This window comes from Flagellimonas ulvae, from assembly GCF_049333175.1.
Classification (GTDB): Bacteria; Bacteroidota; Bacteroidia; order Flavobacteriales; family Flavobacteriaceae; genus Flagellimonas.
In genome coordinates, this window is record NZ_CP186325.1 from 468874 (window position 1) to 1391619 (window position 922746).

The 922746-nt window shown below is 38.7% G+C and carries 838 protein-coding genes, 2 tRNA genes, 2 other RNA genes, 7 pseudogenes and 1 riboswitch (2 of these 850 cut by a window edge); of the genes and pseudogenes, 496 read left to right on the top strand and 353 right to left on the bottom strand.

Going from position 1 to position 922746, the window contains the following annotated elements:
* The 13 genes from ACOKFD_RS02140 to ACOKFD_RS02200 form a co-directional block, all read left to right on the top strand.
* A protein-coding gene (locus tag ACOKFD_RS02140) for a CvfB family protein (protein WP_422859742.1) crosses the window boundary here: on the top strand, positions 1 to 142 show its end. Its footprint begins 689 nt before the window's first position; 142 of the gene's 831 nt are visible here — the last part of the coding sequence; its start codon lies off the left edge, out of view; its stop codon occupies positions 140 to 142.
* A 149-nt stretch (positions 143 to 291) separates the two neighbouring features.
* Positions 292 to 891 carry an SPOR domain-containing protein gene (locus ACOKFD_RS02145; protein WP_298998493.1) on the top strand — a complete coding sequence of 200 codons (600 nt, stop codon included), beginning with the start codon at positions 292 to 294 and terminating at the stop codon, positions 889 to 891.
* Between the two features lie 26 nt (positions 892 to 917).
* Positions 918 to 1802 (top strand): 1,4-dihydroxy-2-naphthoate octaprenyltransferase, encoded by an 885-nt coding sequence (gene menA, locus ACOKFD_RS02150; RefSeq protein WP_422859743.1) that lies wholly within the window; start codon positions 918 to 920, stop codon positions 1800 to 1802.
* Between the two features lie 33 nt (positions 1803 to 1835).
* Positions 1836 to 2591 (top strand): response regulator, encoded by a 756-nt coding sequence (locus ACOKFD_RS02155; protein WP_298998496.1) that lies wholly within the window; start codon positions 1836 to 1838, stop codon positions 2589 to 2591.
* Positions 2592 to 2988: 397 nt separating this feature from the next.
* Entirely contained in the window at positions 2989 to 5091 is a 2103-nt protein-coding gene (locus ACOKFD_RS02160; protein ID WP_422859744.1) for a sensor histidine kinase, read from the top strand.
* 51 nt (positions 5092 to 5142) lie between these two features.
* Positions 5143 to 6195, top strand: coding sequence for an o-succinylbenzoate synthase (locus ACOKFD_RS02165; protein ID WP_422859745.1), 1053 nt, complete (start codon positions 5143 to 5145; stop codon positions 6193 to 6195).
* Entirely contained in the window at positions 6186 to 7157 is a 972-nt protein-coding gene (locus tag ACOKFD_RS02170) for a lysostaphin resistance A-like protein (protein ID WP_422859746.1), read from the top strand. The genes ACOKFD_RS02165 and ACOKFD_RS02170 overlap by 10 nt, the downstream gene beginning before the upstream one ends.
* Positions 7129 to 8208, top strand: coding sequence for an AMP-binding protein (locus ACOKFD_RS02175; RefSeq protein WP_422859747.1), 1080 nt, complete (start codon positions 7129 to 7131; stop codon positions 8206 to 8208). The genes ACOKFD_RS02170 and ACOKFD_RS02175 overlap by 29 nt, the downstream gene beginning before the upstream one ends.
* An 81-nt stretch (positions 8209 to 8289) precedes the next feature.
* Positions 8290 to 8907 (top strand): TonB-dependent receptor plug domain-containing protein, encoded by a 618-nt coding sequence (locus tag ACOKFD_RS02180; RefSeq protein ID WP_422859748.1) that lies wholly within the window; start codon positions 8290 to 8292, stop codon positions 8905 to 8907.
* 55 nt (positions 8908 to 8962) lie between these two features.
* Positions 8963 to 10309, top strand: a complete 1347-nt coding sequence (locus tag ACOKFD_RS02185; RefSeq protein ID WP_422859749.1) for a M24 family metallopeptidase — start codon at positions 8963 to 8965, stop codon at positions 10307 to 10309.
* 81 nt (positions 10310 to 10390) lie between these two features.
* Positions 10391 to 12187 carry a hypothetical protein gene (locus tag ACOKFD_RS02190; RefSeq protein WP_422859750.1) on the top strand — a complete coding sequence of 599 codons (1797 nt, stop codon included), beginning with the start codon at positions 10391 to 10393 and terminating at the stop codon, positions 12185 to 12187.
* Between the two features lie 5 nt (positions 12188 to 12192).
* Positions 12193 to 13335: a carboxypeptidase-like regulatory domain-containing protein gene (locus ACOKFD_RS02195; RefSeq protein WP_422859751.1), complete on the top strand. Its 1143-nt coding sequence runs from the start codon at positions 12193 to 12195 to the stop codon at positions 13333 to 13335.
* A 40-nt stretch (positions 13336 to 13375) separates the two neighbouring features.
* Complete coding sequence (locus ACOKFD_RS02200; protein WP_422859752.1) at positions 13376 to 15397, top strand: TonB-dependent receptor plug domain-containing protein; 2022 nt, start codon at positions 13376 to 13378, stop codon at positions 15395 to 15397.
* On the opposite strand, the gene ACOKFD_RS02205 is transcribed toward ACOKFD_RS02200, so the two are convergent.
* Positions 15398 to 17026: an acyl-CoA carboxylase subunit beta gene (locus ACOKFD_RS02205; protein ID WP_422859753.1), complete on the bottom strand. Its 1629-nt coding sequence runs from the start codon at positions 17024 to 17026 to the stop codon at positions 15398 to 15400.
* A gap of 66 nt (positions 17027 to 17092) precedes the next feature.
* Here ACOKFD_RS02205 and ACOKFD_RS02210 point away from each other — a divergent pair, with 66 nt between their 5' ends.
* From ACOKFD_RS02210 to ettA, 3 genes are all read left to right on the top strand, one after another.
* Positions 17093 to 18076 carry a Gfo/Idh/MocA family protein gene (locus ACOKFD_RS02210; protein ID WP_422859754.1) on the top strand — a complete coding sequence of 328 codons (984 nt, stop codon included), beginning with the start codon at positions 17093 to 17095 and terminating at the stop codon, positions 18074 to 18076.
* Between the two features lie 70 nt (positions 18077 to 18146).
* Positions 18147 to 18323 carry a CAL67264 family membrane protein gene (locus tag ACOKFD_RS02215; RefSeq protein ID WP_298998514.1) on the top strand — a complete coding sequence of 59 codons (177 nt, stop codon included), beginning with the start codon at positions 18147 to 18149 and terminating at the stop codon, positions 18321 to 18323.
* 38 nt (positions 18324 to 18361) lie between these two features.
* The gene (ettA, locus tag ACOKFD_RS02220; RefSeq protein ID WP_422859755.1) at positions 18362 to 20053 is read left to right on the top strand and encodes an energy-dependent translational throttle protein EttA; all 1692 of its coding nucleotides are present in this window, start codon (positions 18362 to 18364) and stop codon (positions 20051 to 20053) included.
* A gap of 19 nt (positions 20054 to 20072) precedes the next feature.
* Here ettA and ACOKFD_RS02225 read toward each other — a convergent pair whose 3' ends face one another.
* Together ACOKFD_RS02225 and ACOKFD_RS02230 are read right to left on the bottom strand one after the other, a co-directional pair.
* Positions 20073 to 20762 carry a hypothetical protein gene (locus tag ACOKFD_RS02225; RefSeq protein WP_422859756.1) on the bottom strand — a complete coding sequence of 230 codons (690 nt, stop codon included), beginning with the start codon at positions 20760 to 20762 and terminating at the stop codon, positions 20073 to 20075.
* A gap of 63 nt (positions 20763 to 20825) precedes the next feature.
* Positions 20826 to 21596, bottom strand: a complete 771-nt coding sequence (locus ACOKFD_RS02230; protein ID WP_422859757.1) for an MBL fold metallo-hydrolase — start codon at positions 21594 to 21596, stop codon at positions 20826 to 20828.
* Positions 21597 to 21761: 165 nt separating this feature from the next.
* Between ACOKFD_RS02230 and ACOKFD_RS02235 the strand changes: the two genes are divergently transcribed.
* Positions 21762 to 22649, top strand: coding sequence for a hypothetical protein (locus ACOKFD_RS02235; protein WP_422859758.1), 888 nt, complete (start codon positions 21762 to 21764; stop codon positions 22647 to 22649).
* A 78-nt stretch (positions 22650 to 22727) separates the two neighbouring features.
* On the opposite strand, the gene fumC is transcribed toward ACOKFD_RS02235, so the two are convergent.
* The 7 genes from fumC to prfB form a co-directional block, all read right to left on the bottom strand.
* Complete coding sequence (fumC, locus tag ACOKFD_RS02240) at positions 22728 to 24125, bottom strand: class II fumarate hydratase (RefSeq protein WP_422859759.1); 1398 nt, start codon at positions 24123 to 24125, stop codon at positions 22728 to 22730.
* Positions 24126 to 24532: 407 nt separating this feature from the next.
* Positions 24533 to 26557, bottom strand: a complete 2025-nt coding sequence (locus ACOKFD_RS02245; protein ID WP_422859760.1) for a prolyl oligopeptidase family serine peptidase — start codon at positions 26555 to 26557, stop codon at positions 24533 to 24535.
* Positions 26558 to 26894: 337 nt separating this feature from the next.
* A complete protein-coding gene (locus ACOKFD_RS02250; RefSeq protein ID WP_422859761.1) occupies positions 26895 to 28577 on the bottom strand; it encodes a hypothetical protein in 1683 nt (560 codons plus the stop codon).
* Between the two features lie 213 nt (positions 28578 to 28790).
* Positions 28791 to 31223: a TonB-dependent receptor domain-containing protein gene (locus tag ACOKFD_RS02255; protein ID WP_422859762.1), complete on the bottom strand. Its 2433-nt coding sequence runs from the start codon at positions 31221 to 31223 to the stop codon at positions 28791 to 28793.
* Positions 31224 to 31226: 3 nt separating this feature from the next.
* Positions 31227 to 31679 (bottom strand): hypothetical protein, encoded by a 453-nt coding sequence (locus tag ACOKFD_RS02260; RefSeq protein ID WP_422859763.1) that lies wholly within the window; start codon positions 31677 to 31679, stop codon positions 31227 to 31229.
* Between the two features lie 78 nt (positions 31680 to 31757).
* Positions 31758 to 32099: an arsenate reductase (glutaredoxin) gene (gene arsC / locus ACOKFD_RS02265; protein WP_422859764.1), complete on the bottom strand. Its 342-nt coding sequence runs from the start codon at positions 32097 to 32099 to the stop codon at positions 31758 to 31760.
* 75 nt (positions 32100 to 32174) lie between these two features.
* Positions 32175 to 33270, bottom strand: a protein-coding gene (prfB, locus tag ACOKFD_RS02270; RefSeq protein ID WP_422859765.1) for a peptide chain release factor 2 whose coding sequence is annotated in 2 segments (ribosomal slippage) — positions 32175 to 33206 and positions 33208 to 33270 — 1095 coding nt in all. Because the reading frame shifts where the segments join, the coding sequence is not laid out codon by codon here.
* An 84-nt stretch (positions 33271 to 33354) separates the two neighbouring features.
* Here prfB and ACOKFD_RS02275 point away from each other — a divergent pair.
* From ACOKFD_RS02275 to ACOKFD_RS02300, 6 genes are all read left to right on the top strand, one after another.
* On the top strand, positions 33355 to 35757 hold the full coding sequence (locus tag ACOKFD_RS02275; RefSeq protein WP_422859766.1) for a zinc-dependent metalloprotease: 2403 nt from the start codon (positions 33355 to 33357) through the stop codon (positions 35755 to 35757).
* Between the two features lie 21 nt (positions 35758 to 35778).
* Positions 35779 to 36129: a cupin domain-containing protein gene (locus ACOKFD_RS02280; protein WP_422859767.1), complete on the top strand. Its 351-nt coding sequence runs from the start codon at positions 35779 to 35781 to the stop codon at positions 36127 to 36129.
* Positions 36130 to 36138: 9 nt separating this feature from the next.
* Positions 36139 to 36972: a glycoside hydrolase family 16 protein gene (locus ACOKFD_RS02285; protein WP_422859768.1), complete on the top strand. Its 834-nt coding sequence runs from the start codon at positions 36139 to 36141 to the stop codon at positions 36970 to 36972.
* Positions 36973 to 37041: 69 nt separating this feature from the next.
* Positions 37042 to 37419, top strand: a complete 378-nt coding sequence (locus ACOKFD_RS02290) for a YciI family protein (RefSeq protein ID WP_422859769.1) — start codon at positions 37042 to 37044, stop codon at positions 37417 to 37419.
* A 7-nt stretch (positions 37420 to 37426) separates the two neighbouring features.
* Positions 37427 to 37789 carry a hypothetical protein gene (locus ACOKFD_RS02295; protein WP_298998543.1) on the top strand — a complete coding sequence of 121 codons (363 nt, stop codon included), beginning with the start codon at positions 37427 to 37429 and terminating at the stop codon, positions 37787 to 37789.
* A gap of 63 nt (positions 37790 to 37852) precedes the next feature.
* The gene (locus ACOKFD_RS02300; RefSeq protein WP_422859770.1) at positions 37853 to 38878 is read left to right on the top strand and encodes a threonine aldolase family protein; all 1026 of its coding nucleotides are present in this window, start codon (positions 37853 to 37855) and stop codon (positions 38876 to 38878) included.
* 8 nt (positions 38879 to 38886) lie between these two features.
* Here ACOKFD_RS02300 and ACOKFD_RS02305 read toward each other — a convergent pair whose 3' ends face one another.
* On the bottom strand, positions 38887 to 39213 hold the full coding sequence (locus tag ACOKFD_RS02305; protein ID WP_422859771.1) for a YbaB/EbfC family nucleoid-associated protein: 327 nt from the start codon (positions 39211 to 39213) through the stop codon (positions 38887 to 38889).
* Between the two features lie 58 nt (positions 39214 to 39271).
* On the opposite strand from ACOKFD_RS02305, the gene ACOKFD_RS02310 reads away from it, so the two are divergent.
* The 3 genes from ACOKFD_RS02310 to ACOKFD_RS02320 all read left to right on the top strand — a co-directional run bounded on the left by ACOKFD_RS02310 (position 39272) and on the right by ACOKFD_RS02320 (position 43899).
* On the top strand, positions 39272 to 41407 hold the full coding sequence (locus ACOKFD_RS02310; RefSeq protein ID WP_422859772.1) for a S9 family peptidase: 2136 nt from the start codon (positions 39272 to 39274) through the stop codon (positions 41405 to 41407).
* A gap of 68 nt (positions 41408 to 41475) precedes the next feature.
* Positions 41476 to 42516 carry a PLP-dependent cysteine synthase family protein gene (locus ACOKFD_RS02315; RefSeq protein WP_422859773.1) on the top strand — a complete coding sequence of 347 codons (1041 nt, stop codon included), beginning with the start codon at positions 41476 to 41478 and terminating at the stop codon, positions 42514 to 42516.
* A gap of 123 nt (positions 42517 to 42639) precedes the next feature.
* The gene (locus ACOKFD_RS02320) at positions 42640 to 43899 is read left to right on the top strand and encodes an aminotransferase class I/II-fold pyridoxal phosphate-dependent enzyme (RefSeq protein ID WP_422859774.1); all 1260 of its coding nucleotides are present in this window, start codon (positions 42640 to 42642) and stop codon (positions 43897 to 43899) included.
* Between the two features lie 5 nt (positions 43900 to 43904).
* Here the strand turns inward: ACOKFD_RS02320 and ACOKFD_RS02325 are convergent, their stop codons facing one another.
* From ACOKFD_RS02325 to ACOKFD_RS02345, 5 genes are all read right to left on the bottom strand, one after another.
* Complete coding sequence (locus ACOKFD_RS02325) at positions 43905 to 44771, bottom strand: fructosamine kinase family protein (protein WP_422859775.1); 867 nt, start codon at positions 44769 to 44771, stop codon at positions 43905 to 43907.
* 107 nt (positions 44772 to 44878) lie between these two features.
* The gene (locus ACOKFD_RS02330; RefSeq protein WP_422859776.1) at positions 44879 to 45898 is read right to left on the bottom strand and encodes a hypothetical protein; all 1020 of its coding nucleotides are present in this window, start codon (positions 45896 to 45898) and stop codon (positions 44879 to 44881) included.
* A 136-nt stretch (positions 45899 to 46034) separates the two neighbouring features.
* On the bottom strand, positions 46035 to 46835 hold the full coding sequence (locus tag ACOKFD_RS02335; protein WP_422859777.1) for a helix-turn-helix domain-containing protein: 801 nt from the start codon (positions 46833 to 46835) through the stop codon (positions 46035 to 46037).
* A gap of 50 nt (positions 46836 to 46885) precedes the next feature.
* Positions 46886 to 48007: a GTP cyclohydrolase gene (locus ACOKFD_RS02340; RefSeq protein ID WP_422859778.1), complete on the bottom strand. Its 1122-nt coding sequence runs from the start codon at positions 48005 to 48007 to the stop codon at positions 46886 to 46888.
* 68 nt (positions 48008 to 48075) lie between these two features.
* Positions 48076 to 49047 carry a transporter gene (locus ACOKFD_RS02345; protein WP_422859779.1) on the bottom strand — a complete coding sequence of 324 codons (972 nt, stop codon included), beginning with the start codon at positions 49045 to 49047 and terminating at the stop codon, positions 48076 to 48078.
* Positions 49048 to 49129: 82 nt separating this feature from the next.
* On the opposite strand from ACOKFD_RS02345, the gene ACOKFD_RS02350 reads away from it, so the two are divergent.
* From ACOKFD_RS02350 to ACOKFD_RS02365, 4 genes are read left to right on the top strand one after another with little or no spacing between them, the layout of a single operon-like run.
* The gene (locus ACOKFD_RS02350; protein WP_422859780.1) at positions 49130 to 49390 is read left to right on the top strand and encodes a DUF4834 family protein; all 261 of its coding nucleotides are present in this window, start codon (positions 49130 to 49132) and stop codon (positions 49388 to 49390) included.
* Positions 49391 to 49414: 24 nt separating this feature from the next.
* Positions 49415 to 51856, top strand: a complete 2442-nt coding sequence (locus ACOKFD_RS02355; RefSeq protein WP_422859781.1) for a YfhO family protein — start codon at positions 49415 to 49417, stop codon at positions 51854 to 51856.
* Positions 51856 to 53139 (top strand): glycosyl transferase family 1, encoded by a 1284-nt coding sequence (locus tag ACOKFD_RS02360; RefSeq protein WP_422859782.1) that lies wholly within the window; start codon positions 51856 to 51858, stop codon positions 53137 to 53139. Before ACOKFD_RS02355 ends, ACOKFD_RS02360 begins: the two co-directional genes overlap by 1 nt.
* Positions 53124 to 54581, top strand: coding sequence for a polysaccharide biosynthesis C-terminal domain-containing protein (locus ACOKFD_RS02365; RefSeq protein ID WP_422859783.1), 1458 nt, complete (start codon positions 53124 to 53126; stop codon positions 54579 to 54581). The genes ACOKFD_RS02360 and ACOKFD_RS02365 overlap by 16 nt, the downstream gene beginning before the upstream one ends.
* A gap of 72 nt (positions 54582 to 54653) precedes the next feature.
* Here ACOKFD_RS02365 and ACOKFD_RS02370 read toward each other — a convergent pair whose 3' ends face one another.
* On the bottom strand, positions 54654 to 55877 hold the full coding sequence (locus tag ACOKFD_RS02370; RefSeq protein WP_422859784.1) for a hypothetical protein: 1224 nt from the start codon (positions 55875 to 55877) through the stop codon (positions 54654 to 54656).
* Between the two features lie 277 nt (positions 55878 to 56154).
* Positions 56155 to 58932: an excinuclease ABC subunit UvrA gene (gene uvrA / locus ACOKFD_RS02375; protein WP_422859785.1), complete on the bottom strand. Its 2778-nt coding sequence runs from the start codon at positions 58930 to 58932 to the stop codon at positions 56155 to 56157.
* 248 nt (positions 58933 to 59180) lie between these two features.
* Between uvrA (ACOKFD_RS02375) and ACOKFD_RS02380 the strand changes: the two genes are divergently transcribed.
* Positions 59181 to 59762 (top strand): sigma-70 family RNA polymerase sigma factor, encoded by a 582-nt coding sequence (locus ACOKFD_RS02380; RefSeq protein WP_298998582.1) that lies wholly within the window; start codon positions 59181 to 59183, stop codon positions 59760 to 59762.
* 249 nt (positions 59763 to 60011) lie between these two features.
* Here ACOKFD_RS02380 and ACOKFD_RS02385 read toward each other — a convergent pair whose 3' ends face one another.
* Positions 60012 to 60674, bottom strand: coding sequence for an endonuclease III domain-containing protein (locus ACOKFD_RS02385; RefSeq protein WP_422859786.1), 663 nt, complete (start codon positions 60672 to 60674; stop codon positions 60012 to 60014).
* A 55-nt stretch (positions 60675 to 60729) separates the two neighbouring features.
* On the opposite strand from ACOKFD_RS02385, the gene bcp reads away from it, so the two are divergent.
* A complete protein-coding gene (gene bcp / locus ACOKFD_RS02390; protein WP_422859787.1) occupies positions 60730 to 61182 on the top strand; it encodes a thioredoxin-dependent thiol peroxidase in 453 nt (150 codons plus the stop codon).
* Positions 61183 to 61231: 49 nt separating this feature from the next.
* Here bcp and ACOKFD_RS02395 read toward each other — a convergent pair whose 3' ends face one another.
* On the bottom strand, positions 61232 to 62689 hold the full coding sequence (locus ACOKFD_RS02395; RefSeq protein ID WP_422859788.1) for a TonB-dependent receptor: 1458 nt from the start codon (positions 62687 to 62689) through the stop codon (positions 61232 to 61234).
* Between the two features lie 90 nt (positions 62690 to 62779).
* Between ACOKFD_RS02395 and ACOKFD_RS02400 the strand changes: the two genes are divergently transcribed.
* Positions 62780 to 63553 carry an MBL fold metallo-hydrolase gene (locus tag ACOKFD_RS02400; RefSeq protein WP_422860994.1) on the top strand — a complete coding sequence of 258 codons (774 nt, stop codon included), beginning with the start codon at positions 62780 to 62782 and terminating at the stop codon, positions 63551 to 63553.
* Positions 63550 to 64044: a hydrolase gene (locus ACOKFD_RS02405; protein ID WP_422859789.1), complete on the top strand. Its 495-nt coding sequence runs from the start codon at positions 63550 to 63552 to the stop codon at positions 64042 to 64044. The genes ACOKFD_RS02400 and ACOKFD_RS02405 overlap by 4 nt, the downstream gene beginning before the upstream one ends.
* Here ACOKFD_RS02405 and ACOKFD_RS02410 read toward each other — a convergent pair.
* The 12 genes from ACOKFD_RS02410 to ACOKFD_RS02465 form a co-directional block, all read right to left on the bottom strand.
* A complete protein-coding gene (locus ACOKFD_RS02410; RefSeq protein WP_422859790.1) occupies positions 64041 to 64700 on the bottom strand; it encodes an alpha/beta hydrolase in 660 nt (219 codons plus the stop codon). The genes ACOKFD_RS02405 and ACOKFD_RS02410 overlap by 4 nt on opposite strands.
* A gap of 10 nt (positions 64701 to 64710) precedes the next feature.
* On the bottom strand, positions 64711 to 65034 hold the full coding sequence (locus ACOKFD_RS02415) for a hypothetical protein (protein WP_422859791.1): 324 nt from the start codon (positions 65032 to 65034) through the stop codon (positions 64711 to 64713).
* 4 nt (positions 65035 to 65038) lie between these two features.
* Complete coding sequence (locus ACOKFD_RS02420) at positions 65039 to 66295, bottom strand: dihydroorotase (protein WP_422859792.1); 1257 nt, start codon at positions 66293 to 66295, stop codon at positions 65039 to 65041.
* The gene (locus ACOKFD_RS02425) at positions 66292 to 68220 is read right to left on the bottom strand and encodes a BatA domain-containing protein (RefSeq protein WP_422859793.1); all 1929 of its coding nucleotides are present in this window, start codon (positions 68218 to 68220) and stop codon (positions 66292 to 66294) included. The genes ACOKFD_RS02420 and ACOKFD_RS02425 overlap by 4 nt, the downstream gene beginning before the upstream one ends.
* A gap of 166 nt (positions 68221 to 68386) precedes the next feature.
* Positions 68387 to 69394: a glycosyltransferase family 2 protein gene (locus ACOKFD_RS02430; protein WP_422859794.1), complete on the bottom strand. Its 1008-nt coding sequence runs from the start codon at positions 69392 to 69394 to the stop codon at positions 68387 to 68389.
* A 37-nt stretch (positions 69395 to 69431) separates the two neighbouring features.
* Positions 69432 to 70358 carry a M43 family zinc metalloprotease gene (locus ACOKFD_RS02435; protein WP_422859795.1) on the bottom strand — a complete coding sequence of 309 codons (927 nt, stop codon included), beginning with the start codon at positions 70356 to 70358 and terminating at the stop codon, positions 69432 to 69434.
* A gap of 65 nt (positions 70359 to 70423) precedes the next feature.
* Positions 70424 to 71263 (bottom strand): phosphate/phosphite/phosphonate ABC transporter substrate-binding protein, encoded by an 840-nt coding sequence (locus ACOKFD_RS02440; RefSeq protein ID WP_422859796.1) that lies wholly within the window; start codon positions 71261 to 71263, stop codon positions 70424 to 70426.
* Positions 71264 to 71378: 115 nt separating this feature from the next.
* Positions 71379 to 72155, bottom strand: coding sequence for a sterol desaturase family protein (locus ACOKFD_RS02445; protein WP_422859797.1), 777 nt, complete (start codon positions 72153 to 72155; stop codon positions 71379 to 71381).
* A gap of 308 nt (positions 72156 to 72463) precedes the next feature.
* Positions 72464 to 74131 (bottom strand): tetratricopeptide repeat protein, encoded by a 1668-nt coding sequence (locus ACOKFD_RS02450; protein ID WP_422859798.1) that lies wholly within the window; start codon positions 74129 to 74131, stop codon positions 72464 to 72466.
* Complete coding sequence (locus ACOKFD_RS02455) at positions 74128 to 74820, bottom strand: SGNH/GDSL hydrolase family protein (RefSeq protein WP_422859799.1); 693 nt, start codon at positions 74818 to 74820, stop codon at positions 74128 to 74130. Before ACOKFD_RS02455 ends, ACOKFD_RS02450 begins: the two co-directional genes overlap by 4 nt.
* Before the next feature lie 173 nt (positions 74821 to 74993).
* Entirely contained in the window at positions 74994 to 75572 is a 579-nt protein-coding gene (locus tag ACOKFD_RS02460; RefSeq protein WP_422859800.1) for a hypothetical protein, read from the bottom strand.
* Between the two features lie 10 nt (positions 75573 to 75582).
* Positions 75583 to 77070 carry a S10 family peptidase gene (locus ACOKFD_RS02465; RefSeq protein ID WP_422859801.1) on the bottom strand — a complete coding sequence of 496 codons (1488 nt, stop codon included), beginning with the start codon at positions 77068 to 77070 and terminating at the stop codon, positions 75583 to 75585.
* 142 nt (positions 77071 to 77212) lie between these two features.
* Here ACOKFD_RS02465 and ACOKFD_RS02470 point away from each other — a divergent pair, with 142 nt between their 5' ends.
* From ACOKFD_RS02470 to ACOKFD_RS02480, 3 genes are all read left to right on the top strand, one after another.
* Positions 77213 to 78352 carry a Gfo/Idh/MocA family protein gene (locus ACOKFD_RS02470; protein ID WP_422859802.1) on the top strand — a complete coding sequence of 380 codons (1140 nt, stop codon included), beginning with the start codon at positions 77213 to 77215 and terminating at the stop codon, positions 78350 to 78352.
* 311 nt (positions 78353 to 78663) lie between these two features.
* A complete protein-coding gene (locus tag ACOKFD_RS02475) occupies positions 78664 to 80187 on the top strand; it encodes a hypothetical protein (protein ID WP_422859803.1) in 1524 nt (507 codons plus the stop codon).
* Positions 80188 to 80255: 68 nt separating this feature from the next.
* Positions 80256 to 82097, top strand: coding sequence for a cytochrome-c peroxidase (locus ACOKFD_RS02480; protein ID WP_422859804.1), 1842 nt, complete (start codon positions 80256 to 80258; stop codon positions 82095 to 82097).
* Here the strand turns inward: ACOKFD_RS02480 and ACOKFD_RS02485 are convergent.
* Together ACOKFD_RS02485 and ACOKFD_RS02490 are read right to left on the bottom strand one after the other, a co-directional pair.
* Positions 82094 to 82858 carry a TIGR02757 family protein gene (locus tag ACOKFD_RS02485; RefSeq protein ID WP_422859805.1) on the bottom strand — a complete coding sequence of 255 codons (765 nt, stop codon included), beginning with the start codon at positions 82856 to 82858 and terminating at the stop codon, positions 82094 to 82096. The two genes, ACOKFD_RS02480 and ACOKFD_RS02485, sit on opposite strands and share 4 nt — an antisense overlap.
* A 10-nt stretch (positions 82859 to 82868) precedes the next feature.
* Entirely contained in the window at positions 82869 to 83531 is a 663-nt protein-coding gene (locus ACOKFD_RS02490) for an ABC transporter ATP-binding protein (RefSeq protein ID WP_422859806.1), read from the bottom strand.
* A gap of 158 nt (positions 83532 to 83689) precedes the next feature.
* Between ACOKFD_RS02490 and msrA (ACOKFD_RS02495) the strand changes: the two genes are divergently transcribed.
* From msrA (ACOKFD_RS02495) to ACOKFD_RS02505, 3 genes and pseudogenes are all read left to right on the top strand, one after another.
* On the top strand, positions 83690 to 84250 hold the full coding sequence (gene msrA, locus ACOKFD_RS02495) for a peptide-methionine (S)-S-oxide reductase MsrA (RefSeq protein ID WP_422859807.1): 561 nt from the start codon (positions 83690 to 83692) through the stop codon (positions 84248 to 84250).
* A 20-nt stretch (positions 84251 to 84270) separates the two neighbouring features.
* A pseudogene (locus tag ACOKFD_RS02500) lies at positions 84271 to 84422 on the top strand (GTP cyclohydrolase I FolE); the annotation flags it as partial.
* 39 nt (positions 84423 to 84461) lie between these two features.
* On the top strand, positions 84462 to 84743 hold the full coding sequence (locus tag ACOKFD_RS02505) for a hypothetical protein (RefSeq protein ID WP_422859808.1): 282 nt from the start codon (positions 84462 to 84464) through the stop codon (positions 84741 to 84743).
* Positions 84744 to 84817: 74 nt separating this feature from the next.
* On the opposite strand, the gene ACOKFD_RS02510 is transcribed toward ACOKFD_RS02505, so the two are convergent.
* The 8 genes from ACOKFD_RS02510 to ACOKFD_RS02545 all read right to left on the bottom strand — a co-directional run bounded on the left by ACOKFD_RS02510 (position 84818) and on the right by ACOKFD_RS02545 (position 93420).
* Positions 84818 to 85453, bottom strand: a complete 636-nt coding sequence (locus ACOKFD_RS02510; RefSeq protein ID WP_422859809.1) for a GTP cyclohydrolase — start codon at positions 85451 to 85453, stop codon at positions 84818 to 84820.
* A gap of 124 nt (positions 85454 to 85577) precedes the next feature.
* A complete protein-coding gene (locus ACOKFD_RS02515) occupies positions 85578 to 87995 on the bottom strand; it encodes a TonB-dependent receptor (RefSeq protein WP_422859810.1) in 2418 nt (805 codons plus the stop codon).
* Positions 87996 to 88473: 478 nt separating this feature from the next.
* Positions 88474 to 88989 (bottom strand): DUF6787 family protein, encoded by a 516-nt coding sequence (locus ACOKFD_RS02520; RefSeq protein WP_422859811.1) that lies wholly within the window; start codon positions 88987 to 88989, stop codon positions 88474 to 88476.
* Positions 88990 to 89019: 30 nt separating this feature from the next.
* The gene (locus ACOKFD_RS02525; protein WP_422859812.1) at positions 89020 to 89394 is read right to left on the bottom strand and encodes a DUF6146 family protein; all 375 of its coding nucleotides are present in this window, start codon (positions 89392 to 89394) and stop codon (positions 89020 to 89022) included.
* Between the two features lie 152 nt (positions 89395 to 89546).
* Positions 89547 to 90185, bottom strand: coding sequence for a DUF937 domain-containing protein (locus ACOKFD_RS02530; RefSeq protein WP_422859813.1), 639 nt, complete (start codon positions 90183 to 90185; stop codon positions 89547 to 89549).
* Between the two features lie 74 nt (positions 90186 to 90259).
* On the bottom strand, positions 90260 to 91216 hold the full coding sequence (locus ACOKFD_RS02535) for a D-2-hydroxyacid dehydrogenase (RefSeq protein ID WP_422859814.1): 957 nt from the start codon (positions 91214 to 91216) through the stop codon (positions 90260 to 90262).
* 1 nt (position 91217) lies between these two features.
* Positions 91218 to 92282 carry a 3-phosphoserine/phosphohydroxythreonine transaminase gene (serC, locus tag ACOKFD_RS02540; RefSeq protein WP_422859815.1) on the bottom strand — a complete coding sequence of 355 codons (1065 nt, stop codon included), beginning with the start codon at positions 92280 to 92282 and terminating at the stop codon, positions 91218 to 91220.
* A 94-nt stretch (positions 92283 to 92376) separates the two neighbouring features.
* The gene (locus ACOKFD_RS02545) at positions 92377 to 93420 is read right to left on the bottom strand and encodes an acyl-CoA reductase (protein ID WP_422859816.1); all 1044 of its coding nucleotides are present in this window, start codon (positions 93418 to 93420) and stop codon (positions 92377 to 92379) included.
* Positions 93421 to 93508: 88 nt separating this feature from the next.
* On the opposite strand from ACOKFD_RS02545, the gene ACOKFD_RS02550 reads away from it, so the two are divergent.
* The 5 genes from ACOKFD_RS02550 to ACOKFD_RS02570 all read left to right on the top strand — a co-directional run bounded on the left by ACOKFD_RS02550 (position 93509) and on the right by ACOKFD_RS02570 (position 100695).
* Positions 93509 to 93859, top strand: a complete 351-nt coding sequence (locus tag ACOKFD_RS02550) for a 4Fe-4S dicluster domain-containing protein (protein WP_298998648.1) — start codon at positions 93509 to 93511, stop codon at positions 93857 to 93859.
* Positions 93860 to 93967: 108 nt separating this feature from the next.
* Positions 93968 to 95062, top strand: coding sequence for a redox-regulated ATPase YchF (gene ychF / locus ACOKFD_RS02555; RefSeq protein WP_422859817.1), 1095 nt, complete (start codon positions 93968 to 93970; stop codon positions 95060 to 95062).
* A gap of 105 nt (positions 95063 to 95167) precedes the next feature.
* Positions 95168 to 97021 (top strand): DNA topoisomerase IV subunit B, encoded by a 1854-nt coding sequence (locus ACOKFD_RS02560; protein ID WP_298998652.1) that lies wholly within the window; start codon positions 95168 to 95170, stop codon positions 97019 to 97021.
* A gap of 29 nt (positions 97022 to 97050) precedes the next feature.
* Complete coding sequence (locus ACOKFD_RS02565) at positions 97051 to 99678, top strand: DNA gyrase/topoisomerase IV subunit A (RefSeq protein WP_422859818.1); 2628 nt, start codon at positions 97051 to 97053, stop codon at positions 99676 to 99678.
* 60 nt (positions 99679 to 99738) lie between these two features.
* A complete protein-coding gene (locus ACOKFD_RS02570; protein WP_422859819.1) occupies positions 99739 to 100695 on the top strand; it encodes a sterol desaturase family protein in 957 nt (318 codons plus the stop codon).
* 1 nt (position 100696) lies between these two features.
* Here ACOKFD_RS02570 and ACOKFD_RS02575 read toward each other — a convergent pair whose 3' ends face one another.
* Genes ACOKFD_RS02575 through ACOKFD_RS02585 form a run of 3 tightly spaced genes read right to left on the bottom strand, consistent with a single transcriptional unit; the run spans position 100697 to position 102327 of the window.
* Entirely contained in the window at positions 100697 to 101509 is an 813-nt protein-coding gene (locus tag ACOKFD_RS02575) for a TerC family protein (RefSeq protein ID WP_422859820.1), read from the bottom strand.
* 2 nt (positions 101510 to 101511) lie between these two features.
* Positions 101512 to 101889, bottom strand: coding sequence for a DNA topoisomerase IV (locus ACOKFD_RS02580; protein WP_422859821.1), 378 nt, complete (start codon positions 101887 to 101889; stop codon positions 101512 to 101514).
* A gap of 42 nt (positions 101890 to 101931) precedes the next feature.
* Positions 101932 to 102327 (bottom strand): helix-turn-helix transcriptional regulator, encoded by a 396-nt coding sequence (locus ACOKFD_RS02585; protein WP_422859822.1) that lies wholly within the window; start codon positions 102325 to 102327, stop codon positions 101932 to 101934.
* A 287-nt stretch (positions 102328 to 102614) separates the two neighbouring features.
* Between ACOKFD_RS02585 and ACOKFD_RS02590 the strand changes: the two genes are divergently transcribed.
* From ACOKFD_RS02590 to ACOKFD_RS02600, 3 genes are all read left to right on the top strand, one after another.
* On the top strand, positions 102615 to 103712 hold the full coding sequence (locus ACOKFD_RS02590; protein WP_422859823.1) for a M14 family metallopeptidase: 1098 nt from the start codon (positions 102615 to 102617) through the stop codon (positions 103710 to 103712).
* Between the two features lie 108 nt (positions 103713 to 103820).
* Positions 103821 to 104300 (top strand): Lrp/AsnC family transcriptional regulator, encoded by a 480-nt coding sequence (locus ACOKFD_RS02595; RefSeq protein WP_106146668.1) that lies wholly within the window; start codon positions 103821 to 103823, stop codon positions 104298 to 104300.
* Between the two features lie 11 nt (positions 104301 to 104311).
* Positions 104312 to 104818: a DinB family protein gene (locus tag ACOKFD_RS02600; RefSeq protein WP_422859824.1), complete on the top strand. Its 507-nt coding sequence runs from the start codon at positions 104312 to 104314 to the stop codon at positions 104816 to 104818.
* Between the two features lie 17 nt (positions 104819 to 104835).
* On the opposite strand, the gene ACOKFD_RS02605 is transcribed toward ACOKFD_RS02600, so the two are convergent.
* Positions 104836 to 105177: a hypothetical protein gene (locus tag ACOKFD_RS02605; protein WP_422859825.1), complete on the bottom strand. Its 342-nt coding sequence runs from the start codon at positions 105175 to 105177 to the stop codon at positions 104836 to 104838.
* A gap of 94 nt (positions 105178 to 105271) precedes the next feature.
* Positions 105272 to 106327: a 3-dehydroquinate synthase gene (aroB, locus tag ACOKFD_RS02610; RefSeq protein ID WP_422859826.1), complete on the bottom strand. Its 1056-nt coding sequence runs from the start codon at positions 106325 to 106327 to the stop codon at positions 105272 to 105274.
* A gap of 90 nt (positions 106328 to 106417) precedes the next feature.
* Between aroB and ACOKFD_RS02615 the strand changes: the two genes are divergently transcribed.
* On the top strand, positions 106418 to 107590 hold the full coding sequence (locus ACOKFD_RS02615; RefSeq protein WP_422859827.1) for a proline dehydrogenase family protein: 1173 nt from the start codon (positions 106418 to 106420) through the stop codon (positions 107588 to 107590).
* Here ACOKFD_RS02615 and ACOKFD_RS02620 read toward each other — a convergent pair.
* The 6 genes from ACOKFD_RS02620 to ACOKFD_RS02645 all read right to left on the bottom strand — a co-directional run bounded on the left by ACOKFD_RS02620 (position 107587) and on the right by ACOKFD_RS02645 (position 112114).
* On the bottom strand, positions 107587 to 107961 hold the full coding sequence (locus tag ACOKFD_RS02620) for a DUF4258 domain-containing protein (protein ID WP_422859828.1): 375 nt from the start codon (positions 107959 to 107961) through the stop codon (positions 107587 to 107589). The two genes, ACOKFD_RS02615 and ACOKFD_RS02620, sit on opposite strands and share 4 nt — an antisense overlap.
* Before the next feature lie 8 nt (positions 107962 to 107969).
* The gene (locus ACOKFD_RS02625; protein WP_298998673.1) at positions 107970 to 109169 is read right to left on the bottom strand and encodes an alanine dehydrogenase; all 1200 of its coding nucleotides are present in this window, start codon (positions 109167 to 109169) and stop codon (positions 107970 to 107972) included.
* A 45-nt stretch (positions 109170 to 109214) separates the two neighbouring features.
* The gene (locus tag ACOKFD_RS02630) at positions 109215 to 109757 is read right to left on the bottom strand and encodes a hypothetical protein (RefSeq protein WP_422859829.1); all 543 of its coding nucleotides are present in this window, start codon (positions 109755 to 109757) and stop codon (positions 109215 to 109217) included.
* A gap of 78 nt (positions 109758 to 109835) precedes the next feature.
* Entirely contained in the window at positions 109836 to 109970 is a 135-nt protein-coding gene (locus tag ACOKFD_RS02635; RefSeq protein WP_422859830.1) for a hypothetical protein, read from the bottom strand.
* A 177-nt stretch (positions 109971 to 110147) separates the two neighbouring features.
* A complete protein-coding gene (gene tsaE, locus ACOKFD_RS02640; RefSeq protein WP_422859831.1) occupies positions 110148 to 110561 on the bottom strand; it encodes a tRNA (adenosine(37)-N6)-threonylcarbamoyltransferase complex ATPase subunit type 1 TsaE in 414 nt (137 codons plus the stop codon).
* 8 nt (positions 110562 to 110569) lie between these two features.
* Positions 110570 to 112114 carry a PglZ domain-containing protein gene (locus ACOKFD_RS02645; protein ID WP_422859832.1) on the bottom strand — a complete coding sequence of 515 codons (1545 nt, stop codon included), beginning with the start codon at positions 112112 to 112114 and terminating at the stop codon, positions 110570 to 110572.
* Positions 112115 to 112150: 36 nt separating this feature from the next.
* On the opposite strand from ACOKFD_RS02645, the gene ACOKFD_RS02650 reads away from it, so the two are divergent.
* From ACOKFD_RS02650 to hisIE, 20 genes are all read left to right on the top strand, one after another.
* On the top strand, positions 112151 to 113368 hold the full coding sequence (locus ACOKFD_RS02650; protein WP_422859833.1) for an HD domain-containing protein: 1218 nt from the start codon (positions 112151 to 112153) through the stop codon (positions 113366 to 113368).
* 31 nt (positions 113369 to 113399) lie between these two features.
* Positions 113400 to 114431, top strand: coding sequence for a UDP-3-O-(3-hydroxymyristoyl)glucosamine N-acyltransferase (gene lpxD, locus ACOKFD_RS02655; protein WP_422859834.1), 1032 nt, complete (start codon positions 113400 to 113402; stop codon positions 114429 to 114431).
* Positions 114424 to 115824 (top strand): bifunctional UDP-3-O-[3-hydroxymyristoyl] N-acetylglucosamine deacetylase/3-hydroxyacyl-ACP dehydratase, encoded by a 1401-nt coding sequence (locus ACOKFD_RS02660; RefSeq protein WP_422859835.1) that lies wholly within the window; start codon positions 114424 to 114426, stop codon positions 115822 to 115824. The genes lpxD and ACOKFD_RS02660 overlap by 8 nt, the downstream gene beginning before the upstream one ends.
* Complete coding sequence (lpxA, locus tag ACOKFD_RS02665) at positions 115825 to 116610, top strand: acyl-ACP--UDP-N-acetylglucosamine O-acyltransferase (protein ID WP_298998689.1); 786 nt, start codon at positions 115825 to 115827, stop codon at positions 116608 to 116610.
* Between the two features lie 5 nt (positions 116611 to 116615).
* Complete coding sequence (gene efp, locus ACOKFD_RS02670; protein ID WP_422859836.1) at positions 116616 to 117182, top strand: elongation factor P; 567 nt, start codon at positions 116616 to 116618, stop codon at positions 117180 to 117182.
* A gap of 5 nt (positions 117183 to 117187) precedes the next feature.
* Entirely contained in the window at positions 117188 to 118126 is a 939-nt protein-coding gene (locus ACOKFD_RS02675; protein ID WP_422859837.1) for a UDP-3-O-(3-hydroxymyristoyl)glucosamine N-acyltransferase, read from the top strand.
* A gap of 58 nt (positions 118127 to 118184) precedes the next feature.
* Positions 118185 to 119057: a succinate--CoA ligase subunit alpha gene (sucD, locus tag ACOKFD_RS02680; RefSeq protein ID WP_422859838.1), complete on the top strand. Its 873-nt coding sequence runs from the start codon at positions 118185 to 118187 to the stop codon at positions 119055 to 119057.
* A 108-nt stretch (positions 119058 to 119165) separates the two neighbouring features.
* Positions 119166 to 119912, top strand: a complete 747-nt coding sequence (fabG, locus tag ACOKFD_RS02685; protein WP_422859839.1) for a 3-oxoacyl-[acyl-carrier-protein] reductase — start codon at positions 119166 to 119168, stop codon at positions 119910 to 119912.
* A 5-nt stretch (positions 119913 to 119917) separates the two neighbouring features.
* Positions 119918 to 121951: a VWA domain-containing protein gene (locus tag ACOKFD_RS02690; protein WP_422859840.1), complete on the top strand. Its 2034-nt coding sequence runs from the start codon at positions 119918 to 119920 to the stop codon at positions 121949 to 121951.
* Between the two features lie 11 nt (positions 121952 to 121962).
* Positions 121963 to 122778: a prohibitin family protein gene (locus ACOKFD_RS02695; RefSeq protein ID WP_298998701.1), complete on the top strand. Its 816-nt coding sequence runs from the start codon at positions 121963 to 121965 to the stop codon at positions 122776 to 122778.
* A 202-nt stretch (positions 122779 to 122980) separates the two neighbouring features.
* Complete coding sequence (gene hisG, locus ACOKFD_RS02700) at positions 122981 to 123838, top strand: ATP phosphoribosyltransferase (protein ID WP_422859841.1); 858 nt, start codon at positions 122981 to 122983, stop codon at positions 123836 to 123838.
* On the top strand, positions 123838 to 125133 hold the full coding sequence (hisD, locus tag ACOKFD_RS02705; protein WP_422859842.1) for a histidinol dehydrogenase: 1296 nt from the start codon (positions 123838 to 123840) through the stop codon (positions 125131 to 125133). The genes hisG and hisD overlap by 1 nt, the downstream gene beginning before the upstream one ends.
* The gene (hisC, locus tag ACOKFD_RS02710) at positions 125130 to 126191 is read left to right on the top strand and encodes a histidinol-phosphate transaminase (protein ID WP_422859843.1); all 1062 of its coding nucleotides are present in this window, start codon (positions 125130 to 125132) and stop codon (positions 126189 to 126191) included. The genes hisD and hisC overlap by 4 nt, the downstream gene beginning before the upstream one ends.
* A gap of 59 nt (positions 126192 to 126250) precedes the next feature.
* Positions 126251 to 127384: a bifunctional histidinol-phosphatase/imidazoleglycerol-phosphate dehydratase HisB gene (gene hisB / locus ACOKFD_RS02715; RefSeq protein ID WP_422859844.1), complete on the top strand. Its 1134-nt coding sequence runs from the start codon at positions 126251 to 126253 to the stop codon at positions 127382 to 127384.
* Positions 127385 to 127966, top strand: coding sequence for an imidazole glycerol phosphate synthase subunit HisH (gene hisH / locus ACOKFD_RS02720; protein ID WP_422859845.1), 582 nt, complete (start codon positions 127385 to 127387; stop codon positions 127964 to 127966).
* Positions 127966 to 128391 (top strand): GNAT family N-acetyltransferase, encoded by a 426-nt coding sequence (locus ACOKFD_RS02725; RefSeq protein ID WP_422859846.1) that lies wholly within the window; start codon positions 127966 to 127968, stop codon positions 128389 to 128391. Before hisH ends, ACOKFD_RS02725 begins: the two co-directional genes overlap by 1 nt.
* A gap of 2 nt (positions 128392 to 128393) precedes the next feature.
* Positions 128394 to 129179 carry a HisA/HisF-related TIM barrel protein gene (locus ACOKFD_RS02730; protein WP_422859847.1) on the top strand — a complete coding sequence of 262 codons (786 nt, stop codon included), beginning with the start codon at positions 128394 to 128396 and terminating at the stop codon, positions 129177 to 129179.
* Positions 129166 to 129687 (top strand): DinB family protein, encoded by a 522-nt coding sequence (locus tag ACOKFD_RS02735; RefSeq protein WP_422859848.1) that lies wholly within the window; start codon positions 129166 to 129168, stop codon positions 129685 to 129687. The genes ACOKFD_RS02730 and ACOKFD_RS02735 overlap by 14 nt, the downstream gene beginning before the upstream one ends.
* A gap of 6 nt (positions 129688 to 129693) precedes the next feature.
* A complete protein-coding gene (gene hisF, locus ACOKFD_RS02740; RefSeq protein WP_422859849.1) occupies positions 129694 to 130449 on the top strand; it encodes an imidazole glycerol phosphate synthase subunit HisF in 756 nt (251 codons plus the stop codon).
* Positions 130450 to 130452: 3 nt separating this feature from the next.
* Complete coding sequence (gene hisIE, locus ACOKFD_RS02745; protein WP_422859850.1) at positions 130453 to 131052, top strand: bifunctional phosphoribosyl-AMP cyclohydrolase/phosphoribosyl-ATP diphosphatase HisIE; 600 nt, start codon at positions 130453 to 130455, stop codon at positions 131050 to 131052.
* A gap of 7 nt (positions 131053 to 131059) precedes the next feature.
* Here hisIE and ACOKFD_RS02750 read toward each other — a convergent pair whose 3' ends face one another.
* The gene (locus ACOKFD_RS02750) at positions 131060 to 131788 is read right to left on the bottom strand and encodes a LytR/AlgR family response regulator transcription factor (protein ID WP_422859851.1); all 729 of its coding nucleotides are present in this window, start codon (positions 131786 to 131788) and stop codon (positions 131060 to 131062) included.
* Entirely contained in the window at positions 131788 to 132912 is a 1125-nt protein-coding gene (locus ACOKFD_RS02755) for a sensor histidine kinase (protein ID WP_422859852.1), read from the bottom strand. Before ACOKFD_RS02755 ends, ACOKFD_RS02750 begins: the two co-directional genes overlap by 1 nt.
* Positions 132913 to 133150: 238 nt before the next feature.
* On the opposite strand from ACOKFD_RS02755, the gene ACOKFD_RS02760 reads away from it, so the two are divergent.
* Together ACOKFD_RS02760 and ACOKFD_RS02765 are read left to right on the top strand one after the other, a co-directional pair.
* A complete protein-coding gene (locus ACOKFD_RS02760) occupies positions 133151 to 134407 on the top strand; it encodes a TonB-dependent receptor (RefSeq protein WP_422859853.1) in 1257 nt (418 codons plus the stop codon).
* Positions 134408 to 135586 carry an outer membrane beta-barrel family protein gene (locus ACOKFD_RS02765; RefSeq protein ID WP_422860995.1) on the top strand — a complete coding sequence of 393 codons (1179 nt, stop codon included), beginning with the start codon at positions 134408 to 134410 and terminating at the stop codon, positions 135584 to 135586.
* Between the two features lie 8 nt (positions 135587 to 135594).
* On the opposite strand, the gene ACOKFD_RS02770 is transcribed toward ACOKFD_RS02765, so the two are convergent.
* Positions 135595 to 136401, bottom strand: a complete 807-nt coding sequence (locus ACOKFD_RS02770; RefSeq protein WP_422859854.1) for a DUF1853 family protein — start codon at positions 136399 to 136401, stop codon at positions 135595 to 135597.
* A gap of 74 nt (positions 136402 to 136475) precedes the next feature.
* Here ACOKFD_RS02770 and ACOKFD_RS02775 point away from each other — a divergent pair, with 74 nt between their 5' ends.
* Together ACOKFD_RS02775 and ACOKFD_RS02780 are read left to right on the top strand one after the other, a co-directional pair.
* Positions 136476 to 137627, top strand: a complete 1152-nt coding sequence (locus tag ACOKFD_RS02775) for a vWA domain-containing protein (protein WP_422860996.1) — start codon at positions 136476 to 136478, stop codon at positions 137625 to 137627.
* A gap of 19 nt (positions 137628 to 137646) precedes the next feature.
* Positions 137647 to 139110, top strand: coding sequence for a magnesium chelatase (locus ACOKFD_RS02780; RefSeq protein ID WP_422859855.1), 1464 nt, complete (start codon positions 137647 to 137649; stop codon positions 139108 to 139110).
* Here the strand turns inward: ACOKFD_RS02780 and ACOKFD_RS02785 are convergent, their stop codons facing one another.
* Positions 139111 to 139593, bottom strand: coding sequence for a hypothetical protein (locus tag ACOKFD_RS02785; RefSeq protein WP_422859856.1), 483 nt, complete (start codon positions 139591 to 139593; stop codon positions 139111 to 139113). It lies immediately after the preceding gene.
* A 108-nt stretch (positions 139594 to 139701) separates the two neighbouring features.
* Complete coding sequence (locus ACOKFD_RS02790; RefSeq protein ID WP_422859857.1) at positions 139702 to 140934, bottom strand: DUF418 domain-containing protein; 1233 nt, start codon at positions 140932 to 140934, stop codon at positions 139702 to 139704.
* 109 nt (positions 140935 to 141043) lie between these two features.
* Between ACOKFD_RS02790 and ACOKFD_RS02795 the strand changes: the two genes are divergently transcribed.
* Together ACOKFD_RS02795 and ACOKFD_RS02800 are read left to right on the top strand one after the other, a co-directional pair.
* Positions 141044 to 141913 (top strand): alpha/beta fold hydrolase, encoded by an 870-nt coding sequence (locus tag ACOKFD_RS02795; RefSeq protein WP_298998733.1) that lies wholly within the window; start codon positions 141044 to 141046, stop codon positions 141911 to 141913.
* Positions 141906 to 142706: an alpha/beta hydrolase gene (locus tag ACOKFD_RS02800; RefSeq protein WP_422859858.1), complete on the top strand. Its 801-nt coding sequence runs from the start codon at positions 141906 to 141908 to the stop codon at positions 142704 to 142706. The genes ACOKFD_RS02795 and ACOKFD_RS02800 overlap by 8 nt, the downstream gene beginning before the upstream one ends.
* A gap of 2 nt (positions 142707 to 142708) precedes the next feature.
* Here the strand turns inward: ACOKFD_RS02800 and cysM are convergent, their stop codons facing one another.
* On the bottom strand, positions 142709 to 143593 hold the full coding sequence (gene cysM, locus ACOKFD_RS02805) for a cysteine synthase CysM (protein ID WP_422859859.1): 885 nt from the start codon (positions 143591 to 143593) through the stop codon (positions 142709 to 142711).
* Positions 143583 to 144374, bottom strand: a complete 792-nt coding sequence (epsC, locus tag ACOKFD_RS02810) for a serine O-acetyltransferase EpsC (RefSeq protein WP_422859860.1) — start codon at positions 144372 to 144374, stop codon at positions 143583 to 143585. The genes cysM and epsC overlap by 11 nt, the downstream gene beginning before the upstream one ends.
* 92 nt (positions 144375 to 144466) lie before the next feature.
* Here epsC and ACOKFD_RS02815 point away from each other — a divergent pair, with 92 nt between their 5' ends.
* The gene (locus ACOKFD_RS02815) at positions 144467 to 145147 is read left to right on the top strand and encodes a DUF2461 domain-containing protein (RefSeq protein WP_422859861.1); all 681 of its coding nucleotides are present in this window, start codon (positions 144467 to 144469) and stop codon (positions 145145 to 145147) included.
* On the opposite strand, the gene ACOKFD_RS02820 is transcribed toward ACOKFD_RS02815, so the two are convergent.
* Positions 145136 to 145546 (bottom strand): glyoxalase, encoded by a 411-nt coding sequence (locus ACOKFD_RS02820; protein ID WP_422859862.1) that lies wholly within the window; start codon positions 145544 to 145546, stop codon positions 145136 to 145138. The two genes, ACOKFD_RS02815 and ACOKFD_RS02820, sit on opposite strands and share 12 nt — an antisense overlap.
* Positions 145547 to 145643: 97 nt before the next feature.
* Positions 145644 to 146543: a hypothetical protein gene (locus ACOKFD_RS02825; RefSeq protein ID WP_422859863.1), complete on the bottom strand. Its 900-nt coding sequence runs from the start codon at positions 146541 to 146543 to the stop codon at positions 145644 to 145646.
* A gap of 183 nt (positions 146544 to 146726) precedes the next feature.
* Here ACOKFD_RS02825 and ACOKFD_RS02830 point away from each other — a divergent pair, with 183 nt between their 5' ends.
* Entirely contained in the window at positions 146727 to 147626 is a 900-nt protein-coding gene (locus tag ACOKFD_RS02830; RefSeq protein ID WP_422859864.1) for a DUF72 domain-containing protein, read from the top strand.
* On the opposite strand, the gene ACOKFD_RS02835 is transcribed toward ACOKFD_RS02830, so the two are convergent.
* Positions 147623 to 148474, bottom strand: a complete 852-nt coding sequence (locus ACOKFD_RS02835; protein WP_422859865.1) for a phosphatidylserine decarboxylase — start codon at positions 148472 to 148474, stop codon at positions 147623 to 147625. The genes ACOKFD_RS02830 and ACOKFD_RS02835 overlap by 4 nt on opposite strands.
* A 187-nt stretch (positions 148475 to 148661) precedes the next feature.
* Here ACOKFD_RS02835 and ACOKFD_RS02840 point away from each other — a divergent pair, with 187 nt between their 5' ends.
* From ACOKFD_RS02840 to ACOKFD_RS02850, 3 genes are all read left to right on the top strand, one after another.
* On the top strand, positions 148662 to 149072 hold the full coding sequence (locus tag ACOKFD_RS02840; RefSeq protein ID WP_422859866.1) for an acyl-CoA thioesterase: 411 nt from the start codon (positions 148662 to 148664) through the stop codon (positions 149070 to 149072).
* Between the two features lie 195 nt (positions 149073 to 149267).
* Positions 149268 to 150005: a hypothetical protein gene (locus ACOKFD_RS02845; protein ID WP_422859867.1), complete on the top strand. Its 738-nt coding sequence runs from the start codon at positions 149268 to 149270 to the stop codon at positions 150003 to 150005.
* Complete coding sequence (locus ACOKFD_RS02850) at positions 150005 to 150361, top strand: hypothetical protein (protein WP_422859868.1); 357 nt, start codon at positions 150005 to 150007, stop codon at positions 150359 to 150361. The genes ACOKFD_RS02845 and ACOKFD_RS02850 overlap by 1 nt, the downstream gene beginning before the upstream one ends.
* A 403-nt stretch (positions 150362 to 150764) precedes the next feature.
* Here ACOKFD_RS02850 and ACOKFD_RS02855 read toward each other — a convergent pair whose 3' ends face one another.
* Positions 150765 to 151628 (bottom strand): sigma-70 family RNA polymerase sigma factor, encoded by an 864-nt coding sequence (locus ACOKFD_RS02855; RefSeq protein ID WP_422859869.1) that lies wholly within the window; start codon positions 151626 to 151628, stop codon positions 150765 to 150767.
* Positions 151629 to 151862: 234 nt separating this feature from the next.
* Here ACOKFD_RS02855 and ACOKFD_RS02860 point away from each other — a divergent pair, with 234 nt between their 5' ends.
* The 3 genes from ACOKFD_RS02860 (at position 151863) to ACOKFD_RS02870 (ending at position 155627) form a co-directional block, all read left to right on the top strand.
* Entirely contained in the window at positions 151863 to 153374 is a 1512-nt protein-coding gene (locus ACOKFD_RS02860) for a DEAD/DEAH box helicase (RefSeq protein WP_422859870.1), read from the top strand.
* A 4-nt stretch (positions 153375 to 153378) separates the two neighbouring features.
* Positions 153379 to 154617: a glycosyltransferase gene (locus ACOKFD_RS02865; protein ID WP_422859871.1), complete on the top strand. Its 1239-nt coding sequence runs from the start codon at positions 153379 to 153381 to the stop codon at positions 154615 to 154617.
* A gap of 167 nt (positions 154618 to 154784) precedes the next feature.
* Complete coding sequence (locus ACOKFD_RS02870; RefSeq protein ID WP_298998758.1) at positions 154785 to 155627, top strand: 1,4-dihydroxy-2-naphthoyl-CoA synthase; 843 nt, start codon at positions 154785 to 154787, stop codon at positions 155625 to 155627.
* A gap of 54 nt (positions 155628 to 155681) precedes the next feature.
* On the opposite strand, the gene ACOKFD_RS02875 is transcribed toward ACOKFD_RS02870, so the two are convergent.
* Positions 155682 to 156779, bottom strand: a complete 1098-nt coding sequence (locus ACOKFD_RS02875; protein ID WP_422859872.1) for an alpha/beta fold hydrolase — start codon at positions 156777 to 156779, stop codon at positions 155682 to 155684.
* A gap of 241 nt (positions 156780 to 157020) precedes the next feature.
* Positions 157021 to 158355 carry a serine hydrolase domain-containing protein gene (locus tag ACOKFD_RS02880; protein ID WP_422859873.1) on the bottom strand — a complete coding sequence of 445 codons (1335 nt, stop codon included), beginning with the start codon at positions 158353 to 158355 and terminating at the stop codon, positions 157021 to 157023.
* Positions 158356 to 158405: 50 nt separating this feature from the next.
* Between ACOKFD_RS02880 and ACOKFD_RS02885 the strand changes: the two genes are divergently transcribed.
* The 4 genes from ACOKFD_RS02885 (at position 158406) to ACOKFD_RS02900 (ending at position 161861) form a co-directional block, all read left to right on the top strand.
* Complete coding sequence (locus ACOKFD_RS02885; RefSeq protein ID WP_422859874.1) at positions 158406 to 159278, top strand: pirin family protein; 873 nt, start codon at positions 158406 to 158408, stop codon at positions 159276 to 159278.
* A gap of 78 nt (positions 159279 to 159356) precedes the next feature.
* Complete coding sequence (locus tag ACOKFD_RS02890) at positions 159357 to 159728, top strand: 3D domain-containing protein (RefSeq protein WP_422859875.1); 372 nt, start codon at positions 159357 to 159359, stop codon at positions 159726 to 159728.
* Positions 159729 to 159731: 3 nt separating this feature from the next.
* Entirely contained in the window at positions 159732 to 160391 is a 660-nt protein-coding gene (locus ACOKFD_RS02895) for a peptidoglycan recognition protein family protein (protein WP_422859876.1), read from the top strand.
* Positions 160392 to 160394: 3 nt separating this feature from the next.
* Positions 160395 to 161861 (top strand): M14 family zinc carboxypeptidase, encoded by a 1467-nt coding sequence (locus ACOKFD_RS02900; protein WP_422859877.1) that lies wholly within the window; start codon positions 160395 to 160397, stop codon positions 161859 to 161861.
* Here ACOKFD_RS02900 and ACOKFD_RS02905 read toward each other — a convergent pair.
* On the bottom strand, positions 161858 to 162025 hold the full coding sequence (locus ACOKFD_RS02905; RefSeq protein ID WP_298998765.1) for a hypothetical protein: 168 nt from the start codon (positions 162023 to 162025) through the stop codon (positions 161858 to 161860). The two genes, ACOKFD_RS02900 and ACOKFD_RS02905, sit on opposite strands and share 4 nt — an antisense overlap.
* A gap of 118 nt (positions 162026 to 162143) precedes the next feature.
* Positions 162144 to 163232 carry a vWA domain-containing protein gene (locus tag ACOKFD_RS02910; RefSeq protein WP_422859878.1) on the bottom strand — a complete coding sequence of 363 codons (1089 nt, stop codon included), beginning with the start codon at positions 163230 to 163232 and terminating at the stop codon, positions 162144 to 162146.
* A gap of 180 nt (positions 163233 to 163412) precedes the next feature.
* On the opposite strand from ACOKFD_RS02910, the gene ACOKFD_RS02915 reads away from it, so the two are divergent.
* The 10 genes from ACOKFD_RS02915 to ACOKFD_RS02960 all read left to right on the top strand — a co-directional run bounded on the left by ACOKFD_RS02915 (position 163413) and on the right by ACOKFD_RS02960 (position 172416).
* A complete protein-coding gene (locus ACOKFD_RS02915; protein ID WP_422859879.1) occupies positions 163413 to 163874 on the top strand; it encodes a (2Fe-2S)-binding protein in 462 nt (153 codons plus the stop codon).
* Positions 163875 to 163903: 29 nt separating this feature from the next.
* Entirely contained in the window at positions 163904 to 166138 is a 2235-nt protein-coding gene (locus tag ACOKFD_RS02920) for a molybdopterin cofactor-binding domain-containing protein (protein ID WP_422859880.1), read from the top strand.
* A 4-nt stretch (positions 166139 to 166142) separates the two neighbouring features.
* Entirely contained in the window at positions 166143 to 166397 is a 255-nt protein-coding gene (locus tag ACOKFD_RS02925) for a MoaD/ThiS family protein (protein ID WP_422859881.1), read from the top strand.
* A 35-nt stretch (positions 166398 to 166432) separates the two neighbouring features.
* Positions 166433 to 167419, top strand: a complete 987-nt coding sequence (gene moaA / locus ACOKFD_RS02930) for a GTP 3',8-cyclase MoaA (protein ID WP_422859882.1) — start codon at positions 166433 to 166435, stop codon at positions 167417 to 167419.
* Positions 167420 to 167436: 17 nt separating this feature from the next.
* Entirely contained in the window at positions 167437 to 168042 is a 606-nt protein-coding gene (locus tag ACOKFD_RS02935) for an NTP transferase domain-containing protein (RefSeq protein ID WP_422859883.1), read from the top strand.
* The gene (locus tag ACOKFD_RS02940) at positions 168035 to 169096 is read left to right on the top strand and encodes a ThiF family adenylyltransferase (RefSeq protein ID WP_422859884.1); all 1062 of its coding nucleotides are present in this window, start codon (positions 168035 to 168037) and stop codon (positions 169094 to 169096) included. The genes ACOKFD_RS02935 and ACOKFD_RS02940 overlap by 8 nt, the downstream gene beginning before the upstream one ends.
* Before the next feature lie 33 nt (positions 169097 to 169129).
* Positions 169130 to 170326: a molybdopterin molybdotransferase MoeA gene (locus ACOKFD_RS02945; RefSeq protein ID WP_422859885.1), complete on the top strand. Its 1197-nt coding sequence runs from the start codon at positions 169130 to 169132 to the stop codon at positions 170324 to 170326.
* A 1-nt stretch (position 170327) separates the two neighbouring features.
* On the top strand, positions 170328 to 171332 hold the full coding sequence (locus ACOKFD_RS02950; protein WP_422859886.1) for an XdhC family protein: 1005 nt from the start codon (positions 170328 to 170330) through the stop codon (positions 171330 to 171332).
* A gap of 3 nt (positions 171333 to 171335) precedes the next feature.
* Positions 171336 to 171935 carry a nucleotidyltransferase family protein gene (locus ACOKFD_RS02955; RefSeq protein WP_422859887.1) on the top strand — a complete coding sequence of 200 codons (600 nt, stop codon included), beginning with the start codon at positions 171336 to 171338 and terminating at the stop codon, positions 171933 to 171935.
* A 70-nt stretch (positions 171936 to 172005) separates the two neighbouring features.
* Positions 172006 to 172416, top strand: coding sequence for a DUF1648 domain-containing protein (locus tag ACOKFD_RS02960; protein WP_422859888.1), 411 nt, complete (start codon positions 172006 to 172008; stop codon positions 172414 to 172416).
* 78 nt (positions 172417 to 172494) lie between these two features.
* Here ACOKFD_RS02960 and ACOKFD_RS02965 read toward each other — a convergent pair whose 3' ends face one another.
* Positions 172495 to 172638, bottom strand: coding sequence for a hypothetical protein (locus ACOKFD_RS02965; protein ID WP_422859889.1), 144 nt, complete (start codon positions 172636 to 172638; stop codon positions 172495 to 172497).
* 37 nt (positions 172639 to 172675) lie between these two features.
* Positions 172676 to 173296 (bottom strand): GntR family transcriptional regulator, encoded by a 621-nt coding sequence (locus ACOKFD_RS02970; RefSeq protein ID WP_422859890.1) that lies wholly within the window; start codon positions 173294 to 173296, stop codon positions 172676 to 172678.
* Between the two features lie 90 nt (positions 173297 to 173386).
* On the opposite strand from ACOKFD_RS02970, the gene treF reads away from it, so the two are divergent.
* On the top strand, positions 173387 to 174958 hold the full coding sequence (gene treF / locus ACOKFD_RS02975) for an alpha,alpha-trehalase TreF (protein WP_422859891.1): 1572 nt from the start codon (positions 173387 to 173389) through the stop codon (positions 174956 to 174958).
* Between the two features lie 29 nt (positions 174959 to 174987).
* Here the strand turns inward: treF and ACOKFD_RS02980 are convergent, their stop codons facing one another.
* Together ACOKFD_RS02980 and ACOKFD_RS02985 are read right to left on the bottom strand one after the other, a co-directional pair.
* A complete protein-coding gene (locus tag ACOKFD_RS02980; RefSeq protein ID WP_422859892.1) occupies positions 174988 to 175314 on the bottom strand; it encodes an ArsR/SmtB family transcription factor in 327 nt (108 codons plus the stop codon).
* Complete coding sequence (locus ACOKFD_RS02985) at positions 175304 to 175732, bottom strand: SRPBCC family protein (protein ID WP_422859893.1); 429 nt, start codon at positions 175730 to 175732, stop codon at positions 175304 to 175306. Before ACOKFD_RS02985 ends, ACOKFD_RS02980 begins: the two co-directional genes overlap by 11 nt.
* 186 nt (positions 175733 to 175918) lie before the next feature.
* Here ACOKFD_RS02985 and ACOKFD_RS02990 point away from each other — a divergent pair, with 186 nt between their 5' ends.
* Together ACOKFD_RS02990 and ACOKFD_RS02995 are read left to right on the top strand one after the other, a co-directional pair.
* Positions 175919 to 179170, top strand: a complete 3252-nt coding sequence (locus ACOKFD_RS02990) for a WD40/YVTN/BNR-like repeat-containing protein (RefSeq protein WP_422859894.1) — start codon at positions 175919 to 175921, stop codon at positions 179168 to 179170.
* A 6-nt stretch (positions 179171 to 179176) separates the two neighbouring features.
* Positions 179177 to 179836, top strand: a complete 660-nt coding sequence (locus ACOKFD_RS02995; RefSeq protein WP_422859895.1) for a class I SAM-dependent methyltransferase — start codon at positions 179177 to 179179, stop codon at positions 179834 to 179836.
* Here the strand turns inward: ACOKFD_RS02995 and ACOKFD_RS03000 are convergent, their stop codons facing one another.
* Positions 179837 to 180319: a hypothetical protein gene (locus ACOKFD_RS03000; protein ID WP_422859896.1), complete on the bottom strand. Its 483-nt coding sequence runs from the start codon at positions 180317 to 180319 to the stop codon at positions 179837 to 179839. It lies immediately after the preceding gene.
* A 133-nt stretch (positions 180320 to 180452) separates the two neighbouring features.
* Between ACOKFD_RS03000 and ACOKFD_RS03005 the strand changes: the two genes are divergently transcribed.
* The 6 genes from ACOKFD_RS03005 (at position 180453) to ACOKFD_RS03030 (ending at position 187581) form a co-directional block, all read left to right on the top strand.
* Positions 180453 to 181751, top strand: coding sequence for an alpha/beta hydrolase family protein (locus ACOKFD_RS03005; protein WP_422859897.1), 1299 nt, complete (start codon positions 180453 to 180455; stop codon positions 181749 to 181751).
* Between the two features lie 5 nt (positions 181752 to 181756).
* Positions 181757 to 182947, top strand: coding sequence for a Gfo/Idh/MocA family protein (locus tag ACOKFD_RS03010; RefSeq protein WP_422859898.1), 1191 nt, complete (start codon positions 181757 to 181759; stop codon positions 182945 to 182947).
* A gap of 80 nt (positions 182948 to 183027) precedes the next feature.
* The gene (locus ACOKFD_RS03015; protein WP_422859899.1) at positions 183028 to 184398 is read left to right on the top strand and encodes an aldehyde dehydrogenase; all 1371 of its coding nucleotides are present in this window, start codon (positions 183028 to 183030) and stop codon (positions 184396 to 184398) included.
* 116 nt (positions 184399 to 184514) lie between these two features.
* Positions 184515 to 185351, top strand: a complete 837-nt coding sequence (locus ACOKFD_RS03020; protein WP_422859900.1) for a dienelactone hydrolase family protein — start codon at positions 184515 to 184517, stop codon at positions 185349 to 185351.
* Between the two features lie 168 nt (positions 185352 to 185519).
* Positions 185520 to 186287: a hypothetical protein gene (locus ACOKFD_RS03025; RefSeq protein WP_422859901.1), complete on the top strand. Its 768-nt coding sequence runs from the start codon at positions 185520 to 185522 to the stop codon at positions 186285 to 186287.
* 103 nt (positions 186288 to 186390) lie between these two features.
* Positions 186391 to 187581 carry a PQQ-dependent sugar dehydrogenase gene (locus tag ACOKFD_RS03030; RefSeq protein ID WP_422859902.1) on the top strand — a complete coding sequence of 397 codons (1191 nt, stop codon included), beginning with the start codon at positions 186391 to 186393 and terminating at the stop codon, positions 187579 to 187581.
* Positions 187582 to 187814: 233 nt separating this feature from the next.
* Here ACOKFD_RS03030 and ACOKFD_RS03035 read toward each other — a convergent pair whose 3' ends face one another.
* On the bottom strand, positions 187815 to 188477 hold the full coding sequence (locus ACOKFD_RS03035) for a glutaredoxin domain-containing protein (RefSeq protein WP_422859903.1): 663 nt from the start codon (positions 188475 to 188477) through the stop codon (positions 187815 to 187817).
* Between the two features lie 944 nt (positions 188478 to 189421).
* Positions 189422 to 190180, bottom strand: a complete 759-nt coding sequence (locus ACOKFD_RS03040; protein WP_422859904.1) for a helix-turn-helix domain-containing protein — start codon at positions 190178 to 190180, stop codon at positions 189422 to 189424.
* A 218-nt stretch (positions 190181 to 190398) separates the two neighbouring features.
* On the opposite strand from ACOKFD_RS03040, the gene ACOKFD_RS03045 reads away from it, so the two are divergent.
* Positions 190399 to 192051: a hypothetical protein gene (locus tag ACOKFD_RS03045; protein ID WP_422859905.1), complete on the top strand. Its 1653-nt coding sequence runs from the start codon at positions 190399 to 190401 to the stop codon at positions 192049 to 192051.
* Positions 192052 to 192170: 119 nt separating this feature from the next.
* On the opposite strand, the gene ACOKFD_RS03050 is transcribed toward ACOKFD_RS03045, so the two are convergent.
* Positions 192171 to 192350 carry a hypothetical protein gene (locus tag ACOKFD_RS03050; protein ID WP_422859906.1) on the bottom strand — a complete coding sequence of 60 codons (180 nt, stop codon included), beginning with the start codon at positions 192348 to 192350 and terminating at the stop codon, positions 192171 to 192173.
* Positions 192351 to 192663: 313 nt separating this feature from the next.
* On the bottom strand, positions 192664 to 193029 hold the full coding sequence (locus tag ACOKFD_RS03055) for a hypothetical protein (RefSeq protein ID WP_422859907.1): 366 nt from the start codon (positions 193027 to 193029) through the stop codon (positions 192664 to 192666).
* A 115-nt stretch (positions 193030 to 193144) separates the two neighbouring features.
* Here ACOKFD_RS03055 and ACOKFD_RS03060 point away from each other — a divergent pair, with 115 nt between their 5' ends.
* Positions 193145 to 193474: a helix-turn-helix transcriptional regulator gene (locus ACOKFD_RS03060; RefSeq protein WP_298998798.1), complete on the top strand. Its 330-nt coding sequence runs from the start codon at positions 193145 to 193147 to the stop codon at positions 193472 to 193474.
* A 100-nt stretch (positions 193475 to 193574) separates the two neighbouring features.
* Here the strand turns inward: ACOKFD_RS03060 and ACOKFD_RS03065 are convergent, their stop codons facing one another.
* The 3 genes from ACOKFD_RS03065 to ACOKFD_RS03075 form a co-directional block, all read right to left on the bottom strand.
* Entirely contained in the window at positions 193575 to 193766 is a 192-nt protein-coding gene (locus ACOKFD_RS03065) for a cold-shock protein (protein WP_249656546.1), read from the bottom strand.
* 256 nt (positions 193767 to 194022) lie between these two features.
* A complete protein-coding gene (locus tag ACOKFD_RS03070) occupies positions 194023 to 194682 on the bottom strand; it encodes a class I SAM-dependent methyltransferase (protein ID WP_422859908.1) in 660 nt (219 codons plus the stop codon).
* A gap of 253 nt (positions 194683 to 194935) precedes the next feature.
* Positions 194936 to 195502, bottom strand: a complete 567-nt coding sequence (locus tag ACOKFD_RS03075) for a DinB family protein (protein ID WP_422860997.1) — start codon at positions 195500 to 195502, stop codon at positions 194936 to 194938.
* A gap of 334 nt (positions 195503 to 195836) precedes the next feature.
* Here ACOKFD_RS03075 and ACOKFD_RS03080 point away from each other — a divergent pair, with 334 nt between their 5' ends.
* Together ACOKFD_RS03080 and ACOKFD_RS03085 are read left to right on the top strand one after the other, a co-directional pair.
* The gene (locus tag ACOKFD_RS03080) at positions 195837 to 196721 is read left to right on the top strand and encodes a DUF6734 family protein (protein ID WP_422859909.1); all 885 of its coding nucleotides are present in this window, start codon (positions 195837 to 195839) and stop codon (positions 196719 to 196721) included.
* Entirely contained in the window at positions 196718 to 197341 is a 624-nt protein-coding gene (locus ACOKFD_RS03085; protein WP_422859910.1) for a hypothetical protein, read from the top strand. Before ACOKFD_RS03080 ends, ACOKFD_RS03085 begins: the two co-directional genes overlap by 4 nt.
* A 104-nt stretch (positions 197342 to 197445) precedes the next feature.
* Here ACOKFD_RS03085 and ACOKFD_RS03090 read toward each other — a convergent pair whose 3' ends face one another.
* Together ACOKFD_RS03090 and ACOKFD_RS03095 are read right to left on the bottom strand one after the other, a co-directional pair.
* The gene (locus tag ACOKFD_RS03090; RefSeq protein WP_422859911.1) at positions 197446 to 197586 is read right to left on the bottom strand and encodes a TIGR04149 family rSAM-modified RiPP; all 141 of its coding nucleotides are present in this window, start codon (positions 197584 to 197586) and stop codon (positions 197446 to 197448) included.
* A gap of 144 nt (positions 197587 to 197730) precedes the next feature.
* Positions 197731 to 199272 carry a vitamin K epoxide reductase family protein gene (locus ACOKFD_RS03095; RefSeq protein ID WP_422859912.1) on the bottom strand — a complete coding sequence of 514 codons (1542 nt, stop codon included), beginning with the start codon at positions 199270 to 199272 and terminating at the stop codon, positions 197731 to 197733.
* Between the two features lie 458 nt (positions 199273 to 199730).
* On the opposite strand from ACOKFD_RS03095, the gene ACOKFD_RS03100 reads away from it, so the two are divergent.
* From ACOKFD_RS03100 to dcd, 4 genes are all read left to right on the top strand, one after another.
* Positions 199731 to 200543: a helix-turn-helix domain-containing protein gene (locus ACOKFD_RS03100; protein ID WP_422859913.1), complete on the top strand. Its 813-nt coding sequence runs from the start codon at positions 199731 to 199733 to the stop codon at positions 200541 to 200543.
* Between the two features lie 108 nt (positions 200544 to 200651).
* Positions 200652 to 201926, top strand: a complete 1275-nt coding sequence (locus tag ACOKFD_RS03105) for an alpha/beta fold hydrolase (protein WP_422859914.1) — start codon at positions 200652 to 200654, stop codon at positions 201924 to 201926.
* A 182-nt stretch (positions 201927 to 202108) separates the two neighbouring features.
* Entirely contained in the window at positions 202109 to 202573 is a 465-nt protein-coding gene (locus ACOKFD_RS03110; RefSeq protein ID WP_422859915.1) for a hypothetical protein, read from the top strand.
* A gap of 90 nt (positions 202574 to 202663) precedes the next feature.
* Complete coding sequence (dcd, locus tag ACOKFD_RS03115) at positions 202664 to 203191, top strand: dCTP deaminase (protein ID WP_422859916.1); 528 nt, start codon at positions 202664 to 202666, stop codon at positions 203189 to 203191.
* Positions 203192 to 203247: 56 nt separating this feature from the next.
* Here the strand turns inward: dcd and ACOKFD_RS03120 are convergent, their stop codons facing one another.
* The 3 genes from ACOKFD_RS03120 to ACOKFD_RS03130 form a co-directional block, all read right to left on the bottom strand.
* The gene (locus ACOKFD_RS03120; RefSeq protein ID WP_422859917.1) at positions 203248 to 204300 is read right to left on the bottom strand and encodes a helix-turn-helix domain-containing protein; all 1053 of its coding nucleotides are present in this window, start codon (positions 204298 to 204300) and stop codon (positions 203248 to 203250) included.
* A gap of 96 nt (positions 204301 to 204396) precedes the next feature.
* On the bottom strand, positions 204397 to 205500 hold the full coding sequence (locus ACOKFD_RS03125) for a type 1 glutamine amidotransferase domain-containing protein (protein WP_422859918.1): 1104 nt from the start codon (positions 205498 to 205500) through the stop codon (positions 204397 to 204399).
* A 153-nt stretch (positions 205501 to 205653) separates the two neighbouring features.
* Positions 205654 to 207660, bottom strand: coding sequence for a serine hydrolase (locus ACOKFD_RS03130; RefSeq protein WP_422859919.1), 2007 nt, complete (start codon positions 207658 to 207660; stop codon positions 205654 to 205656).
* Positions 207661 to 207896: 236 nt separating this feature from the next.
* On the opposite strand from ACOKFD_RS03130, the gene ACOKFD_RS03135 reads away from it, so the two are divergent.
* A complete protein-coding gene (locus ACOKFD_RS03135; RefSeq protein ID WP_422859920.1) occupies positions 207897 to 208886 on the top strand; it encodes a sensor histidine kinase in 990 nt (329 codons plus the stop codon).
* Between the two features lie 5 nt (positions 208887 to 208891).
* A complete protein-coding gene (locus ACOKFD_RS03140) occupies positions 208892 to 209581 on the top strand; it encodes a LytR/AlgR family response regulator transcription factor (protein ID WP_422859921.1) in 690 nt (229 codons plus the stop codon).
* Between the two features lie 83 nt (positions 209582 to 209664).
* Here ACOKFD_RS03140 and folE read toward each other — a convergent pair whose 3' ends face one another.
* The 9 genes from folE to ggt (ACOKFD_RS03185) all read right to left on the bottom strand — a co-directional run bounded on the left by folE (position 209665) and on the right by ggt (ACOKFD_RS03185) (position 223731).
* The gene (gene folE, locus ACOKFD_RS03145) at positions 209665 to 210369 is read right to left on the bottom strand and encodes a GTP cyclohydrolase I FolE (RefSeq protein ID WP_422859922.1); all 705 of its coding nucleotides are present in this window, start codon (positions 210367 to 210369) and stop codon (positions 209665 to 209667) included.
* A gap of 155 nt (positions 210370 to 210524) precedes the next feature.
* Entirely contained in the window at positions 210525 to 211058 is a 534-nt protein-coding gene (gene mog / locus ACOKFD_RS03150; protein WP_422859923.1) for a molybdopterin adenylyltransferase, read from the bottom strand.
* A 53-nt stretch (positions 211059 to 211111) separates the two neighbouring features.
* Complete coding sequence (locus ACOKFD_RS03155; RefSeq protein WP_422859924.1) at positions 211112 to 213511, bottom strand: penicillin acylase family protein; 2400 nt, start codon at positions 213509 to 213511, stop codon at positions 211112 to 211114.
* A gap of 263 nt (positions 213512 to 213774) precedes the next feature.
* Positions 213775 to 214554 carry a hypothetical protein gene (locus ACOKFD_RS03160; protein WP_422859925.1) on the bottom strand — a complete coding sequence of 260 codons (780 nt, stop codon included), beginning with the start codon at positions 214552 to 214554 and terminating at the stop codon, positions 213775 to 213777.
* 221 nt (positions 214555 to 214775) lie between these two features.
* Positions 214776 to 216098: a vanadium-dependent haloperoxidase gene (locus tag ACOKFD_RS03165; protein WP_422859926.1), complete on the bottom strand. Its 1323-nt coding sequence runs from the start codon at positions 216096 to 216098 to the stop codon at positions 214776 to 214778.
* A gap of 54 nt (positions 216099 to 216152) precedes the next feature.
* On the bottom strand, positions 216153 to 216509 hold the full coding sequence (locus tag ACOKFD_RS03170; protein ID WP_422859927.1) for a hypothetical protein: 357 nt from the start codon (positions 216507 to 216509) through the stop codon (positions 216153 to 216155).
* Positions 216502 to 218925, bottom strand: coding sequence for a penicillin acylase family protein (locus tag ACOKFD_RS03175; protein ID WP_422859928.1), 2424 nt, complete (start codon positions 218923 to 218925; stop codon positions 216502 to 216504). Before ACOKFD_RS03175 ends, ACOKFD_RS03170 begins: the two co-directional genes overlap by 8 nt.
* A gap of 30 nt (positions 218926 to 218955) precedes the next feature.
* Complete coding sequence (locus ACOKFD_RS03180; RefSeq protein ID WP_422859929.1) at positions 218956 to 221991, bottom strand: WD40/YVTN/BNR-like repeat-containing protein; 3036 nt, start codon at positions 221989 to 221991, stop codon at positions 218956 to 218958.
* A gap of 42 nt (positions 221992 to 222033) precedes the next feature.
* On the bottom strand, positions 222034 to 223731 hold the full coding sequence (ggt, locus tag ACOKFD_RS03185; protein WP_422859930.1) for a gamma-glutamyltransferase: 1698 nt from the start codon (positions 223729 to 223731) through the stop codon (positions 222034 to 222036).
* A gap of 227 nt (positions 223732 to 223958) precedes the next feature.
* Between ggt (ACOKFD_RS03185) and ACOKFD_RS03190 the strand changes: the two genes are divergently transcribed.
* Positions 223959 to 224732 carry a 3-keto-disaccharide hydrolase gene (locus tag ACOKFD_RS03190; protein WP_422859931.1) on the top strand — a complete coding sequence of 258 codons (774 nt, stop codon included), beginning with the start codon at positions 223959 to 223961 and terminating at the stop codon, positions 224730 to 224732.
* 31 nt (positions 224733 to 224763) lie between these two features.
* On the opposite strand, the gene ACOKFD_RS03195 is transcribed toward ACOKFD_RS03190, so the two are convergent.
* Entirely contained in the window at positions 224764 to 226155 is a 1392-nt protein-coding gene (locus ACOKFD_RS03195) for an SH3 domain-containing protein (RefSeq protein WP_422859932.1), read from the bottom strand.
* 38 nt (positions 226156 to 226193) lie between these two features.
* Positions 226194 to 229298 (bottom strand): hypothetical protein, encoded by a 3105-nt coding sequence (locus ACOKFD_RS03200; protein WP_422859933.1) that lies wholly within the window; start codon positions 229296 to 229298, stop codon positions 226194 to 226196.
* 246 nt (positions 229299 to 229544) lie between these two features.
* On the opposite strand from ACOKFD_RS03200, the gene ACOKFD_RS03205 reads away from it, so the two are divergent.
* Positions 229545 to 230090 carry a DinB family protein gene (locus ACOKFD_RS03205; protein WP_422859934.1) on the top strand — a complete coding sequence of 182 codons (546 nt, stop codon included), beginning with the start codon at positions 229545 to 229547 and terminating at the stop codon, positions 230088 to 230090.
* A gap of 21 nt (positions 230091 to 230111) precedes the next feature.
* On the opposite strand, the gene ACOKFD_RS03210 is transcribed toward ACOKFD_RS03205, so the two are convergent.
* The 5 genes from ACOKFD_RS03210 to ACOKFD_RS03230 form a co-directional block, all read right to left on the bottom strand.
* Positions 230112 to 230504, bottom strand: a complete 393-nt coding sequence (locus ACOKFD_RS03210) for a hypothetical protein (RefSeq protein ID WP_422859935.1) — start codon at positions 230502 to 230504, stop codon at positions 230112 to 230114.
* 197 nt (positions 230505 to 230701) lie between these two features.
* Positions 230702 to 231154 carry a hypothetical protein gene (locus ACOKFD_RS03215; RefSeq protein WP_422859936.1) on the bottom strand — a complete coding sequence of 151 codons (453 nt, stop codon included), beginning with the start codon at positions 231152 to 231154 and terminating at the stop codon, positions 230702 to 230704.
* A 185-nt stretch (positions 231155 to 231339) separates the two neighbouring features.
* The gene (locus ACOKFD_RS03220; protein WP_422859937.1) at positions 231340 to 232224 is read right to left on the bottom strand and encodes a hypothetical protein; all 885 of its coding nucleotides are present in this window, start codon (positions 232222 to 232224) and stop codon (positions 231340 to 231342) included.
* Between the two features lie 48 nt (positions 232225 to 232272).
* Positions 232273 to 232830, bottom strand: a complete 558-nt coding sequence (locus tag ACOKFD_RS03225; protein WP_422859938.1) for a DUF427 domain-containing protein — start codon at positions 232828 to 232830, stop codon at positions 232273 to 232275.
* Between the two features lie 89 nt (positions 232831 to 232919).
* Positions 232920 to 234203 (bottom strand): FAD-dependent oxidoreductase, encoded by a 1284-nt coding sequence (locus ACOKFD_RS03230; protein WP_422859939.1) that lies wholly within the window; start codon positions 234201 to 234203, stop codon positions 232920 to 232922.
* A gap of 294 nt (positions 234204 to 234497) precedes the next feature.
* Here ACOKFD_RS03230 and ACOKFD_RS03235 point away from each other — a divergent pair, with 294 nt between their 5' ends.
* The 3 genes from ACOKFD_RS03235 to ACOKFD_RS03245 all read left to right on the top strand — a co-directional run bounded on the left by ACOKFD_RS03235 (position 234498) and on the right by ACOKFD_RS03245 (position 238655).
* Positions 234498 to 235829 carry an MFS transporter gene (locus ACOKFD_RS03235; RefSeq protein WP_422859940.1) on the top strand — a complete coding sequence of 444 codons (1332 nt, stop codon included), beginning with the start codon at positions 234498 to 234500 and terminating at the stop codon, positions 235827 to 235829.
* Positions 235830 to 236038: 209 nt separating this feature from the next.
* Positions 236039 to 237157 (top strand): helix-turn-helix domain-containing protein, encoded by a 1119-nt coding sequence (locus ACOKFD_RS03240; protein ID WP_422859941.1) that lies wholly within the window; start codon positions 236039 to 236041, stop codon positions 237155 to 237157.
* A gap of 244 nt (positions 237158 to 237401) precedes the next feature.
* The gene (locus ACOKFD_RS03245; protein WP_422859942.1) at positions 237402 to 238655 is read left to right on the top strand and encodes a serine hydrolase domain-containing protein; all 1254 of its coding nucleotides are present in this window, start codon (positions 237402 to 237404) and stop codon (positions 238653 to 238655) included.
* Positions 238656 to 238722: 67 nt separating this feature from the next.
* Here the strand turns inward: ACOKFD_RS03245 and ACOKFD_RS03250 are convergent, their stop codons facing one another.
* Positions 238723 to 239634 (bottom strand): phospholipase A, encoded by a 912-nt coding sequence (locus tag ACOKFD_RS03250; protein ID WP_422859943.1) that lies wholly within the window; start codon positions 239632 to 239634, stop codon positions 238723 to 238725.
* 203 nt (positions 239635 to 239837) lie between these two features.
* Between ACOKFD_RS03250 and ACOKFD_RS03255 the strand changes: the two genes are divergently transcribed.
* Positions 239838 to 240245, top strand: a complete 408-nt coding sequence (locus ACOKFD_RS03255; RefSeq protein ID WP_422859944.1) for a response regulator — start codon at positions 239838 to 239840, stop codon at positions 240243 to 240245.
* 37 nt (positions 240246 to 240282) lie between these two features.
* Here the strand turns inward: ACOKFD_RS03255 and argE are convergent, their stop codons facing one another.
* Both argE and ACOKFD_RS03265 read right to left on the bottom strand, forming a co-directional pair.
* Positions 240283 to 241449, bottom strand: coding sequence for an acetylornithine deacetylase (gene argE, locus ACOKFD_RS03260; protein ID WP_422859945.1), 1167 nt, complete (start codon positions 241447 to 241449; stop codon positions 240283 to 240285).
* A gap of 1 nt (position 241450) precedes the next feature.
* Entirely contained in the window at positions 241451 to 242854 is a 1404-nt protein-coding gene (locus ACOKFD_RS03265) for a YfcC family protein (RefSeq protein ID WP_422859946.1), read from the bottom strand.
* A 284-nt stretch (positions 242855 to 243138) separates the two neighbouring features.
* Here ACOKFD_RS03265 and ACOKFD_RS03270 point away from each other — a divergent pair.
* Positions 243139 to 243462: pseudogene (locus ACOKFD_RS03270) on the top strand (Dabb family protein).
* Between the two features lie 18 nt (positions 243463 to 243480).
* Here the strand turns inward: ACOKFD_RS03270 and ACOKFD_RS03275 are convergent.
* The 6 genes from ACOKFD_RS03275 to ACOKFD_RS03300 form a co-directional block, all read right to left on the bottom strand.
* Positions 243481 to 244590, bottom strand: a complete 1110-nt coding sequence (locus ACOKFD_RS03275; RefSeq protein WP_422859947.1) for an MBL fold metallo-hydrolase — start codon at positions 244588 to 244590, stop codon at positions 243481 to 243483.
* An 83-nt stretch (positions 244591 to 244673) separates the two neighbouring features.
* Complete coding sequence (locus tag ACOKFD_RS03280; RefSeq protein WP_422859948.1) at positions 244674 to 245426, bottom strand: LytR/AlgR family response regulator transcription factor; 753 nt, start codon at positions 245424 to 245426, stop codon at positions 244674 to 244676.
* On the bottom strand, positions 245407 to 246495 hold the full coding sequence (locus ACOKFD_RS03285; RefSeq protein WP_422859949.1) for a sensor histidine kinase: 1089 nt from the start codon (positions 246493 to 246495) through the stop codon (positions 245407 to 245409). The genes ACOKFD_RS03280 and ACOKFD_RS03285 overlap by 20 nt, the downstream gene beginning before the upstream one ends.
* A gap of 10 nt (positions 246496 to 246505) precedes the next feature.
* Complete coding sequence (locus ACOKFD_RS03290; RefSeq protein WP_422859950.1) at positions 246506 to 247306, bottom strand: hypothetical protein; 801 nt, start codon at positions 247304 to 247306, stop codon at positions 246506 to 246508.
* Entirely contained in the window at positions 247303 to 247725 is a 423-nt protein-coding gene (locus ACOKFD_RS03295; RefSeq protein WP_422859951.1) for an ABA4-like family protein, read from the bottom strand. Before ACOKFD_RS03295 ends, ACOKFD_RS03290 begins: the two co-directional genes overlap by 4 nt.
* A 169-nt stretch (positions 247726 to 247894) precedes the next feature.
* Entirely contained in the window at positions 247895 to 248995 is a 1101-nt protein-coding gene (locus ACOKFD_RS03300) for a hypothetical protein (protein WP_422859952.1), read from the bottom strand.
* A gap of 128 nt (positions 248996 to 249123) precedes the next feature.
* Here ACOKFD_RS03300 and ACOKFD_RS03305 point away from each other — a divergent pair, with 128 nt between their 5' ends.
* Entirely contained in the window at positions 249124 to 250377 is a 1254-nt protein-coding gene (locus ACOKFD_RS03305) for a hypothetical protein (RefSeq protein ID WP_422859953.1), read from the top strand.
* Positions 250378 to 250425: 48 nt separating this feature from the next.
* Here the strand turns inward: ACOKFD_RS03305 and ACOKFD_RS03310 are convergent, their stop codons facing one another.
* Positions 250426 to 250881: a cold-shock protein gene (locus tag ACOKFD_RS03310; RefSeq protein WP_422859954.1), complete on the bottom strand. Its 456-nt coding sequence runs from the start codon at positions 250879 to 250881 to the stop codon at positions 250426 to 250428.
* 241 nt (positions 250882 to 251122) lie between these two features.
* Here ACOKFD_RS03310 and ACOKFD_RS03315 point away from each other — a divergent pair, with 241 nt between their 5' ends.
* Together ACOKFD_RS03315 and ACOKFD_RS03320 are read left to right on the top strand one after the other, a co-directional pair.
* The gene (locus tag ACOKFD_RS03315; protein WP_298998850.1) at positions 251123 to 251407 is read left to right on the top strand and encodes a GNAT family N-acetyltransferase; all 285 of its coding nucleotides are present in this window, start codon (positions 251123 to 251125) and stop codon (positions 251405 to 251407) included.
* A 13-nt stretch (positions 251408 to 251420) separates the two neighbouring features.
* Positions 251421 to 251627, top strand: coding sequence for a (4Fe-4S)-binding protein (locus ACOKFD_RS03320; RefSeq protein ID WP_422859955.1), 207 nt, complete (start codon positions 251421 to 251423; stop codon positions 251625 to 251627).
* Positions 251628 to 251825: 198 nt separating this feature from the next.
* Here the strand turns inward: ACOKFD_RS03320 and ACOKFD_RS03325 are convergent, their stop codons facing one another.
* Together ACOKFD_RS03325 and ACOKFD_RS03330 are read right to left on the bottom strand one after the other, a co-directional pair.
* Positions 251826 to 252386: a DUF4251 domain-containing protein gene (locus ACOKFD_RS03325; RefSeq protein WP_422859956.1), complete on the bottom strand. Its 561-nt coding sequence runs from the start codon at positions 252384 to 252386 to the stop codon at positions 251826 to 251828.
* 74 nt (positions 252387 to 252460) lie between these two features.
* Complete coding sequence (locus ACOKFD_RS03330; RefSeq protein WP_422859957.1) at positions 252461 to 253720, bottom strand: MFS transporter; 1260 nt, start codon at positions 253718 to 253720, stop codon at positions 252461 to 252463.
* A 19-nt stretch (positions 253721 to 253739) separates the two neighbouring features.
* Between ACOKFD_RS03330 and ACOKFD_RS03335 the strand changes: the two genes are divergently transcribed.
* Entirely contained in the window at positions 253740 to 254318 is a 579-nt protein-coding gene (locus ACOKFD_RS03335; RefSeq protein WP_422859958.1) for a Crp/Fnr family transcriptional regulator, read from the top strand.
* Here ACOKFD_RS03335 and ACOKFD_RS03340 read toward each other — a convergent pair.
* The 6 genes from ACOKFD_RS03340 to ACOKFD_RS03365 form a co-directional block, all read right to left on the bottom strand.
* The gene (locus ACOKFD_RS03340) at positions 254311 to 255072 is read right to left on the bottom strand and encodes a LytR/AlgR family response regulator transcription factor (protein WP_422859959.1); all 762 of its coding nucleotides are present in this window, start codon (positions 255070 to 255072) and stop codon (positions 254311 to 254313) included. The two genes, ACOKFD_RS03335 and ACOKFD_RS03340, sit on opposite strands and share 8 nt — an antisense overlap.
* The gene (locus tag ACOKFD_RS03345) at positions 255069 to 256088 is read right to left on the bottom strand and encodes a histidine kinase (protein ID WP_422859960.1); all 1020 of its coding nucleotides are present in this window, start codon (positions 256086 to 256088) and stop codon (positions 255069 to 255071) included. The genes ACOKFD_RS03340 and ACOKFD_RS03345 overlap by 4 nt, the downstream gene beginning before the upstream one ends.
* On the bottom strand, positions 256085 to 257086 hold the full coding sequence (locus tag ACOKFD_RS03350) for a sensor histidine kinase (protein WP_422859961.1): 1002 nt from the start codon (positions 257084 to 257086) through the stop codon (positions 256085 to 256087). The genes ACOKFD_RS03345 and ACOKFD_RS03350 overlap by 4 nt, the downstream gene beginning before the upstream one ends.
* 94 nt (positions 257087 to 257180) lie before the next feature.
* The gene (locus ACOKFD_RS03355) at positions 257181 to 258635 is read right to left on the bottom strand and encodes a hypothetical protein (RefSeq protein WP_422859962.1); all 1455 of its coding nucleotides are present in this window, start codon (positions 258633 to 258635) and stop codon (positions 257181 to 257183) included.
* A 166-nt stretch (positions 258636 to 258801) separates the two neighbouring features.
* Positions 258802 to 259719, bottom strand: coding sequence for an EamA family transporter (locus ACOKFD_RS03360; RefSeq protein WP_422859963.1), 918 nt, complete (start codon positions 259717 to 259719; stop codon positions 258802 to 258804).
* A 99-nt stretch (positions 259720 to 259818) separates the two neighbouring features.
* On the bottom strand, positions 259819 to 260148 hold the full coding sequence (locus ACOKFD_RS03365; RefSeq protein ID WP_298998860.1) for a hypothetical protein: 330 nt from the start codon (positions 260146 to 260148) through the stop codon (positions 259819 to 259821).
* Between the two features lie 337 nt (positions 260149 to 260485).
* On the opposite strand from ACOKFD_RS03365, the gene ACOKFD_RS03370 reads away from it, so the two are divergent.
* On the top strand, positions 260486 to 261004 hold the full coding sequence (locus ACOKFD_RS03370; protein WP_422859964.1) for a YceI family protein: 519 nt from the start codon (positions 260486 to 260488) through the stop codon (positions 261002 to 261004).
* Here the strand turns inward: ACOKFD_RS03370 and ACOKFD_RS03375 are convergent, their stop codons facing one another.
* The 11 genes from ACOKFD_RS03375 to ACOKFD_RS03425 all read right to left on the bottom strand — a co-directional run bounded on the left by ACOKFD_RS03375 (position 261005) and on the right by ACOKFD_RS03425 (position 270449).
* Entirely contained in the window at positions 261005 to 261439 is a 435-nt protein-coding gene (locus ACOKFD_RS03375; protein ID WP_422859965.1) for a hypothetical protein, read from the bottom strand. It lies immediately after the preceding gene.
* A 7-nt stretch (positions 261440 to 261446) separates the two neighbouring features.
* A complete protein-coding gene (locus tag ACOKFD_RS03380) occupies positions 261447 to 261707 on the bottom strand; it encodes a phosphopantetheine-binding protein (RefSeq protein ID WP_298998863.1) in 261 nt (86 codons plus the stop codon).
* 2 nt (positions 261708 to 261709) lie between these two features.
* Positions 261710 to 262987 carry a beta-ketoacyl-[acyl-carrier-protein] synthase family protein gene (locus ACOKFD_RS03385; protein WP_422859966.1) on the bottom strand — a complete coding sequence of 426 codons (1278 nt, stop codon included), beginning with the start codon at positions 262985 to 262987 and terminating at the stop codon, positions 261710 to 261712.
* A complete protein-coding gene (locus ACOKFD_RS03390; protein WP_422859967.1) occupies positions 262977 to 263426 on the bottom strand; it encodes a 3-hydroxyacyl-ACP dehydratase FabZ family protein in 450 nt (149 codons plus the stop codon). The genes ACOKFD_RS03385 and ACOKFD_RS03390 overlap by 11 nt, the downstream gene beginning before the upstream one ends.
* A 12-nt stretch (positions 263427 to 263438) precedes the next feature.
* On the bottom strand, positions 263439 to 264221 hold the full coding sequence (locus ACOKFD_RS03395) for an SDR family oxidoreductase (protein WP_422859968.1): 783 nt from the start codon (positions 264219 to 264221) through the stop codon (positions 263439 to 263441).
* 14 nt (positions 264222 to 264235) lie between these two features.
* Entirely contained in the window at positions 264236 to 265291 is a 1056-nt protein-coding gene (locus ACOKFD_RS03400) for a type III polyketide synthase (RefSeq protein ID WP_422859969.1), read from the bottom strand.
* On the bottom strand, positions 265288 to 266007 hold the full coding sequence (locus ACOKFD_RS03405; RefSeq protein ID WP_422859970.1) for a methyltransferase domain-containing protein: 720 nt from the start codon (positions 266005 to 266007) through the stop codon (positions 265288 to 265290). The genes ACOKFD_RS03400 and ACOKFD_RS03405 overlap by 4 nt, the downstream gene beginning before the upstream one ends.
* Positions 266004 to 267146, bottom strand: coding sequence for an NAD(P)/FAD-dependent oxidoreductase (locus ACOKFD_RS03410; RefSeq protein ID WP_422859971.1), 1143 nt, complete (start codon positions 267144 to 267146; stop codon positions 266004 to 266006). Before ACOKFD_RS03410 ends, ACOKFD_RS03405 begins: the two co-directional genes overlap by 4 nt.
* Positions 267147 to 267205: 59 nt before the next feature.
* Complete coding sequence (locus ACOKFD_RS03415; RefSeq protein ID WP_422859972.1) at positions 267206 to 267895, bottom strand: OmpA family protein; 690 nt, start codon at positions 267893 to 267895, stop codon at positions 267206 to 267208.
* A 3-nt stretch (positions 267896 to 267898) separates the two neighbouring features.
* Positions 267899 to 268387, bottom strand: a complete 489-nt coding sequence (locus ACOKFD_RS03420) for a lipocalin family protein (RefSeq protein ID WP_422859973.1) — start codon at positions 268385 to 268387, stop codon at positions 267899 to 267901.
* An 85-nt stretch (positions 268388 to 268472) separates the two neighbouring features.
* A complete protein-coding gene (locus tag ACOKFD_RS03425; RefSeq protein WP_422859974.1) occupies positions 268473 to 270449 on the bottom strand; it encodes an alpha-ketoacid dehydrogenase subunit alpha/beta in 1977 nt (658 codons plus the stop codon).
* Positions 270450 to 270559: 110 nt separating this feature from the next.
* On the opposite strand from ACOKFD_RS03425, the gene ACOKFD_RS03430 reads away from it, so the two are divergent.
* The 5 genes from ACOKFD_RS03430 to ACOKFD_RS03450 all read left to right on the top strand — a co-directional run bounded on the left by ACOKFD_RS03430 (position 270560) and on the right by ACOKFD_RS03450 (position 274664).
* Positions 270560 to 271510 (top strand): isopenicillin N synthase family dioxygenase, encoded by a 951-nt coding sequence (locus ACOKFD_RS03430; protein WP_422859975.1) that lies wholly within the window; start codon positions 270560 to 270562, stop codon positions 271508 to 271510.
* Between the two features lie 12 nt (positions 271511 to 271522).
* A complete protein-coding gene (locus tag ACOKFD_RS03435; protein WP_422859976.1) occupies positions 271523 to 271849 on the top strand; it encodes a translation initiation factor in 327 nt (108 codons plus the stop codon).
* Between the two features lie 145 nt (positions 271850 to 271994).
* Positions 271995 to 272927: a DUF1835 domain-containing protein gene (locus ACOKFD_RS03440; protein ID WP_298998877.1), complete on the top strand. Its 933-nt coding sequence runs from the start codon at positions 271995 to 271997 to the stop codon at positions 272925 to 272927.
* Between the two features lies 1 nt (position 272928).
* A complete protein-coding gene (locus ACOKFD_RS03445) occupies positions 272929 to 273798 on the top strand; it encodes a nucleoside phosphorylase (RefSeq protein WP_422859977.1) in 870 nt (289 codons plus the stop codon).
* Between the two features lie 20 nt (positions 273799 to 273818).
* The gene (locus ACOKFD_RS03450) at positions 273819 to 274664 is read left to right on the top strand and encodes a substrate-binding domain-containing protein (protein ID WP_422859978.1); all 846 of its coding nucleotides are present in this window, start codon (positions 273819 to 273821) and stop codon (positions 274662 to 274664) included.
* Here ACOKFD_RS03450 and ACOKFD_RS03455 read toward each other — a convergent pair whose 3' ends face one another.
* Together ACOKFD_RS03455 and ACOKFD_RS03460 are read right to left on the bottom strand one after the other, a co-directional pair.
* Positions 274665 to 275069: a response regulator gene (locus tag ACOKFD_RS03455; RefSeq protein WP_422859979.1), complete on the bottom strand. Its 405-nt coding sequence runs from the start codon at positions 275067 to 275069 to the stop codon at positions 274665 to 274667. It abuts the gene before it with no gap.
* A gap of 84 nt (positions 275070 to 275153) precedes the next feature.
* A complete protein-coding gene (locus ACOKFD_RS03460) occupies positions 275154 to 275819 on the bottom strand; it encodes a uracil-DNA glycosylase (RefSeq protein ID WP_422860998.1) in 666 nt (221 codons plus the stop codon).
* An 86-nt stretch (positions 275820 to 275905) separates the two neighbouring features.
* Between ACOKFD_RS03460 and ACOKFD_RS03465 the strand changes: the two genes are divergently transcribed.
* From ACOKFD_RS03465 to ACOKFD_RS03485, 5 genes are read left to right on the top strand one after another with little or no spacing between them, the layout of a single operon-like run.
* Positions 275906 to 276958 carry a dipeptide epimerase gene (locus ACOKFD_RS03465; protein WP_422859980.1) on the top strand — a complete coding sequence of 351 codons (1053 nt, stop codon included), beginning with the start codon at positions 275906 to 275908 and terminating at the stop codon, positions 276956 to 276958.
* Positions 276959 to 277990, top strand: a complete 1032-nt coding sequence (locus tag ACOKFD_RS03470) for a DUF1611 domain-containing protein (protein ID WP_422859981.1) — start codon at positions 276959 to 276961, stop codon at positions 277988 to 277990.
* An 18-nt stretch (positions 277991 to 278008) separates the two neighbouring features.
* A complete protein-coding gene (locus tag ACOKFD_RS03475; protein WP_422859982.1) occupies positions 278009 to 279676 on the top strand; it encodes a formate--tetrahydrofolate ligase in 1668 nt (555 codons plus the stop codon).
* 58 nt (positions 279677 to 279734) lie between these two features.
* On the top strand, positions 279735 to 281906 hold the full coding sequence (locus tag ACOKFD_RS03480; protein ID WP_422859983.1) for an endonuclease MutS2: 2172 nt from the start codon (positions 279735 to 279737) through the stop codon (positions 281904 to 281906).
* Complete coding sequence (locus ACOKFD_RS03485; protein WP_422859984.1) at positions 281903 to 282256, top strand: hypothetical protein; 354 nt, start codon at positions 281903 to 281905, stop codon at positions 282254 to 282256. Before ACOKFD_RS03480 ends, ACOKFD_RS03485 begins: the two co-directional genes overlap by 4 nt.
* Positions 282257 to 282442: 186 nt before the next feature.
* Here ACOKFD_RS03485 and ACOKFD_RS03490 read toward each other — a convergent pair whose 3' ends face one another.
* A complete protein-coding gene (locus ACOKFD_RS03490) occupies positions 282443 to 284083 on the bottom strand; it encodes a thiol-activated cytolysin family protein (protein ID WP_422859985.1) in 1641 nt (546 codons plus the stop codon).
* A gap of 308 nt (positions 284084 to 284391) precedes the next feature.
* On the opposite strand from ACOKFD_RS03490, the gene ACOKFD_RS03495 reads away from it, so the two are divergent.
* The 5 genes from ACOKFD_RS03495 to ACOKFD_RS03515 all read left to right on the top strand — a co-directional run bounded on the left by ACOKFD_RS03495 (position 284392) and on the right by ACOKFD_RS03515 (position 290367).
* The gene (locus tag ACOKFD_RS03495) at positions 284392 to 286293 is read left to right on the top strand and encodes a hypothetical protein (protein WP_422859986.1); all 1902 of its coding nucleotides are present in this window, start codon (positions 284392 to 284394) and stop codon (positions 286291 to 286293) included.
* A 51-nt stretch (positions 286294 to 286344) separates the two neighbouring features.
* Entirely contained in the window at positions 286345 to 287091 is a 747-nt protein-coding gene (locus tag ACOKFD_RS03500) for a hypothetical protein (protein ID WP_422859987.1), read from the top strand.
* Positions 287092 to 287202: 111 nt separating this feature from the next.
* Entirely contained in the window at positions 287203 to 288705 is a 1503-nt protein-coding gene (locus tag ACOKFD_RS03505; protein ID WP_422859988.1) for a S10 family peptidase, read from the top strand.
* Between the two features lie 20 nt (positions 288706 to 288725).
* Positions 288726 to 289190, top strand: coding sequence for a GNAT family N-acetyltransferase (locus ACOKFD_RS03510; RefSeq protein ID WP_422859989.1), 465 nt, complete (start codon positions 288726 to 288728; stop codon positions 289188 to 289190).
* A 94-nt stretch (positions 289191 to 289284) separates the two neighbouring features.
* Positions 289285 to 290367, top strand: coding sequence for a CocE/NonD family hydrolase (locus tag ACOKFD_RS03515; RefSeq protein WP_422859990.1), 1083 nt, complete (start codon positions 289285 to 289287; stop codon positions 290365 to 290367).
* 3 nt (positions 290368 to 290370) lie between these two features.
* Here the strand turns inward: ACOKFD_RS03515 and ACOKFD_RS03520 are convergent, their stop codons facing one another.
* Positions 290371 to 291084, bottom strand: coding sequence for a hypothetical protein (locus ACOKFD_RS03520; protein WP_422859991.1), 714 nt, complete (start codon positions 291082 to 291084; stop codon positions 290371 to 290373).
* A gap of 646 nt (positions 291085 to 291730) precedes the next feature.
* The gene (locus ACOKFD_RS03525) at positions 291731 to 292018 is read right to left on the bottom strand and encodes a hypothetical protein (protein ID WP_422859992.1); all 288 of its coding nucleotides are present in this window, start codon (positions 292016 to 292018) and stop codon (positions 291731 to 291733) included.
* A 304-nt stretch (positions 292019 to 292322) separates the two neighbouring features.
* Between ACOKFD_RS03525 and ACOKFD_RS03530 the strand changes: the two genes are divergently transcribed.
* The 22 genes from ACOKFD_RS03530 (at position 292323) to ACOKFD_RS03635 (ending at position 310708) form a co-directional block, all read left to right on the top strand.
* Complete coding sequence (locus ACOKFD_RS03530) at positions 292323 to 292982, top strand: SMI1/KNR4 family protein (RefSeq protein ID WP_422859993.1); 660 nt, start codon at positions 292323 to 292325, stop codon at positions 292980 to 292982.
* Between the two features lie 53 nt (positions 292983 to 293035).
* Positions 293036 to 293647, top strand: coding sequence for a hypothetical protein (locus tag ACOKFD_RS03535; protein WP_422859994.1), 612 nt, complete (start codon positions 293036 to 293038; stop codon positions 293645 to 293647).
* Between the two features lie 147 nt (positions 293648 to 293794).
* Positions 293795 to 294475 carry a DUF6843 domain-containing protein gene (locus tag ACOKFD_RS03540; RefSeq protein WP_422859995.1) on the top strand — a complete coding sequence of 227 codons (681 nt, stop codon included), beginning with the start codon at positions 293795 to 293797 and terminating at the stop codon, positions 294473 to 294475.
* A gap of 163 nt (positions 294476 to 294638) precedes the next feature.
* A complete protein-coding gene (locus ACOKFD_RS03545; protein WP_422859996.1) occupies positions 294639 to 295175 on the top strand; it encodes a Crp/Fnr family transcriptional regulator in 537 nt (178 codons plus the stop codon).
* Between the two features lie 108 nt (positions 295176 to 295283).
* Positions 295284 to 296369: an FAD-dependent oxidoreductase gene (locus ACOKFD_RS03550; RefSeq protein ID WP_422859997.1), complete on the top strand. Its 1086-nt coding sequence runs from the start codon at positions 295284 to 295286 to the stop codon at positions 296367 to 296369.
* A gap of 160 nt (positions 296370 to 296529) precedes the next feature.
* A complete protein-coding gene (locus tag ACOKFD_RS03555) occupies positions 296530 to 297048 on the top strand; it encodes a RidA family protein (RefSeq protein WP_422859998.1) in 519 nt (172 codons plus the stop codon).
* A gap of 165 nt (positions 297049 to 297213) precedes the next feature.
* Positions 297214 to 297723 (top strand): hypothetical protein, encoded by a 510-nt coding sequence (locus ACOKFD_RS03560; RefSeq protein ID WP_422859999.1) that lies wholly within the window; start codon positions 297214 to 297216, stop codon positions 297721 to 297723.
* A gap of 325 nt (positions 297724 to 298048) precedes the next feature.
* Complete coding sequence (locus ACOKFD_RS03565; protein WP_422860000.1) at positions 298049 to 298759, top strand: DUF1028 domain-containing protein; 711 nt, start codon at positions 298049 to 298051, stop codon at positions 298757 to 298759.
* Between the two features lie 156 nt (positions 298760 to 298915).
* Entirely contained in the window at positions 298916 to 299374 is a 459-nt protein-coding gene (locus ACOKFD_RS03570; protein WP_422860001.1) for a hypothetical protein, read from the top strand.
* Positions 299375 to 299501: 127 nt separating this feature from the next.
* On the top strand, positions 299502 to 300314 hold the full coding sequence (locus ACOKFD_RS03575) for a PhzF family phenazine biosynthesis protein (protein WP_422860002.1): 813 nt from the start codon (positions 299502 to 299504) through the stop codon (positions 300312 to 300314).
* 108 nt (positions 300315 to 300422) lie between these two features.
* Positions 300423 to 300974: an AAA family ATPase gene (locus tag ACOKFD_RS03580; RefSeq protein ID WP_422860003.1), complete on the top strand. Its 552-nt coding sequence runs from the start codon at positions 300423 to 300425 to the stop codon at positions 300972 to 300974.
* Positions 300975 to 301143: 169 nt separating this feature from the next.
* Positions 301144 to 301944 carry a class I SAM-dependent methyltransferase gene (locus tag ACOKFD_RS03585; RefSeq protein ID WP_422860004.1) on the top strand — a complete coding sequence of 267 codons (801 nt, stop codon included), beginning with the start codon at positions 301144 to 301146 and terminating at the stop codon, positions 301942 to 301944.
* Between the two features lie 152 nt (positions 301945 to 302096).
* Positions 302097 to 302888, top strand: a complete 792-nt coding sequence (locus ACOKFD_RS03590; protein WP_422860005.1) for a hypothetical protein — start codon at positions 302097 to 302099, stop codon at positions 302886 to 302888.
* A gap of 31 nt (positions 302889 to 302919) precedes the next feature.
* A complete protein-coding gene (gene bla / locus ACOKFD_RS03595; RefSeq protein ID WP_422860006.1) occupies positions 302920 to 303825 on the top strand; it encodes a class A beta-lactamase, subclass A2 in 906 nt (301 codons plus the stop codon).
* The gene (locus tag ACOKFD_RS03600; protein ID WP_422860007.1) at positions 303822 to 304445 is read left to right on the top strand and encodes a class I SAM-dependent methyltransferase; all 624 of its coding nucleotides are present in this window, start codon (positions 303822 to 303824) and stop codon (positions 304443 to 304445) included. The genes bla and ACOKFD_RS03600 overlap by 4 nt, the downstream gene beginning before the upstream one ends.
* 143 nt (positions 304446 to 304588) lie before the next feature.
* A complete protein-coding gene (locus tag ACOKFD_RS03605; protein ID WP_422860008.1) occupies positions 304589 to 305284 on the top strand; it encodes a class I SAM-dependent methyltransferase in 696 nt (231 codons plus the stop codon).
* A gap of 43 nt (positions 305285 to 305327) precedes the next feature.
* Positions 305328 to 305627: a DUF1905 domain-containing protein gene (locus ACOKFD_RS03610; RefSeq protein WP_422860009.1), complete on the top strand. Its 300-nt coding sequence runs from the start codon at positions 305328 to 305330 to the stop codon at positions 305625 to 305627.
* A 71-nt stretch (positions 305628 to 305698) separates the two neighbouring features.
* The gene (locus ACOKFD_RS03615; RefSeq protein WP_422860010.1) at positions 305699 to 306367 is read left to right on the top strand and encodes a DUF4386 family protein; all 669 of its coding nucleotides are present in this window, start codon (positions 305699 to 305701) and stop codon (positions 306365 to 306367) included.
* A 150-nt stretch (positions 306368 to 306517) separates the two neighbouring features.
* Positions 306518 to 306976: a nuclear transport factor 2 family protein gene (locus ACOKFD_RS03620; protein WP_422860011.1), complete on the top strand. Its 459-nt coding sequence runs from the start codon at positions 306518 to 306520 to the stop codon at positions 306974 to 306976.
* A 53-nt stretch (positions 306977 to 307029) separates the two neighbouring features.
* Positions 307030 to 307452: a thiol-disulfide oxidoreductase DCC family protein gene (locus ACOKFD_RS03625; RefSeq protein WP_422860012.1), complete on the top strand. Its 423-nt coding sequence runs from the start codon at positions 307030 to 307032 to the stop codon at positions 307450 to 307452.
* Positions 307453 to 307577: 125 nt separating this feature from the next.
* A complete protein-coding gene (locus ACOKFD_RS03630) occupies positions 307578 to 309596 on the top strand; it encodes a mucoidy inhibitor MuiA family protein (RefSeq protein WP_422860013.1) in 2019 nt (672 codons plus the stop codon).
* A 218-nt stretch (positions 309597 to 309814) separates the two neighbouring features.
* On the top strand, positions 309815 to 310708 hold the full coding sequence (locus tag ACOKFD_RS03635; protein ID WP_422860014.1) for a hypothetical protein: 894 nt from the start codon (positions 309815 to 309817) through the stop codon (positions 310706 to 310708).
* A gap of 210 nt (positions 310709 to 310918) precedes the next feature.
* Here ACOKFD_RS03635 and ACOKFD_RS03640 read toward each other — a convergent pair whose 3' ends face one another.
* From ACOKFD_RS03640 to aroC, 5 genes are all read right to left on the bottom strand, one after another.
* A complete protein-coding gene (locus ACOKFD_RS03640; protein ID WP_422860015.1) occupies positions 310919 to 312091 on the bottom strand; it encodes a flavohemoglobin expression-modulating QEGLA motif protein in 1173 nt (390 codons plus the stop codon).
* Positions 312088 to 312915, bottom strand: coding sequence for an N-formylglutamate amidohydrolase (locus ACOKFD_RS03645; RefSeq protein ID WP_422860016.1), 828 nt, complete (start codon positions 312913 to 312915; stop codon positions 312088 to 312090). Before ACOKFD_RS03645 ends, ACOKFD_RS03640 begins: the two co-directional genes overlap by 4 nt.
* A complete protein-coding gene (gene gshB / locus ACOKFD_RS03650) occupies positions 312908 to 313939 on the bottom strand; it encodes a glutathione synthase (protein ID WP_298998920.1) in 1032 nt (343 codons plus the stop codon). Before gshB ends, ACOKFD_RS03645 begins: the two co-directional genes overlap by 8 nt.
* 80 nt (positions 313940 to 314019) lie before the next feature.
* Positions 314020 to 315348: a dicarboxylate/amino acid:cation symporter gene (locus ACOKFD_RS03655; protein WP_422860017.1), complete on the bottom strand. Its 1329-nt coding sequence runs from the start codon at positions 315346 to 315348 to the stop codon at positions 314020 to 314022.
* 55 nt (positions 315349 to 315403) lie between these two features.
* Positions 315404 to 316468, bottom strand: a complete 1065-nt coding sequence (gene aroC, locus ACOKFD_RS03660) for a chorismate synthase (protein ID WP_422860999.1) — start codon at positions 316466 to 316468, stop codon at positions 315404 to 315406.
* 188 nt (positions 316469 to 316656) lie between these two features.
* Here aroC and ACOKFD_RS03665 point away from each other — a divergent pair, with 188 nt between their 5' ends.
* Entirely contained in the window at positions 316657 to 317556 is a 900-nt protein-coding gene (locus ACOKFD_RS03665; protein WP_298998922.1) for a UDP-2,3-diacylglucosamine diphosphatase, read from the top strand.
* On the opposite strand, the gene ACOKFD_RS03670 is transcribed toward ACOKFD_RS03665, so the two are convergent.
* Complete coding sequence (locus ACOKFD_RS03670) at positions 317551 to 320469, bottom strand: FAD-binding and (Fe-S)-binding domain-containing protein (protein WP_422860018.1); 2919 nt, start codon at positions 320467 to 320469, stop codon at positions 317551 to 317553. The genes ACOKFD_RS03665 and ACOKFD_RS03670 overlap by 6 nt on opposite strands.
* 87 nt (positions 320470 to 320556) lie before the next feature.
* On the opposite strand from ACOKFD_RS03670, the gene ACOKFD_RS03675 reads away from it, so the two are divergent.
* Positions 320557 to 321051, top strand: coding sequence for a hypothetical protein (locus ACOKFD_RS03675; protein WP_422860019.1), 495 nt, complete (start codon positions 320557 to 320559; stop codon positions 321049 to 321051).
* Between the two features lie 69 nt (positions 321052 to 321120).
* Positions 321121 to 322230 (top strand): DUF4369 domain-containing protein, encoded by a 1110-nt coding sequence (locus tag ACOKFD_RS03680; protein ID WP_422860020.1) that lies wholly within the window; start codon positions 321121 to 321123, stop codon positions 322228 to 322230.
* 57 nt (positions 322231 to 322287) lie between these two features.
* On the opposite strand, the gene ACOKFD_RS03685 is transcribed toward ACOKFD_RS03680, so the two are convergent.
* Complete coding sequence (locus ACOKFD_RS03685) at positions 322288 to 322938, bottom strand: rhomboid family intramembrane serine protease (RefSeq protein ID WP_422860021.1); 651 nt, start codon at positions 322936 to 322938, stop codon at positions 322288 to 322290.
* A 51-nt stretch (positions 322939 to 322989) separates the two neighbouring features.
* On the opposite strand from ACOKFD_RS03685, the gene ACOKFD_RS03690 reads away from it, so the two are divergent.
* The 3 genes from ACOKFD_RS03690 (at position 322990) to ACOKFD_RS03700 (ending at position 325289) form a co-directional block, all read left to right on the top strand.
* On the top strand, positions 322990 to 323907 hold the full coding sequence (locus tag ACOKFD_RS03690) for a lysophospholipid acyltransferase family protein (protein WP_422860022.1): 918 nt from the start codon (positions 322990 to 322992) through the stop codon (positions 323905 to 323907).
* Positions 323888 to 324757 (top strand): alpha/beta fold hydrolase, encoded by an 870-nt coding sequence (locus ACOKFD_RS03695; RefSeq protein WP_422860023.1) that lies wholly within the window; start codon positions 323888 to 323890, stop codon positions 324755 to 324757. Before ACOKFD_RS03690 ends, ACOKFD_RS03695 begins: the two co-directional genes overlap by 20 nt.
* Before the next feature lie 61 nt (positions 324758 to 324818).
* Positions 324819 to 325289 (top strand): hypothetical protein, encoded by a 471-nt coding sequence (locus ACOKFD_RS03700; protein WP_422860024.1) that lies wholly within the window; start codon positions 324819 to 324821, stop codon positions 325287 to 325289.
* 68 nt (positions 325290 to 325357) lie between these two features.
* On the opposite strand, the gene glmM is transcribed toward ACOKFD_RS03700, so the two are convergent.
* Positions 325358 to 326746 (bottom strand): phosphoglucosamine mutase, encoded by a 1389-nt coding sequence (gene glmM / locus ACOKFD_RS03705; RefSeq protein WP_422860025.1) that lies wholly within the window; start codon positions 326744 to 326746, stop codon positions 325358 to 325360.
* An 87-nt stretch (positions 326747 to 326833) separates the two neighbouring features.
* Here glmM and ACOKFD_RS03710 point away from each other — a divergent pair, with 87 nt between their 5' ends.
* From ACOKFD_RS03710 to ACOKFD_RS03725, 4 genes are read left to right on the top strand one after another with little or no spacing between them, the layout of a single operon-like run.
* Entirely contained in the window at positions 326834 to 327418 is a 585-nt protein-coding gene (locus ACOKFD_RS03710; protein WP_298998932.1) for an acyl carrier protein phosphodiesterase, read from the top strand.
* Positions 327415 to 329100 (top strand): gamma-glutamyltransferase, encoded by a 1686-nt coding sequence (gene ggt, locus ACOKFD_RS03715; RefSeq protein ID WP_422860026.1) that lies wholly within the window; start codon positions 327415 to 327417, stop codon positions 329098 to 329100. The genes ACOKFD_RS03710 and ggt (ACOKFD_RS03715) overlap by 4 nt, the downstream gene beginning before the upstream one ends.
* A gap of 8 nt (positions 329101 to 329108) precedes the next feature.
* Positions 329109 to 330038: an ATP-grasp domain-containing protein gene (locus tag ACOKFD_RS03720; protein WP_422860027.1), complete on the top strand. Its 930-nt coding sequence runs from the start codon at positions 329109 to 329111 to the stop codon at positions 330036 to 330038.
* A complete protein-coding gene (locus ACOKFD_RS03725) occupies positions 330022 to 330723 on the top strand; it encodes a hypothetical protein (RefSeq protein ID WP_422860028.1) in 702 nt (233 codons plus the stop codon). The genes ACOKFD_RS03720 and ACOKFD_RS03725 overlap by 17 nt, the downstream gene beginning before the upstream one ends.
* Here the strand turns inward: ACOKFD_RS03725 and ACOKFD_RS03730 are convergent, their stop codons facing one another.
* On the bottom strand, positions 330724 to 331485 hold the full coding sequence (locus ACOKFD_RS03730; protein WP_298999782.1) for a LexA family transcriptional regulator: 762 nt from the start codon (positions 331483 to 331485) through the stop codon (positions 330724 to 330726).
* 100 nt (positions 331486 to 331585) lie between these two features.
* Between ACOKFD_RS03730 and ACOKFD_RS03735 the strand changes: the two genes are divergently transcribed.
* The 5 genes from ACOKFD_RS03735 to ACOKFD_RS03755 all read left to right on the top strand — a co-directional run bounded on the left by ACOKFD_RS03735 (position 331586) and on the right by ACOKFD_RS03755 (position 335253).
* Entirely contained in the window at positions 331586 to 332848 is a 1263-nt protein-coding gene (locus ACOKFD_RS03735; RefSeq protein WP_422860029.1) for a putative DNA modification/repair radical SAM protein, read from the top strand.
* 12 nt (positions 332849 to 332860) lie between these two features.
* Positions 332861 to 333031, top strand: coding sequence for a hypothetical protein (locus tag ACOKFD_RS03740; protein ID WP_422860030.1), 171 nt, complete (start codon positions 332861 to 332863; stop codon positions 333029 to 333031).
* A gap of 47 nt (positions 333032 to 333078) precedes the next feature.
* Entirely contained in the window at positions 333079 to 333855 is a 777-nt protein-coding gene (locus tag ACOKFD_RS03745; RefSeq protein WP_422860031.1) for a TIGR03915 family putative DNA repair protein, read from the top strand.
* A 9-nt stretch (positions 333856 to 333864) separates the two neighbouring features.
* Positions 333865 to 334638, top strand: coding sequence for a DNA alkylation repair protein (locus tag ACOKFD_RS03750; RefSeq protein WP_422860032.1), 774 nt, complete (start codon positions 333865 to 333867; stop codon positions 334636 to 334638).
* A 177-nt stretch (positions 334639 to 334815) separates the two neighbouring features.
* Entirely contained in the window at positions 334816 to 335253 is a 438-nt protein-coding gene (locus ACOKFD_RS03755) for a hypothetical protein (RefSeq protein WP_422860033.1), read from the top strand.
* Between the two features lie 8 nt (positions 335254 to 335261).
* Here the strand turns inward: ACOKFD_RS03755 and ACOKFD_RS03760 are convergent, their stop codons facing one another.
* Both ACOKFD_RS03760 and ACOKFD_RS03765 read right to left on the bottom strand, forming a co-directional pair.
* Positions 335262 to 335786 carry a hypothetical protein gene (locus ACOKFD_RS03760; protein WP_422860034.1) on the bottom strand — a complete coding sequence of 175 codons (525 nt, stop codon included), beginning with the start codon at positions 335784 to 335786 and terminating at the stop codon, positions 335262 to 335264.
* A 65-nt stretch (positions 335787 to 335851) separates the two neighbouring features.
* Positions 335852 to 336832: a nucleoside hydrolase gene (locus ACOKFD_RS03765; protein ID WP_422860035.1), complete on the bottom strand. Its 981-nt coding sequence runs from the start codon at positions 336830 to 336832 to the stop codon at positions 335852 to 335854.
* A gap of 23 nt (positions 336833 to 336855) precedes the next feature.
* On the opposite strand from ACOKFD_RS03765, the gene uvrA (ACOKFD_RS03770) reads away from it, so the two are divergent.
* From uvrA (ACOKFD_RS03770) to ACOKFD_RS03800, 7 genes are all read left to right on the top strand, one after another.
* A complete protein-coding gene (gene uvrA, locus ACOKFD_RS03770) occupies positions 336856 to 339717 on the top strand; it encodes an excinuclease ABC subunit UvrA (protein ID WP_422860036.1) in 2862 nt (953 codons plus the stop codon).
* A gap of 15 nt (positions 339718 to 339732) precedes the next feature.
* A complete protein-coding gene (locus tag ACOKFD_RS03775; protein ID WP_422860037.1) occupies positions 339733 to 340419 on the top strand; it encodes a TIGR00730 family Rossman fold protein in 687 nt (228 codons plus the stop codon).
* Positions 340420 to 340432: 13 nt separating this feature from the next.
* Positions 340433 to 343279, top strand: coding sequence for a metalloprotease (locus ACOKFD_RS03780; protein ID WP_422860038.1), 2847 nt, complete (start codon positions 340433 to 340435; stop codon positions 343277 to 343279).
* A 160-nt stretch (positions 343280 to 343439) separates the two neighbouring features.
* Positions 343440 to 345851, top strand: coding sequence for an alpha-ketoacid dehydrogenase subunit alpha/beta (locus ACOKFD_RS03785; protein WP_422860039.1), 2412 nt, complete (start codon positions 343440 to 343442; stop codon positions 345849 to 345851).
* A 104-nt stretch (positions 345852 to 345955) separates the two neighbouring features.
* The gene (locus ACOKFD_RS03790; protein ID WP_422860040.1) at positions 345956 to 347131 is read left to right on the top strand and encodes a helix-turn-helix domain-containing protein; all 1176 of its coding nucleotides are present in this window, start codon (positions 345956 to 345958) and stop codon (positions 347129 to 347131) included.
* Positions 347132 to 347245: 114 nt separating this feature from the next.
* The gene (locus ACOKFD_RS03795; RefSeq protein ID WP_422860041.1) at positions 347246 to 347743 is read left to right on the top strand and encodes a DoxX family protein; all 498 of its coding nucleotides are present in this window, start codon (positions 347246 to 347248) and stop codon (positions 347741 to 347743) included.
* Between the two features lie 135 nt (positions 347744 to 347878).
* On the top strand, positions 347879 to 348256 hold the full coding sequence (locus ACOKFD_RS03800; protein WP_422860042.1) for a DoxX family protein: 378 nt from the start codon (positions 347879 to 347881) through the stop codon (positions 348254 to 348256).
* A gap of 5 nt (positions 348257 to 348261) precedes the next feature.
* Here ACOKFD_RS03800 and holA read toward each other — a convergent pair whose 3' ends face one another.
* Positions 348262 to 349263 carry a DNA polymerase III subunit delta gene (gene holA / locus ACOKFD_RS03805; RefSeq protein ID WP_422860043.1) on the bottom strand — a complete coding sequence of 334 codons (1002 nt, stop codon included), beginning with the start codon at positions 349261 to 349263 and terminating at the stop codon, positions 348262 to 348264.
* Positions 349264 to 349289: 26 nt separating this feature from the next.
* Here holA and ACOKFD_RS03810 point away from each other — a divergent pair, with 26 nt between their 5' ends.
* The 3 genes from ACOKFD_RS03810 (at position 349290) to ACOKFD_RS03820 (ending at position 351708) form a co-directional block, all read left to right on the top strand.
* A complete protein-coding gene (locus ACOKFD_RS03810; RefSeq protein WP_422860044.1) occupies positions 349290 to 349736 on the top strand; it encodes a type I restriction enzyme HsdR N-terminal domain-containing protein in 447 nt (148 codons plus the stop codon).
* A 12-nt stretch (positions 349737 to 349748) separates the two neighbouring features.
* A complete protein-coding gene (locus ACOKFD_RS03815; RefSeq protein WP_422860045.1) occupies positions 349749 to 350750 on the top strand; it encodes a glycosyltransferase family 2 protein in 1002 nt (333 codons plus the stop codon).
* Positions 350751 to 350835: 85 nt separating this feature from the next.
* Positions 350836 to 351708 carry an OmpA family protein gene (locus ACOKFD_RS03820; protein WP_298998955.1) on the top strand — a complete coding sequence of 291 codons (873 nt, stop codon included), beginning with the start codon at positions 350836 to 350838 and terminating at the stop codon, positions 351706 to 351708.
* Between the two features lie 50 nt (positions 351709 to 351758).
* On the opposite strand, the gene ACOKFD_RS03825 is transcribed toward ACOKFD_RS03820, so the two are convergent.
* Positions 351759 to 352379 (bottom strand): L-threonylcarbamoyladenylate synthase, encoded by a 621-nt coding sequence (locus ACOKFD_RS03825; protein WP_422860046.1) that lies wholly within the window; start codon positions 352377 to 352379, stop codon positions 351759 to 351761.
* 169 nt (positions 352380 to 352548) lie between these two features.
* On the opposite strand from ACOKFD_RS03825, the gene ACOKFD_RS03830 reads away from it, so the two are divergent.
* Positions 352549 to 353847 carry a hypothetical protein gene (locus tag ACOKFD_RS03830; protein ID WP_422860047.1) on the top strand — a complete coding sequence of 433 codons (1299 nt, stop codon included), beginning with the start codon at positions 352549 to 352551 and terminating at the stop codon, positions 353845 to 353847.
* Positions 353848 to 353955: 108 nt separating this feature from the next.
* A complete protein-coding gene (locus ACOKFD_RS03835; RefSeq protein ID WP_422860048.1) occupies positions 353956 to 355794 on the top strand; it encodes a sensor histidine kinase in 1839 nt (612 codons plus the stop codon).
* Here the strand turns inward: ACOKFD_RS03835 and ACOKFD_RS03840 are convergent.
* Positions 355791 to 358122, bottom strand: a pseudogene (locus ACOKFD_RS03840) (ATP-dependent helicase). The gene ACOKFD_RS03835 and the pseudogene ACOKFD_RS03840 sit on opposite strands and share 4 nt — an antisense overlap.
* A 133-nt stretch (positions 358123 to 358255) precedes the next feature.
* Here ACOKFD_RS03840 and ACOKFD_RS03845 point away from each other — a divergent pair.
* The 5 genes from ACOKFD_RS03845 to ACOKFD_RS03865 all read left to right on the top strand — a co-directional run bounded on the left by ACOKFD_RS03845 (position 358256) and on the right by ACOKFD_RS03865 (position 363066).
* Positions 358256 to 358795 carry a DsrE family protein gene (locus ACOKFD_RS03845; RefSeq protein WP_422860049.1) on the top strand — a complete coding sequence of 180 codons (540 nt, stop codon included), beginning with the start codon at positions 358256 to 358258 and terminating at the stop codon, positions 358793 to 358795.
* A 4-nt stretch (positions 358796 to 358799) separates the two neighbouring features.
* The gene (locus tag ACOKFD_RS03850) at positions 358800 to 360074 is read left to right on the top strand and encodes an amidohydrolase (protein WP_422860050.1); all 1275 of its coding nucleotides are present in this window, start codon (positions 358800 to 358802) and stop codon (positions 360072 to 360074) included.
* A gap of 2 nt (positions 360075 to 360076) precedes the next feature.
* A complete protein-coding gene (locus ACOKFD_RS03855; protein ID WP_422860051.1) occupies positions 360077 to 361651 on the top strand; it encodes an FMN-binding glutamate synthase family protein in 1575 nt (524 codons plus the stop codon).
* A 16-nt stretch (positions 361652 to 361667) separates the two neighbouring features.
* Positions 361668 to 362444: a hypothetical protein gene (locus ACOKFD_RS03860; RefSeq protein WP_422860052.1), complete on the top strand. Its 777-nt coding sequence runs from the start codon at positions 361668 to 361670 to the stop codon at positions 362442 to 362444.
* A gap of 103 nt (positions 362445 to 362547) precedes the next feature.
* On the top strand, positions 362548 to 363066 hold the full coding sequence (locus ACOKFD_RS03865; RefSeq protein ID WP_422860053.1) for a hypothetical protein: 519 nt from the start codon (positions 362548 to 362550) through the stop codon (positions 363064 to 363066).
* A 1-nt stretch (position 363067) separates the two neighbouring features.
* Here the strand turns inward: ACOKFD_RS03865 and ACOKFD_RS03870 are convergent, their stop codons facing one another.
* Entirely contained in the window at positions 363068 to 363982 is a 915-nt protein-coding gene (locus ACOKFD_RS03870; protein WP_422860054.1) for a patatin-like phospholipase family protein, read from the bottom strand.
* A complete protein-coding gene (locus ACOKFD_RS03875; RefSeq protein ID WP_422860055.1) occupies positions 363979 to 366072 on the bottom strand; it encodes a M1 family metallopeptidase in 2094 nt (697 codons plus the stop codon). Before ACOKFD_RS03875 ends, ACOKFD_RS03870 begins: the two co-directional genes overlap by 4 nt.
* A 47-nt stretch (positions 366073 to 366119) precedes the next feature.
* Between ACOKFD_RS03875 and recG the strand changes: the two genes are divergently transcribed.
* The 3 genes from recG to ACOKFD_RS03890 all read left to right on the top strand — a co-directional run bounded on the left by recG (position 366120) and on the right by ACOKFD_RS03890 (position 370545).
* Positions 366120 to 368225 (top strand): ATP-dependent DNA helicase RecG, encoded by a 2106-nt coding sequence (gene recG, locus ACOKFD_RS03880; protein WP_422860056.1) that lies wholly within the window; start codon positions 366120 to 366122, stop codon positions 368223 to 368225.
* Positions 368226 to 368338: 113 nt separating this feature from the next.
* Positions 368339 to 369460 carry a hypothetical protein gene (locus tag ACOKFD_RS03885; protein WP_422860057.1) on the top strand — a complete coding sequence of 374 codons (1122 nt, stop codon included), beginning with the start codon at positions 368339 to 368341 and terminating at the stop codon, positions 369458 to 369460.
* A gap of 41 nt (positions 369461 to 369501) precedes the next feature.
* Positions 369502 to 370545 carry an Ig-like domain-containing protein gene (locus ACOKFD_RS03890; RefSeq protein WP_422860058.1) on the top strand — a complete coding sequence of 348 codons (1044 nt, stop codon included), beginning with the start codon at positions 369502 to 369504 and terminating at the stop codon, positions 370543 to 370545.
* Between the two features lie 58 nt (positions 370546 to 370603).
* Here the strand turns inward: ACOKFD_RS03890 and ACOKFD_RS03895 are convergent, their stop codons facing one another.
* Positions 370604 to 371716 carry a DUF2911 domain-containing protein gene (locus ACOKFD_RS03895; protein WP_422860059.1) on the bottom strand — a complete coding sequence of 371 codons (1113 nt, stop codon included), beginning with the start codon at positions 371714 to 371716 and terminating at the stop codon, positions 370604 to 370606.
* A gap of 413 nt (positions 371717 to 372129) precedes the next feature.
* Between ACOKFD_RS03895 and leuC the strand changes: the two genes are divergently transcribed.
* The 5 genes from leuC to ACOKFD_RS03920 all read left to right on the top strand — a co-directional run bounded on the left by leuC (position 372130) and on the right by ACOKFD_RS03920 (position 378645).
* The gene (gene leuC / locus ACOKFD_RS03900) at positions 372130 to 373539 is read left to right on the top strand and encodes a 3-isopropylmalate dehydratase large subunit (protein WP_422860060.1); all 1410 of its coding nucleotides are present in this window, start codon (positions 372130 to 372132) and stop codon (positions 373537 to 373539) included.
* A 103-nt stretch (positions 373540 to 373642) separates the two neighbouring features.
* Positions 373643 to 374239: a 3-isopropylmalate dehydratase small subunit gene (gene leuD / locus ACOKFD_RS03905; RefSeq protein ID WP_422860061.1), complete on the top strand. Its 597-nt coding sequence runs from the start codon at positions 373643 to 373645 to the stop codon at positions 374237 to 374239.
* A gap of 33 nt (positions 374240 to 374272) precedes the next feature.
* On the top strand, positions 374273 to 375790 hold the full coding sequence (locus ACOKFD_RS03910) for an alpha-isopropylmalate synthase regulatory domain-containing protein (RefSeq protein WP_422860062.1): 1518 nt from the start codon (positions 374273 to 374275) through the stop codon (positions 375788 to 375790).
* Between the two features lie 80 nt (positions 375791 to 375870).
* A complete protein-coding gene (gene leuB / locus ACOKFD_RS03915; RefSeq protein WP_422860063.1) occupies positions 375871 to 376929 on the top strand; it encodes a 3-isopropylmalate dehydrogenase in 1059 nt (352 codons plus the stop codon).
* 162 nt (positions 376930 to 377091) lie between these two features.
* Positions 377092 to 378645, top strand: coding sequence for a hypothetical protein (locus ACOKFD_RS03920; protein ID WP_422860064.1), 1554 nt, complete (start codon positions 377092 to 377094; stop codon positions 378643 to 378645).
* Positions 378646 to 378648: 3 nt separating this feature from the next.
* Here the strand turns inward: ACOKFD_RS03920 and ACOKFD_RS03925 are convergent, their stop codons facing one another.
* From ACOKFD_RS03925 to ilvD, 6 genes are read right to left on the bottom strand one after another with little or no spacing between them, the layout of a single operon-like run.
* Positions 378649 to 380223 (bottom strand): NADP-dependent glyceraldehyde-3-phosphate dehydrogenase, encoded by a 1575-nt coding sequence (locus ACOKFD_RS03925; RefSeq protein ID WP_422860065.1) that lies wholly within the window; start codon positions 380221 to 380223, stop codon positions 378649 to 378651.
* A gap of 49 nt (positions 380224 to 380272) precedes the next feature.
* A complete protein-coding gene (ilvC, locus tag ACOKFD_RS03930; protein ID WP_422860066.1) occupies positions 380273 to 381748 on the bottom strand; it encodes a ketol-acid reductoisomerase in 1476 nt (491 codons plus the stop codon).
* A 20-nt stretch (positions 381749 to 381768) separates the two neighbouring features.
* Positions 381769 to 382296, bottom strand: coding sequence for an acetolactate synthase small subunit (ilvN, locus tag ACOKFD_RS03935; protein ID WP_298998981.1), 528 nt, complete (start codon positions 382294 to 382296; stop codon positions 381769 to 381771).
* Positions 382286 to 382879, bottom strand: a complete 594-nt coding sequence (locus tag ACOKFD_RS03940; RefSeq protein WP_422860067.1) for an O-methyltransferase — start codon at positions 382877 to 382879, stop codon at positions 382286 to 382288. The genes ilvN and ACOKFD_RS03940 overlap by 11 nt, the downstream gene beginning before the upstream one ends.
* A gap of 1 nt (position 382880) precedes the next feature.
* Positions 382881 to 384614: a biosynthetic-type acetolactate synthase large subunit gene (ilvB, locus tag ACOKFD_RS03945; RefSeq protein WP_422860068.1), complete on the bottom strand. Its 1734-nt coding sequence runs from the start codon at positions 384612 to 384614 to the stop codon at positions 382881 to 382883.
* A 46-nt stretch (positions 384615 to 384660) separates the two neighbouring features.
* Positions 384661 to 386337, bottom strand: a complete 1677-nt coding sequence (gene ilvD / locus ACOKFD_RS03950; RefSeq protein WP_422860069.1) for a dihydroxy-acid dehydratase — start codon at positions 386335 to 386337, stop codon at positions 384661 to 384663.
* A gap of 244 nt (positions 386338 to 386581) precedes the next feature.
* Between ilvD and ACOKFD_RS03955 the strand changes: the two genes are divergently transcribed.
* Positions 386582 to 387310 (top strand): nitroreductase family protein, encoded by a 729-nt coding sequence (locus ACOKFD_RS03955; RefSeq protein ID WP_422860070.1) that lies wholly within the window; start codon positions 386582 to 386584, stop codon positions 387308 to 387310.
* Between the two features lie 5 nt (positions 387311 to 387315).
* Here the strand turns inward: ACOKFD_RS03955 and ACOKFD_RS03960 are convergent, their stop codons facing one another.
* Genes ACOKFD_RS03960 through ACOKFD_RS03975 form a run of 4 tightly spaced genes read right to left on the bottom strand, consistent with a single transcriptional unit; the run spans position 387316 to position 390819 of the window.
* Complete coding sequence (locus tag ACOKFD_RS03960) at positions 387316 to 388155, bottom strand: biotin-dependent carboxyltransferase family protein (RefSeq protein WP_422860071.1); 840 nt, start codon at positions 388153 to 388155, stop codon at positions 387316 to 387318.
* Entirely contained in the window at positions 388148 to 388882 is a 735-nt protein-coding gene (pxpB, locus tag ACOKFD_RS03965) for a 5-oxoprolinase subunit PxpB (RefSeq protein WP_422860072.1), read from the bottom strand. The genes ACOKFD_RS03960 and pxpB overlap by 8 nt, the downstream gene beginning before the upstream one ends.
* Positions 388879 to 389622, bottom strand: coding sequence for a 5-oxoprolinase subunit PxpA (gene pxpA / locus ACOKFD_RS03970; RefSeq protein WP_422860073.1), 744 nt, complete (start codon positions 389620 to 389622; stop codon positions 388879 to 388881). Before pxpA ends, pxpB begins: the two co-directional genes overlap by 4 nt.
* The gene (locus ACOKFD_RS03975; protein WP_422860074.1) at positions 389623 to 390819 is read right to left on the bottom strand and encodes an Nramp family divalent metal transporter; all 1197 of its coding nucleotides are present in this window, start codon (positions 390817 to 390819) and stop codon (positions 389623 to 389625) included.
* 178 nt (positions 390820 to 390997) lie between these two features.
* On the opposite strand from ACOKFD_RS03975, the gene ACOKFD_RS03980 reads away from it, so the two are divergent.
* The 3 genes from ACOKFD_RS03980 (at position 390998) to ACOKFD_RS03990 (ending at position 393121) form a co-directional block, all read left to right on the top strand.
* Positions 390998 to 391441: a hypothetical protein gene (locus tag ACOKFD_RS03980; protein WP_422860075.1), complete on the top strand. Its 444-nt coding sequence runs from the start codon at positions 390998 to 391000 to the stop codon at positions 391439 to 391441.
* A gap of 164 nt (positions 391442 to 391605) precedes the next feature.
* Complete coding sequence (locus ACOKFD_RS03985) at positions 391606 to 392475, top strand: 3-keto-5-aminohexanoate cleavage protein (protein WP_422860076.1); 870 nt, start codon at positions 391606 to 391608, stop codon at positions 392473 to 392475.
* 4 nt (positions 392476 to 392479) lie between these two features.
* Positions 392480 to 393121 (top strand): GNAT family N-acetyltransferase, encoded by a 642-nt coding sequence (locus tag ACOKFD_RS03990; protein ID WP_298998993.1) that lies wholly within the window; start codon positions 392480 to 392482, stop codon positions 393119 to 393121.
* An 8-nt stretch (positions 393122 to 393129) separates the two neighbouring features.
* Here the strand turns inward: ACOKFD_RS03990 and ACOKFD_RS03995 are convergent, their stop codons facing one another.
* The 10 genes from ACOKFD_RS03995 to ACOKFD_RS04040 all read right to left on the bottom strand — a co-directional run bounded on the left by ACOKFD_RS03995 (position 393130) and on the right by ACOKFD_RS04040 (position 409463).
* Positions 393130 to 394665, bottom strand: a complete 1536-nt coding sequence (locus ACOKFD_RS03995) for a YifB family Mg chelatase-like AAA ATPase (RefSeq protein WP_422860077.1) — start codon at positions 394663 to 394665, stop codon at positions 393130 to 393132.
* A gap of 243 nt (positions 394666 to 394908) precedes the next feature.
* Complete coding sequence (locus ACOKFD_RS04000) at positions 394909 to 396726, bottom strand: hypothetical protein (RefSeq protein WP_422860078.1); 1818 nt, start codon at positions 396724 to 396726, stop codon at positions 394909 to 394911.
* Positions 396727 to 396736: 10 nt separating this feature from the next.
* The gene (locus ACOKFD_RS04005) at positions 396737 to 397999 is read right to left on the bottom strand and encodes a DUF4249 domain-containing protein (RefSeq protein WP_422860079.1); all 1263 of its coding nucleotides are present in this window, start codon (positions 397997 to 397999) and stop codon (positions 396737 to 396739) included.
* A 12-nt stretch (positions 398000 to 398011) separates the two neighbouring features.
* The gene (locus ACOKFD_RS04010) at positions 398012 to 400813 is read right to left on the bottom strand and encodes a TonB-dependent receptor (protein WP_422860080.1); all 2802 of its coding nucleotides are present in this window, start codon (positions 400811 to 400813) and stop codon (positions 398012 to 398014) included.
* Complete coding sequence (locus ACOKFD_RS04015; RefSeq protein WP_422860081.1) at positions 400810 to 401535, bottom strand: hypothetical protein; 726 nt, start codon at positions 401533 to 401535, stop codon at positions 400810 to 400812. The genes ACOKFD_RS04010 and ACOKFD_RS04015 overlap by 4 nt, the downstream gene beginning before the upstream one ends.
* Before the next feature lie 309 nt (positions 401536 to 401844).
* On the bottom strand, positions 401845 to 404244 hold the full coding sequence (locus tag ACOKFD_RS04020; protein WP_422860082.1) for a penicillin acylase family protein: 2400 nt from the start codon (positions 404242 to 404244) through the stop codon (positions 401845 to 401847).
* A 72-nt stretch (positions 404245 to 404316) separates the two neighbouring features.
* Positions 404317 to 406299 (bottom strand): cytochrome c biogenesis protein CcdA, encoded by a 1983-nt coding sequence (locus ACOKFD_RS04025; RefSeq protein WP_422860083.1) that lies wholly within the window; start codon positions 406297 to 406299, stop codon positions 404317 to 404319.
* The gene (gene tilS / locus ACOKFD_RS04030; RefSeq protein ID WP_422860084.1) at positions 406296 to 407603 is read right to left on the bottom strand and encodes a tRNA lysidine(34) synthetase TilS; all 1308 of its coding nucleotides are present in this window, start codon (positions 407601 to 407603) and stop codon (positions 406296 to 406298) included. Before tilS ends, ACOKFD_RS04025 begins: the two co-directional genes overlap by 4 nt.
* A 16-nt stretch (positions 407604 to 407619) precedes the next feature.
* Positions 407620 to 408924, bottom strand: a complete 1305-nt coding sequence (locus tag ACOKFD_RS04035; RefSeq protein ID WP_422860085.1) for an anthranilate synthase component I family protein — start codon at positions 408922 to 408924, stop codon at positions 407620 to 407622.
* 5 nt (positions 408925 to 408929) lie between these two features.
* Positions 408930 to 409463: an NADPH-dependent FMN reductase gene (locus tag ACOKFD_RS04040; RefSeq protein WP_422860086.1), complete on the bottom strand. Its 534-nt coding sequence runs from the start codon at positions 409461 to 409463 to the stop codon at positions 408930 to 408932.
* A gap of 128 nt (positions 409464 to 409591) precedes the next feature.
* On the opposite strand from ACOKFD_RS04040, the gene ACOKFD_RS04045 reads away from it, so the two are divergent.
* The 3 genes from ACOKFD_RS04045 (at position 409592) to ACOKFD_RS04055 (ending at position 412606) form a co-directional block, all read left to right on the top strand.
* Positions 409592 to 410788, top strand: coding sequence for a heparan-alpha-glucosaminide N-acetyltransferase domain-containing protein (locus ACOKFD_RS04045; RefSeq protein WP_422860087.1), 1197 nt, complete (start codon positions 409592 to 409594; stop codon positions 410786 to 410788).
* 79 nt (positions 410789 to 410867) lie between these two features.
* Positions 410868 to 412277: a DUF3179 domain-containing protein gene (locus tag ACOKFD_RS04050; RefSeq protein ID WP_422860088.1), complete on the top strand. Its 1410-nt coding sequence runs from the start codon at positions 410868 to 410870 to the stop codon at positions 412275 to 412277.
* A gap of 44 nt (positions 412278 to 412321) precedes the next feature.
* Positions 412322 to 412606, top strand: coding sequence for a hypothetical protein (locus ACOKFD_RS04055; protein WP_422860089.1), 285 nt, complete (start codon positions 412322 to 412324; stop codon positions 412604 to 412606).
* Here the strand turns inward: ACOKFD_RS04055 and lpdA are convergent.
* The 3 genes from lpdA to ACOKFD_RS04070 all read right to left on the bottom strand — a co-directional run bounded on the left by lpdA (position 412603) and on the right by ACOKFD_RS04070 (position 415021).
* Positions 412603 to 414009 carry a dihydrolipoyl dehydrogenase gene (gene lpdA, locus ACOKFD_RS04060; protein ID WP_422860090.1) on the bottom strand — a complete coding sequence of 469 codons (1407 nt, stop codon included), beginning with the start codon at positions 414007 to 414009 and terminating at the stop codon, positions 412603 to 412605. The two genes, ACOKFD_RS04055 and lpdA, sit on opposite strands and share 4 nt — an antisense overlap.
* Before the next feature lie 83 nt (positions 414010 to 414092).
* Positions 414093 to 414482 (bottom strand): hypothetical protein, encoded by a 390-nt coding sequence (locus ACOKFD_RS04065; RefSeq protein ID WP_422860091.1) that lies wholly within the window; start codon positions 414480 to 414482, stop codon positions 414093 to 414095.
* Between the two features lie 74 nt (positions 414483 to 414556).
* Positions 414557 to 415021 carry an Lrp/AsnC family transcriptional regulator gene (locus ACOKFD_RS04070; RefSeq protein ID WP_422860092.1) on the bottom strand — a complete coding sequence of 155 codons (465 nt, stop codon included), beginning with the start codon at positions 415019 to 415021 and terminating at the stop codon, positions 414557 to 414559.
* Positions 415022 to 415171: 150 nt separating this feature from the next.
* Here ACOKFD_RS04070 and ACOKFD_RS04075 point away from each other — a divergent pair.
* The 4 genes and pseudogenes from ACOKFD_RS04075 (at position 415172) to ACOKFD_RS04090 (ending at position 418912) form a co-directional block, all read left to right on the top strand.
* Positions 415172 to 416393: pseudogene (locus ACOKFD_RS04075) on the top strand (aminotransferase class I/II-fold pyridoxal phosphate-dependent enzyme).
* Positions 416394 to 416465: 72 nt separating this feature from the next.
* On the top strand, positions 416466 to 417956 hold the full coding sequence (gene nhaC / locus ACOKFD_RS04080; RefSeq protein WP_422860093.1) for a Na+/H+ antiporter NhaC: 1491 nt from the start codon (positions 416466 to 416468) through the stop codon (positions 417954 to 417956).
* A gap of 91 nt (positions 417957 to 418047) precedes the next feature.
* On the top strand, positions 418048 to 418554 hold the full coding sequence (tpx, locus tag ACOKFD_RS04085; RefSeq protein WP_422860094.1) for a thiol peroxidase: 507 nt from the start codon (positions 418048 to 418050) through the stop codon (positions 418552 to 418554).
* Positions 418547 to 418912 (top strand): diacylglycerol kinase family protein, encoded by a 366-nt coding sequence (locus ACOKFD_RS04090; protein ID WP_298999010.1) that lies wholly within the window; start codon positions 418547 to 418549, stop codon positions 418910 to 418912. The genes tpx and ACOKFD_RS04090 overlap by 8 nt, the downstream gene beginning before the upstream one ends.
* 2 nt (positions 418913 to 418914) lie before the next feature.
* On the opposite strand, the gene ACOKFD_RS04095 is transcribed toward ACOKFD_RS04090, so the two are convergent.
* A complete protein-coding gene (locus ACOKFD_RS04095) occupies positions 418915 to 419091 on the bottom strand; it encodes a hypothetical protein (protein ID WP_422861044.1) in 177 nt (58 codons plus the stop codon).
* On the opposite strand from ACOKFD_RS04095, the gene ACOKFD_RS04100 reads away from it, so the two are divergent.
* From ACOKFD_RS04100 to ribB, 4 genes are all read left to right on the top strand, one after another.
* On the top strand, positions 419027 to 421354 hold the full coding sequence (locus tag ACOKFD_RS04100; protein WP_422861000.1) for a DNA translocase FtsK: 2328 nt from the start codon (positions 419027 to 419029) through the stop codon (positions 421352 to 421354). The genes ACOKFD_RS04095 and ACOKFD_RS04100 overlap by 65 nt on opposite strands.
* Positions 421355 to 421361: 7 nt before the next feature.
* Positions 421362 to 422009, top strand: coding sequence for a LolA family protein (locus ACOKFD_RS04105; RefSeq protein WP_422860095.1), 648 nt, complete (start codon positions 421362 to 421364; stop codon positions 422007 to 422009).
* Between the two features lie 78 nt (positions 422010 to 422087).
* Entirely contained in the window at positions 422088 to 423542 is a 1455-nt protein-coding gene (locus ACOKFD_RS04110; protein ID WP_422860096.1) for an LptF/LptG family permease, read from the top strand.
* A 7-nt stretch (positions 423543 to 423549) separates the two neighbouring features.
* Positions 423550 to 424686, top strand: a complete 1137-nt coding sequence (gene ribB / locus ACOKFD_RS04115; protein WP_422860097.1) for a 3,4-dihydroxy-2-butanone-4-phosphate synthase — start codon at positions 423550 to 423552, stop codon at positions 424684 to 424686.
* Here ribB and ACOKFD_RS04120 read toward each other — a convergent pair.
* The gene (locus ACOKFD_RS04120) at positions 424683 to 425438 is read right to left on the bottom strand and encodes a sulfite exporter TauE/SafE family protein (RefSeq protein ID WP_298999014.1); all 756 of its coding nucleotides are present in this window, start codon (positions 425436 to 425438) and stop codon (positions 424683 to 424685) included. The two genes, ribB and ACOKFD_RS04120, sit on opposite strands and share 4 nt — an antisense overlap.
* A gap of 103 nt (positions 425439 to 425541) precedes the next feature.
* On the opposite strand from ACOKFD_RS04120, the gene ACOKFD_RS04125 reads away from it, so the two are divergent.
* Positions 425542 to 425626: transfer RNA gene (locus ACOKFD_RS04125), tRNA-Ser, on the top strand.
* Positions 425627 to 425822: 196 nt separating this feature from the next.
* Here the strand turns inward: ACOKFD_RS04125 and ACOKFD_RS04130 are convergent.
* Positions 425823 to 426845, bottom strand: coding sequence for a hypothetical protein (locus ACOKFD_RS04130; RefSeq protein ID WP_422860098.1), 1023 nt, complete (start codon positions 426843 to 426845; stop codon positions 425823 to 425825).
* Between the two features lie 345 nt (positions 426846 to 427190).
* On the opposite strand from ACOKFD_RS04130, the gene ACOKFD_RS04135 reads away from it, so the two are divergent.
* The 8 genes from ACOKFD_RS04135 (at position 427191) to ACOKFD_RS04170 (ending at position 434549) form a co-directional block, all read left to right on the top strand.
* Positions 427191 to 428246, top strand: a complete 1056-nt coding sequence (locus ACOKFD_RS04135) for a helix-turn-helix domain-containing protein (protein ID WP_422860099.1) — start codon at positions 427191 to 427193, stop codon at positions 428244 to 428246.
* A gap of 108 nt (positions 428247 to 428354) precedes the next feature.
* Entirely contained in the window at positions 428355 to 428774 is a 420-nt protein-coding gene (locus ACOKFD_RS04140; RefSeq protein WP_422860100.1) for a nuclear transport factor 2 family protein, read from the top strand.
* 4 nt (positions 428775 to 428778) lie between these two features.
* Positions 428779 to 429861: a serine hydrolase domain-containing protein gene (locus ACOKFD_RS04145; protein WP_422860101.1), complete on the top strand. Its 1083-nt coding sequence runs from the start codon at positions 428779 to 428781 to the stop codon at positions 429859 to 429861.
* Positions 429862 to 429950: 89 nt separating this feature from the next.
* Positions 429951 to 431441, top strand: coding sequence for a serine hydrolase (locus ACOKFD_RS04150; protein WP_422860102.1), 1491 nt, complete (start codon positions 429951 to 429953; stop codon positions 431439 to 431441).
* A complete protein-coding gene (locus ACOKFD_RS04155) occupies positions 431438 to 431887 on the top strand; it encodes a YybH family protein (RefSeq protein ID WP_422860103.1) in 450 nt (149 codons plus the stop codon). Before ACOKFD_RS04150 ends, ACOKFD_RS04155 begins: the two co-directional genes overlap by 4 nt.
* A 7-nt stretch (positions 431888 to 431894) precedes the next feature.
* Positions 431895 to 432914 carry a serine hydrolase domain-containing protein gene (locus ACOKFD_RS04160; RefSeq protein ID WP_422860104.1) on the top strand — a complete coding sequence of 340 codons (1020 nt, stop codon included), beginning with the start codon at positions 431895 to 431897 and terminating at the stop codon, positions 432912 to 432914.
* A gap of 167 nt (positions 432915 to 433081) precedes the next feature.
* Positions 433082 to 433873, top strand: coding sequence for a YHYH protein (locus ACOKFD_RS04165; protein ID WP_422860105.1), 792 nt, complete (start codon positions 433082 to 433084; stop codon positions 433871 to 433873).
* 43 nt (positions 433874 to 433916) lie between these two features.
* On the top strand, positions 433917 to 434549 hold the full coding sequence (locus ACOKFD_RS04170) for a toxin-antitoxin system YwqK family antitoxin (protein WP_422860106.1): 633 nt from the start codon (positions 433917 to 433919) through the stop codon (positions 434547 to 434549).
* A gap of 199 nt (positions 434550 to 434748) precedes the next feature.
* Here the strand turns inward: ACOKFD_RS04170 and ACOKFD_RS04175 are convergent, their stop codons facing one another.
* From ACOKFD_RS04175 to ACOKFD_RS04190, 4 genes are all read right to left on the bottom strand, one after another.
* A complete protein-coding gene (locus ACOKFD_RS04175; protein ID WP_422860107.1) occupies positions 434749 to 447108 on the bottom strand; it encodes a T9SS type B sorting domain-containing protein in 12360 nt (4119 codons plus the stop codon).
* 324 nt (positions 447109 to 447432) lie between these two features.
* On the bottom strand, positions 447433 to 449502 hold the full coding sequence (locus tag ACOKFD_RS04180; RefSeq protein ID WP_422860108.1) for a DUF11 domain-containing protein: 2070 nt from the start codon (positions 449500 to 449502) through the stop codon (positions 447433 to 447435).
* A gap of 102 nt (positions 449503 to 449604) precedes the next feature.
* Positions 449605 to 450360: a LytR/AlgR family response regulator transcription factor gene (locus tag ACOKFD_RS04185; protein WP_422860109.1), complete on the bottom strand. Its 756-nt coding sequence runs from the start codon at positions 450358 to 450360 to the stop codon at positions 449605 to 449607.
* Complete coding sequence (locus tag ACOKFD_RS04190) at positions 450357 to 451496, bottom strand: sensor histidine kinase (protein ID WP_422860110.1); 1140 nt, start codon at positions 451494 to 451496, stop codon at positions 450357 to 450359. The genes ACOKFD_RS04185 and ACOKFD_RS04190 overlap by 4 nt, the downstream gene beginning before the upstream one ends.
* A gap of 138 nt (positions 451497 to 451634) precedes the next feature.
* Between ACOKFD_RS04190 and ACOKFD_RS04195 the strand changes: the two genes are divergently transcribed.
* Both ACOKFD_RS04195 and ACOKFD_RS04200 read left to right on the top strand, forming a co-directional pair.
* Complete coding sequence (locus ACOKFD_RS04195; RefSeq protein ID WP_422860111.1) at positions 451635 to 453992, top strand: TonB-dependent receptor domain-containing protein; 2358 nt, start codon at positions 451635 to 451637, stop codon at positions 453990 to 453992.
* Positions 453993 to 454021: 29 nt separating this feature from the next.
* On the top strand, positions 454022 to 454729 hold the full coding sequence (locus ACOKFD_RS04200) for a hypothetical protein (RefSeq protein ID WP_298999030.1): 708 nt from the start codon (positions 454022 to 454024) through the stop codon (positions 454727 to 454729).
* Positions 454730 to 454814: 85 nt separating this feature from the next.
* Here ACOKFD_RS04200 and katG read toward each other — a convergent pair whose 3' ends face one another.
* A complete protein-coding gene (gene katG / locus ACOKFD_RS04205; protein WP_422860112.1) occupies positions 454815 to 457016 on the bottom strand; it encodes a catalase/peroxidase HPI in 2202 nt (733 codons plus the stop codon).
* Positions 457017 to 457362: 346 nt separating this feature from the next.
* Between katG and ACOKFD_RS04210 the strand changes: the two genes are divergently transcribed.
* Both ACOKFD_RS04210 and ACOKFD_RS04215 read left to right on the top strand, forming a co-directional pair.
* Entirely contained in the window at positions 457363 to 458532 is a 1170-nt protein-coding gene (locus tag ACOKFD_RS04210) for a cell envelope biogenesis protein OmpA (protein ID WP_422860113.1), read from the top strand.
* Positions 458533 to 459200: 668 nt separating this feature from the next.
* A complete protein-coding gene (locus tag ACOKFD_RS04215; protein WP_298999033.1) occupies positions 459201 to 459845 on the top strand; it encodes a response regulator transcription factor in 645 nt (214 codons plus the stop codon).
* A gap of 78 nt (positions 459846 to 459923) precedes the next feature.
* Here the strand turns inward: ACOKFD_RS04215 and dnaK are convergent, their stop codons facing one another.
* Complete coding sequence (gene dnaK, locus ACOKFD_RS04220; RefSeq protein WP_298999034.1) at positions 459924 to 461843, bottom strand: molecular chaperone DnaK; 1920 nt, start codon at positions 461841 to 461843, stop codon at positions 459924 to 459926.
* Positions 461844 to 462005: 162 nt separating this feature from the next.
* Here dnaK and ACOKFD_RS04225 point away from each other — a divergent pair, with 162 nt between their 5' ends.
* Entirely contained in the window at positions 462006 to 463427 is a 1422-nt protein-coding gene (locus ACOKFD_RS04225; protein WP_422860114.1) for an L-serine ammonia-lyase, read from the top strand.
* Between the two features lie 90 nt (positions 463428 to 463517).
* On the top strand, positions 463518 to 464132 hold the full coding sequence (locus ACOKFD_RS04230) for a DUF4468 domain-containing protein (RefSeq protein WP_422860115.1): 615 nt from the start codon (positions 463518 to 463520) through the stop codon (positions 464130 to 464132).
* 8 nt (positions 464133 to 464140) lie between these two features.
* Here the strand turns inward: ACOKFD_RS04230 and ACOKFD_RS04235 are convergent, their stop codons facing one another.
* Positions 464141 to 464605 carry a nuclear transport factor 2 family protein gene (locus ACOKFD_RS04235; RefSeq protein ID WP_422860116.1) on the bottom strand — a complete coding sequence of 155 codons (465 nt, stop codon included), beginning with the start codon at positions 464603 to 464605 and terminating at the stop codon, positions 464141 to 464143.
* A gap of 66 nt (positions 464606 to 464671) precedes the next feature.
* Between ACOKFD_RS04235 and panB the strand changes: the two genes are divergently transcribed.
* From panB to ACOKFD_RS04250, 3 genes are all read left to right on the top strand, one after another.
* On the top strand, positions 464672 to 465490 hold the full coding sequence (gene panB / locus ACOKFD_RS04240; protein WP_422860117.1) for a 3-methyl-2-oxobutanoate hydroxymethyltransferase: 819 nt from the start codon (positions 464672 to 464674) through the stop codon (positions 465488 to 465490).
* Between the two features lie 115 nt (positions 465491 to 465605).
* Positions 465606 to 465956, top strand: a complete 351-nt coding sequence (locus tag ACOKFD_RS04245; protein ID WP_422860118.1) for a four helix bundle protein — start codon at positions 465606 to 465608, stop codon at positions 465954 to 465956.
* The gene (locus tag ACOKFD_RS04250; protein ID WP_422860119.1) at positions 465953 to 466672 is read left to right on the top strand and encodes an RluA family pseudouridine synthase; all 720 of its coding nucleotides are present in this window, start codon (positions 465953 to 465955) and stop codon (positions 466670 to 466672) included. Before ACOKFD_RS04245 ends, ACOKFD_RS04250 begins: the two co-directional genes overlap by 4 nt.
* Here the strand turns inward: ACOKFD_RS04250 and ACOKFD_RS04255 are convergent.
* Complete coding sequence (locus tag ACOKFD_RS04255; RefSeq protein ID WP_422860120.1) at positions 466669 to 468213, bottom strand: hypothetical protein; 1545 nt, start codon at positions 468211 to 468213, stop codon at positions 466669 to 466671. The genes ACOKFD_RS04250 and ACOKFD_RS04255 overlap by 4 nt on opposite strands.
* A 146-nt stretch (positions 468214 to 468359) precedes the next feature.
* Here ACOKFD_RS04255 and ACOKFD_RS04260 point away from each other — a divergent pair, with 146 nt between their 5' ends.
* Together ACOKFD_RS04260 and leuB (ACOKFD_RS04265) are read left to right on the top strand one after the other, a co-directional pair.
* Complete coding sequence (locus tag ACOKFD_RS04260; RefSeq protein WP_422860121.1) at positions 468360 to 469532, top strand: 2-isopropylmalate synthase; 1173 nt, start codon at positions 468360 to 468362, stop codon at positions 469530 to 469532.
* 52 nt (positions 469533 to 469584) lie between these two features.
* A pseudogene (leuB, locus tag ACOKFD_RS04265) lies at positions 469585 to 470704 on the top strand (3-isopropylmalate dehydrogenase).
* Here leuB (ACOKFD_RS04265) and ACOKFD_RS04270 read toward each other — a convergent pair.
* The gene (locus ACOKFD_RS04270) at positions 470697 to 471938 is read right to left on the bottom strand and encodes a peroxiredoxin family protein (protein ID WP_422860122.1); all 1242 of its coding nucleotides are present in this window, start codon (positions 471936 to 471938) and stop codon (positions 470697 to 470699) included. The pseudogene leuB (ACOKFD_RS04265) and the gene ACOKFD_RS04270 sit on opposite strands and share 8 nt — an antisense overlap.
* A 129-nt stretch (positions 471939 to 472067) precedes the next feature.
* On the opposite strand from ACOKFD_RS04270, the gene pheT reads away from it, so the two are divergent.
* Positions 472068 to 474491, top strand: a complete 2424-nt coding sequence (gene pheT, locus ACOKFD_RS04275; RefSeq protein WP_422860123.1) for a phenylalanine--tRNA ligase subunit beta — start codon at positions 472068 to 472070, stop codon at positions 474489 to 474491.
* An 11-nt stretch (positions 474492 to 474502) separates the two neighbouring features.
* On the opposite strand, the gene ACOKFD_RS04280 is transcribed toward pheT, so the two are convergent.
* On the bottom strand, positions 474503 to 475024 hold the full coding sequence (locus ACOKFD_RS04280) for a fasciclin domain-containing protein (protein WP_422860124.1): 522 nt from the start codon (positions 475022 to 475024) through the stop codon (positions 474503 to 474505).
* Positions 475025 to 475240: 216 nt separating this feature from the next.
* Between ACOKFD_RS04280 and ACOKFD_RS04285 the strand changes: the two genes are divergently transcribed.
* Positions 475241 to 475960, top strand: coding sequence for a hypothetical protein (locus ACOKFD_RS04285; protein WP_422860125.1), 720 nt, complete (start codon positions 475241 to 475243; stop codon positions 475958 to 475960).
* Position 475961: 1 nt separating this feature from the next.
* On the opposite strand, the gene ACOKFD_RS04290 is transcribed toward ACOKFD_RS04285, so the two are convergent.
* Positions 475962 to 477593, bottom strand: a complete 1632-nt coding sequence (locus tag ACOKFD_RS04290; protein ID WP_422860126.1) for an ABC-F family ATP-binding cassette domain-containing protein — start codon at positions 477591 to 477593, stop codon at positions 475962 to 475964.
* A 167-nt stretch (positions 477594 to 477760) separates the two neighbouring features.
* Here ACOKFD_RS04290 and ACOKFD_RS04295 point away from each other — a divergent pair, with 167 nt between their 5' ends.
* Positions 477761 to 479143, top strand: coding sequence for a transaldolase (locus ACOKFD_RS04295; RefSeq protein ID WP_422860127.1), 1383 nt, complete (start codon positions 477761 to 477763; stop codon positions 479141 to 479143).
* Positions 479144 to 479199: 56 nt separating this feature from the next.
* Here ACOKFD_RS04295 and fsa read toward each other — a convergent pair whose 3' ends face one another.
* The 8 genes from fsa to ffs all read right to left on the bottom strand — a co-directional run bounded on the left by fsa (position 479200) and on the right by ffs (position 488195).
* Positions 479200 to 479856 carry a fructose-6-phosphate aldolase gene (gene fsa / locus ACOKFD_RS04300; RefSeq protein WP_298999053.1) on the bottom strand — a complete coding sequence of 219 codons (657 nt, stop codon included), beginning with the start codon at positions 479854 to 479856 and terminating at the stop codon, positions 479200 to 479202.
* A gap of 107 nt (positions 479857 to 479963) precedes the next feature.
* Positions 479964 to 481763, bottom strand: a complete 1800-nt coding sequence (locus ACOKFD_RS04305) for a hypothetical protein (protein WP_422860128.1) — start codon at positions 481761 to 481763, stop codon at positions 479964 to 479966.
* Positions 481760 to 482986, bottom strand: coding sequence for a DUF4249 domain-containing protein (locus ACOKFD_RS04310; protein ID WP_422860129.1), 1227 nt, complete (start codon positions 482984 to 482986; stop codon positions 481760 to 481762). The genes ACOKFD_RS04305 and ACOKFD_RS04310 overlap by 4 nt, the downstream gene beginning before the upstream one ends.
* A gap of 3 nt (positions 482987 to 482989) precedes the next feature.
* Positions 482990 to 485761: a TonB-dependent receptor gene (locus ACOKFD_RS04315; RefSeq protein WP_422860130.1), complete on the bottom strand. Its 2772-nt coding sequence runs from the start codon at positions 485759 to 485761 to the stop codon at positions 482990 to 482992.
* Positions 485762 to 485767: 6 nt separating this feature from the next.
* Positions 485768 to 486424, bottom strand: coding sequence for a hypothetical protein (locus tag ACOKFD_RS04320; protein ID WP_422860131.1), 657 nt, complete (start codon positions 486422 to 486424; stop codon positions 485768 to 485770).
* 354 nt (positions 486425 to 486778) lie between these two features.
* Positions 486779 to 487198 (bottom strand): hypothetical protein, encoded by a 420-nt coding sequence (locus ACOKFD_RS04325; protein WP_422860132.1) that lies wholly within the window; start codon positions 487196 to 487198, stop codon positions 486779 to 486781.
* A gap of 32 nt (positions 487199 to 487230) precedes the next feature.
* Positions 487231 to 488040: an SDR family oxidoreductase gene (locus ACOKFD_RS04330; protein ID WP_422860133.1), complete on the bottom strand. Its 810-nt coding sequence runs from the start codon at positions 488038 to 488040 to the stop codon at positions 487231 to 487233.
* Positions 488041 to 488096: 56 nt separating this feature from the next.
* An RNA gene (ffs, locus tag ACOKFD_RS04335) (signal recognition particle sRNA small type) lies at positions 488097 to 488195 on the bottom strand.
* A 73-nt stretch (positions 488196 to 488268) separates the two neighbouring features.
* On the opposite strand from ffs, the gene ACOKFD_RS04340 reads away from it, so the two are divergent.
* The 8 genes from ACOKFD_RS04340 to ACOKFD_RS04375 all read left to right on the top strand — a co-directional run bounded on the left by ACOKFD_RS04340 (position 488269) and on the right by ACOKFD_RS04375 (position 496165).
* Positions 488269 to 489336 (top strand): glutaminyl-peptide cyclotransferase, encoded by a 1068-nt coding sequence (locus ACOKFD_RS04340; protein ID WP_422860134.1) that lies wholly within the window; start codon positions 488269 to 488271, stop codon positions 489334 to 489336.
* A 3-nt stretch (positions 489337 to 489339) separates the two neighbouring features.
* Positions 489340 to 489729 (top strand): acyl-CoA thioesterase, encoded by a 390-nt coding sequence (locus ACOKFD_RS04345; protein WP_422860135.1) that lies wholly within the window; start codon positions 489340 to 489342, stop codon positions 489727 to 489729.
* A 1-nt stretch (position 489730) separates the two neighbouring features.
* Positions 489731 to 491260 (top strand): choice-of-anchor Q domain-containing protein, encoded by a 1530-nt coding sequence (locus ACOKFD_RS04350; protein WP_422860136.1) that lies wholly within the window; start codon positions 489731 to 489733, stop codon positions 491258 to 491260.
* A gap of 129 nt (positions 491261 to 491389) precedes the next feature.
* Complete coding sequence (locus ACOKFD_RS04355) at positions 491390 to 492124, top strand: LytR/AlgR family response regulator transcription factor (protein ID WP_298999064.1); 735 nt, start codon at positions 491390 to 491392, stop codon at positions 492122 to 492124.
* A 143-nt stretch (positions 492125 to 492267) separates the two neighbouring features.
* Positions 492268 to 492432, top strand: a complete 165-nt coding sequence (locus tag ACOKFD_RS04360; protein WP_422860137.1) for a hypothetical protein — start codon at positions 492268 to 492270, stop codon at positions 492430 to 492432.
* 226 nt (positions 492433 to 492658) lie between these two features.
* On the top strand, positions 492659 to 494644 hold the full coding sequence (locus ACOKFD_RS04365) for a tetratricopeptide repeat-containing sensor histidine kinase (protein WP_422860138.1): 1986 nt from the start codon (positions 492659 to 492661) through the stop codon (positions 494642 to 494644).
* A 24-nt stretch (positions 494645 to 494668) separates the two neighbouring features.
* Positions 494669 to 495337 (top strand): histidine kinase, encoded by a 669-nt coding sequence (locus ACOKFD_RS04370; RefSeq protein WP_298999068.1) that lies wholly within the window; start codon positions 494669 to 494671, stop codon positions 495335 to 495337.
* Between the two features lie 171 nt (positions 495338 to 495508).
* On the top strand, positions 495509 to 496165 hold the full coding sequence (locus ACOKFD_RS04375) for a hypothetical protein (protein WP_422860139.1): 657 nt from the start codon (positions 495509 to 495511) through the stop codon (positions 496163 to 496165).
* Positions 496166 to 496214: 49 nt separating this feature from the next.
* Here the strand turns inward: ACOKFD_RS04375 and glyA are convergent, their stop codons facing one another.
* Positions 496215 to 497489, bottom strand: coding sequence for a serine hydroxymethyltransferase (gene glyA, locus ACOKFD_RS04380; RefSeq protein WP_422860140.1), 1275 nt, complete (start codon positions 497487 to 497489; stop codon positions 496215 to 496217).
* 245 nt (positions 497490 to 497734) lie between these two features.
* Between glyA and ACOKFD_RS04385 the strand changes: the two genes are divergently transcribed.
* Complete coding sequence (locus ACOKFD_RS04385) at positions 497735 to 498919, top strand: hypothetical protein (protein WP_422860141.1); 1185 nt, start codon at positions 497735 to 497737, stop codon at positions 498917 to 498919.
* A gap of 34 nt (positions 498920 to 498953) precedes the next feature.
* Here ACOKFD_RS04385 and ytxJ read toward each other — a convergent pair whose 3' ends face one another.
* The gene (gene ytxJ / locus ACOKFD_RS04390) at positions 498954 to 499343 is read right to left on the bottom strand and encodes a bacillithiol system redox-active protein YtxJ (RefSeq protein ID WP_422860142.1); all 390 of its coding nucleotides are present in this window, start codon (positions 499341 to 499343) and stop codon (positions 498954 to 498956) included.
* A 143-nt stretch (positions 499344 to 499486) separates the two neighbouring features.
* Here ytxJ and clpB point away from each other — a divergent pair, with 143 nt between their 5' ends.
* The 3 genes from clpB (at position 499487) to ACOKFD_RS04405 (ending at position 503345) form a co-directional block, all read left to right on the top strand.
* Entirely contained in the window at positions 499487 to 502090 is a 2604-nt protein-coding gene (gene clpB / locus ACOKFD_RS04395; protein WP_422860143.1) for an ATP-dependent chaperone ClpB, read from the top strand.
* A gap of 122 nt (positions 502091 to 502212) precedes the next feature.
* Positions 502213 to 502818, top strand: a complete 606-nt coding sequence (locus ACOKFD_RS04400; RefSeq protein WP_422860144.1) for a TetR/AcrR family transcriptional regulator — start codon at positions 502213 to 502215, stop codon at positions 502816 to 502818.
* 2 nt (positions 502819 to 502820) lie between these two features.
* A complete protein-coding gene (locus tag ACOKFD_RS04405) occupies positions 502821 to 503345 on the top strand; it encodes a SixA phosphatase family protein (protein ID WP_422860145.1) in 525 nt (174 codons plus the stop codon).
* On the opposite strand, the gene ACOKFD_RS04410 is transcribed toward ACOKFD_RS04405, so the two are convergent.
* Entirely contained in the window at positions 503342 to 504085 is a 744-nt protein-coding gene (locus ACOKFD_RS04410) for a DUF6503 family protein (RefSeq protein WP_422860146.1), read from the bottom strand. The genes ACOKFD_RS04405 and ACOKFD_RS04410 overlap by 4 nt on opposite strands.
* An 81-nt stretch (positions 504086 to 504166) precedes the next feature.
* On the opposite strand from ACOKFD_RS04410, the gene smpB reads away from it, so the two are divergent.
* The gene (smpB, locus tag ACOKFD_RS04415) at positions 504167 to 504628 is read left to right on the top strand and encodes an SsrA-binding protein SmpB (protein WP_298999078.1); all 462 of its coding nucleotides are present in this window, start codon (positions 504167 to 504169) and stop codon (positions 504626 to 504628) included.
* On the opposite strand, the gene ACOKFD_RS04420 is transcribed toward smpB, so the two are convergent.
* Positions 504625 to 505266 (bottom strand): protein-L-isoaspartate(D-aspartate) O-methyltransferase, encoded by a 642-nt coding sequence (locus tag ACOKFD_RS04420; protein ID WP_422860147.1) that lies wholly within the window; start codon positions 505264 to 505266, stop codon positions 504625 to 504627. The genes smpB and ACOKFD_RS04420 overlap by 4 nt on opposite strands.
* 114 nt (positions 505267 to 505380) lie before the next feature.
* On the opposite strand from ACOKFD_RS04420, the gene ACOKFD_RS04425 reads away from it, so the two are divergent.
* From ACOKFD_RS04425 to ACOKFD_RS04470, 10 genes are all read left to right on the top strand, one after another.
* The gene (locus ACOKFD_RS04425; RefSeq protein WP_422860148.1) at positions 505381 to 506346 is read left to right on the top strand and encodes a Gfo/Idh/MocA family protein; all 966 of its coding nucleotides are present in this window, start codon (positions 505381 to 505383) and stop codon (positions 506344 to 506346) included.
* Between the two features lie 7 nt (positions 506347 to 506353).
* Positions 506354 to 507241: a 3-hydroxyacyl-CoA dehydrogenase family protein gene (locus tag ACOKFD_RS04430; RefSeq protein WP_422860149.1), complete on the top strand. Its 888-nt coding sequence runs from the start codon at positions 506354 to 506356 to the stop codon at positions 507239 to 507241.
* Between the two features lie 6 nt (positions 507242 to 507247).
* On the top strand, positions 507248 to 508483 hold the full coding sequence (locus ACOKFD_RS04435) for a DUF1015 domain-containing protein (protein ID WP_422860150.1): 1236 nt from the start codon (positions 507248 to 507250) through the stop codon (positions 508481 to 508483).
* A 12-nt stretch (positions 508484 to 508495) separates the two neighbouring features.
* Positions 508496 to 509155, top strand: a complete 660-nt coding sequence (locus ACOKFD_RS04440) for a YggS family pyridoxal phosphate-dependent enzyme (RefSeq protein ID WP_422860151.1) — start codon at positions 508496 to 508498, stop codon at positions 509153 to 509155.
* A 17-nt stretch (positions 509156 to 509172) separates the two neighbouring features.
* Complete coding sequence (locus ACOKFD_RS04445) at positions 509173 to 510489, top strand: exonuclease domain-containing protein (RefSeq protein WP_422860152.1); 1317 nt, start codon at positions 509173 to 509175, stop codon at positions 510487 to 510489.
* On the top strand, positions 510486 to 511313 hold the full coding sequence (locus ACOKFD_RS04450; protein WP_298999086.1) for an ion transporter: 828 nt from the start codon (positions 510486 to 510488) through the stop codon (positions 511311 to 511313). Before ACOKFD_RS04445 ends, ACOKFD_RS04450 begins: the two co-directional genes overlap by 4 nt.
* Positions 511310 to 512227, top strand: a complete 918-nt coding sequence (gene miaA / locus ACOKFD_RS04455) for a tRNA (adenosine(37)-N6)-dimethylallyltransferase MiaA (RefSeq protein ID WP_422861001.1) — start codon at positions 511310 to 511312, stop codon at positions 512225 to 512227. Before ACOKFD_RS04450 ends, miaA begins: the two co-directional genes overlap by 4 nt.
* Positions 512220 to 512720 carry a gluconokinase gene (locus ACOKFD_RS04460; protein ID WP_422860153.1) on the top strand — a complete coding sequence of 167 codons (501 nt, stop codon included), beginning with the start codon at positions 512220 to 512222 and terminating at the stop codon, positions 512718 to 512720. The genes miaA and ACOKFD_RS04460 overlap by 8 nt, the downstream gene beginning before the upstream one ends.
* Before the next feature lie 135 nt (positions 512721 to 512855).
* A complete protein-coding gene (locus ACOKFD_RS04465) occupies positions 512856 to 514904 on the top strand; it encodes a M13 family metallopeptidase (protein WP_422860154.1) in 2049 nt (682 codons plus the stop codon).
* 138 nt (positions 514905 to 515042) lie between these two features.
* Complete coding sequence (locus ACOKFD_RS04470; protein ID WP_422860155.1) at positions 515043 to 516377, top strand: GntP family permease; 1335 nt, start codon at positions 515043 to 515045, stop codon at positions 516375 to 516377.
* 51 nt (positions 516378 to 516428) lie between these two features.
* Here the strand turns inward: ACOKFD_RS04470 and ACOKFD_RS04475 are convergent, their stop codons facing one another.
* From ACOKFD_RS04475 to ACOKFD_RS04535, 13 genes are all read right to left on the bottom strand, one after another.
* Complete coding sequence (locus ACOKFD_RS04475) at positions 516429 to 517142, bottom strand: response regulator transcription factor (RefSeq protein WP_298999090.1); 714 nt, start codon at positions 517140 to 517142, stop codon at positions 516429 to 516431.
* A 6-nt stretch (positions 517143 to 517148) separates the two neighbouring features.
* Positions 517149 to 518729: a sensor histidine kinase gene (locus ACOKFD_RS04480; RefSeq protein WP_298999092.1), complete on the bottom strand. Its 1581-nt coding sequence runs from the start codon at positions 518727 to 518729 to the stop codon at positions 517149 to 517151.
* A gap of 77 nt (positions 518730 to 518806) precedes the next feature.
* Positions 518807 to 519394 carry a dephospho-CoA kinase gene (coaE, locus tag ACOKFD_RS04485; protein ID WP_422860156.1) on the bottom strand — a complete coding sequence of 196 codons (588 nt, stop codon included), beginning with the start codon at positions 519392 to 519394 and terminating at the stop codon, positions 518807 to 518809.
* The gene (locus tag ACOKFD_RS04490) at positions 519391 to 520347 is read right to left on the bottom strand and encodes a hypothetical protein (RefSeq protein ID WP_422860157.1); all 957 of its coding nucleotides are present in this window, start codon (positions 520345 to 520347) and stop codon (positions 519391 to 519393) included. The genes coaE and ACOKFD_RS04490 overlap by 4 nt, the downstream gene beginning before the upstream one ends.
* 3 nt (positions 520348 to 520350) lie before the next feature.
* A complete protein-coding gene (locus ACOKFD_RS04495) occupies positions 520351 to 521358 on the bottom strand; it encodes a glycosyltransferase (RefSeq protein WP_422861002.1) in 1008 nt (335 codons plus the stop codon).
* Between the two features lie 53 nt (positions 521359 to 521411).
* Positions 521412 to 522224 (bottom strand): enoyl-ACP reductase FabI, encoded by an 813-nt coding sequence (locus ACOKFD_RS04500; RefSeq protein WP_422860158.1) that lies wholly within the window; start codon positions 522222 to 522224, stop codon positions 521412 to 521414.
* Between the two features lie 77 nt (positions 522225 to 522301).
* Complete coding sequence (recN, locus tag ACOKFD_RS04505; protein ID WP_422860159.1) at positions 522302 to 523960, bottom strand: DNA repair protein RecN; 1659 nt, start codon at positions 523958 to 523960, stop codon at positions 522302 to 522304.
* Positions 523961 to 524006: 46 nt separating this feature from the next.
* On the bottom strand, positions 524007 to 524897 hold the full coding sequence (locus ACOKFD_RS04510) for a DUF4835 family protein (protein ID WP_298999097.1): 891 nt from the start codon (positions 524895 to 524897) through the stop codon (positions 524007 to 524009).
* Positions 524890 to 526095 (bottom strand): bifunctional phosphopantothenoylcysteine decarboxylase/phosphopantothenate--cysteine ligase CoaBC, encoded by a 1206-nt coding sequence (gene coaBC / locus ACOKFD_RS04515; protein WP_422860160.1) that lies wholly within the window; start codon positions 526093 to 526095, stop codon positions 524890 to 524892. The genes ACOKFD_RS04510 and coaBC overlap by 8 nt, the downstream gene beginning before the upstream one ends.
* Before the next feature lie 3 nt (positions 526096 to 526098).
* The gene (locus ACOKFD_RS04520) at positions 526099 to 526425 is read right to left on the bottom strand and encodes a DNA-directed RNA polymerase subunit omega (protein ID WP_298999100.1); all 327 of its coding nucleotides are present in this window, start codon (positions 526423 to 526425) and stop codon (positions 526099 to 526101) included.
* Between the two features lie 21 nt (positions 526426 to 526446).
* Positions 526447 to 527283 (bottom strand): outer membrane protein assembly factor BamD, encoded by an 837-nt coding sequence (locus tag ACOKFD_RS04525; RefSeq protein WP_422861003.1) that lies wholly within the window; start codon positions 527281 to 527283, stop codon positions 526447 to 526449.
* 105 nt (positions 527284 to 527388) lie between these two features.
* Positions 527389 to 528279, bottom strand: coding sequence for a 4-hydroxy-tetrahydrodipicolinate synthase (dapA, locus tag ACOKFD_RS04530; RefSeq protein WP_422860161.1), 891 nt, complete (start codon positions 528277 to 528279; stop codon positions 527389 to 527391).
* The gene (locus tag ACOKFD_RS04535; protein WP_298999103.1) at positions 528279 to 528812 is read right to left on the bottom strand and encodes a DUF6913 domain-containing protein; all 534 of its coding nucleotides are present in this window, start codon (positions 528810 to 528812) and stop codon (positions 528279 to 528281) included. Before ACOKFD_RS04535 ends, dapA begins: the two co-directional genes overlap by 1 nt.
* A 64-nt stretch (positions 528813 to 528876) precedes the next feature.
* Here ACOKFD_RS04535 and ACOKFD_RS04540 point away from each other — a divergent pair, with 64 nt between their 5' ends.
* Together ACOKFD_RS04540 and ACOKFD_RS04545 are read left to right on the top strand one after the other, a co-directional pair.
* Positions 528877 to 529641 carry a 5'-nucleotidase C-terminal domain-containing protein gene (locus ACOKFD_RS04540; protein ID WP_422860162.1) on the top strand — a complete coding sequence of 255 codons (765 nt, stop codon included), beginning with the start codon at positions 528877 to 528879 and terminating at the stop codon, positions 529639 to 529641.
* Positions 529642 to 530553, top strand: a complete 912-nt coding sequence (locus tag ACOKFD_RS04545) for a bifunctional metallophosphatase/5'-nucleotidase (RefSeq protein WP_422860163.1) — start codon at positions 529642 to 529644, stop codon at positions 530551 to 530553.
* Positions 530554 to 530681: 128 nt separating this feature from the next.
* Here the strand turns inward: ACOKFD_RS04545 and ACOKFD_RS04550 are convergent, their stop codons facing one another.
* From ACOKFD_RS04550 to ACOKFD_RS04575, 6 genes are all read right to left on the bottom strand, one after another.
* On the bottom strand, positions 530682 to 532424 hold the full coding sequence (locus ACOKFD_RS04550) for a BspA family leucine-rich repeat surface protein (RefSeq protein WP_422860164.1): 1743 nt from the start codon (positions 532422 to 532424) through the stop codon (positions 530682 to 530684).
* A gap of 196 nt (positions 532425 to 532620) precedes the next feature.
* Positions 532621 to 533967 (bottom strand): BspA family leucine-rich repeat surface protein, encoded by a 1347-nt coding sequence (locus ACOKFD_RS04555; protein ID WP_422860165.1) that lies wholly within the window; start codon positions 533965 to 533967, stop codon positions 532621 to 532623.
* A gap of 256 nt (positions 533968 to 534223) precedes the next feature.
* Entirely contained in the window at positions 534224 to 534523 is a 300-nt protein-coding gene (locus tag ACOKFD_RS04560; RefSeq protein WP_422860166.1) for a hypothetical protein, read from the bottom strand.
* Positions 534524 to 534727: 204 nt separating this feature from the next.
* Positions 534728 to 536722 (bottom strand): NAD-dependent DNA ligase LigA, encoded by a 1995-nt coding sequence (gene ligA, locus ACOKFD_RS04565; RefSeq protein WP_422860167.1) that lies wholly within the window; start codon positions 536720 to 536722, stop codon positions 534728 to 534730.
* Complete coding sequence (gene prmC / locus ACOKFD_RS04570) at positions 536719 to 537579, bottom strand: peptide chain release factor N(5)-glutamine methyltransferase (protein ID WP_422860168.1); 861 nt, start codon at positions 537577 to 537579, stop codon at positions 536719 to 536721. The genes ligA and prmC overlap by 4 nt, the downstream gene beginning before the upstream one ends.
* Before the next feature lie 4 nt (positions 537580 to 537583).
* Entirely contained in the window at positions 537584 to 538069 is a 486-nt protein-coding gene (locus ACOKFD_RS04575; RefSeq protein ID WP_422860169.1) for a GNAT family N-acetyltransferase, read from the bottom strand.
* A 29-nt stretch (positions 538070 to 538098) separates the two neighbouring features.
* Here ACOKFD_RS04575 and ribD point away from each other — a divergent pair, with 29 nt between their 5' ends.
* From ribD to ACOKFD_RS04595, 4 genes are read left to right on the top strand one after another with little or no spacing between them, the layout of a single operon-like run.
* On the top strand, positions 538099 to 539148 hold the full coding sequence (gene ribD, locus ACOKFD_RS04580; protein ID WP_422860170.1) for a bifunctional diaminohydroxyphosphoribosylaminopyrimidine deaminase/5-amino-6-(5-phosphoribosylamino)uracil reductase RibD: 1050 nt from the start codon (positions 538099 to 538101) through the stop codon (positions 539146 to 539148).
* A complete protein-coding gene (locus ACOKFD_RS04585) occupies positions 539145 to 539747 on the top strand; it encodes an HAD family hydrolase (protein WP_422860171.1) in 603 nt (200 codons plus the stop codon). Before ribD ends, ACOKFD_RS04585 begins: the two co-directional genes overlap by 4 nt.
* Positions 539748 to 540611 carry an EamA/RhaT family transporter gene (locus tag ACOKFD_RS04590; protein WP_422860172.1) on the top strand — a complete coding sequence of 288 codons (864 nt, stop codon included), beginning with the start codon at positions 539748 to 539750 and terminating at the stop codon, positions 540609 to 540611.
* Positions 540612 to 540619: 8 nt separating this feature from the next.
* A complete protein-coding gene (locus tag ACOKFD_RS04595) occupies positions 540620 to 541225 on the top strand; it encodes an IMPACT family protein (protein WP_422860173.1) in 606 nt (201 codons plus the stop codon).
* Here ACOKFD_RS04595 and ACOKFD_RS04600 read toward each other — a convergent pair.
* The gene (locus tag ACOKFD_RS04600; protein ID WP_422860174.1) at positions 541222 to 541620 is read right to left on the bottom strand and encodes an acyl-CoA thioesterase; all 399 of its coding nucleotides are present in this window, start codon (positions 541618 to 541620) and stop codon (positions 541222 to 541224) included. The genes ACOKFD_RS04595 and ACOKFD_RS04600 overlap by 4 nt on opposite strands.
* A 202-nt stretch (positions 541621 to 541822) precedes the next feature.
* Between ACOKFD_RS04600 and dnaA the strand changes: the two genes are divergently transcribed.
* Genes dnaA through ACOKFD_RS04615 form a run of 3 tightly spaced genes read left to right on the top strand, consistent with a single transcriptional unit; the run spans position 541823 to position 544451 of the window.
* The gene (gene dnaA, locus ACOKFD_RS04605) at positions 541823 to 543247 is read left to right on the top strand and encodes a chromosomal replication initiator protein DnaA (protein WP_298999119.1); all 1425 of its coding nucleotides are present in this window, start codon (positions 541823 to 541825) and stop codon (positions 543245 to 543247) included.
* Positions 543248 to 543262: 15 nt separating this feature from the next.
* Positions 543263 to 543715 (top strand): low molecular weight protein-tyrosine-phosphatase, encoded by a 453-nt coding sequence (locus tag ACOKFD_RS04610; RefSeq protein WP_422860175.1) that lies wholly within the window; start codon positions 543263 to 543265, stop codon positions 543713 to 543715.
* A 1-nt stretch (position 543716) separates the two neighbouring features.
* Positions 543717 to 544451 carry an SAM-dependent methyltransferase gene (locus ACOKFD_RS04615; protein WP_298999121.1) on the top strand — a complete coding sequence of 245 codons (735 nt, stop codon included), beginning with the start codon at positions 543717 to 543719 and terminating at the stop codon, positions 544449 to 544451.
* Between the two features lie 53 nt (positions 544452 to 544504).
* Here the strand turns inward: ACOKFD_RS04615 and ACOKFD_RS04620 are convergent, their stop codons facing one another.
* The 4 genes from ACOKFD_RS04620 to dapF all read right to left on the bottom strand — a co-directional run bounded on the left by ACOKFD_RS04620 (position 544505) and on the right by dapF (position 547639).
* The gene (locus tag ACOKFD_RS04620; RefSeq protein ID WP_422860176.1) at positions 544505 to 545146 is read right to left on the bottom strand and encodes a hypothetical protein; all 642 of its coding nucleotides are present in this window, start codon (positions 545144 to 545146) and stop codon (positions 544505 to 544507) included.
* Between the two features lie 159 nt (positions 545147 to 545305).
* Complete coding sequence (gene mltG, locus ACOKFD_RS04625) at positions 545306 to 546349, bottom strand: endolytic transglycosylase MltG (protein ID WP_422860177.1); 1044 nt, start codon at positions 546347 to 546349, stop codon at positions 545306 to 545308.
* Complete coding sequence (locus tag ACOKFD_RS04630) at positions 546339 to 546872, bottom strand: GNAT family N-acetyltransferase (protein WP_298999125.1); 534 nt, start codon at positions 546870 to 546872, stop codon at positions 546339 to 546341. The genes mltG and ACOKFD_RS04630 overlap by 11 nt, the downstream gene beginning before the upstream one ends.
* A complete protein-coding gene (dapF, locus tag ACOKFD_RS04635; protein WP_422860178.1) occupies positions 546866 to 547639 on the bottom strand; it encodes a diaminopimelate epimerase in 774 nt (257 codons plus the stop codon). The genes ACOKFD_RS04630 and dapF overlap by 7 nt, the downstream gene beginning before the upstream one ends.
* A gap of 133 nt (positions 547640 to 547772) precedes the next feature.
* On the opposite strand from dapF, the gene ACOKFD_RS04640 reads away from it, so the two are divergent.
* From ACOKFD_RS04640 to ACOKFD_RS04685, 10 genes and pseudogenes are all read left to right on the top strand, one after another.
* Positions 547773 to 549167: a trypsin-like peptidase domain-containing protein gene (locus ACOKFD_RS04640; RefSeq protein ID WP_422860179.1), complete on the top strand. Its 1395-nt coding sequence runs from the start codon at positions 547773 to 547775 to the stop codon at positions 549165 to 549167.
* A gap of 121 nt (positions 549168 to 549288) precedes the next feature.
* Entirely contained in the window at positions 549289 to 550737 is a 1449-nt protein-coding gene (locus tag ACOKFD_RS04645) for a glyceraldehyde-3-phosphate dehydrogenase (RefSeq protein ID WP_422860180.1), read from the top strand.
* A 107-nt stretch (positions 550738 to 550844) separates the two neighbouring features.
* Positions 550845 to 551447, top strand: a complete 603-nt coding sequence (locus ACOKFD_RS04650; protein WP_422860181.1) for a tRNA (guanine-N1)-methyltransferase — start codon at positions 550845 to 550847, stop codon at positions 551445 to 551447.
* A gap of 213 nt (positions 551448 to 551660) precedes the next feature.
* Entirely contained in the window at positions 551661 to 552116 is a 456-nt protein-coding gene (locus ACOKFD_RS04655; RefSeq protein WP_422860182.1) for a GNAT family N-acetyltransferase, read from the top strand.
* A 15-nt stretch (positions 552117 to 552131) separates the two neighbouring features.
* Positions 552132 to 552806 (top strand): tRNA (guanosine(37)-N1)-methyltransferase TrmD, encoded by a 675-nt coding sequence (trmD, locus tag ACOKFD_RS04660; protein WP_422860183.1) that lies wholly within the window; start codon positions 552132 to 552134, stop codon positions 552804 to 552806.
* A gap of 1 nt (position 552807) precedes the next feature.
* Complete coding sequence (locus ACOKFD_RS04665; RefSeq protein WP_298999132.1) at positions 552808 to 553137, top strand: hypothetical protein; 330 nt, start codon at positions 552808 to 552810, stop codon at positions 553135 to 553137.
* A gap of 104 nt (positions 553138 to 553241) precedes the next feature.
* Positions 553242 to 553592 carry a 50S ribosomal protein L19 gene (gene rplS, locus ACOKFD_RS04670; RefSeq protein ID WP_298999133.1) on the top strand — a complete coding sequence of 117 codons (351 nt, stop codon included), beginning with the start codon at positions 553242 to 553244 and terminating at the stop codon, positions 553590 to 553592.
* Positions 553593 to 554239: 647 nt separating this feature from the next.
* On the top strand, positions 554240 to 556462 hold the full coding sequence (locus ACOKFD_RS04675) for an NADP-dependent isocitrate dehydrogenase (protein ID WP_422860184.1): 2223 nt from the start codon (positions 554240 to 554242) through the stop codon (positions 556460 to 556462).
* Between the two features lie 90 nt (positions 556463 to 556552).
* Positions 556553 to 557365, top strand: a complete 813-nt coding sequence (locus ACOKFD_RS04680; RefSeq protein ID WP_298999135.1) for a DUF4249 family protein — start codon at positions 556553 to 556555, stop codon at positions 557363 to 557365.
* Between the two features lies 1 nt (position 557366).
* A pseudogene (locus ACOKFD_RS04685) lies at positions 557367 to 559815 on the top strand (TonB-dependent receptor).
* A 16-nt stretch (positions 559816 to 559831) separates the two neighbouring features.
* On the opposite strand, the gene ACOKFD_RS04690 reads toward ACOKFD_RS04685, so the two are convergent.
* The gene (locus ACOKFD_RS04690) at positions 559832 to 561154 is read right to left on the bottom strand and encodes a GntP family permease (protein WP_422860185.1); all 1323 of its coding nucleotides are present in this window, start codon (positions 561152 to 561154) and stop codon (positions 559832 to 559834) included.
* Positions 561155 to 561210: 56 nt separating this feature from the next.
* Here ACOKFD_RS04690 and ACOKFD_RS04695 point away from each other — a divergent pair, with 56 nt between their 5' ends.
* Positions 561211 to 561444, top strand: coding sequence for a DUF6095 family protein (locus ACOKFD_RS04695; RefSeq protein WP_298999138.1), 234 nt, complete (start codon positions 561211 to 561213; stop codon positions 561442 to 561444).
* A gap of 3 nt (positions 561445 to 561447) precedes the next feature.
* Here the strand turns inward: ACOKFD_RS04695 and ACOKFD_RS04700 are convergent, their stop codons facing one another.
* A complete protein-coding gene (locus tag ACOKFD_RS04700; protein WP_422860186.1) occupies positions 561448 to 562131 on the bottom strand; it encodes a DUF4294 domain-containing protein in 684 nt (227 codons plus the stop codon).
* Between the two features lie 102 nt (positions 562132 to 562233).
* Between ACOKFD_RS04700 and ACOKFD_RS04705 the strand changes: the two genes are divergently transcribed.
* On the top strand, positions 562234 to 563322 hold the full coding sequence (locus tag ACOKFD_RS04705; protein WP_422860187.1) for a M42 family metallopeptidase: 1089 nt from the start codon (positions 562234 to 562236) through the stop codon (positions 563320 to 563322).
* Between the two features lie 92 nt (positions 563323 to 563414).
* Positions 563415 to 563954 carry an NUDIX hydrolase gene (locus tag ACOKFD_RS04710; RefSeq protein ID WP_422860188.1) on the top strand — a complete coding sequence of 180 codons (540 nt, stop codon included), beginning with the start codon at positions 563415 to 563417 and terminating at the stop codon, positions 563952 to 563954.
* Here the strand turns inward: ACOKFD_RS04710 and hisS are convergent.
* Entirely contained in the window at positions 563949 to 565325 is a 1377-nt protein-coding gene (gene hisS / locus ACOKFD_RS04715; RefSeq protein ID WP_422860189.1) for a histidine--tRNA ligase, read from the bottom strand. The two genes, ACOKFD_RS04710 and hisS, sit on opposite strands and share 6 nt — an antisense overlap.
* Before the next feature lie 140 nt (positions 565326 to 565465).
* Here hisS and ACOKFD_RS04720 point away from each other — a divergent pair, with 140 nt between their 5' ends.
* The gene (locus ACOKFD_RS04720; protein WP_422860190.1) at positions 565466 to 565684 is read left to right on the top strand and encodes a hypothetical protein; all 219 of its coding nucleotides are present in this window, start codon (positions 565466 to 565468) and stop codon (positions 565682 to 565684) included.
* Between the two features lie 46 nt (positions 565685 to 565730).
* On the opposite strand, the gene ACOKFD_RS04725 is transcribed toward ACOKFD_RS04720, so the two are convergent.
* From ACOKFD_RS04725 to ACOKFD_RS04740, 4 genes are all read right to left on the bottom strand, one after another.
* Positions 565731 to 566201, bottom strand: a complete 471-nt coding sequence (locus tag ACOKFD_RS04725; RefSeq protein ID WP_422860191.1) for a DUF6495 family protein — start codon at positions 566199 to 566201, stop codon at positions 565731 to 565733.
* 82 nt (positions 566202 to 566283) lie between these two features.
* On the bottom strand, positions 566284 to 569580 hold the full coding sequence (locus tag ACOKFD_RS04730; RefSeq protein ID WP_422860192.1) for a T9SS type A sorting domain-containing protein: 3297 nt from the start codon (positions 569578 to 569580) through the stop codon (positions 566284 to 566286).
* 6 nt (positions 569581 to 569586) lie between these two features.
* Positions 569587 to 571674: a fibronectin type III domain-containing protein gene (locus ACOKFD_RS04735; RefSeq protein ID WP_422860193.1), complete on the bottom strand. Its 2088-nt coding sequence runs from the start codon at positions 571672 to 571674 to the stop codon at positions 569587 to 569589.
* 3 nt (positions 571675 to 571677) lie between these two features.
* The gene (locus tag ACOKFD_RS04740) at positions 571678 to 576561 is read right to left on the bottom strand and encodes a hypothetical protein (protein WP_422860194.1); all 4884 of its coding nucleotides are present in this window, start codon (positions 576559 to 576561) and stop codon (positions 571678 to 571680) included.
* 261 nt (positions 576562 to 576822) lie between these two features.
* On the opposite strand from ACOKFD_RS04740, the gene ACOKFD_RS04745 reads away from it, so the two are divergent.
* A complete protein-coding gene (locus ACOKFD_RS04745; RefSeq protein ID WP_422860195.1) occupies positions 576823 to 576972 on the top strand; it encodes a hypothetical protein in 150 nt (49 codons plus the stop codon).
* 168 nt (positions 576973 to 577140) lie between these two features.
* Here ACOKFD_RS04745 and ACOKFD_RS04750 read toward each other — a convergent pair whose 3' ends face one another.
* The 6 genes from ACOKFD_RS04750 to rpsF all read right to left on the bottom strand — a co-directional run bounded on the left by ACOKFD_RS04750 (position 577141) and on the right by rpsF (position 584823).
* The gene (locus ACOKFD_RS04750; RefSeq protein ID WP_422860196.1) at positions 577141 to 577560 is read right to left on the bottom strand and encodes a YrhA family protein; all 420 of its coding nucleotides are present in this window, start codon (positions 577558 to 577560) and stop codon (positions 577141 to 577143) included.
* A 2-nt stretch (positions 577561 to 577562) separates the two neighbouring features.
* On the bottom strand, positions 577563 to 581489 hold the full coding sequence (locus ACOKFD_RS04755; protein WP_422860197.1) for a fibronectin type III domain-containing protein: 3927 nt from the start codon (positions 581487 to 581489) through the stop codon (positions 577563 to 577565).
* A 7-nt stretch (positions 581490 to 581496) separates the two neighbouring features.
* A complete protein-coding gene (locus tag ACOKFD_RS04760) occupies positions 581497 to 583533 on the bottom strand; it encodes a hypothetical protein (RefSeq protein WP_422860198.1) in 2037 nt (678 codons plus the stop codon).
* Between the two features lie 185 nt (positions 583534 to 583718).
* Entirely contained in the window at positions 583719 to 584171 is a 453-nt protein-coding gene (gene rplI, locus ACOKFD_RS04765; protein WP_422860199.1) for a 50S ribosomal protein L9, read from the bottom strand.
* A gap of 12 nt (positions 584172 to 584183) precedes the next feature.
* A complete protein-coding gene (gene rpsR, locus ACOKFD_RS04770; RefSeq protein WP_106145737.1) occupies positions 584184 to 584480 on the bottom strand; it encodes a 30S ribosomal protein S18 in 297 nt (98 codons plus the stop codon).
* A gap of 4 nt (positions 584481 to 584484) precedes the next feature.
* A complete protein-coding gene (rpsF, locus tag ACOKFD_RS04775; RefSeq protein WP_298999147.1) occupies positions 584485 to 584823 on the bottom strand; it encodes a 30S ribosomal protein S6 in 339 nt (112 codons plus the stop codon).
* A 236-nt stretch (positions 584824 to 585059) separates the two neighbouring features.
* Between rpsF and ACOKFD_RS04780 the strand changes: the two genes are divergently transcribed.
* Complete coding sequence (locus ACOKFD_RS04780) at positions 585060 to 585752, top strand: LytR/AlgR family response regulator transcription factor (RefSeq protein WP_106145735.1); 693 nt, start codon at positions 585060 to 585062, stop codon at positions 585750 to 585752.
* Here ACOKFD_RS04780 and priA read toward each other — a convergent pair whose 3' ends face one another.
* From priA to nadC, 4 genes are read right to left on the bottom strand one after another with little or no spacing between them, the layout of a single operon-like run.
* A complete protein-coding gene (priA, locus tag ACOKFD_RS04785; protein WP_422860200.1) occupies positions 585753 to 588206 on the bottom strand; it encodes a replication restart helicase PriA in 2454 nt (817 codons plus the stop codon).
* Position 588207: 1 nt separating this feature from the next.
* The gene (locus ACOKFD_RS04790; RefSeq protein ID WP_422860201.1) at positions 588208 to 588660 is read right to left on the bottom strand and encodes a DUF2147 domain-containing protein; all 453 of its coding nucleotides are present in this window, start codon (positions 588658 to 588660) and stop codon (positions 588208 to 588210) included.
* Positions 588638 to 589615, bottom strand: a complete 978-nt coding sequence (locus tag ACOKFD_RS04795) for a YihY/virulence factor BrkB family protein (RefSeq protein WP_422860202.1) — start codon at positions 589613 to 589615, stop codon at positions 588638 to 588640. The genes ACOKFD_RS04790 and ACOKFD_RS04795 overlap by 23 nt, the downstream gene beginning before the upstream one ends.
* Position 589616: 1 nt before the next feature.
* Complete coding sequence (gene nadC, locus ACOKFD_RS04800; protein ID WP_422860203.1) at positions 589617 to 590474, bottom strand: carboxylating nicotinate-nucleotide diphosphorylase; 858 nt, start codon at positions 590472 to 590474, stop codon at positions 589617 to 589619.
* Between the two features lie 90 nt (positions 590475 to 590564).
* Between nadC and rlmH the strand changes: the two genes are divergently transcribed.
* Positions 590565 to 591038, top strand: a complete 474-nt coding sequence (gene rlmH / locus ACOKFD_RS04805) for a 23S rRNA (pseudouridine(1915)-N(3))-methyltransferase RlmH (protein WP_422860204.1) — start codon at positions 590565 to 590567, stop codon at positions 591036 to 591038.
* Here rlmH and ACOKFD_RS04810 read toward each other — a convergent pair.
* The 3 genes from ACOKFD_RS04810 to ACOKFD_RS04820 all read right to left on the bottom strand — a co-directional run bounded on the left by ACOKFD_RS04810 (position 591001) and on the right by ACOKFD_RS04820 (position 594571).
* A complete protein-coding gene (locus ACOKFD_RS04810) occupies positions 591001 to 591933 on the bottom strand; it encodes a type IV pili methyl-accepting chemotaxis transducer N-terminal domain-containing protein (protein WP_422860205.1) in 933 nt (310 codons plus the stop codon). The genes rlmH and ACOKFD_RS04810 overlap by 38 nt on opposite strands.
* A gap of 122 nt (positions 591934 to 592055) precedes the next feature.
* Positions 592056 to 593948, bottom strand: a complete 1893-nt coding sequence (gene serA / locus ACOKFD_RS04815) for a phosphoglycerate dehydrogenase (RefSeq protein WP_298999155.1) — start codon at positions 593946 to 593948, stop codon at positions 592056 to 592058.
* Between the two features lie 170 nt (positions 593949 to 594118).
* Positions 594119 to 594571 carry a methyltransferase family protein gene (locus ACOKFD_RS04820; RefSeq protein ID WP_422860206.1) on the bottom strand — a complete coding sequence of 151 codons (453 nt, stop codon included), beginning with the start codon at positions 594569 to 594571 and terminating at the stop codon, positions 594119 to 594121.
* Positions 594572 to 594628: 57 nt separating this feature from the next.
* Between ACOKFD_RS04820 and ACOKFD_RS04825 the strand changes: the two genes are divergently transcribed.
* From ACOKFD_RS04825 to ACOKFD_RS04840, 4 genes are all read left to right on the top strand, one after another.
* Complete coding sequence (locus ACOKFD_RS04825; RefSeq protein WP_422860207.1) at positions 594629 to 595210, top strand: non-canonical purine NTP diphosphatase; 582 nt, start codon at positions 594629 to 594631, stop codon at positions 595208 to 595210.
* Positions 595211 to 595352: 142 nt separating this feature from the next.
* Complete coding sequence (locus ACOKFD_RS04830) at positions 595353 to 597095, top strand: DEAD/DEAH box helicase (protein ID WP_422860208.1); 1743 nt, start codon at positions 595353 to 595355, stop codon at positions 597093 to 597095.
* A gap of 75 nt (positions 597096 to 597170) precedes the next feature.
* Complete coding sequence (locus tag ACOKFD_RS04835; protein ID WP_422860209.1) at positions 597171 to 597947, top strand: carboxypeptidase-like regulatory domain-containing protein; 777 nt, start codon at positions 597171 to 597173, stop codon at positions 597945 to 597947.
* Between the two features lie 94 nt (positions 597948 to 598041).
* Complete coding sequence (locus ACOKFD_RS04840; RefSeq protein WP_422860210.1) at positions 598042 to 599727, top strand: alpha-amylase family glycosyl hydrolase; 1686 nt, start codon at positions 598042 to 598044, stop codon at positions 599725 to 599727.
* Between the two features lie 88 nt (positions 599728 to 599815).
* Here the strand turns inward: ACOKFD_RS04840 and ACOKFD_RS04845 are convergent, their stop codons facing one another.
* Both ACOKFD_RS04845 and ACOKFD_RS04850 read right to left on the bottom strand, forming a co-directional pair.
* Positions 599816 to 603394 (bottom strand): M1 family aminopeptidase, encoded by a 3579-nt coding sequence (locus tag ACOKFD_RS04845; protein WP_422860211.1) that lies wholly within the window; start codon positions 603392 to 603394, stop codon positions 599816 to 599818.
* Between the two features lie 22 nt (positions 603395 to 603416).
* Positions 603417 to 604301, bottom strand: coding sequence for an ABC transporter ATP-binding protein (locus tag ACOKFD_RS04850; RefSeq protein WP_422860212.1), 885 nt, complete (start codon positions 604299 to 604301; stop codon positions 603417 to 603419).
* A gap of 325 nt (positions 604302 to 604626) precedes the next feature.
* On the opposite strand from ACOKFD_RS04850, the gene ACOKFD_RS04855 reads away from it, so the two are divergent.
* Together ACOKFD_RS04855 and ACOKFD_RS04860 are read left to right on the top strand one after the other, a co-directional pair.
* Positions 604627 to 605769 (top strand): sensor histidine kinase, encoded by a 1143-nt coding sequence (locus ACOKFD_RS04855; protein ID WP_422860213.1) that lies wholly within the window; start codon positions 604627 to 604629, stop codon positions 605767 to 605769.
* A gap of 18 nt (positions 605770 to 605787) precedes the next feature.
* Positions 605788 to 606495: a LytR/AlgR family response regulator transcription factor gene (locus tag ACOKFD_RS04860; RefSeq protein ID WP_422860214.1), complete on the top strand. Its 708-nt coding sequence runs from the start codon at positions 605788 to 605790 to the stop codon at positions 606493 to 606495.
* 75 nt (positions 606496 to 606570) lie between these two features.
* Here ACOKFD_RS04860 and ACOKFD_RS04865 read toward each other — a convergent pair whose 3' ends face one another.
* Positions 606571 to 607098, bottom strand: coding sequence for an SRPBCC family protein (locus ACOKFD_RS04865; RefSeq protein ID WP_422860215.1), 528 nt, complete (start codon positions 607096 to 607098; stop codon positions 606571 to 606573).
* Between the two features lie 39 nt (positions 607099 to 607137).
* Positions 607138 to 607791, bottom strand: a complete 654-nt coding sequence (locus tag ACOKFD_RS04870) for a TrmH family RNA methyltransferase (RefSeq protein WP_422860216.1) — start codon at positions 607789 to 607791, stop codon at positions 607138 to 607140.
* 87 nt (positions 607792 to 607878) lie between these two features.
* Here ACOKFD_RS04870 and ACOKFD_RS04875 point away from each other — a divergent pair, with 87 nt between their 5' ends.
* Positions 607879 to 608538 carry an SIR2 family NAD-dependent protein deacylase gene (locus ACOKFD_RS04875; protein ID WP_422860217.1) on the top strand — a complete coding sequence of 220 codons (660 nt, stop codon included), beginning with the start codon at positions 607879 to 607881 and terminating at the stop codon, positions 608536 to 608538.
* Here ACOKFD_RS04875 and ACOKFD_RS04880 read toward each other — a convergent pair.
* Positions 608501 to 608974, bottom strand: a complete 474-nt coding sequence (locus tag ACOKFD_RS04880) for a heme-binding domain-containing protein (protein WP_422860218.1) — start codon at positions 608972 to 608974, stop codon at positions 608501 to 608503. The two genes, ACOKFD_RS04875 and ACOKFD_RS04880, sit on opposite strands and share 38 nt — an antisense overlap.
* A gap of 32 nt (positions 608975 to 609006) precedes the next feature.
* Here ACOKFD_RS04880 and ACOKFD_RS04885 point away from each other — a divergent pair, with 32 nt between their 5' ends.
* Entirely contained in the window at positions 609007 to 609579 is a 573-nt protein-coding gene (locus ACOKFD_RS04885) for a hypothetical protein (protein WP_422860219.1), read from the top strand.
* Positions 609580 to 609624: 45 nt separating this feature from the next.
* Complete coding sequence (purB, locus tag ACOKFD_RS04890) at positions 609625 to 610968, top strand: adenylosuccinate lyase (protein ID WP_298999167.1); 1344 nt, start codon at positions 609625 to 609627, stop codon at positions 610966 to 610968.
* 107 nt (positions 610969 to 611075) lie between these two features.
* On the opposite strand, the gene ACOKFD_RS04895 is transcribed toward purB, so the two are convergent.
* From ACOKFD_RS04895 to ACOKFD_RS04930, 8 genes are all read right to left on the bottom strand, one after another.
* On the bottom strand, positions 611076 to 611702 hold the full coding sequence (locus tag ACOKFD_RS04895) for an HAD-IA family hydrolase (RefSeq protein ID WP_422860220.1): 627 nt from the start codon (positions 611700 to 611702) through the stop codon (positions 611076 to 611078).
* 156 nt (positions 611703 to 611858) lie between these two features.
* Complete coding sequence (locus ACOKFD_RS04900; protein ID WP_422860221.1) at positions 611859 to 612893, bottom strand: alpha/beta hydrolase family protein; 1035 nt, start codon at positions 612891 to 612893, stop codon at positions 611859 to 611861.
* A 70-nt stretch (positions 612894 to 612963) separates the two neighbouring features.
* Positions 612964 to 613779: a mechanosensitive ion channel family protein gene (locus ACOKFD_RS04905; protein ID WP_422860222.1), complete on the bottom strand. Its 816-nt coding sequence runs from the start codon at positions 613777 to 613779 to the stop codon at positions 612964 to 612966.
* Positions 613780 to 613919: 140 nt separating this feature from the next.
* The gene (locus ACOKFD_RS04910) at positions 613920 to 614459 is read right to left on the bottom strand and encodes a DUF4252 domain-containing protein (protein WP_298999172.1); all 540 of its coding nucleotides are present in this window, start codon (positions 614457 to 614459) and stop codon (positions 613920 to 613922) included.
* A gap of 91 nt (positions 614460 to 614550) precedes the next feature.
* A complete protein-coding gene (locus ACOKFD_RS04915; RefSeq protein ID WP_422860223.1) occupies positions 614551 to 615087 on the bottom strand; it encodes a DUF4252 domain-containing protein in 537 nt (178 codons plus the stop codon).
* A gap of 1 nt (position 615088) precedes the next feature.
* A complete protein-coding gene (locus tag ACOKFD_RS04920) occupies positions 615089 to 615631 on the bottom strand; it encodes a DUF4252 domain-containing protein (protein WP_298999174.1) in 543 nt (180 codons plus the stop codon).
* A 10-nt stretch (positions 615632 to 615641) separates the two neighbouring features.
* Positions 615642 to 616073, bottom strand: coding sequence for a hypothetical protein (locus ACOKFD_RS04925; protein ID WP_422860224.1), 432 nt, complete (start codon positions 616071 to 616073; stop codon positions 615642 to 615644).
* Positions 616060 to 616569, bottom strand: a complete 510-nt coding sequence (locus ACOKFD_RS04930; RefSeq protein ID WP_422860225.1) for an RNA polymerase sigma factor — start codon at positions 616567 to 616569, stop codon at positions 616060 to 616062. Before ACOKFD_RS04930 ends, ACOKFD_RS04925 begins: the two co-directional genes overlap by 14 nt.
* Positions 616570 to 616781: 212 nt before the next feature.
* Here ACOKFD_RS04930 and ACOKFD_RS04935 point away from each other — a divergent pair, with 212 nt between their 5' ends.
* The gene (locus ACOKFD_RS04935; protein ID WP_422860226.1) at positions 616782 to 618278 is read left to right on the top strand and encodes a S41 family peptidase; all 1497 of its coding nucleotides are present in this window, start codon (positions 616782 to 616784) and stop codon (positions 618276 to 618278) included.
* Between the two features lie 32 nt (positions 618279 to 618310).
* Here the strand turns inward: ACOKFD_RS04935 and ACOKFD_RS04940 are convergent, their stop codons facing one another.
* Both ACOKFD_RS04940 and ACOKFD_RS04945 read right to left on the bottom strand, forming a co-directional pair.
* Positions 618311 to 619249: an ABC transporter substrate-binding protein gene (locus ACOKFD_RS04940; protein ID WP_422860227.1), complete on the bottom strand. Its 939-nt coding sequence runs from the start codon at positions 619247 to 619249 to the stop codon at positions 618311 to 618313.
* Between the two features lie 16 nt (positions 619250 to 619265).
* Complete coding sequence (locus ACOKFD_RS04945) at positions 619266 to 621125, bottom strand: TonB-dependent receptor plug domain-containing protein (RefSeq protein WP_422860228.1); 1860 nt, start codon at positions 621123 to 621125, stop codon at positions 619266 to 619268.
* A 69-nt stretch (positions 621126 to 621194) separates the two neighbouring features.
* Positions 621195 to 621412, bottom strand: a riboswitch (cobalamin riboswitch).
* Between the two features lie 55 nt (positions 621413 to 621467).
* Between ACOKFD_RS04945 and ACOKFD_RS04950 the strand changes: the two genes are divergently transcribed.
* From ACOKFD_RS04950 to ACOKFD_RS04975, 6 genes are read left to right on the top strand one after another with little or no spacing between them, the layout of a single operon-like run.
* Positions 621468 to 622625 carry an ABC transporter substrate-binding protein gene (locus ACOKFD_RS04950; RefSeq protein WP_422860229.1) on the top strand — a complete coding sequence of 386 codons (1158 nt, stop codon included), beginning with the start codon at positions 621468 to 621470 and terminating at the stop codon, positions 622623 to 622625.
* Positions 622626 to 623657: a FecCD family ABC transporter permease gene (locus ACOKFD_RS04955; protein WP_422860230.1), complete on the top strand. Its 1032-nt coding sequence runs from the start codon at positions 622626 to 622628 to the stop codon at positions 623655 to 623657.
* Between the two features lie 8 nt (positions 623658 to 623665).
* On the top strand, positions 623666 to 624436 hold the full coding sequence (locus ACOKFD_RS04960) for an ABC transporter ATP-binding protein (protein WP_422860231.1): 771 nt from the start codon (positions 623666 to 623668) through the stop codon (positions 624434 to 624436).
* Positions 624437 to 624496: 60 nt separating this feature from the next.
* The gene (rmuC, locus tag ACOKFD_RS04965) at positions 624497 to 625840 is read left to right on the top strand and encodes a DNA recombination protein RmuC (protein ID WP_422860232.1); all 1344 of its coding nucleotides are present in this window, start codon (positions 624497 to 624499) and stop codon (positions 625838 to 625840) included.
* 3 nt (positions 625841 to 625843) lie between these two features.
* The gene (locus ACOKFD_RS04970; protein WP_422860233.1) at positions 625844 to 626209 is read left to right on the top strand and encodes a 6-phosphogluconate dehydrogenase; all 366 of its coding nucleotides are present in this window, start codon (positions 625844 to 625846) and stop codon (positions 626207 to 626209) included.
* 2 nt (positions 626210 to 626211) lie between these two features.
* A complete protein-coding gene (locus ACOKFD_RS04975) occupies positions 626212 to 626757 on the top strand; it encodes an acyl-CoA thioesterase (RefSeq protein WP_422860234.1) in 546 nt (181 codons plus the stop codon).
* 53 nt (positions 626758 to 626810) lie between these two features.
* On the opposite strand, the gene ACOKFD_RS04980 is transcribed toward ACOKFD_RS04975, so the two are convergent.
* The 8 genes from ACOKFD_RS04980 to zwf form a co-directional block, all read right to left on the bottom strand.
* Positions 626811 to 627452 carry a hypothetical protein gene (locus tag ACOKFD_RS04980; RefSeq protein ID WP_422860235.1) on the bottom strand — a complete coding sequence of 214 codons (642 nt, stop codon included), beginning with the start codon at positions 627450 to 627452 and terminating at the stop codon, positions 626811 to 626813.
* 325 nt (positions 627453 to 627777) lie between these two features.
* Positions 627778 to 628323 carry a hypothetical protein gene (locus ACOKFD_RS04985; protein WP_422860236.1) on the bottom strand — a complete coding sequence of 182 codons (546 nt, stop codon included), beginning with the start codon at positions 628321 to 628323 and terminating at the stop codon, positions 627778 to 627780.
* 78 nt (positions 628324 to 628401) lie between these two features.
* Positions 628402 to 628863, bottom strand: a complete 462-nt coding sequence (locus tag ACOKFD_RS04990; protein ID WP_422860237.1) for a hypothetical protein — start codon at positions 628861 to 628863, stop codon at positions 628402 to 628404.
* A 245-nt stretch (positions 628864 to 629108) separates the two neighbouring features.
* Positions 629109 to 629285 (bottom strand): hypothetical protein, encoded by a 177-nt coding sequence (locus ACOKFD_RS04995; protein ID WP_422860238.1) that lies wholly within the window; start codon positions 629283 to 629285, stop codon positions 629109 to 629111.
* Between the two features lie 319 nt (positions 629286 to 629604).
* Positions 629605 to 630231 carry a hypothetical protein gene (locus ACOKFD_RS05000; RefSeq protein WP_422860239.1) on the bottom strand — a complete coding sequence of 209 codons (627 nt, stop codon included), beginning with the start codon at positions 630229 to 630231 and terminating at the stop codon, positions 629605 to 629607.
* 6 nt (positions 630232 to 630237) lie between these two features.
* On the bottom strand, positions 630238 to 631497 hold the full coding sequence (locus tag ACOKFD_RS05005; RefSeq protein WP_422860240.1) for a hypothetical protein: 1260 nt from the start codon (positions 631495 to 631497) through the stop codon (positions 630238 to 630240).
* Positions 631498 to 631676: 179 nt separating this feature from the next.
* A complete protein-coding gene (gene pgl, locus ACOKFD_RS05010) occupies positions 631677 to 632390 on the bottom strand; it encodes a 6-phosphogluconolactonase (RefSeq protein WP_422860241.1) in 714 nt (237 codons plus the stop codon).
* Between the two features lie 53 nt (positions 632391 to 632443).
* Complete coding sequence (gene zwf, locus ACOKFD_RS05015; protein ID WP_298999188.1) at positions 632444 to 633976, bottom strand: glucose-6-phosphate dehydrogenase; 1533 nt, start codon at positions 633974 to 633976, stop codon at positions 632444 to 632446.
* A gap of 177 nt (positions 633977 to 634153) precedes the next feature.
* Between zwf and gndA the strand changes: the two genes are divergently transcribed.
* The 4 genes from gndA to ACOKFD_RS05035 all read left to right on the top strand — a co-directional run bounded on the left by gndA (position 634154) and on the right by ACOKFD_RS05035 (position 636944).
* The gene (gene gndA, locus ACOKFD_RS05020) at positions 634154 to 635563 is read left to right on the top strand and encodes an NADP-dependent phosphogluconate dehydrogenase (RefSeq protein ID WP_422860242.1); all 1410 of its coding nucleotides are present in this window, start codon (positions 634154 to 634156) and stop codon (positions 635561 to 635563) included.
* A 9-nt stretch (positions 635564 to 635572) separates the two neighbouring features.
* A complete protein-coding gene (locus ACOKFD_RS05025) occupies positions 635573 to 636076 on the top strand; it encodes a DUF1569 domain-containing protein (protein ID WP_422860243.1) in 504 nt (167 codons plus the stop codon).
* A gap of 87 nt (positions 636077 to 636163) precedes the next feature.
* On the top strand, positions 636164 to 636496 hold the full coding sequence (locus ACOKFD_RS05030) for an ArsR/SmtB family transcription factor (RefSeq protein WP_422860244.1): 333 nt from the start codon (positions 636164 to 636166) through the stop codon (positions 636494 to 636496).
* Complete coding sequence (locus ACOKFD_RS05035; protein ID WP_422860245.1) at positions 636486 to 636944, top strand: SRPBCC family protein; 459 nt, start codon at positions 636486 to 636488, stop codon at positions 636942 to 636944. The genes ACOKFD_RS05030 and ACOKFD_RS05035 overlap by 11 nt, the downstream gene beginning before the upstream one ends.
* A 19-nt stretch (positions 636945 to 636963) precedes the next feature.
* On the opposite strand, the gene ACOKFD_RS05040 is transcribed toward ACOKFD_RS05035, so the two are convergent.
* On the bottom strand, positions 636964 to 637668 hold the full coding sequence (locus ACOKFD_RS05040; protein ID WP_422860246.1) for a LytR/AlgR family response regulator transcription factor: 705 nt from the start codon (positions 637666 to 637668) through the stop codon (positions 636964 to 636966).
* Entirely contained in the window at positions 637661 to 638746 is a 1086-nt protein-coding gene (locus ACOKFD_RS05045) for a sensor histidine kinase (protein ID WP_422860247.1), read from the bottom strand. The genes ACOKFD_RS05040 and ACOKFD_RS05045 overlap by 8 nt, the downstream gene beginning before the upstream one ends.
* A 208-nt stretch (positions 638747 to 638954) precedes the next feature.
* Here ACOKFD_RS05045 and ACOKFD_RS05050 point away from each other — a divergent pair, with 208 nt between their 5' ends.
* Together ACOKFD_RS05050 and ACOKFD_RS05055 are read left to right on the top strand one after the other, a co-directional pair.
* Positions 638955 to 640247: a serine hydrolase domain-containing protein gene (locus tag ACOKFD_RS05050; RefSeq protein ID WP_422860248.1), complete on the top strand. Its 1293-nt coding sequence runs from the start codon at positions 638955 to 638957 to the stop codon at positions 640245 to 640247.
* A 239-nt stretch (positions 640248 to 640486) separates the two neighbouring features.
* A complete protein-coding gene (locus ACOKFD_RS05055; protein ID WP_422860249.1) occupies positions 640487 to 640693 on the top strand; it encodes a GIN domain-containing protein in 207 nt (68 codons plus the stop codon).
* A 662-nt stretch (positions 640694 to 641355) separates the two neighbouring features.
* Here the strand turns inward: ACOKFD_RS05055 and carB are convergent.
* Positions 641356 to 644208: a carbamoyl-phosphate synthase large subunit gene (gene carB, locus ACOKFD_RS05060; protein ID WP_422860250.1), complete on the bottom strand. Its 2853-nt coding sequence runs from the start codon at positions 644206 to 644208 to the stop codon at positions 641356 to 641358.
* 101 nt (positions 644209 to 644309) lie between these two features.
* Positions 644310 to 644468 (bottom strand): 50S ribosomal protein L34, encoded by a 159-nt coding sequence (rpmH, locus tag ACOKFD_RS05065; RefSeq protein ID WP_082433296.1) that lies wholly within the window; start codon positions 644466 to 644468, stop codon positions 644310 to 644312.
* 139 nt (positions 644469 to 644607) lie between these two features.
* Here rpmH and ACOKFD_RS05070 point away from each other — a divergent pair, with 139 nt between their 5' ends.
* The gene (locus ACOKFD_RS05070; protein WP_422860251.1) at positions 644608 to 645507 is read left to right on the top strand and encodes a DUF6263 family protein; all 900 of its coding nucleotides are present in this window, start codon (positions 644608 to 644610) and stop codon (positions 645505 to 645507) included.
* A gap of 4 nt (positions 645508 to 645511) precedes the next feature.
* Positions 645512 to 646054 carry a DUF2892 domain-containing protein gene (locus ACOKFD_RS05075; RefSeq protein ID WP_422860252.1) on the top strand — a complete coding sequence of 181 codons (543 nt, stop codon included), beginning with the start codon at positions 645512 to 645514 and terminating at the stop codon, positions 646052 to 646054.
* 43 nt (positions 646055 to 646097) lie between these two features.
* Here the strand turns inward: ACOKFD_RS05075 and ACOKFD_RS05080 are convergent, their stop codons facing one another.
* The 4 genes from ACOKFD_RS05080 to ACOKFD_RS05095 all read right to left on the bottom strand — a co-directional run bounded on the left by ACOKFD_RS05080 (position 646098) and on the right by ACOKFD_RS05095 (position 649669).
* Entirely contained in the window at positions 646098 to 647003 is a 906-nt protein-coding gene (locus ACOKFD_RS05080; protein WP_422860253.1) for an amidohydrolase family protein, read from the bottom strand.
* A 12-nt stretch (positions 647004 to 647015) separates the two neighbouring features.
* Positions 647016 to 647855, bottom strand: coding sequence for a helix-turn-helix domain-containing protein (locus ACOKFD_RS05085; protein WP_422860254.1), 840 nt, complete (start codon positions 647853 to 647855; stop codon positions 647016 to 647018).
* A gap of 150 nt (positions 647856 to 648005) precedes the next feature.
* On the bottom strand, positions 648006 to 648965 hold the full coding sequence (locus ACOKFD_RS05090) for a lytic transglycosylase domain-containing protein (RefSeq protein ID WP_422860255.1): 960 nt from the start codon (positions 648963 to 648965) through the stop codon (positions 648006 to 648008).
* Between the two features lie 26 nt (positions 648966 to 648991).
* Positions 648992 to 649669, bottom strand: a complete 678-nt coding sequence (locus ACOKFD_RS05095) for a YqiA/YcfP family alpha/beta fold hydrolase (RefSeq protein ID WP_422860256.1) — start codon at positions 649667 to 649669, stop codon at positions 648992 to 648994.
* A gap of 159 nt (positions 649670 to 649828) precedes the next feature.
* Between ACOKFD_RS05095 and ACOKFD_RS05100 the strand changes: the two genes are divergently transcribed.
* Complete coding sequence (locus ACOKFD_RS05100; RefSeq protein WP_298999201.1) at positions 649829 to 650122, top strand: GNAT family N-acetyltransferase; 294 nt, start codon at positions 649829 to 649831, stop codon at positions 650120 to 650122.
* A gap of 46 nt (positions 650123 to 650168) precedes the next feature.
* On the opposite strand, the gene mtaB is transcribed toward ACOKFD_RS05100, so the two are convergent.
* Entirely contained in the window at positions 650169 to 651497 is a 1329-nt protein-coding gene (gene mtaB / locus ACOKFD_RS05105) for a tRNA (N(6)-L-threonylcarbamoyladenosine(37)-C(2))-methylthiotransferase MtaB (RefSeq protein WP_422860257.1), read from the bottom strand.
* Between the two features lie 153 nt (positions 651498 to 651650).
* On the opposite strand from mtaB, the gene ACOKFD_RS05110 reads away from it, so the two are divergent.
* Positions 651651 to 652235: a Crp/Fnr family transcriptional regulator gene (locus ACOKFD_RS05110; protein WP_422860258.1), complete on the top strand. Its 585-nt coding sequence runs from the start codon at positions 651651 to 651653 to the stop codon at positions 652233 to 652235.
* 88 nt (positions 652236 to 652323) lie between these two features.
* Positions 652324 to 653178 carry a hypothetical protein gene (locus ACOKFD_RS05115; protein WP_298999204.1) on the top strand — a complete coding sequence of 285 codons (855 nt, stop codon included), beginning with the start codon at positions 652324 to 652326 and terminating at the stop codon, positions 653176 to 653178.
* Positions 653179 to 653252: 74 nt separating this feature from the next.
* On the opposite strand, the gene ACOKFD_RS05120 is transcribed toward ACOKFD_RS05115, so the two are convergent.
* Both ACOKFD_RS05120 and ACOKFD_RS05125 read right to left on the bottom strand, forming a co-directional pair.
* Positions 653253 to 654428, bottom strand: coding sequence for a GlmU family protein (locus ACOKFD_RS05120; RefSeq protein ID WP_422860259.1), 1176 nt, complete (start codon positions 654426 to 654428; stop codon positions 653253 to 653255).
* Positions 654429 to 654508: 80 nt separating this feature from the next.
* Positions 654509 to 654778: a type B 50S ribosomal protein L31 gene (locus ACOKFD_RS05125; protein WP_298999206.1), complete on the bottom strand. Its 270-nt coding sequence runs from the start codon at positions 654776 to 654778 to the stop codon at positions 654509 to 654511.
* 156 nt (positions 654779 to 654934) lie between these two features.
* Between ACOKFD_RS05125 and ACOKFD_RS05130 the strand changes: the two genes are divergently transcribed.
* The 8 genes from ACOKFD_RS05130 to ACOKFD_RS05165 all read left to right on the top strand — a co-directional run bounded on the left by ACOKFD_RS05130 (position 654935) and on the right by ACOKFD_RS05165 (position 662164).
* The gene (locus tag ACOKFD_RS05130; RefSeq protein ID WP_422860260.1) at positions 654935 to 655456 is read left to right on the top strand and encodes a DUF4199 domain-containing protein; all 522 of its coding nucleotides are present in this window, start codon (positions 654935 to 654937) and stop codon (positions 655454 to 655456) included.
* A gap of 42 nt (positions 655457 to 655498) precedes the next feature.
* Entirely contained in the window at positions 655499 to 656458 is a 960-nt protein-coding gene (locus ACOKFD_RS05135) for a glycosyltransferase family 2 protein (RefSeq protein WP_422860261.1), read from the top strand.
* 50 nt (positions 656459 to 656508) lie between these two features.
* Complete coding sequence (locus ACOKFD_RS05140) at positions 656509 to 658215, top strand: phospho-sugar mutase (protein ID WP_422860262.1); 1707 nt, start codon at positions 656509 to 656511, stop codon at positions 658213 to 658215.
* Between the two features lie 4 nt (positions 658216 to 658219).
* On the top strand, positions 658220 to 660052 hold the full coding sequence (locus ACOKFD_RS05145) for an ABC transporter ATP-binding protein (RefSeq protein ID WP_422860263.1): 1833 nt from the start codon (positions 658220 to 658222) through the stop codon (positions 660050 to 660052).
* 49 nt (positions 660053 to 660101) lie between these two features.
* Positions 660102 to 660644: an RNA polymerase sigma factor gene (locus tag ACOKFD_RS05150; RefSeq protein ID WP_298999211.1), complete on the top strand. Its 543-nt coding sequence runs from the start codon at positions 660102 to 660104 to the stop codon at positions 660642 to 660644.
* A gap of 33 nt (positions 660645 to 660677) precedes the next feature.
* Positions 660678 to 661208, top strand: coding sequence for a hypothetical protein (locus ACOKFD_RS05155; protein WP_422860264.1), 531 nt, complete (start codon positions 660678 to 660680; stop codon positions 661206 to 661208).
* On the top strand, positions 661201 to 661641 hold the full coding sequence (locus tag ACOKFD_RS05160; protein ID WP_422860265.1) for a hypothetical protein: 441 nt from the start codon (positions 661201 to 661203) through the stop codon (positions 661639 to 661641). Before ACOKFD_RS05155 ends, ACOKFD_RS05160 begins: the two co-directional genes overlap by 8 nt.
* A 172-nt stretch (positions 661642 to 661813) precedes the next feature.
* On the top strand, positions 661814 to 662164 hold the full coding sequence (locus ACOKFD_RS05165; RefSeq protein WP_422860266.1) for a DUF6515 family protein: 351 nt from the start codon (positions 661814 to 661816) through the stop codon (positions 662162 to 662164).
* A 156-nt stretch (positions 662165 to 662320) separates the two neighbouring features.
* Here the strand turns inward: ACOKFD_RS05165 and ACOKFD_RS05170 are convergent, their stop codons facing one another.
* Positions 662321 to 663349, bottom strand: a complete 1029-nt coding sequence (locus tag ACOKFD_RS05170) for a WD40/YVTN/BNR-like repeat-containing protein (protein WP_422860267.1) — start codon at positions 663347 to 663349, stop codon at positions 662321 to 662323.
* A 72-nt stretch (positions 663350 to 663421) separates the two neighbouring features.
* On the opposite strand from ACOKFD_RS05170, the gene ACOKFD_RS05175 reads away from it, so the two are divergent.
* The 11 genes from ACOKFD_RS05175 to ACOKFD_RS05225 all read left to right on the top strand — a co-directional run bounded on the left by ACOKFD_RS05175 (position 663422) and on the right by ACOKFD_RS05225 (position 680422).
* Complete coding sequence (locus ACOKFD_RS05175; RefSeq protein WP_422860268.1) at positions 663422 to 664633, top strand: RsmB/NOP family class I SAM-dependent RNA methyltransferase; 1212 nt, start codon at positions 663422 to 663424, stop codon at positions 664631 to 664633.
* A gap of 33 nt (positions 664634 to 664666) precedes the next feature.
* Positions 664667 to 665575, top strand: coding sequence for a helix-turn-helix domain-containing protein (locus ACOKFD_RS05180; RefSeq protein WP_422860269.1), 909 nt, complete (start codon positions 664667 to 664669; stop codon positions 665573 to 665575).
* An 88-nt stretch (positions 665576 to 665663) separates the two neighbouring features.
* Positions 665664 to 666425, top strand: a complete 762-nt coding sequence (locus tag ACOKFD_RS05185) for an SDR family NAD(P)-dependent oxidoreductase (RefSeq protein WP_422860270.1) — start codon at positions 665664 to 665666, stop codon at positions 666423 to 666425.
* Positions 666426 to 666541: 116 nt separating this feature from the next.
* On the top strand, positions 666542 to 670204 hold the full coding sequence (gene purL / locus ACOKFD_RS05190; RefSeq protein WP_422860271.1) for a phosphoribosylformylglycinamidine synthase: 3663 nt from the start codon (positions 666542 to 666544) through the stop codon (positions 670202 to 670204).
* 93 nt (positions 670205 to 670297) lie between these two features.
* Positions 670298 to 672067, top strand: a complete 1770-nt coding sequence (locus tag ACOKFD_RS05195; RefSeq protein WP_422860272.1) for an AMP-dependent synthetase/ligase — start codon at positions 670298 to 670300, stop codon at positions 672065 to 672067.
* A 126-nt stretch (positions 672068 to 672193) separates the two neighbouring features.
* Entirely contained in the window at positions 672194 to 672643 is a 450-nt protein-coding gene (locus tag ACOKFD_RS05200) for a MarR family winged helix-turn-helix transcriptional regulator (protein WP_422860273.1), read from the top strand.
* Between the two features lie 13 nt (positions 672644 to 672656).
* Positions 672657 to 675062, top strand: a complete 2406-nt coding sequence (locus ACOKFD_RS05205) for a 3-hydroxyacyl-CoA dehydrogenase NAD-binding domain-containing protein (protein ID WP_422860274.1) — start codon at positions 672657 to 672659, stop codon at positions 675060 to 675062.
* 1 nt (position 675063) lies between these two features.
* Positions 675064 to 676254, top strand: coding sequence for an acetyl-CoA C-acyltransferase (locus ACOKFD_RS05210; protein WP_422860275.1), 1191 nt, complete (start codon positions 675064 to 675066; stop codon positions 676252 to 676254).
* A gap of 22 nt (positions 676255 to 676276) precedes the next feature.
* Complete coding sequence (locus tag ACOKFD_RS05215; RefSeq protein ID WP_422860276.1) at positions 676277 to 678088, top strand: acyl-CoA dehydrogenase family protein; 1812 nt, start codon at positions 676277 to 676279, stop codon at positions 678086 to 678088.
* Between the two features lie 122 nt (positions 678089 to 678210).
* A complete protein-coding gene (locus ACOKFD_RS05220; protein ID WP_422860277.1) occupies positions 678211 to 678984 on the top strand; it encodes a hypothetical protein in 774 nt (257 codons plus the stop codon).
* The gene (locus ACOKFD_RS05225; RefSeq protein ID WP_422860278.1) at positions 678977 to 680422 is read left to right on the top strand and encodes a pyridoxal phosphate-dependent decarboxylase family protein; all 1446 of its coding nucleotides are present in this window, start codon (positions 678977 to 678979) and stop codon (positions 680420 to 680422) included. Before ACOKFD_RS05220 ends, ACOKFD_RS05225 begins: the two co-directional genes overlap by 8 nt.
* On the opposite strand, the gene ACOKFD_RS05230 is transcribed toward ACOKFD_RS05225, so the two are convergent.
* Positions 680412 to 682217 (bottom strand): glycoside hydrolase family 15 protein, encoded by a 1806-nt coding sequence (locus ACOKFD_RS05230; protein ID WP_422860279.1) that lies wholly within the window; start codon positions 682215 to 682217, stop codon positions 680412 to 680414. The genes ACOKFD_RS05225 and ACOKFD_RS05230 overlap by 11 nt on opposite strands.
* Before the next feature lie 99 nt (positions 682218 to 682316).
* Between ACOKFD_RS05230 and ACOKFD_RS05235 the strand changes: the two genes are divergently transcribed.
* Genes ACOKFD_RS05235 through ACOKFD_RS05290 form a run of 12 tightly spaced genes read left to right on the top strand, consistent with a single transcriptional unit; the run spans position 682317 to position 696159 of the window.
* Positions 682317 to 684527 carry a bifunctional alpha,alpha-trehalose-phosphate synthase (UDP-forming)/trehalose-phosphatase gene (locus ACOKFD_RS05235; protein ID WP_422860280.1) on the top strand — a complete coding sequence of 737 codons (2211 nt, stop codon included), beginning with the start codon at positions 682317 to 682319 and terminating at the stop codon, positions 684525 to 684527.
* Entirely contained in the window at positions 684524 to 686056 is a 1533-nt protein-coding gene (locus ACOKFD_RS05240; protein ID WP_422860281.1) for a nuclear transport factor 2 family protein, read from the top strand. Before ACOKFD_RS05235 ends, ACOKFD_RS05240 begins: the two co-directional genes overlap by 4 nt.
* A gap of 8 nt (positions 686057 to 686064) precedes the next feature.
* Positions 686065 to 686685, top strand: coding sequence for a TMEM175 family protein (locus ACOKFD_RS05245; protein WP_422860282.1), 621 nt, complete (start codon positions 686065 to 686067; stop codon positions 686683 to 686685).
* A 5-nt stretch (positions 686686 to 686690) separates the two neighbouring features.
* Complete coding sequence (locus ACOKFD_RS05250; RefSeq protein ID WP_422860283.1) at positions 686691 to 688025, top strand: M28 family peptidase; 1335 nt, start codon at positions 686691 to 686693, stop codon at positions 688023 to 688025.
* Positions 688022 to 689659: a M1 family metallopeptidase gene (locus ACOKFD_RS05255; RefSeq protein ID WP_422860284.1), complete on the top strand. Its 1638-nt coding sequence runs from the start codon at positions 688022 to 688024 to the stop codon at positions 689657 to 689659. Before ACOKFD_RS05250 ends, ACOKFD_RS05255 begins: the two co-directional genes overlap by 4 nt.
* 19 nt (positions 689660 to 689678) lie before the next feature.
* On the top strand, positions 689679 to 691217 hold the full coding sequence (locus tag ACOKFD_RS05260; protein ID WP_422860285.1) for a M20/M25/M40 family metallo-hydrolase: 1539 nt from the start codon (positions 689679 to 689681) through the stop codon (positions 691215 to 691217).
* A gap of 11 nt (positions 691218 to 691228) precedes the next feature.
* The gene (locus ACOKFD_RS05265) at positions 691229 to 692035 is read left to right on the top strand and encodes an arginase family protein (protein WP_422860286.1); all 807 of its coding nucleotides are present in this window, start codon (positions 691229 to 691231) and stop codon (positions 692033 to 692035) included.
* Positions 692032 to 692805 (top strand): hypothetical protein, encoded by a 774-nt coding sequence (locus ACOKFD_RS05270; protein WP_422860287.1) that lies wholly within the window; start codon positions 692032 to 692034, stop codon positions 692803 to 692805. Before ACOKFD_RS05265 ends, ACOKFD_RS05270 begins: the two co-directional genes overlap by 4 nt.
* 15 nt (positions 692806 to 692820) lie before the next feature.
* Positions 692821 to 693753, top strand: coding sequence for a carbon-nitrogen hydrolase family protein (locus ACOKFD_RS05275; RefSeq protein ID WP_422860288.1), 933 nt, complete (start codon positions 692821 to 692823; stop codon positions 693751 to 693753).
* Positions 693754 to 693755: 2 nt separating this feature from the next.
* Positions 693756 to 694796 carry a zinc-dependent alcohol dehydrogenase family protein gene (locus tag ACOKFD_RS05280; protein ID WP_422860289.1) on the top strand — a complete coding sequence of 347 codons (1041 nt, stop codon included), beginning with the start codon at positions 693756 to 693758 and terminating at the stop codon, positions 694794 to 694796.
* Positions 694797 to 694799: 3 nt separating this feature from the next.
* Positions 694800 to 695594, top strand: a complete 795-nt coding sequence (locus ACOKFD_RS05285; protein WP_422860290.1) for an ABC transporter substrate-binding protein — start codon at positions 694800 to 694802, stop codon at positions 695592 to 695594.
* On the top strand, positions 695584 to 696159 hold the full coding sequence (locus tag ACOKFD_RS05290) for a YdeI/OmpD-associated family protein (RefSeq protein WP_422860291.1): 576 nt from the start codon (positions 695584 to 695586) through the stop codon (positions 696157 to 696159). Before ACOKFD_RS05285 ends, ACOKFD_RS05290 begins: the two co-directional genes overlap by 11 nt.
* Before the next feature lies 1 nt (position 696160).
* On the opposite strand, the gene ACOKFD_RS05295 is transcribed toward ACOKFD_RS05290, so the two are convergent.
* Together ACOKFD_RS05295 and ACOKFD_RS05300 are read right to left on the bottom strand one after the other, a co-directional pair.
* Positions 696161 to 697411: an MFS transporter gene (locus ACOKFD_RS05295; RefSeq protein WP_422860292.1), complete on the bottom strand. Its 1251-nt coding sequence runs from the start codon at positions 697409 to 697411 to the stop codon at positions 696161 to 696163.
* 20 nt (positions 697412 to 697431) lie between these two features.
* Positions 697432 to 697956: a hypothetical protein gene (locus ACOKFD_RS05300; protein ID WP_422860293.1), complete on the bottom strand. Its 525-nt coding sequence runs from the start codon at positions 697954 to 697956 to the stop codon at positions 697432 to 697434.
* Between the two features lie 155 nt (positions 697957 to 698111).
* On the opposite strand from ACOKFD_RS05300, the gene ACOKFD_RS05305 reads away from it, so the two are divergent.
* The 9 genes from ACOKFD_RS05305 to ACOKFD_RS05345 all read left to right on the top strand — a co-directional run bounded on the left by ACOKFD_RS05305 (position 698112) and on the right by ACOKFD_RS05345 (position 708371).
* Positions 698112 to 701321 (top strand): WD40/YVTN/BNR-like repeat-containing protein, encoded by a 3210-nt coding sequence (locus ACOKFD_RS05305; protein WP_422860294.1) that lies wholly within the window; start codon positions 698112 to 698114, stop codon positions 701319 to 701321.
* An 11-nt stretch (positions 701322 to 701332) separates the two neighbouring features.
* A complete protein-coding gene (locus ACOKFD_RS05310) occupies positions 701333 to 703252 on the top strand; it encodes an alpha/beta fold hydrolase (protein ID WP_422860295.1) in 1920 nt (639 codons plus the stop codon).
* Complete coding sequence (locus ACOKFD_RS05315; protein ID WP_422860296.1) at positions 703242 to 703961, top strand: DUF2490 domain-containing protein; 720 nt, start codon at positions 703242 to 703244, stop codon at positions 703959 to 703961. Before ACOKFD_RS05310 ends, ACOKFD_RS05315 begins: the two co-directional genes overlap by 11 nt.
* Positions 703958 to 705178 carry an alpha/beta fold hydrolase gene (locus ACOKFD_RS05320; RefSeq protein ID WP_422860297.1) on the top strand — a complete coding sequence of 407 codons (1221 nt, stop codon included), beginning with the start codon at positions 703958 to 703960 and terminating at the stop codon, positions 705176 to 705178. Before ACOKFD_RS05315 ends, ACOKFD_RS05320 begins: the two co-directional genes overlap by 4 nt.
* On the top strand, positions 705179 to 705673 hold the full coding sequence (locus ACOKFD_RS05325; protein WP_422860298.1) for a YdeI/OmpD-associated family protein: 495 nt from the start codon (positions 705179 to 705181) through the stop codon (positions 705671 to 705673).
* A 99-nt stretch (positions 705674 to 705772) separates the two neighbouring features.
* A complete protein-coding gene (locus ACOKFD_RS05330; protein ID WP_422860299.1) occupies positions 705773 to 706507 on the top strand; it encodes a superoxide dismutase in 735 nt (244 codons plus the stop codon).
* A 108-nt stretch (positions 706508 to 706615) separates the two neighbouring features.
* The gene (locus ACOKFD_RS05335) at positions 706616 to 706987 is read left to right on the top strand and encodes a VOC family protein (protein ID WP_422860300.1); all 372 of its coding nucleotides are present in this window, start codon (positions 706616 to 706618) and stop codon (positions 706985 to 706987) included.
* A 55-nt stretch (positions 706988 to 707042) separates the two neighbouring features.
* A complete protein-coding gene (locus ACOKFD_RS05340) occupies positions 707043 to 707573 on the top strand; it encodes a sigma-70 family RNA polymerase sigma factor (RefSeq protein WP_298999254.1) in 531 nt (176 codons plus the stop codon).
* A complete protein-coding gene (locus ACOKFD_RS05345; protein WP_422860301.1) occupies positions 707574 to 708371 on the top strand; it encodes an anti-sigma factor in 798 nt (265 codons plus the stop codon).
* 169 nt (positions 708372 to 708540) lie between these two features.
* Here the strand turns inward: ACOKFD_RS05345 and ACOKFD_RS05350 are convergent, their stop codons facing one another.
* Positions 708541 to 709191, bottom strand: a complete 651-nt coding sequence (locus tag ACOKFD_RS05350; RefSeq protein WP_422860302.1) for an OmpW/AlkL family protein — start codon at positions 709189 to 709191, stop codon at positions 708541 to 708543.
* Positions 709192 to 709368: 177 nt separating this feature from the next.
* On the opposite strand from ACOKFD_RS05350, the gene ACOKFD_RS05355 reads away from it, so the two are divergent.
* A complete protein-coding gene (locus ACOKFD_RS05355; RefSeq protein WP_422860303.1) occupies positions 709369 to 709908 on the top strand; it encodes a mechanosensitive ion channel family protein in 540 nt (179 codons plus the stop codon).
* 63 nt (positions 709909 to 709971) lie between these two features.
* On the opposite strand, the gene ACOKFD_RS05360 is transcribed toward ACOKFD_RS05355, so the two are convergent.
* The 3 genes from ACOKFD_RS05360 to ACOKFD_RS05370 all read right to left on the bottom strand — a co-directional run bounded on the left by ACOKFD_RS05360 (position 709972) and on the right by ACOKFD_RS05370 (position 712767).
* A complete protein-coding gene (locus tag ACOKFD_RS05360) occupies positions 709972 to 711246 on the bottom strand; it encodes a hypothetical protein (RefSeq protein ID WP_422860304.1) in 1275 nt (424 codons plus the stop codon).
* Between the two features lie 74 nt (positions 711247 to 711320).
* On the bottom strand, positions 711321 to 712055 hold the full coding sequence (locus tag ACOKFD_RS05365) for a hypothetical protein (RefSeq protein WP_422860305.1): 735 nt from the start codon (positions 712053 to 712055) through the stop codon (positions 711321 to 711323).
* 19 nt (positions 712056 to 712074) lie between these two features.
* Positions 712075 to 712767, bottom strand: coding sequence for a DUF4331 family protein (locus tag ACOKFD_RS05370; protein WP_422860306.1), 693 nt, complete (start codon positions 712765 to 712767; stop codon positions 712075 to 712077).
* Between the two features lie 167 nt (positions 712768 to 712934).
* Here ACOKFD_RS05370 and ACOKFD_RS05375 point away from each other — a divergent pair, with 167 nt between their 5' ends.
* Positions 712935 to 714125 (top strand): LETM1-related biofilm-associated protein, encoded by a 1191-nt coding sequence (locus ACOKFD_RS05375; RefSeq protein ID WP_422860307.1) that lies wholly within the window; start codon positions 712935 to 712937, stop codon positions 714123 to 714125.
* Between the two features lie 89 nt (positions 714126 to 714214).
* Here the strand turns inward: ACOKFD_RS05375 and ACOKFD_RS05380 are convergent, their stop codons facing one another.
* The 6 genes from ACOKFD_RS05380 to ACOKFD_RS05405 all read right to left on the bottom strand — a co-directional run bounded on the left by ACOKFD_RS05380 (position 714215) and on the right by ACOKFD_RS05405 (position 718042).
* Positions 714215 to 714970, bottom strand: coding sequence for a LytR/AlgR family response regulator transcription factor (locus ACOKFD_RS05380; protein WP_298999263.1), 756 nt, complete (start codon positions 714968 to 714970; stop codon positions 714215 to 714217).
* 50 nt (positions 714971 to 715020) lie between these two features.
* Positions 715021 to 715329, bottom strand: coding sequence for a 2TM domain-containing protein (locus tag ACOKFD_RS05385; RefSeq protein WP_422860308.1), 309 nt, complete (start codon positions 715327 to 715329; stop codon positions 715021 to 715023).
* Positions 715330 to 715331: 2 nt separating this feature from the next.
* A complete protein-coding gene (locus tag ACOKFD_RS05390; protein ID WP_298999265.1) occupies positions 715332 to 715640 on the bottom strand; it encodes a 2TM domain-containing protein in 309 nt (102 codons plus the stop codon).
* A 35-nt stretch (positions 715641 to 715675) separates the two neighbouring features.
* Complete coding sequence (locus ACOKFD_RS05395) at positions 715676 to 715954, bottom strand: 2TM domain-containing protein (RefSeq protein ID WP_422860309.1); 279 nt, start codon at positions 715952 to 715954, stop codon at positions 715676 to 715678.
* Positions 715955 to 716092: 138 nt separating this feature from the next.
* A complete protein-coding gene (locus ACOKFD_RS05400; protein WP_422860310.1) occupies positions 716093 to 717418 on the bottom strand; it encodes a 2TM domain-containing protein in 1326 nt (441 codons plus the stop codon).
* Positions 717419 to 717421: 3 nt separating this feature from the next.
* Positions 717422 to 718042, bottom strand: coding sequence for a hypothetical protein (locus tag ACOKFD_RS05405; RefSeq protein WP_422860311.1), 621 nt, complete (start codon positions 718040 to 718042; stop codon positions 717422 to 717424).
* A 253-nt stretch (positions 718043 to 718295) separates the two neighbouring features.
* Between ACOKFD_RS05405 and ACOKFD_RS05410 the strand changes: the two genes are divergently transcribed.
* The 3 genes from ACOKFD_RS05410 to ACOKFD_RS05420 all read left to right on the top strand — a co-directional run bounded on the left by ACOKFD_RS05410 (position 718296) and on the right by ACOKFD_RS05420 (position 720593).
* Complete coding sequence (locus ACOKFD_RS05410) at positions 718296 to 719051, top strand: DUF6090 family protein (protein ID WP_422860312.1); 756 nt, start codon at positions 718296 to 718298, stop codon at positions 719049 to 719051.
* A 6-nt stretch (positions 719052 to 719057) separates the two neighbouring features.
* Positions 719058 to 719816, top strand: a complete 759-nt coding sequence (locus tag ACOKFD_RS05415; RefSeq protein ID WP_422860313.1) for a DUF6090 family protein — start codon at positions 719058 to 719060, stop codon at positions 719814 to 719816.
* Between the two features lie 165 nt (positions 719817 to 719981).
* Positions 719982 to 720593 (top strand): FMN-binding negative transcriptional regulator, encoded by a 612-nt coding sequence (locus ACOKFD_RS05420; RefSeq protein WP_422860314.1) that lies wholly within the window; start codon positions 719982 to 719984, stop codon positions 720591 to 720593.
* A gap of 18 nt (positions 720594 to 720611) precedes the next feature.
* Here ACOKFD_RS05420 and ACOKFD_RS05425 read toward each other — a convergent pair whose 3' ends face one another.
* Positions 720612 to 722357 carry a PorP/SprF family type IX secretion system membrane protein gene (locus tag ACOKFD_RS05425; RefSeq protein ID WP_422860315.1) on the bottom strand — a complete coding sequence of 582 codons (1746 nt, stop codon included), beginning with the start codon at positions 722355 to 722357 and terminating at the stop codon, positions 720612 to 720614.
* A 309-nt stretch (positions 722358 to 722666) separates the two neighbouring features.
* Here ACOKFD_RS05425 and ACOKFD_RS05430 point away from each other — a divergent pair, with 309 nt between their 5' ends.
* Positions 722667 to 723143 (top strand): GNAT family N-acetyltransferase, encoded by a 477-nt coding sequence (locus ACOKFD_RS05430; RefSeq protein ID WP_422860316.1) that lies wholly within the window; start codon positions 722667 to 722669, stop codon positions 723141 to 723143.
* Positions 723144 to 723153: 10 nt separating this feature from the next.
* Here the strand turns inward: ACOKFD_RS05430 and ACOKFD_RS05435 are convergent, their stop codons facing one another.
* Positions 723154 to 725316, bottom strand: a complete 2163-nt coding sequence (locus tag ACOKFD_RS05435) for a TonB-dependent receptor (RefSeq protein WP_422860317.1) — start codon at positions 725314 to 725316, stop codon at positions 723154 to 723156.
* A 211-nt stretch (positions 725317 to 725527) separates the two neighbouring features.
* Between ACOKFD_RS05435 and ACOKFD_RS05440 the strand changes: the two genes are divergently transcribed.
* From ACOKFD_RS05440 to ACOKFD_RS05450, 3 genes are all read left to right on the top strand, one after another.
* Entirely contained in the window at positions 725528 to 725947 is a 420-nt protein-coding gene (locus ACOKFD_RS05440) for a DUF2141 domain-containing protein (RefSeq protein ID WP_422860318.1), read from the top strand.
* Positions 725948 to 726193: 246 nt separating this feature from the next.
* A complete protein-coding gene (locus ACOKFD_RS05445; protein ID WP_298999276.1) occupies positions 726194 to 727135 on the top strand; it encodes a LysR substrate-binding domain-containing protein in 942 nt (313 codons plus the stop codon).
* A gap of 334 nt (positions 727136 to 727469) precedes the next feature.
* The gene (locus tag ACOKFD_RS05450; RefSeq protein WP_422860319.1) at positions 727470 to 728780 is read left to right on the top strand and encodes a D-alanyl-D-alanine carboxypeptidase; all 1311 of its coding nucleotides are present in this window, start codon (positions 727470 to 727472) and stop codon (positions 728778 to 728780) included.
* Here the strand turns inward: ACOKFD_RS05450 and ACOKFD_RS05455 are convergent.
* From ACOKFD_RS05455 to ACOKFD_RS05490, 8 genes are all read right to left on the bottom strand, one after another.
* Positions 728749 to 729276, bottom strand: coding sequence for a peptide-methionine (S)-S-oxide reductase (locus ACOKFD_RS05455; protein ID WP_422860320.1), 528 nt, complete (start codon positions 729274 to 729276; stop codon positions 728749 to 728751). The genes ACOKFD_RS05450 and ACOKFD_RS05455 overlap by 32 nt on opposite strands.
* Positions 729277 to 729630: 354 nt before the next feature.
* Positions 729631 to 730209: an NUDIX domain-containing protein gene (locus tag ACOKFD_RS05460; RefSeq protein ID WP_422860321.1), complete on the bottom strand. Its 579-nt coding sequence runs from the start codon at positions 730207 to 730209 to the stop codon at positions 729631 to 729633.
* Entirely contained in the window at positions 730202 to 730564 is a 363-nt protein-coding gene (locus ACOKFD_RS05465) for a DUF4406 domain-containing protein (protein WP_298999281.1), read from the bottom strand. Before ACOKFD_RS05465 ends, ACOKFD_RS05460 begins: the two co-directional genes overlap by 8 nt.
* Positions 730565 to 730618: 54 nt before the next feature.
* Positions 730619 to 731233 carry a Crp/Fnr family transcriptional regulator gene (locus ACOKFD_RS05470; RefSeq protein WP_422860322.1) on the bottom strand — a complete coding sequence of 205 codons (615 nt, stop codon included), beginning with the start codon at positions 731231 to 731233 and terminating at the stop codon, positions 730619 to 730621.
* A gap of 29 nt (positions 731234 to 731262) precedes the next feature.
* Complete coding sequence (locus ACOKFD_RS05475; RefSeq protein WP_422860323.1) at positions 731263 to 731916, bottom strand: DUF2461 domain-containing protein; 654 nt, start codon at positions 731914 to 731916, stop codon at positions 731263 to 731265.
* Positions 731917 to 731980: 64 nt separating this feature from the next.
* A complete protein-coding gene (locus ACOKFD_RS05480; RefSeq protein ID WP_422860324.1) occupies positions 731981 to 732778 on the bottom strand; it encodes a TIGR00266 family protein in 798 nt (265 codons plus the stop codon).
* Between the two features lie 136 nt (positions 732779 to 732914).
* Positions 732915 to 733244, bottom strand: a complete 330-nt coding sequence (locus ACOKFD_RS05485) for a YegP family protein (protein ID WP_106145585.1) — start codon at positions 733242 to 733244, stop codon at positions 732915 to 732917.
* Positions 733245 to 733385: 141 nt separating this feature from the next.
* On the bottom strand, positions 733386 to 733841 hold the full coding sequence (locus tag ACOKFD_RS05490; protein WP_422860325.1) for a DUF4442 domain-containing protein: 456 nt from the start codon (positions 733839 to 733841) through the stop codon (positions 733386 to 733388).
* Between the two features lie 168 nt (positions 733842 to 734009).
* On the opposite strand from ACOKFD_RS05490, the gene ACOKFD_RS05495 reads away from it, so the two are divergent.
* The 6 genes from ACOKFD_RS05495 to ACOKFD_RS05520 all read left to right on the top strand — a co-directional run bounded on the left by ACOKFD_RS05495 (position 734010) and on the right by ACOKFD_RS05520 (position 738654).
* Positions 734010 to 734492, top strand: a complete 483-nt coding sequence (locus tag ACOKFD_RS05495) for a DUF4870 domain-containing protein (protein ID WP_298999287.1) — start codon at positions 734010 to 734012, stop codon at positions 734490 to 734492.
* A complete protein-coding gene (locus ACOKFD_RS05500) occupies positions 734492 to 734995 on the top strand; it encodes a nuclear transport factor 2 family protein (protein WP_422860326.1) in 504 nt (167 codons plus the stop codon). The genes ACOKFD_RS05495 and ACOKFD_RS05500 overlap by 1 nt, the downstream gene beginning before the upstream one ends.
* Positions 734996 to 735127: 132 nt before the next feature.
* On the top strand, positions 735128 to 735457 hold the full coding sequence (locus ACOKFD_RS05505) for a PadR family transcriptional regulator (protein ID WP_106145581.1): 330 nt from the start codon (positions 735128 to 735130) through the stop codon (positions 735455 to 735457).
* Between the two features lie 8 nt (positions 735458 to 735465).
* Positions 735466 to 737202 carry a PspC domain-containing protein gene (locus tag ACOKFD_RS05510; RefSeq protein WP_422860327.1) on the top strand — a complete coding sequence of 579 codons (1737 nt, stop codon included), beginning with the start codon at positions 735466 to 735468 and terminating at the stop codon, positions 737200 to 737202.
* Positions 737203 to 737288: 86 nt separating this feature from the next.
* Complete coding sequence (locus ACOKFD_RS05515) at positions 737289 to 738011, top strand: head GIN domain-containing protein (protein ID WP_298999291.1); 723 nt, start codon at positions 737289 to 737291, stop codon at positions 738009 to 738011.
* Positions 738012 to 738207: 196 nt separating this feature from the next.
* Entirely contained in the window at positions 738208 to 738654 is a 447-nt protein-coding gene (locus ACOKFD_RS05520; RefSeq protein WP_298999292.1) for a hypothetical protein, read from the top strand.
* A gap of 72 nt (positions 738655 to 738726) precedes the next feature.
* Here ACOKFD_RS05520 and trxB read toward each other — a convergent pair whose 3' ends face one another.
* Together trxB and ACOKFD_RS05530 are read right to left on the bottom strand one after the other, a co-directional pair.
* A complete protein-coding gene (gene trxB / locus ACOKFD_RS05525; protein ID WP_298999293.1) occupies positions 738727 to 739695 on the bottom strand; it encodes a thioredoxin-disulfide reductase in 969 nt (322 codons plus the stop codon).
* A 599-nt stretch (positions 739696 to 740294) separates the two neighbouring features.
* Positions 740295 to 740705 (bottom strand): EthD family reductase, encoded by a 411-nt coding sequence (locus ACOKFD_RS05530; protein ID WP_422860328.1) that lies wholly within the window; start codon positions 740703 to 740705, stop codon positions 740295 to 740297.
* Positions 740706 to 740912: 207 nt separating this feature from the next.
* On the opposite strand from ACOKFD_RS05530, the gene ACOKFD_RS05535 reads away from it, so the two are divergent.
* From ACOKFD_RS05535 to ACOKFD_RS05555, 5 genes are all read left to right on the top strand, one after another.
* Positions 740913 to 741221, top strand: a complete 309-nt coding sequence (locus ACOKFD_RS05535; protein ID WP_422860329.1) for a hypothetical protein — start codon at positions 740913 to 740915, stop codon at positions 741219 to 741221.
* Positions 741222 to 741407: 186 nt separating this feature from the next.
* Complete coding sequence (locus ACOKFD_RS05540; RefSeq protein ID WP_422860330.1) at positions 741408 to 742124, top strand: ABC transporter ATP-binding protein; 717 nt, start codon at positions 741408 to 741410, stop codon at positions 742122 to 742124.
* Positions 742121 to 743527, top strand: coding sequence for an ABC transporter permease (locus ACOKFD_RS05545; RefSeq protein ID WP_422860331.1), 1407 nt, complete (start codon positions 742121 to 742123; stop codon positions 743525 to 743527). The genes ACOKFD_RS05540 and ACOKFD_RS05545 overlap by 4 nt, the downstream gene beginning before the upstream one ends.
* A gap of 2 nt (positions 743528 to 743529) precedes the next feature.
* Positions 743530 to 744960 carry a DUF3526 domain-containing protein gene (locus tag ACOKFD_RS05550; protein ID WP_422860332.1) on the top strand — a complete coding sequence of 477 codons (1431 nt, stop codon included), beginning with the start codon at positions 743530 to 743532 and terminating at the stop codon, positions 744958 to 744960.
* Position 744961: 1 nt separating this feature from the next.
* Positions 744962 to 747169, top strand: a complete 2208-nt coding sequence (locus tag ACOKFD_RS05555) for a DUF5916 domain-containing protein (protein WP_422860333.1) — start codon at positions 744962 to 744964, stop codon at positions 747167 to 747169.
* Between the two features lie 38 nt (positions 747170 to 747207).
* Here the strand turns inward: ACOKFD_RS05555 and ACOKFD_RS05560 are convergent, their stop codons facing one another.
* Both ACOKFD_RS05560 and ACOKFD_RS05565 read right to left on the bottom strand, forming a co-directional pair.
* Positions 747208 to 749271 (bottom strand): TonB-dependent receptor family protein, encoded by a 2064-nt coding sequence (locus ACOKFD_RS05560; protein WP_422860334.1) that lies wholly within the window; start codon positions 749269 to 749271, stop codon positions 747208 to 747210.
* Between the two features lie 143 nt (positions 749272 to 749414).
* Entirely contained in the window at positions 749415 to 752567 is a 3153-nt protein-coding gene (locus ACOKFD_RS05565; RefSeq protein WP_422860335.1) for a WD40/YVTN/BNR-like repeat-containing protein, read from the bottom strand.
* Between the two features lie 221 nt (positions 752568 to 752788).
* Here ACOKFD_RS05565 and ACOKFD_RS05570 point away from each other — a divergent pair, with 221 nt between their 5' ends.
* The 10 genes and pseudogenes from ACOKFD_RS05570 to ACOKFD_RS05615 form a co-directional block, all read left to right on the top strand.
* Positions 752789 to 753445, top strand: coding sequence for a hypothetical protein (locus ACOKFD_RS05570; protein WP_422860336.1), 657 nt, complete (start codon positions 752789 to 752791; stop codon positions 753443 to 753445).
* Positions 753420 to 753725: a helix-turn-helix transcriptional regulator gene (locus tag ACOKFD_RS05575; protein WP_422860337.1), complete on the top strand. Its 306-nt coding sequence runs from the start codon at positions 753420 to 753422 to the stop codon at positions 753723 to 753725. Before ACOKFD_RS05570 ends, ACOKFD_RS05575 begins: the two co-directional genes overlap by 26 nt.
* 283 nt (positions 753726 to 754008) lie before the next feature.
* Positions 754009 to 755883, top strand: a complete 1875-nt coding sequence (locus ACOKFD_RS05580) for an amidohydrolase family protein (protein ID WP_422860338.1) — start codon at positions 754009 to 754011, stop codon at positions 755881 to 755883.
* Between the two features lie 88 nt (positions 755884 to 755971).
* Positions 755972 to 756349 (top strand): nuclear transport factor 2 family protein, encoded by a 378-nt coding sequence (locus ACOKFD_RS05585; RefSeq protein WP_422860339.1) that lies wholly within the window; start codon positions 755972 to 755974, stop codon positions 756347 to 756349.
* A 342-nt stretch (positions 756350 to 756691) separates the two neighbouring features.
* A complete protein-coding gene (locus ACOKFD_RS05590; protein WP_422860340.1) occupies positions 756692 to 757249 on the top strand; it encodes a porin family protein in 558 nt (185 codons plus the stop codon).
* A gap of 554 nt (positions 757250 to 757803) precedes the next feature.
* Positions 757804 to 759018: a lanthionine synthetase C family protein gene (locus tag ACOKFD_RS05595; RefSeq protein WP_422860341.1), complete on the top strand. Its 1215-nt coding sequence runs from the start codon at positions 757804 to 757806 to the stop codon at positions 759016 to 759018.
* A 6-nt stretch (positions 759019 to 759024) separates the two neighbouring features.
* On the top strand, positions 759025 to 761274 hold the full coding sequence (locus tag ACOKFD_RS05600) for a lantibiotic dehydratase family protein (protein WP_422860342.1): 2250 nt from the start codon (positions 759025 to 759027) through the stop codon (positions 761272 to 761274).
* On the top strand, positions 761274 to 762173 hold the full coding sequence (locus ACOKFD_RS05605; RefSeq protein WP_422860343.1) for a thiopeptide-type bacteriocin biosynthesis protein: 900 nt from the start codon (positions 761274 to 761276) through the stop codon (positions 762171 to 762173). The genes ACOKFD_RS05600 and ACOKFD_RS05605 overlap by 1 nt, the downstream gene beginning before the upstream one ends.
* Before the next feature lie 202 nt (positions 762174 to 762375).
* Positions 762376 to 762543 (top strand): hypothetical protein, encoded by a 168-nt coding sequence (locus ACOKFD_RS05610; protein WP_422860344.1) that lies wholly within the window; start codon positions 762376 to 762378, stop codon positions 762541 to 762543.
* Positions 762544 to 762977: 434 nt separating this feature from the next.
* Positions 762978 to 763094, top strand: a pseudogene (locus ACOKFD_RS05615) (cysteine peptidase family C39 domain-containing protein); the annotation flags it as partial.
* Between the two features lie 88 nt (positions 763095 to 763182).
* On the opposite strand, the gene ACOKFD_RS05620 reads toward ACOKFD_RS05615, so the two are convergent.
* The 3 genes from ACOKFD_RS05620 to ACOKFD_RS05630 form a co-directional block, all read right to left on the bottom strand.
* Positions 763183 to 763256 (bottom strand) — tRNA-Pro (locus ACOKFD_RS05620).
* Positions 763257 to 763332: 76 nt separating this feature from the next.
* On the bottom strand, positions 763333 to 763629 hold the full coding sequence (locus tag ACOKFD_RS05625; RefSeq protein WP_298999314.1) for a hypothetical protein: 297 nt from the start codon (positions 763627 to 763629) through the stop codon (positions 763333 to 763335).
* A gap of 140 nt (positions 763630 to 763769) precedes the next feature.
* Positions 763770 to 772079: a T9SS type B sorting domain-containing protein gene (locus ACOKFD_RS05630; RefSeq protein ID WP_422860345.1), complete on the bottom strand. Its 8310-nt coding sequence runs from the start codon at positions 772077 to 772079 to the stop codon at positions 763770 to 763772.
* Between the two features lie 146 nt (positions 772080 to 772225).
* Between ACOKFD_RS05630 and ACOKFD_RS05635 the strand changes: the two genes are divergently transcribed.
* A complete protein-coding gene (locus ACOKFD_RS05635) occupies positions 772226 to 773344 on the top strand; it encodes a PQQ-dependent sugar dehydrogenase (RefSeq protein ID WP_422860346.1) in 1119 nt (372 codons plus the stop codon).
* Between the two features lies 1 nt (position 773345).
* Here ACOKFD_RS05635 and ACOKFD_RS05640 read toward each other — a convergent pair whose 3' ends face one another.
* The 3 genes from ACOKFD_RS05640 to ACOKFD_RS05650 are packed head-to-tail and all read right to left on the bottom strand — an operon-like array spanning position 773346 to position 775434.
* Entirely contained in the window at positions 773346 to 773864 is a 519-nt protein-coding gene (locus ACOKFD_RS05640) for a hypothetical protein (RefSeq protein ID WP_422860347.1), read from the bottom strand.
* Positions 773861 to 774682, bottom strand: coding sequence for an N-acetylmuramic acid 6-phosphate etherase (gene murQ, locus ACOKFD_RS05645; protein WP_422860348.1), 822 nt, complete (start codon positions 774680 to 774682; stop codon positions 773861 to 773863). The genes ACOKFD_RS05640 and murQ overlap by 4 nt, the downstream gene beginning before the upstream one ends.
* 2 nt (positions 774683 to 774684) lie before the next feature.
* The gene (locus ACOKFD_RS05650; RefSeq protein ID WP_298999320.1) at positions 774685 to 775434 is read right to left on the bottom strand and encodes a DeoR/GlpR family DNA-binding transcription regulator; all 750 of its coding nucleotides are present in this window, start codon (positions 775432 to 775434) and stop codon (positions 774685 to 774687) included.
* Between the two features lie 180 nt (positions 775435 to 775614).
* Here ACOKFD_RS05650 and nagB point away from each other — a divergent pair, with 180 nt between their 5' ends.
* The 9 genes from nagB to ACOKFD_RS05695 all read left to right on the top strand — a co-directional run bounded on the left by nagB (position 775615) and on the right by ACOKFD_RS05695 (position 788597).
* A complete protein-coding gene (nagB, locus tag ACOKFD_RS05655) occupies positions 775615 to 777531 on the top strand; it encodes a glucosamine-6-phosphate deaminase (protein ID WP_422860349.1) in 1917 nt (638 codons plus the stop codon).
* A gap of 14 nt (positions 777532 to 777545) precedes the next feature.
* Positions 777546 to 780548 (top strand): SusC/RagA family TonB-linked outer membrane protein, encoded by a 3003-nt coding sequence (locus tag ACOKFD_RS05660; protein WP_422860350.1) that lies wholly within the window; start codon positions 777546 to 777548, stop codon positions 780546 to 780548.
* A gap of 16 nt (positions 780549 to 780564) precedes the next feature.
* The gene (locus ACOKFD_RS05665; RefSeq protein ID WP_422860351.1) at positions 780565 to 781896 is read left to right on the top strand and encodes a hypothetical protein; all 1332 of its coding nucleotides are present in this window, start codon (positions 780565 to 780567) and stop codon (positions 781894 to 781896) included.
* Between the two features lie 83 nt (positions 781897 to 781979).
* A complete protein-coding gene (locus ACOKFD_RS05670) occupies positions 781980 to 783491 on the top strand; it encodes a glycoside hydrolase family 10 protein (RefSeq protein ID WP_422860352.1) in 1512 nt (503 codons plus the stop codon).
* A complete protein-coding gene (locus ACOKFD_RS05675) occupies positions 783488 to 783970 on the top strand; it encodes a GNAT family N-acetyltransferase (RefSeq protein WP_422860353.1) in 483 nt (160 codons plus the stop codon). Before ACOKFD_RS05670 ends, ACOKFD_RS05675 begins: the two co-directional genes overlap by 4 nt.
* Entirely contained in the window at positions 783971 to 785254 is a 1284-nt protein-coding gene (locus ACOKFD_RS05680; RefSeq protein ID WP_422860354.1) for an MFS transporter, read from the top strand.
* Positions 785244 to 786863 (top strand): glycoside hydrolase family 3 protein, encoded by a 1620-nt coding sequence (locus ACOKFD_RS05685; RefSeq protein ID WP_422860355.1) that lies wholly within the window; start codon positions 785244 to 785246, stop codon positions 786861 to 786863. The genes ACOKFD_RS05680 and ACOKFD_RS05685 overlap by 11 nt, the downstream gene beginning before the upstream one ends.
* Positions 786853 to 787518, top strand: coding sequence for a class I SAM-dependent methyltransferase (locus ACOKFD_RS05690; RefSeq protein ID WP_422860356.1), 666 nt, complete (start codon positions 786853 to 786855; stop codon positions 787516 to 787518). The genes ACOKFD_RS05685 and ACOKFD_RS05690 overlap by 11 nt, the downstream gene beginning before the upstream one ends.
* Positions 787518 to 788597, top strand: coding sequence for an anhydro-N-acetylmuramic acid kinase (locus ACOKFD_RS05695; RefSeq protein ID WP_422860357.1), 1080 nt, complete (start codon positions 787518 to 787520; stop codon positions 788595 to 788597). The genes ACOKFD_RS05690 and ACOKFD_RS05695 overlap by 1 nt, the downstream gene beginning before the upstream one ends.
* A 5-nt stretch (positions 788598 to 788602) precedes the next feature.
* Here the strand turns inward: ACOKFD_RS05695 and ACOKFD_RS05700 are convergent, their stop codons facing one another.
* The 4 genes from ACOKFD_RS05700 to ACOKFD_RS05715 all read right to left on the bottom strand — a co-directional run bounded on the left by ACOKFD_RS05700 (position 788603) and on the right by ACOKFD_RS05715 (position 793384).
* Complete coding sequence (locus ACOKFD_RS05700; RefSeq protein WP_422860358.1) at positions 788603 to 789814, bottom strand: multidrug effflux MFS transporter; 1212 nt, start codon at positions 789812 to 789814, stop codon at positions 788603 to 788605.
* Between the two features lie 87 nt (positions 789815 to 789901).
* On the bottom strand, positions 789902 to 791443 hold the full coding sequence (locus ACOKFD_RS05705; protein WP_422860359.1) for an acyl-CoA carboxylase subunit beta: 1542 nt from the start codon (positions 791441 to 791443) through the stop codon (positions 789902 to 789904).
* 6 nt (positions 791444 to 791449) lie between these two features.
* A complete protein-coding gene (accC, locus tag ACOKFD_RS05710) occupies positions 791450 to 792892 on the bottom strand; it encodes an acetyl-CoA carboxylase biotin carboxylase subunit (protein ID WP_422860360.1) in 1443 nt (480 codons plus the stop codon).
* A gap of 6 nt (positions 792893 to 792898) precedes the next feature.
* Complete coding sequence (locus ACOKFD_RS05715; RefSeq protein WP_422860361.1) at positions 792899 to 793384, bottom strand: acetyl-CoA carboxylase biotin carboxyl carrier protein subunit; 486 nt, start codon at positions 793382 to 793384, stop codon at positions 792899 to 792901.
* 194 nt (positions 793385 to 793578) lie between these two features.
* On the opposite strand from ACOKFD_RS05715, the gene udk reads away from it, so the two are divergent.
* The 11 genes from udk to ACOKFD_RS05770 all read left to right on the top strand — a co-directional run bounded on the left by udk (position 793579) and on the right by ACOKFD_RS05770 (position 803856).
* Entirely contained in the window at positions 793579 to 794187 is a 609-nt protein-coding gene (gene udk, locus ACOKFD_RS05720) for a uridine kinase (protein WP_422860362.1), read from the top strand.
* Positions 794187 to 794516, top strand: coding sequence for an FtsB family cell division protein (locus ACOKFD_RS05725; protein WP_422860363.1), 330 nt, complete (start codon positions 794187 to 794189; stop codon positions 794514 to 794516). The genes udk and ACOKFD_RS05725 overlap by 1 nt, the downstream gene beginning before the upstream one ends.
* Positions 794513 to 795886 carry a methylmalonyl-CoA mutase subunit beta gene (locus ACOKFD_RS05730; protein WP_422860364.1) on the top strand — a complete coding sequence of 458 codons (1374 nt, stop codon included), beginning with the start codon at positions 794513 to 794515 and terminating at the stop codon, positions 795884 to 795886. The genes ACOKFD_RS05725 and ACOKFD_RS05730 overlap by 4 nt, the downstream gene beginning before the upstream one ends.
* Positions 795879 to 797957 (top strand): methylmalonyl-CoA mutase, encoded by a 2079-nt coding sequence (gene scpA, locus ACOKFD_RS05735; RefSeq protein WP_422860366.1) that lies wholly within the window; start codon positions 795879 to 795881, stop codon positions 797955 to 797957. Before ACOKFD_RS05730 ends, scpA begins: the two co-directional genes overlap by 8 nt.
* A gap of 135 nt (positions 797958 to 798092) precedes the next feature.
* Positions 798093 to 798866, top strand: coding sequence for an AAA family ATPase (locus tag ACOKFD_RS05740; protein WP_298999341.1), 774 nt, complete (start codon positions 798093 to 798095; stop codon positions 798864 to 798866).
* On the top strand, positions 798867 to 799781 hold the full coding sequence (locus tag ACOKFD_RS05745; RefSeq protein WP_422860367.1) for a ParB/RepB/Spo0J family partition protein: 915 nt from the start codon (positions 798867 to 798869) through the stop codon (positions 799779 to 799781). It begins immediately after the preceding gene.
* Positions 799774 to 800415, top strand: a complete 642-nt coding sequence (locus tag ACOKFD_RS05750) for a DUF5683 domain-containing protein (protein WP_422860368.1) — start codon at positions 799774 to 799776, stop codon at positions 800413 to 800415. Before ACOKFD_RS05745 ends, ACOKFD_RS05750 begins: the two co-directional genes overlap by 8 nt.
* A 3-nt stretch (positions 800416 to 800418) precedes the next feature.
* The gene (gene dapB / locus ACOKFD_RS05755; protein WP_422860369.1) at positions 800419 to 801120 is read left to right on the top strand and encodes a 4-hydroxy-tetrahydrodipicolinate reductase; all 702 of its coding nucleotides are present in this window, start codon (positions 800419 to 800421) and stop codon (positions 801118 to 801120) included.
* 47 nt (positions 801121 to 801167) lie between these two features.
* Entirely contained in the window at positions 801168 to 802910 is a 1743-nt protein-coding gene (gene lepB / locus ACOKFD_RS05760) for a signal peptidase I (RefSeq protein ID WP_422860370.1), read from the top strand.
* Positions 802907 to 803533, top strand: a complete 627-nt coding sequence (locus ACOKFD_RS05765; RefSeq protein ID WP_422860371.1) for a WbqC family protein — start codon at positions 802907 to 802909, stop codon at positions 803531 to 803533. The genes lepB and ACOKFD_RS05765 overlap by 4 nt, the downstream gene beginning before the upstream one ends.
* The gene (locus ACOKFD_RS05770; protein ID WP_298999348.1) at positions 803533 to 803856 is read left to right on the top strand and encodes a DUF6122 family protein; all 324 of its coding nucleotides are present in this window, start codon (positions 803533 to 803535) and stop codon (positions 803854 to 803856) included. Before ACOKFD_RS05765 ends, ACOKFD_RS05770 begins: the two co-directional genes overlap by 1 nt.
* Here the strand turns inward: ACOKFD_RS05770 and ACOKFD_RS05775 are convergent.
* From ACOKFD_RS05775 to ACOKFD_RS05805, 7 genes are all read right to left on the bottom strand, one after another.
* Complete coding sequence (locus tag ACOKFD_RS05775; RefSeq protein WP_298999349.1) at positions 803830 to 804666, bottom strand: endonuclease/exonuclease/phosphatase family protein; 837 nt, start codon at positions 804664 to 804666, stop codon at positions 803830 to 803832. The two genes, ACOKFD_RS05770 and ACOKFD_RS05775, sit on opposite strands and share 27 nt — an antisense overlap.
* A gap of 204 nt (positions 804667 to 804870) precedes the next feature.
* Positions 804871 to 805734: a rhomboid family intramembrane serine protease gene (locus tag ACOKFD_RS05780; RefSeq protein WP_298999350.1), complete on the bottom strand. Its 864-nt coding sequence runs from the start codon at positions 805732 to 805734 to the stop codon at positions 804871 to 804873.
* Position 805735: 1 nt separating this feature from the next.
* A complete protein-coding gene (locus ACOKFD_RS05785; protein WP_298999351.1) occupies positions 805736 to 806470 on the bottom strand; it encodes a rhomboid family intramembrane serine protease in 735 nt (244 codons plus the stop codon).
* A complete protein-coding gene (gene mutL, locus ACOKFD_RS05790; protein WP_422860372.1) occupies positions 806471 to 808318 on the bottom strand; it encodes a DNA mismatch repair endonuclease MutL in 1848 nt (615 codons plus the stop codon). It abuts the gene before it with no gap.
* On the bottom strand, positions 808318 to 808602 hold the full coding sequence (locus ACOKFD_RS05795; protein WP_422860373.1) for a riboflavin synthase subunit beta: 285 nt from the start codon (positions 808600 to 808602) through the stop codon (positions 808318 to 808320). The genes mutL and ACOKFD_RS05795 overlap by 1 nt, the downstream gene beginning before the upstream one ends.
* A 181-nt stretch (positions 808603 to 808783) precedes the next feature.
* Entirely contained in the window at positions 808784 to 809266 is a 483-nt protein-coding gene (gene ribH, locus ACOKFD_RS05800) for a 6,7-dimethyl-8-ribityllumazine synthase (RefSeq protein WP_422860374.1), read from the bottom strand.
* A gap of 6 nt (positions 809267 to 809272) precedes the next feature.
* A complete protein-coding gene (locus tag ACOKFD_RS05805; protein ID WP_298999356.1) occupies positions 809273 to 810034 on the bottom strand; it encodes a tetratricopeptide repeat protein in 762 nt (253 codons plus the stop codon).
* Between the two features lie 126 nt (positions 810035 to 810160).
* On the opposite strand from ACOKFD_RS05805, the gene recF reads away from it, so the two are divergent.
* The 3 genes from recF to ACOKFD_RS05820 are packed head-to-tail and all read left to right on the top strand — an operon-like array spanning position 810161 to position 811964.
* The gene (recF, locus tag ACOKFD_RS05810) at positions 810161 to 811243 is read left to right on the top strand and encodes a DNA replication/repair protein RecF (RefSeq protein ID WP_422861004.1); all 1083 of its coding nucleotides are present in this window, start codon (positions 810161 to 810163) and stop codon (positions 811241 to 811243) included.
* A 1-nt stretch (position 811244) separates the two neighbouring features.
* Positions 811245 to 811667: a hypothetical protein gene (locus tag ACOKFD_RS05815; protein ID WP_422860375.1), complete on the top strand. Its 423-nt coding sequence runs from the start codon at positions 811245 to 811247 to the stop codon at positions 811665 to 811667.
* Positions 811668 to 811964: a DUF721 domain-containing protein gene (locus ACOKFD_RS05820; RefSeq protein WP_422860376.1), complete on the top strand. Its 297-nt coding sequence runs from the start codon at positions 811668 to 811670 to the stop codon at positions 811962 to 811964. It abuts the gene before it with no gap.
* A gap of 49 nt (positions 811965 to 812013) precedes the next feature.
* Here ACOKFD_RS05820 and ACOKFD_RS05825 read toward each other — a convergent pair whose 3' ends face one another.
* Both ACOKFD_RS05825 and ACOKFD_RS05830 read right to left on the bottom strand, forming a co-directional pair.
* Positions 812014 to 812433 carry a nucleoside-diphosphate kinase gene (locus tag ACOKFD_RS05825; protein WP_298999359.1) on the bottom strand — a complete coding sequence of 140 codons (420 nt, stop codon included), beginning with the start codon at positions 812431 to 812433 and terminating at the stop codon, positions 812014 to 812016.
* A gap of 48 nt (positions 812434 to 812481) precedes the next feature.
* A complete protein-coding gene (locus ACOKFD_RS05830; protein ID WP_422860377.1) occupies positions 812482 to 813528 on the bottom strand; it encodes an alkaline phosphatase D family protein in 1047 nt (348 codons plus the stop codon).
* Positions 813529 to 813606: 78 nt separating this feature from the next.
* On the opposite strand from ACOKFD_RS05830, the gene ACOKFD_RS05835 reads away from it, so the two are divergent.
* The 6 genes from ACOKFD_RS05835 to ACOKFD_RS05860 all read left to right on the top strand — a co-directional run bounded on the left by ACOKFD_RS05835 (position 813607) and on the right by ACOKFD_RS05860 (position 821829).
* Positions 813607 to 814623, top strand: coding sequence for a DHH family phosphoesterase (locus ACOKFD_RS05835; RefSeq protein WP_422860378.1), 1017 nt, complete (start codon positions 813607 to 813609; stop codon positions 814621 to 814623).
* Complete coding sequence (gene gldI, locus ACOKFD_RS05840) at positions 814620 to 815174, top strand: gliding motility-associated peptidyl-prolyl isomerase GldI (protein ID WP_422860379.1); 555 nt, start codon at positions 814620 to 814622, stop codon at positions 815172 to 815174. The genes ACOKFD_RS05835 and gldI overlap by 4 nt, the downstream gene beginning before the upstream one ends.
* Before the next feature lie 8 nt (positions 815175 to 815182).
* Complete coding sequence (locus ACOKFD_RS05845; RefSeq protein WP_422860380.1) at positions 815183 to 816295, top strand: peptidylprolyl isomerase; 1113 nt, start codon at positions 815183 to 815185, stop codon at positions 816293 to 816295.
* A gap of 155 nt (positions 816296 to 816450) precedes the next feature.
* Positions 816451 to 817518, top strand: coding sequence for a DUF3810 domain-containing protein (locus ACOKFD_RS05850; protein WP_422860381.1), 1068 nt, complete (start codon positions 816451 to 816453; stop codon positions 817516 to 817518).
* A 67-nt stretch (positions 817519 to 817585) separates the two neighbouring features.
* Positions 817586 to 820525, top strand: coding sequence for an amidohydrolase family protein (locus ACOKFD_RS05855; protein ID WP_422860382.1), 2940 nt, complete (start codon positions 817586 to 817588; stop codon positions 820523 to 820525).
* Between the two features lie 11 nt (positions 820526 to 820536).
* On the top strand, positions 820537 to 821829 hold the full coding sequence (locus ACOKFD_RS05860) for an amidohydrolase family protein (RefSeq protein WP_422860383.1): 1293 nt from the start codon (positions 820537 to 820539) through the stop codon (positions 821827 to 821829).
* 57 nt (positions 821830 to 821886) lie between these two features.
* Here the strand turns inward: ACOKFD_RS05860 and ACOKFD_RS05865 are convergent, their stop codons facing one another.
* Complete coding sequence (locus ACOKFD_RS05865) at positions 821887 to 822690, bottom strand: DUF6503 family protein (RefSeq protein ID WP_422860384.1); 804 nt, start codon at positions 822688 to 822690, stop codon at positions 821887 to 821889.
* 68 nt (positions 822691 to 822758) lie between these two features.
* On the opposite strand from ACOKFD_RS05865, the gene ACOKFD_RS05870 reads away from it, so the two are divergent.
* Genes ACOKFD_RS05870 through ACOKFD_RS05890 form a run of 5 tightly spaced genes read left to right on the top strand, consistent with a single transcriptional unit; the run spans position 822759 to position 828823 of the window.
* A complete protein-coding gene (locus ACOKFD_RS05870) occupies positions 822759 to 823562 on the top strand; it encodes a TrmH family RNA methyltransferase (RefSeq protein WP_422860385.1) in 804 nt (267 codons plus the stop codon).
* 3 nt (positions 823563 to 823565) lie between these two features.
* Positions 823566 to 824798 (top strand): M48 family metallopeptidase, encoded by a 1233-nt coding sequence (locus ACOKFD_RS05875; RefSeq protein ID WP_422860386.1) that lies wholly within the window; start codon positions 823566 to 823568, stop codon positions 824796 to 824798.
* A 44-nt stretch (positions 824799 to 824842) separates the two neighbouring features.
* Positions 824843 to 827047, top strand: coding sequence for a RelA/SpoT family protein (locus ACOKFD_RS05880; protein WP_422860387.1), 2205 nt, complete (start codon positions 824843 to 824845; stop codon positions 827045 to 827047).
* Positions 827048 to 827086: 39 nt separating this feature from the next.
* Positions 827087 to 827542, top strand: a complete 456-nt coding sequence (locus tag ACOKFD_RS05885; RefSeq protein WP_422860388.1) for a Fur family transcriptional regulator — start codon at positions 827087 to 827089, stop codon at positions 827540 to 827542.
* 12 nt (positions 827543 to 827554) lie between these two features.
* A complete protein-coding gene (locus ACOKFD_RS05890) occupies positions 827555 to 828823 on the top strand; it encodes an adenylosuccinate synthase (protein ID WP_422860389.1) in 1269 nt (422 codons plus the stop codon).
* Between the two features lie 3 nt (positions 828824 to 828826).
* Here ACOKFD_RS05890 and ACOKFD_RS05895 read toward each other — a convergent pair whose 3' ends face one another.
* Complete coding sequence (locus ACOKFD_RS05895; protein WP_422860390.1) at positions 828827 to 829018, bottom strand: hypothetical protein; 192 nt, start codon at positions 829016 to 829018, stop codon at positions 828827 to 828829.
* Between the two features lie 397 nt (positions 829019 to 829415).
* Between ACOKFD_RS05895 and ACOKFD_RS05900 the strand changes: the two genes are divergently transcribed.
* From ACOKFD_RS05900 to ACOKFD_RS05910, 3 genes are read left to right on the top strand one after another with little or no spacing between them, the layout of a single operon-like run.
* Entirely contained in the window at positions 829416 to 830516 is a 1101-nt protein-coding gene (locus ACOKFD_RS05900; RefSeq protein ID WP_422860391.1) for a hypothetical protein, read from the top strand.
* Positions 830517 to 830570: 54 nt separating this feature from the next.
* Positions 830571 to 831686 (top strand): hypothetical protein, encoded by a 1116-nt coding sequence (locus tag ACOKFD_RS05905; protein ID WP_422860392.1) that lies wholly within the window; start codon positions 830571 to 830573, stop codon positions 831684 to 831686.
* Positions 831687 to 831740: 54 nt separating this feature from the next.
* A complete protein-coding gene (locus ACOKFD_RS05910; protein WP_422860393.1) occupies positions 831741 to 832943 on the top strand; it encodes a hypothetical protein in 1203 nt (400 codons plus the stop codon).
* 212 nt (positions 832944 to 833155) lie between these two features.
* Here the strand turns inward: ACOKFD_RS05910 and ACOKFD_RS05915 are convergent, their stop codons facing one another.
* Entirely contained in the window at positions 833156 to 833707 is a 552-nt protein-coding gene (locus ACOKFD_RS05915) for a tyrosine-type recombinase/integrase (RefSeq protein ID WP_422860394.1), read from the bottom strand.
* A gap of 138 nt (positions 833708 to 833845) precedes the next feature.
* Here ACOKFD_RS05915 and ACOKFD_RS05920 point away from each other — a divergent pair, with 138 nt between their 5' ends.
* The 38 genes from ACOKFD_RS05920 (at position 833846) to ACOKFD_RS06105 (ending at position 869602) form a co-directional block, all read left to right on the top strand.
* Positions 833846 to 834661 carry a hypothetical protein gene (locus ACOKFD_RS05920; protein WP_422860395.1) on the top strand — a complete coding sequence of 272 codons (816 nt, stop codon included), beginning with the start codon at positions 833846 to 833848 and terminating at the stop codon, positions 834659 to 834661.
* Positions 834662 to 834798: 137 nt separating this feature from the next.
* A complete protein-coding gene (locus ACOKFD_RS05925; protein WP_422860396.1) occupies positions 834799 to 835230 on the top strand; it encodes a DUF4304 domain-containing protein in 432 nt (143 codons plus the stop codon).
* 265 nt (positions 835231 to 835495) lie between these two features.
* Positions 835496 to 836062, top strand: coding sequence for a hypothetical protein (locus tag ACOKFD_RS05930; protein ID WP_422860397.1), 567 nt, complete (start codon positions 835496 to 835498; stop codon positions 836060 to 836062).
* A gap of 225 nt (positions 836063 to 836287) precedes the next feature.
* Positions 836288 to 837073, top strand: coding sequence for a tetratricopeptide repeat protein (locus tag ACOKFD_RS05935; protein ID WP_422860398.1), 786 nt, complete (start codon positions 836288 to 836290; stop codon positions 837071 to 837073).
* Positions 837074 to 837149: 76 nt separating this feature from the next.
* Positions 837150 to 838595 carry a serine hydrolase domain-containing protein gene (locus ACOKFD_RS05940; protein WP_422860399.1) on the top strand — a complete coding sequence of 482 codons (1446 nt, stop codon included), beginning with the start codon at positions 837150 to 837152 and terminating at the stop codon, positions 838593 to 838595.
* Between the two features lie 113 nt (positions 838596 to 838708).
* On the top strand, positions 838709 to 839215 hold the full coding sequence (locus ACOKFD_RS05945; RefSeq protein ID WP_422860400.1) for a hypothetical protein: 507 nt from the start codon (positions 838709 to 838711) through the stop codon (positions 839213 to 839215).
* A gap of 262 nt (positions 839216 to 839477) precedes the next feature.
* Positions 839478 to 840374 (top strand): carboxypeptidase-like regulatory domain-containing protein, encoded by an 897-nt coding sequence (locus tag ACOKFD_RS05950; protein WP_422860401.1) that lies wholly within the window; start codon positions 839478 to 839480, stop codon positions 840372 to 840374.
* Positions 840375 to 840544: 170 nt separating this feature from the next.
* Complete coding sequence (locus ACOKFD_RS05955) at positions 840545 to 841123, top strand: sigma-70 family RNA polymerase sigma factor (RefSeq protein WP_422860402.1); 579 nt, start codon at positions 840545 to 840547, stop codon at positions 841121 to 841123.
* Between the two features lie 58 nt (positions 841124 to 841181).
* Positions 841182 to 842084 carry a phosphatase PAP2 family protein gene (locus ACOKFD_RS05960; protein WP_422860403.1) on the top strand — a complete coding sequence of 301 codons (903 nt, stop codon included), beginning with the start codon at positions 841182 to 841184 and terminating at the stop codon, positions 842082 to 842084.
* On the top strand, positions 842075 to 842548 hold the full coding sequence (locus ACOKFD_RS05965; protein ID WP_422860404.1) for a doxx family protein: 474 nt from the start codon (positions 842075 to 842077) through the stop codon (positions 842546 to 842548). Before ACOKFD_RS05960 ends, ACOKFD_RS05965 begins: the two co-directional genes overlap by 10 nt.
* Before the next feature lie 205 nt (positions 842549 to 842753).
* The gene (locus ACOKFD_RS05970; protein WP_422860405.1) at positions 842754 to 843305 is read left to right on the top strand and encodes a DUF2262 domain-containing protein; all 552 of its coding nucleotides are present in this window, start codon (positions 842754 to 842756) and stop codon (positions 843303 to 843305) included.
* 149 nt (positions 843306 to 843454) lie between these two features.
* Positions 843455 to 843967: a response regulator transcription factor gene (locus tag ACOKFD_RS05975; RefSeq protein WP_422860406.1), complete on the top strand. Its 513-nt coding sequence runs from the start codon at positions 843455 to 843457 to the stop codon at positions 843965 to 843967.
* A 111-nt stretch (positions 843968 to 844078) separates the two neighbouring features.
* Positions 844079 to 844576 carry a DUF4199 domain-containing protein gene (locus ACOKFD_RS05980; protein WP_422860407.1) on the top strand — a complete coding sequence of 166 codons (498 nt, stop codon included), beginning with the start codon at positions 844079 to 844081 and terminating at the stop codon, positions 844574 to 844576.
* Positions 844577 to 844678: 102 nt separating this feature from the next.
* Complete coding sequence (locus ACOKFD_RS05985; protein WP_422860408.1) at positions 844679 to 845953, top strand: amidohydrolase family protein; 1275 nt, start codon at positions 844679 to 844681, stop codon at positions 845951 to 845953.
* A gap of 345 nt (positions 845954 to 846298) precedes the next feature.
* Positions 846299 to 846754 carry a GNAT family N-acetyltransferase gene (locus ACOKFD_RS05990; RefSeq protein ID WP_422860409.1) on the top strand — a complete coding sequence of 152 codons (456 nt, stop codon included), beginning with the start codon at positions 846299 to 846301 and terminating at the stop codon, positions 846752 to 846754.
* A gap of 91 nt (positions 846755 to 846845) precedes the next feature.
* Positions 846846 to 847079 carry a hypothetical protein gene (locus ACOKFD_RS05995; protein ID WP_422860410.1) on the top strand — a complete coding sequence of 78 codons (234 nt, stop codon included), beginning with the start codon at positions 846846 to 846848 and terminating at the stop codon, positions 847077 to 847079.
* The gene (locus tag ACOKFD_RS06000; RefSeq protein ID WP_422860411.1) at positions 847076 to 848107 is read left to right on the top strand and encodes a hypothetical protein; all 1032 of its coding nucleotides are present in this window, start codon (positions 847076 to 847078) and stop codon (positions 848105 to 848107) included. Before ACOKFD_RS05995 ends, ACOKFD_RS06000 begins: the two co-directional genes overlap by 4 nt.
* Positions 848108 to 848224: 117 nt before the next feature.
* Positions 848225 to 848569 (top strand): hypothetical protein, encoded by a 345-nt coding sequence (locus ACOKFD_RS06005; protein ID WP_422860412.1) that lies wholly within the window; start codon positions 848225 to 848227, stop codon positions 848567 to 848569.
* Between the two features lie 61 nt (positions 848570 to 848630).
* The gene (locus ACOKFD_RS06010; RefSeq protein ID WP_422860413.1) at positions 848631 to 849488 is read left to right on the top strand and encodes a GNAT family N-acetyltransferase; all 858 of its coding nucleotides are present in this window, start codon (positions 848631 to 848633) and stop codon (positions 849486 to 849488) included.
* A 239-nt stretch (positions 849489 to 849727) separates the two neighbouring features.
* Entirely contained in the window at positions 849728 to 850309 is a 582-nt protein-coding gene (locus ACOKFD_RS06015; RefSeq protein WP_422860414.1) for a TIGR00730 family Rossman fold protein, read from the top strand.
* A 149-nt stretch (positions 850310 to 850458) separates the two neighbouring features.
* Positions 850459 to 851025, top strand: coding sequence for a Crp/Fnr family transcriptional regulator (locus tag ACOKFD_RS06020; RefSeq protein ID WP_422860415.1), 567 nt, complete (start codon positions 850459 to 850461; stop codon positions 851023 to 851025).
* Positions 851026 to 851104: 79 nt separating this feature from the next.
* Positions 851105 to 851662: a hypothetical protein gene (locus ACOKFD_RS06025; protein WP_422860416.1), complete on the top strand. Its 558-nt coding sequence runs from the start codon at positions 851105 to 851107 to the stop codon at positions 851660 to 851662.
* Between the two features lie 5 nt (positions 851663 to 851667).
* Positions 851668 to 852762: a DUF418 domain-containing protein gene (locus ACOKFD_RS06030; RefSeq protein ID WP_422860417.1), complete on the top strand. Its 1095-nt coding sequence runs from the start codon at positions 851668 to 851670 to the stop codon at positions 852760 to 852762.
* A 134-nt stretch (positions 852763 to 852896) separates the two neighbouring features.
* Positions 852897 to 853820, top strand: a complete 924-nt coding sequence (locus ACOKFD_RS06035; RefSeq protein ID WP_422860418.1) for a helix-turn-helix domain-containing protein — start codon at positions 852897 to 852899, stop codon at positions 853818 to 853820.
* Between the two features lie 210 nt (positions 853821 to 854030).
* A complete protein-coding gene (locus tag ACOKFD_RS06040; RefSeq protein WP_422860419.1) occupies positions 854031 to 854915 on the top strand; it encodes an alpha/beta hydrolase in 885 nt (294 codons plus the stop codon).
* Positions 854916 to 854940: 25 nt separating this feature from the next.
* On the top strand, positions 854941 to 855786 hold the full coding sequence (locus tag ACOKFD_RS06045) for an oxidoreductase (protein ID WP_422860420.1): 846 nt from the start codon (positions 854941 to 854943) through the stop codon (positions 855784 to 855786).
* Positions 855787 to 855920: 134 nt separating this feature from the next.
* Positions 855921 to 856460 carry a GNAT family N-acetyltransferase gene (locus ACOKFD_RS06050; RefSeq protein WP_422860421.1) on the top strand — a complete coding sequence of 180 codons (540 nt, stop codon included), beginning with the start codon at positions 855921 to 855923 and terminating at the stop codon, positions 856458 to 856460.
* Positions 856457 to 856846, top strand: a complete 390-nt coding sequence (locus tag ACOKFD_RS06055; RefSeq protein ID WP_422860422.1) for a DUF6463 family protein — start codon at positions 856457 to 856459, stop codon at positions 856844 to 856846. The genes ACOKFD_RS06050 and ACOKFD_RS06055 overlap by 4 nt, the downstream gene beginning before the upstream one ends.
* 142 nt (positions 856847 to 856988) lie before the next feature.
* A complete protein-coding gene (locus ACOKFD_RS06060) occupies positions 856989 to 858035 on the top strand; it encodes a serine hydrolase domain-containing protein (RefSeq protein ID WP_422860423.1) in 1047 nt (348 codons plus the stop codon).
* Positions 858036 to 858259: 224 nt separating this feature from the next.
* Positions 858260 to 858631, top strand: a complete 372-nt coding sequence (locus ACOKFD_RS06065; RefSeq protein WP_298999427.1) for a DUF2200 domain-containing protein — start codon at positions 858260 to 858262, stop codon at positions 858629 to 858631.
* A 130-nt stretch (positions 858632 to 858761) separates the two neighbouring features.
* Entirely contained in the window at positions 858762 to 860195 is a 1434-nt protein-coding gene (locus tag ACOKFD_RS06070) for a nuclear transport factor 2 family protein (RefSeq protein WP_422860424.1), read from the top strand.
* Between the two features lie 128 nt (positions 860196 to 860323).
* A complete protein-coding gene (locus tag ACOKFD_RS06075) occupies positions 860324 to 862015 on the top strand; it encodes an OstA-like protein (RefSeq protein WP_422860425.1) in 1692 nt (563 codons plus the stop codon).
* Positions 862015 to 863211, top strand: a complete 1197-nt coding sequence (locus tag ACOKFD_RS06080) for an aspartate aminotransferase family protein (RefSeq protein WP_422860426.1) — start codon at positions 862015 to 862017, stop codon at positions 863209 to 863211. Before ACOKFD_RS06075 ends, ACOKFD_RS06080 begins: the two co-directional genes overlap by 1 nt.
* Positions 863212 to 863297: 86 nt before the next feature.
* Positions 863298 to 864698: a tetratricopeptide repeat protein gene (locus ACOKFD_RS06085; protein ID WP_422860427.1), complete on the top strand. Its 1401-nt coding sequence runs from the start codon at positions 863298 to 863300 to the stop codon at positions 864696 to 864698.
* A gap of 23 nt (positions 864699 to 864721) precedes the next feature.
* Positions 864722 to 865639, top strand: coding sequence for a DUF368 domain-containing protein (locus ACOKFD_RS06090; protein ID WP_422860428.1), 918 nt, complete (start codon positions 864722 to 864724; stop codon positions 865637 to 865639).
* Positions 865640 to 865660: 21 nt separating this feature from the next.
* Positions 865661 to 866695: a DUF368 domain-containing protein gene (locus ACOKFD_RS06095; protein ID WP_422860429.1), complete on the top strand. Its 1035-nt coding sequence runs from the start codon at positions 865661 to 865663 to the stop codon at positions 866693 to 866695.
* Positions 866667 to 867398: a shikimate dehydrogenase family protein gene (locus ACOKFD_RS06100; protein ID WP_422860430.1), complete on the top strand. Its 732-nt coding sequence runs from the start codon at positions 866667 to 866669 to the stop codon at positions 867396 to 867398. The genes ACOKFD_RS06095 and ACOKFD_RS06100 overlap by 29 nt, the downstream gene beginning before the upstream one ends.
* A 143-nt stretch (positions 867399 to 867541) precedes the next feature.
* Positions 867542 to 869602, top strand: coding sequence for a DUF349 domain-containing protein (locus ACOKFD_RS06105; RefSeq protein WP_422860431.1), 2061 nt, complete (start codon positions 867542 to 867544; stop codon positions 869600 to 869602).
* A gap of 11 nt (positions 869603 to 869613) precedes the next feature.
* Here the strand turns inward: ACOKFD_RS06105 and rny are convergent, their stop codons facing one another.
* From rny to ACOKFD_RS06125, 4 genes are all read right to left on the bottom strand, one after another.
* Positions 869614 to 871185 (bottom strand): ribonuclease Y, encoded by a 1572-nt coding sequence (gene rny / locus ACOKFD_RS06110; RefSeq protein WP_422860432.1) that lies wholly within the window; start codon positions 871183 to 871185, stop codon positions 869614 to 869616.
* 53 nt (positions 871186 to 871238) lie between these two features.
* Positions 871239 to 871348, bottom strand: a non-coding RNA gene (ssrS, locus tag ACOKFD_RS06115) — 6S RNA.
* A 54-nt stretch (positions 871349 to 871402) separates the two neighbouring features.
* The gene (locus ACOKFD_RS06120) at positions 871403 to 871696 is read right to left on the bottom strand and encodes a cell division protein ZapA (RefSeq protein ID WP_106145462.1); all 294 of its coding nucleotides are present in this window, start codon (positions 871694 to 871696) and stop codon (positions 871403 to 871405) included.
* A gap of 11 nt (positions 871697 to 871707) precedes the next feature.
* Positions 871708 to 871998 carry a hypothetical protein gene (locus ACOKFD_RS06125; protein ID WP_422860433.1) on the bottom strand — a complete coding sequence of 97 codons (291 nt, stop codon included), beginning with the start codon at positions 871996 to 871998 and terminating at the stop codon, positions 871708 to 871710.
* Between the two features lie 165 nt (positions 871999 to 872163).
* On the opposite strand from ACOKFD_RS06125, the gene ACOKFD_RS06130 reads away from it, so the two are divergent.
* The 3 genes from ACOKFD_RS06130 to ACOKFD_RS06140 are packed head-to-tail and all read left to right on the top strand — an operon-like array spanning position 872164 to position 877014.
* Positions 872164 to 873855, top strand: a complete 1692-nt coding sequence (locus tag ACOKFD_RS06130) for a M23 family metallopeptidase (protein WP_422860434.1) — start codon at positions 872164 to 872166, stop codon at positions 873853 to 873855.
* Positions 873809 to 876325: a TonB-dependent receptor gene (locus ACOKFD_RS06135; RefSeq protein ID WP_422860435.1), complete on the top strand. Its 2517-nt coding sequence runs from the start codon at positions 873809 to 873811 to the stop codon at positions 876323 to 876325. Before ACOKFD_RS06130 ends, ACOKFD_RS06135 begins: the two co-directional genes overlap by 47 nt.
* Positions 876326 to 876345: 20 nt before the next feature.
* Positions 876346 to 877014, top strand: coding sequence for a hypothetical protein (locus tag ACOKFD_RS06140; protein WP_422861005.1), 669 nt, complete (start codon positions 876346 to 876348; stop codon positions 877012 to 877014).
* Here ACOKFD_RS06140 and ACOKFD_RS06145 read toward each other — a convergent pair.
* Positions 876992 to 878140 carry a cysteine desulfurase family protein gene (locus tag ACOKFD_RS06145; protein WP_422860436.1) on the bottom strand — a complete coding sequence of 383 codons (1149 nt, stop codon included), beginning with the start codon at positions 878138 to 878140 and terminating at the stop codon, positions 876992 to 876994. The two genes, ACOKFD_RS06140 and ACOKFD_RS06145, sit on opposite strands and share 23 nt — an antisense overlap.
* A 99-nt stretch (positions 878141 to 878239) precedes the next feature.
* Between ACOKFD_RS06145 and ACOKFD_RS06150 the strand changes: the two genes are divergently transcribed.
* Entirely contained in the window at positions 878240 to 878776 is a 537-nt protein-coding gene (locus ACOKFD_RS06150; RefSeq protein ID WP_422860437.1) for a hypothetical protein, read from the top strand.
* Here ACOKFD_RS06150 and ACOKFD_RS06155 read toward each other — a convergent pair.
* Positions 878773 to 879315 (bottom strand): Smr/MutS family protein, encoded by a 543-nt coding sequence (locus ACOKFD_RS06155; RefSeq protein WP_422861006.1) that lies wholly within the window; start codon positions 879313 to 879315, stop codon positions 878773 to 878775. The two genes, ACOKFD_RS06150 and ACOKFD_RS06155, sit on opposite strands and share 4 nt — an antisense overlap.
* A 142-nt stretch (positions 879316 to 879457) precedes the next feature.
* Here ACOKFD_RS06155 and ACOKFD_RS06160 point away from each other — a divergent pair, with 142 nt between their 5' ends.
* The 4 genes from ACOKFD_RS06160 to ACOKFD_RS06175 are packed head-to-tail and all read left to right on the top strand — an operon-like array spanning position 879458 to position 880736.
* Complete coding sequence (locus ACOKFD_RS06160; protein ID WP_313819661.1) at positions 879458 to 879706, top strand: DUF2752 domain-containing protein; 249 nt, start codon at positions 879458 to 879460, stop codon at positions 879704 to 879706.
* A 12-nt stretch (positions 879707 to 879718) separates the two neighbouring features.
* Positions 879719 to 880045, top strand: coding sequence for a CCC motif membrane protein (locus ACOKFD_RS06165; protein WP_298999446.1), 327 nt, complete (start codon positions 879719 to 879721; stop codon positions 880043 to 880045).
* Positions 880046 to 880072: 27 nt separating this feature from the next.
* Positions 880073 to 880357 (top strand): CD225/dispanin family protein, encoded by a 285-nt coding sequence (locus ACOKFD_RS06170; protein WP_106145455.1) that lies wholly within the window; start codon positions 880073 to 880075, stop codon positions 880355 to 880357.
* Positions 880344 to 880736 carry a DUF2752 domain-containing protein gene (locus ACOKFD_RS06175; protein ID WP_422860438.1) on the top strand — a complete coding sequence of 131 codons (393 nt, stop codon included), beginning with the start codon at positions 880344 to 880346 and terminating at the stop codon, positions 880734 to 880736. The genes ACOKFD_RS06170 and ACOKFD_RS06175 overlap by 14 nt, the downstream gene beginning before the upstream one ends.
* On the opposite strand, the gene ACOKFD_RS06180 is transcribed toward ACOKFD_RS06175, so the two are convergent.
* On the bottom strand, positions 880733 to 882934 hold the full coding sequence (locus ACOKFD_RS06180; RefSeq protein WP_422860439.1) for a RecQ family ATP-dependent DNA helicase: 2202 nt from the start codon (positions 882932 to 882934) through the stop codon (positions 880733 to 880735). The two genes, ACOKFD_RS06175 and ACOKFD_RS06180, sit on opposite strands and share 4 nt — an antisense overlap.
* A gap of 189 nt (positions 882935 to 883123) precedes the next feature.
* Here ACOKFD_RS06180 and ACOKFD_RS06185 point away from each other — a divergent pair, with 189 nt between their 5' ends.
* Genes ACOKFD_RS06185 through lptB form a run of 4 tightly spaced genes read left to right on the top strand, consistent with a single transcriptional unit; the run spans position 883124 to position 886063 of the window.
* Positions 883124 to 884089, top strand: coding sequence for a KpsF/GutQ family sugar-phosphate isomerase (locus tag ACOKFD_RS06185; RefSeq protein ID WP_422860440.1), 966 nt, complete (start codon positions 883124 to 883126; stop codon positions 884087 to 884089).
* The gene (gene tatC, locus ACOKFD_RS06190; protein ID WP_422860441.1) at positions 884089 to 884925 is read left to right on the top strand and encodes a twin-arginine translocase subunit TatC; all 837 of its coding nucleotides are present in this window, start codon (positions 884089 to 884091) and stop codon (positions 884923 to 884925) included. The genes ACOKFD_RS06185 and tatC overlap by 1 nt, the downstream gene beginning before the upstream one ends.
* Complete coding sequence (locus tag ACOKFD_RS06195; protein ID WP_298999453.1) at positions 884915 to 885265, top strand: carboxymuconolactone decarboxylase family protein; 351 nt, start codon at positions 884915 to 884917, stop codon at positions 885263 to 885265. Before tatC ends, ACOKFD_RS06195 begins: the two co-directional genes overlap by 11 nt.
* 57 nt (positions 885266 to 885322) lie before the next feature.
* Positions 885323 to 886063: an LPS export ABC transporter ATP-binding protein gene (lptB, locus tag ACOKFD_RS06200; protein WP_298999454.1), complete on the top strand. Its 741-nt coding sequence runs from the start codon at positions 885323 to 885325 to the stop codon at positions 886061 to 886063.
* On the opposite strand, the gene ACOKFD_RS06205 is transcribed toward lptB, so the two are convergent.
* Positions 886060 to 886782, bottom strand: coding sequence for a CDP-alcohol phosphatidyltransferase family protein (locus ACOKFD_RS06205; RefSeq protein ID WP_422860442.1), 723 nt, complete (start codon positions 886780 to 886782; stop codon positions 886060 to 886062). The two genes, lptB and ACOKFD_RS06205, sit on opposite strands and share 4 nt — an antisense overlap.
* Before the next feature lie 105 nt (positions 886783 to 886887).
* On the opposite strand from ACOKFD_RS06205, the gene ACOKFD_RS06210 reads away from it, so the two are divergent.
* From ACOKFD_RS06210 to ACOKFD_RS06250, 9 genes are all read left to right on the top strand, one after another.
* A complete protein-coding gene (locus ACOKFD_RS06210) occupies positions 886888 to 888063 on the top strand; it encodes a DUF4105 domain-containing protein (protein ID WP_422860443.1) in 1176 nt (391 codons plus the stop codon).
* Between the two features lie 13 nt (positions 888064 to 888076).
* Positions 888077 to 889951 carry an ABC-F family ATP-binding cassette domain-containing protein gene (locus ACOKFD_RS06215; RefSeq protein ID WP_422860444.1) on the top strand — a complete coding sequence of 625 codons (1875 nt, stop codon included), beginning with the start codon at positions 888077 to 888079 and terminating at the stop codon, positions 889949 to 889951.
* Positions 889952 to 889953: 2 nt separating this feature from the next.
* Entirely contained in the window at positions 889954 to 890454 is a 501-nt protein-coding gene (locus ACOKFD_RS06220) for a hypothetical protein (RefSeq protein ID WP_422860445.1), read from the top strand.
* A 282-nt stretch (positions 890455 to 890736) separates the two neighbouring features.
* On the top strand, positions 890737 to 891297 hold the full coding sequence (locus ACOKFD_RS06225; RefSeq protein WP_422860446.1) for a cob(I)yrinic acid a,c-diamide adenosyltransferase: 561 nt from the start codon (positions 890737 to 890739) through the stop codon (positions 891295 to 891297).
* A gap of 122 nt (positions 891298 to 891419) precedes the next feature.
* Entirely contained in the window at positions 891420 to 891644 is a 225-nt protein-coding gene (locus ACOKFD_RS06230; RefSeq protein WP_106145445.1) for a DUF2795 domain-containing protein, read from the top strand.
* A gap of 133 nt (positions 891645 to 891777) precedes the next feature.
* Positions 891778 to 895140 (top strand): preprotein translocase subunit SecA, encoded by a 3363-nt coding sequence (secA, locus tag ACOKFD_RS06235; RefSeq protein ID WP_422860447.1) that lies wholly within the window; start codon positions 891778 to 891780, stop codon positions 895138 to 895140.
* Positions 895141 to 895300: 160 nt separating this feature from the next.
* Positions 895301 to 896518, top strand: coding sequence for a sensor histidine kinase (locus tag ACOKFD_RS06240; RefSeq protein WP_422860448.1), 1218 nt, complete (start codon positions 895301 to 895303; stop codon positions 896516 to 896518).
* A 41-nt stretch (positions 896519 to 896559) separates the two neighbouring features.
* Entirely contained in the window at positions 896560 to 899076 is a 2517-nt protein-coding gene (locus tag ACOKFD_RS06245; RefSeq protein WP_422860449.1) for a M14 metallopeptidase family protein, read from the top strand.
* A 9-nt stretch (positions 899077 to 899085) separates the two neighbouring features.
* Positions 899086 to 900663 (top strand): amidohydrolase family protein, encoded by a 1578-nt coding sequence (locus ACOKFD_RS06250; RefSeq protein WP_422860450.1) that lies wholly within the window; start codon positions 899086 to 899088, stop codon positions 900661 to 900663.
* Between the two features lie 30 nt (positions 900664 to 900693).
* Here the strand turns inward: ACOKFD_RS06250 and ACOKFD_RS06255 are convergent, their stop codons facing one another.
* Both ACOKFD_RS06255 and ACOKFD_RS06260 read right to left on the bottom strand, forming a co-directional pair.
* Positions 900694 to 900930, bottom strand: a complete 237-nt coding sequence (locus ACOKFD_RS06255; protein ID WP_422860451.1) for a hypothetical protein — start codon at positions 900928 to 900930, stop codon at positions 900694 to 900696.
* A 181-nt stretch (positions 900931 to 901111) separates the two neighbouring features.
* Entirely contained in the window at positions 901112 to 901786 is a 675-nt protein-coding gene (locus tag ACOKFD_RS06260; protein ID WP_422860452.1) for a peptidoglycan DD-metalloendopeptidase family protein, read from the bottom strand.
* 82 nt (positions 901787 to 901868) lie between these two features.
* Between ACOKFD_RS06260 and msrA (ACOKFD_RS06265) the strand changes: the two genes are divergently transcribed.
* Positions 901869 to 902549 carry a peptide-methionine (S)-S-oxide reductase MsrA gene (gene msrA / locus ACOKFD_RS06265; protein WP_422860453.1) on the top strand — a complete coding sequence of 227 codons (681 nt, stop codon included), beginning with the start codon at positions 901869 to 901871 and terminating at the stop codon, positions 902547 to 902549.
* A gap of 115 nt (positions 902550 to 902664) precedes the next feature.
* Here the strand turns inward: msrA (ACOKFD_RS06265) and ACOKFD_RS06270 are convergent, their stop codons facing one another.
* From ACOKFD_RS06270 to ACOKFD_RS06285, 4 genes are read right to left on the bottom strand one after another with little or no spacing between them, the layout of a single operon-like run.
* A complete protein-coding gene (locus tag ACOKFD_RS06270; protein WP_422860454.1) occupies positions 902665 to 904131 on the bottom strand; it encodes a hypothetical protein in 1467 nt (488 codons plus the stop codon).
* Positions 904103 to 904396, bottom strand: coding sequence for a hypothetical protein (locus ACOKFD_RS06275; RefSeq protein ID WP_422860455.1), 294 nt, complete (start codon positions 904394 to 904396; stop codon positions 904103 to 904105). Before ACOKFD_RS06275 ends, ACOKFD_RS06270 begins: the two co-directional genes overlap by 29 nt.
* Positions 904393 to 904695 carry a hypothetical protein gene (locus tag ACOKFD_RS06280; RefSeq protein WP_422860456.1) on the bottom strand — a complete coding sequence of 101 codons (303 nt, stop codon included), beginning with the start codon at positions 904693 to 904695 and terminating at the stop codon, positions 904393 to 904395. Before ACOKFD_RS06280 ends, ACOKFD_RS06275 begins: the two co-directional genes overlap by 4 nt.
* Positions 904679 to 905221 (bottom strand): RNA polymerase sigma factor, encoded by a 543-nt coding sequence (locus ACOKFD_RS06285; protein ID WP_298999483.1) that lies wholly within the window; start codon positions 905219 to 905221, stop codon positions 904679 to 904681. Before ACOKFD_RS06285 ends, ACOKFD_RS06280 begins: the two co-directional genes overlap by 17 nt.
* A 150-nt stretch (positions 905222 to 905371) precedes the next feature.
* Between ACOKFD_RS06285 and meaB the strand changes: the two genes are divergently transcribed.
* Genes meaB through ACOKFD_RS06300 form a run of 3 tightly spaced genes read left to right on the top strand, consistent with a single transcriptional unit; the run spans position 905372 to position 908279 of the window.
* Positions 905372 to 906418 carry a methylmalonyl Co-A mutase-associated GTPase MeaB gene (gene meaB / locus ACOKFD_RS06290; RefSeq protein ID WP_422860457.1) on the top strand — a complete coding sequence of 349 codons (1047 nt, stop codon included), beginning with the start codon at positions 905372 to 905374 and terminating at the stop codon, positions 906416 to 906418.
* 33 nt (positions 906419 to 906451) lie between these two features.
* The gene (locus ACOKFD_RS06295; RefSeq protein WP_422860458.1) at positions 906452 to 907414 is read left to right on the top strand and encodes a glycosyltransferase family 2 protein; all 963 of its coding nucleotides are present in this window, start codon (positions 906452 to 906454) and stop codon (positions 907412 to 907414) included.
* On the top strand, positions 907395 to 908279 hold the full coding sequence (locus tag ACOKFD_RS06300; RefSeq protein ID WP_422860459.1) for a lysylphosphatidylglycerol synthase transmembrane domain-containing protein: 885 nt from the start codon (positions 907395 to 907397) through the stop codon (positions 908277 to 908279). The genes ACOKFD_RS06295 and ACOKFD_RS06300 overlap by 20 nt, the downstream gene beginning before the upstream one ends.
* On the opposite strand, the gene ACOKFD_RS06305 is transcribed toward ACOKFD_RS06300, so the two are convergent.
* The 5 genes from ACOKFD_RS06305 to mazG all read right to left on the bottom strand — a co-directional run bounded on the left by ACOKFD_RS06305 (position 908267) and on the right by mazG (position 913004).
* Positions 908267 to 909925 carry an ArnT family glycosyltransferase gene (locus tag ACOKFD_RS06305; protein WP_422860461.1) on the bottom strand — a complete coding sequence of 553 codons (1659 nt, stop codon included), beginning with the start codon at positions 909923 to 909925 and terminating at the stop codon, positions 908267 to 908269. The two genes, ACOKFD_RS06300 and ACOKFD_RS06305, sit on opposite strands and share 13 nt — an antisense overlap.
* Positions 909922 to 910491, bottom strand: a complete 570-nt coding sequence (locus tag ACOKFD_RS06310) for a phosphatase PAP2 family protein (protein WP_298999496.1) — start codon at positions 910489 to 910491, stop codon at positions 909922 to 909924. The genes ACOKFD_RS06305 and ACOKFD_RS06310 overlap by 4 nt, the downstream gene beginning before the upstream one ends.
* Positions 910492 to 910493: 2 nt before the next feature.
* On the bottom strand, positions 910494 to 910721 hold the full coding sequence (locus tag ACOKFD_RS06315; RefSeq protein WP_422860462.1) for a hypothetical protein: 228 nt from the start codon (positions 910719 to 910721) through the stop codon (positions 910494 to 910496).
* Between the two features lie 35 nt (positions 910722 to 910756).
* Positions 910757 to 912136 carry an MATE family efflux transporter gene (locus ACOKFD_RS06320; RefSeq protein ID WP_422860463.1) on the bottom strand — a complete coding sequence of 460 codons (1380 nt, stop codon included), beginning with the start codon at positions 912134 to 912136 and terminating at the stop codon, positions 910757 to 910759.
* Between the two features lie 94 nt (positions 912137 to 912230).
* On the bottom strand, positions 912231 to 913004 hold the full coding sequence (mazG, locus tag ACOKFD_RS06325; RefSeq protein ID WP_422860464.1) for a nucleoside triphosphate pyrophosphohydrolase: 774 nt from the start codon (positions 913002 to 913004) through the stop codon (positions 912231 to 912233).
* A 172-nt stretch (positions 913005 to 913176) separates the two neighbouring features.
* On the opposite strand from mazG, the gene bglX reads away from it, so the two are divergent.
* The 3 genes from bglX to ACOKFD_RS06340 are packed head-to-tail and all read left to right on the top strand — an operon-like array spanning position 913177 to position 917622.
* Complete coding sequence (gene bglX / locus ACOKFD_RS06330; RefSeq protein WP_422860465.1) at positions 913177 to 915366, top strand: beta-glucosidase BglX; 2190 nt, start codon at positions 913177 to 913179, stop codon at positions 915364 to 915366.
* A gap of 4 nt (positions 915367 to 915370) precedes the next feature.
* Positions 915371 to 916042 (top strand): GDSL-type esterase/lipase family protein, encoded by a 672-nt coding sequence (locus ACOKFD_RS06335; RefSeq protein WP_422860466.1) that lies wholly within the window; start codon positions 915371 to 915373, stop codon positions 916040 to 916042.
* The gene (locus ACOKFD_RS06340; protein WP_422860467.1) at positions 916039 to 917622 is read left to right on the top strand and encodes a family 20 glycosylhydrolase; all 1584 of its coding nucleotides are present in this window, start codon (positions 916039 to 916041) and stop codon (positions 917620 to 917622) included. Before ACOKFD_RS06335 ends, ACOKFD_RS06340 begins: the two co-directional genes overlap by 4 nt.
* Positions 917623 to 917628: 6 nt before the next feature.
* On the opposite strand, the gene ACOKFD_RS06345 is transcribed toward ACOKFD_RS06340, so the two are convergent.
* The 3 genes from ACOKFD_RS06345 to ruvX are packed head-to-tail and all read right to left on the bottom strand — an operon-like array spanning position 917629 to position 919114.
* Positions 917629 to 918057 carry a DUF5606 domain-containing protein gene (locus ACOKFD_RS06345; RefSeq protein ID WP_422860468.1) on the bottom strand — a complete coding sequence of 143 codons (429 nt, stop codon included), beginning with the start codon at positions 918055 to 918057 and terminating at the stop codon, positions 917629 to 917631.
* A gap of 51 nt (positions 918058 to 918108) precedes the next feature.
* Positions 918109 to 918699, bottom strand: a complete 591-nt coding sequence (def, locus tag ACOKFD_RS06350; protein ID WP_422860469.1) for a peptide deformylase — start codon at positions 918697 to 918699, stop codon at positions 918109 to 918111.
* A 1-nt stretch (position 918700) separates the two neighbouring features.
* Positions 918701 to 919114, bottom strand: coding sequence for a Holliday junction resolvase RuvX (gene ruvX / locus ACOKFD_RS06355; protein WP_422860470.1), 414 nt, complete (start codon positions 919112 to 919114; stop codon positions 918701 to 918703).
* A gap of 99 nt (positions 919115 to 919213) precedes the next feature.
* Between ruvX and ACOKFD_RS06360 the strand changes: the two genes are divergently transcribed.
* The gene (locus tag ACOKFD_RS06360; RefSeq protein ID WP_422860471.1) at positions 919214 to 920029 is read left to right on the top strand and encodes a 2,3,4,5-tetrahydropyridine-2,6-dicarboxylate N-succinyltransferase; all 816 of its coding nucleotides are present in this window, start codon (positions 919214 to 919216) and stop codon (positions 920027 to 920029) included.
* On the opposite strand, the gene ACOKFD_RS06365 is transcribed toward ACOKFD_RS06360, so the two are convergent.
* On the bottom strand, positions 920026 to 920166 hold the full coding sequence (locus tag ACOKFD_RS06365) for a hypothetical protein (RefSeq protein ID WP_422860472.1): 141 nt from the start codon (positions 920164 to 920166) through the stop codon (positions 920026 to 920028). The genes ACOKFD_RS06360 and ACOKFD_RS06365 overlap by 4 nt on opposite strands.
* A 310-nt stretch (positions 920167 to 920476) precedes the next feature.
* A complete protein-coding gene (locus ACOKFD_RS06370) occupies positions 920477 to 921151 on the bottom strand; it encodes a class I SAM-dependent methyltransferase (RefSeq protein WP_422860473.1) in 675 nt (224 codons plus the stop codon).
* A gap of 199 nt (positions 921152 to 921350) precedes the next feature.
* Here ACOKFD_RS06370 and ACOKFD_RS06375 point away from each other — a divergent pair, with 199 nt between their 5' ends.
* A complete protein-coding gene (locus tag ACOKFD_RS06375) occupies positions 921351 to 922211 on the top strand; it encodes a glycosyltransferase family 2 protein (protein ID WP_422860474.1) in 861 nt (286 codons plus the stop codon).
* Positions 922212 to 922436: 225 nt separating this feature from the next.
* Positions 922437 to 922746: the beginning of a glycosyltransferase family 4 protein gene (locus ACOKFD_RS06380; RefSeq protein ID WP_422860475.1), read on the top strand. The gene runs 800 nt beyond the window's last position; 310 of the gene's 1110 nt are visible here — the first part of the coding sequence; it begins with the start codon at positions 922437 to 922439; its stop codon lies beyond the right edge, outside the window.

Below are 922746 nucleotides of genomic sequence, written 5' to 3' on the forward strand. Positions count from 1 at the left end.
TTTGCCTCTTCATGATAAGTCGTCACCAGAAGAGATTAAAGATACCCTGCATCTAAGCAAAAAAGCATTCAAGAAGGCCATCGGGGGTTTGTACAAGGCAAAAAAAATCCTGATAAAGGAGGATGGTATCTATTTAAAATAACTGCGCAGCCAATTGTGATGAACATTTTGATTGCAAAATTGTTTCTCTATATTTTTTTGTGTTTACAAAAATTTTACTTTTGTACTAACTAGAGTAAGTTACTGATGTAGATGTTTTTACATTACATCAAAGAAAAAAACCTCCCTAATATGCCGTTTATTGAAGAAAGTGATTTGCTGGAATTGCACAAAGACGTTGATAAAGCTCAAATTATTAACGAAAGACTTCTAGACCAAATCAAATTCAAGAACAAGGATTTAAAAAAAATAAAGCTGCAAAGAAATATTTTTGGAGGAATAACTGCGGCCATTCTATTGGGAATATTTGGATTATGGTCCTATTTTTCTGGCCTAACAACATCTGCCAATTTCAAGAATGAGGAAATCCTTTCGGAAGCAGTGGACAGTTTGGATACGTTTAGAACAAGAATCAGCAATTTGCAAAAACAGAACCGGGAGCTAAGTTTGGTAAAGGAGTTTTATTTGGCTAAAGAATTTTTGGACAAGGAAACCATTTATTCGGTTCAGGTAAAATCTTTTGTTGATAATAACGTAACGCTTGCTTCTGAGGCATTGACCAACACTTTGTTTGTTAAAACCAATCCTTTTTACGCATACTCTCTGGGAACCTTTGAAACCTTGGATGAAGCTCAAACCTTTAGGGCGCAGCTTGTGAATATGGGTTTTAATGATGCTTTTGTGGCCTCGTACAAGGATGGTAAAAGATTGAAGATAGAAGACCCGTATTAGCATTGAATCCTTTTAAGGCCTGGTTGATGGCCGCCCGTTTGCGGACACTTCCCTTATCGATTTCTGGAATACTCATGGGAACTGCTTTGGCTATCTCCGCTGGAGCATTCAATGGTTATATTCTCACTTTAGCGTTGTTGACCACAATAGGATTTCAAATAACATCCAATTTTGCAAATGACTATGGTGATGGGGTTAGGGGAACCGATAACGAAGATAGGATAGGACCATCTCGAGCATTACAGGCAGGACTAATTTCCAAGCAAAATCTAAATACCGGAATACTTCTCTCGTCAGGTATCAGTCTGTTTTTGGCTTTCACGCTCTTGTATGTAGCTTTTGGGTTGGAGTACATGTCCTATTTTCTGATTTTCACTGTTTTGGGCGTTCTTAGTATTTGGGCTGCAATAAAATACACCATGGGCTCTAAACCTTATGGGTATCAAGGTTTGGGAGATTTGGCGGTTTTTACGTTCTTCGGTTTGCTAGGCGTTTTGGGGAGCTTGTTTCTATATACCAAAACATGGAGCTGGGCTGCAGTACTTCCCGCAATTGCAATAGGACTTCTTTGTGTAGGGGTTTTGAATTTGAATAACCTTAGAGATGTGGTATCGGACAAAAAATCTGGTAAAAACACCTTGGTGGTCCAGATGGGTTTTGAAAATGGAAAAAGGTATCATTTTATTTTGATTGCAATCAGTTTTCTTTCCATGCTGCTCTATAGTTGGCTTAAGAAAATCCCCGTTGAATCAAGTTGGTTTTTTTTGGCATTTATACCCATTTTCATTCATTTGGTGAAAGTGATGCGCACTACGGAACCTATCGAGTTGGATAGTGAATTAAAGAAATTGGCCTTGAGCACATTTCTGTTGTCCATCCTGTTTTTAATAGCCGTAAATTATTTTTTGTAATTTTGATTGATAACTCTCTAAACAAATTTTGACTTGGAAAACCCCATTAAGATATTGATTGTAGAGGATAACGTGATCATCGCAGATGACATGCAGTCCATGTTGGAGGAAATAGGCTATGAAATAGTGGACAACGTCATTGTCTATGAGCAAGCCGTAGATGTTCTAAAGAACAATGAAGTTGATTTGGTTTTGATTGATATCATTTTAGCTTCGGATAAGACAGGAATTGATTTAGGCAAACATATTAGACAGCACTATAACATCCCGTTTATTTTTGTCACTTCCAACTCTGATAGAGCGACAGTTGAAAATGCAAAAACGGTAAAACCTGATGGTTATTTGGTAAAACCTTTTGAACAACAGGACCTTTATACTTCTATAGAGATTGCACTTTCCAATTTCAATTATTCGCGAAAGGAAAACACAAAAGAAATTGCCGGAAACGAAGGAGATGCCTTTACCTCAAATTCAGTGTTGAAGGATTCCATTTTTGTGAAGAAACAACATTTATACTACCGAATTCAGTTTACTGATATCCAATTCATCAAAGCCGATAATGTATATTTGGAGGTGAATACGGCAGATAAAAAGTTTTTGGTTCGTTCCCCTTTAAAGGATTATTTGGAGAAACTACCAAAGAATAAATTTTACAGAGCGCATAAGTCTTACATTGTAAATGTGGATCATATAGATGCAATAAACTCAAAAGACATTGTAATAAATAATAACTTGATTCCTATTTCCAAAGACTTCAAGGAGTTTATCATATCCTCCATGAATAGTTGATAGGAAATCCTGACTAAATATAGAATTAGCGCCATTTGGCGCTTTTTTTATGTCATAGAACGAGCTCACCACAACTTTGTCCCATTTCGCAACAATTGTTTTCCAAAAGATCATATCGGGTGTACTTTAGCTATGTATTTAAAACAGAAAGTAATTTTTTCATTTTCATATAGTGTTCTCGTAAAAGGGTCTTGCTTTGGTTAGCAAGGCCTTTTTTGTTTTTGAGTATCTAATTCATGGTTAATTTCTCTATTAAGTGCTCAAAACATCGATAAAATACACTTTCATATACAGTTAAATGCCTTTCACAACAGAAATGGACACTTTCACAACAATACTCGACATCTCAGTTCTCAACAATTTAATTTTGAAGTAAAATAAACGTTCTCTATTAGGAATGAATGGTAACAAATTGACCCCCAAATCTGAAACATTTAGCCTAAGACAGACCTTGAAGAGAACGATTGCATACACGGAACGCATCAAGAACACAATTACTGAATTTTGGTTCAGTAAAGAACACTATCTATTTAGGAGAATGAACATTTACAGTAAGGGGGCTTTAGCAGGATTTATTTTTCTTCTTTTTTTAATCCCATCCGTATACTCTCAAGAATCGGATGAAACATCTGTTTTACAGGAATTCCAAAATGCCGAAGCACCAGAAGAACGGTTTAATATCTTCTTCAATTCTATGGATCGCTACAACATCAACTCGGCATATGATTGGTTGGATACGGTCAAGATATATTTGGGGAATTCCCAAAAAACCAATGACGACCCGGCCATACTTCAGTATAAATTGATGCAGGCCCAGATTTATAATGATTTGGGTGATTATGATAAGAGTATTGTTCTGGCAAGAGAATTGTTTGATTCAAGTGATACTTTGGATATCACTTCCCAAAAACTGATTTTGGACGTACTGGACGACAATTATGCAAAACTGCAGCTTTATGATAAACAGATTGTTATTAGAAAGCGCAAGAGAGAATTAGGCATAACCGAGAATGTAGCCTTTTACGATATCTATAGCAACCTGGGCCTTCATAGAAAAGCGCGCAACCAATACATTATGGAAGTGAAGCCTACCATAGCGGATAACGATTCGTATGGCTTGGCTAAATACCACAGTAAGGTGGGTAACTACCTAAGATTGGATAATTCAGCACCTACAGCCCTAAGCGAGCTAAAGAAAGCCAAAGCCTATCTGGATGTTTTTGTAAATGATATTTCAAAACAGAAAACAGAAAAAGAATTATTCGATACCGAATTTCTAAAAGCGGAAATAGAGGGTAACATTGGAAAGTGCCATGTGCTTTTAGGAGAATATGAAGAGGCGATTCCACTTCTGGAAAGTAGTATTGAGGTTTTGAAGACTTCTCCGGTAAATTCACATCAAATAGCAGTTGTGGACAATACATTGGATTTGGCTGATGCAAATCTGCAATTAGAGAAGTTTAGAGAGGCCAAGAAAAATTTAGATATAGATTTTAACAGAACATCCATTTTACAGGATATAAAAAGGAACAGACTTTTGGCTGCTTTTTATGATCGGGTGGAGAATTATAGAAATGCGGCTACCTATTATCGCAAAAATGAACGTATAAAGGATTCTCTAAATCAGAAACAAGCCTCTTTGCTCAAGCAACAATTGGTTACCATTGTTGCCAACGAGGATCTAGAGAATTCCCAACGCCTTATTGACGAACAGAAACGAATCAATGAACAGGCAAGAAACGAGATGAAGGCCAAGGATGACCGTATCAACCTTGTTTTGGTATCTCTGGTTTTTACACTTTTAGGTTTTGCAGGATTGGTTTATGCCTATCTAAAAAGTATTAAAAACCAGAGGTTGATTGCCGATCAGAAGCACATTATAGAGAATTCACTTATTGAGAAGGATTCATTACTCAAAGAAATCCATCACAGGGTTAAAAATAACCTTCAAATGGTTTCAAGCCTGCTTAGCCTGCAGACAAAAAATACCAGAAGTAAGTCCGCTATTGAAGCTCTGGAGGAAGGGAAGAGTAGGGTAAAAGCCATGGCGCTTATCCATCAGAAATTATATCAAAATGATGATCTCTCTGTAATCGAAATGCAGGGTTATATAGAAAGCTTGATTAACAGTGTGCAATCGGTTTACAAAAAAGGAGGTCATAACATCAGCATAACCATTGATGCTGAAGGTACAGAACTGGATATTGACCGCGCTATTCCTTTTGGGTTGATTCTTAATGAATTGGTTTCAAATTCCTTCAAATATGCCTTTCCAGAAACCGATGAAAACGGAAAAATTTATATCCACTTACGAAAAAATGGGGACCAAGGTTATTTTGAATATACAGATAATGGGGTTGGTCTACCTGAGGATGCTGATGAACGTACCAATTCTTCTATGGGTATCCGTTTGATGAATCGATTGGTAAATCAGTTACAGTCCAAATTGAATATTGACAGAGCCTCGGAAGGTGTTCGTTTTTGGTTCAACTTTAGCTAATTTTGAAATTTACAGTTTGTCCCATTTTATACCTAAATTTGGGAACACTGCATGAAGGCTACCTATACACGTTACAATCTTAACTTTAAAAGACCTAGCGGTACTTCAAGGGGAATCCTAAAAGAAAAGGAAACCTGGTTTATAATTCTTGAAAAAGATGGAAAGAAGGGCATAGGTGAATGCGGGCTTTTAAGAGGACTTAGTTATGATGATGTTCCCAATTTTGAAGAGAAACTTCAGTGGGTAAGTCAAAACATTGAGTTAGGATTTGAAGCTCTTTTTTCGCAGCTAAATGAGTTTCCCTCCATTCAATTTGGCCTAGAGCAAGCTTTTATGTCTTTGAATGCAAACAATTCCTTTGTTTTATTCCCTTCACACTTTGTGGAAAAAGAAACACCCATATCCATAAACGGACTTATTTGGATGGGTGATGAATCATTTATGCTCTCCCAATTGGAGAAAAAGTTGGAAGAAGGGTTTCAGTGCATCAAGATGAAAATTGGAGCTATTTATTTTCAAACCGAACTATCAATTCTTAAATCAATACGACAACGTTTCTCTTCATCTGAAATTGAATTAAGGGTAGATGCCAATGGTGCTTTTCCCCCACAAGAAGCCTTGGAAAAACTAAAGCAATTATCCGAATTTGAAATTCATTCCATTGAACAACCTATAAAACAAGGGCAGTGGGAAGACATGAAAAGGCTATGTAAAGAAACTCCCTTACCCATAGCCTTGGATGAAGAACTTATTGGGATCTTTGATGTAACAAAAAAGGAAAGACTACTACAAACCGTAAGGCCTCAATACATCATATTAAAACCTAGTTTGCTAGGAGGTTTTAAAAAGTCCTTAGAGTGGATAGAATTGGCAAAAACATATAGAATAGGATGGTGGGTAACCAGCGCTTTAGAAAGCAATGTTGGATTAAATGCCATTGCACAATGGACGTACACTTTGAATACCAAAATGCCTCAAGGTCTGGGGACTGGGAGCCTTTACACCAATAATTTGGAAAGTCCTCTTGAGGTTATTGGTGGGAAATTGTTTTACAGAAAAAATAGAAACTGGAAACAGAACTTAATACATGAATTATGTACATAGAACAAGGTTATAAAGGATTTCATGAATTCTGGAGATATATTTTAGGATTTTTCTCCGTTTTTGCTGTTTGGCAATTTGTTGGGTCTATTCCTTTGCTTGCGGCACTTCTTATGAATTCTGGAATGAATGCTATGGCATCTGGCGATATTGGTGCCATGTCTGAGGTTTTGGGAGTGAATACTTTTTTGTTCCTCATGCTGCTAACTTTTGCTGTGGGATTGATAGCCTTGTTTTTCTTTGTGAAAGTGGTACATAAACAATCCTTAAAATCGTTGACAACAACGCGTCGCAAAATAGATTGGGGAAGGATTTTCTTTTCCTTTTTGCTTTGGGGTGTTGTTTCCGTGGCATTTATTCTAATAGATGTCTATTTATCACCAGATGATTATGTTTTTAATTTTCAATTGCAGCCTTTTCTAATCCTGCTGGCTATAGCGGTTGTTATGATTCCTATTCAAACCAGTATGGAAGAATACTATATGCGTGGATATCTCATGCAAGGCCTCGGAATTGCTTCAAAAAGAAAGTGGGTTCCATTGGTAATAACCTCTTTGCTCTTTGGGTCTTTGCATCTATTCAATCCAGAGGTGGAAAAACTGGGCTATGGTATCATGGTTTTTTACATTGGAACAGGTCTTTTCTTGGGTATTCTCACTTTGATGGACGAAGGTTTGGAATTGGCACTGGGCTTTCATGCCGCCAATAACTTGATTACGGCGTTGTTGGTCACCGCAGATTGGACGGCTTTTCAAACGGATTCCGTATATAAAGATATTTCAGACCCAGTATTAGGTTGGGATGTATTGATTCCCGTTTTTGTGGTTTTCCCATTGCTGCTCCTTTTCTTTTCAAAAAAATACAATTGGACCGATTGGAAGGAAAAACTCTTTGGTAGAGTATTGTCAAAAGAAGAATTCTTAGCTTTAGAAGAAGGTGAATCCCAGCTGGCAGAACATTCATAAGGAATTTGCACTAAATGGTGTTTCCCATTCAAAGGAAGCGCTCTTGGAGGTGGCATATAGTCTTGTTAAGGAAGGAATAGATTTTGAAAAATCCATTGGAGATTTTCTCTTGGATTGGTGTTCTACAAAGCCTAGTCTGGACGTGTATACTTCAGGTTCAACAGGAGTTCCGAAAAAAATCACCCTTCGGAAAAGCCATATGGCCAACTCTGCTCTGGCAACAGGTCAGTATTTCGGTTTAGAACCAGGAGATACCGCATTGTTATGTCTTCCCACCGACAGTATAGCGGGTAAAATGATGCTGGTACGTGCCATGCTTTTGGGATTGCATTTGGACTATGTAATACCATCATCCCGACCCATAGGCCAAACTGCAAGTACGTATGATTTCTGTGCTATGGTTCCGCTTCAAGCTGAAAAATCACTTAAAGAAATTGATGGCATTAAAACCTTGATATTGGGTGGGGCACCGGTATCCTTATCCTTGGAGAAAAATTTACAAGGAACTTCTTCAAAAGTATTTGAAACCTATGGGATGACAGAAACCATTACACATGTTGCAGTTCGGCAAATAACCCCAACTACCGATGGTAATTTTAACCTTTTGCCTCATATTGAAATCTCACAAGATGATAGACAATGTTTGGTTTTACACGCTCCAAAAATTTCAAGTGGCACAATAGTGACCAATGACCTTGTAGAGTTAACTTCAAAGACCAGCTTTAAGTGGTTGGGAAGGTATGATACTATAATCAATTCAGGTGGCATCAAACTCATTCCAGAACAAATAGAAAAGAAATTATCACCACTTCTAAAAAACAGATTTTTTGTAATCGGTGTTCCAGATGAAACCCTGGGTCAGAAACTGGTTTTGGTAATAGAAGGTAATGTTAATACAAAAGACCTGATGCAGTCTATTAGAAAGACTCGAGCATTTGGGAAATATGAAGTTCCAAAGGAAATAATCAGCACAAAAGAGTTTATAGAAACGAAAACGGGAAAAGTTCAACGTGATAAAACTTTGGAATTGGTAAAAAGCTCACTTCCCTAATTGAAAAGGATACTTCCCTAATCCTCACTTCCTTTTCTTCAAATACCCATATAGGTTTGTTTAGATATAAAAATAAGCCATATGAAAACAAGTATTCTCATTTTCTTTTTCGCAGTCAACTTTTTGACTGCCCTTTTGCACGGTCAAACTTCAGAAGAAGTGGACAGTTCCTTTGTCATCACATGTACTTCAACAATTAATAAAGGTAACCAACCCCTATATATTGTTGATGGCACTCCTGTAACGGATAAAGAAATTGTTCAGAACATTGACCCTGATGATGTTATTTCCATAGATGTTTTAAAAGGTGAAGAGGCCAGTACCCTCTATGGGAAATCTGGCAGCAATGGTGTGGTTATTATCCATACCAAGAATGAAAAAAACCATATTGAGATCAAATTAGAAAAACTTCCTTTTCAAGTGTATTCTATAAAAAATGATGGGTGGGTCATACAACAAGATATTTTTAATGCACTAAGAGGTAGGGTTCCTTCACTGACCATTTCCAACATAAACAGTCCTGGGTCCATACCAAATTTTGGAGTTCGAGGTAATGACGCGCCAATTATATTGTTGGATGGAATACGTGTTGATGCGTCCATTTTGAATACCCTTAATCCACAAGATATTGAATCCATCCATGTGGCTCCTTCGGCAGCTGGAACTAATTACTTTTTGAACGGATTTCGAGCATATTAAAATAACGCCATAACTAAAGGGTATTTCGTATTTTTCATGGATAAATGGACCAACTATGAAAAACGTAATACTCTTTCTGTTATTAACAGTTTCCTGCGCTGTGTTTTCCCAACAAATCTTACCTGAGATTGAACGCGCTCGCGTGGTTGATGAAATACTTGAGGAACGATTCAACACCTTGCTTCCAAAGCTCATGGATGATACAGGAATTGATATGTGGATATTGATTTCAAGAGAATATAATGAGGACCCTGTGCTAAAGACCATGCTTCCATCAACCTGGTTGAATGCCAGAAGAAGGACCATTTTATTGTTCTATAGGAATAAAACCAAGGGCACAATCGAGAAATTGGCCGTGGCCAGGTACAACGTAGGGAAAAGTATTGCCTCTGCATGGGACAAAGAAAAAGAACCCAATCAGTGGAAACGATTGGTACAGCTTATTGAAGAGCGTAGTCCCAAGACCATAGGCCTAAATTTTTCCAAAGACTTCAATATTGCAGATGGTTTAGTCAAGACGGATTATGATGGGTTTATGGCAAACCTTCCAAAGAAATATCATGATAGGGTAACTTCTGCAGAACAACTTGCAGTCCGTTGGATTGAAACTCGTACTGAACGAGAGATGATACTGTACAATCAACTAGTGGATATTACCCATGATGTAATAGCAGAAGCTTTTTCAGAAAAAGTGATTACACCAGGGGTTACCAAGACCTCAGAGGTGGTCTGGTGGATGCGACAAAAGATTACGGATTTAGGTTTGAAAACTTGGTTTCATCCTACCGTAGATGTCCAACGAACCAGTGAAGAGTTGAAAGGACATTTATATTCATTTTCTGGAAGACCCGAGGATATGGTGATTTTACCCGGTGATTTGGTGCATTGCGATGTTGGAATAACATATCTAAGACTCAATACAGATTGCCAAGAATTGGCCTATGTTCTAAAATCGGGAGAAAAGAATGCACCCGATTTTCTGATTAACGGACTCAAAGATGGTAATAGGGTTCAAGATTTTTTAACCTCCCATATGATAAAAGGCAGAACAGGGAATGAAATTTTGGCGAAGTCTTTGAAAGATGCACGTGACGCTGGTTTAAAACCTGCTATTTATACCCATCCTTTGGGGACGTATGGACACTCAGCGGGCACCACTATAGGTATGTGGGATGCGCAGGAAGGTGTAATGAAAGATGACGGGGAGAACTACCCATTGAATCCCAATACAGTTTATGCTATTGAATTAAACACAACCATCAATATTCCTGAATGGAAAAGAGATATCCGAATTATGCTGGAAGAAGCAGGGTTTTTTGGTGAAAATGGATTCAGATACGTAAATGGAAGACAAACAGAGCTATTACTCATCCCTAGAATTAAGAAACATTTGGGAAACTAGAATTGCGCATGGCAAGAAATTTGATTAATTTTTAGAGGTAAATTTCTCACAACCATTAGGTTACTTAAAAAAAATCAAGCTATGAAAAAAACGTTAATCTTTTTAGTCGCCCTGTGTATCTCATTTGTTAGTTTTTCCCAGGAGCGATGGGTTTCTGGTACCATAAAGGATGGTGAAAGTCCAATATCAGACGTCAATGTCCAAATAATTAATCAAGGCACTTCAGTTAAAACCAATGTTGAAGGAAAATATAAAATACAGGCATCTGCCGGTGATATTTTATACTACACTAGTCCTGGCATGGAGTCTTTGCAAATTCGCGTTGAAGACGTAACCCGGATTTTAAATTTAGACATGTTTCCCAAGATTGAAAAACTGGAAAACGTAACAGTCACTAGAACAAGAAGAGCCAGCCAAAAAGAGCTAGAAGAAGACTATCACCTTAATCCAAACATTATTAAAACGGTATTCGGATATCTAGATAAAAATAAAGCTTCGTATTCAGTCCGAACCATGGAATCTGATAGGATTTTACCAGGAGAATATGATTTGGCCAACGTGCTTCGGAATAGATTCGCTGGGATAATAATTTCAGATGGATTCGGTTTTGGGACAACTTCGCCAGCAGGTGCTTCGGTTGGTTTTGCAGCAGCTTCAGGAGTAAATGCTGGCAGAAGTGTGGTACTACGTCGGGATAGGGGAGTTGCAATTTTTGATATTGATGGTCAGATATTTACTCAGTTTCCAGATTTTATAGATGTACAAAATATTGAACGAATTGCGGTTATTTCTTCATTGACCGGAACAGTTAGATATGGAAGTATTGGGAGTGGTGGTGTGATTGTTATTAACACTAAAAATGGTATTTCAGCTCCGTTAAGAGATAAAAATGGAGTCATCATAGATAAGGCCAGGCTTAAAAATAATTTTTATGATGGGAAGGCACTTACGGCCGAAAGTGTTTTGAACAATGCTCCAGAATATCTCAAGGAACTTAAAAACGCTACTACTTTTGAAGAAGCCAAATCCTCTTATGAAGTAAATGCCCAAAAGTATACGTCATCCCCATATTTCCTTTTGGATTCCTATCAATACTTTTATGATACCTGGAAGCAAGAAAAGTATGCGGACCAAATTCTTGAGCAAGGGTATTCTGATATTAGTAACAACCCGGTTCATTTAAAATCATTGGCCTATATCTATGATGCTCAAGGGCGCGATGAAAAAGCGAATGGAACCTATAAAGATGTATTTATTCTTCGTCCCAATTATTTACAATCCTATATGGATTTGACAAACAGTAATCGCAGGATTGGCAAACCTAAAAAATCGGCGATTTTGTATGCACGTTACTTCTATTTATTGAGAGAAGGCTTTTTAAATTCCGATACAGCAATGTTCTCAACCATGATAAATAGAGAGTTCAACAATCTATTGAGCTTGGAAAAAACGGATGTGGTGGGCTCCTCCAGAAGCAAAAAGATAAAAGTGGATAGAGAGGATTTTGATGGCACTAGGTTGGTATTTGAATGGAGCGATAGTGAAGCTGAGTTTGAACTACAGTTTGTAAATCCTGAAAACCAGTTTTACACATGGACCCATAGTCTTGAGGCCAATCCTGATATTATTAAAAGAGAAAAAGACTTTGGTTATTCAACTTCCGAGTATCTGATAGATAATTCCTTGGCCGGAACATGGCTAATAAATGTAAAGTATTTGGGTAATAAGAGTTTAACGCCATCTTATCTAAAGACTACCATTTATCATAACTATGGAACTAAGGCTCAACGAGAAGAGATTAAGGTCTTTAAACTAGACATTAAAGATGTCAATCGCGAACTATTTCAAATAACAAAGACTTCAAAGAGCGGTAGTTAAGCTTTATGTCGCGATTAAAGGGAATCTTACTGTTTTGGGTTTCAGTTCCTTTATTAGTATCAGCACAAAAAGAGTATAAGGGTAGGGTATTGGATGCCAAAACCAATACTCCTATTCCTTATGTAAACATCGGAATTGTAAATAAAGGTATTGGTACGGTAACTGATGAAGAAGGATTGTTCCATTTGTCCATGGATGCTATCAAATCATTTCCTGATGAGAACATTTTATTCTCGTCACTGGGTTATAAACCCTTTAAAATACCTGTCAGTGAAATTGAATTGGTCTACAACGAGTATCCAGTAATAAAGTTGAGTCCCGAAATAGTCCAGCTTAATGAAGTTGTGGTTACAAATGCACAAGGAGAATTTATTGATGAATCTATAGGATATAAGAATTCAGGAGAGACCATATTTGGTTACTGGAAAGATAATGTGGCCTTAGGGGGGCAGTTAGCAACCCGAATCATGGTAAAAAAAGGACTCAGAAAGTTACATGAGCTGGGGTTCGAGATATGGTCAAGTACTTCTGATAGTGTTTTACTGAGAATCAATTTTTATGATGTGGGTAGTTTCGGAAAACCTAGCAAGAACTTAAATACTTCTCGTGAAAACATCCTATATACCGTAAAAAAAGGACAGAGATTCGCTGATGTCGATTTACGCCCTTTTTCTGTATTTGCAGAAGATGATTTTATAGTGTCTTTGGAACTGTTAAAAGTATATGGAAGTGACAATTTGGGTTTAATCATGGCTGCTATCCAATTTGACACGGATTCTTTCCGAAAATTTTCTAGTCAAGACGAATGGGAAACTTTACCATATTCGGCTATGGCTTTTTATTTGAAATCCTCGGTTTTAGTTTCCGGAAAGGCTGCTGAACGAATCAATAGACGAAATCAAAGGAAAAAAAACAATTTACCCATGATTTCTGGTTTTTCTATTCATCGTGGAAAGATGATTACTAATGTAAGTGTTCGCAATATACGTACAAAAGAACTTGTGTATACTGATGTGAACGGACGATACGCTATTCATGCAAAGTACAAAGACGTGCTTTGCTTTGAAAAAGAGGGCTATGAGACAAAATGCTATGAAACTAGAAAGAAAAGCACATTGAACGCTCAAATGTATTTAGCAGAAAAATGATTATTAACTTAGTGTAGTTTTATAATTCATTTTCAGTGCAATGGACAATTACCTTACCCTCTTTAAAAACAAACTATTTGGATTTAGTTTTGTTTTCTTGGTGCTTGCAACTACGTACGGTCAAGAAGTACAGAAGACAACTATTTTTTGGGACACTTCCAGTTCAAGAGAAGACAGAAATGCAGCATTGGAAATAGAATATTTAAATGCCTATTTCCAACGATTTGAAAATGCTGATGTTTCTCTTGTGTGCTTCGGTAACGCGGTTCACTTTAGGGAAGATTATACTATTAGAAATGGAGATTGGGAAGTGTTGCAGAAAAAAATTGAGTCTCTGGAATATGACGGCGCCACTTCTTTCTATGGATTCGAAACTTATGCTTCGGAAGGATACAATCTCATTTTCACTGATGGTTATCAGAATGCTGGAAAAGCTATTCCAAAGCTTCAAGGAAAAGCAGTGGTCATAAATAGCTCAAAGAGTTATGATAAAAGAACCATCAATTTGTTTTCCATAATTGGTAAAGCGGATTTTCTAAATCTTGTAAAGCAAAAGGAAGATGATTCTAAGAATGCCACTGCGCCAGCAGCACCGAAAGGACAATCTTCGGATTCAACTGCTTCTGATATGAAAGAAGGAGTTCAATTGGAAGAAGTAGTGGTAACTGAAGAACGGGAAAACCCAGTGCAATTGGAGAATACAGCATTAGGATTAAAAGACAAAGATGCTTTGGGCTATGCGGTGCAAAGTATAAGCTCCGATAAGATATTGGATGCCGCTACCGCGTTGAGTGCTGGGGTATCAGGAAAGTTTTCAGGAGTATCCATTGGACAAAATGACGATTTGAGTAGAGTTGTTATGAGACCAAGTAATTCATTATTGGGAAATAATTATGGATTGATTGTAGTGGATGGAATTCCTTTACCTCAATCCCAATCCAGCGCGGATGGACTTTTTTATCCAACTAGTTTTCTAGATCCTAAAAACGTGGAAGATATAACTGTGTTAAAAGGCTTGGCTGCAACGAACATATATGGCACGCTAGGAGTTAATGGTGTGCTATTGGTTACTACAAAAACGGGTAGTTATGGTAAAGTAGGGGATGATACTTCGGATGCCATGCAGTTAAAGAACAATTACTACGATTCCAAAATTAAGATAGATAACAAAACCGTGGTCACACCCTATCTGAAAGAATTGAAAAAGGGAAAAGATGTCCAAAGTGCCTATGATATTTATTTAAAGCAGAGAAATGAATACAAAGGTTCCCCAAGCTACTTTATTGATGTATTTGACTTTTTTTATGCTTCTTCTCCAGCTGTCGCATTTCGAATCTTGTCCAATGTTCTTGAAGTAGAATCTCCTAGTTATAAGATGCTTAGGGCCGCGTATTTAAAAAGTAGCCAAGCCAGGAATTATGAATTGGCTCTGGCCATTGTAAACAGATTGATGGAAGAGTATCCAAATACATTACAAAACAATTTTGACTATGCTGCGTCCAATAGAAGTCTTGGAAATTACCAAACTGCTCTAAATACACTTAATGTATTGCTTAAGGATAAGATTAATTCGGTTCCCGAACTTAAGGGATTTGAAAAGTCCGTAGGTGCAGAAATCAGAAACCTAATTAATCAGCATAGAAAAGAGTTGGATATCACTAAGGTGGATATCAAATATCATAATAACATAACGTACAATGCCAGACTGGTTTTGGAGTGGAGCAATCCAGAAGCTGAATTTGTGGTTCAATTTGTAAATCCGCAGAAGCGGTTTTTTGATTGGGAACATACTATGCAATCAGATGGCCGGAGATTACAAGAAGAAATCAAACAAGGAAGTTTTACGGAACAATTCGAAATTGTAGGCGCAGAAACAGTAGGGGATTGGATATTGAATATTACCTCGCACGGAAACATAACCATTGATGATAAAACTCCCACATTTATTAAGTGTACGGTTTTCAAAAACTTTGGAAAGAGCAATCAGGAAACAATCTCATATATGGTTCGGCTTCAAGAACCAAATGAAAAACAGCAATTGGCAAAGTTTACCGTAGACTAGTTATACCTGTAAAACCCCCATATTAAATGGTTTTTCAATCGGCGCATGGTTAGCTGCCTCTATTCCCATGGAAATCCAGGTTCTAGTGTCCAATGGGTCAATAATGGCATCGGTCCATAGTCTAGCTGCAGCATAATACGGGGAGATTTGATTATCGTATCGTTGTTTAATAGTATCAAAAAGCGCTTTCTCTTTTTCTGAGTCAAATGCTTCTCCTTTTTTCTCCAAAGCTGCTTTTTCAATTTGTAAAAGTACCTTGGCTGCTGAGTTTCCACTCATTACTGCAAGTTCTGCACTGGGCCAAGCTACCATGAACCTTGGGTCATAGGCTTTTCCGCACATCGCATAATTGCCAGCACCATAACTATTACCAATAACAATAGTGAATTTAGGAACCACCGAGTTGCTAACTGCATTTACCATTTTGGCCCCGTCTTTAATTATTCCTCCATGCTCACTTTTACTGCCCACCATGAATCCAGTTACATCTTGTAAAAATACTAACGGAATTTTCTTTTGATTACAGTTGGCAATAAAACGTGTGGCCTTATCCGCAGAATCAGAATAAATGACCCCTCCAAACTGCATTTCTCCCTTTTTTGTTTTTACCACTTTGCGTTGGTTGGCCACTATACCTACTGCCCAGCCATCTATACGGGCATAGCCGGTTAGTATACTTTGACCATAACCTTCTTTGTATTGTTTAAACTCAGAATCATCTACCAAACGTTTTATGATTTCCAGCATATCATATTGGTCGCTTCTTAGTTTGGGCAGTATCCCATAAATGTCTTCTTGGTTCTCTTTTGGGTTTTTTGACGCTACGCGATTGAACCCAGCCTTATCAAAATCACCAATTTTGCCTACGATATTCTTTATAGTGTCCAAAGCATCCTTATCATCCTTTGCTTTGTAATCAGTAACACCGCTTATTTCAGAATGGGTAGTAGCGCCCCCTAAAGTTTCATTATCAATGCTTTCACCTATGGCAGCTTTTACCAAGTAACTTCCTGCCAAAAAAATACTTCCCGTTTTATCCACGATAAGGGCTTCATCACTCATAATGGGTAAATAGGCACCACCTGCAACACAACTGCCCATAACGGCAGAAATTTGGGTTATCCCCATACTGCTCATCACTGCATTATTTCTAAAAATACGTCCAAAATGCTCTTTATCTGGAAAGATTTCATCCTGCATGGGCAAGTAGACACCCGCACTATCCACCAAGTAAATAATGGGAAGTCTGTTTTCTATTGAGATTTCCTGGGCTCTTAGATTTTTCTTTCCCGTAATCGGAAACCAGGCCCCAGCTTTTACCGTTGCATCGTTGGCTACCACAACACATTGTTTCCCTTGAACGTACCCTACCTTTACAACCACTCCGGCAGAAGGGCAGCCTCCATGTTCTTCGTACATACCATCCCCTGCAAACGCACCTATCTCGATAGAATCCACACCATCATCCAACAAATAGGCGATACGCTCACGGGCAGTCATTTTACCTTTGGCATGGTGCTTTTCTATACGTTTTTGCCCACCACCCAACTTAACTTGGGCTAGTCTTTTTCTTAATTCTGAAAGTTGTAGTTTGTTGTGGTCTTCGTTCTTATTGAAGTTTAAATCCATAGTGAATAAAGCGTTTTCTAACGGCCTGCTAAAGATACGGAGTATTAATCATTACTTTTGATTTGTATGGAACCGAAAATTAAATGGGGCATAATTGGTCCAGGCAAAATAGCTAAAAAGTTTACTTCTGATTTATTGCTGTTCGAGGATGCTGAGGTTGCAGCCGTGGCTTCTAGAAATCTTAAAAGAGCGAAAGACTTCGCTGCTGAATTCAAGATACCATACACCTTCGATAACTACGAAGAACTTTTTAAATCAGACAAGGTTGATATAGTTTACATTGCCACACCTCACAGATTTCATAAAGAATTGACCATTATGGCCATGCAAAATGGAAAACACGTGTTGTGTGAGAAACCTCTTGGAGTAAATCTAAATGAAGTTCAGGAAATTGTTGAAGTGGCTAGAGCTGAAAAAGTGTTTCTTATGGAAGGACTTTGGTCTAGATTTAATCCTTCGATACAAAAAGCAAAGGAGCTTACGGACAGTGGCGAAATAGGTTCAATTTCTTATCTACATGCCGACTTTTCTTTTTATGCCTTGGATAGAGGTGAGGATTCAAGATTGTTGAATCCTGAACTGGCTTCCGGTTCTCTTTTGGACATTGGTATTTACCCAGTATTTCTATCCTATCTTCTTTTGGGAATGCCTGAAAGCATTTCTGCACAAGCAAATTTTCTTGAAAATGGTACTGAGGCACAAACTTCAATATTATTCAAATATCAGAATGCACTTTCAGTACTTTATTCAGGTCTTAAGGGAGAATCCAAAATGGAGGCCGAAGTTTCAGGAAACCTAGGTGAAATATTTATCCACCCCAGATGGCACGAAGCAAATGGTCTTACTTTAAAAAAGGGGGAAGAAGCAAAAGAGTATAAAATGCCAACTAAGGGAAATGGTTTCGTCTATGAAATTCAAGAAGTACATAAGTGTTTGAAAAACAATCTTTTGGAAAGTAAACTCTGGTCCCATCAAAACAGTCTGGAATTAGCTCAATTATTGAACAAAATACGGTCGCAGATAGGAGCTACGTTTCCATTTGAATCTTAAACGTTTCAAAAGGAACTTGTTTCTCTTTTTTTACGATATTTGATTGACTAACGAAACCTAAATTATGGGAATGAACAAGAATACTGTTTTGGCTTGGGCCACATGGATTATGATATTTGTGGGCTTGGGTATGATCGCATTGGGAGCCTTTAAATATGATGAAGTTGCAGGATATGGATTTGCAGCCGTAGGTATCGGTTTTTTTGCCAATGCATGGGTGTTCAACGCACTAAAGGGAAGAGTTTAATTTCTTAATTTTCACTTTTTACTTAAAAACAACCAAAAATGTCTGACGATAAAAAGGTCATATTTTCAATGTCTGGAGTAACCAAGACATTCAAAACGGCCAACACACCTGTCCTCAAAAATATTTACCTCAGTTTTTTCTATGGTGCCAAGATTGGAATTTTAGGACTCAATGGTTCTGGTAAATCCACCCTTTTGAAAATCATTGCGGGTGTGGATAAAAATTATCAGGGTGATGTTGTTTTTTCCCCTGGGTATACTGTAGGATATTTGGAACAGGAGCCTCAATTGGATGAAGAAAAAACGGTTTTGGAAGTGGTAAAGGAAGGTGTGGCAGAAACAGTTGCCATTCTGGATGAGTACAACAAAATAAATGATATGTTCGGACTCCCTGAGGTATATGAGGATGCAGACAAAATGCAGAAGTTAATGGATAAGCAGGCCGCGCTTCAGGACCAAATTGATGCATCAAATGCTTGGGAACTGGATACCAAGTTAGAAATTGCTATGGATGCACTTCGCACACCAGATTCAGACAAAAAGATAGGTTTACTTTCTGGTGGTGAAAGAAGGCGAGTAGCACTTTGTCGTTTACTGCTCAAGGAACCAGATGTTTTGCTATTGGATGAGCCTACCAACCATTTGGACGCGGAATCTGTACATTGGTTGGAGCATCATTTGGCGCAATATAAAGGAACTGTAATTGCAGTAACGCACGACCGTTATTTTCTGGACAATGTTGCTGGATGGATTTTGGAATTGGACCGTGGGGAAGGTATTCCATGGAAAGGAAACTATTCTGGATGGTTGGACCAAAAAGCAAAACGACTTGCCCAAGAAAGTAAACAAGCTTCAAAACGCCAGAAAACACTTGAACGAGAGCTGGATTGGGTACGCCAAGGGGCAAAAGGAAGGCAGACCAAACAGAAGGCGCGTCTTAAGAACTATGATAAGTTGCTTAGTCAGGACCAAAAGCAATTGGAAGAGAAATTGGAAATCTATATTCCGAATGGACCTCGTTTGGGAACCAATGTCATTGAAGCCAAAGGGGTAAGCAAAGCTTATGGAGACAAACTTTTATATGAAGATTTAAATTTCAACTTGCCACAAGCGGGTATTGTTGGAATAATAGGCCCCAATGGTGCAGGTAAAACTACCATTTTCAGAATGATTATGGGAGAAGAAACTCCCGACAACGGTGAATTTGTGGTAGGAGACACGGCTAAGCTGGCCTATGTAGACCAAAGTCATTCAGATATAGATCCAAATAAAACCATTTGGGAGAACTTTAGTGATGGACAAGAACTTGTAATGATGGGAGGCAAGCAAGTAAATTCAAGAGCCTACTTGAGTCGTTTCAACTTTTCAGGAAGTGAACAAAACAAAAAGGTTAACATGCTTTCCGGTGGAGAACGAAACAGGCTTCATTTGGCCATGACCTTGAAAGAGGAAGGAAATGTGCTACTGTTGGATGAGCCTACCAATGATTTGGATGTCAATACCTTACGAGCATTGGAAGAAGGTCTTGAGAATTTTGCCGGATGTGCGGTAATCATTTCCCACGATAGATGGTTCTTGGATAGAATATGCACACATATCTTGGCCTTTGAAGGGGATTCCCAAGTCTATTTCTTTGAAGGTTCTTTCTCTGATTATGAAGAGAACAAAAAGAAACGTCTAGGCTCTGACATCATGCCTAAACGTATCAAATATAAAAAGTTAATAAGGTAGAGGGCCAGATAAGTAAATACTATTCTTTATCTAGGGCCTGTATCCCTTCCTCAAGAATTCTTTTAGCTTCTTTTAGGTAAGCCTGTTGTTGGGCGACCAAGCTATTTCCTTCGTTTTCTTGGGTAACGGAATTGGGATTGTACGTTTTGGAAAGCAACACCAGTTTTTCTACGGCTTTTTTCGCAGAATCCAATCTTGCTTCGGCATGGGCTTGGAATACTTTGGCCATCTCATTTTCCAAGCTCTCGGTGGGTGATTGCTTTTCTGATTCTTGAGTATTGTTCTCATTTTCCGAGGAGACATTGTCACTATCTTCTGCAACGATAGGAGCGGGGTCATTTTGGGTACACTCGTCAACCTTTGTTATAAGTTCGTTTATCATAGCCATTGACTTTTTAGTATAAAAACGTCCGGCTTCCCAATCAAAAGGTTCAATGGCCTTTTCCAAAACCTCCATAGCATCCAAAGTTTGGTCTTCCAATTTGGCACAGTCACATTCAGCTTGATATTGTTTTGACTTTTCCAAAGCAGTATATGCCCTTTCGGCGTAGTACATCTGGTGCTCAAAGTTTGTTGCCGTCATTGCCTTTTTGGTATGGCTCAAGCTATACGAAACTTTCGCGTAAAGATTGTCACAACGATTGGTTTGGGCGGATGCAAAAATGGACAGAAGCAGAATAGCACTGACCACATACGTTCTTTGTGCCATGATTAAGTTGATTTGGGTTAATCTTAAGGAAGAACGATGAGAACGATATAATATTATATTGCCCTAAAAATCGTCGTTAGGATACCAATCTAATCGAACAACGGTAATGTTTTGGTTTTTTTTCTTTATGATGGACTCAAACTTGTTCACATCACTCACATTGGGCTTTCCCCGATAATGATAAGGATAAACCTCCTTGGGAGAAAATTCTAGAACAGCATCTGCCGCACTTTCTACGGTCATTGTGTAGGGAAGATTCATGCAGACAAAAGCCTTATCAATATTTTTTAGATTTCGCATTTCGGGGATATCCTCGGTATCTCCTGAAAAATAAATACGTTGACCTCCCAAATTCAAAACATAACCGTTTCCACGTCCTTTGGGATGAAATTTTAATGCTTCTGCCCGTAGGTTGTACATGGGAATGGCCTCAATATGAATTCTATATCGCTCTTTGCTATCTCCATTGTTCAAAACATCAATTTGAGGAGTGAAAACATCCGGAATCTTATCAGCCACAGCTTGGGGAACTATAACTTTTGCATTGTGCGTATCCAACGCTTCAAGAGTTTTTAGACTAAAATGGTCTCCATGAACATCCGTAACCAATATTAAATCAGGCATTGCTATACCCTTAAATGCTTCTTTGCCGCCTACGGGGTCTATATATATTGTAATACCATTCCACGTTAGTACGGCAGTTGCATGTTCAATGGGAATAATTTGAATAGTATTGTTTTTTTGATTGTCTGAGATAGTTTTTTGAGAAAGAATAGGCGATATGGCGAATAGTAAAAGCAGAAGAGTACAGCCAGAGTGAATTTTTTTCTCCATGATTCAATGTTTCAGACACCCATAAAATTAAGGGATTCAGGACATTGCCATATCTTTTTTTTAGTTTTTATTTCCTAAATAAAATCCAAAATGAAAACCCTAGCGTATATAATCCGAACACGCTTGATAAACACACCAAATTAAGTGTCAATTAATTACTAAGTTATGACTGAAACAAAAAGTAACAACGGATTAAAGGTAATAGCAGGTCTACTTGGAGTAGTACTTTTAGGAACCATCATCTACACTGTAAGTCTTTACCAAGATAAAAAGAAAACTACCACAGCGCTTCAACAAGAGAAGGATTTAGTGGTTGAGGATTTGAACAGCCTTAAATCTGAATATGATAAGGCTATCTTGGAAAGCAATGCTACAAATGAAGAGTTGGTTGCCGCCAGAGATAACATTGCTAAGTATATCGATTCTGTACAAGCCATGAAAACCGACATTGCTTCACTTTCTCGTTACAGAAGACAAGTTAGCGTTTTGAAAAAGGAAAGAGAAGAACTGTTAAAGCAAGTTGACTCTTTGACTCAATCCAACACGTTGTTGGCCATGGAGCGTGACAGCACTTTTGTAGAGTTGGAAAAACAAACTGTATTCAATGATTCATTGATTGTACAGAACACACAATTGGCTGATGCTGTTGAAAGAGGTTCTGCTCTAAGTCTATCTACTTTTAGTGTAGACGCAGTTAGAGAAAGAAACAATGGCAAGTTGGTTTCTACTGCAAGAGCTAAGGCTACTGATAAATTTAAAGTATGTTTTACTATTGCTGACAATGTGATTGCTGAAGCCGGTGATAGAGAATTCTTTATTGAAGTTCTTGACCCTCAAGGTAACGTTTTGGGTGACAGCTATTCAAAGTCTAGCGAAGAAGGTGCTTCCATTACCTATAGTAAAGGAACAAACTTCTACTATGAAAATAGTTCTTTGGATGTATGTGATTATATCAACAAACCAGCTAGTGACTTTCAAAAAGGAAATTACATGGTTAATGTTTATGACAACGGTCTGAGATTATTGGGAACTTCCAAGTTCACATTGAAATAATATACACTATCCATCATATTAAAAAGCCCGTTCCTAGTTGAACGGGCTTTTTTGTATTCATTAATTAACGGAAGTCACTTATTTTAAACTTCCTACCATGTCCTCGGGTTTGACCCACTCATCATACTCCTCTGGTGTGACATAACCTAAATTAACGGCCTCTTCCCTTAGGGTGGTTCCGTTTTTATGTGCCGTATTGGCAATCTCTGCAGCTTTGTAATATCCAATTTTAGTATTCAGTGCAGTGACGAGCATTAAAGAATTGTTTAAGAGGGTTTTGATGACCTCATGATTAGGTTCTATTCCAACAGCGCAATTCACATCAAAGCTTACACAAGCATCTCCCAAGAGCTGGGCGGATTGTAGAATATTGGCTGCCATCATGGGTTTGAATACATTCAGCTCGTAGTGTCCCTGTGTTCCTCCAACACTTACGGCTACATCATTACCTATAACCTGAGCACAGACCATGGTGAGGGCCTCACATTGTGTTGGGTTTACTTTGCCAGGCATAATGGAACTACCAGGCTCATTGGCAGGAATGATTATCTCTCCTATTCCTGAACGTGGACCAGAAGCCATCATTCGAATATCATTGGCAATTTTATTTAACGAGACGGCCAATTGTTTTAATGCACCATGACTCTCCACAATACCATCATGGGAAGCCAAAGCCTCAAATTTGTTTTCTGCAGTTTTAAAAGGCAGTCCTGTGAATTCAGCGATATATTTGGCTACCAATACATCGTATCCCTCAGGAGTATTTAAGCCCGTTCCAACGGCAGTACCGCCCAAAGCCAACTCACTTAAATGGCTCAAAGTGTTTTTTAATGCTTTTAGTCCATGATTAAGTTGGGAAACATAACCTGAAAACTCTTGGCCCAAGGTTAGGGGAGTGGCATCCATCAAATGGGTACGGCCAATTTTTACAACATCATTGAAAGCCTTGGATTTCGTTTCCAGTGTATTTCTTAATTGTTCAATTCCAGGAATGGTCACTTCAATAATCTTCTTGTATGCTGCAATGTGCATTCCCGTAGGAAAAGTGTCGTTTGAAGATTGGCTCTTATTGACATCATCGTTGGGCTGTATGGTCTTTTCCCCTTCGCCTATGGTTTTTCCGGCAATCTCATGGGCACGATTGGCAATAACCTCATTGACATTCATATTACTCTGGGTGCCAGAACCGGTCTGCCAGATTACAAGAGGAAATTGATCATCATGTTTTCCTGCCAAAATCTCATCACATACCTGGGCAATCAAGTCTCTTTTTTCTATAGAAAGCACACCCAATTCGTGATTGGTGTACGCTGCTGCTTTTTTTAGGTAGGCAAAACCATATACAACATCTAAAGGCATGGAAGCTGCAGGACCAATTTTAAAGTTATTTCTGGAACGCTCAGTCTGGGCGCCCCAATATTTGTCTGATGGAACTTGTACTTCGCCCATCGTATCTTTTTCAATGCGATACCCCATAATTACTAAATTTTAAGTAATACAAAGGTAGTGATCGTTTCAATCATGCTAAATCCTTCGAAAAACAATTCCGTATTTTTTTAAGGAGATTTGCTTTTTTGCACGAATTCGGATTATCTTTGTATCGGAAAAAGTAAGATTATGTTCGAATTCGACCAATATTTAGGATTTTTAGCGTTCTTGACCATTTTAACAATTGGCTTTTGGCTAATGATTTTCTTATTAACTTTTGTTGTCCCTTATTGGTTGTTTGGTAATCTTATTGAAATGTATAAAGAAAAACGAGCGGCTAAAAGAGCTGCACGAAACGAATAAAAAAAGGAGCTTTTAAGCTCCTTTTTTGTTTACACCTACGTTCTTCGGCTTTTGCCTTTAAATGCTCCCTTGATTGCTGAAGCACTTCAGAACTACCTCGTCTTTATTTGTTCCGTTGCATCTTTCTTAACGGGATGTTTATCAAACCATGCATTAATATAGCCATGTGTTCTTAAAAAGTTAGAAGGTTTACTTCCCGTGCCATGATATTCTTTGTTAAATCTAATCATTACAGTGGGCACCTTGTTCATTTTTAATGCTTGGTAATACTCCTCGGTTTGAGAAATCGGAGTTCGTAAATCTTCTTCTCCACACATAAGCATGGTAGGGGTTTTTACATTGCCTACGTACATCAATGGCGACCTTTTTATATGCTCACTGGGGTCTTCCCAAGGATACTTTTCAAAGTTGTAATACCATCCAGAACCATCGGTTGTACCTACAAAGGAAAACCAATTGGTAACCGGGTAGTTTACAGATGCGGCTGCAAATCTATCCGTTTGTCCTACAATCCAGCTTGTCAAGACTCCACCTCCACTTCCGCCATACACATACATCCGGCTCTCGTCAATATACCCTTTGGCCAGTATTTCATCCACTCCAGCCATCAGATCATCATAGTCATTACCAGGATAGGCATTCTGAATGGCATTGGCAAAATCATAACCGTACCCGGTGGAACCGCGAGGGTTTGTATATAGAACAACTTGGTCCTGTGCAGCATGTAACTGGAAATTATAGTTGAATCCTACATGATACATGCCATGAGGACCTCCATGAATGCGTAGTACCAAGGGATACTTCTTGTTTGGGTCAAATTGCGGAGGTTTTACAATCCAGCCTTGTACCTCTTTCCCGTCTACTGATTTATATTTGATTTCCTCTACCTCCCCAAAATCAACATTATAAAAAATATCCTTGTTAACCTCCGTAAGGCGTTTCATATCCCTCACTTTCTCCAGAGAGAAAGTAACTATGTCGCTTGGATTAGAGGGATCACTCCAAGTAGCTACAGCTCTACTACCGGCCAAATCATTCATGGATAACATATGGTTGCCAGTGGTTACCTTTTTTACTTTTCCCTTGGTATCGGCATAGTACACATTGCTTTGGCCATACTCCCTTACATTAAAGTATACTCCAGAGCCGTTGGCACTCCAAATGGCGGCACTTGGGGTTTGGTCAAGACTGTTTGTGATGCATTTCATGTTTGAGCCATCAGAATTCATAACGTACATTTTACGATCATGATAAAAGTTCTTTGACCAAGTAGACCCAATAAAAGCTATTTTAGACCCATCAGGTGAGACCCTAGGAGCAGATTCTGTACCATCACGTGAGGTTAGTTCTTGAATTTCTGAAGTATTGATATTAACCGAGTAAAGGTTAGAGTGTCCTCTTGCATATTCGGCCTCTGGTTTCTGATAGCTACTGAATATTATGGATTTGTTATTCTTGGACCACGCAATTCCTCCAGATATATCGTCATATTCACCAAATGTGATTTGTCTTGCAGTACCGCCATCGGCAGGCACGATAAAGAGTTGACGAAAACCGCGTTCAAGAAAACCGACGCGATCTTGAGTATAATCCACTTGATCGATTACTTGAGGCGATTTGGTCCAGGATGCACCTTTTGGTGGTGAAGGAACTCCTTTGGGTTTCAAGGCAGGCTCTGAATCTACGTGCATGATGAAAGCAATGTGCTTGCTATCGGGAGACCACTCCATACTCGATGGAGATTTCTCCAATTTTGTGATTTGAGTGGGTTCGCCTTCAACTCCTAGGTACTTTACAAAGATTTGCGTCCCATCCGGTTCACCTTTCTTGGTAAAGGCAATCTTAGTCCCGTCCGGAGACCATTTGCCATTGGAGCCATTCAAGAAAAATCGATTGGTTGATCCATCACTGTTCATAATCCAGAGGTCTGTCTCCCGTTTGTCATCTACGAGGTTAATCCAGGTTCTTGAGTAAAGAATCTGTTTTCCGTCTGGAGATAAAGTAGGATTGTAGGTCCACTCATAATTCTCGTAGTGATCTAATGACAGTTTCGTTTTTTCTTGTCCAATGATAGGAATAGCAATCAATACAAATAGAAGGAAGAATACATTTTTCATAGGCTAGATTTTTTGGTTTGCCAACACTTCTAAAGTTAAGAAATTTTAATGGCATGAATATAAGCCGATTAAATCTTGGGGTTGACTTTAATGCCCAATAATTATCTTTTGTGTCAACTTGCTTTGAACGGTGTAGATACATGAGATTTAATCCCCTTTGGAACTACTATAAGTTCTGCTGTACCATGACTTTTAAACAAGAAGGGTCATTGAATTCAATACCTCATGACTAAGTTGGCAATAGTGGTAGTATTGATTAAGAATTAAAAATTCCAAGAATGCTTTTTCTGTAGGGGGTTTGTTGTTTTTATGAAAAGTATGGAATCTCTAAGCTTCGTTATTCTTCAGTTTTTATAATGTTTAAATGCTTATTTAAGCCGGTTATTTGCCAATGACTCAATGACATGGGAATATTTCCAAATTGATTAAGGGAATCAAAAAAGGTTTTCAAAACAAATGGACTGTTTTGAGACTCTTGTATTCTAGCATATTCAGCCAGTGCATTTTCCATTAAACATTTACCGGTAATATAACTTGTTCCATATCCGGGTTGGCGTAAATATAAATGTTGCTCAAAAATGAGTAGCTCTTTTTCCGTTTTCATCCAACCTCGAGGAGTGTATTCACTATGAATACCTCCAGCTTCTTCCATGGTCATTTCATTGGCATGGGCATATAATGAACCTAAACCTCTGGCAGCACGCTGTGCAATCATGATGTATACAATCTCTTTGGTTCTTGGGCTATCATCATACAAACCAGCTTGCATAAACATTTCTTCAACCGCTGTAGCTACGCCTTCATTTCTTGAATCGAAAATGTTGTACAATAAAGGCCCTCTTCTGATTTCACTCTTATGAGGTTCATTGTCCATTCGGGCCAATTCAAACCAATGGTAAAAATGTGAGAACAAAGGTCTGGGGTCATAATGTTGGCCAATCCTGAAAAAGTTTCGCTTCTCCCTAGGTATATATTCTCCCAAATGCTTACGCAAGGCAGGGTCAAAATAGGGTTTCACGGTAAGGATATCTTGCTGGTCTAAAAAGTTCATCAGGCTCCTGGCAGCAGTATCGGCCATTCTATCATAGGCTTCGGGGGAGCTTGCATCAACCAACTCCGGTAGATTTCTATTTCTGTGCTCTTCCAATTTTAAGGAAGACCAGGCACGGGCGAGTTCCCGCTTCAGGATCATCACTTCGTCCTCCCAGGTCAAAGGCACCAGATGTACATTTTGCATGTACCAGGTATAATTTTCTTTGCCAATTCCTGAAGGACCCGTTTTTGATTTGGATTCCGTATCCAACCAGGAAGCGAGATTGTTAGTCGATATAATGGCTTCATCAATAAGCTTTAACAATTCCATATCATCCTGAAAAGACCCTTCCTTTTTCAGTGCTGACAGATCTGCGACCTGAGTTTGAATGTCCCTGATTCCGGCCACCCATAAATCTCTGGCATTTCCGGTTAGATTTTTCTTTGCCTGGGCATTGAGGGGGGCTATAACTTTCAGGTTTGTCATGAGCCTCTGCCTTTCTTCCATTGACAGGGGAAAGGTATAAGTCCATAGTTCGGTTGTGCTATGATGGGTTGGACCTTCATGGGCCGGTACGTCGCTTCTATAGGTCCAAACGGATTTGTAGAAGGCCGGATCACGTACCCAAGGCTTTAGGATGTGGTGATTAAAATGATAACCGTTCATCTCTGCCCAAACAATCATCCAGTCCACCCTGTTTTTTACCGGCCAATTTGTGGTGTCTATTTCTTTCAAGCTTGTCTGTAATTCGATAAACCGTGGCCAACGTTTTTCAAAGGTTTCTTTTGTGTAGTCCGGAGCTCCATCTAGGAGCGGAGGTTTTTCAAAGGACCTCCATTCTTTGAATAAGGAAACCAAATCTTTATAATCATTAGAAGTGAAGTTTAGTGTTTGGGTTTGTTTTTCATCGCTTCTTTCCTTCTTTTTGGTTTTGCAGCCAATGAACAGTGCCAGTAAAAGGAAAAGAATAAAGGTATTTGTTCTCATATTCTTTTGAATAAACTTATGATTTCGAAGCCAATAACACTATTATACATTATAGGATAAACATGCAGACATTTATACCTTGTTCCTAATTAATTGTTGCTTCTTTCTCAGTTGGAAGTTAACAAATTGCCAGTACAATGTATAATTATGGTTAGCTAAGACTTACGGCCTTTATTAAGCAAAGTTCTTTTTAGGAATAGGAAATTAGGCATCTTAAGTGCCAAATTCTTCCCCACCTCCATCAAAATCACGGTTCCGTTCCCCACCTCGTTTTTTCTTTTGATTGAACCTATAGGTAAACGAAAGGTTAAAGCTTCTAACCCTGAATTGGAATTCACTGTCTGTATTGAAAAAGGGAGTAGTAGTTTCGCTCACCCTCCTTCGGCTATTGAACACATCACTTATATTGAAAGCCAAGGAAGCCTTCTCTTGAAAAAAGTCCTTGCTAAAAGCCAGGTCCAATGAAAATATACCTTGATTTCTGGTCTGTGCATTTTCTGTGGGTCCTCTGTAAAAGACACGGGTTTGCCAATCAATACCTTTGGGCAAGGTGATTTTGTTGTTCAAGCGAATAAACCAACTCAGGTTTTCAGCATCGAAGTTTTGATTGTTGAAATCACCCCGAGTAATTAAATTGAAAATGTTCACATTTCCATTAAGATTCCATTTCCGAGTAGGTCTGTAGTTGGTTGTAATTTCAAAACCGTACCGTTCATTTTCCGCTAAATTCACCGGGGTACGCCGGAGAATATTAACTATCTCGCCATCAAAAAGTGTAGTTTCTCCTGTCTCTTCAGTAATAAATGTGATAACATCTGTGGCTCTTTGGTAGTAAATTGAGCCATTTAAGGTCAACTTCTTGAATCGTTTTAAGTAACCCAAGTCTACTTGATTGGAAAACGAAGGTGCCAAGTTGGGATTCCCTTGGAATAGATTAGTTGGACTGGACCTGGAGGGAAATGGATTCAAGAAGAAAGAACGCGGCCTTCGAATTCTTCGATTATACCCGAATTGAAAACTCTCTTCTTCATTGAGCTCATAGTTCAAATTAAGAGTAGGGAATAGTCCATTGAAATCATTTTCATTAAAATCGTTGGTCTCGAGCTGATTTACAATCTGCTTGGTGGCTTCATATCGAAGTCCTCCAAGGAAGGAAAACTTACCAAACTTGTTGCCATATTGTGAGTAAAATGCATTGATTTGTTGTTCAAAATCCAGTGAATTACTGGGGTCCGTAATACCCAGTTCGTCCAGTGTAGGACTGATAAAAACTACATCATAATCTGTATCCAATTGGTTGAAATCGCCACGGTACCCTAGTTCAAATTGAGCATTTTTCCCTAGGGGTACCACATAGTCCATCTGGAAGAACAATCGCTGCTGATCTTCGGCCGTACGAACACTTTCACTATCAAAGTCATTTTGGACAATCAGGGATTCCTCAACTTCATCACTGGTCTCGTATTGAAACGCAAAGGTCAACTTATGTTGTGAATCACCATTGAACTGAGTATCAAAATTGAATGCATATTGAAAAGTATCATCATCCTCTGTTTCAGGATCAAAACGGAATCCACTTGTAGTAACCCCACTGGAATTGGTTTGACTAAAGTTATTTGTGGTTTCACTGGAATTATTTCTATCCCTAATAAAAATAGAGTTGGTTATTGATGTATTCTCTCCAAGGTACCATTCCACACCAAAATTTGCATTCAAACCTTTACGGATTCTTTCAAAATCCCGTTCCTCACGAATAGAGTTGGTAAAAACACCATCCTGGTCTAAAAAGTCCGTATCGTTCAATGAATTCCCTGGACTTTCCCTATAGTTATAACCTGTGTTTGTAAAAATGTTGAAATCACCTGTTCTAAAATTAAGATTTCCATTAATTCCAGCTGAATTGGGGTAACCCAAATTTCCGGTAAGCGCACCATTTAGTCCTTGAAGTTTGCTTCTTCTCAATATAATATTGATGATGCCTCCCGAGCCTTCGGCATCATATCTGGCAGAGGGAGAGGTTATGACTTCTACTTTTTCAATGGATTCAGCAGGTAATTGACGTAGCGCATCGGTACTATTTAATCCAGTTATGGCAGAAGGTTTTCCGTTAATGAGGATTCGTACATCATCATTTCCTCTAAGTTGTACGTTCCCCTCCACGTCTACCGAAACGGATGGCACATTATCCAAAACATCACTTACGGTGCCGCCCCGCACAGTAAGGTCTTTTCCAACGTTATAGATTTTTTTGTCCAAACGCAGTTCTACTGTGGTGCGTTCTGCAACTACTTCAACTTCGTCCAATTGGGAAACGTCCAAACTTAAGTTGACTACACCTAAATCCGTGTCTGAACGCAGTAATTGATTTTCTAATTTATAGGTTGTGTAGGATATGTATTCAACAGAGATATTATATCTACCGGCAGGAGTTTCAACTTCAAATTTTCCTGAAACATCGGTTATGCCGCCTGTAATCACTTCTGGATTCCGTACACTTTGTAAAACCAAAGTAGCATATTCCAAAGGTTGGCCAGTATCTTTATCTATTACAGTTCCAGAAAGTTTTATCTGGGGAAGGTTTTGGGATCTTTGTGCTTGTAAAGAAGCTGCAAACAGGATGCTAAGCCCCAAGAACAGTTTTCGCATATATCACTCTTTATTCTTCTTTTTCTTTTTCTTTTTCTTTTTTGCTTTGAACCTGTTTTTTTCGAGTTCGAGATATGCTTGGTATTTGTCTTCGGGTAATCCAGATTTGAGCTCCTCATTTTGGAGCTTGTTCAATTTTTCGTATTCCTCCTGCATTTTCTTGGGCTCAAGCTGCAATATTTGGAGCTCCAATTTTTTCTGAACATACTTGGTCAAGGTGGTACGGACCACGGCTTCTTCAAAAGGGTTTAGTTCTAGCGCCTCTGTAATAGACGGCATACGCTCATTAACGACGCCTTCTGCAGTAATTGGTTCCGGTTCCTGAGGAGGGGCCTGAGCCTGAGGAACTGTGCTACGTTGTCTTCCAAATCGATTTCCAAATTGAGCACTCACGGACTGAATCCCCATCAATCCAATCATCAACAAAACTGTGGAAAGAAGTAGTGATTTTTTCATTTTGTTTTGTTTTTCTTTCATTAAGTGCAAAGAGTAGCACAATAATCATTCCCTATTTGTTCTGTAAAAATAAACTATCTACAGTATTTCTCTGATTTTTTCAACGGGCCTAGCCACAACCGCTTTATCATTCTTTATTATAATGGGTCTCTCAATAAGCTTTGGATGTTGAACCATGGCATTGACAATTTCATCATCTGTGAGCGATTTTCCTTTGAATTTTTCCTTCCATATGGATTCTGACTTTCGTACTAAATCGATAGGATTAAAACCAAGTTTTTTGATTATGGCAGTCAACTCTTCTTTGTTTATCGGATTGTCCAAATAACGAACCTCCTCAAAATCAAGTCCGCTTTCTTGCAAGAATACTAGCCCTTCTCTTGATTTTCTACATCTTGGATTATGGTAAATCTTAATCATTTTTCATTAACTATTTCAAATAAACAACTGATAGAACTATTTTTTTCATCAGACATCAGACACCAAATATCAGCATCATTCCTCTTTCTGTCCCATCATCATAAGATAGGCTTTTAAGAATTGATTGATTTCTCCATCCATCACGGCATCTACATTCCCTGTTTCCTCGCTGGTTCGTACATCTTTCACCAATTTATATGGATGCATCACATAGTTACGAATTTGGGACCCCCATTCAATTTTCATCTTGGACGCTTCAATTTCCTGACGGGCTTCTTGTTTTTTACGAAGTTCAATCTCATAGAGTTGTGACTTAAGCATTTTCATTGCTGTAGCCCTATTATCGTGTTGGAATTGCGAATCCGAACAAGAAATCTGGATTCCCGTTGGTTTATGAACCAATTGTACCTTGGTTTCCACTTTGTTCACATTTTGTCCTCCCGCTCCACTGGAACGTGCTGTTGTAATCTCAATATCCGATGGGTTAATGTCAATTTCAATACTATCATCAACTAAAGGATAGACATAAACGGATGCAAAGGAAGTATGTCTTTTGGCATTGCTATCAAATGGAGAAATACGAACTAATCGGTGTACTCCATTTTCGCCTTTTAACCAGCCAAAGGCGAACTCGCCCTCAATTTCAAGAGTTACAGTCTTTATTCCGGCTACATCACCTTCTTGGTAATTGAGTTCTTTGATTTTATAGCCGTTCTTCTCTCCCCACATAATGTACATCCTCATGAGCATTGCAGCCCAATCACAACTCTCTGTACCTCCAGCACCTGCAGTAATTTGAAGTACAGCTGTGAGTTCATCCCCTTCATCGGATAGCATGTTTTTGAATTCAAGGTTTTGGACAGCTTCCAAAGTTTTCTCAAACTGTTGCTGTACCTCAGATTCATCAACTTCCCCGGCCTGAAGAAATTCAACGAGTACTTCTAAATCACCAGCCAAGGCAGTGGCTGCATTGTAATCCTGAACCCATTTCTTTTTGGATTTTAAGGATTGCATCTGTATTTGGGCTTTTTGAGGATTGTCCCAGAAACCCGGAGCCAATGTTTTTTCCTCTTCGTTTTCTATTTCGATAAGTTTGGCATCAATGTCAAAGATACCTCCTTAACGCACCAAGGCGCTCAATAAGATCTTTCTGATGATCTGTTGTTATCATTTCGAATGAATTTCACGCAAAAATAGCGTTTCGGCATCGTAGCACAACGAAATTTACATATTTTTAAAGTCAACTTACACGAAAATGAAACACAGCTACCACCTTTCTCTTTTACTTGCACTTTTTTGTGGGTTTCTACAAGGACAAGATTTTACTAAAACCAAAAATTATCAAAAGTTTGATGGTTTTTTTGATTACTATTACGATGATTCCCAAGACAAAATCTTTTTGGAGGTTGAATCCTTGAATAGGGATTTTTTATATGTCTATTCCCTTAGTAGTGGTATTGGTAGTAACGATATTGGATTGGACAGGGGCCAATTGGGCAACGAACAATTGGTTTACTTCAAAAAGGCAGGCAATAAATTGCTTTTGGTTCAACCAAATCTAAAATTTAGAGCACTGACCAAAAACGAATTGGAAAAGAAGTCAGTGGAACAGGCATTTGCCAAATCAGTATTGTTTGGCTTTCCAATTGTGGAAGAATCCAAGGGGCACTATCTCATTGATATTACCGATTTTTTAATGCGCGATGCCCATGGGGTTTCCGCTCGATTGAAAAGTAGAAAACAAGGGAATTATAGCTTGGATAAGTCTAAAAGCGCCTTTGCTTTTGAACGCACCAAGGCGTTTCCAAAGAATGTGGAATTCGATATGACCTTAACTTTTAAGGGGACACCGCAGGGAGATTGGATTCGTTCAGTAACTCCAAATCCTAATTTGGTAACCGTTGCCCAGCACCACTCATTTATAGAATTACCGGATAATGGATATAAAAAACGGGTTTTTGACCCACGTTGCGGGTCATACCCATTCACGTATTATGACTATGCTACGCCTGTTCAAGAACCAATTTTGAAGCGTTTTGTAAGAAGGCATCGATTGGAAAAGAAAAATCCGAATACAGCGGTCAGCGAAGCTGTGGAACCTATAATTTATTACCTGGACAATGGGACACCCGAACCCGTACGTTCGGCACTTCTGGAGGGAGGAAAATGGTGGAACCAAGCTTTTGAGGCTATTGGATATAAAGATGCTTTTCAACTCAAAGTGCTTCCAGATGACGCAGACCCTTTGGATGTTCGTTACAATGTAATTCAATGGGTGCACCGCTCCACACGTGGTTGGAGTTATGGAAGTAGTGTTACCGACCCAAGAACAGGAGAAATCATCAAGGGGCATGTAAGTCTGGGAAGTCTTCGTATTCGTCAGGATTTCTTGATAGCTCAGGCTCTAATGAACAAACCTTTTGCAGAAGGTGATGACAATTACCAACCTATGTTGGAACTGGCTTTAGCTCGAATTCGCCAACTTTCTGCACACGAAATAGGGCATACCTTGGGCTTTGCCCACAATTTTGCGGCTAGTACCACCAATAGAGCCTCAGTTATGGATTATCCTCACCCACAGTTTGAATTGAATGGAAATACCATTGATTTTTCGAATGCCTATGATACTGGAATAGGGGATTGGGACAAGGTAACTGTAGCCTATTCTTATGCAGATTTTCCATCGGGCACTACCGAAAAGGAGGGTTTAAATGCAATACTAAAAAAAGCCCAGGATGATGGTCTACGCTATATTTCCGACCAAGATGCGAGACCCATGGGAGGAGCTCACGCTTATGGTCATCTTTGGGATAATGGGGCAAGTGCCTCCCAAGAACTTGAAAAGGTATTGGATATACGTAAAGTGGGCATTTCCAATTTTTCAGTAGACAATATCCGCTCTGGTGAAGCCAATTCTACTTTGGAGGATGTATTTGCACCTTTGTATTTCTTTCATAGATATCAAACTGAAGCGGTTTCCAAAATGATAGGTGGTTTGGATTACAATTATACCATAAAAGGTGATGGCCAACGAACTGTTTATCCTATAAATGCAAGCAATCAAGAAAAGGCATTAAGTGCAATTTTAAATACTTTGGATGCATCGGTGGTGGCCATTCCTAAAAATAAACTGGAATTGTTCCCACCACGAGCGATTGGTTATGGTCGTACGCGAGAATCTCTCAAAGGACGAACTGGAGTCTCTTTCGATGCCTTATCTGCTGCGGAAACCTCTGCTGATATGACCTTAGGATTGTTGTTGCACCCTGAACGTGCTTCACGTTTGATTCAACAAAAGAGCTTGGACGACAACCAAGTTGGGCTCAGTGATGTGTTTAAGGAGCTTACAATAAATACCCTTCAGAAGAAACACAGAGATGGATATTGGCAGGAAGTACAAAATACCATCAATTTTAGGGTGTTGTATCATATCATGAACCTGGCAGCACACACACAAGTACATCCTCAGGTGAATGGAATAGCTACTCAACATCTTAAAGAAGTTCGGAAAAACCTGTTAGGAGAGGCGAAAAATACAGTATCAGAAGAAATGGTAAGACGTATTGATGCTTTCCTCAAGACGCCAACTGCATTTAAAGTGATTGCTGCTCCAAAGATTCCGGATGGTTCACCCATTGGGATGGATTGTATGGAATAGAGAGGAAACTTTAATAAACCCATGAAGAAAAATCGTAAAAATTCAGAACATTATTTGTGGGGTGAAAACTGTGAGGGTTGGCATTTGGTTAAAGGAAGTGAACTGAGTGTCATTGAGGAATTAATGCCTTCAAAGACAGAGGAAGCCAAACATTACCATTCTAAGGCTCAACAACTCTTTTATGTTTTGAAAGGAGAAGCAACTTTTCAGATTGAAAGTGAAATAGTTAGGGTGCCAAGTAGAGAAGGGATTCATATCCAACCCAACCTTGTGCACCAAATACGTAACGAAGGTGAAACAGATTTAGAATTTTTAGTTATCTCCCAACCCACAACAAGAGGTGACAGAACCAATGTGAATAATATAGAATAGATGACTGTAATGAAGAAAGTAAGACTTTATACCATACTAATAGGTTGTTTACTATTCCAGTCCTATTTAATCTCTCAAAAAAAAGCAACAACTGATGGAGTTTTTGCAAATCTTATTTGGTCTGATGAATTTGAAGGTGAGGGACCAGTTGACTCTGAAAAATGGTTTCATCAAACACAACTTCCGCCTGGCGGTAGCTGGTGGGGTGGTATCATACAGCATTACACGGACCGCGAGGCCAATACGTTTGTAAAAGATGGTTATTTGCACTTGGTGGCAAAAAAGGAGAAGTTTAGAGACCAAGGAATAAAAAAAGAGTATACTTCAGCTAGGCTTAATTCTAAATTTGCTTTCACCTATGGAAAGGTGGAGATAAGGGCTAAACTGCCAGAAGGAATAGGAACATGGCCTGCAATATGGATGTTAAACACCAATATTGATGAGGATGGGGCTTATTGGGATGAAAAATACGGAACGACCAAATGGCCTCATTGCGGTGAAATTGATATTGTAGAACATTGGGGTAAAAATCAAGATTATGTGTCCAGTGCTTTACACAATGGAGATAGCTATGGAGACGCTGTAAAAAATGTTGGTGGGCAGAAAATACAAAATGCATCAAGTGAATTTCACATCTATGCTATGGAATGGACCAAAGAAAAGATGGTATTCAGCGTGGATGGCGTAACCCATTTCGAATATAATCCTAAGGTAAAAAATAAAGATACTTGGCCGTTTGATTCGAAGTATTACTTCATTCTAAACATAGCTATTGAACCTAAAATTGACCCTAGCTTTACTGAAAGCTCAATGGTAGTTGATTACATTAGGGTGTTTCAGTAGGTTTTTATACTATTTTCAAAAAGGGAGTCCAATTGAAATCCCTTTATTCGTCATTTTAAAAAGAGTAAAATGAACAGGTATTTTAGTTTTTTATTAATCTGGGTTTTACCTCTTACGGTCTGTTTAGGACAGGCAGATAGTAAAACCAAAGTATTTGCGATGATTTATACTCCAGGTGAAAATTGGAACCATGAAATCACGTTTGACCAGCAACCTTTCTTTAATGCCCATTCCAAGCATATTCAAAAGTTAAGAAAAGAAGGCAGTATTGTAATTGGCGGGAGATATTCGGATAAAGGTTTTATGCTTTTGCGCGCAAAGGACAGTATTAAAGCCATTGTTATAGTAGGGAAAGATCCCTCAGTAACAAATGGCATTTTTGATGTAGAATTGTTCGAGTTCAGTACTTTTTATAGTGGCTGCTTGGAAAGTAAACAAAGTAACTAGGATTGCTATGGAGGACTTTAAGAATATGTTTGATGAAAATTCAGGTGCTCTTGAAATGGGCCTGATTCTTCGGGATATGGTGTATCAATCGTTTCAGAATATTGAAGAATCCATTGCTGGTGGCGCAAAGGTTAAATTGGCCCTATACAGTAGGGGAGGTAAAGCAAATGTACTTTGCGGCATTCAGAAAGGTTCTGGAGATACATGTATGCTTTATGTGCATCACGTGGAATCCATAACCCATGATAGGCTTAAATTCAGTGGCAAAGGAAAACATGCAAAAAGAATTAAGTTCTCTAGTCCTGAGGAAATTCTCAAGGAGGATATTGAATGGTTGTTCTCCCAAGTGAATCAAAACTCCCCCTATTAATGGCTCTTTGCCTAAGATGAGATACAATTATTTGCCTTAAATTTCACTTTTGAATCTTAGTTTATGCAGATAAATCTCATTAGCGATACCGTTACTAAGCCCACCCCAGGAATGTTGAAAGCCATGATGCATGCACAAGTTGGGGATGATGTTTTTAAAAATGACCCTTCGGTGAATGCTCTGGAAGAAAAGGTGGCCGATTTTTTTGGAACGGAATCTGCCCTTTACTTTCCTAGTGGTACTATGACCAACCAAACGGCTATAAAATTACATACCCAACCTGGGGACCAATTGGTTTGTGACAAATATGCCCATGTTTACAACTACGAAGGTGGTGGTGTTAGTTTCAATAGCGGCGTGTCTTGCAAGTTGGTGGATGGCCATCGGGGTATGATGACTGCTGAGCAGGTTGAAAAAGCAATCAATCCGCCAGACTTTTACCACAGTCCGCTTACAAGTCTGGTCTGTATTGAGAACACCACAAACAAGGGAGGTGGAGCCTGTTGGGATTTTACTGAACTTAAAAAAATCAAAACGGTTTGCGATAGGCATGGATTGAACTATCATTTGGATGGCGCTCGACTTTGGAATGCTTTGGTGAAAATGGAAGAAGACCCTAAAGAGTATGGTAAACACTTTGATTCCATAAGTGTTTGTTTTAGTAAGGGCTTAGGGTGCCCCGTTGGTTCTGTGTTGGTAGGTAGTGAAGAGTTGATTAACAAGGCGCTTCGAATACGAAAAGTCTTAGGTGGTGGTATGCGTCAATCTGGCTTTTTAGCTGCTGCTGCGATATATGCCTTGGATCATCATATTGATCGACTTCAGGAAGATCATGAGAAAGCACAGGAAATTGGCGAAGTATTGAACGAACACAGTTTTGTGAAAAAAGTGGAGCCTATAGAAACCAATATCATCATTTTTGAGTTGGATGAGTCTCAAATATCAGAGAAGGGGTTTTTGAACAAATTGGCGCAAAAGCACATTTCTATAATTGGTATGGGCCAAGGAAAGTTGCGAATGGTTACCCACCTGGATTATACCGATGAAATGCATTCAACACTTTTGAAAACCCTGATTGAATTGGCTTAGTGTTTGTTCTATTTGAAAAAAGAATCCATACCAGGAATATTGGGCATACCCTCTTTGGCAACAGCACCCAATTCGGCTTCGTTTACTTGAGTCGCTTTTTCTATCGCCTTGTTCAACGTAAGTATTAGATAATCTTCCAATTGTTCCTTGTCTTGCAATAAGGATTCGTCCACGCTGATGGATTTGATTTCACGGTTGGCCGTTAAGGTTACATGCAATAGTCCATCAGAAGACTTTTCATCCACCATAACTGTGTTTAAACGCTCTTTTGTGGCCTTTACTTTTTCTTGGGTTTCTTTCAATTTGCCCATCATGCCCATTAAATCACCAAACATATTTTTTTATTAAGAAATTCATTGTTAAAAGTAGTAAATTGGTCGAAATATAGCACTAATGAATCTTCGTCTAACACTAGCTCTCTTTTTGATTTTCTGCCTTACTTTTGTCGGTTCTTGTAAAAAAAATAATACGTCTATGGAAATAACGCCACCTGTGGCCAAAAAGGTTCCGAAATCTTTGGAGATGCATAATGATGTCCGTATTGATAACTATTACTGGATGAACGATAGAACGGACCAAGAAGTTTTGGATTACTTAAATGCGGAGAATGAGTATTATCAAAAGATGACTTCACATACCAAAGATTTTCAGACTACTCTTTTTCAAGAGATGAAATCTAGAATAAAGGAAGACGATTCCTCTGTACCCTACAAACTAAACGGATATTGGTACATAACCAAGTATGAAAAAGGAAAGGAGTATCCCATTTATTCGAGGAGAGTTGACACTTTGGAAAACAAAGATGAAGTGATGTTTGATTGTAATGTTTTGGCTGAAGGTCATGACTTCTTCAACTTAAGGGGAATTTCCATAAGCCCGAACAATGAGCTGGCTGCATATGCGGTAGATACGGTTTCACGAAGACAGTATACTATTCAGATTAAGAATTTAAAAACCGGTGAGGTTTATCCAGATAAAATTGACAATACGACAGGGAGTTCTGTATGGGCAGATGATAACAAGACTTTATTTTATACAAAGAAAGACCCGGTTACACTTCGTTCAGATAAGATATATAAACATGTTTTGGGTACTTCTTCGGAAAAAGATGAGTTAGTTTTTCATGAAGAAGATGATACCTTCAGCACGTTTGTATATAAGTCCAAATCAAGAGAATATATTATAATTGGTTCAGTAAGCACATTAACTTCAGAATATCAAATTCTTAAAGCTAATGATCCAAGCGGAGAGTTTAAAGTGTTTTCCCCAAGAGAAAGGGGTTTGGAATATTCTATATCACATTACCAAGAAGGTTTTTATGTACTGACCAATAAGGATGGTGCAACCAATTTCAAACTGATGCAAACCACTTCAGCTAAAACGGAATCGTCTAATTGGAAAGAGTTTATTCCACACAGAGAAGATGTGCTTTTGGAAGATGTGGATATTTTTAAAGAGTATTATGTATTGTCCGAACGTAAAAATGGACTGAATGAATTGAAGATAACAAGATGGGATAACTCAGATTCCTATTATTTGCCCTTTGATAGTGAAACATATGTGGCTGGAACTTCGGTTAATTTGGATTTTGATACCCAGGTTTTGCGTTATTTTTATAATGAAATGGGGGCTCCCTATGCCATTATTGATTTTGATATGGACACAAAGAGCAAGACCATTTTAAAAGAACTGGAAGTGCTAGGAGGGAAGTTTGACAAGGAAAACTATAGAACAAAACGTGTTTGGGCCACGGCACGTGATGGAGCAAAAGTCCCGATATCCATGGTGTATCATAAAAGCACTCCTATGGATGGCACCAGTCCTTTGCTACAATATGCATACGGTTCCTATGGTAATACCATTGACCCCTATTTTTCATCCATACGTTTGAGTTTATTGGATAGAGGCTTTGTGTATGCCATAGCGCATGTTCGAGGTGGAGAATATTTAGGTAGGCCTTGGTATGAGGACGGAAAGTTATTGCGCAAGAAAAACACCTTTACCGATTTCATTGATTGTTCCAAGTTTTTGATTGCTGAAAACTACACTAGTGCCGAGCATTTATATGCTAGTGGTGGTTCTGCCGGAGGATTGTTAATGGGAGCTATAGTCAATATGGCCCCTGAGTTATACAACGGAGTAATTGCCTCCGTACCTTTTGTGGATGTGGTTACCACCATGTTGGATGATACCATTCCTCTTACAACCGGCGAATATGACGAATGGGGCAATCCCAATGAAAAGGAATACTACGATTATATGAAATCCTATTCTCCTTACGATAACGTCGAAGCAAAAGCATACCCTAACCTTTATGTTTCCACAGGCTTGCACGATTCCCAAGTACAATATTGGGAGCCTGCTAAGTGGGTTGCAAAGTTGAGGGAGTTAAAAACAGATGACAATGTATTGTTTCTGGATACTAATATGGAGGCCGGTCATGGAGGTGCTTCGGGTAGGTTTGAATCCCTAAAGGAAACAGCTAAAGAGTACAGCTTTATACTGGACCTGGAAGGAAAAGCCCTGTAAAATAAAAAATACTATTTTTGCACCTATGTTTTTTGAAATTTCAAAAATCATCTCTTATCTAAGCCAATATGAAGAAACAGATAAATGCCTACAGCAGTATTCTTGACTTAATTGGAAGTACCCCCTTAGTTCGCCTTAATCGAATTGCTGAACCTTTGACCGGTAATTTTTATGCAAAACTGGAAGCCTTCAATCCAGGACATTCCGCAAAGGACAGAATCGCCTCTTATATAATAGAAGAAGCCGAAAGGAAAGGAATTTTAACACCTAACAGCACCATTATCGAAACTACATCTGGAAATACTGGATTTAGTTTGGCAATGGTAAGTATTGTGAAAGGGTACGATTGTATTTTGGCGGTAAGCTCAAAATCATCTCCTGATAAAATTGATATGTTGAGGTCTATGGGTGCCAAGGTATACGTTTGCCCAGCGCACGTAAGTGCAGATGATCCACGTTCCTACTATGAAGTGGCCAAGCGATTGCATAGCGAAATTGACAATTCAATTTATATCAATCAATATTTCAACGAATTGAATATTGAGGCACATTATAAAACAACAGGACCTGAAATTTGGGAACAAACCAATGGTCAAATCACCCATTTGGTGGCTTGCAATGGTACAGGAGGGACTATTTCGGGAATTGCCAGATACCTCAAAGAGCAAAATTCAAACATTCGAGTTTTGGGTGTGGATGCCTATGGTTCAGTGCTTCAAAAATTTCATGAAACTGGAGAGTTTGACCGAAATGAGATTTATCCATACCGTATTGAAGGCCTGGGGAAAAACCTGATTCCTTCTGCTACAGACTTCGAAACCATTGATAAATATGTGAAGGTAACTGACTCTGAAAGTGCCCACATGGCTAGAAAAGTGGCAAAAACAGAAGGCATTTTTGGTGGATATACCACTGGTGCTGCTGTTCAAGCTTTATATCAATTGGATATGGAAGGTGAATTTACTGAAGAAAGCAACATAGTGGTTATTTTCCCAGACCACGGTTCACGCTACATGAGCAAGGTATACAGCAATGAATGGATGGAAAACCAAGGTTTCTTTGACCATAAGAACACAGATGTTGCGGAAAAGATAGAATATGTAAAGTAAGTCATTATACTTTTAAGATATTGAACGACAATGGTTGGCATTGTCGTTTTTTTATGGAAAAAATTCGATTATGTGGGCAATCCAAAAATATATATTTTTGCACCTGAAACAACTATGCGGTAGATGAGAGATTTATTTGACAGAATTATCGAGAATAAAGGTCCATTAGGAAAATGGGCATCACAAGCTGAAGGCTACTTTGTATTTCCAAAATTGGAAGGACCTATATCCAATAGAATGAAGTTTCATGGAAAGGAAGTAATTACATGGAGCGTAAATGATTATCTCGGATTGGCAAATCTTCCAGAAGTGAAAAAAGTGGATGGAGATGCAGCGTATGAACATGGCTCTGCCTATCCAATGGGTGCTCGTATGATGAGTGGACATACGGATTATCACGAGCAATTAGAGCAGGAATTGGCCGATTTTGTAAATAAAGAATCCTCTTATTTGTTGAACTTTGGCTATCAAGGAATCATGTCTGCTATTGATGCTTTGGTTTCCAAAGATGACATTATCGTATATGATGTGGACTGCCACGCCTGTATTATTGATGGTGTACGTTTACATGTCGGAAAACGATTTACGTTCAAACATAATGATGTTGAAAGTTTAGAAAAAAACTTGGAGCGTGCCACGAAACTTGCTCAAGAAACCGGAGGTGGAATTTTAGTGATTTCTGAAGGGGTTTTTGGAATGCGAGGAGAGCAGGGAATACTAAAAGAAATAGTTGCCCTGAAAGAAAAGTTTAAGTTTAGGTTATTGGTGGACGATGCACATGGCTTTGGTACTCTTGGAAAAACAGGAGCAGGAGCAGGAGAGGAACAGGACGTTCAAGATGATATTGATGTTTATTTTGCCACTTTCGCCAAGTCCATGGCAGGAATTGGGGCATTTTTAGCTGCTGACAAAGAAATTATTGATTTCTTAAAATACAACCTACGTTCTCAAATGTTCGCAAAATCATTGCCCATGATTTATGTAAAAGGAGCATTAAAGCGTTTGGATATGCTGCGCACCATGCCTGAGCTTAAGGCTAAGCTTTGGGAAAATGTGAATGCACTTCAAAATGGACTTAAAGAACGTGGTTTTGATATTGGTACAACTTCGAGTTGTGTTACACCTGTATATTTGAACGGTAGTATTCCTGAAGCAATGGCCCTGGTAAAGGATTTGCGCGAAAACTATGGTATTTTTTGCTCAATTGTGGTGTATCCGGTAATTCCTAGGGGATTGATACTACTTCGTATGATTCCTACAGCTACCCATACCATGCAGGACATAGTAGAAACCTTGGATGCTTTCTCCGCAATTCGCGAAAGACTGCAAAATGGTACGTACAAACGTCTTTCTGCTGCCGTTGCTGCAGCTATGGGAGAGTAATTTTTTTAGTGAAAGTACTTGTTGATGATGGCAAGCACCGAATTTCTATAGGAACTTCCAAATAGATTTAGGTGTACCAATAAATAGTATAATTGGTAAATCTCTGTTATGTCTTTTTGTTTGTGGTGTGGAGGGATGATTTCATGATAGGCAGCATAAAAGGAGGGACCAAATCCTCCAAAGAGCCTGCTCATGGCCAAATCAACTTCTGAATGACCAACATACGTACTAGGGTCGATTAATACGGGAGTACCGTCCTCAGCAATCAAAAAATTTCCTCCCCATAAGTCTCCATGCAAAAGGGCAGGTTTGACTTTACCAATAAGGGAAGTACAAACAGCTACTAGATTATTTTTTGAAGGAATGTCTTCTCTATTCAATAGGCTTTTTTCTTTGGCCGTTTGAATTTGAGGAATAAGTCGGTGTTTGACATAAAAAGTGGACCAATCATCTTCTATTGTATTGTTTTGGTGTAAATGCCCTATAAAATTGTCAAATTGGCCACCAAATCTATTGGGTTGAGCAACAAGATGTAATTCTGCCAGCTTATGACCCAAACGCTCAAAATCATTAGAATCTGGTGTTTTACTTTCTATAAATTCGAGAATCAAATAACCAGTCCGGTCAAATACACCTTCAGCATAAACCTTTGGAACCTTAATTGTTTGGGTAGCTTCCAACAGTTTCAACCCTCTTGATTCAGAAATAAAAAGTTGTTCCGCCCAAGGTTTAGAAGAGGTTTTTACGAAGAAGCGATTAGAAGCGATTTCGATTATGTTAGCATTTGCAATATCCCCTCCGCTAACAGATGTACTCCGTAAAATGGGGGAACCAAGAACAGCTTCGAGATGGGATTTTAGTTTAGGACTCACAATCAAGTATGATTCATCTCCCTAAAAATAAGAAATACAAATCCTTTGGATATCTCCTCTTGATTGGAGTAACCAAGTAAAAACCGCTTCGCCTTTTTGAATAGTTACTATGCTTTAATCAACCGCTCAACCGAAGCTCCCCTTTTTTGGAGTTCTTTGGTGTTTTTCCTCAACAGTTTATTGGCGATACGATTGATTTTTTTTGGAGCAATCGTCTTCCAGCTTTCCACATCATTTTGAAAATCCATTTTAAATTGTACCCGTGAAAGGTCTCTTATAACGCAATAATTTGCTAGAGGATGAGGATTTTCACTGTTTTTGTTTGCGTTGGCGGTAAATGCCTCTATCAAGGGGTGTATCCTATCTTGTGCCAAGCTGAGTTCCGAAAGCTTCGCCCGATACTCTAAATCCGGTCCTTTAAGATTTGGGTACTTCTTTTTATCTGCAAAATGTCTTCCTTCATGAGCTAAATAGCTAATTCTAAATTTCTCACTTTCTAAGTCGTATGCTTCCTCAACACAATAAATGGCACTATCTGTGGCCCAACCCCCGGGATAACGATTACCAAAAGTGGCATACTCTTCCCACCCTAAGGTTACAAAATCGTTCATAAAGACCACTTTTACTTGAATTTTTTCATCTTTCAATTCAAAAGTATATAGAGAGTCCCTTTGTGATTTCCAAACCAACAAATCAAATATTCTTCCAGTTCTGCCCATTTCCTTGATAGTATGGTAGCCTTTGCTTTTGATGTATTCACTTACTAGGTATCCGAGGGTGTCTCTTTCAATCTCCATATTTTTGGTGGGAGTATATTCTTTTTGAAGGAAGGCGGTTGTTTCTTTCGCCAAGATATCGTTGAAACTACCTTTTGGGTCCAACAAGGATTTTCGCCAGTAGTTTCTAAGGATCAACTGTAAGTCATGTATTCTGGATTGATTATTTTTTAGATAATCTGAACGATCTTTATCGAATTTGAACCTTTTATTGAAATCTTCAATGAATAGAATATCTTTCTCACTTAATTCCTCAGGATTCTTTTCTAGAAGCGGGAATATATCTTTCACATTGGCATCTAACGCAAGGGAGTAGATTCGCTTATAATCCAATGTTTCTCTTTTATCCATTGTTTTTTGGGCAAATACTCCATGGATTATAAGAAGTAGAAAGCCTAATTGAAATTTTTGATAAGTAACCCTTTGCATCCTATAAATATTTTAGGGTCAAAGGTATATGGGTTGCCCAAGACAAAATTGTACGATATCAACTATTTAGGTCACGTTTAAATCTAGCGGGAGACATGTCATAAACGGATTTGAAAGAACGTATAAAGTGGGAGTCATCATAGAAACCCAATTCAAACGAAATGGAGCTAATATTTTTTGTAGTGTTCAATAAGAGATGAATGGCTCTCTCAAGTTTAACCTTCATTTGGAATTCCTGTAACGTACATCCTGAGTATAATTTGAACGCTCTTGACAAATAAACTGGATGCACATAAACCTTATCTGATAATTCATTCAGAGAATGAAACTTATGCGTTTCCTCTTGAACAATTTCACAAACACTTTTGACCCAAGGCCGTACATTTGTTGTTGTAAAAGGTGTGATTAATTGGGAATAAAAACTATAGACTTCATCAAAAATTATATCATTTGAAGGGTGCTTTTTAAGTTGTAAAAACAATTTGTAGAAAAAAGGATATTTGGCTGCGCTAAACTTTACCGGCCTATCTTTCACTAGTGCAAAGGGCTTTGCTAGGTGATTAAACCAATCTGGTTTGAACTCAATATTAAAACAGGTGCCATTATTTTTCTCAAAACAATTTCTATGTCCATATCCCTTCGGCCTGTAGAGTACCTCACCCGGAGCAATGGTTTGGGTTATTGCTTCTCCCTCTTCAAGATACCTTCCATTGACAAGGAGGCTGACATATGGATTTGCGTGATTATGCGCTGCAATAATGGATTCAGGAGCATAGTTGGTAATGCAGAGTTTCAAATACTGATTTTCCAGCGTTTTGGTGCTGTTTCCAAAATATTCTCCTGTAGCTAAATTGAGCATATGCTATTAGTGTATAATTAATAGAGTACTCAATAGGCCATTTTGTTACATCACATCAAATTCTTTCGATAAGTTCTTCTGCGCTTGTGGGTCACAGGGTTAAAGCTCTTCCACATTTGCCGTATTGCTACGTTATCTTCTAACTCAGGAGTTCTGATACAATTCACAATCCCTCTTTCTTGGAAGACTTTGTAGTATTCATTGAAGATAACTGCAGTTACTCCTTTGTTTTGATAATCGGGATGAATACCAATCAAGTAGAAAATAACATCTTTACTATGTTTTTTTGCTTTTAGAAGATGAAAAATACCCGTGGGAAACAATTTTCCATTTGCTTTTTGCAAAGCTTTGGAAAACGAAGGCATTACAATAGCAAAGGCAACCAGATTTTCATCAGAGTCCACAACGAATTTGATGTACTCGGGATTGATAAAACTTATATATTTCTTTTTAAAATATTCCTTTTGTATATCGGTTATTTTAACAAAGGAAGATAGCTTGGAATAAGTCTCATTGAACAAATCGAACATCTTGTCCACCCAAGGCATAATTTCTTTGCTAGTGGTAAAATTCATTTCTTTTAGGCCATACCTTTTCTTGATTAGTAAATTGGCCTTGGTGAAAATCTTAGGGTCAGCACTGGCAAACAAGAATTTGTTTTCCAAATATTCTTTTTCTTTGACCAAACCGTGATGTTCGTAATGCGACTGATAATAGGAGTGGTTGTACCATGTAATCATAGTTCCAATATGGTCAAAACCATCTATGAGCACACCTACCTTATCCAAATTGGAAAAACCTACCGGTCCTTCCATATAGTCCAAATTGTGTTCTTTTCCAATGCTGGCAACTTTATCCAACAGGGCTTTGGACACTTCTAGGTCATCAACAAAATCAAACCATCCAAAACGCATTTTAAAAAGTTTCTGCTCCTTTACCTCCAACCAGTTGATAATGGCCGCGACTCTTCCAACCAGCTTTTTTCCTTTAAAGGCCAGAAAAAAAATGGCTTCCGCATTTTTGAAGACGGGATTTTTGTCTGGATTAAAGGATTCCATCTCGTCATTTATGATAGGAGGGACCCAGTATGGGGAGTTTTTATAAAGCGAAAAAGGAAACTTTACAAAGCGTTTTAAATCGACTTTGTTTTCTACCTTTTGAATAGTGATCATATAATGAGTTTTCTAAACCCAATAATAGGAATAATTCCAGTCAGGATAGCAATGGAACGAACAAAACCTTAGAAGTCGTCTTTTTTCTTTTTCCTTTTACGACTTTTCTTAAAGTTCTGTTTTTGGATTTTCTTTTCTTTGGATGGTTTTTGGTCCGCAATAGGAACCAATTTATCCTTATGAAAATCCAGACGGTAGGAAAACCCAAGCACAGCGAAGACGCGTGAGGGGTCATTTTTAAAATTGGAGCCTAGATGGAAATCGGCCTGAAAATTCTCGTTGAACAAATGAGCGACTCCTGTACGTAAGAGTATATCATTTTGTATTCCGCCCAAAAAACCCTGGTTTTCAAAAAATACACTCCATTTGGGATTACGAAATGCGTGTGTTAACGAAACTGCGTAGCTCCATTGGGAAAAATCAGTCCCAATTCGATCATAGGCTACATTAGAAATCAGCACAAATCTTGGCGTAAGTCGGCTTTGTGTAGCAATCGCGACTCGGGGAGAGACCGTAGGTGCACTTACAAAAAATGGGTTTTCCCCTAAATTAAAGGTAGCTCCGGCATAGAGAGATATTGCAGGTATCAAGTTTTTTAGTTGGAAAACGTTATTGGCTCTCCAACTGTATAGGTTGGGTTTGTTGCTTTGAGGGTCTTTGAAAGGGTCAAATATTAAATATTTAATTCCTGCCCGGTTTCTGGAAAAATCAGTTCGTGTATCTTCAAGACCTGTATCAATAAACGTAAGATTCTGATTGATGAATGAACCTTCGTAGATAATCTCGAGTTGCTCGAACAAAACCCCATAACGAATGGCAAAATCGGCACCAAAAATATTGGAGTCAGAATTCAGAGATGCATCGTCCTGTTGTTCATATAAAATCCCCACTTCTGCTTGCACAACACCTGTGCCTACGGAATATGCGCTCACTGCCCTACCAGGCCTATTTGAATTGATTACATCAGTATATTGGCCTATGGCCAAACAGGGAAGAAAAAGAAAAATAAAGAGTTTGCTGCGTAAATGATTGATGTCCATATAACTTTTTAATACTATTTTAAGATACTTTATTGCTTTTGGATAGACTTACAAGGTAATTTTGATGCAATAGTTCAGTCATATGGTTTTAATACAAACGATTTTACTTCTCATATTAGTATACTACGCGGTGAAATTGCTTGCAAGATGGTTGGCGCCAAAGCTGTTCGGATATGCCATGAAGAAGACCCAAGAACGGTTTGGAGGTCAGTTTGCGCAACAGGATCATCAAGAAGCGAATACATCCAAAGAAGGAGAAACCTCGGTATTTACGAGACCTACCCGAAAATCGAACCCCTCAAAAAAAGTTGGAGAATATATAGATTTTGAAGAAATTGACTAATATTTGCTTTCTCAAAATCAGCTCATGAAGCCATCTCCAAAATATGCTATCCCTCATCTTGGCGCTTTACTTTTCTTCATTCTAGTAGCTTTAATCTACTTCTACCCGGTTTTACAGGGAAAGGCCATTTTTCAATCAGACATTGCCCAATACAAGGGTATGGCCAAAGAACGTAACGAATATAAAGAACTAACGGGCGAGGAGTCTTACTGGACCAATAGTGCTTTTGGGGGTATGCCAACGTATCAACTAGGGGCCAATTATCCGCATGATTACGTAAAGAAATTGGACCGCCTGATACGTTTTTTACCACGCCCTGCTGATTATCTCTTTTTGTACTTCATTGGTTTTTATATTCTGATGTTGTGCCTAAAGGTAGAATTTAGGTTAGCTGTTTTGGGAGCGTTGGCCTTTGGATTTTCTACCTATCTCATAATCATACTCGGCGTTGGACATAACGCTAAGGCCCATGCTTTGGGATATATTCCTATGGTTTTGGGAGGAATCATATTGGTCTTCCGAAAAAAATACCTGCTCGGTTTTATTCTTACAGCTTTGGCTATGGCCTTGGAAATAAGTGCCAATCACTATCAAATGACCTATTACTTCATGCTTCTGGTTTTAATTCTCGGACTGGTCTATTTGGTGTATGCCATAAAGAAAAAAGAACTCAAACATTACTTTCTTTCGGTAGGTCTTTTAGTTTTAGCCGTGGCTCTTTCCATTACCACGAATGCTACTGGACTTTTAGCGACCAAGGAATATGCAGATTGGAGTACACGGGGCAAATCAGAATTGACCATTAATCCAGATGGAAGTGCAAAAGCAGTATCCAATGGATTGGATAAGGAATACATTACTCGATACAGCTATGGTATAGCAGAGTCTCTGAATTTGTTTTCTCCAAGACTTTTTGGCGGTTCTGGGAATGAAGACTTGGGAACTAGTTCTAAAGCCTACGAGTATCTGGTGGGACAGGGATTACAGCCTACTAAGGCTTTAGAGTTTTCAAGTGGATTGCCCTTATATTGGGGAAGTCAGCCCATAGTGGCGGGGCCTCCTTATGTTGGAGCCATAGTGTTATTCCTCTTTGTTCTAGGTCTATTTTTGGTTAAGGGTAAACGCAAGTGGTGGTTGGCGCTAGGGGCATTACTTTCTTTGGTTCTTTCTTGGGGTAAAAACTTTCCCGAGCTTACCAATTTTATGATTGACTATTTCCCGTTGTACAATAAGTTTCGTGCTGTTTCATCCATTCAGGTTGTTCTGGAACTATGCTTACCCGTACTAGGTGTTTTAGGGCTACGGGAGATTTTTAGGGCCAAAATCCAAAAGAAGAATATGTTGAAGGCTCTAAAATGGAGTTTTTTCATCATGTTGGGATTGGTGGTTACCATCTTTCTGTTGATGGGCTTTTTTGATTTTGTGGGAATGCGGGATGAAACTTTCAGGTCTTATTTTGGAGATGAATTGGTTTCCATGATACAAAGGGATAGGGAAGCTGTTTATATAAACGATACCATACGTTCCCTCATTTATGTTGTGTTGGCCACATTGGTCATATGGTTATTGATAAAGGAAAAAATAAGTAAGAACATTGCTACCATTGCCTTGGGAGTACTTGTTTTGTTTGATTTGGTAGGTGTGGCATTACGTTATGTAAATGAAGACGATTTTGTAAGACAACGCCAAGTAAATACACCTTTTCAGGCCAGTCAGATTGATAATGCCATTCAGCAGGATACCGATATTTACCGGGTTTTTGACCCACAGGAGGGAATAAATGGGGCTAGGACTTCATATTTCCATAAATCCATTGGAGGTTATCATGCAGCCAAACCGAAGCGCCTTCAGGATTTATTTGAATACCATCTGTATAATAACAATACAGAAGTATTGGATATGCTGAATGTAAAATATGTGATACAACAAGATGAAGAAGGAAATAGTGTTCCCGCCATCAACGACCAGAGAAATGGAAATGCATGGTTTGTGGAACGCATAGTTCCTGTAAATTCTTCCAATGCCGAAATTCAGGGATTAGCCTCTTTTGAATCAAAAACGGAGGCAGTTGTCAATACCAAAATGTATCCAACACTAACAAAGCATTATTACACGGTTGATTCTTTGGCCACAATTGATTTAACAGAGTACCGACCTAACTTCATAAAGTATCGTTCTAACAATAGTAACGAAGGATTTGCTGTTTTTTCAGAAATGCACTATCCAGAGGGTTGGGAGGTTACGATTGATGGAAAAGCACAAAATCATTTTAGGGTGAATTATGCCTTGCGAGGTTTGAGAATTCCACCAGGGCAGCATGATATTGTGTTTAAGTTTGAACCTAAAGTGGTTCAGATGGGCAGTCAAATAAGTCTGGCCAGTTGTATTGGTTTGGCCGTTATTATTTTAGGAGGCTTCGGATTCTCCATGTTTTCATCAGGTAAAAAGAAAAAAAGCAAAGCCTGATGCAAAAGGTTTTGATCATAGCGTATTACTGGCCGCCAGCCGGTGGGCCAGGAGTTCAGCGATGGCTAAAATTTGTGAAGTATCTACCGGATTTTGGAATTGAACCCATTGTCTATGTTCCAAAAAATCCAAATTACCCCATACAGGATGCCCATTTAGAAGCCGAAGTACCTAAAGGCATTCAGATTTTAAAACACCCTATAAAAGAACCTTATGCTTTTGCCTCACTTCTCTCCAAGAAGAAAACAAAGAGTATTAGTTCAGGAGTGATTCCCGACAAAAAAGCATCACCTCTTTCAAAGCTCATGTTATGGGTACGCGGTAATTTCTTTATTCCGGATGCTCGTAAATTCTGGATTAAACCCTCCATCACATATCTTTCAAATTTTATTGCAAAGGAAGGGATAGAAACCATAATCACGACAGGACCACCCCATAGCGTACATCTTATTGGCTTGGGTCTTAAAAAGAAGCACAACGTTCAATGGCTTGCGGATTTTAGGGATCCATGGACTTCCATAGGGTATCACAAAAAGCTAAGATTGACCAAATCTTCTCAAAAAAAGCATAAGTATCTAGAGAAGACGGTACTGGATACAGCGGATAAGTTGATTGCGACCAGCAATACCACCAAAGCTGAGTTTGAAGAGATAACAAATACTCCTATTAAAACAATCACCAATGGTTTTGATGATGTTTCCGAAACAAAGAGATTAGATTCAAAATTTACTGTTTCCCATATTGGTTCGCTACTTACTGGGAGAAATCCTATTGGTTTATGGCAAGCACTAAGAGAACTGGTTGATGCCCAGATGGATTTTGCTGATGCTTTGAAGATTCAGTTGGTTGGAGTAGTGGGAGAGGAAGTTAAAGATTCAATCACCAATTTTGGATTAGCTGATTATGTAGATTTTATGGGCTATATATCCCATGAAAATGTATTGCAATTGCAGCAACGAACCCAGGTTTTACTTTTGTTGGAGATAGATTCAGAGGAAACCAAAGGCATTATCCCAGGAAAACTTTTTGAATATTTCAAAGCTGGAAGACCAATTTTAGGTATTGGTCCCAAAGATTGGGAGGCGGGTCAAATGATTAATACCACACAATCTGGAGAAGTTTTTCGCCATTCAGAAACAGAATTAATTAAAGCTGTACTTTTGGATTGGTTTCAGCAATACCAGAACGAGGCACTATATTCAAAGGCAAAAGATATTGAAAAGTATCACAGAAAGGTATTGACAGAATCTTTGGCAAATTACATTCGATGGGAATCGTCCTGAAGCAATCCTTAAAAAATGTGTTTACAACCTATCTAGGCTTTCTGTTCGGTGCGGTGAACACTGTTTTTTTATATACCAAGATTCTTCCTGATTCATATTACGGATTGGTTACTTTTATTCTTGCTTCCGGGGCAATTCTAATGCCATTAATGGCTTTTGGAGTCCATAATACCATTGTAAAGTTCCATAGTCATTACCAAGAAACAGAAAAAGACGGTTTTCTTACCCTTATGCTTCTTACCCCTTTGCTGGGAACTATGCCGGTATGCTGTTTGGTTTTTTGCTTTTATGAACCTCTGGGGAATCTGGTATCTCAGGAAAACCCAATGGTAAAAGACTATTTGTGGTATGTATTTTTTGTGGGATTGTCCATGGCATACTTTGAGGTTTTCTACGCCTGGTGTAAAGTACACTTAAAATCGGTTTTTGGTAATTTCATGAAGGAGGTATTTGGCAGGGTAGGGGTTACTGTTTTACTGGTACTATTGTATTTTGAAGTGTTTTCGTTGGATACGTTCTTTAAGCTTTTGGTAGGATTATATATTCTTAGGGCCATTGTATTAAAGATATATGCATTCCGTATTCACTTTCCGAAGTTGGACTTTTCATTTCCAAATAATACCAAAGAAGTGTTGTTGTATTCTTTGCTTCTTATTTTGGGAGGGTCTGCAGCACTGATACTTTTGGAGATAGACAAGGTAATGATAAATCAATTTGTTCAAATTGAAAATGTAGCTTATTACGGGGTTGCAGTATACATTGCTACAGTCATTATTGTGCCATCTAGGGCAATGCATCAGATTACTTATCCGTTAACTGCCGAATTACTCAATAATGGGGATTCATTTGGTTTGGAAGCATTATATAAGAAAACTTCCCTGACCTTGTTTATTGCTTCCGGTATTCTCTTTTTATTGATTGTTCTCAACTTGGAAGATTTATACCTGCTATTGCCAGAAAATTACCGAGACGGATTTTTTATCGTTTTTCTGATTGGAATGGCCAAGGTGCTTGATTCTCTACTGGGAAACAACAATTCTATTCTATACAATTCCAAGTATTACAAAACTATCTTGATTTTTGGGGTTGGACTGTCCGCTTTGACAATAGCTCTAAATCTGCTTCTTATCCCTAAATATGGAATAGAAGGTGCCGCTTTAGCCAGCTTTATTTCCATTTTTTTATTCAATTTGACCAAAATAGTATTTGTAAAACTAAAATTCGGAATATTACCGTTCACCAAATCCACATTCAAAGTGTTTGCTGCATTGGTTTTATTGGGAGCGTTGTTTAGTGTATTTAATTTTGATTTCCATCCCATCTTGAACATCCTTTTGAAATCGGGCTTTATTGTCATCATGTATTTAGGTATTTTGTATCGGTTTGAAATATCCGAGGATATATCAGGAGTGCTTTCCAAATGGTTGCGAAAAAGCGAATGATTTCAAAGAAAAACCCCGTGGCGGATAAATCCAACCACGGGGTAAACAACTAACCAACCTAAAAACTACTTTTTATCTCGTTCTAGAACTTCTAGTTCTTGATTTCAAATTACTGTTACTTCTTCTTGAAGAAGTATTCCCAGGGCTTCTTTTAACCGTTGTTGAAGAACTTCTTTTTACCGTTCTGCTACCTGAGTTATTTCTGCTCGCAGTACTTCTTCTTGTACTGTTGGGCTCTTTATATGTTTGTGTCGTACTTCGTGTAACACTTCTACTTTTTGGAGTAGTGGTCACTTGTCGCCTGTTCACGGTCCTTGTGCTGGGCGTACGAGATACTTCACGTTTGGTAACCGTTCTACTTACGGTATTACCACTTCTATTTCCATTTCTATTTGCACTTCTATTTATGGTACGTCCAGAATTGTTATTCCTTCGAACCGTAGTCTCTGTGCGACTTACTGTGTTTCTTCTACCATCAGTAGATCTTCTTACTGCTCTATCTCGGCCTACGTTGGAAACCCTGTTTCCATTGGATCTATAAATTGACCTTTCCGCTGAACGATTGGACCTTACCACATCGTTTCTTCTAAGGTTGTTACTTCTTACTGCAACTCTTCTATCATTTCTATAAATATTTGCTCTACGAACCCCTCGGTCATTTCTATGTGTTCTTCCAATTCTTGCGTAAGCTCTTCTATAATTGTTTCTATAAGGTCTATAATATGTATATCTCAAAGGCCTATAATATCTTCTATATGGTGTGCGCCATACGTTACAGAAACCTACGGCCGGTCTCACAAAGAATCTATGGAAAGGTCTATATACGTATCGTCTGTTATATACATTGATGAACCCGGTATAGTGACTGAACACTCCTCCATTGTAGAATACATTCAATCCACCAACTCTTCGTACACGACCATTTCTATACCAAACGTCCACGCTTCCAATTTGGCTAACACGTCCCCAGTTATCATAGAAAATAGGAATATTCTCAACCTGAATCACGGCACCATAATCATCGTACTGAACAAATGGGCTATAATTGAAACCAGAGTTAAAAGTGATTCCTACGTTACCAATTTGTGCACCAACACCTACATTAACTTGATTATTGATGAAGAAATCAAACTCTCCATCTGGGTATACTGAAAAAGTTATCCCATCTTCCGCAAAGATGAAGGAGTTACCATATCGAAAAGTAGCTGATGTGAATGAATCATCTACTTTAGTGGCTGCATTGGAAACAAAACTTCCAAACAGAACTGCTGTTAAAATGAGTACCAACTTTTTCATATCCTACTGATTTAAGTTACCGAATGCAACTATTTACATTCTGATAACTACTAACCAAACAGCGTGCCAAAAAAATTAAAATATTGATAATCAGTTATGTAAATACTTTTTTTGAGTAAAAAACTATTTAAATAGTGAGGATATAAGTTTTCTGTTGTGTTGAAACCAACTTAAAAGTGCCTGAAAATATTACGTGAACTTGATACAATGGCTATTGTTTATGTCCATTGTTGAATTAACCTTTAAGAAAAGATCAAATGGTTTGCAAACAAATTTTTTACAGCTTTTCTGCCAAATATTTTGCGGTAGAAGATTGTTTATTTTTAGCAATCTCTTCTGGTGTACCTTCCGCTACCAGATTACCTCCATTTTCACCACCTTCGGGCCCTAGATCTATAATGTAGTCTGCGCATTTGATAAGGTCAATGTTGTGTTCTATAACAATAACGGAATGCCCTTTACCTATTAATTCGTTGAAGGATTTGAGTAGTTTATTGATATCGTGAAAATGTAGTCCAGTGGTGGGTTCATCAAAGATGAACAAGGCTTTTTCCTTAGTGTTTCCTTTTATAAGAAATGAAGCTAGCTTTATACGTTGTGCCTCTCCTCCGGATAGTGTAGATGAGGACTGACCTAAGGTAACGTAGCCTAATCCTACATCCTGGAGAGGTTGAAGTTTAGAAACTATTTTTTGTTGTTTATGATGCTTAAAATGTTCTATAGCATCATCAATGGTCATATTGAGAATGTCATCGATGTTTTTACCTTCAAATTGAACTTCCAAAATTTCTTTTTTGAAGCGCTTACCATCACATACATCACATACTAAATGCACATCGGCCATAAACTGCATCTCTACTGTAATTTCGCCTTCTCCCTTACATTTTTCACAACGACCCCCATCCACATTAAAGGAGAAATGTTTGGCTTGATACCCTCTAAGTTTGCTGAGTTTTTGGGATGCAAAAAGAGAGCGGATATCATCATAAGCCTTAATATAGGTTACGGGGTTTGACCTAGAAGAACGACCAATCGGATTTTGGTCGACAAATTCAACATGTTTGATATGGGCATATTTCCCTTCCATTTTGGTGAATTGTCCGGCTTTTTCTCCATACCCACCAATTTCCTTTAGTATAGAAGGATATAAAATACGCTTAACTAAAGTACTTTTTCCGCTTCCGGATACACCGGTAACCACCGTAAGCATGTTCAGTGGAAAAGTTACATTGATATTCTTGAGATTGTTCTCGCGGGCACCGATGATTTGAATATGACTTTTAGAAGTTCTGCGCTCGTTGGGTACTTCTATGGCCAAGGTTCCATTTAGGTATTCGGCTGTTAAAGTATTGGCCATAAGCATTTCAGTAAAGGTTCCTTCAGCTACCAATTGTCCGCCTAGTGTTCCTGCCTCAGGTCCAATATCAATTATTTTGTCTGCAGCTTTCATGATATCTTCATCATGTTCCACTACAATTACCGTATTGCCCAAATCGCGAAGCGATTTTAATACCTCGATAAGATTTTCTGTATCCTTAGGGTGCAAGCCAATACTAGGTTCATCCAAAATGTACATGGAACCCACCAAACTACTTCCTAAGGAGGTGGCCAGGTTGATTCGTTGACTTTCTCCTCCGGACAATGAGTTCGATTTCCTATTAAGGGTAAGGTAACTGAGACCTACCTTATAGAGAAAGTCCAGCCGCGTATTAATTTCTTTGAGTAAACGTTGAGCTATTTGTGAGTCATGCTCAGATAATCGTAGATTTTCAAAAAAGGGAATTAGTTTTTTAATAGGTTGTTCTATAAGTTCAGAAATGGATTTTCCATCTACCTTCACATAATCTGCCTCTTTTCTCAATCGCCTCCCTTTGCATGCCGGACATTTGGTTTTTCCTCTATAACGGGAAAGCATCACTCGATTTTGAATTTTATAGCTCTTTTCTTCCAATTGTTCAAAGAACTTATGGATTCCTATAAAATGATCGTTGCCGTTCCAGACCAATTCTTTTTGTTCCTCGCTAAGTTCGTACCAAGGTTTATGGATGGGGAAATCAAACTTATAAGCTGAATTGACCAATTGGTCTTTGTACCAACTCATACTTTCACCTCTCCAGGGAAAAACGGCACTTTCATAAATAGATAGGGAGGTATCCGGAATTACCAAATCCGCATCTATACCAATAATGTCTCCATATCCTTCGCACTTAGGACAAGCGCCATAAGGATTATTGAAGCTGAATAGGTGGACGTTAGGTTCCATAAACTTTATCCCATCCAATTCAAATTGATTACTGAAGCTTTTAGTGGTGTTATCCATCAAACTTTCAATACCACACCGTCCTTTCCCCTCAAAAAAAGCGTTGTCAACGGCATTACCCAGACGATTGTAGAAATCCTCATCTTCTTTTACGATGATTCGGTCTACCACCAATTCAAATTCCCGTCCTATATCTTTAGGTACCTGATCTATTCTTACTACCTCATTATTGTATTTGATTCTTGCATATCCTTGTTTTGAAAAAAGTTGAAGTGATTTTTGTGGATCTCTATCTTCTTTAATTACAATTGGAGCAAGTAGCAAAAGCTTGGTCCCTTCAGGAAAAGATCGCACATGGTCTACCACATCACTGACTGTGTTTTTCTTTACTTCACTTCCAGAAATTGGAGATATGGTTTTCCCGATGCGCGCATATAACAATTTAAGGTAATCGTATATTTCTGTGGTTGTCCCAACCGTGGAACGCGGATTGGTTGAATTCACTTTTTGTTCTATGGCAATTGCGGGAGCAATACCTTTTATATAATCTACTTTGGGTTTATCCAACTTACCCAAAAACTGCCTTGCATAGGAGGAAAGACTCTCAACATATCTCCGTTGGCCTTCGGCATACAGGGTATCGAATGCTAAACTGGACTTACCTGAACCAGATAAACCGGTAATAACAACAAGTTGATTTCTCGGAATAACAACATCAATGTTTTTAAGGTTATGAAGTTTGGCACCTTTGATGATAATATTCTTCTTGGAATCTATGTTCTGAATGGAGGCCATTTGTTAAAATTAGGGGTGTAAAGATACAATACCCCCCACTTAATACGTATATTGTTTGAGTTAACATCTAAAAATGCCCAAATCACAACATAAGTTTTCATCTGGGTACCTGATTTATATATCTTTGAGTTGTAATTAAAAACCTGATAGGCCTATACAGCGATAATTACTTTTTTTTAAATAACTAATTAACAATGCCGCCCTTACTGGTAAGGAGGCACCTAGTGTTAACCAAAAAAGTAATTTGTATGGAACTACAGATTGACGACTCGATATTAGTAAAGAACTACATTGCAGGAGACGAAAAAGCTCTCGAAGTACTCATTAATCGTTACAACCAAAGAATTTCAAGTTTTATTTACTCCAAAGTATTGGATAGGGATGTTGCAGAGGACATCTTTCAAGATACTTTTATTAAAGTGATTAAAACGCTCAAGAGAGGGTCTTATAGTGAAGAAGGAAAATTTCTTCCGTGGGTGATGCGAATTGCACACAACCTTATTATTGACCACTTCAGAAAGAATAAAAGAATGCCCAAGTTTGAAGGTAGTGATGACTTCAACATCTTTTCTGTTATAAAGGATGATAAGCTTAATGCAGAAAAAAGAATCATAAAAGACCAGATTGATAGAGACTTGACTCTTTTGATAGATGAATTACCAGACGACCAAAAGGAAGTATTGGTTATGCGAATCTATAAGGATATGAGTTTCAAGGAAATATCTGAAAATACTGGAGTAAGCATTAATACTGCATTAGGAAGAATGCGATATGCCTTAATCAACCTAAGAAAAATCGTAGATAGGCATAATATCGTTTTAACGAATTAATCTGCATTCCATCGAACGTTGCAATAATTCCAATTCAGCGCCGTTATCTAAGTGTAACATTAATGCTGAAATATGGAAAATATTTACTCTGAAGAACAAAGACTTACCAGAACAGTAAAAGCGAGTCAGGGAACCGTCAAGTTTTTACTGAGCTATTCTAAGTCACTACAAGTAGTAGATTGCCAAAATCAGAAGTTCGAGCTTAACTTGAACTAAGACTTGTAGACCGTACATAAAAAGGACCGCTATTTAGCGGTCCTTTTTATTTTTATAATAGTCGTTGAGCACCGTTTTTCTACCTATTGTCTTGGTGATGATGTCATTTTCCAAATTCCAACCCCTTGCTGGGGAATACTCCCTGCCGTACCATATTATTTGAAGGTGTAATCGATTCCATATATCCTTGGGAAACAATCTCTTACAATCCTTTTCTGTTTGAACTACGTTTTTACCATTGCTTAATCCCCATCTATAAATAAGACGATGGATGTGGGTATCAACTGGAAATGCAGGTATTCCGAAAGCTTGGGAAACTACAACACTTGCTGTTTTATGCCCAACAGCTGGCAGCTCTTCCAATAGTTCTATTTCTTGAGGTACTTGTCCGTCATATTTATCAATCAAAATTTGGGATAACCCGTGAATCCCTTTGGATTTCATAGGGGAGAGACCTACAGGTTTGATAATTTCACGAATTTCCTCTACCGTTAATTTTACCATAGCGTAAGGATTATCTGCCCTAGCAAATAGCAAAGGTGTAATCTGATTTACCCGAACATCTGTACTTTGGGCAGATAAAAGTACGGCAATCAATAAAGTATAAGGGTCTCTATGGTCAAGCGGTATGGGAATAGTGGGATAAAGTTCGTCCAATGTGGTAATTATAAAATTTACTTTATCCTGTTTTGTCATTTTTGTTTAAATTTACTTGAAATAAGTTAAACAATATTAAATCAAGAAGACTATTATGAATATGCTCAAGGCAGGAGATAAAGTACCTGAATTTTCCGCAAAAGACCAAGACGGCAATACAATTAATTTACAGGATTATCAAGGTAAAAAACTAGTGGTTTTTTTCTATCCACGGGCCAATACACCTGGATGTACTGCGGAGGCTTGCAATCTTAGGGATAACTACAGTTTGTTGCAGGAAGAAGGCTATGAACTTTTGGGAGTAAGTGAAGATTCTCAAAAAAAGCAGGCGAATTTCAGGAATAAATATGATTTTCCTTTCCCGCTGCTAGCTGACGAAGACCATACGGTTATTAAAACTTTTGGTGTTTGGGGGCCTAAAAAATTTATGGGCAAGGAATATGATGGTTTACACAGAACCACCTTTGTTATAGATGAAGAAGGGATTATAAATCGTGTAATAGAAAAAGTGAAAACCAAAGACCACGCAGCGCAATTGCTCAACTAAACAAAAACGGCACCTAAAAGGTGCCGTTTTCTTTTCGTAGCCAGTAAGACTAAGCTTTCGGTTTTTCTGCTAGCTCTTTTCTTTGGAAAAGACCTTTTTCCTTTATCATTTCGGCAATACCTTCTGGTAACATTTCTTCCCAGCCATCTTCACCGTTGGCAATTTTTTTCAATACATCTCTGGAGAAGATATTCATAATGTCTGGGTCATAATCAATAATATCCATGACTTTTCCATTGTACTTAAAGAACTTGTAAAGTTCTTTCATCCGTGGATGCACTTTTACATTGTTGCTGGTCATTATTTGACCTGTTTGCGGGTCTTTCATAGGATAGAGGTAGACCTTCAAATCCTTAAAGAACAACTTTCCGAAGGCCTCCAATATTCCGCCACTTAAATGACGATAGTATTTTTCATCAAAAACATCAATCAAGTTGTTGATGCCCATAGTCAATCCAAGCTTGGCCTTGGTATAGTTGTTGAAATACTCCACCAATTTGTAATATTCCTGGAAATTTGAAATAAGCACGGTATGCCCCAACGAACTGAGCAATTCTGCTCTATCCATGAAGTCTTGTTCGTCAATTTCCCCAGCGGCTTTTAGGTTGGACAAGGTAATCTCAAAAACCACAATTGTATTTTCATATTCCACGGTTTGTTCACGAATGAAAATATCATAGGACTTCTGGAACATATCCATATTTACCTTGGTAACAGGCCGGAAGCTACCTCTAAGGGCGAGAATATTCTTTTTATAAAGTACCGCTGCAGGTAACAAATTATTTCCATCAGGTCCGAACATCACGGCATCCGTCATTCCGTTTCTGATAAGCTGTAGGCTCATCAAACGGTTATCCACATCCTTAAAACTGGGACCTATAAAGTTTACCATATCAATTTCCAAGGTATCCTTGTCAATATGGTCGTATAGTTCTTTTAGTAATACCCGTGGTTCACTATGCTTGAAAAAAGCACCGTAGATTAAATTGACACCTAAGGTTCCCAGTGTTTCTTGTTGTAATCTGGCTTCATTTTGTTTAAACCGCACGTGAAGTACGATTTCGTCGAATTCTTTCTGTTTGGGATTTAGCTGAAATCGTATCCCAATCCATCCATGGCCTTTATAGCGCTTGGAAAAATCAATGGTGGCCACAGTATTGGCATACGTAAAGAACAGATAGTCAGGATTGGTCTCTCGGCTAATGCGCTTTTCTACCAAATCCATCTCATGAACCAGCATACGTTTCAATCTGGCCTGTGTTACATAGCGTCCGTCATGTTCTACACCGTAAATAGCATCACTAAACGCTTTGTCGTAGGCACTCATCGCTTTCGCTATGGTCCCTGAAGCACCGCCAGCCCTAAAAAATTGTCTAGCAGTTTCCTGTCCCGCCCCAATTTCCGCAAAGGTTCCGTAAATATTCTTATTAAGATTTATTCGTAGTGTTTTTGCCTTTATGGAGAGAATATTCTCAAAAGCGTTTTCTTCGCTGGCAACAGTAGACATAAGTGAATGGTTTAGCTAAAAACAAAGTTACATTTTCATTCCTTCAATTTACATAAATAAGTTATAATTTTGATTTTAATGGACGATATGATGACCATTACTTTTTTAGGAACAGGTACCTCCCAGGGAATTCCCGTTATTGGCAGCAATCATCCAGTCTGCTTGAGCAAAGATTCGAGGGACAAACGGTTACGGGTCTCCGTTTTGGTTTCATGGAACGATAACAACTACGTGATTGACTGTGGTCCAGACTTTAGGCAACAAATGTTGACCAATTCTGTGAACAGTCTGGATGGTATTCTATTTACCCATGAGCATGCAGACCATACGGCCGGCATCGATGATATTCGACCATTTTTCTTCCGACAAGGTGATATTCCCGTATATGCCCACCAAAGGGTAATCGATTCTTTAAAACGTCGGTTCGATTATATATTTGCTGACGAAAACAGATATCCTGGAGCACCGGCGGTTCAAGTGAACGAGGTTGTAAAAGACGTCTCGTTTGAGTTGGGGGATTTGCAAGTTGTTCCCATAGAAGTGTACCATAATAGGCTTCAGGTTTTTGGTTACCGATTAGGTGATTTTGTGTATTTGACCGATGTGAAGCGTGTTGAAGAAGATCAGATACAGAAAATTCTGGGTGCCAAAGTTTTAGTAGTAAATGCACTTCGAGAGGAACCGCACCATTCGCATTTTAATTTGGAAGAAGCACTCGAATTTGCTCAGATGGTTGACGCGGAAAAAACCTATTTTACACATATAAGCCATATGCTGGGTTTCCATGAAGAGGTGGAAAAAAAACTACCGGAAAACATATTCCTAGCTTATGATAATCTTACTTTGAACATACCAATTTCATGAAGAACAAGATATTTCTGTACCTATTTGTTTTTGCGGCCTTGATTGCTTTATACCAATTTGTCAGCACAAACAACCTTCAAAAAGCAATGAATGCTGATATCAATACGTTGCAAACGGAAAATCAATCACTAAAAGATTCTATTCAGAATGCACAACTCAAGATTCTGGATATTCAGTATTTCTCTTTGGAAAATAATGATGATGCTTTGGCCTATTATGACCATCTGGATTTACAAAACCCCTCCCGCTATATTGCGGATAAGCTATTGGAGACCAATGAGCGCTCAGGGGATAATCCTTTGATTCCTTATGAAGGAATGAACAGTGATTTTAAAATCAACAAAATAAAAGTACTGAACCATAAATGGCTATTGGCAGACTTCTCTGATGGAAAATTCTGGGGTGACTTGATTATCAAATATGAACTTAAAGATGATTTGAGTATTGACTTCACTCTTGTGGACCATCTTCTCTATGCCCGAAGTAATTAAAGATGTTCCTCTAACCAAGTCTTAAACGAATAGAAGTTTTGTGGAGAAACTCCATGTCCTACGGGAAATTCTTCATACTTACATGAAACACCTAGGTTTTTTAGGAATTCTGGTGTCTTTTGTGCCCATTCCAAAGGTATTACTTGGTCAACCTGACCATGGGAGGCGTAAAAACTCAAATGTTTCAAACTCTTGGTTTCATACCCTTCCAGTATAATTTTTTCATTGATATACCCGCTTAGGGCCACTACATTTTTGACTTTTTCCGGATATGATAAAGCCACGGAATAACTTAGTATGGTTCCTTGGCTAAATCCTAAAAGGGTAATATTGTTCGCATCGAGCTGGTAGGTTTCTATAGCTTCTTCTATAAAGGTCAAAATCTTTTCCCGAGATTCAATCGCTTGTTCATCATCGCTCCATTTTCCATATTCCGCATCAAAATTAATAGCATACCACGCATAGCCAAAGGGCTCCAAAGAATAGGGTGCCCTAACCGAAAAAATGGTAAACTCTTCTGGAAGCTCTGGGGCGAACGAAAACAAATCTTCTTCGTTGCTACCGTACCCGTGAAACATAAAAATTGCAGGAGTTTTAGAGTTTTGGGTCTTGGAAGGTTGTACCAGGTAGGTCAGTGATAGCGGGGTGGGGGACATGAATAAAAATTTATGAAATAAAGGTAAACCATTTTTGAAAATAGGTGCCTATTACGGGAATGGATTGTTTTTTTTGGTTTAGCGCACTAAGCAATCCATACAATGCTGCGATAATGTAAGTAATAAATAACCAAAAAGATGCCTGAACAATGCCAGAGAAAGTAAGAACAATTGCTAGGCCATGATAGAGCAAATGAATTCCAAATGCTTGCCGAATATGAAATCGGGCAAAGGTATTCTTGGGTTCCATATTCATGGTTATAGCAATTAAACTGCCCACAATGGTCAAATAAGCAATTGATGCTGTAGTTCTTCCCTCTTTTTCGGTTGTCAAAATCCTATAGGGTTAAAATGTTATTCGAAATTGTTCCCAAAACCTTTCCTTTTTGGGCTGCGTTCAGAAACATACTGTTCTTTGAAGTAGAACCGATATCATTAGTCGTAAAGTCCCATTCTTCATTAGGTTCAAATAGCGTGAGACAGGCAGGACTACCAGTTTCTATTTTTGGTTTTTCAATATTGAAACGTTCCCAGCCCTTGGTCAGCAACTGTATGGTCTCTTCCATTTCAAATATTAGATTTAGACTACCAAAAGCGGATTCTAGCCCTATCGTACCATCAAGGGCGTTGTCAAACTCCAAACGTTTTTCTTCCACATCCAAAGGAACATGATCTGAGGTTACAAAATCAATAGTTCCATCCCTTAATCCTTTGATCAATGCCTTGGTGTCCGATTTTGTTCGTAAAGGAGGACTTACCTTAAAAGCGGTATCAAAGTGGGAGAGACTATCATCCATAAACAGAAGGTTATGGATGGCCACGCTACAGCTTACATCCAATCCCCTTTTCTTTGCTGCGGAAATCAATTTAACAGAATTGGCAGTTGAAATGGTTGGAATATGTAATTTCCCGCCTGTGTACTCTAAAATGAAAAGGTCTCTGGAAATCTGAAGTTCTTCCGCTAATCCTGGAATTCCCTTTAATCCCAAAGATGTTGACATTGCTCCCTCATTTACAACACCTTTTCCTTTGATTTGTATGTCTTCAGGAAATGAAAAAATAAGCCCATTAAAACTTTGCGCATATAGTAACGCTATTTTGAAAAGGTTAGGATTGGTAATTTGACTTTTGAAATCGTAGAAACCTACAGAACCTGCATTCTGCATATCGAAAAGCTCGGCTAAATCTACTCCTTTTGCATTTTTGGATAAACTGCCTAGCGGATGTAATTGCGTAGCACTGCTTTTAGCTCTTTCTATAAGAAAAACAATATCAGAACTGGTGTCTGGAACAGGAGTCGTGGTGGGGTTTAAAACAATGTTCGTAAACCCACTTTTTGCAGCAACTAAAAGCCCGTTTTCGATGGTTTCGCGTTCTTCGTGTCCGGGTTCTCCAAAGCTAACTCCAGTATCGAACCACCCTATGGATACGTGAAGGTTTTTATGGTCAATTATTTTTGTGCCTGAGGGAATGTTATCAATAGAAGCCGCTATTTTTTCAATAATCCCCTTTTTAATGAAAATATCCCTTTTTTTTAAGTGCAGTGCCGAGTTTTCTGGTGAAACTATTTTGGCTGACTTTAATAGGATGTTCATGAAACAAATTTTTGGATGATTACCTCCACTAACGCAAATAGCAGCGCAAAAATAACAAACCATTTCCAATATGAGGTAATACTGCTTTCTTTCTCCAATAGCTCAAACAAAGAACCAAGAGATTCTTTCAAGGTTACATTTTGGAAGTTTTCCATATCTAGATACTGCAGCTCACTTTCATTTCGGGGATAATTGAAGCTGATTTTCCGAATAACTTTTTCGTCATTGACAACTTCATAAACTCCATCTGTTGCAGGGTTTTCTTCAAAGGTCAATCGTACTTTATTTGGAAAGGATTGCTGCAAGGGGATAAACTGATTTTCAGAGTTTTTTACTTGCACAATGTTTTCGCTGCCCAATTCAATACCAATGTCCACTATATTGGTCTTACCTAGCGTGTGAAACAAATCTGGTGCTTGAAGGCCTGATAGTGCCATATTATAAAATGTGGGTACTATAAGTGACGACCCTTTAAAATTGCATACTTCTTTTTTAAGTGAAGAAGTGAAAAAATAAAATCCGCTACTTCCAATTAAAAAGGGGTCGTTTCCATCAAATGAAAGGATACTCGGTGCTCTGGAACTAATTTTATAATAGTGATTAGTTTGAGGATATTGGAAATTCTCAATCCGTTTTTCGAACACATTTTGATACAAAGGGTGGTCATATGATATAGTCGTAATTCTTTTTTGAACAGCTAAATCGTGTAAAACAGTTGTATTAAAATGTTGTAACAGGAATTGGTTGTACGATTGAACATCAATCGTTTCTGAAGGGATTACCACAAGACTGCCTCCATTGCTTTTGAATACAGATAAAATTCGAGCTAGTCCTGTAGATATTGATGTTAAATTGTCTAAGATGATGAAATTTTGAGTATCAATCAGACTATAATCCAATGCATTTAGAGGATATTGGGAAAGAATAAACTCTTCATCACCAAATAGTCGTTCCAGATAATTATTGGGTTCTACTGTATCCGAAATACTTAAAATTTTGGTCTTTTCTTTGGTATCTAGATTTAAATAAAATTGATTATCAAAAGACAGTCCGCCATCTGAAAGTTTAAGTTGTCCATCGATAGTACCCGTGTTCGGAATTGAAAAATCCAAGGTTGTTCTTTCATTTTCGTTAAAATCCGCTGCGGATTTTGCAATCAATGTTTCTCCGTCGAACAAGGAAACAGGAACAGGCTCAAAAACATTGGTGCCACTAAGAAAAACAGTAAGCTTTAATTGTTCGTTATTGGTGTCTTCTATAGCTACTGAATCTATGGATACGTTCACCAACTTATCTGATTTAATGGGTACTAAATATGTGCTATTTCGCGGAATGGAATCTCGATTTTCGGATTCCATTACGTTTTGAAAATCGGATATAAGAATAAGATTTTTTTTGGAATTCTTATTTTGGGAAAATAAGGTATTAGCCTTTAAAACAATATCATCCATACCTAGCTGCTTAAAGGTAAACGGCAGTGACAACAGGGTGTTTTGAATGTCTTTCACCGAAACGCCTTTATATGTATTGCTGTTGGTAAATAGATTAATGGTCTGTTCGTTATCTATATGCTTTAATAAGTCCTGAGTAGCCTTTTCAAGTAAGTTGACACCATTGTTCATGGCCTGCATACTGAAGGAATTGTCCAAGTAAATGACAGTTTCCTTTTCCCGTAATGCATCATTATTGGCAACGAAAGGTTGTGCGAAAGCGATAATGATACTGGCTAAGAGCAGCAATCTAGTAAGTAGCAGCAGCCACTTTTTTAAGGTATTGCTCTTGCGGGATTCAATTACCACCGTTTGCAACATGGCAACATTGGTAAAAGGAGTTTTCTTAAATCGCCTTAGTTGAAAAAGATGAATGATTATTGGAATAAGGAGCAAAAGAAGGGCCCAAAGAATTTCCGGATGTTTTAATTGCATTCCCAATATTGTTGAACAAATATATTGATTAAAATAGATAGGCTGGAATCCAAATGCTGTTAAGACTTCCCTAATTTCAATGAAAAATTCGGCAATCGTCAATTAACAATGGACAATAACCATTTAAAATCATCCTAAATGTTCATTTATAATTGTTTATGGTATATCAACAAAAAAAGAAGTAATCCTTACTCATAACATGGCCCAACTGATCAAAAAATGATATAATCTTTTTTTGTTCATCTTCGTTAGCAACTGTGATAATGCTCTGTGGCTCACTAATAGAAGATATTCTGGAAAAGTGATGGAGTGGTTGGTCATATATCTTTTTGCCAATCTTATTAGGGTTATCGCATAGCCAAACAAAATCAACGTCCTTTTCTAGGAGTCCTTTGGCAATGCTTTTTCCTTTAAATCCAGCACCCCAAATCATAAGAGGCCTATCGGGATTATAATCTAACTTTAGAAAATAATGCAGCTTTATATCTAGAAAATAATTTTGCGCGTAATGTTCACTTGTTCTGGATGTTCTGCTATCGTAATCCCGCCATAGATGTAAAACTTCATCACAGGGAATAATCTTTAATCCATTCTGATAAAACCTAAAAGTTAGGTCGTAATCTTCTGGGTATCTATTTGAATTGAACCCTCCACATTGCTCAAAATCGCTTCTGAAAACCATCCAACAAGGGGAGGGGACAACGCACTCTTTATAAATTTCTTTATAGTTTGTCCCACTTGAGGTCAATCGATTAAGCCAAGCTTCATACCTTTCGTAACCATTGCTTATGCCTCTATCTGAAAAATACTTTACTTGACCTACCGCCAAATGACCTTCTCCAGATAAAACCAAAGAATCCATCATTTTCTTAAGGCGTTGGGGTAACATAATATCATCAGAATCCATCCGTGTAATGAATTGACCGTTACAATTTTTGTAAGCCGTTTGTAGAGCAGGGATAATTCCTTGACCGTTGTTAGCAAAGACTTTTATTCTGGTATCTTTTTTTTTGTATTGGGAAACAATTTCTAAACTTGAATCGGTTGAGGCATCGTCAATTAAGATGGCTTCCCAATGGGTATAGGTTTGCTTCAAAATAGAATCCAAACAGTCTTTAAGAAAAAGCTCAGTGTTCTTGAAGGGTATTAAAATGCTAATCAATCCGCTTTGCACAGAGGAAAGTTAAGAAAACAACCCAAGAGATGAAATTTTAGGGGGTTTCAAGCGCTTTACTGCGCAAAAGCAAATTTCTGCCCTCATGATTTGTTAAGACATACCGCATCCTTTCAATCTGGTCTTTTGAAAACATATTCATTACATCATCATGAGACCAATTCATATAGTTTTCAATCTGAACCATTTCACCTTGACATCCTTTAAAAGCTGTTCGCCCGTAGACCGGAGTGTCCACGGCTGGGGTATCATCGCAATAATCATTAAACTCGCAGGTTGACCCTCCCCATGTGTGCAACAAGCCTAAATAATGACCCATTTCGTGGGTCAGTGTTCTTCCAAATCTTGCATGACATTCTATTTCGGATTCTCCAAAATGCATCCAACTCACAAGAATTCCTTCCGCATCACCTGGCTGTGGAATGGCCAAATGGTTAATTCCGGGTAAATCGACGTCAGGCCCAGTGGCTATGCCTAATGCCAAACATTCAGTCGAGCGCGGAACGGGTGTGGTCCATATATTAATATACTGCTCTGGATTCCAATAGGCGTATTGCGCATAATGATTGGGTCCATACCCAAGGATATCGACTACGACCGATGTGGTATCTATTCGATTTATGCCATTGAAAGAGGTGCCATCCGGGGTCTGTTTTGCCAAAACAAACTCTATTTTGGAGTCTGCTCCATCAATATGCGTGTTGAATCCCCGTGTACCCGGCTTCCTTCTGAAATCCTCATTTAATATTTGAATCTGTCTTCTAATTCTCTCTTCGGAAAGATTGTTTTCTTCTCCAATAGCATATCCTGAATGGATGACATGGACCACTAAAGGAATTCGCATTATCTCTTCGTTGACCGGATTTTCTTCTTCAGGAACTTGAACACTTTCATCTCGAGAACATGATTGGCTTAGAACCAATACTAAAATAATTTGGATTAATCGTGAATTTATTTTTTTCAAACTATTCGTTTTAATTGATTGATTTTGATGATGTGTTGAGTAGGTAATCGGGAGGAACTGTTGCGCTAAAAGAGATTATTAGTGAAAAACTTCAGAATTTCAGGCAGATTGGAACTATTTCCATTGACTTCTCTAAAATCGTCATAGTATTGGTCCGTAATGGGTAAAAACTTTTCTGCTTGCTTTGCCTCGGACCATCCATCCTTTACTGCTTTCAACGCTTCGGGATTTGTCTTGTGCAAGGTTGATAAAAATCCAATTAGGCTCTTCTTTTCTGAATCCTTGATTCTTTTATTCAAGAGAACTGGACCTAAAGGGATTTCTTCGGACATCCAAAGAACGGAAGTTGATTGAGATAGGCTAGAATCAAGTTGTAATTGCCTAAAATATTCATTGCTTCCCACTGCACAAATATCGGTTTTACCGTTCAATAGATTATCTATTGCAGCTTGATGGTTCCCCGAATAGTCTACTTTTTTGAATACTTTTTCAGGAAACCGAAAGCCTATGGAACTTAAAAAAAGTCGCGGAATCAAGTTTCCGGAGGTTGAACCTGGTGACACAAAACTTATTGATACATCTTCAGGGTTATCCTTGATAAAGGTTAAATTATCAATTGTTTTGGAATTTACTAAAAGAACTGTTTTATAGTTATCTTTTGCATTCTCCTTCACCTTTAGCGTTGCTACAGGGTCCATATTCTCATTATCCAAAGACAACAACAAATAACCTAATGTGTTTATAAACCCAATATCCACTTGGTTGGATTTAATACCCTGTATAAAGGAAGGTACATCGGGATAGCTTTTAACTTCAATAGCTCTGTTGAGCTGCTGCCCCAATGCTTTTGAAAGAGGTTCCAAATTCGCTATTCGATTGTTGGTTGAATAGGTATATGTTGCCATGACCAACGGTTTGCTATTCTTATCAATTTTACTGTTACACCCAGAAAATGAAAAACACCATAGCAATGACAAACACAATACCCTACTCCAAAAATGAAACCCCTTTTTCATTGTTCTAACTTTCTTTTTTTGAGATATCCTTAAACAAGAGCATTTCTCCAACTTTTTCGGATGCTCCATGATAGAACCCAGCTTCATGGTCGTAGCCTTTGGGATTTTTGAATGTACCAAATACGATATCAAAAAATGAAATGTCCGAATAATTGTAAGCGTGTATGCCTTTGGCATGATGAATGGCATGAGCTTCGGGTCGCTGAATAAAGTATCCTATCCAAACAGGTGTTTTGACGTTACTATGTTGAAATATGGCCAGGAATGTAGTAATCAAGATAATCCAAGTTGTCGCTTCCGCTGTAAAACCTGCAATTACCACTAGACATAAACTTCCCAAGAAGGTAAAACCAATCATATCCATGGGACTGAAATAAAAGGCCCCATAGCTGTCCATACGTTCTGCACTATGATGCATTTGATGGAATACTTTCCAGAGTCTATCACTTTTATGCATGCTTCTGTGCCAAACATAGACACCAAATTCATACAACAGAACACCAACTACCGCACCCCAAGCGGTACCAAGTAATGTTAAATCAAATAGTTGATATTCTACCAAATAGGTATCCCAAATCATAGGTAAGTAGGATGACAAAAAGAAAAATAAGGTAAAGGCTATAAACCCTTTTAGTCTCCAATATTTGATTTTAGGTAGCTTTCTTGCAGGAAAGAGAGCTTCCCACGCTATAAGTACGGTGTAAATCCCGTACACCACATAAGAGATAGGGTCTAAAATTAACTCCAAAGGGGTTGGCAAGTTTAAAAGTATATTTTCCATATAAAAAGCTTTTTGTTCAACATCGTTCTTAAGTTTGATTTACGTCTTGGCCGATAGGCTTCTATCGGAACGTGTTCTTCCATTTGTTTGATTAAATTGTTTTTCATGTTTTTTTTTGCAAAACTATGGATGAGGATGCCCCAGTTAAAGAATTCACGGGCTACCTGAAGTGAACCTTATACCGATAAAGGGTAGACAAATTTTAAGGCACGTTAATAATTGGGGTACAATGGGGGAACATCACATTTTAAAAACTTGATTTTTAGGCTTTTATATCAAAACAATTTTAAGAAAGAAAGAGCGTCTTTTTACTGCTCCAGTTCCAATAGATAATCCAATAATTCAGTTTCTGGCGGTAAATCTAGTTTTTTACGCAGTCGATAGCGTGCTGTTTTGGCACTTTCAGGAGATATACCCATAACACCGGCGGTCTCCTTAATGCTCAGGTTCAACCGGGCCAAAGAGCAAATTTTTAAATCGTTGGAACTTAAGTCCGGATGCTTCTCTTTAAGCGTGGTATAAAAGCCTTTGTGCACTTCTTCAAAATACCGCTTAAAATCTTCCCAATCGCGGTTTAGATTGGTGTGGCTTTTAATTTTCTTTCGAAGTTCGTTCAGTATTTTGGATTGTTTTGAAGGCGTGGCTGATTGCAGTGATTCTATTTTTTCCAAGAGTTCACCAAAAAGCTCGTTTTTTTGCGTGAAATTTAGGGTGTAAGAGGTCAATTCTTTGTTTTTAAAATCTAATTCTTGTTCCAACTCCCGTTGCCGTAATTGCGCATTTTCCAGTTCGGTTTGGGTTAGTTTTTCGTTTGACTTCAATAACTCTATTTCCCTTTTTTCACGTTGTTTTTGATGTCTCAGCATAAGTATAGCTATGCAGGATAAAAGAAGTAAGCCAATGGACAAGCTTAGATTGATAATATTCCTAGTTTTCTTGGTCTCTTTCAGAAGTTCGATTTCGGCTTCCTTTTCCGCTAATTCATTATTGAATTCCATCGCGGCAATTTGTTTCGCTTTCTCGTTGTTGATAATGGAATCCTTCAATTGTATAAACCCATCATAATACTCGAGCGATTCTTGAAGCTTCCCTTCTTGACGTTTAAGTAACTTTAATTCTTTTAAAGTACGCAACTGGTATTTTTTAAGCCCTTTTTGTTTTGATGTTTCTAAGGCGGCCAATAAATGGGAGTTTGCAAGCTCATATCTATTTTGCAATCGATACAATTTTCCAATTTGAATAAGATTGCTCAATTCCCCGTCCTCGTCATTCAGTGAAACCACAATCTCCATGGACTTTCGGATGTGATATTCACCCAATTCCAGCTCGTTTTGCATCAGAGAAAGGATTCCCAAACGATTGTGCGCTTCGGAAACTCCATATTCATATCCATCATCCGAATGCATGTTCAAGGCATTCGTTAAATAGCCTTTTGCTTCCTCAAGTTTATTTTGTTGGATTAAAACGGAACCGATTTTTGTAAAAGTGGTGGCTATGCGACGCTTCAAATCCAATTGCCTAAACTTTTCAATCGATTGCTCATAAATTTTTAGTGCCCTGTCAAATTCACCAATATCGGCATAGACCATTCCTGAATTCATAAGTGCATTGGCTGCTCCCACTTTATCGGAAACTAATTCGTAAAGCTCTTGAGATTCTTTTAAGCTTTCCAATGCCTTTTTTGGCTCGCCAAATGTCCAATAGGAAACACCCAATATTCTTTGGGCCATTGCCATACCTGAGGTATACTTAAGATTTTGCGCAATTCCTAAGGCCTCTTCGCCATACTTTGCTGAAGTTTTCGAATCTCGAACCCAAAATTGATAACCAAGACCGTTTAAAAGATCTACGTATTCCTTGGAATCCTTTGGGGTATTTTGGAGTTGAAACTGAAGACTGTCAATTGTTTTTTGAAGTTGGGCACTTGCTATCCCAATCCCAAAAAAGAAAAGAAAGATGTGAACGCAACATTTCATTGTTTACTCAAAACCCCTTTCATTACTGTTTGGAATACATCTTCCATTACCTTATAACCTTCCTTGGTTAGATGAACCTCATCGGTCGTGTACTTTTCCGGTAATCCATTTCGACTGTCCGCCATCTCAGAAAAATAGTCTAAGTAAGTAACACCATTTTCACTAGCCATTTTTGCTAGCATGGCATTCAATTTCGGAATCTTAATATTGGGGTTTTTACCAGGTCTCCAAGGATAGTCATAAGCGGGTAAAACAGAGCAAACAATGGGTTCAATGCCATTGGCTTTTGCCAATTGTACCATGGAAAGGATGTTATCTCTAATCTGTTCCAATGAAATAGGTCCTGTATTTTCGGCAATATCATTAGTTCCGGCTAATATGTGCACTACGGCAGGCTTTAAACTGATAACATCTTGGCTAAAGCGCAACAACATTTGTGGTGTGGTTTGACCACCGATTCCTCTGTTGATATGAGATTTATTATCAAAAAAATTTGGATTCGCAGTGGACCAACCCTCCGTAATGGAATTACCCATGAAGATTACTCTGTTCTCTTGGTTCGTATCTAATTTTAGGGTTTCGTTTTCCTTCTCATACCGTGAGAGATTCGGCCAATCTTGTGCTTCGGCCTTTTTATTTGAAAACAGGCCAAAAAAAGAAAACGCTATCAAAATCAAAACCCTATTCATCAATTATTGAAATTCTTGGCTAAAAGTAAGGAATTTAATTTGCCAAAGCCTTTGCGGCATTAACCAGAATAGGGATGACCTTGTTAGACAAGAGTCTTATCTCTTTGTATTTTATTATTCAAAGAAACTCCTAGATTTAACTAGCCGTTTTAGATAAGTTTTTCCAAAACACATCAATTCTTTGGCGGAGTAATCATAATATGCGCCCTATGGGTGCCAGGGTCCATTAACCACGCATGGCCAGGAGGTGTGGGAGTTGTAGGTAACCCTGTGGATTTTCCGGTGGCGTAGGGAATGTAAAAAACATAACGCACATAGGGATTCTCAATTTCTTTGGTTTCTTGATTTACTGTTCCTGTAAAAACACATAGGGTTGCCTTGTCGGGCATTTTTAGTTTCCCGGATTTCACCTCGTTCTCTCGGATATCAAAAATCTCTTTGAATTCTTTTCCATCGGCCTTCAACGCTCTTCCTCGGGCCATAAAAGGCTCTAAATCTAGGTGATAAGCTGCCGTGGAGAATTTGTTATCTCTAGGGTCGTCCGCTAGGGCGATATAGTCATTAGTTCCCTCCTGAAGGGTTGTGAAGTTCCCTTCAGCATCATATCCATAGATTTTAGCTCCTTCTTTATAATCGTCTGGTACCGCCATTAGAGCAGTTTTAATCTGCCATGCTTTGGACGGAATTTCTTGGGAAACCCCAAAACAAAGGCTCAGTAAAAAAAATAAGGTTGGAACAAATAGTGTTTTCATAAGACGTTGTTTAATATTTAGCACTCTTTCCTTTGGTAGTTGTCCTTAATATAAAAGCCCGAATATCCTCATTGGCTTTTTGCAGGTCTTCTCGCCTAAGGTACATCATATGACCGGAGCGGTATCCTTTAAACTCAAAACGGTCTTTCATTCTACCACTTGGGTCAACTTGCCACATTGTATACTTAGCATTGAAATAAGTGGTAGCCCCATCATAATAACCAGATTGGACCAAAACATTCAGATATGGATTTTGAGCCATGGCTTGCCTAAGGTCGTCACGGGTATTATCATCCTCATTGTTCCAAGGCCTTACCGGACCGAACATATTATATTTGATATCGGTTTTGAAGTTTAGTTCTTCTTGTAAATAGTAATTAATTGCAGGAGTAAAACTATGTAGCCACGAAGTGATTTCTGAATTGTAATCTGGCCGCTCCCCGAACAATTGTTTGTCTATACCTCGGTACCTACTATCCAATCTACCTACTGTGTATCCCCCTTTATCCTTCAATAGGTTTTTCCAAAAGAATCGGGTGGGCACCACCAAATTTTGGTCCAGAATATCCTTTTCTTTTAAGCCAGTATAATAGGCCATCTTTTTGGCAACTTCAGCTCTTTCTGTGCTCTGTATGAATCCGCCTTTAGCTATAGCAGGTATAAGCGTATTTACCGTGTATTCTTCAGCTTCGGGAAGTACATCCAACAAATCTTTACTTTGTAACTCAGAAGGAAGTGCTTTATGATGCCAAGCAGCCGCTGTAAAATAAGGTAGGTTCAATGCATCCGATACAGGTCCGCCAATACGAATTACCTTGTAATCTGCTGGAGAAACCATAATTACACCATTCAAATACATCCATTGCTGGTTTTGTAGCGCTAGTGAAAGCCCCATCACTCGAGTGCCTCCGTAGCTTTCACCAATGATATATTTAGGTGAGCGCCAACGATTGTTTCTTGTCACAAAAGTATTTAACCATTCTGCCAAGTATTTAATGTCTGCGTTTATTCCGAAGAATTTGTCCCTATCAACTTTGTCTCCAGTCTCTGGAATGGTCCTGGAATATCCAGTATTTGCAGGATTTACGTAAACAATATCCGTTACATCCAAAACAGAAAAAGGATTTTGCTTTACCCCATAGGGCTGGACCGGATAACCCTCATCATCAATCTTTAATACTCTTGGACCAGTATATGCCAAATGCATCCACACAGAACCCGAACCGGGCCCACCATTAAAAGAAATCAATAATGGTCGTTCTGCTCTGTTTTTCACCCCATTTCTAGTGTAATAGGTATAGTGTAATGAGGCAATGGGTTCACCCATATCATCCCAAACGGGTTGCGTACCTGTAGTGGCCGTGTAGTTGAAAGAAGTACCGTTTACTGTTACACTATGTTGCGTAGTTACCGTGGTATCAACGGGTAATTTTCTGTTTTGTGAAAAAATATAGGTAAAGGATAGAAGAAGGCATACAAAGGAAATGTTTTGTTTCATTGAGTGATAGATTAGTTGTTTTAAAAATAACCATTTTGGATGACTTCTGATTTTTGTTATAATTTTTATAAATAATTGGAAATCAGTTATGGTAACTTTCTTTAAACCTTAATTTTAGAGGACTTCACAAAAAACTAAGACCATGAGTAAACTATCAAGAAGACAATTCAACACAAAAATGACCAGAGGAGTGGGAGCAGTCACCATAGCTGCCTCATTACCCATTAACTGTATAGTGGCCAATCCTTCTCAGAAGAAAAAATTAGGGGTTGCCCTTGTGGGTTTGGGGGGATACAGCACATACCAACTTGCTCCAGCACTTCAGGATACGGAGCATTGCTATCTTGCTGGAATTGTTACCGGAACTCCTTCCAAAGAACAAGTTTGGTCTGACAATTACGGTATTCCCAAGAAGAACATCTATAACTATGAGAATTTTGATGAAATAACGAACAATGAAGATATTGATATTGTTTATGTGGTATTACCCAATAGCATGCACGCCGATTTCTGTATTAGAGCAGCAAAGGCAGGAAAGCATGTGATATGCGAAAAACCTATGGCAATGAATGTTGAAGAGTGTGATGCTATTATTGATGCTTGTAAGGATGCCGGTGTGAAATTGGGAATGGGATACAGGTTGCATTCCGAACCCTATACCCAAGAAGTGAAACGGTTCGTGAGGGAAAAAACCTTTGGAAAGGTCAATTTTGTAACGGCAGAGGCTGCATATCGTTCGTTAGGTAGTCCCAACCAATGGAGGTTGGACAAAAAATTATCTGGAGGCGGTGCTTTAGTCAACATGGGAGTATATGCCATTCAGAGCCTAATTTATGGTACAGGTGAAAACCCAATTTCAGTTTCCGCTCAAGAATTTAGCACGCGACCTAAATATTTCAAAGAAACGGATGAAACCATAACAGCCCAATTTGAGTTCGACTCCGGTGTGGTTGGCAACATGATGACCTCACATAACATTCGTGCGAATCGATTGTTCGGTTCCTGCGAAAGAGGTTGGTACGAACTTGACCCGGCTAGCACATATATTCCTTTGGCGGGAAGAACTTCGAATGGTGAGCTCAATTTTGAACAAGAGAGCCAACAAAAACTCCAAATGGACGATTTCGCCAAACACATACTTTTTGATACACCTAACTTTGCTCCTGGTGAAATGGGCAAACGGGATATGATGATTATAGCTGCGATTTATGCCTCTATCAAGAACGGTGGTACAAAACAATCACTGAATTTTGAATCCAACTTTGGATTTGGGGTAAAGTAAATCTTGGGAAAAACTTGTTTCAAATGGTTGTTTAGGTTTTGATTATATCTTAAGCTTATAAAAAAAATAGTAAATATTGTAAATCAATTAATTAAATCTATTTTCATCAATATTTTGGGCAGTTCTCAGTAAACATTTTGATTCACTATTAAGACTTGGTTTAAATAATAACATTCAATTAACCATTTAACTTTAAAATGAACTTTATTTTCATTTATGACCACATTTTGTTAACGAGGTGAACCTTACTACAGAAGTACATTTGTTAAGAATCCTATAAAAACAAATTACTTTCTAAACCTTAAAAACAAATGAGAACACTTAAAAATTTGTTGTTACTGTCCGGTTTGGTAGTTGTAACCTCATGTGATAAAATTGATGATTTTATCGGTGGTGGCGATGACGATGACCAACCTACAGGAACAATTTTTGAAAACAAATCAAACCTTGAACCTTTAGTAGCGATTACACCGCAATTCAACTTTGTCCAGGCATATTCTTTAATAAGTTCAAGCGATGTCTTAGATGATGGTTTTCGTTTTGTTGGAGCTGCTGACGGAGCTGGACTTGTGAAAGATCCAAACAGTGATGGCTTCATCTACATGTTGAACGCTGAAGATGATTATGCAGTAGCTAGAATTGAATTGGATGCTAACTTAACACCTACTGGAGGCCAGTGGGTACTAAATTCTGGCGTAGCTGATTTTGCCCGTCAATGTTCTGGAACCATGTTACGTAAAGATGTTCACGGTGGTTCGCGTGACATTTATCTATCAGCTTCTGAAAGTTTTAATTACGATGTTAAGGGATTAGACCCGTACCAAACTAGCCCAACGCCAACTGCCGATTTCGGATTGGATGCACTTGGTGAATTCCAATGGGAAAATGCTGTACCCCTTCCTATGTCTGCTTATATTGGTGAAACAGTAATTATTGGTGGAGATGATGATTCTAGTAACTCTTTGGGACAAATCACATTGTATCACTCTACACACGGAGAGGCCGATCTGGAAGGAGGAGAGATTTATGTGATGAAAATTACTGAAATGTCTGATGGAAATGGTGGTGTTGTTTCAGCGCCTGTTGACATGATAGTTGATGAAAGCATGTTGGACTTTGGGGTAACATATAGGTATGAGTTCGTGAAAATTGAAAATGGGGCCGCATTGACCAAAGATGAAATGGAAGACGCTTGTATCGCTGTTGGGGCTTCTGCTTTCATGAGAGTGGAAGATGTAGATTATAGAAAGGGTAATGCAGCAAATAACAGACAAGTATTTGTAGCCGTGACCGGTAGAGGCCCTGGAAGAGATACTTTCAATGATTGGGGTACTGCCTATAGAATGGATATGGATACAGATAGCGCTCTTACAGGTTCCATTACACAAATTATTTCAGGTAATACAGATACCAACAATATGGACGGTAATCTACCTGAGCTTCAAAGTCCTGATAATATTACCGTAACTGAAAACTTTATTTATCTCCAAGAAGATCCAAATTCTTTTTCTAGAGGTCATAACGCATATATCTACCAAACTGATTTGAATGGAAATAATGCCAGAGTAGTTTTAGAGTTCGTTACGCGTCAGGATTTAGACCCAACAGGAAGCTCTGGCCCTAGTGGTGAATACGGCGCTTTAGAAGATATTTCTGATTTGGTTGGTGTTCCAAATACATTTTTGTTAAACCTTCAACCACACTATTGGGAGAGTGATGATTTTAAAGGAGTAGATGGTCACGACTTTGAAACCAGACCAGAGTTTGCGGCTGGAAGGGGTCGTGAGGATGATCAAGGCGGACAAGTTGTTATCCTAAGAGGCCTACCTAGATAAGCCTGAACAAAACAGTTTACTAGACCTCTGTCGAAAGATGGGGGTCTTTGTTTATCAAAAAAAATGCTATGAAGTACCGTATTGTATTTGCCATCTTTTTTTCCATATTGATTGTTTCATGTAGACAAGCTCCAAAGGAAAAGGAAATTGTGAAGACCCAAAATAATTCCAATGGAATTAACTGGACGGCTGCGCAAGATTACTATTTGGCCAATATGTCAGAAGCTCTTGATTACTTGAGTGAATTGGATTCGCTTCCAATGACAGGCGATGCTACTAAAGAAGCTTTTAGAAAAGCTAGAATTTCCTTCAAAAAAGCCGAACCCTATGGATCTTATCTTAATCCTGAAGTAGGTCATAAGGTTAATGGACCTGCTTTGCCTACTGTAACGGACGATACTCAAAAACTACTGCCTCCGGTTGGATTCCAAAAAATTGAAGAAAGTATTTATAATGGTGAGGAATCTGAAGAAAACTACAGATATGAGGTTTCCATAACAAAAGGAATGCTCCGTAACTTACAACACAATATTCAGAAAAGGGAATTGACCCCGCAACGTTTTTTCATAGCCACCCATCAACAATTAATGCGAATTGTAAGTTTAGGTATTTCTGGATTTGATACCCCAGTAAGTCAATTAGGCCTAGGGGAAACCGTTGTTTCATTACAAGGTTTGGCTGATGTCTATCAATTGACTTTAAAAGATATTATTCAGGAAAAAAATAGAGATTTGGATTCAACTTTTTTGGAATCCATCAATTTGGCCAAAGGATTTATTGCAGAAAATCCTGACTTTGAAACTTTCGACCGATTCGCCTTTCTCAGAGATTATATAAATCCCGTTACCCGTAATTGGGTAAATATTAGAAAGACTGCGAATATCTGGGACCCTGTGGATAACAAGCCTTTTAATTTTGATGCCGAAACCTTTTTTGATGCGGATGCTTTTAACCTTGAGTTTTTTGCACCTATTACAAACCGAAACCCTACCCAGAATAAGATAGATTTGGGGAGAAAACTTTTTTTTGATAAAAACCTAAGCCAAAATGGTGATATGGCTTGTGCAACATGTCATAGCCCTAAAAAAGCATGGGCAGATGGTCTTGTCGTCAATATGGGCAATGACAAGATGGAACTGGACCGAAATACACCGACTCTTATTAATTCTACCTATCAGCAAGCGTTTTTTTGGGATGGACGTGCCCCAAGTATTTTAGCGCAGATTACAGCAGTATTCAACAATGATAGAGAATTCAATAGCTCGGTTCATAAATTCTCCACAAAAATTCTTTCTGATAGCACTTATGTTAGATTGTTTGAAGAGGCGTATGGAGGGATTTCAAAGCGAAACACCGAGGTCATCAAAGCTATTTCATCCTATATTTCCACGTTGAACGGATTTAATTCCAAATTTGACAGGAATATTCGTGCTGAAGAAGAGACATTTACCAAAGAGGAAAAGCTAGGATTTAACTTGTATATGGGAAAAGCGCTATGTGCCACTTGCCATTTTATTCCATTAACCAATGGTACCGTTCCTCCATTTTTTACCGACCATGAAAAGGAAGTAATTGGTGTTCCTGAAACAGCTGCCAATAGGGAGTTGGATGATGATTTGGGTTTTTACTGGCGGCATAACGAAGAATTGGAAGTACATAGAGGAATGTTCAAAACTCCAACAGTACGTAATTCGGAACTCACCGCACCCTACATGCACAATGGGGTTTACCATACGTTGGAGGAGGTAATGAATTTTTATAATCTTGGCGGAGGAGGAGGTATGGGCTTTGACCTTCCATATCAGACGTTACCGTTTGATAACCTCCAACTCACAAAAGAGGAAGAGAAAGCATTGGTTGCCTTTATGAAAACTCTCACGGACACGGACGTCGAAGAAGGGGAATATTAGAATTTTTCAAATACACCTAGACCAAAAAGTGCAAAATCATATTTAACTGGATCCAAAGGGTCCAGTTTTTTTAGCTTTTTATCAAGTTCCTCTAGGGCTTTGGCATCATTTTGTTTTCTCTTTATAAGTTTTAGCTTTCGAGCAACATTTCCTGAATGTACGTCCAATGGACAGGACAATTGACTGGGTTTTAGGGTCTTCCATAGACCAAAGTCCACACCAGCTTTGTTATCACGCACCATCCACCTGAGAAACATGTTTATGCGCTTGGCGGCTGAGCCTTTACTAGGGTCCGAAACATGTTTTTCTGTTCTTTTGAGATGGGGTAGTTCAAAAAAAAGACTTTTGAATTCTGTTATGGAATTCTGTAACGATTGTACTTGTTGATTTTTAGAAAATACCGACTCCAATCCGCCATGTTTGGAATAAATCTGCCCTAGCCCTTGAATAAAAAAAGATAAATCCTCCCCATTAAAAGTTCTGTGCACAAAGGAACGCAACGAATCTAAATCTTTTTGAATGTGGTTACTTATGAAATCGTGAGGTGCTTGGTCCAATAGCTCCATCAATCGAGAAGCATTATTGATGATGCTTTTTCGATTTCCCCAAGCAATGGTAGCTGTTAAAAAAGCGCTGATTTCTATATCCTCCTTTTTTGAAAATCGATGGGGGATTTGTAGCGGGTCATCCTCTAAAAACTTTGGGTTTTCATAGAATGCAGCTTTTTCATCCAAGAATTCTTTGAGTTCCGCTTGGGTCATAAATAAAAAGTCAAGAAACTATAAGACCATCTACCATAGTCAACTTTCTATCTGCCATATTGGCCAATTCTGAATTATGGGTGACCAAAATAAAGGTTTGTCCAAATTCATCTCTTAGTTGAAAGAAAAGTTTATGAAGCCTATCCGCGCTTTCTGAATCCAAATTACCACTGGGTTCGTCTGCAAAAATCACAGAAGGATTATTGATAAGTGATCTAGCCACAGCTACGCGTTGTTGTTCCCCTCCTGAAAGTTCACTGGGTTTATGCGAATATCTATCGGACAAACCAAGAAAATCCAAAAGCTCTTTAGCTCGCTTCTCTGCTTCAGGTTTTGGAGTCTTTTTAATAAAGGCAGGAATGCAAACGTTTTCCAAAGCATTGAATTCTGGAAGTAGCTGGTGAAATTGAAAAATAAAACCAATATGGGCATTTCTAAAACGAGCCAATTCCTTATCGGAGAGTTTATTGACATCTACATTATTGATTAACAGAGAGCTATCTTCCAAATTGGAAGGTGAATCCAAAGTCCCCATAATTTGGAGTAATGTGGTTTTACCTGCTCCTGAAGCACCAACAATGGAAACAACCTCTCCTTTATCAACTGATAAATCAACACCCTTAAGGACATCAAGGTCACCAAAGGATTTTTTAATGTTTTTAGCCTTAATCATAGGTATACTTTGGATAGGTGAAAGTAATCATTCCGAATGAGAGCCAAAAGCTGAAAATTTTAAAAGAAGGTTTTCAAACTTTTACCGACAAATAAGGATAAGCAATGGCGTTTTGTGATATTGTAGAACCAACAACTTTGTTTAATTTTATAATTAATATGGATAAACAAAATAATTCAACTGATTCGATTGCAATTTTTGCTGGAGGATGCTTCTGGTGTACCGAAGCTGTTTTTCAAAGATTGGATGGGGTAAAAGAAGTAATTTCAGGTTATACCGGAGGAGCTATTAAGAATCCGGCATATCGAGAAATTTGTACAGGTAGAACGGGGCATGCGGAGGCTGTTAAAATAGTATATGATGCTTCTAAGGTTTCGTACACGGAGCTTTTGGAGGTTTTTTTCGCCACACACGACCCCACCACGCTAAATCGACAAGGTAATGATGTGGGCACGCAGTACAGAAGCGAGATTTTTTACACTTCGTCAGAGCAAAAAACACAAGCAGAAGGCTTTATTTCCTTATTGGACGAAGAAAGAGTTTTCAGTTCTCCCATAGTTACTGCTATTTCGGAAGAGAAACCTTTTTATAAGGCTGAAATTGAGCATCAAAACTACTACAATGATAACAAGATGCAACCGTACTGTCAATTTATTATCAATCCCAAAATAAAAAAGCTAAATCAGCATTTTTCAAACAAATTAAATACGGCCCAATAGTTAGTTGATAGTAAAGCTTTGCCTTGGTTATGGAAGCATTCCTTGTTTGTATGATGATGTGTGGGGTATAAAACAAAATTCGGTAAGAAAAACTTCTGGATTTATGTACCGGTTTGAAAAGATTGAGACCCGAAATGAATTTCAAAACCTTATTAACTCCGATTTGCCCTAACTATTTTTCTCTTTCATACTGTTTTGCTATTTTTCAGCAATGGCGAAAGAAAATAAATCAAAGTATCAGGACCTATTTTTGGGATTATTGTTTGATGGTATTGGCATGTTATCCTTTGCAATACCTGGAATAGGGGAGTTCTCCGATGTTATTTGGGCTCCGCTTGCAGGTTGGCTAATGACCCGAATGTATAAAGGGAAAATGGGTCAGCTTGCCGGAGTGGTCACATTTATAGAAGAATTAGTGCCAGGATGGGATTTTGTTCCCAGTTTTACCTTAATGTGGTTATATACCCATCTTTTCTCCAAAAGAAAAAAATAAGGGAGCCAACAATGGGCCCCCTTATACGGAAAACTAACAAACCTCACGTTTGTTTTTTTCAAACTAAACACGATTTATTGAATCGTCAAATCAAAAGTTAGGTTAAAATCAGCATCACCGTCCTCGGAAGTAGAGGTGGCTGTTTTTACAGCAGTGTCGTTTACAGGCGGTTGGTGCTGCAATCTCGCTGTAAAAGTACCCATAGTTGTACCTGTGGCTGCAGTGGTCCAATTAGTACTTAAACCTACTGGGTTGCCATTATCATCCGTATCATTGTAGTTTATGGCACCCGTAGCAGGAGCAATATTACCGGTACCTGTCGGACTATCAAAAGCACCATCGGTGAAACTAAAGAAAAACTGATGTTCGTCATCCTCATCTAATATTTCTTCACCTATATCTTCCACATCATCCGGATCCAGAGCATTCAAAATCACAAAGGTCAATGTATATTGGGTGTCGGCCGCTAGGGCGATTCCACCTTGTACTTGTAATGGTGTTATACCTTCTCCATCTGGATCTATGGCTGTGGCAGTTATTACATCCATAGGGTCGGCATTGTTTGTAAATTGCAAAGTCACACTGGTGATAACCTCCAACTCTTCTTCTTCTTCAGGCGCATCATCATCATCACTACAGCTTACCACCATAACGGATAGAAATAAAATGGCCAATAGCCTTACATTCTTGAGTGTTTCAATCGTTTTCATTTTTCTTTTTTTAAAGGTTTTATTATGTTAAGATTTAAAATTGTTCGTAAAGTTACTGTTGATTTTTCATTTAACCATGTTTTTGCAACTGAGTTGCATTAACATTCTTGTTTTTATTGTTACATTATCTTTTTTTTGCTTTAAATGAATAGTTCAGGGTAAATAGTATATTTCTACCGGGTTCATCCGCATAGTATCTCAAATCGTTAAGGTAATTACGGTAACTAGTGTTTAAAAGATTGTTTGCACTAATACTGGCGCTTAGATTTTTCCAATCGAAATTCCAAGTCAAATCCAAAAGAAAGTAGCCTTCAGGAGGGTCCAGGAAATCAAAAATTTCAGAATCGGTTGTAATTATCGCAGAACCATCAGCTAAACTTTGTGGGGATATCGTTCGCGGTGCTTGAAATTGTTCAAAGGTATAACTGGGCCTTAAACTGAGGCGTGATGAATCCATAAACCATAATTTGCCTTGATTCCATTGCAGTTCAAAACTTGTTGATATAGGAGGTTGATTTATTAAAGGTTCATCATCCCCAATGTTTCTTGACCATAAATAACTGAACCCAAAAATTCCTGAGATTCGCTCGGTCCATTCACTTTTCCAAGTATAGTCCACGCCTAGAAAGAGTGCATCTGCTTGGTCAAAGAAAAATGCAGTATTGGGCCCTCTAATGCCTCCGAAAACACCTAAAGGCCTATCAAACACATAGTTGTCAATGTAGTGGGAATAGAAGGTGATATTGTGAGAATTGCCATTTTTATAGGTTTGGAATTCATTTACGAATTTATATCCTCTCTCTGGTTCCACTCCACTGTCTTCCAAGGTAGTGACTTCACTGGTACTTGGGGTACCATCATTGTCCGAAAATCGTAAGAGACCAAAGATGGTCTCAACACCTTGTTGTCCAAAACTAAATAATTCATAGACATTCGGCGTACGCCAGGCGGTTCCAATATTGCTTCTAAATGTACTATTGGTACCAAGTTGGCGGATATAGCCTAATGATAGGATAAGATTGGTAAAACTGTAATTATCCCGAAATATATCTTGATTGGTCTCCCTTCCCCTTACATCATTGGTTTCAAAATCAAACCGAAGCCCTGCTTCCAAGGTATTGTTGCCAAAGCTAAAATTCTCAACAGCAAAAGCACTATACCTATCCGTATTGTAATTGGGAATGAAAGGAGTAGTTTGGGTGCCAGGATTATTGTCGTTGTTTTGACTGAAATATTGTATACCTATAAGACCATCTAAGCCATTCCATCTGGGATGCTCCCATTCCAACTGATAATCATAGGTAAGCAAATCAAGGTCTATAATGGGCAATTCGGAGTTTCTACGTACATCAAATTCGTCTCTTTTATTGAGCTGAACGCCACCTCTAAACGTTAGTTTTCCTTCATCGGAATACCACCAATTTATCTCTGCTTTGGCCAAATGGTGTTGAACCGTTTGATTTGGCACATCGATATTATAAGAAAAGGGTTGTATAATCAAGGGTCTATCCGTATTGATAGCTCTGATAAAATTATCTGGACTGGTTTGAAATGTAGCCCTTAGTAAGGCTAAATTTTGATCAATAAAGCTGTATTGCAATTTAAAGTCCCAATTTTCTAGATGTCTAAGGACCCCAAAACTGAAAGCTTTTTCTTCTTTCCCTGAATTGGTCAAATTGTAATCTGGTGCATTGCGGTCACCAATCCTTGCGAAGCTTCCGTTGAGAAAATAACTCCAATTTTCAGTACCGTTTCCAATTTCCATATTGGCATTATAGCCCCTGCCGTTGGTTTGATAACCCGTACCGATGTTTGCATAAAGCGGATTGTTCAATAGCAAGGGGTTGGATTCTACAATAATAGCTCCACCCAGTGCCTCGGGACCAAAGCGTACCCCTGCTGCTCCCTTAACAACTGTAATGTTATTTGCAGAGTTTATGTCTATTTCAGGGGCATGGTCTCTACCCCAATTTTGAAAACCATGTTTGAGGCCATTATTTAAAACGAGGATACGATTGCCATAAAGCCCGTGGATAACCGGTAATTCTACATTTGTACCCGTAGATGTGAAGGTAACTCCTTGGATAGTGGATAGTGCACTGGCCAGAGATTGTGTTGGGTCGCTCACAATATCTGCCTTATTTACTTTTACTTGAGAGATGGTCTCGGTACCTTTTTCCTTTCTTTTTTCTGCCTGGATGGTAACTTCATCCAGACCTACGAGCTTCGGGGTTAAAAATATATTTGGAACTGAGCCGTGTTCATGTCTATGTTCACTTGTAGCTTCCGAATATCCTAAGCTTGAGATAATCAGTGTGTTCACATCAGAGCACAGGCCTTCCAAATAAAAACTACCATCTTTTTTGGTAAGGGTATATTTTTCTGAGCCTTTTACTTTAACCGTGACATAAGGTATGGGTGCTTTAGTTTCTGCATCCAAAACCTTTCCACGTATCGAGTGTGTGCAAGGCGCACTTTGAGCACATGTGAAGAACGAGATAAGTAAAAACACTAAAAAGGTTAATTGAGACCTTAGCTTCATTATAATTAAACAGAAAATTTTGTTCAGAATCTTTTTATAAGATGAGGGCCAAAAAGCAATCAAGAAATACTTGTACTACAATTCTCATTCAAACAATGGTAATCCTTAATTGATTAATTTTCGAATTCTATACAGAAGGAGGGGGCCTGCAAAAGGATCGATTCAGTTTTGAATCATTAAAGAATACAGGTGAAGTAAAATCTGCAGTCTCTTGAGAAATGATCAATTGAAAGATATGAATAGGTATAGGTTGTGGAATGTCTACATTGGAAGTTTGGTTATCCAATACAATATCACAGATTTCACAATTTTCTATTGAGTCACAATCATCGTAATGATCATGTGTGTAAACATGGAAAGCTGAAACTTTCAAGAGCATCAGCCCAATAAAAAATAAAAGACCTAAAGTCTTCTTTTCCTGCAACATGCTGCAAATCTATGTAAATTGATAGAGTAAATAATGTTAATAAAACTATAATTAGGGGATTAGGAATCCTAATCCCATACGCTTGAGCATTTTTTTCTCAAAATTCCAGAAAAATGCGAATTGACCAAACAACCATCCAAAGAAAACCAAGAGTACTTGATAAATGGGAAAGATAAGTAGGATACGGGCTGTCCAAAAAATCCAATCATTAGTTGTTCCTTGCTTTAGGCCTATCAGTTCGGTTAAAGGACCAGCCAACTTTCCCGAAATGCTTCCAGTAATGGCAAAGACAATGAAGATGGCAATCATTTCCCAACGTTCTTCAACAGGCCATTTTTTTGATAACTTTTTAAAACACCACAGAAAAAACTTTACCATTATATAATATCCTATAGCACCCACTCCAAGAGTAAAAAACCATTCAAAGACTGTATTATTAAGGTCAAAAAGATGTAATAATCGTCTTGAGATTAAATACGAAGTAATTGCAGTCAAAATGACTCCAAATATTGGGAACAGTAGTTGCCAGTTTTTGGAAATATCCCACCGTCTTTTAATTTTCTCCATCAAAGTAAATTCGATGGCAAAAATAGTATATTAAATTCTTGGAATGAATGGGCCAAGACGTTGGTTGTACTTTCTCTGGAAAAAAATGAAATAGTTGTAGAGTTTGTAGTTAACCTCATAACCATAATCTATTCCAGACCTATAATCAATTTCGAACTGATACAACTGTGGGTCAAAATTGAAAGGTTGTTGAACACGTATGTTCCATTGAATAACCATTAAGTTATTTCTGTTTTCAAGGAATTGTTGGGAATAGAAGCCTTCGGGCATGGCAATGCTTTTTAACCAAGCGTTAAAACCAGGCTCAAGAATTATTATTTCATATTCGGTTTTTTCATCTGATATTTCGACAGGGTCATCATCTTCCAACTCAAAATAGGCTTTCTCCTCTTTAGAAATATTCAAAGAGTCTTTTTGCGAAAATGTTTGCAAAGTGAAAAAAATGCATATTCCTATTGGAATGCATTTAATTAGGTTTTTCTTTTTCATAAATCAAAAGATACAAAAAAAGCCATTTGAAAAATCAAATGGCTGTGTTAAAATGAGTTAAGGAATTCTTACTTTCCAAAAAGACCTCCAAGCAGTCCTCCAAGGCCACCACTTTTCCGACCTCCACTGTTCAAGACCATGCCAGCTAAGTCATCAATAACGCTGCCATCACCATCAGAATCCAGAAAAGATTCAATTAGAGATTGCTCCTTTTGGGTATTGCTCCCTCCCATAAGTCCGCCTAAAAGACCAGTCAAGGCATCGGGACTGCTAAGATTCTGTTGTTTAGTTTGTTTACCCAAATATCCAAGAACTATAGGTGCTGCTATTTTAAGAATTTGCGAAATAGAACCCGCATCAATACCGGACTTGCTGCTCAAAGCATTTTCCACTTGTGGTTGCTTGGTTCCGAATACATGTCCCAATATACCTGCTCCATCATCCATAACCCCTTGGTCAACACCACCACCGAAAAGACCTCCCAAATCATCTAAAACACTTCCATCATGCTTTGAGGATAAGGCATTCATAAGTCCTTGTGCACCTCCTGGGGTTGAGGCGTTTTTTTTCATCGCTCCCATAAGCAATGGCATAGCCATGCTAAGAACATCGGCCGTTTGGTTCTCTGATTGTCCCGTTTGTCCGGCAACCCCGCTTATCAATTGTTTGCCCATAGGGCTATTCAGTAAATCTAATAATCCTGACATTTTAAAAAGTGTTTAGTATGAAATGGTAATGTACAAAAAAGAAGGAATACCCAAACGGATTGCTTAAAAACACTTTAATTTAAGAGTGTAATTATTTGAGTGGCCAACTCCAAACCAATTCTATCCTGGGCTTCATTTGTAGAGGCACCAATGTGAGGGGATAACGATATCTTGGGATGCATTAAAATCTTGATTTCCGGATTGGGTTCGGACTCAAAAACATCAAGTCCTGCAAACGCCAGTTTTTCCGAATTCAAGGCTTCAACTAAAGCTACTTCATCTATAGTGCCACCTCTTGAAGCATTGACAATTCCTGCGCCTGCTTTCATCATGTCGTATTCTTTTTTGCCCAAAACATAGCCATTTTTTTGAGCAGGTACATGAATGCTAATGAAATCAGATTGTTTTAAAAGTTCTTCCAATTTGGATGCAGCCAATTTGACGGTAACAGATTGCCCATCAAAAAAATCTAGAGTCAAATCCGCCTCTTTATGATGATGGTCGTTAAAAAGTACTTTCATCCCCATTCCAAGACCCATTTGAGCCGTAGCTCTGCCTATTCTTCCAAAACCTATAATACCCAAGGTTTTACCTTTGAGTTCATGACCTTTTGCGTATCCCTTTTTAAGCCGTTTAAAATTACTATCACCTTCCAGTGGCATATCTCGATTGGAGTTATGCAAAAAGCGTACACCATTGAGCAAATGTCCAAAAACCAACTCTGCGACGGATTGGGATGAAGATGCTGGTGTGTTGATCACATGGATTCCTTTAGATTTGGCATAGTCCACATCAATATTATCCATACCAACACCACCACGTCCAATTAACTTTAGTCCAGGACATGCATCTATCAATGATTTTGTCACTTTAGTTGCGCTTCGGACCAAAAGAACACTAATTTCATTTTGGTTGATGTAGTTTTCAAGTTGCTCCTGAGCAACTTTGGTAGTATTTACTTCAAACCCTTTTTTTTCCAATGCATCAATCCCAGATTGGGAGATACCATCATTGGCCAAAACTTTATGCATATTATCCTTTTTTCTCCAATTCACTCATAATGTCAACGAGCACACCGACACTTTCCAAAGACATGGCATTATACATAGATGCACGATAGCCACCAACTGAACGGTGCCCATTGATTCCATTAATTCCGGCTTCCTTGCACTTTTCATCAAAAAGCTCCTTTAAGGTATCATCTGTAATGTTGAATGTAGCGTTCATTGTTGAGCGGTCTTCTTTGGCCGCGAATCCTGAAAAAACGGGATTTAATTCAATTTCAGAATAAATGAGATTGGCTTTCTTCTCATTAATTTCTTCAATGGCGGCAATGCCTCCCAAGTCTTTCAACCATTGTAAAGTGAGCATGGAAACATAAACTGCAAATACCGGTGGAGTATTGAACATACTATCCTTTTCTACATGAACTTTATAACTTAGCATGGAAGGAATTTTTCGAGAGACTCTGTCCAGAATCTCATCTTTTACAACCACTAAGGTTGTTCCTGCGGGGCCCATATTCTTTTGTGCTCCTGCATAGATAAGGTCGAATTTTGAAAAGTCGAGCTGTCTTGAAAAAATATCGGAGCTCATATCGCATACTAACGGAACATCGGTAATTGGAAAATCCTTTATTTGAGTTCCAAAAATGGTGTTGTTTGAAGTTAGGTGTAAATAATCCAAATCATTAGGAACTTGATATCCCTTAGGGATATAATTGAAGTTTTGTTCTTGTGACGAAGCTACTTCAACAATTTCACCAAGAATTCTTGCTTCTTTGATGGCTTTAAGGCTCCATGTACCTGTATTGATATATCCAGCTTTGTTTTCCAAAAGGTTATACGCTGCCATCAAAAATTGTATGCTGGCCCCTCCTTGTAAAAAAAGGGCATGATAACCCTGGTTTTCCAAACCTAATAATTCCAAAGCCAAGGAGCGTGCATTTTCCATAATGGCCACGAACTCTTTACTACGATGGGAAATTTCTATTAACGAAAGACCAATGCCGTCAAGTTCTACTACAGCCTCAGAAGCTTTTTTCATTACCTCTTGCGGTAGAATACAAGGTCCAGCACTAAAATTGTGTTTTTTCATTTTCTTGGAAAAAATTTGGTGTTCATTTAAACGAAGGCTAAAGGTCTTAAAAAAACTTGGAAGGCAAAACTTGAATTCGAAAGACTTAAAATTATCACAGATTCAACAAGAAATCCATAGTATCTACTCCATCTGCATAGTCATTTAAGCGTGGATCCTGCGTCTGTCCAAAAGGAATTTCATCATCGAACCATCCCTTTGAAACTACACATTGAATCTTTTCCTTTTCGCTAATGAGTTTTTTTCTCAATACCGATTTTTCTTCATAAAACTCATAAAACAGACAAGCTATTGGCGAGGCGAACCCTCTATCCTCCTTTAATATTAGAAAACCATTATCCAATATTTTGACATTACTCATCAAATAAACAGCCTTGTTATAATCATAGTTGTTGGCATATTTATTTTGATGAATGACTTCCTGAAAGTCAAAAATAGCGGTATAGAACTTGTCAAAATCATATCCGTTTGGAACATAAAGTTTAGATACGTTGCGGCATCCCAAGCCAAAGTATCGGAACACGTCTTCACCCAATGCCCTCAGTTCGTCTTCGCTTTCATTTTCCGACAGTACAGTAACTGAATTTCTGTTCTTTCGAATAATATTGGGGTATTTGCCAAAATAATATTCAAAATATCGGCTAGTATTGTTACTTCCAGTGGCAATCACAGCATCAAAATCTTCCAGTTTTTCTTCTGTAAACCTTATGTACTCTTTAAGCTCAGGAACATCTTCAATCAATTTTTCAGTTAAAAATGGGAGCAAAAGTCTATCGTTAGATGAAAGTTTGGCCAAAACCCGATTTCCAGAGAGCAAAACACATAAAAAGTCATGAAAACCCACTAAAGGGATATTGCCGGCCATTATTATGGCCACTGTTTTCGGTTTTTTCTTGCTGGTACTATCGTATACTTCTAGCCATTTGTTTAAGTTATTTTCTGTTAGCATGTTGGCCCATTGTCGTATTGAAAATTTTAAATTTTCTGGAGTAAACCAGCTATTTTGAGCCTTTGCTCTCAAAAGAACTTCTTTAAAATCTTGAAATGTGCCTGTATCCGGATTGTTTTTTTCTGCTAGGTAATTAAACAAAAAGCTTCCAAGTTTAACAAAAGCTTGCAAAGTGGACGATTGTTCCATTATTATATTTGTATACTAGTTTACTAGGATTTATTTTTGTTCAAAAATACGTAGCCTTAGAAGATTCAGCTAAAAGAAGAAGGAAATTATGGCAATTATAATAACAGACGAGTGTATTAATTGTGGTGCCTGTGAGCCAGAGTGCCCAAATACTGCGATATACGAAGGTGCTCAGGAGTGGAGGTACAGTGATGGAACTTCATTGGCTGGAGATGTTGTTCTACCTGATGGCAAGGCAGTGAACGCTGATGAAGTACAGGAACCCATAAGTGATGAGATATATTACATTTCCCCAGATAAATGTACGGAGTGTATGGGCTTTCATGAAGAGCCTCAATGTGCTGCCGTATGTCCTGTGGATTGTTGCGTGCCAGACGAAGATATTGTGGAGACCGAGGAAGAACTCTTAGGAAAACAACGGTTTATGCATCCAGAATAAACAATAGCGCCTTTAGCATACAAAGCCCGAACTAATGTTCGGGCTTTCTTTTTTGAGACTATCTGAATCCTAAATTCTATATTTGCACCCCTTAAACCAAATAATTTCATGAAAGCAGGTATTGTAGGACTACCAAACGTTGGAAAATCCACTTTGTTCAATTGCTTGTCAAATGCAAAAGCTCAAAGTGCCAACTTTCCCTTTTGTACCATTGAACCCAATATTGGTGTAGTGAATGTACCAGATACCCGTTTGGAAAAACTGGAATCTTTGGTAGAGCCAGAAAAGGTGATTCCTGCTACTGTTGAAATCGTTGATATTGCAGGACTGGTCAAAGGAGCCAGTAAAGGTGAAGGGTTGGGCAATCAATTTTTGGGAAATATTAGAGAAACAGATGCCATTCTTCATGTATTGCGCTGTTTTGACAATGACAACATTGTTCACGTGGATGGTTCCGTAGACCCTATTCGAGATAAGGAAACCATTGACATGGAACTCCAACTAAAGGATTTGGAGAGTGTTGAAAAGAAATTGGATAAGGTAAAACGTGCTGCAAAAACAGGGAATAAAGATGCCCAGAAAGAAGCATCAGTGCTTACGTCGTTAAAGGAGGGACTGGAAGCTGGTAATTCTGTTCGTGCTATCTCTATCTCTGAGGAGGATAGGACAGAGTTTGTTAAGCCTTTACAGTTAATAACAGACAAACCCGTTATGTACGTCTGCAACGTAGATGAGGAAGCGGCTGCAACCGGTAACGCTTATGTGGAAAAAGTGAAAGCTACAGTTGCGAATGAAAATGCCGAGGTCATTTTCCTAGCGGTAGGTACAGAAGCAGATATCACCGAACTGGAAACGTATGAAGAACGTCAACTATTTTTGGAAGACTTGGGATTGAGTGAGCCGGGTTCGGCCAAATTAATTCGAGGCGCATACCGACTTCTGGATTTGGAAACATACTTTACGGCTGGACCGAAAGAGGTCAGAGCATGGACCATTCCTGTTGGTGCAACAGCTCCTCAAGCTGCTGGTGTAATCCATACGGACTTTGAAAAAGGCTTTATTCGTGCTGAGGTAATCTCTTTTGAGGATTACTTGAAGTTTGAAAGCGAAACCAAAGTAAAAGAAGCGGGCAAAATGCGCATAGAAGGGAAGGAATACATTGTCAAGGATGGCGATGTTATGCATTTCCGATTCAATGTATAAGCCCTAGTTTACTGGCTCTATCAACAAAGCTTGTTGATTACTTTCTTCATGTCATCCTTTGAATTTTGCGGCTAAATTTTAAATTAGCTAGGATTAATCCTATTCATGGCAGAAACTCAATATACAGAGGATAATATTCGTTCACTGGATTGGAAGGAGCATATTCGTATGCGTCCGGGAATGTACATTGGTAAGTTGGGCGATGGCTCTTCTGCCGATGACGGAATCTATATCCTATTAAAAGAGGTCATCGACAACTGTATCGATGAGTTCGTTATGGGAGCGGGAAAAACCATTGAAATCAACATTAAGGAGAGTACGGTTCATGTTCGGGATTACGGTAGAGGTATTCCTTTAGGAAAAGTTGTGGATGTAGTATCCAAGATGAATACTGGAGGAAAGTATGATACCCGTGCCTTTAAAAAGTCCGTTGGACTCAATGGAGTAGGAACCAAGGCCGTAAATGCTTTGTCCGCATATTTTAAGGTGGAATCCAACAGGGATGGTAAATCTAAATCCGCTGAATTTGAAACGGGCAACCTGGTCAACGAAGAGCTTTTAGAAGAAACTTCAAGACGGAGGGGTACCAAGGTAAGTTTCATTCCTGATGAAACCATTTTTAAAAAGTACAAGTACAGAAATGAGTATGTAGAACGCATGCTCAAAAACTATGTGTATCTCAACCCGGGGCTTACCATTGTTTTTAATGGTGAGAAGTTCCATTCAGAAAATGGTCTTAAAGACCTTTTGGAGGACACCAACAACATAGAAGATATGTTGTATCCCATCATCCACTTGAAGGGAAATGACATTGAGGTAGCCATGACGCATAGTAAAACCCAATACAGTGAAGAATATCATTCCTTTGTGAATGGGCAGCACACTACTCAAGGAGGGACACATCAAGCGGCGTTTAGAGAGGCGGTTGTGAAAACCATTCGGGAGCACTACGGGAAAAATTACGAAGCTTCAGATATCAGAAAATCAATTATTTCGGCAATTTCCATAAAAGTAATGGAACCGGTTTTTGAGAGTCAGACTAAAACGAAGTTAGGTTCCACGGACATGGGAGGGGACCTTCCCACGGTTAGGACGTACATCAATGACTTTGTAGGAAAATATCTGGATAATTACCTTCATAAAAATGCGAATACCCGTGATGCCATACAACGTAAAATAATTCAGGCTGAAAAAGAGCGTAAGGAATTATCCGGGATACGAAAACTGGCAAGGGAGCGTGCAAAGAAGGCCAATCTTCACAATAAGAAATTGAGAGATTGTCGTATCCATCTTCAGGATATGAAAAAAGACCGAAGATTGGAAACAACACTCTTTATTACCGAAGGAGACTCTGCATCAGGGTCAATTACCAAATCCAGGGATGTCAATACACAAGCGGTATTCAGCCTTAGAGGTAAACCGTTGAACTCCTATGGGATGTCCAAAAAGATAGTGTATGAGAATGAAGAATTCAATTTGTTGCAAGCTGCGCTTAATATTGAGGAATCTCTAGAAGATTTGCGTTACAACAATATTGTAATTGCTACGGATGCCGATGTGGATGGAATGCACATTCGCTTACTTCTTATTACTTTTTTCCTTCAGTTTTTTCCAGAGTTGATAAAAGAGAATCACCTGTATATTCTGCAAACACCCCTTTTCCGTGTGCGGAACAAGAAAGAAACCATTTATTGCTACAGTGAAGAGGAAAAACGAAATGCTATTGAAAAGCTATCGGGAAAACCCGAAATCACAAGATTTAAAGGATTGGGAGAAATTTCACCTGATGAGTTCCAACATTTTATTGGCGATGATATTCGATTGGAGCCCGTTATGCTGGACAAGGCTTTGAGCATAGACACACTTTTAAAATTCTATATGGGGAAGAACACCCCAGACCGACAGGATTTCATTATAAATAACCTTAAAGTTGAACTTGATTTAATAGAGGAAAACTAACTCTAAACCAGATAAAATAATCCTTCTTAATGGAAGAGAACGACGCATTGAGCGAAGAAGGTTTTGAAAACCAAGAAACCCCTCAGGACACATTGACCAAAGTCACGGGTATGTACAAGGATTGGTTCCTTGATTATGCATCCTACGTGATTTTAGAAAGGGCAGTTCCTGCCATCGAAGACGGGTTTAAGCCCGTGCAAAGAAGAATAATGCATGCCCTAAAGGAGTTGGATGATGGACGGTACAATAAAGTGGCCAATGTTGTAGGGCACACCATGCAGTATCACCCTCATGGCGATGCCAGTATTGCAGATGCCATGGTGCAGATTGGGCAAAAAGACCTGCTCATAGATACTCAGGGAAACTGGGGCAATATTCTCACAGGGGACAGTGCCGCGGCTTCACGTTATATAGAAGCACGGTTATCAAAATTTGCTTTGGATGTTGTTTACAGCCCAAAAATCACGGAATGGCAACTATCGTATGATGGCCGTAAGAAAGAGCCGGTAAACCTTCCTGTTAAATTTCCGTTGTTACTGGCCCAAGGTGCAGAAGGTATTGCCGTTGGTTTGTCTACGAAGGTATTGCCTCACAACTTTAATGAATTGATTGATGCTTCCATTAAGCATCTGAAAGGGCAGCGATTCAAATTATTCCCTGACTTTCCCACTTCTGGGGTTATAGATGTTACCAACTATAATGATGGGGTAAGAGGTGGTAAAATCCGTGTAAGGGCCAAAATATCAACCTTGGATAAAAATACCTTGGTCATTAAAGAAATCCCTTACGGTACCAATACTTCTTCATTAATTGATTCTATTCTCAAAGCGAATGATAAGGGAAAAATAAAGATTAAGAAGATTGAGGACAATACAGCTGCCGAAGTTGAAATTCTGATTCACCTTCCTAACGGTATTTCTCCCGATAAAACCATAGATGCACTTTACGCATTTACTTCTTGTGAATCTTCTATTTCTCCTTTGGGATGTATCATTGAAGACAACAAACCTTTGTTTATTGGGGTGAAGGAAATGTTGGAGCGTTCCACGGATTATACAGTGGAATTGCTTAAAGCAGAGCTTGAAATACAGTTGAATGAGCTTGAGGAACAGTGGCATTTCGCTTCTTTGGAACGCATTTTTATAGAAAACAGGATTTATCGAGATATTGAAGAGGAAGAAACTTGGGAAGGCGTAATTACCGCTATTGATAAGGGATTAAAACCACATACCAAACATTTAAAACGGGAAGTAACCGAAGCCGATATTGTTCGCCTGACCGAAATTCGAATCAAGCGTATATCAAAATTTGATTTAGAAAAGGCGGAGCAATTCATTGAAGGATTGGAAGATAAAATTGCGGAAACCAAGCATCACTTGGAGCATTTGGTAGAATATGCCATTGATTATTTCAAAGACTTAAAGAAAAAGTATGGCAAGGGCAAAGAGCGTAAATCTGAGATTAAGATATTTGATGATATCGAAGCAACCAAGGTTGTTATCCGGAACACCAAACTTTATGTAAATCGAGAAGAAGGGTTTATTGGAACCTCCTTGCGGAAAGACGAATATGTAACCGATTGCAGCGACATAGATGATATCATTGTGTTCACCAAAAAAGGTGAGATGATGGTTACCAAAGTGGATGCCAAAACCTTTGTGGGCAAAAACATTATTCATGTTGGTGTTTTCAAAAAGAAAGATAGCCGGACCACGTATAATATGATCTATAAAGAAGGTAAGGGAGGCTCAAGCTATATCAAAAGATTCAATGTTACTGGAGTTACGCGAGATAAAATATATCAATTAGCTGGCAGCAAAGCTAGTGCGGATGTTCTTTACTTCACCGCAAATCTAAATGGAGAGGCCGAGATTGTTACTGTAATGTTACGCCAATCTGGAAGTATTAAAAAGCTTAAATGGGACTTGGACTTTGCGGATGTCCTTATAAAGGGAAGAGCTTCCAAAGGAAATTTAGTGACTAAGTATCCAGTAAAACGAATAGAACTAAAAGAAAAGGGTGTTTCTACCTTAAAACCACGAAAAATCTGGTTTGATGACGTAGTAAACCGATTGAATGTTGACGGAAGGGGAGAGCTTCTCGGGGAATTCAGAGGTGAAGATTTGTTATTGGTGGTGGATCAAAGGGGAAGGGTGAAAACCATAGCCCCAGACCTCTTGACCCGTTTTGATGATACTATGATTGTTCTTGAGAAGTGGAAACCGAACAAGCCCTTATCAGTTGTCCATTATGAAGGAGAAAAGGAAAAATATTACGTAAAACGTTTCGTGATTGAAAATCCAAATAAGGAAGAGTTGGTAATCTCGGAACACCCAAAATCCTTTATGGAATTGGTTTCCACAGATTGGCGGCCTGTAATCGAAATTGAATATGTAAAACCTCGCGGAAAGGATGCGAAACCAAATCAAAAAGTAAATTTGGAAGATTTTATAGCCATCAAAGGTATTAAGGCTATAGGCAATCAATTAACCTCGGATAAAGTGAAGAACATAAACGTACTTGAGTCATTACCTTTTGAAGAGCCTGAAGAAGTTAGCGCTCAAGAAATTGAGGTGGTGGACGAGGAGTCAATAGAAATCACTGATACCGATGTAAAAACAAATGATGATGATTCGGACCAACCAACTTTGTTTTAGTCACTAATTCTACCTACTTTAGTCGCTGACACACCAAACCATTAGCTGAATTATTTTTATATGGATTTTACTAACCCGCTGGTTTACGGCGTTCCTGTTTTTATTGCCTTTATTTTATTCGAACTTACTTATAGTAAAACCCATGGAGACGACCATCTTTACAATTGGAAAGACTTGGCCGCTAGTGGTTTTATGGGAATAGGCTCTGCACTTCTGGGCCCTCTGTTCAAGGTTATCTTTGCCATAGTACTTTTTGAAACGGTCTATGGGTTTTGGAACCCCATTGTTGATGGAACAAGACAAAACCTATTGGGTTATGAGTCATTTGGATACGCATGGTATATTTGGATAATCTGCCAGTTAGCGGATGACTTTACTTATTATTGGTTCCATAGAGCAAATCATGAAATACGTATTCTTTGGGCAGCACATATAGTCCATCATTCCTCTGATAATTTTAATCTGGGTACCGCAGTACGAAACGGATGGTTTACCATTTTGTATAAACCTTTGTTCTACATGTGGATGCCTGCTATAGGATTTCCTCCAGAAATGGTTGTAGTTTGCTTGGGAATCGAGGCGTTATGGCAATTTCAATTGCATTCAGTTTATGTTCCTAAATTGGGATTTCTGGAAAAAATCTTCAATACGCATACCATGCACCAAGTACATCATGCGCAAAACGTAGAGTATTTGGATAAAAATCATGGAGGCTTTCTTAACATATTTGATAAGATGTTTGGCACATGGAAAGAACTGGATGACGATATTGATGTGAAATACGGTGTCATTCACTCCCCAAACTCCTATAATCCCGTGGTAATTCTAACGCATGAATTCAAAGACATTTGGAATGATGTCAAGAAATCAAAAAATTGGTATCATAAGTTCATGTATATCTTTGGACCTCCAGGTTGGAGCCATGATGGAAGCACTTTGACCGTAAAACAACAGCAAAAGTTGCACAGAGAACATCAGGAACAATATCCGGATTTGGCATACAATCGTCCAAACTAAATTATTCTTCCAGAGCTTCAGTGGGTTTTGATTTGTTCTTCTTCATACGCAAATCGAAAAACTCCACCATTAGTGAAAAAGCAATGGCAAAATAGAGATACCCTTTGGGTATGGCTCCTATTTCGTTATCGAATACAACTAAATGAGATAGGTGAGCAGCTTCGGTAATAAGCATGAACCCAATAAGAATCAAAAAGGACAGTCCTAAAATTTGAATGGAAGGATGTCTATTTACAAATTCTCCTACCGGATTAGCAAACAACATCATAATTAATACAGAGATGACTACGGCGGTAACCATGAGTATTAATGCATCAGTAGGGTTTGGTGATATACCGTTGGTCATTCCGATTGCGGTAAGAATAGAGTCAAATGAAAAAACAATATTGATAACGGTAATTTGAATGATAGCATTGGTAAGAGAAGAGGAGCGTGCCTTGGTGACCTCTCTTTCATCATGCCCTTTATCCTCTACTTTTTCGTGTATTTCTTTAGTGCTCTTGTACAATAAAAACAGTCCGCCTAAAAAGAGAATGAGCGCTTGCCAGCTAATACCGCCCTTTATCCAGGCCTCATCCAAAACCATAAATGGTTTTTTTAGCTTAGTGAGCCAGGTTATACCAAAAAGAAGAACTATTCGCATGCCCATGGCCAATACCAATCCAAGGTTGGTGGCTTTCTTTCTGTCTTTTTGCTCAAGCTTTCCAGCTGCAATGGATATAAAAATAATATTGTCTATACCTAAAATAATTTCAAGAAAAGTCAGTGTCAATAATGCCATCCAAGCATCTAGACTTGTGAAAATTTCAAACATGGTTAGTGAATTTTAAATGCGGTGCCTTTAAATTTTCGAGAATCACCTATAGCGTTATATTCAAATGTATAAGAAGAATCCGTTGTAGTCAAAATTTTTATGTGGATAGATTTTTCTTCCGCTTTGCTTTTGGGGTTTAGATTTTTCAGGACATATTCACAATCATTTATCCAGCGTATGGAAGATGTGTCCTGTTTTCCTTCAAAATAGTCAATTTCAATATTCTGGGTTCTCTCGAAAGTAGTCTTCCTTTCTTTTCCATCAATTTGGGTAGTGAATGAAAACTTCCCAGCTTTAAAATCAGAGCATTTTCTCTGAGGAGGGGCACTGCAAGAAAAAATAAAAATCAAAACGAATATGGGAATGTATAACCTAATCATGTCCGCAAAGTAAAGGTAAAGTCGATTATAAAGACTAAAAAGCTATTGCTTTTTTTGATTGAACGTTTCGAAGGTTCCATCAGCATAGAAAAGAACAATTTTAGAAATCTCTTTGCCTGAATCAGTATTTGAGAGATTTTCAATCTGGTCTTCTAAACGTTCTTCAGGAATAGTCTTTGGTTCGGCAATGGAGAGTAGGGAAGCAGTTGGATTTTTGTTTTCTGGAAATTCCCCCTTACCATTCAATAACCAATACAAGTTGACCTCAGGAAAAGTTTTTACCAATTTCATTACAAAGTCAAGACTAGGCCTATTTCTGCCATTGAGAATGTGGGACATGCTGGAACGTTGAATTCCAATCTTGTCAGCGAAGGCCGAAACACCTAGCTCATAATGCTCTAAAAGAATTTTAATTCTATTTACAAAACCATCATTCACTATTGTAACATCTTTGTTTCAAAAGTAGTCTAATTACAAAGATTCCACAAAGTATGTCAATTAATTTTTAAAATTAAATTTCAACTCATAATTCTAATAAAGTTATGTAATTAATTGATTAGTAATAATTTAGTTTATCTTAAGAATCTATAATTTACAAATGTATAATCGTTAAGCATGTTCAGAATATTTGATTTTCTATTGTATCTATTTTAATTCAGTATGTTGACTTTTGTAAACTAAATTGAATATAGATTTGTTACTGGATTAAGCGTCGTACTAATAATATGTATCATTCTTTTAAAGAAAAAAGCGTTCAGGGGCGCTACGTAACCTTGACTGACTTAACCAAACTATGGTTGCCGACTTTACCTGAACATGAGGTTCAAGCTATTGGTGAATCTGAGAAAGGAAAAGTTATTTATTCAATTACTAAGGGTGCTGGTGCTAAAAAAGTGCTTATGTGGTCGCAGATGCACGGAAATGAATCTACAACTACTAAGGCAGTTTTGGATCTCATTAATTTCTTGAACTCTAACAATTCACTTGCTGAAAGTATTTTGAAAAATTGCCAACTCGTAATCTTGCCCATGCTTAATCCAGATGGAGCTGAGGCATACACAAGGGTAAATTCTAATGCTGTTGATTTAAATAGGGATGCACAAAATTGTTCCCAAGCCGAAACCAAGGTTCTTTGGTCGGTCTTTGATTCTTTCCAACCGGATTTTTGTTTTAACCTTCATGATCAGCGAACATTGTTCAATGTCGGGAATACTGACAAAGTGGCCACGGTTTCCTTTTTGTCTCCAGCTAGTGATAGTACAAGAAGTGTTACGGATAGCCGTGCTGAATCCATGAAGTTAATTGTTGGTATGAATCATAGATTGCAACAAGAAATTCCAGGGCAAGTGGGAAGGTATGATGATGCTTTTAACGCCAACTGCATTGGAGATTCCTTTCAAATGAAAAAGGTTCCTACGGTCCTTTTCGAAGCTGGGCATTATCCAAAGGATTATGAACGCGAAGAAACTAGACGCCTAATATTCTTGGCTTTGATTGAAGCCTTGGAGATTATCTCGGAAAACAAGTTGGATAATTTTAAGCTTTCCGATTATGCCTCCATTCCTGAGAACCAAAAAGGCTTTTTTGATATTTTGATAAAAAATGCAGAGGTCGTCAATCCCAATATCGAAGTTGGGAACTCAGTGGGAATCCGATACAAGGAGATTCTTCGGGATGGCAACGTCCATTTTGTACCGAAAATTGAAGAGATAGGGGTGCTTCAGGATTTTTATGGTCATTTGGAGTTGGATTTAACAGACTCTGAAGACTTTAATTCACTTTCTAGTCGAAAAGAGATATTGGATTTGATGATTCACATTTAAAAGATTTAACGACTTTATTTGTAAGCTGTTACATTTTTTTTAAAAAAACCCGTTTTTTTTTACGTTTATTTTCTTAATTAACTACTTTTGTTGAAAATACTATTAACTATGACAAAAGTAAAGTTAGACGAAATAGACCACCAAATTCTAGATATGTTGATTGACAATACCCGAACACCATTTACGGATATTGCCAAGAAGCTTTTGATTTCTGCCGGGACTGTTCATGTTCGGGTTAAAAAGATGGAGGAATCAGGAATTATCAAGGGATCTTCTTTGACTTTGGATTATGTAAAGTTGGGGTACTCCTTTATTGCATACGTTGGTATTTTTCTGGAAAAAACCCATCAAACCAAATTTGTCCTTGAGCGTTTAAATCAAATCCCTTATGTGACTGTTGCCCATATAACCACAGGAAAATTTAATATTTTTTGTAAAATTCGCGCAAGAGATACTACACACGCAAAAAATATAATCTTCAAGATTGATGATATAGATGGAATCAGTAGAACTGAAACCATGATTTCTTTGGAGGAAAGCATCAATGATAAAAAACGCTTGATGCATACCATTTTTAATGAGCTATAGTTTGTATTAAGATGTCTCTTTCTTCAAATGAGTACCATCCCTATTATGGGAACTACGTGAATTTGGCAGGTGATGCTCCTTTGTTAGAGGCGCTGCAAAATGGTCAATCGGATTTTCAGCATTTTGTTTTGAACATTCCCGAAGACAAGATGGATTATGCCTACGACGTTGGAAAATGGTCTATTTCTGAATTGCTAATGCATCTGATTGATGCAGAAAGAGTATTCCAGCATAGGGCCTTTAGGTTTGCTCGAAATGACAAAACTTCTTTACCAGGGTTTGAACAAGATGATTACGTACCTGAATCAAAGGCAGGTGAGCGCTCCAAAGAGAGCATCATCAACGAATTTTTAGCTGTTCGGGCCTCCACCATACAGCTGTTCGGCTCTTTCAATGAAGAAGCAATGAAGAGAATAGGAACCGCAAGCGGTTCGCAAATGAGTGTTAGGGCTCTGGGTCGCGTTATTTGTGGACATCAAGTCCATCATTTCAACATACTGCAAGAACGCTATTTGTAGGGAAAAGTAGTTTTTGACTATACGTTGTCTATTTCAGGACCGTTCTCTGGGTCCGTTTCAATATCTGAATGACCTAAATAGCCTTCATCTTGGGCCATTGCTATTTCGTTATCAAGTTTCTTGTCCAGTTCCTTCTCCATGTTTTCCTCAAAATTTGAAATGAAGTTGGAAAGACTTTTGCTGATTTTTACAAGATAAATAGCATCTTCGGTTCGTACCTCTACGGCTTCAACAATTTCTCCGCTTGGTTTTTTCAATACGATGATGTCCTCATCGCCATAACCATAGGGATAAGAGTCAATAAGACGTGCAGCCACATCATGACTCAATTTCTTGTAATCTATTAAAATTCGTTTCATGGCAGGTATTTTTGATTTACCTACCTAAGCTATAAAATTTAGCTTCCCATTTACCTGAAGAGTTGTCAATCCCAATTTTTAGTATATGAACCAATTACTGGTTGTAGTAAGCAAATGCTTTTTCAAAAAGATGGGTGGGAACTTTCACATCCAAAACTGAGGAACCAATATCTTGCAACAAAACGAAGTTGATATTCCCATGCGTGTTCTTTTTGTCATGCTTCAACAATTCCACAATAATCTTAATGTCTTCTTCCGTGAAATCGACTTTATCAAAATGTTTTAGAAAAGTAGTTTTAATATCCTCAAGCGAAAGCATGGACAATCCTTTGAGCTCATGTGAAAGATATCCTTCCAAAATCATTCCTATGGCAATAGCCTCGCCATGTAAAAGAGTTGATTTTTCAGGATTTTTCAAGAAATAAGATTCTATGGCGTGGCCTAGGGTATGACCGTAGTTCAATATTTTTCGAATGCCTTTTTCCGTAGGGTCCTGAATCACCACATCGTTCTTAATGGCTATGGATTTTCGAATATAGTCCGCTTGTGTATAGTCTTCAACGGTCTTTAAAGAATCCCAATACTCATTATCCTTTATCAATCCATGTTTTAGCATTTCGGCAAAACCACTGGTAATTTGTCTTGCATCCAATGTTTTCAACATCTGAGGAAAAATAAGAACCATCTCGGGCTGGTTGATTACCCCTATTTGATTTTTTAAGGAACCAAAATCCACGCCAGTCTTTCCGCCTATGGATGCATCCACCATGGAAAGTAGGGTAGTGGGAATGTTAATAAAATCGATACCTCTTTTAAAGGTTGAAGCTACAAATCCACCTAAATCAGTGAGTACACCACCGCCCAGATTTATTAGCAGACTTTGTCTATCTGCACCAGAATCTGAAAGTTCTCGCCAAACCGTTGTACAAGTCTGTATGGTCTTATTTTCTTCTCCAGAAGGTATTTCGAGGATTTCATCAATAACTGGGCCTACTATTTTTTGAAACTTGGGAAGACAATGCTGCTTGGTGTTTTCATCTATCAAAACAAAAACTTTGGAATAGTCTTTTACCTTGATGTGTTGGTTGATTGCTGCCTCAGCCAATTCTTCCAAGTATACTTCGTATGTACCAGATGCAATAGAATTCATGATGCAAAATAATGCACTAAATAAAGATTATTTTATCGATAATCTTACCGAAAGCCTACTTATATTTGATTCATTAAAGGATTATCAAAAATGCATCTGAATTTTGAGAATACGGCAATAGCCTTTGAGTTGAAAACCGACTCAGAACTTGAAAGAGCTTATTTTTTGTTCAAATTGATTGCCAATGAACCTTTGGTCAGAATAGGGACTGCAGTTACCAACTTTGCCATTAAAGCACATCTTCCAGTAGAAGGATTGATTCGGGCAACGGTTTTTGACCATTTTTGCGGCGGAACTACAGAAGAAGATTGTCTTTCCATTATAGATAAAATGCATCAAAAAGGAGTGTGTTCCATTTTGGATTATTCCGTGGAAGGTAAGGAAGTAGAAGACCAATTTGATTTTGCTCTTAATAAGACCTTGGATGTCCTCGATTTTGTAAAGGAAAAAGATGCCATTCCGTTTGCGGTATTTAAACCCACTGGATTTGGACGTTTTGAATTGTATGAAAAAGTCAGTACTGGAAAACTACTTAGCGCCGATGAACAAGCCGAGTGGAGCAGGATAGCAGACCGCTATGATAAAGTTTGCAAAAAAGCATTTGACTTGGATGTGGCCCTTTTGATTGATGCCGAAGAGAGTTGGATGCAACAAGCGGCAGACGATTTAGCTCTTGATATGATGCGCAAATACAACAAAGAAAAGGTGGTTGTCTACAATACAGCACAAATGTATCGCTGGGACCGACTGAATTTTATCAAGGAACTGAATGAAACTGCCTCGTTGGAAAAATTCAAGGTAGGGTTGAAAGTGGTGCGTGGTGCGTATATGGAAAAGGAAAACGAGCGAGCAAAAGAGATGGGATATCCAACCCCTATCTGTGAGTCCAAGCAGGCGACTGATGAGAACTTTGATGCGGCTATCAGTTTTATGGCTGAAAACCTTGACCGGATGAGCATTTTTGCAGGCACCCATAATGAATTGAGTTGTATGAAGTTGGTAGAGTTTATGGAACAGAAACAGCTCGACAATAATCATCGCTCCATATGGTTTGGCCAGCTTTATGGCATGAGCGACCATATTACCTATAACTTATCCGCTTCAGGATATAATGCCGCCAAATATGTTCCCTACGGACCAGTGAGGGATGTGATGCCCTACTTAATACGAAGGGCTGAAGAAAACACTTCCGTCGCTGGGCAAACCAGTAGGGAACTGGCCTTGTTACAAAAAGAGAAAAAACGTAGGAAGTTGGAAGATTAGTTTTTTATCTGGGAAGAAGTTACAATTACTTCCTTTGGGCAGTTTTTGAAAAGCAACTGAATCATTTCTTGACTCTGTTCCAATTCTACAAGATAGGTTTTACAAGGCTTGGATTCCGTATCACTTTTTGCAAAATCAATGTCCCCATCTTGTAAAAAAGATTGAATCAAAACCGTATCTCTATACTTTTCTTGCAAACCTTCTCCAAAGACTAGTGGTTTGGAGCGCATATCCTTTAATACGCGACAGTTGGGAAAATAGCAGAACTCGGTACCGGTTTCATCTGATTTTTTCTTGAAAAAGAAAACTAAAAAAATGATTCCAATGGATAGGCCTACCAAATACCAGCCCAAGCGTTTTAAAAATCCCATATACTCTTTTAAAAAATAAGGAAGTTAATATCGTTGTAGGAAAGGCCGAACCAATCTCCAACTGATTTGTTGGTCAGTATACCGTGGTACATATACAGACCATTGCGTAGACCCTTATCAAAACGTAGTGAGTGTTCCAAGCCTCCTTCTTCACCTATTTTTAGTAGATAGGGGGTGAAAATATTACTGATGGAAATGGAGGATGTTCTAGGATATCTTGATGGAATATTAGGTACTCCGTAGTGGATGACATCATATTTCTCTATAGTAGGTTTGTCGTGGGTAGTCACCTCTGAGGTTTCAAAACACCCGCCCATATCAATACTTACATCAATGATAACAGCTCCTTTTTTCATATTCTCTACCATGGTACTGGATACTACCACTGGAGATCTATCCTTGCCTCGGGTTGCACCAATGGCCACATCACAACGCTTTAAGGCTTTGAGTAGATTTTTAGGTTGAATCGTAGAGGTGTACACTGTACGGTTCAAATTGGTTTGAAGATTCCGGAGTTTGGTCAACGAATTATCAAACACCTTAATATTAGCTCCAAGCCCCAGTGCAGATCGCGAAGCAAATTCACCTACGGTTCCTGCGCCAATAATAACGACTTCTACAGGTGGTACACCACTGATATTTCCAAACATCAAACCGTTCCCTTTGTTGGTAGTGGCCATAAGTTCGGATGCAATTAAAATAGAGGAAATACCGGCAATTTCACTTAACGAACGAACGGCAGGATATTTCCCATCTTCATCGCGGATATACTCGAAAGCGATAGCGGTCAATCGTTTTTTTGCCATCTTTTCAAAATAAGCCTTGGATTGCGTCTTTATCTGCAAAGCCGATATTATAATGGTCTGCGGATTGAGCATATCCATTTCCGAAAGGGTAGGGGGCTCCACTTTTAAAATGAGTGGACAGGAGAATACTTTTTTGGTATCGCGGGTGATTTCAGCTCCAGCGTTGGTATAATCCGTATCAGAAAAATTAGCGCCTTCTCCAGCACCAGATTCAATCAAAACCCGATGCCCGTGAGCTGTAATCGCATTGACCGCATCTGGGGTCAAACAAATCCGTTTTTCTTGGTATTGATTTTCCTTGGGTAGTCCGATAAAGAGTTCTCCTTTTTGTTTTAGGATTTCCAAGGTCTCTTCTTGTGGCAGAAGTTGTTGTTTGCTAAATGGTGATGAGGGTTGGTTCATACATTGTAAATCCGATGATTATACCCTTAAGGGTATAAAACAAATTTACACTTTTTTGGAAAGGGTATGTTGGCGTTGTTCCAGTTTCTCTCGTTCTTTGCGAAGCTCTTCCTTTTCCTTAAGAATTTGGAGTTCGGTATCCATGGCATCCAAATCAATCCCATGCACATGTTTATCAACAAGTTTCACCCTTATAAAATAGACAATAGGAACAATAACCATGGTTACGGCAATCACATATAGTATTTCATGTTCATCAACCGCTCCTGATTCGTATCGAAAAACACTGTAAAGTTGGAAACTATACATGGCGATAGGAATCAGAATGGCATGATACCACCAATGCTTTGATGTTGTAAACCATATAATTAGAAGCACAAGGGGAACCAGTTTTGCAAAATAATAGTAAATAGCAGTTGATACATCAGGAAAACCGTTTGCATCTATGGTAAAAAACAAAAATTCAATTTCTTGTTTACCATCAGCTATATATTTATAGGAGTAAATAAGGATTGGTGTAATTGTTATAAGAAGTGCCAGTAGTCCTTCAACTATAAACTTATATCTTATGACAGCTCTTTTTTCCATAGATACCTACAATAACTTAAAAACTTTAAAAATATTGTAAAAAAAAACCCCTCGTTAGAGGGGTCATAAGTAATCGGTTTATAACTTCAAGACTTTGCCTCGATCAATTTCTGCCTTTTGGTCAATATCAAAAGGGACATTGTTAGTTGAAACCGCAGCCATTGCTAAAAACGCAACAGCAAGTACTCCAAAAAAAACTTTTTTAGTGTTCATCGTAAAAGAGTTTTTGGTTAATAAATGAATTCATTCACAAAACGAATGTAGGAAAATATTTCAAGCCAACCTACACTTCATCGATAAAACTTGCATTTTATCTGAAAAAGGAGGCCTTTTATCGATACTTACCAACCTCATAAGTGATTTCCTTCAAGATACATGGATTGTTTGGGTTCACGGATTTATCTCGATTGAACGTGTGTTTTCGTCGATAAAGTGTAAATGGATGGATTCTGTGTTTTCTGGCAAAACAGAAGATACTTTTTCCGGCCATTCAATAAACAGCCAGGCATTAGAATTTAGATAATCTTCAAATCCTAAATCATAAATTTCGCTTTCATCTTCAATGCGATAAAAATCAAAATGATATCCCAATAATTTGTTTTTTTTGGAAAAATATTCATTTACCAATCCAAACGTAGGGCTATTGGCTGAATCAATTCCATCCAAGTTTTTGACCAAATGTTTTATCAAAGTGGTTTTTCCTGCTCCCATTTCCCCATAAAAGCATAAAACTTTTCCAGACACGTGATTGAGCAATTCAGTTGCAACCACATCTATATTCTGTAGCGTAAACTCTTTTTTCAATTTTGATTTTATTTTGCTTCCAAAACTACAAAAGGTACAATCATTTCTTCCAAAGAAACCCCACCATGTTGATAGGTGTTCCTATAATACCCTACATAATGATTATAATTGTTGGGATAGGCGAAGAAAAGATCGTTTTTGGCAAAAATATAGCTGCTGCTCAGATTGATATTGGGTAAATGTATTTCTTGAGGATTCTTTGTGGCTAGAACATCTTTGTCCTCGTAGGTAAGACTTCTTCCTGTCTTATAGCGCAGGTTCAAACTGGTTTCACGGTCACCTATTACCTTTGAAGGCTGTTTTACGTTTATGGTGCCATGGTCCGTGGTCAGAATCAATTTCATTCCAAGGTTCTGTGCCTGTTGAATAATATCCAGAAGGGGAGAATTTTTAAACCAACTTAAGGTCAAAGAACGATATGCCTTATCGTTGGAAGCCAATTCCTTGATAACCTCCATTTCGGTTTTTGCGTGGGAAAGCATATCCACAAAGTTGTACACCAGTACCGTAAGGTCATTGTCTTTTTGGGCACGGAAATTTTGGGCCAACTGTTTTCCTTGTTTCAAAGTACTAATCTTATGGTATTCCCAGTTCAAGTTGAGCCCTAATCGTTTTAATTGTTCTCCTAAAAATTCGGCTTCAAAGAGATTTTTCCCTCCCTCATCCGTATCGTTTTTCCACCATTCCGGATACTTTTTTTCCATGTCCAGAGGAGTAAGTCCAGAAAAAATAGCGTTACGTGCGTATTGGGTAGCCGTTGGCAATATGCTGAAATAAGAACATTCTTTTTTCTTTTTATAATGGACGCCCAATACTTTTTCAAAGGCTAGCCACTGGTCGTAACGTAGGTTATCAATTACAATTAGTAAGGTCTTATTGTTTTCCAATTCCGGATGAATCCTTTTTTGGAAAAGCGTGTGGGACATAATAGGTCCATCATCTGAAGAAAACCAATCTTGATAGTTTTTGTCCACAAACTTGCTGAACTGCGAATTGGCTTCAACCTTTTGGGATTCCAATATCTCAAACATTCCTGAATCCTCAATTTGTTCCAACTGCAATTCCCAATAAATCAACTTTTTGTAAAGTTCGGCCCATTCTTCGTGACTGTTCACCATGGATAAATCCATGGCGATTTTTCTAAACTCCTGCTGGTAGTTTGCCGTAGTTTTTTCAGAAACCAATCGAGAATTATCTAAACTCTTTTTAAGAGAAAGCAGTATTTGATTTGGATTTACAGGCTTGATTAAGTAATCCGCAATCTTGGAACCAATAGCCTCATCCATAATAAACTCCTCCTCGCTTTTGGTTATCATTACTACAGGTATGGAATCATCGTATTGTTTTATTTCATTCAATGTGTCCAAACCCGATATTCCGGGCATGTTTTCATCTAAAAAAACAATATCGAAGACTGTATTTTTTATTTCCTCAAGCGCATCTTGTCCACTTTGGCTAATGACCACTTCGTAATTTTTGCTTTCTAAAAAAAGGATGTGGGGTTTGAGTAGGTCGATTTCATCATCAACCCACAGAATGGTGATTTTTTTCATATAGTGCTATCTTTACAGCTTTAAAAGTCGACTGCATTGGTCACAACCAACAAGCTTAAGGTCTTTAACGATCCAATTTACGGTTTTATTGGAACTCCCAGTGAACTTATTTTTGACCTCATTGCCCATCCCTACTTTCAACGTTTGAGACGGATATCCCAAATGGGAATGTCTTATTTGGTATATCCTGGAGCCCATCATACGCGGTTTCATCATGCCCTGGGGTGTATGCATTTAATGACCAAGGCCATCCAAATTTTAAAGCAGAAGGGAATTGAGATTTCCGAAGAAGAAGAATCTGGACTTCTCTGTGCAATTTTATTGCATGACATGGGCCATGGACCTTTCTCACATGCCTTAGAAGGATTTATTGTTGAAGACGTAATGCATGAAGAAATATCCCTCAGGTTTATGCAAGCGCTGAATTCCGAGTTTTCAGGAGCTTTGGACATAGCGATTCAAATATTTCAGGGGAGTTATCATAAGCCCTTTATGAATCAATTGGTATCCAGTCAATTGGATATGGATCGACTCGATTATCTGAAACGGGATAGTTTTTATTCTGGAGTGACGGAAGGGAACATTAACTCGGAACGCCTAATATCCATGCTTAACGTAGTAGATGGAAATTTGGTGGTTGAAGAGAAGGGTATTTATGCCGTAGAGAAGTTTCTAATGGCACGAAGGTTTATGTATTGGCAGGTTTATCTGCATAAAACAAGTCTGGTTGCTGAGCAACTGCTTATTCGTATTATGAACAGAGCTCGTGGTCTTTTGAAGGATGGTAATACCGTTTCCTGTAGCGAAACATTGAAGTATTTTCTTAAGTGGGATGGAGATAAAGGTTTTTCAGAGGAATCTTTGAAGTTTTTTTCAAAATTGGATGATATTGATGTGATGTCCGCCTTAAAAGAATGGCAGTACCATTCTGATTTTGTACTCTCATCATTATGCAAAATGATTCTTGACCGAAAACTTTTGCATATCAAAATGAAGAACAATCCCATTTCGAATGAAAAATTTGAAGAAAAGCTAAAGTGGGCAAAAGATATTCATAATCTTGCGGAAGAAGATGTGCCTTATTTTGTTTTCAGGGGAGAGGTGGCAAATAAAGCGTACCATGATAGTTATCAGACTATAAACATTTTAAAGAAGAACGGTAAAGTAGCACCACTCTTAACTGAGTCTGACGAATTGAGCTTAAAAGCTCTCTCCAAGAAAGTGACTAAATACTATATGTGTTACCCCCGATAACCGTTTATCAAATTTTGTTACTTTTGCAGCAATGAAATTTACGGCCACCCAAATTGCAGGAATATTAGAGGGAGAGGTTGAGGGAAATCCTCAAATTACAGTACACAAATTATCAAAAATAGAGGAAGGAGAAACAGGTTCTTTAACCTTCCTGGCCAATCCAAAATATACCTCATATATCTATTCAACCAAAGCCTCTATTACTATTGTCAATAGAGATTTTGCACCAGAACAAGAACTAACAACTACTTTGATAAAGGTAGATGATGCGTATAAGTCATTCTCCAAATTACTTGAGTACTACAATCAAGCAAAGAGTAATAAGGTAGGTGTGGAGCAACCTTCTTTTGTTTCCGAAACTGCTAAATATGGAGATGCATTCTATTTAGGTGCATTTTCTTACTTGGGGGATAATGTGAACATTGGAAACAATGTGAAGATATATCCCAATGTGTATATCGGCGAAAACGTCACAATAGGTGATAATGTTTTGATTTTTGCAGGTGCAAAGATTTATTCAGAATCCATAATTGGTAACAATTGCGTTATTCATAGCGGGGCTATAATTGGAGCAGATGGGTTTGGTTTCACACCAAACGAGAAAGGCGAGTATAGCAAGGTCCCACAAACTGGAAACGTAATTTTAGAAGAAAATGTGGATGTAGGTGCAGGAACTACCATTGATAGGGCAACATTGGGTTCCACTATACTGCGCAAAGGAGTTAAACTGGACAACCAAATTCAAATTGCCCATAATGTAGAAATAGGTGAACATACTGCAATAGCTGCGCAAACAGGAATAGCGGGTTCTACAAAAATTGGTAAATACTGTCTAATAGGCGGGCAGGTAGGTATCGTAGGTCACATTACTATTGGTGATAAGGTACGTATCCAAGCTCAATCGGGCATAGGCCGGAATGTTAAAGATGGTGAGGTGCTTCAGGGCTCTCCAGCACTTAATTACGGCGACTACAATAAATCATACGTACACTTCAAGAATCTGCCGAAACTGGTAAATACAATCAACGAAATAGAAAAAAAGGCTAAAGTCGACCATGACTAATACAAAGCAACGTACCATTGAAAAGAAGGTAACCTTAGAAGGTGTTGGTTTGCATACTGGAGAGAATGTAACCATGTCCTTTGTTCCTGCAAAAGAAAACCACGGTTTTGCATTCAAACGAGTAGATTTGGAAGGAGAACCCATAATAGAGGCAGATGCCAGCTATGTGGTAAACACGCAAAGAGGTACCAACTTAGAAAAAAACGGAGTTAAGATTCAAACCTCAGAGCATGTTTTAGCAGCTTTGGTAGGTCTTGAAATAGACAACGTCCTAATAGAATTGAACGCTCCCGAACCTCCAATCATGGATGGTTCATCTAAATTCTTTGTTGAAGCCTTGGAAGATGCTGGAATCATTGACCAAGAGCTGGAGCGGGAAGTATATGTCGTAAAAGATGTCATTTCGTATAAAGATGAAGCCACTGGAAGTGAGATTACCGTAATTCCTTCGGATAAATATCAAATTACCACAATGGTCGATTTTGGGACGAAGGTATTGGGTACCCAAAATGCAAATTTGGAACAATTGTCAGATTTCAAATCTGAAATAGCAGATTCGAGAACCTTCAGTTTTCTTCATGAGCTGGAAATGCTTTTGGAGCATGGTTTGATTAAAGGAGGTGACCTAAATAACGCCATTGTCTATGTGGACAAGGAAATTTCCGAGGCCACAATGAAAAAATTAGAGAAAGCCTTTAAGAAAAAGAAGCTCTCTGTAAAACCAAACGGAATTCTAGATAATCTCACCCTTCATTATCCCAATGAGGCGGCTCGCCATAAGTTATTGGATGTTGTTGGGGATTTGGCGCTTGCAGGGACCCGTATTCAAGGTAAGGTCATTGCCAACAAGCCGGGGCACTTTGTAAATACCCAGTTCGCCAAGAAGCTTCAAAAAATAATCAAACAAGAGAGACGCAATTCGGTTCCTGATATTAACCTTCATGCAAAACCGGTGAAGGACATCACTCAGATTATGGAGATGCTTCCGCATCGTCCTCCATTCTTATTGGTGGATAAAATCATGGAGCTCTCTGAAGAGCATGTGATTGGTGTGAAGAACGTGACCATGAACGAACCCTTTTTTGTAGGTCACTTTCCAGGAGCGCCTGTAATGCCGGGTGTGCTGCAAATTGAAGCCATGGCTCAAACAGGAGGCATTTTAGTTCTAAGTACTGTTCCAGACCCTGAAAATTATCTTACGTATCTACTTAAAATTGACAATGTTCGGTATAAACAACAAGTAGCCCCGGGTGATACCTTGATTTTTAAGTTGGATTTATTGAGTCCAATTCGCAGGGGAATCTGTCAAATGCAGGCAAGGGCATACGCCAATGGAAGATTGGTCTCTGAAGCTGAAATTATGGCCCAAATCACCAAAGTAAAAGGAAACTAAATGAATCAACCATTAGCATACGTGCACCCTGGTGCCAAGATTGCAAAGAACGTGGTCATTGAACCGTTCACTACCATACATAATAATGTTACCATAGGTGAAGGTACTTGGATTGGTTCCAACGTAACCATAATGGAAGGGGCACGAATTGGAAAAAATTGCAATATTTTTCCAGGTGCTGTAATCTCTGCCATGCCACAAGATTTAAAATATCAAGGAGAGGAAACCACAGTCCATATTGGAAATAATACCACCATTCGTGAATGTGCCACTATTAATAAAGGAACTTCAGACAGAATGAAAACAGTTATTGGTAACAATTGTCTGATTATGGCATATTGCCATATTGCACATGATTGTGTGGTTGGCGACAATAGTATTTTCAGTAATAATTCAACATTGGCTGGACACGTAACGGTAGGTAGCAATGTGGTTTTGGCTGGTATGGTGGCGGTTCATCAATTTGTCTCTGTAGGAAACCATGCGTTTATAACCGGGGGTTCTTTGGTGCGTAAAGATGTACCACCTTTTGTGAAGGCAGCAAGGGAGCCACTTTCTTATGTAGGGATTAATTCAGTAGGTCTACGTCGCAGAGGCTTTACTTCGGAAAAGATTCGCGAGGTACAGAATATTTACAGAATTCTGTATCAAAAAAATTACAATAACACTCAGGCAGCATCTATTATAGAAGCCGAAATGGAGGCTACTCCAGAACGTGATGAGATTCTACAATTTATTAGAGATTCCCAGAGAGGAATCATGAAAGGATATTTTAGCTCAAACTAAAGCAAATGGCAAATACTTCAGATATACGAAAAGGATTGTGCATAAAGTACAACCACGACATTTTTAAAATCGTTGAATTCCTTCATGTAAAACCAGGGAAAGGACCTGCTTTCGTAAGGACTAAGTTGAAAAGTGTTACTACTGGAAAAGTAATAGACAACACGTTTTCTGCCGGGCATAAAATAGAAGATGTTCGCGTGGAAACACGTTCATACCAATATTTGTATGCAGAAGGGGATACATTTCATTTTATGAATACGGATGACTACAATCAGATTTCTCTGGAAAAGAATTCCTTGGACGCTCCAGACCTTTTGAAAGAAGGAGAAGTGGTGACCATTCTTTTCAATACTGAGGACAGTATGCCACTTTCCGTTGAAATGCCCGCCAGTGTAATTTTGGAAGTTACCCATACGGAACCTGGTGTAAAAGGTAACACAGCAACAAACGCTACTAAACCTGCCACTGTGGAAACAGGAGCTCGTATCAATGTTCCTCTTTTTATAAATGAGGGAGACAAGATTAAGGTTGATACGGAGAAAGGTGCCTATATGGAACGTGCTAAGGAATAGATTGCATGAGATTTCCAAAGGCACAAAACCTAAAAGACATAGCAGACCTTATTCAGGCTGAATTTGTTGGAAATCCAGATTTCCCTGTTTTGGGAATGAATGAAATTCATGTAGTTGAGGAAGGTGACATTGTTTTTGTAGACCATCCCAAGTATTATGATAAAGCGTTGGAATCGAGTGCTACTATTGTATTGATTAATAAAAAGGTAGAGTGTCCTAAAGGCAAAGCCTTATTGATTTCGGACGACCCTTTTAGAGATTTCAATAAACTTACTTTACATTTTAGACCCTTTGCTTCCTCAAATGTTTCAATTGCCAAATCTGCCGAAATTGGCGAGGGTACCATTATTCAACCCAATGTGTTTATTGGGAATCAGGTAAAAATTGGAAAAAACTGTCTGATTCACCCCAATGTATCTATTTACGATCATTGCATCATTGGTGACCATGTAACCATTCATGCAGGGACTGTTTTGGGTGCCGATGCCTTTTACTACAAGAATCGTCCAGAAGGTTTTGATAAATTGATATCTGGAGGAAGGGTTGTTGTTGAGGACTATGTGGACATTGGTGCTTCGTGTACAATAGACAGGGGTGTTACTGGGGATACTACGATTAAGGAAGGCTCAAAATTGGATAATCAAATCCAAGTTGGCCATGATACTGTAATAGGTAAAAAATGCCTTATAGCTTCCCATACTGGAATCGCTGGCTGCACTGTTATTGAAGATGAAGTTACGCTTTGGGGTCAGGTAGGAGTCATCAGTGGAGTAACCATTGGTAAAAAGGCCGTTGTCCTTGCGCAATCTGGAGTTGCAAAATCTTTGGAAGGTGGCAAAACCTATTTTGGAAGCCCTGCCGAGGAAGCAAGAGAAAAAATGAAACAAATGGCATATATTAAGCAAGTGCCATTTCTCATGGAAAAGATTAAAAAGAATTCTTGAATTGGTTGGCACAAATGATTGCCAAAACCTATTTTTGCAAAGCAATTAAGTAAATAATATGAGCGTCTTAGTAAACAAAGATTCAAAGATAATAGTACAAGGCTTTACGGGTAGTGAAGGAACATTTCACGCAGGGCAGATGATTGAATACGGTACCAACGTTGTTGGTGGTGTAACCCCCGGTAAAGGAGGTCAAGAGCATCTGGGGAAACCTGTTTTCAATACGGTTGAAGAAGCCGTAAAACAAGTAGGTGCGGATACTACAATTATTTTTGTTCCTCCTGCTTTTGCAGCCGATGCCATCATGGAAGCTGCTAGTGCTGGGATTAAGGTGATAATTACTATCACCGAAGGAATTCCAGTGGCGGACATGGTTAAGGCCAATAATTATATAAGGGATTTGGATTGCACGTTGGTAGGACCAAACTGTCCCGGAGTCATCACTCCGGATGAGGCCAAAGTAGGAATTATGCCCGGTTTTGTTTTCAAAAAAGGAAACGTGGGAATTGTCTCTAAGTCCGGTACATTGACTTATGAAGCTGCAGACCAAGTGGTTCGACAAGGATTGGGGATTACTACAGCTATCGGAATAGGTGGCGACCCTATCATCGGTACAACAACTAAGGAAGCCGTGGAATTACTTATCAATGATCCAGAAACAGAATGCGTTGTTATGATTGGAGAGATTGGAGGTCAACTAGAAGCCGACGCCGCTAAATGGTACAAGGAAAGTGGAAGCACCAAGCCCATTGTAGGTTTTATTGCTGGCGAAACTGCACCTGCAGGTAGAACCATGGGGCACGCTGGAGCCATTGTAGGAGGTAGCGACGATACTGCGCAAGCCAAAAAACGCATTATGCGCGAATCTGGTATTCATGTTGTGGATTCTCCAGCAGAAATCGGGATTAAGGTCAAAGAAGTAATGGCCTAACCAATCGTTAAAAGAATTGTAAATCCCGTTTTTGACGGGATTTTTTTTCACTTCAACTTAAAAACAACACCTATATTTGAGGTTATAACCATTCAAACCAACATTACTATGAAACTTTTGGAAGGCAAAAACGTAATTATTACCGGCGCCAGTAGAGGAATTGGAAAAGGAATAGCAAAAGTATTTGGGGAACATGGAGCCAATGTGGCATTCACCTACAGTTCCAGCGAAGCACCTGCTTTGGAATTGGAAAGAGAATTAAAAGCAATGGGGGTTAAGGCTAAGGCCTACAAGAGTAATGCCGCCAGTTTTAGCGAGTCTGAAGCATTGATTGCTGACGTATTAAAGGAGTTTGACAGTATCGATGTTTTAATAAACAATGCAGGCATCACCAAGGACAACCTACTGATGCGAATGGGTGAATCGGATTTTGATACGGTAATCGAAATCAATTTAAAGTCCGTTTTTAATATGACAAAAGCGGTTCAACGTACTATGTTGAAGCAACGAAAAGGTTCCATTATTAATATGAGTAGTGTTGTTGGAGTTAAAGGAAATGCGGGACAGACCAACTATGCAGCATCTAAAGCAGGAATGATTGGTTTCACAAAGTCTGTAGCTTTGGAACTAGGCTCCAGAAACATTCGTTGCAATGCGATAGCACCAGGGTTTATTGAAACTGAAATGACCGATAAACTCGATGAAAAAACAGTTCAGGGCTGGCGCGATGCAATTCCTCTAAAAAGAGGAGGCAGTCCTGAGGATGTGGCCAATGCTTGTGTTTTTCTCGCTTCAGACTTATCGGCATACGTGACTGGCCAGGTTCTGAATGTTGACGGAGGTATGCTAACCTAGATTGAATGGATATACGCACGCTACTTCTCATAATATTGGCGGTCATAGCTGCGTTGACCATTGTTTTTTATCAGTATTTTTTCAAAACAAATCAAAAGGGAAGCCTTAGGATTATCCTTGCCTCCTTAAGATTTTTGATGCTCTTTGCAGCGTTTCTTTTATTGATAAACCCGAAGCTTGTTGATAAGGAATATTATTTGGAAAAATCCAATCTAATTTTGCTATTGGATGATTCATCATCTATGCTCAAATCCTCAAATGCTAATGATATTGAGCGTTATATCACCAAAATTCAAGACAATGAAGCCGTGAGGGAGAGATTTTCGCAATTTCAATTCAAATTTGGTTCCCAAATGGAAGAAAGTGATTCGCTTTCCTTTCAGCAGGAGAACACCAATATTGCCAATGCCCTTTCAAAGACAAACGAACTTTTTATTAAGGGAAACAATACCGTAGTGCTTTTTTCAGACGGAAACCAAACACTAGGAAGAGATTACGAATTTTTAAACCTGAAAAACAATGTTCAAGTCAACTCCGTTGTAGTCGGGGATACTACAACGTACCAAGACATTTCTATTGGTCTGGTAAATACCAATACCTATGCTTTCTTAGGAAATAAATTTCCTGCCGAGGCCATTATCCAGTATTCAGGAGAACAAAACGTATCAAAGAACCTCGTTATTAATCTGGATGGCAAGAGAGTTTTTCAAGAAACTGTAAGTTTCAATCCTACCGAAAACAGTAAGCGTATTAACACCTTAATTGAGGCGGAAAGTGTCGGGTTAAAAACGTTGGAGCTTCAAATTTCACCCTTAGAAAATGAGAAAAACGTTATCAACAATAACAAGGTTGTTGCCTTAGAGGTGATTGATGAAAAGACTAATGTAACTTTGGTTTCAGATATGCTGCATCCTGATATTGGTGCGCTCAAAAAAGCTATAGAATCCAACGAGCAACGCCAATTAAATGTGGTCAAGCCCAATATAACGAATGAGGTTTTAGAGGATACCGATGTTTTTATAGTATACCAACCCAATGGTAAGTTTAAAAGAATTTATGATTTTATCAAAGCTGGCAACTACAATCACTTTACTATAACGGGAACGCAAACGGACTGGCGTTTTCTAAATCAAGTTCAAGAGAATTTTTTCAAAGAGGATTTTAATCAAAAAGAAGAAATCTTACCAGTATTGAATAGGTCTTTTTCAGAGTTTGGACTAGGCGATTTTGATACAGCCGATTATCCTCCTCTAATAAACAATCTAGGTGATTTGGATATTTCCGTAGCCCATCAAAATATATTGTACCAACGTATTAAGGGCGTGGATTTGGATATACCCTTGTTGACCACAATCAATTCAGGAGGAAAAAAGGAAGCCGTTCTTTTTGGGGAAAATATATGGAGATGGCGTGCTAAAAGTTATTTGGACAACAACACTTTCGCGATTTTTGATGATTTTATTGGTAAACTCCTACTGTTTTTGAATAGTGACGGAAAACGAAGTCGATTGGAGTTGGATTACAAAACAGTTTTTGGCGGGACCGATGCTGCTAGAATCAAAGCCACCTATTTTGATAAGAGTTATAATCTAGATCCGAATGGTAACGTTCAAATTGAAATAAGAGATCAAAATTCCGATTATAGCAGACAAGCTCCAATGTTATTTAAGGAATCCTTTTTTGAGTATGACCTAGAAAACCTGAATGCTGGAACGTATGAGTTTACAGTTCGAGAAAATAAAGAGAATATCTCCAAATCGGGCACCTTTAAAATAGTTGAATTTAAACAGGAAGATCAGGTTTTTTCAGCGAATTATGGAAAATTGCAACGATTATCAGAAAAAACAAATGGAAGGCTTTATTTTCCAAATCAATTGGATAGTTTGGTGGAAGACTTATTAAGTTCAAAACATACTCTACCCGTTCAAAAGAGCAAGCAAAATGTCGTATCTTTAATAGATTATAGAATGCTCTTGGGCATCATTGTATTTTGTTTGGCACTTGAGTGGTTTTTAAGGAAATACAACGGATTAATTTAAAAAATAGATAGATGGATAGATTACCGAAGATAGGATTGCCCATAATAGTGGCTGTAATTCTGCTGATTATTTTAATTTCAAAATCAGCAATCACAATTGGTTCTGGAGAAGCAGGGGTGCTTTACAAAACTTTTAGTGATGGTGTGGTTATAGATAAACCGCCGTTGGGGGAAGGGTTTCATTTAGTGGCGCCTTGGAACAAAGTATACGTTTATGAAGTACGTAGACAGGAGATTTTTGAAAAAATGAAGGTTTTGTCTTCAAATGGATTGGACATTCAGTTGGATGCTTCTGCTTGGTACCAACCCAATTACAATCAACTTGGTAAATTGCACCAAGAGATAGGTGAAAATTATTTACAGCGTATAATTCTACCTACCATACGTTCTGCTGCTCGTAGTGTTGTAGGTCGATATACTCCGGAACAGTTATACTCCAGTAAACGGGATGCCATTCAAGCTGAAATCTTTGAAGAAACAAAGAAAATAGTGGATAACCAGTATATTGTTTTGGATGATATACTAGTGCGCGATGTAACTTTGCCACCCACAATTAAGGAGGCCATTGAACGAAAATTGAAGCAAGAGCAGGAATCCTTAGAATATGAATTCCGTTTGGTAACTGCTCAAAAAGAAGCAGAACGGCAACGTATTGAAGCACAGGGAAAGGCAGATGCCAATAGAATTTTAAGTGCTTCACTGACTGACAAAATTCTCCAGGATAAAGGAATTGAGGCTACGCTGCAACTTGCTCAGTCCCCTAATTCCAAGGTAGTGGTCGTAGGATCAAGTGGAGATGGTCTACCACTCATTTTGGGAAATAACTAAATAAATCTTTTTTGATAAAAAAATATATTTTAATTTTACACTCATAATGAGAAATCAGAATACACATCATCATTTTTACACTTGCACTCAAGCGAGGTAAAAATGTATTGTTGTAGATAAACTATATTTTAACCCGTTTGAGAAATCAAACGGGTTTTGTTTTTGTACCCTTTTGGTTTTTCATATTAAATGAAAAAGAAGAATGACTAAAATTAGAATAGCGGTTCAAAAAAGTGGCCGTTTAAACCAAGATTCACTTAAAATATTAAAGGACTGCGGTATTTCCATTGATAATGGAAAGGATCAGTTAAAAGCTACGGCCCGTAATTTTCCTTTAGAAGTGTTTTACCTAAGGAATGGTGATATTCCCCAGTATTTAAGGGATGGAGTAGTGGACATTGCCATTTTGGGAGAAAACGTCTTGGTTGAAAAAGGAAAGGATATCTCTATTGCCGAAAAACTGAATTTTTCTAAATGTAGAGTTTCGCTGGCGGTTCCAAAATCCTTTAAATATAACGCTGTAAATGATTTTGAAGGAAAACGAATTGCAACTTCCTACCCAAATACCGTAAAGGACTATCTAGCTTCAAAAGGAGTCAACGCAGATTTGCATATTATCAATGGCTCTGTTGAAATTGCACCCAATATTGGACTTGCTGATGGAATTTGTGATATTGTTTCCAGTGGTAGTACACTTTTTAAGAACAATTTGAAAGAAGTAGAAGTGATTTTGAAAAGTGAGGCGGTTCTTGCCGTTTCTCCCAAAATCTCTACGGAAAGAGAGGCTATTCTGGATAAGCTAAGGTTTAGAATTCAATCGGTGCTCGAAGCACGAAACAACAAGTATGTGCTTTTGAATGCTCCAAATGAAAGGTTGGATGAAATATTGACACTTCTGCCTGGAATGCGTAGTCCCACAGTTCTACCTCTAGCGGAAAAAGGATGGAGTTCGGTACACACAGTGATTCAGCAGGATACCTTTTGGGAAGTAATTGATGAGTTGAAACAAGCGGGTGCTGAAGGAATTCTCGTTTGTCCAATCGAGAAAATGGTACGCTAATGCAACGAATTGAAAATCCACCAAAACAAGATTGGAAAAATATCCTCATACGCCCCACTCAAGAAGTAGGGGATATTGAGTCTACGGTAGAACGTATTTTTTCTGAAGTTCAAAATAACGGAGACAATACACTTTTTAAATACACCGCTCAATTTGATAAAGTGGAGTTGGACAATTTAAGAGTTTCTTCCCAAGAGATTGAAGATGCTTCTTCAAAAGTCTCCAACGAACTAAAACAGGCAATTGATGTTGCCAAAGGGAACATAGAACGTTTTCACAAGGCTCAAAAAAGTGAACCTGTTGTAGTCGAAACAATGCAAGGGGTCCAATGTTGGCAGGAAAAACGACCCATCCAAAAAGTAGGGCTTTATATTCCCGGAGGAACTGCGCCTTTGTTTTCAACAATATTAATGTTAGCAGTTCCTGCAAAAATTGCTGGCTGTGATGAAATTGTGTTATGTACTCCTCCAGACAGTGAAGGAAACATAAATGAAACAATCTTGTACACTGCTAAGCTATGCGGTGTCACACAAGTTTTTAAGATAGGCGGGATTCAAGCTATAGCGGGAATGACTTTTGGTACTGAAAGTATCCCAAAGGTATTTAAGATTTTTGGCCCGGGAAATCAGTTTGTCACCGTAGCCAAACAGATTGCTACCAAATACGGAGTAGCTATTGACATGCCTGCAGGTCCGAGTGAACTTTTGGTAGTGGCGGATGAAACTGCGAACTCAGAATTCGTCGCTTCGGATTTGCTGAGTCAAGCGGAGCACGGTGTGGATAGCCAAGTTGTTTTGGTTTCTACCTCTAAAAAGATGATAGAGCAGACTGAAGAAGCGATTAAAAATCAAATAGAGCTTTTACCAAGAAAGGATATTGCAAAAAAAGCCATTTCCAATAGTAAACTTATTCTTGTTCAAAATGATGAAGTCGCTTTGGATTTAATAAACGAATATGGTCCGGAACACTATATTGTCTGTGTTGAAAATGAGGACTTTTATGTTGCGAATACCATAAATGCAGGTTCTGTCTTTATCGGTAATTACACTCCTGAAAGTGCAGGGGATTATGCTTCGGGTACAAACCACACATTGCCTACCAATGGATATGCAAAACAGTACAGCGGTGTAAATCTGGACAGCTTTTTAAAGAGTATGACTTTTCAGAAAATAAATAAGGAAGGTATTCAAGCTATTGGAACTACTATTCAACTCATGGCGGAAGCTGAAGGCCTTCAGGCACATAAAAATGCGGTGACTCTGCGACTAAAAGAATTGGAAGGAGGTGAGCAATGAAGACAACCGAGAAGTTCAACATTGATGATTTTGTCAGGGAGTCCGTAAAAGGACTAAAACCCTATTCTTCGGCTAGGGACGAATATGTTTCCGATGGTACTGAGATGATTTTCTTGGATGCCAATGAAAATCCCTATGAGAATGGAGTAAATCGATACCCTGACCCACAGCAAAGAACGCTTAAGACGGTTTTGGCGAACCAAAAAAACGTTTCTGAGCAGAATATACTTTTAGGGAACGGAAGTGACGAAGTATTGGATTTATTGTTCAGAGCCTTTTGCGAGCCGGGAGTGGATAATGTTGTCACTTTGCCACCAACCTACGGAATGTACAAGGTTTTGTCTGGGATTAACGCGGTGGAAAATAAAGAGGTTTTACTAACCCAAGATTTTGAACCTGAGGTTGACAAAATCCTGGAAACAGTCGATTGGAAAACCAAAATGGTTTTTTTATGCACTCCGAACAATCCCACAGGGAATAGTTTTTCTTCCGCTAAAATAGAGGCTATTTTAAATGGTTTCAATGGTTTGGTGGTCATTGATGAAGCATATATTGATTTTTCAGAGCAGGAAAGTTGGCTTTCAAGATTATTGGATTTTCCGAATTTGGTGGTTACTCAAACGCTATCGAAAGCGTATGGAATGGCAGGAATTAGATTGGGTATTTGTTATGCTTCAAATCAAATCATTCAGATACTTAATAAGATCAAACCTCCCTATAATGTCAACGAACTTACTCAGCAAAAAGCTTTGTCACGAGTAAATGATAATGATGCGGTGACTTCGGAAGTGGATAAGATTCTGAAAGAAAGGGAAGTCTTGATTCAAGAACTTCAGAGGCTGGAGTTTGTAGAAAAGGTATATCCTACGGACGCCAATTTTGTATTGGCAAAGGTTGATGATGCCGAAAAGCGGTATCAACAATTATTGGACCTGAATGTGGTGGTACGAAACAGGAGCTCACAACCTTTGTGTAACAATACCTTACGGTTCACAGTAGGCACACCTGATGAAAACAAAAAATTGATTGAAGTTTTAACGAAAATTTCGTCACCCTGAATTCATTTCAGGGTCTCACTAAAAAGATGCTGAAACAAGTTCAGCATGACAAAATGGATATGAAGAAAGTACTTTTTATAGATAGGGATGGTACCATCATCAAAGAAACTGCTGATGAGCAAATAGATTCATTCGAAAAAATGATTTTCTACCCCAAAGTGTTCACCTATTTGGGCAAGATTGCCAAGGAACTAGATTTTGAATTGGTTATGATAACCAATCAAGATGGGCTAGGTACTGATATTTTTCCAGAAGATACCTTTTGGCCGGTCCATAATTTCATTTTAAAGTCTTTTGAAAATGAAGGGGTTGTTTTTGATGAAGTTTTCATTGATAGGACCTTTCCAAAGGACAATGCGAATACCCGTAAACCTGGGACGGGACTGTTGACATCCTATTTTTCGGATGAATATGATTTGGCGAACTCCTTTGTGATTGGGGATAGATTGACGGATATAGAATTGGCAAAGAATCTGGGGGCAAAGGGGATTTTCATCAATGATGAAACCCATTTGGGAACCAATGAAATCACTGTAAAAAGAGAAGAACTGGACGAGTATATAGCATTGGAAAGCAATGAATGGCAGAGGATATACGAGTTTTTGAAACTGGAGAATAGAACGGCAGTGATTTCTCGTAAAACCAATGAAACCGATATTTTGATTGAATTGGACCTAGATGGAACAGGTAAAAGTGATATTGATACAGGTCTATCCTTTTTTGACCATATGTTGGACCAACTGGCCAGACATGGACAATTGGATTTAAAAATTAAGGTTGATGGTGATTTGGAAGTGGACGAGCACCATACCATAGAAGATACTGCCATTGCCTTGGGTGAAGTTTTTTCTAAAGCCCTTGGCGATAAGTTGGGAATGGAACGCTACGGTTTTAGTCTTCCCATGGATGATTGCTTGGCGCAAGTGGCTTTAGATTTTGGAGGAAGAAACTGGTTGGTCTGGGATGCACAGTTCAATCGGGAAAAGATTGGGGACATGCCCACAGAAATGTTCCATCATTTTTTCAAATCTTTTACAGACGGAGCAAAGGCCAACTTGAACATCAAGGTGGAAGGCACCAATGAACACCACAAAATTGAAGCTATTTTTAAGGCTTTTGCTAAATCCATCAAAATGGCTGTCAAAAGAGATGTGGAGAAAATGGTTTTACCATCAACCAAAGGAATGCTATAAATGAAAATAGTTATAATTGATTACGGTGCTGGTAACATTCAGAGCATCATGTTCGCCATACAGCGTCTGGGTTTTGAAGCAGCTTTGAGTAGTGATGCCAATGAAATACAGGAGGCTGACAAGGTTATATTTCCTGGAGTGGGAGAGGCGAGTTCTGCCATGGCCAAACTCAATGAAAGCGGTTTGGAAGATACTATTAAAAACCTCATTCAACCTGTTTTGGGAATCTGTTTGGGTATGCAGCTCATGTGCAACAGTTCTGAGGAAGGAAACACAAAGGGTCTTGGTATTTTTGATTTAGATGTGGTCAAGTTTTCAGAAGCCTTGAAAGTGCCCCAAATAGGATGGAATGAAATTACAGAACTTAAATCCAATTTGTTCAAGTCGGTTCCTGAAAAAAGCCATATCTATTTAGTGCATAGTTTCTATGCCCCTAAATCAGAGGACACTATTGCAGTTTCCGAATATGGGTTTGAATACAGTGCTGCGTTGAAAAAAGATAACTTTTATGGTACTCAATTCCACCCGGAAAAGAGTAGTACCATTGGTTCTCAAATCCTAAAAAATTTTTTAGAACTATAGTGATTCCAGAATTTTACATAGAAACAGATAAAAAGAAGCTTGACTTCACTACAATACATCATGCCATTAAAAGCAGTTATTGGGGTGCTCACCGAACAGAGGAAATGACCCAAAGTACGATTGATAATTGTCTCTGCTTTGGTGTTTACTTGAAAGAAACCGATGTGCAGATTGGATTTGCCAGGGTCCTTACGGACGAGGTAGTTTTTGCCTATATCATGGACGTAATCATATTTGATGGATACAGGGGCATGGGAGTTGGAAAAGATTTGGTCAGTTACATTTTGGAATATCCAACAGTAAAAAAGGTGCTTACAGTTGCTTTGAAAACAAAAGATGCGCATGGGATGTATCGCCCATTTGGGTTTGACAGTGTTGGTAATTCATCCATGTGGATGGCTAAAGACCATGCGAAATACGAGTAACTATGAGGATTATACCAGCAATAGATATTATCGAAGGAAAGTGTGTCCGCCTGTCCAAAGGAGATTACGACACAAAAAAGATATATAACCAAAATCCTTTGGACGTTGCCCAAGCATTCGAAGCACATGGCATCAAATACTTGCATTTAGTGGATTTGGATGGTGCTAAATCAAAACATATTGTGAATCATAGTGTTTTGGAGCAAATTGCTTCCAAAACCCGACTGAAAATAGATTTTGGAGGCGGTCTTAAAAGCGATGAAGATTTGCGAATAGCTTTTGAAAGTGGTGCTTCCCAAATCACTGGAGGGAGTATTGCAGTAAAAGATGAGGATACGTTTTTAAACTGGATTGCCAAGTATGGAGCGGATAAGATTATTCTTGGGGCGGATGCGAAAGATGAAAAAATTGCAATTTCAGGTTGGGAAGAAGAATCAGATATATCTCTAATACCTTTTATAAAAGGGTTTCAGAAAAAGGGAATAAAATATGTTATCTGTACTGACATTAGCAAAGATGGCATGCTTCAAGGACCTTCATTTGGTTTGTATGGTAAAATTTTGGAACAAACCAAAAAGTGGGAAACACGCATTACGGGCAGTGGGGTAGAAGATAAAGAAGTCTTGGGAATACATTTAATTGCCAGTGGAGGCATCTCTCATTTTGAAGAATTGGATAGATTGGCAGAACTGGGTTGCGAAGGTACCATCATTGGAAAAGCGATTTATGAAAACAAAATCAGCTTAAAACAACTTGAAAACTATATTTTGGAAAATGGGGTTTCATAAAGATTTTGAACAGGAATTCATCGCACAAGCTGGCTATCGAATGGATGAGAGTCTTCGAATGGTCAAAAAGTGTCTTGACCTACTTTCGGATGACCTGATTTGGAAAAAACCGAATGCAGTCACCAACAGTATTGGGAATCTAATTCTTCATCTTTGTGGCAATATCACGCAATATGGTATTGCTTCGCTTCAAGGGTTGGATGATGACAGAAATCGGGATTTGGAATTTGATACAGTTTCCGGATTTACCAAAAATGAACTCTTGTATAAATTGAAAAGTACCGTAGAAAAAGCGAAACAGAGTTTTGTTGATGCTGACTCCCAAGAATTGCTAAGAAAACGAAAAGTACAAGGGTTTGAGTTTTCAGGGATTGGAAATATTGTTCATGTTGTTGAGCATTTCTCGTATCATACCGGTCAAATAGCGCTTTGGACCAAACTGTTGAACAACAAAGACCTGGGGTTTTATGATGGGTTTGATTTGAACATAAAGAATGAAAACACGTAAGGAAACATGCTAACAAAACGAATCATTCCATGTTTGGATATCAAAGACGGTAGAACCGTAAAAGGGGTCAATTTTGTCAACTTAAAGGATGCCGGTGACCCTGTGGAGCTGGCCGAAGTGTATGCCTTGGAAGGTGCGGACGAATTGGTTTTTCTGGATATTTCAGCAACGGAAGAAAAACGGAAAACCCTCGCAGATTTAGTGTATCGCGTGGCGGAAAAGGTAAACATTCCTTTTACCGTTGGCGGAGGCATTCGTTCCGTCGAAGATGTAGACATCCTGCTCAAAAATGGGGCTGACAAAGTTTCTATTAATTCCTCAGCAGTAAAAAATCCGGAACTCATCAATCAGTTGGTAGCCAAATTCGGTTCACAGTGTATTGTTGTGGCCATAGACGCGAAACAAATTGATGGTCAATGGAAAGTTCATTTGGTTGGAGGAAAGGTACCTACAGAAATTGATTTGTTTGAGTGGGCGAATGAAGTAGAGGAACGGGGAGCTGGAGAAATCTTATTCACTTCAATGAATCATGACGGAACCAAAAACGGTTTTGCCAATGAAGCTTTAAAAAGATTATCGCAAAGCCTTAAAATCCCCATTATTGCCTCAGGTGGTGCTGGTAGAGTGAGCCATTTTACGGATACTTTTAAAGAAGGGGAGGCGGATGCAGCATTAGCGGCCAGTGTGTTTCACTTCAAGGAAATAGACATTACCGATTTAAAAAAAGAATTGAAACTAGAAGGAATACCAGTAAGATTGTAAAAGATGAAAATAGACTTCACCAAAAATACAGATGGATTAGTTCCAGCTATTATTCAAGATGCGCAGACCAAAAATATACTTATGCTGGGTTACATGAACCAAGAGGCATTTGAAATAACCCAAAAAACTCAAAAAGTAACTTTTTTTAGCAGAAGCAAGCAACGGCTCTGGACAAAGGGAGAAGAGAGCGGTAACTTTCTGCACTTAGTAGACATTAAGAATGATTGTGATAAAGATACTTTGCTGGTTTCGGTGAGGCCAGAAGGACCAACATGTCATAAAGGGGACGACACTTGTTGGGCCCAAACTAATGAACAGAGCTATGGATTTCTGAGTGATTTAGAGGATATAATCACTTCACGCAAAGAGAATGCCGAGGATGCCAAGAGTTATGTTGCCTCACTTTTTAGAAAAGGAATTAATAAGATTGCCCAAAAAGTGGGGGAGGAGGCGGTAGAAACCGTTATTGAAGCCAAAGATGATAATGATGACCTCTTTTTAAATGAAAGTGCGGACCTTTTGTTTCACTACCTTATTCTATTGCAAGCCAAAGGATATAAGCTGAATGATATTGCAAAAGTGTTGAAATCTCGACATAAGTAGCATATCACTACTTTTTAAAAAGGGATTTGTCAAGAACCTTTTTGAACACGGCATCCTTAAAATTTCTACTAAGCGGAACTTCGGCCTCTGCTAGTTTTATTCTTGTATTTTCAACGGCACGTATTTTATCAATAGCCACAAGGTATGACTTGTGAACGCGCATGAACTTTTCCCTATGCAATAGCTCCTCCATTCGTTTCATGGTTAAGAGAGGCATAAACTTTCCAGCGGAAGTATAAATGATTACATAGTTTTGGAGAGCTTGTACATATTCCACTTCATCAAAAAATATTTTCTCATAAACGGCATCGCATTTAACAAAAAAATAGTCTCGGGTCGCTTTGATTTCGGTGGTACCATTCTTGCTGCTTTCCATGGTGAAATAGTCCTTGGCCTTGTTTACACCTTTATAAAATCGTTCAAAAGTTATGGGCTTCACCATATAGTCCAATACATCTAATTCAAAACCTTCCAAGGCATAGCTTGGATAGGCTGTGGTGGTGATGACCATGGGCCGATTTTTCGTGGATTTCAAATATTCGATACCGGTCATCATCGGCATTTGAATATCCAGAAAAATTAAGTCAAGTGTATGGTTCTTTTCTATGCTGAATAAGTCCGTTGGGTCACAGCCATCACCAATAAGGTTTAGGAAATCGATTTTCTGAATGTAGCTTATCAGCCCATCCCGAGCCAAGGGCTCATCGTCTATTACCGCACAGTTGATGGAACGCATTAGGCTATTCGATTTTTCTCAATTTGCATTTCGTTTAGTTGTAATCGCAATTGTATTGTATACTTTGAATTGTCCTTAACGATATCCAGTATATGGGTATTTGGATAAAGTAACTCTAACCTCCGTTTTACATTATTGAGACCAATACCGCTGGTGTCTTCTTCACGTGCCAATTGTAACACATTTCTACTATTGCTCACATAGAAAAACAGCTCTTTATCGGCGATATTCAATTTGATATCAATCCAATTTTTGGAAGATTTATGGTGCGAAACATGTTTAAAGGCGTTTTCAACAAAGGGCATGAGCACAAAAGGTACAATTTGCAAATTATAATTTATGGCTTTTTCGAGTTCTACATGCAATTCAAAGTTTTTTCGGTCTTGTCGTAATTTTTGAAGCTCGATGAAGTTTTCTAAATAATTTAATTCTCGGTCCAATGCGATAAAAGGCTCATTACACTCGTATAATTGATAGCGCAATAACTCAGAAAATTTAGCTAAGGATTTTGACGCCTTCTCCTGGTCTTTGTTTATCAATACAAAAATGGAGTTGATGGTATTGAACAAAAAATGAGGATTGAATTGGGAACGTAAAAACTTGAGTTCCGTCTCCAACTTTTCCCTTTCCAAGGTTTGTTGCCTTTTTTGCGAATCGAGCCAAATTTTGGTAAGTTTTATACTAAGACCCAAGGTAGTGGCCCCAACACATGAAGGCAATGCATTATGTTTGAAAATGGTTATAGGAGTTTCAGGAGAAATGTTATACAATTCGTATACCGATTGGTTGGCAACAAGTCCCGCCAGATAATAGTTACTAGTTATGACCATCGCCATAAGTATGATTACGCCAATTGTAGAAAGAAAGAAAACAACATACTTTCCTTTTTGAAGAAATTTGGGAATCAAAACGTACAGACAGAAATATACACCTAAGGCTTGATACACCACATAGCCCAAGTACTTTACGACGCCGTAGGGCACCATTATAGATTCGAACACTTTGGTAACACTGCCCGTAAACAAGGTCCACCATGCAAAATGATAAACCGCCCAGAACAGGATATGGTGAATTTTATAGCGTTCTAAAAAGGTTATAAACACGGCTGGAGTTTTAACAGACATAGTTCTAAAAGTGATATAACCTACAAGATACAACGGTTGTAATCCTGCATCAAATTCAACGTGCTACAACTTGACATCATGTGGACAATAATTGACGAAAGGCAATTTGTGTGCAATATGGATTCAATTCATCATAAAAAACCCGTATTGAAACTCTTGGTAAAGTATATCGACCCATTCATCATTCTCTTTTTCAAAGTGATTTTGATTCTCGCTACTTGCAATCAAATTCAAAAAGATGAAACTATCTATTCTTTGGTTCGCATGTTTGTTATTCTCGGAACAAGCAATATTTGGACAAATTTCGGGCACTGTGGTTGATAGCGGAGGTATTCCAATCCCATATGCCAATGTCATGATTTATAAAGTTTCGGACTCCAGCCTACAAACGGGCACAATTACCAACGATGATGGCACATTTACCATCGAATATTCCAATTTAGGGGCATTTATGCTTCAGGTAGACCTATTATCCTTTCATACCTGGAATTCTGAAATGTTTACTGTTTCTGGAGTTGATTTTAAAAAGGATTTCGGTACAATTACCTTACTTGAAGAGGTCACATCACTTGAAGGCGTAGAGGTTAGGGGACAGCGAAAATTAATTCAGCGTACCCAGGAAGGAAGTATTATTAACGTTCAAACGAGTGTGATGACCCAAGGAAGTACTGCCCTGCAACTATTGGAGCGTTCTCCTGGTGTAATTCTAGACCAGAACAACAATATTTTTTCCTTGAATGGAAAAAGTGGCACCCTTATCATGATAAACGGAAAGGCACAACGTATTCCTATGGCAGATATAATTGCGATGCTCAATGGGATGAGTGCTGATAATATCGAACGAATTGAACTATTGACCAATCCATCAGCCCGGTATGATGTAGACGGAAATACAGGCATTATCAATATTATTTTGAGTAAAAATGAAAATTTAGGGATACGGGGTACTGTTAATGCAAGTACGGGTTACGGAAGAGGACCTAAGCAGACCACGGGAATTTCAATCAATTATGGCAGTGAACGTGCTACACTGTTTGGAAATTATACTTTTTCCTATGACGATACCTTCGGTGGTTTTCAAGCAATAGGAGTAACAGAAATTCCAGTATTAGGCGGGAGTACTGAGGTTGATTTCTTAAATAGATCTCAACAAATTAATCGAAACCATAACCTAAATCTGGGGTATGAGCACAAACTTTCAGAATCTTCTACACTTGGGGGCAGTATATTATATAACGAATCAATGCCGTTGGTTTTTACCAGAAATACAGGTTTATATGATTTTGTGACTAATCCTTTTTTAGAGGCCCAAATACGCTTGAATGGAGATGGAAACCTAAAGAATTTAACAACCTCTGTCTTTTATGAAAAGAACAATGAAAAAAATAGTTTTAGTATAACGGGGGATTATATCAATTACAATAGCAAAACACCCAACCAAGTGAATAACGTCTATTTTGATGAAAACGGAAATTCTTTTCAGCCCGAAAGTTAAATATATAACGAAGGAAATCGGGGGTTTAATGAAACAGATATTAATGTCGGAGTGCTAAAATTGGATTATCGGCGAACTTTAAATGAAAAACTGTCGATTGAAGGCGGTATAAAAGGCTCTTTGTCCAAGACTGTGAACGATGCACGAATAGAAATTCTTCAAGGGGAAAGGTTTATTGCTGATGACAGGTTTATAAGTACTATCGAAAACCAAGAAACCATTGGAGCCACTTACGTACTTTCGGATTATAGTTTTAACACAAAATGGAAAGCCCAACTCGGACTACGTTATGAATATTGGGACCAAGCTTTTGATGACAATTCTTTGGACCGTAGTTTTGGAAAACTATTCCCATCAGTCTTTATAACACATAATTTATCAGACATAACAGCTTTAAACTTAGCCTATACTAAGCGGATAACACGCCCAAATTATGCAGATTTGGCATCCTTTTTAGTGTATAATGGCCCAACTTCAGTATTTAGTGGTAATCCGCAGTTACTGCCTGCAATAACCGATAATATCAGTTTTACTTATAACGACAAGTCCTTTAGCGTTTCTGTAATGGCCTCTAATGAGAACAACCCAATTGCACGTTATCAGATTACCAGAAATGCCCAAAGCAATGTAGCAGTAATAGCTCCAGTAAATATGGATTATCAGCGTAGCTTAGATTTACAAACCAATATCCCCATTCGCATTACAAATTGGTGGGACATTAATCTAAATGGTACTTTGGGGGTTAGGCAGTTTCGTTTATTACATACGGATGAGCGTTTGACCCATGATTATGTGCATTTTAATTTTAATGGAAACCATACCATGCGATTGCCTGCAAACTTTTCGTTCGAATTATCCGGATGGTATACCTCAAGACATTTTAACGGAAGTACCAAAAATCTTGGTTTTGGTGTTTTAAATGGAGGACTCAAGAAAGAATTCAAAAATGGAAGTAGTGTACAGTTTTCTGTGACCGACATTTTTCAGAGTTTGGATATCAATTTCCGAATTGGGACACTTACTAGAGAGGCATTTGGGGATGTTTTTAAAGGTACTTATAGTTCTGAATCAGGTTTCTCCCGTATTTTTAGAATTAGCTATACCTATCCTTTTGGGAACAAAAAGGTAAAAGACACAAATAGCCGAACGGGTTCGGATGCTGAAAAATTAAGAATATAGAAGCTGGACTACCACCAAACAACAAATAGCTTTTCCAGTGTTCCACTGGGTTTTTTCATCCAAAGCAAAGGGGCACTTTTTTTTATCATTCTAAGGTTTACTTCCATTAGTGTTTCCATGAACGGCAACCAAATCACGTCCTCATGGGGCAGCATAGGCCATTCCTTTTTAAATGGCATATAAAACAGATTTTTTCTAAAATCTGCACCTTCAAACTCCTCAAATCGCATCCAATATCCCACAACACAACTTGGATTTAGGGGACGGATATGAACCATACTTTCTTTAAAAGGCCTGAACAATTGAGCTTTAAAGCAACAGCTTTGGTTTAAGTCTTTAGCGTTTTGGCCAATTCCTTCAAGAATGCCTTTAGTTTCGGGGCGATAGATTAATTTGAACTGTTCGTTTTTTATCTTTTCCATCTTAGTAAAAAACATATCCCTTCGGTTAGGGCCCATCAAACGGTGAATCGGTTCAGAAATTGATGAATCAATAATGTAAAACTTGTATGTAAGTTCTATATGTTGAACCTTCTTGGTTTTTTTGTTTTGTAGGATAAAATCAATTTCACCTATAGTGGTTTGGCCCGAACGAACAGCCTGATTTTGCAACAAAATTTCATAAGTACCATCAAAACGTATCAATTGCTCAAATACATGCTCCATTTGATGCCCTAGCCGGATGTTCTGAGGAATTTCAGAAGGTTCAAAACCGATCAAGTCCATGTCAGGAAAATCAAACTGTTGTAATCCAAACTGGTCCTTTTTCCATAAAGGAGGAGTCCTATAAAATCCTTCAACTTGTTTTATGGGCATAACAGTATGGGCCGCTATCGTTAAGGTTTCTTTAAATGCGAAACCAATATGTGCAAATGTGTTATTTTTATATAATGGCTATGAATTTAAGAAAAGGGTTTCGATTCACTACATACGAAGCACCCGATCAAACTCCTTTTGAACGTCTTTTTGAGATTTTTCAAGAACTGGTCACACATACTTCTGGTGATGTGGAAGAAGCCTTGGATTGGCTCCGGGAACTGGACAAGGAATATGAGCTCACGGATGACGACTACACCATTGATGATTTCATTGAAGATTTAAAGGCAAAAGGCTATATCCAAGAGGAAATTGATCCCGACGGAGAACAAGGAGAAGGTGAAGAAGGCGATGGAGGGGGAAATCTATCCATAACTGCCAAGCTGGAACGTATGCTCCGGCAAAGGGCTTTAGACCAAATTTTTGGTAAAATGAAGCGACGTGGTTCAGGAGATCATAAAACGGGAAAATTGGGTAGTGGCGATGAACATACGGGGGATTTTAGGGAATATCGGTATGGAGATTCTCTAGAACGTATTTCCATGACGGAAAGCTTGAAGAATGCCCAAATCAATCATGGTATGGGGAATTTCACCCTGAATGAAGAAGACTTAGTGGTCGAAGACACCCAATTCAAAGCTCAAATGAGTACTGTGCTGATGATAGACATTAGCCATAGCATGATTTTGTATGGTGAAGACCGTATCACTCCCGCAAAAAAAGTGGCCATGGCTTTGGCAGAACTTATCACTACCCGATATCCAAAAGACACACTTGATATTTTGGTTTTCGGAAATGATGCCTGGCCTATACCCATTAAAGACTTGCCCTACTTGAAAGTGGGCCCTTATCATACCAATACTGTTGCCGGTTTGCAGCTGGCGATGGATATTTTACGCCGCAAGCGAAATACCAACAAGCAAATTTTTATGATTACCGATGGGAAGCCTTCCTGTTTGAGATTGCCCAACGGAGAGTATTATAAGAATAGTGTAGGATTGGATGATTACATCGTGGAACGATGCTATGCAATGGCGCAACAGGCAAGAAAGCTACACATTCCCATAACAACGTTTATGATTGCCCAAGACCCATACTTAATGCAGTTTGTACGGGAATTTACCAAAGCCAATAAAGGCAAGGCTTTCTACACAGGCTTAAAAGGTTTGGGCGAAATGATTTTTGAAGATTACGAAGAAAACAGAAAAAAAAGACTAAAAGGATAGATTGCTAATTATGAGCAAAATGGAACATAAGAAGATTACGACCCTAGGACAATTAAAAAAAGTAGGGTACGAAAGCAAAAGCATTAAAGATGAACTACGAGATAATTTACTGGAAAAGATAGCCAATGGCGAAGAGACCTTTCAGGGTATATGGGGATATGAAAACTCGGTGATACCGGAACTGGAGCGTGCTATTTTATCTAGGCATAACATCAATCTTTTGGGGCTTCGCGGTCAGGCGAAGACACGACTGGCCCGTTTGATGGTTCAGCTCTTGGACGAGTGGATTCCTGTTGTTTCGGGTTCTGAGATTCACGATGACCCACTAAAACCCATGTCTCGCTATGCAAAACAGTTGATAGGCGAAAAAGGGGATGAAACCCCAATTGAGTGGCTACATCGGGATGAGCGATTCTATGAAAAGCTGGCAACACCAGATGTAACAGTAGCTGATTTAATTGGGGATGTAGACCCCATTAAGGCCGCTAATCTAAAGTTATCTTATGCGGATGACAGGGTTATTCATTTTGGCATGATTCCTAGAGCCAATCGATGTATTTTTGTGATTAACGAATTGCCCGACCTTCAAGCAAGAATTCAAGTAGCTCTATTCAACATCCTTCAAGAGGGCGATATACAGATTAGAGGATTTAAATTGAGGCTACCTTTGGATTTGCAATTTGTGTTCACGGCTAATCCTGAAGACTATACCAATCGAGGAAGTATTGTAACCCCTTTAAAAGATCGTATTGGTTCTCAAATATTGACACACTATCCTGAAACCGTTGAAATAGCCAAGAAAATCACCAAGCAAGAAGCCGAATTGGATTCTCGACAAGAAGACTCCATTTATGTTCCTGACATGGCTATGGATTTGTTGGAACAAATCAGTTTTGAAGCTAGAAAGAGTGAGTATGTTGATGCAAAAAGTGGCGTAAGTGCCAGAATGAGCATAACCGCTTTTGAAAACTTGTTGAGTACAGCAGAAAGACGCAGTGTAAAGTCTGGAAATAAGAAAACTTCGGTTCGATTAAGTGATTTTATGGGGGTTGTGCCCTCCATTACAGGCAAAATTGAGTTGGTCTACGAAGGTGAGCAAGAAGGAGCAGGTTCAGTAGCGGAAATATTGATTGAAGATGCCATAAAAACCCTCTTTTCAGAATTCTTTCCAAAGATTGATAAATTAGAGCGTAAAGATGCAGAAGGTCCTTATGACGATTTGATATCCTGGTTTTTTGAGGGTGAAGGATTTGAGCTTTTAGATGAGGATTCAGATGAAGAATATCAAAATAAACTTGATTCTGTTGGTCCATTGCAGGAATTAATGCGGCAATATCAACCTTCAATTTCAAAAGAAGACTCTTATTTTCTTAAAGAGTTTTTACTGTGGGGATTGGTTGCTTACAAAAAATTGAGCAAACAGCGGTTTTTGGAAGGATATCAGTTCAAGGATTTGTATGGCAGCTATATTCGTGGTCTTTGATTACTGCCACATATTTAAATTGTCATTGAAGTTTTCAAAATTGTAAACACCTATGTACCTCCTTCTAATCCAAAAGGAGAAGAGGGTAAGTACAAAAAGTAGACAATATAGTACCAAAATTAGGGTAGTCATTGGACCAAAAGTACTCGGTATAAAATGTTCCTGAAGCCCAGCCACTGAATTGATTATTGTGATACTTTCAAATATTTTGTAACCATAAACGACCATAACTGCATATAAAGCATATTCTAAATTTCGCATTTTGGGGTCTGGAAGCTCATGTTCGCTAATTTTAAACCAAATAACGTAGATGTACAAAAAGTGTATTATGCTTAAGAGCGGAAAGATATAGTTGTCCAGTTTGGTTATATAGAAAGTATTGGTATATACCCCGTAAAAGCTTAAAACTACAAGCGTTAATAGAACAATCATCAAAAGAATGTTTGTCCGTTTCCAACTAAGTACATTCAGAATCAAGTCCATTTTTTGTAGGATTTGGTGTAAGCAAAATTGCTCATAAAATGGGAGTTATCCAGATAATGACTCCACCATTTCGATAAATCGGAAAGAATTATAGATGAACTGTGGCCGCTAATTGTTGTTGCTACGTTTCATCGGGAAAACCTTCAAAAAAGTTGCGCTACGCCATAACCATTCAAGTGGGCCATACCTAAATTTCGTTAACCACCATGAACTTATTGCCATTTGTACAACTATCACAATAATGGCAATCGAAAAAGTGTAGATATTTCTAAGTTCTCCCAAATATCCCATTCCCCAGCCGAATAGTAAAAATGTACCTATTATGCTTTGGAAAAAGTAATTCGTTAGTGCCATTCTTCCATAAGGGGCAAATTTTGAGAGCCATTTCTGGCTACTGGTTTTTTTATAGAGAATTACAAAAACACTTAATAGGATAAAGGTCATCGCCACATTGTTCAAATCAAATGCAGTTAAGCCAAACATGGCAATCCATTTATCAAAGGTTACGTTTTCTCCCATACTCCCAAAAGTAAGTGCCATAAGACCTCCGGAAAGCAAAAAGAGAACCAAAGACCAAATCCAAGTACGTTTGACCAATCTTTTCATATCCTTGTATTTCTCAAAAAAGCCCATACGTCCAACAAATAACCCCAAAAAGAAAAAACCTAAGGTAATATAGCCCCTACCAAATACGCCCAATTGAAAATTAGCCTTATTAAGATGTCCTTGATACCCATTATAAGTGAAGACATCCAAAAGAGTGCCTTCCTTTAGGATAGAGAAATAATCTTTAACATCTTGACTATCGGGGGTGAAATCCATGCCTGGAAAAACATTACCTCCTTGCGTAAAATAGAAAACAATATATCTGCCAAAACCTAAAAATAAAAGAGCAGTAAGGCCAAGCACCCATTTATTGTTGATTTTATAGAAGGGAATTAGAACAATCCCTAAGATTGCATAAATCGTTAGGATGTCGCCTCCATAAAACAAACTATGTGCATACCCAATAATGAGCAGCAGAATAAGCCTCCATAAAAAACGACCACCAAAGTATTCCCCTCGTTTATTGGCGTTATCCATTTGGATAAAAAAGCTCAGGCCGAATAAAAAAGAAAATAGCGCGAAGAACTTACCTCTTAGCAAAAAACCGATAAACCCATCAACAATATCATCCCCTATACCTTGGTGAACGGCTTCGTTAAAAGTAGAAGGGGAAGGAGCGCCAATATAGTTTTCCACCATATGGACAATGACTATACCTGCAAGGGAAAAACCTCTTAAGGCATCAATAATTTCAATTCGATTTTGGGGCACAATACCCTGAGTAGATGATTCCATGTTGTTTTTTGATTGATTGAATGATATTTGAAAAATAAGAATTATAAGTTAAAAACACTGAAAAAGAGATATTTATAATTTTTTGTAATTTGGAAAAAACTCTTGCTTTATGCAGACTTGGGTATATGTTGTTTTGGTGATACTTTCTGTGTATATCCTAATAAGTGTCCTTCTTTTTGTTTTTCAAGACCTCTTTTTGTTTAAACCGGAAAAGTTAGATAAGGATTTTCAGTTCTATTATGAAAATCAGATAACAGAAGAATATAACGTTGAAACAAGAGATGGGGCTATCATCAATGGGTTGCATTTTAAGGCCAAAGACCCAAAAGGGGTTGTTTTTTACTTAAAGGGAAATTCAAAGAGCATAAAAGGTTGGGGCAAATTTGCCGTAGACTTTACAAGGCATGGATATGATGTAATCATGGTAGATTATCGTGGTTTCGGGAAAAGCACAGGCCGTCGTACCCAAAAAGCTGTAAAACGTGATATGCAAGTCATCTACAATAAAATCAAAAAGAAGGTGCCTGAAAAATATATTGTTTTGTATGGCAGGTCGTTAGGGTCCGGATTTGCCACAAAATTGGCATCTATGAATGAACCGCGTATGCTTATTTTGGATGCGCCTTACTATAGTCTAAGTAAAGTAGCTAAAAAGTATATTCCCTTTATGCCCTTGTCTTTATTGATAAAATTCCCAATGCCCACTTATAAATGGCTTAAATATGTGAAGTGCCCCATTCATATTCTCCATGGTACTGATGACAAACTGATACCTTACAAGACGAGTGTCAAGCTTTCCAAAATCAATCCAAAGCGTACTAAACTATATACTATAATAGGTGGTGGGCATAAAGATTTAAACACTTTCGAATCATACCACAGTATGTTGGGAGATATAATTAACTCGCGCCCAAAAAAGGTTGACCTAGAAGGTTCAAGCATTAATGTAAAACATACTTCAAAACCGATTAATGCGTAAGTTAGGTCGAGTTGCTATTCTTATCTTTGTTCTGTTTTTAACCCTTACTTTGATGCTTACCCTACTTCAAGAAAAGTTTATTTTTCTACCTACCCAGTTACCGGAAAACTACACATACTCTTTTGAACGTGATTTTGAGGAATTCTTTCTAACCGGGCAAGATGAGGCGAAACTTAATGCCCTACATTTCAAATCAGAAGACCCTAAAGGAGTTATTCTATATTTCCATGGAAATGCTGGAGATTTATCCCGATGGGGACAAATTGCAAATCGATTTCTCCGTTACGATTATGATGTTATCGTTATGGACTATAGAGGGTACGGAAAGAGTACAGGAAAAAGAAGTGAATCCAATCTTTTTGAAGATGCACAGCTCTTTTATGATTACACCCATGAGTTATATGCAAAAGACGAAATTATTATATATGGAAGGTCTTTAGGATGTAGTATAGCTACACATGTGGCATCAAACAATAGAATCAAAAAACTCATTTTGGAAACCCCATTTTACAATTTGACCGATGTAGCTCAGGACCGATTTCCTTTTTTGCCCATGAAGCCCATTTTGAAGTATAAATTAGCTTCAAACCAATTCATTCAACAGGTAAAAGCACCTATACGCATTTTTCACGGTACCGAAGATAGAGTAGTAGCTTATGATTCTGGTAAGCGTTTGTTTGAAGTAATTCCAATTGAGGACAAAAAAATGTATACCATTGAAAAGGGTGAGCATAATAACCTTAGTGATTTCAAACAATACTGGGAGAATATTGAAGCGGAGCTGGCCAACTAAGCTTAATCATATAGATTGGAAGAAAGGTATCGGTCCCCTCGGTCACAAACTATTGATACAATGGTACCACTCTCTAGAGTTTCGGCCAATCGTAAGGCAACGGTTGCTGCCCCTCCACTGCTCATTCCAGAAAAAATACCTTCTTCCTTGGCCAACCTTTTTGCCATTACAACGGCTTCGTCTTGACTCACTTCCATTACTTGGTCTACCTTAGTGGGATTAAAAATCTTGGGAAGATATGCCTCAGGCCATTTTCGGATACCCGGTATTCTGGAATTATCTGTCGGTTGAACGCCGATTATGTTCACCGCATTGTTTTGCTCTTTTAAATAAGTAGAGGTGCCCATTATGGTCCCAGTCGTACCCATACTTGATACGAAGTGGGTTACTTCACCTTTGGTGTCTTTCCAGATTTCAGGACCTGTGGTTTTGTAATGGGCCTTCCAATTGTCATCATTTGCGAATTGGTTGAGCATTTTAAAGCCTTCATTGTGAACTTTTGACTCTGCATAGTCTCTAGCACCTTCAATCCCAACATCTGCAGAAGTGAGTGTCACTTTAGCACCATAGGCGCGCATGGTCTGAACGCGTTCTTTTGTGGAGTTTTCGGGCATTACTAATTCTATATCCAAGCCATAAACGCCGGCTATCATGGCTAAGGCAATTCCTGTATTACCGCTGGTAGCCTCAATTAGTTTTGTGGTTTTGGTAATTTCACCCCGCTCCAAACCACTTTTAATCATATTATAGGCAGGTCTGTCCTTAACACTTCCACCCGGATTATGGCCCTCAAGTTTAAACAAGAGTTTCACATTTTTGTTGGTATTCAAGACCCGGGATTCCACCAAAGGAGTATTACCGATAAGGTCCAAAATGTTACTCGACATCAGCGGTTTTAATTTTTATTTCAGGAGTATGAAAAACTGTGGAATTAGGAGGAACTGAAGAAGTTAACCAAGCGTTACCACCAATAACTGAATTTTCACCGATTACCGTTTCCCCACCAAGAATGGTAGCATTGGCATAAATGGTAACATTGGACATAATGGTAGGATGTCTTTTTATTTTTTGAAGCTTTTTATCCACATAAAGTGCTCCCAACGTAACCCCTTGATAGACTTTTACGTTATCGTGAATTACAGCCGTTTCTCCTATAACCACTCCTGTGGCATGATCTATAAAGAATGATTTGCCTATTTGGGCGCCAGGGTTGATATCGACTCCAGTTTGTCTATGAGCATATTCTGTCATCAATCTAGGAACTAAAGGAAATCCTTCTTTGTACAATTCATGCGCCAATCTGTAAATAGCTATTGCATAAAACCCAGGATAGGCCATATAAATCTCTTGTATGGAAAGAGAGGCGGGATCACAGTTCAAAATGGCTTCTGCGTCCAAATTTAGTTTTTCAAGAATAGAAGGGAGTTTGGAAACATATTTGCTCCAAAGCTTAGCACAAGGTTTATTGGCATCCCAGCATGCTAAATCAACAAGTCTTGTAAATTGTTTTTCAAGAAGGTCTAAATTCTCCTCAACGGGAGTGTTGACATCAAAGAGGGTATAGAAAAGAGTGTTTGTGAATTCTTCCGTTTCCCTTTTTAATCTATAGTCCAGGTAGGGTTGTTTCTTATGTCCCTTTAGTTCTTGAATGATTTTTTCCTTGTCCATGATTGATTAGTAAAGCTTAAAAATATATAAAACATATCCATACCGCTTTGAATTCTCTAACTTTAGCGTAATTATAACATCTTGATTGTCGCATGAATACTCAAAGCATTTCAAAAGAGACCCTCGATTTTTTAAAAGATTTAGAAAAAAACAACAATAGGGAGTGGTTCGAAGCCCATAAACCAACCTTCAAAATGCATGAATCTACAGTAAAACAGTTTTATGCCAATGTTCAGGAGAACCTCAATGTTCATGATGAAATTGAAAAAATGAAGATGTTCCGCATATATCGGGATGTACGTTTTTCAAAAGATAAAACTCCGTATAAATCTCATTTTGCAGGGTCCTTCTCTAGACTTGGCGCTCATTTAAGAGGTGGTTACTACCTTAGAATAAAACCAGGGGAAACCTTTGCTGCAGTTGGATTTTGGGACCCAAATAAAGAAGATTTGTTTCGTATCCGAAAGGAGTTTGAGATGGACGCTTCAGATTTTAGAAAAGCAATTGGGAAAGAAAGCCTAAAATCGGTTTGGGGAGAAATTCAGGGAGATGGAGTGAAAACCGCGCCAAAAGGATTTGATAAAGAACACCCTAATATAGACCTTATTAAAAGAAAGCAGTTCATTTTTGTGCGGAACTTTTCCGATAAAGAAGTACTAAGTGAAACATTTATGGAAGAGGTGAACAAATCTTTCAAAGCCATACGCCCCTTTTTTGATATCATGAGTGATATCTTGACCACTAACCTAAATGGGGAATCGCTACTGGACTAAGACAGTTTCTTGGAGCAATTGCAATTGGTCCTTTAACCGCTCTATGACCATATTCATCATTCTTTTGTTAAGAGCAGAAGAATTTCTGATATACATAGTGTATTCTTCAACGGTAAATTGACCAATAATCATTCCTTTAAGGGAATTCCGAAACTTGATATCCTTTTGAATGGACTTTTCAATATGATTGAGCTTTTTTTCATTGGACAGTTCATAAAATACCCCTTTGTGCTTTCTCACATAGTTTTTAAAAACCTCTACGAGCAAAGCGTTTTGCATCTTGATAATAGGTCGGAGCGTTTTATTCTGGAAATGCTCTTCCATGCTCATATTATCGTGTATGCGTGCGTTGGGAATTTCAGGACGTATGTCCAACAACTTACCGGATCGTGAATCCATGGTGTTTCGTTTTATTAAAATTACAGAAACATCAATTCTACAAATTTAGCAAGAGCAATACTTTTTAACTATGTTATGAACAGAATTAAGGTACAGTCTATTTTTGATTTAAGACTTGAATATCATTCTGCAGCTGGATGTTTTGCTTTTTTAATAATTCAATTTCTTTTTGTTGTTGAATGGTATAAAGCATTAGTTCTTCAATTTTTTGGAGCAGTTTGGAGTTCATTTCTCCAAGTTTGATTCCGTTTTCCTTCACTTCTTTAGCACTTGGGATATCCTGCAAATGCCCTTTTTCTTCTATATGGGCTTCAACTTCCTGTAAAGATGGGAGGTGATATTTTTTTTCAAATACATAATCTGGCCAACCTATCAAATCTACTTTGACCTCTCTCGTATGAATGTTACCATTGACAGCAAGTTTAGCATCGGGCGAATCTGTCGCAATGCCCACGTTTCCATTCCAAAGTATATTTACCGCTTTTTCTATGGAAGAGGTGTTAAAACTAATACCTTGTCTTGTGGAAAATTCGCCAGGCAAACCTTTTATTGAAGATGGCAATTTATCAGCATATCTTTGAAAAATAATACCTCTATCGTTAGCTGAGAGTATTTTGATGTTTCCATCAACATCCAACTTTTCCGATGGGGAAGTAGTGCCTAGACCAATATTTCCGCCATTCGTGATAGACATTCTTTCAGCAAAAGAGTTACCATCATTGGTGAAAAAACCAATTCTTTTTGGATTTTGATGACCGCTCCAACCAATTGAAGCATATCTGGTTGATGATTCATACCATTCTAAATAAGAATATGAGTCGGTATCCATTTCAAATCTCACGTACGGTAATGTTGATTTTAAATGCAAAAGATGTACAGGTGCACTCGTCCCAATCCCTACTTTATTCGCAGTTGTAATAGTATTTCCATTAGGGACCCACTGGGCACTCAAAACATAGTGAAATAGAACTGAGATAACAAGAATTAATTTTTTCATTTTTGTCCAATTAGTATGATTTTAATGTAAGAATTATATTTTAAAAAAGAAATTGGAATCTTCATATATTAAGCATTTAAAGCTATAATGACCTATCTAGTTAATTTGAAACGCAAAAAGAAACCCTACTCCATCTACCGTTTTTATATCTTTAATTCGAATTAATAATGTAAAACTTGTTTCATGAAATTTGGAAAGGTAGAACAACCTGAACTCATCGATTTTACAATACCTGCGGATCACCCGGACACGGCAGGTGTATTGGCAAAAAACACGGACAAAGGTCCTTCAAATATTTTTGTAGGTTGTGCCAAATGGAACAGACAGGATTTAAAAAACTTCTATCCCAGAGGTACAAAAGATGAATTGGTTTACTATTCTTCACAATTTAATTGCATTGAGTTGAACGCTACCTTTTACCGCATATTCCCAGCAGAACAGTATGAAAAATGGTATGATAAAACCCCAGATGATTTTAAGTTTTTTCCAAAGATGACCAACGAAGTCAGCCATTTACGAAGATTAAACGACAAGGTTTATGACGTTGTTGACCGTTATTTGGAAGTAACCTCATTGTTGAAAGAAAAGCTAGGCACCATTTTTTTACAAATGCATAATAATTTCAACCCTAAAAACTGGGATAGGGTAGTGCGCTTTGTGGAATATTGGCCCAAAGAATTTCCGTTGGCTATGGAGTTTAGGCATACAGATTGGTTCAATGATGAAAAAGTAGCACAGGAACTATATCATCTCTTGGAAGAAAATGGAATTGCCAATGTTTTGGTGGATACTGCAGGTAGAAGAGATCTTATGCATATGCGATTGACAAACAATGAAGCTTTTATCCGTTACGTGGGAGCCAATCATGAATCGGACTACCCTAGATTGGATGACTGGGTAAAAAGATTGAAAGCATGGGAGCAGCAAGGGTTGAAAAACATACACTTTTTTGTACACCAAAACTTGGAGTTGGAATCTCCCTTGCTTTCAGCCTATTTTGTTAAGAATTTGAACGAAGCTTTTGGCTCGGAATTAAAAATTCCGTCAACCTTAGTGCAACCTAATCCACCAAGTCTATTTTAATAGGGAATACCCACTTCCACAAAGGTGTTTTTAGCATGGAACCTTGGCGAAACAGGTGCAGCCATACAACAAGTGGATCCCAAATAAAACAATGAAAGCTCTTGGAGTTGTTTCACCTCATTTCCAATTTTGGTATTTGAAGATAGTTCTATGGTTCCTACAGCAGGCCCTCCCACAATGGATAAATACCACGTGCGACCTCCTTCATCTTCAATATCAATGTTGTACCGTTCATTTCTGAATGCGGGGATGGACGGATTCTGTTTATAAATCCAAGGACGTAAAACAATCAAATCTCCTGGAATATGTTGAATTCGAGTGATGGTTCCTGTTATAGGTGAATGAATTCTATGGTAGTTTTTGTTATGTAAAAACACATTGGTGAACGTATAATTTTTGGGAATTTCGTTGTGCTTCAACCCAAAAACAGTTGTCACTGAGCGGATATCGGTTTTCACTTGAACATAATCCAGATTTTCAACTTTATTCTCGTCACACAGCAGACCTTCGCAGGGCCAGACAAAAGGGCTGTCATTCAGCGGTAGTTCCTTGAACTCCCTTATGAAGAAATCCTGAAAGGATTCAAATTCTTCCTTTCCAAAAGGTGGCTTGAATTTGTTCAGATAGTCCTTATCCGAATAATTAATCCGGATATAGGATTTGATGATTTTTTTGGAATATGGCTTGTTGTAAACAGAACTGTACCAAGATGAAAGATAACGTTGAATAGGGCTTGGTAGGTTACCCCATAAATCCAAAGAAAGGTATTTATAAAATTTTGCCCTCCAATCAGGTACTTGAAAAACGGTAAAGCTTGGGTCTGAATAGTATTCGACACTGGTTTGCATGATGGCTGTTGTTTTGATGGATGCCTGAATTTATTTAGAAGATATTTTTTAAGGCTCTTAATTAAGAAAAGTTTATTTCATCCTTAACAAATTTTATCAAAACGATAATGTTTTTGTTAAAAGGGCTACAGAAAATTCAGTCATAGGCCAAACTTTTAATTTTGTCGTATATCCCAAAAACATTCTGATGAAATTTCACTCGAGAAAATGGGTCAAACCTGAAGATTTAAATGCCAATGGGACTCTGTTTGGTGGTAAAGTATTGGCTTGGATAGATGAGGAAGCAGCACTATACAGTATTGTTCAATTGGAGAACAAAAAAGTTGTGACCAAATATATGTCTGAAATAAACTTTATGAGCAATGCCCAAAAAGGGGATATCATAGAGATTGGGATAGAGGTGGTAAAGTTTGGAACAACCTCCATTACCCTTAACTGCGAAGTGCGAAATAAAATGACCCATGAGAGCATTGTTACCGTGGATAATATTATTATGGTCAACCTAGACGATATGGGGAATCCAAGACCTCATGGAAAAACCAAAGTGGAGTATGTAAAGGACCGATTGGCCAAAAAAGAAAAAGAAAGCTCAAACTAGTTTGCATGCCTTTTTAAAGAAATTATCAGCAGAACTTTAACGTTTTAGTTGCCCCTTACCTGTCACTTCAATTTACTCCTAAAATAGTATACCTACGCATATTGCATTTTGACAACAAAAAACTAACCCTTCAAAACAATTAGTTGTACAAATTGGGTTTAATCATCAATTTCCTAGTGCATATTGATAGGTTACATGGGAACAACAGAATTATTGAAATATTTGGAAAAACTTGAGATTGGACTCAGTAGCTTTTCCTATGAAGAACTTAACACTTTTGAAGCTGGTAAGCTAAAGAGGACATTTGACGAATTCAAGAATGACCTTGAGGGTAAGGTTTTCGGTAGTCATCCATCTGAAGAGTTGGAAGTAATTTATGAGGAGATAGGAATCTCAAAACCTAAAACAGATAGTAAGACCGACTACCGAGCCGTATTGAAAAGGATAAATCAGTTGCTCAAAGAGTTTGATGAATCTGAACTTAACTTAAAGCAGAATACGCTATTGCGTCAATTAAAACTGGCGGTCAAGACTTCCGATGAAAATCCCCATTGTGTTGAGAGAAGATTGGGAGCCAAAGAAAACGAACGAATCAATTTGGAGCCGCTTTGGGAAGAATGTATGTTTCAAATGGATTTGATGGAGGAATTGGCCAGACTGTACAAGCAAAACATTTTTGAATTTGTGGGCAAGACAAAAATTCATTTGCAAAGTGGAAATGTCCGTAGCATTGATTTTTCTTGCCAGAAAATAGAACCCTCTTTGCGAATGCTACGTTGCCATAGCCTATTGGAAATCACAGAACAAATGTCCATGGTGTGCAAATCCGATAATGACTTTAAGCATTTGAACTTTTTATACAACGAGTTTTTGCAAGAGTATCCGAAAGTGGAAAAGCTTTTAAATAAAAAAATCCTACTACTTCAAAAATAATGGAACCACAATTATTACCAGATTATTACCAGAGTGTTTTTTATCAGTTGTTCAACTTTACACCGGATGAAGAGTGCAAGTTGCTTTTACTTGATCAAATTCTGGAGTATGGTGATGAAAAGGAAATTCCTTTGTTGGAAGAGCTGGAGTGTATGGAAACTTTAAAAATCAGCAATAGAGCATACGAAGTAAAATGTCTTCTGCAGAGGAGATTGGAATTGGAGCAAGAAGAATTGGAACGTCTTCCTATGAGCTTATGTTTCTTGTATGAAGAATTCGATATTTATCCACCAAAGTCGGATTTTGATATGGAAGTTGATTTTGAGCTTTCTTTGGAAATTTTATCAGATGAATAACAAATGTTCACATTTTTTTCACAACGAAAACCCTTAGTTTCACCACAATTTATTGTAATACCTCAATCTTTGAGGTAGGTTTACTAAGAGTTAATGAATACCCAAACTTAAAACCACCTAAGTTATGTTATACGATACCTACGGAGAAGAATACTTGGCCTTTCTTCAGGAACTTAACGAAATACTGAGCATGAACGAGCTTGTAGAATTGGATTACCTATAGCCACAAATCAAAATACTTAGTCCCATGAAAAATCAGAACCCAGAAAACGCAGCATACTTGAATTTTATTCGAGATTTAAACCAAATGTTGACGGATTTCAACATTACACAGCTTAATTACCCCAATAGCTTTAAATAACCGAACAAAAAAGGGAGCTGGATGGCTCCCTTTTTTTATGTCTTATCCCAAATAGGATTTTAGGTTCTTATTTTTAGAGGCATGCCTCAACTTCCGAATTGCCTTTTCCCGAATTTGGCGCACCCTTTCTCTAGTCAGGTCAAAGGCATTTCCAATTTCTTCCAAAGTCATTGAAGGTTCGTCCCCAATTCCATAATACAATCTTACAATATCCGCTTCCCTTGGAGTCAAAGTATCCAGTGCTCTATTGATTTCGGTGTTTAAGGACTGGTGCATTAACCCCATGTCTGGTTTTGGTGATTCGTTTACATTAAGAACATCATACAAGCTTGAGGTTTCACCTTCTTTTAATGGAGCATCCATGGAAACATGTGGACCTATATTCTTAAGAGATTGTTTTACTTCAGACACCGTCATATCCAATTCCTTTGCTATTTCCTCAGGAGATGGAGGACGTTCATGTGCTTGTTCTAGATAAGAAAACGTCTTCTTTATTCGGTTAATGGTACCGATTTTATTCAAAGGAAGTCTCACCACGCGTGCTTGTTCCGCCAACGCTTGTAGAATGGATTGTCTAATCCACCAAACCGCATAAGAAATAAACTTGAACCCTCGGGTTTCATCAAACCTTTGAGCCGCTTTTACCAATCCCAAATTTCCTTCATTGATTAAATCCGGTAGGGTAAGACCCTGGTTTTGATATTGTTTCGCTACGGAAACTACAAACCTGAGATTGGCTTTTGTCAATTTTTCTAATGCTACTTGGTCACCCTTCTTAATCCTCTGCGCCAATTCCACTTCTTCTTGGGCGGTAATCAAATCAATTTTACTGATATCCTGTAGGTACTTGTCAAGGGATTTGGACTCTCTGTTGGTTACTTGCTTTACAATCTTCAGTTGCCTCATACGAAATAGTGGTTTCGGGTTATTTCGGTATGATATTACTTCAACCACGTTACAATTCCAAGTGCATTTTTGGATACTTATTAAAATGTTATGAAGAATTTTCGCAATCATTTAATCAGCAAAAACATTGTTAATAGTCTATTGATATTAAAGCAATGTTAAACCTGAAAACAGGTGTAAAAAACAACTAATTTTGTAAGGTTTGATGCAGATTAAAACTTAACACCCTTTTTTTTGGAAATACAAAAGGTCAAAAACACGAAAACACTTTACGATTACCAACATGAAGATTTGAAAAAAATCTTCAATCAAATACATGAGCTTCCAGCTGGAACCAACATTTTGTATCAGTTGCCCACAGGAGGAGGCAAAACCGTTGTATTCTCCGAAATCGCTAGACAATATATTCAGAAAACGGGGAAGAAAGTTATTGTTCTTACCCATAGAATTGAGCTGAGCCGACAGACTTCGAATATGTTGAATGGTTTTGGGGTTACCAATACCATCATCAACAGTGAGGTTAAGGAACTTTATGACCAAGATGATTATATGTGCTTCGTGGCCATGGTGGAAACTTTGAACAACCGTTTGCAGGAAGAAAAAGTACAAATCAATAATATTGGATTGGTGATTATTGATGAAGCGCATTATAACTCCTTTAGAAAACTGTTCAAATATTTTGAAGATGCTACCATACTTGGGGTTACGGCTACTCCCTTGAGTTCGAACATCAAGCTTCCCATGAAGGACCATTACAAACATTTGATTGTAGGAGAGTCCATTCAATCCCTAATCAAAAAACAGTTTTTGGCAAAGGCCAAGTTGCACAATTATGATGTTAGCCTTAAGACTTTAAAGATTGGAATAAACGGAGATTACACCGTGAAGTCTTCTGATGAGTTTTATAGCAACCAGAGTATGCTTGGCAAATTAGTTGCATCTTATGAAGAATTGGCCAAAGGGACCAAAACCCTGATTTTTAACAATGGTATCAGCACATCGCTATATGTCTATGAAACCTTTAAGAAAGCTGGGTACAATGTAAGGCACCTGGATAACAAGAACACGGCCACGGAAAGAGCCGAAATATTGGAATGGTTTTCTAAAACTCCGGATGCTATTTTGACATCAGTGAGTATTCTTACTACAGGTTTTGATGAACCTACAGTGGAGTCCATAATCTTAAACCGGGCTACCAGGTCTTTGACCTTATACTTCCAAATGATTGGTAGAGGATCACGGGTTCTTCCCAATAAAAGTGAGTTCAATGTTATTGACTTGGGTAATAATATTGCCCGGTTCGGCCCATGGGATTCTCCCGTGGATTGGCAGGAAATCTTTCATTTTCCAGATTTTTATCTGGAGAACATCAAAAATGATGAAGATATTGAACGTGAGTTTGTTTACGAGATGCCAGATGAATTGAAAGCCAAGTTCAGTAAATCAGAAAATATCCATTTTGATATAAAGGCCGAGTATAAAAAGGTATTTGCCGAAGGGTTGAAGTCTAAATTGGTATTGGAAAGAAGCATTGAACAACACGCGCAAATCTGTGTGGAAAACAGCGAGGACGTTTTTGATGCCCGAATCTTGGCCAAAGAACTCAAGGAAGAGATTCAGTATAGGGTAAGACAATATTCCTATTGCATTATGAACAATACCAAAAACTACAAAGAATGGTTAGAGGAAGATTATGAACGTAAATTGCGCTCCAATATCTCCAAGAAGTTTGCGGCCATGATGTAATTTGATGAGCAAGGTACTTATTATTGGGCATCATTGGCCTGAGCCACCTACTACGGCTGCGGGGCATCGAATGCTGCAACTAATAGAAGCTTTTTCACACTTTGGATGGGGAGTTACCTTTGTTTCCACAGCCTCTAAAACAGAATATTCGTTGGATTTAGAGAAATTGGGAGTTGAAACTGCTTCCATTCAGCTCAACCATTTCAGTTTTGATGATTTCATTAAGGAGCTAGACCCCAAGTATGTGATTTTCGACCGATTCATGGTCGAAGAGCAATTCGGTTGGCGTGTTGCCCAACATGTACCAAACGCTATTCGAATTTTGAACACTGAAGATTTACACTCCCTTAGAAAAACTCGTGAAGGATGTCATAAAAAAGGGGAGGAATTCACTGTGGGAACATGGAAACAATTGGATACGACCAAAAGAGAAATCGCCAGTATCTATCGAAGCGATTTGAGTTTAATGGTTTCCAGATTTGAAATGAGTATACTTCAAGAAGAACTTCAGATTCCTGAAAACTTGTTGATGCACCTTCCCTTTATGATGGAAGAAGTAACTAAAACCACCCAAGCTAATTGGCCACCTTTTGAAGAACGAAAGGATTTTGTCACCTACGGTAATGGAAAACATGCCCCAAACGTCGATTCTTTCATCTATTTAAAAAAAGACCTTTGGCCAAGAATACGACAAGAACTCCCTGATGCCAACTTAAAAATATTTGGAGCTTACTTACCACAACAGATTAAACAAATGCATGCTCCAAAGGATGGGTTTCATGTTTTGGGTTGGATAGAAAAATTAGATTTGGAAATTCAAAAGGCGCGCATCGTATTGGCGCCTTTACGTTTTGGAGCAGGAATCAAAGGAAAGATTACGGATGCTCTAAAAAATGGGACCCCTGTTGTTACTACCAAGGTGGGGGAAGAGGGGATGTCTTTAAATTTAATATCCATCCAATCTATTGAGAATAGTGACCCGACGGCATTTGTAAATGCTGCGATACAATTATATTCCAAAGGAGGATTGTGGAGTGAAGCCCAAAAACGGGGCTTGGAATCCATCACCGAACAGTTTTCGAAAGTTAAGCACCAAAATGGGCTACATAAAACCCTTGACTATTTATCTCAAAACTTGGTTCAGCATCGCAATCAAAATTTTTTAGGTGCTTTACTACAACATCAAAGTATGGCCGCTACAAAGTTTATGGGTAAATGGATTGAAGAAAAAAACAGAAACTGAAATCGGTGATAATACGTTTAGCCTTTCAGCTGTTACCACTTGAAATCAAATTATTAAAGTGGGTTTCAAGTTACCAATTTAGGATGTTCCATGTGTTTCAACAAGTTCTATTTTGCTGTTCAAGGCAAGAACATTTTCTGTTACTTTGTATTAGCAATTAAATTTTTATGAAATCACCCAATTGGCAAACTGCCATCGAATTTGAAGACATTACCTATAAAAAAAGTGAAGGTGTGGCACGAATAGCGTTTAATAGGCCCAATGTGAGGAATGCATTCCGTCCCAAAACCACAAGTGAATTATACAAAGCCTTTTACGATGCTCAGGAGGATACTTCGATTGGAGTTGTACTTCTATCTGCAGAAGGACCTTCAACCAAAGACGGGAAATGGGCGTTTTGCAGTGGGGGAGACCAAAAGGCAAGGGGGCACCAAGGCTATGTCGGGGATGATGGATACCATCGCCTTAATATTTTAGAGGTGCAACGTCTCATACGCTTTATGCCCAAGGTGGTCATAGCCGTAGTGCCTGGTTGGGCCGTGGGCGGTGGACATAGTTTGCACGTGGTTTGCGATATGACCTTGGCCAGTAAAGAACATGCCATTTTTAAACAAACAGACGCAGACGTTACCAGTTTTGATGGAGGCTATGGATCTGCGTATTTGGCAAAAATGGTAGGACAAAAGAAAGCACGTGAAATCTTCTTTTTAGGGAGAAACTATTCAGCTCAAGAAGCATATGAAATGGGAATGGTGAATGCTGTTATTCCACATGAAGAGTTGGAAGCAACCGCATACCAATGGGCACAAGAAGTTTTGGAAAAATCACCTACATCTATAAAAATGCTCAAGTTTGCCATGAACCTTACGGATGATGGCATGGTAGGTCAGCAGGTATTTGCCGGAGAGGCTACTCGCTTGGCATACATGACCGATGAGGCCAAAGAGGGCAGGGATGCATTTTTGGAAAAGCGGAAACCCAACTTCAAAAAGAATCAATGGATTCCTTAGTTTAAAAAGCACTAGGGTCTACTCAATGCAATATGTATTTCACGAAAGTATGTGCTATTCTATTGGGATTAGATAGGATGTAGCTTCTTTTTTCCATGCCACCACGTTTGATTTGTCAACAGTAGGCAGACCACTTGAGAACTCCGCTACTACCTTCATGAATTGTTCAGGCTCATCCTTGAAGATACTGTGACCGGAACCTTCAAAAAAAACATATTCCGCGTTAGGAAACTCATCTTTGAAAATAGCAGCTTTTTTACTTCCCCAGGTAAGATCATGCCTGCCTTCCATCACCAGCACAGGAATAGGACAATTTTTAAACAACCCTTTAAAGTTGTAACGTTTGGAGCTAGCACTCATGACTTTGTTGAATTTTTTATCATTGACCCATTCATAAAGGGCGCTTCGAATCATCTGTTCTTTGCTGGGTTTGTAAAAGCTTTGACGTTTCCAATCACCATTTAGGGCCATGTTATACAAAAAGGCTGAAAAGTTTAAATTCCCATTTTTCTTATTTTCAATAGCCCTTTCAGTAATGGCCTTTAATTTATCCCTTTCAACCTGAGTTATATATTTTTGCTGTAAGCTTTTGAATTTCTCACTCTTAAAACCTGGTAATGCACTTACCAATACCAAACCTGAAACTTGCTCAGGATATGATGCTGTGTAGTATTGGGCTAAAAGCCCGCCGTAGGAATATCCACAAACTATCCACTGTGAAATATCCAGCGTTTTTCTAAGACCTTCCAGGTCTTCCATAGCTTGATTAAAAGAATATCCAGTATCACCAGAAATAAAGTCAGATTGCCCAGTACCGCGTTGGTCATAATAAATAATGTGATGGCTTTCTTTCAGAGAGGAAAACCAAGGATGGAAATAGTGATGGGTACCCCCAGGGCCTCCATTAATGAGGACTATGGGTATGCCTTCGCCTTCGGTTTCCACATAAAGCTCACATCCATTAACCTTAATCTTTTGTTTTTTTAGAGGTAACTCATCACAAAGTCGCGTTAGATAGGGTATAGAATCATAGATGGTATCCGATAGAAAAACAACAGAGTCAAACACAGTTTCGCGTTTGTCAATTGTTTCCTGACAATATAGGCCCTGGGAGCCTAAGGCTATAAAAAGTAATAAAAGTTTGATTTTCATAAAGGCCGGTTTAATTTAATGATGCACTTTATGAAAATTTGTTACAGTATGGTCCAAAATCAAAAAGAGCCTTGCCACTTGGGTCAAGACTCTTTTACGAGAACACTATATGAAAATGAAAAAATTTACTTGCTTATTTTTTACATTGTAAATGTAGTGTGAGACCTCAAGTGTAGGAAAATTATGTTGTGAAGTGGCCTTTCTATGTGGTTTTCGGGCTATTTTAAGACATTTAGCCTATTTATTTAAGGGATTTTATCACTTCAGAGAGAAAACCATTAACGTCAAAATCGGGTCTTTCTGCCAAACCGGTACGTACAACTACCAAATCTTTCGAGGGGATTATAAATACATGCTGACCTTGAAATCCGTTACATGAGAACAGATCTCTGGGAACATCAGGATATATGCCTTCGGAGTTTAGCCAAAAATGAGCACCATAGGTACCATCTGAGTCTTGTGTCACCTTAGTGATATAATCCACCCATGAAGAATCAAAAACCTGTTCTCCGTTCCAAACCCCTTTATCCAAGTACAATTGTCCAAAACGGGCCCAATCCCTTGTAGTGGCCCAAGCATAGGACGAACCCACATAATTGCCTTTTACATCAGCTTCCAAAATCATGGAATGCATACCTATCTTATCAATCAAATTCTTGTAAGGGAAATCCAAATACTCTTGATGACTTCGAAACTGTTGCCGTAAAATGCCAGAAAGTAAATTTGTAGTGCCCGAAGAGTAATTCCAGACTTCTGTGGGTTGAGCTATCAATTCTTTTTCCTTTTGTGCGATGGTCATATCATCTTCCAAAAACAGCATTCGTGTCACATCTGAAATTTTGGAATAATCCTCTTCCCATTCCAACCCACTTTGCATACGCAACAAATGATTCAATGTAATTGTCCTCCTTTCGTCATCTTTCCATTCGGGAATTGGGGCTGGCCAATCCATTTCCAGTTTTCCTTGATGTTCCAAAATTCCATAGCAAGTGGCCAGTAGACTCTTTGTCATGGACCAGCCCAATATCTTAGTGTCTTTGGTAAATCCTTCGCTATAGTGTTCACCTAAAAGGTATCCCTTGTATAAAACCGCAACGGTACGGGTCTTTTGTACTTCCGGATTTGAAAAAGCCAATGCAATGGCCTTATTCAACTGGTCGTAATCCACTTCTGGAAGTAGTGTGTCCTTCGCATCTAAATGTCCATAAGGATATGGTTTTTCAATTTGGTTAAAATTACGTTTGGGTTGTAAATAGTTTTTATCTTCATCAAAATCAGAATCAACTAGAACACTTCCTAAACCCTTACGGTCAATAGCTTTGCGATTCATCAATCCATAAACAGAAGCAGTAGCAGTAGCATTTTTTGAATCTAGAGAGACTTCGGCCAATTCCACCAAAGGCATTTTTAAGTCATTATTTACAATGGAGGAAGAATCCCGTTCTGCCAGGTAGGTTGCGGAAGCCATGTATTTTGAAGCATAGCCACTGATGATGTTAAGCTTGGAGTAATTTAGATAAACAACTATAGCGATGACAACCAATAGCACAAGGAGTATTCTTTTTACGTATTTCATGGATTAAGATTTGTTGTAACTTTCAGAAACTAAATATAAAAATTTACTGCATGTCCAACCTAGGAATGATCATTGAAGAGAGGAGTCGGGATATTGGCGACTTTTTAGTAGGCCGTTTAATTCCCTTTCGTAAAAAGCGTATGATAGGTCCTTTTATCTTCATTGATCATATGGGACCTACCCAGTTGGGTCCAAAAAAATACATGGATGTGGACCAACACCCCCATATTGGATTGTCAACGTTGACCTATATGCTTGAAGGTGAGATTATGCACGAGGATAGTATAGGGACCAAACAACGAATTAGTCCTGGTTCAGTGAACTGGATGACCGCAGGGAAAGGAGTAAGTCATACTGAACGCACTCCAGTAGACATGCGAAACGGAAAAGTCTTTACGGCCCATGGATATCAAATTTGGATTGCGCTACCAAAAGAACTTGAGGATATTGAGCCGGAATTTCATCATACTCCCGCTAAGGACCTCCCTAAGTGGCAAGATGATAGTGCGCAATTTACTTTAGTGGCTGGTGAGGGCTACGGGAAAAAATCCCCGGTTCCTGTATATTCACCACTTTTTATGATTGAGATAAAAAATCAAGATGAATATATTCTTGATGTTCAAGATGATTTAAAAGGTGAAATTGGAATATGTATTGTGGAAGGTGGTATTACTGCCTGCGGACAAGACTTGGGAAAAGGGAATATTTTAGTTTCAAAAGTTGAAGATACCTGCAAAGTCATTTTACAACCAAAATCCCACCTTTTACTTTTTGGAGGTGAAGCATTTTCTGAGGAGAGACATATTTATTGGAACTTTGTTTCAAGCCGCAAAGAAAAAATCGAAAATGCAAAAAATGCATGGAAAGATAGGTCTTTCCCAATGATGGAAAATGATTCAAGCTATGTCCCCTTGCCTAAATGATTCAAATTGTAGTACATTTAATCTGATTTGAAAAAGCTGCTGCTCATATTGCCTTTTATAGTTTCGTGTCAAGAAAAAGTGAAGGTTGAAACCCCAAAGTTTGAATGGCGTTCTTTGGAAGTCACTGCTTCTGCATACAACTCAGTATCTTGGCAGACCAAAGCAGAAAATCCAAATATAGCAGCATGGGGGGATACCTTGAAACCCGGTATGAAAAGCATTGCTGTATCTCGTGATTTGATAAAAATGGGATTAGGTCACAATACCATGGTGAAAATTGGAACTTTACCAGATACCTTTTATGTCAAGGACAAAATGAATCGTAGATGGCGAAACAGAATTGATATTTATATGGGGGTAGATGTGAAAAAGGCAAGAGAATGGGGAAAACAAAAAATCGACATTTGTTTTGCAATACCTTTGGATACCATTTCAACACTAAACCGGTAGAATATGCGGCGTTGTTTTTATGTTCTCTTTTTGATTTCCTTGCTGAGCGGATGTGCCGTTAAAAAAGAAATAGTGGATAAACCTATTATTTTTAATGACCAGCGCATACAACTTACCAAGGAATATTTGGAACAACGTTATAATCTCAGCCAAGAGACTCCCACAATAGTGCCTAAGATGATAGTACTGCACTGGACCGCTATTCCCACATTAGATAGGTCATTCAATGCATTTGTAAACCCGACTTTGCCCAATTGGAGGCCAGATATTGAAAGTGTTAGCGGACTTAATGTATCATCTCATTTTTTGGTTGACCAAAATGGCACAATCTACAGGCTTATGCCGGAAACAACCATGGCAAGGCACGTTATTGGACTAAATCATTGTGCCATTGGAGTTGAAAATGTGGGTGGAACGGAAGAAACCCCTTTAACTCGAAAGCAATTAAAAGCGAACATCTGGTTGGTGAATTATCTGGCCACTAAATATGATATTGAATATGTAATTGGTCATCATGAGTATACGGATTTTGAAAATCACCCCCTTTGGTTGGAGGTAGATGATGGCTACCGAACAACAAAGACAGACCCTGGTCCTGATTTTATGCAAAAAGTACGAAACGCTACCAAGGCATTTAATTTTAAACCCCTTCCAACAAAATAATTAATGAAGCCTTTTGTAATATTCATCGCATTCTTGTTTTTCTTTTCTATCTCAAACGCTCAGGATAATATTACCTCCAGACTTTATGATACGTATTCCAACTACAAAGAACCTTCTCTAACTAAAAGGCGAATAAAACATAGACAAATTCAACCTTTGATTCAACGATTCGCGGACAATTCTAAATTTAAAGTACGAAAGGTGGGAGAGTCTATTCAAGGAAGGGATTTGCATTTAATCAGCGTTGGTTCTGGTGAAGAAGACATATTTCTGTGGTCTCAAATGCATGGGGACGAGCCTACTGCCACACAAGCAATTTTTGACATATTAAATTTTTTGGATGCACCTGAGTTTAAAAAGGAAAAAGAGGAAATTTTGGCCAAAACCAAACTTCATTTTTTGCCTATGCTCAATCCTGATGGGGCAGAGGTATACCAGCGAAGAAATGCTTTGGGCGTAGACATTAATCGAGATGCACTGCGATTACAATCTCCTGAAAGTCGTGTTTTGAAAAGAATTCGTGACAGTTTGGATGCTGATTTTGGTTTTAACCTACACGACCAAAGCACCTATTATAATGCCAAATTAACGGACAAGCCAGCTACTATTTCTTATTTGGCTACCGCCTACAATTACGAAAAAGATATTAACGAAACTCGGGCAAATGCGATGAAAGTCATTGTGTTCATGAACGATATTATTCAAAAATATGCACCAGGTCAAGTGGGTAGATATAGTGATGAGTTTGAACCACGGGCTTTTGGTGACAACATCTCCAAATGGGGAACGAGTTTGATTTTGATTGAATCCGGGGGCTATACCAATGACGTGGAGAAGCAAGAGATTCGAAAGCTAAACTATGTTTCAATTCTATCAGCGATTTATACCATTGCTCAAGGTAGTTATAAAGACATTTCTATTGCAGATTACGAGAAAATACCAAGAAACGACAGGAAGCTTTTCGACCTTAAGATTGAAAATGTGACATACAACCTTTTAGGTAAAGATTATATTTTAGATTTAGGTATTTATCGCAGAGAAGTGGACATTGAGGGCCATGAAGACTTTTATTATAAAAGTACCATTGTGGATCAAGGAGATTTATCAACCTATTATGGGTACGAAACTCTTGATGCTTCCGGATATAGCATCGTTGCACCAAAAGTTTCTCAAGAAACTTTGAAAACCAATTCAGCTGGAATTTGGACAGATAAAACTAATCCGTGGAAATCCGGTTATGCTTTCATGAAGTCTGAGTTTTTGCCTCCTGTGCCTTTTTTGAACTTTCCAATTCATATGGTCTCTGAAAACTTTAGTTTACCAGAATTTAGAATTCTTCCAGGGATTAATCCTACCTTTTTTCTAGAAAAAGAAGGTGAAATCACACATGCAGTAATCAATGGATTCATTTTGGATTTGTCCAAACCGCTAGAAGACCAAAAATTTGGTAATGCCTTGATTTATCGTTAGTATCCAAATTGGATATTCATTTCACTTCCATAACGAAGCAAAACGACCAACATTCCAAAAAGGGTACAAACGATTGAGGCAAAAATGGAAAGCACCAACGCTTTTAATCCTTTGTCCAAAGCACCTGCGGCACTTCCTTCAATTATTTCTTTAATTACATCCATGGCTTTTTTTTTGAGTTAAACTTCCGTATTGTAGTTTAGGATGTAAGAGGTTTGTCGTTTACATATAAAACAACTTTCGAGCCAGAAACCCTACTTCATGAATGTTAGAGGATTTTATCTATTCACAACCGCCTATAAAGCCATCAGCCCTAAATTTGGTTTGTACAGCTCCTTGAAGACCACCCTCGGTTAGTTGAATGACCAGATTGTTCTCTCCACTGCCATCTCGTTTTGGGGTGCAATATTCAAACAGATAAAAGCTGTTTGCTTGTTCAGATACGCGTTGTGATATTTGATTGAATGTAGCTTCAAGCTCTTCTTTGTTTCCAGCAAAGACACTGGCGGTTTTACCGATGTCACTCAAGACATCAACATCAATCTCAGCACCTAAACCGATGGTGAAAAAGGAAATATTTGGATTGGCTTCATTCACTGCACGCAGAGCATCTTGTTCCCTAAAGCGTGATGCTTGGTCGGTACCGTCCGTAAACAAAACCACGGAAGCCGCGCGAACAATGGAACTTTCATTGTTTTGTTCCACTAAATCTTCTGCAATATCAGTGGACTTGATTACCGCACCATACAAATCCGTTGAAGGATCACTGCTTATATCCTCAGTTATTCCATTGATTGAGGCGGTAAGCTCTTCAGTTGAAGAAGTCAACGGATTGAGCAAGTGTAATTCATCTTCGCCGTCAAACCAATAGATGGCCATTTGAAATGACTCTGTTTCTGGGGAAGGGATTACATTTTCCACGAAGCTACTTGCCGCAGTTTTAAGCTCTTCTAGACTTCCCTGCAAAACACTATTGCTCAAATCAAGGACTAAAAGAGTACTATTATTGAATACTTGCGAATTAGGCGAAATTCTGGCTAAAGATTCCGAAGCGGATATGGTATTGAAGCAATCGTCGTTTCTTCCCTGTTCGTAAATGGTAAATTGGTCTGCTGTAAGTCCGGAAATAGGATTTCCATTAGTATCGGAAACCTTAAAAAGTATGGACACTTTTCCAGGAAGCGATGTTGCTTGATTTTGTATGGACAACAAAAGTTCGTTTTCTTCAAAACCCAAACAATCATCTGGATTTTCTCCTTGACCCAATTCTCTTTGATTGATGTCAAAATTGACGTCGTCATCGGCGTTGCCGCAAGAAATAAACAAGAGTAACGAAACTACAAGGAATAGCGAGGTAATGAGGTTTTTCATTTTCTTTTAAGCTTTGTTCTACTTGCTCAACGTCAAATTCCTAGGTAAAGTGTGTGTGATTTTTAATATTGAATTAAAGAAAAGTTAAAATAGAGGAGCTCTTGTTAAAAAAAAAGCTATCCATCCAATTTTTGGTAACTTCAAGGACAATTCTTTTGAAAACACTCAATTCAAAAAACTATGCCAACGTATCAATTAAAAGTAAACGGAACTTCAAAAACTGTTGATGTTTCTGAAGACACTCCCGTATTATGGGTATTACGTGACCATTTGGAGCTTGTGGGAACAAAGTATGGTTGTGGAATAGGGCAGTGCGGTGCTTGTACCATCCATGTAGATGGAACAGCTATGCGAAGTTGCTCTTTAACGCTTTCCCAAGTAGACGGAAAATCAATTACAACCATAGAGGGTCTATCAGAGGACGGTTCCCATCCTGTACAAGAAGCTTGGAAAGAAGTTGATGTACCTCAGTGCGGTTACTGTCAGGCTGGACAGATTATGACCGCGTCAGCCTTTTTGGAAAGCAATCCGAATCCTACTGAGGAGGAGGTTAAAAATGCCATGCACGGAAATATTTGTCGCTGTGCATCCTATACTCGAATCAAAACTGCAGTGATGAAAGCTGCCGAGAACATGGGATAACAATTCCCATTCACTTCTAAAACGAAAAAATGTCATCAAATAAAACAAACGCTCTAAGCAGAAGAGCATTCCTTAGGAATTCTTCATTGGCAGGAGGAGGAATGATTATAGGTTTTAATCTCCTTAATTCCTGCAAACCAAAAGTAATAGCTGAACCAGCCATCGACCTTGCCAGCCTGGATTATAATGATTTCAACGCTTTTATAAAAATTGCGGACAATGGTGCCGTGACCATATTTTCGCCAAATCCTGAAATTGGTCAGGGTGTCAAAACCTCCATGCCAATGATTATTGCAGAAGAGCTGGATGTGGCTTGGAAAGATGTATATGTTGAACAAGGAATACTGGATACTGAAAACTACACACGGCAGGTGGCTGGGGGGAGCCAATCCATTCGCCAAGGTTGGGATGCCCTTAGACAGACCGGTGCAAAGGCCAGACATATGTTGGTAAGTGCAGCAGCGGCAAGATGGGGCGTAGACCCTTCCGAATGTTCGGTAAGCGATGGCGTAATTACCAACGCCGCAGGAGAAACTTTGGGATATGGAGACGTTGTAAATGAAGCTGCTCAATTGGAAGTTCCCGAAGAAGTAGAATTAAAGAAGCCCAAGGATTATAAAATCATGGGTAAAAATGCAGGTAATGTTGATATTCATAAAATAGCCACCGGACAACCCTTATTTGGATTGGATTACAAAGCGGATGGTATGGTATATGCCGCTGTGGTAAGGCCTCCGAGTTTTGGACATAAGCTGGTTTCTTTTGATGATACAGAGGCCAGAAACATGCCTGGGGTAATTGATATTGTTACCATAGGTGAAAAAGTACGCAGCTTGTTGGCTGAAGACCCTAGTTTTTCGAGCAAAATATCTTCTAGTGACAAGGTGGTGGTAATAGCGAAAACCACTTGGCAAGCTTTCAAAGCAAAAGATGCCATTAAAGCTACTTGGGAAGAAGAAACTCCTATGGAAAGTACAGAGCAACATAACAAGATTCTAACGGATTTATTGGATGGCAATAAATTCAACACCATGCGTTCAGATGGAAATATAAAAAAGGCTTTTGCGGAAGCGGACCAAGTTTTGGAGCGTACGTATGAATCACCTTTCCTTCCACACAACTGCATGGAACCCATGAATTTCTATGCGAATGTAACTCCTGAAAAAGTTCATTTGGTAGGACCGATTCAGACTCCAGCGTGGAAGGCCGGTTTGGTAGCCAAAATGTTGGGCAGGGATGAAAAGGACATTCTCTTGGAAATGACTCGTATGGGCGGTGGTTTTGGCAGAAGACTTTATGGTGATTTTGTAATCGAAGCTGCAGAAATATCCCAAACTATAAACAAGCCCGTCAAAGTGGTTTATACTCGAGAAGATGACATGGAAGATGGAATCTACCGAATGGCAATTAAGTATAGGATAAAAGCAGGAATTAAAGATGGGAAAGTAACCGCCTACCATTTGAAAGAAGCAGCGGTAAACGATAATATGTATGGGCTTATTCCCAACTTCTTCCCTGCGGGAGCGATAGAAAATTATCAAGTTGATGTAGCCAATTATAAAAGCAACATTACTACTGGTGCATGGCGTGCTCCATATACCAACTTTTTGGCTTTTGCAGAACAAAGTTTCTTTGACGAGTTAGCCGAAATGATGGAGGTGGATAAAATTCAGTTTCGTTTGGATTTATTGGATAAGGTGAAGCCAGAAGATGACGAGCGAATCCAATATTCTCCAGACCGAATGAAAGAGGTCATCAAAATGGCTGTTGAGAAATCAGGATGGGGTACAAAACCCAGCAACGTATACCAAGGATTTGTAAACTACTACTGCCATAATACCCATGTTGCAGAAGTTGCAGATGTGGAGATTGAAAATGGAAATCCCGTAGTCAAGAAAATTACTTGCGTTGTGGATTGTGGTATTGTTGTTAATCCACTAGGAGCTATGAATCAGATTGAAGGCGGGGTAATTGATGGGGTAGGACACTCTATGTTTGGAGAATTGGCCTTTGTTGATGGAAAACCCACGGCCAACAATTTTGACCGATATCGCATGATTCGAATGAAAGAAGCGCCGGTAGTGGAAACCTATTTAATGGAAAACGAACATTCACCAACTGGTTTAGGAGAACCCACGCTGCCTCCAGCAGGGGGAGCCGTAGCCAATGCCCTAAAAGCAGCTACCGGAAATAGACTTTATATCCAACCATTTACCAAAACACCAGAATTGTTAAAAGTTCCAGAGAAGGAGATTATTGGTTGATATTATGACGATACTTTTATTTGGGGTGACCAAAGATATTGTAGGAAGTCCCACCTTATCGGTCCCCACCACTTCCGTTACGGGAAAAAAAATCCCTAATACAGTAAAGGAGTTAAAACGGTTTTTAGGAGATGCCTATCCAGAATTGAACAAGTTATCCTCATTGGCAGTAGCAGTGAACAACGCATATGCAGACGATGAGCAAAGAATCAATTCTTATGATGAAATTGCCTTAATTCCACCAGTTAGTGGAGGATAATAAGTTGGTTTTGTATCTTTCAAGCGGATTGTATTATGGCGTTAATCGATAATCACGGAAGAAAAGTAAATTACCTGCGTTTGGCGGTCACCGACCGTTGTAACCTGCGTTGCAATTATTGCATGCCAGCAGAAGGTATAAACTTTGTCAAAAACGATAGGTTGTTAAGTATTCCTGAATTAGAAAGGGTTAGTAAAGCCCTTGTGAATCTGGGAATTGATAAAATAAGGATAACAGGAGGTGAACCTTTTGTACGTAAGGATTTGATGGTTTTGTTACGCAGTTTATCCAAAATGGAAGTTCTGAACGACATTTCTGTAACGACAAATGCTACACTAATTGGCCCTTATATTGATGAATTGAAGGAATTGGGAATTCGCAACATCAATGTGAGCCTCGATTCAATCAACAGGGAGACTTTTGAGCGTATTACGCGAAGAAAACAATTCGATACGGTTCACAATAATCTTATTCGATTAATTACCGAAGGTTTTAATGTCCGTATCAATTTTATTGTTTTGGATGGCCAAAACGAGCAGGATATTCTTCCCATTCTAGACGTGATGAAACACTATAAGGTTTCTGTTCGATTTCTGGAAGAAATGCCTTTTAACGGAGGTTCCAAGAATTTTTCAACCATAAAATGGAATTATAAAGCCATTTTGGACCATATTGCTACCAAATATGAGTTTGAAAAATTAGTTTCACCTGCCACATCAACCTCAATCAATTACCAAATCAAAGGGCACCAAAGTACTTTCGGAATTATTCCTTCCTTTAGCAGAACCTTTTGCGGCACCTGTAACCGACTACGCGTTACCGCGACTGGAGATGTCATTACCTGTCTATATGGTAAACCTAAAGCAAATCTGAGGGATATTGTAAGGGCAAACGAAAAGGATGACGAAATGAACTCCGTGATTTTGAATACTATAGGTTCCAGAGCAAAAACGGGGTTCGAAGCACAAGATGAACACGTTAAAACCATTTTTGATAACTCCATGACTTCCATTGGAGGTTGATTCAAATCCAGAAACCTATGAGTAATACACCCAAGCTTTATGGATTGGTTTTGGGCGGTGGGAGAAGCATTCGCATGGGTTCGGAAAAACGTCTTCTCAAATATCACGGAAGTGAACAACAAGCTCGCATGTATAATTTATTGGAGCAGGTTTGCGAAGCTTCTTATTTAAGCATCAGACAAGACCAGGTTTCATTGAATGAGGATAAATTCAAAATCATCATCGACGAAAATAGGTATAAAGGCCCGTTTAATGGCATCTTGAGTGCCCATGCAGCCTATCCTAAGGTTGCTTGGCTGGTATTGGCCTGCGATTTACCATTTATGGATAAAGAATCTCTTAAAACTCTGATAGCTAAAAGAAACTCTCTAAAAAGTGCTACTGCCATGGCCACAAAAAAGACAGATATCCCAGAACCTTTAGTTACAATTTGGGAACCAAAAGGACTGGAAAAGGCAAAGGAGTTTCTGGAAGTATCAAAGAATTCAGGTCCCACCGAGTTTTTACGAAACTCAGAAATTGATAAAGTATATCCAAGTACAGATGATGTTCTTTTCAACGCCAACTCTCAAGCAGATTTTGAACAAGTTAAATCCCATTTGAACGCATTGCAAGATGGATAGGTATACCCGACAAACCAGTTTATCCGATTTCGGACAGGCAGGACAGCAAAAATTGTCCGAAGCTAGGGTTTTGGTAGTCGGATTAGGAGGTTTGGGACTACCAGCGCTACAATATTTAAATGCCATGGGTGTAGGAACCCTGGGATTGGTAGACCAAGATATTGTAGATTATCATAATTTACAGCGTCAGATACTTTATAGCGAAAAGGACGTAGGAAAATCAAAATTGAACGCTACGCGTAACAAACTGCAATCACAGAATTCGGAGACGAATTTCATTCTGCATGATACGTTTTTAACTAGGAACAATGCCTTGGAAATTATCAGGCAATACGACCTTGTTCTTGATGCCACGGACAATTTTCCCACTAGATATTTGATAAACGATGCTTGCGTTATCTTAAACAAGCCCTTTGTTTATGGAGCACTTCACGAGTTTGAAGGCCATGTTAGCGTTTTTAATTATCAAGGTGGGCCAACTTACCGTTGTCTCTACCCAGAGATGCCGACAGCGGAAGAGATTCCCAATTGTGATGAAAATGGAGTTTTGGGTGTAATCCCTGGTATCATTGGAAACCTACAGGCATTGGAAGTAATAAAAGTGGTCACGGGAATAGGAAATGTGCTTTCGGGCAAATTATTGGTGTTTGATGGGTTACATCAAAACTATCTAAAGATAGCATTCAAAACTCATCCTGAGAATCTGGCAATAAAGGAACTTAGAGAGAGCTATGAGTCTTCGGATTGCAGTATTATAAATTCTATATCGGCCCAAGAATTTTCTCAAAAACGATTAAATAGGAGTCAGATAGTTTTAGATGTTAGAACATCAAAAGAGTTTGAACATAATCACCTAGCAGAAGCTATAAATGTTCCCTTGCAAGAATTGGATTTGCCCCTTAATCTTATAGAGTCCAAAGCACCCATTTATGTAATTTGTCAATCGGGGAAAAGAAGCGAACTCGCCATAGAGCAGCTTCAAAAAGAACATCCAGAATTGACTTTTTGTAATATCTTGGGTGGCATGAATCAGCTTTCAATTCTTACACAATAATCAGCTTATCCCTTTTAACCAACATCTAACATTATGATTTCTTTTGATTCGGCCTTGGAATTTGTTCTAAAAGATAAACAGGAGTTTGGTACTGAGACAGTTCCTTTCTCCGATGCTTACAGTCGTGTTTTGGCAGAATCGGTTCTTGCCGATAGGGATTTTCCACCCTTTAATAGGTCGACCAGAGATGGAATTGCAGTTAGTTCCACGGCGCTAAACGAAGGAATGACAAAGTTCAAGATTGCAGGTATTGCTCAAGCAGGCGCACCTCAATTGAATTTGGAAAATCATATGGCTTGTATTGAAATCATGACGGGTGCCATGGTTCCTAAAAATGCGGATACTGTCATCATGTATGAAGATTTGGAAAGAGTAGGGGATACTTTCCAATTACTAGAGAAGGTGAAACCAGGACAAAACATCCACTACCAAGCAAGCGATTTTGAAAAGGGTACCACACTCCTAAATCCTGGCATAAAAATCACCGCCTCCGAAATTGGGGTATTGGCATCTGTAGGAAAACACGAAGTTTTGGTAAAAGTCAATCCCAAAGTCGCTGTGGTTTCCACAGGCGATGAACTTGTCGATGTAGACAAAGAGCCTTTGCCTTTTCAAATACGGAAGTCGAACAGTTACTCCTTACAAGCCTTATTAGAAAAAGAAGGAATAACAGCAGATGTTTTTCATCTGGTGGATGACAAAGAAATCCTTGAAAAGAAACTTGCGGAGCAAATTGAGAAGAAAGATGTACTCATTTTAAGTGGAGGAGTTTCCAAAGGAAAATATGATTACCTACCTGAGATTTTGGACAAATTGGGAGTTGAAAAAGAATTCCATAGGGTTTTGCAACGCCCCGGAAAGCCTTTTTGGTTTGGAATACACCATATCCATAAGACGTTCATTTTTGCTTTCCCCGGTAATCCCGTATCCACTTTCGTGAACTATCATGTCTATTTTAAACCTTGGCTTAACAAAACTTTAGGAGCAAAGAACCCAGTATTTACAGTACTTTTAAAGGAATCTATGGAAAACTCAACGGACCTTACTTTTTTTAAAGGTGTTAAAGTAGCTTTCGTAAATGGTACACTTGTGGCTCAAGAGGTAAAAACTACAGGTTCTGGGGATGTAATTGGGCTTACCAACATCGATGGTTTTGTTCAACTCTCACCTAAAGATGTAGTGAAGAAGGGAGCTAAGGTCCCATTTATTCCAACAAGAAGCCTAATATAATATGACACACGAACTTAAAAGCATACTAATTGGGTATAAAGCAGCAAAAGCTGAGGGGATTCAATCCGTTTTGGCAACTGTTGTAGCTTTGGATGGTTCCTCATACCGTCGCCCGGGAGTTCGGATGTTATTGTTGGAAAATGGGAAAATGATTGGAGCGGTAAGTGGGGGATGTGTGGAAAAAGAGGTGTTACGACAAGCTGAATCTGTTTTTCAAAAGGGTATCCCAAAAGTAATGGTCTACGATGGAAGGTATCGATTGGGCTGCGAAGGTATTTTATACATTTTACTGGAACCATTTCAACCTAATGCTCAATTTTTGGAAGTGTTTTGGGAAACGATGAAGTATAGAAAGCCTTTCTTAATTAAATCCTTTTTTCAAAAAGACCATTCCGAAAATAGGGGTTATGGTTCTTCTTTTTTGTTTGAAGGGAATGAACTAGCATTGAACTCTACTTTGGTGAAATCGGATATGGAAGTCTTTGAACAAAAGCTTTCTCCATGCTTCCAACTCATCATAATCGGAGCCGAGCACGATGCTGTGCAATTATGTCAACTTGCAAGTCTCATGGGATGGGAAGTAACCATAGTATCCAATCCCCGTGAAGAAAAAACGGCAAATCATTTTCCAGGGGTTCATACCTTTCTTCAGCAGGAACCGGAAAATCTAGAAATACCATTGGATGAAGAAACCGCCGTGGTTTTGATGACCCATAGTTTTGTGAAAGACTTGGGCTACCTTTTGGCGCTTAAGGATAAGAACTGTGCCTATTTAGGGCTCTTGGGGCCTATGCGTAGACGGGAAAAGCTTTTTGATGAATTGTTGGAAAGACACCCAGACATTGCAGAGGATTTTCTGGATTCAATTCATGGACCAGCGGGTATTGATATTGGCGCTGAAACACCTCAAGAAATATCGATTTCCATTATTTCTGAAATTTTAGCTCGAGTTAGACAGACAGAGCCAATGCTTCTCAAAGAAAAGTTGGGTAAAATCCACAGTTGATTTATGGCAAAAGTTATTAGTGCATTAATCCTGGCGGCAGGTGCCTCTAAAAGAATGCCCAATAAGATTAAGCAAATACTGCCTTGGGGTGACACTACGCTTTTAGGGAATACAATACATCAAGTCCGTCCATTGGTCAATGCTGTCCATGTTGTCCTAGGGGCTTATGCTAACGAAATCCTACCTTTGTTACCGAAACAGGCGGTTAGTCATATAAATCCCAATTGGGAAAGTGGAATGGGCACTTCAATAGCATATGGAGTAAGTGAGATGCTTAAAAATGAAAAGGTTCCTGACGCTATGCTGATTTTGGTTCCAGACCAACCGTTAATGGATGCCATGCATTTCGCTAAGCTAAAAGAAACATATTTGGAAAATGAAAGTGTAAACCTCGTAGCAACCCATTACGGAAACCAAAGACATGGGGTTCCTGCAATTTTTGACCATTCGCTCTTTCTAGAACTTCAAAGCTTAAGCAAGGATTTCGGGGCCAAAAAGATCATTCAAAACCATTTGTCTGTAGGAAGACTTATTCCAGGAAACGGAAAAGAAATTGATGTGGACACCATGGAATCTTACAATAGATTAATCCAAGAAATGTAAAAGTATGTAGATGGCATTCCGATATGAGCAAGTTTAAGATATGGTAAAAAAGGTAGTTCTATTTCTCTTCATGATTTCAATATCAGTTTTAGTTGTAAACTGGTTAATACTTCTTAATGTTTTTGATAGTCTTCCGGAAACTGTCGCTACTCATATTAATATTCAAGGAGAAGTTGATGGATATGGTAACAAGGTCAATCTGATATACGGTCTTTTGGTAAATACAGGGCTGTTAGCAATCATCTTTTTTTTGATAAAAAATCCCAAGTATGCAAATTATCCCCTAGAAATAAATGATTCAAATAGGAAAGCGGCATATCTGAAAATGCAGTATTTCTTGTCAGTTTTAAGCATAATCACATCACTTGCATTTTCATTCATGGTTACCCAGCAATTCACTTCAAACACTCCTATTATTTTGATTTTGGTATATGCCGTTACATCTCCAATTTTAATCTTACTTTTCTTTAAAAAACAATAGTTTCCTTTATCTGATTAAAGTTATACCTAGAGGAAATTCAATCTAATTTCAATGGAGGAGAGTGACCAGGTAATTGGTCTATCGACTTGAAGTAGGTTTTTTTGAAGTGGACTCCACAACCTCTAAATCTTGGAAAATACCGCAGGAGATTTGTTTTTTTATTAACGATTTGGATTTCTTCTGTTTTACCAAAGCGGCTATTTCTTTATTTAAGAATTGCATCGAAAGTGTTTTACATAAGAACGATGGTTTTTCAAAATTAGTCTTTTGCAAATTGATTTTGTACCCGTTCCAAAACAGTCATCCAGTGCATTTTTAAGATAAGTGCCGCTGTGGGAATGTTGTTTTCGGCAATAGCATTCAGTATGGCGTCGTTTTGGGTTTCCATCTGTTGACCCACCAGACTACTTTCCGGTAAGATTTGTTCGTAGAAAAAAAGTCTGGCCTTTAAGTCGTCTAGAATTTGAAGCAGAATAGGGTTGGTACAATTGGCAAGAAGTAGTTTATGAAATTCAAATCGCATGCTAATTGAATTTTTGATTTCCTTATGTTCAAAATAGTTTCGTAGTTCTAAAATGTATTCTTTAGTAAATGGAGTGCTTTCCAAAGCCATAACTTCCAATTGGGAAACCGTTTCATAAAGATGCTTGGCTTCTAATGTACCCAAAGAACGTATTATAAATCCTCGGTTGGGAATGGCCTTAACGATTCGGGCATGTTCCAATTGGCTAAGTGCTTCCCGTACTGGGGTAACACTCATTCCAGTTTCCCTGGCTACCGCCGCTAAATTAATGGTCTTCCCAATTTGCAGTCTTCCCTGTTGAATTTGTTCCAACAAGTGGGACTTTACTTTGTCCCGAAGTATTCGAGGTTGAATCATACTTGGAAGATACAAATCATTGAGCAACATGCTACTTTGTCTTTTATGGATTACCCGTATATTTAAGCGTATTCTAAACTTTGCTACGGTATGAAAAAATGGATTGTTTCCGTAATTACGCTGTTTTTGCTGATTGGTTGCAAACAAAATGAACCAATTCCAGCAGATATCTCATTGTATGAATCTCAGTTGTTTAAAGATGTTCAACTTGCAGCGGTTTTTAAAGATTCCAAAACGTTTGTGGATTTGGTGCCCAAGGAAGAAATTGGAATTTTAGAGGCAAAATACCTTACGGAAAAGACCAGGGAAGGCTTTGATTTGGTAGAATTTGTAGCCAATAATTTTGAGGACCACTCTATGAAGGCCTTGGAATTTAAGACCGATACCACCAAAACCATGTATGAACATATCAACACCATGTGGGATAAACTTACCAGGGGGCCAGATGATGTAATCCCCTTCTCTTCAAGGATTGCGTTACCCCATAAATATGTGGTACCTGGAGGAAGGTTTCAAGAAATCTATTATTGGGACAGTTATTTCACATTGGAAGGTCTTCTGGCAGCTGAAAAAGATGAATTGGCAAAGGCCATGGTAGATAATTTTAGCTTTTTGATTGATTCCGTAGGATTCATCCCAAATGGCACAAGGGATTATTATCGAACCCGTAGTCAACCTCCTTTTTATGCTTTAATGGTAGATGCCGTGACTAGAAAAGACAGTACACAGCTTACCGACTATTTACCTCAATTGGAGAAGGAGTACAACTTTTGGATGGCCACTTCAGGCTCAGCTGAAGATTCACCGGCAGACCAACATGTTGTAAGGCTTGATAGTGCCATACTAAATAGATATTGGGATAAGGCATTTACACCAAGACCTGAAGCCTACAAGGAAGACCTGCATTTAGCCGGTGAGGTTCCTCAATCTGAAAAACCAACCTTATTGAACAACCTGAGGGCAGCTGCAGCTTCCGGATGGGATTTTAGTTCTAGATGGTTTGGAACAAAGGGAGAGTTCAGTAGCACGGAGACTACAAATATTCTTCCTGTGGATTTGAATTGTCTACTTTATTTCATGGAAAAGACCATTTCCAAGGCTTATGAATTAAATGGGCAACCAGAAGAAGCAAACAATTACAAGAAAAAGGCAACTTCACGAAAATCCAGTATTCAAGAATTCTTTTGGAATGAAGAAAACGGCTTTTTTCAGGATTATAACTATGTTAAATCAGCTTCTACTCCAGAGCTTACCTTAGCTGGTGCTTTTCCCTTGTACTTTGGATTGGCTACAGCAGAGCAAGCCGAAAAAACCAAAGAAGTCTTGATGGATACGTTCTTAAAAGACGGTGGATTGGTAACCACCTTGGAGCACTCCGAGCAGCAATGGGATGCACCAAATGGATGGGCTCCCTTGCAATGGATTGCGGCGAAAGGTTTACTGAATTATGGCTATACAGAGGAAGCCAAAGAAATCATGACACGGTGGTTGGCCCTGAACGAAAAAGTATTCAAGAACACGGGAAAGATGATGGAGAAGTATAATGTAGAAGACCTCACATTGCTTTCAGGTGGAGGGGAGTATGAAACCCAAGATGGTTTTGGATGGACCAATGGTGTTGCCCTGGGCTTCAAACAGATTTTGGAAGAATTGGACGAATAGGGTTTTGGGATTTGATTATGGCCAATTACCTAATCCGATTTACTATCCAAATAAGAGCTAAGGTCTTGTAGTTTAGTATCCCAAAAACGCTCATAAAACTTAAGCCAATGATTTACTTCTTGTAAGGGTAGGGGATCGGCAAAACAAAAACGCTCACGCCCTTTGGTATGGATTTGAACTAATCCAGCTTCCTCCAAGGTTCTTAAATGCTTGGTAATGCCTTGGCGACTCATCTGGAACTGCCCAGATATTTGAGTGATGGGCATGGCCGTAGCGGCCACCACCAAAGCATGAAAAATTTCACGCCTTGTGGGGTCAGCAACAGCCTTTAAAACTTTTGTAATACTACTCTGCATGTACTTCTTTGATTAAGAATTCGTTCAACAAAGAAATACAGTTATCCCATCCACCATTGAAATCAGTATACATTTTGATTGCTGTGTTTCCTGCATACTGGGATATACCAGAATGCTCTAAATACAATCTTGTTTTTTCACCCAAATCTTCCAATTCCCATTTTACGGTAGTTTCCACGTTTGTGTTTTTGACCTCCCAAGTATAAATTAGGGTGTAGGGTTCTGCCTTTTGTACAACTCCCATTATGGGCTCACATCCTTCCTTTCCATCTGAGGTAAAAGTATATTGATACCCAACTTCAGCTTTAAAGTCGGCTTCGATGAACCAAGTGGATAACTCTTCTGCCTTTGAAATGGCATCCCAGACTTTGTCAATGGAATGATTCAGCAACTGTGTTTTTGTAATTACATCTTTCATGACTGTTCGTTTATTTAAGGTTAATATGCAACTATATGGTTGCAAATATAAACAAACAATTTAATTACGCAACTATTAAGTTGCATATAAAATTATCTACTAGAGTTTATTTCACATTTTCTTTAGATTTTTCTGATACACTTTTAACTATCTTGTCTCAGACTAATTCTACCAAAACTAACACTCATGAAATTTGCTTTAAAGACTTGGGTCTTCTCCTTTTGCTTTCTATTTTTTTCTGTATTCTTAATTGCTCAACAACCGGATTCAACCACGTTTAAAGGGTTGGAATTTAGAAGTTTGGGACCAGCCCTCACTTCTGGTCGTATTGCCGATATTGCCATTCATCCTGAAAATGAAAGTGTTTGGTATGTAGCTGTTGGTTCTGGGGGAGTTTGGAAAACAATCAATGCGGGAACAACATGGACACCGATTTTTGATAAACAAAGTGTGTATTCCATTGGATGTGTCACTATAGACCCTAACAATCCCAATACAATCTGGGTGGGTACCGGAGAAAATGTAGGGGGTAGACATGTCGGTTTTGGTGATGGTGTCTACGTAAGCCATGATGAAGGAAAAAAATGGAAGAATGTTGGACTCAAAAACTCAGAGCACATTTCTAAGATAATTGTACATCCAGATAATTCTGATGTGATTTGGGTAGCTTCCCAGGGACCTCTTTGGAGCAAAGGCGGTGAACGTGGACTATATAAATCATCGGATGGCGGAAAAACATGGAATAGAACCTTAGGAGACTCCAATTGGACAGGCGTTACCGACATGGTAATTGACTTTACTAACCCAGATGTGCTTTATGCTGCCACATGGGACAGACATCGAACCGTTGCTGCCTACATGGGAGGCGGACCAGGCTCCGGTCTTCATAAGAGTATAGATGGAGGAGAAACTTGGACAGAATTGAAAAATGGAATTCCAAAGTCGAATCTCGGCAAAATTGGATTAGCTATTTCTCCTTTTGATAATGAAGTGCTTTATGCTGCTATAGAGTTGGACCGTAAAAAAGGAGGTCTGTTCATTTCAAGAAATCAAGGCGCTTCATGGAGCAAACAATCGGATGCGGTTTCTGGAGGTACTGGACCTCATTATTATCAAGAGTTGTATGCATCTCCCCATCAAAATGGAAAGCTCTATTTGATGAGCAACTATGTGCAAATCTCCAATGACCATGGAAAGAGCTTTAGCTTTATGAATGAAGATAAAAAACATGTGGACAGCCATGCTATGGCCTTCAAAAAATCGGACCCAGATTATGTTTTATTTGGTACGGACGGAGGTCTATATGAGTCTTATGATTTAACAAAAACATGGAGGTATTTCAACAACTTGCCACTTATTCAATACTATAAAGTTGCTGTTGATGACACCAAACCTTTTTATAATATTTATGGGGGAACTCAGGATAATGGTTCCCATGGAGGGCCATCGCAAACCATTAGCAGTAAAGGTATATTGAACCATGATTGGTGGAAAACCTTAGGGGCTGATGGACACCAATCGGCCACGGAACCTGGAAATCCAGACATCACCTATGGTGAATTTCAGCAAGGATGGCTTTGGAGAATAGACCAGACTACCGGTGAAACGGTATTTATTCAACCACAACCCAAAGCAGGAGAACCTCATGAGCGCTTTAATTGGGATGCTCCAATTTTAGTGAGTCCACATAATCCACAGCGATTGTATTTTGCCTCTTATCGCGTTTGGAAATCTGAAAATAGAGGAGATGAATGGACGGCAATCAGCAGTGATTTAACCCGAAATGAGGAAAGGTTGGCCTTACCCATAATGGGCAGAGCACAAAGTTGGGACAATCCTTGGGATGTTGGGGCCATGTCCAATTATAACACCATAACCTCTTTGGCCGAATCTCCAATACAAGAAGGATTGATTTATGCTGGTACAGATGATGGAATTCTTCAGGTAACCGAAGATGGTGGAAACAATTGGCGAAAAATAATGCTTGGTTCTATCAAGGGAGTGCCGGAAAGAGCCTTTGTCAATGACGTTAGGGCCGATTTGTTTGACGCCAATACTGTGTATTTGGTTCTAGACAATCATAAGGAAGGAGATTACAAACCCTATCTTTTAAAAAGTTCAGATAATGGAAAAACTTGGAGGTTTATGAATGGTAATCTTCCCAAAAAATTATTGACATGGCGCATCGTCCAAGACCATATCAAACCAAATTTATTATTTGCAGCAACCGAGTTTGGTATCTATATGTCAAATAATGGAGGTAATAGCTGGATGGAGTTAAATGGAGGCCTTCCAACCATTTCATTTAGGGATATTACCATTCAGCGAGAAGCAGATGATTTGGTAGGAGCTTCCTTCGGAAGAGGTTTTTATGTGCTTGATGATATTTCGCCTCTACGGGATTTTGATGCATCTAAAATGGGAGAGACGACCCTGTTCAAAGTACAAACTGCAGATTGGTATATCCAAAGAAGTGGTGTTGGGAGTCAAGGTAATACGGAGTATGTTGCTAAAAATCCTCCGTATGGTGCGGTTTTCACCTATTATCTACCCGAAAAATTAAAAAGTCTCAAAGACGTCAGAAAAGAAAGGGAAAAGAATCTCAACAAACAAAATGCGAATGTCAATTTCCCAGGTTGGGATGCATTGGATACGGAAACCAATCAAGAGAAACCATCCATTTTCCTGGTTGTAAAAGATAGCGATGGAAATGCGGTAAATACGGTGGCGGGAACAAACAAGAAAGGTTTTAACCGAGTCTCTTGGAATCTTACCTATGCGGATAGGACTGGGGTACCACTGAAAAAGCCGAAAGGCGATAACGATAACTTCTTTGGCTCTCCGTTTAGGGCAACACCAGGAAGCTATTCAGTTGAGCTTTACCAAAATGTGGATGGTACCATGACCCAGCTATCAGAAGTACAGAGTTTTGAAGTAAAACGATTATCTGAAGGTGCATTGCCATCCAAACCAACAAGTGAAATAAATGCCTTTAGAAGTGATTTTCAGGAATTCCGCCAAGATTTAATGGCCACCAATAACGTATTGGAGAAAAGTTTGATGAAAGTGGATGCCATGGATCGTGCTTTAAGTCAAGCAAAACAACCTTCCGCTAACCTCAATTCAAAAATACACAGCGCTAAAACATCGCTTTTAGAACTTAAGTCAGTAATGAAAGGAAGTGTTGCTAAAAATGAAGTGGGTGAGCGCAACGCTCCATCTCCCGAGGATGGTTCTTTTATAGGATTTGTGGCTTTGGGCAATACCTATGGCCCAACTGGAAACCAAAAGGCCGCTTTCCAAAGAGCAAAAAGCCAACTTCAAGATGTTAAAAAAGAGTTGAATGTCTTTGTAAAAAATACTATTCCTGGTCTGGAGTCTGAGCTTAAAGCTGCCGGGGCACCGTGGATTGAAGGTCAAGGACTTATTCAAAACTAAGGCAGGATGACAAAAGCTAAGATATTTTTTAGTCTTTTGTATGCCTTGTTCATTTCAACCTTATCCCTTGCTCAATATACTTCCAGTGATTGGGAATCAAGGGATAAGTGGATGAAAACGGATTCTCTTATAAATATGGCAGGAGTCTCTACCGGGCAAGTTGTTGCGGATATCGGGTGCCATGAAGGATATCTTTCCATGCACTTGGCACGAAAGGTAAAAAATAATGGCAGGGTGTATGCCGTGGATGTTAGGGACGATAGATTGGCCACCTTACGTGAAAATGCCAATTCAAGAAACTTGAGCAATATCATAACCATTCTTGGGGACTACGATAATCCTAAATTACCAGAAGGAACTTTAGATTGTATTTTTGTTATTGACACCTACCACGAAATAACCGCATACAAAACAATACTTAATCACATTAGAAAAGCTTTGAAACCCGGAGGGCAAATCATGGTGTTGGAAAAGTTGAAAAAACGTATCATCGGAAAATCCAGGGAGGAACAGGTAGCTGCTCACTCTTTAGCTATGTATTATGTAGAAAAGGAACTACAGCAAGCGGGCTTTTCTATAGTTTCCAAAATTGAAAACCATGGCTTATGGGAAAAGGAAGATGATAAACAAATGTGGGTCCTTTTAGCTAAAAAGACCCTTCAATAGTCAAGGTTGCCTTAACTCATAAACAAAACTTTGTATTCCCGGTAAATCTTCTCCTACGTCGTTTACAAGTTGGTCTCCTGAAATACTTAACAAGGTAAGAACATCACCACCTCCAGTAAAGGTCACTTCAGTTTCATCGGAAAACCAATTTCCTGTACCCATTATGGTCCCATTGCACACTGCGCTAAACATGTTTCCTGTAATTGTCGTTATTATAATTTCAGATTGTTCGAAAGTCCATACCAAGTCGCCATTTAATAGCAAACTACCCGTGATACATTCAAGTTCGTCCATCAAATTAGTGGAAGCAGTACCATCCATATTGATGTCTTGAGGTGTACTTACATTGACTTCAACCAAATCCCAAAGGCCTATTACTTCAAAGTTGGGAGGAGGTGTTCCCTCAACCCCATCGTCTAAACTACATGAATTTGAAAGTATGGCCAATAGGACAAATACCACACTTAATCTAATTGCTTTCATAGTTATTTTTTTAATCTTGGTTCAAAATTATAATAATCTGCTAAAAAAGAGCAAAAGCCTATTTGGTAAATGTACTAGCAAATTATCTTTCTATGAGTTTATGTATATTTATTGAAACCTGAAATAATCATTCATGAACAGCATAGAACGTTCCCTAACCATTTTTCTCTTTACTTTTTTGTCGATCATTGTTAATGCGCAATCTGAATTTTTAATTGGTGATGCGTTACCGGATGCCCCTATGTTATCCCAACGCGGAAACTATGGAGTAGGGGTGCAAACTTTAGAGTTTGTCAATAAAAATCAACCTGACATTTTAAATATTGTTGACGGCAAAGCGCCAACATATGATAGAAAAATAACCGTGGAAACATGGTATCCTGCCATAATTCCCAATGGTACTGAAGAAATAGAGGAATACACCCAGGTTTTAGGTCGAAATGGAACTGAAGGAAGACCTGTAGTACCATTCACATTTAAAGGCCGTGCTCTTAGAGATGCAAAAGCACTTCAAGAATCCCAAAAGTATCCTTTGATTATACTTTCACATGGATACGTGGGGTCTCGTTTCCTATTCACGTATTTAGCTGAGAATTTGGCATCAAAAGGGTATGTGGTGGTTTCTATTGATCACACGGATTCAACCTACAAGGATGCCGCGAACTTTACTAGCACTTTGGTAAACAGGTCTCTAGATCAACTTTTTGTGTTGAATGAAGTTGATAAACTCTCCCAATCCAATAGCAGTAGTTTTTTATCGGGCTTGGTAGATGTTTCTAAAACGGGACTTGTAGGATATTCTATGGGAGGCTACGGCGGTTTGAATACCTGCGGAGCCGGTTATAGTGATGCAGCTGTTGGTTTTTATAAGTCGATGACTGGAGGCAACACCGCTCTGGATGAACGTACTATGGCCAGTGAATCCTATAAAAAAATGATGGACTCCAGAATTAAGGCTTTTGTGGCAATGGCACCTTGGGGGATGACCAGGGGTGTTTGGGATGCTAAGGGATTGTCAGGACTTAAAGTCCCTACATTTTTTATAGCTGGCAGTGAGGATGATATTTCTGGATATGAAAAGGGAATCAAAGCGATTTATGAAGGAGCTAAAAATTCTGATAGATACTTGTTGACCTATTTTAATGCCCGTCATAATGTAGCACCTAACCCGCCTACGGTAGAAACTATGCAAGAGGGGCTTAATATTGATGAATATCTTCGCTACGCAGATTCGGTTTGGGATATGCGGCGAATTAACAATGTCAATCAACATTTTATAACTGCTTTTATGGGAATTCATCTAAAAGGAGAAGACAAAATGGAATACCTGGATTTGGAACCCAATGCCAATATAGGAAACTGGAAAGGTTTCAAGCCGCGAACTTCAGTTGGTATGGAACTACTGCATGAAACGCCATCAACTCAAAACTAAAACGCATGAAACGTAGGGATTTTCTTTTAAGCACAGGGGCATTGGCCTTAGCAGCAAATTCGTACAGCAATATCTTAGGAGCAAATGACAAGGTTGGAGTAGCATTGGTAGGAGCGGGGAGAAGAGGAAGATGGGTGTTGAAAGAACTATTGGCGACCAACCGAATTGAACCTGTAATGTTTTGTGATGTATGGGATGAACAAATAAAGCGCACTCAAGAATACACCAACACAAACAATGTAAAAACCACTTTTGATTTGGATGAAGTTCTTTCCAATCCAAAGGTGGATGCGGTAGTATTGGCCACACCTGACCACCTGCACATGGATTATGCCATAAGAATACTTAAGGCAGGCAAACATCTTTTGTTGGAAAAACCGGTCACCTTACATTACAAAGAAGGCATACCATTGAAGAAAGCTGTAATGGAAAGCAATGTCATTTGCCAGACAGGTACACAGCAACGTAGTAGCTCAATGTTCCAAAAAGCAAAAGAGGAGTTTTTTGGGGGTTCTAGAGTGTTGGGTGATATTGTTTTTGCGCGTGCGGTATGGAGTAATTTCGGATGGCAGCGCAGAAAATTGGAAGAACAACCCATGCCTGAAAATTTTAAATGGGATACCTTTTTGGGAAACTCACCCAAGGTCGATTATCATTGGCCTCGATATGATGGTTGGAGACATTATAAAGAATACGGAACAGGAATCTTATCAGACTTACTTACGCATTGGGGCGATGTAGCCCAATGGATGATGGATGATGCCAACCCTATGAATGCGACAACCACAGGCGGTATTTATCATCTAAAAGATGGGAGAACCAATCCTGATACGGTCAACACCATTTTACAATATAAAGATGGATGGAATTTTACCTTCGAGTGCAGCATTTTACCCGTAAAGAATCAACACGACTCTGTATTGTTTCATGGAACGGAGGGAAAACTGGAGCTTTTTAGAGCAGGTTATATTTTTACTCCGCATAAAGGTTCACCGGTTGTTTTTGAAAACGATGAGAATTTGACCAAGGCTCATATGGAAAACTTTTTAGACGGAGTTGTTTTAGGGAAAAAAGTGTCAGCTCCGATACATATTGGATTGGAAGCTGTTAGACCTTCCCACCTGGCTGCAGCATCGTATTGGAGTGGAAAGCGAATGAAGTTCAATGATGATCAAACAGATATTATAGAAGCTTAGTTCTATTAATTAAATTGATTTTAACTTTTCTATTTAAAACTCAAGAAACACACCGGAAGTCCCAAATACAGTACCCTAGCATGATTAAAAACCTAGTAGAAAGCCAAAAGCGTTTTTTTGCCTCACAACAGACAAAAGAGGTTGGCTACAGAAAAAAATATTTAAAAAAACTATATAAGGCTTTAATAGCTAATGAAGATGATATCTGTGATGCCATTTATAATGATTTTAAAAAACCTAAGTTTGAGAGTTTGGTCTCAGAGACTCAAATTGTTCTTGCGGAATTAAAATATATTATACATCATCTTGATGAATGGACAAGACCAGAACGGGTTTCAGGACCTTTGGCCAATATCCCCTCATCTAATTGGCTATATCACGAACCGTATGGCACTGTCTTGATTATATCCCCATGGAATTATCCTTTTATGCTTGCGATCTCACCTTTAATCGGTGCTCTGGCAGCTGGTAATACTGCGGTACTCAAACCTTCTGAATTGAGCCCAAACACATCTAGAATAATTCTTAAACTTTTGGAAGAAGTGTTTCCAAGTGAATATGTGAGCGTAGTAGAAGGTGGGGTAGATGTATCCCAAGAACTATTATACCACAGATGGGATTATATCTTCTTTACAGGAAGCTCACAAGTTGGCAAAATTATTTACAAAAAAGCAGCAGAACACTTAACTCCGGTTACTCTTGAACTGGGAGGCAAAAACCCTTGCATCGTTGACGAAACCGCAGCCATTTCACTGGCAGCCAAAAGAATTGCTTGGGGCAAGTTTATGAATGCAGGTCAAACCTGCGTTGCCCCTGACTATATTCTTGTTCATGAAAGTGTAAAGGATGGATTTGTTGATGCCTTAAAAGAAAATATCCGGAAGTTTTATGGCAATCCAATAGAAACATCCAAAGATTTTGCAAGAATAACAACCAAAAAACACTACCAGTCCTTAAAAGATCTGATGAAAGGACATACTATCCTTTTTGGAGGAGGACATAAGGATGACACGCAATATATTGAACCCACTTTGATTGATGAACCCGATTTGGAGAGTACATTGATGCAAGGTGAAATTTTTGGACCCATCTTACCTATTCTATCCTATGGCTCGGAGGAAGAACTTGAACGTATCATTTTAAGATATGAAAAGCCCTTATCATTATATGTATTTTCAAAAAGAAAAAAATTCCAACAAAAGATTATAAATGATTATGGCTTTGGAGGAGGTTCCATTAATGACGTGGTTATGCATATTGCCAATAAAAACCTTCCGTTTGGAGGTGTAGGAGATTCGGGAATAGGGGGGTACCACGGTAAACACTCGTTCAAGTTATTTTCCCATAAAAAAGCGATCGTAAAAAAACCGAATTGGGGAGATGTTCCTTTTCGTTATCCTCCTTATAATCTTCCTGAAAGATGGATAAAACTATTTAGACACCTTTTTTGAAATCATTATCAATATTACGCGACTGTTACCTCAGTTAAAATCATGAGTTGAAATATTCAACTTAAAAGCATTAAGCATCTTTAGCTATCTTTATAATTCTCAAAAAAACAATCACAATGAAACAATTAACCGCATTAATCCTATTTTTTGGACTTGTATTTATTGCATCCTGCAAGCAAAAATCAGAGCCTACAAAAGCAACTGAAGAAGTTGTCCAAGACCTTCCTGTAAAAGTAAAAGGGGAGGAGGTAAGCTATGCCACGGATTCCACAAACTTAAAAGGATATATTGCTTTTGATGAAAATGCTAGCGACAAACGTCCAGGGGTTCTTATAGTCCATGAATGGTGGGGACACAATGATTACGTTCGTGAACGTGCAGATATGCTTGCCGAGTTGGGCTATACTGCAATTGCCGTAGATATGTATGGAGACGGAAAACAAGCAGATCACCCAGATGATGCTGGAAAATTTGCCATGAGTGTGATGACCAATCTTCCTGAAGCAACAGCCCGATTTAATGCAGCTTTGGACTTGTTGAAAGCCCACGAGTCCGTTGATGCTGAAAAAATTGCGGCTATTGGGTATTGTTTTGGAGGAAGTGTGGCGCTTACCATGGCTAATTCAGGAGCAGACCTAGATGCGGTAGCAGCATTCCATAGTGGAGTTCAATTGCCCATAATGCCTAGCTCAGATTTAAAGGCTAAAGTATTGGTTTGTAATGGGGCAGATGATCCCTTTATCAGTCCTGAATCTATTACTGCATTCAAATCCGCCATGGATTCGATAGGAGCTAGTTATCAATATGTTGCATATCCAGGAGTAAAGCATAGCTTTACTAGTAAAGAAGCAGATGCCAATGGAGAAAAATTTGAACTTCCACTTGCTTATGATGCAGATGCGGACGCCAAATCCTGGGCTAGTCTACAAGAATTATTGCAAGAGGTTTTCTAAATCAAAACTATTTTCAAACTAAGGGAAGATGAGATGATTCTTCCCTTTTTAGTTTGGGCTCTATTAACCAAAAGTTAAACTCTTTAATGGTGGTAGCTTTAGTATTATCTTTATAAACACCTAACAATCAATAGATTTAAATCTAACCTGCTAAAAATATGACGGATTATGGATTCTATGTTTAAGTATCGTATTTCAGTGCTTATGGATTCTGGATTGTCATCAGCAAAAGCATTACAAAATGCCGCAAAATTAGCCAAAGTGTTAAACGGAAGGGTAGAAGTGGTTTGTATTAAATCTCCTCTAAGCGTTGTAAAGCAAGCGAACCAATTTTCTGCCAAAAGAGATATTTATGAAGATAGCCGAACAGTCAAAACCGAGATACAGGGTTTAATTTCGAAGATTGGCGAACAGGAAGGACTAAACATTTCTTTTCAAATTAGCTATGGAAATATTAAGAATAAGCTTAAGGACTATTTGATAACAGCTGAGCCAGATATTCTTGTATTAACTAAAAGAAAATATAAAAGCTTAGGTGGAATAGAAGGGAAGACAAATCTTTTAATTATGGGGGATGATGATAATTTCCATTCTTTTAAGGATATTTCCTTGGGTGTTTTCGGTGAAACCCTTCAAAATACAGAAGTAGACATTATTAAAGATTTAAAGAGAGAAACTTCAAAACCGGTGCGACTCTTTAGTATTAGAAAAGGAAAAAGGAAGACTGAAGAAAACGAACATCAAACAAATGAAGCCGTCACATATGTATTTTCAGAAGGGGCTAATGCTTTGGATGGTTTAACATCGTATGTAAAGAGGACCAAAACTGAGTTGTTTTGCATCTCAAAGCAAAAAGATGGCAAATCTACTTTTCAAAACGACCAAACCGACCAGATTCTTCGAAAAGTGAACGTTCCAGTTCTGCTTATACCTTAGTAGAATTCGTAGTATCTTACCACAGAATATTTTTTAATTTGTATGCTTGGAACAACGGCAACAATGCTTTACATATTAACGATTAACATCTACATGATTTTCTATGAAAATAAATAACCTTTTAAACGTATTTGTATTCCTTATTATTCTACTGGCGCTTGGCTGCAAGGGCAAATCGAAACAAGAAAGTGTCACTGAAACTATTCAATATGAAGAGAATGCATCAGAATTACCTATAGATAAGTTGAAGTTGCCAGATGGATTTAAGATTGAGGTATACGCAGATAAGGTAGATGGTGCACGCTCCATGGCCATGGGCAGTGAAGGCACACTATTTGTTAGTACTCGGAACGATAAGACCGTGTACGCCATTCAAGATCGCGATAAAGATTATAAGGCAGACCGTATAATTGTTTTGGACTCTACTTTAGAAGTGCCTAATGGAATTGCTTTTAAAGATGGTTCGCTATACGTAGCCGAAGTCAACCGTTTATTGCGCTATGATAATATAGAGGAGGAGCTCGAAAACCCGTCTACACCAACAGTGGTTTATGATGATTACCCTACTGAATTTCATCATGGTTGGAAATATATTGCGTTTGGACCAGATGATAAACTCTATGTTCCCGTAGGAGCGCCTTGTAATATTTGTGACAGTACCGTGGCCGATCAACGCTATGCAAGCATTACTAGAATGGACGCCGATGGTTCCAATAGGGAGATTTATGCCCATGGAGTTAGAAACACGGTAGGTTTCACATGGCACCCAGAAACGAAAGAAATGTGGTTTACGGATAACGGCAGAGATATGATGGGGGATGATATACCTCCATGTGAGTTGAACCGAATTACAGAAAAAGGACAGCATTTTGGATATCCATTTTGCCATGGAGGCGTAGTAAAAGACCCAGAATTTGGCGACCTAAGGCCTTGTGAGGATTTTGTTCCACCGGTACAAGCCATGGGAGCCCACACGGCACCATTGGGAGTGAAGTTTTATACGGGCAATATGTTTCCCAAAAAGTATAAAAATCAAGCATTTATTGCCGAACATGGTTCTTGGAACCGTTCTAAAAAAGTAGGGTATAAAGTTTCCCTGGTTGAACTTGAAGATAATAAGGCGGTTAGCTATACCACATTTCTGGAAGGTTGGTTAGATGATGAGAGCCAAGAACAATTTGGTCGCCCAGTCGATATTTTATTTTTGGAAGACGGCTCAATGCTGATTTCAGATGATTACGGAGATGCTATTTATCGTGTTACCTATGAAAAGACACTGGCCAGTAACCTATAAGTATAAAACAGACCACCCACCGAGGTACAATCCCGGGGTGAATGAACTCTTTACGTTTCCGGTTACGATGGGTGTACATGGTCTGATTTTCATTTAGAAAGAATAATTCTAGCTTGATTTTTTTCTTTCAATTCATCAGACACCGGAAAAAGGATAGGGTCACATACTTTATTAAATTATTTGTAAGAATGTAAGGTTGAACTGATAGTAGGCTAGGGTATAAAAAAACAGTCTTAATCTTTTTCCACTTCCTCCATCATTTGGTCAAAATTGGTAATCCAACTGTACAATCTGCCACCCAAACTAATTATAGGAGAAGACAGCGAATCCATTTCTTGGGTTGACTTGGACAGATATTTCGCCAATTGTTCTTTAACCTCAGGTTTTTTATCCAAAGAAACACTTCTAAACAAGAAGTTTTTGGTGTTAAGCTTGCTGACTATGCTATCACAGGTATCACAACCTTGAAAAGTATAGATGGTGATTTGCTTTTTTGGCTTGACTTTGGGAGGAGGGAGGTCCAATTTTGTGTACTCTTTTTTCACCGCCCGTTTTGATAAACTGTCGTTGGTTTTAAAGATTTTAGAATAAACCGGTGTTTTATCCCGTAGTAAAATAATGGTCTTTAAATGAACTTTGGAAGCGGCAGGAACCCTAATCCACCTAGGTTTAGCGGCGCTTTGTCTAAAATTCTTTCCTTTTACCTCAAATAACACATCATAGTCCGTGTACGTTCTGTTCTCAGCAAAAAAGGTAATTCGATTCTTCGATTTGGTCTCAACAACTTTAATAGAAGCTAGCTGTGCATAGGTAACCGCTGTTGAAAGAGAAAACAACATGACCATAGCCGTATGCATGAACCGAGATAGGCAAGTTTCTTTTTCACTTGATAGCATATCATAAAATACGGCAAATCGTTGAGTTTTTAAAAAGATTAAGGGCAAAGGTGAAGACTTAAAGATTTATTCGCTCCATTAAGGTTTAGGTGCAAACCGTATTACCAAAATATTCTATTTTACATAATATAAATTATAGTACAAATGTATTGTTTTGGTTTCTTGGCTGTTTATCCATTTGTAAGCTATAATTACTCACGTGCTGGTCTATTGTTTTTAAAGGAGTTCGTGAATGCTGTGCATTTCTATTATGTAAAATATCCCTCAGCATTTGGTCATTTATGGGAATTATGAACAGGGTCATGAAACTTTTCCCAATTGTACTTCACAATATCGTAATTCCACTCTTAAACATATTATCAATGTAAATTTAACGTTAATTAAATGTAAATTAATCATTTATTCTTTAAATTTAATCCTTTACAGAAAAGGATAATGAAACGTATTAAAGACATTTTATGTGTAACTCTCGGGCCTTACCATCATCTTATTGAGTACTTAAGAGCCTATGGGCGTAAGTTCAGGAATTTTCAGAGATTGATTTACAGTGTTTGATTTAAACGTCTAATGAACCGGCTATAGGTAGTTTTTTACAAAATATTGGTTTCCCTTAAGCCGCTATTAAAAGCTTAGCTTTTCGTATTTATTGAAATCTTTGGTTTAATTCTGAATTTGGAAAAGTGAAATGTCAGGAACTTTTCCTCACCTTGCCAGCGGCCCACCATGCCCCTACTTCAAAATGTCTACCAGACATTTTTCATTCGGCCGTACCAAAGCTCAAGTTATCCCAAAACAAGTTCGGGAAAGGCGCCACGCGGTACATTATAGTACAAATGTTGAATAATGCCAATTTGAGTCTGATTGGCTTTTAGTAAAATGTCCATAAGACAACATCATAACCTAAGATGGAGCATAGATTTCATGAACACTGGAAAGACTGTAGCCTATAATAATTTATTAATGGTCACATAAGAAATAGCCTCATAAATAGTAGCTACATCTAATTTTTCAAAAAGTTTTTTTCTATGGAATTTTACAGTATCTGGAGAAATATAAATTTTTTCTGAAATTTCATTTATGGTGTAGCCCCTTATAGAGTATTGCAATATTTCTTTTTCTCTTGTGGAAAGTTCAATCTTTTTTATGGATTTCCAACAATCGGTCGTTAAATCATAAGCCATTTTTTGAGTGCCATCTTTTTTGGAAATGGTGATGTTACCAGAATTCTTTTGTGTGGACAGCGATACGAAACAAATGGCTTTCCATATTTTTCCACTTTCTGTCAAAAACAAAGGGGTCAATTTTTGATTGATCAATATGATTTTACCTTCTTCATTTTTTAAACGAAAATCATAGGATATACTGTAATCCTTCCGTTCTTGAAGAGGTATTTTTTCATAAAAGTTGAAACCAATGGTGTTTATTTTTAAAAGCAGTTCCAAATCTTTTTCCGGCACATATTTAAAATAAAAATCGTATCCCATTTCTTTGACCTCTGAAGCTGACTTTCCACATAGAAATAGTGGGTTGTCCGATACATATTCAAAACCCTTCGCTTCATAATCAATTACATAAATACTCTTGTATGTAGTTCTTGTAAAAGCTTCTATGGCTTCCAGATAATTTGCTGTCTGATTGATATCGTTATCCGTTAGATTTCGGATTGTATTTTTTAAAGAGAAAAAAGAATTGGTATCTGCCATATTAACAAATATAAGTGTTAAAAAACTACCCGATAGTGTAGTTTTCAATATCTAAATAAGCTTTATGTGGATAGTGTGTGTTTTTGAAACTACTCTTGGGTGTAGCCTAAAAACATTTAAATACATCTAGTTTTGACGTTAAGAAATAATCTTTAATACTTTGGTAAAATAGGTAGGTGATTATGCTACTTCTTTTACATGCTAACTAAACAGTAATTATGAAAAAAATACTTTTCACACTACATGTGTTCCTTTTTCTTCAATTGTCGGCACAAGAAACCTTAACAGCTAGGCAATGGCAGGAAGACCTTCGGTTTTTGCAAAACACGGTCCATGAAGATTATTCATTTCTTTTTGTGAAAACAACCAAAGAAGATTTTGACACCGAAGTAGAAAAACTATACCAGGACATTCCAAATTTGCAAGAACACGAAATTATTGTTGGAATTTCTCGACTCGTGTCCTTATTCAAATACGGGCATACCTATGTGAGTTTTCATCAAAAGCCTTTTGAGTTTTCACAATTTCCATTCAATTTATATGAATTTAATGATGGGATTTTTATTCAGGGGGCGCACAAGGACTACCGAGAAGCTATTGGGGCAAAAGTCATAGCAGTGGAAGGAAAACCAATTTCAGAGGTGCTAAAGGCAATTGAACCAACAGTAGAAGTAGAAAACTCGCAATATTTTAAAGCCTATGGAATCAATAATGTACGATATCCCGAAGTCTTACATTCCCAAAGAATAACAAAAACCCTTCAAAATAAAGTAGAACTTACATTGGAGAAAAATGGCAACGTATTTACACAAACCTTTACCACGTTGAAAAAAGGAGAGCGCGTTCCTACGCATCGAGGTTATGTGCATCAAAATGACAATTGGTTGGATGCAAGAGATCAATCGACCACCCCTTTATATCTAAGGCATCTGGATAAAGTTTATTTCTCAGAATACCTAGCCGATGAAAAAGCAATGTATGTTAGACATAGCAGAATTCAAGATGACGCCGAAGAAAGCGCCAAGGATTTTTACGCCCGTGTTTTTAATGAAATAGAAAGCAACGATACCGAGAAATTGATTATTGATTTGCGATTAAATGGTGGTGGTAATAACTATTTGAACAAGGAAGTTATAAAAGGCCTTATTAAAGCTGAAAAGATTAATCAAATAGGAAAGCTGTTCGTTATTATTGGAAAACGAACCTTTTCGGCCTGTCAAAACCTTGTTAATGAAATAGACAACTATACCAATGTCATTTTTGTAGGGGAACCCACAGCTGAAAATATCAATTTTTGGGGAGATAACCGCCCTGTAAAGCTACCTAACAGCTCCATTGATATCTCTTTGTCGTATTTATGGTGGCAAGATAAGCCGGCTTTGGAAAATGCAGAATGGATTGCCCCCAGTATTCCTGTTACCATGAGTTTTGATGCATATGCCAACAATCAGGATCCTGTCTTGGAAGCCGCTTTGACTTTTGATGTACCCGATTTTAAGCCCAGACCAATGGACTATGTTGTAAGCTTGTTTTTGTCTGGACAAAACCAAAAATTAGCTGAAGAACTTCCCAAAATGGTACAAGACCCGCTCTATTCGTTTTACGATTTTGAGACAGGGCTCTTACAATTAGGGAACATCTTGTTGCAAAGTGGTCGCACACCTCAAATTCAGGCTTCCACCCAGGTATTTTCGATGGTTTTGCAGTTGTTTCCAAATTCGGCGAATGCCTATAAGTATCTGGGAGAATCGTACATGGCAGCTAGAGATACCCAGAAAGCAAAAGAAGTACTCAAAAAGGCTATTTCTTTAGATGCTGATGGAGAAATAGGGGAAGTTGCTGCAGCACTTTTATCCCAAATAGCGAATTAGTCGTTTAAAACGAAAATGGTAAAAAAAGAGGAACATTTAGGCACACCATATTATAGACCATTATTGCCAAGAATACAAGCTAAGCAATAATATACCTCTGTGTTAGCTGTGGGTCAATATTAGTCGCATCCAAAATAAGCACGCCCATGTTGTCCATAAGGGAAATTTTGGGGAACACAATCCTCTTCCTCGCCCGGGTGCTTTCTAAGATTTCGCAGTCCACCACTAATTTTTTTTTGCTCTTCCTTACTCAATACTTTTCCCGAAAACCCAATTTTTCTAAATTCACTTAAGTTCATAATAATCTGTTTTGTAATATATACATTACAATAAAAGTAAATTTATTTTTACATCAAATACTCTTAACTATACTTTATTATCTCTTTAAACAAAATTTAACAACGGTACGATTACCAGTAAAAAATTTGAACTGAAATGCTATCGTTTAAATATACTTTCGATGTACAGAAAAGTAAAGTTAAATTGATCCAGTCTCGAAGTGCGTTGGGTTTAAGGGACTTTCAAAAAAAGTGTTGACCATGACCTTTTTGGCTGGCACAAAGTTTCTGAATCTTATTTGGGTCAAAGCGCCTAACCAGCCTGAGGTTTCGGTCAATTATCAAATCTTGGAAGCTTTATTTCCGGTGGTTTTGCCCTGCTATGGACCTTTTGTAAGCGTAATATGGTCGATATCCCTTCCCTACCATCCTTCCCGCCCATTGTAGTCTTAATAAACGATATCCTGAAATTCTTTCCAACATGTTCATTGGTATGTAGTGGATATTTTTCGAGTATAACGGATAGAATCTCATCGAAGACCACTATTTCCTCCATGCCAGGCTCCGTTTTGGAGCAAAAGGAATAGCCGCCTTCAACATACCCTAGATATACCCCTTCAACTTGCCTAATTCCATTTACCTCTTGGGCAGGGGAAATGGAAAATAAACCGAGCAATATAATAAACAGAGTTGTCCGCATAGGTATCCTATTGCCGTTTTCAAGGCGTTTTATTTTAGTATTCAGGTTCAAGCTCAAACATAACCCCAATGTTCCATTCCTATCTTAAATCATCAAAATTTAAATCCATTGTCCGGTGGACGCCAAACTATTGGAACGCAAACAAAATGTTCTGGATAAGCAATTGACTGACCCTGATTTTGGAGCACAGGAATTTTCGGGTCAAATAGGGCTGAGTCATATGCATTTGTATCGAAAACTTAAAGCGCTTACCGGTTTGAACACTTCAGAATTCATTCGAACGCAGCGATTAAAGCTAGCGGTAAAATTACTCAAAGATGGAGATGCCAATATCTCCGAAATAGGCTATACCGTTGGTTTCAATCAACCTGCTTATTTTTCTACTGCCATCAGGCAACATTTTGGCTGCACGCCTTCCGAGTACACTGGTAATCAACATACCTGAAATATTGGGTATATTCTTTATTGGCAATTGGCTGTTCTACAAGAAAGAAAAAAGCCCATCTAAATAGATGGGCCTTTTTAAAAAACTAGGTTTTATGAATTTAGATGACCTTTACGTTTACCGCATTCAATCCTTTTTTTCCTTGTTCTAAATCAAACTCAACTTGGTCACCTTCGCGAATTTCGTCGATTAATCCAGAAACATGTACAAAGTGCTCTTTGTCTGCACCTTCTTCGTTAATGAAACCAAAACCTTTGGTGTCGTTGAAGAACTTTACTGTTCCTTTACTCATTTTACTTATTTAAATATTAAAGCGCAAAGGTGGGGCTAATTCTTGAATATTCAGTAATTTATTTCAAATGCTTTAAAAAACTAGCCATTTCATGCCATTTCCCTCTACTGCTTTAGGGGTATTTTATATAGTAGTTTAGATAGTTAATTAAAATGTCATCAAAAAACTCCAGCAATCCCTAGCTTATCATACCAAGGGTTAGGCGTGTTTTTGAAAACAGTCGTAAACCCACACTCTGCACCCAATAAAGACCACATTAGACATCATAAATCGTAAATCCTACATTATAAATACTCATCCTTTCGATGTTGAAAACGTTTAAATTTTCTTCGATAGCCTTATGATGAATAGAGTTTGCATAAATGATTTTAATTTCCCGATTATTACGATTTTTTGAGCTTTTAATATTAAACACCAATTGCTTCAGCGTTTGTTCATCAAAAGGATTGTAAAGAAAAATTATATCTTCATCATCTTTAAAAACATAGTCTAGAGCGTTTATGTTTAAAACTTCTATTTGAGAATCAATGTTTCTTTTTTGTTTAAAAGTGTCTATGTTTTTTTTAGAAATTTGATATAAACTACGAGATAATTCTATCCCTATAATTTTTTTAAAACCGTATTCAGCAGCTACCAAAAGCACACGGCCCTTTCCAGATCCAATATCTATAAAGCGTCTATCTTTGGGAATATCAAGATGTTTAAATAATTTCTTCAATGGACGCACCTTAGTTCCTTCATACCAATAAAAATGCTTTTTATGTTCGTTACTTAAATCCAAATTTTCCAATAACACATGAGCATCTGTGTCAACATTGTATTTGAAATCGTAATAGATATCCCAAACTTTTGCATAAAATGAACGGTACAAACTTGGTATACTCCTTCCTCGAATTTTTTCAATAAACCCTTTCATAGTTTAGATTGTCAAGAATATGGTAGTTTTTTACTTCTTATAAATAATTATACTTTTTTTTCTAATGTGAAAGAAACAGAGTTCAAAAAGAAACATTCCTTTGCGCTCCCCGTGTATCCCATGGTTTCACAATTTAATATCCTAAGCCCTGTAAAAAGCAAAGGCAATTATGCTGCTACCTACAAATTGACTATCCAAAGAGCCCTCATTTTTTTGTTCCAAAAAAGTAAGGCCCTTTTTGGGCTTTGACGTCCTATTTGGGTAACCGGTTCTTTATAGTTGCTATTTGCCCCATGTGATTGGCTGAATGTTCCATCACGTGGTACCAGATATAGTGGTAGTTTAATCCCTCTTCTATATTCGATGAGAACCAAACATCATCTTTAGTTTTGAGTTCATCTAAGGTTTTTTGACGGACTTCATCCCATAAATCCAAATAATGCTTAATCGACTGACCTTTAAGTATGTTTTTTACTTCTTCGCTAAGTTCGCCTGCCACACCAAATCTCGATAGTTCTTCTTCTGTCCATTCTCGCCCCTTCAATGTCGCTGTCAGATAATACGATTCTGTAGACACCAAATGCATAATCAATGAACCTATACTATTGGCATCAGCATCGTACAAGAAATCTATTTGTGATTGGTCCAGATCTTTAACTTGTTGTGTAATTCTATCTTTCAAATCTTCAAGCATATAGACCATTATACCAATCTTTGGAGAATAGCCCTCAACTGATTTCAGCTCTCCTTGAGCGTTCAACAATAGTATAGGTAGAAGTAATAGCAAAGCTGTGACTTTTCTTTTTAGGGATAGTACCATTTTCAAATCAATATCTACGTTTAAAGATATATAATCATTTGTTATCCTTCGAAAGATACTTAATCCACTCCATACTCATTTCCCTCCCCTACTTCCCTTCACTTCGTTCAGAACAAACCCCGAATCAATCACTAAGTATTCCATTACTTCAGGAGTTCGTATATTCTTCTTATTTACATTAAAAAAAATCTCTATACATTTTGTGATTTGCTCTAGACACTGACAAGGTTGTGAAACTGTCTTAAAAGGTCTTTCATCTTATAAAAACTACATTTAAACATAAAGCATTTCTGTATGAATTTTCTTATTTTTATAGAAAGCCCAATTCTTCCCAATGAAATTCGTTCAGTCTTTTTGGTCTAAACCCATATTAGACAGTAAAAACAAAAATAAATGGAGCTTTAGGCATAATGGAGGGTTTCCAAATGCATTTTTGTTTTATTCTGCATGGATATATAGTTGTCTATCCATAAAGAAATACTATCCCAACCTTCACTTAGTCACGGATGATTTTGGAATGTTTGTATTTAAAGAAGAATTAAAACTTCCCTATGCGTCATTTTCATCAAATTTAAATGAACTTGAAAACTACCATGAAAACTTATGGGCTTTAGGAAAACTGTATACGTATAGCTTACAGAAAGAACCGTTTTGCCATATTGATGGTGATGTTTTTCTTTTTGGTCCCGTTCTCGACCCAATCCTCACCGCTCCTGTGTTTTGCCAGAGCTTTAATTATGATTTTGGACAGTATGCTGAAATACATCCATATGTGCATAATCATTTTACCAAAGTACCTAAGGAGTTTAGTACTGATAAAGAACGGACTCTTAAACTGATAAATGCTGGGGTAATTGGCGGTTGCGATTTGGAGACCTTTCAACACTACACCGATAAAGCCTTTGAACTTATCAATAAGAATACGGATAAGATCAGCGATATAAGCAGTAGTATTTTCAATTTATACTACGAACAGTTTTTATTGAGCAATATAATTTCCCTCAAAGAAATAGAAGTTGCCACACTTTTCTCCAAATCTGATAATGAGCTAGATTTAGCAGCCTTTCATAACATACCCCATCACACACAATATGTTCATTTATTGAGCCACTTGAAGTTATCCACAGCTTATATGGAACAAATAGTGGTGAGACTACAAATTGAATATCCTGAATTTTATAATCGTCTGCTGGGTTTCAGTAAAATGAATGGTCTATGAACACACGTAAAAACTTTTTAACCTGGATAAATACACTTAACAATCCGTTTATATCCCAAATCAATCGTTCCCATTTCATGAGCATACATGAAAAAGGTTACCTCTTTAATACTCTTGAAAGATTATTGGAATCAAATGATGCTTTAAAACCTATTGTAGCAGATTATTATCAACTTGAAAAACAAAGGTATCATGTTTTTGAAACATCAAAGCTTGGTACCAAATTGGCCATAGAAAAAATAGACACGGCAATCACCTTTTGTTCTAAATCTGACAAAGAAAAACGTCTGGGTACATTTAAAATGAATTCCTCCATTTCTAACTATTTAGCACAAAGCACATTTTTGTGGGACTTTGATGATGTTAACCATATTGAAGAGATAACGACCCACTATTTTTTTATACCTAGTTTTCTTCCAATAGCTCCAAAAGAGATTTGCTTGACGGGTATGGATTCCCTTTTACTAGATATTATTCATTATGAAGAGAAGTTTACGTATCAGGAGCTTTTTGAACTTGTAGGGAAAACATTGGATATGGAACCTGACGAAATTGATGAGTTACTTTTTAGGTTTGTCCAAAATCAAATACTTTATTTTGGAACCATTTTACCAGTATAATGAAATCATTGGCTAAAAGCCTATGGATATAAAAAAAGTTCAAAGTTTACCATGGTGGAAAACCTTGAACCTTTTCATATTCTTTTTAAAGAATAATCTGCTTGTTACCAGCAGCAACTTGCATTAGGATTGACATACGTGCAATAGTACGCTGGGCACCTATACCCGGATCCTCCTGCAATGTTTTTCATTTTAGAATCATCTAATTTTTGATTACTTAGATTCTTCAGATTCAATTTTTTCATGACATTTAATGTTTAAAACTCTCCGATATTTCAAAATGGGGCTTCGGAGATTTGCCTTGAATCTCCCTAAAAATAATAATAATGTAGGTTTTTTCCTACTTTAATTAATTAAAAACTAAATGTTTAACATTTGTTTGCCATTTTTTACATCTCACCCACTAGGTCCCCAATAAAGGATGCATCATAGTATTCCGATATAACAACTTCATCGATAATCAGAATAGGTGTATGAAACAATTCGTTTTTTTTGCACCATGCTCTTTGTTGATGCAGGGTGTAAACATTTTCATCCTCTGTTTTCCACAAATACTCTTCCAAAAAAGTTGAATTGTGTCGCTCGTTAAACCATTGGTTTAAACTTTGCATCAAGGCATCAAATCCATTGTTTCTATAAATATTGATCAAGCTCACCGCAACCCGATTACGTTTAGAGTTTTTCTCTTCAAAATGATTGAATATTATCTGATACTCATTATCATCTTTGTTATTTAGATAATACTCATAAAATTGGTTAAACGAATCTTTACAGAAATTACAAGTTGTTGAAATTACAAGTCTTATAATATGATGTGCTTCTGTATTATTATGTCCCAGTGGGTTTAAATCAATGAATGAGGAGATTTTCTTTCCTGAGGAAATCATTTGCGAAACTACTTTTGGCGATCGTTTGAATCTTAATAATTCTATGACATCCTTTGTCATTTGATAGTTGTTTTTTCTTAACCTACGATATTGGTCGACCATTAAAAGCGATAAAGTGAAAAGAAAAACAAAGATTGTTGCTTTTGCGACGAACGAACCAGCTTCGCTATATAGGACTACTTCTTTTTGGATATAGAAATTGTGGACAAAAACAAGTATGGCCTGACCGATTATGCAGAAACTTGAAAGCAAACATAAACGACACCAGCTTTTAACGATAAATTTTTGGATAAAGATTGTTGCACACACCATCAAAAAGGCGACTACATATAAGAGAATATGCGTAACATCAAAAATTGTGTTCCATAATGTATAGACTAGTGTAGAAATGAAGAAAGAAAACAAAAAATCGTTCAGGGAAAAGGAGAATAGCCGGTATCGTGTATCATTCAAAACAGTGCTGCATCCCTTTCCTTTTTCCTCATTCCCGCAAATTTTATCCGCTAAATATGAGTCCACCTGATTCGTGGTTTTGAATATCTCTTCGGATAAAACCAGACCAATAATACCTAGAATGCCATAGATAAGAATAAGAGGTTTGGACCAAAAAAATATGAGAGGTATAAGGAGTAAAGTATACAGGATAATACTGTTTTTTGTTAGGGTGTTTCTCCTCTTTTCATCATTTTTTTCAGCTATCAATACAACTCCTGACCACATTTTACAAAAATCTTCATAAGAAATATGGCCCCTTTGTTCATTTAACTGAATACTTCTCTTGAGTTTCTTAACATGTGCAAAATACTCTTCTTTGCCATCATCGTTTATCAAAGCAATAAAGTTGTCAGGCAAATATTCCAACTGTCTATGTTCCACTTCTGCAGCGACATTGTCAATTTTTAGGAAATTAAGCGTTTCAGAAACTGCAAATAAAGAAGGAGTATAAGGATGACTGAATAGTTGAAGTTTTAACTCGCTAGATGAAACTTTAATATTGAGCGCTTTAAGATAACCCAATAATGTATTAGAAAGCGTGGAGTCCATGAGAAAAGGGTTTTCATGAAGATAATTAATTAACAAGTATTATATTACTAATAATGAGCTAAAATATTTCTTTTAATGCATCATCTCAAGCTCCAATTGTGTTGTTTTCGTTTGATGTTAATACAATTCAAACATAGAATACTGATAGGTAGCATAACTTTAACAAAGAAGTTATAGTGGGTTCTATTCTTGCTTTTTACATTTGAAATAGGGTGAAAATCCATTGTTATCCTGTACTATGTATAATCGTATTGTTTGATATGTTAGACGCCATACTCGTATCTATTATTAGCAGTCTTGGTTTGGGGCTAAGCTTTTTTTTCGGAATAGTTTTTTTGAAAAATAGAAAACTCGAAAATCGTATTCTGGGCTTGCTTTTAATTGTTTTCGCTCTTCGTATTACAAAATCCATTCTCTACAATTTTATAGAACTTCCTCTCTTTATAAAAAATTTAGGTTTGGCGGCAAATTTGGCTGTTGGCCCGCTTTTATATCTATATGGTTTGCAATTGTTATCCCAAGATCAGTCTTTTAAAAGGGCTAATTTGTTCCATTTTGTACCCTCCTTGCTATATGTTTTGTTTGGTCAAATAATTCCAAATTCGGCAAGTAGTGTTGTTTGGAACTTCAGTTACACTTTTATTTTACTTCAGTCTTATATATATCTTGGGTTGAGCCTATACCTGTACCTTAAGAAAATGAATCACGTGCAGAAAGAGCTAAGGCTATGGTATATACGACTGATTTTTACCTTGGGATTGGTATGGACGACCTACACTTTGATTTTTGTTGACGTTCTCCCCATTTACTCTGCAGGTCCAGTAGCCTATTCCATTTTTATAGTGTTACTGGCATATTTGGGAATAAACTCGAAAAAAACTTTCAATCTCAGTCTAGCACCCAAATATGACACGTCTAATCTAACTCCAGAAAAGGGCAAAGCGTATTTTAATAAAATTGAAGATGTAATGAAAGAAAAGCAGTTATATCTAAATCCAGGATTAACTGTGACAACTGTTGCCGAAGCTGTTGGAATATCTTCTCGGAACGTATCTGAAATTATAAACAAATATGCCAACCAGAATTTTGCCAGCTACATTAATAACTATAGAATAGAAGAGGCAAAATGTTTGTTGACAACACGAAGTAAAAAAACTAAAATAATAAGTGTTGCCTTAGATGCTGGATTCAACAACCTATCTACGTTTAACGTTGCATTTAAGGCTATAACAAATTTGACCCCTTCGGAATACAGGGCCAGGTATAATTAAAGTTTGCCCTTTTTTAACGGCAAGATATCCGAAAAATCGTTTTCCAATTCATGAATCCATTGGCCGAAGAGGTTCTTGGTATATAATTTACCATCAAAATCTTCATTCATGAAAAGTACTCAGATTCTCCTTTTTAGTGGGTTAATGGCTCTTGCTCTTCAACTAGACCATCTACATGCACAAGAAACCGTTTTTGATTTTGACAGTAATAGTATGGCACCCCATAAGAATGTTAATATGCCATTGTTAGAACGATACTTGAAGTCATACGATAAGAATGGAGTATTTAAGGAAGAAACGATTTTTGATAGAAATAGTGTAATCTATAAAGATGATCTTCCAATACCTGAAGTAAAACGATACGAGGAAATTCTCGGTATATCAGGAAGATATGAATTGGTAGGAGATGTGAAGTTATGGGTCGAAGAAACTGGTGAAGGGGTTCCTTTAGTTTTGGTTAGCGGAGGGCCAGGAACCAGTCTACATTACTTCCATCCTCATTTCCTTAAGGCTTCACAATTTTCAAGAGTAATCTATTATGATCTTAGGGGCGTAGGATTATCGGAAACAACATCAGCCGAAGAAGGATATAATTTAATGCAAGCGGTTGATGATTTGGAAAAGCTAAGAATAAAGTTAGGGATTCAAAAATGGGTTGTTCTGGGCCTATCGTTTGGGGGAGCAATAACCCAGTTATATTCCCTAAAATACCCGGAAAAACTGTTGGGTATGGTTCTGGTCGCTTCAGCGTTACCTATGTCAATTGATATTGGATTGGGTACAAGGCAGTATGATTATCAATCTAAAGAAGAACGCAAAAGAATTGAACAAGTCTATTCCGTTAACGGTAAAAGAGCATTCCCGGTACACTCTGAAACAGTAAGTCCGGATTTGCAGCAAAAAATGTTGTTCAATGCCTTTATGAACGGAGATTGGAAAAGACGGCATTTGAGAAAGTGGACCATAAAGGATATGGCAATGTATGCCAGATATGAGTTTGTTCATGACAAGAACTATTATAGGGATATGCTTAACGATTACTTCAACTATGACCTCAAAGAAGCATTTAAAAGTTGCCCAATTCCCACGCTTATTATTGATGGCGAATGGGATTTGGCGTATTCTTCAGAAAAACATGAACTTACGAAGAGCCAGTTTCCAAACGCCAAAAGTTTGTTGGTCAAAGGTGCCGGACATATTCCCTACGAGGATGATCCACTGATTTTTTTCAAAGAGCTCAAGCGGTTTTTAGAATTCTCAAATGTGTATCAAACTACCACCCTTCAGGCTTGGAAGGAGAAAATCAATCTTAAAGAGTATCGAAAAAGAAATATGATTCAAGACCCAAACTTTCAAAATAGAAGGAAGGCCCAGAAGAAGTAAGAATGAGCTATATGGCTAGACAATCCTTTTTTTTCTTTGTTTAGAATCTTACATCAATTAAATGCAACTCAGTTGCATTAATAATATTACGTCTTATCTTTGTAGTATTGACACATTACTAAATCCATGTTCGGAGCAAGTATGTTTTATAAATACGGATAACATAATCAATACAAAATCGAATGATACAAAGACAAGGCCTTAGAACACACGCACTTTTAATTCTTGTGCTTGGAATAACTGCACTAATATCTGCTTGTGGCGATAGCAAGGAAAAGAACGAAAACCTGCAACAAGCCTTCAAATTTCATGAGGAGGCGATTAAAGTTCGTCAAACGGCCGAAGACCAAATTTCCAAACTCAAGGCAAATACCGATTCTTTATTTGTTGCGACGTATTCAAACGATTTAAAATCCATTAGTAGTGCATTAAAGGCATGGGACGGACAACTCATAGAAGTGCCTGGTTTTGAGGAAGAACATGACCATTCACATCACAATCACTCCGGTCACGATCATGATCATGACCACCACCATCACAATCATTCACAACAAGAACTGACACCAGAACAACATTTGGAGGTCCAACAACATCTATTGCAAGAAATAAAAGGACTTGTAGAGAAAATCAATAGCATAAAACAATAGCCTTGTTTTACACCAATATCTTTTGGTTTGACTCAATAGCCATAACTCTTGATGGATTGCCACGTGTGGACAACATGAAAATAGTGTAGTATGATATTAAGTGGTTTGGAAATAGCCGGACGCATGGGCACGGACATAGCAATAGATCCTTACAACCCAAAACAACTCAACCCCAATAGTTATAACCTTCGACTTCACGATGAGTTATTGGTGTATGCTAATCCGGTATTGGATATGAAAATTGATAACACCGTATCCAAATTAACTATCCCATCGGATGGTTTGCAGCTAGAACCGGGCAAGCTATATCTCGGTCGCACCATGGAGCATACACGTACGGACAATTTAGTTCCTATGCTTGAAGGTAGAAGCAGTATTGGTAGGCTTGGCATGTTTGTACATGTGACCGCAGGTTTTGGAGATGTAGGGTTCAACGGTTATTGGACATTGGAAATTTTTGTGGTACAGCCACTTATCATATATCCAAAAATAGAAATTTGTCAAATCTATTACCATCACATAGAGGGCGACTATACGACATACAAGAAAGGAAAGTATCAAAACAACGAAGGTATCCAGCCAAGCAAAATGTTTCAAGATTTTAAGCAAAACGAATAGGATAGCTATTTGACCATTATGTTTGTAAAACGCTCGTGCCTATTTCCTTAAATCACTTATGAAGTTCCCTTTTTTCGATATGAAGAAGGGGTTGTACCCTCAAACTTTTTAAAAGCTCCATTAAATGAGGATAGACTGCTAAAACCAACATCAAAGGCGATAGATGATATGGTATATTTTTCATTTTCGATATTTAAAAGCATTTTTTTGGAGTCTTGAATGCGCCGGTAATTGATGAAATCGTTAAAGTTTTGTTTTGCATGTTCATTCACAACCAGGGATATCTGTTGTGCACTCTTCCCAAGAATTTTGCTAAGCTTGGATAGTGAAAGGTCCGGTTCAAGGTACAATTTGTTGTCTATGACCAGTTTAGAAACCTCATTAAAAAGGTATTTATTGGTGTTTTCTTTGAACACCATACCGTCCAAATCGGTAGCCTTTAGTTGAAAAGCTCTATAACTTAAAAAATAAATAACCACGGAATATAATATAGGTCCAATGATGTATGGTACAGCATCGTCCAGAATATTGAGTACATAGGTACCCCAAATTAGCATGAAACCAACTAGTAACGAATGTAACCATACAAATACCGCCTTTTGGGATTTTGTCTGCTGTTGTTTTGGAAATTCCTTTTGTGTCAACCGAAATTCACGCCATGCCAAACCGATATAAAAAGCCAAATGGAGATAAATAAAAATAAGCCCACTAGAAAAGATAATGATAACCCACTTGCTATTCTCATACCATCCTCGAGTCACGAACAGGCTTGCACTAAAAATCAGAGTGAAAGGCACCAATTGCAGCAGGTAAGATTTGGTAATTTTGAACTTGGTGCGGGTCATACTAAGCACATACCAACGCAATAGCGGCCCAATCAACAATAGGAATGTGAGTCCGATAAAAATAAAAACTGGCTCTAAACGTTCCCCAAAATTAAGCAGTACGGATTTTCCAATCCGAAACGCCATAAAAATCAGAATAAGCCCCAGAAGGAGATTGGATTGACTTTTTTTCTTTTTAAAGAAAATGAGATAAATGGCAAAGAGCATTCCATGCAGGAGACCTGCACTACTAAGAACTATCAATGCTACATCTAAAACTTTCAAAAACCAATGTTTTGACTAAAATATAAATATTTAAGAGGTCAACCTTATAAACCTATCAGGACTATAAGCCGTCTTTGTAAGTATTTCAATTGAATGTTATCTTTTATTGGACATCTTTTTACTGTAAGAGGTCAACCCTACCAAACCGAAAAAGCTACCAATGTCTCCTTGCATTGCTGCAATCAAACTGTGTTTAGCGATAAGAATACGTTCTATTTCAACTTTCCTATCCATATACATCTCTTCAATTAGGACCTTGGCATTTTGTGAACCAGAATTCTCATACGCTATCAGCACTTCAACCGCATTTTCTTCGGCAGTAAGACTTCTGTACTTCGGAGTATATCCCATTTCTTGGACCATAGTCTCGGCCATTTTCCAAGTAGACCAAGGATTTTGCCCGGTCACTAAATTCTTCTCATGGCTTATCTGTTCCAAATACATCGCACCTTCATTAAATTGGGCTCCTTGATCTACCAATTGATCCTGTAACAGAAAGGGGAATATGGATTTTGCTTCGGGTATGAGCAATAATTCTTCATCGTTGGTGAACCCACTTACAGTTTTGTCTTTCAGTAAATGCTTGCCATTATCTAAAACTACATTGACCAAAGCCGCGGGACCATGGCATACAGCCCCGATTACTTTATCGGACTGATATAATTCGCGAACAATTGCCTGTATGGCTTTGTTCTCTGGAAAATCGAACATGGCACCCTTGCCACCAACAAAGAATACTGCCTGATAGTCGGATGGTTTAATCTGGTCTACTGGGATGGTATTCGTGGCCTTATGTTGCGCAATGCTATCGTTCAAAAAGGCAAAGTCGAACTTTCCCATATCCTCATCATCGATAACTACCTTGGGTTTACCCCCTTTTGGACTAGCAATGTCAACATCAAAACCATTAGCTTGAAACACGTAATAAGCACGTGATAGTTCCGTAAGTTCATAACCAGTGCTCTTACCACTGGCTCCCATGGTTTTTGCACTTGTAACCACGGCCAACACTTTTCCTCTATAAACTGGTACGTTTTGGGTAATATAGGTTAAGTCGGTTGGTTGGACTTTGGTAGGGTCTACTTGCTCATCTTTTTTGGGAATAAGACTCATAAACCACAAACCAAATCCGAATAACAAAAGAATCAAAGAGGTAAGACCAATCAGACTCCATTTAATGATAGGATATTTCTTGAGCATACTATTAAATTTATAATTACGCTACGAAGAAAGGTATCATCCTATGCAAAAGCTGTCGAAATGATAATTCCGTCAGTGTAAAAAATCATTCCGTTAGTACATTGACCTCACCTACTCTAATGCTAAGGGTTTTATGAGAAGCGATATGCTTTACTACTTCTGCAAAAAAGCTGGTAAAATTTGTTCAGCAATTATTTGCAGTGTTTTGTTTTCGTTATCATGGGCAGTAACAACCACCATAAGGTCAAGTTCATCAATAAGGATGATATATTGTCCTCCTCCACCCTGGGCAGACCTACAGAAGTACGTGGCATCTCCAACTTTTAAATCCGCGCTCCACCAATAATAACCATATCCCTGTTTAGAGACATCCTTACCGCCACCATATACATCATCGTCACCCGTTAAAAGTATTCTACTGATGGCTTTGTCAATAAACGCTTCTGAAATTAGCTGTTCGCCGTTCCACTTACCTTTGTTCTTGGTCAATTTGCCCCACTTGACCATATCGCGTGATGTGAAACTAGTACGCCAGCCTGCTTCAGGCAAACCGCTAGGTGAAGTTTTCCAAGTATAATTGGTAATACTCAATTTATCCAGCAATTCAGTTTTGATAAAATCTTCTGCAGACCCTGGAACAACAGCTTCAATAACCTGCATCACTAAATCAGGGCCAGTGCCATATTTAAACTCTTGAGTAGCTGGAGTGATAGGTGCGCTATGCTCAAGAATGGCCTGTATCTGCTGCTGTCCCTGTATTTGATTGGGATTTTTCCGAAATGCTTCCCACTGTTCCTCAGAGATTCGAATCCCAGTGCTCATGGTCAATGCCTTATGTAAGGTAATTAGCTCCGCACCTTCTACAAATTTTGTTGAATCCAACTCTTTCAAAAAACCAACCAAAGGTTTTTCTAAATCAGCCATGGTAAGGTATCCCAGTTGAATGGCTCTTCCAAGTGCCAGGGAAGTATATGCTTTGGTAGCAGACGCTTGTGGATGGGGCAAATTCATACGCCCTCGTGAATAATAAGACTCAAAGACCAGCTGATCTTTGTGGTAGATAAGAAAGCTATCGTAATAGTCGTGTTTCTTGTTTGCAATTTCTTCAGCTAGCTCACGGATCATTTTTGTATTGCCTCCATTATCCGCTATTTTTCCAACGCTAATCCCATCTTTTCTATCCTCCGGCTCAGTACTTATAAATGCTTTATTGGTTTGTGGAATATCAAAAAAAGAGAGGGCCTTAACACCTATGGTATCATGGTTTATTGTTGTTGACAACCATGCTATACTTTGTACAGCAGTCATGGGAAAAGCAGTTTGATGATTACCTTCAATAAGCTTTTTTTGTAGAGATAAACCTCTATCCCTCCTTCCTTTCAGAACCCGAAAGAACTCTTCCATGGGCTCAACCATTTTACTTTCTTGATTACCGTATGAAAGAAACACGTTTGCATGTAAACTTTTATCCTCATCTGAGGTTATGGAATCGAGTTTGGCATTAAGTGAAGATAAATAAGGTACTTCGTTTTGTATAGATGGACTACCTAGAATGTAATTAGAAAAAGTATCCGGTTGGGTCAACAAGACATAGGCACCAAACTCCCCTCCCAATGAATACCCAAAATAGGTACGGCTACGCGAATCTGCGCGATAATTACGTTCCACATAGCTAATGACTTCATCTCGAATAAAATCTAAATGCGTATTGGCCTGACCTAATTGATATTTAGCTTGGATTTCTGGTTTTTTCGATTCTTGCATACTATAATCTCGAAAACGACTAACATGTTCACCAACTTCTTCTTTTAATTTTTTATTGATGTCTTTTTGCCACGAAATCCCAACTAGAATGATGTCTTCAAGCATGTATTCTGTGGAAGCAGACAATATTTCAAGATGCCATGATGCATCAGTAAAATAGATAACGGGATAGGTTACATCTGTTTTTTTGGAATAGTTTTTTGGCAACTTTATATAGAGTTCGTAGTTTCTTTCCAACTTCGCATTGGTAATGGGAATCACCTCAAAATGTGACAATCCTAAGGAAGACCTTTTGGTATCATGTTTTTTGGTTTTTACACTTTTTCCCTGAGCAAATGTTAGGGCAGTATTAAAAAGCACAACGGCAATTAATAACACAATTTGGATTGCTCTCATAATTAATTTCTTTAGTTTTTTATTGGAATCAATCATTAGCATTTTATGCCTAGCTTTTGGCACTCCTGACTAACTATCAGATAAATGTATTGTAGAATATGGGACATGGATTTTTTATAGGATAAACACAAAATTTAAATGATGAAGTCATTTCATCATTGCTATCAGCCTTTCATAAGAAATTACAAGAACTCATACCTATACATAGTACCTTTGGCCTTTTAACCAAAATATTTATGTTCAGTAGGTCTTTGAAGAATACCATACTAATCAATATAGCGGCATTCGTTTTGGTCGCTTTACTTGAGATATTGAGCATTTGGACAATCAAAGACAGGTTTGATACTGATTTTTTGTTTTACCTGCGTGGAATCAATTATGCAGTCATAATAATGATTATAATTTGGTTCAACCATTTTGTACTTATTCCCTTTTTTCTAGATAAACGCAAGTATCTATTATACGGTATTTTGCTCATTGGGAGTATATTTTTGGGCTCTTACATTAAAGGGTACGAAAGCGGATGGGAAGTGGTTTCCAAATTCTTTTTCTTTCTTATATATACCACCGGAACAGGTATGGCTGCTTTTCTTTTACGCAGGAATATCATTATCCAAAGAGAAACCGACGAAAAGGAGAAACTACAAAGAGAGATAGAGCTCAACTATCTAAAAGAACAAGTAAACCCACACTTTTTGTTTAATTCTCTAAACAGCATTTACTCCCTTTCTCGACAACAATCGCCAGAAACCCCTATTGTCGTTATGCAGCTCTCAGAATTAATGAGGTATCAATTGGAAAGTGCAAAAAAAGATACCGTTTTGCTGAGGGAAGAACTTGAGTTTTTAGAAAATTATTTGCTACTTGAAGAGAAAAGACTTAGTAAGCGCTGTACTATTGAATTTGTGATTGGGGATGATTTATTGGATTATGCCATTTCACCTATGTTACTTATTCCATTTGTTGAAAATGCAATAAAGCATGGTGCCCAAAGTACAAACAAGCAAAGTGTAATTGATGTTTCGGCAACTATGAAAAAAACAAAACTTCATTTTTCGGTTGTAAACTCCAAACCTACTATAGTCAATGAATCTAAAAGAGAAGGTATGGGACTTGAAAATGTGAAAAGAAGGCTTAATCTATTATATCCCAATTCCCACACGTTAACAATTAATGATACTGATAAAGTATATCGTGTGAATTTAACTATTGATTTAAAAGCTTAAAGTTAATGTTTAAGGTAGGTATTATAGATGACGAAATATTAGCGCGTAAAGTGATAGAAGAGTATTGTAGTAAAATTGATAACTTTCAAATAGTACTAAGCACCGGAAATCCTCTTGAGTTTATCAATTTTATTCAACAAAACGAGGTTGACCTGATTTTTCTGGATATCCAGATGCCAGAACTTAATGGAATGGAAATATTGGGTGCTTTAGTAAGACCGCCTAAAGTAATCTTAACTACCGCATATTCCGAATACGCCTTGGAAAGTTATGACTACGGTGTTGTGGATTATTTATTGAAACCCATTAAAATTGAACGCTTTCTAAAGGCCATAAACAAAGTTTCGGCTTCTACAATAGTGACTCCGAAAAAACATATTCAAAGTGAAGAGCTTCAGATAAAGCATGACGGTATTCCCATTAATGTTCCGTTTAATTCTATCCTTTTTATACAGAGTTTTGGAAACTATTTGAAAATCTTTACCGATTCAAGGATGTATTTGATATCCGAAACACTAACGAATATTATCACCCTATTGTCTGAAGATTTCCAACGCACGCATAAATCATATATTGCCAATTTGGCTAGGGTTTCCAAGGCATCACGGACCCATTTGTTTATTGAAAATAATCAGGTGCCTGTAAGTACAACCTATAAGGTTATAGTCTCGGAAAAATTAAAAGCTTTGTCATAACTATTCGAAATAAAAAAAACCGGTAAACACCATTTTGGTCATTTACCGGTTTAGTTGTATTACGCGTACTTCGCTAGTACTCTTTAATTATTAATGTAATTGTAAAGTTCTTGTATCTTTTCAGGGGTGTTGAATTTTCCACCGTAAAAAGAGGTAACCGTAGCCGAAGTATCATCTTTTATTCCTCTAGAGGAAACACATAAGTGTTTGGCATCAATAATTACCGCAACATCTTCAGTATCCAAAATGGATTGTAGCTCAAGTCCAATCTGATTATTCAAACGTTCCTGTACCTGTGGACGTTTGGCATAGTATTGAACGATACGATTTAATTTTGAAAGCCCAATTACCTTACCTGATGAAATATAGGCCACATGGGCCTTACCAATGATAGGTACAAAGTGGTGCTCACAATTGGAGTAAAACGTAATATCTTTTTCAACCAACATTTGGTTGTATTGATACTTATTATCAAAAAGGGCCACTTTAGGTTTATTGGCAGGGTCCAGTCCAGAGAAGATTTCATCGATATACATTTTAGCCACCCGCATGGGTGTGCCCTTCAATGAATCATCTGTTAAATCCAAGCCCATAACATCCATTATCTGAGCAAAAAGCCCAGCAATCTGTTTCTTTTTTTCTTCATCCGTTTGCTCAAAAGCATCTGGCTTCATGGGTGTTTTGACGCCAGTATATAAATGGTCATCGCCAATCTCTTCGTGAGTTAAGGTGTTCAATAAGTCTTTTCCGTTTAGGTAATCTTCGAGTAGAAGTTCTTGATTTTTCATACGTTAATTCCAGTGGAGCGGGTAACACTCCCAGTTCAATTAATAAGAATTTTTTATAAAGCTAATGATTTGTTTAATAAAATTCGTTAAATATTAAACAAATTTAACAAACATATAGCCTATCTAAAGAAAAACAAATATCGTACCAATAGTATTTAGCCCTGGCGAGGTCGAAATACTTTCATGGTTTCAGGATTAGATTCCAAATAAGGTCCCCCAATTAAATCGATACAATACGGGATGGCGGGAAACACAGCTTCCAAACATTCTCTAATGGATTTTGGTTTACCTGGCAGGTTAACAATCAATGTGTTCCCACGGATTCCAGCGGTTTGCCTAGAGAGAATGGCAGTTGGCACATATTGAAGACTTACTTGTCGCATTTGCTCCCCAAATCCTGGCAATAGCTTTTCGCAGACGGCTATGGTTGCTTCCGGTGTTACATCTCGAACAGCAGGACCTGTACCTCCTGTTGTCACGATTAGACAACAATCTTTGGTATCGGCCATATTGATTAATTCCTTTTCCAGTAAATCTTGTTCATCAGGAATTACTGCATACTCCGCTTCCCAAGGACTGGTTAGCCATAAGTTTAGCAGTCGTTTCACTTCTTGTCCCGGCAAATCTTCATATTCGCCTCGACTGGCGCGGTCTGATACGTTTATAATACCAACTTTTATGTTTTCCAATTATTCTAAATTTTAAAATTTAATAGATATACGCTTTAAACGTTTACTAATTGTTATTTCTGCGTAGGGATTAGTTTTGTTGTAGTTACCGCAACAGAATCAATTTTACTACGGGAATAATAAACGGGGAAATATTCGTCTTTTGCCCAAGGTTCGAACAGGTTATCATAAAACGAACTATCTGGATTGCCCGATTGTCCAGGACCATTGGAACCTAAAGCAGTATCCCAATTGCCGGTATTTACAATTATACGAAAAGAAGCCCCACTACTCTGCCTTAGATTACTTCCCGTGGAACCAGGAGTGTATGCATTACCTCCTCTTGGCAATGGACCAAGATTCAGTTTAGCCTTAATGGAATCGTTTACAACTTCACCAAGCGCATGCTGGATATATGTATGTTTATTCTTTTCTTGTCCGTATTGCCATGAATCCATATCTGCTCCAAGTTTATTTTCCAATGCATCAACGCCCTTGATAAAAGCATTGCTCAAAAATTCATTTCTTCCCAAAATAGGATTTACCCCAAACCTTTCATCCGGTTCTTTGAGCCATTCCATGATTCGTGCCAATTGAATTCCTTGGACTATGCCTTTTCCTTCCTCTGGAATGAACCGTTCATTGGCCATTTGTTTAATTTGGTTTTCCCAGGCTACATAAATGGCTGCGGGAATGGACGTTGCTTCGAGTTTATAATCCCAATCTCTTAATTTTCCTTTAGCCCTATCGGCCTTTCCAGTAAAAGCGAGATTTTTCAACATCGGTACCAAAATCCTAGCAGGGATGGAGAGATAGTCGGTTTGTAAGGCTTTCATATCTTCCATGGTCAATTTTTTATCTGAACCTAGTACTTCATCCACACGATTTCCACGGTATGGATCAGACCAGGAGTAACCAATGGCATCCCAATGCGTATAATCCTCTGGGGTTACATTTTGGTTTGCTGTTGCCAAGTATCCTTTAGCGGGATTATAATTATTTGGTTTTTCTATAATGGGCAAATAGCTATCCCATTCATAACGCCCATCACCTGGAACAGGAACAAGACCACTAAAATTTTTACGAACTGGAGCAATGCCTACGGCTTGCCAACCTATATTTCCTTCTTTGTCTGTCCATATCATGTTTTCCCCAGGGATATGGCTATAGTTACATGCTTCCCGAAATTCTTCCCAAGTTTTTGCTTGGTCCATCCGTAAAGAAGCTAAATAGGGAGACCCTCCTGGTTCCAGCCAAGCGCATCGCACAGCATAGGCCACATTGTTTTCGGTGTCAATATGGGTGACAGGTCCATGCAAGGTATAGTACAATTGTGCTGTATAGTTTTCTTGGTCCTTTACCTTTATAGTTTCAACAATCTGCTCCATGTCTACCCAATCGCCTTTATATTTATATTGATTTGGGTTTTCAGGATTCAATTCATAGACATACAAATCTTCGCCATCTGTTCTAAAAACGGTAAGTCCCCATGCACCATAATCATTATGTCCGATGGATATACCAGGTATTTCTGGTTCGCCTCCTCCAATAACATTCCATCCTGGCGCTACTAGGTGGCACATATAACGCAAAGAGGGTACTGCAATGGTCCTATGTGGGTCATTGGCCATATAGCTGTTACCATCTGCCATACGACTTCCGTTTATTGACCAATTATTGCTTCCTATACCGTAAATATCGTTTTTGTCCTCATAGGCCGAAGCTACAGTTTCTTCTGCCGTAGCGCTTTGAAAGGCGGGAATAATATCATCTTTGGTAAACTCTACAGGTTTACGATAGGCATTATACAAGGCTAAAATGTCGTCCGATAGCAAATCCGTGTTTATACTGGGGTCAATTGTTAAATCAGGTTCTTTAGGATGAAACCAGTAAAGATCTTTAACGGTCTCCGTACCCAATTTGGCTACTGCACGTCCAATCTGCAACTCTTGACCAATATTCCCTAGTAATCCTTGATGTCTAGAAATCACGACCTCTGGTGTCCATTTTTGAGGTTGGATATCCAACAATTTGAACTCAATCGGTAGCTTTTCCGGGGTTTTTAAAATAGCATCGATGTATGCATTTACCCCATCGGTATAGGCTGTAATGATTTCAACACCATCCTCATGATAATGGTTCATCTCAGTAGTCATATTACCCCTAAATTTAAACAGACGCGTTCCTATGTCCCGGTTTAATTCTTTTTCGCCAAGAATTTCAGCAACTGTACCCGTAGCCTGTCTGCGCCAAATCTCGAATTGGAAAAGCCGGTCTGCCGCTGCTGTGTAACCTTGTGCAAAAAACAAATCATGCTGGTTTTTAGCATAGATATGGTTAATGCCCCATTTATCCCTGATAATCTCCACCGACTCTTGAAGTCTTTCTGTTCGAAGTTCATCTACAGGAGTAGTTTTAGCATTCTTACAGGAAAATAGAGTTATCACCAAAATCAGGGCACATAAGTTTTTCATACGACAGGTTTTATTTTAAGTGTACTAAAACTAATGATTAATTCTACTTATTCACTAAAAAGTACGATACCAAAACCTAAAGTTTCAACCGACGCCTTGAAAACCATCATTGTCCTGTTTTAATTTGCACGATGATCAATGGATACCAGGAAACATAAAAAAACCAGCTTTTAAAAAAGCTGGTTTAGTGTGAATTAGAGTTTTATCGCCTCAATTTAAGCGCTAACCAATGGTATCTAGCATTTTATTCTAAAGCTTTGATGTTATTGTTTATATGCGATATCTCGATTAATGGAGTTGGCGAAATCAAAAATCTGGAACAAATCCTTTTCATCTTTAACATTTAAAGAATTTTTTTTGATTAATGTTGCCACTTGAACTTTTTCACTTTCATCAAATAAATCAATCAATTTCGATTTCTTACTAGGCACTAGACTTGCAATATTGACTGCAATATCCAATACGTAGAGTTCGGTACGCTTTACAAACTTACTTGGCACATCTAACATTAAAGAGTTGGCAGCTTTTTTAGCCTCTTTATAAGATACCAAAGGTCTTTCCATAAGCTGATATCTATTTCCATTGCCCTTAGTCAATAAATACTCTTCAAGTCTGTTTCCTTTTTTGTCAATAAACGCCACAAACCTCATCTCATCTTGGTTGTTAAATACAAATCTTAATTTTTTATCATTAACCAACGCTTTTGCTATTTCTTCAGAGGAGTTGGTTTTTTTGATTTCCAATTCTTTGTTATAACCGTTATACCTTGCATAAAAAGTACCTATGCGTTCTTCACCATAAAAAAGTGAACCTTTTTGAAACGCTTCAACTAAATATGGACTTCCCAGAGTATTCGAAAGTTGCGTAGTTGATGCCTGGACGCTTTTTGATTTCAAATCTGCGAATGTGAAGAAATTGGAAACATTCCTAGTTTCCGTATAACCAACAACACTTGCTTCACAAGCTGCATGCACAGTTCCTTGTGCATAAATATAACTTCCGCTAAAAATGGTAACAAACAAAAAGAGGATTAGATTTTTCATGCTAAGTGGTTTTAAATTAGTGACTTGCATAAAATTAAGTGTTTGTTTTTGTACTAGGTCAAGCAAACTTAATATTCTACAAAAAATCTTAAACTTTTATTAATTCTTTAAAAAAATATTTAAAAGTTTAAATATTTATAACAATTCTGATATTTAATTGATTATTCCTAAATAAATTCTAATGGTAGGTTCATGCATTGTGTTTCCAATTTTTGATTCCTTCATTCGGTAAAGCACTTTATGACCCACTGCCCAACTTTGTAGCCTACCTCCAATCCCACTTCATTATCTGTACGAAAATGCACCCCTCCTTCAAAGCGGGATTCTGAACACTCCTTCGCAAGCTCATAAAACAATGGTTCATCCTTTGGAAACAGAAAAGAGAGCACTTTCGCGATAGATCCAGCGACTGTTGTATGCCCAGCTGGATAGCCAGGGAAATTGGGGGTATCTATCAAAATGGGTTGAAAAGATGGGTCGTATTGAAAAGGTCGGATTCCCCAATAATGATATTTCCCGTCCCAAGCGGCGATAATCCCATCAAAACGTGCTGTGTGAAAAACTGCATTTGCAAAAGCGGCTTCCAAAGGATTCAGGTCATACTCCAAAATCTTACGTTCTATCAAACGGTCCCAAATCGGCTCGCTTTTCCACCTCCAGGCTATTTCACTGGTTTGATGTTCCGCATTAAATTGTCTGAGCTCTTCAATATCAGAAGACCAATCTTCAGGTGGTGGTCCAGGCCTAAACTGATTTGACTGAACAAGAGTGAGAGGTTTCCATTGTCTTTTCATGGGGTCCCAAGGTCCGGGATTCCCTGACCAGAGACTATCCACTTTTGGAACACTCCCTTCCCAACGAAGGTTCGTCCTATCCCCTTTGGCATATTCAATGTATTTATCAGCGATTTTTTGACCGATTTCCAATCCTTTTTCAATGTCCGAAGGAAATTGAAGCCCTGTTGCCAGACGTGTAGATTTAAAAGCAATGAGACTACTATCGAGCAATTCTTTTTGCTTAGGAAAATAATATCCAATTATCCTATGTGCCGCACCCGCTGCCGCACTCCATTCACAAATAAAGGTGGAAGAATCTAAGTCCTGTACAAGTTTCTTTATTTTGGAATCGTACTGATAGGCTGCTTTTTGAAAATGGACCTTTTTGTGCTTCCAAACTTCTACTAAAGCATCATAAATTGTAAGGTGCATGATGGCAACTCTACCCCCATTTTTATAGCCTTTATCGTTTCGACTGACTTGCATAAGCAACTGATGCCAACGGTATGAAGGATAAGAGCCATTCCAATATCGAACAGACCATATATCCTCTTCTTCCATTTCTTGTTGAACAGCGATTATTTCAGAGATTTCATCTCGAAGAAGTGTTTCGTTGACTGGGGAAAAACGTTCTTTAAGTTCAAACTTGAACGCGCTAAATGTAGAGGGTTTTAGTTGTCCAAACCCTCCCAGCGGTGCGATTAACATAACAATCGTGCAAAAAACGGAGAGGAAAAGCGTAGTAGGAATTTTAGTCGATGGGGTCATTTGCAGTCCATTAATTTTTATATAATCCAATACAAATAAAACAGTCGCATCACCTTACTTCTTGCTACCCAACGCGACAATCTGTTTTCCAAAAATGGCAGTCATCCCCGCTGCTAAACCTCCAACAATTCCAGTAATCAAAATCAATAGAAAGGGATTACCCCCAATCTGTAATAATTGGGATATTTTTTTCGCTAAAGCAAAATCATTGGCACTGCTCAATACAATACAGTAAACCGCCCAAAATAATAGTACTCCTAAAAACGGAACAAAAAATACGGCTGCTTTTTTCAGTGGTAGGAACAATGAAGTCACCAGAGCTGCTGTCATTACGGACCACCAAGGTAGAAAGAGTGAAAATAGTGCCGCTAATACAATAGTGGCAATAAAGTTGATAACGTTCTTACTCATGGCTCAGCGGTTTTAGAGTTTGAGTGCCAATAATGGAATTATCGGCTTCATTCGATTGCAAAAAGTTAAGGCTATGGTATTTTCCTGTCGCCCAATCATCAATGAAATTATCGTAATATCGGCTTCCCGGATTACCTGACTGCCCTCCAGGGTAAATTCCCAAAGCAGTTGGCGGAGAGGTCATCTCAACAATCATTCGCCATGAAGGACCATGATTCTTTGAAGTTGCATTTACAATGTTGCGGTCGCCACCAATGGGAATATCGAATCTTGAAAATGCTGGCAGCGCTTGCAATAAATGACCCACATAAGTGCCTTTGTAATTACCCCAAGCATAATCACCTTCTTCTTCTTTTATCTCTTTCAACCGTTCTGCTGCTTTTTTAAAAGAAATAAGAAATAAATCTTTAGCGGTCTCAATTTTATCATCTGTCGCTATTATATCCATAAACTCGTGGTCGCCATGATTCCTCAACAAATAAATGGTCTGGTAGGTAAAAGGTGAAGTCAATGCCGTTTCCTCATCATCAAATTCATCCCAAAGGATACGGTACAATTCTCCATACCATTGCTTCCATATACTGGGTCCTACTTCGTCTATATCATTTTTAAAGTTCCAAGCTTTAATTTCTTTATAAATAGTTCTTTCATCCTCCGAAAGGGATGAACTATCCATGTGTTCTAGCATATACGGGAGAAGTTCTTCCGCCTTAAGATTATGGGTGTTGTTGTGTAAATCTTTAAAATCCTGAACACTAAACTTTTCCTTTGAATTAAAATACGTATTGATAACACGATTTCTGTAGGTTTCATAACCATCATTGAAAACATAATAGGGATAGTTTTCATCCACAGGATGCTGATTGGCAGAGCTTACAAAACCACGTTCCGGATTTTTCGTATGTGCGTTATATTTTTGGGGGATATAGGATTGCCAATCGTTTTCGGAATTACTGCCATCCATTAAAAATTTACCCTGGCCTTCCCACTTATTTGGAAATTTTCCTTGTATCCACAACGCAATGTCTCCATCCGTAGAGGCAAAAACAAAATTTTGTGCTGGCGCATTCCAGTATTTCAGGGCATTTACATAATCCTCATAATTTTTCGCCTTATTGAGTTCGATGAACGTCTTCTGATTATTGCCGCCATCATGACCTATCCATCTCATGGCATAACCCGAATGTTCATTATCGGATTTAAAGTTTTTATCATACACTACCGGGCCATGATGTGTGTACAACACAGAATCCTTAAAGCTTTCTTTGCCTCTTATTTTAATGTCTTCCACTCTAAGGGTTACATCTTTCCATTGGCCATCATATCTGTATTGTGTACTATTCTCATTAAATTCTATTTTATACCAATCGATAACATCCCTGGTGGCATTGGTTTCTCCCCAAGCAATATGTTGATTAAAGCCAGAAATCACGCTCAAAGCACCTGGAATCGTGGCACCAAAGGCATTGTGGTCTGGGGTGCTCAACTGCATAACAAACCAAGTAGAAGGTAATTTAAGCCCTAAGTGTGGATCATTCGCTAAAATTGGATGGCCAGTAACCGACTTTTCTCCAGAAACTGCCCAGTTATTACTGCCATTATCCGGATGTGGTTTTTCAATGGTTTCCACAATGGTATCAAGGACAGCTTCGCTCTCTGACAATTCGGTTTGAGGAACATCAATATAGCTCCAGTCCGTATCTTTTGGGATTACAGGATCATTAACATCAAAAAAATCAGGGAAAAGTAAATTGAAATTCTCTTCTCCAATGAGTCGTAGTACATTGGTATATTCCAAATCATCATCATACCCTGCCAACATCTTGGTCATGTACATTAACAACAAGGTCGTTTTTATTGGTGACCAGGCTTCAGGTTTATAATCCAAAAGCTTGTATTCCACAGGGTAGTTTTTAGGGTCGAGTTGATTGATATAGGCATTCACACCATCTGCATAGTCTTGAACAAACCGTAAAGTCTCTGGATCGTATTGTTCCATATAGGCTATAGCTTGTTCTGCGCCGTAACCCATGCCACGTCGGCGCTCAGTCCTGTCATACTCTAAAGCAGCTTCACCAATAATTTCGGATAAGCGCCCTGCAGCAGCATGCGTTTGAAACTCTAATTGCCATAGACGGTGTTTTGCTGTTAAATACCCCTGGGCTTTGTATAGGTCATGCTCGTTTTGCGCAAAGACATGCGGAATCATCTGTTCATCGTAATGAACCGTAACCTTATCCACTAAATCCGGAATAACGACTTCACCAGTTATTGATTCATCTGTTTCATTTTGCCAAATACCCGATACAGGATTCAAGAATTTTCCTAAGGGCGGAATGGAACCGAGCTTTGTATTTAATGCATAAAAAATTCCAGCGGTGAGTACAAAGGAAATTAGAAGTTTGATGTATTTCATTAGGTATTTTATATGATTAGAGCCCGTTATTTACTGAACTGCGTTTTTAATTTTCATCAAATCAGTCTTCAGCTCATTGTAGCTATTCATCACATCTTTACCAATAACTTGGTCAGCACCGTTGACCATATAATTTATATAAGAAATTTGTGCTATCAGCATTTGCTGCGGATAGGCTCCCTTATCATTTTTTAGTTGTGCAATAGCTGTATTTATCGTTTTCAGCCGTTCACGATTGGCTTTGCTATCCTTGCCTTCCAATTTTTTAACCTCTTTTTCCAGTCTATCTTGTAACTGTCTTGCTTCTGATAGCAAACTCATTATTTTTCGTTGTATTTCGTGTTGCTGCGTCAATAACTCCATAGTAATGCCGTCTGCTTCTACTCGTGGATCCATGACCACTTCAAAATCCTGTGTCATACTTTTATCGCCCACCGTAATCTTGGCGCTATACTTCCCAGGCGAAACCATAGGTCCATTTTTGTAGCGTTTCTTAGCATCTTTGTGCCATGGTCCTTTTTCACTTAAATCCCACTCAAATCGATTCAATCCTTTTTTAGCTTCCAATTTTTTGTTGACGTAACGAAAGGTGGCACTCAAGTTCATGTCCTCCACCTCACTTGCTAATGATTTCAATGGGGTACTGTCATTTAAGATGGTAACAAGCGGTTCATTTTTGCTATTCAAAATCTCTAGCTTCAAACCTTTAGTATCCTCAGGTAAATAATAATCTATAAGGACCGCCGTCCTCGGATATTTGGGAAATGTGCCTCCAGCACGCACCTTTGGATATCGGTAGCGAATAGTATTATCCGGTTTAAAAAGGTGTGGGGTCTTTTCTAAAGAAGTGATGGCAGCATCACGTAAAGAGGTGATGTTGTCCAAAATCCAAAATCCACGACCCATTGTACTAAGTATTAAATCTCCCCTAAAAATTTTGATATCGGTTATCGGGGTCACAGGAAGGTTCTGCTGAAATGATTGCCATGATTTTCCATCATTCAACGAAACATACATGCCGAATTCTGTGCCAGCATACAACAACCCCGGTTTTACTGGGTCTTCACGTAAAACACGGGTCGTATGGTCATTGGGAATACCATTGGATTCGGTACTCAATAACGTCCAACTATCTCCATAATCGGTGGTTTTGTACAAATATGGTTTTGCATCACCCAATAGATGCCTATCCACGGCAATGTAAGCAGTTGCTACATCATGATGCGATACCGAAACAGATTCTACCCTACCCCCTTTTGGTAATTTCTTTGGAGTTACATTTTTCCAGGTTTCTCCACCATCTTTCGTCACCGAAACAACACCATCATTGGACCCCGTCCAAATCAAACCTTCTTGTAAAGGAGACTCCCTGATGGAGTATAGTGTGCTGTAATATTCCTCTCCCGTAATATCACGTGTGATAGGGCTTCCTGAAATCACCTGTTTGTCCTCTTCAAAAGCCGTTAAATCTGGTGAGATAGTCTCCCATTCATAGCCATCTGAATCCGTTTTGTGCAAGAATTGTGAACCATGGTAAACCACATCTGGATTATGCGGTGAAACATGTACTGGGGCTACACGTTGAAAACGGTATTTCAAATCCTTCGGATTATGTCCATAAATGTTACTTGCACCAACATAGTAGCTCTTTTCCACTCCTGTCAACTTGTTGAATACCCCAAAACGCCCTTTGCAGTTGGCGTAAACAATGTTATGATTCCCTGGTTTTGGTACGGCTGGTCCTGTTTCGCAACCTCCGGTATTGATAATCCAAGCCGAACCTGGATTTTGTACCCCGCTAGGTGGAAAACTAGGTACGGCAATAGTCGTATAATTATCTTGCTGACCCGCATACAACCAATAGGGGTATTGATCATCAACTTCCACTTGATAAAGTTCGGCCGTAGGTTGGTTAAATTGCGTAGACCAAGTCTTGCCCCCATTGAAGCTTACATTTGCACCTCCGTCATTAGCCTGAATCAACAATTGTGGATTGTTTGGATTCAACCAAATATCATGATTATCCCCATGGGGAACGCTCATTTCCTTCCAGGTTTTTCCACCATCGGTTGACTTGATAAGTGGATTGGCATTGGAATAGACAATGTCAGGGTTAGTGGGGTCTAATTCCACATTGGTGTAGTAAAAAGGTCTGTTTACCAAACGAATATCATCAGAAACATGAGCAAACGATTTTCCTTGATTCACTGATTTATAAAGTCCTTGCTCCCCTTTAGGTGCTTCAACAACTGCATACAAGATGCTTGAGTTTGCAGGCGAAACGGCTAAATCTATCTTTCCAATGGTGTCCTTGGGCAGGCCTTTTTCAAGTTTTGTCCAATCTTTGCCCCCATTCACGGATTTATATATGCCTCCCTCCTTTTTTGTGCCTCCGGATATGATGGTCCAAGGTTTACGTTCAGCTTTCCATGCTGCAGCATAAATAACATTGGGGTTTCCAGGTAATAGTTCAATATCCGAAAAGCCCACTTTATCAGAAACAAACAACACCTTTTCCCAATTTTCTCCTCCATCAGTAGTCTTGTAAACCCCACGTTCTGAATTGCTTTTAAAAGCATTGCCGATAGCAGCTACCCAGACCACATTGCTGTTCGTAGGGTCTATTTCAACGGCGCCTATTTGACCTACATTTTTCAATCCGATATGTTCCCATGTTTTCCCAGCATCAATCGATTTGTATACGCCCTTTCCACCAATAACATTACTTCTCAACCCATCGGAACCTGTACCCACATACACAATATTCGGGTCATTTTCAGCTACTTGAATTGCTCCAATGGATGGGGTATCGAAAAAACCATCGGAAACATTGTTCCACGTGGTACCATAATCCTCGGATTTCCAAACACCACCTCCTGAAGCACCCAGATAAAAAGTTCCAGGCTGAGTAGTAACTCCGGTTACCGTAGTGACCCTGCCGCCTCGAGCAGGCCCAACTGTTCGATACTGCAGCGCCTCAAAATTTTGAGAGAACAGGGTTGTCCCAAAAGCTAGAAATAAAAATATGAGCAGTCTTAGTTTTAAAGGTAATTTCTTATCAGCCATATGATTTAATTGTATTTTTAGATTGTTGGTTTGATATAATTCTTAATAGCCTGCAGCTTGGCCATCTTTTCTTGATTCTGAAGCTCCTGAATATACTTTGTTTTCCAAATCGACACCGATTGCTTGATATCCACCAAACATACCCACACCGAAACCAATTCGATGTCCTTTTTTTCGCAACTCCCGTAAGGTTTCAGTCTCAAAACCACTTTCCAGAAATAAAGTGCCGCCGTTTGTCATTTTAGAACCAGTCGGTTGAGAGCTACCTCTATGTCGCATTCTTGGGGCATCACCTGCTTCCTGTAAATTCATTCCAAAGTCAATTACATTTACCACAATCTGCGCATGACCTTGAGGTTGCACTGCCCCACCCATAAGACCAAAACTGACCCAAGGTTTACCATCTTTTGTTATAAAGGCAGGGATAATGGTGTGAAAGGGACGTTTTCCAGGTTCCAGCGCATTGGCGTGGTTCCTATCTTGAACATTGAACATTTGTCCGCGGTTTTGCAATACAAAGCCCAATCCGTCAGGGACCATTCCCGAAGCGAACTCGGAATAAATACTTTGTATAAAGGAAACCATATTACCTTCTTTATCAGCAACGGTCAAGTAAGTGGTATTGCCGGTTTCAATTTCCATATCACCAGCAGGATAGGTGTCTCCAGCTTTATTAGGATTGATTAGGTTTCTTCGTTCCGTAGTATAATCCTCAGACAATAATGCTTCAATAGGAATTTTATTGAATTCAGGGTCTGCATAAAACTTGGCTCGGTCTTCATAAGCTAACTTTTTAGCTTCCGTAAGCACATGCAAATACTCGGCACTACCAAAACCCATATTGGCAATGTCATATCCCTCAAGAATGTTCAGCATTTGAAGGGCAGCGGTACCCTGTCCATTGGGTGGGAGTTCCCAAACATCATACCCTCTATAGTTTACAGATAGGGGTTCAACCCAATCAGAAGTATGCTTAGCTAAATCTTCATAACTTAAAAACCCACCATGCTTTTTCATATAACTATCGATGGTCTTGGCGATAGTCCCTTTATAGAAGGCATCACGACCATTCTTGGAAATGAGTTCATAGCTATTTGCCAAATCGGGGTTTTTGAACACCTCTCCTTTAATGGGAGGTTTTCCAGAGGGCATGTAGGTCTCAGCAAAACCTGGCTGGTCTTTTAATCCTTCATAGTTTGAAGCCATTTCATAGGCGATTACTTCAGATACTGGGAATCCGTTTTTACCGTAGTCTATGGCTGGTTGCAAGATGTCTTTCATTGAGAGACGGCCAAACTTCTCATGTAGCATAAACCAGCCATCAACACAACCTGGCACTGAGACAGGTAAAGGACCGTAGAAGGGAACGTATTTCATTTCCTTATCCATAAAATAATCAATGGATAAAGATTTGGGAGCTCTTCCGCTACCGTTTAACCCGTACAACTTTTCATCTTCGGCAGACCAAACTATGGCAAACACATCGCCCCCAATACCACAACTAGCAGGTTCTACGAGTCCCAGCACAGCATTAGCAGCTATTGCAGCATCTATGGCACTTCCTCCCTTTTTCAAAATGTCCAAAGCAACTTGCGTAGCCAAAGGTTGGCTTGTGGCAGCCATTCCATTTTGGGCAAGAATTTCGGAGCGCGTAGTGAAGGTTTCACCGGTTAGTCTATCTTGGGCATTTGAGATTGAAATCAATCCCAATATGGTAATCAAGGAAGTCAAAAATTTCATTTTCAATAAGGTCTTTTATAAGGTCAATGTAGTGCGAATAATTTGGTTGACTTTTACTCTTGTAAAATGCTCTTAAATATAGGGATAGTGGAAGGAAATAAATCACCTATTTTGAAAAAAGTGGGGTATGAAACTGTTTATTTCAATGCAGAAATTCAATTGATTTTTATATTGTGTTTAGTTGGAATTTAAGTAACATTGCGACTACTATGCTTTTAAATATAAAAATGGCAAGGAGTATTCTTTTTGGCCTATCAGTGTTTGTGTTTTTTCTGGTATCCTGTAAGGTTGATAAAAAACATGAGGGCCAAACATGGCGAACCAAAAAGTTGGCCATAGAAAACCAAGTACACAATGAACTTTTGGATGTTGAAAAAGAACGAGGTTGGAGATTACTTTTTGATGGTGAATCCTTAAATGGCTGGCATCTTTATAACAAACCTGATTCCACTCAATTTTCTGGATGGCAAGTTAAAGATGGGGCTCTCTATTGTAACGCTACGGACGAAACCAAGGTTTTTGGAGATTTGGTCACTGATAAGGAATATGAAAACTATGAGTTAGTTTTTGATTGGCAAATGGCCCTACGTGGAAACGGAGGGGTTTTTATAAATGTTAAGGAATCGCTTGAATACAGAGCTACCTATCAAACAGGGCCAGAATACCAATTATTGGACCCCGCCCATTCGGATACAAATACACCCTTAAAACGACCAGGTTGTCTTTGGGGAATATCGCCTCAGATTAACAATGTGGAGGCCAAACCCACCGGAACATGGAATACTGCGAAAATTGTGCAACAAAATGGGAACATAGAATTCTACCTCAATGGAAGATTGACCGCCAAAGAAGATTTGACATCATCAGAATGGAAAAACAAAGTTGCCAATTCAAATTTTAAAGATGTGGCTAGTTTTGGGAAAACGACCCGAGGTAAAATTGCACTTCAGAACTGGTATTTTGACTCATGGTTCAGGAATATCAAAATTCGGGAACTCTAAATACCCCATAAAGTATTCTTAGATTTTGTTTTTATTCTTCAAGAATATTGGTCATAGCATATATTTCTTCAATTAGGGGAAGGGTAATGCCATTGTTTCCTGTACCGATATGTACAGAAGTTATCACCGACTCCCCTATAATTTGTCTTCCCTTTACACTTCCATCTTCATCTTTGTGCATTCCTTCAACAGGATAGGTATCCAAGATAGTTGAAAGTTCTTCGTTGGAATATGAAGTTTTTAATCCCCAAATAGCATGAAGAATCAAAGGTTCTCCATTTGGAGAGTCACCTACATATAGCATATTGTGCCCTTTTTTCCTCAAGATTGTCAAAAAGGGTATACCTTTTTCCTGTATCAACTTTACTTTTTCTTCTGTTGATTCCGGTAATTCATATTTATGTCCAACCTCTATTTGGTCATCAGAATCCCTTGGCAACCAAATTCTGTAGGAACCCAACAAATCCCGTATCATGGCAGAACAATCCCTATTCTCCAAATTACCTCCCCATCCATAAGGTCTTTCAACCAGATTTGAAACCAATGATTTCAGAGTACTTCCGTTAAATGAAAAATTGCTGAAAGCAAACGCATTCTTATCTACTTCTGACTTTAAAATTCTTCCATTTTGGTATTCATCCGTGCTTGTATAATACACCTTTACTTTATTAGGATTTTCAAGAACCTCCTCATAAGGTAAAACCATTCCAATTTTTGTAGTGATGGCATAGTTAGATTCAGAAGTTTGGAGATTCACATCATCAGATAAGGGAAGGCAAAAGCTCTTTGAAGACCATTGCTGTATGAAATCCTCATCAACAATGGCAACATCATGCATATTCACCCAACCTTTATAATATGGACTTATAACATAACACCATTGTTTATCCTTTGAGATATGTGCTACGAATATGGGAGTATTAGCCCATAAGCCGGTTTCTTGGAAGTAATCAAATGGATATCCTTCACCCGCTTTGGAATAAGTGTCAAAACCAGGCCGGTTGGTTGGGATTCTTCGTAAATTCGTGTGGGAAACTATTATTCCTCTTTTTTGAAAGTTGGGAAAGGTTCTAATATCCACATTATTTACCACCTGCTCTCTTTGCCATTTTCTGTGTGGTTTTTTATTCTCACCATACCATTCATCATCATCATTTAAGTATTTGTCCAAATAGGACAATTCCTTTCCAGGAAGTTTATTCATAGATGAAAGCAAAGTGTCGGGTGTGGATTCCCAAGGAACAAAGAATTGTTTGATAAATTCATTTCTTAGAGAATCGGGAATTTTAATATCTGCTTCTGGATAGTTTATACTTTCATAGGAATACGTTTCAATCTCATTGACAATCTCTTTTTTGTATTCAGTTTTGCAGCCCAATAGACCACCACAAACACATAGAATAAGAATTAAAAACGTGCGCACAATTATCTATTTTTCTTTAATGGCTTACCAGTATCCTTCTATTCCCCTACTGAAATCTGAGGAATGTTTGCAGTTTTACTGTTGATTACTTTAATCTCGGTATTGATTATTTGATTCATTGCACTCATCGCTTCATTGACCTCACCTTTCAACTGCTCCAATCTTGAAATCTGAGGTTGGGTAGGTTTGGCAAATGCACTATTAACGGCACGCATCAGGGAACGGATTTCTTCTCGCAGTCTTGGTCTTTGGCGATAGGTCATGGCCGGTGGTGGCCTTTTCAAGATATCATCCTGCAAGTCAGAAATACTAGCCTCCGCCTTCTTTATATCTTCAAACAACGATTTGTCTGTGCTCGACCCTTTGCTATGTTCCAATTTCTTTTTCAATTCCTGTAGTTGGGTTTTGTAAGTGTATGTACTATTGATCATAGTATTGGTTTGTGACAAAAGCTCTCGAAGCCCTAACAGTGTTTTTGTTTTGGACTCATAATCTCTGGGCGTAAGCTCTAGTCTAGGGTCGGCGCGAACCTCAATTGGTGTTTCAAGGACTTCTCCATCTACCTTTAATCGAGCCGTGTAGATTCCTGGGGATACCAAAGGATGCATAGGTCCGGAAAAGAATCCACCTCCTGCATCATTTTCCATTTTTGTAGCAGCTTCATGACCTAAATCCCATACAATTCGGTTTATTCCTTTTTTGGCTGTCGAATCTTTCAAAGTCCGAATTACCTGCCCCGTAGCATCAACAATCTCAACCATGGCTGTTTTCTTTTCACCTTCAGCAAGATAAAAGTTGATATTGGCGCCATAATCCGGATTTTTCGCTTTGTAGTGACGATCTCCCAAATTCTCTATTCTCCAATACATATGCCACTGGGTCGCCCTTCGCGCAGGAAAAAGATGCATAGACTTCCCGTTAGTATCTCCCATTTCTTGAAGAGGGCGTATATCGTCTAATACCCATGCTCCTCTTCCATGGGTACCTACGATTAAATCACGGTCTCTAGGTTGAATTCGAAGATCACGTACCGATACATTAGGTAGATTATTATTGATTTTGGTCCAAGACTGTCCTTTGTCCCAGCTTGCGAAAATACCATGCTCCATTCCCGCGTATAATAAGTTGGGGTTGATAGGATCCTGACGTACAACTTTTACATAATCATCTTGGGGTAGACCGTTACTTATCTTGGTCCAAGATTTACCGTAGTCTGTGGTCATAAAAGCATGTGGTCTAAAGTCATCCATTCTATGTTGATCCACGGTGACAAAGGCCGTACCTGCATCATGTTCAGAAGCATGTATTTTGGATACCCAAGCAAATTCAGGCAACCCTTTAATTCGGTCGTTGAGCTTTGTCCAGGTTGTTCCCCCATCTCTTGTTAGTTGCACATTACCATCATCAGTACCAACCCATATCACTCCCGCTTCTACAGGTGATTCATCAATATAGAGGATGGTACAATGGAATTCTGCAGCGGTATTGTCCTGATAGATTTCTCCCCCTGAGGTTCTTTGTTTAGACTTATCATTGGTGGTAAGATCTCCACTGATTTCTTCCCATGAATGTCCCCTATCGGTCGATTTGAATACTACATTTCCCCCTGTGTAAACGGTATTCGTGTCATGAGGGGAAATAAGGATGGGAGCATCCCAATTAAATCGGTATTTATGGTTTTCAATGGCATCACCAGCTGATCCTATGATTTTTGGATAGGGATGTATGTTTCGAACATTGCCATGGCGGGAATCCACATGAAAGATAACACCACCTTGTAAGTTGGCATAGACTTCATGTTCGCTTCCAGGAATAGGCACTGCATAATAGCCATCGCCATAGGCCAATCCTTTCCAATGCCTTTTCAGTATTCCAGCTGAGTAAAGGGAATTACTTGGACCAACCCAAGTCCCATTATCCTGCAATCCTCCATAAATATTGTATGGATCTTTGTTATCGATGAAAATCTGATAGAATTGGGATAGTTCCACATTATTGATAATTTCCCAACTGTCCCCTCCATCATGGGATATCTGATACCCTCCGTCGCTTCCATTCAAAATGCGATTGGAGTTGGTAGGGTCAATCCAAAGAGCTTGATGATCCCCGTGCACGGTAGTGGCAATCCTTTTCCAAGTTTTGCCTCCATCAACAGAGCGACTAAGTCGACCAGAAATGGAAAAGAGAATATCGGGATTATTTGGATCTACACGTACATCGCTATAATAAAAAGGACGGAAGTTGATATTTGGGTCATCATTGACCATAACCCAGTTATCTCCTCGATCTTCTGAACGGAATGCTGTTCCTCCTCCTTCAAATTCAGTCATCAAATAAATAATGTTCGGCTCGCTCTGTGCAATATGAATTCCAGGTCTCGCCATTGGGGTTTCAGGTAGTCCGTTCATGATTTTTTTCCAGGTTTCACCGCCATCCATTGTACGATAAATAGCGGTTTCTTTTCCCCCATCGTCAAAGCGCCAAGGCTTCCTTCTAAAAGTCCACATACCAGCATACATGATACGTGGATTGCTCATATCCATAGCAATATCGGCACAGCCTGTATCTTCGTCGATATACAGTATTTTATCCCAGCTCTTACCCCCATCCGTGGTTTTGAACACTCCCCTCTCAGCATTTGCCCCCCATTCCTTACCCAAGGCACAGACACAAGCAACATCAGGATTATTGGGATCAACCACAATACGTTTTATTCTTTCCGTTTTCTTCAAACCAAGATGTGTCCAACTCTTTCCAGCATCTACCGAACGATATACGCCCCATCCATAACCCACACTGTTTCTGGGATCACCTTCACCAGTACCTACCCAAAGGACGTTGTGATCAGAGGGTGCTATGCTAAGTGCCCCAATGGAATAGGCACGCTGTCCTTCAAAAATGGGTGTGAAATCTACACCGCCATTAGTGGTTTTAAAGATTCCCCCATCTGCTCCAGAAACATAAAACGTACTTGCATCCCCAGGGATACCATCGATATCCGTAACTCTTCCCCCCATATTGGCAGGACCAATGGCCCTCCACTCATAGGATTTTAAAGCATCAGCATATTGATTTTTTTGGGAAAATAGAGGAGTCGCTAATAGAAAGGCTCCTACTAAGGATAGTAAAACGGAAGGTTTCATAATGGAAGGAATTAGTCAGTTGAAAAATATGCAACAAAATAGCCAAAAACCTAGAGATATGGAAGGATTTAACGATGGGTTATTTGTATTTATACTTAATTCCGGGGCACTGATTTCTATATTCCCTTGAAAAGCAGAATTTATTGCATGATGCGCGCTAAAAAGACGAAGTACTAGTACCTAAATCAGACCAGTTTTTCTGTTGACAACAAAGCATTTTCCCTTTATTTGATTTTTAAACAATCAATGATGAGACAGATTTTGATAATAAAAGTGATAGTTGTTTTGTTCATTTTTGCGTCACCTCTTTTAGCTCAACAAAATGACTTTATCAAAGAGTATTTAGAAAGGTTTGAAAACTCCCATAGGTACCTGATTGAAGTGGCAAACGCAATGCCAGAGGAAAAATATGATTTTAAGGCAACACAGGAGTCATTGAGCTTTGCTGAAAGTCTGATGCATATTGGTTATGCGATGGATTGGCATACCCAGTCATTATTGGGAGTAAGAAAATCAAGGGATTGGAATACGGATACAAGATATAATGTGGGCACTAAAACGAAGAAGGAAATAATCAAGGTTGTAGATGATACATTCCAGGAAACTATTGCCTATATCAAACAATTTAACACTACACAATTCAATGAAAAGTTGGACTATTTTGGTCTAAATAGGACGAAGCTACAGATATTTCTATTACTGGCTGATCACATTACCCATCACAGAGGGCAAATTCTTGTATATCTAAGATTAAATGGGGTTGTGCCACCCAGATATGTACTTTATCAATAGATTTTTTGAGAGACTCACTTGTCACTCGTTGAAGAGATTCTTTTGTTGAATCACATCTACTCGTTCAATTTTTCCAGTATCATCAAAAGTAAAAATTTCAACCACAGAACTCCCTTCCTTGCTTTCAGGGGTTAACCAAACGATATCATGCATGATCAGTCTATTATCAATTTCAGCCAAATGCTGAATTTCGTTTCTAACCTGGGGGTGGTTTAAAAGGTGGGCTTTTCTGTTTTTAAACAACGCTTCTTTGCCATCTACCCTTAAAACAAAGCTCCCATCTTCTTCATACATGTAAACCTTTACCTTTTCGCTAAAATTTTTCACATATTGAGAAGCATTTTTTTTATTCACTGCATCTACAATACTTTTTGCCCTATCTTTCTTAGATACGTTTTGTGAAATCGCCAACATTGGCATTAAGATTCCAAATATTACCAATACTGTATTTACTCTTTTAATACAATTAGTTGATTATGATTTCGGTAACCCTTACCGAGTCAGGAATAGTGGAATAGTCTAATTCATACTCCGGACGGTAGTAATTCAGGCGATACATGTGTTTTTTATGGAAGACATGAACCCTAGATTCCAGTTCTGAACCGTGCACCTTAGGTAAAGGAAACAAATCCTTGATTTCTCCAAAAAGTAGTTCCTACCCTGACCCCTTCCATTGTAGCTCCACTTCCATCCCAAATGTGGATGGATTCAACCAAGTCTTCTCCATATACATACCCAAGCGTGTCTCTGTTGTAGAGCATATAATACACTTGAAATTCTCCTTCACCAGTTTTTAATGTTTCCGATGGTAATTGATAATCCTTTATGGGATTTCCTATTTCGATTCCATAGTAACTCTGTTCTTCTACAGGTGGCATAAAGTCCATATCATCTTCAATGATTTCATCCTCTATTTCGTCTAAAGTGACCTTTTCTTCATGGATTATATCAATCATAATAGAATCATTGGTAACGGTGGACTCGATTTTATCCTTTTGGGTATTCTTGTGTTGACAGGATAACGTTGGGATTAAAAGAAATGTTAGAAAACACGCTTTTCGCATTTTATTTGCCTTTAGAATTTGATTAAAGCTGGGCAATCCATTAGTATTTTAAAATTACAATTAATATGACAAAAAAGTCTTATGTCCTTTCATCATTCATGGTTTCGAATTTCACATATTCAAAGACCGGTTTGGATATTTGAAATAGACCTAACCCATCATCAGGTTGATGTATTGCAATGATATTATTCACTTAAATCAGCACTACATTTTAAGGAATTTTGTCCTGACCTTGCAAACTTATCAGTTATCAAAAGCTTGGCATCATCATTTTCAAGATACCAACGATTTTCAGGGATTTGGTCCAAGATAATGGGAACATCCGTGATTGGAATATTGTTCACTGTCGTTTGATTCTCGAATCCGTCTTCAAAGATGATTTCGAATTCTCCAGACATCAATTGTATTCCCATTTCAATATCATCAAAATATACATCGCAACCTTCAGGATTATCCGGTGCAAACTCTGTACCCCGAAGTGCAAAAGTATACGCAGTTAGTGAAGCTTTATCGAATGGCGCATAATTTGGGTACTCCAATGGATTACCTTCAATGGATAGGGTTTTATCCACTTGGTCTCCTTCCAATCGAACAGAGACAAATTCCAATGCATCAAAGTCTGCTGTAATCGTCATTTTATACCACATGTTGGGTCGAAGGTCAACTCCAAAATCCTGAACAATCCAATTATCGGCACCTGTTGGGGTTCCTTCCAAATTCTCTGGATATCCTATTGGGAACCACAGCCTACCTGTTCTGTCAAAACCAGCAAGAGTCATCCAATCAGCACCTTCAAATCGGACAGGATTCTCCAAACCTTCCAGAAGTTCAATGTCTAAACCAAAAATGATATCCTCTGCAAGATTTTCCTCAAAGTAAAAATAACCACTGATATAGGCCAAAGAGGGGGTTTGAAAGAAGTCTTGGGCTTCTACATCAGAGTACGAAAATGCTACGGGAGCGCTCACAATGGCATCAAGCAACTCTTCTGTTGAGTTAGTGTCGCCATTGTTCTGGTCATCACTACAAGAGACGATTGTAAGAAGAAGTAGTACAAGCCATCTTTTCATACATTAAGAACGATTTTATCTATGTACTCGTATATATTGCCAAACGTATTACCAGTGACCTGTACCAGGTTCTCCCTTAAAAGGGCCAACCAAGTCAGGGGTAATCCATCCCGCGTAAAATTGACCTGGTTGCGGTTTCACTTGTATCCCATCAATTTTACAGTCTAAAAAATGTGGGTAAAAGGCTAAGTGATTTTGTAACCTTTCAAACCCCGAAAAAGGTTTGGCATAGGACCAAGCTATGAGTTTATTTGTATTGTCAGTTAATGCCCAATAGGCGGCACTACCCTTCCATTCGCAAAAAGAAGTCTTTTTAGGTATCTGAATCAGCATGGACATTTCGACATCTTGTTCAGGAATATAGTATGTAGGTGGACTTGCAGTTTCAAGAACTGCAAGTGCGCTTTTAGAATCAGCTAAGACGACGCCTTGATCGCCTATGGTTACATGTTTGGCGACATCTTCAATAACTGGTGGGCGCGGGAAATCCCAAACGGATCGTTGCCCCTTTTCGGGAACTACCGCAAACGGAGGTCTTTTATCTCCTCTATAATTCCAATGCTCCCGAGCTTTCTTTAACCATTCCCTGTCTTTGTTTTTATTCATGTTTTAATTTGTAACGGTTTTTATCCTACTGCATGAGTGTTCAGAAGCTATAGTTAACTTAAACGAAGTCACAATGACAACGATTCAACTCAGATATATTCGGAAGTAAATTGGGCCAAATCTTGGCTTTCCTCTAAAAGGTTAATCACTCCCATAGCTGCCAACTCACCCGATTGCATCGCCCCATTTAGCGAACCATTTAAAAGGGTATCCCCCGCTAGAAACACTCTGGAAGTTAATCTGGTTTCTTCTGGACTGATAATGTTTTGGACATTTCCTATATCTGGCAATGCTATTTTTATGGGGTAATGTTTCAAAAATTTAACTTTGGTTAATCCCAAATACATATTCAGTTCTTGCGTTACCTTTTTAATGAGGTCATCAGTGGTTAGCTCATGCTTTTTGACAACCGTTACCGAAAGAATATGATTCGGGTTATTCCATTCAAACAAATCATTTAATGAGAATACACTATTGATAATGGCTTCTTTATTGGCGAACAGTTCAATAACCTTGAACTTGGAATCCTGCTTTTCTACTTCAAAATAGAGCGTGTCACAACCCTTCCATGATATTTCTTGACCTCTTAGGTTAGAAACAAGGGCATTCGCATCTGTTGCGATTATGGTCAAATCACTTTCCATGGTTTCACCGTTTTTGAGGGAAATATGTCCATCGGCAACCTTGGCAACCTCAGTATTGAAAATAAACTCCGTATTCTTCAGCTTTACCTTTAACTGGTTTGGGATTGCGCCAATACCATCCTTTGGAATCGCTGCGTATCCCTCGCCAAACATTTTATAGATAAACTCGAACATCCTACTTGAGGTAGATAACTCGTTTTCCAAGAAAATACCGCTAAAAAAGGGCTGGAAAAATAGCTTTATCATTTCTTCGCTGAAACCATGGCTTTTCAAATATTCCATTGTGGTGGTTTCTTCACTATCAAAAATCTCTTCTACGGTCTTGCTTTTGAGTCTTTTTTGAAGACTTACTATTTTGATTTTATCCCCAAATGAACCTATTTTGCTCAATAAGGTTGGAATGGCAAAAGAAAACTTCCGCAGTGGGTCACCGATGGTCATCTTTTTTTTATCCGTAATAATTGAAGCACCAGGGTCAAAATAGGCAAGTTGTAACTCTTCTAAATCAAGATATTTCTTAACCATAGGATAATCGGTTAACAATACTTGAAATCCATAATCAAATGGAATCTGATTGGAGACATCGGTTTTCACTCTGCCCCCTGCCCTATCAGTAGATTCAATTATAATGGGGTGATATCCATTCTGCTCTAAAACAGTTGCTGCTATCAACCCACTTACACCAGCACCTACAATATGAATTTTGTATTTGGATTTCTCAATACCCATATTCTAAAAGTTTATATAATTAACCAGGAGGTCTTTTTGGCCATTTCCTCTAAAATGTCATCTTCTCTGCTTTGGCGGAGAGTCTAATTGGCATTTATATGAGATTTCCATCTCAAATATTTTTGTTTAATGAATTCTATTCAAATTTAAACAAAATAACGCCTTTGGAAACTCTTTCTAGGATATTTAAATCTTAAACAACCTATGAAAAACACTTATTTAAAAGTATTCTGACCCTAAAAGAAACCAATATATTTAAAATCAATATCTTGAATACATTCTAAAACGTCAAGAGTGTTTGCTTTTTTTAAATCTAACATTTTCCCCATTCTCTTAGTTAACTTTATTGGAATACTGGGGTACAGTGTAGTAATGCCCATACTCATTTTTATTGTTACAGATTTTGGAGGGAATGGTTTTATTTACGGCATTCTTGGTGCCACATATCCCTTCTTTCAATTCATTGGGGCCCCAATTTTAGGGAGGTTATCCGATAAGATTGGAAGAAAAAAGGTGTTGATACTATCGCAGTCGGGTACTTTTTTGGCCTGGTCTTTATTTCTTCTTGCATTCATATTGCCCGAAACGGAACTTTGGAAACAGAATACTGACCTTACAGGTTCCTACTACATGACATTACCTCTTCTAATCATCTTTTTGGCCCGAATCTTTGATGGGTTTACTGGGGGAAACATATCCGTTGCAAATGCCTACATGTCCGATATTTCCACAGATGAAGACCGCAATCAAAACTTTGGGAAGATGGGTGCTTCAACGAGTTTGGGTTTTGTTATCGGTCCGGCATTTGCAGGTCTCCTGGCCAGCACTATGCTTGGGGAGATACTACCTTTATTAATTGCCGCAATCATATCACTAATAGCCATTTTTGTCATTGGCTTCAGATTGGAAGAAAGTGTACCCTGCATTGTTGATACCGGAAACATTTCCTTGAAAAATGTGAGGCGATTTTTCCAGGTGGAACACAAAGACTGTTTTACAGAAGGAAGTATGGCCTTGGAACCTGAAAATAGAAAGGGCCTCAAACAAGTTTTGAATATTGAAGGGGTCCCCCTACTATATGCCGTGTACTTTTTAACCTTTTTTGCTTTTAGTCTTTTTTATGCAGGACTGCCCATTTATGCCAATAGTTTACTAGAATGGTCCGCGATAGACTTAGGTATATTCTTGGCGTATTCAAGTCTGATTATGTTTTTGGTCCAAGGTCCCTTGTTGAACAGATTATCAAAAAAGTTCTCCAGCCATTCTTTGGTGCTCGCGGGTTCATTGCTACTGGCCATAAGTTTCTTTTTGATGTCCAAACAACAAATAGTTCTTCTCTACTGCGCAATTACGCTTCTTTCTTTGGGAAATGGTCTCATGTGGCCTAGTTTTCTTGCGCTGTTGTCACGAGTTGGCAACAAGAATGTACAGGGCGCCATTCAAGGGTACGGTACCTCTATGGGCAGTATTGCAAGTATGTTAGGATTGGTCACCGGAGGAATCCTTTTTGAAAAACTGACCACCCTGGTCTTTATTGGTGGAAGTTTTATTTTTCTAATTATCGCCCTTTTGTTGGCTTCTAATCAATTCAAAAAGAAAAAGAGTAAGGTTTTGCAGCCTGCTTAAACAACTGGTTCCGAGGTAAGAGCTAGCTTGATTTACTTTCGAATTAGTGGTGGCTCCTTTGTTGTTATTCCCTAACCTTTCTCGAAACAGTCATTTAAAAGAAATCAACCTCAAAAAACGTAATTTTCCCCTAAAATTAGCTCCCATTGTACCCAATAGTACGGTTCTAATTATAAAAAAAATCTACTTTAGTCTGGATGAATTGACTTATGAAAGACTTTGATTTTGTTGACCTAATTTTATTTTTGGGAGTTAGCCAAGGCTTTTTTCTTGCCGTTGCATTGCGCCTGATTCATAATAGGAATAAATCCGCTAACAGGGTACTGTCCCTTTTGTTGATTATTGCGGTTCTTATGTTATTTGGACGAATAGCCGCTTTCAGGGTTCCAGAAATTTGGGTGTGGCGTTTTGGAGTTCTTATTGATACAACCATTTTCCTGTTTGGCCCATTAAGTTATCTGTACACAAGGCGATTAGGATTTAAAGAAACCCCTTCCTACAAGCTACCTTTGTGGCACTATATACCTGCCGCGCTACATTTGGGATACTACTTTTGGGCCCTAAGTTTTTCCTTGGAGGCCTTTAATACAATGTATTTTTCCGGCGAGCTTAATATTATGTTTTTTGTAGTGGAAGCCGCTGGACTGATTTCATTTTCCATCTACTGGATACAAAGTATTCTTCTACTTAAAAGGTATACCCGGAAAGAAGAGGAAGAATTGTCATTTAATCAAACAGTTACCAAATACCTATCTTTTTTATTGGGCGTGCTTGGACTTTTTATTATTCTTTGGCTTTTTAGTTTTTTGAGTACCAATATTTTCCGAAGCTATTACAAATACGTTAACTATGTTACTATGTGGATTTCAACCCCACTATTTGTATATGTAATTGGGTATTTTAGTCTTAGACAACCGGATATCTTTAGAATCCCATTTGAATCCACTCCAAAATCTAGTACAGACCGTCTAAAACCAGATGAAATTCAAAAACTCCAGAAGCTATTACATTATTTTATTGATGAAGAGCGGATATACGAACAACCAGACCTTTCTCTAAAGATGCTTGCGGATAAATTGAACACCACTTCCAATAATCTTTCATGGTTGTTAAATCAAGTCTATCAGATGTCGTTCTACGAATACATTAACGAACATAGAATAAAAGCATTTCTGCAGAAAATTGATGAAAGCAAACATACCAACCATACCTTTTTAGCATTGGCTATGGATGTGGGCTTTAACTCAAAGTCCACTTTTAACCGAGTATTCAAATCTAAAATGGGGACTACCCCAAAAGAGTACGTAAAAGACAAAAAGGTGGCCTAAATAACATCAAAGTGCACAAATTACCGATAGATATAGGTTTTAGAAATTAATATATTAAAGAACAGTAAGCCAGCTCATCTTTAAAACCTACCTTTAATATATCAATACTGAAAGACATTTTTCAGTAATACAAGCACGGGAAAAGCGGAAAAATCATTGTGAAGTAAGATGATACAATACGAAACAGACCAATAAGGTAAATTAGCTCTTAGTTTTGTTACCCATGCTCAATACATCAAAAACCATGATAAAAAAAATCTTTTTAGGATTACTGATATGTCTTTCACTAGTGGCATGTCAAAATAAGAAAACAACCTTAAACGATAGTAAAAACACAACACAAGTCGCAAAAGATAGTTTGGACAAAAAGTTGACTATGATTTTGCAAAAAGGTAGCATCATAGGGTATGGAGTGGCCGTAGTAAACCAAGATACCACACTTTACTCCAAAGGGTTTGGCCTGTCCAAGGTTGATGAAAAAAAACCGTATACCAAAAGTACAATTCAAAACATTGCTTCGGTTTCAAAAACCATAATAGGGGTAGCACTCCTCAAGGCCCAAGAAAACGGTGACCTCAATTTAGACGATGCTATAAATAAATATTTGCCCTTCGAGGTTATCAATCCGTATTTTCCAAAGGACACTATCACCATTCGTCAGTTAGCAACGCACACATCGTCTATTCAAGACGGTGAGACGTATGGTGACAAATCGTATGTCCTTCAAAATGGTGATGATTTGGAAATGGCCAAATCACTCCCAATTTCGGAGGAGTTTAATGCTCCAAATGAAATGCTCGATATGGGTACGTTCCTAGAATATTTTCTATCTGAAGAGGGCAAATGGTTCAACAAATCCAATTACTTGGAACTTAAACCTGGAGAACGTTTTGAATACAGTAATGTTGGCGCCACCTTGGCCGCTTACATTATTGAACGTGCTACCGGACAAAGCTATTCTGAATACACTGCTGAACATATCTTACGGCCTCTGGGTATGACCGCAACCGGGTGGCAGGCTTCCAATGTTGATACAGACCAACTCAGTCATCTTTTTACAGTGGAGGGTAGTAGGATACCTGACTACACACTGATTACTTACCCCGATGGTGGGTTGATCACCTCTGTAGAAGATATGGCCAAATACCTTTCTGAACTTATTCAAGGGTATTCGGGCAAGGGCAAATTACTTTCAAAAGCAAGTTATGCCCAGCTTTTCGATGAGTTTCTTTCTGATGACAACTTTGAAGAAGAAAGGGATACAGAACGATTATTTGATGATGAATACAATTCTGGCCTTTTTATGGGGCATACACCTATAGGTTATATTGGACATACGGGTGGAGATCCAGGAGTATCTACTTTTATGTTCTTCAACCCCAAGACCAAAATTGGTAAATTACTTTTTGTGAATACTGATTTAGACCAAAAAGGAGCTAATCAATTCTTTACTATTTGGGATACTTTGGGAGAGTACGAACTTCTTTTGAATGAATAATTCCATGAAAAATGTGGTATCAAAATCTATTTTAGTTATACTTTAAACTTTCTTTAAAGGTATTTCTCTAACGCCATCGTATCAAAGAGAATCCCAAACCAACTGTGGTTTGTCTATAATTGTAATCGATAAGATTTTCCCCATACCCATGAAACACTTGTGCATGTAAGTAAAGATAGTCTAGAATACAGAAGGAATAATCCAATCGCAGACTACCTCTATTGTCATCCCCTCCTTTTAAGGAATGTCTCAAAGCCAAACTAACCGAGTGCTTGTTCTTGGAATAAGCCGTTAGCAATTCGGCTCTACCCACATAGTCCTCAATATCCGGATTATTATCTTCCATGGCTTCCTCTTGAATACGAATCCATGGAGTCAATACTACGCTCAGGTCCTTGGTTTCCCAGCCTGCTTGGAAAACAATGCGATTCCAGCTTCTTGAAAAGGGATTGGAACGTCCATTGCTTTGATGGTTGTATCCAGCTCCGAGATAAACACCGTCCAATCCTAAAAAAGAATAGGATACTGGCAAGACCACCAAAACCTCGGGCTCATAATTGGTTTCCCTAAATGGGCGGGAAATAAGACCATTATAAAATTGCCATTTGGACAATTGGGTATACGCCGCCCAAATATCAATCTTTTGTTTCTTGTTTTTGTTCAAACGAGCAATTCGTGTTTTAAAACTAAGCTGGAATGTCAGTTCTGCGTTATTGAATTCTGTTGGTTCGGTTACCGTATTTAGAGGATTATCACTTTGGGGTAGGTTGTTGATATCATCTATGTAGTTGATGGGCAGCAAATAAACCGGCTTGTACGGAAGTATTTTAAATGACTTTGCTGTATCATTTTGAATCAGCCATCTATCCGATAAACTGGTACCGGAAATGGATATTAGAGATTTATCATGTTGGCCATATCCGAAAAACAGAATAGTCAGCAGAAAAAATTGCAAAGTAATTTTGAAACTTCGGTTCATTAGTTTGGTTGTTGAAACACAAAGTTAAGACTCTCAAATCATTATAAATATCTGTTACCATGAACCGAATTGGTTTCCAAAAACAAGTGCTGAAATTCATGATTATTATCCACTCATAGGCAAATCTTTTCATTTTATCCAGAATTCATTGCATTTATTCTTAAAACCAGTAAGTTAGAATTCCCAAACAAATCTATATTAAAATGAAGCTTGACCTCGTAATTGTTGACGACTCCAACTTATGGCTATCTCTCGCAAACAAATTAGCGGAAAACCATCCGCTTGTAGGTAGGATTGAAACTTTCAATGACTCTATTGATGCATGGGTGTACTTGCAACTAACACGACCTGATTTGGTTATGACCGATATAGAGATGCCAGGGATGAACGGATTATCTTTTTTAGAGATGTTCGGAGACAAACTACCTATCATTTCCAGCTCTACCAAACAAGGCTATGCCATGCATGCGAAAGAATTAGGCTGTATTGATTTCTTACAAAAACCTTTCTCCAAAAAAATCTTTAACAAGGCTATTTCTGAAGCACACGGAAAATGCTATAGTAGGCTTAAGACTAGAAAAAGGAAAAAGTTCAGCACAAACCTTTGGTAAAATACTCGATTCTTAGGATTTAATTGGTGATTGCCTGTTATGAGAAATTTACCGATGATAGTTCGGCAATCAAACTTTCCAACATTTTAACTCCTTTAGCCAACTGGTCCTTTTCAATGAATTCATCTGCCCTATGCGCTTGGGCTATTGACCCTGGTCCACAAATAGCCGACTGAAAACCTTCATTGGCAAACTGACCTGCTTCCGCAGCATAGGATACCGTATCCAATTTTGAATTCCCTGATATTCGTTTTATCAAGTCCACTACGTCATCATCAGCTTTGGTATCCAAGTGGGGAACTGGTGGATGATGCTCAACCGTTTTGATTGAAAAGTTGGGAAATACTTTACGGAGTTCCTCTTCTCGCGTTCTACAATAAGCTTCAAATTCGTTTACAATTCCTTGGATATCGTCTTTGGGAATGGTTCTTAAATCCCAATAAAAATGAGCTTTGTCCGCTATCACATTGGGTGCAATCCCACCATTTACCAAACCAATATGAATGGTGGAATGTGGCGGGTGAAAACGTTCGTCCAACTGTTTATCGGAAATTAATTGATTCATTTTGCCTTCTAACCACAAAATCAATCGCATGGATTCATGGATAGCGCTTACCTCCTGTTTAATCCGACTACTGTGTCCTGCAGAGCCGTTCACATAGGTTTCCAGAATATAAATGCCTTTTTGCCCAACTATGGGTTCCATCATGGAGGGTTCACCTATAATGGCATACTTGGGGGTTTCTGTATAATGTTCGTTAATAGCTCGTGCCAATTCAGGAGCAGCCAAACAGCCTACTTCTTCATCATAAGAAAAAGCAAAATAAATAGGCTTTTTTAAGTCCGCTTTAACCATTTGTGGTAAAACCGCCAAGCAGCAAGCTAAAAACCCTTTCATATCACAAGAACCCCTTCCATACAATTTTCCATCACCTTTATCCGTAAGCACAAAAGGGTCTGTAGTCCACTCCTGCCCTTCAACCGGTACAACATCCGAATGTCCAGAAAGAATTACTCCTCCATCCAAAGCAGGTCCTATACGGCAATGGAGAGAGGCTTTGTTTCCTTCTTCATTAGGCACCAAATAGGTCTCTACGCCAAAAGATTCCACGTATTCCTTTATCCAAAGGATAATACTCATATTGCTTTCACCTCCCAACACAGGAAATGAAACTAGTTTTTCTAAAAATTCTTCTACGGTCATACTAACTATAATTTGAGGCTACGGCTACTATCAAAGCCAAAAAGGCAATGCAAAGTAAGCTGATAAGCACGGGAAATATAAATCGAATCCACCTATCAATAGGAACACGGCACATGCTGAGCATGGCAATCAGTCCTCCTAGGGTCGGGTTAACCAAATTGGACAACCCGTCTCCTATTTGAAAGGCTAAAATGGTGATTTGCCGAGTCAATCCCAAAGATTCTCCCAAAGGGAGCATTACCGGTAAAGTGGCCAAGGCTTGTCCACTACCCGATGGAATAAAAAAGTTGATTGCAGTTTGGGACATAGACATACAAATGGCCGATGCATATAAGGGCAAATCTTGTAAAAGCACGGATAATTGGTAGGATATGGTATCACTTATGTTTCCCATTTCCATAAGTACTTTGATTGAAGTGGCAAACCCGACCATGAATGCTCCCGGTGCCGCTACGCCTACGGCTTTTAGGACCGTTTCGCTCATTTCTGTGGCACCCATCTTTGAAACCAAACCGCTTAGCAAGGCAATCATTAAGAACACTGCAGAAAGTTCATTGATGTACCAGTGTAAATTGAAAACACCATATAAAATAATAATAAGACCTATGGTAAAAATGGAAATCACCATCCAATTCCCCCGGTTCAAACTGTATTCATTGACAGGTTTTGAAAGTGCCAGTTCCGACACATCCAACCCTTTCCCCAAGCTCTTATTTGGGTCAAGAGTGATTTTTTTAAAGTACCTCACGTTATAGTAGGCCATTATACTCAGGGCTGATAGACAAAGAACACTACGAAGCAATGCTCCAGAAAACATGGGTAGTTCGGCTATCTTATGCCCGGTTCCCACCGTGTACGGATTGATGGGCGATAAACCAAACCCGATAGTCATGGCACCTACTGAAATCCCTGCTGCCAAAATTAAATCCCCACCCAACGCCAGGCTCAAAACCGCAGCAATCGGCACCATAGCGATATTGTTTTCGTACCCCACAGAAACTCCCAGTATACCATAAACAAAAGTCATGATAACGATAATGAGATGTTTCTTTCGCAATCCCAATCTATTTACCAAGGTCCCCACTGCATTCTCTACAGCTTTGGATTTTTCCATAAAGCCGAACATAATGCCACCTGAAAGCACGATAAAAATAATTTCAACCGCAGCCTTAAAACCTAAAGGTATTGCACGGAACATATCCAAAAGACCTATTGGGGTAGATGGAATTGTCTTATACGAATCAGGGACCACGGTACTCCTACCATCTACTAAAATGCGTTCATAGGTTCCCGCGGGCAAGATGTATGTCAAAATACTGACTAATACAATTATCCCAAACAACATGGTGATGGCATGTGGAATACGACTAAAAAAAGATGGGGTGCCGGAATTGGATATATTCATGAATTAGAGGAAGTACAAACTGTATCTCTTTTTTGGAGTGTTAATATAAAGGGAATTTCACAAAGGACAGGGTAAATTTTTGAATAATGTTTTTTCGAGATAGTTGATAGTCAGCTTTGGACCTATGAAAAGAATAGATACCTTTTTAAAAAATTACGACAATGACCTATAAAACCGGATTTTTAAGCTGGGCGCTTTTTGCGGCTATAGTGGGAAACTTATCTTCCTGTAAACAAAATCAAGAAAATACTGAGCAGGCCACTGAAGTGGTGGAGCAACCGAAAATGGAAATCCAAGAAAAGGTATTGCGCCATATGGTTATCTTCAAGTTTAACGATGATTCAAGCGAAGCAGAAATTGAAAAACTGAACACAGCCTTTATCAAACTTCCTGAAGCTATTCCTGAAATTGTGGATTTTGAATGGGGATTAAATAACAGTCCAGAAGATTTTGACCAAGATTTTACCCATTGTTACTAAGTTACCTTCTCTTCAGAAAAGGATAGGGATTCCATTTATGCGCCCCATCCTGCACATAAAGCGTTTGTAGAAGGTCTTCAACCTCATTTAGAAAAAGTATTTGTTGTAGACTACTGGACCAATCTGTAAAAACATTGTCTTTACGTTTTATTCTTCATACGCTTCCCACCAGGGATTCAATGCTATGTCCTGTTTGAAAAATATCGGCTCACCAATTTTAGGAGCAACCATTGCTACTCCGAGTTCACTGGATTTCTTGGCAACACGTTTAATAGGGTCGGTCCAAGTATGCAAAGCCAATTTAAAAGCTCCCCAATGAATGGGCATGATTCGTTGGGCTTGAACGTCCACCCCTGCTTGTGCCGTTTCTTCAGGAAACATATGGATATCAGGCCATAACCTATTGTATTGTCCACATTCTATCATGGCAAAATCGAAAGGACCGTACTTTTCGCCAATCTGTTTAAAATGTTCAGCGTAGCCACTATCTCCACTAAAAAAGATGTTTTCGCCATTGGATTGAATTACCCAAGAACTCCATAGGGTTTTCGCCCTATCGGAAAATCCACGACCTGAAAAATGCTGGGCCGGCGTACATACCAGTTTTACATCATCATCTTGAATCTCTTCCCACCAATCCAACTCTACAATGCGCTCTTTTTCCACTCCCCATTCCTCCAGATGAACCCCTACACCTAAAGGGGTATAAAACATCTTGACCTTCTCTTTTAATTTCTGAATAGAGCCGTAATCCAAATGGTCGTAGTGGTCGTGTGAGAGGATTACCATATCTATTTCTGGGATTTTCTCCACCTCTATAGGCAATTCGGAACTAAAACGTTTATTGCCCAACAAAGGATGTGGAGCAGGAACTTCTCCAAACATGGGGTCTATCAGAATTACTTTATCCTGTAATTGCAAAAGGAATGAAGAATGCCCAAACCAATATAGTGTGGATGGCGCGTTAGAGTTCACAATCTGCAAAGAGTCCATTTTAACCACATCCAAACTCGTTGCAGGAACTGAATTGGGTTGTTTGCGAATAAAACCTATGAGACTTTTCATCATATCTCTAAAGCTCATATCCATCTTTACCTCGTTGGTATTTACAAATATCTCATCCTTATAATTTTTGGATTTGGCATATTCCTTTTTCTGTTCTTCGGTAGCCTTGCCTCCAAACTGAGGACTTAGATTGACAAACAAGACTGTGATGAATACCAACAAACCGATTATGATTCCAATTGCTGCCAGCATGCGTTTTATAAATTTTAAAATTTTGAATCTCATTGAATACCAAGATGAAAACAGGTAAAAGTAAGCTATATCTGCTTCAACGGCTATCGATTAAGCCACTCTTTAAATTCTGAAGTTTTCGGCCGGCTTACAATAAACTCTTGTCCTCTGTCTTCTACTATGGAAAGTTTTAACCTATGGTTAAAATACTTTGCTATTTTGGTTATGGCTGTTTTGGCCACAATCTGGCTTCGGTTAATGCGAAAGAACTGAGCATGGTTCAAGGTAGTAAACAACTGGTCCAAGGTTTCGTCTATAATTACCCGTTTGTCTGAGGTGACCCCAAACGAAATACTATCCTCAGAATACACGTATAACAAATCTGAAATTCGAAGCTGGGCAAAGCCGTCTCCTTCTTTTACCAAAATACCCTCTCTCCTATCTGTTCGCTGCAAATCTGAAAGAAAGTTTTGAAGCATGGCAGGGTCCAGATTCGGTTTTTTGGTAGCATTGAGAAACTTGTCCAAAGCTTGTTGTAAATCATTTTCTTGAATGGGTTTTAAAAGGTAATCCACACTATTTACCTTAAAAGCACGAATGGCATATTGGTCAAATGCGGTAGTGAAGATTATGGGACATTGCACCTCTACTTTTTGAAATATTTCAAAACTGAGTCCATCGGCTAGTTGGATGTCCATAAACACCAATTCGGGCAAAGCATTCTTGTTAAACCAAGCTACGCTATCTTCAATGGTATCTAAAATATCCAATACCTCATGCTCAAACTCCAGTGTGTTCAGCAGATTTTGCAGCTGATTCGCTGCCCGAGGTTCGTCTTCAATAATCAGGATTTGCATAGACATGTTTTTGGTCCGTAGCGTTCAACAAGGGTAATTTTACAGTAAACGAGCCATCTTCCCCATTGATTTCGACTTCTTTATTGGCAATGAGATGATAACGGCTTTCAATATTCTTCAATCCCAGTTTGGTAGTTGGCAATTGTGTTGACTTGGGCCTTATTTTATTGCTGACCGTTAAATGTCCATCTTTTGCCACCACTTGAATCAATAAGGGTTTGGCTTTGGAAACCACATTGTGTTTTACGGCATTCTCCAGCAGTAGTTGTAGACTCATGGGAATGATCATTTGTCCTTTTAGGTGCTCCGGCACCTGCCAATCCAGTTGGAGGTTATCTCCAAAACGTTCTTTTTGAATATGGATGTATGCCTTGGCAAATTCCAATTCTTCACGGAGTTCGATTACATTGGCGTTTCCCGCTTCCAAAATAAAACGATACACTTCAGATAAGCGGTTTACGAACTCCTTGGCCTCCTCCCTTGTGTTTTGGTCAATGATATCACGAAGTGTATTCAAGGTATTAAAAAAGAAATGCGGTTGAGCCTGGTTTCGTAAGGTATCCAATTGCGACTGTACTATAGCTCTTTTGGCCTGTTCCTCTTCCTGAATGGAATTCTTCAAAAGAATATAGTAGTACACAGCTTCATAGATGGCCATGGTCATGGTACTTATCAATATTATGGGCAATAGAATTCTGGAGCGCAAAGGATTGTTATAGCTCTCATTAAAAATCAAACCTAAAATGGTGTTCCCCATATAATCCACAGCTATCACCGTGAACACAATGGAAAGAAAAAATAGGGGAATTCTTATTTTATTGTCCTTTAAGCTTGGGTATTTTTTACGTAAAAAAATCAAGATGGTCCGCATGATAAGCCAGTTGATTGTTGAAAACATTAAGGAAACGCTCCAATTGATTGTGGCTTCAATAAAGGGAAGGCGGGCAAAAGAATTTCTTGAAAACATGATATCCGTTAGGAAACTTAAAAGAATGATTCCTACAACGACGAACCATCCATCATCGAAACCCAAATGCTTTATTCGCTTTGCTTTGTTGAAAAAACCCATGTTTACCGGTTTACAGCCTTACCAAAGGTATACCCTGTTTAGCTTGATAGAATGTGAACGCTATCCATGAAGCATATAACAATCCAAAAAGGATAACCACGATACTTTTTGACCTATTGGAAGCTTTCCACCTATTGGTAAGGGCTACTGCGAATAAAGGAATTATTTGAATGCCATGCAATCCGAAGAAATGTGCAATTCGTAAATCGCCAGCAATGGTACTCCAGTTAATCCATGGTAAGCCTTCTCCCCCATCGGGAACACCCACATTGTGACTCATTTGGCCAATCATTTGACCACCTACCCAGCTACCAAAAAACACAACCAGCCATCCAATCAGTATACCCCATTGCACATGTCGTTCCGTCTTAAGTCTTAATCGTATGGTCTCTATTATGAAAAACACCATGGTCATGACTATGATACCAATCAAGAGTCCCATGCTGGCAAACAATAGACCATCAAACAAACTGGATTGGTTATAATGCGACTGAACGCCTCTAGCGGCTTGGAACACCACTATACAAATTTCCAAAAACATGGTCCAAGAAATGATATTGTTTATAATGTTCTTCTTTCTCCTTGAAAAAGGATATAGGGTTATTAAAAAACCCGAAGTCAAAACATAAATACCTCCAGAAAGGGAAAACTTCATGGGCTTTACCCATACGTTGAGGCCTGTTAGCATCCTATCGTCAATCATCCAACCGAAAAGACAAAGCGTGGCCAGGGCAAAGTGAAACATTCCAATCCAATATAGAATAGGGCTTTCGGTTCTTATGGTCCGTAATACGTTTTTTAAAGATTTCATGATCTAGACGTTTTTATGGTTTTAAGAATAGTGAAGAGAAGAAACCCTACTGGTCCTAACATAAAGGTTGCAAAGAGACACGGCGCCATAAGTAGCTGATGAATACCTAGGGTTCTGTTCTGATTAATCATCCACATTCCGATGAGCAAATCGAAAGCCAGATAATGTACCCATCCGGCCATTACAGCATCTTCCAATGTAAAAAGGGACATTACGGCGGATAGACTTCCAAAATCCAGCCCTGCTCCAGATTGTATATGCAAACCGATGTAAAATGCATAAAACAAAGAGAGCACCAGCGGTATTACTTTGTAGTCAATTAAAAATCGGGTAACCTTCCATTTGGGAAGTATAATCAGGAGGAGCCACATGGGCATCGCCATCATATTGGCTGCGGAGAAAACTTCAGCATTTGTCATTGATGTTTGGTTTTATGGTTAAACACGAACCAAAAATCAATGTTTGGACAGGAAAAAGGAAGGTGAGTTTATTGAACCGTCGTTATCGGTTATTGAATTGTTATGTAAAAAAGGACAGCTCCATCCAAAAATTGGTTAGAGCTGCCCAGCTGCTATTGATTCAATGAAATCACTGAATTTTTAAACCCTCTGAATTTGGAAACTTGCCGGTAACCAACCAGCCTCCAAAGTTTTCGGAAACCGCTAGTAGTAAGGTGTTTTCTCCTTTCTTTAAATTAAGATAAACCGAATCGAATAGGCCAATAGTTCCCAAGTATCGATAGTCGCGGCTTCTAAAACCATTATTCCCGCGATAAATGGGCTTACCATTTAGTAGCACTACTACCCTATCACTATACCCGAATTCAAAAAGTCGAGTCGCATCCCTGCGGGAATTAATATTTATTTTTGCGAAAACGGTATTGCCAGGGATATCTCCGCGTAGTTCGACTTTACGGGAAATGTTGGCCGCCACCCCTTCTTCCAGCACTAATGTTTTATTCCATTTTCTGTTATTTATTAGGGCTTGTAAAGATTCAGGATTCTCCAATAGTTTTTCATCGAACTTATCCGAAATCTGCCATTGTTGAATTGCGCCTTTAATAGGTTTTCGAGCACCAGGATTGAAGTCTTTGATTTCATACTCGTCATTTTTTATGATAAAGTTTGCCAAATGGACTCCAGCATTTAGACCACCAGTAAACCTTAGGTCGCCAGCTTTGGCATCATGAAACAAATTCCATGATAAATTGGGTTTTTCACTATTATCCAAAAAAACTTGTGCTTTGTCCTCATGCACCACTATTTTAACATGCATCCATCGGTCTACAGGGTAGGTATAGGTGAAAGAATATTTTGGTCCAAAATGAAGTTGCCATGGCGATATTCCATTAAATAAGGCAGTAGCTTGATTGGCATCAGGATTGCCCGACTGATGAGGTCGAACATAAAATTGCTCTGCATTGCTCCCATTCGCCCTAAAGTAAACACCCGGAAAGCCACGATTTCCAGTCATATAAATGTCGTACTCTATTGTACCATTTAAAAAATCCGCATCTTTTAGGGACATAGAGCCCGCTTGTAAATAAATAGCATCTTTTCCCTTAAACGGCTCGAATACATGTGCCCTTGCATCAATGTCCCAATGGACCGTGTCCAATGGTATGGTCTCTTGTGAAAAAACCATAGACAACTGAAAGCAGGCAACGGCATATACTAATACTGTTCTCATGTTTTTTGATTTTTGATGGTACTAAGTACGTTTTTAAGTCAGAGAGGGAACGAAACAAGTTCGTTCAAGTTGATTCATTCACATTCATGCTTTGGTTTTTTTACAATCTTTGTGGCAATTAGTAAGGCATGCACGACGACCAATATTATGTACAATACTGTATACAACACATTGAAGCGAAATTGGATTGGGGACCTTCCAGTTTATGGCACAATGATATGTTTGTTGAGCTTAGTGAACGGATTCAGCAAGAAACCAAAGTACTACTAAGCCCAGTTACGTTAAAAAGAGTATGGGGTAGGATAACATATTCAGGCGCACCTAGTATTACTACATTGAATACTTTAGCCCAATTTTCTGGATTTGAAAATTGGAGAGATTTTAAGGTTAGTATACCCAAAAAAACTGGTTCGGGACTATTAAAAAAGGTTCAACCCAATTTGGGCATTATCATGTTGAGTGCCTCTGTGATGACTGTAGTATTTATATCGTTCTTCTCTTTAAAAGGAGTACCATCAGAAAAGGAACCTATAGATGCCTCTAAGGTTATATTCAAAAGTAGACCTATTTCACAGGGTTTGCCCAACTCAGTAGTCTTTGACGTTGATTTACAAGGAATTGATTCCGATAGTATTCATATTCAGCAGTATTGGGATCCTAAAAAAACCATTTCATTGACCAAACATCAAAAACAAGCAACCGGTCAATATTATTTTCCAGGCTATTTTAGGGCTAAACTTTTAGTGGAAGGAGAAGTTATAAAGCAGCACGACCTATTTATTAAAACTGAGGGTTGGTTAGGAACATTGGATTACGGCCCTATCCCTAAGTATTTTGAATCCTCCAAGGTCCATATCAATAAACTATCATTCCCTGAAGAAGCTTTCACTGAAATTATCTCTAATGAAAAACCGCTTACTTCAACCTTTCATATGGTAAAGGCGTTTGACTCTATTTCCGGAGATAATTTTGAGCTACATTCGGTACTTAAGAATACGTATAATGAAGTATGGGCAGTTTGCCAAAAAACCTCAATCATTGTTTTGGGAACGAAGGGCGCTATGGTGGTCACATTAGGTATTCCTGGATGTGCATCAGAACTCTGGGTAATGATGAATGATACTTTTATGAATGGAAAAAAGCATGACCTTTCCCATTTAGGTCTTGATTTGTCTACCAAACAACAAATACACCTAAAAGTGGAAAAAAAGATACTTCGGGTAAGTTCTGGAAATAAAACCCTTTTTCAAGGAGAATATGCAGAAACTTTGGGTAGAATTGCAGGAATTCGGTATCGCTTTCTAGGTGCTGGAGAAATCTATCAAAGCACCCTCTCTAATTTGAAAGGTGATACACGTATTGATTTTATGGAAACAAAGTAGAGTAGTAAATCAGTATTGAACTGCTTCCAAAAAAAGAATGCCCGCTTATTATTCCTGAAGCTTTACTTGAACAGCATTCATTCCTTTGAGTCCCTTTTCAAGAAGAAAAGTCACTTTGTCATTTTCACTGATTTCGTCAATTAAACCAGAGACGTGAACAAAATGCTTTTCGTCGGTATCAGAATCCATTATAAACCCGAATCCTTTGGAAGTATCGAAAAAGGCTACCTTCCCTTTTCTTGTAGGATCTAAGTCTTCGTCGCTTTCTTCTTTTTTAGGGATACCCAATTCTATGGTAGACGCATCAATCTCTTCCTTTTCTGTGGGTTCTGGTGGTGTATCCGTTAAATTACCATATTGGTCAACATAGGCAAAGGGAATTCCACCGCCACTTTCTTTGCTTTGGGCTTTCCGCGCTTCGCGCTTTTTTTGCTTTTCTTCGCGCTTCTTCTGTTTTTGTTTTTCTTTTTCGTTCTTACTGTATGTTTGCTGTGATTTAGCCATAGGATTCTTTGATACCCTTAAATTAAAACTATTTCTTAAAACTTCACACTCTTATCAGGAAAATACATAGAAAAATTGTTTAGATTTTTCAGAAGTATATTCCACTATAGTTGTTTTTGATTTTAGTACATTGTAAAAGAAAGCCATTGGGGCTTACCATTTAGAATTTAGTACAAAAATGTAAATTAAGTCAAAACTTTTAAGGTTTTGCCCATAGATTGATCATAAACTTTAAACCGCTATGAAAATCGAAATAAAAGAAAGGGAAAACAAAGGATTTGCCATTGCACGTGAAAATGGCCAAAAAGCGGGACTAATGTCATATTCCATTCCTGCCAGTAATTTTATTATCATAGATCATACGGAAGTTGAGGAAGCTTTTCAAGGCAAAGGCGTTGGAAAACAAATACTGTATACCATTGTGGGCATGGCCCGCGAAAAAAACCTGAAAATTCTTCCGCTTTGTCCATTTGCAAATGCTATGTTCAAAAAGTTGGAAGACATTCAAGATGTACTAAAAAAATAAAAACCCGAACAAAATGGCAGAAGCAAAAGAATACGCAAAAGGAGATTTCACTGTGGTTTGGAAAGCAGAAAAATGTGTTCATGCCGGTGAATGCGTCAAAAGGCTTCCTGAGGTCTATAACCCAAAAGAACGCCCATGGATAAAACCGGAAAATGCATCGGTTGAAGCATTAAAAAAACAGATTGATGCATGTCCGTCCGGAGCTTTGTCCTATAAATAGTTTTACCACGACTACATTGGAAATTGGAAATACCATAAAACACGCTTGAATCGAATATTGGTTTTCCAGGCTCAATCCAAAATATAGATTTTCAACAAAAAAATAAGTAGCTTTTAGCCTTGGCCAATATTTTACATGCCAAATAGATAATTTGATGTATTATAGGTTTATATCTCCTGTTAATACTCAAACAGTTTTTCAGTTCAACTGTTCTTCAGTTTTCTTAAAATTCCCGGTGTAACTAATGGGAAAACGATGTGAGCTGTTGATATTAATATTGCCTTTTTTGTTAGGAAAAAACTGCGCGTTTACCTGATAGGTTTCTGTTTTATTTTTGATATCAAACGCTAACGTATAACCCTTTTCGTTTTTATCCATTTTCATATTCTCCGGAATTCCTTCAAATTGAATGGCATTATCGCTGCCCAAATATCCCGCGCCTCCCAATTGGCGTTCCCCAAAATATGGAAAATAAGCCTTGATACTGTCCCCAGACATTTTAAAATAATTGCTATTACCAGTCATGTCGATATTGTTGTTTGTACTACCTGGGGGAAGCAACCCTGCATTTGCTATGCTGTTTAAACTATTGGTTGTCAATGGCCTAGCCCATCGCGCATTAAATTCAAAAGACTTGCTATTAACAATTGTTTCTAGTTCTTTCATCTGTTTAGCAGTAATCTCTGGCGTTGAGGTAGAAGCACAACCCATTGCTAAAACCATTACGAATAGCATGATTACTTTAAAAATTGATTTCATTTTCATCATTGTTTTTCCTTAAAATAAGAAAGACTACTCAAAAATGAAACCATTTTAACTTTTACGTAAGAGCTTTAGTCGTCCTTCTTTGTAAAACTCATTTGATAGATCAAGTACATCAAAGCCAAAACGGAAACTCCAGAACAACAATACATTACCAATGGTATGCGCAGAACATTACCTTGGTAATACCCCCCTGACACAAAGGCTCCCAAACCTATTCCCACTTCAAGGGCGATATACATGGTAGCAATGGCCCTTCCTTTTCGCATTGGTTTACTTAAATCTATGGTCCAAGCATTTATTGCTGGAGATATAACCCCCATGGCCAGACCATAAATTCCCGCCGAAAGCAGTAGACCCTTTACAGATTTTAAATGACCTATTAGAAATGTAGATATGATAAGGAGCATTATTCCTATAAGCATAACCGGTATTCTGCCATACCTATCTGAAAATGTACCCGCTATCAATCGCACCAAAAGCGAAGAAACGGTAAACACAATAAAAAAGGAACCCTTATTGGTCAGCCCCAAATGTCCACTCCAATCTGGAATCAATGTAAGTACAACACCAAAAGCCACATAAGTCAATAAAGTGACAATACCAGCAGGAATTGCTTCCTTGGCCAATATTTCATCTTTTTTTATTTTCAGACTTGCAACACTAAACTTGGTTTTCTCTTTAAGAGTTTCCTTTAAACCCATCATTAGTAAAATGGCAATGAAGGCTAAGAGTGATGAGCTACAAAATAGAACTTGATACGAAAAATAAAGTTTGATTAAACTGCCAAGAGCAGGTCCTAAAGCCAATCCTGTGCTGAAGGCAATTCCTTGTATGCCCATTGCCTCTCCAAGTCTTTCAACTGGGACTATGTCAGATACATAAGTAGAGGTGGCAGTTGGTGTAAATCCTGTGGAGAAACCGTGGAGCAGTCGCAAAAGCAAAAAAGATAATACACCTACTGTAAAACTGTACAACACACCACAGGCAACGCATACCAAAGCTCCAAAAACCATAACAGGTCTTCTTCCAATAGTATCGGTTAACTTACCACTGAAAGGTCTGGACAAACCGGCAGTCAACGTAAATAACGAAATAATTAGTCCAATGTATTCAGCCCCTCCAAGACTTGTAAGGTATGCTGGCAACTCAGGAATAAGCATATTAAAGCTTGCAGAAAAAAGTAAAGAGGCCAGACAGACCTGCATAAAATGTGAGGTGTACATTCTAGGTTTACTTGCTTTTTTTGCTATTTGACTGGACATTGCCATTGAGATTCTGTTATTTTGAATGGTAAAGAAATCGTTTCCACAATAGGAATAAAAGGACATTTGTCCCAAGCTCTAAAAAATGATTCGAACCAATAAGGACTTCATTGTTTATGTTGATAAGCTTAGAAAAAAAAGCGGGAATCAAATTAATGAGCAGGTTTTTGAGCCAAAGACAACAGTCTTGAAGCAAGATAGGCGCTACAATTCTGTGTATCTCATCAGACAAGGAATTGCCAAATGCTATATTACGGATGAAAATGGCAAAGAGTTTATACAGGAGTTTCTGGGTGAGGGCATGGAGTTTGGCGAATTGGAGATATTTAGTAATAACCTAACCATCTGCTCAGTAACTTCAGTAAGCGAGTTAGAAGTCTATTCCTTTTCCCATAGTACATATAGGACTTTATTGGAAGAAGACCCCTTTTTTAATCAACTTGTGATGAAAGCGCTCGCGGATAAAATACGCTATAAAGCTCCAAGACATTCTTATCAACATTCCTACCCCATTAAAGATAATATTCTCCGTTTGCAAAGATTGTTTCCTGAGCTTACCGAAGTACTTCCAAAGAAAGATATTGCCAATTACATAGGCGTAACCATACGAAGTCTAAACCGTGCATTGAAAGAGCTGAAACTAAAACAAGAAAACTCTAAGTAAGTCCTTCAAACCATTTTTTAAAATCGGTAACCTTTTCTCGACTCACTATAATCTCTTTTTCAGGTTTTGATTCGGTAACGAGTTTAAGGCGTCTATTGGAATATACGAGTACATCATTAATGGCATTTAAGTTTACCAAGTAACTGCGATTTACCCTAAAGAAGAGTTTTGGATTTATCATTTCTTCCAATGTTTCGAGTGTAAAATCCAGCATATACCTTTTTCCATCATGGTTAATGAGATAAACGTCCCTGCCTTCAGCGTAAAAAATGTGTATAGATTCTGTGGATATAGAATTCAAGTGATTTCCCATTTTTACCAAAAACCTATCCTTAAATGTTTTTTTTCCAACCAACTGTTGTAAGGAATTAAGTTTTGTAGTGTTCGCGTATTGTGACTTTACCGTGTCCAATTTTTGTAACGCCTTGGTCAGGTCTGTGAACTTTATTGGTTTTAGGAGATAATCAATACTATTTACCTTAAAAGCATCAATTGCAAACTCATCAAAAGCTGTGGTGAATATGATAGGCTTATTGAGCCGAATTCTATTGAAGATTTCAAAACTAAGTCCATCAGACAACTGAACATCCATAAAAAATAAATCGACCTCGTTTTTATGGCTTTCAATCCATGGTATTGCCATGTCCAAGGAGGGCATAATGTTCAAAATTTCAATTGCCCCACTGTATTTTTGAAGATAACGTTCAAGTTTCTCTGCGGCCAGTGGCTCATCTTCCAATATAGCTACTTTCATCCGAGTTGGATTTTTGGTAATTCAATGGTTCTCACATCTTTATCCAGATACATTTCAAAAGGTATTGGCGCAAGGTTTTTATAACTTTTACTTATTAAATATAAATCATTGATTTTAAATGTTTTATTCAACTTTTCCTCATGTTTAAATTGAAGTCTAATTCTCTGGTCTTTTAGAGTCATCTCAATCAAAATACTTTGAGATTCGGAAGATATGCTGTACCTAAGAATACATTCACATATATACAGAAGACTGCCTGGCACTACGTATGTATTTTTTACGTCATAAGCTTTAAACTCAATCTTTCGAAAGGGTAGACGATTTAGTACTTCAATAAAATTTTCCAATACAGCAAGCTCCTCTTCAATACTTACTATTTCCTTCTTTTTACTGGATAAAATATATCGGTAAACCGATGCAAAATCTTCCGTTAAGGATTCGGCCGCTTCTACATCTTTCTTCATCAGGACAAGAATTGTTTCTAAACTGTCTATTAACAACCTAGGGTTTATGTCTTGTTTAAATGTTGAGAAATCCTCTTCCATTTTAACCCTAGCCATCTCTTCTTTTTCCAACTTTTCTGTATTTATAATATGAAGAAATTGATTACTGATGTATAAGAGAACATAAAACACCGCTATAGTAGCAAAAATGCTGTTGAAAATAAGGAGCTCTGAGTAATTTGGCGTATACGATAGTACCTGAGTAAAGTAAATGTACATAGTCAAGCTCACCAAAATTATGGTAACCACTAAAGTAGTTCCCAGATGTAAAAGTGATTTTGCCCAAAAGGTTTTTGGCCGGTTCAAACGATTGAAAAGGACAATAATGATGCGGGCAGCTTCCTGAATAATATAAGACAATCCAATGCAGACATAGAGTTCCTGTGTGAAAAAATTTGAGTTTAAGTCCTCTATAGTGTTGTTAATCAAAAGGATGAGCAAATACACCAGACTGCCGACGAACAAAGGACCCAGCATACGAAAAAGTGGATGGTGCACAAATAACCTTTTCATGACAGTATAGGTATTTTTACCCTGAATTGTGAATTGATATCTTCTACAAGGATTGGTTTGTTCGCCAATAGTTGGTAGCGAGACTCTATATTCTGAAGACCTATTTGGGTTGATTGAACTCCTTTTCTTTTCTTGGTGATATTGTTTATTACCTCCAAAAATCCCTTGTCACCTATAATTCGAATTTTCAACTCATTTTCTATGTCCGCAACGTTATGCTTCATTGCATTTTCTACTAACATTTGCAGCGTCATTGGCGGTATTCTAGTATGCAATATGGACTCGGGGATATCAATTTCCAGAGCGATACTTTCTTGAAAACGGGTCTTCATCAAAAAGCAATATGATTTCACAAATTCCAATTCTTCAGAAACCTGAACCAAAGTGTTTTGATAGTTGCTAAGGGTATAGTCATAGGATTTTGCCAGAGCACGAATAAACCGTTCAGCCGCATTTATATCTTTAGTGACCAAAGTAGATAGGGCATTTAGGCAATTAAATAGAAAATGAGGGCTTAATTGGGATTTAAGTGCTTTTAGCTGCAGTTCGGTTTGCCATCGCCTTATTTTTGACTCCAGCAATTGACCTTTTACATATTGCTGGTAAGAATAAAAAGCGAAGTAAATGATATTGTAGACCAAAACTACGCTGAACAACAAGACCAACATTTTCACAAAAGCCATTTCCTCTTTATTTGAAAAGAAACTGTAGCCGGGATAAATCTTTTCATAGGCCCGTAGACTCAGATAAACAATCCCGGTTCCCACAATCAAATGAATTACAATTCCGAGAAGCAGTCTCAGTCCTGTTTGTTTTTTCCAATTAATACTCTTGTTAAGAAATTGATTTATGAAATGAAATGTATAACTGATACCTATACCAAGAAAGCCATTAAGAAAAACTTCTAAGAAATTTGGTTGTTCCTTGAAATTATGAAAGGCATAAAAAAGAATACCAATGGCAAAACCTAAGGTAACGATAAGAAGGTGTTTTCGCATGTTTGGTCTGGTGAAAAAAGAATCCAGTGGCCTCATACCACCAAAATACTCATATTTGAATTATATCAAAACGGCAGCTTGGTGAGTACCCATATTATTGAATGGCATCTAAAGCTCTTCTATAGTGGGAATCAGAGTTTATGGAACGACACGTATTAAGATAGGCCTCCTGAATACTTGTCCCACTTTGACTGACTTGATCTGCAAATCGGACCAAAGAATCGGCTTTGTGATGATCTGAATCAATTCTTCTGATGGCTTCAAACATTGCCATAAGTTGTTTGTCATTAAGGTTCAATTTAGAGGCATATCTAAGCACATCGGCGGTATGGCTATCAGAGCTAACTCTGCCTAGAGCAGAAACAAAGTCTTCGGTATTTGAATCGGAAAGCTGTTGTTTTTGCACCAACTTCTTCAAAACATTGGCTTGATGGCTATCTGAATCCATATATCCCACACATTTAATAACATGGGAAATAGCAGACGACTCTAAACTTCCTTTATTCACCATTTTTGACAAAACATCGTCAATATGATAATCCGAACTCATGCCCTCCAAAGCATTCAGAAAGGTGTGCTGCCCACTTGATGGTAAATTGCTGTTATTGATTGCAGTTTTCAATACATTGGCTCTATGGTGGTCGGAGTCTATACTTTTTGAAGTAGAGGCCAAAAGTTTAATGTTACTATCGTTCAGGGAATTGCTTTTGAGCGCAGTTAACAATACGCTGGATTTATGATGGTCCGAATCAATGTCTTTTGCCACAACCAACATAGATTTCATTTGATTCTCCGTTAAATCCCGTTCCTTGATGGATTGCTTAAGAACTTCCGCCTTATGGTGGTCAGAATCAATTTGGGATGCTGCATTTATATAAGCAGAGATGTTTGCTTCAGTTGATAGAAACCGTGATGTATTGCTCTTCAGGATATCCGCCCTATGGTAATCCGAGTCCACATCATTCTCAATAGCTTTAAGCACTAGAGCTATGTCAGGATTCTTTAGGTTTTTCTTTAGAAGTAGTTTTAAGTAACGAGATTTAACGTGGTTACTATCCATATACCCCACCTCCTTAAGAACGCCATATGCCCCGCGTTTTTTGTAAATCCTATCCACCCGTTGTTGCGAGCCCAAAGTTGTGGTACGAACCACATCCAATAGGATTTCCGCAAGCCATTTCTCCCCTTCACCTTCAAAGCTTTTCTGAGAGCTTCCAACATAGTATTTTTTGATAAGTCTTCCAGAGTCATCTGGTTCTATGAAAATGCGTCTTCTACTTCCAAAAGCCGAGCGCTTGATTTCCATATACCCTCCTGGAGAAATGTACGCTATATCTTTATCGTCTTCAGAGAGTTTAATTTCACCCTCATATTCCACACTAAAGTTCTTTCCAAATGGGTTGCTTACAGAAATAGAGGTTTTCCCTTTATTGCTGATTCTTACAGATGTACTCTTTTGTTGGGCGGTAATGGAATTACTGCCAAACAGAAGAAAAAGTAAAATAAGTTTGGCAAATAATACGGCAAGGATTTTTGTAAGTTGTTTCATAACTGTTCGTTTTTTGATTGATGATTGAATTGTGATTGATGTTTTTGATTGATAGGACAAAAGTGTCTTAAAACGAACTAAGTAAAAAATGAAATGTAGTGAATTGGCCCTTTTTTGTGTTGAATCGTACATGGTCAATTGAAACATGTCACAAAATCAAAAAAAGCTATTTTTTGAATCGCTCAAAAATCGCCAGGGTCTTTTTTGTATTAATAAAATAGACACCTGTCAATAAAACTATCGCAGCCACAATGGACTGGTTTGTAATTTCTTCCTTTAAAAAATACCAGCCCAGTAACATGGCCACTATGGGATTGACATAGGTAGATGTAGCTACCTTTTCTGGCGAAACAACTTTCAATAGATAATTGAACGAAGTAAAGGCCAGTATACTCCCAAAAATGACCAAAAGCACCATAACCAGTTGAACATTAAAACTCCAAGCTATAGGATTTGTCCATTGTTCACCAAAGCCAACACTCATTAAAGCCAAAATTATTCCTCCGGTAAACATTTGGTATCCGGTATTTACAAAATAGTTTTTAGGCAAATCCGCTTTGGCAACAAAAATGCTCCCGTAAGCCCAGCTTAGCATACAGGCAAAAATCATTATCATTCCCAAAATGGAATTTTCCTTGGAGATTATCTGTTTTTGACTGACCAGCAAGTATATTCCGATTATTCCAAAAAAGACCCCGATCATGGACATAGGCTTGATTTTTTTACCTTCTAAAATCCACATCATTAGTAAAATAATAAGAGGTTGAGAAGAAATCTCCAGTGCTGCAAAACCTGTATCTACATAACGAAGTGCCCATACAACCATACCGTTCCCAAAACTTAAAAAAAGAAATCCAGCAAAAATGGTATTCCACAACTGTTTTCGACTGATTCTTATTTCAATGCCCATTAGTTTGGCCAGAAGAAAAATAAGAATGCCGGCTGTCGTAAACCGAAATGAAGCCAACATAAAAGGAGGAAGTTCCAGAACAGCAATTTTATTGAGCAAATACGTGGAACCCCATATTACATAGATTGCAAAAAAGGCAAGAATGATAAGTGTCGTGTTCCTGGACTTACCCATGAGACAGTATTACTTTGGTATACAATAATACTGTGGATTTCAGAATAATCTGAAATATTAATTCATTCGATATAAAGAAAAATAGGAATTACCTGTAAATCAATAGTATTTGTTAGTGTCCAAAAGATAAGCAGCCATATCGCTTTCTAATTTTTTAAAGCTGCGAAGATGTTTCTTAACTTCCGAATCCAAGTTCCTTCCTATGGCTTTACTCCCCTTTAGAAGTCCCATTATTTGGTTATGTCGGTTCGCAAAACTTTTAAAATCTTGTCGCAACTCGTATAATTTCTCAAAACAAGACCTGTTATTGGGTTCGCAGGTATAGGAGCTCAATTTTCGGGATAATCTAAGCATTGCCATGTTATTTCTTTCCAAACGAACAAGCAATTCTTGGCTAGGGATTACACTACTAGTTGTTGAATCATTCATGGTTTTGTTTACTTATTAGTGTTTTGCAATCGCTACCCTTAAAATACAAATAATCCTACATTTTTACTCAAAATTAACTTCATTTTCTGATTTTTAACACTACGACAAAAATAGGGCCTTCATATTCCATTTATATGAATTTCAATGTTTTATAATTTATTTTTTGATAAAGCTAGGCAGCGCTTAACGCCAAGGTCACAGAAAAATAAACAAGTCTTAACTGCCTAAGAGAACTATTTTCAGCCATTTAAAGTGTTAAACAAAAGTAAAAGAAGGATAAACGTTCTCGCTTTTCACTTTCGACATGAATATGTACATTTAGCAAAAAGATTACGCTATGAAAATGCTCACCTCTTTAGTACTTATTGCACTTGTCTTTTTCAAAACAAACCTACATGGGCAAAGCACGGGCAAGATAACTTCTGCAAAAATTACATTTGAATTCGTTTCAAAAGAAGTCAAAGGTACTATTGAAGGCTTTGAGTCCCAATCCAAAATCGATTGGCAGAATTTGGAGAATTCCTATTTTAAAGGAGCCGTGCAGTCCAAAACACTGGATACCAATAATGGTCTGCGTAATTGGTCCCTGAGAAGCGGTAAGTATTTTAATGTAGATGATTATCCTAAAATCACCTTTGAGAGCAAACGAATACGAAACGAGAATACTAAACTTTTAGTAACCGGCAATCTCAATATTAAAGGCGTTGAAAAAGAGATTACCATAACTTTCACAAAAAATGGACAACAACTCGTAGGCACCACCTCTCTATATTCTATTGATTATGGAATCAAGATAAAGAAAAGGCGAGAGGATAATCTTGTGAAGGTAAAAATGGTCTTTGAAACTGGTTCTTAATTAAGGATGCTCCTTTCCGAAAATCATGACATATATTCTTCCCACACCCCAATTTCCGAGCGGAAAATATAGAGCAAAGAACAGAGCCATACCTAAACTAAAATTTCTAATGTTAAAGAATTGATCCAATAGATTGTTTGGATATGCATAGGAGGTCTGCAAGGCATATCCCCCAAACTCCAATAAACCCATAGCAATCAAACCATAAGCGTATTGTGCATGGAAGGGAAGACCCCTCAAAACCAAAGAAATTGGCACCATATATAAAATGTAGCAGGTGATCACTTGCCACCAATAGGTGAATTTTGCAATTTCCACCTGAGCCCCAAACCAATTCATCCCAAGGCCCCATAAAAAATATACCGTACAATAGATAAGCAATAATCGCTTATCCACATTCACTTTTTGCAATACGTACTGTACAAATTCCTTCATTTTGTTTTTAGGGCTTTGATTCAATTTTTGAGTCCACAATCCTGAGGGCATCCTGCACGGTTTCCATTTGATCCATATCCTCATTTTCCAACATGATGTCAAAAGCATCCTCTACATCCAAAACAATATCCACAAGGTTTGCAGAATTTATATTCAATTCATTGATAAAATGGCTTTCCAATGAAATGCTTTCTGCAGAGACGTCGTCCGGCAGATAGTTCGCCACAATGCTTTTAAGTTCTTCGTACCTCTTTTCTTTTTCTGACATTTTTAGTTTTTCAAATACTGCTTAAAAATAACACAGGCATTTACATCACCAAAACCAAAACTGGCTTTGGCGATTATTTTTGGCCTATGTCCAAAAGTCTTTTGGGGTATTCTAGATTTATCGATAGTTTTTAATATCTCCGGATGCAGATCATTACAATTTACATTTCCAAAGATTTGTTGTTGATGGATTTGAAGGACTGTTCCAACGCATTCAATACTTCCTGCAGCAGCCAAGCAATGCCCAAACATACCCTTGAATGAGTTGATATAGGGAAAATCTTTTCCTTTTCGATTTAAGGCCGCGCTCCAGTTCTCAATCTCTACTGGGTCTTTGGTGGTTGCTGTTAAATGCCCGTTGATTACATCTATATCCTCTTCAGAAACATCTGCATTTCGGATAGCTTGTTGAATACAATGCTGAACAGCTGTGCTATTGGGAGCTGTCATGCTGCCCCCTCCTCTATGGCCACCACTGTTTACTGCACCCCCCAGAACTTCGGCATAAATATGGGCATCTCGCTCCAAGGCACTTTCCAATGATTCCAAAACCAAGGCTCCAGCCCCACTTCCAGGCACAAAACCAGACGCCGAGGCGCTCATTGGCCTACTAGCCGATTCAGGATTGTCGTTATAGTTTCTTGGTAAAATTCGCATGGCATCAAAACCGCCCCAAATGTATGGACCGCTATCACTGCAACTCCCCACCAGCATTCGCTTCGCTTTACCGGATTTAATACGGTCATATCCCATTAAAAGCGCTTCAGTACCTGTAGAACAAGCAGAGGAGTTGGTAGTCACTTGGTTTCCAAAGCCCAGCATACCACCCAAAAAAGCACTTATGCCACTAGCCATGGTCTGAATCACCGTAGTGCTTCCCGAACGTCTTACGTTTCCTTCATCAACCGCATAGATAGCATTTCTAAAACGGTCCACTCCCAACATACCCGTCCCAAATACCACCCCGTTTTCCCAATTGGGTTCATCCTCACCGGCCGTATTAAGACCAGCGTCCTCCCAGGCATCTTTTCCAGAAATGACTCCATAAATCAACCCAGATGCTTCCAATCCTCTTAACTGGACATTAGTAAAGTATTTGTTTAAATCAATTGATTCAATATTCGGTTTTCCAGCTATTTGACACGAAAAATTTAGTTCCTTCAAATCTTGATGAAAATGGATGCCACTTTTACCATCTGCTAAGGCTTTTCCAAAATTTTCAAGGCCAATTCCGTTTGGAGCACATACCCCTAAACCTGTTATCACCACCCTATTTTCCATTTCTTTCAGATTTTAGCATTCCGGCCAAAACGCCTTTACATGCAAGCTCTCCGTTTTGATTGTATAGTTTCACCTTACATTTAAGTTTGCCAAAGCGGAAATATACCTTTTCCGATTCTACCCGTACTGTTTCTCCGGGATAAACCGGGATGTAAAACTCCATCTCTGAACTCGACATCCCTATTTGAAGTTGGTTACCATCCATATCCTTTCCCAAAAGGAAGATTCCCAGACATACAAGACCTATCTGTGCGCAGCATTCAGTTAAAATAACTCCAGGAGTAAGGGGAACATCTTTAAAGTGACCTTGATAAAAGTCCATTTCCTTCTTAAAGATGAAACGTCCCACTACGCCTTCAGAATGAACATCCAACAATTCATCCACAAACAAAAAGGGTTGCGAATAAGGCAGTAAATTGAGAATTTCAGTCTTTTTCATTCTTAAATAGTATTACCGTAGGCTCTCCCCGCCATCTACTTTTACAATGGTCCCGTTTATCCATTTGGCTTCTTCCAAAGTCAAGAGATACACGGCGTTGGCAACGTCCTCAGGCATTGTCAATCTTTTAAATGGATTTCTCTTTATGGCTTGTTCTTTCAATTCGGCACTGTTGGGAATCATTCGAAAGGACTTGGTATTTGTTGTCCCAGCCTGAATACAGTTGACCTTTAAGCCAAAGGGAGCGAATTCCAAAGCCATACTGCGCACTATGGACTCTAAAGTAGCTTTGGCAGCTGATACAGCGGCATACCCTTCCCAAGCTTTTGAACTTCCCTCACTGGTAAATGCTATAATTCTAGAGTCTTCTGCCAACAATTCGTTGCTTAAAAGGGTTTTTGTCCATTCATACAGATTGATACCCATGGCTTGAATGGTATGTTGAAAATCAGATGTGTTCAATGAAGCTGCTTCATCAATGTTTAAGGGTTTCAAATTGCCTTTGGCAATACTATGCACCAAAACATGCAGCTTGTCTCCTTTAAGCAATTCCAGCATTGCAGCAACTACTTCCTGAGTCTTTTCAGGATTCAGAGCATCTTTATTGAAGGTGTGTAATTCAACTCCGTATGAGCGCATTGAATTGAATTCATTTTCTATTTCTTGAAGTTCTGACCTTCTATCGCGATGCAAAATGAAAAGGTTATACCCCTCTTTTGCTAATTTATGGGCCGTGGCTAGCCCCAAGCCACTGCTTCCGCCCAATATCAAAGCCCATTTAGATGAATTTTTCAACTTAAAACTATTTATTACCAACGCAATAATACACGTTGCGCCGAGAAACCTGGCCCAAAGCTGAGTACCAATCCTTGCTTTTCTTTTTCATAAGGTTGGCTTAAAAATTGCTCCAACACGTATAGTACCGTTACGCTACTCATATTACCAAAATTTCTAAGTACTTCTCGGGTTGCATCAATATTTTTGCCTAATTCCCCAAATAAGGATTCAACCGTCTCTACAATCTTTCGGCCCCCTGGATGAAATATCAAATAGTCCACCTCTTCAATTTGAGTCCCATTTTTTTCGAGAAACGGATGCACAATTTTAGGAAAATGCGAAGAAATCATTTCAGGAACTGCAGGGTCCAAAATCATTTTGAGCCCTGTGTTGGTCAAATCAAAGCCCATTAAATGCGTAGCTTCCTTAAAATGATACATTTCCTCTCCAATTATTTCAGGTCCTGATATTATTTCTTCCGATGACAACAGTGCACAAGCGGCCCCATCACCAAAAATGGCAGCACTCACCATGTTGGCCATTGAAAAGTCGTTTAACTGAAAAGTTGCCGTAGGACTTTCAACCGCTACCACAGCAGCTCTTTTATCTGGATTCGCTTTTAAAAAGTGTTTTGCATAAATCAATCCTGAGACCCCAGCCGCACAGCCCATTTCGGTTACAGGCAAACGGACAATATCCTGTTTGAACCCTAATGCATTAGCCAAGTAAGCGTCCAATGAGGGAATCATAATTCCCGTACAACTTACGGTGATGATAAAGTCCAATGAGTCTGCTTGCCAACCAGCAGCATTCAATGCTTTATTTAAAACCTCTTCCCCGAGCTGCTTTACTTCACGTATATAGATATCGTTTTTCGCTTGGAAAGAAGTGGCTGTAAAGACCTCTGCAATATCCATGATTCCATAGCGTTTATCCACTCCAGAGCCTTCAAAAATCTTTACAACCTTTCTTCTAAAGCGCTCCTCTTGTTGAGAAAGCCATAACTCCACAAAAGGAAGTATTTCCTTGGTAGTCCTACTATATTTTGGCAATTGCTTAGCTACCTGTACTACGCGTACTTGACTCATGTTTTACTTGGTTGGTTAATTTGTATTATCCATACATACCGAAAGGCCCATTTCCATTGAATTGTATGAATAACATTTGGTATTTTTTTTGACAGTTTTATGAGGTCATCCTTATGAAACCCCTTGCTTATGGATATCAGTCCGTCCACTTGGGCAACCCTAGTACGAATGAAGAAAAAACTAAAAATCTTGAATAGGTTGTACGATAGCTTGCTACGCTGCAAATCATTGATTACAACACCCACCTTGGACAATCTTACAAATTGCTTTAAAAAGGTGTCTATACGGTCCTCATCAAAGTGGTGCATCGTCAAGGTATTGATTATAATGTCACAGGTGAAGGAAGCATCTGCTTTTAAAATGTCCATTTTTTTGAACTCAATTTGCGGATATGCCTCGCTACTCTCACGAGCAATTAACAAAACATCATCACGGAGGTCAATGCCCATCATTTTATGTGAGACCCCTTTTTTATTGAGAAAATCGGAAAGTTTACGAAGCATGGTACCGTCTCCACAGCCCATATCTAAAATCGTATACGATTTTTTTCGCTCCTGTTGAATGAGTTTCCAGACACCATCTATGGTGATTGCGTCACCGCCCAAAAGGCTATTACAGCGATTGATGTCCTCATAAGCCTCTCGTAACTTTGGCAACTCCATATTGGGGTCATCCATTAATTCATCGACCCTACTTCGAATTGAAAAATCCATCATTGTAAAATTGGTTTCCCATGCGTCCCCGAGATAACGCCTTTTAGTATTTTTTCTGAACTCGCCACAGTTGATAGCATAAAATCAAACCAATTGGTATGTAACATTAGGCTCTGTAGCATTCTTCCCAATCTCAATCTTTTTTGAAATTCCTCTGTCCATACTTTTTTATATGCTTTTTCCATAGCTTCTCTCGTGAATTCTTCCTTTTCCAAATACATGTCGACACATTGAGCGGCCATTTTAGCGCTATGTATGGCCATAGCCATTCCATTGCCACAAAGTGGATGAATCAGTCCTGCTGTATCCCCACACATCAGCACATGATTTTCTATGAGTTTCTTTTTATCGAAAGAAACTTGTGCTATGCTCAACGGTTTTTCAAAAACTGGTGTTGCTGACTCAAAAAAATGGTCGAGAATTGGATTCTTTGCTAACACTTTTCTTTGAAATTCTTTTAGACTCCCCAAACATTTAAAGTCTTCATATTTCGCCAGATAACAGAAGTTGATATGGCCCTTTTCGGTTTTTGATAGTCCGCCATACCCTCCAGGAAAAGTCTGCAGCGACACCATATGATTGGGAAAATCATAGCCATTGTAATGGCATTTGACCGCCAACCATGCTGATTTTTTTGAAATAAAGGGACGCTTGAGTCTTTTATCCATATTGGATCTTTTTCCAAAAGCTCCAATCACCACATCGGCCATGATTTCTTGTTTGGAAAGACGTAGTTCAAACCTGTTTTCATTGAACTTGACGTCTTGAACAGAATCAAACAAAAACTCTGCCCCACTCTGCATAGCCAATTGATACAATCTTTCATCAAGGGCATATCTACTTACCCCAAATCCCCCTAAAGGAAGTGTGACTTGCGTTGTTTTGCCGGTATATGTGCCAAGTTGCAGGGTAGATATATCAACTGAGGTCAATTTTCCAACATCAAGACCTAGTTGTTGAAGATAAGGGCGCACTTCATTGGAAACATATTCCCCACAAACTTTATGGTGTGGGTAAGTATTCTTTTCAATTACAAGCACTTGTTTTCCTCGCTGGGTTAAATCAATTGCCGCGGTCAATCCTGCCAATCCCCCTCCAATAATTACGACCTCATTCGTATTCACATATTGAAGATACATCATTCAAACAAAAATCCCGACCAATTGGCCGGGATTCAAGTAAACTTTTTAAATCTTTACTATTAGTTGGTGCTTTGGTATGCCTCTTCTTTCAATTCTTCACTTGCCATAATAGCCAACTCCACTCTTCTGTTCTTGGCCTTGCCCTCTGAAGTCTCATTGGTTGCCTTAGGCTGTGCTTCCCCATACCATTTTGTAGTAAACCTTCCACTGGAAATCCCTTTACTGACCAAATACTTGGTTACAGATTCTGCACGTTGCTTAGATAAATTTAAGTTATAGTCTTCTGGGCCTGCACTATCCGTATGTCCTTCAACCAAGATTATAGATTTTGGGTATTCTTTGAAAATACCTACCAATTTGTCCAAAGTAGCTGCAGAAGTCCCTTTTACATCTGACCTATTGGTGTCAAAATACACTCCAGCATCTTCATTGAAGGTAACGTTGATTCCTTCTCCAACTCGTTTTACTTCAGCACCTGGAATTTCTTCTTCAATGCGTTCAGCCTGTCTATCCATCCGGTTCCCAATATATCCTCCTGCTGCACCGCCAACAACAGCTCCAATTATGGCGCCAAGCGCAGTATTGCCCTTTCCTACATTGTTTCCTATGACCCCACCAATAACGGCACCTCCAGAGGCACCAATAACGGCTCCTTTTTGAGTGTTATTTGCATTTTTGACAGCATCACAGCTTAGAAGTAGCCCGATGGTCAATACATATACTGTAGTTTTCTTTACTATATTTTTCATGAATTATTGTTTTTTGGAAAATTGATAAACTATGGTAACGGGTTGCCCGTCCACTGAAACATTTGATCTTAGTGTCATAGATTGCTCAGTAAGGCTGCTGATATTCAAGCGATACCCAAATCCACCTGAAACATCTTTTCTTTTTTCATCAATGAACTTGAACTGCAACTGACTGCTATAGTTCTGTGTTGGTTCAACTACCGACCATCTGAAAAAACGGTCTCCACCCTGACAAAGTGAACTTTGGGAAATGGTGTATCTACCCGTACTGTTGTTATCCCTAAAGAACCAGTCACTTCCCTCAAAGCATATATCTTCTGCATCATTAAAGATTGTAGATTTGAAATTACCCGTGTTATTTTCATATGAGATATCGTCCAGAGTCCAGCTGCCACTGAATAAGTTACGTTGGGTTCGAGCACTTTTTGAGACCGAACAGGACATTAGCAACAGACCGAATATTGTTGCTACTAAAAAAGTTTTTTTTGCCATAAGATTAGAAGTTTTATTGTTGATATACGTTTAGGACACACAAATTTGCGGTTTGTATTGTTAAAAATTTGTTAAGTATTTTCTCTTAATAATCATAAAGTTCTAATAAAGCATTCGCAAACCGTTGTTTGGGCAAAAAGTTCTCTTCTAGATTCTTCGCAAAAGGAACCGGCGTATCCAAACTGGCCACCCTTTTGATAGGTGCATCCAAGAACTCAAAGCAATTCTCCATTACGGTTGCCGATATATCGCTGGCTACACCGCCGAAAAGGGTATCTTCTTGCAATATGATAAGCTTACCAGTCTTTTTTACTGAGGTGAAAATGGACTCAAAATCCAGAGGTTGAAGTGTACGCAAATCTAACACATCCGCTTCAATGTCTGGGTATTTTTTTAGTATTTCCAATGCCCAATGGATTCCAGCACCATAAGAAACCACAGTCAATTCTCCACCTTCCTTTACTAGTGACGCTTCACCAAATGGCAACGTATAATAATCAGCTGGAACATCTTGATAAATACTTCGGTACAGCCCTTTGTGCTCAAAAAAAAGTACAGGATTGGGGTCATTGATAGCCGTAGCCAACAGCCCTTTGGCATCAGATGGAAAGGCAGGATACACCACTTTAAGGCCAGGAACTTTAGTAAACCACGCTTCGTTGGTTTGCGAATGAAAGGGTCCGGCCCCTACCCCACCTCCGCAAGGCATTCGGATGACCACATCTGCCTTTTCGTTCCATCGATAGTGCACTTTAGCTAGATAATTAACAATGGGATTGAATCCGGAGCTCACAAAATCCGCAAATTGCATCTCCATTACGGCCTTCATGCCATTAATGGAAAGCCCCATTGCTGCAGATACGATTGCCGATTCACAAATAGGCGTATTTCGCACACGACTTTTCCCAAATTTCCCCGTGAATCCCTCAGTTATTTTGAATACGCCTCCATATTCAGCGATATCTTGCCCCATTATGATAAGCTCATTGTATTTATCCATGGATTGTTCCAGGCCTTCGGACACTGCATCCACAAAACGAATGTTTTTGGTCTCCAAACCTGGTTCAGAATGCTCGTATTCAAAACTATAGTAAACCTCATTTGTTTCCTTTGCTGTATCTGTAGATACCTCTGGTTCTTCAAAGGCCTTTTTTAAATGGGTATCTATTTCGTTCGTAATCGATGCCTTATACTCTTCAATACTCTTATCCGACAATAGTTCTTGCTCTTTTAAGTAGTCTTCAAAATTGGAAATAGGGTCTTTCTCGGCCCATTTTTTCATCAACTTATCAGGAACGTATTTGGTTCCGCTAGCTTCTTCATGGCCTCGCATACGAAAGGTCTTGAACTCCAGCAACACAGGTCTTGGTCTTTTTCGTAAGGATTTACACAACTCATCTACCTTGGTAAATACTTCTGTGATATTGTTTCCGTCAATTATTCTGGATTCTATACCATAACCTTTCGCTCTATCGGCAAGGTGCTCACAATTGTATTGCTCATTAGTGGGGGTAGATAACCCGTATCCGTTATTTTCAATACAAAACAGCACCGGAAGATTCCATACAGATGCAACATTCAAAGCTTCGTGAAAATCACCTTCACTGGTTGCACCTTCTCCCGTAAAAACAGCAGTTACCCTTTTCTTGCGTCGAATCATGTCAGCCAAAGCAATTCCATCTGCAACACCAAGTTGGGGACCTAAATGGGATATCATTCCCACAATTCTATATTCCTGAGTGCCAAAATGAAAGCTACGGTCTCTACCTTGTGTAAAACCACTTTGTTTTCCCTGCCATTGTGCAAAAAGCCTATACAATGGGATGTTCCTAGTGGTAAAAACACCTAAATTTCTATGCATAGGTAGAATGTACTCTTCCTTTTTCAAGGCCATGGTTACCCCTACTGAAATGGCTTCTTGCCCTATTCCACTAAACCACTTGGAAATCTTTCCTTGCCGAAGAAGAATCAGCATTTTTTCTTCTATCATTCTGGGTTTCAACATACCAAGATATAGGTCAATCAAAATCTGTTTATCCAGATGGTCAGTATGGTATTGCATAAAGGATTTTTTACAAAGACTAAAAGTACTAAAATGCCCTATGTTGCCATGAATTCTGTTTAACCTTTATCGTAATTCCGTATTTTTGAGGGTACCTAAATTATATCGTTATGAGTGCTATACCCAGTGTCGACCTGCAAGACTTCGTATCTGGAGATTCTTCCAGAAAGGAAAAATTTATCAAAGAAATAGGAGCTGCTTTTGAAAATATAGGTTTTGTCGCCCTTAGCGGACATTTTTTGGAAGATGAACTAGTGGACAAGCTCTATTCCGAAATCAAGGAGTTTTTTCATCAACCCCAAGATTTAAAGGATAAATATGAGATTGAAGGCATTGGAGGACAAAGAGGATATACCTCATTTGGAAAGGAGCATGCCAAAGGAAAAAAAGAGGGCGATTTGAAGGAGTTTTGGCATTTTGGACAATATGTAGAGGACAATCCAGAACTTGAAGAACAATATCCGGACAATGTTGTGGTCGAAGAACTACCCAATTTCAATTCTGTGGGTAAAGAAACCTATCAAAAATTGGAGAAAACGGCGAAGTATGTATTGAGAGCTTTGGCCCTTCACTTAGATTTAGAGGAAACTTATTTTGATGAATGGATAAAAAATGGAAATTCTATTTTAAGACCAATCCATTATCCTCCCATACAAGAAGAACCCAAAAATGCCGTTAGAGCTGCTGCCCATGGCGATATCAACCTTATCACGTTGCTTATGGGTGCGCATGGTAAAGGTCTTCAAGTACAAAATCATGAAGGCGAATGGGTAGATGCCATAGCACGACCCGACCAATTGATGATCAATGTTGGGGACATGCTTTCAAGATTAACCAACAATAAGCTTAAATCTACCATTCACCAAGTGGTCAATCCACCTAAGGAGTTATGGGGCACGTCAAGATATTCCATCCCTTTCTTTATGCATCCCGTTAGTGAAATGCCTTTGAACTGTTTGGCGAACTGTATTGATGAGGACCATCCGAAAGGTTTCGAGGATACTACCGCAGGTGAGTATCTGAATGAAAGATTGATTGAATTAGGGTTGGTAAAAAAATAAGGCAGCACATCAATGAGTTTACAAGACCAACTTCGTAATCTATTCCCAGACCATACTCCCGAGGAACCTGAAAAAGACCAAGTAAAACCAACATATTGGCTACAGGACGAGCCTCTTATTTGTAAGTATGAAAAACGAAAGGGCAAGCCCATTACTATTATAGAAGGATATAATGGCGCCGATGCAGATTTCAAGAAATTGACCAAGGATATCAAGTCCATGTTAAGTGTTGGTGGGAGCTTTAAAAATGACACAATTATTATCCAAGGAGATTACCGGGATAAAATAATGGAGTTTCTAAAATCCAATGGGTTTTCCGTAAAACGGGTCGGTGGCTAATTGTCAATTTTACATTTTGAATCCTCTATTCTGTTTAACTTGTTAAAATTCGCTATTGAAAACCAAGGTTTTACGAAAAAGTTTTTGAGTTTTTCGTTTTAATCTTACTTTTAATACTTCTAACCGACGAAAACTAAAACTGAAAATGAACTCACTGTTGCACATTACCAACGGGGACAGTTTTACCTCCAGATTAAAAACACTTGACCTCAAGGGAGACATCATAACTTGGCGTGAAATGCTCTGCGAGGGCAAAACGTTATGCAATGTTGGGAGCGAATCCTTTTGGAAAACCAGATTTGAGTTTTTAAACAAGAACTACCGAGTATCTAAATCGTGGTTTGTAGAAAAGACTCTCAAGGAATATCGTTCGCTATGTAACCACAAACAACAGGACCAAATAGTTTTGTGGTTTGAATACGATTTGTTTTGCCAAATCAATATGTTAGCAGTCATTAGTTGGCTAAAAACACATAGAAGACATGCTGAAATCTCTTTGGTGTGCAGTGGCAAAGAAGATGAAAGTGACAAAATGTATGCGCTCAATGAGCTCGACGATGAAAAGCTTTTATCCCTATACCAGAACCGAATCAATCTTACTCAAGATGATATAGAATTTGCGGATTATGTTTGGCAGTTATATTGTAGCGACAATCCCATGCGACTTGAAAATGTAATTACCCATAATCCTTTTCAGTTCAAATATCTTTCAGAAGCTTTAAAAGCCCATCTGAAAAGATACCCAACTATAAAAAACGGGCTTAATTTATTGGAGAACAAAGTATTGGCCACTATAGAAAATGAAACTCTCGAATCCAAAGATGACCTGCTCAGAGCACTCCTAAGCAGCCAAGGACACTATGGGTTTGGCGATACCCAATACAACCGTATTATTACATCCTTGCGCCCTCTAATCAGCTCTTTTGATCCAATTAAATTAACAAAAAAAGGTAGGGAAGTATTAAATAATAAGATAAATTACTATTCGCAAATACGTGATAATCAACAATATCTAGGCGGTTCTTTAAAGTATAACTTTTTATATAATTCTTCAACAGATAGAATTCTAAAGCTCTAAAATGACGCTTGGAGAATCCGAGTTAATTCTGAATCCAGACGGAAGTATCTATCATTTAAACCTACTTCCCCAAGATATTTCTGAGACGATTATCACAGTTGGTGACCCCGAACGGGTTAAAACGGTCTCTAGATATTTTGATTCCATAGAAATCAAAAAAGAACGCCGAGAATTCCATACACATACAGGTTTTTATAAAAACAAACGCCTAACAGTCATCTCTACAGGTATAGGAACGGACAATGTTGACATTGTTTTCAACGAATTGGATGCCCTTGCAAACATCGATTTCAAAACCCGGAAGGTAAAACAGCATAAAACGCAATTAGATTTTATACGTATCGGTACATCAGGTGCTATTCAACCTGACATCCCTGTAGATTCTTTTCTTTTGAGCACCTCTGCTGTGGGATTGGAAGGTTTATTGCACTTTTACAATTCTGAGCATTCCAGAAACTTGGATTTAGAAAGGAAGTTGATCTCCAATCTAAGATGGAATAGGTTTGGCATACATCCTTATGCAGTAGATTGTGATAGCTCGCTTGCAAAAAAAATCGTATCAAATCGTATACGTTCTGGTATAACTGTTACAAATTCAGGATTTTATGGACCTCAAGGAAGGGTGCTTCGTATTTCTGCAAAGCTCAAGGAGTTTACCGAAGACCTTTCCAAGTTTTCCTTTGAAAATCGCCCGATAACCAACCTGGAAATGGAAACAGCTGGTATTTACGGACTAGCAAAACTATTGGGGCATAGAGCAATCTCTCTCAATGCTATCTTGGCCAACAGGATTACAGGCGAATTCTCGACCAATGGTTTTGAAACTGTTGATAGATTGATTCAATACACCTTAGAGAAACTGGTGGAATAACTCTAGTAAAGATTGCTTTAATGAAAACTGTTAGAATCATAGGAGTACCTGAGCACTTTAACCTACCTTGGCATCTAGCTATTGAGGAAGGCGCTTTTGAGGAACGAGGCATTGACTTGGTTTGGACCGATATCCCAGAAGGGACGGGAAGAATGTCTGAAATGCTTCAGCGAAATGAGACAGATTTGGCCATTATTCTTACCGAGGGAATCATCAAAAGTATATCACATGGGAATCCGGTAAAAATTGTACAGGAATATGTTTCCTCACCTTTAGTTTGGGGAATTCATGTGCGTCAGGATAGCGAATATCAATCGGTATCCGATTTGGAAAAAGCAGAAATCGCCATCAGTAGAATGGGGAGTGGAAGTCATTTAATGGCCACAATTCATGCCCAAAAAATGGGATGGGATACCAATTCACTACGTTTTCGGATAATAAATAACCTGATGGGCGCATTGGAAGAATTTGAAAATGGTTCTGATGCCTACTTCATGTGGGAGCATTTCACTACCAAACCCTGGGTGGACAAGGGAACGTTAAAGCGATTGGGAGATTTTCCAACACCATGGCCCTGTTTCGTAATTGCCGCTACCCAAGCGTTTATTCAAGAAAATAGCGGTTTATTAAAGCATATACTGGAAATCATCGATACCTATACCGTTGAATTTAAGACCATTCCAAGTATAGACCGAACCTTGGCCAATAGGTATGGTCAAAAACTGGAAGATATTCAAGATTGGCTGTCCAAAACTATCTGGGGCCAAAGTCAGTTAAAGGAAGAAATCTTAAACGAGGTTCAGAGTCAGTTGAAACACCTAGGCCAAGTTGAGAAAATTAAACCTTCCAGTACTTTTTTGCTATAGTTAGGAAAAGTGTTTTTTGATGAGTTCCTTGAATTTTAAATCGGATAGAGGTTTCTGCGCTGTATCGGACACACTAGGGTGAGCCAAAGCCATTTCTGTTGTCTCTTTCGTATCCAAAGCGGTTAACATTACTACAACTATATTCTTCTTAAACTCAGAATCAAATTGCTGGCTGTATGTGTCCAAAAACTCCCATCCGTTCATAACTGGCATATTGGTGTCCAAAATCAACAAACAGGGCATTTCTTCAGGATTGGTTTCATGCTCTAAATAGTCTATGGCTTCCTTTCCGTTATTAGCAATGCTCACAGGAAGATCATCACTAAGCTGCTTCAGAAAGAAACGGTTCAAAAAGTTGGTAGTCTCATCGTCATCGACAAGAAGCACTGACTTCAGTCTTTTCAACGTACGGGGTTTTGCGTGTATTACTATTAAAGTAATAAACGTACGAAATATCTTATTATTTTAACAGTTTTACTTATAGTTTATTCACCAAGTTATTAACGGTTTTCCCAATGAAGTTAAGATGGAATTTGTTTTACTAAAATGTTGATTTCCAAACCATAAACCTCTATTTGCGCTTAATGGTGAAGGGTGTCCTGAAGTAAGGATATGATGTTTGGATGCATCTATTAAAGAAGATTTTTTCTTGGCAAACCCACCCCAAAGTAAGAAAATCACTCCCTCCAATTCGGCAGAAACTGTTCGTATTGTGGCATCCGTAAACTCTTCCCAGCCCTGCTTTTGATGACTTCCTGCCTGATGCGCCCTCACCGTTAAAGTGGCATTTAATAATAATACACCTTGATTGGCCCATCGCTCTAAATCCCCACTTTTGGGATAAGGAGTGCCAACATCCACTTTGATTTCTTTAAAGATGTTTACCAAAGATGGTGGGTGTGGAACTCCATCTTTGACTGAGAAACATAATCCATTGGCTTGATTGGGGCCATGATATGGGTCTTGGCCAATAATTACCACTTTCGTTTCATAAAATGGGCAATGGTCAAAGGCTGCGAATATATCCTTGCCTTTGGGGTAGCATGTGTTGTTTTTATATTCTCCTCTCACAAAAGCGATCAACTGCTCAAAATAGGGCTTATTAAATTCAGGCTGAAGATTTACTTTCCAACTGGGTTCAATAGTGACATTCATCATGTGAAAATAGTTAAAAAAACTTCTGGGACATAGTTTTGAAACCATTGGTAAAACCAATATTTTAGATAAACCAAAAGCCCAACATGCAAGGACCAAAAGTTGATTTCAAAATCCTTTATCTTAAAAAAAAGTATCCCTTACGTATTAGCAGAGGAGTCCGAGATGGCCAATACAACCTGTATGTTTCTGTTACGGAAGATGGGCATACTGGCTGGGGAGAAACATCACCGGGAGCTTCTGAGGGTGCAGAAACAGCAGAGATTGCCCAGTCTGAACTGGAACGTTTTTTGCACCAATACGACGCTTTCAATTCTCCACACAAAGCCTACGATGCTGCATTGCAATTAGAAATTGCACCCTGCGCCTTGGCCGCGTTGGATATCGCGCTGTGGGATTTAAAAGCAAAAAAAGCGAAAATGCCATTGTATCAGCTTTTAGGGTTTGCAAAACCTAAACATGCTACCTCAATTACCCTGGGCATTATGTCTCCTGAAGAGGCAAAGGAACGCCTTCCACTCATTTTGGAAAACGAAGGTATTCGCACCCTAAAGGTAAAACTAGGCAGTAATGATGGTATTGAAGCCGATAAAGCCATGTATAATCAAGTGCTGGAATACCATAGAAAGTATCCCATATCCATCCGGGTGGATGCCAATGGTGGGTGGGATGTAAAAGAAGCGCACCACATGATGCAATGGTTGTCTGAAAGGGAATGTGAATATGTAGAACAACCACTTAAAGAAGGACAAGAGGTAGATTTACCTTATTTATTTAAAAACAGACCTTTACCTATTTTTTTAGATGAATCCTGTCGGTTTGCAACCGACATTCCGAAATGGGCCGATGCAGTGGATGGCGTGAACATGAAATTGATGAAATGTGGCGGTGTAACTGGAGCGCTACGGATTATTTCAACCGCCCACGCATTTGGTTTAAAAACAATGATAGGTTGTATGGGGGAATCATCCATTTCCATAGCAGCAGGTGCAGCGGTATCCGGAGCACTGGACCATATTGATTTAGATTCCCATCTCAATCTTAATCCAGACCCTTGTGAGGGTGCGCCATTAATAAACGAAATTACCATGCCCATGGATGTACCAGGTCATGGAGGTAAATTTAAATCCGAAGCATAAATGTTTAGCACAACACAGAAGTTATGCATCTACATGGAAGGAGCTCTGGATAATGATTCTGGTAAAATGGGCTTTGGGCTAATGCGCTTTTCAAAACATCCCATCGTCTGTGTAATCGATTCTAAATTTCAAGGCAAAACAGTAGCAGAAGCCGTAAACCTTCCGTATTCAATCCCGGTAGTGGCTACCGTTGAAGATGCCCTAGTCACGGGAAGCGAAATAATGGTGCTTGGTATTGCTCCGAGTGGGGGCAAATTCCCTGATTCATGGGATAAACCAGTTTCTTTTGCATTGAAAAATGGACTATCTCTTATAAATGGCCTGCACGATGACTTAAATGCCCGTTTTGCCCATCTTTTGGGTGTCAACCGGATTTGGGATGTACGAAAACCCAAATCTTCTTATCCCATCGCCACAGGAAAAGCGGCAAAATTGGATAACAAAAGAATCCTAATGATTGGCACGGACATGGCCTCGGGAAAAATGACGGCAGGATTGGAACTCTATGCAGCTTTGCTGAAGAAAGAAGCTAATATAGGTTTTGTGCCAACAGGACAAATCGGGATAACCCTTATGGGAAGCGGCATTCCTTTGGATGCCATAAAAGTAGACCAAGCAGCGGGAGCTGTGGAAGAAGCAGTTTTGGCCGAAAGGGATAAAGACATTGTTATTGTGGAAGGTCAAGGGTCACTGGCTCACCCAGGAAGTACCGCTACCCTACCCCTTATCCGTGGCACACAGGCTACCCATTTTATACTTTGCCACAAAGCAGCTAATGATCATTTAAGATTTCCGGTATCCCACGTGCCTATACCTCCTCTGGATGAATTCATTAAATTGAATGAAAACGTGGCTAAAGTATGTGGCTCACAATCTCCTGCCGAAACCGTCGGGATAGCCCTAAACACCATTGGTTTATCCAAAGCAGAAGCCGAAAACAAGGTAATGGAAATAGAAAAGCTTACAGGACTGCCCACAACCGATGTAGTCCGTTTTGGGGTAGAAAAACTAGTACAAGCAATTATGCAATAAAATACATCCTTTGATATTATGACCGATTTACAGATTGCCAAGAAAGTAAGCCTTAAACACATTACAGAAATAGCGAAAGCATTTGGAATTGGTCAAGAGGATATAGAAATGTATGGTAAGTTTAAAGCCAAGCTACCTTTAAGCGCCATCGACCCAAGAAAAGCGGCCAAGAGCAACTTGGTTCTAGTTTCTGCTATCTCTCCTACCCCTGCAGGTGAAGGAAAAACAACCATGTCCATCGGTTTATCCGAAGGTTTAAACCGATTGGGCAAAAAGACCACTGTGGTACTGAGAGAACCATCTTTGGGCCCTGTTTTTGGGATAAAAGGAGGAGCAACAGGTGGTGGTTATTCCCAAGTGCTTCCTATGGAAGACATCAATCTTCACTTTACCGGTGATTTTTCAGCCATTGAAAAGGCACATAATCTGTTGGCAGCTTTGATTGATAACAATATCCAAAGTAAAACAAATTCCCTGGGAATTGATGCAAGAACCGTAAGTTGGAAACGTGTTGTGGATGTTAACGATAGAGCGCTTAGACAAGTAATTGTCGGCTTAGGGGGAACAACGTCAGGAGTGCCAAGAGAAACCGGTTTTGATATTACAGCAGCCTCAGAAATCATGGCCATTCTTTGCTTAGCTGATGATTTGAATGATTTAAAGCGAAGACTGGGCAACATTTTTGTGGGCTACACCTACGACAAGGAACCCATCTATGCCAAAGACCTCAAAGCTCAAGGTGCGATGACCGCACTTTTAAAAGATGCCATCAAACCTAACTTGGTCCAAACCATCGAAGGCAATCCTGCCATTATACATGGCGGGCCTTTTGCTAATATCGCTCAGGGAACAAATTCAGTTATCGCAACCCTAATGGGAATGTCGCATTCCGAATACACTGTGACCGAAGCTGGTTTTGGTTTTGACCTTGGGGCGGAGAAGTTTTTTGATATTAAATGTCAAAGTGCCGGATTAAAACCAAAAGCTGTAGTGCTTACCACAACCATTCGTGCTTTAAAATATCACGGGGGAGCTGACCTTAAATCGCTAACTGAACCCAATGTAGAAGCGCTTAAAAAGGGACTGCCCAATCTTGAAAAGCACCTGGAAAACATTTCTAAGTTCAATATTACACCGGTCATTTCAATCAATAACTTTTTAACGGATACGGATGAGGAAATTGATGTAATCAAGGAGTTTGCAAAATTGAAAGGAGTTCGTGTGGCTTTGGCCGAAGTTTGGGCCAAAGGTGGTGAAGGCGCCCTGGAGCTGGCAAAGCATGTCATCAACATAATCGAATCGAATACCTCTGGTTTTAAGCCTTTGTATTCTTGGAATCAAAGCGTCACTGAAAAAATCGAGACCATTGCCAAAGAAATTTATGGTGCCGAACACGTGGATTATACCGCCAAAGCCAAAGCACATTTAAGGAAAATAGCAAACCTTGGATTGGACCACTTACCTGTTTGTATTGCCAAAACCCAAAAATCCTTGTCTGATAATCCAAAATTATTGGGGCGCCCAAAAGATTTTATCATTACGGTGCGAGAGATTGAAATAGCGGCCGGTGCTGGATTTTTGATTCCAATAACCGGAAATATTATGCGAATGCCAGGATTACCGGCCCACCCAGCTTCGGAAGGAATGGATATTAATGAAGCGGGTGAAATAACAGGCCTATTCTAATATTCTTGGCTTTTAGCAATGCACCAAAGTCCTATCTTTGCGCTGCTATAAATAGAAAATGCGGCAAATACATCCGAAAACATTACAAGATCTAGAGTTTCCAACCATTTTGGAACAGCTTTCTGCACGCTGCAATACCGAATTGGGCAAAGCTGCAGCTCTTGAAATACAGCCTCTTGAAAACAAAGAATTACTGTTGAATGCCTTGGGGAGAACCTCAGAGTATTTAGCTTCGTTTTCCAATGAAAACAGAATTCCCAATCACGGTTTTGACACCATTAATGGAGAGTTAAGGTTATTGGCCATTGAAAATACAACCTTAGAAGTTTCAGGGTTTCGAAGAATTTCAGCCATTTGTACAACCTTGAGTCTGCATAAAAAGTTTTTCAAAAAGTTCAAGGAATATTATCCTTTGCTCTTTGAATTTTCAGAAAGTTTTGAAGAGAACAAATCTATTCCTGAAGAAACAAGCAATGTCATAGATAAGTTTGGGGAAGTAAAGGATACCGCCTCATTGGAGCTAAAGCACATCCGTCAACAAATCAACGAAATACGGGGAAAAATCAATCAAAGTTTTGGTGTGGCGCTTCAACGCTACCAAACTTCGGAGTTTTTGGATGAGATTCGGGAATCTGTAGTGGAAAATCGAAGGGTATTGGCGGTTAAGGCCATGCATCGTAGAAAAGTGAAAGGAACTGTAATGGGTTCTTCCAAAACAGGAAGCATTGTTTACATTATTCCTGAGGCTACCCTGACCTACGCACGGGAATTGAACAATTTGGAATATGACGAGAAAGAGGAAATTCAACGGATACTGAATGAACTCACAAATTTCATACGCCCTTATCAAGAATTGCTAAAAGCATATCAAGAATATCTTATTGCAATAGATATCATTGCAGCCAAAGCGAAGTATGGTTCAGAAATGGATGCTATCCTTCCAGAAATCAATGAAGACAAACAATTGCATTTAAGGGATGCTTACCACCCACTACTCTATCTTTCCAACAAACTCAAAAAAGAAAAAACTTGGCCACAGACCATTCAACTTCATCCTGAAAACCGAATCATTGTAATTTCTGGGCCTAATGCGGGTGGAAAAAGTATCACTTTGAAAACCATAGGTTTGCTTCAAGTAATGCTAAAAAGTGGTTTTCTGATTCCTGTGCATGAGCGAAGTTCAGTCTGCTTTTTTGATAGGATTTTAACGGATATTGGGGATAACCAATCTATTGAAAATCATTTAAGCACCTATAGTTATAGGCTCAAGAACATGAATGCTTTTCTGAAGAAGTGCAACAACAAAACTCTTTTCCTCATTGATGAATTTGGTACAGGCTCCGACCCAGAATTGGGAGGTGCTTTGGCCGAGGCTTTTCTGGAAGTTTTCTATGAAAGAGAAGCCTATGGGGTAATCACTACGCATTACGCCAACCTTAAAGCTTTGGCCAATGAATTACCCCATGTTACCAATGCTAACATGCGTTTCAATTCCAAGACCCTAGAGCCCACTTTTCAATTGGTTTTAGGCGAAGCAGGAAGTTCGTTCACCTTTGAAGTAGCTCAGAAAAACGGTATCCCCTATAGCCTTATCAACAAGGCCAAAAAGAAAATTGAGCGTGGCAAGGTTCGGTTTGATGCCACTATAGCAAAATTGCAAAAGGAACGCAATAAAATGGCTCAAACCGGTTCTCGACTACAAGAAGAAGAGAATAAAGCCCGTGAAGAAGCAGAAAAGTTGGAAAAACTGAATTCCAAAATCAAAAACAAACTGGAAAACTACCAGGAACTATATGACCATAGTCAGCGTATGATACAACTTGGCAATAAGGTCAATACTGCCGCAGAACGCTATTTTGTTGATAATAAAAAGCGACTCTTGATATCAGAACTACTTCGTATTGTGGAAACGGAGAATAGTAAACGTAAGAAAACCACAGCGAAGCAGGTCAAAGCCAAACAAGCGCAACAAAAACAAGTGGCCCAAGAACTGGAAAAAAAGATTGTCAAGGTTAGGCATGAAAAGAAAATAGAAAAAAAGAAGGCGGAAAAAGCAGAAAAGAATAAACCTAGACCCATATTTAAGATTGGAGACCGGGTTCGCATGTTTGACGGGAAAGCAGTGGGTAGTATTGATACCTTAGAAAAAGGGAAAGCTGTGGTGAATTATGGTATGTTTACCACTAATGTGAGTGTGGACCAATTGGAACTTGTAGAAGCTAAAAAATGAGAACATCTTTTACATTATATAAAAAAGGACTCGCTATTAGTGTTGAAGTTATGGTGCATAACAGCAAAATATGCATCCGTGAAAACAGCAATAGCGGAGAACATTTGACCCTTGTTGCGAATAATTCTGAAGCGGATTTATTAAAAGCTCTTGAAGCCAAATCCTGGTTACAAAGCCTGTTCTCCAGAAAGAAACCAGAGACCTTGTCAACAAAGCAAAGAATTCTTAAACTAATGGCTGAAAAATTCACTTCTCCGGATAAAGACCCTTATCAAGAGATTACTGCTTTTTTTAAACAACACAAGATTCAATATTCGAATTCGTATTGGCCAGATTCCGATAGATTTTAAGAAAAAAATTTATCTAAAACAACAATTATTAGTCTACAATTGGAGTATCTACTGAAAGCTATTCAAATTTGAAGAAACAAAAGTTAATCATTGTTTATTGGTCATTACACATTGAATATTGCTGTTAAAAAAACAGCCGACATCAAGTTGTTGAACCCAACTTGAGCGGCCGACTGCATTTTTAGATTATAAGGTTCGCTTTACCGTAAAGGTTACTTCTACCTGGTCGTCAAAATCATCTATTACAATTTCTTTTTCCTCGTTCAATTCTAAGTCTTTTAGTCGAAGTTCATCATCATCCGCGTCTGTCATATGATTCCCCAGCCTTGAAAAACCAAAGATACCGTTGTCATCGAACAGTTCGCCATAGCATTCTATATAATCATTGGCCATATCCGGTCGATACGGTCGCAACGTGTAGGGTTGTACATCGTCATCATCTTGAGGGAAATTTAGAGGCTTGTCATTTTGAACATCTACGAAATTGTCTCTGTTTTTTTTCCAAATTGGGCCATCTCTAAAATCATTATTATTTATGTCCAGTGGCACACCTCCTACTATCATCCGAATCCCAACTTCGCCATAGAGTTCAATGTCAGAGGGTTGTGTAGAAGTAATACTTTTGATGGTAACTAGATATTCAGGATAAGCTACATCGCAGTTTCTTACCTGATATTCAGTAGCTAATACTACCCTTGCCGCTGGGAAACCCTGCTTCACAAAACTTAATTTGTAGGCTATGGGCGCACCAGGCGAGTCTTGGGAATAGTTGCCTCCCTCCGCAATAAACTCATATATTTTGGATAGGCTATCCCCTCCAACGGTTTGGGCAGCGCTCGCTCCGGACCCCCCAATAATTAAAGCTTTGATGCTGGAATTTTCCAGAATTTTTTCTGAGTCCACATCCAATTCAAATGAACCGCCTTTCTCCCCTGCTTCAATAGCAGCTTCAAAAGCCGTTTTTACTTCTGTGATACTTGACTCGGATTCGACGGTATACAGAACCATACGACCATAGGTGACCGATGAAACATATACCGGACTGGTGGAGCCCAAACTTTCAATACTGGGAAGGTCCGTAAATAAATCACTGGGTGATTCCCCGGGAGAATCTAGGTCTAGGGTAAAATAGCGTTGGATAAACTTTAGCACATACTTTCGCTTCGTTGTTGTGGTATTAAAGTCAAAACTACCGGAAATATCCTTCGTCCTATCTCTATAATTGGCTCCCAGTGCCACGGACAATTGTTCCTCTGAAAAAACTTCAGATTCGTCAAGGGTAAGCAGTGCGGGTGTAGCACCAATAACTTCGCGATTCAACAACTCATTGATACCTTCCCTGACCTCACTAAGTTTATTAGGGTCATTGATGGTCACACTTGGTTTTCCGCTAATGTTACTTAAAGAAATAGACATGGTAATGGGTGCCCTATCTACGTTTATTCGTGCGTATTCACCCGTAGGGATGGTTTCTCCCTTTAACATGGAGCCCGGATAAATGACATCTGTCGTAGGGTCCAGCATAAACAGTTCATTAAAACCGGGGGCTCCCTCAAAGTTTTGGGCAGAGCATTCAAACTCCGTGGCACCTACCCTTTCCGGAGAGGTCGAAGCAGTCTCAACAATTGAAGATTCAGATGGTTGGCTAAACCCGCTTAGGTTGGCAACAGCCGCATTAAATTCATCTGCTTCATTACCGGAAAATTGAGGTTCAGCAGGGGCATCTGAAGTAGGTTCGTCTTTACTACACGCACAAATAATGAATACGAATGCCAATGTCAGCATTCGTAAGGTGGTTTTTAATAGTGATTGATTTGTTTTCATCATTTCTTGGTTTTTTAGATTCAACACTTCAAACCTAGAAGAGAAAAAAGCCAGTCCCTAATTTTGGGCATGGACAAAGTATGGACAGGGAAAAGGACAAAGGTTAAATGAGGGCATGGACAATAAATCTGGCGGACAATATCTATTATTTTTTAATTTATTGATTATCAATTATTTATAATTATTTCAATAAGGTGTCTGCACGAAAAAGCTATGGACCGATTATGGACAGCATATAGGACGGTAATTTCCATCCTCTTTCACCTAATAGCCATTTAGAGTATATTTAGATTATTCAAAATCAATGATACATGAAGCTTCATATTGCTCTATTTACCATTTTTTCGTTCTTTTTCCCTTTAAGCATCATCTCACAATATGATGCAACGCCAGCACAAATTGATAGTTTAGAACAGCTGTTACGGACATCACCAAGAGACACAACACAAACCTCTATTCTTACTAATTTATGGAGGGCCCACGTTAATAATGATATTGACAAGGCTTTCTTCTACGCTGACGAACTGATTAAACTAGGGATGGATTTAAATCATGTTCCTGCGGAATACACTGGTTATCAGCGCATGGGTATCGCTTATTCCTATATTGATGACTATGAGAAATCCAATGAATATTATCGTAAAGGACTGCAATTAAGTATCGAAAGAGATGATTCCAGTTGTATTGCCGTTATGCACTTGAATATTGCTACCAACCATAATATAATGAACCGGGAAGATAGTACGCTGTACCATGCGAAACATGCCATCCCCGCTTTCTTGGTAAAGAATGATTCGTTGGGATATGCGGGTTGTCAAGAATTGATATCCAGTGTTTACTTTAACAAGGGGCAATACCAACTTTCGTTGGAATATGCGCTGGAAGCCATGAGGACCTACCAAAAATATGACCATTATAGGGCCAAAATGGGTGAAGTTGGGTCGATGACCAGAATCAGCCGTAACTATTTGCAAATGAAAGATACAGTATTGGCTATTGATTATATAAAGAAGAGTATTTCTATTCATAAAGAACAAAACGACAAGCATGGACTGATGTACAACACTTTTCTTTTGGGACTAATCCAATCCAATAATCCTCAAAAAGTTGAGGAAGCACAACAGCTACTCTCACAAAGTGAATCTTTGGCGAAAGAGATGAAGTTCTCAAGTGGACTGGTCAATGCCTATTATGGATTAGGATATAATTCGAATAAGCGCAATCAATTGGAAAAGGCCAAAACCTATTTGGAAGCGTCCTTACGACTCTCAGATTCTTTAGGTCAAGTTGCCAATAGCATCGACAATAAGCTATTGTTGGCAGAAATTGCCTTAAAGGAGAACGATAATTCAAAGGCAATTGGGTATGGCAATGAAATTCTTGATTTGGCAAAGTCCAAAGAGTTTCTGGAAGATCAGGCAAAAGGTTTCGAGGTGTTGTTCAAAGCCAACCAAAGCATAGGAAATGACATTGAAGCTCTTGCCAACCATAAATTGTTCAAGAAACTTAATGATAGTATCTACAACCTAAAGAACGGGCAGCGTTTGTCTGAACTCCAAACCATTTACGAAACCGAGAAAAAAGAAGCTGCTCTGGCCCTCCAAGAAGAAGAAATTAAAACACTAAATGAAAAATCACGCGCAGACAACCTGCAAAAAGGGTTATATGCGGGAGGAATGGCCTCTGCCCTAGCCTTGTTTGGACTTTCCGTTTTTGGGTATCGCCAGCGCATTAAAAGAAATCGAATTGCCAGAGAAAAGCAGGAGGAAATCTATAAACAGGAAATTGCCCACAAACAAAAAGAGTTGGCCAGTCAAACCCTGCACCTGGTCCAAAAGAACACCTTTATCCAAGAGTTGAAAGAGAATTTAGAAAATCTAAAAAACTCGCCAGAAAAGTTCAAGGCAGAATTTCGTCGCATTGTGATGTTGCTCAAAAAAGAAAATGCTTCGGACAAAGACTGGGAGGTGTTTAAGACCTACTTTGCTGATGTACACAACGACTTTGACCAAAAATTAAAAACCCTATACTCTGACATTTCAGAAAAAGAAATCCGATTGGCAGCCTTCCTTCGCATGAATTTGACCACCAAAGAGATTGCAGCAACCCTCAATGTTTTGCCAGACAGTATCCTTAAATCCAAATATCGCCTCAAAAAGAAATTGGGATTGGATAAGGAAACCGATTTAACCAGTTTTTTGAATACCCTATAGCCAGGTCTTTCAGATTCTGATGTATCTTAGGGCTTATCTAAAATCAAATTCTTGTCTTCTAAAACCATCCTTCTTTTTCTGCTATTGCTCATTTCTAAATTTGGAATAAGTCAATCAAAAATCAGTGTACTTATTCCCTCCGTGGATGAGGAAACCGACTATATTTGGAGGAATCTTCAGGATATCCCCTTTTTTGATGAAAATGGGTATAAAATTAGTCTTCCCAAAGGGAAATTGATTGATGAATTGGTCAATAAATCTCGAAAAGGAGTACTAAATGACAAGGATTATCCATTGCTAAAATCGTTCATCTCAGATAGCGTCTATAAAAAAACAGACTATATATCGGGGTACAAAAAAGTAAAAGCAGTTGAGAATTTAGTACATCGCATGTTGGTTGATATCAATGCTTCCCATTTTAACGGGAACTTTAAAAAATTTGATGAGTATAAAATCGTTTTAACTTTATATGGTCCCGGTGGAAGCTATGACCCAGATACAGGCTCCATATTGCTATTTACCACTACCGAAGGAAAATTCAAGAATTATGACAATCCTGCGAATACCATAATCCATGAAATTATCCATATCGGAATTGAAGAATCCTTGGTTCAACAATGCAACATTCCACATGCTCTAAAAGAACGGATTGTAGACCAATTTGTATCCCTTTATTTTGGAGCTGTTCTTAAGGATTATAAAATTCAGGATATGGGTGACTACCGCATTGACTCCTATCTAAAAACAAAGGTTGATGTTCTCCAGCTGGAAAAATGGGTCAAATCTATCCTAAACTAGTTTCCAGCTTCAAATTGTTGTGCTTTTATCCTAATAAAAAACTTCAATTACTGGATTTTTAGCCCTATTTTGAAAGCTATTCCACGAAACAAACCTTAAGAACCACATCAAATGAAAAAATCCGCTTTTACCCTTGCTTTTGCATTACTGTCCTTTCTGGCCCTTGCCCAAGAAAAGGAAATGAAAAAGGAGATTCCTCAGGCAGAAACCTTTACTTCTACCCAAACCGTTTCCATTAAAGGAAAGACCATCACTTTGGCCACAGAAACTGGAACCCATCTATTGCGGGACGAAAATGACAAGCCCATTGCCTTGTTCGGGTTTACACATTACAGAAAAACCAACTCTGGTAAAAACAGACCTATCGTTTTTGCATTTAATGGTGGGCCCTTATCAGCTTCGTTCTGGTTGCATTTTGGGGTTTTAGGGCCTAAACGTATTGAAATCAACGACCCAACGTATACCAAACCAGCTCCTTATAAAGTGGTCAATAATGAATATTCTATTTTGGATAAAGCAGATTTGGTAATGATTGACCCCGTGGGCGTAGGTTTCAGCAAACCGGTTGGAGAAGCCAAATGGGAGGACTTTTGGGGTGTGGACCAAGATATTCGAAGTATCGGTTTATTCATCGAACAGTTTATCATCAAAACTGACAAAATGAATTCGCCAAAGTATTTGTTGGGTGAGAGCTACGGTACGTTCAGAAATGCAGGTTTGGTGAAACATCTTCAAGATAAGGGGATTGCCATGAATGGCGTAATCATGGTGTCCGCGGTGTTTGATTTACAGCATTTGTTGTTTGGTCCGGGAGACGACACGGCATATATCATTCATTTCCCTACCTATGCCGCTACGGCTTGGTACCATAACAAAGTAAAAAACAAAGGGAGCAGTCTGGAAGCATTTTTAAATGAAGTTAGGGCGTTTACCCAAAACGAATATGCCCCTGCCCTACTCAAAGGTGACCAGCTTAGTGCCTCAGAGAAATCTTCCATTGCCCAAAAATTGGCAGATTATTCCGGTTTGAGTCAAGACTACTACCTAAAAGCAGATTTACGAGTGACCAATGGAGAGTATTTTCAAGAATTGTTGCGCAATGAAGGAGAAACCGTAGGTAGATTGGATTCCAGATTTACAGGAATAAGCGAGGACCTTCTATCCCAGAATGCGCTTACCGACCCGCAGAGTGATGCCATATCCACCCCGTATATAGCAGCGTTTAAGGATTATCTCTACAACGACCTTAAGGTTCGAAAAGATTTGAGCTATACCACAACCGCAGGCTCCCGAAAAGGTTTTAAGTGGGACTGGAAACACAAAGGCAACATTAGTTGGAACATGCAAGTGGCCACCACTACCCTTCCAGATATGACTTCGGCCATGAAACGAAATCCTAACTTAAAAATTCTAATCCTTAACGGTTATTATGATTTGGCCACCGTATTCTATGGTGTGGAACATTCCATCAACCACATGGGGTTGGATGCTGAGCTGAAAAAAAACATCATTATGAAGTATTACGAAGCGGGGCATATGATGTACACTCACACCCCTTCCATGGCCAAGTTTAAAGTGGATGTGGATGAGTTTATAGACGAAACTTCCAATTAAAATCTGCTTAAAAGTGCTTTATGGTCCTTTTTAAAAAGGCATCCACAAAAGAAGAATATAAACTAGGTCAGTCTCTATTTTCAAAATATGCCGAAGATATTGGGATTGACCTTTCCTTTCAGGATTTTGAGAAAGAACTGAAGCAGTTAGAAAAACAATATGGGGCTCCCGAAGGCAGCCTGTTCCTCATCTTTGAAGACGCTACCCCTATTGGTTGTTTTGCCATAAGGAAGTTGGAGCCTGAAATTTGTGAGTTAAAGCGCATGTTCTTGGAAAAGCAGCACCGAGGGAAAGGAATAGGAAAACAAATGATGGGCGAAGCGTTACGAGAAGCTCGTCATTTAGGTTATTCCAAAATACGTCTGGATAGTATAAAAAGTATGAGGTCTGCCATTGCAGTGTATACCGCGTTTGGTTTTAAAGAAATAGAATCGTACCGGCACAATCCCTTTGATGATGCTATTTACTTTGAAAAAACCCTTTAATATAGGTTCTCCTGAAAAGGTGTAACACTTGCAAAATTCTACCCTCTTTAGGGTACACAAATCACAACGATATCGGTAATCAAGCATAGAACCTATGAAAAATCGAATTGTCTGCATTATAGGCATATTACTTTTTTGGTCAACTTCTGGAGTATTGGCTCAAATGTCATCAGAGCCCTTTGAATTTCAATTTGAAGGCAAAACCTTGAGAGGTTTGATTGAAAAACCGGAAAATAAAACCTCCAAAGCCATTGTTATTATCATTCCAGGTTATGGCAAAACCAATTTTGTACAGGGAAAATGGTTCAGTAGGCTACGACACCATTTGGTGGCCTCTGGTTTGACCGTTGTTCTTTGGGATAAAATGGGATGTGGTGATAGTGAAGGGGTGTTTGATGCCCAGCAACCGGTTGAAAATTCTGCTGACGAAGCACTGGCAGCGATTGAAGAAATTAAAAGAAGGCAAATACCTGGGGCTGATAGCATCGGGTTTTGGGGCATTAGCCGTGCGGGTTGGATAGTTCCCTTGATCAATGAGAAATTCCCCATCGATTTCTGGATTTCTGTTAGTGGCACGGACGACAAGGAGAACTTTGGATATCTGCTAAAATCCAACTTGCGCATTGGAGGTAAAGAAGAGGCCGAAGCGGAACGTTTATACCAAGCGTGGATGTTGGGACATAAAATCTACAATACCCAGGGAAGCTATACGGACTATTTGAAAGCAATAGAACCTTTGGTGCAAGATAGCACGAGTCAAAAACTCTTCGGATATCGGGAAGTACGTGAAATAACCGAAATGGATATTGAAGAATTTAAAAAAGAACAAAAACAATATACCAGCAAAGGACATTTTGATGCAGAAAGTGGTCTTTGGGTCTATATTGATGATTTTGATAAAACCCTGTTGAAGATTACATGTCCCGTTCTGGGTTTGTTCGGTGCCAAAGACTCACAAGTGGACTGGCACAAAACCAAAAAGCTGTACGAAGAAACCATGGGTGTAAATCCCAAAGCTGACCTTTCTGTTCGTGTGTTTGAAAACTGCAATCACGTATTGCAAAAGTGTGTCACCTGTGCTTGGCAAGAAGATTTATCCGCTTTAAACTGGGCTCCCTGTGATTCCTATTACGAAACCATGCAAGAGTGGTTGAAAGAGCAAAAAATTGTGGACTGACCTTTACTCAAACGACATGGGTTGAGTCAAGGCTTTGATTATTTCCTCGTCCCCTTCAAACTGTTTTTCAAAATTGTAGGGCACCCTTTTGTAGGGATTATACCCAAGCTCAATAAACTTTTGTTGGGCCTTAACTTCTACAAAGCGATACATACGCCACGACTTGGTGTCCGGGTTATCGGTCATGTACTGTTTTATGGCAGGAGAGATTTCTTTTCTGATGGCAAGTGCTCCCAGCATGGCTTCCCGAGTTACTTCATCATAACCTGGAGCTTGGTCCAGTTCTTTGGTCTTAGCTTCAGAAAAAACCCATCTTCGAGTCAGTTCCTGCCAAGCTGGCAATCCTTTTTCTGAATATGTGGTTTCAAGGGAATCAGAATCATCGGTAGGATAATAGATACCAATGGATTTGATAGCCCCATCCTGAAGCCACCTACTGGCCATTAATGCTATGGCCCCTTCTCGGCTTCTATTGGTGACAATATATATAGAATCATTTATGCGCTTTTCGATAAAAACAGTATCTACTCTTGCAGGATAGGGACTCTCCTCCTCCCTTACGGGTTCGTAGGTAATGATATCCTTGTATTCTGTGATTTTCTGTTTATCGCCTTCCATGCCATAAGCATACCAGGTGCTGTTTTCTTGCCCCAAAACCGAGACAAAAGGGAACAAGCCAATCCACAAAGCGATTGAAAAGATTCTATATATCCTCATTTTTCTAGTTTATGACCTTAAAATAGGAATGAAACCCGTCTTCCGGTTCCAATTCTGTGTAAACGCCGGTTTTTTATGTACGCTTGGGCCTGAATGCCATAAACCTCTCGTCATTCTGAACCTGTTTCAGAATTCGTACCAATAAAAAACACTGTCATTCCGCACTTGATGGGGAATCTGCTGAAATTGAAACAAATGTCATTTCGAAGAAGCGCAGCAACTGAGAAATCCCCTCTTGTTCCAGATTTCTCGCTAGAGCTCAAAATGACAAAAGAAAACCATTCGTCATTCTGAACCTGTTTCAGAATCCGTACTAATAAAAAACACTGTCATTCCGCACTTGATGCGGAATCTACTGAAATTGAAACAAATGTCATTTCGAAGAAGTGCAGCGACTGAGAAACCCCTTCTTGTTCCAGATTTATCGCTAGCGCTCGAAATGACAAAAGAAAACCATTCGTCATTCTGAACCTGCCTCGCCGGCAAGGCTGGCTTGGTTCAGAATTCGTACCAATAAAAAACACTGTCATTCCGCACTTGATGCGGAATCTGCTGAAATTGAAACAAATGTAATTTCGAAGAAGCGCAGCCACTGAGAAACCCCTTCTTGTTCCAGATTTATCGCTAGCGCTCTAAATGACAAACCTTAAGGTTCCTTTGCAATCGCCTCAATACGTTCCCAAAGACATTTGGTAGCGTAGAGGGCATTCTTCTCTGGCCCGTCGATAAGGCAGTAGGAATCATAAAGCGCCATATCATGCACCAGTTTAAGGGATTGCACCAAATCTGGCCCATCCAGCGCATCGGTAAACGCAAGGAGTTCCCGTTGCTTAGGGCTAATTGATAATGAAGTTTTAGATAATTTTTCTGAATCTTTTGAAGAGATGTCAACACCAAGTTCTTTACATCGCTTATGACTTTTTGTTTTAGACATAAGATTATGTTTTTGAGTTAAACCCAGAATGTGTTGACAACACAAAAATACAGTTTCTACAAAAACAACATAGTATGCACCAAAACCTTTAATTGCGGATAACCTTCCCAAAGGGAACATAATTCATAGTGGCAGGATTATTTCTTTTCTTTAAAAAAACTACGATTTACCCTCTCATATGGGTAGGATAATGGCAAAAATTGGATAAATTGAGGATATAAACGAGTTGCCAGTAATTTAAGAACCCATTGCAATGAATGAACCAATAGAACGAATCAAAGCAAAATTTGACCAATTAAAACGGTTGGATAAGAACTTTGAAGTGTTCGGTTCTGAAAAACACAGATATGTGTTCAACCAAACAAAATCGGAAAAGGAATTAACTCAATTTGAAAAAAATAACGGAATAAAATTACCGACTGAATATAAAGAGTTCTTAATGCAAATTGGAAATGGCGGGGCTGGACCATATTACGGATTGGAACCAATTGAAAACGGACTTTTTGCCGACCTAGACTACAAAGATAAAAATGACCTAAATGACTTATCCATACCATTCCCTCAAACGGAACATTGGAATCTGGATTTTGGAGACATAACTGACGAAAATGAAGACGAATATTTTGCAAAAAAAGACGAAGAATATTACCAAAATAAATGGGCAAATGGACTTTTGAGAGTTTCAAATTTTGGTTGTGGTGTTTCAATAAACTTAGTTGTCAACGGAAAAGAATACGGTAACTTATGGGTTGATGACAGATGCAACGAACAAGGAATTTATCCAAATCCATACATTGAAAATCCAGATAGAATTACATTTCTCGACTGGTATGAAAATTGGATTGACACCGAAGTAAAAAAACTACTGGCAACAACGTATAAAAATAATGGCGGAAATCCAGCCAAAACAAAGGATAATAACAACAATAAACTTTGGTCTAAACTGAAAAGTTTGTGGACTTAAAACCGCCACTATTCTTATACAAGACCGTTGTGGGTAATGTAAAAAAAAACGAAATGGATAGAGGAAATATAGCATTGAGAATAAAAGGACTTCGAGCAGGAACACCATCTGAATTGATTGAATACTTAAAAGATTTGAATAATGCATATAACAGCCTCTATGTGTTCAATGCATTTTTAGACAGTCATAACCCTTATTACAAAAATAAAAAGAGAAGAAGACTTTTCTTTTATGAATTAGGTTATCCTTATTTAGGCAACCATAAAATAGATAGTAGAGAAGAATTGATTTTACCAGAAAATCGCCTTTTTGTAAATAAGATTGTCATTCAGTCACCTGGCTTTTGGGAAGTTCTGGGGTCTTTAAATCCCCTTCAACAAATAAGAGAATACTTAAACGACCGTCACAGACGTAAACAAGATAGAGAGTGGAGAAACCAAACTGAAAAAGATAAAGCACAACTTGAAAATGAATTAATACAAAGACAGATTTTTGAGTCAGATAATCGAATAATGAGAGAACGAATTGAAGTACTGAGAGAACTTGGATTTACTGAAAACGAAATAAAAGAACTCATTTGGACAAATATGGGAGAACCTCTACAAAAATTAGGGCGACATCAAGATAGTGGATTAATTCAGGGAACTAAAGAAACTGACGAATAAACACTACCCACAACAATGGCTATAAGTAATTGCTGGCTCTCGCCTACTTCTGAAAATCCTCGCGGATTTTCAGTTTGGTGTGTACTTGCTAATTTTCGTGCTAAACCACGCAACTACTCATAGTCGAGACCGTTGTGTACCATTTGAATGAAGCAGAAAACTAATGACATACTTTTCTACCTTGGAATAACACTTTTGCTAATCGGAGCATTCGGATTGACATTCGCTGCTTTTTTTGCAATCATAGGTTTACCCGTTTTTACAATTGGTATAATCCTAATTCTATTATCCAAGAGAAAATTAAAAACTAAAGCGTTATGGATTTTAGGAAGTGTTGTCGTAATTGTTGGATTTTGGCCCTTTTGGACAAAAATCAACACCATAGAACCTGAAACTTATCTTGTTCCTGAAGATTTCAGTGGGAAGATTAAAATAATTTATGGATTGGAATGCGGAATCAAGCCGAAAATCGAAAATGGCAGAAGAATTTTAGAAATTCCAAATGATGGAATTTTGTTTGTCGACTATGAATTCAAAAGCGGAATAATTGACCACGAATATTATTCAATTGATAAAAGTGGAAAACGGGTTAAACTTGAACGATACGAAAACTATGAAAAAGGAACTAAAAATATTCCTGGAATTGGATTTGGGGCTTCGGGTAATTTTCCAGGGGAAATGCCAAATGGCGGATTTTCATCCGAATCACCTTTGACTGTCCATTATTCGGAATTTCAAGTAATTCGTGATTCCACAGTTAAATATGATTTTAAAACAGAAAGAAAATTTGACTCTATTGTTAGAGCAAAAATTGAAAAATGTAAATAAAAACGGTACACAACAATGGCTATAAGTAATTGCTTGTCCTCGCCTACTTCTGAAAATCCTCTCGGATTTTCAGTTTGGTGTGTACTTGCAAAATTAAGTGCTAACCCACGCAACTACTCATAGCCTAGACCGTTAGGCACAATTAAAAAATCAAAATCAAAACATGAATTTAATCAATGATATGTATAAAAAGATTGAAGGTGAAAATTTGTGGTCTGGAAGTGTTTCACTTGATAGAAATGAAGTCTTGAAACCTTCTGGAATGAAAGATAGCAATCTATATTATATTGTATCGGGTAGCCTTAAAATGTCCATTTTCAATAAGAGCAAAGAACACATTATTCGATTTGGTTACAAGAATAACTTCATAGCTGCCTTAGATAGTTTTATATCAGGAAATCCATCAGATTTCTGTATTCAAGCTTTAAAGAAAACGGAATTAAAATATATTTCAAAGGAAAAACATTCGACCTTAATCAACAGAAACGCTGAAAACCAGATGCTTTGGAGAAAAATTTTAGAACAACTGGTTTTGGAACAATTAAACAGAGAAAAGGATATTTTAATGACATCTCCAAAGGAGCGATTCCAAAAGATTTTTGAAAGGAGTCCACATCTGTTTCAGGAAATTCCAAACAAGTATATTGCATCCTATTTGAGAATGACCCCTGAAACGCTCTCACGACTCAAAAAGTCTTGATTTCAATCAATAATTAATAGCATCAGAATTAGGAACTTTGTGGTTTGAATTTTTACCAGAAAGAACTTTTATAGGTTCTTAAATTTTTTAACCACATATTGAAAAAACATGATGAATAAAAGCAAAGAAATCTTGATTGTTGGTGCAGGTCCATCAGGTCTATCAATAGCTATTTTCCTTAGTGAGTTAGGATACATTCCTAAAATCATAGACAAAAAGAAAAGTATTAGTAAATACTCAAAAGCATTGGGGGTCAATCCCCGAACCCTTGAAATATTTGAACCATATGGAATAACCAAAAGATTCATGGAAAATGGGAGACGAATGAACGCTATGAATGTTTGGCGAGGCAATAATCACGTACTAAGAAACGACTTTCAAAAAGCTAAACATAAGTATCCATTCATGCTTGTTCAAGGGCAAAAAGAGTCAGAAGAAATTTTATTAGATGAAGTTCGTAGGAGAAATATACAAGTAGAATATGACCATGAATTTATATCTATTGATACAAATAACACAAGACACCAAGCCAATATTCAAGGAAATTCTGGTCAATATAAATTACCTTATGATTATCTGATTGGCGCAGACGGAGGACATAGTAAAGTTAGAGGGTTATCAGGCGTAGAGTATGAAGGACTTCGGTATGATGAAGAGTGGGAGTTATACGATGTTGAATTAGAAATGGACATCGCCCCAGATGAAGGACATATAAGAATGTTTCCCGAAGGTGGTGTTTTGATGATTCGTTTAAAAGACAATGTATGGAGAGTGGCAGGCAGGATGAAGTCCATTCTCAATTACTTGCCAAAAAACACCAAAATTGGAGAAATATCATGGGAATCACGATTTAGGATTCATCACAAAATAGCAAAGAAATTAACTTGGGACAATACTGCGATAATTGGCGATGCTGCTCATTTACATTCTCCAGTTGGGGCAAGGGGAATGAATTTGGGAATTGAAGAAGGATATATTCTATCAAAATTAATTCACGAAAATAAATTGAATACATTTGATAAAGTTCGCCGTCCATATATAAAAGAAACCGTAAATAGCATCAATACGGCAACAATGGCTGTGGCAGGCACTTCAAGTACTTCAAGAATGCTACGGAATAATATTGGCATAATAAAGTTCCTTTCGCCATTTATAATGCCAAGAGCTACCAAGTTTGTTTTGGGAATAAATTGAAAAAAGAAAACTGTACCTAACAAAGGCTAAAACGGCAATATGGGCTATGCGCCCATACTGCGTTTAGCCAGACCGTTGTGTTTCATACTGAAAAACGAAACAGATAATAAAAATGGGAAAGCCTAAAACCGACTAAAGTAGGCACTAAACAATGAGGATTATGAAAAAACTAACCAACCGAATGAGTTTACTCGCAACACTTTTTGCATTGGCTTTTGGATTCCAAAGTTGTGAACATAAACAAAAGGAAGAAAATAAAGAAGTGGAAAAAGAAGTAATTATTGATTCTGAAAAACCTGAATATTTTCTCTTACGACCAGAAGTTGAAAAAGCTTATGGATATTCTCACGCAGTAAAAATTGGAAATGATATAAAAATTTCTGGAGCTGTTAGTATGGACGATGAAGGAAATCCAACCGCAATTGGCGATATAGAACAACAAATGAAAAACTGCTATGCGGATTTGGAAAAAATATTAAAACACTATGGTTGCACATTTGACGATGTGATAAAAGAAGACATTTTTACAACTGATATGGTACAAATGCTGGAAAAATCAGCATATCGAGCTGAAATTTATAAAAACGGGTTTCCAACTGGCTCATGGCTTGAAGTAAAGGGATTGGCATTACCTGAATTTATGGTGGAAATCGAACTGGAAGTACATAAATCGGAATAAAAAGTACGAACGCACAACAATGGCTATAATTCAGCTTGCTGAATGAAAAAAGAAAAAGAAATACTAACTTTAAAAACAGCTGATTTTTACTGCGGAAAAGTCTCCGACTTGTTCCACGCCGAAATAATGGCCGGACCGTTGTAACACATTAAAACAACCATAGCGATGAAAATTAAAAATTTAAATTTATTAGTAATCCTATTCTCCTTAATTGGATTTAGTCAAAATGAATCAATTATTGCCAAAACTGCGGAATTTGATTATTTAATTGGAACTGAATACTCTGATCTTTCTGAACTGAGTAGCTTAACTTATAAAGGGCAAACGCGGAGAACAGACAAAGATTCAAGACAGACATGCTCAACAACTTTTGTAAAAGGTGATTATCAAATTATAACCTCAGAAATTGTCACGATTGACCCTAAATCTTTTAAAACAACCCATATTATAAAGGATATTATTGTGCTTGATGGTAATTATTACGGTTGTGAAGGATGTTTTATCTCAAATAAGAAAGATTATACGATAAAGTCATTTCATCCTTTTAACAACGTCGGAAAAGAAACTGCTCTAGTGGTTTTTGAAAAAAATAATGAAACTGGGAAATTTAAACTTTCTGACTTTAATAAGTATAAATGGAATAGCAACTCTGATAAACTGAGGAGAAGGAATTAACGGGTTACAACATCGTGTATAATTAATTGCTGCTAAAGGCTGGCAATTTGGTCATTTCTTTGTTGCAAAATTACCCTTAAAGCAGTTTAGACATATTTTTTAGTTTTCAGGTTTTGCAAACCCGTTTTATAAAGCTTATACAGCTTTAATAGCTCGTCGCTAAATTCGAAAATTTAATCGTACTTTCTCGCACCATACACAAGCACGTTGGTCGTAATATCTCTATTATTATAATTTTCTTCCATTAGGAATTCAACCTTGTATACTGTAACAAATTTGTATTTGACTTATCTCTGATACATAAACTACTTTAAACTCTCAGAAAATGAAGAAAATAGGAATCTATTTATTACTATTATTTACCACGCTTTTTTCTACACATTGCTATGCGACCTGGTCTATTATTGCTGTAGATAGAAAAACAGGAGAAATAGGAATTGTAGGGGCTTCTTGCACCTTTGATGTATCATGGATAGGGTCCATAGAACCGGGAAAAGGGGCCGTTATAGTGCAGGCAGCGAGTAATTACTATGCCAAAATGCGAGGTGTTACGCTTATGGAGAATAATGCTTCAGCTCAGGAAATAATGGATGCAATGATGGCCAAAGAATTTGATCCCGAACTACAACAATACGGGGTAATCTTAGTTAATGACAACAGCAGCCCTTTGGTTTATTCTGGAGCTCAGATTAAAGATTGGAATGGCGAAATGTTAGGTGATGATTTTGCGGTAATGGGCGACATACTTGCAGGAGAGGAAGTAGTTCAGAAAGCCTACGAGGCCTTTGATCAAAATAGGGACAAATCTTTAGCTGAACGCTTAATGCTAGCCCTTAAAGCTGGAGAAGAAGCCGGAGGTGATAAAAGGTGTGGAACACAATATGCCAGATCCGCTTTTATGATGGTTTACAAACCTGAAGATGGAGCTATTTTAAAATTAGCAATTCAAGGTATTGAGAAAGGTGGTAAACCCGCTGTAACTTTACTAAATCAACAATTTGATTTTTGGCGTAAAGAAGAAAAAGAAAAAAACTAGAAACTACCCCCAACAACGTATTTAAAAATTAGCGGTTTAGGTGCAAATCTAAACCGCTATTGCGGTTAATTAACTATATTGATTTCCGAAAAGTTAGTGTATTAAATACCGTGACTTTTTATATACTAGACCGTTAGGCTCAATACTGAAAAGCTTTTGATATACAGAAAATCACAAATCGGATGGTTAATACTCGGAATTATAGTTCTGACAATCATTTTACTATTCATCTTATTTGAAACTCAGTGGGATGATAATCCTTTAACCATGGTTCCTTTTGTAATAATATCCATTCTTCTATTAATTATACTACTCTTATTTTACAAACTTACCATTGAAGTTGGTGGATCTTATTTAAATGTGATTTATGGAATTGGATTGATTAATATCAAATTGAATATTGATGATGTCCTTGGTACAAAGGTGATAAGAACACCATGGTATTATGGACTGGGAATTAGGTTTACGCCAAGGGGAACGCTATATAATATTCAAGGACTAAAGGCAGTGGAGATAACATACAAAAACAAGGGAATGAGCAAATCGGTCATGGTTGGAACAGCAGAGCCAGAAAAGCTAAAGAGAGTCCTGGATGAAAATTTCAATAGAACATGAGCCTAAGATTGGCTATAATTCATTGATGTTTTTTAACTAACTTGAAACATATTAACAAGTAATCCAGCTGGATTTCGGCGGAATCATACCCAAGTCCCTTAGCATCCATTCGAGTCGAGCAGTACGAATGAAAAACATTGAAACCTATATCGTTGACTCATTTACCGACCAACCTTTTAAAGGAAATCCAGCTGGGGTTTGCATAGTAAAGGATGAACTTTCTAATTCAGAAATGCTTTCAATTGCAAAAGAATTGGGATTGTCAGAAACAGCATTTATTGGAGAGTTAAATGAGAATAATGAATATCCAATCCGGTTCTTTTCACCTAAAATGGAAATACCTTTATGCGGGCATGCTACTCTTGCGTCTTCAAAAGTTCTTTTTAAAAAAAACGGACAAAATTCAATTGTTTTTGTGAATATTCAGAACTTAAAATTACCCATTGAGTTCAATGAAGAATTTATAAAAATGGAATTCCCCATTTATGAGACAGTCCCTAACGAAGTCCCTTTTAAATTACTTGAAGCCCTTGGAATTAAAGAAGTAAACCATAGTAAGTTCAATGCTGAAACTAAAATACTTTTACTTGAAATTGAGAGCGCTGAATTATTAAAAAACCTTGCACCCGATTACGACAAATTAAAGAAATCGCATAAAGGGATTAATGGAGTACTTGTAACAGCACTTTCAGCAAAGTCAGGATTTGATTTTGAATCAAGGTATTTTTGGCCTTGGAGCGGAACAAATGAAGACCCAGTAACCGGGGGAACACATACTTTTTTGGCAAAATATTGGGGAAAGAAGTTAAACAAGTTAAAGATGAATTCTTTTCAATGTTCTGAAAGAACTGGATTTATGGAAGTTGAATTATTGAACGAAGAGAAAATGACGATAAAAAGTAAGGCTCAAATTGTTTTAAAAGGGGAATTGAAAATATAGCTTATGCAAGCAATGGCTATATTTCCACGTTGGGCAAAAGCCCGCTACCACTAATACACGAGCCCCTTGCAACACCTTTAACCAAACCGGAAAAAGTAGTCTAATAAAATGAAAATACTGATATTCGGAGCATCTGGTTCGGGAACCACAACCTTAGGAAATGAAATTGGTAAAAGAACTGTTTTTAAACATTTGGATGTTGACGATTACTACTGGAAAAAAACCAATCCACCATACCAAGTAAAAATACCCTTGACCGAACGGAACATAAATCTAAAAGCGGACTTCAAAAAGTTTGAGAATGTCGTCGTAAGTGGTTCATTAGTTAGCTGGGGAATGAAATGGAAAACAGCATTTGACTTAGCAGTATTTATCCAATTGGAAAATACCAAAAGAATGGAACGACTTAAAAAACGAGAAGCTGTACGTTACGGAGAAAAATTACTGACGGACAAAAATATCCAAAAGAACTCGAACGCATTTTTGGAATGGGCAAACCAATATGAAAATCCAAACTTTGATGGTCGCTCTTTGAAAGTTCATAATAATTGGATTGAAATGCTGGATTGTAAAATATTAAGGTTAAATGGAGCGACTGAATTGAATAAAAATGTAGAAATAGTATTGAACAAAGTAAAAGCGTGTTACAACAATGTATAACCATAATGTACTCACCAATGTTCATCCTTAAAGGTGTTCGTGGGTCTCTTTGCTCTAGTTGACTGATTTGGCTACCCTTCGACTTCGTTCAAGATAAATCAATCCATTCAGAATGTCTTACGCTATTCTTATTCGAAAAACAATAACTTAAAACCAGTAACTGAAGGCTATGGCCGCTAAATACGATAAAATAGGAGTTGATTACAATCTGACACGAAAAGCAGACCCCCATTTAACCCAACAACTGCTTTACCATTTACGACCCATCCAAAACGGAAGATATTTGGACATCGGCTGTGGTACCAGCAATTACACCCATGCTTTTCAAAAAAAAGGATATGATTTTATGGGTGTTGACCCCTCTAAAGTCATGCTAGATAGAGCAAGGAGAAAAAACCAAGAGATTGTTTGGAAAATAGGTTCAGCAGAAAACACTGGACTTCCTGAATCAAGTGTTGATGGTATCACTGGCACTCTTACTATACACCATTGGACCAATTTGGAGTTAGCTTTTTTGGAATTGTTTAAGATCTTAAAACCCAACCGGCGCATCGTAATCTTCACTTCAACGCCTGAACAAATGAAGGGGTATTGGCTCAATCACTATTTTCCAAAAATGTTATTGGATTCCATAGTTCAAATGCCAAGCTTGGAGCAAGTTAAAGAAGCGATGACCTTAAGCGGATTTGAGTTTCTGGAAACACACAGATATTTTATACAACCTGATTTGCAAGACCAGTTTCTATATTGTGGTAAGGATAATCCAGAACTTTATTTTGATGAAAGAATTAGAAGTGGTATTTCCTCATTTTCTTCTTTGTCCAATAAAACAGAAGTGAAAAATGGATTGTTACGATTGCGAGAAGATATAGACAGTGGTAAGGTTAAAGAAATAGTAAACTCGTACGAAAATGATTTCGGAGACTATTTAAATGTAATTGGAAGAAAGCCAGCTTATAATAATGCATAGCTACAACGGGGCACTATTTACCATTTTACTTTTCAGAGTTCATCTGTTGCTTAGCATTGGTGCACAATTGGCAAAATACGTCAAAGACTGAATTCAATGCAAAGAATTATCTTTAGTCTGTACCAAATCACGTTTTATTCAGATTGATATTTATGAAAAAAAGAACTACGCAATCACTACTAATTCTCTGTATCTGTAGTGGTCTATTTATCTCTTGTAAACTTTCTAAAGAAAAGGAAACAAACGAAGTAACTCCTGCTCAACCCACGGCCTTGCAAGTGGTGGAAAAAGGGATAGAGACTTCGGGAACCATGGAGAAGTGGAAAAACATTGCCTCCTTGCAATACACTAAAAAATCAAGATTACTTCTTGAAAATGGAGAGGTCGAGTCTGACGTAACCCAAAGGCATCACTACGTGTACAGACCCAACAAAAGTGTGAGAATTTCTTGGGTCGTGGATAAGGATAGTTTTTTAATTGTGCATACAGATTCCATTTCCCAAAAGTTTAAAAATGATAGCCTTGTTGACCAGGGTGCTTCCGTAAAATCCACTGTGAATAGCGCAACGTATGTGTTGGGAATGCCCTTTAAACTATTGGATAAGGGTACCGTGCTCTCCTATGACGGATTAAAGTCTTTCAATGCTATCGACACCATACATGCGGTTAAAGCTACCTATGCCCCTGAGCAACACCAAAACCATTCTACCAAAGATGAGTGGTGGTATCATTTCAACAAAAACACCGGGGCCTTTGTGGGCTCAATGGTACATCATGCACCCACATATGCCCTTATCGAGAACCTATCCATGATTACAGAAAAGGGACTTACTTTTCCAAAGCACCGGAAGAGCTATAGATGTGATGCAGATGGCAACAAAGTTTTCCTACGCGCAGAATTTTGGTATTCAGATTACTCCATTGAATTTCTAACTGAACATTAAGACGAATACAGTACGACTTATCAGGGCAAACATGAAAAAACAAATCTTATTTAGCCTATTGATTTTTACAACGGCATTTGGTTGGGGTCAAACGAACTCAATTGACCTTTTAAAGCAAGAAATGGAAGAAGTGATTGAAGGAAAATCAGCTACCGTAGCTGTTTCAATGCAAGGAATGGAGGCAAAAGAAAACCTTTCAATAAATGGAAACCTGCGCTTGCCTATGCAAAGTGTCTTTAAGCTTCATTTGGCAGCCGCAGTTTTACATGAAATTGACAAAGGGAATTTAGGTATAAATGATTCCATCAAGTTGGCTCCGGAACTCATACTGAAATATAAAAACCTTTGGAGCCCCTTGCGAAAAAAATATCCGAAAGGAGGAAAGGTTCCAATAGAAGAGCTCTTAAAATACAATGTGGCTTGGAGTGATAACGTGGCCTGTGATGTATTGCTTGACCTGATTGGCGGACCAAAAGCTGTCCAAAACTATATACACGGACTAGGAGTAAAAGACATTGCCCTAATTGACAAGGAGATTGTATTGCAATCTGATTGGAGCCGACAATACCTTAATTGGTCAACTACCAATGCTTCTAATTCACTCTTACAAATCCTTTATGAAAACAAGGACATACTAAGTGCTTCGAGTCACCAGTTTTTGATGACTACCTTAAAAGAAACCTCAACAGGGAAGGGTAAAATTCGTGGACAACTTCCAAAAGATGCCATTGTTGCGCACAAAACAGGTTTTTCAGGTAAAAATAAAGATGGTATAACTGGGGCAACAAATGATATTGGAATCGTTTTTTTGCCTGAAGGCGGATACTTCTACGTCAGTATTTTTATTAGTGATTCAAAGGAAGATGAAGCTACTAATCAAAAAATAATGGCAGATATAACCAAACTCGCCTGGAACTATTTTCAAACAAAAAAATGACAGATACCTGGCTACAGCGTTGGAACAATAGATACAGTGAAAAAGGGTTTGCCTATGGCACTGAACCTAATGTCTACCTAAAAGAGCAACTTGATAAATCCACCCCTGGAAAAATCCTCTTTGGCGCAGAAGGTGAAGGTAGAAATGCCGTATATGCCGCCAAAATGGGTTGGAATGTCTCTGCTTTCGATATTAGTATTGAAGGAAAAAACAAAGCGTTAAAGCTCGCCGCGGAAAACAATGTTTCCATTGATTATAGCGTTGGGCAGTTGCCCCATTTAGATTTTGGGGACGAAGAGTTCGATGCCATAGCGCTTATTTATGCACATTTCCCACCGAACATCAAATCATCATACCATAGATTACTTGATACAAAATTGAAAAAGGGAGGCATGGTTATTTTTGAAGCCTTTGGCAAAAAACATCTGGGGTATCGCGATAAAAACCCAAGTGTCGGTGGGCCTTCGGATTCGGCTTTGCTGTTTTCCACGGATGAATTAAAATCTGACTTTAAAAATTATAAGGTCCTGGAATTGGTGGAAAAGGAAATTGAATTAAATGAAGGACTTTACCATATAGGTAAAGGTTCCGTAGTTCGATTTTTGGGGCAAAAAATGTAAAACCATTCAAGAACAGCTACTAAACACACAGCACAAGTACTTTTTAGATAGCTTTGTCGTAAATAAAGATAGAGAGAGAATATAAATATGGAAAGTAAGTATATCGTTGGTGATTTAATCTATGATGGGGTATTTATGATGGCATGAATACAAATCTGGGCGATTTGGAGTTTTACAAAAGCTGGATGCCCAAAAACAAAAATGCCCGCATTCTTGAGCTTTGCTGTGGCACAGGTAGACTTACACTTCCCATTGCCAAAGAAGGGCACAATATTACAGGTGTAGACTTTACACCCTCTATGTTGATACAGGCAAAAGAAAAAGCTGCCACCCTAGGTTTGGACATTCCATTTATTGAAGCAGATATGAGGAGCTTTGACTTACCCCATAAATACGACCTTATTTTTATTCCCTTCAATTCCATCCATCATTTGTATACCAATGAAGATGTATTTCAAACATTCGCAACGGTTAAAAAACATTTACATGAAGATGGCATATTTCTGTTGGATTGCTTTAATCCAGACATTCAATACATTGTTGAAGCAGGAAGAGAACAAAAACAGATAGCCGAATATACCACTGAAGATGGGCGGGATGTGGTTATTAAGCAGACAATGCGCTATGAAACTGCTACCCAAATCAACCGCATTGAATGGCACTACTTTATTAACGGTTCGTTTGATTCCATTCAGAACCTGGATATGCGATTGTTTTATCCTCAAGAACTGAATTCTTATTTAGAGCGAAATGACTTTACCATAGTCCATAAATTTGGAAGTTTTGAAGAAGAAATATTTGGAGATAGTTCTGAAAAGCAAATTTTCTTTTGTCAATAAGTAAACGTGGTCAACTCAAATAACTGTCCATTGGGTTTTATTTATGACAGGGAAAATCAAATATCAGTTCAAAACCAAAATGTGGAGACACAATGCGCCTGGCGGATGGCATTTTGTTTCTATCCCAAAAGATATCTCCAAAGAAATACGCAAAAATCTACAATGGCAGGAAGAAGGATGGGGCCGGATGAAAGCAATTGCTCGAATAGACCATGTGCAATGGGATACCGCCATTTGGTTCGATAGTAAAGCAGACACCTATATTCTTCCCATAAAAGCAGAAATCCGAAAAAAGACCAAGTTAGAAATGGACCAAAAGCTCAGTATGGCTATTTGGGTTTAAAGCCATTCTCAATTTTAGCCCATTCCAAGTAACAGAATCCATCTCTGTTCGTCCTATTTTAAAACCAAAGAATGACCAGTAAACATTTGCAAAAACTAGGTGGACTATCCGCAATTCTTGAAGCGCTTATTTACATTTCTGCCTTTATCGTGTACGGCGGTGTACTGGTGTATCCCAGCCCGGTAGCCAGTCCTCTCAGCCAATATAATTTCTTATCTGATAACTATCGGATTCTTTCTATTCTGAACCTTACCAGTTATGTGCTGTTTGGTATATTGTTGGCCGTTTTGGTCTTGGCACTCCATCAACGGCTAAGCCGTTCTTCACCAACTTTATCCAAATTGGCATCTATTTTTGGAATTATCTGGGTCGGCTTGGTAATAGCCAGCGGCATGATTTCCAATATAGGTTTGGAGGAGGTTTTGTCCATAGGTATTGAAAATCCCGAACATGCCATGTTGGTCTGGACAAGTGTAGGTATTGTTACAGAAGGACTTGGTGGGGGAAATGAAATTGTTGGAGGTCTTTGGGTTTTATTAGTAAGCCTAGCTGCATGGAAACACCAGTTATTTCCAAAGCTATTGACTTTCTTGGGCATCTTTGTAGGTGTTGCTGGAGTTTTAACCATATATCCTTTGGATACTTTTAAGGAGCTTTTTGGCTTAAGTCAGATTGTTTGGTTCGTATGGATTGGGATATTCATGATTCACACGTCAGCGCTTCAAATGGATGATACATAAATTCAAAGCCCTACCCTGCTTTAGCATTCAGCAGTTCAATTTGGAACATGTTCAGCATTCAAATTCAAAATTTAACTCATCTATAAGACGAATCCTCAACTATCTTCATTAAGATTACAGCAGCTTAAACCACCAATAAAAACAAGAAACATGAAACTGTCTTTCTTTTTTTGCGCCCCAGCTGCTCTCCTATTTCTACTTTCTTTTACAGTACAGAGTCAAACACAGGCCGATTCTTTGGCCATTAAACAGGTAGCTTTGGATTACATTGAATCACAACATAATGTGAATCCGGGCCAATTTGAACGTGCAGCACACCCCAGAATGGTTAAACGAACCTTTTGGACCAACAAAAAAACAGGTAAAGAGTATTTAAGGGAAACCTTCACCGATGCCATGATACTGCTTGCGGAGACCTATAATGTGGATGGGGATGCATTTCCCGAAAATCCAAAAAAGGAAGTAATCATCTTGGATATCTTTGATAAAACCGCATCAGTAAAGCTTATTGCCGACGATTGGATTGACTACATGCATATTGTAAAATTGAATGGAAAATGGCAACTAGCCAATGTGTTATGGCAATTCAATGATTCCAATGACCATTAATATGGCTTCATAAGATACCCTTATAGTCCAAACTAGGCTTTTATTTGCCCAGTATGTATCTTTGCATAGTGGAAAAGAATAAAAAACTCATATTGTTTGATGGCGTCTGCAACTTGTGCAACGGGGCTATTCAATTCGTAATCAAACGAGATAAAAACGATACTTTCCGCTATGCTGCGCTTCAAAGTGAAATTGGGGAGGAGCTAATAAAAGAACGTGGTATCGATACCAGAAAGATTGATTCCATTATTCTTATTGAGCCTGGTGTAGCGTACTTCACCAAATCGGATGCTGCCTTGCGCATTGGCCAGAATTTTGGAGGACTCTGGAAAGGCCTGGCTATCTTTACATGGATTCCAAGACCCATACGCGATGGTATTTATGACTTTATTGCCAAAAATCGCTATAAGTGGTTTGGCCGTAAGGATGCTTGTATGATTCCCACACCAGAACTCCAGGCAAAGTTTTTAGGGTAATCCGCTACATCATTCCCTAAGCCAAAGTATGCTTTCCCTTTATCAAAGACCAATTTTACGTACTGCTCCTTTTACGCAAATGTTGCTATTGTTAGGTTTGGATTGAACATCTAAATCCAACTCACATGAAAAAGCTAATTCTTCTCTTGTTCCTAGTTCCCGTACTAATTGTGGCTAACGAAAAAACCGTTCCATCCAAGATTAAAGAAGTTACCGTGTACTTAAGCGGTGCACAAATCCATAGAAAAGCAAAATGCACCCTGAAGGCTGGAAAAAATGAGTTAGTGTTTACTGGGCTATCAGCCAAGATTGATGAAAGTAGTCTACAAATTTCAGGATTAGGTTCAGCCTCTATCCTATCTATGTCATATGACCTTGATTATTTGAGTGAACTGGAAGGTAATCCAAAGGTAAAAGATTGGGAAAATCAGATTGTATCACTCCAACACGAGATTGCTCTATACAAAAATCTGATTATAGGTCTGGAAGAAGAAGAAAAGATAATCACAACCAACCGAGTGGTCAGTTCTGAAAATCAAGCTTTGGATTTAACCAAAATAAAAGAGATTGGCACGTACTATCGTGAACGCATCACGGCGATCAAAAACGAAATCTTTCAAACTAATCTAAAAATCAATGAGGCCAATCTGGAAATAGGTAATTTAAGAAAGCAACTTCAAGAAGTGAACAATGCTTCAGAAACAGAACAAGGAGAGCTAACACTTATATTGGATGCTCCATTACACATGAACTTGGAGCTGTCTCTGTCCTATTTAGTTTCAGATGCAGGATGGATACCCAATTATGACATCAAGTCGGAAAAACTGAACGCTCCTATAAAGTTGGCTTATAAAGCCCATGTATATCAAAAAACTGGAAACCATTGGGATAACGTAAACATTACTTTATCTGCAGGCAACCCAAATGTAAATGTCACAAAACCTGATTTAGGAACGCAATACCTAAATTTTACAAATAGAAATTCCAGAGGGCGGACAGGAACAGTAAAGAAAAATATATATCCCTATAATCCAACCGTAAAAACAGTTACGGGAACCGTTATAGACCAAACGGGATTACCGTTACCTGGGGCCAATGTTATTGTAAAGGGCACTAACAACGGTACACAAACGGATTTTGATGGAAACTTTTCCTTACAAGTAGGGGAAGGAAGGGAAATTGTGATTTCCTATATTGGTCAAGTATCCCAAGAGCTTCCCATTTATTCTTCGGTCATGAATATTCAAATGGAAGAGGATTATCAAGCCTTGGAAGAAGTTGTGGTTGTTGGTTATGGAACATCGGATGCTTCTAGCAATGTTCGTGTAAGAGACTATTCCAGTACACCAAAGGTACAGCCTCCACTATACATCATTGATGGCGTTCCTGTAACAAATTACAATGAAGGAGACCTTGACGGCAATGAGATTCAAAGTATGGAAGTGCTTAATGGTGCTGAGGCTACTGCTATTTATGGAAATAGAGGTGCTTCTGGCATAGTGGTCATCACTACACGTCAAAATTCAATAAGGGATGATTTAACAAATACTAAATTTAGTATTAGGAAACCCTATTCTATCGTTTCGGATGGAGATATTACCGCAATTCAAATAGATAGTTTCAAATTATCGGCTGAGTATGAGTTTTTTGCTGCACCTATCATCAACGAAAATGTATTTCTTACCGCTACCATGCAAGATTGGGAAAAGCTCCAATTGCTCCCTGGTGAAGCCAATATTTATTACGAAGGTGGTTATGCCGGGAAAACTACATTGAACCCATTTACCGTCAAAAAAGAGTTGACTCTATCTCTGGGCATAGACCCCAATATCACAGTAACTCGTAAACAACAGCGCAATTTTAAGAGCAAATCCTTCACAGGAAGTAATCGTGTCCTTAATCGCACCTATGACCTAGAGGTAAAGAACAACAAGACTCTAGCCATAGACCTTAAGTTAATGGACCGCATTCCTATTTCCCAAAATAAGGATATAAAGGTTAGCGATGTAGACCCCATGTCCGCAGAATATGAAACAAAGACCGGTTTATTAACTTGGAAGATAAAACTGGACAGCGAGGAATCCCAAAAAGAAAGCTTCTCCTTTCAAGTTAAATACCCAAAAGGACGTTACATTTCCTTATGATGTTTTCAGTCTTTTATGTCCAGATTGGGTTTGTGTGAATTTTTTGTGATAACAATTAACGTTAATTAAGAGTTTTCCGAGGGTTTTTCCCACTATCTGGCATTGATTTTGTGGTAGTTTAATACGTGGATTTCCTATGTTCTAAAGGTTTTGCACCCCGCTTTCCCGATTAGGAAAAAGACGTTCATTAGTTTACTAACAAAAATCAAAGATTGAAAATGAAAAAGGTAATGCTACTCCTCGTAATGTCACTATCCTTAGTGGCGTTTGCCCAGCAAGGCAATGTAAACGACATTTTGTTCACCAAATCAGGTGAAATTATCCAAGGTAAAGTGGTCAAAGTGACCAGTTCAACCATAAGTTTTAGTTATCCCGGTGAATCTTTAGTCAATGAAATCGGTTCCGACCAACTACAAAAAATCGTTTTTTCAAGTGGAAGGACCCAGAACTTTGCGAAGGCCTCTTCAGGGAACACGTCATCTACAAGTGCTACAAATCCAGCTCCTCCAAAGGAAGAAATAACCACCACAACAATTCCCAAAGAGGAAATATATTTGGGGCCAGGTGATGATACCGCTGTCGAGAGCAACAGCAATAACCGTTTAGCGGTTACGCCGATGACTTTTTTGGTTAATGGAGAGTATAGCAAAGAAATATCAGGTCAAGCTACCCAATTCGCTACAGACTATTTGGCCAGACAAAATCAATCCCAGCCTATTGAGGTGCAGAATATGGGAGCTACCATAAAAAAGCTTGTAGATGCCGGAATTGGTTTTCAGCAACTTTCCCAAACCACCTCTGAAAAACTTCAAAGTGTTTTGGGTACCGAATATTTGGTATTGATTGAGGTAAATGAGACCCATCAAAAAGCTCAACCCAAAAAGGACTCCGGTTTTTTTGATGCCCAAGGGGAACAAACCGACCCAAGTTCCAATGTTCGCTATGAAATTGAAGTTGTTCTGTTTGGCGCAGGTGGTTCAGAGAACTATTCGGCCAAATTTTCCAATGAACGTTCTTTTAAATCAACTTTGGGAAATGGAGGTGCAAAAAGCGATTGGAAAACCGCTATGCGTTATGTCTTGGACCAAATTTTGACCTCAGGCAGTTTGTAAAAAATAAAAGGGCAGACCACCCAACTGGGTACTGCCCTTATCTATTTAAATCGTTTTATTACTTGTAGAAACTAATTGGCTTATTCAAAAGTTTCATAATCTCCTCCTCACTTTCTAATTACTTGTGTCAGTTATAGTCTGCAAGCTAAATAAAGAAGTAAAAGAGAAATAGTGGATATTATGAAAAGGATTTTTGCTTGGTCTTGAAGCTTATTTTAGATTGTTCAAGATAAAATCCAATGTTTTGTTTGTGTTCAGTTTCTGTGTAAATGAAAGGGGTTTGTGTGTGATAGGTTGGGCAAGACCACGATTCAGAAAATATTTAATGATATCTTCATCCTCAATAGCTACTTTCCCCATAAGTAAAGGGTCCAGGCTTTCTTCGTTCTTATACTTTTTATAAATTTTTCGAAGACCACTTAGGTATAATCGATCTTTGGTAAATCCGCCTCCCCGGTGCACGCGCAAAGTGATACCAAAAGCTTCATTTCTATTCAGTTTATATTGTCCATGTATCAAATCGAAGGTATCAGCAAATGTATAACCTTTAATTAAACTATCCGCAGCTAAAACCCTGTATGCTAATTCTTTAAGTCTCCTCAAGGTTAATGCGCCACCCATGTACTCGCTGAAAACCGCTAAACCTTCTTGCGTCTCAACATTTTTTGGAAAACCGTTGGAAAAAATGCGCAGGGGTTGTTGTAAACCATTATGTGTTGTTACTAAATGAACACCAATTTCATGATTCCCCAAAGTAAGCAGTTGATTTTTACTGAACTTGACATTTTTTTTGATAAAAAGTGCTTGCTCCGAATTACTTACCATAGCCTCGGCAGCTATGTGGTGTGAATATTTAATCTTTAAAGGAAAATCATAGGACTTGGCAAATTCTTCAAAATAGACTCGGGCTTCTTCAGGAGTATAAATCTTTTCCATATCTCCAGAATCGGGTTCATCTGCAAAATGAAGAATAAATCGTGCATTTTGCACATCCTTTTCCGTGGGCGTACCATAAACCCTAAGTGAATTGTAATAGAAATGCTTTCCGCGACCAATGGTTTCAATACATTGAATCATATTGGCGTAGAAATAGATAACATCTTGATAAAACTGCCTAATAATATCATCTTCAATTCGTTCCAAACGCTGTGAAAAGAAGAGTCGATGCAACTTATAGGGATTGAACTTAAGCTTGGGGTATTTAAAGTTCGGTTCGGACTTATATTTTGAAGCGAAAAACTGCTGCTTTTCTTTCTCTATATTAAGGGGGTTCACATAGCTTAACAACTCTATGCGACGTACCAACCTATGAAGGTTGGCATCAATCTCAAATACATGGCTATATTCCTTTTCCAATTCCTGTATTCCTTGAGCCTTTATCATGCAAACATTGCTTGAAATTCCTTAACCATTTCAGGTATGAGTTTTTTAAGTTGTTCCTCAACCGACTTGACCACTTCGGGATAAATGATACCACTTAATTCATCACAATATACTTTGGAAATTTCTGTGGCCAATACCAACGTATTATCAAAATTTCGGGTAATATATTTTAAAAAATAGCCATTCCCTTGAAAAGTATCATTGATTTTAGATGTATTTACAATACTATTGGGCAATTGTATGGAACCCAATTTTTTACTCCATACTTCGGTTAATGCCCCAAAACGTTTTTGATCTATATTACTAGTTCCTAAATTCCATACCGGTACTTCCCTATCCCAGCGTTTCCAGTTATAGCTATGCATATCAAAAACAATCACATTCTGAAAGTCCGATTCAAGTTTCTGAACCAAAGCGTTGACCACTTTGTAAAAGTTGGCATGTTTTTTTAAACTCAATTCCTTCTCTTCATTACTCAGTGGTTCTGTCCACAGTTCTTTTCCCCAAGCGTCATCGTAAACGGCTCTTTCAGGCTCTCGGTTTAAATCATATTCAAATCTGCTATCCCTTCCTGCTATCACAATGGGAAACGTTTGCACCATCTCCTTCGTACAAGGGTCTTCCTCATACCAACGTTCGTATTCAGTATGTTTACAGTTTTCCCATAGCGAGGACCGAAACTGATGCCCATCATGAACGGCCCCACAAACAATGGGAACATAATCTTCAATCTTCAAGGTGAAGGAATAGTCCGAAGAAACTGCTTCAAATTGTTTCCCTGCAGTAATATACTCTATGATTTCTTCAATGGAAAGTCTATGCATTTTCTACTTCACTGCGTAGTCTTGAACGTCTGTCAAAAGCTTGTAATTTGTCTACCACCTTACTCTCAATAAAGTCGATTACCTTGCACTGAATCTTGGTTTTGTACACTTTGTTCATATAGGTAATTCCGCCAGGCGACATAACATTGACTTCCACTAGTTTACCACCAATCACATCAATACCAACAAAGAACAATCCATCATTGACCAGTTTTGGCCCAATTTGCTTACAAAGTGCTTTTTCTTGCTTGCTCAAGCTATGCTTGGCCACAGAGCCCCCCGCAGATACATTGGAACGATGGTCATCACTTCCGGGTATTCTTCGCATGGCCCCTATAGGTTCTCCATTCAATAAAAGGATACGCACATCACCTTGGTCTGCCCCTTCAATATATTCTTGTAGGATAACATAGTTGGAAGACCCATCTGAGTTGGTAACATAGAAATCCAAAAGGGAATTGATGTTGGACATCGCCGATTTTTCAATCAAAATAACACCGGAACCTCCGAAACCATTCAAAGGTTTCAATATCATTTTATCCGCAGTGGATTCTTTTATCTGTTGAACCAAATACCTTTTGTTTTTGGAAACATGCGTAGCAGGTATGATATTACTATGACTGTCACCGAAGGCGGCCGTGTACAATTTGTTATTGGCCTCACGTAAACCTTGAAGGGAATTGACAATAAAGACATCATCCTTTACAGAATCCAGAAAATTGAGCATCAATGGGTCTAATGGTGGATTGGCCCGCATAAAAATCACATCAAACCCTGCTAGAGGTAACATCTCTTCGCGAATTACCGCTTGCTTGTAAAAGGTTTTTAAACTACTGGAAACCTTATCCATACGATTGATTACCGTACAAAAGGCACTGGTTACACTGTTTCGAATGGTTAGGTTTGCGGGTGTACACAAAGCGACACCATGGTTTCGCTTGACGCATTCGTGGATCAAAGCTAAGCTTGTATCATTCTCTGGTTGGATTTCATCCCAAGGATACATTAAAAAGCAAATGTTCATGGTCTTGTATGGTTTATTGATAGCATTAAGTTAAACTATGTAAGCCAACTACGCAATGGGCAGGCACATATATTTTCCTTTTACTTCACTTCTTCATAATGATCATCCCACTCCTTGATATTGGGTTCGCCAAGCTTATTTACAGATTTGGCAACTGTCATTGATACGGTAGCATCACCGGTTACATTAATAACAGTCCTGCACATATCCAAAGGCCTATCGACAGCAAAAATCAATGCTAATGCAACGGGATACAAATCTGCAGGAAAACCAATCGATTCCAATACTATTACAAGCATTACCATTCCAGCACCTGGGACCGCAGCGGAACCAATGGATGCCAATAAGGCGGTTAGGATAATCGCCAATTGATTTGAAAAAACCAATCCCTCCGGCCATAAAACCTGCATGATAAAAACAGCAGCAACACCTTGATACAGGCTAGTGCCATCCATATTAATAGTAGCGCCTACTGGAAGCACAAAACTGGAAACCTCTTTATCAACACCAATATGTTCCTCAACCCGTTCCATGGTAACTGGTAAGGTTGCCGCACTGGAACTTGTAGAAAAGGCCAGAAGTTGGGCAGGACTCATTTGCTTTAAAAACCAAAATGGGTTCTTTTTCGTGTAAAATGATACTATGATGGTGTAGAATACTATCATTAAAATCAACCCAAGGACCACTACCCCAGAATATTTTAATAATGCAAGGAGCAAATCGGGGTCACTTGAAGAAACCATCACGCTCGCCAAGAGTGCGAAAACGGCATAAGGCGCAATTAACATGATTAAATCGACCATTTTCAAAACCACGTCATTCAAAGAATCAAAAAAATCTTTCAACGGTTTAGCTTTTGATTCACCAATGAGCAACATCGAAATAGCAAAAATTATTGTAAATAGAATTACCTGTAACATTTTACCATTGTCACTAAACGCCTTGAAAGCGTTATCAGGAACCATATCTTCAATAAAACCTAATGGACCGCTCTCCTTTTGTTTTGAAGCTTCCTCCAATTTGGAAGTAACTCCAGAATCGTTGGCATACGTTTCCGAAAGCTTGGTAATGGTTTCTTCTGATATTCCATCTCCGGGTTTTAAAATATTTACCAAAATCAACCCTATTGAAATGGCAACTACAGTGGTTCCAATGTAAATCAGCATAGTACGAACTCCTATGTTCCTAAACTTGGAAATATCCTTCAAGTCAGAAATACCCTTAATCAGTGAGGCCAATATTAAGGGAATAGCAATGAGCTTGAGCAACTTGACAAAAATAGTCCCAAAAGGTTGAATCCAATCGGACACAAAGCCAGGGCCCCAAGCAAAGCCGGTCATAACAAAACCAAAGACAATTCCCAAAACCATCCCGATCAGGATTTGCCAATGAAGTTCTAGTTTACGCATAGGTGTAATTTTGGTTGGTAAGATAGTATTTTAGAATAGAAACCGCGAAGGGCACCTATATTTTGTTGTTTCGTGACAATAGGCAGAAGTCTGCCAATACCAAGGCGGACATGGCCTCCACAATGGGTACTGCTCTTGGCACCACACAAGGATCATGTCTTCCTTTTCCTTGCGTAGTTACTTTTTCACCATCTTTATTGATAGTCTCGTAAGCTTGTAATACAGTTGCCACTGGTTTGAAGGCAACGTTGAAGTAAATATCCATTCCGTTGCTGATTCCGCCTTGCACTCCCCCACTTCTGTTAGTAGCCGTGGTACCATCGGGATTATATGCGTCATTATGCTCACTACCCTTCATAAGTACACCAGAGAAACCACTGCCGTACTCAAATCCTTTAACTGCATTAATGGACAACATGGCACCACCCAGTCTTGCATGCAGTTTATCAAAAACCGGTTCACCCAAACCAACCGGTACATTTTGAATAACTCCAGTAATAATGCCACCGATGGTGTCCCCTTGTTTCTTTATCTGTTTTATATATTCCTCCATTTTCGCTGCTGTTTTTGGGTCAGGGCAACGTACGGGATTCGATTCAATCTTGGAAAAATCAAGCTCGTTGTAGGGAACCTCTAACTCAATTTCCCCTACTTGGGATACAAATGCATTGAATTTGACATCTGGCAAAAGCTGTTTTGCTATGGCCCCTGCTACAACTCGGCTGGCGGTCTCTCTAGCAGAGCTCCTTCCCCCGCCTCTATAATCTCGAAAACCATATTTTTTATCATATACATAATCTGCATGAGATGGACGGTAGGAATCTTTAATATGGGAATAGTCCTTGGACTTTTGATTGGTATTATGGATTGCAAAACCGATTGGCGTTCCAGTGGTTTTTCCTTCAAATGTTCCTGAGTAAATCTCCACAGTATCGGGTTCTTTTCGTTGGGTTACAATTGCGGATTGCCCAGGTTTTCTCCTGTTCAAATCCAACTGTATTTTTTCCAAATCCAATTCCAACCCCGCCGGACAACCATCAATGATTCCACCAAGGGCTCGCCCGTGCGACTCACCAAAGGTGGTCAGCTTAAATAATTCCCCAAAACTGTTTCCTGCCATGTTCTTGAAGTAAAATCCAAATTTAGGTTTTAGCATTCGTTAAAAAAAACAAGGGTGCCAGTTAATCTTTAAATAACATAACAAGATGTTTATTGATATTTTTTTAACCGTATGCTTAAAAATTATTGAAACGAAATTGATTTTCAGTTTATTCCTACGCACTTACTTTGCATTTAAATCTTAGACGATTGAAAAAAAGGAAGATAGAACTGGCTGTAATTTCCGATGTGCATTTGGGAACTTATGGCTGCCATGCGGATGAGCTCATTACTTACCTCAATAGCATTCAACCCAAAAAGTTGGTTCTGAATGGCGATATCATTGATATCTGGCAGTTTAAAAAACGGTTTTTTCCTGCGTCTCATCTTAAGGTGCTGAAAAAGGTGATTGGAATGGCCTCTAGGGGTACCGAAGTATATTACATCACAGGAAATCATGACGAAATGCTTCGCAAGTTTACTGACATTTCAATGGGCAACGTTCAGATTTCCAACAAATTGGTGCTCAATCTAGATGGAAAGAAGGCATGGATTTTCCATGGTGATGTTTTTGATGTCTCCATACAAAATGCAAAGTGGCTTGCTAAATTGGGTGGGTATGGATACGACATGCTTATTTTGATAAATAGTTTGATCAATTGGTGTCTTATAAAAATGGGGAGAGAAAAGTATTCCCTATCCAAACGGATAAAGAACAGTGTCAAAAGAGCTGTAAAATATATAAACGACTTTGAAAACGTTGCCGCAGAGCTCGCCATTGAAAATGATTACGATTATGTAATCTGTGGACACATCCATCAGCCAAAAAAGGAAAGAATTGAGAATAAAAATGGTAGTACACTATATCTCAACTCTGGAGATTGGGTGGAAAACTTGACCGCCTTGGAATATTCTTTTAAAAGATGGCGTGTTTATCACTACAACCATGATAAGTTATCTCCATTTTTTGTGGATGAAGATTTAAAAGAAATGGACATGAACGACCTTATTGCTTCTATAACGGATAAAGAAGTTGAAGCAGAAGATGTTCAACACTTTCGGGAAGTTGAAAGAGAAGAATCTACAAATTCGGACCACGAGACCTTATAAAGTGCTTTTTAATGCCGATTTCAAAATAGAAACCGGGTGTAAAGCCTGTTTTTTGGTTCCATCCATGATTTGATGTCGACAACTGGTGCCATTGGCAGAAATAATGGTATTTTCCGAGGCCTTTCTGACGCTAGGAAACAACTTTAGCTCTCCAACTTGCATGCTCGTTTGGTAATGTTCTTTTTCATACCCGAATGAACCCGCCATGCCGCAACAACCAGATGGGATAATGGATACTTTATAGTTTTTGGGCAAGTTCATAATGTCAAAAGTGACTTTCTGATTGGACAAAGCCTTTTGATGACAATGGTTATGAATTTTTACTTCACGCGTTTCTTCTGTAAAGAGTTCAGAAGAGAGGTTTCCTTCTTTTATCTCATTGGCGAGAAACTCTTCAATTAAAAAGGTGTTTTGGGTTAAGCTTTTCAAATATTTGCTTTGAGGACAAAGTCTTTTATATTCATCCCTAAATGATAGGATTGCTGAGGGTTCTAAACCAAGAATAGGAAGGTTTTCATCCAACATACTTTTCATTCTCTCCAAATTGGACTGTGCCAACGCTTTGGCTTGTTTCAAAAACCCTTTAGAAAGGTAGGTACGTCCACTTTCTGCATGAAAAAGGGTCACATCATGCCCTAATTGAATAAGTAGGTCGATAGCATCCTTACCAATTTCAACATCTAGATAATTGGTGAACTCATCTATGTAAAGTACTATCTTTTGCTTTGTAGGTTTTTGGCTGTTTTTCTGATTCTTCAGGTATTTTTCAAAATCAAAACGATATACTTTAGGAAGGTCTCGTTCTTGGGCCACACCAAAAGACTTCTTAAGAAGCCCTCCCATTATGGAAGATTTATAAACAGCATTGGTCAAAGAAGGTATTTTACTCCCCAGTCTGTTGAAAGTGGTATTGTAGGCAAACAACTTGCTTCGTAAAGAATACCCATTGGATTCCTGATATTGGTATTGAAACTCTGACTTTAAGGTTGCCACATCCACATTACTGGGACACTCGCTGGCACATGCCTTGCAGCTTAGGCATAAATCAAAGACTTCTTTGAGTTCATCGTGGTTAAACCGATTGGTTTTATCAGAATTTGTCAAAAACTCCCTCAGTGCATTTGCCCTTGCTCTGGTAGTATCCTTTTCATTTTTGGTGGCATGATAACTGGGGCACATTCCACCATTCATTGTATGGCTTTTTCTACAATCCCCACTTCCATTGCATTTTTCGGCTGCTTTTAATATCCCCTCGCTATCCGAGAAATCGAGAAGTGTGTTTACTTCAGGTTCTTTTCTATCCACTTCGTAACGAAGGGATTCATCCATAGGAAAAGCATCAACTATTTTTCCCGGATTAAAAATTGAATTGGGGTCAAATACTTTTTTTAGGCGTCTTAAAAGTTCATAGTTATCCTTTCCTATCATTAACGGAATAAACTCAGCTCGCACAATACCATCTCCATGTTCGCCACTAAAACTGCCTTTGTATTTCTTGGTCAAATGGGCCACATCTGTGGTAATGGAGCGAAAAAGAGATACGTCCTCAGACTTTTTCAAATTTAAGATGGGCCGCAAATGAAGTTCTCCCGCACCAGCATGTGCATAATACACCGCTTCTTGACCGTAACCATCCATAATTTTGGTAAACTCACCTATAAAATCCTTTAAATCATCAAGAGCTACAGCCGTATCTTCAATACAGGCAACCGCCTTTCGGTCACCTACCATATTTCCCAAAAGACCTAAGCCCGCTTTTCGAAGTTCTATGGCCTTATTGATTTCTGTATCTTTTAAAATAGGATTTGCATAACTTAATCCTGATTTTTTGATGGTTTTCAATAAGGCTTCCAGTTGCTGCTCTAATTCAGAATCTGTGTTTGTCTTCACCTCCAACATTAAAATAGCGGCAGGGTCTCCATCCACAAAAAAGCGATTCTCCAGCTGCGCACGATTGTTTTTTGTACAATCAAGAATCACCTTATCCATCATTTCGCAAGTATGCAGATTATGAGCCATTACCGGGGCTACGTCTGCCAAACAATCTTCTAAGGTTGCATAATGCGTACATACCATGGCGGCCTTGGAGGGTGGAATATCATCCAACTGGAGAGTGATTTCAGTGGTAAATGCCAGTGTACCCTCACTTCCCGAAAGGAGATGGGAAAGATTTAAGCCTTTATTTTCCCCGCCAAAAATGGTACTCTTCAATAATTCATCTATAGCATATCCGGTATTGCGCCTGTGAATCTCTGGCTTGGGGAATTCATTTTGAATATGTTTTTGGATTTTAGGGTTTGAAAGCTCGTTGAATAAAAAGTTATAGATTTTTCCTTCCAAAGTATCTTCATCTCTTTTCTTTTCAACAACTTCTTTTGATACATTCTTGAAAATGGTTTCGGTACCATCGGAAAGTAGGCATTTTAGCTCCAAAACCTTATCGCGTGTAACACCGTATTGTATAGAAGTGGTTCCGGAAGAATTGTTTCCGACCATCCCCCCAATCATACACCTGTTTGAGGTTGAAGTATTTGGGCCAAAAAAAAGACCAAAGGGTTTTAGATACTGATTTAACTCATCTCGAACAACGCCGGGTTGAACCCGAACTGTTTTATTTGCTTCATCCAGCGCTACAATTTGAGTAAAATGTTTACTTACATCTACCACAATACCATCGCCTACACATTGGCCAGCGAGCGATGTCCCTGCCGTTCTTGGAATAAGACCCACCTTATGGGCATTTGCAAAATCGATTAAATGCTTTATGTCACCCTTGGTTTGAGGGTAGGCCACTGCTAACGGTAACTTTCGATATACAGAGGCGTCTGTGGCATATAAAGAACGCTGTAACAAATCAAACTCCAGTTCCCCTTGAAGTTTATCAGCTAGTTTTTTTAAAAAAGATTTATCCAATCTGGAACAATTTTTGGTCCTGTTAGTGAGTTTTATTGCAGATAGCAATACAAAACTATCTTAATTTTTACACTAAACGAGAAACTTATGAAGATTACCACATTATTTACCGGACTTTTTTTATTCGTAACTCTGAGCATACAAGCGCAAAGCATTTCAGAACACACTTTGGGGTTGCGTTTGGGAGACAGCGACGGTTTTGGCGCTGAAATATCTTATCAAAAATCCATTGGAAGATACAATCGTGCCGAATTCAATCTGGGATGGCGAGATAGCAGAGAATTTGATGCCTTTAAACTAACCGGAGTTTATCAATGGGTTCATCAGTTGGATGGAAATTTTAACTGGTACTACGGTGTTGGTGGCGGATTGGGAAGTGTTGAATTTGAACCAGTACCGGAAGGCGATGACAATGATGGCCTTTTTGTTTTTGCGGCAGGTAATTTGGGTGTTGAATATGATTTTGATATTCCCCTTCTACTATCCTTGGATTTCAGGCCGGAAATTGGATTGCTGGGGTATGACGGATTTGACAACAGTTTTGACTTTGATATAGCTCTTGGAATTCGCTACCAATTTTAGCTAGGGCAAAATGTAAGGGTTTTTATATGAGACAACTTATGAATACCTTAGCACCTTAAAATCATTTCAATGAAAAAAATTGCTTCCATAGCGTTGATTTTGGCCTTTTTGGCAGCCTGTAGTTCAAAACCTGAAGGTTTTGTTATAAATGCCAAGGTCAGTGGGGAACTGGAAAACGGAACCAAGGTTTTCTTGAAGACCACGGATTCCTTGAACCAACTGCAAGATATCGATACCACAACGGTAGAAAACGGTATTTTTAGCTTCACTGGAAAACAAGACAGTCCTAAATTGTACTACATCTTTTTAGAATCAAATAGAGGTAATATTCCTTTGTTTTTAGAAAACGGAGATATAGACTTGAAATTTCAAAAGGATAGTTTAAACTATGCCCAATTGAAGGGAACTCCGCAGAACGAACTTTTTATGAAGTTTTTGGGTGAATCCAGAAAAATGGCAGAAAGGGCACGTTCCATGCAACGTGATATGAATCAAGCTGCGCAGGCACAGGATACAGCAACTGTGGCTTCTCTTAGGGAGGAGTATGTTGAGCTTCAGGATGATGTAAAAAGCTTTAATATTGATTTTGCTAAGGAAAATCCAGATGCTTTGATTTCGGCTTTAATCTTGGGGAATCTTCTTTTTAGTAAGGCTTTGCCCAATGAAGAAATCCAACAAATATATGATGCCCTTACTCCAGAGATAAAAGCTTCAGAACCTGGAGAAAGTCTGAAAGAGCAGTTGGATAAATTAAAAAATACTGATATTGGAAGTGTAGCACCCAATTTCTCCGCTCCTACTCCGGAAGGTGAATTATTGGCGTTGAGCGATGTTAAAGGAAAAGTGACTTTAGTTGATTTTTGGGCCGCTTGGTGCCGTCCTTGTCGGGCTGAAAATCCAAACATTGTATCCGTTTATAAAAAATATCATGATAAGGGTTTGAATATTGTTGGAGTCTCTTTGGATGCTAGAGCCGAAGACTGGAACAAAGCTATTGAAGCGGATGGTTTGGAGTGGAACCATATCTCCAATTTGAAGCGTTTTCAAGACCCCATAGCACAACTGTATAACATTAATGCAATACCTGCAGCGTTTCTGTTGGATGAAAATGGGGTAATTGTTGCAAAAGATTTGCGAGGCCCCGCCCTGGAACAGAAAGTAGCTGAACTTTTGAATTAAAATATAAAACAAATAGAACTCTACGAAACCCGGGTAATATTCTGGGTTTTTTATTTTTTAGATTTTACCCGTTTTTTCCAAAGCGAAAAGAATAACTATTGGAATTGCAAGTAAAATAACAATCAAAGTTTCAGTGACCAATAGCTCGGGTTTAAACAAAAGTGTAACTGCATACCCTGCAATGGCTCCACCAAAATGGGCGCTATGGCCTATATTTCCCAATCTACTTTTCATACCATAAATGGAATACAACAAATACGCAATTCCCAAAACGTATGCTGGCAAAGGAATAGGAATAAACATAATGCCCAACTGCATGTCTGGATTTAGTAGAATCGCAGCATATAACACACCTGTAACCGCCCCACTGGCCCCTACTGCACTATAAAAGGGTTCATCTTTATGAAAGAACAGTGCAAGAAGACTGCCCCCCAACAAGCTAGCAAAATAGACAATCAAAAACTTAAATGCCCCAAACCATCCAATAACGGTATTGGCAAAAAAGTACAGGGTGAACATATTAAAAAACAAATGGGATATGTCCACATGCAGAAATCCGGAAGTAACAGTTCTCTCACGTTGACCTGCTTTTACACCTCCGATGCTAAACTTATAGCGCTCAAAAAAAGTCGTATCATTGAACCCTCTAAGGGACACCAAAACATTGGCTGCAATAATGGCTATGGTGGCCATATGTAAATTGTACATAAAGTAAGGTTTGGGTTCAAATATAGCTATATTTGCCCATAAGAATCATTCATGCAATTTTTGGTTTTTATAATAGCTTACCCCCTACTATGGCTGGTTTCCAGACTTCCATTTAAACTTCTGTACGCGCTATCGGATGGCGTTTTCTTCCTATTGTACTACGTTATTGGTTATCGAAAAAAGGTAGTGCGCAGTAACATATTATTAGTATTTCCTGAAAAAGATATCAAAGAGCGGTTGGATATCGAGAAAAAATTTTACCAGCATATGTGCGATATGTTTTTGGAAATGATTAAAACTATGGGGATTTCTACCAAAGAAGCAGAAAGAAGATATCGTTTTACCAACATTGAGCTTTATCACCAATTGGAAAATGAAGGCAAGAATACAATGATCATGCTTCCTCATTATGCAAGTTGGGAATGGGTTTTTAGCCTTAATTCTCAAATCAAATCAAAAGGGTATGGCATTTATCAAAAAATTGGGAATAGGTATTTTGACAAATTGGTTAGAGATATACGAAGTAAATTTGGTACTACCCTTATCGTAACCAGTGAAAGTAGAAAAATTACAAAAAATGCCAAGGCCTCCGGGGAATTGTTTTCGCTTGGAATAATAAGTGACCAATCGCCAATGGCAAGTAGGGCAAGACATTGGAGCAAATTTATGGACATCATGGTACCTGTTCATATTGGAGGAGAAGAATTGGCTAAGCAATATGATCTTGCACCGCTTCATTTAAAGGTTAGAAAAGTAAAACGGGGGTTTTATGAGGCAACATTCATAAAAATATCTGACAAACCTAAAGATTTACCAAACTATAAAATCACAGAGATTTTCTTGTCAGAAACTGAAAAATCAATCATTGAGGCCCCTCAATATTATTTTTGGACCCACAAACGTTGGAAGCATAGGGATAAGGTGCCTGAAGCTTTTAAACCTGTAGATAATGTCCAAACCAACCCTTAAACGTTTCAAAAAACGATATTTAATACTCATGTTCACAGGTGGGTACCTATTGTTCGCCAACTCATGTATGACCATGCGTACCTCTACCAAAAAGACTCAAACTTTTTTTAAGAAAAAAAACATAGAATACATTTCCAAGGTCGTGGAAATTGAGGGTAAAAAAGTACACTATATCCAGACTGGAAAACTGGATGCTCCTACTCTAGCCTTTCTTCATGGGTCACCAGGAAGCTGGGATGCCTACAAGAACTATTTGGTAGATTCTACCCTCACATCTAGGTTTCGAATTATTGCTGCTGACCGTCCGGGTTTTGGCAAGAGCGACTTTAGACGGAGCGCATCCTTGACCGAACAATCAACCATATTGAATCAACTTTTTAAAAAAGTCGATAATGGAAGACCGATTACTTTGATTGGACATTCTTATGGAGGTCCTTTAATCGTAAAGATGGCTTTGGATTTTCCCAATTATAACAATTTAGTGATTTTGGCAGGAGCCTTAGACCCCAAGGCCGAAAAACCTGAAAAATGGCGTATTCCCTTAACTTGGATACCCTTAAAATATTTGGTTCCGGGTGCACTCAAACCTTCGAATGATGAGCTTTGGTTGCTCAAAAACGAACTCAAAGAGATGGAACCCCATCTAAATCGCCTCGAGTCCAAGACTCTAATTATTCATGGTAAGAAAGACAAGTTGGTACCATACAGCAATGTTTCCTTTATGGAGAAAAACTTCAAAAATGTGGATAGCTTAAAGGTGATTACCTTGGAAAATGAAAATCACTTTATAGTTTGGACCCAAGAAGAATTGGTTAAGAAATCTATTCTTGAATGGACTATGGAAAACTAGTTTTTTCAACCTTAAAGTAAGGTATTACGTTTTTCATACGACGAAGGAGAAAAAAATTGCTATGAAAAGAAAATTTTTGCTGGCCAGTCTTATATTTTTTGGAATACTGCAACATATGAACGCTCAGGAGTTCAATCGTATTCCATACGATTCTTCTCTAAAGACGTTATCCAATGGTTGGTACAAATTTAAAATTGAAGGAGCTTCTTTTGATGTGGAACTGGCAGGAGGCAGATATGTAAAAGGTAATATCAAATGGTTTGATGGTTCTGAATATTCAGGAAGTCTTGCCGGGCAGAACATCCAAGGAAAAGGAACATATAAATGGCCTGATGGAAGTAGATACGAAGGTGCTTTCAAAAAACATCAAAGGCATGGAAAAGGTTCTTTCATAAAAGCTGACGGCACAAAATGGAGTGGAAAATGGAAGGCCAATGCAAAAAATGGAAAAGGAACAATTTTTAACTCCGAAGGAACTGTGATTCAGGAAGGTGTCTGGGAATCGGATGAACTTGTAGCTGATAAACGATAAATAACACCATTCTTTATATAGTAAGTTAGCCCGGTATTCTCCGGGCTTTCTTTTTTAGGACACATGGATTAAATACCTGCTATTTCCTTGATTTCTTCTATAATCCGGTCTGCTAGGTCATCCGCAGCTTCTTGACTTTTTGCCTCGGTATAAATTCGGATTATTGGCTCTGTATTGGATTTTCTAAGATGCACCCAGTTTTCAGCAAAGTCAATCTTGACTCCATCAATGGTCGATACTTTTTCATTTTGATACTTCTCATGCATAGCTACGAGCAAAGCATCTACGTCCAATTCGGGTGTCAATTGAATCTTTTTCTTGCTCATAAAATAACTTGGGTAGCTAGCGCGTAGTTCGGCAACAGTTCCTCCCTTTTCTGCCATTAACATCAAAAACAAAGCGGTACCTACCAGAGCGTCCCGTCCATAATGGCTTGCCGGATAAATAATGCCGCCATTTCCTTCTCCACCAATTATTGCCGTATTGGCTTTCATTTTGGTGACCACATTCACTTCGCCTACAGCTGCTGCTTCGTAGGTTCCTCCATGCTTTTCCGTCACATCCCGCAATGCTCTTGAGGAGGAAAGATTAGAAACTGTATTGCCCTTTGTTTTGCCCAGCACATAATCGGCACAGGCGACCAAAGTATATTCCTCACCAAACATTTCCCCATCATTGCTTATAAAGGCCAAACGGTCTACATCCGGATCTACCACAATTCCAAAATCAGCTTGCTCTTTAACCACCAATTCACAAATATCTTGAAGATGTTCTTTAAGCGGCTCAGGATTATGCGGGAAATGCCCTGTAGGTTCACAATATAGTTTTATGTTCTCCACGCCAAGTGCGTCCAAGAGCTTAGGAATGGCAATACCTCCTGTTGAGTTTACTCCATCAACCACCACTTTAAAACCTGCTTTTTTGATGACATCAGCATCTACTAAATCTAACTTTAGAACTTCATCTATGTGAATATCAATGTAGGAATCATTTGTTGTGATAGTCCCCAAAACATCTACCTCAGAAAAATCAAAGGCCTCATCTTCGGCAATTTCCAAAATCTTTTTACCCTGATCTCCATCCAAAAATTCTCCTTTTTCATTTAATAGCTTAAGAGCATTCCATTGTTTTGGATTATGACTTGCCGTTAGTATTATACCACCATCGGCTTTTTCAAGAGGTACGGCAATTTCAACAGTGGGCGTTGTGGACAGTCCTAAATCAACTACGTCAATCCCTAAGCCTATTATGGTGGATACCACAAGATTTTGAATCATTTCCCCAGAAAGACGTGCATCCCTACCTATGACAACTGTTAAATCCTTTTTATTGGAATACTCTTTTAACCAGGTCCCGTATGCAGCGGCAAACTTTACCGCATCTATGGGTGTTAGGTTATCTCCAGTACTGCCCCCAATGGTTCCTCTAATTCCTGAAATGGATTTAATCAATGTCATATTGTGAAAAATTTTAGCAAATATAATCGCCTATATTCTTTCCAAGGTTTCTTATTTGTAAATTTCAACAGAAAACAGAATTACTGCGTGAACTTTTTGGCCCATATATATCTCTCCTTTGATGACCCGGAAATAACCTTAGGAAATTTTTTTGCCGACCATATTAAAGGAAACAAGTTCAAACACTTTCCTGAAAAAATCCAAAAAGGTATTTTACTGCATAGAGAAATAGACACTTTTACAGATTCCCATCCCATTCCAAAACAAAGCAGTAAACGTCTCCATAAAAACTATAGCCATTACAGCAGGGTGATTGTGGATATTTTTTATGACCATTTCCTAGCAAAAAACTGGACTACCTACTCCTCTACTCCTCTGGAGGAATATGTATCGAACTTTTATGATTTGCTTAAAGAAAATTTTGAGGTTCTTCCCCTAGCCACACAACGCATGATGCCCTACATGGTAGCTGATAATTGGTTGTTTAATTATGCAAATCTGGATGGAATTTCCAATGTATTGAACGGTATGAACCGTAGAACACAGAATCGTTCCAAGATGAATTTCGCAATTATGGACCTTAAAGAAAACTATAAAGCCTTCGAAAAGGAATTCACAGATTTTTTTGAAGAATTAATTACCTTTTCCCGACTAAAACTAAATGACCTATGAAAAAAACCGTACTTCTCCTATTCATCCTTTGCTTATGTTACCAATGCAAAAAACCATCAGCTTCCCCCACCGGACTAATCACTAAACAAGCGATGGTGGTATCCGCACGTGAGGAAGCTTCACGAATTGGTTCTGATATTATGCAAAAAGGAGGTAACGCTTTTGATGCAATGGTGGCCACTGAGATGGCGTTGGCGGTAGCCTATCCTTTTGCAGGTAACCTTGGTGGAGGAGGTTTCATGGTCTATAGAAAAGACAATGGTGAAGTTGGAGGATTGGATTATAGGGAAAAAGCTCCCTTATCCGCACATAAGGACATGTATCTTGATTCCCTGGGCAATGTTATACCCAATATGAGCACTATGGGAGCGACAGCGGTGGGTGTTCCAGGTACCGTAGCCGGCGTTATGCAAGTTCATGAAAAATTTGGGGCTCTTCCTCTAAAAGAAATTCTTCAACCAGTTATAGCGTTGGCAAAAAGAGGGGTTATAGTTACCGAAAAGCAAGCCAAACGACTGGATAGTTATAAGGAACGTTTTATCGAAGTAAATGGAGATAGCACAAAATTTGCATCAGGTTTTAAAATGGGAGATACCATAAAGTATCCTGAACTGGCCAATACCTTGGAAAGTATTGTGGAAAAGGGAAAAGATGGGTTTTACAAAGGAGAAGTTGCACAAAAACTAGCCACATTCATTCAAGAAAGAGGTGGTTTCGTTACTGAAGAAGATTTAGCCAAATACGAAGCCAAATGGAGACAACCCATCGTATTCAATTATAAGGATTTGAAGGTGATTTCCATGAGCCCCCCAAGTAGCGGTGGTGTAACCATTAATCAGATTCTTAAGATGATGGAACCTTATAATGTGTCTTCATATGGGCACAATTCCTTAAAAACAGTTCAGCTTTTTACGGAAGCGTCTAGGAGGGCCTATGCCGACCGAAATTATTTTTTGGGAGACCCAGATTTTGTAGATATTCCGCTTGATGTGCTTTTAAGCGATTCCTACCTAACAAAAAGAATGGCCGATTTTTCATTTGACAAGGCCACCTTATCCTCGGCGGTATCCCATGGTATGGTGGATATTGTTGAAAGTAGAGAGACCACGCATTACTCCATTGTGGATGCCGACGGAAATGCCATCTCGGCCACCACAACGCTAAACGGTGGCTATGGTTCAAAGTTATACTGTACTGAGCTCGGTATTTTTTTGAACAACGAAATGGATGATTTCAGTTCTAAGCCTGGTGTGCCCAATATGTTTGGTTTGATTGGAGCTGAAGCTAACAGTATTGCCGCAGAGAAACGTATGTTGAGCAGTATGACCCCTACCATTGTAGAAAAGGATGGAGAGTTATATATGGTGGTTGGAACCCCTGGAGGCTCCACGATTATTACAGCAGTGGTCCAGACGATATTGAACGTTTATGAATTCAATTTGAGCATGCAGGATGCCGTAAATGCACCTCGTTTTCACCACCAATGGCTACCCGATATGGTAACTTTTGAAGAAGAGGGATTTTCGGTGGATTTAAAATCACAATTAGAGTCCAAAGGGTATAAGATTTTAGAAGGAAGAACCCCAATCATTGGTAAGGTAGATGCCATTCGGGTGCTTTCAGATGGAAGATTGGAAGGTGGTGCAGATAAACGGGGAGATGATACTGCCATTGGATTTTAGACTGTACTATGAAATATGATGTAACTATCCTTACAGATTCTCGCTATCTACAACCAGATAAAGACAATATTTATGTTTCCAATGTCATCTTGGAAGACCAGTTGATTATAGAGGCACTCGAAAAAATAGGATTGTCCGTCACTCGAAAAGCTTGGGACGACCCAGAATTTGATTGGGAGTCTTCCCAATTTGCTCTTTTTCGTGCTACGTGGGACTATTTTGACCGTTTTGATGAGTTTTTTGATTGGTTCCAAAAGACCAAAAAAAAGACGCAATTTATTAACAGTGGACCATTAATTCAATGGAATATTGATAAGCACTATTTACGAAACCTGGCATCAAAAGGAATCAATATTCCGAAAACCCTCTTTATTGAAAAGGCATCCAAATTAACCCTAGAAGAAGCTATTCAACAAGCAAAGGAACAGTTTGTATCCCGCAGTAGCGAATTTATCTTAAAACCATGTATTGCTGGTGCTGCTAGGCACACCTATAGATTTGAAGCGGATAAGGCTGATGAACTTGAACCCATATTTCAAAAGCTAATTGCTGAAGAAGCCATGATGCTCCAAGAATTCCAAAAGAACATTGTATCTGAAGGAGAAATGTCACTTGTGCTTTTTGATGGGGTATATTCCCATGCCGTTTTAAAGATTGCAAAGCCAGGTGATTTTAGGGTACAGGATGATTATGGAGGAAGTGTTCACGAATACCAACCATCTTTCGAAGAAATAGAATTTGCAAAAAAGGTAGTTGAAGCCTGCCCAGAATTGCCAACCTACGCCAGGGTAGATATTTTTAGGGACAATGATGGAAATTGGGCCCTCGCCGAATTGGAAATCTTTGAACCCGAGCTATGGTTTAGAAACAAAACTGAGGCAGCAGTGGTTTTGGCTGAGATTATTAAATCAAAAATAGCTCATGAAAAAGTTTCTTAAGGTTTTAGGTTTCCTTTTCGTATTTGGGATTCTTGTACTGATTGTTTTTGCATGGTCCGCCAACGAAGAACTGTCGGAAGGCACTACGGGTCCGCAAGCGGAAGAATTAGCTCATAAAATGCTCAAAGCCTTAAATGAAGAAGCGTACCAAAACACACGATTTTTAGAATGGTCCTACCGTGGTGGTGCAAATCAATATGTTTGGGATAAACGCAACGGATTTGTTACTGTAAAGTGGGATGAAGTCCGCGTCGAATTGAACTTAAACGACCCTAAAAGCAGCAAAGCCTACACGGAAAAAGCCCCGGTTCAATCTAGCAAAAAACAAAAGCTAATTGATAAGGCTTTGAAAAACTTCAATAATGATTCCTTTTGGTTGGTTGCCCCTTATAAGGTTTTTGATACAGGAACCGAACGTTCCTTGGTTACATTGAAAGATGGAAATGCAGGTCTTTTGGTTACCTATCATTCTGGTGGCACCACTCCTGGGGATAGTTATCTTTGGATTTTAAACGAAAATGGATTTCCTGTAGCCTATAAAATGTGGGTCGATATAATCCCTATTGGGGGCCTTGAAGCATCTTGGGATGAATGGCTGGTTACAAAAAGTGGGGCTTACCTGCCAAAATCACACAAACTTGGACCCGTAAACTTAAGTATGGGAGATGTCAAAGGTTATAACTAATTATCCTTTGCCCTGACCCATTTGACGTTTAAGTTCCTCCATAGATTGTTGTAGTTGCCTCAATAATCCAGTTTCTGTGGTAGCATCCACATTAAAAGTGAGCTTACTACTAACTTCCCATATTTCCTGAATCTGAAAAGGCTTGATATCATAAGCAGGATACGTTTCGTTCAGAGAAACCAGAGTTATATTGTTAGAATTGGGTCGTTTTTCAATTTTCTTCACCATTACCGAATCCTGAAGAACCACAACATACATTTTATTAGCACTTACATGGTCAATATGTTCTATTGCCCTTGCCAAAACCCATTCACCCGGTCTTAAATTGGGCAACATGCTATCTCCTTCAACTTGAAACCCCCGATACGTAGCATTTCGGAATTCTGGAATTGGTAAATCAAAAGCCGGTAATTGCTGATACCAACTTGTATCCTGTATGTTCTGGGGATAACCTGCTGCCGCCTTTGCATTCACCAAAACCATGTTATCTCTATCTGAGGTGTCTACGGTCACTACTTTAGGGATTACACTGGTCCGTGAGGTTTCCAAATACTTTTCATCACTTTCACCGAAAAGCCATAACGGATTTATTTTAAATTGTTTCAACAGTTCAGCCACTACCCTACCGGATAATTTGGTTCTTCCTCTTTCAATATCAGCTGTAGTATTGGAAATCCCCAGCAATTTGGCAAACTCCGCCTGTGTATGGCCCAAATCTCTACGAATATCAGTGAACCGCTTTAAACTAATTTCATTTTCCATGATGTCCAAATATACGGAATTTGGATTATTTCCAAAAAATATTTGGATTATTTCCATTTTTAGGAATATTTCCATAATTTTGGATTAATTACATGCTGATATGAACTTTGAGAGAATTAGAGAAAAGCTGAATATCCTTGCGGACGCTGCCAAATACGACGTTTCATGTGCCAGTAGCGGGAGTACAAGGAAGAATTCCAAAAACGGTTTGGGGAATTCTACGGGAATGGGAATTTGCCACAGCTACACTGAGGATGGAAGATGTGTTTCCCTTCTCAAGATTCTTTTAACCAACTATTGCATCTATGATTGTGCTTATTGTGTGACTCGCAAAAGCAATGATGTGAAGAGAGCGGCCTTCAAGATTCAAGAAGTGGTTGATTTGACCATCAACTTTTATCGCAGAAATTATATAGAAGGCTTGTTTTTAAGTTCCGGGATTTTTAAAAATCCAGACTATACCATGGAGCGTTTGATAGCTGTGGCTAAAAAGCTTCGTGAGGAAGAAAATTTTAATGGATACATTCATCTAAAGTCCATTCCCGGGGCAAGTGACGAACTGATGTACCAAGCAGGACTTTATGCTGACAGGTTATCCGTAAATATCGAAGTACCAACAATTTCGGGCCTTAAACTATTGGCCCCGGATAAAAAACATGAAGACTTCACTAAACCAATGCTCAAGGTCAAAAACGAGCTACTTCGTTACAAAAATGAAAGGAAAATCATCAAAAGTACGCCCAAATATGCCCCTGCAGGGCAGAGTACCCAGATGATTGTTGGCGCTACTGATGAAACGGACAAGGACGTAATGTATTCAGCAACCTTTTACTACAAAAAATACCATATGAAGAGGGTATACTATTCAGGATATGTGCCCGTGGCCAAAGATGACCGCCTTCCGTCCATCGGTTCACAGGTTCCCATGTTGCGAGAAAATAGATTGTATCAAACAGATTGGCTGCTACGATTTTATGGTTTTGCTGTTAATGAGATTTTGAATAATGACCATCCTAATTTGGATATGGATGTTGATCCCAAATTGTCATGGGCTCTTCGCAATCTTCAACACTTCCCTGTTGATATCAATAAAGCAAATAAACACATGTTGGCTCGCGTTCCTGGTTTGGGTATGCTTTCGGTGGGGAAGATTTTAAAAGCTAGACAGTTTAGAAAATTGAACTGGGAGCATCTCAAGAAAATGGGTGTGGCCCTTAATCGTGCCCAATATTTTTTGGTATGTGATTCCAAAAGTTGGGAACGAAGAGATTTGGACGCCGAGCGAATAAAAGGAATGATTCTCCAAAATTCGAAAGGAAAATTTAGGAAACAATATAGTCAACAATTGGCATTATTCAATTGAAAAACAAACACTATGGAAAAAGTAACAGGAAAGAAAAGATACTTGGAACAAAAAAGAGAGGCAATTCTGGGTTTGGGTTATGAGTATATCAAATTCAGAAGCAATGCAAGAAAATCATTGAATAGGCTAAAGCATATAATAAAAAACAACACCCATCATTTTGAAGAAGTCTGCGACCTATAGCTTAGGGTTTATCAGATACGTTTTGAATGGTCTTAAAAAAATACATCATGGAAAAGTCAACAACCTTAATTTACGATGGCAGTTTTAATGGATTTCTTACTGCAGTATTTACCGCTTTTGAAGAAAGGTTAAATGTGGCAGATATTCAAACCAATAACAAGGGACAGAGTGGTCTTTTTTCAGAAAATGAAACCATTTTTACCAATGTAGAGAAGGCAAAACGTGTTTGGAACGGAGTACGTAACAAAAGTCATGCTGCAATTTCAAATATCTACTTTGCTTACTTAAGTGAAATGGAAGGTATTGAAATTGTATTGTTCCGATATATTCAAAAATTGATGGGAACAAAAAGTAACAAGCATCTTGACTTTTCCGATGATACCATGTTGCGTATTAGTCAATTGGCACGTTCTGTGGGAAGAGAAAAACACAGAATGGAGGCGTTTGTGCGATTTCAGCTGACTAAAGATGATATTTACTTTGCCAACATTGAACCCGACTTTAACGTGTTACCACTGATCTCAAAGCATTTTCGAAATCGGTATGCAGACCAACAATGGCTCATTTACGATGTAAAAAGGAAATATGGCCTTTTTTACAATCTAAAAGGTGTTGAGCTAGTGTCTCTCAACCTAAATGAAATTCATTTTAATAAAATACATAAGAGCGATGCCTTTTTGAACGAAGAGTACGATTACCAAACACTTTGGAACGATTACTTCAAAAGCACGAATATCAAATCCCGAATCAATAAAAAGCTACACACCCAACACGTACCCAAGCGATATTGGAAGTATCTTTCCGAAAAGAAGGAAACTGCTTAACACGGTTATATGGCTTATAAACAACTTAAACTTTGGTTTGATGAAGAGTTGGCTGAATTGTTGGCCAATAAGTTTTTGGAAAACAATGTGGCTATCAACAAAAATGCATTTATAGACTTTATAGCTCAGGGTATTGGAGAATTGGAACTAAAGGATAGGGTTGAATACATAGCCGATGCATTAAAGCAGAATCTCAGTGGCAATTATGAAGAAGATATTTCACACTTCATGAAAATTCTTGGCCCTGAGAATGAAAAAGAAACGGGTATGTTCAAAGAGTTTTACTGGATTATGCCTTTGGCCAAGTATGTTGAAAAATATGGTTTGGAATATTTTGATACTTCCATGCAAGCAATTTATGAGATTACAAAACGTAACACTGGTGAATATACTATTCGACCGTTTCTGGAAAATTACCAAGACCGGACATTGACCACTCTTTTAAAATGGTCCAAAGACCGCAACAAGCACGTAAGGCGTTTAAGCAGCGAAGGCATTAGACCTCGGCTACCATGGGCCAATAAACTGGATGCTTTTAGTAAAGATCCAACACCAATCATACCTATTTTGGAAAATCTAAAGGACGATTCAAGCAAATACGTACAAAAATCGGTTGCCAACTGTATGAATGATATTCTCAAAGATAATCCCGAAGTAGGAAAAAGTGTTCTAGAAACATGGTCTGTAGATGCGGGTAAAGAACGTAAATGGATTATTAAACATGCCCTAAGAAACTTAATCAAGAATAATGATACATGGGCCCTACACGTGACTAAGGGATAACTCTCTTTCCATAGCAATCCATATTCTTTTCCAAAAAAGAATAGTATTTCAACGTTTGATTTGTCCTTGTAGCTAATCCATAGTTGATTAATACATGCTTTTATAACCCAAATTCAAACTATTCTGATTGTTACTTTTGCCATTCTTTCCCAAAGAATCTTATCTTTCCTAGGTTTTATGAAGACTCAAAGAATCGTTGCTGCCATTTTTCTATTAATCGCTATGATATTGGGATTTTATTTCCACTCCAAGATTCAATTCCCCACGGAAATAGGTTCTTATTTTAGAATTGGCACTTATAATCAATTTGGACCGTTGGCTATTAGTATAGAGCTACTTGTTGCAGGGTATTATCTGTTTGTGGGTCACAAAAAAACCAATTTTGCTTTAGCGCTTTTCGCTTTTACGGCGCTATTGGACCCTTTTTTCAATTTCACTGGACTTTTTACAAGTTTGGTTCCCATTTATGCGACAATTATTTTTGTGGTCTGTGCCCTAATCGCTCTTTGGATTGCCTTCTCCAATACTTTTGGAACAGGTAGAATAAGTTTTTTAAATGCTTTGGGAAGTTTTATCCTAGGTGCTGTTCTAGAGTTATTTTTTAACTATTTGTAAATGTTCAATTACTTCGAGCGCTCACCCACCATTTGATCACTTTTGTTCTTAAAAAGAACATTAAATGAAGTCAAACTCCCATAGATTCTGGTAATATATTGCTGCAAATCTATTTTTTCCTGATCATCCAAATTTTTACTGCTGTTTATCTTCTGTTCCATAACTCGGATGCGGTCGCGTACCATAACAATTTTATGGAAGAAAGTATCTATGGGCATTTCTTTGGGAGCCAAATCGCCTCCCGGCTCCAAAATCAATTTACCCCCTTTCCATTTGTCCGCAATGGCTACTTTTTCATGGGTATCGCTCCATTTTTCCAGAATCTTTACAAGAGAACGTTCCACATCAAAATAGCTGACCGTATCGACCTCGTCCTCTACCGCTTCAATCACTTCAAAATCTTCATCTAAATCAATGGTTTCCAGACCATTTTCTAAAAAAGTTACCCAATAATGTTTGGATGATACATTTGTCACCACTCCTTTACCATAGTCCGCATGTTCAATTCGCGAACCAATACCTAATAATTTCATATGAATTTATGTGAATGAATATTTCAAATCAATTTTTGCTGAAGCGTCTTTTAACCAAAAGTAATTTACTCCTTAGAAAATGCCAATAGCGTTTTGTAAAAATCTTGATAGATTGCTTTGCCATCTAGAGAATCATAAAAACTAATCTCACGGTCTCCACTATCTCGGGATGTTTTGATTTTTATGGTATGGGCCAAGTTTGGTTTAATAAATGCACTTACCAAAGCTAAATCCCAAAGTATTCTAGATTTACGTGAGCCGTCTAAATGATTGTCCCATCTTTTGAGAAGATATTTACCCAAATCTAGACTGCCAATGGCTTTCTCAAGGTCATCATACTTAATCTCCATATCCACTGCAACGTTAATTGGCATAATCACTAACTCAACATCCGAGTCAAGTAACATATCCAAAGCAAAGGGGTCCATCAGAGGATTAAAATCGTTCCGTTTTAGTACACCAGTATTGAAGTCCATGGTTGTTCCCAACCAATACACTGTTATTTTTTTAGCTATTTCAGGTTTAATATATACTGCTGAGGCTAAGTTGGTCAAAGCGCCTAAAGCCAAAACATTCAATTGCTCAGTATCCTCCGCTTGGGCAATAATCTCATAAGCAGCTGCAGAATGCTGTGCCCTATCACCCCAATCATACATCCGTGCATTTGCTCCACGAAGAGTTTTTACAGTGGCATCCATTTCTCCCAACAGTTGCTGATTCAGACGATGGCTATTTTCCATAGTATTGGGAATCGCCCATAAGCTGGTTTGCCAATGTGCAGCGTTCAAGGCAGTAATCTCAATGGAAGGCTCCATGATAATCCGGGCCAAAGCGAATATATCATCTACTTCATTACCTGTATCCGCATCAACAATTACCTTGGTTTTTTCCTGACTATAAATACCATTGCATGAAAATATAAAACAAGTAATAATGGTGCCAATGACTAGTTTTTGGGATTTCAACATACGTTTCCAGTGGTTAATTAAAGTAATGCCATAATTTACAAAAACGAAACATAAGTCAACTTCCTTTTTAACTGCCAAATCCCTATTTTTGAAGCTTTGCTATGATTGAATATGAAGAACATATTGAGGTTAAGGGGGCTAGGGTCCATAACCTGAAAAATATAGATGTAACCATCCCCAGAGAAAAGCTGGTAGTGATTACAGGGCTCTCTGGTAGTGGGAAATCTTCTCTTGCTTTTGATACCATTTACGCAGAGGGACAGAGGCGTTATATTGAAACTTTTTCTGCCTATGCCCGTCAATTTTTAGGCGGATTGGAACGACCGGATGTAGATAAAATTGATGGTCTCTCCCCCGTTATAGCCATTGAGCAAAAAACCACCTCAAAATCGCCTCGTTCCACAGTAGGCACAATTACTGAGGTTTATGATTTCTTGCGATTGCTCTTTGCACGCGCAGGAGAGGCATATAGTTACAATACGGGTGAAAAAATGGTGAGCTATAGTGATGAGCAAATCAAGGATTTGATTATCGCTTCATACGCAGATAAAAGAATCAATGTATTAGCTCCTGTTATTAAATCGAGAAAAGGGCACTATAGAGAACTTTTTGAGCAAATTGCCAAACAAGGTTTTGTTAAGGTAAGGGTTGATGGTGAGATTTTGGATATTGTAAAAGGTATGAAAGTAGACCGTTACAAGACCCACGATATCGAAATCGTAATCGACAGGCTTAAAGTAGGTGAAAACGAGGATTTTCATAAACGTCTATCAGAGACCATCAACACAGCTATGTACAGTGGCAATAATGTATTGATGATTTTGGAAGAAGGTGAAACTATACCAAGATACTTTAGCAGGGATTTGATGTGCCCTTCTACGGGTATTTCGTATCCAACTCCCGAGCCCAATACGTTTTCATTTAATTCACCAAAGGGCATGTGTCCAACCTGTAACGGATTAGGGCACATTTACGAGGTTAATGAAGAAAAGATATTTCCCAATAAAAAACTATCCATACAAGCTGGGGGTATCGCTCCATTGGGTGAATACAAAAAATCGTGGGCCTTTAAACAACTGGAAACCATTGCACAACGCTACGGATTTGAATTAACGGACCCAATTGAAAATATCCCTCCCGAAGCCTTGGAGGTTGTACTGCTTGGTGGAAAAGATAGCTTTGAGGTTGATTCCAAAACACTTGGGATAAAGCGGCAATACAAAATTGACTACGAAGGCATTTCCAATTTCATCAAAACCCAATTTGAGGAAGCGAATTCAACTTCCATTAAAAGATGGGCCAAGGAATACATGGACAAGGTACAATGTCCGAGTTGCCATGGAGCAAGACTTCGTAAAGAATCTTTATACTTCAAGATAGGAGAAAAGAATATTGCAGAACTGGCACATTTGGATATTGCTGAACTTGCAGACTTCTTCAAACAGTTGGACGGTTCTTTAGATGGTAATCAAAAAATTATTGCTGAGGAAATCATCAAAGAAATCAAAACCAGAATCCAGTTCTTATTGGATGTAGGATTGGATTATCTTTCCTTGAACCGAAGTTCCAAGTCCCTATCCGGAGGAGAGGCGCAACGCATACGTTTGGCTACTCAAATAGGCTCGCAACTGGTTGGGGTACTATACATTTTAGATGAACCTAGTATTGGTTTACATCAAAGGGACAATGAGCGTTTGATAAATTCTTTGGAATCCCTCCGGGATATTGGAAACTCGGTAATAGTAGTAGAGCATGACCGAGATATGATTGAACACGCGGACCACGTGATAGATATTGGTCCAAAAGCAGGTAAACATGGTGGAGAAATAATTTCGGAAGGCAAACCTGAAAATCTTAAGGACCATAATACGCTTACGGCCAAATATATTTCTGGAGAGCTGGAAATTCCAGTACCCCCAAATCGAAGAAAAGGAAACGGTAAAAAGATTGTACTATCTGGTTGCACGGGAAACAATTTGAAAAATGTAACGGTAGAATTTCCTTTGGGGCAACTTATTGGAGTAACCGGAGTTTCGGGAAGTGGCAAGTCCACACTAATCAATGAGACCCTCTACCCTATTATGAATGCCTATTACTTTAATGGCGTAAAAAAGCCAATGCCCTACAAGAAAATCAAAGGTCTTGAGCATATCGATAAAGTAATTGATATTAACCAGTCTCCTATAGGGAGAACCCCTCGTTCTAACCCTGCAACCTATACCGGTGTTTTCAGTGAAATTCGTTCATTGTTTTCAAAGACCACAGAAGCTATCATTCGTGGATATAAACCCGGTCGATTTAGTTTCAACGTAGCAGGCGGGCGATGTGAAACTTGTCAAGGGGGCGGACTTAAGGTCATTGAAATGAATTTTTTACCCGACGTTTATGTAGAGTGTGAAACTTGCAACGGAAAACGATTCAATCGGGAAACGCTCGAAATTCGATATAAGGGCAAATCCATTGCCGATGTCTTGGAAATGACCATAAATGAGGCCGTGGATTTTTTTGAGAATATCCCCAAGATTCACAGAAAACTCAAAACAATAAAAGATGTTGGTTTGGGTTATATATCTTTAGGGCAGCAGTCCACAACCTTATCCGGTGGTGAGGCACAGCGGGTCAAGTTGGCTACTGAGCTTTCCAAGCGCGATACCGGAAATACGTTTTACATCCTAGATGAACCCACAACGGGACTACATTTTGAAGACATACGGGTATTGATGGAAGTACTCAATCAACTTGTCGACAAAGGAAATACCATATTGATTATAGAACATAATATGGATGTGATTAAAATGGTAGATTACATCATAGATATCGGGTATGAAGGTGGCCGTGGAGGAGGTATGATTGTTTCAAAAGGCACTCCTGAAGAAGTGGCAAAGGACAAAAAAAGTTATACGGCAAGATTCTTGAAAAAAGAATTGGAAAATTCAAATCACAAAATAGCCAAGGCGGTTTAAAATATTAGTATGCAAATGCGAAAAGAACAACACACTAAGGGTTGGAACGAGATAAAGACCAATGACTCATGGGCTCTTTTTAAAATCATGGGTGAGTTTGTGACCGGATTCGAAAAAATGAGCGCTATTGGTCCTTGTGTTTCCATTTTTGGTTCTGCTCGAACCAAACCTGGAGACCCCTACTACGAATTGGCCGTAAATGTTGCCCAAAAAGTGGCCGAAGCCGGTTATGGAATAATAACTGGGGGTGGCCCTGGAATTATGGAAGCTGGAAATAAGGGAGCAAACCTCGCGGGAGGTACTTCTGTCGGTTTAAATATTGACCTTCCATTTGAACAACATGACAATCCTTTTATTGACAGTGATAAAAGTCTTGATTTCGACTACTTCTTTGTACGAAAAGTGATGTTCGTTAAATATTCACAAGGTTTTGTTGTAATGCCCGGCGGCTTTGGCACCCTAGATGAATTGTTTGAATCCATTACCCTTATCCAAACCAATAAGATTCATAAATTCCCTATAGTTCTGGTAGGTTCAGACTTTTGGAGAGGATTATTGGACTGGGTAAAAAATACCATGTTGAAAGAAGGAAACATCAGTCCGGGAGACCTAGATTTAATTAAACTAGTTGATTCGGCAGAAGATGTTGTAGAGGTTATTGATGACTTCTATAAAGGGCATACTCTAAGCCCTAATTTTTAATTCCACTTCTGTATTGCAATCAACTAAGGCCTCATATATTCAATTTTTAACCGTATTACTGTTCATAGGGTCTTGGTTTTCTGTTGTAGGCCAGCACACCAATGATGTTAAAGCAGAATTGGATTATGAAACGAATGTCATTAAAATAAAACAAAGTTTTACCTACTTAAATCAATCAAACAAAGGACTGAACATACTTTATTTTAACGATTGGAACCACTCCTACTCAAATAAAAAAACTGCACTGGCCAAACGGTTTGGTGATGAGTTTAAAAGAAGCTTGCACCTGGCAAAAGACAAAAATCGAGGATTTACAAGAATTGGTAGCATTGTGGATGGCTCTTACTCTGGTCTGGATTGGGAACGCACAGGCGACATTGACATCATAAAAATTGAGTTAAACAAAACCCTTGATCCTGGAGAATCCATAAACCTTTTTTTTACTTACGAAGTTGACCTGCCCAACAGTCGCTATACTGGATATGGTCATGGCTATAAAGGAGGGTATTATCTAACGGACTGGTATCTAAGCCCAGCAATGTTCGATGGCGAATGGCACTTATATCCCAATAAAGACCTAAAGGATTTACAAACAGACGTTGCCAACACAAAAGTTGTATTTACCTATCCCAAAGCATTATATCTCGCCACGAACTATAACGTTGATTCTGATATTGATTTTTCAATTGGAAAACAGGCTCTTTTAAGTGGTACTAATAGAAAGAACTGCGAAATAGTACTTACTCCCGTAAAAGACTTTACTACCCATAAAACTCCCTTTCTTTCGGTAACCACAGATATTGAAACTTCTAAGTATGATGATATTTCTCAAGGTCTGTCCATTAACAAGATTGCTCAGTTCATCAATGAAAACTTAGGACAATATCCCCATAAAAACTTATTGGTCAGTGAATTGGAATACAATCGCAACCCACTTTACGGAATAAACCAGTTACCTAGCTTTATTCGGCCATATCGAGAACAGTTCCAATTCGAGATGAAATTCTTGAAGACTGCCCTAAACAATATAGTGCGGGAAACTTTGTTTTTAGATGAACGAAAAGAACGCTGGGTCAACGATGCCATTGTCAACTATTTGCTTATTAAATATGTAGATCAGTATTACCCAAACCAAAAATTCGCTGGAAAACTGTCCCGTTTATGGGGATTTCGTTCTTACAATCTGGCCAAATTGGATTTTAACGACCAATATTATCTACTACAAATGTTTTCGGTAAGGAGAAATGACCATCAATCACTATCAACTCCAAACGATTCATTGATAAAGTTCAATCAAAAAATCACCAATCGGTACAAAGCTGGTTTGGGAATGGCATTTTTAGGAGAGTATATAGGATATGAGGTAATAGACACTGTTATATCCGATTTCTATAAAGATTTCAAACTGAAGCCGCATGTATATGCCAAAGATTTTGAAAAGCTATTGAAAAAAAGGTCGTCTAAAGAGATTAGTTGGTTTTTTGATGAATATGTTGCCTCAAGAAACAACATAGATTTTAAAATCAGAAAGGTAACCAAGACAGAGGATTCCATCACCTTTACAATAAAGAACAAAAGTGGAACCAACGTCCCTATTTCAATGTTCGGATTGCAAAAAGATTCTGTAGTCTCAAAATATTGGTTTTCTGATATTGATACATCCAGGACTTTTACCATTCCCAAAAGTGGAGAAGATAGGCTGGTTTTGAATTATGACAAAAAAATTCCAGAAGAGAACCAACGCGACAACTGGAAAAGTTTAAAAGGGTTTTTCTCTAGCAACAAAAAACTTCAGTTCCGATTTCTTAGGGATGTTGAAAACCCATATTATAATCAACTCTTTTATTTCCCAGAGTTTAAGTTCAACGTTAATGATGGTTTTAGGGTGGGCATCACATTGAACAATAGAACCTTTCCCTCTCGAGACTTCTTTTTTAGCCTAAAACCGCAATACTCCAGTAGGGAAAAATCTTTGGTCGGATCCGCTGCAATAACTAAACGACAATTTTTTAATGAAGGAAATCTGAATTCCATAAGTTATTCGCTGGGTGTAGGAAGTTCCTTTTTTGATGTAGGTTCTAGATTTACCACCATAACCCCCTTAACAACATTCCTTTGGAGACCAGAAGGTTTTATTTCTAACAGAAGACAGTTCCTTCTACTAAGGTTGCGCAGTGTTTTTAGAAACATTGACCCAAGTTTGGTGGACCAAATCGATACAGAACCCGACTTTTCTGTACTAAATGCCCGCTTTGGTGATATAGACAATAATATCCTTCGATTTAGGTCATGGGTAGTGGATGGTCAATTAGCTGGAAATTTTTCTAAGGTTTCATTTGAATGGGAATACCGAACGCTATTTGAAAATAACAGACAGTTAAACCTAAGATTGTATGCCGGAAAGTTTATTACCAATAATACAGATTCAGACTTCTTTAGCTTCGCCTTGGATAGGCCAACTGACTACCTTTTTGATTTAAATTATCTAAACCGCTCCCAAAATGCAACTGGATTAACCAGTCAACAATTTGTTTTGGCCGAAGGTGGTTTTAAGTCCATTTTTGATGACCGTTTTGGAAACGACTGGATACTTACCGGAAATCTCAGTTTCAATATTTGGCAATGGATTGAGGTATATGGCGATATCGGCGCTATTAGAAATCGTGGTGAAGATGCTCGGTTTGTGTACGATTCAGGAATACGGCTGAATCTGGTTACGGATTTCTTTGAATTATATTTTCCCGTGTATTCAAACAACGGGTATGAAATTGCACAGCCAAACTACAACGAAAAAATCCGATTTGTGGTTACATTGAGCCCTAGAACGCTTACCGGACTCTTTACCAGAAAATGGTTTTAATTTTTGAATATTTATCAATAAACAAGTTTCAAAAATTAGTTTTTTTATAGAATTTATTTTTTTATCGCCTTTTTGTTGACTTTTTGTCAACTTATTAACAAGGTTAGCTCTTGCCTTTCTCTTCACTATTTCTTACTTTTATGGAAATTTTCAAACCTTGATGAAGCCCAATCCTAGCACCAGTAGTGACATTTCATTTGACGATTTTCAGTCTCAAATTCTCCACGATTACGAAGTTGCGGTAACCAGTAGGGAATGTAGCTTACTCGGTAGACGGGAAGTGTTGACCGGAAAAGCAAAATTTGGAATTTTTGGAGATGGAAAAGAGCTTCCACAGTTGGCAATGGCCCGATCGTTTCAAGACGGAGATTTTAGGAGTGGATATTACCGAGACCAAACCTTTATGATGGCCCTAGGTCTTTTGAGTCCAAAACAATTTTTCCATGGGCTTTATGCAACCACAGACATAGAGAAAGACCCCATGAGTGCCGGTAGACAAATGGGAGGGCATTTTACAACACATAGCTTAAATGAAGATGGTTCTTGGAAAGATCTGACCAAGCAAAAAAACAGTAGTGCAGATATCTCTTGTACTGCAGGTCAAATGCCCAGATTACTAGGTTTGGCCCAGGCTTCCAAAATATATAGAAATGTAAATGGTATAGATTCCGCTTTGTTCTCTAAAAACGGGAATGAAGTAGCATGGGGAACTATAGGTAATGCAAGTACCAGTGAAGGTCATTTTTTCGAGGCTTTTAATTCGGCAGGTGTTCTTCAAGTTCCCATGGTAATTTGTGTTTGGGATGATGAATATGGCATTTCTGTTCCTGCAGAATTCCACACCACAAAAGGCAATATCTCTGAAGTGTTGAGTGGCTTTCAAAGGGACGAGGAAAACAAGGGATATGAAATCTTAAAAGTAAATGGCTGGGATTACACTGCGTTAATACACACTTTTGAGAACGCTTCAGACATAGCTAGGGAAAATCATGTTCCTGTTCTTATACATGTTAAAGAACTAACACAACCCCAAGGACATTCCACCTCCGGATCCCATGAGCGCTATAAGTCCGCCGAGCGTTTGGAATGGGAGAAGGATAACGACTGTAATAAGAGATTCCGCGAATGGATTTTACAGAATAAAATTGCTACGGAAGAAGAACTGAAGAATCTTGAAAAGGGCATTAAACAAAACGTGCGCAATGCAAAAAAAGAGGCCTGGGCTGAATTTTTGAAACCACAGCTTGACGCCAAAAAGCAATTGGTCCAACATCTAGGTGCTATTGCTAACAAAAGCTCTAATAGAGCTTTTGTCAATAAACTAAAGAACGATTTGATAGCCATCGAAGAACCCCTTAAAAAGGATTTGACTTCAATTTCCAGAAAAGGATTGCGATATGTAATCAATGAAGATTCTGCGGACAAAGCTGGATTGGTTCAATGGATAAATGGTTACATGGATTCCGAGCAACCCAAATACAGCGCATACCTCTACAACGAACTACCAAATAAAGCCACTCTTGTTGAGAGCGTCTCTCCAAATTTTGATGAAAATAAAGAGATGGTAGACGGGCGTGTGATTCTAAGAGATAACTTTGATGCAATTTTTGCCAAGTATCCAAACACTTTGATTTTTGGAGAAGATACCGGTAACATTGGAGATGTAAACCAAGGGCTTGAAGGGCTTCAAAAAAAATATGGATCGCATCGTATAGCTGACACCGGAATTCGCGAAACTACTATTATAGGACAGGGTATCGGTATGGCCATGAGAGGTCTTCGTCCCATAGCCGAAATACAGTATTTGGACTATATTCTATATGGCCTTCAAACTTTAAGTGATGATTTGGCTTCTTTACTATATAGAACAGTTGGGAAACAAAAAGCACCTTTAATTGTAAGAACAAGAGGGCATCGGTTGGAAGGTATCTGGCATTCTGGTTCCCCAATGGGAGGGCTGATACATCTTTTACGGGGAATGCATATCCTTGTTCCGAGAAACATGACACAAGCTGCTGGTTTTTATAACACATTGCTGAAGAGCGATGAGCCTGCATTGGTAATTGAAAGTCTCAACGGATATAGGCTCAAAGAACCAAAACCAACCAATCTTGGTGAATTCTGTACCCCAATTGGAAAAGTAGAAACTGTTCGTGAAGGAACAGACATTACTCTATTATCCTATGGCTCCACATTACGTATTGTTCAAAAAGTCGCGGAAGAATTGCTTGAAGTCGGGATAGATGCAGAAGTAATTGATGCACAATCTTTATTACCTTTTGATTTAGAACACGACGTAGTAAAGAGTATTCAAAAAACCAATAGACTATTGGTTATCGACGAAGATGTTCCCGGGGGATGTTCTGCATACTTGGTACAAAAGATAATTGAAGAACAGGATGCCTATCGCTATTTGGACAGTGCTCCTCAAACATTGACTGCGAAAGCGCATAGACCGGCATATGCCTCGGACGGGGATTATTTTTCAAAGCCCAATGCTGAGGATATTTTTGAAAAGGTCTATGAAATTATGCATGAGACAGACCCAAAATCATATCCCAAACTCCGTTAAACAATCTTTGGCTTTAGCTCTCATATTTGGTAAGTAGATTAAAACGCATCAATAAGTTTTCATCACTTTTTGTATTTTCAGGACATAACTAGTATGTAAAGAATATGTTTCTCACCTTTCCCTCATTTGGAAAGTATAGCACCCCTCTTTTGTTTCTCTCCTTACAAGGCCTAATTTTTGCCTTTCTCCTATTGCGTAGGTATCTAAAGGAAAAGAATATCTCGGATGCATTCCTATTTGGTATTCTCATTTTTGCCTGTTATGGCCAAACATGCTATACCATGGGTTTTATGGGATGGTATGATACGTATCGAAACACCAAGATAAATTACGCTTTATTTAGTGTTGGCATTGCAGTGGCGCCACTTATATATTTATATATAAAATCAATTACAACCTCTGAATTTAGGTTAAAAGCAAAGGATTTTTTTCATTTCTTGCCCTTAACTCTTTTCGCGCTCTATAGAGTCTTCATTTATATGTTTGATGCCGTACAGCCCGCCTTTCATGAGGTTCAAAATGGTGTACTCAAACTCAGCTTAGATGAACCTTATGTACAACCATTGATGACCGCTTTTGGGTTTGCCCAGATGCTATTGTATTTGGCATTTACCCTTCAATTATTCTATCATTACAGACGAAAAATAAATTCGTTCTTCTCCAACACTTATAAACTGGAATTGAACTGGATTCGCAATTTTCTTTTTGTCTACACGTTCCTATTCACATACGATGTTGTGCAAACTATTGTTTCATCCTTTTTCTTTGAATTATGGTATACGCAACAATGGTGGCTTGTTTTTATCTCTGGAATTGCCATCATCTATATAGGAATAAAGGGGTTTTTTACGGATACTACCAAATTGAAAAAATTGAATTTTAGTTTCAGCCCTAACAAAATATCTGTCCCAGAATTACAAAATCATCAGAAGAAGGAGATTTCCGAAGAAGCAATCAACAAAATAAAAAGGCTTATGGAAGTTGAGAAACCCTATCTAAATCCTGAACTAAATCTTATTGATTTGGCAAAACTTGCCAATATGAGTCGCTCACAGCTTTCAGAAACCATCAACGCGGGATTCAACAAAAACTTTAATGATTTTGTAAATATGTATCGTATAGATGCTTTCAAGAAAATGATTGCAGCTGAAAAACACGAACAACTTTCTCTACTTGGAATAGCCTTCGAGTGCGGTTTTAACAGCAAGGCAACATTTAACAGAGTATTTAAAAAATTAACCCATACCTCCCCTACCGAATTCTTGAGGGCCACGGTCTAATTTTTCTTTTGATACGTCTCAAATCGTATTTTGAGCACTCTTCATACTATTTGAAGCGCAAGTAATTCCATGGTTTTTCAACTTTGACCTGTTCAATCTTTAAAAACATTCAAAATGAAAAACTTGGTACAATTACTACTACAACCTGTATTACAAAAACATTGGATAGCTGATTTATTCTTTGCTTTGGCCCGCTTCGTATGTGGAATGCTATTGGCCATTGATTTTGGTGCGTCAAAATTTGGTATGCCATGGTCACCGGCAGAAAAAAACCTTGGCTTTTTTGAAGTGGTAGATTGGTTCCCTCAAGATGTTGCTGAATACGGAGGAATTTTTGCCACATTTCCAGTGTTTTTTGCGTGGATGGGTGCCTTTAGCGAAGCAGTCGGAGGCTTGTTTCTTGCTTTGGGCCTTAAAACTCGTGCGGCATCATTTCTTATTATGTGTACTATGTTGGTTGCCATCTTTTTACAAAAATGGGGACAAGGAACATGGGGTATGCTACCTGCAATGGGCTTCCTATGGATATCCATGTACAATCTATACTTAGGGTCTGGGCGTTTTGGATTGGATAACCTTTTGTTACATTTGATAAAACCCAAGGAAAAGTAGAAAAAGATGCCTAAAGGCATCTTTTCTCTTAAATGAGTTGTAGGTGGAATCTTGTTTAACTCATTTTTTTTGGTAGGACAGCATCTCGGTAGAAGAAGAATTTATATTTTCACTAAAATTTAAAATTCCCCTCCAATGAAAAACAATCTTCTTGTCCACTTAGGTTTGGCCCTACTGCGAATTTTACCATCCGCAATGATGCTCACACACGGCTTTCCTAAACTTCAAAAATTACTTAGCGGTAATATGGAATTTCCCAATCCCTTGGGAATAGGTTCCGCACCATCTCTTTTTCTATGTGTTGTAGGAGAATTTTTGTGTCCTGTTCTATTGATAATTGGATTCAAGACACGCTGGGCAGCCATACCCGCAGCAATCACAATGGCCGTGGCCGCATTTATTGTTCACGGTAGCGACCCATTTGGAAAGAAGGAATTGGCTTTACTGTACTTTACGATTTTCGTTGTTGTTTTTCTTTTGGGTCCAGGTAAATACAGTATCGATAAACGATAGGCTGATTAAGTAAATTTTATCAGCAGCTCTTTGAGCAAATCTGCCTGTCCCATGTTTTGGGCACCAACACCTTTGCTTTTCAAATCCAATTCGCGTAAACCAGAGATTATAAGACTAACACGTTTCATAGGATAGTTTTTGGCGGCAATAGCGTATTCATTCACAAAGTAAGGGTTAACACCAAGAGTTTTGGATACAGTATTTGGTGAACGGTCAGTCAATCCGTGATATTGGAGCAATTGAATGAAGAAATTGTTTAGGGTTGCAATCGTAACTACAAAAGGATTCTCTTTTTGATTGTTTGAAAAGTAATCTATAATTCTGGAAGCTTTTTCAATATTCTTTTCTCCAACCGCCTTTTTCAGTTCAAAGTTGTTAAAGTCCTTACTAAAGCCAATATGTTCCTCAATAATATCTGGAGTAATCTCCATGGTTTTGGGAATTATGGTCATTAGTTTACTCAGTTCATTATTTATTTTGCTTAAATCCGTGCCCAAAAACTCTACCAATAAAGCACTTGCCTTAGGCGAAATTGAATACATTTTACCACTCAATGTTCTACGAATCCATTCCCCAACTTGATTTTCATACAGCTTTTTGCTTTCGTATAATTCCCCGTTCTTTTGTATTGCTTTATATAGCTTTTTACGCTTATCCAGCTTTTTATATTTATAGCAAAATACCAAAACGGTTGATGGCTGGGGGTTTTCAGCATATCTCACTAGGTTTTCTATTGTTCGTGAAAGATGTTGGGCTTCTTTTACAATTACTACTTGACGATCAGCCATCATGGGAAATCGCTTGGCATTGGCAACTATTTCCTCAATATTGGTCTCCTTTCCATAAAGCACCATCTGATTGAAACCTTTTTCATCTTCGGAAAGCGTATTATTTGAGATATATTGAGAAATCTTGTCAATGTAGTAGGGTTCGTCACCCATTAAAAAATAGAGGGGTTTAGGTGTCTTATTGTCTATCTCTGCGACGATTTCCTTTATTCTATCCATATTCAAAAAATTGTCACCTTTGCGACATGCAAGTTTTGAACTATCCTACCTATTCGTTTCGTTTCAAAAGTAGCGAAAATACGGTCTCCATTTTTGATGTGATTCGTAAAAAATTTGTTCTTCTACAACCTGAAGAATGGGTTCGCCAGCATACCATCCACTATTTGATTGAGACCAAGGGCTATCCCAAGATTCGCATCAACGTGGAAAAACAACTGCAGGTCAACGAACTAAAAAAAAGATATGATATTGTTGTTTTCAATCCACAAGGTGAAGTGGATATTCTGGTAGAATGCAAGGCTCCGGATGTGCCAATAACCCAAAAAGTTTTTGACCAAATTGCCCGATATAATTATAAACTAAAAGCCAACTATCTTATGGTTACAAATGGGCTGAATCACTATTACTGCAAAACGGACCATCACAATGAAAAGTATTCTTTTTTGAAGGATATTCCTGATTTTCGCCGTTAATTTGCTTCCGTTTTGAAAATCGCTGTTGTAATACTGAACTGGAATGGGGAAACACTGTTGGCAAAGTTCCTTCCCAAAGTACTGGAATACTCCAAAGGTGCCTCGGTTCATGTTGTCGATAACGCGAGTACGGATGGTTCAATCGACTTCATAAAGAAAAATTTTCCTGACGTAGAGTTGGTTCAAAATACAACCAATGGTGGCTTTGCTAAAGGTTATAATGATGGCCTTAAACATATAGATGCTGACATTTATTGCCTATTAAATTCTGATGTGGAGGTTACACCAAATTGGTTGGAACCTATAAAAGAACTATTTCAAAAGGAACCAGAAGTATCCATTGTGCAACCCAAAATTTTGGATTTAAAGCGTAAAACACATTTTGAATATGCCGGTGCAGCTGGAGGTTTTATCGATAAATTAGGGTATCCCTTCTGTAGAGGCCGTATTTTTCAAGCTTTGGAAGAAGACCAAGGGCAATATGATGATGTAAAAGAAGTATTTTGGGCTACTGGAGCATGCATGTTTGTTAAAAGCCATGTATTTCAAACCCTTAAAGGGTTTGATGAAGATTATTTTGCCCACCAAGAAGAAATTGATTTTTGCTGGAGGGCTAAAAACGCTGGGCATAAGGTTTTCTACACTGGGAAAAGTCATGTGTACCATCTAGGAGGATCTACCTTGAGCAATATGAACCCGAAAAAAACCTTTCTCAATTTCCGAAACTCTTTATACTCCATTACCAAAAATCTGCCCACTAGAAAAGCGTTTCTTGTAATTTTTATGCGTTTGATTCTGGATGGTGTAGCAGCATTTCGATTCATTTTACAATTTAAACTCAATCATTTCATTGCGGTTTTAAGAGCACACCTAAGTTTTTATTGTAATTTTAGAAAGATATACCGAAAGAGGGAAAAAGCTAATTTTATATTAAATTACTATACTACAAAATCCATAGTTTGGTCTCATTTCGTACATCAAGTAAATAATTTTAACATTTTAGTAAAAGATTAACGATAGCGGAATATTGAAACCTTGGTTTTTATATAATTTTGGCTCTAAATCAAGGAAACAATATCGCTAATTTATACTCAGATTTATGAAAAAAGTACTTCTAGGAACATTGACAATGGCTGTTTTATTATCTTCTTGCGTCTCGCAAAAGAAATATGCAGACCTTGAGGCTAAACAAAAAGAAACTCAAGATTTATTGAATTCTGCTACGGTCAAATTGAATGACTGCCTTGAAGAAAAAGCTACCGCTTCTTCTAGGCTAAAGACACTTGAGGACCAAAACGCTTTCTTAAAGGCAAACAATCAAGAATTAATAAACAACATGGGGAATTTGACCACCTTAACAACTAAAGGTGCTGAAAACCTTGAAAAGTCCCTTGAAAGCTTGAAAGAAAAGGATTTAACCATCCGTAGACTTCAAGATGCTGTTACTCGTCGGGATTCGGTAAACTTGTCGTTGGTACAAAGCCTTAAAGGTGTATTGGGTAACTTAGATGATGAAGACATTGAAATCAGTGTTGAAAAAGGTGTGGTATTCGTATCCATCTCAGACAAGTTATTGTTTAGAAGCGGAAGCTACAACATAACTTCAGCTGCAAAAAGTGTACTCGGAAAGGTTGCCAAAGTGGTAAACAACAAACCTGATTTTGAATTCTTGGTTGAAGGACACACGGATAATGTACCATTCTCAAGTGGTGTATTAGTAGACAACTGGGATTTGAGTGCAAAACGTGCCACATCCATAGTTAGAACTCTGCAAAATGAGTTCAATGTGGACCCAAAACGTATGACCGCTGCCGGAAGAAGTTACTACGTGCCCTTAGCTTCTAATGATACGGCAGCTGAGAGAGCAAAAAATAGAAGAACCAGAATTGTAGTATTACCTAAAATCGATCAGTTCTATAATATGATTGAAGAAGGAATGAAAGATCCAGCCATTGGAGGTACTGGAAAATAACAATATTCCAAACTTAATTATAGTAGGCCGCTTTTAGCGGCCTACTTTTTTTAAAAGATATCTGTACTGCCCTTTCCCTCCCTAACCACTTCGGGAATACCTGTGGACAAATCAATTACAGTAGAAGCAACATTTCCTCCATATCCACCATCTACTACAATATCAACCAAATTCTGCCACTTTTCAAAAATGAGTTCAGGGTCAGTAGTATACTCTAAAATATCATCCTCATCGTAAATGGAAGTGGACACAATTGGATTGCCCAACTCAAGCACCAGTGCTCTTGCGATCTCATTATCCGGAACCCGGATTCCAACCGTTTTCCTTTTCTTGAAATCCTTAGGTAAGTTATTGTTCCCTGGGAGAATAAATGTATAAGGACCGGGAAGTGCCCTTTTTAGAATTTTGAAAGTGGCCGAGTCAATCTGTCTTACAAAATCGGATAAATTGCTCAAATCTGCACAAACAAAAGACCAGTTGGCCTTAGCCAGTTTAATCCCCTTTATACGAGCAATTTTTTCCAGTGCTTTTGTATTGGTAATGTCACATCCCAAACCATAAACGGTATCTGTTGGATAGATAATCAATCCACCTTTGCGTAGAACATGGGCAACCTTCTCCACTTGTCTTGGATTGGGATTCTCTTCAAAAAGTTTTACTAGTTCTGCCATGAGTTACTTACAAAGTAACGAAGAATACCGTTTAAATCATGCCAACGAACCAACCAAATGAATTATAATTTCTCCACAGAGAAACACATCTATCAATTGAGAATGGAGTTACATAAATCTATTAAGTTTTATTCAAGGATATTTAAAGAAATTGCTCGAAAAGCAATTTATGCCCAAGTTTAATGCAACTTTTATCTTAATATTTACATTCTTTTCAATCCTTTGTTGTAAGGAAAACAAGAGGGATTTAGGTAAAGTAAAGTTCAATGATTCTGAAGAGTTTAAAGTTCAAGATAGCATTTTGGTATGGTCAAAAAAATTATTGGCCCTGAATTCAAATTCGGAAGGTTTTGGAGAACAAGCTACGCAACTGAACAGAAATATTAAAAACGCCTTCAGTAAGTTAAAAGACGCTTCGCAATTAGACCAATTAGCTAAATACTTTCATAAGAATAGTGAAAAACACGGTTTTGTTCTAGCACAAACAACTGACGGACGCTTACATCTTTTCACTTGGGGTACTCGGTTAGGAGGTTCCACGAAGATGTACGAGAACTGTGTTTTGGTTAAAAACCAAGGAGAAGTTCAAGTAAACGAAATTGAAAACAAATCGGTTTTATATAACAAGATATATACCTTTGCAAATTCAACAAACCAATCAATATATCTCTTTTCGGGTTCAGGAAAGTCATCAGGATTTGAATTCTTTCATCATCTGCAGGCATTTAGCATTGCGGAAGGTAAACTCGTGGCCAAGTCCATTTTCCCAGATGGTAAAAATGATTGGAACAACCCATTCTCAATAGAAAACGTATATAGCAATACCAAGTTAGGTTTCATCATAAGCGAAAATGGGACAGAAATATCCAAATCATCACCATTGCCCAATGGGACTATGTGGCATCAATACATTTTTGACGGAAAAGAATACATTCCAAAGAAGTACTCCTCTAAAAATCAGTTTAATGAAACTAGTTTTAATATAGAAAATGAGTATCAATTTATTAAAGGGTCAGAAATTCCTTCTAATGTTGAATCTAATCTAGATAGAAAGGAGTATTCATTTGAAGATGATTATACGGTGGTAGAAACGGCATTTCAAGAAGGAAAAAAACTAAAAATGCCCGTTTTGAACAGCCCCGATGGCAAAAAAGAAATTCAGGTTAGTAAACAAGTACGCCTTATTGGCAAGTCTGAAAACTTCATTTTTCTTGATGCTGGAGGAGTTCCTGAAGACTGGCTGTTACATATCTACGACATAAATCAACAAAAAATCATACTTTCCAAATACGTGGCCAAGGCCATATTACAAGATGAATTGCTAATTTTTTCCGAATTGTCAAACACAATAAATTCCGGTTGTGAAAATGAATCATTTGGTCATTTTAAAATTAACGTGCTTCACTATCGCCAAGATTTCCCTACTCTGCAACCAACTGGGCAATCGTATTGCTCTTACATACAGTGAGAGATTGGCAAAATCATCGATGTAGTGTTGCATTATATCGATTAATTGCAATATTGGCCATAAAATCACGTTTTATGGACTAGAAAGTTTAAGTCCAAATCTTACGCTATGAACACCATTAGAGGTCGGGTGCTAATTGCATTTCTCTTATTGTTCCTTCTTATAGGGCCCTTCCTTTTATTTGCATTCAACAGTCTTAAAAAAATTGACAATGCAAAGACTTTACGTGAAAGCGTAGCTGTTTTTGATGGAAATCGATTGAAAGCAGACAATAAATTTTTCCAAATCCTGGATTTTGATACAAAGCAGGACGAATTTTATCTGGAGAAGTCCTCCAAATACTTAAAAGAATACCAAACGTATATCAAAAACTCCAAAGAGGCACTTAAAGATATTCGCGCAGCCAATTACAATACCAACAATACGGTTAATAAGCGGTTAAGACGTATCACAACAGATTTGGACGAACTTAACTACAAAATTGTACAAGTTCTTGACCTGATTCAAAAGAAAGGGTTCAAAAACTTCGGAACCATTGGCGAAATGCGAAGAAGCATCCATCAATTGGAAAGTGAGGCAATAGGCATAGAGCTCGTTGAAGTTTTACAGATAAGAAGACTGGAAAAAGATTTTTTTCTTAGAAAGGACCCGGCTTATGTAAAAGAACTCAATAGTCTCTGCAACAACATACTGGAACGTTTGCGAAATGCCCCAGAAGCGGATATGATAACTTTCGAGCTTCTTAGGGGGTATCAGAGAAACTTCAATGTAATCACCTCGCTTGATGGTAAAATTGGAAATAGAAATTCTGGTTTGATCAAAGAAATTCAAGCTATACAGGCCAAGTTAAACACTAACACTGCGGCACTCTATACCTTGGTAGATGCAGATTCAGAACTGATGACCGCCTCTATTAAATCCTATTTGGTGCTGTTCTTTACCATTACCATGCTTTTCGCAATTCTATCTGCTTTTGTTTTTTCCAGCCATATTGCCAAGCCCATCAAAACCTTGATTTCCGACATGGATTCCATTGTTCAGAATAATTTTGAGGGGCAGTTGAATAAATCAAAAAGTTTAAAAATCACCGAAATAGATAAACTCACGGGTACCTATAATGGCTTGGTGACCAAAATAAGAAAGCAGATTACCACATTAAGTGAGAAAAATAAAATTCTGCATTCCTTAAATGGAAAGTTGGTCGAATCTGAAAATGAATTAAAGGAAGCCTCCAGAATTAAGGATAAGTTCTTCTCCATCATTTCACACGATTTAAGAGGCCATACTGGAAATGTGCTTTCGCTTGCAAATATCTTGAAAGAGGATAAAGATGAATTAGGCGAGGAAGAAAAGAAAATGTTTGTAAAATATTTGTCTGATGCCTCACAAAACCTGCAGTTGTTATTGGACAATCTATTGAATTGGGCCAAATCTCAAATGAACGACCATGAGGTCTCGAAAAAATCGTTCGACATATTCAATGTTATTGAAAAGAATGTAGAACTCTTTAAGGAAAATGCATTTCGAAAAGGCATCCTCATCAGTCATGAAGCAAAACAAGTTACCAAAGTCTATGCGGATAAGGATATGATTGATTTTGTGATTCGGAATTTGCTGTCCAATGCCCTAAAGTTCACAAAAAGCGGCGACTCAATTAGTGTTGATGTTTTGGAAGAAGAAGGACATTTAAAAGTCAAAGTAAAGGATACTGGTATTGGCATGAGCAAAGCTCAACGTGAGGCCCTTCTCAATTCTAAAAAGGAAAACCCTTCAACCAAAGGAACGGATAATGAAGAGGGAACGGGTCTTGGTTTTGCCATATGCAAAGATTTCATCCAACGCAACAATGGCATAATCTATATTGAATCCAAAGAAGGAAAGGGCAGTACATTTTCTTTTACCGTGCCCACAAATTTAACCCGAGAAAGTATTCTTAAAGTATCTTAGTCATTCAATATTTCCAACTTGGCAAAGCGAAGCAGTAGTTTTTTTATATCCCCTTTTTCAAATTGAATTTCGGCCTTCTTATCGTTTCCTACTCCTTCTATTTTCAAGACCTTTCCTTTTCCAAATCGCGTATGATTAACTCGCATCCCAGCTAAAAGGTTGGCATCCACAACATTGGTGTTTGATGAAGGGGAGCTCAATTCAGGTTTCAATTTACGAAGCTTTCTAAGCTGATTTTCATTGGGTCTTTGGCTTGTTGGCGGGGTTCCACTGACGGGTTTGGTAGATCTAAGTTTGCTCTTATCAACTTCTCCAAAAATATTGGCATCAATCATGGACTTATAACGGTATCCATCATTTACTGGAGTTAAATTCTCCACGTACTTTTCATCGATTTCTTCCAAAAACCGGCTTGGCTCTGCATCTATCAACTTACCCCATCTGTATCGATTTTGAGTGTAGGTCAAATAGGCCTGTTTCTCAGCCCTTGTAAGTGCCACATAAAAAAGGCGTCTTTCTTCTTCCAGTTCACTTCGCGTATTCATGCTCATAGCTGAAGGAAAGAGAATCCTCTTCCATTCCAACAATGTACACATAGGGAAACTCCAGTCCTTTGGCCAAGTGAATGGTCATAAGTGCCACCCGGTCATCATCCCCGGTTTCCTTATCCATATCTGTTGCCAAAGCCACGTCTTCCAAAAACTCGGTTAAGCTTCCAGTTGCATCTGCCAATTCTTTCTGCCCTTCCACAAAGTCTTTGATACCGTTTAATAACTCTTCAATGTTTTCCATCCGGGCAATCCCCTCAGGAGTACCATCTTTTTTGAACTCAAGAAGCAATCCTGTTTTTTTGGACACATGCTCAGCTAGAGTAAAGGCATCACTTCCCGCATTCATGATTTGGAAACTTTTAATCATGGTAACAAAGTCCTCCAATTTACGTTGGGTTCCAGCATTTATCTTTAATTGGAGTTTGTCCAGATTTTCCATGACTTCAAAAATGGAACGGCCATAGTGATTTGCAGCTACTACAAGCTTGTCAATGGTTGTTTGCCCAATTCCCCTAGCCGGAAAATTGATGATACGTTTTAACGCTTCTTCGTCCTTAGGATTGATAACCATGCGCAGATAGGCCAAAACATCTTTGATTTCCTTTCGCTGATAAAAGGAAAGGCCACCATAAATTCGATACGGAATATCTCTTTTGCGCAGTGCATCTTCAATGGCCCTGGATTGTGAATTGGTTCGATACAATACGGCAAACTCTCCATTCTGCAATTGATGTTGCATACGGCTTTCGAAAATGGATGAAGCAACATACCTGCCCTCTTCCGCATCAGTGACACTTCTGTGGATTTTGATGGGACTTCCCTCATCATTGGAAGTCCAAACCACTTTTTCCAGTTGGTTTTTGTTCTTGGCGATGATGGAATTGGCCGCATTTACTATGTTTTTCGTAGAACGGTAGTTTTGCTCCAACCGATACACCGCAACATCATCGTAATCTCTCTGGAAATTGAGAATGTTACTTATGTTTGCCCCCCGAAACGAATAGATACTTTGAGCATCATCGCCAACTACGCAAATATTCTGGTAGCGGTCAGACAGGGCTTTTACAATAAGATATTGTGAGTGATTGGTATCTTGATACTCATCCACTAAAATATATTTAAAACGCTCCTGGTATTTCATCAATACTTCAGGAAATCGGGTCAAAAGTTCATTGGTCCGCAGTAGTAAATCATCAAAATCCATAGCGCCCGCCTTAAAACAACGGTCCACATAATTTTGATAAATCTCTCCCAACCTTGGCCGTTTGGCCATGGCATCTGCCTCGACCAATTCGGGATTCTGAAAATAGGCCTTAACCGTAATTAGACTGTTTTTGTAGGATGAAATTCGGTTTTGAATCTGCTTGTATTTATAGATGTCCTTATCCAACCCCATTTCTTTGATGATGGAAGCAATCAAACGCTGCGAATCCTGAGTGTCGTAAATAGTAAAGTTGCTCGGATAGCCTAATTTATCACTTTCAAACCGCAGTAACTTGGCAAAAACCGAGTGAAATGTGCCCATCCAAAGGTTTTTAGCCTCTGAATTTCCTACAATGGTAGCAATACGCTTTTTCATTTCTTTAGCAGCCTTATTGGTAAAGGTCAATGCCAAAATATTGAATGAATCTACCCCCTGCTCCATCAAATGGGCAATACGAAAGGTAAGAACCCGTGTCTTTCCCGATCCTGCTCCCGCAATAACCATCAAAGGACCATCCTTATGCAAAACCGGTGCACGCTGCGCATCATTTAATTCATCCAAAAACGTACTCAAAAGCTATTCTATTTTAAAAGCAAGGGTGAAATTAGCCAATTATAAACTCATGATAAAATCATCCTTTTAATAGTTATAAACAGGGCCGCATTCCCCTGAATTTGAATATATTTAAGCGTTTAAACCTATTTTCATGAAGCCATCCAACCTTTTGTTTGCTCTTCTTTTAATTTTTCCGATACTGATAATGAGCCAAGAAAAAAAGGCTGGGCCCATATTGGATGATTATGGTAAGGTGTGGAAGATAGAGAATCCTGACTTTGCGACTGACACTACCATGGAGTATAAGGTGGTTTTTGATATTATGAACAGTCCTGAATCTTATACAGAACTCAATCGGAGCATTGAAACTGCTGCGCGTTTTTTGAACATGCATGCGCAAAATGGGGTTCCTGAATCCCAACTAAAAGTGGCTTTGGTTGTGCATAGCAAAGCATCCAAAGATGTAATCACAAACGAAGCATACCAAACCCGATTTGGCACTCAAAACCCTAATCAAGATATGATTAAGCAACTCATGGATTCTGGTGTGGAGTTTATTTTATGTGGCCAATCTTCAAAATCTAGGGATTACCCCAAAGAAGACCTGATTCCTGGTGTGCAAATGTCACTTTCGGCCATGACAGCATTGATTCAACTTCAAAATAAAGGCTATCAACTCATTAAATTTTAACACAATGAAGAAGATTTTAACCCTAGCATGTTTTTGTTCGTGCTTTGCCATTTTGGCTCAAGGACCCAATTTGGAAAAAGACTATGCTGCCATCGAATCCAAGGTTATCGAATGGCGGCATGACATTCACCAAAACCCTGAATTAAGTAATCGGGAGTTTAAAACTGCCGAAAAAATAGCTTCCCATTTAAAATCATTGGGAATTGAGGTAACCACTGGGGTGGCTCACACAGGTGTTGTAGGCATTTTAAAAGGTGACAATCCTGGTAAAGTTGTGGCACTGCGGGCAGATATTGATGCGTTACCTGTTACCGAACGAAACGACCTTCCTTTTAAATCCAATGTAACTTCAGAGTTTTTGGGGGAAAAGGTTGGGGTAATGCATGCCTGTGGTCATGATACCCATACCGCCATCTTGATGGGTGTGGCTGAAGTTTTATCGAAGAACAAAGACAAAATAAACGGCACGGTGAAGTTCATTTTTCAACCTGCCGAAGAAGGAGCGCCTCCTGGAGAGGAAGGTGGGGCTTTGCTTATGGTGAAAGAAGGGGTTTTAAAGAATCCAGACGTAGATGCCATTTTTGGGTTGCATATCAACTCACAAACTCCTGTAGGTACCATTCGTTTTAAAATAGGTGGTGCCTTGGCAGCAGCACAAAGTTTTACCATAAAGGTAAAGGGAAAACAAAGTCACGGTTCCCAACCATGGAGTGGTGTGGACCCTATTTTAATCAGTGCAAAAATAATTGATGGGCTACAGACCATAATCAGCCGAGAGGCTAATCTAACCAATGAAGCAGCAGTTATCACTGTGGGTAAAATCAAAAGTGGGGTTCGATTTAATATCATTCCTGAATCTGCTGAAATGCTCGGTACCATTAGAACTTTGGACTATGATATGAAAGATCATATCAACAAGCGAATGAAAGAAATGGTGGCCGACATTGCCAAAGCTTATGGTGGAGAAGCTACCTGCGAAATAAAGGATGCCACTGACATTACCTATAATGTGCCTGAATTGGCCCGACAGATGTTACCAACACTTCAACGTGTGGCGGGTGACGAAAATGTTATTGCCCAAAAAGCTATCACTGGAGCAGAGGATTTCTCATATTTTCAAAGAGACGTCCCCGGGTTTTTCTTTTTTCTTGGTGGCATGACCCCTGGTAATACAGAATCCTATCCTCATCATACCCCAGATTTTTTAATCGATGACGCGGGTATGCAGTTGGGCGTAAAGGCTATGACAGAATTGGCGTTGGATTATTTGAATAAGTAGTTATGGACACCTTTATGGATTTTCTTATAAATATTCCTTGGTGGGGTTGGATACTCTTCTTTTTGCTTCTTGTGGCTATCTGGGATATCTTTTTTCAGAAAACTCATACCATTAAGCATAATTTTCCTGTTGTAGGGCACTTGCGATATTGGTTGGAGAGCATCGGACCCGAAATGCGCCAGTATTTTGTAGCCAACAATCGGGAAGAGCTTCCTTTTAACCGAATTGAGAGGAGTTGGATATATGCTTCGGCCAAAAAGGAAAATAACTATGAAGGTTTTGGTACGGACCGAGACATTTATGCACACCAACACATGTTTGTGAAAAATGCGATGATAGGGTATCAAATTCCTGAAAAGCATCCTAACACCGAAAATCCCTACTTTTTGCCCTGTGCGAAAGTGATGGGTGCCCACCACAAGCGTAAAAAACCGTATCGCCCTGCTTCTGTAATCAATATTTCTGCAATGAGTTTTGGTTCTTTGTCGGCTACTGCAGTACAATCCATGAATCAAGGAGCTGCAAAATCGCATGCTTTCCACAATACAGGCGAAGGAGGGCTTTCCCCCTACCACAAACAAGGTGCAGACGTGGTCTTTCACTTCGGAACTGGATACTTTGGAGTTCGAAACAGCGAAGGCAGCTTGTCCATTGAAAAACTGAAGATTCTGGTTGATGAGAATCCATGCATCAAAGCGATAGAAATAAAGCTATCCCAAGGTGCCAAACCAGGAAAAGGAGGTGTGCTACCAGGAGCAAAGATTACTCCAGAAATTGCTAAAATTCGAGGTGTGGAAGTAGGAAAGGATGTCCTCTCCCCTTCTACACACAAAGCATTCAAGTCCATTCCAGAATTGGTTGACCTTATTGAGCAGATTGCAGAAGAAACGGGCTTACCCGTAGGCATAAAAGGTGCCATTGGAAAATTAGACCAATGGCAGGAACTCGCCAGTTTGATGAAGAAAACAGGAAAAGGTCCTGATTTTATTACGGTAGATGGCGGTGAAGGAGGAACCGGTGCTGCACCTCCCAGCTTTGCCGACCATGTTTCCTTGCCCTGGGTATATGGTTTTTCCTGCATCTATAAAATCTTTCAGGACGAAGGACTCTCCGAAAAGATTGTTTTTGTTGGAAGTGGAAAATTAGGTTTTCCTGCAAAGGCTGCCATGGCCTTTGCCATGGGAGTCGATTGCATTAATGTAGCACGCGAAGCTATGATGAGCATTGGCTGTATTCAAGCTCAAGTATGCCATACCAACCGATGCCCTGCTGGAGTGGCCACACAAAACAAATGGCTCCAAAATGGAATCAATGTACCCTTAAAATCAGACCGCTTGGCGCAATACTTTAAGACCTTTAGAAAAGAGTTTTTGGAGATTACCCATGCTGCCGGATATGAGCATCCTTGTCAATTTACAATGAATGATATCCAAGTAAATGTGGATGATGATTATCTTAGCAGCGATTTATCCAAAGTATATGGCTACAAAAAAAATGAAGTGCCATTTGATGGAATGCAAAAATTGTATGACTGCCCCCATTTAGGAGGAAAGTCGCCTGAATATTTAAATAATTGACCTAAATCTATATTGTATGCGAACAAAATTACCTATCGTTCTGTTATTTGTTTTATGCTCCGGAATTGCATTTGGGCAAAAAAAGAGTGAACTATTTGCCCAAATTGAAGAATTGAAATCTGAAAAACAAAATCTGGAGCAAGAACTTGCATCCGTCAAAAGGGAAGTCTCTTCCAGCAAAGCAAAAGCCGAAACATTGAAGACAGAAAATGTGAGCCTACGGGAAGCCAATGCCACTCTTTTGAAAAACTTGACAAGTTTTTCGGAGCTTTCCAAAAAGAGTAGTGAAAATGTGAACAAGACACTTGCCGCACTACAACAAAAGGAAAAGCAGCTTGGTGGCATCAATAAAATGATAACATCCAATGACTCTACTGCCATTGTTGCATTGACCCAAGTGAAAAAGACCCTGGGCGAAAATGCAAATGCCAATTTTTCGGAAGGGGATATCATTCTATCAGGAAGCTTGAACACTCTTTTTGGCTCAGATAGCTCCACGGAACTAACAGATGAGGGCAATGAATGGCTATCTAGGGTTGCAAAAATTATAAAAGCAAATCCAAATCGAAAAACGGAAGTAGTAGGGCTCAACATTACAGGGGAATTTGCTACAACCTATGATCAGGCCATAATGGTCACCAAGAGATTGACAGACTCTTTAGGTGTAACTACAGAAAAACTATCGACTTCCGTTCAAGACGGTAACTTTAAAGAAGGTATAGCCATTAAACTACGTCCAGACTATGAAGGTTTTTATGGTAAAGTCAAAGAAAGTGTAAAAGTGGCGCAATAAGTTTTAAAGGATTGTTGGTAGAAAGATACTTGAGGCTACGCTAATACTTTTTCTAAATTTAGTTCGTTCTATTTTCTAGTAAAATCAAAAAAACCAACTACCCATGAACGGAGATGAAATTTTGCAACTGTTTGCCTTTTTATTACCAGCAGTTGTAACTGGCGCAGTAGCGTTTTATTTTTTCAGATTGCATACCAGAAATGAAGATGGAAGAAGGCGCTATTTGCTTCAAAAAGATGCTCAAAAAGATGCTTTGCCCATTCGTTTGCAGGCCTATGAGCGAATGGTTCTTTTTTTGGAAAGGATTTCTCTTAACAGTCTTGTGGTAAGGGTTGCGCCAGTTGGTACTAGCAAAAGTGACTACGAGAATTTGTTGATTAAGCAAATCGAAACCGAATTTGAGCATAATCTTTCTCAACAGATTTACATGTCAGATGAGTGTTGGAATATTATAAAAACAGCCAAAAACGCTACTATTCAAGCCATCCGTTCTGCTGGTATGAGCCAAACCGAGTCTCCTGATAAACTTCGTGAAGATATTCTTAACCAAACCATGGAGAAACAGTCTCCCTCCTCTACCGCTCTTTCTTTTATAAAGAAAGAGGTAAGCGAGCTTTGGTAGTTTATTCAGAATGTTTGGGGTCTATCGGGCTGGTCTCTTCGTTTTTGTTTTTTGCGTAGAGATAGCCACGTTTCCACCATAAAGTCATTCGTTCCTTATTGAAAATGAGTGAATTTGTGGTTAAAACAGTGGGGGTGTAGTAAAAATTGATAATGGCATCCTTTTGATTGGCCACCAGCTTTCCAACACGTACATTTTGGTTCTCGATTCTGTCCAGCATAAACTCGAAACTAGTGGTTATCAATTCAAATGGGCTGCGAACAGGCATTCTATTTAAATAATTCACCTCGGTACGAAGAACCACAACATCCAATTCTGTAGCACCTCGTTTCAAAGCTTCTTCAATGGGCACCAAACTTCCCAATCCCCCATCGGCATACTCGCATCCATTTCGCTTCACTAAGCTCATAAAGGGCACGTAGTTGGAAGAAATCCATATCCAATCGCAAAATTCATCATACGTACAATCATTTATGGATTTGTATTCTACCTGATTTAAAGAGAGATTAGATACCGTCACTATTACATCGGTGTGTCCGTTCCTTAATACATTAAACTCTTTTTCCGTAATGGACTCGCGAATAAGTTCTCTCAAATTTTCGCTTTCACCGAAAGTCTTTTTACCGTTCATGAAGTTTTTGAGCACGTTCCAGTGATTAATTGCAATGCGTTCAACCCCATGTTTCTTCTTGATGATAAATGGACAATTATTGAAAATGCTATGCTGGTTTACCGATGAGTAAATATCCTTGATCTTGTCCAACTTGTTTAGCGCCAAATGGGTAATTAAAAGACTACCTGTAGAGGTGCCTACAAATAAGTCATATTCGTGTTTGGCTTCTTGAATAAGAAATTGGGCCACCCCTCCTGCAAAAGCGCCCTTGCTTCCTCCCCCAGATATGACCAAAGCTCTCATTTACCTAAAGTTTTATCCAAATATTCCTTCTCTTGTTGATTCAAGGAAACATATATGGTTTTTAGTCGGTCCTTATTTCCTTCTCCTTTCAAAAACTTCTTCAAAAATGTTCGACTCGACTTTTTGAAATACCATACATGATGGTTGCAGGCATTGACCAAGTTTTTAATTACTTCATCAGAAAAAGCACCAAGGTTATTTAAGTACTGGAACGCTAATAAACGTACTTCAAAGTGATACTTGGGATGGGTATACCCGCTCAATTCAGTATAGAACGAGCGTTTTTGTTCTTTTTTATACTCTGGAGTGGCCAAGGCCAAAGCGAGCCACAACAGTCTAACATTCTTATTAGGTAAACCACTTGTCATTGAAGTTTTTTCTAAATAATCAAAACGATTTGCTGGAAAATCACTCCACAGTTTGAATAAGGCAGCTTCTTGGGTCACGTAACTTTCATCGTTCAGCATGAACTCAAAAATTGGTTTTAAAGTCTGTGATACCTTCGGAACGCTTAAAGCTAGGGCTTGGCGCACCCTAATTCCTTCTCCTTCCATCAGTTTAGCTAATCTTTCATCTGAAATATCCATTGCAAAATCAAAAACCAGCTGTCTCTTAAAATGAGAGGATTCCGTAGTATTCCAATATTTTTCCAACCTGAAACTTACCAAGCTATCTACGGATTTCTGTTTGGTTTGCTTAATACCCAAATAAGCTTCAAGGGATTTGTTTTTTGTCAAAAGATAGTTTTCCGCCAAATCCATAGGAAATTCTGAATTCTGAAGCCATATCTGCTCGAAATCCATCAATTTCATACCCGAAGCCTTTCTCATCTCCCACATGAAATCGGAAATTGTCACATTTTGATACGCAAATTTTTGCAAATAATTCTGGATGCCTTCTTTAAAAGCTTCATCTCCTACCCTTTCCCTTAGCATGACCAAAGCCCAGGCTCCCTTTTCATAAAACGTAAGACTCCCCGCATTTGGATTGGTCAGCGCCTCTCCATTTCCATCCTTTGAAAAGGTATATAAGGAAGTAGCCGTTTCATACAACTTCCAATAGTAGTAATCATCTCCGAACAGTTCCTTTTCAGCCAAATATGCATAATACGTGGCAAAGCCCTCATGTAGCCAATGGTGTTCCCCACTTTGTTCGGTCACCATGTTACCAAACCATTGATGCGCCAATTCATGGGCATTTACGTTGACGTAGTTTTTATCAATAAAGGCTATGGAATCTACTACAAAGGTATTTGAAAAAATAGTCGCCCCTGTATTTTCCATCCCAGCATACAAAAAATCCTGAGCGGGTATCTGTTTGTAATTCTGCCAAGGGTAAGGGACCCCAATTTCATCCTCTAAAAAATCAAAAATCTCTTTTGTGTAGCGATATGTTGGTTCAAATTTTGAGCTGTCCTTTGGCTCATAGTACAACTCTATAGGAATTCCGGAAGAGGATTGAATGGTTTCCTTGTCAAAATTACCAATTGCAAAGGCGACCAAATAGCTGCTCATAGGCTTCCACATATCAAAACTCCAAGCTGTTTTGGTATCAATTTTTGTTTGGCTTTGCAATTTACCGTTTGCAATTACTTTGTACGATGAATCGAAAACAATCCCCAAATCAAAGACCACTTTCTCGTTCATATCATCAAAGCTTGGCAACCAATTGCTTGTATATTTTCCCTGTCCTTGGGTCCATATTTGCTCGTTCCCTAAAACATCATCTTCCCACCCAAAAAAGTAAACGGTCTGCTTCGGTTGAGCTGTGTAGACCAGCTCAAAACTATATGTGGTATTCGCCTTGAATCTCTCAAACAGCGTTATCGTTTTTTGGTTATAGCTGTATTTTGCTCGCTTCTTACTATCAAAACGCACCGATGAAAACTTCATGTTCTTGGCATCCAAAAAAACCGAATCCACATCTTTTAAGGCTTTAAAACGATAAACGACAGTACCATGTATTTCTTTTGAAACGGGTTTTGGACTAATCACCACGGAAGCATCTAGGACGTCAATTTTTTCTTGTGTTTGCGCAAAGCATGAAGAAAGGCTTAAAAGAGTAATAGATATGGATAAAGGTAGCTTCATATAATTTGGGGTAGCAAAAGTCTTTCCAAATTACATATTTTAGTTTGATGAATGCCAATTTTCTACAAACTCCAATTACCTATCTTAAAAGTGTGGGTCCCAACCGTGCGGAAACACTACAAAAAGAATTGGGCATTTATACGTATCGGGACTTGCTTCAGCTTTTTCCGAACCGATATTTGGACAAGACACAATACTATAAAATAAACCAACTACAACCTAGTGGGGCCGATGTACAAATAGTAGGTAAAATTATCCACCTAAAAACCGTTGAGCAAAAAAGGGGGAAACGATTGGTAGCCAATTTTGTGGACGACACTGGGCAAATGGAACTGGTTTGGTTCCGTAGCCATAAATGGATTAGGGAAAATCTGAAATTGAATGAACCTTATGTGGTTTTTGGTCGCATATCAAGATATGGTAGTACTTTTTCAATGGCGCATCCTGAGATGGAGCTCTTTTCTGTACATCAAAAAGGATTAAAAATTGCCATGCAACCTATTTACCCATCAACAGAAAAGCTAAGTGCTCGAGGTATTACCAATCGCGTCATAAGCCAAATGGTTCAACAACTCTTTTTGGACTGCAAAGGGCAATTCAATGAGTCCTTATCCCAGCAGATTTTAGAGGAGTTAAAGTTTATTTCCAAAAGTGAAGCATTATTGAATATTCATTTTCCCAAAAATCAAGAGCTCTTGGCTAAAGCACAGTTTCGTCTAAAATTTGAGGAATTGTTTTTTGTGCAATTGCAGCTCATTTCAAAAAAAATCCTACGGAAACAGAAAATAAAAGGAATGCCTTTTAGCGAGGTGGGTTCATTTTTCAATACTTTCTTTGAAGAACATTTACCTTTTGATTTGACCAATGCCCAAAAAAGAGTAATAAAGCAAATTAGAAATGATTTGGGGAGCAATGCCCAAATGAACCGTTTATTGCAGGGGGATGTAGGTTCTGGTAAGACCATTGTAGCTCTTTTATGTATGCTTCTTGCCTTGGACAATGGATTTCAGGCTTGCTTAATGGCACCTACCGAAATCCTGGCGCAGCAGCACTTTAATGGTTTGAAAGATTTGTTGGGCGAAATGGATGTTACAATTAATTTATTGACGGGTTCCACAAAAAAATCAGCACGAAAAGAAATACACACAAACCTACAAAGTGGTGAACTCCACATTTTAGTGGGAACCCATGCCGTTTTAGAAGATACCGTTCAGTTCAAAAATTTAGGTTTGGCTGTAATTGACGAACAACATCGCTTTGGAGTGGCACAACGTTCCAAACTTTGGCATAAAAATGAGATTCCGCCCCACATTTTGGTCATGACCGCTACACCCATTCCAAGAACGCTGGCCATGAGCCTATACGGAGACTTGGATATTTCCGTTATCGACGAATTGCCTCCCGGCCGTCGCCCCATAAAGACAGTACACCGTTTCGATTCCAATCGTTTAAAGGTTTTTCAGTTTATAAAAGATGAAATCAAAAAGGGAAGACAGATCTATGTGGTTTATCCGTTAATAGCGGAATCTGAGGCTTTGGATTATAAGGACCTAATGGATGGCTATGAAAGCATTTCCCGAGATTTTCCTTTACCGGAATATCAGATTTCCATAGTCCATGGAAAAATGAAACCGGCGGACAAGGAGTATGAAATGGAACGTTTTGTAAAAGGCGAAACCCAAATCATGGTAGCCACAACGGTGATTGAAGTTGGCGTGAATGTTCCCAATGCTTCCGTAATGATTATTGAAAGTGCAGAACGATTTGGGTTGTCACAGCTCCATCAGCTTAGAGGAAGGGTGGGTCGAGGAGCCGAACAAAGCTTTTGTATTCTAATGACAAGCCACAAACTATCTGAAGATTCCAAAACTCGTTTGGAAACCATGGTTCGCACCAATGATGGTTTTGAAATAGCTGAAGTAGACCTAAAATTGAGAGGACCGGGTGACCTTATGGGAACCCAACAGAGTGGAATGCTGAATCTTAAGATTGCAGATATTGTAAAAGACAATCAAATTCTACAAACGGCCCGTTTCTATGCAATGAATTTACTTAAAAAAGACCCAGCTCTTCAAAAAGAGGAAAACAGAAGTATTCTGCAAGCCTACCAAAATCTATCTCAGGATAAGACCATTTGGAACTATATAAGCTAATCAAATATAACTAGATCAATAGCTCTCGGTCTTCCCGTTAAAATGAGTTAATTCCCTGTTAATCAATTCTCTTTTTAAAACAAAAGAATTTACCTTACAGAAAACTAACTATCATGAAAAAGTTTGTAGTGCCAACCTTGTTGTTGGTTTTTGCCTTTTACGGTCTATCGTCGTGGACTACCAATGAAACCTCCGAAGACCTTACCCCCAATTTTATTTATGGGAATCCTGAAATTGGTTCCATCAATGCTTTAAGTTTTGGTCCTGAAGGATTACTATTCGTTGGAGATTCTGAAAATGCCATGGTTTATGCACTGGATACTAAAGATGTAAGTGAAAAAGGGAATGCTGATGAAATCAATATCAGAAAGTTTGACCAAATGATAGCTGCATCATTGGGCACCACTGAAGACAAAATCAGAATTAGTGATATGGCTGTAAATCCAAAGTCAAAAACCCCATATTTTGCAGTAAGTATGGAAGATGGCACAACAGTGCTTCTTCGATTGAAAGGTGAAACCCTGGAAAATGTATCCCTAAAAGAGATTAGCTATTCAAAAATTTCGCTAAATGATGCCATTGATGCAGATGCCAAGGATAGAAGAGGAAGACCGCAAAGGGTCTGGGCCATAGCTGATTTAAAATTTCATGGAGACCGTATTTTGGTATCAGGACTCTCCAACAAAGAATTTGCTTCTACTTTAAGAAGTATCCCTTTTCCATTTACAGATTCGCAAGACCAAACTTCCCTTGAAATCTGGCATGCCGCTCATGGTCAATACGAAACTCATGCGCCGATTAAGACCTTCGACGTAGTTTCTTTAAATAATCAAGACTATTTGATGGCAAGCTATACCTGTACTCCTTTGGTTTTGTTTCCAATGAGCCAACTCGAAAATGGAAAACACATTAAGGGTCGTACTGTTGCCGAACTGGGAGCAGGCAACTCTCCTTTGGATATGATATCCTACAAAAAAGAGGGCAAGCAATACTTTTTAATGTCTAATACCAACCGTCCTGTAATGCGATTGGATTACGAGGATATTGCCGGCTTCAAAGAGACCTTGACTGAGCCGGTAAACGAATTTGCCGTGGCCACTGGTGTTCCTTATGACAATCTTCCTTTTCCCTACGTTCAGCAAATGGACAATTTGGATGATTCCAATGTACTTTATATCCAAAGAACAGGAAGCGGTGAATTGGTATTGCGCAGCAGATCTACCAAATGGATGTGATTTACCCTTACTCAATCATAAACAAAAAGATCAAGTTATCCTTGGTCTTTTTTTGTGTTGCCCTTTTCTTTAATTGTGCAAAAAACAAGTCTTCAGAAAATATCCATGTTAACTATAGCAATGGAAAGGCAGTAAGTGTAGCATTTGAAACAGAGGAATCTTCTGGGTATGCCTTGTATTTGAAACAAAATAATCTAAGCCCAATTTTGGGCGATCTTACCTGTGAAAAGGAAACCTGTACCTTTATTCCTATTGTTCCATTTACCGCAGGTCAAACCTATGAGATACGAAAAAATAAAAAACTCATTGGATCTTTTACAATAGACCGTTTTCGCAAACAAAAGAATCCAGAACTTATTGCAATTTATCCTTCGGTGGACACCGTACCTCAAAATCTTTTAAAAATGTATTTTGTGTTCTCTCAACCCATGCAGCATTCCAAAAGTGCCTTGGATTTCATTTCGGTTTTTGATAACACATTACAAAAGGAATCTGATATTTTTCTGGAAATGCAGACTGAACTTTGGAATAAAGAGCGTACTAGACTGACTCTTTGGTTGGACCCTGGTAGAATTAAGACGGATTTGATACCAAATCGGGAAAAAGGACCTCCCCTTCTGCAAAAGCACCGTTATACCATTTCGATAGATAGTCTATGGACTTCTGAGCAGGGCTATCCCTTGGCCAGAAAGTACATTAAAACGCTAAATGTTGTTGGAAAGGATTCACAAAGGCCCAATCCAAAGCTATGGGATGTTAATATTCCCAGAGCAAATACCAAAAATCCATTGGAAATTCGTTTTAACGAGCCTATGGACGCTGTTTTAATATTAGAAACTATTCAGGTCAAAAACCGTGAGGGCGAATTAATGGAAGGTACTTTTTCTCTTTTGGAGAATGAATTGAAGCTAGAGTTTAAACCAAAAGAAAAATGGGTTCCAGGAAAATACTCTGTTCACGTCAACCCAGTTCTTGAGGATTTAGCTGGAAACAATCTAGAACGTCTTTTTGATACAGATCTTTCCGATAATAGTGTGGATAAAAAATCAACCGAAAACACATTGAACTTCAGTATTGAGCGTTAAAAAAGAAAGTGCCCCAAGGAAAATTCCCGGGCACTTTTTTAGGTATAACAGAATATGCTTAGTTGATTGCTTCTCCTTTTTCTGCTTTGGCAATATTTGCAGCAACTCGGTCTTTGTTGGCTTGTGCCGGCGCATTATCCATTGCAATTTTTAGATGTTTTAGAGTGGATTTGTTATCCCCCAAAGCCGAATATCCTCTTGCCAATCCATAATGAACAGGCCAAGTTCCTTTATGGGCCTTTGCATTCCATTTAAAGATTTCCAGGGCTTCATCATTTTTCCCTTGGGCAATCAATTGTCTGCCATAACCATGAACTTGGAAAACTGTCCCCAATGGTAAAGCTTCCTCCATCAGCGTTTTGGCCTCTGTAGTTTTACCTTGTTTTGCCAAAATTTGGGATTTTATATTCAAGTTATTGAACGTCTTTTGGCTAAAGAATTGACCTGCAATAGCAGCATCCGCCCATGAGAGCGCCTCATCCAAGTCGCCATCATTATTCAATGCAAAGTTTGCAGCTTGTTCCCAACTCTGTCTGACAAAACCTGGTGTGGTTTGCAATTGTTTACGTACTTCCGTCAAAACGTTGTTGGTCACATCAGTTTCAATCTTGAATGGAATCTGTTTCTTTTCCCAGCTTAGTGCAACAACTGCTGAATTAGCATCAACAGTATTGAAACCATAAGTTAACTGTTCAACATGAGGAATTTCCTCTGTTTTAATATCAACACGGAGTACATCTTCTTCCGGTTTGTAAAAATAACTTCCCCAAGCATTATAATTTTTGGAAAAAATCACTGTCGCCGTATTGTCTTCGTTGACTATCATATGTAGTCCATACTTTCCTGCAGGCAAAGTTTTTCCGTTAATGCTAAGGTCATGGGATGTTTTGAAAATGGTGTTTTCGTTGGCGCCTGCTCTCCACGGAGATTCAGAAGCGGTGCCAAATCCTAAGTTGTTCATACCATAGGGCACCAAAGCTCCCCATATTTCGCGGTCATTTACACTAGGACGGGAGTAAACAATGGTAACGTCGGTGTTTCCAATACGCTGCATCACTTTAGCCATTTGACTGCCGCGTGGTAAAAAGTTCAATTGAGCGATGGAAGATGTTGATGAGAATAAAATTCCTAGAAAAAAAATGGCAGAAATAGCCGAGTAACATTTTTTCATTGGTTCGTTTTTGATTTTGTTAATGAATAAACTGTAAAGGTTGTGGCTCTAAAGTAGAAACGTGATTGTTTGTTTGACGTTACAGCAATGTTAAAATAAAGGCCAACCTGTTAAAATACAGAGTTTTAAGAGGGTATTATATTAATAGGTAGACACTGTGTTAAATACGTTAACACAAATGAAGGTAAGTTCTTATCGGTGTTTACTTTGGAATTTGATGAGAGACAAAAAAGTCATCAAAACGAAGAAGTAGAAAATCATTTTAGGTAGGAAATATCATAAATCATAAGTCTTCTTGAGCTCGAAATATTTGAATCGAAATCGTTGGACATCGTAATTTCAATTCCTTTGTATTGGCTTCTTTTTACCTTAAAATTACTTTTATCCGTTATTAAAAGTTTATTATTTAGGTGATGAGCAAAACTCTTTTTGACAAAGTTTGGGACTCCCATGTGGTACACCATATCGAAAATGGACCTGATGTCCTTTTTATTGACAGGCACTTGGTTCATGAGGTAACAAGTCCGGTAGCATTTCTTGGGCTCAAAAACCGGGGAATAAAAGTACTCTATCCAGAACGCACGTTTGCAACCGCAGATCATAATACCCCAACCCGCAATCAACATTTGCCCGTTAAGGACAAGCTATCGGCAAACCAGTTGAAAGCGCTTGAGGAAAATGCAAAAGCACATGATATTCCATATTGGGGACTTGGGCATGAAAAGAATGGAATTGTTCATGTAATTGGTCCTGAAAACGGCATTACCGTACCGGGAGCGACTATTGTATGTGGCGACTCGCATACTTCAACACACGGGGCTTTTGGTGCCATAGCTTTTGGTATCGGGACAAGTGAGGTGGAAATGGTCCTCTCTACGCAGTGCATTATGCAGCCTAAACCTAAAAGTATGCGGATTACAATCAATGGGGAACTGAATAATGCGGTTACTCCAAAAGATGTTGCCCTTTACATTATATCTCAACTAACTACTTCAGGAGCAACAGGATATTTTGTGGAATATGCAGGCGAAGTATTTAGGAACATGTCCATGGAAGGAAGAATGACAGTGTGCAACCTAAGTATAGAGATGGGTGCCCGTGGAGGAATGATAGCACCTGATAGTGCCACGTACGAATACATAAAAGGAAGAGAATACACTCCCAAAGACAAGGACTGGGATAAAGCCATGGAATATTGGAATACCTTGTATTCTGACAATGATGCAGCATTCCACAAAGAGATATCTTTTAATGCATCTGATATCGAGCCCATGATTACCTATGGCACAAATCCAGGAATGGGCATCGGAATCCAGAGCGGTATTCCTACAGCTAAAGCTATGGATGCCGGAGCTGCAACCTATCAAAAATCTTTAGCCTATATGGACTTTAACGAAGGTGAGGCGATGATTGGAAAGCCCATAGATTTTGTCTTTTTAGGAAGTTGTACAAATGGACGGATTGAAGACTTTAGAGCCTTTGCATCCATCATAAAAGGTAGAAAAAAAGCCGAAAATGTAACAGCATGGTTGGTACCAGGTTCTCACAAAGTGGAAGAAGCGATTAAAGCAGAAGGTATTTTGGATATTCTTAATGAATCTGGGTTTGAGTTGCGCGAACCCGGTTGTTCCGCATGTTTGGCTATGAATGATGATAAGATCCCAGCAGGAAAATATGCGGTAAGTACTTCAAATCGGAATTTTGAAGGCAGACAAGGCCCAGGTGCAAGAACATTGTTGGCTAGTCCTTTGGTGGCAGCTGCGGCGGCAGTAACTGGAAAGGTTACCGACCCTAGAGAACTTATGGAGCTTCAAGAAACATAATATTTGTAATGACCAATATACAATGGTCAATGAACAAAGGCTACCCAATAGGGTTGCAAAGAAATTATTGATAATTGGAAATTGATATTTGATAATTGAAAAAATGGCATACGATAAATTCAGCATATTAACCAGTAGTGCAGTTCCATTGCCCATAGAAAATGTGGATACGGACCAAATCATACCTGCACGTTTTCTGAAGGCGACAGAACGTATAGGTTTTGGCGACAACTTATTTAGGGATTGGAGATACAATTCCGACAATACACCTAAAGAGCATTTTGTTCTAAACAACCCTATCTACTCTGGTAAAATTCTTGTTGGAGGAAAGAACTTTGGCTCTGGCTCATCTAGGGAGCATGCGGCTTGGGCTGTATATGATTATGGTTTCCGTTGTGTGGTTTCCAGCTTCTTTGCGGATATTTTCCGAAATAATTGCCTTAACATAGGAGTGCTTCCAGTTCAAGTAAGCACTGAGTTCTTGGATAAGATATTCAAAGCTATTGAGGCCAATCCCAAAACCGAAATTGAAGTAGATCTTCCCGAACAACGCATTAGCATACTAGAAACGGGAGAAAGTGAAAGCTTTGCTATCAACGACTATAAAAAGCAAAATATGCTCAACGGTTTCGATGATATCGATTATCTCTTGAACATTAAAAACGATATTCAGCAATTTGCGCAGAACACTCCGCTATAACTTCTGATACACAATTGGGTTAGAACCGCGAAAATGGAAAGAAGAACGGTTGAAATCATGGATACCACCTTAAGGGATGGTGAGCAAACTTCTGGGGTTTCCTTTTCCTCTTCGGAAAAGCTGACTTTGGCCAAACTGCTGCTAGAAGAGCTTAAGGTAGACCGTATCGAAGTAGCTTCTGCTCGCGTTTCCGATGGAGAATTCAATGCCGTAAAAAACATAACCGATTGGGCAAAGACCGAAGGGTATATTTCCAAGGTTGAGGTACTCACTTTTGTAGACGGTGGGGTTTCCTTGGATTGGATGGAAAAAGCGGGTGCCAAAGTCCAGAATTTATTGACCAAAGGATCACTAAATCATCTTACTCATCAACTTAAAAAAACACCTGAACAGCATTTCAAAGCTATTAAGGATGTAATTGATAAAGCCCAGCAAATGGGGATAGAGACGAACGTCTACCTCGAGGATTGGAGCAATGGTATGCGAAATTCCAAGGAATATGTTTTCCAATTCCTGGATTTTCTCACCAACCAACCCATCAAACGGGTTCTTTTACCGGATACCCTTGGAATACTCACCCATTTTGAAGCAAGTGAGTTTTTAACTGAAATCGTTGAGCGCTATCCTAAAACTCATTTTGATTTCCACGGGCATAATGATTATGACCTAAGCGTGGCCAATGTAATGGAAGCTCTTAAGGCTGGTTGCCATGGCTTGCACTTAACTGTAAACGGTATGGGTGAACGTGCAGGGAATGCACCATTGGCTAGTGTAGTTGCTGTTGTGAATGATTTTATGCCGGAAATAAATATAGGTGTAAAAGAGTCTTCACTATTTAAGGTTAGCAAATTGGTCTCAGCATTTACAGGTTTTGGAATACCAGACAACAAACCCATTGTTGGAGATAATGTTTTTACTCAAACTGCTGGTATACATGCAGATGGAGATAATAAAAAGAATCTTTACTTTAATGACTTATTACCTGAGCGATTCGGAAGAAAACGCAAATATGCTTTAGGGAAAACATCTGGAAAAGCCAACATCCAAAAGAACCTTCAGGAATTAGGGTTAACCTTAAACGATGAGGAACTAAAAAAAGTTACCGAAAGAATTATTGAATTGGGTGATAAGAAAGAAAGAGTGACCAAAGACGATTTGCCCTATATCATTTCAGACGTCCTAGATTCAGATTTGTACCAACAACGCGTTTTTGTGAAGTCTTATGTGTTGACCCACTCAAAAGGGTTAAAACCATCCACTACCCTATCCATAGAAATTGACGGGAAATCCTATGAGGAAAATGCTCAAGGAGATGGACAGTTTGATGCATTTATTAATGCTTTGCAAAAGGTGTACAAAAAAGAAGGGGTAGAATTACCCAAATTAGTGGATTATGCAGTACGCATACCACCAGGAAGCACCTCGGACGCTCTTTGTGAGACCGTTATTACCTGGAAAACTAAAGAAAAAGACTTTACAACGCGTGGATTGGATTCTGACCAAACGGTATCTGCTATAAAAGCCACGGAAAAAATGCTCAACCTCTTTTGATTCATTGGAGAATAAATTTATATGAGCATCAGTCATTGAGAAAAACCATATTGAAAACTGTATACTAATAACTCAACCAAATGAAATTCAACATAGCCCTTTTAGCTGGAGATGGAATAGGTCCAGAAGTAATAGACCAAGCTGTAAAAGTATCCGATGCCATTGCAGAGAAATTTGGACATGAAATCAATTGGACACCAGCGCTAACTGGGGCTGCTGCAATAGATGCCGTAGGGAATCCCTATCCGGATGAAACCCATGAAATTTGTGAGACTGCAGATGCCGTTTTATTTGGAGCCATAGGTCATCCCCGTTTTGATAATGATCCTTCCGCCAAAGTAAGACCTGAACAAGGTTTGTTGAAAATGCGTCAAAAGTTGGGATTGTTTGCCAACGTAAGACCTACGTTTACATTTCCCTCACTTATTGATAAATCACCTTTAAAAAAGGACCGTATTGAAGGAACAGATTTAGTGTTTCTACGTGAATTGACAGGTGGAATCTACTTTGGAAAACGAGGTAGAGAAGACGATGGAAACACTGCTTATGATACCTGTACCTACACCCGGGCAGAAGTTCAGCGTTTGGCCAAAAAAGGATTTGAAATGGCCATGAAACGTTCCAAAAAGTTATGTTGTGTAGACAAAGCCAATGTTCTGGAAACTTCCCGTTTATGGCGAGAAACCGTTCAAGCTTTAGAAAAAGACTATCCAGAAGTAGAGGTTTCCTATGAGTTTGTGGATGCGGTTGCGATGCGTCTCATTCAATGGCCAAATTCATATGATGTGCTTATCACAGAGAATCTTTTTGGAGATGTGCTTACAGACGAAGCCTCGGTAATCTCAGGCTCCATGGGTTTGATGCCATCAGCTTCTTTGGGCGAAAAAACATCTCTTTTTGAACCTATACATGGTTCTTATCCTCAGGCTGCAGGAAAAGACATTGCCAACCCTCTGGCCACAGTACTATCAGCAGCCATGATGTTTGAAACTGCATTTGGATTGCAAAAGGAGGCGGAAGCCATTCGAGATGTTGTCAACAAATCACTTTCTGAGGGAATTGTTACCGAAGATTTGGCAGAAGGTGGCAAAGCCTTCAAAACCTCAGAGGTTGGAGATTGGTTAGCAGCAAATCTTTAATCTTTGTTCCCAAGTAGATTCTAGTTTTTGATGGAATGTGTTTGGACAAACTCGTAATTATAAAAGAGTTTGTACAATCCATCAAATCATATCCTGCAACCATCAATTATCAGCAAAAACACCCAACTAGAGTATGTAACGTTGTATTGAAATTACAATGTTATGAAAATCAAATACTGCAGGAAAAGGTTGCTCTTAAATCTATTCTTTGGTTTATCTTGGATTGTTTTGGGAGTGATTCAACAAAACACATCCCCCACTGATAATTATGACTTTATAGTTTTTGCCTTCATAATGGCATTACTTTACTTTATTAACCTACTATATAAGATCTTTATCCCTTATGCCATTATTGAAAATGGTGTTTTTCAAAAATCACCTCCGTTCAAGCGCTCTTTAAACATCGCTGATGTTGATCTGTGGTACAAAACAAGAGATAGCATTTTTTTATGCAGTTCTTCGCACTCATTGGAAATCCCAAAATATAAATTGGATGAAAGCTCCTTGGATGGCCTTCAGAATTATTTAGATACTCATTTAAGAAATCTTCAAAAACCCATAACCCATAAAAACAAATGTTCTACTGTCAGGTTTCTAAAGATTTGCATCCTTTTTATGATTGTATCTTTTGGAGTCAGTGCTCAAAAAAAGATAAAACCTATTAAAAATCCAGTAGCTTGGTCCTATACGATTGCACCAAAAAACCCCCTTGAGCAAGACATTACATCATACAATATTCTTATAGATTCCCATCTAAGTCCAATGGACTGGTGGGATGAAGTCTCTTGGAGCGCTCAAGTTTCCACAAAGGATTCTTTTGAAAAAGAAAGACTGTACAAAGAGGCCATATCAGATACGTTGAATGTATGGGCAGATAGACACATGGCCTTTAACAAATACCCCTATCGCAAAAATTCAAGTGACCCAGATGTAAATATCACTTTAAAAACAGAGGAATATAAGATTGAAAATGTCCAAATGGATGTTGATTTTTCAGATATGGAAAGTGCAATATGTGAAGTGATTGCTTCTGCTAGACTTACTGTATCCAACAGAAATGGGGATATTCTACTCGACATCCCCATTGTATTTTATGTGGATGAAGAGAACAAATCCACTCTTCTCCCTATTCGTCATTTTATGCTAAACCCAGTTTTTAAGATGAAGTACAACTTGAAGAAAAAGCCTGAAAAAAAACGAAAATTATTAAACAAGAAGTTAGCAAAGTATGAGTCAGATGTTCTAAGGTATTTCTATATAAAAAGTGGTGAAATACTTCGTGAGCATTTTATGGTGCAAAAGAAATCCGTTTATGCTGCTACATTTGGCATAAAAAACAAAGGGCATGAGGCTTTGAATGATGCCAGTGAGTCAACAAAAAAAGCCATTAACGCTCTTTCTGCGTTGAGCAAAAAGAAAAGAAAAACCATAAAAGACATAAGACCTGAAATTGAGACTGCTATTGACTATTGGCTGGATAAATTAGAAAGAACGACTGACCCAGAAATTAGAAAATTGCTACATGCAAATCTATCCTTGGGTAATCTTTTTTTAGGCAATATTGAGGACGCAAAAAAATGTATACATCAAATTCCTGAATTTGAAACATTGGAAAAGAAAACATTATTTCAAGGCGGATTCAATTATTACCTTTCTGGCTTATCTGAAGCTATTTCAACAAAAGAGCGCCATGGAGATCTTGCTCAAATACAATAATGGCTATAAGATATAATCCGTACTCAAAAAATTACTAACCTTAGCCTCCAAAAGCTGCTCAACAGTTTCGTTGTTAAGCTCATTATCCTTAAAGGCAACAAATGTTCGTATAGAAAACGAACGAAGCGCGTCATGTACGCTTAACGTGGCCTGAGCAGAATCTTTGCGTCCAGTGAACGGATAGACATCAGGACCGCGCTGACATGAGCTGTTCAGGTTCACACGACACACTAAATTGGCCAAAGTATCAATTAATGGAGATAGAGTATACACATCTTTCCCAAAAAGGCTTACTTGTTGTCCATAATTGGATTCTGCCATATCATCCAACGGCTCTTCAATATCTTTAAAAGACAGGACTGGAATAATAGGGCCAAATTGTTCTTCTTCATATACCCTCATGTCTTTGCTTACCGGGTATAATACTGCAGGCCAGATATAGTTGTCCTTGTGTTTTCCTCCTTTTTTGTTTTGAATTTTGGCTCCCTTTGCTTTAGCATCGTCTAAAAGCTCTTGAATATAAGCTGGTTTACCTGGTTCTGGTAATGGGGTCAATTTTACATCCTTATCCCACGGATTGCCAAATTTCAAAGCATCTACTTTTTCCGAAAACCGTTTTAAAAACTCTTCCTTGATATCTTCATGTACATAAACTACTTTTAAAGCTGTACAGCGCTGCCCATTAAAGGAAAGCGTCCCAGCTATACATTCGTTGATAGTAAGATCCAAATCAGCATCAGGCAACACTATAGCTGGATTTTTGGCTTCGAGTCCCAAAACCAAACGAAGCCGATTGCTTTTTGGATGCTGCTCTTGTAAAGCGTTAGCAGATTTGCTATTGCCTATCAATGCCAGAACATCCACCTTTCCGGTTTGCATAATGGGTGCCGCAACGGCCCTTCCCCTACCAAAAAGAATATTCACCACTCCTTTAGGAAAACTCGTTTGAAAAGCTTCTAGCAATGGGGTTATGAGCAATACGCCATGCTTGGCCGGTTTAAAAACCGTGGTGTTACCCATGATGATTGCCGGAATAAGCAATGCAAAGGTTTCGTTCAAAGGATAGTTGTATGGCCCCAGACAAAGGACAACACCTAAGGGGCCCCTTCGAATATGCGCATAAACACCATCATGTTTGGAAAACTTGGCAGAATTTCTATCAAGTTGCTTGTACTCTTCAATAGTGTCATAAATATACTCAACGGTACGGTCAAACTCTTTATAGGAATCGGGTTGGTTCTTGCCTATTTCCCACATCAACAACTTCACAACCTCCTCGCGCTTTTCTTCCATCTTCTTGACAAAAGTTTCCATGCATTCAATGCGGTCCTTTACCTTCATGGTTGGCCAAACACCTTGACCTTTATTATAAGCGGCCAACGCAGCTTCCAAAGCCTCCAAAGCCTCAGCTTCTCCCATATCAGGGATACTACCTAGAGGTGTTGGGGCATACTCCTTGGTTGATGAGATAGTAGATACGACCGGTGAAGTCTTTCCCTTCCAATCTTTTAGTTCCCCACTTACCAAATATTTGGTCTGGTGGATTTCCTCAGTAATTTGAAACTGCTCTGGTATCATAAGTTCGTAGTTAGTTGAGTGAAGATACGTATCAAATGTAAAAAAGTTATTACCCGATAGGTTTCATAGCAGTCATAGAAGCACGGAGCTGTTCCCCAATTACTTCAACCGGATGCTCTCGGATAGCCTTGTTTACAGCAATTAATTTCATATTATCCACACCATTATCTGTGTCTTCCCCATAAGCCTTACCAATAATATCGGTCTCAACGGTTTTCATAAAGTCCTCCAATAAAGGTTTACATGCATGATCAAACAAATAACATCCATATTCAGCTGTGTCAGAAATCACCCGGTTCATTTCAAACAATTTCTTTCTGGCAATGGTGTTTGCTATCAATGGGGTTTCGTGTAATGACTCGTAATAGGCCGATTCATCAATTATCCCAGATTCCGTCATGGTTTCAAAAGCCAATTCTACTCCAGATTTTACAAAAGCCACCATTAATACGCCATGGTCGTAGTATTCCTGTTCCGAAATATCGTCACTCCCTGCAGGAGTCTTTTCAAAAGCGGTTTCGCCGGTAGCAGCACGCCAATCCAAAAGATTCTTGTCTCCATTGTCCCAATCTTCCATCATGGTTTTAGAAAAATGACCGCTCATGATATCATCCATGTGCTTTTGAAACAAGGGTCTCATGATTACTTTGAGCTCTTCGGCCAAATCAAAGGCCTTAATCTTCGCCGGGTTGGATAAACGGTCCATCATATTCGTAATACCTCCCTGTTTGAGGCCTTCAGTGATGGTCTCCCAACCAAATTGAATAAGTTTAGAGGCGTAACCGGCATCAATTCCCTTTTCAATCATTTTATTGAAAGAAAGTATGGAACCGGTCTGCAATAGTCCACATAAAATGGTCTGTTCCCCCATTAAATCTGATTTTACTTCGGCCACAAATGAAGATTCAAGTACTCCAGCCCTATGGCCGCCAGTCGCGGCAGCATAAGCTTTGGCTTGTTCCAATCCCTTTCCTTCGGGGTCGTTTTCAGGGTGCACCGCTATCAATGTAGGTACTCCAAATCCACGTTTATACTCCTCCCTCACCTCAGAACCGGGACTTTTAGGTGCTACCATGATAACGGTGAGGTCCTTTCGTATTTGCATCCCCTCTTCAACTATGTTAAACCCGTGTGAGTAGGACAATGTAGCTCCTTGCTTCATTAAAGGCATTACCGTACCCACAACATTGGTATGTTGTTTGTCCGGAGTCAAATTAATCACCATATCGGCTGTAGGAATCAGTTCTTCATAAGTGCCTGCCGTAAAATTGTTTTCGGTAGCATTCTTATAAGACTGCCTTTGTTCTTTTATTGAGGCTTCGCGAAGTGCATAGGAGATGTCCAAACCTGAATCCCTCATATTCAATCCCTGATTCAAGCCTTGGGCCCCACATCCTATAATTACTATCTTTTTATCTTTTAAAGCTGTTACACCATCACCAAATTCATGAGATTCCATAAACCTACATTTACCCAATTGGGTTAATTGGTCTCGTAATGATAGGGTGTTAAAGTAATTTGCCATTTTCAGTTTTTATTTAGTGCTTATTTATTTTGAAATTCTGCAAGTATTTCGGTAATCGGCATACTTGCCTTAGTTACAGTTATACGCCCTGAACGCACAAATTGCATAATACCATAAGGCTCCAAGGCATCATGCATTTCGTCTATTTCATGCCTTCTACCTGTTTTGGCGAGTACAAAGAAATCCCGTGAAACCGTAACAATCTGGGAATTGCTTTCTTTGATTATGTTTTGGATTTGCCTTTCGTCAAACAATAAATGGGAAGCTATTTTGAACAAAGCGGATTCCTGATAAATCGTTTCATCATCTGTATGGTAATACGCCTTAATCACCTCAATCTGCTTTTCTATTTGGCCCACTATTTTACGGGTCCAATCTTCTGTGGTGAAGACAACTATTGTAAACTTTGAAACATTTTCAATTTCTGATTTTGAAACATTTAAACTCTCTATATTAATGTGACGCTTTAAGAATATTCCTGATATTCTATTAAGTAAGCCCACATTGTTTTCGGAGTACACAGATATGGTATACCACTTACTTTCCATAATTGCTCTTTTTTACTGCAATGATTATTCCTGTTGACCAATCCAACTTTGTAATTGTAAAATCCTCTCTCTTTTCTAGAGTTTCAACTAGCTGTTTTGCCTTCTCTTCATGACCGTCTGGCCAGTTGGGTTGCGGATTCATATCGTCAATCACATAATACCCCCCACTTTTGACCATGCTTAGCGTTTTTTCCAAATGCGTATATTTCCCGGCCCAAGTATCCGCAAAAATCAAATCGAATCCTTCGCCCTTGTACTCAGAAATCCACTCACCACCATCTACACACAAAAGCTTAAGCTTGGATTCATTTTCAAAAGCATTTTCTACAAGTTGAATCAAGCGTTCGTCATTATCCAAACTTGTCACTTTAGATTCCAATTGCATCCCTTCAAGCATCCAAGCCAAAGAAAGTCCTGTGCCCGTGCCAAGTTCTAAAAAAATACCATTTGGTTTAGAAGTTATCAAAGTTTGAAGTAAGTTTCCTATGGAAACGTCTGAAGGCATAGTGAAACCAACCTCTTCAGTCATTTTAAGCAGCTCCGGATAAACCACAGGTCTTCTTGTCATTTCCGATATACTCATACTATTTCAATCTAATATCGGAAACTGATGCTCCTGAAGGAATCATGGGAAACACATTGTCCTCTTTCTCTACCCTAACCTCCAAGAAATAAGGATCTTTGGAAGTAATCATTTCATTGACTGCCGATTCCAAGTCAGCTCTTTCCGTTACTCTTCTTGCTTTAATGTGATATCCTTCTGCAATTTTGACAAAATCCGGATTGGTCATAACGGTTGAAGCGTATCGGCTTTCAAAGAATAACTCTTGCCATTGGCGCACCATGCCTAAGTGGTCATTGTTGAGGACAACGATTTTAACTGGTATATTATGTTGGAAAATCACCCCAAGTTCTTGAATGGTCATTTGATAGCCTCCATCACCAATGATAGCTACCACTTCACGCTCAGGTGCACCTTGTTTTGCTCCAATAGCAGCAGGAAGCGCAAAGCCCATTGTTCCCAAACCGCCAGAAGTAATATTACTCTTGCTTTGAGAAAACTTCGCATAACGGCAAGCTATCATCTGATGTTGTCCTACATCTGTAACTATAACTGCATCGTTATTTGAAGCTTTGTTTATCTGTTCAATTACCTCACCCATGGTTAGGCCGGGTTTGGTAGGTTCTAAGTCTTTTTGAATGACCGCTTGATATTCCTCTTCGTACTTTTTATCGAACTCAGATTGCCATTCTTTATGTTCATTTTCATTGATGAGCGGCAACAACAAATTCAAAGTCTGCTTTGCATCGCCCAGCACGGCAACATCTGCCTTTACATTTTTGTTGATTTCTGCAGGATCAATCTCAAAATGAATAACCTTTGCTTGCTTGGCATAGGTTTCAAGATTTCCTGTTACCCTATCATCAAAACGCATACCTATGGCAATCAACACATCGCACTCATTGGTAAGTACGTTTGGACCATAGTTTCCATGCATACCTACCATTCCAACATTCAATGGGTGGTCCGTTGGAATTGCTGATTCTCCCATTATAGTCCACGCAGCAGGGATTCCTGATTTTTCTACAAATGCTTTTAGCTCTTCTTCGGCTTCACCTAAAATTATACCCTGCCCCCAAATGATATAGGGTTTTTTAGCGTTATTTATAAGTTTCGCTGCTGATTGTATTGCCTCCAAATTTGGTTCTGCTACGGCCTGATAACTTCTTACTCCAGTGCATTTTTCATAAACGAAATCCAACTCATCAAATTGAGCATTCTTAGTGATATCTATTAGAACCGGTCCCGGTCTTCCAGATTTTGCGATATAAAATGCTTTGGCAAAGATTTCAGGAATCTCAGAAGCTTTAGTAATTTGATAATTCCATTTGGTCACTGGAGTAGAAATACCTACAATATCTGTTTCCTGAAAAGCATCAGAACCCAATAAATGACGAGGTACCTGTCCTGTAATACAGACCATTGGAGTTGAATCTATTTGAGCATCGGCCAGTCCTGTAACCAAATTTGTGGCGCCAGGTCCCGAGGTTGCCATGGCCACTCCCACTTTTCCACTTACTCTTGCATATCCTTGGGCAGCATGTGTTGCACCTTGCTCATGTCTTGTAAGTATATGGGTCAATTTATCTTGAAACTTGTATAATTCATCATAGACAGGCATTATTGCGCCTCCAGGATATCCGTAGATTAAATCTACTCCTTCTTCAAGTAAACAATGAATAATGGCCTCAGCGCCAGTTATACGTATAGCCTTTTTCGTTTCGGAATCTTTTTTTTGTATGTTCAATGTTTCCATAATCCTTTCCTTTTAGATTCTGGTGTACTTTCCTTTCACAGAATACTTAAATCATATCCGTAACGCAACCTTCAGAGGCTGATGATACAATTTTTGCGTATTTATATAAACTTCCTTTATTCACCTTTAATGGAGGTTGCGTCCATTTTTTGCGTCTTTTTTCCAATTCTTCATCAGAAATTGAAACTGACATGCTATTCTTTTCTGCATCAATGGTAATTACATCTCCTTCTTCAACAAGGGCAATAACACCCCCATCTTGTGCTTCTGGAGCTATATGTCCAACCACAAATCCATGGGTTCCCCCAGAAAACCGTCCATCGGTAATCAATGCAACATCCTTACCCAAACCTGCTCCCATAATAGCAGCGGTTGGTTTTAACATTTCAGGCATTCCAGGCCCTCCTTTTGGGCCCTCATATCTAATTACAACAACATCTCCTTTTTTGACCTTTCCATTGCGTATCCCATCATTTGCCTCAAACTCCCCATCAAATACTTTGGCCGGTCCTGAAAAATGTAACCCTTCTTTACCTGTTATTTTTGCTACGGCACCCTCTTTTGCGAGATTTCCATAAAGAATTCTTAGGTGCCCCGTTTCTTTTATCGGCTTGTCAATATCTTTTACAACCTCCTGCCCTTCAAACAAGTCAGGTAGATCTTTCAAGTTTTCGGCGATGGTCTTACCTGTAACGGTTAAACAGTCACCATGCAGCATTTTATGCTTCAACATAAACTTCATTACAGCTGGTATACCTCCTACATTATGAAGGTCTTCCATTAGGAATCTACCACTAGGTTTTAAATCTGCTAAAAAGGGGGTAGTATCACTTATGCGTTGAAAATCATCAAGTCCGAATTCAATATCCGCGGCCTTGGCAATAGCTAAAAAGTGTAGTACAGCATTTGTAGAACCTCCTAAAACTACAATCAACCTAACGGCATTTTCCAAAGATTTTTTTGTGATGATATCGCTGGGCTTTATATCCTTTTCCAGTAGATGCTTTAATGCTTTTCCAGCAGCTATTGCATCTCCTGTCTTCTTATCTCCAACAGCGGGATTGGATGAGCTATATGGCAAAGACATTCCAAGCGCTTCAATTGCCGAGGCCATGGTATTCGCCGTGTACATTCCACCGCAAGCGCCAGCTCCAGGGCACGCATTTTGAATTACGCTCTTGTATTCTTGCTCGTTCATAGTACCAGCAACCTTTTCACCCCAAGCTTCAAAAGCGGATACCACATCCAATTTTTTATTATTTAGGCAACCGGGGGCTATGGTACCTCCATATACCATTACCGATGGTCTATCCAATCGAATCATTGCCATAAGGGCACCTGGCATATTCTTGTCGCATCCTACAACGGTTACTAAACCATCATAGTTCATGGCTTGTACCACCGTTTCCATGGAATCTGCAATAATATCTCGAGAAGGAAGGGAATAGCGCATACCGTACGTACCCATGGAAATACCATCACTGACCCCAATGGTATTAAATATTAGCCCTACCAAATCCACTTCTTGGGTTCCCTTTTTTACATAGGTAGACAAATCGTTAAGGTGCATGTTACAGGGATTGCCTTCATACCCTGTACTTCCTATTCCCACCAAAGGCTTTTTCAAATCATCCTCAGTCAACCCAATAGCATGCAACATAGCCTGCGCCGCAGGTTGTGTAGGGTCTTGGGTAACATTTTTACTATACTTATTCAATTCCATTAACAGATTTCTTTGAAATATGTATTTTATCTGAAATTATTCTAAGATTCAAAGATATACCTTTCGCATACCCCAGTTTTTTAACATAATTCACACCTTCAAAGCCATTTGATAGAGAAAGCTTTTATTTTATTGATAATCAAAATCTTAAGTTGAAATAAAATATCATATTCAACTCTATTTGTAAGTTTTTTTTGCCCTCAAAAAAGACTTTTAGGTTCTCTCATTTTGGTTATTTTTAAACATGGAAAAAACCGTAAGTGAAGCTATTGCCCACAGGAGGTCTGTTCGCGTTTTTAGGGATGATGTGGAATTGGACACCGAGAAAGTTCAAAAATGTATTGAAAATGCCGTATTGGCACCAACAAGCAGTAATCTCCAGCTCTGGGAATTTTATCATGTTATTGAGAAAGACAAACTGAAAAAACTAACTGAAGCCTGCCTGGGTCAAAACGCTGCAAAAACCGCCAAGCAAATGATAGTGGTGGTCAGTAGAAAAGACTTATGGAGAAAACGGGCCAAGTCCAATGTTGCTTTTTTAGAGAACACTTACGGACACAAACCTGAAAAGGAATACAGCCGAAGGGAGAAATTTGCGCTTAATTATTATAAGAAACTCATACCTACGGTGTATTTTGATGTTTTAGGGATTCTAGGCTGGATAAAATATCTCATATTTAGTGTAATCGGGTTGTTCAAACCAGTTTATCGTCAAGTAAGACGGTCCGATATGCGCATAGTAGCTCATAAGAGTGCCGGTTTAGCTGCTCAAAATTTTATGATAAGCATGGCAGCAATAGGATATGATACCTGTCCTATGGAAGGAAGTGACACCCTAAGGGTAAAGCGTATTTTGAATCTTCCGCCAGGTGCTGAAATCAATATGGTTATTGGATGTGGAATCAGAGCGGAAAATGGTGTTTATGGCAAACGTTTTCGCATACCTTTTAAGGAAATATACCAAAAGGTTTAAAAACTTTACAGAAGTTTAAATGAAATAATATCTCCGAATTTTTTTTGCGCCAATACACTTATAGATTTATCAGATAATTGTAGCACCCTTGGGTAACCTCCCGTAGTTTGTCCGTCTTTCATTAAGATGATCAATCTTCCTGTAGGAGTCAACTGTACAGTGCCTGGTAATGTTCCCGATGTTAAAATAGAATGGGAATGTGTTCCTATTTCTTCGGTAAGTTGATATGCCATTCTATTATTCTCTTTTGAAACAGTAAAGTCTTTTGAAAAAAGTGGTTCCAAATGAGCATCTGTCAATATTGAGAACTCTGGTCCTTTGAAAACTTCAATATACTGCTGTTCTAAATGATTTTCGAGTTTCAACTCCGAAATTGCCGGCTCATACTGCGTTACAGGTTCGTATGGAATTTCATCAGAATCTTTGAAGCATTTTGTTGATGTTACTGGATGGTATTGAGAGTAACTTCCTAGCACCTTACCTCCTTGAAATCCATTTTTTATGGCCAAATACGTTCTAAAACCGTTTTCCAACTTTCCATAAGAAAGAATGTCGCCTGCTTCTACCTTGATTACTCGGTAATTATCAATGGGGTTATTGTTTAGCGTAGGCGACATGCGAGCCCCTGAAAGACATATATAAGTAGGCGATTCAAACAATAGGGTTGGCCCGGTCATGGTAATTTCCAAAACAGCATCTTCTTGCTTGTTTTCCAATAATACATTCGCCTTTTTTACAGAAACCTCATCCAAAACCCCAGAAACGGGAACTCCTATATTGCGATACCCAAACCTACCAAAATCCTGTAGCGTTGTATAAAATCCAGATTTTAAGAATTTAAGCATCTAAAGGTATCTTTTCAAGATTATAAATTCCTATTTCGCCTTCAATTTTACGCAAATCATACTCTGCTTTGGAAATGGATTGAAATTGAATTTTATCGCCTGCTTTTACAAAGCAAGGCTTCTCATGGGAAGCATCAAAAACCGGTACCGGACAATTCCCTATTATGTTCCATCCTCCTGGAGAGTCTTGTGGATATATTCCTGTCTGTTTTCCTGCAAGGCCCACCGAACCCTTTTCTACATGAAGTCTAGGTGTTTTGCGTCTGGGCAATTGCAAAGATTTTGGTAACCCACCCAGATACATAAATCCAGGTAAGAATCCTATTCCGAAAACAGTATACTCGTGTGAAGTATGCTGTTTTATCAGTTCTTCCTTAGTTAAATCTAGAGATTTGGCAGTTTCCTGAATATCAATCCCAAAATCAGATTCATAGCACACGGGCAGTTTCCATAGAAAACGTTCATTTTGAACAGACCTGGTATTTTTCTCATAAACCTCCAAAACTCGAGCTTTTGCAGTATCAAAATCAAGTTTTGCGCCCGACAACGAAATCATGGTTACGGAATTATACGCCGGAACCAACTCCCATTCGCGCTGATATTTGTTGGTAAAAGAGCTAACAAACGCAAGAATATCATTCAAAATGGATTCCTTTACTTCATTGGGCCATTCAATCAAAAGAGCTTTCTCTCCAAAGGGTCTTATGGTTAGGGGGACTTCTTTCACTTGCTTAAAACTATATTGTGCTTTGGCAATTCTTTTGAAAGATACTGTAATATTTGTAATGCTGAGGGGGTATCTCCATGAACACAAATCGTATCCACCTGGATTCTCAAGGTTTCACCTGACAAAGTTCTTATTTCTCTATTTTGTATCATCGGTAAAACATGTTGAAGTACCTTTCCCGGTTTTGAAATCAGAGCATCTTTATGAGTTCTTGGAACTAAAGTCCCATCCGAATTGTAATTTCTATCGGCAAAAGCTTCACAACATACCTCTATTTTAAATGTTTTTGCCAAAAGAGCGACTTGGGAACCAGACAATGCATAAATCTTCTTTGTTAAATCCGATTCGTTAACCACTTCCAAAAATAACTTGGCTAGTTCTGCATCTTTAGCAATTTGGTTGTACAATGCTCCGTGTGGTTTTATATGATTCACAGGGATTTCTTGCTGTTTTGCGATTTTACCGAACATGGATAGTTGCTCTGAAAGGCTATTTCTTAATGCATCCTTTGAGATATCCATTACTTTCCTGCCAAAATTAAGCTTATCAGGATATGATGGGTGAGCACCGATTTTAACGGTGTGTCTTTTTGCTAATCCAATGATTTCAAATATAGATGAGCTTTCACCCGCATGACCCCCACATGCAATATTACACGAACTGATATGTGGAAAAAGTTGAGCTTCGTTTCCTATCCCTTCGCCAACATCACAATTTAAATCTACATACCACTTTTTCATCTAAAAAAACTCCAATACCTTAAAAATGCTCTTTACCCCTAAAAATATCGCGAATAGTACAATCAATACGCCAACAACATTTTGAATGGGTTTATTCACATGGTTGCCCATTACTTTCTTCTGGTTAACCATCCATAAAAGAAGTATTGCCATTATGGGCAACAATACTCCATTGGCCACTTGAGCAAATTGAATGACTTGTATTGGTTTAATGTCAAAAGAAAGAAAAAATACTCCCAAGAAAAGAATTGAAATCCAAATTAATCGAAACTTAGCATCTTTCATCCCATCCTTCCAACCAAAACAACTACTTGCCACGTAGGCAGCTGCCAGAGGGGCGGTAATCGCAGAAGTAATTCCAGCTAACAAGAGTCCCAGTCCCATGAAATAAAGTGCCATTTTTCCAAAGAGGGGTTCCATAGCCTTTGCCATATCCACTGCATTCATAACATTATCCAAATCTGCGGCCGCCGCAGTAATAATAATTGCTATGGAAACCAACCCACCTACTCCAACAGAGACCAAGGTATCCCAACGCATCAAGGACAAATCTTTTTCAGAACCCCACTTTTCTCTTACCAAAGAAGCGTGTAAAAAAAGATTATAGGGAACAACTGTTGTTCCCACCAGAGCCACTATGGTCAATATGCTCTGTTCTGGTAAGGTAGGAACAAACGCTCCCTTTACTATTTCAATAAGTGAAGGCTTGGTTATCATGGCAGCGATTACAAAACAAAGTCCCATCATGCCAACCAAGCCCATGAATATTTTTTCAAGCGATTTATAGCTTCCAAACCATAGAATGACAAATGCCAAAAAGCCGACTAAGACCGGGTAAACTGGAAAATCAACAGGCATCGCAAATATAGCGTTCAAACCAAGTGTGGCCCCACCAATGTTCCCGGCTTCATAGGCAGCATTGCCAATAAGAATGGCTGCTAGAACTACACCTAGGATAATGTTTCTTGTCAACTTTGTTGGTAACTGATTCCCAATAACATCTACAAGGCCTTTTTGGGTTAGAACCCCTATCCTACCCGCCATCTCCTGTAGAATTATGGTACAAACTATTGAAACCAATAAAGCCCAGATAAGGGCAAATCCAAACTTCACTCCTGCAATTGTACAAATAGTGATAGTACCTGGGCCAACAAAGGCAGCAGCAACTAAAATACCGGGGCCAATTTTTTTTAGCATTTGTACTACATTATAGTCGCTGAAATTAAGCTCTTTTGTATTAAAAGTTGCATTTCATCCAAAAAAATGCATTTCATCTAAAAATTGCCCCCACATAGTACTTGTTTTATACGAATATGGAAATGGTAGAGTTATAATAATCCCAAATCTAATTATTAAACTTAACCGACCAATACTTATGACCTGTAAGGAATGTGGTACTAAGATTACCCGTGAAGAAAATGAAGCTTCATATGATGTTATTGGTGTTTCTCTTTGTGAAAAACACCTTAAACTTATTAAGAGAATCATTTTGAACAATAACACGCCACTTGAGGCCATTCAACTGTTTTATGCCCTAAAGGAAAAAGGAGCCCAACCTATGTTGGAATGGTGGGATGGCAAAAAATCCGTCGACATCGCCTTCTCTAGGGTAAAACTTAATATTGAGATTGACACCCAATATGACCTGATAACCCATGAGCAAGCGTTAAAGGACCTTGAGGAATCCATGCATTCTTTTAAAAATGGGTTCACTACCATACGAATTCCGCATTTGACCGTCAAATATTACCTTGAAGATACGGTAGAGAACATTCTGGAAATTATTTCTAGTTTAAAGTCTAATATTAAGGTTATATAAAAATCTTCATTCACGAAAGGGAGAATTCCATTGTTGTCAAATTGTAACTTTCAAAATACAGTTCATCCGAAAAACAGTGAGTTGGTCTAAGACTAAAACTTGTCATAGGGTTTTGTGCTTAATTTGAGAGCCGATATTAAAGTCAAACTAGATTACAAAAAGCAATGTCAGAAAAACTTATCATAAATTTCACGCCAACAGGGATGATACCCACCAAAGATTTGACTCCACACGTTCCCATTACGGTTTCAGAAATTGTGGATGATGTTCTTAAGGCCGCCGATATAGGTATCACAATGGTTCATCTCCATGCAAGAGATGAAAAAAATGGTAGGCCGACCTATAAAAAGGAGTTGTATGGAAAAATAATAGAAGGCATAAGGACTTACTATCCAGATTTGGTCATTTGTGTTTCCCTAAGTGGAAGGGATTTTTCCGAGTTTGAAAAACGATCAGATCCACTATTATTGAAGGGGAGATTAAAACCTGACATGGGAAGTCTTACCCTTAGCTCATTGAACTTTAACAGCTCAGCAAGTGTAAACTCGCCAGAAATGATTCAGAAACTGGCCAAAGCTATGCTAGATAATGGTATTGTTCCTGAGTTAGAGGTCTTTGATGTAGGCATGATTAACTATTCAAAATATCTGCTTAAAAAAGGATTGATAAATCCACCCTTTTATTTCAATTTGATTTTGGGAAACATAGCTTGTGCCCAAGCTACCTTATTGAACACAGGTATTATGATCAATGAATTACCTGAAAATTCAATTTGGAGTATAGGTGGGATTGGCAACACCCAACTGAAAATGAATTCAATAGCAATTGCCATGGATGGAGGGGTTCGAATAGGTATCGAAGATAATATCTGGTATGACAATGGAAGAACAAGACTTGCCTCAAACGCTGATTTTATAAAAAGGATACATACTCTTGCGAATGCAAATGAACGCGAAGTGATGACAGCCGCCGAATTTAGAAGTATTATGAATTTAGAAAACGGTAAAGATTCTTATGGGCGCTTCAATCAATGAAAACATGAAATTAAGGGAGGAAAAAAAGTTTTATAGGTTCCAACATTTGTTCCTAAGAATTAGGCATGGGTTGCTTTTCTTAACCTTAAGAAACATTTTGGTGAAGTTTGGATTAGACATTGGGATATACTTCTGGGTGTTAGAAGGAACAGGAACTATTCTTCCTCCAACAATAAAAGGTAATACTGAAGATTATGATTTCATTTTTTTGTCTCACAATGACATCAAAAGTCTTGGAAATTTACATTTTTTAAACCCTGATAGTCTGATTAAAAGAAATGGTAATGGAATGAAGGTGGTGGGATTAAAGAACAGGAACGGTCAAGTAGCTGCTTTCATGTTTATTGAATACGAGAATTTTGGATATGAAAAAAGAAATTTTCGACTAGAGGAGGGAGAAGTATATCTCTCAAATATGTACACTTATCAGGATTTTAGAGGGCAAAATCTCGCTCCATACTTAAGACATAAGAGCTATGAAATACTAAAAAAGGAAGGGGTTACAAGAATCTACAGTATCACTGATTATTTTAACAAATCTTCTCAAAAATTTAAACAAAAGTTAAAGTCAAAAAACTTGTATCTCTTCTTCAATATGATCCTTTTCAAAAAATATCATAAAACTTTTAAAATTAAAGAGTACTAAGTTTAATATTATCCTAACCATCCCTCTCTATCCAAGCTGCGATATTGGATAGCTTCAGATATATGCTCCTTTCGTATATTGATAGCGCCTTGCAAATCTGCGATTGTTCTTGCTACTTTTAAGATACGATCATAAGCTCTTGCAGACAAGTTGAGGCGCTCCATAGCCTGTTTTAACAAACTCAAGGAAGCTTCATTTAGATTACAGTATCTACGAATCAATTTTGTGTTCATTTGTGCATTATAGTGAACGTGTTCTAGAGCTGAAAAGCGTTCGGTTTGAACCTTCCGGGCTTCGATAACGCGATACCGAATTTGACAACTACTTTCGCCTTTTCTAGCTTCGGAAAGTTTGTCAAAAGGTACAGAGCTCACTTCTATATGGATATCTATGCGGTCCAATAAGGGTCCGGATATTTTATTCAAATAACGCTTCATTTCAGCATGTGAAGAAGTAATTGGAGCGCTGGGGTCATTAAAGTATCCGCTCGGACTTGGATTCATGCTTGCAATCAACATAAAACTACATGGATAAGTTACAGCGAACCGAGTGCGGGCTATGGTGACCTCCCTATCTTCCATGGGTTGACGCATTACTTCCAACACTCTACGCTCAAATTCTGGAAGTTCATCTAAAAAGAGAACCCCATTGTGAGAAAGGGAAATCTCGCCTGGTTGTGGATAACTTCCACCTCCCACCAAGGCGGCACTGCTTATGGTATGATGTGGATTGCGAAAAGGTCGTTGTCTCATCAATCCGTGGTCTTTGATCTTGCCTACAACACTATGGATTTTGGTGGTTTCCAAAGCCTCTTCCAATGTCATTGGAGGAAGAATGGACGGCAAACGTTTGGCCAACATGGTTTTCCCAGCTCCAGGCGGACCAATTAGAATAAGATTATGTCCTCCTGCAGCGGCAATCTCCATACATCTTTTTACTGTTTCCTGCCCCTTAACATCCGAAAAATCAAAGTCGGTTGATGTTTTTTTCTCATCTAATACGGAGAAATTCTTAACCTTAGTAGGTTCAACTTTATTCCCTTCATTAAAAAAGTCAATCACCTGAGCGATATTTTCCATAGCATATACATTTAACCCATGAACAATAGCGGCTTCTTCCGCATTGGCTTTTGGCAGAATAAACCCTTTAAATCCTTCTTCTTTTGCTTTTAGAGCAATCGGTAATGCTCCCTTTATTGGTTGTAGACTTCCGTCCAAAGAGAGTTCTCCCATTATAATAAAGTCTTCCAAATTGGGGCCTTCAATCTGTTTGGAAGCAGCAAGTATTCCTATACTAAGCGTTAAATCGTAAGCCGAACCCTCCTTTCTCAGGCTTGCGGGAGCCATATTGATTGTGATACGTTTCCCGGGAATCTTATAGCCATTATTGTTGAGCGCTGAGGCAATTCGATATTGACTTTCTTTAATAGCATTGTCAGGAAGACCCACCAAATGATATCCTATACCTTTATCAATATTGACTTCCACAACCACTGCTGTAGCCTCAATGCCAAAAACGGCACTTCCGTATATTTTCGTCAGCATGACTTAACTTTATGGTTTCACTCTGCTGAATATACTCTTTGAACTAAAGAATTGAAGTTATGTTTTGATGAATGGGAGTTTTGAGTTGATGTATCTATTTCCCGATTGGTTCTTTGAAACCGTTATGCATCATATTGATTGGAAGTAACAAAAATTCGTTTAGATGCAATGGTCTTCTATATTATCACTTCGTTCGGCATCATTTCTAAACCCAAAAAAATAAGAATGTTTACAATATCCTTGTCAATTTACTTCCAGAGAAGTCGTTGATGAAATAGGTTCGCCAGCTTTATTAAAACCATATAAGGTAATATCATAAATTCCTTTAATACTTGACGTATAGAATTCCAAAAGCTCTTCTTTTTCTAACTGCATATCCGGAATCCATAACAATTGTCTTCTAAAATCAGGAATACGTGTCCAATCTTGACTATCTTCTTTATTATAGTTTTGTTGGTAATAATTCTTTTTTCTTTCTGGGGTAGTAAGTTTTACTTTTAACTGATTTTCAGAATAGAATGTTTCGGCAAAATCACCATCAATAGTTGTAATTGCTAGTATCCCGTCAAAAGATACTGGGCCTAGCTGATATAAACCCTTGGAAAAACTGATTTCCTTTATTTTACGAGCATCATAATCCATAAATCCTTCATGTTCACTTATGAACACGCCGTCTACAAAAAGCATGGGCTGCAATCCACTTTTATCTCTGGCTAAATCCGTAAACACCTGAAATACACGTTTACCATTCGGATTTCGCCGTATCCCCACTTGACTGATAATCTCAACAAAAGTTTCTCTAAGGGTTTTGAAACGGGTAAAATTATCTAAATAAAAAGTGCGTTCCATTTCTCTATAAAATGGAGTTCGTAAATCTGGATCTAAAGTTGTATCCAATCTTAAATAGGAATAGGCATTAGCAATTTGATTTTGCACGCTACGTTGCCGAATTGTCTCCAACATTCCAGTATGCAATTCAAATGGTCTGAAGTCAAGCTTATTATATATCATCTGATGATTATCCAATAATAGCTCGTAATCACCCCAATCCCCTGATAAATTACTGATGATGCCCGTGGTATTTTTGTAATTTTCATCAACATTTATGAAAAACACACCTTGTTTATTGGTAGTAGCAGTCTTTAAAAGATAATTCTCCCCTGGAATTGAAAAGGCAATGGTGCGCTGTGGAACGGGCAAATCAGTACTAGTATTTACAATACGTCCAGAAATGAGTTCACCTCTTAGTTCGGGTAAACGAAAAATTTCGTTGGATGTCTTACTCGACGTAAAAAAAGACACTTGTTTCTTTGCCAAAGGACTTTTATCGCCGCTATTCCTTAAATACTCCTCCATAGGTTCATTCTCGTTGGGAAACAACTCACTTCTTTTTGATACGGATAAAGAGTAGCTTCCATTAACCAAGGATGAATCCATTCCTTGTATACGAAGTGCGACTTTCTTACGCTTTCCAACAATTCGATTGTCAAGTTTCAATTCTATTTTGCTTGAAGGAAACTTAGATTCTGTTTTTTCCGATATGCCCTTCGGATTTAACGGTAAACCAGATATTGAATCGCTATCCAGCTTTCGGTGTTTTTCAGGAACTTTTTGGTATGGATTAATAACGATTATATCCGTTTCAAAAAACGATTCAACACCAAAGTTTTTCATCCAATTAGTATAGGCCAGTAATTTATAACTGCCTGTCAGTTGTTTTTCGGATACAAAAAAGTCCCCATAGCCCCTACCATTATCTAATTGGACCTTTTGCTTTACTATTGGTGTTCCGTTTTCCGAAATCAATTCGATATAAGCAACCTGACTTAGATTACTTAAGTTATTCTTTTCTTTATCCAAGCAATACAAAGAATAAAAAAACCGTTCTCCGGTAAAAAGAACATGACTGTTATAATGTAAAAAAATGCTTTCTTCTGGGAGAGATGCAAACTTGACAGCCCGCTCTGCATTGCCCTGTTCATTTAATCTCAATTGTGAGTAAGAACAATAAGTAATCCCAATCAAAAGGAAAATAAATAAGGTGTGTTTTCTTTTTTGCATTTTTCTTTGATTAGTCAACCCAGAATGAAGGTCTTACGTTACTTCCTAATTGTGTACAGTCTCCACATGGGGCTGGCACAACAATATGAGGCCCCACTGGCAGTCCTCCTTCTGAAGTAATTTCGCCTTCATTTGGACCTACATATTCAACTGCTTCATTGGCAACCAAATCACTTAACAAACAACCTACAAAAAGTCCAAACTCATTAAATACTACAAAATCAGGAGCGAGCTTAATGCAATCAACGGCGTATGAGGGTAAGTCTTCTCCTGGGAAAAAGTCATCATAATTGAAGAAAATACGCTGTTCAGACACACTTGATACTTCAAAATAACCAAGAACAATTTCGTCTTCACTCTCTTCCGAAAATACATTACCCACCAGAAGGCCTGTTTGTGTTTGAGAAAAGAGATCGTCACTTTGGGAGAGTTCCTGTAAACGTACATAAAACGTATGTGCCGCAGGAGATTGCACAAACTGCCTAACAAGAATGCTATACCTATGGGTCAGGATATAGTCATTTCTATTAATAAACCGGACTTGAAGTCTTGATACCCTGTCCTCATCCAAACCACTGGTATTGGTCAAGATAATTCTATTGGAAATATCAGTTCCATAACAAATACGTTCATCGTTATCTCCAGTAAATACCAAATCCACATTACAGTCCTGTGGTAGACCAGGAACTGTTTTCACCAAATCGGTATCTGCCCAATCTGGGGCTATTATTAAAAAAGTTTCCTCATATTCATACCGATATAAATTGCTATTGTTTGTAGGGTCAAAGCTATTTACCAGAATAGCCATTCCTTCATTTCCATCGTCATCAGTAGTACGAGCTGCTTCAACGCTTTCAATCGATGTCTCTTGAGTGAGTTGGGCTGGGTCTGAGGTATAACTTCTTCCGTCTGAAGTGCTAATAGATAATTGATAATTCCTATCACCTACAGCCTGAAAGACTTGATCAGACTGATATAAACCCGGCTCTATTTCAGAAAATTGAAATACCATACCTTGATCATCCAAAACCGCTACACTTGCGTTGTTCTCAGCCCTAGCACCATCCTCTTCAAGCTCAAAAGCTCTCGTTAATTTTATTTGATGTTGTTTTAACTCATTTGTAATTGTGGCCTCGATCACCAAAGCACTTTCAAAATTTTCGACAATACCTTCTGCGTCAAAAGGCTCTATACAAGCCTGTATGAGAACAACTGCCGATAGCATTATTAAAATGGAGAAAACTCGCAATCTTTTTTTAAATATCTTCAACATGCACTCTCAAAATTAAAATTTAAAGTTATAGGTGATTGTTGGAATCGGAATTGCAAAGATTGAACTTTGTAGAGCTCTCACTTGCCCATTTTCCGTTACAAAAAATACTGAAAATGGATTATTTCTTCCCAAAACATTATAAATGGAGAGACTCCAAAAACTATGTGCAAATTTTTTGATTTTGTGGTTTCCTTCTAGATTAATACTCAAATCCAATCTGTAAAAATCTGGAATCCGAAATTCATTTCTGTCGCTAAAGAAAACAAAATCAGCGTTATCGAACTCAAACTGCCCCAATGGAAAAGTTACGGGACGACCGGTTTGGTACACAAAGTTGGTTGAAGCACTTAAACGTTTTGTGATTTTATAATTGGTCACCAGACTTACATCGTGAGGCCTATCAAAGTTTGTGGGGAAAAAATCCCCGTTGTTAACCCTTTCTTCCCTGAACGGACTATCCAAACGTATGAAAGAACGGGAATACGAATACCCTAGCCAGCCATTTAATCTACCTTCGTTTTTTCTTAAAAGAAATTCAACTCCATAAGCCTTACCGTCTCCTTGGAGGACTTCGGCCTCCACCGTCTCATTCAATAATAATTGCGCACCTACTTCAAAATCCAATAGGTTTTTTTGTCTCTTGTAAAACCCTTCAATACTTAATTCATATTCGTTTTCTTTAAAGTTTTTAAACAGCCCTAAAGAAAACTGATTTGCCTGCTGTGGCCTTATATTTAAATCTGACAGCTTATATGTATCTGTTTGGGAAACTGTGGTGTTACTGTTAAGGGTATGTATATACTGGAATGTATTATTAAAACTAGCTTTTAAGGATAAATCTGGATTTATAAAGTAACGTCCTGATATTCTAAATTCTGGACCTCCGTAGGTTTCAATGACCTCGTTTTGTCCAAACTCTTGTGTTTCTATTAAGGTACTCGAATTTCTTGGCGCATTTTCTTCATATATTCTTTGAACACCTTCTCCTAATGCCGCATAAAAAGAAAATCTAACCCCCGCATCTATAAGAAGCTTTTCGTTTACTGTATAGGTGTCCGAAAAGAATAGGGCTGATTCCAGAGCCCTTTCCCTAGGTATTGATAATGGAGTAACTTCCGAATCTTGATTAAGGGGATCAACATTCCCTGGATCAATCTGATATAATTTGCTGGAAATTCCGTATTTAAATTTATGCGACTCGTTATGCAGATAATTGAATTCCAATCTTAGTTCACTTTCATTATTAATGTATCCCAAATCAAAATCCGTGTTGGAATCTCCATCAAATTCTATATTGAACCGGTATTGACTATTGGTCAAAATTAAACTACCAGTGTTCTTTTCGTTAAACTTATGATTCCATCTTAAGGAAGATAATCTGTTACTATAATTGAAGATAGAATCAGACGTAATACTAAAAGCATCACGACTAAAATATCCTGTTGCCTTAATCTCATTTTTTTCGTTAAGGGTATGATTGTACTTTGCAACAACATCAAAAAATGAGGCCTCACTATCATTAAGCTGCTCATCTTCCAAAGACCGTAAAATCCAACCTGAATAGGTTCCACGTCCGCCTACCAATAGTCCTGCTTTGTCTTTTTTTATGGGCACCTCCAAAACCAAATTACTTGTTACAGGACCAATCGCGGCCTCACCAGAAAACTTTTCGGTATTCGGTGTTTTTGTCTTTAAATCGAATACAGAGGACAACCTTCCGCCAAATTGTACCGGGATACTCCCTTTGTAAATATCCGCAGAACCCGTGCTGAATGGGTTTAGTGCAGAAAAAATACCAAAAAAATGGGAAGGGTTATAAATAACCCCGTCATCCAATAAGACTAGGTTTTGGTCGGTCTTACCTCCCCTAACATTAAATCCAGAAGCTCCTTCCCCTGCGTTTGATATACCAGGTAGAGTTAATGCCGCCTTTAAAATATCCCGTTCCCCAAGAACAAGAGGAATGGTCTTTATTTCTTCTATTTCCAAACTAACTAGGCCGGTTACTGGAATTTCAACATTTCGTCTTGCCTTTTCACTGACCACCACTTCGTCCAATGCCTCAACACTTTCTTCAACACTAAAATCAAGAACACCACTATTATATATTATTGCCTTTTTTACTCTATCCTTATATCCAAGCCCGCTTACTCTAATTATATGTGTTCCTCGTCTTATATCAAGACTATACTCTCCGTTGTCATTTGTAGATGTTCCCTGTTTACCATCATCAACTAAAATAGATAAATCCGGGACAGGTCTGCCAGTAAGAAAATCTGTAATTCTGCCAGTTAGCTTAACTTCACTTTGACTTCTATTGGCCGTTGCTTTTCCAATTCTTACTGTTTCTATTCTTTCACTAACACCTGTGCTCTTATCCTCAAAAACTAACCCCGTATCACTTGTTACCCCCTCCATTTCGGTTACAATGGAATCTTGTTCTCGCTTTCCAAAAAAATCGTCTCGCAATTTGTCGTAGACAAAACTATTTCTAGTTAGATATACGTTGTTATCATTATCTAGGTAGAAGTTAATATCCGTACTTTTTAGAATATCTTTTAAGACCGTATCAATCCTTGCATCTATGTAAGACTTTGTAAACACTTCTGTCCCAAACCATTTGGCATCATAAAAAAACTTAAGACTTGTTTGTTCTTCTATACTTTCTAAAATAGTTTCAATTGACTGGTTTTCAGCATTTAGGGTGACATTGGGCAGCTTTTCCTGTGCCTGAGTCTCAAAAATGAAGACACTTAAAATGGAGAAAAGGAGTACCTTGATTGGTTTTGAAGTTTTGTGTAATCTTTTAATCATGCGGTACTTCCAATTTGCTTTACTAATTCCACCATAAACCTATTTTGGTCTTTGTATTTTCGTTTAAGCTTCTTGTAAAGGATGTTTAATTCTTTCTTATTTATCTTGAAGGCTTCCAAAATGTCTTTTTTTGAATTTAAACTATAAAACTTCTCATCATAAAAGAGTGAGTATTGTTTTTTTAAATCTGGAAATTCATAATAAACAAATGAACCTCCCTTAAGTTCCACCTTGTTTTTGCTATGCCTAACGAAAAGCCTTAAATCATTGTTCTGATAGAGGCTCTCGTAAAAACCAGCTTTCAATATTTGGTTTTCTTTTGGAAACTTTAATTGAACAAAGCGATGTTTAAGAAGGTCAAATGAATCAACATCACTTTTAAATAGTTGTAGAGTGGCTTGTTGTCCTGTTGCTTGACTTTGTACTTGGACCAGTACTTGATCATGATGAGCATCATATTTCAAGTATTTTTCATAGTAAGGTTGTCCTTTATACCAAATATTTCCATTTTCGAAATTGGACGATTTAAAAAACTGCTTGTTTTCGTTGATGGTCCTATACTTTTCTGAATACAAAAGACCTTGACTCAAACCCGTGTTTTCAATACCAACTACAGCGTCAAAAGCTACATAACCATCTATGGCATCAATTTTACTGGTTTGAGCGATTACATAAAAACCTAGAAACAAATAAAAATAAAGGAGGGAAAATATTCTAATCAACTTAAGGGTATATTATAGCTATCATTCTTTGTTAGCCTTAAAAATACGGAAGTATAGATTAATTCTAAACAAGAATCGTTTAGAATAAATTATATTATTTGTGTTTTTAATTAGCCGCACCATAATAAGGGATAATATTTACTGATAATCAGCTAGGTAGCTGTATTAAAAAATGAAAGTTAAAACTTAAACAATTTCTTGTTAGATTACATAATCTTAAAAAGAGACCTAACGCTATTTAAATAATCAGCCAAAAGTCTAGATCCAAAGCAAGCCATCTAGTCGTTTCAATTGACAAAATATTCATTATTAGTAGTCAGATGGAACAAAAACCAGTTTAGATTTAGCAGTTTCCTCTATTTCGACTTTGTTCATCATCATTTTTCTAAACTCTCCATTTACGAACATTTTTGCCTGGTCATCGTAGTGTTCACTCAATGGATTTCCAGATTGACCTGTTGGGAGTATACTTAAGCCATTCTCAATATCCGAAAAATCGATAATCCGGCGCGTAGAGGGACCTGAGTTTACTTTGTAATATCCTGTACTATCATAAGGAAAGGCCAAATTGTTAATCACCTCTCGCGTTCCAACAATGGGGAATGGCCCTACGTTGAAATACTTACGCAAGCTTTCTACCTCTCCAACGGGGTGCTTATGCTCTAAGGTGTGTACTTTTTCCCACGTCCAATCATCCGTATTAGGCCCCAAATCCATTTGTAAGGAAACCCAAGCGTCAGCAAAAGATTTCAATACCACATCATTTCGTGTCTCTTGGGTATTGGGTGTAAGCACATTGTCCCACCATTTTCCAACTTTCATTATTGCTCCCCAAGCTATCTGTCTTTTCATTAAATGTGTGGAAATAAACTGCTCAAATCTTTCCTTCCCTAGCTCGTCTTCAAAAGTGTTCTTCAACACGAAGTACTCACAGCGATGATACAAAACAGCGCTTTTACTATCCAGTGAATAGGTTCCATCCCAATTTCTTAGCTCATCTATCAATACCAATTGCTCTTGTTGTAGGTGGGAAACATCCAGAAGTTTTATCAACTCCCTTACCAATTCTGGATTAACCGAAGAAGTTACATCCAAAATCATTTCTGAAGCTGATTCTTTGTCCCAGTCGTCCTTTGGGTCCAATAACTCCACTATTCTTCTAGCGCGATTTTCAGGTAGATAATAACCAGGATACAACATCCCAGAAATAGAATCAGGCTGATTGTTTGCGGAATACACATAATTCCAAGGTGGATTGATTGCACTTGGATTTTCAGAAAAGTCAAGATAGCGAACAGGTTCTTGAGTTCCCGAAGCCCCGTCCAAAAATAACTTGGTCGATGTGCTGTCGGGCATTTGATATAATTGAGCAGAAGCCCACCAAGCTACGTTTCCCTCTGCGTCACCATACATTACATTTAGGCCTGGAGCATGAATTTTTGGGAGCGCATCTTCAAATTCTTCTATATTGCTTGCATGTGAAATCCCATACAACGCATCCAAAACACGATTTTCCCATTTAGTGTACATCCAGGACATGGCAATTGGACGTTCATCTTTTACTTGTTTGGCAATTCCGTTTAAGATAGGTCCATGTCTTGTTTTTTTATAGTTGAAAGAAATTGGATCTTCACCTTTAACCGGAATCGTTTTTTTTATAATCTCGTATTTTTCCCATCCTGTTTCTGTCTTATACAACGTAGTATCAGAAGCATTGGTTTCCTCAACATAAAAATCAAGGTCATCGTTTTGAAACATGGTTAGTCCATAAGCTAGGTTTCTATCATGTCCTAAAAGTGGAAAGGGAACTCCTGCTAAATGATACCCATATTTTTCGTAAGTGGGGGTGCTAACATGAGCTTCATACCAAACCGAAGGTTGGGCAAAGCCAATGTGGGGGTCATTTGCCAAAATGACTTTCCCCGATTTGGTTTTATCCGGACCCAAAACCCAACTATTGCTCCCCTCAAACTGGGGAATGGGCAATTTTTTAAGCGCTCTTGATACGGTGGACATTAAATCCTTAGAAATGGTATCAACTGCCTTTTCTTTGAAGTTTTTTATCCAAACGGTAGAAGTGTCTGAATAAATGGCCAAATCATCCAAATATTCTTGGCCCAAGTCATGTAACATGTCTGTGAGTAGTGGGTCTGTCTTATGGGCTTGTGCAAAACTAAAGGCCATATATCCTACAGCATCATAAATATCCTCTATGGTGAATGGTTCAACATCCAGACCCGTTAGATAAAACTCCACTGGTTGAGGACCTTCATCGATAAATGCATTTATTCCATCCAAATATGCATTGCAAAGCAGAACGGTACGACTGTTCTTATCCAGTGCCTGAACTGTCTTTCTTGTATTCTCATCAATTCCAAGGGAAAGAAAAAGTTTATCAGTTTCAACAAGGTCGGGGCCGAAAACCTCGGATAATCTTCCTTTAGCAACCCTTCTAAGTAGTTCCATTTGCCATAATCGGTCTTGGGCGTGAACATAGCCTAAAGCCCGAAATGCGTCTTCTTCTTTTTCCGAATATAAATGGGGAATGCCATAGGCATCGTAAAATACTGTAACCTCACCGTTTAAGCCTTCTAAAGACTGCTGGCCACTATAGTTAGGTTTTAATGAATTGATGAAAAAGGTAGCTCCCAAAACTATGAGAACTATCAGAATACCAAGTACCCAAAGTACTTTCTTAAAAGTTTTCACTATGCCTTCGGTTAAGTTAGTTAGTTGACCGAAGTTACATTTTTTTAAAAGAATTTAAAATGAATAACCCTTTTATTGGTTCATTGACAATTCGTAATTGACCAAACCGGATTTGAGCCATTTTTCATAGGTTTCAGTATCAACGTATTGCACAGCCTCATTGAGCACTTCGAGATTGGGAGACAATAAAACATAATAGGGTTGGGAAGCTGCATTAAAGTTTATCGTCTGAAAGGTACCCCATTTTTGACCTATGGTCTCGATAGTTTTTACTCTCCCTGAATCGTATTTGAAATCAAATTGTTGGTCGCTTGGTAGTTCTTTTCTATCATCCACATAAAGAGAAATTAAGACATACTCTTCTTTGAGCATTTGGTAGATACTGGGCTGACTCCAGACATTTTCTTCCATTTTTCTACAATTCTGGCAAGCCCATCCGGTAAAATCCAATAGAATGGGTTTGTTTTCGGCTTGTGCATGGGCCACGCCCGCATCAAAATCTTTAAAGCAGTCCAATCCTAAAGGACAATCACTTTCTGTTTGCTGAACGCTGTAAAAGTCTGGAGGCAAGAGCCCACTTAACAACTTCAAATGGATCACACCCGAAAGCCCCAAAATCAAGTAAAGAGAAAAAGCGGTGGATAACACCCCAACCAATCTACGAGTAGAAGATAGCTTTTGTTTTGGACCATCATGAGGAAATCTAAAAATACCAAAAAGGTACAAGGCAAGCAGGACAAATAATACAATCCAAATCCCTATAAACACCTCCCTTTTTAAAATCTCCCAATGCCCAACCAAATCTGCATTGGACAAGAATTTGAAAGCTAAGGCCAGTTCCAAAAAACCTAGCACAACTTTTACAGTGGTCATCCATCCTCCAGATTTAGGTAGTGAATTCAACCAAGCAGGGAATAGAGCAAACAAGGTAAAAGGAAGGGCCAATGCCAATCCGAATCCTACCATTCCTGCAGAAAGATTGGTAGCCACATTACCCTCTGCCAAGGTGGTGCTTCCCAAAAGACCTCCCAAAATGGGACCTGTACATGAAAAGGAAACAATGGCCAAGGTCAACGCCATAAAAAAGATGCCTAAGCCACCACCAACTTTAAAAGATGCTTCATCCATTTTATTGGCCCATGAACTGGGCAGGGTTAATTCATAGTATCCAAAAAAGGAAAAGGCAAAAAAGACAAATATGACAAAGAAAAAAACATTGAGCCATATATTGGTCGCTATGGTATTCAGAATTTGCGAGTCTACTGAATCGAAAAGGTGGAAAGGAAGACTCAAGAGAAAATATATCAACACAATAAAAAAGCCATAAAGCACAGCGTCGATAATTCCTTTTGACCTCTTTTTAGATTTTTTTGTAAAAAACGAAACAGTAAGGGGAATCATTGGAAAAACACAAGGTGTCAACAAAGCAATCAATCCTCCCAAAAATCCTAGCCCAAAAATCATCCAGAGATTGAAATTTTTACTTGAACTCCCCAGCTCATTTTGGGCAAGTAATTCTGTGTTCTTTAAATCCAATTTAAGCGAGGAACCCAAGGCCTGACTATTTTCATCAATTTCTTTTTCAGTTGCTACGAAGGCACTCCCATCCAAGGATATTTGGAAAAGTTCGTCCATAGGAATACAGACTTCCTGGCATATTTGATAGAACAAATTGACTGTTATTTGGTTTACATCCGGTTTGAGGAGCTTAATTTTTTGCGTGAAGATGGCCTTCTTCTTGAAGAAAGTTTCCTCAACTTCAAATATGTCACTATACTCTTTGATGGTTTCGCTTTCTGCTGTTTTTCCAACCAACACGTAGTCTTCATCCACCCGCTCAAAAGTAAATTCGCTCGGCAAAGAACCACCTTCGGCTGTATACTGCGAGTACACATGCCACCCTTCTGCTATTTTACCCTTGAAAACCAGCTCATATTCCAAATCTGAAAGCCTATTCACTTCATGCGTCCATGTTGCTGGATTTTCATCCAATTGACCAAAGGTTGAAAACAGATTTCCAATCAATAAAAACAATATGCTAACCAAAATCCTCATGTTGAATATGTGATTTTTACAATTTGAGTAGTGTTCCCGTCTATTTTATAACGTTCGTCTGCCCTTTTTCCTATAACCCAAACAATGTCTTCGCCCGAACAGAGCAGCCATTGGGCTTCCTTAGAAAAAACATCCATTCTCTCATCTTTGAAAAATTTGGACAGTTTCTTTTTTCCTTGCATCCCCAGTGGGTAAAAATAGTCGCCCTTTTCCCATTTTCTTAACGTTAGTGGATAGTTTAACTTTTCCTTATCCAAAAATACGATGTGTCTTTCCAGTTTTTCAAACTTTGCTGTGGTCTCGAAATGAAGGCTAATGGGATGTTCTACCCTGTTTTTATCTTCTTCAATAAAAAAAACTGATTTGGATTTTTCTTTTCTGGGTTGAAGCAAAAGGGAATCCCGGTCTTTTAGCAATCTGTGTGTTTGCGAATGGATTTCCTTGCCACTCATGCCATCAAGCAAGGATTTTACATCGTCCCATTCTGTGAATCCATAACTCTTTAATAATCCATATAAATGGATTTCCAAAGGTTGCAAAGCATGTAAATCCGGCAATTGGATTCTAATATGACTACCCTCGTTTTTAAAGATTTTCTCCTTTACTTCCTTAAATCTATTCTGTAAAACAGCTTTTGATTGTGACAAAAAAGATTGGGTAGTTAAAAAATTGTCTAAAAAAGTTGGGTGCAACTCTTTTAACCTAGGTACTATATCCTTTCTGATTTTGTTCCGTAGATATTTTGACTCGGAATTACTACTGTCCTCTCTCCATTTGAAATTTTCGCTTTTAGCATATTCTAAAATCTCTTGTCGAGAAAATGGAAGAAGGGGCCGTAAAATCTTTCCATTGAATTCAGGTATTCCTGAAAGTCCATCAATGCCCGTTCCCCTAGATAGGTTTATGATGAATGTTTCCAGAGCGTCATCTGCATGATGGGCAGTAAGTACATAGTCCAGTTTTCGTTCGTCCAAAACACTTTCGAACCATTCATACCGCAATTTCCTCGCTACCATTTGAACAGAACCTCCCGTTTTGGCCATCGCGTTAAGTGTATCAAAAACAACGGAGGTATATCTCACTTTTAATTCCTCCGCTAATTGTTTTACAAAAATTTCATCCCCATCACTTTCCTCACCACGAAGTTTAAAATTACAATGCGCCAGGGTAATATTAAGATTGCATTGTAGACATAAATGGGTCAAAACCACGCTATCCAAACCTCCACTACAAGCTAATAGGAGATTCTTTTCTTTTACAAACGAGAAATTGGCTTCTATATGTCGTTGAAACTTTTTAAGCACGACTCAAAAGTACACATTAACTGTTTTCACCTTCCAATACACTTCGCATGGCCTTGGCCTTTATCAAACATTCTTCATATTCCTTTTCAGGAATGGATTGAGCGGTAATAGCACTACCAACAGAGTAGGAGACGTATTTTTTAGTGGCGTTGTACAAAATACTTCGAATTACCACATTAAAATCAAAATCACCATTAGGGTCAAAATACCCAACTGTCCCACTATACAATCCCCGCTTGCTTTCTTCCAAATCTTCAATCAATTTCATGGCAGAAACCTTGGGAGCCCCCGTCATACTTCCCATAGGGAAGGTTTGTTTTATTATTTCTATCGATGGAGTTGTCTCAGATATTTCTGCGGTAACTGTTGACACCATTTGATGCACTTGTTTATAGGTGTAGACCTTGCAGAGCTCATCCACAGTGACGCTTCCTTTTAAAGCACTTTTTGATAAATCATTGCGAACTAAGTCAGTAATCATAATATTTTCAGCCCGTTCCTTTGGGTTTTTGGCTAATTCCATCTTCAATATTTCATCCTTTTCCCTAGTAGTGTCCCGTTTGGCTGTACCTTTTATGGGTTGGGAAACTATTCTCCCCTTTTTTCGTTTAAGATATCTTTCTGGAGAAGCGCAAAGGAGGTATTTGTCTTGCAGACGTAAAAAAGTGGCAAATGGCGGTTGGGAAATCTTGTTCAAATTCCGATAGGTGGACCAGGGCTCGATAACACTTTCCGAAGAATAAAACTCCTGGCAGAAGTTGGCTTCGTAAATATCTCCACGATGAATGTGTGCCAACATACTATTAACTTTTTCAAAATAAGAATCCTTATGTATCCTCATTTGGATACGGATTCCTTTGGAAGGAAAATCCAGTTTGGTTTCTGTTTCTTGAACAAGGTTCAAAAAATCATCTTCCATTTCATTTTTACAACTTTCTAGATAATGAAATTCGGCTACATCCTCTTTTAGAAAAATGATTTTTTCAGGACAAAAGAAATATAGTTCTGGAAAATGAAGATGGTCAGGATTTTTGGATTTCAAGGATTCCAATTTATTTTTAAAATCATAGGTTATGAATCCAAACAACCAATCCCTCTCTTTATCGATGAATTCTTGAGTTTTATCGATGTTATTTGTCTCAAAAACAGACCCATTGGTCTGTCTGGAAACTGCAACAATAGCGTTAACAGAGCTAAATTTATCTACATGTCCATTGCTGTCAAGCCATACCACTTTTTCATAGCCTCGGGTCCACTCTAAAACAGCATCCTTAAATTTTTGATTATCAGCAATCGGGAATGAACGTGATGTTCTTGGCAAGTCTTTTAGTTTAGTTTTTGAAGAAAAACCTGAAGAGCAGCAGCATGCTGTTCCTTCAATGCTACATCGGTTATTTCACCTGTCGCAAAGGTTTCATTAAAAGAAGGTAATGAGAATGTAGAGACAACTTCTGCCCCAAAACGAGGTAAAATTTTGTCTGTAATTCCCAGCGATCCTTTTCCGCCTCCCTTACCTGTGGATGCCGCCATTAAAAAAACCACAGTGTCCTCCAAAAACTTTCGTTCCAACCTAGAAAGCCAGTCAATCAAGTTTTTAAAATAGCTAGATGGATTACCGTTGTGCTCATTAACGGAAAGAACAAGACCTTGAGATTGTTGGATGTACCCTTTAAACTCTATCAAAGAGTTGGAGAATCCTTTTTTCTTTTCCTCATCGGCGGAGTACATGGGAAAAGGGTATCTAGACATATCCAAGGTCTGCACCTTATGATTATCCATTAATGAAACAGTATATTTAACCAGTTCATAATTGATAGATGTGGAGGAATTACTTCCCGCAAATGCCAAAACCTCAGTCATAACAATAAATCTTTGATTCTTTCGCTAAAATACCGTAAAGCGTTAAAAGATGAGCGTATTTTATCTAATTTTGGCGTGCCAAACATCCAAACCCGCTGTAAAGCAAGTATATAGGGTAGCCTTTTAACATGAAAACCGGAACTAACAGATTATTCTTTATTGATGCCATGCGCGCTTGGGCCATCTTAATGATGCTCCAAGGACATTTTATTGATGGTCTGCTAGATCCCATATTTAGGGATGGAAACAATCTTGTTTTTAATACATGGCAATACTTTAGGGGAATAACTGCCCCTGTCTTTTTTACCGTTTCCGGCTTCATATTTACCTTTTTGCTTATTCGCGTTCCTGAAACTGGATTGGCAAATCCTCGGGTAAAAAAAGGGATTAGAAGAGGCCTGCAACTTTTACTAATTGGCTACTTGCTGCGTATGAATTTGTTTGGGCTGTTCACTGGTACTATTTATGATTCCTTTTATTTGGTTGATGTACTGCATTGCATAGGGCTATCTATATTGGCAGTTATTGGTCTGTATCTATTCAGCGCGAATAAATCCAAAATAGTGTTCCCCATACTTTTACTTGGGACAACCCTATTGCTTTTTGCATTTGAACCAATATACAAACAATGGTCTTTTTCGTTTTTGCCATACGCTATTGCTAATTATTTTACCAAAGCCAATGGTTCAGTCTTTACCATAATACCCTGGCTGGGTTATGCCACTATAGGTGGATTCCTTTCAGTTCTTTTTACCAGATACAAGAATTTCAAACATTTATATCCTACCGCCATTACTTTGGCAGCATCTTTGGGTTTCTTGCTGATTTTTTATTCTTCCAAAGGTTTTATTTGGTTATTCGAAACAACCTCAATCGGACTTTTTGCACTAATTGAACAGAACAACTATCTGTTCATTCGGTTGGGTGATGTATTTGTCATTTTTGCGATTTTCATGATCTTACGAAAATTCATGAGCAATGCAACTGTATTGAAAATTGGCGCTAGCACATTGACCATCTATGTTGTCCATTTTATCATTCTTTACGGCAGTTTCACAGGGTTGGGACTATATCGCTTTTTTAACCATTCCCTTACCCCGGCAATAGTTGTTCCGGGAGCATTGACCTTTATGTTTGCCTGCACTTTTCTATCCTTGAGGTACAAAACGCATGAGCAACAAATAAAAGCTAACATCAATGCTATAGTGCAGACCGGTAAAAATCAAACTTTTGAATTATACAAGATTTCCACACCCATTCTAAAGGAAATTGCAATTAAAATTCGTGTTTTTATCATTCGTGTTTTGGGCCTTGCTAAGAATTAACATTCCCTCAGCTCATCACAAAAAATAGTTAAAAGCTTCAGCGATTTCAGTTTCTAGCGACACATTATAAAAAATTATAATGCTCGCTGTACCCAAGACAAAAAAGAAACTACTCTTTTTTACTTCCCTTGTATTTACGTTTTCCTCGATTCTGGCCATAAATTTTCCAACAGATTTTACGGAAAACAAGATTGTTGAAGAAGATCGTACGGCACAATTCTTTTTGGACCTTCTACGCGAAGATGACCCTTATTTAACTGTGCGAGCTCTAAAGCATATTCAAGAGAATTGGAAAGAAGGCTACGAGATCATGCTTTTGGAGGCCACTTATTTTGCACGCTCAAAAGGACATTCCAAAAAACTGTTGCAAATACTTCGACAAAAAACCGGTAAGAAATTCGGATTGGATTATGACAAATGGTTTCAGTGGATTTGGAAGAAAGATGCCAAATATCCAGATTCTTATTTTGAGTACAAATCCAAACTTCATCAATTAATCGACCCTAGATTTGGTAAATACTTCTTGAATCGAAGTCATCAATCCACTATACGCTTAGATGAAGTACGTTGGGGTGGGGTTTTGCAAGATGGTATTCCACCGCTTCGCAATCCTAAAATGATCCGTCCCTTGGAAGCCACTTATCTAAAGGATAGCGCTATCGTATTTGGTATTGAAGTAAATGGAGATGCCAGAGCTTACCCAAAACAGATTTTGGCTTGGCACGAAATGTTTGTTGATGAGGTTGGAGGAACACCTGTAGCCGGAGTGTATTGTACTTTATGCGGTACTGTGATATTATATAAAACAGAACATGATGGTGTAAATCACCAAATGGGGACCAGTGGTTTTCTGTATCGTTCCAACAAATTGATGTACGATAAGGCCACCCAATCGCTATGGAGCACCTTAGAAGGGGAACCTGTAATTGGACCTTTGGTTGGCAAAGGAATCCAGTTGGAGTATTTAAGTGTAGTGACCACAACCTGGGGCGAGTGGAAAAAAAGACATCCAGATACCAAAGTACTTTCTTTGGATACTGGACATCGGAGAGATTATCGTGAAGGTGTTGCTTATCGGGATTATTTTTCAACAGATGATTTAATGTTTACGGTACCTGAAATCGATACAAGCTTAAAAAACAAAGATGAAGTTTTGGCTATCCGCTTACCCAATGCATCAGATGAAAACTTAGCTATCAGCAGTAGTTTTTTACAACAAAACACCATCTATCAAAACCAGATAGGAAATACAGAATTCACCGTTTTCACCGACAAGTCCGGAGCCCATAGGGTTTTTAAAACAGGTGATACCCTGTTTTCGGAATACGATGGAAAAACTACCACAGAAGATTCAGATGGAAATACATGGACGCTAAAAGAAAATAGTCTAGAGGGCCCCGAAGGAGAGATTTTGGAACGATTACATTCCTTTAATGCCTTTTGGTTTGGTTATAAAGCGGCTTTTCCTGATGTGACTTTAATCAAATAAACATAATCCCTTTCAAAACGAATAAAAACTAAACATCTATTCATATGAACAATACCAAAATAACCGTAGTTGATAAAGAAAATGTACCCTCTCTTAACTTCCCTAAGAGTGATGTACTCCATAAAAAACAGGACCAAAACCAGCGTTGTACCAGCCTATTCAAGGCTATGCGCTTAGGTAACCTTGAGCGTCACAAGGTCAAAATCTTGTTTAAGGACGACGAAGGCATGAAACAAGTTGAAACCACCATTTGGGGCGTTACCAACAAACGAGTCATACTTAAGAAGGCAATTAACCTTCCCATCAATAGAGTACTCTCTGTTTCCTAAATATGTATGGGTCTATCTTCAGTGGCGGCTAAGGCCGCCTCCTTTACAGCTTCAGCATAGGTTGGATGCGCATGACTCATTCGTGCCATATCTTCGGCAGATGCTCTAAATTCCATTGCCGTAACTCCTTCCGTAATTAAATCGGCACAGCGGGCTCCGATCATGTGTACCCCAAGTACTTCATCCGTAGCTTTATCCGCCAAAATCTTTACGAAACCATCGGTATCCATACTAGCTCGTGAACGGCCAAGGGCACGCATTGGAAATTGTCCTACTTTATAATCGATTCCCGCCTCTTTCAGTTCCTCTTCTGTTTTTCCAACAGCGGCTACTTCCGGCCAAGTATATACTACTCCAGGAATTAAATTATAGTTGATATGTGGCTTTTGACCTGCCAAAATCTCAGCAACCATGGTGCCTTCCTCTTCTGCCTTATGCGCTAACATAGCTCCTCGAATCACATCACCAATTGCATAGATGTTTGAAGCCGTAGTTTGTAAATGGTCATTGACCACTACCCTGCCCCGTTCGTCCAACTGGACTCCCGCAGCATCGGCATTAAGACCATCCGTATAAGGACGGCGACCCACAGAAACCAGGCAATAATCACCTTTAAACTCCACTTCTTGGCCTTTTTTATCATCTGCTTTTATAATGACCTCATCACCAGAACGTTCCACAGATTTTACTTTGTGCGAAAGATGGAATTTAACCTTCTGCTTTTTCATCACCTTCATCAATTCTTTGGACAATGCCCCGTCCATTCCCGGAATGATGCGGTCCATATATTCTACTACGCTTACTTCTGCACCCAATCTTTTGTATACCTGTCCCAATTCCAGACCAATAACACCACCGCCGATGACAATCATATGTTTTGGCACTTCCTTAAGTTTCAAAGCTTCTGTTGACGTTATGATGCGTTCTTTATCAATAGAAATAAAAGGAAGCGTAGATGGTTTTGAACCCGTAGCAATGATAATATTCGTGGCTTCAATGGTTTCTACACTACCATCGTTCTTGGCAACATCAATGTGTGTGGCATCCTTAAAACTTCCCAATCCTTCATAGACATCTATTTTGTTTTTATCCATGAGGAATACGATTCCCTTTGTAGTTTGCTCCACTACCCCATCTTTACGGGCAATCATTTGTTGAAGATTGACTTTTACCTCACCAGGAATATCAATACCGTGTTCTTCAAAGTGTTTTATGGCATCTTCATAATGGTGCGAAGAATCCAAAAGTGCTTTTGAAGGAATACACCCTACATTCAAACAGGTTCCCCCTAAAGTTGGATATTTTTCAATAATCGCAGTTTTCATTCCCAATTGGGCGCAACGAATCGCTGCTACATATCCTCCTGGACCAGAACCGATAACGGCCACATCATATTGACTCATAAAGAAAGGCTAAAAAGTTTAGAAAAATCTTTTACAAAAACGGATGTAAAAATACGAATGTTTTTTGGGAAACCCCTTGACTTTTACATTGGAGCCAATGGGAATTTGGACGCTCCAAGTGACCCTAGCCATAATCCTGCTATAAGTGACAGATGTTGACCTGTTTCAAACCAAAAAGGACCACTCCATTCTCCACAGAGAACTAAAAAACCCATTTTTCCCACAATAAGGAATGAAATCAGCACATGGGGCCAGTTGTTATCACGTACCACTATAAGGGAAGCCAAAAATCCAGACACTACAGAAGAAAGCAATACGGCCATTCCACTTAAAAGAAGGGTGCCCGAGGAAGAAGTACAATAACTTACATTGTCAAATAATACATCTCTGGAAAGTGTAGTATACAAAATGAGTGAAAGAGTACCTATTAAGGTGGCAGTTGCCGTGAGCAACACCCGGTTTTTTGATGACATGGTTAAGGTTCGTTTTTTGATTGAACCTAAATGTCACAAAAAAATTGCCTGCTCAATCCTATTTTAACAGCGATTTAGGTTAAAGTTTCTAAAAGAATCGCTGTGGAATTTTTGACCTCGTTGATAACAAAGGCACTCTGAGTGCTACCAATATTTTTTATAGCAGTAAGTTTAGTGACCATAAATTTTCGATAGGCTTCCATGTCTTCTACACTAATTTTAAGTATGTAGTCGTAGTCTCCACTGGTATGGAAACATTCTGAAACTTCATTTAATTTTTGTACTTCTTTTTCAAACTGTAGTACATTTTCCTTGGTATGCTGAATCAATCGAACATGACAAAGAACCATAAAACTTCGATTGACCTGTTTACGATTAACCAGGGCTACATAACTTTGAATAACCCCTTTTCTTTCCAACCGCTTAATGCGTTCATATACAGCGGTTGTTGAAAGCCCCAGATGATATGCCAATTCTTTGTTGGTACGCTTGCTATCTGTCTGAAGCAATGTCAGCAATGCTTTATCCTTCGAATCCATCCTGAAAAATTTTCAACTTACAAGTTTAAATCATTTTAAATATAGAATTTTATTCAGTATTAATTGATTAATATAACTTTATTTTCATCAAAAGCTCATGAATACTGATTTATGTTCTATTCATGGTTAAATTTGAAGAAAGTAAATAGTATGAAAAAAAGTGCTGCACAACGTATTCAAGATTTGCAATACTTCGGTGAGTTCGGAGGAGTAAATCCTTCAATTTCTGATTCTTCAACCTATACTTTCCTTTCTGCCAAAACAATGTTCGAATACTTTTGAGGGCAATACAGAAGGATGTTATTTATATAGTCGACATTCCTCTCCATCCAATTTGTATTTGGGTGAGGCACTTGCTTCTCTTGAGGGAACAGAGTCTGCTAATGTATATGCCAGTGGTATGGGTGCCATTTCTTCAGTTATCTTTCAATGCTGCGATGCCGGTGACCATATAGTGAGTAGCAGAACCATTTATGGGGGCACTTATGCCTTGATGAAAAATTTTCTAAAGAAATTCAATATCCAAACTTCTTTTGTGGATACTACTGACATTTCAAAAGTTGAGAACAGTATTACCTCCAAAACTAAAATGATTTATTGTGAGGCGATAAGTAATCCCCTATTGGAAGTTTCAAATATTGAGGCCTTAGCCCATTTGGCAAAGAAGTATACTATTCCATTAGTCGTTGATAACACCTTTACGCCTTTAAGCATAGCTCCTGCAAAACTAGGGGCAGATATTGTTATTCATAGTCTTACCAAATTCATCAATGGAACAAGCGATGCAGTAGCGGGTGTAGTTTGTGGTTCCAAGGAGTTCTGTCTTCAATTAAAGGATGTGAATGACGGAGCTGGAATGCTTTTAGGGAGTACTCTGGATAGTCTTCGCGCAGCATCTATTCTGAAGAACCTCAGGACGTTACATATTCGGATGAAAAAACATAGTGAAAATGCCATGTTTCTTGCGAAACAATTTGAAAAGGATGGTTTGAAAGTAGTCTATCCAGGATTGAAAAGCCACTCCGGCCATGAAACCATGAAAGCTCAAATGGAACATGAATATGGATACGGAGGCCTTTTGACCATTGATGTAGGTAATCTAGATACAGCCAATGCCCTCATGGAAACCATGCAAAAGCAAAACCTGGGATACTTGGCCGTTAGTCTTGGTTTTTATAAAACTTTATTCAGTGCTCCTGGCACTTCTACTTCATCCGAAATTCCGTTGGAAGAACAGCAGGCTATGGGACTAACCGATGGGCTTATACGGTTCTCCATAGGCCTCGATGATGATGTGCACCAGACATATCTTGCCATGCGGGAATGTATGATTAAGCATGGTGTTCTTGCTACGGATAAGGTCGAAGCATAATCTCCAAAGTACTTCGTTTTTTGCAAAGCTAGGGTCAATGTTGTAATATTACCCTTAACCAAACGCGGACCAATGTCAGAGAAAAAGCAAAAAGCCAAATACAGACAAAACGAAAAAGTTATTGAAAATAGGGAATTGAACATATGGGAAGCTTTAATACCGGTGTTCGCCTTGGTTGCTATGCTTGCTTATAATGTATATGTGTTTGGTGATGATGCTTTGAGTGGGTCCAACCAATTTATTCTCCTTTTGGGTGGGGCCGTTGCCGCCATAGTTGGTTTTTTTAACAAGGTATCTTACAAACAGATGATTGCTGAAGTAGCTGAAAATGTAAAATCAACTACCGGTGCACTTCTCATTCTATTGATGGTCGGAGCGTTATCGGGTACATGGTTGGTAAGTGGAATTATTCCAGCGATGATTTACTATGGCCTACAAATATTGAATCCTACAATATTCTTAGCAGCCTGTGTGATTATTTGCGCCATTATCTCCATAGCTACCGGAAGTAGTTGGACCACGGCTGCAACTGTGGGGATAGCCTTAATCGGAATTGGGGAAGCGCTTGGCATTTCATTGGGTATGACGGCGGGAGCCGTACTCTCTGGAGCTTATTTTGGTGATAAAATGTCTCCTTTGAGCGATACCACCAATTTAGCACCCGCGATGGCAGGTGGTGATTTGTTCTCTCATATTCGGTATATGGCCTGGACTACCATACCCACAGTCTCAATTACTTTGGTTGTCTTTATCATCTTAGGGTTTACCATAGATACTTCGGGAGTTGCCGATACAGCATCTATTCTTCAGAATATTGATGGGGCATTCAATATAAACGGATGGCTTTTCCTCGTTCCTGTGGCGGTTATTTTCTTAATTGTAAAAAAGGCCCCTCCTCTTCTCGCACTTTTAATAGGGACTCTTCTTGGAGGTGTTTTTGCTTTAGTATTTCAACCCGATATTGTAGCTAATTTGGGTGGCAGTAATAGTTTAAATTTTGAATCAGGATATAAAGGCATTTTAAATGCCATTACCATAGATACCTCGATTAATACTCCAGACCCTGCACTCAATGACCTTTTTTCCTCTGGGGGCATGTCAGGCATGTTGGGCACCATCTGGCTTATAGTATGCGCTATGGTTTTTGGAGGTATTATGGATGGTATTGGAGCTCTGCAACGAATTACTAAGTCACTTTTGAGTATGGCCAAGACCACTTTCGGTCTTTTTGCCAGTACCGTGGGAAGTTGTCTTGCATTAAATGTGACTGCATCCGACCAATATTTAGCTTTGGTAGTTCCGGGCAAAATGTTTTCAAAGGCGTATAAAGAAAGAGGGCTTGCCCCTGAAAATTTGAGTCGTACACTTGAGGATTCCGGTACGGTAACTTCCGTTTTGGTACCATGGAATACCTGTGGCGCGTACCACAGTGGTGTTTTAGGTGTTAGCGTTGGTGAATATTTCTTCTATGCCATTTTTAATTGGCTAAGCCCATTTATGACCTTGTTGTTCGCCGCTCTTCAAATTAAAATTAAACAATTGGCCAAACCTGCCGCAGTGTAGTACAGACTATATTTTGTTATTAAATATTCTACAAGAACCTAGTTGTTCATAGGTAATATTTTTACCTTCACACCAAACTAAAAAATACGATATGGCATCAATAACTTTAGGCGGAAACCCCGCTACAACTGTAGGTGAATTGCCTGCTTCAAACAATAAAGCTCCAGGTTTCACATTGACCAAATCAGACTTGGCCAACGCCTCTCTGGAAGATTATAAAGGGTCCAAAGTGGTCCTAAATATTTTCCCAAGTGTAGATACTGGTACCTGTGCAAAATCTATCAGACAGTTCAATAAAGAAGCAGCAAGCTTAGAAAACACCCAAGTATTATGCATTTCCAAAGACCTTCCTTTTGCCCAAGCAAGATTCTGTGGTGCTGAGGGAATTGAAAATGTAGAAATGCTTTCAGATTATAAAACCGGAAAATTTGGAAAGGATTACGGTGTCGAATTTGCGGACAGCGCATTCGAAACCCTTCATTCCAGAGCCGTGGTGGTGCTGAATGAAGAAGGTACAGTGAAATACACGGAGCAAGTTTCCGAAACTGCGGATGAACCTAACTACGAAGCGGCACTGGAAGCGCTCAAAAATGCCTAAGGAATCTTTTCTGGTCAATAGGATAAAAAGTGTTGGCTTTGCCTTAAAAGGCATGTTTCTTTTATTAAAGACCGAAGCAAGTATCAAAATACAGTTTATTATTGCGCTTTGTGTTACTGCAGCTGGGTTTTACTTTAATATTTCGCCAACCGAATGGTCCATTCAATTAATCTCCATAGGTTTAGTCATGGGAATTGAAGGTGCAAATACTGCCATCGAAAAGTTAGCGGATTATGTGCAACCGGAATACGACGAAAAAATCGGGCTCATAAAAGATATTTCCGCAGGAGCCGTTATGATTGTATCCATATTGGCCAGTATTGTAGGATGCATTATCTATATACCCAAACTATTGTAAACTCATCCAGAAGCACTACTGGAAACGTAAATTTGTAAATTAGCCCCGTTATCTAAGTTTTTAATGGCCAAAAAGAGAACAAAATCAAAATCTTCAACCTCAAAAAAAAAGAAGATATCATTTGTACTGTCCAAACAGAACAAGATCATTTTTGGGAGTTTGCTGATTGTGTTAAGCATTGCCCTCTTTTTTTCGTTTATGTCCTATTACTTCACTTGGCAGGAGGATCAAAGTCTTCTGTCAGAATTCAAGGATAGAAATGCAGAGGCCAGCAACCTCCTTAACAAGTTTGGGGCAGCTGTTAGTCATTTTTTTATGTACAAGGGCTTTGGATTAGCTTCGTTCGCCTTTCCTTTGCTTTTGGCCATAACCGGTTTGTACCTTTTTTTAGGGTTGAACGGCAAAGGCCTGATTTCCAAATGGATTTGGGGTATTTTGGGAACTATTTGGGTCTCCATAGCATTGGGATTCTTTGCCTATGAACAACCTTTATTGGGAGGGTCTATCGGTTTTGAAATGAATGACTTTCTTCAAGACTATGTAGGCAAGATTGGCATATTCTTGATTCTGGTTTTTGTTTTGATGGTAATTCTGGTGCGACTTTTCAATTTTACACCAGAGGGATTCGCCAATTTTTTCCGTACACAACGTAATTCCTTTAAATCGAACACTAAGAAGAAAACCCCAGCCATGGCCACAGTGACTACAGGTGATAATAGCATTGAGCTGAGCATGGAGGACACCGAAACGGAAAAGATAGATACATACACCCATAAAAAGGATATCCCTCCTATTATAAAGGAAGCTGGGCTGGATGTCAACCTTCCTGAGAAAGAAGAAGAAACAGAAGATATAGGATTGAAGGTGGAGAAAGTGGTTGAAGAGAAAGAAGAAAAGGATATAAAATCAGAAAAATTGGTCAAGGATTTTGGTGAATTCGACCCCAAATTGGATTTGAGCCAATACAAATTTCCACCTCTGGAGCTTTTGGACCCACATGGCGTATCCGGGGGAATCACTATCAATCAAGAGGAGTTAGAAGAGAACAAAAATAAGATTGTAAGTACGCTTAAAAACTATAAAATTGGGATTGCCCAAATTAAGGCCACCATTGGACCCACGGTTACTCTGTATGAAATTGTTCCTGAAGCAGGAGTCCGAATTTCAAAAATTAAAAATTTAGAGGACGACATTGCACTCTCTTTGGCCGCTTTAGGTATACGTATTATTGCGCCTATACCTGGCAAAGGAACTATTGGTATTGAGGTGCCCAACAAAAATGCCACTATTGTTTCCATGCGGTCCGTAATTGCATCAAGTAAATTCCAAAAAGCAGAAATGCAACTGCCTATTGCCTTTGGAAAAACCATCAGCAATGAGACTTTTGTGGTGGATTTGGCCAAAATGCCTCACTTACTTATGGCCGGTGCTACGGGTCAAGGGAAATCGGTGGGATTGAATGCAGTCATTACTTCTTTACTTTACAAAAGGCACCCAGCAGAAGTGAAGTTTATTTTAGTGGACCCAAAAAAGGTTGAGCTTACCCTATACAATAAAATTGAGCGACACTTTTTGGCAAAACTCCCGGATTCTGAAGAAGCCATTATTACAGATACCACCAAGGTAATCAACACCCTAAATTCCCTATGTATTGAAATGGATAACCGTTATGAGCTTCTGAAGACGGCCATGGTGAGAAACATTAAGGAGTACAATACCAAATTCAAAGCTAGAAAGCTCAATCCAAATGATGGGCACAAGTTTTTACCATATATCGTTTTGGTGATTGACGAATTTGCTGACCTTATTATGACAGCTGGCAAGGAGGTGGAAACTCCGATTGCTCGCTTGGCGCAATTAGCCAGAGCTATTGGAATACATTTGATTATTGCCACTCAACGTCCATCTGTAAATGTAATAACAGGAATCATCAAAGCAAACTTCCCAGCAAGACTTGCTTTTAGGGTTACCTCCAAAATCGATTCAAGAACCATTTTGGATGCGCAAGGGGCCGACCAATTAATTGGACGTGGAGATATGTTGTTCACTCAAGGAAACGATGTGACACGATTACAGTGTGCTTTCGTTGATACCCCAGAAGTGGCCAAGATTACAGAGTATATTGGATCTCAACGCGCCTACCCAGAGGCTCATCTCCTACCCGAATATGTAGGTGAAGATTCTGGCACGGGGATTGATTATGATATCGCGGATAGGGATGCCATGTTCCGAGATGCCGCGGAAGTTATTGTAACGGCACAACAAGGTTCCGCATCTTTGATACAACGAAAACTGAAATTGGGATATAATAGAGCAGGTAGAATCATTGACCAGTTGGAAGCAGCAGGCATTGTAGGACCTTTTGAAGGAAGTAAAGCACGTCAAGTGCTGGTTCCAGATATCTATTCCTTGGAACAACTATTGGAAAACGAAAAAAAATAAACACACCATGTTCAAAAAGATACTTTTTGCCATTTTTATTCTAACTATTGGATTTTCTGGGTTTTCCCAGAATTCTCCTAAAGCAAAAGCCTTGCTTAATGAAGTTTATGATAAGGTCACCAATTATGATAACATTTTTGTCGATTTTAAGTACAGCTTAGAAAACATCGAGGCCAATACCAAAAGTGAAACTCGAGGTAATGCCACGCTTATGGGTGATAAATATCTTGTTGACCTCTTTGGCTCCAAACAACTTTACGACGGTAAAAAGGTATATACCGTTGTTCCTGATAATGAGGAAGTCACCATCGAAGATAAATCGGATGATGACAATACCATCACCCCATCCAAAATGCTTACGTTCTATAAAGAAGGGCATACCTATAAATGGGACATTCTTCAAGATGTGCAAGGCAGAAAAATTCAATATGTGAAGCTTATCCCGATAGACACCAACTCCCAAATTACCTCAATTTTATTGGGCATCGACGCTGAAACCAAGCATATCTATAAACTTATTGAAACTGGCAGTAACGGGACCAAAACCACGATAACCGTTAATTCTTTTAAAACCAATCAGGCCTTATCAAATACCTTGTTTACCTTTGACGAGAAAAAGTACGAAGACGAAGGGTATTATATCATAAGAAACTAGGCATTGGATTTAAAAATTCTTGACCGGTATATTTTATCGCGATTTCTTTATAATTTTTTTAGTTCCTTCCTCATCTTAATGGTCATATTCATATTTCAAGGGATATGGTTATTTATTGATGATTTGGCGGGAAAAGGACTGGGATTGGTCATTATTGGCAAGTTCCTTTTTTATTATATGCCCAGTTTGGTGGACAAGGTTCTCCCCCTGACCGTCTTACTTTCTTCCATTCTTACCTTTGGTACTTTTGCCGAAAACTATGAATTTGCGGCTATGAAGGCTTCAGGCATTTCACTGCAACGAGCCATGAGAAGCCTTATCGTATTTGTCATTCTTTTGGGCGGGGTTACCTTCTTTTTTGCCAACAATGTCATTCCAAAATCAGAACAGAAAACTTTTAATCTTAGGAGAAATATTGCCAAGGTAAAACCCGCTGCTGCTATAACCGAAGGGGTCTTCAGTGATTTTGAAGGAACCGGGGAAGGCATGAATATAAAGGTGGACCGTAAATATGGAGAACAAGATAGGTTCTTAGAGAACGTCGTCATCCATAAAAAAACCAAACAAGGTGTCAATAATACCGTAATAAAGGCCAAAGAGGGTGAGTTGATAAGCAGTGAGGATTCAGATATTATCCAATTGGTACTCAAGGATGGTAATTATTATGAGGAGCTTAAACCAAAGGCGAACAAGGACAGAAGAAAACATCCTTTTGCAAAATCTAAGTTTGAGACCTACACTATCAATATTGATGTATCCGAACTCAATAATCAAGATTTGGAAGAAGACGGGAACATCACTACAAACAAAATGAAGAATGTCTCCCGTTTGATAAAGGATATCGATTCTCTAGGGGATGACAATCTTAAAAAAGTAGAGGCGTTTTCCAAAAACATCTCACGGAGAATGGGAGCTTTCCCCCTACTTACAAAAAAAGATAGCCTAAAGCTTGAAAGCGTAAATACCCAGTTACAGAAGGATATTGACAGTACAAAGCAAGTAGAATCAAAATCAACAAAGGATAGCATACAAAGCGTAGAGGAACTCTTAAATGGATTGGAAATCTGGCAACAGCTTCAAATTGTGAACAATTCCAAAACTACGGTCTTAGGTGTTTTGAACACTGTGTCATCCAAAAAGGAAGAGTTGCAAAAGAGATTTAAGTTCTACAACAGCCATATTCTGTCCCTACACCAAAAGTACGCCCTTGCCTTTTCATGCATAATTCTCTTTTTTGTTGGTGCACCTTTAGGCGCTATAATTAGAAAAGGAGGTTTAGGGCTCCCCATGGTTGTGGCCATTGTATTATTTTTGACTTATTATTTTATCGGTGTGTTTGCTGGTAATTATGCCAAAGAAGGAAATGTTCATCCTGCATTTGGAGCTTGGTTATCTACTTTGATTATGCTTCCTTTAGGGATATTTTTGACTCAAAGAGCTACAGCTGACCGCGGACTGATGGGAGATGGCAATTTAGCAGAACGAATAACCAAGTTCTTTAAGTTCAAGAAAAAAGAAAAAAAGAGTTCTTAGTAATAAAATGGTGACTAAAGAAAAAATACAGCTTAATACGATAAAGGAGGCTATTTCCGATATCAAACAAGGAAAAGTGATCATCGTAGTGGACGATGAAAATCGTGAAAATGAAGGCGATTTTGTTGCCGCAGCTGAACTGATTACCCCCGAAACGGTAAATTTTATGGCAACCCATGGCAGAGGGTTGATTTGCGCACCTTTAACAGAAGGACGCTGCAAGCAACTTGGCCTTGGCATGATGGTGACCCATAATTCTGATCCGCTTGAAACTGCTTTTACAGTTTCTGTTGATTTACGTGGCAACGGAGTCACTACAGGTATTTCAGCTTCAGATAGAGCAAAGACCATTTTGGCTCTTACGGATAAATCCGTTAAACCTCATGAATTGGCACGACCAGGCCATATTTTCCCATTAATCGCAAAAGAGGGTGGTGTACTGAGAAGAACCGGGCATACCGAGGCTGCCATTGATTTTGCACGTTTGGCGGGTCTTCAACCAGCAGGGGTAATTGTAGAAATTATGAATGAGGACGGGTCCATGGCCCGTTTGCCCCAACTAACCGAGGTTGCTAAAAAGTTTAACTTAAAAATTGTCTCTATCGAAGATTTGATTGCCTATCGGATGGAGCATGATAGTCTTATTGAGCGAAAAGAAGCTTTCGATATAAAAACACGATTTGGGAGCTTCCGACTTCGTGCCTACAAACAAACTACCAATGACCAAATCCACATTGCGTTGGTACGAGGTACATGGAAAAGTGGCGAACCCATTCTCACAAGGATTAACTCCACTTTAATCAATAACGATATGCTGGGAACTTTGACCAGTAATCCGGACGAGGTGCTTCATAAAATGTTCCATGTTCTAAATTCTGAAGAGAAAAGCGCGATGATATTTATAAATCAAGGGAATCAATCCATGAATCTCTTAGGTCGACTGGCTGAGCTTAAGGAATTACAGGCCAATGGAATCACCAAAGCTCCTAAAATTGAAATGGACAATAAAGACTTTGGTATTGGGGCTCAAATTCTTCACGACCTCAATATTTCAAAAATCAGATTATTGACCAATTCTGGAAAAACACGGAGAGTTGGAATGGTAGGCTACGGACTTGAAATTGTAGAATACGTCAACTATTAGTTGAAAAACCACAACTTTATAGCCATGGCAATCACCATGACTACCAAAAAAGTTTTAATAAACCCGTCTCCTTTTTTTACGGAAAATCTGCTGGCCACCCAAGCTCCTGAACCATTGCCAATAGCCAAGATAAGGCCAAGTTTCCAGTTCACTTTGTCGTTTAGAACGAAAACGGCCAGAGCAGAAAGCATATAAATAAAAACCACGGTTACTTTGGTGGCATTCACTCGCACCAAATTCATTCGATTTACAAAATGCATAAAGAGAATCATTAAAAATCCAAGTCCGGCATTAATAAATCCACCATAAATCCCAAAAAAGAAAAACACCACAATTCCCAACCAAAGATATTTACCGGTCAAACGTTCCTCCATTTCCTCCAATTTCATCTTGGGTTTGAAAATGATGATAAGTACAACAGCCATCATAACCCCGGCCAAAATCCGGTTAAATGCCTCTCCATCAATGTCGACAGCAATTTGTGCGCCGATAATAGAACCCAAAAAAGCAGAAATACCTAAATACAGACTGAATGGATACGTAGAAACCCCTTTACTTTTGAACCCAGCTGTTGCCAAAGCTGTTTGAATAACAATGGCTACCCTGTTGGTGCCATTGGCGACTGCAGGCGGTAAACCCAAAAAAATTAGGGTAGGAAGTGATAAGAGAGACCCGCCCCCGGCTATAGTATTAATAAAACCCACTGCAAAACCCACAACAACTAAAAGTGGATAATAATACCATTCCTCCATGACAACAAAAGTACTGGCTTACTATTGAATTTTAGTCGGGAAAAATTAAACTTTACAAACTTTCACAGAAACAAAAAAGCTTGTTATATTTGCACCCGCAAAAGGAGGAATGGCAGAGTGGTCGAATGCGGCAGTCTTGAAAACTGTTGAGGGTCACACCTCCGGGGGTTCGAATCCCTCTTCCTCCGCAACCAAGCGCAAGGCTTGAAAACAGAAAACCGCAGAATTGTATTTTGCGGTTTTTTCTTTTTAAGGATGTTGTTGTTTTCAAAATTCCTGTTCCTTAGTATCACCAAAAGTTTTGATTATTCTAGTTTAGAGCTTTGTAAGTAACCAAGGGCATGGTAATCAATCTAAATACCAAATCTCAACAAATTGCCAATACTACAGCCCCATGGGTTGTGGTCTTTCCTTTAATTCATTTAACATATGTTTTACCAAAGTGTCGGCTTCGGTCCCTTCCAAGTAATACTGTTCATTTATTTTGCGGAATTTTTCGGTATTGTATTTGGAGAATATGCGGTTCACGTCCAAAATCATCTTATGCTCTATATTAAATTTTGATAATTCGTCCTGAGTTGCTCGACCACATAGGTAAAACATGCTTGCATGCCATAGATTCCTAGGAAACTTAATTCCTAACTCAGCACTCATATCATATATCTTATCTCGCATAGGACTTTCTCCAAATAAATACAGAAGGTGCGATCCTTCATGAAGTATTGTTTCTACAAATGCACTTGTTATTTTTGAAGGATCGGTTGTAGACAACACAATATTCATTTTTGGAATGGAAGTGGTATAGGCTCCGGCCCAATTGGCATAGCATGTAATGTCCACCCTTACTTTTGTGGAATCCGGCCATGTATTCAGGGAAAGTCGTTCCATCTTTTCTATGACTTCTTCCTCGATTTGGTCTATGGTTTCAATGTGTTGTGACACTATTAAATTATTATGTTTCCTGTGAATATCCCAATAATACTTCTGGTACACCGGGGAGACCTTATTTAGCATTTCCGTAAAGCTTTTACCGAAAGCTGTATCGGTAATCCTTTTGAACTTTTCTTTTTTCTGCAACCAAACCCTATGATCATTTAAATCCCTTCTTAGGCTTTTTTCTATAAGGTTGTCTTTATAGTATTTAATGGCCATATTTAGAACTTCTCGGTCGGTATGGGATATTTTTTCTTCAATAGCGGATTCCCCTATATCTACAAAACCAAATCCATCTTCCTGTAGTTTTCTAAGTTGACTGCTATCCGCTCGTTGATACATAAAATGATGGAGATTTACCCAATAGTTGTTTTCAAATTCGAAATAATCCGTGCTAAATTGGATTTGATTTTCTCGATTCTTACAACAGAAAATCGTACTTGTTAAAAGAACTAGAAGAATATAGAATCTCATGGGTATATAAGGTCATTGACTGTTCAATTATAAAGGACTTATAAATATAGTCTTTGTTGCAAAAAACTTTCATGGTAACTCTTGAGCAATAAAACAAACATTCAACCTTTTACCCTAATGTCTGAAGATATCAGGTTCCCAGAGAATTCCTTAACACCCATGATGACCCCTTACAAGATTTCATGTACTTCGCTAACCCTGTTTGAACATCATTTTTAAAGCATACTAATATCTTGAAATTACTTAGTTTTCAAATTCCCTATTTCGATGTATTGATTTCTAATCACGATATGCATATAGTGAAACTTTCCTAAATTGCCTTTCACTAAATATTAGAAACTATTTATGGATTTAAGCAAACAGCTTTTATTCTTCTTCAGCGCACTTGGAGCATTCAACGGACTTTTTTTGAGTGCATATTTTGCTTTTTTTATTAAAAACAAAAGTAGAACCACTCACTTCCTGGCCGCATTGCTATTTGTTATTAGTGTACGAGTAACCAAGTCTGTTTTTCTTATGTTCTACCCACAAACCTCCTCTACTTTTATACAGATAGGTTTAACCGCCTGTTTTTTAATTGGACCTTTTTTATACCTGTACACCAAGAATGCTATTAGCGACCGCGAGGGAAAGGGTTTTCTGTGGCTCATTCATGTATTACCGGTAATACTGGCAATGATTTTTCTAGGGATTAAATACCCGTACCGAGAGTATTCGCACCTTTGGCAGCGTAGGTACAATGGTATATTTGGGATTATTCTGTTTGCTCAGTGGTCTGTTTATGTACTCGCTGCATATGTGTTAGTTTGGAATTCTGTTAAAAAACTGTTTTCCAAAAAAATGAAAACTACAAACGCAGAATTTTGGGCCATAACCATTGTAATTTGCGTTTCCATTATTTGGTTGGCATACAATACCACCCAGTACACCTCGTATATTGTAGGCGCCTTTTCTTTTTCGTTTACCTTTTATATTACGCTAACCATTTGGTTCTTTAAAGTCAAGAAAATACCTGTAGCATTTTCGACCACCGAAAAATATGCTGATAAAAAAATTGAGGTAAATGAAGCGGAGCAAATAACCCAGCATCTCAACGCATTAATGAGAAGCGAAGCATTGCATAAAAACCCAAATATGAAATTGAAGCATTTGGCCGAAAAATTAGAGATTTCTCCGCACTACCTCTCTCAATTGCTGAACGATAATTTGGGTAAATCCTTTTCGGAATATATCAATAGTTGGCGTGTGGAAACGGCCAAAGAATTGATAAAAAATAATGACCAGTTTACCTTGGAAGCCATAGGTCTTGAAGCTGGGTTTAGTTCCAAGTCTTCATTTTACAGCACATTCAAAAAACTTACAGGCACTACACCTGCCACTTACAAAAAGCAGGTTTCATAGGGGTTTCTTGTCCAAAATTATAATCTTGCACTTTTCCGTTACGGTTACCGGAAGAATTTTTAATTCAATTATCGATTTTTGATACCATCATCAAAAAAACGATAAAAAATGAAACGATTAATTCTAACTTTTGCATGTTGCCTGTTAACATTTAGCACCATTAACGCGCAAAATTCCGACTACGCGCAGATAGAGCAAACAGTATCCTACTACTTGGATGGGGGTACTAACAATGATTTTGAAACACTCAAAAAAGCCTTTCACGAAACGGCTACCATGAAGTTTATCCGCAATGGAGAATACAAAGAGGTCAATGCTCTAGATTTCTTTGAAAAAGCCATCAAACCAGGGTCAAAACAAAACCGCACTTCTGTTGTGGAGCAAATTAATATAGCTGGTAATGCGGCCAATGCAAGGCTTCGTATTGATTATCCCAACTTCTATTTTATAGACTATATGAATTTGTTGAAAATTGATGGGAAATGGAAAGTAGTAAACAAAATATTCTACAGGCAAAACAAGAAGTAAGGAAATGAAAAAAATAACACACCTCTTAGCCATATTACTCCTACTCACTTGTTGTAATATCACTCCAAAAGAGCCAAAATCCATAGATGGAAAAATAGAAAAAGCCCTGGCCGATAACAATATCCCAAGTGTATCCGTGGGTGTTATAAAAAACGGAAAAATAGAATTAATGAAAGGTTATGGCAATTTATCACGAAACGACAGTACAAAGGTTGATGAGAATTCAATTTTTCAGATTGCTTCGCAGTCAAAAATGTTCACCGGTATTATCACCAATACTCTAATACAAGAAGGAAAATTAAATATTGATGAACCCGTCATAACATATCTTCCAAAGGAAATCAGCGAGAATTCCCGAAAAGCCTTATCGAAAATAACTTTAAAAAATATCTTGAACCACACTGCAGGAATACCAAGTGATGCCTGTTCAGTCTATAGTGAACGCATTGAAGGGGAAGCTTGGTCAAAAGGGTATTCAAAAGACAATTTAGTAGAAGATATAGATAAACTAGGTTTAGAATTTAATCCAGATGCTCAGTTTCAATACTCAAATTCGGGTTACGCCATGATTGGTCTTATTCTTGAGGAAGTTAGTGGGCTTTCATACAAAGCGCTTTTAAAGAAATATGTAAGCGATGTGTACAGTTTAAAGAATACGGTGGTTGACCTAAACAGCGAACAAAAATCAGCATTGGTAACCCCTTATAAAAAAGATAAAAGAGAAATCGCCACTAAACCTTCAAATATGGGCATGGCAACACCTGCAAGTGCCATTTTTTCCAATGCCGCTGATTTGACTAAAATATTATTAGCACAACTGAATGCATACCGTGAAAACAAAACGCAAAGTCCGCTCATATTAACCAATCAAACCTCACAAATGGACGATGGTTTAGAATATGGCTTTGGGCTTATCAAGGAAACCAAAGGTGAAAACGTCAAGTATGGTCATGGTGGTGATGCAGATGGTTTTGCTTGCGAATATTTCTTAAACCCAGAAAAAAACATAGGTGTCGTCCTGCTAACCTCCAGCGGAGGTCGCTGGGTTGGCGAATTAGCAAATAGTATTCTGGAAGATTTAAAATAACCTCATAAACGGCTGATAAAAGACCTCCTAGTGACTATCCCAACTTCCTCTTATTTGGGTCATTTTAACTTTTTGAAAATTAGTGGTGAATGAACAACATTGAACAAGATATTCCAAAGACAGAGCAAAGAAGAATGAATTTGAGATTTCTCCTTTTTCTATTCATTGTCTTCCTGACCCTTTCCTGTCAAAAAGCAGTTGAGACCGGCTCTGTTGAGAATACAGTTACCAATAAGATTGACGCCTACGTCAAAGATTTGATGGTGGTTGATGAAATTCCAGGACTTGCCATAGCGGTCATTCAAGATTCAATGGTGTTACATAAGGGACATTATGGCTATGCAAACTTAGAAAACCATGTGAAAGTCAGTGACAGCTCAGTTTTTAGGCTGTATTCTGTAACTAAACTGATGACTGCTGTAGCTACTTTTCGCTTGGTGCAGCAAAAAAAAATGAAGCTCCATGATACCCTATCACAATATCTTGATGGGTTACCAGAACAGTGGAAACCAATTCAGATAAAACACTTGCTGACCCATTCATCTGGGCTTCCAGAATACAAAGACTTTAATCAATCGCTGTCCAATGAGGAACTCCTAGAAAAACTGAGTGTTCAACCTTTACGATTTCCTATGGGGGAACGATTTGAATACAACCAAACGGGTTTTTGGCTCCTACAACAAATCATTGAAAAAGTTACGGGAGAGGCTTTTGAAAAAGTTGTATTGGACATTCAGTTTCCAAATGCAGGTAATGAAGCCTTTTTTGCTTCCAACTCCTTGGCAGTCTATCCCAATCGTAATGCCAAATACATTTATGACCCTCAATTAAAGCGTTATGAACATTCAACCTTTGAAGCTGGAAATCGAAGTCTAGCGGGCAACGGTCTTAATACCACTCTAGACCAACTCATCTCTTGGAATAAACTGTTTGATACCGGAAAGCTTTTGGATGAAGAGACTAAGACCCTGTTTTTGTCTCCTTTTGCCTATAACAACAATGAAAAGCGATTCCTCCATGGCAGTATGGACGAATATTTAGTAAATGGTCATAAAATGTATGGTTTTTCAGGGGGTGCAGTGATAGATTTCAAAAAGTTTGAAACGGGTTTGACGGTAATCATTCTTAGCAATGGCTTTAAATACACGCCCAGAATAGCTAACATGATGCGCCTCATAGCTGGAATGGCAGACAGCAGACTGAAGGAACCTAATCGAATCGCTCAAGAACAACTGCGGATTGATATTATGAAGTCCAACAGTAGCAAAAACTTCAGAAAAGTATATGAAAAGGCTAGAAAAAAGAATCCTCAGTTATCCTTTGAAGGAGTCCTGAACAATACAGGGTATGATTTTATACTTGACGACGATCTAGAGAGAGCCATTGAGATTTTTCAAATAAATGTAGAAAAACACCCAAATTCATTTAATGCTTTTGATAGTCTTGGGGAGGCTTATATGCTAAATGGCAATACGGCCTTAGCTATTGAGAATTATAGAAAATCAATGGAGTTAAACCCAGCAAACACCAATGCCATTCAAATGATAAAAAGAATAAACGAAAATAATCAGCAAAAATGAAAACACTACTTACAACTACCTTCATAATGTTCAATGCTTATTTAGGTTTTTCACAAGCCTTTGAAGGCAATCCAAAAGACATTAATCAAATATTGGAAAACACCAAAAAGTTTTCGGAATACGTTATGAGCTCAGATTACGATGGAATCGCAGCTTCCTATACCGATAATGCCAAGATTTTTCCCAATAATACTTTGATACTTGAGGGCAAAGACATCATTAAGTATTGGACACTTCCTGATGGAATAAGTACTCCGTATCACAAAATCACGCAAAGTGAAATCACGGTAGTTGGAAATACCGCATATGATTATGGGTATTACGAGGGCAAAACCAAACGCAAAGAAGGCCAGATTTCCTATTGGAAGGGAAAATATGTGATTGTTTGGAAAAAAGTGGATGGTGATTGGAAAATGTATTTGGATATCTGGAACGGCGTAAAATAGAATGGAAATGAAGAGATTAATTGCACTTCCATTGCTTTGCCTTGTATTGTTAACGGCAAGCTGTCAATACAAAAACATCGATGAGTATATACAAAAGCAATATCTTGACGGAGAACTTAATGGCAACATACTAGTAGTAAGGGGTGATACAGTTCTTTACGAAAACTCCTTTGGTATTGCCCATCCTAAAACAAAAGAGAAATTAACAGATTTACATCGTTTTGCGATTGGTTCCATTTCTAAAGAATTTCCTGGAGTGGCTATTATGCAACTCTACGAACGTAAAAAAATAAACCTTAACGACAAGGTAGGTAAGTATCTCAAGGATTTGCCATCATGGGCATCCTCAATAAACATACAGCAACTGTTCAAATACACTAGTGGTTTACCAAGGGTATCTTGGGAGCGCTATGGGGAAAATAAAATGACGGTTACCCATGAATTGTTGATGAATGACTTAAAGAAAGTAAAGGAACTTGCCTTTGAACCCGGTTCAGATTACCTCTATTCAAACTACAATCCCATCTTGCTCATGCATATTGTGGAAAAGGTTTCTGGTCAATCATTTGAAGACTATGTGTCACAAAACATATTTAAACCAGCAAAAATGAAGGATAGCTATTTTGGAAAGGCTTTTCCTTGGAAAAACGAAGTGTTACCTGCTCATTCTTTTGATAAAGACAACAAACTTGATACTGTTAAACTTGATGGCCTTAAGTTTTTAATGCTATTTACCGCACAGGATCTTTACCAATACCTATATCACTTGCACAGTTATCAATTGCTATCAAAAGAATCTGTAAAACTTCTTTCGGAAAGAGAAGGCGCCCAATCACCTTTGGGTGTTTTGGAGTGGGATGAAGATACTTTAGAAGTTCACCATCATCATGGCGAACAAGGAAATTATGAATCCGTAATAAGATATTACCCGGAAGACGACTTATATATCATCATTTTAAAGAACCAAAAGTATTTCAACGTAATGGAAATGGCAGATAAAATACATCGTATACTTAGGTCGAAATGAAGTTAGTAGTTGATTTCTCCTCAAATAAAGTTTTAAGCAGCTAATTTTCAAAGTTTTACTATATAAGAACAGACCCTACGAAAACTTTATTCGTAAACTACCGCAAGAAAAGTTATAGAAAAGCATCTAATTCTTAGTGATACTTTTTTAATCAAAAAACCACGAAAATGAAGTACTTAAGATTTACAATTTTCCTGCTTTTCATAGTTTTTGCTTTTAGTTTGTCCTGCAGCAGCGATTCAGAAAATACGGACGACACTGACGATACAGATGACGTTTCGGATGCTGTCAGTACACCATTGGCTGCATTTGATGAGTTTAATACCGATGCAGTAACCGTTTCTTTCGACGGAGATAACATCACAATAGAATCCAATGGTGTTCCCAACCATACTTCACCCTACTGGCCCGAGACGGACCCTTTGTATATTGAACCTATCGTGGCCGTTGCATTGACCCCTGGTCGCATTGGCGGCAATCGGAGCTATTCCATTACCGTACCTTCCGCGCCAGAGTTGGCCTCATCAAGTACGGCAACTGGATTAGGACCCATTGGCATTGCAGTAACAGGAGTTCCTATTTTTAACGATTTGGAAGGAGACAACAGACCCATTGAAGAAGTAATCGCTGAAACATTTGACTATGCCGGAGCCCATAATGGACCTTCTGGCTATCACTACCATATAGAGTCCTCTGATATCCCAGAAAACACGGTGCTCTCCCACGATGATGAGAAGTTGGTAGGTATTATGGCAGATGGTTTTTTGCTGTACGGAAGAAGGGAAATGGATGGCTCCTACCCTACAGACTTGGATGAATCTGGTGGACATTTTGGCGTAACACAACATAGCAACGGGGAAATAATCTATCACTATCACGTCGTCAACGAGTTCTATTTCGGGAATGTTATAGCCCTTTTTGCAGGTGATTTGCAAGGCACGCCCAATACTGTTCTGTGAGTGGCGCAAAGAACTTTTGTAGAAGCGAAATCCCTAAAATCAAATGATGCGAACCAAACCTCTATTTTCTTTATTGATAGCCTTTGTGGTTCTGTCTATTGGGTGTACAAAACAAAGGGGCAAATCCTTTGTGGAGATTAACTCCAATATATCTCCAGAGGTACCGAATATCATCATTAAAAAATCAATGTTGCATTACAATCCGGAAAACTCCACATGGACATTGAATGGAACCCCTTACTCAGGATTTGCCGTAAGTCACTATCCAAACAATACTTTGAAGGAGAAGTTCGGAATCTTTGAAGGGAAAAAGCAGAATACGTTTATTCAATGGTATCCGGACGGACATTTAAAAAACCTAGCTACTTATCATAGAGGAAAATTGCATGGAGAGAAAAAAATCTGGTCGGACCAGCCGATCCACCTTCTGATTGCACACTATAATTATTACAAGGGCAAGCCACATGGTAAACAGACGAAATGGTATCCTACAGGCGAGCTTTTCAAAAAAATGAACCTTAATAACGGTAAAGAGGAAGGTATACAGCAAGCTTTTAGAAAAAATGGGGCCCTTTATGCCAACTATGAGGCCAAAGCAGGAAGAATTTTTGGAATGAAAAAAGCAAAGCTATGCTACTCCCTTGAAGGTGAAAACATTAAAGAAAAAAGGAAATAGTATTCTTTTCAATGGATAATCTCCTGATTTTGTTTACAACATGGAACCTGATTTGTTTTTGGTCTATTTATTTCAAAACTGTTATTACGCTTTTAGCGTCTAAAGCATCTCCATTTGATTAAATAAAAAGCCCCAAAATGGGGCTTTTTAGGTTTAATCCGTTGTAGGACAATAATCAATTTGTTCTAATTCAAATTTCTTATCGGTATAGCGTAAAGTGACCCACAAATTCACGTTGGTCCGCTTCGCCATTTAGACGAATAATATACCAGTAGTCTCCCGTTGGCAACTCAGAAAATTGGTACTGTCCGTCCCAACTATCTTGATTCCCCGCAAAGAAGAACAAGGCTCTACCATATCGGTCAAAGATTTTAATAAAGATATTGGGATACTGATCAATATTATCTGGTGCCCAAGTATCGTTCATTCCATCTCCGTCCGGTGTGAAGAATTTTGGAATTTCTATATCGATAAACTCCATAAAAATCTCCTGACTTATACTACAGCCATTTTCATCAGTTACTGTAACCGTGTACACCGCAGTCTCAGTAATATTGAAGGTATCTTCTATTCCAAATGGTCCATCGTTTATACTAAAAGTGTATTCACCAGAACCACCCATAGCCGAAGCATCAATTTGATTGATCTCTCCTTGTCTAAGTTCTAGGGTTAAAGGTTCAAAAATCGTTACTTCAAAAGTTAGAGTGTTGATGCAACCATTGTTATGGACCACAGTAACGTAATGTTCCCCTCCAGTTAAATTTTCGAACACGGGTTCCAATTGCATTAAGGATGTGTCACTTGTATCCAGACCATATAGTACATCTTGAGCGACTGTGTCATCATCAAAAACCACTTGAATACTGTTTGAAGTGAATCCATTCCCATCACATTGATACAATACTTCTACTTCTCCCTCTAGGTTAACGCCATTCTGTACTTCAAAAACTTCCGAAAACTCACATCCATTGGCATCCCTCACGAAAACAACATGGGTTCCACTAGATAAATCGGCATAATCTGTTACATCTTGAACAAAGTCTGAATCCAAATTACTATCAAGGGAAGTGAAATATGGCATTGTTCCTCCTGTAATTTGTAGAGAAATAGTTCCATCACTGCTATCAAAGCAAATCTCATCGGTTACCGTGGAGACCACATTTAAAGGCTGGGGTTCGATAATATCAAACTCAATCAGTTCAAAACAACCGTTTTCATCCTGTACGATTACTTGATAACTTCCTGGAGTCAATTCATCAAAGGTATTATCAGATTCAAACTGATTAAGATTTGGTGAAATGGCATATTGATAATTTCCAGTTCCCCCTTGTACCTGGAGTGCAATGCTTCCATCTTCAGCACCTGAACAAGTAACATCACTAACTGTAGGATTAACTACAAGTACATCTGGCTCTTCAATTATCACTTCTTCGGAAGTTACTTGACAATCTTCACTTTGAACTCTTACGTAATAGGAACCTGCAGCCAATCCAATAAATGTACCTGTACTCTGGTTTGGACGAATCTCATTCGTCAAGGCTAAATCTGTAAAAAGTGCATATTGATAGTTTCCAAGGCCACCATCGGCTTCGGCAGCAATCAACGCATTGCTTTCTCCATTGCAGTTCACGGCAGCAGCGGAAGTATCTAGCGTCACGATCAATGTCTCAATAGGTTCCAAACTCACTTCATTAGAAATGGTAGAAACACAATTAAAGCTATCTCTGATATAATACTGATAGTTTCCTGCGGTGATATTGGTGAATAGATGCGTGTCTGTGGCCACTGTTTCGTTCATCGCATTAAAGGTGTTTCCATCAACACTCCAACTGTATGGGGCGGTTCCGCCAGAGGCAACCAACAGTAATTCAGCATTACTATTACATCGCAATGGTTGATTGGTAACCAGCAAAGCATCTACATCTGTTGGTTCAACGATTTCTACTATGCTAGTTTCAAAAGTACAACCCATATCATCCAGTACGTTTATACTGTAGAATCCGGCACCCAAGTTGTCAAAATTCTGAGCTGTTTGAGAGGTAGAAGCGCTTAATAGAACTGAACCTACTGCATCATTATATGTGTTTAAAATATATCGGTATGTTGTAGTAACATTTCTTGGATTGACGTTAACTGACACAGAGGCATCCGTATCACCTTGACAAACTAGGTTTGTATTGCCAATCGACCCTGAAATTGGGTCAGGCAATAAGAGATCAAATGCATTGGCAAATGGCACGGCACATCCTAAATCATCCGTAACACTTATCGAGTATTGACCAGCGGTCAAGTTTTGGAACAAGTGGCTATTTACAGAGATCACTGTGGTAGTCACAGTAGTACCATTATGTGTCAACGCTATGGTATATGGGGCAACTCCGCCAACAGGTGCTATCAAAGCACTACCTTGGTTGTTTGAGCATCCCACATCAGTTAGATCAATAGGACTTAGAGTAATTGCAGCTGGAGGAGTGGTAATGTTAAATGCCCTAACCTGCAAACATTCAGGGAAAGCGTCTTGTACTACCTCAACCAAATAATCTCCAGCAGGTACATTTATAGCACCTGTAGGACCTACGTTTACCGATGTTCCGGTTAAAACAGCTGGACCATCATCGGTTCTATCCAAAGGTGTGCCATTTGTATCGAAGATATTCCATGTAAATCCAGAAACATACGTAGCATCCACCAAGGTAAGTCGTATACTTCCCGTATCACCAAAACAAACCACATCTCCTAACTTTTCAACAACCACGTCGAACGTATTGGGTTCATCCACTACATGATTGATAGTCAATTCACATCCCGTATTCACATTGCGTATTCCGAAAGTATGATTGCCTGCTGCAAGGTTCGTGAATACATTGGATGTTTGATACGTTACGGAAGGTAATTGTCGGAACTCATAGTTACCAGGGTGGGAACCAAAGTTTGTCAAACTTCCGGTTACATCTATAGTAATGTCCTCACCACTATTTGAACAGCTTATTATATCATCAACAGTAATTGACGCACTAAGCAGCTCATCAAACGCAGGAATGGTGACCAATTCCTGGCCTGAACAGCCATTAGAATCCACAACACGTACTAAAACATCAACTGCCGTGTAATCCGTTCGAGTGTATACTGGATTCGTCCCGGTCTGCAGCATGTTGCTTGTTGCATTGTCGATAAACTCATATCTAATATAAGTCCCACTACCTCCGGCAATACTCGTTTCATCAATGGTAATGGTAGCCAAATTAACCGCATTTCCAGTAGTACATCCAAAAGGAGAAACGGCTACCGGGTCAAATGATAGGGTGTTTGGTTCATCTATCTGAATATTGCTGATGGTTGTTATACATCCGTTTTGTCCTGTGGCAGTCACCTCATAGGTTCCTTGAGGCAAGTTTTCAAAACTATTGGTAGTCGTATTGAAAGTAGCGATATTAGGATTTAACGCATAGGTCAATGGGCTAATTCCAGTATTGTTTTCAGCGATGGCTATTATCCCATCACTGGCACCAGAACAACTGGCATCTGTAGTAGTTGGAACAAAACTTGGTGTAAGCGCAGGTGATACTTCAACTGTGAAAACCCTTGAACACTCCGGACCAGAAGTATTGTTGTCATAAACCGTAACAGTATAGGTATCTGCTACAGTCGCCAATACCGTAAGAGGATTTGAAGATAAAGACTGTCTTGAGGCCAAAGTACCCAAAGTTCCAACAACTTGATAGTCATAACTGCCTGAACCATTGGTTGCCTCGATTAAAATCTCTGCCTCGTTTCCTGCACCACATCCTAAAACCTCTGCCAATGTAGCATTCGCTTGAATTTGTGGATGCACAGTTACCGAATCTGTATCGGTACAGCCATTGCTATCAATAATACTTACGGCATAAGTTCCTGGGGCTACATTGTTGAAGACACCTCCATTAGCCACATAATTGGCACCACCATCCAAAGAATAGAAAATCTGGGCGGCCGCACTACTTGCCGTGATGGTTACATTCGCTTGAACATTGCAATTATCCACTGCAATAGCATCGATAGTCGGGTTGGGTGAAAGATTCATATTTACGCTACCCAGATTGGCTGAGCAACCATATTGGTCGGTAACGGTTATTGTATACGAGCCAGACGGTGAATTTGCTGGAATCTCAATAGGGTTGTCCAAAGTTCCGGCAATAGGCGTAAATGGTGCTGGACCTGTTACACTATAATTATAGGTGCCACCGCCTCCAGATATATTAGGAATCTCTATAAGCCCAGGTCTATCACAAGTAATATCTTGCAATACTGTAGGTGTACCTGTCATGGCATCCAATTCTTCCAAAAGTTCATTTTCGGATGCACTGATACAACTAGCTACAGCACCATCCATTTTGGTGACCTCCAAGAAATAGTCGCCAGCTCCCAAGCTGTTAAACGTCAGGGTTTGTGGGGAAGAAAATACAACATTTCCACCACTATCACTTACCAAAACTGGTGTACCTGTTGCAATATTATAGAAAGACCATTGCATTTCTGATCCTGGCGAGACCGTATTTTCAACTATGGTATAAGTAATACTTCCGTTAGTACTTCCGTTACAAGAAGGTGCAACGGTTGAGGTAATACCTAAGGGTTGGGTAATCAAATTATTTACATTGACATTACTCTGTCGTACACAACCTACAGCATCCCGCACATAAAAGGTATATGTCCTTCCAGGAACCAATCCAGTAAACACGAAAGGTGTTACGGCATCCCTTGCAGGAGTGGTCCATGGAATTGTAGGAGCCAATGGGTCAAATGTGGAAGCATCCTCAGAATAGGTATACTGGTAATCAGGTGTTCCTTCAGCACCTTGTACAGTGACTTGCAGCTCATTACAATTTACTACCAAAGCAGAAATGGTAATGTCCAAGTCATCTAGTGGAAATGGAATAACAAACTGGGGTAAATCTGTTTGACATATGGTGTTTCCAGACCCATCAACTGTTCTTAAGGATGGGAAAACTGTTGCTCCAGAGATGTATCCTCTGAATTGGTCTGAAGTTTGCCATGTTGCTCCTCCATCATCACTAAATTCAACAGTACCAATCGTCCCAGGATAACCGATAATATCGAAACCAAAATCCGTGATGGGTCCGCCACAAGCCGATGGTGTAATCCCTAACACGGTTCCTACAAGTTCATCTGGGTTATTTATGGTTATTGGTGTGTCAGTTAAATTACACCCGTATGCATCTGTTATAGTTATTGTATAATCTCCTGGCAGCAGATTGAAAAACTCATAAGTGCTTGTCAAAACATTGGTAACCGTCTGGTCAGAAGCTCCAGCATTGTCCAAATCAATAATTTGGACGGTATACGGCCCATCCCCTGCTGTAATATTTATTGCAATGGAACCTGTTCCGTCATGACATTCTGGGTCTGTTGGTGTGGGTGTAAATGCTAAACTGGGTGTGTTGTTTACAGTAACGGTCTCCATATATTGACAATACGGAGCTGTACCTGAATTGTCACGGACATAAACATCGTAACCCCCTGTATTTCCAGATGTGACTACAAAAGAATTAGGTGCCGCAAAATCGGAGTCAGACACTGTGGAACCTGTAGTCAAAAAAGCATACGAATAACTGCCATCTCCACCTGTTGGTGTCACGGTAATACTACCATTTCCACAACTTGTGACATCCACCACATCAACCTGAGCTGATAGTACCGGTGCTATAGTCACGGTTTCCACGTTAGAAACACATCCAAAAGCATCAGAAACTTCAATGGTATACGTGCCATTTGCAAGGTTTGAAAATGTATAGTCTGTATCTGTTGTTGGTGTGGGTGCTTGCCATGCGCCTCCATTGATTCTAAACGTATAATCGCCATTACCAGCTGTAACACTTGTGGTTATCGTGGCATTATTGGTTCCGTCGTAACATGCGGTAGAAGAAGTTGTAAATGTTATGGTTTGAGGAGCGGTAACCGTTACAGGGGTGGTTGTAATTTCCGAACACCCGTTAACATCACGCACTCGAACGAGATAATTTCCAGCAACTACATTGGTAAAGGTTATACCGTTTTGATAGGCAACCACAACACCTAGAACGGTATCTTCCAATTGGTATTCGTAAGCTGGGCTTCCTCCCGTTGCGGAGGCTTCCAAAGTAGCCCCTGTATTAAAACAAGTGAACTGGGCTGTAAGACTTAAGGCTGGAACCAATGCTGTAGGTTCCGTCAAAGTGGCACCAAAACTGGATGTGCAAGCATTATCATCTGCCTTTCGTACTTGTACAGTATAGCTACCGTCACCTAAGTTGGCAGCGGTAGTAACTGGAGAGGCAGTTTCCGGAATCCAGGTTGTTCCACCATCCAAAGAGTATTCAAATCCTGCAACCGCATCAAAATTAGCCACCTCAAAGCTGATAGTTCCATCTGTAGCACCATTACAACTCGGATCTGTTACACTCAATAGTTGACTATTGAACGCTCGGTCTGGTTCAACAACTACAATAATATCTTGTGTTTTTTCACATATTTCAGGTAACTGAACTACCTGAATGTCATCCAACACTAAATCATTACCATCATTACTATTTACATTGGACCTAAAGACGATATCAATATCCGTATTGGTGCCAGGATTAAAAGTAATGGTACGATTGTGCCAATCTGTATCGCTTGTATTCTTTGGAATTTCAGGAGCCACCTCACTATGAATCAAAGTTCCCGTATTATCCAAAATCTCAATCAAAACTTCAGGATTGTTTCCCGCACCCGTAAGGTTCATCAAGTTATACGCCCAGAAGTTCAATGAAATATCTTCATTCGGCAATACTTCAATATTCTCTTTACGCCATAGCACTGAGTTCAATACTGTGGAACCCGTATCAGAAAATGTACTCACGTCAATGGCCAAGAACCTTCCATCTGTAAGACCGGTATGATCTCGCGGATTGGTCAAAGTGGTAAGGTTTAATGCATTTGTTACTAAGTTGGTTACTGTGTATTCACCATTTACTAGAATTCCTGCTGGTCCTCTATTACAATTTGTCAAGGAACCATCCTGGGGTTCATAACAGTAGTCTGTACCCACCTCAGCTATTTGTGTGGTTGGACCTGCTCCAAAATCCTCAAAGAAAATGGTGCTCTGGTTGGGTGCAATGCTGCTAGCATACCCAACTGTAATGGTTTGACTGCCATCGGCTACACCTGTAAACACATTATTGTTCGCTGGAGTGTTTGCCGTAGCGTTCAAACTGTAGGTATAGGTAAAATCTGTTGTATTGGATGTAGAAACCGTAATAGATGCTGTACCATCACATGCATAATCTACTGCTGCACTCAAATTTGGGTCTGGCACTGCGTTGGGTACAGTCAAATCCATATCATGTGTACAACCCAAAGCATCTCGGAGAACCAATTGATAATTTCCCGGAGCTAAATTTCTTTCATTGTTGGGGTTAAAGTTACTTCCTCCATCAAAACTATATTCATAAGGAGCTTGTCCTCCGCTAGCATTTAGTATTCTAACCCTTGCACCACTTGGACTACATGAAGCATCTTCAATTATTGCAGGAGAAGCGTTCAATGGGAAAGGCTGAACAATTTCGTAATCAAAGTCTTGAACACAACCTGACCCTCCACTACCGCTTGAATCCATTACGGTAATGGTGTAGAAACCAGCTGGAAGATTCACAAAGGTATCACTATTCTGATAGCTGGTTCCACCATCCAAACTGTATTGATATGGTGCTGTTCCTCCTGTTACGGATATGGTTAAGGACGCTGTAGCAGAATCGGCACAAACTATTCCACTATCAGATGCCGAAATATTCAATCCCCCAGGCTCGTCCACGCGAACGCTATTGGAAATTGTGGAACAACCATTATCGTCAAAAACAATGAATTCGTAATCACCAGCTTCATTTGGAAAATATGTTGTTGGGGTGCCACGATAGCCAAACAAAAAGTTTGGATTTGTCTGTAATTCAGTTGAAGGCACATCTGCTGGAGAGGCATATAAATCCACACCGTCTTTGCTCCAAATTGCCATTTGATAATCGGGATTTGGAGTACCTCCATTAGGTGTCAAAGTAACAATTCCGGCTGTACACGTGATGTTTTCAGTAGTAAGCGCCACAAGCGTTAGCTCTGGAATTTCGTTTACTGTTATTGTTTGGGTATCTGTACAACCATCATCTGTAGTTGTGATTACTATGTAATTTCCAGGATTTACATTGGTAAACGTATGGGTGTTGTTTGCAGAGGCAACTCTATTGTCCATAAATGTTCCCTGTCCCCCATTACTTCCGTCGTCCAATCGAAGTTCATAGCTGTAATTGGGCAAAACATTTAGTGCTTGAACTGTTATAGTACCCAGTTGATTACAATCAGCTGGGGTTTCGCTTAAGTTAACCTGAAAATTCCTTTCCAGTATTCCAATTTCCTCCGTTTCGAAAATACAGCTTCCAGGGATTGGGTCTCCGGTACCAGGATTTAATTGGGTAACCTGAACTACGTAGATTCCACCAGTGCTTAAATCAAAATTTGGGCCGTTGTTGGCTGAAAAAGGCACTACAATATTATCATTGGATGCATCAACCAATTGGAATCCGTAGTTTGCCCCTAAGTTGGTGATTCTGATATTACCATCCGTGCTACACAAAACATCAGAAGCTGTATGCAGAATATCCAAAGTGTTCTTGAATACATTGAAGTAGAAACGACTGAAACATCCGTTTTGATAACGGATAACCACCCTGTACTTGCCACTATCGGTTAAGGTATAATTATCTTGAGTAACAAGGTCGTTCCAAGTGCAAGTACTGTTTGTATTTGCACAGTCATCTCCCGCATCTGCACAACTGGTTTCGTCGAGTCTTTGCCATACAATACTTTGGGCGTCTGTTATACCTAATTGAATAGTTGGTTCATCATTCTCCCCGCACAAGAATATCTTTGGCAAAAGACTTCCATCAATAGAACATGTCGCAATTTCTCCTTGTAAATTGTTATTAGGATTAGAATCAGAATTTACCTGATTGAAGTAGGAGATAATAGGGTTTGTTTGCGTAGTTCCGAATCGCTCAACAGTTATCAACTCGGTTAAATCCAGGCAACCTCCTCCTGAAGACTTCTCTACTATATAATTTCCAATATTTGTTACAATAAGCGTACTTGGATCAGAATCGGGGTCACCATCGTTCAAAATGGTATCCGCACCATCAATTTGACCATTTCCATTGTTATCCAGTGCCCAGGTATAAGTGGTGAACCCTGAACCTGCGGTTAAAACTACATCCGCTCCACAAAGTTGAACTGTTCGTGCTTGTCCACAGTTTGCCAAATCATTTAAAATGGTATTGTTGGCAACCTCAGGTGTTGTGTTACACGGAAAATTCGATGTCCCCGGTTCATCAGTAAATACGGTGGAATTATTAACTCCCTGAAAAGTGGAAAATGCTAAATTTTCCAATTCAGAAGAACAAGCATTGACAAAATCAGAACAATTTCCTGAAATGGTGACCGTAATGCGAATGGAATATTCGGGATCACCTATTTCCACTAGATTATCTGGAACTTGAAATGTTATAGTGTTTGTATTTATATCATGGGAGTGTGTGGTTCCCAATGCGTTGGAAACGTCAACATTATCTAAGGTAACATTGGATGGTAAAACATTCCTAATTGTGTAATTAGTAGCATCATCGTCACCCGTATTTTGAAAACGAAGCACATATTGAAAAGTATCTCCCAAACTTACTCCTTGTCCGTTGATATCTGTTCCGCCAAGATCTTCAGAGGTATTGCCCAAAACAATTTCTGGAGCCAAAACCTGAATATATGAGGCAGCGGTTACTGCGCCATCAGAAGAATCAACAACAGGTACTCCTGTACCATATTCACCGCCATCACCACCATCTGCATTTTCATCTTTGTAAAATTCATTGGCATCACTACAGCCGTCTCCATCGCTATCCAAATCCAAATGATTGGGAAAACCATCAGAATCCGTATCGCATCCAGCGGTAAGTAGGGCACCTTGCATATTGGTTGGGCCTGCAACAGTTTGACCAATTATTATCGAATTGGTTCCAGATGTATTCCAACTTACCACATTGGCAGGTGTAGTTAACGTTAAAGATTCCAATGGTCCATTGTTAGTTCGAGTACCAAACAATTCAAACTGACCTGCTTGATCTACAACTACACGTAACAAAGGGGTTCCATGTGTTCCAGTAATTGTCCATATATCTGGGTTACTTCCTTGTCCGTAACCAGTTCCATCTTCAAACAGGGCTATGTTGCCGGGTTCGCCATTTTGTAACTGAATCTCACCAGCGACATCATTCCCATTGATTTGAAGGTTAAAGGAGTTATCTACACTGAAAATATTAAGAACCAGATAATCATCTGAGGTGATTAAATCGCTTGTGTGCGACGCTCCGCTAGCAATATTGAAAAGAAGCGTATCACACTCATCGTTATCATAAATTCCGTCATTATCATCATCTAAATCAGTACTATCATTTACACCATCATTATCAAAGTCATTGTGGACCACGATTTTGGCCGAAGGTTGGTCTTGGGTTAAATTGGTATCTACCTGATCTTGGGTATTAGTAGCTGTATTTGTTAAGCTTAGTAGTGGTAGGGCGTCTATTTCATCAGCTCGTACCTCCAATTCCAAAATGGCAACATCGCCACCATCCAAGGTTCCAATGTTCCATGTATTTCCACTCCAGCTTCCAGTTATGGTAAAGGCCGATAAAAAAGTTAATCCAGCTGGAATGTTATCCGTTATTTGTAAGTTGGTCAGTGGACCTAATCCTAGATTTTGTACCCGAATTGTGAAAGTTGCTGTCTCTCCTTCCATAATTTCGGCATTATCCACAGTTTTTTGAACAAAAACATCGGGATCACAATAAAGTGCCTGTATGGCATTACTATCATAGGTACAGGGTCCTTTAGTACCTCGTAAGAAGAAATCGCCAGCTCCCGTAGGTGCATAGCTGGGACCATTGGCACCCGGTATGGGTTGTCCGTTTTCAAACCATTGAAAAGCATCAAAATTATTACTGGTAGCTTCAAAAAGCTCTGATCCTACAAAGCAACCGCTTCCCCCTCGAATTTCTAGGGTTACCTCTGGTAAAGTATCAAATCCAGAAAAGTAACCTGCTACCCCACGGGCACCGTTAAATCCAAAGAAACCAACGGCCATTGGTCCTGTAGAATTTACACTGACATCACCATTCAGGTTAGGGATATAAAAGGTTTTCCAATCCGATGAGCCCGCAACAGGATTTGAAGCTGGCAATGTTACAGCGCCATTACCGTCAGTAACCACAATATTTGTATCTGGAGTATTTACAGCGGCAATAATGGTCATTCCTCCTGTTACAGTTGTACCAGCCATATTTCTGATATCCGGGATATTATCCATTACATCAGGGAGCAAACAGTTTACTGGAGCTACAAAATTGAGTCCTTGGGTATAGACCTGGCTCGCTCCAGCCATACATTGGTAGGCATAAACATCTTTTGAAGTCTGCAACAACATATTGGCACCAACCGTATTGGACGAATAGAAGTTACTTGGTACTTGAAAATATTCACCATTGTTAATGGTTGCAATCGGTGTTGTGCCACCGTTGACGAAAATTTGAGTATTGTCAGAAATGGCAATTACCAAGGGAAATTCGGTAGAACCATTGGTATTACCATTACCTCTGATAAAAACATATTCCTTTCCTAACCTATTCTCTGGAACCGGTTGATCAATACCAGCATCTCGATTACTGGCTCCGGCCTGACGACCAAAGTTTATGGAACCATTGCTTATAACAATATCTTTATCGGATTCAACTGTAGCACCAATCCATCCATCTTCATGAGCTTGTGTAGGGTTGTTACCAATATAGGTTTCAAAAACAAAGGATTCATTTGCATTTAGGGTAACGGTATGGGTATTCGCGGTTATCCCTGCTCTGTTATTCCCCACCCTAAACTCACAATTTGGGTCATAGCCAAAAAGTCTTACCGTAGTATTGTCTTCAGTAGCCATAATCCCCAAAGTGTTGGATTTTGAAGGGTGTGACCCCAAGTTAGGAACACCACCCCATTTAAAACGAGTCCCTAAAGCCTGCCGTCCTTTTGCTGTCAAAGATGCTGCCTGAGCACTTGAGTTACCTCGATAGTTTACATAAAAACGATTACCGCTCGGAGACTCAAAACGTAAACCACTATTGTTTAGAACTATACCTGTATTGGCATTGTTGACCAATGTTATATTGTTATCACCATCTCCCAAAGTCCAAGCTGCCGGACTCACATTAGAAATATTAAATGTTGCTACCGGTGTGGCATTAGTACCACGGTAGGCGTTTACCGTAAAAGTTGTAGGTTCTGGTGTAGAGAGATAAATGGCCTGATCGCGAATACCAGCATTATTCTGACCCTGCTTTAGGGGTGGTAAATAATGAAGGTCGCTTAACTGAGCATTTACAAAAGAAGAAACAAAAAGAAATACAAATAGCAAACCTAACTTATGCAAGGTTTTGCTTGACAGGTCAATAATTCGGTCCATTTGGGGTGGAAGTTGAAGTTATTCCCAACAAAAAAAGCAGCTTTATCTGTGATTACCAGATATTTGTTGTTAGATACAATAGATGCTTTGTAAGAGTGGTGGAATTTGTTGTCAGACCCAATAAAAACTGGTGTCTTCAAGGGTGTAACATCGATTTATTGTAGCTTTTTTCCGATGAAATGGTAGGTGCTAGGGGTCATTCATTCCATTTAATCAATCCTAACCTTATGCTAAAAGTCATTACAATATCAATATTTTAATCCTAGATTTTTAGATAGGTTTTCGAAGAAGTAAAGTCGAAGGTTATCTATCAAAAAATAATCACTAATTCCTATTTACCCTGATTGTAATCCGCCTATTTGTAATTACAGTGGTTGGTGGAACAAAATTGACCTGTACATCAACTGAGGGGTTATCTGTGGTGATATTATTATCTGTTTGGTCTTGTGAATTGGTAATTGTATTGGTATAGGTCATTGATGAAAGATAGATATTGGTCATTTTCGCCCTAGCGACCAAAGTCATGGTTACCAATTCGCCACGGGTCATTGTTCCAATACTCCAATTGGGATACGTAAATGAGCCTTTTGATACCGTGGCAGAGACAAAATCCAATCCATTGGGCAACAAATCAGTAACTTGTAGGTTGGTCACCGGATCATTGCCCAAACTTTCAACAGTAATGTCAAAGGAAACTGTATCACCATCATTTACAACCAAATCTGTTGTGGATTTATCTAAAACAATATCAGGATTACAATAATAGACTTCTATGTTATTCGAGTCATAACTACATGGACCTCTCGTTACCCTAAGAAAATAATCCCCTGCCATTGAAGCACTAAAAGTTGGTGAGGTTGCACCTGGAATTAATGCTCCATCACCATACCATTGGTATGCATCGAACGATTCACCACTAGCAATCTGCAAAGTTGCACCCGGCAAACAGCTGCTTCCTGATATTTGTAAATCTATATTGGGTAAGGTATCAAATCCTGAATAATACCCTGCTAAACCACGCGCACCATTAAAACCAAAGAAACCAACGGCAATAGGTCCAGAAGACTGCACGCTTACGTTTCCGTTAAGGTTTGGGATATAAAATGTTTTCCAATCCGAAGACCCAGCTACCGTATTTGCAGCGGGAAGTGTTACTGCTCCCCCTGAATCGGTTACAATGATATTGGCATCCGGTGTAACTGTCGATGCTATAATAGTTACTCCTCCAGAAATTGTAATTCCAGCTGCGTCGGTAATGCTGGGAATATTGTCCATCAAACTAGGTAAAAGACAATTGACAGGAGCTACAAAGTTCAACCCTTGGGTATACACTTGACTTGAGCCAGCCATACATTGGTAGGCATAAACATCCTTTGAGGTTTCAACGTACATATTCGCCCCTACAGAGTTCGAAGAATAATTGCTACTGGGTATTTCAAAAAAATCACCATCATTAATGGTGGCAATAGGTGTAGCAGAACCATTAACATAGATTTCTGTGTTGTTTTGTGTGCCAATAATCAATGGAAACTCTGTTGATCCATTCGTATTACCGTTTCCGCGTATAAAAACATATTCCTTGCCCAATCGATTTTCTGGAACAGGTTGGTCTATCCCCGCATCCCTGTTTGTAGCTCCTGCCTGACGCCCGTAGTTTAAAGATCCGTTGCTTATAACGATATCCTTGTCGGCCTCAATTGTGGCACCAATCCAACCATCTACATGAGCTGGGGTAGGTGAATCGCCTATATACGTTTCAAAAACAAAGGATTCATTGGCGTCTAGGACAATCTGATATGTGTCCGCTGTTATTCCTGCTCTATCACTACCGACCCTGAACTCACAATCTGGATCATATCCGAATAAATCTATAGTTGTGTTATCCTCAGTGGCCATAATACCCAATGTGTTGGATTTAGAAGGGTGAGACCCTAAATTGGGTACGCCCCCCCATTTGAAGTTTGTCCCCATGGCCACTCTACCTTTTGAGGTCAAAGAAGCTGCTTGAGAATTTGAACGTCCTCGATAGTTAACGTAAAAATCGTTCCCTCCAGGTGCTTCAAAACGTAGACCGCTATTGGTAAGTACAATCCCTGTATTCGCATTGTTGACCAGAGTTATATTGTTATCCCCGTTGGCCAGATTATATACTGCCGGATTTGTATTGGAGATGGTAAACGAGGTAATCGGTGTTGCGTTAGTACCCCGATAGACATTTACTGTAAAAGATGTTGTCTCAGGTGTGGAGAGATACACCGCCTGTTGTTGAATGGCGGCATTGTTTTGGCCCTGTTTTAATGGGGGTAGGTAATGTAAATCACTTAATTGCCCATATGAAAGAAACCCTATGAACAAAAACACCAAAAACAAACCTCTTTGAAGAGTAATTACCAAAGCCAATAGATTAAGCAGGCTCAAATTAATTCAACGAAGAGGAATGGCTCAACTTATTGTTGTATAACAGAAAATAGATGTTGTAAAGGTGACTATTTAGGTTTAAATCCGTTTTTTGTCCGCATTTTTATCAGATGATAGAAATGTGGCATTAAAAAAATCAAAGACCCCATCCCGATAGCTTGGACCAATTGGTAGTTCCAGTTCATCTATCTCTATGTCAAGTTTTGTATATCCTGTTAAATAGTCCAAATTTACAATGTAAGAACGATGAATTCTAAGAAAATTCCGATTTAGTTTTTTCTCAAAAACCCCAATGTTTTCTTTGATTCGTATCTCTCCGGTAATACTATGGATTGTTATGTAGTCCTTAAAACTTTCAACATATTTGACTTCGTTTAAATCTACTTTGATCTTTCGATGCCCTTGATTGACAAAAATGATTTTTTTTCCTGAACCACCCTTATTTTCTGTTCCGTCTTTATTTACAAACTTCCTTGTCTCCATAGCTTGAAAGAACTTCTGAATGGCCAGAAAAAACCGTTCAAAGATTATAGGCTTCAAAAGGTAATCCAAAGCACTTACTTCAAAACCCTCTAAGGCATACTCCCTATGGGCTGTGGTAAAAATAACTTTTGGTTTATTGACAAGGTTTTTAAAAAATTGAATCCCTTTGATTACCGGCATATTGATATCCAAAAATAGAAGGTCAATCTGTTCTGATGCAAGAAAAGAAGAAGCTTCTAAGGCATTACTACACCGACCTACTACTTCTAACTCTGGTATTTTAGAAACATACTCTGCAATAAGTTCTTGCGCCAAAGGCTCATCGTCTACAATCAAACAGGTATATGTCATAGGCATAGTTCCAATTCTGTGGTGTATGTATTTGGCTTCTCTATGATGTTTAATTGATGTTTGTTTGGATATAAAAGCTCTAACTGCTTTTTTACATTGGACAAGCCCAACGATTTTCGCCCATCATTGTTTGAAATTAAGTCCGGCCTGGTATTTTTCAATTCAAAAAATAGCCTGTTTTCCCTGTTTTCCACCTGAATCCTAATAGTAGCATTGTTAATGGCCTCAGAAACCCCATGTTTAAAAGCATTTTCCACAAATGTCAATAACAATAATGGAGCAATTCTTTCTTCACCAGTGACAGATTCATCAAAGGAAATGCTTACCCGTTTTCCGTATCTAATCTGTTCCAACTCGATGTACTTGTTGATTAGAAGGAGTTCATCTTTAAGTAGCACATACTTTTTATCACAGCGATACAACATATAATCCAATATATGTGACAAGTTTTCAATAACCCTGACAGTCTTGTCGGACTTCTTAAGGGCAAGTAGATAAAGACTGTTTAGTGTATTGAACAAAAAGTGAGGGTTCAGTTGATTTTTAAGTGCGTTCAATTCGGCCTCTCTCTTTTTTTCATGCAGTACCAATAATTCTTGACGTTCCCTATAGAACAAAATGGCCAATAAAATAATGCAAGGATATGCGTAGTACAATGACCTGGAAAAGAACTGATTAAAATTAAAAAAGATGCCTTGAAAAGTAGGGCTCTCAAATCGTTTTAAAAACACTTCATAGGACGTAGGGTAATTGGGTACCAAGTATTCCACCAAAAAAAGGGTACAAAGGGCATAGACCAAAGCGAATAATCCCATAACCAAGATAGAGAACAAAAAAGCTTGCTTCCTATTCAAAACTTTGGGTATTAAAAGACCAATAATGGTATACGCTACTACCATTTGCAGGAGCATCCTAAAAACATACACCTCAAACAATTCCCTGGTTTCAGAATAGTACCAAGTAGCACTGGCCGTGGAAAACAAAAAGACACAACTCCAAAAAAGAAAATGTAATAGTGCCTCTTTTTTTAATTGTATGGGTTTCATGTTCGGGTTATCCTTTTTATAAAACCTTTCCAAGATACTGGTATTTCCTAAAAAACGAAGAAGTAGATGACGAATAGCCAGTTTCCGCATACGAATAGTGTTTCCAAAGTAAAAAATCGATTCATCCTCCAAAACGATACATACTAATTCAAAAACATACCATACGTCTACCTCATAGGTTCTGAATCCAGTACCCCTTTAGATTTGACTCAAATAAAAACAAACAAAGTGCGATACATCTTTTTATATATCTCCTTTTTATGTAGTAGTGCTGTTTTAGCTCAAAGCACGGGTTCCATTTTAGGCTCGGTTGCCGATAATGCAGACAACCAACCCCTAGCCTATGCTAGTGTCGTCCTCAAGAATGAAAGTGGAACTGTACTCAGTGGTACCATTACCGATGGAAAGGGAGGGTTCCAGTTTACAGAATTAGCTGCTGGGACCTACCTTCTGGAAATTGAGTTTATTGGGTATTCCACGCAACAAATCCCCGTTGGATTAAAAGCGCAACAAAAAGTGAAGTTGCCTACAATCGTTTTGTCGGAAAATGCAGAAGTTCTTGAGGGCGTCACCATTACCGGTGAAAAATCCACTGTTGAACAACGTTTGGATAGAAAGGTTGTGAACGTGGGCAATGATTTGATTTCCCAAGGACCTTCAGCTATAGATTTAATGAACAATCTACCTTCTGTAAACATTGGTTCCGATGGAAACATCTCTTTTCGGGGAAGCGACAATGTCAGAATACTGATAGATGGAAAATTGAGCAATCTGGAAAATCCAGCCGATGTTTTACAACAGATTCCATCAAACTCTATTAAAAAAATCGAACTGATAACCAACCCGTCAGCCAAATATAATCCCGATGGCCTCAATGGCATTATAAACATTGTACTTAAAAAAACAGCACAAGAAGGTTGGAATATGGCCTTTGGTGCTAACTCGATTATTGCACAAAGGGAACGTTACAACAGCAATGTATCCCTCAATTTTAAACCTAATAAAACCAATTATTATTTTGAATACAGCAATGGTTTTGGAGATCAAATTACTGATGGTCTATTAAACCGTTTTGATTTGAACTCCAACCAAATTACCCGAAACATTAACAATAGGGAATCGCATTTCATAAAACTGGGTACGGACTTTTACCCCTCAGGTAAAACGATACTCTCCGTTTTCACGACCCAAAATCTTTACAATGCCGCTTTTGACGGTCAAAAGGATGTGGTCTTCGAAGAAAACCCCGAAAGTAACTTTTCTTTAGATGACTTTTTAACCAGAGATAACCACACACAAAATTACAATACCAATTATAAGTGGTTATTTGATGGTGAATCACACTTCATTGAAATTGAAGCGAACTATAATTTGTTCAATAGTGACCTTATCAATGATTTTGATTTTTCAGGAAATACAACTGTACCTTCGTATGTTGAAAATGTTGAGGACAACCGCTCGGTGTTGACGTTTAACCTAGATTACAGCATACCGCTAAACGATAAATCAAAACTGGAAATTGGTGGTGAGGGACGTATAAATCGTATTGAAAATGAATATACTTCCACCAACGTATTATTGGAGAATTCCAATTTTCAATACAATAGGGATATCTTTTCGTCCTATTTTATTTACAACCGTTCTCTGGGAAAATTCAAACTTAATCTTGGGGCAAGGTTTGAGCAATATCAAGTTAGCACTCAATTTGACCAAGAACTATCTGGCCAAGAAGACTTTGACCAAAAGCTGTTCAATATTTTTCCGTCCTTCTTCTTAAGTTACCAAACATCTGAAGAAAGCCCTCATCAATATCAATTGAGTTATGGAAGAAGAATTGAGCGCCCTTCTTTCCGACAGGTTAATCCCATTAGAAGTACTACCACACCTCAGATTTTAGCTACTGGAAACATTGAGTTACTCCCTCAGTTTAGCAACACTGTTGAGGCAAATTATTTGTATCGATTTAATAAAGGTTCCATCAGTTCAGGGGTTTTCTACCGGTATATTCAGGATGAAATCAATCGAATTGGCATATTTGACCAAGAAGACCCCAATCTCTTGAGATTGAGCTATGATAATTTTGATAGCAACAACGCGTATGGGATTGAAATTGGGGGAAACATTAGACTTACTGATTGGTGGCGTACCAATATAAACCTAGAATTGTACCACAGACAACAAAGAGGTTTTATTGAAGACGAACAGGTAGAGGTACAAAATACCTTGACCAACATAAAATGGACCCAAAATTACAGATTGGGCCAAAAAGTGAGCGCCTCTGTATTTGCTTTTTATAGTGGACCTCAAGAGATTCTACAGTATGAGTTAAAACCCAACTATTATGTGAACGCAGGCTTACGTTACAGTTTTGCCAACGGAAATGGAAGCATCAACTTAAATGCCAATGACATTTTAGGTACAAGGCGTTTTGCCTTTAGGACTTTTAGAACCGTGTTCCAAGCAGGTGAATTTTTAAGGGACACCCAGCAAATTTTCCTAGGCCTATCATATCGTATGGGAGGTAAGCTATCGTCACGCTCTCGCAAAAAAAGAAACAACAACATAAAAGCCGATCGCTTTTTATAATCATAAACAAATCATTTAAATTTTAAACTATGAATTCCAATCGAGTACGCTTACTGTTTATATGTATTTTCACTAGTTCATTGTTAACCTACGGCCAAGACAATTTGGTCTCCTACGACCTAAAGAAAGGAGAAGTCTTTGATATTTTGTTTTTAACAACCCGAGAAGGCACTCAGGATCTTTTTAAAGAATATAGACAAACAGCATTCCCTGTAGCTTCGGAAATGAGCTTTTCTCCCCTACCCGGCTTTAAGATAAGAGAAATTGTCCAAGGTGATTATGAACCCCAGAGCTTGATTTTGGCAAAATGGACGAGCTTGGCTTTGCGGGAAAAATTTCTCGATGAAATTGAGGGGCGCGTTCCAAATTTTCATGAGATGCGAAAAAAAATCTGGCCTCTTTTCAATTTGACCTATTATGAAATACAAGACGATCATGCCATCCAATTGGATAGGAAAAAAGTGATTATTGCTACTGCATATTGGAAAAAAGAAAACATGCAAGGCAATTTTACAAGCTTTTTGACCCAATGGAAGAAAGCTTTGAAGAAAACTAATGGTACCCTAAAAATAGAACTGGTCAATGGCCGTTCACCAAAAGGCTATGTTTATAATCCAGATTATATGGCTATTACACAATGGGAAACAAAAGCGGACTTTGAAGCTTTTCAAAAGGAAAGTCTTAAAATGGATACCGATTTCCTGAAAAAAATCAATCAATTTAGGTTAACAGATTAAGCCATCCTGTACGAAATCTTGGTACTTTGTTGTGAAACAAAAAAGGCAGCCATAAGCTGCCTTTTTCAGTTTTAATTAAGCATGGCTAAGCCAAATCAAATCTGTCTAGATTCATCACTTTGTCCCAAGCTTTAACGAAATCATTCACGAATTTTTCCTGTGCGTCATTCGAAGCATAGACTTCGGCAACTGCTCGTAGCTCGGTATTCGAACCAAAAATTAAATCCGCTCTGGTTCCAGTCCACTTTAAGTTACCGGTCCGTCTATCTCTTCCTTCAAAGACCGTATCTTCATCATTAGCGGCCTCCCATGTATAGGTCAGGTCTACTAAATTCTTGAAGAAATCGTTGGTCAAGCTTCCCACATTTTCTGTAAAGACTCCGTGCTCTGAACCATCAAAATTAGCTCCCAATACTCTCATACCTCCAACTAAAACTGTCATTTCTGGGATTGATAGAGTTAAAAGATTAGCTTTATCAATCAATAAGTTTTCAGCAGCAATCTCCTTGGTATTGGCATTCTGATAGTTTCTAAATGCATCACCAACCGGTTTTAGGTAATTGAAAGATTCAATATCCGTTTGCTCTTGTGAAGCATCTCCCCTACCTTGAGTGAATGGTACTGAAATATTATGTCCTGCATTGTTTGCAGCTTCTTCTATAGCAGCAACTCCCGCAAGTACAATTAAATCTGCCATGGACACTGTTCCACTAAACTCGTTCTGAATACCTTCCAAAACACCAAGAACTTTGTTCAATTCCTCTGGGTTATTAACTTTCCAGCTGCGTTGTGGTTCCAATCTGAGTCTACCTCCATTGGCACCACCTCTTTTATCTGAACCTCTATAAGTAGAAGCAGAAGCCCAAGCTGTTTTAACCAATTCGGATATACTTAATCCTGAAGCTAAAATCATTTTCTTAAGATTATCAATGTCAGCATCAGAAAGTGTGTAATCTACCTTTGGAATAGGATCTTGCCAGATAAGCTCTTCACTAGGAACTTCTGGTCCTAAGTAACGTACTGTAGGCCCCATATCCCTGTGGGTAAGTTTGTACCATGCTCTAGCAAAAGCATCTTCAAAAGCTTTGTGGTCTTCATGAAAACGCTTGGATATTTTCAAATATTCCGGATCTGTTTTCAAAGCAATATCAGCCGTTGTCATCATTAACGCCTGCGTTCCATTGGCGTCACCGGCTTTAGGCGCCATTCTTGCTTTAGATTCGGCAGTAGGTGTCCATTGATGAGCTCCAGCTGGACTTTTTGTTAATTCCCAATCATAATTTAACAGCACATCAAAATAGTCTGCATCCCATTGGGTAGGATTTGGAGTCCATGCTCCTTCAATACCACTTGTAATGGTATCATCCAGTACACCACTTTTATAGGTGTTTTTCCATCCCGTGCTCATTTGCTCAATTGGCGCTCCATGTGGTTCAACACCAACAAATTTTGAAGGGTCTGCTGCACCGTGCGCCTTACCAAAGGTATGTCCTCCAGCAACCAAGGCTACAGTTTCCTCATCGTTCATGGCCATTCTGCCAAAAGTTTCACGAACATCATGTGCTGAACCTATAGGGTCTGGGTTACCATTTGGACCTTCTGGGTTAACATATATCCATCCCATCATTACAGCAGCTAATGGGTCTTCTAGGTCACGACCGTTATAACGATCCTCATTAGCTCCCCACTCTGTTTCACTACCCCAATACACATCTTGTTCTGGCTCCCATATATCTTCTCTTCCTCCGGCAAAACCAAAAGTTTTAAAACCCATAGACTCTAAAGCGCAGTTCCCTGCCAAAATCATAAGGTCTGCCCATGAAATTTTTCTACCGTATTTTTGTTTGATGGGCCACAGTAAAAGTCTTGCTTTATCCAAGTTTCCATTATCTGGCCAACTATTGATAGGAGCAAAACGTTGGTTCCCGGTACCGGCGCCACCTCTTCCATCTCCTAATCTGTAGGTTCCTGCACTATGCCATGCCATTCGAATCATCAACCCTCCGTAGTGACCGTAATCCGCAGGCCACCAATCTTGGGAGTCGGTCATTAAATTTACAAGGTCTTGCTTTAATTCTTCATAGTTTATACTATTGAATTCAGAGGCATAGTCAAAGTCTTCTCCCATTGGGTCTGACTGAGCAGTGTGTTGTCTTAGAATGTTCAGCTTAAGTTCATTGGGCCACCAATCTCTGTTCGAAGTCCCTCCTCCTGCAGTTTGATTCACATCACCACTTAAGAAAGGGCACATGCTTGGGTCACCATTGGAATGTGTTTTATTGTCCATTGTCGATAGTTAATTTATTTTTTCAAGTTAAAAGTACAATCCTTAATCTACCAAAAAGTATTCTCTTCATTAATAAAACTTATTTTTTGATTGGCTCACTTTATGGGTATGCTCTTATTCCCCGTTTTTTTCTATTAAAATACCTTTTTAGATGAATGGAACTATTTAGACGACAAATGGACCAAAAAGCATCAATTTGAGTGAAAGCACACTCATAACATTCAAAATTTATTCGATAAACGGTAATTTTTCGACGATTAACGTAAAAACCTATGAAAAATTCATAAGTATTTCTTCATTTTCTTTCTACAACTTTGTCATGTGTTAATCCCCAAATCTAATAATCATGACACATTCAATTACCTACAGATTCGTATTTATTTTAAGTTTTGTTTTGTCTATTAGCCTAAGCGCACAGACTAGTTTTGAAACTACAGTTCAACATGAAAATAATCAACGTGTTGAAGATTATCTTGACCTATTGAAGCAAGGATATTCTGAGATAGAAATTTTTCAGGACCTTGGGAATGCCAATTTCCTGGCAGAGAATTATGAAACTGCTGCTTTTTGGTATGAAAAGTTGCTAAGCACTAACGGAACTTCTGCATTGGAAACCAATTATAAAGGATTGTTAGAATTTGCCCAAACACAATTGGAAAAAGGTCCTGGCCATTTTCAAAATGAGAAGAATCTTTGGAATGAACATATTCAATCCCACTATTCCGGTGAAAAACTTAACCAAAGAGTTGCATCCAAAGAAGCAGGTGAAAACAAAATGAAAGGGAAATTGTCCACTTTGGACGGGTATATGCCTTCCATGACTGTAACTCAAGATGGTCAGACTGCATACTTCAGCAAAGCAACCCATCAAAAACCGTTATATGGTGTTTTTTCCAAAAAGGAACTAGTACACGAGATATTCAGAGTTGAAAGAATTGATGGAAAATGGAAAAATGCCACTAAAGTTGCTGTATGCCCCAAATATGCCTCTGCAAAACACCCTACTATTTCTGAAGACGGCACACGTTTGTTCTTTGCTTCAAACATGAAAGGGAGCTATGGTAACTATGACATCTACGTGGTTGATATAAAAACTAATGGAAAGCTAGGCATTGTAAAGAACCTAGGACCTAAAGTAAACACCAAAGAAGATGAGCTCTACCCTAATTTATACAATGGAACTTTATTGTTCTTTGCTTCTGCCGGTAGAAAAGGGTATGGTGGATTGGACCTATATGCCACCCAAGTAGCCAAAAGCAGTCTTACCGCTTCGGTAAATCTTGGAGGACATATTAACAGCAACAAAGATGATTACAGTATAGCCTTAAACCTGGATAAAGGAACTGGCTTTGTAGTCTCCAATAGAGGTCAAAACAGCACTATTGCACAGCATGCCGTTTCATACGGAAAACAGGAAAACAAAAATACAGCAGTGGCCAATCGTGAAAATAGATTGAAAAGTATCATGAATGATCAGTCCACTGTAGAATACAGCAATACAGCTTTTGAAGAATAATATACCCTAGAACAATCGTGTAGGTAATAAGATTTAAAAATCGGTCAGCTACCTGGGGGTTATTTGATATCCAAAATTGTCAAAAAATAGTGTCCATAGCCTAAAACGGACAGGGGAAAAGGCAGTTGTATCATATAAAACGGGTTGTACTATTTCAATCTGACCGATTTTTCCAAAATATAAAGAGATGTCTTGAAAAAGGCATCTTTTTTTTATTTAAATATCTGAAATACAAGTATTTGATTTTATCAAAGTAATACTGTCAGCAGATAATCGAATCAAAACGTTTTGTGCATTTGAACGAAAAATTCTACAAATAAACGATGTCAAATGAAAAAAAGTGTAATTTAATTTTTGAAATAGTACTAACCCAAATCTTATTCTTACATGAAAAAACTGCAACTCCTAAAATTCCACTTTCTATAAATAGAGTGGTTTACCTCAACCAATTTTAAGCATCTTTTTTAATTGAACTTTGGTTCATCGGTTTTTTACTGGCATGAACCATCATCCTTAATTTAAGGTCCAGACTACTATTGTCTTAATTCAACTAGTTGTTGAGACAATAATTGAGTCTGAGCCTTATGACAGGAAGGAAATGTATTGTCCAATATTATAGGCTATGGACTTACTTAAAAAAATATGATAACCCCCAAATCTATTTTATCATGCAAAAACATCAAACAAAAATTGTAATTATAGACCATGAAGAAAAACTACACTTAGCTTACAACTACTTTCTTGAGGAAAATGAAAGGTTTACGCTTTTAGGTATTTTCAAATCCGTAAATGAACTCCTATCCCATTTTGGGAAGATGAATCCAGATATCATTATATCAGAAACATCCCTCCAGGGTATTTCAGGTATAGATGGTATAGAGTTTATTCGTAAAAAGAAGAAGAACGTTAAAATACTGATGGTGAGTCATCAGAATGATTTTGATTTGGTCAGGGAAGCTTTTAAAAAAGGAGCTAATGGCTATCTGTCAAAACCTATTGGCAAGGAACGTTTTCTCAATGCTTTAGACAATATGGATGAGCATGGAGTGATTATGGAGCATGATATTCTCAAAAAGGTAATCGGTTCATTTCAGAAAAGATCTTTTGATTCTTTTTCAAAAAAGGAAAACCAGATTATTGAACTGCTAACCCAAGGTTTTACGTATAAAATGATTGCGGATAAACTATGTGTCACTCCCAGCGCAGTTAATTTCCATATCCAAAATATCTATGTAAAACTCAATGTTAACTCTAAGTCTGAAGCACTTCAAAAGCTTAGAGAATTGGAAGTGCAGCGATTAAACGCTGCTTAATTTTCATTTGAATTAGTCCCAAATGAAAAACCCTTGACATAGTGTCAAGGGTTTTTTCTCTTTATATGAGGATGAAGTTTACTTCACCTCTTCAAAATCAACATCTTCTACGTTGTCGCCTTCACTTGCTCCACCGCCAGCGTTTGCTTCAGGTCCGGCACCAGCGTCAGCGCCCGCCCCATTGGCTTGGGCTTCAGCCTGTGCTTTGTACATTTCTTCAGAAGCTGTTTTCCAAGCTTCATTGATTTTTTCCAAAGCGGGCTCAATCACAACCAAATCCTTGGTTTCGTAAGCCTTTTTCAACTCTTCTAGTGCTTCTTCAATAGGCTTTTTCTTATCGTCAGAAAGCTTATCACCAAACTCCTTAAGTTGTTTTTCTGTTTGGAAAATCATTCCATCTGCTTCATTCAACTTATCTGCAGTTTCTTTGGCCTTTTTATCAGTTTCAGCATTTGCTTCAGCTTCAGCCTTCATTCTTTCGATTTCTTCTTCGGTCAATCCAGAAGATGCCTCAATTCGAATATCCTGTGTTTTATTTGTAGCCTTATCCGTTGCAGAAACCTTGATGATACCATTTGCATCGATATCAAAAGTTACCTCAATCTGAGGTGTTCCTCTTGGTGCGGGTGGAATACCATCTAAGTGGAATCTACCAATGGTTTTGTTATCTGCGGCCATTGGACGCTCTCCTTGCAGTACATGGATTTCAACTGAAGGTTGATTATCCGCCGCCGTTGAGAAAACCTGTGACTTCTTGGTCGGAATGGTAGTGTTTGCTTCAATCAATTTAGTGAAGACACTTCCCATGGTTTCAATACCTAGAGAAAGAGGCGTTACATCTAGAAGCAGTACATCCTTAACATCACCGGTCAATACGCCACCTTGGATTGCAGCCCCGATAGCCACCACCTCATCTGGGTTAACACCTTTGGAAGGTTTCTTTCCAAAGAATTTTTCAACAGCTTCTTGAACAGCTGGAATACGGGTTGAACCACCTACCAATATTATTTCATCAATATCACTCTTGGAAAGTCCAGCAGATTTTAATGCAGTTTCACAAGGAGCAATGGTTCTTTTCACCAAGTCATCAATCAACTGCTCAAATTTGGCTCTTGACAAGGTTCTCACCAAGTGTTTTGGTCCAGAAGCAGTTGCCGTTACATAAGGTAAATTAATTTCCGTTTGTGCAGAGGACGACAATTCAATTTTAGCCTTTTCAGCTGCCTCACGTAATCTTTGAAGTGCCATGGCATCATCTCTCAAATCCATGCCCTCGTCTGATTTGAATTCCTCGGCCAACCAATCGATTATCTTTTGGTCAACGTCGTCACCTCCCAAGTGCGTATCTCCATCAGTAGCCAATACTTCAAAAACACCATCACCCAATTCTAAGATAGAAACGTCATGCGTTCCTCCACCAAAATCGAACACAACGATTTTTTGATCTGTATCCTTTTTATCCAACCCATAGGCCAAAGAGGCCGCAGTTGGTTCATTTATAATTCTTTCTACGGTCAAGCCAGCGATTTCGCCTGCTTCTTTCGTAGCTTGTCTTTGGGAATCATTAAAGTACGCAGGTACCGTGATTACCGCTCTGGATACATCTTGTCCCAAGTAATCCTCCGCAGTTTTCTTCATTTTTTGAAGAATCATGGCAGAAAGTTCTTGAGGTGTATATAAACGACCATCGATATCCACTCTTGGGGTATCATTATCGCCTTTAGTTACATTATAAGGTACTCTGTTTGCCTCCTTTTGGGATTCAGAGAATTTGTTCCCCATAAACCTTTTGATGGAATAAATGGTTTTGTGTGGGTTGGTCACCGCTTGTCTTTTTGCTGGGTCTCCAACCTTGATTTCGCCACCTTCCACAAAAGCAATTACTGAAGGAGTAGTCCGTTTTCCTTCCGCATTTGGAATTACCACCGGTTCATTACCTTCCATTACAGAGACGCAGGAGTTGGTCGTACCCAAATCTATTCCTATAATCTTGCTCATCTTATCTAAAGTTATGTCTGTTATCAATTATAATTCTGCTATCTGAATGTCAATGATTATGCCATCCAAAAGAATATGACAAGCTGTCATATTGATTCTTGAAATCAATGACGAAGTATTGGCTAGAGGTTCCTATCTTTGAAATAGCAAATTGACCTAACCGTGGAATGCATCAGTGTATTTGATATGCTCAAAATTGGGGTTGGCCCCTCTAGCTCCCATACTTTGGGGCCATGGCGTGCCAGCGAACAATGGTTGTCTGAGCTAAAAGAGAAACAACTTTTTACTTCAATAAAAGAGGTAACTGTAGAATTATATGGTTCCCTGTCACTTACTGGAAAAGGACATGCTACAGATACAGCAGTCATGATGGGGCTTTTGGGAAAAGATCCTGAAACAGTTCCTACGGAAACCATACCAGACCTGATTTCTTCCATCACTGAACAGAAAAAAATTTTGCTCGATGCAAAGCATATCATTCCTTTTGATGTAGAGCAAAGCATTGTTTTTAAAAAAGAATTTTTACCCTTTCATGCCAATGGCATACGCTTTTTGGCAAATCTTGAGGATGGTAATGTAATTTCGGAAACGTACTATTCCATTGGTGGTGGATTTGTAGTTAAGGAAGGTCAAAAATCCAAAGATAAAGAAGCCGTTTTTCTATGCTTTCCGCATCCTGTAACCACCGGTGATGAATTGCTCAAATTCTGCACAGACTGGGAGAAACCCATCTCAGAAATTGTTCTTCAAAATGAACGTTATTTACGAAGTGATGAAGAGATTAATGAAGGACTACACCGTATTTGGGATACCATGTTACAATGCATGTTTGAAGGGTGTCATACGCAAGGTATCCTACCTGGTGGATTGAATGTGAGGCGCAGGGCATATGAAATGCATGAAAAACTAAAAGGAAACCTTCTTTATCCCAATGCGCATGAATGGTTAAAGGTTATACGAAAAACTGAGGTGAAATTCCGTCAGATTTTCAAATGGGTAAGCTGTTTTGCTTTAGCAGTAAATGAGGTGAATGCTTCACTAGGCAGAGTAGTTACCGCACCTACTAATGGAAGTGCAGGAGTAATACCTGCCGTTTTGATGTACTATATGGTCATTGAAAACCACGAAGCAGATTTTGAACACATTAAAAAGTTCTTATTGGTGGCGGGTGAAATTGGAAGTATCTTCAAAAAGGGTGCTACTATTTCAGCAGCTATGGGTGGTTGTCAGGCGGAAATTGGTGTGTCCTCTGCCATGGCGGCGGGTGCTTTATGTGAATTGTTGGGAGGAACTCCCCAACAAGTGCTCGTTGCTGCAGAAATTGCCATGGAGCATCATTTGGGACTTACTTGCGACCCCATTGGAGGATTGGTTCAAATTCCCTGTATTGAACGAAATTCAATGGGTGCCATTAAAGCCATTAATGCAGCGGAACTGGCTTTGGAAACCAACCCCGAAGACGTAAAAGTTCCATTGGACAAAGTGGTTAATACCATGTGGGAAACCGCTAAGGACATGAACAGTAAGTACAAAGAAACCTCTAAAGGAGGGCTTGCAGTAGGCGTCAACATGAGTGATTGTTGATATTGCAGAGTATAGGATTTTTATTCTAACTTTTTATTTAAAATTATTTGCTACGGCATAGAATTTGTTTCATTTTTTGAAACAAATGTCATGGTCAAAAAACTACTTTTCACGATTTTAATCCTACTCTCATGTGCTGTTGTTGCTCAAACCAAAAAGACACGCAAAATGCTGTCCGAAATCAAGGAGCAATGGACACTGGACGACTCTGGCAATGTTACCTACCAAAAAATATTGGAGCTGCCTAAACTCCAAAAAGATATTATCTACCTGAGAGCATTAAACTATTTTTCTTATGATTTTGAAAATGAGCCTCTAAGCCTGACTGAAGACAAAGAACTGGGAATGCTTCTGGCCAAAGGTTTTTTTGAGAGAGTGCACAGCACAGGGGTATTTCTGGATTATACACATATCCATTGCTTACATCTAATTAGAATTGATGTAAAAGATGAAAAGGCCAGAATTTTACTAACACTATCATCGTACGAAATTGAGTCAGGAGATGTTGGTGAAGATGATTTACCTGTGGTTACCTCATCAAAAGTAAATCAAGAGTTTCCGATAAATCCGAGTGGTCGAAATAAAACCATGATGGGTAAGGCATTTTACAAATCGCACATGAGGGCAATTTCATTGTTGGATAAAATTTCCAATGCAATGGAAAATGGAAATACCTCTCCTTCTTTAGAGAATAGCGATTGGTAAATATTCTATTACTCAATACAACCTTTCCTGCCCCTGGTATCGATTAAATAAATTATTTTCCATTCTCCATCAAAATTCACCATTTGAAAGGAATTGATACCACAATGACTGAAATTACCATTTAACCAAAACTCATATCCTACCCAAGCATTGGCCATCGTGCGGTCCACTTGAATAGACCAAGAAGTTAGTTTTTCTTCGAATTGAATACTATCAGGAATGCTGACTATCGAGGCATACAGTTTTTCTATCGGTGTGGTTTGAAACTGTGTTTGGCCTTCTTTGTTTCTACCCGTGGTCTGAAGCACTACGTTATCCGCAACAAAACTTTTCATGGCTACAGAATCCTGTTTATGAAAGGCTTCAAAAAAACCTTCAACTGTTTTTTGTACCAATGCCTTGTCATCCATCTGGGCATTTACAGAAATAAAAGTGAAGAGCCCTAATAAAATACTCGTGGAAAATCTCATCATGTTCGTTTTTGATTAGACTCCAAATTAAACAAATCTGTTTACATTTAGGCTTACAAAATAGAAAGAATGTCTGTCGCGAAAAAAGAATACAAAAGGGTAACCGTAAAGTCTTTGGTGGAAATGAAGCAAAATGGAGAAAAAATATCCATGCTTACTTCATATGATTATTCCATGGCCAAGATTGTGGATGCTGCCCAAGTAGATGTAATCCTAGTAGGTGATTCTGCCAGCAATGTGATTGCTGGGCATGAAACCACGCTGCCCATTACATTGGACCAAATGATTTATCACGCAAGTTCGGTAGTAAGAGCCGCAAAACGCGCTTTAGTGGTTGTGGACATTCCCTTTGGAAGTTATCAAAGTGATTCTAAAGAAGCTTTACGTTCTGCTATCCGAATTATGAAGGAAAGTGGTGCACATGCGGTTAAAGTAGAAGGAGGTTCTGAAATTAGACAATCCGTAACCCGTATTCTTGAAGCTGGTATTCCTGTTATGGGGCATTTGGGACTCACACCACAATCCATTTATAAATTTGGCACTTACACCGTTAGGGCCAAAGAAGAAAGAGAGGCTGAAAAACTTAAAGAGGATGCCAAAATGCTTGAAGAACTGGGCTGTTTTGGTATTGTATTGGAAAAAATACCTGCAAAATTGGCACAAGAAGTAGCTGAGAGTGTATCCATACCTATTATTGGAATTGGTGCTGGGAATGGGGTTGACGGACAAGTTTTGGTTGTACACGATCTTTTAGGTATGACCCATGAGTTCAATCCCAGATTTCTTCGGCGTTACATGAACCTCTACGAAGATATGAGCAAGGCTATTTCCGAGTATGTAACTGATGTAAAAAGCCGAGATTTCCCTAATGAAGATGAGTCGTATTAGATTTTTGGATTACTGGATTTTTAGAGTGCTAAATTTTCAGTTTTTCTTGTCGTAACGTCATGTAATTTTCAGCTTATTAAAGATTGAAATAATTCCCAAATCAATTAATCAAATTATGCATCGATTTAAAGATTTAGAAATCTGGAAAATGAGCAGGATTTTCTGTTCAGATATTTACAAGACTACATCTTCCTTTCCTGAAACAGAAAAGTTTGGTTTAGTAAATCAATTGAGAAGGGCTTCGGTATCTGTTCCTTCAAATATCGCTGAAGGTTGCTCAAGAAAATCAAATAAAGACTTTTCAAGATTTTTAGAAATTGCAATAGGCTCGTTATATGAAATTGAAACTCAATTATTGATTTCCTGCGATTTGGGATTTCTTCGGAAAAACAAACTTGACATTCTTCTATTAAATCTAAGTTCGATTATTAAAATGACTTCTAAGTTCAAGTCTTCTCTAAAGTGAATTCTAAACCATCCAAAAATCCAAAAATCCAACGGTCCATTCCATCCAACCTACAGGTTTTGTATGAGGACAATCACTTGATAATTGTCAACAAAAGACCTGGGGATATTGTACAAGGGGATAAAACAGGGGATATTCCATTGAGTGAAGTGGTGAAGGAATACCTCAAAATCAAATACAATAAACCCGGTAATGTTTTTTTAGGCGTGGTTCATCGATTGGACAGACCCACTTCTGGGATTGTTGTTTTTGCAAGAACTTCCAAGGCTCTTCCCAGATTGAATGCTCTATTTTCTCAAGGTAAAACCAAAAAAACCTATTGGGCCATGGTGAAAAAATCTCCTCAGAAAACTACCGATACCTTGATTCATTGGTTGGTTCGTAATCCAAAACAGAATAAGTCTTATGCCCATGCATCCGAAGTACCCAACTCAAAAAAGGCAATTCTCTCGTATCGGATACTAAATGAGCTGGATAACTATACACTTTTGGAGATTGATTTGAAAACAGGGAGGCACCATCAAATAAGAGCACAATTGGCAGCTATAGATTGCCATATAAAAGGGGATTTAAAATACGGAGCACAAAGAAGCAATCCCAACGGTAGCATCCACTTACATGCCAGAAGCTTGGAGTTCGAGCACCCTGTCAAAAAAGAACCTGTTCAATGTATTGCACCCACACCAAAGGACCCTTTGTGGAAGCTCGTGGATTAACGTGAAGCCACTAAGGCTTTCTCCCGGATTATTTCACCAACAGGTCTGTTTTGAAGATGACTTTCCAACCATGAAAGGATATCCAGATATAAAAAGGCCCGTTTTTCATAGGGATGGTTTTCGTACTTCTTCAATTCGTTATATAGCTTTTGGAACTCATTGTGTAATTCACTGGGGTAGATGTCGCCTAGACTCCTTAAAAACTTAATCATCTCGCGTTGAACCGCCTGTAAATCATTCATCTTTAAAAGAAACTTATAGGTGCTTTTTAACTGGACTTCCAAGTGATAATCCATACCCGCCTCATAGTGGGCCACTAAACTCAATACGCGAGCGAAACACATCAGGTCCTCGCGCATCTTTAAGTTTTTGTTGGTGATAATTCGCTTCAGATACAAAATACAGTTCTTATGGTCCGAATTTCCGAAATACAGACAGGCAATTTTGTAATATAGCAGCATCACATGATGCTCATCAATACGGTCTCTGTGTTTTTTGATTCCGTATTCAATAATGTTCACCAAATACAATCCCCTACTGAATGTACCCTCCAGAAAATGAAGGTTCAATTTATTGGAGTTCACATATAAAAATGTAAGTGAAGCGATATTATCGTTCTGCGGAAACTTGGGATGACTCACTTGTGCCTCCAAACGTTCTAAAGTATCCTTGAACTGAGTGCTATACTTCACAAAGAATAAAGACTCTAGCAAGTAGTGATTCCCTTTGAGAAAAAAAACAGGGTTCAAGGATATCATATCCTCATTATCATAGAACAAATCCACCCACTTACTGGCATATTTATAAGCGGATAAAAAATCTTGAGTTAAAAGGCTATACCAGAGATAGGCCTTATAAAGCCAGAGTTTTTCACGAAAACCCAAATCCTCTAATCGATATGACGGCAAATGTGAATCAAAATAATCCTTCACACTTCTCAGGTCTTCGTCATCTTTAACATATCCCACCTTCAGCATCATTCCATACAATTGTAGGGATAGGTTGGACAATTTGCTTGTCATCACGTTATGTTCCGAAAGTTCCTTGGCTTGTACCGCTAACTCATCCGCCCTAGCCGGAATACTTCGGGTTATATACTGAGTCTCGATTATCTTTTCAAGTTCAACAATCTCATACGCCACATTTTTTTCCTCATTCTCAATGGCAAAATTCTTGGCCTTATCGAGGATTTTAAGACTTTGTTTGTACAATCCTTTTTGATAGAGAATTGTAGCAAAATCAAGCTGTTCCCGTATCTGTACACGAATGTTCTGATTTACTGGATTCAAACGCAGGCTTACCAAAATCTGTTTGTAAAGATGTGCCTTAAGGTTTGAAAGCTGAGCTTTTTTCACGATTCCACTCTCCAGAATCTGCTTTTCATTGTACAAACGCATTTTGTCCAATAAATTGAAAAGTGCCAAAAACTTCGCATCAGCATTCACCCCCAATCTACCCACATACAGCTTAAATTGCCTCTTTTCCGATTTGGATAAAGATTTAATCAATATGAACAATGTATCCTTATGGGCATTTGTCATCGTAAAAAATAGAGTTTAATATATTGAATATTAGATATTTAAAGTATTAAAAACCTAATTTAACATTGTAATGGATTTAAGTGTATTTCTTTACCGGCAGACTCCTACCATATCTTCGTAATAGGAGTAAAAAACCGACTACACGAATGGATAAAGATAAGGTACAAATTTTTGACACGACTTTGAGGGATGGTGAGCAAGTCCCGGGTTGTAAACTGGACACCAAACAAAAGCTGGTCATCGCCCAACGATTGGATGAGCTAGGAGTTGATATCATCGAGGCTGGGTTTCCAATTTCGAGTCCAGGAGACTTTCAATCAGTAAATGAAATTGCCAAACTTGTTAAAAATGCTACAGTTTGCGGCCTCACAAGAGCGGTCAAAAAAGATATTGAGGTAGCAGCCGAAGCAATAAAAGTTGCTAAGAGACCCAGAATCCATACTGGGATAGGGACTTCAGATTCGCATATTAAATTTAAGTTCAACTCCACCAGAGAGAAAATAATTGAGCGTGCGGTTGAGGCCGTCTCTTATGCAAAGTCTTTTGTGGAGGATGTGGAGTTCTACGCCGAAGATGCTGGTAGAACGGATAATGACTACCTGGCCCAAGTTTGTGAAGCTGTGATTAAAGCAGGTGCCACTGTACTCAATATTCCTGATACCACCGGATATTGTCTTCCAGAAGAGTATGGTGCAAAAATGAAATACCTAAGAGAAAATGTAAAAGGAATCGATAAAGCCGTTCTTTCCTGTCATTGCCACAACGATTTAGGATTGGCCACCGCCAATTCTATAGCGGGAGTAGTAAACGGAGCGAGGCAAATAGAGTGCACCATTAATGGTATAGGTGAAAGAGCGGGAAACACTTCCTTGGAAGAAGTGGTGATGATTCTTCGCCAACATCCTTATCTCAACCTTGATACGGACATAAATAGCACTTTATTATACGATACAAGTCAGATGGTGTCCCAAAAAATGGGAATGCCAGTACAACCCAATAAGGCCATTGTTGGCTCCAATGCTTTTGCCCATAGTTCAGGGATACATCAGGATGGTGTAATCAAGCAAAGGGAAACCTACGAAATAATTGATCCTAAAGACGTAGGGGTAAGCCAATCATCAATTGTGCTTACAGCGCGCAGTGGAAGGGCAGCCTTAGCATACAGAGCTAAAAATGTGGGGTATGAACTGACCAAACTTCAATTGGATGTAGTTTATGATAACTTTTTGAAGTTTGCGGATAGACAAAAGGAAATATTTGACGAAGATATCCACAAGATTATTGAAGCAAGTGATATTCGTATTGCCAATCTCGCTTAAACATACTTTACCAAATCGATTCGGCCAACCCAACTGAAAATAGTAGTTGTATATGAAGTTAAACATTGCCCTATTACCTGGAGATGGTGTTGGTCCTGAGGTACTTTCGCAAGCTGTAAAGTGTTTGCAAGCAGTGGAGGAGACCTTTAATCATCAGTTTATTTACAGGGAAGCACCCGTAGGAGCTTTTGCCATAGACCGACATGGGACTCCCCTTCCTAAGAAAACTTTGAATCTTTGCAAAACATCCGATGCCATTTTGTTCGGAGCTATAGGCGACCCCAAATATGACAACAATCCAAAAGCTAAAATAAGACCAGAACAAGGTCTACTTGAACTTAGAAAAGCTTTAGGTCTCTTTACCAACGTTAGGCCAATAAAGGCATTCTCAAGTTTACTGGATAATTCTCCTTTGAAAAAGGAAATTATAGAAAATACCAATTTTCTAATCTATAGGGAGTTGACCGGTGGCATCTATTTTGGTGAGAAAAAAACCAATGATAGTGGTACTATCGCTTCCAATCATTTGTGAGTATTCCGAGGAGGAAATCAGTAGAATTGCCCATCTCGCTTTTAAAGCTGCAAAAAACAGGGAGGGAAAGCTTACTTTGGTAGATAAAGCCAATGTTTTGGAATCTTCAAGACTATGGCGCAAAGTAGTCTCCAAAATCGGTGAAAGTTATCCGGAAGTGAAACTGGACTTTTTGTTTGTTGACAATGCTGCTATGCAGCTCATCCTAAATCCAAAACAATTTGATGTAATCCTTACCGAAAACATGTTTGGAGACATCCTTTCTGATGAAGCAAGTGTTATTGGTGGTTCAATAGGTCTTTTGGCCTCTGCATCTATTGGTGAGGAAAATGCCCTCTTCGAACCGATACATGGGTCTTATCCGCAAGCCAAAGGGATGGACATTGCCAATCCTATAGCCTCAATCTTGTCGGCTGCCATGCTTTTGGAACATCATAATCTTTTTGAAGAAGCTATGGCAATAAGAGAAGCTGTGGACAAGGCCTTAAATAAAGGTATTGTTACCACGGATTTAAACCAAAAGAGTCCATATGGAACCAATCAAGTGGGTGATTTTATCGCTGACAATATTGTGGACAGTGATGAACCCTTCATCATGAACGATGAAAATATTGATTTGGGAAAGTCAACAATTATTTAGTAGTCTCTTCCGCGGTCAACTCCTTTATTGTATTCTCGAAATCCTCTATGTATTCCGTATATTTCTCTCCAGTGGCAGGACCATTGAATCCCGTATGAATCTTTTTAACATCTCCCCTTCTATCAATAAAAATAGTAGTTGGATAGGAAAGTACATGGTTTAGCATGGGTAATTTTTCATTGGCCAGCCTCTTATCAGAGGTTCCATACTGAGCCAATAAAACGGGATATGGTATGTTGATTCTATTTTTTAATCGATTAATACTCTTCCAAGCTTTTTCTTCGGTCTTGGCATACTCAAAAGCCAATCCAATGAATTCAATTTCCAAATCTGGATTTTCTTCCAAGTAGTTTACATAAAACTTGGTTTCATCCAAACAGTTAGGACACCAAGAACCTAAAATCTGTACCACAACAGGTTTGTTTTCAAATTGGGAGTCTTGCAAACTTACCATTGAACCCTGTCCATCAGGAAAAGAAAAATCAAAGTTCTTATACCCTTCTTTCAAAAAAGTAAGGCTGTTGGCATCTGGTAATTCAAAAGCCTCGTTTCGCTTGGCTACGAATTTTTCTTTGGAATGATTACCAGAATAAAACACCCCTTCCAACGAATCTTTCTCAATTTTTGCGGTGAACAGAAATACGTGGGCACCGTCAAACGTGGATAATTTTAATGAATCTCCATCAACCACACCCTCCAAATAACGATAATCTCCTGTAGTGGTCCTAAATGTTCCTTCAATTTTGTTCCCCTGTTGAACAAACAATCCCTTTGCCGCGTATTGCCCGGTAGTACCCGGTTCAAAATAAGTTTCCCAAATACCTGAAAGGTTCTCTTTCGGTTCTTGGTTAACTGAAAACCGATCCCTTTTACCATAAAATGCTTCAAAGGGCACTACCCTGTTCAAGCTTTCTTTAATAAAACTTCCTTTGATTTCATTCTCAGAAAAAGTTCCTGAGATATATCCCTCAAAAACTGGCATTTGAATACGTATAGTATCTTGCGAAAAAGATATTTCATCTACTACCACAACCTCATCCGAATTGTACATTTCGAGCCTATAATCTCCCTCATCTTGTCTTTCCAGAGTGAAGGTAAACGGTAAATACTCATTATCAGATACTTGCATTGTGGCCCACCAGTCTCCTTCCGCCAACACTATTTTTTTTTCTTCTGTTTTACATGACCAAGTAAAAAGAGTAATCACCAATATTAAAAGAACACTTCTTTTCATAAAACCATTCATTTACCTAAATATCGAAAATACTTCAGAAATCTTACATTACAGATAAGTTGACCGTTAATTATTTACGTTGAATCTCTTTCGCTATTGTTTTATATTTGTCCACTTTAAATTTGGGGTATGAAAATTTCTTACAACTGGTTGAAGCAATTTTTGAGTATTGATTGGAATGCTGAAGAAACCGGAGAACTTTTGACCGATTTGGGTCTCGAAATTGAGGGTATCTCAAATTTCGAATCCATAAAGGGAGGGCTAAAAGGCGTAGTAGTGGGTGAAGTTCTAAGTTGTTCCCAACATCCTAATGCGGATCGATTGAAAATCACCTCTGTAGATATTGGTTTGGAAGATCCTGTTCAGATTGTTTGCGGTGCCCCAAATGTTGCTATGGGTCAAAAAGTACCTGTAGCCACAATTGGAACCACGCTTTACACTCAAGAAGGTGAACCATGGCAAATAAAAAAAGGCAAAATTCGAGGTGAAGAAAGCCATGGGATGATATGTGCAGAGGATGAACTAGGCTTGGGCAGTGGACATGATGGCATCATGGTGCTGAGCGATTCATTGATACCGGGAACTCCGTGCAGCGAAGTTTTCGAAGTGGAGCATGACCAAGTTTTTGAAATTGGACTTACACCCAACCGAGCAGATGCAATGAGTCATTTTGGAGTCGCACGCGACTTAAAAGCAGGCTTGGAACAGAAAGAAATACAGAAGGGGCTTCTCACTCCATCTACCAGTAATTTTTCCATAGACAATCGTTCGCTAAAGATTGATGTGGAAGTCAAGGACAATGATTTGGCGCCACGATATTGTGGAGTTACCATAAACAGTCTTATTGTACAAGAGTCGCCAGATTGGTTAAAGAATAGGCTGAACGCAATTGGCCTGTCCCCTATTAATAATGTGGTTGATGCCACAAACTATGTGCTTCACGAGCTAGGACAGCCCTTACATGCTTTTGATGCAATAAGAATTAAAGGAGGGAAAATTGAAGTCAAACGATTACCTAAGGGAACTAAATTCATCACTCTTGATGGTGTGGAACGTGAACTCCATGAAGAGGATTTGATGATATGTGATAGTGAAAAACCCATGTGTATTGCTGGTGTTTTTGGAGGTATCCATTCTGGTGTCACTGAAGACACAACATCCATCTTTTTGGAGAGTGCATATTTTGACCCAGTTTCTATTCGAAAAACCGCAAAAAGACATGGTTTAAACACAGATGCATCTTTCCGTTTTGAGCGTGGAATCGATATTGAACTTACTGAGTATGCCCTTAAAAGAGCTTCAGTACTTATTCGGGAGATAGCTGGTGGTGAAATAAGTTCGGAAGTAGTGGATTTGTTTCCCAAAAAACCAAAGGAGAGACAAGTATTCCTAACTTTTGAGAAAATCAACTCTTTGATTGGACAGGAAATTCCAAGAGATACAATCAAGTCCATTTTATCTTCTCTGGAAATAAAGGTGAATAATGTTACCGAATCGGGATTGGGTCTCACCATACCGTTTTATCGTGTGGATGTAGAACGGGAAGTGGACGTGATTGAGGAAATTTTGCGGGTCTATGGATATAACAACATCGATTTTAAACCAAAATTGAATGCTTCGATTGCCACAACCTCTCGATTGGAGAACCATACCATTCAGGATACCGTTGGAAATATGCTGGCCTCGCACGGTTTTTATGAAATAATGACCAACAGTTTGGTATCCAAAGAAAATTTAGAAGCGCTTTCCTCTTCGGATGATGCGGTTCGCATGATAAATCCGCTAAGTATGGACCTATCCGTAATGCGGACTTCTATGCTTCCATCTGGATTGGGAGCCATAGCCCACAATCTCAACAGGCAGCAAAACCGTCTTAAACTTTATGAGTTTGGAACTACGTATCACAAAGAAGGTAATTCGCATAAAGAAAAGGCGCATCTAGCGCTATATCTCACTGGCAATCGTTTACCTGAAAATTGGTCGGTGGGCAGCAGTCCAACAGACTTTTTCTTATTAAAAGGTACAGTGGAAAGTATTTTGAAACGCTTAGGACTTCAAGATTTAAAGACTCAACCCGTTTCCAATGACCCTATTTTTACGGAAGGCCTAATCTGTACTAAAAATGGAAAGTCATTATGTAATTATGGTGTAGTCAACAAAACCTTATCCAAAAAAATGGATGTGAAGGTGGATGTGTTATATGCTGACTTTGACTGGGCCGCTATAATGAGCTTTTTGAAGGAAGAAGAAATTGTGTATCAAGATATTCCTAAGTTTCCAGAAGTAACGCGTGATTTTGCCTTATTGCTGGATGAAAGTGTCAGCTTCCAAAACGTTTATGATACCGCTTGGCAAACTGAAAAAAAACTACTCAAAGATGTCAATTTGTTTGATGTTTATCTAGGAGACAATTTACCACAAGGAAAAAAATCTTACGCGGTAAGTTTCACACTTCAGGATGAGAACAAAACTTTAACGGATAAACAAATTGATAAGATAATGAAGAAGTTGCAAGCAAATTACGAAGCTAAGCTTGGGGCTACTTTGAGATAAGGGTGTTTTTACTACATGTGAGTAGGCACAATTACACTGTCTATCTCATGGATAATACCATTCTGTTGACTTACATCGGCCTGTGTGATTCTTGCCGTATTTCCCAAAGGATCAGTGAGAACAATGTCATACCCTTCCATATGAGCTTGCAATTTCTTGCCTTGTATTGTCGTGAAAGATGCCTTACCATTCCCTCTGCACATCGCTTTTAACATGCGGGAAGCGGTTAATTTTCCAGCAACAATATGGTAACTCACTAAAGACTTCAGCTTAGATTTGTCATTAGAAGTCATGAGCTTTTGTAATTTATCAGAGGAAAAACGTTGGAATGCAGCATCAGAAGGAGCGAAAACCGTAAATGGCCCTGATTTTTCCAAAACCTCATTGATCTCCGTGGCCTCCACAGCCGCCATCAACATGCTGTGGCTACCGGTAACCCCAGTAGTGGATACAACTGACTGATTTTGTGCTAAGGATGAAATGGAAAAAAGAAAGGAAAAAACAAGTAGGCAATTAATGATTGGGGACTTCATTGTAGTGTTCTTTGGGGCTATAAATTTCAAAATTACGTATGACTTAAACGTCGAACGGTAAAAATCATCGGTAAGTTACACTTTTTTTCGAAGACACAGATAAAGTTAGGAACATTACTATTGTTTTAACAAAATGTTAACATTTTAATTTACTTTGGCTATTGCCCTTGACACATTCTAATGGTTAACTTTGAGTAATTGCTAAGAAAAAAAAAGATGATATTTCAAAACACCAACATTGAGCAAATCCTATCCCAGCTCAAAAACAAGGAACTTTCTGAGAACCGTATTTTGAATGAGGTACATGCTATCTTGGACACTTCCGTAAGTCAAGAAGAAAAAATTACTAAGGAACTAAAGTCCAAAAAGGCCATTGAAAACAATGACTTTGTTTTTGATTTACTTGAAACCTCACGGATTTATCATATTGATCAGATAAAACAAATATGCATTGATTATCGATTACGATTTTTAGATTCCAAATACTTTAAAGGACAGATACCGCAAAAAGCCTTCGATATCATAAAAGAAATGGAGGCAGAACATGATACTGAAATCAAGGGCTTCAAGATAATGGCTCCATCCAAACTCTTTAAATTAGAAGATAAAGATGATCCTTTATTGTTTGCTCCTATAGGAAATGGTTACTTCTATTTGATTCACAAATGGGGAAATGATCTCAGTCCTTTCAGAAAACTTTTGGTCTGGCCTTTTAAAGGAATTGTTAACCTTACCATGCTTACGCTAGTAGTAAGCTATTTTGCAACGCTGTTGGTACCTAATGGCCTTTTTTCCAAAAACGATTCAGCAACCGAGTTTTGGATTATCTACTTTTTTATGTTCAAGTGTATTGCTTCCGTGGTAATATTTTATGGGTTTGCCTTAGGCAAAAACTTTAATCCAGCCATTTGGAACAGCAAATACTTTAACGCATAGTTTAGACGGTTGCCATTTCATACATTTTCTCTCGCTGTGCTTTGATGTTCTTATCGGACATGTAGTCATCAAAACTCAAATAGCGGTCTATGGCTCCTTTTGGTGTAATTTCAATAATTCTGTTGGCTACCGTTTGAACAAATTCGTGGTCATGGGTGGTTAACAGTACCGTTCCCTTGAAGTTTTTCAAAGAATTATTGAAAGCCGTTATACTTTCCAAATCTAGGTGATTGGTAGGTTCATCCAAGAGTAGCACATTGGCACGCAGAAGCATCATACGGCTCAGCATACAGCGCACTTTTTCACCTCCAGACAACACAGTACTCTTCTTTAGTGCCTCTTCCCCACTGAACAGCATTTTTCCCAAAAAACCTCGAACATATACTTCCTCTCTTTCCTCCTCTGTCTTGGTCCATTGACGTAACCAATCTACCAAATTGATATCTTCTTCAAAATATTCGGAATTGTCGGCAGGCAAGTAGGATTGTGTCGTAGTCACTCCCCATTGATAGGTTCCGCTATCTGCCTTGGTCTTGCCTGAAATGATATTGTAGAAAGCAGAAGTTGCTCTGGAATCCTTTGAAATAATAGCTACCTTATCACCTTTGGCCAAATTGATATCAACTCCTTGGAACAATACATCACCATCATCCGAAGTTGCCGATAATTTTTCAACATTTAGGATTTGATCGCCCGCTTCACGCTCGCGTTCAAAAATGATTGCCGGATATCTTCGGCTGGAAGGCTTAATCTCGTCTATCTTCAGTTTATCCAACATCTTCTTTCTGGAAGTGGCTTGCTTACTCTTAGCCACGTTTGCACTGAACCGTTGAATGAATTCTTGAAGCTCTTTAGCCTTCTCCTCTGCCTTTTTGTTTTGCTGTGCCCGTTGTCTTGCAGCCAACTGGCTACTTTGATACCAGAAGGTGTAGTTCCCAGAATACACATTGATTTTTCCAAAATCTATATCTGCAATACTGGTACATATGGCATCCAAAAAGTGTCTGTCGTGAGATACCACGATTACGGTATTATCATAATTGGCCAAAAAATGTTCCAACCATTGTATGGTTTCATAATCCAAGTCGTTGGTAGGCTCATCCATAATCAATACATCCGGATTTCCAAATAAGGCTTGCGCCAAAAGCACACGTACTTTCAATTTGGAATCCATATCGGCCATTTGGGTGTAATGTAAATCTTCTGTGATACCCAGGTTGGACAAAAGAGCAGCAGCATCACTATCGGCATTCCAACCGTTCATCTCCTCAAACTGTACTTGCAGCTCCCCTATTTTCTCGGCATTTTCATCTGTATAATCTGCGTATAGGGCATCAATTTGAGTTTTAATGTCGAAAAGAGGTTTGTTACCCATTACCACTGTTTCCAAAACCTGGTGACCATCATGTGCATTATGATTCTGTTCAAGAATCGACATTCGCTTTCCCGGCTCCAAATGTACATGTCCTGAAGTTGGGTCTATCTTTCCAGACAATACTTTTAGGAAAGTAGATTTTCCGGCTCCATTGGCACCAATAATGCCATAACAGTTGCCCTCTGTGAAAGCAACATTCACCTCATCAAACAACACGCGCTTACCAAATTGGACAGATAAATTGGATACTGATAACATCTCTCAAAATTTTTGGCAAAAATAGACAAAAGCAATACGTATTTCTAATAGAAACTCAGATATTTAAATTTCAGAAAAGCAGGGTTTTACAACATTTAACTAGCCATTAACAAGGCAGTTGTCAGGTATGTTTAAATTTGTAGGTCGAATATGATGGAGATTTTTATATGACTAGACTATTACTCGGCCTCTCTTTCTTATCCATACTTTCCTGCTCAGATGGAGCTAAAGAGTGCCCCTCCGTTATTCTTAGTGGAGAAATTGTCAATCCTACGAGCCAGTTTGTGGTTTTGTACAAGGATGATGCTGTTATAGATTCTGCGAAGCTTAATAGCAATGATCGGTTTTCATTTAAACTTCAAGGCATTGAGGAAGGGTTGTACCATTTTGATCACAGCCCAGAACTGCAATATGTATATCTTCAAGAAGGGGACAGTTTACTCATTCGTTTGAATACCATAGAATTTGACGAATCGTTGGTATTTTCTGGTCAAGGTTCGGAAATCAATAATTTTCTTGTTGAAATGTTCTTGGCGCATGAGAATGAGGAAATGATGATTTACGATTTGTATAAATTACCTCCAAATGCGTTTAGCCAAAAAATTGATTCCCTTCGTTCATGGAAAATTCAGCAGTTGGAAGAATTGGTAAAAGAAAACGATTTGACAGAGAATGTTTTCTTAATGGCCAAAGCTTCCATAGACTACAGCAGTTATCTCTACAAAGAAAAATATCCGTTTTACCACAAAAAGAAAACGGGAGAGGAAACCATCCATACTTTAGAGGACTCTTTTTATGGCTACCGAAAAACCTTGAATCTTAACGATCATAACTTAACGTATTTCCGCCCATATTTTGATTTCATGAAACACCACTTGGGCAATTTGGCATATATGTCCTGTATGAAGGATTGTTCAGATGACGGAGAAGTTGTAATCAGTCATCTTCATTTTAATAAGCATATCCTAAAATTGGTGGATAGCTTGGTCGAAGTGCCAGAAATAAGAAACAATTTGTTCCGAAACGTTGCCATGGATTATTTGCTTAAAGAGCACAATACCAATGAAGAATCTCGGATTTTTATAGATAAGTTCAAGAAACTTTCTACCAATGAGGAACACAAGCAAGAAATTGCCTATCTCTACAAAGGCATCAAAAATTTGCAACCCAATGAAAGCTTACCTGATTTAGAGGTTTGGAACACCGATAACCAAAAAGTACATCTAAAAGAAATAAGCAAGCAGAAAAAAACCGTTTTCTATTTCTGGACCTCAACGCAAAAGAAACATCTAAAGAACATACTGAGGCATGTGTCTCATTTGGAGAAAAAGCATCCTGACCATAGCTTTGTGGGCATTAGTATAAGAACCTCTCAACCCCAATGGCTTAAGACTCTAGAAGAGTATGGACTTGATAAGAACAAACAATTTAGGGGAGAAGATTTTGAAAAAGTACAAACAGCCATGATTGTGGATGGTCTTAATAAATGTGTTATTGCAGAGGATACCCTTATTGTGGATGCCTTTGCCAACCTTTACAAATCTTTCTAACTAAAAAACCCTGAAAATTCATTCAGGGTCTTTCGTTTTTTATCAGGAATTCTTTCTTAAGCATTTCCCTTCTTATAATCTGCCAAGAACTTTTCAAGACCAATGTCCGTCAAAGGGTGTTTTAACAATCCTTCTATTGCTGATAGTGGACCTGTCATAACATCGGAACCAATCTTGGCACAATCAATAACATGCATGGTATGACGCACGGATGCTGCCAATATTTGGGTTTCGAAACCGTAATTGTCATAAATCATACGGATTTCTGCAATCAGATTTAGTCCGTCAGTGGAAATGTCATCCAGTCTTCCAATAAACGGGGACACATAGGTAGCTCCTGCCTTAGCGGCCAATAGAGCCTGACCCGCAGAAAATACCAACGTACAATTGGTTTTAATGCCTTTGTCAGAGAAATACTTTAACGCCTTTACTCCGTCTTTTATCATGGGCACTTTGACCACAATCTGCTTGTGAAGAGCAGCAAGCTCCTCCCCTTCTTTCACCATACCCTCAAAATCTGTAGAAACCACTTCTGCAGAAACATCACCATCCACAATGGAACAGATATCCACATAGTGCTTTAAAATATTCTCTTTCCCGGTAATCCCTTCCTTGGCCATAAGTGAAGGATTGGTGGTAACCCCATCCAAAACCCCGAGTTGTTGAGCTTCTCTAATTTGGTCTAAGTTGGCTGTATCTATAAAAAATTTCATGCGCTCTTGTTGTTTAGATTTGATTCTAATTTCACGCTAATTTACGATAATAAGAAAGCTTTGCATTCAAAATGATGTAAAATAAATGTAGTGATTTTGCTACCCTTTCATTCAACAATTATGGTTTCCCTCAAGGAAATAGGTTTTCCGTTTTTAGAAAACCCTTCAACCTTTATTTCGAACTCCCCCTTTACATCAGAGGTAAAAAAAGAGAAGCTTTTGGGTTTATCTATAAAAACCTTTGGCATCCAGAGGAGTTGATATCGGTAATCAGGAATTCTTTGGTCACTTGAGATTTCATTCCCTAAATATTCCTGCATAAAATACTTTTTCCTAGCTTGAGGCCTAACCAATTGTATTCCTATGCTTGATGTTCCATTGGATACGAAGTTGTAATCCTGTTTGAAAGTTTCTATGCTTATTACTCCATCATAGACTTCTTTGCCAAAAACATAGCGCCCCCTCCCTACCGATATTTTTTCGATTTGCCTTGCATTGTAATCCATCAGGTTTTCATGATTTAAGACTTGAAGTCCGTCCATCAACACCAATGGTTTTTTATCGGATTCTGCATAGGGCGGATTTACACGAACCTTAAAGGTTCTTTTATCTGCAGATTCCCTTTTTATCCAAAGATTTTCCAAAATCTCTACTACCGTTTCCCTTAGCGTTGGGAATCGTGTGTAATCATCTAAAATGTACTCCAAGCTATTCTCTAGGAAAAAAGGAGTTTCGGCACTCACAGTCTGTACCGTATCTGGTTTTACACTAAAAAAAGCATTCTCAATTTGGTTATGAAAACTGCGTTCCAGTATATATGATTCCATTTCTTCTGTTAATTTAAAAGAATAGAAATCCTCTTCTTTAAGTATGGGTCTTTGGCTATCTAAGATTTCAAGTTTATATGCTTCATTTTCATCACCAAGAGCCTGAACCACCGCTGTTTCCCCCTCGTATTCGTTTTGGATGGAAAAATGAAACGTTCCGTCCGAATTGGTATGGGCTGTTTTAAAATGTGAGTTGTACCCAGGAATGGAAAGAGAAACTCCAACTGCTTTGACGGGCTTCAGTGTCAATTTGTCCAAGATTCTTCCGGTAAGCAACTCACCTCTAATCTCAGGAAGATATGAGTACTGATTCTGATTGAAAGATCCTTTGGCCCCATCTTTCCTATTGGTCATTTTTAAAGAAGTTGACGATACGGGAGATGGAGAGGATAATGAAGGTGTTTTTCTCACTGAAATAGAAATGTTATACTCTAAAATTTCAGGTGATTTGGGAACTAAGGCGCAAATCACTTTCTCTCTTACCCCAAACTTGGAAGAGCTGAGCTGTAAGGCCAGTTTGGAATTAGGATTGGATACTGAATTGTTTTTAGACAAAGCCGGTTTCCCCACTTTTGAAGAGCCTAAGACCAGTGAATCTGTGTTCTTTTTTAGAAACACTTTCTGGTCATTAGTATAGGGATTGATAACCGTAATGTTCTGTCTAAAAAATTCCTTGTTATCAAAATTTTGCATCCATTGCGTGTATGCAATCAATTTATAGTTTCCAGAGGCAACATTGGTAGGAACGAAAAAGTCTGAATACGAACGACCGTTATTCAACCTAACCTTTTGTTGAAAAACCCTTTTTCCATCTTCACTAATTAAATCCACATAGGCTATTTTACTAATCCTACTGGGGTTTAGTGTTTCTTCATCCAAGCAATACAGACTATATAACAAATACTCTCCAACAAATACTGTTGTTGAATTAACATGCACATATAGCTTTTCCCTTGGGAATAGTTCTTTTTTTGATGCACCACCTTGTCCATGCACTTGAAAGATCATTAGACATAGGAAACCTAACAAGCCCAAAAAGAATTGAATATGCTTTATATAGTTCCTTTTAACACTCATCATTCTTCCCAAAATTCAGGTATTACATTACTTCCCAAAGCTGTGCAATCTCCGCAAGGACGATTTACCAGCACAAATGGTCTATTATCATCTCCCGTAGCTTCAACATATTTTTGTCTCAAGCTATTTATAGCTTGAACCAACGGAGAAGCTCCTCCCGGTGAACTTGGTAAGAGGTCTGGGGTAAACTCAAGGCTACAATCGCTTGCATATGGAGGTAAAGGCTCTCCAGGGAAAAAATCCTCATAATCAAAAAAGATTCTTCTTGAGGTTACTGACGATGCTTCAAAAAAGCCAACCACATTGTCCGATTCTCCTTCCTGCGAAAATATATTTCCGTTTAAAAAACCGGGCTGAACTTGGGAAAATAGACTTTCCGTTTGCGAAGAAAACTCATTCAAGGTTTCGTAAAAAGCAAAAGCCTCTCTGGTCTGTGCAAATTGCCTTACCAGAATACTGTATCTGTGAGATATAATAAAATTATCCCTGCTAATGAACCGCACGGGAAAACGGGTAAGGCCATTTTGATTGGTATTTTCCGTATCACCCAAGATTATGGTATTGGAAAGTTCGGTATTGTAGCAAACTTGTTGTTCCTCAGTCTTGGGTTCAAGAATAACAATGGCGGGGCTTGGTCTTTCCCGAATCACTACTGCATCAACAGCTACCCATCTAGGTGCAATTATCTTGTAGGTTTCTTCGTATTCAAATCGAAAAGACTGTGTCCCAGACTGGTTCCCCTGGCTATCTATCAAAATAGCAATCCCATCTTGACCATTTGAGTTCTCTTCTCTGGAAGCGTATAAATCCAGTATTTGCGATTCTGGAGTAAGAGATACTGAATCAGAACCATAGGTTCGGCCATCTGATGTTGCAATGGAAAGTTGGTATTGCCTGTTGGGCACAGCTGAAAACGTCTGGACAGATAAATACCTTCCTGGTTCTACTTCCTCAAAAACAAATTCATTTTGTTGGTCATCAACAACTCTCACTGTGGCTGAAGACTCTGGATTGGGTCCCTCTTCTTCCAACCTAAAAGTTCGGTTCAAAAGGACTTGTTGTCTTTTATCCTCGTTGGTAATGGCCGCTTCCACAATAAGTACACTTTCAAAAACTTCTGTTTCGGGCTCAAAAGTCTCCACACAAGAAACAAAGAATAGAGACAGTAGTATTGGGCCCATAGAAAAAATGGAATCAAAGTACCTTAAAATAACACCTATTCTCATGTCTTAAAATTTGAAATTATAGGTTATTGAAGGAATAGGAATAGCAAAAATTGAACTTTGCAATGCCTTAACTTCTCCATTATCCGTAAGAAAAAAAACGGAATACGGATTATTACGGCCCAGTACATTATATACCGAGATGGTCCAAAAACTATGAGCAAACTTTTTAATCTTGTGGTTGCCCTCAATATTCAATCCTATATCCAATCTATAATAATCGGGTATTCGGAACTCATTTCTATTACTGAAAAGAACAAATTCAGAATTATTAAAATTGAAAGAACCTACTGGAAACGTAATAGGCCGTCCGGTTTGATAGACAAAATTGGTTGAGAGACTGAACCTCTTGGTCAGTTTATAATTGGCAACCAAACTTACATCGTGTGGTCTATCAAAATTAGATGGGAAGAAATCGCCATCATTGATTCGTTCTTCCCTAAATTCACTATCAAACTTTAAAAAAGAACGAGAGTAGGTATATCCTAACCAACCGTTCAACTTTCCCCGATTTTTTCTCATAAGCAACTCTACCCCATAAGCCTTTCCCTCGCCTTGTAAAATCTCTTGTTCAATCTCCTCATTCAATAACAAATCGGCTCCCACCTTAAAGTCAAGCACATTGCTAGAAGTTTTGTAGTATCCTTCAAGACTGAGCTCGTACATATCTTCCTGTAGATTTTTATAAACACCCAAAGAATACTGAAATGCCCTTGCAGGCTCAATATTGGTATCTGAAAGCTTCCAAGTATCAATGGGAGATACGGTCGTAGTATTGGAAAGTGTATGGATATACTGGAAAGTATTGTTAAAACTTGCCTTTACCGATAAATCGGGGGCTAAAAGATATCTTGCAGAAAGCCTAAATTCGGGCCCTGCATAGGTTGTTATGAAATCGCCGGAACCAAATTCACGCTCTTCCACCAATGTGGTTTCATTGCGCGGTTGATTGTCTTCATAAATTCTTTGCGTAGAAAGCCCAAGAGCAGAGAAAACAGATACACGGACTCCCGCATCGATAAGGAATTTATCACTGAGTTTAAAGTTATCCGAAATAAATACTGCGGATTCCAATCCTTTTTCCCTAGGAATCTCGAGTGATTCTATGGTAGATTCTGGATTTAGCGGATTACGATCTCCAGGGTCTACCAAATACAGTTTGGAAGAAACACCAAAATCCAAAGTGTGCTTATCGTTCAGAATATGAACAAAATTCAGTTTTACCTCTGTTTCATTAATCGTATAGCCCAATTCAAAATCCTGATTCGAATTGCCATCAAACTCAATATCAAAATCATATTGGCTATTCGATACAACAAGCTGACCCTTTGTTTTTTCACTAAACTTCCTGTCCCACTGTATCGAAGCCATGCGATTGCCAAATCCAAACAAAGAGTCAGAGGTTATGCTAAAATTATCTTTGCTATAATATGCGGTAGCACTAAGACTATTGTTCTCGTCCAGTTTATGCGTGTATTTTGCTATAAGATCATAAAATGATGCCTCGCTATTATTAAGGGCTTCGTCGTCTAAAGAGCGTAGAATCCAATCAGAATAGGTTCCCCTCCCTCCTATCAATAAAGAAGCCTTGTCCTTAACGATTGGGGTTTCCAAAACCACATTGCTGGTCACTGGGCCAATGGAAGCCTCTGCTGAAAAGTTGGAAGTGTTACCATCTTTGGTAGAAATATCAAAAACCGAAGAAAGTCTTCCACCGAAACGGGCCGGAATATTTCCCTTGTAAATAGTGGCATCTTTTACGGCAAAGGGATTTAAGGCTTGAAAAATCCCAAAGAAATGGGAAGGGTTATAAATCACAGCCCCATCCAACAAAATGAGATTCTGGTCCGTATTTCCTCCTCTAACATTGAATCCTGCGGCACCCTCTCCCGCCGTAGTAATGCCCGGTAGGGTTGTTGCCACTTTCAATACATCACGTTCCCCCAAGACGAGTGGAATATTTTTTGTCTCTTCGGAAAGAATTTGATTTGACCCCGTAGTGGCATCTTCCACATTGGTTCTAGCCGAACCCTCAACTATCACTTCTTCCAGTTGTTCCAGACTTTCGTTTAAAACAAAATCATATTGACCGTTATTAAACATAATAACATTGGTTTCCGTGTCTCCAAAACCTAAAGATTTGGTAATCAAGGTGTTTTTTCCATAAGGAAGTTCAATTTCATAATATCCCTGAATGTTTGTGACGGCTCCATCCTCTCCCCCCTTTACTACAACAGCGAGATTGGGTATGGGTTCACCCGTGGAATTGGATTTGGCAAATCCAGTAAGCGTGTACTTTTTATTGCCAGCTCGAGAACTTGCTTTTCCAATTCGAATGGTTTTGATTTCAGAGGGTCCATCCTCTTTATCCAGACTCAGGAATATGGGGTTTGAATCCTCAGATTCACTTATCACTGGAATAGTATCTCCCAATAAAGGACTCCTTCCAAAAAAACCGGTGGGAAGTTCATCATAAATCGTTTGATTGCGAATCAGATATACTTTGTTGTCCAGCCCTACGTGATATTGAATATTGGTTTCCCCAAAAAGGAAGTCAAGTAACTCGGAAAGTTCCACATCCTCAAAATTTCCTGATGTTACCTTGGTACCCAACCATTGCGGTACATAGAAGAACTGATAGTCCGTTAGCTCTCCCAACTGCTCTACAACCTCTGTTAGCGTCTTATCCTGAAAAGTTATTGAAATCCTAGGGGTTCTATCCTGAGCGGTTATTAAAATTGGCAATAAAAAAAAGGAAATCCAGAAAATTTTTTTCATACGGCCTTACCCTGCTTTTTTTGTTAAATGAATTTCTATTTCCTGAACAAGTGCTCGAAGTCCAGCATCGGTAAGTTCGTTTCCTGCTTTTTTTGACATAAGCTCCCGTTGAAAATCCTTCGAAATAGGAAAAACATTTAAAACATCTTTTCTATTCTTTATTGGATAAAATACATTCTCATATTCCAATGCATAAGCGTTCTTTTCCTTAAATTCATAATACACCCTATTTCTATTTAATTTGCGAACATCTGTCTTTCTGTGTTTCTTCAACAGCGTATAATCAGAACCTTTTAAGAGAACCTCAAAAAAGCCAATTATAGGATTAGACTTAGTGTCAACTATGCTTTTTTTTATAAACTTTCGATTTTGTATTTGAAAGCTATCCACTTCAGCAAAATTGAGCTTGACTGAAGACGCTCCAGATATGCCCTTAGGGTACACTATTATTTGGTCTTTGAAAAGATCATATTTTAAAAACACCTTATGAAAAGGGCTGCCTTTAACCCAGAGTGTACCTGTTAAATAATTTGGGGATTCAAAAAATCGGTGTTTATCATTGATTACCTGATATTCCTCTACATATTCTTCCGATGTGTAAAGTCCAGAGTTAAGCAGTCCTATCTGTTGATCAAACCATAAATAAAGAGAATCCGCGGGCATGCTTTGCCCATTTAATGCAATGGAGAAACCAAAGCAAACGGACAAAAGGAATACAACTGTTAATTTCCTAAAGGGTACGCGGAGCATTTATACGATGTGTTTCCTGTGGTTAGGTGCACAGACTTGAATTAGCTTATCTAAATTTAAGGAATAAACTTCACAAAAAAACTTCGAAGAGTCCGAAACTTCAATTTATCATGGAGCGCCCTTTCATTCTAATAAAACTTCAATTTTAACCCACAAAAAATGCTAGATATTCAAAAGAGCTTGGTGGCTGAATCGTATTTTTTTTGTAGAATAGCTTTTTCTCTTTGCGGAGAAACAATTATTTGTATTCCTACTAAAGATTTACCGTTAATCTATGACCTGCAAGGTAAACTCACGTATGTCGGATTCTGAACAAGTAGGGCTACCATCGAATCCGTTGAAGTCAAACCGTTCTACAAAGAGTTCCACTTGAAATCTGTAGACTCCTGATTCTTCGGGTGTTCCAAATATTTCCACGGACCTTCTGTTAAATTCAACGAAAATTCCTGGAGGGAGTTCTCCAATGACATCAAAAAAATAGTCATAATCATTATCGTTGACCTCATTATTTATTTGCGCTGTAATTCGGTCTCGGTAACGTTCCCCTACCACTCCCACAACCAATTGCTTTTGATTGATTTGTGGGTTGATATTAAAAACACATTCCAAAATCTCGTCGCATCCGCAGAAAATGAAGATAAACGAGGTAACAATACTAATCTTGAATAACCGTGTACTTTTCTCCATGCCTCTTGTCAATCAAAAAACATGCCATCACGTTATAAATTGTAATGATTGAGCAGCAGTTTTTCGTACAACTTGTCGGGTAGAATCCGTTTCAGACGCAAGGAAAACTTCTGCAAAAATGTGCCAACCGGATTATGAACCATAGGATGGTTCTGTTGGATAATACTATATATCTTTTTTGCCACATCAGCTGGGTTGCCACCAGAATCAACATGTTCATCCATAGAGCTAAGAGCACTGGAATACGGTTCTTTGTATGGTGAGTCCTCCAATAATGGAGAGTGGTACCGTCCTGCGGCAATGTTCGTTGCGAAGTCCCCTGGGGCTACATTGGTGATTTTTATGCCAAAAGCCTTGGTTTCCATCCGAATACTCTCCGTAAGAATGCCCAATGCTCCTTTTGAAGCAGAATAAAAACCTCGGTAAGGCAATCCCATAAATCCCGCAATGGATGTAATATTGATGATAAGTCCGCTCTTTTGTTTTCGCATTTGAGGAAGTACCGCTTTCATCATACGAACCGGGCCGTAAAGATTAATGTTGAATACATTATCGATGGCGTCCTGAGGTGTTTCCTCAACAGGACCCGTAATACCAACACCGGCATTGTTGATTAAGATATCCAACTTCCCCTCCTTTTCTAGAACCCTTTCTACCGCTCTTTGTGCACTTACATCATCCCGAACATCCAAGTCTATCAATTTAAAAGCTTTGAAGTCTGGATATTTTTCAACATCTCTAGCCGTACCATAGATTTTATACCCTTTTTCTGTCAGGAAAGTTCCAATGGCCTTTCCAATACCAGAAGAACCACCAGTTATCAATACAACTTTGCTATCCATGAAACACCAATTTTTGCTGGGGAATAGTGCATAGTTAGGTAAATTTAGGGAACAAAAAAAGGCAAGCTACCTACATCGCACCGCTACGACCGCATACCCTTGCTGCGTTCCCACCCTGGGGGATTTTGCAGGAGCTGGTCGTGTAGGACTTGCCAAATGCAAATATACGACCTTTTAAATTTGCCGCAATCCTATTTGATCCTTAATTTCGATGTAGAATGATATATAATGAAAGAAGCATTGAAAACCATGTTCAAACTATTTAGCGCTGGATTGGTATTGTTATTTATGGCCTGTGGAGGCAAAGGAGATCCCACCACTTTTTTTGAAATTCAATTGGAAGGCAACAAAAATAAAATACAGAATGGAGAGGTAATTGGAGTTGCCATCAACAACAAAAAGAATATTGAAATTAATAGTATTTCATATAGTTTAGACGATAGTGCATTGCCACTTTCCAATGGAAAAATCACTTTAAAATCTGAAAGACTTGGAAACAAAATTCTTAAAGCTGCTATCAATTATGATGAAGATGCTACTATAGAGATTTCCAAAAAAATCCAATTACTGGCCAGTTCGCCCCCGGATATTTATACGTATGAGATTTTAAATACGTACCCTCACGACCCATCCGCATACACCCAGGGGTTGGAGTTCTTTCAGGACACACTTTATGAAAGTACGGGGAAAAAAGGCGCATCCACCGTAAAGAAGGTTAACTTTAGAACGGGTGAAGTCTTGCAAAAAATTGATTTGGATAATTCCGTTTTTGGAGAAGGTATCACCCTGCTTAACAACCAATTGTACCAACTGACCTGGCAAAGCGGTTTAGGCTACGTATACAACCCTAGCACCTTAGAAAAAATTAAAAACTTCAGTTATGGGGAAAGTCGTGAAGGTTGGGGATTGTGCAACGATGGAAAACAAATCTATAAAAGTGATGGCACGGAGCGCATCTGGCACTTAGACCCAGAAAGTCTTCAAGAGGTGGGTTATATAGAAACAGTTACCAACAAATCCATCTTCAACAGAGCCAATGAACTGGAATATGTGGATGGAAAAATCTATGCCAATGTATATCAAAAGGAAAGCATGATGATTATTGATGCCACTTCAGGAGCTATTGAAGGGGTTGTCAATTTTGGTGGACTTAAATCGCACGTTACCAAAGGTACTCAATGGGATGAAATCAACTCTGTACTCAACGGAGTGGCTTACCATAAAAATCGGGGTACTTTCTTTGTTACTGGAAAGAATTGGGACAAGCTCTTCGAAGTTTCCATACGAAAAAAGTAGTGGATGCGATTCTACGATAAAACATTGACCGTAGGGACTGATGACCTAGATGAATTGAATCACGTCAACAACATCCGATATATTGATTGGGTACAACAAATCTCAAAGGAACATTGGGAAAAGGTGACCACTCCTGAAATTCGAAGTGAGCTTATCTGGGTGGTTCGTAAACATGAGGTCAGCTATTTCAAATCTGCAGTTTTGGAAGATGTTTTGACCCTACATACCTATATTTCCCAAAACAAAGGCCCTATTTCAACACGAATCGTAGAAATCTGGAACAATAAAACCAACGACCTTTTAGTTAAAGCTAGTACGGATTGGTGCCTTTTGGATGCATCTACCTTTAGACCTAAACGCGTACCCGAGAAGGTTGCAACCCTATTTGAATAATGTGGCCCAAAACTTTATAAAATACATCTTTGTTTTACTGCTGTTCTTATCAGCATTGTTTTGGAGTTCATGCCGCGATGATTTTGAGTTCGAAGCCAATACTGGAAATCTCACTTTTTCCAAGGACACCGTTTTTTTAGATACCGTATTTACCAATATTGGCAGTAGCACCTATACCTTAAAGGTATATAATGGGCTCAATCGAGATATTTCAATTCCCTTTGTGGGTCTTGAGAATGGACCAAACAGCAGCTATCGCCTCAATGTGGATGGTGTAGCTGGAAAAGAATTTACTAACGTTCCGCTTCTGGCAAGAGATAGTCTCTTTGTCTTTGTAGAAACCACTTTTGATGTTGCCCCCACTGGAGAAAATGAATTTTTAAACACCGACCGTATTCTTTTTGGCGAAGGTACTTCCCAACAAAATGTGGAACTGGTTACTTTGGTTAAAGATGCTATTTTCTTGTATCCGGCCACAAACGCTGATGGAACTCGGGAAACCATTCCACTTGGAATGGATGAAGAAGGAACCAATATTGTAGTCGAAGGTTTCTTTTTAGAACCGGAAGAACTCAATTTCACCAATGAAAAACCCTATGTAATCTATGGCTATGCCACCGTATCGTCAGGAGATGTATTGACCATGGATGCCGGTACTCGAGTACATTTTCATAGGGATTCGGGCATTTTGGTAGAACCTGGGGCTTCTCTTCAAATCAATGGAGCGCAGAGCGAGGACCAGGAACTATTAGAAAATGAAGTCATCTTTGAGGGCGACCGTCTGGAACCTTCCTTCTCCGATGTACCTGGACAATGGGGCGCGATTTGGCTTCGACGCGGAAGTGTGAACAACTCTATCCAGAACCTTACCCTAAAGAATGCCACGGCAGGATTGATTGTAGAGGGTGAACTGTCCAACCCTTCATCTACCTTAACTCTCAACAACTCCCAAATCACCAACAGTTTGGAGTTCAACCTTTGGGCATCGGAGGCACGCATAACGGCTTCCAATTCCATATTTGGAGGTGCTGGAGCTACATCTGTATTGTTGGGTAATGGAGGAAATTATCAATTTACCCACGGTACGTTTGCCAATTATTGGGGCAACGGACCTCGGGGGGGAGTTGCCTTATTATTGGACAATACGAATGGGGGTTTGGAACAAGCGGATTTCATCAATTCCATTGTGGATGGTTCTTCACGTTTAGAGCTTTCATTGATAGAGGATACCAACTTTACTTTCAACTTTGGTTTCATCCATACCGCTATTCAGTTTGAAGATAGCAGTGGTTCCTTTCAAGGCAATCCTTTGTTCGATTTTGATAATGAAAATCTATATAGCAACATCCTCTTAAACGGTGAAATGGATTTTGAAGCACCTTTTCAAAATCAGTTTTCAATCGGTCCCAATTCCGATGCCATTGATATGGGAGATGCTAACTTTCTTACCACATTTCCAGCCGATATTTTAGGGGTGCCTAGAGACGCGAATCCTGATATGGGGGCCTTCGAATTTGTTCCAGAAAACTGATTTTTTGAGGGAAAACTCCCAAATAAGACAGAAAAATCATTGTTTCTGAGGGAAATCCATAGTTTTTTTAAGGTAAAAATGCAATGGGGTTTTTTTAGCCCTTAGTAACTTGCACCCAGTGTTTTACACATGGATTATACCTACACCATAATAGATTCGGACGCCAGCTCCAAGCTCCAACTTCAAGTGTACCTTGAGGAGTTTGAAGATTTTGTGTGTGCAGGTTTTGCCCAGAATTCAGTGGAGGGGTTAAATACCATCTTAAAATACTCTCCGGATGTAGTTCTGGTAAACCTGAACAATGATAGCATGTCCTATTTTCAGATGGTAACGGAACTGTCTCAATATATGAACTCGCTTCCGCTCATTATAGGATACTCCACGTCTACCAAATATGCATACAATGCTTTAAAAAGTGGTTTTTTTGACTATTGGATATTGCCCCACAATGAATTTGATATCCGCAAGACCATTTTTAAGTTAAGAAAACAACACCCCAAGGAAAACTTCCCTTCCACCATTTGCCTAAAGTCTTATAATGATTACAGGTATCTAGATACTAAAGATATTTTATATCTAAAATCGGACAACAATTCCACAGATTTCTTTTTGGCCAATGGCAATGTGGTAAGCGCGTTCAAGACTTTAAAGTCTTTTGAGGAGCAACTTCCCGAAAACTTTATCCGCATTCATCAAAGCTATATTTTGAACAGCCGGTATGTGTCTCGCATCAATTATGGTAAAAGTTTGTGTACACTCCGCAATCCCAAGGAGCAGGAAATCCCCTTTTCCAAAAAGTACAGACAGCGCATAGACCAGCTCAAGGAAAAACTATCCAAAAAGGCCGTGGGAGCGTCTAATTAAACGAATTCTCGCAAAACAGGCCCAAATACCCGTATTTCTGCGTTAAATACTAAGAGACGTTTACTATGTCCAGCTAAAAGGGAGGTCAAAAATAAATTAGCTGCTGGAAAACTAAACTTATCTAAACATTAAACGGAAAGATTATGAAAAAAGTATTTGGAATTGTAGCAGTAGCAGTATTTTCTTTAGGATTATTTTCTTGCGAAGCTGAAACCAATGTAGAAGAAACAGAAGCCCTTTTTGAAACTTTAAAAGTAGACGAGAATGCAGTTGATGGAGATGAAACTGTAGATAACGGAAGAACATAGAAGGCAAATAAATAAAAAACCTCATGTAAGCTTACTAAAACCCCAAATCTGAAAAGGTTTGGGGTTTTTTAGTACCTTGTAGTAAAAGAACGGTGCTTTTGCCCTATTTTTCAACCAAACACTCTTGAAAAAGATACTGTTACTTGTCTTATTATCAGTTTCTTTAGCTTGTAATCATTCTCAAAAGGATGATTTGCAGGCTAACAACTCGACCATAACTCAAATTATGGAAAAGGTCCGCATTGCTAAGGATAGTGTAGAATTACCAATGGAAGTCCGAAAAGAGTATTTGCAAAATGGGTATCAGCTTCTTCAGAAATACACTAAAGATTCAACTTATCTTAAAAACCTATCCCAAATATCAATTGGAGGATATCGTTTAAAGGATTCTTTATTTTATCGTAAAGTCTACAAAGAGCTATCAAGTCGTGCATTAGAATCCGAAAATTATATGATTTTAGGAGAAGCTAACTGGGATATGGCTTCATTTTTAAAAAGTTATAGGGTTATTGACAGTTCATATTATTATCACCAATTAGCCTATCAAAGTTTTGACAACTTACCCACAAGTTCATCCTCAAAATACTTGAAAGCAAGAATGCTATATGGGATGGCACAAGCTCAAAATGATTTAAAAGATTATTTGGGTGCAGAGAGCAATACCACTAAAGCAATTAAGATTTTTGATGGACTTGATGACAATCAACAGCTTTATGGCTGCTACACTTTATTGGGTAGTATCCAAAGTGGTTTAAAAAATGAGGAGAAAGCATTAGAATATTATCAAAAAGCGGGCAAATATCTTAAATCACTTAAAAATGATGGCTTTAAGTGGATTAACAAAAACAATATTGCCCTAACCTATCTGCGTAAAGAAGATTATAAAAGTGCAATAGAAGCCTACGAGCAATTGTTTAAAGAAACCAAATTTAAACAGCAGCGTCCAGAACTTTATGGAAAGGCCTTAGTGAGTCACACATATTCTCGTTTCAAATTAGGAGAAAATAGTGAGGAGTTGAATCAAAAGTATCTGGAAGCCATCAATCTATATAAAGAAATCGATAGGACTGAAGATATGGGGCGTGCTAAGCAGTATCTAGCTGAACTCTTCGTTGCCCAGGGTAAGCGAGATAGTGGAATTTTATTAGCTAGAGAGGTAAACCAATTTGCTCAGGAAACCCAAAACAATGACAGGCGTTTGGAGGTGCTTAAGTTTCTTACCCAAATAGATTCTAAAAGAGCAGTAGCCTATTCTACCGCCTATTATAACCTTTCCGAACAGATAAAGGAAGAGGAACGTGCCACAAGGGATAAGTTTGCGCGCGTACGTTTGGAAACGGACCAAATTATTGAAGAAAACGAAGTGCTTTCCAGACAAAAGCAAATATGGATTGGGGTTACCCTTGGTCTTCTTTTATTTGGAATTGCCTTGTTTACCATTATCTCGCAACGCATAAGTAACAACAGACTCAAGTTTCAACAAAAGCAACAAGAGAGCAATCAAGAGATTTACAACCTGATGTTGGCGCAGCAAGGTAAATTTGAGGAAGGCAAAAAACTGGAACAAAAGCGTATCTCAGAAGAATTGCACGATGGTGTGCTTGGGCAAATGTTGGGTATTCGTCTAGTACTTAGTGGCCTTAACGAAATGACGGACGAAAAATCCGTAGAACAACGCGGTGAGCTTATTGAAAAGCTTCGCGAGACAGAGGAAGAAATCCGAACTATTTCACATGAGCTCAATAATGCTTCTTATCAAAAAATTCATAACTTTATTGTATCCCTCGAAGATATGATTGACTCTATAGGAGCATCTTCCGGGATAAACTGTTCTTTTACTTATGATTCACTTTTGGAATGGGACAGTTTGGAGGGCGATATTAAAATCAATGCCTATCGAATTGTTCAGGAGTCTCTCCAAAACTGTGTAAAACATGCACAGTGCAAAAATGCCTCCGTAAATTTTGAATGTGAGGACAACCTCCTTAAATTGAGCATCAAAGATGACGGACGCGGCTTTGACATTAATAAAGGAAAGCGAGGGATAGGTCTCCGAAACATTATTTCTAGAGTGAAAAAGGTAAACGGAACTTTGGATATTGAGAGTAAAAAAGGGGAAGGAACCACCATAAAGGTGAATATTCCCATGAATTACGCTAAACAAACAGAAATTCTTGAGGACCTAGGAGCTAAACAGACCGCCAAGGCATAACCCCAAGAAACTAAAACGCATACCATGAAAACACTTCGGATTTTAGCCATTGACGACCATGAAATGACCATGTTGGGTTACAAGTTTATCTTGGAACGCATTGTTTTTGAAGGACATTCCATTATTGTGGATACGGCCAACTCCTTTGAAACGGGAAAACGCATGATAGAAGAATCCGTGAATTCCTTTAAGTACGATATTCTCTTTTTGGATGTACAAATGTATCCGCCCAACGAGCATCAGCCACAAACCGGCGAGGATTTAGGAATCTTGGCTCGCAAGCTTGTTCCCGAGACCAAAATTGTTTTCATGTCTTCCTTTAGTGACAACTATAGAATAAATAGCATTTTACAGTCCGTTGACCCGGATGGGTACTTGGTAAAAACGGATATTGACCCAAAGACGTTGGAAGATGCAGTAAAGACGGTTACCTTAAGTCCTCCCTATTATTCCTCAAAAGCATTGGCGGCCATTAGAAAGAAAATGACCAATGATATTAGGTTGGACGAAAAAGACAAAAAGATACTCTACCACCTTTCCATAGGTACAAAAAATAAGGATTTGGAGAAATATATTAGACTTTCCCCCTCCTCCATCGAAAACAGAAAACGCCACTTGAAATCCCTTTTTGGCACAGAGAACGAGAATGACCTTGCCTTAATTTTGGCAGCCAAGAATAGAGGATTTATCTAGCGGTTTTTATGAAAGTGTTTTGATAATCTCGGAATTTTTCTTGGCTCGTTGATGGGCTTTCAATGTTCAAAACACAAGAAAACCCATAGAATTTTTAAGGATTTCGTGCAATCCCAGAAAAAACATTCGTTTTAAATTTGGTTTACCTCACCTCTACTAAAAAAGTTGAGTATGAAACCACATAAAAAACGGAATTCTCATTTTCCATTAAATGATATTACAACCTTTGTGACCTGCAATGGTCTTAAGGATTTTTTGAAAGTTTTGGAGCGCGATTTTTTTGCGGAGATTTCCGCCCAATGCGGATATAACCTAAAAAAACAACGAATAGATATTGTTCTGGATATCTACTGCAATTTTGGATTAACGGAAAGTCTACACCACTTTAACAATGGAAATTGGGGAGGCATATCACCCCAAAATGAAGGATATAACATACCATCAAAATTTGATGAAAACTTTCAGAAACTTTGTGCCGATAACAACCATGACTTGGATATCGCTGAACTTTCCATTCATTTTAAAGATACCTCGGTAATTGTAAATAGAATTCAAGATTATAGCATACCAGAAGAACTAGCGGGCATAATTTCTAAATTGAGCGAAAACTTTGTGTACTTCACCAAAGGCTTAACAGAAATGCCTTATGAAATTTTTGTGCCGGTCTTTGAAGATACGGACCAAGGTGTGATTTCGGCAGAGGGCCATAGAAACCAATATTATGACTATTGGGGTCTTTATTTTGATGATCAAATAAATCATGATGTCATGATTTATGAGGTAAAAAACAAAGAGCTTACAAAAGAAGATTTTTTCCTTTTGGACTGATTACGATTTTTTCCTTAGGCTTAACCTAAGAACACCCTTCATAATTAAATTAGCTATTGAAAAGAGGTCTGTGCTTCATTAAAGTATGGACCTTTTCTTTTATTTTGGAGATGCTCGCTTCATCTTCAGGATTCATGAGTACTTCGTCAATCAAGTTCACAATAGTCTCCATGTCAGATTCTACCAATCCCCTAGTGGTGATGGCCGGTGTTCCAAAACGTATTCCCGAAGTGATGAAAGGCGATTGATCATCAAAAGGCACCATATTTTTATTGGCAGTGATGGCCGCTTTTTCCAAAGCTTTCTCTGCATCCTTACCAGTTATGTTTTTGTTTCTGAGGTCAATGAGCATCATATGGTTGTCCGTTCCACCGGAAATAACCTTGTAATCCTTTGCCATGAAAGCTTTCGCCATGGCTTCGGCATTCTTTTTCACCTGAAGCATGTAATGAAGGAAATTATCTGTGAGGGCTTCACCAAACGCGATGGCTTTTGCCGCAATGATGTGCTCCAATGGCCCTCCTTGATTGCCCGGGAATACCGCCAAGTCCAGCAAACCAGACATTTTTCTCAAGTTTCCGTTCTTTAAACGAATACCAAATGGATTTTCAAAGTTCTCCCCCATCAAAATAAGTCCCCCACGAGGACCACGTAGGGTCTTATGTGTTGTAGTGGTTACTATATGGCAATGCGGAATGGGATCGTTCAATATACCCTTCGCAATTAAACCAGACGGATGTGAAATATCTGCAAGCAATATAGCATTCACGCTGTCCGCAATTTCCCGAAAACGGGCAAAATCCATATCTCTGGAATATGCAGAGGCCCCTGCAATAATCATTTTTGGTTTTTCCTTATCTGCAATCTCTTGGATTTTATCATAGTTTAAGGTACCTGTTTCCTTATCCACCCCATAGAATGTAGGTCGATACAATTTTCCAGAGAAATTAACTGGAGAACCGTGGGTTAAATGTCCTCCGTGTGCCAAATCAAACCCAAGAATGGTGTCCCCCGGTTGCAAACATGCATGATACACCGACGCATTGGCTTGGGAACCTGAGTGTGGTTGAACATTGGCATAGGCTGCCCCAAAAAGTTCCTTAGCCCTTTCTATGGCCAAAGTCTCTATTTCATCCACCACCTCGCAGCCTCCATAATAGCGTTTGCCAGGGTATCCTTCGGCATATTTGTTGGTCAAGACCGAACCAGCAGCTTCCATCACCTGCGGGCTTGTAAAATTCTCAGAAGCAATTAATTCAATCCCTTCTACTTGTCTTTCCCTTTCCTTTTCAATCAGGTCAAAAATAGTGGTGTCTCTTTGCATGAGGACTTTTTTAAGAAGTTTCAAAAGTACGAAGAGAAATAAATTTTTCAACCAAAAAAAGAGGAGCCAAACAAGATGTTATCCACTAAAAATCAACAATGGAAAAGTGATACTTGATACTCCAAAATGGCTAAGAAACCTGCATTTTATCGATAATATACTACAGTTGAACCCTAAACGTTACTTAAGTGTGGCTTTTTGGCACGGCAGTTGAATTCAACTAGAAAATCACAAAACCAAAAACGATGAAAAAAACTCTACTTTATAGCACCCTATTGCTAATGCTTTCCTGTGGAGGGGTCAAAAAAACCCAAGAGGCAGTAAACAGCGGTAACTATGTTACGGCCATGAACAAGGCCATTAAGAACTTAAGGGATAACAAAACCAGAAAAGGACATCAGGCATATGTCACGCTTTTGGAAGATGCCTTTGCAAAACATACCCAAAGAGAACTGGAGCAAATCAGTTTTATGGAAAAAGATGGGAATCCTGCAAATTTGGAGACCATCTACCGTAAGTATAACAGTCTGAGGGACATTCAAGCTAGAATTCAACCTTTGTTGCCTTTGTCTATTTATGAGGAAGGACGTGAAGCTCGATTTGATTTTGTCAATTATGATAATGCCATATTGGATACCAAAGAACAACTTTCGGAATATCTGTATGCCAATGCGAGCGACCTTTTGAAAAATGCCAGATACAAGCAAGATTTTAGAAATGTCTTCAATGATTTGAAATATCTGTCGGAAATCAATCCTGGCTATAAGCAAACCATCCAGAAAATGGATCAAGCGTATCAAAAAGGTTTGGATTACGTAAAAGTCCAAATAGATAATGAGACCCAGCAGATTATTCCGGAACGATTGGAAGAAGAACTGTTGGATTTCAACACCTACGGTATAGACAACTTTTGGACTAAGTTTCACTCCTCACCACAGAGTGGTATGAGCTATGATTTTGCACTGAACCTAGGTTTTAGGGAAATCAATATTTCTCCGGAGCGAGTTAATGAAAAGCAAATTGTGCGTGAAAAGCAGATTAAGGATGGGTATGAATACCTATTGGATAACAATGGGAATGCAGTGAAAGATAGCTTGGGGAACAGAATAAAAGTAGACCGCTTAAGGACGGTTACTTGCAACTTCTATCAGTTCACACAATTCAAAAGTGCCCAAATTGGAGCCAAGGTGAGCATTACCGATTTGTCCAATGGACAGGAAATCAACTCCTATCCACTTGCCAGCGAGTTCATTTTTGAGCATATCTATGCCAATTATAAGGGAGATAGGAGAGCTCTGGATAACAACTTGGTAGCATTACTGGATTTAGCAGCTGTTCCGTTCCCAACAAATGAACAAATGGTCTACGACGCAGGTGAAGACCTAAAGGCGCGATTAAAAAGTATAATACGCAGACATCAATTTGATTGATAAAAAAAGCTCCGCAATTCGCGGGGCTTTTTGTTTATACATATTCTTTTAGATCAATATCCGCTATGGAGCCGTGTGATGTATGAAAACTTATTTCCCCATTTTTGATAATAAGCAGCTGTGGTGATTGGTGCATAACCCCAAATTTGGTGGCCACTTCGTTAGATACATCGCGATGGGCATGCAAATCCAAAAAATGTAAATCTGCAATATCCCCTAAATTGTAGGAGCCAGTAAACATATTCAAAACCATTCTACTTATTCCACAAGTGGTGGAATGCTTGAAAATAAGCTGTGGTTTTTCATTGGACTGCACCTCAATATCATCAAGCTGGTTTACAGAAGTTAAAGGAATCCAAGGCAAGGCATTTGATTCTTTACCCTTGTTTTCTTTATTTCCAAAAAAGCTGTCAAAAATTCCCATACAATTTATTTAATAAATAGGTCGGCATGGTTTTTAAAGCTTACAAACTGCCGAAATGTCTTTTATTTTCAAGGGTTTAGCGACATTTTGTCGGTTTCATTGCCTTGGTAGGATTGTTGAAATCCAAAGTCAAAAGATTGAAAATGAACTTTAACAATTTTACGATAAAATCACAAGAAGCCATACAACAAGCGCAACAAATTGCGCAAGGATATGGGCATCAGCAGATAGAAAATGAACATTTGTTCAAAGCTATCATGGAAGTGGACCAAAATGTATTGCCGTTCATTTTGAAAAAATTGAATGTCAACACCAATTTGGTGGAACAAATTTTAGATAAAGAACTAGAAAGCCTTCCCAAAGTTTCCGGAGGCGATATTATGCTGTCCAGAGAGGCGGGAAAAACGCTCACAGAAGCTAGCTCTATAGCTAAAAAACTTGGAGATGAGTATGTTTCCATAGAACACTTGTTATTGACCATTTTTAAATCCAAAAGCAAAGCAGCCCAAATGTTGAAAGACCAAGGGGCAACTGAAAAGGATTTAAATGCTGCCATTCAAGAACTTCGAAAAGGTGGGAAAGTAACGTCGCAGAGTGCCGAGGACACCTATAATTCTTTGGACAAGTATTCCAGAAATTTGAATCAATTGGCAGATGATGGAAAATTAGACCCCGTTATAGGTAGAGATGAAGAAATACGACGTGTTTTGCAAATACTCTCCCGTAGGACTAAAAACAATCCTATGCTTGTTGGTGAACCAGGGGTTGGTAAAACTGCAATCGCTGAAGGGTTGGCCCATAGAATTGTGCAAGGGGATGTTCCTGAGAACCTTAAGGACAAGATTATTTATTCCTTGGATATGGGTGCTTTGATTGCTGGAGCCAAGTATAAAGGTGAGTTTGAAGAACGTTTGAAATCCGTTATCAAAGAGGTAACCACGTCAGACGGGGATATTGTACTCTTCATTGACGAAATCCACACCTTGGTTGGTGCTGGTGGCGGACAAGGCGCCATGGATGCGGCCAATATATTGAAACCGGCTTTGGCAAGAGGGGAACTACGTGCCATAGGGGCCACTACCTTGGATGAGTACCAGAAGTATTTTGAAAAAGACAAAGCTTTGGAACGCCGTTTCCAAAAAGTACTTGTGGATGAACCGGATACCGAAAGTGCCATTTCCATTTTGAGGGGTATTAAGGAAAAGTACGAAGCTCACCACAAGGTGCGTATTAAAGATGAAGCGGTGATATCTGCGGTGGAGCTATCCCAACGCTACATTACCAACAGATTTTTACCAGATAAGGCCATTGACCTTATTGATGAAGCCGCTTCTAAGCTTAGGATGGAAATCAACTCCAAACCTGAAGAACTGGACGTGTTGGATAGGCGAATTATGCAATTAGAAATTGAAATAGAAGCCATCAAACGAGAAAATGATTCGGCCAAATTGCAGAGCCTAAATCTTGAGCTGGCCAATTTAAAAGAAGAGCGAAATGAGGTATTTGCACAGTGGGAAAGTGAAAAAAGTGTGGTGGACAATATCCAAAAGACTAAACAGGATATTGAAAACTTCAAAATGGAAGCCGAGCGCGCAGAACGAAATGGGGATTATGGTAAAGTAGCGGAATTGCGGTATGGGAAAATCAAGGAATCCCAAGAGCGATTGGAAAAACTTCAAGAAGAGTTAGCAAGCCAACAAAGTGCAGGTACGCTGATAAAAGAAGAAGTGACCAATGAGGATATTGCAGAAGTTGTAGCAAAGTGGACAGGTATTCCGGTAACCAAAATGTTACAAAGTGAACGTGACAAGTTATTGAATCTGGAGAGTGTACTGCATAAGCGTGTTGTTGGCCAGGAAGAAGCCATAGAAGCAGTATCGGATGCTATCCGTAGAAGCCGAGCAGGACTTCAGGACGAGAAAAAGCCGATAGGTTCCTTTTTGTTTTTAGGAACTACTGGGGTGGGAAAAACGGAGTTGGCAAAAACCTTGGCCTCCTATCTTTTTGATGATGAAAATGCCATGACACGGATTGATATGAGTGAATATCAAGAACGGCATTCGGTGAGCAGATTGGTTGGGGCACCTCCAGGATACGTAGGTTATGATGAAGGGGGTCAGCTTACTGAAGCGGTACGAAGAAAGCCCTATTCTGTTGTGTTGTTGGACGAAATTGAAAAAGCCCATCCAGATACCTTCAATATTCTTCTCCAAGTTTTGGATGAAGGAAGGTTGACGGACAACAAGGGTCGTGTGGCCGATTTTAAAAATGCCATTATTATCATGACCAGTAATATGGGAAGTCATATAATCCAGGAGAAATTTGAAGATGTTGGCGACAATTTGGAAAGTGCGACCGAGGCAGCCCGTGTGGAAGTGATGGGATTGTTGCGAAAAACAATCCGACCTGAGTTTTTGAACAGGATAGACGATATCATTATGTTCACACCACTGAGCAGGTCAGATATCAAGGAAATTGTAGGGCTTCAGTTGGACCACTTGAGAAAATTGGTATCTAAACAAAATATAACTTTAGATGCAACGCAAGAAGCCATAGATTATCTAGCTCAAAAGGGATATGACCCTCAGTTTGGTGCAAGACCGGTTAAGCGATTGATTCAGAAAGAAGTTCTTAACAATCTGTCAAAGGAGATTTTAGCAGGAAGAATTACAACAGACAGTATAGTTCTCTTGGATTCTTTTGATGATAAACTGGTTTTTAGAAATCAGAACGAACTGGTCGAGTAACCTCTAGATTATATAAACTAATGCCCTTATTTTGTTAAAAGTAAGGGCATTTTGTATTTAAAATACCATACAGTATATGTTTTTCATATCTTCGCTTGTAGCGTACCAACCCTGAACCAAAAATGTCCAAAAAAGCAGAAAGAACCACCGCTTACATTATTGAGACCGTAGCGCCCATATTCAACAAGTTTGGGTATGTGGGCACCAGTATGAGTGATATTACCGAAGCTACGGGACTTACCAAAGGCGCCATTTATGGTAATTTTGAGAATAAGGAAGCCCTTGCCCTTTCCGCTTTTCAATACAATCAAAAACAATTGTTGGCTGTTGTTGACGAAAAACTCAATGTAGATGGAAATGCTTTGGACAAGATTTTTTCACTTATCCGTTTTTACAGACAATATGATGTGTTTACCATGCCTTTTGGAGGATGCCCTATTCTCAATGTTGGCGTAGATGCGCAAAACAACAATAGGCTTTTGGCTGCTGCCGTTAAAGAGACCGTTAATGAGATTGAAGGAAAAATAGCATTGGTTCTGGAAAATGGTGTTAACGCCAATGAAATTAAAATACCCGTTCCCCCATTGCAATTTGCCAAACAATTGTTTACCATGCTCCAAGGTGCTATCGCTATGGCGACCATGACCCGAGATAGAAAATATCTTGTAAATACCATAGCCTATTTAGAGCATTTAATTCAAAAAGAAATTAAAAAACAAGGGGACTGAACATGACAATACAACCGATAAAAAAATATCTGTTTTTAGTATTTGCACTTTTATTTATCACTACTGGCTGTAAGGAAGAACCTGAAGAACCAATAATATCTACCTTCTATCTTATACGCCATGCAGAAAAAGATAGAAGCAATTCAGAAAATACAGACCCCGAGCTCAATCAAGATGGATTAAACCGTGCCCTTAGATGGGCAGAGGTTTTTGACCCGGTGGAGTTGGATGCCATATATTCCACCAACTATGAAAGAACCACAATGACCGCGGCCCCGGTATCCATTAAAAAAGAGATTGAAGTTGAATTCTACGACCCGGGAGCTGTAGATATTGAAAGTTTCAAGGAGACCCATAAAGGTCATAACGTCCTCATCGTTGGGCATAGCAATACCACACCTGTTTTTGTTAATCAGCTATTGGGAGAAGAAAAATATCTTCAAATGGAAGATGATGACAATGGTAGCCTTTTTATTGTTAGGTTCATTAACGACAATACCACCGATTTTAGATTAAAAATGGATTAGTTCTTTTGGACTTCAATTTTTTCCAACTCAATCTTGGATAACAAATCCAATCCACCCTCTTCAAACAAATGCCCCATATCCATTAAGTTGCTTGCTTTTTGTTTGGGCTTGTAATTATTGTAGTCCACAAAACGAATACCCTCAATGTACCGTTCGTTATATGCTTCCCTAAACCGTTGACCTCCCCCGTTTACATGAAAATCGTAAGCAAGATAGTCTGGTAACATCGTTTCTTTATTGAACCAGTACAAATAGGTGTCATCAAAGTCATCACCTCCCCCAGCTTGGTCAAAAGTCACCTTTACTTTGTAATATGGAACTTCCTTGATGGTTTCTTCACCAAGATATTCCTTGTTAACCGCTTTATCGTTAAGACCAAAGGGTAATTTGGAAAAATAGTGCACGGAGTTTACTGAATTGGCATAACGGGTTACCAAAGAATCGGGCAGTGAAACTAAGCTATCATTAATAAAACGATTGAAATCCGTATTCGACTTTTTATCAGCAATCATATTGGAATCCAAGAAGGTGTACCGTTCCAATATTTTTTGACCATTCATATAATACGAAGAATACTTTCTATTTCTAAAAAAGAATGAAACCTTATGGTTCTTAAAGTACTCACCGCCACTTTTTACGATAGCGCTATCAATAATAGTTTGTACATCGGGAACCTTTTTTACTTCGTTCTTACAGGAAACAATAAGAAGCATCAAAATTGGAATAAGTCGTAGTTTCATGAAGTTTTGTTTTCTCAATAATCGTAAAAACCTCCACAACATTACAATTTTCTACAATAAGAGTTCATATTTTTGCGCACTGTGCAGAACAACATCAACATAAAGAATAAGAGGGCCCGTTTCGATTTTGAACTGTTGGATACCTATACAGCTGGAATAGTGCTATCTGGAACCGAGATAAAATCAATTCGATTGGGTAAGGCTTCTTTATCCCAAAGTTTCTGCGAGTTCAATGAAAAAGGGGAGCTTTTTGTAATCAACATGCAAGTTGATGAATACAGTCATGGCAGTTATTACAATCACAAGCCCAAAGCCGAGCGTAAGTTATTACTCAATAAGCAAGAGCTAAAAAAATTGAGAAGAGAAGTAACCACTTCCGGATTGACCATTGTTCCGTTGAATCTCTTTATTAATGATAGAGGGCTGGCCAAAATGAAAATTGCCTTGGCCAAGGGTAAAAAATTGTACGATAAAAGGGAAAACATCAAGGATAGGGACAACAAAAGAAATCTATCCCGAATCAAGAAAAATTTCAACAACTAGTTCTTGTCCTCCAAAAGAGGGACAAATCTGAAAAGACCCAATTCCTCTTTTTCAAATTCCTTTTCTGATTTTCGAATGTAGCGTGTCATAACTTGTTCATCGGACCCTACGGGTATCACCAACTTTCCTCCCACTTTTAATTGAGACAATAGAGGCTTCGGAACAAAAGGAGCTCCTGCGGTAACGATTATACCATCAAATGGAGCTTCTGTGGGAAGCCCTTTGTAACCATCCCCAAAAATGATTTTTTTTGGTCGGTATCCCCTTTTTCCGAAAAACAACTTCGTTTTTTTAAACAATTCCTGTTGGCGTTCAATGGTAAACACCTTTGCTTTAAGCTCCAGTAAAATTGCAGTTTGGTATCCGCTTCCTGTGCCTATTTCCAAAATGGAATCATTGGGTTTTATATCTAGCAATTCTGTTTGGAATGCAACGGTATAAGGTTGGGATATCGTTTGGCTTGCACCAATGGGAAAGGCCTTGTCCTGGTATGCATGTTCTTCAAAACTACTGTCTAAAAAAAGGTGGCGCGGCACTTTTCGTATGGCATTCAAAACGTTTTTATCCTGTATGCCTTTTTTGGCGATTACCTTTGCCAACTTGTTCCGCATTCCGCTATGCTTCAATGTATCCTTCATGGTCGTAGTCTGGTGTTCGAATTTAAAAAGTTCCCGTGAATTTTACATTCGACCTTCGCTTTTATTTTATGCCAACTGATTACAGAATCGTATTTTTGAAAAAAATCAGGAAGTATGTTAAAAGTTGGTGTTCTGGGCGCAGGACATTTGGGCAAAATTCATCTTAGGCTCTTAAATGAATCCGAAAAATATGAACTGATTGGATTTTATGACCCGGATGAAATCAATGCCAAAAAAGTAGCTGAAGAATTTGGATATACCTACTTTGAAAACATGAATATGCTGATGGATTCGGTTGATGTTCTAGATATTGTAACGCCTACCCTATCTCATTTTGATTGTGCTAAGAAAGCTATTGAAAAGGGGAAGCACATTTTTATAGAAAAGCCTATAACCAATACGCTAGAGGAGGCAGAAGCCCTTTTAAAATTAGTAGCCAAATACGGAGTAAAAGGACAAGTGGGGCATGTTGAGCGCTTTAATCCCGCATTCATTTCGGTGAAGGAAAAGGTTGAAAACCCCATGTTTATTGAAACGCACCGTTTGGCTGAATTCAACCCTAGAGGAACGGACGTACCTGTTGTTTTGGATTTAATGATTCATGATATCGATGTAATCCTTAGTGTGGTAAACTCCCCCGTAAAACAAATAAATGCCAGCGGTGTTTCGGTTATCAGCAGCTCACCTGATATTGCCAATGCAAGAATTGAGTTTGAAAACGGATGCGTGGCCAATCTTACTTCCAGTAGGATTTCGCTGAAAAACATGAGAAAATCCCGCTTCTTTCAAAAGGATGCGTACATCTCTGTAGACTTTCTTGAGAAAAAAGTGGAAGTGGTGAAAATGAAGGATGCCCCTGAAAAACCCGGGGATTTTGATATGATTTTGCAAAACGCCGAAGGTATGCGCAAACAAATCTATTTTGAGAACCCAGATATTCACACCAATAATGCCATTCTGGATGAACTGGAAACATTTGCAGATGCAATCAATAATGACTCTACCCCAATTGTTAGTTTGGAACAGGGAACCAATGCCTTAAGAGTAGCCCTTCAAATCATAGAATCATTTAAAAAATAGATATAGAATGAACAAAATAGCTGTCATTGGTGCAGGAACCATGGGCAACGGAATTGCCCACGTTTTCGCACAAAGTGGTTATCCGGTGAACTTGGTGGATATTTCAGAGTCTTCTTTGGAAAAAGGATTGTCCACAATTACGAAAAACTTGGACCGGATGTTGGCCAAGGAAAGGATTTCTGAAAATGATAAGTCTGCCACCTTGGAACGAATTTCCACCTTCACCTCATTGGAAGAAGGTGTTAAGTCAACTGACTTGGTCGTGGAGGCTGCCACTGAGAACCTAAACATTAAACTCAAAATATTTGAGGATTTGGATAAGCTGTGCGATACCAATACCATTTTGGCTACCAATACTTCTTCCATTTCAATTACACAAATAGGGGCTGTAACCCAAAGACCGGATAAGGTAATTGGCATGCACTTTATGAATCCTGTGCCCATTATGAAGTTGGTTGAAATCATACGTGGCTATAGTACTTCTGATGAAGTGACCCAAACTATTATGGAGCTGTCCAAAAAATTAGGAAAAACCCCAACAGAGGTAAATGATTATCCCGGGTTCGTAGCCAACCGAATTTTGATGCCCATGATAAACGAAGCCATTGAAACACTTTATAATGGGGTTGCCGGAGTCAAAGAAATAGATACCGTAATGAAACTAGGCATGGCTCACCCCATGGGGCCACTTCAATTGGCAGATTTTATAGGATTGGATGTTTGCTTATCCATTTTAAACGTAATGTACGATGGTTTCAAAAATCCAAAATACGCGCCGTGTCCATTATTGGTCAATATGGTAATGGCCGGAAAAATGGGGGTTAAGTCGGGAGAAGGCTTTTACGACTATGCAGAGTCCAGAAAAGCGGAAAAAGTAGCATCTCAATTTAACTAAATATAGATGGCCTTTATAAAACCTTTTAAGGCCATACGCCCCACCAAGGACAAAGCTCCCTTCGTGGTGTCTCGTTCCTATGAAAAATATGCAAAAAGAGAATTGCGTTCTATATTAGAGTTTAACCCCTTTTCTTTCCTTCATATTATCAATCCAGGATTTAAATTCCATAAAACTATCTCGGGTAAAGAGCGTTTTAAATTGGTCCACAACCGGTATATGGAATTTTTGGAAGAGGATATTTTCAAGAAGGATAACGAAGCTAGTTTTTATCTATATCAAACAGGAAAGGGAGATTTTAAAAGTTTGGGTCTTTTTTGCACTTGCAGTCTTCAAGACTACACAGATGATATCATAAAAAAACACGAAGATACCATTCAGCACAGGGAAAAGCTCTTTGCTGATTATTTGTATACCGTTGGTTTCAATGCCGAACCTGTTTTGATGACCTATGCTGATAATCCCCATATTGACCGCATCTTACAACTTGAAGTTGAAAAAACTCCGGAATATGATTTTACCACGACGGATAAAATACGTCATCAACTCTGGAAAATCTCGTCTGAAGAAACGCTTGGGAAATTAGTGGAGATATTCGGAGAAATGAATGCCCTGTACATTGCAGATGGCCACCACCGAAGTGCATCTTCCCATCTCTTGGCCAAACGTAAAACCGAAGAGAACGCATCCCATACGGGTACTGAGGCGTATAATTTTTTTATGGCCTATTTAATTCCTGAATCACAGATTAAGATATACGAATTCAATCGTATGGTTCGGGATTTGAATGGGTATTCCATAGAAGAGTTTCTGATTAAATTGGATGAATACTTCCGAATCGAAAAAAAAGAAGATGGGCTTTACAAACCTACCAAGAAACATCACTTTAGCATGTACTTGGGTGGTGAATTTTATTCCCTCTATTTAAGAAACACAAAATATACCTTTACAGATGCTTTAAGCAAATTAGATACCCAAATCTTATATAAAACCATTTTGGAACCCATTTTGGGGATTCACGATTTACGTAACGATAAACGCATCTCCTATGGTTATGGTAAGCACAATACCATCAAAATGAAAGACAGTATCGATAAGGGAGATTTCAAGGTAGGTTTCAGTTTGGTGCCCATCACCATGGATGAAATAAAGGCCATTGCCGATGCAGGGTTGGTAATGCCTCCCAAAAGCACTTATATTGAACCAAAATTACGCAGTGGCATGGCCATTTACGAGCTATAAATTGTTTCGCAGATGAGTATCAAAGAGAATTTGAACCAAATAAAAAGCACACTCCCATCCCATGTAACCTTGGTGGCCGTATCTAAAACAAAACCCAATGAAGATATTCTTGAAGCCTATGAGACGGGCCATCGAGTTTTTGGTGAGAATAAAATTCAGGATATGACCCAAAAATGGGAGCAGCTTCCCAAGGATATTGAATGGCACATGATTGGGCATGTTCAAAGAAACAAGGTGAAGTATATGGCAGAATACGTATCCTTGATACATGGTGTGGACAGTCTACGCTTGCTCGTCGAAATAGACAAACAGGCAAAAAAGCACAATCGAACCATTCCCTGCTTGTTTCAAATGCATATCGCTAAAGAGGAGACCAAATTTGGTCTGGATATGGAAGAGTTGAAAGAAATTATATCTTCCGAGATATTCAAGTCTCTTAAAAACGTAGAAATTAAAGGATTAATGGGGATGGCAACTTTCACGAAGGACAAAACCCAGATTCGTGAGGAGTTTGTGCATCTTAAATTGATGTATGATACCTTTATACCTAACCTGCCACAAATGAATATTCTTTCTATGGGAATGAGCGGGGACTATAATATTGCCATTGAAGAAGGTAGTAATATGGTACGCATTGGAAGTAGTATATTTGGAGCCAGAAACTACCACTAGCAATCAATTTAAGTTTTATGTACGCCATTCTCGATATTGAAAGTACCGGAGGTCAATACAACGAGGAAGGCATTATGGAAATTGCTATTTACAGATTTGACGGTCACGAAATTATTGACCAATTCATGAGTTTGGTGAATCCAGAAAGGGAAATTCAACCTTTTGTATCAAAGCTTACTGGAATCAATAATAAAATGTTGCGTACGGCACCCAAGTTCCACGAGGTGGCCAAGCGAATTGTGGAGATTACAGAGGGCGCCGTAATTGTAGCGCATAACGCTCAATTCGATTATCGTATTCTTCGCACTGAGTTTAGGCGGTTGGGATTTGATTTTCAAAGGAAGACCTTATGCACAGTGGATTTGTCTAAAAAACTACTCCCGGAGGCAGAATCCCATAGTTTAGGGAAATTGGTACGTTCTCTAGGTATACCCATGAGCGACAGACACAGGGCGAATGGCGACGCCCTCGCCACGGTCAAACTATTCAAGTTGTTGTTGGCAAAAGATTCTGACAAGACCATTGTTCAAGAGGTAATGCGAAATGCAGAGCATGGTGAACTATCCGCAAATCAGCTGCAAATGGTATCTCAACTACCTTCCAAAACTGGTATCTATTACATGCACAACAAGGATGGGGATATTATTTTTTTAGGAAAGACAAAGGATATTCAGAAAAGGGTCAATCAACATTTTACCAACGTGGGACAATTGGCCAGAAAGCTTCAAAAAGAAACCAAAAAGATTTCTTTTGAGTTGACGGGCAGTGAGCTAATTGCTATTTTGAAAGAGTACCACGAAGTAAAACGTACCCGACCCAAGCATAATCTTATTACCAAGAAGAAACTCTATTCCCACGCTATCAATTTTTCTTCCAACGGAACTCCCCAAATTGAACTTGAAATTGTAAAACGTGCATTTCGTAAACCAAAAAGCATAGGCTTTAACGGAGTAACTTCCGCAAAAAGCTTCATCAGAAAAATATCCCTTGAGCAGCATGTTGAAGTTTTCAAAGAGACTAATTTCAACAGAGAAGATATTCAGGATGAAAACCAAAAATGGGAAAGTATTTTTGTTAAATACAGTTTGTCAGAAAAAAATATAGCCCTTTTTGATAAAGGTAGAGAAGTTGGCGAAAGTAGTTTTATACTCATAAAGGATGGTCAATTAATGGGATATGGTTATGCCGAACTCAACCATCAAATGAATAATATTCATATATTAGAATCGCTGTTGACCCCAATGCGAAGCGATGATAATACGACTTTTATAATCGAGTCCTATTTAAGAAAAAAGCACAGACTCAAAATTTTAGAGTTAACCCTTGCCCTTTGAAAGCGCAAAAAAAACATTCTGGCTGGAAAAATTCTCTTCATGAAATTATTTATGAGGCAGACACTCCTTTGGGAAAACTATTTGACATTGCCCTGGTAATCCTCATTGTCTTGAGCGTAATCCTGGTGATGCTGGAAAGTGTGAAAGAAGTGGATGCAAGGTACCATCAAATCCTGTTTGCCTTGGAATGGATAGTTACCATCTTTTTCTCTTTTGAATACATTGCACGAATCATCAGCATCAAAAAACCTTGGAAATACATCTTGAGTTTTTATGGAATTATTGATTTTGTCTCCACCATACCACTTTATCTATCATATCTGTTTGCAGGTTCTCAAGTGCTTTTGGCTTTAAGGGCTTTCCGTTTGCTCCGTATTTTCAGAATTCTGAAATTGGTGAAGTTTTTAGGAGAAGCTTCCCAACTACGAGATGCGTTGAGGGCAAGTAGGACAAAAATTATGGTTTTTATCTATGTAGTGGTCATACTCTCCATTATTATGGGCACCCTAATGTATCTTATAGAAGGAAATGAAGCTGGGTTTACAAGTATTCCACGAAGCATTTATTGGACCATTGTTACCCTAACCACTGTGGGGTATGGTGATATAGCTCCCCAGACTAATCTTGGTCAGTTCTTGGCCACTGTGATTATGATTTTGGGTTATGGTATCATAGCAGTACCCACAGGTATTGTAACAGTGGAGTTTAACAAACGAAGAGAGAAGCAATGGGTACATACCAATACACAATGTTGTCCCAGCTGTTCTGCCGAGGGACATAGGGATGGTGCCAAACATTGCTACAATTGCGGAGAACTGCTATGAAATCCAAAAAATTGATTGTTGTAGTGGGGCCTACTGCAATTGGAAAGACCAAGTTGGCCATTTCTCTTGCACAATATTTCAAAACAGAAATCATTTCTTCAGATTCCAGACAGTTTTTTAAAGAGATGCAAATTGGTACCGCAGTACCTTCGGAAGAAGAACTAGCCTCCGTCCCCCATCATTGTATTCAACACATAAGTATTCAACAACCCTACTCTGTTGGGGACTTCGAGAAAGATGCCCTTGCTCTCATGCAAAAATTATTTCAGGATAATGACTACGCCATCATGGTGGGCGGAAGTGGATTGTATACAGATGCCGTGGTCCATGGATTGGATGAGTTCCCCGAGGTGCCTTCGCACATTAGGCCAGAACTAAACTTGGTTCTTGAAAATGAAGGCATTGAAAGTCTTCAAAAAGAACTGTTGGAAAAAGATCCTTTGTACTATGAAAAAGTGGATTTGATGAATTCTCATCGTTTAATAAGAGCTTTGGAGATAATTCGTTCTTCTGGCGAACCATTTTCATCCTTTTTAAACAAGGATACTACAAAACGTCCTTTTGATGCAATATACGTTGGCATCAATGCCGAAAGAGAAATCATTTATGAAAGAATTAATCTGCGTGTAGATGAAATGATGAAACAAGGTCTATTGGAAGAAGTAAAAACCTTATACGAGCACAGAAATCTGAATGCTTTACAAACTGTAGGGTATAAAGAACTATTTCGATTCTTGGATGGAGAAATTCCATTGGATTTTGCCATTTCAGAAATTAAAAAGAATACCAGAAGGTTTGCAAAAAGACAGCTGACCTGGTTGCGAAAAAATCCTGATATACTTTGGGTTGATTCCAATGCCGATTTCGAAACAATTGTTTCTCAGGTCAATTCCAAACTAGGCACACATGATTGAAAAAAAGCCAATGGTGTTTATTGTTATGGGTGTTTCCGGGACCGGGAAGAGCACCATTGGAAAACTATTGTCTCAAAAACTACATATTCCTTTTTTTGATGGCGATGACTTTCATCCTGAAGCTAACATTAAAAAGATGGCTTCGGGAAACCCATTGAACGATAACGATCGTTATGATTGGCTTATTGCTCTAAATCAGCTTGCCAAAGAAAATAAATCCAATGGAGCAGTTATTGCCTGTTCCGCTTTAAAGTCGTCCTATAGAAAGATATTAAGGAAAGATATGGAGCCTTCCCCAGTATTTGTTTATTTAGAAGGAACTTTTGAGTTGATTAAATCCCGATTGGAAAAAAGGAGCTCTCATTTTATGCCCATTGATTTACTTAAATCCCAGTTTAAAACTTTGGAACCACCAATGGAAGCTATCAAAGTATCCATAGCCCTTGCTCCAGAAGAGATTATTGAATCAATTTCAAAAAATATAGAACCTTAAAGGTTATGCGCTTTAGAAACAATTAACACTTATTAACTTTCTTTTGAGGTATCTTGGAAAAATTTATAAAGGTTGTCCGTAACAAAAACCTATTGTTACCGTCTAACCTACGACTAATTTAATTTATTGCTCAAAATGAAAAAACTATGCTTTGTTGCAGCTTCTATCATTACGTTTGTTAGCTGTAAACAGGAACCTAAAGAGACTGCCGAGGTTGAAAAAATACCTGGTATCGTCCTTGAAAACATGGACACAACGGTAAGTCCAAAAGAAGATTTCTATAACTATGTCAACGGAAGTTGGATGAAAAATACCGAGATTCCAGAAGATCGTACCCGTTGGGGTGGTTTTTCGGTACTTCGCAAATCCACCGATGCCGACGTACTTCAAATCTTAGCTGATGCCAGAGAAAGCGGAAAATACGATGCCGCTACTGATCAAGCGAAAGCATTGGCCATTTTTGATACCAAATTGGATTCGACTGCACGTGATGCCGCTGGACTTACTCCGCTTCAACCTGCATTGGATGCCATCTCAGGAATCCAAAATTTAAACGATTTACAGACCGTACTTGCTACAAATCCTTCTGTAAACTCGCCTTTTTTAGGCATTAGCGTATTCGCAGACCTAAACAACAGCGCCATGAATGCGGTATATATGGGTCCTGCGGGACTTGGCCTACCAGATCGCGATTATTATTTAGACAACGACGACAAATCCAAAGAGATCCGGGAAGAATATAAAAAGCATATTGTACGGATGCTACAAATGTTAGGAGATAGCGAAGAAGTAGCTTCCGCCGCTTCAGAAAGAATTTTGGAGTTGGAAACTAAATTGGCAGAACCTAGATTGGACAAGGTACAGCGAAGAGACGTGAGAAACTTGAATAACCCAAGGACCATTGCCGAAGCTGACGAGATGTTGAGTAATATCGACTTAAAGAAAATGATTAAAGATGTTGGAGCCACCAAAGCTTTCGATACCATTTTTGTAACTCAGTTAGACTATACAAAAACATTGAACAGTTTCTTAAAAGATACGTCAATCGAAGATCTTAAAACATTAATGAGGTGGGACACTTTCAATAGTGCTGCAGGAAGGCTTTCTTCAGAAATTGAGACTGCCAATTGGGAATTTTATAGCAAATACTTGAGAGGTGCCGAAAAGCAAAGACCAGCAGATGAAAGGGCTTTGGCCACTGTAAATCGCTCTGTGGGTGAAGCATTGGGTCAGTTATATGTAGACGCCAAGTTTCCACCAGAAGCGAAAGCCAAGGCGGAAAAGATGATTGCCAATATTATTGAGGCGTATAAAGCAAGAATCCAAAAATTGGATTGGATGGGAGATTCCACCAAATTGAAAGCCATTGAAAAGCTAGATAAGTTTACGGTAAAAATTGCCTACCCAGATAAATGGGAAGACTATTCTGCTATGGATGTTACTGCGGACAAGACCTATTTTGATAATATGGCTGCCGTAGATAAATGGCAACAAGATGATAATTTTGCAGATATTGGGGAACCTGTGGACAAAAGCGCTTGGGGCATGTCTCCTCAAACGGTTAATGCATATTTTAATCCTCTGAACAACGAGATTGTATTTCCAGCCGCTATCTTGCAACCTCCTTTTTACAACTACACAGCAGATGAAGCTGTTAACTATGGAGGAATTGGAGCCGTAATTGGTCATGAGATTTCCCATGCATTTGATGATAGCGGTTCACGTTTTGACTCTGACGGTAACCTTAAAAACTGGTGGACCGAAGAAGATTTAAAAGCTTTCACTCAAAGAGGGGATTCTTTAGCTGCGCAATATGACAGGGTTGAAGTGTTGCCCGAAGTTTTCGTAAATGGTAAATTTACCTTGGGTGAAAATATTGGTGACCTTGGTGGTGTTCTAGGAGCTTATGATGGTCTACAGAGACATTTTGCTGAAAACGGACGTCCGGAAAATATAGACGGATTTACTCCAGAGCAGCGTTTCTTTATGTCTTGGGCAACAGTATGGAGAACCAAAATACGGGATGAAGCTTTACGTACCCAAATAAAAACAGACCCTCACTCCCCAGGTCATACGAGAGCGATTCAGCCATTACTGAATGTACAAGAATTCTATGATGCCTTTGATATCAAAGAAGGAGATAAGATGTTTTTAGCTCCTGAAGAGCGAGTGCAAATCTGGTAGTTCAATTTTAACTTTAATAAATTAAAGGGCAAACCATAATGGTTTGCCCTTCTCATTTCCAATAACTCCACCCTCATTCTTTTCGCTATATTTGGAAGCATTGCGTACAGAGAAATAAATGCCTTCAAACCAATTTATATGACCACTACCCTAGTTATCGCAGTGATTTCAGGAATTGCCCTATTACTTTTTCTAATTCTGAGATTAAAAATCAACGCCTTTATTGCTTTGCTTATAGGAAGTATAACAGTAGGGTTGATTGCTGGCTTGGATGCTACGGAAATCATTACGACTATACAAAAAGGAATGGGGAATACCTTGGGTTTTGTAGCAACCGTGGTAGGATTGGGGGCCATGTTTGGGGCTATTTTAGAAGAATCGGGGGGAGCCAAGACCATTGCTGATTTCATGATATCCAAGTTTGGACTAAAAAAAGCACCTGCGGCCATGGTGGTATCTGGATTCTTAATTGCCATTCCAGTGTTTTTTGATGTGGCTTTCATCATTCTAGTGCCCATGATTTATGCGCTTCAGCGAAAAACAGGTAAATCTCTTTTATTATATGCTATTCCATTGTTGGCAGGTTTGGCCATTACCCATGCCTTTATTCCCCCAACTCCGGGTCCCATTGCTGTAGCAGATATTATTGGTGCCGATTTGGGGTGGGTGATTTTAGTAGGGTTTATAGTGGGAATCCCAACAGCCTTGATTGCAGGTTTATGGTTTGGAAGAAAGGTTGCTGGTAGAATACACGTTGATGCTCCTGCCAAAGAAGAAACCGAAGAACTGTTGTCGCTTCCACCAATAGGACAAACTCTTTTGATAATTGCCTTACCTATTTTTTTGATTCTTTTAAATACAATAACGGCAACCGGAATATTTGGTATTCAATCCAAATGGTTACTACAGACCATTGCTTTGATAGGACATCCGTTTGCAGCCCTAATTATTGCCAATATCTTAGCTTGGTATGTTTTCGGTATCTGTAGAGGGTTTTCTAAAAAACAATTGTTTGACATTACTACCAAATCGTTGGCACCAGCTGGCACCATTATATTACTGACTGGGGCCGGAGGAGTCTTTAAACAAGTGTTGACCGATACTGGAGCAGGAAAGTTACTAGCTACCTCACTTAGTGATGCTGGAATCCCAGTATTGGCTTTCGCATTCATTAGTGCAGCCATTGTGCGAATTATTCAAGGGTCTTCTACCGTAGCTATGATTACCGCTGCGGGATTGATATCACCTTTATTGATAAGTGCTGCTCTAAAACCTATAGAGCTAGCTTGTATGGTTATTGCCATTGCTTCGGGTGCCAGTATATTTTCTCATGTAAACGATAGTGGTTTTTGGTTAGTAGGGCAATATTTAGGTATTTCTGAAAAGCAGACTTTTAAATCCTGGACCATCATGACCACTATTTTAGCTTTTATTGGAATTTTGACCGTAAGTGTGGTTTACCTATTGGTATAAAAGAAAAAAACCACCCCAAAAGGTGGCTTTTCTATAAACTATGTAAACTCTTTATTGATTTTCAGCCTTTATGACCAATCGGAAACCTTCCCCATGAATATTGAGAATTTCGACAACATCATCCCGCTTTAAGTACTTTCTTAATTTGGCAATATATACATCCATACTTCTGGAGGTGAAGTAGTTATCATCTCGCCATATTTTGGTCAGTGCCAATTCCCGGGGCATCAAATCATTTTCATGAAGTGCCAAAAGGCGAAGTAGCTCATTTTCTTTTGGAGATAATTTGATAGGCTCCTCTTCCATGTATTTTAAGAAACGTAGCTTTGAATTCAAGTGGAAATTTCCAATCTGGAATTCAAATTGTTTGCTATCGGCCAAAGTACTGGAGGCCTTACGCTGAAGTATTGCCTTTAGTTTCATTAGCAACACTTCGGAGTCAAAAGGTTTGTTCAAATAGTCATCCGCACCTGCCTTGTAGCCCTTCAACACATCCTCTTTCATGGTCTTCGCAGTAAGAAAAATAATAGGCACATTCTCATTCTTCTCCCGAATTTCCCTGGCCAACGTGAATCCATCCTTGTAAGGCATCATGACGTCCAGGATACACACATCGTAGTTGTCTTTTTTGAACTTTTCAAAACCTTCCATTCCATTTTTTGCCAATACGACATCAAAATCGTTCATAGAAAGATAATCCTTGAGAACAATACCAAAATTTGGATCGTCTTCGACCAGTAATATTTTTTTGTTTTCTGTTTCCATAGTTTCTTAAATTAAAGGAAGCTTGATAAAGAAAGTACTGCCTTTTCCTTTTTCACTTTCTGCATAAACTTCTCCTTGATGATCTTCTATTATTCGTTTAACATAGGCTAATCCAAGCCCATGACCTTTTACATTATGTATATCTCCGGTATGTTCCCGGTAAAATTTCTCAAATACTCTTTTTAGGACCGGTTTGCTCATTCCTGCACCCTGGTCTTTCACTTTGATAATGATGTGGTTTTTGGCCAATTCGGTATACACATCAATTTTTGGGGCCTCTGGAGAATACTTTACCGCATTGTCCAACATATTTACCATAACATTGGTAAAATGAACATCGTTGGCAAGTACCTCTGATCTTTCTGCATCTAAATGCGCTTCTACGTATCCCCCTCTATCGGCAACTATTAATTCTATATGCGCTAAGGCATCATTAATAATATCATGGGCATCTACCCTATCTTTACTAATGTCCAACTGGTTCTTTTCCAGCTTGGAGATACGCAATACGTTTTCAACTTGGGCGTGCATTCGCTTGTTTTCATCCCTAATCATTCCTAGATACCGCAACACTTTATCCGTATCCGAGATGGACTTGGGATTTCGAATTGCCTCAACCGCTAAGTTTATTGTAGCGATTGGTGTCTTAAACTCATGCGTCATATTGTTGATGAAATCTGTTTTAATTTCAGAAATCTGTTTTTGCTTTATCAATTGATAAATAGCACTTGAGTAAGCAACAACAATCACCAAAGTGAAAACTAAAGACAGAATTGCCATCCCCATTATGGATTTGAACAAGAACCTTTTCATTTTAGGAAATGTGAGCAACAACGAAAAGTTGGTACTGCCCTCACTATCCTTAAAAATGGGAGCTCTATACATTTTGGTATCAGAAAACTTGAATTTCTTGGATTGTACTTTAGTTGGGAATCCCTGACTATACACTCCATATTCAAAATCAATATCTATCTCCCTATTTTTCAGCTCTTGTGCCAAAAGCAATTCTATTTCCTGTTTGGACACTCTTTTATGGATAGGCCTGCTTTTGGCATACTCCATAAAAACGTCTTCCCAAACGGCCTTATCAATACTGGATAATCCACCTATTTTTTCGGCTTTTTGAATCGGTGTTAAACTATAGCGCTTACCGTCCAAACCAAATTCCTCTTTGAACACCGCCTTAGTACGCTTGCTGGTGTAATTTTTAAAGGTGGTGGTATCCTCCCCATTTTGATTATCAAAGAACGTAGATGTTATGTTGTAATCCTCTTCTAAAATTCCATGGGAATAGAAAAGAATTTCATCTGAATTCAAATCCCTATCAACAAACAAAAAGTTTCTGAACTGAGTGGTCTTAGGTTGTCCAATGCTATCTACCAGAGAAGCCAGACGGTCTGAATAGTCTTTCATTTCCCTCTTTTCCACCCTGTTCGCTACCCTATCCAGTATTCCGGTAACTGTCCTTGAAAATTGTTCTTCTTTGTCTTTGACCGATGTCCTTATCCAATAAACTTGCACGAAAATTATGCCGGTTAGAGACAAGCTCATTAGAATGACGAGAAGAACAAAAAGCTTCTTGTTCATTGCGGTAAAATTAGAAATTTAACATTTAGCCCTTTTATCGTTTAACCAAACCTTAACAAAAATGTTAAAATTTAAACCTAAGCTATTGATTTAACAATTGCTTTATGAATCTCGAGGACTTTGTTTTGGGTAGTTTCTAAATCAATATTTTCAACATAAAAATGGGCCATATCCACTTTATCCTTATCCTCCATTTGATTTTCAATGCGTTGTATTACATCACTTGCATTACTCTTATCCCTTTTAATTACACGCTTTACGCGAATTTCTTCTGGTGCGGTAACCAAAACTATGGCATCATAAAAATCTTCATTCCCATTTTCAAAAATCAAGGCGCTTTCTTGAATTACGTATTCCGAATCCTGTTTTTGGGCCCAATCCATAAAATGCTCTTTGACTACAGGATGTACGATTTTGTTTAACTTTTCAAGTAAATTAGTGTCGGCAAAAACCTTTCCCGCTATATATTTACGATTTAGCACCTCATTTTTATAGGCCTCTTTACCCAAAAGTTGTGTTATTGCTTTCTTTAGTTTTGTCGAACTGGACATAAGTTCCTTAGCCTGCATATCGGAATCATACACCGGAACACCCAATTCTGTAAACATCTTTGCGACGGTACTCTTACCACTGCCAATTCCTCCGGTCAACCCTATCTTTATCATTTTCTTTCCAAAACAAAATTAACGGTTCGCTGTTGCAAACGTACCGCGTAAACGGTAGCAGGTTTTTTAGCCACTTTTAGAAAAAGACTATTGTTTGCTCTTCCTCCTAGTTGCTTATAGTCTGCTATAATCTCAAAACTTTCAGGGTTTATAACTTTAAGTTGATCCAACGAGGCCTTGCACACCAATGATACGGTATTTGGGAACATTTTCACGTTGTAGTCTTCAGGGAAGTTTACGGGTTTTACTTCCACTTCAAACACCTTTTCAGAGAACTTAACCACATGTCCAGAAACTTCTGCTCTGTTCGTGGAAAAAATACTGTTATCCAAACCTTTAGGGAAGATGATTGATGCGTCTTCCGAAAAATCTTTTGAAAGATCATTTAGAACAATTGGCTCTGTTTCTACTTCGAACAATGTATCTATTTCATTGGCAGGGCCTTTTACCATTATGGAATCTGGTGAAATTGTTAGAACTCCATCCAATATATGATTAGGCTGAAACTTAAGCTCAATTATGGGTTTTACCGCCAGCTTTTTTTGAGACACTTGATATAAATCGACAACCCATCGGGTACCATCTAAATCCAATAGAGAAATGTTTTGTGAAAGTTGCCTCTCCATTTGTTTCTTAAGAATGTCTTCCGTAAGAAAATATTCTCCGTTTTCATGATTCACTTGGGAGAGACTTATATCCATCCGTTTATTGAAAAACTTGTAATACAACAACTGAAATCCACTAGTTCGAACTTTAGCCTCAAGGTTTTTTGAAGCTTTGTTTCCTAAAAACAAAGTGTCTGGCAAACTTTTATAGTTAAGGGTAAAGTTTGTTCTTGATTCGTAAGAATCAGAAAGGTTACTTAAAAACCAAGCCAAAAAAGAACAAACCAAGAACAAGAAGAAAATCTTTACTTTTCTTCTATTAAGTCCAGCGATGAGGTTACGTTCCATTTTCTATAGGTTCTTGAAGAACAATTTTGGAAAAAGTTCTTCAGGCTTCTTATTGCTAAAATTAACCAAGAAAGTGGATTTTAGAAAACCATAACCGTATCCGGTGAATTGAACCAGAGCCGCATACACCGAAAGAAAGGCCACAATAAGGCTTTTATTCTTTACTAAGGAATCTACAAATAGGAATAAAAAATAAAGGATACATACCGATAATGGCCAAACTATTCCCAGAAAAGACAACACAATTGAGGCAATAAAACCAAAAAGAAAAAAAGTGGGAAACCAATACGTAATCCGTGCAGTTTTAGGGTGCCATTTGGTCAAAATAGGTCTTACCATGCCAAATTTATTGACCTGAGTATAAAACTTATTCCAATCTACCCTTCTTTTATGATACACATAAGCTTCAGGAAACAATCGGGTGTCAAATCCTGCGTCCCAAATCCTAAAGGTCAAATCTGGGTCTTCTCCTGGATGAATCTGTCCAAATCCTCCTGCTTTTTGAAATGCTTCCCGTGAAATGCCCATATTAAAACTTCTAGGTTGGAATTTCCCTACTGCTTTTTTACCTCCACGAATGCCTCCGGTGGTCCAAAAAGAGGTCATCACATAATTAATGGCCTTTTGAACCGTGGTAAACGAATCATCTGCTGCATCCGGTCCGCCAAAACAATGTACGAAATTAGACTTCAACTCTTTATGTACCTCTTCTAAATAGCTTGGAGGTAATATGCAGTCAGAATCCAATACAATAAAGTAATTTCCCTTGGCCCTTTGCATTCCATAATTTCTGGAGTCGCCAGGCCCTGTATTTGGTTTGAAGTAATATGAAATCTGTAACCTATCTTCAAACCGGGCAATAACTTCTTTGGAATCATTAGTAGAACCATCTTCGATAATTACCACTTCATATTCTCCAGAATACTTTTGTTCCAAAAGACTCTCCAACAGTTCCCGAATCTCTTCAGGCCTATTGAAAACGGGAATGATTAAGGACAGTTTTACATCCATAAAAAAGAAAGCCATCCATAAGAGGATGGCCCATTGTTTTACTTTCTTATCACTTATTTGGAGAATTCATCAATAACTTCTTGACTAACCCCAGTGTTTGAGAAACCTCCATCATGGAATAGGTTCTGCATGGTCACTTTTTTAGTAAGGTCTGAAAACAGCGTTATGGTGTAATCTGCACAATCATCCGCAGATGCGTTGCCCAAAGGCGACATTTTTTCTGCATAGTTGATGAAACCATCAAATCCTTTTACGCCTTGACCGGCCGTGGTTGGTGTTGGCGACTGGGAAATAGTGTTCACTCGAACTTTTTTCTCTTTACCAAAGAAATAGCCAAAGCTTCGTGCCACCGATTCCAAATAGGCTTTATTATCCGCCATATCATTATAATCTGGAAAGGTTCTTTGAGCCGCCATATAGGTCAAAGCCACAATACTTCCCCACTCGCTCATGGCATCTGCCTTAAAAAGCGTTTGCATTACCTTATGGAAAGAAAGTGCTGAAACATCCCAGCCCTTGGTCGTGAAATCGTATTTCTCATCAGTATAAGCTCTACCCTTTCTTACGTTTACGGACATTCCAATGGAATGAAGAACAAAATCCAACTTTCCACCTAAGATTTCCATGGATTTTTCTACCAGATTTTGAAGGTCTTCCTCATTAGTGGCATCCGCTGGAATGATTTCAGAATTGGTTTTTTCGGCCAGTTGTTTTATTTGCCCCATGCGCATGGCAATGGGAGCATTGGTAAGTACGAATGTACCTCCTTCTTCATGAACCCGTTCCGCAGTTTTCCAAGCAATGGAGTTTTCATCAAGAGCTCCAAAAATGATACCTCGTTTTCCTTTTAATAGATTGTACGCCATAGTATTTTATTCGCGTTGGTTTAGCGGCAAAGATATTTATTCTTTCTGATTATACTATCTAAAAAGTGTAGTGGCAACTAAGGTTGTTTCAAGAGCTCCCGAGCATGTGCCATAGCAGAGTCTGAAAGTGCTTTGCCTCCCAACATTTCTGCAAGTTCCTCTATCCGTTCTTCTTCTGACAATTGCCTCATTTGAGTAGTATCCAAACCATCCTGTTCCCCTTTATATACTTTAAACTGATGTTTTCCTTTGGAGGCTACCTGTGGCAAATGTGTAATGGAAAAAACCTGCATACTTTTACTCATCCCAAGCATTATTTCTCCCATTTTTCCTGAAATCTCACCAGATACCCCTGTATCAATTTCATCAAACATTAAGGTTGGCAATTGTTCATATTGAGCCAAAATGGATTTTATCGTCAACATGATACGGGAAAGTTCACCTCCGGAAGCCACTTTCTTCAATTCGCCATACGATGAACCTTTATTGGCCGAAAAAAGAAAGGTTAAATCGTCTTTACCATTGGATTTGAAATCTTTAGCTGGATTTATCTCTATTTTGAAAGTGGCAGAAGGCATTCCCAATGTGTAGAGACTATCCTGAAGCCTGCTTTTTAGTTGCGGAATTACCGAATTACGGGCATCCCGAATTTGTAAAGCCGTTTTCTCCAAGTCTTTTTCAGAAGCCAAACATTCCTGTTCCTTTTCATCAATGCGAGCCTCTACATTCTCTACAGCATCTACTTTCTCCTCCAATTCGCCCTTTACCTGAATCAATTCCTCTACAGAACCTACTTGGTGCTTCTTCTGTAAATCATACAGCAACTGTAATTGACCATTAATACTGTCCAATTTCAGGGGATTTGCTTCCACCCCACCCTGAATATTTTCAATTTCTGAAGCCACATCATCCAACTCAATATATATGGATTCTATCCGCTTAGAGAGTGAATCATACATAGGTCCATATTGGGAAAGGTTCTGAAAAATGCGTTTAAGTTCCTGGACCTGTTCCGCTATGCCTATTTGCTCACCATTCATCAATTGATGGCCTTGAGTAAGCAATTCCATTATTTGTTCTACATTACTGAGTTTTTCATGCTCAGACTCCAATTCTTCTTGAATTCCTTCTTTCAATTGTGCTGTATCCAATTCTTTCAGCAGGAAAGAATTATAGTCATGTTCTTTATTCGCGCCAGCCTGAAAATCTTCTAATTCCTTTAATTCTGCCGTTAATTTTTTGTAAGAAGTCAACTTCTGTCCATACGCCTTAAGCCGTTCCTTATTATTGGCCAAGGCATCCACAACCTTTAGTTGAAAATCATTTTCCGTCAATCTAAGGGTTTGATGTTGTGAATGCACATCTACCAACTGTTCTCCCAAGGATTTAAGAATATCCAGAGTAACTGGAGAATCGTTTATAAAAGCCCGTGATTTACCGCTGGGCAAAATCTCCCTTCGTAAAATGGTATCGTCTTCATAATCCAAATCATGCTCAACAAAAAACTCACGCAATCCGTAGTTAGAAACAGTAAACTCGGCTTCGATAATGCACTTTAGTTGGTCATTCTGTAAACTGGATAGGTCCGCCCGTTTTCCTAAAGCAAGTGCTAATCCTCCCAAAAGAATGGATTTTCCGGCTCCTGTTTCACCGGTAATGGTTGTAAAACCTTCAGAAAAGGAAACATTGATATCATTGATCAATGCATAATTTTTAATAGAAAGATGGGTAAGCACAATTTGTTTTTTACCCGATAAAGATAAATGTCTTTGAAGAAATGGACTAGTAATTTATTTCATTCCAAATATTGGAATAAAATGGTGCCACGCTGTTCAAGGTTTCTTTTAGGCGTACAATGTCCACTTTGGGGCCGTCCGAAAAGATGTTCTGTATTTCTTCCGACTTGGCATCAAAAAAGGTTTGAATCAAAAAAGCATTGGGTCTTCGCTTGATAAGGGTTTCAAAAAGTCTAAGACTTCCAGCAATTACCTGCTTACCCGTACTGTTGTTATCGCCTAAAATATCCAATCCCTTACGATGATAATTGTACATGGCTATTCTGTATTCCCTAAAGGAATTGCTTAAAAGATTGTCCACTAATTCAAAACGGGAACGGGTTCCAGTTTCCTGACTCCAACCGGCCGAGTTGGTTCCCTGGGCTTGTGTTACGATGTTTTGTGCCCTTCTGTAATAATCATCCCCGCCTTGAAGGGAAAAAGTATCGGCATCCAAACCTATTATAATATAGACGTAGTAGGCCACTACTGCAATTAAGTTGGATTCAAATACATTCTCATTATACACCAAAGGCTGAAATTCTTGGTAAATGAAGTTAAATGCGTTGTCCTTGTAATTGAATACAGGGCTTTCATAAGAAGTATTGTAAACCGGTCGAGATGATTGGATTTGGATGTTGGCTTCAAACCTGTCCGATTCATATTGGGTTACGGTGATGAACATTCGTGCATTGATGCGTTCATTTTCCCGAAACACCCTGTCTGTCCACTTATTTTTGTTGACAAAATCATTCAAAGAACGCTCTAGGGTTTTAAAAATCTGTTGATTGGTTTGATTCACCTGGTCTGAATTCACAACTACCTCACAGTTCAATTCCTGAGCTGTCCCGTATGAGCAAATAACAAGAAGAGAAAAAAAGAAAAGTAGTTTATGCATGAATCCTGGCAATGATTTCATCCCAAATATCTAAAGCAACTTCGGGCTTTGTCTTCAAAGCAAACGTTTTTATCTCCAAATTCTTATCGATAAACGAAACTTTATTGGTTCCTGCTCCAAAACCAGCACCATCATCTTTCAAGGAATTTAGAACAATGGCATCCAGATTTTTTCGTTCCAGCTTACCTTTTGCATTTTCCATTTCGTTTTCGGTTTCTAATGCAAAGCCTACGAGAAATTGATTTTTCTTTTGCTGCCCCATTGAGAGGAGAATGTCAGGATTACGTTCAAGCTCTATAATTAAATCCCCATCCTTTTTCTTCATTTTTTCTCGGTGAACTTCTTTGGGGCGATAATCAGCAACTGCAGCTGCGCTAATGGCAATATCCATGTCCGCATAATATCGGTGGCATGCCTCATACATTTCTTGGGCAGATGTAACGCGAATGAGCTGAATTCTATCGTTAATGGCGTCTAAACTTGTAGGACCAGATACTAAAATAACATTAGCCCCTTTATTTGCGGCAGCTTCAGCTAGTTCAAAACCCATTGTGCCGGAAGAGCGATTTCCCAAATAGCGCACAGGGTCAATCGCCTCATGCGTTGGTCCGGCTGTAATCAACACCTTTTTATGTTGTAAAGGAAGCCCGGAAAGTAAATCTTTTGTAATGTAGGAAAGTATGGTTTCTGGTTCCGCCATACGTCCTTCGCCGTGAAGACCACTTGCCAATTCACCGCTTTCGGCTGGTATCATTTTATTTCCAAAGGAAATCAATTTGTCTAATGTGGCTTTAGTGGATGGGTGTTTGTACATGTCCAAATCCATAGCCGGAGCAAAATATACGGGGCTTTTTGCTGATAAATAAGTAGCCAACAACAAGTTATCACAAGTGCCATTTGCCATTTTAGACATTGTATTGGCCGTAGCGGGGGCAATTATGATTAAATCTGCCCATAAGCCAAGCTCCACATGATTGTTCCATGAAATGCTTCCATCTTCTTCATTAACAAAATCGGTAAGAACAGGATTTTTTGACAGAGTGGAGAGCGTTAGTGGAGAAACAAAAGAGCTGGCACTTGAGGTCAAAACTATTTTGACCTCAGCGCCAGCTTTTATCAACAACCTTGTTAAAAAGGTGGTTTTGTATGCGGCAATTCCTCCGGTAACCCCTAAAAGGACTTTTTTACCGCTGAGCATAATTTATGCGTCTTTCTCTGTGTTTCTGTAATAGATTTTGTCCTCTAGCCATTCTATGACTGCCAGAGCATGTGGTTTTGGAAGTTTTTCGTAAAACTTAGAAACTTCAATTTGCTCTTTGTTTTCAAAAACCTCCTCCAAGCTATCGCTATATGTGGCAAACTCCTCCAACTTTTCCAACAACTCTTTCTTTATCTCAGAGTTGATTTGTATCGCTCTTTTCGCGGTAATGGAAATTGCCTCATAAATGTTTTCTGTTTTGTCATCGAATTCGTTTCGATTCAATGTTTTTGTAGAAACCGGAGCTTTAGTATTCTTTAAATCCTGCATGATGCCTAATGTGTTTATTCTCTATTTGCTTTCTTCGGGAAACCTACCTAGTTCTTTCTGAATTCTCTCCTGTAAGTTATCCGCTCTTTTTTTAAACTTTGTTTCTGGAAAATACCGTAACAAGGTATTGTACGAGTCCTGAGCCTCTTCTAGACGTTCTTTTTTTCTATTATCCGTGCTGTTCATGGCCAGGGTTGTAGCAGCTTCAATCTTGTAGTACAATGCTTCTTCTCTATATATGGAACCAGGGTTATCGGAAACGAAATTATCCAGAGCTGCCATCGCCGATACTAGAATTGGAAAGTTAAACTGTCCTAACTTGTTGAATTGCTTTGCAATTTCTATTTGTTTTTTCTCCTTTTTTGAGGTTAGTTCCTTAGCCATGGCATTGGCCTCACCAAAAAACTCCGACTCCGGGTAGGTGTTAATAAAGGTCTGAAGCTTAGAAAGTGCTTTGTCCGTATCAGTTTGGTCCAACGAATACTTTGGAGACAGCATATAATAACTTTTCGCCCCTAAGAAAGACGCTTCTTGAATCTTATCACTAGTTGGATATGACTTTACAAAACGTTCAAATTGATATCCAGAAAGATAAAAATCCTCATTTTTGTAGTAGGTGTCGGCAAAGAAAAACATAACACGCTCCCCTTGGGGTTTTCCGACATATCTAGGTGCTATTTGTTCAAATAGTCTTTGGGCTCTCTTGTAATCACCCTCCTTGTAGAATTTTTCCGCAAGCTCGTATTTGGCCTTAACATCATCTTCTTTAAGCACTTTTTGATACTCACTGCAGCTTGTTAGAACCAAAAGGCCTGCCATTACTATATAGAAAAAGAATACCCTCATTTTCAAAAACATTTTGCAAAAGTAGCTATATTCCATGGATTTAAAAAACAGATTAGTGCCCTAAAAATAAGGTAGTCTTTGGTACATCCATAGATTTTAGCGAAGCTTTAACGCGGTTTATGCGCTTACCTGATTCAAAGACTTCAGATAGCTCACAATTTTCTCTTTGAGATGGCGTGATGCTTCAAGCAGTGGTAAGCGAACGGCAGCACCTCCCAAACCCAGATGTTCAAAGATACTTTTTATCCCCGCTGGATTTCCTTCCTCAAAAATCATATGCATCAAAGGCATTAATTGATGATGTATTTGAAATGCTTCCTTGACCTGTCCATGCGAGCCTAAGTGAATCATTTGTGAAAACTCTCGAGGCAATCCTTGTCCTAAAACAGAAATTACCCCAGCGCCACCAGCTAAAACAGTTGGCAAAGCGGTAAAATCATCCCCAGAAATTACCAAAAAATCCTCCGGTTTGTTTTGCAGAATAGCATCTATCTGAATAGAATCACCACATGCCTCTTTAATGGCTACAATGTTCTCAAAATCTTTAGCTAAACGCACCGTAGTTTCTGGTAACATATTGCTCCCTGTTCGCGAGGGCACATTATACATAATTATAGGTTTAGGGCTTGCCTTTGACAACGCCTTAAAGTGTTGGTAAATTCCTTCTTGTGTGGGTTTATTATAGGATGGGGATACGGAAAGTACCCCGTCATATTCTGACAAATCCGTCTCACGTAATTGTTGCGCTACAGCTAAAGTATTATTTCCACCAATACCCAAGACCAAAGGCAATCTTCCGGCATTTACCGTACTTACTTTTTGGGCCACTTGCTGCTTCTCTTCCCTAGTAAGTGTTACCGATTCTCCGGTAGTACCCAATACCACAAGATAATCTACTCCTCCTTGAATAGCATGCCCCACTATGCGTTCTAACGCGGAAAAATCAATTATACCGCTTTCTGTAAAGGGTGTCACCAGTGCTACCCCTGTCCCATTAAACTGTTCCACTATATCTCGTTTAAAACCTTCAAATATTTTTTCAATTCACTCTTAAAAAGATTAAAATCCTTAAAAGGAGTATTCAAGATCAAATCATTAAACTTTGGATCTATGGTACTGAATCCAACTTTTAGACGGGCTTGGGTTTGAATGGAAAGTAATTTCAACATCAGATTGTCTTCTTCATAATAATTAATGAGCAAATCGTATTCCCTACCTAAAAATTCCAAAACGTATCCGTTTTCTATGTCGCCTTTCCAGCCTAAATCCTTATCCGAGAAAACTTGGATGGCATAGGGAGAGGTATTGTCGAAATCTCTTTTGTACCCAATAATTTTAATTGCATTGGGCCTAAGCGAAAAATCATCTATCAACTCATAAAATCGTTCTCCATCCACAAAATTGTCCAAATCCACAATACATCCAACACGGGTAATCCCCTGGTCCCTTTTTACTGGGGTTTGGGGCCTTGCCATTTCTTCCTGCAAGAATTTTTGCCCGGATTTAACTTTAAATTTATCTTGGAGTCCTTTGAAAAACATATTTTTCCACCATTTTTGCAAAGGTAAATATTCTACCAAGATTACTTCTACAAAGATAACGAAGGTGATAAATCCAAAAATACAACATTTTGTTATAATTATAACTGTTCTTTTTTTTGCTTGCAAAAACCAGAATAGTCAACTAACAACCATTGAAGGTGCTCAATTGGATATTGACACATCACTCACCGATGTTGATTCGATAAAGCAATTCATAGCTCCCTACAAAAAACGAGTTGATGCGGTTCTGGACAGCACCCTTTCCTATGTCCCACATTCCTTGGTCTTGAATGATGGAAGCCGAAATACATCCATGGGGAATTTTGTAGCAGACTTGGTCTTTGAAGAAACCTTTCCCTTGGTTCAACAAAAAATAAATAAACCGCTTGATTTTGTGGTGTTGAATAGAGGGGGTATACGTTCCATTCTGTCGGAGGGGAACGTAACCGCAAGAAATGGTTATGAAATAATGCCTTTTGAGAATTACATTTCCGTAGTTAAGCTCAATGGGACACAGGTTAGGGAACTGATTCTCTTTTTGACAAAATCCAAAAGAGCCCATCCCTTTTCGGGAATGGAAATCGTAATTGATTCTTCTGGGTCGCTAGAATCTGTAAACATTCAAGGTGCACCCTTTGATGAAAGTAGAAGTTATTACGTGGGCACCTCAGATTATTTGGTGTCCGGAGGTGCTGATATTGGTTTTTTTCCTGCTGTTGATTCCATTTTAGATACTGAATATCTGCTCAGAAATGCGATAATCGACCATTTTAAAAAGAAAGATACGTTGACCGCTAAGGTGGATGACCGTTTTATTGAATTGAATTAAATGAAGAGAAGAGATTTTATACGAAATACAGCGGCCACTTCCACCTTATTATCTTTGGGAGGCTTAAGCTTAAATTCCTGTTCCCATTTTGGCGAAAAAAAAGTCACCATACTGCATACCAATGATGTGCATAGTCATATTGAGCCTTTTCCAAGTAGTCATTCTAGGTGGGCAAATCTAGGGGGTGTTGCTCGCAGGGCAGATTTGGTGGCCAAAATTAGAAATGAAAACCCCAACACGCTTCTTTTGGATGCCGGGGATATTTTTCAGGGCACACCTTATTTTAATTTTTATGGTGGTGAATTGGAGTTTAAGCTTATGAGTAAGCTCAAATACGACGCGGCCACCATTGGAAACCATGATTTTGATAATGGCATTGATGGGCTTTTGGCCCAAATTCCCCATGCGCGTTTTGATTTGCTCTCTGCCAATTACGATTTTTCCAACACGGTATTAGACGAGTTTGTGAAACCTTATAAAATCTTCAAAGTTGATGGCTTAAAGGTAGGTATCTATGGCATTGGTATTGAATTGGATGGTCTGGTATTGAAAAAAATGTATAAGGAAACGCAATATCTAGACCCTTATGAGTTGGCTTTAGATTCGGAAAGAAAACTCAAGGAAGAGGAAAATTGTGACCTCATCATCTGCCTTTCACATTTAGGGTACACCTACCAAAATCCTAAAAGACCCTCAGATACGCAGTTAGCACAACGTACGGAGCATACCCATCTTATTATTGGCGGGCATACCCATACTTTTTTGGATAAACCGGAAGTACGCACCAATGCATTGGGTAAATCGGTCCTAGTCAATCAGGTAGGTTGCTATGGTATCCATTTGGGGCGTATTGATTTTTATTTTGACTCCAAAAAGAATATCTCCTCAGAAGGCGTGAGTATTAGGGTTTAGGGTTTTAACAAAACGGATATTTTCAGTAATATCAATTCGAGCTTGGTTTAAAATCATAGGTGTCAAAAAACCACTCAAAAAAATATCTTTTTAGAGCGGTTTTCATAGGTTTTGAAATACGCGAATTGCTATGGACAAATAAATACATTATTTATACCTGGAAAGGACCATCCGTTATCATTTACCAGAAACCCTCCGGCCGCATCTGCTGCAAGACCACAAATGGTAATACCATCCATACCACAATTGATACCAGTAGGGCCTCCTTCCAACCCAACGTAATTGGCCCAACCTATCAATGTGGCGTTTGCGCTGGTGTAAGTCATACCGGAATCATCAAACATATTTACCATGCCAGTTCCAAACCCATCTTGAACTATACTGCCTATGTCCCATCCACCAAGATTTTGGTCAAACGAAGCGGCATCTTGAAACATACGAGACATAGTGGTAACATTCTCGGTGTTCCATTCGCTTAAATCTTGATTAAATTGAGAAGCTGAACGAAACATGCTGCTCATATCAGAGACATTATCCACATGCCAGTTATTAAGGTTTTGATTAAAACTCTCTGCTCCATGAAACATTCCAGACATGTTGGTGGCACTAACCGTAATCCACCCACTTATATCTTGGTCGAATGCCTCTGCTCTATAAAACATACTCTGCATGTTCTGAACATTGTCTACTTCCCAATCATCAATCTTTCCGTTGAAGGAGTTAGCAAAATAGAACATGTAGCTCATATCTTGCACATTGCTAACATCCCAATTGCCTATTTCAGCATTAAATGAACCTGCTTGAATAAACATTCTATGCATATCAGTAACAGCCTCTAAATTGGGTGTGTCCTCAGCGATGTATTCATTAAGGTTAGCGCAAAAATAGAATGCTCTATTCATCGTCTGCCATTCAATATCCCCCCATTGGTTAATGCCAGTTAAAGCAAAGCGAGAATTATCAACAGAATTGAACATATTGATTGCTGGGAATTCTCCTTGGATTGCGACAACATAGGTGTCTGCCATATCATACGCATGGGTAAAGTTTTCGGGGTTCATCAAGTTTATTTGTTCCACAGTGCCATCGCCCCAGTCTATAGTAAAATCGTAGTTATAATTTTCGTTTGTGCCAACTACTAGCTCAAAATTATCCGAAGGAATCTCCCAAGTCGTAATAAAGGATTCGGGTTGTTCAGCCAGCGTGTCGCTAGCATTTATAACAGTGATGGTCATTTGAGCTTCCACAGGTTCATTGATACCATCAGAAACCGCAATGGTTATTTCATGCTTCTCAGTAGTTTCAAAGTCAAGGTTCTGTCCAGTTGCCAATACCAAGTTACCGTCTTCCGTAATATCGAAAAGGTCGTTATCATTTTCAGAAATTTCAAACGTCAACTGGTCATTTTCTGGGTCGGTGGCCTGTATTGTGCCTATAATATCAGTCTCCGAAATACTTTCAAGGGCAGGGAAAGTTTGGTCTTCTATTAAAGGTGGTTCGTTTACGTCTTGTACAATAACCGTTACGGTATTAAAGAATTCTCCTTTTCCATCCGTAACGCGAACGGTGAATTGATGCACTTTTGTTGTTTCAAAATCGAGGATCTCTCCCTCAATGAGGCCAAAGTCACCTTTGTTGTTCATTTCGAACAGATTTGATTTATCCAATGCTATTCTCAAAGAAAGTGCATCCCCATTAGGGTCATCTGCCTGAACCGTTCCAATAAGCTCAGAATCTGTTATGGATTCCGATACCTCAAAGGTTTGGGGGTTGATTTCAGGAATGCCCCTGCCAACTTCTTCTTCATCATCACTACAGGACAATACCATGGACCCAAATAAAATGCAGCCAAATAGATATTTCAATTTCATTATTTATGATTTTATATACAATTTCTCGAATACCAGGATTACTCTTCCCCGTTAATTGATGGATACCTGGTTTGGGTTGATGAATAGTGCAGTAATCCCATTTTTAGGTTGAGAAATCTGGGACAAAAAACCGCTAGAAAAATTCTAGCGGTTTAACTTAATTCTTCTAACTTATCGTTATTACGCTACAATAGAACTACAAACATATTGCCAACTGATCAAGACCAGCATCTTCAATATTCCATTGTGAAATGCCTTCAAGTACTCCTTTGGCATCATTGCCATCGCAGTTTACACTAATACCTGCAGCACCAAGCTCTACACCGTTTTGAACGTTTTGCGCAGACCAACCTACGAGTGTTGTGGAATAGTTGGTCGTGGACATGCCCGAATTATCGAACATTCCGGTCATATCGGTTACATTAGTAATATTCCAATCACCCAGATTGGCGTCGAAAGAACTAGCGTCTTTGAACATTTGATTCATATTTTGAACTTTGCTCAAGTCTGGTGTATCCTGTGCCTTATACTCTAAATTGGAACAGCCTTCAAAAGCTCCTTCCATAGACTCCCAAGCAATATTGCCCCATCGGTCTATGCTAATCAATGATTCTGCAGATCCGCCTGAAGCAGAAGCCATGTTGATGGCCGGGAAATCCCCTTGAATGGCTACTTTATATATACCAGGTGAATCATAAGTATGACTAGGTTCGCTAATGTTTTCTTCTGTGGCACCATCTCCCCAGCTGATGTCAAAATTATATGCGGTATCAAACGAACCACCTAGAACCGCTAATTGCAAATCTAGCTCGCCTTCTTTTATATCTACTGTCAGGATAAAAGAATTCGGGTCATTTTCTAAAATCTCGGCAAGGGTGTCATCAACATTCAGAACAATTATCTCTACTTGAGCAATACTGATTACCAAACCGTCAGAAACTGAAATTTCAAGGGTATGTTTTTCTTTGTTTTCAAAATCGAGCGACAGGCCATCGCGTAAACTTATCTGTCCATCGCTATTTATTTCGAACAAACTATCATCATCATAGGTTATGCTGAACTCCAACATATCCGGATTGTCCAAATCCGTAACCTCTACGGTTCCGATGATTTCGCTATCAGGGATATTTTCTGGTTTACTGAACTCATAGGTTTCTTGACTAAATGATGGCGACTCATTCTCAGTTACATTTACCGTAAGTGTTGCCGTAGCCTTGGTTAGACCATCAGTTACACCTATGGTGAGTACATGCTGTGTTTTGGTTGCAAAACTCAGTGTTTTACCCGTTGCAAGACTAAGGGCTCCAGATCCTGACAACTCAAAAAGGTTATCGCTATTGGCATCCAAAGTAAACTCCAGTGAGTCACTATCATCCGAAGCCTTCACTTGATAAATAACTTGAGTATCCAAAATGTTTTCGCTTGTGCTTACGGTTTGGTCAGAAATTTCAGGTGGCGTGTTGGTCACCGTGTTGTCGTCATTGCTGCAAGAAATAATTAGAAATGCAGTTAAGGCTGAAAGAATAAATTTTTTAGGTGTCATTTTATTACATTATTAGGGTTATGAGCTGCAATTTCCCCCTTGTAACTATTTATTTTGAGCATGGATTGATGGATTCCTTATACCGATTGATGATTGATGGTTTAGGAGCAATATACCGTTGAAATGATACTTTTCTTGGATGAAATGCAGGTTTTTGGTGACGGGTGATGGGTGATGGGTGATGGGTGATGGGTGATGGGTGATGGGTGATGGAAGTTAATATGCCTCGTTGTCAAGAAACATGAAAGTTGGGGACTTATCCCTGTATTGCCATTTCAACCAACTGTTTCAACTCTTCGTCCATACCATATTTAGGAAAAGGTTGGTCTGCTTGCCTATACCAGAAAGCTGCATTCCAATCATCGCCCTCTTTCCGGTGCAAATAGGCATGTATCCAACTACCCATTGGAGTATGTAAATCTTGGGCAATATTGTGTGAGGCGTTCCAGTCGCCTTTGGCATCATACCATAACGCTTTTAAAGCAAGAGTCCACTTTTCAGGAGGAAGCGAAAAGTCCAATGTGTCTTTGAAAGTTTTAAAGTCAATAGGTAACATGTGTACTTATTAAAAACTGTTTTTTATGTTCATTTTGTCTTGAAACAAAACGAACCAAAAATTCAATAAGATTTCTGGGAAATTTTTAAGACTACTCCGTAAAACCGCTGGAAAATGTTATCGTTTCATGCTCTTTTTTGCTTTGCAAAACGCACTTTCACTTGATTTACTGCTATTTCTTTGAAATCTTCGAGTTTAAATAGTTTAGATCATGGCCAAAAAATCCTGTTCAGAGATAATAGGAACACCAAGAGTTTCAGCCTTTGTTTTTTTGCTTGGCCCCATATTGGCCCCAGCAACCAAAAAGCTGGTTTTTGAAGAAATGGAAGAAGCCACCTTACCTCCATTATCCTCAATCAATTTTTTCAATTCGTTTCTGCTGATGTTCTCAAAAACTCCTGAAACCACAAAAGTCTGACCCTTTAGTTTTTCAGTCTGACCTTCAAGCTGCTCTTCAGACAGTGAAAACTGTAATCCGTGGGATTTAAGCCGGTCCACTATCTGAATATTTGCCAGATTACCAAAAAACTGAACCACGCTTTCAGCAATTCGACCACCAATTTCATCCACAGCTACCAATTCTTCTTCCGAAGCATTCATTAGGGCATCAATATTTTTGTAGGCTTTAGCTAATTTTTTCGCCACCGTCTCCCCTACATAGCGAATTCCCAAAGCAAAAAGTACCCGCTCAAAGGGAATCGCTTTGGATGCAGCGACCCCATTTACCAAATTTTCAGCCGACTTTTCAGCCATGCGTTCCAAGGGCATAATCTGGTCCTTGGTCAAAGTATATAAATCCGCGTAGTTGGCTATGAGACCTTCTTTGAAAAGCAATTCCACTGTTTCCCCACCCAATCCTTCGATATCCATGGCCTTGCGGGATATAAAGTGTTGAATACGACCCGTAATTTGTGGAGGGCATCCCATATCATTGGGACAAAAGTGTTGAGCTTCACCATCTTTTCGTATCAATTCTGTTCCACACTCTGGGCAACAGCTTATATATTTGGTAACAGCCAATCCAGCAGGGCGTTTAGTTAGGTCGACCGCAATAATTTTAGGAATGATTTCACCTCCTTTTTCCACAAAGACCGTATCGCCTTCGCGAATGTCAAGTTTCTCAATCTGGTCTGCATTGTGCAAAGATGCTCTTTTCACCGTAGTGCCAGCCAATAACACAGGGGTTAAGTTGGCTACCGGGGTAATAGCACCGGTACGCCCCACCTGATACGTAATTTCATTCAGAACCGTTGAAACTTGTTCCGCCTTAAATTTATAGGCCATGGCCCATCGTGGTGCCTTTGCAGTATGTCCCAATTCGTCTTGGTAACGTAAACTGTTCACTTTAATGACCACTCCATCGGTCTCGTAGGGTAAATCATGACGATGTACATCCCAATGTTCCACAAATTTCAAAACCTCATCAATGGATGTACACAATTTGGCAACGGTAGGCACTTTAAAGCCCCAGGAACGTGCCTTTTCCAAAGCTTCGAATTGAGAGGACAATCCTAACTTCTCCCCTGCTAAACTATACAATAGGCACTCCAATGGGCGTTGTGCCACTAAAGCACTGTCCTGCAACTTTAAGCTCCCTGAAGCGGTGTTTCTCGGATTCATATAGGGATCTTCCCCATTGGCAATCCGTTCTTGATTCATTTTGGCAAATCCTTCAAGGGTCAGGATGATTTCTCCCCGAATATCAAATTTTGCTGGATAATCTCCCTTCAGCTGTAAAGGCACAGACTTAATGGTCTTGATATTAGTGGTTACATCATCTCCTTGAAAACCATCGCCTCGTGTAACCGCTCTTGTCAGTTTCCCATCTTCGTAGGTTAAACTAATGGAAGCACCATCATATTTCAATTCACAGGTATACTCTACATTCACATTTCCTAAAATGCGTTGAATACGCTTTTCCCAATCCTCTAAATCTTCTTTGGAATAGGAATTGTCCAACGAATACATTCTGTGTTCGTGTTGGATGGTCTCGAAATTCTTGGTGACGGCCCCTCCTACCCTTAAAGTGGGCGATGTAGCATCGTAAAACTCTGGGTGAGCTTCCTCCAAAGCCTGCAATTCCTTAAGTTTCATATCGAACTCGTAATCAGAAACCGTAGGTTTATCCAGAATGTAGTAACTATAATTGTGTTCTCTTAATTCTTCACGAAGAGCAATAATTTTTTCTTGGGTGGTCATGGTTTTTTCGCTTTTAGCATTCTATCGTTTCCAAAGAGGTCTTTGCGCAGTTCAATTTCCAAAAAATTATGCGCTTCTAAAAGTGTCTTGGTCTCTTGCCCTAAATATTGGTTGATTTCCAAGTAAATGTATCCGCCAGATTTTAATTTTCCCTTCGCGAATTGGGCTATGGCTTCATAAAATAATAGAGGATTATCATCTGGCACGAACAGAGCTCCATCGGGTTCGAATTCCTTAACATTGTTTCGCATTTGGGCCTTTTCTTGATGGCGTACATAAGGTGGATTAGACACAATGATATCATACTCAAGTGCTGGTTCAAGGCTGTGATTGCCATCAAGAATGTCCTGTTGATGAAATGTTACTGATGCCTTATTATCATTTGCATTCTTTTCCGCCACTTTAAGTGCTTCTTCAGAAATGTCCAGGGCATGGACTTCTGCCTTTGCTATCTTCTTAGCCAAAGCAATGGCAATACACCCGCTTCCTGTTCCAATATCAAGGATTCTCGATTCCGATTTATTTGATTTTACATCCGAAAGCAGCCATTCTACCAGCTCTTCAGTTTCCGGTCGAGGGATTAGAACGTGTTCATCTACATAAAATTCCAAACCCATAAAATGCGCCTTCCCTAAAATGTATTGAATTGGCATTTCGCTTTTTAATGCGGAAAGGGTTTCAAAAAGAGGTTGTTCCTCATCTTTGGTTAGGGCTAGTTTGGGTTGCAAAACCAGTGCGAAGCGCTCCAACTCCAGATAATGCTCTATTGAAAGATAAAAGAAATTGTCTACTTCCTCCTTGGGATAGATTTGCCTCAATTCTTTATGAAAAATGGATTTGATTTCTGATAATAGCATTCAGCTAGAGGTATTTAATCATAAATACTGGGCAGGAATGATGTCCTGTATCTCCTAATCTATTTTCAATAAATTGAAATCCGAACTTTTCATATAGACGATGAGCAGCTTTCATATCGGGCATTGTTTCCAGATAACAGGATTCAAATCCAAAACCCTTGGCGGCCCGAACACAAGCATCCATAAGTATTTGTGCTACACCTTGCCCACGGGCTTTTTGAGCTACGTACATTTTTTGAAGTTCGCAAATGGTTTCCTTAGCATTTTTCAAAGGAGCTATTCCGGCACATCCCAAAACTTCATCATTTTTTACGGCAACAAAATAACTGGACCTTGCCTTGGCATACTCATCGAACATATTATCAAGCGCTTTATCCTCATAGGCCGTACCTACTTTTGGTACGCCCATATCCGATAAAATAGAACGAATTAAACGGGCGATTTGTTCGTTGTCCTGTTGCGCTATTTTACGAATTACAAGCTCCATCATCGTGTAGTTTAATATTCTATTTTTGCGCTGTGAAGATACATGAAAAATATATCCGTAGATGTATTCAATTGGGTGAAAACGGACTGGGCAATACTGCTCCCAATCCTATGGTAGGCTGTTTGATTGTTCATAATGAAACTATTATTGGAGAAGGTTTTACCAGCCACTACGGAGGCGCCCATGCAGAAGTAAACGCCGTAACATCTGTTTTGGATAAAAATCTGTTATCAGAATCGACTTTATATGTCACACTTGAGCCCTGTTCCCATTATGGCAAGACTCCACCTTGTGCCAATATGATAGTTGAACATAAGATTCCAAAGGTGGTGATTGGATTGAAAGACCCGCATGACAAAGTTGCGGGAAAAGGCATTCAAAAATTAAGGGATGCTGGTTGTCAGGTAATTGTGGGTGTTTTGGAAAAGGAATGTCGTTGGCATCATAGACGATTTTTGAGTTTTCAAGAGAAAAAACGACCCTACATTATTCTAAAATGGGCAGAGACCCGTGATGGATTTATTGCGCCATCATCTACTTCACGCACCGAAAACCCTGAACCTTATTGGATTACCAATACCAATTCCAGACAGCTGGTGCATCAATGGAGAAGTGAAGAACATGCCATTTTAGTTGGGACGCAAACAGTTTTGGAAGATAACCCAAAACTCACCGTTCGCAATTGGACCGGTTCAAATCCAATTCGAATTGTATTGGACAGAACCTTAAAGATTCCTAATCATTTCAACATATTGGATTCGGAGACAAAAACTATAGTAATTACTGAAGTGGAAGATGAATCCAAATATGCCAAGCCCCCTGATTATGAAATCATTGATTTTTCAAACAATGTAGTTTCTCAGATTTGTGAAATTTTGTATACATACTCAATCACCAGTTTAATTGTGGAAGGTGGCTCTCATACCTTACAGTCTTTTATTGATTCTGGTATTTGGGATGAAGCACGCATTTTTAAAGGGGATAAGGCTTTTGGCGATGGCTTGCATGCTCCGGAAATCAACGGAACTCCTATAAATGAGAATAACATATTTTCGGACACTTTAACGATACTTACTCCATGATTAAAAACATTATTCTGGATTTTGGTGACATTTTTATCAACTTGGACAAGGCGGCCACTGCAAATGCTATGCTTCCGTTTGGTTTCAAGGAAATTACTCCTGAATTAGACTATCTTTTTAAAACATATGAAAAAGGTAATGTTTCATCTGAGGAATTCTTATCCATAGTGTCAAAACACTTTCCTTCGGCCACCCAAAGCGAATTAATCCAAGCTTGGAATGCCATTCTTCTGGATTTTCCCATACATCGTTTGGATTTTGTAGAACAATTAGCTCAAGATAACACCCATCGTTTGTTTTTGCTTAGCAACACCAACGACATCCATATTGAGTTTGTAAAACAACATATGGGTATGGAAAATTACAATCGTTTCAAGAATGCCTTTGAGGTATTTTATCTTTCCTATGAAATGGGAATGCGCAAACCGGATACCGAAATTTTCGAGTTTGTACTTCAAGAGAATCGTTTGAATGCTTCAGAAACCCTATTTGTGGATGATACCAAAGAAAATACGGATGCTGCGGCCAGTCTTGGTATAAATTCTTGGAACCTCAAAGTAGGTGCGGAAGATATTACCCAACTCAAATCTCGTTTGTAAATGTTGGCTCTTGTTCTTAGCGTGCTTTGCTCAACACTTATATTGGTAATTTTTAAATTGTATGCCGTGTATGGCGTGCAAACTTTGTATGCCATTATTGTAAATTATATAACCGCTTGTTGTACAGGTTTACTCCTCTATTCAGGTTCTGTGACTATTAGTGACATTCTGGAAAAACCTTGGGTCTTAGGTACTTTGGCCCTGGGTGTACTTTTCATCGTAGTGTTTAATATCATTGCGAAAACCTCTCAAGTTGCTGGTGTTTCTGTTGCCTCGGTAGCCACAAAAATGTCTTTGGTCATTCCAGTTGTTTTTGGAGTATTCCTTTATAAGGAAGTACTTTCCCCCATTCAGGTTTTTGGTATTCTTTTGGCCTTGGCTGCCGTTTATTTCACATCGGTCAAAAAGAGTTCCCGTAGCGTTTCCAAGAAAGTTATGCTCCTTCCGGTGCTTGCTTTTTTAGGGTCTGGACTGATAGATGCATTAATCAAGTATTTTGAAGAAATACATTTAACGAATGACGAACTTCCCATTTTTTCTGCTGTAGTCTTTTGCGCTGCGGCATTGACTGGGTTTCTGTTCATAGGGATAAATACAGTTAAAAAACCTCTTAAGGTGAATTTCAAAAATGTAATTGGAGGCATAGCTCTTGGAATACCCAATTATTTTTCCATTTTCTTTTTGCTCAGAGCTCTTCAAAATGAGCAATTTACAAGCGCTTCCATTTTTACCATAAACAACGTGGCCATAGTAATGGTATCTACTTTAATAGGCATATGGTTTTTTAAAGAAACGATGTCCATTAAAAACTGGGCTGGCATTGCAATGGCAGTTATAAGCATAGTTTTAGTCGCTCTATTTTAAGTAGGTGTATGGGTGATATCTTCAAAACATTGGCCAAGCCTTCAATACAAATACTTTATAAAGACAGGAAGAGTAAGTTTTATGGATATGCATATCCTGTTTCTTCCGAAGAAGAGGTAAAACCGATTTTGGAAGCTCTTAGAAAAAAACATCCGTCGGCAAATCATGTATGTTATGCATGGCGCTTAGGGGTCGATTCTTTTAGCTACAGAGCGAATGATGATGGCGAGCCCAATAATTCAGCAGGAATGCCCATTTATGGGCAAATACAGGCTCTTGATATAACCAATGTACTTGTTGCGGTAGTGCGTTTTTTTGGTGGAGTCAAATTAGGAGTTGGCGGTTTAATTCAAGCGTATCGAGAAACAGCTCGATTAACTCTTGATGCATCAGAAATAATTCAAAGTGTACAACATTCCAAAATAACTTTGCATTTTGAGTACCCTAACATGAACAAGGTTATGCGGGTTTTAAGACAACATAAAGTTACCATCCTTTCACAAAAAATGGAGCTTAACTGTAGAATGGTAATCTCTGTCCAGAAGAGTAAGGCTCAAGAAACCGGTGAATTATTTCAAGAAATTCCAGGAATAAAGATTGAGGGTCCCTTCTAGTCTGCCACTTTTTCCAATATATACTCTGGGCATCGCGTAGGCCTTTGAGTATTCATGTCAATAAATGCCAAAACCGTGTTGGCCTTAACCAATAACTCTTGGTTTTCGTTACTAATTTCGTAATCAAACTCAATTTTAACAGTTGGTGTTTTCACCAAGCTTGTTTTAACCGTAAGCAGGTCATCATAACGAGCGGATTTTTTATATTCCAATTGTAAGGAAATTACAGGTAACATGATTCCATTTTCTTCCATACTCCTATAACTTATACCCAGGGCTCTCAACCATTCTACACGACCCATTTCCAAGTACTGTGCGTAATTGCCGTGGTACACCACCCCCATTTGGTCGGTTTCCCCATAGCGAACCCGAAAAGAAAATGAATTTTGTCGCATATTCTGAATGAAAAATTTTATATTTAGAGGCTTGGTTAACGTTGGCGAAACATGCAAAAAAAAAACAAAACTTTCAACTGGTATTTGATTTTTTTTTTCAAAAGATTGTTCACATATTTGTCGCATCCAACGAGCACCTTTCAACCCTAGGTACTCTTAGCAAAATAAAAATTTAGCTAACCAACAACAAGGAAAAACTTTTATGAGTGTTACTGCAAATTCCGTGTGGAACAAATGTTTGGCTTTTATCAAGGATAATATCCAACCGCAGGCATTCAAAACGTGGTTTGAACCTATTAAGCCTATCAGATTAACAGACAATGCACTCAGTATTCAAGTGCCCAGTAAGTTTTTCTACGAATGGCTGGAAGAGCATTATGTAAAGCTGCTTAAAGTAGCCCTCACAAAGGAATTGGGGAAAAATGCCAAACTCATCTACATTATAAAGATGGAAAACAAATACGGCAACAAAGAACCATTTACGGAACAGATTCCAAGTTCAAATAGAACAGCAATGGCACCTCAGGAATTGGATGTACCCATTACCTCAAAAAGTCCGGAATTAAAAAATCCGTTTGTTATTCCCGGGATTCGAAATATTAAGATTGAATCACAGCTCAACCCTAGTTATAATTTTGAAAATTTCTTGGAAGGAGATTCCAATCGGTTGGCACGTTCTGCAGGTATGGCTGTAGCAAATAAGCCCGGAGGAACATCTTTTAATCCTTTGCTGGTATTTGGTGGCGTTGGTTTGGGAAAAACACACTTGGCCCATGCCATTGGGGTTGAAATAAAAGATAAGTATCCTGAAAAGACTGTTCTTTACATTTCAGCAGAGAAATTCACCCAACAATACATTGAGTCTGTAAAAAAGAATACCCGGAACGATTTTATCCATTTTTATCAGTTGATCGATGTTTTGATTATCGATGACGTTCAGTTCCTTTCAGGAAAATCTGGAACGCAAGATGTATTCTTCCATATTTTCAATCATTTGCACCAAAACGGGAAGCAAGTTATTCTTACATCTGACAAGGCTCCAGTGGACATGCAGGACATTGAGCAACGTTTGTTGTCGCGTTTTAAGTGGGGGCTATCAGCAGAGTTACAAAGTCCAGATTATGAAACCCGTGTTTCTATCTTAAAAAACAAGCTCTTCCGTGATGGTGTGGAGATGCCGGAGGATATTGTGGACCATGTTGCTAAAAATATCAAAACCAATATTCGCGAGTTGGAAGGAGCCATTATTTCATTGATTGCCCAATCTTCCTTCAATAAACGAGAGGTTACTTTGGAATTGGCCCAACAAGTCGTCGAAAAGTTTGTAAAAAATACCAAGCGAGAAGTTTCCATAGATTATATCCAAAAAGTAGTGTCAGATTACTTTGAAATGGATGTAGCCACGCTTCAGTCCAAAACTCGTAAACGGCACATTGTTCAGGCGCGACAGTTGGCCATGTTCTTCGCAAAAAAGTTTACCAAAGCATCATTGGCAAGCATTGGTTCTCAAATTGGGAAGCGTGACCATGCCACAGTGCTACATGCCTGCAAGACGGTAGACAACTTAGCGGAAACAGACAAACAATTCAGAAAATATATTGAGGACTTGAACAAAAAGTTCTCTTAACCCACCCTTCCTTTCATGAAAACCAAGGTTCTAATGGTCTGCCTCGGAAATATTTGCAGATCGCCATTGGCCGAAGGAATTTTAGCATCCAAAGTTAATAGAACCAAAGTATTTGTAGATTCCGCGGGAACCGCTGGATATCATGTAGGAAATCCACCTGACCCCCGTTCCATTGCTGTTGCCAAAAGCCACGGTTTAGATATTGGCCATCAAAGATGCCGGAAATTTTCTGTTCTTGATTTTGATGAGTTTGACCATATTTATGTCATGGATAAAAGTAACTTTTCTAATGTTCTTGGTTTAGCCACTACTGAACATCAATCAAAAAAGGTAAGATTGCTGTTGAGCGAATTGAGCAGTGGCCCCCAAGAAGTCCCTGACCCCTATTACGGCGGTGATGATGGTTTCGAAAAAGTATATCAACTCATTGAATCTGCTTGTGAAGAAATCATAAAAAAACTTGATTGAAATGGAGGAAAATAAGCCTAGTCCAAGTTTGGTTGCCGGAAAGGTGTATTTAATACCCACTACACTAGGGGATAATGCTCCTTTGGAGGTACTACCCATTTCTATCAAAAGAACCATTGAAAATATAGACCACTACATTGTTGAGAATGAAAAAACCGCAAGAAGGTTCATAAAAAAGGTAAGCCCTGGAAAATCTCAAGCGGATATAGAAATAGAAACCATAAATAAATACACTGACCCAGCGGTCATTCCCTCCTTTTTGGACCCATGTATCCATGGAGACCATGTGGGCATACTTTCGGAGGCCGGTTGTCCTGGAATTGCAGACCCAGGTTCCGAAGTAGTCCGTATTGCACATGAGAAACGAATTCAAGTGGTTCCCTTGGTAGGTCCATCTTCCATATTAATGGCGATGATGTCGAGCGGTATGAATGGGCAAAACTTTACATTCAACGGATATCTTCCCATTGAGGCCCCTGAGCGCAAGGCCATGATTAAAAGACTGGAACGCATTTCCAGAGAGACCGGGCAGTCCCAGATTTTTATGGAAACTCCTTACAGAAACAACAAACTTTTAGCAGAACTCACAAAAACGCTTCAAAAAAGTACACGCCTTTGCATCGCTACAGATATTACCCTACCCACAGAATTTATTAAAACAAAAATAGTCCATGAATGGAAAGAGCTGGATGTAGACTTGAATAAAAGGCCTACTATCTTTATCATCCAAGCATAAAAAAAGCCCGGAATCAAAATTGAAACCGGGCTGCTTTTTTTTACAATGCTCTTTTACACCTTAGCGTTACGCTTTTGGTGAATATTGGAAACATCGTAACCTCCAAACTTCTTCATGTAATAGGAAATGGTAGTTCCATACGCATCAGCAACATCTTTTTTGCCATAGGATCTCAGATATTTTTTTACATTCCCTGCTCCTGCTAAGTGTGCCGCAGCAATGATTCCCGACTCCGTAATTTCTATTCCACGGATACGCTTACCATTGAATCGCTTAATGTCCCTTCTCAAAATCCATTTGTTCCGGGCTACATTTACTTCAAAGACCTTTTCCTGAAGTGAGGCATTATTCAAAAAATCGTTGGTGTCATATACACCCATCAATTTCAAAGTGCTTCGTCCAAACTGATACTTTCCAAGGTATCCCAAGGTGTTCACTACTTGGTAGCGTCCCTGCGACTCTTTAAAAGCCAAAGCTTCTTTAAAGCCGTTGTACGATTTGCCCAAAAAGGGCGGAGCAATAGCAGTTTCCTCTGTCGAATCAAATTCGAAGGAAACCGTAGGTTCAGTTTCTAGTGTCACTCGGAGGTTTTCAGGAACTTTGGGGAATTCCTTCTTTGTTACCGAGTACGAGCCGAAACTCGTTAAAATGACAATCATGGCAAGATGCAAAATAAAACTAATCCATCTTTTCATAATTTACATATTTAAGATTCCAGTGTTAAACACACCGAAATTTTATTTTGGCCGGCAAATATAGTGGGAGACTTTTTGTTAACAATGTTAAAGCTCCTAATATTTTCATAAATCAGGCCTAAATAACGTTAAATCGCTGAAAATTAACGGTAAAGGGTACTATCGATAGGTTTTTTGGGCGTTCAGCCAACGAACGTACTGAGCCTTATTTCGGTTGTGTTGCGCTAAAGTCTCGGCAAACTTATGGTAGCCAAAATTGGATACGTCAGCAACAAAGAAGAGATAGTCGTGTTTTTCACGATTCAAGACTGCGTCAATAGAAGAAATATCAGGCATGGCAATGGGCCCTGGGGGTACACCCTTATATTTATAGGTGTTATACGGGGAGTCTATTTCTAAATCCCGATATAGGACACGTTTAATAATTGTATCGTAATTTCCGGTTTCCTTTTTTATCGCATAAATCACCGTGGGGTCTGCCTGCAATAGAATTCCTTTTTTGATTCTGTTCAAATACACACCAGCCACTCTCGGACGCTCATCAACTTTGGCAGTTTCTTTTTGAACTATGGAAGCCAGAGAAATAACTTGTAATGGGGTTAAATTTTGTGAATTGGCTTTCTCAAGGCGTTCCTTAGCCCAGAATTTCTGAAATTCTGCCAACATTCTGTCCCTGAATTTTTCAGCTGAAGTATTCCAGAAAAACTCATAGGTATTGGGAAGGTACATGGCCAATTTCGTATCATCTGAGAACCCATTTTCATTTAAAAACCCTAGATTATTGAAGGCAGTATACAATTGAATACTGTCCGCTTCCAATTGTTCTCCAATTCTCCCAGCCAAAGCGGCCAAGGATTCTTGGTTATTGAAGGAAACACGTACGGGAGTATTATTGCTCCTTAGGGAATTTATGATTTCGTTATTGTTCATTCCCTGGGTCAATGGAAATTTTCCTCCTTTTATATTGTCCACATATCCCTTCCGTTTTGCTACCGCTTCAAACGAAGCTACATCTTTTAACAAAGGAGCTAATTGTTGGGTCACCTCTGAAAATTTTGCATCTGAGGCAATAAAGACATACGCGGTTTCATTGTTGAATTGGGTATTGGGACTAAAAATGGCAGAATATATTTGATAAACAACAAAACCGCAGATAATCAAACCTAGGATGGCCACTGCCCAAAGTATTTTTTTAATGTACATGGGGATTCAATTTTTGGTACATAATTTCATTTTTAAAGCCGTTACTGGTGCGAACCCACTCTTTTTTAGTTCCGATTACTTCAAACCCAAGTTTTGTGAACAAATTGATGCTTGCTATATTATCCTCTAAAATATTGGCGTAAATCTGATGCAGATGGAGCGTTGAAAAAGCATACTCACAAAAAAGTGAAATAGCCTCTGCTCCAACCCCCTTGTTTCTATTGTCTGGATTTGAAATGACGAGGCCCATACCAGCTCTGGCATTTTTTGGGTCGAAATCAAACAAATCAATTAAACCCAAGCAAATACCTTCCTTATCGCATATGCATAATCTTAATTGCTTTACCTCGTAAATATCTCGATGAGCATTTTCCAAGTAAGATTGCAGGACCTTTTTGGAATATGGTTTAGTAGTGCCGCTTATTTCCCAAATCGAGGTATCGTTTTCCAGTTGATAGAGAAAATCCAGGTCCGAAGGCTCAAGTGCCCTAAGGTTGATATGGGTTCCCTTCAAGTTTACCATTCCACTTTCCCTTTAAATACCTGTTTTGCTGGACCTTTTAGAAAAATATTGGTGTACAATCCGTTTTGGGTATCAAAACTTACCGTCAATTTTCCGCCAGGCATATTTATAAATACCGTATTTGATTCTGTTTTCCCCATTTTGTGCATGGCAATGGCAACAGCAGTTACACCAGTGCCACATGAGAGGGTTTCATCTTCTACACCACGTTCATATGTGCGGGCATTAAACACACCATCCTTTGATTCTGAAACGAAGTTGATATTGCTCCCCGTTTTTCCATACATACCATACCTGAGTTTGGCTCCTACCTTTTTTACATCAACTTCTTCCAAATCCTCCACAATCTGCACATGATGTGGCGACCCTGTATCCAAAAAACTGTAGGTAGGTTTTTCCTTCACCTCATGAACATTCTCCATCTTAAGGTTGACTATATCTCCTTCAATGGTAGCATAGTGCAAACCATCAATAGCGTTAAAAGAGGTTTCTTTATCAATCATACCCAAAAAGTGTGCAAAGGCTACCGCACAACGTCCGCCATTGCCACAAAGACTTTGACTTCCATCAGAGTTATAGTATACCATCCTAAAATCAGACAATTTGTCATTTTCCAAAAGAATAAGACCATCAGCCCCTATACCAAATCTCCTATCGCAAAGTTCGCTGATAAGCTTGGTATTGTTTTTGGGGAAAACATTGTGACGATTGTCCATCATGACAAAGTCATTGCCGGTTCCTTGATATTTATAAAATTCGGCCTTCATACTTTCGTTCAAAAGAACAAATATAGGGCATTCTTTAGGGAAATTTTTGTAGTTAAAAGGGAGTTAAACCGGTCAACACAAAAGTGAATTCATTTAATTTTGTTAAAGCCAAATGTTAAATATTTATTGAATTATGAAGAAAATTGCAGGTTTATTTTTGGTTTCCCTATTTGCAGGAGCTATCACCTTGGGGTCGTATATATTATTTTTTGAAAAGGATACCTATAAAATAGTAGAGAGTGCAAAAGAAACTCCCTTTATAAGCACTAGTAATTTAAGCGCATCTGCCAAGGGCGCCGGGATTAATGAGGTTGACTTTACCATTGCTGCCGAGAAAACAGTAAACTCGGTGGTACACGTAAAAAACTTGACCTTAAGCAAAGGTTCTGGTAATAGTCTTGCCGAGTTTTTCTATGGATTTGAAAAAAAGCAAACTCCTCAAATTGGAACAGGTTCTGGAGTGATTATCTCTCCCGATGGTTTTATTGTAACCAACAATCATGTTATAGCGAATGCAAGTCAGCTTGAGGTTACCCTGAACAACAAAAAAACATATGAAGCCAAAGTTATCGGAGCCGATAAGGACTCTGATATTGCTTTGTTAAAGATTAATACGGATGAGGCTCTGCCCTACCTTGCTTTTGGTGATTCGGACAACGCCAAGGTGGGTGAATGGGTGCTAGCAGTGGGCAATCCGTTTAGTTTGACATCTACGGTTACCGCAGGTATTGTAAGTGCCAAAGCCCGTTCATTGGGAAGAGGCCAGTCATTTATCCAAACCGATGCAGCTGTAAATCCTGGAAATAGTGGAGGTGCTCTTGTAAATACAAATGGAGATTTAATTGGTATTAATACCGCAATTACATCACAAACAGGTTCTTATGTAGGATATGCATTCGCCGTTCCCAGTAATATTGCCAAAAAGGTGATTGAGGATTTAATGGAGTTTGGTAACGTGCAAAGAGGTCTTTTAGGCATCAGAGGAGGTGATTTAAATACCGAGATTGCATCTGAATTGGGACTAGATGAAATTGAAGGTGTGTATATTTCAGAAATAACAGAAGAGTCAGGTGCTTCTGAAGCTGGTTTAAAAGAAGGGGATGTCATAAAAAAGGTTGATAATATTTTAGTACGGAAATTTTCTGAACTAACTGGGTACATTTCTTCAAAAAGGCCCGGAGACGTTATTGAAGTAATGGTAGACAGAAAAGGTCAACTATTGAAGAAAAGCGTACGACTTAAAAAGCAGCAGAGCATTATTCTTCCTGTAACTTATTTTATGGTCAAGAATCTTTCCAAAGAAGACCAAAAGGAGTTTGGTGTAAAGGAAGGTGTAAAAATAGTAGATGTTCCAGAAGGTTACAGCAGATACGACCTAAAGGATAAGGTTATTACGGAAGTAGATGGTAAAGAAATAACCAATATTGACGATGCCAAAGAGGTATTTGGAGAAATATCGCGTTATGGACGAACCAGTTTCACCATGATAAATAAAAATGGAGAAAAAGAACGTTTAATCCTTCAATAGCATATCAAAAAGATAAATAAAAAAAGCACCCTTCTTCGGGTGCTTTTTTATGACCAAAAGGTTTTACGAAAACGATTGAAATATCTAATTTTGCCGAAAATTTTAAATACACAACCTAAAGATGAGCGATATCCGTTCCTACGAAAAAGAACTTGCCTTTCAAGCTGATAGAAGAAAAGCCACAACAGAATTCATTAAAATCATCAGTGACCTATGGTACGACAAGGCCATAGAAGTTGTTCTTTTCAAAAATCAAATCATTGATAAGAATGTAAGTGACATCATTAATCTGCACGAATATGCCGGGGAATTTGTACAAAAGCCCATTTCCATTTTCGATTCCGTAGAGATTTTAAGAGCTATTAATGATATTAGCCTCCCTCCTGCCAAATTGGATATTGGAAAATTGACCTATGAATATCACTCAGATGGAAATACACATCTCAATGTAAAAGCATTTGTACTCGATAAATTAAAGGATGCCCAAGCCTCAAAGGAGATTAAGCCTAAAGATGTCGTTTTATATGGTTTTGGAAGAATTGGTCGTTTGGTGGCTAGGGAACTGATGACAAAAACTGGCCGTGGAAGTCAGCTTCGGTTGAGGGCTGTTGTGGTTAGAGGTGCTTTGTCACAGGAAGTTCTTGAAAAAAGGGCTGCCTTGCTCAAAACAGATTCGGTTCACGGTCAATTTATGGGAACAGTGGATTTAGATGTGGAAAATGAAGCCCTTATCATAAATGGTACTACCGTTAAGTTTATTAGTGCGGATAATCCTGAAAGTATAGATTATACCAAATACAGTATCTACAATGCTTTGATCATTGATAATACTGGAGCCTTTAGGGATAAGGCCGCTCTATCCCGACATTTGGAAGCAAAAGGCGCTGGAAGAGTTTTGCTCACCGCTCCGGGAAAAGAAGTACCTAACATTGTTCATGGAGTTAACCAAAGAGAGTTTGACCCAGATGAGACAAAAATCTATTCTGCAGCTTCTTGTACAACCAATGCAATTACACCCATATTAAAGGTGATAGAGGATTCTTTGGGTATCAAAAAAGGACATATAGAAACCATACATGCCTATACCAACGATCAAAATCTTGTGGACAATATGCACAATAAGTATCGTAGAGGACGTGCTGCTGCCCTAAATATGGTAATCACCGAAACAGGAGCCGGAGCTGCTGTGGCCAAAGCACTGCCTGGATTAAAAGGTAAATTGACATCAAATGCAATTCGAGTTCCGGTACCCAATGGCTCGTTGGCTATTTTGAATTTGGAAGTAAAAACTAAAACTTCAACGGAAAGCGTTAATACCATTCTTAAAAAATATGCTTTGGAAGGTGATTTGGTGGAACAGATTAAGTACTCCTTGAGCAATGAATTGGTCTCTTCGGATATTGTGGGAGCCTCTGCGCCCTCAATTTATGACAGCAAGGCCACTTTGGTTTCTGCAGATGGAAAAAGTCTGGTTCTCTATATCTGGTACGATAATGAATATGGGTATTCGCATCAAGTGATTCGATTGGCAAAATACATCTCTAAGGTAAGAAGGTATACATATTATTAGACCATCCAAAACGGGTGAGAAAAAAAAGGCTGGACTGTTTTTTTGATTTTTGGTTTATTGCCGTAAATTCGCCCTACCCTCAATCTAATTTAACATATAAACACACCATGAAACGTCTTAGTTTGTTCATCACAATCCTCTTATTTTTTAGCTTTATTTCAGTAAACGCACAACAATCCGATACTGTTGAAGAAGACCAAAGTCTAGTTTCCCAGTTTCAAGCTTTAGAAAAGAAATCAGGAAATTATAATGCCAACGGAATCCGTTACGAAGTAGTGCGTTTAAGCGATTTAAACAGAATCAAGAAAAGTATCTTTGATTCCATAAATACGGCCAATGCTTCCATAAAACAGCTTACCGCAACCATTGAGGGAAATACTAACGAAATTGATGGATTAAATACCAAGCTTCAAGAAACCACAAGTAATTTAACTAGGGTGAACAATGAAAAAGATAGCATTTCTTTCTTTGGTGCACTTTTGAGCAAGGGAACCTATAAGGCCATTGTATGGGGCATTATTGCCATCCTTACCCTACTCCTTTTCTTGTTCGTTTATAAATTTAGGAATAGTAATTTCCTTACCCAACAAGCTAAGAGTGCTTTGGCCGAATTGGAAACGGAATACGAAGATCATAGGAGAAAGGCCTTGGAAAGAGAACAAAAGGTAAGTAGGATGCTGCAAGATGAGCTCAATAAACAAAAGAAATAATGAAAAGCTTCCCGAGGGAAGCTTTTTTGTTTGACCTACCCTAATCAAATTATCTAAACAGAGTCAATCTAGTTCATTCCCCAAATATGTTTCATAGCCCATAACCAACTGTTTAATTGAACTTTTTTAGAAACGACAAACTTAGATTCTCGCAGCAAGGTGAAACCGATTCTGATGATGAGTGCAGAAAGGTGAATTGACTACATTTGCTGTATGGAGATTAAAATGGCAAGCCAGGAGAATTTAGAAGGTATTGCTCCCTTGTTTGATGCATATCGTATCTTTTACGGACAACCCTCTAACTTAGAAGCTGCTCGGGCTTTTTTAAATGAGCGTTTCAATCAAAATGAAAATGTATTGTTTTTGGCTCAAAACAATGGGGAACCAATAGGGTTTACTCAGCTTTATAAAACATTTTCTTCAGTATCCCTCACACCTTTCTACATACTTAATGATTTATTTGTAACCTCCGAACATAGAAACAAAGGGGTTGGCAAAGCTCTACTTGAACATGCACAACTATTTTGCAGGGACATAGGTTTTAAGGGTTTGGCCCTTGAGACGGCATTGGACAATCCAGCACAAAAGCTGTATGAAAGCTTGGGATGGGAACTTGATAAATCCTACTTACACTATTTTTGGGCCAATCCGAATCAATCCAACACATAGCATTTCCATTCAATTATGAGGATAGACATTATTACCGTATTACCCGAGCTATTGAAAAGTCCATTTGAAGCCTCCATTTTAAAACGGGCTATAGATAAGGGCATTGTGGAAGTGCATCTTCATAATTTACGGGAATATGGCCAAGGTAACTATAAACGGGTGGACGATTATCAATTTGGAGGTGGAGCAGGCATGGTTCTGATGATTGAACCCATTGATAGATGTATTTCTAAACTAGCTCAAGAAAGAGACTATGACGAGGTCATCTACTTAACCCCAGATGGTGATACACTGAATCAAGGTATTGCCAATCAATTATCTCTCAAACAGAACATCATCATGCTTTGTGGACATTATAAAGGAGTGGATCAGCGTGTTAGAGATAAGTTTGTTACCCGAGAAATTTCGGTTGGGGATTACGTGCTCTCCGGAGGTGAATTGGGTGCTGCCATTCTAAGTGACGCGGTAATACGTTTAATTCCCGGTGTATTGAATGATGAAACCTCTGCGTTGACCGATACTTTTCAAGACAATCTTTTGGCCCCGCCAGTATATACGAGACCCGCAGAATACAAAGGAATGGAGGTGCCTAAAATTTTACTCAGTGGAAATACTCCCAAAATAGATGAATGGAGAGAAGAACAGGCACTACAAAAAACACAAGAAAAACGACCCGATTTATTGAAATGACATGAAAGACTATGAAATACTATACCTGACCAGTGGTGTAATAAGTACCATTTTTCAACTTGTAATCATTGTTGCAACGGGGATATTACTATTTAAAAAAAGAAGCGTGGCTACCGGTCTTATGTTTGTGGGCAGTCTACTTTCAGTGGCTTTTTATGGATTTTCACTTTTTGGCAGTACTTTAGTAGCACGACAGGGTGCTGAAGATTTGGTCAAATTCAATGCTATCTTCAGTATTGTTAATCAAATTCCACATATTCTTTTCGCTGTGGGACTCTTACTTTTCATAATCCAATACACAAAAAAGGAGAACGATTCCAAAAACATTTGATTTTAACTTGGGTATTCCTAAGAAAATGGTACTTTTGCACACGCAAATTCAACCTCTGACGAAAGGCGTGAAAGTTGGCTTTGTTAAATCACAAAAAAAGACCCATGGAATCTTTAGTAAAATTTATTGAAGACGAATTTATCCAAAAAAAGGAGTTTCCAAACTTCTCATCCGGTGATACCATCACCGTTTATTACGAAATCAAGGAAGGTGAAAAAACCCGTACACAGTTCTTTAAAGGAGTTGTGATACAAAGAAGAGGTACTGGTGCTACTGAGACATTTACCATTAGAAAAATGTCAGGAACCGTTGGTGTGGAACGTATTTTCCCCATCAATATGCCAGCCCTTCAGCGAATCGAATTGAACAAGAGAGGAAAAGTACGTCGCTCTAGAATTTTCTATTTCAGAGGATTGACCGGTAAAAAAGCACGTATTAAAGAAATTAGAGGATAGAACATCCTTCATATTATCTAATTGTAAAGGGCACTCTAAAGGGTGCCCTTTTTTTATGAACAATTGTTGATAACCATAGTTCATATATTGTTGATTTTTAAACGGTTATAAAATTTGGATTTTTCAAGTATTATAATAATTTAGTCTAAGAAATATGAAGGAGAGCTAATCAAATTCTTATTTCTTTTAAAGTTTGACGTTCTTTAAAATTTGTTGTTTCTCTTTTAAATTAGTAACACTACTGATCTCAAAAAGAATTTCGAATTGTGATAGGCTTCGGCTGGTTGCAAAGAGAAAATAAATAGGTTTTATGTGCAGAAGGAATGCATTTTCCTCCTTGATAGAATCTAGGAGCAACAAAAAAACTCTTTAGATGTTGTTTAGTTGAAAAATTAAAGGCATTTAGTGTTGAGTAAACGTCAAAGGGGGCAAAGGATGCAATCAATGGTTGCAAATTTGCGGAAACGTAAATTTAAAGTCTAATGGCCCTTTTCAGAAAGCCATATCAATGTTCTACATAGATATGGCTTTTGTTTTTTATATACCTACGCTAGTTTATTAGAGTTATTTTAACTCCCACTCCGTACTCAATAGCCATAAAATAGCCATAACATTGTATATTTGCAGCCTTAAATAATTTCACCTATATGGCCAATATTTTTTACACCAAAACAGACGAAGCTCCCGCTTTGGCTACCTTATCCTTCCTACCCATTGTAAAAGCATTCACACAAACAGCCGATATTGCCATAGAGACCAAAGATATTTCACTGGCTGGCAGAATTTTAGCTGTTTTTCCTGATTTTTTGAAAGAAGACCAAAGAATTACAGATGATTTAGTGGTCCTTGGTGAATTGGCCAAAACACCAGAAGCCAACATCATTAAACTCCCAAACATAAGTGCTTCCATTCCACAACTTAAAGAAGCCATAGAGGAACTGCAAAGCAAGGGGTTTTCCCTCCCGGATTATCCCGATAATCCGAAAAATGACCAAGAAAAGGAAATAAAATCCAGATACGATAAAATAAAGGGTAGCGCAGTAAACCCTGTGCTACGTGAAGGAAATTCAGATAGAAGGGCTCCAAAAGCCGTAAAAAACTACGCAAAAAAGAACCCGCATTCCATGGGTGCATGGGCTGCAGATTCTAAGACCCATGTAGCAACAATGACACATGGAGACTTCAAAAACAATGAAAAGTCTTTGACTCTTCAGGAAGCTAAAGATATCAGAATTGAGTTGGTAGATGATAAAGGAGAAACGACGGTTCTTAAAGAAAAGGTATCCCTTCAAAAAGGTGAAATAATAGATGCCACGGTGATGAGCAAAAACGCTTTGGTGAATTTTCTTAACACAGAGATTGAAGATGCCAAAAAGAACAATTTGCTACTTTCTCTTCACTTCAAGGCCACTATGATGAAGGTATCTGACCCTATTATTTTTGGACACGCCTTAGAAACCTACTTTTCCGAAGTATTTTCAAAACATGCAGACACGTTCAAAACTCTGGGTGTAAATCCAAATAACGGTTTGGAAACACTTTTTGAAAAACTACAGGAATTACCTGAAAATGAACGTAAGGAGATAGAAAAGTCCATCTCGGACGCCATTGGGAATGGGCCGGATTTGGCTATGGTAAATTCAGATAAGGGAATCACCAACCTACACGTACCCAGCGATGTAATCATAGACGCTTCCATGCCTGCAATGATTAGAAATTCTGGAAAAATGTGGGACAAAAACGGAAAACTCCAAGACACTAAGGCTATTATTCCCGACAGTAGCTATTCTGGAATTTATCAGGCCACTATTGATTTTTGTAAAGAGAACGGAGCATTTGACCCAACCACTATGGGAACGGTTCCCAACGTGGGCCTAATGGCGCAAAAGGCAGAGGAATATGGTTCGCATGATAAAACCTTTGAAATCCCATCCTCAGGAAAAGTACGCGTAGTAAGCAGCACTACAGACGAAATCCTTTTAGAGCATGGTGTTGATGAAGGTGATATTTGGAGAATGTGCCAAGTAAAGGATGCTCCCATTAAAGATTGGGTAAAGCTAGCAGTTGGTAGAGCTCGTGCGACACAAACACCAGCGGTTTTTTGGTTGGATCAAGAAAGGGCACATGACTCCCAGCTTATAGAAAAGGTAAACACCTATCTAAAGGAGCATGATACCGAAGGGTTAGATATTCATATTCTTTCCCCAGTTGAGGCGACCAAGTTCACCTTAGCCCGAATAAAGGATGGAAAAGACACCATTTCTGTTTCTGGAAATGTGCTCCGGGATTATTTGACAGACCTATTCCCAATCCTTGAAGTTGGGACCAGTGCCAAAATGCTGTCCATAGTACCCTTAATGAATGGTGGAGGTTTGTTTGAAACCGGTGCGGGAGGTTCTGCGCCCAAACATGTAGAGCAGTTTTTGGAAGAAGGCCATTTAAGATGGGATTCCCTTGGCGAGTTCTTAGCTTTGGGAGTATCCCTTGAACATTATGCCGAAAAGAATGAGAATAAGAAAGCTTTGATTCTTTCAGAAACTTTGGACAATGCAACGGAAAAATTTCTCGAAAACGATAAATCGCCTTCCCGAAAAGTGAATGAACGGGATACCCGGGGTAGTCATTTTTACCTTTGCCTATATTGGGCAGAAGAATTGGCAAATCAGGATAAAGACCAAGAATTGAAGCAAATTTTCAGCAAAGTGTTTGATCAACTTGCATCTGAACAGGATATCATTGACAAAGAACTTATTGATTCTCAAGGTTCCGCAATGGACATTGGTGGATATTATTTGCCAGAACCGGAATTGGCGTCAAAAGCGATGCGGCCCAGCGCCACATTCAACCGCATTTTGGAATCCTTATCCTAAGATTCAAGCCTTAAGGATTAAGAAACTGTTAAACCATGTTTTTTCCAAATATGATTGTCTATTTTAGACTTTCAAAAAATTGCACGTTTAATGCGCAAAGTCTCGCTCTTTATTGCGACCGCACTACTCTTTTTTTCCTGCGAGGATGTAATTGATGTCGATTTGCCTACTTCTGAACCTAGATTGGTAGTAGATGCACTTATAGGTTTTAACGCAAGCAATGGTGACCCGGTCACAGTTGGAGAGGTCAAACTTACTTTAACAGCTCCATTTTTTGATGATGAAGTCCCCCCGGCGGAAAATGCTTCGGTTACCATAACCGATGGGCAAACAGGTGAGGTCTTTCCACTTAGCGAGAGTGAGCCAGGTGTTTTCTCCACAGGATTTCCCCAGTTGCAATTTAATAGAGACTATACCTTGACCATTCTATACAATGGGGAAACCTATACCGCTGTTGAAAGACTAAATCCGTCTCCCGTTATTGACAATGTGGTTCAAGGTGATGGCTTTCTCTTTGACGAAGAGGAGGAAACGGAAGTAATCATAACATTTACTGATATTCCAGGTGAGCGAAACAATTATCTTTTTTCCTTTGGATTTGATAATTTTCTGGTAATTGATGACGAGTTTTTCCAAGACAGCGAGATTACCTTCTCTTATTTCTATGAAGATGTTGAACCTGGAGATTTATTACCCATTACCTTATTTGGTATTGATAAGGAATTTGCTTCTTATACCGAATTGGTCTTGACCCAATCAGATGAAGATGGAGGAGGGCCTTTTGCCGTACCACCTGCCACCATAAAAGGAAACATCCTCAATACTACTAACAGCGACAATTTTCCGTTCGGCTACTTTGCCATAAGTGAGTTTGACGCAAGATTTATTACCGTAACGGAATAGAATGACTTTATCCCAATTTTTACAAAAAAATACCTTCTTAGATAGCCTTCTGTTCTCCAAGAAGCTATGGTTCGTTTTAGTTTTTTTCTCACTGTGTTTTCTATCTGCACAAGAAAAGTATACGCTTAGCGGAACTATTTCCGAAGCTTCGAGCAATGAGACCCTTATCGGGGTGACGCTGGTCTTCCCAGAATTGAAAACAGGGGTTACCACCAATGAGTATGGTTTTTATTCCATAACCTTACCACAAGGTGAATATGATTTTGTGATCAGTTATCTTGGTTTTGAAGATGTTAGGGAACGTATTTCACTTACCGAAGACATTAAAATGGATTTTCGTTTGGTGGAAGAAATGTCCCAACTGGATGAAGTTGTGGTCACGGAAGATGTTGAAAAACTGGATATCAAAAAGCCTCAAATAAGTGTAAACAGCCTATCCTCTCAAACCATAAAACAGATTCCGGTAGTTCTGGGCGAGGCAGATGTTATAAAATCTTTGATTCTTTTGCCTGGGGTCTCAAATGCAGGAGAAGCCGCTTCTGGGTTTAATGTAAGAGGTGGTGCGGCAGACCAAAACCTTATCCTTTTAGATGAGGCAATTGTTTTCAACTCCTCACATCTGTTTGGATTTTTCTCCGTCTTCAATCCGGATGCTATAAAAGACGTAAAACTATTTAAAGGTGGAATTCCGGCAAGATATGGAGGACGTGTATCTTCAGTGCTGGATATTTTTCAGAAAGAGGGAAATAGCAAAGAGCTCAAAGTAAGTGGGGGAATTGGGGCCGTAGCAAGTAGATTACTTATTGAAGGCCCTATCGATAAAGACCGGACTGCCTTTTTGGTTGGAGGTAGAGCTTCGTATGCCCATTTGTTCCTGCCTCTATTCGATATCAACAACAGGGCATATTTCTACGATTTGAACACCAAGATAAATCATAGAATCAATGAACGGAACAGTATTTTCCTGTCAGGTTACTTTGGTAGGGACTTGTTTAGTATTAACGATAGCTTTGTTAATGTCTACGGGAATGCTGTGGGTAATTTTCGTTGGAATCATCTCTTTTCAGACAAATTGTTTTCCAATCTATCGGTAATCTATTCGGATTATTTTTATGGTTTAGAGCTTGATTTTGTGGGTTTTGAATGGGATTCAGGTATTCAAAACTTTAACCTAAAATATGACTTTAAACACTATCTCAATGATAAGTTCACCTTGGATTATGGCCTTAACAATATATACTATGTTTTCAATCCAGGAAAGATAAAACCCAATAGAGAGGATTCTGGAATCGTTGAAGACCAACTCACAAAAAAATACGCTAACGAGGCTGCAGCTTATATAAGTGTGGAGCATAAAGTGAGTGAACAGTTGAGCTTAAACTATGGACTTAGAGTAAGCCATTTCAATCGTTTGGGACAAGACGAGCTTCTGGTATATGACAACAACAATCCAGTTGTATTCGATTCCACATTTCAAATATATAGAGAGGCCATACCTACCGATACCATTTGACCCTGGCAGAGGTGGCAGTTTGGAACGCTTCACAAATTTAGAGCCTCGAGTATCTTTAGCTTATAATTTTCAAGGTAAGAGCTCTATTAAAGCGAGCTACACACGTTTGGCCCAATACCTCCATCTTCTCTCCAATACCAACTCCCCCACTCCATTGGACGTATGGACTCCAAGTGGTCCTTTCGTAGAACCCCAGTTGTTGGACCAATATGCCGTTGGGTACTTTCGAAATATAAATGATGGCGAATTTTCCTTGGAGGTGGAAGGGTTTTATAAGGACATCCAAAATAGAATTGACTATATAGATGGAGCCGACCTAATTGCCAATGATGCTATTGAGCAAGTTATTTTAAATGGAGAAGCAAGGGCCTACGGTCTTGAATTACTTTTGCGAAAAAATGAAGGAGCATTTAAGGGTTGGTTAGCCTACACCCTATCTAAGTCTGAGCAAAGAACGCCAGGCAGAACCGGTGTTTTGGACCAAAATGGGCAACCAGTGGTAGAAACGGGCATCAATTTTGGCGAGTGGTACAATACACCTTTTGACAAAACCCATGACATAGCACTTTTTGCTAGTTATGATTTAAATGAAAAGTGGAATTTCAACGCTAATTTTGTCTACCAAACAGGCCAGCCCACAAATTTTCCAGAAGGTCAGTTTGAGTTTCGAGGGCTGACTGTTCCTTTCTTTGGGCTTCGTAACCAAGAACGTCTGCCTGATTTTCATCGTTTAGATGTTTCTGCTACGCTTACTCCCAAAAGAAACAAAAGAAAAAAGATTCAATCTGAATGGGTTTTCAGTATTTATAACTTGTATAATCGCATGAACGCCGCCTCAATTAACTTTAGGGAAAATGAGGATACTGGAAGAAATGAAGCCCTAAGAACTTCCATTTTTGGAATAATTCCCTCTGTAACCTATAACTTCAAGTTCTAACCTTAAGGGTATATCACTACATAAACATCCAAAGCAGAAGTATCAGGCTTATCGCGACCAAACCTTGAAATAAAGTAGCCAAACTATGTCCCTTTAGTGCGGCCTTCACTTCCATATTGGAAAATTGCGACACCACCCAAAAGTAACTATCATTAATATGTGAAACCGTCATGGCACCTGCACCTATGGCCAATACCACAAGTGCTTTATCCGTTTCAGAGACCAATCCAAAACTTGTCAACAAAGGAGCTACTATGGCCGAGGTAGTAATTATCGACACAGTGGAGGAACCCTGAGCCGTTTTTAAGGTAGCAGCTATAGCAAAAACAATAAGAAGGCTTCCCCAACCGGAAATGGAACTTAGGTTGAAGACTTCGGTAATATCAACTGTCCGAAGTACAGCCCCAAAAGCTCCACCAGCACCGGTTATAAGCACAATGGAACCTGCTTGTTTTAAAGCTTCAGGGACCCAATTCGTTTTTTTAGCTGCTGGAACTTTTCTGGCCAATCCAAAAGCAAAAAAAACGCCTATCAAAAGAGCTAGTATGGGGTTTCCGATAAAATCTAGAAAAGAAAACAGGTATGCTTCTCCCAAAGGATAGCTTGGATGGTTAACAATAGATTTCATCGCAATCAACAGTATAGGCACCAAAAGGGGTAAAAAAGCTTGAAAAGCACTCAAAGGCAGCTCTTCTACAAGTTCTTCGACAACTTTGTTGTTCTCAACTTCGGATTGCTTTAAGGATTTCCCAGAAAAGGTGGCCCACAAGTATCCAGTTAGCGAGACCGGAATGGCAACTCCCAACCCCATCAACAGAACCAAACCAAGGTCAGCTTCCAAAATAGCCGCAGCAGCTAAAGGCCCCGGTGTTGGTGGAACAAAAACATGGGCGGCGTACAAACCCGTGGATAAGGCAATGGCAAAGACCAAAACGGGAACGCCACTTTTTTGGCTCAGTGCTTTGTTCAATCTTGAAAGTATAATGAAACCTGAATCGCAAAAAACGGGAATGGACACCACAAAACCAGCAAGGTTAATGGCCATGGGTGACTTTTTATCACCCACCAATTTTAAAATCGTTTGTGCTAAAATCTGAGTAGCCCCTGTTTTTTCAAGATAAATGCCGATAATACTTCCAAAAGCTATAACCAAGGCTATACCTGACAATGTCTTCCCTAAACCTTCTCCCATACTTTTAATAACATCAGCCGGAGACATTCCTAGAAAAAGTCCAGCAGCCACAGCAGCTATTGTTAAAGACAATACCGGATGCATTTTAAAACGGACCGTAGCTAGGATAATAAAAAGAATTGCACCGGCCAGAATAGGAAAAATCATGTTTGTTTTTTGTGAAAGGCTATTAAATATAAAGCAATATAATTACTTTAGTCTTTATGCGAACGGATAAGAAACTTTTGGTCAAGGGCATTAAATTTTTAGGGTATACGGCAGGTGTAATGTTCCTAGCCCCTTTTACTATTTATCAAGCCTTTAAGAACGAGGACCATCCGGCGTATATCCCGGTTTTAGTCATTGGAATCATTTTGGCCATTACTGCAATCTCCTTGGGCTTTTATTCCATGAAGATTTTTATGGATGCACTTTTTGGTAAGAAATCAGGAGAATAAAAATTACTTCTTTTTTGGGGAGGGCGCGTTCTTCCATTTATTGCTGAGAAGGGCATAATCATAATCCAAAACCGATTTTTGCCTTTCCAATTTATCTGCAGCAAACGCGCGCTGCAAAATATCCTCAATGAGGTAGTCTTCGTGGATGTATTCGGGATGAAACTCTTCTTTGATACTTATTTTGAAAGCTTTGGCTGTGGTGTTATACCAAAATGCACGCCAACCACTTCGTAGTTCCTTTACCAAGTTGAACGCTGTTTTTCCTGTCTGCCTGTAAATCAACTTAACCAGTATTTGTCCCTCTGTCCTGGTAAGTTTTTTAAGCTCTTCAGAAAACTCTCCTTCAATATACTTCTGGACTTTTTTGGTATAGCGCTTTCTATGTCTTTTGCGTTTGATTTTATCCAAACTATCATTGAGCTCTACCAATCGTTCCGCAGCCAATTTGGCGTAAGGATAAACCTTTAGAGTCTTTCGCCTTAAAATGTAATAACGAAGTTTTTCCCTTCTGTCGGCAAATTCCAGTTTGCTGAAAATAAATACCTCATCAAGCTCAATGGAACTGCGCAAAATAGAGTCCCCTTCAAATCGGACATAATAATCAGCAACCGAGTCTTTCGATATTTCCTGTGAAAACACAGAACACACCAAAAGGGATATAATAGCAGCGATTTGGTACTTCAGCATTAAAATTCTTTAACAAATGTTGGGTTAAAATTAAGGATAAAGCCAAAAATGGGCTATTAAATAAAAGTGAATATTGTTAAGTTTGTTTTCTAATCCATGTACATGTCAAAATCAAAAATCATTACCGACCAATCTTTAGAATTTTTTGAAAAATATCTGAACAACGCTTCACCCACTGGTTATGAATGGGAGGGTCAGAAAATCTGGATGGATTACCTGAAGCCTTATGTAGATGAATTTATTACCGATACCTATGGTACGGCAGTGGCGGTAATTAACCCCGAGGCCGATTACAAAGTGGTCATAGAAGGACATTCTGATGAAATATCTTGGTATGTGAATTACATTACCGACAATGGTTTGCTTTATGTTATTCGGAATGGTGGTAGCGATCACCAAATTGCACCCTCAAAGTGGGTAAATATCCACACTAAAAATGGAGTTGTAAAAGGCGTATTTGGATGGCCGGCCATACACACGAGAAAGGCTGGAAAAGAAGAAGCACCTAAGTTGGACAATATCTTCATTGATATTGGAGCAAAAGACAAGGAAGAAGTTGAAAAAATGGGGGTTCACGTAGGGTGTGTAATCACTTATCCTGATGAATTTCATGTACTCAACAAGGACAAATTTGTTTGCCGTGCATTGGATAATCGTGCAGGCGGTTTTATGATTGCCGAAGTGGCTCGACTGCTCCATGAAAATAAGGTAGAGTTACCTTTTGGACTTTACATCACCAACTCGGTTCAAGAGGAAATAGGTCTTAGAGGTGCCGAAATGATAACCCAGACCATTAAGCCCAACGTGGCCATTGTTACTGATGTTACCCACGATACCACTACCCCAATGATTGAAAAGAAGGTACAGGGAGATTGCTCTATGGGTAAGGGCCCTGTAATTTCGTATGCTCCGGCGGTACAGCAAAAACTTCGTGAACGCATTATAGAAACAGCCCAAGCCAAGGAAATTCCATTTCAAAGGCAAGCATCGTCAAGATATACTGGAACCGACACCGATGCCTTTGCTTACAGCAATGGTGGTGTGGCATCTGCCCTAATTTCTCTTCCATTACGCTATATGCACACTACGGTTGAGACGGTCCATAGAGATGATGTGGAAAATGTAATTCGCTTGATCTACGAAACTTTGTTGACCATAAAATCAGGGGAGACTTTTAGTTATTTTGATTGATACCTGGTCATTTCGAGCAGAGCGAGAAATCTAACTCTAAAAAGATTTCTCAGTCGCTTTGCTTCTTCGAAATGACAAATTAAAATCAAATTATGGATGAACTGGTCGATATCTTGGATACCGAAGGAAATCTCACCGGACAATCCCTTTTAAAATCCGAAGCACACCGACTGGGACTTTATCACTCCACGGTTCATGTGTGGTGTTATGATGAAAAAGGATTTGTTTTACTTCAACAACGCGGAAAAAACAAAATAAATTTTCCGTTGATGTGGGATATCTCAGTGGCAGGACATGTTTCCGCAGGTGAAACCCTCGAGGTAGCTGCCATTAGAGAAGTACGTGAGGAAATTGGTATTGCCATTGTTGAAGACCAACTGAAAAAAATAGGTGTGTTCAAAACCGAACATCTACATGCCAAGGACTTCCTGGATAGGGAATTTAACTATACCTTTTTATGTCATTTATCCCGTTATACCCCATTACAAAAACAGGATTCAGAGGTTGAAGCATTGGAATGGTTTCCTTTGGAAAGGTTTAAACAGTGGGTAGAAAAAAAGCATCCTGACCTCGTTCCAAATCTAAACCAGAGATACGAAAAGGTAATTACAGAAATTGAATCCCGTTTATAAGGTTTTAAAGAATTCCTCTGGATTATCCAAAGTGTAGGATTCTTGATTTCCTGTAGTCATATCCTTTACAATAAACTGACCCGCATTCAATTCTTTTTCGCCCAATAAAATTACATAGGGAACCTTGCGCTTATCTGCATATTTAAACTGTTTCTGAACCTTAGCCGCCGAAGGATATAAATCTGCTCGTAAACCAAAACTTCTTAAAGCGCTGACCAGTTTTAGTGCTGCAGCACCTTCTTTTTCACCAAAGTTAAGACAAAGGATATCCAAGGATGTTTCCAAAGATTCCGGAAACAGCCCCAGTTCTTCGAGCACCAAGTAAATACGGTCCAACCCAAATGATATACCTACTCCACTCACATCTTTAAGCCCAAAAATGCCCGTAAGGTCATCATAACGCCCTCCTCCTCCAATGGAGCCCATTTTAACCGTTGCTGGAGCTGCAACTTCAAAGATGGCACCGGTATAATAGTTCAATCCACGTGCTAAGGTTACATCTAACTGCAAAGAAGCACTTGTCAGTCCTAATCCTTCAACATAGGTCAGGATGGTTTTAACCTCTTCCACACCTTCTGTTCCTAGTTCAGATTCCGACAATAGGCCTTTCAAAATCTCTAGTTTTTCCTCATTGGTTCCAACCATCCCAAACAATGGGGTGGCTTTAGCAATGGCACTTTCAGAAATTCCCTTTTTTATCATTTCAGCTTTTACGGCCTGCTCCCCTATTTTATCCAGTTTATCCAAGGCTATCGTAAAATCAACTAGACGATTTTGTGCACCGATAACCTCAGCAATACCATACAATATTTTTCTATTATTGATTTTTATAGTTGTTCCCTCCAATCTTAAGTCCGTAAAAACGGCATCATACAATTGAATCAATTCTACTTCCTGTAATAAAGAATTTGCCCCAACCACATCCGCATCACATTGATAGAACTCCCTGAAACGTCCCTTCTGGGGTCTATCTGCCCGCCAAACCGGTTGTATTTGATAACGCTTAAAAGGAAAATCGATTTCATTTTGGTGAATGACCACATAACGTGCAAAAGGAACGGTAAGGTCATAACGCAAAGCTTTTTCGGTAATCTTGGGAGCCAAAGAATTGGAATTCTTGGAACTATACGTAACATCATCCACCTTTGAAATAAAATCTCCAGAATTCAAGATTTTAAATATGAGACGGTCCCCTTCCTCTCCGTACTTTCCGAGTAGCGTTTCCGAATTCTCCAAAGAAGGCGTTTCAATAGGCTGAAATCCAAAACGTTCAAAGTGCTTTTTGACAACAGAAATGATATGATTTCGCTTCGCTACTTCGGCTGGAGAAAAATCGCGCGTTCCCTTAGGAATGGATGGTTTTTGTGGCATATTTTATAAATCTCGTGCAAATATACATATTGATGTTATGCATTCATCAATTGAAAACAGGTGTCTATCAATCCCTATCCATATTATGATTCTCACTAGAATACTTTTGAAAACCAATAATATCCTAAATCTTACAAAAAATGAATTTAAAACAATTTTTCTTCTATACTTTAACCATTATCATATTACTTACATCCTGTTCTAAGCAAGAAAGTGAAGCGGACGAATTTACTAATTTACAAGGCACCTACTGTTGGGATTTAAATGGAAACGGTTTGGCTGATATAGAAAGTGAAGACTTGAATAATGACGGTAAGGTTGACAAGTTTGACTGCAGAGACTGGGAACCAAAAAAATAACCTTTAGTCATGAAAATAGAGGATATCTTCTGAGGGTATCAAACCTCTATTCCATAATCCTTTCAAACCACTGGTACAACTCTCCTTTGGTGATAACCGCACCTTGTTGTATGATACCGAACTTATCTTGGTTTCTATCGCTGGAATAAGCTTTGGAAGCTGTCAAGTATTCAACAAAATCTGATTGAAAGTTGCGCTTAAACCAACCGAAGCCTTCCTGAGTCCTCAAATCGATTTCTGGATTTAATACTTTAACTGAGAAGAGTTTCATCTCTTTTTCAGTTAAGTGGAACAGGTGCATGTGCTGTTCTGAAATGTTTTCCAAGTATTCCACCTTGGCCAAAACACCTTCCCAAATCAGGTCGCTGAACACATCCAATTCTTCCTCAGCCACTTCTGGTTTTTCTTCTTTTAGATGGGTCCACTCTTCTGCCGTAATGGACTGGGTAGCCAAAAAATTTATAAACTCAGGATGAAGTTCCTCCAATTGCTGCTGCGTCAAACGTGCATATTTCATCAAATCCTTTTTTTGATTTTGCAAAAGTAAAAAAGGCCGCACTATTGTGTGGCCTATATTTAAGTATAATTTGGACATCGTATCACCTCATTATTAATTTACGAAGTGAATTGCCCATAGATGTCTCAAGGACTACCACATAAATTCCAGAAGGGAGGCCTTCAATATTCATTGCAACGCTGTAGTCTTGTTTACCTCCCACCAATTCTTGAAGTATGAGGTTATTATTCGCAAACCCAAAGACCTTGATGCTAGCATTTGCAATTTCCAAAAGACCTACATCTACATAAAACTGACCAGTGGTTGGGTTTGGATATACAATAAAACGCTTAATCCCTTCTCTAGAAATCCCTTCGTTTTCACTTGCAGTGTCCGTTAAACTGTTTTCCAAAACCAAGATTTTTTTCGTTAATGAAGACCAACAATTGTCTCGATAAACCGTTACGCCGATTTCATATTCCCCGGGCGCTGTGAACATTAAACCAAGTTTGTCGTTGTTTTGTTCTGTGATAATGGCACTTTCAGGAACCGACCACTCAACCGTATCTGGAAACGGATAACTAAGGTCTACAGCAATAATATTTTCATCCATAAAAGCCTGACTGGTCATTGCGAATTCTGCTTTAATTTGGTCGGGTGACCCTACCGTGGTATCAATAAACAGTTCACATCCATTATCATCTACAATTAAAACTTGGTAGTTATCCGCTTGAAGATTAGTAAATGTATCACTACCCTGAAAATTTAACCCTCCATCAATGGAATAGACATAGGGAGGTGTTCCTCCATGCGCGTTGACATTGATTGTCCCTTCCTCACCAATAAAGCATTCTGTTGGGAATGGTACCAAATTTCCTCCAAGCACTTCGGAAGGTTCAGTTAAAACAACGGAACTAACCACTTCTGATACGTTGGAATCATCAGTAAGTCTCAAGGTATATGTACCGGGAGTTAACCCTGTAATAGTAGATGTATTAGGAACCAAGAAATTAACTTGTCCCTCCTTTTCCCAAATATAGCTGAATGGTGGTATTCCAGTAACATTTGCAGTTATGGAACCGGAAGCTTCCCCTTTACAGTATATGTTTTCTGGAATAAATTCCACAATCTCCAAGGGTTCGGGCTCAAAAATAATAACAGGTTGTTCGAGAGAAGCAGAGCAACCATTGGCATCGATTACCACTACTTGGTAGCTACCTTCCCCTAAGCCTACTAGTTGATTGTCTGTAGATTCCTGAGAGATAACAAAAAGGTCTTCATCTTTGGTCCATTCATAAGAGAAAGGCGGAACCCCATTTTGGACATCAATGGTAAGCATTCCATCGTCGGCTCCATTAACACTAATGTTGGTCTTGGAAATTTCAATGACTTCTATTCCAGTTTCTGGTTCCGTCAAAACTATAGGGCTATCTTCGTTGCTAACCTGACATTCCCCATCAGATACAAAGTAAATATACTCCCCAATAGAGAGGTTTTCCCTAAAAGAATCGGTCACGGGACTATCCAACCAGCTCACCTCATAAGGACCACCTGTACCACCGGATATGTCCAATTGTATGCTCCCAAAATCCTCGCCTTTACAGCTACTATTATTCTGTATTGCCTCTACCGTTAGCAATGGGTTTGTATATTCGAATTCATAAAAAGTTATTTCCATGTTGTCAGCATTGTCTGTAACCGAGACGAAATAACTACCCTGCACAACCTCGATTGATTTTGTAGTCTCCCCCGTAGACCATATGTACTCATATCCACAATTGGTACCTCCAATAGGGTTTGCCTCAAGAATACCCATATCACCCTTACAGGTTATTGATACGCTTTCGGCGATGGAAACCTCCAATGGGTCCAATTCATTTATGGTGAATCCATATTCTTCTGAAGGACAACCTTGACCACCACCATCAATAACGATAAGACCATAGTCCCCAGGTTCGAGATCCTGCAGATTGGTTGGATTGTTAGGTAAAAAAACCTCACCATCTTTTGTCCAATTGTATGCATAATTACCATCCCCCCCGGATACTTGTTCCAATACTATACTCCCTGTAGCGAGACAACTTGGAGGTTCTCCGGGTTGAAAAATCAGATAGGAGTCCAATTGAGGACTTTCAGCCAAAGCCACTAACTCTACTTCCTGAACTTCGGATTCACATCCCAAAACATCGGTTACCAACAGGGAATAGTTACCATCTGGCAGGTTGACTAAATGAATATTTGTAGAGCCTTCGGGAAGGTCGAAAGATTCACTATTTCTTTTCCAATCAAAGGAATATCCACCGTTCCCACCTGAAAGATTGTCTACCGTGATTTCTCCATCTGAAGTTGCGGTGCAGGTCGGATCGGTTTTGTTTAAATTGAAAGTGATTGATTGTGGCTCTAAAATAGTTATTGGAACCGAACCGCCTGGAATAACATCATTATCGATACCTACTTGCCATATCATGTTGTAATTCCCGGCAGGTAAAGTATTTCCAATGAATGTAACAGATTTATCTTCAAAATCCGAATTGTATAATAACCCTGAGTTTTGTATTGGGTCGCCTCCCTGCTCAAATATTAATTGCATCCATTCACCTTCATTCAAAGTACGGTCGAAAACCGCAGTCACTCCCCCATTCTCGTCTCCGAAACAAGTAGGTTGAATTGTTAGCGGATTTGGTATAATAGCCACATCTAACTTGGGAGCACATTTTATTAAATCTAAAATCAATACATCTGAGAAGTTTGCAACGTCATTTGGATCATCGGTATAACGTACCTGAATTTGTAGGTTATTGTAATCTTCAATATTAATATTGGGTATTTCTGAAGGGTTTATTTCGGGATTTGAAGGATTTACGGCATAGGGAAGTAAAAATTCAAACTGCTCAGTATTTGTGTTGAAATAAGTTAGTGAGTAAGTCATATCGGATATCGAAACATTTATAGGTGTCGCTTCACACCTTTTTATCTGAGTGAGATTCGGATTTCTTTCTGCCAATGGCCTTATTAAATTCACAAAAAACTTTCCACTTGCATTACTAGCACAATCCCATTCTTCATTTAATTTCCCGTTTACTAAACCATTGTAATTGCCGTTATAATTGGAAGAACATCCATCATCTTGCTCTGTCGGCTCCTTTAAAGATGGACTTTTATATGAAGTAACTTCTGAAATAGATTCATAAATATAATCATCCGTATATACTCCCTCGTTAAATATTCCAGTTCCAAAAATACTATGATTACCAAAAGTTTGTCCGAAATTTCCACCTGCCTCACCGTTGTATTCATTAACCGTTACCTTATAGCGAATCTTATACTTAAACTGGCTGTAGATCTTCGTCAATCCAAAAAAAATTACCAAAAGAGGAATCAAATAAACCTTTTTCATCATCAATTATTAATAAATTATTGGAACTTCTACCCACTCGCTTAGCTCTCCATTTTTAAAAACAGCATGAATACCATAACGATACTTGGTATTAAGAATGACTCTTTTATCCTTAAATGTTTTTGATTCAGGAGGCAAGGTTGCATAGCGTAAAAAAGTTTCTTCTTCCTTTCTGAATATTTGTATTTCAAATACATCTGGTTCATTGTAGCGCCAGCTTAATTGAATGTATTTGTTTTCCCTGTTCGCCTCTACATACAATCCTTTTATTTTAGGCTGTAATAGTTGTTTTGGGGTAGTGATGGAAAGTGGCGAAGATGGGGGGCTTTCCAATCCGGTTTGATTCGTTGTTGTCAATGTATAGCGATAGGTAGTATTGGGTTCCAGACTGTCATCTTTAAAAGTAATAGTAGAAATATCGTCGGTTTCAAAAACGTTTTCCCATGAGGTTTCCATACTAGCATCGACACGTTTTCTGTAAACCACTTGTTTAGCAAGGTTCTCTGATGAGCTTGGAATCCAATGCAGTTGTATACTATCCCCAATAATTTCATATGCTTTAAAAACGGGACTGGTTGGCGGAATCATATTGGGTCGTTCCAAGACCAAAGTGTCCGAGGGTATAGACTCATTATAACGCAGGTCTGTAGCAATAATGCGATAGTAAACCTTACTTGCAAAAGTTTTTACGTTAATCGTATCTTGAAAGGTGGTTTCCCGTAACTCTTCTTTGGTCAGCCGGGTAAATTCCTGATTTTTTCGATTGGCCCTTAGCACTGTATAGCCCTTTAAGTCCAATTCCGTATTGGGTTCCCAAGATAAACGCACCACACCCAGTGTATCCACCGTTCCTGCAAGTCCCAACGGTTTATCCGGCGGTATGGAATCCACAGGCTGCACCATGGTTGGTGATGAATCCTGATAATCCCCTGCAATACCGTTGGCGCGTACTTTAAAGTAATTTATGCGGTCCAAACCTTGGTAGGAAAACTCCCTTTCCCCTTTTCCCAATTCCATACCTACAATTTCGTAGGGTCCTATGGCTTTGGATGCACGTAAAATATCAAAATCTACTAGTTTCCATGCCTCGTCTGTTGGGAAATCCCATCGCAGCTCCACTTGCTTATCGGACACAATTGTATTCGTCCCAAACTGTGGTGCAGCCAATAGTTCCTTAAATGCGATTACCGAAATGGTATCTGACGGGGGGCTCATCATATCAAAAAGACTTTTTCCTCGAATCCGATACCAGTATTTTTTGTTGTATTCGGGTATACTGTCCGTATATGAGATTCCTGACGAATTGGTAATGGCCAATTTGGTAATGGGTGCGTCATTTACTTTGCGAAAGTTTTTCCCATCTTCTGATTTTTCCAAATCATATGCTGTGTAAAAATCCAAAAGTCCATCGTATTCCCAAATCAAGACAAAAGCGTTGTTATAGAAATATCCTGCAAAGTCATAAGGTTTTGGCAAAACAGGTTGCTGGGTTGGAGCCATTAGTACTCCTGCTTCATCCAATTGCATAAGCTCCTGAGGAGCTGCCAATTGTACATTATAGAGATAGCGTTCATTTGGCTTTACATCTCGATCCACATACCCCAATCCTGCATACTGCGCAGCTATAAAATCCTGATCGACAGCAAACATGGAAAAACCAAAGCGCTGTTCCAGTTCACTACTCTCGTTGACCACTTTCATGAAGAGATTCTCGCTTTCATCGTTTACACTAAAACTTTCCCCATAAATGGCCTGCGCGGCTACGGCGGCCATATCATTGTTCTGAATCAAAGACTCCCATAGCGATAATGGTTTTGGTTTGATTGGACCTCCAGTCAATATCACTTTTTCCGATTTTTCCAAGGGGCGTCCATCCCTGAATATCGTTGCACGCTCCACCAGATAGCCGTATTCATTACCATACTTCCAAGCCCATTGGTCATTAACACCCCAACGCACATAAACAGCATCCCTTTTTGCAAACCCCTTGACAAAAAGTTTAGGACTTTGTACGGAATCGACGGTATCCTGTTGCGATTGGCAAAACAACACAAAGAGTAGAAAAAACAGAAGATTGCATGTCTTTCTTAAATCCATTTTTTAAAGGGAATTTCTATAGGTTATAACCTCCGTGTTTCCAGAATTCTTGTTCGGTAATACATAGCTAAAACGCACCCGATAGTTTTCCTTTCTTAAAAATGGAAACCTTCCTAAGATTATGTAAGAGTAGTTCTCAAATTTTGCTTGATTGATGATGCCGTTTCCCATATGACGATTAACTATTAGATATTGTAAATCTTTAAAATCTCTATAAAAAGTGATTGGTAGGTGCCAGCGATATGGAAAATAGGTTTTGATGAAATTGTTTTCAATTCCAGTGGATATGTAGTTTATATAATTAGAGCTAAGCTGGATTGATTTTTTAGGAGGCACCCCCAAAATTGATACATCCCTTGGTACTCTTAGATTACCGTCCAAGGGGTATTCTTTATATACCAATGGATAAATATCTTTTTTATAGTATTGATCGTTCAGTATACCACTAAATTGAATCAGTGGTTTGTCTTGTGTAAAGGCACTGCCCACAAGCTCTATAATACTGAAGGGTTCATATTCTTCCATAATCAACGACATTCGCCCAACATTGGCTATCGCCTCAGAATCTTGATATCTATCCAAATACGTAATAGTATTGCTAACGCGCATTGATTTCATCTTTTGCTTAAAAGTATCATGACGGCTTGTGGTAAAGGAAAAATCCAATCGGGAGATAAACGCTCCACTTTCTGCACTGCCAACAATGGTGTTTGTGGAGATTTCTAAATCCTCCGCTATTTCATTGAACTGGGTCGCAGCCATTACCAGACTTTCATCCACATCACTGGGATTTAAGGTGATCAAGGCATAGGTATAGGCAGTCCCATTCTTTAGGTCAGGAATTGAAAACTCCAATTTTTTTTGAGAGGCCAAATACTGAAAATTGGCCTTGATTTTATTCCCTGCTTCGTCCAAAAAATACAGTTCATCTTGATAACCATTTCCAAATAAATAGGCCTGTCCAGAATTGAGCTGTACATAACCTGTAGTGCTCTCGCGTGGCAGCATGTATTTCTGATCCACAACAGGATACATATATTGGATATTGTGATATGGAATTTTACGGGGAGCATCTCCAGTAATGAATCTGACTTCTTTTTCTTCAAAAACTGGTTTTCCATTGTCCGTAACAGAAACCCAACTGCCGCCTGACCGTCTTTCGAAAGATACTTTTACCGTCACTTGAATTTCCTGTTCTGGTGGTAGTATTTCAAATGACTTAAAAGTCGCAACATCATTGGTTTCATTGAACTCGATTTCCCCTGCTATGGAGTTGCCTTCGGATTTCACAATCAACTCCTTCAAATTCATGCGATAACTCTGTCTGCCCGTTTCGTCCTCAATTTGCATGATACTTCCGACCGGGGCATTGAAAGCCACTTGGATTGCCTCAAAAACATCCACATCCTCAAATCCATCCCTTGGGGAAATATCAGAAATCATTACAATATCCTGTAGACCTGTTTTGCCAACAATCTCACATTCCTCTCCGATTACAACTTTTAGGCGGGTACGTATGCGAACCACTCCCAAAACCCTAACATCCACTCCTGCGTAGCCTTTCATATACCAAGGGTTGGGTAACTGAGCCTGTGCCAATACCGCTAGTCCCGCTTTTAGAATACGGACACGTTTTCGAATACCAAACAATCTAATCTGTGCTCCAATTTCCCCTTGAAGATAGGCATAGAGCTGTCCGGTAGCATACCATCCATCCATGCCCAATGGTCCCAATTTTCCACGACAGTGCGCATCACCAAAGTCGCGCATCATTAAATCAAAACCCACACCCGCCCTAATACTGGCGTAAATTATGCCCCAATCAATTTCTTTTCCTACCTCAAAGGAAGCACCAAAAGCATATCCTGCTCCCTCAGCAAGTTCTTGGTTAAAGTTTCTGTTAAACGAAAGGTCATCTTCACTCAAATTCAGAATATCAATCACCACATGTGGAGGTTTTGCCGGATCAGGAAGAATAGTTCCGGTCATAAAATACATATCTATTCTGGCCGTAAGCGGACCTATGGGTATGCCCTGCAATCCAAAACGTTTAGTAGGCGTTCCTACATAAATGTACCAGTCTTCAGGCGCGTTATAAAACTCCAAATATCCCAGACGGTTCTTTTCCCCGGCACCTTTAATGGGGCCTGCATTCAAAAACACATCGCACATACCCCAATAGGTACGATTGGTAAAGTCAAAATCTATGGCCACTTGAGCAGCGAAAAGCTCATTCCCAGTTAGGATACTGGGAAATACCTCTTCAGCGAAAAACTTTATACCTTCCTTATCAATGGAAAGTTCATGGAAATTGCCCAGCGCCTGTTCACTATCAGAAACGGTCTGTTGCATATCATCCACACTACCAAAAGGATCTCTTGATCTTCCGCCTCCTTGAATCAAGGCAGCGGCACCATAAAAGCCAAGACGGCTTATTCCACCACCATGAGCCTGAGAATTGAAACTCATTTCCAATGCTACCAATCCCGTGAAAGCGGCACCTCTCTTTACCTCGAAGGCCGCCAAGGCCTTAAAACCCAAGGATATACTTTCGTCAGGCGCATAGTATATTCCTGACATGGTATCTGCTCGTTCATCAATACCAGCCTTTCGCATGTGATGGTATACCCCACCCCCTATATCATAAATGGTAAAATTGGGATTGTCGGAACGTGTTGGCCTGCCATGGGCATCCACCAGCCAATAACGATATCCATCTGTATTTCCGAATATTCCTTTTGCACCTACTTCAATACCGATACTCTCGGAATACAGGTTCAGTTCCCCTGAAAAGCCTTTGCCATAGATGGGATTGTCCTTAAAGAAGTTCAGTTCTCCAAAAAATTCAAAGCCTTTGCGTTTAACATCGACCTGAACAGAACTTACCTCTATTTCCTTGAAACGCCATTTTAGATAGTCACCATCATGAAGCTCCCCAATTACACCAAGACCAACATCTCCTTTTATTCCTGTTTTATCAAGATTGATGTAACTATTAAAGGTCAATACAGCCTCATTCTGTGCCATAGTTTTTATGGACACATCATAAAACCCAAGTTCAAAACCTGCTAATTTAGGCGCTCTTATGGAATCTCTATAGCCCGCATACCCAATAGAAAGATAAGGTCGTTTGCGGGTCTGGATTTTAAAATCCTGAAACGACAAACCGTCAAATTCCAAAGATTGAATCCCTTCGCCTGGGGCTAAATCCGTACCAGAAGTTTGGTTCAATGAGGTTTTTTGCTCACTATTGAACGACATGATTCCGGTAAGATTCGCTTCTGGATAAAAACGGTCGTTTTCAACTTCAAGTTTTATATAAGATTCCCTGAAGAGCTTGGCCTTGGACCTAAAAATATTAAAATTAACATCCTCAACCACATCAACCGTTACGGAGTAATATTGGTCAGCGGTAATCAACCCACGGTAACCCAATCTACCGCCCGATGTGTCTCCGTCGCTTACGGGGAGTACTATCTCACCATTAAATCCCGCTTTTATAAATCGGTTGACCTTTAAGTCGACACCGATGGAATCCAACGAAAACTGCCATTTGTTGGCATCTCCTTCATCCAGACCTATCACGTTTGTGGCATAAAAATCACCAGAAACCCCAAAATTGTCAATGAACAAACGCTCTGCTCCTATGGTAAGGCGTTCCGAAGAATTCCTTTTTTTAAATTCTGGTGGCAGTGTAATGGAAACGGCATCCGCATAAAACCCGCGCCAAAGATTTTCATTACCGGGCACCAATAGTTGATTTGTTGTGTAGAAATCTGGAAATTGGACACTTGATGCATTCTTCGTATCACTTAAGTCCAAGACTGCGTTAGTTATATTGAAACCCCATTTGGGCAGGGCCCTTAACTCAAAATAGGGTAACTCCAACTCTATGAGCAAATCATTTATACCTGAAGTCTGCATACTAAAATTGGCTCCTACATAACTGTCGTTGTTAACTACCTTTTCACCAGTACCTGGCGCTGTTTTATTGGGATATTTGGCTGTACCATCTGGGTTTAAGGGTATGGCCACTGTTTTTGCAATGCGCACATCTGCAGCTATTCCCAGTTCCTTGATTTTTCCTTCGCAGTCTATGGTTACGTAGGTAGATTCATCCGCGCTGCCCTGTTCATCCATACCCCCTAAAAAGGTCACCAACCATTGTCCACCGCTCAAACCTACTGGCACATTGGACAAGAGTGATAGCCGAGCTTCCTCATATATACCTCCCTGACGTGATATCCTCACCTGATTGGCGCCAAACATCAAATCGACATTGAGTTCTGGAAGTTCCAAACGGGCAAAAAGATTTACTTCGGTGTAATCTTTATGATATTCCATCTGAGTTATCGCCAGGGTAATCGCTGAATTGCTGGATAGTTCTTGATTCGTAGAATCTCTAGAAAACTCATGCCTTATGCCTACCGGTAGTTCGACCTCCTCGTTTCCAGTCATTATGTTGATAAACCGTTGTTCTCTTTCTATAATATCAAATACATTTCCAGCTTTGGCTAAGGTCTTGCTGGTCTCTATGCTTTTCTGAAACTGTTGTCGAACATAGTCTTCCGTAAACTCCGCAAGATTGTCCGTAAAATTATAGTGGAACGATGGAGGCTGTTCGTCCAACTCGGGAAAGGTTCTGAACAGTTTAGATGTGTTTGATTTTTGTTGACTTTCCTTGTTTTCTTTATGCTGCTCCCATTTTCTGAGAAGATGTTGAACATCGTCATTAGAATTTACCTCTATCGCTTTTTCATGAATCGAATCTTTTAGTGCAAGGCTATCCCTGCCATGGATGTTGGCATGCATGGAAGCTGCTCCTAAAAAAAAGAACAGACAAAAAAACGTTGTTTGAAAGGTTTTTGATTGTAGTAGGTCTCTCACTTGTGGTTATTGGTTTTTTCCAAAAAATCATTCCATTGCCACTCATGTTTGCTATGATATTGGGAAGCAATATGGAATAACTTGTGTAATAAATGGATTACAGTAAAAAAACAACCCAAGGAATTTATGAATGGCCTTTTTGAATTGACGGATTGGGAATAAAGAAGATATCTACAGGATAAATTAGTTAATCCTCATGGCAACAAAAATTAACAGGAAACCTCTACTGCACTTCGTCAAGTTCCCCAAACTTTTCAGTAGTTGTCCAATTTGCAATACCGAAGTCAACTCACCAATACCACAGCACAAACACAAGGTTCTTGCCCAGCTGATGGGCCAGAACGTATTGGTTTAGGTTGCCATTGCTTTCCAGACCGTGGGCATTTTGGAACTGGGGCCAGATTGGGATAAGGTGAAAATGTTCTAAACTATGTCGATTGACCTTTTGTTGAACTGAATACCTGTGATTAGAGCAAAAGAACACGTTTTCGTATTACTCAATTCTTCCATTGACCGAATGAACTTGCAGGGTGTTTTAGAAAACAAAAGCCCCACAAAAGATGTGAAGCCTTTAAAATCCTAAATAATAGTTTCGATTATATTTTCTAAAAGAGCGTTGAAAGAATCAAACTTTCCACACTTTTCCAACCCTCCCTTATTTAGTATAAAATACTGGCTTCCATCTAAAGATTGACAGTAAAAATCCATATCACCGTCTCCCAATATGAAATACTTCTTAAGGTCTGGTATTTCTTCTGTCCAAAAACTATTCTGTTTAAGAACATCCAAAACATAAATATTTTCTTGCTCCTTTGTACCGTAAAAATTCGTCCCATTTAACTCAAATCCGTTGATTTTTTTGAGAAAATTTAAATACTCAGGGTCTAATTCCATTTTACTCTTTTCCACCAAGTTATTAATCTCATCCTCTGAAGCCACATTAGTTGAGTAATCATAATAGGTATTGTCATGGATTAATTCTAAAATCTCTTGTTTCATGTTTATTCAATATAAGGTGGTGAATAAAAACTTCCCTCAACCTTCGGGAAATTCAGTGTCTGGGTTTGACCAACAGGAATACTAATCTGAGAGTTCTGAAATGAAGTAACAGCCGAATGATAAGGCGTTTGCTTCATTAATACAAGATTAGAAAAATCATTACTCCCTCCTAAATCTATAGGGATTTTATGATGAACTTGATAACCTGGTATTCCTTGTCCATTTTGTAGCCTTTGAATTAATATAGGAATCTCGCCATCACTAAACCCAGCTTTCTTCAACATTGAATTAATATTAGGATTATTACCCAACCCTTTTAGAAAATTCTTCTTTACAGTTGAATTAAAGGTGTTTCTCATCTGCTGAAGAACTTCCGTAGATACTTTTGTTAATTGGGTCGGTTCTAGCAAAACATTTGGCAATTTTACGTTTGTACCATTAACGAAATTGTAATCCCAAACATTTCTTAATTTACCTAAGAAATCAAGGTCTTTTCGCCATAACTCAGGTAATCCATTATCTAAAGCTTTCTTCCAACTATCAACCAAATTAGGATTTTCCACAAACCGTTGCAACTGTTGGGCATCAAAATCGGCAAGGAATCTGCCTTGGGCCTCGCCTAGCCCATCCAGTTTGTTCCAGAAGTTGTCCGGTACGGGAGCCAAGGTCCTGAGCTTGTCCCATCCATCGGGAAATGCATTTTTTAGCCTTCGTGCTTTGGTTAGCCTGGCCAAGTCAACCAAGTTCTCCAAATTTCTTAGAACCTGTCCAATTCCAGATACGGAGGTCAGCTCACCAATGCCCACGAATAGGCTAGCCACAAAGACAAGGTCCTTGCCCAGCTGATGGGCCAAAACGTATTGGTTCAGGTTGCCATCGCTATCCACGCCATGGGCGTTTTGGAACTGGGACCATATCATAGTAAGGTTTAGACTGTTTAAGGCTAGGTCAAAGGATTTGGCAGCCTCGGCATCGGTAACATATTCCGTGAGCATATCGCCTAACTGGACAAGACCGGTCAGTTCTTCCATCATTCCATTGAAAATGCCACAGTAAAAAGCAAACTGGAGTTGCGACTGTTCTGCATTGAACACGTTCAAAGGTTCGCCTCGCAGAATGGAGAACAAACGAGCCACATATTCCATTTCCTGTACATAGTTCCCACTATCAGCTGCGTCCCAGTACTTTTGGTCAATCTGGATCTCGGCAAGCAAGCCTGCTAGAGATGACAGGGTCAGATTCACCTGAACCATATAGCCAAACAGAAACTCACGTGTTCCCCTATTGGTGTTTAGTTCTAGATTGTCCCAGTAGTCCTGTGTCCAATGGTAAGCAGCGCTTTTTAGGGACTCTTCAAATCCTGCGGGCGTTTTATCATTGATGATTACTTTTCCCGTACCTTCAAAATGTATCCAACGGTAATAGGTTCCAGCATCGGGAACCAGTTCCAAGAATTCATTTATAAGAGTAGGTTGGGTTCCTTCGTCTGTCAGAATAAAGTGCATTAAAGTACCTTCGAGAATTCGGATATTACCCATCTGATCGGCTAGGGCATCTTTCTCCCCTTGGCTGACCAATCCAGCAAAGTCCAGTACTCTTTTATTTGCTTCAAAAGCTTCGTCTTGAACATATTGATCTTGTCTTGCGGTGGTAATTATTTCACTTGAACCACCAATATTCAACACAATTGAGGTGGGTTGCTCTATTCTTGCAAATACACTGTCCAGGCATTTGGAAATATAGACCCTTTTTATATTTTCATTTTGTGGGTTGTATGGAACATTCGGCCTTAAACTGTCTGCATATTTAAAAGTGGTCTCAAAAATGGCATCGCATTCGTTGGGCAGGTATTTGTACAGATATACTTTTGCAGTATCATTTATGCTATCCAGCGGATTGATAGGTGCCTTTGTCCCATTTGCATAGTACCCTTCAAACGCACCGTTTTCCGAATACTTCGCCTCGTGGGGAATACCATTATACCTAAGGCCCGGCACTGTACCTATTACGGTTTGCGAACTCGCTTCCACAATACTGTTAGAGACACTTTCAGGTAGTTTGAAGGGGGTCCAATCTGGCATAAACCATATACGGTCGGCTATCATGGTAAACTCCCCTCTTTCTGCTATATCTGCGATTTCACGTATCCGATCTCTACGTTGAGCGTCTGCAGTTTTAATTTGTTCTATCTCTTGAGAGGTTAGCTGTTCATTTGTGGCTATGTTTCCCTCCAGCTTTAATTCCTCCAATTCTTGTTGTAGTGAAGCGGGCAGGTTCTCTTTCCCGTGAATAGCATCTATCTGTTGGTCTATCGTAACCTCTAAATCATTGATCTGGGAGATAAAATTTTGTTGTTCTTCAAAGCTTTCTGCTTCTGCTAGTTGGTTCAACAATTCTTCTTTTTGGGAAAAAAGTTCTTCCAATAAATCCCCGGCGGCATCCACAAGTTCCCCAACCGTCTCCACCACATCCCGCGTGTCCACAATGTTCCGCATAGTGGGATCATATTCGGTTATCACCGTGCCCTGCAATAGTTGGCGGTCGGTGTTCAGAAGAATATTGTCAAAGTATACCGCCAGTTTTACATTGCCCAGATAGGGAATGCGTACAAAACCCTTTCCGCTGTAATAGCCCTCTCCCCCATTCACCTGCGTTGTTATCACGGTAAAGTCACCTGCCACAAACTGCTGTCCGGGCAAAAGACTGGATAAAGGTTCTTGATTCTGTATGTTGATGCTTGGTGATATCCCACACTGGTGCAACTCTTCTACCTCGGTTTCCAGTGCTGTGGAAAACTGCCGTACAAGGCTCCAATCGCTCTCGCCCAGTCCGCAGTCCTTTTTTAATTGGTACTCATAACGCGTACCGGGCTTTAAATCCCAAAGGGTAGTCCAATTTGCAGTAGTACGGTTTAGGAACCAGGCATTCCCCTCCCCTTTTTGGCGATAACGTACCGTAAACTCGGGTATCTCGGTACTGGGGTCGTCCCAAAGAATATTGGCCTGTCCGCTGCCCCGAACCTCATGCCTTAGGTTGGGCGGCACCTCACAAGGCGCCAAATGGACAAAGGAAAATATCTCGCTGTACCCTTGGTTTTCAAAAAGTCCTATAGCTTCAGCGCCATCCACAGCTTTAGCCTGTACCCGCCATGCATAGGCGTGGTTGGGCAATAGAATGGGGTCGGCAGGACCGTACAGGTAGCTAGTGGCCCGTGTTGAGGTCTGGAAGATGGGTGGGGTGGCCAAAAAAGCGGCCTGTGGGTCTATGCCATTGTCCCAAAGCTCCACTAGGCTCAGTTCGTACTCTACATTGGTGACGTTGAGTTGTCTGGGCATCCACTGAAAGACAATGTTCTGTGGATTGGCCTGGTCTACCTGTACCCCATTATGGGGCAACACCAAAAAAGGAGGGCGGTTCCGGAAGATAAAAACACTGGCACACGAACGGGTTGAGAGCCGATTGCCAGTTAGCACGTCAAAAACCTCAAAACAAATTTGGTACGAGCCTTCGGGCAAGGTACGCCCATAAACCGTTGGGGAAATGCCCGTGAGGTTGGAGACTTCAAAATATGGGGCGATTTCCAAAGCGTTGAGGGTTAAAGGAATACCCCCATCCAAAAAGAAGGGCCCAGCCCCTATGGGATTTGTGGTGCTTTGAAAGTTAATACCACCCCCTTGAAAGAACAAACGCAATTGCACTTCCCTTCCCGTAATATTAAGGTCGTTGAGTGCCAAAGTAATCCGTAACGGTCCGTTGTTCTGTGCCGCATCGGCATAGGAGGACAGTTGTGTAGGTGCGGCACCCAAAGTCTGTACCGTAATATTTACTGGAAACGATTGGGCATTACCATTCATGGTACTAAAAAGCACCAGTAGCACCATACTTATGGCCATCCGCCATTTTCGTAAAACTATTCCACGGTTTTCCATAGTCATATCATTTTTCGTTTCGTTCTTTAGTTTGGGTGTATTGGGCAAGGGCATCCAAAAAAGCGACTGCCTTGATTTTAAAAATCTCCCGGTCCTTTTCTAAATTCACCTCTCGTAACAGTTCAAGCAGGGTTTCGCGGTGGTCTGCATGGCTTATTTCACCTTTTCTGGATTCCCAGAGATTTATCAATTGTGCGGATACTTGGGATGTACTCCCTCTGTATACCGTCCCTTGGTGGCGAAAGCTCAGACGGGCTTTACTACCAGTCCCAGTCATAGAATTGTCCGGTTCTTTCCTTTTTTGCTTTTTATTGGAAAAACTGTAGGTATAACCTAGGGTCACAGTCACATCAGCTTGGTTATTTTCTGTTCCATTTCGCAGCAATGAAATAATGTTGCAGCGCAGCATATGATCTTCTGCTGGGGCATAATTCCCACCCAATCGAAAATTGAAGTTTGACCTTGTGGGCATTTCAGAAGCTATTGTGGCATTGTAGGAGGTAGAAAAATTGGTCCGAAGCTTTTTCTCAAAAAATTGCTTGCTAATTCCCAGGGTTGGACCTACAATCCATTGGCTTTCTGATAGACCAATGGTGTTATAGGATACATTGGTTGCCGGGGTGATGACGAGGTCACGTTCAGGATAACCCAAGGAAAGTGCCACCGACCCGTTGTAAAAAGCATTATCACCACCAGGCGCTTCTTGCCCTTCCTGTTCATTTTTGGATTGTTGATACAAGAGGTTAATGGTAAGGCTTTGCCGTTTTACTTCGGATTGTTGGAAGTTATAATTGATGCCCAGATTGGCATTCTGTGAAACTTGGCGATAATTCAATGTATCGAGCGTTTCAAAATCATTGGCCTGATTGATATAGTCGAACTGGTCACGTACGTTTGTAAAGGATTGAAAATTGGAATAGGAGCCGTTGAGGTTTAATTTTTCTGAAGCAGTATAGCTTAGATTCAGGGCACTTACCAAGCGTTTCATCTCGGCTAACTTGGTATTGTCCAGATTATCTCGCTGTAACCCAACATTCACCCCAACATTCAGGGTATTGTTAAAGATGGTCTGATTGGCGTTTACGGTTATGTTTTCGAGGTCGTTATTGAAAAAATATGCCCCAAAGGTTTTGTAGTTTGGGTCGACACGTTCATACCCCAGACCCAAGGAGCCATTGGCAGTTGGGTAATTTACCGATGCATTGAATGCTTGGTGATATTGCGTACTGACATTCTCATCCAATAAAAAGGAAAAGAGACCTGGTCGATTCCGTTCTTCGTCTAGCCGGACATTTTCGGTAATACCAGATATGGCATATTCGAGTTGAAATTGTGCCTTTTCCCAAACACTGAATTCCGAATTCAGTGAAATGACCATATTATCAGCAGGCGCAACATCCAATTCAAAAGGAACTGGATTTTGAAGCGAACTATCGTCATCCTTGGCCTTGAAGACCGATAGCCCTAACAACACTTTTTCAAATTTGTAAGAAGCATTCAACCCATAACCCATACGTTTGTAGGCTACCAGAGCATTTGGGTTTTCTGGGTCGTATTCGGTCGCTTTTAAAAACCTACCGTACATCATGGCAATATTAAAAGGTCCTTTTGGTGCCAATTCCAATCCAACACCATCAAATTGATGATTGTTTAGGGTATACTGGCTGAAAGATAAATTCGAGCTGCCAACATGTAGCGTAATCCATTTGTAAGAAGGACTTAAGCTAAGTCTATTAAAATTGAACGGATTGGGCGTGGTAAACTCTTGGTTGGAATACACAAAGGATAACGGTACGTTGTAAACATCGGCTATATTAAGGTTGAGATTACCGGAAAGTACATAGGTCAAGTTTTGCCTGTTTGCAGTGCCATTATAAAACACTGCGTTTGTGGTTATCCCACCTGAATAATTGAAAAGCCCATCTTTCCCTAAGCGATCCAGACTGATTTGCTGAGAGTAGGTAATTGCGCTTAGCATGAACAAAGGAAATAGTAACCGATACAAGATGGTTGGGTATTCCTCAATAATACAATTGTAGGACAAGGATTTAACCGTTCATTTGACACAACCCTATATTGGTTTAACGGTTGCCCATTTTGAATTGATGAGTTACAATTGAAAGCAAAAAAAAGCCACATAACACTGTGACTTCTTCTTACTAATTTCAGGACAAAAAAAAGAGCTATGCATGGCATAGCTCTTAACAAGTTATTAACTAAAACTTGACTTTATTTCGCCTCAGCGATCACTTCAAAAGGGAAATCTACGATTACCTCTCTGTGCAGCCTTATCTCGGCGTCGTACGGTCCTACTCTTTTAATAGTACCTCCCTTTATATTGATAAACTTTCTATCCAATTGATGACCAGCCTTTTCTAAAGCAGCAGCCAAATCGATATTATTCACCGATCCAAACAATTTGTCCCCAGCACCTACTTTAGCAGGAATTCGGATTTCCAATTGTTTTAAAGCCTCTGCCATTTTATTGGCTTCATCAATTACCTTCTTTTCTTTGTGGGCTCTCTGTTTTAGGTTCTCCGCCAAAACTTTCTTTGCAGAAGGAGTAGCGAGTGCAGCCAATCCTTGCGGAATCAAGAAATTTCTACCATAACCGTTCTTAACTGTCACGATATCGTCTTTAAAGCCTAAATCCTGTACGTCTTCTCTTAAAATAATTTCCATGCTACTACCTTTTTATTTTAACATATCGCCAACGTATGGCATTAAGGCCAAGTGACGGGCACGTTTTACGGCTTGTGCCACTTTTCTTTGATATTTCAAGGAAGTTCCTGTTAATCTTCTAGGAAGTAATTTTCCTTGCTCGTTCACCAATTTCATCAAAAAATCTGGGTCTTTGTAATCAATATACTTGATACCAGATTTTTTGAATCTACAGTATTTCTTCTGCTTGTTGGTCTCAATGTTCAATGGGGTCAAATACCTGATTTCCCCATCTTTTTTTGCTTTCGCTTGTTGTTCTATTGATGCCATACCCTTATGCGTTTACTTTTAGTTTAGTTCTTCTTTTCTCTGCCCAAGCAATAGCATGCTTGTCCAATTTCACGGTCAAGAAACGCATGATACGTTCATCCCTAATAAATTCAAGCTCATAAGGAGTGATTACACTACCTTCGGCGGTAAACTCAAACAAGTGGTAAAATCCACTTTTTTTGTGTTGAATGGGATAGGCCAACTTTTTAAGCCCCCAATTTTCCTTGGAGACCATTTTGGCACCATTCTTAATTAAGAAATCCTCGAATTTCTTAACTGTTTCCTCTATCTGGGTCTCAGATAAAACGGGATTCAAAATGAAAACAGTTTCGTAATGGTTCATATATACTTGTTTTTAAAGGAGCGCAAAATTAACAATAATAACTTCTCTGCGCAAGAAAAGGATGAAATCTTCGTTTAAAGTTCAAGAGTTATTAACAGAATGAACCAATTAAATCTATATAACGTATATAGCAAAGTACACAACAGAATACACCATGTTTACATCTTTTGTTGCCTTTGAACGCCAATTTTGTGTAATTTGCCGATGATTTAAAACCCTACAAATCACCCCTTTCTATGAAATTAAAAAGTATAATAGTTGACGACTCCTCCATGCAGCGAATGGCAGTTGCCAAACTAGTGAACAACCATCCTCACCTAGCCTTAATTGCTGAGTATAGCAATGCCATTGAAGCCAAGAACGGACTCAAGAACCACGAAATCGACCTTATTTTCCTAGATGTTGAAATGCCAATCATTAGCGGCTTCGACCTTTTGGAAGCCTTGGAAAACCCTCCACAGGTAATTTTAATCACAGGTAAGCCAGATTACGCACTCAAGGCTTTTGATTATGATGTAACCGATTATTTACACAAGCCTATCACTTTGGCACGCTTTGAAGCTTCGGTAAAAAGAGCCGTGACCAAGTACGAGCAAATGAACCGTGTAGATGAAGATGAGGAGCACATCTTTGTAAAGAGTAACCTTAAAAAGCGTAAGGTTATCTTAAACGACATTAAATGGATTGAAGCTTTAGGGGATTATATTAAGTTGGTTACTGACGAAGCCAACATCGTGATCCTTTCAACCATGAAATCCTTTGAGAAACAGCTACCTGCTGAAAAATTCCTTAGGATACATAAATCTTATATTGTGAATCTGGAGAAAATTGAGAAATTCAACAGTAAAAATGTTGAAGTTGGGGGTAGACAGATTCCATTAAGTAGAAACAAAAAGACTGAACTTGCTGAAGCTTTGGCTAACGTATAGTTATATATGGTCTACATTGTAGACCAGTCTTACACTTTTATACTTTGAAATAGCATTAAAGGATTTTTCAATTCTTTTAATGCTATTTTTTGTTTGGGATATGGGTTGGTCTTTCGATACTTTTATTAAAACGTTTTTGAGATAGTCTCTTCGTATTCTAGATACCGGCGGGTATTCTGGTCCTAAAACCGAACATTTTAAGACATTGGTCAACGACTGCGCAAACCATAAAGCTGCTTCGTTAAGCTTATTGAAGTCCTTATCTTTTAAGGTAATCTTAATAATACGAACAATAGGGGGATATTTAAACTGCTCCCTTTCATAATATTGCTGTTCAAACATCTTGTTATAGTCGTTGGTGGTTACCTGCTGAAGTATCTGGTGATAGGGGTTGTAAGTTTGAATAAGTACCTTTCCTTGTTTTTGGGTTCTTCCTGCCCTTCCAGCTACTTGGGTCAACATTTGAAATGTTCTTTCATGTGCACGATAATCCGGGAAATTCAAAAGGGAATCTGCATTCATTACACCAACCAAGCTAACATTTCTAAAGTCGAGCCCCTTTACCACCATCTGGGTACCTACCAAAATATCGAGTTCTTGTTGTTCAAAGGAAGTTATCAATTTCTCATAGGCATATTTGCCTCGGGTTGTATCCAAATCCATCCGCCCAATATGAGCTTCGGGGAAAAGGGTCTTTAATTCTTGCTCGATTTGTTCCGTTCCAAAGCCTTTTTTATCCAAAGTACTGCTACCACATGCCTGACAAGTGTATTGTAGAGCCATATGATAGCCACAATAGTGACAACGCAGCTCATTTCTGTTCTGGTGATACGTAAGGCTTACATCGCAATTGGGGCATTGGGCCACATGGCCGCAGGTAGTACATTCCACAATGGGGGCAAAACCTCTTCTGTTCTGGAAAAGTATGATTTGTTCTCCTTCATTTAAAGCTTCTTCAATGGCCAAAAATAGGGTTTCGGAAAAGTGCCCCTTCATACGCTTTCTTTTGGTAGCGTCCTTTATATCGACCAGTTTTACATCCGGCATGAGTACCTGACCGTAACGATATTGAATATAAGCGTACCCATATTTTCCTTTTTTTACGTTCTCCATGCTCTCCACACTAGGCGTAGCCGAACCCAATATGCAATTCGCTCCATGTAAAGAAGCTAGAACCACCGCCGCATCCCTGGCATGGTATCGCGGTGCGGGGTCAAACTGCTTGAAAGAGTTTTCATGCTCTTCATCAACCACTACCAAGCCCAAATTGGAAAATGGCAAGAACAATGCGGAACGTGCCCCTATTACAATCTGGGCCTTATCCGAATTGTTGAGCACATTTTGCCAAGCTTCAACCCTTTCATGAATACTGTATTTTGAATGGTAGACCGCAATTATATTCCCAAAATAGTCTCTTAACCTCCCTATTAATTGTGAAGTCAATGCAATTTCTGGCAATAAATACAATACTTGTTTTCCTTCCTCTATAACCTTCTCGATGCATTTGAAATATACCTCGGTCTTTCCGGATGAAGTGACCCCATGCAGCAAAGTTACTTTGCCATCCTCAAAACTAAATTCTATGGATTCCAAAGCCTTCTGTTGATGCTCGTTTAGAACAACATTGAGATTTATAGCTTCTCCATCAAAAGTGACTCGGTCTTGTTGTAACTCGTACTCTTCAAGTATTTCTTTTTTTACCAAACTTTTTATCACCGCTCTTGAAACATCACTCTCTTTGATTAATTCTTTCAAAGAAATTGGTTTTTTGGTCTGCGCAGCTAACTGGAACAATGCCAACAGTACTTTGCTCTGCTGTGGTGCTCTTGAGAGAGTTGTAAGCAGAGCTTCTAATTGTGTTTCCTCTTTGTAGCCGGGTGCTAACCGAACAAATTTGACTTGTTTAGGCTTGTATTGTTCGTAGAGTTCTTCTTTCAGCAGAACTACTCCTTTCTGAACCAAACGATTCACTAGTGGGAGTACATTTTTTTTATCAACTATTTCAGCAACTTCAGAAATCTTAAGCAAAGATTGGTATTGAAGGGCTTCATAAATAAGAAACTCATCATCTTTAAGACCCATATCATCAATGTCAGAATCTTTATTTGGTAAAATCAAGGTCTCACTCTCCAAAAGAAATGCTGTTGGGAGTGCAGAACGAATAACCTCTCCCAGAGTACACATGTAGTAATCAGCAATCCATTCCCAATGCTTAAACTGTATTTCGTTCACCAAAGAGACCTCATCCAAAATTTGGTATATGGGCTTTGCCTCATAAGCTTTGGGTGCTCGATTATGCACGGCAAAGGCCAAAGCAGTATATATTTTTGATTTTCCAAAAGGCACGGCTATACGCATACCTCTTTTAATGAAGTGAGCTTCTTCTTGGGAAATTTGATAGGTAAAACGGCGTTCCAAAGGAATAGGAAGCACTACATCCAAGAACCATGACATATTATTCTCCTTCCTTTAATCTATGCCAGGTTTGTGTTCGATATAAAAAAGCGATATACCCTCTAACCTTCAACTTGTCCGAGTCGTCAGAATCCAACCAAAGTTTACCGCGATAGGTGGTTCCACTTTCTGGGTCCAATAAATCACTGCCCTTGTACTCATCTGAACCATTCTTCTCAAAGTTTCTGATGATATGCATTCCCTTAACGGGTCGATCCTTTAAATCTCCTTTACAGTTGATGCATACGGCGTCTTCCCTACCCTTCTCCAAAACCTGTATGATTTTGGCATTGAGCAATCCTTTATTTTCATAAACCTCTACAATGGCCTTGGCCACCCCAGTCTTATCATCAATAGTTTTCCATTTTCCAAAAATTCCCTGTGCCTGTAAGGATTGAACTGCCACAAAAATTATGATAAATGCAATATGTTTATTTAGATAGCTTTTTTTCATGTTTCTTTTTCAATGAGTTCAATGTTGCGTTCAATTCAAATCCCAAGAGCAAAATATTAGAGTTCAGCCAAATGAACACCATAAGAATCAATAGTCCACCCAAAGCGCCGTAAAGCTCGTTATATCGAGCAAACTTCTCCACATAAACCCCAAACAGGTATGAAGTTAAGATAAATAGAAGTGTGGTCATTAAAGCTCCAGCTGAGAAAAATCGTGCCTTTTTACCTTCGGCAGTTCCAAAATAGTAGAGAATGGCCGTAGTAAAATAGGATAAAATCATAAAAAACAAGATTTTGGCTACTTGCAATCCAAGAGTATCGCCCTTCTGCTGATCATATCCTAAAGTCTTTCCCAAATACTCACTGGCATACTCCACAACATAGAATTCAATATATACATAGGCTACCGCAGCGATAATCAACAAAATGGAGAGGATAAGACCTACCATTAAAGCATAGGCGTACTGTCTGAAAAAATTACGGGTAAGTTCTACGTGATACGAGTTTTCAAAACCGCTGAAAATTGCGTTCACCCCATTGGCCACCAAAAAAATGGATACCACAAAAGCAGATGAAAGAAGGCCTCCTCTACGTTGGTCTTTAATCTGTTGGTAAATATCCCCAAAATAATCACTGGTTGCCGAAGGCAAAAAAGATTCTAAAAAAAGTAAAAACTGACCATCAAAATTTTCGTTCCCCACACTAGCATAAGGTATAATGAACGGCAGAAGGGTAATCAAAAAAATCAACAAGGGGAAGAGGGCCATGAAAAGACTAAATGCAATGGAACTGGCACGGCTGGACAGGGTGCCTTCAACAATACCTACCACATACATCTCCAACAAATCATAAAGCGAAAGTCCCTCAAAGGCCTTCAACTTTATTTTCTTTAAAAGCCTTACCACCCAATTTATAATTGGGATTTTTTCCAAGCGTTCTTCAATGGCTACCGACATGCTAGACCGCTTTTAGACTTAAATCCAAATTATGTACAGAATGGGTCAGGGCCCCAGAAGAGATATAATCCACACCACATTCTGCATACTTCCGTATTGTAGTTTCATTAATTCCCCCAGAAGATTCGGTCAAGCACTTATCTCCAATTAATTCGACTGCTGCTCTGGTGTCTTCATAATTGAAATTATCCAACAAGATTCTGTACACTCCGGATGATTGCAAGATTTTCTTAACCTCTTCCAAATCCCTAGCCTCAACTATTATTTTAAGATCACGGCCTGTATCTTTCAAATATTCATGGGTCTTTTCTATTGCCTTGGTTATCCCTCCGGCAAAATCAATGTGGTTGTCCTTCAACATAATCATGTCGTACAGCGCAAAACGATGGTTTTCCCCTCCTCCAATTTTTACAGCCCATTTTTCCAGAGCCCGTATTCCGGGAGTTGTCTTCCGGGTATCCAAAATTTGGGTTTGGGTACCTTCCAATAAATCAACAAAGAATTTAGTTTTGGTTGCTATGGCACTCATTCGTTGCATAGCATTCAGTACCAAACGTTCCGCTTTCAAAATGCTTTGCGAACTTCCCTCAACATAGAATGCAATATCCCCATACCTTACAGTTGCTCCATCTTGCAAAACTTCCTCTACCTCAAGATTGGCATCCACAAAAGCAAAAACTTGTTTTGCAAAGTCTATACCAGCAATGATTCCATCATCTTTTACCAAAAGCTTTGCTTTTCCTTCAGCAGTCTTGGGAATGCAGGCCAAAGAACTATGGTCACCATCACCTACATCTTCACGGATGGCATTTTTTATTATGAAATCAATTTCCTCTTGAAACTGCTCTTGGCTAATCATTCTAAAGGGGTTTGCACGAAAATACTAAAAACATAGTTCCTGAAAAGGTGTCCATTTATATTGTTTGATGGCAAACCTTTACTTTTGATTATGCAGATTACCGTATTGGCCATAGGCAAAACAGATTCCAAAGAACTTGCTTCGTTAATTGATGAGTACAAAAAGCGATTGGGACGTTACATCAAATTTGAATTATTGGTCATCCCAGACCTAAAGAACAATAAGAATCTTTCAGAATCCCAACAAAAAACTAAAGAGGGAAAGCTTATTCTAGCTCAAATTGAAACTTCTGATTTGGTGGTCTTGTTGGATGAAAAGGGCAAACAATTCACCTCGGTTTCCTTTTCCCATTACTTACAAAAAAAAATGAACAGCGGATTAAAGAGGCTCGTATTTGTTATTGGTGGGCCCTATGGTTTTGGAGATATAGTTTATGAAAGGTGTAATGAAAAAATAAGCTTGTCTTCCATGACATTTTCGCATCAAATGGTACGTTTGTTCGCTGTTGAACAGCTGTACCGTGCATTTACAATTTTACGGAATGAACCGTATCATCATCAATAGTTTCTCCTTTTTTGTTTGAAGGATTATACTTATCCAATAGGTTTTCCACCTTACGTATCACGAAATGATGGGGTTTTTCTTGTTTTGTAGTGTCTTCCAAAGATTTGACCATGTTCTCCGACACCGTTTTTAAGTGATCTAGCTCCTCAGATATGAATCCATAGATCTCTTTCTGTCTTTCCTGATTTTTTTCAACCTTGAGCACATACTGCAAATCGGAGATGTTTTTCATATGTGAGCTAAAAACATGGGACTGGTGCCAAGCAATTTCTGATAGTTTTTTCTTTTGATCCAAGATTCTATTGATAATCGGATTCACAATGAACAGGAATTCAAAAAGGATGATTAAGATGGAAAAGATGGCCAATTCCAATTCAACGATCATCATGGTTTTAATGCCCTTTTCTGATTTTCTTTGAAACATGTTTACTATACCATCCATGATTACCAAAAAACGATCTACCCGATAACGAACATCACTGAAATTGATAGAATCAAAACTTTGAAAATCCCTAAGCTCCGAATACAACCAGTCTACGTGGGGTTCCAGTCTTTCAAACTCCCTGAGTATTTCTGGGTCTTCAAGAGGTAGTATTTTTAAACTCACACTCCCTTCTTGTAAAATATCATTCATTTGATACAACTTGGTCAGGGTAAGTTTCATTTCGGCATAATCACAATTGTGAAATCTACAAGAGTAGAGTTCATTGAGCAGGCGTTGGCTCAACATACGCTGTCTACCTGCCAAATTAACTACCAAAGCAGTGGAACGTTGCTCGTTAAGTGTATATTGGGTAAGGCTCTGGATAAGAATGGTTAGTAAAACCACAGAAACCACAAGTAAGTAATATGCCCGGAAGCCTTTTTTGAAAAGCTTCATTCCCTTAACCTTCATCAATCTATTTTATAAGAATTTGCTTACAAAATAGTTTAAATCGTCAAGGTTGCCCACAGAAATGTTGTGAACGTCAATTTTGAATAGGTGAAACTTGTTTTCGCGGAATTGGATTCCTCTAATTAGTACAAAACTCTAAACTTAATCGTGTTTTCCACATTCTTTAGAGCCTTGACCACTTCCTTATTGTAATCCTTGTCTAAATCTGAAATAACATACCCTACCTCACTATCGGTAGAAAGGTATTGTCCGGTGATGTTCATTTCATATTTTGCCAATACTTCATTGATTTTGGCCATTATACCCGGCACATTTCGGTGAATATGAAGAAAACGGTGCGAATTGTTCTGTTTGGGCAATCGAATGTTGGGAAAGTTAACCGCATCCACAGTATTTCCTGAATTGATATAGTCCATAATCTTGTTTGGAACAAAATCGGCAATGTCTCGTTGTGCTTCTTCGGTGCTTCCCCCTACATGGGGTGTCAAAATCACATTGGAAAGTCCTTTCAGCGGCGTTTCAAATTCCCCATTGCTTCGTGGTTCAACGGGATACACATCAACAGCAGCACCTGATAATTTTCCTTCCTTCAGAGCAGCTGCCAAAGCATCTATATCCACCACAAAACCTCTGGAAAGATTGACTAGATACGCTCCGTCCCTCATTTGGTTGATTTCGCGTTCTCCAATGAAGTTTTTGTTGGCCTTGTTATCATCCACATGTAGGGTAACCACATCAGAAACAGAAAGTAACTCCTCCAGAGTACTACATTTAGTGGCATTTCCCAGTGCCAAACGGTCTGCCACGTCATAATAATATACTCGCATCCCCATAGCTTCGGCCAATACGGATAATTGCTTCCCTATGTTTCCGTATCCCACTATGCCCAAGTTTTTACCTCTTACTTCCTTGGAATTGAGAGCGGTTTTGTTCCATTGTCCAGAATGTATTTCGGAGCTTCGTGTAAAAACATTCCGCATGAGCATAATTATTTGCCCAATGGCCAACTCTACTACTGAACGTGTATTGCTATATGGTGCGTTGAAGACCACTACTCCTTTTTTCTTGGCGTACTCCAAATCGATTTGAGTGGTACCGATACAAAAGGCTCCCACTACCAACAGTTTGTTGGCGGCATCCAGCACCTTTTGTGTTACCTGGGTTTTGGAACGAATACCTAGGACGTGGACCCCTTTGATTTTTTCAATAAGCTCTTCTTCCGGAATACTATGTTTGACCAGCTCAACAGAAAATCCATCTTCTGAAAGATTTTCAAAGGCATCTGGATGTACGTTTTCCAATAACAGAATTTTGATTCTGTTCTTTGGGTATGATAGGTTTCTAGGCAAGTCGTTCACAAAAAGAAATTCATCTAAATTAGGTGTTACATGGTCCGCATTGTTGGCGGCTTTGTCCCGATGTACGTTTTCTGTGTAAGCAAAAAACTTATGGGCCAAGCCAGCTTCACGCATTACATAATCGCTATATCCATCTCCAATTACCTGAACTTCACCTTCTAAATGCAAGTGTTTCAGACATTCTATCTTTCCATTATGGGAAGCGAGTACGTTAGCTTCATCAAATCCGACAATATTCCCATCTTCATCAAACTTGAATGTATTCGCATATACTCTTTCCGAAGGAATATTGTACTCTTCTACAATAGGATCAATAAACTCTTTGAATCCACATGAAATTACATAAATATCTTCAGAATACTTTTCAAAAAACTCTTTGTTGGAAGCAATGGATTTCGATATTTTCTGACGTAGTTCAATTACCAAGCCATTAAGATTATCCTTATGTGCATTTAGCAAACGTATACGTCGCTCCAATGATTCAGTAAACGAAATATCCCCATCAATTCCCAAATTGGTAATTTCCTGAATTTCTTGAATTACCTCATCTTTATTTGATTTTCCTTGGAGTGTGATTTCCGCTAAAACATCAAGCGCTTCAACCCTGGTCAAGGTACTATCAAAATCAAAAACATATTTGCGTGCTGCTCCTACCATGAATGCCTAAAGAATTAAGGAGTAAAATTAAACTTTAATTCTATTCAAATTGGTATCGCAGGCAAAATCTAACCACACTTGATGATATGATAAAAAAGCTATCTAATTCTTCAAAAATTTAAAATTGGAGGTGGATAATTGAACAATCTTTTGAAGATTGCATAAAACAACTAAAACCACCGGCGGGTATTCTTTTTATATATGGAATAAGCTTTACCGTACTTTCTTTCCAATGCCTCTTCTTCAAACCTAATTTGAAAATGGTTCATGTAGTACACAAAACCCGCAGCGATTAGTGTGTTGAAAGCGTTGCCTAGTTTTAATCCAAAACCCAATAGAATCAAAAGCATAGCCAAATACATTGGGTTTCTCGAATATTTAAAAATGCCCTGAGTCACCAAACTGCTTGTTTTGGTCAAATCTATTGGGTTTGTGGTCGTTTTTACTTTTATAAATTGAAAAAGGGCCAAAGCCATAACCAAAACAGCCAATCCCAACAGCCCTATCGCCAGTTCTTTTCGTCCAAAAAAGTCAAATTGACCTACTGGTAAAAATTCGGCGAGGGCATACATCGCTCCTGCAAAAAACAGCATGACCAACGGGGGAATTATTTTTATTCGCATAGCAATATTCTCAGCTTTCTAAATTACTATTTTTACCCTTCTTTTATAGTCTTTGTTTTGAAACTAGTTTTTGCTACCCATAATTCTAAAAAGCTGGAAGAGGTACGAGAAATTCTACCTGATTCCTTTGAATTGTTGTCCTTGGATGATATCGGTTGCCATGAAGAAATTCCTGAAACGGGTGAGACCCTAGAGGAAAACGCAAAGCTGAAGGCTGATTATGTAACTTATAATTATGGTTTAGACTGTTTCTCTGATGACACAGGCCTTCTAATTGATGCATTGGATGGTGCTCCAGGAGTATATTCAGCCCGTTTTGCAGGGGGAGAAAGAAGTTCCGAGGCTAATATGGACAAAGTACTGTCGTTGCTCAAAGGAAAATCAAATAGAAATGCGCATTTTAAAACAGTGATCCATCTAAATTTCCAAGGACAAGCTCATGTTTTTGACGGTATTGTTAATGGCTCCATTACCGAACTCCGAATGGGTACTGGAGGATTTGGATATGACCCTATTTTTATGCCCGAAGGTTACAAAGAAACATTTGGTTTGCTTGCTCCAGAAGTCAAAAATACAATCAGTCATCGTGGAAAAGCCATCCAAAAGCTGATGCGATTTCTAAAAAACCGGTCGTTTTAGTTTCCAACCCCATTAATTCACTTACCTTTGCCGCTTATTAACGCCGCCGGTATGGGCATGGTGTTGCAAGGGCTACATAGAGGTATTTAAAAAATCGCCCAGGACAACACATCATATTTGCGATTTTTAAATTGTATACTTTATGTCAGCATTTGAAGTTTTAGGGCTGGACAAACCCCTATTGGATGCCATTACGGATATGGGATTCGAAAAACCTTCCGAGGTCCAAGAAAAAGCAATTCCCCTTTTATTGAGCGAAGAAACCGATTTGGTCGCTTTAGCGCAAACGGGGACGGGGAAAACTGCAGCATTTGGATTTCCCATGATTCAAAAAATTCAAGCAGAGAGTAGAACTACACAAGGGCTTATCTTATCCCCTACTCGCGAGCTTTGCTTACAGATAACCAATGAACTGCAGTTGTATTCCAAATACATAAAGGGGTTAAATACTGTTGCCATTTATGGAGGAGCGAGTATAACGGAACAAGCAAGACAAATAAAACGAGGAGCGCAGATTGTAGTAGCCACCCCTGGAAGAATGAAAGATATGATTGGGCGAGGGATGGTTGATATTTCCAAAATTGATTATTGTGTATTGGATGAAGCCGATGAAATGCTCAACATGGGTTTCTATGAAGACATCAAGGATATTTTATCCAACACTCCTCAAGAAAAATTTACTTGGCTTTTTTCGGCTACGATGCCAAAAGAAGTTGCATTAATCGCTAAAAAATTCATGCACAAGCCCCAAGAAATAACCGTCGGGGCAAAGAATGCAGGAGCTTCAACCGTACAACATGAGTACTATGTGGTTGGCGGTCGAGATAGATATTCTGCCCTCAAGCGTCTGGCTGATGCCAATCCGGGTATTTTTTCTGTTATATTCTGTAGAACAAAAAGAGACACTCAAAAAGTTGCGGAAAAACTGATTGAGGATGGATATAATGCAGGAGCCCTACATGGTGATTTGAGCCAAAACCAAAGGGATTTGGTGATGAATTCATTCCGTAAAAAACAAGTGCAGATGCTTGTAGCAACGGATGTTGCTGCAAGAGGTATAGATGTTGAAGACATTACCCACGTTATCAATTATCAACTTCCTGATGAAATAGAAACATATACCCATAGAAGTGGTCGTACGGGAAGGGCTGGAAAGTCTGGAATCTCAATGGTAATTGTCACACGTTCTGAGCTTCGAAAAATAAAAGCCATTGAAAAGAAAATCAAGCAAGATTTCATTGCCAAAAAGATTCCGACAGGGATTGAAATCTGTGAAATTCAACTCTATCATTTGGCCAACAAAATCAAAGACACAGAAATCAATTCTGAAATTGACAACTACTTACCAGCCATAAACGACGTCCTTGATGGTATTAATCGTGAGGAATTAGTAAAGAAAATAGTCTCGGTAGAGTTTACCCGTTTCTATTCGTATTACAGCAAAACAAAAGACCTTAATACCTCTTCCGAAGGACCTCAGGAAAAATCAAGTAGAAGAGATAGTGGTTCCGGGTCAGTTCGTTATTTTATCAACATAGGAGAACGTGATGGTTACGATTGGATGAGCTTAAAGGACTTCTTGAGGGATACTCTTAATCTTCAAAAAGAAGATGTGTTCAATGTAGATACCAAAGGTAGTTTTTCATTCTTCAATACAGATGCTTCCTTAACGGACTTTATTCTCCAGACTTTCACCGATTTTAAGGTAAAAGGGAGGTTTATCAATGTAGAAGTATCCAATAAGCCTGGTGGCAAAGGAAAAGGTGGAAAACGACGTGACAGAAAACAGGGGCACCGCAAAGGAGGAGATGGACAATCTTTCCGCAGGGGTGGAAAAAATAACAAAGGAAGACGTGGTGGTAAGAAAAGACCGGGCTTTTATTAGTTAATTCTATATTAAAAGCAACAGGTCAACCATAATTTTTGCTTTGTTTAGTATTTTTATGGCCAGTTAGATTGCATGAAAAGAATTCTACCCTTATTATTTGTCCTTGTTTCTTTTTTGGGTTTTTCACAAAACGAGAGCGATACCCCAGTTGAGGGAGAAATAACTGCTAAGGTCATTAACGCCCAAAGTAGTTTTCCCATGGAAAGTGTTCACGTAATCAACTTGAACAAAGTAGTGGGCACCATTACAAATCAAGAAGGTAAGTTTACCATTCCAGCAGCTGTAAATGATACGCTGTATCTATCTTTCTTAGGATTCAAATCGCAAAAAGTAAGGGTTACCAACGATATGTTTAAGTTTGAGGAGACGGAAATAGCCCTAACTGAATTGGCCTACGCCTTGGAAGAAGTTATTGTTAGACCTTACCAGCTTACGGGCTATCTAGAAATTGATGTAAAAAATCTTCCTATCAATAATTCATATCAATATAGTATTTCAGGTCTTCCCACAAGTTATGAGGCAGGTAGCAAGAACCCAAGCGCAGTTACGAAAGTATTGGGCGCTATCTTGAATCCAGCAGATTTACTTAGGAATCTCTTTGGAAAAAAGCCAAGACAACTACGCAAACTAAGACAGATGAAGGAAGATGAAGACATCAGAAACTTGTTGGCCTCAAAATTTGATCGCGAAACCCTAACAGAATTGCTTCAATTGGAGAAAATGGATATTGACGATATTCTGAGCAATTGTAACTATTCCAAATCATTTATATCTACGGCAAATGACCTCCAAATCTTGGATGCTATTTCCAGTTGTTATGAAGAATACAAAGTTTTAAATCGCAGATAGAGGTTTGCCCAGGCTTTATTTTACCCGTTTTCATTTCTTAAATAAATTTTAGATTTTGCCTTTCATTTTATAGCTTTAGGCAAAATCCCAACGAATGAGAAAACTACTTACTGTTATGTTAGTACTATCTGCTATTTTCGGCTGCAAGAAAGCTGAAAAAAAACCTCAAAAACAAGATTTGATAGTTGAAGATATAACACAAAAAAAACAAGTGCCATTTGTTTGGGAAGGGGCCAATGTCTATTTCCTTTTGACCGATCGCTTCAACAATGGTAATCCTGATAAAGATGTGAGTTTCGAAAGAACCGAGGAAACTGCGGTTTTGCGAGGTTTTGAAGGTGGAGACATGCAAGGAATCATCCAAAAAATTGAAGACGGCTATTTTACGGATTTGGGCATAAATGCCATTTGGTTTACCCCTGTGGTGGAACAAATTCATTCAGCAACTGATGAGGGAACCGGAAAAACTTATGCTTATCATGGCTATTGGGCCAAGGATTGGACTGCAATAGACCCCAATTTTGGCACTCGAAAAGATTTGGAAAAATTGGTAAAAACCGCACATTCCAAAGGAATACGTGTTCTTTTGGATGTTGTTTTGAACCATACTGGACCTGTTACCGAGAAAGACCCCGTTTGGCCTTCTGATTGGGTAAGAACTGACCCAACTTGCGAATTCACCACCTACGATAATACTACCGCCTGTACCTTGGTCAATAACCTTCCAGATATTTTGACGGAATCCAATGAGCCTGTTGAGCTACCCGATGCCCTTTTGGCTAAATGGAAGGAAGAAGGTAGGCTCAGCCAAGAATTGGACGAGTTACAGCTATTTTTTGAACGTACCGGGTATCCCAGAGCTCCGCGGTTTTATATCATCAAGTGGTTAACAGATTATATTAACGATTTTGGGGTGGATGGCTTTCGTGTGGATACCGTAAAACATGTAAATGAAAATGCATGGTCAGACCTCTATGCGGAGGCGACCTACGCTTTTGAAACCTGGAAGAAAAAACATCCAGATCAAATATTGGATGACAATTCTTTCTACATGGTTGGAGAGGTATACAACTACGGTATAACCGGAGGACGTGAATTTGATTTTGGCGACAAAAAGGTTGACTTCTTTGATTATGGCTTTAAAAGTTTAATCAATTTTGATTTAAAGATTGATGCCAACGACGATTACGAAAAGGTTTTTAAGAAGTATAGCAAGTTATTGCACACCAAACTTAAAGGCAAAAGCGTATTGAATTACCTTACCTCGCATGATGATGGTAGCCCTTTTGACAAAGAGCGAAAGAAGCCCATTCGCTCCGCAAATATGCTTCTTCTTACTCCGGGAGCCTCCCAAGTGTACTATGGTGATGAAACTTCCAGAAGTTTAATTATTGATGGGACTGAGGGAGATGCAACACTACGTTCATTTATGAACTGGGAAGATTTGGACAGCTTACCTCAAATTCAAAATATCCACAAGCATTGGCAAAAGCTCGGACAATTTAGAAGAGACCATCCGGCGGTTGGAGCTGGCAAACACAAAAGACTCTCAAAATCGCCTTATGTGTTTTCCCGAACCTATACCAATGGGGATTACAAAGACAAGGTCGCAATAGGGTTAAATCTTCCTAAAGGAAAAAAATCATTGACTGTAAAAGGTTTCTTTGGAGATGGCACTACCCTCTATGATACCTACTCCGGAACAGAAGTAATGGTTGTCAAAGGAAAAGTGAACCTTGAAAACGATTACGATATTGCGCTTTTGGAACTTCGGGAGTAAAACCTCCGACTCCTTTTGGTTGAGTTCATAAACACCTTTTACGAATCCATTTTAAAAAGGACAACGCATTCATTGGACACCACTTCTCTTATTCCAGACGGATAGCCTTTATATTATCTGAATATCTTCTGTCAATTAATAGATGCCTTGGGTCTATTGCTGCTTTAACTGGAAGTGAGTCCAGAAGTATTGTAACGGAAGTTTTTTCCTTATCAAATTTTAGTCGTCTTTGTTGATATAATTGTTCTTCATCGTCATCCATAAAAAATCCTACATCAATCCAGTCATCAATCGCTACTTCACTCTCATTTCCAAAACTATCAGACTCATTTTTTACACTTTCAATTTCTAAGGTTACAGCATATTTATTGTTGTCCAACTTTGTATAGTGTGCATCTTTTAAACGATTGTCGTACACTATAATCTTTTTAAACCAGTCGTTTATAAGATATTTTAAAGAATCGGGAACCTGAGGTTCTAAATGACGTAAAAAATCATGTGAACTTGGATATGGTGGTCCTTTATATTTATATTCTTCCAAAAGACTTTTCATTGCAGCGTTTACTTTGTCTTCACCAATGTAATCCTGAAGTGCAAACAAAGCTATGCTGCCTTTGCCATAATGAATGAAACCTTGGTTTTCTGTCTTGTACAATGGTAATTCTTTTTCGCGATGGCTACTCCTGCCACCTAAATAGCCATCATGATTGTACTTTAAAAACTTGCGCATTTTCATAGGGTTGCCAGATATCCTTTTCAAGGTCATTAATGATGAATATTCTGCAAAGCTTTCACTAAGCATTTTGGCTCCTTGCATATCGGCTCCAATCAACTGGTGCGTCCACCATTGATGGGCCATTTCATGTGCTATGACCCAATCGATGACATTGTTGTCCGTTTTATCTTCCAGATTCATTACAAATCCAAGGGCCTCCGAGTAAGGCATTGTACCTGGGTATGCTTCCGCAAATTTTGAGTAACGTGGAAATTCAATTATACGTGCCTGTTTATGGTAATACGGCCCAAAATTTTTGGTATAATACTCTAATGAGCGTTGGACAGCATCAAGCATCATTTCTATATTGACATCATGTTTTTCATCGTAGTAGATTTCTATATCAATACCCTGCCACTTGCGTCTTGCAATTTGATAATCTGCCGACAAAAAGGAATAAAAGTTTAAAGAGGGAGTATCTATTTTATAGTGGTAATACTTTCTATCCTTTTCTTCCCATTGATTCACCAAAGATCCAGCGGCAACTGCAACTTGGTCTTTAGAGGTAGATATAATAGTCTCAACATTGATGAAATCGGATTGACCTCTAAAGGCATAATTACGCATATGGGGTTCTCCCAAGGTCTTAGCTAGCTTAGGCATACCTTCTTTAGCGGGAAGACCGTATTCTCTGCGCGTATTATAATCGTTCAATTCCAAGTCGTGATTATATCCCATAACGGGTAAGATATCTTTGTTGTTGATAAAAGTGCCATTGTTGACAATCTTGGTATTGCCTCTATGGTTCTTAAAACCTTTTGTAATGTACCTACTATCCATTTTCACAACTATTTTTTGACCGGGTTGCAATGGAGGGTCAAGCTTGTAAATGGTGTAGTCATAGGTTTCATCGGTATATTCGATAGTTGAGGTTGGAATATCCAAACTACAATCCCAATTGTCTTTACCGTAAAAATGCAAAGAATCGATAGCTCGCGAAGAAGCATTGGTAAGCTCTATGGCTGCTTTTACATGGACATTTCTGTCTGAAGGAAAGATATCGATATGATATTTGGCATCCGTTATCTTAGGGGATATCACATTTCTATATCTTCCATATTTCTTCTCATAGGCCGCTGCGAGTTGTTCTTTAGTACCATCAGAATCGTAGGAGTTTAATACTTGGGTGTTGTAGAACACAAAACCGGCAAAGCATAGCCAGACGATAGCTACAATCGCAGTACTAACCCGATAGTTTTTGGGCACTTCTTTCCCTGCTCTTTTCAGTCTCTCCAAAACAGACCTTTTCACTCCGCGATTCCATATGGCTCCGGCAAAAAGTAAGCCTAAAATGGAGAATAAAACCCAATATAGGTTGTACCAAAGTGCAGCTTTAAGCCCTGGGCCGAAACCGTCCATATCAGAGTATTGCAAACGAGGCCCATTGATTACATTCAACATAATGGAACGTATTTCCAAAATTTGAAGTACACTTTCAAAAACAAAGAGAATTAGAATTGCAATAAAATAGCCGACATATTTATTGCCTGTCATCACCTGAACTAATATGGTAATTCCAGAAAATGTAATGAACAAGGGTAGGTTTCCATAGAAAAAATCCAATACATAGACATCAAGTTCAATGCGGGTATAGCCATTTAGCAACTGATAACCCACACCTACTGCGATAAAAAACAAATTGAGAATTACGGCGGTGAACACTAACGATACCATTTTTGCAGCCACAGCTATAAAAGAGGTATGCGCGGTAGCATCAATAACCTCGTTTATTTTAGCATCTCGGTCTCTCCATATTAATTCCCCACTAAAAAATATGGCAATCACAACAAGGAACAAGGTTGTTTTACCTTCAATTGAATCAAGAACTTTATAGGTTAAGGGGTACGACTGTAATCCCAAATTTTCAAAGCCTCTTCCTAAATCCACAATCAAAATAATGGCACAAAACAGGAATAGAATTTTAAACGTTGTACTCTTTAAAATGCTCAAGAAATCCGTGTAGAAAAAACTTTTAAACTGAAGCCAAGAAGTGTTAGCCATAAATGTAGGGCTAAGCCTTGGCGACTCAAAAATGGTTTCTTCCTTAAGACCATCCTCTAATACTATCTTAACGTACTTATTTTTTCGCCGAAAAGAAAATTTAAAGTATGATATCAGTAATACAATAACTCCAAACGAAAACCACAATAACCGATTATGTAACAACAATCCTGAGAAATTAGGGCTGATTGTATTTTTTTCAAAAGTTGTGTAGTATTTGGTTTCAAGGTCGTAGGTGTTAATTGCAAAAACATCCAATAACCCAGCAATGGTTTCATTATTAATATCCGAGGTAAGCGTATTTGAAATGATATAGATAACAACGATCATTAAACTTCCTACAAAAGAAATAACCGTGCTCTTCCAAGTATGTGCCAAAGCATAAATAATGGTGCCTGCCAAGAACATATTGGGTAGAATAAAGAGCAGATAATTGTTTAGAAACATGTCAAGGTAAAATGGCCCAAAGCGATTTACATCTTGCCATTCGAAAATCGCGTTTGTATAGGTACCCATTAGCATCCCCACAAATACGCCCAACAAGGGTAAGGTAGAAACCAATAAAGCCGCAAAAAAGCGTCCAAAAAAGTATCCGGATTTACCTAACGGGGTAGAGAACAAAACTTCTTGAAACTCATTGTGATAATCTCGTAAAGCTGCGTTGTTGAAGAAAGCAATCGCCATTACTAAAGAAATAAGGCAAAGTGTGGTCACATATTGCGTAAGTGTAAAGGGTGAATTACGATGAAAACTGCCAATTGCGCCACCTATTTGAACCTTATCACTGATTACGGGAAAAAATGCCATCAAGGCAAAAATGAATATGTAAACGTAGACAAAAGGCTGCCTGAGCGTATATTTCAGTTCTGAAAAAAAGAATGTTTTAAACATTGTCAATAAAGGTTAATGAGGACTATACAACTACATTTAGGGTGTTGATTCTTGAAAAAAAGACATCTTCCAAATTGGGACTAACTTGTTCAAAACCATCTTGTGGATGGTCCTCACTAAGCACATGAATCAAAGGTTGGCCACCTACCATTTTGTTGGAAATAATGCTATAGTTTTTCGCGTATTCATCCAACTGATGGCGATTCACTATTTTTTGATATACTTTACCCTTAAGTTCATCAATAGCTTTTTGGGGTGACCCGTGATAAACGATTTCCCCCGAATGCATTATGGCCATTTTTGTGCAAAGTTCCCTAACGTCATCAACAATATGGGTAGATAGAATCACAATTGCTTTCTCGCCTAAATCGGACAACAAATTGTAAAAACGATTACGCTCTCCAGGATCTAAGCCCGCTGTTGGTTCATCTACTATAACCAGTTTTGGATTCCCAATAAGCGCTTGTGCAATGCCCAAACGTTGTTTCATACCACCTGAGAAACCTTTGACATGCTTATTGCGTTTATGATATAGATTAACCTTATGCAAAAGGTATTTTACCAAATTCTTGCGCTCCCTATTATTCGATATACCCTTTAAAATAGCTAAATGGTTAAGCAGCTGTTCAGCGCTTATACTAGGGTAAACACCAAACTCTTGGGGCAAATACCCCAATACTTTACGTATTTCAATGGGATTATTCAGTACATCAATATCATTTAAGCGTATCATGCCAGAATCAGCATCTTGCAAAGTAGCCAGCGTGCGCATTAAAGAAGATTTTCCCGCGCCATTTGGCCCCAAAAGACCAAACATGCCGTTTTTGATCTCCAAAGACACATTGTTCAAGGCTTTTACCCCATTTGGATAGGTCTTTGATACATTGCTTATACTCAGTGTGCCCATACCAAGTTTTTTTTGATTGATACATAATCAGAATACAACATTTTGATGCTAAAACTTCTCTCAAGAATTTGATAGATGATGCGTTTCATATGATTCGATTTTTTAATTCAATCCAAACATAGAGTGAGTCTAAAGTACCTCTCAATTATTTTGATGAGCTCTTAAAAAAGACGCACACAAACAGCTTACATAAAGACAAAAGGGGTTGAACTAAAAAATGGCCACGTTCAATACAAAAAAGTAAGCGTTGGTCACAAATTATCGTTTACCTAGCGATACTGTTTTAATTTTGTAAACTATTGGCAATGCCTGCGATTCTAAGAAAATGACCAAAGATTCCAAAGCATCTCTGTTGGGAGATCTAGTTAAAAAAAATAAACGTTCTATAATTTTAGGATTTATCATTGCCATGACGGCAATTCTTATTTTATTTGGTTTCGAAGTATGGTACCCTATCTCCTCCGCAGGAAAATTCAACCCAATCATTTTCGCTACAAATACTATCGGTTTTCTATTGATTTGGCTTGTTACTACCTTTTTAGTGGCCAGATTGTCAGCGTATAAAGTGCTAGGAGTATTTTCATTGTTACTCACGGTCGTAATTACCACAGAATACCTCAAGTTACCGGTAAACAATCCCATTACCTTACCTGCTTTGATTCTTTTTTGGTTGGGCATATTCTACTTGCTGCTACCTGATATATTTAAAAAATATAAGTTTATCGTGGTGGGTATTTATGTAGCCTCAATTCTTTATTTCTATAGTTTTAGAACAGCGATTAATTTTAAGGAAGTTCATCTACAAATCATTGTCTACTTTGTCACCTTATCCGTATCTCTCACGTTTATCATGTGGATATACCAACAAATAAATTGGCTCATTACCATCAAATCAAATCAGACCAATACAGAGCTGGCTTTGCTTAAAAGTCAAGTAAACCCCCATTTTTTCTTTAATACCTTGAATAATCTCTATGGCCTTGTCATAGAGAAATCCGACCAAGCCCCTGAATTAGTGTTAAAGCTTTCCGATATGATGCGTTACACTATTTACGAAGGAAAAAAGGATATGGTGATGCTTGTTGACGAAATACGCTATATGCAGACCTATATCGAACTACATGAAATTAGACATCAGAAAAAAGTTGACATACAGTTTATTCACGAAGTTGATAAGCAAATAAAAGTAGCTCCCTTGCTTTTTATTATTTTATTGGAAAATGCTTTTAAACATGGTGTAGATGGTCTAACTGAAAATGCTCTCATTCACTTGGAGTTGCGAACAGAAAAAAAGCAAATTCTATTTAGTATTGAAAATAATTACCAAGCCGCTAAGAATACCAGTAAAACAGGGATAGGTTTAGATAACTTAAGGAAAAGATTGGAACATATTTATTCCAAGAGGCATTCCATTCAAATTGAACAAACCGAAGATATTTACAAAGTAAATTTGATTATCAACACATAATGCCGTAATTGAAAAAGCATGTTGACCTATTGTATCATTGATGACGAACCCATAGCCCATCGCATTATTGAAGGCTATTGTGATGAACTTTCCCATTTAAACAAAGTGGGTAATGCTTATAATGCTTTTGAAGCTTCGGCACTTATAACCAATAAAAAGATTGATCTTATATTTTTAGATATCAAAATGCCTAAAATGACCGGTTTTGAATGGCTCAAAACTATGTCCAACCCACCTAAAATAATAGTCACTACAGCATTTAAAGAATTTGCCCTTGAAGGGTATGAACTAGAGATAGTAGATTATCTTCTAAAACCTTTTTCATTCGCTCGTTTTCTAAAAGCGGTAAATAAAGCCATTTCAATGGGGGATACGAACCAATCATCTCAAAAAACGTCTGTACAAGGTAATCCCAAAGAAATTCGCCTGTTCCTGAAGGGTGACAAAAAGCATCACCAAATTCAGGCCGACGATATTCTATTTATAGAGGCATATGGAAATTATTCTAAAGTATATGTGGCAGAAAATACAATCGTGACCCACGAGAAAATCTCAGTTCTTGAAAAGATACTACCAAAAGAGAAGTTTCTTCGAGTTCATAAATCGTTCTTAGTAGGAACAGATAGGATTGAAATAATCCAAGGAAACCAAATCCGTATAGGAAAACATAAAATTCCTATTGGTCAAACTTATAAAGCCGGGGTGAACAATCTATTTAATAAATGAATGATACTACAAGCAACCATCTCTTGTATTAAATTAGTTTCAAACCTAAAAGAGTGAACATTACATAAAGGGATGCTAATCTTCCAATATGGATTTTAAACTGGCCAACCCTTCTTCAAAGTCGCCACCAACCGCTTTGTCCATATTCATAAACAGCATGAAGATACTTGCTGGGAATTTGTTTTTGCCTGAAAAGCCCCAGGTTACCTTAGTGCTATTTGCAGTAATTTCTTCTGTAGTAAGATAGGCATCCGAAACAGACTTCCATGGTTTTAAAAAACGAAGTTCCGATTCTATTCGTTCGCCGTCTACAATTTTAGTGATTTCCTGCTCTCCTTCTCCTACATCTTTATTTCCGTTCCAGTAGCTTACCGCGCCAACTTCACCATCCGTTCCCGTAAACTTCTTATTCATGTTAGGGTCTTTTTTATTCCACGGAGACCACGCATCCTGCTTTTTTAAGAATCTTAGGTTTTCAAAAACCTCAGCCTTGGGTTTTCCAATTTCAATAGAACGGGAAACGTTATAACTCTTTGGTGCAATCAGGGCAAGAACAATTATCAATAATACAATGCCGCCTAAAATGTAAAGTACAGTAATCATTTGTTTTTGAATTGGTTATGCTTAAAAATACAAAAAACATTAATCTATAAGGTATCTGCTGATAATCCCTTCCACGTCCTTAATTGATTTTTTGGTCCAATCCATTCGTTTTTCTAAGATTTCAATTGGGGATAATTGCCAAATTAACTCAGAGTTTCTTAGCTGTTCAGATAGTTCTTGAATGATGATAGCCGCAGAAACGGAAATATTCAAACTTTCAGAAAAACCAACCATTGGAATTTTAAGGAAGCCATCTGCACATTGCATAACCTCTTCACTTAATCCTTCCTTTTCAGTTCCAAAGAAAAGTGCAGTTTTTGATTCTAACTTAAAATCCTTTAAATAATTGGAATCATTATGAGGAGTAGTAGCTATTATTTTATAACCTCCTTCTTTTAGGGTATTAATACATTCTGTAGTTGTCCCATAGCGATGAACATCCACCCATTGTTCCGCTCCCATGGCAATATTCTTGTCCAAGCGTTTTCCAAAACGGTCTTCAACCACATGCACATCTTGAATTCCAAAGGCATCACAACTGCGAATCACCGCACTGGTATTGTGCAATTGGTACACATCTTCTATGGCAACCGTTAAAAAACGGGTGCGTTGGGCAAGCACATCCAAAAAACGTTGCTTTCTCCCTTCGGTTAAAAAACCCTCCAAATAGGTCAACAAATCATCTTCGAACATAAGGAACAAGTTAGCAAAAATTGAATTTGTTATTTTTAGGGCTACATGTTAGAAAAACAAAAAATAGCAGTGCTAACTGGGGCTGGAATGAGCGCTGAAAGCGGATTAAAAACCTTTAGAGACTCCAATGGGCTTTGGGAAGGCCATGATGTGATGGAGGTTGCCTCACCACAGGGTTTTGCAAAAAATCCAGAGTTGGTACTTGAGTTTTATAACCAACGTCGTCGTCAATTACTTCAAGTAAATCCCAATGAAGGGCATAAAGCTCTTGTAGAACTGGAGGATACGTATGATGTAAGCATCGTTACTCAAAATGTAGATAATCTTCATGAACAGGCAGGCAGCAAACATGTGATACACCTACATGGTGAACTGTTCAAAGTGCGAAGTACCGCAAATGAAAACCATGTCTTGGAATGGAAAAAGGATTTGGTTCTGGGCGATTTAGACGAAGATGGTCATCAACTCCGACCCCATATTGTATGGTTTGGCGAGATGGTTCCCTTATTGGAAACGGCGGCCCATATTACGCAACAGTCCGATATTCTAATCATTATTGGGACCTCAATGCAGGTATATCCAGCGGCTAGTCTAATTCATTATGTAAATCCTGGAACTCCCATTTACTTTGTAGATCCAAAACCCAGTGTCAATCCATTGGATTTTAACAACCTGACCATTCTTTCCAAAACGGCTGTTGAGGGTGTTCCTAGTTTGGTATCTGAGCTACTTGGTAACGTGTCCTAGCTTCGGTTGCCCAATCCATTAGCATCTTTCTTTGGTCTTCTGTCAATCTAGCATCTTTGTGGGTCCAAGTGTACTCTTTTAAGGGCATTTCACCATTTTCCACATATTCTATAAATTCATCGAGCTTATGGTCTTTCTTTTTTGCGGTAAGATTTGGCCATTCTGAAAAATCAAGGTGTTCTTTACCTTCTTCAATATGACCGTCCATCCAATAGGAAATTGGCGCAATATTACTATACCATGGGTACTTGGTATGGGCGCTATGGCAATCATAACAGGTGGTTTCCAGTATTTTTTGAACTTCTGGACTTGGCTGGGTCTCTTTCTCAAAAGCTGCCACATAGTCTCCTTCGGAAAGGTTTTTCTCAGGACGATAAAACTGCATTCCAATTAAAACTACCAATAGTACGATTCCTATTTTTTTTGCTATTTTCATCTGATAGGCTGTTTTCGTAAAAATAATATTTTGTGACTGAACAACAATTGTACTCCAAATTAAATTCAGGTCGGCTTTCCAAAGTAAAAATAAACGCGCTGGTAGGTCAACTCGAACAGCATCCTGAACTTACGTTAACCTTATTGAACCAAGTTTTTGAACAAGATAAAATTGATGAATTCAATGCCAGTTGGGTCTTGGACCATCTTCTAAGAAAAAGATTGGTTTACCTGCTCCCCTATTTTGAAGAATTCACTTTAGGATTGGCCGAAATGAAATCGGAATCCTGTATACGGCCTATGGCCCATATTTGCCAGATGGTAACTGAAGCTTATTTTGAAAAAAAAGATAAAATCTTTATTGAAAATATCAGCTCCAATCAATTGGAGCGAATCATGACCGCTTGCTTTGACTGGCTCATAGGGCAACATAAAATAGCGGCAAAGGTGTTTTCCATGACCAGTTTATACTATTTAGGAATGCAGTTCCATTGGATACATCCCGAACTTAAACTTGTTTTGGAAGAAACCATAGCAAAAGGCACTTCCGGTTATAAGAATAGAGCTGCAAAAACATTGGATAGGCTGGTGGCCATGGGATACTAAACTGTTTAAGTTTGAGTATATTTGCCGCTTTAAAACCAGAGCCAAATGTCCTTGTCTTCACTAAATGCCATCTCACCCGTAGATGGTAGATATCAAAATAAAACCGAAGCCCTTCAAAATTACTTTTCGGAGAAGGCTTTGATAAAATACCGCGTTCTTGTAGAAATTGAATATTTCATAGCACTCTGTGAAATTCCCTTGCCCCAATTGGCCCATTTTGATTCCACAAAGTTCGAAGCTTTGAGGGGAATTTATCTGAATTTCAGTGCTGAAGATGCATCAGCCATCAAAGAGATTGAAAAAACTACCAATCACGATGTCAAAGCTGTTGAGTACTTTATCAAACAAAAGTTTGATGCTCTTGGATTAGAGAAATACAAGGAATTCATTCACTTCGGCCTTACCTCTCAGGACATCAATAACACAGCCATTCCTCTTTCCATCAAAGAGGCTATGAATGAGATATATGTTCCTCTATATTTTCAGGTTTTTGAAAAGCTTAAGGCACTGGCTTCGGAATGGGCCAACATCCCTATGCTTGCGCGAACCCATGGGCAGCCGGCCTCCCCTACCCGTTTGGGAAAGGAAATCGATGTTTTTGTAGAACGGCTCAAAGAACAACTCAATTTGTTGAACGACGTTCCCAGCGCGGCAAAATTTGGTGGTGCTACAGGGAACTATAATGCCCATAAAGTGGCCTATCCAGAAATAGACTGGAAAGCTTTTGGTAAACAATTCGTTCAAGAAAAATTGGGATTGCATCATTCATTTCCAACTACACAAATAGAGCATTATGATCATATGGCGGCTTTATTTGATGGGTTAAAACGAATTAATACCATTTTGATTGATTTAAACCGGGATATATGGACGTATATTTCCATGGATTATTTCAAACAGAAGATCAAAAAAGGGGAAATCGGTTCTTCCGCCATGCCGCACAAAGTGAATCCTATTGATTTTGAAAACTCCGAAGGAAATTTAGGCTTGGCTAATGCGATTTTTGAGCATTTATCTGCAAAACTCCCTATTTCCCGACTACAGCGTGACCTAACAGATAGTACCGTTTTGCGGAACGTAGGGGTTCCTTTTGCACACACTATGGTAGGGTTCCAGTCCTCTTTAAAAGGGTTGAACAAATTGGTTTTAAATGCTGATAAATTTGAGCAGGACTTGGAAGACAATTGGGCAGTGGTAGCCGAGGCTATTCAAACCATATTAAGAAGGGAAGGCTATCCCAATCCTTACGAAGCGCTAAAGGGCTTGACCCGGACCAACGAAAAAATCACCCAAAAGACCATGGCTGATTTTATTGAAACACTTGAAGTTTCATCTGAAATAAAAGAAGAGTTGAAAAAAATAACCCCGGCGAATTATACCGGTGTGTGATCTTAGATAAGGTAGTTATCGGTTTCGTGCATAAGTAGTGGGGATTTCTACTCACAAACCTCTTAGTTTTATACTAACCCTTGTTTTACCCTTTGCTTCATTGCTTCTCATGTATTATACGCCGCTATTATAGCATCTAATTTGTTCATTTTGTCAATACGTTGAACTTCATTAAAATTGCCATAAAGACCCATTGGGTCAAATAGAATTGTCTTCATTCCTGCTGCTAATCCAGATTCAATTCCTTTCATACTATCCTCTATCACTAAACATTCATCAGGATAAAAACCCATCTTTTCTGCTGCGTGTAGAAATATCTCGGGGTCGGGTTTCCAAGAGTTTATCTCATAAGAGCTAAATACATTGTCCCCGAAATATTTTTTTAAATCCGTTATTTCAAGAGCTTTGTTAATTTTCTGTATTGGTCCACTCGAGGCAACACATTTAGAAAGCGTATTTTGATTTAGAAATTCAGGGACTCCTTCACATGGATTTAATTCTTTTTCAAAAAGTTGATCAACTAATTCACGGTACTCTGAAACAAAATCTTGTTTTAAAACAACATTATACTCTTTTTCAATAGACCGTAAAATATCTGCCAACTTTCCTCCTCGATATTTCTCCATCATTGTTGTAGCAGAGGACTCTATCCCATAGTTCCTTAATCCAATTTCAAGTCCGAGATTACAAAGAAATTCACTGTCGACTAAAGTTCCATCACAATCAAATATCAAACACTTAACCATTTTGTTCTACCAATGCACAAAATTAAGAAACACTAGGTGTCAAGGAAGCATATCGCCAGACAAGTGAAGTTATGCGTTTTTAATTGAAATAGATCGCCCTAAATCGATAAATACCTCATTCTAATTAATGAATTAAAAGAGTTTTTACAGGTTCTCCTCAAAAAACGCAAGCGCCAATTCCAGTGTTTTTTCATGTATTTCCTTTCTATCAACCTTTGGATGGTCTATGGTAATAGCCAGTGCCACTTGTTTGCCGAATTCCGTAGGTTCATTTAAGAACACGTAGTGCCCTACATTTTCATCGTATAAATGGAGTTTGCTGTTTGCAATTAAATTATGATAGTTAAGTGCATTATTCCTAATAGGTGTGTTCCTATCCCCTTTCCCTGCTACAATATAAAGTGGCGCTGTGATTTTCTCTGTCTGCGTTGGGGAATGAAATCCAAATCCAATAGCTGGTGCCATTACAAAGAATGCCTTTATCCGAGCATCCTTGACCTTGTCTTTATACGTCTTATAAGAAGAGATAATAAGACTATCCTTTTCGAAATCTATGATTTCATCAGTTTCAGGAAATTCGGGAGGCATTTGCCTATCCTCTGATTTTTGATGTTCCCCTAGCGTTCTATCTACATAACCTCCTGCCAACGCGATGTTGGTATATCCGCCTAAAGAAAAGCCAACTCCACCTATTTTTGTCCCATCAATTTTGGTCCCAATTTCTTTATCCTCAAGTATGCAAGTAAGCACATATTGGGCATCTATGGCTCTTTCCCACCATTTTACAAATTCTCTGGGTATTTTATTAAAGGTAGAATTCCCATAATGGTCCAAAGAAACTACGATATAGCCTTCTTTTACCATTTTTTCAATGAACCATGTCAATGAAAATCGATTACCTCCGGTTCCATGAGAAACCAACAATAGCGGAAACTTTCCATCTGCAACTTTTGCACCCCATATAGTACTTATGGTTTTAAAAAGTTCCTTTGAGTTGTCCTTTGGTTCTTTCTTTGTAAAATTATCAAAAGTAGGATACCATATTTCTGTAACTAAGGGGCGATTCCTTGATTCATCAACAAAAGTGATGGAGGTTTGCCCAATATTAAATCGTTTTTCTTCTTGTGCGGAAGAAGAAAAAAGGACGATTGACCCTAAAATTAGTAGCGTTTTTCTCATTTGTCCATTGGTTTTCTAGATTGATTCAATCTAGAGACAAATGAAAGAAACGATCGTTACAGTCTTAGATTTACCCTTCTTTATGAATCTCTACTTGATGTGGGTAAGGTATCTCAATTCCGGCAGTATCTAGGGCCAACTTACAATTTTCATAGGTTCCAAAATACACGTCCCAATAATCCTCAGGCTTACAAAAAGGTCGGACCGCAAAGTTTACCGAACTGTCTGCCAATTCCATAACATTGACTGAGGGAGCAGGGTCTTGTAACACTTTTGGGTTCGAAGTCAATACATTCAATAAAACTTCTTTTGTTTTTTTGATATCCTCTCCATAGCCAACACCAATTACCGTATCTACTCTAATTTTGCCCTCGGCAGAATAATTGATAATGTTTCCATTGGCCATGGCACCATTGGGCACAATGGCTAGTTTGTTTTCAGGAGTCGTTAGTTTCGTTGTAAAGATTTCAATTTCCTTGACCACGCCTAAAATACCCTGTGCTTCGATTAAGTCTCCAATACGATAAGGTTTAAAAATCATAAGTAAAACACCTCCTGCAAAATTGGATAAAGACCCCTGAAGGGCAAGACCTACAGCTAAACCTGCAGCCGCAATCACAGCGGCGAACGTAGTTACATCAACACCCAATTGCGAAATAACAATAATGATCAAGAATACTTTAAGCGCCCAAGAAATCAAGTTTAACAAGAACTTTTGCAAAGACTCGTCATATTTACTCTTTGCCATTACTTTCCTAGCAGCGCCAGTAATTTTTTTAATAATCCAGGAACCGATTATGTAAATAAGGATGGCTGCTACCAATTTGAGCCCATACTCTTTGGCCAACTCAATGCCGTAATTCATCCATTCTTGTGCTTTTTCCATTGTATTCAGTTTATTGTTAGTGTTTATGTGTAAGACACTAAGGTAGCAAGAAGGTCACAAAAATTGAGGTTCTCTACCCTATTAAAAGGAAAAACGCACTGCGAAACAGTGCGTTTTTATTATAATTTATGGAAAAGAATTTATCCCTTTAAAAACTTTCCAATTTCTCCCAAAGCCGCTCCATCGTAATCTGATTTCTGCAACGCTTGCATAATTTGAACTATATGGGCTGGGTTCATATCTTTTCCTAAAACCCTGACTAAAGCAAAGCCCATGTCTTTACTATCACCATAAATTATTACTTCGTCGATAGCATCTTCGTCACCTAAGTACTTAATGACTCCTTTGCCATATTGCGAATTGATTTTCATCAATTCCACAAATTCATCATCCTTAAGAATTTCTTTAACCTTAGCTTTTTCTGCACGATACTCGGCAACATTATCCGCGGTTTTCTTAAAGGCCAACATATTGAACTTTCGCAAGGATTCCACAGCTTCTTTCTGGGATGAGGAAAGGCTTTCCTCATTTAGCTTAAGTATACTTGCTGGAACATCCAAAGCGATAAAGTTGGGATTTTCAGAATTGTCCACATAATACTCCTGAAGACTTTGTTGAGAGGAACAGGAAGCCAAAAGTATAGCTCCTGTTAGAAAAAATGTTTTTACTACATACTTCATTGTTACGTTTTTTTTTGATTGATTGATGATACTCCAATAGGTCAACATAAATATGTTGACCCATAGGAGATTTTGTTACATTATTTTATGATTAGTTCCGTTCTGCTTTCTTCAAGTGTTTGGGAAGCTTCATTTTTTCCGTTAAAGAACCTACTTTGGTTAAGTCAATATCTCCAGTCATGCTGAGCAATACCGTTTCAATATTGGCTTTCCGTCCTTTGTCATCTTCTATACCGGTTACGAACATGAGCAACTCGGATACGTGGTCATCGTCCTTTCCATTCTTGATGTAAAATTTAAGATTGGTGTCCCCATCCTTTATTTTCATCAATTCATCCAATCTTGACTTCTTAACATATTGCTTCATTGTGGCTTGCATATCCGCCGAAGCGCCTTTATCCTCTGACATAAAAATCTTAATTCCATCAAGGTTCTTGGCAAGATCCACAAAGTCCTGGGTATCCTTGTCCCCATGATTGTCCACCATTCCAGCAACTATCTCAAGCATACCTTTGCTAATGGTCACAGAACCAATTCTTTCAGAATCTTCAAACTTATCAAAAACCGATTGAGAAAATCCAAACAAAGGCAACGCTATTGCAAAAAGTGCAATTACAAACTTTTTCATCTTAGTTCCCTTTTTTACCTGCTTTGTTAAGCTCTTCAGGTAGGTTCATCTTTTTGGTCAGGGAATTGATCTTATTCAAATCAATATCGCCTGTTAAAGAAAGTATCACTGTCTCAAACTTTCTCCCATCCGCTTCCATATCCTTAAGGCCGGTAACAAACATTAGGAGTTCGCTAACGTGATCGGAATCTCTACCTTCTTTGATGTAGAATTTTACATTCGCATCTTTATCTTTCACGCGCATCAACTCTTCCATGCTAGAAGATTTAAGGTAGCTGTTCACGGAAGCCTTCATATCGGCGCCTATTTTCTCATTGTCGGTTGTAAAAACCTTCAAGCTTTTTAGGCTACTGGCAATATCCATAAAGTCTTGAGCTTCTGGATCGTCCACTTCCACATCAATCTTTGCCAATAGGTTGAACATACTTTTGTTCACTACTACGGAAGTGACATCGTCCAAATCTTCAAACTTATCAAATAAGGACTGTGAAAATCCAGCAAAGGGAAATGCAGCAATTAGGAAAATTAAAATATACCTTTTCATTGTTTTTGTTTTAATCGTTATTGTAAATCTTTTGTTTAGCGGCTTCAAACTCTTGTAAATAGGCTACTTTTTCAGTGCCCCGACCAAAGTTCTCTGCAAGAAGTTCAAAAGCCTTTTTGGTTTCTTGGTAAGCCATGAGAGCTTCTTGCTTCTGTTGCTTACGCTCTTGATATTGAATACCAAAATAAATTCCGAAGGTTAAAATTGTCACCGCAGCAACGGACATCCATCTATAATTCTTTTTTCTAGGTTTTAATGGGACCTGCTTGGTGAAACGTTCTTCCTTAGCAACGGAAAAATAATTGAACATTGGTCTATATTGTTCCAAATGGGGTTCTATATTGTCTTGGGAAAAGTATTGCTTAAGCGCTTCCTCCTCAGCAATTGTGCTGGTAGCCTCAAAATACTTTTCTAATAGTTCTTCTATTCTATCCAATTCCATAACTATGTTTTTTTGCCAATTCTTCTCTTACTGTTTTTCGTGCCCTGGATAAGGTTACCCTAACTGCCGTTGGTTTCATGTCCAATAGGTCACATATCTCTTCAAATTCATATTGCTCCACATCTCTAAGTTGCAATACCATTTTTTGTTGCTCGGGTAATGTGTCCATTATTCGCTCCATCCATCGTACACTATCCTCGGCTTCCAGTTGTTTTTGCAGTGAAGTGTTTTCATCCTTATAATTGCTATGGACCAGCTTTAGGTTACTTGCTTGTTTTGACTTTAGTCGGTCCAAACAAAAATTCTTGGTCATCGTCATCGCAAAGGCTTCAACATTTTTATAATCGGCCATGCTTTCATTTTTTGACCATAATTTTAGCAACACTTCCTGCGTGGCGTCCTCTGCCTCCTCTTTGGATACCAGTAACCGTTTTGCCAAACGGTACAGTTTATCCTTAAAAGGCATTACCACATTTAAAAAATCACTTTGTTGCATTGGTTGTTTAGTTTTCCACCTGTTTAATATCAGGCTTCATTATCACGACGACACATATCGAAAATTGTTACAAAAAATTTGAAATGTCCCATTATGTCTTTATTTTGAGCCTAAAATTGCTAGAATATAGAAACTTCTGCCTCGAATTTCTAATCTGTTCGAGTTTTACTGGAACGGTTATTGAAGAACTTTCTTGAAAAACGATTTACGCTATGAAAAAGACCCTTTTTTTCCTTTGTTTACTTTCCTTTATTCTATTCGGTTGCTCAAGCGATGATAACGGGGGAATTCAGAATCCAGATCCCACTCCAGTTACCTCGGCCGATTTTCCCGTTCAAAGTTTTATGTGGAATGCATTAAACCTTTGGTACTTTTGGCAGGCAGATGTGCCAGTTCTTGCCGATGACCGTTTTGCCAATGATCAGGAATTTACCCAATTCTTGCAACAATTTCCTAATCCATTTGATTTATGGGAGAATGAACTTCTGTTTGTAGAGGACCGGTTCAGCTTTTTGAATGAGGATTATACCGAATTGGTAAGTGGTTTAGCCGGTGTATCTAGAAGTAACGGTCTCGAGTTTGGACTGCAATTTATAGCCCAAGGTTCAGATGACGTGTTTGGGTATGTGCAATATATCCTGCCGGATTCTGATGCTGCAAGCAAGGACATCTCGAGAGGTGAATTTTTCACGCATGTTGATGGTGTTCAGTTGACAGGAAGCAACTTTAGAAGTCTGCTCTTCGGTGATAATGCCAATTACACCCTCGGAATGGCGAATCTAAACAATGGTAGTTTTTCGCTTAATGGGAAAGAAGTGGCTTTGACCAAAATCGAAAATTTTGCCGAGAATCCAATTCAGGTTGCCACTACGCTTGATGTAAATGGAACAAAGGTCGCCTATCTTATGTACAATCGCTTTTTGAGGAGCTTCAACAACGAATTAAATGACGCGTTTGCCCAGTTTGTAGCTGATGGTGCTACAGAATTGGTTTTGGATATGCGCTATAATCCAGGTGGTTCAGTGAATACCTCAAAATTATTGGCTAGTATGATTCACAGTACGGACACAGGTAAATTATATATAAGACAACGTTGGAATCCAAAAATTCAGGTACAACTGTCACCTGAGCAACTTGAGGACAGATTTGCAAGTTCATTTAGAATGGACACTTCTGATGAAAATTCCCCCTTGGTTCCAATTAATACTTTAAATTTAAATAGAGTTTTTATCCTGACCACAGGTAGTTCGGCTTCGGCAAGTGAATTAATTATCAACGGGCTTGCACCCTACATGAACATTACGCAAATTGGGGAGACAACTTCGGGTAAGAATGAGTTTTCAATTACACTTGTAGATGATCCTGGAGGTTCTTTTATTTATAACCCAGAACGAGAGGGGTTGATTCCTGCAGACAGTCAATGGGGGCTTCAACCCTTGGTAGGACGCAACGAAAATGCTGATGGGTTTTTCGACTATACAGACGGTCTAGATCCAGATATTGAATTGGAAGAGGACCTGACCAATCTTGGTATTCTTGGTGATGTAAACGAACCGTTATTGGCCAGGGCGCTTCAAGAAATAAATGGAGCCGTTACAAGACGTGGTTTTAACGTGCAGATTCCAGCTCATTCATTTACAAGCTCAAGGGTACAAACCGTAATCAAAGACAATATGTACTTGGACAAACCCATTAAAATGAATCAATAAAAGAAGCGGCCAAATGGCCGCTTCTTTTATTCTTAATTTTTAACTAAGTGGTTTTCCAATTTTACATATTTGTGTGACAACTTAGCAGGAACCTCCCTTAGTTCAGGATGAAACAGGGCCGCTAAAACCTCAATTCCATCGACCAAAGTGCCTGCAGATGATTGGGTAAACATATCAAAGTCCACTATATAAACCGAATCATCCTTGACTGCCTTCAAATTATCCCAACCTTCTTTCTTGATTAAAATATGAAGCTCCTCCAAGGCTCTATCTATCTTGAATCCACAAGGTGCCACAATCAATACTTCGGGGTTATATTTCACAATCTTTTCCCATGAGGTAACGATACTATCACCTGAAGGGTTAGAAAGCATATCCACCCCTCCAGCATAAGCAATCTGATGTGGAATCCAATGTCCACAATTGAAAATAGGGTCAATCCATTCCAATAACATTACCCGTTTGGGCAAAGCTCTTGCTGCTCGCAACGTATCTACCACATCATCAATTCTATTATGCAAACCATTTAAATATCTATAGGCCAGCTCCTCTTTTCCCAAAGCGGTTGCAATGGTTACGGCTGATTCAAAGACATCATCCAAAGACTCCGGGCTTATGGAAACAAGTTCCGGTTGTTTCTTAAGATTGGCCACTGCTGCTGCGGTACAGGCCGTATCAATCTGGCATATATCACACATATCCTGTGTAAAGATGATATCTGGTGCTATACGTTCCAACAGGGGTTCATCTACATAGTACAGGTCCATTCCTTGGCTCTTACTTGCGGAGAAAAGCGCATCAATTTCCGTACTGGAAAGGTCTTTACCCTCCAAAATGCAACGTACTACAGGCTCTTTTTCCTTCAAGGCCTGTTCAGGGCATTCAAAGGTTACACCATAGAGGTGGTCCTCCAAACCCATGTCGTAGAGCATTTGGGTAACCGCAGGCATAAAAGAACAGACTTTCAACATCGCTCCAATTTAGTAATTAAAAGCTCAGATTAAAGCCAGCATTTATGTTTCTACCCCTTGTTGTAAAACCAATGATTTCGGTAAATTCTTCGTTCAGGATATTATTGGCGTTCAGAAAAACCTTTAGCTTATTGGGTAGTAACTCGTGGTCAATATAGAGGTTAACCAACGAAAATGCATCCAATGCAACATCTTCAAAAACTGAAAAATCAGTATCAATCCGTTCTCCGGTATAGGCATATTGAAGTGAAACATTTGTGGATTCGCAAAGTTGATAGCCCAAGGTCAAATTCGCTTTATGTCTAGGGATTCTAATGGCATTGTCCCCCTTGCGCTCCGTAAATGTATAATTGGCATCAATGGTAAATGATTCTATAGGAATCCATGATACTTCAATCTCTGCTCCATTAACATCGATTTCGTCCGAAATATTAATACTACGAAAATCTTGATCAGACCCAATTCGATTCTTTTCATTTCTATCAAAGTATACAGCACTTAATCGAAGTTTGTCGTTTACATAATATTCCACTCCTCCTTCTATGGTAGTATTCTCTTCTGGTTCCAGGTTCTCATTCCCAAAGCTTCCAAACAATTGAATCAAATTGGGTGTGATATAAGAAGTTGCATAGGTACCCAAAAGCTTTACATAGCCTTTTTCCGTAGGAAAAACATAAGACGGGTTAACATTATACACTACTTGATTCCCATATTCGGAATGGTTGTTTAATCGAATTCCCGTATTCAAATTCAAACCAAAATCCGAAACATAGACCAAGTTTGCGTAAGGGTCTACAATCGTAAAATCCACTGACTCATCAAAAATGGCTTTGTCTTTAATATAGTTAATACCTAAGACCGTATAAAACCTATCGTTAAAGACATATTTGTTGTAAACATCAAAAACAAAATTTTCGCCACTGGAGACTGTCTCACCAAAAGTGCTTCTTGAATCTAAATCAAAATCTGTATAGGCTGCATTCAACTGTATGGAACCTTTGCCATAGCTAAATGTGGATGCAATACCCAAGCGCTCTTGATCTTGTTTCAATTGGTTGGGAGCTTCCGCACGGTCAGCATCAAACTCGTTTCTGAACTCGGTCTTGTTTCCATAAAGCAAAACATCAAATTTCTCTGAAAACTTGTATCCTATTTTGAGGTCTGCACTATACTGGGAAAAGTCGTCTTCTTCATTCTCCGGTGTCACCGCTGCAGAAAGTCCGTTGGAATATCGGTTGGAGAAACTTACACCATAAGAGAATTTGTTTAATGTTCCACTTACCTTAGCGCTATTGGCAAAGCTGGCAAGATTATAGTTTTGGTCATTAGATGTTTGGTTTGTACCGACCATGGATTCAAAATTACCTGCGATATTGTTTTCCGAATTCTTTTTGGTGGTAATATTAATGACCGCGGTGGCAGCATTGGTACCGTATAGTGTACTTGCAGCACCTTTAATTATTTCTATGGATTCCACATTTGCGGTTGACAAAAATCGTAAATCGTACTCGACTGAAAAAGAAGAAGGATTGGTCACTCGAACCCCATCAATTATCACCAATACCTGACGTCCACGGCCACCTCGGGCGAATACACCGAGAACATCACCATCCCTACCGCGGCTAGCTGCGATTTCGATTCCACTCTTTGTGTTGATAACCTGAGCTACGGTTCTTCCCTGATTACGTTCCAATTCCTGAGCTGAAATTTTGATGACGGTCTTACCGGAATTTTCACGTTTCAGTTCAAATCGTGAATCGCTGACCACTACTTCATCCAACTGTTGAACGGAGACAGAGTCTTGTTGTGCATTTTGGGCATAAAAAAATTGACCCGCAAAAAGTGTGGCGCACCACCACAATTGTGTTTTTTTCATTTCGTTTAAGTGAATAAACGGGAGAATAGTATGTGCTTCATACGTAAACCTTTATCCCGAAAGTTTAACATTGTTTGTTTGAATTTGGCAGGTCTCCTGACTTGTTCAATGTTATTTGGCCTTCCCATTCTTTTGAACAGTGGCATTGAAGTAAACAACACCCTCTTTTTGAGGTGCCAAACCAAGTTTGGCATGAACTTTACAGTTGCGGGAACAGTTCTGGATTCTCACCAGATTCCCTTTTAATCGCACAAAGCATTGTACGAACCAAAATTCACGACGAAAGTAATCATTCTGTTTAATCTTTTTTTACAAAAATTAAATAATCTTACTTTTGATGGCATGATGAAAAAATCTTCATTCGGTTCAATATCCCTTCTCCTTTTTTCACTATTGTTCACTTCCTGCAAGGAAAAAAAGTCTGAATTAGCTCTTAAACAAAATCCAGACTCCCCTTCGATTCAATACGCACAAGGTTTTTCCATTGAAAAAAATGTAGACTTTACTGTCATCCGCGTGGTTTCAGCATGGCCGGGAGCCTCAGAAGAGTTTAGCTATGCCTTGATTCCACGGGAAAGACTAGCATCCATAACATTACCAAGGGATGCGTATGATGCCATTGTACCAACTCCAGTTGAACGTATGATAGTGACTTCAACCACACATATCCCGGCAATGGAATCGCTGGGGGCATTGAACACTTTGGTAGGTTTTCCCAACTCCGATTTGATTTCCTCAACCGAAGCACGAAAGAGAATTGATGAAGGTTCCATTCATGAATTGGGAACCAATGAAAACATTAACACCGAAATTGCACTTGAAACAAACCCCGAAGTGGTAATCGGTTTCGGTATCAATGGCACCAACAAAGCGTATGAAACTTTAAAACTATCTGGCATTCCCATTGTGTACAACGGCGATTGGACGGAGCAAACCCCTTTGGGAAAAGCGGAATGGATTAAGTTTTTTGCTCCTTTTTACCAAAAAGAAGCAGTGGCCGATAGTATTTTTAAGACTATTGAATCATCGTATAAGGAGGCCAAGGTACTAGCCCAACAAGCGTTGGATAAACCAACGGTCTTAACCGGAGGCTTGTATAAAGATGTATGGTATGTTGCAGGAGGAAATAGCTGGATGTCACAATTTTTAAAGGATGCAAACGCCAATTACCTCTGGAAAGACACAGAGGATACCGGCAGTATTGGTTTAAGCTTGGAAGAAGTACTCACACAAGGACAAAAAGCTGATTTTTGGTTCAATCCATCGCTACATACCGCCTATGAGCAACTGGAAAATGCAAACCCACATTATATTCAATTTAGTGCCTATGTCAATCGTAAAGTCTTTTCCAATGCGGTGAGAAAAGGGGAAACAGGAGGCATTTTATTCTATGAACTGGCTCCTCAAAGACCCGACTTGGTTTTAAAAGATTTGATTTCAATTCTTCACCCGGACCTGATGGAAGGGTACGAAACTCATTTTTTCAGCCCTTTGCAATAAATGTCTCCCTCACAGAAATATCGTATTTCGTTTCTATGCATTGCTTTAGCTCTATGTGTAGCTTGGGTCTTGAACATAAGTTCGGGGTCGGTTTCCATACCCTTTGATGCTATTCTATCGTCATTTTTGGGAAAATCTCTGGAAACACCAACTTGGGATTACATTTTATGGAACTATCGAATTCCAAAGTCGTTTACAGCAATTTTGGTGGGTGGTGGACTTTCCTTAAGTGGGCTTTTGATGCAAACACTTTTTAGAAACCCCTTGGCGGGGCCATTTGTTCTGGGTATCAGTTCTGGAGCAAGTTTGGGAGCAGCCCTGCTTTTGATGGGGGCTTCTTTACTTTCAGGATGGGCTTCGTTCTCCTATTTGAATGATATTTCACTCGCAGTAGCAGCCAGTTTAGGAAGTTTTTTTGTACTACTGGTAGTGATTTTAGTGGCCAATCGAGTAAAAGATACTATGGCACTTCTAATCATAGGTTTGATGTTCGGAAGCATTACTTCGGCCATTGTAAGTGTTTTAGCCTATTTTTCCACAGCGGATAATCTGCAACGTTTTATTTTTTGGTCCTTTGGTAGTGTCGGCAATCTATCTCAATCACAAGTTTGGCTATTGACCGGAATCGTTCTTTTAGGTTTGATTTTGAGTATTTTTTCCATTAAGGCATTGAATGCATTTTTATTGGGAGAAAACTATGCGGAAAGCTTAGGTGTTTCGCTAAAAAAATCAAGATTTATTGCCATAGTGGCAACAGGTTTACTAGCGGGAGGCATAACTGCTTTTGCAGGTCCCATTGCGTTTGTTGGGCTGGCCGTACCCCACCTTACCCGCCAGATTTTCGATACCATGGAACATCGTATTTTGATTCCAGCGGTATTCCTTTATGGAGCGATTTTGATGTTGCTTTGCGATACCATTGCCCAGTGGCCCAACTCAGCCAACGTTTTGCCAATAAATGCCATCACTACCTTAGTTGGCGCCCCTGTTGTAATTTGGTTATTGATTCGTAAACGAAAAATGATTTTTTAATGGATGCAATGAAAAATCAAATTTTGAATGTTGATAATCTGTCTATTGGTTATCCGTCCATTACCATTGCGAAAAACATTTCGTTTTCATTGGAAAGGGGTTCCCTATGCACCATTGTGGGCATCAATGGTGTGGGAAAATCAACCTTGCTTCGTACTTTGGGAGGACTTCAAGTCAAAAAATCAGGGGAAATTGAGATTGATAACCAGAAACTGGAATCGCTATCCGCATTACAATTAGCACAAAAACGCAGTATGGTGCTTACGGAGCAGACCACTTCAAAAAATCTCACCGTACAAGAACTGATAGCATTGGGCAGACAACCGCATACCAATTGGTTAGGGCGATTAAGCACAAATGACAAGAAACGCATTCAACAAAGCATCAGAACTTTTTTACTGGATAAACTACGTTACCGCAAATGCCATGAATTGAGTGATGGACAATTTCAAAGGGTATTGATAGCTAGAGCCATGGCACAGGACACCCCTTTGATTTTATTGGATGAGCCTACTACGCATCTTGACCTGCACCACAAGGTTCAAATCCTAAAACTATTACAAGAGTTAGCTCACGAGCGGAATAAAACCATACTTTTTACCACGCACGAAATTGATTTGGCCATCCAAACCTGCGATTCCATGTTGATATTGGATGGAAATCAAAATCCCTTTGGAGAACCTTGTCAATTGATTGAAGAAAAGCACTTTGATACCCTTTTTCCTTCGGACATGGTCCAATTTGATGCAACAACAGGAACGTATAAGGTTAAAAAGTAAGTCGAAATACCATTTCGCTGAAGTCTGGAATCCGTTATCTTTATCGATAGAAAATATTGTATGAGCACTGAATTGATTTTTGTATTGATTGGACTATTGGCCTTGATTGGGGGTGTACTTTTGGGCATGTACGTTCAAAAGCTCAAAACAAAATCCGTGGAAAGTGTTTGGAAAGAACGAGAATCTCAACTGAACAGCAATATTTCCACGCTTAACCAAAAGTTGATGGATTCCGATGAAGGTAGAAGGGAGCTTCAATCCGAAAGGGAACTACAGAGCAATCAAATTGTCCGTTATCAGGCTGATTTAGAAAATTTACAGCAAAAGCACTCAGAACAAAAGGAAGAATTGGAAAAACTCCAAGAAAAATTCACCAAGGATTTTGAAATATTGGCTAATAAAATTCTAGAGGATAAGTCCAAAAAATTCACGGAAAGTAACAAACAGAACATAGAAAATATTCTTACCCCTCTCAACAAAAAAATAAAGGAGTTTGAAGAAAAGGTTGAAAAATCCCAAAAGGAAAACATCAGCATTCACTCAGCACTTAAAGAACAACTGCTCAACCTTCAAAATCAAAATCTGAAAATAACCCAAGAGGCAGAGAATTTGACCAAAGCCTTAAAAGGTGATAGTAAAATGCAAGGAAATTGGGGGGAATTGGTCTTGGAGCGTGTTTTGGAAAAATCCGGTTTGGAAAAGGACCGAGAATATAGTGTACAGCAAAGTTTCACGCTTGAGGATGGCAGTCGCGTGATGCCCGATGTCATCATCAATATGCCCGATGGCAAAAAAATGATTGTGGATTCTAAGGTTTCGCTAACGGATTACGAGCGCTTTACCAATGCCGATGAAGAAGATAAGCCCAAGTTCTTAAAGGACCATATCAATTCCCTACGAAAGCACGTGGAACAACTCTCTGCAAAGAAGTATGAAGATTTATATGAAATGGAAAGCCCAGATTTTGTTTTAATGTTTGTTCCCATTGAACCTGCTTTTGCCATTGCCATAAATGAGGATGTGTCACTTTACAACAAGGCTTTTGAGCAAAACATTGTGATTGTTACTCCCTCAACCCTATTGGCTACGCTTCGTACCATTGACACCATGTGGAACAACGAAAAGCAGCAACGCAACGCCATTGAGATAGCACGTCAGGCTGGAGCGCTGTACGATAAGTTTGAAGGTTTTGTGTCTGATTTGACCAAAGTGGGCAAAAAGATGGATGAGGCGAAGAATGAATATCGCGGCGCCATGAACAAATTGGTAGAAGGCCGAGGAAACATAGTGACAAGCATTGAAAAATTGAAGAAAATGGGTGCCAAAGCCAAGAAATCCATTCCAGAGCCTATTCTAAAACGTGCCCAAGAAGACGATTACGAAGAACCCAAACTTGAATTATAAAGGATGCGTAAGTTCCTATTTATCTTTATTACCGTTGTTATTTTTGGAATAGCAGGATACTTTGCCTTTATCTATTATGTTCCCTTTAGTGAAGGTTATCGTTCAGGCGAACTTATCAAGTTCAGCCGCAAGGGAGTTTTGGCCAAAACATGGGAAGGTGAAATCAGTCAGGGTATCTCCGGAGCGCAGATTTTTGAGTTTTCGGTGGAAGACAGTGAGTCGAAAGTCATTGAAAAGTTGAAAGATTACCAAGGCCAATATGTAAAAGTGACCTATAAAGAGCGATATGGCACTTTTTTCTGGTTGGGCGACACCAAGTACTTTATAATCGATGTGGTTCAGGAGCAATCTCCACACTTTAGAAAATAGCAATGAAAACGTTTAAAACAGCCGGAGAATCCAAGGTTTCTATTACTGAACTTATGCTCCCGGCCCACTCCAATTTTGGAGGCAAGGTCCATGGAGGATATATTTTAAGTTTGATGGACCAGATTGCCTTTGCCTGTGCGAGTCGGCATTCCCAAAGTTATTGTGTCACTGCTTCGGTTAATCGTGTCAATTTTTTAAACCCCATAGATGTTGGCGAATTGGTAACTCTCAAGGCCAGTATAAACTATACCGGGCGTACCAGCATGGTAGTGGGAGTCCGCGTAGAATCCGAAAACATTCAAACTGGCGAGGTTAAACATTGCAATTCTTCGTATTTCACCATGGTGGCCAAAGATGAAAATGGTAAAAACATAGCAGTTCCTGGCCTAATTGTCAAAGATAAACAAGGTATGCGACGCTTTGCCAGAAGTAAGGAACGAAAATTATCCGCGCATGACCGAGACTCCAAATATGCATCCAAAGCCTTTAAAGTAAACCAATATTTGGAATTTTTGGAAGGTGAAAATGTGAAGTTGGATTTGGATTGACTTCAACTCTTCGCAACAGGAGCATTATTACAGCGAGTTATCATTCAAATGAATTATTTATAATTCTTTACCAAACTTTTCATATAACCTCTTAAATCAGTGATGTCATAGACCAATTGCTTACGGTCAAGGAACACAGGAAAAAGATATTGTTTGTTATCAGGATCTTCAATTCGAATAAGCTCACTTAATCTTTTACCATCTTGAACATTTGAAGTGGTATTAATAAGTTTAAAAGATATCTTTTTTCGTTCCAAACTTTCCTTGGCAAACCTTGAACGGGAACAACCTTCTTTATAAAATAGAATGAGAGGGTTTTCATCTACTTCAAAGGCTTTAAAGACCTCTTGTTTTTTCTTGATGTTATACACTAAAAGTTCTTGCTCTGTAGGTTTTGGTTTCCAAGCGTAATCGGAACTCCACTTCCAATGTTTCCCTTTTGGAATTCCAAGTTTTGTCATAACCAATGAATCCTTAGGGGGAATTAATAGTGTTATAGCATCATCGTATCCCAAAAGATTTTCGACAACTAGTTGTAGAGTCACCTCTTGGGTAAGGTCAGTATGGTTTATACCCCATAAAGTGAGAGAGTCCTGTGATTGGTCAACCACAATATCAATAGGCTGTTCTTGTGCCCAAACGGGTAGTGTAAGCAGAATTAAAATAATAGAGGTACCCAAGAATTTGTACCCCATATGAATTTGTTTATCGCTTCGCATAGTATATCTCCGTTATTCAGTTACATTCTTTTTAAACTCATTTCTGTTGGAACTTCAAATCCAATTACAAATGAAGCTTAGAGGTATCGCGTAAAAATTCTCAACAAAAGAAACCTCAATACGACAAAGACTGCGATAAGTTGACAGATTATAAACAACAAATCTCGGTAATAGACCAAATAATAGCTGTCATAATAATTATACACGAAAGAATATTTGTCGCCTAAAACAAAACCAACAATTACAAAAAGAAATATTAAGCCAATCAAAACTTTATTTATCATACTGCCTACATCTCTTATCAATCCTTGTGTACAATATATTCCATTCTTGCTACAGAATAATTGTCTTGTTTAGCACCAATCGGAAAATACTCCAAAAACAGGGACGTTTCTCTTCTATCATTCATATTGGTTTTGATATTGTGCCAACATAAGCTTTTATATTCTGATATTTTCGAAAGTATAAAGTTTAAATCTACTTTTTCAGGAATACTTTCCAATTTTTCTTTTCTACGTTCTGAACCTTTTAAACGACTGGCCATAGAGGTTGGTAGCCCATATTGATTTTCTTGAGCGGTCAAAAATTTCTTAATATTCTCAAATTCAACAAAACACAGAATATCTTCAATTCTATCATCTTTCACTTTGAAAGCTAACTTGGATACATTATAACCTCCAAAACTATAATCTTGAAGGAATTCTTCGGAGACAATTTTATTGTACCTATATCCAACTCCATGTTTAAAACAGGAAACGGAATCAATTGTTATGAGGTTTTTCGAAGGATACTTGGAAAAGCTTTCTCCTATTGAAAAATTATCAATTTGAAATTTAGCCTGACTCATACAAACCAAGGTTTAACAACAATACGATTATACCCTATTTCCAAAGTCTTATCGCATCTAATCGATAATTTTATGGGTTCAATCTTTAGTTACTATGAGTTGCATTTTATGAGGCTCATATGCCATAGTAAATTTCAGCTTAATCTCATCTTTCTTCCAAACAATACATACTGGTTTGTTCTCAAAACCACACTCCTTTAAGCTATAATCACTCTCATTAAATTCCAAACCATCTAAACTCCCTGAATTTTCATAGAGAAGTGTATCCTTACAAAACATTTTGTGAGGTGTTCCGTACTGTTTGACAATATCAAGAAAAAGGTCTTCATCCATTACTGTCTTGAAGTCAACCATAATTCTTTCAACAGTATCATTATCATCAGTTGTTATAATTATTCCTCTAATATCAGCTTTTGAAAAAATTTCATCATCACTTTGAACAAAATACATTCTTGAATTGTTCTCCTTATCAACCGAAATTAGTTTGTATTCAATTGATAGGTTTGAAATTTTTTTGTTCAGAATCTTTACAAAGTCCATTGTATCGCTTTGGATAATTGTTAAAACTGAATATAGAAATAATAAAACTGTTTTGCTCACTTACTACAATCTTTTATGGACCATGCCCAATCTCTTGTATATGGTGACAAGTTTCGTATGGTATGTGGAGAACTTTTGCTCCAATCACCTCCAATCGCTCTCATTGCGGCTTTAATATTTTTTTCCATTCTTTTGAAAGTTGATACCCACTCGCTTTGTAATTCTTCGAGAACCAAGCTTTTGTTTTAATATTCAGTAGCCCCACCAAAGGGAAAAGTAGGTAAGTTCATGGTCATTTCAAAATACTTCTTCCCAAGCTTGGTAAGTTTGTATTCACCTTTCCCATCATCTTCCACTAACCCTAGGCTCTTTAGGTGTTCTACCCTTTCAATGAGTTCCTCATTGCTTGTAAATTCCTCCATCCAACACCGCTCTGGTCAAAAAAAATTTGGGTGAAATAATCAAAGATTTAAACAATACCTACCGAAGCCTTTTGAGAACAAATCACCCTCACTCTACCTATCAAAGTTTTTAACATAGTCCGATCTCCTTCTTGGCGAAATTTCTATTAAAAGTGAATGAAGCCTTTTAACGTTATTATCCTTTTGACCAGGAAAACCGTAAAACTTATTATTCCATAAAAGAAGAAAAATAAAAAAATTGATATGACCAGAATATGTTGTGTTTTAAGCGTAAAGTAGATGTCCAATACATTAACATCAAATTCCATATCTAATAATTTTAAGGGTAACAATAATATCTGTCTAAAAAAAATGCATTGAAAAAAGTAACCTCACCAAATTCTATATTATTCTTCGAAATATCTGGTATTTTTTTATTTACAAGTTCCTCTGGAAATTCCTTGTAATCGGTGAATTGTATTATAGTATCACAAACTAACGAATAAGTATCGTTGTACAGGCTCTTTTCCTTCCAACAAGTTAAGGGGCCTGAAATGGATTTCCATTGATATTTAAACGGCTTGTTATAATTGTCTTCAATTAAATCAATCTCCATCATATAAGCATGAAAATAGGGAATCAATGCACTTATGGCAAAACACAATGGTCTGAATTTTTTAGTTTTTTCTTCATAAAATCCGCTATGCTGTAAACAAATGGCCCTATCATCTTGGCATGGCCTTGAAACATCTCTAAGTTCTAACTTACCTTGAAGAATATCTAAAATCCCTTTCGAACTGCTTTTAAGGAAATGATTTTCATCCAAACAAAATCTATCTAGGTGTTCATTTAAATATTTATACTCCTTCGTCTCAAAATATGCTTGGTCAATTTCTCTACTATTGTTCAAGAAATTCAGATTTCTTGGATAGTATTCGTAGGCTTTTTGTAAAAAAAAGTCACTCATAAATTTTCAGTTGTTACAATCGTCGTCAAAAAACCAAGAAGCTTTATATTCTGTTACCTTATTAACCTTTAAATTCCTTGGCCGTATTTGAACACGTCCTCCTGGGATATAATTCGGATAGACGGCCATGAGCTTTTCCTCAAAATGTCTTTTAAGACGATATTCGCCAATAAAGGTAGTTTGATTTTTAGCAAATTGAAAAGTATCATCCATTGCTTCTTTAAGGGCCTTGGCACTTGCTTCTGCCAAAGAACCATTATCATAAATGTTACCAAATCTATCTTCGTAAGGTGTTGAGAATTCCATAGGATTGTCGTATCTGGCATATTCGGATGACCCATCAGGTAAAATATAAAGAAACCGAATGCCCTTGACATAAGAAAATTGAGCATTACCAACTTGTATAAATTCAAAACTTTTACAACTTGGAGGAGTCTCCTCGTTTTCATTAATAGGAAACAACAATTCATCCTCGGGACAGTTGCTATTTTTTCCAGAAAAACCACTTTTTAAAGTACCATCTGTACCCCCTGCACCAAAGCTACCTTCGCCTACTTCAACAACTGGAGTAAGTCCAGTACCTCCTCCACCTGACGAGGGATAAGAAATATACCAGTACCCATAACCATAATTGTTGTAGGAACCGCTATGTCCGTCTGCAGAACTTCCACCGCCTCCCCCAGAGTTAGTGCCAGAACCATTGTTGCTGTCGGCATCAGCAGCCCCGCATGGTGTGGGGGTTATGTTTCTATTAAATAGAGTCTCTCCGTCAAAAAAGGTGCTCGTGGAATACATATTTATCTTTCCTTGAAAAGGGGCATCACTTCTTATACTGTTCACATAAGTTTCGTAGTACTCTTCGTCTACCACGTACTGAAGGACCATAGGTTCATTGAACCCACCATCAGGTCTTTGCTTCACAACTATGTTATGGAAAATATTGTAGGGGGTGTCTGCTACATACATTCTAATGGAAAAGGAAACGTTGCCAATGGAATCGGTTACCGATAGAATTCTTGATTCATCCAATATAATATCTTCTCCATCACTTTTAGAACTCCAGTTCACCTTTGATTTCTCCGATGAACCCAAAATGGTACTTGCAAGGTCTGGCAGTTCATCAATTGTCAATGCCCCAAGTGGTATTCCTTCTTCTAAAAGTTCAGTACTTTCCTCCAGTTGCAGGACTTCCTCATTCTCACAGGAGGCTATAAATAAAGAAAAGAGAATGACCAACGAAAGGATACTAAAAAATCGTGTCTTCATAATTTATTGTTTTTGTCCAATAAATGTACCTCACCGGAACGAACGGTATATGGTAAAATAAGGTGTGATTTATAAATTGGTTGTCAATTTATAAATCGACCAAAAAAAATTATGAAACTATTGTAGGGCCATGCAAAAACTTTAAAAATTCTATGGGTTTTCCGTAAGTTTTGTGGTAGTCAACTTAATCCTGAAGCCGCATCCTTATCCAAAAACCAAAGCAGTTTTCCGGATGCTGGATTCACTAGCGATGCAGGATACTTCTCAAATCCTTCTTTCTTTTGGGTAATCATTTCGACTTTTTCAGCTTTTCCTTGTCCTGTGACCAAAAAGGCCACTTCCTTTGCGGTATTGATAACCTTTCCATTTATGGAAACCCGCTTCTGCCCAGATTCAGGATGGGTGGCCACCACACAGTGGTCTTCGGCTTCCCATAGTTCAATTTGATGTGGAAAAATGGAAGCGGTGTGGCCATCGTCTCCCATACCAAGAATCACCAAATCAAATTGGGGAACACCCTCTACCCTATCCAAATTGATTTCCAAAAGATTGGCGTAGCGCATGGCCTCTCCGTTAGGGTTCCTTTCTCCTAAAATGCGATGGATATTTTCCTTGGGAACCTCGATTTTTGAAAACAGGTGGTCAACAGTCATTTTATAGTTGCTCTCGCTATCATCTGGAGGAACACAGCGTTCATCTCCCCAGTAAAAGTGAATACTGGACCAATCTATTTTGTCACCATATTTTGAGGCCAATACGTCAAAAACAATTTTTGGTGTACTTCCTCCGGACAAGGCAATATGAACTTGGTCTTTGTCCTTTACAAAATCAACGAAGTAGGATGAAAATGCTGTTGCAACTTCATTCTTGTCCTTATATATTTTTAATTCCATAAATACTTCATATTTGTTCTCGACTGCGCTCGACTGACATCGGACATCAGAATTTAACAAATCACACAATACCCTGGGTCATCCGCTAAATTCTCTCCGGGATTGCGCCAATATCCAAAATCCTCAATGAGTTCATCGGCATTCTCTGGCCCCCATACTCCCGCAGCATAGCCATACATACGTACATCCTTTCCATTTTTCCAATAGTCCAAAATAGGATCTACAAATTCCCAAGCTGCTTCCACCTCATCAGCACGGGCATAAAGGGTGGCATCACCTTGCATGGCATCGAGAAGTAGTCTCTCATAGGCCTCCATGACATAGGTTTCCGCCAAACTGGAATAATAGAAATCTAAGTTAGCACGTTCCACTTTGAAACCTTGCCCGGGAACTTTCACGCCAAATTTCATTAAAATTCCTTCATCCGGTTGAATTCGAATAATCAGCTTATTGTCCTTACTGTTCAGTCCAGAATCACTAAAAATTTGATGATGCGGGGTTTTAAAATGTATGATGACCTCCGTTACCTTGGTGGGCATTCTTTTGGCAGTCCGAACATAGAATGGTACCCCGTGCCAACGCCAATTATCCACATAAAATTTTATGGCAGCGTAGGTCTCAGTAGTGGAATCAGAGTTCACCCCATCTTCCTCACGATACCCCTTAACCGATTCTCCATTGATTTCTGAGGCAACGTATTGGGCCCTTATGGTATTGCCAAACAAAGTCTGCTCATCGCGCATAATCCGCAGGGATTTTAAAGCCTTCACTTTTTCGTTCCGTATTTCTTCCGGTTCATCACCGATTGGAGGTTCCATAACCACCAAAGAAACTATCTGCATCAAGTGGTTCTGGAACATATCCCGAAGTGCCCCAGATTTATCATAATATCCACCCCTTTTCTCAACACCCACACTTTCGGCATTGGTAATTTCAACATGATGGATGTAATTTCGATTCCAAAGCGGTTCAAAAATGCTATTGGAAAAACGGGTAACCAACAAATTCTGCACAGTTTCCTTGCCCAAATAATGGTCTATTCTATAAATCTGAGGTTCTGTAAAGTATTGCTGGAGACCCCTATTTAAATTCTTTGCCGTTTCCAAACTATAACCAAATGGTTTTTCCACAATAAGTCGTTTCCAACCCAATTCTTGATTGCTAAGACCTACCTCCGCTAGATTTTTGGCAATAGGCTCATATAAACTAGGAGGCGTTGAGAAGTAAAATATGTAGTTGTTGTCCGTCCCTTTCGAAGCATTTAAGGCTTCAATCCTCTTAGCCAATCCACTATATTCTGCAGTATAGTCACTCCCTAAATCCTCATAGAAAAACATATCGGTAAATCCTTTCAGATAGTTTTCCTTGAGGTCTTCAATTTTAGATTTCAGGTAAGGACTATCGTATACTACCCTATTCCTAAACTCTTCATCGGACATATCGCTTCTACTTGCGCCTAGTACTATAAAGTTTTCTGGAAGTTGCTTGGCCACATACAAGTTAAAAAGTGCCGGTATCAATTTTCGGGCCGTAAGATCACCCGAGGCACCAAAAATGACAAGCATTTGGTTATCTGTCTTTTTCATAAGTGTGCTGATGGTTATTGGATTGTTGGTCTCATTTCCCTACAAGTTATGATATGTATGGCAAATACAACCCATTATTTTTTTGAGCAAGACGAATATAACGTTTATTTTAGGTTCATAAATCGACAAATGATTTACTTAGTGTTGTCTTAACATAACAATCTCAAAAAATAGAGCATGGCAAATACTTATGATTTTGGCCTAGTAGGCTTAGGGGTAATGGGTAGAAATTTTATCCTCAACGTAGCCGATAATGGTTTTACTGCCTTTGGCAACGATTTGGATAAGGAAAAAGTGAATGCTCTGATAGAGGAAGGAGGTGATACCGCCAAGGTCAATGCGGATGTTGATGCTTCTAATTTTGTGAAAGCCCTAAGCATGCCTCGTAAAATCATGCTTTTGGTACCGGCTGGAAAAGTTGTGGATATTGTTATTGAATCTCTTTTGCCTCATTTGGATGAAGGTGATATTATTATTGATGGAGGAAATTCGTTTTTTACCGACACTGATAGAAGAGAAGCTTATTTAAAAGAGAAAGGCATCAACTTCTTTGGTGCGGGAGTTTCTGGAGGAGCCAAAGGTGCTCGAAAGGGGCCAAGCATAATGCCAGGAGGTTCAAGGGATGCTTACCAATACGTGAAACCCATTTTTGAAGCGGTTGCCGCAAAATACAAAGGAGAGCCCTGTGTTGCATACCTTGGACCAAAGTCTGCTGGGAATTATGTGAAAATGGTCCATAACGGCATCGAATATGGATTAATGCAACTGACTTCTGAAATATATGACCTTTTAAAAAAAGCCGGAGGGCTTACCAACGAGGAACAGCATAAAACCTTTGCAGAATGGAATTCGGGGAGGTTGCAGTCCTTTTTGGTCGAGATTACTTCCGAGATTTTGACCCAGAAAGATGATTTGACAGATGGTGACTTAGTGGATATGATTTTGGACAAGGCAAAACAGAAAGGCACAGGAAAATGGACTTCCCAAAATGCAATGGATTTGGGTATTCCAGTCCCAACAATAGATATTGCTGTAAGCATGCGAGAGATTTCAGCTCTTAAGGATGAGCGCATCAAAGCCGACGAAATTTATGATAGACCCTCTCCGGAATCTGTTGTAAAAGACACATTGACCAGTAAAGCAGAAAAAGCCCTGTATTTTGCGTTTATCATGGCCTACGCCCAAGGCATGCATCAATTAGCCGATGCAAGTAAAGAATATGGTTACGAGCTGGACTTGGGAGAAATCGCTAAAATCTGGAGGGCCGGTTGTATCATCCGAGCTGCGCTATTGGCAGATATTACCGATGCTTTTAAAGCACAACCCGATTTACCAAACTTGTTGTTATCACCTTCATTCACAGAGAAGGTAAAAGAAACCGTTGCTGCTACCCGTGAACTGGTAGCTTACGGGGCCACAAGTGGCATACCACTTCCAGGGCTGTCCAATGCGTTGACTTATTTTGATGCGTACACCAGCAGCAGACTTCCCCTAAATATGATTCAAGCACAACGAGATTATTTCGGTTCACACACCTATGAAAGATTAGATCGGGAAGGTATTTTCCATACGGAGTGGGAAAAGTAGAATGTGCCTATGGCTAAAATGACTATGCCTTTTGAAGTCAATGATGACCCTGCACGGAAAGAATTCTTGGTAAATCAGCTTACAGCAATTCTGATGGACCTTGATGAAGACTTGAAACCAAATTGGGGCAAAATGAGTCCCCAGCAAATGGTGGAGCACTTGATTTGGACTTTTGACATTTCGCTTGGGATAATACAAGTGCCCTGCTCTACCCCGGGAAACAAAATTGAAGCTTATAAAAGATTCTTGAAGAGCAACCTGCCGACAAAACAAAATTTTAGGAACCCCATTCTAGGAGGTGTCTTACCCGAATTGTACTTTGAAAGCCTAAAAGATGCCATTAAAGGTCTTCAGAAAAAGATAGGGTTCTTTTACGATTCCAATCGCCCAAGTGCAAAAGAGGTACAGAACCATCCTATTTTTGGTCCCTTGAATTTAGAGGAATGGGAACGTAGCCATTACAAACATTGCTTTCATCATCTTCAACAATTTGGGCTCTTAGAAGCAGAATAATAAAAGTATACATTCCAATTTTATATTCAAATATTTGTGTAACCAAATGATTACATATATATTTGTAACCATTCAGTTACATTTATAATGCGAAGAGATGTTTTTCAAGCCATAGCCGACCCCGTTCGAAGGGATATCATTCAACACCTTTCGCAAAATGCGATGACCGTGAATGTGGTGGCAGAAAAGTTTGATATCAGTAGACCCGCCATTTCAAAACACCTTAGGGTTCTTGAGGAATGTGGTATCATTTCCATTCAACAAAAAGGTAGGGAGCGTTACTGCATCATTAATCCCAAAGCCTTGATTCCGGCTTTTCTTTGGATTGACCAATACCGTAATCTTTGGGAGGAAAAACTGGACTCTTTTGAAAACTACCTTAATCAATTACAAAATAAATCGGATAAAAATGTACAATAACAATCTACCCAAAGGCCGAACACTAACCCTGGAAAGAACCTTCAATGCTCCTCTTGAACTAGTATGGGCTGCATGGACCCAACCTGAACACATTGCCAATTGGTGGGGACCAAAGGGAATGGAAACCAAAGTATTGGAGCATAATTTTGAAGTAGGCGGAAGCTGGAAATATGTCATGAAAATGCCAGACGGAAACGAGTTTGTCGCGGACGGGGTGTATTCTGAAATTGTACATCATCAGAAAATTGTAACCAGCGCGAACTTTAAGCCCATGACCGAAAATGTGAAAATCCACTCAATTTTTGAAGCAGATGGTGAAAAAACCAAGTTTACTTTTCATTGTGTGCATGAAACCGAGGAATACTGCAAACAACAGGAACAAATGGGCTTTTACAACGGATGGGGCTCCGTGTTTGAGCGTTTGAACGAGTTTCTCCAAAATCGTTAAAAGCGAAAACCTTAAAACCCTAAGGGTTTAGATTGTTTTTCAAATAGCCGAAGACGTATTCCTTGTACTTTCCACCAATGGGAATCTCGAGGGATGTTATTTCAATATCACGTGCGGTGTAGGCCGTTACTTTTCGAGAATTTATCACATAAGATCGGTGTACCCTAATAAAGTGCGAGGGTAAATCCTTTAGAATGTTGCCAAGTTGTTCCTTTATTACCAAGGATTCGTTAGGCAAATGAATACGTATGTAATCCTTAAAGCTCTCGATATGTGATATTTTATCAAATACTACTTTAACCTGCTTCTTATTACTTGAAACAAACATAAAGTCCGGATTAGGACTTTCTATTTCAACCTTCGAAACACTCTGAACACTATGGGTCAATTTATTGATTGCCTTTAAAAAACGAGAGAAAGTAATTGGTTTTAATAAGTAGTCCACGGCTTCAAATTCATAACTATCTAAAGCGTATTGCCTGTAGGCCGTGGTAAAGATAACCTTGGGAGCATTGGATAGTGTACCCAAAAAATCGAGACCGGTAAGTTTGGGCATTTGAATATCCAAAAAAACAACATCGACTTTCTTTTTGTTTAAAAAATCACTCGCCTCCAATGCATTCTTGAAAGAACCCAATAACTCTAAATAGGGAATTTCAGCAATGTGCCCCTCCAGAAGTGATCGGGCCAACGGTTCATCATCAACAAGAATACATTTAATCATTGGACGAGGCGGTGTTTATATATAACTTAACCTTATAACTATCCCCTATATCCCGACTTTCAAAGCTGTAATCGCGGTAAAGTCGCTCTAATTGCTGTTTCAAATTGGCAACCCCTATACCTTTAGTGAAGCCCGTGTTGTCTGACATAGTATTCAATTCCTTGGTATTCTTAACCTCAAAATAGAGAAATTTGGCTTTAAGATAAAGATGAATATCAATTTCAGGCTGCTTCACTTGACCGCTCGCCCCATGTTTAAATGCATTTTCTACTATGGACAACAATAACAAAGGTGCAATTCGTAGTCGTTGGTGTTTGCTTTTGTCAAAGTCAATTCTGCAATTCAAAACAATATCGTCACCAAATCGAATTCTTTCCAAGTCAATGTAATTCTGTATCAATTCAATCTCGTTTTCAAGTGGAACGTACTTTTCATTGCACTTATACAAAATATAGTCCAACATATTAGAAAGTGATTCCACCATTCGAGGAGCTTTGTCCGACTTTTGAACCGTTAAGGCATAAAGATTATTCAGGGTATTAAAAAGAAAGTGCGGATGTATTTGTGATTTTAAGGCATCCAGTTCTGCTTTGTTTTTGTCGCTTTGTAACTGAAGTTTCTCGCGTTCTATTTCATTTCTTTCATATGCCATTTTCGTGAATGTCATCGCAAAGGTTGCCATAAGCAATGCAGGCAAATAACCAAAGAATAGGGAGTCCACATCTGTAAAAATTTCCAAAACAGATTCTTGTGAAAAGGATCCTTTACGAAAAATAGGTTCATATAGGTAGACATTCACAAGTCGGTCAAAAGCACTGGCAAAATAAAAAAGTGCTACGGAACTCAAAGTAAGGAGAATATATTTTCTAACTCGATAAAAAGAAGGAACCAGGTAATAGTTAAACCCATAGACCGCCAAAAGCATTGCAGGTAGTCTTTTCAAATTCTGTAGCATTAGCAGCAAAAGGCTTTGGTCATTACCATCCTTAAAGAATTGTATCAAGGTGAAACTGGATAATAGAATAAGCCAAAACAGTACATGCGATGAGATTCCCTCATCCAGTATTCGCTTTTTCATTTTAGTATTCACTGACATTAAAACTCAAAAGTAAACAAATAACACAGTGACAATTCCAATTGTAGACCAATCTTGAATTGCCGATGTTGAAATCGGGTTTATTGCCAACGAATCCAATTAAACTACATGAAATAATTGTATAGGGGTACTAACTGGGCAACGGTCTATTTTTCAATTCGGCAAGGGCATAACACCTCATATTTGATGTATGAAAAAATTGAAACTCACCAAGTTCATCCGCAGGATATTGCTCGTATCTGGAACACTGTTCGTTTTGTGGCTCACTTGGAGCATTTATTATTACAGCACCTTCACTAAGTTTCCTGAAGTACAATTCCCAATCACGGAAGAAGTTTCGAATCCGGAATATCAGAACTCGATTCAACAGGCAAAAAAACATCTGCAGGGAGCAAGCAAAAGACTTGATGTTCCCTCCTTTTCCATAGCAGTTGGTCATAACGGCAAGTTAATTTGGTCAGCCGCCGAAGGGTATGCGAATGTAGAGGAGCTTATTGTAGCAACCACCTTGACCCAGTACCGGATTGGCAGCACCTCAAAAGCAATTACAGCTACTGGTATAGCCAAATTAGTGGATAAAGACCGGTTAAAACTCGACGCGGTAATTGGTGACACCATTACGAACTGGACACGCAAAAAATGGGATTTTACACTCAGACAATTGCTAAGTCACACCGCAGGTGTTGGAAACTATGAAGACTTTGGTTTGGCATCAGGAAGATATACCCTTTGCAACTGCAACCAATTCAATTCAGCGTCTGAAGGCTTAAAGGTCTTTGACCGATATCCTTTGTTATATAAACCAGGTTCAGACTTTGCCTATTCCACTTTCGACATCAACCTATCCAGCGTTGTTCTTGAACAAGCTGCTGGTCAGCCCTTTTTGGATTACATGCGGGCGAACCTCTTTGATGTCTTAAAAATGAAGAGTACCTATGCCGACCATTCCCAACCCAAAACAAAGCACTTGGCCACTTTTTATGAAACCTCGGATGGTTCCTATCGGGAATACCGTACCATGGGCATACGACACGATGTCAACCTTAGCTACAAGTGGGCGGGCGGTGGATTTATCTCCACTCCTACTGACTTGGTCAAGATGGGAAGCGCATGGCTGGCAGACAGCACTTTTTTATCCAAGGAAACCAAAAAGGAATTTTGGACTCCTGTTAGGCTTTCGAACGGAAAGGTTAACCAACAAGAATATGCCTTGGGATGGCGTTCATGGCTCAAATATGAAAATGAATCCCTAATAGATGGAAAACCCATTTGGATGGTTCACCATGGTGGTGTGAGCAAGGGTTCCATGAATTTTCTAGTACTATTTCCTGATTATGGCTTGGTAGTGGATGCATCAATCAATGCTCGGGCAGAACATTTTGGAATTTTTGCCAAAGAGGTGAGAAAAATAGCAAATTGTTTTTTGAAAACTTTGCCAAAACAAGAATCAGTACTATTTCACGAAATAAGCAAACAGCGTTAGCGCCACGTACCATACTTGACAATCATTTTTTCGAAAAACTTAGAGGGTTGTGATTTTTTTATACGCTTGTAGTGTTCTAGTTAACTAACACACCATAATGTTAAACTGTAAACAACTTCAATTTAATTATCCTAAAAGCCACCCAATCCTTAAATCGGTGGATTTAAATTTTGATTCAGGAAGCATTTATGGCCTATTTGGAAAAATGATGAAGGGAAAAGTACATTGATGAAATTAGGGTGAGCCATGACCGAACTTCAGTTTCATTTGAAGGTATTAAAACTAATGCACCTTTGAGAATAATTCTGGAACAAGACAGTTTGCATAAGATTCAGGTAGAAGCTCCAAATCATCTAATCGATTCGGTAAAGACGTCTTTGGTAAACGATACCCTGCTAATAGAGACTCGAAAAAATGTTAGAAAAAAAAGACAATGTTGTTGTTAAAGTAAAACTTAGGTCACTTCATCGTCTAAAACTAGATGAGTACAGTGTTATCGTATCCGAAAATGTCATTTCAGGTAAGGAATTACACTAAGAGCTAAGAGGTCACAGTTCCGCGCAGCTACAACTTCAATTTGGGTACATGTTTTACAGCAACTCGTCAGATGGAACTGTGGATATCAGTGGAGATATAAAGAATATTAAAATCGTTAACGTACAAAAAGAGTAATCAGCCATTTATTCATCAATCAATCATCATTCATCAATCAAAAAACGAACAATCAGGTTATCAAAAACAGAAATCATTGCAAGTAATTCATTCAAAAAAAACTTTGTACCGCATAATGAATGGGTACTACGATTATTCCTTGCGATGGGCGGCGTGTGACTTTTTAAAATTGGGCTTATGTTTTGGCTTTTGGTAAACAATGGCCCAGTAGGTTTTGATCCCGTAACCTTTAGAGGTCCATTTCTAGCTTTCCTAGATTTGGTCAATATTTGATGCCCTTGGCCATCGCCGAGATGCATATTCGTGCAAGGAAAACGAAAAAACTTAGTTTGCAAATTGATACTACACTTATCATTCTGATATGCACTTTGATAATAATCATAGGTACCTTTGCAGCTACTATGGGCATGTGGTTACCTAGACTAAGTTAATCAGGCTACTTGCTCAAGTACATTTTCCTTCTTGAGTACAGATTATAGAAATCATCATCCTTTAAGCTATCAATAAAGAGAATGCTTTCTCCTGTACTCTTCATTTCCGGTCCTAGATTTTTATTAACGTTCGGAAATTTGTTGAATGAAAACACGGGCTGTTTAATAGCGTAACCATCCAAATGTGGATTAAAATCAAAATCTTTGATTTTCTTTTCGCCCAACATCACCTTAGTGGCAAAGTTCACATAAGGCTCTCCATAGGCCTTCGCGATAAAAGGAACCGTTCTCGATGCCCTAGGATTTGCTTCAATGATGTATACGGTGTCGTCTTTTACGGCAAATTGAATATTAATCAACCCCACAGTGTTCAAGGCCAGCGCAATTTTCTTCGTATGGTCCTTAATTTGCTGCATCACAAATTCACCTAAGTTGAACGGTGGTAAGGTGGCATTGGAATCCCCTGAGTGGATTCCACAAGGCTCAATATGCTCCATGATACCAATAATCTTCACTTCGTCCCCATCACAAATAGCATCAGCTTCTGCCTCAATGGCTCCATCCAAATAGTGATCTAATAACAATTTGTTGTTTGGAATCTTGCGTAGTAAATCCACCACATGAGATTCCAATTCTTCTTTGTTGATTACAATCTTCATTCCTTGACCACCCAATACATAGGAAGGTCTTACCAAGAGCGGGAAATTCAGTTCCTCTGCCAATTCCAAGGCCTCATCAGCGGTTTCAGCTACTCCAAACCTCGGATAGGGAATGTTGTTTTCTTTTAAAAGTGTAGAGAAACTGCCTCTATCTTCTGCTAAATCCAAAGACTTAAAGCTGGTCCCAATAATATTGATACCGTATTTATCCAACTTTTCAGCCAGTTTCAAAGCAGTCTGTCCACCCAATTGAACAATTACCCCTTCTGGTTTTTCATGAAGGATGATATCGTAAATGTGTTCCCAGAAAACTGGTTCAAAATATAGTTTGTCTGCAGTATCAAAGTCTGTGGATACCGTTTCTGGGTTACAATTAATCATAATGGTCTCGTAACCACATTCAGCAGCGGCCAAAACTCCGTGGACACAGCAATAATCAAACTCAATCCCCTGCCCTATTCTGTTGGGTCCAGAACCTAGCACCACAATTTTTTTACGATCGGTCACATCGCTATCGTTGGCAACATATCGTGTTCCGTCCGGTCTTTCTATCTCTTCTTCAAAAGTGGAATAATAGTAAGGGGTAACCGCCTTAAATTCAGCAGCACAGGTATCCACCAATTTGTATACCCTGTTTATTCCCAGATTGGTTCGTTTCTTATGCACCTCACTTTCATAGCAATCCAACATATGAGCTATTTGCCTGTCCGCAAATCCCTTTTGCTTTGCTTCAAGTAATAGGGATTTGGAAAGGGTTTCAATAGTGTATTTAGATATTTCCTTCTCCAAATAGTGTAATTCCTCGTATTGTTTTAGGAACCACATATCTATTTTGGTAATATCGTGAATGGTCTTTAACGGTATGCCCAACTGAATGGCATCATACAGTACAAAAACCCTATCCCAACTTGGAACTTTTAGTTTTTGAATGATTTTATCATAGTCGGTATATCCTTTTCCATCGGCACCCAATCCATTTCGTTTGATTTCTAGTGACTGAGTGGCTTTGTGCAAAGCTTCCTGGAACGAACGTCCTATCCCCATTACCTCACCTACTGATTTCATCTGTAGCCCCAATGTTCTGTCCGAACCTTCGAACTTATCAAAGTTCCATCTAGGAATCTTTACAATAACGTAATCCAAAGTAGGTTCAAAAAGAGCGGATGTGGACTTTGTGATTTGATTCTGTAACTCATCCAAAGTATAGCCTATGGCCAATTTCGCAGCAATCTTCGCAATAGGGTATCCGGTTGCTTTGGAAGCCAGGGCCGAAGAACGGGAAACCCTTGGGTTAATTTCAATAGCGATGATATCTTCTTTTTCATCTGGACTTACCGCAAATTGTACGTTACATCCACCCGCAAAATCACCGATACTTCGCATCATATGAATGGCCATATCACGCATGCGCTGGAATGTTCTATCGGATAAGGTCATAGCTGGAGCCACTGTAATGGAATCTCCGGTATGAATCCCCATAGGATCCATATTTTCAATGGTACAGATAATGACTACGTTATCATTCTTATCCCGAAGTAATTCAAGTTCATATTCTTTCCATCCCATCAAAGCCTTATCTATCATCACCTCGTGAATAGGTGACACTTCAAGAGCATGGCTAAGTTGATTATCAAAAAGTTCGGGGTCATGCACAATGGAAGCTCCTGCACCCCCTAAGGTGAAAGATGCCCGTATCACCAAAGGAAATCCAAACTCTTGCGCGATTTCTTTTCCTTTTAAAAACGAAGTGGCAGCTGCCTGCGGAGGCATTCCAATACCGATTTTCAACATTAACTCCCTAAACTTTTCACGATCTTCCGTAATGTTTATGGCATCAATATCAACTCCTATAATCTCAACCTCAAAATCTTCCCAGATTCCCTTCTCGTCCGCTTCAATACAAAGATTTAATGCTGTTTGTCCTCCCATGGTAGGTAGAACCGCATCAATATTTGGGTGTTTCTTTAAAATCTCAATAATTGATTTTGTATTAAGAGGTTTCAGGTACACATGGTCTGCCATTGAGGGATCTGTCATAATAGTAGCCGGATTGCTATTAATTAAAATAGTTTCAATGCCGTCTTCACGCAGTGAACGCAACGCTTGGCTTCCTGAATAATCAAACTCGCAGGCTTGGCCTATGATAATTGGGCCAGAACCGATAATTAAAATGGACTTGAGATCGTTTCTTTTGGGCATTCCTTTTTTCTTAGTTGTATTTCAATCGCTAAAAATAGGTCAAAAAAAAGGTGCTAAACTTGGAAAGTAGCACCTTTAATTTAAAAGTTATTGACAGCACATTATTTTTTGTGTCTTGGCTCTGATGAAACAGTTAATTTCTTTCTTCCTTTAGCTCTTCTACGAGCAAGAACCTTTCTGCCATTGGCAGTAGCCATGCGCTCTCTAAAACCATGCTTGTTTCTTCTCTTCCGTTTCGACGGCTGATACGTTCTTTTCATTTCCGAACTTTTTTATAAGGATTTAAAAATGTGGAAAAGCTTCCAAAATTTCTGGGCGCAAATATACGAAGAGTTTTTACTTCGACAAATGGTTTCTAAAAAATGTTTGTGTTAGTTTTGTCGCATCAATACAAACTTCATGAATTTCAATAAATTTTTTGGCATTTTCATGCTTATAGGTATAATTGGTCTTTCACCTATACAGGTCCTAGGGCAGCAAAAACTAGCTTATAGTTTAAAAAAAGATGATTCATTTAAGATAAAGCAAGAGGCCAAACAGCTCATCATTCAAGAACTGGAAGGCGCCAAACATGAGCTAACCAATGATTTGGAAGCCATTTTCACTTTTAAAGTAGCAGGAGAAACAGCATCTAATTATATTATTGAAATGGCCTTTGAGGATTTTGGAATGAAAACGACCTCAAATCTACAAGGTGTGCTTATCAATGTAAAGGCTTCCGAACCTGAAGCAGGGGACCTAATGTCTGAGATGTTTAATGGGTTGATCGGGTACCAGCTTGAAATGATTATGCAAAAAGATGGAAAAATCATAGAAGTCAGTGGTGGAAATGAGTTGGTTGAAAATATGATAACAAAAGCAGGCATTACGGACGACTTTACCAAGAATCTGATGCGTGAATCATTAAGTAAGGAGTTTAGCTCTGACGGGCTGGCTAAAAGCTTCGAACAAATGACCTACTTTTACCCTACTGAGCTTGTCTCGGTCGGTGACACTTGGAACAACGAATTTAACGGCAAATTGAAAGCCAAAAACAATTGGACATTGGAAAAATTGGATGCAGATGGCTCCTCCATTTCGGGCACATCCGAAATAACAGTGGATACTGTGGAAAATGGCACTACCATGGCTCTAGCTGGAAACCAACAAACCTCTATAACAACCAATGCGGAAAATGGTTTTATAAAGGCTGTTACAAGCGAAAGTCTGGCGGAAGGTATTTCAAAAGTAGCCAACTTAGGTGATGTGGAAATTCCAACCTCAATCAAATCAACAATTACCTACGAACTAATACAATAATCCTATGTTCAATAAGAATATAAAACTGGTTTTAGCTTTTTTGATAATTGCATATGCAGGCTATCAGTTTGTAGAAGGCTATATTGGAAATGGCATAGCCTTGATTTTTCTGTCCCTCATCTTTGTTTTCCTTTATTTTAGAAATGAAATTATTCTACTCGCCTTTTTAAGAATGCGAAAGCAGGATATGGAAGGCACTCAAAAGTGGTTGTCCAAGATTAAGAATCCTGAGTCTTCCCTCATCAAAAAACAACAGGGCTATTACAATTACCTACATGGCATTATTTTTTCCCAAAAGAATTTAACCCAGGCTGAAAAATATTTCAAGAAAGCTTTAAAGTTGGGATTGACCATGGATTACGATGTGGCCATGGCAAAGTTGAGTTTAGCTGGTATTGCCATGCAAAAAGGTAGAAGACGTGAGGCAACTACCTTATTACAGGATGCTAAAAAGTTGGATAAAAATAATATGCTGACCGAGCAGATTAAAATGATGCAGCAGCAGATGAAGAAGGGGCCACAGCAGGCTAGAACGAGGTATCGTTAATCCTTTCGATATAAATAAAGATGCATCGACAGATGCAAAAGGTTTAAGGCTCTAAATCTTTAGTATCCCAATTCATAAATTGAATCGCATTTTCATAAAAGATTTTGCGTTTGTCTTCTAGCGATAAGAAGTCATATGAATTAAGTGTATTTATGCTTATTTCAATGGCGTGAGGCCATACCATTTGATCTGTACCGTATAATACCCTGTCAACAAGGTTATAATTTTTTGCTTTTCTAAGAAAACTTTCCGCATAGTCTTGGGTTATAGGGTCAACCCAAAGTAAAACACCTAAATCTACATAGAGCTGAGGATACATTTTCATTAGTCTAAGGGCGTGTTCATAAAAAACTTCGCCGGCGTGCATCATGTAAATACGTAGTTTGGGATATTTGATTAAAACGTCTTCGATTTCAAAAGGATCTCCAAGTTGCATCCGAAAGTTTGGACAGCACATATATGCTATTCTAGGAGGTCCACCTCCAGTATGAATGGCAACTGGTACATCATAGCGCTCGCATATATCGAGAAAGGGCTCAAAATCAGGATGTGAAAGCGTGTAACCGTCGTAAACAGCTCCAATTTCTCCAAAAACCTTCATTTTTCCTGACTTAATCATGTCCAAAAAGGCAATGGTATCTTTCGGAGGAGCATGTGCTTGATAACCCGGGACAATAACCTCTTTCTTCATCTCCAACAATCCAAGCGGAGGACTTGTAACTGCCTTCACAATATTATGCTTTGCTATCAACCTGAGCATCTCCTTATGATAATCCTCAAGACTTTCCGGTGACATAGTGCCATCAGGTGCAGGTGCCTGGAAATATCTTTCTTTTGTATAATCGTGCAGGTGCATATCAATAATCGGACCTGTATATTTTTCTTGTGACCTTAAAGGAAAAACTATAATCAGCAGTATCAAAGTTGGAACTAAAACTCTTGGGGTCATGTTGTTGAATTTTTAGCCCAAGTTAGCAGGGTCCGTAGATTTATAATTGTAAAAATCGGTACTCTTTGCCTTTATATTTTGATATTTCCGGGATGAAATACCTGAAAAATGCTTAAAGTCTTTAATGAAATGAGATTGGTCGTAGTATCCATTTTGATAGGCTATTTCCGTTAACGACAACCCATGAAAGGTATTTATTTGAAAAGCCGCTCTATTAAATCTTGTGATTTTTCTATAATATGCTGGGGAAAAACCGATTTGATTTGAAAATAGTTTTCTAAACCCCCTAGGAGTAAGACAAATTTTTCCACTGACATCATCCATTGAATATTTATTTTGACTAAGCAATGCAATTGAATAAGGCATGCGTGGGTCTATTACACTATTTTTAAGCTTGTTTGTCATAAAACTTTCCATTTTTTCAAATACTTCATCAGTAGAGTTCGATTCAGAAAGTTCATTTCGTATTACTTCACATTCGCTGGGTTTGAAAAGCATTTCCAAATCCACATGTGAGTTATACATTTCATGCATAGGTATTCCCTTAAATGCATAGAGTCCGTAGGAATTGAATTGGATTGTTACGAAACGGAGTTTAGTAGCTACCCTTAGGTTTGCTATAGAAGTACAAACTATAGAAACTCCATTATCCCCATGTCCAGTTGGAAATTCCATTTTATCTCCCAAACAAATCGCCATATTGGTAGTAGCATTGGGAAAGATGGACAGCCAATCTTCGGATGAATCCCTTTCTTGAAATTCAACATAACTGAAGAAATTAATTACCTGTCGAAGTTGATGACTGTTTGGTATGTACAGTTTTTGTATCAAAGTTATTTGTCTGGCTTTCATAAATTTATAAAAACCTGAACATTTCTGAGATATTTAGCCAAAAACAATATCCTTTTCTAGCAAATCAAAATGGTTTAGTAACCGATAAAAGAAGTCCGGAGCAGATAAGAACTAGCAATTGCTAACCTCCCATCTTGAGGTTCTGCCGATTTATCGTCCTGAACTCGTCTCTCGATAATACCCCTTATTCGGGATTTCGACCACATAGGTTTTACCCGAAGTGTTGTTCAAATGCGGTTCGCGCAACCATGGGTTGTGTCTTTTCAAAATCTTGTAATTGATTTCGTAAAGGTGTGCAAAATCTGCCCAACTGGTCACAGAAGAGTCAACCTCAACCGTAAACGTAGGCACGGAATTGTATAAATCCTTTTTTTCTACTTGAAATCCATATTTTTCTGGATTGGAAAGAATCTCTTTAATTGCCATTATACGAAATACGTATCGCCCGGTTTCTTCTCCTAATAAGAGGTCATAGTAATCATCAGCTTTTTGAATGCGCATGTATTTTTGAATTCCTCCAGGTCCTGCGTTATAGGCCGCAGCAGTCAAAGTCCAACTGCCAAATCTACTTTTCCATTTTTTTAGATAATCACAGGCAACTTGGGTCGCCTTTTCAATATGATAGCGTTCATCTACATTAGAATTGACCTCAAGGCCATATTCCTTACCCGTAGTTTTCAATATTTGCCAAAATCCTCGTGCGCCAGCAGGTGAAACAGCATTTTGAAGACCACTTTCGGCCACAGCTAAATATTTAAAATCATCCGGAATGCCATTTTTGGCAAGAATAGGTTCTATAACTGGAAAATATTTATGGGCTCTTTTCATCAAAAGAATAGCATTGGATTGCCAATAAGTATTTACCAAAAACTCTCGGTCCACACGTTCTAGAATTTCAGGATCTTCCAATGGCACAGCTTCTCCTGCAAAGTTTAGGTCGTCCGGTATTTCAATTGCACTGATTTGGTAACCATCGCTCACATTTTTATCTAAAATAATTGCCTTTTCTAAAGCCACTTTTTCCTCGGGAGTGGATTGTACGGCAAAAATCAAGCTGCCTGCTACTACCAATAATCCAATACCTGCCAATATATTCTTTATGTATTTCATATCCTCCTTTAATTTCAATAAAGATACTATATAGAACTCCCTTCTTCTAAAATAATTGCGGGAAGATGTTCATTGAACCATTTTGTCCGATATACGATCATGGCATGTTTTCCATTTTTTACTGGAATACAATTCTTTACGATGCTTATTGGAAATACATTGTCCAAGGTGCCATGAATATGAACCGTATTGGGTAACGGTTTTGTTTGTTCCCAATTGACCATTTGGTCTATGGCCCAGTCTATATATTTTTTATCTCGCATTGATAGGTATTTTTCATAGAGTTCCAAACGTTTGGTCACGGTTTCTCCAAAAGCATATCTTGCCAATACCTCTATATTGGTAACCATTCCTGTAGGAAGCAACTTATGTGCCTTGGTGTACTTTGCGAAAATCATTTTTCTTGGCATTTCGCTTTTGCACTTTACACTGGAAACAACTATCACCTTTCTATATGGTACCATTTTCGCCATTTCTTGCACCAATAAACCTCCGAAAGAAACCCCAAGCAAAACTGGGTTCTCATGATGTACCTGTTTCAGCATCTGCTTTGCATAATCCTGAAGACTCATTCTCTTTTGAGGTATAAACCAATCCAACTTATGGGTTTCAAATTGGTTTTGAGGTAAGTTGAGGCTATTAAAAATGGATGAATTGGCCGCCATTCCCGGCATAAGGTATACATGGATTTTATTGTCGGGCATTTCTCACCAATTATCGAATTGGCTAGGAAATTAAGGATTTTTTGACTAATTTTGTATCCCTTTGTGCAATAGCCCCGCTGTTATACATCTTGCAAAAGCTTAAATTTTATTTACCTCGTAGTAAGTCAGTTGCGTAAAGCCAATTTAAAACAGAACTATATGACAGAAATGGAAGTTAAGGACAATAGTTTCTTGCGTCAATTCGAAACTCAAGTGGATGGCCACTTAGCAAAAATTGAATATTCTTCTCAAGAACGCAAAGTCTTCTTGACGAAGCTGGTTATTCCAGAAGAAATTACCGAAGAAGGCTTCAAAGAATCCTTCATTAAAGAAGTTCTTCACCAAATTCAAGAAAGAAACCTAAGGGTTGTACCTACAAGTCCGCACATTGCAGGTTTCTTAAGAAAGAACAGACAATACAAAGAGATGCTTCCCGTAGGGATACGTATCTAATATGTTTTGAAAAGAATTAAGAACCTCTCAAGTTTGAGAGGTTTTTTTATGCCATAATGTTTTGAGCAACAAACTCAAATCGTACAAGGCCATCTTCACTAATTTGAGTCAACTCCACCTCATGCAAGGTATTGACCAGTTCAGGGTCCCAAGGAGCTTTTACCTTCACATAGTTTTCTGTAAAACCATGAATATATCCTGATTTATTCTCTCCTTCAAACAAAACGGTCCGGATGCTTCCCAATTGATTTTCATAAAAAGCCCTGCGCTTTTTAGCCGATAACCCTCTGAGCATTTTACTTCGCTTGGCTCGTACATTTTTAGAAACCACTCCATCCATTTCAGCTGCCAAAGTATTGTCTCTTTCGGAATAGGTAAAGACATGGAGATAGGAAATGTCCAATTCATTGAGAAAATTGTAGGTTTCCAAAAAATGTTCATCCGTCTCACCTGGAAAACCAACAATTACATCCACTCCTATACATGCATGAGGCATAGTTTCTTTGATTCTAGCAATGCGTTCCACATATAAATTGGTCAAATACCTTCTTCTCATTAACCGCAATATGGCATCGCTCCCGCTCTGCAATGGTATATGGAAATGAGGCACAAACGTCTTGCTTTTAGCTACAAAGTCGATCGTCTCGTTTTTCAATAGATTAGGTTCAATGGATGAGATGCGAAGCCTATGGATACCCTCTACTTCATCCAATGCGTTAACCAGGTCCAAGAAAGTGTGTTCATGTCTTTTATTACCGAACTCACCTTTCCCATAATCACCAATGTTTACTCCAGTAAGTACAATTTCTTTGATTCCCTTTGAAGATATTTCGGCAGCATTACTTAATACATTCTCCAAAGTATCGCTTCTAGAAATTCCACGAGCTAGTGGAATGGTGCAATAGGTGCATTTGTAGTCACAGCCATCTTGAACCTTTAAAAATGCTCGGGTTCTATCGCCTATGGCATAGCTGCCTACATAAAAATTCGCTTCGTCAATTTCACAGGAATGTACTTCTCCCCTATCATTTTTGGTGAGGTCATTTAGGTAATCTGTGATTTTGAACTTTTCCGTTGCTCCTAATACCAAATCCACCCCGTCCACATCGGCCAATTCTTCTGGTTTTAGCTGCGCATAGCATCCTACAGCAATAACAAATGCATCTGTATTGGACTTCTGGGATTGCTTTACAATAGTTTTGAAGCGTTTATCTGCGTTTTCGGTTACGGAACACGTATTGATAACATAAATGTCCGCTTCTTCCGAAAAGTCCACACAATCAAAACCCTCATTTTCAAAACTTCGAGCAATGGTAGAAGTCTCAGAGAAATTGAGTTTGCACCCTAACGTATAAAAAGCAACTTTATTACTCATTTAACTGCTTCAATTTGAGGGTTCAAAGATACACATTCAATATATTTATCAATACCCCACTGGATTCAGTTTTGATATCAATCCAAGGTGATTATCATTAGAAAATGATATATTTCAAATACCATAAATTTACATTTATAGCAAACATCCCTTTTGCATCCCTTACTTCAACATATCAACCGCCAAACAGAACTTAAAGAGAAGGATTTTGATGTTTTTATCAATATTTTTAAAACCGGTGACTATACTAAAAACCATCTCCTTATTCAACCAAATCAAAAAATTGAACATCAATATTTTGTTTTAAACGGTTGTTTGAGAACTTACTTGATAGATTCCTCCGGGAAGGAACATACGATGCAGTTTGCAGTAGAAAATTGGTGGGTAAGTGATTATTTGGCTTATTACAAAAAAGATTCATCAATCTTTTTTGTCGAGTGTATGGAAGATTGCAGGTTAATGAGGGTTCGTAAAAGCGATTTAGAAGAGATTTTCCAAACCATTCCTGTCATAGAGAGCTATTTTAGACTCCAGCTTGAAAACGCATTTGCAGCATTCCAAAAACGCATTTTATCTTCTCTCAACCTTACTGCACAAGAGCGTTATTCTCAATTTATAAAGATTTATCCAGACATCGAAAAAAGGGTTAAAAATTATCAAATCGCCTCCTACCTTGGAATCACGCCAGAGAGTCTTAGTCGATTACGGAAAAAACGCATTTCAAAAAACCAAGACTAGCTCTGTCTTTATTTCTTACCATAGGTCAATTTTTTCCATCCATAGGCCAACTAGTTTTACCACCAAATTTTAAATAAAAACAAATAAGATGAAGAAAATAGTTTTTGCCTTAATGGTATTTTTTTCGACCCAGTGGATTACGGCGCAAAACCTTAAAAAAATATGGGAAGTAAAAACATTGGAAGCTCCAGAATCAGTGGTTTACCACAATGGAGCGTATTACATTTCCAACGTATCGGGTCAACCTGGTGAAAAAAATGGAAAGGGATTTATTACCCAATTAGATGCTAACGGTAAAATTGTGGAGTTGAAATGGGTGGAAGGTTTCAACGCTCCAAAAGGTCTTGGAATTTTTGATAGCTATTTATATGTAGCCGATATTGATCGTGTAGGTATGGTGAATCTAAAAACAGGCTCAATAGAAAAATGGTATGAGGCTCAAGGAGCTACTTTCCTTAATGATATCGAGATTGGCCCAACGGGTACGGTTTATATTTCCGATACCTTCGGAGGAAATGCCATTTATAAGATTGAAGAGGATACCATTGAGCTTTTGATAAAAGATGAAAAGTTAGATTACCCTAATGGTCTAAAATTGGATGGAAACCTACTATATATTGCCACTTGGGGTGTTGTCACTAATCCAGAAACATTTGGCACAGATGTTCCAGGCGCATTGATTTCCTTGGACCTACTAGATAATTCAATAAAAAAAGTGACTGGTTCTTTTGGAAACCTGGATGGACTTGTCCGTTATAAAAATGGTTTCATAGTTTCTGATTGGATTTCGGGCAAAATATCTTTTGTTGACTCCAAAGGTGAGGTAAATAACTTGAAGCAAATAAATCCAGGCACTGCAGATATAGAATACTTGGAAAAAGGAAGTGTTCTTTTGGTTCCGCAAATGCTGGATGGAAAGCTGGCTGCTTTTATTTTGAATTAAAGCCTTTCATATATCTAAAAAAAGCTCCTAATTAGGAGCTTTTTTTCATACTGTTATGATACAATGATTTGGCATTAGTCTTTTCGCCACTTTTTGGTCAACTCAAAAACATGGTTGAGAATCCCTTCTTCGACATCATCAAACTCGACTTTTCTGCGTTTCATCATCGCTGTGGAGGCTTCATAGGCCTTTTTGGTAAGATATGTAGTAAACCCGGAAGCCCCTCCCCAAGTAAAACTCGGAATAAAATTTCTGGGATATCCACTTCCAAAAATATTGGCGCTTACACCAACAACCGTTCCTGTATTGAACATGGTATTAATACCACATTTACTATGATCCCCCATAACTAAGCCGCAAAATTGAAGTCCAGTTCTAGCAAAGCCTTCAGTTGTATAATTCCACAGTCGTACTTCGGCATAATTATTTTTAAGGTTGGAAGTATTGGTATCAGCTCCCAAATTGCACCATTCTCCTAAAACAGAGTTGCCCAAAAACCCTTCATGCCCTTTGTTAGAATACGCAAAAAGCAAGGAGTTGTTAACTTCTCCACCAACCTTACAATAGGGACCAAAAGTACAAGGACCATATATTTTGGCTCCCATTTTGAGGACAGCATTATCGCAAAGAGCTAATCCACCGCGCACAATACAGCCTTCCATAATTTCGGCATTCTTACCAATATAAATAGGACCTGAAGAAGCGTTTAAAATACTAAACTCAACCTTAGCTCCTTCTTCCAAGAAAATATGTTCTGGATTAATTACTTGGTTTGTGGTGGATAAAGGTTGGCTTTTCCTGTCTTGGGTCAATAATTCAAAATCTGATCGCAGTGCTTCTCCATTTTTAGAAAATATATCCCAAATATGATCAATAATGAGGGTGGACTCCTCCCATTCAACTCTTTGATATCCCGAAGCGTCAAACTGCAAAGATGGGTCTGCCGTATTATAGGCAATCAGTTGTTCATTGAGATAAAGTGCTTCAGATGGGTTCAATCGAGCTATCCTTTGAGTCAAGTCTGTATCTGGAAGTACATTCCCGATTATCACTATATTTTCCGAGGCTACTTTTAAGGGAAACTTTTCGGATAGATAGGATTCCGTTTTGAAGCTTACCCGCTCATTCAAATGCTTTTCCCACTTTTCCTTGATGGTAAGGATTCCGATTCTTAAGTCAGCTACAGGTCTTGTAAAGGTAAAAGGCAAGAAGGAATCTCTATGGTTCCCATCTGAAAGGATATAGTTCATGGTTGATGTTTCAGTGATTCAAAAATAAAAAATGCCGCTGAGAGTTTCAGCGGCATTTCATTTATCTGTAGAGAAAACATCTATTCAGCTTTCTTCTCTTCCTTGCTAAATTTCTTATACTTATTCTTGAACTTATCGATTCTACCAGCAGTATCAATCAACTTCGTCTTACCAGTGTAGAAAGGATGTGAAGTTCTAGAGATTTCCAACTTTATCAGGGGATATTCAACACCATCTACGGTAATGGTCTCCTTAGCTTCAGCAGTGGACTTGGTAATAAACACATCTTCATTTGACATATCCTTGAAAGCCACTAATCTATAATTCGATGGATGTATATCTTTTCTCATGATTTGTAATCTCAAAAATTCCGGGTGCAAATTTAATCATTTCTTTTTTACCAACAACTCAAAAGGCATAAAAAAGAAAAATTCTATCTTATCAATGTAACAAAACTACTTTTTGTTTCACTAACCTCTCGAAACAACGCTAAAAATTTCAAAAAAATGGAAGAAAATCAACCTAAAACAGGACAATATGCCCTCAAGTTTGGAGGCATATTGGGCTTGGTCTCCATAGTATTCAATGTAATGCTAATGAGCCAAGGACTTCATTATGAACAAACATTGCCCATTCAGTTAATCGGGATAGCAATTCTTGCCGTGGTGGTCTTATTTGGAATATCACAATACAGAAAAGCAAATGGAGGCTATCTTATAATGAGTGATGCCCTAAAACTGGGTACAGGTATTGCCATAGTAGCTGCGGTAATAGGTCTTATCTATTTTTTTGTGCTATCCAACGTAATTGAGCCTGATTATATGGATAAAGTATACGAAATAGGAAGACAAAAAGCATTAAATGACAATCCCAATCTAACCGCAGAACAAATTGATCAAGGAATTGAAATGCAGAAAAAGTTTGCATGGATTGCGTATCCCGTAATCTTGATTATCCAAGCAGTAATAGGTTTGGTTGTAGGACTCATTGGTGGGTTAATTTTCAAAAAAGCAAAGCCCGCCTACTAAGTCAAAAAATGCTACTTTTGAAGGGAATTCCAGAATTGAACAATGCAGATTTCCATTGTAATTCCCTTACTTAACGAAAAGGAATCCCTTAACGAACTTCATGATTGGATTGTACAAGTGATGCAATCCAATCATTTTTTATATGAAATACTATTCATAGATGATGGCAGCACGGATGGTTCCTGGGATGTTATTGAAGAACTCACCGAAGCGAACAACAATGTTCGCGGAATACGTTTTCTAAAAAATTTTGGCAAGTCGCAAGCCTTGCATGCAGGATTCAAGGCAGCTGAAGGAGATGTGGTCATCACGATGGATGCCGACTTACAAGACAATCCGGAGGAAATTCCAGATTTGGTCGGTCTCATTCAAAATGAAGGCTTTGACGTGGTATCTGGCTGGAAAAAAAAGCGATATGATTCTGTAATCACCAAAAACATACCTTCCAAACTTTTCAATTGGGCTGCCCGTAAAACCTCGGGGCTAAAATTACACGACTTTAATTGTGGTTTAAAAGCATTTCGTAGTGATGTTGTTAAAACGATTGAAGTATCTGGCGAAATGCACCGCTACATTCCAGTGTTGGCAAAAAATGCGGGGTTTCGGAAAATCACTGAAAAAGTTGTGCAACATCAAGCCAGAAAATATGGTAACACAAAATTCGGTGCGGAACGTTTTATCAATGGTTTTTTGGATTTGATCACCATATGGTTCGTATCTAAATTTGGACGCCGTCCCATGCATTTGTTTGGAGCTTTAGGAGTACTTATGTTCATTGTAGGTTTCGGGTTTTCGCTTTATTTGGGCATTGATAAACTGTTTATCAATAAAACTGGCCGCCTAATAACCGATAGACCTCAATTTTACATAGCACTTACCGCAATGCTTATCGGGACACAATTCTTTTTAGCTGGTTTTTTGGGAGAAATCATGGTACGTTCCCGTAAAAATGATACCAGATATACCATTGCCGATAAAATTAACTTGAAGGAAAGTTCCTAAACCAGAATCTTCGTAATTTTACTATAGTTTATAAATAACCCACCGTGTATATGGACAAAATAAAAGCCACTGCTACATCTTGGACGACAGATTTTTTCGATTTGGAAACTAGGGAAGAAGTAAAAAATCTAATGGCAAATGACCCGGAAGAACTCAAAGAAAGATTTTATAAGAATCTAGAGTTTGGGACAGGTGGTATGCGCGGTGTAATGGGTGTTGGTACCAATCGAATCAATAAGTACACCCTTGGCAAAAACACACAAGGTCTTAGCAATTACTTAAAAAAAACATATCCAAATGAGGATATTAAGGTGGTTATTGCATACGATTGTCGGCATAATTCAGATACCTTATCCAAAACGGTTGCTGAAATTTTTGCAGCCAATGGAATTCATGTCTATTTATTCTCCAAATTAAGAACAACACCGGAGCTTTCATTTGCGGTTCGTCATTTAGGATGCCATGTGGGCATTGTTTTGACTGCTTCCCATAACCCTCCGGAATACAATGGGTATAAAGTTTATTGGGGAGATGGGGGGCAGATTGTACCGCCTGAAGATGGAGAGATTATTGCTGAAATCAATGCGCTATCGTTTGAAGATATTCAATTCAATGCAGACGCAAGAACTATTCAATCCATAGATACGGATGTGGACGAAGCTTTTTTTGAAGCTTCCGTGAAAAATGGAAACTTTAATGCTGCCGGTAAAGATGATTTTAAAATTGTATTCACCTCTTTGCATGGAACATCTATCACAGCAATACCTGAAGTTTTAAAGCGTGCAGGATATAACAACGTAACCGTAATTGAGGAACAAGCCGAACCGGACGGGTCATTTCCTACGGTAGTTTCTCCCAATCCAGAAGAACCAGAAGCACTCTCAATCGCCATAAAAAAAGCCGAGGAAATTGGAGCTGATATGGTGGTGGGTACGGATCCTGATAGTGATAGGTTGGGAATTGCAGTAAGAAATTTGGATGGACAAATGGAACTGCTCAATGGAAACCAAACCATGGTCCTAATGACCAAATTCCTTCTGGGCAAGCACAAAGAAAAGGGGTTAAAGGGCAACGAATTCATTGCTACCACTATTGTTTCCACACCTATGATGGAACAGATGGCCAAAGCGTATGGCGTTGAATTCAAAACAGCCCTTACCGGATTCAAGTGGATTGGAAAAATGATCAAAGACTTTCCAGATTCCTATTTTATTGGTGGTGGTGAAGAAAGCTTTGGTTATATGGTTGGGGATTTTGTTCGCGACAAAGACGCTGTCACCTCTACCCTACTCGCCTGCGAAATTGCAACGGATGCAAAGGCAAAGGGAAGTTCCTTTTACGAAGAACTAATCAAATGCTATGTCGATTTTGGTTTTTATAAGGAGAACCTAGTTTCCTTAACAAAAAAGGGAATCAGTGGCGCCGAAGAAATCAAGCAAATGCTCAAGGACTTCAAAGAAAACCCTGTGGAATCCGTACAGGGGTCCAAAGTAGTTTGGATAGAAGACTACAATACATCTATCTCAAAAAATGTGCAAACAGGTGAGGAAAAACCAATTGATTTGCCAAAATCCAATGTGCTTATTTATGAAACGGAGGATGGTACCCGAATTGCGGCAAGGCCCAGTGGAACCGAGCCTAAGGTGAAGTTTTACATTAGCACAAACGCCAAACTGGCAACCGAAGCGGATTTTAAATCCGTAAATTCGCAGCTGGATACCAAAATAAAGGGTATTCTGGCTGAACTGAATTTATAGCTACATGAATTACTTTAGAAAGATTCTTCAATTTGCGGTACCCTACCGCAGGTACGGACTTTTCAATATATTCTTCAATATTCTTTACTCGATATTCAACGTATTATCGATTATCATTTTTATTCCCACCTTAGGAATACTCTTTAGCACGCAAAAAAAGGTTGATGAAGCCCCTGTTTACCAAGGGCTAGGAAACCTGAAAGCCTATTTGGAAGGCTCCCTTAACCACTTTCTCACGGTTAAAGTAGAGAACGAAGGACCTTTGGCGGCTCTAGTCTTTATCTGTGTGGCTAGTATTATCATTTTCTTTTTAAAGAATCTATTTCGCTATGCAGCCATGTATGTGCTGGCCTATCTTCGCACGGGCATGGTAAAGGATATTCAAGACAGCCTTTATGTAAAAACACTTAATCTTCCTTTAGGATACTTCTCCGAAGCTCGCAAAGGAGATTTATTGGCACGTATGACTTCGGATGTCAAGGAAGTTGAAAATTCCATCATCAATTCTTTGGAAGCTTTGGCACGCGAACCAATCACCATAGTCATTGTATTAATTTCCATGTTGGCCATAAGTGCACAGCTTACACTTTTTGTATTCATATTTCTTCCCATCGCAGGATTTTTGATATCCATTGTAGGTAAAAAATTGAAAGCCCAGTCTTTAGAAGCACAAAAAGAAACAGGTGTCTTCCTTTCCTTTATAGAAGAAACTCTGGGTTCATTAAAAATCATTAAAGGTTTTAATGCCGAAGATAAATTGATGCAAAAGTTTAAGGGGTCCACATCGCGTTTCAAGAAAATAATGATAGCCGTTTTACAGCGAAAAGGCCTTGCCTCTCCATTTAGTGAATTTTTAGGAGTGGCCGTGGTCATTACCGTGCTCTGGTATGGCGGTAGTTTGGTGTTAGGTAACCAAAGTTCGCTTACCCCACAAGAGTTCATGGGGTATATTGGGCTTTTTTACACCATTATTAATCCGGTTAAGGCCATTACAACTGTAAACTATAATATCAAAAAAGGAAATGCTTCTGCAGAGCGCATATTTGAGGTTTTGGAGACAGAAAATCCTATTTCCGATAGCACAAACGCTATTCAGAAAGCTAGCTTTGATGAAAGTATTGTTTTTAAGGATGTTTCTTTTAAATATCAGGATGATAATGTGTTAGAGAATTTTAACCTCACCTTAAAAAAAGGTCAGACCATCGCTTTGGTAGGTCAATCTGGAGGTGGAAAAAGTACCGTGGCCAATCTTGTTACTCGTTTTTATGATGTAAATGAAGGAGGCATTTGGATAGATGGCACCAATATCAAAGAAGTTTCCAAAAAATCACTGCGTAGTTTAATGGGATTGGTAACCCAAGATTCTATTTTGTTCAACGACACGGTTTTGAACAACATTGCTCTTGGCAAAGAAAATGCTACTGAAGCAGAAATCATTGCTGCAGCCAAAGTGGCCAATGCCCATGATTTTATTTTAGAACTACCTGAAGGATACCAGACCAACATTGGTGACAGCGGAAACAAATTAAGTGGAGGTCAAAAACAGCGCCTTTCCATTGCAAGGGCTGTTTTAAAGAACCCTCCCATAATGGTTTTGGATGAAGCAACTTCAGCTCTAGATACCCAGAGTGAGCGCTTGGTACAGGATGCACTTGAAAAAATGATGCAGAACCGTACTTCTTTAGTCATTGCACACCGACTTTCAACCATACAAAATGCAGATTCCATAGTGGTGATGAATAAGGGAAAGATTGTGGAACAAGGCACTCATGAAGAATTGATGAAATCCCAAAAAGGGTATAAAAAACTGGTTGAAATGCAGTCCTTTGCAGGCTGATTAAACCTTTTGACTGTAACATAGTCTTAGCACCAAATTGTATAAGCAATTGATTGCTGAAGAAGCCTTAATAGATCAACTAAAAAGTCCGGAAACCCGGGAAAAAGCCTTTGCGGTATTGTTAAATACGCACAAGGAGAGACTTTATTGGCATATTCGAAGAATCGTTCTCAACCATGATGATGCTGATGATGTACTGCAGAACACCTTTATTAAAGTGTACAGAAACATTGAAAGCTTTAAAGGAGATAGCAAATTGTATTCCTGGATGTATAGGATAGCTACAAACGAATCGTTAACGTTTATCAAACAACGCTCTAAAAAAAGTGGCATAAGTGACGAAGAATTAAAGAACAGAATGGTTGATAATTTGGAGGCCGATGTTTACTTTGAAGGAGATGAAATACAAATGAAATTGCAAAAGGCACTAGCTACCCTACCAGATAAGCAAAAATTGGTTTTTAACATGAAATACTACCAAGAAATGAAATATGAAGAAATATCTGAAGTATTGGAAACCTCGGTTGGGGCGCTCAAAACTTCGTATCATTTGGCGGTAAAGAAAATTGAAACGTATCTTAAAGCAGATTAAACCTTTACTGTAATAAACAGTCAAAGTAGGACTATGGGGAAAAAAGATAAATCTAATTTTAAAACACCGGAAGGGTACTTCGATAACTTTAATGAACGGCTTATGCAAAAGTTGCATGCCGATGAAGCTATCGAGAAGCTTTCGTATTTGCCAGAATCCGATGGATTCCATATTCCAAAGGGCTATTTTAAAAGTGTTGACAAAAAAGTATTGTCCCAAATCCGTGAAAAGGATACCAAGGTCATTCAACTTAGTTCCTATAGAAAATACTTTTATGGAGCTGCTGCTGTGGCTGCGGCCCTTCTTTTATTTTTTGGATTGAATCTTCAAAAAGAATCCCCAGTGGCTTTTGAAGATTTGGCAAGTGCAGAAATTGATGCCTATTTGGAAAACACAGAACTTGATTTAACCTATTATGAGTGGGCAGAATTGGTCTCTCTGGAAGATGCTGAGTTGAGTGATGTAATGGATACCCCCCTAGAAACAGAGAACATTTTGGAATATCTAGATGAAAATATTGAGGATATTGAAGAATTAAACCTGAATTTTGAAGACTATGAGTAAGACATATATCATTGTATTGTTTTTGATACTTCAGGCAGCCGGTGCACATGCCCAAAGACCGGTCCGAGATAAAATCAAGACTTTAAAGGTTGCTTTCATTACCGAACGATTAAGTCTAAGCAGTGAAGAAGCACAAACCTTTTGGCCCATTTACAACGAACATGAGAAGAAACTTGAGACCATTCGTAGAAAAGAACGCTTACAATTAAAATCCAAAATTGGATTGGTTGAAGATCTGACCAAATCTGAGTCCTCTACGCTCTTGGATGAGTATCTTGACATACAAGGCCTAAAACACAAAGCGGAGGAAGCCTATATTGTTGATTTGAAAAAAGTACTGCCGGCCAAGAAAATATTGCTCTTGCTCAAAGCGGAAGAAGACTTCAAAAAACGGTTACTGCAACAATATCGCAAAAGACAGGGAGGAGGTTGATTTCAAACCTCCTTTTTTTTATAGAATACTCCTTGGTTTCAGACTAAAGACTACTTTCCTATTTAACCTTGGTCGACTAAATCTGGAAAAAATCGACCAAATACACCATTTCTCATTAAACCCTTGGTCTTGATTCTAGTCAAAAGAACAGAAACCCATAAAAATCTACAATATGAAAAGCTTTAGAAATCTTATAATGGTATTTTTAGTTCTAGGCACTATGGCAGCTTGTGCATCACAAACAAAGGTGGTAAGGGTATACCCAAAACATGGAACGGTGGTTACTACCATCCACAGTCCCAAGGTGGTGGTTCACAAAAAAACCAATTTCTACTTCTCAGAAGGTGTGTGGTACAAAGCCAGAGGAAGAAGATATGTTGTTTGTGCAGCTCCGGTTGGAGTGAGACTAAGGACACTTCCTAGAGGGTACAAAATCGTATGGCGAAATGGAAGAAAATTGTATAGTTATAAAGGTATTTGGTATAAAAAAACAGGACGAAACTTTGTTGTGGTAACGGTTTAGTTGGTTTTGGTTAGTTAGTGAAACGGCTGTCTAAAAAATAAAGTTTCGTCAACCTGAACTTGTTTCAGGTTCTCTTACATATTTGTTTTTCAAATATTAAGATTCTGAAATGACTTCAGAATGACGAGTTTCACCCTTTTTTGGACAGCCTCTTTTTTATTTGAACTCAAGACGGGCAATTCTGTTTTTACCTGCAGCATAGGCAACACTGTCGTTCAAAAAGCGTACAGTATAAAAACCCTCATCACTGAGCAGATTCCAATTTTTTCCACCGTTCTTTGAATAATCTATTCCTGTGAACCCAACTGCAACCAATCCTTTTCCTTTGGAATTGAGAACATATTGTACACAACTTTTATATCCAGGCCGTACACCATCTGCAACCAATTCCCAATCTTTACCCCCATTGAGGGTCATTATTTTATTGTAAGTATTAACATTTGGAGCGCTGAAGTCCCCGCCTATGGCAAAACCTACATTCTCATCATAAAAATCTATGGAGTACAGACCATGATAGGGTGCAATCAATTGGATTGGAGTAGGTATAACTTCCCAACTCTGCCCTTTATCTGCTGAGTAAAGCATTTGCTCTTTGGATGTAATTACCCAAGTTTTATCTCCTTTGGTTTTAATATTGGTGTTACTGGCTGCATAAGCACCTACATCTCCCTCTAACTTAGGAAGGTTTTCGCAAGCCACTTTTTTCCAGTTCTCACCTCCATCCCTAGTTATTATAATCGCCATACAGCCGTCCATACCATCTCCAATAGCTATGCCCTCTTTATCACTCCAAAAAGTCATGGCATCATAAAAAACAGATTCACCCAATTCTTTATAAACCAATTCCATCTCCCCACCTTCACCAGTTTTAAACAACAAAGCAGGATTGGCAACAGAAAGCATAAAAAAATCTGAAGAAGTGTGGGCCACCGCTCTAAATTCTGGCAAATTTCCTTCAAATTCCATAGTAGCCGTCCTGATCTTTCCAGACGAAACGTCTAATGTTCCGTACATACCACCACTTCCTGCAAATGCTAAAGTTTTGGAATCTAAAAATTCAATGGCCCGTATGCTAACGGAGTCTTCAAACACTGATTTTACTATAACGGAGCTGAACTCTTTAGGTTCCCTTTTTCCAGAGCAACCAACAATCAGAAAGGCTAAAAAAATACCCAAGTATCGCATTCAAAATGGCTTTGCCCAAAAGTAGCAGGAAATTAAGGGAAAGCCTACCTTTGCAACCTTAATTTTGCTTGTATGCGCCTCCACAGAAACTTGGTCTTTGCCGTAATTGACGCCCTGAATCTCATCTTCAATGAAGGGGAGTATGCGGATAAGGTCATTGAAAAAGTATTACGTTATGACAAACGTTGGGGTTCTAGAGACCGTGGTTTTATAGCAGAAACCACATACGACATCGTGCGCTGGAAAAGGCTTTATATGGAAATCGCAGAGGTACACGAACCGTTCTCCAGGCCTCATCTTTTTAGATTATTTACTGTTTGGTGTGTGTTGCGAGGCATTCGTTTGCCCGATTGGAAACAGCTTGAAAACACCCCCGAAAGACGCATTAAGGGGCGTTTTGACGAGCTTTCCAAAATCAGAAAATACAGGGAGTCTTTCCCAGATTGGTTGGATGAGTTGGGAGAGAAAGCCCTGGGAGAAAAACTTTGGACCAAGGAGAGTGCTGCCTTGAATCAACAGGCAGAAGTTATTCTACGTACAAATACCTTAAGAACTTCAAAAAACACCTTACAAAAAGCACTTTTGGATGAAGGGATTGAAACCGTTTCAATACCCGATTACGAAGACGCTTTAAAATTGAAAGAGCGTAAAAATGTATTTACTACAGAAACATTTAAAGATGGTCTCTTTGAGGTACAAGATGCGTCTTCCCAATTGGTTGCCCCTTTTTTGGATGTTGCTCCCGGTCAACGCGTAGTGGATGCCTGTGCTGGGGCAGGAGGTAAAACTCTCCATTTGGCTTCCTTAATGCAGAATAAAGGACAGCTCATAGCCATGGACATCTATGAAAGTAAATTGAAAAAACTAAAAATCCGCGCTAGAAGAAATGGAGTCCACAACATGGAAACCCGAGTAATTGAAAATAGCAAGGTTATCAAAAAACTACATGGTAAGGTAGACAGGCTGCTCTTGGATGCACCCTGCTCTGGGTTAGGAGTCATTCGTAGAAATCCGGATAGTAAATGGAAGTTGGAACCTGAATTTTTGGAACGCATAAAAGGAGTTCAACAGGATATCTTGCAACGCTACTCCAAAATGGTTAAGCCAGGAGGTAAAATGGTCTATGCCACATGCTCAATTCTTCCTGAAGAAAATACCAAACAAGTTCATGCTTTTCTGAATTCTGAAGTTGGGGAGGGATTCAACTTTGTAAAAGAAGATAACGTATTTGCTTCCGAAAGGGGCTACGACGGCTTTTATATGGCATTACTTGAGAGAAAGTAATCCAATATTATTTGATTTCTATAACTTTGCTCTATGGATAAACGAGTTTCCATAGAGGAGTTTTACGAATCTTCACACAGCTATGTACCAGAAAGTGTTCGTACTGGAATTGGACACTTTAATGTGTTTAAACTTGATGAGTTTGCGGGTCCCAAACCCAAACCAATGCCTTTTAACCGACGAGATTATTTTAAAATAAGTCTTGTAAAAGGAAAGAGTCGGGTGCATTATGCAGATAAGGTAATTCAGGTCGAAAAACAGGTAATGGTCTTTTCCAACCCTCAAATACCCTATAATTGGGAAAGAATTGATGACCAATTGACCGGGTATTTCTGTGTATTTACGGAGACCTTTTTTCATAAGTTTGGCGATTTGTCACAATATCCCATTTTTCAACCTACAGGAAATCCGGTCTTTCAATTAACCGATGAACAATTGAAAACCATGACCCGGATTTTTGAACGCATGTTTGATGAAATCGAATCAGACTATCAGTTCAAGTACGATGTGTTGCGAAATTTGGTGTTTGAACTTATTCATTCCGGCCTTAAAATGCAGCCTGCGCAAATTACAGAAACTTCATATTCCAATGCTTCGGAGCGCATTTCTGGGCTTTTCATGGAATTGTTGGAGAGGCAGTTTCCTATGGAAAGTCCCATGCAACGAATCCAGTTGCGCTCCCCTTCGGATTTTGCCACACAACTTGGAGTGCATGTTAATCATCTCAATCGTGCCCTGAAGGAAACCTTACAAAAAAATACATCCGTACTTATAAGCTCTCGTATTGTGCAAGAGGCAAAGATTCTTTTGCGCCATACAAATTGGAATGTTTCCGAGATTGCCCACACTCTGGGGTTTGAAGAAACGGCACACTTCTCCAATTTCTTTAAAAAAAGTACAAGCTTTTCCCCTGTTAACTATCGAAAAGAAAGAGATGTTTGATTTTTACAACTCTTTGATTCCTCAACGCAAACTATTTCATAGATTCTAAAAGAGCTTTGTGGTGTTATTATTAAAAAAGTAAAACACTATGAACGCAAAAAAAATAGCCTTAGTAACCGGAGGTAGCCGTGGACTAGGAAAAGACATGGCCATCAACTTGGCCAAAAGAGGATTGGATGTAATCATTACCTACAATTCTAATACCCAAGCAGCATCAGAAACCGTAAGTTTAATTGAAAACGAAGGAAGAAAGGGTTTCGCCATTCAATTGGATGTGCGCAATGTGAAATCATTTACTGACTTTGCATCTGATTTGACCCAACAACTACAAAACCGATTCAAAACAACGCATTTCGACTTTCTTATCAACAATGCTGGCTTTGGACACAACGGTTCTGTAACAGACACTACGGAAGAAGCATTTGATGATTTATACAATGTTCATCTTAAAGGTGTCTATTTTTTGACTCAAAAACTATTGGGTTTAATCAATGATGGTGGGGGTATTGTAAATATATCAAGTGGACTGGCCCGGTTCTCATTTCCAGGATATTCCGCCTACGCCAGTATGAAAGGGGCTATTGAAGTATACACTCGGTATCTAGCAAAAGAGTTGGGCGCTAGAAAGATTAAGGCCAATACGGTTGCTCCAGGTGCCATTAACACCGATTTTAATAAAGAACGTTTTGATGCAGCTCCACAAGTGGTAGATATGATTGCCTCCCTTACTGCACTTGGCCGCATAGGCGAAAGCCAGGATATTGGTTCCATTGTAGCTTTTCTGTGCACCGAAGATGCCGCCTGGATAAATGGACAACGCATTGAGGCATCCGGAGGTATGTTTGTTTAAAAGAAGGGTTGAAAATGTCGTTGACAATTCATTGAATAACTATTCAAGCCAGAGCGGAAAAAAGCGGAGAATAATGTAAATTCGCATTTTCTTAAACCATTCAATTCATAGATTGCATGATTCATTTCTTTGGGGACGAAACAAAAAAGGTTTTTGCCGTCCAAACCGCTCAAGAAATTGCTCCACAAGACATTGAAAAACTAATATGGTTGTTCGGCAACCAACCCAAAATAAATACGGCGTCACTTGACGCCTTTTTTGTTGGACCGCGGGCTACCATGATTACTCCCTGGAGCACGAATGCCACGGAAATTACCCAAAATATGGGAGTTGAGGGCATTTTGAGAATTGAAGAGTTTCAATCGGTAGCTAAAGAATACTCGGATTATGATTCTATGTTATTCCAAAAGTACAAAGGGCTCAACCAGTCTGTTTTTGATATAAACATTGTTCCTGAACCCATTAAAGAGATTGATAATATTGAAAAATACAATCAACAGGAGGGGTTGGCACTTAACCAAGAAGAAGTAGAATATTTGGAAGAACTTGCCAAATCTTTAGGTCGAAAACTTACAGATTCGGAGGTCTTTGGATTCAGTCAGGTAAATTCAGAACACTGTCGTCATAAAATTTTCAACGGGACCTTTATTATCGATGGAGAAGAAAAACCCAGTTCTCTTTTTAAGTTAATCAAGAAAACTTCTCAGGAAAACCCAAACGATATTGTTTCGGCATATAAGGACAATGTAGCTTTTGTAAAGGGCCCAAAAGCTGTGCAGTTTGCTCCAAAAAGTGCGGACAAACCAGATTTCTACGAGGAAACAGACTTTGATTCGGTTCTTTCTTTAAAAGCTGAAACCCATAATTTCCCAACCACGGTAGAGCCCTTTAACGGAGCTGCAACAGGTTCCGGAGGTGAAATTCGTGATCGGTTGGCAGGAGGAAAAGGCGCGCTCCCACTTGCTGGAACCGCTGTGTATATGACGTCTTATTCCCGTTTGGAAGAAACAAGGCCGTGGGAAAAAGCATTTCCAGAACGCAATTGGTTGTATCAAACTCCTATGGATATTTTGATAAAAGCCAGTAACGGAGCTTCTGATTTCGGAAATAAATTTGGGCAACCCTTGATTTCAGGCTCGGTGTTAACTTTTGAACATAAGGAAGATGTACACCTATTGGGTTTTGACAAAGTCATCATGCTAGCGGGAGGCATAGGATATGGCAAAAGTGAACAAGCTCTAAAAGATATCCCGAAAAAGGGAGACAACATTGTTATTCTTGGTGGAGATAACTATCGAATAGGAATGGGAGGAGCGGCTGTTTCCAGTGCGGATACGGGCGAATTTGAGGCTGCCATCGAATTAAATGCAGTGCAACGTTCCAATCCAGAAATGCAAAAAAGAGCTGCTAATGCCATTCGTGGATTGGTGGAAAGTCATGATAACCCTATTGTTTCCATACATGACCACGGTGCTGGCGGGCACTTGAATTGCCTCTCCGAGCTTGTCGAAGATACTGGTGGAAAAATAGATTTGGATAAATTACCTGTTGGTGACCCTACCTTATCGGCAAAGGAAATTATTGGCAATGAAAGCCAAGAACGAATGGGTCTGGTAATTTCAAAAGAAGACCAAGAATTGCTTGAACGCGTAGCTGAACGCGAACAGTCTCCTATCTACAATGTAGGCAAGGTAACAGGAGACCATCATTTTTCATTTGAATCGACTACAAAAAATGAAAAACCCATGGATTTGGAACTTTCTGCTTTGTTTGGAAGCTCTCCAAAGACCATAATGGAAGATAGCACAGTCAAAAGTAATTTTGAGGAGGCTGCATATAGTTTGGAGCATTTTCATGATTACTTGGAGCAAGTATTACAACTAGAAGCCGTAGCCTGCAAAGACTGGCTGACCAACAAAGTAGACCGTTGTGTAGGTGGTAGAGTAGCCAAACAACAATGCGCTGGTCCGCTTCAGTTACCCCTTAACAACTGTGGGGTGATGGCACTGGATTTCAAAGGAAAAGAGGGTTTAGCCACCAGCATTGGCCACTCCCCTATATCTGGACTCATAGACCCAGTAGCTGGTAGTCGAAACAGCATTGCCGAATCACTGAGCAATATTATTTGGGCACCCTTGGAAAAAGGGTTGGAATCCGTTTCACTTTCAGCCAACTGGATGTGGCCTTGCCGTAATCCCGGAGAAGATGCCAGATTGTACAAAGCTGTAAAGGCATGTTCCGAATTTGCTATTGCTTTGGGAATCAACATTCCAACAGGAAAGGACTCTCTGAGCATGAAGCAAAAATATAAGGACAAGGAAGTTATTGCCCCGGGCACCGTAATCATTTCAGCGGGAGGACATTGCTCTGATTTGAAGCAGGTCGTTGAACCTGTTTTACAAAAAGAGGGTGGAGACATTTATTATCTCAATTTGAGTCAAGACCAGTATAATTTGGGTGGTTCCAGTTTTTATCAAATATTGAACGCCGTTGGTGCCGATGCACCTAATATAACCGATGCAACTTATTTTAAAAATACTTTCAATGCCGTTCAAAATGAAATTAAATCAGGAAACATTTTAGCAGGTCACGATGTGGGCTCAGGAGGATTGATAACTACTTTGTTGGAAATCTGTTTTGCCGACACCAATTTGGGAGCAGAGCTCGACCTTACAGCACTGGGTGAAGCAGATATTATCAAACTTCTTTTCTCTGAGAATATTGGCATTGTCTTACAAACCAATGATGCTACCGCTGAACGTTTGGGAGCCATCAAAATTGGTTCTCCTCTTGCAGAAGGTGAACTTAGAATTAAAAATCACGGGGTAGAAATAGGCTTGAATGTAGCCTCTCTTAGGGACATTTGGTTCAAGACGTCCTATTTGTTGGACGATAAACAAACTGCTAATGGTTTGGCCCAAGAGCGCTATACGAATTATAAGAATCAATCTTTACAATATACCTTTCCAAAAGATTTTGACAGCACAGCACACTACCCGACCCCCGCTATAAATGACAAAAAACCAGTTGCAGCTATCCTAAGGGAAAAAGGAAGCAATTCAGAAAGAGAAATGGCCCATGCTATGTTCTTGGCTGGTTTTGAAGTGAAAGACGTGCACATGACCGACCTTATCACCGGACGTGAAACTTTGGAAGACGTTCAGTTTTTAGGCGCGGTAGGCGGCTTTTCCAATTCGGATGTGTTGGGGAGTGCCAAAGGTTGGGCAGGAGCCATTCGCTATAATGAAAGAGCCAATAAGGCCATCAAAAAATTCTTTGAGCGACCCGATACACTCTCCGTAGGTATTTGCAATGGCTGTCAATTGTTCATGGAATTGGATTTAATAAATCCTGAGCACGGGGAACAACATGGAAAAATGACCTATAATGAATCCCAAAAGCACGAAAGCAACTTCACTTCTGTAAAAGTTCTGCAAAATAATTCTGTGATGCTATCCGGTTTGGAAGGAACCACTTTAGGAGTTTGGATTTCACATGGTGAGGGGAAATTCAGTTTGCCTCTTCCTGAAGATGAATATGAAATCGCAGCAAAATATGGGTATTCCAGCTATCCTGCCAATCCAAATGGAAGTGACTACAATGTGGCCATGCTCTGCGATAAAACAGGGCGTCATTTAGTGACCATGCCTCACATTGAAAGAAGTATGTTTCCGTGGAACTGGGCACACTATCCAAAGGATAGAAACGATTCAATCTCACCTTGGATATTGGCCTTTAGCAATGCAAAAGAGTGGATTCAACAACAAAATCAAAATTAAACTTTTAGCAAATTTTTGATGTCGATTTTAGGGATGCCATTTTAAAATCCGGGTTCCTTTCCCTATTTTGCAATTTCATAACAGTAACTTACTATGCAAAAAGTAACCCGACTCTTTGATTTCCCCTATCACCAATTGGAAAACAATCCGCTCAAGAATGCTTTGGTGACCAAATACGGAGAAAAATGGGTTTCCATATCAACACAAGAATATATTGACAAAGCCAATGCGGTAAGCCGTGGTCTATTGCGACTGGGAGTTAAAGCTGGCGATAAAATTGCGGTCATATCCATGACCAACAGAACAGAATGGAACATTATGGATATTGGTGTGCTTCAAATTGGAGCGCAAAATGTACCCATTTATCCAACCATTTCAGAGGAAGACTATGAGTATGTCCTAAATCATTCGGAGGCAAAATACTGCTTTGTTTCCTGTACCGAGGTACTTGAAAAAGTATTGTCCATAAGCTCTAGTTTAAAAAAGTTGAAAGATGTGTATTCTTTTGACGATTTGGACAACTGCAAAAACTGGAAAGAAGTTGTAGAACTAGGTTCTGATACTTCTAACCAAGAAGAGGTGGAAACAAGGAAAGAAAAAGTACAACCAGAAGATTTGGCCACCTTAATTTATACTTCGGGCACCACTGGAAGGCCCAAAGGAGTTATGCTATCCCATAACAATATTGTATCCAATGTGATATCAAGTGAAGAACGGGTACCCTTCGAATCTGGAGGAATTGCGCTTAGCTTTTTACCTGTGTGCCATATTTTTGAGCGAATGATATTATACCTCTATCAATATTGTGGTATTGAGATTCATTTTGCAGAAGGTCTAGACAAAATCAGTGACAATGTAAAGGAGGTGAAGCCAGATGTAATGACCGTAGTACCACGACTATTGGAGAAAGTCTATGATGCCATTATTGCAAAAGGAGCCGCCCTAACCGGGGTGAAGAAAAAGCTATTTTTCTGGGCCGTTGAATTAGGGCTACAATATGAACCTTACGGCCAAAATGGATGGTTGTACGAGAAAAAATTGGGGCTTGCCAGGAAATTGATTTTCAGCAAATGGCAGGAAGCCCTTGGGGGTAACCTTACTACCATGGTTTCAGGTAGCGCAGCTTTACAGCAAAGATTGGCTAGGGTGTTCGCCGCAGCAGGAATGCCGGTTATGGAAGGTTATGGATTGACGGAAACATCGCCAGTTATTTCTGTAAATCAAGAGTCCGGAAAGGGATGGAAAATAGGTTCCGTTGGTCGTATTATTACCGATGTTGAAGTAAAAATTGCTCATGATGGTGAAATACTTTGCAAAGGTCCAAATGTAATGATGGGGTATTACAAAGACGAAGCAAAGACCAAAGAAGTGCTCAAAGATGGATATTTCCATACCGGGGATATTGGCGAAGTGGATGAGCAAGGCTTTTTACGAATCACTGACCGGAAAAAAGAAATGTTCAAAACCTCTGGAGGTAAATATGTTGCCCCTCAAATTTTGGAAAACCGCTTCAAGCAATCTCGTTTTATTGAACAGATTATGGTGGTAGGTGAAGGTGAAAAAATGCCAGCAGCATTGATTCAACCCAATTTTGAATTCTTGTACGACTGGGCCAATAGACACGAAATCACGGTTAGTGAAAATTCTGATATCGTTTTAAATGACAGGGTAATTGCCCGAATCCAAGAAGAAGTAGATTTGGCCAATACTGATTTCGCCAAGTGGGAAAAAGTAAAACAATTCAGGCTTACGCCAGATGTATGGAGTGTAGACGATGGCCATCTGACACCGACCATGAAACTCCGCCGAAAAATTGTTAAGGAAAAGTACTTGGACTTGTACAATAATATATATGGTCACTAGTTCAATCCACTATAATATTTAAATCCTGCTATTCGGCGGGATTTTTTTTTACAGAAAACCCGTTTCACAAAAATTTATTATGCATGCATAATAAATTTCCCTATATTTGGGAACCAAGATAGTTCTATGAAAGATATGACCATTGACCACGCCCTTCGTGCCACTTGGCAAGCTGTCATTAAAATGTATAATGAAGAAGCGAAAAATTACGGATTGACGATGGCATTAGGGTTTACACTTTTAAGCATTGACCCTAAAAAGGGAACTCCAAGCACAGCCTTGGGACCAAAAATGGGAATGGAAGCCACGAGTTTATCACGTATTCTTAAAAACATGGAAGAGCGTGGTTATATCGAGCGACGGCCCAACCCAAAAGATGGAAGAGGTGTTCTTATACACTTAACATCCCTTGGTCTTCAAAAACGTAGAGACTCCAAGGATGTGGTGCTACGTTTTAATGACGTGGTTCAAGAACATGTGGATGGTGAGGACCTGCTCGGATTCTTCAAAACTATGGAGGTTATCAATAAACTTATCCTGGATAAGAAAATATATATTAAGACAACAACTAATTAATTAGAAATCTTACATGAAAAGGCTCATCAATAAAGTTGCTGTAATTGGCTCGGGCATCATGGGAAGTGGCATTGCTTGCCATTTTGCCAATATCGGTGTCGAAGTATTATTGCTGGATATTGTTCCAAGAGAACTGAATGAAAAGGAAAAGGCCAAAGGATTGAGTCTTTCCGATAAAGTTGTCCGCAATAGATTGGTGAACGATTCATTGACAGGGGCGCTCAAATCCAAACCATCTCCTATTTACCATAAAAAGTTTGCTGACCGTATCACTACTGGAAATCTTGAAGATGATATTGCCAAAGTAGCAAAGGTGGACTGGATAATTGAAGTTGTTGTCGAACGCTTGGACATTAAAAAACAGGTGTTCGAAAGCTTAGAAAAACACAGAACACCTGGCACGCTCATCACTTCAAATACTTCAGGAATCCCAATCAAATTTATGAGCGAAGGGAGAAGCGAGGACTTTCAGAAGCATTTTTGTGGAACGCACTTTTTCAACCCTGCGCGATATTTAAAACTCTTTGAAATAATTCCTGGCCCCAATACCTCAACAGAAGTATTGGATTTTCTCAATGGATATGGCGAAAAGTTCTTAGGAAAAACATCTGTAGTTGCTAAAGATACCCCTGCTTTTATTGGCAATAGAATAGGAATTTTCAGTATTCAAAGTCTATTTCACGTAGTAAAGGATTTGGGCATGACTGTTGAAGAGGTCGATAAGCTTACGGGTCCGGTTATTGGGAGGCCAAAGTCGGCTACTTTCAGAACCGTGGATGTGGTTGGTCTGGATACTTTGGTTCATGTGGCTAATGGCATATATGAAAACTGCAAAGATGATGAGCGATTGGAGCTTTTCAAACTTCCAGATTTCATTAATACCATGATGAAAAATAAGTGGTTAGGAAGTAAGTCGGGACAAGGTTTTTATAAAAAAGTCAAGAACGATAGTGGTAAAAGTGAAATCCTTACTCTTGATTTAGACTCAATGGATTATCGCTCCAAGAAAAGTGCAAAATTCGCCACCTTGGAATTGACCAAGACCATTGACAAAGTAATAGACCGTTTCCCGGTTCTAGCCGGCGGAAAAGACAAAGCCGGTGAGTTTTATCGAAAGAGTTTTGGGGCACTTTTTGCATATGTGTCGCATCGTATACCTGAAATTTCCGATGAACTCTATAAAATAGATGATGCCATGAAAGCAGGATTTGGCTGGGAGCATGGTCCTTTCCAAATTTGGGATGCCGTAGGTTTGGACAAAGGATTGGAATTCATTAAAGCAGAAGGTTTGGAAGCTGCCTCATGGGTTGCTGACATGAAATCTTCAGGGGTTACCTCTTTCTATTCAGTTAAAGAAGGAGCTACCTATTATTATGATATTACAAAAAAGTCCATGGAAAAGGTTCCTGGACAAGATGCTTTCATCATTTTGGATAACATTAGGGAATCCAATGCTGTGTTCAAAAATAGTGGGGTCGTTGTTGAAGATTTAGGAGACGGTATCTTAAATGTGGAGTTCCAATCCAAGATGAACACTATTGGAGGAGATGTCATTGCAGGACTCAATAAGGCCATCGACCTTGCAGAAAAGGATTTCCAAGGCTTGGTGGTTGGAAACCAAGCTGCCAACTTCTCTGTTGGTGCGAACATCGGCATGATTTTCATGATGGCTGTAGAGCAGGAATATGATGAGCTGAACATGGCCATCAAGGCATTTCAAGATACGGTAATGCGCATGCGCTACTCTTCCATCCCTACAATATCAGCACCACATGGCATGTGTTTGGGTGGTGGATGTGAGCTTTCCATGCACGCAGATAAGGTAGTTGCTGCTGCTGAAACATATATTGGACTGGTAGAGTTTGGTGTTGGGGTTATCCCTGGTGGTGGTGGTTCCAAAGAAATGGCCTTACGCGCTTCGGACACTTTCCGTAAAAACGATGTGGAGTTGAACGTATTGCAAGAGTATTTCTTAACAATTGGAATGGCTAAAGTATCCACTTCGGCATACGAAGCATTCGACTTGGGAATTCTTCAAAAAGGAAAAGATGTGATTGTCGTTAATAAGGATAGACAAATTGCTACAGCCACAGCGTATGCGAAGTTGATGGCTGAATCAGGATATACTCAGCCCCCGAAACGAAAAGACGTCAAAGTATTAGGTAAACAAGCTCTGGGCATGTTCTTAGTAGGTACGGATTCTATGGAAGCAGGGCACTATATTTCCGAACACGATAAGAAGATAGCTAACAAGCTGGCCTATGTTATGGCTGGTGGAGATCTTTCAGAAGCAAGCTATGTTTCGGAACAGTATCTTTTGGATATAGAACGAGAAGCCTTTCTTTCATTATGTACAGAAAGAAAAACATTGGAACGTATCCAACACATGTTAAAAACAGGTAAACCTTTAAGAAATTAGAATGAAAACAGCATATATAGTTAAAGCCTACAGAACTGCGGTGGGCAAGGCCCCAAAAGGGTTGTTCCGTTTTAAAAGACCAGACGAACTGGCAGCGGAAACCATTGAACACATGATGAAGGAGTTGCCACAATTGGACAAAAAGCGAATAGACGACGTCATTGTTGGAAATGCGATGCCCGAGGCAGAACAAGGATTGAACATGGCACGTTTAATTTCCTTAATGGGTCTGAATATTGATGATGTCCCTGGAGTAACGGTTAACAGGTATTGCGCATCTGGACTTGAAACCATTGGAATTGCCACTGCGAAAATACAGTCTGGAATGGCCGATTGCATTATTGCCGGAGGTTCGGAAAGTATGAGCTACATTCCGATGGGTGGATATAAACCTACACCAGATTATGTCACTGCCAAAGAAGGTAATGAGGATTATTATTGGGGCATGGGCCTTACGGCAGAAGCTGTTGCCCAGCAATTCAAGGTTTCTAGGGAAGACCAAGATGTATTTGCTTACAATTCTCATATGAAGGCTTTAAAAGCCCAAGAAGAAAATCGTTTCCAAGATCAAATTGTGCCCATTGAAGTAGAGCACACGTTTATCAACAATGCTGGCAAAAAAGAAACAACAACATACACGGTAAATAAGGATGAGGGGCCAAGGAAGGGAACCAATATTCCAACCCTTAATAAGCTAAGACCCGTTTTCGCTGCTGGTGGAAGCGTCACTGCTGGAAATTCTTCCCAAATGAGTGATGGGGCAGCATTTGTCATGGTGATGAGCGAAGAAATGGTTAAAGAACTTAATTTAGAACCAATTGCCCGTTTAGTCAACTATGCTGCGGCCGGTGTAGAACCGCGAATTATGGGGATTGGTCCAATAAAAGCGATTCCAAAAGCTTTAAAACAGGCAGGATTAAAGCAGGAAGATGTTGAATTGATTGAGCTGAACGAAGCGTTTGCTTCGCAATCTCTTGCCGTTATAAGAGAATTGGGGTTGAATCAAGAGATAGTCAATGTGAATGGAGGGGCCATTGCTTTGGGACACCCTCTAGGCTGCACGGGGGCTAAGCTTTCCGTTCAACTTTTTGACGAAATGCGTAAGCGTGATATGAAAGGAAAGTATGGCATGGTGACCATGTGCGTAGGAACTGGTCAGGGCGCGGCGGGTATCTATGAATTTTTAAATTAAAACAACACAATATTATATAGCTATGAGCACAGAAACCTTAAATAAAGAAATACTGAGAGGTGGTCAGTTTCTAGTTAAAGAGACAGATTGCGAAGACGTTTTTACCTTGGAAGATTTATCCGAGGAGCAACAAATGATGCGAGAAAGCACCAAGGAGTTTGTAGACCGCGAACTTTGGGCACATTGGGAGCGTTTTGAACAGAAGGACTATGCCTACACAGAAGAAACCATGCGTAAAGCCGGTGAACTGGGATTATTGAGCGTTGCGGTTCCCGAAGCTTATGGCGGAATGGGAATGGGCTTTGTTTCAACTATGTTGGTGTGCGATTACATTTCTGGAGCAACAGGTTCCTTTAGTACAGCATTTGGCGCCCATACTGGTATTGGCACCATGCCCATCACCCTTTATGGTACCGAAGAACAAAAACAAAAATATGTACCAAGGTTAGCCTCCGGAGAATGGTTTGGTGCATATTGCTTAACCGAACCCGGCGCAGGTTCAGACGCAAACTCCGGTAAAACCAAAGCGGTGCTATCTGAAGATGGCAAACATTATAGCATTACCGGTCAAAAAATGTGGATATCCAATGCTGGATTCTGTAATCTTTTTATCGTGTTTGCCCGAATTGAGGATGATAAAAACATAACAGGTTTTATTGTTGAAAACGACCCAGGCAATGGGATTACCTTAGGTGATGAAGAAAAGAAATTGGGTATTCACTCCTCCTCTACCCGTCAGGTATTCTTTAATGAGACCAAGGTTCCAGTAGAAAATATGCTTTCCGAAAGAGGCAATGGCTTCAAAATAGCCATGAATGCCTTGAATGTAGGGAGAATTAAATTGGCAGCAGCATGCTTGGAAGCACAACGACGTGTTATCAATGAAGCGGCCAAATATGCCAATGAGCGTATCCAGTTCAAAACCCCTATTATGAACTTTGGCGCCATCAAAGCGAAAATTGCGGATATGGCCACCAACGCCTACGTCGATGAAGCTGCTTGTTACAGAGCCGCTAAAAATATTGAAGACAGAATTGCAATTCGCGAAGCAGAAGGCAACTCTCATCAAGAAGCTGAACTTAAAGGTGTAGAAGAGTATGCCATTGAATGTTCTATTTTGAAAGTGGCTGTTTCCGAACATGTGCAACAAACTTCTGATGAAGGCATCCAGATTTTTGGAGGAATGGGCTTTAGCGCGGATACTCCTATGGAATCTGCTTGGAGAGATGCCCGTATCGCAAGGATTTATGAGGGAACCAATGAAATCAATCGCATGTTGGCCGTTGGTATGTTGGTGAAAAAGGCCATGAAAGGGCATGTAGATTTGTTGGGCCCAGCTACTGCCGTAGGCGAGGAATTGATGGGAATTCCTTCGTTTGACGCACCAGACTTTTCTGAATTGTTTGCCGAAGAAAAGGATTTGTTGGCAAGGCTTAAAAAAGTATTCTTAATGGTTGCTGGCAGTGCGGTCCAGAAATTTGGTCCAGATTTGGAAAAGCATCAAATGCTTTTAATGGCTGCTTCTGACATTCTTATTCAGGTTTATCTGACTGAATCCGCTATCCTTAGAACTGAGAAAAATGCAAAAAGGTTTGGAGAGGAATCTCAAGCCACGCAAATAGCAATGTCCAAACTATATTTATACCGTGCAGTTGATATTGTCATTCAAAAAGGAAAAGAGACGATTGTTTCTTTTGCTAAAGGAGACGAGCAGCGCATGATGCTTATGGGACTTAAACGATTTACCAAGTATACAAATCAACCCAATGTTGTAGAACTTCGCACGCAGATTGCGGATAAGGTCGCTGCAGACAATGGGTATACCTTTGACTAATTCAAATAACGCTTGAAACAAAGCTTATTTGGAAAGCCGCTCTTTTAAAGAGCGGCTTTTTTGTTTTCATTTTAACGGAAAACAGGGATGTTTGGTAATTGGTAGAATAGTAAATTCAAAATATGAAAACTACCTGTTATATTATACTATGCTTGGTAATTATGGTTGCCTCATGTACCAACGAAACTCAAGAAGGACCTCAAGAATGTTTTGATTATGGAACGATAGAAAATGATCTCTATACCAATCTTTTTTTCGGGTTTCAAATATCAATTCCTGAAGATTATCTAGCCACTTACAAACGGTACGATTTCCATCAGAAAAGTTTGTTTGAAAAAGATACCGTGGATTTGGTGCCAAGACCCGCCTCTAGCATAATAACCGCACAACTTTTATACTTGGAACCGCCTTTAGAAGAAATTGGAATGGACCAAGCATTTAATTTTTCCAAAACCTCATCCAGCCTATTCAAAACGAAGAAAAATGATAGCGTAAAACGAAGTTTCTTCGGAGCGGATTATCAAATCAACATCAATACGTTTAAACTACCCTATAATGATGGTTTTACCTATGACCAGATTTTTTACAATATGCGGATACCGGATAATGTCAACGAACGGAAAAAAATAATTTCAGGTGTAGATTTTAATGTGTTTTACGGGGTGGATGAACAACGGAATCTTATTCTAGGTAAACGAACAAAAAAAATCGTGAGTTATACTACAGTAATAAAAGGATTTTCGCTTAACATCGATTTGTTCTACGAAACTGAGCGGCAAAAACTCATCCTGCTTAAAATTCTTGAAAACTTTGAGTTTTGTAAAGTAGATGAAAAAGAGCGTCTAATTATTAAACCATCGGAATCTGTAAAAGAGATACCTTTATCCAATGAATGAATCCATCTTACATCAATTGTTTGATACTGCGGATTTCAAACAAAGAGGTAAACAGTTGATTGACCTTGTTTCCAATCATTTGAAACAAACCATGACAGAACCAAAGAAAAGAACCCTGTCTTGGAATCTGCCCGATAATGAGCTTCAATTTTGGAATGACTTTTTGGAAAATGGAAATGAAGCTGACTTCTTTGAAGAAATTCTAAAAAGAACAACGCATACCCACAACCCGAAATATGTGGGACACCAAGTAGGGGTTACTGCTCCTATAACTTTGCTATCTGGCATGTTGAGCAATTTATTGAACAATGGTATGGCCGTTTATGAAATGGGAATGGCACCCAATGCAATAGAACGTATTGTAACCGATAAACTTTGCAAAACCATTGGATATGACTCCAAATCCGGTGGTTTTTTGACTTCTGGAGGCACTTTGGCCAATCTTACAGCATTACTTTCCGCCAGAAAGGCGAAAGTTGCGCATGATGTCTGGAACGAAGGACACACCAAACCTTTGGGAATTATGGTTTGTGAAGAGGCGCATTATTGTGTGGATAGAGCGGCTAAGATTATGGGACTGGGCGAAAAAGGGATTATTAAAGTTCCCGCCAATAAAAAATTTGGAATAGATGTGGCAAAATTGGAGGACTATTACCAAAAAAGTGTTTCACAGGGCATACAGGTTTTTGCCATTGTTGGTAGCGCACCATCAACAGCTACAGGGGCCTATGATAATTTGGAAGCCATACAAGCATTTGCTCAAAAGTATGACTTATGGTTTCATGTAGATGGTGCTCATGGGGGAGCGGCCATCTTTTCGGAAAAGTATAAGCATCTGCTAAAAGGTGCCAAAAAATCCGATTCCATGGTGATTGATGGTCACAAAATGATGTTGATGCCCACCATAACCACTGCTTTGTTGTTCAGAAATAGAATCCATGCCAATCATACATTTAGTCTTGATGCTGATTACCTTCTGAACGAAACCCAAGACGATGAATGGTACAACAGTGGTCGAAAAACTTTTGAATGCACCAAGACCATGATGTGCATGCATTGGTACCTACTTCTAAAACTCTATGGAGAAGCAGTTTTTGATACCTACGTAACCCGACAGTATGACCTGGCCAAGGATCTTTCAGAAATGCTTCTAAAAGAGTCTGATTTTGAGATTGCCACATACCCTATGTCCAATATTCTTTGTTTTCGATATGTGAACCCTGATTTATCTCTCAAAGAGTTAAATGAGTTAAATGCCATGGTGAGAAACGAGCTGTTGGAGGAAGGTGATTTTTATATGGTCCAAACCACAATAAGAGGTATACATTATTTGAGAACCTCTTTGATGAATCCCTTTACTACCATTGAACATCTCAATGTATTAATCGACAAAATCCGATTGACTTCAGAAAAGCTACTACAAGAGATTAAGCAATAGATTCCAATATCTTTTCCTCACTCTTTTTTCTGGAAAAATTAATGGCACATTCAATCAAGGCCAAATGCGAATAGGCCTGAGGGAAATTACCTAGCAATCTTTTGGTTTTAAAATCGATATCCTCACTAAACAAGCCCAAGTGATTGCTATATCCCAATAATCGTTCAAAGTGGGCTAAGGCCTTTTCCTCCTCCCCTATTTTGAATAAGCTATTAATGAACCAAAAAGTACAAATGGTAAACGAAGAAGAGGGAAGTCCAAAATCGTCTTCATTTTTATAGCGATACAGAAGCCCATCATTGCTCAATTCTTCCTCAATGGCGTGAACGGTGTTGACGAATTTGGGGTCTTTTGCATGAATAAATCCGTAGGATTCCATCAAAAGGACAGAAGCATCCAAATGATTGGAGCCGTAGGATTGGACAAAAGCATTTTTTTCAGGATTCCAAGCGTGCTCATGAATATCTGATTTTATTTCCTGCTCAATGGATGTCCATTTTTCAATCTTTCGTGATTTGCCAAATATTTTAGCTACTTTGATTGCTCTGTCAATAGCAACCCAGCATAGTACTTTTGAAAAGGTAAAATGTTGGTCCTCACCTCTAAACTCCCATATTCCCTTATCAGGTTCTCTCCAGTGTTTTTCTACAATCCAAACAATACCCTTGGTAATGCTCCAAAGTTCCTCACCGTTTTCAATGTCGTTGCTAAACTTGACCAACTGCTCGTAAATCACGTCCATCAAAATGCCATAAATATCATTTTGCTTCTGTTTATAGGCAGCGTTACCAATTCGGACGGGACTCGAGCCCTTATACCCTTCCAAATGATCCAAGGTATTTTCCGTAAGCTTCTTTTGCTTGTTGATACCATACATGATTTGAAGCTTTTCGTCCTTATCCGGCATTAAATCAATAATGAATTGGAGGTAGCGTTTTGCAGAATTCTTGTGCCCCAATTCGGACACTACTTTGATTACCATAGAAGCATCCCGAATCCAACAAAAACGGTAATCCCAATTGCGTACTTCGCCAATGGTTTCTGGTAAAGACGTGGTTGCTGCCGCGAGAACTGCACCTGTCTTATCGTAAGTAAGCATTTTTAGAGTAATGGCACTTCGTATAATTTGACCATTGAATTTTTTGTACGTTGGAGTCCTATCCACCCAATCCAACCAATATATCTTGGTTCTTTCCAATTCCAAGGACATCTTATCGGTTGTGGGTTTCAGGATTTTCTCATTATAGCAAATCATGAAGTATCCATCTTCCCTTAAAACAATCTCTTCCCCATCCAATACTTTTTGCTTGTCGAAAGATGTATACAAAAACAAGGTGTCAAACTTTTGCTTGCTAGTAAGGCTTACAATAAAATCGTCCTTTACATAATTATTAGTTCTGCCAAGAGCATACTCCAATTTTGGATTGTAAACCACACTAAAAGTTGGAGTTCCAGAAACATGCTTGATATACCTAATGATTTCCGGTGGGGAATTGTATTTACCTTTCCCATTCATCTTGTAGTACCTAGGCATAAAATCATGGACCTCAAAGGTATTTTCGCCATCAGAGTAACGGGTAACTAGAACTGCGGTGTTTTTGGAATATTCCTGATGAATGACATAGTTATACTTAGTCTTAATCTCAAAACTACCCCCCTTTTTCTCATCCAATAGTTTAGCAAATACCGAGGTTGAATCAAATTGAGGCAAGCAACACCAATCCAAAGAACCTGTATCTGAAATAAGCGCAGCGCTTCGGCAGTTTCCAATTATTCCGTAATTTAGGTTATCCATAGTTGAGGAGTATATTTCTGTTGAAAATTCAGGTTTTCACCTTATCATAAATCGAAAAAATAGGAATTTTATTACATTTTGTCCTAAAATCACCCATTCATGAGTAAAACTATAATTATTTCCAATAGACTGCCAGTACAATTGCAAATAAGTGATGGCGGCCTAAGCGCCATACCCAGTGTTGGTGGTTTGGCCACCGGTATGAAGTCCGTTCATAGTGGTGGTGAAAGTCTTTGGATTGGATGGTCTGGACTAACTGATGAAGAGATTCCAAAATCTCTTGAAAATGAGATTGATAAGGCATTGGAAAATCATGGATGCGCTAAGGTGAGATTGACTGAAAAAGACGTTGAAGGCTTTTATTTTGGTTTCAGTAACCGAACTATATGGCCCCTTTTCCACTATTTTTTGGAATATTCAGAATTTGAACTGGATTTTTGGAACACCTACAAAGATGTGAATCAAAAATTTGCTGACGCCATCTTGGAGCAAGCAGGTGATGAAGATATCATTTGGGTTCATGATTATCAATTAATGCTGGTGCCGCAAATGGTCAAGGAAAAACGACCAAATACTTCCATCGGTTTTTTTCTTCACATTCCGTTTCCTTCATATGAGATTTTCAGAACACTGCCGTGGCGTGAAGAGGTACTCAATGGGCTTCTAGGTTCTGATTTAATTGGTTTTCATACGTATGACTATGAACGTCACTTTTTGAGTTCAGTTCGAAGACTTCTCGGTCTGGATGTAAGCTTTAACGATATCTATTTGGACAATCGTGTGATAAAGGTGGATTCCTTTCCCATGGGCATCGATTATAAAAAGTTCAGAGATGCAGCTATGGCCCACGAAGCACGTAAAGAAAATAATAAAAGTGATTTACAACAAAAATTGGATAGCCATAAAGCTTCCGCCCCTGACACCAAGCTTATCCTTTCCATTGATCGTTTGGATTACAGTAAAGGAATTGCCAAACGACTCAATGCATTTGAGTATTTTTTGAACAAATATCCCGAGTACAAAGAAAAAGTTCGCCTGATTATTCTCGCTGTACCCTCTCGTTCCAATGTTCCTCAATATCAGCTTTTAAAAAGGGAAATTGATGAATTGGTGGGTCGTATTAATGGAGAGCTTTCCACCGTCAATTGGACACCAATATGGTATTTTTACCGGTCTTTACCTTTTGAAAACCTCATTGACCTTTATACTTCGAGTGATATTGCATGGTTGACACCCTTGCGGGATGGTATGAACTTGGTGGCTAAAGAATATGTCGCCACTAGAACTGATAAGACAGGTGTTCTTATTCTTAGTGAAATGGCAGGTTCTGCGTATGAAATGAATGAGGCACTCCTTATCAACCCAAACAATTTTGAACAACAGGCCGATACCTTAAAAAATGCCATAACCATGCCCAAGGAAGAACAGATGGCTCGAAACATGTTCTTACAAAAACGATTGGAACGCTATAACGTAGAGGTTTGGGCCAATGAGTTTATGGGTGCGCTTCGTACAACAAGGGATATTGACGATGTCAACATTTCGCGTAAGCTTTCCACTTCTATGATTCAAAACATTACGGATGATTATGGAAAAGCCAAAAACCGTTTGTTGTTCTTGGATTATGATGGTACACTTACCGGATTCCATAAGGATCCCCAGAAAGCATCACCTGACGAAGAATTGTATGAACTTTTGGATAAGATAAACTCCCAAGAAAACACAACCTTGTTTCTGATAAGCGGACGCGACAAGCAAACTTTTACCAAGTGGTTCTTGCCCAAAAAGTACAACATGATCGTGGAACACGGGGTATGGATTTCAAGAGAAGGCGAAGAATTCAAACTTTTGGAAAAAGTAAAGGACCAATGGATGGAGAAAATACGTCCCGTACTTGAGTCTTTTGTAGATAGAACCCCTGGTTCCTTCATCGAAGAGAAAAATTATTCCATGGCATGGCACTACAGAAACACCGACCCGGATTTTGGTCAAAAAAGAGCTACTGAACTAAACACCGTTCTTACCAGCCTAATAGGAAATGATGATATAAGCGTGCTAAACGGAAATAAGGTAATGGAGGTGAAGAGCAGCAATGTGAACAAAGGAAGGGCATCTGTGCGCATGTTAGGGGAAGCCGATTATGATTTTGTTTTTGCCATTGGGGATGACTGGACCGATGAATTCATGTTCCAAGAATTGCCCGAAAGTGCAATAACCGTTAAAGTTGGACTCCAAAAAACCCAAGCCAAATATCATGTGGAAAGCACCAAAAGGGTTCGGGAATTATTAAAACAATTCGCAGAACTATGAAAAAGGGAATCTATTTTGTCCTTTTCTATTTTACCATTTCATCAATCTATGCTCAAGGGAATACAGAGGTTTATCTCTTTGATTTGGAATGGAGCAATGGAAAACTCGGTCTTTCAAATCCTAAAAATATTTCAAACAATCACGGGTACGACAATCAACCTTCATTTTGGAACGACGATACGGTACTTTTTTCATCAACAAGAGCAGGACAAACGGATATTAAACAATTCAATATAACCAAAGGCAGTACCTCAAGGTGGATTTCCAATACACCAACCGGAAGTGAATATTCTCCTCTACGTATTCCTGGTTCAGACAATGTCTCTTCTATTCGGTTGGATTTGGATGGTCTGCAAAGACTCTATGAATATGATATCAAAACAGGAAAATCGGAACCAATAAGTAATTCAAAAATTGGATATCATGTATGGATAAGCGACCATGTTTTGGTTGCCACCGTGCTGGTTAAAAACCGAATGGACCTTGTCTTACTCAACCTTGATGAGGATTCTCAAATCACTGTTGAAGAAAATGTGGGACGTTCGTTGCACAAAATTCCTGGAACAAACCTTGTAAGCTATATCAATAAAGCATCCGACAAAAACAAGCCATGGCAAATCAAATCTTTGGATACAAACTCACTGGAAAAGGATATCATATTAAATTTGAAACCCCATCTTGAGGATATGGCATGGTTATCTGATGGGACCATTCTGGCACCCAACAACAATAGAATTACCATGTACAACCCAGCAAAAGATAGCGTTTGGAGTGATTTTCATGTTTTTGACAAAGACCAAGTCTTTAAGATATCAAGAATGGCCGTTAATTCAAGTAGAACAAGGTTAGCATTGGTAACCGATGTTTCTCCCAAAGAGGTCGTACAACGTCAAGTTGAGACATTCAATAATAGAAATCTAAATGGTTTTCTTTCCTGTTATTCCGAAGGCGTTTTGGCACAACGATTTCCCAGTGACACTATGTATGTTGGTAAAGATAAAATGTTGGACAGCTATGAAAGATTCTTCGCCAACACAAAAAAAACCAATGTAAAAGTGGTTAAGCGCATTGCTTTGGGAAACTATGTTATAGACGAAGAAACTACTGTGGTTGACGGAAGGCAGGGACATCAAGTGGCAATCTACAAAGTCACGAACGGACTTATCAACTCGATGAGTTTTATTTTTCCAAATCAAGAAATAGGTGATGCCGAAACTATAGTAAAAAAACAATTGGAAGCTTATAATTCACGTGATATTGATGCTTTTTTGGACACCTATGCTGATGATGTTAAGCTGTACGATTTCCCCAATTCTCTTTTTTCTAAAGGGAAGGAAAAAATGCGCCAAGGTTATGGTTCATTTTTTGAAAATACTCCCGACCTAAACTGTGAGATTAAAAATCGAATGGTAATCGGAAACAAAGTTATTGATGAGGAATACCTCACAATAAATGGCATGAATTATAGTGCTGCGGCAATTTATGAAGTTGAGAACGGTAAGATTGCCAAGGTCACCTTCTTACGTTAAATTCAAAAATGAAATTACCACATAATATAAGTCGAGTCGAAGCCTTCAGTGATGGTGTTTTTGCTTTTGCGGCAACACTTCTTGTGGTATCAGTAGGTAATGAAACGGCAGGTTCCGCCCTCCAAATTGACTGGCTTGCATTCTTGAGTTTTGCGGTGAGTTTCTTCGTTTTAGTGGCTTTGTGGTATACGCACTACAACTTCTTTCGAAGAACAAAATATATGGACAATTGGATAATAGCTTTAAATGCCATATTGCTTTTTGTGGTACTGTATTACATCTTTCCCTTAAAATCCTTAATCAATACTTGGACGGGGAGTATCTCTATTACTTTAGAAAACTTCTCTTCTTTGTTCCAGTTGTATAGCTTAGGTTTCTTTTTTATCTTTTTGTGTTTGGCATTTATGTATTTGCAAGCTTATCGAAAAAGTGAGGAACCAAAAAACTATAACCTCTTGTTCTATGCTAGACATTTTGGAATCTATGTATTGGTTTCCATAATATCCATAGTTTTGGCAAAAACCAAAGTAGGCTTGCGATTTGCCTCTCCAGGAATTGTTTATGCGATACTGGGTCCCTTATGCTATTTTCATGGGGTTCACTTTAAAAAGAAATATTACACTGACTAATTCAAATGAAAAACTATCTACTATTATTTATCTGTTGCACAACATTATCGACCTTTTCACAATCAGACTCAAGAATCTATGACATAATCAATTCCGTTTCTGCCGAAAGGCTAGAAAAAGATATTACAACCCTGGCAAATTTTGGTACACGTCATACGTTAAGCGATACCATTTCCCAAACCAGGGGAATTGGTGCCGCAAGACGATGGATAAAATCTGAGTTTGATAAAATCTCTATGGATTGTGACGACTGCCTTGAGGTATTTTATCAAAAAGATTTGGTTAAAAAAGGAGAAGGAAGAAGAATAACAAAGGACGTGTGGGTGGTCAACGTTTTGGCCATACAACGGGGCACCAAAAACCCCAATCGTTTTATCATCATGAGTGGGGACATTGACTCTAGAGCAAGTGACGCAAATGATTATACCTCAGACGCTCCTGGTGCAAACGACAACGCCACGGGCATGGCAGGCGCCATTGAAGCATCTAGGGTGCTCTCTAAATATAAATTTGAGAATAGTATCATTTATGTTGGTCTTTCTGGTGAGGAACAAGGGCTGTATGGCGGACGTGGTCTAGCAGCGTATGCAAAGGAAAAAGGCTGGGAGATTGTTGGAATCTTCAACAATGATATGATCGGTAATATTACAGGAGTTGATGGTGTGGTAAGCAATAGGGATTTCAGAATATTTTCTGAACCGGTTCCCCCTAGTGAAACGGAAGAACAACGAAGAGCTCGCCGTTTTTATGGAGGTGAAGTTGATGGAATTTCAAGACAATTGGCACGCTACGTGCACAAAACCACCCAACAGTACATGCCGGAAATGAATCCCATGATGATTTACAGATTGGACCGTTTTGGCCGTGGAGGTCACCACAGGCCTTTCAATGATGCTGGATTTGCAGGTATCCGAATCATGGAAGCCCATGAAAACTATACACAACAGCATCAAGATGTCCGTGTGGAAAACGGAATTGCCTACGGCGATGTTTTAGAGCATGTGAATTTTGATTATGTCGCCAAATTGACTGCGGTAAATGCTATTAACCTGGCTTCCATAGCTTGGGCACCCCCTTCGCCCAAAACAGTTAAAATTGGAGGAATAGTGGAACCCTCGGTAAAACTAACTTGGAGTTCTGTAGAAGGTGCAGCAGGTTATAAAGTCTATTGGAGAGATACTACATCCCCCACTTGGGACCATTCCAAATATGTCGGTAATGTTAACGGACATGTCTTGGAAGGGATAGTAGTTGATAATTTCTTTTTTGGGGTGGCCGCTGTTGGAAAAGATGGCCATGAAAGCCCAATTGTATTTCCTAATTCCATACTATTCAGATGAAACTATTTATAAAACATGTATTGCTTCTTTCTCTATGCCTAATCTATGCTTTCTGTGCAAATGGGCAAATATTTACTCGTGTAGATACGCTTCGAGGGAGCATAACCCCAGAAAGAGCTTGGTGGGATTTGAATTACTATGACCTCAATATCAAAGTCCAACCAGATAAGGAGTTTATCGCGGGCTACAATATCATTCGGTACAAGGTCTTGGAAGAATCGGATGTAATCCAAATCGATTTGCAGAAACCTTTAAAAATAGATGCCGTTTCTCAAGATGGACAAGAATTGAATTACTCATCTGTCGGTCCCTCTCATTTCATTTACTTAAAGAAAAAGCAAGTCCCTGGTGAGTACAACAGACTCTATGTGCAGTACTCGGGAAATCCCAGAAAAGCAAAACGTGCACCTTGGGATGGTGGCTTTTCATGGAAAAAAGATTCCAACGGAAAGCCTTTTGCCGCTACATCCTGCCAAGGGCTCGGAGCCAGTGTTTGGTGGCCAAACAAAGACCATATGTATGATGAAGTGGATAGCATGCGAATCGCCATTGACGTTCCAAAAGATTTAGTGGCAGTAGCTAATGGAAGACTTAGAGAAGAATATGAATACGAGTACGGAGGGTACAAATTATATGAGTGGTTCGTATCAAATCCTATCAACAATTATGGTGTAAACGTAAACATTGGGGACTATGTCCATTTTGGAGAAAAGTATAAAGGAGAGAAAGGAACCTTGGACCTAGACTATTACGTTCTTCAGAAAAATTTGGAAAAAGCCAAAGAACAGTTCAAACAAACTCCAATGATGTTGGATGCCTTTGAACATTGGTTTGGCCCTTACCCTTTTTATGAAGATAGTTTTAAGTTGGTGGAGGTTCCTTATTTGGGTATGGAGCACCAAAGCTCTGTTACCTACGGAAATCAATATCAAAATGGTTATTTAGGTCGGGACTTATCCGGCACGGGATGGGGCCTAAAGTTTGACTTTATTATTATTCATGAAGCTGGCCATGAATGGTTTGCGAATAATATCACCTACAAAGACATTGCAGATATGTGGATTCATGAAGGTTTTACTGCTTATTCGGAGAACTTGTTTTTAGACTATCATTATGGAAAACAAGCTTCAGCTGAGTATGTAATCGGGACACGGAACAACATCCAAAACGACAAGCCCATCATAGGGGTTTATGGTGTGAATCAACGCGGCTCCGGCGATATGTACTACAAGGGAGCCAACATGTTACACACTCTTAGACAGTTAGTTGAAGATGATGAACTGTGGCGCAACATTTTAAGAGGTTTAAACAAAGATTTCTATCATCAAACAGTGACAACAGAACAGATTGAAAATTACCTTAGTGAAAAAACAGAAAAAGACCTCAGCGCTTTTTTTAATCAATACTTGCGCACCACGATGATTCCCAAGTTGGAATATAAAGTTGACGACAACACGCTTTCCTTTAGATATGTAGACATTGTGGAAGACTTTGATATGCCCATTCGCATCTTCGTCAATGAAAAAGAACAATGGATTTTTCCAAATTCCGAATGGAAAACTGAAAAACTGGATAGTGATACGCTTACTTTCGATGCCAACTTTTATATAGAAACAGCCGAAGTACAACCTTAGAATTCCTAAAAATCAGCCTATGAGAACAACAAAGTGGATTTTTTCAAAAACCGGTACTTTTCTTTTTGCGGTTATGCTTACCATCTCCAATCAAGGTATTTCCCAAAAACTATCCAAAACCCAACTGGACCAAGCCGCATCAGATTTTGCAAAATCTTCCTTTCCCATACTGAAGGATATTTTGAGTATTCCCAATGATGCCTTTTATCCTGAGGACATCGAGAAAAACGTAAAATGGTGTGAAACGGAATTTGGTTCCCGTAATTTTTCTACCACAAGAATAGAAACCAAAGGTGCTCCCCTACTTTTAGCAGAACGTACCCATAAAAAGGCAAAGAAAACGGTCCTTATTTATTTGCAAATTGATGGGCAACCTGTAGATACCACCCGATGGGACCAAAAAAGCCCATATCAACCAGCTCTAAAGAAACAAGTAAATGGAGAATGGCAAGAAATTCCATGGGAATTTATTGCCGACTATGAGGATGATTGGCGGGTTTTTGCTCGTGCAGCAAGTGATGCCAAAGGTCCGGTCGCTATGTTTTTAGCAGCTTTGGATGCCACAAACCAAGCAAAGGTTGTTCCCAATTTCAACATCAAGGTAATTATGGATTTTGAGGAAGAAATGGGGTCACCCAACCTGCCTCAAGCGGTATTGGACAATAAAGAACTACTTGCAGCAGACATGCTCATCATTTTTGATGGCCCAAGACATATTACAAACCAACCCACATTAACTTTTGGTGCCAGGGGCATATCCACGGTTCAATTGACCACCTACGGACCGGTAGTCCCACAGCATAGTGGGCATTTTGGCAACTACGCTCCAAATCCTGCCCTGCGTTTATCCAAATTGTTGGCCTCGATGAAAGATGATGAAGGTTTGGTCACTATCCCAGGATTTTATGACGGTATTGCTATTGACTCAGAAACGGAAAAAATTTTGAAAGCAGTACCGGACAACGAAAAACAAATTCAGGATAGGCTTCAAATTGCGGTAACAGATAAAGTTGGAAAGTATTACCAAGAAGCCATTCAATATCCATCACTTAACATCCGTGGAATGCAATCCGGATGGATCAACGAAAAAGTACGAACCATTATTCCAGGATGGGCCAGAGCAGAAATCGACATTCGATTAGTGCTTGAGTCAGATCCAGAAAGACTTATACAACTAGTAAAGAATCATATTGAGTCTGAAGGATACGTGGTTTTGGACCGAGAACCCACTAAAGAAGAGCGCTTAAAACATGAAAAAATAGCCACTTTCACTTATGAGGTTTCTTATCAATCGTTCCGAACAGATTTTAATTCTGAAGTAGGGCTTTGGCTAAGAAGCGCTCTAAAAAGAGCTTTCGAAAAAGAACCGATAATGATTCGTATGAGTGGAGGTTCAATTCCTATTTCGCCTTTTGTAACAACATTGGATATCCCTGCGGTTACGGTTCCCACGGTGAATCGGGATAATAATCAACACAGTCCAAACGAAAATCTAAGATTGGGCAACTATAGGGAAGGTATAAAAACGATGATGGCTATTCTTTCCGAAAAACTTTAATTTCTTATCCCTTGAAAATATATTTTCCACAATGGCAGGGAGCAGGCACTGGCGAAATGATTGAACAAGGCGCTTTTGCTGTTCTGCAATATCTAGATGACCCAGATTTTGTAAAAATTCCACTTTCTGATATTCCGGCAGGGGAAAATGGTGAGCAAAGATTCAACATCAATAACTATGATGCCATTACGGAGCAGTTATCTCGTTTCAAAGAGTTTTTGAAAAAAGAGCAACCCAAAAAATTAGCTACAATTGGGGGAGATTGCGGTTTGGAAATTGTTCCAGTATCTTATCTAAATGCGCAATATTCCAATTTTGGGGTCATTTGGTTCGATGCCCATGCTGATATCAACAAACCCTGCGATTCGCCAAGTTGTAATTTTCATGGTATGCCCTTACGGACACTTTTGGGTGAGGGAGAATCCAAAATGGATGCCCTAATGTTCAGTACACTAAAGAGTTCACAAATTCATTACGTAGGGCTTCGGGATATTGATAAGACTGAAAAAATAAGATTGGAAGAAGGCATGATCTATCATCCTAGAAAAGTGAACATTCCCGAACTCATAAACACACTCAAAAAAAAGAACATCCAAAACCTGTATCTACATTTTGATTTTGATTGTTTAGAACCCAGTGAATATGATAAGACCTATTATAATGTTCCCAACGGAGTTACTCTACAAGAAGCCGAAGTCTGTATAGAATCTCTCCAATCCAATTTTAATGTGGTTGGAACCAGTGTTTTGGAATCGACAACCACCTCGGTCGAAGAATTAGAACCTATCGAAAGAATTATCAACCTATTAATGACATGAAGAAATACCTCGCTATACTCGTGATTCTGATTTTAGGAAGTTGTGCTGAAAAAGTGCAAAAGCCGTTAAAAAACGAGGTCCTTATTTTAGGCACAATTCATAGTGGGCATTTAACAGATAGTGTATATAATCTGGACTATTTAAATCGGTTGATTCGAGAAATCAATCCTGATTTTATTCTTGCAGAAATTCCTCCTGACCGATTCCAGGCCGCTGTTGATGGTTTTAAAAGAGACGATAGCATTTCGGAACCAAGGGTTATGCGTTTCCCCGAATATGTGGATGTTATTTTTCCGTTGACCAAGGAAATGAAGTTTGAAATTATTCCCACGGCCGGCTGGACCAAGCCCATGGCCGATGAACGTAGTGCAAAACTTCGGGCAATAAGTCAGGATTCAACAAGAATAGCAGATTGGACGGCCTATGTAAACGCCCGTAAGCGTTCTGACTCTGTGTATAAGGCCATGGGTAAGGTTAATAACCCTTATTTTATCCATACAGATAAGTACGATAGTATTCAAGACATTGCGCTTCAGGTTTACAATAAGCTATTTAATGTAGAACTTGGCCTTGGCGGCTGGGACAATATCAATATTGCACATTATTGGAACATTGAAAAGGCTTTGGAAAAATATCGTTATTCCGGTAAGCGATTTTTAATCACCTATGGTGCAGGACACAAAAGTTGGTTCATACGAGAATTACGAAAAAGGGACGATATTAAACTTTTGGAAATGGAACCTTTCCTAAGAGCCATTGACAAAAAATAATCAACTGTAAACACCATGAAGGTAAAAATTGTCTTAGTGCAGGAAAGTCCCATATTCTTTGACAAGGAAAAAACCTTGCAAAAGGTAGCGTCGCTAACAGAAAAACATGCCAAAGAAGGATGCCAGCTTATCGTTTTTCCAGAATCTTTTATTCCTGGCTATCCCAGAGGTTTTACTTTTGGTGCGACTATAGGAAAACGTTCCAAAGAAGGAAAAGCACTATACGCTAAGTACTATGAGAACAGTGTTTGTTTAGAGGAAGGAAACGACCGTTCCTTTTTAGAAAATTTGGCCAAAAAATACAATACGTATCTGGTCTTGGGTGTTACGGAGCGTATTCAGGAAAATGGAAGCCTGTACTGTTCCATGGCCTATTTCTCACCTTCTCATGGACTCTTGGGAGTGCATCGAAAAATCAAACCCACAGGAACAGAACGTATTGTCTGGGCCGAAGCTGGGGGAGAATCACTTGTGACCTTTCAAACGTCAATTGGGAAGCTGGGCGGACTCATTTGTTGGGAAAACTATATGCCTATGGCTAGAATGGCAATGTATCGCAAAAAAGTAGAATTATACCTTGCCCCTACTGCTGATTCTAGGCCAGAATGGACCTCAACCATGCAACACATTGCTCTTGAAGGTCGATGTTTTGTGTTGGCTTGTAATCAGTTCTATACAAAGTCCATGTATCCCGAAGCGTATCAGAGTTTGGTGAAAGATGAAGAGGAAAATATTTGTCCGGGAGGAAGTGTACTGGTATCACCATCAGGAAAGATAATAGCCGGACCCTTGTTTGATGAAGCTGGAAGTCTCGTGGCCGAATTGGATTTAGATGAAATCAGTCAAGCTAACTTGGACTTTGATGTTGTAGGGCATTATGCTCGAAATGATATCTTCAATTTGGAAATTAAGAATCAACCCGAAATGTTTGACGAAACCAATAATTAGGAATGAAAGCTATTCTTTTTGAACAATTTCAAGGTCCGTTGCGATTAGAAAATGTTCCAGACCCTATCGCCAAAGATGAAGGCGTTGTCATAAAAGTGACTGCTACTGGTTTATGTCGTAGTGATTGGCACGGTTGGATGGGACATGACCCAGATATTGTTCTACCTCATGTACCAGGCCATGAACTCGCTGGAATTGTGGAAATCACAGGTAAAAATGTCAAAAAATTCAAAGCAGGAGACAGGGTTACCCTCCCTTTTGTTTGCGGTTGCGGCCATTGTCCGCAGTGTGCTTCGGGTAATCATCAAATATGTGACAGACAATCCCAACCTGGATTTACGCATTGGGGTTCTTTTGCCGAATATGTAGCCATAGACTATGCAGATGTTAATTTGGTAAAACTTCCAGAAACTATTGAAGATACTACTGCGGCGGCTTTGGGCTATCGTTTTATCACAGCTTTTAGAGCTGTTGTAGCACAGGGAAAAACCCGAGAAGGACAGTTTGTTGCCGTACATGGTTGCGGAGGAGTGGGACAATCAGCCATTATGATAGCCAAAGCGTTGGGTGCCCAAGTAATAGCTATTGACATTCATGAACCTTCACTGCGGTTGGCCAAAGAGCTAGGAGCTTCGTTTGTGGTCAACGCTTCAAAAAGTCATGACGTGGTTGCCGAGGTAGTTTCATTAAGCAATGGTGGAGTGCATGTTTCCTTAGATGCTTTGGGCAGTGCCGTTACATGTTTCAACTCCATTACCAACTTAAGAAAACAAGGAAAGCACATTCAGGTAGGTCTTATGACCGGCAATCACCAACATCCTAAAGTGCCTATGGACAAAATTTTGGCAGATGAATTGGAAATATTGGGTAGCCATGGTATGCAGGCTCATAAATACCCGGAAATGCTACAAATGATTCAAAAAGGAGTGCTTCAACCTCAAAAACTGATTGAACGTACCATAAAACTGGAAGAACTAGTCACAGAACTCCCTAGGATGGATACATTTTCAACCTCGGGAATTATGGTAGTGGACCGTTTTTGAGCTATGGAAAAGTTAGCGTTTAAAGACCAAATGGGACGCACCGTAGTGCTTTCACAAACTCCATCTCGAATCGTTTGCCTGAATCCTTCACAAACCGAAACTTTGGTGGGTTTAGGTTTAGAAGACCAAATAGTTGGGGTTACCAAATTCTGTGTTCATCCCTCCCATTTAAGAAAAGTGAAAAAAGTTGTTGGAGGAACAAAGAAGGTTGATTTTGAGGTTATTCAGGGCTTAAAACCTGACATTATTCTCTGTAACAAAGAAGAAAACACCAAGGAAATTGTAGAAACTCTTGAAAAGGAATTCCCAGTTCATGTGACGGATATTGCAAATCTTCAAGACGCCTTCGAAATGTTACAGCAGTATGGCCAAATCTTCAATTGTCCTGTTCGAGCGAATGAGATGTGCACTGACATCGTTTCAGAAAAAAACAAATTGGAGGCCATCCTGAAAGGCAGACCAAAAAAAAGAGTAGCTTATTTTATCTGGAAAGACCCGATGATGGTCGTAGGCAAGGATACATTTATCGATGCTATGTTAACCCTAAATGGATTTGAAAATGTTTTCTCAAGTTACGGTAGATATCCAACTACTTCGCTTGAAGAACTTAAAGACCTCTCATTGGATATGGTTCTTTTATCCTCCGAGCCTTTTCCATTCAAAGAAAAACATCAAAAAGAGTTCCAAGAACTTTTGATGGGTGTTGACATAAAACTCATGGATGGGGAATATTTCTCCTGGTATGGTTCAAGATTGCTTGAGGCTTTTCAGTATTTTAGAAGTCTGCATGGACACTGAACATCTTTATTTTAAAAATGATATTGAATGGCGGGAATGGCTACATACTAATCATGAGATTTCCGTGGGTATATTCCTTATTTTCTACAAGGTAGACCACCATATGGAAAGTATGCGATGGGAAGAAGCTGTACGGGTTGCTCTTTGTTATGGTTGGATAGACAGCACGGTTAAAAGTCTAGGTGATGGAAAAAGAAGACAATACTTCTGTCCTAGAAAGCCCAAAAGTGTATGGAGTAAGGTAAACAAAACCCATATTGAGGAATTATCAAAGGCTGGCTTAATGCATCAAAGTGGATGGAAATCCATTGAGATAGCCAAAGAAAACGGTTCTTGGACTGCTCTGGACGAAGTGGAAAATGGTATTGTTCCGGAAGACCTACAAAAAGCCTTTAATAGAAATAAAAAGGCCTGGAACCATTTTCAAAGCTTCACTCGCGGACAACAAAAAACCTATCTCTATTGGTTGTTTAATGCCAAAAGACCAGAAACCCGTCAAAAAAGAATCTTGGAAATAATCTCGTATTGTAAAAGAAATATAAAGAACGGTCTGGGAGGTCGCTAGACTACCCTTTTTCGTATAATCGGTAGTACCAAATGGCAGCAATACTGCCAACCAACGAAAAGCAGGCCAGCATTAAAAAAACCAATTGATGTCCCTTTTCGCCTGGATAGGAATCCAACAAATACCCATAGGCAGGTCCTGCAAAAACATCTGGAGTGTAGCCCACCAAAGAAATCAATCCTACAGCCGTTCCCGTAAGAACCAATGGAATCTTTCCAACACGCATGACTGCAAAATAAAGACTTCGTGCTGCGTATACCCCTACTGCCACTATTACTACCGAAAGAAAAAACAATGCAGTTGTGGAAGGTGAAATCCATCCGGAACCAAAAAGAAGACCACCAATTACACAAGCTATAAAACTAAAAATCAACCATAGTGTAATTTTAAAACGGTCTACAAACAAACCTATCAAAATTCCAGTAGTAGGGCGCATAAACTGCAAAAATGCACCTGTCTGTGCCGCTTCAACTTGATTGTACAACATGACTTCTTCAGCATACTGGGAAATAATGTCAGTTATTTTGTAGCCTACATAAGCGCATAAGATAATTACCATAAGTAGCCAAACAGAAGGTAACTTAAGTACTTGCTTTATTTGATTAAAGGAAATCCGTTCCAGAACCAACTTTCGCTCATCTTCTCCCGATTTCATATAGAACCAAGTCAATACTCCAATGACCATAATAATTAGTGACGAAACATAAATTACGTAGGTAAAAGCAGTTTGCCTATCGTTCAAGGTAGCAATATCGGCTTCTTGTGTCAAAAAAAAGGAGAAAATCAAAACCCCCAATAATCCAAAAAGTGCGCCTGTTAATCCCCGGCCTCCATCTAAAAATCCAAAAGCCCTGCCTTGTGAAGTACCACCACCCCAAACCCTGGTGGCTTTAATCATAGGAGCCCAAAACAAAAAGATGGTAGTAAACCCCCAATATCCATATAAAATCTGCAGAGTGCCAAGACTGGGATATTGTGCATAGAGCAAACCTCCTAGAGCAGTCATCCAAAGAGCTATGGCAATCAGCTTTCGTGGAGGGTATTTATCTGCCAAAGGTCCTCCAAATAAATAAGAAGGAATAGCAACCAACCCATAAATTGAAAAACAGAGTCCTAACTGTACATTATCCAATTGAAAAACATCCAATACGGTGGGCCTGAAGATTCTGGGTAGTACAAAGGGCAGGATAAACACGGCTTCACCAGAAAGTATTAAGAGAATAAGATAATACCACGGAGCCTTCTGTTTCATCGAGTGAAAGGTAAAGAAAATCAACCCTTACTCCCAAGTAGTTTCTTTACGAATCTTCCAATAACATAAAACACAAAGCATACTAAGGCAAATAAACTACCAAAACCCATAGGTATAGCCGCACCGAAAGTAAAAGCACTTCCGAGTACCCAACCCAATAAAAATTCAGATTTGTAAAAGGGGAATACAAAAGCTAATACGAATATGATTAGCATGATATAATCAATAATATCAATGGAAAAAGTGAAACAAAAGGCTATTACGATTGAGACTGTTAATGCTGCCAAAAATCGAAAAATAATCAACTTAAGCCTTTCTTTAGAATCTCGTGAGTTTGCTCTTTTTGCTATGCGATGTAACAAGAACCAAGTAAAAAAAGGCAATATCAGAGCGCCTAACCAATTTGGAATACCAGGCAGATCTTTATTATGAAATAAATAATGGGTGGGAATACCTCCATTAAGATGGTCCCAGAGAATATGGGCTAGGGCAAGTATTGTTATAACAAGGGTGATTAAAACTCGGCTATTTTTTGAAAATGTCATGGATTGGTCTCTAGATTGTTGAAAGTTATTGCATTAGACAAGAAAACATAAAATATGTTACGCTTTTAAGCATGAATTTAGATAATCACGTTAACATCACTTTAAGAAATCCCCTTGGCGTTTTCGTTATCTTTAATCGACTAATTTAACTAACAATGAAACACTGCTACACGCTTGTGATGTTCTTTGCATCACTTTCTTTTTTTGCCCAAGATTTTAATATGGACTTAGTCCAGGACATGAAGCCTCGTAATATAGGACCTGGAGGAATGAGCGGTCGGGTTACGGCCATAGATGTTGTCCTCTCCAATTCAGATATAATGTATGTGGGTACTGCTTCAGGAGGGTTATGGAAATCCACTTCTGGAGGAATCAAATGGGAACCTATTTTTGATAAGGAGGTAACCGCCTCCATTGGTGCCGTTGAAATACAACAATCCAATCCTTCGGTGATATGGGTAGGAACTGGGGAAGGCAATCCTAGAAACAGTCTTAATGGTGGATATGGAATTTACAAATCTTTGGATGGAGGAAAAACCTGGAAGTCCATGGGGCTTGAAAAGACCCGACATATTCATAGAATTGTTGTTGACCCTACTAATCCGGATGTGGTTTATGCCGGTGCCATTGGTTCACCTTGGGGTGTTCACCCAGAACGTGGTGTTTTTAAAACAACGGATGGTGGGAAAACATGGAAAAAAATTCTTTTTACCAACAACAAAACCGGTATAGCCGATTTGGTTATAGACCCTACCAATCCCAATAAACTGATTGCAGCTCTTTGGGAACATAAAAGAGATCCTTGGTTCTTTAAATCAGGAGGTGAAGGAAGTGGACTGTACATAACCCATGATGGAGGTGAAAACTGGAAAAAGTTGACCGACGAAGATGGACTGCCTAAAGGTGAACTGGGCAGAATTGGGGTTGCCATTGCCAAAAACAAACCAAATATTGTTTATGCTTTGATAGAGGCCAAGAAAAATGCGCTTTATCGTTCTGAAGATGGTGGGATGAAATGGAAAAAAATTAATGATAAGAATGATATTGGCAATCGTCCCTTCTACTACTCCGAAATCTATGTGGACCCTGAAAATGAAAATAGGGTTTATTCCATTTTCACTTATGTAAACGTATCGGAAGATGGCGGAAAAAACTTCAAACAGTTAATGCCAGCCTACCAAGCAGACAATGGGGTTCACCCTGACCATCATGCTTGGTGGATTCATCCAGAGAATGGTCAATTTATGATTGACGGAAACGACGGAGGGTTAAATATCACCAAAGATGGAGGAAAGACTTGGCGGTTTATTGGAAATATTCCCGTTGCACAATTTTATCATATCAATGTAGATAATGAATACCCTTATAATGTGTACGGCGGTTTACAGGATAATGGCTCCTGGAGAGGACCCGCCTACGTTTGGAAAGATCAGGGTATCAGAAACGCTTACTGGCAGGAAATTGCCTTTGGTGATGGTTTTGATGTAGTTCCTGATTTGGATAATAGTCAATATGGGTATGCCATGAGCCAACAAGGTTTTGTAAGACGATACGATTGGAAAACTGGAAGCAATTATACAGTTCGCCCTACTCCACCCGATGCTAAGACTAAGTTGCGATTTAACTGGAACGCTGGTATTGGTCAAGACCCATTTGACAATAGCACGGTGTACTTTGGAAGTCAGTTTGTACACAAATCCACAGATAAAGGACTTACATGGGAAGTGATTTCCCCAGATTTGACCACCAATGACCCTGAAAAACAAAAACAAAGCGAAAGTGGAGGATTGACCATGGATGCCACAGGTGCAGAAAACCACTGCACCATTTTAGTTATTGAGCCTTCCCCAGTTGAAAAAGATATGTTATGGGTGAGCACGGACGATGGTCGTGTGCACTACACCCAAAATGGAGGAGCGAATTGGACAGAAGTGACTAAAAATATTAAAGGTTTACCTACCGGTAGCTGGATTCCACAGATAAAAGCTTCAAAAAAGAACAAGGGAGAAGCTCTCCTAATAGCGAATGACTATAGAAGGTTCAACTATGAACCGTACGCCTACCGTACCAAGGATTACGGAAAAACTTGGACGCGAATTGTGGACCAAACTGATGTGGAGAGTTATACCCTTTCCATAGTAGAAGATGCTGAAAATCCAAACTTGATGTTCTTAGGAACCGATGATGGTTTGTATCTTTCCTTAAATGCAGGAAATTCATGGCAAAAATGGACTGAAGGATTTCCCACAGTGTCAACAAAAGATTTGGTAATCCATCCTAGAGAAAATGACTTGGTCATTGGAACATTCGGAAGAGCGGCTTGGGTTCTGGACGACATTCGACCTTTACGTGCTCTAGCCAGCAATACTGCTCTTATGCAGAAAGAAGTGGGCCTGTTTCCGAGTCCAGATGCGTATCTGGCCGCATATCAACAACCCAATGGAAGCCGATTTGGAGCAGATGCCCTTTATAATGCTGAAAACAGAAAGCGAGGCGCCATGATTACTTACTATATAAAAGAGGTAAAAAAGGATTCTGAGAAAAAAGGCGATGATACAAAAGAAAAAGAACCATCCTCAGAGAAAAAAGAATTGACGGGAGTTCAAAAGAAAGACTCGGTTCAGTTCACGGTATACGATGGGGATAGATTAATCAGAACGTTGAAATTTAAAGCACCCAAAAAACCAGGATTTCACCGCGTATACTGGAGATTGGATGAAAAGGGGCCGGATAGACCCGCTAGAAAAATAAGTAAATCCAAAAGTGAGAATGGAGGCATAACTGTAAAACCAGGAAATTATAAAATCAAAGCTCACTTTGGAGAAGCTATGGATTCTACAACCGTAACGGTTAAAACAGACCCTAGGCTAAACGTTTCCACAGCCTCAATAAATGAAGTGTATACTTTAGCAAAAAAATTGGATGGTCTTGTGCAAACTTCTGCCGATGCTGTAAAACAGTTGGTTGAAAGCAAGGATTTGGCTAATAAGTATGCCAAGGAACTAAAGGAGTTGGACGAAAAGAAGTATGAGGAACACATCAAAGCTTCCAAGGACGTTGTAAAACAAATTGATGCTATGGTAGCTATCTATATAGGAAAAGAGGACAAGCGCCAAGGAATCACGAGAAATCCTGAAATTTCCGTAATGCAACGCTTGAATACAGCAGGTTTTTATGTCAGAACCCGCAAGTCTGGAATCACATCAACAGAAAGACAATTGGTACAATATGCAGAAGATGACTTAAAATCTGCTTTAACAAAGACCAATGCCTTCTTCGAAGAAAAGTGGAAACCGTATAGAACCCAGATTGAAGCGCTTGACTTATCGCCCTTCAAAGAAACCAAAATCATTACTATTAACTAAAAAACAATCTAATGAAAAGACTTTCAATATTAACTTGCATTGTCCTGCTGTGGAGCTGTAAGGAAGAGCCAAAGGTCGCTGACCCTGTTGAACCGCTCAAAACATATACTATTGCCCAAATGATGGACAATGAAGCTGTAGGTGGGGGCAGTTTTTCGCCGGATAATACCAAACTATTGGTTCATAGTAACCGTTCCGGTATCTATAATGCCTACACCATTGCTACGGCCGATGGAACTATGGAATCTTTGACCGCTTCCGACAGTTCGTCTGTTTTTACAACGTCATATTTCCCGAACGATGAACGTATTCTGTTGAGCAAGGATAACAATGGTGATGAAATTTATCAGATTTACCTTAGGGATACCACCGGTACCATTACCAATGTTACCCCTTATGAGGGAGCAAGGGCCAGTTTTTATGGTTGGAGCAAAGACGACAAAAGTTTCTACTTCGGCTCAAACAAAAGAAACCCTCAGTACACCGATGTTTACAAGATGGATATTGAAACCTTTACCCCCACCCTAATTTATCAAAACGATGAAGGTTTGGATGTGGGTGAGATTTCGGATGATGAGCAATACTTTGCTTTGACAAAACCCATAAACACCAATGATTCAGATCTTTTCTTGTATTCTATTGCTGATGGGGATATGAAAAAAGTAAATGAGACTCAAAGTGGTAATTCGCCAGAAGATTTTTCCAAAGATGGGAAGTATCTATATTACACAACCGATGATGGTGGGGAGTTTTCGTATTTAAAACGCTACAACATTGCAGATGGAACTTCAGAAAAAGTACTGGAGAAAGATTGGGACATTATGGGTTCCTATTTCACACGTTCTGGGAAATATAGAGTTTCTTATATTAATGAAGATGCAAAAAATGTCATTGAGGTATTCGATACGGCAACCCAGCAAAACATTGAGTTACCCCAATTTGATGGAGGCGATATCACCAGTGTGGGCTTCTCCAAAGACGATTCCATGATGCGCTTTTATGTGGGAGGTTCCAATTCCCCTTCCAATTTGTATACCTATAATCTTGAGACCAAAGAACAAAACAAATTAACCGATGTTCTTAATGATGAAATAGTTCCTGAGCATCTTGTGAGCGCAGAAGTAATTCGCTTTAATTCCTTTGACGGAACCGAAATCCCTTCAATTTACTACAAGCCCCATCAAGCTTCAGAAGAAAATCCGGTCCCAGCTTTGGTCTGGGTACACGGAGGTCCTGGAGGACAATCACGTCAAAACTTCAGCTCCTTAATTCAATACATGGTAAACCATGGCTATGCCATACTAGCCGTGAACAATAGAGGAAGTAGCGGATACGGAAAGACTTTTTATCAAATGGATGATTTGAACCATGGCGATAAAGATTTAAAAGATTGCGTAGAAGGAAAAAACTGGCTGGCCCAACAACCTGAAATTGATGGTGAAAAAATTGGCATTATCGGAGGGTCCTATGGTGGATATATGACCATGGCAGCACTTACCTTTGCCCCAGAAGAATTTGATGTTGGCGTAAACATTTTTGGTGTAACAAACTGGATAAGAACCCTGAAGAGCATCCCGCCATGGTGGGAATCATTTAAAGATGCGCTCTATAAAGAACTTGGAGATCCGTATAGTGCAGATTCAGTTCGTTTAAAACAAATCTCACCTCTTTTTCATACCAGTAACGTTACCAAGCCGCTAATTGTACTTCAAGGTGCTCAAGACCCCAGGGTTTTACAGGTAGAGTCCGATGAAATTGTGGCAAGTGTCAGACAAAATGGTGTCCCTGTGGAATATGTGCTTTTTGAAGACGAGGGCCATGGGTTTGTCAAGAAAGAAAACCAAATCACCGCATACAGTAAAATTTTAGAATTCTTGGATATTCATCTTAAGAAGGAAGTAGAAAAACCGATAGACGACAGTGATATTTAATTTTAGAACACTCCTCCTGTTTGCAATAGGAGGAGTTTTTTTTTGTAATGCCCAAGATACCGGAGAAGAAGAACTAGGAGCATGGTACATGTATTTCGGTATGAACAAAATCTCGGAACGCTTTAGCCTTCATACCGAGGCACAGTTCCGTTTTTATGAATCTACCTCTAGTTTTAATCAACTTCTGTTAAGAACAGGGTTAAACTACCATATCAATCCCAATGCAATAGCAACGGCGGGCTATGCATACATTGACACAGACCCAACCTTTGAGAGCGATGAGAACTTGGTCAATACCATTTTAGAGCATCGGATTTTTGAGCAATTCATACTAACCAACAAAGTCTGGGAATTTCTTTTTGAACATCGGTACCGTTTGGAACAACGGTTTATTCGAAACAAGTCACTTCAACCTTTTGTGGAAGATGCGGTGGATTTGCGGCACAGGGCTAGATATCGAATTCAAATGACCCTACCTTTGTCCAATACCTTTTTCCTGAATTTTTATGATGAAATCTTCATCAATTTACAGGATAACCTATTTGACCAAAATCGACTCTACGCAGCCTTTGGTGTTCATGTTACTGAAAATAGTAATGTGCAAATAGGGTATTTGCGGAATCAATTTACCAATCAAGTTTTTGACCGCTTACAGATAGCTTTTTTCTTTAATCCCGACTTAAGAGGTATCTTTAAAAAAGGAAAATGAGTTTACAGAAACTAACTTTTGGCAATAAGGAAGGACAACAGTTGGTGGGACGTTTGGAAATGCCTGCGGACCGACACCCCCACAATTACGCAATTTTTGCACACTGTTTTACCTGTACCAAGAATCTGATGGCGGTTAAAAACATCAGCAAGGCACTTTCATCCAATGGGTTTGCCGTACTTCGATTTGATTTTACCGGCTTGGGCGAAAGCGAAGGTGATTTTGCCGATACCAACTTTTCAGGAAATGTTAATGACTTGGTAGCGGCCGCTGATTTTTTAGCAGAAAACTACGAAGCTCCTACGCTAATTATTGGTCACTCTCTGGGTGGTGCTGCATCTATTTTTGCGGCAGCCGAAATCAAATCCATCAAAGCAGTTGCCACTGTGGGCGCTCCTTCGAACCCAGTCCATGTAAAGCATTTGTTCAAAAGTGGTTTGGAAGAAATAGTAGCTACTGGAGAGGCGGTGGTTAACCTGAGTGGTCGTGATTTTAAAATAAAAAAACAGTTTGTGGATGATTTAGAGACCAAATCCCTCCCAGAAACTGCCAAGGGGCTCAGAAAACCGCTTTTAATCATGCACTCGCCACAAGATGATACCGTGGGCATTAAAAATGCAGAGGAAATCTATACCGCTGCGCACCATCCCAAAAGTTTCGTCTCACTGGATGGAGCGGACCATTTGCTTTTCAATAAGGAGGATTCATTGTATGTCGGCGAGGTGATTTCCGGTTGGGCCAAGCGTTATTTACCCATTCAGGAACGGCTAGACTCTTCCTTAAGGACGAAACATCAGGTTATGGCCAGTTTGGATGCCACAGACGGGTTCACAACCCCTATGAAGGTTGGAAACCATTATATGTTGGCCGATGAACCCGAAAGTTTTGGAGGAAATGATTTTGGCCCATCTCCTTATGAATATGTTTCTGCCGGACTTTCGGCATGTACCGTAATGACGGTACAGATGTACGCAAAAAGAAAAGGATGGCCTTTGGAAAACATCGAAGTCCACACCTCATATGGTAAAACCCATGCAGAAGACTGTGAGCATTGTGAAGAAGAATCGGCTAAAATAGACACATTCCACCGCGAAATTAAACTCACCGGAGACCTTGACGAAAAGCAAAAAACGCGAATTCTTCAAATTGCCGATAAATGTCCTGTACATAGGACGTTACATAGCGAAACCCAAGTAATTACAAAATTGATTCAATAAATGGAAAGCCCTGCTTTTGAAGTAAGCATTGCAGGGGCATCCTACGGGATGCATGTTGTTTCAATTCCAGAAGAAATTGCGCAACCCTTTGTATCCAAAGGTCACAAAAGGGTAAAAGTCATCGCTTCCTTTGAAGCTAAGTCTATCGAATTCCATGCGGCACTTCAAAAAAGACAAGACCTCTTCCATATAATTTTCAGTAAGAACCATCAAAAAAGTCTTGGGATTTATCCAAATGACCATTTTACGATGCAGTTGTTGGAGGATACCTCAAAATATGGAGTTGAAATGCCGGAAGAGTTTGAAGCGGTGTTATTGAGTGATTATGATGCTTATCAAATTTTTGAAGGACTTACCAGTGGCAAGAAACGAGGCATCATCTATATGATTTCAAGATATAAGAATTCCCAGACACGGATAGATAAGTCTATTCTGCTTTGTGAAAACTTAAAAAGGGGTGTTCGAGATGAGAAAGAATTGCTAAAAGCTTTCTGAAACAAACCCGGAATCTTAACGCTTTGCAAGTCGATTTTTTAAAATTCATTGATAGGAAACGTAATTATCCCTAACTTTAGAAATGAATAAAACAACATCATGAACAAGCGCAAATTCTTGAAACAAACCGTAATCGCAACAACAGGTATGTCCGTTGTGCCATCTTTAATGCTCTCTTCCTGCAAAACCGAAACTAAAAAAGAAGAAACTACCGAAAGTATAGAAAGTACTGCTGCGGTCACTTCCTTTGTCCTTCCCGAAATCCCTTATGGATATGACGCATTCCCAGACACGATAGATGCTATGACCATGGAAATACATCACTCCAAGCATCATCAGGGATATACAAATAAGCTAAACGCGGCCTTAGAAGCAGCAAACATCTCTGGAAAATCTATTGAGGAGATATTGACTATGGAAAATTTACCAACAGGCATACGAAACAATGGAGGGGGTTTTTACAATCATACGCTATATTGGGACATACTTACCCCAGGGGGTCAAGGTATGAGCGACGCATTTAAAGCTAAAGTGGTAGAGGATTTTGGTTCGGAAGAAGCACTTAAAAATCAGTTGGCAGAGGCAGGCGCAAAGAGATTTGGGTCGGGTTGGGCCTGGTTATGTCAAGATAATGACAAGAAACTGCATGTTTGTTCAACACCAAATCAAGACAATCCCTTAATGAAGGTTGCCGAAAGAATGGGTACCCCTCTATTGGGAATTGATGTATGGGAACATGCGTATTATCTAAAATACCAAAACAAAAGAGGTGAATATCTTCAGAACATTTTGAAGATTATAAACTGGGAAAAAGTAGGGGCACGCATGTCGTGATACCTTTGTTTTAAAGGTAACCCGAAGTATGACCAGCTTCATTTCTTGAGAATAAATCAAATATTAATATAAGAGCGGTTCCATACCGCTCTTTTTATCTAAACCAATATGAAACTAGGTGCATTTTCAATCAGTTTGGCCGTTAAAGACCTAGCTGTGTCCAAAGCTTTCTATGAAAATTTGGGATTTAGTGTTTTTGCGGGTGAAATGGAACGGAACTATCTCATTATGAAAAATGGTAATGCTCTTGTTGGCCTTTTTCAAGGCATGTTTGAGCATAATATTCTAACCTTCAATCCTGGATGGGATGAGAATGCCAATGCCCTGGACTCTTTTGATGATGTTCGGGATATCCAGAAAAGCTTAAAGGAAAATAAAGTGGCATTGGACTCTGAAATAGACGAAACCGGTTCTGGACCTGGTAGTTTTGCGCTGACCGACCCGGATGGGAATACCATTCTTATAGATCAACACGTTTAATAAGCGAAACTTTCCGTAGCATACATTTTTATCCTATTTTAGGTTCTTCAACCTTATGAACCTAGACGCGCTCATAGAGAATTTCCAGAAAAAAGATGTTGCAGCTTTTGAAAAGCTGTATAACATGTATGGGGAAAACATATGCGGAGTCATTAATGTTATTCTTAAGGATTCAGAGCGTTCCAAAGAAATATGTCAGGATGTTTTTATCAAAGTATGGAACAACTCATCAAGTTATGATGCTTCCAAAGGAAGGTTTTTTACTTGGATTTTAAACATAGCACGTAACACGGCTATCGATGAATTACGCTCCAAATCGAATAAAGAGCAAAAACGAAACCTGAGTATTGATTCCTTCGTAGGTATTTTGGAAGACGCGGAGGAAATGGAAAACCAAGTGGATGTAATTGGGTTGAAAAAGATGTTGAAAGGCTTAAAAGAGCTCTGTAGGGAGATAATCAGCCTATTGTATTTTAAGGGATACACCCAAAAAGAGGCTGCTGAGGAACTAGGCATTCCCTTAGGGACGGTAAAAACTAGAAATAGAAACTGTATCTCACAAATACGAAAAAACAACGCATTGTAAATGGATGTTGAAAAGTACATAGCATCTGGCATCTTGGAGCTTTATGTTTCAGGAGCTTTACCTCCCAAAGAGAATGAGGAGGTACAGCGCTATGCACGTCAATACCCAGAAATCCAAAAAGAAATTGAAGCTATTGAAGCGACCATTTTGGACCTGACAAAAAAAGCCTCCCCTGGAATGCCCCCTACCTCTTTTGAAAGTATAGCCAACAAAATAAAGGTAGACGACAGTCCGACCATTACATTAGACTCAAAACCTAAAAGCGTTTGGGTCACTTATCTAGGATGGGCTGCCTCTATCATTTTAGCCGTCGGATTGGTTTGGACATACCTTCAGAACAACGAATTGAAATCTGATATTGAAGTGACCAACAAAACGATGGAACAATTGGAGGATTCTTTGTCAAGCATAAAGTTAGAGATAGCCGATAAAGAAAGTATTCTCGAAGAACTTAGGAACAAGGACGTAAGTGTAGTTTTGCTGCAGGGTCAGCAGGTCTCACCAGCTTCATACGCCAAAGTCTTTTGGAATCCTTCAAATGAAGTGGTGACCATTGATGCGCAAGGTCTTCCTTCACCACCGGAGGGTTATGATTATCAAGTTTGGTCGCTTGCTTTAAATCCTTTAACACCGACCAGTATCGGACTCCTTTCTGATTTTGATTCCAATGAGGATAAGCTCTTCACATTGGAAAACACCAATGAATCGCAAGCGTTCGGTATTACTTTGGAACCTGAAGGAGGAAGTGAAACACCAACTTTAGAACAATTGTATACTTTGGGTACCGTAGGACCTTAAAGTTCATTAAACACATAAAAAAGCGGCTGTCTAAAAGTATGGTTGCGTCAACCTGAACTTGTTTCAGGTTCTCTTCAATATTCGTATTTGATAATATTGAGATTCTGAAATGAATTCAGAATGACGATTCCCTCTCTTTTTAGACAGCCGTTCCTATCTTAGAATAATCCTATAATTTTACCCCTACGCCAAAACCTATAATCCATGGGTTGATATCCACATCGGCGCCTACTGTAGCTCCTAGTGCACTGGTTGCATCAATGGTTGCATCTGTGCTCAAGAATAAGCGCTTGACATCTACATTCAAGAACCATTTGTCATTGAGCATATAATCAAGTCCCCCCTGTAGTGCAAAACCTAAGGATGAATCGTAATCCACATCATCTGCAACTGGACCTTCGTCCACTCCGTAAAACAAAGTAAAGTTGACACCTGCACCCAGATAAGGAACAAAATCTCCCCCTGTAAAGTGATACTGCCCCGTAAGCGTTGGCGGAAGTAGCCATACACTTCCCAAATCTATATCTCCAACCGCTGTTCCAACCGCTTCCACATCGTGTTTTGCCGTTGCCAAAATCAATTCCACAGACCAGTTTTCATCAAAAAAATATGATATATCGAATTCTGGGACAAAAGCCGTAGAAATCGATGCATCACCACCTATAGCCTCAATATCAGCGCTTTCATCTGGCGTTACCACAATACCCCGTAGACGAAATTGCCATTTGCTAAAATCATCATTGCCAGGCTGATCCTGCGCCAAAACAAAATTGGCCGTACCTAAAAGTACCATCATCAAACAAATCCCTAGTTTTCTCATCGTTGCTTTTTTAAAGTTTTGTCAAAACTAGTTCACCATATATTCTAAGAATATGACGATTATCATTGGTGAAAAATACAGCTTAGCATCTTTGCCGTATTAAAAATCCAGTTGTGGAATACCTAAAAAAAGACGAGAATTAACTGGTATATTGCAGCTTACAAATTCGTATTGAATATGGAAGGATTAATGTCATATAAATTTCAAATTCTAATTACCATTGTATTACTGCTAGTCATTTTTGCTCTTAATTCTTTGGCAAAAAGAGCGATTAGAAGATTTGGAAAAATCAGTGCCATCAATATGAACAGCAGAAAGGTTATTTTCTATTTGAGCAACTTATTTTTCTATGGACTTGCTTTAATAGCCATTACCTTGGTGTGGGGCGTTGATTTAAAGGAATTTTCCGTTTTTATTTCTTCAATGCTTGCCATTGTTGGAATCGGTTTTGTGGCCCAATGGTCAATTCTTTCCAATCTTACGGCCAGTGTGATTCTATTTTTTAGTCATCCTTTACGTTTGGGTGATAGAATACGGGTTTTGGATAAGGATTTTGACTGGACAGGGGAGGTTGAGGATATAAGTGGGTTTTACCTTTTTATGCGAACCGATGATGGCCGGAGCATAACCATACCTACAAACTTGGTCATTCAGAAAGGTATAGAAATTTTATCTCATGAAGATGGAAAACCTAAGGATGTATTAGAAAACGAATAAACGCCATAGGTATACTTATGGCGTTCATCAAAACAATCCTAAACAAAACACTAGATTACTACATCATAATTCTTGAATGGCTTTTTCCATATTTGGACCCAATTCAAATGAAGCTTCCATCAATTCTTCTTTCAAGGCCTTAACATCCTCAAGGTAACCGTTTGCCTTGTAAATCTGTGCCATATGATATTGTGCCATAGGCTCGAAAGTTTTTCCTTTCACGTGCGTTTCCATTACTTCCATGGCCTTCCCATTTTTGCCATCCTTTAAATAGCTGTAAGCCAACAAATCATAGGTTTCCGGAGTAGAGCGATTGGTAATCTCTGAGTTTGCAATATCCAATGCTTTATAGGTCACCTCTCCTTTTCCTAAATAGTATTCAATTTTATGGGTATTGTACATAATCCCATACGAAGAATTTTGAACCTTAGTGTGAAAATCCTCAAGGGCTTTAGCTTTAATCTCTTCGCTTTGCATATACTCTGCAACCTCTGCTTTAAACAAATTCAAATCTGGGGATTGATTTGTTTTTTCAATAGCCTCTATTATACGAAGTGCTTCTTCCGCATTGCGTTCATATGAAAACACAATCCAAGCAATTCCCTTTTTTGCATAAGCATTGTTAGCATCCAATTGAAGCGCCATTAGATAATGTCGGTATGCATCTTCAATCCGTCCATCATGTCCGTAAAAATCTGCTAAGTTGGTATACGCCCATAAACGTAGTCCTAGATTTTTTGAAGAATCTGCTTTCTCTTTGGCTTTTTCCATAAAACGAATGGCAGTTTCCAAATCCCCTTTATGGTCATTCCATTTTGCCACGCGAATGAGATACCCAAAATCCGATAGGTTCTGGATGCTGTCCAGATACTTTGATGCTGTCGTATAGTTCCCCAATTCCATGTGCAAGTCGAACAAAAGACTTTGCGAAGCATTAACACCACTTCCCATTTCTCTTGCTCTTTTGGCCAATACCAAGGCTTCTTTAAATCGATGTTGGGCAATATAATTTCGAGCCAAGGCCCTTAAATATCCTGATTTTCCAATCGCAGCTTCGTCCAGTGCTTTTTTCAAAGCGCGCTCAGCATCTTTCAAATATTCTATATCTCCAGAGGTTTTGAAAAAACGGCCGTACTCTTTTGCCACATTGCCAAGAGCCAAAGTCTGTAAACTATCGGATTTAATTTTACCATTCCACAGTTCAAAGAATTTTGATGTGCTTTCAGCTTCTGAAGTTTTCAGGTATTTATTGTAATCGTCGACATCGGTTATCGATGTTTTTTCTTTTGAGCAAGAAATTAGCAGAGTTAATGCAAATAGTGTGAGTATTCTTTTCATGATGTGACTTTTGTTTTAGTGGATAAAAAAGGGAGGTTCATAATGTCCCCTCCCCTCTCTTTCATAACAATTTCCTATTCAGGGTCTCCCAAATACGGAAAATCAGTTGAGATATCGGCAGTCAATCCAACTCCATCCGATGTTAATCGAGGAAGATCGGCAGTACCGTCATCATCCAAATCCTGCCCACTAAATCTATCCCCTTGGGCGCCACCAAAGAACAGAATCAGTGAAACATCAATTATATTGTCACTGGGTGTTCTTCCTGTCAATGCCACCTCGTCTCCATCCGGAACCAAAATGATTCCATCATTATCGAAATCCGTTCCTGGATTAAAGTAGGTTGTTGGCAAATCTGGAGCAACATCCAAAGCATCCGCAGCTAGGACAGTGGTCAGTTGCTCGGCGGTGAGGCCTAGAATATTGTTTTCATAATCGACTGCCATGGGGTCCAATCCTAACTTCAAGGCATATACGTCGTGATATTGTTCCAATCTTGCTTGGAATCCAGTCTGGAAAGTTGCCACCATTTCTGAAGGAATGGTAACATTATGTGCATCTTTTACACTGGGTTGCCCATCCATATCAAAGCTCAACGTGGTGTTAATTCCCGGTCTGCCCATATGATCCACTTGTGCAAAAGTTCCAGAAAAGTCAATTCCGGTCATTCCATCATCCTCCATCATCATCCCGTCATCTTCCATTCCCATATCATCTGGTAGCATAACGTCATCATCATTACTACAGGACACCATGAAGAGTCCCATTAAAAACGAAGCGAAAAATATCTTTATCAGTTGTGTTTTCATCTTTATGTTCAATTAGCGATTATTGTTTTCTATTGGTGGTTACCCAAGTTTTATACACGGTCAAACCCAAGGGGTTAGTAGCCGTAGGAGAACCCAAAAGCGAGTTTGGAATTTCAATGATTATGGACAATGTATTGGCCCCATCAAAAGTATCGGTTGCCTCGTCTGAGGGTAAAAATCCTCCTACTGCAGAATCAAGTTCTGGAGAAATCACAGCGTTGAATTGAAAGAAATCAAAGAAAAAAGGGTCTTGTCTAGGGCCTGCAAATAAGGAAACACCGTTGGAAGTAGTTTCGACCACAGGTGTTGCATCTGAAATCTCAACATCGCCCAAAGGAGAATCAGTAAGTACCTGGCTGCTCAAACCTGTTTGAGCTGGTGATGCGGGTCCAAAAAAATACATTCTTCCGTCTCTGGCTATGGCTTGTATGACTCTATCCTCGACCAAATCACCATCCAGGTCAATATTAATCTCGGTAAGTACATCTTCATCTAAGCTACCATAGGGAAGCTCAGGAAGTACATCGGACTGAAGGTCCACAACGAAAACGGTATTGTCCGAACCTTCAGAAGGTTCAAAAGCAAAGAAATCGGCAATATCCGATGTAGTTGCCGTGGAACTTGGCGCATCAATATGGTCTGCTGCGACAATAATTGCAGAAACCAGTAATAAGCCGAGAGTTCCCAGAAGAAACTTAGTTGTTTTTTTCATTTTGTTAATTGGATTTTGTGTTAATACGCTCCTACGTACGGAAGGTGAAAAGAGAGGGTTTGGTTTTGGTTTGTTAAAATTTTCTTAATAGAATTTTGATGTATTTCGATTCATTCCTTAAGAAAAATCTGCTATTTTGTACTCCCTAAGGATAACCTGCTTGACCGATGAACCCTTCCGCAACAGGCTGGATAAATAAATTTGGCCATTTGGTCCAGAAACAGCCCATCCTCCTGTCAGGTCAGGACGAGCTATATATACATCTAAAAAAAATAGGCTTTGTTTATGGAATTCATATTGATGTGTTCCCACTTATCTCAACTGAACTAAGGCTAACCGAAGACGAAATCGCTAAAATCAATTTATTGGTAGCGCTCTATTTAACCTTTCAATTGGAGCGAAAAGAAGAGGATTTTGATGCTTTTGTGGACACTGTTTTTGCCTATTACAAATCTTTGGAGGTAGGGAAAATATCTTTTTTAAATAAAATATTGAGCGCCAAGCGTACAGAATCCCAATTGGAAAAATTAATTGATTCCCGCATTTATTTAGGAGGTAGTGCCTTTAGCAGAGCTTTCGGAAACAGCATCACCAATTCTTTGCTTTTTGTTGATGTACTTATTTTTAGGACGTATCTCAATGGAAAAAAATCTGGAATGGAACATGCAAAACTGCTCGAGTATGTTACCATGAACATTGCTTACCACAGTCTAAATTCTAAGGAGAGTACTAAAAACGATGATAAATTTATCCAATTATTGGCTTCTTCCTTAACCTATGTTGATTTAGATGAAACCGATTTTGACAGTACATATCGGAATCTTTTAGCGCTGAATTTTACCCAAGAAGAAAAGAATTATTTTTTGGACATGGCCTGTCTTACCATTTGGGAAGATAAATCGATTGACCTAACAGAATCCAATTACATTTTTGAACTGGGAAAGGACTTGGGAAAGTCAATTAAAGAGGTTGAGAATTCAATGAATTTGGTAATCAACTTCTTCGAAAAAAACAAATCAAGAATTGGATATTTGAGTGACAAAAATGTAGCTTTTCAGTTCTATCAAGGGATGTCCAAAAACGTAAGTAAACTGATTTTAAGAAACAGTAAAAGACTTAAAAAAGAACTTGCGGAAAGTAAGGAATTAGTCTCGCTATTATCCAAATCCACGGTGAAAGAACTTACCCCAGAAGAGCGAAGAAAAATGCAAAATCAACTCTTGGATATTTTCAAAACCATTCCTTCATTGGCTATTTTTATGTTGCCAGGAGGTGCCGTTTTATTACCTATTTTTATAAAATTAATTCCTAAATTGCTACCATCGGCTTTTGACGATAATCGAGTGGATGAAAACTAGCAAATTGACTCAAATTTAGCAGTATAAGAAAAAACTATAGTTATTTTTTATACAAATCAAATTATTGATTTCCAATTATTTAAATAACCTTATTCCAACCATAACTTAAAGTCCTTTACTCGCTCTCGACTTACGATGATTTCTTGGTCGTTAAACCGGTTTAGTTTGATTTGAAGCCTAGAATTTGTATAAGAAATGATATCTTTTATGTGACTAATGTTCACATAAAATTTTCGGCTTACCCGAAAGAAAGTTTGGGGCGACAATTCTTCTTCTAGGTTTTCCAAGGTCGTGTCCAAAAGATAATTTCTCCCATCCAAAGTTGCTGCATAGGTACCCTTGTTCTCGCTATAAAAACATTCCACCTCATCGGCATTTATAATCTTAAGATGCTGCCCCACTTTTGCCGTAAATCTTTTTTTGTACTCACGTTCCAATGGGTTGGTCAACAACTTTTTTATATCGTTGAAATCGACAGAAATTTTTTGGTGTTCCGGCTTCAGTTCACGAAACTTTTTAATGGCACTTTCCAGCTCTTCATCATCTATGGGTTTTAGCAAATAATCTATGCTGTTTAACTTAAAAGCTTGTAGTGCATATTCATCATATGCCGTAGTAAAAATGATGGCACTTTTTACCTCAATGATCTCAAAAATTTCAAAAGAAAGTCCATCGGATAATTGAATGTCCAAAAAGATAAGGTCGGGATGGGGATTGTTTTGAAACCATTCCACAGCTTCATCCACAGAATGGAGCATGGTAGATACTTCCACATCCAATTCAGCCAGCAATCTGCTCAATCTTCGAGCCGCAGGTTTTTCATCTTCTATAATGATAACATTCATGTATTCTGTTTGAAATTTAAAAATAATGGTGATTGTTTAATTTCCAAAAGTCATCTTCTGAACTTTTTGGCCTCCTCCCTGTCCTTTTCCATAAACTTGCGTATTTGACGCTCTTCCCAGTTTTTCCCAAAAAAGGGATTGTATTTAAAGGTATGGGCTGCATGAAACAGTACACCTATACCCCAAAAAACTGGCGTTACAAAATGGCCCCATTCCCAAAAGGAGTCGGATCTTGCAACGATATTGGCCAGGATAAAAACATTTACAGCCACATAGACTGCCAAGTGTATGTAGAAACCCTTTATCTCGTCAACACGCTTTTTTGCCCTCTTGAATTTATCGTTTTCAAAGTTTTCCATGATTATCTCCATTTTTTGATTTCGTTGTCCTCTTCTTTGTCCATATATTCCCTAATCTTCCGTTCTTCCCAGGCTTTCCCAAAAAAGGGATTTAAATCGAAGGTTTTTATTGCTTGAAAAATGAGACCAATACTTAGGCCAAACGCAGCCCAAAGGAACCACATATATCTCCATTCATTTACATAGTAATTTAAAGCCCCAAGGCCTGAAATAATCAATACATATGCGGTAAGACTAGTATAAAACTTTCGTATTCTACCTACTCGTTCTTTGGCTTTGATGTATTTAGTTTCGTTCGTGTTGGATTCCATGATTATGTGTTATTGGTTAGTTCTTTAAAATTATATTAAAATTTGTCTTTTTCCATCAATTCCTTAATCTTACGTTGTTCCCATCCCTTTCCTAAAAAAGGATTTTTATCATAAGCACTCATCCAATGGCCCAGTAATCCAATTCCCCATCCAATAGCTGGAAAAATAACCCAAGGGAAACTGCTGGTAATGTAATTGAAATAAGCCAATAGAGGAATAACGATGGCATATGCCGTGAGGTTGGAATAAAAGCCCTTTATGCATTCCACCCTTTCCTTGGCCTTTTTGTATCTGTAGTCTGTGATGTTTTCCATTTTGATATGTTTTTAAGTTTGATTTTTAATTGCATACCAAATTTCATCATCTTTGGAGGGTTTTGGAAAAGGGTATTACCGAGTTGTAGATTTTGAAGGATGGACTGAAAAAAATTGAAGTATTAATATGATTTACTTTTAAAAATCGTCTTTTTCCATCAGCTCTCTAATCTTCTTTTCTTCCCATCTTTTGCCCCAAAGGGGATTATAACCATAAGCTTCCATCCCATGGGCAATAACTCCAAATCCCCAACCTACTGTTGGGAAAATAGCCCAGAGAAAACTGGTAGTCCTAAAATTGAGCCACCAAAGAAAAGGAATGATAACAAGATAGGATATCAGATTACCATAAAACCCTTTTAGGTTCTCAACACGTTCTTTTGCTTTTAAATATCGTTTCTCCTCGATAAACTCTTCCTGTTTGGGCATGACAACGGATATCTGCTGGGTAAGCATTGGAAGTGAGACTGCAAAATCTGAGTGTGTTTTATTGATACCAACACCCTTATCTGTAAGAATGGCATAGCGTTGCTGAATATTTTGTAGCCCTACACCGCTACTTTTTTTCACTACTTGTTTTTCCTGCAGATTGTTACTTACCAAAAGCTCCCCTCCTTTTTCAAAAACTTTTATGTGCAGTGGCTTTGAAGAAGTAACCACATTATGCTTCACTGCATTTTCCAAAAGAAGTTGAAGTGAAAGGGGGACAATTTTGGCATCTGGATTACTGGCTTTTTCAGGAATATTGAAAACAATACTGTCTTCAAAACGCATTTTAAGTAGGCCAACATAGGTTCTTGCAAAATCCAATTCTTCATTCACGGTAACCAAATCCTTGTTTTTTTGTTCCAAAACATAACGGTACACTTTGGATAATGAGGTAGTAAACTTTTGGGCTTGTCTGGGGTCTTCATCAATAAGACTGGTCAAGACGTTAAGACTGTTAAACAAAAAATGGGGGTCCAATTGATTCTTTAGCGCATCAAAACGTGCCGATGCGGTACCAGCTATAATTTGTTGCTTTTTTACCTCCTGCTTTTGTAAAGCCCGGTAGAAATAAAAAACATGGATGGACAAAGAAGCAATAATAGTAATTACCAAAGGAAAGATATAGGTCTCAAAACTTTCTTCTTTCAAAAAAGTGATAAACGAAATTCCAGTAAAATATAGTTGGATGAGATAGCGTAAAATTCCATAAGTAATTATGGTAAGTACAAAAGAACCGAGAGCTCCAACCAGCAATCGCGTTTTTGGGGTTTTTTCCCAATTGTATCGGATATCTAAACCATCATAATAATAGGAATTGACTACGGTAAGACCAAAAGAAAAAATAAAACTGATAATTGTGTCCCTTAAAATGCTATCAAAGGAATAATCGCCATCCCCAAATACAAAAATGACTAGGAAGGCGACTATCAAGGTAATAATCAAAGAAAAGCGTAAAACCTTTAGAAACTTATTCATGAATTATGACTTACATTGCTCCAAAATCTGACTAGCTTCTTTTTCTCCCCATTTTGGGTAAAAAGGAATATCCGATTTAAAGGTAGCAAAAAGTTCCAACGACTTTTCTACGTCTTTACAGTAAGGCGAGGTATCTTTCCCAAAATAACGGGCCGCTCCCATGTCCCAACTAGCTTTGGAATATACCACACGAGGGTTATCAGGTGCCAGTTCCATGGCCTTTTGATACAATTGCATGTTTTTTCCGGATAGTGTCATTCCATATGTTGCTCCATCAAATGATATCCAAGCGGTATTGATTAAAGCTTCCTGTACCAATAACTCAGGATTATCAGGAGATATGGCTTTGGCTAAATCCAAAAACTCTTTGGCCTTTTCCAATTGCTGTGTCAGTTTTTCCTTGTCTTGTTCTCCAAAAGAGATAATCGTGTTTATTTGTGACACATAGTAATGAGGCAACCAATTATCCTGCTCGGCCATGGCAATTCGTTCAAATAGATTGGAAGCCTGAGTGGTTTTTTGGTCTTTCCATAGTGAGAATGCCTTCTCCATACCTTTGGTGTACTGGTCTTGGGCTTGAGCCCATCCCACAAATAACAATGCTATGATAACTGTTTTTTTCATCTTTTCAATTGATTTTAATTTGTTTTACCTTTTGGATTAAAGGACTGTTCGTTTTTTGATTACAGGTTCAAATATCCAATGGGTACAGGAAATCTTATAAAAGGAAATACCGAACTGTGCTTTTCAGAGGATGAATTGTAACCAACTATTTTAGCAAAAGGAGAATAAAGAAGGTTGGACTTTTTTTAGTTGATATCTTCTATCTTTACTCTAAGCAATCAATACGTTGTTAATTAGGGCAACCAAGATTTCAATGTTAAAATTTTTCCGAAAAATTCGTAAAGACCTCTTAGGCAAAGACATGTTTTCTAAATACTTCTTATACGCTGTTGGTGAAATTGTTCTTGTAGTAATAGGTATTCTGATTGCTCTTCAAATTGATAATTGGAATTCCGAAAAGAAAGACTTAAAAGCGGAAAGAATGTATTTGAATTCTTTAAATACGGAGTTTTCCAACAATTTAAACAGCTTGGAAAATACCATAAAGGAGAACGAATACCTTATAGAAGCCCTGGAAAAGTTGGGTATTCTATTCAACCCTGATACCTTAAAAACCATATCAGAAAGAGAAGTCGCGCTTTTTTTGAACCCATTAGGTAAAGAAGTAGTGTATTTTCCAAGTAAAGGGGTAATGACCGATATTATTAGTTCGGGAAATCTAAAACTTATTCAAAACAATGCCCTAAGACAGAAAATTGCTTCTTTCGATAATGCTCTTGAAAGAATCGAAAATCAAGAAAGGGTTACCTCGGATTTGCGAAGCAACATCATGCAGATAACCAGCCAAAATGGAAGTTTTTCCATAATGTTTGCAGCGTTGGATAACCGTCCAAAAGACAAATTGAAATTCAGGCCTAAATCCAATAAGCAATTGTTCAAGAGTTTGGAGTTGGAAAACAATCTTGTGCTATACAAAAGGGTTACGCAGACAACCAATAGCTTCTTTTATGGTAGTCTTAAAAAGGATATCGAAGAAATCCTTGAGATGATTGAACAGGAACTAAATTAATCAAGCATGCTGCGGTTTTTTAAAAAAGTAAGACAAGGACTTCTTAGAGAAGGGAAAATTTCCAAATATCTACTCTATGCTTTTGGCGAGATTATTCTGGTCGTTTTGGGGATACTTATTGCGCTGCAAATAAACAACTGGAATGAGAAAAGAAAGACCACTGAAAAACAAGAAAAGCTACTTTCATCTTTATTGTCAGATGCCCAAACTACACAAACGCGACTGTTAGAAAGTCAGGAGATGGCTGAATCCATAAATGATGACTTACTGTATTTTCTAAATGAGATACAGAAGGAACAACTGTCTATCCCTATAGATACTTTAAAGGCCTATACCAGTATGGTCTTTCAAGTTGCCAATTTCAAACCAGCCTTATCCGCTTACGAAACGGCTTTATCTACCGGTGATATCAGTCTGGTAAAAAATGATGAGCTATTGGACAAATACATTCAGTTCAAGAACAATTACGAATGGTTTGAGTTGCATCAGAATATATCTGGAGACATGGTCTACTTGGGAAGTATTTGGGAATTCAGAAAAAAATTGGGCAGCACCAGGATGTTCATGAAGAACATGGGTTCTTATCCAGCTTCTTTTGATGTTTCTGATGAAGAGTTTTTTCGATTACTTCAGGAGAAAGAAACCTTTGCCACCTTTGAAAACATGCAATGGCTTGTGCGCAACCAATATGATGCCCTGAGACGTGCCGATGATGCGAACATACAAATACTCGAGTTATTACAGACTGCGCTAAAGGAAGAGTGATACTTCTCCAAGACTACATTCTCAATTCTTTTGGACCCACACACAATATTTCTTTATGATTTTACCTTTTTGTGAAAAGTTGGTTAGAATCCCCTTTTTACGTATGAATTGTTACGAAGCCTTTATGTATATTTCACAGCACAAGATTTAAACTGTATAAGATTCATGTATATACCGCACTACTATAAAAATGAAAATATTGGTGAAATCAAGGAGTTTATTGCCCAGAACAGTTTTGGTATTTTAGTAAATCAGCTGGATGGCAAACCTTGGGCTACCCATACTCCCCTTGAACTTGACATGGATTCTGAAGGAAAAGATATTCTTGTTGGGCACATTGCCAAAGCCAATCCACAGTGGCGCGGTTTTAATTCTGACACAAAGGTGCTTTGTATATTTAACGGCCCACATGCCTATGTATCGTCCTCTTGGTATCAGGAGGAAGAAGTTCCTACTTGGAACTACGTTGCAGTACATATCTACGGTACGCTTAAGGTATTGAGCGAGGAAGAAACCATGGATTTTCTCTACAAATTGGTCGATAAATATGAAAAGGATTCGGAAAACCCCATTTCCCTCCACAACATGTCCCCAAATACACTAAAACAAGTAAAAGGTGTTGTTGGGTTTACCATACAAATTGAAGAGATTCAAGCGGCCTATAAACTATCCCAGACCCGTGGAGAGGACCATGATAGAATTATTAAGGAACTAGCAGAACGAAAAGATGCGGGAAGCCAACTCATTGCCAAGACAATGAAAAGAGCAGAATCCTAATCCTCCTTTTATTATTTGCTACTCATTATCCAACCACTGACTTTTGGCCCAGTTGGAATACCTTGGGTTATCCACATGCATAATCCAAATCTCATCTGTGTACTTACCATCCATTTTAGAACGATATGCTTCATAGGCACCTTCATTCTCTTGGTATTTGGCTAGATACACGTAATTGAGTCCATTTTCTGGGTTTTTAAAATAGTTGGCTGTTAGACCTTGGTCCTTTAGCTTTTGCATAAAACGTTTAAGATACGCTTCATTCTTGAAGACGTTGGCCACTATATAATGACCTTGCCCTACTCCATCTAAGTTGATGTACTTTTCAATAGGTTTAAAAGCTCCTCCGTTAAATGTACCCTTTACTTCTTTTTTGGTCTCTTTGTTTTCTGCCAACTCAGTATTTGAATACTCTTTTTTAAGGGAATCTAAATCCGTTCGTTTGGCCGAATACAATTTTTTTGCAGCTTCCTCAATCTTGGAATTCTCATCCCCGGTCTGCTGTTTTACCATGCGCATGACCAATTCAAATCGTTTTTCGAATTCCTTTTGCCTATTTTCTTCCAAAGAATCCAATCTGAATATCAATTCGCTTATTACCGCATAGTTGTCTTCCTGTTGTTCTTGCAACTTCTTCACCTGCTCTTCCCAGTAGGCCAGGTCTTCTTTATTGCTTGGGCGCAATTTGGTGTTTGCCTTCAACTTGTTCTTAGGTGACTTTTTCTTGGTCTTTTCGTCCCCAACAAAAGTACCCTCCACCACTTTTTGGGTTTGTTCTTCATTGGAGGCCAAAGCATCCGATTTTGTAGGAATGAAAGAGAAAGCAATGGAAACCTCATGGGTAATACCAAGATTACTCAGATTATCATTAATGTTTTTCTCAAAATTATATCCAAAGGACAATCTTCGGTTAAGATTGAACCCTGTTCCAGCAGAAACACCGTAAAACTGGTCATACCCACCTTGTAGCCATCCCAATTTGGGAAGGTCTAATATCAATCCTCCTCCAAAAATAGGGTCTTGCGAACCTTCAAAGCGTGCTCTAGCCAAAGGCAACAAGCGACCATCTTCAAAAATTCCCGCTCCATTTTGGAATTCGTGTGCAAATTGAATGTGTCCTGAAAAGGTTTTTTCATTGAAGCCAGATAAAGACTCTCCGGTACGTATATCGTAATCTAGAAGGTTTTGGGCAAAAACACCAAAATCAAATTTTCCAAGGGAAAGATTCAATCCAGGCTGGAACGATATTATGGCACTTTCAGAAGCATCGGTAAGCACTGGGTCATCCTCTAATGCAACTGCCCTATCTGCATCAAAACTACTTACGTAATATGGAATATTGACTCCAAAACTAAGATTGCTCTTCTGCCCTAATTGAATGCCATGGGCATAATTGGCCATTACCCCCAGATTGGTAATTACACCTTCTTGTTGATTGTATAAACTTACACCTAAGCCAATATTATCGTTAACGCGTCCGCTATAACTCAAAAAGTAATTCTGACGGTTATCGTTAAAGTCCGCGCCCTGACTTCTATGAAACAGGTTCACATAGGTTTTGTCTTCCCGAACCGTGGAAAAGGTCGGGTTAATTAAAAACCGATTGAATTTCAACAGATTCTGAAAAGGTACATCGTAGCTTACATATGGATTCGATTCCTGTGCGAAGGAATTGGTTTCAATACCTGGAAAAAACGAGAGTATCAATCCATATAAAAGTAATCTATGTATATGAGGTGTGGGGGTGAGTAGTTTTTTAACCATAGCCTTTCTTTTTTGTGTAGGTTAAGAGGACCTGGGGAAACAGGTATGTCGTAATGTGGTTTTCTCATCAGTAAGTTTGGGACTTCTTGTAAGAGATTTTCTATTAACTTTATTGTAATGTTATTTATTTTTTCGGTAAAAAACCAATTTTATCGTTGAAACGCATTTAATTAACACTTTGCAGGAGTTAAATACCTCCTACACTATTAATAAACGTTGATTTCTGTTAAGAATTGTAGTGTAAAAAGCTGGTTTTTTGTTGATTAAGCTTTTATTTTGATACTTAAAATCAAAACAAAACCTCTTTTGATGTCCTCCAACCATATTCAAATTGCTCCTTTTGAAATGAAATATGCCTCCGATTTTAAAGAACTGAACGAAGCTTGGATTTCACAGTACTTCAAGATGGAAAAAATGGATTATCAAGCTTTGGACCACCCCAAAGAATATATTTTGGACAATGGCGGATATATCGCTGTGGCCTTAAAAGGAGAAGAAGTAGTAGGCGTATGTGCCCTTATCAAAATGAAGGATTCCATTTATGATTTTGAATTGGCCAAAATGGGAGTTTCACCATCGGAACAAGGCCAGGGCATTGGATTTCTTTTGGGCAAACATATTTTGGAAAAGGCTCAAAGCTTAAGCGCTTCAACCGTTTACCTTGAAAGTAATACCATACTGGCCCCGGCCATTAAACTCTATAGAAAATTGGGTTTTGTTGAAATCGAAGGTTTTGTTTCTCCTTACGAACGTTGCGACATCCAAATGGTTTATACTATTGACTAAAACTTGATTTTTACAAGTTGTCTAATTGATTGCTCTTTCCGTCTGCGCTAATCGTCCAAAAGAACCCTACAAAAAAGAAACTATCCGCGGCGGGAGTTACTGCCCTTCTATCAAAAATACCATCTACATTTGGTGTGTTGGCATATTGATAGTTATTAATGTTTTCAAAGCCTAGAATGTTGTTTACGGATATAAACAAAATCTTCTGTTGGTCAATCAGATAGGACCAGCTGAAGTTTAGATTATTAAAAGAACGGGTCTTTTCAGCCAAAAATGCTTCAGTATTCGGATTATCATAGGGTCTTCCCGAATTAAAAACATAGGAAAGTCCAATCTGTGAGCGCAAATCATCTACCCAATACTTAGTTACGACGGACAAATTATGTCTAGGGGCAAAATTCGGTGTGGCCCTGTCCCTAAAATTCCTATAATTTCTTTCCGTATCTAGATAAGAGTAAGAAATCCAATAGTCCAAATTATTGATGCTTTTGTTATCCCTCCAGAACACATCCAAGCCTGTTGCATATCCTAAACCTTCATTTGAAAATTCTGAATTGAACATGGGTTGTTCTGTATCAAACTTCACTAAACCATCATAATCCTTATAATATGCTTCTGCCCTAAAGGTCCTACCTTCATTCAAATACTGATAATTTAAGATGTAATGTGATGTTTTTTCGCTGTTCAAATCTGGATTGAACCGTAATACTTCATTCAAAGGATTCTGATAAAAGTCTCCATAGGCTAATGAAAATTGTCCTTTTTCCCCAGTCTTATAAGCCAAAGATACCCTTGGCGCCAAGGTATAAGAATCAATACTACTGCTTCGCTCCCCCCGCAAACCTAGTTTCATGGCAAAGGCATTGCTAAAGAATATATCTGCTTCGGCAAAACCAGCCCAGAGATTATCGTTGAAATTATTCTCAGCTTCAAAACCCGTGTTGTCCAAAAAGGTTTCATCATAATCCTTTAGAAAGTACTCCGCACCAAAACTGATATTGAACCGATTGCTAAAACCTTTTCTTAGTTTGAGCTTAACATGGGATGCTGTTTCCCTGGCATCCACATTGTTTTCTTCAAACTCTATATCATTTCCATCCCTTGATATTGCGGCACCGGAAGTCAGTGTCCAATCATTCTCAAAAAAATGCCTGTAGGAGGTATTGAAATACAGATTACTGTTGGTTAGTTGAAAGCGAACAAAATCTTCAAAGTTGATATCTTCTTGTTCTATATCCAGATTAGCCCTATTGAAACCCGTATACATTTTAAAAGTGCTTTTGTCCCCTATGCTCCTAAATACAGCTTCGCCCGAGACGGATTCATAGGGGCTGTTCCAGCGAATACCTTGGGTAGAAGGTATCAATGCTTCATAAGGAGATAGATTGATGTAAGAAGTGTTGACGCTTAAGGAGGTGTTTCCCCAGATTTTGGTATGTCCTATGCCACCTCCTACAGACATAATGGAAATATCCGTTTTATCTTGATCGGGTAGATCTGTGGTATTTAAAAGAAGTACACTTGAAAGTGCTTGTCCGTACTCCGCAGAATATCCTCCGGTACTGAAGGTAATCCCTTTAAAGAGAAAAGGAGAAAATCGCCCACGTGTAGGGATGTTGTTTGCGGTGGCATTGAAAGGTTGAAAAACGCGCAGTCCATCAATAAATACTTGAGTCTCATTGGCATCACCTCCTCTTACAAAAAGACGACCATCTTCGTTGACCGATGTAGTACCCGGTAAAGTCTGCAAAGCTGCTACAAAATCACCAACGGCCCCAGCAGTGGTTACAATATCAAGCGGTTTTAAAGCAGAAACTTTTGAATTGTCACCTGCCTCAAAGGTACCAGCAGTCAAAGTAACACCGGTTAGGGAGTTGACGGCTTCACGGAGTTCAATTTCAAGTCCGTTCAGATAGGATACATCTCCCACTTCATAATGAGCTTCATAAGAAAGCATAGAAACTACCAAGGTTTGGGTTCCTTCTTCCAAAGTCTCAAAACTGAAAGTTCCACTTTCTGTGGTGGAGGCTCCATCATAGGTGCCTTCTAAATATACATTGGCCCCAATAATAGGATTCTGTTTAGTGTCTGTAACTGTTCCGGAGATTATGTTCTGTCCGATTATCGCATTTACGGTACATATTAAAATAAAGAATAAAAAAAGGTTTTTCATGGCTGTCCATTATTTGATGAAGCAAATTTGAAATAGCCCTTCTTTCTTTTACAATTCAACTGACCCAACTGTGAAAAAGCCATACTGAATTGCATGCTCTTTTTTTAATTACGATTCAGTCACCAAAAACTACAACTCGGTTACCATTGGTTTGTACTCTTTCATAATCTACCAATCTTTGGAGCATCATTAACACCAAAAAAAACATATCATGAAATCTTTAGCATTAGCACTTGCATTTTTACTTGTACATTTTATTGGATTAGCCCAAGAAACCGAAGGAATCGATATTACCGTAACCATTGACAATGTTGTCAATAACAACGGAAAAGTCATCGCCACCCTTCATACTGAGGATACTTTTATGAAAGGACCCGGAATCCAAAATCTGGATAGTAGTATTGAGGATGGCAAAGTATCGTTTACTTTCAAAAATGTAGCTCCCGGCACCTACGCCATCATGGCACTGCATGATGAAAATGAAAACCGAAGTATGGACTTTTACGAAAACGGTATGCCAAAAGAGAGCTATGGAATGTCCGGTAATGAAATGACCCTAGGTCCGCCTAGTTTTATAGATGCAAAATTTGATGTGACACAGGAAGATTTAGAACTGAACATCCGATTTTAGGATTCTCATTTAAGAATTGTTTCTTTAAAAAAGGTATGTCTTTAACATACCTTTTTTGTGTTTTAGGACGGTTACCAACTTTGGCATGTTTCATTCTGAATAACTTTAAATAAGAGCAAACTATTTAGGTAGAAATACGGTTTTATGGGTATTGGAATTAAATGAATTTCCTTTTTATCATTTTCTTGTTTAACCATAAGTATAATCAATAGTTATTTGTATTTTTATCTTTAAAATTTATAATACATGACTATTACCCAATTACAATACGTTCTGGCTGTAGCTGAATATAGAAACTTCACCTTGGCTGCAGAAAAGAGTTTTGTAACACAACCTACACTGAGTATGCAGGTACAAAAACTTGAGGATGAGTTGGACATTCTCATCTTTGACCGCAGTAAAAAACCTATTTCCGTAACAGATGTGGGTCAAAAAATAATAGATCAGGCCAAGAATATTGTCGCAGAAGCAGAGCGCATTAAAGATATTGTGGACCAGGATAAAGGTTTTATAGGAGGCGATTATACCCTGGGTATTATTCCAACAGTCATGCCCACCTTGCTTCCCATGTTCCTTAATACTTTCATTAAAAAATACCCAAAAGTAAATCTGATCATCAAGGAACAATCCACAAATACGTTGATTCGGAATATTTTGGATGGCCACTTGGATGCAGCAATAGCGGCCACTCCACTTGAAATTGAGTTTATAAAGGAACGTCCCTTATATTACGAACCTTTTGTAGGCTACGTTCCTGAGAATCATAGACTTTCCAAGAAATCATCGCTTACCACAGAAGATTTAGATGTTTCTGATATCCTGTTATTACAAGACGGACATTGCTTCAGGGATGGTGTCATCAACCTGTGCAAAACCCCTAAAAATCTGAAGGATGAACGATTCCAGATTGAAAGTGGCAGCTTTGAAACTTTAGTGAGTCTGGCTGAAGAAGGCATGGGAATGACGCTACTACCCTACCTAAACACTTTAGAACTAGATTCTTCAAAAAAGAATAAACTTAAACAATTTGACAAGCCCAACCCGGCCCGCGAAATTAGTTTAATCTACCATAAAAGCGAGCTGAAAATCCAAATAACAGAGGCTTTACGGGATGTAATTTCCGGTATCGTACGAGGGGCCATTCGTTTTCAGGATGTGAAAATAATTAGTCCGCTAGCAAGCGCGTAAAAAAAGAAATCAAAAAAAGAGCCGCTTTAGCGGCTCTTCTCAATTATGCTTTATAAGTAGTAATGTGGATTGTAATTCTGGTTTATCCATTATAAAATACTGTAACCAGATTTTTAATTCTTCAATTTCATTAGGCAAAAGCCTAGAAACCGCTTTTTTCAATTCTTTTGCAAAGAGTTTCGCATCAAAACTTACCTTTTGCAGGACTGTTTTGGTGTAATCTAACATAGCTCTGGGCATACAAATTCACTTATATGATTAAATGGTTGTTTGCTAAAATTAAGAAAAAAGCCACTTTTTGGGAAACCAACACAGTTAAAAATTGAATAAATTCGTGTTAAACATTAAACAAAAGTTGGAGTCATCACATTACACTAAGGCATGTAAAACACTGTTTGTCAGCGCTTTTTGTTCCATTTTATTTTTGACAGGATGTTCTTCTTCCCGTTTGTCGAAATCTTTATCCGTTTCTTCAAAAGAGCCCTTTAAAACTTCATTTCACGGGTTGGTGGTTATGGATGCCGCTACCGGAAAAGTGATACATAACGCAAATGGAGACCGGTATTTTATCCCTGCAAGCAATGTGAAGATATTTACCTTGTTTGCTACAAAAAAGATATTGTCAAAAAAAGCACCAGTACTGAAATATGTTTACAAAAATGACACTACTTATATCAAAGGAACGGGGTATCCTGCTTCACTACATCCCTATTTTGAAGATAGTACGGGAGTTTCTTTCTTGAAAAAACAGCAGAACATCTCCTTGTCTGTACCTGAGCGTGGGATACCCAGATTTGGTCCAGGCTGGGCATGGGAAGATTATGACACCTATTTTTCATCAGAAATCAATGAGTTTCCTCTTTATGGTAATGTAGTTACCATATATCCAGAACCTGAGAAACGAATATTTCCAAGTATTTTGAGCGATAGCGTCTATGTTGAAAACAATACTTTTGGTAGAGATGAAGTTTCCAACATCTTTTACGTAAGCCCAAACAATACAGACACCCTTAGCATACCATTCAAAACCTCGGCTTTCTTCACCAAAAAATTGTTCAAGCATGTTTTAGCGCAAGAGGTTTCACTCACAAAGCGGTTTCCAAATGGTGAAGAACAAGTTTTAATGGGAATAGAAACGGATTCCATTGCCAAGAGAATGATGTACGTTAGTGACAATTTTTTGGCGGAACAACTCCTTTTAATGTGTTCATCGACCTTATCGGACACCTTAAACACTAAAAAAGTAATTGACCATGTTTTGGAAAATGAGCTCAGTGATTTGAAAAACCAGCCCAGATGGGTAGATGGTTCTGGTTTGTCTCGTTATAATCTATTCACTCCCGAATCCATAGTCCATGTGCTAAATAAAATGTATCACGAAATACCGAACGGAGAACTATTTGCACTTTTCCCTTCTTGGAATAAGGACGGAACCATTGAAACATGGAAGGACTCACAGAAACCAAGATATGTTTTTGCCAAATCTGGAGGGATGGGAAACACATACAACTTAAGTGGCTACCTTAAAACCAAATCTGGAAAGACACTTATTTTTAGTAGTATGAACAACCATTTTAGGGTGCCTAGTTCAAAAGTCAGAGAAGAAATTGAACTTATTCTGATGTCGCTTTGGGAACGATACTAGTTTTTACTTTTTCAATATTGGTCAGTTTTACATACTTCTTCATCAAAAAGGATAATTTAGGAACGATGTAAGTGGTACAGAAAGGTTTTTCAGAATCGGTATAGTAATAGTCTTGAAATTGTTCTTCGGAAGGTTTGAAGGATTCAAAATGTAGCACTTGCGTAATCAAATCATTGGTGAATTCCTTTTTAAAACCCTCAAGTATATCATTTGATTTTTTAAAATCTTCAGCGTTGAAAGTATAAATCGCTGATCGGTATTTGTTTCGCATGGAATGGTTGGAAGAGCTCTTATGCGTATATAGATGAATCTCAATAAGGTCTTTAAGTGAGATTTTGGTCTTATCGTAATGTACGAGAACCGCTTCCGAGAACGGCGGTTTTTCTTTGGAACCAATAAATCCTTGTTCAACCTGAATCACATCTTTCAAAGATGAAAAAACAGCTTCGGTACACCAATGACAACCACCACCCAATCCTATTTTTGCAATACCCATTTCCGTAATACTTATACCAAGATATCCATTAAAAAGAAGGAACCGGAAAAAATCCCGGTTCCTTCAAACAAAACAACTTAAAAGCACGACAACTAAATCGCAACGATACCTTGAGTTTAGGTATCTGTAAACGTATCATCAAACTCATGATAATACCTTCTACATAAATTTTGTTCGATGAGAGGTTAACCAGCTTACAGCTTGATTTATAGAGATAGAAAATAGAAAAGATGAGTCTTACCCTATATACTTATATATCAAACGTTTAAAAACTATTTGTTTTTATTACGTGATACTATTGTTATAAAAAAATGATACTATTTAAACTTTACATTTTGGAAATTGACTCTTGAATCAAGGGAAAAATCCGTTCAGCTTGGCGTATTGAAGTAGCATAATGGTCTTTGCATCTTTAATTTTTCCTGAAACAACCATTTGCCATGCTTTAGCAAAACTCAGTTCAAGCACTTCTATATTTTCAGTTTCGCCTTCTGCTCCGCCACCTTCACCCACTTTCATATGGTCTTCATATTCTCCTATAAAAAAGTATAGAATTTCCGTTACGGAACCTGGCGACATGTACGATTCAAATACTTTTTGAACATTCTCAATCCGGTACCCCGTTTCTTCTTCAACCTCCATTTTGATGGTTTCTTCGGCATTGCCCTTCTCAAGAATTCCCGCACAGGCTTCAATCATCATTCCATCAGTATTTCCATTTAGGTAGGTGGGCATTCGAAATTGACGGGTGAGCACCACAGTCTCTTTTTTGGTATTATAAAGAAGTATTACGGCGCCATTGCCTCTATCGTACGCCTCCCGAATTTGGGTTTCCCACTCACCATCTTCTCTTTGGTATTCAAAAGTCACTTTATGCAAAGAATACCAATTGTCAGAAAGCAGTTCTTTGCGAATATTTCTAACTTTACCCATTGGCTTCAGGTATTTCGTCCAAGTCATAATACACCTTCAGACCCAATTCTTTTGCCAGTTCAACATCTTGGTCAGCTCCCCTAGAAGTACCCTCAATTCGAAGAATGGCATCACATTTTGTAAGCAACCTATGTGCTGTTGGATATTGCAATTCTTTAAAAACGGCATCACCGATTTCTTTTGACCCTGCAAGTCTTATCAATGGATTGGCAACCCATTCTCCAATCATGGGTACATGTCCTTTACGAAAGATGGGTAGCGCCATGGCTTCTAGTCTCTCCATGTTTTGCTGTATCAACTTCGGGTCATTTCCCGTTCCACTCCTGTAAGGACCGGCAATCATAATTAGCATCATGGCTTTCGTTTTTTCAAAGAAACAAATTTGTTCCCGGTAAAAGCTTAAGATAGTTTAAGAGGGCATTCTATTTTTAACCGTGCTCAAAAATTCTGGAGTTACCCCTAAATAGGAAGCAATCTGTTTTTGGATGACCTTTTTAACGATTTTGGGATATTTCTCTAGAAAACCCAAATATCGTTTTTCCAATGTGGATGAAATAGCATCCAAAGCTCTTTGTTGCTCTCTCACATAAGCTCTTTGGAATAAGATTCTATAGTACTTTTCCAATTTCGGCACTACTTCAAGCATCTTCTGCATTGCAGATGAATCAATTTCAAAAAGCAAGCAATCATCCAAGGTTTCCATGGAAATATTAGCGGGTTGCTCATTCAAAAACGCTCCCATATCCGTAATCCACCAATCTTCAACAGCAAACATTATAGTAGATTCTTTACCTTCTAAATTGGTATGGAAACCTCGAACGCTGCCTTGTTCCACAAAATAGAATTTTCTGCATTTATTCCCTTGATGCAGAAACACGCTTTTCTTAGGATAATAAGTTGTTTTGAAGAAACCTTGAACCAGTTCTGCTTCATGCGCATTTAGGTCTACATGTTTTCGGATATTGGAAAACAGAAGAGCCCCTGAAGAGCTACTCGGTAAATTTTTCGTGATATTATCATTCATGGTCTGTTGACAATCCTACTTTTTGAAAATTACAAAAAGACTGCCTGATTCAGATATCTACGAAAAGGAAGCATTTCCAAGTAGACCTCTTTTATTTTCCTTTTGAAATTAGGTTGAACGACTTCTTTACTATCCAATTCATGGACAACGGCAAAAGTCTTGTTTTTTAGCAACTCAATATGTGGATGGTCTTTTGTAAAACCTTTGGGTGGCATTTTTAGCCTTTCGTCCTCATACAATTCTCCAAAAAGCTTCTTGAAACTTGGTTTATCCAAAATGGCCTGTAACACCTCTCCATTATAATCAATCCCTTCGCGAATACTTCTAAGGGTTTTGGGGTCTGGCCTCCAAAATCCACCAGCCAAAAGACATTGCTTTACCCCTACCTCAATATAAAAATCAGCTGAATTTGGTGCCTTGTCAAGCCCCGCACCAAAGTGGTCTTTGTAAATGGGCTTGTTGGGGTGAAACATAAGGTTGTTGTTGATTCGGTTTATTCCTTTTTTCCCAGGAGTTGGATAATACCCGTCATCCAACTGTGCCATGGTATAATCCAAATCGTCCAACCAAACAATAAAATCCTTGCGGAGCGATGTATACCATTTTCTATTGGCATCCATCCAATCTTTGGAATTGTTTTGTCGCAACTGTTGTAAAAAATCGAAGAGCTCTTTGAAGTTCATATACGAACATAAAAAAAGAGCTCTACAAAACCTTACAGAAACTAATATAAATTGTTATCGATTATCAAAACCGATTGTCCCCCATTACCATATCTCCCAATCCACCTAGAATGCTACCTTCTCCTTTATCTTTTCCGCCTCTAGGAATCGCTGCCAACACCCTTCCAGCCAATCTACTAAACGGTAAGGATTGAATATAAACTGTTCCTGGACCCCTTAGTGTAGCAAAGAAAAGTCCTTCGCCTCCGAACACGGTATTTTTAATGCCTCCAACAAACTCAATATCGTAGTCAACAGTTTGGTCAAAACCTACGATACAGCCCGTATCTACCTTCAAAACTTCTCCAGGAGCCAATTCTTTCTTGGCCAGAGTTCCTCCTGCATGCACAAAAGCCAGACCGTCTCCTTCCAACTTCTGTATGATGAAGCCTTCTCCACCAAACAATCCTCTTCCCAATCGCTTGGAAAATTCAATTCCTACAGACACACCTTTAGCTGCACATAAAAAAGCATCTTTTTGACAAATGAACTTCCCTCCTATTTCGGATAAATCAATTGGGACTATTTTACCTGGATATGGAGAAGCGAAACTCACTTGTTTTTTGCCGCTCCCAACATTTAAGAAAGCGGTCATGAATAGACTTTCACCCGTCAACAGGCGTTTACCAGCAGAAAACAACTTGCCCAACACACCCGAATCTTGACCTGAACCATCTCCGAAAATGGTATCCATTTTAATATCGGTGTCCATCATCATAAAGCTTCCGGCCTCGGCCACAACAGCTTCCTGTGGGTCGAGTTCAATCTCAACGTATTGCATTTCTTCCCCGTAAATTTCATAGTCTATTTCGTGTGCGTTCATTTTTTGATTTTTAAGATTCAATATATTGGTTAGCAGGTCCTGTATTTTGTTACAAACAACCTTTTAAAAAATAGTCCAAAAACAAAAAACAGCCCTAAGGGCTGTTTTTATTTCTTTTTGTGAATTGAGACAAGATTTAAGAATTGTCCACAACATCAGCATCAGGTGCATTTTTCTTTACAGAAGCGATTCCATTTTCCATGGCGTCTGTAGAAGAGTACATTTCACTCTTTCCAATGATTTGTCCATTGGTAGCTGTAAGGGTAAAGAAGGGGCTTCCATCTTTTGCCGTTTTACGCTCAAAACGTGCATCGTCCTGAGAATTCTTTTTCACAGACTCAATACCATTTTTACATCCATCCTTGCTTTCGTAGCTTTGACTGGTCAGTATTACCTGCCCATTGCCAGCTTTAAGATTGAACATGGTTTTACCTGAGCTTCCTGTTTTGATTTCGAATTTTCCCATTTTTGGTATTTAATTTCTAATTAGTGTATAGTTGAAGTTGAAATTACTAAAAATTTAGAGTTTCTCATTCTTTCTTATCTGGAACCCACCATTTTATTTTACTTTTTCGACACACTTCCAAGGAAAAGGTCACATTCTATATTATTTTTTTAACCGGATTGTCCACTCAAAATTAAAGGTTGAAACCTCAAGCCCTTCTTCATTGACACCAACAGATTTCATCCAAAATTTCTGTCCCTCGCCCGTTTCAATAGTTTTAGCAATGGCATCTGCAATTAAATGTCCGTCCTCACAGGTAAAGGTGATTCTTCCTGTGGCCTTCTTTCCAAAATGAGCATTGTTGTTCTGGACCAACATGGATATTTTGCGACCACTTTGTTGAATCTGGTCAATGACCATAGCACCGGTACTTAGCTCTGCCGCCATACCCTGAACTGCCCAAAACATGCTTTTAAAAGGATTTTGATTGACCCATTTATGCTTCACAGTGGTCACTGCTTTTTTCTCATCAATATATTTTAGACGAACTCCACACCACCAGGCTGATGGGAGCTTAAAAAAAGTGAATGTGTTGAATTTACTAGGGGAAGCAGCCATATTTGATTTGATTAGAAGCTAAAAATAGGCAAAAAAAACTTAGTTTAAAATGTTAATAAAAAGTTAATTTATAGTACTTTGTTTTGCATAGTACCATCTTTTGGATATATATTTGCATGGTAAGCTAATGGGTAAACCCATATAACAGTTAAAATCATCAATCAAAAAATGGCAGCTACATTAACCAAACATGAAAGAAATTTGTCGGCCATCATACATGCCTCGACTTTTTCGAAGTATTTTATCCCCTTCGGGAATTTTATTTTACCACTGATCTTATGGACAGCAAATAAGAAAGAGTATGAATTTGTGGATTACAATGGGAAACAGGCACTTAACTTCCAAATCAGTATGTTTTTATATTCTGTGGTTGTAAGTCTGATTACCATTCCATTTTTCATTGGTTTTTTACCTGACTTATTCGATTGGAACTTTTTGGGTATTCATCGCCTTAGCGACCTTAACAACCTAAACATCCATATTAGTAGTGACGACTTCCGGTTTGGACGTTTGTTCTGGCCAGCAGGTATTACGGGTTTATTTCATGTCGCTTTAGTAATCATAAATGTGGTGTACACCATTTTGGCTACAATTAGAACCAACGAAGGACAGACTTTCAAATATCCTTTAACCATTAAATTCATCAAGTAATGGTTAAAAAAAGATTCATAGTATCGGTATTCATGACTTTTGTATTTGTAGGGTTTGCCCAGGTTTCCAGAAGTTCAGAGCTATACCAAACTTTGAAGAAAAAGGATAGCCTGCTCTTCAATGCGGCATTCAATACGTGTGAAATTGAAGTTTTGAATTCACTTTTTGCAGAAGACTTTGAATTTTATCATGACAAAGTTGGAATAACCGATGGAAAAGACGCTTTTATTCAACCAATAGCTTCTGGTTGTGACAATTGGAAAGATAAAGCCCCCCAACCTGCCAAACGATATTTAATGGAAGGTAGTCTTGAAGTTTATCCTTTGCGCAAGAACGGAACATTATATGGGGCCATACAGCACGGAGTGCATAGTTTTGAATTCTTAAATGAAAACAAGGAATATCAAAAGGGAGATATTGCAAAATTTACCCATATCTGGATACTTGACGAGGGTAACTGGAAGCTAAAACGGGAACTAAGTTATAACCATCAATCACAATAATACATCAATCAAAAAAAGGAGTTTAATCATCAATCAAAAAACGAATCATCAATCAAATCATCATCATCAATCAAAAACGAATTGAATCATCAATCAAAAAACGAACAGTTAACAAAATAGAACCATGACAATATGAACATAGAAAACACAAAAGCGCAAATGCGAAAAGGGGTTCTAGAGTACTGTATTCTTTCTATACTAAAGGATAATGACAAATATGCTTCAGAGATTTTAGGAGCATTGAAGGATGCCAAGATGCTAGTAGTTGAAGGCACTATTTATCCTTTACTTACAAGGCTTAAGAATGCAGGTCTACTCAATTATCGCTGGGAAGAGTCCACATCAGGGCCTCCTCGAAAGTATTATGCACTCACGGAAACGGGACACTTGTTCTTAAACGAACTTAACGGTACCTGGGATGAACTAAGAAATGCAGTAAATCTGGTAACCAACACAAAATAACATCAAAAATGAACAAAACAGTAAATATAAATTTAGCTAACACGCTCTTTCATATAGACGATGACGCTTACAATAAGTTGAGGCGTTATCTGGAGTCCATAAAACGTTCTTTTTCCGGAACGGCGGGGAGCGACGAAATCATTGCCGATATCGAGGCGAGGGTTGCCGAGCTTTTCTTGGAAAAAATGGAGAACGAACGGCAGGTAATTACCCATAAAGAGGTAGACGCAGTCATTGCTGTAATGGGTCAACCAGAAGACTACATGGTGGATGAAGACATCTTTGAGGACCAACCTAAAAGAAAAGAATCAACTACTAGAAGAACCAAAAAGCTTTATCGGGACATTGACCATAAATATATTGGAGGTGTTTCCTCAGGATTGGAACATTATTTAGGTATCGATGCACTTTGGATACGATTGATCTTTATCCTATTGGCCGTTTTTACCGGTTTCGGATTAATAGCCTACATATTATTATGGATATTGGTCCCAGAAGCTGCCACTACCTCCCAAAAATTAGACATGACGGGGGAGCCCATCAACATCAGCAATATAGAACGCAAAGTTAAAGAGGGGTTTGATGATGTTGCAGATAAAGTAAAAAACGTTGACTACGAGCAAGTAGGCAACAAGGTCAAAAGCGGCTCCAAGACCTTTTTCGACACCATTGGTGACATTATCCTGTTCTTGTTCAAAGTATTTGGCAAGTTTATCGGTGTGCTACTTATCATAATTGGCGCATCAACCTTAATCGGATTGTTCATAGCACTTTTCACGGTAGGTATTTTTGACGCAGTAAATGTTCCGGGAATTGACTTTTATGAAATAGTGAGTACAACAGGTGCTCCCGTATGGTTGATATCCTTCTTGGTTTTCTTGGCCATTGGTATCCCCTTCTTTTTCCTTATGTATCTGGGACTAAAGATTTTGGTTACCAATCTAAAGTCAATTGGTAACATTGCTAAGTTCTCTTTACTTGGACTTTGGTTAATTTCCATTGGAACCTTATTTGCTTTGGGTGTGCGCCAAGCGGCGGAATTTGCCAATGTAGGAAGTGTGAATATTACCGAAGAAATGGTTATGGAGAGTCCTATGGACACCTTGACCATTAGGATGAACGATTCGGATGGGTATTATGACCGCGGTGATGTCAGCTTTGGTCGAATGACTTATGCCTTTGACCAAAACGATAAGCGCATTCTTATTTCTGATGATGTTCGCTTTAAAATCCGAAAGTCAGATGATAACAGTGTCAAAATAAACGTGCGAAAAGATTCCCACGGAAGCAGTACACTTAAGGCTAGAGAAAGAGCAAAGAATATCAATTATTCTTATGCACTGAATGAAGGAGAAATTGTATTGGATGACCACCTTACCACTGAACTCTCAAACAAAGCAAGGGACCAAGAGGTCACCACTACCATATACATTCCTGAAGGAAAAGTGGTATTGTTGGACGAATCAACAGTAGGGCATATTGGAAGAGGGATAAAAAGAGACCGGGATTTTTACCGAAACGACCTTGTAGACTATCTCTGGGTAATGGGTGAAGATGGCGAGCTGAAATGTCAGAACTGCCCAGAAAGAGAAATCAACGAAGAGGACGAGGAGGAAGAAGGAGGGCAAATCATAATAGGTGAGGACGGTGTTGACATCAACCTCAAGGACGGTGCAGATTCCTTTAAGATGAAAATAGATGAAGATGGTGTACAAATCAAAGCCGGTGATAAAAACGACAATTGAAACCATTTTTACTACAACTCAGTAAAAACAAATAGATAAAAACTAAAGATTTAAACAAATTTGATCAATCATTTAAAACAACAATCATGACAACACTAGCAAAAATCGCAATCGCAGTACTAATGGCCCTTTTGGCCTCATCCTGCAACTTTGACATCAACTTTGGCAACGGCAAAAAGGGTAATGGAGTAGTTGTGGAAGAAAGCCGAACTGTTTCCGAAGACTTTACGGTAGTAGCCGCAGCAGAGGGGCTCGATGTATTTGTAACCCAAGACAAAGATTTTAGCATTTCCATTGAGGCCGACGAGAATATAATCGACCTAATAGCCACAGATATAAGAGATGGTAAATTACGAATCCACACCACAGAGAATATTGGAAGAGCCACAAAAAAAGTATATGTATCCCTTCCAGAAATTGAAGGACTGCATAGTTCCAGCGGAGCGGACTTGATTGCACAAAATGTAATCCAAGCAGATAAATTGGAGCTGGATGCCAGTAGTGGTTCAGACCTTCAGGTAGAACTTAATGCTTCCGAGGTTGAAGCAGATGCAAGCAGTGGGGCAGATATCAAATTATCCGGAAAAGCTGATATGCTATATGTTGACGCTAGTAGTGGTGCAGACATTAGAGCAAGAGATTTGGCTGTAAAAAACTGTAACGCCGAGGCCAGTAGCGGTTCAGATATTTCTGTAAACGTATCTGAGTCTTTGGTGGCAGATGCAAGTAGTGGTGCAGATATTTCCTATACCGGTGAAGCCAGTGTTGAAAAGAAAAAATCTGTGTCAGGAAGTGTACACAAATATTAAAGAGTCTTTTTAGCGTAGTTTCCCAAGCATGGAATTTAAGAGTTAGTCAAACAAACAAACCAAACCATGCCAAAAGGCCCAGAAATTCTCTGGGCTTTTTTTCATATTATCAATATAGTTTGCTGTTTTTTAAACATATAACAAAATTTATTGTATCTTATTAGTGAAATATCACCAATAAATCTAAAACGCTGCCATGAAGAAAATACTAGGATTAGTTCTGCTGATGCTATTTTTGGTTTCCGCAACAAAATGGGCATCTCCAAAGCCTGAAGCCGTTCACTCTCTTGAAGGTACTTGGGAATTAGAAAGTTTTTATAGCTTCGATGATCAAAATATTAGTGATACCATTCCTAAAGCTGACGGATATCGTCAGGTTAAAATGTACTCTAAAGGCAAAATCATGTGGACGCGCTACGTACCTGAAGACCCAAATGGAAGGTTTGGGTATGGTTCGTATCGAATTACTGAAAACGAGCTTATTGAAACCATTGAATATGGAGACAACGATATGATGAAGGCTCTGGATACTATGCGAAGTTTTACTTTCGAGCTGATTTTAAAAGAAAATACATTTAGCCAAATTACCCTGGATGAAGAAGGAAACCGAACATCATCTGAGAACTACAAGCGAATTGACTGAAAAAACCAATCAAAAAACTGCAACAAAAAAGGCACCATTAAGGTGCCTTTTTTATTTACAATTCTACTTGTTTTAAGAAGCAACCGCCTCTTTAGAATCAACCAAAGCTAAATAACGTTCTGCATCAAGAGCGGCCATACAGCCTGTTCCTGCAGCGGTTATAGCTTGTCTATATTCTTTGTCCTGAACATCTCCGCTTGCAAAAACACCCGGTTTACTGGTTTTTGTAGATTTCCCTTCGGTAATTACATATCCTGTATCGTCCATTTCCAATTGCCCTTTAAAAATATCGGTATTGGGTTTATGCCCAATGGCAATGAAAAGACCTGTGATTGGAATTTCTTCTTTCGTTCCGGTCTGGTTGTTCACAATTCGAAGTCCCTCTACCACTTGATCTCCAATGACCTCGTCAACTTCAGAGTTATATCGGATTTCAATGTTTTCCAAACTATTCACGCGATGCTGCATAGCTTTTGAAGCCCTCATATGGTCTTTTCTAACCAACATGGTAACCTTTTTACAGATATTGGCCAAATAAGAAGCCTCTTCAGCAGCGGTATCTCCCCCACCTACTATAGCTACCTCTTGGCCTTTATAAAAGAAACCGTCGCATACGGCGCAGGCAGATACCCCTCCACCTCTAAGTCTTTGCTCGCTGGGAATGTTCAAATACTTGGCAGAAGCTCCGGTGGAAATAATAACCGTTTCTGCCTCAATTACTTTTGAGTTGTCCACGGTAATTTGATGGATACCTCCAGGTTCATTGCTAAAATCAACTGCGGTTACCATGCCTATACGCACCTCTGTCCCAAACCTTTCAGCTTGCTGTTGTAATTGTACCATCATGGTAGGGCCATCTATTCCTTCAGGGTAACCGGGAAAATTATCCACTTCAGTTGTAGTAGTCAACTGCCCTCCTGGCTCCATACCGGTATACATTACAGGTTTTAAATCGGCTCTGGCAGCATAAATTGCAGCCGTATAGCCCGCTGGCCCCGAACCTATTATCAATGTTTTTAGTCTTTCTATGTTTTCTGACATAACCTAATTCTCAAAGTAAAAGTTGTTAGTACAAAAGTAGGTTTTTTGCCCAAAAACTTACATTTCATTTTCAACCTGTTGTTAACAAACGGATTATATGAATTTTTCTAGAATGAAAGAGTAGAAGGAAGTCTTGCGTAAAAAAAGAGCTGTTTTGGGGCACAGCTCTTTTTTTAAACAAAATGTAGATTAAGTCACAAAATATCTTAGATTCAAAAAACCGTTACAACCAAGGAGCTCAACCTCAAAACCCCTTGGAGTAACGTAAATCTTCATCGGTCAGTTATTTAGGTAAAGAACACATATTTGGAGCTCAAATATTACCGCTGACACTACTGACAAAGATTTGATGAACTAGAGTAATTGCTGATTACGATGTAAACATACTGCGCAATGGAAACAAGAAATGGCAAGAACTAACAAATGGCACTTCTCCATTTATGAATGGCTGTTTTGGATCAATACATTTTTGGCAAGTATACTTTTATACTTCCCGATTGAATATTCAATACCGGGATAAAGGCGTTTCCAATTGGTTACAATGGGTTTTGTAATAAACAATTGGAATCTATAAGAAAAGAAAGAAGTTAAATTATCTTTTACTGAATTACTTCACTAATAAGTACTACAGGTTGAATATTGGTGTAATTGGGAATGTCACTTAGAATTTTTTCCGCATTTGGTCCGAAGGCATTTCCATAATCCTCAACCGAATCAAAATATAGATACCCGATGGCCAAGTAAGGTGGAGGATCATTTGGAGTTCTTCCAGAAATTCCCTTATCAATATGTATTGCTTTCAGAACATCTCCAAACAAACTATCCAACAAAGGCATGTGTTTTGTAGAATAATACTCCATATCAAAAGTTTTTCCTTCTTCATTGGGGTACATAATGGTCACTTTGATCATCTCCTTTTTAACTTCCGAAGTTTTTGTGGACATATTTTGTTGGAAACCTGTTAGTATCACAACGGCAAAAAGAACTAGTAGAATTGTTTTTAGTTTCATTTTATAGAATTTTAAAATTTGGAAAACACTTCCCGTAAATTGTTTAAGCAAAGTACGATGAATAATGCAATTTATATTTTCCAATAGACATGCTTTTGTTGCGGACACTTAAATGGAACGACCTGAGGCTCATTTAGAACTGGAAACACTAAAATTATAATATCCTTAACATACAAACCCAGTACAAATCCTCTAGATTTGTGAGACTTGAAAGGTGTTACTAAACATATTAGCATAGTGGCTTTTATTGGTTTACTGCTGATAAAGGCAACTTCATTTCATGTTTACGAGCATCATCACGACGATGCTGAAGAACACCACAATCAGTGTGAGCTTTGTTTTCTCACCCTATTTTCCCAACAAGCCAATGGTCTAACCATTTCAATAGATTACGTTCCAAAGGAATTTATATTTGATTGGCATCAAAGTAAAATCATTACTATTGATTTCAGAGTCTTTCTGGATTCTCCAAAAACAGATTTATTTTCAAGGCCTCCCCCCTCTTTTAGTTCCTAATTCACATTCTATAACCAAAAGGACCGATCTTCTAATCAATTAATTCCAGATTGGACAATAGATTGAGTCACTTTTTTGGCTGAGAACAAGGAACTTTTCGTTTTGAACTTACAGATATTACTTTTCACGCCTTTGCATAGCGTTGTGAAATGTTGCCAAATACCTTTTCAATTTAATCGCAAACCAATGATTATAACTAACGACCTATCAAAAAAATACGGTGAACAGACCGCACTTCACAAACTGAACCTTAATATAAAATCAGGTGAGATTTATTGCCTTCTAGGGGCCAATGGCGCAGGAAAAACGACTACCATCAATTTACTTCTGGGTTTTATCGAACCTAGTTCCGGTAGTGCTTTTATCAATCAGTTGAACGTGCACGAAAATATAAAGGCAACAAAAAGGTTCTTGGCATACATTCCTGAAAACCTGATGTTGTATCCCAACCTTACGGCCATTGAGAATCTTGACTATTTCTCTGGAATAGCAGGCAAAAAATTATCCAAATCACAACTTTCTGATTTTCTTGAAGAATCAGGATTACAATCTGAGGCCTTCGAAAAACGAATCTCAAATTTCTCAAAAGGGATGCGTCAAAAAGTGGGTATTGCAATCGCTTTAGCAAAAGACGCCAATGTACTTCTCTTGGATGAACCCACTTCTGGATTAGACCCCAAGGCAAGTAACGAATTTGGTTTATTGTTACAGAAACTTCGTACCAAAGGAGTCGCTACCTTAATGGCTACCCATGACCTATTTCGAGCTAAAGAAGTAGCGACACATATTGGTATTATGAAAGATGGTCAATTAAAACAGGAATTGGTGGCCGCAGATATCACACTTCAAGAGTTGGAAAAGGCCTATCTCAACACCATGGAATACAAAGAATTGGCATTATGATTTTCAACACTTTTCTAAAAGAAACTAAGGAATTGATGAGAGAGGGCCGTGTTAGGATAGCCTTCTTTATTGTTGTTCTATTACTGGGAATAGCGGTTTGGATAAGCGCTAGGCAGTATCAAAATGTGAATGAACAATATGAATCTGCTACTGCAGCAGAACGTGGATTATGGGATAATCAGGGTGAGAAGAATCCGCATTCCGCGGCACATTACGGCACCTATGCCTTTAAACCAAAGTATCCTTTGTCCTTGGTAGATCAGGGTGTGGACAAATATGCTGGAACTTCCATTTTTCTTGAGGCACATAAGCGTAATGAGGCTCAGTTCAGTGCAGCCACCGACCAGACGGGACTCGCCCGGTTTGGGGACTTAACTCCGGATTTTATCCTTTTGTTCATTATACCACTACTTATCGTTTTATTAGGCTATAATAGCTTTACCAAAGAACGAGAGATGGGAACTTTAACCCTTTTGAAGAGTCAGGGAATCTCCAATTGGAAATGGATGTTGGGCAAATGGACAGCTCTCTTCTTACCCATATTCGCTATTTCCTTAGTATTGTTCTTGTTTGCGGGTATCCTTTTGAGCAGCTTAAAAGACTTTGGGGTTTTTAACTGGGGTTCACTTTTTATGATGCTCCTTGTTTTTACAATCTACTACATGATTTTCACCAATGTGGTACTGCTCATTTCGGCCTTAACCAAAAAATCCGGTATCTCCTTGGTGGTTTCACTTTGTGTTTGGATTGTTACCTGTTTGGCGGCTCCTAAAGCGGCGAGTAACATTGCTGAGAGCAAGCATCCTTACCCAACGCGACAAGAGTTTGCTGCCAACGTTTTGAAAGATAAAAAGGAGGGATTGGATGGTCATAATCCATGGAGCAAAGAGGCCAAACTTCTTGAGCAAGAGGTTTTAAAGAAACATGGAGTAGACAGTCTTCATCAATTGCCCTTCAATTTTGATGCCTATCGTATGCAAAAAGGGGAAGAGCATGAAGCCGAAGTCTACTTTAAGCACTACAACTACCTAAAGGACCAATACACGAAACAATCCAAAGTGTATAGAAGTTTGGCGGCCATTTCACCCTATTTGCCCACGCGGTTTTTAAGTATGTCCATTGCACATACCGATTATGCTACCCACTGGGATTTTGCCGATGCTGCGGAAGAATATCGTATTGCTACCCAAAAGTTCCTGAACGATAACTTTGCCCAAAATTCGGAGTATGGCAATTGGAGATATCAGGCGGATGCCGAATTCTGGAAAACCTTGCCCAAGTTTGAATATGACCCGCCAGAGTTGAATGCCATTCTTTCAAGAAACTCTTCCAACCTATGGATTATGGGTATTTGGCTTTCTGCATCATTTGGATTCCTAGCTATCTCAATAAAAAAAATCTAATCATGTTATCATATAATTTCAAATACGAATTAAAACTGCTATTGCGCAGCCGATGGATACAATTGCTAAGCATTGTTCTTCTTTTGCTTTTCGGTTTTTCAACATACAATGGCCTGCAAAAGGTGGAAAAGCGCAAAAAAGATATAGCCGATGCTCATCTTGAAGTGAAAGAAAACGATGAGATGATGTTGAAGTTACTGGATTCCGTAGAACGTGGCATGCAGGTAAGTGCATCTCGATGGACTATACCGACACAACCTATGGCTGTTGGAAACTATCACCCAAGAGTTGCCGCGATGGACCCACAGCCCATGACTTTCATTGCTACTGGACAAGGTGATTTGTTTACGCATTATGTAAAACCGAAAGTATCCGGGGATGATTTCACACTCAACTTTGCAGAAATGACCAGCCCGGTACAATTGCTTTTTGGGAGTTTTGATCTGGCTTTTGTTATTATTTATTTGTTGCCATTACTGATCATCGCATTTTCGTACAATGTACTTTCGGCTGAAAGAGAAAGTGGTTCGCTTCGTCTATTGGCCTCTCAACCTATCGGTATTCAGACTTGGGTTTTACAAAAACTGGGATTGCGGTTTTTTTGGCTTTCCATGCTCGTCATTTTTACCTTAACTCTTGTTTTCTTCGTGGTGGGTATTAATCCTTTTTCCCAGATTTCTTTGTTTTTTGGGCTGTTGGCCTTGGTGCTTACATATATGCTCTTTTGGTTTGCGCTCACATTTTTGGTCAACCTCTGGGTTGGCAGTTCTTCAAAAAATGCGGTTGTCCTATTAGGACTTTGGGTAGTGTTTGTTCTTCTTATTCCTTCCATGTTGAATCAACTGGGGAATACTCTTTATCCCATGCCTTCACGCACCATTATGATTAATGAAATACGCACGCTCAAGGCTGAAGTTGCCAAAAAACAAGATGAGATATTGGATAATTACCTTCGTGACCATCCGGAATATGCCATAAACGATTCTACCCAATTCCGTGGGTTTTATCATCGGTATATGGCCTCTCAAAAACTGGTAAAGGAAGAGTTGTCCCCGCTAATCAATGCCTATGAAGACCAACTAAAAAAACAGCAAAGTTGGGTGGCTTCCTTCAAATGGGTTTCACCTTCCATAATTGTTCAAGAATCTTTGAACCAAATGGCTGGCACGTCTACTCAAGATTATGAGAGTTTTAGAAAGCAGGTAATCGCTTTTGCTGGAATATGGAGAGAACATTTTTTGCCGTTCTTGTACAACAACCAAGACTTTTCCCAAAACGATTATGCTGATTTGCCTAAATTTCAATACGAGCAAAAATCGTTTGCCTCTTTTGGAGTGATTCCAATTTTGTTTTTAATCTCGATAGGACTCTTTGCCGTCGGTTTTATGTTTTCCAACCAAACAAAAAAGGCAGGGATACTTGCTTCGAACTAGTATGAAAAGGATTCTTTTTTTAATTTCTATTCTAAGTTCTTGGCAGGGAATAGCGCAACAAGGTGTTGATAATTTCCCACCACCTGAGACTCCGGTCATTATTACAGCTTCTAGGGCCAATTGTATGGTAACCGTAGATGGGCGGTTGGATGAATCTGATTGGGATGTGGCGCAGCCCATAACCAACTTTTTCCGTGTTGAGCCCGTACAAGGAGGAGTTATCAAGAATCCAACAGAAGTGCGCGTTCTGTTCGATGACAAAAACATATACTTTGGAGTTTTTGCAAAGGATTCCATGGGTAGAAAGGGCGTTCGAATGCAGGATTTGAGTCGAGATTTCAATGGCCTGGAAAACGACGTTTTTGGAATTCAGATAGATGCCCAAAATACCAAACAATACGCCGTTTCTTTTCAAACTACACCTTACGGAAATCAGCAGGACGTTCAGAATTTCAACGATAACATTAGGGATGAGGATTGGAATGCGCTATGGCGGGTTCGTACCCAAAGAACCGATAAAGGGTATTATGCCGAATTTGCCATTCCCTTTAAATCCATTCGATATGACAAGCCTATTGAAGGTGTTCCCGTGGAATGGGGCATAACCTTTTTTCGATTGGCACGTAAAGACTATGAGAAAACCGTTTTCCCGGCCATACCACAGTCTTTTTCTGAAAATCGAATGACGTACGCCGCAAAACTTACAGGTTTACAAGTGCCTCCTCCCTCGGCCAATATTCGTATTGAACCCTACGCACTTTACCAATATGACGAAAATAGGGAAGGTGACGTTTTGGTCGACAAATTGAATAATCCAAAAGTCGGCGGGGATGTAAAATGGGCGATTAGTCCAAACGCGGTGCTTGATTTGACCATTAATACCGATTTTGCCCAAGCAGATGTGGATCAAGCCGTAAACAACTTGGAACGGTTCAATATCTTTTTTCCAGAAAGACGACAATTTTTTCTAGAAAACTCGGGGATTTGGGCTGGTGCCGGCAACTCTTTTGTACGACCTTTTTTCAGCCGTACCATAGGTCTTTCAAATGCTTTTAATGCAGCTCCAGCTCCTTTGGATGCCGGGGCCCGGTATACGGACAGAAATGAAAATCGTACTCTTGCTGCACTAGCAGTACGCCAACGAGAAACGGATGACAGCGCTGGTGCCACATTTGGCGTAGCACGCTATATTCAAAACTATGGCAAGGAAAATAACATTGGAGCCATGGTCACCTATCGTAGAGATGATAACCTGAACAGTCTTGATTTGGAGAGTCAGAACAACACCACCATTTCTATTGATGGATTTATACGACCTAAAAGTGAAATTACGGTTTCTTACTTGCTATCCACATCAATAGATAGTGAGGCCGAAGAAAATGGATATGCCGGAAGGGTTTTTGCAGGCGCACGTACCAACGACTACTATATAGGCTATTTCAATAATTTTGTTAGCGAAGACTATACTCCAGATATGGGTTTTGTTCGTCAACGGAATGTTATGCAACACAGCCCAGGGGGGTATCCCATTTTGCGCCCTAAGTGGTTGCCGTTTGTTCGTCGTTGGAATCCCGGAGCCTTTTTTAATCTTTTTCATGATTTTGAAGACTTTGGAAGCTTTCAGCAATCCAACCTTTACATTTTTCCTATCTATACTTGGTTTAAAGACAATAGCTTTTTAGAAGCTTCCTTCACACCAACCTGGCAAAATATCAATTTTAACTTTGCTCCTTTAGGGCTTGAGATTGAAGAAGGTAGATATAGCTATACACGATATCTGGTCCGTTATAATTCCGATCGTTCAAAGAAGTTCTCTGGTTCTATTCGGTATGACTTTGGAAACTTTTATAACGGTACAAGAAACACGGTAATAGGTGGGCTGCGTTATGCCCCAATACCTCACATTGCTCTTAACGCGGATTATGAGCATAACAATATCAACGGGGTGGGCATTTTATCTGAAGACTTGAATACAGACCTATATACCGCTAGTTTACGTTTGGCATTAAACCCTAGAGTTCAACTATCCACTTTTTATCAATACAATAGCTTTGACCAACAAGGTCGATGGAACGTTCGATTCAGTTGGGAATATATGCCCTTATCCTTCATTTACCTAGTACTTAACGATACCCAAACAGAAATTTTTGACCCCATACAGCAAAGTACCCAGTTTATCAGTAAGATTACGTTTTTAAAGCAGTTCTGAGTGTGAAAACGACACGCATTTCCTTAAAAAAGTAAAGGTCAAAGGGATATTCTTAAACCTCCATAAACGTTTATCCCAGGGGCAGGCTCAAAAAAACGACCACCGAAGGCGTTCAAACGAACGTTGTCATTGTACTGCGTATCAAATAGGTTATTTATACCAAAGTATGGACTCAAGTTCCATCCATCAAAACTCAGTTTTTGAGAGACACTCAGATTGGAGATAACTGCGGATGCTTCTGTAACAGCATTGCTATCATTGGCAAAAAAGTCTCCTCTATACTGCATATTCCATCGGATTACCAATCCTTTTGGTGAACGATACAATCCCTGTAAAAAAGCCAAATGCTCAGGAACCCCAGGCAATCTGTTCCCATTAAAATTACCTAAGGGAATCTCAAAACGATTGTAGGTAAACCTGGACCATGCATACGAAGCATTAAATCGAATGGTATTGTTCAACCAAAAGACTGTGGACACCTCCAGCCCAAAACGTTCAGCGCTTCCGGCATTTCTAAAAAACGTTCGGTCTGGGAAGGCTTCCAGTTCAAAAGGGACAATGTCATCTTCTGTTTCAATATAAAAAACAGTGGTCTCCAATCTAAATTTTGGTTTGGAATATGTATACCCACCTTCAAAGGTAGTGGATGTCTGTTCGTTCAAATTCTGATTGAAACCTCCATCATCATTCGGATTGGCAGAGAGCTCACTCAAGACAGGAGTTTCAAAACTGGTAGCAAAATTCGCAAACAAAGATTGGTTTTTATCTACCTTAAAACGTAAACCGATGCTTGGATTAATGGTATTCAATACAATTCTATCCGAGGCATCTCCATTGTCCAAAAAGGTATCTTTTACCTCAAGAATGTTGTTGTCATAACGAAGTCCTCCCCTAAAAACCCATTTTTCTATTTTGGATTGAAGAATTGCAAATGCTCCCAAATTTTGAAAGATTTCATTCTGCTGAAGCGTAACGTCACCTAAACTGCCCAAATCATTTATAAATCGGGTTCTTCTATCATTTTGCGAGGCCAATTCGTATCCTACTTGAGCTGTCAAAAGTCCTTTGTCTTTAAAAAAATCAAAGCTTGCATTTGAGCCATGGCCCCAATAGTTACGAACCAAATCTACAGCTCCCCCAAACGAAAAGGGTAATTTGTTGGCAAAATCCCGATATGAATAATACACAAAAGAATTTAAGTTCAGTTTGGAAGGTCGCCATTGTAGCGCAACTCCTGTTTTGAATTGTCTAACAGATTCCCCCGTATCAAAATCTACATTTCTGTCCCTTGCCTGGGTCCTATCCACATCAACATCCTCTTGGGTAATTCCACCCGCATCCTGAGCCATTGGACTATCGGTGTAATTAAGTTGAAAGTTTAGACTTGTCTTATTTCCGGTGTTCAATTTTGTCCTAAGATTGAATTGATTGGTTTCAAAACGGCTGTTTGCGCGAAACCCATCGGAGGTCGTTCTATTGGCAAAAATTACAGTCTTTGATTTTTTGTTTCTAATGCCCGCTATCGCCTGAAAACTTTGGAAATTATAGCTGCCGATAGCAGAAGAAAGCTCAACAAAGTCTCTAGAAAAGTTGGATTTGGTGCTTACGTTGATTACCCCTCCCGAAGCATTTCCATAAAGGGAAGAAGATGCACCACGTAACACCTCTATCCTTTCAATGAGAGCTAAATTAAGGTTATCCACCTGTCCTTGCCCATCAGGTGTGGTTTCAGGAATCCCATCAATGACCAATCTGACCCCTCTTATCCCAAATGCTGAACGCGCACCAAAACCACGAATGGAAATTCGGGTATCTTGTGCAAAGTTGTTACTGTTCAACACAAAAAGTCCCGGTATTCCCTGTAGGTAATCGTTTGCGGTAAGCTGTTGTAAATTTTGTTGTATGGCGCCAAATTCCTTTACCGAAACAGATGCGGGAAGCTCATCTTTGGCAATTTGCAATCGTGCCGCTTCTATTATCACGGTATCCAACTCAATGACAGGAACACTATCCTGTTGAGCTTTAGAGATAGCACTGAATAATATTGTAAAGAGCAATAAGGACAGTCTTATCCTATGTGCAGATTTAGAAAAAACAATCAAGCCGAATAATTTTTGGGTAAAGGATTGAGGGTATAAATTTCCACTATTGTTTCCTTTTTATCAAGCTTTTTATTTTCCAAAAACAAAAGAATCGGCATGCATGATATTTAAATCACTCATACCGATTCCAATTTTTGTTCATTTTATCTCTCTAAAGAGATTATTCCCATATTATTAGAATCTACATGCCCGTTTACTTTAGGAATGTATTCATCCATTAATTGGTTTAAGGCTGAAATCTCAACATTTAACTCCTTGGTGACCTCGCTGAAGAATTCTTTGGCCTGATCAGTTGGTGGATAATCCCCACGTTGCGAATCTGTCATCAAAAATGCGAGTCTGTTATTGATACGGATACCATAATTTAATGGATCTTGCCTACTCTGGTTTTTGGTCATGTGGATGTTATTTTCAATAACGTCCAATTTCGATTCAAAATCGGAGATCATATCTTTCAAATCCTTTTTCAATCCTGATTTTCCTTTGAGATAATCCAAATCTTTTTTAACTCTTCTTATGTCGATGATAGCGGTATTCGCTTTGCTAACTTGGTCTCTCACGTCCATAAGAAAATCAAACTGTTCTTTATAATCGCTCTCTGTGTTGGGCATTCTGGGGTCTTTCACAATGGTAAAGACCTCTTCCGAAGTTTGCCCGTTATAACTCATCTTAACCTTATAACTTCCAGGTACGGCCTTAGGGCCCAAATTTGGAGATGAATAGAATACCATACCCTTGAAAGTTCGGTAGCCTGGGTACCTCATGTTCCAGATTAGTCTATTACCCCCTGATTTTACTTTTAAAGGTTTATCTGCCGATGGATTTAATTTATCCCCTTTTTCCACTTTAGATGAAAAGCGTTGAATCAATGTACCATCCATCTCCAATATCTCAATGGACACATCATCTGTTTCTTTTACATCTTGTACATAGTAGTTGATGATTGCCCCATTTGGGTGGTTTTCACCGACCAATTTTGTGTTTGGTTTTCGCCATCCACCGGATTGCTGCATGCGGTAGGCTTTGTCAGGCTTATATAGATAAAACTGTGAATCGGCCATTTCCTTTGAAAGTTGATGCAAAGGGGTTAAGTCATCAATCATCCAAAAACTACGGCCATGCGTGGCAGCAATCAAATCGTTATCCCTAACATGAAGGTCTCGGATGGAAGTGATAGGTAGATTCAGCTGAAAAGGTGACCAACTGGCACCATCATCAAAAGACACGTACATCCCCCATTCCGTTCCAGCATATAGCAAGCCTTCACGAACTTTGTCAGAACGAATGGCCCTGGTATAATAGTTACTTTTGATTCCTTTGGTAATTACCTGCCACGTTTTGCCATAGTCTGTTGTTTTATAGAGATAGGGAGTATAATCGCCAAACTTGTACGACGTTGCGGCAACATAAGCTGTACCTTTTTTAAATGGGCTCGGGTCAATACAATTAATCATATTGAGTTTAGGACTCATACTTTCTGGGGGTGTGACATTCTCCCAGTTTGCTCCATTATCCCTTGAAACATGAATCAATCCATCATCGCTTCCTACCCAAATAACACCTTCCTCCAAAGGAGACTCGTTTATGGCAAAGATGTTGGAATAAAACTCAGCACCTGTATTATCTTGGGTGATAGGTCCACCTGATGATTTTATAGTTTCGGGTAAACCGCGGGTAAGGTCAGGAGAAATAGTTTCCCATGATTGCCCTCCGTTTGTGGTGGCATGTAGAAAATTAGACCCTACATATAATTTACTACTATCATGTATGCTGAACTTGACAGGAAAATTCCAGTTGAAGCGGTATTTCATCACTTCAGCACCTGAACCAGCAGGGTTATCCGGCCAAACATTTATGGAACGGGTTTGGTTTACGGAATGATCTTCTCTCATCATATACCCTTTATATGTTCCTCCGTAAACAATTTCATTATTATTGGGGTCAGGAGCTAAGTGCGCACTTTCACCTCCCGCTGTAGGTTCCCAATCACGTTCGGTAATACTGGACCCAGAGGACCTATTGTTTATCCGAACCGTACTATTATCCTGCTGTGCTCCATAGATTCTATAGGGAAAAGAATTGTCCGTAGTCACTCTATAAAATTGCGCCGTGGGCTGATTGTGATACGTTGTCCAGTTCTCACCCCCATCGTTGGAAACCTGTGCTCCTCCATCATCCGCAATTACCATTCTGTTGTTGTTGTTGGGGTCAATCCATAAGTCATGATGATCGCCGTGTGGTGCGTTTTTTAAGGTAAATGTTTTTCCGCCATCGGTTGAAACCCCATAGCTCACGTTCATCACATATACTTTATCCTTGTTCTGGGTATCTGCGTAGATTCTACTGTAATACCAAGCTCTTTGACGTAACGCACGGTTCTCGTTGATTTTTTTCCAAGTTTTCCCGGCGTCTTCAGAACGGAAAACTCCCCCATCTTCCGCTTCTATGATGGCCCATACCCTATTGGAATCTACTGGAGATACTGCAATACCTACAATACCCCAGGGACCTTCAGGTAAACCTGTATATTTTGAGATATCGGTCCAGGTATCCCCTCCATCCGTACTCTTGTACATTTTACTATCGGGTCCTCCACTATCCATCCGGTACCCATTTCGTTTCATCTCCCAAGTTGCCGCATATATAATTCTAGCATTGTTGGGGTCCAGAATCAAATCTCCAGCTCCGGCTTTATCACTTTCATAAAGTATCTTTTCCCAGCTCTCGCCCCCATCTTTCGAACGATAGACTCCACGGGTTCCATTAGGTTTCCAGAGATTACCAATAGCAGCTACATACACTAAATCTGGATTTGTAGGGTGTATTCTTATTCTTGAGATATGTTCTGAGCCTTCCAGACCTATATGTTTCCATGTTTCCCCAGCGTCAAGACTTTTCCAAATTCCATTTCCAGAGGAAACATTTCCACGAAGTGTTTGTTCTCCTTCACCAACGTAAATAATATTAGGGTCAGATTCTGAAACGGCAACTGCGCCAATGGACCCTCCAAAATACCCATCGGAAATGCAACTCCATGTGTTGCCTGCATCAGTAGTTTTCCAAACTCCGCCACCAGCGGTTCCCATATAGTAGAGGTTGGGATTATTTAAAACACCTGAGGCAGTTCCAGAACGGCCTCCTCTAAAAGGTCCTACCAAACGCCATTTAATGGAATTATATAAAGATTCCGAATAGTTTTCAGTGATAGCCTTCTTGCTTCGTTTGCGTTGGGCCGCAATATCGTTTGTCTGAGATACAAAAAGTATCAAAAAAAGGTAGAGTAAAAATCGTTTCATAGAGCGTAGTTGTTTTCGTAATCTAAAAATAACAATATAATCACTCAGTAACTACTAAGTGGTTATTTATCTTTTAACACGTAAAAATGATTTTATACTTGGGAAGAATAAAAGCTTATCAGAATTAAAATGAGGTTTAGTAAATAATTTAGCATTCTTCCATGTAACCCTTTTCATTTTTTGGCATCTTTAATGAGGATAGATTAGTAAATAAATCAAGAATGCACATTGACTATACCGATAAATTTTATAATCATTTTGAAAACCATATATACGGAGATTCTGTCTTGAATGGCAATTTTAGAGATAATCGCAAAGTAAACGAGGAAAATTTATTACTCCGCTATAAGGCCAAAATTCCGTTTTACGATTTTCAACAAAATAGCTTGACCATTCGGTATTTCAAACAGGGACGGGGTAAATTAGTTTTTGAGGACAAAATCTTGAACATCAAAGATGACCAATACCTGGTGTTAAACCCAAACGAAGGTTGGAAATATTACAATGAAAAAAACGATTACATAGATGTCTTGAGCTTCGGCTTGACGGATGAACTAGTTGATGGTTTCACATTTTATTCTTCTTCAAAGGAAGAAAAATTATTGGATGATTCCTATGACAGTCCATCCCAGAGGCTACACTTCTTTGAAGGCAACCTAAATTCAAATCATTACAACTCGGGGAGGTTGTTGCAGCACATGTACAGCTTATCCAATACACAGGATTTTAACCTTGTTTCACCAAAAGACTGGAGCTATGAGATTTTACAGGCATTGGCACTAGAGTCAGAAATGGAGTCAAAAAATGCTGAAAAACATAGCTGTCAAAAAGAACTCTACCAAAATAGAGACAATGAAAAGACTTCTGGTCGCTTATGAGTTTATTCATGATAACATAGAACGGCCAATTTCAATTGAAGAGCTCTCTCAGGAATCTTCATTGTCAAAATTTCATTTATACGACTCTTTCAAAAAAACATTTGGAAAGACGCCCCATCAATATATCAATCGTCTAAAAACACGCAAGGCAAAAGAATTACTGCAATTCAATGATGTTTCTGTAAGTGAGGTTGCTGATACTTTAGGTTTCAACGATTTAAGCGTTTTTAGCAAAGTTTTTAAAAAAGCATACGGTTTTTCCCCTTCAAGGCTATTATAAAAACTTAGGTCATTCACATATCCTTAATTTGAGGTAGATTCCATAGACTATCTATTAAATGACTCCCAAAACCAATAGCTGCCACTACCCAAGCTTTTTCCAATAAATATTGATTTTTTGACAAATCCAATACATGGGTCGAATATACTTTTACTGATTTCCAACAAAGGATTTATCATCTGTCCAATTTACTGGGCGTCAGATTGGTTCATCAGGATTGACACTCCATTGAAAATAAGCTACTGTGGAAAAATTTCCGGGTATAAAATTTGAAATCAAAAAAATGATAAAAATATATTTCGCAATACTGTTGTTACTTATCTGTATATCTTGTTCAGAAAGCGGTAAAGAACCAACGTATGATCTGGCTATTCAAAATGTAAGTATCTATAATCCTAAGAAGAAAAACGTAGCCAAAAACCAAACCATACTGATAAACGCTGATACCATCGCATTGATTTCCAATGCGTCAAAAACATTCAAGGCAAAAACCACCATAACAAAAAAAGGTAATCTGGTCACACCAGGATTTATAGATACCCATATGCACCTTACCCAAATCTTTGGGGATGGAAGTTGGATAGCACCGGACTCCATTGAAGACGAGGAAAACTTTAAACGCATTTTGGGCGAGCTATACCTAAGACATGGAGTAACAACAATTTTTGATATGGGGAGTCCCGAAAAATGGCTGGACGTCACTTTAAAATGGCAAAAATCGCCATCCGCCAAATTCCCAAATATTTATATGACAGGGGGAGCCCTTAAATCTGATGAGGCATATGAGCCCAATATGAATCATTCAGAGGTATTGAATCCTGCGCATGCAAAAATCAAAATACAACAATATGATAGCCTAGGTATCCAACATATAAAACTGTATTCTTCCTTAAATCCTCCTGAATTGAAAGCAGTCGTTAGCAAGGCAAAAGAGCTTGGTTTAAACGTTTATGGCCATATAGATAGAAATAATATATCCCTAAGTGATGCCATGGGTATGGGAGTTTATAATTTTGAACACTTTTTTACAGTGGCGGAGAGTGTGTTTAACCTTAAGGATTACGAAACACAGTTTAGTGAAAGATTCGGTTTTGATGGGATTCGCTCCATAGATGAATACTCTGCAAGGCTGCTTTTCTTTTTTGTTTTTATCAAGGAGTCTCCAGATTTGGATAAAAAAATGAATGAGCTCGTAGATGAACTTGCCAATAATAAAGCAACCGTAAGCACAACCATACATGTTTTAGGCGCAGTGGCCGGGAAAACAGATTTTTTTTCATCCTTCCAAACGTTTCCATTACGAAACAGACCTTATTTTCCTTCGTTTTTAGGTGTTCAACAGCAAAGTATTGCAGAGGCGTTCGATACAATGATGGCTTTTTTATTGAAAATGCATCAGAGGGGTATCGAAATCAGGATGGGAACCGATACCCAGCTGGGGGGCAAGGCATTTTTATCTGAGATGTTATTGATGAAAAATGCAGGTTTTGAAGTGCCGGACATATTAACCATTGCTACCCTTAATGGTGCAAAAGCAATGGCTATTGATCATCAGTACGGCTCGATTGAAGGAGGGAAAAAAGCAGATCTTATCATTTTTGAAGAGAATCCTTTCGATGACTTCAGCAATATACTGGGGGGAAAAACTATAATCAAAGGAGGTGAAACTTTGGTGTTCAAGCCAAGTATTGCCAATACATTTTACAAAATAATTGTAGACCAAAGTCTTGAAGAAGCGCTAGAATGGTTTACAAATACTAAGAAATCAGATAGATATCTTAAGGTCAAGAAATCTGAGTTTAACGAGGTGGCCCGCCGGCTTTTAATGCATGATGAAGTCTCAAAAGGCATAGCCCTCCTTAGAGAAATAGAGAAACTATTTCCCAATTCCAAAGCATATAATGATAAAGTTGAATCCCAATTGAACACTACGGGCTACTATTACTTACAAACTGGAAAAATAGAAAAGGCTTTAGAAGTGTTTAAGTATATCGTGGAACTGTATCCAGAGTCTTGGAATGCCTACGATAGTTTGGGAGAAGCCTATTTAGCAAACAATCAGAAAAAGGTTGCTATTGAGAACTACCAGAAATCCGTTAGGCTTAATCCTGAAAATTCAAATGGCTTAAAGGTTCTTCAAGAACTACAAAGTCATTAAAGCATAAATAAAGTTAAAAAGGCTTTGTTTCGATTTCCTATTTTTTTTAACAAGCCGAGATGATACTTAAAATGTTATTCTATAGAAAATGAACAATTCAAAAAAACACCCTAACTTAATGTTAATCGAGCAAATAGAAGACCCAAGCAATCTCCCTAAAAATGCTACTTTGTTTCATGAAGATGTGGTTTGGCGTTTTTTTAACCCCAAGCTCCCCGATATGGAAGGTGATTATGCGGGCCTAGATGGTATTGGTAATTTTTTCTCAAAGCTTATGAATTTTACCGAGGGAACCTTTAAGCCAAATACTATTCGGATGATTCCTATAGGTTCAGAATTAGTTTTGATGCATAACATTAATGAACTGGAGATAAATGGAAAGAAAGAGAAATTTGACGTCGCTCTGGTTTGGCGAATTGTCGATGGAAAGATTAAAGAAATCTGGGACATTCCAGCTGTTTATTAGAACTCTTCTTGAGTTTTTGTACGGGGACCTAAATCGTTGCAACAATAAACTTGATTCTTGTCAAGTAGCAAGCCCACCTAACTTCGGTTTTACCGCTAGTTGCTTATAACACTCTAGTATTCTCTTTTATTAAATGACAAGAGGATTTTTCTTTTTATTCTCAGTGTTTGTTAATTCTGATTTAAGTCTTACCGCATCTTGAATACTCTGAAATGTCTAAATCCACCTCCAAGAAATACTGATTTTTTGACAAGTCAATTAAACGCAATAAAAGTAGTTTTGCTTCATATTAAATACGCAAATTCAAAAAATGTTAAACGTAAGTTTTAAATACAATTAATTATGAAAAAAGTGCTATTGACGGCATCACTAATCTTTGCCGGTTTAACAAGTGGAAATGCTCAAGAGTTTCAATTAGGAGCAAAAGCAGGCATCAACTTTGCATCTATTACTGGTGATAACACTTCTGATATTACGCCTATTACAGAGTTTCCAAGTTTTGGATTGGTTGCAGAAATTCCATTTTCAGAAAAATTATCTTTTCAACCTGAATTGATGTATTCTGCCCAAGGATTTGATACTAACGACGATTTAGTTTCATTAAATTATCTTACTATTCCTTTAATGGCAAAATACTACGTAGCTAAAGGACTAAGCATAGAAGCTGGCCCTCAATTTGGTTATTTGCTTTCTGCAAAACAAGAAGAAAACGATGTTGATGATAGCTTTAATAGTATAGACCTTGGTGTTAATTTTGGTCTAGGATACAAGCTTGAAAATGGTCTAAATTTTGGGGCAAGGTACAACTTAGGTTTATCAAACATCAATGATGCAGACGAACTTGATGATAAAAATAGAAATGGCGTATTCCAGATTTACGTTGGATTCTTTTTCTGGTAACGCAAGGAAATACAAAATACAAAGCTCAAACATTATAGTTTGGGCTTTTTAGCTTTTATTTGTTGGGACAACAGGATTGAAAAATTCATCATAAACAAATGTATATCAACAATTTAAACTGTTTCTTTAAACTCATTAACCGAAGTCTACACTGTATTCAAATTAGTACTTGTTGATACAAAATTTATGAATCTCTTTACTTGTTAGTAAAATACCAATTTTAATTATGATTCATATTGAATTATTCCCGGTTTTTAAAAAAATAAATTAGAAAAACCAACTACTTCTTGTAGATATAATCGTTGTCATTTCGTTAATAAATTCCAATAATTCAAAGGGTTTTATCAATCTACGAGCACGCCAAACTCGTCAATATCAGTCATCATTGATCAAAACAACCTAATTTTTTCACTTGTCTTCTTGATATCTACCAAATACTTATGTCATGCTTGTTTTACTTTGACACGTTTTTCGGATATTTAAGGAAATATTTTTCTTATAAAAATTTAAATATAAAGAAGGAATGTTACCCAATATTCTAATCTAAATTGAAAATGGAAGAAATAGTTTTTTTGGAAGAGAAACTTGAAACCATAAGCGCCGAAATTCAAAATGGATACCGACAAGAGGAAAGTTTGGGTATTCTGACCGGGGTGTCAGGTATGGCATTGTTTCAATTTTACTATGCCAAATATAAAGGTGATGATAGCATTGCCGACCTAGGTGTAGATATGGTGTCCTATTGTATTGAAAAAATTAATGAAGGGTTTTCATATCCAACTTATTGCGCTGGTATCGCAGGGTTAGGTTGGGCAATCCAACATTTAAGCAACCATAACTTCATTGACATAGAATGTGATGACCTCTTGATGAATTTTGATGAATATTTGTTTGATAAAATGCGGTTTGACCTCTCTAACAATAATATTGATTTTTTACACGGGGCGATTGGATATGGCTTTTATTTTGTAAAAAGGTACAAAGGCACAAAAAGAGAAGAACTGAGATTACGATATGAACATTATTTATCTGTACTGGTCAAGAATTTGGATAAGTTGGCCGTTAAGGACGGTGAGGAATATAAATGGGAATCAGTCATCGATTCCAAAACAGGCGCTAAGGGTTACAACTTAAGTCTATCCCATGGTATGTCAAGTATTCTTAATTTTCTTTCCAGACTAAATGAAATTGGTTCCCTGCAGGATATCACTAAACCCATATTAACCGGATGTCTTCGTTATACCCTTAAACATGAGGGAACAGGTCAAAATGGAGTTTCGCTGTTTCCGGACTCAATAAATCCAGAAAGACCAAATGAGTACAGTTCCAGGCTTGCATGGTGTTATGGTGATTTGGGTATCGGGGTCTCATTGCTGAATGCAGGGAATTCCTTGGATGACGATTTGTTGGTAGAACATAGCCTTGAAATAGGTGTTTTTTCAACAAGTAGGAAACTCCCTGAACAGACTCGGGTCGTTGATGCTGGAATTTGCCATGGCTCCTTTGGAAATGCTCAGATATTTCGAAAATTCTTTCTCCATAGTGAAAATGGTCAATTCAAAAAATCCATTGATTTTTGGATAAAAGATGGCATAAAAAAAGCATGTTATACAGACGGTCATGCTGGCTACAAACAGTGGAATGGCGTTGTTCAAGAATGGAAAGCCGAATTATCACTTCTGGAGGGGGTTGCCGGAATTGGTCTTGCAATCATTGAGCATCTATCTGATGAACCCAATTTTTGGGATGAATGTCTAATGATAAACTAAAGGCTAGTGAAAAACGCTCAAATACCATATAATTATTTATCAAACTTTGTTTTAAGAACTCCTTTATTAAGTTTTGATTTTTATAAGACGCTGACGGCAAACCAAGACATCTCAAAAGACGAGCTCAAGAAAGTGTATAAAGATCCAATGATACGGGAAGCCTGTTTTTTGGCTTCACCCACACTTTATTTTGAAATGGAGAAATGGGTAATGGATGAACTCGATCCAAAAAAAGAAAGAAAAATTAAACTTTCATTCTTAAAATACCTAACAAGGTTAAGTACCCGTTGTACTCCTTTTGGCCTTTTTGCTGGTTGTAGTCTTGGAAAATTCGCTGAACAAACAAGTATTGAAAATTCCTCTCCTAATCTTAATGGTAGGCATACTCGATTGGACATGAACTACTTGGTTGCACTTTCACAAGATATATCTAGGAAGGAAGGAATACGGGAAAAGCTAATGTTCTACCCCAACTCAAGCATCTACCGCATTGGTACTCAACTAAGATACATTGAATATACATATAAGAACAGTAGAAGGCATCATCATATAATTGAGGTGGATGATTCAGAATACCTTCAAAAAGTGCTTTCCAAATCGAAGCCAGGAGCCCATTTAAAAAGCCTTGTCAAACTCTTGGTGGAAGAAGACATCCCAAGGATGGATGCGGAAAACTTCATAGAAGACCTAGTGAACAGCCAATTATTAGTTAGTGAGTTGGAACCCTCTGTATCAGGTCCAGAGTTCATGTCACATATAATACAAGTACTGAGCAAATACGAAGGCACCAAAAATAAAATTGAATTTTTGAAAAGGGTGAACTGGCAATTGAAAAATCTTGACAAACAGATAGGTAATAATCCCAAAATCTATTTATCCTTGAGTGATTATCTCAAAGAATGCTCAACGGCGTTTGAGCTAAAGTTTTTATTTCAAACGGATTTGAAACTTCAACCTAAGTCCAATAAGTTGTCTTCGGAAGTAGCAGAGGCAATTAAAAAAGGAATGGTTCTTTTAAATAAAATTACCCCTAACCCAGAAGAAAACAATCTATCAAAGTTCAAAGAAGCCTTTTTAGAGCGCTATGAGGAAAGGGAAATGCCTCTTTCAAAAGTATTAGATGTAGAAACTGGAATAGGCTACCTACAGGATAAAGGATCTGGGGACGTTAACCCACTCATAGACAACCTCAATCTACCAACTAAGGAAGATCCCCATGAACAAACAACGTTTACCCAAAACAAATTCCAAAGCTTGCTTGAAGAAAAACTGATTTGCTCTTACAATAATCAGAGTCAAAAAATAATCTTAACGGATCAGGACTTTGTAAATCTTATTCCTAATTGGGATGACATACCAGATACACTCTCAACTATGGTCGAAGTTGTTCCCGAGGGCAATAAAACCAAAATCCTTTTTTCCCAGGTGGGAGGCTCGAGTGCTGGTAATTTGTTAGGTAGATTTTGTCATGGAGATGAAGTTTTAAAAGCTTTTACCCAAAAAATCGCGCATCTTGAAAATCAAATGAATCCAGGTCGAATATTGGCAGAGATAGTGCATTTGCCTGAATCAAGGGTAGGGAACATTTTAATGCGCCCCTCCTTTAGGGATTATGAAATCCCTTATCTAGCTAAATCCAGTCTCGACCCAGAAAATCAGATTCCGCTTGAAGATCTCTTCATTTCAATTAGAAATAATAGGATAGTGTTGCGCTCAAGAAAAATTAACAAAGAAGTTATACCGCATTTGACCAATGCTCACGACTTTGCCATCAATGCCCTTCCTATTTATCATTTTATCTGTGACATGCAGACACAGAACCTTAGAAGAGGTCTATATTTCAGTTTTGGACCCATTGCAAATCACCGAAGGTTTTTACCAAGAGTAGAATATGATAACCTTATACTGAGCAGAGCTAAGTGGAAGATAAAAAAAGAAGAGATAGAGGAACTGTTAAAAAATTTTGAAATGGTTTCAGAGCTTCAGAAAGCGGTAACTAAATGGCGCGATTGTATCAAACTACCGGTTTACGCGCTGTTGGCCGACGGGGATAACGAATTGTTGGTAAACTTTAACAATGTGGCATCGGTTCATATGTTATTGGAAACTGTTAGAAATAGGGATGAATTCCTTCTTACGGAGTTTTTGTTTGATCAAACTAATGCTATTGTGACATCTGCAAACGGAATCTATACCAATCAAATCATTGTTTCTTTGTACAATGAAAAAAAGTTGCGAAATCATATCCCAGAATAATGACAAATAAATTAAAGCGTAACTTTAGTGTTGGTAGTGAATGGTTGTACTATAAAATTTATTCTGGACCAAAAACTTCAGATTTAGTCTTAACTGAAATCGTCAAGCCAACAGTCAAAAAGCTCATTAAAAAAAATTACATAGACAAGTGGTTTTTTATACGCTACTCCGATCCCCACCATCATCTTCGCGTTCGATTTCATTGTTCTGACATAAAAAATATTGGAGAGGTAATATCCTTATTATACAAACCCTTAAATAAATTCCTAGAACTCGATATCATTTGGAAGGTACAACTGGACACCTATCAACGAGAAATAGAAAGATACGGGGCAAATACCATGGAGATTTCTGAAACCCTCTTCCACTTTGATAGCGAAGCTACTGTCGATTTTTTGGACTTGATAGAGGGGGAGGAAGGGGAAAGATTACGCTGGTTATTTGGATTGCGCTCGATTGACCAGTTACTAAATAGTTTTAACTACAGTCCAACAGATAAATTGACTCTGATGGATAACTTAAAGACAGGCTTTGGTAGAGAATTTGGAATGTCAAGACCCTTAAAGAAGCAGTTGGATGAAAAATATAGAAAAGACCGAGGAAACATAGAGACATTCATGAAATTTAATGAAGAAAGTATACCCGAATACAAACCAATATTAGCTATACTGACGCACAAAAAAAAAAATTTGGATAATTTGGCCAAAGAACTTTTAGAGATAACATCAAATACAGAGCTTTTGCTAGATTTTGATGACTTAATCAGTAGCTACATCCATATGCTGATGGTCCGTTTGTTCAAATCAAAAAATAGATTAAATGAAATGGTTAGTTATGATTTCCTTTACAGATATTATAGAACCCAAATAGCGGTATCAAAGAAGGCTAACAAGAATTAAGTCAATCAAATTATCAACTTAAGTTTAATAAGAAACTAAATTTTATTTCGACATCCGCATAAATCATCTTTTTATTTATAACAAAAATTTATGTTAATAATAAAATACATTAATAGTTATTAATGTGTTAAAGACTATATTTTTTCAATATTTTCATTCTATTTTGTAAGAAATTATTTGTAAATATTAAATACTAATCGCAATGAAAAAAGCAAGAAAAGTCTCTTTAGAGTTGAACAAAAAAGTGGTTTCTAATTTTGAACTGAGTAAAATAGTAGGTGGTTCACCGCGAGGAACTGGTGGATGTACCATGGGAGGTGGAAGCCAGGGTTGTAACTGGACTGATTGGGGTTCATGTAAATGCAAGTAGGACAAAAATCTAAAAAAAAAGCCACCATATGGCGGCTTTTTTTTTTTGGATTACAAAATGTTCAGCCAAGAATCAGCATCCTCTTTCTTTTAAAGAACATCAATATACTCGATTACAATCTCATAGATTCTTGATTATCATGACAATACCACAATATCAATTATATAATTCCTCTTTTATTGTTTTCACTTACTTTCAGATTGTTTTACCCTAGCCAAATTTTGAATCATTTTTAAAACTAAACTGCACTACACCGGTAAGCTAAATGGATTAAAATCTACAACAAACGAAACCTTGAGTTCTATACAGGGTTGTACCTTTTTCAAGGTATCTTAGAATAATTTAAGATAAATGCATAATATTATTTGATTATAAAATACAGATATAAACTTCATATAATGTAAGTTTTTACCAATTTATGGTAAATTGTTTCAATGTTTCGGTCAAGGACTTTCCCATTCTATCGACAGCTAAACCAAATGGATTGTGGCCCCACATGTGTTCGCATAATTGCTAAGTACTATGGCAGCCCCTATTCTATAGAATTTCTTAAGCAGAATCAAATATTACAAAATAAAATGAAAAGCACTGTCAATCAGTCATTTGACAGTGCTTTGATACCCACTGAAAAGTGGTTCGTCGGGATGACAGGATTTGAACCTGCGACCCCACGCCCCCCAGGCGTGTGCGCTACCGGGCTGCGCTACATCCCGAAAATGGATTGCAAAAATAGAAATTTTATGGAATTAACAGCTTTCTTTTGAGACAATCGGTTAATTATCCCAAAGATTATTTTCCAGATAAGAATTCTCTAATTTCCAAGCTAAGTGCTTCCCTAGCTTCAGGGGAATCATTGATTGGATTCAATAAGAAATAGCTCAAGGTTTGATCTTGACAAAATTCCTCCAAATCTTGACCTCCCCATAAGTAGTAGCTTGTGAGAATGGTATGGTAATCAATTTTGTAAGGTTTATACGCTTCGCTATATCCATTTAAATATAGATTAAGGCGAAAAATGGAATGATTAAGATTTACCTTTTCATCAAGAAGAAATGATGAAAGTTGAAAATTTAGATTTTTACTCATTTGTGCTATACTATCTTTCTCTTTCTGGACTACATGTACATCAGAAAGAGAAAGAATTTAGGTCATTGATAGTTAATTCATCGGTCAAAGACCAACGGTATTTGAATATTTCCTAAATATAGTATAAAAAACGCTTTTGATTACCTAAGTAGTGTGAAATGTCCTACGAATTGTTGTTTTTCATTATCGTTAGCATTTACCACATACCAGTAGTCTCCTGTTGGCAAGGGAGATCCTTCATAAGTACCATCCCATTTCCTAACCTGATCCAATCGGGCTACCACCCTACCATAACGATCATAAATAATCACATCAATATCAGGGAAAAACTCTCTGTTTTGAGGATACCAGAAGTCATTCATATTATCCCCATCCGGAGTAAAGAAAGGAGGAAAATCTGGCATTCCTTCAAAATTGAAAGGCAACACAAAATTGGCAACGCAACCATTTTGGTCCACTACCATAATGTTTACAGTAGCATCCTCAATAATGTTGAACACATTGTTTTCTCCTGTTGATTCTCCTTGGAAGAAGTATTCATAGCCCCCAAATCCACCCGAAGCGGTAGCGGTAATTTCGTTTGGACCGGTTTTCTCAGCTTCCAAAACAAGAGGTTCGTATGCATCAATTTCGAATTCCACGAAGGTGACACATCCATTTTGATGGTATATATAGACCGTATGCTCCCCTGGTGCCAAATCTGCAAATGTTCGTTGGTCAGAAGCTACCTGTATATCTTCAACATCTAAAGAAAACAACAAGCTGGATAGTAAAGAACTATCTTGAATTGAAATGGTGGTCGTGCTATTTGGAAATATACCTTCACAACCATATTCAACCATAGGTTCGGCTATTATCTCTATACCTAGATCAATTTCAGCGATTACATTGGTTTCACATCCATTGGCATCTCTAACAAATACTACATAGGTTTCACCTCCAACTAGATTATCAAAGAACATGGTATCGTTTTGAACGAAATCTGCATCATCTGTTGAATTGACACTGGTATAATACGGTGCAGTACCTCCGGTTACGGATAAAGTCATAGTACCATCTTCATCTCCCAAGCAAGTTTCTGGTGTCGTAGAAACTACCCCAGCCAAAAGCTCCATGGGTTGGGTAATTTCAACGGTTCGGGTAATGGTACATCCTAAATCATCCTGAATAATAACATCATAGCTTCGAGGAGGAAGGTCGTTGAATGTACGTCTGTTAGGATGTACAGGATCATCTCCCACAAAGAACTCGCTCAAGTTATCAGAAATAGAATAGCGTATAGCGCCTGTTCCACCACTTGCTTCAATAATGATTTGACCATTACTGTCTCCTGCACACAAAACTGGTACTGCTTCCAAATACTCTAATACCAATGGTGGTTTTGGTTCAATGACTATTGGGGTCGAAATGGCTTCACAACCACCACTTTGCGCATATACAAAATACGTTCCTGGCGCAAGGTCTCTGAAAATTCCAGAAGCCTGTGCGGGTCTAACCGTGTTTGCTGCTGTTGGATTAGGAGGTGTATTGGAATTCAATAAAGTATACATATAACTACCTATTCCTCCAAATGCTTCTGAACGAATAATACCTGTTGCTTCCCCAGCACAATTAATGGTTGCATTTGCTAAATCGAGCGCAATAACTAAAGGAGCAGCTGGATCCAATGAGATTTGATTGGAACTTTCAAAAGGACATCCATTGGAATTCTGCACATCGTATTGGAATGGTCCTGGATCTATGGTAATATCAGCAGAGATTTCAATACTGGTCATTCCAACTCCGAATGGTACAAATGGATCTGCAGTACCAGACCTTCTGTAGAAGTAATCTACTCCTACTTCAGGATTGGTAACCGTTAATTCCATTCTGCCCAAATCCCCACATCCTGGAGGTTGTAACTCTACCAATTGAGCAATTACAATTTCTGGATCTTGAACGGTAATTGGGATGGTTGTAAAACTACAGTTCCATCCATCAAAAATAGTGATAGTATAATCTCCAGCCGATAAGTTGGCAAACGTTGGGGTGGTCTGCAAACCACTGTTTGTACCATCAGTAATTCTATTCAGTTGATATAAGTAATTACCAGGCCCTTGACCTCCTAAAATGTTATGAGCTTCAATAATTCCATCATTGTCATTATTGCAACGTAAAGGTTGTACTACCTGAATATCAGCAGTTATGGGTGTAGGTAATGGTAAATTAATGGTATTAAACCTCTCACATCCTTCCGCATCCCTAATATTTACTCTGTAGGTACCTGTAGATAATCCTTGAAACACAGGATTTGTGTTGGGATAATCTACTAAAACGGTAATTCCATCAGGGGCAATAAGTTGATATTCGTATCCGCCCCAACCACCATCTCCTGAGGCAGTAATTTCACCAAATCCAGGAACATTACAGGTAACCTCCCCGGTTTGAACCAATGGAACGGTCAATTCTCTGTCAGGAGATCTTACTGTGGTCACATTACTTACCACATCACAAAACGGTGTATCCAAAGCTTCTACCCGAACCACCAAATTTCCAGCGGGTAACCCAGTGATTATTTCAGGTGTGCTTATTGGTGTATTGGTATCAAAACTTCCAGTTACCCCCGTGGAGGTTTCTACACCACCACTGTCTCGAGTAAAGACTTCGTAGTTGTACTGACCACTATAATTATTGACCTCCAAACTGATTTCACCATCATTACCGTTAAAACAAGTAACTGGACGCACCTCAGCAATCAATGCTTCAATGTTGTTGTATTCAGGCATGTTTACCGTTGAAGTGAGGTAGGTACATCCGCCACTTCCAATATCGGTGACTGCAAAAATATAGTCCCCTGGGGTAGAAATATCCCAAGTCACCCTATCTGTTCCACCTGAGTTTCTTGCAGGTTCTGAACCTAAAGGCAATATCTCAACTTCATAGTTACCGGGTCCTTCGTTTATTATTATATCAATAGAACCTGGGCTTACTCCAGTTCCTGAAGTATCACACGTAATTTGATTTACGCTGAAACTAAACGTTATGTCCGTAGGTGTATTAATGGTCACCGTGGCCGTGTCTTCACAGCCGTTTTGGTCTCTTGCAGTGAGAATTATGGTTTGGTTTGTACCATTATCAATCACTTCAAAGGTATTGCTGGTCTGGAAATTGGTTCCATCAAATTGTGGTGTTCCGTCATTCATACTATAGGTGTATGGCCCTGTACCTGTGGCCGTCCCTGTACCATCACCGTTGGAATCGGTAAAAATGGTTATGGTGGCTGTGCTAAATTGATTGCTCGCCGGGTTACAAGTAAAGTCCGTATTTATGGCATTGGCCAATAATTCAGTTGGCTCGGTAATCAGTATGTTTCCTGAACGATCTGAACATCCCCTATCTGAAACAACTTCTACCTGATACGTTCCGGGTGCCAAATTATCAAACAAGGCCATAGGTTGTGGACCAGCAACTATTGTAGAACTTGCACCGTCATACAAAATGAAACTTAAAGGAGTATCCGTATCGCTTCCGGGCTGTAACTCCACAGAAATAGTGCCATCATCCGCATTATTACAACTAATGTCCGTATCCGGAGTAGCTGTAATTACGGGAGTATTCACCAAAGAAACATTTACTATTGCCTCATCTGAACATAAGGGTGTTGTATTGGAGCTTAAATCCGTCACCAGGACATTATAATCTCCTGGTAAAACATTGATAAAGGTACTGGAGCTTTGAGCAGGCCCTATATTCGCCAGAGTGACCGCATCCCTTAATTGAAACTCAAAATTACCACTACCACCGGTAGTGTTTACTGTAATCTCGCCATCACCTGCATTACATGTAGGTAAAGAAGTTGCATCAGCAGTAATGGCAAAGAAATCAAATACCTCGGCATTTACAGTCGTGTTACAACCGTTACCATCACGAATGGTTATAACATAACTACCTGGGTTGGGAACTACAAAATTCGGACTGTTCTGAAAACCACTGCCAATATCATATTGAAAAGTAGTCTCAGGAGCGGGTCCAGAAGTTAGTGGAGCTGTTACATTTATTTGATAACCGCTGGTAGCTGTACACTGATTAATTACATCGATTGCCGGAGTAGGTATGCCCGGGTCTTGAGCAACCGTTGCCGTTGTAAATGCAGTACATCCGTTGGCGTCCCTTACATAGAAATCATAATCTGTGGGATATGGAGCTCCTATTTCGAAAGTAGTATCAGTTGAAAAAGTGGAAGGAACTGGGTCACCTGTTGGGACAAAAGCATATTCATAAGGTCCTGTGCTTCCAAATCCTCTTACTGTTACAAATGCACCAGCGTTACAGGTGGCGTTCACATTACTGTCTACTGCAATAAAAGGAGAATTCAATCCAATAAAAACTAAAGTACTTCCGGCACAACCTGTATCCGTGTCGGTTACAATGATTTGGTAATTTCCTGGTGCTAAGCCGGTGAAGGTATCACTAAAAGGCATTGTTTGACCCGAATATGGTTGTGGTCCTGATATTGTTGCTCCTGTATCCGTGTTTTCCAAAGTAACCTCAAAGTTTCCGCCAGGAATTCCAGTTACATCATAGTCAATCACACCACTTCCTGAAATATTACAGGATGCTGTTGTAGCCGTAGCCGCGACAGCTACTGGGTTAGCTGGACCGATGGGTCCAATTTCCTCGATGTAGGTACATCCATTTGCATCCCTAACTTCAACAAAGTAGGTTACACCAGGAACAACCAAACCTGTAACGTCAAAAATATTGTTATTTGGTCCAGTACCGGGTTGGAATGTAGGATCACCTACCAGTCTGAATTCATACGGATCTGTTCCGCCTACTGCTCTTACCCGGAATGGGAACGAAGTGTCATTACATAATAGTGGGTCTGGGTCTAAGGGTATTAAATCCAATTGATTTTGGTCTATTACAAAATCATCTCTGTCTTCACATCCTTCAGAGTCGTGAGTTACTACCGTATAGTTACCCAATGGCAAGTTTGGAAAAGTAACCGTAGTACTTGCAGTTCCAATTGATGAGGCAATTAGCCCTCCATTGGCATCAAAAAGTTCGTAATCAAAAGGTCCAGTACCATTGTTGATGGTCGTAGAAACCGAACCTTCAACCGTACCCGAAGAACATACAGCATCTACGGGGGTCGGAGTAGCATCTAAAGGTGTACTACTGCCAATAGTAACATCGTAAATCGGACTTACACATCCTCTACTATCTCGTATAACGAATCCTGTTTGCAATCCAGGACCATAGCCAGAAAAGATGTTTTGACTACTAAAGGTAGCTCCTCCATCATTACTATACTCATATGGTGGAACACCTTGGGTCGTGTCCGGAATCAATTCCACGATTCCACTGGTCAAATCCCCACATTGGGTATCGGTCCCTACTATGGAACCTGCTATAGTTTCTGGTGGGGTTATGGTAACAACATTGGATTCCGTAGTACAACCTTGACTATCTGTGACCAAAAATTGGAAGGTAGTATCGGTTGTTATGGAACCATCATTGGGAATATTGTAAACAAAAGAGTTTCCTGTTATATTGTTACTATTGGATGTGTAGGGTGCCCCATTAATACTTACCTCATAAATATCATAATTACCCCCCAAAGTATATCCGTTGCTAATATCAATTTGTATTTGAGCTGGCGGTCCAGCACAGTCTAACTCCTGAATTATTGCAGCATTGGCTATTACTTGTGGTTCTATAGTTCTGGTCACTGTATCCCTACAATCATTGGCGTCAACAACTTCTATGGTATAAGTGCCAGGAGTAAGTCCACTAAATGAATTACTTGCCCCTAATGGTCCGCCATTGATTCGGTATTGGTACGGGGCAGCTCCAGAAGAAGCGTTTACCACCAAAGTGGCCGCATTAAAATTATCGTAGCATAAATCAGATGCGCCTAAATCTAAAGTCAAGGTTGGAGCATCCAATCGTGTCAATGTAAAACTATCTGTAACTGTACATCCGTTAGCATCCGTCACGCTTACTTGATACACACCATCTTGAGAAAGATTAGAGAATACCGGCCCATTTTTCGGACCTCTTGTAGAGCTATCTGGTTGAGTAAGCGTATAACGATTACCTCCCCATCCACCAACAGTGTTAACCCTGACGGCTCCAATGTTTCCATTTTGACAGCTCATTGCTGTAACATCCAAACTGGAGATAGCGAATGCAGTAGAAGGTTCCTCAATGACCAATGTGGCTGTATCCGTACAATTGGTTTCTTCATCAGTAACTGTGATTACATAGCTTCCAGCAGAAAGACCCGTCAACGGAATGATACTATTATTCTGTGCTGTAAAGACTGTTCCTCCGTCAATACTGTAGCTATAGGTAGTATTAAAACCATCAACCAAATACCTACCCTCTCCATCAGAATCGCCTACACAAGTAACCACACGAGTTTGTTGGGCCTGGACACCAATAGAACTGATATCGGTAATCGCATAATTTTCATCATAGGAACATCCTTCCGCGTCAGTGACCCTAAATGTGTATGTTCCCAATCCCAGCCCAACAAAGCTGTTATTGTTCCCATTATTAATGGCACTAGCCGTTGGGGCCACAATTTCGTAAGTATAAGGAGCTGTTCCACCGGTAACGGTAACGTCAATAGTGGCCGTAGTTGTGATACAATTCAGACTGGAAATGGCAAAATCCATGTCTGTCGGCTTGTCCAAAGCATTGAAAACAATATCTGGAAGGGGTTGTACACATCCATTAGCATCCCGTACCAAAGGGGTATAACTTCCAACTCCTAAGTTGGGAAATACAGGGTTGGTACCAAATCCTGCTCCAATACTAAATTCGTAAGGCCCAGTACCGCCTGAAATACCTGAAATGGTAATTTGTCCCCCCGTTTCATTCAAACAAGTGGGCGCGGAATCTGCACTCGCCGAAGCGGTAATATTGGAAGGTGTTCCAATAGTGGCAACTTGAGGAGTTGTGGTACAAGAAAATGTATCCTGTTCATATCTCAAGACTATATCATATGTTCCCGGAGCTAGATTGGAGAATACATTACTTATTTGAAAAGTTGCTCCATTGTCCGCACTGTATTCAATTTCATAACCAAATCCATTTACAATATTAACAGTAACACGTCCATTATTAGAACCACCACAATTGGCATCTTCTTCGGTTATAGTATATGTTGGGGGTGGTATATCTTGTACGTCTACCTGTGCACTTCTTTGGCATCCATTGGCATCCTCTACCAAAATGGAGTATGTTCCGGAAGTAGTTACCGCAAATGAGCTGGAAGTTGTATAGGTTGGACCAAATGCACCTCCATCTACACTAAAGCGATAAGGTGCTGTACCTCCTGAAGTTGTAACATCTACATCAATGGATGTGGCACCACAACCAAAACTGTCTGAGGCTGTTGCTGATACATCCAAGGGACTAATACCGCTACCAATCTCAATTGGTACTCCATTTACATCTTGTGTAATGATTTCCGAGCAATCATTGGTTTCCACTCGAATACTATAAATTCCAGTACCCACATTGGCGAAGGTATAAGTGTCAGAAGCATTAGGTCCAAAAGTATCAACGGTTACTCCATCTTTAATCAAACGATAGGTATAAAATCCAGGGACACCAGAGACCTGTACATCAATACTACCCAATTCACCACTACAAAGAATATCATTAGCAGTTACGTCTACATTAATGTTCAAGTCTTGGACAGTAACCAAATTAGATGGGAAAATACATGCACTTGAAGGTGAATTTCTCAAACGTACAAAAACGCGATAGTCTCCCGGTGCTGTAATGTCGAAAAATGGATCATTTTGATATGGTCCTGCAGCACTATTCAAGCTGTATTCATAACCTGCAGGTACGTTGGTTACCTCTACCCTACCTGGGTTTCCACAAATAATATCATCGTGAATTAATTGAGGATCTAAAGGGTTTAAAGTAGATTTAAAGTAAAAATATTGACCTGAGTCCACACGAACCCGAAACTCACCATCTGTGGATAGGTTAAAGGTTGGGCCGGTTCCTACGGTATTCCATGTACATGAAGCATTAATGGTGGGACAATCCTCCACAACAGTAGGCGCACAAGTATTGGGGTCCAATTGCTGCCACTCATAATTAGAACCTGATTGAGAAAGACTAAGGGTCCTAGTATCACTGGTACCACAAAGAAAAAATTTGGCCAAAGTACTTCCATCGTTGGGACAAACCACCTGTTCATCTGCGCCTTGAATTATGGTCATAAACATTGGGCTCGCCATGTTGGAGAGATTACCTTTTAAGGTATTCTGCCTACTTTCGGATGTTTTAGAATCTTTTTCTGCGGTAGACTCAGAAATAACAGATGTCGCTCTGGAGATAAGTCCATTGACACTTGTTTCAGTTAATACCGTGGTTCCATATATTGAGGCTGATATGAACAACACAGCATAGATTACATGCCTTGTTTTTCGAGGAAGCATAGGTTAAGTCTTGTTATGGCTAGAATATCAGATTTGGGTCTTAATATTCAGCAATTGTAATTTTCTAAACTTATATTAAACTGTTTGTCGTTCGACTCTAATTAGCCGTATTTTGTCTACATTTTATAACTTTTCAACGTAAAACTATGAAAAAAAGTGCGCTGGCCCCCTATTTTTTCGTTGTACTGCTCACCTCTTCATGTGCCCAAAAGACAGATAAGAACATAAATATTCCTCAAAAAAGCCTCTTTACACTTCAATCAGTGGTAGATGAAATCCAAAACCCTTGGGGTATGGCTTTTCTTCCTGAAGGCGGCATGTTGGTAACTGAAAAAAACGGAAAATTACTATTGGTAGAGTCCGGAAAAACAAGTGAAATTCAAAATCTGCCAAAGATTTATGTTCGAGGACAGGGAGGTTTAATGGACATAGAATTACACCCCAACTATAAGGAAAATGGTTGGCTGTATTTATCATACTCTTCTAGTGAGGGCAGTGGCTCCGCAGGCAACACTGCGATTATGCGGGCTAAACTGAAAGGAAATCAACTTACTGAAAAACAAGTGCTTTACAAAGGAGTGCCCAATACTACAAAAGGACAACATTTTGGCAGTAGATTGGAATTTGACAATCAAGGTTTTTTATACTTCTCCATAGGAGACAGAGGTAATCGTGATGTAAATCCTCAAGATATTACTAGAGACGGAGGCAAGATTTATAGAATCAAGGATAATGGTGAAATTCCAGAAAACAATCCCTTTGTAGACAAAAAAGGGGCGAAAACAGCTATTTTCAGTTATGGACATCGAAATCCACAAGGTTTGGTCAAACATCCTGTTACTGGCGATATTTGGGAACATGAACATGGTCCTCGAGGTGGGGATGAAATCAATATCATTCAAAAAGGCAAAAACTACGGTTGGCCAGTAATTACGTACGGTATTAACTATATAGGGACAAAAATTACCGATGAGACCTCAAGACCAGGAATGGAGCAACCTATTTATCAATGGACTCCTTCAATTGCTCCCTGCGGGATGACATTTGTTACATCAACCAAGTATCCAGAATGGGAAGGAAATCTTTTGGTAGGCTCACTTTCTTTTCAATATTTGGAACGCCTCGAATTAAAAAACAACAAAGTGGTCTATCGAGAAAAGCTACTAGATGGACAAGGTAGACTGAGAAATGTAAAACAAGGTCCTGACGGGTATATATATGTTGGGATTGAGGGGAAAGGAATCTTTAGATTGGTTCCCAAATAAATCAAGACAACCTCTGAAGGATTTTCGAAGCTTTTTTTGAGACTGATTTTCGCTCATCTTGCACTAACCTATTTAAATACGGAATAATCCATTCTTTCAACACCCCATCTTTTTCAGCCCACTTTCCTAAGGTTTCCATGGTTTGATTAAGAACAATCCAATCGGAATGGGCCGCCAAGTTTTTCTTCAGTATTTCCTGTGCTTTGGATTTTTGAGTAGTTGAAAGGTCTTTTTCCAACATCAAGAACAATTGGGCTAAAGTCCATTGTGTAGAGGCCTGCTCAATTTTTGAAATTTCATTCAACAACCTATCCAGATAAGGCAAAACAATAGATTTATTTGCTTTACAAATACGCTTTATTCCATTGGACACACGTAAACGTACTACTTCATCTTTACTGAAATAGCAGTTAAAAAAATCATCGAAAAGTAAAGGATTCTGTAAAACTTCTTCAACTACCTCAAGGGTATTTCCCAAAGAATTTGGGTGACCTCCGGTAAGTCGGTCCTCGAAACTCATTTTTCCTTTAGGGCTTCCATGGCTTTTTTGACAGAGCCATATTTAATGAGAGCTTTTTCTGCATCATCATAGCTAAGTTCCAATTCTTCGACCAAGTACCGCGTTCCTCTATCTACTAATTTGGTATTGCTCAGTTGCATGTTGACCATTTTGTTCCCCTTCACTCTCCCTATACGAATCATAAGGGCGGTTGAAATCATATTAAGTACCATCTTTTGGCTGGTACCACTTTTCATACGCGTACTTCCAGTTACAAATTCAGGACCTACCACTACTTCAATGCCAATATCACTTTCTAGGGATAGCGGAGAACCAGGATTGTTTGTAATGCCAGCGGTAAGTATACCATGGCTTTTAGCATCGTGTATACCTCCCAGCACATAAGGTGTGGTTCCTGATGCAGCTATTCCCACTAGTACATCATTCTGATCAATATCGTATTCATTTAGGTCTTTCCATGCCTGATTTGTGTCATCTTCAGCGAACTCCACAGCTTTTCGTATGGCACTATCTCCGCCAGCAATAAGACCAATGACTCGGTCATGGGGCATTCCAAAAGTTGGTGGAATTTCTGAAGCATCCAGAATACCTAATCTACCACTTGTTCCCGCTCCTATATAAAACAAACGTCCTCCCTTTTCAAATCTCGTGGTAATTTCATCCACTAAATGTGAAATTTTGGGAAGCACTTTTTCTACAGCATCGGCAACTTTTTTATCTTCATTGTTGATGCTGGATATAATATCCAAAGTATCCATCTGTTCCAGCGCATCATAATGAGAAGGCTCTTCGGTTATCTTCACGTGTTTTTCGTTCACAATCACAGTAATTGTAAGTTCATAGTTTTAAAGGCATCAAGTTTAATGTCCCAAGGTTCCAATTCGGTGATTAGGACATCTACCTCATCGGCACCACATATTTTATACCGCTGCAAAGATCCTATTTTTTCAGAAATACAAGGGGAAACCACTTTTCTGGAACTGTGAATCATTGCCTTTTTCATTTGTACGATTTCCCAATCAAATTCAGTCAGTCCTTCAACAGGGTGAATAGAGTTGGTACCTAAAAAGCAAATATCAACTTTTATTTCGGATAACATATTAATTGCACTTCCTCCAACAGTGATTTGCGAATCTTTGGAAAGCCTACCTCCTATAAAAATGACCTCCACATTTGATTTTGTCAATAATTGAACTGCTATGGGGAGGCTTGGAGTAAAGCAAGTAAGTTGCATTTTAGAGGGAAGTCTTCGAGCAAGTTCCAAGTTTGTTGTTCCGCCACTTAGTAGAATAACTTGTCCTTCTTTTATTAAGGTAATTGCCTTTTCCGCAATCTGGGATTTCTTTTCTAAAGAGTAAACCTTCTTACCAACAGGGCTATATGTATTAAACCCAAGAGAAACCGCACCACCATGTACCTTTTTTAATTGGTCCGAATTATGCAGCTCCTTAATATCACGTCGTACCGTATCTACCGAGACCTTCAACAAATCCGCGATATCCGTAAGCAATACCTTATTATGGATTCTCACTTCATTTAAAATGAATTGATGTCTTTCTTCCTTTAGCATACGGAGCGCAAAGTTAAATAAATCTTAAAACGAACTTCAATTACAGCAAAATACGGCAAATATGACAGAAAATTAAACAAAAATCGATAAATATTGCAAATAATCGTACTAATTGCTGTTTTTTGCATACATTTGAGATGAGTATTTCGATTTTTTGCAAGAACACTACACAATATATCAATGAATCCTAGCTTACTCGAGGACCGTACATTTGAGAAAATCCACACCATAATTCAGGAGGATTCCAATAAAGCATCGCTTTTTGTGGCTAATGAAATTGCTCGCTTAATTCAAGAAAAACAAAAAGAGGGCAAAAAGGCGATTCTTGGCTTGGCAACAGGATCTACTCCAACCAAGGTATACGAGTATTTAGTTCAGTTTCATAAAGAAGGTAGACTAAGTTTTAAAAATGTAATCACTTTCAATTTAGACGAATACTATCCAATGGAACCAAACTCCTTGCATAGTTATGTTCGGTTTATGAAAGAACATCTTTTTGACCATGTTGATATAGATTCGGAAAACATTCATATTCCTGATGGAAGTCTGTCACCTGATGAAATTCGGGATTACTGTATTGATTACGAGAAAAAGATTGAAAATGTTGGGGGAATTGATATTCAAGTTTTAGGAATAGGCCGAACAGGGCATATTGGTTTTAACGAACCTGGGTCTTCACTTAATAGCAAGACAAGGCTAATCAGATTAGATCGTGTAACCCGACTGGATGCGGCCAGTGATTTCTTTGGTCAAGAGAACGTTCCCAAGCGTGCAATAACCATGGGTGTTGGAACCATACTATCAGCCAAAAAAATAATTTTGATGGCTTGGGGAGAGGGAAAAGCAGATGTCATACAACAATCGGTTGAAGGCCCAATTAAGGAATCCATTCCTGCTACTTTTTTGCAGCACCACTCCAATTGCGACTTTGTTCTGGACGATGCCTCTTCATCTAAATTGACACGCATTCAAACGCCTTGGCTGGTCTCAGAATGTCATTGGAATGACCAGTTAATCAAAAGTGCCACTATATGGCTTTCTGAAAAACTACAGAAAGCAATCCTTAAACTTACTAACGAAGATTACAATGAATATGGTATGGGTAACCTTGTGGCCGAGATAGGCTCGGCCGAGCAGATTAACTTAAAAGTATTCAATCAACTTCAGCGAACCATTACAGGTTGGCCAGGCGGTAAACCCAATGCTGATGATAGTCAACGTCCTGAAAGAGCAAACCCACACCCTAAGACTTCATTAATATTTAGCCCTCACCCAGATGATGACGTGATTTCCATGGGTGGGACTCTGCTGCGTTTGGTTGACCAAGGGCATGATGTTCATATCGCTTACCAAACTTCAGGTAACATTGCTGTCTTTGATGACGAGGTAATTCGGTTTTTGGATTTTGCGGCCGCAGTACAAGAAAACAATGCAGAATTAGATGAAAAGCTTAAAGAGGTAAGAGAATTCATGGCTTCAAAGAAGCCAGGGCAAGTTGATAGTGCCGAAATACAAAACTTCAAGGGTCTAATAAGAAGAGGAGAAGCCTTAGCTGCCTGTCGTTATTGTGGAGTGAAGGAAAAAAATGCTCACTTTCTCAACCTTCCTTTTTATGAGACGGGAACTGTAAAAAAGAAACCACATTCTGAAGAGGATGTAAAAATAACTTATGATTTACTAAATAAAGTAAGGCCCAATCAAATATTTGCCGCCGGGGATTTATCAGACCCGCACGGTACTCATCGGGTTTGTCTAGAAGTTATATATCAAGCTATTGATTTGCTGAAAAAGAATCGAGAAGACTGGATAAACAATTGCTATGTATGGCTCTACAGGGGAGCCTGGCAAGAATGGGAAGTCGCAGACATGGAAATGACCGTGCCCATTGGACCCAAAGATATGGCTCGAAAGAAAAATGCCATTTTCAAACATCAATCCCAAAAGGACAGCGCCATGTTTCCAGGAAACGACGAACGCGAATTCTGGCAAAGGGCTGAACAAAGAAACAAAGAGACCGCTAACCGCTATAATGCCTTAGGCATGGCTGAATATGAAGCCATGGAGGGGTTTGTGCGGTATCATTTTAATTTTAACTAAAAACTAACTTCTGTATGCGAAAACTGTATGATTATTTAAAAAAAACAGGGTTCCTGCTCGCGGCGTGTTGCTTTTTGACCTCATCATCGATATGGTCCCAAAGTCAATACACTTTTAATGGAACCATAACGGAAAATGGGACAAACCAGCCTTTGTCCGGAGCCTCCGTTTTCATTGAAGGCACCTCATTCGGAACAATAACCGATTTTGATGGTAACTATAGTTTTACTGCCACCTTAGAGCAAGGTTCGGTAAATCTAACCATTAGCTCTTTAGGGTTTACAACGCAAAATATTGCTATTGACTTAGGCTCAAGCTCATCAATTACTACGGATGTGGTCATGGTAGAAGATTTATTGAGCTTGGACGAAGTAGTGGTTACAGGTAATCCCGTTGGTGTAAACAAAAGGACACTGGGTAACGCCATTTCATCCGTTAAATCTGAGGATTTGGTGAACAATGGTGCAATTGCTGTAGATCAAGCCATTTCTGGTAAAATATCTGGAGCCTTGGTACAACAAAATTCTGGTGACCCCGCAGGTGGAATAAGTATCCGTCTTAGGGGGCCAAGTACGGTCTTGGGAAATTCTGACCCTCTCTACATTGTGGATGGGATAATAATCAGTAATTCCAGTAACAGTAATGACTTAGTGGATTTGGGAGGAACATCCCAAAACCGTCTTGTGGATTTGAATCCAAATGATATTGAACGGATTGAAATCATCAAGGGAGCGGCTGCCGCGGCCATTTATGGTTCTCGAGCCAGTAACGGTGTGGTTCAGATTTTTACTAAAAAAGGACGGACTGGAGCTCCGAAGTTCAATTTTTCAACCAATGTTCGAGTCAATGAGTTAAGAAAGGAAATTGATTACAATACAGTGCCACTTGCCTGGGTAGATCCTTTTGATCGCACCAATTTGGAAACTGTTCCCGTAGAACGTTTCAATTATCAAGATGATTTTTTTGAATCGGGATTTGGTGTTGAAAATTTTCTTTCTGTAAGTGGTGGTAATGAGAAAACCTCTTATTACATTTCTGGATCATTCTTGGACAATGAGGGAATAATCAAAAACACCGATTTTCAACGTATTGGCTTTAAAACCAATATTACCCAAAAAGCATGGGATTGGTTAGAAATCAATGCCGGACTAAATTACACCCGAAGTGTTAGTAATGATGTACCGAACGGAGGAATTAACGTTGCTTATGGAGCAATTACGGGCTTTGTTTTCAGTGATAACTCAGTGAATCCTAATCCAGATGAATCTGGCGTATACCCTGTAACCTCCTTATTAGTTCCTAGAACCAACCCTTTGGAGGCAGTGGACCGCTTTGATTTTGGTCAAAAAGTAAATCGCTTTATTACCAGTATTGGTTTAAATGCAAAAATCACGGATAAGCTAAGCGCCAGTTACCTGTTAGGTCTCGATTTCTTTAATCAGTCGGCGACAGGTTTCATTCCCATAAACAATACCTCTCCTGTAGGAGGTGGCTTTAGCAGAAGAGCTGATATTAATAACTTTCAATATAACAGTGATTTAAACCTAGCCTATAAAACTCCCATTACAGAAGATATAGAGTCTACTACTACTTTAGGAGGTTCGTGGCAATATGAAGAATTTGATCGGATTGCTATAGACGCAGAAGGTCTTGTCCCAATTGTACAAGTAGCAAATACAGGTACAATTTTCAGTCAAGGTGAAACCCGATCTCAAATTTCCTATTGGGGTTCTTTCCTACAACAGTCTTTTAGTTATAAAGATAAATTATATGTCAATGGTGCAATCCGTTTGGATGGTGCTTCTACTTTTGGTGAAGATGAGCGAAACCAATTGTACGCAAAAGCAAGTTTGTCCTATATTATTTCCGAAGAAGATTTTTGGAAAAATACCTTTGGCGATACATTCAACACTTTTAAAATTAGAGGCTCATGGGGTCAGGCAGGTAACTTAACTGCTTTATCAGCGTTTCAAAGATTTACTGTTTTTTCTCCATTTGCAATCAATGGCACACCCAGTTTGTTACCGGCTGGCGATGACGTTTTAACTGACGCTCCAGACCAAGGTGACCTAGATATTGCACCAGAGCGTCAAGAAGAAATTGAATTTGGTTTTGATGCTGGTTTGCTGAACAATCGTATTGGAATTGAATTCACCTATTACAAGCAAGACGTTACTGATTTACTATTACCCAGGGAACTAGCCCCATCTACCGGATTTGGTTCCAGAATAGAAAATGTTGGGGACCTAGAAAATGAGGGTATCGAAATTTTGTTGAGAGGTGCACCAATAAAAACCAATGATTTTTCTTGGGATGTAACAGCAACCTTCTCGCAAAATGAAAATGTGGTTACTAGAGTAGCAGGTGGCGGTCAATTTGCCTTACCTGATAGTTTTTCAACAAACTTCGTTATCGAAGGACAGCCTTTAGGCGTTTTCTTCCGGCAATTTTATGCAAGAGATGCGGACGGAAGTATTTCGTTGGATGAAAATGGCTATCCTTTTGCAGGTACTACAGAAGACGGCGCAAGCTCTAAGGTAATTGGAGACCCAAACCCAGATTGGTTTGGTTCCTTAATCAACGAATTTGCTTACAAAAACTTTAAACTAAGAATCCAATTGGATGCGGTGCAAGGTTTTGATGTTTTCAATTGGAACCGCAGACTATTGGATAATGTAATCTTTGGAGGAGGTTTCAACGTTGGCCAAGAGTTACTTGGAAACAGACCCAAAGGATTTGGTGGTGCCCAAGCAGGTATCTTTGAGGAATTCGTAGAAGATGGCTCTTTTGTAAAATTAAGAGAACTAGCTATAAGCTATGATTTTAAACCTCCAATAAAGGGAGTGGAAAACGTACAGTTGAGTCTAGTAGGTAGAAATCTCATTTCCTGGGATGATTATTCGGGATGGGATCCAGAAATAAATACTGCTGGACAGAGCAATGGGGTAAGAGGATTCGATTTTGCTGGAGTCCCTATCCCAAGAACGTATCAGTTAGGAGTCAATGTAAGTTTCTAATTAAAAAACAAAGACGATGAAAAAAACAATTATATACGTTATCATTTGTGTTTCACTTACACTAGGACTTTTCTCTTGTGAAACTGATTTTGAAAATCCAAATGCCGCTACTGAAGAACAAGTTTTTTCCTCTAGAGAAGGGGTATTCGCAGCAGCCGTAGGCCTTCAACAATTATATTCCGTTGTTGGAATACGTTGGATTGTAGAGACCCCAGCCATAACCACCCGTGAAGGAGGGATAACCACTACGTTCCAAAATATGATTGAATTGGAAGATGGAGGAACGCCTCTTCCCAATTTCAACTCCAATGTACAGGGACTTTGGTCAACCATGCTAAGGGTCATTGAAATAGCAGAGGATATTGAAAGTAATACCGATAATATTGAGTTGGATGCAGGTACCCGTAGTGGTCTAATCGCCCATGCAAAACTTTTCAAAGCATTGGCCATTGGAAGTCTCGCCCAGAATTATGAACAGGTGATTGTGGAAACAAGCAACGACAATGATGCTGCATTTGTTTCTAGAATCCAAGGTTTTGAAACAGCAATTACACTTTTGACAGAGGCAGCTGCCCAACTATCCGGTACAGCAGCTTCGGCAGAATTTATTGACGGAGTGACTTTGGGGAATATCGATTTAACAAGTACGATTACCGCATATCTAGCTCGTTACAATCTTTTCGCTGGAAACTATGAAGCCGCACTTGCAGCGGCCGGCAATGTAGATTTAACTTCGACTTCGACTTTTGAATATGACACTCAGAATCCAAATCCTATTTGGGCTAGAATTGTTCAAAACAATACTCCAAATTTCAAGCCTAGGGACAATTTTGGTTTGCCTACGGAATTTGTTTTTGACCCTGCGGATGGAAGATTGGCATTTTACTTCATCCCATTGGATGAGACCAATCAGAATGGTTTACCCATTGAGGACGTTGCTGGTTTCTTTAATGAAATAACAGAACCCATTCCAGTATACCTTCCAGATGAGATGAACTTAATAATCGCAGAAGCAAATCTTAGAATAGGAAGTCCAAACTTAGCTGCGGCTACAGCTGCATTAAATGAAGTACTCACGGATACGGACGACCCCTTTGAGGTCAATGCTAATGTCGCGGCTTACTCCGGAGATAACACGGTAGATGCCTTATTGAACGAGGTATATCGAAATAGAAGGGCAGAACTTCTATTTACTGGAATGAGTTTGGAAGACAGCAGAAGATTTGGAAGACCAGAACCTAGTGGCGCCGCAATGAATTTTGATGAAGAACGTAATAGAAATTTCTATCCGTATCCAGATTTAGAACGAAATAGTAACCCCAATACACCGGATGACCCATCCATTTAAGTAGTGGTTTTTGAATTTGTTAGTTTAAGTTAATTAAGCTTAAAGGCCTACTTTTAATCTTCAGGTAGGCCTTTTTTATTCTTATGAAATCAAGTTACTTCATTCTAGTTTTTCTTTCCCTAGCGTCTTGTGTATCATCCAGAAGCTTGAGAAATGCACCTAAAGAAGAGTTCAGAGGGGTGTGGGTAGCTACCGTGGTAAATATTGATTGGCCCAAAAATGGAAATGACCCAACTTCCAAACAAAAAAAGGATTTCATTGAAATATTGGATTTCTATCAAAACTTAAATTTCAATGCGGTAATTGTACAGGTAAGAACAGCAGGTGATGCTTTGTATCAGAGTCAACTGGCCCCTTGGTCCAAATATTTGACCGGCCAGCAGGGAAAAGCTCCCAAAGATTTCAAAGACCCTTTATCTTGGATGATAAAAGAGACCCACAGCAGAGGTATGGAATTTCACGCTTGGTTAAATCCCTACAGGGCTACATTTGATTTGGACACCCTTAGTTTGGACACAACCCATGATTTCAATCAATATAGGGATTGGATGATAAAGTATGGAAAAAAGTTCTACTATAACCCGAGATTATCCCAGGTCAGAAACAAATTTGCCAAAGTTGTGGAAGAATTGGTGGACAAGCATGACATAGATGCCATTCATTTTGATGACTATTTCTATCCGTACAAAATTGAGGGGGAAACCTTTAATGATTCCCTGACCTATCAATCCAACAAATTACCAAACCAAAGTTTGGATGATTGGAGAAGAAGCAATGTGGATTCGTTGGTCAAGCAAGTCCATGGTACCATAAAAAAATCCAAACCCTGGGTTCAGTTTGGCATTAGCCCCTTTGGGGTTTGGAGAAATAAGGATGTTGACCCAAAAGGTTCCGATACCAAGGCCGGACAAACCAATTATGATGACCTTTATGCCAATCCCTTACTTTGGATGAAGAAAGGATGGATAGATTATATAGCACCTCAAGCCTATTGGAGCATGGATTATCCAGCTGCTTCGCACAGAAATGTTTCAGAATGGTGGTCCATACAGAAAGGAACAGTAAATCTTTATATGGGAAATGGCCCTTATAAAATCAAAAACAACAGCGATAAGGCCTGGAACAAATACAATGAAATTCCAAAACAGCTCAAGTTTGCAAGGTCTTTGCCAAAAGTAAATGGCAATATATTCTTCAGTGCTAAGTCATTACTGGGCAAGCATCCAAAAACAGTAAAAAAAATCCGGAAAATATATGCCAGTCCAGTACCTAATCCAACATTAAAAACGCCTCATAAAAGGACATTGGAACCTCTTAAGATTGAAGCAAAAAAAGTACAAGACAACAAAGTCCAGATACGTCTAAACCACTTTGACAGCATACCCCGATTTGCATTATTCTACGTAAATAAAGGTAAGAAAAAAGGAAGGTTGCCCTTGTTCAAAAAAAGCTATCTTTCATCAGAAAAAGATACAATCCAAGTTGATGTTCCAATCTCTGGCAAAACAAAAAGACGAGGGATACAAATTGTCATCCAGGATGTCTATGGTAACAAAACCCAACCCGTAATACTAAATCCAAAACAACTCCAATGAAAGACATGCTGGTAAGACTTGTGGATTTACCTGATATTGGTTCTGAAGAAAAACAACTTTTTCAAGAAGAAAATATGGTCTTCAGAAAGCCAATTGCCGCAGAAAAAAGCTTGGTTTTGGAATGGGTTGAAAAAAACTTTAGCATCAACTGGAAGGATGAAGTGGACGTTGCATTTTCAAATGTGCCCGTTACCTGTTTTATTGCGCAAAGAAATCAAGATATTTTAGGTTTTGCTTGCTTCGAATGTTCAGCTAAGAACTTCTTTGGGCCAACTGGAGTCGTTCCTACGGAACGAGGAAAAAATATTGGTAAAATACTTTTGATAAAAGCCCTGCAAGCTTTAAAAGAATTGGGATACGCCTATGCCATAATTGGTGGTGTTGGACCCAATGAATATTATGAAAAGGTAGTTAATGCAAAAGTGATAGAAGGTTCGGAAAAAAGCATTTACGAAAACCTTTTAAAACATAAAAAGTAAATGAAAGTGGCCGAAAAAGATACCAGGGCTTGGGCATGGATTCCCACCTTATATTTCACACAGGGAATTCCGTACATCATTGTGGTAGTCGTTTCGGTTATTATGTACAAACGCCTTGGAATCAGTAATGCCGATATTGGACTCTATACGAGTTGGTTGTACTTACCCTGGGTAATCAAGCCATTATGGAGTCCAATAGTAGACCTTAATGGCACCAAAAGAAAGTGGTTTTTGGGTATGCAACTATTAGTTGCCCTATCATTTCTTGGCATTGGTTTTTTTCTACCTACCAACGCTTTCTTTACCATTACTCTTGCTTTCTTCTGGATGTCCGCTTTTGCATCTGCAACGAACGACATAGCTTCAGACGGCTATTATATGATTGGTCTCAGTCAACAAAAACAGTCCTTTTTCATTGGGCTTCGAAGTACTTTCTACAGATTGGCCATGGTTACCGCACAGGGACTTTTAGTAATACTTGCTGGTTTTCTGGAAAAGGAATACGGTGATAACACCAAAGCTTGGTCTGTAACCATGATATGCACAGCGGGCCTTATGCTTGTTTTAACTGTGGTCAACTTTTTTGTTACCCCAAAATTTGAAGGCCCAAAAAACGAAACCAGCGAAAAACCTTCAAGTTTTTCAGAAGTTTTTGTGACTTTCTTTCAAAAGAAACAAATTGGGATAGCTATTCTCTTCATTCTACTGTATCGGCTAGGGGAATCCCAATTGGTTAAAATGGCCTCTCCTTTTCTTTTAGATGAAAAGCAAGTTGGGGGTCTAAACCTCAGCACCGAAGCCGTTGGAACCATCTATGGAACTGTGGGCATTATTATGCTTTCTTTAGGCGGTATTGTCGGGGGCATTCTAATTTCAAGAGATGGACTCAAAAAATGGATGCTCCCCATGCTCCTTGCCCTTAATCTTCCCAATGCTTTTTATGCATTGCTTGCTTACACCGAAACTCAAAATCTGATAGCGGTTGTAGGAACAGTGGTTTTAGAACAATTTGGCTATGGATTTGGCTTCGCTGCTTTCTTAATTTTCCTTATCTATATTGCCGAAGGAGCATCAAAAACATCACATTATGCTATTGCCACAGGTTTTATGGCCTTAGGCATGATGTTACCTGGAATGTTGAGTGGTTATATTCAGGAATGGCTGGGGTACCCCGGTTTCTTTACTTGGGTAGTTATAGCTGCATTGCCGGCTTTCTTATTGCTTCCTTTCTTGAAATATCCGCCAGAGTATGGCAAAAAATCCGCAGATTCCAATGAGCAATAGGTTAGAACAATATAGAGAACTAGGTTCGACCCATGATTTCAGTCTAGGACAAAAAGTGGGGCAATTGTTCATGATAGCAGTTTTCATAAATGATTCCGAAGAAAACATCCAAAGAACAGAAAAACTGATTGTCGAAAGTCAAATTGGCGCGTTGTGTTTTTTTCATAGCAGAGCCAGTGCAGCTACTAATTTTGAGGGCAAAAAGAAGGTAGTTTATAATGAAAATAGCTATGAACGGCTCGTTTCTCTCATCAAAAGATACCAAAAAGTGTCCTCCACTCCCCTGCTTATTGCAATGGATGCCGAATGGGGTTTGGCCATGCGCATTGAAAACACCCATCAATATCCCTATGCATTAACGTTGGGGGCTCTTCAGAATGAAGAAGACTTAATCCATGATGTAGGTTACAAAATTGGTTGGGATTGTCTTGAAGCTGGAATCCATTGGAATCTAGCTCCTGTACTCGATATAAACAGCAATCCCGAAAATCCTGTTATTGGATATAGGTCATTTGGAGATGACAAAGAACAAGTTACCAAAAAAGCCAAAGCTTTTATAACAGGAATGCGTAAAGCAGGTGTTTTGAATTCATTAAAGCATTTTCCCGGTCACGGAGATACGAATACGGATTCACATTTAGCTTTACCGGTTATAGATAAATCAGTAGAAAATCTACTTGAAAACGAATGTTATCCCTTCCAAGAGTTGATGCATGAAGAAGCGGATTCCATCATGATAGGACACCTCTCCATTCCTGCTTTGGACCCATCTGGAAAACCAGCTACCCTATCCAAAACCATACTATCGGATGTTCTTCGAAAAAAAATGGGGTATCAAGGATTGATAATCTCAGATGCGATGAACATGCATGCAGTATCCAAAAGGTTTAAAGAAAAGGGGGCTTTGGAATTAACCGCCTTCAATGCTGGAATGGATATGTTTTGTTTTTCGGAGCACCCAAAAGAGGCTATTGAAAAAATTGTTTCAAAAGGCGAGGATAAAAGGATTGCATCGAGCTTCGAACGCATTTGGGAATTGAAGAAAAAAGCCTTCAATCAACCCAGTGATATAGTGAAAACAGGAATTACTCCTAAACAGTTAAACAAAGAAATAGCTCAGGCCTGTTTGACCGAACTCTTCAAGGGTACTAGAAACAAAATATCTGTTTCACCCCAACATTTACAACATATCATCCTAGGCAAACCAAAAACAAACGTTTTCCCTGAGTATTTGGAGCAAGAACTCAAAATCAAAACCTCTTCAGTAGGTGATATGACACCGGACGAAATCCAAGATCTAATCCATTTTCAAAAAACAACCGTTATTTCCGTTTTTCCGCCTTCGGTAAAACCCAAAAATGGATTTGGATTTACCGAAGCAGAGCTTGAGACATTAAATGAAAAACTTAAGAAGGGGAATTGCATTTTATACCTTTTCGGTAATCCATTTCTTATCCATACGCTGCATCTCAATAAGCAAAACTCTTACATCATAGTATATCAGGACTTCCCTGAATTTCAAGAAGTGGCCTGCTCACATTTTGAGGGAAAACTTCTTCCTCAAGGAAAGCTCCCTTTTCAGATAAAAACGAATGTACATGAAAACTGAAATTATAGACTCTTGGGAAAAAAACGCCAAAGAATGGAGCAAAATCATCCAAAATCATGGTATTGCTTCTCGAAAATTCACAAATAAGGCAATTCTCAATGCCATAATGAATACAAAAGCCTCAAAAGTTGGTGATTTTGGTTGTGGTGAAGGTTGGTTGACACGGGAAATGAATAAAATGGGCATGGTAGCTTATGGGTTTGATGCTATCCAGGCATTACTTGAAGATGCCGAACAAAATGGACCTGGAGAGTATCACCAACTTACCTTTGAAGATATCATTGCTGGAAAACCGATTCCACACAGCACTTTTGATTTGGTAGTTTTCAACTTCTGCATATATCTTAAAGATGGACTTTCCCAGCTGATTGAAAATACCTTGAAGGTTATCAACCCAAAAGGATTTATCCTTATCCAAACACTACATCCTTTTTTCCTGGTTCAAAATGGAATGAAGTACAAAGGGCAATGGATATCCGATTCATGGAAGGGACTTCCAGGAAATTTCATTGAAGGTCATTCTTGGTATGCTAGAACCCTTGAAGATTGGGTTTCTGTTTTGGCTTCCATTAAAGAAGTGGACTTTACCATCAAGGAAATAACTAATGATGAAGGACAACCCATTTCACTTGTCATCCAAATTCAGAAGTTGTAATGATGGAATACAAAGTATTGGGAATGATGTCAGGAACCTCGTTGGATGGTCTTGATATGGCGCTATGTTACTTTTCAAAGAAAAAAGAGAAATGGGATTTTTCCATTGAAAAAACCAAGGCAATTTCTTATGATGCTACTTGGAAAGACCGCCTAAAACATGCCATTCATTTAAGCGCTGAGGGGCATAATATTCTCGACCAAGAATATGGGATATGGTTGGGCGAACAAGCCAAACAGTTTATAGAAGAAGCTCAAATTGAAGTGGATTTCATTACCAGCCATGGGCATACCTCCCACCATAGACCCGAAGAAGGATTCACATTTCAATTGGGCCATGGACAGTTACTTGCGAATACATCGGGCTATAAGGTAATCTGTGACTTCAGAACCAAAGATGTGAAACTAGGTGGACAAGGAGCTCCGCTGGTTCCTATTGGTGACCATTTGCTCTTTGGTGAATATGATTTCTGCTTGAATTTGGGGGGAATCAGTAACGTTTCCTTTGTAGAAGATGGTAAAAGAAAAGCCTTGGATATAGGTATGGCGAACATGCCCTTAAATTTTCTTACCCAACGAATCAACATGGAGTATGATGAAAATGGACAATTGGCCCGTACCGGGAATCTGCTTCCCGAACTTAAAACCGCTCTGGACAACCTGGAATACTACAAGCTTCCTCATCCAAAATCCACAGGCTATGAATGGTTTCTCCAAGATGTAGTTCCACTTATTGAAGGCTTGGAAGCAAGTATACCGGATTTGCTCCATACCTTAATTCACCACAACTGTGAACAAATTGCTCTTGAGATTGATAAATTTCGTTCAAAGTCGAAAAACACAATGTTCGTAACTGGAGGAGGTGCTTTTAATTCCTTCTTTGTCGATACCCTAAAGCAAAAACTTGGAGATTCCCTTACATTGAAGATTCCCAGCAAAACTTTGATTGCCTTTAAAGAAGCTTTGGTGTTTGCTTTAATGGGCGTTCTCCGAGAAGAAAACAAAACCAACGTTTTCGCATCGGTTACGGGTGCAAGCCAAGATAGTTCTAGCGGAAAAGTCTTTTTACCAGAACAATAAATAGTCTATTTAGCAGTGGCGAGTCTTCTCGACCTTTTCGCCATCCGAAAAATAACAACTGAGATAAGTCCGCAAATGGCCAATCCCATAAAAAGGGGGAGCACCTTATCTTCAACATAACTTCCTATAAAAGTGGCAATGGGAATAGAAATTACAGTGGAAATAAACCCGTTGATAGCCGCCCCTATTCCAGCGATATGACCAATGGGTTGCATAGCTATTGAGCGAAAATTACCCCACATAAAGCCTAAACAGAAGAATTGAAGCGATAGAAAGGCAATTAGTGCGATGACACTGGGATTTCCTGTCTGCCAAAAAAGTACAACAAACAAAATAGCCACCGCGCAAAAAGCAAGCAAAGCCATATAGGAAAGCTTCCACATACCATAACGTAATACCAAGGTACCGTTTGAAAATGTAGAAACGCCAATGGAAATGGAAAGACCCGCAAAAATGTAGGGAAAAGAATCCTTTAGCCCGTACAAATCTTCAAAAATATGTTGGGAGGCACTCAGGTACACTAAAAAAGCACCAGTTATAAAGCCAGAGGCCATGGTAAAAGCAACGGTTTCTTTATAGCGCATGAACTCTTTTAGTCCATCAATAAAAACATGCCTTGAAAATGGAACCTTGTATTCGGGTTTAAGCGTTTCCGGTTGACGTTTCCAAAACCAAAGTCCAACAGCCAATGTACATGCGAGCTGTACATAAAAAATGGCTTGCCAATTGGAGATATCCAAGATAATTTTCCCTATGGATGGAGCAACCACAGGAACTAAAATAAAAAATGCAGTTACAAAAGACATGACCCTGGCCATCAAATCGCCACTGTAGGTATCCCGAATTATGGAAATAGCAATGCTTCGGGCCACTGAAAGTCCAATCCCCTGAAGGATACGGCCCACAATCATCCATTCCAGATTTGGAGCCCAAAGACATATAAAACTGGCAATGGCGAAAACAAACATCCCCATATAAACCACAGGCTTTCTTCCATAACAATCAGAAAGCGGTCCAAAAAACAACTGACCAACTCCCAATCCCAAAAAAATCATGGTTATCAGCTTCTGATTTTCCGTGGGGTCAAAACTGTTTATGGTTTCACCAATATTTGGAATTGCTGGCAATAAGGTGTCAATGGATAGCGCTACAATAGACATAAGCGCCGCCATTAGTGCCATAAATTCGAAACTTGGTTTCTGGTTTTCTTTTTGCATTGGGCAAAATTAGTCAACCTTGAAAGACCAAGTATCCTTTAGGGAAAGTATTTACCTTAAGTTAATAACAACCCAGTTCTTAAATCTTTACAACGGAATGTTCCCGTGTTTCTTTTTGGGTGTGTGCACCTCTTTTTTCTCCAACATGGCAAAGGCTTTGAGCAATTTTCTACGTGTATTTTCCGGTAGTATTACCTCATCAATAAAACCTCTTCTAGCCGCACGATAGGGATTAGCAAACTTATCTGCATACTCGGCTTCTTTCTCTTTTAACTTAGCCTCAGGGTCATCCGCTGAGGCAATTTCTCTTCTAAAAATGATTTCACTAGCACCTTTGGCACCCATTACCGCAATCTCTGCAGTAGGCCATGCAAAATTAAAGTCGGCGCCAATGTGTTTGGAGTTCATTACATCGTAAGCACCACCATACGCTTTTCTGGTAATTACAGTGACTCGGGGAACTGTTGCTTCACTCAAAGCATACAACAGTTTTGCACCGTGCATGATTATTCCATTCCACTCTTGGTCTGTACCGGGAAGGAATCCAGGGACATCCACCAGGACCAATAAAGGTATGTTGAAAGCGTCGCAGAATCGGGTAAAACGAGCTGCTTTTTGGGAACTTTTCACGCCAAGAACACCTGCCAAGAACATGGGCTGGTTTGCTATGATTCCTATACTTCTGCCTCCCAAACGGGCAAAACCAACAATAATATTCTCAGCATAATCTTTATGGATTTCATAAAACGAATCATAATCAATGATACCGTTTATGACATCATGCATATCGTAAGGCTTGTTAGGATTGTCCGGAACAATACGGGAAAGTTCTTCTCGCACCTCTTCCCCTAACTCATAGGGCTTGTGTTTAGGAATTTCCTTGTTGCTCTGAGGAAGGTAATCCAAAAGTTTCTTGATATCATCCAAACAAGCGGCGTCATTACTTGAAGTCTTATGCGCCACTCCCGATTTTACAGCATGGGTGCTGGCACCTCCTAGCTCTTCCGAACTTACTTCTTCATTGGTCACGGTCTTTACCACATTTGGCCCAGTTACAAACATATAACTGGTTTCTTCTACCATGATGATAAAATCAGTCATCGCTGGAGAGTATACTGCACCACCGGCACAGGGTCCCATTACAGCTGAAATTTGAGGTATAACACCAGAAGCTTGCACATTCCGATAAAAAATATCAGCATATCCTCCCAAAGACTTTACACCTTCTTGGATTCTAGCTCCGCCAGAGTCGTTTAATCCAATAACAGGAGCTCCCACTTTCATAGCCAAATCCATCACCTTGCAGATTTTCTCTGCATGGGTTTCAGATAAGGCTCCACCAAAAACGGTAAAATCTTGAGCATATACATACACCAATCTACCATTAACGGTTCCATACCCAGTAACTACCCCATCACCAAAATAGATTTCTTTGTCCATACCAAAGTCGGTGGTTCTATGGGTCACCAGGATGCCCATCTCTTCAAAAGAACCTTCATCCAAAAGATATTGAATCCGTTCCCTTGCCGTTAGTTTTTTCTTGGCATGCTGTTTTTCTATTCGCTTTTCACCTCCTCCTAATTGGGCTTGGTCAATTCGTTCTTGTAGGGTCCGTAATTTGGAATCCATAATATCTTAGTTTGATGGGAGTTGAACTGTTTTTTGGTCTTCGAAATATAATTTAAGAGCTACCATGGCCGCTATTTCGGCTTCGCTGGCAGACTTTTCCTTGATAGCTTCAGGAGAATAATAATTCTTCACAAAATGAGTATCAAAATTTCCTGAACGAAACGCTTCATGTTCAAAAACAAACGTACCGAAAGGAAGTGTAGTCTGAACCCCTTTTACCTTATAGTTTTCAATAGCATTTAAAATAAGTTCTATAGACTCCTCTCGGGTTTTACCATAGGTAATTAATTTGGATAGCATAGGGTCATAATAAATGGGCACATCCATGCCTTCCTCAAATCCATTGTCCACGCGCACTCCCTCTCCTTCCGGAAGCTGGTAGGTTTCCAACTGTCCTACGCTGGGCAAAAAGTCATTGAGCGGGTCTTCCGCATATACGCGAAGTTCCATTGCGTGTCCCCGGATTGTTAAATCACTCTGCTTCATGGGTAGTTCTTCTCCCCTGGCCACCTTAATTTGAAGTTCCACCAAATCCACTCCTGTAATCATTTCCGTAACTGGATGCTCTACCTGTAAACGAGTGTTCATTTCCAAGAAGTAGAAGTTCATATCGGCATCCATCAAAAACTCTACGGTTCCCGCTCCAACATAATCACAGGCCTTTGCCACTTTGGTTGCTGCCTCACCCATGGCGTTACGGAGTTCAGGTGTCAACAAAGAAGAGGGTGCTTCTTCAACTACTTTTTGGTGCCTTCTTTGGATACTACATTCCCTTTCAAAAAAATGAAGGACGTTGCCATGCGTGTCTGCCATCACCTGAATCTCGATGTGTCTTGGCGACGTCACATATTTTTCCAAAAACACGGAACCATCACCAAAAGCCGAAGTGGCTTCACTGATGGCACGTTCCATTTGTGACTCAAAATCAGCCTCATTATCAACGATACGCATACCCTTTCCCCCACCTCCTGCAGAAGCTTTAACCAAAATTGGATACCCTATTTCCGATGCTATCTTTTTGGCTGCTTTGACATCTGTAATAGCTTCGTCAATACCAGGAACCATTGGGATATTATAATCTTTTACCGCATCCTTTGCCTCCAACTTACTTCCCATAACCCGAATTGCCTTGGATTTGGGACCTATAAAAGTGAGTCCATTCTGTTCAACAGACTCTGCAAAATCTGCATTCTCGCTCAAAAAACCGTATCCTGGATGTATACCGTCAACATTTAGTTTTTTGGCCACTTCGATAATCTTATCGCCTACCAAATACGATTGATTGGAAGGTGCTGGTCCTATACAAACCGCTTCATCCGCAAAGCGTACATGGGGGGCATTACGGTCCGCTTCAGAAAAAACAGCTACCGTATCAATTCCCATTTTTTTAGCGGTTTTCATAACTCTTATGGCTATTTCCCCGCGATTGGCTACCAATATTTTTTTCATGGAAGTTTATTCAAATGTTAGCAAAACCTGTTTTTTATCCACGGCGTCTCCCTTACTCACAGAAATACTTTTAATTATACCATTTCTTGGGGAGGTAATACTGTTTTCCATTTTCATAGCTTCTAAAATCAATAAAGGGTCATTTTCATTCACTTCTTGACCTTCTTTTACAGCAATATCCAAAATAAGCCCCGGCATGGGTGCCTCAATTGAAGCCACGTTGATTGCTCCATTGGAAGCAAATCCCATTTTATCAATTAAATGAAGTAAAGGGGTCTTAACAGAAGTATGGTAATCAGTACCATTTACCTTGATGGCATATTTAAGGTCATTGAAATTGCTTTCCACAATTTCAATATGAAAGGATTTCCCATCTTTCAATATATGAAAGTTGTTATATCCAGTTTTTAGAATGTCCAATGCGTTTATTTGGTCTTGGGTGAGTTCAAATTCATGGTCTTCATTAACCATGATGGAATAGGATTCTTCCATGGGATAGGTGGCCTTTTGTTATTTAGTTAAAGATACGGTTAAAGCAATAATCCAACACAAAGCTACGTGTAGAAACTTTTTCATTTTATGATAGGTGTCATGTATTTCCAGGAAAACAAATACTAACTATGCAAAGTCTTTTGAATGGATGAAAAATGTATCAATTGCTTACTTTTGGTATTAAATTTTTGTCAATGCTTATCATAGGAATTGCAGGAGGCACAGGCTGTGGAAAAACTACGGTCGTAAACCAGATTGTGGAAGAACTCCCCAAAAATGAGGTTGGGGTTATTTCCCAAGACTCATACTATAACGACCTAGCCCACATGAGCAAGGAAGAAAGAGGGCAGGTAAATTTTGACCACCCCAATTCCATTGATTTTGATTTATTGATTTCCCATCTGGAATTACTTAGGGAAGGGCAATCCATTGAAAAGCCCATCTATTCGTTTGTTGAGGAAACCCGTTTAGATGAGACCATAACAGTTCACCCAAGGAAAGTTATTATTGTTGAAGGGATTTTAGTATTAAGTAATCCCAAACTACGTGATATGTTTGACATGAAAATTTATGTCCATGCCGATTCGGATGAACGCTTGATACGAAGATTGCAACGGGACATAAAGGAGCGTGGACATGACTTGGAAAAAGTGCTTTTTAGATATCAGAACGCGGTAAAACCAATGCATGAACAGTTTATTGAGCCTTCTAAAGAATTTGCAGACCTCATTATACCCAATAATCATTACAATACGGTTGCAGTAGATATGGTACGTACCATAATTAACGACAAGTTGAACTAATGGGGCTGAAGGAACTGAAACAAAAAAAATGGTTCAAGCTCATGACCAATATGTACATACTGGTATTGACCATTTTTGTGATTTGGATGGCTTTTTTCGATACTAATTCCTTGCTTATTCATTTAGAGTTGAGAAAGGAAATTAAGAAACTAGAGAGGCAGAAAGAGTTTCTCGAAGTAGAAATTTCAAAAGACCAAAAAGTGTTGGAAAAGCTTTCTGACTCTAGTGAATTAGAAAAATTTGCTCGAGAAAAGTACTATATGAAGAAAGAAAACGAGGAAATTTTTTTGATAGAATATGAAGACAGCCTAAAGACCAAAAAACAATGAGTGATTCCCATTTATTTGATGAATTTCCAGAAGTTTCCTCGCAACAATGGAAACAAAAGATACAGTACGACCTGAAAGGAGCGGACTATAATGAAACCTTGGTATGGGATTCTCCAGAAGGCATTGGTGTAAAACCCTTTTATCACTCGGAGGATTTAAACGGAGCCACAATTCCTTCCAAAGAATCGAACCAATGGTACATTGCCCAATCCATTTATGCTGGAGATGCCGACAAAGCCAATTTAAAGGCTAAGGAGGTCGTTGATAAAGGGGTAGAAAGTTTGATTTTTACTATTCCTAATGCAAAAATCAATCTGGTTAACTTACTCCAAGACATTGATCTGGAAAAATTTCCGGTCCATTTCAATTTTCAATACATGGAATTGGAATCCTTTGAAAAACTAATTTCCCAAATAAAGGATAGTTCTGCTCGAATACACCTTCACGTTGACCCTATTGGCAATTTGGCCAGAACAGGAAATTGGCACCAATCAGAGAACGAAGACAAACGTAATCTTCATAAACTGCTTGAACTTTCTTCATTTTCCAAAACCATTTTTCCAATTGGAATAGACATTTCGTTGTACCAAAACGCTGGGGCCAATATAATTCAGCAATTGGCCTATGGTCTAGCACATGCCAACGAATACTTGAGTATTAGCCCTTCCAACTCTTTTATCCCTACTTTCAAAGTAGCGATGGGAGGCAATTATTTCTTTGAAATCGCCAAAACAAAAGCGTTAAGATGGTTATGGGCTACCTTGGCCGCCGCATATGGAATAAATGAAGACTGCCATATCGTGGCAATGCCATCAAAGCGAAACAAAACACTATACGATTACAATGTAAACATGCTTCGTACTACTTCTGAATGTATGTCGGCCATTCTAGGTGGGGCGGATACCGTTTGCAATCTACCCTATGATGCATTATATCACAAAGACAATGAATTTGCAGAGCGGATTGCTCGAAATCAGCTGGTTTTACTCAAAGAAGAAAGCTATTTCGGTGAGGTTTCACATGCTGCCAAAGGTGCCTATTATGTTGAGTCTTTAACAAAGCAGTTGGCAGAGAAGGCGTTGGGCCTGTTCAAACAGATTGAAGCTTCAGGTGGACTTTTGGATGCATTAACCAAAGGAAAAATTCAACAAAAAATAAAGGAAAGTGCCGCAAAAGAGCAATTGCTTTTTGATGAAAACCAAACAACCCTAGTGGGAACCAACAAGTTTCAAAATCCCGATGATAAAATGAACCAAGATTTGGAACTCTACCCTTTCATGAAAAAGAGGTCTGAAAAAACGCAGATTATACCCATTATTGAAAAACGGTTGGCTGAGGAATTGGAACAAAAAAGATTGGACAATGAGTAGAAAAGACCTTGAACACCTAGAGTTATCCCCCATAGTTAAGTCTGATAAAAAGGTGACCCAAAGCAATGGGCATTCAAACTTTGGGGCAGGTATACCTCCTTTTCTAAGGGGCCCCTACTCCACCATGTATGTTAGAAGGCCATGGACTATTCGTCAGTATGCTGGTTTTTCCACAGCGGAAGAAAGTAATGCCTTTTATAGAAGGAATTTGGAAGCAGGTCAAAAGGGACTATCCGTAGCTTTCGACCTTCCCACGCATCGCGGTTATGACAGTGACAATGAACGTGTTGTTGGTGATGTAGGTAAAGCAGGTGTAGCCATTGATTCTGTAGAAGACATGAAAATTCTGTTCGACGGGATTCCATTGGACAAAATGTCCGTATCCATGACCATGAATGGAGCTGTTTTGCCCGTTATGGCTTTCTATATAGTGGCCGCCGAAGAACAAGGTGTTTCCATGGAGAAACTTGCGGGAACCATCCAGAATGATATTTTAAAAGAATTTATGGTAAGGAACACCTATATCTATCCTCCCATGCCCTCCATGCAAATTGTAGCGGATATTTTTGAGTTTACGAGCAAGCACATGCCCAAATTCAACAGTATCAGTATTTCAGGTTACCATATGCACGAAGCTGGGGCTCCAGCGGCAATGGAACTGGCCTATACTTTAGCTGATGGGATTGAATACATCAAAACAGGGATAAAAGCAGGTCTTCAGATTGACGACTTTGCCCCTAGACTTTCTTTTTTCTGGGGAATTGGCATGAATCACTTTACTGAAATCGCCAAGATGAGAGCAGGACGAATGCTTTGGGCAAAATTGGTCAAAGAGTTCAGTCCCAAAAATGAAAAATCATTGATGCTGCGTACCCATAGTCAGACTAGTGGTTGGAGCTTAACGGAGCAAGACCCGTTCAATAATGTGGCTAGAACCACGATTGAAGCTATGGCAGCAGTATTTGGAGGCACGCAGAGTTTGCATACCAATGCTTTGGATGAGGCCATTGCGCTTCCTACGGATTTTTCTGCACGTATTGCACGTAATACTCAGATTTACTTACAACAAGAAACCAATATTACGAAAACAGTGGACCCATGGGCGGGAAGCTATTTGGTAGAAGAATTGACTACGAAAATCGCAGATGAAGCTTGGGAACTGATACAAGAAGTTGAAAAATTGGGAGGAATGACTAAAGCTATTGAAGCAGGCATTCCTAAAAAACGTATTGAAGAAGCAGCTGCAAAAAAACAAGCTAGAATTGACAGCGGTCAGGATACGATTCTTGGGGTGAACAAGTATCAGTTGGAAGATGAAGACGACCTTCAAATATTGGAGGTGGACAACGCCATGGTAAGAAAGCAACAAATAGAACGTCTCGAGCAAATTAAGTCAACTAGAGAGAATTCATCAGTTAAAGAAGTGCTTGCAAAGATTACTGAGGCTTCCGAAAAAGCGATGAACCAAGATTCTAAGCGTGGGAATTTGTTAGCTTTAGCAGTTGAAGCAGCACGAAAGAGAGCAACTCTTGGCGAAATTAGTGACGCCATGGAGTCAGCTTTTGGAAGGTACCGTGCTAAAATACAATCATTTACCGGCGTGTACTCCAAAGAAATCAAGAACAACAAAAGTTTTGAGAAAGCCAAAAAAATGGCTGATGAATTTGCCTCCAATGAAGGAAGGCGACCTCGTATCATGATTGCTAAAATGGGACAAGATGGGCATGATAGAGGTGCAAAAGTAGTTGCTACCGGCTATGCTGATTTAGGGTTTGATGTGGACATTGGGCCTCTTTTTCAAACCCCAGCAGAAGTGGCTAAACAAGCCGTGGAAAACGACGTTCATATTTTAGGGGTTTCTTCCTTGGCTGGTGGGCATAAAACCTTGGTTCCGGCAGTTATCAAGGAATTGGCAAACTATGGCCGTGAGGACATTGCCGTTATTGTAGGAGGTGTTATCCCGAAGCAGGATTACAATAGTTTGTTTGAGAGTGGTGCGGTAGCAGTTTTTGGGCCAGGTACCAAAATCAGCGAAGCCGCTATTGAAATCTTAAATATTTTGATGGATTAAAGACGCTTAACCATCTTATAATTAAAACTTTAACTTTCTTTAACCTCTAATGTTAAGGTTATCCACTTTCTGTTAACAAAATACATTTTTTGGCATCGCAAATAATCGTATTTTTAGCCCCTAACTTACTTTGAAATGGGCAAAATCATTGCTATTGCCAACCAGAAAGGTGGTGTGGGAAAAACCACTACCACGGTTAACTTGGCCGCATCTCTTGGAGTACTTGAAAAAAAAGTATTGCTAATCGATGCTGACCCTCAGGCCAACGCTACTTCCGGTTTGGGTATAGATGTGGATAGTGTGGAGAAGGGAACTTACCAACTTCTAGAGCATACTTTAGGAGTGAATGATGTGATTTTGGAAACAGATTCCCCCAATGTGGATTTAATTCCAGCACATATAGATTTGGTAGCCATTGAGATTGAATTGGTGGACAAGGACAATAGGGAATATATGCTGAAAGAAGCCCTAAGGGACTTGGGCGACAGGTATGATTATATCCTTATTGATTGTGCACCATCTTTAGGGTTGTTGACCCTAAATGCGCTAACCGCTGCTGATTCTGTAATGATTCCCATACAATGCGAATATTTTGCATTGGAAGGCCTTGGAAAATTGTTGAATACCGTGAAAAGTGTTCAGAAAATACACAATAATGATTTGGACATTGAAGGCATGTTATTGACCATGTACGACTCAAGACTAAGATTGTCCAACCAAGTTGTGGAAGAAGTTAAAAAGCACTTCGCAGATATGGTCTTCGATACCATCATACAAAGAAATGTTAGGCTGAGCGAAGCACCCAGTTATGGAGAAAGTATTATTAAATACGATGCGAGCAGTAAGGGTGCTGCAAATTATCTCAACTTGGCCAACGAGATTTTAAAGAAAAACAAGGAAAAAGTTTAAATGGCGAAAGCAACCAAAAAGCAGGCTTTAGGCAGAGGTCTGTCCGCTCTTTTAAAGGACCCTGATAATGATATCCAATCAGTTTCGGACAAAAATGCGGACAAGGTTATTGGCAATGTAGTGGAATTAGACCTTGCAACCATAGATGTAAATCCGTTCCAACCACGCTCCAATTTCAATGATGAAGCATTGGAAGAGCTGGCCAGTTCAATCAGGGAATTGGGGATTATACAACCCATAACAGTAAGAAAACTCGATTTCAACAAATACCAGTTAGTTTCAGGAGAAAGACGTTTCCGTGCTTCAAAAATGGTAGGGTTACAGACTATTCCAGCCTATATCAGAATTGCCAATGACCAAGAGTCTTTGGAAATGGCTCTGGTGGAGAATATTCAACGTCAGGATTTAGACCCCATTGAGATTGCACTTTCGTATCAACGGTTGATTGACGAAATTAAAATCACCCAAGAAAAAATGAGTGATCGTGTAGGAAAAAAACGTTCCACCATCACCAACTATCTCAGACTATTAAAACTTCATCCCATTATCCAAACCGGAATGCGGGATGGTTTTATCAGCATGGGGCACGGTCGCGCTTTAATCAATATTGAAAAGAAAAAAGACCAAATAGACTTGTACGAAAGTGTGGTTTCCAAAGGCCTCTCCGTACGAGAAACCGAGCAGTTGGTCAAAGCCTACCAAGAATCCAAAAAAAACCTTTCTTCCAGCGGTACAAGTGTCAAACCCACTAAGGAAATCCCTGGCTACATTTCAAAAGGTATTGATAGTTTAAAAAATCATCTTTCCGCAAAAGTAGACATCAGTGCTTCAGCGAATGGAAAAGGTAAAATAGTTATTCCCTTTCATTCCAAAGAAGAATTTCAACGTTTAAGAAAACTTTTGACTGGTGAATAAGTCTTTTTTCTTCCTGCTTTTTTTTACCTTGACGTTCAACGCACTTTTTGCCCAAGAAGAAGATGAGACTGAGCTTGAACCAACAGCAGTAGACTCATTAGCTCAACAATTGGAGGGTCAAGGAGTGGTCATTCAAGAGGTGACCTATGTCAAGGAAAGAACAAATCCATTGGCTCCAAGCAAAGCTGCCTTTTACTCCGCTGTTCTCCCAGGATTGGGTCAACTTTACAATAAAAGAGGTGCTTGGTGGAAAATACCTGTAATTTATGGGGGGCTAGCCACGGGAGTAAGCCTTTATACCTTTAACAACGATGAATTTCAAAGAGCTAGAACTGCCTTTAAAAGGAGATTGGCTGGTTTTACGGATGATGAGTTCTTTGGAGATGGTGAAAGCCCGGCAATTTCAAATGAAGCCCTTCAAAGTGTACAAGAGAATGTTCAAAGCACCCGCGATTTATGGCTTGTATTGACCATTGTTTGGTATTCCCTAAATATTATTGAAGCTAATGTTACCGCACATCTGGCCCAGTACAATGTCAGTACACAGTTAAGTTTTGATTTCCAACCCTATTTGGAATTGAACCCCATCACCAATGACCCAAACTATGGTATGGCTCTGGTGTTTAAATTTTGAATCATGAGAATAGGTCTTTTCGGTTATGGAAAAATGGGCAAGATGATAGAAGGTCTTGCCATTGAAAGGGGCCACAACATTTCCGCTAAAATTGATGTGGAACATAGGGCCATTGACTTCACCACCTTTGATATAGCGATCGATTTTAGCACGCCAGATTCAGCCTTTAAAAATATTACCTCTTGTTTTGAACATGGCATACCCGTTATTTCTGGAACTACGGGATGGTTACAAAATTTTGACAAGGCCGTATCTATCTGTAAACAAAACAATACTGGTTTTATATACGCCTCAAACTTTAGTTTGGGAGTAAATATCTTTTTTGAGTTGAATGCACAATTGGCCAAAATGATGGCTAAACTGGAGCAATACAAGATTTCCATGGAAGAGATACATCACACGCAAAAAGTGGATGCTCCCAGTGGTACGGCGATAACCCTTGCCGAAGGAATCTTAGCCAATACCCCTTATAAAGATTGGAAACTTAATGAAGGTGGAGAAAATACGATATCCATACATTCCAAAAGGGAGGGCAATGTTCCTGGAACACATATCATTGATTACAACAGCATGGTGGATAGCATTGAAATAAAGCACACGGCGCATAATAGAAAAGGTTTTGCTCTGGGAGCGGTACTGGCAGCTGAGTGGTTGGTTGAAAAAAAAGGAGTATATACTATGAAAGATGTGCTTAATTTGAGTTAAAACCGTAACATTTTGCGGGAAACTAGGTCTAAGAAACAAAACAGTTTATGAACGGTACACAGTGGTTGGTTTTTATTTTGATAATTCAGGTCATTCATTTTTTAGGGACTTGGAAACTGTATGTAAAAGCTGGCAGAAAAGCATGGGAAGCTGCAATCCCCGTCTATAATGGAGTGATTTTGATGAAAATCATCAATAGACCTTGGTGGTGGGTTTTACTTTTGTTTATTCCTATTATCAATCTATTGATGTTTCCTGTAGTTTGGGTAGAGACCATACGAAGTTTTGGAAAGAACAAAATTTGGGATACTTGGTTGGCTATACTGACACTTGGTTTCTACATCTACTATATAAATTATATTGAAGATGTCACTTATATAGAAGACCGAAGTCTCAAACCAAGAACAGGTCTTGGGGAATGGGTAAGTTCAATAGTCTTTGCTATCGTAGCAGCCACATTTGTACATACTTATTTTATACAACCCTATGTAATCCCAACAGGATCACTTGAGCGAACCCTCCGTATTGGAGATTTCTTGTTTGTAAGCAAGTTCCATTATGGAGCTCGAGTCCCAATGACCACTTTAGCGGCCCCTATGGTTCATGACACCATTCCCGGCCTAAAAAAACGGTCATATCTGGCCGATGTAAACCCTGAAACCCACAAGGATTCATGGATAAACAAATTGCAGTTACCTTATCTACGACTCCCCGGATTTCAAGAAGTAAAAAAGAATGACATTGTAGTTTTCAGTTTGCCATCAGATACCTTGTATCAATTCTTTAAAGCGGAAAAAGCCGTAAAAAAACCTATTGACAAGAAATCCAATTATGTAAAACGCTGTGTGGGAACTCCTGGCGATTCTTTGGCCGTTATTGATGGTTTTGTACATATCAATGGAGAAAAACTTCAACTTTCTGATCGGGCCAAAGTAATGTACGATTATACCGTCTATTCCAAGCAGGGTGTATCAAGCAGATATTTGGCGGAAGTGGATGCCTCGGATTACACGCGGAAGTATTTAACCGATGTTTTGAATCCTAACCAGTATGAGGCTTTATCACCTTATATTTTGGGTGCCTATAAAAACCAAAGTGGAACTTTTGAAATCATAACCCAAGAAAAAGGAATTCCCACGGAGGTTATCAGGCAACTGCGTTTAGCGCTAACCGAGGAAAAGCCTTTGGCGCGTATTGCAAACATGACGGACGAGATGGTATCGCAATTGCGTTCCAACCCTGCGATTGATTCGGTCATAAGAACCAACGAAGAAAAAGGGGTATATAGTGGTGCGTTCCCTCAAAAACCAAACTTTTATCCCTGGAACGTAGATAATTTTGGCCCTATTTATCTGCCGGAACGTGGGGCTACCGTTAAGATAGACTATAAAACCATTCCGCTCTACAAGAAAATCATACGCGATTACGAATACAACGATGTCAAAGTGGATGGGAACACGGTTTATATTAATGGGGAAGTAGCTGACTCTTATACCTTCAAACAAGATTATTATTGGATGATGGGTGACAATCGTGACCATTCTGAGGATAGTAGAACTTGGGGATATGTGCCTGCCAATCATATTGTAGGGAAACCCGTTTTTCTATGGATGAGTTTTGACAATTTCAATGATGGTATCTTTAACTGGCGACCCAGAGGAGAACGTATCTTCACCACAGTTGGTGGCAGTGGAGAACCTGTCTCCTACAGATGGTATTTCTTGGCTGCTGTTATAGGCTGGTTTGTTTTCGACTTTTTCAGAAAACGAAAAAAGAAAAAGAATACTTGAGCGTAGTACTACATCCCACATATTTTCCGAGTATTGCCACATTTGCTGTAATTGCTCAAAAGGAGATTGTTTGGGAAACATTTGATAATTTTCAGAAACAAACCTATAGAAACAGATGCTATATCGCTACCGACCAAGGGAAACACATGATGAATGTTCCCATAAAACATGTGGGCGGTAAAGAGGGCAGGCAGTTATACTCGGATGTAGTTTTGGATCATAGTATGCCTTGGCTTAAGCAGCACTGGAGAACTTTAGAAACCGCGTATCGTACCTCTCCATATTTTGAGTTTTACGAGGATGACATTAGACCTTTGTATGAAAAAGAGGAAGAACTCCTTTTCAATTTCAACCTGAAAACAATTGAGACTATTCTAGAATGTATAGGAATAGAGAAAGAATTTAGAACTACCTCAAAGTATTCTACCCAATTGGAAAACTCGTTGGATGGCAGATTTTTGGTTGAGGCTAAAAAAAGTATTAAGATTTCGCATCAAGAATACGAACAGGTATTTGGGGACAGGCATGGATTTATTGGTAATCTGAGTATTTTGGACTTACTCTTTAATGAAGGGCCAAATACCATGGATTACCTTCTAAACCAATCTTTGGAATTTTTGTAATGCTTCGTTTTACATTACATTACGGTATACACTTTATTGTTCCCATACTAATTGGGTATGGTTTGTTTAAAGAAAATAGACTGAAAATCACAATAATTTTGCTTTTAGGTATTTTAATAGACTTGGACCATCTGTTAGCCTCGCCAATCTTTGATGCCAATAGATGCAGTATAGGGTTTCATCCTTTGCACAGCGTTTGGGCAATTATGATTTATGCGTTATTGCCTTTCTTCCCAAAGACGCGAATTTTAGGGTTAGCACTACTTATTCACATAACTGCAGATACGGTGGATTGTTTATGGGTTGGTGGTTTTTCTTCTTAAGGTAGCCTTTACCGGATAGTGATCGGATAGCTTCACCTTATAATTTTTATGCTCAATTACTTCAAAGGAAGAATCTGGAAAAATATAATCGATTCGAAGAGGTAATCTGAATAAACTATACGTCTTTCCAAAACCAGACCCTTGTTCGAAAAAAGTGTCTTGTAAATCACCACGAAGCCGTTTATATACGTTGGAAAACTGCGTGTTATTCATATCTCCACATACCACATAGGGATAGGGACAGGAGTTCCTATGCTTATCAAAAATCTTAGCCTGTTCCAGCTGCTTATCAAAAGTCTTCACAAGACGTTTATAATTTTTTTCTGATTCCTTTTCGGAAAAAGACTTTCTTGAAGGAACAATGTTGAAGGATTGTAGGTGGATATTATAAACTCGAATTGTATCCTTTGCTATCAAAATATCAGCATAAATGATATTATTTGGTGTTTTAGGCAAATCAAGGGATCCTTCTGAAACAATAGGATATTTCGAAAAAATTGCCTGTGCTGTTCTAGGCTTTGATTTTATATAAGGTGTAACACTTTTGTAAGTATAGGATAACAACTGATTAGTATAAATCCTATGATGCTCTTGAAGACATAGAACATCAGGATTTTCATTCTTTACAAATTCAACAATCTTATCTCCAATATTTGAATCTTTTATCCAACCATACCTATTAAATCCCCAAGCATTAAAGGTCATTATTTCCAAATCACTCGATTCCTTTTGCTTTTCTTCATTTAGGAATGCATAAAAAGAGCCGAAAAAAAGGTATCCTATCAAAAGGCTCGTTAGTGGTAATATCAACTTTCTTGATTTTTTGAAAACCCAAAGAATCAAAAATATTAGGTTTATCAAAAACAATAAGGGAACAAATAAGCTGAAGATTGAAAAAACAGGAAAGCTCTCAATATTGAAATAATACGAAAGCGACAAGACCAACAAAAGTCCTGAAAAAAGTAAGTTGACAAAGAACAAAAACTTGGTCATAATAAAGGACATAGTTATTGGCTACTCTTCTTTACCAGCTTTGAACAAAAAGTCTTTTTCTGCCTTAGATAGACTTTCATAACCTGATTTACTTATTTTATCCAAAATGGCATCTACCTTTCGTTGTCGGGCTTCCTTATCATAGTCAAAATTTCCCTTTTTGGGGCCACCTTTTTTATACACCGTTTTAAGGGGCCCTTTTCTTTCTCTTTTCTTAAACATAGTACCCAAACCATTGAGCATTTTGGTAAAACCTGACCCAATATCCTTTCCGTTCAATAGCTGTCTTGCATAAACATAGCCTAAAAGTGCGCCGCCTAGGTGAGCCAACCTTCCTCCAACATTTCCGCCATACGGTATTTGTATAAGGTCTATCAAAACAAAGAAGACTCCAACATACCATAGTTTTACATTGAAAAAAATAACCCGAACTTCTTGATTGGGAATATACGCACAGATGAATATCAATACCGCGGTGACCCCCGCAGAGGCTCCTATCAACGCTGTGTTAGTATTTAACAAAGTAGGGAATATGTTATAGCTCGATAGAAAAACAAGCCCACCGACAATCACTCCCAAAAAGTAAACGGCAATAAACCTTTGGTTATCGAATAGATTTAAGAAAATACGTCCTGTAAAATAAAGCATGAGCATGTTCCAGAAAATATGCCCCAATCCCGCATGAAAAAAAGAATAGGTTATAAGGGACCATGGTTGACCCAAAAACTCTCCCAACGCCTTGGGCAAATGAAACCATTCTGATACTGATGTACCCAAAAGAGCCAAAGCCAAGCCGTTCAATATAAACACGAGTACATTGACCACTATGAGTTTTTCAGCTATGTTCAGCCTAGCAAAGTTGTATTGCAATCCTCCATTTGCCATATCAATCCCAACGATTTTGGTTAAACTGATTTTTTTTCCAATACCACATCATAATAAATCCAATCAAAGCACCGCCAATATGTGCAAAATGTGCCACACCGGTATTGATGTTTCCAATGCCAAAAATCAAATCTCCGGCCAGCAATAAGGGAACAAAATACTTAGCTTTTATGGGTACGGGCAAAAAGATTAACATCAATTTAGCTTCGGAATACATAAACGCGAAGGCCACCAATATTCCATATATGGCTCCAGAAGCGCCCACCGCTGGGGTGTTGTAAGCACTCAAAAAATTGTCGATGGTACTTCGGGATGCTACATTATACCAATCAGGACTATATTGACCTTTGGATATGATATCCAATACTTGATTTTCAGTCATCCCTGCATTCACCAAAGCCTGTAGTCCCTCATTGAACAAATAGTAATTCACACCAGAATGCAAGAGAGCAGAGCCCAATCCGGCTGAAAAATAAAAAAACAGAAATTTATTTCTGCCCCAAACCCGTTCCAGAGGTGTGCCAAAGGCCCATAAAGCGTACATGTTGAATACGATATGCATCAAATTTCCATGCATAAACATATGACTGATTATCTGCCACCAAGCAAAATTGGTGTTCTTGGGAAACCAAAGCGATAACCACTGATATAATACATCCCCATAGAGTTGGGTTGCAAAAAACAAAATAACATTCACAATCAGTAGGTGCTTAACAGCATCGGTCAGTCTACTCATTTACAGCAATTTTTTATCTAAATCCCCGTCGGAGATAATTGTATAGGTTTTTTTTAGGCTGGGACTCAAAGTAGGTTCTTTACAAGCAAATAAATCATGTACTAAAGCCATCTGCGATTCACTGTCCAAAACCTCTCCAGATTTTAGCGCCAAATTCTTGGCCAGTCCATGCGCTAGAAGCTCGGCCTGTGACAGTGATTTATCCCTAAACCCCTCTTTATAGTCGGCAATAAGATGATCCAATACCGTGCCAATCTTACTATCGGATATCATAGCCGGTACAGCTGTCACTTTTACAGTTTCTTCTTCTAAATCAACAAATTGGAATCCAACATTGGTTAAACTGTCTTGAATTTCACTCACAATAGCTCGTTCCTGGGGAGTAAAATTAACTTCCAATGGAAACAAAAGTTGCTGGCCCAATCCTTTCTCTACCGTTATTTCACCCAAAAACTTTTCAAAAAGCACTCGTTCATGGGCCCTGTTTTGATGGATGATCAAAAGTCCTGACTTTACCGTGCTGACCACATATTTTCGCTGTAACTGAAAGGTAAAACCAGTTTCTTGGGACATTTCCTCCTCAGTATACAAAGAAGACTGGATTTCAGTTTCTGATTCCATCTGAAAGCTTGAAAACTCCCGCTCTGGGTTTAGCGTTTCCAAACCTTCATACATGGTCTCCCAACCTTTGGCACTTTGTTTTTGATAGGAAGCTGTTCCTTTCCCCTTTGTTACTGTGTTGTCAAAAGGATTAAATGAAGCGTCCACCGTTACCTTTGGTAAGGTAGCTTCTTTATTTTCAAACGCATAGGGAGTATCCAAATTGGAATCCCGTTCAAAATCCAGAACAGGGGCCACACTAAACTGCCCCAAACTATGTTTTACAGCAGAACGTAGAATGGCATATAATGTATGTTCGTCGTCAAACTTTACTTCTGTTTTTGTTGGGTGAATATTTATATCAATGGATTTCGGGTCAACTTCCAAATACAGGAAATAACCAGGGTAAGTATCCGGTTTTATCAATCCTTCAAAAGCAGCAACCATGGCATGGTGTAGGTATGGACTTTTTATAAATCGATCGTTGGCGAAAAAGAACTGTTCACCCCTACTCTTTTTAGCAAATTCTGGTTTACAGATAAAACCAGAAATATTAACCACTTCCGTCTCTTCCTTCACTGGGACCAAACGTTCGTCCATTTTACTGCCAAATATGTGGGAAATACGCTTTCTGGAAGGTGCAATGGGAAGGTTGAATATTTCCGAACCATTGTTAAAAAGATGGAATGCGATATTGGGGTGCACCAAGGCCACTCGATGAAATTCATCCATAACGTGGCGTAATTCTACTTGATTCGATTTTAGAAAATTGCGTCTAGCAGGAATATTGAAAAAAAGGTGCTTCACCGAAATGGAAGTCCCGACAGGTGTAGCGACCACTTCTTGTGAGATCACTTTACTTCCTTCAATTTTAATATGGGTGCCCAGTTCTATGTTCTCCTTTCGGGTTTGCATGTCTACATGGGCAATTGCAGCAATGGATGCCAAAGCCTCCCCTCGAAATCCTTTGGTCTTAAGATTAAAAAGGTCCTGTGCATCTGAAATTTTCGAGGTAGCATGTCTCTCAAAAGAGAGTCGGGCATCGGTTTCGCTCATTCCAATCCCATTATCGACCACCTGTATCAAAGTTTTACCCCCATCCTTAATAATGAGTTTAACCAGTGTGGAACCGGCATCTATGGCATTTTCCAACAATTCCTTAACCACAGAGGCTGGACGTTGAACAACTTCCCCAGCTGCAATTTGATTGGCAACATGGTCTGGTAAAAGTTTGATAATATCTGACATTAAGTACTCAGAAATATAGATAAATCGAAGTCTATAATGAATAGAAACAAAAGAATCAGCACCACAAGAATAACTACAAAGCGAAGTCTTAAGTTCCTGTCTCCTTCATTCTTTAAATCATCAAACGCCCAAGAAACTTTGTTTTTGATTCCTTTCTGCGTGTGAGCTGTACTTCTAAATTTATCGAGTTTGTGTTCTATCTTAAAAGGACTGCCTTCCCCCTTGTAATAACGCGGAGTATAATTATAGGTTTTGTTTTTTCTGAGCTTTAGCGGATTGCGCATTTACGTCCTTTTCAATCTAGATATAAAGGTACTTAAAATCGTAAGATTGCTTAAGTAGGTCCTGCCAAAAAATGTTAACAGTTTTGGGAAGCTCAAGTGCAACTATTTAAGTTCAAGTGTAAGTATCAAAGGAAAGCTATGTGTTTTGGATTTAAGGTACGCTTTAACTTGAGCTTGAGCTTCATTTACCCAAAACTGCCATCTTAATCGCAGCTATAGCCGCTTCTGCGCCTTTATTGCCATGTTTTCCTCCACTTCGGTCAATGGCTTGTTGTAAGTTGTTGTCAGTCAATACACAAAAAATGGTAGGAACATCGAAGGCCACATTCAAATCCTTGATTCCCTGGGCCGCAGCACTGCAGACAAAGTCAAAGTGGCTGGTCTCGCCTCGTATTACACTACCTATGGCAATTACTGCATCAACATTTTGTGTCTGAAGCATTTTTTTTGCACCAAAGGTGAGTTCGTAACTCCCCGGCACATTCCATCGAAGAATATTCTCTGATTTGGCCCCACAGTCAATTAATGCATCGACAGCACCTGTATAAAGACCTTCCGTTATGGTCTCATTCCATTCAGAAACAACAATCCCGAATCGCAAGTGAGATGCGTTCAGGATTTCTTCTTTATTGTAGGCGGATAAGTTTTTGTTCTCCGTTGCCATGTATTCTTAATTCTGGGACAACCCAATCACCACATCAATATTGTTTGCTTCTTGTGAGGAAGAAAAATCATTTTTGATACGCTCAAAGTAGCCAAACGCCTTATCTTTTTGTCCCAAATCCAAGGCTAATACGCCGGCCTTGTATAGAAAACGTGGCGTAGTATACTCATTGCTATCGTGGTTGAATGCTTTTTCATAATACTCCAAAGCATCTTCTTTTTGGTTCAGTTGTGCAAAGGCATCACCAATACCTCCTTTGGCCATAGCTCCTAGAATTGCGTCATCCGAAGAGAATTCTTCCAAATAGGTAATGGCATCTTGATATTGTTGAAGGTTCAAATAGGCCATACCTGCAGAATATTTAGCCAAATTTGCGGCTTTGGTGCCCTTGTATTCCTCCATGATATCCAAAAAGCCGTACTTGCCTTGTGCTCCGTTCAATGCCAAACCAAAAAGGGAATCTCTTTCTGTTTCGTTGGTCAAAGCTTGGTCAAAATATTGTTGGGGATAAAACAACTCGTTGGCTGCAGAGGCTTCTTTGGGTTTTTGTATGAATTCGTTGTACCCTAAAAAGGCCAACACAGCTACAGCGACAATACCTATGGCACCTAAAATATAGGTCTGGTTTTTTCTAACCCACTCCTCAGTCTTTGATGCACTTTCGTCAAGCGTACTAAAGACTTCTGCGGTAGTACTGTTTTCTTCATCTATTCTGACTTCCTCTTCTTTATTCTTCGGCTTAAAGCCCCGCTTCTTATATGTAGCCATTCTTTGTTTTGTTAATCGCGCAAAAATAAAGTTTTTATCCAAAATCGAAAGGCTATTTATTCGTTATTTTTGGAATCTTTAATTGGTTACGACCTTATATCTTTTGATGGTTTCGCTCCCTTAATTATGTTTTTAAAGCACTTGTCCTTAGTCAATTACAAAAATTTTGATTCCATTACGATGGAGTTCGACCCTGTTATCAACTGTTTGGTAGGAAATAATGGAGTAGGCAAAACCAATATTTTAGACGCCATTTATCACCTATCTTTTGGAAAAAGCTACTTTAATCCTGTATCTACCCAAAATATAAAATATGGCGCTGATTTCTTTATGTTAGAGGGTGAGTTTGAGAAAGAAGGCAGGAATGAAAAAATCACCTGCGGCTACAAAAAAGGGCTGAAAAAAGTAATCAAACGCAACGGAAAAGCCTATGAAAAGTTTTCTGAGCACATTGGTTTTTTGCCCTTGGTGATAATATCTCCCGCAGACCGTGATTTAATTATTGAAGGAAGTGAAACCCGCAGAAAGTTCATGGACGGTGTCATTTCCCAATCCGATAAGATGTATCTCCAAAGTCTTATAAAGTATAATAAGGTATTGTCTCAAAGAAATTCATTGTTGAAATACTTTGTGGCCAATCAGACTTTCGATGCAGATACTTTAACCATTTATAATGAGCAACTCCATACTTTGGGTACAGATATTCACAGTAAAAGAGAAGCATTTATCCAGGCTTTTCTTCCCATTTTTCATGAGCAATACAAGCATATTTCAGAAAAAGGAGACGAAACAATAGGATTAACTTACGAAAGTCAATTAGCGAATAATCCGTTGAAAACACTTCTGGAAAATTCCGTGGAGAAAGATAGGGCACTTCAATATACAAGTGTCGGTGTGCACAAAGACGACTTGAACTTTACCATTGAAGGGCATCCTATTAAAAAGTTTGGAAGCCAAGGACAACAAAAGTCATTTTTGATTGCCTTGAAATTGGCCCAATTTCATTTTATTAAAAAACAGGCAAGGACCACCCCGATTTTACTTTTGGATGACATTTTTGATAAACTGGATGAAAATCGGGTTGGACAAATTGTAGCTTTGGTGAACAACGAAAGTTTTGGTCAGTTATTTATCAGTGACACTCATGCCGATAGAACCGAAAAAGTGGTAAGCGGCATCCAACAGAGCTATAAAATTTTTACATTGTAATATGAAGCAATTGATGTTCTTGATATCAGCGATTTTATTGTTTTCCTGTGCAGACCAAAAAGTCAATAAAGAGGATTTGCATTATCTAAATGGGTATTGGGAAATTCAAAAAGTGGAATTCCCAAATGGTCAAACCAAGGAATACAAGGCAAATACAATGGTAGATTACATACAACTGGAAAATGAAAAAGGAATGCGAAAAAAGGTACAACCAAGGTTGGATGGCACCTTTATTATAACCGAAGATGAAGAACCTTTTGAGCTGATTTCTTTAAAGGAGGAATTTGCTTTTCATTATAAAAACAGTTTGAGTGAGCGCCAAGAAAAGCTTATGGCCTTGGATTCACTATCCTTCATCACTCAAAATGAAGAAGGTATACGCTATTTCTACATACGATTTCAACCTATTTCAATTCAACTTTAAATGGCCAAGCGACAAAATTCTTATCTCCCTTTGAATGAGGCTTTACAAGAGTTTATCAAAGAAAGTAAACTTCAGAAAGGGATGGATAAGGTGGATGCTCGAAAGGCTTGGGAAGAACTTATGGGAAATGGGGTCAACAATTACACAAATGCCATTGAGTTAAAAGGAGATACTTTATATGTCTCCTTGTCCTCTTCCGTTCTTCGGGAAGAATTGAGTTTGGGCAAAACTAAAATCATCGCCATGCTAAATGAGGCGCTGGGACAAGAATTGATAAGAAAACTGGTATTGCGATAACCAAAAAAGCCGCTATAATGAGCGGCTTTTTTGGTTTGTGTTCTTTTTTTTAGAAAACCTCTCTGCCTGAAAAGTGAAAGGCTCCTTCAATGGCAGCATTGTCATCACTATCTGAGCCATGTACGGCGTTTTCACCAATACTTGAAGCATATAATTTGCGGATAGTACCTTCTGCAGCTTCTTCAGGATTGGTTGCCCCAATAAGTGCTCTAAAATCTTCAACAGCATTGTCCTTTTCCAAAATTGCAGCTACAATAGGTCCACGGGTCATGAATTCTACCAATTCACCAAAAAATGGTCTTTCTTTATGAATAGCGTAGAACTCTTCAGCATCTCTCTTGCTCAATTGTGTATATTTCATTGCCACAATCTTAAAGCCTGCTCCTGTTATTTTTTCCAAAATCGCACCAATATATCCGTTCTCAACGGCGTCTGGTTTAATCATGGTGAACGTTCTATTTCCAGTCATTTTTTAAAATTTTGCGCAAACATACGGCTTTTCATTCAAGGCACAAGGTTAATAGGCCTGTTTCAATTCTTGATAAACCTTTCCATTTTCACCCATTATTTTCATACGGGCTGTCTTGTTTTGCATATCCAAGTGCAGTATGCCATAACTGGGTACGGAAACCACTTCGCCTACCCGATATGAATTAGGTTCAGAAGTAAAGCTAGAATACGAGTGGGTAAGACCACTACTCGTGAAATCTATTAAAGGATATTGCAAATTGGGCAGTTGGGTTTTTGAAAATTCAGAAATATGGCGATCCCCCGAAAGCACGATAACTCCTTTTGCCTTGGAGGCCGCAATAAGCCTTTTCATTTTTTCCGCGTCTGAAGGAAAGTTGCCCCAAGTTTCAAAACCATGTTCCCAAGAAAGAAATTGGATGCTGGTGATAATAAGGTTAAATTCGGCCTTGGAAGCAGAAAGCTCTTTTTCCAACCATTTCCATTGAGTTTCCCCTAAAACCGTAGATTCTGGTGAAGTATTTATTTTATAACGTCTTTTAGTAATCGTATCCTTCTCCAAGTTGCTTCGGAAGTAACGCGTATCCAAAACAAATACTTTGATTGTTCCCTCAGGATGTGAATAGGTATGTGTTGCGTAGACACCTTCTTGATTTCTGCGACTATCTTCTTTTGCTACTCCCATAAAATCCAAAAACAGCTGTTGGCTTTGTTTTTTCATAACATACTCTACACCGGCATCATTCTTTCCGTAGTCGTGGTCATCCCAAGTTCCAATTACAGGAACCTTCTCTACCAAAGCTTCATAACCAATGTTTTTCAGTTGCTGATCATACATAGACTTCATTTGGGACATATCATCTGTATCTGCATAGATATTATCTCCGCCCCAAATCCAAACGTCTGGATTCTCCTCTAAAATATCATCCCAAAAAGGGTTTTCAACATCTTGTTTATTGCAGGAGCCGAAGGCCACCACAAAGGAAGAATCATCCTCTTCAATAGAGTCAGAGTTCTCATCACTAGTTGGATTTTGCGCCGTTTTGCAGCTTACAAATGGTAAAATAAAAAGAAAACAAATCCTTGAATATTTCATTCAGAACATTTTTTGGTGGTTCACAAAAATAGTTTTTCTCGAGTTACCTCTATATTATATTATTGTATCTTTGCCCGCATGAATTTAGAAGATATCTCGACCACAAAGTCGCTTCTTTCCACACCCCAAAATATAGTCGTTGTACCTCATAAAAATCCGGATGGAGATGCCATTGGTTCCTGTTTGGCGCTTTACATTTTTTTAAAAGAAATGGGGCAAAATTGTACGGTTATCTCTCCAAATGACTATCCTAAGTTTTTAAAATGGATGCCAGGAAACGATACCATCCTAAACTATGAAAAATCACCAGCAAAGTGTAAAACAATATTGAATGAAGCTTCATTGATATTCACTTTAGATTTTAACGACTTTTCCAGAACCGGGGCATTGGAAAGTCAATTGCAACAGAGCAATGCAGATTTTATAATGATAGACCATCATCAACAACCAAGTGATTATGCCAAAGTCACGTATTCTGATGTTTCTATGAGTTCCACCTGCGAAATGGTCTATAATTTTATCATGTATTTGGGTGAAGGTGATAAAATCAACACAGCCATAGCAACCAATCTGTATACCGGTATCATGACAGATACAGGTTCATTCAAATATCGTTCAACCTCCAGTAAAACCCATCAAACTGTTGCTGATTTGATTGACAAGGGTGCAGAGAACATGGAAATTCACAGGCAAGTGTTTGACACCAATTCTCCATCACGCTTACATCTGCTTGGCGTTGCCTTGAAGAACATGGTAATTCTAAATGAATATCGTACGGCATACATAACACTGAGTCAAGAGGAATTGGACGCAAACAACTTCAAAAAAGGAGATACAGAAGGTTTTGTCAATTACGGTCTTACGCTGGAAGGTATTGTACTAGCCGTAATTTTTATTGAAAACAAGGAAGAAGGCATTATTAAAATGTCGTTCCGTTCCGTAGGTGATTTTTCAGTCAACGAGTTCGCCAGAACTCATTTTAATGGCGGAGGACATACCAATGCTGCCGGAGGACGAAGTAATATATCACTTGAAGCAACCGTTGATGCGTTCAAAGCCGTTTTGGCAGACTACAAAAATCAGTTGAAATCATGAGAGTGTTGTCAATTTTAATATTAGCCTTGGCGATGGTTGCTTGTGGAGGTCCCGAACCTCGCCGCCCCGTTAAAGTAAAATCTGGTAGTTTTTTCAAGGAATCCGTGGAGCGGAACAAATTATTATTGGCCAAGGAGGAAAAAGTCATTCAGGATATTATTGTTAAAGATACTTTGAACGAATACATGGCAAATCCCAATGGTTTCTGGTATTATTATGAGGTAAAAAACGATACAGCTCGTTACACACCACGGACCAATGACCAAATTCTGTTCTCTTACAATATCAGGAATTTAAAAAACGATACTATTTATAGTATGAAGGATATTGGACCCACTTCATATACTGTGGACAAAGAGCAGCTTTTTCCGGGCCTTCAGAACGCCGTAAAACTTCTAAAAATCAATGAAAGGGCCACCTTTGTGTTCCCCTCATTGCAAGCCTACGGATATTTAGGTGATGGTGAGGCAATTGGACCAAGAACACCCATAAAATCCACTATAGAACTGCACACAATAATAATCAATCAGGATAGTTTAAATCTTAAATAACAAATCAAATGAAAAAATCCCTATGTATCATCAGCCTACTGGCATTGACTTTTTTTGGTTGTAAATCTAGCAAATATGCCGAGCTAGGTGATGGTATTTTTGCTGATATTCAGACCAATCAAGGTGATATCGTTGTGAAGTTGGAACATCAAAAAACACCGGTTACTGTTGCAAATTTTGTGTCTCTTGCAGAAGGAAACAGCCCTTTTGTAAGTGACGACCTAAAAGACAAACCCTATTATGATGGCCTTATTTTCCATCGCATAATCAAAGATTTCATGATTCAGGGTGGTGATCCCACAGGAACAGGTAGTGGAAATCCAGGATATAAGTTCAAAGATGAATTTCATGATTCGCTCTCGCATTCCAAAAAAGGAATCTTATCCATGGCCAATTCTGGACCCAAAACCAATGGAAGTCAATTTTTCATTACACATAAAGAAACTCCTTGGCTGGATGGTAGACATACAGTGTTCGGTGAGGTAGTCTTGGGTATGGATGTGGTAGACTCCATAGCCAATGTGGAAACCGGCACTGATGGAAGAGACAAGCCCAATGTGGATGTCATTATGAACAAGGTAGAGATTGTACGTCAGGGAAAAGAGGCGAAAAAGTTTGATGCAGTCCAAATTATGGGTGATTACTTTGAAGAAGAAAAACAAGTCGAGGCTGCCTTCAAAAAAATGATTGAGGACTTGGTAACTGAGTTTGAGCAACAAAAAGAAACTGCTGAAGAAACTTCAAGCGGACTTAAGATTCAAAAAATCTCTGAAGGAACCGGGGAACAACCCAAAGTAGGGCAAAACGTATTGGTAAACTACGCAGGATGGTTGGCAGACGGAACTCTTTTTGATAGCAACGAAGAGGACATTGCCGTTAAATTCAACAAGTTTGATAGCCGTAGGAAAGAACAAGGCGGTTATTTTCCTGTTCCCATGCAGTATAGTCCAGAAGCTAGATTGATTCCAGGCTTCAAAGAAGGCTTACAGAATATGAAAGTAGGAGATAAAGTTCGACTCTTCATTCCTCCACATCTAGGTTATGGGGCTCAGGGAGGTGGACCCATTCCTCCAAATGCAGACCTAATCTTTGATTTGGAAATTACCGGAATACAAGAATAGACCTTGATAGAAGAAACGAAAAAGCCACCAAATTATGGTGGTTTTTTTGTTTTGGATAAGACCAAACCTAAAGAAATCTAAATTAATTGTGCATCCCAGAATTAAAGGCTAGTTTAGAAATTGAAAAGCTTCCAGTTAGGAGTTTTAGTTTTTACATGAGAAAGAGAATAAAGACAATTCTATTGTGGTTCTTACCCATACAAATAGTATTGGTAAAATGGGCTTCAAACAACCCGGATTTCATTGAGAACTATTACAGCAATGGAATCTATCCTTTTATTTCCAAAACTTTGCGAATTTTGTTCGGATGGATACCATTTTCGATGGGTGATGTTCTATATCTCGCATTGTTCGTTTTTGTTGTTCGATATTTTTATAAAAACTGGAGGTCATTAAAATCCAAACCTCTTAGCTTACTCAAGGACATCGGTGTATTTCTGTCCGTAGTTTACTTCTTGTTTCATTTTCTATGGGGACTTAACTACCATCGCCAGCCCATTACCTGGAAATTGGGTTTGGAACGTGAATATTCACAAGAAGAACTGGTTTCTTTCATCCATCTTTTAACCCTACACTCAAATACATATCAGACTCATATTACAGGAGATAGCCTTTCTCCAGTGCACATCCCCTATTCTAAAAAAGAAATCTTTCAGGGAACACAAAAGGGATATGAACAATTGAAAAAGGAACATCCAGATTTTGAGTATTCCTTTTCAAGTCAAAAGTCCTCCCTGTTCAGTTTACCTCTTACCTATATGGGATATGGAGGCTATTTAAACCCATTTACAAATGAAGCTCAGGTCAATGGGATTACCCCAAGGTTCAGACTTCCTACGGTAAGTGGTCACGAAGTGGGTCATCAATTGGGTTATTCCGCTGAAGATGCTACCAATTTTATAGGTTTTTGGGTGTCTTCCGTAAATGAGGACCCCTATTTTAAGTATGCGGCTTACTCACATGCCTTGAGCTATTGTCTTTCTGATTTGGCCAGAAAAGATGAAAAAAAATTCAAGGAAATGATAAAGCAATTAAACCCAGGTGTGCGTAAGAACTTTAGAGAACTTTCTGAGTTCTGGGCCAAGTATGAAAATCCTTTGGAACCCCTTTTTAAATTTATTTTCAATACGTTTCTAAAAGCCAACAACCAAGAAGAAGGCATAGAAAGTTACAATTCCGTAGTAGGCCTACTCATCAGCTTTAACAAGAAATACGGTTTTTAGTGTAACCCTTGTGGAATATTATCAGTTCCGTTACCTTTAAGACCGACTAATTCAACACTGCTGCTCTATGAAAACTAGACTATTGGTGTGCGCCTTATTTGGAAGTGTGTCCTTGATGGCTCAAGACTATTTCCCCAAGAATGATGGCGTAAAAACCAAGAACAACAACTACACCGCATTCACAAATGCAAAAATCTACGTAACTCCAACCAACATCATCCAAAATGGAACCCTGCTCATAAAAAATGGCAAGGTGGTTCAAGTGGGTAAATCCATTAACGTCCCATCAAATACGGTGGTGGAAGACTTAGGTGGAAAAACCATTTATCCTTCGTTTATCGATGTATTTTCAGGTTTTGGAGTAAAAATGCCAGAAAAACCTAAGTCCCGTGGAAGGTCCGCACAATATGATGCTTCCCGTGAAGGGTTTTACTGGAATGACCATATTATGCCAGAGAACATGGCCATCTCTAAATTTTCTTATGATACCAAAAAAGCAAAAGAACTTAGAAAACTAGGGTTTGGTGTTGTCAATGCACACATCCAAGATGGTATTGCACGTGGTTCTGGAGTTTTGGTAGCTCTAAATGACCAAGGCAATGCCTCCCAACGTATTTTGGACGACAAATCAGGGCAGTATTTTTCATTTACCCGGAGCATTGCTAAGTTGCAATCGTATCCAACATCATTAATGGGAACGACATCACTTTTAAGGCAGATGTACCACGATATGAATTGGTACGGCCAAGGCAATGTGGACACCAAAGACCGTTCGTTGGAAGCGCTTATCGCCAACGAAGGATTGAAGCAAATTATTGATGCCGGCGAAAATGGCAATGTGCTACGTGCGGATAAAATCGGGGACCAGTTTGGTATTCAATATACCATTGTGGCCGGAGGTGATGAATATGAATACATTGAAGATGTCAAAGGAACCAACGCTACACTCATTGTTCCCATTAACTTTCCGAAAGCTTATGATGTTTCCAATCCTTACGAAGCGGAGTTTGTAACACTTAAGGACATGCGTCATTGGAATTTGGCTCCATCCAATCCAAAAGTTTTGGAAGACAACAAGGTTCCTTTTTCCTTGACACTGCATGGATTAAAATCTTCTACGGATTTTAAATCCAAATTAATGAAAGCCATTTCCTATGGCTTATCCAAAACCAAGGCTTTGGAAGCTTTAACAACGGTTCCCGCTCAAATTTTGGGCAAGTCAAGTGAAATAGGAACATTACAGCCAAATAAAGAAGCTAACTTCTTGATTACCTCTGGAGATATCTTTGAGAAAGGAACCATTTTATATGAAAATTGGGTTCAGGGGAATAAAAATATCATTGCCAACCGGAACCAAAAAGACGTTAATGGAGATTACGACCTTAGTGTAGGCGGTACTACCTATAAAATGTCGCTAACGGGTGAAATTGGCAAAACCAAAGTCACCGTGGAACAAGACTCCAAAAAATTGGACAGCAAAGTCAACTACGAATCCAACTGGTTAAATATTTCTTTTACCAACGAAAATGGGGAATCGTTCCGAATGATTTCACTGGTGGATTCAGCAACTGACAATTTAAGTGGCAAATTGGTTCTTCCTAATGGAATTGAATCTACGTTTACTGCGGTAAAAACTTCAACACCTGAGAAGAAGTCCAATGCCAACTCATCAAAAAACTCACCGGAAACAGTTGCCCTTACTTATCCCAATGTAGGATTCGGCCATACACAAAAAGCAGTTCAGGAAGATATGCTATTTAAGAATGCAACCGTTTGGACTGGCAATGAAATTCTGGAGAACACCGATGTATTGGTCAAAGGAGGAAAAATTAGCAAAGTCGGACAAAATCTCAGTGGAGGAAGAGCTAAGGTCATAGACGCTTCTGGAAAGCACCTTACCGCTGGCATAATTGACGAGCATTCCCATATCGCAGGCTTATCCATTAACGAAGCAGGGCACAATTCTTCTGCTGAAGTTAGGATGACCGATGTAATTGACCCAAAAGACATTGATATTTATCGAAACCTTGGTGGTGGGGTAACCACTATCCAATTGCTCCATGGTTCGGCCAACCCGATAGGTGGACAATCCGCAATTATACGCTTAAAGTGGGGCGAGAATGCAGATGGCCTTATTTTTCCGAACATGCCCAAGTTTATCAAGTTCGCTTTAGGTGAAAATGTAAAACAGTCCAATTGGCAAAGTTTTGCTCGTTTCCCACAAACCAGGATGGGTGTGGAACAGGTTTTTGTAGATTATTTCCAGCGCGCAAAAGAATATGACACCAAGAAAAAGGCAGGTCAACCGGTACGATATGATGAAGAAATGGAAGTTTTGGCCGAAATTCTAAATGGAGAACGTTTCATCAGTTGCCACTCCTACGTGCAAAGTGAAATTAACATGCTGATGAAAGTTGCCGAAAAGTTTGATTTTACGGTAACTACGTTCACGCATATCTTAGAAGGCTACAAAGTAGCAGATAAGATGGCGAAACATGGCGTAGGCGGTTCCACATTCAGCGATTGGTGGGCTTATAAATATGAGGTGAATGATGCCATTCCGTACAATGCGGCCATTATGGCGAGTCAAGGAGTTACCGTAGCCATCAATAGTGATGATGCAGAAATGTCCCGTCGTTTGAACCAAGAGGCAGGGAAAACGGTTAAATATGGTGGAATGTCCGAAATTGAAGCGTGGAAAACCGTAACACTAAATCCGGCCAAATTGCTTCACATTGATGACCGGGTAGGCAGTATTGAAATTGGCAAAGATGCTGATTTGGCACTATGGAACGACCACCCCATGTCTGTCTATGCCAAAGCAGAAAAAACTATCATTGAAGGAGCAGTTTATTTTGATTTGGAAAAAGACAAATTGCTACGCCAAGCTGTACAAAAAGAACGCAGCCAACTCATCAGCATGATGTTGAACGAAAAGGAAAAAGGAGCCCAAATGCAAGGCCCAAAACAAAACAAGAAGGAAAAGTTTCACTGCGATTCGCTCTAAAAACGTAAAACATGAAAAGTATTAAAAACATAACTTTTGCTCTTTCCCTCCTGGTTTTCAACATAGGTTTTTCACAACAAACACCGGCAAGGGAACAAAGCGAAGCCATTACAATAAAAGGTGCTACGGCCCATATTGGAGATGGTACCATAAAGGAAAACTGCACTTTGGTTTTTGAAGATGGAAAAATAACTGCGTTTGGTGGTCCTGAAACAGCTACAAAAGGTCAGATCATTGATGCTACCGGTCAACATATCTATCCCGGATTCATTGCACCTGGAAAATCTTTAGGATTGATAGAAGTGAATGCTGTAAGAGCGAGTAATGACCAAGATGAAATTGGTGATATCATACCACATGTTCGAAGCATCATTGCCTATAATGCCGAATCCAAAGTTGTAGAGAGTATGAGACCCAATGGGGTTCTTTTGGGACAAATTACGCCAAAGGGAGGCCGAATATCGGGTACTTCAACAATCGTACAATTTGATGCATGGAACTGGGAAGATGCCGCGGTCAAGACCGATGACGGCGTTCACCTCAATTGGCCTACTAACTTCAGAAGAGGGCGATGGTGGGTAGGAGAACCTAGAGGCTTTCTCCCTAATAAAAAATACAATGAACAAGTGTCTGAGGTAAACACCTTTATGCACAATGCAAAAGCTTATGGAAAGGGAAAAGAAGAAGAAGTAAACCTAGCATTTGGAGCCATGCAAGGAGTTTTTGACGGTAGTCAGCACCTCTATGTCTACGCCAATACAGAAAAGGAAATCAAAGATGCAGTGACCTATTGTAAAAAGGCGGGCGTTACCAGTATAGTATTAGTCGGCGGGTATCATGCCCACAAAGTGATTGAATTCCTAAAAGAAAACAATATTCCTGTTTTGGTAAACTACACCCATACCCTACCCCGTTTTGATGATGACGATTATGATTTCACCTATAAGCTTCCAAAAATTTTGGTTGATGGAGGGCTTTTGGTTGGTTTGCAGAATGCAGCGGCGTCCAACTTCCAAACTAGAAATCTACCTTTTTATGCTGGACAAGTGGTAGCCCAAGGATTGGATAAGGAGAAAGCATTACAGTTACTTACAGGAAATACAGCCAAAATTCTCGGCATAGATGGTAACTATGGTACGCTTGCGGTTGGTAAAAGTGCTACATTGTTCGTTTCTGAAGGGGATGCTTTAGACATGCGAACCAATAAGTTATCCCGTGCTTTTATTGATGGACGTGACATTTCACTGGAAACCCATCAGACAGAACTTTGGAAACGCTATATGGGCAAATACGAAGGCAAATAAATCAACAAAAAAGGGTGCTTTTTCAAAGCACCCTTTTATATTTTTCAGTCTAGACGGTTAGTTTTTCTTTATCTCCACAAATTCCGCACCCTCAGGTTTTTCATAAAACCCACCTTCTTTAGCTGAAGAAGACAGGGAAGCAGATTCAAACGTTAGGGTGTTAGCAGGTTCAAGAGGATTTCTACCCTCATACTTATACCATGAAATTGAATTCGGTAATACCAGACCATCAACAGTGGTCCAATCATCATAACGAATCCATTTGACATTTTCTGAGACTTCACCGCTTCGATAGGTAACAGTATATCCCAACCAAGCCATTTGGTAGGTGTCTGAATCATAATGAATATAATATTGATCTTTTGATGAAGCCCCTACACCGCTTTCATAGCTGATTTCAATTCCAGGATAATTTTTCCCTTCAAAAATCAAGTCCTCAGTATCGCTATAGATGATGCCGTCATCTGCCAAAACAAAGGGCATGGCATAGAAATAGAATATCAGGTTGTGATAGAAACCAGCATTTCCTGTGTATTTTTTGTCGGTATCCAACAACCACGCTTGTTCGCCATCAAATCCCATGGAAAAGATTTCGGCGTCAATTCTATCCTTTCTTGAGTACAAGTCGATGGTATGCACTTCTCGAAAATCAGGCTTTTGTAGCGCATAAGTTAAAGTGCGCTGTTGTCTCCATGCATCCATTCCACCATGCTTTTCTAAAACTTTCCCTAAGGCTTCAGGATATTTTGCTTTTTCAATCTCAACGTTCTTAACGGCTTCTTTCTGGGCTTCTTCCTTCTTTGGAGCAGGCTTGCAGGCAGCAATCGCCAGAATCAATACTACAATACTTATTTTTCTCATTTTTAAGTTGTTTTGCGTTTTGTCGGATGTGGATTTACAAGATTACAAGAAAATGTACTTTTGAAACCATGAATATTGGCAAAGTTATAAGCAGCGTTCAAAATCCGCTAGTAAAAAAAATTATTCAGCTTCAGGAAAAGTCCAGAGCGCGTAAAAAATTAGGGCTTTTTCTAGTGGAAGGAATACGGGAAATTGAACTGGCACAAAAAGGAGGATATGTTGTTGAGCAATTGCTATACTGCGCAGAAATTGTTGATTTTTCCCTAGAAGATTTCATCAAAAGCTTTCCTGAGACGGTATGCACTGAAATCAGCAAGGCAGTTTATGAAAAATTGGCTTATAGACAATCCACTGAAGGGGTATTGGCTTTGGTACAAAGTAAACCCCATGCACTTGAAGACATTCATTTTAACTCCGAAGAGCCCCTTGTTTTGGTCGCTGAAGCACCAGAAAAGCCCGGAAATGTTGGTGCTTTGTTGCGAACGGCGGATGCAGCCGGGATAGATGCCGTTTTAATTGCCAATCAGAAGTCAGATATATACAATCCTAACATTATCCGCTCCAGTGTAGGCTGTGTCTTTACCACCCAGATAGGGTTAGGAAGTACCCAAGAAATCATATCCTTTCTAAAAACGAAAGGTATTAGTATTCGCTGTGCAGCCTTATCTGCTTCAAAAGACTATATCCAATCCGATCTTAAGGGGGCTTTAGCTATTATAGTTGGAACAGAATCTACCGGTTTAACCGACGAATGGTTGCAAAATTCCGATGAAAATCTCATTATACCCATGAGGGGTGAAATTGACTCTATGAACGTTTCTGTGTCGGCCGCAATCCTTATCTTTGAAGCCATGCGCCAAAGAGGGTTTTAGCCTATGGGAGAAACTACACTATTCTACATTATTATCTTTATTCTTGTGGCGCAATATCTGGTTCACCAGCTATTGGAATACCTCAACGCCCAACGCTTTTCTTCCACCGTACCGCAAGAACTCAAAGATGTTTTTAACGACGAGGAATATCAAAAATCCCAGCAATATAAGCGTACAAAATATCGATTTGGTCTTTTTTCAGATGGCTTTTCGCTCCTTTTCACTCTGGCCTTTCTGTGGTTTGGCGGATTTGAATGGATAGATTCCTGGGTGCGTTCCATTACTGAAGATACCATAGCTATGGCTTTATTTTTCTTTGGCTGTATAGCTATTGGAAGTAATATCATCAGCATTCCTTTTTCGTACTATCAGACCTTCACCATTGAAGAGGCCTATGGTTTTAATAAAACAACCCGACGCCTCTTTTTTATGGATATTCTTAAAGGTTGGTTGTTGACCATTTTAATAGGAGGCGGCATATTGGCCCTGTTTATTTGGTTTTATCAGTGGACTGGCCCCAGCTTTTGGATATATGCATGGATTCTCTTTGCGGCCGTGATTTTGTTCATGAATCTGTTTTATAGCAGACTCTTGGTACCTCTATTTAATAAACAAACCCCACTTGACAACGGAAGCTTGAAGCATGCCATTGAAAATTACGCCAAACAAGTAGGTTTTGAACTGAACAAGATTTTTGTGATAGATGGGTCCAAACGTTCTACCAAGGCCAATGCTTATTTCTCAGGTTTTGGTAGAGAAAAACGAATAACGCTGTTCGATACGCTCATCAATGATTTGGATGAAGAAGAAATTGTGGCTGTTTTGGCCCATGAGGTGGGGCATTACAAAAAGAAGCATATTATTGTCAATCTTTTGGCTTCCTTGATGTTAACGGGACTTACCTTGTACGTTCTTTCCCTTTTCATAAACACTCCAGAGATTTCATTGGCCATCGGTGTATCGCAGCCCAGTTTTCATGCCGGTCTGGTTGGTTTTGTGCTATTGTACAGTCCTATTTCTGAAATTACAGGGTTAGCCATGAACTTCTTATCCCGAAGGTTTGAATTTCAGGCGGATGACTATGCCAAAATGACATTTGCGGCAACTCCATTGATAAGCTCGTTAAAAAAACTATCCAAGAACAATCTGAGCAATCTTACACCCCATCCAGCATACGTGTTTGTCCACTACTCCCACCCTCCTCTGGTAGAACGTATACGAAACCTAAAGGCATAATTTTTGTTGTTTACCTTTTTGGATTGTGGTAACTTTAATATACTATGACGGAGGCAGCGATAGAAAAAGAGAACAAGCAAATTGCAAAGCAATACAAAGAATTGCTGCGTATCAGCTACCAGACCCTCACCCCTGAGGATAAAAAACTGATACGCTCTGCATTCGATGTTGCCGTGGATGCCCATAAGGATCAGCGGAGAAAATCTGGTGAAGCCTATATCTTCCACCCTATTGCCGTGGCCAAAATTGTAGCTTCAAAAATTGGCTTGGATGCGGTTTCCATTGCCTCTGCCCTGCTCCATGATGTTGTTGAAGATACGGAGTACACCTTGGGTGATATTGAGCGGATGTTTGGGGAGACCGTGGCACGAATTGTGGACGGCCTTACCAAAATAGCGCACCTAAAGAAGGATAAGGACATTAGTCAACAAGCTGAGAATTTTAGAAAAATGCTGTTGACACTGCATGATGACGTTCGAGTGATCATCATAAAAATTGCCGATCGCTATCACAATATGCTCACCATGGATGCCATGCCCGAGCACAAACAAGTAAAAATTGCCTCGGAGACCTTATACATTTATGCGCCATTGGCCCACCGAATTGGTCTCTACAACATTAAAACACACCTGGAAGACCTCAGTTTGAAGTATACCGAACCAGAGGTTTACAAAGATATTCAGGCGAAAATTGAGAATACAGAGGAAGAACAGCTGGCCTATATTGAAGACTTTTCCAATGTAATCCGAAATTCTTTGGATAAAGAAGGCCTCAATTATGAGATAAAAGGGCGAATGAAGTCCACCTTTTCCATCCGCAGAAAAATGAAGGCGCAAAATGTGTCCTTTGATGAGGTGTACGATAAATTCGCCATTCGCATTATCTATAAATCCGACCGGAAGAATGAAAAGTTTCTCGCTTGGAAAATCTATTCCATAGTCACGGACCACTTTACCCCTAACCCCATCCGATTGCGGGATTGGATTACTTCACCCAAATCTACAGGTTATGAGGCATTGCACATTACCGTTATGGGGCCCGAAGGAAAATGGGTAGAGGTGCAGATTAGAAGTGAGCGTATGCATGAAATTGCCGAGAAAGGCTATGCGGCCCACTTTAAATACAAACATGGGGAACAAAAAGAACAGGGTATTGAGGAATGGTTGAACCGCTTACAGGAAGCCTTGGAAACTTCAAACGGTAGTGCAGTTGATTTTGTGGAGGAATTCAAACTCAACCTCTATTCCAAGGAAATCTTTGTATTTACACCTAAAGGCGATTTAAAATCCATGCCCAAAGGGGCCACTGCGCTTGATTTTGCCTTTCACATACACACAGAAATTGGGATGAAGACCCGAGGGGCTCGCGTAAACGGAAAGTTGGTACCTCTGGGAACAGCGCTTCATAGTGGCGACCAAGTGGAAATCATAACCTCAGAGATTGCAAAACCCAACCAAAGCTGGCTGGATTATGCCCAAACGGCGCGTGCCCGTGCCAAAATTCGTTCTTCACTGAGCGAAGAAAAAAAGTCCATTGCCGCAGAGGGTAAGGAAATTTTGCGCCGCAAGCTTAAGTCTCAAAAAATTGACCTAAGTGAAGATACGGTGAACAAACTGGTGCAATACTTCAAACTAAAGACCAGTTTAGACCTTTTTTACAGGGTGGGTATCGGAGTAATTGACAATCAAAAGCTCAAGGACTTTGCATCTACCTATCATAATGCTTTTCTGAATTTCTTCAAGAACAAAATCCGAAGAAATCCGACTCCTAAAGATGTCAATAAAGACGAGATCACCACCAAATACGATATGCTTGTTTTTGGCAAGGAGGAAGAGAAGCTCAGTTACAAGCTTTCCCAATGTTGCAATCCCATTCCAGGAGATGATGTTTTTGGTTTTTTGAGTGTGAGCGATGGCATAAAGGTGCATAAAAAGAACTGTCCCAATGCCATTTCCATGCAATCCAACTACGCCTATCGCATTATGCAGGCCAAATGGATAGATTCCACGCAAGAGGAGTTTACCGTGGACATTGAGCTTACTGGAATTGATAACTTGGGGTTGGTAAACGAAATCACCAATATTATCTCGGACAACATGCACGTAAATATGCGCAACCTGAATTTTAGTGCAGATGGTGGTACTTTTAAAGGAAAGATAGCCATCATAGTTAAAAACAATACCATCCTAAAAAAACTCATCAACAACTTGAAGCAGATTGAAGGGATTGACAGAGTGGATAGAATTTAAATTTTAGCGTACCTTTGTCCTTTAGTTTTGGAATGAACCATGGGGAACAGTAAAAATCAGGAAATTGTAAAAAATGTCTTTACTTCTTTTTTAGAGGAAAAGGGTCATCGTAAGACTCCAGAGCGCTATGCCATTCTGCAGGAAATCTATGAAAGTGATGACCATTTTGATGTAGAATCGCTCTACATTAAAATGAAGACCAAAAACTACAGGGTGAGCCGCGCCACGCTTTACAATACCATTGAACTTCTGTTGGATTGCAAGCTGGTTCGAAAACATCAGTTTGGCAAGAACCAGGCCCAATATGAAAAGTCTTATTTTGACCGTCAGCACGACCACGTGATTCTCACGGACACTGGTGAAGTTGTGGAATTCTGCGACCCCCGTATCCAGTCTATTAAAAAAACCATTGAGGAGGTTTTTGACATCAAAATAAACACCCACTCGCTCTATTTTTACGGAACCCGAAACAAAGAAGAAAACCTAACCGACTAACCCATACATTTTATGGTAAATTTACTGCTTGGTCTCCAATGGGGAGACGAGGGAAAAGGAAAGATTGTTGATGTTCTTACCAAAGACTACGACATTATTGCCCGCTTTCAAGGGGGACCCAATGCAGGGCATACCTTGGAGTTTGATGGCATAAAACACGTACTCCATACGATTCCCTCCGGTATTTTTCATAAAAACGCCATGAATGTGGTGGGCAACGGAGTAGTGATAGACCCGGTTATCTTTAAGAGAGAGCTGGACAATTTGGACAAGTTTGACTTGGATTATACCAAGAAGCTTCTTATTTCCCGAAAAGCCCATTTGATTCTGCCTACGCACCGACTTTTGGATGCCGCTTCAGAAACGGCCAAAGGCAAGGCCAAAATTGGTTCCACCCTAAAGGGTATTGGTCCAACCTATATGGACAAGACGGGAAGAAATGGTTTGAGAGTAGGCGATTTGGAATTTGACAATTGGAAGACCAAATATCGCAATCTGGCCAACAAGCACGAGGCCATGATTGATTTCTACAATGTAGACATTGAGTATGATTTAAAAGAGCTAGAAGATGAGTTTTGCGAAGGGGTAGAAACTTTGAAAAAACTCACGTTTATTGATAGCGAGGAATACATCTTTAACGCGCAGCGAGAAGGAAAAAAAATATTGGCCGAAGGTGCGCAAGGCTCCCTTTTGGATATTGATTTTGGAACCTATCCCTACGTTACTTCTAGCAATACAACAGCAGCAGGTGCTTGTACCGGACTTGGTGTGGCACCCAACAAAATTGGGAGGGTATTGGGCATTTTTAAGGCGTATACCACACGGGTGGGCAGTGGCCCCTTCCCTACTGAACTTTTTGATAAAGACGGCGAGACCATGGGCCGCGTAGGTAACGAATTTGGTGCTACTACGGGTAGACCCAGACGTTGTGGCTGGTTAGACCTAGTAGCCCTAAAGTATGCCGTACAGGTAAATGGGGTTACCGAGCTAATGATGATGAAGGCCGATGTTTTAAGTGGCTTTGAAACCCTGAAGGTTTGTACCGCGTACAAGTATAAGGGTGAAGAAATACAGCATTTGCCTTATAATATTGAAAACGAGAACATCTCTCCTATCTACAAAACCGTAAAGGGCTGGAGCAAAGACTTGACAAAAATGACCAACGCGGAGGAACTCCCCCCAACTTTGAACGATTACATCGCCTTTTTGGAAGAAGAACTGCAGGTGCCCATAAAGATTGTCTCCGTAGGACCGGATAGGTTGCAGACCATTCACCGTTAAGCCTTATTGCCTTAAGGCAATGATAACGGCCCGCATAGCAGCCGCTACATTTTGTACATCTTTACGGTGAAAGCTATTTTCTTCTAGGTAAAAAAGCATCTCCACACCAGTATCCAAGACATTGGCCAGCTCTTGGGTAGAGCCATAGCTATCTTGGATGTGTTCCAGAAAATCTTGTTGGGATTGATTTGTCATACTTACGATTTGGTTTGATGTAAAACTACTCTAACCAAAGTAACAATGGGTCATAACGGATTATGACGTTTTTGAAAATCATAAAGTTTTCACCAATGCATAACCTTCACACCATAACAAAAGCCCATAAGGTTGAGTTGAAGAGGATTTTCTATTTTTTAGACTTTTCTCAGTAAATTTCCTACAATTTAAAACAGGTTTTAGTAACTTACTACTAAGTATATTTCTTAAACATATTTTAGTTAGGAAAATTAAAAACTGCCCTAAAAACCGAACCATTATGCAAACAAAAATCTTTCTCATTACATTAATTGTAACAAGTATTGGAATTAACGCTCAAAACACTTTTCCCACCACAGGAAATGTTGGAATTGGAACCACGAGCCCAAACGAGCCGTTGGAAGTAGCAGGAACAGGTAGGGCGTTTATAGGTAACGGCGGGGGACCGAACAGAAGCGGTGTTCTTTTACAAGGCTCAGGGGCCTATGGAAGGATAGTGGCTTATGATTACGGGATGTCAACAGCAATGAATTTGGTCCTACAAGATTCAGGCGGTAACGTTGGAATCGGCACAACAAACCCACAAAGCAAATTAGAGATATATGGAAGCAATAATGCAATTGGCGTTGGCTTAACTAATTATGGATGGGGCAACGCTAATCTAATTGGCTCAGAATATGGTGCTTGGAATGCCTCAAGAACCAATGCGTCTGGATCATATTATTACAGATGGACTGGAAATTCTTCGACCCATCATGTGGCCTATGTTGGACAAGAACTAAATTCAAGTAGTTGGGGATTGGCTTTTAAAACAGATTCAAAAACTTCTAAGACACATGCTACTTCCACAAGGATGTTCATCAATACAACAGGGGAAGTCGGAATTGGTACAACAAATCCTACTGATAAACTTACCATTAATGGAAATACACGAGTAGTAGACCCTACAAATCAAAATAGATTTTTATTACTTCATGGTAATGGACACGGAAATAAAATCAGAAGCTATGGAGGGAATTTATTGTTGGAAACCAGACTGGATAGTGAAAGTATTGAGTTTAAAACAAATAATTCTGTAACACCTTTAATGCTAGTCAAGGGTGACGGAAGTGTTGGTATTGGTACGACAAATCCGAATGGATGGAAACTCGCCGTAAACGGTCAAATAAGAGCAAAAGAAATAAAAGTAGAGACAGGTTGGTCAGATTTTGTTTTTGAGAAAGATTATGACTTACCTACTTTAAAAGAAGTTGAAAAATATATCAAAGAAAAGGGACATCTCAAAGATATCCCAAGCGCCAAAGAAGTAGAAGAAAATGGAATTTTCTTGGGAGAAATGGACTCTAAGTTGCTTCAAAAAATAGAAGAGCTGACGCTTTATACCATTCAGCAGGAAAAGAGAATAAAAAGCCTCGAAGAAAAAAATGAGCAGCTAATTTTAGTAAATAAAAAATTTCTCGAATTTCAAACAAGGTTGGAAGAATTAGAAAAAGATTAGAATTTCTGCTCAATCAATTCTAAAAACTACTATTAACCTGAAAACCTGACTACTATGAAAACGAGCTTATTATTAACTGTACTGATTGGAATTAATTTTGGACTATCAGCTCAAGTGACTGATACTGGAGATAAAGTTGGTGTTGGCACCACAAACCCATCCCAAAAATTAGAGGTTAGCGGAGGAAACATTGCTGCCTATGATTCTGGAAATACATATGTGCTCGCCGGATTAAATGGGCAAAATCATTTTAGAATAGGATATGATGGGACTGGTGGGGTTTTAGAGTCCTTTTTGAACAATACTAACTCAGGAACTCATATTAAATTTAATACTGGGTTGCTCACCCGAATGACGATTTCTGACAATGGCAATATAACCATTGGAGGAGAAAACAATTATGATTATCGATTATCAATATCAAAGGGCAATAGCAGTTCTAGGCTTGCTTTTATTAACTCAGGTTTCTCGGAGAACGCAATTTTAGAATATCATACCTCTAAACAACTTAGGTTCCAAAATTGGAATAACGGGGTTTGGAATAGTAATTTAATGACATTAGATTTTACAAATGGTAATGTTGGGATAGGTACAATAGATGTAACGCACAATTTGACTGTAGCTGACAATAGGCCTAGAATTGCATTGGTTGACGAAAACGGAGACGCTGGCGTAATTGAATTCTACGAGATTTCTAACCAGATACGTTTCCAAAAATGGTTTAATAACGGAGATGCTTTTGATAAGACTATTATGACACTTGGAGGTGATAATGGCTTTGTAGGCATAGGAACAATCTCCCCAGACATGAAACTTACAGTAAAAGGTAAAATCCACGCGGAAGAAGTGAAAATTGACCTTAGTGTTCCTGCGCCTGATTATGTGTTTAAAGAAGATTATGAGTTGAGAACGTTAAATGAGGTTGAACAATTTATTGAAGAAAACAACCATCTTCCAGAAATACCATCAGCCAAGGAATTTGAGCAAAACGGTGTTATGCAAGCTGAAATGGATATGAACCTGCTAAAAAAAATAGAAGAGCTTACACTTTACACTATCCAGCAAGAAAAGAAGATTATCAAGCAAGCCGAAAAAATTAAAAATTTAGAGTCTCTCAATAACAAACTTCTTGAACTACAAAAAAGACTGGAGAAATTAGAAAAAAAGTAGAGTCCCTTCTCAACCAATTCCAATGACTACTATTAACTTAAAATACTATCTATTGTGAAAACGAATCTATTATTAGCTGTATTGATTGCATTAAGTTTTGGTTTAAAAGCTCAAGTTACCGATACTGGAGATAAAGTCGGTATTGGAACCACAAGCCCATTAGCTAAATTGACAATTAGTGGGTTAGACTCCCAAAGTTGGGGTTCTGGAATAGGTTTATTAAGAAGTGGTGTTGATGGTAGGATTTTAGTTGATACAGACGGAATGAAGTTTCGAAATATGACTGGTAATAAAAATTTCATTTTTAGAAACAGCTCAAACCAAACTACTGTTTTCATAGAGGATAATGGTAATGTCGGAATTGGTACAGCCTCTCCGTTAACTGGTCTTCAAGTATCGAGAAGTTCTAATATTGGGGGTAAGTGGAATCCTTCTGGAGGCATATTTATGACTTCTCAGGGAAGTCATTCATTAATAATGGACACTAACGAGATATATAGTACGGGAACATTGTATTTCGGCTCAAAATCTGGAGACATAATTCGATTTAGAACAGTTACAGATACAGGCTCCAATGATAAAGTTGTCATAAAAAGTGATGGAAAGATGGGTATAGGAACAACATCACCTCAAGGCAATCTACACGTTTCAACAGGCACATCAGGTGACGCTATTTTTAGACTTGAGGCAGATTCTGATAATAATAATGAATTCGATAACCCTTTGATTCAAATGAGGCAGGATGGGGGACGGCTTGGTGTAAATATTGGTTTTTCTGAAGAAAATTTCGGAGGCAATATTTTCGGAATTGGCACGAGATACTCAAATCAAGAAAGTTGGGATGCATTTACCATCAATACTTCCAATGGGAATGTAGGAATAGGGTCAAAAAACGCGGGTTCATGGAAACTAGCCGTTAACGGAGAAATAAGAGCTAAAGAAATAAAGGTTGAAACTGGATGGTCCGATTTTGTTTTTTATGATAACTACAAATTGCCCACGCTAGAAGAAGTAGAAAATTATATCAACCTAAAAGGACATTTAAAGGACATTCCAAGTGCGGAAGAAGTTAAAGAAAATGGAATTTATCTTGGAGAGATGGACTCGAAATTATTACAAAAAATAGAAGAGCTGACCCTTTACACCATTCAACAGGAAAAAGAAATAAAAGAACTAAACGAAGAGCTCCATGAGCTAAAATCTTTGGCCGGCCGAGTATCAGAGATTGAAAAGCTTTTATTGGATTCTAAAAAGTAGGTTCTTGAATCGAGTAATTATGGAAGGAATGAAATATTTCCCAAGCTGAACTAGGAAGGCTCTGTGAACGAGACAAACAACATATTGAGCTTATTGAAAACCACAAAGTTTCTGCCAATACCTTTACGCTTTACACCATAGCTAGAGCCCTTAAGATAGAATTGAAGGAGTTGTTTGATTTTTAAACACTTGCCAAAAAAGATAAAACACAACTAGCAATTAAGCTTAATTGTATTTAATGGGCTTACCACCTGCTTAATTTCTGAAACACTTACATGTGTGTAAACCATCGTGGTCTTTATGGTATTCCGTTCCCCATCCAAATGGACAATTTTAAGATTTAAGAGTTCTCCGCTTCGTAACCCAAGGGCGTAAAGTGTAGCCAACATGGCCTTATGCTTTAGGTTCTTTGTAAGGTTTAAAATAGTTTCCACTTCCTTTTTTGCGAGCACTACGGATAGTTTAAATGCCTTGCGGGAAGGCCTAAAATCTGCCAAAGCAAGTTCTCTGTTGAACATAGTTCCGTAGAAGAGCGCCAAACTTCCCAGCATTTGTTTTTGGGAGGAATAGGACATTCTTTTAAAGGTGAAAAAGTCCAGGCAAATTCGATGGATATCGGTATCATGAAGTGAATTCCAATATTTGACCGCCATGGTTTGTCGAAACAGTTTTAGGCAAGAAATATAGGAATTTATGGTATTGGGACTGTACCCCTTAAGTTCCATTATTTTTTGAAACTTTTGCAGTTGCGTATAACCTTCCATTTTGGAACAAGATTTGGTATTTTAAAAATATAGAATTTCCTCTAAAAAGTGCGATTTAACCTCCCAAAAGGGTAGGATAATGGCAAAAATTGGATAAATTGAGGATATAAACGAGTTACCTGCAAGCTGAAAAACTAAATGAAGAAAACAATCCTAATTATTTTATTGACAATCTCAATTACTTCTTGTAAAAGTCAAGAGGAAATTGATTTTAAAGTTGGTTACTTACCAAATTACTATTACACGCTAACTCAAAAGCAGATTTCGGAAAACAATGTAAAATATATTGCATCAGACGAAATACTTCAAAATTTAAAAAATAACGGAGTTGAAAATCCAACTATAACAAAAGATACAAGTCTTTTAAAAAGTGTTTCTAAAACAGCTGAACTGAAAGGAAAAGAATTTCCGATTGATATAGAATTGTTAGAATCAAATAATCCGACCTTAACAAGTGGAACCAAATTTTTCGGAAAATCAATTGACGGAAAAACAAAAATAGATTCAATTTATTCATTAACAATGTCAGAAGAAAAGAAGAAAACTCTTCTTCCTGCAATGGAATCTCAAATGAATCAAATCAAATATCCGAATAGAAAAATCAAAGTTGGAGAAAGTTTTGAACAGAAAAACCCAATGTCAATGCCGATTGCCGATGTGACAATTGAAATGGAAATTAACTCAATTTATACTTTGAGAAAAGTAGAAAACGGAATTGGATATTTTGACCTTGACCAAGTTTATACAATAAAATCAGCAACTAAAGATTACGAAATGGAATTGGATGGAATTGGCAAAGGGCAAATCGATTATGACATTAAAAAACAATTCTTCACTAAATTCTATTTGGAAATGGAAATGAATTTAAAAACGGAATTGGAAGCATTTAGTATTGAATTGCAAACGAAAAGTATAACAGACCAAACAACTGAAATAATAAAAGCCAGCAGGTAACAATGGCTATAAGTAATTACTTGTTCTCGCCTACTTCTGAAAATCCTCGCGGATTTTCAGTTTGGTGTGTACTTGTAAAGTTAATCGCAAACCCACGCAACTACTCATAGCCGAGACCGTTGTAAGCAAGCTGAAAAATGAGCACCGCAAAAGATAAAATGATAAAATCGCTGAAAGAAATTTTCGTTCCAGAATTACGGAATAGAAATTTTAAAGGTAGTTTTCCTCATTTCCGAAAAACTGAAAACGGAAAAACAAATCTTTTGACTTTCCAATTTGACCGAAATGGTGGCGGATTTGTAATCGAACTCGCTAACTGGAATGAATCAGAATATAAAACTCATTGGGGGAAAATAATTCCGCTGAATAAATTGACTGCTCACGACTTGAATGAAAGACAACGGATTTATCCAAATACTCTGACTGAAGAAAGTGGAAAAAACAGTTGGTTTAGATACGACCGAAAAAAGATTTTGAGTTTCGGAAACGAATATGATAAGCTATCAAAAAAAGTGGTTGACCAAATTCCAATTATGGAAAAATATTGGACTAAGATATTAACCGAATAAAAAGCCAGTTGCCAACATTGTATAACCGCAATTTACTCATTAAAGCTTATTTTTAATGGAGTTCGTCAGTCGCTCGGCTCTGGTCGACGGATTCGACCACCCTTCGACTTCGCTCAGGTCAGGCTCAAGCGAATCCACCCCGCCTTGCCAGGCGTGGCAGGTCGGAATTGCTAACGTCTGTGCTAAACCGAAAATAAACGCTATTTTAACTCGTAACTGACGGTTATACGAGACCGTTGTGCAACATTACGAAAAACGAATTCTTATGACTAAAACAAAAAAGTTATGCTTATTAGGACTAATATTTTTTGTAATCAGTTATGTGTTTTTTTCTCAAGGCTCGTTGAGTGAGCAAAAACATATTGATTTAGCTCATTGGTTTAATCTGATTGGAGCTGTACTACTAATTAATTTTAATAATGTATTTCCAAAGAATAACCTGAATTCTATTGCGTCGATTTTAACCGCAATTGGAGTTATTGGCCATATCGGGCTCTGTACTATTGATTTCATTATGTGGAGCTTTGGAAGTGATAATGTTGGAAGGAATGAATTGAGTGAACAAATTAGTAATACACCATTAATTCTATATCCATTTGTAATTATCGGGCCATCTTTTCTTTTTGTTGGACTAGCAACTCACGCTTTCAACTTTATAAAAACAAACCCGATAAGTTCGCTTATGGTAATAATTGGTGGGCCTTTTGTGGGAATTTCATATTTTATTTGGAACAATGGAACTTTAATGTTATTGAGCTGTTTAGTTTTTGCCATAGGATTGGCTTTGCTACTGTTCCGGAAAGAAGATAAAACGTTGCATAACAATGTATAACCGCAATTTACTCACTAAAGCTTATTTTTAATGGAGTTCGTCAGTCGCTCGGCTCTGGTCGGCGGATTCGACCACCCTTCGACTTCGCTCAGGGCAGGCTCAAGCGAATCCACCCCGCCTTGCCAGGCGTGGCAGGTCGGAATTGCGAGCGTCAGTGCTAAACCGAAAATAAACGCTAATAACCCGTAACTGACGGTTATACGAGACCGTTAGGGTGCATTTGAAATGAAAAATATAACATACATCATATTATTGCTTTTTATTGCAAGTAGTTGCAAAAATTCAATTTCGGAAGCGGATAAAAAACGTGTGACTGAATTGAACGAAAAAGCAGTTAAATATCGAATGAATGGAGATTTAGAAAATGCCAAAAGCAGTTACTTGAGAGCTATCGAAATTGACCAATCAGACACTTTCATACGATATGAATTAATTGGAGTTTATATTGAGCAAGATAGTTTAGAAAAAGCATTTGAGGTTTTGGAAAAAGTGCCAGCCGAACAAAGAGAAACTGAATACTATTGTCAAGTAAAAGGCGGACTTTACGAATATGACGGACAAAAACAGAAAGCAATTAACAGTTATAAAAAAGCACTTGAATTAATTGACAAACCAAAAGTTAAAGATGAAATGGACTTAATGTCTTTGGTTAATTATGCAATGTTAGAAACATTATCTGGAGAAAAAGAAAAAGCGGTTAGCAGATTGAATAGAACTTTAGAATTAAACTGGCTAACAGAAAGTAACAAAGAATATATAACAACTTTCAGAAACGAATTTGAATTTTACCAAGGAAACGGAACTTTAGAATTTGACCCAAAAAGAGATATTTTAATTAAGACCACAAATTCCGACAGTCTGAAGTTGATTTTAAAAGAAAATCATATCAATATTTCAGGAAGTAGTTCGAGTAATGGAAATGACACAACCGAAATCTATTTATCAGAAAAATATCGAACTGGAATAAATAAACTGAAAATAAAAACGCACCCTAACAATGACTATAAATAATTGCTTGTTCTCGCCTACTTCTGAAAATCCTCGCAACTATTCATAGCCGAGACCGTTACGTCCTATTAATAGCAAAATGAACTATATTAAAACTAATAGCATCTACCTATTACTTTCCATTCTTTCATTGACTGCATGTAAGAAAGAGAAACAAAGTATTTCTCAAAGCAAATCGGACTTAGGAATTAAAATTGATTCTATTGGAGAAATGTTTATCAACGATGGCCAGGTTATGGGTTTTTCCATTGCCATAGTCAAAAAGGATAGTGTTTTGTATAATAATAGTTTTGGCTATGTTGATTCATTACAACAGATTCCAGCAACCAATGACCACTACTTCTTAATGGCATCTATTTCCAAGTTAGTTGGATCAACAATTGTAATGAAGCTGGTTGAAGAGGGAACTCTGGATCTTGACCATTCGTTATCTGACTTATTACCAGATTTTCCCAATCAAACGCAGGGAGAAAAAATTAAGCTTCGTCACTTAATTTCTATGACTTCTGGTTTAAAAGAATATGCCACTACAATAGATAGCGTTTACATAGCCACTGGTATAGGTCCAGTAAAAAAAGACTATTATGAGTTCTTTAAGGCTCATGAATTAGAATTTGAACCAGGCTCCCATTACAAATACGTCAATTCGGGATTTGTTCTCATGGCAATGATTGTAGAAAGAGCAACTGATAAATCATTTCAGAGCAATATTGATAGGGTCATTAACGAACCTACGGGTTTCGACATTCAATTGATTTCAAAACGCATGGAAAGTCCTATAATGAGTAAACACTTTCAACCAAATAATGGAAAAATTTCAAGAAGGAAACACTGGCCTTGGATAAAAGGCGATGGAGGTATGACAAATACGGCATTGCAATTAGCCCGATTTCCACATCAATGGATGAACGGATCAATCATTTCTCAAAACTCCTTCAATTTAATGAAGGCGAAGACTTCCCTAAGTTCTGGGTACTACTCAGAATACGGATTTGGAGTTAAGAATGGAGATTTTGAAGGTGAAATAATGTTTGGACATTCAGGTGGTGATGCCACTACTTATAGCATGATGTTTCATTTTCCGCGAATATCGACTACAATTGTTACAATGGTAAATACAAATAAGACCCCAGCAAATGCTAGACAAATATTTTCCGAGGTAGCTTTAATCGCACTTGACAAAAAGAAACCTGATTATAGAGAAAATGAAGTTATAGAAGGTAATCTCTCTGATTTTGTTGGCGGTTACCTAATTCCAGGGGATACTGAAAATAAAACTGCTTACATAGTACAAGAAAATGAGAGCAAGAACCTTTACTATACTTTTGATAAAAATCCTCAAAATGGAGAAAGAATGTATAACCTTGGAAACGGTGTCTTTTGGATAGAGAAATGGCCTTATGATCGACTGCGTTTTGAAAGGGATAGTGTCAATAATGTTGTGGCTCTCAAAGAATTTTATGGTGGTTATATGTCTCGAATTAGACCAAAACTAACAGGACCTAACAACGCATATAAAAAATAGTGGTTTTGGTGATAAAACGAAATTAAAAGTTGAAAACCAAAGTTTATTACAATCCGAAAAGTTAGTTCTTAAAAATCCACTACTTTTCATTTACAAAACCGTTGGCAATAATTATGAAAAACCCAATAATCATCATAATATTCCTTCTGATTTTTTCAACAAACAAAGTTTATTCTTGTTCTTGTGAAAAGTCAAGTATTAAATATGGGTTTGAAAATACGGACTTGATTTTTACTGGAAAAGTTGTGGAAATTAATGAAGGTAAAGTTTATGACTCAATCCCGAGCTCAACCGAAAAAGGAAAATATTACGTCCGAGAAATTAATAGAATTGAATTTGTTTTTAAAGTTAAAGAACTGATTAAAGGAAAAGAAAAATCGGATTTTATAACCATTGTGACCTCTGGTGGCGGAGCAGATTGTGGAAATTATTTTGAGCTGAACTCGGAACATCTGATTTACTCATATGAAACGGATTTACAAGTAAATACGTTTGACGAGAATAATAAAGTCGAACCTTATTTTTCGACTGACCTTTGTACTAGAACAAAAGAACTGAAACGAACTAAAAAATCCGAAATAAACCGACTTAAAAGATTGAATAAAAGGAATGAAAAATAACCATTGTTGGCAATAGTTATTTTTCATTATGGTTTTGTGCCACACCAAAATAAAAGTATAAATCAAACGGCTGGATTTCGACAGAATAATCTTGCTTTGCCTTAGCGCCAATTCGCCCGCTGCTTCGCAGACGTCGTCACAACGAAATCATAGCCGAGACCGTTGTAATGCATTTTGACTAATTCAAAAGACCACTTCACTCATTTAATCTTTTTCATCTGGAAAACCTTCAATACTTTCAAACCAAATTAACCAACCAGTTTTGAAGAACACATTAATAATTTTTTTCTTTTCAATTTTTGGAGTCGCCGTTGGACAGACAACGGAATATTCGGGAATAGTCAAAATTAAAGGTGATAAATCGCCTTTGCCAGGGGTATCTGTGATTATAAAAGGAACAAAAATTGGCACTCAAACTGACTTCGACGGAAATTTTAAAATCAATGTTCCAGATTCACTAAATGTACTTTCATTTTCCTACGTCGGTATTCAACCAATGGACTATAAGCTCGGTGAAAATAAATTTCTTGAAATCTTTTTAAAAGAAGATTGCACAGTTTGCTTTTTAGACCACCAACAAATTGGAATTTATGCTCAGAGTGGAGTTGTTGGCAATCCAATTGGAGTGCAATTTGATTTGTCTTTTCCAGCCATCTTTGGCGAACCGACATTAAAAACTGGAATTGGCTATCAAACCAATTTTAACGAAAACCGATTTTTGAATGCCTATATCAATCTCGAACACTTATTTGTGGACTGTGGATTTAGCATAGACATCAATTCTTCAGTGAGAAATTTAAATTACGACAATAACATCGATTCGAATAGTTATAGTATTGAAAACGTAATCAACCTACATGGAGTACAAGTTATTACAGGCTTTAGCAACGTAAATTATGTTGAATTGGACAAAAACAAAACTGTAAAGTCAAATGGACCACTTATTGGACTTGGAACTTGGCTTGGTCCACCATTTTATGCTTCAGTTAACGCTAAAACAAGTATTTACAGAGATTTGAGTGCATATCAAGTCGATATTAAACGGAATTTCAAGCGACTTTCCAGTTTCATCCGCTACAATAGGATTGGGAGTTTTAACGAAATAAGTCTTGGAATTGGATATCAGTTCACTTACTATCTGAAAAAAAGGGAAGAATAAAAAAACGCATTACAACACGGTGTATGATTAATTGCGGACGGAAATTCACCTGTTGAATTTCCTGCAATCAATTATCTTTAGTCTCAGGCCGACATTTTCCGTTGTAAAAGTCCGCAACTAGTCATAGCCGATACCGTTGTGAGCAAGCTGAAAAATATAACTTACACCAAATGAAAATTAAGAAATATAGTCAGGCATCAGATATCTGGTTACAGTTCAAGGGTGGACTAAAAGGCTACATTTTCAAAAAGACAAAGGATTTAGAAATAGCCGACGAAATTAACCAACTCGTTCTAATGAAAGTAATAGATTCCTGCTGTTCAGATGTTAAAATAAAGAATGTTAGGTCCTGGCTTTTCCAAATTGCACATAACACCACCATAGATTATCTAAAAAAAAGTGAAAAATATGTTGGTTTGGAAAGAGAAATCCAAGAAGAAACAGAGGATAATGTATATCTCGAAATCGAACCATTTGTGTCAGCTCTAATTGACTTTTTACCTGAAAAATATGGAGTGCCGCTACGTATGTCAGACATAGAAAAACTAAAACAACAGGATATAGCAAATAAATTAAACTTGTCTCTAACCGCAACCAAAAGCAGAATACAAAGAGCTCGTGAACTCTTAAAAAATGAAGTTTTCACCTGCTTCCAAGTTAATATGGAGGACGCGAAAGGCCTTAGTGACATTACACTCAAAGATTCCTGCAAACCCCTTCAGGCAACCATTTCAAAAAATAATCGATAATTTTTGCGTCTTTTTACACTGTTTTCAGTCTTGGTTATAAATCTTAAATTTTATAATCATGACAAACAGAAAAAAAATAGTCTTTAGAATTATTTTCTTGACCATTGGACTTAATTCCATTCTTGCCCAAAACTTGGCTATTTCAACTATCCATGAAATAGAACCCAGCATAAACCACTATGCAAAGCTTCAAGAACTTTCAGGTAAACAGAGGCAATCTACTGCTTGGATGGATACTATTGTGTACCCACCAAAAAAATACAAGAATAATACTATACTGTTCGCCCTAACGAAGCCCGTTTACCTTACTTCAAACCAAGTAGATTTTTTAGTGAAGGCTGTAAAATTTCCTGCGAACAGTTCCGAACAGACAAGAGCGGAACTCGACTTTCTTTTGGAGTTACAGAAAAAACGAACAAAAGAGCAAACCGAAAGAGTATTGGCTCTAGCAAAAATTGGATATTGGCCAGATGCCAACTATGTCTCAACACATCCTAATTACGAGAAGAATCTTGAAAACCTTTTTTTTGAAAGTAAAGAGATACTGGGCCAAACGTACTCTTTTGAAAATTTTCCAGAAACATCAAGGCTTTTACAGGGCATTATGAATGATATGCGATTAATGGAGTTTGCGGTAAAATATCATTTGGTTAGAGCAAGGCCATACCAACTGGAATTGGAACTAAAGCCTCTGAAAACTATAAGTTCACCATCATTTGCAAGCGGGCATACCTTGTGGGCATATATACAGGCGTATACTTTTGGCGAATTGATTCCTGAAAAACGAGATGATTTTGTGAAACTGGCCTATGAAATTGGGCTTTCAAGAGAAATTATGGGTGTACATTACCCAAGTGATGAAGAAGCGGCAAGGCAACTTGCACACCGCATGTTGATGTTAATGTGGCATACAGAAAAATTTCAAAACGATTTCTTGAAAGCAAAAGGCGAATGGAACTAATTAATAAAATTGAAACATTATTGCGCCCTTGGCCAATAGCGTTTGTAAGGATTTCTATAGGCATTGTCTTTCTTTGGTTTGGAGTTCTTAAATTCTTTCCAAACACGAGTCCCGCAGAAACAATGGCACAACGGACAATGGACAAACTAACTTTAGGGCTTATTTCCAGTGAAATGAACTATTTGATACTAGCTATCATCGAAACTGTTTTTGGGCTATTTTTAATCGGAAATATTTTTAAAAAAATGATTGTACCACTCACGTTAGGGCATCTGATTATGACATTTTCACCAATACTTCTATTTCCGTCTGAAGTGTTCACAGGAATTTTAATCCCTACATTATTGGGGCAATACATTATTAAAAATCTTGTGCTGTTTAGTGCATTGTTGCTAATCAACCAAAGATTTTGTTATTCAAATTCAGATGAGAAAATTTGCATTTCACAACCGAGTTTGGATTGATGTTTCTTTAAAAAGCAAATCGAAGATACTATAGAACACTTGAGACTGAAGAGCCAGTTGCCAACAAAACCTAAATGTAATGCGGACTTTTAGGCAAAACCGAAAGGTCTGTGTATATTTCTATAGTCGCTAAATCTTATGGATTTAGCTTTAGACAAACAACAAAAACAAAACAATAAGCTTTAGCATACATTTGAGAAGACCTATGGCATTATTTTCAAGATTTAAGAAAAAAGGGGAATACAACTTGTCGAAGTCTGACTTTAAAACTGAAAGTGAAGATTTTGAAGTTCTTTCTTTAAAATTGAGCGGAGATTTTTTCGAAAAGTTTCCTCAAGCTAAAAAGAAAGAAAATTATAAGGGAAAAAAAGCTTTGATTACTAATTCATCTAAAATCAATCTTTTTGGCAACCAAGTGAAAATAGCTTACAACCCAAGCGAAATTGAACTGAATGAAAATAAATTTATTGACTTGATAAATAATAAACTGAATTGGATTTCTAACAATGAAGAAACTTTAAAAAATGGTATCGCAAAAAAGCTTGTCCCTTTAAAAAATGATAGTTGGCTCAATGAAAACGAATCTGAAATCTCGAATAGTGAATTTATAAAACGGATTGAGCTAAACGGAATCACATTTTACGGAGATGGGAGTTCAGAATTGACTTTTGACGATGACGATTTGTTTTGGGAACATCAAATTGTTGTGGATTTGGGCATTAAAAATAATCTATCTAGTATAAATATTCGTGGATAAAAAACGTATGCTAACAAAGGCTATACTTCAGCCCTTAACCTCCAACCACAAAGAATATTTCCTACTTTTAATACGGTGTGATTGCTAAATCGTAAAATCCATACGGATTTTCCAGACCGAAATCATAGCCCAGACCGTTGTATGTAATTATGAAAAAAGCATTGTACAATTTCCTTAAAATTATTTCGTGTAAAATGAACTTAGATAACGGTGTCAGACACATTATTTTATATGGATTAGCCACTGCAAGCCTAATAATTGGGCTAAAATGGTTGCAATGGAATTTTCTAATTATGGAAAACGCAATTGATATCTACATTGGATTACTCGCCATTATATTCACCATGTTGGGTGCATGGATTGCTTCGCAATCAATAAAGCCAAAAACACAAACTGTTTTTGTGGAAAAACCTATTACGATTTATAAACCCAAAGAATTTATAGTAAATCAAGCTGGTTTAAAAAGGCTGAATTTGACAACTCGAGAATATCAAATTTTAAAGCTCATAGTTCAAGGGTATAGCAATTCTGATATTGCAGAAAAATTGTTTCTTTCACTTAGCACTATAAAAACTCATGTTTCCAACCTTTATACGAAGATGAATGTAAGTAGCAGGTTTCAAGCTATTACCACTGCCAAAAAAATGAAAATTGTGGAGTAGGGAAATAATTTTTAATTATAAAATTGCTGAATTTCAATAATTGGTACCAAAGTATGAAGAGAATTATTCTTCAATACTATAGTTTCGAAACAAACTATAAATCCAATAATTATGAAAAAAGTCATCCTGATTTTTGGTGCTGTGATAGGTTTAATAATAAGCGCCAATTCAATTATCCATATGAACATGATGAGTTCAAATCCTGATTACAAAGGGAACGATGTAGTAGGGTATGCAACAATGGTCATCATGTTTTCTCTAATTTATTTTGGAGTAAGAAATTATAGAAACAACTATCTTGATGGTAAGATTGGCTTTTCTAAGGCATTTAAGACAGGAGCGCTAATTTGTTTTGTTGCTTCTACAATTTATGTTGTGGTTGGCCTTTTATATTATTATTTGTTTGCCCCCGATTTTATTGACATTTATGCTGACTATATTATAAGAAATTCTGCTCCAGATGAAGTTGAGGCCATAACCGCTCAAATGGCAGACTTTAAGGAAATGTACAAGAATCCTTTATTTGCTGTTTTAATTACCTATATGGAGGTATTGCCTATAGGAATGATAGTAGCTTTATTTAGTGCTCTTATTGTCAAGAAAAAATAAAATAGCCCCTGCCAACAATGGCTGTAATTAATGCACGTTGTGCAACATTCAACTAAAAGAGAAGTCCTTCAATAAACAAATTGATTGAAAAACTAAAATACTATGACGGCAGGTAGCTACTTATTTTTTGTTCTGACTTTTGCTTTTGTTTCATGTAAACTAAACCAAACAGATACTACAAAAACAGCGATTGAGAACCCTAAGAGTCTATCTATAAAATTAGTCAACGGTAAATGGTTCAATGGAAATACCTTTGAAAACAAAACCGTTTGGGTTCGTAAGGGTATCCTAAGCTTTTCCAAAAATGAAACCGAAAATGACACCATAATTGACCTTAAAGGCATGTACGTCATTCCACCATTTGCAGAAGCTCATAACCACAACTTGGAAAGCGATTACAAGTTAGAAGAACGAATTGACGCTTACCTCAGTAATGGTGTATTTTATGTAAAGATGCTTTCATCTATTAAAAAGCGCATAGACCCATTGATGCACCATTACAACAAGCCAGAAGGAATTGATATTAGTCTAGCTCATGCCCCCCTTACAGGAAGTGGAGGTCACCCAATAGCATTAAGAAAAAGATTTCTTGGATACGGCCGATTTGATGGACTCTTTAATAGTCTTGAAGAAATTGAATCCCATGGTTATTTTGTCATAGATGATTTGAATGATTTGGAAAAAAAGTGGGGTGAAGTATTGTCGTTTGAACCCGATTTCATTAAAATAATGATTCTTTATTCGGAAGAATATGAAAAACGAAAAAACGATACCACTTACTTTGGGAACAAGGGACTAAACCCTGAATTGGTTCCTGAAATTGTCAAAAGGGCACACCAAAATAATCTTCGCGTCAGTGCACACGTTGAAACGGCCAACGACTTTAGAGTTGCCGTAAATGCTGGTATAGATGAAATTGCGCACCTACCGGAAATTGATAATGGAAAACAGTTATCACGAGAGGATGCAATCTTAGCCAAAAACAAAGGTACTGTTGTTACAACTACAATTTCGTTAGTATCTAAAAAACAAGATGAGCCCAACTATGAAGAACTGGTTGAGAATATAAAATCAAACCTTGAAACACTTAATAGTGAAGGTGTTACGATTGCAATTGGGTCGGACATGTATAATGATAATTCCGTTGGTGAATTCCAGTTTCTGCATGATTTGGGTATCTTTAGCAATGTTGAACTGCTTAAAATGTGGTGTGAGAATTCGGCTGAAACCATATTTCCTAACAGAAAAATCGGATTCTTAAAAGAGGGGTACGAAGCAAGTTTTTTGGTCTTAAATTCAGATCCATTAAAAAGCATTAATGGAATCAATAATTCAATAGTCTTAAAAGTTAAGCAAGGAATAATACTAAATAAGTGATTACCTTCAATATAATATATACAATACTACTCCCTAAATGGTTGCACTAGGTGTATACTAAGCCGTTGGCCAGTATTAAATAAAAACTAAGAAATGAGGAAAATAGCCCTAGTATCTTTAATGATAGCTCTTATGTTTGGGTGTAAATCAGAGAAAAAAGAAATAGAGATTGATAGAGATAGTGATTCAAAAAAAATATTGAAAACATAGATAGTTGCTCGGAATATCTCAACTTTATTCAAGCCAATAAATGATGCGAAGAAGGGGTATATGCCATACTCAGCACAGGTTTCACAAGTCATAGAGTCCAACTTTGGCAAAAAACCAGTTAAACCAAACTAAAAAATGAAATTTAGAAAAGCGACCAAAAACGACCTCGACAAAATTGTGGAAATGATTGCGGATGATAAACTCGGAAAAACACGAGAAAATTACCAAATACCCTTGCCAGTTGAATATCTTATCGCATTTGAAAACATAAACACTGACCCAAATCAGGAACTGATCGTTGTGGAAAACGAGAACTCTGAAATTATTGGAACGCTACAATTATCGTTTATTCAATATCTGACCTATCGCGGAGGAGTTAGAGCACAAATAGAAGCGGTTAGAATTAGGAAGGACCAAAGAGGACTTGGAATTGGAAAAACAATGTTTAAATGGGCAATTAACAAAGCTAAAGAACGAAATGCCCATGTATTACAATTGACAACGGATAAAAAACGACCGAAAGCAATCAAATTCTATGAAGATTTAGGGTTTAAATCCACCCATGAGGGAATGAAAATGCATTTTGAATAAAAAACAGTTTCCAACACTATATATGCAATAGTGATTCTTAAGAAACTGTAACAATTTCGAATCTAATCTATCCTTGAAACAAATAGAGCGAATGAAATTCACTTTACAACTATTTCCAATCACTTGCTTGATAGGGCAATCTTATGCCCAAGAAAATGGTAAAAGTGTTTTTGGTAAAACTGATATCTACTTAGAAAGTACCCTAAATAGCCTACAGATTATTGGTGTAAACGACGCAACTAATTCTAGCCCAGACGCTTCAAAGGAATGCTCTACCGCACTCCACAATGCTTTGCAGAATGTGAACTTAAAACGTAAAAGATGAAACGAGTATTACATATTTTTTGGATAGTGGTTTTAGTATTCTCTTGTAAAGAGAGTAAAGAAATTGCTGAATCAGATATCTCAAATGATTGGGAATTTAAAATGATTAGCCGAGGAGACAACAAACCTAATTTTAATCCAAATAAAGATTCACTAAAATACATCCCTATTCTTCTTCATAAGGGATACAATTTGAAGCAGATTCAAAGCTATTTCCAATGGACAGACGAAGAGTTTAATGTTCACCTGAATCTATTGTCACAAGCAGATTTCATTAAAAAGACAACAGATAATAAAGCGCTTGCTTCCGTTATGATTATCCCCATAAATGAAGACAAAAAAATTTCTGAATACTTAAAGCCCATTACAGATGCCGTTACCAAAGAAATAGAGGTAAATATAGATTCGATTAAGCATAAAACGCAGCAAATAGAGTGCATGAAAGATTTCAATTTCAAGGATATTTCATTACTCATTTTGAGTAATGTTTTGTTGGATAATGGGCAGATTAACAACGTAGAAGCTGAATATTTGGGAAAAGAAAGACCTAAAAGAAATAATAAAAATTATTATGCTTCTTTTCAGGAGAAACCTATTGATTCTGACTATGAAGCTTTGGGAATCTATGGAAATCAAGTAGAAATGAAACAAGGTTTCGCCCTCTGTCGATATGGAAATCAAAGATATCTACAAGAGGTTGTTGAATTGAATAAGGAGATAGAAAAGCAATATGCAAATATCACTGATACATCAAGTTTTAAATATCCCGTCATTACTCCTGACTGTAATAATGGATTAATGAACCTCGCTGGCTTTTTCAAACCAAAGCTATTAAAAGTGCTTAATCACTATGATTCTATGATCAGAGAAGAGTACAACAAAACACTATACAAAAAAGAAGTATCTTATGAGGAATATTTTATTTGGATTTACCACATACTCTATACTGATATTACTAATCAGCTAATTGAAAATGGCCATATATACATTCCTAAAGAAAAAGTAGCATTTTATATTTTTCAACCGTAAATTGAAAAACACCATACACCTCAACGTCTTTAAGCAATTATTATAGCCCAATAAAAAAGTACAGTATACAAATCTCTCACCTTTCTTAGACTAGAGCGATTAGAATTCATTTGGCAAATGAAAAATTACGACATCTATAAATGCAAAATTGAAAGATCCAAAATAAATGGGAATTATACCATTTGGTTACCTGAACAAGAGGATAATGATTTTGTTAGTTTATTAGTAGACAAAAATGACCTTACGCATGGAAGGCTCTGGGAGCTTTTATTGAAAGTGAGTGCAAAAGACATGGGGTTAGACCTTATAAAGGTCTATTTTGAACCAGAGGGAGACGTTTTTGTTGCCTATACCAAGGAATATGAATTGGGCATAAAAATGGAGGCTATTTTAAACCAACTAATCTCCAATCTTGACTATCTAATTGACATTGTCAATCTAAGTGGATTAAAGAAAAAATAGCTTGAACACAATACCTTTCATTTGGAAAACTCACGAAACTTGACATTTGATTCATTAAAAAATGAAGATTAGGAATTTAAAGGGGGTAGATAACAAAGAAATCTTAAGTGCCTTCAACGAATCGTTTTCTGACTATTTCGTTCCTTTTAAATTGACAGAAGAACAGTTAGCATCAAAAATGATGGTTGATAAGACAGACCCTGGGTTGTCAGTTGGCGTTTTTGAAAATAAAAAGCTTGTAGCATTTATTCTACATGGATTTGACATCGTTAACAATCAAAAAGTAGTATATAATGGAGGAACAGGTGTTATTCCCAAAAAAAGAGGTTCTGGATTAACAAAAAAAATGTACCAGTATAGCCTGTCCATTTTAGAAAAAAATGGAGTTGACAAAGTCATACTTGAGGTAATATCCAAGAATATTCAAGCCATAAAATCCTATAAACAATCGGGCTTTAAAACCATCAGGGAATTAGCTTGCTTTAAAGGAGATTTTACCGCTCCCAAAATCAACAAAGCAATAGCGATTAAAGAACTTCAAAGTTATCCATGGAGACAAATGGAATCGTTTTGGGATATACATCCAACATGGCAAAATTCAAAAGAAGCGGTGGATAAATTAAAGACGGCCAACCATTCACTTGGAGCATACATTAAAAACCAATTTGTAGGTTACGTTATTTTTAATCCAAAAAACAAGAGAATACAACAAATAGCTGTAAGTAAGAATTTAAGGCGAAAAGGAATAGCTTCCAGTTTAATGGCCGAATTGGCAAAAAAATATGGAAATACAAGTTCAATCATTAACGTTGATAAAAAAGCAGAAAATGTTATGAGTTTTTTTGATTCAATTGGATTCGAAAATTATCTGGAGCAGCTAGAAATGCATTTAAAAATTAACAAAGTCGCTAACCATTGATTATAGGTGCTTCTTTGCTCCTGTATACTTTTTAAAACATGTATTTTAGGCATATGAGAAAGAGAACAAAAAGAAGAATAGTTCATGGGATTTGGATATTTATGATTCTGATTACTATAGTTGCCGCCTATACAAGTTTTTTCCTTGTGGAAGACGTATCCGTGGCATTACTTTTTTTAAGTCTTTTTGTCGTAGTAAGTCTTTTATATTCGTCTTTTGAAAAAAGAAACAACAAGTAAATGAACAGGATCACAGTATTTTGCGGTTCAAGTTTAGGAACGGAAGAAGAATTTGAATTTCAAGCCAAAGAACTTGGAAAAAAGTTAGCTCTTGAGCATATTGAATTGGTCTATGGTGGCGCAAAAGTAGGATTAATGGGGGCCGTTGCGGATGGAGCATTGGAAAACTCAGGAAAGGTTATAGGTGTTTTGCCCAATTTCCTAAAGTCAAAAGAAGTTGCGCATGATAGACTGACTCAATTACTTGTGGTCAACTCAATGCACGAGAGGAAAACAAAAATGAATGAGCTATGTGATGGAGTAATTGCTCTGCCTGGAGGTTTTGGAACATTGGAAGAACTTTTTGAAATGCTCACATGGGGCCAATTGGGACTTCACAAAAAACCCATTGGAATACTAAATGTTAATGGTTTTTACGATGACTTAATTGATTTTTTAAATAAGATGGTAGCTAAAGGCCTTTTAAAAGAAGTGAATAGAAAAATGGTTTTGGTAAGTGAAAACATCGACGAGCTTTTAACCAAAATGAGAGCATACGAAGCACCTACCGTTAAAAAATGGATAACCAAAGAAACCATTTAATCCAACACGTAAAAACATATAGAGTTATCGCCTTTCCTTGCTTTCTTCCGGAAATTTGCAAATACAAGTGCTAAATTATATAATCATTTACGAGTGATGCCAATCAAAAAAAGATATGCGCAATACAGACCTAACCTATAAAATACAGGATGCTTAACCATTTTGAAAAGATTGAACAGCTTGTTGCCTCATTGGACACAAAAACCCAAATCTTTCTTAGCAAAATAGAAGAAACCAAGTCTTTTAAAAAAGGTGAGATTTTGCTTAACGCCGGAAGTGTTTGCCGTAAAAGTTTTCATGTTCGTAAAGGCATAGTGCGTAAGTACCACATCAAAAACGGAAAGGAAATCACTACGGATTTTTTCTTTGAAGACGATATAGCGCTAGCATATACGAGCTATACCTTTCAGGAGCCTAGTACGGAGTTTATTGATTGTTTGACCGATGTAAAGGTGAGCATAACACATCGAGAACAATGGGAAGCTGCCAAGATAAAGTTTCCAAAGTTACTGGAGCTCGACTTACTACTTACAGAAATACATGCGGGTGCTTTGGAGGAAGACCTCCTGGACCTTAGAACACTGACCGCTTCGGAACGTTATGAAAAGTTGCTAGCACAAGCACCTGAGTTGCTGCTGCATATTAAACTCACACATATTGCATCTTATTTGAACATTTCGCTAGAGACTTTAAGTCGAATTAGGGCTAAGTATTGATTTTTTGATGTAGGTCAAATTTTGCGATGAATCATTTGGCGTCCTTCGCCATAGAATTAATCCACAAAAAGATACCTTCATGCAATTTCTTGTAGCTTGCCTCCTATTTTTCTTTTTATCTGTTTTCCCGCTGCACACTTCAGCTCAAACAGCAACAGATTCACTTAATCCTCCCTTGGTTCATATGGTTACGTTTGAACGTGTTTCAAGCAGAAACTATCAAAGTTGGTCCATACAGTATAGGGAGTTTGAAAAGCAATCTAAAGAATTTGTCATACCACTAACATTAAGTTTTGGAAACACTACTATTGATGGAAGCTTTTTGGAAAATAAGGACATAAAAGAGGTAGACACCTACTCCTTGGGGTTTGGTTTTGATGGCTATGAATATTTGGGCAGCGGGTTCTATTTCAATCTTGGATTAGGTGCCTTTCCGGGTGTAGAAACCATAGAAAGACAAAACAACGATAGAACCACGGGATTTCTGATTGGAGGTACGGCCAGTACCGGTTTTCTTTTTATACCCTTTCCTGAGTTTGGACTTGTCCTGGGCCTCAATGCAATAGGCAGACTCTCCAACTCAAAGGTGATTAGTAGTTCCATAGGGTTTGGGATTGAGGCAGGATTTAACTTTTGAACAAAATGACTTCATTTAAAAAACCTTCCACGAGAATTATAGGGTTGGATGTGGCCAGAGCCTTGGCCCTATTTGGTATGATTGTGGTCAATTTCAAAATGGTCTTCGGGGCAAAAGATTCTAGCGGCATTATAAGGGTTATAAACCTCTTAGATGGAAAAGCAGCTGCAACTTTTGTGGTTTTGGCCGGAGTTGGGATGGCGCTAATTACCAAAAAAGCCAATAAGACCAATGATTTAAAAGAATGGACAAGTATCAAGAAAAAGATTTTGAAAAGGGCAATTCTTCTTTTTTTAATCGGAGTCTCTTACATAACCATTTGGCCTGCGGATATTTTACATTTCTATGGGGTGTATATGATAGTGGTAATCGTGCTTCTAAAAAGAACAGAACGGTCTATCCTGCTATTCGGTTTTGGACTCATATTCATCTATCCTTTTTTGATGATGCTATGGGATTATGAAATGGGTTGGGATTTCAACTCGCTAACTTATAATGATTTTTGGACAATCAGGGGATTCACCAGAAACCTGATTTACAATGGTTTTCATCCCGTTATCCCATGGTCTGCATTCATGGTTTTTGGATATTGGCTTGGCAAGCAAGATTTACAAAACGTGAAGTTTGTCAAAAAACTACTTCTTTTTTCCATTCTTGCCTTCGTTGTTGTTCAAATCACATCTTCCGTCCTAATCAACCTGTTATCAGGTATAAGTCCACAAACTTCAAAAGAAATAAAAGAGCTATTTGGAACAAGCCCTATGCCTCCATTACCAATTTATATGCTTAACGGAGTTGCCATTGCATTTACCATAATATCAGCTTCTATTCTGATAATAGGAGCAAACAAGAAGAACAGAATAGCAGTCGCTTTAGCTAAAACAGGACAGCTAGCCTTAACGTTCTATGTGGCTCATGTGATTTTGGGAATGGGCATTGTAGAATCGATAAATCCAGATAAGATTGGGCAATATCCGTTACTTTTTTCGGTCGGATATGCTTTGGTCTTTAGCTTTAGCTGTGTCTTGTTTGCTTGGGTTTGGTTAAAATACAACAGCATTGGCCCTTTGGAATGGATATTTCGGAGGATAACGAAATGAGATAATCTATTGATTATTATTTTCAAAACTCAATCTGAAATGGCAAGGAAAACAGGGAGGTTTAGACTATCTTGTAATACGAAAAGGAGTCGCCACTTTGGCATTCAACAAGCTAGAAGACGGTTGACAACCCATTGAAAAAGAAAACTGAATTGATTCATTTTTCCACAATAAAAGAATACTGTGAAGGTATAAACATACCATCTCCTAGACATCAAGATTATGATGTTCGTAGTTTTCAGGATAATATGAAAACCGTGCACCATAAAATGGCCTTGCACAAACATGAGTTTTATGCATTGGCATTAAAACTCGAAGGTTCTGGATACACAAAAACCGGTAATTATTCCACCAAAAATTTAGAAGCCACTCTTTTTTTCAATTCACCTTATCAAATCACATATTGGGATATTTTACCGGACTGGGAAGGGTACTACATCATGTTTACCGAGGATTTTTACATTGAAAACAATCCCACAGCCCAGATAGGACAAGAATTCCCTTTCCTTTTGGTTGACAATACCATTCCTTTAAACATAGCCAAAGAGGACATATCTACCCTCCTAAGCATTTTCCGGGAAGCCTTTGATGAGTATAACAGTGGAGCCGATTTTAACAAAGAGATTATTTATCACCACACCAAAGCCCTTCTTTACAAAGCGACCAGACTGTTTAAAAAACAAATAGATGAAAGTGAACTTCAGTTTACACAAAGGGATGGTGATATCACCTTAGTAAGCCGATTTAAAAACCATATTGAAACCAGTTTTCACCCGGGACAAAGTTTTGAAAATGCTGAACCACATAAAGTTCAGTTTTATGCCGATAGGTTATCCGTTCACCCTAACCATCTGAATGCCCTTTGCAAACGCATCACCTCGTATTCCGCATCTGAACTCATCTACAAACATATTTTGAGTTTGGCCAAATCTAGACTAACCAATACGGACAAATCAGTCAAGGAAATTGCTTTTGAACTGTACTACAACTATCCCAACCATTTTGCCAAATTCTTCAAAAAACAAACTGGAATGACTCCTGGAGCCTTCAGGAAATAGAAAAATACCTCTACTTTTTATTGATTATTTGAATTGTATACTTCACACTTTGAATTGTGTAGTTCTCACCCCCTGCCCTGCCCATACTTTTGTACCATAATCTTTTAAAAACTAATTGTTATGAATACAAAACTCTTTTTAATCACTGTTCTATCGGTTTTCACTTTTGCCAATGCAAAACCAAATAATAACTCTAAAAAAACAATTCAAATGGAAAAAATAACATTCAACGCAGACGGTTTAGTTTTATCAGGTCATCTGTACAAACCTGCAAATTTTGACTCTTCAAAAAAGTATCCTGCAATAATTACAGGTGGTTCATTAACCTCTGTAAAAGAACAAATGGCGGGCACTTATGCACAAAAATTAGCTGAAGAAGGCTTTGTAACCTTGGCATTCGACTATCGTAATTACGGAGAAAGCGAAGGACAACCCCGTCAGTTTGAAGACCCAGAATTAAAACTTAAGGATTTACAGGCGGCCACTACCTATCTCTTATCCTTGTCTTATGTGGATAATGTAGGTGCTCTGGGTGTTTGTACATCAGCAGGCAACGTAGCTTATCTCGCCGCCGAAGATAATAGAATTAAGGCTGTGGCCACTGTGGCAGCTTGGCTTCCAGACGAAAATGTTTTACCCCTGCTTTACGGCAGTGAAGATAACGTGCAGAAATTGCGTGAAGTTGGATTAGAGGCCAAAAAGAAATTTGCTAACACTGGGGAAAATGATATCATCTTAGCGTATCATAACGAAGATAAAACCGCTTCTCACGTAGGACCGATGGAATATTATATGGACACTACAAGAGGTGGCGGAGTGAAGGAGTGGAAAAATGAATTGTCTGTTATGAGTTGGGGACCTTGGTTGGATTTTGACCCAATGAGTAAGGCAAAAGAAATTAAAACTCCTTTCATGATGGTACATTCAGATGGTTCTGCATTGCCAGACAATGTCAAGAAGTTTTACAATGACCTCCAAGGCGAAAAAGAACTAATCTGGGGAGATGGATATCACTTTGATTACTATGATCAACCAAAACAAGTCAATCAAGCAGTGGAAGAAGTAAGTGTCTTCTTTTCAAAGAACTTGGATTAGAAATTAATCATCAAAATATTAGAAAATGAAAAATACAGATAACAACAAAGTATGGTTTATTACCGGAGCTTCATCCGGTTTTGGTAAAGCAATGGCAGAATATGCCACTTCCAAAGGCTACAAAGTAGTAGCTACAGCCCGTAGAAAAGAAAAACTGGATGAATTGGCGGCAACCGCGCCTGACCAAATCAAAGCAATCTCAATGGATGTTACCAATCTTCAACAAGTAAAACAAGGAGTTAAAGAAGCTATAAACGCTTTTGGCCATGTAGATGTACTTATCAACAATGCGGGTTACGGTATCGTTGGAGCGTTGGAGGAAACCCCGGAAGAAGAGTTTCGAAATCAAATGGAAACCAATTTTTTCGGAGCCATTTCAGTAACACAAGAAGTCCTACCCCATCTAAGAAAACAAGGCAGCGGTGCCATCGTCAATATGAGCAGCATGGGTGGTAATATGAGTTTTGGTGGTTTTAGTGCCTATTCAGCCTCTAAATTTGCGTTGGAGGGAGCATCCGAGGCATTGGCTCAAGAGGTAGCGCCTTTTGGGATAAAAACCATGATTGTGGAACCCGGAGCTTTCCGAACCGAATTTGCAGGAAGTGCTTTGAAGCACATGCCAAAAATTGAAGCCTACGACGAAATCGTAGGGGGTACTAGAGATTTCGCAAAAGGAATGGATGGCACACAAGAGGGTGACCCATTAAAAGCGGCACAGGCCATTGACCAAGCATTGCAAGCAGAAAATACGCCTTTGCGCCTACAATTGGGTGCTGATGCAGTTGAGGCTATAAAAGGTCACGCCGAACAGCTACTCAGTGATTTGGATAGCTGGAAAGAGATGGCAATAAACACTTCGATTGATAGCTAAACAGTATAATAAAATAGCTCTTACAACCGATGTCAATTGAGGCATCGGTTTTTATGTTTTAAAAACCCTCTTTAAAGAAGGATTGAAGTATATTGTTACTCTAAATCCCCTACCAAAACAAACTTTAAATCAAAGTGTACACTACCCTAGCAACAGAAAGATTGATTCTAAGACCAATAAATCTGAAAGACGCTGAATTTATTGTCGAATTGGTCAATTCTGAGGGCTGGTTAAAATTTATTGGAGATAGAAACATTTCTTGCACGAAAGACGCAGAAAACTATATACAAAACATACTTAACAACAATAAATATTTCTACAATGTATTTGAGCTGAAGGAATCTGGAAATGCCATTGGAATAGTAACATTTCTAAAACGGGATGATGAGTTATTTCCAGATATTGGATTCGCATTGTTGCCGCAATTTGAAAAAAAAGGGTACACCTTTGAAGCAAGTAAATTATACTTAGACAAGCTAAAAGAGCTTAATACCTATGAAAACATCATTGCGATTACACTTCCCGCCAATAAAAAGTCAATTAAATTGCTACATAAACTTGGACTACGGTATCAAGGTGATTTCCAAAAAGGTGAAAAGCTTTTATCCTATTACAGTTTGAAAAGCTTGAGCAAAGAAAATAAGAACATATCAAACAAAAAGGACAAAACGTGAAAATTACAAATGGAAAGATTTTAGTTTTTTTTGGCATAATTCACCCGCTTTTAGGAATTTCTCCATTTGCTTTTGGAAAACAATTTGCAGGGTTTGCCGATAAATTCTTTTTCAGAATAAGTAAGGGCCTATTTGAATTTCCATTACTCAACGGAGAAATGAATTATGAGAATTTTGCTGCCTTTTGGTTCTTCTATTATGGTCTCTTGCTTATTCCACTTGGAATTCTTGTTAACTACGTAGAAAAAACTAATGGTCAAATCCCAAAAAACTTCATTTGGGCTTATTTGATTATTGTACTGGTCGGAGTCTTTATGATTCCGTTTTCGGGAATGACCTTTTTGATGTTACCCCATGCAGTATATATGTTGGTTCAAAGAAATTGAAATAGTAAAATAAAAGTTTAGAGCTGAAAAATCATCGAATAGGACTTTACATCTTCACATAACGTAACAATTCTACTCCTATTTCGTCATCAAACAAACCTATTGAAGGAAATAGGTTAAACTCTAAATACATAAATTCCAAATGAAATCAGTTTACTTTTCCAGTATGCTCGTATTACTTTTTATCAACGTAAGAGCCCAAAAAAACCAAACTATTGATAACACAACAGAAGAGCAACAGGTCGGTAATTGGCTTGGCGAAGCCAATGTTCCTGGCATTGCCATCTTAAAAATTGAAAATGGAAATGTTGCCAAGACTATTGTGAAGGGGATTGATGTTAATGGAAATGAAATCACGGCGTCAACCCTATTTGATGTAGCCTCGCTTACCAAAACCATAACTACCCTGACCACTCTGAAACTTGTGGAAAACGGGGATTTAGATTTGGATGAACCGTTATATAAATATTGGATAGATCCAGATGTACAAGAGGACAGCAGGCATAAAAAGCTGACTACAAGAATTGTTCTGAGTCATAGAAGTGGCTTTAAGAACTGGAGATATATGTATGAGGACAAAAAACTTTCCTTTGATTTTGAACCGGGTGAAAAAGTCCAGTATTCCGGAGAAGGATTCGAATATTTGAGAAATGCCTTGGAACATAAATTTGCCACCTCATTGGAAAAGCTGTCAGATTCTTTGGTTTTTAACCCCATTGGAATGGAAAACAGCGCTCTGGTCTGGAATAAAAAAATGGAAAGTTTTGATTTTGCAGGCTCCCATGACAAAGGGGGTAAAGCTTATGAATATCAGAAATCGTATGAAGCCAATGCAGCGGATAACCTTTTGACCACTTTATCAGACTTTGGTAAACTCTCAGCTACTTTGCTCAATAGCTCTTATCTTGAGAAAACGCTTTTTGAAGAAATGAGTAGGCCTCATAGTGAAGTCCGTGAAGGCATACATTTTGGACTGGGGTGGATTGTATTTCAGAACCTACCCAATGAAGAGTATGCCCTGTTTAATGCTGGCAGCGACCAAGGAGTGAATTCATTGATTGTTCTTTTGCCCAAATCAAATACAGGGCTTGTGGTTATGACCAATGGAGACAATGGAAGAGGATTGGCCATGAAGGCTATCAAAACATTCTTGGATGAACCAGGCAATGAGATATTGAATCGTTTTTAGTAACACCATACTTGTGCCCAAAACCCTTTGACTCAGGAATTAGCTCTAATATATTCATTATTAGACTTCTATCTATGTGCTACTATTATTGGAGTTTTATTATTTTTATCCTGCTTTGTCTTTTTTACTAGACGGAATAAAAAAATAAAGCACCCCCCTTTTTTCTTAAATTTTAGTTTGGTTAGAGCTTGGGCTCATGGAACCGTACCAATAAATAAAGAACAATGAAAGTTACACCAGAGCACAATGAACGAATTGCAAAAATGATTTTTGCCTCGGTTTACCCACATTATGTTAATAAGGTGGAGAAAAAAGGTAGGACCAAAGAAGAATTACAACAAGTAATAAAATGGCTTACGGGATTTGACGACAAAAAACTACAGAAGCTTGTAAACGAAAAAGCCACTTTCGAGAGTTTTTTTGAGCAAGCTGATTTACATCCCAACGCTCATTTGATCAAAGGGGTAATTTGTGGATATCGCATTGAAGAAATTGACAATGACCTGACTCGAAAAGTGAGATATTTGGATAAGTTGATAGATGAGCTAGCAAGGGGACGTAAAATAGAGAAAATCTTAAGGGAAGAAAAGAAGTAAAAGTAAGTACTTCGCAAATTAGCCCGTTGTGTTATGCCAACGTTGTTATAAATCCAAATCTTACTTCCTATTTTCTAGTCATAATCAAAAGAATTTAGGAACTTGTATTCTCATTTTTTTTTAACTAAATATGAGACAGGTCATCATCTTTTTATTCGTTTTTTCACTACAAGCCACTTTTCCCCAAAACACCTTTCAAAATGCATTCAAAAAAAGCGAAAGACCCTTTAGAGAAAATCTAAGTATAGATTTTAAGGATAAAGATGGGAATGAAGCTTCTCTGCCTATTTCCATCCTCAAAGGAAAGACCAAAGGGCCAGTTTTTACTATAGTTGCTGGTGTACACGGTTTTGAATATCCACCAATTGTTGCAGTTCAGGCAATACTAAAAGAAATTGACCTTCAACAGTTAAAAGGAACCTTAATTGTGGTCCCTATCGCCAATACAGCTTCATTTTATGCTCGAACCCCCTTTATTAGTCCATTGGACAAGAAAAATCTGAACAACGTTTTCCCTGGCAAAGAAGATGGAACCATTACAGAACAAATAGGTCATTTTATCACCTCCAACATCATTCCAGCAAGCGAGGTTTTCCTTGATGTGCATGGTGGGGATGCGCCTGAGGACTTAATCCCTTTTGTATGCTTTTACAACAACACTAAAAACCCCAAACAAACTGCTCTGGCCAAAGAACTCTCTGAAAAAAGTGGGTTTCAGTATGTGGTTTCCTACCCCTACACTCTTTCGGACACAGATGCGGCCAAGTATACGTTCAAACAAGCAGTCCAAGACGGAAAAACCGCTCTAAGTATTGAATGCGGGAAACTTGGCAATGTTCAAGAAGAAAATGTGAACTTGATAAAAAAGGGGATTTACAATATGCTCGATACCATGAATATGTATCAAAATGGCACCGGACCTCACCCAAACATAATATATCGCAATAAACAAAGTTATATTCGCTCAAGTACCAAGGGAATCTTTTACAGCAATTTCAAAGCTGGGGATTCTGTTGAGGAAAATGAAGTTGTAGGGCATACTATGGATGAATTCGGCACTATCTTGGAAGAATACAAATCACCAAAGAATGGAATTATCTTGTATAAACTGGCAACTCCACCCGTCAATGTTGGTAATACCGTGATGTGTATCAGTTCGAATACAGATAACAACGAATATCCTACATTTGAAAAAACGACCAAAATGACCACAAGCTCAAGAAAAGAACTGTGCAGGTTATACCTGGAAAGGTACGCCGAAAAGGATTTAGCCGGAGTTGAAGCCATTTTTGCAGAGTACATCATCTTACGCGATTGGAAAATTCGAGTGGAAGGCAAGAAAAAGGCGTTGGAGGAAACCAAGAAAAACTTTGAAGCAGCCGAATCCATCGAAATTGAGATTTTGGAAATGCATGAAGACCAAAATACAGTAGCTGCAGAGCTGAAAATAACGGTCAACAAAACAGAAGAATTGTACGTGGTGGATATTATAACCTTCAATTCGGAAGGTCTGATTAACTCAATCAGGGCATATTTAGGTAGAGGAGACAAGGAGAATAAATAGAAAATTCCATTTACTTCCCTAAAGGGCAATTCCAATTTGCCCTTTAAACAATTTGTAGCTGTTAACCTTTCCAAAAGAGGTTGTGAGACTTTGCTCAAAAGCCCTACTTTTGGGCAAAATTCATTGATTTGAATCGATTCATATTTCTTTTGTTGATTTTGATTTCATTTGGAACTTACGGCCAACAGCAGGTCGAAGGAAAACAAATCAATATTATCTATGGCGCTAATTTTACCAAGGATGAAGCCCAATTCCCAGGCGCTTCCATTTTTAGTAAAGATGACCAACGCCAAGTACAGTTTGAACATCAAGGAGCAGACCTTTGGTGCGATATAGCCATTTTCTATGCACAGGAGAACAAGCTAAAGGCCATTGGTAACATTAGATTACAGCAAGGAGATTCCATAGAGTTGAATAGTGGAAAGATAGACTATGATGGCAATACCAAACTGGCCAAAGCCTGGGAAAATGTGGACCTAACCAATGGCCAAATGACCCTTACCACGGACACCCTCTATTTTGACCGGGAAAAGCAAGAATCCTACTACCGTTCCGGCGGGAAGGTAGTGGACTCCGCTAATGTGCTCACCAGTACCATAGGCACATACTTTATGACCCCTAAGAAGTACCAGTTCCAAAATGAAGTGCATATCGATAATCCCGAGTATACCGTTGATTCAGAACAACTAGATTATTACACCACTTCAAAGAATGCCTACATGTATGGGCCATCAACAATAATCGGTGAAGAATACAAAATATATTGCGAGCGTGGATTTTATGATACCAAAATTGAGCGAGGCTATGGCATAAAAAACACCCGTATCGATTACAACAACAAAATAATTGAAGGCGACAGTCTTTACTTTGATAAAATAAGTGCGTTTGCTTCTGCCACCAATAACATCAAAATAACGGATACCATTAACGATGGTGTAATACGGGCGCATTATGCTGAGGTTTTCAAGGATAAAGATTCCGTTTTTGCCACAAAACGTGCTGTTTCCATAAATCTAGTACAACAAGATTCCCTTTATATCCATGGGGATACCCTTATGGTCACAGGCAAGCCCGAATCTCGTATTTTACGGGCTTTTCGAAACGCAAAGTTTTATAAGACCGATTTAAGTGGTAAATGTGATTCCATCCATTTTAACGAAAAAACGGGTATAACGGAGTTAGTTACCGACCCTATCATATGGAATGTGGAGAATCAAATTACGGGAGACAGCATTCATCTCATATCGGATTTGGAAACCGAGAAATTGGATTCGCTCAAAGTATTGGAAAATGCCTTTATCATTTCTTTGGACACCATTAGCCGGGAGGGATATAATCAAGCCAAGGGAAAGAACCTGTTTGGAAAATTCATCGAAAACGAATTGAAAATCATAGACTTGGTCAAAAATACCGAGGTCATTTACTACATGTACAATGATGATCAGGAGCTTATCGGCATAGATAAGACCATATGTAGTAAAATACGCTTGCTAATGGCCAATAACGATATTGAGGACATTACCTTTTTTGTGAATCCAGACGGGGATATCTTCCCAGAAAAAGATCTCCCGGTTGAAAGCAGAAAACTGAAGGGATTCATTTGGCGGGGTGAAGAGCGCATTTTGACCAAGGATGACATTTTTGATGAGGATGACAATAATATTACCTTGGTTAAGATTCGAGGGATAGAGAATCCCATCGACATTGATGCAGAGGAGAAAGAACGCAGTAAAAACGAAAATGACCCTGTGAACAACATTCCTCCAGCCAAAGCAACTCAACCCAAGGAAACCAAAGTTTCCAAAGTACGATCGCCCTAATGCTCAAAGAAGATTTTTTCAAGCACCAGGCCCAAACTACACCACATCCTTTAGGTCTTGTTGTGACCAAGGCAAAGGGCAGCTATATCTATGATGAAGATGGGAATGCCCACTTGGATTTTGTTGCCGGGGTGTCTGCATGCAGCCTTGGGCATTGTCATGCCCGAGTGGTAAACGCTGTACAGGAGCAAGCAGAGCGATACATGCATGTAATGGTATATGGCGAATATGTGCAGAATCCTTCAGTTGCCTATTCAAAACTATTGGCCGACCATTTACCCTCTAGCTTGGAAACCACCTATTTGGTCAATTCTGGTACTGAGGCCATAGAAGGAGCCATAAAATTGGCAAGAAGGCATACCGGCAGATCACAGCTTATTGCTGCCAACCATGCCTATCACGGGAACACTCTGGGTAGTTTAAGCCTTATGGGCTACGAAGAGCGTAAAAGTGCGTTCCGACCATTGATTCCTGACGTCTCCTCCATTCAATTCAATGCCGAAGAAGAACTTGAACGCATTACAACAAAAACAGCTGCAGTGGTATTGGAGACCATACAAGGAGGTGCAGGCTTCATACTACCAAAGAATGAGTATTTGACTAAAGTAAGAGAACGCTGTGATCAGGTAGGCGCTCTACTTATTTTGGACGAAATCCAGCCAGGATTTGGAAGAACGGGCAAATTATTCGCATTTGAGCACTTCAATTGCACCCCGGATATTTTGGTTATCGGTAAGGGAATGGCTTCCGGACTCCCAGTCGGAGCTTTTGTTGCTTCCCAAAAGATGATGGCCAGCTTGCAGGACAATCCAAAACTCGGTCATATTACTACTTTTGGCGGAAATCCAGTAATTGCCGCTGCCAGTTTGGCCACTTTGCAAGAATTGACGGAAAGTAAGCTGATTGAGCAAACTCTGGAGAAAGAAAAACACTTTAGAACGCTTTTGGTACATCCTTTGATTAAGGAGGTTAGAGGAAAAGGATTGATGTTGGCCTTAATTATGCAAAGTAATGAACTAGCGAATTACCTGGTGCTTTCAGCAGCAAAAAAACATCTGATTCTTTTCTGGTTACTGTTCGAACCTAAAGCGGTTCGAATATCTCCTCCGCTCACTATTTCCGTGGAGGAAATTGAGCAAGGATGTAAGCAAATTATTGAGATTTTAAACGAGTACGGGCCGGGGTCTGTTAACTAATTTGTTGATAACATACCCAAAATCCGGCTTTAATGAAGAAAGCAAAGGGCTAATTTTAAGTCCATAGTAAAACCAAACACGTTCCTATGGCGTTAGATTCTAACGGAAATCCTGACAAATCAATAAGCAAGTTTGAGTCAATGCTCAAGACAGATGACGTCTATTTTTTCGATGCGGAGGACTTTGAGGACATTATTCACTACTATTTAAATAACGGAAAAATCGCTTTGGGAAAGAAGGCCATTCAAATTGGCTTGGAACAGCACCCAAATTCACTAGAATTAAAATTGTTGCGGGTTGAAGTCCTTGTTTTTGAGGATAACTTTGATGCTGCCGAACATATTTTGGATGAGCTCCAGGACTTTGATACCTTCAATGATGAAATCTATATTCAAAGAGCCAATATCTGTTCCAAACAGGACAAACACCAAGAAGCAGTCAATCTACTGCTGGAAGCTCTCAACCATGCTGAAGATTCCTTCGACATACATTCATTGTTAGGTATGGAATATCTTTTTATGGATGATTATGAAAGTGCCAAGCGTAGTTTCATGAGATGTGTGGAGTTTGACGAAAATGACTATTCCTCACTTTACAATGTAGTGTACTGTTTTGAATTTTTAGAAGACTTTGAAGGATGCATTCACTATCTCAACGATTATTTGGAACGTAATCCTTATTGCGAAGTCGCATGGCATCAATTGGGCAAAATGTATTTCGCCCAAAACATGTATAAAGAAGCATTGACTGCGTTTGATTTTGCCATTATTTCGGATGATGCCTTTATTGGCGCATATTTTGAAAAAGGCAAAGTGCTTGAAAAATTAGGAAAGTACAACGAGGCCATTGAAAACTATGAGGTAACCATAACCATTGACGACCCTACATCCCATGCCTATCTTCGAATTGGAAAATGTCATGAAAAGTTGGGCAATGACGATTTGGCCAAGTATTATTTTTACAATACGGTGCACGAAGACCCATTATTGGATAAAGGGTGGTTGGCCATAACTGATTTTCATAGCAGGCTCAAAAACTTTGAAAAGGCTCTGTTCTATATCAATAAAGCGATTAATATTGATGGAGAGAACCCTTTGTATTGGAAAAAAGCAGCCAAAATTTATTTTCAGCTTGGCAATTTGGATGAAGCCGATTTCGCATACAAGCAAACGGTAGATTTGGGAAATTACGAACTGGACACTTGGATGGAGTGGTCTGAAACGCTAAAGAGAATAGGGGATTTTAATTCTTCCATTCAAGTATTGGTGCAAGGTATTCAGTTTTATCCAGAGGAATCCAAACTGATTTACAAACTATCCGGTATTTATCTAAAAAACAAAGAGCTGGAAAAAAGCCAGGAAATACTTATGGAAGCATTGCAATTGAATTCTGAAAATCTTCATTTGTTTGAAAGAGAGTTTCCCGAATTCAAAGAATTTCACAGCCTTAAAATGCTTTTATCAGAATTTAAAAAGGCCTCTACCTAAACCTACTTTACCAACACATTTCTATGAAATCAAGAAAAAAGCTTGATTATCTCTTTATCACCCTTAAAGGCATGGCCATGGGTGCTGCTGATGTAGTTCCCGGAGTATCCGGAGGAACAATTGCATTTATTTCTGGGATTTATGAAGAACTCATTACTTCTATCAATTCTATTGACCTATCCCTTTTTGGCACGCTCAGAAAAGAAGGATTCAAATCTTTTTGGAAAAAAATCAATGGTAACTTTTTACTGGCCATTTTCACTGGAATCTTTATCAGTGTTTTTTCGTTGGCAAAGTTTTTAAGTTGGTTATTGGAAAACAAACCAATATTGCTTTGGTCCTTTTTCTTCGGATTGGTGTTGGCCAGTGTTTTCTTTGTGGGGAAAGAGATAAAGAAATGGAATATGGGAACTATTTCAATCTTCATAGCAGGAGCAGCTGTTGCCTTTATCATTACAGAATTGCCTTCTAATGAGAATGTGGAAAGCCTGCCCTATCTTTTCCTCTCCGGTGCTTTAGCCGTTTGTGCCATGATTTTGCCCGGTATCTCTGGAGCCTTTATATTGGTTTTATTGGGATCCTATAAAACCATTTTGGATGCGGTTCATGAAAAAGATATAAAAATAGTGCTTACAGTCGCTATTGGTGCCGTCTTTGGACTTTTGAGTTTTACCCGGCTTCTAAAATGGATGTTTAGTCATTACAAGAATTTGACTCTGGCCCTGCTGACTGGTTTTATCTTGGGCTCTTTAAACAAAATATGGCCTTGGAAGAAGGTTTTGCAAACCAAATCCTTTGGTGATAAGACCATAGTCACAGATGAAATGAACATATGGCCATGGAGTTTTGAAGGTGACAACCAATTGGCGCTTGCGATTGTTTTAGCTATAACGGGTTTTTCGCTTATTTTTATCCTGGAAAAAACCGCTTCCAAAAAATAGGGAGAGGTACACCACAACCGCATGCATCAAAGCCGAACACTTTTGGACAATCTTTTTTTGGTCATAAAAGGCCTTTGCATGGGTGCTGCCAATAAGGTTCCTGGAGTTTCTGGTGGAATTGTGGCATTTGTAGGGGGGTTTTACGAAGAGTTCATTTATTCTCTTCAAAAAATAAATTCAAAAGCCGCCAAATTGCTTTTTAATGGCAGATTCCGAAGCTTTTTCCAATATACCAATGCTAAATTTCTTTCATTGCTGATATTCGGCATGTTGATTAGTTATTTTAGTATTTCCCGGGTTTTAGACTATTTTTTGGAAACCAAAGAACTCTACGTTTGGGCTGCGTTCTTTGGAATGATTTTAGGGTCTATCTATTACATTTCTAAAGATTTTGACCACTGGAACAAAAGAACTGTTATGGCGGGGGTTATTGGTCTGTTGGTAGGTATTTCCATAAGTTTTTTGAATCCAGCTACTCAAAACAACAACCTTTTTTTCATTTTTTTCTGTGGAATCATAAGTGTTTCTGGAATGACCCTGCCTGGGCTTTCAGGCTCTTTTATACTCATCCTTTTAGGAAATTATGTACTCCTGCTAGTAGATTCAGTCAATGCGCTTTACGATACGTTGGCAGAGGTTTTGTCCGGGGACTTTAGCTTTACTCAGAATGTACAGCGTATGGAAACCTTGAAGATTCTTGCGGTCTTCACCTTAGGCTCCGCAACTGGGCTGGTTACTTTTTCACACTTGTTAAGCTACTTGCTAAAGCACTTTAAAGAAATCTCCAATGCGGTAATCATAGGTTTTATTACCGGTTCCCTTGGAGTGCTTTGGCCTTGGAAAAAAACCTTGTTTAAAAGAGATGAAGCTGGCAATTTACTTAGAGACAGCAACGGTAACGAAGTTATTGCCAACTATGAACGATTTCTTCCTGATATGCAACGTATGGAAACATGGTGGGCCATTGTTTTCATAATATTGGGAATTTTGGTATTGTTATTATTGGACTGGTATGGAAAAAGCAAAGATGAAAAACAGGTACGGACTACTGGGTAAAAACATTTCCTATTCCTTCTCCAAAGGGTATTTTTCTAAAAAATTTAAGGCGCTTCAGCTTGAAGAACATAGCTATGAGAATTTTGACATACAAACTATTGAAGAGTTTCCAAAAATACTAGAACAGGTCAATTTAAAAGGACTTAATGTCACTATTCCATATAAGGAATCCATACTGCCATATCTCTCCGAAATCGATGCGGATGCAGAACAGATTGGCGCAGTAAATACCATAAAATTCACTGAAAATGGACTCAAAGGTTTCAACACGGATGCCTATGGGTTTCAGAAATCCTTGGAACCTTTTCTTAAAACACATCATAGTAAAGCACTAATACTGGGTACAGGAGGCGCGTCTAAAGCAATTCGGTTTGTTTTGAACAATTTGGGTTTAGAAACCCAATACGTTTCTAGAAATAAAACAAATAACGTGATTACTTATAACCAATTGGATAGTGGTGTGTTAAATGAATTCACAGTGATTGTTAATTGCACACCGTTGGGCACTTTTCCGGATGTAGATAAGAAACCAGATATCCCATATCAACACATTACCGATAAACATCTTTTGTTTGATCTTGTGTATAATCCCGAAGTGACAACATTTTTAAAATTAGGACAAGAAAAAGGCGCTTCTATCTGCAATGGCTTTAAAATGCTTGAATTACAAGCAGATAGGTCTTGGGAGATTTGGAATTTTTAAAGTGGGTTTTCAAATGGTACAGAATAAGCTTCAAACTGTACAATGTCATGGTTAAACAAAAGAAGTATGCATACTTTTGCGATTAGCTAATTTAGTTGTTAACTTGGCTATAATTTCATCAATCCAGAGGAAAAACACTACTAATGCAGGAAAATGAACGAAAACTTCAGGAAACTGAAGCTGATGCTGAGCAAACTTCGGATAATATAAAGACATCTTTGGAAGAAAGCCCCATTTCTGAACCAGGATTATCTGAGGACACAGCCACACCAAACACTGAACCAGATTCTCCCGTTGAGGATTCTGCTTCTGTGGAAGAAAGCAATACTACGGAAGAAGTTGCGCAAGAGGAAACGGAAAAAGTAATCGAAGAAATAGAGGAATCCAATGCAGAGGATGCAGAGGACACCGACAATGAAAAAAGACATCATATCCCCTTTTTGGATTATCATGCCATGTCCATTGAGAATCTAGTGGGCGAGCTACAACGTTTGGTAAAAAACGAAAAGATACAGGCCATTGGCAAGCATGTAAGTGGCATTAAGTACGAATTTGACCAAAAGTTCCAAGAATTTTTAGAGCACAAAAAGGAAGAATTCGTGGCCAACGGGGGTAATGAGATAGATTTCCGATACAATTCCGTAACCAAAAGACAGTTCAATGAAGTAATTGGCGAATACCGTGAAAAAAGGGACCATTATTACAAGCAACTTGAACAAAACCTTAAGGCTAATTTAGAAAAACGCCTTGAAATCATTGAGGAACTTAAAGGTTTGATGAATGTTGAGGAAGACATCAACAATACCTATAGAAATTTTAAAGATCTTCAGGAAAGATGGCGTAATGCAGGACCCATACCTCGTAATAATTACAATGATGTATGGCGAACCTATCACCACCATATGGAAATCTTTTATGATTTTCTACACCTAAACCGAGAACTAAGAGATCTTGATTTCAAGCATAACTTGGAAGAAAAGTTAAAGTTGGTGGAAAAAGCCGAAGCCCTGGCCAATGAAACTGACTTGGGAAAGGCATTCAGAGAATTGCAGACCCTTCACAAGATTTGGAAGGAAGATATCGGACCTGTTGGCAAAGAGCAAAGAGAAGAAGTTTGGGAACGTTTTAGCAATGCCACCAAAGCCTTGCATGAAAGACGGCAAGAGCACTTTAAAGAACAGGAAAAAGTTTATGAAAAGAATCTTGAAAAAAAGGAGGAGATTATAACTTCTATTATTGCTATTGCAGATAATGTTTCAAATAACCATAAAGCATTACAACAACAAATTCGGGAGATTGAATCGCTAAGAGATGATTTCTTCAAAGCAGGCAAGGTACCCCAAAAAGTAAATGAGCAAACATGGAGTGCTTTCAAAGAGGCGGTTCGCAAGTTCAATAGAGGAAAAAATGCCTTTTACAAAAACCAAAAGAAAGAACAACACCAGAATTTAGAGCGTAAAAAAGCGCTTTTAGATTTAGCTGTATCCTTAAAGGATAGTGAAGATTGGGATATGGCCACTCCAGAAATGAAACGTATTCAGAGTGAGTGGAAAAAAATTGGTCATGTTCCCAGAAAATACTCAGATAAAATCTGGAACGAATTTAAAAATGCCTGCAACCACTATTTTGACCGCTTGCATGCAGGTAAAAACAAAACGCATCAAGAGGAATATAAAAATCTTGAAAAAAAGAACGAATGTATGGACCGGCTTCGTGCATTCCAACTTAGTGGTGATAAAGAAAAAGATTTAGCGGACATTAAACAGTTTATAGCCGAATGGAAAAGCTATGGGCGTGTCCCGTTCAATAAAAAACATTTGAATAGCAAGTTCAATAAAATCATTGACGCCCTATTCAAGAAAATTGGCGTTGGTCACCAGGAGTCTGAGCTTATAAAGTATGGAGATAAGATGAATCATCTGGCCAATACGGATGATGATAGGGCCATCCAGAATGAACGCACCTTTATCCGAAGAAAAATATCGGAGAGCAATGCTGAGATTCGCCAATTGGAGAATAACCTTCAATTCTTTTCCAGCGCTTCAGAAAATAATCCTTTGGTAATGGATGTGGTGAAGAACATTGAGCAACACAAAAAGGCTCTTGACACTTGGAAAGCCAAATTAAAGAAGCTCAACATTTTGGAAAACAATAGAAGTAAAGGTATAGTGGAAGAAGAAACCCCTGATTCTGAAGAAGAATAAGGGGCTTTCCATTATTTTGCCACATTCACTGAACGTGTTTCTCGAATTACTGTGATTTTTACTTGACCAGGATAGGTCATATCCGTTTGTATTTTTTGGGAAATCTCAAATGAAAGCTCTGCAGCTTTGTCATCACTCACTTTTTCGCTTTCTACGATTACGCGTAACTCTCTACCCGCTTGGATAGCATACGCCTTTTGTACACCATTAAAGCCAAAAGCAATATCTTCCAAATCTTTTAAACGCTGAATGTATGAGTCCAATACTTGACGCCTTGCTCCTGGACGCGCACCACTGATGGCATCACAAACTTGAACAATAGGTGATATTAGCGTGGTCATTTCAATTTCATCATGGTGAGCCCCAATGGCATTGCACACTTCCTTTTTCTCTCCATATTTCTGGGCCCACTGCATACCTAAAATGGCATGTGGTGTCTCTACCTCCGTTTCTGAATTAGGAACTTTGCCTATATCATGCAACAAACCTGCGCGTTTGGCCAGTTTTGGGTTTAATCCCAATTCTGCGGCCATAATTCCACAAAGTTTTGCTACTTCTCTGGAGTGCTGCAATAGATTTTGACCATAGGATGAGCGATACTTCATTCGACCCACTGCTTTTATGAGTTCTGGATGAAGTCCATGAATACCTAAATCGATTACCGTTCGTTTACCAATCTCGGCAATCTCTTCGTTGATTTGCTTCTCGGTCTTTTTTACAATTTCCTCAATTCTTGCCGGGTGAATTCTACCATCTGTTACCAATCTATGTAATGATAGTCTAGCAACTTCCCTGCGCACTGAATCAAAACAAGAAAGGATTATAGCTTCCGGGGTATCATCTACTATGATTTCCACCCCAGTGGCAGATTCAAGAGCGCGAATGTTTCTTCCTTCACGACCAATGATACGTCCTTTGACGTCATCAGATTCTAAATTGAAAACAGAGACGCAATTTTCAATAGCCTCTTCTGTACCAATTCGTTGTATGGTGTTGATGATGATTTTTCGAGCCTCTTGTTGAGCTGTCAATTTGGTTTCTTCCAAGGTATTCTGCAAATACGCCATGGCATCGGTCTTTGCAGTTGCCTTTAATGATTCCAACAATTGACTTTTGGCCTCTTCCGCAGAAAGCCCTGAAATTACTTCTAATTGCTGTACTTGACTTTTATGGAGTTTTTCAACTTCTGCCTGTTTTTTTTCAAGAATCTCGCCTTTATGGTCTACATCTTTTATTTGAACATTAAGTTGTTCGTTCAACTTCTTGTTCTTGGCCAATTCGTTGCTGACCTGAGATTCTTTGTCACGTGTTCGCTTTTCAGCTTCGGCAATCTTTTTATCCTTGTTTATGATTACTTTCTCATGTTCGGCCTTTAATTCCAAAAACTTTTCTTTGGCTTGGAATATTTTGTCCTTCTTAATGCTCTCACCTTCCTTCTTTGCTTCTCTTACAATGTCAGCTGCCTCCTTTTTTGCATTGGACATGGTTTTAGTGACTTTTCCCTTTTCCATCATCTTAGCCACTAAAAAACCAATCAGCAATCCAACAACTCCAGCTACAATGATAAGTGTAGTGTTATCCATTTCTAATTAGTGTTTGGTTATAAAAAAAGCCCACATTAGCCGAAGTTTTGTACAAACTCCTAATTACAGGTTTAGGGCTAACAAGTTGCTCAAAAATCCCTATACGAGTAGGGCCCGCTTTCACAACCTAAACTCACCCTCTTCAAATATAATAGTGTTGAGTTTGTCAAAAAATAATTACCAATGTGGGCAGTAACAATATTTTATTTAAAAGAACTTATTCGCCCAGTTTTGAATGTACCAAATCATCAAGTGCCTTTAATCGCTCAAAGGCTGCTTTGCTACTTTCAGAACGGTCTATTCCGCTTTGCTCTATTTTAGACGCAAACTGCAGGGCGCACATGGCCAACACGTCTTGTTTATCCCTTACCGCATAGTTCTGTTCAAACTTCTTGGCCAGACTTTCAATGTTCTTGGCCGCCTTGCGCAATCCCTCTTCTTGTTTGGGATCTATAGTTAAAGGATAAACCCTATCAGCAATGGAAAGCTTTATTTTTAGCTTTTCCTCCATATTGTAAACCACTAATCTGCAAGCTTTGCTATGCAAACGTCAAGTTCGCGAATCAATGTATTTATCTTGAGCTTAGCTTCTGTTTTATTTGTATTACCACCCAACATACTGTTTGCCATTTTTAGGGAGTTATATTTTTCTTCCCATTCAGAGGCTGTGTGTTGTTCTTGTGTCTTCTCTTTATGAGCCGTTTCAAGCTCATTCTTTAATTTCAAATTGGCTTGTTGCAGCAGTTCCAATCTATGGAGCAGCTTGCTTACCTTATTCTCTAACGAGTCAACAATCTCAACAAGTTCGCTCATATGCAAACAGAATGTGTAATAACAAATTTAACCATCCTAGGCTTACCTCGCAATTTTTTAAGGGATATTCTTCCCTTTCATCAAGGAATATGATCAAAGCTCTCCAAATCACTTTTTACACATAAAAACATTGGTTACATTCGTATTGAACTTATACCGTACAACATGCGCATTTATGTTTTGGGGATTTGCATTCTGCTTTCCAAGATTGCAATAGGACAAGAAAAATACCCCAAAGATATTTTCCAATCCCCTATGGACATCCCTCTTGTTTTGGCAGGAACTTTTGGCGAACTACGCTCCAACCACTTTCATGCAGGAATAGACATTAAAACCCAAAGAAGGGAAGGATTGCCCATTTATGCAATTGCTGATGGTACGGTCACCCGAATCAAAATCTCACATTGGGGATATGGAAAGGCTTTATATGTTGCCCACCCATCTGGACACACTTCCGTGTACGCGCATCTTCAAAAATTTGGACCAGGGATTGAAGAATACATCAAGAAGGCCCAATACAAAAAACAATCCTATGAAATTGAACTGTTTCCCGATTATGGTGAACTGAAGGTAGAGAAAGGCAATGTTATTGCCTATTCTGGAAATTCCGGAAGCTCCGCAGGTCCCCACTTACATTTCGAAATACGAAACAGTGTCACAGAAAAGCCCACAAATCCCCTTCTCTACGGTTATGAAGTCAGAGATGCCACCAATCCAACGCTAATAAGCCTCTTTGGCTACCCTCTTTCTGATGATGCGGTTGTAAATCAAAGTGCTAAAAAAATTCAATTGAATTACACCAAGCAAGCGGATGGAAGTTTTTTGGCGGATAAAGTAAAAGCTATAGGAACCATAGGTTTTGGCTTTAATAGTTTTGATCGGCAGGACTTGGCAGCAAACAAAAATGGGGTCTACTCAGTAAAACAATTGGTCAATGGCAAGGTCTTTTCCGAATATGACTTTGAAACTTTTTCCTTTGCTGAGACCCGTTATATAAACACATTAATAGACTATGAGCACTTCGGTAAGTATAAACAGCGTGTGCAAAAAGCCTTTAAGGAACCTTCAAACCGACTTTCCATTTACAATACCATGAACAACGATGGAAAAATAACCATTCAAGAAGGTTTGAGCTACAATGTCGAATTGCTTATTTCTGATTACGAAAACAATAAAATAAAACTCATTATCCCCGTTGAAGGGAAAAAGGAGGAGGTTAAAATCCCTAGAAATGATGATAAAACCGAGAATTTTGTAATTGCCAACAAACCTAATAATTATGATTTAGGCGCCGCCAAGGTTTATTTTCCCGCTAATACTTTCTATGACGACTTTTATATCAATTTAAAAAAGGGAAAGGACACAATTACCATTCATGATAATTCTGTGGCAGCGCATCGAAATTTCACCATTAGTTTTGATGCGTCTCCCTACGATGCTTCAGAAAGAAAACAAATGTTCATTGCCCGTTTAGACCTCAAAGACAATCCCAGATACCATAGAACATATAAAAGGGATAATGCCTTTACAACCAGAACTAGGTCCTTTGGAAAGTATACCCTGGCCAAAGATACCGTGGCACCAACCATTAAACCCAGAAATTTTAAAGAAAAACAGTGGCTAAGCAATTACAGCTATCTTAGTTTGGAGATAAGTGATGACCTTAGTGGGATCTATAGTTACCAGGCCACTTTAAACGGTGAATGGATTTTGATGGAATACGAGCCCAAAAAAAGAACCATAACCTATAATTTTGACGATAACATTTTGGATAAGACGCAATGTGATCTTAAAGTTGTCGTTACTGATAATGTGGGCAATACAACTACTTTTGAACAAACTTTCTTCCGTAAATAATGCTTCGCTTGTAAGGTTTTTTTTCTTAGGGTGGCTTTTTTTTGCCTCTTTCATTTGCAAAGCCCAAGATGCCATTATTACCGGAATTGTACTAGACGAAAATCAGGTTCCTCTTTCTGGAGTGAACATAACCTCTAGGAATCAAGGAACGAGTACGGACGAAAGTGGCTATTATCTACTTCGCATAACCGCCGAGATTAAAACCACCGTACGTTTTACCCATATTGGGCACAAAGAAGTGGTTTTGGAAGATTTAGTTCTTACCACCAACGAAACATTTGAGTTCAATCCTGTACTAAAAACGGATGCTATTCAAATAGCTGGTGTTTCGGTTTCTCCTTCTGGGGAAAAAAGAGTAGATGGAATTATCACAATTGCACCTGAAATAGTTCGGAACATTCCTGGAGCAAATACTGGGGTTGAAAACATTCTGAAACTACTCCCGGGTGTTTCTTTCAATAATGAACTGAGCACACAGTATAATGTACGAGGCGGTAATTTTGATGAAAATTTGGTCTATGTCAATGGTATACAAGTGTATCGCCCATTTCTTGTCAGATCCGCACAACAAGAAGGGTTAAGCTTTGTAAATAGTGACATGGTAACTGATGTGTCCTTTTCTTCGGGAGGATTTCAGGCTAGGTATGGTGATAAAATGTCGTCAGTACTGGATATTTCATATAAAGAACCTACTGCTTTTGGACTTCAGGTTCAAGGGAGTCTTTTGGGAGCAAGTTCCACTTTAGAAACCATTTCGAAAGATAAAAAATGGACCACTTTGACCGGGGTTCGGTATAGAGACAACAGCCTTTTTGTGAACAGTCAGCAAACCAATACCAATTTCAATCCCTCTTTTCTGGATTTGCAAAATTTTATGACCTACCGCTTTTCCAAAAAATTCCATCTTAGCTTTTTGGGTTCCTATGCTATCAACAATTATAAAAACGAACCTCTCAATAGACAAACCAATTTTGGAACCATTAACGACCCTAGAGCACTTATCGTTTTTTATGAAGGACAAGAAAACAATCGCTACGAAAATACTTTAGGTGCAATTAAAGCAGTTTTTTTTGTCAATAAGCACACAAAGGCGGATGTCGCAGCCTCAATCTACCATACACAGGAAGAAGAATTTTCAGATATCATAGCCTCATATGAATTGGGTGATGTAGATACCAATTTGGCAAACCCCTCCTTAGGGGAAGTTACTACTTCCAGAGGGGTGGGGTCCCAACAGTCCCGGGCAAGAAACCAATTGGATGCTTTGATATTCAATCTAAACCATCAGGGCCGATATCAAAAAAAAGGAAATGCTTTGGAATGGGGCGCGCGATTTACGCATGAAGATTTTAGGAATCAGCTAAGAGAGGCGGAATTTCTAGATTCTGCAGGTTTTTTTATCAGGCCCCCAAACCCAGAATTTATAAACAACCAACCTGAAGAACCTTTTGAGGGCGATATTGAGCCTTTTGAGAGTGTCCGAGCTACCAATTTTACCAAAACCAATCGCTTGGCAGGTTTTTTACAATACAGCAAACAAACCCTATGGAAAAGTCATGATGTCTATTTCAACCTTGGCTTTAGACTGCAACACTGGGTCTTGAGCGGAGACGGTTTTGAACGAAATGCCCAAACTCTTTTTAGTCCCCGGGCCCAATTTTCAATAAAACCAGACTGGAAAAGCGATATTCTGTTTCGATTGGCCATTGGCAGCTATCAACAGCCTCCTTTGTACAGAGAGCTACGTGATATTACCGGAAACATCAATCCCGAGGTGCGTGCACAAAAATCAATCCACTATGTGTTGGGAAGCGAATACAGTTTTAACCTTTGGGACAGACCGTTCACTCTTATTGGTGAAGCGTATTATAAAGATTTGACAGATGTAAACCCTTTTACCATTGAGGATGTCCGAATCCGCTATGCGGCACAAAACAATGCTGTTGCTTATGCCGCTGGTTTTGATTTTCGTTTAAACGGAGCATTCGTTCCTGGAACGGAATCTTGGGTAAGTCTGGGCTTTTTAAAAACCGAAGAAAATATTGATGGTCGAGGGTACATTTCACGACCTACGGACCAACGATTGAAATTTGCTGTACTCTTCCAAGATTACGTCCCCAAAATACCTAGCTTGAGAATGTATCTGAACCTAGTTTACCAAACAGGTGTTCCAGGAGGTTCGCCCAACAATGCAGACCCCTATGATTTTCAGAATAGATTAAGAGATTACCGAAGGGCAGATCTAGGAATTTCATATATTTTTGCAGATGGAAAAACCAGCCACCCCAAAGGGCATTGGTTACATAAAATCAAAGAGTTGAGTGCAGGTTTTGAAATTTTCAACATGTTCAATAATCAAAATTCCATTACAAATACTTTTGTCCGGGATGTTGACACGCAACAACAATTTGCCGTGCCCAATTTTCTTACGAGTAGAGTTTTTAATCTTAAGTTTGCCCTCCGGTTATAATTCAGACCTTTAAGTAGATGATGAAGCATTTTTTTTTCTTTTTTGTGCTAATGAGTGTAGTTCAGGTTTCTGCACAAAAAAATATCTATGAAAATCGCAGATTTGATGAACTAACTGAAAATCATGAGGTATTGGCTATAGTACCCTTTATTGCCAATTTGGATTTAGAACAAAAAGTTCCATCCACAGAACTCAAGAAGCTTGCAGAAAAAGAGGGATATGCCGTGCAAAATGCGTTGGAAACGTATTTCTCAAAAAGAAAGAAAAGAAAAAAATTCAATGTTGATTTTCAGAATATTGAAGATACCAATGCGGTGCTCAGCCAAAACGGTATAGATTATGGCAATTTGGACATCTACACCACCAAACAACTCTGCGAAATTTTAAAAGTGGATGGAATCATCAGCGGAAACTTAAATCTGAATATATTGCTGTCCAAAGGTGTCCCCACTGATTTTAGCTTTTTGGATTATTTCAGCGGAGATGCAAATTATGGTCGTATTGGTGTAAAAGTCAGTGATGGTGAAACAGGTAAGCTTCTTTGGAAATACGAAAAAGCAATTACCAAAAAAACCGGAAAAAACACAACCGAGCTCATAGACAGAATGATGAAGCTAGCTTCAAGAAAATTTCCCTACGACAAGGAAAAAAAGCGAAAAAAGAAAATCAACCAGCAGCAAACTCCTTGAGCACACCGATAGCGTAATCTAGTTCCTCTTTAGTATTGTATTTTGAAAAAGAAAAGCGAATGGAGGGTTTTTCCAACTCTTCCGCATTCAAAATCTCTTGTAGTACGTGGGAGCCCAAATTGCTTCCAGACTGGCAAGCGCTTCCTTTGGAGCAAGCAATTCCCTTCATATCCAAATGAAACAACAGCATCAAAGCTTTCTGTTTGTCAAAAGGTAGTCGCACATTGGTCAACGTGTACGTGCTTTTCTCCAAATCCCCAGAAAGGCCATTAAACTCAACCTCGGGTAATTCTTGCTTTATCTTATTTACAAAATACGCCTTCAATTCCTTAACAGCTTTACTTTCTGACTCCAAGTTCTCATAAGCCTTGATGAAAGCTTCTTCCAATCCAACAATATTGTGAAAGGGTTCTGTTCCAGCACGATACCCTCGCTCTTGAGAGCCTCCAAAAATCAAAGGTTTCAATCCAGAGTTTTTACGAATAAATGCAAAACCTATCCCTTTTGGTCCGTGAAACTTATGTGCTGCTGCAGTAAAAAAGTCTATAGGAACTTCAGTTACATCCCATGGATAATGGCCCACGGATTGAACAGTATCTGAATGAAATAAAGCTCCATTTTCGGAACAAAGTTTTCCAATATGTTCAATGTCAATAATGTTTCCTATTTCATTGTTGACATGCATCAGACTTACCAGTTTCTTGGAATCATCAGCTTTTAAAAGCGTTTCCAAGTGACCTATTTCTGGGTTGCCATCCCTATTTAAATCCACAAATTGAAGTTGGATCCCATACTCGTTTTCCAATTCTTCAGCGGTATGCAATACAGCATGGTGCTCTATTTTGGTAGTAATTATGGTCTTTACCCCTAAATCACGAACTGCACAACGTAAAATCATATTGTCTGCTTCCGTACCCCCTGAAGTAAATATAATTTCGGAAGGGTGGGCATTCATCATCTTCGCTATGGTCTTTCGGGCTTGTTCCACTTCAGTTTTGGCAGTTCTTCCAAAACTATGGGTAGAAGAAGGGTTTCCGTAATGGGCACTTAAAGCCTCGTGCATGCGTTGTATCACCTCTTCCCTAATCTGAGTAGTGGCCGCATTGTCCAAGTAAACTTTTTGCATGTATCAGCTATCAAATTTGATTTTTCAAAAATAGGCCAAATGCGTTAATTTCTTTTAAAGAATTCCTTGGTTTGATTTGTATTCAATTAAATTTGGCCCATGAAGAAAATTTTGTTCTCCTTGGCAGGTTTAGCAAGTTTGATTGCATGCAGCGATGGTGATTTGCAAATTGAAACCATAGATTTCAATAGTGTTTCTGTGCAATCTTGTGATAGTCCGGTGACTACCTCAACTACACTTTTATTTAAAGTTAATGAGAGCGAAGCCCTAATTCTGGAGTTACAAACTGGAGTTTTGGACAATGGCGTGGTTGGAGAAACCATTACTACTGAAAGTTCAGTTTCGAGCCAGTCCTCACTTATATACCGTATTTTTTCAGACGGTATTACATCCAGTTATTTTTGTGATGCTATTCCACCCGCAACACCCACTGTGTTAGAAGAGATTGAAGCTCAAGATGGCCTGGTCATTATCGAGACAACAGCAAATGAGGACAATACAAGCTTTGTTCATACCATAAGCCTGAGTGGCATTTCCTTTGTAAATGAGGCTGGAGAGCGAATAACCAATTTGGCCGTTGATGAGTTTGGTGATGTAACAACGGTAATACCCACGGAAACTGAAGAGACCAACTAGGGATTCTGATAAATATAAACTTCCGTGGCCCCTAATCCATATTTTTGGTATTCCGCATCATAGAATTTTAGGTTATCGTACTTTTTGAAGAGATAGTATAGTTCTTCCTTAAGCACTCCCTCACCTACTCCATGAATAAACACCACTTTCTGGATTCTTTTTTTTATGGCAAAATCCAATTGCCGCTTTGCAGTTTCCATTTGGATGTTCAACATATCGAAATTTGACATGCCCCGTGTGGATTTCACTAAATTATGGATGTGAAGGTCCACTTCCATTTTGGGCATATTCCTTTCTTTGGGTTTTACTGTGGCTAAGTTCTTTTTCTTGGGAATTTCCTTTTCCGTTTTGACTTTAGCTGCCTCGAAATTGGTTACAGTAATTGCTCCTCCAACTTTAACCAGTTCAGATGCTTCATATTCCATTGAAAACCCATCTTCAAGGAGCACCTTAATTAAATCTCCGTTCACTGCTTCCACAACGCCTTGGACAGAATCATCCAGCACTTCCACTTTATCACCTACCCCAAAATCTGACATCATAACAGTTTGTTAAAAAAAATCAATCGAAAGTGCAAAAATAATGGTAATTTTCGATGCCTAAGTTCACATGATGAAACCAATAATTACCACATTGTTAATTCATAGCGAAAGGTACATGATGCCCTGCCTGAACAAAAAAATGTTTGGAGTGGAATGCCCGGGATGCGGTTTACAACGTTCACTGGATTTATTGTTACATGGTGAGTTTTTGGCAGCCTTTAAGATGTATCCGGCTATTTATCCGATGATTTTTTTGCTTCTTTTTTTAGGCTCTACTTTGTTTGTAAAATTCAAACATGTGGTTTTTTTGAAATGGTTCTTCATAACGATAACAGTCGGAACCATTATCGTAAGCTACTTACTAAAAATGAATAATCTTTTCAACTAAAAATCAATACAAATGGAACAACAAAAATTACCAAATTCAACGTTGATATTAGTCTTCGGCATAATATCCATTGTAACCTGCTGTTGTTATGGCGTACTTGGGCTTATTTTTGGTGTCATAGCTCTGGTTTTAGCCAACAAAGCCATCAAGCTATATGCTGAAAATCCAGAAATGTACGATGGAATTAAGAATGTAAAAACTGGAAAAACATTAGCCATTATAGGTATTGTTTTAAACGTAATTTACTTGTTAATGACTATCTGGGCTATTTCTACTTTTGGATGGGAAAATCTTCAGGATCCAGAAAGAATTCAAGAACTATTAGAACAGTATCAATAAAACAGATTTTAACCAATAATTCATAACATGGAAAATAATTCGGGACTGCCGCCAAAACCAAATAATTATCTGGTATGGGCCATTTTAAGTACGATTTTTTGCTGTCTTCCAACCGGAATAGCCAGTATTGTTTATGCGAGCAAAGTGAATGAGGCCTATGCAAGGGGCGAATATGAAGAGGCTGAAAAAGCCTCTAAAAATGCAAAAATGTGGGCTATGATTGGAGCAGGTGTTGGTCTACTTGTAACAATAGTCTATTTTATCTTTTTTGGATTTGCCATTTTTGCCAGTGCTGCCGATGCAGGTTTTTAAAAAAGCAAGTTTCATAAGTTTAGGAGTACTGTTTCTTGGAGCAGTACTCCTTTTCTTTTCCTATAATCCGGAAACGAACTTGTTTTTTCCAAAATGCCCGGTAGAGCAGTACATGGGTATCTATTGTTCAGGCTGTGGCTCTCAAAGGGCAGCCCACGACCTCCTGCACTTTAGAATTGTAGAAGTATTCGGGCATAATTTCTTATTCCTTCCCTTTTTGGCACTCGTTATGCAGCATGTGCTATCAAAAACCGGAATTATATCTTCTAAAAGCCTTATTGGTTATCGCTATGCCCCAATAGTAATTTTGGTAGTAATTACAGTTTTTACGATACTAAGGAATCTTAAAGGGATCCCGTTTGAGTATTTGGCTCCTTAATTCGCTACCTCACTAATAAACTTGAGTCGGTAGAGGCGTAGCTCCTCATCCTCATAATCGCCTTCAAACTCTTCAACTGCATCAGGGATGGAATCCGTATCTGCTTCTAAAAAGTAATCGTGGATTTCTTCTTGTTGATCTTCATCCAAAATTTCATCAATCCAATAGGAAATATTCAATTTGGTTCCACTAAAGACTATTTGTTCCATTTCCTTGATGAGTGCAGGAAGTTCCAATCCCTTGGCCGAAGCAATGTCATCCAAAGGAAGTTTACGGTCCACATTTTGGATTATATACAGTTTTAGTCCTGAATTGGCGCCGGTACTCTTCACTACCAAATCATCTGGGCGAATGATGTCATTCTCTTCTACATATTGTGAAATTAATCCAACAAACGGCTTTCCATATTTTTTTGCCTTGCCCTCGCCTACCCCATGAATGTTCAGCAGTTCCTGCATATTAATTGGGTACTTTAAGGCCATATCATCCAACGAAGGGTCTTGAAAAACAACAAAAGGAGGCACTTGTAGCTTTTTGGCCTCCCTCTTTCTGAGGTCCTTAAGCAATTTCAACAGATTTTCATCTGCCGCTCCTCCACTCGATTTGCCAGCGGTTATAATGCCATTGTTGGATTCTTCGGTATATACATGGTCCTGGGTCATCATAAACGAATTTGGGGTTTCCAAAAACGTTTTGCCCTTATCGGTTAAATGTATAATACCGTAACGTTCAATTTCCTTCTTTAGCAAACCTGCTACCAAAACCTGACGGGTTAGCGCCATCCAAAAAGCTTCATCTTTTGAGTGACCAATACCAAAAAAATCTTTTTCATCTGTTTTGTGGGAAGAAATCATGGCATTTACCTTACCCACCAATATTTTTACAATCTCTTTGGTTTTGAATTTCTCATTGGTCTTTTGAACCACAGTTAGCAACTTAATGACCTCTTCTTTGGCCTCTTCCTTTTTCTTCGGGTTTCGGGTATTGTCGTCCATATCCGCACCGTCTCCGTTTACCTCATCGAATTCTTCACCAAAGTAATGAAGGATAAATTTTCGTCTGGACATGGAAGTCTCTGCGTAGGCAACAATTTCCTGGAGGAGTGCATTCCCGATTTCTTGTTCTGCCACAGGCTTTCCCGACATAAATTTTTCCAACTTTTCAATATCCTTGTAGGAGTAAAAAGCCAAACAATGTCCTTCGCCACCATCCCTTCCGGCACGACCTGTTTCTTGATAATAGCTTTCTATACTTTTTGGAATATCATGATGGATAACAAATCGAACATCCGGTTTATCGATACCCATTCCAAAGGCAATGGTTGCCACAACAACATCTACCTCTTCCATGAGGAACATGTCCTGATATTTGGAACGTGTTTTGGCATCAAAACCAGCATGATAGGGTACAGCACTGACACCATTTACCTGAAGCACCTGCGCAAGTTCTTCCACCCTTTTTCTGCTCAAACAATAAATTATACCAGACTTGCCTTGGTTCTGTTTTACAAATCGAATAATATCTGCATCAACGTTTTGGGTCTTTGGTCTAACCTCATAAAAAAGATTTGGTCTATTAAACGATGCTTTAAAAACCTTGGCGTCGTTCATCCCCAAATTTTTAATGATATCTTCCTGGACCTTGGGAGTTGCGGTAGCGGTAAGGCCAATTATCGGAATATCATTCCCTAACCTTCCAATAATACTTTTTAAGTTTCGGTACTCAGGTCTAAAATCATGGCCCCATTCCGAAATACAATGTGCTTCATCCACGGCAACGAAAGAGAGAGCGACCGAACTCAGAAAATCCACATTTTCTTCTTTGGTCAATGATTCTGGTGCCACATACAGGAGCTTGGTAACTCCATTACAAATATCTTCCTTAACCTGTTTAACCTCCGTTTTGGTCAATGAAGAGTTGAGCACATGGGCAATGCCATGCTCTTCTGAAACACCTCGGATGGCATCTACCTGATTTTTCATTAAAGCAATAAGGGGGGAAACTACTATAGCGGTCCCTTCCTTCATCAAAGCTGGGAGCTGATAACAAAGTGACTTGCCCCCTCCTGTGGGCATAATTACAAAAGTATCTTTGTCTTGTGTAATATTCTTGATAACATCTTCCTGAAGACCCTTGAACTGTGAAAATCCAAAATATTTTTTGAGGGACTCAAGTAAGTTGGAGTTTGTAAGACTCATTTCCGTATTTCTGTTTAAACCTATCAACCATTAAAGAAGAATTTCTCTCCAACATTTAGAACCCTAATTTAACAAAGAGTCACTTTCATCAACACATAAATAGTCTGGTAAAAGATAGTTTGTTTAGTTTTGTAATCTTAAATATAAGACATTCTTTTAGGAATGCAACCCAATAAACTTTTAATTAACTTGAGCGACACACAGTCCATTTTATCCATTGCCAAACGTACGATTGAAATTGAGAGCAAGGCTATAGCCAATCTTGTAAATTACCTGGATGACGAATTTGCCGAAGCTGTCCAACATATTATGGAAAGCAATGGCAGAGTTGTGGTTTCTGGCGTTGGGAAAAGTGCCATTATTGCATCCAAGATTGTGGCTACCTTAAATTCTACGGGAACTCCCGCCATTTTTATGCATGCTGCGGATGCGATACATGGCGATTTAGGAACGGTTCAACAAAATGATGTGGTCATTTGCCTATCTAAAAGTGGAAACACGCCAGAGATAAAGGCCTTAATTCCACTTATCAAACTCAGGAAAAACAAATTGATTGGTGTTACGGGAAACATGGATTCCGTTTTGGCCAAGCAAGCTGATTTTACACTAAATACTTTTGTAGAAAAGGAAGCCTGCCCCAACAACTTGGCTCCTACCACAAGTACTTCGGCCCAATTGGCCATGGGAGATGCACTTGCCATCTGTCTTTTGGAACTTAGAGGTTTTAGTAGTGATGATTTTGCAAAATATCATCCGGGAGGTACTCTAGGAAAGAAATTGTACCTACGTGTCTCCGACATAGCGGCTCAGAATCAAAAACCCAAGGTCGGCATAAACTCCAGTGTAAAAGAAGTAATTGTTGAAATCTCGGAAAAAATGTTGGGGGCAACAGCCGTTATGGACAACGATAAAGTGGTTGGTGTAATCACGGATGGAGATATTAGAAGAATGCTGAAAAAACATGATAACATAAGTGCTTTGACCGCAAAAGAAATTATGACCCACAATCCAAAATCCGTTACTAAAGACACTTTGGCCGTAAAGGCATTGGAACTGCTTCAGAAAAAAGGGATATCCCAACTCTTGGTTTTAGATGGCAAAGAATATCAAGGAGTGGTTCATATCCATAATCTCATAAATGAGGGAATTCTGTAATGACAAAGACTACGACCCAAGACCCCGATGAAATGTCCTTTCTGGACCATTTGGAAGAATTACGATGGCATTTGATTCGTTCTACCATTGCTGTGGTAATAGTAGCATGTGTGGCTTTTCTTGCTAGGAGCTTTATTTTTGATGTTGTTTTGTTCGGTCCAAAAAACTTGGATTTTCCCACCTACCGCTTCTTTTGTAACATAGCAACCTTTTTTGGAGTAGATTCAGAATTTTGCGGTACGGAGCTACCTTTTAAAATTCAAAATAGAACCATGGCGGGTCAGTTTTCCGCTCATATCTGGACATCCATTTGGGCAGGATTCATTATTGCTTTCCCCTATGTGCTTTGGGAACTATGGAAATTTATCAGTCCCGGACTACATGCCAATGAGAGAAAGTATTCCAAAGGTTTTATTCTGGTAGCTTCTTTCTTATTCTTTTTAGGTGTACTTTTTGGATACTATGTGGTCGCTCCGTTGTCTATTAATTTTCTAGGCACATATCAAGTAAGTAAAGAGGTATTGAACGAAATAGACCTTCCCTCGTATGTTGCTACGGTGAGAGCTTCGGTGATTGCATGTGGAATCATGTTTGAATTACCTATCATCATCTATTTTCTGACCAAAGTGGGTCTGGTCACGCCGGCAATTCTCAAAAAATATCGAAAAATTGCATTGGTCATCGTCCTTATTTTATCAGCTATAATTACTCCACCCGATATAGCTAGTCAAATTGTGGTTGCCGTTCCTGTTTTGATTCTCTATCAAATCAGCATCTACATCTCAAAAGTTGTACTGAAAAAAGAAGCAAAAAAAGCAAAGCAAAATGCCGGGTAAAGTAGAAGAATTCAATGCCTATCGTTCCAAAATGAACGAAAAAATATTGGCAGACAATAACAAAATCATCAAGCGTATTTTCAATTTGGACACCAATGCCTTTATGGAAGGTGCTTTGGATGTGAAAACCAAAGAATTATTGGGTTTGGTAGCTTCCGCGGTTTTACGATGTGATGATTGTGTAAGTTATCATCTAGAAAGTGTTAAAGAAGCTGGGGCCAGCAAAGAAGAGGTAATGGAAACCTTGGGCATAGCCACATTGATAGGAGGTACCATAGTGATTCCACACCTAAGGAGAGCCTACGAATATTGGGAAGCACTTGAGGAAACGGAATCCTAAAAAGATGATAAAACCCATATCAATCATTGCGAATATCATTAGATTTGGCACGTTTATATGAAGCTTAGGGCAGAAAACATAATGAAGGCCTATCGTGGGCGTAAGGTAGTAAAAGGTATCAGCCTTGAGGTAAACCAAGGAGAAATTGTAGGTCTTTTAGGGCCCAACGGTGCGGGAAAAACCACTTCGTTTTACATGATTGTTGGCTTGATTAAACCCAACGGGGGCCAGATTTTTTTAGATGACATGGAGATAACTTCGTTCCCCATGTATAAAAGAGCCCAGAATGGCATTGGTTATTTGGCACAAGAAGCCTCTGTTTTTAGGAAACTCAGTATTGAAAAAAATATATTGAGCGTTCTACAGCTTACCAAATTGAGCAAAAAAGAGCAACACATGAAAATGGAGTCGCTCATTGATGAGTTTGGTTTGGGCCATATTCGCAAAAACCGAGGCGATTTACTTTCAGGTGGGGAACGCAGACGTACAGAAATTGCCAGGGCATTGGCCACTGACCCCAAGTTTATATTGTTGGATGAGCCTTTTGCAGGAGTAGACCCTGTGGCCGTAGAGGATATTCAACGTATCGTGGCCCAATTGAAAAATAAAAATATAGGCATCTTAATTACCGACCACAACGTACAAGAAACTCTGGCCATTACGGAGCGCTCCTATCTTATGTTTGAAGGAGGAATTCTTAAAGCGGGTATTCCTGAAGACTTGGCCAAGGATGAAATGGTTAGAAAAGTATATTTAGGACAGAATTTTGAGCTCAGAAAGAAAAAGCTCAATTTCTAATTACCACTTGTCTTCATCAGTAAAGACATTAAAACATACAGGACAATAATAGTAGGTACCGCCAAAAACTTTAAAGTCAACAAAAGTACCAGACTTCCAATTAAAAAGAGATAACGTACTTCGTTTCCCTTGAATCCCCAATGTTTAAATTTTAAAGCGAACAGTTCAATATTGGCGTTTAAAAGAAAGGCGCTCAATAAGGTTAAAACAATTAAAAACCATTCGTTGAGGATAATCGCATTTAATGCATCATTGGAATGATACAATAAGATAAGTGGCAACGAAAGAATGAGCAATGCATTGGCCGGGGTAGGTAATCCTATAAATGAACTTACTTGATTTTCATCAATATTAAACTTGGCCAAGCGATAGGCCGACGCCAACGTAATTACAAAACCAAAAAACGGTAGTAATGCCGTTTCGTTTCCAAAAAAACCCGTGTTCCAACCGCCTGCATGGGACATATTCAACAACTGAAACATTACAATCCCAGGAACTACACCGCTGGTAACCATATCCGCAAGGGAATCCAACTGCACTCCTATTTCACTCTGCACTTTGAGCATACGTGCGGCAAGACCATCCAAAAAATCAAAGAAAATACCTAGAAAAACAAAGAGTGCGGCCAATTCCAGTTTGTTGAGCACAGCAAAAACAACCGCTATGCATCCGCTAAAAAGATTTAAAAGGGTAATGAAATTAGGGATGTGTTGTTTCATAAAGGGTTAGATTTTGGTAAAAATAACCTAAAAAAATAGAGTGTGATTACCTAAACACTAGGCTATGTTGGTTTTATTCTGATATTTGCCAAGTCAACAACATCTATGAGAATACGTATATTACTTTCCTTGATTTTACTGTTCTCAAGCAGTATTGGATTAAGCCAAGTTCCAGGACTTTCAAATAACTCCCAGATCAGCGTACTTACATGCGCAACCGGGGACCAACTCTATTCAACATTTGGGCACACTGCTATTCGGGTTCAAGATCCCATTTTGGGCATTGATGTGGTCTATAACTACGGAACTTTTGATTTTGATCAACCTAACTTTTATCTAAATTTTGTCAAAGGCAAAATGATATACTCCCTATCCAGAAGGTCTTTTGACAACTTTCTTTTTGAGTATGAACTAGAAAAACGATGGGTAAAAGAGCAAATTCTTGATTTGACCCTTGGGCAAAAAAATGAGTTTCTTGCTTTTTTAGAAACCAACTACCTCCCAGAAAATCGCGATTATTTATATGACCCCCTACTTAACAATTGTTCTAGCATCACAGGAGATATTCTGAAGAAATTATTTGGCGATTCCATTGTCTTTGGAGAATCGCATCTTAACGAACGATTTACCTTCCGTCAGTTGGTAAGACAATTTCTAAACCTTAATTCATGGTCTTCTTTTGGGATTGATTTGGCTTTTGGTTCTGTGGTAGACCGCAAGGCCACGGTAAGGGAACATATGTTTTTGCCATATTATACTATGGACCAAATAGACAACACAACCATTGACGGCAAACCTTTGGTAATGAGAACACGAGATATTCTAGATTACTCCGAACAGGAGCCAAACGGGTATTTTCCGCTATCTCCTTTGTTTTGGCTTTCATTGTTTTTAGTTTTTGTTGGAATCATTACATATTTGGACACACGACATAAGACTAGGAGTAAATGGTTGGATTTTTCCATGTTGTTGATTTCTGGTTTAGTAGGTTTAGCACTGTTACTTCTATGGATCGCTACAGACCATACATCCACGCCATACAATTACAATATTCTTTGGGCATTTCCACTCAACTTAGTGGTTGCTTTCATCCTTATCTTCCAACCTCAACTTCCGGAATGGACACCTCGGTATATTATCCTTGCCTTGAGTTTGATTGGATTAGTTCTACTGCTTTGGATTTTTGGGGTTCAGGTCTTCTCCCCCGTTTTGATTCCCATATTCCTAGCTTTGGGAATTCGGTATTGGTATTTACTCCGTTGTTTTAGATTAAAATATTGAAAACCCCTATTGAATGAATCTGCTTACCGTAGAAAATATAGCAAAGTCTTATGGGGAATTGGTGTTGTTCTCCAATCTTTCCTTTGGAATAAATAAGGGGCAGAAAATTGCGTTGGTCGCTAAAAACGGAAGTGGGAAGACTTCCATATTGAACATTATTTCAGGAAAAGATGTTCCAGAAACCGGTCAAGTCACTAAGAGAAAGGGAATACAAGTAGCCTTTTTAGAGCAAGAACCGGCTCTAGACCCAAACCTAACGGTAGAACAGTCTATCCTAAGCTCAGAAAATCCAATCTTAAAAATAATATCTAATTACGAAAAGGCATTACAAAATCCGGATGATTCCGAGCAATATCAAAAAGCTTTTGAAGCCATGGAACAGCATAATGCATGGGATTTTGAAACCCAGTACAAACAAGTGTTGTTCAAACTACATTTATCAGATTTAAATGTAAAAGTAGGCGCACTATCCGGAGGGCAAAAAAAACGATTAGCACTCGCAAGTGCACTGCTCAATAAACCTGATTTATTGATTCTTGATGAGCCCACAAACCATTTGGATTTGGATATGATTGAGTGGTTGGAAGCATATTTTTCCAAGGAGAACCTTTCCCTTTTCATGGTCACCCACGATAGGTATTTTCTGGAACGGGTCTGCAACGAAATTCTGGAACTGGACAACAAGCAGTTGTACAGTTACAAGGGCAATTACTCTTACTATTTAAGGGAAAAAGAAGCGAGACAGGAACGAGAGGCCGTAGAACAGCATAAAAACAAAATACTCTTCAAAAAAGAACTGGATTGGATGCGAAGACAGCCTAAGGCAAGGACCACTAAATCCAAATCCAGAATTGATGATTTCCAAGAAATCAAACAAAAGGCAAAAAAAAGAAGAGAAGACCATCAGGTACAACTGGAACTCAATATGGAGCGTTTAGGCAATAAAATTCTAGAGCTTCATAATATTTCCAAATCTTTTGGGGATAAAACCATACTCTCCAAGTTCAGCTATAATTTTATTAAAGGTGAGCGTGTTGGAATTATTGGTCAAAATGGAACAGGTAAATCCACCTTTCTGAACATGCTTACCCAAAGTGAGGGATTGGATTCTGGGAAAATTGTGGCAGGTGAAACGGTTAAGTTCGGGTACTATACCCAAAAAGGCATCTCCATAAAAGAAGGACAAAAGGTTATTGATGTTATCCGTGAGTTTGGAGATTATATTCCCCTTAAAAAAGGAAAACAGATTTCTGCCCAGCAACTCTTGGAGCGTTTTCTTTTTGACCGAAAAAAACAGTATGATTTTGTAGAGAAACTTAGTGGAGGAGAACGCAAACGTCTTTATTTATGTACCGTTTTAATTCAAAACCCCAACTTTCTTATCCTGGATGAACCCACCAACGATTTGGATATTGTGACCCTAAATGTTTTGGAAAGCTTTCTATTGGATTTTCCTGGGTGCTTGGTCATAGTGTCTCACGATAGGTATTTTATGGATAAAATCGTGGACCACCTTTTTGTATTTAAAGGAGATGGTATCATTGAAGATTTTCCAGGAAATTATTCAGACTATCGAGCTTATGAAAATAGCCGCATAATTGAGGCCCGAAAGAATAAGGAAACTGTAGAGAAAGAAGAGAAGATTCATTGGAGACAACGCGAGACCTCGGGAAAACTTTCCTATCAAGAGCAAAAAGAACATAAACAGCTGGAAAAGGATATTCAAAAACTGGAAGAACAGAAAAAAACACTTCAAAATAAGTTTTCAGATACTGAGCTTACCTCAGATGAAATCAAAGACCTTTCCATTCAACTTAGTAAAATTACGGACGCATTGGAAGAAAAAACAGAGCGCTGGTTCGAACTTTCCGCAATCCTTGAAGGGTAGAAATGAGTTTTAGGGTAAAATCATATTTCAAGTTTCTTGTAAAGTCTACCAACCAACATGGAATCCATTCTCCTTTTGTTTTTAATTATTTGACCAAGTGTTTGTATACGAAACCGAAAAAGTCAAAAGATAAAAGTATCAATGTCTTACTAAAAAGCATACCGTATTTCAATGCCAAATCAGTTTCGGTTCAAGGCAATGATGCTGTTAAAGAAGAATTAGACTTGAATTTCCAAACCCCCTTTAAAAAGGGAAGCCCCATCGATATTCTGTATTTTGAATCCGCTTTAAATCAAAATCCAAAACAAGTTTTTTCCAATTTTCAATTGCATAACGACAGCTTGATAGTGTTTGGAGGAATTTATAACTCCAAGGAAACATTTTCACATTGGATGGAGTTCACAAAAAACGAAAAGGTCACGGTGAGCATGGATTTATTCCATTGCGGTTTACTTTTCATTCGCAAAGAGCAAGTAAAACAACATTTTACGATTCGGATTTAAAAGGGTATTTTTAATTGAGAAAGGTTTAGTATGGATTATACCATTTACATCATTTTAGGAGGGTTGGCCGTAGTATACTTTATAGTGTTTTTTACCAACAAAAGGAGGCAAAAAAGAAGGAAGTCGAGAAGATTCATGGAAGGGAAACGTAGACACGATGACCAATGATCAACGTTCAATTAGCATTGTACAATCGACAATGAACAATCTACAAGCAACAATCTGCAAGGAACAATGATTATTGGCTTATTGTGAATTGGTAATTGATAACTGGAAAGAAGAATGAAGATATACACAAAGACTGGAGATAAAGGAAATACGTCACTTTTTACAGGAACGCGGGTGCCCAAGCACCATATTCGAATAGAAAGTTATGGAACAGTTGATGAACTTAACTCGGTCTTAGGTTTGGTGCGCGATCAAGAAATGGATGATCATTCCAAAGAGGTTTTGATACACATTCAAGATAAGCTCTTTACCGTTGGCGCTATTTTAGCAACAGAACCCAAAAAAGACAACAGGCTCAAAATTCCACGAATCAATACCGAGGATATTGAGTTTTTGGAACAGGAGATTGATAAAATGAACGAAGAGCTTCCTCCAATGACCCATTTTATTCTGCCCGGAGGTCACCCAACAGTGTCATACTGTCATGTTGCACGGACCACATGTAGAAGAGCAGAACGTATGATATCGTATTTGCATGAAAAAGAACCTGTCCCCGAGAACCTAATAGCATATATTAATCGTCTCTCTGACTACCTTTTTGTCTTGGCACGGAAGTTGTCAAAGCAATTGAACGCAGAAGAAGTCAAGTGGATTCCAAAAAAAATAGATGAATAAAACCTTATTTTTTGCGTTACAGAATTAGCAAAGTCAAAATAATTTTTAAATAATTACGATTTTACTTGACAAATTGGCTTTAAAAATTATTTTTGCAAAAAATTTAAAATCAAACCGTTACTATGTACTGGACATTAGAATTAGCTTCATATTTAAGTGATGCGCCTTGGCCAGCCACCAAAGACGAACTTATAGATTACGCCATTAGAACCGGAGCTCCGTTGGAGGTTGTAGAAAACTTGCAATCCATGGAAGAAGAAGGAGGCGAAGTATATGAATCCATCGAGGAAATTTGGCCCGATTACCCTACGGAAGAAGATTACCTCTGGAATGAGGATGAGTATTGATTCCGCAAGTATAAAGCAAACTAAAAAGTCTCTTCTGAGGCTTTTTTTTATGTAATTTTGACACCCTTGCAAAGGAGTTCCTAACCACTTTTGACAATGGAACACCTTTTGCGACCCAAAAGAAAAACATTTCATGAGTTTTATTAATTCCGTACTAAAGGTTTTTGTAGGAGATAAATCTGAAAAAGACGTAAAGGCACTTCAACCTTTGGTAAAAGAGATAAAATCCTTTGAACAGCAACTCGAATCCTTGTCTTTGGACCAACTTAGACAAAAGACGGTTGACTTCAAATCCAGGATAAAAGAAGAACGAAAAGATATAGATGACCAAATTGATATCCTAAAGGAGGAAGCCCAGAACTCCACGGATATTGACCGAAATGAGGAAATCTACACTGAAATTGACAAGCTTGAAGAAGAAGCCTACGCTATTTCAGAAAAAACCTTGAACGATATTCTACCCGAAGCTTTTGCCGTGGTGAAAGAAACTGCCAAACGCTTTGCAAATAATGAAACTCTTCAGGTAACGGCAACTGAATTTGACCGTTCTCTTTCAGGTTCCAAGGATTATGTAACCCTTCAAGGGGATAACGCCATCTGGAAAAATTCATGGGACGCCGCGGGCAAGGAGGTCACCTGGGACATGATTCACTACGATGTCCAGTTAATAGGTGGTATTTCACTTCACCAAGGAAAAATTGCCGAAATGCAAACAGGTGAGGGAAAAACCTTGGTAGCTACCCTCCCACTCTATTTAAATGCCCTTGCTGGAAAAGGCGCACATTTGGTAACAGTCAACGATTATTTGGCCAAAAGGGATAGTACATGGATGGCTCCGCTATTTGAATTCCATGGCCTTTCTGTGGATTGTATAGATAAACATCAACCCAATTCAGAAGGAAGAAGAGCTGCATACAACTCTGACATCACCTATGGAACCAACAACGAATTTGGTTTCGATTATCTACGTGATAATATGGCACACGCACCTGGTGATTTGGTACAACGACCACACCACTATGCCATTGTGGATGAGGTAGATTCTGTTTTAATTGATGATGCGCGTACTCCGTTGATTATTTCAGGGCCAGTTCCCGAAGGTGACCGTCATGAGTTCAATGAGCTAAAACCAAAAGTTTCAGATATTGTCCAGAAACAACGTCAGCACCTAACCGGCGTTCTTGCAGAAGCTAAAAGACTTATCAAAGAAGGTGATACCAAAGAAGGTGGTTTCTTATTGCTTCGTGTGTTCCGCGGATTACCTAAGAATAAGGCCCTCATCAAGTTTTTGAGTGAAGAAGGAGTAAAACAGTTACTTCAAAAGACCGAAAACTTCTATATGCAGGACAATAATCGGGAAATGCCCAAGGTCGATGCAGATTTGCTGTTCACCATAGATGAAAAGAACAATCAGATTGAGTTAACGGACAAAGGTGTCGATTACCTTTCTGGAGAAGAGAACAAAGATTTCTTTGTGATGCCCGATATTGGCGGTGAAATTGCCAAGATTGAACAGCAAAACCTGGAAATTGAAAAAGAGGCTGAACTTAAAGAAGAGCTTTTTAAGGATTTCGCTGTAAAAAGTGAACGTATCCACACCATGACCCAACTTTTAAAAGCATACGCACTTTTTGAAAAAGATGTGGAGTATGTGGTCATGGACAATAAAGTAATGATTGTGGATGAGCAGACGGGACGTATCATGGACGGTAGACGTTATTCCGATGGGCTGCATCAAGCTATTGAAGCGAAGGAGAATGTGAAGATTGAGGCTATGACCCAAACTTTCGCTACGGTAACGCTCCAGAACTATTTCCGGATGTACAAAAAACTGGCAGGTATGACGGGTACTGCCGTTACCGAAGCAGGTGAATTTTGGGAAATCTACAAATTGGATGTTATGGAAATACCAACCAATAGACCCATTGCCCGTGACGACCGAAATGATTTGATCTACAAAACCAAAAGGGAAAAATATAACGCCATTATAGAAGAGGTTACTGAGCTTTCTAAATCTGGCAGACCTGTTCTAATTGGTACTACTTCGGTTGAAATTTCCGAATTACTTTCCAAGCTGCTAAGTGTTCGGAAGGTACCGCATAACGTGCTGAATGCGAAGTTGCACAAGAAAGAGGCGGACATTGTTGCCGAAGCAGGAAAGCCTGGCGTGGTAACCATTGCCACTAACATGGCTGGTAGGGGTACTGATATCAAGTTGATTGATGAAGTAAAAGAAGCAGGTGGTTTGGCAATAGTAGGAACGGAAAGGCATGATTCCAGACGTGTAGACCGTCAGCTAAGAGGTCGTTCCGGTCGACAGGGAGATGTTGGAAGTTCCCAGTTTTATGTTTCGTTAGAAGACAATCTCATGCGCTTGTTCGGTTCGGACAGGGTTGCTAAGATGATGGACCGTATGGGCTTAGAAGAAGGTGAGGTAATCCAGCATTCCATGATGACCAAATCTATTGAGCGCGCTCAGAAAAAAGTGGAGGAAAACAACTTTGGTATCCGTAAACGATTGTTGGAGTATGATGATGTGATGAATGCTCAACGTGAAGTGGTTTACAAAAGAAGAAGACATGCGCTTCAAGGAGAACGACTGAAGGTGGACATTGCCAATATGATCTATGATACTTCAGAAGTTATTGCAGAGACCAATAAATTGGCCGAGGACTACAAAAACTTTGAATTTGAGCTGATAAAGTATTTTTCCATCACTTCTCCTGTTTCTGAAGAAGAGTTTCAAAAACTGAATTTTCAAGAAATTGCAAATCAAGTATACCAAGCTGCCTATAATTTCTATCAAGAAAAAATGCAGCGAAGTGCAGAAGTCGCCTTTCAAGTTATCAAAAGGGTATATGAAGACCCATCCAATAAATTTGAACGTATTGTAGTGCCATTCACAGATGGCATCAAAACGCTTAATGTAGTTACCAATCTGGAAAATGCCTATCAAAGTGAGGGAAAACAGCTGGTGACCGACTTTGAAAAGAACATTACTCTTGCCATAATCGATGATTCTTGGAAAACGCACTTGCGCAAAATGGATGAATTGAAACAATCCGTTCAATTGGCAGTGCACGAGCAAAAAGACCCACTTTTGATTTATAAATTTGAAGCATTTGAGCTTTTCAAAGAAATGATTGACAAGGTGAATAAAGAAGTGATTTCCTTCCTTTATAAAGGAGAATTGCCTTCGGAAAGCACCAATCAAATACAAGAAGCTAGGAACGTACGTAGACCTAAAGAAAAATTACAGACCACGAAAGAGGAAATTCCTAACAGTGATGAACTGGCAGCCCAGAATCGTGCAGCAGGCCAGACACAAGGCCGAAGACCACAAATAACAGAAACAATCATACGGGAAAAACCGAAAATTGGTCGTAATGACAGAGTAACGATTAAGAATGTTATGTCTGGCGAAAGTAAGACCGTAAAATACAAACAAGCTGAGCCTTTGATAGATAAGGGCGAATGGGTACTCATTGAAGACTAATCCATCTCGATAGAAGAGAAAAACGACGGTCAAGAATGACCGTCGTTTTTTGTTTATAAAGAAAACATAGTTAGATTTACAACATTATTACCCCATATAATTAACCTAAACTATAGCTTCGACCTCTTTATAGTACCAGGTGAATAACCAATCGCAGCATATGAAGATTCCTGTCAAGGATAAATATCGTTTACGAGATAAAATTGATTTGGTACTAAAAGTTAATTATAGTTCTTCATTGTTTGCTGTTCTATTCGGGGCAATCTGCTTTTTCTTTTTAGATATAAAGGAAATCATCCCTTTAACGTGCTTGTGTTTCGCTTGTATCAATGTACTGAACACGTTATTGTACAAACTGCATAAGAACATACTTTTAACATACAATATAACCTCGATGTTATCTATGGTCGGGGCAATTTTGATTACGCTCTGTAGTGGAGGCATACAGAGTCCTTTTATATTCGTTCTTGCCATAATCGTTTTTGCAGGATATGTTACCACTAAAATCTATGGGCACTTTTACCTTATCATAAATTTGGTTGTTCTTGCCATGCTGTTCCTGTATGATTTAGGTGATTTTCGAATTTTGGAAAACGTTATTCCCGAAAGCTCAAAAAAGTGGTTTGCCTTTATAAGTTCTGTTTTTGCTGTATACCTATTGGGTGGGGTTTTTGGAAAAAACCTATTGAAAGCTCATCATAAACTGTACAAATCACGCAAAGAAATCCTTGAACGAATAAATGAAAAGGAAACCTTGCTCAAAGAAGTGCATCACAGAGTTAAGAACAATCTACAAACCGTTTCAAGTCTACTAAGTCTGCAATCTAGATCTATTGCAGATGATAAAATCAGTGGTATTATTAAAAGTAGCCAAAACAGAGTAGTCTCAATGGCTATGGTACACGAGATGCTCTATAAACGAGACGACTATTTATCAAAAATAGAGTTAAGACCCTATGTAAAAGAGCTATGTGATTACTTAGTCCGTTCCGTCAAAGGAAATATTGACAATGTAAAAATGCATTTGGACATTGAAGATAACAAGTTGAGCATTGACACTGTTATCCCTTTAGGTTTGATTATCAATGAAACCATTACAAATGCTCTTAAATATGGTATTGCCGAAGACGAGAATGGGGAAATAACCATATCCTTGAAAAAACTACCCAACAACCGTTATGAACTTTATCTGGGCGACAATGGAAAGGGCTACTCCCATAATTTTGATCCAAAAAACTCAAAATCTTTAGGTTTAAAACTGATATATAATCTTACTAGACAATTGCGGGGAACCATCTCAAGGGATATGTCAAAAAAAGGTACCTATTACAGAATTGAATTTGAGGAAATAATCGAGGAATTCAATTCTATTGATTAAAAGCTTTTCCTATCTTTAAAGGATTAACCAATCCTGCACGAATGTTCAAAAAATCTCTATTGGGAGTGTTATGTCTTTTTAGCATTTCCATCTCTGCACAAGACTATTTTTTTAAAAAATTTCATCCCTTTGATTCCAACATCCAATCTCCAGAAGAATTCTTGGGACATGGTATAGGTGAAAGACACACCAGACATGATTTAATTGTGGCCTATATGGATTATTTGGCCAAAAACTCTGAACGAGCTTCATATTATGAGTATGGCAAAACACATGAAGGCCGAAAACTGGTCATTCTCACAATTACTTCACCTAAAAATTTAAGCAATCTAGAAACGCTCAAAGAAAAACATCTTGAGTATACAGACCCTTCAAAATCTCCTGCGGATTACAACGGATTACCAGTTTTTATCAATTTAGGCTATAATGTTCATGGCAATGAACCCTCTGGAGGCGAAGCCTCTCTTCTTACTGCCTATACTTTGGCAGCATCTAATCATCCAGAGATTTTAAACTATTTGAACAATGGGGTCATTTTTATTGACCCTACTATAAATCCTGATGGTAGAGATCGTCACACTCAATGGGCTAATATGTACCAAGGCAATCCCTTGGTTGCCGACCCTCAGGACGTAGAGCATAATGAATATTGGCCAAGAGGCCGTACCAATCACTATTGGTTTGACTTGAATCGGGATTGGCTTTTGGGCATTCACCCGGAAAGTCGGGGAAAATTACAATGGTACCATCAATGGTACCCTAATGTGGTAACAGATTTTCATGAAATGGGAACCCAAAGCACCTATTTCTTTGAACCCATGAAGGATAACGCTTCTCTGAATCCTATTATGCCCAAAGAAAACTATGAGGATTTAAACAATTTATTTGGAGATTACTTTGCCAAATCTCTGGACAGTATTGGTTCCTTCTACTTTACCAAAGAAGTTTTTGATGGCACCTATCCTGGGTATGGTTCCTCCTATCCAGACCTTCAAGGTGGTTTGGCCTTACTGTTCGAACAAGCAAGTTCTAGAGGCCATAAACAAACCACTGCTTTTGGGGAAATAACCTTCCCGTTTACAATTAGAAATCAATATGTATCCAGTATTGCTACGATAAAGGCGGCAGTGGAGAATAAAGCTACCTTGAGAAAGTACCAACAAGATTTCTTTAAAAGTGCCTTGACCAACGCTTCACGGGCCAAAATACGGGGATATACCTTCAAAGAAGAATACGACGCAAATAGGACGAAGGCTTTTGTGGACAAACTACTGCTTCATAAGATTGACGTCTACAAAAGTGGAAATAGTTTCACCGTCCCCACAAGACAACCGCAATATAGAATGGTACAAACCATGTTTGAAACCTATGAGAAGTATAGGGACAGCGTATATTATGATGCATCTGCCTGGTCAGTGGCCAATTTCTACAACATTGATTACAAGTCCACTTCCTCCCTTAATTTAGGAGAAAAAGTTACTGATTTAGATGCGCTAGCTACCCCAGGGTCAGTTCAAAAAACCGCCTATGCTTACATTGTGGATTATGATGATTACAATGCCGTAGCTGCATTAAATCACATGCAAGAAAAAGGTTTAGTTGTCTCTTCTGCGTTTAAGCCATTTACCGCAAAAACCACTACTGGTGATAAAAAGTTTAATTATGGAGCCCTTGTAGTTCCTGTAAGTCTTCAAAAAAAAGATGCCAACGAAGTATATACCATTGTCAGTGAAGCCCAAAAGAGATATCAAGTTCCAGTTTATGCTGTTAATTCTGGATATAGCCTGCAAGGAGTTGATTTAGGAAGTCGTCATATTCAACCCATAACCCGTCCAAAAGTGGCAATGATCATTGGAGATGGAGTACGTTCCTATGAAGCCGGTGAAGTTTGGCACTTGCTGGATACTCGAGTGCATATGCCAATCACTAAAATTCCTATGCGAAACCTAAATAGGGCCAATCTGAATAAATACAACACCTTAGTTATGGTATCCGGAAACTATCAATTCTCTAAAAAGATGATGGATAAAATAAAGGCATGGACCAGTAAAGGAAATACTTTAATCACTATTGGAAGTGCTTCTAAATGGGCAGTCGACAAAAAATTGGTCAAAGAAAAACTGACCAATGCCGAGAAAGACACAACAGAGGTGGTGCAGCGCAAGCCTTATGTAGATGCATCAGAAAATCTGGGCAAAGAAAGTGTTGGAGGTGCTATTTTTAAAGTAGATTTGGATATCACCCACCCTTTGGGCTTTGGGTATCGTGACACCTCTATCCCCGTATATAAAAACAACTCCATATGGTTGGCTCCGAGCAAAAATGAATATGCTACCGTAGGCAAATATGCCGCCGACCCGCACATTGATGGTTTTATCACCAAAAAGAACATGGAAGAAAATCTAAAACCTTCTGCGTCTTTGATAGTAAGTAAAGTGGGGAGCGGTAGGGCCGTGCTTTTTGCCGACAACCCAAATTTTAGGGGGTCATGGTACGGAACCAATCGTTTGTTCTTAAATGCACTTTTCTTGGGAAATAAAATCAGAATTCCAGAATAACCAAACACTATGAAAAAACTGCTCATACTTTTGATCTCCTTTGCTTTCCTTTCATCTTATGGACAGGAAGAAATGCAAGAGGGTCCTTTTTCGCAACTCATTATCCGTGGGGTCACTTTAATCAACGGAAATGGTTCTCCTCCTAGAGGACCTGTTGACATTGTGGTGGAAAAGAACAAAATTGTGGATATCAAGATTGTTGGATATCCTGGAGTGACCATAGATGAAACCAAACGTCCAAAGTTGAAAACCGGCGGTAAGGAATTGGACTGTTCAGGTATGTATCTTTTACCCGGCTTTGTGGATATGCACGGCCATATTGGAGGTGTTGCCCAAGGTGCAGATTACGATTATGTTTTCAAGTTGTGGATGGCGCATGGAATTACAACCATAAGGGAACCAAGTGGAAGGAGCATCGATTGGACCTTGGATTTGAAAAGAAAAAGCGAAAAGAACGAGATTATTGCTCCACGAATCTTTGCTTACACGGGATTCGGACAAACTACCAAAGGTTTTAATCCACTCAACGATACCCCCATAAGTACGCCGGAACAAGCCAGAAAATGGGTGAGGGCCAATGCAGAGCGAGGTGCCGATGGCATCAAATTCTTTGGCGCCCCACCAGAAATTATGGCTGCAGCCTTGGACGAAAACAAAAAACTGGGATTACGTTCTGCCTGTCATCATGCGCAAGTCGATGTTGCCAGATGGAATGTATTGAACTCTGCAAGAGCAGGACTGACCAGTATGGAACACTGGTATGGTCTTCCAGAAGCGCTTTTCGTGGATAGAACGGTTCAGGATTATCCATTGGACTACAACTATCAAAATGAACAAGACCGCTTTGAGGAAGCCGGAAAATTGTGGAAGCAAGCGGCAAAACCCTATTCCGAACACTGGAATAAGGTCATGGATGAATTAATTGACCTCGATTTTACCATTGACCCTACTTTTAACATCTATGAGGCTAGTAGGGATTTGCACCGAGCACGTAGGGCAGAATGGCATGAAGATTATGCACTACCTACCGTATGGGCTTTTTTCCAACCCAGTAAAATATCACATGGTTCTTATTGGCATGATTGGGGCACTGAACAAGAAGTGGCTTGGCGAGATAACTATAGGTTATGGATGACCTTTATCAACGAATACAAAAATCGAGGCGGAAGGGTCACAACAGGCTCCGATTCTGGCTTTATTTTCCAATTATACGGCTTTGCTTACATCCGTGAGATGGAATTATTGAGAGAAGCAGGTTTCCATCCAATGGAAGTTATCCGTTCCGCAACCTTGAATGGAGCAGAGGCATTAGGTGTGGCAGACAAGATTGGTTCTGTTGAAATTGGAAAAATGGCCGATTTTGCCATTGTAGAAGAAAACCCTCTTAAAAATTTGAAAGTACTCTATGGAACAGGAGCAATTCGGTTAACAGATGATAACGAAGTAGTACGTGTTGGTGGTGTGAAGTATACTATTAAAGACGGTGTTATCTTCGACGCAAAAGCACTTTTACAGGACGTAAAAAAGATGGTCGCTGAAGAAAAACAAAAATTAAACTACAAGATAAAACAGCCAGGAATGAAATAGAAAGCATAGGTTTGGTTTGAGGATGATATATTAAGCAAGCTTAGCTCTGTTTCTTTTTGTTCTAAAGGCCAAAGCTTTTTTAATTCTTGAATTCTTGTATCGGTATAGTCTAGCAACCTCGATTTCTTTTTTAGAATCAGTATCAATTTGAATATCCAAGGTAACTGAATACGCTACGGCCTCCACTTTAGTTTCTTTAGAAGCACTTTGTGCCATAGTCAAAGTTCCGAAGAAGATTACTGCGATTGTGGTTAAGATTGCTTTCATGACTTGGTTTTTATTACAGAGTAAAATTACTCTCAGACCAAGCCTAGCGCGGATTTATCTCGCTTAACCTCCCTTTTTTCTCGGTGTTGGAATCTTTTTAAGTTGAAGTGTATTTTATCCTCGATGAACGTTTTTAGGGTACCAAACACCCTATCGAACTCATGTGCATTTCATCGATGTTTTAGATTTTTAGTTTAAATAACAGATTCGGATTTGGGCAATTAATCTTGTAAAAATCAAGTTCTGTTTGGGAGCAAACCCCAGGATAATCACCTTCATTTCCTTGTATATCCTTAATAATCTGAAAGTGCAAATGCGGGGCATAATTGACGTTAATATCCGGAGTGCCTAAAGTGGCCAAAATCTCTCCTTTTTGAAATACCTTACCTTTCTCTAAACCTTGCAAAGATTCCACAGATAAATGTCCGTATAGGGTATAAAAAGAAAATGATTCAACATGGTGTTCCAAAATGATGGTAGGCCCATAGTTACCCATATCATTATTATTTTTAAAACTGTGCACCTTTCCTTTTATAGGGACAATAACCTCTGTTCCCGATTTATGCCAAAAATCCATTCCCAGATGAATATTTCGCTGTTCTCCTTCATCAAAGCGACCAAAAGAGTTGTAGATATCACGTCGCTCCAAATATCCTCCAAATGCTACCTTCTTTCCCTCTCTTTTTAAAATCGTATCAATATACTGTTGACATCCTTCAGGTGTGGTTATTTCATATTTGGCAACTTCCTTGTTTTCTGATGATAGGTCAAGAGGGGTATAATTCAACAAAGAGATACTCTCATCAAGGATTGAAATTGGGCCAGTATGATATTCATTCAAAAAATCCTCAAGCATTGAAAGGCGATTAGATTAACATTTTTTAACAGGGGCTGAAGTAATAGTTAGTATCTTGGAGCTACTAAGCTTAAAAACCATAATGAAGATATTAAGAATTCCTTTTTTGGCCATCGTTTTGTTGATATCGGCCAACTGTCAGCCAAAAAACACAAAAACGGTAGCCCAAGAAACTTCTTCAGAGCCTATAAAGGTAATGCTCTCCGCAGAGGATTTACAAGAATATGAGACAGCTTATTTTGCCAGTGGTTGTTTTTGGTGCGTGGAGGCCATTTTTGAAAGCGTGAAAGGTGTAAAAGAAGTCCATTCCGGATATTCAGGTGGGAAGGAAAAAAACCCTTCCTATGAGGATGTAGCATATGGAAGAACGGGGCATGCCGAAGCAGTTGAAGTCTTTTACGACCCAAAAGTCATAAGCTTCACACAGCTTGTTCAAGTTTTCTTCGGATCCCATGACCCTACCTCTTTAAATAGACAAGGCCCAGACCGCGGCGCTCAGTACCGTTCGGTTGCTTTTTATAAAAACGTTGAGGAGCAAAAAATCATTCAGGATTACGTTGCCCTCCTGGAATCTGAAAAGGTATACAATAGACCCATTGTAACACAAGTAACCCCTTTTGAAAAATTCTATAAGGCAGAGGAGTACCATCAGGATTATGAGCGTAAAAATCCAAATAACTCATACATCCGCAATGTTTCCATTCCAAGATTGAATCGATTCAAAGAAAATTTCCAGTCGTATTTAAAAGAAGAGTCTCATTAGAGACAATCACATCTAGAGAAAAATGGGCTTGAGAAGTTGAAAAAGTAACCTTTTCGGCCAGTAGATAATTGAAGAGGAAAGTAGAAGTTGTTTTGGGACGTAACTCTTTAATGGATTACTGTTTCAAAACAACTTCGCTGTATTTGGAGTTGATATTGATGGATTTTTTTCCGTCATCCTTTAGGTAATACCCTTTGTATACATTGCTATTATAGTTTTTTGATCTACCAATTTCCAATTCTTTCGGATATCGGATATCGGAAGTAGTCTCATTAACGTAAATGCTAAAGGGAACAGAGGGCATTTTAAAATCCACCTCTCCATTCTCAACCGAAATGTCAATGGTATTAAAGCTGTTACCCACAGAATTGACATATAACTCTCCCAGGCTGCTTTTTACCAAAGCTTTATCCACCAAATGTCCAATGACCACCTTGGAAGATACTGAGTTCAAAGAAAGTTCCCTTACTTCTTTTAAGTCTACACGATCAGAATAATTGGTCCGTAATTGACCATAGTTCCACTTTTGGACAACCACCGGTGAATAAGAAACTTGAATATCGGTACGGTCGCCATCAATAGTGGAAGCAAGCAAGCTTGCATAAGACAAGCTTGCTTTTAGGTTTTTTGTGTTGGCGGCCAATTTAACTTCACCATGCCTCACGTTCATCTTCAATTTGACCGATTTTGGCATTTTAATTTTAATGCTCTTTTTGACTTTGTATTTTTTGTTCTCCCCATCAGTAGATAAGTAAAATATGTTGGAGTTGCCATCATTTTGTAATCTTACAGCTCGCTTAGACCTAATTTTACTACGTTCCCTATTTCTTTCTCCACGTACTTTCTCTCTTTCTGCCAAGGCTTTGTCCCTAATGGCTCTTGCTTGTTCTCTTACGGCCATTGCTTGTTCAGTTATTTCTTCCCGCTGCTCTCTAATCTGGGCTCGCTGTTCTTTACGCTCCTTGGCCATTTTCTTTACCTCATCACTCCATTCTTGATAGCGAACCTTATATTTTTTGTCAAAATTCTTATCAAATTCTTTTTTCCACTCCTTAAGATATTCATCACCCCTTTCTCTGTATGCATCATAGTCAAAATTGATTTGGGGTATTGGTGGCATTGGAGGTAACTCTGGGATTACCAAAACTTCAGGCAAATCCGGTATTTGAAGACTCTCTATTAAAGGTTCAACAAAAGAAACATCCGGCAATACTTCTACATTGAAATTATAATCAAAATCCCAGTCCCCATCCCCAGAAACAACACTCCAGCTCCTTCCTTTGGTGGAAACCTCAATTTCCTTGCTGTTCCCAACAATCTGTATTAAATCTTTTTCAAAGTATTTTTCAGCTTCTTCTTTGGTTGCGCCCTCCAACTCAACCACTGCTGTGATTTCCACTTGGTCTTTGCTCCAAGTTTCAAATTCAATGTCAGCATGACTTGTGTCAATATCCAAAACGGCATCTGGATTGACCGTGAAGGTTTCTTTATACGTTTTCGATTGTGTATCCTGCCCATACAGCTGTAATCCCTGTACCAAGAACATGCATAGGCTAAATACTATAAGACAATTCCTGTTCATTTTTTGATGATTTTAATTGATTTAACTTAGTTTTCAGCTTTTGTAATAATTGTAGACGTAACTGCAAATTGTTTATTAGAGCGCTAATAGTGTCGTCGTTTGGGCCAAGTTCGTTAAGCTCATTGTTCAAACGATTGTATTCTCGGTCTAATTCTGCTACTCTTTCCATATACCCATCTACCAAAGCCTTATTATCGTCATTGAATTCCAATTCCGAAAGCTGTAAATTGATGTTCGCTACATAGTAATCTTCAATTTTCTTCAAATTGGGAGAAAGATCCCTAGGGATATAGGAATAACATTTTCCTTTTCAGAATTTGTATCAACCACATTCTTTTGAGGGTTCGGTTCAATTTTTCCAGGTTGTAAAAGAAAATATATTCCCAAACCAATCAATATGGCCACCGAAGCTGCCGCAGAAAACCAAAATTGATTGTTCTTTTTCCTGTGTGCCGATAAATCTTTTTCTAATCGCTCCATAAAACGGGCTTCATGACCTGATTTCATGGAATACTTCCTTTCATTCCGTTCCTTTTCGAATAATTCTTTAAGATCCTGTGCCATACGCCATGTCTTTAAGCATTTCTTTTAATTGCGCCTTACCTCTCAACAAACGAGTTCTTGACGCTGTTTCGGAAATCTTCAATATTTCCGATATTTCTCTATGATCATATCCTTCAACCAAAAATAACTGCACCACATACCTATACTTTTCTGGTAATTCTTCAATGGCTTTCTTCACATCTTCAACATTTACATCATTTTCAACGGTCCAATCTCCATCATCCTGTATATGCAGGTATCCTTCATTCAATTCCACCATTTGTTGCTTTTTTGATTTTAAGAAATCAATACTTCGATGCACAACTATTTTCTTTAACCAAGCTCCAAAAGTTACTTCACCCTTAAATTGGTCTATCCGCTGAAATGCCTTGATAAAAGATTCTTGCAGCACATCTTCCGCATCATCCTCGTTCTTTAAAAAACGCATTGCAACACAGAACATACCATCGCAATACTGTTTGTACAGTTGCATTTGAGCCTTTCTATTGTTGGCCTTACATTGTTCTACCAGCTCAATTTGAAACATGGTCAGCTTTAATGTTGGTTTTTGGTGTTGTTTAAGTTAAGGACGATAAAAAAAACAACACGTGGCAAAATGGATTTATTTTAATTGAATTTTAACACTATCCGCTCTACATAAAACTTTTTACCTTCGTAGTCTCATTACCCTACTGAATTGGACCACAAACAAAACATCCCAGTAAACACAGCCTTAAAAATTAAAGCGCTGAGAAAGGAAGCCATCGATCCCCAAAATTTGGTCAATGGGATTTTGAAGATGGATAAAGCTTCTTTAGGGAAAGCCATTACCTTATTGGAGAGCTCAAAAACCGAGCATCTTTCTATGGCTGACGAAATCATTGAAAAATGTTTACCACATGCAGCAAAGAGCGTTCGGATTGGGATAACAGGTGTTCCAGGAGTAGGAAAAAGTACGTTTATTGAGGTTTTCGGTAAAACATTGACCAATCTCGGTAAGAAAGTGGCGGTCTTAGCGGTAGATCCATCCAGTTCTTTATCTAAAGGAAGTATTTTGGGAGATAAGACGCGAATGGAGGAACTCTCCAAAGACCCAAATGCCTTTATTCGTCCTTCCCCATCAGGTGAATCCTTGGGTGGCGTTGCCCAAAAGACAAGAGAAACCATTGTTCTTTGCGAAGCAGCCGGGTATGATGTGATTCTTATAGAGACCGTAGGGGTCGGACAAAGTGAAACTGTAGTTCATAGTATGGTCGACTTTTTTCTATTGTTGAAGCTTTCAGGTGCTGGTGATGAACTTCAGGGTATAAAAAGAGGTATAATGGAAATGGCAGATGCCATTGCCATTAATAAAGCAGATGGAAAAAATAAAGAAGGTGCCAAACTGGCCCAAACCGAATTTTCAAGGGCCCTGCATTTGTATCCACCCAAAGAAAATGATTGGATACCCAAAGTTCTGGCATGTTCCGCCACAGAAAATTCCGGTATAGTTGAAATTTGGCATATAATCAATGAATTTTTGGACAAGACAAAACAAAACGGGCACTTTCAGCGCAAACGGAATCTTCAAAACAAAAATTGGTTTTTACAGTCCTTGAATCAACAATTGACGCAGATTTTGCAACAAAATGAAGCTTTTGAAAAAGCGAAAAAAAACATGTTGGTTGCCGTTGAAAAAAACACTATCTCCCCTTTTAAAGCAGCACGTGAGGTGCTCAAGGCCATCCATGACCAACTTAAATAAAAGCACTACATTTGCCACAATTACACCTAGCAGATGAACACTGTTACAGACTCCCTCCTATCCATAGTTGTCCCCCTGTACAATGAGCAGGATAATGTGGTTCTTCTCACTGAGAAAATACACGAAAGCTTAGAGGGATATGCCTATGAAATTGTTTATGTTGATGATTTTTCGACAGATGATACCCGAAAAGTGGTTAAGAAAATGAATGATGGGAAAGTCCATCTGATTGAACTTAAAAAAAACTATGGCCAAAGTCTAGCACTTGCAGCTGGAATTGACTACGCAAAAGGAGAATACCTAATTACCATGGATGGAGATTTACAAAATGATCCATCCGATATCCCATCCATGTTGAAGTACGCTATAACCGACGAATATGATGTAGTTACCGGTATTCGACAAAAAAGAAAGGATTCCTTAGTAAAAAAAATTCCATCTAAGATTGCAAACTTCCTAGTTCGTCGTGTGACCAAACTGGATATTAAGGACAATGGATGCGCACTAAAAGTATTCACCAAAGATATTGCCAAGGGATTGAACTTGTATGGGGAAATGCATCGTTTCATAACCCTATTAGCTCATTTGGAAGGTGCCCAAATCAAGCAAGTTCCGGTAAAACATCACGCGCGTCACGCCGGGGTTTCCAAATATGGATTGGAACGGGTCTTTAAGGTAGTGGCGGATATGATGCTTTTACTTTTTATCCGCAAGTACTTTCAGCGCCCTATTCACCTTTTTGGAATTTTTGGGGTCTTGCTCATAATCCTTGGGGTACTTATCAATTTTTACCTCCTTATTGTAAAATTAGGTTTAGGTGAAGACATTGGAACCAGACCTTTATTGATTTTTGGAATGATGTTCATTTTAGGGGGCATTCAGTTATTTACCATAGGGATTGTAATGGAATTGCTTATCAGAACCTATTACGAATCGCAACAAAAAAGACCATATCGGGTCAAAAAAATTAGTATAGGTGCCAGAGAAGCTGCGTAAACGATTGCTTACCCTTTTAAAGATTGTAATAAGCGGGGTACTCATCTACTTTATTTTTACCAAAATCAATTTTAAAGATGTTGTTGAAACCCTGAAAACGGGAAATCCATATTATTTGATAATTGGAACTCTACTCGTATTGGTTTCCAAAATAATCGCCGCCTTTCGACTCAATCTTTACTTTCACCAAATTGATGTTAGAATAACGCAAAAGAGCAATCTAAAACTCTACTTTTTAGGTATGTTCTATAATTTATTTCTACCAGGAGGCATTGGAGGGGATGCCTACAAGGGATATGTTATTCAAAAAAAGTTTAAATCGGGAACAAAGCGGGTTGTTTCCGTTTTGTTATTGGACCGTTTGAGTGGTATGCTGCTAATTTTTATATACATCTGTGTTCTAGCGATACTAATGAATGATGAATTGTTTCGCCCTTTCCAGATACTTTTTTATCTAGCAATTCCCATAAGTGTTTTAACTTTCTGGTGGGTCAATAACCGATTTTTTGGATATACCCTTCCCATATTTTGGAAGTCACTGGGGTATTCTGCCATAATCCAACTTTCTCAGTTGGTCTGTGTAGTTTTCATTTTAAAATCATTTAATGTTGAACTTCAACAGATGGACTATCTCTTGGTTTTTCTTATTTCATCCATTGTTTCTGTAATTCCATTAACGATTGGTGGAATTGGCAGTAGAGAAGTGACCTTTTTGTATGGAGCCACTTGGTTGGGATTAAATGAGGAGATTTCGGTTGGGGTCAGTTTTGTATTCTTTTTAATTACGGCGCTCATTTCTTTTTTTGGAGTAATATATCACTTCAAAAAACCAAAACTTGTGGTTTTACAAAATCAATCCAAATGAACCAAATGCATTTGGTTCAGCACTTTTTGTCGGCTATGGGGGTTTAAGAACTTAAGCTGAAGGCGGGTAATTCTAAACTGGTCCACTGAAATTTTCTCATGCCAATGGAAGCCTTTGTTTTCCAATAGTTCCAGCTCATCATCATTAACATAGACCCACACATCATGTTTGGTCATTAACTCATCAATGGAAACTATTTTAACTGGTTTTTTATTGTAAAAATCAAGCGACCAAGTAAACCTTTCGGAAACTTTGTAAACTTCATCTACCGGTATTCCATAATCTGCAATTTTTTCTGCCATTGTAGAGCCCCCTTGATACTTTAAAAGTTTTGGATAAAAATGAGAGTTCATAACACCGTTCAAAAGCAAGGAACTGCACACCGAAAGGGTAATTATCCGCATATAATATGCTTCACGCTTTAAACAGAAATAGGTGATTACCGCCAAAATGATGATTAAGAAAACATAGTAATAGACCTGCTCAAACTTAAAGAAATGAAAACAGACCAAAAGGGTGAAAATGAAAACCAAGCTCAATACAAAGTATTGAATGCCCAAAATAACCTTGATGGATATATTTTTTGAAAATCTATACAAACTATGCAGATAAGAAGCCGACAAAATAGAATAGAGTGGAATTAAAATATTCATATAGTGCGGCAGCTTGAATTGGGCAAAACTGATGATGAAGAACAAAATGGTAATACCTCCAACCGTTACAAATTCATATTGGGGCAAATACTTAAATCGAAGTTTTATAAATGTCTTTATCCTACTCCAGTAGGCAATCAGTGCCAAAACGGTCCATGGCAGAAAAACCCACAAGAAAGTATGGAAAAAGAAAAAGAAATCGCTGCTGTTCTTTCCATGTCCCTGACCGCTTAACCTTTCAAAACTTTGTTCCCAGAAAATGAAGAAAATACCACTTCTATCAGACTTACCGCGTATAATCTTTTCTGGGTGTAAATCAAATTGCTGGTAATATGCATAGAGCATTGGAGAAATGGTCACCCCAAAAATCAAGAGAGCTGGAATCAATTTCCAACTCAACAGGCTTTTCCATTTTCGAGTATATATCAAGTGACATAATACTGAGATTCCAATAACCAACAATGCAATCTGACCTTTGGTAGAAAAGGCCATACCTGCACCAAAAGCACCTAACACTATACCCCAAAAGCTTCCCTTCTCAATAAATTTTATCAACTGCCAGATAGAAAAGATGGTGAATCCGGTCAACACTGCATCAGTTCGTACATCAATATTGGAAAGCACAATGGTTTGTGCTGTCATAAAAATCAAAGCTGAAAACTTTCCGATGTCCTTATTGTAGAAGAGCTTTCCTAGACCGTAACAGCTATATGCCGCTAATAAGGTGGATAAAATACCTGGAATTCTATAGGCCCAGTCATGTATTCCAAAAATTTTAAAAGAAAGAGCGGCAAGCCAATAATGCATATGAGGCTTATCCAAATATTCTTGGGTTCCCTTTATGAGATTGATAAAATCATTTTCCTGCACCATTCGCATGGCCATGACGGCAAATTGAGCGGAGTCGTTCTCAAAAAGGGTGACAAACATACCGGTGATGTAGACAACAATCACAAGAGCTACTAAAAGCCAGTATCTTACCGAAGAAATCATGTCCCAAATTTTTGGAATGCAAATATAGATAACTTGGCAAATAACCAGCCGAAAAGAATACCTATAAAACTACCGGTAACAACATCCAAGGGAAAATGGACTCCTATATATATTCGGCTATAGGCAACTAAAGAGGCCCATAAAAACAGGAAGAACCCAATTTTGCTTAAGTTAGGCCTTAGCATTACCGTAAAAAACGAAGCTAAAGCCATACTATTTGCCGCATGGGCAGAAAAGTAACCAAACTTACCTCCACAGGATTTTTTCACCAATCTGGCCAACATATTTACTTCTTCATCATGACATGGACGCAAGCGAGCCACACCATATTTAAAGAAATTGGCTAATTGGTCTGTTGCTGTAATCAATAGACCCACAAAGAGAAGCACTATTAAGGTTCGCTTAAGGCCAAGATATCGATATGTAAAAAACAACAAGGCAGCATAAAGGGGAATGGAGCTCAATTTGTCCGTAATAAACAACCAAAAACCATCCCAAGTTTCGGTTCCCAGTCCGTTTAGGAAAAGGAAGAGTTCTTTATCCCATTGAACCAATGTATCAATCATACTTAGTCTTCGTATCTGGATACTTCCCTATCGTAAAATGCAGTTGCAGCTTCGATAAGACTTTCAGTTTCATTCGCCAATTCTTCTTCATCTTCTTTTGAAAACTCTTCAAACCATTCCACTTCGTCATTTTCTAGATTAATAATGAATCTTGGATATTCGGTATGGATAATAAAAACTGAAGAAGCGTAATCTGTGTTATCGGCTAAAAGAAACTTGGGTATTTCCATTGGGTTGGTCGCTATTGTTTAGAAAAGTGATATAATTATGAAGTGGTCTGTTTTGAAATCAACTTGTTTGTAAGATAATTGAATCGAATATACAACATTACTGCTGAAGCTGTTAGACCCAGCAAAAGGCCCATCCAAATCCCCGAGCTTTTGTATTCCGTGGACAATCCGAAATAATAGGAAACCGGAAAACCAATAAGCCAATACGCTATAAAAGTAATAAGCGTTGGTATTTTGACATCTTGAATTCCACGAAGTGCGCCCAAAACAACAACCTGAATGCCATCGGATATTTGAAAAAAAGCAGCGATTAGCAATAGTTTGGCGGCGATGGCAATCACTTCGGTATTGTCTGTCAAATTTATAGCGTCATCCACATCCAAATACAAAGTAGGCAACCAATGTCGTCCAATAAGAAAAAGTGCAGCAAAAACAATCTCCAAAAGAAGGGTCAACACAAAAATGGACTCCCCTATTCGCTTCAATTCTTTAAAATTCTGCAATCCTTTTTGATTGCCTACACGCACCATCGCGGCTACCCCAAGTCCCATGCCCACCATAAAGGTCATACTGCTCAAGTTCAAAGCAATTTGGTTGGCTGCCTGGGCATTCTTGCCAAGTACTCCACTTAACCAAATAGCGGCGGTAAAAATGGCGACTTCAAAAAACATCTGTAATGCAGAAGGAAACCCAAGGCCTATGATTTTATTGACAACAGCCTTTTCAATCTTCCTAAAGTTAAAATTGGTCACGTAAGGTTGTATTTGCTTCTTTCGCCGTAGCAGATAATAAATGTATCCCACCATAATAAATCGGGAAGCCAAAGTTCCGATTGCGGCCCCTACAATACCTAATTTTGGAAAACCAAAGGACCCAAAAATCAACAAATAATTGATTGTGATATTAACCACATTCGCCAAAATAGTAGCATACATAGGGTACTTGGTCTGGGACATCCCTTCGGAAAATTGCTTAAAGGCTTGGAACATGATCAAGGGAACCAAGGAAAATGCCACCAATTCGAGATAGGGAATAGCCAATTCCACCACTTCCTCAGGTTGTTTCATACCATGCAAAAGGGGTTTGCAAAGCAGAATAATTCCGAATAAGGAAACACCCAATAAGGTACAAAGCACAAGTCCATGTTTTAAGGCGCTTTTGCCACCAGCACTATTCTTGGCTCCATCAGCCTCTGCAACCAAAGGTGTTATGGCCGTGGAAAAACCTATTCCAAGGGACATTGCTATAAATACAAAACTATTACCCAATGAAACGGCGGCCAATTCAGCGGTACCCAACTGCCCTACCATGATATTATCCGCAAATGCAACAAAAGTGTGCCCCAACATACCCAAAATTACCGGGTAGGCCAGTTGCAAATTGTATCTGAATTCTCTGGTATATTGGTTGAACAAGATGAAAAATTAGCGGGCCTCAAATATAGTTGGATTCTGATGCAAAAATGCGTCCGATTTCAACATTTTATGCACAAGAATGTGTGAGAAAAGTTTATAGGCGCTTTGCTTGTTCCCAGAACACATCCATCTCGGCAAGTGTCATATCTTTTAATGCCTTTCCGGATTCCTTTGCCTTTTCTTCAAGATTTTGAAAGCGCTTGATGAATTTCTTATTAGTGCGTTCCAAGGCATTCTCTGGGTTAACGTTTAAGAACCGTGCATAATTAATCATTGAAAAAAGAACATCGCCAAATTCCGCCTCCAATTGGTCCTCGTTTTGATGTTTTACTTCTTCCTGAAGCTCAGATAATTCCTCTTTGACCTTTTCAAAAACTTGTGCTGGTTCTTCCCAGTCAAATCCCACTCCAGCTACTTTTTCCTGAATTCGATTGGCTTTTACCAGTGCAGGCAAACTATTGGGCACACCTTCCAGAACACTTTTTTTACCCTCTTTAAGTTTAATGTTCTCCCAATTCTGCTTAACCTCATCCTCATTTTCAACTTTTATATCACCATAAATATGTGGGTGTCTATTTATCAATTTTTCACTTATACCATGAGCTACATCGGCAATATCAAAATCGTTGGTTTCCGAACCGATTTTTGCATAGAAAACAATATGCAACAACAAGTCTCCGAGTTCTTTTTTGACCTCATCCAAATCGTTATCCAAAATGGCATCACCAAGCTCATAGGTTTCTTCAATAGTGAGGTGTCTAAGGGACTGTATCGTTTGTTTCTTATCCCATGGACATTGGGCCCGCAACTCATCCATAATGGTCAACAACCTATCAAATGCGGCCAATTGTTCTTTTCGCGAATGCATAAAAGTGATATTTTGAATAAAAGTACAAAGAGAAAATACCAGTAAATACTATATTTAGGGGTTATTTTGTTATACTATCAACCACTTTTCAACACAACCCAATAATATGCAACGCTTTCTTGTTTACATTCTTATTTTTTCAATTTCTTTGTGGTTTCCTAATTCTGAGCTTATGGCCCAAGAAAAAACAATTGACCAAAAGGTAGAATCCCTATTGAAACAAATGACCTTGGAAGAAAAAGCAGGTCAAATGAATCAATATAATGGTTTTTGGGATGTCACCGGACCAGCGCCCCAAGGTGGGAACGCAGCCATTAAATACGAGCATTTGAAAAAAGGCTGGGTAGGTTCTATGTTAAATGTAACTGGTACAGAAGAAACCAAAAGATTGCAGAAATTGGTTGTTGAAGAATCAAGACTAGGCATTCCGCTCCTTTTTGGATTTGATGTAATTCACGGATATAAAACTTTGGCGCCAATTCCTTTAGCTGAAGCGGCAAGTTGGGATATGGAAGCTATTGAAAAATCAGCAAGAATTGCCGCAGAGGAAGCTTCCGCAGTTGGACTACATTGGACCTTTGCTCCCATGGTTGATATTTCCCGAGATCCTAGATGGGGGCGAGTTATGGAAGGGGGCGGGGAAGATACCTACCTTGGCGCACAAATTGCCAAAGCCCGTGTGACCGGTTTTCAAGGTGATGACCTTTCTCAACCCAATACCATCGCTGCATGCGCAAAACACTTCGCTGCCTATGGATTTGCTGAGGCTGGAAAAGAATACAATACGGTTGATATAGGTACCTCTACCCTATTCAATACCGTTTTACCCACATTTAAGGCCGCGGTCGATGCTGATGTCAAAACCGTGATGAATGGATTCAATATTCTTAACGGTGTTCCAGTTACCGGAGATACTTTTCTCCAAAGGGATGTTCTTAAGGGAAAATGGGGATTTGAAGGTTTTGTAATTTCAGATTGGGCTTCCATAGCTGAAATGGTACCACACGGTTTCGCTAAAGATTTAAAGCATACTGCTGAATTAGGTGTTAAAGCCGGTTCGGATATGGATATGGAGTCTTCATCATATGTGAACCATTTGGTTGAAAATGTAAATGAAGGAAAAGTGGATGAGGCTTTGGTTGATGATGCTGTGCGAAGAATTTTGAAAGTAAAGTTTGAATTAGGCCTTTTTGATGACCCCTACAAATACTGTGATTCTGAGCGTGAAAAAGAAGAACTCTATCATGAGGACCACAAAGCAGGAGTTTTGGAAATGGCCATCAAGTCCATTGTTCTGCTCAAAAATGAGAATAACTTGTTGCCTTTGGCAAAAGATCAATCTAACATTGCGGTAATTGGGGAATTGGCCGATGACAAAAACAGTCCTCTAGGCAGTTGGCGAATAGGGTCTGATAATAATACGGCTGTATCCTTTTTGGAAGGACTAAAAAGTTACACGGATAAGGTTTCGTATGCTCCAGGGCCTAAGGTATTCAACAAGGATGCCAACTTTTTAAATGAAGTTGAGGTTAACGAAACCGACACTTCTGGGATGGAAGAGGCTGTGGCCTTGGCCAAAGAATCAGATGTTGTTCTTATGGTGCTGGGTGAACATGGATTTCAAAGTGGTGAAGCAAGAAGTAGAACAAATTTGGATTTACCTGGACTTCAATTAGATTTATTAAAAGCAGTCTACGAAGTAAATCAAAATGTAGTTCTCATATTAATGAATGGTCGCCCGCTTACTATTGAATGGGAAGCCACAAACATTCCAACCATTTTAGAAACGTGGCAATTGGGGACGGAAACCGGAAATGCTATTGCCAAAGTACTCTTCGGAGATTACAATCCTAGTGGAAAACTGCCTATGACCTTCCCAAGAAGTGTCGGACAGATTCCAATCTATTATAATCATTTCAGCACAGGAAGGCCAAATCCAGAACCTAATGTGTTTTGGTCGCACTACAGCGATGAACAAAACTCGCCGTTATATCCGTTTGGTCATGGATTAAGCTATACTCAATTTGAGTACAGTCATTTAGAGGTTGATGCTTCAAATCAAAGTGCCATCAAGGTCAGTGCTACCATAAAAAATGCAGGAAGTGTAGTTGGCGAGGAAGTAGTACAACTTTATGTTCGAGATAAAGTGGCCACTGTGACCCGTCCTGTAAAAGAACTAAAAGGCTTCCAAAAAATCAGTATACAACCTGGAGAATCTGAAAAAGTGGAATTTGTTTTAACTGATGCTGAACTTGGATTCTACAATCACAATTACGATTTTGTGGTGGAACCCGGTGAGTTTGAAGTTATGATAGGAACAAACTCGCAAGAAGGACTTAGTCAGACTTTTGAAAAACAATAGTATTTTGAAGCAAATCCTATACAATTTTCCTTTTCTGGTAGTTCTGTTTCTCTGTAGTGGAACTTCTTATGGACAAAGTTCATTACCCTTTTACGGTGAGGTAAAGGAAATACAAGAACGAATGGACACCATTTGGGACAGATCTAAACCCTCTATTCTATTTACAGGAAGTTCAAGTGTTCGGTTATGGAAAGATTTGCAGGAACGTTTTCCGGAGAATCAGGTTTTAAATACAGGTTTTGGAGGTTCCCAAACTTCTGACCTTGCCAATTTTTTAAACGAGCTTATTCTGGATTACAATCCAAGTAAAGTCTTTATTTACGAAGGAGACAATGACATTTTCGCAAAAAAAAGACCTAAAAAAATTATTGGAACATTTATAGTTGTTTTAGATACACTTCAACAACAAAAACCAAACTTAGAAATCGTATTAATTTCTGCAAAACCAAGCATATCCCGTTGGAAGTTTAGATCTAGATATAGACGACTCAACCGAAAACTAAAAGCCTTGGCCTCTGAAAGAAGTAGGATTTCCTATGCTGATGTGTGGTCCGTTATGTTGGATAGAAGGAAATTGAAAAAAGACTTGTTCATTGAAGATGGTCTGCATATGAATTCCAAGGGATACGACCTTTGGGAGGAAGCCCTAAAGGATTTTGTTACCTTAGGGGAATGAAACTTTTCTTCAATTCAATATTTGTTTTTGTTCTTCTGGTTCTCTGTTCTGCCTGTGAAAAACCGAAAAAGAAGATTCAATTTCCAAAGACTGACCTTACCAAATCAGCATTGATTCCTGTACCCTTAAATATACAGGCATCCTATTATGCTTTTGGGCTCGGAAAAAATACAGTTATCTATACCGACGACCGGAATACATTGTACTCAAAAATAGGTCAATTTCTATCTGAAAAAATTCGGTTTAGAACCACGCTTTCCCTTCCATTGAATGCATCAGCTGAATCGGTGGACAATGATTCCCCGGAAAACTCTATTTACATTGTTGAATCAAAGGATACTTCTTTATCTGCTTCAGAATCCTATGAGTTGGAGATTAAGCAGGATTCCATCTTGATTCAAGCTCAAACTCCAGCAGCAGCATTCAGGGGTATTCAAACCTTATTACAGCTTATCCCAGAAAAAAGCAATGATACCCTAACAAATTCACCTTTATGGGTAATCCCAGCTGGAAAAATTACAGATAGACCGACCTTTAGTTATCGTGGGACCATGTTGGATGTGGCTCGTCATTTCTTTACAGTTGAAGAAGTAAAAAAGTACATTGACCTTATTGCCTATTATAAATTGAATGTACTGCACCTACACCTGACCGATGACCAAGGTTGGCGTATTGAAGTAAAATCTTGGCCTAAACTCACTGAAATTGGAGGAAAAACAGAAGTTGGAGGGGGAGCCGGAGGGTTTTATACCCAATCTGACTATCAAGAAATTGTGGATTATGCCGCGGAGCGTTTTATTACCATCATTCCTGAAATTGATATGCCAGGACACACCAATGCGGCTAGTTTAAGCTATCCATTTTTGAACGGAACAGGAAAGCCATTAAAGTCCTATACTGGTACTCGTGTAGGTTTTAGCTCATTCGATACAAGAAAAGATACGGTCTATTCTTTTTTGGATGATGTGATTCGAGAAATAGCAGCCATTACTCCAGGCCCCTACATACATATAGGAGGTGATGAAAGTTTTGTTACCAAGAAAAAGGATTATAAATACTTTGTGGAAAAGGTTGAAGCCATTGTACAAAAACACGGCAAAAATATGATTGGTTGGGACGAAATTGCAGAAGCCAAAATTAGTTCCCAATCCATAGCACAACATTGGAGAACCACAGAGAATGCTTTAATGGCGGCCGAAAATGGAAATAAGGTGATTCTTTCCCCTGCAAAAAAAGCCTACTTGGATATGAAATACGATTCTTTGTCCAAATATGGATTGGATTGGGCGGGTCATATCACTATTGATTCTGCCTACATTTGGAATCCATCAACCTTTGTTGAAGGTCTTCCTTTGGAAAACATTCTAGGTATTGAAGCACCCTTATGGTCAGAGACAATCAGCAATTCATCAGAAATGGAGTATTTGGCCTTCCCAAGAGTTATTGGATATGCAGAATTGGGTTGGTCCACACCAGAAAATCGTAATTGGGAAGACTATAAAATCAGACTTGCAAAACAACGTAGTTTCCTAGAAAAAAATGATGTGAATTTTTATCGCAGTCCGCTTGTTGAGTGGTAACGAACCTTATTCTTCCTCTTCGGAATCAACATCTTCGGAATCCCCTTCAGTGAAATCTGTGATACCATTTTCTAGAAGCAAATTATACCACTGAACAATCTTCTTAATGTCACTGGCGTAAACACGATCCTCATCATAGTTCGGTAAGATTTCAAAGAAATACTCTTCCAACTGTATTTTCTCAGCCTTATGACTTATTGAGGTTTTTTTACCCTGCTCCTTTTCCTTTATTTTCTGAAATACTTCTCTTAGCGGTATCTCTTCTTCCAAAGTATATATTGCAATTTCGGAGAGTACGCTCACATTGTTTCGCATACTTACGCTTATCCTTTTTCCATCCATTAAGGACTCTCCAACAAATCCAGTTCTAGTTTGAGTAAGAAGTTTGTACAAACCTGGTTTCCCTCCTATGGATAAAATCTTGTCCAAAGCCATATTCTAATTTTATGCGCGCAAAATTATGCTTTTCTTGAGTACAAAAACGACCTATCGTCCTTTTTTAAGATTTGGGAAACGCATTTTATAGTCCACTTTGATTTTTCCCTTGGATATTTTGTCCAATCTGCTTTTTAAAAGTCGCTTTTTAAGTGAAGAAAGTTTATCTGTAAAAAGGATACCTTCTATGTGATCATATTCATGTTGAATAACTCTGGCCAACAAGCCATCATAGGTCTCCTTATGAGAATTGAAGTCTTCGTCTAAATAACTTATGGTTATGGTGGGCTTCCTCTTTACATCTTCCCTTACATCGGGAATGCTCAAACACCCTTCATTAAAATCCCACTCCTCTCCTTCTTCTTTCTCAATGTTGGCATTAATAAATACTTTTTTGAAACCATTTAATGCTTTTTGTTCTTCAGGAGATAAATCGTCATCATCAGAGAACGGAGTGGTATCCACCAAAAACAAACGAATGGGCAAACCGATTTGAGGTGCAGCCAAACCAACTCCGTGGGCATTGTACATAGTGTCCCACATATTGCTAATAAGTTCCTTTAGCTTGGGATAATCGGTTTCAATTTCTTTGGCTTTTTTTCTAAGAACAGGTTCTCCGTAAGCTACTATAGGTAAAATCATATTATACTTTTCTTTCTAAATAGGCTTGTAAAATTAGCGTTGCACTAACTTCGTCTACCAAAGCTTTCTCTCTTCTCTTGTTTTTTTTCATTCCACTATCCAGTAAAGATTGAAAAGCTATTTTGGAAGTGAATCTTTCATCTTGTCGTTCGACTGGGATGCTGGGGAATTGCTTCTTAAGCTTGTCCAAAAACGCTTGAATCAGAGTTTCCGATTCTGATGGAGTGTTATCCATTTGTTTGGGAAGTCCCATCACAAAAAGTTCCACTTTTTCCCTAGCTATGTAATCCTTCAAAAAGGAAATTAAATCTTTCGTTTCAATCGTTGTCAATCCAGATGCGATTATCTGCATTTCATCAGTAACAGCTATTCCCGTACGAACCTTTCCATAGTCAAGGGCTAATATTCGAGCCAAACCATAAAATTTTGCCAAAAATAACCCTAAAAATGTTATGAGTTTAAAATGGGTAAGAATATTATCCTCTACCCAACTATATTTGCCAAAATTTTTAACATGACCGAATTAAAAGCACAGATAGAAAATGCATGGGAGAATAGAGAACTTTTAAAAGAACCAACTACCCAAAATGCAATACGAGAAGTTATCAACCTGATAGATTTAGGAGAACTACGCTGTGCCGAACCTAGCAATGATGGATGGCAGATAAACGAATGGGTTAAAAAGGCGGTCGTGCTGTATTTTCCAATACAAAAAATGGAAGTGTTGGAAGCAGGAATTTTTGAGTATCACGATAAAATTCCTTTAAAAACAGGTTATCAAGAAAAAGGCATTCGTGTTGTTCCACATGCCGTTGCAAGACACGGAGCTTATATCTCATCGGGTACAATACTTATGCCCAGTTATGTAAACATTGGTGCATACGTAGACGAAGGCACCATGGTAGATACATGGGCTACAGTAGGAAGCTGTGCTCAAATAGGAAAAAATGTCCACTTAAGTGGTGGTGTCGGAATCGGGGGGGTATTAGAACCTCTTCAGGCTGCACCCGTCATCATAGAAGACAATGCATTCATTGGTTCACGTTGTATTGTTGTTGAGGGGGTTAGAGTAGAAAAGGAAGCTGTTTTAGGCGCAAATGTGGTGCTTACTGCCTCTACTAAAATAATTGATATAACTGGTGATAAACCCATAGAATTAAAAGGTAGGGTCCCTGCACGCTCTGTTGTGATTCCTGGAAGTTACACAAAGTCCTTCCCCGCTGGTGACTACCAAGTACCATGTGCCCTAATAATCGGTAAACGAAAGGAAAGTACGGATAAGAAAACATCCCTGAACAATGCTTTGCGAGAGCATGATGTGGCAGTTTAGCGCTTATCCTCCTTAAATATTACAAAAAGAAACATAATTACAACCTCATCCATCAATATTACAACCTCATCCATCAATCCTTGTTTGTTGTCCTTGGATTTAAGGTTAGGAGAGGAAATAAGGTTTTGGTTATCCACTAAAAAATGGCTGTTGACGTACTTACAAGTACCATTTTTTCCTGAGCATGTTGGAATTAACTTCCCAAGCAGAGGTAGATATTAATCAAAAAATGCTCTCGCTATGGATTATACAAACCTGGCAAGCGACAAGATTGTTTTGTCTAAGTCCTGGCACTAAAAAATTCTATTTCCACTTCGAATCATTAAGAAAGGAAATCTCGGTGTGGATTTATGAAATGATAATCCAAACTACTGAACATTTTGAAAAAAAAGAAATGCAACTCCCTTGAAGTATAAGACTTTTACCCAAAATGTATTACCGGAAGCTTTACTTGGTTTCATCGAGAATCAAATCCTGCCGTACCAACAAAACCTGATAGGATTCAATCAGGATTCTCCATCCATTTTGTAACATATATTCGATTGCTAGTTTTCCCTTACCCCCATTTGGCAAATCACAATCATCAATCAAAACAATAGATTTTTCGTGTAGGCGACTTTCTATTCTTTTAAATTCTTCAAGATGGTGTTCCTGACTTTCTTTCTGAATCTTTATATCACTGCTATAATCGTAACTATCTAGATATAAAAAATCCACTGGCTCTTCAAATTCTTTCAAAAAGACCAGTGAATCCTCCAGATGGATCTTTACGTAATCTCGAAGATTCTGTCCATCCACTTCTCTTTGTGCGTTTCTGACGGACTCCTCACTAATGTCGACAGAATGAACGAATCCCCCATTCTTTTTGGCCCATTTGCCAAAAACAATAGTTGCTGCTCCATTACTTTTGGCACCTCTTAAACCCTCTCTGGACGTACCTGTTTCGAGTATGGTTTTAGCTCCAAATTCTTTCATTAACGTCATGGACTTTTTAAAAGTATCTCTTCTTTTTCTAAAGTCATACCTGAAGGGCATAAACGGATAAAGCGATTTATGCTTAATGAATTTTCCAATAAAAAAAGTACAGATTCCAACAATTAGTAGTGTTAACAATAAATTCATTTTCAAGATTTTTTCAAATATAGCGCAACCTTCATCAATACCTGCCATCTAAATTATTACAACCTAAATTGTTAAAATTTTATGAAAAAGTAGGGTTTAAGCATTCTGAATTGTTTTGTAAGAAAATAACCTCACGAACAATTTTTAGCCCATTTTTTTGTTATAGTTTTGTAGAACAACGTGCAAATACCAATAAATTATGTCTCTATCAGCTGCACCAAAACTTTCCGCGCTCGTCATTACCTATAATGAGATAGGATACATTGAAAGGTGTCTAGAATCTATTTCATTTGCTGATGAAATTTTAGTTGTGGATTCTTACAGTACTGATGGAACCTATGAGTATTTGTTAAACCATCCTAGGGTAAAGGTGGTTCAGCATCCTTTCGAAAATTTCACTGCGCAAAAGTCATATGCTTTGAGCCAATCAACAAATGATTGGACACTATTTGTTGATGCTGACGAAGTGGTTACACCTGCCCTTAGAAAAGAAATTCAACAGACCATCCAAAAACCTGATGCCTGTGAAGCTTATTGGTTTTATAGAAAATTTATGTTCAAGAACCAACCTCTTAGGTTTAGTGGTTGGCAAACAGATAAAAACCATAGACTTTTTCGAAAGAGCAAAGCTAAGTACACGGCAAAAAAGATTGTTCATGAAACCCTTGAAGTTAATGGAAAATCAGGCATTTTGAAAAACCGCTTAACTCATTATTGTTACAAGAATTACCAAGATTACAAAGGAAAAATGCTTAGGTATGGTGGTTTGCGTGCTCAAGAAGAGTTTGGAAAAGGAAAGTCTTTTAACTATTTCAAACTATGGGCGAAACCTACATGGAGGTTTTTGTACAACTATATTATAAGATTAGGTGTTTTCGATTTGGAAAAGGGCTTCCAGATTTGTTGGCTCAATGCCCTTAGCGTTCATGAACGTTATAGAATGTTGCATATTCTGAAAACACGAACCGTATATCAAACCAGAACGTTGCCAAACTTTAACCAAAAAACTAAATCAATTAACACAAAACCTAACAAGAAAGTTTCTTTACTCGCTTCATAGAAGATTTCACCTAATTAATTTTTATAAGTTAATGGTAAAATAGTTCAAGTTTTACCTTGGCTTACTTAATCTCTTGATAGTTTTCTAATTGATTATCATGTTTTTTCATTTCAAATCATTGGACTCAGCAATTTCTTGGTTTTAGATAAAGACGAATGGATTTAGAAGTATGAATGGTTATTTTGAATTACTTTTACGAATCATCAGTTAAAACTAAAGTTAAGAATGCGAATCAGTTATGATGCAAAAAGGATTTTCCATAATAATACCGGGCTAGGGAATTATGGTAGAGAAGTTGTCCGTATTTTACATCAGAATTCGAACATCGAACGTTTCTTTCTCTTTAATACAAAAAAATCCAGTTTAGAAAATATACTTCCGCAAGATAAAGTTTCGATTATCTATCCCAAAGGTTGGTTTTGGAAAAAGCTTTCTTCCCTGTGGAGAATGTTCGCCATTAACAAACAAATTGTTTTAGACAACCCTGATATTTATCACGGACTATCTGGAGAAATTCCAATTGGATTATCTAAAA

Bases quoted from the DNA above. Each gene is read 5' to 3' on its own strand.
- ACOKFD_RS02910 (WP_422859878.1), bottom strand. From the start codon at position 163,232: ATGAAAAACCTCATTACCTCGCTATTCCTTGTAGTTTCGTTACTCTTG.
- ACOKFD_RS05385 (WP_422860308.1), bottom strand. From the start codon at position 715,329: ATGGAAAACTTTGAAAACGATAAATTCAAGAGGGCAAAAAAGCGTGTT.
- ACOKFD_RS06135 (WP_422860435.1), top strand. From the start codon at position 873,809: ATGTGGGCAATACAACTACTTTTGAACAAACTTTCTTCCGTAAATAAT.
- ACOKFD_RS04280 (WP_422860124.1), bottom strand. From the start codon at position 475,024: ATGAAGTCCCCAATCATTAATTGCCTACTTGTTTTTTCCTTTCTTTTT.
- ACOKFD_RS05260 (WP_422860285.1), top strand. From the start codon at position 689,679: ATGAGAACAACAAAGTGGATTTTTTCAAAAACCGGTACTTTTCTTTTT.
- ACOKFD_RS03995 (WP_422860077.1), bottom strand. From the start codon at position 394,665: ATGCTGACGAAAATATACGGAAGTGCCGTTTTTGGCATTGAGGCTACA.
- ACOKFD_RS06240 (WP_422860448.1), top strand. From the start codon at position 895,301: ATGAAGATTCCTGTCAAGGATAAATATCGTTTACGAGATAAAATTGAT.
- hisD (WP_422859842.1), top strand. From the start codon at position 123,838: ATGCAACGAATTGAAAATCCACCAAAACAAGATTGGAAAAATATCCTC.
- ACOKFD_RS05290 (WP_422860291.1), top strand. From the start codon at position 695,584: ATGGACACTGAACATCTTTATTTTAAAAATGATATTGAATGGCGGGAA.
- ACOKFD_RS02835 (WP_422859865.1), bottom strand. From the start codon at position 148,474: ATGCAAACCAGTGTCGAATACTATTCAGACCCAAGCTTTACCGTTTTT.
- ACOKFD_RS04385 (WP_422860141.1), top strand. From the start codon at position 497,735: ATGAAAAAAACTCTACTTTATAGCACCCTATTGCTAATGCTTTCCTGT.
- ACOKFD_RS04175 (WP_422860107.1), bottom strand. From the start codon at position 447,108: ATGGACCGAATTATTGACCTGTCAAGCAAAACCTTGCATAAGTTAGGT.
- ACOKFD_RS03550 (WP_422859997.1), top strand. From the start codon at position 295,284: ATGATGAATAAAAGCAAAGAAATCTTGATTGTTGGTGCAGGTCCATCA.
- ACOKFD_RS04155 (WP_422860103.1), top strand. From the start codon at position 431,438: ATGAAAACACTACTTACAACTACCTTCATAATGTTCAATGCTTATTTA.
- ACOKFD_RS05225 (WP_422860278.1), top strand. From the start codon at position 678,977: ATGAATGAATCCATCTTACATCAATTGTTTGATACTGCGGATTTCAAA.
- trmD (WP_422860183.1), top strand. From the start codon at position 552,132: ATGAGGATAGACATTATTACCGTATTACCCGAGCTATTGAAAAGTCCA.
- ACOKFD_RS03505 (WP_422859988.1), top strand. From the start codon at position 287,203: ATGAAAAAATCCGCTTTTACCCTTGCTTTTGCATTACTGTCCTTTCTG.
- ACOKFD_RS02550 (WP_298998648.1), top strand. From the start codon at position 93,509: ATGGCAATTATAATAACAGACGAGTGTATTAATTGTGGTGCCTGTGAG.
- ACOKFD_RS04150 (WP_422860102.1), top strand. From the start codon at position 429,951: ATGAACAACATTGAACAAGATATTCCAAAGACAGAGCAAAGAAGAATG.
- bla (WP_422860006.1), top strand. From the start codon at position 302,920: ATGAAAAAACAAATCTTATTTAGCCTATTGATTTTTACAACGGCATTT.
- ACOKFD_RS04725 (WP_422860191.1), bottom strand. From the start codon at position 566,201: ATGAAATATGCACGTTTGACGCAGCAGCAATTGGAGGAACTTCATCCT.
- ACOKFD_RS03955 (WP_422860070.1), top strand. From the start codon at position 386,582: ATGGAAAAAACCGTAAGTGAAGCTATTGCCCACAGGAGGTCTGTTCGC.
- ACOKFD_RS04935 (WP_422860226.1), top strand. From the start codon at position 616,782: ATGAAAAAGACCCTTTTTTTCCTTTGTTTACTTTCCTTTATTCTATTC.
- ACOKFD_RS04645 (WP_422860180.1), top strand. From the start codon at position 549,289: ATGAGCGATATCCGTTCCTACGAAAAAGAACTTGCCTTTCAAGCTGAT.
- ACOKFD_RS06130 (WP_422860434.1), top strand. From the start codon at position 872,164: ATGCGCATTTATGTTTTGGGGATTTGCATTCTGCTTTCCAAGATTGCA.
- ACOKFD_RS02470 (WP_422859802.1), top strand. From the start codon at position 77,213: ATGAGTAAACTATCAAGAAGACAATTCAACACAAAAATGACCAGAGGA.
- ACOKFD_RS03005 (WP_422859897.1), top strand. From the start codon at position 180,453: ATGAACAGCATAGAACGTTCCCTAACCATTTTTCTCTTTACTTTTTTG.
- ACOKFD_RS05180 (WP_422860269.1), top strand. From the start codon at position 664,667: ATGGATAAACGAGTTTCCATAGAGGAGTTTTACGAATCTTCACACAGC.
- recG (WP_422860056.1), top strand. From the start codon at position 366,120: ATGAATGCCAATTTTCTACAAACTCCAATTACCTATCTTAAAAGTGTG.
- ACOKFD_RS05915 (WP_422860394.1), bottom strand. From the start codon at position 833,707: ATGGAAGGTTATACGCAACTGCAAAAGTTTCAAAAAATAATGGAACTT.
- ACOKFD_RS04920 (WP_298999174.1), bottom strand. From the start codon at position 615,631: ATGAAAAGGTATATTTTAATTTTCCTAATTGCTGCATTTCCCTTTGCT.
- ACOKFD_RS05815 (WP_422860375.1), top strand. From the start codon at position 811,245: ATGAAGCAATTGATGTTCTTGATATCAGCGATTTTATTGTTTTCCTGT.
- ACOKFD_RS05360 (WP_422860304.1), bottom strand. From the start codon at position 711,246: ATGAAAAGAATACTCACACTATTTGCATTAACTCTGCTAATTTCTTGC.
- ACOKFD_RS04940 (WP_422860227.1), bottom strand. From the start codon at position 619,249: ATGTTGAAAGTCTGTTCTTTTATGCCTGCGGTTACCCAAATGCTCTAC.
- ACOKFD_RS03620 (WP_422860011.1), top strand. From the start codon at position 306,518: ATGAAACTGTCTTTCTTTTTTTGCGCCCCAGCTGCTCTCCTATTTCTA.
- ACOKFD_RS04780 (WP_106145735.1), top strand. From the start codon at position 585,060: ATGAAATTAAAAAGTATAATAGTTGACGACTCCTCCATGCAGCGAATG.
- ACOKFD_RS02780 (WP_422859855.1), top strand. From the start codon at position 137,647: ATGGAACATAAGAAGATTACGACCCTAGGACAATTAAAAAAAGTAGGG.
- ACOKFD_RS05905 (WP_422860392.1), top strand. From the start codon at position 830,571: ATGAAAACGAGCTTATTATTAACTGTACTGATTGGAATTAATTTTGGA.
- ACOKFD_RS03045 (WP_422859905.1), top strand. From the start codon at position 190,399: ATGAAAAAAATACTTTTCACACTACATGTGTTCCTTTTTCTTCAATTG.
- ACOKFD_RS05850 (WP_422860381.1), top strand. From the start codon at position 816,451: ATGAGAAAGAGAATAAAGACAATTCTATTGTGGTTCTTACCCATACAA.
- ACOKFD_RS02945 (WP_422859885.1), top strand. From the start codon at position 169,130: ATGATTTCTTTTGATTCGGCCTTGGAATTTGTTCTAAAAGATAAACAG.
- ACOKFD_RS04095 (WP_422861044.1), bottom strand. From the start codon at position 419,091: ATGCTTAACACAATCAGCAAACTCCCAAAAATGATCTTGTTCTGTTTG.
- ACOKFD_RS03960 (WP_422860071.1), bottom strand. From the start codon at position 388,155: ATGCTTAAATTCTTAAAATCTGGATTTTATACAACGCTACAGGATTTT.
- rlmH (WP_422860204.1), top strand. From the start codon at position 590,565: ATGCAGATTACCGTATTGGCCATAGGCAAAACAGATTCCAAAGAACTT.
- ACOKFD_RS05215 (WP_422860276.1), top strand. From the start codon at position 676,277: ATGAGCACAGAAACCTTAAATAAAGAAATACTGAGAGGTGGTCAGTTT.
- ACOKFD_RS05040 (WP_422860246.1), bottom strand. From the start codon at position 637,668: ATGATTAAATGTATTCTTGTTGATGATGAACCGTTGGCCCGATCACTT.
- ACOKFD_RS02625 (WP_298998673.1), bottom strand. From the start codon at position 109,169: ATGAACCAACCCTCATCACCATTTAGCAAACAACAACTTCTGCCACAA.
- ACOKFD_RS03535 (WP_422859994.1), top strand. From the start codon at position 293,036: ATGGATAGAGGAAATATAGCATTGAGAATAAAAGGACTTCGAGCAGGA.
- ACOKFD_RS04130 (WP_422860098.1), bottom strand. From the start codon at position 426,845: ATGAGATTCTATATTCTTCTAGTTCTTTTAACAAGTACGATTTTCTGT.
- ACOKFD_RS04470 (WP_422860155.1), top strand. From the start codon at position 515,043: ATGACCACTACCCTAGTTATCGCAGTGATTTCAGGAATTGCCCTATTA.
- ACOKFD_RS05195 (WP_422860272.1), top strand. From the start codon at position 670,298: ATGCAAAAAGTAACCCGACTCTTTGATTTCCCCTATCACCAATTGGAA.
- ACOKFD_RS05125 (WP_298999206.1), bottom strand. From the start codon at position 654,778: ATGAGAAAAGATATACATCCATCGAATTATAGATTAGTGGCTTTCAAG.
- ACOKFD_RS05090 (WP_422860255.1), bottom strand. From the start codon at position 648,965: ATGAAATACATAAAGAATATATTGGCAGGTATTGGATTATTGGTAGTA.
- ACOKFD_RS04790 (WP_422860201.1), bottom strand. From the start codon at position 588,660: ATGAAAAAAAGCTATCTAAATAAACATATTGCATTTATCATAATTTTT.
- rplS (WP_298999133.1), top strand. From the start codon at position 553,242: ATGGAATCTTTAGTAAAATTTATTGAAGACGAATTTATCCAAAAAAAG.
- ACOKFD_RS05665 (WP_422860351.1), top strand. From the start codon at position 780,565: ATGAAAAAAACAATTATATACGTTATCATTTGTGTTTCACTTACACTA.
- ACOKFD_RS04475 (WP_298999090.1), bottom strand. From the start codon at position 517,142: ATGGAAACAGAAAACAAAAAAATATTACTGGTCGAAGACGATCCAAAT.
- ACOKFD_RS04525 (WP_422861003.1), bottom strand. From the start codon at position 527,283: ATGTTTTTGAAAATGAGGGTATTCTTTTTCTATATAGTAATGGCAGGC.
- ACOKFD_RS05730 (WP_422860364.1), top strand. From the start codon at position 794,513: ATGAGTGATTCCCATTTATTTGATGAATTTCCAGAAGTTTCCTCGCAA.
- ACOKFD_RS04190 (WP_422860110.1), bottom strand. From the start codon at position 451,496: ATGCGGAAACTGGCTATTCGTCATCTACTTCTTCGTTTTTTAGGAAAT.
- ACOKFD_RS04835 (WP_422860209.1), top strand. From the start codon at position 597,171: ATGAAAAGAATTCTACCCTTATTATTTGTCCTTGTTTCTTTTTTGGGT.
- ACOKFD_RS05695 (WP_422860357.1), top strand. From the start codon at position 787,518: ATGATGGAATACAAAGTATTGGGAATGATGTCAGGAACCTCGTTGGAT.
- ACOKFD_RS04700 (WP_422860186.1), bottom strand. From the start codon at position 562,131: ATGCTGAAGTACCAAATCGCTGCTATTATATCCCTTTTGGTGTGTTCT.
- ACOKFD_RS03625 (WP_422860012.1), top strand. From the start codon at position 307,030: ATGTATCTTTGCATAGTGGAAAAGAATAAAAAACTCATATTGTTTGAT.
- ACOKFD_RS06245 (WP_422860449.1), top strand. From the start codon at position 896,560: ATGTTCAAAAAATCTCTATTGGGAGTGTTATGTCTTTTTAGCATTTCC.
- ACOKFD_RS03865 (WP_422860053.1), top strand. From the start codon at position 362,548: ATGAACGGAGATGAAATTTTGCAACTGTTTGCCTTTTTATTACCAGCA.
- ACOKFD_RS03760 (WP_422860034.1), bottom strand. From the start codon at position 335,786: ATGAAATTATTAGGTATTGGTTCGCGAATTGAACATGCGGACTATGGT.
- ACOKFD_RS05005 (WP_422860240.1), bottom strand. From the start codon at position 631,497: ATGAAGACACGATTTTTTAGTATCCTTTCGTTGGTCATTCTCTTTTCT.
- ACOKFD_RS05640 (WP_422860347.1), bottom strand. From the start codon at position 773,864: ATGAGTTTCGAGGACCGACTTACCGGAGGTCACCCAAATTCTTTGGGA.
- ACOKFD_RS04585 (WP_422860171.1), top strand. From the start codon at position 539,145: ATGATTAAAAACATTATTCTGGATTTTGGTGACATTTTTATCAACTTG.
- ACOKFD_RS06155 (WP_422861006.1), bottom strand. From the start codon at position 879,315: ATGTCAGATTTTGGGGTAGGTGATAAAGTGGAAGTGCTGGATGATTCT.
- ACOKFD_RS04000 (WP_422860078.1), bottom strand. From the start codon at position 396,726: ATGCAAAAAAGAAAACACACCTTATTTATTTTCCTTTTGATTGGGATT.
- ACOKFD_RS03280 (WP_422859948.1), bottom strand. From the start codon at position 245,426: ATGCAAATCCTGATTATTGAAGACGAACCTCGGGCAGCGAATCAGCTG.
- ACOKFD_RS04260 (WP_422860121.1), top strand. From the start codon at position 468,360: ATGGATAAAGATAAGGTACAAATTTTTGACACGACTTTGAGGGATGGT.
- ACOKFD_RS05380 (WP_298999263.1), bottom strand. From the start codon at position 714,970: ATGAATGTTATCATTATAGAAGATGAAAAACCTGCGGCTCGAAGATTG.
- ACOKFD_RS02410 (WP_422859790.1), bottom strand. From the start codon at position 64,700: ATGTCCCCCACCCCGCTATCACTGACCTACCTGGTACAACCTTCCAAG.
- rpmH (WP_082433296.1), bottom strand. From the start codon at position 644,468: ATGAAAAGAACGTATCAGCCGTCGAAACGGAAGAGAAGAAACAAGCAT.
- ACOKFD_RS05345 (WP_422860301.1), top strand. From the start codon at position 707,574: ATGGATGTTGAAAAGTACATAGCATCTGGCATCTTGGAGCTTTATGTT.
- ACOKFD_RS02310 (WP_422859772.1), top strand. From the start codon at position 39,272: ATGAATCTTCGTCTAACACTAGCTCTCTTTTTGATTTTCTGCCTTACT.
- ACOKFD_RS05080 (WP_422860253.1), bottom strand. From the start codon at position 647,003: ATGACCCCAAGAGTTTTAGTTCCAACTTTGATACTGCTGATTATAGTT.
- ACOKFD_RS04170 (WP_422860106.1), top strand. From the start codon at position 433,917: ATGATGCGAACCAAACCTCTATTTTCTTTATTGATAGCCTTTGTGGTT.
- ACOKFD_RS02475 (WP_422859803.1), top strand. From the start codon at position 78,664: ATGAGAACACTTAAAAATTTGTTGTTACTGTCCGGTTTGGTAGTTGTA.
- ACOKFD_RS02925 (WP_422859881.1), top strand. From the start codon at position 166,143: ATGACGATACTTTTATTTGGGGTGACCAAAGATATTGTAGGAAGTCCC.
- ACOKFD_RS02695 (WP_298998701.1), top strand. From the start codon at position 121,963: ATGGATAGATTACCGAAGATAGGATTGCCCATAATAGTGGCTGTAATT.
- ACOKFD_RS04410 (WP_422860146.1), bottom strand. From the start codon at position 504,085: ATGAAACTACGACTTATTCCAATTTTGATGCTTCTTATTGTTTCCTGT.
- ACOKFD_RS06310 (WP_298999496.1), bottom strand. From the start codon at position 910,491: ATGATTGATACATTGGTTCAATGGGATAAAGAACTCTTCCTTTTCCTA.
- ACOKFD_RS05370 (WP_422860306.1), bottom strand. From the start codon at position 712,767: ATGAAAAAAACAACTAAGTTTCTTCTGGGAACTCTCGGCTTATTACTG.
- uvrA (WP_422859785.1), bottom strand. From the start codon at position 58,932: ATGGCCTCCATTCAGAACATAGATTCCAAGAAGAATATTATCATCAAA.
- ACOKFD_RS05465 (WP_298999281.1), bottom strand. From the start codon at position 730,564: ATGATGCTAATTATGATTGCCGGTCCTTACAGGAGTGGAACGGGAAAT.
- ACOKFD_RS03475 (WP_422859982.1), top strand. From the start codon at position 278,009: ATGACCGATTTACAGATTGCCAAGAAAGTAAGCCTTAAACACATTACA.
- ACOKFD_RS02300 (WP_422859770.1), top strand. From the start codon at position 37,853: ATGCAGATAAATCTCATTAGCGATACCGTTACTAAGCCCACCCCAGGA.
- ACOKFD_RS03600 (WP_422860007.1), top strand. From the start codon at position 303,822: ATGACAGATACCTGGCTACAGCGTTGGAACAATAGATACAGTGAAAAA.
- ribH (WP_422860374.1), bottom strand. From the start codon at position 809,266: ATGGCAACGGAGAACAAAAACTTATCCGCCTACAATAAAGAAGAAATC.
- ACOKFD_RS05030 (WP_422860244.1), top strand. From the start codon at position 636,164: ATGCGAAGAGATGTTTTTCAAGCCATAGCCGACCCCGTTCGAAGGGAT.
- ACOKFD_RS04950 (WP_422860229.1), top strand. From the start codon at position 621,468: ATGATGAAAAAATCTTCATTCGGTTCAATATCCCTTCTCCTTTTTTCA.
- ACOKFD_RS04875 (WP_422860217.1), top strand. From the start codon at position 607,879: ATGAGCGCTGAAAGCGGATTAAAAACCTTTAGAGACTCCAATGGGCTT.
- ACOKFD_RS06260 (WP_422860452.1), bottom strand. From the start codon at position 901,786: ATGCTTGAGGATTTTTTGAATGAATATCATACTGGCCCAATTTCAATC.
- folE (WP_422859922.1), bottom strand. From the start codon at position 210,369: ATGAAAAATCAAGAACTTCTACTCGAAGATTACCTAAACGGAAAAGAC.
- ACOKFD_RS04575 (WP_422860169.1), bottom strand. From the start codon at position 538,069: ATGATGGAGCTTGTAATTCGTAAAATAGCGCAACAGGACAACGAACAA.
- ACOKFD_RS05335 (WP_422860300.1), top strand. From the start codon at position 706,616: ATGAAACTAGGTGCATTTTCAATCAGTTTGGCCGTTAAAGACCTAGCT.
- ACOKFD_RS02605 (WP_422859825.1), bottom strand. From the start codon at position 105,177: ATGAAACGAATTTTAATAGATTACAAGAAATTGAGTCATGATGTGGCT.
- ACOKFD_RS05745 (WP_422860367.1), top strand. From the start codon at position 798,867: ATGGCGAAAGCAACCAAAAAGCAGGCTTTAGGCAGAGGTCTGTCCGCT.
- ACOKFD_RS02950 (WP_422859886.1), top strand. From the start codon at position 170,328: ATGACACACGAACTTAAAAGCATACTAATTGGGTATAAAGCAGCAAAA.
- ACOKFD_RS02330 (WP_422859776.1), bottom strand. From the start codon at position 45,898: ATGGATAAAAGAGAAACATTGGATTATAAGCGAATCTACTCCCTTGCG.
- lptB (WP_298999454.1), top strand. From the start codon at position 885,323: ATGAAGCTTAGGGCAGAAAACATAATGAAGGCCTATCGTGGGCGTAAG.
- ACOKFD_RS05205 (WP_422860274.1), top strand. From the start codon at position 672,657: ATGAAAAGGCTCATCAATAAAGTTGCTGTAATTGGCTCGGGCATCATG.
- ACOKFD_RS03295 (WP_422859951.1), bottom strand. From the start codon at position 247,725: ATGACAAATGCTGAAGTTTTCTCCGCAGCCAATATGATGGCGATGCCC.
- ACOKFD_RS06065 (WP_298999427.1), top strand. From the start codon at position 858,260: ATGAAAGTTACACCAGAGCACAATGAACGAATTGCAAAAATGATTTTT.
- ACOKFD_RS03560 (WP_422859999.1), top strand. From the start codon at position 297,214: ATGAAAATTAAAAATTTAAATTTATTAGTAATCCTATTCTCCTTAATT.
- ACOKFD_RS04720 (WP_422860190.1), top strand. From the start codon at position 565,466: ATGAATTTAAAACAATTTTTCTTCTATACTTTAACCATTATCATATTA.
- rpsR (WP_106145737.1), bottom strand. From the start codon at position 584,480: ATGGCATCAATAGAACAACAAGCGAAAGCAAAAAAAGATGGGGAAATC.
- ACOKFD_RS03450 (WP_422859978.1), top strand. From the start codon at position 273,819: ATGAAAACTGTTAGAATCATAGGAGTACCTGAGCACTTTAACCTACCT.
- ACOKFD_RS05820 (WP_422860376.1), top strand. From the start codon at position 811,668: ATGGCCAAGCGACAAAATTCTTATCTCCCTTTGAATGAGGCTTTACAA.
- ACOKFD_RS02755 (WP_422859852.1), bottom strand. From the start codon at position 132,912: ATGTCTGTTAAAACTCCAGCCGTGTTTATAACCTTTTTAGAACGCTAT.
- ACOKFD_RS05555 (WP_422860333.1), top strand. From the start codon at position 744,962: ATGAAAAGGATTCTTTTTTTAATTTCTATTCTAAGTTCTTGGCAGGGA.
- ACOKFD_RS02370 (WP_422859784.1), bottom strand. From the start codon at position 55,877: ATGAAAAAGTTGGTACTCATTTTAACAGCAGTTCTGTTTGGAAGTTTT.
- ACOKFD_RS04870 (WP_422860216.1), bottom strand. From the start codon at position 607,791: ATGTTCGAAGATGATTTGTTGACCTATTTGGAGGGTTTTTTAACCGAA.
- scpA (WP_422860366.1), top strand. From the start codon at position 795,879: ATGAGTAGAAAAGACCTTGAACACCTAGAGTTATCCCCCATAGTTAAG.
- ACOKFD_RS02190 (WP_422859750.1), top strand. From the start codon at position 10,391: ATGAAAAAAACGTTAATCTTTTTAGTCGCCCTGTGTATCTCATTTGTT.
- ACOKFD_RS02505 (WP_422859808.1), top strand. From the start codon at position 84,462: ATGGCGAAAGAAAATAAATCAAAGTATCAGGACCTATTTTTGGGATTA.
- ACOKFD_RS06360 (WP_422860471.1), top strand. From the start codon at position 919,214: ATGACCGAATTAAAAGCACAGATAGAAAATGCATGGGAGAATAGAGAA.
- ACOKFD_RS02865 (WP_422859871.1), top strand. From the start codon at position 153,379: ATGAGCAAGGTACTTATTATTGGGCATCATTGGCCTGAGCCACCTACT.
- hisF (WP_422859849.1), top strand. From the start codon at position 129,694: ATGCTAACAAAACGAATCATTCCATGTTTGGATATCAAAGACGGTAGA.
- ACOKFD_RS05050 (WP_422860248.1), top strand. From the start codon at position 638,955: ATGAAAAAATTGAAACTCACCAAGTTCATCCGCAGGATATTGCTCGTA.
- ACOKFD_RS05085 (WP_422860254.1), bottom strand. From the start codon at position 647,855: ATGAAAGCCAGACAAATAACTTTGATACAAAAACTGTACATACCAAAC.
- ACOKFD_RS04360 (WP_422860137.1), top strand. From the start codon at position 492,268: ATGAAAAAAGTATTTGGAATTGTAGCAGTAGCAGTATTTTCTTTAGGA.
- dapF (WP_422860178.1), bottom strand. From the start codon at position 547,639: ATGAAGGCCGAATTTTATAAATATCAAGGAACCGGCAATGACTTTGTC.
- purL (WP_422860271.1), top strand. From the start codon at position 666,542: ATGATTCATTTCTTTGGGGACGAAACAAAAAAGGTTTTTGCCGTCCAA.
- ychF (WP_422859817.1), top strand. From the start codon at position 93,968: ATGAAAGCAGGTATTGTAGGACTACCAAACGTTGGAAAATCCACTTTG.
- ACOKFD_RS05160 (WP_422860265.1), top strand. From the start codon at position 661,201: ATGAGTAAGACATATATCATTGTATTGTTTTTGATACTTCAGGCAGCC.
- ACOKFD_RS06080 (WP_422860426.1), top strand. From the start codon at position 862,015: ATGCTCAAAGAAGATTTTTTCAAGCACCAGGCCCAAACTACACCACAT.
- ACOKFD_RS02965 (WP_422859889.1), bottom strand. From the start codon at position 172,638: ATGCAATTCTTAAATAAAGAAATAGCCGCTTTGGTAAAACAGAAGAAA.
- mazG (WP_422860464.1), bottom strand. From the start codon at position 913,004: ATGCATTCGCGAAAAGAACAATTGGCCGCATTTGATAGGTTGTTGACC.
- ACOKFD_RS05395 (WP_422860309.1), bottom strand. From the start codon at position 715,954: ATGGAAAACATCACAGACTACAGATACAAAAAGGCCAAGGAAAGGGTG.
- ACOKFD_RS03810 (WP_422860044.1), top strand. From the start codon at position 349,290: ATGCAAGTTTTGAACTATCCTACCTATTCGTTTCGTTTCAAAAGTAGC.
- ACOKFD_RS05300 (WP_422860293.1), bottom strand. From the start codon at position 697,956: ATGACATTTTCAAAAAATAGCCGAGTTTTAATCACCCTTGTTATAACA.
- ACOKFD_RS06205 (WP_422860442.1), bottom strand. From the start codon at position 886,782: ATGAAACAACACATCCCTAATTTCATTACCCTTTTAAATCTTTTTAGC.
- hisB (WP_422859844.1), top strand. From the start codon at position 126,251: ATGAAGAAAGTACTTTTTATAGATAGGGATGGTACCATCATCAAAGAA.
- ACOKFD_RS03985 (WP_422860076.1), top strand. From the start codon at position 391,606: ATGTCAGAAAAACTTATCATAAATTTCACGCCAACAGGGATGATACCC.
- ACOKFD_RS03125 (WP_422859918.1), bottom strand. From the start codon at position 205,500: ATGCTCAAGAAATATCCTATCATTAAATGGAGTCTGATTGGTCTTACC.
- ACOKFD_RS06225 (WP_422860446.1), top strand. From the start codon at position 890,737: ATGAAGATATACACAAAGACTGGAGATAAAGGAAATACGTCACTTTTT.
- ACOKFD_RS03370 (WP_422859964.1), top strand. From the start codon at position 260,486: ATGAAAATGCTCACCTCTTTAGTACTTATTGCACTTGTCTTTTTCAAA.
- ACOKFD_RS03745 (WP_422860031.1), top strand. From the start codon at position 333,079: ATGGAAAAGTCAACAACCTTAATTTACGATGGCAGTTTTAATGGATTT.
- ACOKFD_RS05660 (WP_422860350.1), top strand. From the start codon at position 777,546: ATGCGAAAACTGTATGATTATTTAAAAAAAACAGGGTTCCTGCTCGCG.
- ACOKFD_RS05550 (WP_422860332.1), top strand. From the start codon at position 743,530: ATGTTATCATATAATTTCAAATACGAATTAAAACTGCTATTGCGCAGC.
- ACOKFD_RS02995 (WP_422859895.1), top strand. From the start codon at position 179,177: ATGACAAAAGCTAAGATATTTTTTAGTCTTTTGTATGCCTTGTTCATT.
- ACOKFD_RS05240 (WP_422860281.1), top strand. From the start codon at position 684,524: ATGAAAAAGGGAATCTATTTTGTCCTTTTCTATTTTACCATTTCATCA.
- ACOKFD_RS04330 (WP_422860133.1), bottom strand. From the start codon at position 488,040: ATGGATAGCAAAGTTGTATTGATAACTGGTGGTTCTTCTGGTATTGGA.
- ACOKFD_RS02675 (WP_422859837.1), top strand. From the start codon at position 117,188: ATGAGATTTCCAAAGGCACAAAACCTAAAAGACATAGCAGACCTTATT.
- ACOKFD_RS04445 (WP_422860152.1), top strand. From the start codon at position 509,173: ATGTACGCCATTCTCGATATTGAAAGTACCGGAGGTCAATACAACGAG.
- ACOKFD_RS03925 (WP_422860065.1), bottom strand. From the start codon at position 380,223: ATGATACCAGAGCAGTTTCAAATTACTGAGGAAATCCACCAGACCAAA.
- ACOKFD_RS04210 (WP_422860113.1), top strand. From the start codon at position 457,363: ATGACACATTCAATTACCTACAGATTCGTATTTATTTTAAGTTTTGTT.
- ACOKFD_RS06010 (WP_422860413.1), top strand. From the start codon at position 848,631: ATGAAGATTAGGAATTTAAAGGGGGTAGATAACAAAGAAATCTTAAGT.
- ACOKFD_RS03285 (WP_422859949.1), bottom strand. From the start codon at position 246,495: ATGGGTTTTTTCAACAAAGCAAAGCGAATAAAGCATTTGGGTTTCGAT.
- ACOKFD_RS05255 (WP_422860284.1), top strand. From the start codon at position 688,022: ATGAAACTATTTATAAAACATGTATTGCTTCTTTCTCTATGCCTAATC.
- ACOKFD_RS02800 (WP_422859858.1), top strand. From the start codon at position 141,906: ATGCGTAAGTTAGGTCGAGTTGCTATTCTTATCTTTGTTCTGTTTTTA.
- serC (WP_422859815.1), bottom strand. From the start codon at position 92,282: ATGAAAAAACACAATTTTAGTGCTGGACCTTGTATTCTACCGCAAGAG.
- ACOKFD_RS03165 (WP_422859926.1), bottom strand. From the start codon at position 216,098: ATGACCCCATCGACTAAAATTCCTACTACGCTTTTCCTCTCCGTTTTT.
- ACOKFD_RS05770 (WP_298999348.1), top strand. From the start codon at position 803,533: ATGCTTCGTTTTACATTACATTACGGTATACACTTTATTGTTCCCATA.
- ACOKFD_RS04590 (WP_422860172.1), top strand. From the start codon at position 539,748: ATGTTGGCTCTTGTTCTTAGCGTGCTTTGCTCAACACTTATATTGGTA.
- ACOKFD_RS03430 (WP_422859975.1), top strand. From the start codon at position 270,560: ATGAGTGCTATACCCAGTGTCGACCTGCAAGACTTCGTATCTGGAGAT.
- hisG (WP_422859841.1), top strand. From the start codon at position 122,981: ATGACTAAAATTAGAATAGCGGTTCAAAAAAGTGGCCGTTTAAACCAA.
- lepB (WP_422860370.1), top strand. From the start codon at position 801,168: ATGAACGGTACACAGTGGTTGGTTTTTATTTTGATAATTCAGGTCATT.
- ACOKFD_RS03700 (WP_422860024.1), top strand. From the start codon at position 324,819: ATGAAAAGAAAATTTTTGCTGGCCAGTCTTATATTTTTTGGAATACTG.
- ACOKFD_RS05025 (WP_422860243.1), top strand. From the start codon at position 635,573: ATGGCTAAAATGACTATGCCTTTTGAAGTCAATGATGACCCTGCACGG.
- ACOKFD_RS02900 (WP_422859877.1), top strand. From the start codon at position 160,395: ATGAAGCCTTTTGTAATATTCATCGCATTCTTGTTTTTCTTTTCTATC.
- ACOKFD_RS03520 (WP_422859991.1), bottom strand. From the start codon at position 291,084: ATGAGGATATATAGAATCTTTTCAATCGCTTTGTGGATTGGCTTGTTC.
- ACOKFD_RS04710 (WP_422860188.1), top strand. From the start codon at position 563,415: ATGGATGAACTGGTCGATATCTTGGATACCGAAGGAAATCTCACCGGA.
- clpB (WP_422860143.1), top strand. From the start codon at position 499,487: ATGAACTTTAACAATTTTACGATAAAATCACAAGAAGCCATACAACAA.
- ACOKFD_RS05690 (WP_422860356.1), top strand. From the start codon at position 786,853: ATGAAAACTGAAATTATAGACTCTTGGGAAAAAAACGCCAAAGAATGG.
- uvrA (WP_422860036.1), top strand. From the start codon at position 336,856: ATGATTGAATATGAAGAACATATTGAGGTTAAGGGGGCTAGGGTCCAT.
- ACOKFD_RS03895 (WP_422860059.1), bottom strand. From the start codon at position 371,716: ATGAAAAAATGTTACTCGGCTATTTCTGCCATTTTTTTTCTAGGAATT.
- ACOKFD_RS04945 (WP_422860228.1), bottom strand. From the start codon at position 621,125: ATGAAAAAAACACAATTGTGGTGGTGCGCCACACTTTTTGCGGGTCAA.
- ACOKFD_RS02215 (WP_298998514.1), top strand. From the start codon at position 18,147: ATGAACAAGAATACTGTTTTGGCTTGGGCCACATGGATTATGATATTT.
- ACOKFD_RS02335 (WP_422859777.1), bottom strand. From the start codon at position 46,835: ATGCTCAATTTAGCTACAGGAGAATATTTTGGAAACAGCACCAAAACG.
- ACOKFD_RS05210 (WP_422860275.1), top strand. From the start codon at position 675,064: ATGAAAACAGCATATATAGTTAAAGCCTACAGAACTGCGGTGGGCAAG.
- aroB (WP_422859826.1), bottom strand. From the start codon at position 106,327: ATGAATTCTATTGCATCTGGTACATACGAAGTATACTTGGAAGAATTG.
- ACOKFD_RS04215 (WP_298999033.1), top strand. From the start codon at position 459,201: ATGCAAAAACATCAAACAAAAATTGTAATTATAGACCATGAAGAAAAA.
- ligA (WP_422860167.1), bottom strand. From the start codon at position 536,722: ATGACCACCCAAGAAAAAATTATTGCTCTTCGTGAAGAATTAAGAGAA.
- ACOKFD_RS05705 (WP_422860359.1), bottom strand. From the start codon at position 791,443: ATGGATTCCAAATTACGGACCCTACAAGAACGAATTGACCAAGCCCAA.
- ACOKFD_RS03175 (WP_422859928.1), bottom strand. From the start codon at position 218,925: ATGAAATACATCAAACTTCTAATTTCCTTTGTACTCACCGCTGGAATT.
- ACOKFD_RS04555 (WP_422860165.1), bottom strand. From the start codon at position 533,967: ATGACACCTAAAAAATTTATTCTTTCAGCCTTAACTGCATTTCTAATT.
- ACOKFD_RS03360 (WP_422859963.1), bottom strand. From the start codon at position 259,719: ATGGGTAAGTCCAGGAACACGACACTTATCATTCTTGCCTTTTTTGCA.
- ACOKFD_RS05230 (WP_422860279.1), bottom strand. From the start codon at position 682,217: ATGGATAACCTAAATTACGGAATAATTGGAAACTGCCGAAGCGCTGCG.
- ACOKFD_RS02795 (WP_298998733.1), top strand. From the start codon at position 141,044: ATGCAGACTTGGGTATATGTTGTTTTGGTGATACTTTCTGTGTATATC.
- ACOKFD_RS04480 (WP_298999092.1), bottom strand. From the start codon at position 518,729: ATGAACAAGAAGCTTTTTGTTCTTCTCGTCATTCTAATGAGCTTGTCT.
- ACOKFD_RS03250 (WP_422859943.1), bottom strand. From the start codon at position 239,634: ATGAACCGAAGTTTCAAAATTACTTTGCAATTTTTTCTGCTGACTATT.
- ACOKFD_RS02590 (WP_422859823.1), top strand. From the start codon at position 102,615: ATGTATCATTCTTTTAAAGAAAAAAGCGTTCAGGGGCGCTACGTAACC.
- ACOKFD_RS04830 (WP_422860208.1), top strand. From the start codon at position 595,353: ATGTCAGCATTTGAAGTTTTAGGGCTGGACAAACCCCTATTGGATGCC.
- ACOKFD_RS02510 (WP_422859809.1), bottom strand. From the start codon at position 85,453: ATGAAAACGATTGAAACACTCAAGAATGTAAGGCTATTGGCCATTTTA.
- ACOKFD_RS03380 (WP_298998863.1), bottom strand. From the start codon at position 261,707: ATGTCAGAAAAAGAAAAGAGGTACGAAGAACTTAAAAGCATTGTGGCG.
- ACOKFD_RS05575 (WP_422860337.1), top strand. From the start codon at position 753,420: ATGAAAAGACTTCTGGTCGCTTATGAGTTTATTCATGATAACATAGAA.
- ACOKFD_RS04880 (WP_422860218.1), bottom strand. From the start codon at position 608,974: ATGAAAATAGCAAAAAAAATAGGAATCGTACTATTGGTAGTTTTAATT.
- ACOKFD_RS03555 (WP_422859998.1), top strand. From the start codon at position 296,530: ATGAAAAAACTAACCAACCGAATGAGTTTACTCGCAACACTTTTTGCA.
- ACOKFD_RS04430 (WP_422860149.1), top strand. From the start codon at position 506,354: ATGAACAAAATAGCTGTCATTGGTGCAGGAACCATGGGCAACGGAATT.
- ACOKFD_RS03630 (WP_422860013.1), top strand. From the start codon at position 307,578: ATGAAAAAGCTAATTCTTCTCTTGTTCCTAGTTCCCGTACTAATTGTG.
- miaA (WP_422861001.1), top strand. From the start codon at position 511,310: ATGAAATCCAAAAAATTGATTGTTGTAGTGGGGCCTACTGCAATTGGA.
- ACOKFD_RS05470 (WP_422860322.1), bottom strand. From the start codon at position 731,233: ATGAATGATAATATCACGAAAAATTTACCGAGTAGCTCTTCAGGGGCT.
- ACOKFD_RS03790 (WP_422860040.1), top strand. From the start codon at position 345,956: ATGTTTCTCACCTTTCCCTCATTTGGAAAGTATAGCACCCCTCTTTTG.
- ACOKFD_RS02295 (WP_298998543.1), top strand. From the start codon at position 37,427: ATGGAGGACTTTAAGAATATGTTTGATGAAAATTCAGGTGCTCTTGAA.
- ACOKFD_RS06020 (WP_422860415.1), top strand. From the start codon at position 850,459: ATGCTTAACCATTTTGAAAAGATTGAACAGCTTGTTGCCTCATTGGAC.
- dapB (WP_422860369.1), top strand. From the start codon at position 800,419: ATGAGAATAGGTCTTTTCGGTTATGGAAAAATGGGCAAGATGATAGAA.
- ACOKFD_RS05835 (WP_422860378.1), top strand. From the start codon at position 813,607: ATGAATTTAGAAGATATCTCGACCACAAAGTCGCTTCTTTCCACACCC.
- ACOKFD_RS04025 (WP_422860083.1), bottom strand. From the start codon at position 406,299: ATGAGGATTTTGGTTAGCATATTGTTTTTATTGATTGGAAATCTGTTT.
- ACOKFD_RS03035 (WP_422859903.1), bottom strand. From the start codon at position 188,477: ATGCTATCAAGTGAAAAAGAAACTTGCCTATCTCGGTTCATGCATACG.
- ACOKFD_RS02660 (WP_422859835.1), top strand. From the start codon at position 114,424: ATGACTAATACAAAGCAACGTACCATTGAAAAGAAGGTAACCTTAGAA.
- ACOKFD_RS04160 (WP_422860104.1), top strand. From the start codon at position 431,895: ATGAAGAGATTAATTGCACTTCCATTGCTTTGCCTTGTATTGTTAACG.
- ACOKFD_RS02480 (WP_422859804.1), top strand. From the start codon at position 80,256: ATGAAGTACCGTATTGTATTTGCCATCTTTTTTTCCATATTGATTGTT.
- ACOKFD_RS02920 (WP_422859880.1), top strand. From the start codon at position 163,904: ATGTCATCAAATAAAACAAACGCTCTAAGCAGAAGAGCATTCCTTAGG.
- ACOKFD_RS04365 (WP_422860138.1), top strand. From the start codon at position 492,659: ATGGAAAAGGTCCGCATTGCTAAGGATAGTGTAGAATTACCAATGGAA.
- ACOKFD_RS04545 (WP_422860163.1), top strand. From the start codon at position 529,642: ATGAAGAGAAGAGATTTTATACGAAATACAGCGGCCACTTCCACCTTA.
- ACOKFD_RS04630 (WP_298999125.1), bottom strand. From the start codon at position 546,872: ATGGTAAACTTGAAGGGAACCCATATCAACCTTAGGGCACTTGAGCCT.
- ACOKFD_RS05825 (WP_298999359.1), bottom strand. From the start codon at position 812,433: ATGACTGGAAATAGAACGTTCACCATGATTAAACCAGACGCCGTTGAG.
- ACOKFD_RS05955 (WP_422860402.1), top strand. From the start codon at position 840,545: ATGAAAATTAAGAAATATAGTCAGGCATCAGATATCTGGTTACAGTTC.
- ACOKFD_RS04310 (WP_422860129.1), bottom strand. From the start codon at position 482,986: ATGAGAATAGGTGTTATTTTAAGGTACTTTGATTCCATTTTTTCTATG.
- ACOKFD_RS03160 (WP_422859925.1), bottom strand. From the start codon at position 214,554: ATGAAAAATCTAATCCTCTTTTTGTTTGTTACCATTTTTAGCGGAAGT.
- msrA (WP_422860453.1), top strand. From the start codon at position 901,869: ATGAAGATATTAAGAATTCCTTTTTTGGCCATCGTTTTGTTGATATCG.
- ACOKFD_RS06220 (WP_422860445.1), top strand. From the start codon at position 889,954: ATGAGTTTTAGGGTAAAATCATATTTCAAGTTTCTTGTAAAGTCTACC.
- ACOKFD_RS05075 (WP_422860252.1), top strand. From the start codon at position 645,512: ATGTTCAATAAGAATATAAAACTGGTTTTAGCTTTTTTGATAATTGCA.
- ACOKFD_RS06180 (WP_422860439.1), bottom strand. From the start codon at position 882,934: ATGAGTCTTACAAACTCCAACTTACTTGAGTCCCTCAAAAAATATTTT.
- bcp (WP_422859787.1), top strand. From the start codon at position 60,730: ATGAATATGCTCAAGGCAGGAGATAAAGTACCTGAATTTTCCGCAAAA.
- ilvC (WP_422860066.1), bottom strand. From the start codon at position 381,748: ATGGCAAATTACTTTAACACCCTATCATTACGAGACCAATTAACCCAA.
- ACOKFD_RS05235 (WP_422860280.1), top strand. From the start codon at position 682,317: ATGAGTAAAACTATAATTATTTCCAATAGACTGCCAGTACAATTGCAA.
- ACOKFD_RS02575 (WP_422859820.1), bottom strand. From the start codon at position 101,509: ATGTTTGAAATTTTCACAAGTCTAGATGCTTGGATGGCATTATTGACA.
- ACOKFD_RS05165 (WP_422860266.1), top strand. From the start codon at position 661,814: ATGAAAAGCTTTAGAAATCTTATAATGGTATTTTTAGTTCTAGGCACT.
- ACOKFD_RS02545 (WP_422859816.1), bottom strand. From the start codon at position 93,420: ATGGAACAATCGTCCACTTTGCAAGCTTTTGTTAAACTTGGAAGCTTT.
- ACOKFD_RS05520 (WP_298999292.1), top strand. From the start codon at position 738,208: ATGAAGAAAATACTAGGATTAGTTCTGCTGATGCTATTTTTGGTTTCC.
- ACOKFD_RS02160 (WP_422859744.1), top strand. From the start codon at position 2,989: ATGAATGGTAACAAATTGACCCCCAAATCTGAAACATTTAGCCTAAGA.
- ACOKFD_RS03140 (WP_422859921.1), top strand. From the start codon at position 208,892: ATGTTTAAGGTAGGTATTATAGATGACGAAATATTAGCGCGTAAAGTG.
- ACOKFD_RS05795 (WP_422860373.1), bottom strand. From the start codon at position 808,602: ATGCGCAATCCGCTAAAGCTCAGAAAAAACAAAACCTATAATTATACT.
- ACOKFD_RS03000 (WP_422859896.1), bottom strand. From the start codon at position 180,319: ATGAAAGCAATTAGATTAAGTGTGGTATTTGTCCTATTGGCCATACTT.
- ACOKFD_RS05185 (WP_422860270.1), top strand. From the start codon at position 665,664: ATGAACGCAAAAAAAATAGCCTTAGTAACCGGAGGTAGCCGTGGACTA.
- ACOKFD_RS04910 (WP_298999172.1), bottom strand. From the start codon at position 614,459: ATGAAGTATGTAGTAAAAACATTTTTTCTAACAGGAGCTATACTTTTG.
- coaBC (WP_422860160.1), bottom strand. From the start codon at position 526,095: ATGCTCAGCGGTAAAAAAGTCCTTTTAGGGGTTACCGGAGGAATTGCC.
- ACOKFD_RS04405 (WP_422860145.1), top strand. From the start codon at position 502,821: ATGACAATACAACCGATAAAAAAATATCTGTTTTTAGTATTTGCACTT.
- ACOKFD_RS03215 (WP_422859936.1), bottom strand. From the start codon at position 231,154: ATGCGAAAAGCGTGTTTTCTAACATTTCTTTTAATCCCAACGTTATCC.
- ACOKFD_RS06120 (WP_106145462.1), bottom strand. From the start codon at position 871,696: ATGGAGGAAAAGCTAAAAATAAAGCTTTCCATTGCTGATAGGGTTTAT.
- ACOKFD_RS05445 (WP_298999276.1), top strand. From the start codon at position 726,194: ATGACTATTACCCAATTACAATACGTTCTGGCTGTAGCTGAATATAGA.
- ACOKFD_RS05155 (WP_422860264.1), top strand. From the start codon at position 660,678: ATGGGGAAAAAAGATAAATCTAATTTTAAAACACCGGAAGGGTACTTC.
- ACOKFD_RS04200 (WP_298999030.1), top strand. From the start codon at position 454,022: ATGAATTCCAATCGAGTACGCTTACTGTTTATATGTATTTTCACTAGT.
- ACOKFD_RS02320 (WP_422859774.1), top strand. From the start codon at position 42,640: ATGAGAGATTTATTTGACAGAATTATCGAGAATAAAGGTCCATTAGGA.
- ACOKFD_RS06315 (WP_422860462.1), bottom strand. From the start codon at position 910,721: ATGGAAATACCCAAGTTTCTTTTAGCCGATAACACAGATTACGCTTCT.
- ACOKFD_RS03275 (WP_422859947.1), bottom strand. From the start codon at position 244,590: ATGCTGGCAGCAATTGGAATCATAATCGGTTTGTTGGTATTCATCACA.
- ACOKFD_RS03675 (WP_422860019.1), top strand. From the start codon at position 320,557: ATGAAGATTACCACATTATTTACCGGACTTTTTTTATTCGTAACTCTG.
- carB (WP_422860250.1), bottom strand. From the start codon at position 644,208: ATGCCCAAAAGAAACGATCTCAAGTCCATTTTAATTATCGGTTCTGGC.
- ACOKFD_RS02200 (WP_422859752.1), top strand. From the start codon at position 13,376: ATGGACAATTACCTTACCCTCTTTAAAAACAAACTATTTGGATTTAGT.
- ACOKFD_RS03610 (WP_422860009.1), top strand. From the start codon at position 305,328: ATGACAGGGAAAATCAAATATCAGTTCAAAACCAAAATGTGGAGACAC.
- ACOKFD_RS04055 (WP_422860089.1), top strand. From the start codon at position 412,322: ATGAACAATACCAAAATAACCGTAGTTGATAAAGAAAATGTACCCTCT.
- ACOKFD_RS03460 (WP_422860998.1), bottom strand. From the start codon at position 275,819: ATGAATGTCACTATTGAACCCAGTTGGAAAGTAAATCTTCAGCCTGAA.
- ACOKFD_RS06160 (WP_313819661.1), top strand. From the start codon at position 879,458: ATGTTTGGAGTGGAATGCCCGGGATGCGGTTTACAACGTTCACTGGAT.
- ACOKFD_RS05200 (WP_422860273.1), top strand. From the start codon at position 672,194: ATGAAAGATATGACCATTGACCACGCCCTTCGTGCCACTTGGCAAGCT.
- ACOKFD_RS02570 (WP_422859819.1), top strand. From the start codon at position 99,739: ATGGATTTTACTAACCCGCTGGTTTACGGCGTTCCTGTTTTTATTGCC.
- ACOKFD_RS04985 (WP_422860236.1), bottom strand. From the start codon at position 628,323: ATGAGTCAGGCTAAATTTCAAATTGATAATTTTTCAATAGGAGAAAGC.
- ACOKFD_RS04370 (WP_298999068.1), top strand. From the start codon at position 494,669: ATGAAAACACTTCGGATTTTAGCCATTGACGACCATGAAATGACCATG.
- ACOKFD_RS02885 (WP_422859874.1), top strand. From the start codon at position 158,406: ATGTCCAACCTAGGAATGATCATTGAAGAGAGGAGTCGGGATATTGGC.
- ACOKFD_RS02285 (WP_422859768.1), top strand. From the start codon at position 36,139: ATGAAGAAAGTAAGACTTTATACCATACTAATAGGTTGTTTACTATTC.
- ACOKFD_RS05675 (WP_422860353.1), top strand. From the start codon at position 783,488: ATGAAAGACATGCTGGTAAGACTTGTGGATTTACCTGATATTGGTTCT.
- ACOKFD_RS02490 (WP_422859806.1), bottom strand. From the start codon at position 83,531: ATGATTAAGGCTAAAAACATTAAAAAATCCTTTGGTGACCTTGATGTC.
- ACOKFD_RS03440 (WP_298998877.1), top strand. From the start codon at position 271,995: ATGAACTCACTGTTGCACATTACCAACGGGGACAGTTTTACCTCCAGA.
- ACOKFD_RS04145 (WP_422860101.1), top strand. From the start codon at position 428,779: ATGAAAAAAATAACACACCTCTTAGCCATATTACTCCTACTCACTTGT.
- mltG (WP_422860177.1), bottom strand. From the start codon at position 546,349: ATGTACATTAAAAAAATACTTTGGGCAGTGGCCATCCTAGGTTTGATT.
- ACOKFD_RS02275 (WP_422859766.1), top strand. From the start codon at position 33,355: ATGAAACACAGCTACCACCTTTCTCTTTTACTTGCACTTTTTTGTGGG.
- ACOKFD_RS05070 (WP_422860251.1), top strand. From the start codon at position 644,608: ATGAATTTCAATAAATTTTTTGGCATTTTCATGCTTATAGGTATAATT.
- ACOKFD_RS03855 (WP_422860051.1), top strand. From the start codon at position 360,077: ATGGACACCTTTATGGATTTTCTTATAAATATTCCTTGGTGGGGTTGG.
- ACOKFD_RS06195 (WP_298999453.1), top strand. From the start codon at position 884,915: ATGCCGGGTAAAGTAGAAGAATTCAATGCCTATCGTTCCAAAATGAAC.
- leuD (WP_422860061.1), top strand. From the start codon at position 373,643: ATGGCATACGATAAATTCAGCATATTAACCAGTAGTGCAGTTCCATTG.
- ACOKFD_RS03800 (WP_422860042.1), top strand. From the start codon at position 347,879: ATGAAAAACAATCTTCTTGTCCACTTAGGTTTGGCCCTACTGCGAATT.
- ACOKFD_RS05320 (WP_422860297.1), top strand. From the start codon at position 703,958: ATGAGTTTACAGAAACTAACTTTTGGCAATAAGGAAGGACAACAGTTG.
- ACOKFD_RS06170 (WP_106145455.1), top strand. From the start codon at position 880,073: ATGGAAAATAATTCGGGACTGCCGCCAAAACCAAATAATTATCTGGTA.
- ACOKFD_RS05280 (WP_422860289.1), top strand. From the start codon at position 693,756: ATGAAAGCTATTCTTTTTGAACAATTTCAAGGTCCGTTGCGATTAGAA.
- ACOKFD_RS02520 (WP_422859811.1), bottom strand. From the start codon at position 88,989: ATGGAGAAAATTAAAAGACGGTGGGATATTTCCAAAAACTGGCAACTA.
- ACOKFD_RS03065 (WP_249656546.1), bottom strand. From the start codon at position 193,766: ATGAGTAAAGGAACAGTAAAGTTCTTCAACGACACCAAAGGTTTTGGT.
- ACOKFD_RS05570 (WP_422860336.1), top strand. From the start codon at position 752,789: ATGCACATTGACTATACCGATAAATTTTATAATCATTTTGAAAACCAT.
- ACOKFD_RS04135 (WP_422860099.1), top strand. From the start codon at position 427,191: ATGGATTTAAGCAAACAGCTTTTATTCTTCTTCAGCGCACTTGGAGCA.
- panB (WP_422860117.1), top strand. From the start codon at position 464,672: ATGTCTGTCGCGAAAAAAGAATACAAAAGGGTAACCGTAAAGTCTTTG.
- ACOKFD_RS02225 (WP_422859756.1), bottom strand. From the start codon at position 20,762: ATGGCACAAAGAACGTATGTGGTCAGTGCTATTCTGCTTCTGTCCATT.
- ACOKFD_RS05220 (WP_422860277.1), top strand. From the start codon at position 678,211: ATGAAAACTACCTGTTATATTATACTATGCTTGGTAATTATGGTTGCC.
- ACOKFD_RS04185 (WP_422860109.1), bottom strand. From the start codon at position 450,360: ATGACATATACCTGTTTGATTGTAGACGATGAGCCTTTGGCGCAAGAA.
- ACOKFD_RS03585 (WP_422860004.1), top strand. From the start codon at position 301,144: ATGGCCGCTAAATACGATAAAATAGGAGTTGATTACAATCTGACACGA.
- ACOKFD_RS05970 (WP_422860405.1), top strand. From the start codon at position 842,754: ATGGCATTATTTTCAAGATTTAAGAAAAAAGGGGAATACAACTTGTCG.
- ACOKFD_RS05895 (WP_422860390.1), bottom strand. From the start codon at position 829,018: ATGACAAATCAATCCCAACAAGATTTTCTGGAACACATCCAAGATAGC.
- ACOKFD_RS06370 (WP_422860473.1), bottom strand. From the start codon at position 921,151: ATGAATTTATTGTTAACACTACTAATTGTTGGAATCTGTACTTTTTTT.
- ACOKFD_RS02990 (WP_422859894.1), top strand. From the start codon at position 175,919: ATGAAATTTGCTTTAAAGACTTGGGTCTTCTCCTTTTGCTTTCTATTT.
- ACOKFD_RS05990 (WP_422860409.1), top strand. From the start codon at position 846,299: ATGAAATTTAGAAAAGCGACCAAAAACGACCTCGACAAAATTGTGGAA.
- ACOKFD_RS03850 (WP_422860050.1), top strand. From the start codon at position 358,800: ATGAAGAAGATTTTAACCCTAGCATGTTTTTGTTCGTGCTTTGCCATT.
- ACOKFD_RS05515 (WP_298999291.1), top strand. From the start codon at position 737,289: ATGACAACACTAGCAAAAATCGCAATCGCAGTACTAATGGCCCTTTTG.
- ACOKFD_RS02825 (WP_422859863.1), bottom strand. From the start codon at position 146,543: ATGAAAAAATTAATTCTTGTTATCTCAGTTCTATTTCACTATGTTTTG.
- ACOKFD_RS02465 (WP_422859801.1), bottom strand. From the start codon at position 77,070: ATGAAACAAAACATTTCCTTTGTATGCCTTCTTCTATCCTTTACCTAT.
- ACOKFD_RS03580 (WP_422860003.1), top strand. From the start codon at position 300,423: ATGAAAATACTGATATTCGGAGCATCTGGTTCGGGAACCACAACCTTA.
- ACOKFD_RS05135 (WP_422860261.1), top strand. From the start codon at position 655,499: ATGCAGATTTCCATTGTAATTCCCTTACTTAACGAAAAGGAATCCCTT.
- ACOKFD_RS04675 (WP_422860184.1), top strand. From the start codon at position 554,240: ATGGCCAATATTTTTTACACCAAAACAGACGAAGCTCCCGCTTTGGCT.
- ettA (WP_422859755.1), top strand. From the start codon at position 18,362: ATGTCTGACGATAAAAAGGTCATATTTTCAATGTCTGGAGTAACCAAG.
- ACOKFD_RS03910 (WP_422860062.1), top strand. From the start codon at position 374,273: ATGGAAAGAAGAACGGTTGAAATCATGGATACCACCTTAAGGGATGGT.
- ACOKFD_RS05780 (WP_298999350.1), bottom strand. From the start codon at position 805,734: ATGGCAAATGGAGGATTGCAATACAACTTTGCTAGGCTGAACATAGCT.
- ACOKFD_RS04970 (WP_422860233.1), top strand. From the start codon at position 625,844: ATGCGTAAGTTCCTATTTATCTTTATTACCGTTGTTATTTTTGGAATA.
- ACOKFD_RS05585 (WP_422860339.1), top strand. From the start codon at position 755,972: ATGAACAATTCAAAAAAACACCCTAACTTAATGTTAATCGAGCAAATA.
- ACOKFD_RS04595 (WP_422860173.1), top strand. From the start codon at position 540,620: ATGGGTGATATCTTCAAAACATTGGCCAAGCCTTCAATACAAATACTT.
- ACOKFD_RS05935 (WP_422860398.1), top strand. From the start codon at position 836,288: ATGAAAAATATAACATACATCATATTATTGCTTTTTATTGCAAGTAGT.
- ACOKFD_RS04110 (WP_422860096.1), top strand. From the start codon at position 422,088: ATGGTCATATTCATATTTCAAGGGATATGGTTATTTATTGATGATTTG.
- zwf (WP_298999188.1), bottom strand. From the start codon at position 633,976: ATGAAAAAGACAGATAACCAAATGCTTGTCATTTTTGGTGCCTCGGGT.
- ACOKFD_RS05680 (WP_422860354.1), top strand. From the start codon at position 783,971: ATGAAAGTGGCCGAAAAAGATACCAGGGCTTGGGCATGGATTCCCACC.
- ACOKFD_RS05715 (WP_422860361.1), bottom strand. From the start codon at position 793,384: ATGGAAGAATCCTATTCCATCATGGTTAATGAAGACCATGAATTTGAA.
- sucD (WP_422859838.1), top strand. From the start codon at position 118,185: ATGAGCGTCTTAGTAAACAAAGATTCAAAGATAATAGTACAAGGCTTT.
- ACOKFD_RS04900 (WP_422860221.1), bottom strand. From the start codon at position 612,893: ATGAGAAAAACGCTACTAATTTTAGGGTCAATCGTCCTTTTTTCTTCT.
- ACOKFD_RS03095 (WP_422859912.1), bottom strand. From the start codon at position 199,272: ATGGACTCCACGCTTTCTAATACATTATTGGGTTATCTTAAAGCGCTC.
- ACOKFD_RS02280 (WP_422859767.1), top strand. From the start codon at position 35,779: ATGAAGAAAAATCGTAAAAATTCAGAACATTATTTGTGGGGTGAAAAC.
- ACOKFD_RS03525 (WP_422859992.1), bottom strand. From the start codon at position 292,018: ATGTCTAAAACAAAAAGTCATAAGCGATGTAAAGAACTTGGTGTTGAC.
- ACOKFD_RS05270 (WP_422860287.1), top strand. From the start codon at position 692,032: ATGAAGAAATACCTCGCTATACTCGTGATTCTGATTTTAGGAAGTTGT.
- pheT (WP_422860123.1), top strand. From the start codon at position 472,068: ATGAAAATTTCTTACAACTGGTTGAAGCAATTTTTGAGTATTGATTGG.
- ACOKFD_RS05400 (WP_422860310.1), bottom strand. From the start codon at position 717,418: ATGAATAAGTTTCTAAAGGTTTTACGCTTTTCTTTGATTATTACCTTG.
- coaE (WP_422860156.1), bottom strand. From the start codon at position 519,394: ATGATAAAGATAGGGTTGACCGGAGGAATTGGCAGTGGTAAGAGTACC.
- ACOKFD_RS02245 (WP_422859760.1), bottom strand. From the start codon at position 26,557: ATGAAAAATGTATTCTTCCTTCTATTTGTATTGATTGCTATTCCTATC.
- ACOKFD_RS03640 (WP_422860015.1), bottom strand. From the start codon at position 312,091: ATGATAAAGGCTCAAGGAATACAGGAATTGGAAAAGGAATATAGCCAT.
- ACOKFD_RS02750 (WP_422859851.1), bottom strand. From the start codon at position 131,788: ATGCGTTCCATCAACTGTGCGGTAATAGACGATGAGCCCTTGGCTCGG.
- ACOKFD_RS03375 (WP_422859965.1), bottom strand. From the start codon at position 261,439: ATGAAGGAATTTGTACAGTACGTATTGCAAAAAGTGAATGTGGATAAG.
- ytxJ (WP_422860142.1), bottom strand. From the start codon at position 499,343: ATGGGAATTTTTGACAGCTTTTTTGGAAATAAAGAAAACAAGGGTAAA.
- ACOKFD_RS02620 (WP_422859828.1), bottom strand. From the start codon at position 107,961: ATGGGATTTTTAAAACGCTTGGGCTGGTATTTGGTAGGCCTATCCATT.
- ACOKFD_RS04255 (WP_422860120.1), bottom strand. From the start codon at position 468,213: ATGACAAATGCCCATAAGGATACATTGTTCATATTGATTAAATCTTTA.
- ACOKFD_RS02870 (WP_298998758.1), top strand. From the start codon at position 154,785: ATGAAATCACCCAATTGGCAAACTGCCATCGAATTTGAAGACATTACC.
- leuB (WP_422860063.1), top strand. From the start codon at position 375,871: ATGAAATTCAACATAGCCCTTTTAGCTGGAGATGGAATAGGTCCAGAA.
- ACOKFD_RS02515 (WP_422859810.1), bottom strand. From the start codon at position 87,995: ATGAAGCTAAGGTCTCAATTAACCTTTTTAGTGTTTTTACTTATCTCG.
- ACOKFD_RS03305 (WP_422859953.1), top strand. From the start codon at position 249,124: ATGCACGACGACCAATATTATGTACAATACTGTATACAACACATTGAA.
- ACOKFD_RS03835 (WP_422860048.1), top strand. From the start codon at position 353,956: ATGAACACCATTAGAGGTCGGGTGCTAATTGCATTTCTCTTATTGTTC.
- ACOKFD_RS05485 (WP_106145585.1), bottom strand. From the start codon at position 733,244: ATGGGAAAATTCGAAATCAAAACAGGAAGCTCAGGTAAAACCATGTTC.
- ACOKFD_RS05410 (WP_422860312.1), top strand. From the start codon at position 718,296: ATGTTAAAATTTTTCCGAAAAATTCGTAAAGACCTCTTAGGCAAAGAC.
- holA (WP_422860043.1), bottom strand. From the start codon at position 349,263: ATGGATAGAATAAAGGAAATCGTCGCAGAGATAGACAATAAGACACCT.
- ACOKFD_RS02365 (WP_422859783.1), top strand. From the start codon at position 53,124: ATGGGAATCGTCCTGAAGCAATCCTTAAAAAATGTGTTTACAACCTAT.
- ACOKFD_RS04655 (WP_422860182.1), top strand. From the start codon at position 551,661: ATGGAGATTAAAATGGCAAGCCAGGAGAATTTAGAAGGTATTGCTCCC.
- ACOKFD_RS05630 (WP_422860345.1), bottom strand. From the start codon at position 772,079: ATGCTTCCTCGAAAAACAAGGCATGTAATCTATGCTGTGTTGTTCATA.
- ACOKFD_RS02165 (WP_422859745.1), top strand. From the start codon at position 5,143: ATGAAGGCTACCTATACACGTTACAATCTTAACTTTAAAAGACCTAGC.
- ACOKFD_RS04520 (WP_298999100.1), bottom strand. From the start codon at position 526,425: ATGCAGGATTTAAAGAATACTAAAGCTCCGGTTTCTACAAAAACATTG.
- rny (WP_422860432.1), bottom strand. From the start codon at position 871,185: ATGGATAACACTACACTTATCATTGTAGCTGGAGTTGTTGGATTGCTG.
- ACOKFD_RS03085 (WP_422859910.1), top strand. From the start codon at position 196,718: ATGAACACACGTAAAAACTTTTTAACCTGGATAAATACACTTAACAAT.
- ACOKFD_RS05685 (WP_422860355.1), top strand. From the start codon at position 785,244: ATGAGCAATAGGTTAGAACAATATAGAGAACTAGGTTCGACCCATGAT.
- ACOKFD_RS04665 (WP_298999132.1), top strand. From the start codon at position 552,808: ATGAAAGACTATGAAATACTATACCTGACCAGTGGTGTAATAAGTACC.
- treF (WP_422859891.1), top strand. From the start codon at position 173,387: ATGAAAAAATGGATTGTTTCCGTAATTACGCTGTTTTTGCTGATTGGT.
- ACOKFD_RS05885 (WP_422860388.1), top strand. From the start codon at position 827,087: ATGGGGAACAGTAAAAATCAGGAAATTGTAAAAAATGTCTTTACTTCT.
- ACOKFD_RS03030 (WP_422859902.1), top strand. From the start codon at position 186,391: ATGAAAATAAATAACCTTTTAAACGTATTTGTATTCCTTATTATTCTA.
- ACOKFD_RS02775 (WP_422860996.1), top strand. From the start codon at position 136,476: ATGGCTATGAATTTAAGAAAAGGGTTTCGATTCACTACATACGAAGCA.
- ACOKFD_RS06255 (WP_422860451.1), bottom strand. From the start codon at position 900,930: ATGAAAGCAATCTTAACCACAATCGCAGTAATCTTCTTCGGAACTTTG.
- ACOKFD_RS04855 (WP_422860213.1), top strand. From the start codon at position 604,627: ATGACCAAAGATTCCAAAGCATCTCTGTTGGGAGATCTAGTTAAAAAA.
- ACOKFD_RS05455 (WP_422860320.1), bottom strand. From the start codon at position 729,276: ATGGGTATTGCAAAAATAGGATTGGGTGGTGGTTGTCATTGGTGTACC.
- ACOKFD_RS04010 (WP_422860080.1), bottom strand. From the start codon at position 400,813: ATGATTAAAAGATTACACAAAACTTCAAAACCAATCAAGGTACTCCTT.
- ACOKFD_RS02845 (WP_422859867.1), top strand. From the start codon at position 149,268: ATGGGAACAACAGAATTATTGAAATATTTGGAAAAACTTGAGATTGGA.
- ACOKFD_RS03495 (WP_422859986.1), top strand. From the start codon at position 284,392: ATGAAGCTTCATATTGCTCTATTTACCATTTTTTCGTTCTTTTTCCCT.
- ACOKFD_RS05355 (WP_422860303.1), top strand. From the start codon at position 709,369: ATGGAAGGATTAATGTCATATAAATTTCAAATTCTAATTACCATTGTA.
- ACOKFD_RS03015 (WP_422859899.1), top strand. From the start codon at position 183,028: ATGATTAAAAACCTAGTAGAAAGCCAAAAGCGTTTTTTTGCCTCACAA.
- rmuC (WP_422860232.1), top strand. From the start codon at position 624,497: ATGAGCACTGAATTGATTTTTGTATTGATTGGACTATTGGCCTTGATT.
- ACOKFD_RS02790 (WP_422859857.1), bottom strand. From the start codon at position 140,934: ATGGAATCATCTACTCAGGGTATTGTGCCCCAAAATCGAATTGAAATT.
- ilvB (WP_422860068.1), bottom strand. From the start codon at position 384,614: ATGGAAACATTGAACATACAAAAAAAAGATTCCGAAACGAAAAAGGCT.
- aroC (WP_422860999.1), bottom strand. From the start codon at position 316,468: ATGGCAGGAAACAGTTTTGGGGAATTATTTAAGCTGACCACCTTTGGT.
- ACOKFD_RS05930 (WP_422860397.1), top strand. From the start codon at position 835,496: ATGACTAAAACAAAAAAGTTATGCTTATTAGGACTAATATTTTTTGTA.
- hisIE (WP_422859850.1), top strand. From the start codon at position 130,453: ATGAAAATAGACTTCACCAAAAATACAGATGGATTAGTTCCAGCTATT.
- ACOKFD_RS02355 (WP_422859781.1), top strand. From the start codon at position 49,415: ATGAAGCCATCTCCAAAATATGCTATCCCTCATCTTGGCGCTTTACTT.
- ACOKFD_RS06030 (WP_422860417.1), top strand. From the start codon at position 851,668: ATGACTTCATTTAAAAAACCTTCCACGAGAATTATAGGGTTGGATGTG.
- ACOKFD_RS05865 (WP_422860384.1), bottom strand. From the start codon at position 822,690: ATGAGAAAAATAAGTATTGTAGTATTGATTCTGGCGATTGCTGCCTGC.
- ACOKFD_RS03230 (WP_422859939.1), bottom strand. From the start codon at position 234,203: ATGGGTATTGAGAAATCCAAATACAAAATTCATATTGTAGGTGCTGGT.
- ACOKFD_RS04960 (WP_422860231.1), top strand. From the start codon at position 623,666: ATGAAAAATCAAATTTTGAATGTTGATAATCTGTCTATTGGTTATCCG.
- ACOKFD_RS06250 (WP_422860450.1), top strand. From the start codon at position 899,086: ATGAAAAAACTGCTCATACTTTTGATCTCCTTTGCTTTCCTTTCATCT.
- ACOKFD_RS04315 (WP_422860130.1), bottom strand. From the start codon at position 485,761: ATGAAAAAAATTTTCTGGATTTCCTTTTTTTTATTGCCAATTTTAATA.
- ACOKFD_RS03435 (WP_422859976.1), top strand. From the start codon at position 271,523: ATGAGTTTACAAGACCAACTTCGTAATCTATTCCCAGACCATACTCCC.
- ACOKFD_RS03200 (WP_422859933.1), bottom strand. From the start codon at position 229,298: ATGAAACCTTCCGTTTTACTATCCTTAGTAGGAGCCTTTCTATTAGCG.
- ACOKFD_RS03920 (WP_422860064.1), top strand. From the start codon at position 377,092: ATGAAAATCAAATACTGCAGGAAAAGGTTGCTCTTAAATCTATTCTTT.
- ACOKFD_RS06270 (WP_422860454.1), bottom strand. From the start codon at position 904,131: ATGAACAGGAATTGTCTTATAGTATTTAGCCTATGCATGTTCTTGGTA.
- efp (WP_422859836.1), top strand. From the start codon at position 116,616: ATGGCAAATACTTCAGATATACGAAAAGGATTGTGCATAAAGTACAAC.
- ACOKFD_RS04990 (WP_422860237.1), bottom strand. From the start codon at position 628,863: ATGGACTTTGTAAAGATTCTGAACAAAAAAATTTCAAACCTATCAATT.
- mtaB (WP_422860257.1), bottom strand. From the start codon at position 651,497: ATGAGTAATAAAGTTGCTTTTTATACGTTAGGGTGCAAACTCAATTTC.
- ACOKFD_RS03350 (WP_422859961.1), bottom strand. From the start codon at position 257,086: ATGCGAAAACACCTTCTTATCGTTACCTTAGGTTTTGCCATTGGTATT.
- ACOKFD_RS05785 (WP_298999351.1), bottom strand. From the start codon at position 806,470: ATGAGTAGACTGACCGATGCTGTTAAGCACCTACTGATTGTGAATGTT.
- ACOKFD_RS06305 (WP_422860461.1), bottom strand. From the start codon at position 909,925: ATGATTTCTTCGGTAAGATACTGGCTTTTAGTAGCTCTTGTGATTGTT.
- ACOKFD_RS02645 (WP_422859832.1), bottom strand. From the start codon at position 112,114: ATGAAAAAAATCACCATTCTGTGGGTTGATGATGAAATCGACCTACTC.
- ACOKFD_RS03385 (WP_422859966.1), bottom strand. From the start codon at position 262,987: ATGGAAAATAGGGTGGTGATAACAGGTTTAGGGGTATGTGCTCCAAAC.
- argE (WP_422859945.1), bottom strand. From the start codon at position 241,449: ATGACCGTAGAAGAATTTTTAGAAAAACTAGTTTCATTTCCTGTGTTG.
- ACOKFD_RS02915 (WP_422859879.1), top strand. From the start codon at position 163,413: ATGCCAACGTATCAATTAAAAGTAAACGGAACTTCAAAAACTGTTGAT.
- ACOKFD_RS03845 (WP_422860049.1), top strand. From the start codon at position 358,256: ATGAAGCCATCCAACCTTTTGTTTGCTCTTCTTTTAATTTTTCCGATA.
- ACOKFD_RS03795 (WP_422860041.1), top strand. From the start codon at position 347,246: ATGAAAAACTTGGTACAATTACTACTACAACCTGTATTACAAAAACAT.
- ACOKFD_RS02385 (WP_422859786.1), bottom strand. From the start codon at position 60,674: ATGACAAAACAGGATAAAGTAAATTTTATAATTACCACATTGGACGAA.
- ACOKFD_RS02340 (WP_422859778.1), bottom strand. From the start codon at position 48,007: ATGATCACTATTCAAAAGGTAGAAAACAAAGTCGATTTAAAACGCTTT.
- ACOKFD_RS04735 (WP_422860193.1), bottom strand. From the start codon at position 571,674: ATGGATTTAAGAAAGACATGCAATCTTCTGTTTTTTCTACTCTTTGTG.
- ACOKFD_RS02855 (WP_422859869.1), bottom strand. From the start codon at position 151,628: ATGAGGCAACTGAAGATTGTAAAGCAAGTAACCAACAGAGAGTCCAAA.
- serA (WP_298999155.1), bottom strand. From the start codon at position 593,948: ATGGTAGGAGCAGCACGCAAATATGTTTTTGATTTTGATAGTACCTTG.
- ACOKFD_RS04040 (WP_422860086.1), bottom strand. From the start codon at position 409,463: ATGACTGAGGTTTTGGCATTTGCGGGAAGTAATTCCTCCACATCTATC.
- ACOKFD_RS03210 (WP_422859935.1), bottom strand. From the start codon at position 230,504: ATGTTGGCGATTTCACAAAACGTATCTAAGAAAGATAGGGCAAAAAGT.
- ACOKFD_RS03975 (WP_422860074.1), bottom strand. From the start codon at position 390,819: ATGCTAAAAAAAATTGGCCCCGGTATTTTAGTTGCTGCTGCCTTTGTT.
- ACOKFD_RS05880 (WP_422860387.1), top strand. From the start codon at position 824,843: ATGACGGAGGCAGCGATAGAAAAAGAGAACAAGCAAATTGCAAAGCAA.
- ACOKFD_RS04105 (WP_422860095.1), top strand. From the start codon at position 421,362: ATGTTCAAAAAGATACTTTTTGCCATTTTTATTCTAACTATTGGATTT.
- ACOKFD_RS05405 (WP_422860311.1), bottom strand. From the start codon at position 718,042: ATGAAAAAAACAGTTATCATAGCATTGTTATTTGTGGGATGGGCTCAA.
- ACOKFD_RS06005 (WP_422860412.1), top strand. From the start codon at position 848,225: ATGAAAAATTACGACATCTATAAATGCAAAATTGAAAGATCCAAAATA.
- ACOKFD_RS04865 (WP_422860215.1), bottom strand. From the start codon at position 607,098: ATGATTACTGTACTTTACATTTTAGGCGGCATTGTATTATTGATAATT.
- ACOKFD_RS03155 (WP_422859924.1), bottom strand. From the start codon at position 213,511: ATGAAAAACTTATGTGCCCTGATTTTGGTGATAACTCTATTTTCCTGT.
- ACOKFD_RS03355 (WP_422859962.1), bottom strand. From the start codon at position 258,635: ATGAAACAACTTACAAAAATCCTTGCCGTATTATTTGCCAAACTTATT.
- ACOKFD_RS05440 (WP_422860318.1), top strand. From the start codon at position 725,528: ATGAAATCTTTAGCATTAGCACTTGCATTTTTACTTGTACATTTTATT.
- ACOKFD_RS04460 (WP_422860153.1), top strand. From the start codon at position 512,220: ATGATTGAAAAAAAGCCAATGGTGTTTATTGTTATGGGTGTTTCCGGG.
- lpxA (WP_298998689.1), top strand. From the start codon at position 115,825: ATGAATCAACCATTAGCATACGTGCACCCTGGTGCCAAGATTGCAAAG.
- ACOKFD_RS06125 (WP_422860433.1), bottom strand. From the start codon at position 871,998: ATGAGCGAACTTGTTGAGATTGTTGACTCGTTAGAGAATAAGGTAAGC.
- ACOKFD_RS04435 (WP_422860150.1), top strand. From the start codon at position 507,248: ATGGCCTTTATAAAACCTTTTAAGGCCATACGCCCCACCAAGGACAAA.
- ACOKFD_RS06040 (WP_422860419.1), top strand. From the start codon at position 854,031: ATGGAAAAAATAACATTCAACGCAGACGGTTTAGTTTTATCAGGTCAT.
- ACOKFD_RS04620 (WP_422860176.1), bottom strand. From the start codon at position 545,146: ATGAAAAGATGGATTAGTTTTATTTTGCATCTTGCCATGATTGTCATT.
- glyA (WP_422860140.1), bottom strand. From the start codon at position 497,489: ATGCAAAGAGACACCACTATTTTTGACCTGATTGAAAAGGAAAGGGAA.
- ACOKFD_RS02405 (WP_422859789.1), top strand. From the start codon at position 63,550: ATGAAGAACAAGATATTTCTGTACCTATTTGTTTTTGCGGCCTTGATT.
- ACOKFD_RS05940 (WP_422860399.1), top strand. From the start codon at position 837,150: ATGAACTATATTAAAACTAATAGCATCTACCTATTACTTTCCATTCTT.
- ACOKFD_RS04925 (WP_422860224.1), bottom strand. From the start codon at position 616,073: ATGGAATTGGATAGAATAGAAGAACTATTAGAAAAGTATTTTGAGGCT.
- ACOKFD_RS05175 (WP_422860268.1), top strand. From the start codon at position 663,422: ATGCGCCTCCACAGAAACTTGGTCTTTGCCGTAATTGACGCCCTGAAT.
- ggt (WP_422860026.1), top strand. From the start codon at position 327,415: ATGAAAAAAACCGTACTTCTCCTATTCATCCTTTGCTTATGTTACCAA.
- ACOKFD_RS03655 (WP_422860017.1), bottom strand. From the start codon at position 315,348: ATGCGTAAACTAGAACTTCATTGGCAAATCCTGATCGGGATGGTTTTG.
- ACOKFD_RS05365 (WP_422860305.1), bottom strand. From the start codon at position 712,055: ATGAAAACACAACTGATAAAGATATTTTTCGCTTCGTTTTTAATGGGA.
- ACOKFD_RS06165 (WP_298999446.1), top strand. From the start codon at position 879,719: ATGGAACAACAAAAATTACCAAATTCAACGTTGATATTAGTCTTCGGC.
- ACOKFD_RS03485 (WP_422859984.1), top strand. From the start codon at position 281,903: ATGAGAACATCTTTTACATTATATAAAAAAGGACTCGCTATTAGTGTT.
- ACOKFD_RS02230 (WP_422859757.1), bottom strand. From the start codon at position 21,596: ATGGAGAAAAAAATTCACTCTGGCTGTACTCTTCTGCTTTTACTATTC.
- ACOKFD_RS04600 (WP_422860174.1), bottom strand. From the start codon at position 541,620: ATGCGACAAAATTCATTTTCTTTTCGGGTTCGCTATGGGGAAACCGAC.
- ACOKFD_RS03695 (WP_422860023.1), top strand. From the start codon at position 323,888: ATGTCCAAACCAACCCTTAAACGTTTCAAAAAACGATATTTAATACTC.
- ACOKFD_RS05145 (WP_422860263.1), top strand. From the start codon at position 658,220: ATGAATTACTTTAGAAAGATTCTTCAATTTGCGGTACCCTACCGCAGG.
- ACOKFD_RS03010 (WP_422859898.1), top strand. From the start codon at position 181,757: ATGAAACGTAGGGATTTTCTTTTAAGCACAGGGGCATTGGCCTTAGCA.
- ACOKFD_RS05415 (WP_422860313.1), top strand. From the start codon at position 719,058: ATGCTGCGGTTTTTTAAAAAAGTAAGACAAGGACTTCTTAGAGAAGGG.
- ACOKFD_RS05500 (WP_422860326.1), top strand. From the start codon at position 734,492: ATGGTTAAAAAAAGATTCATAGTATCGGTATTCATGACTTTTGTATTT.
- lpdA (WP_422860090.1), bottom strand. From the start codon at position 414,009: ATGAGTCAATATGATGTGGCCGTTATCGGTTCTGGTCCAGGAGGATAT.
- ACOKFD_RS03420 (WP_422859973.1), bottom strand. From the start codon at position 268,387: ATGGCAAAAAAAACTTTTTTAGTAGCAACAATATTCGGTCTGTTGCTA.
- ACOKFD_RS05000 (WP_422860239.1), bottom strand. From the start codon at position 630,231: ATGAGTGACTTTTTTTTACAAAAAGCCTACGAATACTATCCAAGAAAT.
- hisH (WP_422859845.1), top strand. From the start codon at position 127,385: ATGAAAATAGTTATAATTGATTACGGTGCTGGTAACATTCAGAGCATC.
- ACOKFD_RS03255 (WP_422859944.1), top strand. From the start codon at position 239,838: ATGAAGCTTGACCTCGTAATTGTTGACGACTCCAACTTATGGCTATCT.
- ACOKFD_RS05960 (WP_422860403.1), top strand. From the start codon at position 841,182: ATGACAAACAGAAAAAAAATAGTCTTTAGAATTATTTTCTTGACCATT.
- ACOKFD_RS02875 (WP_422859872.1), bottom strand. From the start codon at position 156,779: ATGAAAATCAAACTTTTATTACTTTTTATAGCCTTAGGCTCCCAGGGC.
- ACOKFD_RS05855 (WP_422860382.1), top strand. From the start codon at position 817,586: ATGAAAACTAGACTATTGGTGTGCGCCTTATTTGGAAGTGTGTCCTTG.
- ACOKFD_RS05310 (WP_422860295.1), top strand. From the start codon at position 701,333: ATGAAAAGACTTTCAATATTAACTTGCATTGTCCTGCTGTGGAGCTGT.
- ACOKFD_RS03940 (WP_422860067.1), bottom strand. From the start codon at position 382,879: ATGAGTATATCGGAAATGACAAGAAGACCTGTGGTTTATCCGGAGCTG.
- ACOKFD_RS03515 (WP_422859990.1), top strand. From the start codon at position 289,285: ATGAAAAATCGAATTGTCTGCATTATAGGCATATTACTTTTTTGGTCA.
- fsa (WP_298999053.1), bottom strand. From the start codon at position 479,856: ATGAAATTTTTTATAGATACAGCCAACTTAGACCAAATTAGAGAAGCT.
- ACOKFD_RS04680 (WP_298999135.1), top strand. From the start codon at position 556,553: ATGCGCAAAGTCTCGCTCTTTATTGCGACCGCACTACTCTTTTTTTCC.
- ACOKFD_RS02565 (WP_422859818.1), top strand. From the start codon at position 97,051: ATGGAAGAGAACGACGCATTGAGCGAAGAAGGTTTTGAAAACCAAGAA.
- ACOKFD_RS06085 (WP_422860427.1), top strand. From the start codon at position 863,298: ATGGCGTTAGATTCTAACGGAAATCCTGACAAATCAATAAGCAAGTTT.
- ACOKFD_RS03540 (WP_422859995.1), top strand. From the start codon at position 293,795: ATGAAGCAGAAAACTAATGACATACTTTTCTACCTTGGAATAACACTT.
- ACOKFD_RS05100 (WP_298999201.1), top strand. From the start codon at position 649,829: ATGACAGAAATGGAAGTTAAGGACAATAGTTTCTTGCGTCAATTCGAA.
- ACOKFD_RS03470 (WP_422859981.1), top strand. From the start codon at position 276,959: ATGTTTAGCACAACACAGAAGTTATGCATCTACATGGAAGGAGCTCTG.
- ACOKFD_RS02820 (WP_422859862.1), bottom strand. From the start codon at position 145,546: ATGGATTCACGATCCGGTAAGTTGTTGGACATACGTCCTGAAATTCCC.
- ACOKFD_RS04730 (WP_422860192.1), bottom strand. From the start codon at position 569,580: ATGATGAAAAAGGTTTATTTGATTCCTCTTTTGGTAATTTTTTTTGGA.
- ACOKFD_RS04465 (WP_422860154.1), top strand. From the start codon at position 512,856: ATGAAAAAACTATGCTTTGTTGCAGCTTCTATCATTACGTTTGTTAGC.
- ACOKFD_RS04320 (WP_422860131.1), bottom strand. From the start codon at position 486,424: ATGCCCGCGGATTCTCTTTATTTATGGTTTGATCAACAGATAGGACTG.
- ACOKFD_RS03105 (WP_422859914.1), top strand. From the start codon at position 200,652: ATGAAAAGTACTCAGATTCTCCTTTTTAGTGGGTTAATGGCTCTTGCT.
- ACOKFD_RS03690 (WP_422860022.1), top strand. From the start codon at position 322,990: ATGCAATTTTTGGTTTTTATAATAGCTTACCCCCTACTATGGCTGGTT.
- ACOKFD_RS05625 (WP_298999314.1), bottom strand. From the start codon at position 763,629: ATGAGTAAAAATCTAAATTTTCAACTTTCATCATTTCTTCTTGATGAA.
- menA (WP_422859743.1), top strand. From the start codon at position 918: ATGGCCGCCCGTTTGCGGACACTTCCCTTATCGATTTCTGGAATACTC.
- ACOKFD_RS03315 (WP_298998850.1), top strand. From the start codon at position 251,123: ATGAAAATCGAAATAAAAGAAAGGGAAAACAAAGGATTTGCCATTGCA.
- ACOKFD_RS03265 (WP_422859946.1), bottom strand. From the start codon at position 242,854: ATGAATATATCCAATTCCGGCACCCCATCTTTTTTTAGTCGTATTCCA.
- rplI (WP_422860199.1), bottom strand. From the start codon at position 584,171: ATGGAAATTATTTTAAGAGAAGACGTACAGGATTTAGGCTTTAAAGAC.
- ACOKFD_RS04235 (WP_422860116.1), bottom strand. From the start codon at position 464,605: ATGATGAGATTTTCCACGAGTATTTTATTAGGGCTCTTCACTTTTATT.
- ACOKFD_RS04860 (WP_422860214.1), top strand. From the start codon at position 605,788: ATGTTGACCTATTGTATCATTGATGACGAACCCATAGCCCATCGCATT.
- ACOKFD_RS02530 (WP_422859813.1), bottom strand. From the start codon at position 90,185: ATGTCAGGATTATTAGATTTACTGAATAGCCCTATGGGCAAACAATTG.
- ACOKFD_RS03605 (WP_422860008.1), top strand. From the start codon at position 304,589: ATGAATACAAATCTGGGCGATTTGGAGTTTTACAAAAGCTGGATGCCC.
- ACOKFD_RS02195 (WP_422859751.1), top strand. From the start codon at position 12,193: ATGTCGCGATTAAAGGGAATCTTACTGTTTTGGGTTTCAGTTCCTTTA.
- ACOKFD_RS05650 (WP_298999320.1), bottom strand. From the start codon at position 775,434: ATGCTAAAGGAAGAAAGACATCAATTCATTTTAAATGAAGTGAGAATC.
- ACOKFD_RS03330 (WP_422859957.1), bottom strand. From the start codon at position 253,720: ATGTCCTTTTATTCCTATTGTGGAAACGATTTCTTTACCATTCAAAAT.
- ACOKFD_RS04400 (WP_422860144.1), top strand. From the start codon at position 502,213: ATGTCCAAAAAAGCAGAAAGAACCACCGCTTACATTATTGAGACCGTA.
- ACOKFD_RS03205 (WP_422859934.1), top strand. From the start codon at position 229,545: ATGATGAGACAGATTTTGATAATAAAAGTGATAGTTGTTTTGTTCATT.
- ACOKFD_RS06045 (WP_422860420.1), top strand. From the start codon at position 854,941: ATGAAAAATACAGATAACAACAAAGTATGGTTTATTACCGGAGCTTCA.
- dnaA (WP_298999119.1), top strand. From the start codon at position 541,823: ATGAGTGTTACTGCAAATTCCGTGTGGAACAAATGTTTGGCTTTTATC.
- ACOKFD_RS03400 (WP_422859969.1), bottom strand. From the start codon at position 265,291: ATGAGTCAAGTACGCGTAGTACAGGTAGCTAAGCAATTGCCAAAATAT.
- ACOKFD_RS04615 (WP_298999121.1), top strand. From the start codon at position 543,717: ATGGAGGAAAATAAGCCTAGTCCAAGTTTGGTTGCCGGAAAGGTGTAT.
- ACOKFD_RS04495 (WP_422861002.1), bottom strand. From the start codon at position 521,358: ATGGATGTAAAACTGTCCTTAATCATTCCCGTTTTCAATAGGCCTGAA.
- ACOKFD_RS05035 (WP_422860245.1), top strand. From the start codon at position 636,486: ATGTACAATAACAATCTACCCAAAGGCCGAACACTAACCCTGGAAAGA.
- nadC (WP_422860203.1), bottom strand. From the start codon at position 590,474: ATGATTAGCCAAGAGCAGTTTCAAGAGGAAATTGATTTCATAATAAAA.
- ACOKFD_RS02290 (WP_422859769.1), top strand. From the start codon at position 37,042: ATGAACAGGTATTTTAGTTTTTTATTAATCTGGGTTTTACCTCTTACG.
- ACOKFD_RS05490 (WP_422860325.1), bottom strand. From the start codon at position 733,841: ATGGCTGCTTCCCCTAGTAAATTCAACACATTCACTTTTTTTAAGCTC.
- ACOKFD_RS03590 (WP_422860005.1), top strand. From the start codon at position 302,097: ATGAAAAAAAGAACTACGCAATCACTACTAATTCTCTGTATCTGTAGT.
- ACOKFD_RS02485 (WP_422859805.1), bottom strand. From the start codon at position 82,858: ATGACCCAAGCGGAACTCAAAGAATTCTTGGATGAAAAAGCTGCATTC.
- ACOKFD_RS02445 (WP_422859797.1), bottom strand. From the start codon at position 72,155: ATGGAAAATATACTTTTAAACTTGCCAACCCCTTTGGAGTTAATTTTA.
- ACOKFD_RS05295 (WP_422860292.1), bottom strand. From the start codon at position 697,411: ATGAAACAGAAGGCTCCGTGGTATTATCTTATTCTCTTAATACTTTCT.
- ACOKFD_RS04980 (WP_422860235.1), bottom strand. From the start codon at position 627,452: ATGGGGTACAAATTCTTGGGTACCTCTATTATTTTAATTCTGCTTACA.
- ACOKFD_RS04165 (WP_422860105.1), top strand. From the start codon at position 433,082: ATGAAGTACTTAAGATTTACAATTTTCCTGCTTTTCATAGTTTTTGCT.
- ACOKFD_RS04955 (WP_422860230.1), top strand. From the start codon at position 622,626: ATGTCTCCCTCACAGAAATATCGTATTTCGTTTCTATGCATTGCTTTA.
- ACOKFD_RS05510 (WP_422860327.1), top strand. From the start codon at position 735,466: ATGAACAAAACAGTAAATATAAATTTAGCTAACACGCTCTTTCATATA.
- ACOKFD_RS02690 (WP_422859840.1), top strand. From the start codon at position 119,918: ATGGATATACGCACGCTACTTCTCATAATATTGGCGGTCATAGCTGCG.
- msrA (WP_422859807.1), top strand. From the start codon at position 83,690: ATGGATAAACAAAATAATTCAACTGATTCGATTGCAATTTTTGCTGGA.
- ACOKFD_RS03685 (WP_422860021.1), bottom strand. From the start codon at position 322,938: ATGTACAATTTACATATGGCCACCATAGCCATTATTGCAGCCAATGTT.
- ACOKFD_RS03490 (WP_422859985.1), bottom strand. From the start codon at position 284,083: ATGATGAAAACAAATCAATCACTATTAAAAACCACCTTACGAATGCTG.
- ACOKFD_RS05245 (WP_422860282.1), top strand. From the start codon at position 686,065: ATGAAATTACCACATAATATAAGTCGAGTCGAAGCCTTCAGTGATGGT.
- ACOKFD_RS03310 (WP_422859954.1), bottom strand. From the start codon at position 250,881: ATGGCTAAATCACAGCAAACATACAGTAAGAACGAAAAAGAAAAACAA.
- ACOKFD_RS06070 (WP_422860424.1), top strand. From the start codon at position 858,762: ATGAGACAGGTCATCATCTTTTTATTCGTTTTTTCACTACAAGCCACT.
- ACOKFD_RS04930 (WP_422860225.1), bottom strand. From the start codon at position 616,569: ATGCAACAAAGTGATTTTTTAAATGTGGTAATGCCTTTTAAGGATAAA.
- ACOKFD_RS02145 (WP_298998493.1), top strand. From the start codon at position 292: ATGCCGTTTATTGAAGAAAGTGATTTGCTGGAATTGCACAAAGACGTT.
- ACOKFD_RS03170 (WP_422859927.1), bottom strand. From the start codon at position 216,509: ATGAGTAAGAACGTTATCAACTTTATTGCCACTATTGTATTAGCGGCA.
- ACOKFD_RS04610 (WP_422860175.1), top strand. From the start codon at position 543,263: ATGAAAACCAAGGTTCTAATGGTCTGCCTCGGAAATATTTGCAGATCG.
- ACOKFD_RS02185 (WP_422859749.1), top strand. From the start codon at position 8,963: ATGAAAAACGTAATACTCTTTCTGTTATTAACAGTTTCCTGCGCTGTG.
- ACOKFD_RS05115 (WP_298999204.1), top strand. From the start codon at position 652,324: ATGAAGAAAATAGTTTTTGCCTTAATGGTATTTTTTTCGACCCAGTGG.
- ACOKFD_RS03325 (WP_422859956.1), bottom strand. From the start codon at position 252,386: ATGAAATCAATTTTTAAAGTAATCATGCTATTCGTAATGGTTTTAGCA.
- ACOKFD_RS05805 (WP_298999356.1), bottom strand. From the start codon at position 810,034: ATGGCTACATATAAGAAGCGGGGCTTTAAGCCGAAGAATAAAGAAGAG.
- ACOKFD_RS06295 (WP_422860458.1), top strand. From the start codon at position 906,452: ATGAACACTGTTACAGACTCCCTCCTATCCATAGTTGTCCCCCTGTAC.
- ACOKFD_RS03130 (WP_422859919.1), bottom strand. From the start codon at position 207,660: ATGAGAGCAATCCAAATTGTGTTATTAATTGCCGTTGTGCTTTTTAAT.
- ACOKFD_RS04535 (WP_298999103.1), bottom strand. From the start codon at position 528,812: ATGTTTTTCAAAGGACTCCAAGATAAATTTAAAGTTAAATCCGGGCAA.
- ACOKFD_RS06140 (WP_422861005.1), top strand. From the start codon at position 876,346: ATGAAGCATTTTTTTTTCTTTTTTGTGCTAATGAGTGTAGTTCAGGTT.
- ACOKFD_RS03480 (WP_422859983.1), top strand. From the start codon at position 279,735: ATGCGGCAAATACATCCGAAAACATTACAAGATCTAGAGTTTCCAACC.
- ACOKFD_RS03245 (WP_422859942.1), top strand. From the start codon at position 237,402: ATGATAAAAAAAATCTTTTTAGGATTACTGATATGTCTTTCACTAGTG.
- ACOKFD_RS02895 (WP_422859876.1), top strand. From the start codon at position 159,732: ATGCGGCGTTGTTTTTATGTTCTCTTTTTGATTTCCTTGCTGAGCGGA.
- ACOKFD_RS02815 (WP_422859861.1), top strand. From the start codon at position 144,467: ATGAATACTCAAAGCATTTCAAAAGAGACCCTCGATTTTTTAAAAGAT.
- ACOKFD_RS03225 (WP_422859938.1), bottom strand. From the start codon at position 232,830: ATGAATAAAAACAAAGACAGGGAATGGTTAAAGAAAGCTCGGGAGCAT.
- ACOKFD_RS03020 (WP_422859900.1), top strand. From the start codon at position 184,515: ATGAAACAATTAACCGCATTAATCCTATTTTTTGGACTTGTATTTATT.
- ACOKFD_RS03545 (WP_422859996.1), top strand. From the start codon at position 294,639: ATGAATTTAATCAATGATATGTATAAAAAGATTGAAGGTGAAAATTTG.
- ACOKFD_RS02535 (WP_422859814.1), bottom strand. From the start codon at position 91,216: ATGCATAAAGTTTTGGCCAATGATGGTATCTCCCAATCTGGGATTGAT.
- ACOKFD_RS02580 (WP_422859821.1), bottom strand. From the start codon at position 101,889: ATGATTAGGTTATACATTCCCATATTCGTTTTGATTTTTATTTTTTCT.
- priA (WP_422860200.1), bottom strand. From the start codon at position 588,206: ATGTCATGGTTCTTGGATGTAGTGCTTCCTATTCCTTTGGAACGCCGT.
- ACOKFD_RS02635 (WP_422859830.1), bottom strand. From the start codon at position 109,970: ATGAACACTAAAAAAGTTTTTTTTGGAGTACTTGCTGTTGCGTTTTTA.
- ACOKFD_RS04270 (WP_422860122.1), bottom strand. From the start codon at position 471,938: ATGAAAAGAAGTGTTCTTTTAATATTGGTGATTACTCTTTTTACTTGG.
- ACOKFD_RS04650 (WP_422860181.1), top strand. From the start codon at position 550,845: ATGAAACGTCTTAGTTTGTTCATCACAATCCTCTTATTTTTTAGCTTT.
- secA (WP_422860447.1), top strand. From the start codon at position 891,778: ATGAGTTTTATTAATTCCGTACTAAAGGTTTTTGTAGGAGATAAATCT.
- ACOKFD_RS03730 (WP_298999782.1), bottom strand. From the start codon at position 331,485: ATGGAAAATGAAATTAGTTTAAAGCGGTTCACTGATATTCGTAGAGAT.
- ACOKFD_RS05565 (WP_422860335.1), bottom strand. From the start codon at position 752,567: ATGAAACGATTTTTACTCTACCTTTTTTTGATACTTTTTGTATCTCAG.
- ACOKFD_RS02305 (WP_422859771.1), bottom strand. From the start codon at position 39,213: ATGTTTGGTGATTTAATGGGCATGATGGGCAAATTGAAAGAAACCCAA.
- ACOKFD_RS02180 (WP_422859748.1), top strand. From the start codon at position 8,290: ATGAAAACAAGTATTCTCATTTTCTTTTTCGCAGTCAACTTTTTGACT.
- ACOKFD_RS04425 (WP_422860148.1), top strand. From the start codon at position 505,381: ATGTTAAAAGTTGGTGTTCTGGGCGCAGGACATTTGGGCAAAATTCAT.
- ACOKFD_RS06105 (WP_422860431.1), top strand. From the start codon at position 867,542: ATGCAGGAAAATGAACGAAAACTTCAGGAAACTGAAGCTGATGCTGAG.
- ACOKFD_RS05830 (WP_422860377.1), bottom strand. From the start codon at position 813,528: ATGAAATATTCAAGGATTTGTTTTCTTTTTATTTTACCATTTGTAAGC.
- ACOKFD_RS05965 (WP_422860404.1), top strand. From the start codon at position 842,075: ATGGAACTAATTAATAAAATTGAAACATTATTGCGCCCTTGGCCAATA.
- ACOKFD_RS03410 (WP_422859971.1), bottom strand. From the start codon at position 267,146: ATGATGTATCTTCAATATGTGAATACGAATGAGGTCGTAATTATTGGA.
- ACOKFD_RS03830 (WP_422860047.1), top strand. From the start codon at position 352,549: ATGCCCAAGTTTAATGCAACTTTTATCTTAATATTTACATTCTTTTCA.
- katG (WP_422860112.1), bottom strand. From the start codon at position 457,016: ATGGACAATAAAACACATTCCAATGGTGACCCAAGCATGTGCCCTTTC.
- ACOKFD_RS05495 (WP_298999287.1), top strand. From the start codon at position 734,010: ATGGCAGCTACATTAACCAAACATGAAAGAAATTTGTCGGCCATCATA.
- ACOKFD_RS03070 (WP_422859908.1), bottom strand. From the start codon at position 194,682: ATGAAAGGGTTTATTGAAAAAATTCGAGGAAGGAGTATACCAAGTTTG.
- ACOKFD_RS05890 (WP_422860389.1), top strand. From the start codon at position 827,555: ATGGTAAATTTACTGCTTGGTCTCCAATGGGGAGACGAGGGAAAAGGA.
- ACOKFD_RS02595 (WP_106146668.1), top strand. From the start codon at position 103,821: ATGACAAAAGTAAAGTTAGACGAAATAGACCACCAAATTCTAGATATG.
- ACOKFD_RS02260 (WP_422859763.1), bottom strand. From the start codon at position 31,679: ATGAAAAAATCACTACTTCTTTCCACAGTTTTGTTGATGATTGGATTG.
- ACOKFD_RS04070 (WP_422860092.1), bottom strand. From the start codon at position 415,021: ATGGATTCGAAGGATAAAGCATTGCTGACATTGCTTCAGACAGATAGC.
- ACOKFD_RS05670 (WP_422860352.1), top strand. From the start codon at position 781,980: ATGAAATCAAGTTACTTCATTCTAGTTTTTCTTTCCCTAGCGTCTTGT.
- ACOKFD_RS04705 (WP_422860187.1), top strand. From the start codon at position 562,234: ATGTCAAAATCAAAAATCATTACCGACCAATCTTTAGAATTTTTTGAA.
- ACOKFD_RS05845 (WP_422860380.1), top strand. From the start codon at position 815,183: ATGAAAAAATCCCTATGTATCATCAGCCTACTGGCATTGACTTTTTTT.
- nagB (WP_422860349.1), top strand. From the start codon at position 775,615: ATGAATCCTAGCTTACTCGAGGACCGTACATTTGAGAAAATCCACACC.
- ACOKFD_RS03405 (WP_422859970.1), bottom strand. From the start codon at position 266,007: ATGATGGATTTTTCAATTCGAAGTAGGGTCGATGAATTAATGGATGAC.
- ACOKFD_RS05920 (WP_422860395.1), top strand. From the start codon at position 833,846: ATGAAGAAAACAATCCTAATTATTTTATTGACAATCTCAATTACTTCT.
- ACOKFD_RS04975 (WP_422860234.1), top strand. From the start codon at position 626,212: ATGAAAACGTTTAAAACAGCCGGAGAATCCAAGGTTTCTATTACTGAA.
- ACOKFD_RS06145 (WP_422860436.1), bottom strand. From the start codon at position 878,140: ATGCAAAAAGTTTACTTGGACAATGCGGCCACTACTCAGATTAGGGAA.
- ACOKFD_RS04690 (WP_422860185.1), bottom strand. From the start codon at position 561,154: ATGATTTTTCCTATTCTGGCCGGTGCAATTCTTTTTATTATCCTAGCT.
- ACOKFD_RS02905 (WP_298998765.1), bottom strand. From the start codon at position 162,025: ATGGATGTAATTAAAGAAATAATTGAAGGAAGTGCCGCAGGTGCTTTG.
- ACOKFD_RS06060 (WP_422860423.1), top strand. From the start codon at position 856,989: ATGAAATCAGTTTACTTTTCCAGTATGCTCGTATTACTTTTTATCAAC.
- ACOKFD_RS03335 (WP_422859958.1), top strand. From the start codon at position 253,740: ATGATTCGAACCAATAAGGACTTCATTGTTTATGTTGATAAGCTTAGA.
- ACOKFD_RS03885 (WP_422860057.1), top strand. From the start codon at position 368,339: ATGAAAAAGTTTGTAGTGCCAACCTTGTTGTTGGTTTTTGCCTTTTAC.
- ACOKFD_RS05480 (WP_422860324.1), bottom strand. From the start codon at position 732,778: ATGAACGCACACGAAATAGACTATGAAATTTACGGGGAAGAAATGCAA.
- ACOKFD_RS02255 (WP_422859762.1), bottom strand. From the start codon at position 31,223: ATGCGAAAACTGTTCTTGGGGCTTAGCATCCTGTTTGCAGCTTCTTTA.
- ACOKFD_RS05860 (WP_422860383.1), top strand. From the start codon at position 820,537: ATGAAAAGTATTAAAAACATAACTTTTGCTCTTTCCCTCCTGGTTTTC.
- ACOKFD_RS05340 (WP_298999254.1), top strand. From the start codon at position 707,043: ATGAACCTAGACGCGCTCATAGAGAATTTCCAGAAAAAAGATGTTGCA.
- ACOKFD_RS03870 (WP_422860054.1), bottom strand. From the start codon at position 363,982: ATGAGAGCTTTGGTCATATCTGGGGGAGGAAGCAAGGGCGCTTTTGCA.
- bglX (WP_422860465.1), top strand. From the start codon at position 913,177: ATGGCCCAAGAAAAAACAATTGACCAAAAGGTAGAATCCCTATTGAAA.
- ACOKFD_RS03860 (WP_422860052.1), top strand. From the start codon at position 361,668: ATGCGAACAAAATTACCTATCGTTCTGTTATTTGTTTTATGCTCCGGA.
- ACOKFD_RS04290 (WP_422860126.1), bottom strand. From the start codon at position 477,593: ATGTTATCAGTATCCAATTTATCTGTCCAATTTGGTAAGCGCGTGTTG.
- ACOKFD_RS02450 (WP_422859798.1), bottom strand. From the start codon at position 74,131: ATGAAATGTTGCGTTCACATCTTTCTTTTCTTTTTTGGGATTGGGATA.
- ACOKFD_RS06090 (WP_422860428.1), top strand. From the start codon at position 864,722: ATGAAATCAAGAAAAAAGCTTGATTATCTCTTTATCACCCTTAAAGGC.
- ACOKFD_RS04005 (WP_422860079.1), bottom strand. From the start codon at position 397,999: ATGTTGAAGATATTTAAAAAAAGATTGCGAGTTTTCTCCATTTTAATA.
- ACOKFD_RS04510 (WP_298999097.1), bottom strand. From the start codon at position 524,897: ATGCATAAACTACTTTTCTTTTTTTCTCTTCTTGTTATTTGCTCATAC.
- ACOKFD_RS03875 (WP_422860055.1), bottom strand. From the start codon at position 366,072: ATGAAGCTACCTTTATCCATATCTATTACTCTTTTAAGCCTTTCTTCA.
- purB (WP_298999167.1), top strand. From the start codon at position 609,625: ATGTCCTTGTCTTCACTAAATGCCATCTCACCCGTAGATGGTAGATAT.
- ACOKFD_RS02380 (WP_298998582.1), top strand. From the start codon at position 59,181: ATGGAACTACAGATTGACGACTCGATATTAGTAAAGAACTACATTGCA.
- udk (WP_422860362.1), top strand. From the start codon at position 793,579: ATGCTTATCATAGGAATTGCAGGAGGCACAGGCTGTGGAAAAACTACG.
- ACOKFD_RS03445 (WP_422859977.1), top strand. From the start codon at position 272,929: ATGACGCTTGGAGAATCCGAGTTAATTCTGAATCCAGACGGAAGTATC.
- ACOKFD_RS05590 (WP_422860340.1), top strand. From the start codon at position 756,692: ATGAAAAAAGTGCTATTGACGGCATCACTAATCTTTGCCGGTTTAACA.
- ACOKFD_RS03110 (WP_422859915.1), top strand. From the start codon at position 202,109: ATGATACAAAGACAAGGCCTTAGAACACACGCACTTTTAATTCTTGTG.
- ACOKFD_RS03510 (WP_422859989.1), top strand. From the start codon at position 288,726: ATGGTCCTTTTTAAAAAGGCATCCACAAAAGAAGAATATAAACTAGGT.
- ACOKFD_RS06175 (WP_422860438.1), top strand. From the start codon at position 880,344: ATGCAGGTTTTTAAAAAAGCAAGTTTCATAAGTTTAGGAGTACTGTTT.
- ACOKFD_RS04850 (WP_422860212.1), bottom strand. From the start codon at position 604,301: ATGGGCACACTGAGTATAAGCAATGTATCAAAGACCTATCCAAATGGG.
- ACOKFD_RS03740 (WP_422860030.1), top strand. From the start codon at position 332,861: ATGGAAAAAGTAACAGGAAAGAAAAGATACTTGGAACAAAAAAGAGAG.
- ACOKFD_RS05425 (WP_422860315.1), bottom strand. From the start codon at position 722,357: ATGGTTAAAAAACTACTCACCCCCACACCTCATATACATAGATTACTT.
- ACOKFD_RS03340 (WP_422859959.1), bottom strand. From the start codon at position 255,072: ATGAAAGTAGCTATATTGGAAGATGAGCCACTGGCCGCAGAGAAACTT.
- arsC (WP_422859764.1), bottom strand. From the start codon at position 32,099: ATGATTAAGATTTACCATAATCCAAGATGTAGAAAATCAAGAGAAGGG.
- ACOKFD_RS03050 (WP_422859906.1), bottom strand. From the start codon at position 192,350: ATGAACTTAAGTGAATTTAGAAAAATTGGGTTTTCGGGAAAAGTATTG.
- ACOKFD_RS04810 (WP_422860205.1), bottom strand. From the start codon at position 591,933: ATGAAGGTTAAGGGAATGAAGCTTTTCAAAAAAGGCTTCCGGGCATAT.
- ACOKFD_RS02785 (WP_422859856.1), bottom strand. From the start codon at position 139,593: ATGGACTTGATTCTGAATGTACTTAGTTGGAAACGGACAAACATTCTT.
- ACOKFD_RS02940 (WP_422859884.1), top strand. From the start codon at position 168,035: ATGGATAGGTATACCCGACAAACCAGTTTATCCGATTTCGGACAGGCA.
- ACOKFD_RS04065 (WP_422860091.1), bottom strand. From the start codon at position 414,482: ATGTCATCAAAAAACCGGGTGTTGCTCACGGCAACTGCCACCTTAATA.
- ACOKFD_RS02760 (WP_422859853.1), top strand. From the start codon at position 133,151: ATGAAACTATCTATTCTTTGGTTCGCATGTTTGTTATTCTCGGAACAA.
- ACOKFD_RS05725 (WP_422860363.1), top strand. From the start codon at position 794,187: ATGGGGCTGAAGGAACTGAAACAAAAAAAATGGTTCAAGCTCATGACC.
- ACOKFD_RS03180 (WP_422859929.1), bottom strand. From the start codon at position 221,991: ATGGCTGATAAGAAATTACCTTTAAAACTAAGACTGCTCATATTTTTA.
- ACOKFD_RS05530 (WP_422860328.1), bottom strand. From the start codon at position 740,705: ATGAAACTAAAAACAATTCTACTAGTTCTTTTTGCCGTTGTGATACTA.
- ACOKFD_RS05985 (WP_422860408.1), top strand. From the start codon at position 844,679: ATGACGGCAGGTAGCTACTTATTTTTTGTTCTGACTTTTGCTTTTGTT.
- ACOKFD_RS03415 (WP_422859972.1), bottom strand. From the start codon at position 267,895: ATGAAAAATATAGTAAAGAAAACTACAGTATATGTATTGACCATCGGG.
- ACOKFD_RS02455 (WP_422859799.1), bottom strand. From the start codon at position 74,820: ATGAATAGGGTTTTGATTTTGATAGCGTTTTCTTTTTTTGGCCTGTTT.
- ACOKFD_RS04345 (WP_422860135.1), top strand. From the start codon at position 489,340: ATGCGATTCTACGATAAAACATTGACCGTAGGGACTGATGACCTAGAT.
- ACOKFD_RS03680 (WP_422860020.1), top strand. From the start codon at position 321,121: ATGAAAAAAATTGCTTCCATAGCGTTGATTTTGGCCTTTTTGGCAGCC.
- gldI (WP_422860379.1), top strand. From the start codon at position 814,620: ATGAGAGTGTTGTCAATTTTAATATTAGCCTTGGCGATGGTTGCTTGT.
- ACOKFD_RS05305 (WP_422860294.1), top strand. From the start codon at position 698,112: ATGAAACACTGCTACACGCTTGTGATGTTCTTTGCATCACTTTCTTTT.
- ACOKFD_RS02315 (WP_422859773.1), top strand. From the start codon at position 41,476: ATGAAGAAACAGATAAATGCCTACAGCAGTATTCTTGACTTAATTGGA.
- ACOKFD_RS02425 (WP_422859793.1), bottom strand. From the start codon at position 68,220: ATGCAATTAAAACATCCGGAAATTCTTTGGGCCCTTCTTTTGCTCCTT.
- ACOKFD_RS05740 (WP_298999341.1), top strand. From the start codon at position 798,093: ATGGGCAAAATCATTGCTATTGCCAACCAGAAAGGTGGTGTGGGAAAA.
- ACOKFD_RS05430 (WP_422860316.1), top strand. From the start codon at position 722,667: ATGTCCTCCAACCATATTCAAATTGCTCCTTTTGAAATGAAATATGCC.
- ACOKFD_RS05330 (WP_422860299.1), top strand. From the start codon at position 705,773: ATGAACAAGCGCAAATTCTTGAAACAAACCGTAATCGCAACAACAGGT.
- pxpA (WP_422860073.1), bottom strand. From the start codon at position 389,622: ATGAAAAAGTGGTATGTAGATTTAAATTGTGATGTTGGCGAAGGGATA.
- nhaC (WP_422860093.1), top strand. From the start codon at position 416,466: ATGTCAGAGAAAAAGCAAAAAGCCAAATACAGACAAAACGAAAAAGTT.
- ACOKFD_RS04500 (WP_422860158.1), bottom strand. From the start codon at position 522,224: ATGGCGTACAATCTATTAAAAGGAAAACGAGGTATCATTTTTGGAGCT.
- ACOKFD_RS03055 (WP_422859907.1), bottom strand. From the start codon at position 193,029: ATGCGGACAACTCTGTTTATTATATTGCTCGGTTTATTTTCCATTTCC.
- ACOKFD_RS02880 (WP_422859873.1), bottom strand. From the start codon at position 158,355: ATGAAATACGTAAAAAGAATACTCCTTGTGCTATTGGTTGTCATCGCT.
- gshB (WP_298998920.1), bottom strand. From the start codon at position 313,939: ATGAACATTTGCTTTTTAATGTATCCTTGGGATGAAATCCAACCAGAG.
- ACOKFD_RS03565 (WP_422860000.1), top strand. From the start codon at position 298,049: ATGAAGAAAATAGGAATCTATTTATTACTATTATTTACCACGCTTTTT.
- ACOKFD_RS02615 (WP_422859827.1), top strand. From the start codon at position 106,418: ATGCATCTGAATTTTGAGAATACGGCAATAGCCTTTGAGTTGAAAACC.
- ACOKFD_RS05250 (WP_422860283.1), top strand. From the start codon at position 686,691: ATGAAAAACTATCTACTATTATTTATCTGTTGCACAACATTATCGACC.
- ACOKFD_RS05140 (WP_422860262.1), top strand. From the start codon at position 656,509: ATGGACAAAATAAAAGCCACTGCTACATCTTGGACGACAGATTTTTTC.
- ACOKFD_RS05120 (WP_422860259.1), bottom strand. From the start codon at position 654,428: ATGAACTATATCCTTTCAGATGGGAACCATAGAGATTCCTTCTTGCCT.
- mutL (WP_422860372.1), bottom strand. From the start codon at position 808,318: ATGTCAGATATTATCAAACTTTTACCAGACCATGTTGCCAATCAAATT.
- ACOKFD_RS02345 (WP_422859779.1), bottom strand. From the start codon at position 49,047: ATGGACATCAATCATTTACGCAGCAAACTCTTTATTTTTCTTTTTCTT.
- accC (WP_422860360.1), bottom strand. From the start codon at position 792,892: ATGAAAAAAATATTGGTAGCCAATCGCGGGGAAATAGCCATAAGAGTT.
- ACOKFD_RS02170 (WP_422859746.1), top strand. From the start codon at position 6,186: ATGTACATAGAACAAGGTTATAAAGGATTTCATGAATTCTGGAGATAT.
- ACOKFD_RS06095 (WP_422860429.1), top strand. From the start codon at position 865,661: ATGCATCAAAGCCGAACACTTTTGGACAATCTTTTTTTGGTCATAAAA.
- tatC (WP_422860441.1), top strand. From the start codon at position 884,089: ATGACAAAGACTACGACCCAAGACCCCGATGAAATGTCCTTTCTGGAC.
- ACOKFD_RS04905 (WP_422860222.1), bottom strand. From the start codon at position 613,779: ATGGAAAAAGCACAAGAATGGATGAATTACGGCATTGAGTTGGCCAAA.
- ACOKFD_RS04755 (WP_422860197.1), bottom strand. From the start codon at position 581,489: ATGGAAAACCGTGGAATAGTTTTACGAAAATGGCGGATGGCCATAAGT.
- ACOKFD_RS06230 (WP_106145445.1), top strand. From the start codon at position 891,420: ATGTACTGGACATTAGAATTAGCTTCATATTTAAGTGATGCGCCTTGG.
- ACOKFD_RS02960 (WP_422859888.1), top strand. From the start codon at position 172,006: ATGATTTCAATATCAGTTTTAGTTGTAAACTGGTTAATACTTCTTAAT.
- ACOKFD_RS03320 (WP_422859955.1), top strand. From the start codon at position 251,421: ATGGCAGAAGCAAAAGAATACGCAAAAGGAGATTTCACTGTGGTTTGG.
- ACOKFD_RS02205 (WP_422859753.1), bottom strand. From the start codon at position 17,026: ATGGATTTAAACTTCAATAAGAACGAAGACCACAACAAACTACAACTT.
- ACOKFD_RS05420 (WP_422860314.1), top strand. From the start codon at position 719,982: ATGTATATACCGCACTACTATAAAAATGAAAATATTGGTGAAATCAAG.
- ACOKFD_RS05045 (WP_422860247.1), bottom strand. From the start codon at position 638,746: ATGAAAAAGCGAATACTGGATGAGGGAATCTCATCGCATGTACTGTTT.
- ACOKFD_RS05275 (WP_422860288.1), top strand. From the start codon at position 692,821: ATGAAGGTAAAAATTGTCTTAGTGCAGGAAAGTCCCATATTCTTTGAC.
- pgl (WP_422860241.1), bottom strand. From the start codon at position 632,390: ATGGAATTAAAAATATATAAGGACAAGAATGAAGTTGCAACAGCATTT.
- ACOKFD_RS02970 (WP_422859890.1), bottom strand. From the start codon at position 173,296: ATGATTCAACCTCGAATACTTCGGGACAAAGTAAAGTCCCACTTGTTG.
- ACOKFD_RS03365 (WP_298998860.1), bottom strand. From the start codon at position 260,148: ATGAATGATTCAACAACTAGTAGTGTAATCCCTAGCCAAGAATTGCTT.
- ACOKFD_RS03075 (WP_422860997.1), bottom strand. From the start codon at position 195,502: ATGGTACTATCCCTAAAAAGAAAAGTCACAGCTTTGCTATTACTTCTA.
- ACOKFD_RS02440 (WP_422859796.1), bottom strand. From the start codon at position 71,263: ATGGCAACATATACCTATTCAACCAACAATCGAATAGCGAATTTGGAA.
- ACOKFD_RS03990 (WP_298998993.1), top strand. From the start codon at position 392,480: ATGAAATTAAGGGAGGAAAAAAAGTTTTATAGGTTCCAACATTTGTTC.
- ACOKFD_RS03725 (WP_422860028.1), top strand. From the start codon at position 330,022: ATGAAAAAGTTTCTTAAGGTTTTAGGTTTCCTTTTCGTATTTGGGATT.
- ACOKFD_RS04820 (WP_422860206.1), bottom strand. From the start codon at position 594,571: ATGCGAATAAAAATAATTCCCCCGTTGGTCATGCTGTTTTTTGCAGGA.
- ACOKFD_RS05875 (WP_422860386.1), top strand. From the start codon at position 823,566: ATGGGAGAAACTACACTATTCTACATTATTATCTTTATTCTTGTGGCG.
- leuC (WP_422860060.1), top strand. From the start codon at position 372,130: ATGAGCAAAACTCTTTTTGACAAAGTTTGGGACTCCCATGTGGTACAC.
- epsC (WP_422859860.1), bottom strand. From the start codon at position 144,374: ATGGACAAGGAAAAAATCATTCAAGAACTAAAGGGACATAAGAAACAA.
- ACOKFD_RS05350 (WP_422860302.1), bottom strand. From the start codon at position 709,191: ATGAGAAAACTAGGGATTTGTTTGATGATGGTACTTTTAGGTACGGCC.
- hisC (WP_422859843.1), top strand. From the start codon at position 125,130: ATGAAGACAACCGAGAAGTTCAACATTGATGATTTTGTCAGGGAGTCC.
- ACOKFD_RS06015 (WP_422860414.1), top strand. From the start codon at position 849,728: ATGAACAGGATCACAGTATTTTGCGGTTCAAGTTTAGGAACGGAAGAA.
- ACOKFD_RS06210 (WP_422860443.1), top strand. From the start codon at position 886,888: ATGAGAATACGTATATTACTTTCCTTGATTTTACTGTTCTCAAGCAGT.
- ilvN (WP_298998981.1), bottom strand. From the start codon at position 382,296: ATGGAAAGTAAGTGGTATACCATATCTGTGTACTCCGAAAACAATGTG.
- ACOKFD_RS05375 (WP_422860307.1), top strand. From the start codon at position 712,935: ATGAACCCTTCCGCAACAGGCTGGATAAATAAATTTGGCCATTTGGTC.
- ACOKFD_RS02395 (WP_422859788.1), bottom strand. From the start codon at position 62,689: ATGTCTACTGTTGCCAGCGAAGAAAACGCTTTTGAGAATATTCTCTCC.
- ACOKFD_RS04340 (WP_422860134.1), top strand. From the start codon at position 488,269: ATGAAAGAAGCATTGAAAACCATGTTCAAACTATTTAGCGCTGGATTG.
- ACOKFD_RS05595 (WP_422860341.1), top strand. From the start codon at position 757,804: ATGGAAGAAATAGTTTTTTTGGAAGAGAAACTTGAAACCATAAGCGCC.
- ACOKFD_RS05545 (WP_422860331.1), top strand. From the start codon at position 742,121: ATGATTTTCAACACTTTTCTAAAAGAAACTAAGGAATTGATGAGAGAG.
- ACOKFD_RS04325 (WP_422860132.1), bottom strand. From the start codon at position 487,198: ATGGAGAAAAGTACACGGTTATTCAAGATTAGTATTGTTACCTCGTTT.
- ACOKFD_RS04550 (WP_422860164.1), bottom strand. From the start codon at position 532,424: ATGAAATTGAAATATCTATTTGGCTGCATTTTATTTGGGTCCATGGTA.
- cysM (WP_422859859.1), bottom strand. From the start codon at position 143,593: ATGTCGAGTAACATTTTGGACCTTATCGGTAATACTCCTTTGGTGGAA.
- ACOKFD_RS04305 (WP_422860128.1), bottom strand. From the start codon at position 481,763: ATGATGAGTGTTAAAAGGAACTATATAAAGCATATTCAATTCTTTTTG.
- ACOKFD_RS03135 (WP_422859920.1), top strand. From the start codon at position 207,897: ATGTTCAGTAGGTCTTTGAAGAATACCATACTAATCAATATAGCGGCA.
- ACOKFD_RS02730 (WP_422859847.1), top strand. From the start codon at position 128,394: ATGAGGATTATACCAGCAATAGATATTATCGAAGGAAAGTGTGTCCGC.
- ACOKFD_RS03240 (WP_422859941.1), top strand. From the start codon at position 236,039: ATGAAAGACTTTGATTTTGTTGACCTAATTTTATTTTTGGGAGTTAGC.
- ACOKFD_RS02235 (WP_422859758.1), top strand. From the start codon at position 21,762: ATGACTGAAACAAAAAGTAACAACGGATTAAAGGTAATAGCAGGTCTA.
- ACOKFD_RS03635 (WP_422860014.1), top strand. From the start codon at position 309,815: ATGAAAAAGGTAATGCTACTCCTCGTAATGTCACTATCCTTAGTGGCG.
- ACOKFD_RS06345 (WP_422860468.1), bottom strand. From the start codon at position 918,057: ATGGCTTTGGACAAGATTTTATCCATAGGAGGGAAACCAGGTTTGTAC.
- def (WP_422860469.1), bottom strand. From the start codon at position 918,699: ATGATTTTACCTATAGTAGCTTACGGAGAACCTGTTCTTAGAAAAAAA.
- ACOKFD_RS05925 (WP_422860396.1), top strand. From the start codon at position 834,799: ATGAGCACCGCAAAAGATAAAATGATAAAATCGCTGAAAGAAATTTTC.
- ACOKFD_RS04375 (WP_422860139.1), top strand. From the start codon at position 495,509: ATGAAACCACATAAAAAACGGAATTCTCATTTTCCATTAAATGATATT.
- ACOKFD_RS03720 (WP_422860027.1), top strand. From the start codon at position 329,109: ATGAAATATGATGTAACTATCCTTACAGATTCTCGCTATCTACAACCA.
- ACOKFD_RS05945 (WP_422860400.1), top strand. From the start codon at position 838,709: ATGAAAAACCCAATAATCATCATAATATTCCTTCTGATTTTTTCAACA.
- dcd (WP_422859916.1), top strand. From the start codon at position 202,664: ATGATATTAAGTGGTTTGGAAATAGCCGGACGCATGGGCACGGACATA.
- ACOKFD_RS04440 (WP_422860151.1), top strand. From the start codon at position 508,496: ATGAGTATCAAAGAGAATTTGAACCAAATAAAAAGCACACTCCCATCC.
- ACOKFD_RS05435 (WP_422860317.1), bottom strand. From the start codon at position 725,316: ATGAAAAACCTTTTTTTATTCTTTATTTTAATATGTACCGTAAATGCG.
- fumC (WP_422859759.1), bottom strand. From the start codon at position 24,125: ATGGGGTATCGCATTGAAAAAGATACGATGGGCGAAGTACAAGTTCCA.
- ACOKFD_RS04120 (WP_298999014.1), bottom strand. From the start codon at position 425,438: ATGGAGGAATGGTATTATTATCCACTTTTAGTTGTTGTGGGTTTTGCA.
- ACOKFD_RS04140 (WP_422860100.1), top strand. From the start codon at position 428,355: ATGAAACGATTAATTCTAACTTTTGCATGTTGCCTGTTAACATTTAGC.
- ACOKFD_RS05700 (WP_422860358.1), bottom strand. From the start codon at position 789,814: ATGCAAAAAGAAAACCAGAAACCAAGTTTCGAATTTATGGCACTAATG.
- ACOKFD_RS04050 (WP_422860088.1), top strand. From the start codon at position 410,868: ATGCTCGCTGTACCCAAGACAAAAAAGAAACTACTCTTTTTTACTTCC.
- ACOKFD_RS05635 (WP_422860346.1), top strand. From the start codon at position 772,226: ATGAAAAAAAGTGCGCTGGCCCCCTATTTTTTCGTTGTACTGCTCACC.
- ACOKFD_RS04090 (WP_298999010.1), top strand. From the start codon at position 418,547: ATGCCTAAGGAATCTTTTCTGGTCAATAGGATAAAAAGTGTTGGCTTT.
- ACOKFD_RS05130 (WP_422860260.1), top strand. From the start codon at position 654,935: ATGGAAGAAAATCAACCTAAAACAGGACAATATGCCCTCAAGTTTGGA.
- ACOKFD_RS06100 (WP_422860430.1), top strand. From the start codon at position 866,667: ATGAAAAACAGGTACGGACTACTGGGTAAAAACATTTCCTATTCCTTC.
- trxB (WP_298999293.1), bottom strand. From the start codon at position 739,695: ATGTCAGAAAACATAGAAAGACTAAAAACATTGATAATAGGTTCGGGG.
- ACOKFD_RS06375 (WP_422860474.1), top strand. From the start codon at position 921,351: ATGTCTCTATCAGCTGCACCAAAACTTTCCGCGCTCGTCATTACCTAT.
- ACOKFD_RS02250 (WP_422859761.1), bottom strand. From the start codon at position 28,577: ATGAGAACAAATACCTTTATTCTTTTCCTTTTACTGGCACTGTTCATT.
- ACOKFD_RS03465 (WP_422859980.1), top strand. From the start codon at position 275,906: ATGCAAGGACCAAAAGTTGATTTCAAAATCCTTTATCTTAAAAAAAAG.
- ACOKFD_RS02955 (WP_422859887.1), top strand. From the start codon at position 171,336: ATGGCAAAAGTTATTAGTGCATTAATCCTGGCGGCAGGTGCCTCTAAA.
- ACOKFD_RS05095 (WP_422860256.1), bottom strand. From the start codon at position 649,669: ATGCCCGACAATAAAATCCATGTATACCTTATGCCGGGAATGGCGGCC.
- ACOKFD_RS04285 (WP_422860125.1), top strand. From the start codon at position 475,241: ATGATATTTCAAAACACCAACATTGAGCAAATCCTATCCCAGCTCAAA.
- ACOKFD_RS04995 (WP_422860238.1), bottom strand. From the start codon at position 629,285: ATGGAGGAATTTACAAGCAATGAGGAACTCATTGAAAGGGTAGAACAC.
- ACOKFD_RS04230 (WP_422860115.1), top strand. From the start codon at position 463,518: ATGGTCAAAAAACTACTTTTCACGATTTTAATCCTACTCTCATGTGCT.
- ACOKFD_RS02830 (WP_422859864.1), top strand. From the start codon at position 146,727: ATGAAATTTGGAAAGGTAGAACAACCTGAACTCATCGATTTTACAATA.
- ACOKFD_RS03300 (WP_422859952.1), bottom strand. From the start codon at position 248,995: ATGAGAACAGTATTAGTATATGCCGTTGCCTGCTTTCAGTTGTCTATG.
- ACOKFD_RS03645 (WP_422860016.1), bottom strand. From the start codon at position 312,915: ATGCATAGACTTTCCATTGAAGAAATCATAGAGTATATTACTGCAGGG.
- ACOKFD_RS02980 (WP_422859892.1), bottom strand. From the start codon at position 175,314: ATGCAGAGTAGTATTACAAAAGTTTTAAAGGCTGTTGCTGACCCCACA.
- ACOKFD_RS03615 (WP_422860010.1), top strand. From the start codon at position 305,699: ATGACCAGTAAACATTTGCAAAAACTAGGTGGACTATCCGCAATTCTT.
- ACOKFD_RS05605 (WP_422860343.1), top strand. From the start codon at position 761,274: ATGACAAATAAATTAAAGCGTAACTTTAGTGTTGGTAGTGAATGGTTG.
- ACOKFD_RS04640 (WP_422860179.1), top strand. From the start codon at position 547,773: ATGAAGAAAATTGCAGGTTTATTTTTGGTTTCCCTATTTGCAGGAGCT.
- ACOKFD_RS02400 (WP_422860994.1), top strand. From the start codon at position 62,780: ATGACCATTACTTTTTTAGGAACAGGTACCTCCCAGGGAATTCCCGTT.
- ACOKFD_RS04245 (WP_422860118.1), top strand. From the start codon at position 465,606: ATGCATCGATTTAAAGATTTAGAAATCTGGAAAATGAGCAGGATTTTC.
- ACOKFD_RS03735 (WP_422860029.1), top strand. From the start codon at position 331,586: ATGAACTTTGAGAGAATTAGAGAAAAGCTGAATATCCTTGCGGACGCT.
- ACOKFD_RS03040 (WP_422859904.1), bottom strand. From the start codon at position 190,180: ATGGCAGATACCAATTCTTTTTTCTCTTTAAAAAATACAATCCGAAAT.
- recF (WP_422861004.1), top strand. From the start codon at position 810,161: ATGTTTTTAAAGCACTTGTCCTTAGTCAATTACAAAAATTTTGATTCC.
- ACOKFD_RS05170 (WP_422860267.1), bottom strand. From the start codon at position 663,349: ATGCGATACTTGGGTATTTTTTTAGCCTTTCTGATTGTTGGTTGCTCT.
- ACOKFD_RS03785 (WP_422860039.1), top strand. From the start codon at position 343,440: ATGAAGCCCAATCCTAGCACCAGTAGTGACATTTCATTTGACGATTTT.
- ACOKFD_RS03220 (WP_422859937.1), bottom strand. From the start codon at position 232,224: ATGAAAAGATGGCTTGTACTACTTCTTCTTACAATCGTCTCTTGTAGT.
- ACOKFD_RS03980 (WP_422860075.1), top strand. From the start codon at position 390,998: ATGACCTGTAAGGAATGTGGTACTAAGATTACCCGTGAAGAAAATGAA.
- ACOKFD_RS04750 (WP_422860196.1), bottom strand. From the start codon at position 577,560: ATGAAACAAGAGATTTTAGAATTAATCCATGACAATACCTATTATGAT.
- ACOKFD_RS05285 (WP_422860290.1), top strand. From the start codon at position 694,800: ATGGAAAAGTTAGCGTTTAAAGACCAAATGGGACGCACCGTAGTGCTT.
- ACOKFD_RS03290 (WP_422859950.1), bottom strand. From the start codon at position 247,306: ATGAAATCTTTAAAAAACGTATTACGGACCATAAGAACCGAAAGCCCT.
- ACOKFD_RS02420 (WP_422859792.1), bottom strand. From the start codon at position 66,295: ATGAACATCCTATTAAAGTCAGCCAAAATAGTTTCACCAGAAAACTCG.
- ACOKFD_RS03755 (WP_422860033.1), top strand. From the start codon at position 334,816: ATGAAGACTCAAAGAATCGTTGCTGCCATTTTTCTATTAATCGCTATG.
- ACOKFD_RS06340 (WP_422860467.1), top strand. From the start codon at position 916,039: ATGAAACTTTTCTTCAATTCAATATTTGTTTTTGTTCTTCTGGTTCTC.
- ACOKFD_RS03190 (WP_422859931.1), top strand. From the start codon at position 223,959: ATGGCAAGGAGTATTCTTTTTGGCCTATCAGTGTTTGTGTTTTTTCTG.
- ACOKFD_RS02735 (WP_422859848.1), top strand. From the start codon at position 129,166: ATGGGGTTTCATAAAGATTTTGAACAGGAATTCATCGCACAAGCTGGC.
- ACOKFD_RS03825 (WP_422860046.1), bottom strand. From the start codon at position 352,379: ATGGCAGAACTAGTAAAACTTTTTGAAGAGAATCCCAATCCAAGACAA.
- ACOKFD_RS02350 (WP_422859780.1), top strand. From the start codon at position 49,130: ATGGTTTTAATACAAACGATTTTACTTCTCATATTAGTATACTACGCG.
- ACOKFD_RS03575 (WP_422860002.1), top strand. From the start codon at position 299,502: ATGAAAAACATTGAAACCTATATCGTTGACTCATTTACCGACCAACCT.
- ACOKFD_RS02560 (WP_298998652.1), top strand. From the start codon at position 95,168: ATGGCAGAAACTCAATATACAGAGGATAATATTCGTTCACTGGATTGG.
- tpx (WP_422860094.1), top strand. From the start codon at position 418,048: ATGGCATCAATAACTTTAGGCGGAAACCCCGCTACAACTGTAGGTGAA.
- ACOKFD_RS05540 (WP_422860330.1), top strand. From the start codon at position 741,408: ATGATTATAACTAACGACCTATCAAAAAAATACGGTGAACAGACCGCA.
- gndA (WP_422860242.1), top strand. From the start codon at position 634,154: ATGGCAAATACTTATGATTTTGGCCTAGTAGGCTTAGGGGTAATGGGT.
- ACOKFD_RS05995 (WP_422860410.1), top strand. From the start codon at position 846,846: ATGAAATTCACTTTACAACTATTTCCAATCACTTGCTTGATAGGGCAA.
- hisS (WP_422860189.1), bottom strand. From the start codon at position 565,325: ATGCCACAAAAACCATCCATTCCTAAGGGAACGCGCGATTTTTCTCCA.
- ACOKFD_RS02460 (WP_422859800.1), bottom strand. From the start codon at position 75,572: ATGAAAACACTATTTGTTCCAACCTTATTTTTTTTACTGAGCCTTTGT.
- ACOKFD_RS05610 (WP_422860344.1), top strand. From the start codon at position 762,376: ATGAAAAAAGCAAGAAAAGTCTCTTTAGAGTTGAACAAAAAAGTGGTT.
- glmM (WP_422860025.1), bottom strand. From the start codon at position 326,746: ATGACATTGATTAAATCCATTTCAGGAATTAGAGGAACCATTGGGGGC.
- fabG (WP_422859839.1), top strand. From the start codon at position 119,166: ATGAAACTTTTGGAAGGCAAAAACGTAATTATTACCGGCGCCAGTAGA.
- ACOKFD_RS05870 (WP_422860385.1), top strand. From the start codon at position 822,759: ATGAATATTGGCAAAGTTATAAGCAGCGTTCAAAATCCGCTAGTAAAA.
- ggt (WP_422859930.1), bottom strand. From the start codon at position 223,731: ATGAAATTTTTGACTTCCTTGATTACCATATTGGGATTGATTTCAATC.
- ACOKFD_RS04795 (WP_422860202.1), bottom strand. From the start codon at position 589,615: ATGTCGGTAGCCATTGAAGAACGCTTGGAAAAAATCCCAATTATAAAT.
- ACOKFD_RS06280 (WP_422860456.1), bottom strand. From the start codon at position 904,695: ATGGCACAGGATCTTAAAGAATTATTCGAAAAGGAACGGAATGAAAGG.
- dnaK (WP_298999034.1), bottom strand. From the start codon at position 461,843: ATGAGCAAGATTATAGGAATAGATTTGGGTACGACCAACTCCTGCGTC.
- ACOKFD_RS02770 (WP_422859854.1), bottom strand. From the start codon at position 136,401: ATGCCCATAAAACAAGTTGAAGGATTTTATAGGACTCCTCCTTTATGG.
- ACOKFD_RS05580 (WP_422860338.1), top strand. From the start codon at position 754,009: ATGATAAAAATATATTTCGCAATACTGTTGTTACTTATCTGTATATCT.
- ACOKFD_RS03775 (WP_422860037.1), top strand. From the start codon at position 339,733: ATGCGAAAAGAACAACACACTAAGGGTTGGAACGAGATAAAGACCAAT.
- ACOKFD_RS06150 (WP_422860437.1), top strand. From the start codon at position 878,240: ATGAAGAAAATTTTGTTCTCCTTGGCAGGTTTAGCAAGTTTGATTGCA.
- ACOKFD_RS03345 (WP_422859960.1), bottom strand. From the start codon at position 256,088: ATGAAAAGGTTATTTGTGCACCATCCACTTTTTCGTATGCTGGGTCCT.
- ACOKFD_RS03820 (WP_298998955.1), top strand. From the start codon at position 350,836: ATGAAAAAAGTACTTCTAGGAACATTGACAATGGCTGTTTTATTATCT.
- ACOKFD_RS04295 (WP_422860127.1), top strand. From the start codon at position 477,761: ATGACTAGACTATTACTCGGCCTCTCTTTCTTATCCATACTTTCCTGC.
- ACOKFD_RS05325 (WP_422860298.1), top strand. From the start codon at position 705,179: ATGGAAAGCCCTGCTTTTGAAGTAAGCATTGCAGGGGCATCCTACGGG.
- ACOKFD_RS02850 (WP_422859868.1), top strand. From the start codon at position 150,005: ATGGAACCACAATTATTACCAGATTATTACCAGAGTGTTTTTTATCAG.
- ACOKFD_RS06025 (WP_422860416.1), top strand. From the start codon at position 851,105: ATGCAATTTCTTGTAGCTTGCCTCCTATTTTTCTTTTTATCTGTTTTC.
- ACOKFD_RS02210 (WP_422859754.1), top strand. From the start codon at position 17,093: ATGGAACCGAAAATTAAATGGGGCATAATTGGTCCAGGCAAAATAGCT.
- ACOKFD_RS03090 (WP_422859911.1), bottom strand. From the start codon at position 197,586: ATGAAAAAATTGAATCTGAAGAATCTAAGTAATCAAAAATTAGATGAT.
- ACOKFD_RS03750 (WP_422860032.1), top strand. From the start codon at position 333,865: ATGGCTTATAAACAACTTAAACTTTGGTTTGATGAAGAGTTGGCTGAA.
- ACOKFD_RS05390 (WP_298999265.1), bottom strand. From the start codon at position 715,640: ATGGAATCCAACACGAACGAAACTAAATACATCAAAGCCAAAGAACGA.
- ACOKFD_RS03080 (WP_422859909.1), top strand. From the start codon at position 195,837: ATGAAATTCGTTCAGTCTTTTTGGTCTAAACCCATATTAGACAGTAAA.
- ACOKFD_RS03425 (WP_422859974.1), bottom strand. From the start codon at position 270,449: ATGCAATACCATACTGACCATCTGGATAAACAGATTTTGATTGACCTA.
- ACOKFD_RS04695 (WP_298999138.1), top strand. From the start codon at position 561,211: ATGCGAACGGATAAGAAACTTTTGGTCAAGGGCATTAAATTTTTAGGG.
- ACOKFD_RS04420 (WP_422860147.1), bottom strand. From the start codon at position 505,266: ATGAAGGATACATTGAAGCATAGCGGAATGCGGAACAAGTTGGCAAAG.
- moaA (WP_422859882.1), top strand. From the start codon at position 166,433: ATGGCGTTAATCGATAATCACGGAAGAAAAGTAAATTACCTGCGTTTG.
- ACOKFD_RS04045 (WP_422860087.1), top strand. From the start codon at position 409,592: ATGAAAACCGGAACTAACAGATTATTCTTTATTGATGCCATGCGCGCT.
- ACOKFD_RS02600 (WP_422859824.1), top strand. From the start codon at position 104,312: ATGTCTCTTTCTTCAAATGAGTACCATCCCTATTATGGGAACTACGTG.
- ACOKFD_RS04915 (WP_422860223.1), bottom strand. From the start codon at position 615,087: ATGAAAAAGTTTGTAATTGCACTTTTTGCAATAGCGTTGCCTTTGTTT.
- ribB (WP_422860097.1), top strand. From the start codon at position 423,550: ATGGTGACTAAAGAAAAAATACAGCTTAATACGATAAAGGAGGCTATT.
- lpxD (WP_422859834.1), top strand. From the start codon at position 113,400: ATGAAATTTACGGCCACCCAAATTGCAGGAATATTAGAGGGAGAGGTT.
- ACOKFD_RS03025 (WP_422859901.1), top strand. From the start codon at position 185,520: ATGGATTCTATGTTTAAGTATCGTATTTCAGTGCTTATGGATTCTGGA.
- rpsF (WP_298999147.1), bottom strand. From the start codon at position 584,823: ATGAACCATTACGAAACTGTTTTCATTTTGAATCCCGTTTTATCTGAG.
- ACOKFD_RS02935 (WP_422859883.1), top strand. From the start codon at position 167,437: ATGAGTAATACACCCAAGCTTTATGGATTGGTTTTGGGCGGTGGGAGA.
- ACOKFD_RS05975 (WP_422860406.1), top strand. From the start codon at position 843,455: ATGAAAAAAGCATTGTACAATTTCCTTAAAATTATTTCGTGTAAAATG.
- ACOKFD_RS04840 (WP_422860210.1), top strand. From the start codon at position 598,042: ATGAGAAAACTACTTACTGTTATGTTAGTACTATCTGCTATTTTCGGC.
- ACOKFD_RS04560 (WP_422860166.1), bottom strand. From the start codon at position 534,523: ATGTTACCTATTGACTTTAAAACTTTCAAAGACACATTGGACTTTTCG.
- ACOKFD_RS06000 (WP_422860411.1), top strand. From the start codon at position 847,076: ATGAAACGAGTATTACATATTTTTTGGATAGTGGTTTTAGTATTCTCT.
- prmC (WP_422860168.1), bottom strand. From the start codon at position 537,579: ATGCTATTATCAGAAATCAAATCCATTTTTCATAAAGAATTGAGGCAA.
- ACOKFD_RS04845 (WP_422860211.1), bottom strand. From the start codon at position 603,394: ATGTTTAAAACATTCTTTTTTTCAGAACTGAAATATACGCTCAGGCAG.
- ACOKFD_RS04490 (WP_422860157.1), bottom strand. From the start codon at position 520,347: ATGGAACGTAACCTCATCGCTGGACTTAATAGAAGAAAAGTAAAGATT.
- ACOKFD_RS03390 (WP_422859967.1), bottom strand. From the start codon at position 263,426: ATGAAAAAGACTGAAATTCTCAATTTACTGCCTTATTCGCAACCCTTT.
- ilvD (WP_422860069.1), bottom strand. From the start codon at position 386,337: ATGGAATTGAATAAGTATAGTAAAAATGTTACCCAAGACCCTACACAA.
- ACOKFD_RS05460 (WP_422860321.1), bottom strand. From the start codon at position 730,209: ATGGGTAAAGTTAGAAATATTCGCAAAGAACTGCTTTCTGACAATTGG.
- ACOKFD_RS04355 (WP_298999064.1), top strand. From the start codon at position 491,390: ATGGATTATACCTACACCATAATAGATTCGGACGCCAGCTCCAAGCTC.
- ACOKFD_RS02630 (WP_422859829.1), bottom strand. From the start codon at position 109,757: ATGGAAAAAAGAGCTGTCATAAGATATAAGTTTATAGTTGAAGGACTA.
- ACOKFD_RS02360 (WP_422859782.1), top strand. From the start codon at position 51,856: ATGCAAAAGGTTTTGATCATAGCGTATTACTGGCCGCCAGCCGGTGGG.
- ACOKFD_RS05475 (WP_422860323.1), bottom strand. From the start codon at position 731,916: ATGAACTTCAAAGAGCTCTTCGATTTTTTACAACAGTTGCGACAAAAC.
- ACOKFD_RS02985 (WP_422859893.1), bottom strand. From the start codon at position 175,732: ATGAAAGATGTAATTACAAAAACACAGTTGCTGAATCATTCCATTGAC.
- ACOKFD_RS06215 (WP_422860444.1), top strand. From the start codon at position 888,077: ATGAATCTGCTTACCGTAGAAAATATAGCAAAGTCTTATGGGGAATTG.
- ACOKFD_RS05505 (WP_106145581.1), top strand. From the start codon at position 735,128: ATGAACATAGAAAACACAAAAGCGCAAATGCGAAAAGGGGTTCTAGAG.
- ACOKFD_RS02840 (WP_422859866.1), top strand. From the start codon at position 148,662: ATGAAATTTCACTCGAGAAAATGGGTCAAACCTGAAGATTTAAATGCC.
- ACOKFD_RS05980 (WP_422860407.1), top strand. From the start codon at position 844,079: ATGAAAAAAGTCATCCTGATTTTTGGTGCTGTGATAGGTTTAATAATA.
- ACOKFD_RS06285 (WP_298999483.1), bottom strand. From the start codon at position 905,221: ATGTTTCAAATTGAGCTGGTAGAACAATGTAAGGCCAACAATAGAAAG.